At 56.7% G+C, this 908186-nt stretch carries 892 protein-coding genes, 16 tRNA genes, 1 other RNA gene and 9 pseudogenes (2 of these 918 only partly in view); 475 read left to right on the top strand and 443 right to left on the bottom strand.

Features of this window, described 5'->3' with window-relative positions; all coding sequences use genetic code 11:
• The 4 genes from I5192_RS03160 to I5192_RS03175 all read right to left on the bottom strand — a co-directional run.
• On the bottom strand, window positions 1-179 hold the 5' portion of the coding sequence (locus tag I5192_RS03160) for a hypothetical protein (protein WP_223117736.1). Its footprint begins 82 nt before the window's first position; 179 of the gene's 261 nt are visible here — the first part of the coding sequence; it begins with the start codon at window positions 177-179; its stop codon lies off the left edge, out of view.
• 346 nt (window positions 180-525) lie between these two features.
• Window positions 526-2754, bottom strand: a complete 2229-nt coding sequence (locus I5192_RS03165) for a hypothetical protein (RefSeq protein WP_223117737.1) — start codon at window positions 2752-2754, stop codon at window positions 526-528.
• Window positions 2754-4031 (bottom strand): hypothetical protein, encoded by a 1278-nt coding sequence (locus I5192_RS03170; protein WP_223117738.1) that lies wholly within the window; start codon window positions 4029-4031, stop codon window positions 2754-2756. Before I5192_RS03170 ends, I5192_RS03165 begins: the two co-directional genes overlap by 1 nt.
• Window positions 4028-4249 carry a hypothetical protein gene (locus I5192_RS03175; RefSeq protein ID WP_223117739.1) on the bottom strand — a complete coding sequence of 74 codons (222 nt, stop codon included), beginning with the start codon at window positions 4247-4249 and terminating at the stop codon, window positions 4028-4030. Before I5192_RS03175 ends, I5192_RS03170 begins: the two co-directional genes overlap by 4 nt.
• Before the next feature lie 611 nt (window positions 4250-4860).
• Here I5192_RS03175 and I5192_RS03180 point away from each other — a divergent pair.
• The 4 genes from I5192_RS03180 to I5192_RS03195 all read left to right on the top strand — a co-directional run bounded on the left by I5192_RS03180 (window position 4861) and on the right by I5192_RS03195 (window position 6990).
• Window positions 4861-5109 (top strand): hypothetical protein, encoded by a 249-nt coding sequence (locus I5192_RS03180; protein ID WP_170733188.1) that lies wholly within the window; start codon window positions 4861-4863, stop codon window positions 5107-5109.
• A 95-nt stretch (window positions 5110-5204) separates the two neighbouring features.
• Entirely contained in the window at window positions 5205-6146 is a 942-nt protein-coding gene (gene radC / locus I5192_RS03185) for a DNA repair protein RadC (protein ID WP_223117740.1), read from the top strand.
• A 182-nt stretch (window positions 6147-6328) separates the two neighbouring features.
• Entirely contained in the window at window positions 6329-6739 is a 411-nt protein-coding gene (locus tag I5192_RS03190; RefSeq protein ID WP_223117741.1) for a thermonuclease family protein, read from the top strand.
• Between the two features lie 20 nt (window positions 6740-6759).
• On the top strand, window positions 6760-6990 hold the full coding sequence (locus I5192_RS03195; RefSeq protein ID WP_170398051.1) for a hypothetical protein: 231 nt from the start codon (window positions 6760-6762) through the stop codon (window positions 6988-6990).
• A gap of 12 nt (window positions 6991-7002) precedes the next feature.
• On the opposite strand, the gene I5192_RS03200 is transcribed toward I5192_RS03195, so the two are convergent.
• Both I5192_RS03200 and I5192_RS03205 read right to left on the bottom strand, forming a co-directional pair.
• Window positions 7003-7341 carry a hypothetical protein gene (locus tag I5192_RS03200; RefSeq protein ID WP_223117742.1) on the bottom strand — a complete coding sequence of 113 codons (339 nt, stop codon included), beginning with the start codon at window positions 7339-7341 and terminating at the stop codon, window positions 7003-7005.
• Window positions 7341-8033 carry an SOS response-associated peptidase gene (locus tag I5192_RS03205; protein WP_223117743.1) on the bottom strand — a complete coding sequence of 231 codons (693 nt, stop codon included), beginning with the start codon at window positions 8031-8033 and terminating at the stop codon, window positions 7341-7343. Before I5192_RS03205 ends, I5192_RS03200 begins: the two co-directional genes overlap by 1 nt.
• Before the next feature lie 83 nt (window positions 8034-8116).
• Here I5192_RS03205 and I5192_RS22745 point away from each other — a divergent pair, with 83 nt between their 5' ends.
• Both I5192_RS22745 and I5192_RS03215 read left to right on the top strand, forming a co-directional pair.
• Window positions 8117-8653, top strand: coding sequence for a bacteriocin fulvocin C-related protein (locus I5192_RS22745; protein ID WP_223117744.1), 537 nt, complete (start codon window positions 8117-8119; stop codon window positions 8651-8653).
• A gap of 675 nt (window positions 8654-9328) precedes the next feature.
• The gene (locus I5192_RS03215) at window positions 9329-9643 is read left to right on the top strand and encodes a hypothetical protein (RefSeq protein WP_223117745.1); all 315 of its coding nucleotides are present in this window, start codon (window positions 9329-9331) and stop codon (window positions 9641-9643) included.
• A 329-nt stretch (window positions 9644-9972) separates the two neighbouring features.
• Here I5192_RS03215 and I5192_RS03220 read toward each other — a convergent pair whose 3' ends face one another.
• The 8 genes from I5192_RS03220 to I5192_RS03255 all read right to left on the bottom strand — a co-directional run bounded on the left by I5192_RS03220 (window position 9973) and on the right by I5192_RS03255 (window position 16072).
• Entirely contained in the window at window positions 9973-10152 is a 180-nt protein-coding gene (locus I5192_RS03220) for a hypothetical protein (RefSeq protein WP_223117746.1), read from the bottom strand.
• A 92-nt stretch (window positions 10153-10244) separates the two neighbouring features.
• Complete coding sequence (locus I5192_RS03225; RefSeq protein WP_223117747.1) at window positions 10245-10823, bottom strand: hypothetical protein; 579 nt, start codon at window positions 10821-10823, stop codon at window positions 10245-10247.
• The gene (locus tag I5192_RS03230; protein ID WP_223117748.1) at window positions 10820-11206 is read right to left on the bottom strand and encodes a hypothetical protein; all 387 of its coding nucleotides are present in this window, start codon (window positions 11204-11206) and stop codon (window positions 10820-10822) included. Before I5192_RS03230 ends, I5192_RS03225 begins: the two co-directional genes overlap by 4 nt.
• 4 nt (window positions 11207-11210) lie before the next feature.
• Entirely contained in the window at window positions 11211-12725 is a 1515-nt protein-coding gene (locus tag I5192_RS03235; protein WP_223117749.1) for a YfjI family protein, read from the bottom strand.
• A complete protein-coding gene (locus I5192_RS03240; protein ID WP_223117750.1) occupies window positions 12722-13579 on the bottom strand; it encodes a toprim domain-containing protein in 858 nt (285 codons plus the stop codon). The genes I5192_RS03235 and I5192_RS03240 overlap by 4 nt, the downstream gene beginning before the upstream one ends.
• 148 nt (window positions 13580-13727) lie before the next feature.
• The gene (locus tag I5192_RS03245; protein WP_223117751.1) at window positions 13728-14102 is read right to left on the bottom strand and encodes a hypothetical protein; all 375 of its coding nucleotides are present in this window, start codon (window positions 14100-14102) and stop codon (window positions 13728-13730) included.
• A 119-nt stretch (window positions 14103-14221) separates the two neighbouring features.
• On the bottom strand, window positions 14222-14416 hold the full coding sequence (locus I5192_RS03250) for a hypothetical protein (RefSeq protein WP_223117752.1): 195 nt from the start codon (window positions 14414-14416) through the stop codon (window positions 14222-14224).
• 426 nt (window positions 14417-14842) lie between these two features.
• A complete protein-coding gene (locus tag I5192_RS03255) occupies window positions 14843-16072 on the bottom strand; it encodes a site-specific integrase (protein WP_223117753.1) in 1230 nt (409 codons plus the stop codon).
• 554 nt (window positions 16073-16626) lie between these two features.
• Here I5192_RS03255 and I5192_RS22700 point away from each other — a divergent pair.
• Window positions 16627-16869 (top strand): glycine zipper 2TM domain-containing protein, encoded by a 243-nt coding sequence (locus I5192_RS22700; RefSeq protein WP_170397150.1) that lies wholly within the window; start codon window positions 16627-16629, stop codon window positions 16867-16869.
• Between the two features lie 272 nt (window positions 16870-17141).
• On the opposite strand, the gene I5192_RS03265 is transcribed toward I5192_RS22700, so the two are convergent.
• The 6 genes from I5192_RS03265 to pepN all read right to left on the bottom strand — a co-directional run bounded on the left by I5192_RS03265 (window position 17142) and on the right by pepN (window position 25031).
• A complete protein-coding gene (locus I5192_RS03265; RefSeq protein WP_170424178.1) occupies window positions 17142-17588 on the bottom strand; it encodes a DUF4177 domain-containing protein in 447 nt (148 codons plus the stop codon).
• 98 nt (window positions 17589-17686) lie between these two features.
• Window positions 17687-18925 carry a peptidase T gene (gene pepT / locus I5192_RS03270; protein WP_223117754.1) on the bottom strand — a complete coding sequence of 413 codons (1239 nt, stop codon included), beginning with the start codon at window positions 18923-18925 and terminating at the stop codon, window positions 17687-17689.
• Between the two features lie 153 nt (window positions 18926-19078).
• Entirely contained in the window at window positions 19079-20590 is a 1512-nt protein-coding gene (gene gatB, locus I5192_RS03275) for an Asp-tRNA(Asn)/Glu-tRNA(Gln) amidotransferase subunit GatB (protein WP_170612191.1), read from the bottom strand.
• A 77-nt stretch (window positions 20591-20667) separates the two neighbouring features.
• A complete protein-coding gene (locus I5192_RS03280) occupies window positions 20668-21927 on the bottom strand; it encodes a hypothetical protein (RefSeq protein ID WP_170404131.1) in 1260 nt (419 codons plus the stop codon).
• Window positions 21928-22053: 126 nt separating this feature from the next.
• On the bottom strand, window positions 22054-22482 hold the full coding sequence (locus tag I5192_RS03285; RefSeq protein ID WP_170397141.1) for a hypothetical protein: 429 nt from the start codon (window positions 22480-22482) through the stop codon (window positions 22054-22056).
• Window positions 22479-25031, bottom strand: coding sequence for an aminopeptidase N (gene pepN, locus I5192_RS03290; RefSeq protein WP_223118254.1), 2553 nt, complete (start codon window positions 25029-25031; stop codon window positions 22479-22481). Before pepN ends, I5192_RS03285 begins: the two co-directional genes overlap by 4 nt.
• 204 nt (window positions 25032-25235) lie before the next feature.
• Between pepN and I5192_RS03295 the strand changes: the two genes are divergently transcribed.
• From I5192_RS03295 to I5192_RS03310, 4 genes are all read left to right on the top strand, one after another.
• Window positions 25236-27371 carry a malate synthase G gene (locus I5192_RS03295; protein ID WP_223117755.1) on the top strand — a complete coding sequence of 712 codons (2136 nt, stop codon included), beginning with the start codon at window positions 25236-25238 and terminating at the stop codon, window positions 27369-27371.
• Between the two features lie 81 nt (window positions 27372-27452).
• On the top strand, window positions 27453-27878 hold the full coding sequence (locus tag I5192_RS03300; protein WP_170466015.1) for a heme-binding protein: 426 nt from the start codon (window positions 27453-27455) through the stop codon (window positions 27876-27878).
• 134 nt (window positions 27879-28012) lie between these two features.
• A complete protein-coding gene (locus I5192_RS03305; RefSeq protein ID WP_170397133.1) occupies window positions 28013-28792 on the top strand; it encodes a gamma-glutamyl-gamma-aminobutyrate hydrolase family protein in 780 nt (259 codons plus the stop codon).
• 403 nt (window positions 28793-29195) lie between these two features.
• Complete coding sequence (locus I5192_RS03310) at window positions 29196-30533, top strand: autotransporter outer membrane beta-barrel domain-containing protein (RefSeq protein ID WP_223117756.1); 1338 nt, start codon at window positions 29196-29198, stop codon at window positions 30531-30533.
• A gap of 51 nt (window positions 30534-30584) precedes the next feature.
• On the opposite strand, the gene I5192_RS03315 is transcribed toward I5192_RS03310, so the two are convergent.
• Complete coding sequence (locus tag I5192_RS03315) at window positions 30585-32825, bottom strand: xanthine dehydrogenase family protein molybdopterin-binding subunit (RefSeq protein ID WP_223117757.1); 2241 nt, start codon at window positions 32823-32825, stop codon at window positions 30585-30587.
• Between the two features lie 3 nt (window positions 32826-32828).
• Window positions 32829-33293, bottom strand: a complete 465-nt coding sequence (locus I5192_RS03320; protein WP_170397127.1) for a (2Fe-2S)-binding protein — start codon at window positions 33291-33293, stop codon at window positions 32829-32831.
• Between the two features lie 99 nt (window positions 33294-33392).
• Between I5192_RS03320 and I5192_RS03325 the strand changes: the two genes are divergently transcribed.
• On the top strand, window positions 33393-33971 hold the full coding sequence (locus tag I5192_RS03325) for a TetR/AcrR family transcriptional regulator (RefSeq protein ID WP_223117758.1): 579 nt from the start codon (window positions 33393-33395) through the stop codon (window positions 33969-33971).
• Here the strand turns inward: I5192_RS03325 and kynU are convergent.
• Window positions 33964-35157: a kynureninase gene (kynU, locus tag I5192_RS03330; protein ID WP_223117759.1), complete on the bottom strand. Its 1194-nt coding sequence runs from the start codon at window positions 35155-35157 to the stop codon at window positions 33964-33966. The two genes, I5192_RS03325 and kynU, sit on opposite strands and share 8 nt — an antisense overlap.
• Window positions 35158-35353: 196 nt before the next feature.
• Here kynU and I5192_RS03335 point away from each other — a divergent pair, with 196 nt between their 5' ends.
• The 6 genes from I5192_RS03335 (at window position 35354) to I5192_RS03360 (ending at window position 42082) form a co-directional block, all read left to right on the top strand.
• The gene (locus tag I5192_RS03335) at window positions 35354-35803 is read left to right on the top strand and encodes an isoprenylcysteine carboxylmethyltransferase family protein (protein ID WP_223117760.1); all 450 of its coding nucleotides are present in this window, start codon (window positions 35354-35356) and stop codon (window positions 35801-35803) included.
• 132 nt (window positions 35804-35935) lie between these two features.
• Complete coding sequence (locus I5192_RS03340; RefSeq protein ID WP_170397119.1) at window positions 35936-37507, top strand: Re/Si-specific NAD(P)(+) transhydrogenase subunit alpha; 1572 nt, start codon at window positions 35936-35938, stop codon at window positions 37505-37507.
• Window positions 37508-37520: 13 nt separating this feature from the next.
• The gene (locus I5192_RS03345; RefSeq protein ID WP_170397117.1) at window positions 37521-38975 is read left to right on the top strand and encodes an NAD(P)(+) transhydrogenase (Re/Si-specific) subunit beta; all 1455 of its coding nucleotides are present in this window, start codon (window positions 37521-37523) and stop codon (window positions 38973-38975) included.
• Between the two features lie 159 nt (window positions 38976-39134).
• Window positions 39135-39491 (top strand): VOC family protein, encoded by a 357-nt coding sequence (locus tag I5192_RS03350; RefSeq protein ID WP_223117761.1) that lies wholly within the window; start codon window positions 39135-39137, stop codon window positions 39489-39491.
• 107 nt (window positions 39492-39598) lie between these two features.
• The gene (locus I5192_RS03355) at window positions 39599-40876 is read left to right on the top strand and encodes a DUF3422 family protein (protein WP_170404096.1); all 1278 of its coding nucleotides are present in this window, start codon (window positions 39599-39601) and stop codon (window positions 40874-40876) included.
• A 69-nt stretch (window positions 40877-40945) separates the two neighbouring features.
• Window positions 40946-42082: an MFS transporter gene (locus I5192_RS03360; RefSeq protein WP_223117762.1), complete on the top strand. Its 1137-nt coding sequence runs from the start codon at window positions 40946-40948 to the stop codon at window positions 42080-42082.
• Window positions 42083-42088: 6 nt separating this feature from the next.
• Here I5192_RS03360 and I5192_RS03365 read toward each other — a convergent pair whose 3' ends face one another.
• The 3 genes from I5192_RS03365 to I5192_RS03375 form a co-directional block, all read right to left on the bottom strand.
• Entirely contained in the window at window positions 42089-43069 is a 981-nt protein-coding gene (locus I5192_RS03365) for an ABC transporter permease (RefSeq protein ID WP_170397109.1), read from the bottom strand.
• Window positions 43062-44069: an ABC transporter permease gene (locus I5192_RS03370; protein WP_170397107.1), complete on the bottom strand. Its 1008-nt coding sequence runs from the start codon at window positions 44067-44069 to the stop codon at window positions 43062-43064. The genes I5192_RS03365 and I5192_RS03370 overlap by 8 nt, the downstream gene beginning before the upstream one ends.
• 94 nt (window positions 44070-44163) lie before the next feature.
• Entirely contained in the window at window positions 44164-45870 is a 1707-nt protein-coding gene (locus tag I5192_RS03375) for a peptide ABC transporter substrate-binding protein (protein ID WP_170404084.1), read from the bottom strand.
• Window positions 45871-46155: 285 nt separating this feature from the next.
• On the opposite strand from I5192_RS03375, the gene I5192_RS03380 reads away from it, so the two are divergent.
• Genes I5192_RS03380 through I5192_RS03400 form a run of 5 tightly spaced genes read left to right on the top strand, consistent with a single transcriptional unit; the run spans window position 46156 to window position 52696 of the window.
• On the top strand, window positions 46156-47976 hold the full coding sequence (locus I5192_RS03380) for an ABC transporter ATP-binding protein (RefSeq protein ID WP_170397103.1): 1821 nt from the start codon (window positions 46156-46158) through the stop codon (window positions 47974-47976).
• A gap of 5 nt (window positions 47977-47981) precedes the next feature.
• On the top strand, window positions 47982-49148 hold the full coding sequence (argE, locus tag I5192_RS03385; protein ID WP_170397101.1) for an acetylornithine deacetylase: 1167 nt from the start codon (window positions 47982-47984) through the stop codon (window positions 49146-49148).
• A 22-nt stretch (window positions 49149-49170) separates the two neighbouring features.
• Window positions 49171-50337 carry a M20 aminoacylase family protein gene (locus tag I5192_RS03390; protein ID WP_170397099.1) on the top strand — a complete coding sequence of 389 codons (1167 nt, stop codon included), beginning with the start codon at window positions 49171-49173 and terminating at the stop codon, window positions 50335-50337.
• A 14-nt stretch (window positions 50338-50351) separates the two neighbouring features.
• Window positions 50352-51515: a M20 aminoacylase family protein gene (locus I5192_RS03395; protein WP_170397097.1), complete on the top strand. Its 1164-nt coding sequence runs from the start codon at window positions 50352-50354 to the stop codon at window positions 51513-51515.
• Window positions 51516-51532: 17 nt separating this feature from the next.
• Window positions 51533-52696 carry a M20 aminoacylase family protein gene (locus I5192_RS03400; RefSeq protein WP_170511235.1) on the top strand — a complete coding sequence of 388 codons (1164 nt, stop codon included), beginning with the start codon at window positions 51533-51535 and terminating at the stop codon, window positions 52694-52696.
• A gap of 74 nt (window positions 52697-52770) precedes the next feature.
• Here the strand turns inward: I5192_RS03400 and I5192_RS03405 are convergent, their stop codons facing one another.
• A complete protein-coding gene (locus I5192_RS03405; RefSeq protein ID WP_223117763.1) occupies window positions 52771-54069 on the bottom strand; it encodes a 3-deoxy-D-manno-octulosonic acid transferase in 1299 nt (432 codons plus the stop codon).
• A gap of 1 nt (window position 54070) precedes the next feature.
• Window positions 54071-55078 (bottom strand): GTP 3',8-cyclase MoaA, encoded by a 1008-nt coding sequence (moaA, locus tag I5192_RS03410; protein ID WP_170404063.1) that lies wholly within the window; start codon window positions 55076-55078, stop codon window positions 54071-54073.
• A gap of 91 nt (window positions 55079-55169) precedes the next feature.
• Between moaA and I5192_RS03415 the strand changes: the two genes are divergently transcribed.
• A complete protein-coding gene (locus I5192_RS03415) occupies window positions 55170-55583 on the top strand; it encodes a hypothetical protein (protein WP_170404060.1) in 414 nt (137 codons plus the stop codon).
• On the opposite strand, the gene I5192_RS03420 is transcribed toward I5192_RS03415, so the two are convergent.
• From I5192_RS03420 to glmU, 3 genes are read right to left on the bottom strand one after another with little or no spacing between them, the layout of a single operon-like run.
• On the bottom strand, window positions 55571-56254 hold the full coding sequence (locus I5192_RS03420) for a DNA alkylation repair protein (RefSeq protein ID WP_223117764.1): 684 nt from the start codon (window positions 56252-56254) through the stop codon (window positions 55571-55573). The two genes, I5192_RS03415 and I5192_RS03420, sit on opposite strands and share 13 nt — an antisense overlap.
• A 6-nt stretch (window positions 56255-56260) precedes the next feature.
• The gene (gene glmS / locus I5192_RS03425) at window positions 56261-58084 is read right to left on the bottom strand and encodes a glutamine--fructose-6-phosphate transaminase (isomerizing) (protein WP_170736393.1); all 1824 of its coding nucleotides are present in this window, start codon (window positions 58082-58084) and stop codon (window positions 56261-56263) included.
• A 3-nt stretch (window positions 58085-58087) separates the two neighbouring features.
• A complete protein-coding gene (gene glmU, locus I5192_RS03430; protein WP_223117765.1) occupies window positions 58088-59440 on the bottom strand; it encodes a bifunctional UDP-N-acetylglucosamine diphosphorylase/glucosamine-1-phosphate N-acetyltransferase GlmU in 1353 nt (450 codons plus the stop codon).
• A 134-nt stretch (window positions 59441-59574) separates the two neighbouring features.
• Between glmU and I5192_RS03435 the strand changes: the two genes are divergently transcribed.
• The 3 genes from I5192_RS03435 to I5192_RS03445 all read left to right on the top strand — a co-directional run bounded on the left by I5192_RS03435 (window position 59575) and on the right by I5192_RS03445 (window position 62803).
• Window positions 59575-60246 (top strand): HAD-IA family hydrolase, encoded by a 672-nt coding sequence (locus I5192_RS03435; protein ID WP_223117766.1) that lies wholly within the window; start codon window positions 59575-59577, stop codon window positions 60244-60246.
• Between the two features lie 39 nt (window positions 60247-60285).
• Window positions 60286-61476 (top strand): DegT/DnrJ/EryC1/StrS aminotransferase family protein, encoded by a 1191-nt coding sequence (locus tag I5192_RS03440; RefSeq protein ID WP_223117767.1) that lies wholly within the window; start codon window positions 60286-60288, stop codon window positions 61474-61476.
• Between the two features lie 163 nt (window positions 61477-61639).
• Window positions 61640-62803 carry an isovaleryl-CoA dehydrogenase gene (locus tag I5192_RS03445; protein ID WP_223117768.1) on the top strand — a complete coding sequence of 388 codons (1164 nt, stop codon included), beginning with the start codon at window positions 61640-61642 and terminating at the stop codon, window positions 62801-62803.
• 47 nt (window positions 62804-62850) lie between these two features.
• Here the strand turns inward: I5192_RS03445 and I5192_RS03450 are convergent, their stop codons facing one another.
• Window positions 62851-63456, bottom strand: a complete 606-nt coding sequence (locus tag I5192_RS03450) for an OmpW family protein (RefSeq protein ID WP_170404039.1) — start codon at window positions 63454-63456, stop codon at window positions 62851-62853.
• Window positions 63457-63592: 136 nt separating this feature from the next.
• On the opposite strand from I5192_RS03450, the gene I5192_RS03455 reads away from it, so the two are divergent.
• From I5192_RS03455 to I5192_RS03610, 33 genes are all read left to right on the top strand, one after another.
• Complete coding sequence (locus I5192_RS03455) at window positions 63593-65119, top strand: AMP-binding protein (protein ID WP_223117769.1); 1527 nt, start codon at window positions 63593-63595, stop codon at window positions 65117-65119.
• A complete protein-coding gene (locus tag I5192_RS03460; RefSeq protein WP_223117770.1) occupies window positions 65116-65580 on the top strand; it encodes a lysozyme inhibitor LprI family protein in 465 nt (154 codons plus the stop codon). Before I5192_RS03455 ends, I5192_RS03460 begins: the two co-directional genes overlap by 4 nt.
• Complete coding sequence (locus tag I5192_RS03465; RefSeq protein WP_223117771.1) at window positions 65577-67184, top strand: carboxyl transferase domain-containing protein; 1608 nt, start codon at window positions 65577-65579, stop codon at window positions 67182-67184. The genes I5192_RS03460 and I5192_RS03465 overlap by 4 nt, the downstream gene beginning before the upstream one ends.
• A gap of 1 nt (window position 67185) precedes the next feature.
• The gene (locus I5192_RS03470; RefSeq protein ID WP_170626412.1) at window positions 67186-67611 is read left to right on the top strand and encodes an ASCH domain-containing protein; all 426 of its coding nucleotides are present in this window, start codon (window positions 67186-67188) and stop codon (window positions 67609-67611) included.
• A gap of 3 nt (window positions 67612-67614) precedes the next feature.
• Window positions 67615-69543 carry an acetyl/propionyl/methylcrotonyl-CoA carboxylase subunit alpha gene (locus I5192_RS03475; RefSeq protein ID WP_223117772.1) on the top strand — a complete coding sequence of 643 codons (1929 nt, stop codon included), beginning with the start codon at window positions 67615-67617 and terminating at the stop codon, window positions 69541-69543.
• A 79-nt stretch (window positions 69544-69622) separates the two neighbouring features.
• Complete coding sequence (locus I5192_RS03480; protein WP_223117773.1) at window positions 69623-70477, top strand: hydroxymethylglutaryl-CoA lyase; 855 nt, start codon at window positions 69623-69625, stop codon at window positions 70475-70477.
• 3 nt (window positions 70478-70480) lie between these two features.
• Window positions 70481-71263, top strand: a complete 783-nt coding sequence (locus I5192_RS03485) for a crotonase/enoyl-CoA hydratase family protein (protein WP_223117774.1) — start codon at window positions 70481-70483, stop codon at window positions 71261-71263.
• A gap of 182 nt (window positions 71264-71445) precedes the next feature.
• On the top strand, window positions 71446-71811 hold the full coding sequence (locus tag I5192_RS03490) for an NADH-quinone oxidoreductase subunit A (protein WP_010442778.1): 366 nt from the start codon (window positions 71446-71448) through the stop codon (window positions 71809-71811).
• On the top strand, window positions 71802-72335 hold the full coding sequence (locus I5192_RS03495) for an NADH-quinone oxidoreductase subunit B family protein (RefSeq protein ID WP_010442777.1): 534 nt from the start codon (window positions 71802-71804) through the stop codon (window positions 72333-72335). Before I5192_RS03490 ends, I5192_RS03495 begins: the two co-directional genes overlap by 10 nt.
• An 11-nt stretch (window positions 72336-72346) precedes the next feature.
• On the top strand, window positions 72347-72949 hold the full coding sequence (locus I5192_RS03500) for an NADH-quinone oxidoreductase subunit C (RefSeq protein ID WP_170424113.1): 603 nt from the start codon (window positions 72347-72349) through the stop codon (window positions 72947-72949).
• A 3-nt stretch (window positions 72950-72952) separates the two neighbouring features.
• Window positions 72953-73126, top strand: a complete 174-nt coding sequence (locus I5192_RS03505) for a hypothetical protein (protein WP_170397057.1) — start codon at window positions 72953-72955, stop codon at window positions 73124-73126.
• A complete protein-coding gene (locus I5192_RS22435) occupies window positions 73126-73251 on the top strand; it encodes a hypothetical protein (RefSeq protein WP_010442774.1) in 126 nt (41 codons plus the stop codon). The genes I5192_RS03505 and I5192_RS22435 overlap by 1 nt, the downstream gene beginning before the upstream one ends.
• The gene (locus tag I5192_RS03510) at window positions 73251-74474 is read left to right on the top strand and encodes an NADH-quinone oxidoreductase subunit D (protein ID WP_010442773.1); all 1224 of its coding nucleotides are present in this window, start codon (window positions 73251-73253) and stop codon (window positions 74472-74474) included. Before I5192_RS22435 ends, I5192_RS03510 begins: the two co-directional genes overlap by 1 nt.
• Window positions 74474-75574 carry an NADH-quinone oxidoreductase subunit NuoE gene (nuoE, locus tag I5192_RS03515; protein WP_223117775.1) on the top strand — a complete coding sequence of 367 codons (1101 nt, stop codon included), beginning with the start codon at window positions 74474-74476 and terminating at the stop codon, window positions 75572-75574. The genes I5192_RS03510 and nuoE overlap by 1 nt, the downstream gene beginning before the upstream one ends.
• A gap of 30 nt (window positions 75575-75604) precedes the next feature.
• Window positions 75605-75832, top strand: a complete 228-nt coding sequence (locus tag I5192_RS03520; protein WP_170397749.1) for a DUF5337 domain-containing protein — start codon at window positions 75605-75607, stop codon at window positions 75830-75832.
• 7 nt (window positions 75833-75839) lie between these two features.
• Complete coding sequence (gene nuoF / locus I5192_RS03525) at window positions 75840-77138, top strand: NADH-quinone oxidoreductase subunit NuoF (RefSeq protein WP_170397053.1); 1299 nt, start codon at window positions 75840-75842, stop codon at window positions 77136-77138.
• 5 nt (window positions 77139-77143) lie between these two features.
• Entirely contained in the window at window positions 77144-77560 is a 417-nt protein-coding gene (locus I5192_RS03530) for an MAPEG family protein (protein WP_170424105.1), read from the top strand.
• The gene (locus tag I5192_RS03535) at window positions 77557-78060 is read left to right on the top strand and encodes a DUF3291 domain-containing protein (protein WP_170403991.1); all 504 of its coding nucleotides are present in this window, start codon (window positions 77557-77559) and stop codon (window positions 78058-78060) included. The genes I5192_RS03530 and I5192_RS03535 overlap by 4 nt, the downstream gene beginning before the upstream one ends.
• Window positions 78061-78139: 79 nt before the next feature.
• Window positions 78140-78496 carry a hypothetical protein gene (locus I5192_RS03540; protein WP_255612030.1) on the top strand — a complete coding sequence of 119 codons (357 nt, stop codon included), beginning with the start codon at window positions 78140-78142 and terminating at the stop codon, window positions 78494-78496.
• 98 nt (window positions 78497-78594) lie between these two features.
• Window positions 78595-78999 carry a DUF5333 domain-containing protein gene (locus I5192_RS03545; RefSeq protein WP_255612031.1) on the top strand — a complete coding sequence of 135 codons (405 nt, stop codon included), beginning with the start codon at window positions 78595-78597 and terminating at the stop codon, window positions 78997-78999.
• Window positions 79000-79001: 2 nt separating this feature from the next.
• Window positions 79002-81023 (top strand): NADH-quinone oxidoreductase subunit NuoG, encoded by a 2022-nt coding sequence (gene nuoG / locus I5192_RS03550; RefSeq protein ID WP_223117776.1) that lies wholly within the window; start codon window positions 79002-79004, stop codon window positions 81021-81023.
• Window positions 81020-81235 (top strand): hypothetical protein, encoded by a 216-nt coding sequence (locus I5192_RS03555; protein WP_170424099.1) that lies wholly within the window; start codon window positions 81020-81022, stop codon window positions 81233-81235. The genes nuoG and I5192_RS03555 overlap by 4 nt, the downstream gene beginning before the upstream one ends.
• A complete protein-coding gene (gene nuoH / locus I5192_RS03560) occupies window positions 81228-82265 on the top strand; it encodes an NADH-quinone oxidoreductase subunit NuoH (RefSeq protein ID WP_039534288.1) in 1038 nt (345 codons plus the stop codon). Before I5192_RS03555 ends, nuoH begins: the two co-directional genes overlap by 8 nt.
• Before the next feature lies 1 nt (window position 82266).
• A complete protein-coding gene (gene nuoI / locus I5192_RS03565; protein ID WP_170397042.1) occupies window positions 82267-82761 on the top strand; it encodes an NADH-quinone oxidoreductase subunit NuoI in 495 nt (164 codons plus the stop codon).
• Complete coding sequence (locus tag I5192_RS03570) at window positions 82758-83168, top strand: carboxymuconolactone decarboxylase family protein (protein ID WP_010442761.1); 411 nt, start codon at window positions 82758-82760, stop codon at window positions 83166-83168. The genes nuoI and I5192_RS03570 overlap by 4 nt, the downstream gene beginning before the upstream one ends.
• A complete protein-coding gene (locus I5192_RS03575) occupies window positions 83165-83767 on the top strand; it encodes an NADH-quinone oxidoreductase subunit J (protein ID WP_223117777.1) in 603 nt (200 codons plus the stop codon). The genes I5192_RS03570 and I5192_RS03575 overlap by 4 nt, the downstream gene beginning before the upstream one ends.
• Before the next feature lie 4 nt (window positions 83768-83771).
• The gene (nuoK, locus tag I5192_RS03580; protein ID WP_005984024.1) at window positions 83772-84077 is read left to right on the top strand and encodes an NADH-quinone oxidoreductase subunit NuoK; all 306 of its coding nucleotides are present in this window, start codon (window positions 83772-83774) and stop codon (window positions 84075-84077) included.
• Between the two features lie 6 nt (window positions 84078-84083).
• Window positions 84084-86213, top strand: coding sequence for an NADH-quinone oxidoreductase subunit L (gene nuoL, locus I5192_RS03585; RefSeq protein WP_170397036.1), 2130 nt, complete (start codon window positions 84084-84086; stop codon window positions 86211-86213).
• Complete coding sequence (locus tag I5192_RS03590; protein WP_170403976.1) at window positions 86213-87757, top strand: NADH-quinone oxidoreductase subunit M; 1545 nt, start codon at window positions 86213-86215, stop codon at window positions 87755-87757. The genes nuoL and I5192_RS03590 overlap by 1 nt, the downstream gene beginning before the upstream one ends.
• 15 nt (window positions 87758-87772) lie before the next feature.
• Window positions 87773-89215, top strand: coding sequence for an NADH-quinone oxidoreductase subunit NuoN (nuoN, locus tag I5192_RS03595; protein WP_170397032.1), 1443 nt, complete (start codon window positions 87773-87775; stop codon window positions 89213-89215).
• A gap of 54 nt (window positions 89216-89269) precedes the next feature.
• The gene (locus I5192_RS03600; protein WP_170403973.1) at window positions 89270-90019 is read left to right on the top strand and encodes a biotin--[acetyl-CoA-carboxylase] ligase; all 750 of its coding nucleotides are present in this window, start codon (window positions 89270-89272) and stop codon (window positions 90017-90019) included.
• A gap of 12 nt (window positions 90020-90031) precedes the next feature.
• Window positions 90032-90811 carry a type III pantothenate kinase gene (locus I5192_RS03605; protein ID WP_223117778.1) on the top strand — a complete coding sequence of 260 codons (780 nt, stop codon included), beginning with the start codon at window positions 90032-90034 and terminating at the stop codon, window positions 90809-90811.
• Entirely contained in the window at window positions 90808-92475 is a 1668-nt protein-coding gene (locus I5192_RS03610; RefSeq protein WP_223117779.1) for a ribonuclease J, read from the top strand. Before I5192_RS03605 ends, I5192_RS03610 begins: the two co-directional genes overlap by 4 nt.
• Here I5192_RS03610 and I5192_RS03615 read toward each other — a convergent pair.
• A complete protein-coding gene (locus tag I5192_RS03615) occupies window positions 92472-93173 on the bottom strand; it encodes an NUDIX hydrolase (RefSeq protein WP_170397746.1) in 702 nt (233 codons plus the stop codon). The two genes, I5192_RS03610 and I5192_RS03615, sit on opposite strands and share 4 nt — an antisense overlap.
• Window positions 93170-93568, bottom strand: coding sequence for a DUF983 domain-containing protein (locus I5192_RS03620; protein ID WP_170647708.1), 399 nt, complete (start codon window positions 93566-93568; stop codon window positions 93170-93172). The genes I5192_RS03615 and I5192_RS03620 overlap by 4 nt, the downstream gene beginning before the upstream one ends.
• A gap of 221 nt (window positions 93569-93789) precedes the next feature.
• Here I5192_RS03620 and I5192_RS03625 point away from each other — a divergent pair, with 221 nt between their 5' ends.
• The 4 genes from I5192_RS03625 to I5192_RS03640 are packed head-to-tail and all read left to right on the top strand — an operon-like array spanning window position 93790 to window position 95673.
• Complete coding sequence (locus I5192_RS03625) at window positions 93790-94245, top strand: EF-hand domain-containing protein (RefSeq protein ID WP_170403961.1); 456 nt, start codon at window positions 93790-93792, stop codon at window positions 94243-94245.
• Between the two features lie 6 nt (window positions 94246-94251).
• The gene (locus I5192_RS03630) at window positions 94252-94866 is read left to right on the top strand and encodes an RNA polymerase sigma factor (protein WP_170403958.1); all 615 of its coding nucleotides are present in this window, start codon (window positions 94252-94254) and stop codon (window positions 94864-94866) included.
• Window positions 94859-95203 (top strand): hypothetical protein, encoded by a 345-nt coding sequence (locus I5192_RS03635; protein ID WP_170597069.1) that lies wholly within the window; start codon window positions 94859-94861, stop codon window positions 95201-95203. Before I5192_RS03630 ends, I5192_RS03635 begins: the two co-directional genes overlap by 8 nt.
• Window positions 95200-95673 carry a periplasmic heavy metal sensor gene (locus tag I5192_RS03640; protein ID WP_170397015.1) on the top strand — a complete coding sequence of 158 codons (474 nt, stop codon included), beginning with the start codon at window positions 95200-95202 and terminating at the stop codon, window positions 95671-95673. The genes I5192_RS03635 and I5192_RS03640 overlap by 4 nt, the downstream gene beginning before the upstream one ends.
• Before the next feature lie 4 nt (window positions 95674-95677).
• Here I5192_RS03640 and I5192_RS03645 read toward each other — a convergent pair whose 3' ends face one another.
• On the bottom strand, window positions 95678-97084 hold the full coding sequence (locus tag I5192_RS03645; protein ID WP_255612032.1) for a diguanylate cyclase: 1407 nt from the start codon (window positions 97082-97084) through the stop codon (window positions 95678-95680).
• Between the two features lie 83 nt (window positions 97085-97167).
• Between I5192_RS03645 and I5192_RS03650 the strand changes: the two genes are divergently transcribed.
• The 5 genes from I5192_RS03650 (at window position 97168) to I5192_RS03670 (ending at window position 101546) form a co-directional block, all read left to right on the top strand.
• Window positions 97168-97452, top strand: coding sequence for a DUF3572 domain-containing protein (locus tag I5192_RS03650; RefSeq protein WP_170424089.1), 285 nt, complete (start codon window positions 97168-97170; stop codon window positions 97450-97452).
• A 19-nt stretch (window positions 97453-97471) separates the two neighbouring features.
• Window positions 97472-98167, top strand: a complete 696-nt coding sequence (locus I5192_RS03655; RefSeq protein ID WP_170424087.1) for an HAD family hydrolase — start codon at window positions 97472-97474, stop codon at window positions 98165-98167.
• Window positions 98168-98280: 113 nt separating this feature from the next.
• The gene (locus I5192_RS03660; RefSeq protein ID WP_223117780.1) at window positions 98281-99840 is read left to right on the top strand and encodes a trimethylamine methyltransferase family protein; all 1560 of its coding nucleotides are present in this window, start codon (window positions 98281-98283) and stop codon (window positions 99838-99840) included.
• A gap of 123 nt (window positions 99841-99963) precedes the next feature.
• Window positions 99964-100551 (top strand): heme NO-binding domain-containing protein, encoded by a 588-nt coding sequence (locus tag I5192_RS03665; RefSeq protein WP_170397007.1) that lies wholly within the window; start codon window positions 99964-99966, stop codon window positions 100549-100551.
• Window positions 100548-101546, top strand: a complete 999-nt coding sequence (locus I5192_RS03670; RefSeq protein ID WP_170818011.1) for a GGDEF domain-containing protein — start codon at window positions 100548-100550, stop codon at window positions 101544-101546. Before I5192_RS03665 ends, I5192_RS03670 begins: the two co-directional genes overlap by 4 nt.
• Window positions 101547-101570: 24 nt before the next feature.
• On the opposite strand, the gene I5192_RS03675 is transcribed toward I5192_RS03670, so the two are convergent.
• From I5192_RS03675 to I5192_RS03710, 8 genes are all read right to left on the bottom strand, one after another.
• Complete coding sequence (locus I5192_RS03675; RefSeq protein ID WP_223117781.1) at window positions 101571-102257, bottom strand: CbiX/SirB N-terminal domain-containing protein; 687 nt, start codon at window positions 102255-102257, stop codon at window positions 101571-101573.
• 72 nt (window positions 102258-102329) lie between these two features.
• On the bottom strand, window positions 102330-103262 hold the full coding sequence (locus I5192_RS03680; RefSeq protein ID WP_170424079.1) for an AEC family transporter: 933 nt from the start codon (window positions 103260-103262) through the stop codon (window positions 102330-102332).
• Window positions 103263-103306: 44 nt separating this feature from the next.
• Complete coding sequence (locus tag I5192_RS03685) at window positions 103307-104104, bottom strand: MBL fold metallo-hydrolase (protein WP_223117782.1); 798 nt, start codon at window positions 104102-104104, stop codon at window positions 103307-103309.
• Window positions 104101-104907, bottom strand: a complete 807-nt coding sequence (locus tag I5192_RS03690) for a TatD family hydrolase (RefSeq protein ID WP_223117783.1) — start codon at window positions 104905-104907, stop codon at window positions 104101-104103. The genes I5192_RS03685 and I5192_RS03690 overlap by 4 nt, the downstream gene beginning before the upstream one ends.
• Complete coding sequence (locus tag I5192_RS03695; RefSeq protein WP_170403918.1) at window positions 104907-106025, bottom strand: DNA polymerase III subunit delta'; 1119 nt, start codon at window positions 106023-106025, stop codon at window positions 104907-104909. The genes I5192_RS03690 and I5192_RS03695 overlap by 1 nt, the downstream gene beginning before the upstream one ends.
• A gap of 1 nt (window position 106026) precedes the next feature.
• Window positions 106027-106659, bottom strand: coding sequence for a dTMP kinase (gene tmk, locus I5192_RS03700; protein ID WP_170403915.1), 633 nt, complete (start codon window positions 106657-106659; stop codon window positions 106027-106029).
• Entirely contained in the window at window positions 106656-107822 is a 1167-nt protein-coding gene (locus I5192_RS03705) for a D-alanyl-D-alanine carboxypeptidase family protein (RefSeq protein WP_223117784.1), read from the bottom strand. The genes tmk and I5192_RS03705 overlap by 4 nt, the downstream gene beginning before the upstream one ends.
• An 18-nt stretch (window positions 107823-107840) precedes the next feature.
• On the bottom strand, window positions 107841-109154 hold the full coding sequence (locus tag I5192_RS03710; protein ID WP_223117785.1) for an SPOR domain-containing protein: 1314 nt from the start codon (window positions 109152-109154) through the stop codon (window positions 107841-107843).
• Window positions 109155-109358: 204 nt separating this feature from the next.
• Between I5192_RS03710 and I5192_RS03715 the strand changes: the two genes are divergently transcribed.
• Window positions 109359-109448: transfer RNA gene (locus tag I5192_RS03715), tRNA-Ser, on the top strand.
• Window positions 109449-109824: 376 nt separating this feature from the next.
• Here the strand turns inward: I5192_RS03715 and I5192_RS03720 are convergent.
• Window positions 109825-110070 (bottom strand): hypothetical protein, encoded by a 246-nt coding sequence (locus tag I5192_RS03720; protein WP_223117786.1) that lies wholly within the window; start codon window positions 110068-110070, stop codon window positions 109825-109827.
• Between the two features lie 82 nt (window positions 110071-110152).
• Here I5192_RS03720 and I5192_RS03725 point away from each other — a divergent pair.
• Window positions 110153-110860 (top strand): annotated as a pseudogene (locus tag I5192_RS03725) (IS6 family transposase).
• A gap of 88 nt (window positions 110861-110948) precedes the next feature.
• On the opposite strand, the gene I5192_RS03730 reads toward I5192_RS03725, so the two are convergent.
• The 10 genes from I5192_RS03730 to I5192_RS03775 all read right to left on the bottom strand — a co-directional run bounded on the left by I5192_RS03730 (window position 110949) and on the right by I5192_RS03775 (window position 121437).
• Window positions 110949-112103, bottom strand: coding sequence for a Gfo/Idh/MocA family protein (locus tag I5192_RS03730; RefSeq protein ID WP_170598749.1), 1155 nt, complete (start codon window positions 112101-112103; stop codon window positions 110949-110951).
• Window positions 112103-113158 carry a sugar phosphate isomerase/epimerase gene (locus tag I5192_RS03735; protein WP_170819498.1) on the bottom strand — a complete coding sequence of 352 codons (1056 nt, stop codon included), beginning with the start codon at window positions 113156-113158 and terminating at the stop codon, window positions 112103-112105. Before I5192_RS03735 ends, I5192_RS03730 begins: the two co-directional genes overlap by 1 nt.
• Window positions 113159-113185: 27 nt before the next feature.
• A complete protein-coding gene (locus tag I5192_RS03740) occupies window positions 113186-114244 on the bottom strand; it encodes a LacI family DNA-binding transcriptional regulator (protein ID WP_170567733.1) in 1059 nt (352 codons plus the stop codon).
• Between the two features lie 7 nt (window positions 114245-114251).
• On the bottom strand, window positions 114252-115874 hold the full coding sequence (locus tag I5192_RS03745; RefSeq protein WP_170626548.1) for a dihydroxyacetone kinase subunit DhaK: 1623 nt from the start codon (window positions 115872-115874) through the stop codon (window positions 114252-114254).
• 11 nt (window positions 115875-115885) lie between these two features.
• Window positions 115886-116878: an ABC transporter ATP-binding protein gene (locus I5192_RS03750; RefSeq protein WP_170403462.1), complete on the bottom strand. Its 993-nt coding sequence runs from the start codon at window positions 116876-116878 to the stop codon at window positions 115886-115888.
• Window positions 116871-117968 carry an ABC transporter ATP-binding protein gene (locus tag I5192_RS03755; protein WP_170734706.1) on the bottom strand — a complete coding sequence of 366 codons (1098 nt, stop codon included), beginning with the start codon at window positions 117966-117968 and terminating at the stop codon, window positions 116871-116873. The genes I5192_RS03750 and I5192_RS03755 overlap by 8 nt, the downstream gene beginning before the upstream one ends.
• A gap of 2 nt (window positions 117969-117970) precedes the next feature.
• Complete coding sequence (locus tag I5192_RS03760) at window positions 117971-118159, bottom strand: hypothetical protein (protein ID WP_170399676.1); 189 nt, start codon at window positions 118157-118159, stop codon at window positions 117971-117973.
• Entirely contained in the window at window positions 118156-119094 is a 939-nt protein-coding gene (locus tag I5192_RS03765; RefSeq protein WP_010442361.1) for a carbohydrate ABC transporter permease, read from the bottom strand. The genes I5192_RS03760 and I5192_RS03765 overlap by 4 nt, the downstream gene beginning before the upstream one ends.
• Window positions 119091-120038, bottom strand: a complete 948-nt coding sequence (locus tag I5192_RS03770; protein WP_170403466.1) for a carbohydrate ABC transporter permease — start codon at window positions 120036-120038, stop codon at window positions 119091-119093. Before I5192_RS03770 ends, I5192_RS03765 begins: the two co-directional genes overlap by 4 nt.
• 79 nt (window positions 120039-120117) lie before the next feature.
• Window positions 120118-121437, bottom strand: a complete 1320-nt coding sequence (locus tag I5192_RS03775; RefSeq protein ID WP_223117787.1) for an ABC transporter substrate-binding protein — start codon at window positions 121435-121437, stop codon at window positions 120118-120120.
• Window positions 121438-121836: 399 nt separating this feature from the next.
• Here I5192_RS03775 and I5192_RS03780 point away from each other — a divergent pair, with 399 nt between their 5' ends.
• Both I5192_RS03780 and I5192_RS03785 read left to right on the top strand, forming a co-directional pair.
• A complete protein-coding gene (locus I5192_RS03780; RefSeq protein WP_223117788.1) occupies window positions 121837-122616 on the top strand; it encodes an MOSC domain-containing protein in 780 nt (259 codons plus the stop codon).
• Window positions 122617-123058: 442 nt separating this feature from the next.
• A pseudogene (locus I5192_RS03785) lies at window positions 123059-123681 on the top strand (IS6 family transposase); the annotation flags it as partial.
• A gap of 305 nt (window positions 123682-123986) precedes the next feature.
• Here the strand turns inward: I5192_RS03785 and I5192_RS03790 are convergent.
• Both I5192_RS03790 and I5192_RS03795 read right to left on the bottom strand, forming a co-directional pair.
• Entirely contained in the window at window positions 123987-127601 is a 3615-nt protein-coding gene (locus I5192_RS03790) for an autotransporter domain-containing protein (protein WP_223117789.1), read from the bottom strand.
• A gap of 352 nt (window positions 127602-127953) precedes the next feature.
• Complete coding sequence (locus tag I5192_RS03795) at window positions 127954-128856, bottom strand: LysR family transcriptional regulator (protein WP_170399690.1); 903 nt, start codon at window positions 128854-128856, stop codon at window positions 127954-127956.
• A 107-nt stretch (window positions 128857-128963) separates the two neighbouring features.
• Between I5192_RS03795 and I5192_RS03800 the strand changes: the two genes are divergently transcribed.
• The 3 genes from I5192_RS03800 to I5192_RS03810 are packed head-to-tail and all read left to right on the top strand — an operon-like array spanning window position 128964 to window position 132076.
• Complete coding sequence (locus tag I5192_RS03800) at window positions 128964-129587, top strand: glutathione S-transferase family protein (RefSeq protein ID WP_223117790.1); 624 nt, start codon at window positions 128964-128966, stop codon at window positions 129585-129587.
• Between the two features lie 12 nt (window positions 129588-129599).
• Window positions 129600-130076, top strand: a complete 477-nt coding sequence (locus tag I5192_RS03805) for a nuclear transport factor 2 family protein (protein WP_170567713.1) — start codon at window positions 129600-129602, stop codon at window positions 130074-130076.
• A gap of 26 nt (window positions 130077-130102) precedes the next feature.
• On the top strand, window positions 130103-132076 hold the full coding sequence (locus I5192_RS03810; RefSeq protein WP_223117791.1) for a pyridoxamine 5'-phosphate oxidase family protein: 1974 nt from the start codon (window positions 130103-130105) through the stop codon (window positions 132074-132076).
• 313 nt (window positions 132077-132389) lie between these two features.
• Here I5192_RS03810 and I5192_RS03815 read toward each other — a convergent pair whose 3' ends face one another.
• Entirely contained in the window at window positions 132390-133385 is a 996-nt protein-coding gene (locus tag I5192_RS03815) for an AraC family transcriptional regulator (RefSeq protein WP_223117792.1), read from the bottom strand.
• A gap of 137 nt (window positions 133386-133522) precedes the next feature.
• On the opposite strand from I5192_RS03815, the gene I5192_RS03820 reads away from it, so the two are divergent.
• Window positions 133523-134350 carry an SDR family oxidoreductase gene (locus tag I5192_RS03820; RefSeq protein WP_223117793.1) on the top strand — a complete coding sequence of 276 codons (828 nt, stop codon included), beginning with the start codon at window positions 133523-133525 and terminating at the stop codon, window positions 134348-134350.
• A 28-nt stretch (window positions 134351-134378) separates the two neighbouring features.
• On the top strand, window positions 134379-134822 hold the full coding sequence (locus I5192_RS03825) for a DUF4345 domain-containing protein (RefSeq protein ID WP_223117794.1): 444 nt from the start codon (window positions 134379-134381) through the stop codon (window positions 134820-134822).
• An 89-nt stretch (window positions 134823-134911) separates the two neighbouring features.
• Here the strand turns inward: I5192_RS03825 and I5192_RS03830 are convergent, their stop codons facing one another.
• Window positions 134912-135403 carry an ATP-binding protein gene (locus I5192_RS03830; protein WP_170399709.1) on the bottom strand — a complete coding sequence of 164 codons (492 nt, stop codon included), beginning with the start codon at window positions 135401-135403 and terminating at the stop codon, window positions 134912-134914.
• Window positions 135404-135419: 16 nt separating this feature from the next.
• Window positions 135420-136319, bottom strand: a complete 900-nt coding sequence (locus I5192_RS03835; protein ID WP_223117795.1) for a LysR family transcriptional regulator — start codon at window positions 136317-136319, stop codon at window positions 135420-135422.
• Between the two features lie 6 nt (window positions 136320-136325).
• On the opposite strand from I5192_RS03835, the gene I5192_RS03840 reads away from it, so the two are divergent.
• Window positions 136326-137063 (top strand): class I SAM-dependent methyltransferase, encoded by a 738-nt coding sequence (locus I5192_RS03840; protein ID WP_255612034.1) that lies wholly within the window; start codon window positions 136326-136328, stop codon window positions 137061-137063.
• A gap of 297 nt (window positions 137064-137360) precedes the next feature.
• Here I5192_RS03840 and I5192_RS03845 read toward each other — a convergent pair whose 3' ends face one another.
• From I5192_RS03845 to I5192_RS03875, 7 genes are all read right to left on the bottom strand, one after another.
• Entirely contained in the window at window positions 137361-137537 is a 177-nt protein-coding gene (locus I5192_RS03845) for a hypothetical protein (protein WP_223117796.1), read from the bottom strand.
• A 492-nt stretch (window positions 137538-138029) separates the two neighbouring features.
• Window positions 138030-138887 (bottom strand): SDR family oxidoreductase, encoded by an 858-nt coding sequence (locus I5192_RS03850; protein WP_170423946.1) that lies wholly within the window; start codon window positions 138885-138887, stop codon window positions 138030-138032.
• Between the two features lie 63 nt (window positions 138888-138950).
• Complete coding sequence (locus tag I5192_RS03855; protein WP_170423944.1) at window positions 138951-139514, bottom strand: TetR/AcrR family transcriptional regulator; 564 nt, start codon at window positions 139512-139514, stop codon at window positions 138951-138953.
• A gap of 6 nt (window positions 139515-139520) precedes the next feature.
• On the bottom strand, window positions 139521-140582 hold the full coding sequence (locus I5192_RS03860; protein ID WP_223117797.1) for an NAD(P)/FAD-dependent oxidoreductase: 1062 nt from the start codon (window positions 140580-140582) through the stop codon (window positions 139521-139523).
• 3 nt (window positions 140583-140585) lie between these two features.
• The gene (locus tag I5192_RS03865; protein WP_170399731.1) at window positions 140586-141269 is read right to left on the bottom strand and encodes an SDR family NAD(P)-dependent oxidoreductase; all 684 of its coding nucleotides are present in this window, start codon (window positions 141267-141269) and stop codon (window positions 140586-140588) included.
• 3 nt (window positions 141270-141272) lie between these two features.
• Complete coding sequence (locus I5192_RS03870; RefSeq protein WP_170511673.1) at window positions 141273-141941, bottom strand: cupin domain-containing protein; 669 nt, start codon at window positions 141939-141941, stop codon at window positions 141273-141275.
• Between the two features lie 36 nt (window positions 141942-141977).
• On the bottom strand, window positions 141978-142598 hold the full coding sequence (locus I5192_RS03875; protein WP_170399737.1) for a glutathione S-transferase family protein: 621 nt from the start codon (window positions 142596-142598) through the stop codon (window positions 141978-141980).
• A 133-nt stretch (window positions 142599-142731) separates the two neighbouring features.
• On the opposite strand from I5192_RS03875, the pseudogene I5192_RS03880 reads away from it, so the two are divergent.
• Window positions 142732-143437 (top strand): annotated as a pseudogene (locus I5192_RS03880) (IS6 family transposase).
• 430 nt (window positions 143438-143867) lie between these two features.
• On the opposite strand, the gene I5192_RS03885 reads toward I5192_RS03880, so the two are convergent.
• Together I5192_RS03885 and I5192_RS03890 are read right to left on the bottom strand one after the other, a co-directional pair.
• Window positions 143868-144113, bottom strand: a complete 246-nt coding sequence (locus tag I5192_RS03885) for a hypothetical protein (protein WP_223117798.1) — start codon at window positions 144111-144113, stop codon at window positions 143868-143870.
• 515 nt (window positions 144114-144628) lie between these two features.
• Window positions 144629-145705, bottom strand: a complete 1077-nt coding sequence (locus tag I5192_RS03890; protein WP_223117799.1) for a TIGR00180 family glycosyltransferase — start codon at window positions 145703-145705, stop codon at window positions 144629-144631.
• 589 nt (window positions 145706-146294) lie between these two features.
• On the opposite strand from I5192_RS03890, the gene rfbF reads away from it, so the two are divergent.
• From rfbF to I5192_RS03915, 5 genes are read left to right on the top strand one after another with little or no spacing between them, the layout of a single operon-like run.
• Window positions 146295-147059 (top strand): glucose-1-phosphate cytidylyltransferase, encoded by a 765-nt coding sequence (gene rfbF, locus I5192_RS03895; protein WP_170627351.1) that lies wholly within the window; start codon window positions 146295-146297, stop codon window positions 147057-147059.
• Window positions 147044-148105: a CDP-glucose 4,6-dehydratase gene (gene rfbG / locus I5192_RS03900; protein ID WP_255612035.1), complete on the top strand. Its 1062-nt coding sequence runs from the start codon at window positions 147044-147046 to the stop codon at window positions 148103-148105. The genes rfbF and rfbG overlap by 16 nt, the downstream gene beginning before the upstream one ends.
• A complete protein-coding gene (gene rfbC / locus I5192_RS03905; protein WP_170399817.1) occupies window positions 148102-148644 on the top strand; it encodes a dTDP-4-dehydrorhamnose 3,5-epimerase in 543 nt (180 codons plus the stop codon). The genes rfbG and rfbC overlap by 4 nt, the downstream gene beginning before the upstream one ends.
• Window positions 148641-149852 (top strand): class I SAM-dependent methyltransferase, encoded by a 1212-nt coding sequence (locus I5192_RS03910; protein ID WP_170399820.1) that lies wholly within the window; start codon window positions 148641-148643, stop codon window positions 149850-149852. The genes rfbC and I5192_RS03910 overlap by 4 nt, the downstream gene beginning before the upstream one ends.
• The gene (locus tag I5192_RS03915; RefSeq protein WP_170627347.1) at window positions 149849-150952 is read left to right on the top strand and encodes a DegT/DnrJ/EryC1/StrS aminotransferase family protein; all 1104 of its coding nucleotides are present in this window, start codon (window positions 149849-149851) and stop codon (window positions 150950-150952) included. The genes I5192_RS03910 and I5192_RS03915 overlap by 4 nt, the downstream gene beginning before the upstream one ends.
• On the opposite strand, the gene I5192_RS03920 is transcribed toward I5192_RS03915, so the two are convergent.
• From I5192_RS03920 to I5192_RS03930, 3 genes are read right to left on the bottom strand one after another with little or no spacing between them, the layout of a single operon-like run.
• Window positions 150949-151635, bottom strand: a complete 687-nt coding sequence (locus I5192_RS03920; RefSeq protein WP_223117800.1) for a metallophosphoesterase — start codon at window positions 151633-151635, stop codon at window positions 150949-150951. The two genes, I5192_RS03915 and I5192_RS03920, sit on opposite strands and share 4 nt — an antisense overlap.
• Window positions 151616-152605, bottom strand: coding sequence for an ATP-grasp domain-containing protein (locus tag I5192_RS03925; RefSeq protein ID WP_223117801.1), 990 nt, complete (start codon window positions 152603-152605; stop codon window positions 151616-151618). The genes I5192_RS03920 and I5192_RS03925 overlap by 20 nt, the downstream gene beginning before the upstream one ends.
• 24 nt (window positions 152606-152629) lie before the next feature.
• The gene (locus tag I5192_RS03930) at window positions 152630-153349 is read right to left on the bottom strand and encodes a class I SAM-dependent methyltransferase (RefSeq protein WP_223117802.1); all 720 of its coding nucleotides are present in this window, start codon (window positions 153347-153349) and stop codon (window positions 152630-152632) included.
• Between the two features lie 651 nt (window positions 153350-154000).
• Between I5192_RS03930 and I5192_RS03935 the strand changes: the two genes are divergently transcribed.
• Together I5192_RS03935 and I5192_RS03940 are read left to right on the top strand one after the other, a co-directional pair.
• Window positions 154001-154651 (top strand): cephalosporin hydroxylase family protein, encoded by a 651-nt coding sequence (locus I5192_RS03935; RefSeq protein ID WP_223117803.1) that lies wholly within the window; start codon window positions 154001-154003, stop codon window positions 154649-154651.
• The gene (locus I5192_RS03940) at window positions 154648-155370 is read left to right on the top strand and encodes a WbqC family protein (protein ID WP_223117804.1); all 723 of its coding nucleotides are present in this window, start codon (window positions 154648-154650) and stop codon (window positions 155368-155370) included. The genes I5192_RS03935 and I5192_RS03940 overlap by 4 nt, the downstream gene beginning before the upstream one ends.
• Window positions 155371-156396: 1026 nt before the next feature.
• Here I5192_RS03940 and I5192_RS03945 read toward each other — a convergent pair.
• Both I5192_RS03945 and I5192_RS22750 read right to left on the bottom strand, forming a co-directional pair.
• Window positions 156397-156741 carry a hypothetical protein gene (locus I5192_RS03945; RefSeq protein WP_223117805.1) on the bottom strand — a complete coding sequence of 115 codons (345 nt, stop codon included), beginning with the start codon at window positions 156739-156741 and terminating at the stop codon, window positions 156397-156399.
• 131 nt (window positions 156742-156872) lie between these two features.
• Window positions 156873-157070, bottom strand: a pseudogene (locus I5192_RS22750) (hypothetical protein); the annotation flags it as partial.
• A gap of 283 nt (window positions 157071-157353) precedes the next feature.
• Here I5192_RS22750 and I5192_RS03955 point away from each other — a divergent pair.
• Window positions 157354-158057: pseudogene (locus I5192_RS03955) on the top strand (IS6 family transposase); the annotation flags it as partial.
• Window positions 158058-158117: 60 nt separating this feature from the next.
• Here the strand turns inward: I5192_RS03955 and I5192_RS03960 are convergent.
• From I5192_RS03960 to I5192_RS03980, 5 genes are all read right to left on the bottom strand, one after another.
• On the bottom strand, window positions 158118-158633 hold the full coding sequence (locus I5192_RS03960; protein ID WP_223117806.1) for a redoxin domain-containing protein: 516 nt from the start codon (window positions 158631-158633) through the stop codon (window positions 158118-158120).
• A gap of 84 nt (window positions 158634-158717) precedes the next feature.
• Complete coding sequence (locus I5192_RS03965) at window positions 158718-159998, bottom strand: TRAP transporter large permease (protein ID WP_223118258.1); 1281 nt, start codon at window positions 159996-159998, stop codon at window positions 158718-158720.
• Window positions 159999-160007: 9 nt separating this feature from the next.
• A complete protein-coding gene (locus I5192_RS03970; protein ID WP_255612037.1) occupies window positions 160008-160496 on the bottom strand; it encodes a TRAP transporter small permease in 489 nt (162 codons plus the stop codon).
• A 114-nt stretch (window positions 160497-160610) separates the two neighbouring features.
• A complete protein-coding gene (locus I5192_RS03975; RefSeq protein WP_170565640.1) occupies window positions 160611-161594 on the bottom strand; it encodes a TRAP transporter substrate-binding protein in 984 nt (327 codons plus the stop codon).
• A gap of 51 nt (window positions 161595-161645) precedes the next feature.
• A complete protein-coding gene (locus tag I5192_RS03980; protein WP_255612038.1) occupies window positions 161646-162431 on the bottom strand; it encodes an SDR family NAD(P)-dependent oxidoreductase in 786 nt (261 codons plus the stop codon).
• A gap of 260 nt (window positions 162432-162691) precedes the next feature.
• On the opposite strand from I5192_RS03980, the gene I5192_RS03985 reads away from it, so the two are divergent.
• Together I5192_RS03985 and I5192_RS03990 are read left to right on the top strand one after the other, a co-directional pair.
• A complete protein-coding gene (locus I5192_RS03985; protein ID WP_170734665.1) occupies window positions 162692-163372 on the top strand; it encodes a GntR family transcriptional regulator in 681 nt (226 codons plus the stop codon).
• 35 nt (window positions 163373-163407) lie between these two features.
• Window positions 163408-163719 (top strand): cupin domain-containing protein, encoded by a 312-nt coding sequence (locus I5192_RS03990; RefSeq protein WP_223117808.1) that lies wholly within the window; start codon window positions 163408-163410, stop codon window positions 163717-163719.
• Window positions 163720-163859: 140 nt separating this feature from the next.
• Here the strand turns inward: I5192_RS03990 and I5192_RS03995 are convergent, their stop codons facing one another.
• Window positions 163860-165497: a GMC family oxidoreductase gene (locus I5192_RS03995; RefSeq protein ID WP_223117809.1), complete on the bottom strand. Its 1638-nt coding sequence runs from the start codon at window positions 165495-165497 to the stop codon at window positions 163860-163862.
• A gap of 10 nt (window positions 165498-165507) precedes the next feature.
• Window positions 165508-166608 carry a LacI family DNA-binding transcriptional regulator gene (locus I5192_RS04000; protein ID WP_255612039.1) on the bottom strand — a complete coding sequence of 367 codons (1101 nt, stop codon included), beginning with the start codon at window positions 166606-166608 and terminating at the stop codon, window positions 165508-165510.
• A gap of 175 nt (window positions 166609-166783) precedes the next feature.
• Here I5192_RS04000 and I5192_RS04005 point away from each other — a divergent pair, with 175 nt between their 5' ends.
• From I5192_RS04005 to I5192_RS04040, 8 genes are all read left to right on the top strand, one after another.
• A complete protein-coding gene (locus tag I5192_RS04005) occupies window positions 166784-168241 on the top strand; it encodes an aldehyde dehydrogenase family protein (RefSeq protein WP_255612135.1) in 1458 nt (485 codons plus the stop codon).
• Between the two features lie 54 nt (window positions 168242-168295).
• Window positions 168296-169270, top strand: a complete 975-nt coding sequence (locus I5192_RS04010) for an ABC transporter substrate-binding protein (RefSeq protein ID WP_170635328.1) — start codon at window positions 168296-168298, stop codon at window positions 169268-169270.
• Window positions 169271-169337: 67 nt separating this feature from the next.
• A complete protein-coding gene (locus tag I5192_RS04015) occupies window positions 169338-170873 on the top strand; it encodes a sugar ABC transporter ATP-binding protein (RefSeq protein ID WP_255612040.1) in 1536 nt (511 codons plus the stop codon).
• A complete protein-coding gene (locus I5192_RS04020) occupies window positions 170858-171835 on the top strand; it encodes an ABC transporter permease (RefSeq protein WP_170512694.1) in 978 nt (325 codons plus the stop codon). Before I5192_RS04015 ends, I5192_RS04020 begins: the two co-directional genes overlap by 16 nt.
• Window positions 171836-171838: 3 nt before the next feature.
• A complete protein-coding gene (locus I5192_RS04025) occupies window positions 171839-172834 on the top strand; it encodes an ABC transporter permease (protein ID WP_223117811.1) in 996 nt (331 codons plus the stop codon).
• Entirely contained in the window at window positions 172834-173934 is a 1101-nt protein-coding gene (locus I5192_RS04030; RefSeq protein WP_223117812.1) for a mandelate racemase/muconate lactonizing enzyme family protein, read from the top strand. The genes I5192_RS04025 and I5192_RS04030 overlap by 1 nt, the downstream gene beginning before the upstream one ends.
• The gene (locus I5192_RS04035; RefSeq protein WP_170466255.1) at window positions 173931-174971 is read left to right on the top strand and encodes a zinc-binding dehydrogenase; all 1041 of its coding nucleotides are present in this window, start codon (window positions 173931-173933) and stop codon (window positions 174969-174971) included. The genes I5192_RS04030 and I5192_RS04035 overlap by 4 nt, the downstream gene beginning before the upstream one ends.
• Window positions 174968-175738, top strand: a complete 771-nt coding sequence (locus I5192_RS04040) for an SDR family oxidoreductase (protein WP_170612569.1) — start codon at window positions 174968-174970, stop codon at window positions 175736-175738. Before I5192_RS04035 ends, I5192_RS04040 begins: the two co-directional genes overlap by 4 nt.
• A 30-nt stretch (window positions 175739-175768) precedes the next feature.
• Here I5192_RS04040 and I5192_RS04045 read toward each other — a convergent pair whose 3' ends face one another.
• From I5192_RS04045 to I5192_RS04075, 7 genes are all read right to left on the bottom strand, one after another.
• The gene (locus I5192_RS04045) at window positions 175769-176188 is read right to left on the bottom strand and encodes a secondary thiamine-phosphate synthase enzyme YjbQ (protein ID WP_223117813.1); all 420 of its coding nucleotides are present in this window, start codon (window positions 176186-176188) and stop codon (window positions 175769-175771) included.
• 112 nt (window positions 176189-176300) lie between these two features.
• Window positions 176301-177164, bottom strand: coding sequence for a sugar phosphate isomerase/epimerase (locus tag I5192_RS04050; RefSeq protein ID WP_223117814.1), 864 nt, complete (start codon window positions 177162-177164; stop codon window positions 176301-176303).
• Between the two features lie 11 nt (window positions 177165-177175).
• Complete coding sequence (locus I5192_RS04055) at window positions 177176-178066, bottom strand: NAD(P)-dependent oxidoreductase (RefSeq protein ID WP_223117815.1); 891 nt, start codon at window positions 178064-178066, stop codon at window positions 177176-177178.
• Window positions 178067-178290: 224 nt separating this feature from the next.
• Window positions 178291-179472, bottom strand: coding sequence for a mannonate dehydratase (gene uxuA / locus I5192_RS04060; protein ID WP_223117816.1), 1182 nt, complete (start codon window positions 179470-179472; stop codon window positions 178291-178293).
• Window positions 179469-180521, bottom strand: a complete 1053-nt coding sequence (locus tag I5192_RS04065; protein ID WP_223117817.1) for a Gfo/Idh/MocA family protein — start codon at window positions 180519-180521, stop codon at window positions 179469-179471. The genes uxuA and I5192_RS04065 overlap by 4 nt, the downstream gene beginning before the upstream one ends.
• The gene (locus tag I5192_RS04070; RefSeq protein WP_223117818.1) at window positions 180518-181519 is read right to left on the bottom strand and encodes a Gfo/Idh/MocA family protein; all 1002 of its coding nucleotides are present in this window, start codon (window positions 181517-181519) and stop codon (window positions 180518-180520) included. Before I5192_RS04070 ends, I5192_RS04065 begins: the two co-directional genes overlap by 4 nt.
• Window positions 181516-182532 carry a Gfo/Idh/MocA family protein gene (locus tag I5192_RS04075; RefSeq protein WP_223117819.1) on the bottom strand — a complete coding sequence of 339 codons (1017 nt, stop codon included), beginning with the start codon at window positions 182530-182532 and terminating at the stop codon, window positions 181516-181518. Before I5192_RS04075 ends, I5192_RS04070 begins: the two co-directional genes overlap by 4 nt.
• A 123-nt stretch (window positions 182533-182655) precedes the next feature.
• Here I5192_RS04075 and uxaC point away from each other — a divergent pair, with 123 nt between their 5' ends.
• Together uxaC and I5192_RS04085 are read left to right on the top strand one after the other, a co-directional pair.
• Window positions 182656-183999 carry a glucuronate isomerase gene (gene uxaC / locus I5192_RS04080; protein WP_223118261.1) on the top strand — a complete coding sequence of 448 codons (1344 nt, stop codon included), beginning with the start codon at window positions 182656-182658 and terminating at the stop codon, window positions 183997-183999.
• Complete coding sequence (locus I5192_RS04085) at window positions 184000-185196, top strand: mannitol dehydrogenase family protein (protein WP_223117820.1); 1197 nt, start codon at window positions 184000-184002, stop codon at window positions 185194-185196.
• Here I5192_RS04085 and I5192_RS04090 read toward each other — a convergent pair.
• The 10 genes and pseudogenes from I5192_RS04090 to I5192_RS04135 form a co-directional block, all read right to left on the bottom strand.
• On the bottom strand, window positions 185183-186046 hold the full coding sequence (locus I5192_RS04090; RefSeq protein WP_170733460.1) for a sugar kinase: 864 nt from the start codon (window positions 186044-186046) through the stop codon (window positions 185183-185185). The genes I5192_RS04085 and I5192_RS04090 overlap by 14 nt on opposite strands.
• Window positions 186043-186924 (bottom strand): DMT family transporter, encoded by an 882-nt coding sequence (locus I5192_RS04095; RefSeq protein ID WP_170635315.1) that lies wholly within the window; start codon window positions 186922-186924, stop codon window positions 186043-186045. Before I5192_RS04095 ends, I5192_RS04090 begins: the two co-directional genes overlap by 4 nt.
• Window positions 186925-186927: 3 nt before the next feature.
• Window positions 186928-187848: pseudogene (locus tag I5192_RS04100) on the bottom strand (NAD(P)-dependent oxidoreductase); the annotation flags it as partial.
• 106 nt (window positions 187849-187954) lie between these two features.
• Window positions 187955-188959 carry a Gfo/Idh/MocA family protein gene (locus I5192_RS04105; protein WP_170733458.1) on the bottom strand — a complete coding sequence of 335 codons (1005 nt, stop codon included), beginning with the start codon at window positions 188957-188959 and terminating at the stop codon, window positions 187955-187957.
• On the bottom strand, window positions 188956-190458 hold the full coding sequence (locus tag I5192_RS04110) for a UxaA family hydrolase (RefSeq protein ID WP_223117821.1): 1503 nt from the start codon (window positions 190456-190458) through the stop codon (window positions 188956-188958). The genes I5192_RS04105 and I5192_RS04110 overlap by 4 nt, the downstream gene beginning before the upstream one ends.
• A 24-nt stretch (window positions 190459-190482) precedes the next feature.
• Window positions 190483-191433, bottom strand: a complete 951-nt coding sequence (locus I5192_RS04115; protein WP_223117822.1) for a phytanoyl-CoA dioxygenase family protein — start codon at window positions 191431-191433, stop codon at window positions 190483-190485.
• A gap of 10 nt (window positions 191434-191443) precedes the next feature.
• On the bottom strand, window positions 191444-193066 hold the full coding sequence (locus I5192_RS04120) for a TRAP transporter large permease subunit (RefSeq protein ID WP_170403499.1): 1623 nt from the start codon (window positions 193064-193066) through the stop codon (window positions 191444-191446).
• Entirely contained in the window at window positions 193066-193908 is an 843-nt protein-coding gene (locus I5192_RS04125) for a TRAP transporter small permease subunit (protein ID WP_255612041.1), read from the bottom strand. Before I5192_RS04125 ends, I5192_RS04120 begins: the two co-directional genes overlap by 1 nt.
• 16 nt (window positions 193909-193924) lie before the next feature.
• The gene (locus I5192_RS04130) at window positions 193925-195094 is read right to left on the bottom strand and encodes a mandelate racemase/muconate lactonizing enzyme family protein (protein WP_223117823.1); all 1170 of its coding nucleotides are present in this window, start codon (window positions 195092-195094) and stop codon (window positions 193925-193927) included.
• A gap of 79 nt (window positions 195095-195173) precedes the next feature.
• Window positions 195174-196187 carry a TRAP transporter substrate-binding protein gene (locus tag I5192_RS04135; RefSeq protein WP_170396175.1) on the bottom strand — a complete coding sequence of 338 codons (1014 nt, stop codon included), beginning with the start codon at window positions 196185-196187 and terminating at the stop codon, window positions 195174-195176.
• Window positions 196188-196384: 197 nt separating this feature from the next.
• Here I5192_RS04135 and I5192_RS04140 point away from each other — a divergent pair, with 197 nt between their 5' ends.
• Entirely contained in the window at window positions 196385-197035 is a 651-nt protein-coding gene (locus I5192_RS04140; RefSeq protein WP_170396177.1) for a GntR family transcriptional regulator, read from the top strand.
• Here the strand turns inward: I5192_RS04140 and denD are convergent.
• Window positions 197032-198000, bottom strand: coding sequence for a D-erythronate dehydrogenase (gene denD / locus I5192_RS04145; RefSeq protein ID WP_223117824.1), 969 nt, complete (start codon window positions 197998-198000; stop codon window positions 197032-197034). The two genes, I5192_RS04140 and denD, sit on opposite strands and share 4 nt — an antisense overlap.
• A complete protein-coding gene (locus I5192_RS04150) occupies window positions 197997-198881 on the bottom strand; it encodes an NAD(P)-dependent oxidoreductase (protein WP_223117825.1) in 885 nt (294 codons plus the stop codon). The genes denD and I5192_RS04150 overlap by 4 nt, the downstream gene beginning before the upstream one ends.
• Before the next feature lie 190 nt (window positions 198882-199071).
• Between I5192_RS04150 and I5192_RS04155 the strand changes: the two genes are divergently transcribed.
• The 5 genes from I5192_RS04155 to I5192_RS04175 are packed head-to-tail and all read left to right on the top strand — an operon-like array spanning window position 199072 to window position 204006.
• Window positions 199072-199830, top strand: coding sequence for an SDR family oxidoreductase (locus I5192_RS04155; RefSeq protein WP_170396183.1), 759 nt, complete (start codon window positions 199072-199074; stop codon window positions 199828-199830).
• A complete protein-coding gene (locus I5192_RS04160) occupies window positions 199827-201623 on the top strand; it encodes an IlvD/Edd family dehydratase (protein ID WP_170635306.1) in 1797 nt (598 codons plus the stop codon). The genes I5192_RS04155 and I5192_RS04160 overlap by 4 nt, the downstream gene beginning before the upstream one ends.
• An 11-nt stretch (window positions 201624-201634) precedes the next feature.
• Entirely contained in the window at window positions 201635-202483 is an 849-nt protein-coding gene (locus tag I5192_RS04165; protein ID WP_223117826.1) for a fumarylacetoacetate hydrolase family protein, read from the top strand.
• Window positions 202476-203399: a 2-hydroxyacid dehydrogenase gene (locus tag I5192_RS04170; RefSeq protein WP_223117827.1), complete on the top strand. Its 924-nt coding sequence runs from the start codon at window positions 202476-202478 to the stop codon at window positions 203397-203399. The genes I5192_RS04165 and I5192_RS04170 overlap by 8 nt, the downstream gene beginning before the upstream one ends.
• 16 nt (window positions 203400-203415) lie before the next feature.
• Window positions 203416-204006, top strand: a complete 591-nt coding sequence (locus I5192_RS04175) for a LysE family translocator (protein ID WP_223117828.1) — start codon at window positions 203416-203418, stop codon at window positions 204004-204006.
• Window positions 204007-204053: 47 nt separating this feature from the next.
• Here the strand turns inward: I5192_RS04175 and I5192_RS04180 are convergent, their stop codons facing one another.
• The gene (locus I5192_RS04180; RefSeq protein ID WP_223117829.1) at window positions 204054-204821 is read right to left on the bottom strand and encodes an SDR family oxidoreductase; all 768 of its coding nucleotides are present in this window, start codon (window positions 204819-204821) and stop codon (window positions 204054-204056) included.
• A 69-nt stretch (window positions 204822-204890) separates the two neighbouring features.
• On the opposite strand from I5192_RS04180, the gene I5192_RS04185 reads away from it, so the two are divergent.
• From I5192_RS04185 to I5192_RS04210, 6 genes are all read left to right on the top strand, one after another.
• Window positions 204891-205949, top strand: coding sequence for an L-idonate 5-dehydrogenase (locus tag I5192_RS04185; RefSeq protein ID WP_223117830.1), 1059 nt, complete (start codon window positions 204891-204893; stop codon window positions 205947-205949).
• Between the two features lie 4 nt (window positions 205950-205953).
• The gene (locus I5192_RS04190; RefSeq protein ID WP_255612042.1) at window positions 205954-206763 is read left to right on the top strand and encodes a phytanoyl-CoA dioxygenase family protein; all 810 of its coding nucleotides are present in this window, start codon (window positions 205954-205956) and stop codon (window positions 206761-206763) included.
• Window positions 206764-207070: 307 nt separating this feature from the next.
• A complete protein-coding gene (locus I5192_RS04195) occupies window positions 207071-207715 on the top strand; it encodes an IS6 family transposase (protein WP_370644389.1) in 645 nt (214 codons plus the stop codon).
• A 570-nt stretch (window positions 207716-208285) separates the two neighbouring features.
• Complete coding sequence (xylB, locus tag I5192_RS04200; protein ID WP_223117832.1) at window positions 208286-209743, top strand: xylulokinase; 1458 nt, start codon at window positions 208286-208288, stop codon at window positions 209741-209743.
• A complete protein-coding gene (locus tag I5192_RS04205; protein WP_223117833.1) occupies window positions 209740-210693 on the top strand; it encodes an aldose epimerase family protein in 954 nt (317 codons plus the stop codon). Before xylB ends, I5192_RS04205 begins: the two co-directional genes overlap by 4 nt.
• Entirely contained in the window at window positions 210690-211991 is a 1302-nt protein-coding gene (locus I5192_RS04210; RefSeq protein ID WP_223117834.1) for a cytochrome-c peroxidase, read from the top strand. The genes I5192_RS04205 and I5192_RS04210 overlap by 4 nt, the downstream gene beginning before the upstream one ends.
• Here the strand turns inward: I5192_RS04210 and I5192_RS04215 are convergent, their stop codons facing one another.
• Together I5192_RS04215 and I5192_RS04220 are read right to left on the bottom strand one after the other, a co-directional pair.
• Window positions 211992-213503 carry a CRTAC1 family protein gene (locus I5192_RS04215; protein WP_223117835.1) on the bottom strand — a complete coding sequence of 504 codons (1512 nt, stop codon included), beginning with the start codon at window positions 213501-213503 and terminating at the stop codon, window positions 211992-211994.
• Complete coding sequence (locus I5192_RS04220) at window positions 213493-214710, bottom strand: ROK family transcriptional regulator (protein WP_170396206.1); 1218 nt, start codon at window positions 214708-214710, stop codon at window positions 213493-213495. Before I5192_RS04220 ends, I5192_RS04215 begins: the two co-directional genes overlap by 11 nt.
• A gap of 151 nt (window positions 214711-214861) precedes the next feature.
• On the opposite strand from I5192_RS04220, the gene xylF reads away from it, so the two are divergent.
• The 5 genes and pseudogenes from xylF to I5192_RS22450 all read left to right on the top strand — a co-directional run.
• Window positions 214862-215881: a D-xylose ABC transporter substrate-binding protein gene (gene xylF / locus I5192_RS04225; RefSeq protein ID WP_155150139.1), complete on the top strand. Its 1020-nt coding sequence runs from the start codon at window positions 214862-214864 to the stop codon at window positions 215879-215881.
• A 60-nt stretch (window positions 215882-215941) separates the two neighbouring features.
• The gene (locus I5192_RS04230; protein WP_170396208.1) at window positions 215942-217240 is read left to right on the top strand and encodes a sugar ABC transporter permease; all 1299 of its coding nucleotides are present in this window, start codon (window positions 215942-215944) and stop codon (window positions 217238-217240) included.
• Entirely contained in the window at window positions 217240-218043 is an 804-nt protein-coding gene (locus I5192_RS04235) for an ATP-binding cassette domain-containing protein (RefSeq protein WP_170379765.1), read from the top strand. Before I5192_RS04230 ends, I5192_RS04235 begins: the two co-directional genes overlap by 1 nt.
• 9 nt (window positions 218044-218052) lie before the next feature.
• The gene (gene xylA, locus I5192_RS04240) at window positions 218053-219360 is read left to right on the top strand and encodes a xylose isomerase (RefSeq protein ID WP_223117836.1); all 1308 of its coding nucleotides are present in this window, start codon (window positions 218053-218055) and stop codon (window positions 219358-219360) included.
• A 92-nt stretch (window positions 219361-219452) separates the two neighbouring features.
• Window positions 219453-219797, top strand: a pseudogene (locus I5192_RS22450) (DDE-type integrase/transposase/recombinase); the annotation flags it as partial.
• Between the two features lie 129 nt (window positions 219798-219926).
• On the opposite strand, the gene I5192_RS04245 reads toward I5192_RS22450, so the two are convergent.
• The 4 genes from I5192_RS04245 to I5192_RS04260 all read right to left on the bottom strand — a co-directional run bounded on the left by I5192_RS04245 (window position 219927) and on the right by I5192_RS04260 (window position 223137).
• Window positions 219927-220949: an adenylate/guanylate cyclase domain-containing protein gene (locus I5192_RS04245; RefSeq protein WP_223117837.1), complete on the bottom strand. Its 1023-nt coding sequence runs from the start codon at window positions 220947-220949 to the stop codon at window positions 219927-219929.
• Between the two features lie 3 nt (window positions 220950-220952).
• Entirely contained in the window at window positions 220953-221312 is a 360-nt protein-coding gene (locus I5192_RS04250; RefSeq protein ID WP_170396214.1) for a group 1 truncated hemoglobin, read from the bottom strand.
• Between the two features lie 117 nt (window positions 221313-221429).
• Window positions 221430-222260: a class I SAM-dependent methyltransferase gene (locus I5192_RS04255; RefSeq protein WP_223117838.1), complete on the bottom strand. Its 831-nt coding sequence runs from the start codon at window positions 222258-222260 to the stop codon at window positions 221430-221432.
• Between the two features lie 64 nt (window positions 222261-222324).
• Complete coding sequence (locus tag I5192_RS04260) at window positions 222325-223137, bottom strand: alpha/beta fold hydrolase (protein WP_255612043.1); 813 nt, start codon at window positions 223135-223137, stop codon at window positions 222325-222327.
• 287 nt (window positions 223138-223424) lie between these two features.
• On the opposite strand from I5192_RS04260, the gene I5192_RS04265 reads away from it, so the two are divergent.
• From I5192_RS04265 to I5192_RS04285, 5 genes are all read left to right on the top strand, one after another.
• Window positions 223425-225656 (top strand): ATP-binding protein, encoded by a 2232-nt coding sequence (locus tag I5192_RS04265; RefSeq protein ID WP_255612044.1) that lies wholly within the window; start codon window positions 223425-223427, stop codon window positions 225654-225656.
• A complete protein-coding gene (locus tag I5192_RS04270) occupies window positions 225649-226362 on the top strand; it encodes a response regulator (protein ID WP_170396223.1) in 714 nt (237 codons plus the stop codon). The genes I5192_RS04265 and I5192_RS04270 overlap by 8 nt, the downstream gene beginning before the upstream one ends.
• A 38-nt stretch (window positions 226363-226400) precedes the next feature.
• The gene (locus I5192_RS04275; protein ID WP_170646452.1) at window positions 226401-227291 is read left to right on the top strand and encodes an adenylate/guanylate cyclase domain-containing protein; all 891 of its coding nucleotides are present in this window, start codon (window positions 226401-226403) and stop codon (window positions 227289-227291) included.
• A gap of 113 nt (window positions 227292-227404) precedes the next feature.
• Entirely contained in the window at window positions 227405-227869 is a 465-nt protein-coding gene (locus I5192_RS04280) for a hypothetical protein (RefSeq protein WP_170396227.1), read from the top strand.
• Between the two features lie 15 nt (window positions 227870-227884).
• The gene (locus I5192_RS04285; RefSeq protein ID WP_223117840.1) at window positions 227885-232303 is read left to right on the top strand and encodes a WD40 repeat domain-containing serine/threonine protein kinase; all 4419 of its coding nucleotides are present in this window, start codon (window positions 227885-227887) and stop codon (window positions 232301-232303) included.
• Window positions 232304-232374: 71 nt separating this feature from the next.
• On the opposite strand, the gene I5192_RS04290 is transcribed toward I5192_RS04285, so the two are convergent.
• The 6 genes from I5192_RS04290 to I5192_RS04315 are packed head-to-tail and all read right to left on the bottom strand — an operon-like array spanning window position 232375 to window position 237599.
• Window positions 232375-233313, bottom strand: a complete 939-nt coding sequence (locus I5192_RS04290) for an HAD-IIA family hydrolase (protein WP_223117841.1) — start codon at window positions 233311-233313, stop codon at window positions 232375-232377.
• Window positions 233277-234092: a phosphonate ABC transporter, permease protein PhnE gene (gene phnE, locus I5192_RS04295; RefSeq protein ID WP_170396234.1), complete on the bottom strand. Its 816-nt coding sequence runs from the start codon at window positions 234090-234092 to the stop codon at window positions 233277-233279. Before phnE (I5192_RS04295) ends, I5192_RS04290 begins: the two co-directional genes overlap by 37 nt.
• Window positions 234092-234907 (bottom strand): phosphonate ABC transporter, permease protein PhnE, encoded by an 816-nt coding sequence (gene phnE / locus I5192_RS04300; protein ID WP_223117842.1) that lies wholly within the window; start codon window positions 234905-234907, stop codon window positions 234092-234094. Before phnE (I5192_RS04300) ends, phnE (I5192_RS04295) begins: the two co-directional genes overlap by 1 nt.
• Entirely contained in the window at window positions 234904-235698 is a 795-nt protein-coding gene (gene phnC / locus I5192_RS04305) for a phosphonate ABC transporter ATP-binding protein (protein WP_170396238.1), read from the bottom strand. The genes phnE (I5192_RS04300) and phnC overlap by 4 nt, the downstream gene beginning before the upstream one ends.
• Window positions 235699-235756: 58 nt before the next feature.
• On the bottom strand, window positions 235757-236731 hold the full coding sequence (gene phnD, locus I5192_RS04310) for a phosphate/phosphite/phosphonate ABC transporter substrate-binding protein (RefSeq protein WP_170396240.1): 975 nt from the start codon (window positions 236729-236731) through the stop codon (window positions 235757-235759).
• Between the two features lie 13 nt (window positions 236732-236744).
• Window positions 236745-237599 carry a DeoR/GlpR family DNA-binding transcription regulator gene (locus tag I5192_RS04315; RefSeq protein WP_170403399.1) on the bottom strand — a complete coding sequence of 285 codons (855 nt, stop codon included), beginning with the start codon at window positions 237597-237599 and terminating at the stop codon, window positions 236745-236747.
• Window positions 237600-237823: 224 nt separating this feature from the next.
• On the opposite strand from I5192_RS04315, the gene I5192_RS04320 reads away from it, so the two are divergent.
• Genes I5192_RS04320 through I5192_RS04340 form a run of 5 tightly spaced genes read left to right on the top strand, consistent with a single transcriptional unit; the run spans window position 237824 to window position 243227 of the window.
• Window positions 237824-238288, top strand: coding sequence for an NUDIX hydrolase (locus I5192_RS04320; protein ID WP_170396245.1), 465 nt, complete (start codon window positions 237824-237826; stop codon window positions 238286-238288).
• A gap of 59 nt (window positions 238289-238347) precedes the next feature.
• Entirely contained in the window at window positions 238348-239373 is a 1026-nt protein-coding gene (locus I5192_RS04325; protein ID WP_170422361.1) for an ABC transporter substrate-binding protein, read from the top strand.
• Window positions 239374-241587, top strand: a complete 2214-nt coding sequence (locus I5192_RS04330; protein WP_223117843.1) for an iron ABC transporter permease — start codon at window positions 239374-239376, stop codon at window positions 241585-241587.
• An 11-nt stretch (window positions 241588-241598) separates the two neighbouring features.
• Window positions 241599-242660, top strand: coding sequence for an ABC transporter ATP-binding protein (locus tag I5192_RS04335; RefSeq protein WP_223117844.1), 1062 nt, complete (start codon window positions 241599-241601; stop codon window positions 242658-242660).
• Window positions 242661-243227 carry a histidine phosphatase family protein gene (locus I5192_RS04340; RefSeq protein ID WP_223117845.1) on the top strand — a complete coding sequence of 189 codons (567 nt, stop codon included), beginning with the start codon at window positions 242661-242663 and terminating at the stop codon, window positions 243225-243227.
• Window positions 243228-243231: 4 nt separating this feature from the next.
• On the opposite strand, the gene I5192_RS04345 is transcribed toward I5192_RS04340, so the two are convergent.
• On the bottom strand, window positions 243232-244023 hold the full coding sequence (locus tag I5192_RS04345; protein ID WP_223117846.1) for an inositol monophosphatase family protein: 792 nt from the start codon (window positions 244021-244023) through the stop codon (window positions 243232-243234).
• 576 nt (window positions 244024-244599) lie between these two features.
• Between I5192_RS04345 and I5192_RS04350 the strand changes: the two genes are divergently transcribed.
• Complete coding sequence (locus I5192_RS04350) at window positions 244600-245544, top strand: DUF2806 domain-containing protein (protein WP_223117847.1); 945 nt, start codon at window positions 244600-244602, stop codon at window positions 245542-245544.
• A gap of 105 nt (window positions 245545-245649) precedes the next feature.
• Here the strand turns inward: I5192_RS04350 and I5192_RS04355 are convergent.
• The 6 genes from I5192_RS04355 to I5192_RS04380 all read right to left on the bottom strand — a co-directional run bounded on the left by I5192_RS04355 (window position 245650) and on the right by I5192_RS04380 (window position 250531).
• Window positions 245650-245724 (bottom strand) — tRNA-Glu (locus tag I5192_RS04355).
• A gap of 71 nt (window positions 245725-245795) precedes the next feature.
• Window positions 245796-245870 (bottom strand) — tRNA-Glu (locus tag I5192_RS04360).
• Window positions 245871-245979: 109 nt separating this feature from the next.
• Entirely contained in the window at window positions 245980-247722 is a 1743-nt protein-coding gene (recJ, locus tag I5192_RS04365; protein WP_223117848.1) for a single-stranded-DNA-specific exonuclease RecJ, read from the bottom strand.
• 90 nt (window positions 247723-247812) lie between these two features.
• A complete protein-coding gene (glpX, locus tag I5192_RS04370; RefSeq protein ID WP_170422349.1) occupies window positions 247813-248796 on the bottom strand; it encodes a class II fructose-bisphosphatase in 984 nt (327 codons plus the stop codon).
• Window positions 248797-248867: 71 nt separating this feature from the next.
• Window positions 248868-250154: a homoserine dehydrogenase gene (locus I5192_RS04375; protein WP_170403375.1), complete on the bottom strand. Its 1287-nt coding sequence runs from the start codon at window positions 250152-250154 to the stop codon at window positions 248868-248870.
• A 128-nt stretch (window positions 250155-250282) separates the two neighbouring features.
• Window positions 250283-250531: a hypothetical protein gene (locus I5192_RS04380; protein ID WP_170396262.1), complete on the bottom strand. Its 249-nt coding sequence runs from the start codon at window positions 250529-250531 to the stop codon at window positions 250283-250285.
• A gap of 100 nt (window positions 250532-250631) precedes the next feature.
• Between I5192_RS04380 and I5192_RS04385 the strand changes: the two genes are divergently transcribed.
• Entirely contained in the window at window positions 250632-251219 is a 588-nt protein-coding gene (locus I5192_RS04385) for a TetR/AcrR family transcriptional regulator (protein WP_170565777.1), read from the top strand.
• A 7-nt stretch (window positions 251220-251226) separates the two neighbouring features.
• Here the strand turns inward: I5192_RS04385 and I5192_RS04390 are convergent, their stop codons facing one another.
• A complete protein-coding gene (locus I5192_RS04390) occupies window positions 251227-252138 on the bottom strand; it encodes a pirin family protein (protein ID WP_223117849.1) in 912 nt (303 codons plus the stop codon).
• 159 nt (window positions 252139-252297) lie between these two features.
• Here I5192_RS04390 and I5192_RS04395 point away from each other — a divergent pair, with 159 nt between their 5' ends.
• The gene (locus I5192_RS04395; RefSeq protein ID WP_170565779.1) at window positions 252298-252768 is read left to right on the top strand and encodes a hypothetical protein; all 471 of its coding nucleotides are present in this window, start codon (window positions 252298-252300) and stop codon (window positions 252766-252768) included.
• Here I5192_RS04395 and I5192_RS04400 read toward each other — a convergent pair.
• From I5192_RS04400 to I5192_RS04410, 3 genes are read right to left on the bottom strand one after another with little or no spacing between them, the layout of a single operon-like run.
• The gene (locus I5192_RS04400) at window positions 252765-253361 is read right to left on the bottom strand and encodes a TadE/TadG family type IV pilus assembly protein (protein WP_170422339.1); all 597 of its coding nucleotides are present in this window, start codon (window positions 253359-253361) and stop codon (window positions 252765-252767) included. The genes I5192_RS04395 and I5192_RS04400 overlap by 4 nt on opposite strands.
• A complete protein-coding gene (locus tag I5192_RS04405; protein ID WP_170396272.1) occupies window positions 253348-253965 on the bottom strand; it encodes a TadE/TadG family type IV pilus assembly protein in 618 nt (205 codons plus the stop codon). Before I5192_RS04405 ends, I5192_RS04400 begins: the two co-directional genes overlap by 14 nt.
• Window positions 253962-255689 (bottom strand): pilus assembly protein TadG-related protein, encoded by a 1728-nt coding sequence (locus I5192_RS04410; protein WP_255612046.1) that lies wholly within the window; start codon window positions 255687-255689, stop codon window positions 253962-253964. Before I5192_RS04410 ends, I5192_RS04405 begins: the two co-directional genes overlap by 4 nt.
• 129 nt (window positions 255690-255818) lie before the next feature.
• Between I5192_RS04410 and I5192_RS04415 the strand changes: the two genes are divergently transcribed.
• From I5192_RS04415 to rpoD, 9 genes are all read left to right on the top strand, one after another.
• Entirely contained in the window at window positions 255819-256127 is a 309-nt protein-coding gene (locus I5192_RS04415) for a hypothetical protein (RefSeq protein ID WP_170396276.1), read from the top strand.
• Window positions 256114-257544, top strand: coding sequence for a Glu/Leu/Phe/Val dehydrogenase (locus tag I5192_RS04420; RefSeq protein ID WP_170396277.1), 1431 nt, complete (start codon window positions 256114-256116; stop codon window positions 257542-257544). The genes I5192_RS04415 and I5192_RS04420 overlap by 14 nt, the downstream gene beginning before the upstream one ends.
• 196 nt (window positions 257545-257740) lie before the next feature.
• Window positions 257741-258994, top strand: coding sequence for a sarcosine oxidase subunit beta family protein (locus I5192_RS04425; RefSeq protein ID WP_223117850.1), 1254 nt, complete (start codon window positions 257741-257743; stop codon window positions 258992-258994).
• A gap of 55 nt (window positions 258995-259049) precedes the next feature.
• Complete coding sequence (locus I5192_RS04430) at window positions 259050-259313, top strand: sarcosine oxidase subunit delta (RefSeq protein ID WP_170565781.1); 264 nt, start codon at window positions 259050-259052, stop codon at window positions 259311-259313.
• The gene (locus I5192_RS04435; protein ID WP_223117851.1) at window positions 259310-262243 is read left to right on the top strand and encodes a sarcosine oxidase subunit alpha family protein; all 2934 of its coding nucleotides are present in this window, start codon (window positions 259310-259312) and stop codon (window positions 262241-262243) included. Before I5192_RS04430 ends, I5192_RS04435 begins: the two co-directional genes overlap by 4 nt.
• A complete protein-coding gene (locus tag I5192_RS04440) occupies window positions 262236-262781 on the top strand; it encodes a sarcosine oxidase subunit gamma (RefSeq protein WP_223117852.1) in 546 nt (181 codons plus the stop codon). Before I5192_RS04435 ends, I5192_RS04440 begins: the two co-directional genes overlap by 8 nt.
• Before the next feature lie 35 nt (window positions 262782-262816).
• The gene (locus I5192_RS04445; RefSeq protein ID WP_170396287.1) at window positions 262817-263113 is read left to right on the top strand and encodes a hypothetical protein; all 297 of its coding nucleotides are present in this window, start codon (window positions 262817-262819) and stop codon (window positions 263111-263113) included.
• A gap of 80 nt (window positions 263114-263193) precedes the next feature.
• The gene (dnaG, locus tag I5192_RS04450) at window positions 263194-265143 is read left to right on the top strand and encodes a DNA primase (protein ID WP_223117853.1); all 1950 of its coding nucleotides are present in this window, start codon (window positions 263194-263196) and stop codon (window positions 265141-265143) included.
• A 114-nt stretch (window positions 265144-265257) separates the two neighbouring features.
• Window positions 265258-267246 carry an RNA polymerase sigma factor RpoD gene (rpoD, locus tag I5192_RS04455; protein WP_170396291.1) on the top strand — a complete coding sequence of 663 codons (1989 nt, stop codon included), beginning with the start codon at window positions 265258-265260 and terminating at the stop codon, window positions 267244-267246.
• A gap of 182 nt (window positions 267247-267428) precedes the next feature.
• Here the strand turns inward: rpoD and I5192_RS04460 are convergent, their stop codons facing one another.
• A complete protein-coding gene (locus I5192_RS04460) occupies window positions 267429-268442 on the bottom strand; it encodes an AraC family transcriptional regulator (RefSeq protein WP_170396293.1) in 1014 nt (337 codons plus the stop codon).
• Window positions 268443-268590: 148 nt separating this feature from the next.
• Window positions 268591-268713: a hypothetical protein gene (locus tag I5192_RS22455; protein ID WP_255612047.1), complete on the bottom strand. Its 123-nt coding sequence runs from the start codon at window positions 268711-268713 to the stop codon at window positions 268591-268593.
• A gap of 68 nt (window positions 268714-268781) precedes the next feature.
• Between I5192_RS22455 and I5192_RS04465 the strand changes: the two genes are divergently transcribed.
• The 6 genes from I5192_RS04465 (at window position 268782) to ribD (ending at window position 272334) form a co-directional block, all read left to right on the top strand.
• Window positions 268782-269207, top strand: coding sequence for a thiol-disulfide oxidoreductase DCC family protein (locus I5192_RS04465; protein ID WP_223117854.1), 426 nt, complete (start codon window positions 268782-268784; stop codon window positions 269205-269207).
• Window positions 269197-269751: a DUF4166 domain-containing protein gene (locus I5192_RS04470; protein WP_223117855.1), complete on the top strand. Its 555-nt coding sequence runs from the start codon at window positions 269197-269199 to the stop codon at window positions 269749-269751. Before I5192_RS04465 ends, I5192_RS04470 begins: the two co-directional genes overlap by 11 nt.
• A gap of 77 nt (window positions 269752-269828) precedes the next feature.
• Window positions 269829-270230 (top strand): hypothetical protein, encoded by a 402-nt coding sequence (locus I5192_RS04475; protein WP_255612048.1) that lies wholly within the window; start codon window positions 269829-269831, stop codon window positions 270228-270230.
• Window positions 270231-270236: 6 nt separating this feature from the next.
• On the top strand, window positions 270237-270647 hold the full coding sequence (locus I5192_RS04480) for a secondary thiamine-phosphate synthase enzyme YjbQ (protein WP_223117856.1): 411 nt from the start codon (window positions 270237-270239) through the stop codon (window positions 270645-270647).
• Window positions 270648-270766: 119 nt separating this feature from the next.
• Window positions 270767-271237 (top strand): transcriptional regulator NrdR, encoded by a 471-nt coding sequence (gene nrdR / locus I5192_RS04485; RefSeq protein WP_039534475.1) that lies wholly within the window; start codon window positions 270767-270769, stop codon window positions 271235-271237.
• On the top strand, window positions 271234-272334 hold the full coding sequence (gene ribD / locus I5192_RS04490; protein WP_255612049.1) for a bifunctional diaminohydroxyphosphoribosylaminopyrimidine deaminase/5-amino-6-(5-phosphoribosylamino)uracil reductase RibD: 1101 nt from the start codon (window positions 271234-271236) through the stop codon (window positions 272332-272334). Before nrdR ends, ribD begins: the two co-directional genes overlap by 4 nt.
• Window positions 272335-272337: 3 nt before the next feature.
• On the opposite strand, the gene I5192_RS04495 is transcribed toward ribD, so the two are convergent.
• From I5192_RS04495 to I5192_RS04505, 3 genes are all read right to left on the bottom strand, one after another.
• Complete coding sequence (locus tag I5192_RS04495; RefSeq protein ID WP_223117857.1) at window positions 272338-274335, bottom strand: capsular polysaccharide biosynthesis protein; 1998 nt, start codon at window positions 274333-274335, stop codon at window positions 272338-272340.
• 3 nt (window positions 274336-274338) lie between these two features.
• Window positions 274339-275430, bottom strand: a complete 1092-nt coding sequence (locus I5192_RS04500) for a polysaccharide biosynthesis/export family protein (RefSeq protein WP_255612050.1) — start codon at window positions 275428-275430, stop codon at window positions 274339-274341.
• Window positions 275431-275552: 122 nt separating this feature from the next.
• A complete protein-coding gene (locus I5192_RS04505) occupies window positions 275553-276851 on the bottom strand; it encodes a capsule biosynthesis protein (RefSeq protein ID WP_223117858.1) in 1299 nt (432 codons plus the stop codon).
• A gap of 140 nt (window positions 276852-276991) precedes the next feature.
• On the opposite strand from I5192_RS04505, the gene I5192_RS04510 reads away from it, so the two are divergent.
• The gene (locus I5192_RS04510; RefSeq protein ID WP_170396310.1) at window positions 276992-277579 is read left to right on the top strand and encodes a riboflavin synthase; all 588 of its coding nucleotides are present in this window, start codon (window positions 276992-276994) and stop codon (window positions 277577-277579) included.
• A 3-nt stretch (window positions 277580-277582) separates the two neighbouring features.
• On the opposite strand, the gene I5192_RS04515 is transcribed toward I5192_RS04510, so the two are convergent.
• Window positions 277583-278638, bottom strand: coding sequence for a phosphatase PAP2 family protein (locus I5192_RS04515; RefSeq protein ID WP_255612051.1), 1056 nt, complete (start codon window positions 278636-278638; stop codon window positions 277583-277585).
• A 319-nt stretch (window positions 278639-278957) separates the two neighbouring features.
• On the opposite strand from I5192_RS04515, the gene ribB reads away from it, so the two are divergent.
• The 4 genes from ribB to I5192_RS04535 are packed head-to-tail and all read left to right on the top strand — an operon-like array spanning window position 278958 to window position 281477.
• Complete coding sequence (ribB, locus tag I5192_RS04520; RefSeq protein WP_170800266.1) at window positions 278958-280079, top strand: 3,4-dihydroxy-2-butanone-4-phosphate synthase; 1122 nt, start codon at window positions 278958-278960, stop codon at window positions 280077-280079.
• Window positions 280080-280081: 2 nt separating this feature from the next.
• Window positions 280082-280633, top strand: a complete 552-nt coding sequence (locus tag I5192_RS04525; protein ID WP_170396313.1) for a 6,7-dimethyl-8-ribityllumazine synthase — start codon at window positions 280082-280084, stop codon at window positions 280631-280633.
• Window positions 280630-281112, top strand: coding sequence for a transcription antitermination factor NusB (gene nusB, locus I5192_RS04530; RefSeq protein WP_170396315.1), 483 nt, complete (start codon window positions 280630-280632; stop codon window positions 281110-281112). Before I5192_RS04525 ends, nusB begins: the two co-directional genes overlap by 4 nt.
• Before the next feature lie 59 nt (window positions 281113-281171).
• On the top strand, window positions 281172-281477 hold the full coding sequence (locus I5192_RS04535; RefSeq protein WP_223117859.1) for a hypothetical protein: 306 nt from the start codon (window positions 281172-281174) through the stop codon (window positions 281475-281477).
• Window positions 281478-281692: 215 nt separating this feature from the next.
• On the opposite strand, the gene I5192_RS04540 is transcribed toward I5192_RS04535, so the two are convergent.
• Window positions 281693-282118 carry an SRPBCC domain-containing protein gene (locus I5192_RS04540; protein ID WP_170396319.1) on the bottom strand — a complete coding sequence of 142 codons (426 nt, stop codon included), beginning with the start codon at window positions 282116-282118 and terminating at the stop codon, window positions 281693-281695.
• Window positions 282115-282435, bottom strand: coding sequence for a helix-turn-helix transcriptional regulator (locus tag I5192_RS04545; protein ID WP_223117860.1), 321 nt, complete (start codon window positions 282433-282435; stop codon window positions 282115-282117). Before I5192_RS04545 ends, I5192_RS04540 begins: the two co-directional genes overlap by 4 nt.
• A gap of 105 nt (window positions 282436-282540) precedes the next feature.
• On the opposite strand from I5192_RS04545, the gene I5192_RS04550 reads away from it, so the two are divergent.
• A complete protein-coding gene (locus I5192_RS04550) occupies window positions 282541-282972 on the top strand; it encodes an MmcB family DNA repair protein (protein ID WP_170396323.1) in 432 nt (143 codons plus the stop codon).
• Here I5192_RS04550 and I5192_RS04555 read toward each other — a convergent pair.
• Window positions 282969-283157: a DUF6324 family protein gene (locus I5192_RS04555; protein WP_170396325.1), complete on the bottom strand. Its 189-nt coding sequence runs from the start codon at window positions 283155-283157 to the stop codon at window positions 282969-282971. The two genes, I5192_RS04550 and I5192_RS04555, sit on opposite strands and share 4 nt — an antisense overlap.
• Window positions 283158-283235: 78 nt before the next feature.
• Here I5192_RS04555 and I5192_RS04560 point away from each other — a divergent pair, with 78 nt between their 5' ends.
• The 7 genes from I5192_RS04560 (at window position 283236) to I5192_RS04590 (ending at window position 287832) form a co-directional block, all read left to right on the top strand.
• The gene (locus tag I5192_RS04560; protein ID WP_170597945.1) at window positions 283236-283718 is read left to right on the top strand and encodes a GNAT family N-acetyltransferase; all 483 of its coding nucleotides are present in this window, start codon (window positions 283236-283238) and stop codon (window positions 283716-283718) included.
• Between the two features lie 47 nt (window positions 283719-283765).
• Window positions 283766-283842 (top strand) — tRNA-His (locus I5192_RS04565).
• Between the two features lie 92 nt (window positions 283843-283934).
• Complete coding sequence (dusA, locus tag I5192_RS04570; RefSeq protein ID WP_223117861.1) at window positions 283935-284954, top strand: tRNA dihydrouridine(20/20a) synthase DusA; 1020 nt, start codon at window positions 283935-283937, stop codon at window positions 284952-284954.
• A gap of 28 nt (window positions 284955-284982) precedes the next feature.
• Window positions 284983-285807 (top strand): sulfite exporter TauE/SafE family protein, encoded by an 825-nt coding sequence (locus tag I5192_RS04575; RefSeq protein WP_170511906.1) that lies wholly within the window; start codon window positions 284983-284985, stop codon window positions 285805-285807.
• Window positions 285801-286586: a hypothetical protein gene (locus tag I5192_RS04580; protein ID WP_223117862.1), complete on the top strand. Its 786-nt coding sequence runs from the start codon at window positions 285801-285803 to the stop codon at window positions 286584-286586. Before I5192_RS04575 ends, I5192_RS04580 begins: the two co-directional genes overlap by 7 nt.
• A gap of 36 nt (window positions 286587-286622) precedes the next feature.
• Window positions 286623-287351 (top strand): STAS/SEC14 domain-containing protein, encoded by a 729-nt coding sequence (locus tag I5192_RS04585; RefSeq protein WP_170396335.1) that lies wholly within the window; start codon window positions 286623-286625, stop codon window positions 287349-287351.
• Between the two features lie 280 nt (window positions 287352-287631).
• Entirely contained in the window at window positions 287632-287832 is a 201-nt protein-coding gene (locus I5192_RS04590) for a hypothetical protein (RefSeq protein ID WP_223117863.1), read from the top strand.
• A 9-nt stretch (window positions 287833-287841) separates the two neighbouring features.
• Here I5192_RS04590 and I5192_RS04595 read toward each other — a convergent pair whose 3' ends face one another.
• Genes I5192_RS04595 through ccmI form a run of 3 tightly spaced genes read right to left on the bottom strand, consistent with a single transcriptional unit; the run spans window position 287842 to window position 289774 of the window.
• Complete coding sequence (locus I5192_RS04595) at window positions 287842-288075, bottom strand: DUF1289 domain-containing protein (RefSeq protein ID WP_170396339.1); 234 nt, start codon at window positions 288073-288075, stop codon at window positions 287842-287844.
• Window positions 288076-288092: 17 nt separating this feature from the next.
• Window positions 288093-288557, bottom strand: coding sequence for a Holliday junction resolvase RuvX (ruvX, locus tag I5192_RS04600; RefSeq protein ID WP_170403288.1), 465 nt, complete (start codon window positions 288555-288557; stop codon window positions 288093-288095).
• Complete coding sequence (gene ccmI, locus I5192_RS04605) at window positions 288554-289774, bottom strand: c-type cytochrome biogenesis protein CcmI (protein ID WP_223117864.1); 1221 nt, start codon at window positions 289772-289774, stop codon at window positions 288554-288556. Before ccmI ends, ruvX begins: the two co-directional genes overlap by 4 nt.
• Window positions 289775-289952: 178 nt before the next feature.
• Between ccmI and I5192_RS04610 the strand changes: the two genes are divergently transcribed.
• The 4 genes from I5192_RS04610 to I5192_RS04625 all read left to right on the top strand — a co-directional run bounded on the left by I5192_RS04610 (window position 289953) and on the right by I5192_RS04625 (window position 295232).
• Window positions 289953-291197, top strand: a complete 1245-nt coding sequence (locus I5192_RS04610; RefSeq protein ID WP_223117865.1) for a sarcosine oxidase subunit beta family protein — start codon at window positions 289953-289955, stop codon at window positions 291195-291197.
• Between the two features lie 88 nt (window positions 291198-291285).
• Entirely contained in the window at window positions 291286-291615 is a 330-nt protein-coding gene (locus tag I5192_RS04615; protein ID WP_170422295.1) for a sarcosine oxidase subunit delta, read from the top strand.
• Between the two features lie 43 nt (window positions 291616-291658).
• On the top strand, window positions 291659-294673 hold the full coding sequence (locus I5192_RS04620; RefSeq protein WP_223117866.1) for a sarcosine oxidase subunit alpha family protein: 3015 nt from the start codon (window positions 291659-291661) through the stop codon (window positions 294671-294673).
• Entirely contained in the window at window positions 294666-295232 is a 567-nt protein-coding gene (locus tag I5192_RS04625) for a sarcosine oxidase subunit gamma (RefSeq protein ID WP_223117867.1), read from the top strand. The genes I5192_RS04620 and I5192_RS04625 overlap by 8 nt, the downstream gene beginning before the upstream one ends.
• Before the next feature lie 109 nt (window positions 295233-295341).
• Here the strand turns inward: I5192_RS04625 and I5192_RS04630 are convergent, their stop codons facing one another.
• Complete coding sequence (locus I5192_RS04630) at window positions 295342-296109, bottom strand: FkbM family methyltransferase (protein WP_223117868.1); 768 nt, start codon at window positions 296107-296109, stop codon at window positions 295342-295344.
• A 101-nt stretch (window positions 296110-296210) separates the two neighbouring features.
• Between I5192_RS04630 and I5192_RS04635 the strand changes: the two genes are divergently transcribed.
• On the top strand, window positions 296211-296810 hold the full coding sequence (locus tag I5192_RS04635) for a superoxide dismutase (protein WP_113789565.1): 600 nt from the start codon (window positions 296211-296213) through the stop codon (window positions 296808-296810).
• A 284-nt stretch (window positions 296811-297094) separates the two neighbouring features.
• Window positions 297095-297547, top strand: coding sequence for a host attachment protein (locus tag I5192_RS04640; RefSeq protein ID WP_170396355.1), 453 nt, complete (start codon window positions 297095-297097; stop codon window positions 297545-297547).
• Window positions 297548-297595: 48 nt separating this feature from the next.
• Here the strand turns inward: I5192_RS04640 and I5192_RS04645 are convergent, their stop codons facing one another.
• The gene (locus I5192_RS04645) at window positions 297596-298147 is read right to left on the bottom strand and encodes a TIGR00730 family Rossman fold protein (RefSeq protein WP_170422288.1); all 552 of its coding nucleotides are present in this window, start codon (window positions 298145-298147) and stop codon (window positions 297596-297598) included.
• Window positions 298148-298273: 126 nt separating this feature from the next.
• Here I5192_RS04645 and I5192_RS04650 point away from each other — a divergent pair, with 126 nt between their 5' ends.
• From I5192_RS04650 to I5192_RS04660, 3 genes are all read left to right on the top strand, one after another.
• Complete coding sequence (locus I5192_RS04650) at window positions 298274-299614, top strand: LysM peptidoglycan-binding domain-containing protein (RefSeq protein WP_223117869.1); 1341 nt, start codon at window positions 298274-298276, stop codon at window positions 299612-299614.
• A gap of 59 nt (window positions 299615-299673) precedes the next feature.
• On the top strand, window positions 299674-301485 hold the full coding sequence (locus I5192_RS04655; protein ID WP_223117870.1) for an ABC transporter ATP-binding protein/permease: 1812 nt from the start codon (window positions 299674-299676) through the stop codon (window positions 301483-301485).
• 136 nt (window positions 301486-301621) lie between these two features.
• Window positions 301622-301945: a hypothetical protein gene (locus tag I5192_RS04660; protein WP_223117871.1), complete on the top strand. Its 324-nt coding sequence runs from the start codon at window positions 301622-301624 to the stop codon at window positions 301943-301945.
• A 46-nt stretch (window positions 301946-301991) separates the two neighbouring features.
• Here I5192_RS04660 and I5192_RS04665 read toward each other — a convergent pair whose 3' ends face one another.
• Together I5192_RS04665 and I5192_RS04670 are read right to left on the bottom strand one after the other, a co-directional pair.
• A complete protein-coding gene (locus I5192_RS04665; protein WP_223117872.1) occupies window positions 301992-305807 on the bottom strand; it encodes an efflux RND transporter permease subunit in 3816 nt (1271 codons plus the stop codon).
• On the bottom strand, window positions 305804-307027 hold the full coding sequence (locus tag I5192_RS04670) for an efflux RND transporter periplasmic adaptor subunit (protein ID WP_170612415.1): 1224 nt from the start codon (window positions 307025-307027) through the stop codon (window positions 305804-305806). The genes I5192_RS04665 and I5192_RS04670 overlap by 4 nt, the downstream gene beginning before the upstream one ends.
• 226 nt (window positions 307028-307253) lie before the next feature.
• Between I5192_RS04670 and I5192_RS04675 the strand changes: the two genes are divergently transcribed.
• The 5 genes from I5192_RS04675 (at window position 307254) to I5192_RS04695 (ending at window position 312624) form a co-directional block, all read left to right on the top strand.
• Window positions 307254-307925 carry a hypothetical protein gene (locus I5192_RS04675; protein WP_170396370.1) on the top strand — a complete coding sequence of 224 codons (672 nt, stop codon included), beginning with the start codon at window positions 307254-307256 and terminating at the stop codon, window positions 307923-307925.
• A 40-nt stretch (window positions 307926-307965) separates the two neighbouring features.
• Window positions 307966-309288, top strand: coding sequence for a PQQ-like beta-propeller repeat protein (locus I5192_RS04680; RefSeq protein WP_170396372.1), 1323 nt, complete (start codon window positions 307966-307968; stop codon window positions 309286-309288).
• Window positions 309289-309337: 49 nt separating this feature from the next.
• On the top strand, window positions 309338-310801 hold the full coding sequence (der, locus tag I5192_RS04685) for a ribosome biogenesis GTPase Der (RefSeq protein ID WP_223117873.1): 1464 nt from the start codon (window positions 309338-309340) through the stop codon (window positions 310799-310801).
• 163 nt (window positions 310802-310964) lie between these two features.
• Window positions 310965-311951, top strand: coding sequence for a fatty acid desaturase (locus tag I5192_RS04690; protein WP_170396376.1), 987 nt, complete (start codon window positions 310965-310967; stop codon window positions 311949-311951).
• A gap of 88 nt (window positions 311952-312039) precedes the next feature.
• Window positions 312040-312624, top strand: a complete 585-nt coding sequence (locus I5192_RS04695) for a helix-hairpin-helix domain-containing protein (RefSeq protein ID WP_223117874.1) — start codon at window positions 312040-312042, stop codon at window positions 312622-312624.
• 53 nt (window positions 312625-312677) lie between these two features.
• Here I5192_RS04695 and serS read toward each other — a convergent pair whose 3' ends face one another.
• Window positions 312678-313970 (bottom strand): serine--tRNA ligase, encoded by a 1293-nt coding sequence (serS, locus tag I5192_RS04700; RefSeq protein ID WP_223117875.1) that lies wholly within the window; start codon window positions 313968-313970, stop codon window positions 312678-312680.
• Between the two features lie 72 nt (window positions 313971-314042).
• The gene (locus tag I5192_RS04705) at window positions 314043-315707 is read right to left on the bottom strand and encodes a mechanosensitive ion channel family protein (protein ID WP_223117876.1); all 1665 of its coding nucleotides are present in this window, start codon (window positions 315705-315707) and stop codon (window positions 314043-314045) included.
• Between the two features lie 192 nt (window positions 315708-315899).
• Between I5192_RS04705 and yajC the strand changes: the two genes are divergently transcribed.
• From yajC to I5192_RS04755, 10 genes are all read left to right on the top strand, one after another.
• The gene (gene yajC / locus I5192_RS04710) at window positions 315900-316187 is read left to right on the top strand and encodes a preprotein translocase subunit YajC (RefSeq protein ID WP_155151194.1); all 288 of its coding nucleotides are present in this window, start codon (window positions 315900-315902) and stop codon (window positions 316185-316187) included.
• Between the two features lie 33 nt (window positions 316188-316220).
• Window positions 316221-317882 carry a protein translocase subunit SecD gene (secD, locus tag I5192_RS04715; RefSeq protein WP_170597971.1) on the top strand — a complete coding sequence of 554 codons (1662 nt, stop codon included), beginning with the start codon at window positions 316221-316223 and terminating at the stop codon, window positions 317880-317882.
• A gap of 1 nt (window position 317883) precedes the next feature.
• Window positions 317884-318852: a protein translocase subunit SecF gene (gene secF, locus I5192_RS04720; RefSeq protein ID WP_170396385.1), complete on the top strand. Its 969-nt coding sequence runs from the start codon at window positions 317884-317886 to the stop codon at window positions 318850-318852.
• Entirely contained in the window at window positions 318845-319591 is a 747-nt protein-coding gene (locus I5192_RS04725) for a TSUP family transporter (protein ID WP_223117877.1), read from the top strand. Before secF ends, I5192_RS04725 begins: the two co-directional genes overlap by 8 nt.
• Window positions 319592-319601: 10 nt before the next feature.
• Entirely contained in the window at window positions 319602-319955 is a 354-nt protein-coding gene (locus I5192_RS04730; protein ID WP_170565867.1) for an Mth938-like domain-containing protein, read from the top strand.
• 130 nt (window positions 319956-320085) lie between these two features.
• Entirely contained in the window at window positions 320086-320700 is a 615-nt protein-coding gene (gene ccmA / locus I5192_RS04735; RefSeq protein ID WP_170403218.1) for a heme ABC exporter ATP-binding protein CcmA, read from the top strand.
• On the top strand, window positions 320697-321353 hold the full coding sequence (gene ccmB, locus I5192_RS04740; RefSeq protein WP_170396393.1) for a heme exporter protein CcmB: 657 nt from the start codon (window positions 320697-320699) through the stop codon (window positions 321351-321353). The genes ccmA and ccmB overlap by 4 nt, the downstream gene beginning before the upstream one ends.
• A 61-nt stretch (window positions 321354-321414) precedes the next feature.
• The gene (locus tag I5192_RS04745; protein WP_170396395.1) at window positions 321415-322188 is read left to right on the top strand and encodes a heme ABC transporter permease; all 774 of its coding nucleotides are present in this window, start codon (window positions 321415-321417) and stop codon (window positions 322186-322188) included.
• A complete protein-coding gene (gene ccmD / locus I5192_RS04750; protein ID WP_010442050.1) occupies window positions 322185-322343 on the top strand; it encodes a heme exporter protein CcmD in 159 nt (52 codons plus the stop codon). The genes I5192_RS04745 and ccmD overlap by 4 nt, the downstream gene beginning before the upstream one ends.
• Window positions 322336-322878, top strand: coding sequence for a DsbE family thiol:disulfide interchange protein (locus I5192_RS04755; RefSeq protein ID WP_170396396.1), 543 nt, complete (start codon window positions 322336-322338; stop codon window positions 322876-322878). The genes ccmD and I5192_RS04755 overlap by 8 nt, the downstream gene beginning before the upstream one ends.
• Here the strand turns inward: I5192_RS04755 and I5192_RS04760 are convergent.
• The 3 genes from I5192_RS04760 to acnA all read right to left on the bottom strand — a co-directional run bounded on the left by I5192_RS04760 (window position 322873) and on the right by acnA (window position 328000).
• Window positions 322873-323574, bottom strand: a complete 702-nt coding sequence (locus I5192_RS04760) for an SDR family NAD(P)-dependent oxidoreductase (protein WP_170422266.1) — start codon at window positions 323572-323574, stop codon at window positions 322873-322875. The genes I5192_RS04755 and I5192_RS04760 overlap by 6 nt on opposite strands.
• Before the next feature lie 115 nt (window positions 323575-323689).
• Entirely contained in the window at window positions 323690-325192 is a 1503-nt protein-coding gene (locus I5192_RS04765; RefSeq protein WP_170403204.1) for a BCCT family transporter, read from the bottom strand.
• Window positions 325193-325309: 117 nt separating this feature from the next.
• On the bottom strand, window positions 325310-328000 hold the full coding sequence (gene acnA, locus I5192_RS04770) for an aconitate hydratase AcnA (RefSeq protein WP_170396402.1): 2691 nt from the start codon (window positions 327998-328000) through the stop codon (window positions 325310-325312).
• Window positions 328001-328226: 226 nt separating this feature from the next.
• Between acnA and I5192_RS04775 the strand changes: the two genes are divergently transcribed.
• Complete coding sequence (locus tag I5192_RS04775) at window positions 328227-328928, top strand: thioredoxin family protein (protein ID WP_170663707.1); 702 nt, start codon at window positions 328227-328229, stop codon at window positions 328926-328928.
• On the opposite strand, the gene I5192_RS04780 is transcribed toward I5192_RS04775, so the two are convergent.
• From I5192_RS04780 to purB, 4 genes are all read right to left on the bottom strand, one after another.
• The gene (locus I5192_RS04780) at window positions 328929-329852 is read right to left on the bottom strand and encodes a lysophospholipid acyltransferase family protein (RefSeq protein WP_170396406.1); all 924 of its coding nucleotides are present in this window, start codon (window positions 329850-329852) and stop codon (window positions 328929-328931) included.
• Window positions 329853-329937: 85 nt separating this feature from the next.
• On the bottom strand, window positions 329938-331014 hold the full coding sequence (locus I5192_RS04785) for a flagellar motor switch protein FliG (protein ID WP_170612650.1): 1077 nt from the start codon (window positions 331012-331014) through the stop codon (window positions 329938-329940).
• Between the two features lie 84 nt (window positions 331015-331098).
• A complete protein-coding gene (locus I5192_RS04790; protein ID WP_170403198.1) occupies window positions 331099-331641 on the bottom strand; it encodes a hypothetical protein in 543 nt (180 codons plus the stop codon).
• 380 nt (window positions 331642-332021) lie between these two features.
• On the bottom strand, window positions 332022-333326 hold the full coding sequence (gene purB, locus I5192_RS04795; protein WP_170396410.1) for an adenylosuccinate lyase: 1305 nt from the start codon (window positions 333324-333326) through the stop codon (window positions 332022-332024).
• 88 nt (window positions 333327-333414) lie between these two features.
• On the opposite strand from purB, the gene I5192_RS04800 reads away from it, so the two are divergent.
• The 5 genes from I5192_RS04800 (at window position 333415) to I5192_RS04820 (ending at window position 335887) form a co-directional block, all read left to right on the top strand.
• Window positions 333415-333747 (top strand): hypothetical protein, encoded by a 333-nt coding sequence (locus tag I5192_RS04800; protein WP_223117878.1) that lies wholly within the window; start codon window positions 333415-333417, stop codon window positions 333745-333747.
• Window positions 333744-334166 (top strand): DUF6314 family protein, encoded by a 423-nt coding sequence (locus tag I5192_RS04805; RefSeq protein ID WP_170396414.1) that lies wholly within the window; start codon window positions 333744-333746, stop codon window positions 334164-334166. The genes I5192_RS04800 and I5192_RS04805 overlap by 4 nt, the downstream gene beginning before the upstream one ends.
• Before the next feature lie 75 nt (window positions 334167-334241).
• Window positions 334242-334829, top strand: a complete 588-nt coding sequence (locus I5192_RS04810; RefSeq protein WP_010442062.1) for a biotin transporter BioY — start codon at window positions 334242-334244, stop codon at window positions 334827-334829.
• Between the two features lie 139 nt (window positions 334830-334968).
• Window positions 334969-335526, top strand: coding sequence for a hypothetical protein (locus tag I5192_RS04815; RefSeq protein ID WP_223117879.1), 558 nt, complete (start codon window positions 334969-334971; stop codon window positions 335524-335526).
• Window positions 335527-335536: 10 nt separating this feature from the next.
• On the top strand, window positions 335537-335887 hold the full coding sequence (locus I5192_RS04820) for a hypothetical protein (protein WP_223117880.1): 351 nt from the start codon (window positions 335537-335539) through the stop codon (window positions 335885-335887).
• A 55-nt stretch (window positions 335888-335942) separates the two neighbouring features.
• Here the strand turns inward: I5192_RS04820 and I5192_RS04825 are convergent, their stop codons facing one another.
• Window positions 335943-337157: a bifunctional alpha/beta hydrolase/OsmC family protein gene (locus I5192_RS04825; RefSeq protein WP_223117881.1), complete on the bottom strand. Its 1215-nt coding sequence runs from the start codon at window positions 337155-337157 to the stop codon at window positions 335943-335945.
• Between the two features lie 254 nt (window positions 337158-337411).
• On the opposite strand from I5192_RS04825, the gene I5192_RS04830 reads away from it, so the two are divergent.
• Complete coding sequence (locus I5192_RS04830) at window positions 337412-337606, top strand: hypothetical protein (RefSeq protein WP_223117882.1); 195 nt, start codon at window positions 337412-337414, stop codon at window positions 337604-337606.
• A 10-nt stretch (window positions 337607-337616) separates the two neighbouring features.
• On the opposite strand, the gene dddP is transcribed toward I5192_RS04830, so the two are convergent.
• A complete protein-coding gene (dddP, locus tag I5192_RS04835; RefSeq protein ID WP_170626646.1) occupies window positions 337617-338960 on the bottom strand; it encodes a dimethylsulfonioproprionate lyase DddP in 1344 nt (447 codons plus the stop codon).
• Between the two features lie 124 nt (window positions 338961-339084).
• On the opposite strand from dddP, the gene I5192_RS04840 reads away from it, so the two are divergent.
• Complete coding sequence (locus I5192_RS04840; protein WP_223117883.1) at window positions 339085-339828, top strand: DUF3445 domain-containing protein; 744 nt, start codon at window positions 339085-339087, stop codon at window positions 339826-339828.
• A gap of 36 nt (window positions 339829-339864) precedes the next feature.
• Here the strand turns inward: I5192_RS04840 and I5192_RS04845 are convergent, their stop codons facing one another.
• The 5 genes from I5192_RS04845 to I5192_RS04865 all read right to left on the bottom strand — a co-directional run bounded on the left by I5192_RS04845 (window position 339865) and on the right by I5192_RS04865 (window position 344387).
• Window positions 339865-340794, bottom strand: coding sequence for a hypothetical protein (locus I5192_RS04845; RefSeq protein ID WP_255612055.1), 930 nt, complete (start codon window positions 340792-340794; stop codon window positions 339865-339867).
• Window positions 340795-340970: 176 nt separating this feature from the next.
• Complete coding sequence (locus tag I5192_RS04850; protein WP_170396432.1) at window positions 340971-341765, bottom strand: lytic transglycosylase domain-containing protein; 795 nt, start codon at window positions 341763-341765, stop codon at window positions 340971-340973.
• A 67-nt stretch (window positions 341766-341832) separates the two neighbouring features.
• The gene (locus I5192_RS04855; protein ID WP_170396434.1) at window positions 341833-342480 is read right to left on the bottom strand and encodes an MSMEG_1061 family FMN-dependent PPOX-type flavoprotein; all 648 of its coding nucleotides are present in this window, start codon (window positions 342478-342480) and stop codon (window positions 341833-341835) included.
• Between the two features lie 128 nt (window positions 342481-342608).
• On the bottom strand, window positions 342609-344015 hold the full coding sequence (gene glnA, locus I5192_RS04860) for a type I glutamate--ammonia ligase (RefSeq protein WP_170396436.1): 1407 nt from the start codon (window positions 344013-344015) through the stop codon (window positions 342609-342611).
• Between the two features lie 33 nt (window positions 344016-344048).
• Window positions 344049-344387, bottom strand: coding sequence for a P-II family nitrogen regulator (locus I5192_RS04865; protein ID WP_170422248.1), 339 nt, complete (start codon window positions 344385-344387; stop codon window positions 344049-344051).
• 169 nt (window positions 344388-344556) lie between these two features.
• On the opposite strand from I5192_RS04865, the gene I5192_RS04870 reads away from it, so the two are divergent.
• From I5192_RS04870 to tig, 3 genes are all read left to right on the top strand, one after another.
• Entirely contained in the window at window positions 344557-346140 is a 1584-nt protein-coding gene (locus I5192_RS04870; protein ID WP_223117884.1) for an NAD(P)H-hydrate dehydratase, read from the top strand.
• A 301-nt stretch (window positions 346141-346441) separates the two neighbouring features.
• Window positions 346442-347566: a porin gene (locus I5192_RS04875; protein WP_170422244.1), complete on the top strand. Its 1125-nt coding sequence runs from the start codon at window positions 346442-346444 to the stop codon at window positions 347564-347566.
• Between the two features lie 184 nt (window positions 347567-347750).
• Entirely contained in the window at window positions 347751-349082 is a 1332-nt protein-coding gene (tig, locus tag I5192_RS04880; protein ID WP_170396960.1) for a trigger factor, read from the top strand.
• A gap of 94 nt (window positions 349083-349176) precedes the next feature.
• Here the strand turns inward: tig and I5192_RS04885 are convergent, their stop codons facing one another.
• The 6 genes from I5192_RS04885 to rpsF form a co-directional block, all read right to left on the bottom strand.
• Window positions 349177-350031, bottom strand: a complete 855-nt coding sequence (locus I5192_RS04885) for an acyl-homoserine-lactone synthase (protein ID WP_223117885.1) — start codon at window positions 350029-350031, stop codon at window positions 349177-349179.
• Between the two features lie 119 nt (window positions 350032-350150).
• Window positions 350151-350852: an autoinducer binding domain-containing protein gene (locus I5192_RS04890; RefSeq protein WP_170396446.1), complete on the bottom strand. Its 702-nt coding sequence runs from the start codon at window positions 350850-350852 to the stop codon at window positions 350151-350153.
• 278 nt (window positions 350853-351130) lie between these two features.
• Complete coding sequence (locus I5192_RS04895) at window positions 351131-351616, bottom strand: lytic transglycosylase domain-containing protein (protein ID WP_170396448.1); 486 nt, start codon at window positions 351614-351616, stop codon at window positions 351131-351133.
• Window positions 351617-351769: 153 nt separating this feature from the next.
• Complete coding sequence (gene rplI / locus I5192_RS04900; RefSeq protein ID WP_170396450.1) at window positions 351770-352390, bottom strand: 50S ribosomal protein L9; 621 nt, start codon at window positions 352388-352390, stop codon at window positions 351770-351772.
• Between the two features lie 12 nt (window positions 352391-352402).
• A complete protein-coding gene (gene rpsR, locus I5192_RS04905; RefSeq protein ID WP_005608650.1) occupies window positions 352403-352630 on the bottom strand; it encodes a 30S ribosomal protein S18 in 228 nt (75 codons plus the stop codon).
• Window positions 352631-352657: 27 nt separating this feature from the next.
• Window positions 352658-353011, bottom strand: coding sequence for a 30S ribosomal protein S6 (rpsF, locus tag I5192_RS04910; protein WP_068332653.1), 354 nt, complete (start codon window positions 353009-353011; stop codon window positions 352658-352660).
• 278 nt (window positions 353012-353289) lie between these two features.
• Between rpsF and I5192_RS04915 the strand changes: the two genes are divergently transcribed.
• Window positions 353290-353799, top strand: coding sequence for a hypothetical protein (locus I5192_RS04915; RefSeq protein WP_255612061.1), 510 nt, complete (start codon window positions 353290-353292; stop codon window positions 353797-353799).
• Window positions 353800-353925: 126 nt separating this feature from the next.
• Entirely contained in the window at window positions 353926-354498 is a 573-nt protein-coding gene (locus tag I5192_RS04920; protein WP_170422240.1) for a YceI family protein, read from the top strand.
• 53 nt (window positions 354499-354551) lie between these two features.
• On the opposite strand, the gene I5192_RS04925 is transcribed toward I5192_RS04920, so the two are convergent.
• A complete protein-coding gene (locus tag I5192_RS04925; protein ID WP_223117886.1) occupies window positions 354552-355781 on the bottom strand; it encodes a cytochrome b/b6 domain-containing protein in 1230 nt (409 codons plus the stop codon).
• A 172-nt stretch (window positions 355782-355953) separates the two neighbouring features.
• Between I5192_RS04925 and fabD the strand changes: the two genes are divergently transcribed.
• The 7 genes from fabD to mltG all read left to right on the top strand — a co-directional run bounded on the left by fabD (window position 355954) and on the right by mltG (window position 362293).
• On the top strand, window positions 355954-356892 hold the full coding sequence (gene fabD, locus I5192_RS04930) for an ACP S-malonyltransferase (RefSeq protein ID WP_223117887.1): 939 nt from the start codon (window positions 355954-355956) through the stop codon (window positions 356890-356892).
• Between the two features lie 44 nt (window positions 356893-356936).
• Window positions 356937-357674 carry a 3-oxoacyl-[acyl-carrier-protein] reductase gene (gene fabG / locus I5192_RS04935; protein WP_170396459.1) on the top strand — a complete coding sequence of 246 codons (738 nt, stop codon included), beginning with the start codon at window positions 356937-356939 and terminating at the stop codon, window positions 357672-357674.
• Window positions 357675-357884: 210 nt separating this feature from the next.
• Window positions 357885-358118 carry an acyl carrier protein gene (locus I5192_RS04940; protein ID WP_008756330.1) on the top strand — a complete coding sequence of 78 codons (234 nt, stop codon included), beginning with the start codon at window positions 357885-357887 and terminating at the stop codon, window positions 358116-358118.
• A 141-nt stretch (window positions 358119-358259) separates the two neighbouring features.
• The gene (locus I5192_RS04945) at window positions 358260-358799 is read left to right on the top strand and encodes a GNAT family N-acetyltransferase (protein ID WP_170646374.1); all 540 of its coding nucleotides are present in this window, start codon (window positions 358260-358262) and stop codon (window positions 358797-358799) included.
• A gap of 123 nt (window positions 358800-358922) precedes the next feature.
• Window positions 358923-359666: a HisA/HisF-related TIM barrel protein gene (locus I5192_RS04950; RefSeq protein WP_170396463.1), complete on the top strand. Its 744-nt coding sequence runs from the start codon at window positions 358923-358925 to the stop codon at window positions 359664-359666.
• A gap of 203 nt (window positions 359667-359869) precedes the next feature.
• Window positions 359870-361135: a beta-ketoacyl-ACP synthase II gene (fabF, locus tag I5192_RS04955; RefSeq protein ID WP_170403139.1), complete on the top strand. Its 1266-nt coding sequence runs from the start codon at window positions 359870-359872 to the stop codon at window positions 361133-361135.
• The gene (mltG, locus tag I5192_RS04960; protein ID WP_223117888.1) at window positions 361136-362293 is read left to right on the top strand and encodes an endolytic transglycosylase MltG; all 1158 of its coding nucleotides are present in this window, start codon (window positions 361136-361138) and stop codon (window positions 362291-362293) included. It abuts the gene before it with no gap.
• Window positions 362294-362406: 113 nt separating this feature from the next.
• Here the strand turns inward: mltG and I5192_RS04965 are convergent, their stop codons facing one another.
• The gene (locus I5192_RS04965) at window positions 362407-363666 is read right to left on the bottom strand and encodes a DEAD/DEAH box helicase (RefSeq protein WP_170396469.1); all 1260 of its coding nucleotides are present in this window, start codon (window positions 363664-363666) and stop codon (window positions 362407-362409) included.
• Window positions 363667-363991: 325 nt separating this feature from the next.
• Here I5192_RS04965 and I5192_RS04970 point away from each other — a divergent pair, with 325 nt between their 5' ends.
• The 3 genes from I5192_RS04970 (at window position 363992) to I5192_RS04980 (ending at window position 366683) form a co-directional block, all read left to right on the top strand.
• On the top strand, window positions 363992-364879 hold the full coding sequence (locus I5192_RS04970; RefSeq protein ID WP_223117889.1) for a DMT family transporter: 888 nt from the start codon (window positions 363992-363994) through the stop codon (window positions 364877-364879).
• Between the two features lie 180 nt (window positions 364880-365059).
• Window positions 365060-365404 carry a hypothetical protein gene (locus I5192_RS04975; protein ID WP_039536221.1) on the top strand — a complete coding sequence of 115 codons (345 nt, stop codon included), beginning with the start codon at window positions 365060-365062 and terminating at the stop codon, window positions 365402-365404.
• On the top strand, window positions 365313-366683 hold the full coding sequence (locus I5192_RS04980; RefSeq protein WP_255612062.1) for a DNA-packaging protein: 1371 nt from the start codon (window positions 365313-365315) through the stop codon (window positions 366681-366683). The genes I5192_RS04975 and I5192_RS04980 overlap by 92 nt, the downstream gene beginning before the upstream one ends.
• 73 nt (window positions 366684-366756) lie before the next feature.
• Here I5192_RS04980 and I5192_RS04985 read toward each other — a convergent pair whose 3' ends face one another.
• On the bottom strand, window positions 366757-367011 hold the full coding sequence (locus tag I5192_RS04985) for a hypothetical protein (protein ID WP_170396475.1): 255 nt from the start codon (window positions 367009-367011) through the stop codon (window positions 366757-366759).
• A 279-nt stretch (window positions 367012-367290) separates the two neighbouring features.
• Window positions 367291-368019, bottom strand: coding sequence for a hypothetical protein (locus I5192_RS04990; RefSeq protein ID WP_223117890.1), 729 nt, complete (start codon window positions 368017-368019; stop codon window positions 367291-367293).
• 218 nt (window positions 368020-368237) lie between these two features.
• On the opposite strand from I5192_RS04990, the gene I5192_RS04995 reads away from it, so the two are divergent.
• From I5192_RS04995 to I5192_RS05065, 15 genes are all read left to right on the top strand, one after another.
• Complete coding sequence (locus I5192_RS04995) at window positions 368238-369398, top strand: phage portal protein (protein WP_223117891.1); 1161 nt, start codon at window positions 368238-368240, stop codon at window positions 369396-369398.
• A complete protein-coding gene (locus tag I5192_RS05000; protein ID WP_170635229.1) occupies window positions 369391-369609 on the top strand; it encodes a hypothetical protein in 219 nt (72 codons plus the stop codon). The genes I5192_RS04995 and I5192_RS05000 overlap by 8 nt, the downstream gene beginning before the upstream one ends.
• Before the next feature lie 26 nt (window positions 369610-369635).
• The gene (locus I5192_RS05005) at window positions 369636-370181 is read left to right on the top strand and encodes an HK97 family phage prohead protease (RefSeq protein ID WP_255612063.1); all 546 of its coding nucleotides are present in this window, start codon (window positions 369636-369638) and stop codon (window positions 370179-370181) included.
• A gap of 34 nt (window positions 370182-370215) precedes the next feature.
• Window positions 370216-371394: a phage major capsid protein gene (locus I5192_RS05010; RefSeq protein WP_223117892.1), complete on the top strand. Its 1179-nt coding sequence runs from the start codon at window positions 370216-370218 to the stop codon at window positions 371392-371394.
• Window positions 371395-371565: 171 nt separating this feature from the next.
• On the top strand, window positions 371566-372165 hold the full coding sequence (locus tag I5192_RS05015; RefSeq protein WP_223117893.1) for a head-tail connector protein: 600 nt from the start codon (window positions 371566-371568) through the stop codon (window positions 372163-372165).
• Window positions 372162-372500, top strand: coding sequence for a phage head closure protein (locus I5192_RS05020; protein WP_223117894.1), 339 nt, complete (start codon window positions 372162-372164; stop codon window positions 372498-372500). Before I5192_RS05015 ends, I5192_RS05020 begins: the two co-directional genes overlap by 4 nt.
• The gene (locus I5192_RS05025) at window positions 372497-372910 is read left to right on the top strand and encodes a DUF3168 domain-containing protein (protein ID WP_223117895.1); all 414 of its coding nucleotides are present in this window, start codon (window positions 372497-372499) and stop codon (window positions 372908-372910) included. The genes I5192_RS05020 and I5192_RS05025 overlap by 4 nt, the downstream gene beginning before the upstream one ends.
• Before the next feature lie 20 nt (window positions 372911-372930).
• Window positions 372931-373344 (top strand): phage major tail protein, TP901-1 family, encoded by a 414-nt coding sequence (locus I5192_RS05030; RefSeq protein ID WP_170396490.1) that lies wholly within the window; start codon window positions 372931-372933, stop codon window positions 373342-373344.
• Complete coding sequence (locus I5192_RS05035) at window positions 373344-373658, top strand: gene transfer agent family protein (RefSeq protein ID WP_170512020.1); 315 nt, start codon at window positions 373344-373346, stop codon at window positions 373656-373658. The genes I5192_RS05030 and I5192_RS05035 overlap by 1 nt, the downstream gene beginning before the upstream one ends.
• Window positions 373655-373864, top strand: a complete 210-nt coding sequence (locus tag I5192_RS05040) for a rcc01693 family protein (protein ID WP_170403104.1) — start codon at window positions 373655-373657, stop codon at window positions 373862-373864. Before I5192_RS05035 ends, I5192_RS05040 begins: the two co-directional genes overlap by 4 nt.
• Complete coding sequence (locus I5192_RS05045) at window positions 373851-374513, top strand: phage tail tape measure protein (RefSeq protein ID WP_170403101.1); 663 nt, start codon at window positions 373851-373853, stop codon at window positions 374511-374513. Before I5192_RS05040 ends, I5192_RS05045 begins: the two co-directional genes overlap by 14 nt.
• A gap of 12 nt (window positions 374514-374525) precedes the next feature.
• Complete coding sequence (locus I5192_RS05050; protein WP_223117896.1) at window positions 374526-375158, top strand: DUF2460 domain-containing protein; 633 nt, start codon at window positions 374526-374528, stop codon at window positions 375156-375158.
• Window positions 375158-376042: a DUF2163 domain-containing protein gene (locus tag I5192_RS05055; protein ID WP_170612360.1), complete on the top strand. Its 885-nt coding sequence runs from the start codon at window positions 375158-375160 to the stop codon at window positions 376040-376042. Before I5192_RS05050 ends, I5192_RS05055 begins: the two co-directional genes overlap by 1 nt.
• A complete protein-coding gene (locus I5192_RS05060) occupies window positions 376042-376482 on the top strand; it encodes an NlpC/P60 family protein (RefSeq protein WP_170396502.1) in 441 nt (146 codons plus the stop codon). Before I5192_RS05055 ends, I5192_RS05060 begins: the two co-directional genes overlap by 1 nt.
• A complete protein-coding gene (locus I5192_RS05065) occupies window positions 376482-380462 on the top strand; it encodes a glycoside hydrolase/phage tail family protein (RefSeq protein ID WP_223117897.1) in 3981 nt (1326 codons plus the stop codon). Before I5192_RS05060 ends, I5192_RS05065 begins: the two co-directional genes overlap by 1 nt.
• Here the strand turns inward: I5192_RS05065 and I5192_RS05070 are convergent.
• Both I5192_RS05070 and I5192_RS05075 read right to left on the bottom strand, forming a co-directional pair.
• Window positions 380459-380764, bottom strand: coding sequence for a hypothetical protein (locus tag I5192_RS05070; protein ID WP_223118332.1), 306 nt, complete (start codon window positions 380762-380764; stop codon window positions 380459-380461). The genes I5192_RS05065 and I5192_RS05070 overlap by 4 nt on opposite strands.
• Window positions 380742-381080: a TraR/DksA C4-type zinc finger protein gene (locus tag I5192_RS05075; protein WP_223117898.1), complete on the bottom strand. Its 339-nt coding sequence runs from the start codon at window positions 381078-381080 to the stop codon at window positions 380742-380744. The genes I5192_RS05070 and I5192_RS05075 overlap by 23 nt, the downstream gene beginning before the upstream one ends.
• Window positions 381081-381166: 86 nt before the next feature.
• Here I5192_RS05075 and cysE point away from each other — a divergent pair, with 86 nt between their 5' ends.
• Complete coding sequence (cysE, locus tag I5192_RS05080) at window positions 381167-381976, top strand: serine O-acetyltransferase (protein ID WP_223117899.1); 810 nt, start codon at window positions 381167-381169, stop codon at window positions 381974-381976.
• A gap of 71 nt (window positions 381977-382047) precedes the next feature.
• On the opposite strand, the gene I5192_RS05085 is transcribed toward cysE, so the two are convergent.
• The 6 genes from I5192_RS05085 to pgk all read right to left on the bottom strand — a co-directional run bounded on the left by I5192_RS05085 (window position 382048) and on the right by pgk (window position 387782).
• Complete coding sequence (locus tag I5192_RS05085; RefSeq protein WP_170646353.1) at window positions 382048-383349, bottom strand: pyruvate dehydrogenase complex dihydrolipoamide acetyltransferase; 1302 nt, start codon at window positions 383347-383349, stop codon at window positions 382048-382050.
• A gap of 1 nt (window position 383350) precedes the next feature.
• Entirely contained in the window at window positions 383351-383611 is a 261-nt protein-coding gene (locus I5192_RS05090; RefSeq protein WP_170403080.1) for a hypothetical protein, read from the bottom strand.
• On the bottom strand, window positions 383611-384984 hold the full coding sequence (locus tag I5192_RS05095; RefSeq protein ID WP_223117900.1) for a pyruvate dehydrogenase complex E1 component subunit beta: 1374 nt from the start codon (window positions 384982-384984) through the stop codon (window positions 383611-383613). The genes I5192_RS05090 and I5192_RS05095 overlap by 1 nt, the downstream gene beginning before the upstream one ends.
• A gap of 15 nt (window positions 384985-384999) precedes the next feature.
• On the bottom strand, window positions 385000-385989 hold the full coding sequence (gene pdhA / locus I5192_RS05100) for a pyruvate dehydrogenase (acetyl-transferring) E1 component subunit alpha (RefSeq protein WP_223117901.1): 990 nt from the start codon (window positions 385987-385989) through the stop codon (window positions 385000-385002).
• A 172-nt stretch (window positions 385990-386161) separates the two neighbouring features.
• Window positions 386162-386461 carry a septum formation initiator family protein gene (locus I5192_RS05105; protein WP_170626672.1) on the bottom strand — a complete coding sequence of 100 codons (300 nt, stop codon included), beginning with the start codon at window positions 386459-386461 and terminating at the stop codon, window positions 386162-386164.
• A 130-nt stretch (window positions 386462-386591) separates the two neighbouring features.
• Window positions 386592-387782, bottom strand: coding sequence for a phosphoglycerate kinase (pgk, locus tag I5192_RS05110; RefSeq protein ID WP_223117902.1), 1191 nt, complete (start codon window positions 387780-387782; stop codon window positions 386592-386594).
• Between the two features lie 135 nt (window positions 387783-387917).
• Between pgk and I5192_RS05115 the strand changes: the two genes are divergently transcribed.
• Both I5192_RS05115 and I5192_RS05120 read left to right on the top strand, forming a co-directional pair.
• Window positions 387918-388424, top strand: a complete 507-nt coding sequence (locus I5192_RS05115) for a peptidylprolyl isomerase (RefSeq protein WP_170396522.1) — start codon at window positions 387918-387920, stop codon at window positions 388422-388424.
• Window positions 388417-388965, top strand: a complete 549-nt coding sequence (locus I5192_RS05120; RefSeq protein WP_170512043.1) for a peptidylprolyl isomerase — start codon at window positions 388417-388419, stop codon at window positions 388963-388965. Before I5192_RS05115 ends, I5192_RS05120 begins: the two co-directional genes overlap by 8 nt.
• A 51-nt stretch (window positions 388966-389016) precedes the next feature.
• Here I5192_RS05120 and aqpZ read toward each other — a convergent pair whose 3' ends face one another.
• Window positions 389017-389706, bottom strand: coding sequence for an aquaporin Z (gene aqpZ, locus I5192_RS05125; protein WP_170403069.1), 690 nt, complete (start codon window positions 389704-389706; stop codon window positions 389017-389019).
• 239 nt (window positions 389707-389945) lie between these two features.
• Between aqpZ and I5192_RS05130 the strand changes: the two genes are divergently transcribed.
• Window positions 389946-390311, top strand: a complete 366-nt coding sequence (locus I5192_RS05130; RefSeq protein ID WP_008758336.1) for a hypothetical protein — start codon at window positions 389946-389948, stop codon at window positions 390309-390311.
• A gap of 177 nt (window positions 390312-390488) precedes the next feature.
• Here I5192_RS05130 and I5192_RS05135 read toward each other — a convergent pair whose 3' ends face one another.
• The 4 genes from I5192_RS05135 to I5192_RS05150 all read right to left on the bottom strand — a co-directional run bounded on the left by I5192_RS05135 (window position 390489) and on the right by I5192_RS05150 (window position 393848).
• Complete coding sequence (locus I5192_RS05135; protein WP_170396528.1) at window positions 390489-390989, bottom strand: polymer-forming cytoskeletal protein; 501 nt, start codon at window positions 390987-390989, stop codon at window positions 390489-390491.
• Window positions 390979-392304, bottom strand: a complete 1326-nt coding sequence (locus I5192_RS05140) for a M23 family metallopeptidase (protein ID WP_223117903.1) — start codon at window positions 392302-392304, stop codon at window positions 390979-390981. Before I5192_RS05140 ends, I5192_RS05135 begins: the two co-directional genes overlap by 11 nt.
• Before the next feature lie 178 nt (window positions 392305-392482).
• Window positions 392483-393301: a ferritin-like domain-containing protein gene (locus I5192_RS05145; RefSeq protein ID WP_223118267.1), complete on the bottom strand. Its 819-nt coding sequence runs from the start codon at window positions 393299-393301 to the stop codon at window positions 392483-392485.
• Window positions 393302-393386: 85 nt separating this feature from the next.
• Window positions 393387-393848 carry a peroxiredoxin gene (locus I5192_RS05150; RefSeq protein WP_170512955.1) on the bottom strand — a complete coding sequence of 154 codons (462 nt, stop codon included), beginning with the start codon at window positions 393846-393848 and terminating at the stop codon, window positions 393387-393389.
• A 68-nt stretch (window positions 393849-393916) separates the two neighbouring features.
• Between I5192_RS05150 and I5192_RS05155 the strand changes: the two genes are divergently transcribed.
• The 4 genes from I5192_RS05155 (at window position 393917) to I5192_RS05170 (ending at window position 400455) form a co-directional block, all read left to right on the top strand.
• Complete coding sequence (locus tag I5192_RS05155) at window positions 393917-397300, top strand: DUF3971 domain-containing protein (RefSeq protein WP_255612068.1); 3384 nt, start codon at window positions 393917-393919, stop codon at window positions 397298-397300.
• 44 nt (window positions 397301-397344) lie between these two features.
• Window positions 397345-398391, top strand: coding sequence for a tRNA preQ1(34) S-adenosylmethionine ribosyltransferase-isomerase QueA (gene queA, locus I5192_RS05160; RefSeq protein ID WP_223118268.1), 1047 nt, complete (start codon window positions 397345-397347; stop codon window positions 398389-398391).
• A 106-nt stretch (window positions 398392-398497) separates the two neighbouring features.
• Complete coding sequence (locus I5192_RS05165; RefSeq protein WP_223117905.1) at window positions 398498-399769, top strand: MFS transporter; 1272 nt, start codon at window positions 398498-398500, stop codon at window positions 399767-399769.
• Between the two features lie 107 nt (window positions 399770-399876).
• Window positions 399877-400455: a DUF924 family protein gene (locus I5192_RS05170; protein ID WP_170396541.1), complete on the top strand. Its 579-nt coding sequence runs from the start codon at window positions 399877-399879 to the stop codon at window positions 400453-400455.
• Here I5192_RS05170 and I5192_RS05175 read toward each other — a convergent pair.
• Window positions 400452-400886 (bottom strand): hypothetical protein, encoded by a 435-nt coding sequence (locus I5192_RS05175; RefSeq protein ID WP_170565982.1) that lies wholly within the window; start codon window positions 400884-400886, stop codon window positions 400452-400454. The two genes, I5192_RS05170 and I5192_RS05175, sit on opposite strands and share 4 nt — an antisense overlap.
• A gap of 212 nt (window positions 400887-401098) precedes the next feature.
• Here I5192_RS05175 and lpdA point away from each other — a divergent pair, with 212 nt between their 5' ends.
• Window positions 401099-402493, top strand: coding sequence for a dihydrolipoyl dehydrogenase (gene lpdA / locus I5192_RS05180; protein WP_223117906.1), 1395 nt, complete (start codon window positions 401099-401101; stop codon window positions 402491-402493).
• 134 nt (window positions 402494-402627) lie between these two features.
• On the opposite strand, the gene I5192_RS05185 is transcribed toward lpdA, so the two are convergent.
• Window positions 402628-404013, bottom strand: coding sequence for a dipeptidase (locus I5192_RS05185; protein ID WP_170663672.1), 1386 nt, complete (start codon window positions 404011-404013; stop codon window positions 402628-402630).
• Between the two features lie 302 nt (window positions 404014-404315).
• On the opposite strand from I5192_RS05185, the gene hemA reads away from it, so the two are divergent.
• From hemA to ispG, 3 genes are all read left to right on the top strand, one after another.
• Window positions 404316-405539, top strand: a complete 1224-nt coding sequence (gene hemA, locus I5192_RS05190; protein ID WP_170403046.1) for a 5-aminolevulinate synthase — start codon at window positions 404316-404318, stop codon at window positions 405537-405539.
• 130 nt (window positions 405540-405669) lie between these two features.
• A complete protein-coding gene (locus I5192_RS05195; RefSeq protein WP_170608901.1) occupies window positions 405670-406884 on the top strand; it encodes a helix-turn-helix domain-containing protein in 1215 nt (404 codons plus the stop codon).
• A 70-nt stretch (window positions 406885-406954) separates the two neighbouring features.
• Complete coding sequence (gene ispG, locus I5192_RS05200) at window positions 406955-408076, top strand: flavodoxin-dependent (E)-4-hydroxy-3-methylbut-2-enyl-diphosphate synthase (protein ID WP_170396552.1); 1122 nt, start codon at window positions 406955-406957, stop codon at window positions 408074-408076.
• A gap of 6 nt (window positions 408077-408082) precedes the next feature.
• Here the strand turns inward: ispG and I5192_RS05205 are convergent, their stop codons facing one another.
• The 3 genes from I5192_RS05205 to I5192_RS05215 all read right to left on the bottom strand — a co-directional run bounded on the left by I5192_RS05205 (window position 408083) and on the right by I5192_RS05215 (window position 411316).
• Window positions 408083-409108 (bottom strand): agmatine deiminase family protein, encoded by a 1026-nt coding sequence (locus I5192_RS05205; protein WP_370644403.1) that lies wholly within the window; start codon window positions 409106-409108, stop codon window positions 408083-408085.
• A gap of 67 nt (window positions 409109-409175) precedes the next feature.
• Complete coding sequence (locus I5192_RS05210) at window positions 409176-409934, bottom strand: DsbA family protein (RefSeq protein ID WP_170396556.1); 759 nt, start codon at window positions 409932-409934, stop codon at window positions 409176-409178.
• Window positions 409931-411316: a M48 family metalloprotease gene (locus tag I5192_RS05215; protein WP_223117908.1), complete on the bottom strand. Its 1386-nt coding sequence runs from the start codon at window positions 411314-411316 to the stop codon at window positions 409931-409933. The genes I5192_RS05210 and I5192_RS05215 overlap by 4 nt, the downstream gene beginning before the upstream one ends.
• On the opposite strand from I5192_RS05215, the gene I5192_RS05220 reads away from it, so the two are divergent.
• The 7 genes from I5192_RS05220 to I5192_RS05250 all read left to right on the top strand — a co-directional run bounded on the left by I5192_RS05220 (window position 411315) and on the right by I5192_RS05250 (window position 420614).
• Window positions 411315-412478, top strand: a complete 1164-nt coding sequence (locus tag I5192_RS05220) for a pyridoxal phosphate-dependent aminotransferase (RefSeq protein WP_223117909.1) — start codon at window positions 411315-411317, stop codon at window positions 412476-412478. The genes I5192_RS05215 and I5192_RS05220 overlap by 2 nt on opposite strands.
• A 66-nt stretch (window positions 412479-412544) precedes the next feature.
• Window positions 412545-413765, top strand: a complete 1221-nt coding sequence (locus I5192_RS05225) for an N-acetylmuramoyl-L-alanine amidase (RefSeq protein WP_170512067.1) — start codon at window positions 412545-412547, stop codon at window positions 413763-413765.
• Between the two features lie 95 nt (window positions 413766-413860).
• The gene (locus I5192_RS05230; RefSeq protein WP_170612330.1) at window positions 413861-416347 is read left to right on the top strand and encodes a penicillin-binding protein 1A; all 2487 of its coding nucleotides are present in this window, start codon (window positions 413861-413863) and stop codon (window positions 416345-416347) included.
• Between the two features lie 89 nt (window positions 416348-416436).
• Window positions 416437-417564 (top strand): peptide chain release factor 2, encoded by a 1128-nt coding sequence (prfB, locus tag I5192_RS05235; RefSeq protein ID WP_223117910.1) that lies wholly within the window; start codon window positions 416437-416439, stop codon window positions 417562-417564.
• Window positions 417565-418272, top strand: coding sequence for a M50 family metallopeptidase (locus I5192_RS05240; RefSeq protein ID WP_223117911.1), 708 nt, complete (start codon window positions 417565-417567; stop codon window positions 418270-418272).
• Between the two features lie 118 nt (window positions 418273-418390).
• Window positions 418391-419788, top strand: coding sequence for an amidase (locus I5192_RS05245; RefSeq protein WP_223117912.1), 1398 nt, complete (start codon window positions 418391-418393; stop codon window positions 419786-419788).
• A gap of 28 nt (window positions 419789-419816) precedes the next feature.
• Window positions 419817-420614, top strand: a complete 798-nt coding sequence (locus I5192_RS05250) for a DUF2189 domain-containing protein (protein ID WP_170396570.1) — start codon at window positions 419817-419819, stop codon at window positions 420612-420614.
• Here the strand turns inward: I5192_RS05250 and I5192_RS05255 are convergent.
• The 4 genes from I5192_RS05255 to I5192_RS05270 form a co-directional block, all read right to left on the bottom strand.
• Entirely contained in the window at window positions 420611-421345 is a 735-nt protein-coding gene (locus tag I5192_RS05255; protein ID WP_255612070.1) for a helix-turn-helix transcriptional regulator, read from the bottom strand. The two genes, I5192_RS05250 and I5192_RS05255, sit on opposite strands and share 4 nt — an antisense overlap.
• A gap of 301 nt (window positions 421346-421646) precedes the next feature.
• Entirely contained in the window at window positions 421647-422207 is a 561-nt protein-coding gene (gene ilvN, locus I5192_RS05260) for an acetolactate synthase small subunit (RefSeq protein WP_170396580.1), read from the bottom strand.
• Window positions 422204-423475: a glycosyltransferase family 87 protein gene (locus I5192_RS05265; RefSeq protein ID WP_170626685.1), complete on the bottom strand. Its 1272-nt coding sequence runs from the start codon at window positions 423473-423475 to the stop codon at window positions 422204-422206. Before I5192_RS05265 ends, ilvN begins: the two co-directional genes overlap by 4 nt.
• Before the next feature lie 73 nt (window positions 423476-423548).
• Entirely contained in the window at window positions 423549-425300 is a 1752-nt protein-coding gene (locus I5192_RS05270) for an acetolactate synthase 3 large subunit (RefSeq protein ID WP_223117913.1), read from the bottom strand.
• 425 nt (window positions 425301-425725) lie between these two features.
• Between I5192_RS05270 and I5192_RS05275 the strand changes: the two genes are divergently transcribed.
• Window positions 425726-426571 (top strand): hypothetical protein, encoded by an 846-nt coding sequence (locus tag I5192_RS05275; RefSeq protein ID WP_170396586.1) that lies wholly within the window; start codon window positions 425726-425728, stop codon window positions 426569-426571.
• A 43-nt stretch (window positions 426572-426614) separates the two neighbouring features.
• A complete protein-coding gene (locus tag I5192_RS05280; protein ID WP_255612071.1) occupies window positions 426615-427001 on the top strand; it encodes a VOC family protein in 387 nt (128 codons plus the stop codon).
• Window positions 427002-427075: 74 nt separating this feature from the next.
• On the opposite strand, the gene I5192_RS05285 is transcribed toward I5192_RS05280, so the two are convergent.
• Together I5192_RS05285 and I5192_RS05290 are read right to left on the bottom strand one after the other, a co-directional pair.
• The gene (locus I5192_RS05285) at window positions 427076-427723 is read right to left on the bottom strand and encodes a response regulator transcription factor (protein ID WP_170396590.1); all 648 of its coding nucleotides are present in this window, start codon (window positions 427721-427723) and stop codon (window positions 427076-427078) included.
• Entirely contained in the window at window positions 427723-429156 is a 1434-nt protein-coding gene (locus I5192_RS05290) for a cache domain-containing protein (protein ID WP_170646315.1), read from the bottom strand. Before I5192_RS05290 ends, I5192_RS05285 begins: the two co-directional genes overlap by 1 nt.
• A gap of 246 nt (window positions 429157-429402) precedes the next feature.
• On the opposite strand from I5192_RS05290, the gene I5192_RS05295 reads away from it, so the two are divergent.
• The 3 genes from I5192_RS05295 (at window position 429403) to I5192_RS05305 (ending at window position 433901) form a co-directional block, all read left to right on the top strand.
• Window positions 429403-430485 (top strand): TRAP transporter substrate-binding protein, encoded by a 1083-nt coding sequence (locus I5192_RS05295; RefSeq protein WP_170396967.1) that lies wholly within the window; start codon window positions 429403-429405, stop codon window positions 430483-430485.
• Between the two features lie 117 nt (window positions 430486-430602).
• On the top strand, window positions 430603-431529 hold the full coding sequence (locus tag I5192_RS05300) for a TRAP transporter small permease subunit (protein ID WP_170396594.1): 927 nt from the start codon (window positions 430603-430605) through the stop codon (window positions 431527-431529).
• A 17-nt stretch (window positions 431530-431546) separates the two neighbouring features.
• A complete protein-coding gene (locus I5192_RS05305) occupies window positions 431547-433901 on the top strand; it encodes a TRAP transporter large permease subunit (protein ID WP_170422169.1) in 2355 nt (784 codons plus the stop codon).
• A gap of 53 nt (window positions 433902-433954) precedes the next feature.
• Here I5192_RS05305 and I5192_RS05310 read toward each other — a convergent pair whose 3' ends face one another.
• From I5192_RS05310 to I5192_RS05330, 5 genes are all read right to left on the bottom strand, one after another.
• Complete coding sequence (locus tag I5192_RS05310) at window positions 433955-435313, bottom strand: dicarboxylate/amino acid:cation symporter (RefSeq protein ID WP_170422166.1); 1359 nt, start codon at window positions 435311-435313, stop codon at window positions 433955-433957.
• 244 nt (window positions 435314-435557) lie between these two features.
• Entirely contained in the window at window positions 435558-435965 is a 408-nt protein-coding gene (locus I5192_RS05315; RefSeq protein ID WP_170396600.1) for a VOC family protein, read from the bottom strand.
• A gap of 6 nt (window positions 435966-435971) precedes the next feature.
• Window positions 435972-436796: an arginyltransferase gene (locus I5192_RS05320; protein ID WP_170396602.1), complete on the bottom strand. Its 825-nt coding sequence runs from the start codon at window positions 436794-436796 to the stop codon at window positions 435972-435974.
• 74 nt (window positions 436797-436870) lie between these two features.
• Entirely contained in the window at window positions 436871-437302 is a 432-nt protein-coding gene (locus I5192_RS05325) for an RDD family protein (RefSeq protein ID WP_170396604.1), read from the bottom strand.
• A 65-nt stretch (window positions 437303-437367) separates the two neighbouring features.
• On the bottom strand, window positions 437368-437793 hold the full coding sequence (locus I5192_RS05330) for a DUF2852 domain-containing protein (protein ID WP_170598123.1): 426 nt from the start codon (window positions 437791-437793) through the stop codon (window positions 437368-437370).
• A gap of 263 nt (window positions 437794-438056) precedes the next feature.
• Between I5192_RS05330 and I5192_RS05335 the strand changes: the two genes are divergently transcribed.
• The gene (locus tag I5192_RS05335) at window positions 438057-438734 is read left to right on the top strand and encodes an aspartate/glutamate racemase family protein (protein WP_170396608.1); all 678 of its coding nucleotides are present in this window, start codon (window positions 438057-438059) and stop codon (window positions 438732-438734) included.
• A gap of 784 nt (window positions 438735-439518) precedes the next feature.
• Here I5192_RS05335 and I5192_RS05340 read toward each other — a convergent pair.
• Window positions 439519-440154 (bottom strand): response regulator transcription factor, encoded by a 636-nt coding sequence (locus I5192_RS05340; protein ID WP_255612072.1) that lies wholly within the window; start codon window positions 440152-440154, stop codon window positions 439519-439521.
• Between the two features lie 215 nt (window positions 440155-440369).
• On the opposite strand from I5192_RS05340, the gene I5192_RS05345 reads away from it, so the two are divergent.
• The 7 genes from I5192_RS05345 (at window position 440370) to I5192_RS22760 (ending at window position 447301) form a co-directional block, all read left to right on the top strand.
• Complete coding sequence (locus tag I5192_RS05345; protein ID WP_170396610.1) at window positions 440370-441611, top strand: alanine--glyoxylate aminotransferase family protein; 1242 nt, start codon at window positions 440370-440372, stop codon at window positions 441609-441611.
• 15 nt (window positions 441612-441626) lie between these two features.
• On the top strand, window positions 441627-442823 hold the full coding sequence (locus I5192_RS05350) for a malate--CoA ligase subunit beta (RefSeq protein ID WP_170396612.1): 1197 nt from the start codon (window positions 441627-441629) through the stop codon (window positions 442821-442823).
• Entirely contained in the window at window positions 442823-443713 is an 891-nt protein-coding gene (gene sucD, locus I5192_RS05355) for a succinate--CoA ligase subunit alpha (protein ID WP_170396614.1), read from the top strand. Before I5192_RS05350 ends, sucD begins: the two co-directional genes overlap by 1 nt.
• On the top strand, window positions 443713-444684 hold the full coding sequence (locus tag I5192_RS05360) for a D-glycerate dehydrogenase (RefSeq protein WP_223118270.1): 972 nt from the start codon (window positions 443713-443715) through the stop codon (window positions 444682-444684). The genes sucD and I5192_RS05360 overlap by 1 nt, the downstream gene beginning before the upstream one ends.
• 28 nt (window positions 444685-444712) lie before the next feature.
• Window positions 444713-445690 (top strand): CoA ester lyase, encoded by a 978-nt coding sequence (locus tag I5192_RS05365; RefSeq protein ID WP_223117914.1) that lies wholly within the window; start codon window positions 444713-444715, stop codon window positions 445688-445690.
• Window positions 445691-446498: 808 nt separating this feature from the next.
• On the top strand, window positions 446499-446891 hold the full coding sequence (locus I5192_RS22755) for a hypothetical protein (RefSeq protein ID WP_370644405.1): 393 nt from the start codon (window positions 446499-446501) through the stop codon (window positions 446889-446891).
• Complete coding sequence (locus tag I5192_RS22760; RefSeq protein WP_370644406.1) at window positions 446867-447301, top strand: Gfo/Idh/MocA family oxidoreductase; 435 nt, start codon at window positions 446867-446869, stop codon at window positions 447299-447301. The genes I5192_RS22755 and I5192_RS22760 overlap by 25 nt, the downstream gene beginning before the upstream one ends.
• Window positions 447302-447643: 342 nt before the next feature.
• Here the strand turns inward: I5192_RS22760 and I5192_RS05375 are convergent, their stop codons facing one another.
• From I5192_RS05375 to I5192_RS05385, 3 genes are all read right to left on the bottom strand, one after another.
• The gene (locus tag I5192_RS05375) at window positions 447644-449323 is read right to left on the bottom strand and encodes a BCCT family transporter (protein WP_170566031.1); all 1680 of its coding nucleotides are present in this window, start codon (window positions 449321-449323) and stop codon (window positions 447644-447646) included.
• A gap of 27 nt (window positions 449324-449350) precedes the next feature.
• On the bottom strand, window positions 449351-450409 hold the full coding sequence (locus I5192_RS05380; protein WP_223117915.1) for a hybrid-cluster NAD(P)-dependent oxidoreductase: 1059 nt from the start codon (window positions 450407-450409) through the stop codon (window positions 449351-449353).
• A gap of 78 nt (window positions 450410-450487) precedes the next feature.
• Window positions 450488-451363, bottom strand: coding sequence for a LysR family transcriptional regulator (locus I5192_RS05385; RefSeq protein ID WP_170396625.1), 876 nt, complete (start codon window positions 451361-451363; stop codon window positions 450488-450490).
• Window positions 451364-451488: 125 nt separating this feature from the next.
• On the opposite strand from I5192_RS05385, the gene I5192_RS05390 reads away from it, so the two are divergent.
• From I5192_RS05390 to I5192_RS05425, 8 genes are all read left to right on the top strand, one after another.
• Window positions 451489-452571 carry an amidohydrolase family protein gene (locus tag I5192_RS05390; RefSeq protein ID WP_223117916.1) on the top strand — a complete coding sequence of 361 codons (1083 nt, stop codon included), beginning with the start codon at window positions 451489-451491 and terminating at the stop codon, window positions 452569-452571.
• 17 nt (window positions 452572-452588) lie between these two features.
• Window positions 452589-452942, top strand: a complete 354-nt coding sequence (locus tag I5192_RS05395) for a Rieske (2Fe-2S) protein (RefSeq protein WP_170396629.1) — start codon at window positions 452589-452591, stop codon at window positions 452940-452942.
• Between the two features lie 623 nt (window positions 452943-453565).
• Window positions 453566-454558 (top strand): hypothetical protein, encoded by a 993-nt coding sequence (locus I5192_RS05400; protein ID WP_223117917.1) that lies wholly within the window; start codon window positions 453566-453568, stop codon window positions 454556-454558.
• Window positions 454559-454670: 112 nt separating this feature from the next.
• On the top strand, window positions 454671-455060 hold the full coding sequence (locus I5192_RS05405) for a nuclear transport factor 2 family protein (RefSeq protein WP_170396632.1): 390 nt from the start codon (window positions 454671-454673) through the stop codon (window positions 455058-455060).
• Entirely contained in the window at window positions 455057-457849 is a 2793-nt protein-coding gene (locus tag I5192_RS05410; protein WP_223117918.1) for a glutamine-synthetase adenylyltransferase, read from the top strand. The genes I5192_RS05405 and I5192_RS05410 overlap by 4 nt, the downstream gene beginning before the upstream one ends.
• Window positions 457836-458108, top strand: coding sequence for a hypothetical protein (locus I5192_RS05415; RefSeq protein WP_170396636.1), 273 nt, complete (start codon window positions 457836-457838; stop codon window positions 458106-458108). The genes I5192_RS05410 and I5192_RS05415 overlap by 14 nt, the downstream gene beginning before the upstream one ends.
• A 41-nt stretch (window positions 458109-458149) precedes the next feature.
• Window positions 458150-459352 (top strand): RSP_2647 family RNA methyltransferase, encoded by a 1203-nt coding sequence (locus tag I5192_RS05420; RefSeq protein WP_223117919.1) that lies wholly within the window; start codon window positions 458150-458152, stop codon window positions 459350-459352.
• Complete coding sequence (locus I5192_RS05425; RefSeq protein ID WP_223117920.1) at window positions 459349-459891, top strand: RSP_2648 family PIN domain-containing protein; 543 nt, start codon at window positions 459349-459351, stop codon at window positions 459889-459891. The genes I5192_RS05420 and I5192_RS05425 overlap by 4 nt, the downstream gene beginning before the upstream one ends.
• Before the next feature lie 68 nt (window positions 459892-459959).
• On the opposite strand, the gene I5192_RS05430 is transcribed toward I5192_RS05425, so the two are convergent.
• From I5192_RS05430 to I5192_RS05460, 7 genes are all read right to left on the bottom strand, one after another.
• The gene (locus I5192_RS05430; RefSeq protein ID WP_223117921.1) at window positions 459960-460649 is read right to left on the bottom strand and encodes a M48 family metallopeptidase; all 690 of its coding nucleotides are present in this window, start codon (window positions 460647-460649) and stop codon (window positions 459960-459962) included.
• A gap of 84 nt (window positions 460650-460733) precedes the next feature.
• Window positions 460734-462536, bottom strand: a complete 1803-nt coding sequence (locus tag I5192_RS05435; RefSeq protein ID WP_223117922.1) for a hypothetical protein — start codon at window positions 462534-462536, stop codon at window positions 460734-460736.
• Between the two features lie 161 nt (window positions 462537-462697).
• Window positions 462698-463882 (bottom strand): VWA domain-containing protein, encoded by a 1185-nt coding sequence (locus tag I5192_RS05440; RefSeq protein WP_223117923.1) that lies wholly within the window; start codon window positions 463880-463882, stop codon window positions 462698-462700.
• A 4-nt stretch (window positions 463883-463886) separates the two neighbouring features.
• The gene (locus I5192_RS05445) at window positions 463887-464054 is read right to left on the bottom strand and encodes a hypothetical protein (RefSeq protein ID WP_170396648.1); all 168 of its coding nucleotides are present in this window, start codon (window positions 464052-464054) and stop codon (window positions 463887-463889) included.
• Between the two features lie 6 nt (window positions 464055-464060).
• On the bottom strand, window positions 464061-465425 hold the full coding sequence (locus tag I5192_RS05450; protein ID WP_223117924.1) for a DUF2927 domain-containing protein: 1365 nt from the start codon (window positions 465423-465425) through the stop codon (window positions 464061-464063).
• Window positions 465422-465871 (bottom strand): GNAT family N-acetyltransferase, encoded by a 450-nt coding sequence (locus I5192_RS05455; RefSeq protein ID WP_170422139.1) that lies wholly within the window; start codon window positions 465869-465871, stop codon window positions 465422-465424. The genes I5192_RS05450 and I5192_RS05455 overlap by 4 nt, the downstream gene beginning before the upstream one ends.
• 90 nt (window positions 465872-465961) lie before the next feature.
• Window positions 465962-466807, bottom strand: a complete 846-nt coding sequence (locus I5192_RS05460; protein WP_170406386.1) for a MoxR family ATPase — start codon at window positions 466805-466807, stop codon at window positions 465962-465964.
• Between the two features lie 385 nt (window positions 466808-467192).
• Between I5192_RS05460 and dksA the strand changes: the two genes are divergently transcribed.
• On the top strand, window positions 467193-467615 hold the full coding sequence (gene dksA, locus I5192_RS05465; RefSeq protein ID WP_074736317.1) for an RNA polymerase-binding protein DksA: 423 nt from the start codon (window positions 467193-467195) through the stop codon (window positions 467613-467615).
• Window positions 467616-467687: 72 nt separating this feature from the next.
• Window positions 467688-468839, top strand: coding sequence for an FAD-dependent monooxygenase (locus I5192_RS05470; protein ID WP_223117925.1), 1152 nt, complete (start codon window positions 467688-467690; stop codon window positions 468837-468839).
• A 4-nt stretch (window positions 468840-468843) separates the two neighbouring features.
• On the opposite strand, the gene xth is transcribed toward I5192_RS05470, so the two are convergent.
• Complete coding sequence (gene xth / locus I5192_RS05475; protein ID WP_170567016.1) at window positions 468844-469623, bottom strand: exodeoxyribonuclease III; 780 nt, start codon at window positions 469621-469623, stop codon at window positions 468844-468846.
• A gap of 280 nt (window positions 469624-469903) precedes the next feature.
• Window positions 469904-470227 carry an iron-sulfur cluster assembly accessory protein gene (locus tag I5192_RS05480; RefSeq protein WP_170396659.1) on the bottom strand — a complete coding sequence of 108 codons (324 nt, stop codon included), beginning with the start codon at window positions 470225-470227 and terminating at the stop codon, window positions 469904-469906.
• A gap of 76 nt (window positions 470228-470303) precedes the next feature.
• Between I5192_RS05480 and I5192_RS05485 the strand changes: the two genes are divergently transcribed.
• Entirely contained in the window at window positions 470304-471461 is a 1158-nt protein-coding gene (locus I5192_RS05485) for a deoxyguanosinetriphosphate triphosphohydrolase (RefSeq protein WP_223117926.1), read from the top strand.
• Here the strand turns inward: I5192_RS05485 and I5192_RS05490 are convergent.
• A complete protein-coding gene (locus tag I5192_RS05490; RefSeq protein ID WP_223117927.1) occupies window positions 471443-471994 on the bottom strand; it encodes a hypothetical protein in 552 nt (183 codons plus the stop codon). The genes I5192_RS05485 and I5192_RS05490 overlap by 19 nt on opposite strands.
• A gap of 130 nt (window positions 471995-472124) precedes the next feature.
• Here I5192_RS05490 and argS point away from each other — a divergent pair, with 130 nt between their 5' ends.
• From argS to I5192_RS05520, 6 genes are all read left to right on the top strand, one after another.
• Window positions 472125-473870: an arginine--tRNA ligase gene (gene argS, locus I5192_RS05495; protein WP_223117928.1), complete on the top strand. Its 1746-nt coding sequence runs from the start codon at window positions 472125-472127 to the stop codon at window positions 473868-473870.
• A gap of 39 nt (window positions 473871-473909) precedes the next feature.
• Window positions 473910-475001 (top strand): SPOR domain-containing protein, encoded by a 1092-nt coding sequence (locus I5192_RS05500; RefSeq protein ID WP_255612079.1) that lies wholly within the window; start codon window positions 473910-473912, stop codon window positions 474999-475001.
• On the top strand, window positions 474998-476005 hold the full coding sequence (nagZ, locus tag I5192_RS05505; RefSeq protein ID WP_223117929.1) for a beta-N-acetylhexosaminidase: 1008 nt from the start codon (window positions 474998-475000) through the stop codon (window positions 476003-476005). The genes I5192_RS05500 and nagZ overlap by 4 nt, the downstream gene beginning before the upstream one ends.
• A complete protein-coding gene (locus I5192_RS05510) occupies window positions 475995-476789 on the top strand; it encodes a ScpA family protein (protein ID WP_170509855.1) in 795 nt (264 codons plus the stop codon). Before nagZ ends, I5192_RS05510 begins: the two co-directional genes overlap by 11 nt.
• Entirely contained in the window at window positions 476782-477432 is a 651-nt protein-coding gene (gene scpB, locus I5192_RS05515) for an SMC-Scp complex subunit ScpB (protein WP_170396671.1), read from the top strand. Before I5192_RS05510 ends, scpB begins: the two co-directional genes overlap by 8 nt.
• 65 nt (window positions 477433-477497) lie before the next feature.
• Complete coding sequence (locus I5192_RS05520; RefSeq protein WP_170396673.1) at window positions 477498-477737, top strand: hypothetical protein; 240 nt, start codon at window positions 477498-477500, stop codon at window positions 477735-477737.
• 3 nt (window positions 477738-477740) lie between these two features.
• On the opposite strand, the gene I5192_RS05525 is transcribed toward I5192_RS05520, so the two are convergent.
• From I5192_RS05525 to I5192_RS05560, 8 genes are all read right to left on the bottom strand, one after another.
• Window positions 477741-478820, bottom strand: a complete 1080-nt coding sequence (locus I5192_RS05525; protein ID WP_170662775.1) for a 2'-deoxycytidine 5'-triphosphate deaminase — start codon at window positions 478818-478820, stop codon at window positions 477741-477743.
• 61 nt (window positions 478821-478881) lie between these two features.
• A tRNA-Pro gene (locus I5192_RS05530) sits at window positions 478882-478958 on the bottom strand.
• A gap of 61 nt (window positions 478959-479019) precedes the next feature.
• The gene (locus I5192_RS05535) at window positions 479020-479610 is read right to left on the bottom strand and encodes a MerR family transcriptional regulator (RefSeq protein WP_170626810.1); all 591 of its coding nucleotides are present in this window, start codon (window positions 479608-479610) and stop codon (window positions 479020-479022) included.
• Between the two features lie 18 nt (window positions 479611-479628).
• Window positions 479629-479931, bottom strand: coding sequence for an integration host factor subunit alpha (ihfA, locus tag I5192_RS05540; RefSeq protein ID WP_008755922.1), 303 nt, complete (start codon window positions 479929-479931; stop codon window positions 479629-479631).
• 96 nt (window positions 479932-480027) lie between these two features.
• Window positions 480028-480999, bottom strand: coding sequence for a beta-ketoacyl-ACP synthase III (locus tag I5192_RS05545; protein ID WP_170406350.1), 972 nt, complete (start codon window positions 480997-480999; stop codon window positions 480028-480030).
• Between the two features lie 24 nt (window positions 481000-481023).
• On the bottom strand, window positions 481024-482109 hold the full coding sequence (gene plsX, locus I5192_RS05550) for a phosphate acyltransferase PlsX (RefSeq protein ID WP_170626811.1): 1086 nt from the start codon (window positions 482107-482109) through the stop codon (window positions 481024-481026).
• Window positions 482110-482133: 24 nt separating this feature from the next.
• Window positions 482134-482340: a 50S ribosomal protein L32 gene (gene rpmF, locus I5192_RS05555; RefSeq protein ID WP_008756996.1), complete on the bottom strand. Its 207-nt coding sequence runs from the start codon at window positions 482338-482340 to the stop codon at window positions 482134-482136.
• Window positions 482341-482545: 205 nt separating this feature from the next.
• Entirely contained in the window at window positions 482546-483082 is a 537-nt protein-coding gene (locus I5192_RS05560) for a DUF177 domain-containing protein (protein ID WP_170567032.1), read from the bottom strand.
• 84 nt (window positions 483083-483166) lie between these two features.
• Here I5192_RS05560 and I5192_RS05565 point away from each other — a divergent pair, with 84 nt between their 5' ends.
• From I5192_RS05565 to I5192_RS05575, 3 genes are all read left to right on the top strand, one after another.
• Complete coding sequence (locus tag I5192_RS05565; RefSeq protein ID WP_170396685.1) at window positions 483167-483643, top strand: outer membrane protein assembly factor BamE; 477 nt, start codon at window positions 483167-483169, stop codon at window positions 483641-483643.
• Between the two features lie 98 nt (window positions 483644-483741).
• Window positions 483742-484476, top strand: a complete 735-nt coding sequence (locus I5192_RS05570; protein WP_223118271.1) for a GNAT family N-acetyltransferase — start codon at window positions 483742-483744, stop codon at window positions 484474-484476.
• 92 nt (window positions 484477-484568) lie between these two features.
• Entirely contained in the window at window positions 484569-486353 is a 1785-nt protein-coding gene (locus I5192_RS05575; protein WP_223117930.1) for an ABC-F family ATP-binding cassette domain-containing protein, read from the top strand.
• 71 nt (window positions 486354-486424) lie between these two features.
• On the opposite strand, the gene I5192_RS05580 is transcribed toward I5192_RS05575, so the two are convergent.
• From I5192_RS05580 to I5192_RS05590, 3 genes are all read right to left on the bottom strand, one after another.
• Window positions 486425-486967: a sugar O-acetyltransferase gene (locus I5192_RS05580; protein WP_170817865.1), complete on the bottom strand. Its 543-nt coding sequence runs from the start codon at window positions 486965-486967 to the stop codon at window positions 486425-486427.
• 10 nt (window positions 486968-486977) lie between these two features.
• Window positions 486978-487733, bottom strand: a complete 756-nt coding sequence (locus I5192_RS05585; RefSeq protein ID WP_223117931.1) for a 3-hydroxyacyl-CoA dehydrogenase — start codon at window positions 487731-487733, stop codon at window positions 486978-486980.
• A 74-nt stretch (window positions 487734-487807) separates the two neighbouring features.
• Window positions 487808-488758, bottom strand: coding sequence for a GlxA family transcriptional regulator (locus I5192_RS05590; RefSeq protein WP_170396693.1), 951 nt, complete (start codon window positions 488756-488758; stop codon window positions 487808-487810).
• Window positions 488759-488891: 133 nt separating this feature from the next.
• Between I5192_RS05590 and I5192_RS05595 the strand changes: the two genes are divergently transcribed.
• The 4 genes from I5192_RS05595 to I5192_RS05610 are packed head-to-tail and all read left to right on the top strand — an operon-like array spanning window position 488892 to window position 493364.
• The gene (locus I5192_RS05595; protein ID WP_223117932.1) at window positions 488892-489602 is read left to right on the top strand and encodes a GntR family transcriptional regulator; all 711 of its coding nucleotides are present in this window, start codon (window positions 488892-488894) and stop codon (window positions 489600-489602) included.
• A 7-nt stretch (window positions 489603-489609) separates the two neighbouring features.
• Window positions 489610-490527 (top strand): dihydrodipicolinate synthase family protein, encoded by a 918-nt coding sequence (locus I5192_RS05600; RefSeq protein WP_223117933.1) that lies wholly within the window; start codon window positions 489610-489612, stop codon window positions 490525-490527.
• 3 nt (window positions 490528-490530) lie between these two features.
• On the top strand, window positions 490531-492027 hold the full coding sequence (locus I5192_RS05605) for an aldehyde dehydrogenase (protein ID WP_223117934.1): 1497 nt from the start codon (window positions 490531-490533) through the stop codon (window positions 492025-492027).
• Window positions 492024-493364, top strand: coding sequence for an FAD-binding oxidoreductase (locus I5192_RS05610; RefSeq protein WP_223117935.1), 1341 nt, complete (start codon window positions 492024-492026; stop codon window positions 493362-493364). The genes I5192_RS05605 and I5192_RS05610 overlap by 4 nt, the downstream gene beginning before the upstream one ends.
• A gap of 12 nt (window positions 493365-493376) precedes the next feature.
• Here the strand turns inward: I5192_RS05610 and I5192_RS05615 are convergent, their stop codons facing one another.
• Genes I5192_RS05615 through I5192_RS05625 form a run of 3 tightly spaced genes read right to left on the bottom strand, consistent with a single transcriptional unit; the run spans window position 493377 to window position 496409 of the window.
• Window positions 493377-494111: an SDR family NAD(P)-dependent oxidoreductase gene (locus I5192_RS05615; protein ID WP_223117936.1), complete on the bottom strand. Its 735-nt coding sequence runs from the start codon at window positions 494109-494111 to the stop codon at window positions 493377-493379.
• The gene (locus tag I5192_RS05620; protein ID WP_223117937.1) at window positions 494108-494839 is read right to left on the bottom strand and encodes an SDR family NAD(P)-dependent oxidoreductase; all 732 of its coding nucleotides are present in this window, start codon (window positions 494837-494839) and stop codon (window positions 494108-494110) included. The genes I5192_RS05615 and I5192_RS05620 overlap by 4 nt, the downstream gene beginning before the upstream one ends.
• A gap of 19 nt (window positions 494840-494858) precedes the next feature.
• A complete protein-coding gene (locus I5192_RS05625) occupies window positions 494859-496409 on the bottom strand; it encodes a trimethylamine methyltransferase family protein (protein ID WP_223117938.1) in 1551 nt (516 codons plus the stop codon).
• Between the two features lie 341 nt (window positions 496410-496750).
• Here I5192_RS05625 and I5192_RS05630 point away from each other — a divergent pair, with 341 nt between their 5' ends.
• Window positions 496751-498238, top strand: coding sequence for an adenylate/guanylate cyclase domain-containing protein (locus I5192_RS05630; RefSeq protein WP_170422077.1), 1488 nt, complete (start codon window positions 496751-496753; stop codon window positions 498236-498238).
• A gap of 77 nt (window positions 498239-498315) precedes the next feature.
• Here I5192_RS05630 and tyrS read toward each other — a convergent pair whose 3' ends face one another.
• Together tyrS and I5192_RS05640 are read right to left on the bottom strand one after the other, a co-directional pair.
• Window positions 498316-499566 carry a tyrosine--tRNA ligase gene (gene tyrS / locus I5192_RS05635; RefSeq protein WP_223117939.1) on the bottom strand — a complete coding sequence of 417 codons (1251 nt, stop codon included), beginning with the start codon at window positions 499564-499566 and terminating at the stop codon, window positions 498316-498318.
• A 298-nt stretch (window positions 499567-499864) separates the two neighbouring features.
• A complete protein-coding gene (locus I5192_RS05640) occupies window positions 499865-500944 on the bottom strand; it encodes a Hint domain-containing protein (protein ID WP_223117940.1) in 1080 nt (359 codons plus the stop codon).
• Window positions 500945-501594: 650 nt separating this feature from the next.
• Here I5192_RS05640 and I5192_RS05645 point away from each other — a divergent pair.
• Window positions 501595-502674, top strand: a complete 1080-nt coding sequence (locus tag I5192_RS05645; protein ID WP_370644450.1) for an anhydro-N-acetylmuramic acid kinase — start codon at window positions 501595-501597, stop codon at window positions 502672-502674.
• 64 nt (window positions 502675-502738) lie between these two features.
• On the opposite strand, the gene I5192_RS05650 is transcribed toward I5192_RS05645, so the two are convergent.
• Together I5192_RS05650 and I5192_RS05655 are read right to left on the bottom strand one after the other, a co-directional pair.
• Window positions 502739-503629 carry a fatty acid desaturase gene (locus I5192_RS05650; RefSeq protein ID WP_223117941.1) on the bottom strand — a complete coding sequence of 297 codons (891 nt, stop codon included), beginning with the start codon at window positions 503627-503629 and terminating at the stop codon, window positions 502739-502741.
• Between the two features lie 4 nt (window positions 503630-503633).
• A complete protein-coding gene (locus tag I5192_RS05655) occupies window positions 503634-504053 on the bottom strand; it encodes a cupin domain-containing protein (RefSeq protein WP_223117942.1) in 420 nt (139 codons plus the stop codon).
• Window positions 504054-504139: 86 nt separating this feature from the next.
• Here I5192_RS05655 and I5192_RS05660 point away from each other — a divergent pair, with 86 nt between their 5' ends.
• Window positions 504140-505558 carry a YdiU family protein gene (locus tag I5192_RS05660; protein ID WP_223117943.1) on the top strand — a complete coding sequence of 473 codons (1419 nt, stop codon included), beginning with the start codon at window positions 504140-504142 and terminating at the stop codon, window positions 505556-505558.
• 62 nt (window positions 505559-505620) lie between these two features.
• Here the strand turns inward: I5192_RS05660 and I5192_RS05665 are convergent, their stop codons facing one another.
• Entirely contained in the window at window positions 505621-506052 is a 432-nt protein-coding gene (locus I5192_RS05665) for a hypothetical protein (protein WP_255612082.1), read from the bottom strand.
• Window positions 506053-506168: 116 nt separating this feature from the next.
• Between I5192_RS05665 and I5192_RS05670 the strand changes: the two genes are divergently transcribed.
• From I5192_RS05670 to I5192_RS05695, 6 genes are all read left to right on the top strand, one after another.
• Window positions 506169-506873 carry an endonuclease/exonuclease/phosphatase family protein gene (locus tag I5192_RS05670; protein WP_170396721.1) on the top strand — a complete coding sequence of 235 codons (705 nt, stop codon included), beginning with the start codon at window positions 506169-506171 and terminating at the stop codon, window positions 506871-506873.
• A gap of 72 nt (window positions 506874-506945) precedes the next feature.
• Window positions 506946-507359 carry a Fur family transcriptional regulator gene (locus tag I5192_RS05675; protein ID WP_170396723.1) on the top strand — a complete coding sequence of 138 codons (414 nt, stop codon included), beginning with the start codon at window positions 506946-506948 and terminating at the stop codon, window positions 507357-507359.
• A gap of 136 nt (window positions 507360-507495) precedes the next feature.
• On the top strand, window positions 507496-508374 hold the full coding sequence (locus I5192_RS05680) for a DMT family transporter (RefSeq protein ID WP_170422062.1): 879 nt from the start codon (window positions 507496-507498) through the stop codon (window positions 508372-508374).
• 144 nt (window positions 508375-508518) lie between these two features.
• Window positions 508519-509796 carry a phosphopyruvate hydratase gene (gene eno / locus I5192_RS05685; protein ID WP_170406273.1) on the top strand — a complete coding sequence of 426 codons (1278 nt, stop codon included), beginning with the start codon at window positions 508519-508521 and terminating at the stop codon, window positions 509794-509796.
• Window positions 509797-509918: 122 nt separating this feature from the next.
• Entirely contained in the window at window positions 509919-510236 is a 318-nt protein-coding gene (locus I5192_RS05690) for a hypothetical protein (protein ID WP_170422059.1), read from the top strand.
• A gap of 102 nt (window positions 510237-510338) precedes the next feature.
• The gene (locus tag I5192_RS05695; RefSeq protein WP_170396730.1) at window positions 510339-510506 is read left to right on the top strand and encodes a hypothetical protein; all 168 of its coding nucleotides are present in this window, start codon (window positions 510339-510341) and stop codon (window positions 510504-510506) included.
• Here the strand turns inward: I5192_RS05695 and I5192_RS05700 are convergent.
• From I5192_RS05700 to mazG, 3 genes are all read right to left on the bottom strand, one after another.
• A complete protein-coding gene (locus tag I5192_RS05700; protein WP_170422057.1) occupies window positions 510503-510952 on the bottom strand; it encodes an N-acetyltransferase in 450 nt (149 codons plus the stop codon). The genes I5192_RS05695 and I5192_RS05700 overlap by 4 nt on opposite strands.
• On the bottom strand, window positions 510949-511887 hold the full coding sequence (locus I5192_RS05705; RefSeq protein WP_170662756.1) for a nucleoside hydrolase: 939 nt from the start codon (window positions 511885-511887) through the stop codon (window positions 510949-510951). Before I5192_RS05705 ends, I5192_RS05700 begins: the two co-directional genes overlap by 4 nt.
• Window positions 511888-511949: 62 nt before the next feature.
• Window positions 511950-512807: a nucleoside triphosphate pyrophosphohydrolase gene (mazG, locus tag I5192_RS05710; RefSeq protein WP_223117944.1), complete on the bottom strand. Its 858-nt coding sequence runs from the start codon at window positions 512805-512807 to the stop codon at window positions 511950-511952.
• Between the two features lie 66 nt (window positions 512808-512873).
• On the opposite strand from mazG, the gene I5192_RS05715 reads away from it, so the two are divergent.
• From I5192_RS05715 to I5192_RS05730, 4 genes are read left to right on the top strand one after another with little or no spacing between them, the layout of a single operon-like run.
• Window positions 512874-514037, top strand: coding sequence for a M20 aminoacylase family protein (locus I5192_RS05715; RefSeq protein ID WP_170636205.1), 1164 nt, complete (start codon window positions 512874-512876; stop codon window positions 514035-514037).
• Between the two features lie 12 nt (window positions 514038-514049).
• Complete coding sequence (gene speB / locus I5192_RS05720) at window positions 514050-515018, top strand: agmatinase (RefSeq protein ID WP_223117945.1); 969 nt, start codon at window positions 514050-514052, stop codon at window positions 515016-515018.
• Window positions 515019-515077: 59 nt separating this feature from the next.
• Window positions 515078-516025: an agmatinase gene (gene speB / locus I5192_RS05725; protein WP_170396741.1), complete on the top strand. Its 948-nt coding sequence runs from the start codon at window positions 515078-515080 to the stop codon at window positions 516023-516025.
• A 45-nt stretch (window positions 516026-516070) separates the two neighbouring features.
• Window positions 516071-516484 carry a DUF1499 domain-containing protein gene (locus I5192_RS05730; protein WP_170509517.1) on the top strand — a complete coding sequence of 138 codons (414 nt, stop codon included), beginning with the start codon at window positions 516071-516073 and terminating at the stop codon, window positions 516482-516484.
• On the opposite strand, the gene I5192_RS05735 is transcribed toward I5192_RS05730, so the two are convergent.
• On the bottom strand, window positions 516410-516712 hold the full coding sequence (locus tag I5192_RS05735) for a hypothetical protein (protein WP_170509520.1): 303 nt from the start codon (window positions 516710-516712) through the stop codon (window positions 516410-516412). The two genes, I5192_RS05730 and I5192_RS05735, sit on opposite strands and share 75 nt — an antisense overlap.
• A 62-nt stretch (window positions 516713-516774) precedes the next feature.
• Between I5192_RS05735 and prfA the strand changes: the two genes are divergently transcribed.
• The 3 genes from prfA (at window position 516775) to I5192_RS05750 (ending at window position 519493) form a co-directional block, all read left to right on the top strand.
• Window positions 516775-517830 (top strand): peptide chain release factor 1, encoded by a 1056-nt coding sequence (prfA, locus tag I5192_RS05740; protein ID WP_170396981.1) that lies wholly within the window; start codon window positions 516775-516777, stop codon window positions 517828-517830.
• Window positions 517827-518684 carry a peptide chain release factor N(5)-glutamine methyltransferase gene (gene prmC, locus I5192_RS05745; RefSeq protein WP_223117946.1) on the top strand — a complete coding sequence of 286 codons (858 nt, stop codon included), beginning with the start codon at window positions 517827-517829 and terminating at the stop codon, window positions 518682-518684. The genes prfA and prmC overlap by 4 nt, the downstream gene beginning before the upstream one ends.
• A gap of 227 nt (window positions 518685-518911) precedes the next feature.
• Window positions 518912-519493 (top strand): DUF4167 domain-containing protein, encoded by a 582-nt coding sequence (locus I5192_RS05750; RefSeq protein ID WP_223117947.1) that lies wholly within the window; start codon window positions 518912-518914, stop codon window positions 519491-519493.
• A gap of 58 nt (window positions 519494-519551) precedes the next feature.
• Here I5192_RS05750 and rsmA read toward each other — a convergent pair whose 3' ends face one another.
• From rsmA to lptG, 5 genes are all read right to left on the bottom strand, one after another.
• Complete coding sequence (gene rsmA, locus I5192_RS05755) at window positions 519552-520394, bottom strand: 16S rRNA (adenine(1518)-N(6)/adenine(1519)-N(6))-dimethyltransferase RsmA (RefSeq protein WP_170734905.1); 843 nt, start codon at window positions 520392-520394, stop codon at window positions 519552-519554.
• Window positions 520395-520476: 82 nt separating this feature from the next.
• Window positions 520477-521442 (bottom strand): 4-hydroxythreonine-4-phosphate dehydrogenase PdxA, encoded by a 966-nt coding sequence (gene pdxA / locus I5192_RS05760; RefSeq protein WP_223117948.1) that lies wholly within the window; start codon window positions 521440-521442, stop codon window positions 520477-520479.
• Entirely contained in the window at window positions 521439-522692 is a 1254-nt protein-coding gene (locus I5192_RS05765) for a peptidylprolyl isomerase (RefSeq protein WP_170406236.1), read from the bottom strand. The genes pdxA and I5192_RS05765 overlap by 4 nt, the downstream gene beginning before the upstream one ends.
• Window positions 522683-524848, bottom strand: a complete 2166-nt coding sequence (locus I5192_RS05770; RefSeq protein ID WP_223117949.1) for an LPS-assembly protein LptD — start codon at window positions 524846-524848, stop codon at window positions 522683-522685. The genes I5192_RS05765 and I5192_RS05770 overlap by 10 nt, the downstream gene beginning before the upstream one ends.
• Window positions 524848-525948 (bottom strand): LPS export ABC transporter permease LptG, encoded by a 1101-nt coding sequence (gene lptG / locus I5192_RS05775; RefSeq protein ID WP_223118273.1) that lies wholly within the window; start codon window positions 525946-525948, stop codon window positions 524848-524850. Before lptG ends, I5192_RS05770 begins: the two co-directional genes overlap by 1 nt.
• Window positions 525949-526167: 219 nt before the next feature.
• Here lptG and I5192_RS05780 point away from each other — a divergent pair, with 219 nt between their 5' ends.
• From I5192_RS05780 to I5192_RS05790, 3 genes are read left to right on the top strand one after another with little or no spacing between them, the layout of a single operon-like run.
• On the top strand, window positions 526168-527634 hold the full coding sequence (locus tag I5192_RS05780) for a leucyl aminopeptidase (RefSeq protein ID WP_223117950.1): 1467 nt from the start codon (window positions 526168-526170) through the stop codon (window positions 527632-527634).
• A gap of 4 nt (window positions 527635-527638) precedes the next feature.
• A complete protein-coding gene (locus tag I5192_RS05785) occupies window positions 527639-528097 on the top strand; it encodes a DNA polymerase III subunit chi (protein ID WP_170567077.1) in 459 nt (152 codons plus the stop codon).
• Between the two features lie 31 nt (window positions 528098-528128).
• Window positions 528129-529175: an aldo/keto reductase gene (locus I5192_RS05790; RefSeq protein WP_223117951.1), complete on the top strand. Its 1047-nt coding sequence runs from the start codon at window positions 528129-528131 to the stop codon at window positions 529173-529175.
• A 75-nt stretch (window positions 529176-529250) separates the two neighbouring features.
• Here I5192_RS05790 and I5192_RS05795 read toward each other — a convergent pair whose 3' ends face one another.
• Window positions 529251-530237, bottom strand: coding sequence for a GlxA family transcriptional regulator (locus tag I5192_RS05795; RefSeq protein WP_223117952.1), 987 nt, complete (start codon window positions 530235-530237; stop codon window positions 529251-529253).
• A gap of 132 nt (window positions 530238-530369) precedes the next feature.
• Between I5192_RS05795 and I5192_RS05800 the strand changes: the two genes are divergently transcribed.
• From I5192_RS05800 to I5192_RS05810, 3 genes are all read left to right on the top strand, one after another.
• A complete protein-coding gene (locus tag I5192_RS05800) occupies window positions 530370-531287 on the top strand; it encodes a 3-keto-5-aminohexanoate cleavage protein (protein WP_223117953.1) in 918 nt (305 codons plus the stop codon).
• A 63-nt stretch (window positions 531288-531350) separates the two neighbouring features.
• Window positions 531351-532832, top strand: a complete 1482-nt coding sequence (locus tag I5192_RS05805) for a carnitine 3-dehydrogenase (protein WP_255612083.1) — start codon at window positions 531351-531353, stop codon at window positions 532830-532832.
• Window positions 532829-533590 (top strand): SDR family oxidoreductase, encoded by a 762-nt coding sequence (locus tag I5192_RS05810; RefSeq protein ID WP_170396769.1) that lies wholly within the window; start codon window positions 532829-532831, stop codon window positions 533588-533590. The genes I5192_RS05805 and I5192_RS05810 overlap by 4 nt, the downstream gene beginning before the upstream one ends.
• Before the next feature lies 1 nt (window position 533591).
• Here I5192_RS05810 and I5192_RS05815 read toward each other — a convergent pair whose 3' ends face one another.
• Window positions 533592-533774 (bottom strand): hypothetical protein, encoded by a 183-nt coding sequence (locus I5192_RS05815; protein ID WP_170396771.1) that lies wholly within the window; start codon window positions 533772-533774, stop codon window positions 533592-533594.
• A gap of 76 nt (window positions 533775-533850) precedes the next feature.
• Window positions 533851-534717, bottom strand: coding sequence for a helix-turn-helix domain-containing protein (locus tag I5192_RS05820; protein ID WP_223117954.1), 867 nt, complete (start codon window positions 534715-534717; stop codon window positions 533851-533853).
• Window positions 534718-534825: 108 nt separating this feature from the next.
• Between I5192_RS05820 and I5192_RS05825 the strand changes: the two genes are divergently transcribed.
• The 3 genes from I5192_RS05825 to I5192_RS05835 are packed head-to-tail and all read left to right on the top strand — an operon-like array spanning window position 534826 to window position 536848.
• Window positions 534826-535029, top strand: coding sequence for a DUF2061 domain-containing protein (locus I5192_RS05825; RefSeq protein WP_170396775.1), 204 nt, complete (start codon window positions 534826-534828; stop codon window positions 535027-535029).
• The gene (locus I5192_RS05830; protein ID WP_223117955.1) at window positions 535022-535924 is read left to right on the top strand and encodes a fatty acid desaturase; all 903 of its coding nucleotides are present in this window, start codon (window positions 535022-535024) and stop codon (window positions 535922-535924) included. Before I5192_RS05825 ends, I5192_RS05830 begins: the two co-directional genes overlap by 8 nt.
• A 21-nt stretch (window positions 535925-535945) precedes the next feature.
• Window positions 535946-536848, top strand: a complete 903-nt coding sequence (locus I5192_RS05835; protein ID WP_223117956.1) for a DMT family transporter — start codon at window positions 535946-535948, stop codon at window positions 536846-536848.
• Here I5192_RS05835 and I5192_RS05840 read toward each other — a convergent pair.
• The 3 genes from I5192_RS05840 to I5192_RS05850 form a co-directional block, all read right to left on the bottom strand.
• Complete coding sequence (locus I5192_RS05840) at window positions 536845-538197, bottom strand: DEAD/DEAH box helicase (RefSeq protein WP_170396782.1); 1353 nt, start codon at window positions 538195-538197, stop codon at window positions 536845-536847. The two genes, I5192_RS05835 and I5192_RS05840, sit on opposite strands and share 4 nt — an antisense overlap.
• A gap of 183 nt (window positions 538198-538380) precedes the next feature.
• On the bottom strand, window positions 538381-539286 hold the full coding sequence (locus tag I5192_RS05845) for a glycosyltransferase family 2 protein (RefSeq protein WP_170662732.1): 906 nt from the start codon (window positions 539284-539286) through the stop codon (window positions 538381-538383).
• Between the two features lie 41 nt (window positions 539287-539327).
• On the bottom strand, window positions 539328-540932 hold the full coding sequence (locus I5192_RS05850) for a peptide chain release factor 3 (protein WP_170509564.1): 1605 nt from the start codon (window positions 540930-540932) through the stop codon (window positions 539328-539330).
• A gap of 109 nt (window positions 540933-541041) precedes the next feature.
• Here I5192_RS05850 and I5192_RS05855 point away from each other — a divergent pair, with 109 nt between their 5' ends.
• The 8 genes from I5192_RS05855 (at window position 541042) to I5192_RS05890 (ending at window position 548450) form a co-directional block, all read left to right on the top strand.
• Window positions 541042-541404, top strand: a complete 363-nt coding sequence (locus I5192_RS05855) for a SnoaL-like domain-containing protein (RefSeq protein ID WP_170396787.1) — start codon at window positions 541042-541044, stop codon at window positions 541402-541404.
• A gap of 72 nt (window positions 541405-541476) precedes the next feature.
• Entirely contained in the window at window positions 541477-542256 is a 780-nt protein-coding gene (locus tag I5192_RS05860) for an SDR family oxidoreductase (RefSeq protein ID WP_170421993.1), read from the top strand.
• A 2-nt stretch (window positions 542257-542258) separates the two neighbouring features.
• On the top strand, window positions 542259-543371 hold the full coding sequence (locus I5192_RS05865) for a hypothetical protein (RefSeq protein WP_223117957.1): 1113 nt from the start codon (window positions 542259-542261) through the stop codon (window positions 543369-543371).
• Between the two features lie 96 nt (window positions 543372-543467).
• A complete protein-coding gene (locus I5192_RS05870; RefSeq protein WP_223117958.1) occupies window positions 543468-544514 on the top strand; it encodes a methyltransferase domain-containing protein in 1047 nt (348 codons plus the stop codon).
• An 80-nt stretch (window positions 544515-544594) separates the two neighbouring features.
• Window positions 544595-545680, top strand: a complete 1086-nt coding sequence (locus I5192_RS05875) for an ABC transporter ATP-binding protein (protein ID WP_170396795.1) — start codon at window positions 544595-544597, stop codon at window positions 545678-545680.
• 118 nt (window positions 545681-545798) lie between these two features.
• The gene (surE, locus tag I5192_RS05880) at window positions 545799-546581 is read left to right on the top strand and encodes a 5'/3'-nucleotidase SurE (RefSeq protein ID WP_170406170.1); all 783 of its coding nucleotides are present in this window, start codon (window positions 545799-545801) and stop codon (window positions 546579-546581) included.
• Entirely contained in the window at window positions 546578-547228 is a 651-nt protein-coding gene (locus I5192_RS05885; RefSeq protein WP_170509978.1) for a protein-L-isoaspartate(D-aspartate) O-methyltransferase, read from the top strand. The genes surE and I5192_RS05885 overlap by 4 nt, the downstream gene beginning before the upstream one ends.
• 58 nt (window positions 547229-547286) lie before the next feature.
• The gene (locus tag I5192_RS05890) at window positions 547287-548450 is read left to right on the top strand and encodes a peptidoglycan DD-metalloendopeptidase family protein (RefSeq protein WP_170406164.1); all 1164 of its coding nucleotides are present in this window, start codon (window positions 547287-547289) and stop codon (window positions 548448-548450) included.
• Window positions 548451-548513: 63 nt separating this feature from the next.
• Here I5192_RS05890 and I5192_RS05895 read toward each other — a convergent pair whose 3' ends face one another.
• Window positions 548514-549185 carry a YafY family protein gene (locus I5192_RS05895; protein WP_223117959.1) on the bottom strand — a complete coding sequence of 224 codons (672 nt, stop codon included), beginning with the start codon at window positions 549183-549185 and terminating at the stop codon, window positions 548514-548516.
• A gap of 21 nt (window positions 549186-549206) precedes the next feature.
• Entirely contained in the window at window positions 549207-549512 is a 306-nt protein-coding gene (locus tag I5192_RS05900) for a hypothetical protein (protein WP_170406158.1), read from the bottom strand.
• A 218-nt stretch (window positions 549513-549730) separates the two neighbouring features.
• Here I5192_RS05900 and I5192_RS05905 point away from each other — a divergent pair, with 218 nt between their 5' ends.
• From I5192_RS05905 to I5192_RS05920, 4 genes are all read left to right on the top strand, one after another.
• On the top strand, window positions 549731-549946 hold the full coding sequence (locus I5192_RS05905; RefSeq protein WP_010440381.1) for a twin-arginine translocase TatA/TatE family subunit: 216 nt from the start codon (window positions 549731-549733) through the stop codon (window positions 549944-549946).
• Between the two features lie 6 nt (window positions 549947-549952).
• Window positions 549953-550411 carry a Sec-independent protein translocase protein TatB gene (gene tatB / locus I5192_RS05910; RefSeq protein WP_170396807.1) on the top strand — a complete coding sequence of 153 codons (459 nt, stop codon included), beginning with the start codon at window positions 549953-549955 and terminating at the stop codon, window positions 550409-550411.
• Complete coding sequence (gene tatC, locus I5192_RS05915; protein ID WP_170396809.1) at window positions 550408-551286, top strand: twin-arginine translocase subunit TatC; 879 nt, start codon at window positions 550408-550410, stop codon at window positions 551284-551286. The genes tatB and tatC overlap by 4 nt, the downstream gene beginning before the upstream one ends.
• A 115-nt stretch (window positions 551287-551401) precedes the next feature.
• Window positions 551402-552244 carry an ATP-binding protein gene (locus I5192_RS05920; protein WP_170396985.1) on the top strand — a complete coding sequence of 281 codons (843 nt, stop codon included), beginning with the start codon at window positions 551402-551404 and terminating at the stop codon, window positions 552242-552244.
• 61 nt (window positions 552245-552305) lie between these two features.
• On the opposite strand, the gene I5192_RS05925 is transcribed toward I5192_RS05920, so the two are convergent.
• From I5192_RS05925 to I5192_RS06005, 17 genes are all read right to left on the bottom strand, one after another.
• Window positions 552306-552950 (bottom strand): SDR family oxidoreductase, encoded by a 645-nt coding sequence (locus I5192_RS05925; RefSeq protein WP_223117960.1) that lies wholly within the window; start codon window positions 552948-552950, stop codon window positions 552306-552308.
• A 42-nt stretch (window positions 552951-552992) separates the two neighbouring features.
• Complete coding sequence (locus I5192_RS05930) at window positions 552993-553241, bottom strand: hypothetical protein (protein ID WP_170396813.1); 249 nt, start codon at window positions 553239-553241, stop codon at window positions 552993-552995.
• A 238-nt stretch (window positions 553242-553479) separates the two neighbouring features.
• Window positions 553480-555000, bottom strand: coding sequence for an amidophosphoribosyltransferase (gene purF / locus I5192_RS05935; RefSeq protein WP_223117961.1), 1521 nt, complete (start codon window positions 554998-555000; stop codon window positions 553480-553482).
• 16 nt (window positions 555001-555016) lie between these two features.
• Window positions 555017-555172, bottom strand: a complete 156-nt coding sequence (locus tag I5192_RS05940; RefSeq protein WP_170396817.1) for a hypothetical protein — start codon at window positions 555170-555172, stop codon at window positions 555017-555019.
• A 466-nt stretch (window positions 555173-555638) separates the two neighbouring features.
• Window positions 555639-556211 (bottom strand): CvpA family protein, encoded by a 573-nt coding sequence (locus tag I5192_RS05945; RefSeq protein WP_170421967.1) that lies wholly within the window; start codon window positions 556209-556211, stop codon window positions 555639-555641.
• A 40-nt stretch (window positions 556212-556251) separates the two neighbouring features.
• Entirely contained in the window at window positions 556252-557616 is a 1365-nt protein-coding gene (gene radA / locus I5192_RS05950) for a DNA repair protein RadA (protein WP_170800632.1), read from the bottom strand.
• Between the two features lie 121 nt (window positions 557617-557737).
• Window positions 557738-558514 (bottom strand): DNA repair protein, encoded by a 777-nt coding sequence (locus tag I5192_RS05955; RefSeq protein ID WP_223117962.1) that lies wholly within the window; start codon window positions 558512-558514, stop codon window positions 557738-557740.
• 148 nt (window positions 558515-558662) lie between these two features.
• Complete coding sequence (locus tag I5192_RS05960) at window positions 558663-559115, bottom strand: paraquat-inducible protein A (protein ID WP_170396825.1); 453 nt, start codon at window positions 559113-559115, stop codon at window positions 558663-558665.
• Between the two features lie 535 nt (window positions 559116-559650).
• Window positions 559651-560397: an ABC transporter ATP-binding protein gene (locus I5192_RS05965; RefSeq protein ID WP_223117963.1), complete on the bottom strand. Its 747-nt coding sequence runs from the start codon at window positions 560395-560397 to the stop codon at window positions 559651-559653.
• Window positions 560394-561176 (bottom strand): ABC transporter permease, encoded by a 783-nt coding sequence (locus I5192_RS05970; RefSeq protein WP_223117964.1) that lies wholly within the window; start codon window positions 561174-561176, stop codon window positions 560394-560396. Before I5192_RS05970 ends, I5192_RS05965 begins: the two co-directional genes overlap by 4 nt.
• On the bottom strand, window positions 561173-562207 hold the full coding sequence (gene alr, locus I5192_RS05975; RefSeq protein ID WP_223117965.1) for an alanine racemase: 1035 nt from the start codon (window positions 562205-562207) through the stop codon (window positions 561173-561175). Before alr ends, I5192_RS05970 begins: the two co-directional genes overlap by 4 nt.
• 48 nt (window positions 562208-562255) lie before the next feature.
• Complete coding sequence (locus I5192_RS05980) at window positions 562256-563194, bottom strand: isopenicillin N synthase family oxygenase (protein WP_223117966.1); 939 nt, start codon at window positions 563192-563194, stop codon at window positions 562256-562258.
• Between the two features lie 173 nt (window positions 563195-563367).
• A complete protein-coding gene (locus I5192_RS05985; RefSeq protein WP_170421945.1) occupies window positions 563368-564858 on the bottom strand; it encodes a replicative DNA helicase in 1491 nt (496 codons plus the stop codon).
• 201 nt (window positions 564859-565059) lie between these two features.
• Window positions 565060-565737 carry an orotate phosphoribosyltransferase gene (locus I5192_RS05990; protein WP_223117967.1) on the bottom strand — a complete coding sequence of 226 codons (678 nt, stop codon included), beginning with the start codon at window positions 565735-565737 and terminating at the stop codon, window positions 565060-565062.
• A gap of 330 nt (window positions 565738-566067) precedes the next feature.
• Window positions 566068-566550, bottom strand: a complete 483-nt coding sequence (locus tag I5192_RS05995; RefSeq protein WP_223117968.1) for a CinA family protein — start codon at window positions 566548-566550, stop codon at window positions 566068-566070.
• On the bottom strand, window positions 566547-567044 hold the full coding sequence (locus I5192_RS06000) for a phosphatidylglycerophosphatase A (protein ID WP_223117969.1): 498 nt from the start codon (window positions 567042-567044) through the stop codon (window positions 566547-566549). The genes I5192_RS05995 and I5192_RS06000 overlap by 4 nt, the downstream gene beginning before the upstream one ends.
• Window positions 567041-568171, bottom strand: coding sequence for a bifunctional 2-C-methyl-D-erythritol 4-phosphate cytidylyltransferase/2-C-methyl-D-erythritol 2,4-cyclodiphosphate synthase (locus tag I5192_RS06005; protein ID WP_223117970.1), 1131 nt, complete (start codon window positions 568169-568171; stop codon window positions 567041-567043). Before I5192_RS06005 ends, I5192_RS06000 begins: the two co-directional genes overlap by 4 nt.
• A 179-nt stretch (window positions 568172-568350) precedes the next feature.
• Here I5192_RS06005 and dusB point away from each other — a divergent pair, with 179 nt between their 5' ends.
• From dusB to I5192_RS06040, 7 genes are all read left to right on the top strand, one after another.
• Window positions 568351-569334, top strand: coding sequence for a tRNA dihydrouridine synthase DusB (dusB, locus tag I5192_RS06010; RefSeq protein ID WP_255612091.1), 984 nt, complete (start codon window positions 568351-568353; stop codon window positions 569332-569334).
• Window positions 569331-570410, top strand: coding sequence for a nitrogen regulation protein NR(II) (locus tag I5192_RS06015; protein WP_170396849.1), 1080 nt, complete (start codon window positions 569331-569333; stop codon window positions 570408-570410). Before dusB ends, I5192_RS06015 begins: the two co-directional genes overlap by 4 nt.
• Window positions 570410-571777 carry a response regulator gene (locus tag I5192_RS06020; protein WP_223117972.1) on the top strand — a complete coding sequence of 456 codons (1368 nt, stop codon included), beginning with the start codon at window positions 570410-570412 and terminating at the stop codon, window positions 571775-571777. The genes I5192_RS06015 and I5192_RS06020 overlap by 1 nt, the downstream gene beginning before the upstream one ends.
• Before the next feature lie 162 nt (window positions 571778-571939).
• Window positions 571940-574165, top strand: a complete 2226-nt coding sequence (locus tag I5192_RS06025) for a PAS domain-containing sensor histidine kinase (RefSeq protein ID WP_255612139.1) — start codon at window positions 571940-571942, stop codon at window positions 574163-574165.
• On the top strand, window positions 574162-575571 hold the full coding sequence (locus I5192_RS06030) for a sigma-54 dependent transcriptional regulator (RefSeq protein WP_170396856.1): 1410 nt from the start codon (window positions 574162-574164) through the stop codon (window positions 575569-575571). The genes I5192_RS06025 and I5192_RS06030 overlap by 4 nt, the downstream gene beginning before the upstream one ends.
• Window positions 575568-576158, top strand: coding sequence for a helix-turn-helix transcriptional regulator (locus I5192_RS06035; RefSeq protein WP_255612092.1), 591 nt, complete (start codon window positions 575568-575570; stop codon window positions 576156-576158). The genes I5192_RS06030 and I5192_RS06035 overlap by 4 nt, the downstream gene beginning before the upstream one ends.
• A gap of 43 nt (window positions 576159-576201) precedes the next feature.
• Window positions 576202-577395 (top strand): MFS transporter, encoded by a 1194-nt coding sequence (locus tag I5192_RS06040; protein ID WP_223117974.1) that lies wholly within the window; start codon window positions 576202-576204, stop codon window positions 577393-577395.
• Here the strand turns inward: I5192_RS06040 and I5192_RS06045 are convergent.
• A complete protein-coding gene (locus I5192_RS06045; RefSeq protein ID WP_170732345.1) occupies window positions 577360-577839 on the bottom strand; it encodes a hypothetical protein in 480 nt (159 codons plus the stop codon). The genes I5192_RS06040 and I5192_RS06045 overlap by 36 nt on opposite strands.
• A gap of 96 nt (window positions 577840-577935) precedes the next feature.
• Here I5192_RS06045 and trkA point away from each other — a divergent pair, with 96 nt between their 5' ends.
• The 4 genes from trkA to hflX all read left to right on the top strand — a co-directional run bounded on the left by trkA (window position 577936) and on the right by hflX (window position 582495).
• The gene (gene trkA / locus I5192_RS06050) at window positions 577936-579312 is read left to right on the top strand and encodes a Trk system potassium transporter TrkA (RefSeq protein ID WP_170396865.1); all 1377 of its coding nucleotides are present in this window, start codon (window positions 577936-577938) and stop codon (window positions 579310-579312) included.
• Entirely contained in the window at window positions 579312-580853 is a 1542-nt protein-coding gene (locus tag I5192_RS06055; RefSeq protein ID WP_170396867.1) for a TrkH family potassium uptake protein, read from the top strand. Before trkA ends, I5192_RS06055 begins: the two co-directional genes overlap by 1 nt.
• Before the next feature lie 131 nt (window positions 580854-580984).
• Window positions 580985-581224: an RNA chaperone Hfq gene (hfq, locus tag I5192_RS06060; RefSeq protein WP_005982826.1), complete on the top strand. Its 240-nt coding sequence runs from the start codon at window positions 580985-580987 to the stop codon at window positions 581222-581224.
• Complete coding sequence (gene hflX, locus I5192_RS06065; RefSeq protein ID WP_223117975.1) at window positions 581224-582495, top strand: GTPase HflX; 1272 nt, start codon at window positions 581224-581226, stop codon at window positions 582493-582495. Before hfq ends, hflX begins: the two co-directional genes overlap by 1 nt.
• On the opposite strand, the gene I5192_RS06070 is transcribed toward hflX, so the two are convergent.
• From I5192_RS06070 to hemB, 4 genes are all read right to left on the bottom strand, one after another.
• On the bottom strand, window positions 582492-582887 hold the full coding sequence (locus tag I5192_RS06070; RefSeq protein ID WP_170509614.1) for a nuclear transport factor 2 family protein: 396 nt from the start codon (window positions 582885-582887) through the stop codon (window positions 582492-582494). The genes hflX and I5192_RS06070 overlap by 4 nt on opposite strands.
• Before the next feature lie 103 nt (window positions 582888-582990).
• Window positions 582991-585453: a penicillin acylase family protein gene (locus tag I5192_RS06075; RefSeq protein ID WP_170567136.1), complete on the bottom strand. Its 2463-nt coding sequence runs from the start codon at window positions 585451-585453 to the stop codon at window positions 582991-582993.
• Window positions 585454-585618: 165 nt separating this feature from the next.
• The gene (locus I5192_RS06080; RefSeq protein ID WP_170396874.1) at window positions 585619-586191 is read right to left on the bottom strand and encodes a YSC84-related protein; all 573 of its coding nucleotides are present in this window, start codon (window positions 586189-586191) and stop codon (window positions 585619-585621) included.
• Window positions 586192-586334: 143 nt separating this feature from the next.
• Window positions 586335-587333 (bottom strand): porphobilinogen synthase, encoded by a 999-nt coding sequence (hemB, locus tag I5192_RS06085; RefSeq protein WP_223117976.1) that lies wholly within the window; start codon window positions 587331-587333, stop codon window positions 586335-586337.
• A 120-nt stretch (window positions 587334-587453) separates the two neighbouring features.
• On the opposite strand from hemB, the gene I5192_RS06090 reads away from it, so the two are divergent.
• Entirely contained in the window at window positions 587454-587978 is a 525-nt protein-coding gene (locus tag I5192_RS06090; RefSeq protein WP_170396878.1) for a component of SufBCD complex, read from the top strand.
• A gap of 21 nt (window positions 587979-587999) precedes the next feature.
• Window positions 588000-591455 (top strand): transcription-repair coupling factor, encoded by a 3456-nt coding sequence (gene mfd / locus I5192_RS06095; protein WP_223117977.1) that lies wholly within the window; start codon window positions 588000-588002, stop codon window positions 591453-591455.
• On the opposite strand, the gene I5192_RS06100 is transcribed toward mfd, so the two are convergent.
• From I5192_RS06100 to I5192_RS06120, 5 genes are all read right to left on the bottom strand, one after another.
• Window positions 591452-592129, bottom strand: a complete 678-nt coding sequence (locus tag I5192_RS06100) for an SH3 domain-containing protein (RefSeq protein WP_170636176.1) — start codon at window positions 592127-592129, stop codon at window positions 591452-591454. The genes mfd and I5192_RS06100 overlap by 4 nt on opposite strands.
• Complete coding sequence (locus I5192_RS06105) at window positions 592126-593790, bottom strand: tetratricopeptide repeat protein (protein ID WP_223117978.1); 1665 nt, start codon at window positions 593788-593790, stop codon at window positions 592126-592128. The genes I5192_RS06100 and I5192_RS06105 overlap by 4 nt, the downstream gene beginning before the upstream one ends.
• A gap of 58 nt (window positions 593791-593848) precedes the next feature.
• Window positions 593849-595057 carry a multidrug effflux MFS transporter gene (locus tag I5192_RS06110; protein WP_170406074.1) on the bottom strand — a complete coding sequence of 403 codons (1209 nt, stop codon included), beginning with the start codon at window positions 595055-595057 and terminating at the stop codon, window positions 593849-593851.
• A gap of 73 nt (window positions 595058-595130) precedes the next feature.
• Window positions 595131-595790, bottom strand: a complete 660-nt coding sequence (locus I5192_RS06115; protein ID WP_223117979.1) for a DsbA family oxidoreductase — start codon at window positions 595788-595790, stop codon at window positions 595131-595133.
• Complete coding sequence (locus I5192_RS06120; RefSeq protein WP_223117980.1) at window positions 595787-597304, bottom strand: class I adenylate-forming enzyme family protein; 1518 nt, start codon at window positions 597302-597304, stop codon at window positions 595787-595789. Before I5192_RS06120 ends, I5192_RS06115 begins: the two co-directional genes overlap by 4 nt.
• A 65-nt stretch (window positions 597305-597369) precedes the next feature.
• Here I5192_RS06120 and I5192_RS06125 point away from each other — a divergent pair, with 65 nt between their 5' ends.
• Window positions 597370-597993: a helix-turn-helix domain-containing protein gene (locus tag I5192_RS06125; protein ID WP_170646197.1), complete on the top strand. Its 624-nt coding sequence runs from the start codon at window positions 597370-597372 to the stop codon at window positions 597991-597993.
• Here I5192_RS06125 and I5192_RS06130 read toward each other — a convergent pair.
• The 5 genes from I5192_RS06130 to I5192_RS06150 form a co-directional block, all read right to left on the bottom strand.
• Entirely contained in the window at window positions 597982-598218 is a 237-nt protein-coding gene (locus tag I5192_RS06130) for a hypothetical protein (RefSeq protein ID WP_170396893.1), read from the bottom strand. The genes I5192_RS06125 and I5192_RS06130 overlap by 12 nt on opposite strands.
• Before the next feature lie 187 nt (window positions 598219-598405).
• Window positions 598406-599065 carry an MIP/aquaporin family protein gene (locus tag I5192_RS06135; protein WP_170465314.1) on the bottom strand — a complete coding sequence of 220 codons (660 nt, stop codon included), beginning with the start codon at window positions 599063-599065 and terminating at the stop codon, window positions 598406-598408.
• Window positions 599062-599538, bottom strand: coding sequence for an arsenate reductase ArsC (locus I5192_RS06140; RefSeq protein ID WP_223117981.1), 477 nt, complete (start codon window positions 599536-599538; stop codon window positions 599062-599064). Before I5192_RS06140 ends, I5192_RS06135 begins: the two co-directional genes overlap by 4 nt.
• A 26-nt stretch (window positions 599539-599564) precedes the next feature.
• Window positions 599565-600389: a helix-turn-helix domain-containing protein gene (locus I5192_RS06145; RefSeq protein WP_170421885.1), complete on the bottom strand. Its 825-nt coding sequence runs from the start codon at window positions 600387-600389 to the stop codon at window positions 599565-599567.
• A 32-nt stretch (window positions 600390-600421) separates the two neighbouring features.
• On the bottom strand, window positions 600422-602248 hold the full coding sequence (locus I5192_RS06150) for an extracellular solute-binding protein (RefSeq protein WP_223117982.1): 1827 nt from the start codon (window positions 602246-602248) through the stop codon (window positions 600422-600424).
• A gap of 293 nt (window positions 602249-602541) precedes the next feature.
• Here I5192_RS06150 and I5192_RS06155 point away from each other — a divergent pair, with 293 nt between their 5' ends.
• Window positions 602542-603315 (top strand): 3-hydroxybutyrate dehydrogenase, encoded by a 774-nt coding sequence (locus I5192_RS06155; protein WP_223117983.1) that lies wholly within the window; start codon window positions 602542-602544, stop codon window positions 603313-603315.
• Window positions 603316-603379: 64 nt separating this feature from the next.
• Complete coding sequence (locus I5192_RS06160; RefSeq protein WP_223117984.1) at window positions 603380-604405, top strand: patatin-like phospholipase family protein; 1026 nt, start codon at window positions 603380-603382, stop codon at window positions 604403-604405.
• Here I5192_RS06160 and I5192_RS06165 read toward each other — a convergent pair whose 3' ends face one another.
• From I5192_RS06165 to I5192_RS06180, 4 genes are all read right to left on the bottom strand, one after another.
• Entirely contained in the window at window positions 604406-605083 is a 678-nt protein-coding gene (locus I5192_RS06165; RefSeq protein WP_170396909.1) for a DUF502 domain-containing protein, read from the bottom strand.
• Between the two features lie 63 nt (window positions 605084-605146).
• Window positions 605147-606061: a pseudouridine-5'-phosphate glycosidase gene (locus tag I5192_RS06170; RefSeq protein WP_170406047.1), complete on the bottom strand. Its 915-nt coding sequence runs from the start codon at window positions 606059-606061 to the stop codon at window positions 605147-605149.
• A complete protein-coding gene (locus tag I5192_RS06175) occupies window positions 606058-606951 on the bottom strand; it encodes a PfkB family carbohydrate kinase (protein WP_170509655.1) in 894 nt (297 codons plus the stop codon). The genes I5192_RS06170 and I5192_RS06175 overlap by 4 nt, the downstream gene beginning before the upstream one ends.
• 55 nt (window positions 606952-607006) lie before the next feature.
• Window positions 607007-607627 (bottom strand): thiamine phosphate synthase, encoded by a 621-nt coding sequence (locus I5192_RS06180; protein WP_170396915.1) that lies wholly within the window; start codon window positions 607625-607627, stop codon window positions 607007-607009.
• Window positions 607628-607791: 164 nt separating this feature from the next.
• On the opposite strand from I5192_RS06180, the gene I5192_RS06185 reads away from it, so the two are divergent.
• The 3 genes from I5192_RS06185 to I5192_RS06195 are packed head-to-tail and all read left to right on the top strand — an operon-like array spanning window position 607792 to window position 611214.
• On the top strand, window positions 607792-608535 hold the full coding sequence (locus I5192_RS06185) for an RNA methyltransferase (RefSeq protein ID WP_170396917.1): 744 nt from the start codon (window positions 607792-607794) through the stop codon (window positions 608533-608535).
• 59 nt (window positions 608536-608594) lie between these two features.
• Window positions 608595-609740 (top strand): heme A synthase, encoded by a 1146-nt coding sequence (gene ctaA, locus I5192_RS06190; protein WP_223117985.1) that lies wholly within the window; start codon window positions 608595-608597, stop codon window positions 609738-609740.
• Window positions 609741-609744: 4 nt separating this feature from the next.
• Window positions 609745-611214 (top strand): carboxypeptidase M32, encoded by a 1470-nt coding sequence (locus tag I5192_RS06195; RefSeq protein WP_223117986.1) that lies wholly within the window; start codon window positions 609745-609747, stop codon window positions 611212-611214.
• Between the two features lie 23 nt (window positions 611215-611237).
• Here the strand turns inward: I5192_RS06195 and I5192_RS06200 are convergent, their stop codons facing one another.
• Together I5192_RS06200 and gyrA are read right to left on the bottom strand one after the other, a co-directional pair.
• Window positions 611238-611906, bottom strand: a complete 669-nt coding sequence (locus tag I5192_RS06200) for a hemolysin III family protein (protein WP_170567166.1) — start codon at window positions 611904-611906, stop codon at window positions 611238-611240.
• A 126-nt stretch (window positions 611907-612032) separates the two neighbouring features.
• On the bottom strand, window positions 612033-614756 hold the full coding sequence (gene gyrA, locus I5192_RS06205) for a DNA gyrase subunit A (protein WP_170396932.1): 2724 nt from the start codon (window positions 614754-614756) through the stop codon (window positions 612033-612035).
• Between the two features lie 194 nt (window positions 614757-614950).
• Between gyrA and I5192_RS06210 the strand changes: the two genes are divergently transcribed.
• The gene (locus I5192_RS06210; RefSeq protein WP_039535770.1) at window positions 614951-615220 is read left to right on the top strand and encodes an usg protein; all 270 of its coding nucleotides are present in this window, start codon (window positions 614951-614953) and stop codon (window positions 615218-615220) included.
• Between the two features lie 3 nt (window positions 615221-615223).
• Here the strand turns inward: I5192_RS06210 and I5192_RS06215 are convergent, their stop codons facing one another.
• Window positions 615224-616177, bottom strand: coding sequence for a radical SAM protein (locus tag I5192_RS06215; protein ID WP_170406026.1), 954 nt, complete (start codon window positions 616175-616177; stop codon window positions 615224-615226).
• A gap of 163 nt (window positions 616178-616340) precedes the next feature.
• On the opposite strand from I5192_RS06215, the gene zwf reads away from it, so the two are divergent.
• The 4 genes from zwf to I5192_RS06235 all read left to right on the top strand — a co-directional run bounded on the left by zwf (window position 616341) and on the right by I5192_RS06235 (window position 621805).
• Window positions 616341-617795, top strand: a complete 1455-nt coding sequence (zwf, locus tag I5192_RS06220) for a glucose-6-phosphate dehydrogenase (RefSeq protein WP_223117987.1) — start codon at window positions 616341-616343, stop codon at window positions 617793-617795.
• Complete coding sequence (pgl, locus tag I5192_RS06225) at window positions 617792-618463, top strand: 6-phosphogluconolactonase (RefSeq protein WP_223117988.1); 672 nt, start codon at window positions 617792-617794, stop codon at window positions 618461-618463. Before zwf ends, pgl begins: the two co-directional genes overlap by 4 nt.
• Before the next feature lie 5 nt (window positions 618464-618468).
• Window positions 618469-620079, top strand: coding sequence for a glucose-6-phosphate isomerase (pgi, locus tag I5192_RS06230; RefSeq protein ID WP_223117989.1), 1611 nt, complete (start codon window positions 618469-618471; stop codon window positions 620077-620079).
• 106 nt (window positions 620080-620185) lie between these two features.
• Entirely contained in the window at window positions 620186-621805 is a 1620-nt protein-coding gene (locus tag I5192_RS06235) for a long-chain-fatty-acid--CoA ligase (protein ID WP_223117990.1), read from the top strand.
• An 18-nt stretch (window positions 621806-621823) separates the two neighbouring features.
• Here I5192_RS06235 and I5192_RS06240 read toward each other — a convergent pair.
• Window positions 621824-621898, bottom strand: a tRNA-Asn gene (locus tag I5192_RS06240).
• Window positions 621899-622245: 347 nt separating this feature from the next.
• A complete protein-coding gene (locus I5192_RS06245; RefSeq protein WP_170393677.1) occupies window positions 622246-623445 on the bottom strand; it encodes an ROK family transcriptional regulator in 1200 nt (399 codons plus the stop codon).
• A gap of 186 nt (window positions 623446-623631) precedes the next feature.
• Between I5192_RS06245 and I5192_RS06250 the strand changes: the two genes are divergently transcribed.
• From I5192_RS06250 to fsa, 5 genes are all read left to right on the top strand, one after another.
• Window positions 623632-624651: a sugar ABC transporter substrate-binding protein gene (locus tag I5192_RS06250; protein WP_170392952.1), complete on the top strand. Its 1020-nt coding sequence runs from the start codon at window positions 623632-623634 to the stop codon at window positions 624649-624651.
• A 117-nt stretch (window positions 624652-624768) separates the two neighbouring features.
• Entirely contained in the window at window positions 624769-625839 is a 1071-nt protein-coding gene (locus tag I5192_RS06255) for an ABC transporter permease (protein WP_170380653.1), read from the top strand.
• The gene (locus I5192_RS06260) at window positions 625839-626621 is read left to right on the top strand and encodes an ATP-binding cassette domain-containing protein (RefSeq protein WP_170392954.1); all 783 of its coding nucleotides are present in this window, start codon (window positions 625839-625841) and stop codon (window positions 626619-626621) included. The genes I5192_RS06255 and I5192_RS06260 overlap by 1 nt, the downstream gene beginning before the upstream one ends.
• Entirely contained in the window at window positions 626618-627289 is a 672-nt protein-coding gene (locus tag I5192_RS06265; RefSeq protein WP_223117991.1) for a hypothetical protein, read from the top strand. Before I5192_RS06260 ends, I5192_RS06265 begins: the two co-directional genes overlap by 4 nt.
• A 93-nt stretch (window positions 627290-627382) precedes the next feature.
• The gene (fsa, locus tag I5192_RS06270; protein WP_223117992.1) at window positions 627383-628036 is read left to right on the top strand and encodes a fructose-6-phosphate aldolase; all 654 of its coding nucleotides are present in this window, start codon (window positions 627383-627385) and stop codon (window positions 628034-628036) included.
• Between the two features lie 750 nt (window positions 628037-628786).
• Here fsa and I5192_RS06275 read toward each other — a convergent pair.
• Window positions 628787-628861: transfer RNA gene (locus tag I5192_RS06275), tRNA-Asn, on the bottom strand.
• Between the two features lie 73 nt (window positions 628862-628934).
• Window positions 628935-629849: an MBL fold metallo-hydrolase gene (locus I5192_RS06280; RefSeq protein WP_223117993.1), complete on the bottom strand. Its 915-nt coding sequence runs from the start codon at window positions 629847-629849 to the stop codon at window positions 628935-628937.
• Window positions 629850-629893: 44 nt separating this feature from the next.
• On the opposite strand from I5192_RS06280, the gene I5192_RS06285 reads away from it, so the two are divergent.
• On the top strand, window positions 629894-631213 hold the full coding sequence (locus tag I5192_RS06285; RefSeq protein ID WP_223117994.1) for an ATP-binding protein: 1320 nt from the start codon (window positions 629894-629896) through the stop codon (window positions 631211-631213).
• Window positions 631214-631975: 762 nt separating this feature from the next.
• Window positions 631976-632163: pseudogene (locus tag I5192_RS22460) on the top strand (IS5/IS1182 family transposase); the annotation flags it as partial.
• 24 nt (window positions 632164-632187) lie between these two features.
• On the opposite strand, the gene I5192_RS06290 reads toward I5192_RS22460, so the two are convergent.
• Both I5192_RS06290 and I5192_RS06295 read right to left on the bottom strand, forming a co-directional pair.
• Window positions 632188-633288: a hypothetical protein gene (locus tag I5192_RS06290; protein ID WP_170595500.1), complete on the bottom strand. Its 1101-nt coding sequence runs from the start codon at window positions 633286-633288 to the stop codon at window positions 632188-632190.
• A 182-nt stretch (window positions 633289-633470) separates the two neighbouring features.
• Window positions 633471-633547, bottom strand: a tRNA-Ile gene (locus I5192_RS06295).
• Between the two features lie 107 nt (window positions 633548-633654).
• Here I5192_RS06295 and purM point away from each other — a divergent pair.
• The 3 genes from purM (at window position 633655) to rnd (ending at window position 636561) form a co-directional block, all read left to right on the top strand.
• On the top strand, window positions 633655-634701 hold the full coding sequence (gene purM / locus I5192_RS06300; RefSeq protein ID WP_223118274.1) for a phosphoribosylformylglycinamidine cyclo-ligase: 1047 nt from the start codon (window positions 633655-633657) through the stop codon (window positions 634699-634701).
• Window positions 634698-635294: a phosphoribosylglycinamide formyltransferase gene (gene purN / locus I5192_RS06305; protein WP_223117995.1), complete on the top strand. Its 597-nt coding sequence runs from the start codon at window positions 634698-634700 to the stop codon at window positions 635292-635294. The genes purM and purN overlap by 4 nt, the downstream gene beginning before the upstream one ends.
• A gap of 109 nt (window positions 635295-635403) precedes the next feature.
• Complete coding sequence (rnd, locus tag I5192_RS06310) at window positions 635404-636561, top strand: ribonuclease D (RefSeq protein ID WP_223117996.1); 1158 nt, start codon at window positions 635404-635406, stop codon at window positions 636559-636561.
• Here the strand turns inward: rnd and I5192_RS06315 are convergent.
• Complete coding sequence (locus I5192_RS06315; RefSeq protein ID WP_170405998.1) at window positions 636558-637082, bottom strand: hypothetical protein; 525 nt, start codon at window positions 637080-637082, stop codon at window positions 636558-636560. The genes rnd and I5192_RS06315 overlap by 4 nt on opposite strands.
• A 141-nt stretch (window positions 637083-637223) precedes the next feature.
• Between I5192_RS06315 and I5192_RS06320 the strand changes: the two genes are divergently transcribed.
• Entirely contained in the window at window positions 637224-637634 is a 411-nt protein-coding gene (locus I5192_RS06320) for a SufE family protein (RefSeq protein ID WP_170392962.1), read from the top strand.
• Between the two features lie 3 nt (window positions 637635-637637).
• Here the strand turns inward: I5192_RS06320 and I5192_RS06325 are convergent, their stop codons facing one another.
• Both I5192_RS06325 and I5192_RS06330 read right to left on the bottom strand, forming a co-directional pair.
• The gene (locus tag I5192_RS06325) at window positions 637638-638303 is read right to left on the bottom strand and encodes a DUF1638 domain-containing protein (RefSeq protein WP_223117997.1); all 666 of its coding nucleotides are present in this window, start codon (window positions 638301-638303) and stop codon (window positions 637638-637640) included.
• A gap of 101 nt (window positions 638304-638404) precedes the next feature.
• The gene (locus I5192_RS06330) at window positions 638405-639103 is read right to left on the bottom strand and encodes a B12-binding domain-containing protein (protein WP_170392964.1); all 699 of its coding nucleotides are present in this window, start codon (window positions 639101-639103) and stop codon (window positions 638405-638407) included.
• A gap of 315 nt (window positions 639104-639418) precedes the next feature.
• On the opposite strand from I5192_RS06330, the gene I5192_RS06335 reads away from it, so the two are divergent.
• Window positions 639419-640486, top strand: a complete 1068-nt coding sequence (locus I5192_RS06335; RefSeq protein WP_223117998.1) for a PA0069 family radical SAM protein — start codon at window positions 639419-639421, stop codon at window positions 640484-640486.
• Between the two features lie 9 nt (window positions 640487-640495).
• On the opposite strand, the gene I5192_RS06340 is transcribed toward I5192_RS06335, so the two are convergent.
• The 3 genes from I5192_RS06340 to gltX form a co-directional block, all read right to left on the bottom strand.
• On the bottom strand, window positions 640496-641437 hold the full coding sequence (locus I5192_RS06340; protein ID WP_170392966.1) for an autotransporter domain-containing protein: 942 nt from the start codon (window positions 641435-641437) through the stop codon (window positions 640496-640498).
• Window positions 641438-641608: 171 nt separating this feature from the next.
• Window positions 641609-642904: a citrate synthase gene (gene gltA, locus I5192_RS06345; RefSeq protein WP_170392967.1), complete on the bottom strand. Its 1296-nt coding sequence runs from the start codon at window positions 642902-642904 to the stop codon at window positions 641609-641611.
• A 114-nt stretch (window positions 642905-643018) separates the two neighbouring features.
• On the bottom strand, window positions 643019-644425 hold the full coding sequence (gltX, locus tag I5192_RS06350) for a glutamate--tRNA ligase (protein WP_170392968.1): 1407 nt from the start codon (window positions 644423-644425) through the stop codon (window positions 643019-643021).
• Window positions 644426-644503: 78 nt separating this feature from the next.
• On the opposite strand from gltX, the gene I5192_RS06355 reads away from it, so the two are divergent.
• Window positions 644504-646531 (top strand): ComEC/Rec2 family competence protein, encoded by a 2028-nt coding sequence (locus I5192_RS06355; protein ID WP_223117999.1) that lies wholly within the window; start codon window positions 644504-644506, stop codon window positions 646529-646531.
• Here I5192_RS06355 and lexA read toward each other — a convergent pair.
• From lexA to I5192_RS06385, 6 genes are all read right to left on the bottom strand, one after another.
• The gene (gene lexA / locus I5192_RS06360) at window positions 646525-647223 is read right to left on the bottom strand and encodes a transcriptional repressor LexA (protein WP_170392970.1); all 699 of its coding nucleotides are present in this window, start codon (window positions 647221-647223) and stop codon (window positions 646525-646527) included. The two genes, I5192_RS06355 and lexA, sit on opposite strands and share 7 nt — an antisense overlap.
• Before the next feature lie 70 nt (window positions 647224-647293).
• A complete protein-coding gene (glp, locus tag I5192_RS06365; RefSeq protein ID WP_223118000.1) occupies window positions 647294-648466 on the bottom strand; it encodes a gephyrin-like molybdotransferase Glp in 1173 nt (390 codons plus the stop codon).
• Window positions 648463-648936, bottom strand: coding sequence for a cyclic pyranopterin monophosphate synthase MoaC (gene moaC / locus I5192_RS06370; protein WP_170405973.1), 474 nt, complete (start codon window positions 648934-648936; stop codon window positions 648463-648465). Before moaC ends, glp begins: the two co-directional genes overlap by 4 nt.
• Window positions 648936-649748 (bottom strand): indole-3-glycerol phosphate synthase TrpC, encoded by an 813-nt coding sequence (trpC, locus tag I5192_RS06375; protein WP_223118001.1) that lies wholly within the window; start codon window positions 649746-649748, stop codon window positions 648936-648938. The genes moaC and trpC overlap by 1 nt, the downstream gene beginning before the upstream one ends.
• Window positions 649745-650764 (bottom strand): anthranilate phosphoribosyltransferase, encoded by a 1020-nt coding sequence (trpD, locus tag I5192_RS06380; RefSeq protein ID WP_223118002.1) that lies wholly within the window; start codon window positions 650762-650764, stop codon window positions 649745-649747. Before trpD ends, trpC begins: the two co-directional genes overlap by 4 nt.
• Window positions 650761-651342 (bottom strand): aminodeoxychorismate/anthranilate synthase component II, encoded by a 582-nt coding sequence (locus I5192_RS06385; protein ID WP_170392975.1) that lies wholly within the window; start codon window positions 651340-651342, stop codon window positions 650761-650763. Before I5192_RS06385 ends, trpD begins: the two co-directional genes overlap by 4 nt.
• A gap of 131 nt (window positions 651343-651473) precedes the next feature.
• Between I5192_RS06385 and I5192_RS06390 the strand changes: the two genes are divergently transcribed.
• Window positions 651474-653021 (top strand): divergent polysaccharide deacetylase family protein, encoded by a 1548-nt coding sequence (locus I5192_RS06390; RefSeq protein WP_223118003.1) that lies wholly within the window; start codon window positions 651474-651476, stop codon window positions 653019-653021.
• 24 nt (window positions 653022-653045) lie between these two features.
• Here I5192_RS06390 and trpE read toward each other — a convergent pair whose 3' ends face one another.
• The 5 genes from trpE to fabI all read right to left on the bottom strand — a co-directional run bounded on the left by trpE (window position 653046) and on the right by fabI (window position 659030).
• Window positions 653046-654557: an anthranilate synthase component I gene (trpE, locus tag I5192_RS06395; RefSeq protein WP_223118004.1), complete on the bottom strand. Its 1512-nt coding sequence runs from the start codon at window positions 654555-654557 to the stop codon at window positions 653046-653048.
• 12 nt (window positions 654558-654569) lie between these two features.
• Window positions 654570-656411 (bottom strand): SurA N-terminal domain-containing protein, encoded by a 1842-nt coding sequence (locus I5192_RS06400; protein WP_223118005.1) that lies wholly within the window; start codon window positions 656409-656411, stop codon window positions 654570-654572.
• An 81-nt stretch (window positions 656412-656492) separates the two neighbouring features.
• Window positions 656493-657668 (bottom strand): aminotransferase, encoded by a 1176-nt coding sequence (locus I5192_RS06405; protein ID WP_223118006.1) that lies wholly within the window; start codon window positions 657666-657668, stop codon window positions 656493-656495.
• 39 nt (window positions 657669-657707) lie between these two features.
• A complete protein-coding gene (gene gpt / locus I5192_RS06410; RefSeq protein ID WP_170392980.1) occupies window positions 657708-658217 on the bottom strand; it encodes a xanthine phosphoribosyltransferase in 510 nt (169 codons plus the stop codon).
• 6 nt (window positions 658218-658223) lie between these two features.
• A complete protein-coding gene (gene fabI / locus I5192_RS06415; protein ID WP_170405951.1) occupies window positions 658224-659030 on the bottom strand; it encodes an enoyl-ACP reductase FabI in 807 nt (268 codons plus the stop codon).
• A 134-nt stretch (window positions 659031-659164) separates the two neighbouring features.
• On the opposite strand from fabI, the gene pdxH reads away from it, so the two are divergent.
• The 4 genes from pdxH to I5192_RS06435 all read left to right on the top strand — a co-directional run bounded on the left by pdxH (window position 659165) and on the right by I5192_RS06435 (window position 661010).
• Complete coding sequence (gene pdxH, locus I5192_RS06420; protein WP_170405948.1) at window positions 659165-659770, top strand: pyridoxamine 5'-phosphate oxidase; 606 nt, start codon at window positions 659165-659167, stop codon at window positions 659768-659770.
• Between the two features lie 117 nt (window positions 659771-659887).
• Entirely contained in the window at window positions 659888-660415 is a 528-nt protein-coding gene (locus I5192_RS06425) for a cold-shock protein (RefSeq protein WP_170392983.1), read from the top strand.
• Window positions 660416-660422: 7 nt separating this feature from the next.
• Window positions 660423-660890, top strand: a complete 468-nt coding sequence (locus tag I5192_RS06430; protein WP_223118007.1) for a DUF192 domain-containing protein — start codon at window positions 660423-660425, stop codon at window positions 660888-660890.
• A gap of 43 nt (window positions 660891-660933) precedes the next feature.
• A tRNA-Pro gene (locus tag I5192_RS06435) sits at window positions 660934-661010 on the top strand.
• 8 nt (window positions 661011-661018) lie between these two features.
• Here I5192_RS06435 and I5192_RS06440 read toward each other — a convergent pair.
• Window positions 661019-661453, bottom strand: coding sequence for a hypothetical protein (locus I5192_RS06440; protein ID WP_170392985.1), 435 nt, complete (start codon window positions 661451-661453; stop codon window positions 661019-661021).
• 544 nt (window positions 661454-661997) lie between these two features.
• On the opposite strand from I5192_RS06440, the gene I5192_RS06445 reads away from it, so the two are divergent.
• The gene (locus I5192_RS06445) at window positions 661998-665615 is read left to right on the top strand and encodes a vitamin B12-dependent ribonucleotide reductase (RefSeq protein WP_223118008.1); all 3618 of its coding nucleotides are present in this window, start codon (window positions 661998-662000) and stop codon (window positions 665613-665615) included.
• A gap of 543 nt (window positions 665616-666158) precedes the next feature.
• The gene (locus I5192_RS06450; protein ID WP_170405941.1) at window positions 666159-666404 is read left to right on the top strand and encodes a hypothetical protein; all 246 of its coding nucleotides are present in this window, start codon (window positions 666159-666161) and stop codon (window positions 666402-666404) included.
• 54 nt (window positions 666405-666458) lie between these two features.
• Here I5192_RS06450 and I5192_RS06455 read toward each other — a convergent pair whose 3' ends face one another.
• Window positions 666459-668003 carry a trimethylamine methyltransferase family protein gene (locus I5192_RS06455; RefSeq protein WP_170421793.1) on the bottom strand — a complete coding sequence of 515 codons (1545 nt, stop codon included), beginning with the start codon at window positions 668001-668003 and terminating at the stop codon, window positions 666459-666461.
• Window positions 668004-668416: 413 nt separating this feature from the next.
• On the opposite strand from I5192_RS06455, the gene I5192_RS06460 reads away from it, so the two are divergent.
• Window positions 668417-668935: an outer membrane protein gene (locus I5192_RS06460; RefSeq protein ID WP_170405935.1), complete on the top strand. Its 519-nt coding sequence runs from the start codon at window positions 668417-668419 to the stop codon at window positions 668933-668935.
• A gap of 17 nt (window positions 668936-668952) precedes the next feature.
• Here I5192_RS06460 and I5192_RS06465 read toward each other — a convergent pair whose 3' ends face one another.
• Together I5192_RS06465 and I5192_RS06470 are read right to left on the bottom strand one after the other, a co-directional pair.
• Complete coding sequence (locus I5192_RS06465; RefSeq protein ID WP_223118009.1) at window positions 668953-670128, bottom strand: pyridoxal phosphate-dependent aminotransferase; 1176 nt, start codon at window positions 670126-670128, stop codon at window positions 668953-668955.
• A 58-nt stretch (window positions 670129-670186) separates the two neighbouring features.
• Complete coding sequence (locus tag I5192_RS06470; protein WP_170562594.1) at window positions 670187-670531, bottom strand: MmcQ/YjbR family DNA-binding protein; 345 nt, start codon at window positions 670529-670531, stop codon at window positions 670187-670189.
• Window positions 670532-670749: 218 nt separating this feature from the next.
• On the opposite strand from I5192_RS06470, the gene cysS reads away from it, so the two are divergent.
• From cysS to I5192_RS06485, 3 genes are read left to right on the top strand one after another with little or no spacing between them, the layout of a single operon-like run.
• On the top strand, window positions 670750-672150 hold the full coding sequence (gene cysS / locus I5192_RS06475) for a cysteine--tRNA ligase (RefSeq protein ID WP_223118010.1): 1401 nt from the start codon (window positions 670750-670752) through the stop codon (window positions 672148-672150).
• Window positions 672147-673781, top strand: a complete 1635-nt coding sequence (gene cimA / locus I5192_RS06480) for a citramalate synthase (protein WP_223118011.1) — start codon at window positions 672147-672149, stop codon at window positions 673779-673781. Before cysS ends, cimA begins: the two co-directional genes overlap by 4 nt.
• Window position 673782: 1 nt before the next feature.
• Complete coding sequence (locus tag I5192_RS06485) at window positions 673783-674559, top strand: squalene/phytoene synthase family protein (RefSeq protein ID WP_170734966.1); 777 nt, start codon at window positions 673783-673785, stop codon at window positions 674557-674559.
• A 2-nt stretch (window positions 674560-674561) separates the two neighbouring features.
• Here I5192_RS06485 and I5192_RS06490 read toward each other — a convergent pair whose 3' ends face one another.
• A complete protein-coding gene (locus I5192_RS06490; protein ID WP_223118012.1) occupies window positions 674562-675788 on the bottom strand; it encodes an MFS transporter in 1227 nt (408 codons plus the stop codon).
• 98 nt (window positions 675789-675886) lie between these two features.
• On the opposite strand from I5192_RS06490, the gene I5192_RS06495 reads away from it, so the two are divergent.
• The 3 genes from I5192_RS06495 to I5192_RS06505 are packed head-to-tail and all read left to right on the top strand — an operon-like array spanning window position 675887 to window position 677511.
• Window positions 675887-676519 (top strand): DNA-3-methyladenine glycosylase, encoded by a 633-nt coding sequence (locus I5192_RS06495; protein ID WP_170392996.1) that lies wholly within the window; start codon window positions 675887-675889, stop codon window positions 676517-676519.
• Window positions 676516-677181, top strand: coding sequence for an alpha/beta hydrolase (locus tag I5192_RS06500; protein ID WP_223118013.1), 666 nt, complete (start codon window positions 676516-676518; stop codon window positions 677179-677181). Before I5192_RS06495 ends, I5192_RS06500 begins: the two co-directional genes overlap by 4 nt.
• A 27-nt stretch (window positions 677182-677208) precedes the next feature.
• Window positions 677209-677511: a putative quinol monooxygenase gene (locus I5192_RS06505; RefSeq protein WP_170509753.1), complete on the top strand. Its 303-nt coding sequence runs from the start codon at window positions 677209-677211 to the stop codon at window positions 677509-677511.
• 4 nt (window positions 677512-677515) lie between these two features.
• On the opposite strand, the gene I5192_RS06510 is transcribed toward I5192_RS06505, so the two are convergent.
• A complete protein-coding gene (locus tag I5192_RS06510; protein WP_170405910.1) occupies window positions 677516-677941 on the bottom strand; it encodes a VOC family protein in 426 nt (141 codons plus the stop codon).
• 31 nt (window positions 677942-677972) lie between these two features.
• Window positions 677973-678578 (bottom strand): rRNA large subunit pseudouridine synthase E, encoded by a 606-nt coding sequence (locus I5192_RS06515; RefSeq protein WP_223118014.1) that lies wholly within the window; start codon window positions 678576-678578, stop codon window positions 677973-677975.
• 211 nt (window positions 678579-678789) lie between these two features.
• Here I5192_RS06515 and I5192_RS06520 point away from each other — a divergent pair, with 211 nt between their 5' ends.
• A complete protein-coding gene (locus I5192_RS06520; protein ID WP_223118015.1) occupies window positions 678790-679377 on the top strand; it encodes an HNH endonuclease in 588 nt (195 codons plus the stop codon).
• A 3-nt stretch (window positions 679378-679380) separates the two neighbouring features.
• On the opposite strand, the gene I5192_RS06525 is transcribed toward I5192_RS06520, so the two are convergent.
• Together I5192_RS06525 and I5192_RS06530 are read right to left on the bottom strand one after the other, a co-directional pair.
• Complete coding sequence (locus tag I5192_RS06525) at window positions 679381-679845, bottom strand: disulfide bond formation protein B (RefSeq protein ID WP_223118016.1); 465 nt, start codon at window positions 679843-679845, stop codon at window positions 679381-679383.
• Entirely contained in the window at window positions 679842-680420 is a 579-nt protein-coding gene (locus I5192_RS06530; RefSeq protein WP_170393003.1) for a YqaA family protein, read from the bottom strand. The genes I5192_RS06525 and I5192_RS06530 overlap by 4 nt, the downstream gene beginning before the upstream one ends.
• Before the next feature lie 145 nt (window positions 680421-680565).
• On the opposite strand from I5192_RS06530, the gene I5192_RS06535 reads away from it, so the two are divergent.
• Window positions 680566-680651 (top strand) — tRNA-Leu (locus I5192_RS06535).
• A 33-nt stretch (window positions 680652-680684) separates the two neighbouring features.
• Here I5192_RS06535 and I5192_RS06540 read toward each other — a convergent pair.
• The 3 genes from I5192_RS06540 to I5192_RS06550 are packed head-to-tail and all read right to left on the bottom strand — an operon-like array spanning window position 680685 to window position 684767.
• Window positions 680685-681719, bottom strand: a complete 1035-nt coding sequence (locus I5192_RS06540; RefSeq protein ID WP_223118017.1) for a lipocalin-like domain-containing protein — start codon at window positions 681717-681719, stop codon at window positions 680685-680687.
• Window positions 681709-684123, bottom strand: coding sequence for an FtsX-like permease family protein (locus I5192_RS06545; RefSeq protein ID WP_223118018.1), 2415 nt, complete (start codon window positions 684121-684123; stop codon window positions 681709-681711). The genes I5192_RS06540 and I5192_RS06545 overlap by 11 nt, the downstream gene beginning before the upstream one ends.
• Window positions 684120-684767 carry an ABC transporter ATP-binding protein gene (locus I5192_RS06550; RefSeq protein ID WP_170776191.1) on the bottom strand — a complete coding sequence of 216 codons (648 nt, stop codon included), beginning with the start codon at window positions 684765-684767 and terminating at the stop codon, window positions 684120-684122. Before I5192_RS06550 ends, I5192_RS06545 begins: the two co-directional genes overlap by 4 nt.
• On the opposite strand from I5192_RS06550, the gene I5192_RS06555 reads away from it, so the two are divergent.
• Window positions 684766-685368, top strand: a complete 603-nt coding sequence (locus I5192_RS06555; protein WP_370644421.1) for a potassium channel family protein — start codon at window positions 684766-684768, stop codon at window positions 685366-685368. The two genes, I5192_RS06550 and I5192_RS06555, sit on opposite strands and share 2 nt — an antisense overlap.
• On the opposite strand, the gene cls is transcribed toward I5192_RS06555, so the two are convergent.
• The 3 genes from cls to I5192_RS06570 are packed head-to-tail and all read right to left on the bottom strand — an operon-like array spanning window position 685365 to window position 689446.
• The gene (cls, locus tag I5192_RS06560; RefSeq protein ID WP_223118019.1) at window positions 685365-686777 is read right to left on the bottom strand and encodes a cardiolipin synthase; all 1413 of its coding nucleotides are present in this window, start codon (window positions 686775-686777) and stop codon (window positions 685365-685367) included. The genes I5192_RS06555 and cls overlap by 4 nt on opposite strands.
• Window positions 686778-686800: 23 nt before the next feature.
• Complete coding sequence (locus I5192_RS06565; RefSeq protein ID WP_223118020.1) at window positions 686801-687775, bottom strand: HAD family phosphatase; 975 nt, start codon at window positions 687773-687775, stop codon at window positions 686801-686803.
• 60 nt (window positions 687776-687835) lie between these two features.
• Complete coding sequence (locus I5192_RS06570; RefSeq protein ID WP_255612093.1) at window positions 687836-689446, bottom strand: arylsulfatase; 1611 nt, start codon at window positions 689444-689446, stop codon at window positions 687836-687838.
• 191 nt (window positions 689447-689637) lie between these two features.
• On the opposite strand from I5192_RS06570, the gene I5192_RS06575 reads away from it, so the two are divergent.
• A complete protein-coding gene (locus I5192_RS06575) occupies window positions 689638-690318 on the top strand; it encodes a Crp/Fnr family transcriptional regulator (RefSeq protein WP_223118021.1) in 681 nt (226 codons plus the stop codon).
• Between the two features lie 7 nt (window positions 690319-690325).
• Here I5192_RS06575 and I5192_RS06580 read toward each other — a convergent pair whose 3' ends face one another.
• Window positions 690326-691417: an AI-2E family transporter gene (locus I5192_RS06580; protein ID WP_170421749.1), complete on the bottom strand. Its 1092-nt coding sequence runs from the start codon at window positions 691415-691417 to the stop codon at window positions 690326-690328.
• 158 nt (window positions 691418-691575) lie between these two features.
• Here I5192_RS06580 and I5192_RS06585 point away from each other — a divergent pair, with 158 nt between their 5' ends.
• The 3 genes from I5192_RS06585 (at window position 691576) to I5192_RS06595 (ending at window position 694623) form a co-directional block, all read left to right on the top strand.
• On the top strand, window positions 691576-692433 hold the full coding sequence (locus tag I5192_RS06585) for a YihY/virulence factor BrkB family protein (RefSeq protein WP_223118022.1): 858 nt from the start codon (window positions 691576-691578) through the stop codon (window positions 692431-692433).
• The gene (locus I5192_RS06590; protein ID WP_223118275.1) at window positions 692433-694337 is read left to right on the top strand and encodes a cytochrome c3 family protein; all 1905 of its coding nucleotides are present in this window, start codon (window positions 692433-692435) and stop codon (window positions 694335-694337) included. The genes I5192_RS06585 and I5192_RS06590 overlap by 1 nt, the downstream gene beginning before the upstream one ends.
• A gap of 91 nt (window positions 694338-694428) precedes the next feature.
• The gene (locus I5192_RS06595) at window positions 694429-694623 is read left to right on the top strand and encodes a hypothetical protein (RefSeq protein WP_170393013.1); all 195 of its coding nucleotides are present in this window, start codon (window positions 694429-694431) and stop codon (window positions 694621-694623) included.
• Window positions 694624-694629: 6 nt separating this feature from the next.
• Here the strand turns inward: I5192_RS06595 and I5192_RS06600 are convergent, their stop codons facing one another.
• Complete coding sequence (locus tag I5192_RS06600; protein ID WP_170393014.1) at window positions 694630-695346, bottom strand: RlmE family RNA methyltransferase; 717 nt, start codon at window positions 695344-695346, stop codon at window positions 694630-694632.
• Entirely contained in the window at window positions 695346-696458 is a 1113-nt protein-coding gene (locus I5192_RS06605; protein ID WP_170393015.1) for a Ppx/GppA phosphatase family protein, read from the bottom strand. Before I5192_RS06605 ends, I5192_RS06600 begins: the two co-directional genes overlap by 1 nt.
• Window positions 696459-696699: 241 nt before the next feature.
• Here I5192_RS06605 and I5192_RS06610 point away from each other — a divergent pair, with 241 nt between their 5' ends.
• The 4 genes from I5192_RS06610 (at window position 696700) to I5192_RS06625 (ending at window position 699208) form a co-directional block, all read left to right on the top strand.
• Window positions 696700-696996 carry a virulence factor gene (locus tag I5192_RS06610; protein WP_170393016.1) on the top strand — a complete coding sequence of 99 codons (297 nt, stop codon included), beginning with the start codon at window positions 696700-696702 and terminating at the stop codon, window positions 696994-696996.
• Between the two features lie 26 nt (window positions 696997-697022).
• Window positions 697023-697949: a methylenetetrahydrofolate reductase gene (locus I5192_RS06615; protein ID WP_170509779.1), complete on the top strand. Its 927-nt coding sequence runs from the start codon at window positions 697023-697025 to the stop codon at window positions 697947-697949.
• Window positions 697950-697958: 9 nt separating this feature from the next.
• Window positions 697959-699023, top strand: coding sequence for a methyltetrahydrofolate cobalamin methyltransferase (locus I5192_RS06620; RefSeq protein ID WP_170393018.1), 1065 nt, complete (start codon window positions 697959-697961; stop codon window positions 699021-699023).
• A gap of 111 nt (window positions 699024-699134) precedes the next feature.
• A tRNA-Gly gene (locus tag I5192_RS06625) sits at window positions 699135-699208 on the top strand.
• 1 nt (window position 699209) lies between these two features.
• Here I5192_RS06625 and I5192_RS06630 read toward each other — a convergent pair.
• Together I5192_RS06630 and I5192_RS06635 are read right to left on the bottom strand one after the other, a co-directional pair.
• Window positions 699210-700067, bottom strand: coding sequence for a class I SAM-dependent methyltransferase (locus I5192_RS06630; protein ID WP_223118023.1), 858 nt, complete (start codon window positions 700065-700067; stop codon window positions 699210-699212).
• Between the two features lie 24 nt (window positions 700068-700091).
• Window positions 700092-702137 (bottom strand): ASKHA domain-containing protein, encoded by a 2046-nt coding sequence (locus I5192_RS06635; RefSeq protein WP_223118024.1) that lies wholly within the window; start codon window positions 702135-702137, stop codon window positions 700092-700094.
• Window positions 702138-702352: 215 nt separating this feature from the next.
• Here I5192_RS06635 and guaB point away from each other — a divergent pair, with 215 nt between their 5' ends.
• The 3 genes from guaB to I5192_RS06650 all read left to right on the top strand — a co-directional run bounded on the left by guaB (window position 702353) and on the right by I5192_RS06650 (window position 707420).
• The gene (gene guaB, locus I5192_RS06640) at window positions 702353-703801 is read left to right on the top strand and encodes an IMP dehydrogenase (RefSeq protein ID WP_223118025.1); all 1449 of its coding nucleotides are present in this window, start codon (window positions 702353-702355) and stop codon (window positions 703799-703801) included.
• Between the two features lie 60 nt (window positions 703802-703861).
• Window positions 703862-705025 carry an RsmB/NOP family class I SAM-dependent RNA methyltransferase gene (locus I5192_RS06645; protein ID WP_223118026.1) on the top strand — a complete coding sequence of 388 codons (1164 nt, stop codon included), beginning with the start codon at window positions 703862-703864 and terminating at the stop codon, window positions 705023-705025.
• 103 nt (window positions 705026-705128) lie between these two features.
• On the top strand, window positions 705129-707420 hold the full coding sequence (locus I5192_RS06650; protein ID WP_223118027.1) for an ATP-binding protein: 2292 nt from the start codon (window positions 705129-705131) through the stop codon (window positions 707418-707420).
• A gap of 5 nt (window positions 707421-707425) precedes the next feature.
• On the opposite strand, the gene I5192_RS06655 is transcribed toward I5192_RS06650, so the two are convergent.
• Complete coding sequence (locus tag I5192_RS06655) at window positions 707426-708019, bottom strand: sulfotransferase family 2 domain-containing protein (RefSeq protein WP_170562662.1); 594 nt, start codon at window positions 708017-708019, stop codon at window positions 707426-707428.
• A 190-nt stretch (window positions 708020-708209) separates the two neighbouring features.
• On the opposite strand from I5192_RS06655, the gene recA reads away from it, so the two are divergent.
• From recA to I5192_RS06675, 4 genes are all read left to right on the top strand, one after another.
• Window positions 708210-709274, top strand: coding sequence for a recombinase RecA (recA, locus tag I5192_RS06660; RefSeq protein ID WP_170595572.1), 1065 nt, complete (start codon window positions 708210-708212; stop codon window positions 709272-709274).
• Between the two features lie 180 nt (window positions 709275-709454).
• Complete coding sequence (gene alaS, locus I5192_RS06665; RefSeq protein WP_170626102.1) at window positions 709455-712127, top strand: alanine--tRNA ligase; 2673 nt, start codon at window positions 709455-709457, stop codon at window positions 712125-712127.
• 1 nt (window position 712128) lies between these two features.
• Entirely contained in the window at window positions 712129-712416 is a 288-nt protein-coding gene (locus I5192_RS06670) for a DUF1330 domain-containing protein (RefSeq protein ID WP_170393026.1), read from the top strand.
• Window positions 712417-712776: 360 nt separating this feature from the next.
• Window positions 712777-713397 carry a transglutaminase-like cysteine peptidase gene (locus tag I5192_RS06675; protein ID WP_170562671.1) on the top strand — a complete coding sequence of 207 codons (621 nt, stop codon included), beginning with the start codon at window positions 712777-712779 and terminating at the stop codon, window positions 713395-713397.
• A 101-nt stretch (window positions 713398-713498) separates the two neighbouring features.
• Here the strand turns inward: I5192_RS06675 and I5192_RS06680 are convergent, their stop codons facing one another.
• The 3 genes from I5192_RS06680 to I5192_RS06690 all read right to left on the bottom strand — a co-directional run bounded on the left by I5192_RS06680 (window position 713499) and on the right by I5192_RS06690 (window position 716850).
• Window positions 713499-714347: a hypothetical protein gene (locus tag I5192_RS06680; RefSeq protein WP_223118028.1), complete on the bottom strand. Its 849-nt coding sequence runs from the start codon at window positions 714345-714347 to the stop codon at window positions 713499-713501.
• 273 nt (window positions 714348-714620) lie between these two features.
• Complete coding sequence (typA, locus tag I5192_RS06685; RefSeq protein WP_170595576.1) at window positions 714621-716438, bottom strand: translational GTPase TypA; 1818 nt, start codon at window positions 716436-716438, stop codon at window positions 714621-714623.
• 76 nt (window positions 716439-716514) lie between these two features.
• Window positions 716515-716850: a multidrug efflux SMR transporter gene (locus tag I5192_RS06690; RefSeq protein ID WP_255612096.1), complete on the bottom strand. Its 336-nt coding sequence runs from the start codon at window positions 716848-716850 to the stop codon at window positions 716515-716517.
• 186 nt (window positions 716851-717036) lie between these two features.
• On the opposite strand from I5192_RS06690, the gene I5192_RS22465 reads away from it, so the two are divergent.
• Window positions 717037-717168 (top strand): hypothetical protein, encoded by a 132-nt coding sequence (locus I5192_RS22465; protein ID WP_255612097.1) that lies wholly within the window; start codon window positions 717037-717039, stop codon window positions 717166-717168.
• A gap of 72 nt (window positions 717169-717240) precedes the next feature.
• Here I5192_RS22465 and I5192_RS06695 read toward each other — a convergent pair whose 3' ends face one another.
• Both I5192_RS06695 and I5192_RS06700 read right to left on the bottom strand, forming a co-directional pair.
• Window positions 717241-717486, bottom strand: a complete 246-nt coding sequence (locus I5192_RS06695; RefSeq protein WP_170393030.1) for a hypothetical protein — start codon at window positions 717484-717486, stop codon at window positions 717241-717243.
• Complete coding sequence (locus tag I5192_RS06700) at window positions 717486-718139, bottom strand: alpha/beta hydrolase (protein WP_008758207.1); 654 nt, start codon at window positions 718137-718139, stop codon at window positions 717486-717488. The genes I5192_RS06695 and I5192_RS06700 overlap by 1 nt, the downstream gene beginning before the upstream one ends.
• 178 nt (window positions 718140-718317) lie before the next feature.
• Here I5192_RS06700 and I5192_RS06705 point away from each other — a divergent pair, with 178 nt between their 5' ends.
• The 10 genes from I5192_RS06705 to I5192_RS06750 all read left to right on the top strand — a co-directional run bounded on the left by I5192_RS06705 (window position 718318) and on the right by I5192_RS06750 (window position 726119).
• Window positions 718318-718776: an Rrf2 family transcriptional regulator gene (locus I5192_RS06705; RefSeq protein WP_170393031.1), complete on the top strand. Its 459-nt coding sequence runs from the start codon at window positions 718318-718320 to the stop codon at window positions 718774-718776.
• A 54-nt stretch (window positions 718777-718830) separates the two neighbouring features.
• A complete protein-coding gene (locus I5192_RS06710) occupies window positions 718831-719874 on the top strand; it encodes a cysteine desulfurase family protein (protein ID WP_170562677.1) in 1044 nt (347 codons plus the stop codon).
• Between the two features lie 18 nt (window positions 719875-719892).
• Window positions 719893-721413: a Fe-S cluster assembly protein SufB gene (sufB, locus tag I5192_RS06715; RefSeq protein WP_170393033.1), complete on the top strand. Its 1521-nt coding sequence runs from the start codon at window positions 719893-719895 to the stop codon at window positions 721411-721413.
• Window positions 721413-721616 carry a hypothetical protein gene (locus I5192_RS06720; RefSeq protein WP_170405842.1) on the top strand — a complete coding sequence of 68 codons (204 nt, stop codon included), beginning with the start codon at window positions 721413-721415 and terminating at the stop codon, window positions 721614-721616. The genes sufB and I5192_RS06720 overlap by 1 nt, the downstream gene beginning before the upstream one ends.
• 51 nt (window positions 721617-721667) lie before the next feature.
• Complete coding sequence (sufC, locus tag I5192_RS06725; protein WP_170393035.1) at window positions 721668-722423, top strand: Fe-S cluster assembly ATPase SufC; 756 nt, start codon at window positions 721668-721670, stop codon at window positions 722421-722423.
• A complete protein-coding gene (gene sufD, locus I5192_RS06730; protein WP_223118029.1) occupies window positions 722423-723703 on the top strand; it encodes a Fe-S cluster assembly protein SufD in 1281 nt (426 codons plus the stop codon). The genes sufC and sufD overlap by 1 nt, the downstream gene beginning before the upstream one ends.
• Window positions 723703-724188 carry a YIP1 family protein gene (locus I5192_RS06735; protein ID WP_170562683.1) on the top strand — a complete coding sequence of 162 codons (486 nt, stop codon included), beginning with the start codon at window positions 723703-723705 and terminating at the stop codon, window positions 724186-724188. Before sufD ends, I5192_RS06735 begins: the two co-directional genes overlap by 1 nt.
• Window positions 724185-724751: a Yip1 family protein gene (locus I5192_RS06740; RefSeq protein WP_170393038.1), complete on the top strand. Its 567-nt coding sequence runs from the start codon at window positions 724185-724187 to the stop codon at window positions 724749-724751. The genes I5192_RS06735 and I5192_RS06740 overlap by 4 nt, the downstream gene beginning before the upstream one ends.
• 13 nt (window positions 724752-724764) lie before the next feature.
• Complete coding sequence (locus I5192_RS06745) at window positions 724765-725985, top strand: cysteine desulfurase (protein WP_223118030.1); 1221 nt, start codon at window positions 724765-724767, stop codon at window positions 725983-725985.
• Between the two features lie 57 nt (window positions 725986-726042).
• Window positions 726043-726119: transfer RNA gene (locus I5192_RS06750), tRNA-Arg, on the top strand.
• A 129-nt stretch (window positions 726120-726248) separates the two neighbouring features.
• Here the strand turns inward: I5192_RS06750 and I5192_RS06755 are convergent.
• On the bottom strand, window positions 726249-726818 hold the full coding sequence (locus tag I5192_RS06755; protein WP_170509840.1) for a DUF882 domain-containing protein: 570 nt from the start codon (window positions 726816-726818) through the stop codon (window positions 726249-726251).
• Between the two features lie 345 nt (window positions 726819-727163).
• Between I5192_RS06755 and I5192_RS06760 the strand changes: the two genes are divergently transcribed.
• Genes I5192_RS06760 through I5192_RS06775 form a run of 4 tightly spaced genes read left to right on the top strand, consistent with a single transcriptional unit; the run spans window position 727164 to window position 731398 of the window.
• Window positions 727164-728765, top strand: coding sequence for a murein L,D-transpeptidase (locus tag I5192_RS06760; protein WP_223118031.1), 1602 nt, complete (start codon window positions 727164-727166; stop codon window positions 728763-728765).
• Window positions 728766-728799: 34 nt separating this feature from the next.
• Entirely contained in the window at window positions 728800-729891 is a 1092-nt protein-coding gene (lpxD, locus tag I5192_RS06765; protein WP_223118032.1) for a UDP-3-O-(3-hydroxymyristoyl)glucosamine N-acyltransferase, read from the top strand.
• Between the two features lie 32 nt (window positions 729892-729923).
• Entirely contained in the window at window positions 729924-730181 is a 258-nt protein-coding gene (locus I5192_RS06770) for an acyl carrier protein (RefSeq protein ID WP_170393043.1), read from the top strand.
• 8 nt (window positions 730182-730189) lie between these two features.
• A complete protein-coding gene (locus tag I5192_RS06775; RefSeq protein WP_170393044.1) occupies window positions 730190-731398 on the top strand; it encodes a beta-ketoacyl synthase in 1209 nt (402 codons plus the stop codon).
• A 52-nt stretch (window positions 731399-731450) separates the two neighbouring features.
• Here I5192_RS06775 and I5192_RS06780 read toward each other — a convergent pair whose 3' ends face one another.
• Window positions 731451-732050 carry an invasion associated locus B family protein gene (locus tag I5192_RS06780; RefSeq protein WP_170393045.1) on the bottom strand — a complete coding sequence of 200 codons (600 nt, stop codon included), beginning with the start codon at window positions 732048-732050 and terminating at the stop codon, window positions 731451-731453.
• A 440-nt stretch (window positions 732051-732490) separates the two neighbouring features.
• Between I5192_RS06780 and I5192_RS06785 the strand changes: the two genes are divergently transcribed.
• On the top strand, window positions 732491-734038 hold the full coding sequence (locus I5192_RS06785) for a helicase HerA-like domain-containing protein (RefSeq protein WP_223118033.1): 1548 nt from the start codon (window positions 732491-732493) through the stop codon (window positions 734036-734038).
• Window positions 734039-734083: 45 nt separating this feature from the next.
• On the opposite strand, the gene I5192_RS06790 is transcribed toward I5192_RS06785, so the two are convergent.
• The 6 genes from I5192_RS06790 to I5192_RS06815 all read right to left on the bottom strand — a co-directional run bounded on the left by I5192_RS06790 (window position 734084) and on the right by I5192_RS06815 (window position 740155).
• Window positions 734084-734296, bottom strand: a complete 213-nt coding sequence (locus I5192_RS06790; protein WP_255612098.1) for a hypothetical protein — start codon at window positions 734294-734296, stop codon at window positions 734084-734086.
• A gap of 227 nt (window positions 734297-734523) precedes the next feature.
• The gene (locus tag I5192_RS06795) at window positions 734524-735837 is read right to left on the bottom strand and encodes a branched-chain amino acid ABC transporter permease (protein ID WP_223118035.1); all 1314 of its coding nucleotides are present in this window, start codon (window positions 735835-735837) and stop codon (window positions 734524-734526) included.
• Window positions 735834-736844 carry a branched-chain amino acid ABC transporter permease gene (locus tag I5192_RS06800; protein WP_223118036.1) on the bottom strand — a complete coding sequence of 337 codons (1011 nt, stop codon included), beginning with the start codon at window positions 736842-736844 and terminating at the stop codon, window positions 735834-735836. The genes I5192_RS06795 and I5192_RS06800 overlap by 4 nt, the downstream gene beginning before the upstream one ends.
• Window positions 736845-737232: 388 nt before the next feature.
• Window positions 737233-738063 carry an ABC transporter ATP-binding protein gene (locus I5192_RS06805; RefSeq protein WP_170393050.1) on the bottom strand — a complete coding sequence of 277 codons (831 nt, stop codon included), beginning with the start codon at window positions 738061-738063 and terminating at the stop codon, window positions 737233-737235.
• Window positions 738060-738848 carry an ABC transporter ATP-binding protein gene (locus tag I5192_RS06810; protein WP_170393051.1) on the bottom strand — a complete coding sequence of 263 codons (789 nt, stop codon included), beginning with the start codon at window positions 738846-738848 and terminating at the stop codon, window positions 738060-738062. The genes I5192_RS06805 and I5192_RS06810 overlap by 4 nt, the downstream gene beginning before the upstream one ends.
• Before the next feature lie 125 nt (window positions 738849-738973).
• Entirely contained in the window at window positions 738974-740155 is a 1182-nt protein-coding gene (locus tag I5192_RS06815; RefSeq protein WP_170393052.1) for an ABC transporter substrate-binding protein, read from the bottom strand.
• A gap of 170 nt (window positions 740156-740325) precedes the next feature.
• On the opposite strand from I5192_RS06815, the gene I5192_RS06820 reads away from it, so the two are divergent.
• Together I5192_RS06820 and I5192_RS06825 are read left to right on the top strand one after the other, a co-directional pair.
• Window positions 740326-741420 carry a PQQ-dependent sugar dehydrogenase gene (locus I5192_RS06820; RefSeq protein ID WP_223118037.1) on the top strand — a complete coding sequence of 365 codons (1095 nt, stop codon included), beginning with the start codon at window positions 740326-740328 and terminating at the stop codon, window positions 741418-741420.
• A gap of 88 nt (window positions 741421-741508) precedes the next feature.
• Entirely contained in the window at window positions 741509-742036 is a 528-nt protein-coding gene (locus tag I5192_RS06825; RefSeq protein ID WP_223118038.1) for a GNAT family N-acetyltransferase, read from the top strand.
• Window positions 742037-742056: 20 nt separating this feature from the next.
• Here I5192_RS06825 and I5192_RS06830 read toward each other — a convergent pair whose 3' ends face one another.
• Window positions 742057-743061, bottom strand: coding sequence for a GlxA family transcriptional regulator (locus I5192_RS06830; protein ID WP_170393055.1), 1005 nt, complete (start codon window positions 743059-743061; stop codon window positions 742057-742059).
• A 169-nt stretch (window positions 743062-743230) separates the two neighbouring features.
• Here I5192_RS06830 and I5192_RS06835 point away from each other — a divergent pair, with 169 nt between their 5' ends.
• A complete protein-coding gene (locus I5192_RS06835; RefSeq protein ID WP_223118039.1) occupies window positions 743231-744601 on the top strand; it encodes a class II 3-deoxy-7-phosphoheptulonate synthase in 1371 nt (456 codons plus the stop codon).
• A 55-nt stretch (window positions 744602-744656) separates the two neighbouring features.
• Here the strand turns inward: I5192_RS06835 and I5192_RS06840 are convergent, their stop codons facing one another.
• Window positions 744657-745328: a PAS domain-containing protein gene (locus tag I5192_RS06840; RefSeq protein ID WP_223118040.1), complete on the bottom strand. Its 672-nt coding sequence runs from the start codon at window positions 745326-745328 to the stop codon at window positions 744657-744659.
• A gap of 232 nt (window positions 745329-745560) precedes the next feature.
• Here I5192_RS06840 and I5192_RS06845 point away from each other — a divergent pair, with 232 nt between their 5' ends.
• From I5192_RS06845 to phoB, 10 genes are all read left to right on the top strand, one after another.
• On the top strand, window positions 745561-746451 hold the full coding sequence (locus I5192_RS06845) for a YicC/YloC family endoribonuclease (RefSeq protein WP_170393692.1): 891 nt from the start codon (window positions 745561-745563) through the stop codon (window positions 746449-746451).
• A gap of 15 nt (window positions 746452-746466) precedes the next feature.
• Window positions 746467-747108: a guanylate kinase gene (gmk, locus tag I5192_RS06850; protein ID WP_170393058.1), complete on the top strand. Its 642-nt coding sequence runs from the start codon at window positions 746467-746469 to the stop codon at window positions 747106-747108.
• Complete coding sequence (locus tag I5192_RS06855) at window positions 747105-747626, top strand: gamma carbonic anhydrase family protein (RefSeq protein WP_223118041.1); 522 nt, start codon at window positions 747105-747107, stop codon at window positions 747624-747626. The genes gmk and I5192_RS06855 overlap by 4 nt, the downstream gene beginning before the upstream one ends.
• Before the next feature lie 6 nt (window positions 747627-747632).
• On the top strand, window positions 747633-748664 hold the full coding sequence (locus I5192_RS06860) for an ATP-binding protein (RefSeq protein WP_223118042.1): 1032 nt from the start codon (window positions 747633-747635) through the stop codon (window positions 748662-748664).
• 181 nt (window positions 748665-748845) lie between these two features.
• Complete coding sequence (locus I5192_RS06865; RefSeq protein ID WP_170393061.1) at window positions 748846-749886, top strand: substrate-binding domain-containing protein; 1041 nt, start codon at window positions 748846-748848, stop codon at window positions 749884-749886.
• 88 nt (window positions 749887-749974) lie between these two features.
• Window positions 749975-751447 carry a phosphate ABC transporter permease subunit PstC gene (gene pstC / locus I5192_RS06870; protein WP_170421643.1) on the top strand — a complete coding sequence of 491 codons (1473 nt, stop codon included), beginning with the start codon at window positions 749975-749977 and terminating at the stop codon, window positions 751445-751447.
• Window positions 751444-752760 (top strand): phosphate ABC transporter permease PstA, encoded by a 1317-nt coding sequence (gene pstA, locus I5192_RS06875; RefSeq protein WP_170562724.1) that lies wholly within the window; start codon window positions 751444-751446, stop codon window positions 752758-752760. The genes pstC and pstA overlap by 4 nt, the downstream gene beginning before the upstream one ends.
• A gap of 12 nt (window positions 752761-752772) precedes the next feature.
• Complete coding sequence (gene pstB, locus I5192_RS06880) at window positions 752773-753570, top strand: phosphate ABC transporter ATP-binding protein PstB (protein ID WP_170393064.1); 798 nt, start codon at window positions 752773-752775, stop codon at window positions 753568-753570.
• Between the two features lie 16 nt (window positions 753571-753586).
• The gene (gene phoU / locus I5192_RS06885) at window positions 753587-754288 is read left to right on the top strand and encodes a phosphate signaling complex protein PhoU (RefSeq protein WP_170393065.1); all 702 of its coding nucleotides are present in this window, start codon (window positions 753587-753589) and stop codon (window positions 754286-754288) included.
• 12 nt (window positions 754289-754300) lie between these two features.
• The gene (gene phoB / locus I5192_RS06890) at window positions 754301-754990 is read left to right on the top strand and encodes a phosphate regulon transcriptional regulator PhoB (RefSeq protein ID WP_170393066.1); all 690 of its coding nucleotides are present in this window, start codon (window positions 754301-754303) and stop codon (window positions 754988-754990) included.
• On the opposite strand, the gene I5192_RS06895 is transcribed toward phoB, so the two are convergent.
• Window positions 754987-755898: a LysR family transcriptional regulator gene (locus tag I5192_RS06895; RefSeq protein WP_170562732.1), complete on the bottom strand. Its 912-nt coding sequence runs from the start codon at window positions 755896-755898 to the stop codon at window positions 754987-754989. The genes phoB and I5192_RS06895 overlap by 4 nt on opposite strands.
• Window positions 755899-755996: 98 nt before the next feature.
• Between I5192_RS06895 and I5192_RS06900 the strand changes: the two genes are divergently transcribed.
• Window positions 755997-757226: an acyl-CoA dehydrogenase gene (locus I5192_RS06900; protein WP_223118043.1), complete on the top strand. Its 1230-nt coding sequence runs from the start codon at window positions 755997-755999 to the stop codon at window positions 757224-757226.
• 592 nt (window positions 757227-757818) lie between these two features.
• Window positions 757819-757995 carry a hypothetical protein gene (locus tag I5192_RS06905; RefSeq protein ID WP_223118044.1) on the top strand — a complete coding sequence of 59 codons (177 nt, stop codon included), beginning with the start codon at window positions 757819-757821 and terminating at the stop codon, window positions 757993-757995.
• A 329-nt stretch (window positions 757996-758324) separates the two neighbouring features.
• Here the strand turns inward: I5192_RS06905 and I5192_RS06910 are convergent, their stop codons facing one another.
• The 5 genes from I5192_RS06910 to I5192_RS06930 form a co-directional block, all read right to left on the bottom strand.
• The gene (locus I5192_RS06910; protein ID WP_223118045.1) at window positions 758325-759422 is read right to left on the bottom strand and encodes a hypothetical protein; all 1098 of its coding nucleotides are present in this window, start codon (window positions 759420-759422) and stop codon (window positions 758325-758327) included.
• A 506-nt stretch (window positions 759423-759928) separates the two neighbouring features.
• Entirely contained in the window at window positions 759929-760546 is a 618-nt protein-coding gene (locus I5192_RS06915; protein ID WP_223118046.1) for a hypothetical protein, read from the bottom strand.
• Window positions 760547-760619: 73 nt separating this feature from the next.
• Window positions 760620-761147, bottom strand: a complete 528-nt coding sequence (locus I5192_RS06920) for a hypothetical protein (RefSeq protein WP_223118047.1) — start codon at window positions 761145-761147, stop codon at window positions 760620-760622.
• 68 nt (window positions 761148-761215) lie between these two features.
• Entirely contained in the window at window positions 761216-762772 is a 1557-nt protein-coding gene (locus tag I5192_RS06925) for a hypothetical protein (RefSeq protein WP_255612099.1), read from the bottom strand.
• Window positions 762773-762814: 42 nt separating this feature from the next.
• Window positions 762815-763639: a hypothetical protein gene (locus I5192_RS06930; protein ID WP_223118048.1), complete on the bottom strand. Its 825-nt coding sequence runs from the start codon at window positions 763637-763639 to the stop codon at window positions 762815-762817.
• 271 nt (window positions 763640-763910) lie between these two features.
• Here I5192_RS06930 and I5192_RS06935 point away from each other — a divergent pair, with 271 nt between their 5' ends.
• Window positions 763911-764678 carry an SDR family oxidoreductase gene (locus I5192_RS06935; protein WP_223118049.1) on the top strand — a complete coding sequence of 256 codons (768 nt, stop codon included), beginning with the start codon at window positions 763911-763913 and terminating at the stop codon, window positions 764676-764678.
• On the opposite strand, the gene I5192_RS06940 is transcribed toward I5192_RS06935, so the two are convergent.
• From I5192_RS06940 to I5192_RS06955, 4 genes are all read right to left on the bottom strand, one after another.
• Window positions 764675-765541 (bottom strand): acyl-CoA thioesterase II, encoded by an 867-nt coding sequence (locus I5192_RS06940; RefSeq protein ID WP_170393070.1) that lies wholly within the window; start codon window positions 765539-765541, stop codon window positions 764675-764677. The two genes, I5192_RS06935 and I5192_RS06940, sit on opposite strands and share 4 nt — an antisense overlap.
• 49 nt (window positions 765542-765590) lie before the next feature.
• Window positions 765591-766808, bottom strand: coding sequence for a serine hydrolase (locus tag I5192_RS06945; protein ID WP_223118050.1), 1218 nt, complete (start codon window positions 766806-766808; stop codon window positions 765591-765593).
• A gap of 107 nt (window positions 766809-766915) precedes the next feature.
• Window positions 766916-767947: a phosphotransferase family protein gene (locus tag I5192_RS06950; protein ID WP_223118051.1), complete on the bottom strand. Its 1032-nt coding sequence runs from the start codon at window positions 767945-767947 to the stop codon at window positions 766916-766918.
• A 27-nt stretch (window positions 767948-767974) separates the two neighbouring features.
• Window positions 767975-768793 (bottom strand): SDR family NAD(P)-dependent oxidoreductase, encoded by an 819-nt coding sequence (locus I5192_RS06955; RefSeq protein WP_170393073.1) that lies wholly within the window; start codon window positions 768791-768793, stop codon window positions 767975-767977.
• 108 nt (window positions 768794-768901) lie between these two features.
• On the opposite strand from I5192_RS06955, the gene I5192_RS06960 reads away from it, so the two are divergent.
• The 3 genes from I5192_RS06960 to I5192_RS06970 all read left to right on the top strand — a co-directional run bounded on the left by I5192_RS06960 (window position 768902) and on the right by I5192_RS06970 (window position 771231).
• Window positions 768902-769903, top strand: a complete 1002-nt coding sequence (locus I5192_RS06960; protein ID WP_223118052.1) for an NADPH:quinone oxidoreductase family protein — start codon at window positions 768902-768904, stop codon at window positions 769901-769903.
• A gap of 129 nt (window positions 769904-770032) precedes the next feature.
• Window positions 770033-770482, top strand: coding sequence for a type II 3-dehydroquinate dehydratase (gene aroQ, locus I5192_RS06965; protein WP_170405767.1), 450 nt, complete (start codon window positions 770033-770035; stop codon window positions 770480-770482).
• Window positions 770479-771231, top strand: coding sequence for an autoinducer binding domain-containing protein (locus I5192_RS06970; RefSeq protein WP_170393076.1), 753 nt, complete (start codon window positions 770479-770481; stop codon window positions 771229-771231). Before aroQ ends, I5192_RS06970 begins: the two co-directional genes overlap by 4 nt.
• 363 nt (window positions 771232-771594) lie before the next feature.
• Here the strand turns inward: I5192_RS06970 and tsf are convergent, their stop codons facing one another.
• The 5 genes from tsf to I5192_RS06995 all read right to left on the bottom strand — a co-directional run bounded on the left by tsf (window position 771595) and on the right by I5192_RS06995 (window position 775400).
• Window positions 771595-772470, bottom strand: coding sequence for a translation elongation factor Ts (gene tsf / locus I5192_RS06975; RefSeq protein ID WP_170393077.1), 876 nt, complete (start codon window positions 772468-772470; stop codon window positions 771595-771597).
• 76 nt (window positions 772471-772546) lie between these two features.
• A complete protein-coding gene (gene rpsB / locus I5192_RS06980) occupies window positions 772547-773347 on the bottom strand; it encodes a 30S ribosomal protein S2 (protein ID WP_170405761.1) in 801 nt (266 codons plus the stop codon).
• A gap of 168 nt (window positions 773348-773515) precedes the next feature.
• Window positions 773516-774391, bottom strand: coding sequence for a lysophospholipid acyltransferase family protein (locus tag I5192_RS06985; protein ID WP_370644427.1), 876 nt, complete (start codon window positions 774389-774391; stop codon window positions 773516-773518).
• Window positions 774357-775112, bottom strand: a complete 756-nt coding sequence (locus I5192_RS06990) for a GNAT family N-acetyltransferase (protein WP_223118053.1) — start codon at window positions 775110-775112, stop codon at window positions 774357-774359. Before I5192_RS06990 ends, I5192_RS06985 begins: the two co-directional genes overlap by 35 nt.
• A 105-nt stretch (window positions 775113-775217) precedes the next feature.
• Entirely contained in the window at window positions 775218-775400 is a 183-nt protein-coding gene (locus tag I5192_RS06995) for a DUF3553 domain-containing protein (protein WP_010440107.1), read from the bottom strand.
• A gap of 42 nt (window positions 775401-775442) precedes the next feature.
• Here I5192_RS06995 and I5192_RS07000 point away from each other — a divergent pair, with 42 nt between their 5' ends.
• A complete protein-coding gene (locus I5192_RS07000) occupies window positions 775443-776039 on the top strand; it encodes a histidine phosphotransferase family protein (protein ID WP_170735040.1) in 597 nt (198 codons plus the stop codon).
• On the opposite strand, the gene I5192_RS07005 is transcribed toward I5192_RS07000, so the two are convergent.
• The 9 genes from I5192_RS07005 to I5192_RS07045 all read right to left on the bottom strand — a co-directional run bounded on the left by I5192_RS07005 (window position 776036) and on the right by I5192_RS07045 (window position 783521).
• The gene (locus I5192_RS07005; RefSeq protein ID WP_170662556.1) at window positions 776036-777298 is read right to left on the bottom strand and encodes a glutamate-5-semialdehyde dehydrogenase; all 1263 of its coding nucleotides are present in this window, start codon (window positions 777296-777298) and stop codon (window positions 776036-776038) included. The genes I5192_RS07000 and I5192_RS07005 overlap by 4 nt on opposite strands.
• Window positions 777299-777337: 39 nt before the next feature.
• A complete protein-coding gene (proB, locus tag I5192_RS07010; RefSeq protein WP_170509926.1) occupies window positions 777338-778444 on the bottom strand; it encodes a glutamate 5-kinase in 1107 nt (368 codons plus the stop codon).
• Window positions 778432-779466 (bottom strand): GTPase ObgE, encoded by a 1035-nt coding sequence (obgE, locus tag I5192_RS07015; RefSeq protein ID WP_223118054.1) that lies wholly within the window; start codon window positions 779464-779466, stop codon window positions 778432-778434. Before obgE ends, proB begins: the two co-directional genes overlap by 13 nt.
• Before the next feature lie 37 nt (window positions 779467-779503).
• On the bottom strand, window positions 779504-780040 hold the full coding sequence (locus I5192_RS07020) for a GNAT family N-acetyltransferase (RefSeq protein WP_170393085.1): 537 nt from the start codon (window positions 780038-780040) through the stop codon (window positions 779504-779506).
• Window positions 780037-780645, bottom strand: a complete 609-nt coding sequence (locus I5192_RS07025) for a LysE family translocator (RefSeq protein WP_170509934.1) — start codon at window positions 780643-780645, stop codon at window positions 780037-780039. Before I5192_RS07025 ends, I5192_RS07020 begins: the two co-directional genes overlap by 4 nt.
• A 95-nt stretch (window positions 780646-780740) precedes the next feature.
• A complete protein-coding gene (gene rpmA / locus I5192_RS07030; protein WP_010440093.1) occupies window positions 780741-781010 on the bottom strand; it encodes a 50S ribosomal protein L27 in 270 nt (89 codons plus the stop codon).
• An 11-nt stretch (window positions 781011-781021) separates the two neighbouring features.
• A complete protein-coding gene (locus I5192_RS07035) occupies window positions 781022-781639 on the bottom strand; it encodes a 50S ribosomal protein L21 (RefSeq protein WP_170421606.1) in 618 nt (205 codons plus the stop codon).
• Between the two features lie 233 nt (window positions 781640-781872).
• Window positions 781873-782652 carry a DUF2059 domain-containing protein gene (locus I5192_RS07040; RefSeq protein WP_255612101.1) on the bottom strand — a complete coding sequence of 260 codons (780 nt, stop codon included), beginning with the start codon at window positions 782650-782652 and terminating at the stop codon, window positions 781873-781875.
• A 26-nt stretch (window positions 782653-782678) separates the two neighbouring features.
• Complete coding sequence (locus tag I5192_RS07045; protein ID WP_223118056.1) at window positions 782679-783521, bottom strand: DUF2059 domain-containing protein; 843 nt, start codon at window positions 783519-783521, stop codon at window positions 782679-782681.
• Window positions 783522-783644: 123 nt separating this feature from the next.
• On the opposite strand from I5192_RS07045, the gene I5192_RS07050 reads away from it, so the two are divergent.
• From I5192_RS07050 to I5192_RS07090, 9 genes are all read left to right on the top strand, one after another.
• Window positions 783645-783734: transfer RNA gene (locus I5192_RS07050), tRNA-Ser, on the top strand.
• Between the two features lie 202 nt (window positions 783735-783936).
• Window positions 783937-784491: a hypothetical protein gene (locus I5192_RS07055; protein WP_170393102.1), complete on the top strand. Its 555-nt coding sequence runs from the start codon at window positions 783937-783939 to the stop codon at window positions 784489-784491.
• Between the two features lie 210 nt (window positions 784492-784701).
• Entirely contained in the window at window positions 784702-785730 is a 1029-nt protein-coding gene (locus tag I5192_RS07060) for a zinc-binding dehydrogenase (protein WP_223118057.1), read from the top strand.
• A 42-nt stretch (window positions 785731-785772) separates the two neighbouring features.
• Window positions 785773-786648 carry a branched-chain amino acid ABC transporter permease gene (locus tag I5192_RS07065; protein WP_170393104.1) on the top strand — a complete coding sequence of 292 codons (876 nt, stop codon included), beginning with the start codon at window positions 785773-785775 and terminating at the stop codon, window positions 786646-786648.
• A gap of 4 nt (window positions 786649-786652) precedes the next feature.
• Window positions 786653-787750, top strand: a complete 1098-nt coding sequence (locus I5192_RS07070; protein ID WP_170817764.1) for a branched-chain amino acid ABC transporter permease — start codon at window positions 786653-786655, stop codon at window positions 787748-787750.
• Entirely contained in the window at window positions 787747-788511 is a 765-nt protein-coding gene (locus I5192_RS07075; RefSeq protein WP_223118058.1) for an ABC transporter ATP-binding protein, read from the top strand. The genes I5192_RS07070 and I5192_RS07075 overlap by 4 nt, the downstream gene beginning before the upstream one ends.
• Window positions 788508-789281 carry an ABC transporter ATP-binding protein gene (locus I5192_RS07080; protein WP_223118059.1) on the top strand — a complete coding sequence of 258 codons (774 nt, stop codon included), beginning with the start codon at window positions 788508-788510 and terminating at the stop codon, window positions 789279-789281. The genes I5192_RS07075 and I5192_RS07080 overlap by 4 nt, the downstream gene beginning before the upstream one ends.
• 5 nt (window positions 789282-789286) lie before the next feature.
• Window positions 789287-791173 (top strand): long-chain fatty acid--CoA ligase, encoded by a 1887-nt coding sequence (locus I5192_RS07085; protein ID WP_223118060.1) that lies wholly within the window; start codon window positions 789287-789289, stop codon window positions 791171-791173.
• A 30-nt stretch (window positions 791174-791203) separates the two neighbouring features.
• The gene (locus I5192_RS07090) at window positions 791204-792364 is read left to right on the top strand and encodes an ABC transporter substrate-binding protein (protein WP_170608863.1); all 1161 of its coding nucleotides are present in this window, start codon (window positions 791204-791206) and stop codon (window positions 792362-792364) included.
• Between the two features lie 51 nt (window positions 792365-792415).
• Here the strand turns inward: I5192_RS07090 and I5192_RS07095 are convergent, their stop codons facing one another.
• From I5192_RS07095 to rplM, 3 genes are all read right to left on the bottom strand, one after another.
• Window positions 792416-792709 (bottom strand): hypothetical protein, encoded by a 294-nt coding sequence (locus tag I5192_RS07095; protein ID WP_223118061.1) that lies wholly within the window; start codon window positions 792707-792709, stop codon window positions 792416-792418.
• 224 nt (window positions 792710-792933) lie between these two features.
• Entirely contained in the window at window positions 792934-793419 is a 486-nt protein-coding gene (gene rpsI, locus I5192_RS07100) for a 30S ribosomal protein S9 (protein WP_010440030.1), read from the bottom strand.
• Between the two features lie 6 nt (window positions 793420-793425).
• Window positions 793426-793884 (bottom strand): 50S ribosomal protein L13, encoded by a 459-nt coding sequence (rplM, locus tag I5192_RS07105; RefSeq protein WP_039536983.1) that lies wholly within the window; start codon window positions 793882-793884, stop codon window positions 793426-793428.
• A gap of 239 nt (window positions 793885-794123) precedes the next feature.
• Between rplM and I5192_RS07110 the strand changes: the two genes are divergently transcribed.
• Window positions 794124-794489, top strand: coding sequence for a nuclear transport factor 2 family protein (locus tag I5192_RS07110; RefSeq protein WP_223118062.1), 366 nt, complete (start codon window positions 794124-794126; stop codon window positions 794487-794489).
• Window positions 794490-794492: 3 nt separating this feature from the next.
• On the opposite strand, the gene I5192_RS07115 is transcribed toward I5192_RS07110, so the two are convergent.
• Window positions 794493-795896, bottom strand: a complete 1404-nt coding sequence (locus I5192_RS07115) for a PLP-dependent aminotransferase family protein (protein WP_223118063.1) — start codon at window positions 795894-795896, stop codon at window positions 794493-794495.
• Between the two features lie 99 nt (window positions 795897-795995).
• Between I5192_RS07115 and I5192_RS07120 the strand changes: the two genes are divergently transcribed.
• The gene (locus I5192_RS07120) at window positions 795996-796223 is read left to right on the top strand and encodes a DUF1127 domain-containing protein (protein WP_170562784.1); all 228 of its coding nucleotides are present in this window, start codon (window positions 795996-795998) and stop codon (window positions 796221-796223) included.
• Window positions 796224-796282: 59 nt separating this feature from the next.
• On the opposite strand, the gene I5192_RS07125 is transcribed toward I5192_RS07120, so the two are convergent.
• Window positions 796283-796726, bottom strand: a complete 444-nt coding sequence (locus I5192_RS07125; protein ID WP_223118064.1) for a PaaI family thioesterase — start codon at window positions 796724-796726, stop codon at window positions 796283-796285.
• Window positions 796727-796775: 49 nt separating this feature from the next.
• On the opposite strand from I5192_RS07125, the pseudogene I5192_RS07130 reads away from it, so the two are divergent.
• From I5192_RS07130 to gluQRS, 4 genes and pseudogenes are all read left to right on the top strand, one after another.
• A pseudogene (locus I5192_RS07130) lies at window positions 796776-797570 on the top strand (enoyl-CoA hydratase); the annotation flags it as partial.
• A 251-nt stretch (window positions 797571-797821) separates the two neighbouring features.
• The gene (gene trmFO / locus I5192_RS07135) at window positions 797822-799162 is read left to right on the top strand and encodes a methylenetetrahydrofolate--tRNA-(uracil(54)-C(5))-methyltransferase (FADH(2)-oxidizing) TrmFO (protein ID WP_223118066.1); all 1341 of its coding nucleotides are present in this window, start codon (window positions 797822-797824) and stop codon (window positions 799160-799162) included.
• A gap of 38 nt (window positions 799163-799200) precedes the next feature.
• Window positions 799201-799815 (top strand): class I SAM-dependent methyltransferase, encoded by a 615-nt coding sequence (locus I5192_RS07140; protein WP_223118067.1) that lies wholly within the window; start codon window positions 799201-799203, stop codon window positions 799813-799815.
• Window positions 799812-800657, top strand: a complete 846-nt coding sequence (gene gluQRS / locus I5192_RS07145; RefSeq protein WP_223118068.1) for a tRNA glutamyl-Q(34) synthetase GluQRS — start codon at window positions 799812-799814, stop codon at window positions 800655-800657. The genes I5192_RS07140 and gluQRS overlap by 4 nt, the downstream gene beginning before the upstream one ends.
• 23 nt (window positions 800658-800680) lie before the next feature.
• Here gluQRS and hisI read toward each other — a convergent pair whose 3' ends face one another.
• A complete protein-coding gene (hisI, locus tag I5192_RS07150) occupies window positions 800681-801070 on the bottom strand; it encodes a phosphoribosyl-AMP cyclohydrolase (protein ID WP_170405665.1) in 390 nt (129 codons plus the stop codon).
• 48 nt (window positions 801071-801118) lie between these two features.
• Between hisI and I5192_RS07155 the strand changes: the two genes are divergently transcribed.
• A complete protein-coding gene (locus tag I5192_RS07155) occupies window positions 801119-801571 on the top strand; it encodes an iron-sulfur cluster assembly scaffold protein (protein WP_170405662.1) in 453 nt (150 codons plus the stop codon).
• A 54-nt stretch (window positions 801572-801625) separates the two neighbouring features.
• Window positions 801626-802264 carry a MarC family protein gene (locus tag I5192_RS07160; RefSeq protein WP_170393121.1) on the top strand — a complete coding sequence of 213 codons (639 nt, stop codon included), beginning with the start codon at window positions 801626-801628 and terminating at the stop codon, window positions 802262-802264.
• A 185-nt stretch (window positions 802265-802449) separates the two neighbouring features.
• Here I5192_RS07160 and I5192_RS22470 read toward each other — a convergent pair whose 3' ends face one another.
• The 5 genes from I5192_RS22470 to I5192_RS07180 form a co-directional block, all read right to left on the bottom strand.
• A complete protein-coding gene (locus I5192_RS22470; RefSeq protein ID WP_255612104.1) occupies window positions 802450-802572 on the bottom strand; it encodes a hypothetical protein in 123 nt (40 codons plus the stop codon).
• Window positions 802573-802682: 110 nt separating this feature from the next.
• Entirely contained in the window at window positions 802683-804773 is a 2091-nt protein-coding gene (gene recG / locus I5192_RS07165) for an ATP-dependent DNA helicase RecG (RefSeq protein ID WP_223118069.1), read from the bottom strand.
• On the bottom strand, window positions 804770-807022 hold the full coding sequence (gene ligA / locus I5192_RS07170) for an NAD-dependent DNA ligase LigA (protein WP_223118070.1): 2253 nt from the start codon (window positions 807020-807022) through the stop codon (window positions 804770-804772). The genes recG and ligA overlap by 4 nt, the downstream gene beginning before the upstream one ends.
• 125 nt (window positions 807023-807147) lie before the next feature.
• Window positions 807148-807864, bottom strand: a complete 717-nt coding sequence (gene ctrA / locus I5192_RS07175; protein WP_170393124.1) for a response regulator transcription factor CtrA — start codon at window positions 807862-807864, stop codon at window positions 807148-807150.
• An 84-nt stretch (window positions 807865-807948) separates the two neighbouring features.
• Window positions 807949-808242 (bottom strand): DUF1153 domain-containing protein, encoded by a 294-nt coding sequence (locus I5192_RS07180; RefSeq protein WP_170393125.1) that lies wholly within the window; start codon window positions 808240-808242, stop codon window positions 807949-807951.
• 130 nt (window positions 808243-808372) lie between these two features.
• Between I5192_RS07180 and mnmA the strand changes: the two genes are divergently transcribed.
• Complete coding sequence (gene mnmA / locus I5192_RS07185) at window positions 808373-809518, top strand: tRNA 2-thiouridine(34) synthase MnmA (protein ID WP_170405650.1); 1146 nt, start codon at window positions 808373-808375, stop codon at window positions 809516-809518.
• On the opposite strand, the gene I5192_RS07190 is transcribed toward mnmA, so the two are convergent.
• From I5192_RS07190 to I5192_RS07270, 18 genes are all read right to left on the bottom strand, one after another.
• On the bottom strand, window positions 809515-810096 hold the full coding sequence (locus I5192_RS07190) for a hypothetical protein (protein WP_170393127.1): 582 nt from the start codon (window positions 810094-810096) through the stop codon (window positions 809515-809517). The two genes, mnmA and I5192_RS07190, sit on opposite strands and share 4 nt — an antisense overlap.
• Window positions 810096-811253, bottom strand: coding sequence for a lipid-A-disaccharide synthase (gene lpxB / locus I5192_RS07195; protein WP_223118071.1), 1158 nt, complete (start codon window positions 811251-811253; stop codon window positions 810096-810098). Before lpxB ends, I5192_RS07190 begins: the two co-directional genes overlap by 1 nt.
• Window positions 811253-812047: an LpxI family protein gene (locus tag I5192_RS07200; protein WP_223118072.1), complete on the bottom strand. Its 795-nt coding sequence runs from the start codon at window positions 812045-812047 to the stop codon at window positions 811253-811255. Before I5192_RS07200 ends, lpxB begins: the two co-directional genes overlap by 1 nt.
• A 4-nt stretch (window positions 812048-812051) precedes the next feature.
• On the bottom strand, window positions 812052-812837 hold the full coding sequence (gene lpxA / locus I5192_RS07205) for an acyl-ACP--UDP-N-acetylglucosamine O-acyltransferase (RefSeq protein WP_170405636.1): 786 nt from the start codon (window positions 812835-812837) through the stop codon (window positions 812052-812054).
• Entirely contained in the window at window positions 812834-813307 is a 474-nt protein-coding gene (gene fabZ, locus I5192_RS07210) for a 3-hydroxyacyl-ACP dehydratase FabZ (protein WP_170393131.1), read from the bottom strand. Before fabZ ends, lpxA begins: the two co-directional genes overlap by 4 nt.
• 72 nt (window positions 813308-813379) lie before the next feature.
• Window positions 813380-813964: an OmpH family outer membrane protein gene (locus I5192_RS07215; RefSeq protein ID WP_223118073.1), complete on the bottom strand. Its 585-nt coding sequence runs from the start codon at window positions 813962-813964 to the stop codon at window positions 813380-813382.
• Between the two features lie 6 nt (window positions 813965-813970).
• Entirely contained in the window at window positions 813971-816331 is a 2361-nt protein-coding gene (gene bamA, locus I5192_RS07220; protein WP_170800886.1) for an outer membrane protein assembly factor BamA, read from the bottom strand.
• A gap of 128 nt (window positions 816332-816459) precedes the next feature.
• Entirely contained in the window at window positions 816460-816588 is a 129-nt protein-coding gene (locus I5192_RS22475) for a hypothetical protein (RefSeq protein WP_255612105.1), read from the bottom strand.
• A gap of 91 nt (window positions 816589-816679) precedes the next feature.
• Window positions 816680-818032: an RIP metalloprotease RseP gene (gene rseP, locus I5192_RS07225; protein WP_170595683.1), complete on the bottom strand. Its 1353-nt coding sequence runs from the start codon at window positions 818030-818032 to the stop codon at window positions 816680-816682.
• 5 nt (window positions 818033-818037) lie between these two features.
• On the bottom strand, window positions 818038-819210 hold the full coding sequence (gene dxr, locus I5192_RS07230; RefSeq protein WP_223118074.1) for a 1-deoxy-D-xylulose-5-phosphate reductoisomerase: 1173 nt from the start codon (window positions 819208-819210) through the stop codon (window positions 818038-818040).
• Window positions 819210-819992 carry a phosphatidate cytidylyltransferase gene (locus I5192_RS07235; RefSeq protein WP_170635686.1) on the bottom strand — a complete coding sequence of 261 codons (783 nt, stop codon included), beginning with the start codon at window positions 819990-819992 and terminating at the stop codon, window positions 819210-819212. Before I5192_RS07235 ends, dxr begins: the two co-directional genes overlap by 1 nt.
• Window positions 819989-820720: an isoprenyl transferase gene (locus I5192_RS07240; protein ID WP_170421502.1), complete on the bottom strand. Its 732-nt coding sequence runs from the start codon at window positions 820718-820720 to the stop codon at window positions 819989-819991. The genes I5192_RS07235 and I5192_RS07240 overlap by 4 nt, the downstream gene beginning before the upstream one ends.
• A 9-nt stretch (window positions 820721-820729) precedes the next feature.
• Window positions 820730-821293, bottom strand: a complete 564-nt coding sequence (frr, locus tag I5192_RS07245; protein ID WP_170393138.1) for a ribosome recycling factor — start codon at window positions 821291-821293, stop codon at window positions 820730-820732.
• Between the two features lie 184 nt (window positions 821294-821477).
• On the bottom strand, window positions 821478-822473 hold the full coding sequence (gene acuI / locus I5192_RS07250) for an acryloyl-CoA reductase (RefSeq protein WP_223118075.1): 996 nt from the start codon (window positions 822471-822473) through the stop codon (window positions 821478-821480).
• Between the two features lie 50 nt (window positions 822474-822523).
• The gene (locus I5192_RS07255) at window positions 822524-823618 is read right to left on the bottom strand and encodes a dimethylsulfoniopropionate demethylase (protein WP_223118076.1); all 1095 of its coding nucleotides are present in this window, start codon (window positions 823616-823618) and stop codon (window positions 822524-822526) included.
• 1 nt (window position 823619) lies between these two features.
• Window positions 823620-824126, bottom strand: a complete 507-nt coding sequence (locus tag I5192_RS07260) for a DinB family protein (protein ID WP_170393141.1) — start codon at window positions 824124-824126, stop codon at window positions 823620-823622.
• Window positions 824126-824830, bottom strand: coding sequence for a DUF1326 domain-containing protein (locus I5192_RS07265; protein WP_170393142.1), 705 nt, complete (start codon window positions 824828-824830; stop codon window positions 824126-824128). The genes I5192_RS07260 and I5192_RS07265 overlap by 1 nt, the downstream gene beginning before the upstream one ends.
• Before the next feature lie 4 nt (window positions 824831-824834).
• Entirely contained in the window at window positions 824835-825626 is a 792-nt protein-coding gene (locus I5192_RS07270) for a DUF2182 domain-containing protein (RefSeq protein WP_170595689.1), read from the bottom strand.
• A gap of 89 nt (window positions 825627-825715) precedes the next feature.
• Between I5192_RS07270 and I5192_RS07275 the strand changes: the two genes are divergently transcribed.
• The 9 genes from I5192_RS07275 to I5192_RS07315 all read left to right on the top strand — a co-directional run bounded on the left by I5192_RS07275 (window position 825716) and on the right by I5192_RS07315 (window position 832704).
• On the top strand, window positions 825716-826447 hold the full coding sequence (locus I5192_RS07275; protein WP_170405607.1) for a FadR/GntR family transcriptional regulator: 732 nt from the start codon (window positions 825716-825718) through the stop codon (window positions 826445-826447).
• Window positions 826448-826563: 116 nt separating this feature from the next.
• On the top strand, window positions 826564-827964 hold the full coding sequence (locus tag I5192_RS07280; RefSeq protein ID WP_223118077.1) for a selenium-binding family protein: 1401 nt from the start codon (window positions 826564-826566) through the stop codon (window positions 827962-827964).
• Window positions 827965-827977: 13 nt separating this feature from the next.
• Window positions 827978-828628: a hypothetical protein gene (locus I5192_RS07285; protein ID WP_170421484.1), complete on the top strand. Its 651-nt coding sequence runs from the start codon at window positions 827978-827980 to the stop codon at window positions 828626-828628.
• A 62-nt stretch (window positions 828629-828690) separates the two neighbouring features.
• A complete protein-coding gene (locus tag I5192_RS07290; protein WP_170393147.1) occupies window positions 828691-829053 on the top strand; it encodes a DUF4345 family protein in 363 nt (120 codons plus the stop codon).
• 36 nt (window positions 829054-829089) lie between these two features.
• Window positions 829090-829437, top strand: a transfer-messenger RNA (tmRNA) gene (gene ssrA / locus I5192_RS07295).
• Window positions 829438-829536: 99 nt separating this feature from the next.
• Entirely contained in the window at window positions 829537-829968 is a 432-nt protein-coding gene (locus tag I5192_RS07300) for an ester cyclase (RefSeq protein ID WP_170393148.1), read from the top strand.
• Window positions 829969-830097: 129 nt separating this feature from the next.
• Complete coding sequence (locus tag I5192_RS07305; RefSeq protein WP_223118078.1) at window positions 830098-830913, top strand: sulfurtransferase/chromate resistance protein; 816 nt, start codon at window positions 830098-830100, stop codon at window positions 830911-830913.
• Window positions 830910-832160 (top strand): chromate efflux transporter, encoded by a 1251-nt coding sequence (gene chrA, locus I5192_RS07310; RefSeq protein WP_223118079.1) that lies wholly within the window; start codon window positions 830910-830912, stop codon window positions 832158-832160. The genes I5192_RS07305 and chrA overlap by 4 nt, the downstream gene beginning before the upstream one ends.
• Before the next feature lie 76 nt (window positions 832161-832236).
• Complete coding sequence (locus I5192_RS07315) at window positions 832237-832704, top strand: SspB family protein (RefSeq protein WP_170393151.1); 468 nt, start codon at window positions 832237-832239, stop codon at window positions 832702-832704.
• A 26-nt stretch (window positions 832705-832730) separates the two neighbouring features.
• Here the strand turns inward: I5192_RS07315 and I5192_RS07320 are convergent, their stop codons facing one another.
• Window positions 832731-833294: a hypothetical protein gene (locus tag I5192_RS07320; protein ID WP_223118080.1), complete on the bottom strand. Its 564-nt coding sequence runs from the start codon at window positions 833292-833294 to the stop codon at window positions 832731-832733.
• A 207-nt stretch (window positions 833295-833501) separates the two neighbouring features.
• Here I5192_RS07320 and fumC point away from each other — a divergent pair, with 207 nt between their 5' ends.
• From fumC to I5192_RS07340, 4 genes are read left to right on the top strand one after another with little or no spacing between them, the layout of a single operon-like run.
• On the top strand, window positions 833502-834896 hold the full coding sequence (gene fumC / locus I5192_RS07325; protein ID WP_170421467.1) for a class II fumarate hydratase: 1395 nt from the start codon (window positions 833502-833504) through the stop codon (window positions 834894-834896).
• Window positions 834896-835072: a DUF4169 family protein gene (locus I5192_RS07330; RefSeq protein ID WP_223118081.1), complete on the top strand. Its 177-nt coding sequence runs from the start codon at window positions 834896-834898 to the stop codon at window positions 835070-835072. Before fumC ends, I5192_RS07330 begins: the two co-directional genes overlap by 1 nt.
• Entirely contained in the window at window positions 835069-835290 is a 222-nt protein-coding gene (locus I5192_RS07335) for a ribbon-helix-helix domain-containing protein (protein ID WP_223118082.1), read from the top strand. The genes I5192_RS07330 and I5192_RS07335 overlap by 4 nt, the downstream gene beginning before the upstream one ends.
• A gap of 59 nt (window positions 835291-835349) precedes the next feature.
• A complete protein-coding gene (locus tag I5192_RS07340) occupies window positions 835350-835952 on the top strand; it encodes a DNA-3-methyladenine glycosylase I (protein ID WP_223118083.1) in 603 nt (200 codons plus the stop codon).
• 12 nt (window positions 835953-835964) lie between these two features.
• Here I5192_RS07340 and I5192_RS07345 read toward each other — a convergent pair whose 3' ends face one another.
• From I5192_RS07345 to I5192_RS07360, 4 genes are all read right to left on the bottom strand, one after another.
• Window positions 835965-836846: a fructose bisphosphate aldolase gene (locus I5192_RS07345; protein ID WP_223118084.1), complete on the bottom strand. Its 882-nt coding sequence runs from the start codon at window positions 836844-836846 to the stop codon at window positions 835965-835967.
• A gap of 72 nt (window positions 836847-836918) precedes the next feature.
• A complete protein-coding gene (locus I5192_RS07350) occupies window positions 836919-838268 on the bottom strand; it encodes a cytochrome P450 (protein ID WP_223118085.1) in 1350 nt (449 codons plus the stop codon).
• On the bottom strand, window positions 838265-839479 hold the full coding sequence (locus tag I5192_RS07355; protein WP_170465388.1) for a hypothetical protein: 1215 nt from the start codon (window positions 839477-839479) through the stop codon (window positions 838265-838267). Before I5192_RS07355 ends, I5192_RS07350 begins: the two co-directional genes overlap by 4 nt.
• An 87-nt stretch (window positions 839480-839566) precedes the next feature.
• Window positions 839567-840319 (bottom strand): cytochrome c biogenesis CcdA family protein, encoded by a 753-nt coding sequence (locus tag I5192_RS07360; RefSeq protein ID WP_170393160.1) that lies wholly within the window; start codon window positions 840317-840319, stop codon window positions 839567-839569.
• 105 nt (window positions 840320-840424) lie between these two features.
• Between I5192_RS07360 and I5192_RS07365 the strand changes: the two genes are divergently transcribed.
• Window positions 840425-840658, top strand: coding sequence for a sulfurtransferase TusA family protein (locus I5192_RS07365; protein ID WP_170393161.1), 234 nt, complete (start codon window positions 840425-840427; stop codon window positions 840656-840658).
• A gap of 56 nt (window positions 840659-840714) precedes the next feature.
• Here the strand turns inward: I5192_RS07365 and I5192_RS07370 are convergent, their stop codons facing one another.
• The 6 genes from I5192_RS07370 to purC all read right to left on the bottom strand — a co-directional run bounded on the left by I5192_RS07370 (window position 840715) and on the right by purC (window position 848994).
• Window positions 840715-843546 (bottom strand): ribonuclease E/G, encoded by a 2832-nt coding sequence (locus I5192_RS07370; protein ID WP_223118086.1) that lies wholly within the window; start codon window positions 843544-843546, stop codon window positions 840715-840717.
• Between the two features lie 506 nt (window positions 843547-844052).
• Window positions 844053-845387, bottom strand: a complete 1335-nt coding sequence (locus I5192_RS07375) for a sigma-54 dependent transcriptional regulator (protein ID WP_170393162.1) — start codon at window positions 845385-845387, stop codon at window positions 844053-844055.
• An 11-nt stretch (window positions 845388-845398) separates the two neighbouring features.
• On the bottom strand, window positions 845399-847177 hold the full coding sequence (locus I5192_RS07380; protein WP_370644429.1) for an ATP-binding protein: 1779 nt from the start codon (window positions 847175-847177) through the stop codon (window positions 845399-845401).
• Window positions 847178-847213: 36 nt separating this feature from the next.
• Window positions 847214-847882, bottom strand: coding sequence for a phosphoribosylformylglycinamidine synthase subunit PurQ (purQ, locus tag I5192_RS07385; protein ID WP_223118087.1), 669 nt, complete (start codon window positions 847880-847882; stop codon window positions 847214-847216).
• Between the two features lie 25 nt (window positions 847883-847907).
• The gene (gene purS, locus I5192_RS07390) at window positions 847908-848138 is read right to left on the bottom strand and encodes a phosphoribosylformylglycinamidine synthase subunit PurS (RefSeq protein ID WP_010439914.1); all 231 of its coding nucleotides are present in this window, start codon (window positions 848136-848138) and stop codon (window positions 847908-847910) included.
• 100 nt (window positions 848139-848238) lie between these two features.
• Window positions 848239-848994, bottom strand: coding sequence for a phosphoribosylaminoimidazolesuccinocarboxamide synthase (gene purC / locus I5192_RS07395; protein WP_170393164.1), 756 nt, complete (start codon window positions 848992-848994; stop codon window positions 848239-848241).
• 187 nt (window positions 848995-849181) lie between these two features.
• Between purC and I5192_RS07400 the strand changes: the two genes are divergently transcribed.
• Both I5192_RS07400 and bmt read left to right on the top strand, forming a co-directional pair.
• The gene (locus tag I5192_RS07400) at window positions 849182-849502 is read left to right on the top strand and encodes a DUF1476 domain-containing protein (RefSeq protein WP_170393165.1); all 321 of its coding nucleotides are present in this window, start codon (window positions 849182-849184) and stop codon (window positions 849500-849502) included.
• 121 nt (window positions 849503-849623) lie between these two features.
• Window positions 849624-850637, top strand: a complete 1014-nt coding sequence (gene bmt, locus I5192_RS07405; RefSeq protein WP_223118088.1) for a betaine--homocysteine S-methyltransferase — start codon at window positions 849624-849626, stop codon at window positions 850635-850637.
• Window positions 850638-850645: 8 nt separating this feature from the next.
• Here bmt and I5192_RS07410 read toward each other — a convergent pair whose 3' ends face one another.
• From I5192_RS07410 to I5192_RS07455, 10 genes are all read right to left on the bottom strand, one after another.
• Window positions 850646-851422: an enoyl-CoA hydratase-related protein gene (locus I5192_RS07410; protein WP_223118089.1), complete on the bottom strand. Its 777-nt coding sequence runs from the start codon at window positions 851420-851422 to the stop codon at window positions 850646-850648.
• 73 nt (window positions 851423-851495) lie between these two features.
• A complete protein-coding gene (locus I5192_RS07415; protein ID WP_170405571.1) occupies window positions 851496-851951 on the bottom strand; it encodes a cytochrome c-type biogenesis protein in 456 nt (151 codons plus the stop codon).
• Window positions 851948-853912, bottom strand: coding sequence for a heme lyase CcmF/NrfE family subunit (locus I5192_RS07420; protein ID WP_223118277.1), 1965 nt, complete (start codon window positions 853910-853912; stop codon window positions 851948-851950). The genes I5192_RS07415 and I5192_RS07420 overlap by 4 nt, the downstream gene beginning before the upstream one ends.
• A 74-nt stretch (window positions 853913-853986) precedes the next feature.
• On the bottom strand, window positions 853987-854565 hold the full coding sequence (locus tag I5192_RS07425) for a holin family protein (RefSeq protein ID WP_223118090.1): 579 nt from the start codon (window positions 854563-854565) through the stop codon (window positions 853987-853989).
• On the bottom strand, window positions 854556-855167 hold the full coding sequence (locus I5192_RS07430; protein WP_223118091.1) for a holin-associated N-acetylmuramidase: 612 nt from the start codon (window positions 855165-855167) through the stop codon (window positions 854556-854558). Before I5192_RS07430 ends, I5192_RS07425 begins: the two co-directional genes overlap by 10 nt.
• A gap of 149 nt (window positions 855168-855316) precedes the next feature.
• Complete coding sequence (ccmE, locus tag I5192_RS07435; protein WP_170405562.1) at window positions 855317-855763, bottom strand: cytochrome c maturation protein CcmE; 447 nt, start codon at window positions 855761-855763, stop codon at window positions 855317-855319.
• Between the two features lie 7 nt (window positions 855764-855770).
• Window positions 855771-856799, bottom strand: coding sequence for an N-acetyl-gamma-glutamyl-phosphate reductase (gene argC, locus I5192_RS07440; protein ID WP_223118092.1), 1029 nt, complete (start codon window positions 856797-856799; stop codon window positions 855771-855773).
• Window positions 856800-856893: 94 nt separating this feature from the next.
• Window positions 856894-857703, bottom strand: coding sequence for a glutamate racemase (gene murI, locus I5192_RS07445; protein ID WP_223118093.1), 810 nt, complete (start codon window positions 857701-857703; stop codon window positions 856894-856896).
• 8 nt (window positions 857704-857711) lie between these two features.
• A complete protein-coding gene (locus I5192_RS07450; protein ID WP_170393174.1) occupies window positions 857712-858590 on the bottom strand; it encodes a lysophospholipid acyltransferase family protein in 879 nt (292 codons plus the stop codon).
• Window positions 858591-858668: 78 nt separating this feature from the next.
• Complete coding sequence (locus I5192_RS07455; protein ID WP_223118094.1) at window positions 858669-862088, bottom strand: indolepyruvate ferredoxin oxidoreductase family protein; 3420 nt, start codon at window positions 862086-862088, stop codon at window positions 858669-858671.
• A gap of 169 nt (window positions 862089-862257) precedes the next feature.
• On the opposite strand from I5192_RS07455, the gene I5192_RS07460 reads away from it, so the two are divergent.
• The 6 genes from I5192_RS07460 to grxD all read left to right on the top strand — a co-directional run bounded on the left by I5192_RS07460 (window position 862258) and on the right by grxD (window position 869089).
• Window positions 862258-863166, top strand: a complete 909-nt coding sequence (locus tag I5192_RS07460) for a LysR family transcriptional regulator (RefSeq protein ID WP_170393176.1) — start codon at window positions 862258-862260, stop codon at window positions 863164-863166.
• A 269-nt stretch (window positions 863167-863435) separates the two neighbouring features.
• Window positions 863436-865682 carry a mechanosensitive ion channel family protein gene (locus I5192_RS07465; RefSeq protein WP_170393177.1) on the top strand — a complete coding sequence of 749 codons (2247 nt, stop codon included), beginning with the start codon at window positions 863436-863438 and terminating at the stop codon, window positions 865680-865682.
• 189 nt (window positions 865683-865871) lie between these two features.
• Window positions 865872-868031: a phosphoribosylformylglycinamidine synthase subunit PurL gene (gene purL, locus I5192_RS07470; RefSeq protein ID WP_223118278.1), complete on the top strand. Its 2160-nt coding sequence runs from the start codon at window positions 865872-865874 to the stop codon at window positions 868029-868031.
• A 138-nt stretch (window positions 868032-868169) separates the two neighbouring features.
• On the top strand, window positions 868170-868406 hold the full coding sequence (locus I5192_RS07475) for a BolA/IbaG family iron-sulfur metabolism protein (protein WP_170393179.1): 237 nt from the start codon (window positions 868170-868172) through the stop codon (window positions 868404-868406).
• A gap of 43 nt (window positions 868407-868449) precedes the next feature.
• Window positions 868450-868740 (top strand): hypothetical protein, encoded by a 291-nt coding sequence (locus I5192_RS07480; RefSeq protein ID WP_170393180.1) that lies wholly within the window; start codon window positions 868450-868452, stop codon window positions 868738-868740.
• Entirely contained in the window at window positions 868727-869089 is a 363-nt protein-coding gene (grxD, locus tag I5192_RS07485) for a Grx4 family monothiol glutaredoxin (protein ID WP_170393181.1), read from the top strand. The genes I5192_RS07480 and grxD overlap by 14 nt, the downstream gene beginning before the upstream one ends.
• Window position 869090: 1 nt before the next feature.
• On the opposite strand, the gene I5192_RS07490 is transcribed toward grxD, so the two are convergent.
• Genes I5192_RS07490 through I5192_RS07500 form a run of 3 tightly spaced genes read right to left on the bottom strand, consistent with a single transcriptional unit; the run spans window position 869091 to window position 870666 of the window.
• Window positions 869091-869441: an MliC family protein gene (locus I5192_RS07490; RefSeq protein WP_170817733.1), complete on the bottom strand. Its 351-nt coding sequence runs from the start codon at window positions 869439-869441 to the stop codon at window positions 869091-869093.
• Window positions 869441-869833 carry a cell division protein ZapA gene (locus I5192_RS07495; RefSeq protein WP_170393183.1) on the bottom strand — a complete coding sequence of 131 codons (393 nt, stop codon included), beginning with the start codon at window positions 869831-869833 and terminating at the stop codon, window positions 869441-869443. Before I5192_RS07495 ends, I5192_RS07490 begins: the two co-directional genes overlap by 1 nt.
• Window positions 869833-870666 carry a hypothetical protein gene (locus tag I5192_RS07500; RefSeq protein ID WP_223118095.1) on the bottom strand — a complete coding sequence of 278 codons (834 nt, stop codon included), beginning with the start codon at window positions 870664-870666 and terminating at the stop codon, window positions 869833-869835. The genes I5192_RS07495 and I5192_RS07500 overlap by 1 nt, the downstream gene beginning before the upstream one ends.
• Window positions 870667-870900: 234 nt before the next feature.
• Here I5192_RS07500 and tkt point away from each other — a divergent pair, with 234 nt between their 5' ends.
• Window positions 870901-872922, top strand: a complete 2022-nt coding sequence (gene tkt, locus I5192_RS07505) for a transketolase (RefSeq protein WP_223118096.1) — start codon at window positions 870901-870903, stop codon at window positions 872920-872922.
• 50 nt (window positions 872923-872972) lie between these two features.
• On the opposite strand, the gene I5192_RS07510 is transcribed toward tkt, so the two are convergent.
• Window positions 872973-873773 (bottom strand): thioesterase family protein, encoded by an 801-nt coding sequence (locus I5192_RS07510; RefSeq protein WP_223118097.1) that lies wholly within the window; start codon window positions 873771-873773, stop codon window positions 872973-872975.
• Window positions 873774-873860: 87 nt separating this feature from the next.
• On the bottom strand, window positions 873861-874832 hold the full coding sequence (locus I5192_RS07515) for a DUF808 domain-containing protein (protein WP_223118098.1): 972 nt from the start codon (window positions 874830-874832) through the stop codon (window positions 873861-873863).
• 182 nt (window positions 874833-875014) lie between these two features.
• On the opposite strand from I5192_RS07515, the gene gap (I5192_RS07520) reads away from it, so the two are divergent.
• The 3 genes from gap (I5192_RS07520) to gap (I5192_RS07530) all read left to right on the top strand — a co-directional run bounded on the left by gap (I5192_RS07520) (window position 875015) and on the right by gap (I5192_RS07530) (window position 877319).
• The gene (gene gap, locus I5192_RS07520; protein WP_170393188.1) at window positions 875015-876016 is read left to right on the top strand and encodes a type I glyceraldehyde-3-phosphate dehydrogenase; all 1002 of its coding nucleotides are present in this window, start codon (window positions 875015-875017) and stop codon (window positions 876014-876016) included.
• A gap of 73 nt (window positions 876017-876089) precedes the next feature.
• Window positions 876090-876233: a hypothetical protein gene (locus I5192_RS07525; protein ID WP_010439846.1), complete on the top strand. Its 144-nt coding sequence runs from the start codon at window positions 876090-876092 to the stop codon at window positions 876231-876233.
• Between the two features lie 81 nt (window positions 876234-876314).
• Window positions 876315-877319: a type I glyceraldehyde-3-phosphate dehydrogenase gene (gene gap, locus I5192_RS07530; protein ID WP_223118099.1), complete on the top strand. Its 1005-nt coding sequence runs from the start codon at window positions 876315-876317 to the stop codon at window positions 877317-877319.
• Here gap (I5192_RS07530) and coaD read toward each other — a convergent pair.
• The 3 genes from coaD to I5192_RS07545 form a co-directional block, all read right to left on the bottom strand.
• Window positions 877311-877802 carry a pantetheine-phosphate adenylyltransferase gene (coaD, locus tag I5192_RS07535; RefSeq protein WP_170393190.1) on the bottom strand — a complete coding sequence of 164 codons (492 nt, stop codon included), beginning with the start codon at window positions 877800-877802 and terminating at the stop codon, window positions 877311-877313. The genes gap (I5192_RS07530) and coaD overlap by 9 nt on opposite strands.
• An 82-nt stretch (window positions 877803-877884) precedes the next feature.
• Window positions 877885-878322, bottom strand: a complete 438-nt coding sequence (locus I5192_RS07540) for a CBS domain-containing protein (protein ID WP_170405529.1) — start codon at window positions 878320-878322, stop codon at window positions 877885-877887.
• A 61-nt stretch (window positions 878323-878383) separates the two neighbouring features.
• Entirely contained in the window at window positions 878384-879286 is a 903-nt protein-coding gene (locus tag I5192_RS07545; protein ID WP_170393192.1) for a LysR family transcriptional regulator, read from the bottom strand.
• A gap of 104 nt (window positions 879287-879390) precedes the next feature.
• On the opposite strand from I5192_RS07545, the gene I5192_RS07550 reads away from it, so the two are divergent.
• Together I5192_RS07550 and I5192_RS07555 are read left to right on the top strand one after the other, a co-directional pair.
• Window positions 879391-880890, top strand: a complete 1500-nt coding sequence (locus I5192_RS07550) for a CoA-acylating methylmalonate-semialdehyde dehydrogenase (RefSeq protein ID WP_223118100.1) — start codon at window positions 879391-879393, stop codon at window positions 880888-880890.
• Window positions 880891-881078: 188 nt separating this feature from the next.
• Window positions 881079-881678, top strand: coding sequence for a L,D-transpeptidase (locus tag I5192_RS07555; protein WP_170393194.1), 600 nt, complete (start codon window positions 881079-881081; stop codon window positions 881676-881678).
• Between the two features lie 79 nt (window positions 881679-881757).
• On the opposite strand, the gene I5192_RS07560 is transcribed toward I5192_RS07555, so the two are convergent.
• Both I5192_RS07560 and I5192_RS07565 read right to left on the bottom strand, forming a co-directional pair.
• A complete protein-coding gene (locus I5192_RS07560) occupies window positions 881758-882234 on the bottom strand; it encodes a fasciclin domain-containing protein (protein WP_170393195.1) in 477 nt (158 codons plus the stop codon).
• Window positions 882235-882305: 71 nt separating this feature from the next.
• Window positions 882306-883157: a class I SAM-dependent methyltransferase gene (locus tag I5192_RS07565; protein WP_223118101.1), complete on the bottom strand. Its 852-nt coding sequence runs from the start codon at window positions 883155-883157 to the stop codon at window positions 882306-882308.
• Between the two features lie 135 nt (window positions 883158-883292).
• Here I5192_RS07565 and I5192_RS07570 point away from each other — a divergent pair, with 135 nt between their 5' ends.
• A complete protein-coding gene (locus I5192_RS07570) occupies window positions 883293-884408 on the top strand; it encodes a carboxylate-amine ligase (protein WP_170393197.1) in 1116 nt (371 codons plus the stop codon).
• Between the two features lie 2 nt (window positions 884409-884410).
• Here I5192_RS07570 and I5192_RS07575 read toward each other — a convergent pair whose 3' ends face one another.
• Complete coding sequence (locus tag I5192_RS07575; RefSeq protein ID WP_170393198.1) at window positions 884411-885271, bottom strand: hypothetical protein; 861 nt, start codon at window positions 885269-885271, stop codon at window positions 884411-884413.
• A gap of 159 nt (window positions 885272-885430) precedes the next feature.
• Between I5192_RS07575 and I5192_RS07580 the strand changes: the two genes are divergently transcribed.
• Genes I5192_RS07580 through mmsB form a run of 3 tightly spaced genes read left to right on the top strand, consistent with a single transcriptional unit; the run spans window position 885431 to window position 888498 of the window.
• Window positions 885431-886573: an acyl-CoA dehydrogenase family protein gene (locus tag I5192_RS07580; RefSeq protein ID WP_170405515.1), complete on the top strand. Its 1143-nt coding sequence runs from the start codon at window positions 885431-885433 to the stop codon at window positions 886571-886573.
• 8 nt (window positions 886574-886581) lie between these two features.
• Window positions 886582-887622, top strand: coding sequence for an enoyl-CoA hydratase/isomerase family protein (locus I5192_RS07585; protein WP_170405512.1), 1041 nt, complete (start codon window positions 886582-886584; stop codon window positions 887620-887622).
• 3 nt (window positions 887623-887625) lie between these two features.
• Window positions 887626-888498, top strand: coding sequence for a 3-hydroxyisobutyrate dehydrogenase (gene mmsB, locus I5192_RS07590; RefSeq protein ID WP_223118102.1), 873 nt, complete (start codon window positions 887626-887628; stop codon window positions 888496-888498).
• Between the two features lie 74 nt (window positions 888499-888572).
• Here mmsB and uvrA read toward each other — a convergent pair whose 3' ends face one another.
• The 4 genes from uvrA to I5192_RS07610 form a co-directional block, all read right to left on the bottom strand.
• A complete protein-coding gene (gene uvrA, locus I5192_RS07595) occupies window positions 888573-891431 on the bottom strand; it encodes an excinuclease ABC subunit UvrA (RefSeq protein WP_223118103.1) in 2859 nt (952 codons plus the stop codon).
• Window positions 891432-891536: 105 nt separating this feature from the next.
• Entirely contained in the window at window positions 891537-892079 is a 543-nt protein-coding gene (locus I5192_RS07600) for a methyltransferase domain-containing protein (protein WP_223118104.1), read from the bottom strand.
• 127 nt (window positions 892080-892206) lie between these two features.
• A tRNA-Asp gene (locus I5192_RS07605) sits at window positions 892207-892283 on the bottom strand.
• A 52-nt stretch (window positions 892284-892335) separates the two neighbouring features.
• Window positions 892336-892412 (bottom strand) — tRNA-Asp (locus tag I5192_RS07610).
• A gap of 213 nt (window positions 892413-892625) precedes the next feature.
• On the opposite strand from I5192_RS07610, the gene I5192_RS07615 reads away from it, so the two are divergent.
• Window positions 892626-892700 (top strand) — tRNA-Val (locus tag I5192_RS07615).
• A 75-nt stretch (window positions 892701-892775) separates the two neighbouring features.
• Here the strand turns inward: I5192_RS07615 and I5192_RS07620 are convergent.
• The gene (locus tag I5192_RS07620; protein ID WP_170405503.1) at window positions 892776-893003 is read right to left on the bottom strand and encodes a hypothetical protein; all 228 of its coding nucleotides are present in this window, start codon (window positions 893001-893003) and stop codon (window positions 892776-892778) included.
• Window positions 893004-893251: 248 nt separating this feature from the next.
• Between I5192_RS07620 and I5192_RS07625 the strand changes: the two genes are divergently transcribed.
• The gene (locus I5192_RS07625; protein WP_223118105.1) at window positions 893252-894838 is read left to right on the top strand and encodes an APC family permease; all 1587 of its coding nucleotides are present in this window, start codon (window positions 893252-893254) and stop codon (window positions 894836-894838) included.
• 51 nt (window positions 894839-894889) lie between these two features.
• On the opposite strand, the gene lon is transcribed toward I5192_RS07625, so the two are convergent.
• The 4 genes from lon to I5192_RS07645 all read right to left on the bottom strand — a co-directional run bounded on the left by lon (window position 894890) and on the right by I5192_RS07645 (window position 900140).
• Window positions 894890-897298: an endopeptidase La gene (lon, locus tag I5192_RS07630; RefSeq protein WP_170393206.1), complete on the bottom strand. Its 2409-nt coding sequence runs from the start codon at window positions 897296-897298 to the stop codon at window positions 894890-894892.
• A gap of 233 nt (window positions 897299-897531) precedes the next feature.
• Window positions 897532-897942, bottom strand: a complete 411-nt coding sequence (locus I5192_RS07635) for a DUF6636 domain-containing protein (RefSeq protein ID WP_170405494.1) — start codon at window positions 897940-897942, stop codon at window positions 897532-897534.
• Window positions 897943-898034: 92 nt separating this feature from the next.
• Entirely contained in the window at window positions 898035-899165 is a 1131-nt protein-coding gene (gene tgt / locus I5192_RS07640; RefSeq protein WP_223118279.1) for a tRNA guanosine(34) transglycosylase Tgt, read from the bottom strand.
• A gap of 63 nt (window positions 899166-899228) precedes the next feature.
• Window positions 899229-900140: a nucleoside hydrolase gene (locus I5192_RS07645; RefSeq protein WP_223118106.1), complete on the bottom strand. Its 912-nt coding sequence runs from the start codon at window positions 900138-900140 to the stop codon at window positions 899229-899231.
• A 175-nt stretch (window positions 900141-900315) separates the two neighbouring features.
• Between I5192_RS07645 and I5192_RS07650 the strand changes: the two genes are divergently transcribed.
• The 3 genes from I5192_RS07650 (at window position 900316) to I5192_RS07660 (ending at window position 901942) form a co-directional block, all read left to right on the top strand.
• The gene (locus I5192_RS07650; RefSeq protein ID WP_170393209.1) at window positions 900316-901206 is read left to right on the top strand and encodes an SPFH domain-containing protein; all 891 of its coding nucleotides are present in this window, start codon (window positions 900316-900318) and stop codon (window positions 901204-901206) included.
• Window positions 901206-901484, top strand: a complete 279-nt coding sequence (locus I5192_RS07655) for an NfeD family protein (RefSeq protein WP_170405488.1) — start codon at window positions 901206-901208, stop codon at window positions 901482-901484. The genes I5192_RS07650 and I5192_RS07655 overlap by 1 nt, the downstream gene beginning before the upstream one ends.
• A 95-nt stretch (window positions 901485-901579) precedes the next feature.
• Window positions 901580-901942 carry an SUF system Fe-S cluster assembly protein gene (locus I5192_RS07660; RefSeq protein ID WP_170393211.1) on the top strand — a complete coding sequence of 121 codons (363 nt, stop codon included), beginning with the start codon at window positions 901580-901582 and terminating at the stop codon, window positions 901940-901942.
• A 304-nt stretch (window positions 901943-902246) separates the two neighbouring features.
• On the opposite strand, the gene I5192_RS07665 is transcribed toward I5192_RS07660, so the two are convergent.
• Entirely contained in the window at window positions 902247-902570 is a 324-nt protein-coding gene (locus tag I5192_RS07665; protein WP_223118107.1) for a hypothetical protein, read from the bottom strand.
• Between the two features lie 164 nt (window positions 902571-902734).
• Between I5192_RS07665 and I5192_RS07670 the strand changes: the two genes are divergently transcribed.
• On the top strand, window positions 902735-903100 hold the full coding sequence (locus tag I5192_RS07670; protein ID WP_170465407.1) for an iron-sulfur cluster assembly accessory protein: 366 nt from the start codon (window positions 902735-902737) through the stop codon (window positions 903098-903100).
• Here I5192_RS07670 and I5192_RS07675 read toward each other — a convergent pair.
• Complete coding sequence (locus tag I5192_RS07675; protein ID WP_223118108.1) at window positions 903097-904011, bottom strand: isopenicillin N synthase family oxygenase; 915 nt, start codon at window positions 904009-904011, stop codon at window positions 903097-903099. The two genes, I5192_RS07670 and I5192_RS07675, sit on opposite strands and share 4 nt — an antisense overlap.
• A 120-nt stretch (window positions 904012-904131) precedes the next feature.
• On the opposite strand from I5192_RS07675, the gene tpiA reads away from it, so the two are divergent.
• On the top strand, window positions 904132-904881 hold the full coding sequence (gene tpiA / locus I5192_RS07680; protein ID WP_170393215.1) for a triose-phosphate isomerase: 750 nt from the start codon (window positions 904132-904134) through the stop codon (window positions 904879-904881).
• Window positions 904882-904890: 9 nt separating this feature from the next.
• On the opposite strand, the gene I5192_RS07685 is transcribed toward tpiA, so the two are convergent.
• From I5192_RS07685 to I5192_RS07705, 5 genes are all read right to left on the bottom strand, one after another.
• Window positions 904891-905337 carry a nucleoside deaminase gene (locus I5192_RS07685; protein WP_223118109.1) on the bottom strand — a complete coding sequence of 149 codons (447 nt, stop codon included), beginning with the start codon at window positions 905335-905337 and terminating at the stop codon, window positions 904891-904893.
• Window positions 905338-905402: 65 nt separating this feature from the next.
• The gene (locus I5192_RS07690) at window positions 905403-905714 is read right to left on the bottom strand and encodes a multidrug efflux SMR transporter (protein ID WP_170562909.1); all 312 of its coding nucleotides are present in this window, start codon (window positions 905712-905714) and stop codon (window positions 905403-905405) included.
• Between the two features lie 157 nt (window positions 905715-905871).
• Entirely contained in the window at window positions 905872-907248 is a 1377-nt protein-coding gene (locus I5192_RS07695) for a TRAP transporter large permease (protein ID WP_170662412.1), read from the bottom strand.
• Window positions 907248-907925 carry a TRAP transporter small permease gene (locus I5192_RS07700; protein ID WP_170393219.1) on the bottom strand — a complete coding sequence of 226 codons (678 nt, stop codon included), beginning with the start codon at window positions 907923-907925 and terminating at the stop codon, window positions 907248-907250. Before I5192_RS07700 ends, I5192_RS07695 begins: the two co-directional genes overlap by 1 nt.
• A gap of 116 nt (window positions 907926-908041) precedes the next feature.
• Window positions 908042-908186 carry the 3' end of a DctP family TRAP transporter solute-binding subunit gene (locus I5192_RS07705; RefSeq protein WP_304621967.1) on the bottom strand. 857 nt of this gene lie beyond the right edge of the window, so the window shows 145 of its 1002 coding nt (coding positions 858-1002); its start codon lies off the right edge, out of view — the gene reads right to left on this strand; the stop codon is at window positions 908042-908044.

Consider the following 908186-nt stretch of genomic DNA (forward strand, 5'->3'; position numbering starts at 1 on the left):
TCCGGCATGAGGTTGCCACAGTATGCGCAGTGCCAGCCCTTGGAATAGTTCTGCGCCAGCTTTTGGGCGCGCTGTGTGATCCGGTGCGCATTCTGCCACGGGTAGTGCGTGAAGCTGAGCCGCACATGGGGTGGGTTCAACTCTTCGATCCAGATTGTTGAATTATCGCGGTCGGTCATGCGTGTGTACCTTATCCGGGAACTGCCTTTGATATTGCTGGGTAATCGTATTTAACTCCATGGCGCGCGGGCGGGCGGGTATTGGTCCCGAAACTCCTGTCTTTAGGGCCTCGCAAAACTCAAACCTGCCACTGCCGTGCCTCCTGTATGGACGTTGTGTGCCGGGGTGATTAGATTGTTGCCATGAACCCAGCCGATCCCCCGTTAGCTCTGGAAGTGGCAGCAGGCATATTGATTGCCTACTGCGTGGTGTTCTGTGCCAAGAGTGCCGTTGCACATTGGCAGCGAGAGGAGGGAAACATGGCCGTTCTCATCGGCGCTGCTACTGTGCTGATTGGAGGGACGCTCATTCTTGGTGGCCTGGGAATAGTAATCCCATAGTAATGTCTTCTACGAACATACCAGCCGAAGCCCCCGGTATCGCACCAGTTGCAACAGGTCCGATTGGTTTCTGCCCTCTGACTTTCTGACCAATCTTGCCTGCCTGAAGCCAACCTGCGCCTTTCTCAGTACCCTTGGCTGCGGCACGGCCAGCAACAGCACCAGCAGGACCACCGGCCTTGTAACCAATAAGAATTAGCGCGCCTTCCCACATCTTCTTTGCCACTCGGGCGTTCTCGTACCCCGTGCCTGAGTGATTCACAGCACCCTTAGGCGGGACCATGCGGTTCAAGGCAGTTGATAACCGGATCATCTGGCCGCGTTCTTTCGGAGTGAACAACACGTTAGCCAGGGGCTTTGTCTGAGGGCTATTGAAGAAGGCGCGGATGTTCTCCGACACCTTTTGCGGACCCCATGGGATCGGCCCGGTTGCACCAGGAGTTTCTGTACCGGATTTCTGGGTTAACTGACGGAATGCCGCCTGTCGGACAAGATTCCACTCATCCGAGCTCTTTCCCAGTGTGTGCTTAAGCTTTGCCGCCAGCGGGGCGTTCATCTTGCCGCTTCCCAGTTTAGACGCACCGAACATCCAGCGCATGACCTGATCCGGGCTGGCATCTGCGTCAATCATGTCCTGCAGGAACCGCGAGCCAGCATCCTTGCCGCGATACTTTGCTGAATACTGTGCAAACAGCCTGCGGGCTTCCTTCAGATCCCCGAACCCAGCCTCGTCGCCGTCAAAGAGTTTGGCCGTAACTACATCATCAACCCAGGAGTCGTATTCGTTCTTGATGATGGACAGAGCGCGTTTGTCCTCGGGCTTGGCTCTGGACAGGGATTGGTTCAAATCCTTACGGAATGTCTCAATCAGTCGCAGCGATACACCGCCATCTCCCTCACCGCGTTTCTGCAGCCGTGACATGTAGGCACGGGCGTTTGAGTAGATATCACTGGTGAGGTCGATTTCTTCCGCCGCTACACGGCTCTGTACGCGCTGTACGACGCCCTTAGCCACGTTTCCAGGCACAGACACCCCGGCATCATCTGCGGCCTTGTACATCGCCTGTGCAGCGGCCTTCTCGGCTTCGCTCATGGTTTGAAGGCGCGAAGTGACGGCTTGTGCAGCGTCCAACTGGTCGGCGGGTATTCCGTCGCTCAATTCTTTAGCCACACCGTCAACGGCTCTGCGGGCTGATAGCTCTTGTCCGTCACCCAATCGTTGAGCTTTGGAGACGACAGCATCAGGGCCAACACCACGGCGGGCGCGTTCGAAGTCAGCAAAGTCGTTCACATCGCCAGTGACGTTGTGCTTGAAGGCTGGTATGCCGAATTCTTCCATTTCAGCCGCACGGGCAGCTAGGGTTGGATCAACGCCATCGTCAATGCCCTTGGAAAACTCACGGGCGAATGCATCGCTGATTTCGTCAGCGTCATAGCCAAGCTGTTTCAAAGCATCACGGCCAGCCGGGGAAATGCCACCTTCCTCGGTGTAGTAGCGGCGGTCCCGAAGTAATCGGGCGACAGGTGCGCCAATCTTTTTCGCTGCCCAGCCAGCAACTTTTGCAACCGGCACGGATGCAGCGCCACCGGCAGCACCTCCGATAAGGCCGAAGCCAGCACTACGCAGTCTCCCTTCGCCTTCACCTTCCCCAAGTCCGTATATTGCGCCGGTTCCGGCCCCTGCCTTCGCACCCTGCTTAACGGCCTGCCCAAAGCTGGTCGCTTTGCCCGAATTGCTGAGAATGGTTGCAGGCACAGCAAGCCCGCCCGCAACCTCTGAAGCGATAGACGTGACAGGATATTCGCTGCGATTGGCGTCAATCTTAGCCCGCTCGTTTTCCAGTGCGAAGTTTGCGGCGTCCTTACCGCGCACCATAGACCCAAGAGCAACGGCTTCATCTGACAGGCCCAGAGTTGTCCCATGCGGGGCCATACGCAGTGCTGCGCCGCCCTGAGAACCTGTCTGACGGTGATGTTCCGTCAGCAGGTCACGGGATGTCATTTGCCCCGTATCTGGGTTGTAAATCATACCCTCTGGCGGCGTGCCGTAGGTGCCGTCTGCATTGCGCTGAACGCCTTCCGATTCAGGCTTCGGACTGATGCCGAAAATCTCGCTGGCGTAATCCTTCAAGGGCGGCTTAACAGCGGTTTTCGTGGTTCCGAAAATCTCGGATGCGTAATCATATCCAGCCATTAGAAACCCACCTCTTTGCGAAGCTGCATGGATACCTGACGCTGCAAGACCTTTGGGTCAGAAATGCCGTTGGCCTTGAGTTGTTTCTCAATCTGCGCACCTCGGGCGTTTATCATCTTGTCCACGTCATCCAGTGAGCCCATCTCCCAAGGCTTGCCCTGACGGCCAGTTGCCAGCCAGAGATTGTACCGCGCTACGGCCCGCTGTTGCTGTAGAATGGATTGCTCAAGCTTGGCTTGGAATTCGGTAGGGCTATCGCCGTCGAAAACACCTGTTCCGACGCTGGGAAGCTGCTCAAGCAAACGCTCAGCTTCTTGCGGAGTCACCGCAGCACCCGAAAGCTCTTTCAAGCTGGTATTGAGGTTGTTGAAAGCCTCGGTTTTGAACTGGGCGAAGTTGGCGACAAGCTCCTGTTGTTCTGGCGTGGCGCTACCCATCTTGTCCATCAACTGGCCCCACTTCGCACCTATGCGCGTGGCCAGTTCTAGATATTCAGGTTTGAACAAGGCCTTGGTGTCATTCAGGCGTCCAAGCATTGCACCCGAATCCAGAATGCGGCCCTCAATCTCGTTGGTGGCCTTCGTGCCAAATCCTGGCCCCTGTTGACTGCCGCCGTAAGAGACAGTCGTGCCGTCTGGTGTGGTGACGTTGAAGCCTTGCCCGTGACCCTCTCCGACAACAGAAGGACCGCCCTCAGTGGACAGGTCGTATAGCTTGCCGCCCACAACGCGGAAGTTGTCAAAGTTCTGCTCTGGTGGTTTCAGGAATTCAGCAATAATCGCCTCAGCATCACCAAACTTAGCAACAACCTCTGGGAACTCTTGCAGGGATTGAAGGGGCGGATGTTCTGCGCGTTGCAGGATCTGGTTTACACCATTCAAGTCGCCCTGCTCGAAAAGGAAGGTGGCTTGAGCAACGCCCTGACGAAGGCCTGCAAGCTCACGCTCAACTTCAGCGGCCTCCATTTTCGCCATGCGCTCATGAAGGACCATTTCCATTTCACGCCTGTCATAGTCCATCTTTTGGGCGCGCTGCGTCTGAACTTGATGTTTGCCCTGAATATCCACGGCCAAACCCGGATCGTATTGGGCAACGGCTCCAAGCGCCTCAGGATCACCCGCAAGGATGTTCTGCCCCTGCGTCTGAAATACGCGGCTCAGTGCGTTACGTCTGTCGTATTCATCTGCTCTGGCTCGGGCTTGCTGTCCCTGCGCAAATGCATTGACGATATTAGGCTGTCGGCTCGCTAAAATAATCGAGTGGTCTAACCTGCTCATTGCATCACCTTTGGCATATGTTGGGTTGCTATTTCGTCCATGGCTTTGGCCGCAAGTTCATCACCGAATTGCTCAGCCGCCATTTTCACCAGACGAGCTTTCAGTTCGGGCGTCAGTGGTTTTGAGCGGTCGCTGTGCAGCCAACGATAGACCTCTCGTTCCTCGTTTGCCCTCTGTATGCTTGCGGCAAGTATCCCGCTGAGTTCTGGGCTTAGCATCGCCTTTTCCCGTCCGTTAATGTCAAGAAAAAAGTACTACAATTCATGGATCAAAACAAGAACTATACGGGAACATATAGGGGGTATGAGGTAATATAGCACCACCGTATCCCTGCGATATTATCGCTCATTCTCGGTGCTGGCGTTCCGTCATTGCGGAATATAAAAGACGCGGTGCATTTGGCGGGAAGCCAATCGGATTTATTGGTGAGCCGGTCCAATTCTGAGGAGAAAACCAATGGCCGACTATACCAGATGCCACCTATGCGATTGCCCGATACAAGATGACGCCCCTTGGTACGGACGGAATCAATGGGGCATTGCGATATGTCACTGTTGTACGAAATCCGGTACGACCGAGGGGCTTTCAAAAGGCCAAGAAGTCCGCTTCAACGAGTTCATGGAGCAACACGGTTTCGTTGTTCTGCTGAAACGCAATGAGCGTGGTTTTGCTATGCTTCCTGTCGAAGTCGTAGCAATCGTACCCGCGTCAAAACCTTAGGGTATTCTTAGGGTGAATTCCCCAACAGCGACAAAATTAACGCATGGTTTTGGTGACTAACTGCTTGGCATTGCTTTTTTCTTTGGGAATTGCGTAGCATTCACACGCGATGCTGCGCAAAAACCAATGCAGGATCGAAGTACTGGAGGCAGTTTTGACGGAGCGCGTTCAGACACGGTCAACGCTCAAAACAATCGAGGTTCCACGTGACCTCGTTGGTAAGCCTGCTGGCGTTTTTTTTCTGTTGAACGAGATTGAGCGCCGGAAATCGCAATCAAAAAGGGCGACAGATAGCGGGCGGTTCGAACTGAAGCCGTTCATGCTAGTAGATGAGTTTATCTTTAATCAGCGTGCTTGAAACATAGGTTCCATTTCAGGCCACATCTGACGTTTTTACCACTCGTTAACCAACCTTTGAGCATGGTCTAGGGATTGGTGCATGGAGTGGTAGCCATGAAGAAAACGGCGATACTGGACAATCTCAAAGAGGTCATAAGCCGCGATAGGAAGAGGTTCGGCAAGCTAGTTAAGCATGATGGGCGAGGTGGCTTTTCTGAGGAAGAATTGAAGGGATTGGATGAGCTGTACGCACGCAGCCCACCACCCGACGCCATAACTGAACCTGCACACCCGCCGTCATACGTTTACCGAGACCGACTTTCACGAAAGAATGCTGCTGGTGGTGGCCTGATTAAGGACGACGACGGCGCTAACCGGCCTCACTATTGGGGGCACCGAGAGCGACTGCGGCAACGCTTTCTCAAAGGCGGTCACGATCCAATGCCCGAATATGAGCTACTGGAACTGCTGTTGTTCAACGCAATCCCGAGGATCGACGTCAAACCTTTGTCAAAACGCCTGCTTGCAGAGTTCGGCGACCTAAACGGGGTTATTGCGGCATCAAAGCATCGTATTCTGAAGGTGGATGGGGCTAACGAATGGGTTTTCTATCACCTGCGCGTTGTCGAAGCCTTCGGGCACAGAATGGCGCAGGCACAGATAATGAAGCGGGATGTTGTGTCGTCGTGGGAAGACTTGGTGACCTACTGCCGAACCGCAATGGCGCATCGCGAGGTTGAACAATTCCGGGTTCTCTACATGGATCGCAAGAATGTTCTGATTGCTGATGAAGAACAGGCCAAGGGTACAGTTGACCACGTTCCGGTCTATCCGCGTGAGGTTGTGAAACGTGCCTTGGAACTGAACGCCAGTTCGCTCATCCTCGTCCACAACCATCCATCTGGCGACCCGACGCCCAGTAACTCCGATATTGTCATGACCGAACGAATTAAGGATGCCTGTGACACAATGGGCATTGTCATTCATGACCATGTTATCATTGGGAAGAAGGAAGAATATTCCTTTAGTGCTAATGGCTTGCTCATGCGCGATTAGCGGCGTAGCTGTATATCGCCGATTGCCATTGAAAGAATGCCAATGATTGAACTCATCTTAGTTTTGGCGCTTTGTGTTTTCATCGGAAGCTCGATTGGGAAAGTGCTTACCTGGTGGGTAAACAAGAAGTTGGATCAGCGAGCAGAACGTCGGTCTAATACTGCAAAGCAAGGAAAACCGTCTTGATACGCTTTATCTGCCTGATTGCCTTGCTAACCGGCTGCGCTTCAGACGGCATTGTGTCTTCCGATATTTATGTCCGAGATGCGGATACGATTGTTCTATTTGGAAAGAAAGGGACGCCTGTTCGCTTTGAAGGTGTCGATGCTCCCGAACTGGAAACCCAAGAGGGACAGGTCAGCAAGCAGTGGATGATAGACTACCTCCGGGGTCAAACCGTGCGATGCGACCTGACCGGCGAGATGAACGGAGACCGCCATATCGGCACATGCTTTGTCGACGGTGAAAACCTGAGTGCAACAGTTATCGCCGCGGGTCATGCATTGGATTGCCCAAAATACAGTGGTGGCCGCTACAAACACCTTGAAACCATAGAGGCCAAGTCACGGATCAAGAGGGCCAGTTATTGTTGAAAATCATGAGGAGTAGTTGAATGGGTGGCCTCTTAGTCGCCGTTGTGGCTGGATGCTTCGCCAAGAGTTGGCGGCAGGCCTTGGTCTATGGTGGATTGGCCGGGGCTTTGATAATCGGCGCAGTTCTGTTTTCAGGCGCTGGTGATACTTTCACCGCCGGTTCAGTGGTGGCGAGGATCGGGATATCAATGATCCTTTCTTTGCTAACTTATGCGATGGGAAAATACGCTAAGACGCCGACAAAACAGTAGAGAGCAGCGAAGCTACGAACACCATTCTGAATTTGTTTTAGCCATGAGTTTGAATGAGCCGCTGCCGCACAGGTCCGCCTCACCTTGCGCGAGCTCCAAGTCGAATGCCTCTATGAACGGTGCAATCAGTTGCTCGTCCAGCAGATAAAAAGCCGTCGCGTCCCGAGATCCGCGTGACAGCACACTATCCGCATTCCAGCCCCAACGTCCCCGACCGGCATGGGCATCTAGCCAATTGTGGATCTCATGAAGCCGATATCCGAACCCTTCTTCAGGAACCTGCACGCGCACCCTGATAGGGAAGTATTTTTCATCTGCTGCTTTCTTCGGGGATCTGCTGCGCGTGACCATTACGCCTCGATAACGTCGATTAACTCCGGCCCGTCATCATCGCGGCCAATCGGTGCGACCTTGTGATAACGCATACGTCCATCCCATTCCGTGCCCAAGTTCTGCGCTTCGTCGTGGTCAATCTTGCCTGACATCCACGGCACAACGTTCTCGTTCGTTAGAATTACCGGTGACCGTGCATGTATGTGTTCGATTTGATGCAACGCAGGGCGAGTGAGAATTGTGCAGGTGTTCAGACCAGACGAGAGGCCCGAGTAGAGGCCTGCGAAATACATGCAGGGGTCATTGGTATCTGTCTTGATAACCCAAGGCTGTTTGGCCCCCTTTGGGCCTGTCCATTCATAGTAGAAACTGGCCGGGATAATGCATCTGCTGCTCTTCCAGGCGACCCGGAATGAACCTAGCTTATGCGCTGTTTCAATCTTCGCGTTGAAAGTGGTTGGCTTCCACTGTTTCACGTCTTCCTTGAACCAGTGCGGTACAAGCCACCAGCGGGCCGTGGAGCTAATCAGTCGCTCTTCATGGATGAACGCCAAATCCAACATCTGAGTTGGCTTGACGTTCCAGCTCATTGACAGGTCTTTGGCGTTTGGATCGCGCTCAGTTGGGATAGGAACGCCGTTCACGATCCAGTTCTGCAGGGCATAGAGTTCCGCCCATGTCATTTCAGGTCTGCCGAGTCGTCCGCACATCGTTCGAGCATAGCGAAACTAGGGGAACGTTTGGGGAACTTTTTCAAGTGTGATATGTATCAGTATCAGACTGGAGGAACACTATGCCTAGCCCTTCTTCGCCCATCACCTCTTTTCGTGCAGGACTATCGGCACTTAGCTTATCCGAGCAAAAGGCGATATTCGATTGCCTGCCCGCAGCCATCCAATTCAGCCTGTGGCAAGACCGACTACTCGAAGGGGCTTCCGAATTATCGGATAGTTCGCAATGCAAATTGCTGCGAGAACTGAGTGATATCCTTTCACCCGAAAGCTATTACGACCAAGAAAGGAACCAGGCGGTAATCGCACAAATTGACAGTATGTCAGAGCTTGCAGAGAGAGTATTCCCGGATCACTCCGTTTTCCAGAAATACACACAAAGACTGGGCGATAATGCTTGCGACACCACAACCATTGAACAAGAAGAAGATGCATTGCCCACTTGTACTTGCTCGTCATCAAGATCCTGCACGTGGCGACACAACGATTGTGGTGCAATTCAAGAATGCCTCGCGGGCGGATGTAATCCTACTGTAAGAGGTTGCGGCATTCTCTGGCTGCAAGCTTGCGATGGATTGTGTACTGGCAACTGGTGCTAAGACTTCGAGGTCCACAGCACAGTAACAATGTGGTTCTCTGATGCATCAGCAATGCAAAACCTAACGCGCCAGGTAGCGACCGCTGAGCATGCCGACCCCCCCATTTATAGCGGGCTGAATATGGCGGGGATTTTGTGCTATACTGCGCAAACCTCCCGGTTCGGGAGTAGGGGAAGAACCCACCGTCTCACAAATGATTGAGAGTGAAGGTGGTGAGGGGCTGGATGAGGGGGTCTTAGCCAGCCCCTCTCGCTTGAGGGGGTATCCGGAGTGGTAGTGTTGTTCCGTTAAACCCAATCTACTCCGTTAGCGCCTTGTCCGAAATTGGGGGATTCCCGTAGACCCCTTATTTTCTTATCTCAGACACAATTCAAACACGCTGCACCGATAACAAGCAGGTGCGGCGCGTCGTGATGGGATTAGCGATTTCAATGAGGGGGTACGAGTTTGGCGCGTCGCACCTTAGAGTAATCTTAGGGCTCCGCATTATGGTTGGTCATTGGGCCTTAGATTATGGCCTAGTTTGCAGAAATCCCCCAAGATATTCCATCAGCTTCGCGCTCGCGGGCTTTTTGCGTTTTAGCCATTGGTTTGCTATCAAAATAGGATAGGTGGAGAAATTACGCTCACCAAGCCGCGAAATGGTACAAACAATTGTTCGGTAGAGGATTTCCAATGACAAAGCTAACGCTTTTGGCAACAGTGTTTTTTCTATCAACTGCCCTGACTGCGCAAGGGCAAATGTCGGTCAAAAACAACGGTGGCCCAGGGGGTAGCGCTCTACTTCTTCAATCGGCAATCCACTGCATGGATGAGCCGGATCTTGACTTCTTATTCAAACTTTTGGCTGAGAATTTTCGAGAAGGTGAAGATGCTGTCGAGTTTTTTAGCACTTATGCCGAAGTCGGTCGCGATTTCGCCACCATGGCAAACGAAGAAAAGTCGGTTTTCTGCGAGTTTTTCACCAAAGCCATGACGTTTGAGGAATAGAGTCGGTAAGAATCTTTTTTGGGAGGTTGTTCACGATGTGGATGCTGCTAATCGTTTTTTCTGTACACAATGACGGTGCGAGCCACGCACATTCAGTTCAGTTAGGCCCATACATTGACGAGGAATCTTGCGAGATAGCCGCAAGAGGAATTTCAGAACCGGTACGGAAAGTTGGTGAAAATAACGTTGACAGGTCGGCATTCTGCATTTCCGTACAAAATTGAGGAACGGCTGTGCTGGGAGGATCTGTCAGATTTCAAAACCTACCCATCCACTCCCCGCGATTGGACTCGAGCTGAGGGTAGGCCAGCCGCGAAGTAGGCTCACTATTAACGCTCATGTCCTACAAGCGTTTCCAACGCACGGGCAAGACGCACATGCTCGTTGATGTCTTTCCTCATCTCCTGAGCCTCTCTGGTGCGCATTCCATGCTTGTAGGCCGGATTGGCCTTGCCAGGACCGTGACCACCGCCTGCGCCATGCATCCGGCACACTGTCCAGCCCTTCACTGCCGGGTTTTTACAAGGCAGGCCTGTCCGTTTGGACTTAGCTGTGCAACGAGGCGCTGCGTGAGCCTTGTGCATGGGGTTGAAGGCATGTTTCATTTTTTGCCTCCCCCGGTCTGGACATTGCCGACAATAGCCTGACCGCCATCTTCAACATTCACATGTTGGACAGTCACCGTTTGCTTTCCGCCATTGCGATATTTGCGAAGCGCTTCCAACTGCGCCGCAAATGTTCGGGTCAACTTGTTGAAGCCCGTGTTATGAGTCTGGCATTGCTGAAGGTTGTCGCTTGTCGCGAGCCACCGCGCCGACCGGATTGTAGCGACATGGGTTGCTGCCATCTGAACCGCTAGCATTCGTTCAAAGGCGTCACGGGGCTCCACATCTCGCACAATGGACAGCATGAACCCACGCTCGTCATTGGCGTCACCGTTGTCTCCGGCTTCGTTCCTGTTAAGCACCTTTAGACAGTGTGAAAGAAGCGCTTCGGCCTGGATATTGTCATCTGTGCAGAAAATCTTTCGCAAGCTATCTTCGCGCGACATTACAACTTCGTGCCCCTCCGATGCCGACCCTTTCAATTTGACTTCTGTTTCTCGCGCATCTTCGCCTTTTGAAATCTCATTTCCCATGCCCGATTTCTTTCCGTATTCGAGGTTGTCATCACTGGTCATTTCGCCTGTTCCCACTGCTGAGTTTTCCCATTCCACAACCTGCCGTTCGGTCCGTGGCGTTCCCAGCCCGTCAGGTTCCGCCAATCGTCCAGGCTGACAACTTTACCCGTCCATGTGACAGGCCTGCCGCCGACGCCAACCTTGTCGGGCACTGGGCCGCGTTCTGGGGGCTGTCGCTGGACAGGGTGGGGTAATTCAGGTGGCTCAACCTGCGCCACCCGATTTTCTGCAATTTCACCGGTTGGGGCTGCTAAATCCGCTAAAGTCGCTAAATGGGGCCGGGTTTCAGCGTCCTGTTTAGCGGGATTAGCAGCTTTAGCAGGGGTATCCCTCTGATTTTGAATTTTAGCGGCTACAGCTCGAGCATCGAAAAAGAACGTCATAGGCTCAACCTCTCACTATTCCAAACGCTAGATTTCGGTTTGCACCATCAACCACAGTTCCGGCTTCGAGTTGATGCAGCCAACCGTGTTCCACCAGTACATTCAGCAGTTCTTTGGCCTTGCGTGTTTCGCGGAAAGAATTAGGGCCATACTGAACAACATCACCGGGTAGGATTGTTTGAGATGAACGACCCAAGGCATCTGCCCGCTCAGGCCAGCAATCCAATATCCACCGACGCAACTGTTCGGCTTGTTCTATCCGCTCAGTTATCGTTGCTGCCTCCGCCAGCCGCTTGGCTTCTCCCAGATAGAACTGCGCTAACCGAATGGCATCCGTCATGGCATCAAGCGACACCTCGGCGGCTTCATGATTGTGCCACAGCGTCAGGACACCGGCGATCCGCGCGGCTTGCTCTGCCGACTTGGACGCGAACGATTTGACGTGTTCGAAGTCACCGCCACGGCCCTGTGCAAGCTCAGTCGCGCTGTAATATTCAAACAGCAGGTCTTTTGCCCCACCTGACAGGTGTAACGCCCTTGGCTTGAGTTCTTGTGACTTATCCTCATCCAGCGGCTTTGGGTGCGTTAAAAGTTGGTTCAGGCGTCCTGCCATTGCTAATTTCGCTGATCCCGCTAAATCCGCGTCGGGCCGGTTCAACCGCGCACCGATGTTGCTGGGCGGTTCGGTTATCAGGAACCGGGCTAAGAACCCCTGACCAGATGCAATTGGATCTGATAGCAGCGGCCTTGCCGCGACCGGCTGAACCATCAGGTGCATTGCCAGCCTGCGCCCATAGAGGCTAACAGCGCCATCACCGGCACGAACCCTGTCAGGAGGTTCACCATCCCAAAGCTTTGATAACCCGGCGACGGTTTTCATGCGGTTGTCTGAGTTCATGGCATGGCCACCCAGAAACCCGCCGCCCTCGTCAGAAAACAGGCCCAGGCTGGGCTGCCCGACAAGGTAGAGCTTCACCAATCCCTCTATTGTTGGTTCTGACGCCGTAAGCTTCGGTGATAGTGGTTGAGCAGGTTCCGGCCCCATGGCCTTCAAATCCGCTTCGGCTGCTGCTGCCTTGTCTGGCTTTGATCCGCTGGCCTCTTTTAACAGCCTGTCGCGCTTGGCAGTCCAGAGCCTTTGGGCAAGTTGCCATTCGGCCATATCCTCTTTGTGTTGGGCCGTTTGGTCACGCTCGAATTCGCGCAAGCCATTCATGACCAGCTTATCGCATCCGCTCTTTCTCTCACCCGATTGTGCAACCGTCAGGCAATATAGAGAAGTTGGGGAATAACCAGCCAGAGTTTCAACATCTGCATGGGCCTGCACCGCCAGAGACGCCACTGACAGGGCCGATTGCGCGGCGATTGCCACTGGGGCCTGAGTTGCCTGTTGAACGGCCTTTACGGCCCCTGCGAGTGGCCCAAGGGCGCTAACTGGATAATCAGCACCACGGGGGATTTCCCGCAGCAATGGTAGGGGGCCTTCTGCCTTATACGGTATGGTTTGTGCTACGTTCATGTCACTGCTCCGTCTCTTAGGACGTCGTTCCAATCCTGCCCGTCTGGTGCGGGCATCATCGATACATTCCAGCCAAGGGCGTGTGCCCTAGATGCGAGGCTGTCGCCCGCTTCCCGTCCGGCTGGGTCTCCGTCTGTTGCGATAATCAACGCCTCCGGTTCATCCGGCAGGCGCAGTGCCTTCATTCCACTGGTGGATAGAGTGGCCCAAACCGTCGCAGGCTCGCTCAGAAGCCCTGACAGCAGCGACAGGCCTGTTTCTATGCCCTCACACACCACAAGCGGCCCCTGCGCCTCTGACAGCACCACAGCGCCGCCACAGCATGGCCCTAGCATCATCTTGGACGACTTGGTTAGCCGGTTGCCCTTCTTATCGAAGAACGTCCGGTGAATGCCGCCAGTTGTGACATCCGCCACCATTGCCATGGCCCACGACGTTGAAGGGCTGTGGAAGATATCAGGCGCAAATCGCAGTGAAGCAGGAAAGGGGCAAGTGATACCACGCCCCCTTAGATAAGCCTCAGCTTTGGTGCGCTCGATGGGCCGGGATGCATCCCAGATCCCGCGCGCCTGCTGTAGCTTGTTTTCCTCGTATTCCTTGCGTTTCTGATCCGCTTCACGCTGTGCCGCTGGGTCGATCCGCGCAGAACTGGCTGGGACGTTGGCAGCGTCTGCGATATCCTTGAAGCCGCAGCCGGACTTGAAACAGTAGAGCAATAACTTGCCCCCGGATTCAGACACGGAAAGCGCGTTTTGATCCTTGCGGCGTTCCTGCTGGCAGACAGGACAGGGTGCAGAGCCCCGTCCATTACGCCAGACACCGCCAAGCTTGTATGTCAGGTCCTGAGAGTTCATGACCGCACCCCAAGATCCACGCCAAACCAATGCACCGCCAGTATTGGGCAGTTCTGCAATACCCTGCGTGGTGGCACATTCTGATTGTCAGGATCACGCCGATTGCGTGCGACAAACCCAGGGTGAAGGGTGGGGAGATTGAGGGCGCTCATTGGCGCACCTCGTTTCCGGTGATCCGCGTCACCTTATCTTTGAGTACATACACACCGAAGCGTTCACGCCCGGTTTTCGGGTCGTTGCTGTACCATTCGGTCTCGATGTTGAGACCCTGTTCCTCACGCAACAACATGACGTAGTGCGACAACCGGCAGGGGCTGGCGCAGTACATGGGGTTGTCAATCAGCGCTTCGAAAATGCGCCGCTTGTTCTTGCTGACGTGAACGGTGCGCGGATCTGCGCCCTCACTCTCGACAAGAAATGCAGCGATTGTGGTTTCGGATTTCAGGCTGTGCCAGCCCGTTACCCAGAGTGTGCCCGGTGCTGGGCGTTCAGTCTTGAATTCTGTACCTGTAGTTACAGTCATTTGCTCTGACCTCGCTTGCGCGCGGGGAACGAACATTGTAGACTAAGGGCGTCGTAAGCCGTTACTGATATAACGAAATTGCCCGTGTCCAATGTTGAGCCCATTGGCGCGGGTTTTCATTATACGCTCTGGCATTCGCCCGTGATGAACGCATCAATCTGATACGTATCCAAGAACGTGGCGCGGCCAACTTTGTGCTTGGTGATTACACCGGCATTGGCGGCACGGTCGAATGTGGACCGACTCAGCGAATAACGCTGTATTGCATCCTTTAGGCGGATCAGGTTTCTAGGCTTTTCGGCAACTTCTGCCATTTGGATTGCTCCATATTGAGCAGAAGCCTCGGATAGAACTTGACACATTTCTGGCAGAGCACCCGAAGATGATACACGACCCAGCCGTTCGCTAGATGCGAAATATAACTGTTGCGTTTATCACGACAGGTTGCCATATAATGAGGCACACGAGAGGGAGAAACGAACTCAGCATCTTTGCTGAAAATGGCCTTGGCCCTATCTCCAATCGTATGCATTGTTATTCCGAAGCTCCTGCTTTGGGGTTGAAGCAGATGGGTCGCCAATATTGTGAGAAGTGGCGGCGACCCTCTGCGGTGAAGCCCTACGACGCATCGTGGCGTGTCAGGACCTGTCTACAACATACTGTGTGATTCTCCTTAGGGGAAGGGTGCGGCGCGCGGTTGTCCACAAAGAATTTCGTTGCTTGGGGATAATCGGACATTTCTATTGATTTGTTGATCCGTGGAATTGGATTATTTCTGCCTGTTTGCCAGTGACGTGCGCCGCCCAGCGTTCGGCCAGTAATAGACGCTCATCAAAGTAATCGGATCGCTGATAGGCGCGGGAAACGGCGGACCCGACCTTATGGCCAATCGCGGTTTCCTTGACTTCATAGTCTGTACTAGTTGCCTCGTCGGCCCATGTTCGGAAGCTTGACCGAAATCCGTGGGGGCGTGCGGCTAGCTCCAGCCGTTCCATATGCCGGGACATGCTAGCGTCACTGATTACACCTTTGCGGACGCCGGGGAACAGAAAACCATCGCGGGCGGTCTTTTCAGCCAGCTCAACAATTCGTATCGCTTCCGCCGATAAAGGCACCCGGAAATCGTCAGTCTTTCCGCGTGGCCCCTTCACCAGTTCTGCGGGCACTGTCCACACGAATCCGTCAATCTGGTCAGCCCGAGCAAAGCGGATCGGCTTCGACCGCAATCCGGTCAGGATCAGTAATTGCAGAGCGAGTTGAACCGTGCCGCCGCCCTCCAGGCTCTGATAGAACGCTGGAACGTCCCGCCAATCCATTGACGGGATATTCTCTGCCTTGTGGACCTGCTTACCCAGTAGTTCGCGCGCATCGTCTATCGCATGGCGGTCAATCTCGTATTTCTTAGCGCTGGCGTAGCTAAGGCAGGCTTTGAGGCGGGTTAGCGCCTTCCTGGCGACGTCAGTCTTGGTGTGCCATATCGGGCGCAGCGCGTCGGCTATGGCGGTGCCGGTGATATCTTCAACAGGCTTATCGCCTAGCGCTGGCAGGATGTGCGTTTTGATAGGGCTGTACCAACGGCCAGCCACACCATTGTCTTTCAACTGCGCCTGACGGGCCTTGAACGCCTCAGGGGCGATGTTCTTCAACAACCGCTTTTCTCTGGCCTTCGGATCGTTGGCAATCTGGTCGGCAGCGGCTTGCGCCTTTTCGCTGTTGCGCACCTCGATAGGGTTGCCGCCGTTCTTGGCTATGGCGCGGTACACGTCAGCCTGTTCGCGGGCCTGTGCCAAGGTCACGCCGGGATAACCGCCTAAACCCATTTCCTTGCGCTTGCCCGAGATAGTGAACCGAAACACCCATTGGTCACCAGACGCCAGCCGATACAGATACAGGCCACCACCATCACTATGCTTGCCCGGTCCGGCAGTACGGACCTTTGCGGCGCTCAGCTTGTAGAGGGCTCCTGCCATGCGTTCCTCGGGGGATAGAGTTTCGTATCCCCCATTTTATCCCCTGTTTTTCATGCGGTATCAAGACGCATTATGAGGCATACAGACGAATAGAGAGATTAATGCCTTTGTTTATATTGGGATAAATTCTTCATCTTGACGCATTGAGGGGCATTGAGATTACGTTGTTCAGTGCCGTGTGGGGGCACCATCTCTTCAGATATCTATGTATATTTGCTCGATCTGGCTCGCGACCTATGTGGTCATGGGGGCAAATATAGGGGAACAGAAGATTCAGTAGTCGCGCTTTATTGTGCGTCAAATCTTACTGTGATGCTCCGCGCTCATCGCCCGTTTTCTACAATTAAAACACGGCCGTCCAATGTCGGGGTTTACCAGGAACCCGGCACCCGCAACCATCGGAAACCAGCAAATATCGCTTTAAGCGCTCGACCCTTAGTCTTCTTTATTAAGTTTTGATTAATCTCGAATCAAACAGACGCTGATCTCTTGTACGCTAGACGCGCCAGAGCCACTTACTCAGATAACTATTTGGTATTTGAGAGGCAATCGAGATGAACAAAGCACTGACAACCTGTGCGCTTGCGACCTCACTGCTCTTGGCTGCTTGCGGGGCTCCGACGACGCCAACTCAGGCGCAGGTACAGCAAGACGCTCGCTGCGCTGCGGGAATCCTTGGTGGCGCTGCCCTTGGGGGAGTGGTTGGAAATCGGTTCGGAGGCGGTACAGGCAAGACACTCGCGACTGCAGCAGGTGCAGGCGCTGGGATGTATGCAGGGCAATCAGCTTGCAATTGACAACCTTGCAATAAACCCTCTTACTCCACGCTCGTTTTTGGCTCCGCAAATATTGGTTTCGCAGGTCATGCAGTTGCCCTGTCTGGCGGTTGCGCGCCTAGCTTTCTGGATGTGCCAAATTCAAGGTCAACTGGCTCAGCAGCAATCCCCTTACTGCGTCGTTTCTCGCCGATGGGGTTCGCGGGTCGGAACTGACAAAGCATAACCGTTATGGGGCAGGGTATAAGGGCCTTGCCCCTTCACGCGGTATCCTTCGATTGATTGTTATCCAATCACGGCTCGGCTGGGCGTGCTTGCTCGGGGCGCACTTCGTCATCCGCCACTTCGTCCGAAGGTTTCAAAGACAAGGGCGGGTCTTCGGGCTCTTCCGAGATTGGGGCAGGGGCGGCAGGAGTTTTGGCCAAAACCTCTTCGGGTCCCGGGACTGCGCGCGCGGTTGGGGCGGTGTCCTCTTCGACGGGTTCGGACTGCTCAGGTTTTTCCAACGCCAGAGCCCGGCGGAAAACCAACACGTTGCGCCAGTTGGTGGTTGACCCGGTCAGCCCCGAACGTTCTTCGCTGGGCAGCAATTCGGCGCGCTGATACTCCCAGCCATCCTGTCCCATCTGGTTCAGCAGTTGCTCGATCGAGGTGGCAAACCGGCCCTCGGGCGTTTTCACGCCCTTCGCCTTGGTGCCCTTTTGCGGAGCGGGGACAACTTTGTATTCGTAGCGCTGCATCAACTGGTCCTGATTGCCGTGTCGGGGCAAATTAACATTTTGACGGGCGGGCGAAAGCCAAGATCGCGCATTGGCGAATTTCGGCCCGCACTGTGGCCTTAGCTCCGCGCTGCTTTGCCTACGAGTGACAAGCAGGTTTCTGTCGCGACCGCCATGTCCTGCACCGAAATCCATTCCAACGGGCCGTGTATGCATTGCATTCCCGTGAAGATATTGGGCGTAGGTGTGCCAAACTCGGTCAGGCGCGAGCCGTCGGTGCCACCCCGGATCGGCACCGAAACGGGCTCGATCCCTTGTTCACGGCAGGCTTCACGCGCCAGATCGACGGGCGTCATGTCTTTTTCCAGCCAATAGCGCATATTGCGATACTGATGGGAGATGTCGCAGGTGATGGTCGCACGCGGCTCGGTGGCCTGTACGGCGGCGCAGACTTGTCGGACGATCTCGCGCTGGGCTTCCAGCGCATCCATCTCGAAATCGCGCAGGATCAGTTTTATCTCCATCTCGGACGAGCCGCCGTTCATATCGGTGACATGGATGAACCCCTGGCGCCCATCCGTCACCTCGGGCGTCATCGTTGCCTGAGGTAGGGTCTGCACAATCTTTGCAGCCAGATGCGCCGCGTTTACCATTTTGTCTTTGGCCAGTCCCGGGTGGATCGACACGCCGGTGATCTTAATCACCGCTCGGTCGGCCGAGAAGCTTTCGTATTCGATCTCACCCAGTTCCTGCCCGTCCAGCGTATAGGCGAAATCCGCGCCCAGATCTTTGGGCAGCTGTTCGGTAACACCGCGCCCGATCTCTTCATCCGGGGTAAAGGCGATGCGAATCGGACCATGGTGCATGTCCTTGTTCTCAAGCAGGTGTCGCGCCATCGTCATCAGGATCGAAACGCCCGCCTTGTCATCAGCCCCCAGAAGCGTGGTGCCTGAGGCGGTGATCAGGTCATGCCCGATCTTCTCGGCCAGATAGGGGTGTTCTTCGGGCGAAAGCACCAGATCGGGGTCATCGGGGAATGTAATCTCGCCCCCATTATACCCCTTGATCACCCGAGGCTTGACCCCGGTTGCGTTGAACTGAGGCGCGGTGTCGACATGCGCCAGAAACCCGATGGTCGGTCCTTCGGCCGTACCGGGGATGGTTGCCACCACGACGCTGTCACCAGTCATCTCAACATCCTGCGCACCGATTTCGGTAAGCTCTTGCTTCAGCAGGTTCAGCATGTCGAACTGGATTTCGGTGCTGGGGGTCGATGGCGAGGTCTCATCGCTCTGGCTGTCGATGGCGGCATAGCGCACCAGCCGGGTTTCCAGTTCCTGATCGAAACGATTTTTCATTGATGCTCACCTCTCTGACTTGGCGAGATGAGAATGCGCATTCGGGCAGGGAGTCAAGCCGATGGCTTGCCCGATTTGAGCGCTCTGAAATTAAGTTTTCGTTATGTACAAGTCGAACAAACCCCTGTCCGGGGTTTGTACAACTCGGAAGGTTTACGAACCCAGCTTTTTGCTGACCAGTTCGTTAACGGCCTTCGGGTTGGCCTTGCCGCCGGTGGCCTTCATCACCTGTCCGACGAACCATCCGGCCAGTTTTGGGTTCACCTTGGCCTTCTCAACTTGCGCCGGATTGGCCGAGATGATCTCGTCCAAAGCGGCCTCGATCGCGCCGGTATCTGTCACCTGTTTCATGCCGCGGTCTTCAACGATCTGCGCCGGGTCACCGCCTTCGGTATAGACGATTTCGAACAGATCCTTGGCGATCTTGCCCGAGATGGCATCCGACGAAATCAGATCAATGATACCCGCCAACTGAGCCGGAGACACCGGAGACTCGGTGATGTCGTGGTCTTCTTTTTTTAGGCGACCAAACAGTTCGTTGATGACCCAGTTCGCGGCCAGCTTGCCGCTGCGCCCCTTGGCGACCTCTTCGAAATAAGCCGCTGATTCCACCTCGGCGGTCAGCACCGATGCGTCATAGTCGGTCAGGCCGAACGCACTGATAAAACGAGCTTTTTTATCGTCTGGCAGCTCGGGCAGATTGGCGGCGATGTCATCCACCCATGCCTGTTCGATCTCCAGCGGCAGCAGATCGGGGTCGGGGAAGTAGCGATAATCATGCGCCTCTTCCTTGGACCGCATCGAGCGTGTCTCGCCCTTGTCCGGGTCGTACAGACGTGTTTCCTGATCGATGGTACCGCCGCCTTCGACGATGGCAATCTGACGGCGGGCTTCGACCTCGATCGCTTGCTGGATAAAGCGCATTGAGTTCATGTTCTTGATCTCGCAGCGCGTGCCCAGATGCGAAAAGTCCTGTGTTTCCTGATACTTCTCGTAAGCACCCGGCAAACAGATCGAAACGTTTACGTCCGCCCGCAGGTTGCCGTTTTGCATGTTGCCGTCGCAGGTGCCTAAGTAACGCATGATCTGACGCAGCTTGGCGATATATGCCGCGGCCTCTTCCGGCCCGCGAATATCGGGGCGCGAAACGATCTCCATCAGGCACACACCGGTCCGGTTCAGGTCGACAAAGGACATATGCGGGTCCATGTCGTGGATCGATTTGCCCGCGTCTTGCTCCATGTGGATGCGTTCGATGCGGACCATGCGCGCGGTACCGTCGCCCATCTCGACCAGAACTTCTCCTTCACCTACAATAGGCTGATAAAGCTGGGAAATCTGGTATCCTTGCGGCAGGTCGGGATAGAAGTAGTTCTTGCGGTCAAAGGCCGATTTCAAGTTGATATCCGCTTTCAGACCCAGCCCGGTGCGCACGGCCTGTTCAACGCAATACTCGTTGATCACCGGCAGCATCCCCGGCATTGCGGCGTCCACAAACGCCACGTTCGAATTCGGCTCGGCCCCGAATTGGGTCGACGCGCCCGAGAATAGTTTGGCGTTGGACGAGACCTGAGCGTGCACCTCCATCCCGATCACCAGTTCCCAATCGTGCTTGGCCCCGGCAATGGTTTTGGGTTTGGGCATTTCGTATGTCAGGTCGAGCATGGCGCGCCTCATTTCCGCAGAAGTCTAAGCCTGCGTATTAGGCCCGGCGCGCCAAAGGGGCAAGGGGCAATGGCGCTTTAGTTCCCCGAGAACTGCAGCCCCGACGGTGTAAAGGTCACACTCTGCCCACTGCGCAACTCATCCCGCAACAGATTGGCGATTGCCTTCAGCGCATCGCGGCGACCACGGGCGGCAAAACGCTCGGCCGAGTTGACGCGAAGGCTGTTATTGAACCCGTTCGCCGCGTGGGCCCAGATCAGCGGATGCAGTTCAGTCATGTGATCGCGGATCAGCCAGTTTGCGGCCTCGCAAATCTGTTTGCGGGCAATATCGGCGCGCGGGTTCTGGCCCATTCTGTTCTGCAATGTGACCGAGCAATAGGCCGCCAGCAGGTTGATTGTCTGCTGATCCGGACGACGTGCAACGATATCGCGCAAACCTTCAAGGAAGTATTCGACATCTACCCGCGCGCAGGCCTCGTCATCCAGCGCGATGGCGTCGAATTGCACCCAGGTATACCCACCCGCACCCCAATTTTTCTGGGTCCGTGCGGCGTTTCGCAAGGCTTGCACCTCAAGCTGTTCATAGCTGCCGAACCAGCGTGGCAGCAGGTGGCTGCCCATCGCGCGCATGTGGCGATGGTTCTGGGGATCCAGCGTGATCAGGGCCTCGTATTTATCAGCAACGCGGGTGCGCGGATCAATGTGTCCTGCCAGCAAGGCGCAATCCGCTGCAGCAATCGCCGGACTGTCGGGCAGCGCAGCGCGGCATTTCGGAAGCAGCGCAGCAGCCCGGTCGAAATGCGCGGCACAACGGGATTGGTGCAGCGCCGGCAGCGTGTCCGGGTGCGCCGTCCCGCGCCAGGCCCACGCCAAATCGATATGGGCCAAGGCAACCACAAGCGTGATCATCGGATCATCGGGATGGTTCTGAATCTCGCCTTCCAATTCCGAGATCCCGCCCAGCAGATCATAGTCTGACAGTGCTTTGCCGTCCGACAGCGCGTGCTCGGCCGCCAAAACCACATCGGACCGGGCCCCAAAGGCCAACAGCTCGGAGATCGGCTGCCCGCAAGGGGTAGCCTTGCGCCCCTCATCTGCAGCGCGCATCTCCAGCGACAGTTCTGCCCACATATCCTGCCGCGCCAGATGGCGGCCACGTTCGATCACCTGATGCCCGATCGCATCATTTTCATCTGATTCTGCGATTGGGATGTTCAACTGCCCCGAGGCGACAAGCCATGCAGTAGCATCGGCGACGGACGCAGGCAGAGGTGTAGGGGTGGGATCAGAAGAACCGACAATACGGGCGGCAAAAGCCTTCAAAGACCAAAACATGGCAAAACTCGAACTGGAACAAACTTGTAACCCGTCCAGTTTGCCAAAAAATCTGCTCAAATCAAGACTGCGTCGCGGAGAACCCGCGATTCAGGTGCCAATGTGGCCCAGACTCCATGAATCGTTTCAGAAAACTCTAAAATGATGTCGTTCGACCGCGAATCCCGCCTGATTCAGGACCATTTCGAATTGCTTGTGTGGCGGCAGTGATTCATCGGGTAAACGCACGCGTTTGTCGGATTTCAGAACCGCTGAGACGCGCACCGAGAAATCCCACCGCGTGTCAAACCGGAATCGATCCACCTCGGACAGCTTGAGTTGTCCCTGACGTTGGCCGGTGTGCCAACGCAGGGTTTCATCGGTCAGCTCCATACCTGCGCTGGTGTCCTTGATGACATCCCACAGCGCGGGCAGGGTAGTCAGGGCCAGAAGCGCCATCAGCCACCAGACCGCGTTCAGCAGGATCATCAAAGCGATCAACATCGCGTAAACGCCGATCAGGATCAGAACCGTTCGCTGATTTCGGTTCTGTCGAGTGAACGTAAACGCGGTCATGCGCCCAAGATGCGCGTGACCATTTCGGTCGTGTCCCGAGACAGGTTCGGCGTGTCGGCAATGCGATTCAGTTGTGCAAGTATTAAGGCCTGACGGTCGGCGTCATAGCGTTTCCAAGTTTGGAACACGCTGCACATCCTGGCGGTGGTCTGCGGGTTTACTGGATCAAGTCGGATCAACCAGTCTGCCAGCAGCGCGTAACCTGCTCCGTTCGCTTGGTGGAAGCCTGCGTGGTTGCCTGCTAGGGATCCCATCAAGGCGCGGAAACGATTTGGGTTTTTCCAATTGAAATCAGCATGCTCGGTCAACTTGTGCGCGGTCTCAACCGATTTTTCCGGTCCGGTCATCAAGACCTGCATGGCGAACCACTTATCCATGACCAGCCGGTCATGCTGCCATTGATCATAGAAGGCGGCCAGCTCACGTTCGCCTTTGCCCGCGCGTAGCAGACAAGACAACGCGGCCAACTGCAGGGTCATGTTGTCAGCACGTGCATATTGCTCTGCGGCCTTGGCACCTCCATCCAGTCTCGAGGTCAGCGCAAGCGCCGCGCTGCCCAAGGCGCGTTTGCCTGATTGATCAGCGTCCGGCTGATAAGGCGCGTCCACCAGCGTTTCACTGTTCAGACGGGGGAGCAGGTCTTGAACGTGTTGCGCCGTGGCTTGACGCAAAGTCTCCACCGCTCGCCAGATCGCCATCGGGTCGGGGGTGATGCCCTTGTCAAATAGTGTTGCGGCCAGTTCCGATTGCGTCGGCAGACCCAGCATCAGTGCCCGGTAGGCCGGGTCCAGCGCCTCATTCCGTAGCACTGCCAGCAAGCCGTCAAGATAGTCGGTATCAGGCGTTGCCTCATCGGTGATCATGCGCAGCAGGGTTTCCTCGGCTAGCGACCGCCCTGCCTGCCAGCGGTTGAACGGGTCGGTGTCATGAGCCAGAAGGAAGGCGCGTTCGGCATTGCTGATCTCATGTTCAAGGATCACAGGGGCCGAGAAATCACGCAGGATCGAGGGCACAGGTTTGGCCGTGAGACCGGTAAAGGTAAAACTCTGCTCGGCTTCGGTCAGTTCCAGCACTTCGGTCGCACGTATCTCGTCCCCGTTTGGACCAAGCAGACCCACAGCGATAGGGATGACCTGAGGTTGCTTGTCCTCTTGTCCCGGCGTCGGCTCGGTCCGTTGGTGCAGCGTCAGGGTATAGGTGCCATCGGTCCAGTCTTCGGCAACTGAGACACGGGGGGTACCGGATTGGCTGTACCAACGTTTGAACTGGGTCAGGTCGAGGCCCGTAGTGTCTTCGAATACTTTCAGCCAATCTTCGATCGTGCAGGCCTGCCCGTCGTGGCGATCGAAGTACAGGTCCAGTGCTTTGCTGTAGGCCTCATCCCCGACCAGCCGTTTCAGCATCCCGATCACCTCGGCGCCTTTTTCATAGACGGTTGAGGTGTAGAAGTTGTTGATTTCCTGAAAGCTTTCGGGGCGGACCGGATGCGAGAGTGGCCCGTTATCTTCGGGGAATTGCCGCGCGCGCAGGTCGATGGCATCGTGGATACGTTTTACAGGAGCCGAGCGCATATCCGAAGTGAACTGCGCGTCGCGGAACACAGTCAGGCCCTCTTTCAGGCACAGCTGGAACCAGTCGCGGCAAGTGATGCGGTTGCCGGTCCAGTTGTGGAAGTACTCATGTGCGATGATCGCCTCGATCCGTTCGAAATTCATGTCGGTCGAGGTTTCAGGGCTGGCAAGAACGGCGGAGGAGTTGAAGATGTTCAGCCCCTTGTTCTCCATTGCGCCCATGTTGAAATCGTCCACGGCCACGATGTTGAACACGTCCAGATCGTATTCGCGGCCATAGACATCCTCATCCCATTTCATTGACTTCTTAAGGGCTTCCATGCCAAAGGCGCATTTGCCTTCATCGCCGGGGCGGACCCAGAGATTTAGTTCGACGTCGCGACCGGATTTGGTGGTGAACTGGCCGGGATGGGCGATCAGCTCTCCGGCGACCAGCGCGAACAGATAGGCGGGTTTTGGCCATGGATCGACCCATTCAGCCCAGCCCTCGCCTTTGCCCGAAGGGTTGCCGTTCGATAGCAGCACGGGAAGGTCGCCATTGATGCGCACCGTAAAGGTAGACATCACATCCGGGCGGTCGGGGTAATAGGTGATCTTGCGAAACCCTTCGGCCTCGCATTGGGTGCAATACATGCCGTTCGACATATACAGCCCCTCAAGCGCGGTGTTGTTGCCGGGATCAATCTCGACCACGGCCTCCCACACGAAAGGCGCGTCGGGCACCGTTGCGGTGAGGCCTTCGGCGGTCACTTCAGGCGTGATCACTTCACCATCAATTGCGGCACGGATCAGCTTTAGCTCTTCGCCATGCAGAAAAAACGTGCGGTCGGTCGCCTCGGGGTTCGGGCGGAAGGCGATGCGGGAAGTGACGCGAGTGGCGTGTGCGGCCAGATCGAAGGTCAGATGCACGCTGTCCACTAGAAACCCGAACGGAGTGTAGTCTTTCAGATAAATCGTTGTGGGGGCGGCGTCGCGCATCGGGGGCCTCATCGACTGGGAATCTGGCGCGACGTTATGGGCTTCGCGCGGACGCTGCAACCGATGTGCCATTGCCGCTGTTCATTTGAGACGGTTCGCGCTGGGTCAAATGCCCCTCATGTCGGGACAGAAGTTGCCTATCGGAAACGAACGCCCTAATTGAGGAGCGCATACAATGGCACACAATCGTAGGGGATTCGGAATATGAGCAGCAGAGAGACCCGCAACGGGCTGCAGATTGACCCGGTTCTGGTGGATTTCATCGAACAGAAGGCGCTGCCGGGCACGGAAGTTTCGGCAATTGATTTCTGGGCGGGTCTGGCGCGCTTGGCCAATGAACTTGGGCCGAAAAACCGGGCGCTGCTGGACAAGCGGGCTGACATTCAGGGCCGGATCGATGGCTGGCACGCGGCGCGGCGGGGGTTGCCCATTGACGCGGCTGAATATCAGTCTTTTCTGCGTGAGATTGGGTATCTGGTAGAGGAAGGCGACGATTTCGAGATCGAGACAGCCAGTGTCGACCCTGAAATCGCGCTAATCCCCGGACCGCAATTGGTAGTGCCGATCACCAACGCGCGCTTTGCGTTGAATGCCGCAAATGCGCGCTGGGGCAGTTTATATGATGCGCTTTATGGAACAGATGCGTTAGGCGATCTGCCGACAGGCAAGGCTTATGACGCCGGGCGCGGTGCGCGGGTCATCGCCTGGGCCAAGGCGTTCCTGGATGAGGCTGTGCCGCTATCCGAAGGGTCCTGGGCGGAGGTCTCCGGGTTAAGCGTTAGGGACGGTGCGCTGATACCGAAGCTCGCCGACCCGTCTCAGTTCGCAGGCTACGCTGGCGCAGCTGAAGCACCGGAGTTTGTATTGCTGAGCAACAACGGGTTGCACATTCAAGTCAGGATTGATGCGCATAGCACAATTGGTGCCACCGATCCTGCAGGTATTTCTGATGTCCGTTTGGAATCCGCGCTTTCGACCATCATGGATTGCGAGGATTCTGTTGCTTGTGTCGACGCGACCGACAAAGTGTTGGCCTATGGAAACTGGCTTGGCCTGATGGACGGAAACCTGACCGAAGAGGTTACGAAAGGCGGCACAACCTTCACGCGCAAACTTGCTGGGGATTTGGCCTACAGGGCTCCGAATGGCACGCCAGCCAGCCTGAAAGGTCGGTCGCTGATGCTGGTGCGAAATGTGGGCCATCTAATGACGAACCCCGCAGTGCTGGATGCCGAAGGGCGCGAGATTGGTGAAGGTTTGATGGACGCGCTCTGCACAACGCTGATCGCCATGCATGACCTGAAGCGCGAGGGCGGGAACTCGGTCAGGGGGTCTGTCTATGTGGTCAAACCCAAGATGCACGGGCCCGAGGAAGTGGCGTTTTCGGTCGAGATTTTCGACATGGTCGAGGATATCCTGGGCCTGCCGCGCAATACGGTGAAGCTGGGCATTATGGATGAAGAGCGGCGCACATCGGCCAACCTCAAGGAATGCATTCGGGCCGCAAAATCGCGCGTGGCCTTTATCAATACCGGATTCCTGGATCGGACGGGGGATGAGATTCATACTTCTATGGAAGCAGGCCCGATGCTGCCGAAGGGCGATATCAAGGATACGCCATGGATTGCGTCTTACGAGGATCGCAATGTGGATATCGGACTGGTCTGCGGCCTGAAAGGCAGAGCGCAAATTGGCAAGGGTATGTGGGCCATGCCCGATCGGATGGCGGACATGCTGGCGACCAAGATCGGCCACCCGCAAACCGGTGCAACCTGCGCCTGGGTGCCGTCACCTACTGCGGCAACGCTTCATGCAACCCACTATCACAAGATCGATGTGTTGGCGCGCCAGGATGAATTGGCCGCTGGCGGGGCTCGGGGTACGTTGAATGATCTGCTGACCATACCTCTGCTGGGCGGGCGTAATCTCAGCGCTGGTGAGATCACCCGTGAGATCGAAAACAACGCACAAGGAATCTTGGGTTATGTTGTGCGCTGGATTGATCAGGGTGTTGGCTGCTCGAAAGTTCCGGATATCAACGACATAGGACTGATGGAGGACCGCGCAACCTGTCGGATTTCTTCGCAGGCGCTGGCCAACTGGTTGCATCACGATGTGGTCAGTCAGGAACAGGTGATGGCGGCGATGCAGAAAATGGCCGCGGTAGTGGACCGTCAGAACGAAGGAGACCCGGCCTACAGGCCCATGGCACCGGGTTTTGACGGGGTGGCGTTTCAGGCGGCTTGTGATCTGGTGTTCCGGGGGCGGGTGCAGCCCTCGGGTTATACCGAGCCTGTGCTGCACGCCCGTCGCCTGGAACTGAAGGCAAGTTTGAGCTAGGGGCAAGGGCAGGAACGAGGGGGCTGTCTGCCCCCTCGTGCTCCCCCGAAGGTATTTTTGGCCAGATGAAAAGGATCGGGCATGAACATTTCATTGCGCAAAGCGCGGACCATCATTCGTAAAGCTCTGGAAAAAGGGCGCGAGATGGAGCTGAAACCGCTCTCGGTTGTTGTCCTGGACGCCGGAGGCCACGTGATCTCGTTCGAACGCGAAGATGGCGCCGCGCCGGGGCGTTTTGCAATCGCACATGGCAAGGCTTACGGATCGGTAATGCTAGGTATGGCGGGGACCGCGCAGATGCAGCGGGCCGAAGGGCAGGCCTATTTCATGGCGGCCGTGAACGGGGTTTATGGCGGTCAGGTTGTTCCGGTTCCTGGCGGTGTGCTGCTGCGTGACCGCAAGGGTGCGGTGGTTGGTGCCGTAGGTGTAACCGGCGACACTTCGGATAATGACGCAGCGGCCGCGTTGGCAGGTATCGAAGCCGCTGGGTTGACGGGCGAGATCTGACCCCTTTATCGAACTTCATCAGGGATGTGCGTCGCTGAACACGCGCTTGCGCTACCATGCAGGGTCTGTGCCGTTGCGCGCGGCCAAACCTGCCGATAGGTTTTGCAGGAAATGAGCGATACAAGGGACTTGGAATGGCGCGCCCCGTCGTTGGAATAATCGGCAACTCTTATCTGATGAATGATCAGTATCCGACCCATGCGGGCGGAACGATGAATTCCGAGGCGGTCTCGAACGTGTCTGACTGTCTGCCGCTACTGATCCCCGCCGACCCGCGTTATGTAGCGGTTGATGAGTTGCTCGAGGTTTGCGACGGCTTCCTGCTGACCGGCGGCCGTCCGAACGTTCACCCCGAAGAATATGGCGAGCCCGCAACCGAGGCGCATGGTGAGTTTGACCGCGCGCGGGATGCAATCACGCTGCCTCTGATCCGGGCCTGTGCCGAGCGGGGTCAGCCGTTCTTTGGGATTTGTCGCGGGTTTCAAGAAGTAAACGTCGCCTTGGGTGGTACGCTCTACCCTGAGATTCGTGACCTCCCGGGGCGTCAGAACCACCGGATGCCACCCGACGGCACTTTGGAGGAGAAGTTTGCTCTGCGCCATGTCGTGTCGCTAACCGAAGGTGGTGTGTTCCACCGCCTGCTGGGCGCGGCCGAAGTGATGACCAATACGTTACACGGACAAGGGATCAAGACGCTGGGCGAGAATGTGGTGATCGATGGCCACGCGCCTGATGGCACGCCCGAGGCGATCTATGTCGAGGATGCCCCCGGCTTTACCCTTTCGGTCCAATGGCACCCTGAATGGGACGCGGCGAATGACCCTGTTTCGCGGCCATTGTTCAAGGAATTTGGTCGCGCCGTATACGATTGGAAAAACGCGAAAACGGTCGGGGCGATCCGGCAGTCTGCTTAGTCACGCTAATCTGTCGATGGATCGTTCTAAGGTTTGCCGGCAACATTCGAATAAAAAGATAATTGGATATCTTCCCTGAACCGCGAATTTGCGCCGAGATACCCTTGGCCATATTCAAATCTGACTGGGTTCGGAGCAGTTCATGCACAGCTTTTCAGGAAAGTACCCTCGCGGTTTAAGAGAATTCGTTCCTGCGGCACTTTTTTTGGCGGTCCTGGGAACTGCTGGGCATGCGCAACAATGCAGCTCGGCCGGAGACCTGCTTTACATCGGGCGAACACCTGACTCTTCATCCTCATTGTGGTTATCGCAGACGGAAAGCGGTGCTTTTCGTCTGGAAGCTGCACAGGGCAACACGACCGTTGATACCTGGAGCCGATCTCGGCCCGGAGTTCATCTAAGCTTGTCTCCCTTCGTATCTAATGGATCAGGGGGCGTTCATCGTCTGTTCAAACGCGGAGGGGCACCAAATGGGCGCGACTGTCTGATCGATACGCAAAACCAAAAAAGAGATTGGACGCTGCCGGGTTGGGGTGGTGGCAATGGTGGCGGCGGGGGAGGAAACGGAGGCGGCTCGGGTGGATCCGGCGGTGGCTCTGGCGGTGGCTCTGGGGGCGGCGGCTCGGGTGGATCAGGTGGCGGATTCGGAGGCGGGGGCGGCTTTGGAGGCGGCGGTTCCGGGGGTGGCTTCGGCGGCGGCGGCGGCTCGGGCGGATCCGGTGGTGGCTCTGGTGGCGGATCCGGTGGTGGCTCTGGTGGCGGTTCCGGAGGGTCGGGCGGTGGAATTGGCAACATAGGCGAGACAGGTCGACCCGTTAATCCGCTCTACGTAAGGGGGCGACCTTCGGGCGATGACCAAGCCTGCGTGGCGGATGCGACGGGTAAGCTTGACCCTGCCTTGTGCGATCCGGTTGTCGGCCCTCCGCTGACGGAGGGGCGCGAGTTTGGGCCAGAATCTGTTTGGAATGTATGGACCAATTTCACCTACACAGACATTGAAGACACCCGTGGAAACAGCGAACTGGATGTGAACGACAGCTTTTTCGAAATTGGGATCGACCGTCTTGTCCAAGAAAACCTCGTGCTTGGTTTGCAGCTTGAATACGAAAACACTCAGCTGGACGGCTTTCAGGGGCAGTTTTCTCAGGATACTTCGGGATTCGCGATCGGACCCTATTTCGCCTGGCGGATGTCTGAGAGGTGGGTTCTAAACGGTCTCGCCACGATCGGTCGCTTCTCCACGGATGTGGATGTGCTGGAGCTGAGCGGTGATTTTGATCGCACCCGTTGGCGCGCGAATCTCGAGGCAATCGGACAATATGAGGCTGGAGCTTACTTAATTCGTCCGTCGATCTCGTTTGATTACTATCATTACAGTGCCGAGGATTACGATCTCACCGGGACGTATCTGGGAAATCCAGCCGAGTTTATTGGTGAAATCCAAGAAGCAAAATACAGTGCCCTAACGCCCGAGGTCGAAGTAAGTCGTCCGTTCTTCAATGGCAGCTCTGTCATTTCACCTTATGCATCGCTCAGCGCGACCTATTGGTTTGAACGCGAGAACTTAGGGGGTGGAACAGTTGCAAACACTGACAATGATGTTGTTTGGTCAACCCGTTTGGGTGTGAGAGGACGTACAAGCAAGACGGTGTTTCTGGAGGCTTCAATCGGATATCTCGACGTGTTCGAAAGTGATTTTGAAGCGACGGAAGCTGCAATCTTTCTTTCTGTCAACTTCTAAGGCCATCAGGAAGAGCGAGCGCCGACCCAGAACCGGGTCGGCGCAAATTGATCATACGAGCAAGTCGAACTGCTTGTTCAGCGGCAAGCTGCGCGCGCGTTGGCCGGTCAGGTCGAACAGCGCGTTGCCCAAAGCGGGCATCGACGGCGGTGTTCCCGGTTCACCGACACCGCCCAGATGTTTGTTGGTCTCGAGTATCCGGACTTCCGTGATCGGTGTGCTTTGCATCCGTAACGCATCATAATCCGGGAAATTATACTGTTCGACCTCGCCATCGGCAAAGGTGATCTCTTCTTGAGCGGCGGCAGACAATCCGTAGATCATGCCGCCGATCATCTGCGCTTCGACTGTCGCCGGATCCAAAGCCAAGCCGACATCGCAGGCGATCCAGGCCTTGTTGATGCGGATGGTGCCGTCATCGTCAACCACTTCGATCACCTGTGCGACCGGAGTGCCAAAGCTGTAGGCCATTGCCACGCCACGTCCGACACCATCGGGGGTTTTGCCGGTCCAGCCTGACATCTCTTTCACGGCCTCCAGGCACCTCGCAGCCGGGGCGAACTCGGACCTTGCCAACTCCAGCCGGAACTCCAGCGGGTCGCGCCCGGCGGCATGGGCCATTTCATCCAGGAAGGTCTCGTGGAAGAAGGCATTATGGCTGTTGCCGACCGAGCGCCAGAAGCCCACCGGCACGGACAGATCGGCGACATGACCGCTCATGCGGTAGTTGGGCACCGCGTAGGGCTGGTTAAAAAATCCCTCAACCAGAACCTTGTCGGGGCCACCGCCTGAGAAACCCGTAACACGTTCAACCGCCTGATGGGTCGGCGATTGCGAGGCGACCTTGCCGTCGATCAGAACGGCCTTGCCATCCTTCACTGCCCCTCGCATGCGCGCCATCGCGCCGGGGCGGTAGAAATCGTGACGCATATCCTCTTCGCGGCTCCACGTCGTTTGCACAGGGGTGCCTGGAATGGCCATGGCGACCTTTGTGGCGATCTCGCCGAAATCCAACTCGCCCCGGCGGCCGAAACCGCCGCCCAGATAGGTGGTGTGAATCTCGACGGCTTCGGTGTCCAGACCGGCGGTGTTGGCTGCGCGGATCTGGATCAGGGTCGGGGCCTGATTGCCGCACCACAGGTCCAGCTTGTTACTGGTATAGAGCGCCGTGGCGTTCATCGGTTCCATTGTGGCGTGGGCCAGATAGGGCACGGTATATTCTGCCGTAATCTCGGTGGCACCTTCAGGAAGCGTTTCGACATCGCCTTCATCGCGCATGGTCGAGTTCGGGGCGTCATCAAACGCGTTGGCAATTTGCGCGAATACCGCATCAGTATCGGGCGGATAGGGGGCATCGCCCCAATCCACGTCAATCGCCTCGACCGCCTGCATGGCAAGCCAAGTGTTGTTGGCAATCACCGCGACGCCAGTGCCCAGATCGACGATCTTTTCAACGCCGGGCATGGCTTCTGCAGCACTGGCGTCAAAGCCGTTCATTGCCCCGCCCAGCTTGGGGTTCATGCGGACCGAGGCGAATTTCAGGCCCTCTGGCCTTACATCGATGCCAAAGGTGGCGGTGCCGGTGGATTTGCCCGGAATGTCGACGCGGGGCAGGGATTTGCCGATCAAACGCCATTCGGACGGATCACGCAGGGAAACCTCGGGCGGTTCGATCTGGCCTGCGGCCTCGGCCAGTTCGCTATAGGGAATGCGCGTGCCATCCGGGGCAACCACAGCACCATTTTCGGTCATGAGTTGATCGCGATCGACCCCCAGTTGGTCCGCGGCAGCCTGCTTCAAGGTTTCTCGCGCAGTAGCGCCGGCCATCCGCATCCGTTCGAACCCGTCTTTCATCGAGGTTGAGCCGCCGGTAACCTGCAGGCTTAACGTTTTGCCCAGAACACCCAGTGCCTCACCCAGATTGTGCTGGAAATCCGAGATGTCATAGCCCTTGCCTGGCAGGCTTTCCCCCATAAGAGCATGGTTGTAATAGGCGGCAGCAGCAGGTCCGTGCAGCACACGGATTTCGTCCAGCTCAACATCCAGCTCCTCGGCGATCAGTGCTGCCCAGGTGGTCATAACGCCCTGACCCATTTCAGCGCGGGGGGCGAACAGGGTCACGCCCTGCTGGTCGATCAGAACAAAGGGGCTAAGCGCGGTTTCCCCGTCACGCGGTTTCAGCGGGTTCGCAGCTGGACGCGTGACGTAGTAGGCACCGAAGGCCACTCCACCTACGATGGCGGCAGATCCGATCAGGAATGTGCGGCGAACGATTTTACCGATACGTCCCATGGCTCAAGCCTCCTTCAACTTGGCAGCGGCATCATGGATGGCCGCGCGGATGCGAGGATAGGTGCCACAGCGGCAAAGGTTGCCTTGCATCGCATCGTCGATGTCTTCGTCCGTTGGGGCCGGGTTTTCAGCCAGTAGCGATGCGGCCTGCATGATCTGGCCCGACTGGCAGTAACCACATTGGGCCACTTGGTGGTCAACCCAGGCCTTCTGGATCGTTGCCATGGCGTCAGGCGTGCCAAGCCCCTCGATCGTGGTGACATCACCCCAAACATCCGAGAGCGCTACCTGGCAGGACCGCACGGCCTCACCATCAATATGAACGGTGCAGGCACCGCAGGCAGCCACACCACAGCCGAACTTGGTACCGGTTAGTCCAACCTCATCACGCAGAACCCATAACAAGGGCACATCATCAGGCAGATCAACCTGATGGGTCTTTCCGTTGATCTTAAGGGCCGTCGCCATGGCGCACCTCTCTTAGCTTTGGCTGGTTTCTGACATAATTAATGAAATGTGTCAGCTTGTCAATTGACAAAATGAACAAGAAGTGTCAGAGGTTCTCGCATGACGAGTGTAAGTGAAGATTCCAAGACAGCGGCCATTCTGAAATCGGCATTTCAGGCCTTTGCGACCTATGGGTTTAAGAAAACTTCGATGGATGACATTGCCAAAGGGGCAGGGATGTCCCGGCCTGCGGTCTATCTGCATTTCAAGAATAAAGAGGCCATCGTTCGCGAACTGACGCAGTTTTATTATGGCGAGAAAGTCACCCTAGTCGCTGAAGCCTTGGCCAGCGAAGGTCCTTTGCCTCAGATCCTCGCGCAGGCGATCGAGGCGCAATCAAGCGGGATGGCTGATATTTTGGCCTCACCTCATGGGCTTGAAATGCTGGACGCGACCAAATCCATGTCGACGGATATCGTTCAGGAGGGTGAGGCCAAATTGACGCGACTTTACGCCGAATGGTTACGGCGCGAGGATGCGGCAGGTCGCGCGCATTTGCCTGTCGGCCCGGATGAGGCCGCAAAGACAATCACCACATCGCTGAAGGGCGTCAAGATGACAGCCTCCAGCGCTGAAGAGTTCGAACAAGGCATTTTGCAACTGGCCATGCTTTTGGGCGCGGCGCTTGAGGTCAGGTGACGCGCAGACGAACTTTGTATTCCGGTTTGTCCCACAGATTGTTGGTTATGATATCGGCCAGAATTTGGGCGGCCTGTTCTACATCCCCTTCATCGACATATAGCGGTGTAAAGCCAAACCGCATGATATCGGGCGCTCGGAAATCGCCGATCACGCCACGCGCGATCAAAGCCTGCATGGCAGCGTAACCTTCATCAAAATGAAACGAGACTTGACTTCCGCGCTGGGCTGGATCGCGGGGGCTTGCGAGTGTCAATCCCGGGCAGGTAGCCTCAACCCGGGTTATGAACAATTCGGTCAATTCGATAGACTTGGCGCGCACATCGGCCATTTTAGCCATGTCCCAGATATCCATCGCTGCCGACAGCGCTGCCATCTGAATGACCGGAGGGGTTCCGACCCGCATCCTCTCTATTCCCGCGCCGGGGCGATAGTCGAGATCGAAGGCAAAGGGGGCTTCATGCCCCAACCAGCCCGAAAGCGCCGGGCGCACGCGATCCGACAGACGCGGAGCGACATAGACGAACGCTGGCGCACCGGGACCGCCATTGAGGTACTTATACGTGCAGCCAACAGCGAAATCCGCGTTGCAACCGGACAGATCGACCGGGATTGCCCCCGCAGAATGGGCAAGGTCCCAGACGGTCACGACACCGTTCGCGTGGGCCAGTTCGGTCAAAGCCTTCATGTCATGCATACGGCCGGAACGATAATCGACCTCGGTCAGCATCAGAACGGCGACCTCTTCGGTGATATGTGCAGCGACGTTTTCGGGATCGACCACGCGCAGTTCATAATCCGTCCCCAGTGATCGCAACAGCCCATCTGCCATGTAAAGATCCGACGGGAAGTTGCCGTTGTCCGACAGGACGACCTTGCGGGTCGGGTTCAGTTCCAGCGCTGAGGCGACCGCCTGATAAACCTTGATCGACAGAGTATCGCCCACCACGACGCTGCCGGGCTCTGCCCCGATCAGCCGTCCGATCCGATCCCCCAGGCCGGTCGGCATACCCATCCACCCGGCTTTGTTCCAGCCGGTGATCAGCAACTGACCCCATTCGTCCTTCATCATGCTTCCTACACGGTCACCGGCTGATTTCGGCAACGGGCCCAGAGAGTTACCGTCGAGATAAAGAATGCCCTCGGGCAGGTGAAACATGGATTTGGTTTTGGCGAAATCGGTCATGGCGAGGCTTTGTCTTTCTGAAACAGTCAGGTTGTAACTGGCTATCTGATCCCGTTGTGTCTGTCTATTGGTGCGGGTTGTCCAGCGCCCTGGGTCGATGCGACACCCTGCGCTTTTGCCAATGCGGTCAGAAAACGATAGGAGAGCGATCAGAAGCGACATCTGCCACCATGTGTCGCCGCGTGAAGGGACAGCCATGCGCCTGATCGACATACCACCTGTTTGGCTTGTGGGCTTTGCCTTGCTCGCCTGGGTCCAGGCGCGCGTGTTGCCGCTGGGGTTGTCTCTGGATGGAGCGGTGACAGATCTGCTCAGCGGCATACTGATCGGTGGCGGTATCATTCTGGCCGTGATGGCGGTGATTGAGTTCCGCCGGCACAAAACCACGGTCTTTCCGCACGAAACACCCTCGACCATGGTGCAGACCGGGATTTACAAGCGCAGCCGCAATCCTATCTATGTGGGCGATGCGCTGATCCTGACTGGGCTGATCCTGCGTTTTGACGCGGTGTTGTCGCTGGTGCTGATCCCAGTTTTTGTCTGGGTGCTGGAACGCCGCTTTATCATACCCGAGGAAGACCGTCTGCGCCGCACATTCCGCGCCGATTTCGCCCGGTATGAACGCAAGACCAGACGATGGATATAAGGGTGTGGTCATCATGACACAGCGTCATAATTGCTGCGCTTGCGAAATAATCTTGCGCAGGATACATGTCTGCTTGTCATTCTATGCCGAACACCCACCTGGCCTGAATCAAAAATTAGGGGGAACCGACTGGTGAAAATTGGGACGCCAAAGGAAACGTACAAGGGCGAGAACCGGGTCGCGATGACTCCGGACTCGGCTGTGCAGTTGCAGAAACTGGGCTATGAGTGCCTGATCGAAAAGGGCGCAGGCGCTGCTGCGGGGTTTTCGGACGCCGCTTATGAAGCCGCAGGCGTTGAGGTCATGAAGACCGCCGCCTCGCTTTGGAAGGCGGCGGATATTATTGCCAAGGTGCGTCAGCCCGATGCCACCGAACTGAAGCGTCTGACCAAGGATAAGACCCTGATTTCCTTCTTTAACCCGGCTGGGAATGAAGATGGGATGGAGGCCGCCAAATCCAAGGGCGCGACCGTGATCGCGATGGAGATGGTCCCGCGTATCTCGCGCGCGCAGAAGATGGACGCGCTGTCTTCGATGGCCAATATCGCCGGGTACCGTGCTGTGATCGAGGCAGGCAACAACTTTGGCCGTTTCTTCACCGGTCAGGTGACGGCGGCCGGTAAGGTGCCGCCTGCCAAGGTGCTGATCGTTGGTGCTGGTGTGGCTGGTCTGGCCGCGATTGGGACCTCAACCTCGCTGGGTGCGATCACCTATGCGTTCGACGTGCGCCCCGAAGTGGCCGAGCAGGTCGAATCCATGGGGGCTGAGTTCGTCTATCTGGATTTTGAGGAAGAACAGCAGGACGGTGCATCGACTGGTGGCTACGCATCGGTCCAGTCGGAAGAATTCCGCAACGCCCAGCTTGCCAAGTTCCGGGAACTGGCACCCGAGATGGACATCGTCATCACCACGGCACTGATACCCAACCGTGAGGCACCTGAGCTTTGGACCAAAGATATGGTCGAGAGCATGAAGCCGGGTTCGGTCATCGTTGACCTTGCAGCGGAAAAGGGCGGCAACTGTAAATTGACGGTGCCGGATGAGAAGATCGTGACCGACAATGGCGTGACCATCATCGGCTATACCGACTTCCCCAGCCGGATGGCGGCGCAGTCATCGTCTCTTTACGCGACCAATATCCGTCACATGATGGCTGACCTGACACCCGAGAAGGACGGCAAGGTCAATCACGACATGGAAGATGACGTGATCCGTGGCGCGACCGTGACCCATGAGGGCGAGATCACCTTCCCGCCACCGCCGCCCAAGGTGCAGGCGATTGCGGCACAGCCTAAGGCCGAGGTCAAGGAACTGACGCCGGAAGAGAAAAGGGCGCAGGAAATCGCGGCCTTCAAAGCGCAGACCAAGCAACAGTTCACGTTGCTGGGCGTCGGCGGTGCGTTGATGTTGCTGGTGGGGTTGATCGCTCCGGCCAGCTTCATGCAGCATTTCATCGTTTTTGTGCTGGCGATCTTTGTGGGCTTCCAGGTGATCTGGAATGTGAGCCATAGCCTGCACACACCACTGATGGCGATCACCAACGCGATCTCTTCGATCATTATCGTTGGAGCCTTGATGCAGATCGGATCGGGGTCGTTCCTGGTCATTCTGCTGGCGGCGCTGTCAGTCTTCATGGCCGGAATCAACATCTTCGGCGGCTTCCTCGTAACCCGGCGCATGCTCGCCATGTTCCAGAAATCTTAAGGAGGCCGGGCACATGGAATTTGGCTTCACTACTGCCGCCTATGTCGTTGCGGCTGTCCTTTTCATCCTGTCTCTGGGTGGATTGTCGAACCAGGAAAGCGCCAAGCGGGCGGTCTGGTATGGCATTGTTGGTATGGCGCTGGCGGTTTTTGCCACGCTGGTTGGTCCGGGTTCAGGCCTGTGGCTGCTGTCGTTGCTGCTGATCGCGGGCGGTGGTCTGATCGGTCAGTACGTGGCGCAACGCGTGCAGATGACCGAGATGCCGCAGCTTGTGGCCGCGATGCATTCGCTGGTGGGTCTCGCGGCTGTGTTCGTGGGATTCAATGCCCATTTCGAGATCGGCAATGTGGCGCAAGTCATGGCGATTGCTGACAGCGCGTCTCAGGCGGACCTGTCCGATCTGGGGGCGTTCGCCAAGCTGATCGCGAAGAAGACCGCGGCCGAACTGGCGATCCTGCATGTTGAGCTGTTCCTCGGTATCTTCATCGGTGCGATCACCTTTACTGGATCGGTCGTGGCTTATGGCAAGTTGGCGGGCAAGGTGACCTCGGCGGCGACCAAGCTTCCGGGCGGTCATGCTCTGAACGCGGGTGCGGCTGCTTTGTCGTTCATCTGCCTGATCTGGTACACCAATTCGGGCGGTTTCTTCCCGCTGTTCCTGATGACGCTGGCAGCGCTGTTCATCGGCTATCACCTGATCATGGGCATCGGCGGGGCCGACATGCCGGTGGTTGTATCGATGCTGAACAGCTATTCGGGTTGGGCGGCTGCGGCCATCGGCTTCTCGCTAGGCAACGACCTGCTGATCGTGGTTGGTGCATTGGTGGGCTCGTCTGGTGCAATCCTGTCCTACATCATGTGTAAGGCGATGAACCGTCACTTTGTCAGCGTAATTCTGGGCGGCTTTGGTGGCCCGCAGGGCGAACAGATGGCTGTTGAGGGTGAACAGATCGCCATCGAGGCAGATGGTGTCGCGGCGGCGCTGAATGATGCAGATAGTATCGTCATCATTCCCGGCTATGGCATGGCCGTGGCGCAGGCGCAGCAATCGGTGTCCGAGCTGGTTCGCAAGCTGCGCGCCAAGGGCAAGAACGTGCGCTTTGCGATCCACCCCGTTGCCGGTCGTCTGCCGGGCCACATGAACGTGCTGCTGGCCGAGGCGAAGGTACCGTATGACATTGTTCTTGAGATGGACGAGATCAACGACGACTTCCCGGATACGGATGTGGCGATCGTGATTGGCTCGAACGATATCGTGAACCCTGCGGCGCAGGAAGACCCGAACAGCCCCATCGCCGGGATGCCGGTGTTGGAATGCTGGAAAGCCAAGCAGGTGTTTGTGTCCAAGCGTGGTCAGGGCACCGGATATTCGGGTATCGAGAACCCGCTGTTCTTCAAGGAGAACACCCGCATGTTCTATGGCGACGCCAAGGCTTCGCTCGACAAGCTGCTGCCCATGATCGATTGATCAGAAGGGACAACCTGATTGCAAAGGGCGCCTGAGGGCGCCCTTTTCTTTTGTGATGAGATGGGGGCTTGCCTCCAACCCCCTCAAGGTTTTTTAGCCATATGAAGCAAGCGGGCTGTGTTAAACTTGGCGAGTGTTCGGGATAGTCGGAGGCAGACCATGCAGAAGGTAAATGGAATTGGCGGGATATTCTTCCGGGCCCGTGATCCGCAGGCGTTGAGTGCTTGGTATGAGAAGCATTTGGGCGTCAATCACTACGATCCTGTGCCCTGGAAGCAGCGGGAAGGATATACGGTGTTCGCACCCTTTGCGCAGGACACCGAGTATTTCGGCCGCTCCGAGCAGCAATGGATGATCAATTTTCGTGTCGATGACCTGAGCGCGTTGATCGACCAACTACAGAACGCCGGAATCACCGTCGAGACGAACCCGGAGTGGGACAGCGAGGTCGGGAAATTCGCCCGCATCCACGATCCTGAAGGCAATCCCATCGAGCTATGGGAGCCGAATCAATAAGATAGCGGGATTGTATACCGTTGTATCCTTGTAAGTAATTGAAATAAATAAATAATTGATGTTGTGTCGGTCTGCCTTATAGTGCCGGTGATACACCGGAGCCTTACATGACGCCCATAGACAATCATCCGCTTCGCTATACGCTGGCCAATGAACTGCATGCACGCCCATTTCCGGTTGCACCCTTACCCAGCACGGTTGTGTTTCTGGCGATCAAGAAGCCCAAAGAAGCGGTTACGCGCGATCGTGGCGAGGATATGGCCCACCTGATCAATCTGCTGGATCGCCACGGCGCGCAGCACCCTCAGCCAGAAGCCACTCACTACGCGGGTCAGATCGGGCGTCATTGGCTGAAATGGGAACAACATACCGAGTTTGTGACCTATACCGCGATCACTCCGAACGTCAGTGAACGTGCGTTCAATCCGGCAGACTTTGAGGTGTTTCCGCCAGATTGGTTGATGGCGAGCCCGGGGCAGCGCGTGACATCGGCCTTAATTCGCGTGGTAGAGTACGAGGGAGATGAGGCGGCAAAGGCTTCGCTGGCTCAGTGGTTCGAGCCGGAAAGCCTAGCAGTGGCGCGGGTGCTGGACGATGCTGCGATCTGCGCTTGTGATTTCCGAATTGATCCGGCGGGGCATATGCGGCTTGCGATGTTTGTCAAGAAAGGCACCGGGCGGCGTCGGACCGGGCGGATCGTTCAGCGGCTGTGCGAGATTGAGACCTACAAGGCAATGTCGATGCTGGGATTTGCACGGGTCAAGCAACTGATGCCGCGCATCGGCGAACTGGATGGTCAATTGACCCGCCTGATGGGGCAGATGTCCGATGAAACAGCGCACCCAGACGAATTGTTGCCGGATCTTCTGTCTACCTCGATCGAGCTTGAGACACTTTCGGCACGGTGTTCTTTTCGGTTCGGCGCCACGGGTGCCTATGAGGCGATTGTTAATCAGCGCATCGAAGTGTTGCGTGAACAAAGATTCAATGGACGTCAGAGTTTTGCCGATTTCATGATGCGTCGTTATGACCCCGCGATGCGGACGGTTAAATCAACCGAGCGACGTTTGCAGGCCTTGTCCGACAGGGCTATTCGCGCCGGCGACCTGTTGCGTACCCGTGTCGATGTCGAACGCAGCGCTCAAAATCAGGCTCTGCTGGAAAGCATGGACCGGCGTGCTGATCTGGCCCTTAGATTGCAGCACACAGTCGAGGGATTATCTGTGGTGGCGATCAGCTACTATGCGGTGTCTCTGGTCAGCTACTTGCTCTACCCACTGACGCAGGCCGGGATTAGCAAAGGGATGCTGACGGCAATTGTGACCGTGCCTGTCATCCTTGCCGTTTGGTTCGGGGTGCGCCAGATCCGGAAGCGAATTGAATAAGCGGTCTATGCCGGGCGACGAATGATCTGTAGAACGGGTGGCGTTTGGCAGATTTTATGAGGATTCCCTGTGATCGGTATTGTTGCGGCGTGGCGGGCTGTGGCCGCCATGTTTATCCTGAACGGTGCGCTGTTCGGCATCTGGGCATCGCGCATACCTGCGGTTCGGGACAGGCTGGATCTGACGCACGAGGCGCTAGGGCTTGGTTTGCTGTTCATGGCAGCAGGGGCCGTTTGTTCGTTTCCGATCACGGGCCGTTTGACGGACAAGTTTGGGGCGGTGGCGATCACGCGGGTGATCGCGGTTCTCTACACCTTTTCCCTGATCCTTTTGGCTCTCGCCGGCGGGTTCTGGTCGCTTGCGGCGTTTCTGTTTGTATTCGGAGCCTTCCATGGCTCGATGGATGTTGCGATGAACGCCTGGGCGGCAGAGGTCGAACAGGCCTATGACAAGCCGATCATGTCGTCCTTTCACGCGATGTGGAGCCTTGGAGCCGGACTGGGAGCGCTCAGCGGATACGGTGCCGTACAGATGGGGCTGTCGGTGTTGCAACACTTTCTGCTAGCAGGTGGCGTTGTCGTCGCGCTTGCGCTTGTTTTGTCTTGGGTACGCTGGACTTCGAAACGTTCGGCTTCGAAACCTGGATCGGTGTTCGCTTTGCCGTCGGGTGCCCTGATCCTTGTGGGTTTCACAGCGCTGTGCGGCGCTTTGGGCGAAGGGGCTGTTGCGGATTGGAGTGCGATCTTCCTGCGCGATGTCACCGGTGCGGCTGAGAGTATCGCGGCGTTGGGCTATGCGGTCTTCTCGGTCACGATGGTTGCGTTCCGGCTTGCGGGCGGGATGGTGATCGCGCGTTTCGGGCCTGTTGCAACAGCACGATTTGGCGGCGTTTGCGCCGCGCTGGGCGTGTTTGGCGTGGTATCGGCGGGAGGGGCAGGATTGGCTTTGGCGGGTTTTGCTCTGATGGGAGTGGGCTATGCGGTAATCATGCCTCTGGCCTTTAGCCGCGCGGCCAACGACCCGCATGTCCCGCCCGGACAGGCGATCGCAAGCGTCGCGACTTTGGGATACGGAGGTTTATTGATTGGGCCGCCTCTGATCGGATTTCTGGCCGAGTTGATGACGCTGAGATTTGCCTTTGCAGTTCTTTTACCGCTGGCCGTTCTTATCATCGTATTGGCCGGCGCGCTGAAGCGCGCCGACTAAGTTCGCTTATCGTCCGCGAATACGTGGATCCAGCGCATCGCGCAGGCCGTCACCCAGATAATTTACACTGAGGACGGTTAGTGAGATCGCCAGTCCGGGCCAGAACACGCGCTCGGGGTATTGCTGCAGATAGTCGACGCCATCGAAGAGCAGCCGACCCCATGTCGGGAAGTCCGGCGGAAATCCGAGGCCGAGGAAGGAAAGCGCGCTTTCGGTGATGATCGCAGTTGCAATCCCCAGCGTGGCCGACACCATGATCGGAGACAGAACATTCGGCAGGATGTGCCGGGTGATGATCTGGCCATTGCTGGTGCCGATGGACCGGGCGGCCAGAACGAACTCACGCTCTTTGATCGCCAGCACATCGCCGCGCACGATCCGCGCTGTGGGCATCCATGAGGTGATGCCGATGGCGCAGACGATCAGGATGAAGATTCCACGTTCTAACCCGAAGGCAGCAGATAGCGGCTCGCGGAAGAGCAGCATCATGACCAGCAGCAGCGGTAGCAACGGCAAGGCCAAAAACAGATCCGTCAGGCGCATCAGTGGGCCATCCAGCCGTTTGAAAAACCCGGCCAGAACACCGATGAACGAGCCCAGAAACAGCGCCAACAGCATCGCGGTGATGCCGACTGACACCGATGTCTGACCGCCTGACATCATGCGAGCTAGGATATCGCGGCCCAACTGGTCGGTGCCAAAGGGATGCGCCCAACTGGGGCCCTGATTGCGCGAACGGATGTCGATCTGAGTGGGGTCGATGCTCCATAAGTATGGTCCCAGATAGACGCCTGCGACGATGAAGATGAACAGAATCGCTCCGATCATCGCGCCTTTGTGGGTCTTGAACTGATCCCAGACATCGCGCCATTGGCTCCGCGGTGGGGTGGCCAGTTCTTCCATCACATCGGTGGTTGGCAGCGCTGTCGAGGCGGGCGCAAGCCCTTCGTCCGGGACCAGTGTATCGGTACGATCATGATCAGTCATAACGAATCCTCGGGTCCAGAATGCCATAGAGAACGTCGGCGATCAGATTGAACAGGACGATCAGCACGGCAAATATGAAGGTCAGGGTTTGGACCATCGGCAAGTCATTGGCCTGAATAGCCCCGATCAGCAACTGGCCGATGCCGTTCACTTTGAACACCTGCTCGGTAATGATCGCTCCGCCGAAGATGGCCGGAATACCCAGCGCGATAACGGTGACCACGGGGATCATCGAGTTGCGCAGGACGTGGACCATGACGACCGTGTATTCGCTGAGGCCCTTGGCGCGGGCGGTGCGGACATAATCCTGATTAAGGTTGTCCAGCATCGAGGCGCGCATGAATCGGCTGAGCTGCGCGGTGATCTGCAGAGCCAGAACCATGACCGGCATGATCATCTGTTTCAGCTGTACAACAAAGCTGTCCCAGCTATTGACCACATGGGTGGTGTCATAGATCGACGGGAACCATCCAAGCTGGACTGAGAAGATCACGATCACCAATACGCCCGAGAAGAACGGCGGTACCGAGAAGCCGACCATCGACACGAATGTGCCCATTTGGTCGAACCAGGAATACTGCCGGTAAGCCGAATAGATACCGATGGGCAGGGCGATCAGGATGGCGACCACATAAGCGGTGCCAACAACCCACAGGGTCTGCGGGATGCGCTGAACGACGATGTCCATGACGGGTGAGCGGGTCTGCCACGAAATCACGCGCAGGTCACCTTCGGAGAAGGTTGTACCAAAGATCGAGTCGACCAGAACCTGCGGTTCGATCCAGAAGAACTGCACGATCCATTTCCAGAACCGGATATGCATCGGCTGACCGAGGCCCAGTGCCTCGCGCATCTTCTCTTTGACTTCGGGGGGGACGGTAAGTGGAACCTGCGCCATCGGATCGCCGGGTGCGAGTTCGAGGAGCAGGAAGATGACGAGGCTGATGAACAGTAGCGTGGGAACGGCCAGCACCAGTCGTCTGATGGTAAAGTTGAGCATTAAGAGGCGCCTTTATATGCGTCTTCTTGTTGGAGTGGTCTGCAAATGACCGCGCCCCGATATGGGTCGGGGCGCGGTTTTGCAAGATTAACGCTTAGGAACCGGTCTTGCGGTACCAGTCCGCAATGTTCCACAGCTCGCTGTCCCAAACGTTCAGGACAACGCCACCCAGCGTATTGGCGTGTGCCGACAGACGACCACGGTGCACCAGCGGGATCATTCCGCCATTTTCAACCATGATGTCGTTCAGCTGACGCGCGATCTGCGCGCGCTCATCCGCACCTGCGGTTTCGGCCAGTTTGCCATGCAGCTTGTCGAACTCTTCGTTGCAGAAACGGCTGATGTTCTCGCCCTGCCACTGGCTTTCAGGCTTGGGTGCCTTGTCGCACAGGCCGTTGCCCAGATAGGACTGCGGGTCAGTGCCGTTGAAGGTGTTGGCATACATTTCAACGTCGGCATAGAACTTCTGGAAGGTGTCAGGCGAACCCGGATCACCACCAAAGAAGACCGAAGCATTGATGTTGCGCAGCTCAGTTTCGATACCGATTTGGCTCCACCATTCTTTGATCAGCGCCTGGAAGTCCTGGCGAACTGCGTTGGTAGAGGTCTGATAGACAATCTTCAGCGGTACACCGTCTTTTTCACGGATGCCATCGCCATCGGAATCAACGATACCCGCGTCATCCAGAAGCTTCTTGGCGCCTTCGATATCCTGAGTATCGCAGCTGAATGTGTCGGAATTCACCGCGGCAGGCGCAGGTACCCAGTTGCAGGTAACCTTACCGGCCTGACCGTAGCCGATTTCAACCAGCAGCGGTCGGTCGATGGCCAGCGACATGGCCTTGTAAACAGCAGGGTCCTGCAGGAACGGGTGCGGATGCTTTGCAGTCGAACGCTCGCCCTCCGGCAGATCTGGCGACGGGTTTGTCTGGTTCAGCATGATGCGTTCCACCAGCGGGCCGAAGCCTGCGACCGGAGTACCTTTGCCGCCTTCCTGCATCTGCGCGATCACTTCAGGCGCAAGCTGCAAGTTCCAGGCATAGTCAAATTCGCCGGTTTCCATGACCGCACGACCAGCAGCAGTTGCATCGCCACCGCCTTTGAATGTCACCGTTGCGAACGCAGGCTTTGCCGGGTCACGGTAGTTATCATTGGCCTTGAAAGTGATCACGTCATTTGGCTTGAACTCGGTGACAACAAATGGGCCTGTGCCGATCGGGTTAAAGTTCTGCTCGGTGCATTCGGGCGCTTTGGCTCCCATGCAATCCGCGAACTGTGCCGCCTGGATGATCGGGCTCTCACCACCCACGAACGGGCCGTAAGGGAACGGGGTCGGCGCATCGAATGTGACTTTGACGGTCAGATCATCGACAGCTTCGACATTGGTGACACCTTCAAATTTGGTCACCTGCGCACAACCGCCTTCTGGGTCCATGCAATAGTTTGCAGTGAACACAACATCAGCGGAGGTGAAAGGCGTGCCGTCTGACCAGGTGATTCCCGGCGCGATTTTCCAAGTGATCGAGGTCAGGTCTTCGCTGACGCCACCATTTGCAACTGTCGGAATTTCGGATGCCAGGAACGGAACCATTTCGCCATCTTGATTGTACCGGGCGAGCGGCTCAATCACTAGCGATGCGGATTCCACATCCTTGGTGCCACCCGAAAGGAACGGGTTCAGGATCGATGGGGCTTGCCAGTAAATGATGCTGACATTGCCGTCCGATCCACGCTCGGCCATGGCCATCGGGGCCATTGCCGTGCTTGCAATCGCACCAAGCAAAAGGGTTTTGATTTTCATCATACACTCCATGTTGGACACATACGTGTCTCGATTATCTCCGCGATGCCCGCGGGTTAGGCGTGGCCGTCAAAAGGGATAAGGATTTGGAATCAAACGGAAACGATTGTATCGCCTTCGTGTATTCAGACCTCTCCCCAGAACGGTTACGCGGCGTATCGAAACAGAGTTTTGGAAAATTGCAAGCCTTGCCTTGCGAAATTTGACCTATCGGTTTGACTTTTCACATCTGCCCGCCTTAGCGTTTGGAACCCAATCCGAAAAGCCGCCAAGGGGAGAGCGCGCGTGCTGGATCAGCCAATTGCCCAGATCAAAAAACTGCGGGTCGAATTTCAAACTAAAGATGGCCCGGTGGTGGGCGTCGAGGACGTCTCGTTCGAGGTTAACCCAGGCGAAACCGTCTGTATCGTGGGCGAATCGGGGTCGGGCAAATCAGTCTCATCTCTATCGCTGATGCGCTTGGTCGAGTTCGGCGGCGGTGAAATTGCTGGCGGACAACTGCTTTTCGATCGCCGCGGCGGCGAGGAAATGGATCTGTCCCACGCCGATCAAGATCTGATGAAGCAGATTCGCGGAAATGAGATCGGAATGATCTTTCAGGAGCCGATGACGGCCTTGAACCCGGTTTTCACCGTCGGACGGCAGCTCACCGAAGGATTGCGAATCCACAAGGACATGAACAAAGCGCAGGCCGAAGAGCGCGCGCTGGAACTATTGCGTCAGGTGCGCATCCCCGAGCCCGAGCGACGTTTAAAGCAATATCCGCATGAACTGTCCGGTGGCATGCGCCAGCGTGTGGTGATCGCCATGGCCATGGCGTGTGAGCCTCGCCTGCTGATTGCGGACGAGCCCACCACCGCGCTGGATGTGACCATCCAGGCCGAGATTCTGGCGCTGATGGACCGCCTCAAGCGCGAGACCGGAACGGCAGTAATGTTTATCACCCATGACATGGCTGTGGTCGCGCAGATGGCGGACCGCGTGGTGGTTATGTTCCGCGGCAACAAGGTCGAGGAAGGCACCGTCAAAGAAATCTTCGAAAACCCGCAGCACGATTACACCAAGGCGTTGCTGGCGGCGGTTCCGAAATTGGGCGAGATGCAGGGTAAAGCCGCGCCCGAGCCAATGAAACTGCTGGGTGAGGAAGGCCAGAAGATCGCTCCGATCCCGGGTACGAACGAAGTGTTGCTGACGGTCAAGAACCTGACCACGCGATTTGCGGTGAAAGGCGGATTGCTGCGTCGGACCATCTCGAACGTGCATGCAGTCGAAGATGTCTCGTTCACGCTGAACCGGGGGCAAACACTCAGCCTCGTTGGCGAATCTGGGTGTGGCAAGTCGTCGGCAGGGCGCTCGATCCTGCGATTGGTGGAGCCGATGGCGGGTGAGGTTGATCTGGACGGTGTCGACATCATGAAGCTGGACCAGGCCGGCCTGCGCAAAGCGCGGCTGGACATGCAGATGATCTTTCAGGATCCGTTCGCCTCGCTAAACCCTCAGATGCAGTTGGTTGATCAGGTCGCTGAACCGATGCGGAACTATGGGGTTGCCTCGGGGTCAGAACTGCAGGACCGCGTGGCGCAACTGTTCGACAAGGTGCAACTGCCGCGCAGCTTCATGCGCCGCTTCCCACATGAGATGTCGGGTGGTCAGCGGCAACGGATTGCGATTGCGCGAGCACTGGCGCTGAATCCCAAGCTAATCATCGCGGATGAGGCCGTTTCGGCGCTGGACGTCTCGGTTCAGGCGCAGGTGCTGAACCTGATGATGGAGCTGCAGTCCGAGCTTGGCCTCAGCTATCTGTTCATCAGCCATGACATGGCGGTGGTCGAGAGGGTCAGTCACCATGTCGGTGTGATGTATCTGGGCCGCATTGTCGAACTGGGCCCGCGTGCTCGGGTTTTTGAGAACCCACAGCACCCTTATACGCAGGCACTGATGAAGGCGGTACCAATTGCCGACCCGAACAAGCGCAAGTCGGAAAAAGACTTGAACTTCAAACCGATCCCGTCGCCAATTCATCCGATTGGATACGCGCCCGAACCCTCGCAATACAACGAGGTTGAACCGGGCCATTTTGTTTTGACCACTGACAGCGGATATTGACCCTCATGGCTGAGCGCCTGTCTCCGCTAGAGATCATGACTAAGCTGATCTCATTCCCGACTGTCAGTCGCGATACGAATTTACCGCTGGTGGATTGGGTCGAGGCGTATCTGCAAAGCCACGGGATCGAACCGCATCGTTGGCCTGATCCGGATCAGCCGCATAAGGCGGCTCTGTTCGCGCATGTCGGCCCGTGGGAAGAGGGCGCGATTGTCCTATCAGGTCACACTGATGTTGTTCCCATCGATGGCCAGCCTTGGGACACCGATCCATTTGTCGTGACCGAGAAAGATGGCAAGTATTTCGGGCGTGGCACCTGCGACATGAAGGGCTTTGACGCGCTGGCGATCTGGGCCTTGGTCGAGGCGCATCACGCTGACACCAAACGCCCCCTGCAACTGGCGTTGAGCTTTGATGAAGAGGTTGGCTGCACCGGCGCGCCGCCGATGATCGCCCACATGCAGGAGGTTCTGCCCAAAGGATCAGCCGTGATTGTGGGCGAGCCGTCGATGATGCAGGCCGTCACCGGCCATAAGGGCGGGTTTGGCTTTGACACGCATGTGGTGGGGTTCGAAGTTCACAGCTCAATCATGCACACAGGCGTCAATGCGATCATGGAGGCCGCGCCGCTGATCAATTGGGCCAATGATCGGAACGCCGAGAATATGGCGGCGCAACCTTCAGACATTGCGTCAGTGTTCGATCCGCCTTGGACTACCTGCCATGTTGGTATGATCGAAGGCGGAACCGCGCATAATATCACTGCCAAAGACTGTCGCTTCATGATGGATTTCCGCACCGTTCCGGACGATGAAAAATCGGTCTGGCAGAAGGCCTATTTCGATAAGGTTCGTGAAGTCGAGGCGCGGATGCAAGCGGTTCATCCCGACGCCCGGATCGAGCTGTCCGAGCATTTTTCGATCCCAGGTCTTGTGCCTGAAGAAGATGGCGAGGCTGAGACGCTGGTGCGCGCGCTCACCGGTGACAATGCGACACATGTGGTAAGCTATGGCACCGAGGCGGGGCAGTTTCAGGAAGCTGGTTATTCCGCTGTTATCTGCGGCCCAGGTGATATCGCGCAGGCCCATCAGCCGAATGAGTTCATTACGATTTCTCAATTCAACGCAGGTCAAAAATTTATGGAGCGTCTGGTAAAGAGGCTCTGCGAATAACATCTCAAAGGAGAGGTTAAAGATGCCCGTCAAGAACCGGCTCGCCGAAATGCATGGCGAGATCACCAAATGGCGCCGTCACCTGCATATGCATCCCGAGCTGATGTATGATGTGGAAGAAACGGCAGGGTTTGTGGTCGACCGACTGAAGGAGTTCGGTGTGGATGAGATCACGCCCGGCATCGGCAAGACTGGCGTGGTTGCCGTCATCAAGGGACGTCAGGATACGCTAGGCCGTGTTATCGGGCTGCGTGCCGACATGGATGCGCTGCCCATAGAAGAGGCGACGGGGCTGGACTATGCTTCGACGGTTTCTGGTAAGATGCATGCCTGTGGTCATGACGGTCATACCTCGATGCTGTTGGGCGCGGCGCAGTATCTGGCTGAGACGAGGAATTTTGACGGTACCGTTGTGTTGATTTTCCAGCCTGCCGAAGAAGGCGGGGCAGGTGGTCTGGCCATGTGTCAGGACGGGCTGATGGAGCGCTGGGGTATTCAAGAAGTCTATGGCATGCACAACATGCCTGGGATGCCGGTTGGTGAGTTTGCCATTCGACCAGGCGCATTGCTGGCTTCTTCGGATGAATTCGAAATTGTTGTAACGGGTAAAGGCGGTCATGCTGCCGCCCCGCATGAGGCGCTAGATACAACGCTGATTGCGTCGCACATTGTTGTAGCTTTACAATCAGTGGTGTCGCGTACCGTGGACCCTATCAAAAGGGTGGTGCTGACCGTCGGGACTTTTGAAACCGATAGTGTGGCCTCGAATGTGATTGCCCATACGGTGCGGTTGCGGGGAACTGTTCGTACACTTGACCCAGAATATCGAAAGGTCGCTGAAGAACGCGTGCGCAGGATCGCCGAGGACACTGCCTCGGCATTTGGAGCTTCGGCTAAGATGACGTGGACACCGGGCTATCCGGTGACGGTGAATTCGGACGATGAAACCATCTATGCTGCTGAGGCCGCGCAGGCCGTGGCAGGCAAGGTCAATGACAGCACCGATCCAATCATGCCGTCAGAAGATTTTGCTTACATGCTTGAAGAACGGCCCGGAGCCTACATCTTTATCGGAAACGGGGACACGGCCATGTGCCATCACCCGGAATACAACTTCGACGACGACGCCATTCCCGCCGGTTGCAGCTGGTTTGCAGAGCTGGTGGAACGACGATTACCCGTCGCCTGATTTGGGAGGATCAGATGCCAATCAAGAACCGACTTGCCGAAATGCACGAAGAAATCACCGGTTGGCGGCGGGATATTCATCAACATCCTGAGATCCTCTATGACACCCACCGCACCAGCGCCTTGGTGGCTGAAAAGCTGAAAGAGTTCGGTTGCGATGAGGTTGTGACGGGCATTGGCCGCACCGGTGTTGTTGGCGTCATCAAGGGCAAGACCGACACGCAGGGTCGTGTGATCGGCCTGCGTGCCGATATGGACGCGCTGCCGATGCAGGAGCAGACGGGCCTTGATTATGCCTCGAAAACCGATGGCGCCATGCATGCCTGTGGCCATGATGGCCATACGGCGATGGTGTTGGGCGCGGCGAAATATTTGTCTGAGACGCGGAACTTCGACGGTACGGCCATTGTGATTTTCCAACCAGCGGAAGAAGGCGGCAATGGGGCCGAGGCGATGTGCAAAGACGGTCTGATGGATCGGTTCGGCATTCAGGAAGTCTATGCCATGCACAATGTGCCAGGTGTGCCGACGGGGCAGTTCGCGATCCGGTCTGGTCCGCTGCTGGCGGCTGCGGATGAGTTCGACATTCATCTGGAAGGTCGAGGCGGCCACGCGGCGAAACCGCATGAAACAATTGATACTACAGTAATGTTGTCGCAACTGATCGTGGCACTTCAAACCATCGTGTCGCGTAACGCGGACCCTATTTTGCAGGCGGTTCTGTCTGTGACTTCGGTCGAGACCTCATCCAAAGCGTTCAATGTGATCCCTCAATCGGCGCAGGTGCGCGGTACTGTACGAACGCATTCGAACGAAATGCGCGACCTGATCGAGACGCGGCTAAGCGAGGTGGCTGAGGGTATTGCTGAAACCTTCGGTGGCACTGTCAAAGTCTCATACACGCGTGGAGTTCCGGTGACGATCAACGCCGAAGAACAGACGGAATTTGCCGCTGAGGCTGCCATTTCCGTAGGTGGCAGCTGTGATGAGGCGCCGATGGTGATGGGGGGCGAGGATTTCTCGTTCATGCTGGAAGAACGCCCCGGGGCCTTCATCGTGCTGGGCAATGGCGACAGCGCCGGGCTGCACCACCCTGAATACAATTTCAACGATGAGATCATCCCGATGGGTTGCTCATGGTTTGCCGAAATGGTCGAGCGCCGGATGCCGGCGGCTTGAATTAGGAGAGAGAAGACATGCCAGTTAAGAACCGCTTTGCCGAATTGCAGGCCGAAATCACCGAATGGCGACGGGATATTCATGAAAACCCCGAGATTCTGTTTGAAACCCACCGCACCAGTGCTTTGGTCGCGGACAAACTGAAAGAGTTCGGCTGCGACGAGGTCGTTACCGGGATCGGTCGCACCGGGGTTGTCGGTGTGATCAAGGGCAAATCAGACTCGAGTGGCAAAGTCATCGGTCTGCGTGCTGATATGGATGCGCTGCCGATTCACGAGGCGACGGGGTTGGATTACGCCTCGAAAACCGATGGGGCGATGCATGCTTGTGGCCATGATGGACATACGGCGATGCTGCTCGGGGCGGCGAAATACCTTTCGGAAACGCGTAATTTTGACGGTACTGTAGTGGTGATCTTCCAGCCCGCTGAAGAAGGTGGCGGCGGTGGTCGCGAAATGTGCGAAGACGGCATGATGGCGCGCTGGAACATTCAGGAAGTCTACGGCATGCACAACTGGCCGGGCCGTCCGGTCGGCAGCTTCTCGATCCGTCCGGGTTCGTTCTTTGCCGCGACCGATCAGTTCGACATCACCTTTGAAGGACGCGGTGGCCACGCCGCGAAACCGCAGGAGACCGTGGATACGACCGTGATGACCGCGCAGGCGGTTCTGGCGTTGCAGACGATTGCCTCGCGCAATGCCGACCCGATCGATCAGGTCGTGGTGTCTGTGACATCGTTCGAGACTTCCTCGAAGGCGTTCAATGTCATTCCTCAAACAGTGCAGATTAAAGGCACCGTACGCACCATGAGCAAAGAGATGCGCGATCTTGCCGAGAAACGGATAAACGAGATTTGCGCAGGAGTTGCAGCGACCTTTGGTGGCACGGCGGATGTGACCTATATTCGTGGCTATCCGGTGATGGTGAACAGTGACGAGCAGACCGATTTCGCGGCCGAGGTGGCGAAATCGGTCTCGGGCAGCTGTGACGAGGCGCCCCTTGTCATGGGGGGTGAGGATTTTGCCTTTATGCTCGAAGAGCGTCCGGGGGCTTATATTCTGGTGGGCAATGGAGATACGGCCATGGTTCATCATCCCGAGTATAATTTCAACGACGAGGCCATTCCTGCCGGGTGTAGTTGGTGGGCCGAGATTGTTGAGCAGCGGATGCCTGCTGCTTGATGGGAAGGGTGGGGGCTCTGCCCCCACACCCCCGAGGTATTTTTAGCCTGATGAAGAGAGATCGGTGTATTTTGTCAGCCGAGAGACAGGCGGGAGCAGAGCGTTTCGATCACCGCATCCAAAGCCGAACTCTGTGTTTTCACGCAGGCATCGGCTGCCATTCGAGCGGTGTGCAGTTCGGCTTTGTCCGACAGCCAGAGGGTGACAGCATCTGACAATGCATTGGCCGAGTTGACCCGGACGGCGCCGCCTGTTTTGATGAGCGGCTCAAATGTCTCGGCAAAATTGAAATAGCCGGGACCGGTGATCACCGCAGCCCCCGCCTGAACTGGTTCGAACGGGTTGTGGCCGCCGATCTCTTTCAGCGACCCCCCCAGGAAAACAATGGGGCAGAGGACGTACCAGGTTCCGGTTTCACCCAATGTATCCGCGACATAGACCTGTATGTCTGATGTTATCTGTTGATCAGCGCTGCGTCGTGCATGCGAAAGACCAGCATCACTCACCAATTTAGCAACGTCGTCTCCACGCTCCGGATGGCGAGGGATCAGCAGCAATAGCAGGTCGGGCCAGCGCTGCAGCAACGCTTTGTGGGCTGCCAGAACCGTTTCTTCTTCCCCTGTATGGGTCGAACTGGCAATCCACAGCGGGCGACCATCTATCTGCGCTTGGGTTTTGGTCAGGACATCCTGATTTACGGGCAGCGGGTCAGACATGGCCTTGAGGTTGGTGCCGGGCTGTACGCGATCCGCGTCGGCACCAATTGCGATCAGATTAGCGGCGGTTTTGTCGTTCTGGGTCAGAAATACCTTGAAATGATCCAGAATGAAGCGCGCAGTGTTCGGGCGCTTGTTCCAACTGTCCACTGACTTGTCAGATAGCCGGGCATTCAAGAGCGCCAGTGGCGTGCCGCGATTTGCGGCCTCTACGATCAGCCGGGGCCAGATTTCACTTTCTACAAAGATGCCTGCATCGGGTTTCCAGTGGTCCAGAAACTCGCGCACCGGAGCGGCGCTGTCCAATGGCGGATACTGGTGGCGCGTCCGCGCAGGTAAGCGCTTGGCAATCAACGTCGCCGAGGTCGGGGTGCCTGAGGTGATGAGAAACTCAGCATTCGGCAGGCGCTGCCCCAGACGGTTGATCAGGCTTAGAACCGATAGGCTTTCACCCACACTGGCCGCGTGAAACCAGATCAGCTGCCCATCTGGGCGCGGCAAACTGGCATGGCCAAGCCGTTCTTGCTGGCGGCTTTCGGGAACGCCCGCAGCGTGCAGTTTGCTGCGGACTTTTCGCCAAACCAAGGGTTCGGCCATTGAAATGAGGCCGCAGTACAGTTTGTACAGCAGCGTTGGCTGCGCGGGTGTGCCGGGCATCTCAGCCGCCCGTATGACTCATGTGGCGGCTCATCTGACCGTCGACGGCTTGCCGGGAATAGTCGAAATCATGGCCCTTGGGCTTGAGATTGATGGCTGCGCGGATCGCGTCTTCCAACGGTTTCTCGGTATCGGGATGATCGCGCAGGGGTGCGCGCAGATCAGCCATGTCTTCCTGGCCAAGGCACATGTAGATCTCACCAGTGCAGGTCAGGCGCACGCGGTTGCAGCTTTCGCAGAAGTTATGGCTGAGTGGCGTTATGAAACCGATCTTTTGACCGGTCTCCTCAAGCCTGACATACCGCGCCGGACCACCTGTCCGTTCGGCCAGATCAGTGACCGTATAGTGGTTCTGATATTCCTTGCGGACGTCTTTGAGCGACCAATACTGATCCAGCCGGTCTTCGTTGCCGATGTCGCCCATGGGCATCACCTCGATCCAGGTCAGATCCATATCACGTTCGGCACACCATTCGGTGATCTTGGGTAGCTCGGGCTCGTTGAACCCTTTCAGAGCGACAGCGTTGATCTTGATCCGCAGGCCAGCCTTCTGCGCTGCGTCAATGCCGTTCAGCACCTGTTTCAGGCGGCCCCATCGGGTGACCTTGGCAAATTTGTCTTCATCCAGCGTATCGAGCGATACATTCACGCGCCGCACGCCCGCTGCGTAAAGATCATCCGCAAATCGGTGCAATTGTGATCCGTTGGTTGTCAGCGTCAGCTCCTTCAGGGCGCCGCTGTCCAGATGTCGGGTCATGCTGTTGAAGAATGACATGATGTTTCGCCTAACCAGTGGTTCGCCCCCGGTGATGCGCAATTTCTCGACGCCCAAATTGACGAAAGTCGTGCACATACGATCCAACTCTTCCAGAGTCAGAAGGTCTTTTTTGGGAAGAAACTTCATATCTTCGGACATGCAGTAGACGCAGCGGAAATCGCAGCGATCCGTAACGGAGACGCGAAGATAGGTGATGGCGCGGGCAAACGGGTCTATAAGCGGAGCTGTCATGGCTCATAGGTAAAGCGGAGGCATGTTCGCGGCAAGTGCCATCTGCGTTTTGGACTGGTACAGTTAGGCGCAGCGCTCTAGGTTTTGTGTTATGAAATATGCTTTGGTTTTAGCTTTTAGCCTCGTTGCCGGTTGCGATGCCGTTCGGTCCACGACGGATCGGGTGTTCGGAAGTTCATCCAACGAGACGGCGGCTGAACCCGTTACAGCAGAGGCGACGGAGGTAACTCCTGAGCCTGTGGCTGCCGCAGGGTGGTCTGGCGCCAAAACGACCGTTGCCGGGCTGGGCGATCCCAACACACCGGGGCGCTGGTTGCAGACGCCTCTGGTACAAACTGAAATCAACGGCCGCGTGGTTGTGCCGCGCACGGGTGCGCAGGCCTATGTGACGCTTGTTCCCGCACCAGGCCCCGAAGGCGGTGGCGGACGGCTGTCGCTTGAAGCCATGCGCGCGTTGTTGGTGCCATATGACGAGTTGGTGGAACTGGAAGTCTATTCCGACTGAGCGCGCAGGTATTTCCCAGCCTCTTTGCGGGCAAAGGGTTTCATGTTTGCGCCGTGCGTTTCAAGAAACGCGACTACGCGCTCTGGATCATGCTTTGACAATTCGCGCAGCCACCATGCGATGGCCTTCTGGATAAACCATTCCCGATCGGAGACATACGTGGCAGCCCAGCCGAGTATACGGTCACGGCATGCCAGGTCTTTCGGTTTGGGATGGTTCTGTTTGGTCCAGGGCAATGTGGCGACCAGCGCGGCGCGTTTGGTCCACATGTGGCCCGACGTGGTCCAGCGTTCGACCTGATCCAGCCGGGTTGGATCAGCCGAAAGACGCTTTTGCATCGCCATACAGGCATGATCGGCCACTGCCCAGGCGTCAAAATCCGGTAGCCAGCTTTGCAGCAGGTCCCACACCGCGTCATCCGGTCGGATACGGGCTTGGGTCAGCAGCTTTGCTGCCGCGACCCGCGCTTCATGAATGTTGGTCTGCCATAAGCCATCGGCGACAGCGATGCGGTCGATGACTTCAAGTTCGCGCCGCCAAGCCTTGGTCAGATCATTCAAAACCGGGTTCGGAACGCCCAGATAGGTGCGGTCTACCTTGTGATAGGCCGCCACCTGTTCTGCGCGTTCAGGATCGGCATGGGCTTTGATCTGATCCAGATAGGCTTGCATGCCTGATCACTCAACCGTGACGGATTTTGCCAGATTACGGGGCTGATCAACATCTGTGCCTTTGGCCACCGCCGTGTGGTAGGCTAGCAATTGCGCGGGCACCGAATAGAGAATCGGGGCAAGGCTGGTGTGCACATGTGGCATACGGATCGTGCTCCAAACTCCATCTTCTGCCTCAGCGATACCGTCATCATCCGAGACAAGGATAACCTTGCCCTTGCGCGCCATCACCTCCTGCATGTTCGAAACCGTCTTGTCGAAAACTGCGTCGCGTGGTGCCATGACAACAACCGGCATATGCTTGTCGATCAAGGCGATGGGGCCGTGCTTCAACTCACCCGAGGCATAGCCTTCGGCGTGAATATAGCTGATTTCCTTGAGTTTCAGCGCGCCTTCCATCGCCAGCGGGTACATGAGGCCACGGCCCAGGAACAGCACGTCGCGCGCTTCGGACAGGCGTTGGGCGGATTGGCGAATAGCGTCGTTCTGATCCAGCGCAGCATTCAGAACAGTCGGCAAACCGCGAAGGGCGGCTGCGTGATCGGCGATCTCTTCATCGCTAAGCGTGCCTCGATCTGCAGCGGCCTTGAGGGCAAGCATCAGCAACACGCTAAGCTGACAGGTGAACGCCTTGGTCGAAGCAACACCGATCTCAACACCCGCATGGATCGGCAACGCCACATCGCTTTCGCGCGCAATCGAGCTTTCCGCGACATTCACGACCGAGACAATCTTGTCCGCCTTGCCCTCGCAATAGCGCAGGGCAGCAAGCGTGTCGGCGGTTTCGCCCGACTGGCTTACAAACAGCGCCAACGTCCGGTCCGAGATCGGAGGTTCGCGATAGCGGAACTCGCTGGCGATATCGACTTCAACCGGCATCTTGGCCAGCTGTTCGAACCAGTATTTTGCCGTCAGGCAAGCGTAGAATGCCGTGCCGCAAGCCACCATGGTCAGACGGTCCAGCTTGGTGAAATCCAGACCGTCACCGGGCAATACAACCTGATCGCCTCCGGTCGGAAGATACGAGCGGATGGCTTCGGCCACCACAACAGGCTGCTCGGCAATTTCCTTGGCCATATAATGCTTGTGGCCGCCTTTGTCGGCACGGGTCTGATCGATTTGAATTTGCCGAATTTCGCGGTTGGCAAGCTCTCCCGATTCGGTTCGAATCTCAAGCGAAGTGCGGGTCAGAACCGCCCGATCGCCTTCCTCAAGATAGGTGATGCGATCCGTCAGGGGGGCCAGCGCGATCGCATCAGACCCAACAAACATCTCACCATCGCCGTGACCAATTGCAAGGGGCGAGCCCTTGCGCGCCGCAACAATCAGGTCTTCTTGACCGTCGAACAGAAAGGCGAGCGCAAAGGCGCCCTTAAGCCGATCAATGGTTTTAAACGCGGCGTCGACCGGAGAGAGACCTTCGGACATGTACCTTTCCGTCATCAGGGCAACGGTTTCAGTGTCGGTATCCGTCACGAAACCGACCCCATTATCGGCCAGTTCAGCCCGCAATTCACGATAGTTTTCAACGATGCCGTTGTGCACTACGGCGACAGGCCCGGCCTTGTGCGGATGTGCATTGTTAACCGATGGGGCACCATGGGTGGCCCAGCGGGTATGACCGATACCGGATTTACCCGGAAGGGGGTTGTGAACCAGAAGGTCGCTTAGGTTCACCAACTTGCCGACGGCCCGTCGGCGGCCCAAAGCGCCATCGTTCACGGTCGCAATACCGGCGCTGTCATAACCGCGATATTCAAGCCGCTTCAGTGCTTCGACCAGGATAGGGGCAGCTTCGTGACTGCCCAGAACACCAACAATTCCACACATAACTCAGGCTCCTTTGTCGCGGCGAGCCTTCTTCGCCTTCAACATTTCAAACAATTTACGCGCATAGCCGGGTTTGTTTTCCTGCTTGGAACGCGCTACGGCCAATGCGTCTGGCTCAATATCCTTGGTCACTACGGTCCCCGTGGCGGTCATTGCGCCATCACCCAGAGTGACCGGAGCCACCAGCATCGTGTTCGATCCGATGAACACGTTTTCCCCGATGGTCGTTTTATGCTTCATCACGCCGTCATAGTTGCAGGTGATGGTTCCCGCACCAATATTTGTCGCCGCCCCGACTGAGGCATCGCCGATATAGCTGAGGTGATTCACCTTAGCGCCTTCGGCGATTTCGGCGTTCTTGATCTCGACAAAGTTGCCAATTTTGGTGTTTTCAGCCAGCTCTGTACCCGGACGCAGCCGGGCATATGGTCCGACCACCGAACCTCGGCTGACATGGCAGCCTTCGAGATGTGAAAACGCCCGGATCGTTGCGCCGCTTTCCACGGTCACTCCGGGGCCGAAAACCACATTGGGTTCAATGACAGTGTCGCGTCCAATTACGGTATCTGCGGCCAGATACACGGTTTCAGGGGCCATCAGAGTGACCCCCAGATCCAGCAATGCAGAACGTGCTTGCACCTGAAACACCGCATCAGCCGCCGCCAGGTCAGTGCGCGAATTGATGCCCAGCGTCTGAGCTTCGTCGCAGGCAACCGCAGTTACGGACAGCCCTTGGCTGCGGGCGATCTCGACTACGTCGGTCAGATAGTATTCACCCGAGGCGTTATCATTGCCAACTGCATCGATCAGTGAGAACAAGGTCTCGGAATCGCATGCCAAAAGTCCTGAGTTACAGAAGGTTATAGTGCGCTCTTCATCTGTGGCATCCTTGAACTCGACGATCCGCTCCAAGGCATCTCCGTTCATCACAAGGCGGCCATAACGGGCGGGGTCTGCAGCTTCGAATCCTAGAATGACCAGATCGTTTTTTGCGCGCGCTTCGATCATCCGCTGCAGGGTGTCGGGCTGTAGAAACGGGGTATCACCATAGAGGACGACCACATCCCCCTGAAAGCCCTCCAGCGCTGCACGCGCCTGCGCAACCGCGTGGGCGGTGCCAAGTTGTTCTTCCTGCACCGCAATGCTGGCGTTTTCATCTTCGGCTTCAGCCACACGCGCGACTGCTTCCGCACCGTGGCCGGTAACAATCACCGTGCGCTCGGGCGACAGGACAGCACCGGCCCGCATGGCGTGAACCAGCATTGGAGCCTGAGCGATCGGATGCAGGACTTTGGGAATATCAGAGTTCATCCTTGTGCCTTTTCCGGCGGCAAGAATGACAAGGGCAGTGCTCATGAAATCGTTTTCTCTTTTGTTTTGTCGCCGCCCGTTTTATCCGCTGTGGGCAAAGGCGCAAGCGGTTCAGCCATCAAAGAAGATTGCCGTTTGCAACACGACATGGCGGAATCCCGCCGGTTCAGGAGGTGAGCATGCGAACGGTAATCTTTGATCTGGATGGAACTTTGGCGGATACATCTGGTGATTTGCTGGCCGCTGCAAACCATTGTTTTCGCGAGATGGGTCATGGGGATGTTCTGTCGCCCGAGCTTGATGCGGCGGTATCGGTACGCGGTGCACGCTTGATGTTGTCCCATGGATTGAAGCGGGTCGGCGCCTATGATGCGGATGTTGTCGAAGCCTATTATCCGGTCTTTTTGGACGTCTATGGGCAGGCGATCGATACGCATACCTATTTCTATCCCGGTGCGCTTGAAGCCGTCGAAACACTGAAAGATGCAGGTTATGGCGTGGGGATTTGCACCAACAAGCCCGAAGGCCTGGCTGATTTGCTGCTGACCCGGATGGGTGTCCGTGATCACTTTGCTTCACTGATCGGTGCAGACACATTACCGGTGCGGAAACCCGACCCTGAACCGTTACGCGAAGCAGCGCGTCGCGCGGGAGGGCACCCTGACCACTGTGTATTGGTCGGCGACTCAGATACCGACCGAAATACGGCGCGGGCTGCGGGAGTGCCGTCGGTACTGGTGACATTCGGCCCGTCGGGCGATGAGATGGCTGCGCTGGAGCCCGAGGCGTTGTTGCATCATTTTAATGATTTACCGAAACTGGTCTCCGATTTGATCGGAGCGGCGGCCTGATCCCTTGACCCGCTTAACACTCAGCATAAAAACGGATTCATGACTGAGACATTCACAGGTAATTTCACCCAGCAAGAACCCATTCCCGAAGAGGCGATCGAGGCCGCCATGGCCGTTTTGCGCCATGGTCGTTTGCACCGCTACAATGTTGCCCCTGGCGAGTTGAGCGAGACGGCTTTGTTGGAGCAGGAATTCGCCGCCCAGATGGGGGCGAAATACTGTCTGGCGGTCTCGTCGGGTGGCTACGCTTTGGCCACTGCGTTGCGTGCGGTGGGGGTCAAGCCGGGCGATCCGGTTTTGACCAACGCGTTCACTCTGGCGCCGGTGCCGGGGGCGATCGCGTCGGTTGGGGCAAAGCCGGTCTTTGTTGGTGTGACCGAAGCCCTGACCATCGATCAGGATGATCTTGAGGCCAAGCTGGATCAGGCGAAAGTACTAATGCTTAGCCACATGCGAGGGCATCTGTGCGATATGGATCGGCTGATGCAGATGTGCGACGCCGCCGGCGTGATCGTGATCGAGGATTGCGCGCATACCATGGGTGCGGCGTGGCGCGGACAACTGTCTGGGCGGCAGGGGGCCATTGGATGTTACTCGTGCCAGACCTATAAACATGTCAATTCGGGCGAGGGCGGGTTGCTGATCACGGATGATCCGGAACTGGCCGCCAAGGCTACGATGTTGTCCGGGTCTTATATGCTTTATGAACGCCATCTGGCCGCGCCTGGGCCGGAGGTGTTCGAGCAGATCAAATACACCACCCCCAATGTCTCGGGCCGGATGGATAATCTGCGTGCGGCGATCCTGCGCCCGCAGTTGCGCGATCTGGACCGGCAGGTGCAGCGCTGGAACGAACGCTATGTTGAGATTGAGCGTGGCCTGCGTGAAACGCCGGGTTTGACGATGGTGGAGCGGCCTGATGCTGAGACCTATGTCGGTTCATCGATACAATTCCTGTTGCTGGACTGGACACCCGAGCGCATTGCCGAGGTAATCCAGCGTTGCGCCGCGCGCGGGGTCGAACTGAAGTGGTTCGGGGGGACTGAACCGTCGGGCTTTACCTCACGCTATGACAGTTGGCGTTATGCCGACAGCGCCCCGATGCCGGTCAGTGATCGGATATTGGCAGGGATCATGGATATGCGCGTTCCACTGACCTTTTCGCTGGAAGATTGTGCCCAAATTGCACGCATTATCCGGGCTGAAGTCAGCGCTGTCTATCAGTCATAGTCCAGCGGAGTGCGCTTTCAGCGCACGCTCGATTTATCTGAAAACGCCGCCCCTTGCCGGGCGGCGTTTTGCGTTGGCCTGCGTGTCGTCATTGACCCGAGGAGGAAACGCTGCTATCTGATTATTGAACGCTTGTTCATTAATGCAATCGGAGGAGCCCTGCATGTTTATGGCCACAATGCAATTCGATCTGGGCGAGGACGTGAACGCCTTGCGTGAGATGGTGCACCGCTGGGCTCAGGAACGGGTCAAGCCGATGGCGGCCGAGATCGACGCGTCCAATGCCTTTCCGAATGAGCTGTGGAAAGAGATGGGTGAGCTTGGTTTGTTGGGCGTCACAGTCCCTGAAGAATATGGCGGGGCCGGTATGTCCTATCTGGCGCATACGGTGGCAGTTGAGGAAGTGGCGCGCGCCTCGGCCTCGGTATCTTTGTCCTATGGCGCGCATTCGAACTTGTGCGTGAACCAGATCAAGTTGAACGGAACAGAAGAGCAGAAGAAAAAATATCTGCCCCGTCTGATTTCGGGTGAACACGTCGGGGCGTTGGCTATGTCCGAGTCCTCGGCTGGGTCGGATGTGGTTTCCATGAAGCTACGTGCAGAAAAGCGAAACGATCACTATCGGCTGAATGGCAACAAATACTGGATCACTAACGGGCCGGATGCAGACACTCTGGTCGTCTATGCCAAGACCGATCCGGACGCCGGGTCAAAGGGGATCACGGCTTTTCTGATCGAGAAAGAGATGACCGGGTTTTCGACTTCGCCTCATTTCGACAAGCTTGGCATGCGCGGCTCGAACACCGCTGAGTTGATCTTTGAAGATGTTGAAGTGCCGTTCGAGAATGTTCTGGGCGAAGAAGGGCGGGGTGTAGCCGTTCTGATGTCCGGTCTGGACTATGAGCGTGTGGTTCTTGCGGGTATTGGAACCGGGATCATGGCCGCCTGCTTGGATGAAGTGATGCCCTATCTGGCCGAGCGTAAGCAGTTCGGAAAACCGATCGGGAGCTTCCAGCTCATGCAAGGCAAGATCGCGGATATGTACACAGCAATGAATTCGGCGCGGGCCTATGTCTACGAAGTTGCCAAGGCTTGCGACCGCGGGGATGTAACCCGTCAGGATGCTGCGGCGTGCTGCCTATATGCCTCGGAACAGGCGATGGTGCAGGCGCATCAAGCCGTTCAGGCGTTGGGTGGTGCCGGATTCCTGTCGGATTCGCCGGTCAGCCGGATTTTCCGAGATGCAAAGCTGATGGAGATCGGCGCGGGCACCAGCGAAATCCGCCGCATGCTGATTGGGCGCGAAATGATGAACGAGATGTTGTGATGGAAAACCCCGCAGTTCATTGAACCACGGGGCTTTTTGCGATTGGATCAGAAACGATGAACGTAGGACAGGCCAATCAGGAACGGGTCGATTTCGGCGGTGCCGATGTCGTTGCCGTCAAGTTTGACGTCCGAGTCGATGTCGAACCAGCGCACGTTCAGACGCACCGCGCCTTTTTCCGTGACCATGTAATCCAGACCGGCCTGCAGAGAAACGCCGAAGGAGTTGTCCAGATCGAGATCGCCCAAAGGCGAGTCTTCCTCGAAGAAGATGGTGTAGTTCAGACCGGCGCCGACATAGGGCTTCCACGCGCTATTGGTCGGGAAGTGATAGTTCAGCGACAGAGTAGGCGGAAGATGCTTGACGCTGCCCGCGTCAACGCTGCCACCGAGAGTGACGTCATGCTTGTAGGGGGTCGAGGCCAAGAGCTCGATCCCGAGATTGTCCTGAACGAAGTATTCGACGGTGAAAATCGGACGGGTGTCCGAGTCGATTTCGGCGTCGAACCCGGCCAGAGTCCCATTGTCGGATTTGGGGTCCAGATAGCCGACACCAACACCGACTGTCCAATCGCCTTGGGATTGGGCGAAGGCTGGGGCAGCCAGAGCGACAAGTGCGGTAGAAAGGGTCAAAGCGGCGAGTTTCTTTGTCATATTCGTGCCTTTGCTTGCGTTGATGCCGATGTTTTGGATGCCGCGGCGCAGAAATGCTCTGATCTGCATCAAACTCCGGAAATTGCTGAAGCGGGGAGGCTAGCTGCAACCGCTAATGAAATAAGGGAAAATCAGCATGCATCCCGCTGAGCGCATACCGGGTTTGCGCGGCGACCAAAGCTGGGCGATGCCTTATCGGCTGAACATGGCGCAGCAATGCCTGTCGCAACAATCCGATCGGGTTGCTTTGCTGGATCTGACCCGGGGCGATCCGAGCGTGGTAACATTTGGCGAACTGGAGCTTATGGTTGATGGCATCGCTCGCGCGTTGATAGCTCGGGTCCAGCCAGGAGACCGGGTTGGCGTCTTGCTCAGCCAGTCGCCGTGGTGTGCCGCCGCGCATCTGGCGATCTGGAAGATCGGCGCGATTTCGGTGCCGCTGTTCAAGCTGTTCAAGCACGATGCGCTGGCGTCGCGTGTCAGAGATGCAGGTGCGCGGATCGTTTTGACCGATGCGGAAGGGTCTGCGTTACTGGGTGAATTGGCCCAACCGCTTTTGGTTGATGAGATTAGGCAGGAAGGGGAACCGGTGCCCTTTGCTGATACCGGCCCCGAGGATCCGGCAGTCCTAATCTACACGTCCGGCACTACTGGCAGCCCCAAGGGTGCGCTGCACGGCCATCGCGTGCTGACGGGCCACCTGCCGGGCGTCTCGATCAGCCACAATCACTTGCGCGATGGGGATTGCCTGTGGACGCCAGCAGACTGGGCGTGGATCGGCGGTTTGTTCGACGTTCTGATGCCCGGGCTTGCGCTGGGCGTTCCGGTGGTCGCCACGCGGTTGGACAAATTCACCCCACAGGCCTGCGCCGATGTGATCGCGCGGGCGGGGGTGCGGAACGTCTTCTTTCCACCGACGGCTTTACGGATGCTCAAAGCTGCGGATCAGTCGATACCGGGATTGCGGTCGGTGGCGTCTGGGGGTGAGCCTTTGGGCGCGGAGATGTTGGCTTGGGGCCAGCAGGCGTTTGGTCTGACGATCAACGAGTTTTATGGCCAGACCGAGTGTAACATGGTCGTATCCTCCTGCGCCGAGGACTTCCCCGTTCGCCCCGGCTGTATCGGTAAACCGGTGCCGGGTCATGAGGTGGCGGTAATTGACGATCATGGCCAACCGACGACGGAGGAAGGTGACGTCGCCATCCGGCGCGGTTCGGCCTCAATGCTGCTGGAATACTGGAATAATCCGCAAGCAACGGCTGAGAAATTCCGAGGTGATTGGCTGATCACCGGTGACCGTGGCGTGTGGGAGGGCGATTATCTGCGCTTTGTCGGTCGTGATGATGACGTGATTACCTCGGCAGGATACCGGATTGGCCCGGCTGAGATCGAGGATTGCCTGCTGACCCATCCGTCAGTGGCAACGGTGGGCGTGGTCGGCAAGCCCGATGAGCTGCGGACCGAGATCGTGAAGGCCTATGTGGTATTGAAGCCGGGGGCTGAGGCGTCGGGCGCTGAGTTGCAGAATTGGGTTAAGGACCGTTTGGCGCAGTATTCCTATCCGCGTGAGGTGTCCTTTCTGGAAGAGTTGCCGATGACGGTGACGGGAAAGGTGATCCGGAAGGAATTGAAGGCGCGGGCTGCAGGGGAGGCAATTACATGATGCGAATTGCATTTGCTGCGATGCTAGTACCATCGCTTGTTTCCGCTCAGGGCGCTTGGGTAGACCAGTCGTATATTCAACAATGTTTTTCTCAGACGCAGCATGGCGATAGCTTGTCATCATGTCTCGGTACAGCTGCCAATGCCTGCCAAACTATACTGGGAAATGAAACAACCCTTGGCATCACCGAGTGTATTCAAGCCGAAACCCAAATTTGGGATTCATTTCTAAACGAACAGTATAAACAGCGTCGAGCAGAACTGGCTGAACAAAGTCCCGAACTTTCGGACCAGTTGCGAGATGCTCAACGCGCATGGATCGGGTTTCGGGATGCTGAATGTGCTCTGGCCTACGGCATATGGTCTGATGGAACGATACGCTCGATTGTTGCCGCAAATTGCCTGCTGACCGAAACCGCTGAACGCGCTGTGGAATTGCGCGACTTGGGGAAGATGGAATGAAAATAAAATCCAAAGCCATACCAACCTCTGAGGGGTTTAAGGCGAACCGAGCCGCACATCTGGATGCGCTGGCACATATTACGGATGCCGCCGAAGCGGCCCGCATGGGTGGCGGTGAAAAATCGCGGGCGCGGCATGAATCGCGGGGCAAGATGCTGCCGCGTCGTCGGGTGGCGAACCTGCTCGATCCGGGTTCTCCGTTCTTGGAAATCGGCGCGACGGCGGCACATGGGATGTATGGAGATGCCGCGCCCTGTGCCGGGGTGATCGCGGGGATTGGCCGAGTGCAGGGGCGCGAGGTCATGGTGGTGTGCAACGATGCCACTGTGAAAGGCGGCACATACTATCCGATGACCGTCAAGAAACACCTCCGCGCGCAGGAGATTGCCGAGGAAAACCATCTGCCCTGCATCTATTTGGTCGATAGCGGCGGCGCGAACCTGCCCAATCAGGATGAGGTGTTTCCCGATCGCGATCACTTTGGCCGCATCTTCTACAATCAGGCGCGGATGAGCGCGAAGGGGATCGCTCAGATAGCCGTCGTGATGGGCTCGTGTACGGCGGGCGGGGCCTATGTGCCTGCGATGTCCGATGTCACGATCATCGTAAAAGAACAGGGCACGATCTTTCTGGCCGGACCACCTCTGGTCAAGGCCGCGACTGGGGAGGTTGTGACAGCCGAAGATCTGGGTGGTGGCGATGTGCATACGCGTCTGTCCGGCGTGGCGGATTATCTGGCCGAGGACGATGCGCATGCGTTGGCCTTGGCTCGGCGGGCCGTCGGGTCGTTGGGGGGTGCCGGGCTGAAGCCTGGCCTACAGTTCGAAACACCGGAAGAGCCTGCCTATGATCCCGAGGAAATTTTGGGCGTAGTTCCGGCCGATCTGCGCACGCCCTATGACATTCGCGAGGTGATTGCACGACTGGTCGATGGCTCTCGGTTCGACGAGTTCAAACCGCGATTTGGTGAGACGCTGGTGACCGGTTTTGCCCATGTCAAAGGCTGCCCGGTCGGGATCATTGCCAACAACGGTGTGTTGTTTTCTGAGGCCGCGCAGAAGGGTGCGCATTTTGTCGAACTGTGCTCGCAGCGCAAAACCCCGCTGGTCTTCCTGCAGAACATCACCGGCTTCATGGTCGGCCGCAAATACGAAAACGAAGGCATCGCGCGGCACGGGGCCAAGATGGTGACGGCGGTGGCGACGACGAGCGTTCCAAAGATCACAATGCTTGTCGGAGGGTCCTTCGGAGCTGGAAACTACGGCATGGCAGGACGCGCCTATCAGCCTCGGTTCCTGTGGACTTGGCCGAATTCGCGTATCTCAGTGATGGGGGGCGAGCAAGCTGCAGGTGTCCTAGCGACTGTCAAACGCGACGGGCTCGAACGACAGGGCGGCACATGGTCGGCTGAGGAAGAAGCTGAATTCAAGCGCCCGACGCTGGACATGTTCGAAGAACAATCCCACCCGCTCTACGCGTCGGCGCGGTTGTGGGATGACGGCATCATCGACCCCCGCAAAAGCTGTGACGTGCTGGCCCTATCGCTGAGCGCCGCACTTAACGCCCCGATCGAGGAGACACGTTTCGGCGTGTTCAGGATGTAAGATGAGCGTTTCATTGAATGAAGTAATGGCCCGCTACCCGGGCGCGCAGACCTTCAAGTTTGGAGACAGCGCATCGCTAAGCGCCGAGCTGCTGGCGTTGGTAAGATTAGGCCGAAAAACGGCGACATGTGGTGCTTTGCGAGACTACCCAGAAGGTAGTGCTGATATTCCGGTCGTTGGGCGGCAGGATATTGCACTGGAATGGGATGATCGCCCGGCTTTGGTGATCGAAACTATCGAGGTCTCGACCTGCCGATATTGCGATGTGACCGAAGACTTTGCGTTGGCCGAGGGTGAGAATGAAACGCTTGAGGGATGGCGCGAGGATCATCGCCGGTATTTCGAACGCAATGGCGGGTTCGATCCCGAGATGGAATTGCTGTGCGAACGCTTCCGCCTTGTCGAAGATCTGGCGGTTAAGGGGTAAGCTATGTTTAACAAAATCCTGATTGCCAATCGCGGCGAGATCGCCTGCCGGGTCATGGAAACTGCTCAGAAGATGGGCGTATATTGTGTGGCTGTGTATTCGGATGCTGATGCATCGGCCAAGCATGCGCAAATGGCGGATGAAGCGGTGCATATTGGTGGCGCGGCCCCAGCCGAAAGCTATCTGAAGGGTGATGTGATCATTCAGGCGGCGCTGGATACAGGAGCGCAGGCGATCCATCCTGGTTATGGGTTCTTGTCCGAAAACCCGGATTTTGTGGATGCAGTCGAGGCTGCAGGTCTGACCTTCATCGGGCCATCGGCGGACGCGATCCGCAAGATGGGCCTTAAGGATGCAGCCAAGGTATTGATGGAGGACGCAGGAGTTCCCGTCGTCCCCGGCTATCATGGCGACAATCAGGACCCTGAACATCTGGCTGGCGCGGCAGATACCATCGGGTATCCCGTTTTGATCAAGGCCGTTGCAGGTGGTGGTGGCAAGGGGATGCGGCTGGTCGAGGCGCCCGAGGAGTTCTCGGCTGCATTGGACAGCGCGCGCGGTGAGGCAAAGACGGCGTTCGGTAATGATGCTGTACTTGTCGAGAAATTCGTCGCCAAGCCCCGCCATATCGAGGTGCAGGTGTTCGGCGATGGCACCCATGCGGTGCATCTGTTTGAACGCGACTGCTCGTTGCAGCGGCGACATCAGAAAGTGATCGAAGAGGCCCCAGCCCCTGGAATGACTGCCGAGATGCGTGAGGCGATGGGGCAGGCGGGCGCGCGCGCGGCTGAGGCGATTGGCTACAAAGGTGCAGGGACGGTTGAGTTCATCGTCGATGCCTCGGACGGGCTGCGCCCGGATCGGTTCTGGTTCATGGAGATGAACACGCGCCTGCAAGTCGAGCACCCGGTGACCGAGGCCATTACCGGCGTTGATCTGGTCGAATGGCAGTTGCGCGTAGCAGCGGGTGAAAGCCTGCCGAAGCGGCAGGGCGATTTGTCGATCCGCGGACATTCCTTTGAGGCGAGGCTTTATGCCGAAGATGTACCCAAGGGCTTCCTGCCCGCGACCGGTACGCTGACTCATCTGCGCTTCCCGGAAGGCTGCCGTGCCGACAGTGGCGTGCGCGGCGGGGATGCGATCAGCCCATGGTACGACCCTATGATCGCCAAGGTCGTGGTGCATGGCCCGACACGCGCGGTCGCTTTGGAAAATCTCCACCGGACCTTGCGCCAGACCGAGGTCGCCGGGACTGTCACAAATCTCGCCTTCCTTGGTGCTCTGACGCGGCACAGCGGGTTTGCGTCGGGCGACGTGGATACCGGGCTGATCGGGCGCGATCTTGAGGCTCTGGTAGAGGTCGCTGATTCAGGTCATGCGTCAACGGTGGCTGCGGCGATGACGGCGCTGGGCCTGATAGAGACTGCCTCTGAGACAGGCTTCACCCTTTGGGGGGCATTGCACCGGGCTGTGCAGCTAATGCGCGACGGAGAGGTCATTGATTTGGACGTGCAGGTTGAAAACCCGCATCGGCAGGTTTGGACTGTTAACGGCGCGCAGGTGATTGCGCAGCGAAATGGCGGTTGGATTATTGACGGAAAGCCAATGCCCAACGTCGCCATCGCAGGATCTCAGGTCACCGTGTTCGACGACTACGGGCAGGTGTTTGACGTTATCGATCCTCTGGATCGCGATGCAAGTGCGGCGGGCGACACCAACGTGATCGAGGCGCCGATGCCCGGTTTGGTCAAGGCCGTCTTTGCCTCAGCAGGGCAAGCGGTGAAAGAGGGCGACCGGCTGGCCATTCTGGAAGCCATGAAGATGGAGCATTCTTTGTTGGCCGCCCGAGATGGGGTGGTCGCGGAAGTGCTGGCCGAGGCGGGGGCACAGGTCGAGGCCGGTGCAGCGTTGGTTCGGTTGGCCGAGGATTGATCTGTTCGGCCCGCGGATTGCGTGGCAAAGTCGGGCCATCCGCAATTGAAACGATAAGAAACCGGGAAGGGATGCGCTGATGAAAGAACGGGTCGAAATATTCGAGGTCGGGCCACGCGACGGCCTGCAGAACGAACAGCGCGAGATCCCGGTGGCCGAGAAGGTCGCCTTGGTCGATTGCCTCAGCCGGGCCGGTTTCAACCGGATCGAAGTTGCCAGTTTTGTCTCACCGAAATGGGTCCCGCAAATGGCGGGCAGCGGTGAAGTTATGGCTGGAATCACACGGACCGAAGGCGTGCGGTACGCTGCGCTGGCGCCGAATATGCGCGGGTATGAGGACGCGTTCGCAGCCAAGGCAGATGAGATCGCGGTGTTTGCTTCGGCGTCCGAGGGGTTCTCGAAAGCGAACATAAACGCGACGATTGCCGAATCCATCGAACGGTTTGTGCCCATTCTCGAAGCGGCACGACATATTGATCTGCCCGTCCGGGGCTATGTCTCGTGCGTGACCGACTGTCCCTATGACGGCCCGACCCCACCCGAGAAGGTGGCCGAGGTGGCGGACGCGCTGTTTGCCCATGGCTGCTATGAGATATCGCTAGGGGACACGATTGGGCAGGGAACGCCGGACAAGATTGCTCATATGCTGCTGGCCGTGCGCGAACGAGTGCCGGTTACCCGGCTTGCAGGACATTTTCATGACACCAACGGGCGGGCAATCGACAACATAGACGCTTCGCTTGCCTTGGGTGTGCGGGTATTTGATACCTCCGTGGGCGGGCTGGGTGGTTGCCCTTATGCGCCGGGTGCGGCCGGTAATGTCGCAACCGAAGCTGTGGCCGCACATCTGGAACGGTTGGGATATGAGACCGGTCTGGATGTGCCGGTTCTGGAACAGGCGGCGCGCATGGCGCGGGCAATGCGGGCGGAATAAGACATGTTCGAGACCATTACGCTGAACACAGACGCGCGTGGCGTGGCCACTCTGACGCTGGATCGACCCGAGAAGCACAACGCACTGTCGGCGCAGATGATTGCAGAGCTAACCCAGGCCGCTGGGCAATTGGCAAATGATGATGCGGTGCGGGTGGTGGTTCTGGCCGCCTCGGGCAAGAGCTTTTGCGCCGGGGGCGATCTGGGTTGGATGCAGGCGCAGATGGCTGCCGATCCCGAGACGCGTTTTGCCGAAGCGCACAAGCTGGCTGAGATGCTGAATGCCTTAAATACGCTGCCCAAACCCTTGATCGGCGCGTTGCAGGGAAACGCGTTTGGTGGTGGTGTTGGGATGGCCTCGGTCTGCGATGTGGCGATCGGCGTGGAAAGCCTGAAGATGGGTCTAACCGAAACGCGGCTTGGCCTGATCCCGGCGACGATTGGACCCTATGTCATTGCCCGAATGGGCGAAGCACGTTCGCGGCGCGTCTTTATGTCTGCCCGCCTGTTCGAAGCGGCGGAAGCGGTCGAACTGGGCCTGTTGACCCGCGCGGTGCCCGCTGTGGCGTTGGCCGACGCGGTCGAAGCTGAAGTGCTTCCCTATCTGTCCTGTGCACCCGGTGCGGTGTCTTCGGCCAAGCAGCTGATCCAGTCACTTGGGCCGCGAATTGATGACGCGGTGATTGACCACACCATTCGACAGCTTGTCGCGCGTTGGGAAACTGATGAGGCGCAAGAGGGAATCGGCGCCTTTTTCGACAAACGAAAACCTGCATGGATTAGTTAGGTTTAGCCGATCACTTTGTTCCAGAAGTATTCTCCGCAATAGCCCGCTGGATGATTGTAACAATGCCGACCTGCGCGTTTCTGTTCGGTTGACCCTCTGACCCCACAGGGATAGAGAATGTCCAGTCAAATCGCCAATTGACGGCGCACCCTTTCGGGACTTGCGCAGGAAAGGAGCTATACGTGGAAGACCTGCTGCGGGAGTACCTCCCGATTCTGGTGTTTCTGGCCGTTGCCGTAGGCCTTGGAATCGTACTGATTCTGGCTGCTGTGGTCCTGGCTGTCCGCAATCCCGACCCCGAAAAGGTCAGCGCCTATGAATGTGGTTTCAACGCCTTCGACGATGCGCGAATGAAGTTTGATGTCCGATTCTATCTGGTCGCGATTCTCTTCATCATCTTCGATCTGGAAATCGCCTTCCTGTTCCCCTGGGCCGTTGGCTTCAAAGACATCAGCGATGTTGGGTTCTGGTCGATGATGGTGTTCCTGGCGGTGCTGACCATCGGCTTTGCCTATGAATGGAAGAAAGGGGCCCTGGAATGGGAGTGATGACGGGCGCAAACACCGCCGGCGTCGACAAGGAAGTCGCCACCCAGGCCCTGAACGCGGAACTGCAGGACAAGGGGTTTCTGCTGACCTCGACCGAGGACATCATCAACTGGGCGCGGACCGGATCCTTGCACTGGATGACCTTTGGTCTGGCCTGCTGCGCGGTAGAGATGATGCACACGTCGATGCCACGGTATGACGCGGAACGGTTCGGCATCGCGCCTCGTGCGTCTCCGCGCCAGTCTGATGTGATGATCGTCGCTGGAACGCTGACCAACAAGATGGCCCCGGCGCTGCGCAAGGTTTATGACCAGATGCCCGAGCCGCGCTATGTGATCTCGATGGGGTCCTGCGCGAATGGCGGTGGGTATTACCACTATTCCTATTCCGTTGTGCGTGGCTGTGACCGGGTTGTTCCGGTGGACATCTACGTGCCCGGCTGCCCTCCAACCGCTGAGGCGTTGTTGTATGGACTGATGCAGCTGCAACGCAAAATCCGCCGAACCGGCACCATCGTACGCTGAGGGAGAGGTAGATGAGCGAAGCACTCAAAGAACTCGGCACTCAGTTGGAGCTGAAACGTGCAGATTGCGTTCTGGCCTGGGATGTGACCCATGGCGAGCTGAACGTCGATGTGGCTCCTTCGAATCTGGTGGAATTCATTGAGTTTCTCAAAAGTGAGCGGACCTGCCAGTTCTCGACCCTGGTTGACATCACCGGCGTCGACTACCCCGAACGGGCCAAGCGGTTCGATGTGGTCTACCACTTCCTGTCAATGTATCAGAACCAGCGCATTCGCTTGCGAGTCTCGATCCGAGAAGATGACATGGTGCCTTCAATCGTGGACGTGCACCCCTCTGCCAATTGGTTCGAGCGCGAGGTGTTCGACATGTTCGGCATCCTGTTCTCGGGTCATCCAGACTTGCGACGCATCCTTACGGATTATGGTTTCCGCGGCTATCCGCTGCGCAAGGATTTCCCGACCACTGGCTATACTGAAGTCCGCTATGACGAAGCGCAAAAGCGCGTGGTCTACGAACCGGTCTCATTGGTTCAGGAATACCGTCAATTTGATTTCATGTCCCCGTGGGAAGGTGCGAACTACATTCTTCCGGGGGATGAAAAACAGGAGTCGTAAGTCATGGAGTTCCTGATCTGGATTGCCGTCACGGTTGCCACGATTATCCCGATGCTGAAGCTGCTACCGCATTTCGGGATCGAGAAATACTGGGTCGTAGCCTGCGTCATCCCGATTGGAACGCTGATCCTGATTTGGATCATGGCCATGAAACTGCAAGAGATGGAGCGCCGTTGATGGGTCTGGGGGAACTGATTGCGTTGGGGGCGCTTGGGGTTCTGTTGGCTGGGGCCGCTGCCAAGGCAGCTGAGGCGGAAAAGGTCCGGGTACGGGCCGAAGCGAAGAAGAAACGAGGGCGTTGATGGACGGCTCAAGATACGATGACGGCAGCACGGACGCGCTGAGCGGAGAACAGAAGATCCGCAACTTCAACATTAACTTCGGCCCGCAACACCCTGCGGCGCACGGAGTTCTGCGACTTGTGCTTGAGCTGGACGGCGAGATCGTCGAACGTTGCGACCCGCATATCGGCCTATTGCACCGTGGTACCGAAAAGCTGATGGAAAGCCGGACGTATCTGCAGAATCTGCCGTATTTCGACCGTCTTGATTACGTGGCACCGATGAACCAGGAACATGCCTGGTGTCTGGCCATCGAAAAACTGACCGGTGTTGAAGTGCCGCGTCGCGGCTCGCTAATCCGCGTTTTGTATTCCGAGATCGGTCGTATTCTTAACCACCTGCTGAACGTGACTACTCAGGCCATGGACGTTGGCGCGCTGACCCCGCCTCTGTGGGGTTTTGAAGAGCGTGAAAAGCTGATGGTGTTCTACGAGCGTGCCTGTGGTGCCCGCCTGCACGCTGCCTATTTCCGCCCCGGTGGCGTCCATCAGGACCTGCCGCCGGAATTGCTGGATGATATCGAGGCGTGGAGCCACGAGTTTCCCGCCGTTCTGGACGACATCGACGGTCTGCTGACCGAAAACCGCATCTTCAAACAGCGCAACGCCGATATTGGTGTCGTGACCGAGGATGACATTCAGAAATACGGCTTCTCGGGCGTAATGGTGCGCGGATCGGGGCTGGCATGGGACCTGCGCCGCGCACAGCCCTATGAATGCTATGACGAGTTCGAGTTCCAGATTCCCGTCGGAAAGAACGGCGATTGCTATGACCGCTATCTGGTGCGCATGGAAGAGATGCGCCAGTCGCTGCTGATCATCCGTCAGGCCATCGCCAAAATCCGCGACTGTCCCGGAGACGTTCTGGCGCGCGGAAAGATCACCCCGCCGAAACGGTCGGACATGAAGACCTCGATGGAGAGCCTGATCCATCACTTCAAGCTTTATACCGAAGGCTTCCACGTCCCCGCGGGCGAAGTCTACGCCGCCGTCGAAGCTCCCAAGGGCGAGTTTGGCGTTTATCTAGTCGCCGACGGCACTAACAAACCCTACCGCGCCAAACTCCGCGCGCCGGGGTTCCTGCACTTGCAAGCCATGGACCACGTCGCCGGAGGCCACCAACTGGCCGACGTCGCCGCGATTATCGGCACCATGGACGTCGTATTTGGAGAGATTGACCGCTAATGCTCCGCCGTCTTCACGCCGAACAACCCGAAAGCTTCGCCTTCACCGCTGCTAACCAGAAATGGGCCGAAGCGCAAATAACCAAATATCCCGAGGGGCGTCAGGCCAGTGCGGTCATCCCGCTGCTGTGGCGCGCGCAGGAGCAGGAGGGATGGCTGAGCCGTCCGGCGATCGAATCCGTCGCCGACATGCTTGGTATGGCCTATATCCGCGTTCTTGAGGTTGCCTCGTTCTACTTCATGTTCCAACTGCAGCCGGTTGGTTCGGTTGCGCATATTCAGGTCTGCGGCACTACGTCCTGCATGATTTGCGGGGCCGAGGACCTGATTGTGGTTTGCAAGGAAAAGATCGCTGCAAAGCCGCATGAACTGTCTGCTGATGGCAAGCTGAGCTGGGAAGAGGTGGAATGCCTCGGATCTTGCACCAATGCCCCGATGGCGCAGATCGGTAAGGATTACTACGAAGATCTGACGACCGAGAGCTTTGGCAAGATTCTCGATGATCTGGTGGCGGGCAAAGTGCCGACTCCGGGTCCTCAGAACGGGCGCTATGCGGCGGAACCTCTGAAGGGGCTGACCAGCCTGACGGAGTATGACAGCGGCAGAACGCAGTATAACGCAAGCGTTCAGCTTGCGAGCGATCTGGGCGATACGGTCAAGCGCATCGACGGAACCGAAGTTCCGATCCTGACGCCGTGGCTGGGCAAGGATGGCAAGGCTGCTGCTACAAAAGCTGCGCCGAAGCCGCCCAAAGCGCCAGCCTCGGCGAAGCCAGCGGTGAAACAAGCCGCTGAGGCGAAAGCAGCGAAAGAGGATCAGCCGGAAACGCTGAGCAGTGCGCGCGATGGCAAGCCCGATGATCTGAAGATGCTGAAGGGCGTAGGTCCGAAGCTGGAAGAGACTCTGAACGAGTTGGGCTTTTACCACTATGACCAGATCGCTGCATGGACACCCGAGCAAGTGGCGTGGGTGGATGCACGGCTGAAATTCAAAGGCCGGATCGAGCGGGACGGGTGGATCGAACAAGCCGCGAAATTGGCGACGGGTATAGAGACCGATTTCGCCAAACGTGCCAAGGAAGACGGCACTTACGAGGACTAGATGTGTGCCCGTTTGGGGCATCAGGACGAGATGGATAAAGACAAGGAACTGGCCATAGCCCGCAAGGGCCGACATATCGGCATCGTCATCGCCGTGACGATGGTGATTTGGCTGGCCATGAATTTGTTCATCGGCCCGGCGCTGGGCTTGACCGCGCGCTATGCGCTGCTGTTTGATTTTGCCGCTCTGGCAGGTTTCATCTATGCGGGCGTCAACATTTTTCAACTCTGGCGCATGCGTCAGGACAGCCAAAGGTAACTGAGCGATGCTGAAGGATCAGGACAGGATCTTTACCAACATCTACGGGATGCACGAGCGCACTTTGAAAGGCGCGCAGGCCCGGGGGCATTGGGACGGCACCGCTGGCCTGATTGAAAAGGGCCGTGACTGGATCATCCAGACGATGAAGGATTCAGGTCTGCGCGGCCGTGGTGGTGCGGGTTTCCCGACCGGTCTGAAATGGTCTTTCATGCCCAAGGAAAGCGATGGTCGCCCGGCTTATCTGGTGGTGAACGCGGATGAATCCGAACCCGGGACGTGCAAAGACCGCGAGATTATGCGTCATGATCCGCACACGCTGATCGAGGGGTGCCTGATCGCGTCTTTCGCAATGAACGCGAATACTTGCTACATCTACCTGCGCGGCGAATACATCCGCGAGCGTGAGGCTCTGCAGGCGGCGATTGACGAAGCCTATGACGCGGGTCTGCTCGGGAAGAATGCTGCTGGTTCCGGCTGGGATTTCGACCTGTTCCTGCATCACGGCGCTGGGGCTTATATCTGCGGCGAGGAAACTGCTCTGATCGAAAGCCTTGAGGGCAAGAAGGGTATGCCGCGCATGAAGCCTCCGTTTCCGGCGGGTGCGGGTCTTTATGGCTGCCCGACCACGGTGAACAATGTGGAATCGATTGCCGTTGTGCCCACGATTCTGCGGCGTGGTGCCGACTGGTTCGCAGGCTTTGGCCGTCAGAACAACGCGGGCACCAAGCTGTTTGCGATCTCGGGCCATGTGAACAACCCCTGTGTCGTCGAAGAGGCGATGTCGATTTCCTTCGAAGAGCTGATTGAAACCCATTGCGGCGGCATTCGTGGCGGCTGGGACAATCTGCTGGCGGTAATACCCGGCGGGTCTTCGGTGCCATGCGTGCGCGGTGAGAACATGCGCGACGCGATCATGGATTTTGACTATCTGCGCGGAGAACTGGGTTCGGGTCTGGGCACGGCAGCGGTCATCGTGATGGACAGGTCCACCGACATCATCAAGGCAATCTGGCGGTTGTCGAAGTTCTACAAGCACGAAAGTTGCGGCCAGTGTACGCCATGTCGTGAAGGCACTGGTTGGATGATGCGCGTGATGGATCGTCTTGTACGCGGTGAAGCCGAACTGGAAGAGATCGACATGCTGTTTGACGTCACCAAACAGGTTGAAGGCCACACGATCTGCGCCCTTGGCGATGCGGCGGCCTGGCCGATCCAAGGTCTGATCCGCAATTTCCGAGAAGAAATAGAGGACCGCATCAAGGCCCAGAAATCGGGCCGCATGGGTGCGATGGCAGCGGAGTAAAATCGATGGAAGTCTATGCCGAATATTCCCACGCGATCGCCGCTTTGGTGATCTTTACCCTGATCGTTCTGTTCATGTCGCCGTTCTCGGCGCTTGCAAAAGCGGGCAAGGGGCTGGCACCGGGGGCCACTCCGGATCAGGATTATTCGGACAGGGCCTATCGTTTGAACCGCGCTTATCTGAACGGCACTGAAACTCTGCCTGCCTTTTTGACTGTTACAGTCGCGGCGATCCTGTTGGGGGCCAGCCCGTTCTGGGTGAACCTGCTGGCCTCAGTAGCGCTGCTGGCGCGGGTTGTTATGTTGGTGATTCACCTGCGCGGGATCGGCAAGCCGCATAGCGGGGTCCGGTCTGTTGCTTATGTGGTTGGATGGGCCTGCATGTTCATTCTTGGCCTTATTGCGCTGGTGGCCGCGTTTTGATCCAGCCCGAAGGATATCATCTGGCCGAGTTGAATGTCGGCCGTTTGTTGGCGCCAACAGACGATCCGCGCGTGGCTGAATTCATGGCCAACCTGGATCGCGTCAACGGGCTTGGCAAGCGGATGTCCGGCTTTGTCTGGATGATGGAAGGGTCCGGAGAACCGGGAACAGGCAACACCGAAAACAGCATCGGGGATGATCCGCAATTCGTCGCGAACCTGACGGTTTGGGAAGACGTCGCCAGCCTTGAGAAATTTGTTTGGGGGACTATCCACAAACAGTTCTACGAGCGTCGGCAAGAGTGGTTCGAAATCCTTGGCGAACAACATTTTGTCATGTGGTGGGTGCGGGAAGGGCATTGCCCCAGTTTGGCTGAAGCGCTGGATCGTCTGGAAAAGCTGCGCTCGGAAGGACCCAGCGAGCATGCCTTTGGGTGGGCAGAATTGAAACAGGCCAGCAAGTGGCGCGACAATCGTTGCGTACAGGTCGCGGCGGAGTGAACGGGATGTTGATTCATACGCTTTCTCCTGCGCATCAGCGGATGCCACAAGCGCCAGCCACGAAACAGGAGTGGTCATGATGGCGAAACGCGTATTCGTAATGACAATGGTATTGGTGGGAAGCTTACTTGTATCTGCCTGCGGTACAGCGAAATCGAGGGCGACCCGCGTGGCGTTTGACGGCATTTTCTTCAACGCCAACGCTAAACACGTGGATAAGAAGACGACACCTACCGATTTCACTGTGACTGTGAATGGCGTTTCGCAGTCATTGGAAGGCGCACGCGAAGCAGGCCGTTATGAGGGCACAAAATTCTGCATCCAGAATTTTGGATCGTCCAGAATTGTATGGAAGGTTGGGCCGGAGACCGAGCCGCAAAATCTACGGATCGAAAACGATAAGCTGACATATGCCGGAAGCTGTCAGCGACCATGAGCCACCGTATCGCATATCACGGCAAAACCCATGGGCTGTTATTGCATAGCAGCCCGGCTGACCGCCGTCTTGGGAATCCCAAGACGAAAGGAAATGTCATGACTGTTGTACGACTTCTGGCCGCGATTTGCGCGATTTCGATGCCTGTAATGGCCGAAGCCAAACCACCCTTGAGGGATGTCAAAGAGATCGACAACGAACTCTACTACATCGCGATCGCAAATGAGATTTCGGAGTACTGTCCGTCGATCAGCGGGCGTCGACTTAAGGCGATTGGGGTGATGTGGGATCTGCGGTCCAAGGCGAACAAACTGGGATATTCGGACAAGGAAATCCGCGCCTATGTGGACTCGGATGCCGAAAAAGACAGGATGCGCGCCAAAGGTGAGGCGTATCTGATCCAAAACGGCGTGTCTTATGAAAATCCCAATTCTTTCTGCACGTTAGGGCGGAAAGAGATTGAAAGAAACAGCGCCATAGGCGTGTATTTGAGGGCGAACTAGCGATGTCTGACCTCCGCAAAGTCAATATCGACGGGCAGGAAATCGAAGTCGATGGCGCGATGACACTGATCCAGGCCTGCGAGCAGGCCGGGGTCGAGGTGCCGCGCTTTTGCTATCACGAGCGTCTGTCGATTGCCGGGAACTGCCGGATGTGTCTGGTCGAGGTCGTGGGCGGCCCGCCGAAACCGGCGGCCTCCTGCGCGATGCAGGTGCGCGATCTGCGTCCGGGTCCGGAAGGGCAGGCACCGGTGGTCAAGACGAACTCGCCCATGGTCAAGAAGGCCCGCGAAGGGGTGATGGAGTTTCTGCTGATCAACCACCCGCTGGATTGCCCGATCTGCGATCAGGGCGGTGAGTGTGACCTGCAGGATCAGGCCATGGCCTATGGTCTGTCAGGGACGCGCTTCAAAGAAGCCAAGCGTGCCGTGGATGATCTGGACCTTGGTCCGCTGGTTGGCACCGCGATGACTCGCTGCATCAGTTGTACTCGTTGCGTGCGCTTCACCACAGAGGTCGCCGGGATCACCCAGATGGGTCAGACCGGACGCGGCGAAGATGCCGAGATCACCTCGTACCTGAACCAGACGCTGGATTCGAACCTGCAGGGCAACATCATCGATCTGTGCCCGGTAGGGGCGTTGACCTCGAAGCCATATGCATTCACCGCTCGCCCTTGGGAACTGACCAAAACCGAGAGTATCGACGTGATGGACGCTTTGGGCTCAAGCATCCGTGTAGATACCAAAGGGCGTGAAGTGATGCGCTTTCTGCCGCGCAACCATGACGGTGTGAACGAGGAATGGATCAGCGACAAGACCCGCTTTGTCTGGGACGGCTTACGGCGTCAGCGACTGGACAGGCCTTATGTGCGCGAAAACGGCAAGCTGCGTCCTGCCACATGGCCAGAAGCACTGAACAAAGCTGCTGAGGTTCTTAAGGGGGCCGAGAAACCGGCTGGGATCGTAGGTGATCTGGCTTCGGTTGAGGCCATCTATGCGCTGAAACAGATGATCGAAGGGCAAGGCGGTATCGTTGAGTGCCGCACCGACGGCGCCAAACTGCCTGCGGGTAACCGAGCAGCCTATGCCGGGACCGCGGCAATCGAAGATATTGATGCAGCTGAACGTATCCTGTTGATCGGGACCAACCCGCGTGACGAGGCTCCGGTTTTGAATGCTCGTATCCGCAAGGCCTGGGCACACGGCGCCGAGGTGGCCTTGGTCGGGCCTGCCGTCGATCTGACCTATGAGTATCACCATGTAGGCAGCGACCGTGCCGCGCTGCAGACCATCGTTGATATGGGTGGTGATGATGAGATCAAGAGCAAGCGCTCTCTTGTCATCGTCGGGCAGGGCGCGCTACAGGAGGCCGATGGCTCTGCCGTTCTGGCCGCCGCGCAAGCCATTGCAAGCAATACCGAAAGTGGGCTGATCGTTCTGCACACCGCGGCATCGCGCGTAGGTGCGATGGATGTGGATGCGACCAACGAAAGTGGCATGGAGGCGGTCAACGCGGCCGATGTGATCTATAACCTCGGTGCTGACGAAGTCGAGATCGGCGAGGGTGCTTTTGTGATCTATCAGGGCAGTCACGGCGATCGTGGCGCGCACCGCGCAGATGTGATCCTGCCGGGGGCGGCTTACACAGAAGAAAACGGTCTGTTCGTGAACACCGAAGGGCGTCCTCAACTCGCCATGCGCGCAGGCTTTGCACCGGGAGAGGCCAAGGAAAACTGGGCAATCCTAAGGGCGTTGTCTGCCGAGCTGGGGGCTACTCTGCCCTACGATACATTGGCTCAGTTGCGCACCTCCTTGCTCGAATCTGTTCCGCATCTGGCGCGCATTGATGAGGTGATTGAGAATGAAGCAGCGGCGCTACAAGCCGGAAAATTGGGAGAAGCCAGCTTCCGCAATGCAATCAAGGATTTCTACCTGACCAACCCGATTGCCCGCGCCTCGCAATTGATGGCCGAACTATCGGCACAGGCGCAGACCCGCAAGACTGAGAAGATTGCGGCTGAATGAACCAGAAACGTTTCATATCGCAGACGTACGCGGTGCCCGGGTGGCAGATAGCCGCGCCGGATTTGCGTGTGAAATTGAAGATTAAGGGTGGCGTACAGACGGCAGATGCTGTTTACACCAACGCGCCGACCCAGCCGCAGATTGCGCAGGCATCTGGCCTTTGCATCGCACGCGGAAATCAAAATACCCACGGTGTGAGGACCAATGGCTGACTTCTTTAACACCCCAGGCGGAATAGCCATCATCATTCTGGCGCAAGTGCTTGCTGTTGTTGCGTTCGTGATGATCTCGCTGTTGTTCCTCGTTTACGGCGACCGCAAGATCTGGGCCGCCGTCCAGATGCGTCGCGGCCCCAACGTTGTCGGCGTATACGGCCTGCTGCAATCGGTGGCGGACGCACTGAAATATGTGGTGAAAGAGGTCGTCATTCCCGCAGGTGCCGACCGTACAGTGTTTATCCTCGCACCATTGACCAGTTTTGTCCTCGCGATGATCGCCTGGGCGGTGATCCCGTTCAACGATGGCTGGGTCCTGTCGGACATCAACGTCGCCATCCTCTATGTCTTCGCAGTCTCATCGCTTGAGGTTTATGGCGTGATTATGGGTGGTTGGGCGTCGAACTCAAAGTATCCATTCCTTGGGTCGCTGCGCTCTGCCGCGCAGATGATTTCATACGAGGTATCCATCGGTCTGATCATCATCGGCATCATCATCTCGACCGGTTCGATGAACTTTGGTGATATCGTCCGCGCACAGGATGGCTCGTTCGGGTTCTTCAGCTGGTACTGGCTGCCGCATTTCCCGATGGTGTTCCTGTTTTTCATCTCGGCATTGGCTGAAACCAACCGGCCACCTTTCGATCTGCCCGAGGCGGAATCGGAACTGGTTGCAGGCTATCAGGTCGAATACTCGGCCACGCCTTTCCTGCTTTTCATGGCTGGTGAATACATCGCCATCTTCCTGATGTGTGCTCTGACCACACTGCTGTTCTTTGGCGGCTGGCTGTCCCCGATCCCAGGCCTGCCTGACGGCGTATTGTGGATGGTTGCCAAGATGGCGTTCTTCTTCTTCATCTTCGCGATGGTCAAGGCGATCACACCCCGCTACCGCTATGACCAGTTGATGCGCCTGGGTTGGAAAGTGTTCTTGCCGTTCAGCCTCGTCTGGGTCGTCTTCGTGGCCTTCGCGGCGAAATTCGACTGGTTCTGGGGCGCGTTTGCCCGTTGGAGCGTAGGAGGCTGATATGACTCAAATCGACTACACCCGCGCCGCCAAGTATTTCCTGCTGCAGGACTTCTGGGTCGGAATGAAATTGGGCTTGAAATACTTCTTCGCCCCAAAAGCCACCGTGAACTACCCGCATGAAAAGGGGCCCTTGTCCCCGCGGTTCCGGGGTGAACATGCCCTGCGCCGTTATCCGAACGGTGAGGAACGCTGCATCGCCTGCAAACTGTGCGAAGCGATCTGTCCTGCACAAGCCATCACCATCGATGCCGAGCCGCGCGAAGACGGAAGCCGCCGCACCACGCGCTATGACATCGACATGACCAAATGCATCTATTGCGGTTTCTGCCAGGAGGCATGTCCGGTTGATGCCATCGTCGAGGGCCCGAATTTCGAATTCGCCACCGAAACCCGGGAAGAGTTGTTCTACGACAAGCAGAAACTGCTGGATAATGGCGAACGCTGGGAAGCCGAAATCGCTCGCAATCTGGAAATGGACGCGCCGTACAGATGAGTGACAGTCCGACAAATCCGTTCGAGCTGATGATGAAGCAAGCTCAGGACATGGCCAAGGCGATGAACCCGGCGATGGAGAATTTCTCGCCCAAAGGGTTTGAGGCGTTGTGGCCAACCATGCCCAAAGAGGTCATGGAGATGATGTTCGGCAATACCGTCAACAAGGACGGGCTGGACGCCAAAACTCGCCTTCTGCTGACGCTGGCCGGGCTGACCTGTCAGGGCGCTCAGGCGGACTCGGCGGTGCGTCAGACCGTGCGCCATGCGCTGGAAGCTGGCGCCAAGAAACAAGAGATCGTGGAAACGATCGGTCAGATGTCGGTCTTTGCCGGCATCCCGGCCATGACCCGTGCGCTGGATCTGGCGCAAGAGGTCATGGGTGATAACGAGGATGAGGATCAATGACCGTCTTTGCCTTCTATCTGTTTGCCATCAGCGCCATCACCGGCGGGCTGTTCACGGTGATCAGCCGCCAGCCGGTGCATTCGGTGCTGTGGCTGATCCTGTCCTTTCTGTCCTCTGCGGGCCTGTTCGTGCTGCTGGGGGCCGAGTTCGTGGCGATGCTGCTGATTATCGTTTATGTCGGCGCGGTTGCGGTTCTGTTCCTCTTCGTGGTGATGATGCTGGATGTGGACTTTGCCGAGCTGAAGGCCGAGATGGCGCGCTACATGCCGCTGGCGCTGTTGATCGGATTGGTGATCCTGATGCAGTTCGTCATGGCCATCGGAGCATGGGACAGCGCGCAGGGTGCCGCCGCCAATCTGGCGCAGCCGGTACCGAGCAACCGCCACAACACTGAGGCGCTCGGCGTCATTCTATACGATCAATACTTCCTTCTGTTCCAACTGGCGGGCCTGATCCTGCTGGTGGCCATGATCGGTGCCATTGTGCTGACACTGCGCCACCGTCAGGACATCAAGCGTCAGGACATCATCGGCCAGATGATGCGCGACCCGGCCAAAGCGATGGAGTTGAAGGACGTGAAACCGGGGCAGGGACTTTGAGACGATGATCGGACTTGAACACTATCTTACGGTCGCGGCGACGCTATTCGTCATCGGCATCTTCGGTCTCTTCCTGAACCGCAAGAACGTCATCATCCTGCTGATGAGCATCGAATTGATGCTGCTGGCGGTGAATATCAACCTCGTGGCGTTCTCTAGTTTCCTCGGCGATCTGGTCGGGCAGGTCTTTACGCTGTTCGTGTTGACAGTTGCGGCGGCTGAGGCGGCGATTGGCCTTGCCATTCTGGTCTGCTTCTTCCGCAACCGTGGCACCATCGCGGTTGAAGACGTCAATATGATGAAGGGGTAAGAGAATATGGAAACCACCATCCTCTTTGCCCCGCTCGTGGGTGCGTTGATCTGCGGTTTTGGCTGGCGCTTCATTGGTGAGAAAGCCGCCATGTGGACCGCAACGGGCCTGCTGTTTCTGGCCTGCCTGCTCAGCTGGATCGTCTTCCTTTCATTTGATGGCCACACCCAGCAGATCGAGATCATGCGCTGGATCGAAAGTGGTTCGCTGTCGACAAGCTGGGCCATTCGTCTGGACCGTCTGACGGCGATCATGCTGATCGTGGTGACGACCGTTTCGGCGCTGGTTCACTTGTATTCGTTCGGCTACATGGATCACGACCCGCAATGGCGTGAAGGCGAAAGCTATAAGCCGCGTTTCTTTGCCTATCTGTCGTTCTTCACCTTCGCCATGCTGATGCTGGTGACGGCGGACAATCTGGTTCAGATGTTCTTTGGCTGGGAAGGCGTGGGTGTCGCCTCGTACCTGCTGATCGGGTTCTATTATCGCAAGCCCAGCGCCAATGCAGCGGCGATGAAAGCGTTCATCGTGAACCGAGTGGGCGATTTCGGCTTTGCGCTTGGGATCTTCGCGCTGTTCTTCCTGACCGACAGCATCAATTTCTCAGACATATTCGCATCGGCCCCGGCATTGGCGGAGGAAAAACTGAGCTTCCTCTGGGGTGAGTGGACTGCGATCGAGGTGATCTGTGTTCTGCTGTTCATCGGCGCGATGGGTAAATCGGCGCAGTTGATACTACACACCTGGCTGCCGGATGCGATGGAAGGTCCGACCCCTGTGTCCGCGCTGATCCACGCTGCGACCATGGTTACCGCAGGTGTGTTCCTGGTCTGCCGTATGTCGCCGCTGATGGAGTTCGCACCGGGGGCCACCGGGTTCATAGCCTTCCTTGGCGCTTCGACGGCGTTTTTCGCAGCAACCGTGGGCTTGGTGCAGACCGATATCAAGCGGGTCATTGCGTATTCGACCTGTTCGCAATTGGGTTACATGTTTGTCGCCGCCGGCGTTGGCATGTACTCAGCCGCGATGTTCCATCTGCTGACGCACGCGTTCTTCAAGGCGCTGCTGTTCCTTGGTGCTGGTTCAGTGATCCATGCGATGCATCATGAGCAAGAGATGACCGAGTACGGCGGTCTGCGGAAGAAAATCCCCTATACGTTCTGGGCGATGATGATCGGCACGCTGGCCATTACCGGTGTGGGCATCCCGCTGACCACGTTTGGCTTCGCCGGGTTCCTGTCGAAGGATGCCATCATCGAAAGCGCCTTTGTAGGTGGCACAGGTTATGCCTTCTGGATGTTGGTAATCGCAGCGGTGTTCACCTCATTCTACAGCTGGCGTTTGATATTCCTAACCTTCTATGGCGAGCCGCGTGGCGACAAGCATACGCATGAGCACGCGCATGAAAGTCCGATGGTCATGCTGGTCCCGCTGGGGGTACTGTCTCTGGGCGCGGTATTCTCGGGGATGCTGTGGTACAACCAGTTCTTCGGCTACACCGATAAAGTGGCCAAGTTCTACGGTATTCCGCTGGCGGAAGAGACCGGCGGTCATGGCGAAGTTGCCGCAGACGCATCTCATGGTGAGGCCAAGGCAGATGACGACCAATTCGACGCGAAGGCTGATAAAGGCGAGGGTGACTACAAGGCGGACAAAAAGCATGCCAGCTTTGGCGGTGAGCCGGGCGAAGGCGCGCTGTATATGGCACCTGACAACAATGTCCTGAACGATGCGCATGAGGCTCCGAAATGGGTCAAAGTATCGCCTTTTGTTGCCATGCTGCTGGGTTTTGTCGTCGCCTATTGGTTCTACATCGTGAACACGTCGTTGCCCGCACGTCTGGCGGCGAACCAGCGGCCGCTGTACCTGTTTCTCAAGAACAAGTGGTACTTTGACGAGATCTACGACGCGATCTTTGTCAAACCTACCGTTGCGCTGGGTCGGTTCCTGTGGAAACGCGGTGACGGCAACACGATTGATGGCTTCCTGAACGGGGTTTCGATGGGCGTGGTGCCCTTCTTCACCCGCCTCGCAGGCAAAGCTCAGACGGGTTACATCTTTACTTACGCCTTCTGGATGGTTTTGGGCATCGCCGCTCTTGTCACCTGGATGTCGATCGGCGGAGGCGCAAACTAATGGACAATATCCTATCTATTGTCACCTTCATCCCCGCCATCGCAGCAGGCATTCTGGCCCTGTTTCTGCATGGCGAGGACGTAGCCGCGCAGCGCAACGCCAAATGGGTGGCGCTGGTTGCCACAACCGTGACCTTTCTGGTCTCAATCGGCATCTATACCGGCTTTGACCCGTCCAACACCGGCTTCCAGATGGTGGAAGAAGGCGAATGGCTGCTGGGTCTGAAATACAAAATGGGTGTGGATGGCATCAGCGTTCTTTTCGTGCTGCTGACCACCTTCATCATGCCGCTGACCATTCTGGCCAGCTGGCAGGTCACGGACCGGGTCAAGGAATACATGATCGCATTCCTGCTGCTGGAAACGCTGATGCTAGGCGTGTTCATGGCGCTGGATCTTGTGCTGTTCTACCTGTTCTTCGAGGCGGGCCTGATCCCGATGTTCCTGATCATCGGTATTTGGGGCGGCAAAGACCGCATTTATGCCAGCTTCAAGTTCTTCCTATACACCTTCCTCGGCTCGGTGCTGATGCTGGTGGCGATGGTTGCGATGTATGCGGATGCGGGCACCACGGATATCGAGGCGCTGATGAGCCATCAGTTCTCGTCCGAAGGATTCAGCGTACTGGGCATCTATATCGTCGGCGGCATGCAGACGCTGATGTTCCTGGCCTTTTTCGCATCCTTTGCGGTGAAAATGCCGATGTGGCCGGTGCACACCTGGTTGCCGGATGCCCACGTTCAAGCCCCAACTGCGGGGTCGGTCGTTCTGGCGGCGATCCTGTTGAAGATGGGAGGTTATGGCTTCCTGCGCTTCAGCCTGCCGATGTTCCCGGTGGGGTCTGCGGTGATGACCGATGTGGTGCTGTGGATGTCGGCGATTGCTGTTGTCTACACCTCTCTGGTTGCGCTGGTGCAGGAGGATATGAAGAAGCTGATCGCCTATTCCTCGGTCGCGCATATGGGCTTTGTGACCATGGGTATCTTTGCAGCGAACCAGCAGGGCATTGATGGCGCGATCTTCCAGATGCTCAGTCATGGGTTCATTTCCGCAGCGCTCTTCCTGTGTGTTGGCGTGATCTATGACCGGATGCACACCCGCGATATCGAGGCTTATGGCGGTTTGGTCATCCGGATGCCGGCTTACGCTCTGGTCTTCATGCTGTTCACCATGGCCAATGTCGGCTTGCCTGGTACATCGGGCTTCATCGGGGAATTCCTGACCCTGATGGGCGCATTCCAGGTCAACACCTGGGTGACGGCTGTGGCTGCAACCGGTGTGATTTTCTCGGCGGGCTATGCGCTATGGCTCTATCGCCGGGTAGTCTTTGGAGATCTGATCAAGGAAAGCCTCAAGGCCATCACAGACATGAGCTCGCGCGAGCGGCTGATCTTCGCGCCGCTGATCGTGATGACCATTCTGCTTGGGGTTTATCCCTCGCTGGTGACCGATGTGATCGGGCAATCCACCGCAGCGCTAATCTCGAACTATGACACGGCTCTGGCCGCGGCTGAAGCCGCAACCCAGACAGCCGCTTCGCATTAAGGGGGCTTTGGAGACATGATCCAGGCTGATCTGACAATCATCCTGCCGGAAATTGTTCTGGCAATTTATGCGATGGCGGCGCTGATCGGGGCTGTCTACACCACCAAGGATGCTCTGGCTCCCATGCTGGTCTGGGCCACTTCAGGTCTGATGGCGGTGTTGGCAATCTGGATTGCGATGAATGGCGAAGGTACTAACGTGGCCTTCAACGGCATGTTTGTGGATGACGGCTTTGCTCGATTTGCAAAGGTTGCGATTCTGCTGTCTGCCGCTGCGGTATTGCTGATGAGCCAGGAATATATGGCGCGCCGCGATCTGCTGCGCTTTGAATATCCTCTGCTGGTCGCACTTGCGGCTGTAGGCATGATGATGATGGTTAGCGCAGGCGATCTGATGTCGCTTTATATGGGGCTTGAGCTGCAGTCGCTGTCACTTTACGTCGTCGCCGCCTTGCGGCGCGACAGTGCCAAATCCACCGAAGCCGGTCTGAAATACTTCGTGCTGGGCGCGTTGAGCTCTGGTTTGCTGCTCTATGGTGCGTCGCTGGTTTACGGCTTCACCGGCACCACGCTGTTCTCGGGCATCATCCAAACGGTGCATCATGGAGATGTCTCGATTGGCCTCCTGTTTGGCCTGGTGTTCATGATCTCGGGTCTGGCCTTCAAGGTCTCGGCCGTGCCGTTCCACATGTGGACGCCGGATGTGTATGAAGGGTCACCGACCCCGATTACCGCGTTCTTCGCCACCGCTCCGAAAGTGGCTGCGATGGCCTTGTTCGCGCGCCTGATGCATGACGCATTCGGAGGCGTGATCAAGGATTGGCAGCAAGTGATCGTGCTGCTTTCGGTCCTGTCGATGTTGCTGGGCGCGGTTGCGGCCATCGGGCAGCGTGACATCAAGCGGCTGATGGCGTTTTCGTCGATTGCCCATATGGGATACGCTCTGATCGGACTGGCCGCCGGGACCGAGATGGGCATCAAGGCAATGCTGATGTATCTGGCCATCTATGTGACGATGAATATCGGAACCTTCGCATTCATCCTGATGATGGAGCGTGATGGCAAACCGGTCACTGATATTGATGCGCTACGTCAGTTCTCGAAGCGCGATCCGGGCAAAGCTCTGGCGGTCCTGATCCTGATGTTCAGTCTGGCGGGCGTGCCACCGATGCTGGGCTTCTTCGCCAAGTTCGGCGTCTGGCAAGCGGGTATCGATGCCGACCTGTTCGGGCTGGTGATCGTCTCGGCCATCGCCTCGGTCATTGGTGCGTTCTACTATCTGCGGATCGTGTTCTACATGTATTTCGGGGCGGAGAATGAAGACCCGATCGAGATCCGCTCGACCCCGGTTTTGTGGGCAGCGCTGATGGGCTCTGCGGCTCTGATGTTGATTGGCGTATTTTATCAGTTCGGTGTGGAAGGGGCAGCTGCAGCTGCTGCGGCGACGCTTGTCAACTGATACTGCCGCGTTTCGATCAACCGAGGCTCGGTCGCGCGACCGGGCCTTTTTGACATGAGCGAATGGCCGCAGGGATATGGCCTGCATATACTGAAAGAAGTCGACAGTACTCTGAATGAGGCGGTGCGGCTTGCGCCAACAGCGACCGGTCCGGTCTGGATCATGGCCCATCATCAGACCGCCGCGCGTGGTCGGCGCGGGCGAGCCTGGGCCAACCCCAAAGGTAATCTGGCAGCGACTTTGCTGATGCGCCCGCCGGGTGATCCGGAACAGGCGGCCCTTCGAAGTTTTGTCGCAGCGCTCGCCCTGTATGATGCCTGTGTGGCGGTAACAGGGCGCGCAGTAGGTTTGGCACTGAAATGGCCCAATGACGTGCTGCTCAACGGCGGAAAACTAGCGGGTATCCTGCTAGAAAGCACGGGGCAGGGCCGGGGGGTGTCACATCTGGCGATAGGGGTTGGGGTGAACCTGTCCGAGGCACCGGGCACTGATCGCGTCGAAGCCGGAGCGGTGCGACCTGTTTCTCTGCTCTCGGAAACCGGCGCGCTCACCACCCCCGAGGATTTTCTGACCGAACTGGCGGTAGCTTATGCGCATTATGAGACCCAGTTCATGACCTACGGGTTCGAACCGATCCGCACAGCCTGGCTATCCCGAGCAGCGCGGTTGGGCGAAGTCATAACCGCTCGTACAGCCACGTCCGAAACGGTTGGAACCTTCGAAACGGTAGACGTGGGTGGCAGCCTTGTCCTAAACACCGCCAAGGGCCGGGTCAGCATTCCGGCTGCGGATGTTTACTTCTGAAAGGGGCGCGGGATGCTTCTGGCGATTGATTGCGGCAATACCAACACCGTTTTCTCGATCTGGGATGGCGAAAAGTTTCTGTGCACTCTGCGCACCTCAACCCACCATGCCCGCACAGCGGACGCCTATTTCACCTGGTATTCAACCTTGGTGAAACACTACGGTATCGAAGCTGATATCTCGGATGTGATCATCGCCTCAACCGTGCCACGCGTGGTGTTCAACCTGCGGGTCTTTGCTGATCGCTTTTTTGGATGCCGGCCGATTGTTGTTGGCAAGCCAGATTGCCTGCTGCCGGTCAATCCGCGCGTGGACGAAGGCACCGTGCCCGGTCCGGACCGGTTGGCCAACGCGGCGGCGGCGTTCGACCGCCATGGCGGCAATGTGGTTGTGGTTGACTTTGGGACCGCCACGAATTTCGACGTGGTCGCAGCCGACGGCGCCTACGTCGGTGGTATCATCGCCCCTGGCGTGAACCTGAGCCTTGAGGCACTGCATCAGGGTGCCGCGGCGTTGCCGCATATCGACATCACGAGGCCCGAAAAAGTGATTGGAACAAACACGGTTGGCTGTATCCAGTCCGGCGTGTATTGGGGATATTCCGGCCTGATCGAAGGGCTGATCTCGCGCGTGAAAGCTGAATACGGAATGGCGATGAAAGTCGTCGGTACCGGGGGCCTGGCGCCTCTTTTTGATCAGGCTGACGTGGGTTTTAACGCTATCGAGGATGATCTGACGATGCACGGGTTGACCGTGATACATCGCTATAACAAGGAAAATGGCTCAACATGAGCAGTGAACGACTGATCTATCTGCCGCTGGGCGGTGCAGGCGAAATCGGCATGAATGCCTATGTCTATGGTTACGGTAAGCCGGGGCAAGAGCGGTTGATCCTTGTGGATCTTGGCGTTGCCTTCCCGGACATGGACACCTCGCCCGGCGTGGATCTGATCTTTGCAGACATCACCTGGTTGAAAGAGCGCGCCGATCAGCTGGAAGCAGTTTTTGTCACTCACGCGCACGAAGATCATGTCGGGGCGGTGGCCCACTGTTATGAGGCTTTGGGCGCGCCGGTCTACGCGCGCGCTTTTACCGCCAATATCGCGCGTCGCAAGATGGAAGAACGCGGCCACCCGACCGAGGCGGTGCAAACTGCGTCTCCATGGCCCGAACAGATCAAGGCTGGCCCGTTTACCGTTGGCTTCCTGCCGGTTTCGCATTCCATCCCTGAAAGTGCAGGGCTCGTTATCGACTCGCCTGCCGGACGCGTGGTGCATACGGGGGATTTCAAGCTCGATTCCAACCCGGTCGTGGGCGAACCATTCGATCCCGATCTGTGGGCCGAGGTGGCAAAGCCCGGCGTCAAAGCGTTGGTCTGTGACAGTACCAATGTGTTCTCAAGCCATCCCGGGCGTTCGGAATCCGAAGTCGGCCCCGAGATCACCCGTCTGGTTCAAGAGGCCAGCGGCATGGTCATCGCAACCACGTTTGCCTCGAACGTGGCACGCGTGAAAACGCTGGCAGAGGCGGGACAGAAAGCCGGCCGTTCGGTCGTACTGCTGGGTCGTGCGATGCGGCGTATGATCGAGGCGGCGACCGAGACCGGCATCCTGACCGATTTTCCAAAGGTTATCAGCGCTGAAGAGGCCGTCGACGTGCCGCGCGCGAACCTGATGTTGATTGTGACTGGCAGCCAAGGCGAGCGCCGCGCGGCCAGCGCTCAACTGGCGCGTGGTAAATATCGCGGGCTAGAAGCGAAAGAGGGCGATCTGTTTCTGTTCTCGTCCAAGACTATTCCCGGCAATGAACGTGGCGTAATCCGCATCATGAACCAGCTCAGTGAGAAGGGCGTGGATGTGGTCGATGACAGCTCTGGTCTGTATCACGTCTCGGGTCACGCCAACCGGCCTGATCTTGAGAAGGTTCACGCCCTGATCGATCCGCAGATGGTCATCCCGATGCATGGCGAACACCGCCACTTGCGTGAGCATGCCAAACTGGCCGAAACGGGTGGTCGCACTGGGATTCTCGCTGTTAACGGCACTATGCTGGATCTGACTGGGAATGCGCCCAAAGTGGCGGATTATATCGAGACTGGCCGGACCTATCTGGATGGTACAGTCAAAATCGGCGCCTTGGACGGCGTGGTGCGCGACCGGATTCGGATGGCGCTGAACGGCCATATCATCATCACCGTGATATTGGACGAAGAAGACGAACCGCTGGGTGAGCCGTGGTGCGATACGATGGGCCTGCCCGAAACGGGATCATCCCGCGCGGGGCTGATTGAGGTGCTGGAAGAGGACCTGAACCAGTTCCTGATGCGTGCGGGCGCAAAGACGCTGCGTGATGACGACAAACTGGAAGAAGGGTTGCGCCGGATCGCACGTCAGACCGCGCAGGCCGAGATCGGCAAGAAACCCGAGGTAACAGTGGTTGTTAGCCGAATGCGTTAATCTGCATAGGGCATCGGATAGCCCCGAAGCTGCAGGAAAAGGCTGGCCTCTTCGTTGTTGAGAAAGAAGGGAACGGTTTCAGGCGGGTTCGGGTCCTCTGCACGGGCAGCGACTTCGGCCAGAACAACTTCGGTGATGAAGGGCAGGTCGAACTCTCGCGCTTGGCTGATCTTGACCCATTGCAAATGCGATAGCTCGTCCGAGGCATGCGTGAAGTCGTCAAGATCCCCCTGAATCGCGTCCGCATCGACCAGAAAGAACCTGGCGTCGAACCGGCGGGGTCGCCCCGGTGGTGTGACTGCGCGAAAGACAAATTGCAGTGCTTCCGCAGACGGCAGGTAGCCCATCGCCGCAAAGCTTTGCCAATCGGCCGGGATCGCGCCTTGCCAATTCCCTTGTTGTCCCAGAACAAGCCCGGTTTCTTCCCACAACTCTCGGATCGCCGCGACAGCCAGAGAGGTCTGCAAGTTTGGCGCTGATTGTTGTGACAGGCGATCGGTGCATAGATCGGGCAATGGCGTACTGAGCGGGATGCCTGCATCGGAAGCATCAACCGCGCCGCCCGGGAATACGAATTTGTTCGGCATGAACGCAGCCTTGGCACCGCGTTGGCCCATCAGGATCGACGGGTCTGTGAACCGATCACGCAATACGATTACGGTAGCAGCATCCCGGATTGCGGTTTTATCCGCCGTCATCCGGCCTTGCCAAACCCGTGCATCCGCCGCGCCCATTGATAGGCGACAACGGCCCCTTTGAGACGGGGCAGAAGGAACAGGGATAGCGCGACGCAGCCGATCGAGAATGCAATCGCCATGGTCCATGGATCGGGACGCCACTGCACGTAAGAGACATGAAGGGCGGGTGCCAGAAGGTGCCCCACCAGCAGGATCGTCAGGTAGGCCGGGCCGTCATCAGCGCGATGATGGAACAATTCCTCCCCGCATTCCGAACAGGTGTCATTCACCTTGAGATAGCTGTGCAACAGCGCACCCTCACCGCAATTCGGGCATTTGCACCGGAACCCTCGGATCAATGCGGGTTTTGTTGGGCGGTCTTCTTCGAGCGAACTGTCAATAGTTTGGTCAATCATATGTATCTCGCGCATCTTTCCTGGAGGCATATAGGCAGGATCAGACCCAACGGAAAAGGGGGGTGCGTCGCTTTGTGGCGCTGCTGCTTAGCGTATCATTTTCTATTGGCGTTTCAAATAAAGCAAAAAAAGTTGTGCCGGAAGCGACGGAAACCCGCCCAAGCCGCGTTTGAATAGGTATCAACAGCGGCAAATGGCCGCCAAATTCAGGGAACTATGTAATGAAAACCAAAAGCTTCATTTCGGCAATCGTCGTAGCTGCAGTTACTGTGACCGGCACTTCCGCTTTGGCCAAGGGCCCGCGTGCGACATTTCAGGAACTGGATGCCGACGGGGACGGGCAGGTGACTCAGGCCGAGATCGAGACACATCGCAACCAGAAATTCACCGCTGCCGATACGGATGGCGACGGCCAACTGAGCGTCGAAGAAATGCAGGCTGCGGCGCAGACCAAGGCCAACGAGCGTGTCACCAAGATGTTCGAAAAGCACGACGCAAATGCGGATGGTTTCCTTAGCGAAGATGAATTGCCGAAGCCGCGCCGCGCCTCCAAGATGTTCGAGCGCATCGATGCCGACGGCAACGGTTCGATCTCAGAACAGGAATACGCGGATGCAAAAGACAAAATGGGCCGGAAACACAAGCGGCATCAGAAGTCGGACACCGACAACAACTGATGCGGGATGGAGGATCTGACCTCTTATCCCGACATCGAGCATGGCGGAACACCTGCCATGCCCGAGCCCAGCGACGAAGAGTTGCTGGGCCGGTTTTCTGATGGCGATGCTACGGCGGCCCGCCTGCTGACCGGGCGGTTGGGGCCGCGAAGTTATTCCGTGGCTTTGCGAATGCTGGGAAACCCAGCAGAAGCAGAGGACGTGACGCAAGAAGCGATGATGCGCCTTTGGAAGATGGCACCTGACTGGGTGCCGGGGCAGGCGCAGTTATCGACCTGGCTCTATCGCGTAACACTGAATCTATGTGTGGACTTGCGCCGGAAAAAGCGGCCTCAAGCGTTGGACAATGTGGCCGAACCCGAAGATGAGACTGCCAGTGTGGTCGACCAGATGCAGGAGAGTGCCCGCAAGGACGCGTTGCAGGCTGCATTGGAGCATTTGCCGGACCGGCAGCGGCAGGCTGTGGTTCTGCGGCACATCGAAGAATTGTCCAATCCCGAAATCGCGGGGATCATGGATATTTCGGTCGAGGCGGTTGAAAGCCTGACCGCGCGTGGCAAACGATCTCTTACCGCGATACTGGCGGGGCGTCGGGATGAACTGGGGTACGAACATGGCTGATCAAGATAACGAACTCGACCATCTGTTTGCACAGGCGCGTGCGGCGCGGGATGTGCTTCCCGACGATCTGGCTGTTCGCATCGAAACGGATGCCGAAGCCATACGTCTGGCCCGGACTGCAAGACCGCAGCGGCGGACATGGCGGCAAAAGATAGGCGTTATCGGGGGGTGGCAAGGGTTGAGCGGTCTTGTGGCCGCAAGCGCAGCTGGCGTCTGGATCGGGTTCTCCGCGCCGACCTTCTTGCCGGACCCTGTTGATTATTTCATCTCACAAGAGACGGCCTATCTGATGGCCGATCTGAATTTAGACGAAAACTATCTGGAGGATGCAGAATGAGCGATCATCCCGCACCCAAACGCAAATGGATGCCGATATTGCTGGTTGTCTCTCTTGCTTTGAATCTGCTGATTGTCGGAGTCATTTTGGGTGCGGCATTGCGCTTTAAAGGAAGCGCTCATGCCGATGCGCCTCCGGGATTTGGCCCGGCGCTGTATTATGCGCTGCCAAAGTCGGATCGAAAGGCTCTGAGGGGTGAGTTGTCGGACCTGCGCGGAAAAGGATCACATCGGCGCAAGCAGGATTTTACTGCTCTTAGTCAAGTGCTTAGGGCCGTGCCTTTCGATCCCGCAGCGGTTGCGAGTCTTTTGGCACAGCAGTCGAAGGCAACTGCTGATCTGCAGACTGCGCTTCATCAGCAATGGCTGGCCCAGATCTCGGCCATGAATGATGACCAACGTGCCGCTTACGCGGACCGGCTGGAGGACGTGGTTAAACGCGGCCCGCGCAAACACAAAAAACGGGACTGACTAGTCACGCTGCGCTTTGCCGAATCTGTACCTGGTTGCGGCCCGCTTTTTTGGCGGCATAAAGTGCTTTGTCCGCCGAGCTGATCAATCGACCAACCGGGTCTGCTTCGCCTGGATGAGAGAGTTCGGGCGGGGTACATAATTTCACCCCCACGCTGATCGTTACGGGTACTGGGGCCGGACGATCCGGCAGCTGAAAAGGTTTTTCGCAAATTGTTTCACAAATCTGTTTCGCTTGCTTCAGCGCTTGGTCGGTTGAGGTATTCGGTAGCCCGATCATGAACTCTTCGCCGCCGATACGCGCGACAAAACCGGTTTTTCCTATCACGACTCGCAGCCTTTTCGCGGTTTCGGTCAGAACCAAATCCCCCGCGGCGTGACCGTAACGGTCATTGATTGCCTTGAAGTGGTCCAGATCGGCCAGCATCACGGCGAATCCGTGTTCCGTTTCTGGGGCCTGATGCGCGATCTGGTCCAGCGCGCGCATCGCATAGCGGCGATTGAACAGTCCCGTCAGCGGATCGATCAGGGATTCGGCCAAATCCCTGCGCAATGTCGCTCGCAATCTGTCGTCTCGGGTCTTGCGGGCGATCAAAGTTTCAAGCCGCAAGCATATCTCATCTGTCTGAAACCCGCCCATGCAGACCGCATCAGCGCCTCGGTCCAGCGCCTCGGCCGCAAGTGCGGGATTATCATCCGGCAACACACCGATCAGCACCGTATTTCGTGTCGCACCGCGCGACCGAAGATCTGCCAGTAGGTTCCGCCCCGAGCTATTCGGTGCAAGCTCAACAACAATCGCGTCCGGGATCGTCCCGGACAGGATGCCTTTGAGATCAGGCAGAGTATGGCCGGTCACACGATGCCGGGTTTGATGGGTCAGAGCATTACTCCACAACGCGCTGGTTCGAACTGTTTGCGTCAGGATCGCGATCTCTGCCGTCGATGGCGGGGCGATCAGCACCTGTGGCGCCTCGCCAAAGCCAATGGTTTGGGCCGAACCTTCGATGTTTAATTCCTGCCGTTCGGCGCGCGCACGTAACAAGCTGCGCACGCGGGCCAATAGAAGTGTATCCTTGAACGGATAGCCAAGCACATCATCCAGCCCGTCCGACAGTGCCTTCAAACGCGCTGCTTTGTCGTTTTGCGGTGCAATCGCAACAATCGGCACATCGATCAGAGCAGGATCTGCCGCCATCACTTTCTTAACATCCGCAGCGCTTCCGTCGGGCAGAGTTTGCGCTGTAAGAACCAGATCAGGCCGTGTCCGCCGCAGCAATGCACCAAGCCCGGCCAGTTTCTCACCCTGCACGACATGGTACCAGGCGGCCGTCAACTGAACCTTGAGCATTATGCGATTGGTCGAAACACCGTCGAGGACGAGTATGGTGCCTTGTACAGACATAGCCATTCACCGTTTGATTGCATGCGTTGCTAAAGTGTTTATGAGTCTGGTTAACAAACCCTTTCCAACACATTGTCCGAGGCCAGTTTATGCCGATCTCCGCCAATTCCGCTGAAACTCTGGCCCTGAATGTGCTGGGCTGGCTGGTGGGAAATGATGAGTTGCTGCCCGTTTTCCTGGGGGCGACAGGTGCCTCGGAACAAGATTTGCGCGACCGTGCGGGTGAGACAGAATTTCTTGGGTCTGTGTTGGACTTTCTGTTGCTTGACGATTCATGGGTGATCGCTTTTTGTGACGCCAATTCCGTGCCCTACGAAGAGCCGGGTCAAGCCCGTGCCGCGTTGTCCGGAGTTTCGGATATGCACTGGACCTAACCCAAAGGAAATTTGTTTCATGGCAATCGACGCCCTCGTGTTCGACAAGGACGGTACTCTTTTTGATTTTGCAGCCACTTGGGGTGCGTTCGGGCGTATCGCGATGCTGCAGCTCTCTGATGGAGATGTGCAGCGCGCGACCGAGTTGGGGAAGGCCATCGGATTTGATTTTGAACAAGAGAGCTACGACCCGAATAGCGTAGTCATCGCCGGAACGGTCGATGAAGTTGCTGCAGCCCTGACACCGCATTTGCCTGAGGTATCTCTGGGGCACCTGATCGAAACACTCAACCGGGCGTCAGCGAACGCAGAGCAGATCCAAGCCGTTCCCTTGGCACCATTCCTTGCCGAGCTGCGGCGCGCCGGGCTGAAACTGGGCGTTGCGACGAACGATGCTGAAATGCCGGCCCTGCAGCACCTGCAGTCCGTTGGTGTGCGGGACCATTTTGATTTTGTAGCCGGATATGACAGCGGACATGGTTACAAGCCAGGTCCGGGGCAGCTATTGGCCTTTGCTCAGCATGTCGAGGTCGCGCCATCTCGTGTTGCGATGGTTGGTGACAGTCTTCACGATCTAGAGGCGGGACGCGCCGCAGGGATGGTCACCATCGGGGTTCTGACCGGCATGGCGACGGCCAAAACACTCGAACCGCTGGCGGATGTCGTCTTGCCCAACATCGGGCACATTCCCGGCTGGTTGTCGAAAACCGAATAATCTCGGTTCCAAATCGCCGGGTTGGATAATAAAACCGACAACTCTTGTCGCAGACAGAACGGCGATACTGAATCTTCGGGGCTTTCATAGGAGTGAAAGCGCGGAGGATGGTGATGGCTGAGAGCAAGACACGCAAACGTCGCGGTGGTGGACGCGCGGGTGCAGCCGCAAGGCGCGGCGCGGCGGTGATCGAGCAGATGCCCTGGAACCCGCCCACAAACATCGACAAGCCAATCGAGCCGTTGGGACCCGAGGGGATCGAAGCGGTTCACGAAGGTGCCATGCGGATTCTCGAAGAGATCGGCATCGAGTTCTACAATCAGGAAGCCATCGGGATCCTGCGCAAGGCGGGCTGTACAATTTCCGGCGACAACGTCCGCATGGACCGGGATTTCGTGATGGAAATGGTGGGCAAGGCGCCCAGCAAATTTACCATCACGCCGCGCAACCCGGAGCATCAGATCGAGATTGGTGGCAAGACCATTCTGTTCGGCAATGTTTCATCCCCACCAAATTATTGGGACATGGAAATCGGAAAAAAAGTGCCCGGCACCCGGCGGATGTGTCAGGACCTGCTGAAGTTGACGCAATACTTCAACTGTATCCACTTTGCAGGTGGATATCCGGTTGAGCCGGTCGATATCCACGCCAGCATACGGCACCTTGATGTGCTTTATGACAAGCTGACCCTGACTGATAAGGCAATGCATGCCTATTCGCTGGGGAAAGAGCGCGTCGAAGACGTGATGGAGATGGTGCGTATCGCGGGTGGCCTGAGCCACGAGGAATTCGAGGCCACGCCCCGGATGTACACTAACATCAACTCGACCTCACCGTTGAAACACGACCATCCAATGATCGATGGCTGCCTGCGGTTGGCGCGGCGTGGGCAGGCAATTGTCGTGACGCCTTTCACTCTGGCCGGGGCGATGGCCCCTGTGACGATGGCTGGCGCAGTGGCACAATCGCTTGCCGAAGCGCTGTGCGCGATTGCGTTGTTTCAGTACGTTCGCCCGGGTATTCCATGCGTGATCGGGACCTTTACTTCGAATGTCGATATGAAATCCGGTGCGCCTGCATTCGGGACACCGGAATACATGCGCTCGACCCAGATGACTGGGCAGATGGCACGGTATTATGGCTTGCCTATGCGGTCCTCGGGTGTTTGCGCGGCAAATGTGCCCGATGGGCAGTCGGTTTGGGAAACCTCGAATTCCCTTTGGGCGGCGGTGCAGTCAGGCACCAACATGGTATATCATGCGGCAGGCTGGCTTGAAGGAGGCCTTATCGCAAGCCCCGAGAAATTCATCATGGATTGCGAAATCCTGCAGCAGATTCAGCGGTATATGCAGCCGGAACTGACAGCGACGGGCCCGGATGACATCGCCCTTGAAGCGATCCGGTCTGTTGGAAACGACGGGCATTTCTTTGGCATCCAACATACGCAAGATCGCTATACCACCGCATTTTATCAGCCGTTCCTGAGTGACTGGAAAAACTTCGAAGCCTGGGAAGCAGCTGGTGGTATCTGGACTGCGGAACGTGCCCATCGGATGTTTAAGGAGATCGTGAACAATTTCGATGCCCCGAAGATGGATGAGGCGATCCGCGAGGAGCTGGCCGAGTTTGTTGAGCGCCGCAAGGCCGAAGACGGTGCGCCGACCGATTTCTGATCGCTGCCCAATCCGCCCTTCAGTTTGGGATTAGATCGGATTCTCATAATCCCGTATCGGATTTTGGGTGTTTGTTAAGCTTTCTGCGATCACTTGAGAGTGTCTTTCAATCTGAGGCGACACATGCACGGGCTGATCAACAGGGCGATCCAATCCTTTGTCTGCGCCACCTACGGGCGTCAATGCTGGTTGCGCGCGACTCATACGGCCGGGCTGGGATTTGACGAGTTCGAGGCGATGTTGATCTATGACACGGAGATATCGACCCGAGTGCTCGACGCTTTGTGCGCTGACTTGAACCGCCCAAAATCCGAATTTCTTGAGGATTTGGGCACTTATCTGGTCTCACACTCGAACATGGAAGATCTACGCAGGTTATTGCGTTTTGGCGGGGTAACCTATTTGGAATTTTTGCATTCGCTTGATGACCTGTCGGATCGTGTCCGCCTTGCCGTGTCGGATCTGAGGTTGCCTGATTTGGAATTGCAGGAACATTCACCCGGAGAATATCACTTGCACTGCTCTGCTGATTTGCCGGGATATTCCAGCGTCATGACCGGTGTGCTGCGCGCCATGGCGGATGACTACGGCGCGCTGGTGATCCTATCCAATGAAGGTCACCAAAGCGGGGCCGAGGTGATTTCGATCACATTGATCGAAAGCGCGTTTGCCGAAGGGCGTCACTTTGATCTCGGGGCACGTAAATCATGATCAAGACCGCGGAGCTTGGACAGTTGCTGGACACCTTGTGCCCGATGTTCGTTCTTGTTGATGGCAAGGGTCGGGTCGAGCAGGTTGGACCAACCCTGCAGAAACTGCGCCCGGATCAACCGATGGCGGGCCAAAATTTTCTGGATATCTTTGAACTGGTGCGCCCCCGATCCATCAAGACAATTGCTGCGCTGATGACGGTGCCGGACCGAAAATTGCATCTCAGGTTTCAAGACCAGCCGCAGACGGCGTTCAAAGGTCTGATCGCGCCGTTTCCTGGCGGAAGCGGGGCGGTCATCAACCTGTCGTTTGGAATTTCGATACTGGATGCGGTACGCGACTATTCTCTGACCAGCACCGATTTCCCGGGCACTGATCTGGCCATAGAATTGTTGTATCTGGTCGAGGCAAATTCTGCCGCGATGGAAGCGTCACGCTCGCTGAACTTGCGTCTGCAAGGTGCGATGCTGGCGGCAGAAGAACAAGCCTACACGGATACGTTGACCGGGCTGAAAAATCGACGTGCGATGGATCATATTCTAGGGCATTTGATTTCGGCGAAATCGAGTTTTGCAATGATGCATCTGGATCTGGATTTCTTCAAATCAGTCAATGATCGATTGGGGCATGCTGCAGGGGACTATGTTCTGCAGCAAGCTGCAAAGATCATGCTGGACGTTACACGCAGCGACGACACGGTTGCCCGAGTCGGGGGTGATGAGTTTGTCTTGATTTTTAAGGGCATGAACGATCGTACAAAGCTTGATGGTATTGCAGGGCGCCTGATTTCACGCCTGTGCAAGCCGATGCAGTTCGATGGGGCAACCTGCCGAATATCGGCAAGTATTGGTACAGCACTCTCGACACAATTCGAAGTGCCCAAGGCCGAAGATATTCTTCATGCCGCCGATCTGGCTTTATACGCAGCGAAACGAAGCGGGCGATCCTGCCACCGTTTCTATTGCGAGCTATCGGATGCGCAGCATTCCGGTTGACGCAGGTGGCCCCCCTTTGCTTCGCTACAGTGTATCCAACATCGCCGCGATGTGTCGCTTGACCTGAGGAAGCTCTGAAATCACGGGCATTACGTGTCCGTGAAAGCTGGCGCGGGCAAGTTCCTCGGGTACATCTTCCAAAACATGGCCTCCGGTGCAGGCAAAAAACGGCAGGCACAGCGCCTTGCCACCGCACCCGGTGGCGGCGTCCGCAATTGATGGGGTTTGCTCAACGAACCCGGTGCGAATGCTATTGAACGCGGAAAGCCGACCCAGATTCTCGGCGAAACCCTTTGCGACAATGGCCGGATTGGCGCTGCGGCCCGAGCCATGTGCAGCGATCACAAGATCTGTGTCCGCCGCGCTCCAAACCCTGTTCGTCAGTTCCTGATGTATGGCCGCTGTAATCAGGGCAGGCAGTTCGGGATCGATACCCATGGGGTCCAGAATCGTGACAGAACGCTGGCCAATCCGCTTTGGCAGAGCGCTGGTGACAAACCAGCCGCGCGCCATGAATAAGGGGTAGATAACCGTGTCGCTGGTCAATCCATCAAGGCAATTTTCCAACGCCTGCGGGGCTGCCAATGTGGCCGACGATACCGAAACCCGTTGACATAACTCATCTACCTCTCGCGCAAAGGCTACTAGCGCAGCTTCTGCAGGTGCAGGGTCCGAGGGTTGGCCATGGGCGACGATAACGGCGTGTGTCATGCAGGGCTCCGGATAGGTTCTGCGATAGATGTATTGCTGGTGGGCAGAGTCAATGCGGTGTTGGCAATTTCGTCATCCCAGTAGAGTCAGCCACAACCAGACCGTCAATATTGACGCGGTCGTTCCGATCAGAACCGACGACGCGGCCACACGTTTGGCATGTCCGTACATGTTTGCGAAGATGTAGCTATTGATCCCCGGCGCCATCGCTGCGGTAAGAACGCCCGAGCGGAACAGGTCTTGCGGCAACGCCAGAGATGACCCGAAGAACCAAACCAGGCTCGGGTGCAGCATCAATGAGATACAGCAGACGAAAATAATGGTACGCAGATCGCCCTCGGGTCGGTACTTAACCAGCACACCCCCCAGCGCGAACAGGGCACCGGGCAAGGCCGCGCGGGTGATCAGGTTCAAGGCTTCGTCCACAACTCCGGGTATGGCCAGTCCAGTGAGGTTTACGACAAACCCCAACGAGATCCCAAGAATGAGTGCATTCTTGAACATGGCCGACAGCACGGATTTCAACATCAGCACTCCGCCGTTGCCGCGGTTTCGAAGCACCTCCATCACCGTGATGCCGAGGCAATAGCAAAAGGGTGAGTGGAACGCGATGATTGTGAAGTTGCCAACTAAATTTTCGACCCCATAGGCGCGCTCGGTAATAGGCAACCCCAAGAGGACCGAGTTTGAAAACAGACAGCAAAATCCAATAGCAACCGAATCCTCCCACGCTCGTCCGAAGATCAGGCGCGCACCGATCATACCAGCGACAAAACACAGACCAGCTGCTGAATAGAAACTGACCAAAAGCCGAGGATCGAAGCTGGTGCCGAGATCGAGATTGGCAATGGCGAGAAACAGTAGGCAGGGAATGGCAAAGTTCTGCGTGAAACTCATTAACCCATCGATATGGGTTTCGCGAAAATAGCCGAACCTCGTCGCCGTGTATCCGGCACCGATGACCAGAAACACCGGCAGGATGACATCAATCAGGCTTTGTAACATGGCGGCGCCATACGGGGTATCGTAAGCGCGTGCAGCAGCATGCCTTACAGGGCGTGCCGGATCACCATGCCATCATAGGCAGGCGTGATATGATCCGGTGTTTCCGCATCGACCGTCGCATAATCCAGATCGATATGCATGTTGGTCAAAACGGCGCGTTTTGGTTTCAATTGGTCGATCCACTCCAGCGTCTTTTCCAGATGGGCATGGGTTGGATGCGGGGAACGACGCAGAGCGTCAATAATCAGGCAGTCCAGATTCGCCAGTTCAGTCATGCTCTCATCATAAAGCTCTGCTACATCAGGCAGATAGACGATGTTTCCCATTCTAAAGCCAAGCGCATCAATCGATCCGTGGTTCACGCGAAATGGCCGAATCGGGATCGTGCCGCCTGGGCCGGGAATTTCGAACGGCCCATTGATTGTCTTGAGGTCGAGTATGGGCGGATAGGGCGATCCCTCGGGCTGAACGAAGGCATAGCCAAACCGGCTGAGCAGATCGTTCTGCGTGTCACCATCGGCCCAGACGGGGACGCGGGTTTTCATATTGAAAACGATCATCCGCAGATCGTCGATCCCATTCATGTGGTCCGCGTGGGAATGCGTATAGACGACACCATCCAATCGCCCAGTCCCGGTGTCCAGCAATTGGCTACGCATATCCGGTGAGGTGTCGATCAGAACCGACGTAGTCCCATCCGGCCCGTCCCGTTCGACCAGTAACGAGCATCGCCGCCGCTGGTTTTTCGGGTTTTCCGGATCACAATCGCCCCAATGCCCCCCGAGACGGGGGACGCCACCGGATGACCCGCAGCCCAGAATTGTCAGGCGCAGCTCGCTCATGCAGCCGCCTTGTATGTGGCGGCTTTAGTGAAGAGCCGATCAAAATTGGCCTGCGTTTTTGCGGCGAAATCTGCGTAATCCAATCCGAAGACCTCAGCCCCTTTACGGGCGGTGTGTGCGGTATAGGCGGGCTCATTCCGTTTACCGCGATATGGTGGGGGGGCAAGATAGGGCGCATCGGTTTCGACCAGAATTCGGTCAACAGGTGCCGAAGCGAAGATATCGCGCAGTTCCTGGCTTCTTGGGAAGGCCGCGATGCCGGACATGGACAGGTAAAAGCCCAGATCAAGCGCGGCCCGGGCCAGTTCAGCCGATGAAGAGAAACAATGCATGACGCAGGAATAGGGCGCATTGCGATGCTCTTCGGCCAGAATGCGGGCCATGTCGTCATCAGCAGCGCGCGCGTGGATGATCAATGGCAGGCCAGTGCGCTGGGCGGCCTCGATATGGATGCGCAGTGATTGTTTCTGCACATCCGCCGACTCGGCCGTGTAGTGATAATCAAGCCCGCTTTCCCCAATGCCCACGAACTTGGGATGCTTAGCCAATGCGACCAGCTCATCGACCGCGGCCATCGGCTCATCAGCGGCGCTCATCGGGTGGGTGCCTGCAGCGTAGAAGACTGGGGCGTGAGCCTCGGCGATGGCGCGCACAGCGGGTTCGTTGCGCAGCCGGGTGCAGATGGTCACCATGCGGGTCACGCCAGCCTCGGCAGCGCGGGCGACGATATCATCCAACTGACCGTCGAAATCAGGGAAATCCAGATGGCAGTGGCTGTCGGTAATTTCGGGGGTGAGGCTCATCAGCTGTGACCGGCGGTTTCCTGTATCTTGAACACCGTATCTAGGACAAGCGAGGCAGGGTCAAGGTTCACCGCCTGCCCGTGTCGTGCGCGCGCCGTGATGAGCGCGGCGACCTCCGCCCATTGGCGGGCCTTGTGCTGCGAGTTAGAGAGGCGCGACAGAGTTTCAGCCTCATTCGGGGCGGCCTCGGGTATGGAGGCGGCACCTTTTGCACCTGTCAGCGCCAAACGCGAGAGCGCAACGTCGATCAGTGAAAGCAGCAGATCAAACCGTTCGGCAGCCCCCCGCTGAGCTGCCGCTTCTGCCAGTTTCAGGGCGCGCTGGCGGTCGAGCCGGGGAAGGGAGCCCAGAATTGCAATCAGCTCGGCATAAAGCTCTAGCCCGCCGAGATTGATCAAGCGGACGGCATCACCCACTGAACCGGCGGCGAGGGCTGCCAAATGCTCGGCCCGACTAGGGATTTCTGTGCCGGTCTGCGCTAGCGCGGCCTGCATGTCATCTGCGCCAAGGGGTGAAAGCCGCAGCGTGCGGCAACGCGAACGGATGGTCGGCAGCAGGCGCGAAGGTTGGTGTGAAACCAGCAGCAGCGTCGTGCGCGCTGGGGGTTCTTCGAGCATTTTCAGCAGCGCATTGGCGGCGCTGACATTCATTTCATCCGCTGAATCGACGATAACAACCCGGCGACCACCATCGGCAGAGGACAGGCCGAAGAACTTGCCCAGTTTGCGGATGTCATCGACAACAATTTCGTTGCGCAACCGTCCCTGATCGTTGACGGACCGGGTGATTGCGGCAAGGCCGGGCTCGGCCCCCGCCTGGATACGGTGTGCGACAGGGTGGCCCGGGTCGATGTCCAACGTCTCAGGCGCAGGAGGGGCACCAAACAACCCGCCTTCATCTGCCGGAGGTGTGGCCAACAAAAACTGTGCAATGCGCCAGGCAAGGGTAGCCTTGCCCACGCCGCGCGGCCCCGTTAGCAACCAGCCGTGGTGCAGCCGGTCCGAGTTATACGCGGTTAAAAACGCCTCTTGGGCCGCATCCTGTCCGAACAGCTTGAGAGTTTCGCGCGGATGCGGGGCACCAGGGGCCTGATCCGGTGTTTGGATATCGTCGCTCATGTCAGCTCAATTGCAGGGACGCCATGACAATATCTGTCACATCCCGCGCAACGCTGTCCATGTCCCGATTGCCGTCGACCACGTGGAAACGGTCAGAGAATTCTTGGGCCAGACCCAGAAAACCTGCCCGCATCTGTTGTTGAAGATCCAAACCGAAATCTTCGAATCGTTCTTCGGTGCCCTGACGACCTTTGGCGCGCAACAGACCGGTTTCCGGGTCCATATCGATCAGCAAGGTCATATCTGGCTCTCGCCGGATCATCAAGCTGTGCAACTGATCCACCAAACCCCGCAGATCGCCGCGCGACAGACCTTGATACATCCGGGTACTGTCGGCAAAGCGATCGCAGATCACAACCTTGCCCTCTGCCAACGCGGGTTCAATCGTGCGCTCAAGATGATCGCGCCGGGCAGCGGTGAACAGCAGGATCTCGGTCTCGGCCGACCAGCGGTCCGGATCACCCTGCAGCACAAGGCTGCGAATTTCTTCTGCCCCGTCCGATCCGCCGGGCTCGCGCGTCAGAACGACGTCGCGGCCTTGATGCCGCAAGTGCTCGGCCAGCAGGCGCGCCTGCGTGGACTTGCCTGATCCGTCAATGCCTTCGAAGGTCAGAAACGTTCCGCGCGCTGTCACATTTGCTCCAGCGGGGTGTTGATCACTTCTTTCAGAACGATGCCACCCACGGTCAACATACGCACGACAAACCCGCCCAAGGGAACATCCTTTTCCGCCACCAGCGGGCGGCGGATTTCGGGCAATCCTTCGGGTTGGATCACCAGCTCGGCCAATTGCTGGCCTTTGCTGACCGGTGCGTTGATAGGGCCGTCATAGACAACATCGGCCTTGATGTCCTTGTCGCCCAAAACGGGGAACAGCAGGGTCAGATCACCCTCGGGCACCAATCCCACAGTCTTTTCCGCCCCCATCCAAAGCTTGGCCTGGGCTACCGGTTCTTCTGATTTGGCAACTGTCCTCTCGACAAAATTTCGAAACGACCAGTTAACCACGGCCTCAGCCTCCTCTGCGCGCTTGGCGGTGCTGTCGAGCCCTGAAAGAACAAAGACAACCCGTCGGTCGCCTTGTTTGGCAGAACCGACCAAACCATATCCTGCCTCTTGAGTATGGCCCGTCTTGAGGCCATCGGCCCCGATATCCAGCTTCAGCAGCGGATTGCGGTTCCGCGCGTTCGAGGGCGCTCGGCCATCGAATTCGAACTCTTCTTCGGCAAACAGGGGATAGTACTCGGGGAAATCGGTGATCAGCCGGTCGGCCAGAACTGCCAGATCGTGCACTGACATCATGTGCCCAGCAGCAGGCCAGCCGTTGGAATTGGCAAAGTTCGAGTTGTTCATGCCCATCTGCTGCGCCCGCTGAGTCATGAAACGGGCGAATCCGGCTTCGCTTCCGTCGGGGCTGAGCGCTTCGGCGATCACGACACAGGCGTCATTGCCCGAAAGCACGATGATCCCGCGCAAAAGATCCTCGACCCGGACACGATCCTGCGTGTTCAGGAACATGGTCGAGCCGCCATAGCTCATTGCATGCTCCGAGACGGGCAAAGTTTCGTCCAGCGTCAAACGGCCATCGCGCAAGGCTTCAAACGCCACATAAAGCGTCATGAGTTTCGACATGGACGCTGGAGGCAGAGGCTGATCGGCGTCTTTAGACAACAGCACAGTGCCGGTTTTCTGGTCCATCACATAAGCCGCACGCGCGGTGGTGTCGAAGGCATGGGCGGGCAGTGCCAACAGCGCCAACCCGAGGGCCAGTGTGGTGGATCGCAAAGCGGAAAGCATCATGGGCCTCCTGTTTGATCAGTTCTTCGCCGTGAAAGCATCGGTAAACCCAAGGTCTTTCACATCGTTCAACATCGCCCGGCGTTCCGCGCGGGTTGCAACGGGTCCAACCAAAACGCGCCAGACCGACTTGTCCTCGCTTTTCAGTTCCATGACTTCGGCAGCCATGCCATTGCGCCGGATCTTGTCCACCGCGCTCTTGGCGTTGGATTCTACGCTGAATGTGCCCGCCTGAACAAAAGGTTTTGCCAACCCACTTGTCGCCGCAGCACTCGCCGTCGCTGGTGCGGCCGCCGTTGGTTCAGAGGCCTCGATGGCCGCTGCCGCTCCGGCAATCGGGTCCAGAGGCGTTTCGGTGATTGCGTTAGGGTCTTTCTTTTGCCACCACTTGCGCTTGGCCGGTTTTTCAGCCGGTGCCGTCAGTTCGGGATCCGACAATGCTGCCGTCTGTGTTTCTGACGAAGGGGATTCGGTCCCGGCAGCAGCTGCGGTTGCTGCGCCAGCTGCTGCGACTGCAGTCTCGTCGCTTGGCTTTTTCTGCCACCATTTGCGTTTGGCCGGTTTCTCTGGGGCTGGTGCCTCATTCGCGGCCAATTCACTGGTCGGTGCTTCTGCATTGGTCGGGGCTTCTGCACTGGGCGCATCTTCATCCGACGATGCAACAACGGCGGCCCCGGCAACGACCGCAGCTCCGGTCGCTGCTTCGGTGCTTGGCTTTTTCTGCCACCATTTCCGCTTTTGAGGCTTTTCAGCAGCGCCCGTTTCCGACGCTTCTGCGGTGTCGGTTGTTTCCGAACTCTCTGCACTATCTGTCTCTTCGGCAGGTTCCGCGGCGACAGGTGCAGGGGGTTCTTCAATAGCCTCACGTCGCAACGCGACAACCTGCACCCTGGTTGGAGCACCAGCCAGCATTCCCAATTGCTCGGCAGCGGATGACGAGACCTGCAGCGCGGGTCCCGGCAAATTCCGCTCACGGCGGAACAGGGCACCCGTTACCGATTTGTTGTTGGCTGTATTCTTGATCAGCACCCGCTCGGGTTGAGTCACATCAGGGTGCGCCACCCAGATACCACCCAGCGATGGCCGCCCGTCCCACAACCCTGCTTCGGTGACCTGAAAAACCTCGGGGGCTTCAACATCGCGCTGATTGGTCGCGGCAGCCTCGGGGAACAGTTCGAACCGGTTTGTGTTGTCCGCATCTTCGGCGGCCGTATCCTCAGGCGGGTCCTCTGTTGTAAGTAGCCCTTCTTCGCATCCAGCCAATGCTGCCATGGTCACGACCAAAATTGCCAGCCGTTGTGGCCCAAAGCGTGTGCCCGTAGCTCGCTCCATTTTCTCAATCCCTTGCCTGACAAGGCCATTCCGGCCGCGCCCCACCGCGTCATTGCTGGTTCTTGTTGCCAGTCTTGTGCGGTCTTTCCCGCAGATCATAGCGCGGGCATCGGGCCATGGAAAGACTGCTACATTCGCTTCGGCAAGATTTCCCGCTTTATGGCTTGCCTCCGCGCTCAACTCGTCATAGACCCAGCCTCACGCGGGGAGGTGGCAGAGTGGTCGAATGCGGCGGTCTTGAAAACCGTTGAACGTGAGAGCGTTCCCAGGGTTCGAATCCCTGTCTCCCCGCCACTCATACCTGTCTCACTTCAGTTGTGTTTTTTGACCCGGAATTGTGCCGCAATTCCCGCGAGTTGACGCATGCACTTTCAATCAGAGACGGAGCAGATCGTACACTCGGATCACGATTCAGGCCCCAGTCTCAGTGCCGCATTTTGGTGGGATCGCTTTGGGCGGGATTTCCCTGATACCCGGAAGTTTACAGGGAAATTTCGCAAAACGGGACTGAGTTCAGTAATTTCACCTGTCAGAACTGAATGTTTTACAGGGGGTTAATGTTGCAAATTCCCTAAAAGGTGGAGCAGGGAATTTTCTCGTGCGAACAGGGAATTGTTCCGCCGGATCAGGGAGGGCGAAGTCTGTATCAGTGACGCAGGATCTGGAGATGTCAGAAGCCGAACAGGCGTTCCTGTTCGGACCAATCAAGTGGGTGGGTCACGCTGACCAGACGCTTGAGTGTAAGTTCAGGCGGCTGGGTGCCGTCGAGTATCGCGGCCTGAATCTTCGGTGAGAGAAACGCGAGCTGGGCACGGGCAAGGATGAAAGCGCCGGGGACGCTTTCACGCCGCGCAACTTCCATCAGTTGAACTCCGGACTTCAGATCGTGGGTCCAGCCATGGGCGCGGATCAACATGGACCGGAGGCGGGGATCGGGTTGGGGTCTTGTCAGAAGAACGTGTCTTGAGCGGGGCAGGGGTGTTGCATAGCTTTTGCCCATGACCAGACCTGCCTCTTTCAAATACTTCAAAACCAGTCCCGATATCATCCGTCTTGCGGTAACGCTGTACATCCGCTTCCCGCTCTCGCTTCGGAATGTCGAAGACTTGTTGCACGAGCGAGGCATCGACGTGAGCCACGAAACCGACTGCTACTGTTGGAACAGGTTCGGTCCGATGTTTGCCTCTGAGATCCGAAGAAAGCGTGTTCAGCAATTGAGAGCATACTCCAGATGGAAGTGGCACGCGGACGAGGTTTTCGTGAAGGTGAATGGTAAGCGGCATTATCTTTGGCGGGCTGTTGATCACGAAGACGAGGTGCTGGAAGCCGTTGTCACGAAGCGCCGAAACAAAGCTGCAGCACTGAAATTCCTCAGGAAAATGATGAAGCGGCACGGTTGCGCCGAATAGATCGTCACAGATCGCTTCGCTTCCTACAAGGCTGCGCTCAGAGAAATGGGCGCGCTTGAAAAGCAACAGACGGGCGGGTGGCTCAACAACCGTATCGAGAATTCGCACCTGCCGTTTCGACGACGCGAACGCGCGATGCAGCGTTTCAGGCGGATGCGAAGTTTGCAGAAATTCGCCTCCGTCCATTCCTCTGTTTACAACCACTTCAACCAGGAAAGATCGCTAGCCAGTCGAGACACCTTCAAGCTGACCCGCGCGGCCGCTCTTAGCGAGTGGCGTCAACTTTGTTCCGGATAGTTTCGCGGTTTCCGCCGCAAACTGAGACTGGTTCGAATTCGTTTGACAGCACCCTCTAAGATGTCCGCTCTTTTCCCACAGCCAGACTTTACTCTAACTTGACCCAAGCCGCATTCCTTGAAGAGCTTTGCACGCATGCGGCTACAAACTTTACACCATTGAGTCCATCATGGACCGTTGGATAGACAACCGAAGTATCAGGTGAAATCCCGCCTCGGAAAGCTTGGATTGCCTCAGCAGCCTCTCCATAGATATTGGCGAAACCTTCAAGATATCCCTCTGGATGGCCCGGAGGGACCCTACTCAACCGATTGGCAGCATCGCCCGCTCCAGCTCCATTTCGGGTGATCAGCCGCTTGGGTTCATTGTATGGCGTGAACCAAAGGTAGTTGGGATCTTCCTGAGACCACTCCAACCCACCTTTCTCACCATAGACGCGCAAACGAAGTGCGTTTTCATTGCCGGGAGCCACCTGAGAAGACCACAGCATACCCCGCGCTCCGCCTTCGAAGCGAAGCAACACGTGCGCGTTGTCATCGACTTTTCGCCCCGGCACAAAGGCCTGCAAGTCCGCCGCCAAGCTTTCCGCCGTCAGCCCGGTTACAAAACAAGCAAGGTTGTAAGCGTGAGTTCCGATGTCACCGGTTGATCCACCCGCGCCCGAGCGTTCGGGATCGGTTCGCCACTCAGCCTGTTTGAAATCCTGCTGCTCGGTCAGCCAGTCCTGAGGGTATTCGACCTGAACCACGCGGATCTTGCCAATATCTCCGTTAGCGACCATTTCACGCGCCTGCCGAACCAACGGATAGCCCGTGTAATTGTGGGTCAAAATGAATAGGGCATTCGCGCTTTCTGCTGCTTTGACCAGTTTTTTTGCATCGGCAAGAGTCGAGGTGAGTGGCTTGTCACAAATGACATGAATACCGCGCTTCAGGAACTCACGCGCGGCTGCATAGTGAACGTGATTTGGCGTGACGATTGAGACCGCCTCGATTCCAGATTTCAACCGAGCTTCCCTGATTGCCATTTGTTTGAAGTCTTCATAGACCCGTTCGAGCCCCAATGCCTGCCCACTTTCCATGGATTTCTCTGGCGTCGAAGACAAAGCACCGGCGACCAGCTCGAACTTGTCGTCCAGTCGTGCAGCTATGCGATGAACACCCCCTATGAAGGCGTCGTTTCCGCCGCCAACCATGCCAAGCCGAATGCGTCCTGATGTTTCTTCACTGCGTCCTGTGACCATCACTCAATCCCCAGCATTTTCCGATTGGCGGCTTCGTCGGCGCCACTATCAGCGAAATCATCAAAGGCTTTCTCGGTCACACGGATGATGTGATCTGACACAAACTGAGCGCCTTCACGCGCGCCATCCTCGGGGTGTTTGAGACAGCATTCCCATTCGACCACAGCCCAACCATCAAAGTCATTCGCCGCCATTTTTGAGAAGACCGCACCGAAATCCACTTGGCCATCACCAAGCGACCGGAACCGCCCAGCCCGATCAACCCAGCTTTGATACCCGGAATAAACACCTTGCCGCCCGGTTGGGTTGAACTCGGCATCTTTGACATGGAACATCCGGATCCGATCTTTGTAGATGTCGATATTGTCCAGATAGTCGAGGCATTGCAGCACGTAGTGCGACGGGTCGTATAGCATGCAGGCCCGTGGGTGATTTCCCGTCCGTTCCAGAAACATCTCGTACGTCACACCATCGTGGAGGTCCTCTCCGGGGTGGATTTCGTAGCATACATCAACGCCGCAGTCTTCGGCGTGATCAAGGATTGGCACCCAACGACGCGCAAGCTCATCAAACGCCGTTTCAATCAAGCCGGCGGGGCGCTGCGGCCAAGGATAGACATAAGGCCATGCCAACGCGCCCGAGAATGTCGCATGTGCAGAAATACCCAAGTTTTTCGAAGCTGATAGCGCTTTCTTGACCTGGTCTACTGCCCATTCTTGCCGGGCTTTCGGGTTCCCTCTGACGCTTTCGGCCGCAAAGCCGTCAAATGCACTGTCATAGGCCGGGTGAACGGCCACAAGCTGGCCCTGAAGGTGCGTTGAAAGTTCAGTAACTTCGACACCATTGTCCCTGGCTTTTCCTTTGAAGTCATCGCAGTAACCGGTGCTGGACGCGGCCTGTTCCAGGTCGAACAGCCGGCCGTCCCAACTGGGCACCTGAACGCCTTTGTATCCACAGTCAGCTGCCCATTTAGTGATCGCGTCCCACGAATTGAACGGCGCTTCGTCCCCCGCAAATTGCGCAAGAAACAAAGCTGGACCTTTGATCGTCTTCATAAAATCTCCTCCCCAAAACCTGAGCCTCTATGGCGGTAAATTTTCCTTCAGATAGATGTCGATGCGGATACGTTCCTGCGCTTTGTTGAACGGAACCTTATCCGAAGTCGCGCGCAGCAGGCGGACGGCTGAACGTACAATGTGCCCAGTGTCTTGCGAGATCAGAGCGTCAAATGTACCGAGCGTGAGCGCCTCACGACTGAGCGGTGTAAGCTCATGAGCTATGATCACCAGATCTTCGCTGAGCTTGTTTTCTGAAAGGAATTGAATCAGGCCTGCGTTACCCGCTGCTGACGAGTATATTCCGACCAGATCTGGATAGGTTTCAAATATTTCGGGCATCATCCTGTAAATCAGATCCGGGTCATCTCGGCCCTCGACTGATGCTACGACTTCGAGGTGCGGAAATTCCTCAGCCACAACAAGGTCAAAGCCTTGACGTCGTTCGAGGTGGTCACGTGCCAAACGGGATCCTGTAAGTACCAAGACCTTGCCGTCACGATGCACAAATCGCCCCATTAGCTGAGCGGCGGTTCGTCCTGCCGAAACGTTATCAATACCGACAAAGTGGTCTCGTTCAGAACTCGGCAAGTCAGACACCAGGGCAACAACCGGAACGCCTTTGTCCCTGAGCCTTTTAACAGCATCCCGGACAGAAGGCGTTTCGGGCCCGAAAACGGCGACTCCGTCTACATCCAAACTGTCTACAGCATCCAGAATGTTGACGATATCTTGGGGCTCAAACGGAGCAACCTTCTTTATTGCAATGCGAGTCCGTTCGATAAATTGGTCGCGTGATTGTTCTGCGATCTGACTGCTGATTGCCTCCACAAACTCGTTGTCCGTGTCCGGCAGAACAAAGAGGAAGTTGTAAACTCGGTTACGCGCAAGGTTGGCCGCGGCCGTGTCGCGCACATACCCCAGCTCATCAATCGCCTTTTGTACTTTCTGTACGGTCACCGCCCGCACGCCGGGGCGTCTGTTCAAGACCCGGTCAACAGTCGCTAGGCTAACACCCGCAACGCGCGCGATGTCATTAACGGTTGGCTTTTTCACCAATTCTAGTTTTTGTTTTTGGTCTTCCACGTGTTCTTCAGCCCTCAATCTCCCGCGCTAAGCCTTCAAACAACAAAGCAACAGCCTCAGCGCCGGGATCGTTATGTCCAACAAGGTTTTCTTCGGGAACATAGGCTGCGCGGCCTGCCTTAGCACGTCGAATATTTGCGGTGTTGTTCGCGCCTTTGCGGGCAGCCTCGGCCGCGTGCGTCAGACCAGATGGCAGCGCGGCAAGTGCCGGTGCCAGGGCGTCAATCATTGTCCTGTCACCGACCTTGGCACCCCCAACCTGGCTGACGCGATTCAGTCCTTCGACGAGAGATTTCGGTACCGATGCTCCGCTCGCACAGGCATCTCCAGCTGCGTTGAAGAAGATTGCGAGTATCACGCCGGAAGAACCACCCATTGTCTGACTTAACTCATTGCCCAACGCCGGAAACAGTTGTGTCAGATCAGCAAGCGGCATGCGGTCAAGGCTACCTTGCAATGCTCTTGCGGCAGTCGCCAATGTGCTTCCTGTATCGCCATCTCCAGATTTCGCGTCCAGTTCGTTGAGGTTCTTCTCCGCGTTGATGAGCAGTTCAGACAACCGGGTGATCGTTTCCCTTGTGGTGGGATTGTTCGAAGGAATTGGATCGATAGGGGTCAGGCCATCAGGCAATGGGGCCACTTTGATCGGGCCGATGGAATCGACCCCGGGCCATGCGGCCAGATCAACGGGTGTTTCAAGGGCTGACAAATCGTCCTGATCCACAGGCAGAATGGAAACCGAAAACCCGTGCATATCCAGCGACGTCATCATGGGTGCCGGGCCAATGATATGGTGGGCAAAACCAGTTTCGGACAACGCATGCGTAAGGACAGCCATTTCTAGCGGAGTTGTAGAACCCAGGTTGTTGACCAACGCCACGCAATCCCCGGACCCCACCCTTTGCTTCAGCTTCTCCACCACTGTGGACATAGCCGATACAGCATTTGAGAACTCGACTTGCTGTACACCGGGCTCGCCATGAATACCCAAGCCAAGCTCTGCTTTCCCGGGGGCGATCCGGTCTTCTTTTGGAGATCCCGGAACGGTACAGGTGTCCAAGCTCATACCGATGCTGACAACCTTCGCAATGGTGCTTCTTGCAGCATTTGTAACGGTGTCTAGGTCAGCACCGTCTTCAGCAAGCGCTCCGGCGATTTTGTGAACGAACAACGTACCCGCCACGCCACGTGGTTGCGGAAGATCGGGCAGGGCGATGTCATCGTCGACAACGACCATCTCTACCTTGCGGCCCAATGCACGGGCGCGTTCAGCTGCCAGTCCAAAGTTCAACCGATCACCGGTGTAATTTTTGACGATAAGCAGGCACCCAGCCTCACCCGTGACCGCAAGAATGCCCGCCAGAACCGCCTCGACTGACGGGGATGCAAACACTTCCCCGCACACTGCGGCTGTCAGCATACCGGCGCCAACAAAACCTGCATGGGCGGGTTCGTGACCAGACCCCCCGCCAGAAACCAGGGCGACCTTCGACTTGTCCCAATCCGACCTGTAAACAACCTTGATGTGCGGGTAACCGTCCAACCGGGTCAGTTGCCCTCCGGAAGACGCCAGAAGACCGTCTATGGCCTCTGTAACCAAAGTTTCTTTTGTGTTGAGGAACTGGGCCATGCTTTTGCTCCTTAATTCACGCGCGCGCCGGACGCGTCAAAATACAACGGGTTGTGTGGGCGGATTTTTATAAGTTTTCCAGATGGATAATCCTGATGTACATCAATCAAGGTCACAACCGGGTGACCGTTCAGGTCCAGGTGTAGCCGCGTTTGATCCCCCAGATGCTCTGCGCGTATTACCCGCGCTTCGCTGCCTTCTCCTTCGATGATGTTTTCCGGGCGAAGACCTATTTGCGGACCTTTGTGATTGCCTCCGAACAGCTCGGAAGGCAGAATGTTGATCCGCGGCAGTCCCAACCGGCTGGCGACATAAACGCTACCGGGGTTTTCATAGATGTCCCGGGGTGTTCCGTACTGAACCAGCCTGCCGTTCTCCAAAACGCCGATATGCGTCGCCATTGTCATGGCTTCGACTTGATCATGGGTCACGTATAGCAAGGTCGATCCCAGATCCGCCTGAATTCTTTTTAATTCGACCCGCAAATCCGCCCGAAGCTTGGCGTCCAAAGAGCTGAGGGGTTCATCCATCAGAAATATCTGGGGGTCTCGCACCAGCGCTCGTCCAATTGAAACGCGCTGCATTTCACCGCCAGACAGTTCAGTCGCTTTGTTGTTCAACTTGTGCGGAATCTGGAGGATGTCCGCAACTTCGTTAACCTTCCTCTTGATCTCATCCTCTGGCGTCTTCAGGATCGGCGACCTCAGAGGAAAAGACAGGTTCTCCCGCACTGTCATATGCGGGTACAGTGAGTATTGCTGGAAAACCATAGCCACATCGCGCTGGGCTGGCGTTTCTATTCCAACATCCCGTCCAGCAATGCGAACGGTTCCAGAATCCAGTTTCTCAAGTCCGGATATCAATCTCAGCGTCGTTGTCTTTCCCGCGCCCGTTGGACCCAATAGCACCACAAAGGCGCCGTTGGGGATCGTCATTGAGATATCATCCACCGCCTTTAGATTGCCGAATGACTTCGAGATATTCTCTAAAACGACTTCAGCCATTACTTAGTACCTCGTCGTTCAGAGCGGACCTCAACGCGCGTCCGGTGGCCTTTTCAAACAGTGTTACTGAGGGTGAGCGGAACTCTAACCCCACCGTCTCGCCGGGATTTACGACTTCGCGCGCATCAATCCGGGCTTTCAGCTCTCCGTTCGGGCTTTGCAGCGTCACGATCTGGGTGGTTCCCAAATATTCTGTCGCCAGAACCTTGGCTCTGTAGGCGCTCGCATCCGATAGAAAAACATGCTCAGGGCGAACCCCAAAAACTAAGTCACCTTCCGCCCCCTCCATCAGTTTGGGCACGGCTTCGTCATGGCCATTTAGTCGAACCATTTCCGAGTCAGGCGCGACCTTTCCTTGAAACGGCAGGAAGTTCATGGAAGGGGACCCGATAAAATCTGCAACGAACATTGTGGCTGGTTTGTCGTAGATTTCCTGAGGTGTGCCGAATTGCTCAATCACAGCGTTGTTCATCACTACGATCTTGTCGCCCATTTGCATGGCTTCCAACTGGTCGTGTGTCACGTAAACAGTGGTTGCGCCCATACGGTCATGAAGCGCGCGTAACTCTTCGGCCATGTGTTCTCGAAACTCGGCATCTAAGGCACCCAACGGTTCGTCCATCATGAATGCCTTGGGTTCGCGAACGATCGCGCGGCCCAGTGCCACGCGCTGCCGGTCGCCACCTGACAGTCCACCTACCGGGCTATCGAGGATGTCGTTGATCCCCAGAATTCCCGCGACTTCTTCTACTTTGGCTTTTACAGCAGCACGCGGCATGCCCTGCGATATCAGGGGGTAGCTGATATTTTTGCGCACGTTCATGTGGGGATACAGCGCAAACATCTGGAACACGAATGCAATGTCTCGCTCTGATGGGGGTCGCTGGCTGATTTCTTCGCCGTCGAGATAGATCTCACCCGATGTTGGAAGTTCCAAGCCTGCGATCATCCGCAGTGTCGTCGTTTTGCCGCAGCCCGATGGACCAAGCAGCATGAAGAATTCACCATCTTCAATCGTGAACGAGCTTTCCCGCACAGCGGTGAAATCGCCGAACATCTTCTTTACGTTTTTGACAACGATCTGGGCCATTTCTACTCCGGAAAATGGCTGACGATGATGAACATGACAGTTCCGATCAGCGTAACGATGAAGGAATAAGTGAACGCCCAAAGGACGAACGGTTGCATCAGCATAAATACGCCGACCGCGATGAGGATGGTCGCGACCATCTCCCATGGGCCTCGGCGAAAACGCATTAATCCTGATAGAAACTCGCTCATTTGCGCACCGCTCCGAATGTGATCCCGCGCAGCAGGTGTTTGCGCATCAGGATGGTGAAAATCATGACCGGAATCAGGAAGATCGTGGCACCAGCCGCAACTGCAGGCCAATCCAGCCCACCGATCCCGATGATGGTGGGAATAAAGGGCGGCGCGGTCTGCGCATTCGCGGATGTCAGCAACACGGCAAACGCATACTCGTTCCATGCAAAGATAAGGCAGAAGATCGCTGTCGAAGCGATACCCGTCGCAGCCTGCGGCAGTACAACTTTGTAAAACGCCTGAAACCGGGTGTAGCCGTCTATTAGTGCCGCTTCCTCATACTCTCGCGGGATTTCGTCGATGAACCCTTTCAGCAGCCAAACAGCCAACGAGATGTTCACACCCGTATAGAGAAGGATCATCCCCAAATGCGTGTCGCTTAGACCGAGGTTTCTGAACATCAGGAAGATTGGGATCGCAACGGCAACCGGGGGCATCATTCTCGTACTGAGGATGAAGAACAGAAGGTCGTCCTTGAGCGGCACCTTGAAACGGCTGAATGCATAAGCAGCCAAGGTGCCAAGGAAGATGCTTAGAAACGTCGATCCAAACCCGATGATCACCGAATTCATAAAACGCTCGCCAAACTTGGATGGCCCGACAATAACCATGTCATATTGCCGGACGATCTCATCGGCCCAGTTCTGTGGCGGGTTGGCTTCCAGGAACTCCTGCGTCTGCCGTGTGCGAGTGGTGAAGAGATTGACATAGCCTTCAAGCGTTGGATCAAAGACAACCTTGGGTGGGTAGCTGATCGCATCGGCTGGAGACTTGAAGCCAGTTAGCAAAATCCAAACCAGCGGGATCATCGTGATCAGCGCATAGGTGATAACCAGAAACCCGGCGATCCACTTTGAACGGTTCGAAGGTTCGGTGACGGAAAAACTGCTCATCTCTGTTTCACCTTGTTCAGGGCTTTGACGTAGATCGACGCGAGGCCGAACACGGTGACGAAAAGGATGATCGCATAGGCCGAGGCATAACCCGTGCGCCATTTCTCAAAGGCTTCGCGCTTCAAATTGATGGAGGTCAGCTCCGTAACAGACCCTGGCCCGCCGCCCGTCAGTTGCACCACCAGATCGAACATCTTGAAGTTCTCGATCCCTCTAAACAGCACCGCCAACATGAGGAATGGCAGGACCATCGGGATGGTAATCGTAAAGAACTGGCGCAGCTTGCTGGCCCTGTCGATCTCAGCTGCCTCGTAGATGTAATCGGGAATACTGCGCAGCCCGGCCAGACAGATGAGCATCACGAAGGGGGTCCACATCCAGGTGTCGACAATCACGATGGACCAGGGCGCCAGCGTTACGGACCCGAGCATCTCAAAGCTCGACGGGTCTTTGCCGGTAAACCACGATACGATGTAGTTAAACAGACCGATCTGGGGCTGATAGAGAAACTTCCAGAAGTTCCCGACGACGGCAGGCGACAACATCATCGGCAGCACGATGATCGTGGTCCAAAGATCATTGCCCTTGAATTTCTTGTTGATCAACCACGCCAGAGTAAATCCGATCAGGACTTGAAAAAAAATCGTCCAGAACAGGAAATGCGCCGTCGCCTGCATGTTCAGCCATGTGTCCGAGTCTGTCAGGATGCGCTCGTAATTCCTGAACCCGACATCTTTGACCTCGCGCCCGATCCGGTTGGCCTTGTAGTTGGTAAAGCTCAGTTGGATGGTCCAGATCAAAGGGAAGATATTGATCGCCAGCAGTAGAAATATCGTTGGGGAGATGAATATCCAGGCGATCGCGCGGTCGGATAACCCCCGAATTTTTCGCGCAACTCGCTCGGGCGTTGCCTGCGCAACGCGATCTACGGTCCTGTCAGACATCTCTTTGCCAGTTCTTGTTGGTTTAGGACTCACGGGTGAAGGTAGAGCGGGTTTGCACCCGCTCCTGCCTGTGTCCGGACTAAAGCTTGCCTTCGTCTTCGAAGACTTCCGTCCAATCTTCGATCAGAAGATCAAGCGCTTCTTGAGCTGTGCCTTGGTCGGCAACCACGTAGTCGTGGATGCGCTTCTGCATTGCCAGCAGCAGTTCCGCGTAGGCAGGCTCTTGCCAGAAATCCTGCACCCCGGCCATTGCTTCCAGGAAGTCACCGGCGAACGGTTGGCTGTCTACGAAACCAGGATCTTCCAGCACCGAATTATGTGCCGAGTAGCCGCCTAGTTCCCACCATTTGGCCTGAACTTCTGGCTGCGCGAACCACTTAATGTACTCAAGCGCGGCGTCCTGTTTGTCAGAGTAGCTGACAACAGAGATACCTTGTCCGCCCAGTGTCGAGCCTGCCTGATTTTGTGGTGGGTTGACGAAGAAGTCGATCTTGTCACCACCGGTATTGGGATCGGCATAGAGACCCGGGAAGAACGCAAACCAGTTCATAGCCATGGCGACCTGACCGGACTTAAAGGCGTCCAAGCTCTCGCCCATGTAGGAGTTTGTGTATCCTGGGGGTGTCGCTGTTTTGTAGAATTCTTTGTAAAACTCTAGCGCTTCGACTGCTTCGGGCGAGTTTACGGCACCCTCCATATCGTAGGATCCTGGTGTGTTTTCATATTTGAAGCCCCACGGATAGAGCGCTCCGGTCACACCCATGGTGATCCCTTCGGACCCACGCTCAGTAAAGATCGCCGCACCGTAGACCGTCTTTCCATCGATCTCACGACCCTGGAAAAACTGCGCGATTTGCAGCAATTCTTTCTGAGACTGAGGTTCACGCAAATCTTGCCCTGTTGCTTCCTTGTACGCAGCTTGGATGTCCGGATTCTCGAACCAGTCCTTGCGATAGAACCAGCCGTTTGCATCCCCCATTGCGGGCAATGCGTAGAAGTTCGGAGTACCTTTAGGCCATGTCGAATAGGCGTAAACCGTTGCCGGCGCGAAATCGTCCATGCTGATACTCTCGGCATCGAAGAAATCATTCAGTTTTACATAATGACCGTTTTCAGCGCCCCCGCCGATCCACTGACTATCTCCGATCAACAGGTCGCAGAGCTTCCCGCCGGAGTTCAGCTCGTTCAGCATCCGGTCGGCAAAGTTTGGCCAGGGAACAAATTCGAAGTTCATCGTGTGGCCGGATTCTGCTTCGAATTCTTTTGATAGCTCAACAAGCGCGTTGGCCGGGTCCCATGCAGCCCAACAGAGCGTCAGGTCTTCAGCATTTGCCTTGGTAGAAAGAGTAGTAGCGGCAAGGACTATTGCGCTGGCCGAAGCCAGTTTTGTGTAAGTCATCCATTCCTCCCTTTTTTGCACCGTCATTCGAGGATGTGCGAATCGCGGCATGTCTATAAGGCTATTTGAGGTACGCACCTCAAGTCCAGAAATATTTGAGGTTCGTACCTCAAAAAGGCGGAGAGGAACGTTCAATTTGCTTCTTAGTCGTTGATTATATGAGAATTTGTTTATTTTTCTTGATACGCATCTATTCTCGTCAGCGAGGTATTAAATGGCTCTATCGACTAAAATTGGCACAGCCTACAATCGCGGCCATCATGCGGCCAACGCGTTTAGCGAACCCTCTGCTGAAGCACTCACAGATTATTTGGTCGATACCTTTGAGAATTGGAGGTAGCGTCGAATAGCGCGGACCACTCGGGGACGTGTATAACTTGTTTGGTCAGGTGCAGACGTATGAACACACTCACTATCGTCAGATTGAACCGCTATCCAATTAAAGGATTGAGTGCCGAGCCTATGCAAACCGTGACGCTGCGAGCAGGGGAGGGGATTCCAGGTGATCGCCTTTTCGGGTTCGCGCGCTACAACTCCGGATTTAACGCACAGAACCCTCAGCCTCTGCCGAAAGATCGCTTTGTTGTTCTATTAAATGAGGCTGCTCTGGCAGGTGTTAAGACGAATTTTGATATTGAGACCCAAAATCTTGTGATCAAAGCGAGCGGCAAAACACACAGCTTTAACATGCAAGCTGCAGAAGATCGGAAAAATGCGTCAAATTTCCTTTCTTCAGAGATTGGCTTAAAAGATCCCGAACCGCCAATATTCGTTTCGTCGGCTCCTCATCGGTTTACAGATGTGTCTGTCGTATCACCCAAAATGATGAACGCGATATCCGTTTTAAATTTGGCGTCTGTGGAAAAGTTGGGTGAAAAACTGAACGCAGAAATCCACCCAGCGCGCTTCCGGGCGAATATCGAGATGGACGGTTTACCTCCGTTTTCTGAGTTGGATGAAGCTGGATCAGTTTTCAGATTTGGCGATGTTGAGTTAAAGATACTTTCACGTACGAAAAGGTGTGCAGCCACTGAAGTGAACCCGGAAACGGCCGAGCGGGACATGAAGATACCCTATCAAATTCGGGTGTTGATGGGTCATTCGGACATGGGTGTCTATGTTGAGGTTGCTAAAGGCGGAACGTTGAGAGTCGGCCAAACTGGGGAAATCTTAAATTGAATGTTACTCACACCGCCAAAGTAGCAACCCCGTGCGGTTTGTCCCGCGTTCTCTCAAATGATTTGTGTCTACTCTCAGCAAAGCGGCGATTTCTGCCATTTGAGGCGTTACATCATTTCGCTTCGCAATGAGAAATTCTGCTACGACTTTTTGAACTTAGGAGGGCCTGTCTTGTACCGCGCTGAGTAGGACCTCCTCTGTCCCAAAACTGCATTGCAAAAATCCGGCGTTCACCGGGCTGCAATCTTTGCACACTATATTGATATTGGGCTGCGACCTCGGGTCCTGCTTCCTTCAGAACGTAACCTATGGCAGCTTCCACGTTGAAAGCATGAAGATCGGGATTGCTGACGTCCATGGGAGAACATGGGTTCCGGTGTTGAAGTCGTTGAACAACCTCAATCTACCTATCAGTCCCGCGGCGCCTCTTTGTCCACCCGGCGTTGCGCTTCGGAATGTCGAAGATTTGTTGCACGCGCGAGGCATCGACGTGAGCCACGAAACTGTCCGGTATTGGTGGAACAGGTTTGGCCCAATGTTTGCTGCTGAGATCCGAAGAAAGCGTGTTCAGCTATTCAGAGCATACTCCAAATGGAAGGGCACGTGGACTAGGTTTTCGTGAAGGCGAATGGCAAGAGACACTACCTCTAGCGGGCCGTCGATCATGAGGGCGAAGTGCTCGAAGCAATCGTTACCAAACGTCGAAACAAAGCAGCAGCACTGAAATTCCCCAAGAAATTGATGTAGCGATACGGTAAAGCGGAAACCGTCGTCACGGATCGCTTCGCATCGTACCGGGCCGCTCTTAGAAAGCTTGGCGCTACCGAAAAACAACAGACGGGCAGGTGGCTTAACAACCGAGTCGAGAATTCACACCTTCCTTTCCGACGGCGTGAACGCGCCATGCAACGTTTCGGGCGCATGCGCAGTCTGCAGAAATTCGCCGCCGTCCATTCCTCCGTATACAACCACTTCAACCAGGAAAGATCGCTAACCAGCCGAGACACCGTCAAGCTGACCCGCGCCGCTGCTCTTAGCGAGTGGCGTCAACTTTGTTCCGGGTAGGTTCGCGGTTTCCGTGGCAAACTGAGACTGGTTCGAATTCGTCTGACAGCACTTCGGTCCCGAAGGGCGGGAAGCTGACATTCTCTGCGGTTGCAAACCTATCCGGTAGCGGAGGCGAAATCCGACCTTCGCGGTCGACGCCTACGGCTAGAATCGAAGATACAAAAAAGCCCCCTTGATTTCGTAGGCGTAGATAGCTTGGACGTGCGTTACGAAACTAAACAGACGCTCCCATGTTAAGGCAGTCAGTTTGAAGAGGCTGTTAAGAAACAACATTTTACCTAACAATACGGCCATTCGTTGGTTTAGAACCTTATGGAAGCCGTGAGTTCTCCGACAACACTGGATCCACCACCAAAAGTTGATTGAAACTCGCCGCTGAAGCCTATCGATCGGTTTCCATCTGCAGAGGTATGTTCAAGCGTAATTCCAAGAAACCCTGCAGCTGCATCTTCTGTTGAAGCTACGAAAGAAAAGGGTGTCGCTGCTACGATTGCGTCCACATCGTCGGATCCTGCATCAAAAGTTGCATCTACTCCAACGGCCCAGTTCAGGTAGGTACTCGATCCATTTGCGGCCTCGTAGAGGCGGGGCAAGTTCAATTGAGCCCGCGTGTTGAACAGCGAAACGTTCCGATCTTCGACAGTCAGCGGATACGCGGTTCCTGTTTCGGTATATTCATCAAGTTTCAGAAAGACATAGCTTGCGCGTGCACTGAAGAAGGCAGGAATTGGCAAGGCGTTGATGGGTGCCGAGATCGAGAGCGATGGCGAAACGAACGTGCCGTCAAAATCGCCTTTCGCTTCGCCGCCATCAACGTTTCGGGTCGCTTCATTGTCGGTTACGCCAGCAAGAAGCGCTGCGTTGAGGCTGTATCGTCCGTAGTCCCTTTCGAGGTAGACGCCCCCAAAATATGACGTGATATCGGTATCTCCTGCGTCTTGATCCAGCGAGACATGGCTGTCGTCATATCCGACAAGAACACCAAAATCGCTGTTATCGATGAATTCATTCGTCTCGGCACCAACTACGAAACCGTACATACGATGGCTGAATCCAAGATTTGAACCGTCTTCTTCAACATCGCGATCTCCTCCGAAGGCTGAACCCCAGACATATGGGCCGTTATCCTGTTCAACATACCCGAAAGGACCCAGGTTTCTGCTAACCTGGCCACCGGACGAGCCGGACGCATAGGGGCTGGCGGTGTCAATCGTATTGAACACCGCGTCGGTGAGATCGCTGATAAAGGTACCTTGGGCCGCGAATCCCGTCGTATCCACCGAAACCGCAGTGAGGCCATTGTTGGCCACAACGCCGGCCCCTTCAAAATTGACGACTTCGGGGGCGGATGCGAGGTCATTATCGTCACCCGATGCATCAGCAAAATTTACAACCGAATTCATCCCGCGCGCAAAGTTCAACGTGTCAATGTCATTCGGGTTCGTGCCCCCCATGCCATCGTTGCCATTGCCGAAATCGACCGATCCGTTCAGAATCGAGCCGGGCTCGAGATTCAACGTGTCGTTCCCATCGCCGCCATATACGATGGAAAAGCCTTCTCGACCGGTGATGCGGGCGGAGTTTGTGATTATTGCAGCGGCGTTGTTGTCGCGATCTTCGATCTCGATACCGTATTCGAACGCATCAATATTTCCAGTGTTCACAATGGTGATTGAACCGGCTCCGTCCACGTCCACTTCGATCCCGTTATTGTCCAGCGAACGCAACGCCCCGCTGTTGGTCACACGGGCATCGCCGTCACCGTTTAGTTCGATATCGATCGCGTCGGAATCGGCGGTGAGCTGGGCAGAGTTCACAATGCTGACATCGCCGCTTCCCTCGATATCCACTTCGATCGCATCGTCTTCGCGAGAGGTTATCCGCCCCGAGTTTCTAATGAAGACATCGCCATCTCCGAAGATTTCGGCGTCAATTCCCTCGTCGTTTCTGGCGGTTATGGATGCAGCGTTTGTAATGCTTATGTTGCCGTTCTCGGTCACATGGGCGAAGATTCCGTCAACTTCGGCATCGATGGTACCGGATGCCGAAATAGTAACATCGCCGTTTCCGTCTATTTCAGCGTTAATGCCATCAATATTTTCCGCCGCAATTTCACCCGACGCTTCAACCGAGATGTTTCCGTCGCCAGCAACAAAGCTGCGGATCCCGTGTTCGCTTGCTTCGATATCTCCGTTCATCGTGATCGAGATGTCGCCGTCACCATCAACTTCGGCTTCGATGCCGTCATCCGAACCGGCGCGGATATCACCTGTGACCTGAATGTTGATATCACCGGAGTCCTCGGCATCAGCGTCAATGCCGATCGCATCGCCAGTGATATTGCCCACCACAGTGACGTCAATCACACCTCCGGGGCTGCCGGTTTCCACATCAATTGCATCGCTATCGAGGGATTGGACGTCGCCCGTCACATTGACGGTCACATTCCCGTCCTCCGCGTCAGCAAAGATCGCATGTTCTTCTTCAGCAGAAATGTTGCCGTTAGAATTGACCGTTACGTTGCCTGTTCCATTTGCTACGCCGTAAATCCCGTATTCTCTGCCAGTAATATCCCCGATGCTGTCGACGACAACATCACCAGCGCCATTCACCGTGGCGTTGATACCGTCGCCCGCTGCTGCGCCGCTGACATCGCCCCGGTTCGAAATTGTAATGTCGCCATCATTGGTCAGAAGCGCGCGGATGCCGTCCCTTGCGGACGAAATATTGCCCGACGAAGTGACGCTGATATCTCCGTCTCCGCCCCTTTGGCGGGCAAAGATGCCGTCAGCGTTGTTTCCTTCTGTCGTGATATTTCCGGTCGAGCGGATCGTGATATCGCCGTCACCGTCGTCTTGCCGTGCAAAGATCCCGCGGGCGTTATTTCCAGAAGTCGAGAGGTTGCCCTCGGATTCAATGGAGATATCCCCATCGCCGCCATTTTGACGCGCCAAGACGGCGTTCGCGTTGTTTCCTTCTGTTGTGATGTTTCCGGTTGATAGGATCGCGACATCGCCATCGTCATCGCTTTGCTGTCCAAGTATACCGCCAGAGTTGTTTCCAGCCGTTGAGATATTGCCATTCGACACCACCGAGACATCCCCTTCGCCGCCACTCTGAAGAGCGGTGATGCCTGTTGATCGATTTCGAATTGTGCTGATATCGCCCGCTGAGTTGACCGATACCGTGCCGTCTCCACCGTCCTGATTGGCGTAGATTCCGTCTGAACGGCTGCCCGATGTGCTTATACGACCCGCTGAAACCACTGACACATCGCCATCACCACCTTGTTGCGTAGCGCCGATACCGGCGCTTCTGCTGCGTCCAGATGTCGTGATATTGCCGGTCGAGTTAACCGAAATGGCACCGTCACCCTCAAGATCGGATCGAATGCCAAAGGATCGACGTCCGTCGGTTGCAATTTCTCCCGTCGATGTGATCGAAACATCCCCGTCGCCGTCCGCATCCACAACAATCCCATCCGCGCCGTTCCCCGTCGTGACAATGCCGTCAGTTCCATTCGTCTGGATGTTAAGGGTTACGTTACCTGTTGGTGTGCTGAAAGCCACTCCGTCTGTTCCACCGCCCGGTGCAATTCCCGGAGCAGTCACGTTATTGATATTGAGCGTTTCGATTGCTGGCCCGTTTGCCTGAACACCCGTTGAAACATCTCCCGTACAGGTGGCGAGGTCACCCGCAACACTGCACGGACCGTTTGATGGGGGAACAACCGTTTGCGCGATCGAAGGAGTTGCCACTCCAATCGATGCACCCAAACCTATCGCACCGGCAGCAACTGGAGCAGCGAAAGCGCGATATGCAGCGGATTTTCCTTGATGGTATTTGCTCGTCTGCGCTTTGGAAAGTGCCGCTGTACGACGGCGCGCTTTGCGGTTCAAACCGCTTACTCGTAACATCTTGTTCACCCCTTAAGAGTGGTCTGGAAACCACCGCAACTTTTTTGCGCGAAAACCTCCGCGTATTTGTTAGCAGCAAAAAAAAGATGGCTTTTTGATGTTCCGATTAACGATATATTAACGAATTTCTGACTGGTCTTTTGTATGATGCAATTTGATCACATGCATGCTCTGAAAAAACCGGCCAGCGGCAGCTCCCTACTTGGATCCGGTGGAATGATAGAATTATTCAAATAACCTCCAACTGTCTGCATGAATGCCAAACGGGTTTAGAACTCGTGCCCACTCAAATTTCTGCTGAGCGCTCTTAGCGCAGAACTTCGGATACACGTCGAATGTCTGCAACGGGCCGTCAGCGCTTTCCATCAGGACATAAAGTCGTGTCGCCTGCTAGGTGATCCAGAAGCGCGCGCACCCGAGTTGTAATGCGCCTGTTCTGTGGAAATAATGCAGCGACGACATATGGCGACACCCGGTTCTCCGGAAACAGCTCGACCAGATCGCCGGACCGTAAGGCATCTGCGACTGTATATGCCGGGCACCGTGCGATGGCGGCGCCTTGTTCAGCAAGGCGAGCTGACGCAGCGGGAGCATTCATTCGGAAGCGTCCGGTCACTTGGATAGCCTCTTCTTGGCCGCCGAAGTCGAACCTCCACACTGTAGGCTCTGTCATATTGCCATCGAGGATACACTCATGTTTGGCCAGTGCCCGGGGATGGTCCGGGCGCCCTGCGCGTTCCAAATAGGTGGGTGAGGCACAGACAACCAAGGGCATGCGGCCCAATTGCCGAACCTTGAGCGAGCTGTCCCGCATTGGGCCAATCCTGACAGCAAGGTCGAGGCCTTCTTCAACAATCGACGCTCTGCGATCAGAAAACTTCAGATCGAGCTCTACATGGGGGTGTTTCTCAGCGAATTTGGCGAGCGAAGGTACCAACCGCAATGCGCCAAACCCCGTTGGCGCCGAGATATGGATCACACCGCGAAGGGACGCCTGCTCATTTCTGACCCTGTCTTCGAGTTCGTCGAATCCGTCGAGAAGCGGCTCGCACAACATCAGGTATGTTGCACCCGCATCTGTCAACGACACGCTGCGGGTCGTGCGATTGAGCAGCTGTACACCAAGCGCGTTTTCCAGATCAGCGACGTACTTACTGACCAAACGCGCAGACCGCCCCATGCGCTGCGCAGCGACGGTGAACGACATGTTCTTTGCAACCAGCGCAAAGGCCCGCATGCGGTCTATCTTGTCCATCCCATTGCGCCTTCTGAGGGCTTAAAGTTCGTCAAATATAGGGGATTATCATCAAGAAGCGCAATATGTATTGCTTGTTCAACACCCGCAACCAACCGGAGAAACCCATGTCCAACGCTGTTCGTATTCACCATTTCGCCAAATCTGGCCATGCACACCGCGCTTTGGTCTTTGCGAAACTTGCCGGGATTGCACATGAGGTTGTTCCTGTCGATCTGGCAGCTGGCGCGCATAAGTCGCCTGAATTTCTTGCGATGAACCCAAATGGGCAAGTGCCCGTCCTTGAGGATGGCGAGGTTGTTATGTCCGACTCGAACGCGATTCTTGTCTATCTTGCGCGGATATATGCGCCTGATTGGATACCAAGTGATGCGGTCGGAGAAGCAAACGTGCAGCGTTGGCTCACTTTAGCGGCTGGAGAGATTGCGTTTGGTTCTTGCGCTGCGCGGTTGATCACCGTCTTTAGCGCGCCGCTGGACCCGGACTTTGCAGCCGCGACTGCCGAAAAAGCGATGCAGAAACTGGAGCATGGGCTCACGGGCCGCGACTGGCTCGTCGGCGAGCAACCCACGATCGCTGATGTGGCTAACTACTCCTATACGGCACACGCGCCGGAGGGGAATGTCTCTCTCGAGCCATACCCGAATGTCCGCGCCTGGCTCGCTCGGTTTGAGGCCTTGCCCGGTTTTGAAGCGATGCCGGCGACGGCTGTTGGTCTTGTTGCAGAGTGAAAGGGCAAACCCATGACGACCGAAGCCCAACGGCATCCTTTGCCACCGTTCTCAAAAGAAACCGCCATTCAAAAGGTGCGCCTGGCTGAGGACGGCTGGAACGGCCGGGATCCGGCCAAGGTCGCGCTGGCCTACACGCCGGACAGCAAGTGGCGCAACCGGATCGAGTTTCCCCAAGGGCGCGATCAGATTGAGGAGTTCTTGACCCGGAAATGGGCCAAAGAACTGGACTACCGTCTGATCAAAGAGCTTTGGGCACATGACGGCAATCGCATCGCGGTCCGCTACGCCTATGAGTACCACGATGACGGCGGAAACTGGTTCCGGGCCTATGGCAATGAAAATTGGGAGTTCGACAAGGATGGCTACATGGAACGCCGGTTTGCCAGCATCAATGAACACCCCATCCAAGAGGCGGACAGAAAGTTCCGCTGGCCGCCGGGGCGCCGTCCGGATGACCACCCCGGTCTGAGCGATCTCGGGCTCTAGCGTGGCTCTGGTGAAAGGATCAAGCGATGGCACAGATACATAAATCGCACAGAGGTGAGTTGATGCTGCAAGAGCGGCGTCACACTCCCAAAGAGGTGAGCGATGCGATTCCGCACTACATCGAAAGCGACATGCCGAAACAGCATGCGGATTTCTTTGCGGGTCTGTCCTATTTGCCTCTCGCAACGCTTGATCGTAATGGGCGTCCGTGGGTCAGCCTTCTGGTTACACAATCAGACAGCGACCCTTCTGTTGGCATTCAGGTTGCGGGCCAGAACACCACGCATGTGGTCGCGGAAACCAATCCGCATGATCCCTTTGTGCGTGCTGTGAGCCAGGATCCCGCATCGGGCCTCGAAGCTCGGCTCTTTGCCGGGGTTGGGATCGATTTCGGTAACCGCCGACGAAACAAAATTGCGGGCTCCATACGTACCTCAGATGTCGAGGGCGAGGAGAAGATCAGGTTACAACTGTTGTCCGATCAGCACTTGGGGAACTGCCCAAAGTACATTACAGTCCGTTCCTTAGGGCACACGCGACGCAACCCTGAAATTATCCATGACGGCTTCGATGTGCACTCATCTGTGCTGTCGAATGAGGCCAAATCCGTCGTGGCGCGCGCCAGCACCTTGTTCTTGGCGACAAAACATACAAGCGATGCCACCACTGCAGGCGCTCAGACCGATATGGGCGTCAATCATCGCGGCGGCGCGCCCGGCTTTACCCGGCTCTACGAGGAGAACGACGGGGCGCGGGTTACGACCTATTTGGTTCTGCCCGATCATTCTGGCAATCGCTTCTACCAGTCGCTGGGCAATATCGAAACGGACCCGAAGGTTGGGCTGGTCTTTCCAGACTTTGAAACCGGTGAGATCCTCTACATTACGGGGGATGCTGAAAATCTGCTTGGGGATGACGCAGATGCGCTGATGCCGCGCGTGAGCCTGCTGACACGTATCAAGGTAACGGGCGCGGTTTTTGTGCGTGGAGGCCTAAACCTCAAGCAGGCATCAAAAGAGCAACTCTCCCCCTACAATCCGCCGGTCAAATATTTGCGCGCAGAGTTGGAGAAGATGGGGCATGCAATCAAGGCGCACGACGCCGCTATCCCGTTGACCGCCAAGCTTATCGCTACAAAACCCCTGTCCAGCACAATCAGTACCTTCGAATTCGAGTTGTCTGAGGCAATCAATGCCCCATTGCCCGGTGGCTTTGGCGTCTTTGACTTCTCCGACCTGGTGGACGCCGGATACAGCCACATGAACGAGACAAACCCTCAGCTTGTGAACGAGGACTACGTCCGCACATGGACGCTTTCCGGAGCGCCAAAGTTTGACGAAGAGAACAACGCGTTTCGCACGACCAATCGGATCAGTGTTACGGTCAAACGCAAACCAGGCGGTCTGATGTCCAACCTCTTGCACAACAACGCGGAGAAGCTGATCACGTACAATCTTCCAGTTAAATTCAAAGGCACCGGAGCGGGCTTTTCCTGTTTTTCCGAAGTGGCTGAGGGCAGCCCCCCAAAGTTCCCAGCAAAGATGCTTTGGATCGCGGGTGGCGTTGGCATCACCCCGTTCATGGTGATGTGGGACGGAGTCAAACAAGTGGTAGAGACTTACCCGCAGGACCAGCCCATCGATATCGTGTTTCTGTTTTCCGGTCGGGACGATGACATTGCAGTTCTGCAGCACTTTGCGAAAAAAAACAGCTCTGTTTCGGACCAGGTGACACTACGTATTGTCGCGTTTCAAAGCGCAGGCGAAAACGCATTGGCTGCGAAATCCGCACGCGATGATCTGAACGCGACTTTCACCGACCAGCTGCTGAAGATTGAGGAGCGACGCATGCAAAGCGAAGACGTTCAATCGGTCGCGCATCTCGGAATGCGAGATGTGTACATGTGCGGTCCTGAAGCTATGATGACCAGTACGGAGGCGGCGCTCAACGGGCTGGGCGTTGAGGAAGCAAGACGCCACCGCGAGACATTTGTGTTTTGATAGGGAGACAAAAAGCCTGCCCATGACGTCTCCGGGCAGCATAATCAACTCTATGATTGGGTGTTGGAAAGGTTTTCACCAAGTCGAAACGATACCGGTTTCCTCAGTGCTATCCCGGATCGATGACCGCTATGTGGGCTGCACTCGCGGAAACTGATCGCTCCGCGCAAGGCCCGGTTTAGGCCGTTGGATGTATCGTGGAGAACGGGGAAGGCGCTTGCGCTGCGTCTGCACCGAAGTCTGCAACGAGCCTGAAGCCGACCTGTTTAGACTCAAAGCAAATACGCTTTTCGCAAGACGTGTCTATTTTCGACTAAACAGCGCCTTGTGACTGATGTTGCAGCTTGCGGACTTTCCCTGGAGGCATGTTAAAAACCCGTTTGAATGCTTTGTTAAAAGAAGGTTCAGATAGGTACCCGATCTCAGCCACGATTTGCGAGATTGGTTGATCGGTAGCAATTAATCGTTCCCGCGCCAGATGCATTCGCCAAGTTGCGAGGTATTGTATTGCCGGCACGCCGACGAGTTCGGTAAACCGTGCGGAAAATGCCGATCTGGACATACCTGCAACCTGTGCAAGAGACTCGACTGTCCAGTTTGCTGCAGGTGCGCGATGAATGGAAACAATGGTGCGGCCAATCTGTTGGTCTCTGGCGGCTTTCAGCCAACCTCGATTGGCGTCGGGCGCACTGTTCAACCATCGGCGAATAGCCTCGATGACAACCACATCGGCCAAGCGTGTAATCACTGTTTCACCGCCCGGTCGTAATTCACGCGCCTCTCTTGCAATGAATTGCAAAGTTGCTTGTAGCCAGCTCCCTGCATCCTCTTCCCACGGATCGATTTTGAGCACGTCGGGAAGCAAGGCCATCAACATGCCGCTGGCCGCGTGATCTATCCTGACGAGCCCGTACATGATTCCGGTCTCGGCTCCACCGCCGCCGTGCTCTAGCGTTTCGTAGAGCTCGGTCACCTTGCGTATGGGCAGTTCTTCCAGTTTCAAAAGTGGGGTGTCTTTTGAGCTGGAGAACCCAACTGGCGCGCCATTTGTCATCAGAACCAAGTCGCCTTTCTCGACTTCAAACGGCACATCTTCTCCGACCCTCATAAAGCAACGCCCGTGCGTAATGACCGCAAAGCTCAGTATTTCGGGGAAACCCGGTATAGAAACGCCCCAAGGCGCAGACATGCGCGACTGGCAATAGAATGTACCCGTCAGTTTCAGAAGATGAAGAATTTCCCCGAGCGGATCACCGATTGGCTGCGCCATTGCATGGGGGTCGGGAATATGGGGGTTGATCTGGCTCACTGCACCAGACTGTTCGATATCTCCCCAATTGTCCACAGTATTTGGATGAATGGATAAAAAGTCAGGACAATGCAGACTTCTTCATCCTTCGTGCTTACCTATTTTGGGGTCATTGACTGATTTTACGGAGATGACCGATGACACAGCAAACCATTCTCGTACTTGGCGCAACAGGTAAAACCGGATCACGTATCGTGACGCGCCTTGAAGACAGGGGCCATGCAGTTCGGCGTGGATCGCGGAATAGCAAAACCCCATTTGATTGGGAAAAACCGCAGACATGGCCTGCAATCCTGGACGGTGTTTCTGCCGCCTATATTTCCTATTTTCCTGACATCGCCTTTCCGGGCGCGGTCGAGCAAGTTGCGGCCTTTTCGGCATTGGCTCGAGAAAAAGGACTGCAGCGACTTGTGCTGTTAACAGGTCGCGGAGAATTTCATGCCGAACGTGCCGAATGGGTTGTTCGGAACTCCGGCGTGCCCTTTACGATCGTCCGTGCGGCGTGGTTTGCGCAAAACTACTCTGAAGGTGCATTGCTGGAGCCGGTAATGGCCGGTGTGTTGCCCATGCCCGCAGGTGACGTGCGTGAACCGATTATCGACGTGGACGACATTGCCGACGTTGCCGTCGCCGCCTTGACCGAGGAAGGACACACTGGCGAGCTTTATGAAGTTACAGGGCCGCGTCTCATGACATTTGCCGAAATGGCTGCCGAGCTTTCGCGCGCAATGGGTAGAACCGTGCAATATGTGCCGATTTCGTTTGAAGACTTCCATGCGGAAATCATCAACGCGAGCGGAGAGATGATTGCTGACGTGATTACTGACATAGCGAGGGAAACGCTTGATGGTCGCAATGCGAACACTGCGGACGGTGTTCAACGTGCCTTGGGGAGAGCTCCGCGCGATTTCTCTGATTTTGCTGATGAAGCCGCAAAGTCTGGCGCTTGGACACAAGCTGCATGAGTCGGTCTGACGACAAAGGAACACAATCATGACGTTTGACGTAAAACGCAGGCTTGTCCTGGGGTTGGCGGGTCTTGTTGCAGCCACCCTGGGGCTGATCATCACGCTGGCCCCACTGGCCTTTTATTCCAGCTACGGCATTGATATTTCGCCGCAGCCGAACTTGATGAGCGAATTGCGCGCACCTGCTGCCAATCTGGCTGCACTTGGCCTGATCATCCTGTCGGGAGCGCTACACCAAAAGATGGCCCAGACATCAGCTTGGCTTGGAGCCACTGTGTTCTTCGCCTTTGCCGCGGGGCGCGTGGTCAGCATTATGCTTGATGGACGACCATCGGACAGCATCCTTTCTGCTCTTGGGATAGAGATGGTACTTGGACTGATGTGTTTGTGGGCCGCGAGCAAAGGGCGGCTAACGAAAGTTGGCATGCACCTCATGAGTCGCGCAAACTCCGGACTTGAGACTCAGTGAAAGCTGCCTGTGTGCATTTGGCCATTCACCGATACAGAGTGGGTGGCCAAAATATCTGAGTGACTCCGCGAAATACTGATTGGCTGGCGCTACCGATTGTGAGTTATGACATTAAAACCTTCTTCGGGTGATGGTGCCTCGAAATACCTCGCCAAACGCCAATATTGATCTTCCGTTGCTGCAAAGGCATGCGCACCTTCACTGTTGCGCTTGTGCAGCCGGCGCAGACAAACCTCATCCGGCAAGTCCAAAAAGTGAAGCTGGTGCGTCGCAGCAGTTTCTTCCAGCAGCTTGCGCATCCAGGCTCTGTTTTCAATTGTGTTCGCCGGAAAGTCGAGAATGACAGAAACCCCGGCCTTCAGCAACGATGCGATGTGCCGCCCCATGACCGGCCGCAATTTCAAAGCGCAATTTACATAATCCTGCAGGGAGTTCATCTGGTCGCCGAATAGGACGCTAAGCCATTCATCTTCTGAAATGAGCACCGCCCCGCCGCTATTCGCAAGTTTCGCCGCCAGACTTGATTTTCCTGAGGCGACTTTACCACAAAGCAAGTGAAGCGTTGGTTGGACCTGTGACATAGGGTGAACTCCCGGACTACCTAATGGCCCCTGTGCTCAGTTGATCTGCAAGTTGATCAAACACCAACCTGATCCTTCGCGCAGTATGTAATTCCGAGTGCGTCGCCAGCCAAATCGGGAACTTAAACGGCTCTCGGTCGGGTAGCACGCGCTCCACACCCGGTGTCAAGGCAGCCACGTCATCCGACATTACACTGATGCCAAACCCTTGGCGCACCAGCTCCCAGGATACAATTCCGCTTTGCGAGCCAATCCGGAAACTCTTTCGAGTGACCTTAATGCCCGCCGGATCTAGAAAGCCGATCATCGTGTCAATGTCGCCAAACCCCACGAAATCCAACTTCGCGAGCTCGTTTTCATTTTTCGGCCTTCCCAACTGATCAAGGTACGCAGGTGCTGCGTAAAAATGTGCCGTCGCCTCGGCGACAAGCTTTGCGGTCAGATCTGGTTGCGTCGGGCGTACATGTCGGATGGCGATATCAGCCTCACGTCTCTGTATGTCTCGTAAGTCATTGGCAGCAACGACGTCGATCTCAAGACGCGGTGCTGCAAGTCGGATCTTTTTCAGTATAGGCGGCAGCTGATAGGCAGACATCACATCTGACGCGGTGATCCTGACTTGCCCTTCGACAGTTTGCGACTGGCTTGTAGCAGTAAGGGAGATCCTGTGCGCGACATCCGCCATTTCTCTGACATGCAACAAAAGCTCGGCGCCAGCGGTCGTTAGACTAAGCGATTTACCAACTCTTTCAAACAGGGTGATCCCAAGCGCCAATTCCAGCGCCGCAACCTGACGACCGACAGTAGGTTGAGTTTGCTCGAGAACGCGCGCCGCTGCGGAAAACGAGCCTTCTTCAGCCGTCGCAAGAAAGGTCCGTACCTGATTCCAGTCGAAATTGATGGCATTCCAGTTCATGCATTTATGCATAACACTTCTGCGAATTATGGCAATTTAGTAAATGTGTGTATGGATGTATGGGATGCGACAACAAACTTGAAAGAGAGTAATAAAATGGCTGCTTTGTCCAAAGATGCCGCGTTCTGGAGCAGAATCTCGCGAAAGTATGCGGCGGACCCAATCCGGAACATGGAAGGGTATCTGAACACACTCGAACGTACGAAGTCGCACCTAAAAGCAGAAGACAGTGTACTGGAAATCGGTTGCGGGACGGGTTCAACCGCGCTGTTGCTTGCACCGCATGTCAACCATATCACCGCCTCGGATCTCGCTCCGGGCATGATCGAGATTGCCAACGAGAAGCGTGCTAAAGAAGGATTGGAGAATGTCACTTTCAAGGTGGCCGAAGTTCTCGAGCACGATCCTGTTGAAGGTGGTTACGATGCGGTTCTGGCGCATAACCTGCTTCATCTCCTGCCTGATTTGGATCAAGCGCTAGAGCATATTGCCAAATTGACAAAATCCGGTGGGGTTTTCATATCCAAAACGGTGTGTGCGCCTGAGAATGGTGGGTTCAAGTATGCGATGATCAGTCGTCTCGCGATTCCTATCATGCAGTTTTTTGGGAAAGCCCCGTTTGTGAATTTCGTTTCTATGTCGATGCTTGATAGGAAAATTGAGCGTGCAGGCTTTGAAATCCTGTATACTTCCGATCAAGCCTCGATGCTCCAGAGTCGTTATGTTGTCGCGCAAAAACCTTGAAGCTCTAGTTCATTCAGCTTTGCAAGTGGAAACGCTATCTGTGTCACATCACCAGTAACAGTACATTCGTGAATGAATAGACTGCATTCAGGTTTGTTTCCACCTTTAGAAAGCTATTGCGATTGGCGGCGTTGCCCGAAAACCATGAGTTTATAAGAACCAGATGTTGCGGCCGCGGCGAAAGTAAGGTCTGTCGGGCCGCAATTCAGCGTTGAGAACTGTTTGCCAATAGAAGGTCTGAGCCGTCCACACGAACGGCCCAAGTGTTTAGATTTCGATAGCTTCTGCAATGGCAAATCACTTAGTGATGGTCCAAAGCGCCATTTGATCGGTTTTTCCGCGGGCATTGTAGGCGGGAAGTTGGGATAGCATTTTGTTAACTTCATCGGACAGTTGTTCCCTGACAGCATCCGAGATCACCACTTCTACTCCGAAGTCTCTGGCAGCACTTTCTATCCGGGCGACGGTGTTCATTGTGTCGCCCAGCAAAGCTAAACGAGTGAGTGCTTTTTCATGATTCTGTGCGAAATTGTTGGGTTCGACGGTGAGTCTGTCGGGCGACCGGATCGAAGGCCCTGCGTTGGATCAGGCAAAGCTCCCACCGCGGGGTGTTATCATTGGATTGTCGGACGCCGCGATTGCCTGCAGGCACCTTTTCTCTAAGCGGTCTGGCTTATACCCCAGACCAATTCGAGAAACGGCGACATTTGGATGATGCTGAATGGTCTATCACAGAGTGAAATGACGTTACGCGTACAATGGTTTTCATGGCGCTGGTCGCGAAAAGCTTTACGACATTGCCGACAGAAACCGATCCGAAAAGGATCAGGGATTGTACGCATGATCGACGCGTGCTGGTGTTCCTCGACATCGCAAAAAGCGGACGTCGCCGTTGATGCAGCATGGAAACCTGTGGCAATTGCAGCAAGGCTGCCGCATTCCTAGCAGACTTACACCAGTAAGGTTTTAGCTTAGGAACTGCTCAATCACGGCTGCTTGTTGCTTTTTTCCATCCGGGTCTGCTTCGGTTTTCAGGCGAGTAAACGCCTCACCCCAGTTTGAAGTGCGAACGCGGATCGGCGGGTCAGAGGCTTCAACCACGCCCATGACAACTGATGCCACTTGTTCCGAAGTTTGATAGATATCGCTGCCATCCATTCGCGCCTGAGCGCCGCCGATATACTTCTGGAGAATAGGTAGATACTCATCCTCAAGCATCCCGCCCGTGGCCTCGACATGTTTAAGCACATTGGTCGCAAACTCGGATTGAATACCGCCCGGTTCAACTGTCGAGAAATGGATACCGAAATTGGGCGTGACATAGCTGGCCAGAGCCTCAGTGTATCCCTCAACGGCGAACTTTGCGGCGCAGTAGATCTCGTTGAACGGCTGACCCACAAGGCCGCCTACGGATGAGATTGTGATGACATGGCCCGAGCGCGCTGCGCGCATGTGTGGCATCACCGCTTTTGTGCAGCGCACGACACCCATGAAATTCACGTCCATGACCCAGGCGACGTCTTCTTCGCTGGCTTGTTCGGTTGTGCGAACAAATCCAGCACCCGCATTGTTGATCAGCTTATCGATCCGCCCCTCGTTCGCGATGATCTGATCGACTGCGGCGTTTACGCTGGCGCTGTTCTGCACGTCCAGCTCAAGCACGTTGAAATTGACGCCAGCGTCAGAGGCGGCCGCATCCAAGATGCCACGCTTGGCGAGGTTTCGCATAGTAGCGTAGACAGTATGGCCCGCTTGGGCTGCTTGTACGGCGATTTGAACACCAAGGCCGGATGACGTGCCGGTGATCAGAATGACTTTGGGCATAATGGAAGCTCCGAATATCAAATGAATTGCTTGCGGCAACGATCCGATGTGTCGGGGCGAAGGTCAACAGCGGGACTTTAAAACGCCCAAAGCCTCATCGAAGGTATTCACATTCTCTTCTGCGCGCGCGGTCAGATGCGCGCCTTCCAAAAGGGCCAGTACCGCGCGGGACTCCGAGGTAGGATCGGTGATGCCGGTGATTGATTTGTCTTCTTGGCCAAGCTTCAGGATCTCTTCGATTTGGGTAACCATCATGGCGCGGAATTTTCTGATCTTTTGGATCACGTCATCCGAAAGGCTTTCACGGCTGCTGATGAGCGACACGCAGAGACACAAGGTTTTCCCGTCATTGAGTGCATGCCGGTAGAGGTCGATCAGGGCCAGCAATTGCTCGGCCCCGGTTTTGTGTTCTAACCGGATGCGGTTGCACTCTGCTTGCAGGGTCTCATGATAGCGACCCATGAGTGCCGCCGACAGCGCTGCTTTGGTCGGGAAATGATAGTGGATTGACGCCTTGCGAATACCCACCGCCTCTGCCAGATCGGCATAGCTGAACCCGTCAAACCCCCTCGCGCGCGCAGCGTGTTCGGCAACATCCAAAAGGGCAGTCTTGGTATCACTCGTCATACGTGCTCAAACCTTTTCCGTCATGATCAGGGCCAGCGCGTTTTCCGCAGACTCCAGGGCGCCTTCGATATAGCCCCCGAACTGTGGTGCAACTTCGGTCCCGCCAAAGATTAGTCGGCCATCCCACAGACGGGTCATCGCATGGGGCAGCCCGTATTGCGGATGAGCGTATAACGGCTGTTGATCCGCTTCGATAGAGGTGAACGGGTCAAAGGCCCAGTCTTTAACATAGAGTGTCTTTGGCTCCGCAGCTGCGGCGCCGAACAGCCTGGACAGTTGCTCTTTGAGCAACTGCCGCAGCCGTTCTTCGTTGCTGCGGGTGCGCGGGGGTAAGCCGATAAAGCCGAACAACGCGTAAGGTCCGCCCTCGGCAGGGGAGGCGTCGTGTATTTCCACCATCGGCCCCCTGCGGCTCATCGCGTCACCGGACAGCCCGACCGTGCGCCAGAACGGGGTATCATAGACAGCGATGGCTTTGGCCTGTCCGGCCATCCAAGTCGCGATCCCGGTCATTGCCGCTAAAGCTTCATCTGGTAAAGCAGGTGAGAACGCGATCTTGCTCGCCACGCGAGGAGGGAGGGCCAGTACGACTTCCTGAGCATGGATGACTTGCCCAGTTTGAGCGGTCGTGGTGATCCCAGACGCAGACTTCTCTAACCCGACGATTGGCGCGGATAAGATGAGCCGCTTCGACGGTATCTCAGCGGCAAGCGCATCAGTGAGGGCGCCCAGACCACCTTTCAAGCGATAAGATCCTTGCATCGAGGCAAACCCGCGATCGCGCTCGACCTGGCCGATCTCGTTTTCAAAGCTGAGAGCGCCTGTTGAATATTGCTCGAACCACTCCAGTCCGAGCCGCTTTATTAACGCTGCAATACGCGGCTGCCCGGGCCAGAACCAGGCGGGACCCATGTCGAAGTACCCACCCTCCAGCCTTTCCGTCAAGATACGTCCGCCCGGACGACCCCGCGCTTCGACCAGCAGGTAGTCATGGTTTCGTGCCTGTAGCTGTCGCGCAAGGCAGAGGCCAGAAAGGCCTGCGCCAATGATCAGAGTTTGCGTCTGCATCGCTCAGAACCCCTCAGATGCCGGGCGCAGGTCCAGCTCATGGGTCCAGGTGGATTGCGGTTGATGGGCTAACTGCCAGTAGGCCTCGGCAATCTCGTCCGGTTTCATCATCTTCGACGGATCCAGCGAGTGCAAATCCCGCGAGCGGGGTGTATCGATGATCCCGTCCAAAACGACGTGCGAGATATGTACGCCAGCCGGTTGATATTCACGTGCCAGCGATTGTGTCAGCCCGCGCAGGGCGAACTTAGCCGACGCAAAAGCGGAAAACCGTGGGCCGCCGCGCAGCGACGCTGTGGCCCCCGAAACGATCAGCGCGCCACCACCGCCGCGCACCATCGGTTGCAGAACACATTGCCCCAGCAGGACCAAAGATTGCACCATTGATGTCCACGTTCTCTGATAGTCTTCCAATGCGGTTTCGGGGAATGGCGCGATCACCAGCTCAGCCGTATTGTGTACCACGAACTTCGGCGGGCCATGCGTAGCGATCAATTCAGAAATCACTGGCGCAACCGCACTCGGATCGGACAGATCGACCTGATGAAACGGCGCGATCGTTTCCTGCGGCTGCGTCCGTCCAAGACCAATGGCCGTCATGCCACCTGCCTGAAACCGCGCGAGAAGGGACTGGCCAAGGCCAGCCCCCGCACCGGCGACAATCGCCAGAGGTTTCTTGCTACTCATGAATTAAACCACCGGTGGCTGTGCAAAGGGCAGGTGGCCAGTCTTCATCCAGACCTTCGCCCCGTCTGGGCCAGCCATAGCCGACAGCGCTTCACCCTCAGGCAGGCGTAGCCAGTCGTTCTTTTTCAGCACGTCACCGCCTGAGGTCAGCGATCCGCCAATCATTAACAGCTCGATACCACCCGGCGCATTCGAAGTAATCTCGGTGCCTGCATCAACATGGCTGTAAGTGACAACCTCGCGGTCATCCTTGTGCAGCGTCGCAGTGGCGACCCCGTTCACGGGTGCGGCCAGTTCGTCGGCCATGGTTTTGCGGAACTGATTGCGATCATCCATGTCGAATTGCCAGAGTTTGACGAAGATCGTGCAGCCGGGTTCTGAGCCGGGCGTGTGCTCGGTCGTTGGGGGATTGCGCACATAGGTGCCTTCCGGGAAATCGCCATGCTCATCCTGAAAGACGCCGTCCAGAACGATGAACTCTTCACCGCCTGTATGGGTGTGGGCCGAAAACTTGCTGCCTGGTGCATAGCGCACAATGGTGGTGGCGCGGGCGACTTCGCCACCAATTCGGTCCAGCATGCGCCGGTCCACACCCTTCATGGGCGAGGCCTGCCACTCAAGCTGATCAGAGTGAACAACGACACGCGAAGAGAAGTCCGAGTTGAGTTCCATGGGAGGGGTCCTTTCAACTTAAATGGCAGTTCTCGCTTAGCCGGCGATAGATGGACGGGCCGCCATCTTAGCACGCCAAGCTTGCAGGTTGGTCAGGGTTTCAGGAATTTCAACTTTGGCAAAATCGGCGAACGCCAATCCTGCAAAGGCGGTGATATCAGCCACCGAGAATGTGTCTCCAGCCAAGTATTCGTTTTCGGCCAATACCGCATCCAGATAGGCCATGGTGTTTCCGGCAACCTCTTTCTGTTTGTTGCCCCATTCGGCGCATTGATAGGTTTCCAGGTCCGGGCCGAGGCCAGGTGTGGCATGGTGGAAGTAGGTGCCGACCGCATTCAACAGACCGTTTTCCGCGCGCAGGTTCATCATCGAGATTCGGGCGCGCTCTTGCGCAGTCACGCCGGTCAATGATGGGCCATCGAAGGTTGCGTCGATATATTCAGTGATCGCGTTGCATTGAGCGATGTGCGATCCATCTTCCAGTTCCAAACAAGGCACCGCGGCATCGGGGTTTTTGGCTTTGAACTCAGGCGTACGATGTTCGCCGCCCATCACATCCACAGGGATGAATTCAACTTTGTCTGACGCGCCTTTTTCAGCCAGCGCAATACGAACACGGGCAGGGTTCGGGAACCCTTCGACATCATATATCTTCATCTGAGTACCTCCGTCGGGGTTTGAGATTCATGATGTCTACCTATCAATAGGTAGGCATGATTGCAACCCTTTTTTAGGTCTTGTCAGAAGAACTTTGCTTGAGCGGGGCGGGGTGGTTGCGTAGCTTTTGCCCATGACCGGACCTGCATCCTTCAAGTACTTCAAAACTAGTTCTGAGATCATCCGCTTGACTGTGATGCTGAACATCCGTTTCCCGCTCTCGCTTCGGTATGTTGAAAATCTGCTGCACGAACGAGGCATCGACGTGAGCCACGAAACTGTCCACTATTGGTGGAACAGGTTTGGCCCGATGTTTGCCTCTGAGATCCGAAGAAAGCGGGTGCAACAACTGCGCGCATTCTCGAAATGGAAGTGGCATGTGGATGAGGTTTTGTGAAGGTTAATGGCAAGAAGCATTACCTCTGGCGGGCCGCAGATCATGAGAGCAAGGTGCTGGGAGCCGTTGTCACCAAACGCCGAAACAAAGCTGCAGCGCTGAAATTCCTCAAGACATTGATGAAGCGACACGGTAAAGCGGAAAACGTTGTCACAGATCGCTTCGCCTCATACAGAACCGCTTTCAGAGAGCTTGGTGCTGACAAAAAACAGAAAACGGGCAGGTGGCTCAACAACTGCGTCGAGAATTCGCACCTGCCTTTCCGACGACGCGAACGCGCCATGCAACGTTTCAGGCGGATGCGAAGTTTGCAGAAGCTCGCCGCCGTCAACTCCTCTGTCTACAACCACTTCAACGAGAAAGAGCGCTTGCCAGCCGAAACAGCTTCAAGCTGATACTCACCGCCGCTCTCGCCGAGTGGCGGGGTCTTTGTGACGAATGAAGGACAGCTATACTGGCCTAGCTGAGACTGGTTCGAATCCCTGTCTCCCCGCCACTCATACCTGTCTCACTTCAGTTGTGTTTTTTGACCCGGAATTGTGCCGCAATTCCCGCGAGTTGACGCATGCACTTTCAATCAGAGACGGAGCAGATCGTACACTCGGATCACGATTCAGGCCCCAGTCTCAGTGCCGCATTTTGGTGGGATCGCTTTGGGCGGGATTTCCCTGATACCCGGAAGTTTACAGGGAAATTTCGCAAAACGGGACTGAGTTCAGTAATTTCACCTGTCAGAACTGAATGTTTTACAGGGGGTTAATGTTGCAAATTCCCTAAAAGGTGGAGCAGGGAATTTTCTCGTGCGAACAGGGAATTGTTCCGCCGGATCAGGGAGGGTGAAGTCTGTATCAGTGACGCAGGATCTGGAGATGTCAGAAGCCGAACAGGCGTTCCTGTTCGGACCAATCAAGTGGGTGGGTCACGCTGACCAGACGCTTGAGTGTAAGTTCGGGCGGCTGGGTGCCGTTGAGAAGCGCGGCCTGAATCTTCAGTGAGAGAAACGCGAGCTGAGCACGGGCAAGGATGAAAGCGCCGGGGACGCTTTCACGCCGCGCAACTTCCATCAGTTGAACTCCGGACTTCAGATCGTGGGTCCAGCCATGGGCGCGGATCAACATGGACCGGAGGCGGGGATCGGGTTGCGCCTTTGGTATCTTCGCCTGTCATATTAATAGGTTTTTTTGCGCTGTTTTCCTCCGAGGACACAGGCGCGTATCCCATTGTCTTTCAATGCTTCACGGAACCAATTGGTATCGTACGCGCGATCAGCGAAGGCAACACTTGCAGGTATCGAAGACACACACATGATCCGCGGAGGATAAATTACGCCTGGACTCGGTTAGTTTCAACGCATCGCGGATTTGGCTGCTTGACCTGTTGATCCGACGAAATTTCCACGCTCAGCGATAAATTTCGCGACAGAAATACGCCCTTTGAAAGCAGGCCCACTTCACTTTCTTTCAAGCGTTTCTGGGGAAAAGGCTATATTAAACCGTGGGCTAATGATCTGCTTTGGTTTTTTTGGTTCGGGCCTCGGCTTCGCACTGTTCTCCGAGCGGCGCGCAGAAAACATCTTAGCAAGTTTGCGCTTAATCTTTCGTCTCATCCATTTACTCCTTAACGAGGCGTTCTGTCATGGCCGCGAAATACCGCCATTGGTCGAAGCCAAAAAATATTCTATTGAATCGTACTTTTCCGGCTCACCGTGATTATCTGAATTAGCCTCACTAATTTCCAACATTGCGTCGACAACCTTCCTTAGATTGCCTCCAAGTTTCTTTTGCTCTGCTGTACCTTGACGAAATAGATCTTGAAACGCGTCATATTGTTTGCGCACAGTTTCATCACGGAACAGCGATGAACACCCAAACCCATCCAAAAACTGCGGGCTGCCACCTGTCCAATGGGCAATTTTCATTGCAATCAGTTTATCTGCGATTGACCGAGCTTCTTGATTGTCAATTGCCGTAGTTGAGGCAATTTTTTCAGTATAGTAATCTCTCAGGTTTAAGGTTTCTTGTGCATGCTCCAGATAATGCAGACGGCTGGGCGGTCCAAACCTACTATGAGTGGCTAGTTTTGTGGTGAAGTAGCCAATTTCTGGCAAGGCCTTGATTTTTCCAGCCAGACAGTCGTGGAGGCCGACATTATAGTCGCCAAATATTTTCATGGCATTAAGCTGTAAGTTGTTACATCTTTCAAGGTAGTGATCACGGCGTGTCGCAGCATAACTGGTCGCGAAGGCCCATTGGCTGTATTTAGACAGACGAGAAACTATGTCTTCGTCTTGAAGGCTGAATGCATGAAGAAATTTCGCGTTGAACTGATCTTCGTCTAACATTGACAGGCAAATGATCCCGCCGATAGCGACGACGTGGTCGTGGTTTGCGCGCAGGAATTCAACACCTTGATAGAGTGTATCAAGCACGGGAAAATCATCATCTGCTCCGACGAAGATAATGTCATCATCCAACCCGCTCACACAATCAACCATGCGGTCCCGAAAATGCAGACCGGAATCGTACTCCTTATATTCGATCTGCAAAAGACTGTCGTTGTCACGTACCGCTTCCTCATAAGCAGCAAGGTATGAATGATGACTGCCATTGGCGATCACCACACGTTGTCCCGGATTGAACTCGCCCAGATACTTAAGGAGAAAGGACAAAGACATTGGACGGTTACGTGTGGGAATAACTAGAGGGACCATGGTGCATCCTTATGCGGCTAATACCGGAGATCTAGTGGGCTACACGGCGTCGAATTATGGTCTATTAGAAATTTGACGGTGTAGATATGCGGTCCAGCGCGGCTCATAACTTGATATTTTCGCATGTGTCCAACCCCAAAACACGATCGAAGTCAATCTGTGAAAATATAGGTGCTGGCAACTGAACTGGAATTATTCCATGCTAACCAGCTTCTGGCTCTTGAATTTTTGGCTTGTTCGGGCGGGAGCAGCCTCACTTCGTTGCGCTCGATCAGATACGCTCAACCTCTGGGCTGACTACTCCGGTAGAATGGCGGCATGAGACAACATCTGCGAATAGATCGCAGTCCGCCGCAGACAACTTGGCAATACCCGAGTTCAATCAGGAACGCCAACTCAACTCACGACCGAACTTTGAGCTGACCCAAAGTGGCAGCTTTGATTCACATGGGTTTTCAAATTATGTAGCAAACTGAGACCAGCTCGACGCGTCTCACACCACTCTCCTTGCTAATCAAAGTTATCATGCTTAAAGGGAATTCAATTATCTGCGGCCTGTTGGTCGATTAGAACAGAGCGGAGCGATGATTTGAAAGCGGTAATTCTAGCGGGCGGGCTCGGAACTCGGATTAGTGAAGAATCTCACCTCCGCCCAAAACCCATGATTGAAATTGGTGGTTTGCCCATTTTATGGCACATCATGAAAATCTATGGCGCCCATGGGATCACTGAATTTGTCATCTGCTGCGGCTACAAAGGCTATCTGATCAAAGAGTATTTCGCGAACTACTTTCTACATACATCCGATGTCACATTTGATCTAAAAGACAATAAGATGAAGGTGCACAATCGATACTCGGAGCCTTGGCAGGTTACATTGGTCGACACCGGTCAGCTAACCCAAACCGGTGGCCGCCTAAAGCGTGTGAAGGAGCATCTGACCGACACGTTTTGTCTTACATACGGCGACGGTGTGACGGACCTTGATATTACCAAGCTTTTGGCCTTTCACAAAAGAACTGGCAGCCGTGCGACCGTTACCGCCTTGCAACCAGCAGCGCGGTTCGGAGCCTTGGAGATCGAGGGTGATTTTGTGACCCGGTTTAACGAGAAACCCGATGGAGATGGCTTCTGGGTTAACGGCGGTTTTTTTGTCTGTGAGCCTGAGGTGATTGACTACATCGACGGAGACGAAACGATTTGGGAACGCGCTCCATTGGAAACTCTGGCAACTGAGCGACAGCTTTCAGTGTTCAAGCATTCGGGTTTCTGGGCTCCGATGGATACGATGCGGGATCGTGATTACCTTGAAGAGCTTTGGAAATCCGGCGATGCACCATGGAAAACTTGGTGATGAATGCGTTCTGGAAAGACAAACGCGTTCTGATTACCGGACATACCGGGTTCAAAGGTGCATGGCTTGCGCTGTGGTTGACGCAACTCGGTGCCAAAGTCACTGGCATAGCACTGGCACCTGAAAGTCCCTTTTTTTCCTCTCTGAAACTAGAAGATACCATCAGGCACATTATCGGTGACATTCGAGATTCGTCTGTCGTGACAAACGCCGTAACAGCGTCAGACCCCGAAATTGTTTTTCACATGGCAGCACAATCTTTGGTTTTACGTGGATACGAAACCCCGATTGAGACCTGGTCCACCAATGTGATGGGGACGCTCAATCTGATGGAGGCGCTGCGTGATCTGACCGGTCCACGCGCCGTGGTTATGGTAACTACAGACAAAGTGTATGCCAACGACGAACAAGCGCGGCCATTTCGCGAAACTGATCCCGTAGGTGGTCATGACCCATATAGTTCCAGCAAAGCCGCGATGGAAATTGGCGTCGATAGCTGGAGAAAATCTTTTTTTGCACAGACAGAGATCCGTATGGCTTCGGCGCGCGCAGGCAACGTTATTGGCGGTGGCGACTGGGCCGAGAACCGCATCGTGCCCGATATTGCACGTGCCCTGGCGGCCGACATTCCAGTCAAAGTGCGCAACCCGAATTCCGTTCGACCATGGCAACACGTCCTGGAGCCTCTGCGAGGGTATTTGATACTCGCGGAAAAGCTGTTTACGTCGGCAGATCCCGATCTCCAAAGTGCGTTCAATTTTGGTCCACCATCTGAGGGGGTTAGAACCGTAAAGGACGTTGTTACAACGGCACTCTCCATGTGGCCGGGCGCATGGGAAGATACTTCTCGGAAATCCTATTCTGCCCACGAAGCTCAGATTCTCCGGCTTGCCACTGACAAGGCAGAGGCACTGCTGGGTCATTTCGCCTGTTGGTCTTTCGAAGACGGCATCCGCGCTACAATACAGTGGTACCAGTCTGTTGCGGAGGGCCAGTGCCCTCGTGCGGTCTCACTTAAACAGTTGCAATATTATGGTGAATCTTGAAGCTTATCCCTCAAGATATTGATGGGCTTTACGAAGTCCAGTTGGCGCGCCAGTCCGATGCCCGCGGTGCTTTTGCTCGTACATTCTGTGCTGACGTTTTTGCGCAAGCCGGTCTGCTGACCAATTGGGTGCAAATGAATATGTCGCAAACCAAGGGGCAAGGTACTTTGCGCGGTCTGCATTTTCAGCGTGCGCCGATGGCTGAGGCAAAGCTTATACGTGCAACCGAAGGAAAGGTATTCGATCTGGCGCTTGACCTGCGCGAAGGCTCTCCAACCTTTGGTCAAAGCAGAGCAATCACATTATGCGCTGAGGCTGGGAACGCAATCTACATTCCTGAGGGCTGCGCTCATGGTTTCCAGACATTGACCGAGACTGCGACGCTACACTATTGCCACACTGCTCCGTACACACCGGAACTTGAGGGTGGTGTGCGTGCGACAGACCCCGATCTGGGCATTGATTGGCCCTTACCTATCACGCTTATGTCGGAAAGAGATCAAAACTTGCCTGCCCTGCTGGATGTTCGCCCCTTATGACCAATACCTGCCGACATTGTCTGTCTTCACGCACTATGGCGTTTCTTGATTTGGGATATGCACCCCCGTCAAACGATTATCTAAGTGCGGAAGCGCTTTCTCGTCCCGAACTGACCTATCCGCTGCGGCTTTTCGTGTGCAAGGAGTGCCGCCTTGTACAAACGGAAGACTTCTCGTCGGGCGAGGCGCTATTCACCGAAGAATACGCTTATTTTTCTTCCACCTCGACCTCTTGGCTTGCCCATGCCAAAGCCTATTGCGACACGGTTATCGAACGATTTGCTCTAGATGCGGATTCTCATGTGATCGAGGTTGCATCCAACGACGGTTATCTGCTGCGCAATTTTCGGAAGGCAGGGATCCCCTGCCTAGGTATTGAACCCACACATTCCACCGCCTCCGCAGCGACGGCAATCGGGATCAATGTTGTAGAGGAGTTCTTCGGGGAAGGGTTGGCTAAGGGGCTGGCCAAATCTGATCTTGTCATAGGTAACAATGTCTTTGCCCATGTACCCGACATTAACTGTTTCTCGCGAGGGCTGGCGGTTTGCCTAAAACCTCAGGGCGTGGTCACACTCGAGTTTCCGCATTTGTTGAACCTGGTGACGCAAAACCAGTTCGATACCGTGTATCACGAACATTTCTCCTACATTTCTCTTCTTTCAGCCGAGCGTATTCTGGCGGCGGCAGGTTTGCGGGTGTTCGATGTTGAACAACTAACAACTCATGGCGGCAGCTTGCGTCTCTTTGCCTGTCTTGAAGGAGCCAGACATGCGCAAACCGACGCCGTGAAGGCCATGCGTGATCTCGAAGCATCTCACGGAATGAATGACGATGACTTCTACACAGGTTTCCAACTCAAAGCGGAAAAGGTCAAAGACGATTTCTTGCGGTTCGTGCTGGATGCTAAGGCGGAGGGAAAGTCGGTAGCAGGATACGGCGCAGCCGCGAAAGGCAACACGCTTATGAACTTCGCAGGCGTTGGTCCAGACGCCATTGAATTCGTATGTGATGCTGCAGAATTTAAGATCGGCAAATACCTACCGGGCAGTCATATCCCCATTCTGGCGCCAGACGAGCTACAGAACCGACGTCCAGACTACCTGGTGATATTCCCATGGAACCTGAAAACCGAGATTATGCAATCACTTGATTGGCTTGTAGATACCCGTTTTGTAACTGCTGTGCCAGAACTGCAAATCCTATGACCGACCGCATCGTCTATACCCGACCCTCTATCACCGATCTCGAGGTTAGTTATGCCACTGATGCCGCCCGCACTGGTTGGGGGCCGAAATGTTATGACTACATTCATCGCTTCGAGGCGACCTTCGCAGAGTATGTCGGAACAAAACATGCTATTTCGACTTCCAGTTGCACGGGCGCGATGGAGATGGGTCTGGCTGCGCTAGGTATCGGTCCGGGCGATGAGGTCATCCTTGCCGACACAAATTGGATCGCTACGGTTGCTCCCGTCGTGCATTTGGGCGCAACACCGATTTTCGTTGATATCTTGCCAGACAGTTGGTGTATTGATCCTGATCAGGTCCGCGCGGCGATTACATCGAAAACCAAGGCCATCATAGCCACACATCTCTACGGTAATCTCTGTGAGATGGACACACTGTTGAGCATCGCAGATGAATGTGGAGTGGTGCTTATCGAAGACGCGGCCGAAGCGTTGGGTGCGCGATATCGCGCCATTCATACAGGCGCGATGGGAAAGTTCGGGACCTTCTCTTTTCATGGTACGAAAACGTTGACCACCGGCGAAGGCGGGATGCTGGTGACCGATGACGATGCTTTGGCGGATCGCATTCTGACGCTGTCCAATCACGGACGTGACAAGGCGCAGAAAAAACAATTCTGGGCTGATACGGTCGGCTACAAATTCAAGATGTCAAACATTCAAGCTGCAATAGGAATGGGGCAGATTGAGCGCATTGAGGAACTGACGAACCGCAAAGCGGAGATACTTGCAGCTTACAAAGAGCGGCTGTCGCATCTAGGGCTATCGATGAACCCTGAGCCTCCTCACGTCCGGAATGGCGCGTGGATGCCCACTGTTGTTTTTGACAAGGCACTTGGCGTCTCCCGTGAGAGGGCCTTGGCAGCATTCGAGGCAGCAAACATTGATGCGCGTGTATTTTTCTACCCGCTTTCCAGCCAGCCTATGTTCGTAGAAGCGCCTACCCCGCATGCCCATGATATTTGCGAGCGGGCACTGAACCTGCCCAGTTTTCACGACATGACAGACGGGGACATTGATCGAGTCTGTCGGGTAATCGAGACCTTGGCCTCTCCTTAGGCTTTCACAATCTCGTCAATACGCCCGTTGATCTGGGCGCCTTTGGCAAGTCCGCGATACATGAACTCTTCGTACCCGCGCTCTTTCATCGCGCGTATCGTGCGGTCGATGTCATAAACGACTCTGTGCAGGGCAATCTGGCCATCTGATAAGATTGCGTAAGCTGCACGTGGGTCTCCATCGCGCGGCTGTCCTACCGAGCCCGGATTGCAAAAGACGTGCGTACCGAAGTCTAGAATGCATTGCACATGGGTATGACCCGCAAAGAGCTGTGTTACGCCTTTGGGAAACGTATCGATCCCCACTTTATAGAGGTATTCATCGACATGATCCTGCGGTCCTCCGTGTACAAACAATGTTGTGCCATCCTGGATGCTGTCCATTGATCGGCTCAACCATGCCACGCTGTCCGAACTTAGCTCTGCCTGATGTTTGTCTATGATACCCGCGACGACCTTAGAGCGTTCGCAATTCTGTCCCGACGTAACGTAGCTGTCGTGATTGCCCAGTATATTGCGCACCCCTTCTGCCTTGAGCAGTTGTACGCATTCTTCCGGCTGACCATTATACCCAATAACGTCGCCAAGGCACACAAACTCTGTCACCCCTTTGGACTTCGCGTCAGCCAAAACCGCCTCAAGCGCGGCCAGATTGGCATGAATATCAGAGATCAGGCCCAGCATAACGTATCCGATCTGCGTTGTGACGCTGCGCAATCCCTTCACGCAAGACAGGTTGCGCAGGCCGTCGTCGGTTCAGGTAAAAGTCAACACACATCTCAGCTTCGTTGAACCCGAAAGCGGTTCGCAAGGAACAACTACTTGAAAACCGAGGGTTGATTTCAAGAAGATAGGCATCCTCATCTTCCAAACGGAATTGTAAGTTGGTTGGACCCAGCGGCTTGTAGTAGCGCATGATTGTATCAGTTGCTTTGGATACGGCTTCATGAGTGACGGTCTTTGCCTCGCCAGTGTTCCCGGCACGTGTCAATCGGCGCTGAAAGATCAGTGGGCCAATGTAATCGCCGTCGCCAAAGCCAAATGTACCGACAGTATATTCATCGTCGTCCGTACCAACAATCCGCTGCACAAGAAATTCGCCCGAGGTTTTTCCGCTCCAATAATCAAAATCCACTTCGTCATGAAGCCGCACAATGCCAACGGAGCCTTCCCCAGTGCTGGGTTTCAAAAGAAATGGCGGTTTCCCCAGCGCCGCGCAGGCCGCTTCCCAAGTGCCACCTCCTGCAATCGACGGGATGACTGGCAACCCCAATTGCGCATAGTCGGCTGCAAAATCCGACTTGTTTTCAGTCAACGCGATAAGATGTGTCGTGTTGATGGCCAACGCTACCCCGAGGTCTTCGAAAAAACTTCGGTGGGCGTCTAGAAACGCCATGTCGATGCTGATACCTGGAATAATCAGTTCAATTCCGTGATCCTGCACCAAATCTTTCCAGAACGTCAGATACGCATCTGAGCTTTCGTCTAGCTTGGGTTTCAGCAGAGTTTCATCGCACAGCTCTGCGCCGAATAGCGACATGCGCCGGTCAAGTCCAATTAACCACGATCGCCCGTCATCCCGCAGACTGCTGGCGATGCCCTGGCCTATGAGCGCTCCTACGCCGGTGACCAGAATACGTCGGCGCTCGTTCACAACTCAGGCCCCGCACAATCAGCTCTAGTCATGAGACACTTCTACAAGAAGACCAACACAAAGATCTGGAAAGTCAACGCCAACAGCCATCATCGCGCGCATGTTCTCTTCAAAGTTATCTAGCGTTCTGAGAACACCCAATGGAAGAGGCTTCAGGTAAAGCCCTTCCTCATGCGTTACTCTGTACCCGGCCGCCTCGATGGCGCTTCGCAATGTATCGCGGCAAAAATTGCGTTGATGTCCGAGCATTAAATCCGTTTCGTTCAGATCATAAATGTCCTCAATCATCCCCATCTCAAGCCCGAGGCGCCGGTTTAACGATTTTGCATTCGGTACAGCAATCCAAATGCGACCGTTGGGAGCTAGAAACTTTTTGTACCGGCTTAGAATGGCGACTGGATCATCCACATGCTCGAGCACGAATCCCATGACAATCAGATCGAAGGTGTCGGTAGGTGTGTAAGTTTCGAAGTACCCCGCCTCCAATGATCCAGTATACCAAGGGTTCTTGGACTGAAAATTCTCGATGACCTTTTGAGAGCCTTCAACGACGACGTGCTGGTCACTCATCTCGAAAAAGAAGGGAACTGTGTAACCATGCCCCAACCCAAGCTCTAGCAAACGCCCGACATGTCCTGTGCGCTCAAACACCCTTTCGGGATACCACCGCATCATGAGATCATTCTCAATCTCGACACTTGGTGGCTGCAAATACTTTGAGGCGACGTCGTCTAGGTTTTCCATCAGATAGTCAGCCCTTCTGAATACATGTCATGACAGGGAGAGGGAATTCCGGTCTGCGTCGGATAGGGTCGCAGCCATGTCAAAACCCCTCATACCACAGGACTTCGTTTTTCATAACGTCCCGAGACCGTCAATACCAGACCGACGACCCCTATAGACGGCGAGTTAACGAGTCCTTTTAGAGTAGGACGTTTAAAGCTGGGGAAATTCGAGTTGGTTGAACTGATCAAGGGCCAATTCATAAGAGACACCGAGGCGGCTATGATGTAACGATAGCTAAATGGCCCCAGTTTTATCTAGAACGTTTTAAGAATTTGGAACTCTTACGCAAAGTGGGACACTCTATTGTTCTAACAGAGACCTTAGAGTTATTGATTCTGGCAACTAGCGAAAAGAGTGTTCGGATTGTTCAAAAGCGTGTCAGACCTTCGCGAATGTTCGCGACAAAAGTTCTTACTCACACAATGGATGGTGACACGACCTGTAACAAAGCTTAGATGAGAGCTCCAGAGCGTGGCAAATCACCAATAAAAATGCTGAAGGCAAATCATGACGTCAAAAGACGACCGCAAAGAGTTTGAAGCTCACAAGGAAAAGCAATGCTTGGCGCTTGGGCAAGACGAGCATGTTTTTCAAAGTTCAATTGCACATATGTTACAACTTGACCCTTATGACTACTCCTATCTGTGGAGCTGGATGGGAGCACCCATTATTCAGATGCCTGCAGATGTGATGGCGACACAGGAAGTGATCTGGAACACGAAACCCGATGTCATTATCGAAACCGGCGTGGCACGCGGTGGCTCGGTGCTGTTTATGGCCTCACTATTGCAGTTGATTGGCAATGGCACCGTGATCGGAGTCGACATAGATATCCGCGCTCACAACCGCGACACGATCAACAAACACCCTATGTCGAAACGAGTCACTCTAATTGAGGGGCCGTCGACCAGCGAGGATACGCTGGCCGCCGTGCGTGCCGAGATCCCAGAAGGCGCCAAAGTCATGGTAGTTCTAGACAGCGACCACAGCCGCGATCATGTTCTGGCCGAGTGCCGTGCATACGGTCCGTTGGTTACACCTGGCTGCTACATGGTCGTTGCGGATACGATGATCGGGTATGTCGGCCAGAAGGACAGCCCACAAAACCGTTCCAAATCGTGGTTTGCCGGGAACGAGCCGCTATCAGCGCTTAATGACTATATGTCAGAAGCAGACCTATTCGAAGTTGATCCGGTGTTGAACGGCAAGCTTGTGCTGTCCTCTTCGCCCGGTGGGTATATTCGACGGAAATTTGCATGACTACTGTCGTCATTTCGCAACCTATGTATTTTCCGTGGCCAGGTTTTTTGGCCCAACTCGCTTTAGCTGATGTAGTCGTTTGGCTGGTAGATGCGCAGTTTTCTAGACGCTCGTTTACTAACCGCGTACAGATTAGATCGCCTTCTGGCAGCGCCTGGCTTAGCATACCAATAAAGCATACTAAAAACAGGACAGATATCGTTGACATCGTTGCTGCTGAACCAAATTGGCTAGATTTACACATCGATAAACTCAAGAAATCGCTTAGCGGGACGCCTTACCTAGACTCCGCACTAGCACCAGTTCTACACCTGAATCAGCATGACGGCCTTTGCGACGCGATTGTCGCCAGCAGTAAAGGACTAGCATCACAGTTTGGCATAAATCCGAGCGAGTATCACCTTAGCACCGATCTAAATGTCACAGAAACAGGCTCGAACAGGATACTGCAAATCGTCCAAGAATTGGGCGGAACGCGCTATGTCACCGGGCATGGCGCACGCAACTATCTGGAACACAAGGAGTTTGAATTGGCAGGGATCAACGTCGAATACATGGAATATGATGTCAGGCCGTGGGGGCGTGTTGAAGATGATTTTTCGCCGTTCGTGACCGGGCTTGACCTGTTAGCACATGTAGGCCCTGCTCAAGCTGCATCTTATCTAAACCCGCGCACACGCAACTGGAAAGAATTTCTTCAGAACCACCAACAGACATAGGCTTCCTAATATGGGATCGTTTCCGGTTTGGAACAGGATCGCATCATAGCGTTGACGGCTCGGAGTGTTCTATCTGTACCCCCAACTGTCCGGGGCAGAGGAGGTGATAGCCAAAGGATTGACGCCGCCCGAAGTGAGCTCCCACGCCCAATCTTACTGTGCCGTTAACTATTGGGCGCTAACTTGAATAATTTAAGAAAATCAATGCCTTATTGTGGACCTTAGTTCTGGTCTATATCATTAGCTTCCGGTGTCTGACGTCAGTACCATTGGGACAGTATTGGTCGATTTGATAAGAGTAGATTTCTGGCTCATCGTAGCTGCCAAGGAGTAGAGATGAGAAAGAACCCCTAAAACAAGCAGAGTCACGGCGAGAAGCCAGCAAAGGACATTTGGCGTTCGACCCGTAAACAGTATTCCGCACAAGAAAAGATCCAGATTTTACTGGACGGCCAAATAGGCGAGGAAAGTATTGCAGAGCTGTGCTGTCATGAGGACACCGCGCAAAGCCCGTCCTGGGCGGACGCCTGTAGGCGCCCACCCTTTCGAACTATATTGCACTTGCTACCCCCCAACCCTCGCCGGGAGCAGGTTTTAGAGACGAGCACCCTGAAGGGCTTCGCCCAAAACCAGTTGTTAAAGGGAAATATGTACGACGTAACCACTTGGCAGAAGGCATGGCTGTGCGGCGTAATGGAAAATTTCTATCGCAAAAGGCAAAACTATTTGTCGCACATAGGGAGTAAGTGGCGGACCAAGGGGGAACAACCCTATTTGAGTAACCATTTTTCATGCAAAAAAATAACTGCCACAATATGTACCAAGAGGTGGACAAGAATCGGTGGCGTGATCGGTCTACCACTCAGGACTTCGGGCTTTGTGCGGCCTGCCTTGTGCCCAGTTCAAAATGCAGCTTGATGCATGGATCAATCCGAATTGGTAGATTCACTTTCAAGACTTTGGTTTCAGTAGGGCAACCTGGGCTCTACAACGCTATAGATTCTAACGCGCGAGCACAGATATTCGCTATAACCAAGCGAATGAATCTTCGCTCAGATCCATAAATGCCAGATCCTCAACTAAGACTTTGGCACCACTTAAATTAAGCAGCACCCCGTCATCCAGATCCCGGTACTTAATGTCAGAGATATTGTCTGCAAATAGACCTGAGCCAATCCCAATCTGATCAATCCCAACTTCAAAATCAGTCATGATGTTGAAGCCATCAAAAAAGTGAAACTCAAGAAGGTCAGCTTCCCCTCCACTAATATGAACACCGCGGCCTGGTCCGCCTCTCAGGATATCGGCGCTTTCCCCACCATCCAATTTGTCTCTTCCGAAGCCATCCTCCAGGATGTCAGCTTCATCCAAGCCATTGATATGGTCTCGTCTCCGACTTCCCGAAAGCGATACGCTGTCATCCAGTATGTTTACAGAAATGAGGGCCGTGGCTTCGGGAGTTCTACCGAACGTGTCTTCAAGTTCATACGTGAATGTCTGGACTATCTCGTCACCGGGGGCGACCAAATCAAGACATCTGAATCTGCTTCATATGTAAACGATCCATCATTATTCAGGTTTGGTAGCCTCTCTTCCGGACCTGAAAGCAGGGATACGGTTAGTCCTCTGCCTGTGTACCAGTTGTCGTTGGCTAGGATGTTTCCAGCGATGACATCGTCTTCGTCAATGTGAAAAACATCGTCTTGTGCATTTTGGTGGAAATGAAGCTGCTATGGCCGTCGCCCCATCGAGATCTTTCACCGTAGATTCCGAATCGGAATAATCGCCCCCTAGAACGATGGTTGTATCGGCAAATCCATCATTGTCTGTGTCTATGCCCAAAATTGCGGACCCCAAATAAACACTCAAATCACTTCGATCAAAACGGACACCATTCAATATAAAGACGTCATCAATCCCAAAGGTCTTGTCGGTAGACCTTGCCTTGAGGCGGGCAGGGGGCTTTCTCAGCATTTACCCAAGACAAGACCTGCTTCTTTCAAATACTATAAACACCTGTCCTGAGATCATCCGCCTTGCGGTGATGCAGTACATCCGCTTCCCGCTTTCGTTTCGGAATGTCGAAGTTCTGCTGCACGAACGAGGCATCGACGTGAGCCACGAAACTGTCCGCTATTGGTGGATCAGGTTTGGCCCGATGTTTGCCTCTGAGATCCGAAGAAAGCGGGTGCAACAACTGCGCGCATTCTCGAAATGGAAGTGGCATGTGGATGAGGTTTTGTGAAGGTTAATGGCAAGAAGCATTACCTCTGGCGGGCCGCAGATCATGAGAGCAAGGTGCTGGGAGCCGTTGTCACCAAACGCCGAAACAAAGCTGCAGCGCTGAAATTCCTCAAGACATTGATGAAGCGACACGGTAAAGCGGAAAACGTTGTCACAGATCGCTTCGCCTCATACAGAACCGCTTTCAGAGAGCTTGGTGCTGACAAAAAACAGAAAACGGGCAGGTGGCTCAACAACTGCGTCGAGAATTCGCACCTGCCTTTCCGACGACGCGAACGCGCCATGCAACGTTTCAGGCGGATGCGAAGTTTGCAGAAGCTCGCCGCCGTCAACTCCTCTGTCTACAACCACTTCAACGAGAAAGAGCGCTTGCCAGCCGAAACAGCTTCAAGCTGATACTCACCGCCGCTCTCGCCGAGTGGCGGGGTCTTTGTGACGAATGAAGGACAGCTATACTGGCCTAGCTGAGACTGGTTCGAATTCGCCTGACTGCACCGTTGCAGTTAAAAAACTGTTCCCCGGGTCGGTCGGTTGTTTTCGATATTGAACTTCATTCCGTCTAGCAATTCTTCAAGATCCGGGCGCGCAGCAGGGCCATTCGAAATGTCGACCAACATCAAACTGCCATCTGGTCGAATTCCGAATGCGCCGGGCTCTGCAAACAATGTGGTTGTCTCAGCCTCCGAAAGAGGGTCCGACACGTAGAGTCCAAGTGATCGCATCTGCGTTTCGGTCAATCCAAAGCCCAAGTTAAATGTCCAACCGAACTCTTCCTTGTCGGCCAAAGCCTTTTCTTTAGAGTCAGCAGAAACGACCACTACATCCATGACGCTGCTCCAATCAGCCAGCATGGCGTTCAATTTGTTGAGAAATCGCTTGCATCTGGGACAGTGACGCCCGCGATAGACGAAAAGCATCGTCCATCGATCTTTGGGCCGACCAATCTCTATTTCGCCACCGCAGACATCAAAAACACTGATGTGCTCGACGGGAGCATTCACTTTGGGTTTTTGCGACATGTCAGTTTCCTTTTTTCATTAAGAGAGAAACTCGAACGCAAGCTTAGCTTCAAGTGTCTGCCTTTAAACTTGAATTTACTTTATTCACCCAACCAAGCTTGGCAGTGTTAGTGAAATCGCGGGTACAAAAGTGATAAGCATTAATGCGAAGAGAATTGCCAAGTAGAAGGGCCATATTGTTCGTACGGCTTTCTCCATTGGCAATTTACCCACGGCGCAACCGACAAACAGGCACGATCCGACCGGTGGTGTGCACAATCCTAATCCCAAATTCACGAGCAAGATCATCCCGAATTGCAGCGGATCAATCCCAAGGCTGTTGGCAACGGGTAGAAAAATGGGTGTGCAGATCAGAATAAGCGCTGCCATATCCATAATCATTCCAAGCAACAACAAAACCGCATTTACCATCAGCAAGATGAGTATAGGATTTTCTGTCAACCCAGTAAGCAGATCTGCGGTTCTGTCCGGAACTCTGTAAAAGGTCAGCATGTAGGCAAACGCACCAGCGCATGCGATTAATATCATTACCATCGCCGTCGTGCGCACAGCAGAAGCGACAGCAATACAAAAGTTTTCCCACGTTATGCTTCTGTAGACGATCAGTGTGACCACGAATGCATATATGGCCCCAAACGCTCCGGACTCCGTAACGGTGAAAATACCCGACAACACACCGCCGACGATAATCACAGCCGTCAAAAGCCCTGGAATAGCACTGAAGAAGCTCACCACGAGCGCTTGCCAACCCGGGAAGGTTTCAGCTTGATAACCTCTGCGCACCGCTACAAGGTACGCCGCCACAGCAAGGCAAAGGCACATCAAAACTCCTGGAATAACGCCTGCAAGAAATAGCTTCGAGATCGATATTCCACCCCCGGCTGCGATCGCGAAAATGATCATATTGTGACTGGGTGGAATAATTATTCCGGCAATCGAGGACGTGACGGTCACGTTTACGGCGTAATCTGCATCGTAACCTTTCTCTTTCATCACAGGAACCAAGATAGATCCTAGTGCGGAAATGTCTGCGATGGCCGACCCTGAAATCCCCCCAAAAAGCATCGAAGAAAACACGTTCACAATTCCCAAGCCGCCGCGCACGGCCCCGACAGCGGCTGAAGCAAACCTGACGAGACGCATGGCTATCCCGCCGTGGAACATCAGTTCACCTGCAAAAATGAAGAACGGGATCGCCATCAACGAGAATACATTGATCCCGGAGACGATCCGCTGAAATCCGATCATCAAGGGTAAGCCTTCGAACCAAAATGCCGAAATGGCCGCTATTCCAAGCGCGAATGCTACAGGCGTTCCGATCAGAACGCAGAGGGCGAACACGCCAAGCAACAGAAGTATTCCCATCATTCGCCTCTATTCGATGCTGTCGTTGCGCTCGTCAAAACCGACATAGAGGCGGATTAGATGACCAACGGAAAAGAGTAATATGAGGCCTCCGCCAATTGTGAGAGGCAATGAACGCAAGCCTTCGGGGACTTGAATCAATGGGATTAGCGATCCCCACTTAAAGATCGTAAGTCGAGCTCCGAACCACAGCATCAAGGCGCCAAACCCAGCCATAAGCACGTCTGTGCAGATAACCAAAATGGTTCTCACACGTGGAGGAACCGCAGAACGCACGAGAGACACGGACAAGTGTGTGTTATCGTGTACACCTACTGCCGCACCGAGAAACGCAATTGTCATGACGAGAAGCAAGGCGACTTGCTCGACCCAGGTCGGCGTCGCATTCAGAACATAGCGACCAAATACTAGCCATCCGAATATGACCGTGATGACAACCAGTGCGACACCGGTCAAAACCCGGCACACGTCGGCGATCCAATCCAGGATCTGGATCATCTTGCGTACAGGTGTCGGGGGCAGGGAAGAATAACTCATTGGCTCACAACTCTTGATCAGTCGTCCGGACCCGCTTGTGCGGGACCGGACAATATCAGACCCAATGTAGCTAATTCAGTCCGTCGCCTGGATAGTCTCGACAAGCGGGCGTAAATCGGGGTTCGTAGCAAAGTAGGCTTCGTAAACCGGGCCCATAGCCGCTTGGAACGGGGCTTTGTCTGCCACTTCATTCACGACCACACCAGCTTCTTCGACGGCTGTACGGCTGGCTGCTTCGCGCTCGGCCCACAATTGCCGCTGAAGTTTTGCAGATTCCTGAGCTGCCTCTCGAACCGCGGCCTGCATCTCAGGTGACAGTGCGTTGAACGTGTCGGTATTAATGCAGATACATTCGGGTATTATCAGGTGCTGAGACAGCGAATAGAAACCTGCAACTTCGAAGTGGCCAGTTGACTCGTATGATGGCCAGTTGTTTTCGGCACCATCGACGACACCGGTTTTCAGCGCCTGATAAACTTCGGCAAACGCCATTGGCGATGGGTTGCCACCAAGCTCAGAAATCATGCCTGTAAAGAGGTCATTATTCATGACCCGAACTTTCATTCCCTCAACATCGGCAGGTGCGTTGATTGCCTTTGTTCCGTTGTAGAAGGAGCGAGCGCCAGCGTCATACCACGCAAGAGGTGTCAAGCCTTTGGCTGCCATACCTGCCGCAATTGCCTCGCCACCATCACTGTCCAAGACGCGGAACATGTGCGGGACGTCTTTGAATATAAAGGGCAACGATACAACATTGGCCTCGGCGACAATCGGGCCAATTGGGCCCAGGTTAAAGTTGCCGACTTCCAATGCGCCTGCGCGGACCTGTTCAACCGCGTCGGGCTGACTGCCCAGCGTGCCCCCATGGAACATTTGAAGGCTGATTTCACCGCCAGTTTTTTCCGTAATTAGTTCTGCGAATTTGTCCATCGCGATGGTGTTTGGGTAACCATCCACGTGGATATTCCACCCGCGCCAATCCTCTGCGAAGGATGCGCTCCCGGTAATTGCGACCACGGTCGCGGCGCTCATCAGCGTTTTAGTCAGTTTGATATTCATATTTTCCTCCCTAGAAAACAGACAGTTGACTCGATGCCCGGCGAAGGCCGGTTATGAAAAGAGCAGGCCTCCGTTGATGTCGATGTTCGCGCCCGTAATGAAAGCAGCGGCGTCTGAGGCCAGATAGGCGACCAGATTGGCGACATCCTCAGATGTGCCTTCGCGTTTAAGCGGCGTGGCGCCGGCCACGTTGGTCCGCACTTCGCTTTTTGTGAAGACATTGTGAAAATCGGTGTCGATCATGCCCGGGCAAACCGAATTTACCCGGATGTCCGGCCCCAGTTCTTTGGCCAATCCACGCGTCATCGTCATGACCGCACCCTTCGAGGCCGCATAGGCGACCGCGCCTGGGCCACCCCCGTCACGCCCCGCCTGACTCGCAAACCCGACGATCGCGCCGCCTTTTTTCATATGCGGCAACACGGCCTGAACAGCGCGGGCAAAAGAAGTGGTGTTCAGGTCCATGACATGGCACCAATGCTCCATATCCATCTCAGACAGGGTCTTCCGGGCCAGCAATCCGCCGGTCACGTGGGCAAGAATGTCGATCCGAGGTCCGAATGTCGCAATAGTCTCCGAGATCAGCCTTTCCACATCCGCACCGGAGGTCATGTCGCCCTGTATGGCAATCGCCTTACCTCCGGCAGCCGTTATTTCCTGAACCGCCGATTCCGCACCCAAAGATGAGCTGTGATAGTTGATCGCGATCGACGCTCCAGCCTTGGCCAGTTTCATGACGCAGGCGCGGCCAATGTCCCGTCCGCCGCCGGTTACGATCGCAACCTTCCCTGCCAGTTCCATGTTCGGGCCAATCTGTTCAGCGTTCAATTCGGTCATTTTCTTGCCCCCTTGGCTCCCCGGTCATCCAGTCAGTGCGCCCGTTTTGGTCTTTGAGCCTTAACGAGCATTCAGCCGTGTTGCCTATTGTAGTCGACTAGGATACTAGTATTGTCAACAAATTTGTTTGGGAGCCACAAAAGGCTTCGCACGGCCCGTGCTAAATGGATTGGCTGGAGATACATTGAGGAGTATCGGAGGGAGAGGCCTAGTGGCCCAGAATGCCGCCGGTGTTGGTCACGCGCAGAAAAAGGCAGGAAATGCAAAGTATTACGGATAAAATCGAGCGGCGCACAACCACTGACATCGTATATGAGAGTTTGTACGAGGCGATCGTTTCACTGGAAATTCTGCCGGGAACAAAACTGTCCGAAGCAGATATTGCAAAAAAGTTCGAAGTGTCGAGGCAGCCGGTCCGCGATGCTTTCAACAGGCTTGAGGCGCAGGATTTGCTGCTGATCCGACCACAGAAAGCCACGCGGGTACGTAGTTTTTCTATGGAACGGATCGGTCATGCGCGCTTTGTTCGCCTCTCGGTCGAGTTGGAAGTGGTGCGCGCTGCATGCCGGAACTGGAAGCCCGAATATTCGAAGCTGCTGGAGGACAATCTCAAGCAGCAGAAAGACGTCGTTTCAAGGAACGAAGCCGAGAAGTTCCATCAGCTCGACTATGACTTTCACCGGCTGATTTGTGAGTTGAGCGGCAACCCGCTGGCCTTCAACACGATTCAGGAATGCAAAAGAAAGATCGACCGCCTTTGCGTTCTAAGCCTTGGGCGCGAGAGCGAGGCCGACATTCTAGTTCGGGATCATGTTGAGCTGGCAAAAGCGCTAGCAGACCGCGACGAGGCGACTGCGACCGAGACGATACGCCGTCATTTGGGCCGCATCGACAAGACCATCGAGGAGGTTCACTCGAAACATGCCGAGTATTTCGAGTGAATTGAACGCCGCCAACTGACTAAGGACCTCGCATTATGACCAAGAGCTATCCGATTGTATCACCTGCCACAGGTGTCACGCGCCAGGTTTTGGCGGATAATGAAGACCTCATGATGGTTTCATTCCGGTTTGAAGAAGGTGCCAAAGGCGTGTTGCACGACCATCCGCATGTGCAGTCGACATTTGTGCGGTCCGGGCGGTTCAACTTTGTCATCGGAGATCAGGAGCGAGCGTTGGTGCCCGGTGACAGCCTGATCATTCCGTCCGGTGTAAGCCATGGTTGTGTTTGCCTGGCTGCCGGAGAGTTGATCGACTGCTTCACGCCCAGGCGGGACGATTTTCTGTAAGGCGTTTTCCGTCCGCGCCATGACCTTTGGCCACGTTCTGCGCATTGAGGCAGGGTAGTCTATTTTCGGTGGGTCGGGCAGGGCGACGCCATATTCTGCGTTAGAAATAGGATCAATGACGGGCGACGCCGCAGCTCAGGTTAGGAATTGCGTATCTCGCGGGCTGATCCGATGCCGAGGATCAGGTCGGCGCATCGTTCGCCCAGCATCATGGCAGGTGCGTTTGTATTGCCGGCGTTGATGTCGGGCACGGCTGACATGTCGCACACCCGCAAGCTCTCGATTCCGCGCACGCGCATCCTGGCGTCCAGCACGGCCATTCCGTCGCCGTCCCGGCCCATTTTGGCAGTGCCCGCCGGGTGATAGTTGGTTTTTACGAATCGCTTGCAATGTGCTCGTAGCGTCTGGTCGTCGTCCGCTGTGGGAATGACGATTTCGCGAACCCTTTGAGCAAGCGGGCCCGACGTGAATGCCCGGCGAAAGAACCGCTGCCCCCGGATCATCTCTTGCATGTCGTCTTCATGCTTCAGAAGGTTTGGCGAGACCACTGGCATGGCGTGAGGATCGGCCGAGCGAAGCCGGACCTCTCCGCGTGATTTCGGTTTGACCACGACGGTCGTAACGGTCAGGCCAAAGTCATCCTGCACCTCGTCCAGAGCGTCGCGATCCAGATAAACAATTGGCACGCAAAAAGCTTGAATGGTTGGTTCTCCATCAGGAATCAACGGATTGACAAACGCGCCGGCTTCGACTCCGGCGGAAGTCACCGGTCCGCTGCCGAACAGTTTGAACTGGATGCCGTTGCGAAGCATCCGCCAGCCCTCACCTTGTTTGAAGTATCCGTAGGGACCGTTGGCAAAGGCGGTAATTGGAACTTCGGGATGGTCGATCAGGTTCTGGCCAACCCCAGGCAATGGGCAGATCACGGGAATACCGTGATCGGCAAGATGTGCATCAGGTCCGATGCCTGATAGCATTAGGATTTTTGGCGTCACCAGAGCGCCCGCCGCAACGACAACTTCACCATCGCACCGGACCGTGTGGGCTCCGCGTTTGTCTCGATACTGCACGCCGACGGCCTTATCGTTTTCGATGATGACTTTGCTGACCGTTGCGCCAAGCTGGATGGTCAAGTTCGGGTTCGTCTCGAGAGGGGCGAGAAAAGCATAGGCAGACGAACTGCGCTTACCGGCGCGATTGGTGAACTGATAGAACCCGACACCGCGCTGCGTTGCGCCGTTAAAGTCCGTGTTGAATGGTTCGCCAAGGGCCTGCACCGACTGAACAAACCAACGTGACATGTCGTCGATATGCCCCGGATCCGAGACCTGCACCGGACCGTTGCTGCCATGCAGGTCATTGTGAAGCCTGTTATTGTCTTCCATTCTACGGAAGTAGGGCAGCACATCATCCCATCCCCAGCCGACCCCGTCGTTGGTCTGTCGTAGCAGGTCGTCCCACGCGTCATAATCAGAAGGGCGGCCGCGCATATAGACCTGGGCATTCACAGACGACCCGCCACCAAGCACGTTGGCCTGCGGAATGTCATGCACGCGACCGTCCAGGTGGTCCTGCGGTTCGGTCTGGTGGTAGGTCATGAACTTGGACCCGTTGATCATCTTGAAGATACCCGGCGGCATGTCCAGCAACGGATGGCGGTGCGAATGCCCGGCCTCCAGCACCAGAACCCTGCACTTGCCCTGGTTGACCAGTCGCGCTGCAGCGGCTGCGCCGGCAGAGCCGCCGCCGATGACGATATGATCGAAGGTTTCCGTCATGAGTTCGCCTTCAGGCCCGGCGTTTGGGTTCGCTGATCGAGTCGCGCTCCACCAGTTCGCATTCAAGCTTCACGAGAGGGTGTCGCTGACCATCCGTCGGACCGTGGAACAACTGTTCGATGACCCAGCGTCCCATCGCCCTAGTTGGAAGGATCATCGAGGTCAGGGGGGGCGACAGGTGTCGCGCGGTTTCGTCATCGTCAAATCCGATGACCGAGATGTCTTCGGGGATGGATAGGCCAAGTTCCTTGAGCGCCTCATAGCAGCCGATCGCCATTCGGTCATTCTGACAGAAAATGGCGGTTGGCGGAGAGGGCAGGTCCATCAATTCGCGCGTGGCAGCATAGCCTGCGCTGGGCAGCCAGTTGCCCTCGATGACCAAATCCTCGTCAAATGGGATGTCGGCGGAAGCAAGGGCGTTTCTGTACCCGGTCGTTCGCCCTGCGGCGCATTCCATGAACGGCTCACCGGTGATGGTGGCGATTCGTTTGTGCCCCGCCTTGATCAGGGCGTTGGTCGCCGTATGTCCAGCAGCGACTTCGCCGGGGATCACCGCAGGAAAAGAGAGGTCGTCGCAAAAGCAGTTCAGCAGCAGAACCGGGGTTGCGGTCTGCCTGAGTATTTCCGGAACGACCACCCGCCGGGTGAAAACGGTTGCGTAAATGATGCCCGCAACCTGTTGGTCGAGGAAATACCTAAGCGTTCTGGGTTCGACCTCGGGGTCGTTTTGGGTTTCTGCCAGCAATACAAGATTTCCCGTGTCCCGAACGGCCTGTTTCACGCCATTAAACGCGTTTACCATTTCGGGGCTCGACGCCAGATCGTCCACGACAAAAGCGATGGTGCCGTCTAACGCCGAGGGTCGAGGCGCGCTGTCCTGGGGTTTCCTGAGTTGAGAGGGCATGGCGTATCCAAGCGTGTTGGCGGCATCCAGGACTCTTTGCTTTGTGTCCTCGGAGATTTTGACGGAATCGTTCTTGTTTAGAACCAGCGATACTGTCGTCTGTGAGCATCCGGCGACGCGTGCAATATCATGCATCGTTATGCGCTGCCGGCCCGCGACTCGTCCCACGCCCCTGTGCTGCCCGGTCTTGTTCGCTTGATCGTTCATTGCTCAACCTTTTTGTTCGCTTCCTTTTTATCGACTATGCGGAGGACACGCAACTAATATTAGTGAATAGTAATTAATATTAGTGTTGACGAAATAATATTATTAGTGTTTTGATCGGCAGTGCGGTCGCCAATGTGGTCTGACCGAGCAAACGCGGGAGGCGAAATTGCGGTCTGTGGTGGGGGAGTTGGGTCAGGTGGTTCGGCATTCGATGTTCATCGATGGCCGCTTTACCGACTCTGACGCGGACACGGTTGGTGTCGAGAACCCTGCAAATGAAGAGATCGTTGCGCAAGTTCCAGATGGCGGTGCCGCTCATGCGGATGCGGCCGTCGAGGCGGCCCATCGTGCTTTTGGCTCGTGGTCCTCGCGCCCGGCGATCGAGCGGGCGCGACTGGTTCAGCGGTTGGCCGAAGCCATCCGGATTGACGCCGGGCGTCTGGCCGCTCTGATCACGGTCGAGCAGGGCAAGCCGATCACGCAGGCCCGAAGTGAAGTTGATGCCGCTGTTACCTTTCTTTGCCATGCGGCTGAGGAGGCCCGGAGGATTTCAGGTGACATAGTGGCATCGGACAACAAGTCCGAGGAAATCCAGATCCGGCGTCATCCTTATGGCGTTGTTGTTGCGTTGACGGCCTGGAACTATCCGTTGGCATTGGCCGCCAGGAAAGTCGGGCCTGCGCTGGTCGCGGGCAATACTGTTGTTCTGTTGGGGCACGAAATCACGCCGCTGTCCGGTCTCGCGATCGCCGAGCTTGCCGAAAAGGTCGGGTTTCCGCCCGGTGTTCTGAATGTTCTGACAGGCAAGGGGCCGGTGGTAGGGCAGCGGTTGGTCGAACACCCCGATACCTCACTGATCACAATGACCGGCAGCACACGAGCCGGTAAAGAGATTTTTCGCGCCGCGGCCGACCGGATCAAGGTTGTTCGGCTCGAGCTTGGCGGTAAGGCTCCGTTCATCGTGATGGAGGATGCGGATATTGACGCTGCTGTTTCGGCCGCCATTTCCGCCCGGTTTGCCAATTGCGGCCAGATTTGCACCTGCAACGAGCGTATGTATCTGCATCGCGGTATTGCGGATCAGTTCTTGGAAAAATTCGTGACAGCAGCCCGCGCATTGTCGATCGGAGATCCGATGGAGGACTGCGATCTGGGTCCCAAAGTCAGCAAGGCCGAGGTGTCCAAGGTCGACGAAATCATTAAGCGCAGCATCACGGAAGGTGCCACGGTCCATCTGGAAGGCGGGCCCCTGTTGGACAGCGCGCACCGCAAAGGACACTGGATGTCCCCGACGGTTCTCGAGGTCTCCAACAACGGCAATGCCGCGATGCAAGAGGAGGTATTTGGCCCTGTGGCGACAGCCATGCGAGTCGATGATTTTGATCAGGCGATAGACGTAGCGAATGACACATCATTCGGGCTGTCTGCCTATCTCTTTACGGCATCGCACCGGCGATTGATGGAGGCCCCGAGCCGTTTGAAGTTCGGCGAATTGTACCTGAACCGCTCCAATGGTGAGGCCGTACAGGGATTTCACACCGGTTGGGGTTTATCCGGGGTTGGGGGCGAAGACGGCGCATATGGCTTCGATGGCTATCTGAGGAAACAGACGACTTACATGAATTGGGCATGACCTAAAACTCGCGGTCAAAACGGAGGCGACCGCACCAATGGAGGAGGAATAACCATGAAACGCAGAACTCTTTTGATCTCGACGGTTGTCGCGGGTGCGCTGTTGGGCACGACTGCGATAGCGCAGGATCTGCCACCGCTTGAGCAGAAAGATCGCTACAAGGTCGGCTTTGCGCAGATGGAGTCGAACAATCCGTGGCGCATTGCCGAGACAAAATCATTCCATGATACGGCCGAGGCCTGCGGCTGGGACCTTATCGCGACGGATGCAGCCGGATCTGCGGCAAAGCAGGTTGCGGATGTGGACAGCATGATCGCCCAAGGCATCGACGTTCTGTTCCTGCCCCCGCGGGAAGAAAAGCCGTTGATCCCAGCCGTTATGAAGGCCCGTGCAGCGGGAATCCCGACCTTTTTGGTGGACCGCTCGGTTGATCCGGCCGTTGCCAAGCCGGGCGAGCATTTTGTGGCGTTCCTTGGGTCGGATTTCATTGATCAAGGCAACCGGGCCGCACAGTGGCTGATGGAGAATTTCGACGGCGACAATGGCGTCATCGTCCAGTTGGAGGGCACGACTGGTTCTTCACCTGCAAATGACCGCAAAAAAGGTTTCGACGACGCGATTGCAGCGGATGACCGCTTTGAGATCGTGGCTTCTCAGACCGGTGACTTTGCGCGCGACCTGGGTCGTCAGGTGATGGAAACCCTGCTGCAGGCGCACCCCGATGTGAACGTGGTCTACGCCCACAATGACGAGATGGCGATCGGTGCGATCCAGGCTCTGGAACTGGCCGGCCGCAAGCCCGGCGAGGACGTGACCATCGTTTCGATCGACGGGACACGCGATGCACTTCAGGCTATTATCGATGGCAAGATGGGGGTGACGGTGGAAAGCTCGCCCTTCTTCGGCCCTCTGGCTTGTGAAGTCATGAATAAATACGCAGCTGGCGAGACGATCCCGGAATGGGTGAAAGTCGAAGATCGCATCTTTACCAAGGACAATGCGGCCGATCACATCGACGAAGCCTATTGATTCTCCCTGGTGGGTGGTGCTGGCCTGTGGTCGGCGCCGCCTGCAAGCAATCGGAGGAAGACATCTCATGAATGCGCTCGTCTCGATGTCGGGAATTGAAAAGTCCTTTGCCGGCGTGCCGGCACTTAGCCAGGCCAACCTGGAAATCGCGCCCGGCGAGGTTCATGCGCTGATCGGCCAGAACGGTGCTGGCAAATCGACGATGATCAAGGTTCTGACCGGAGTTTACGATCGGGATGCCGGCGACGTTCATCTGGCGGGTGTGCCGAGCCGCATCTCCACTCCGCGCGAAGCGCAGGAATCCGGAATTGCCACAATCTATCAAGAGCTCAACCTGGTACCGCTGCGGTCAGTGACCGAGAACATCATCATGGGGTACGAGCCCAAACGTCTCGGCTTTCTGGTCGACTGGCGCGAGGGCAACAGGCGCGCACGCGAGGTGCTTACGCGCTTTGGCATAGATATCGACGTGACCGAGCCGTTAGGAAATTTCTCGACAGCGATCCAACAGTTGGTTGCAATTGCGCGGGCTGTATCGCTGGATGCGAAACTTGTCATCATGGATGAACCTACGTCGTCGCTGGATGCCAGCGAAGTCGAGGTGCTGTTCGGTGTTGTGCGCGAGTTGAAGAAACAGGGCGTGTCTGTTCTTTATGTTTCGCATTTCCTCGATGAGCTGTTCCAAATATGCGATCGAGTCACAACGATGCGAGATGGGCGCACCGTCAGCAGGCGTAACGTCCAGGACACGACCAAACTGGAAATGATCGCGGACATGCTGGGCCGCAACAAGGATGAGATCGCGGCAGACGGTTTGACGGACTTCGCAGGTGCCAAGGCCAAGAAAGGCGATATCGTTTTACGGGCGGACTCTGTTTCAACAGGCCCGCGGCTGACGCATTTCGACCTCACGCTCCACCGTGGGGAAATCGTCGGGTTGGGCGGATTGCTGGGCTCTGGCCGGACCGAGGCGGCGCGCGCTTTGTTCGGAGTGGACGGGAAACGCAGCGGCGCAATCGAGTTGCATGGCACGGTCGGTCAACCGTCCGGACCGGGTGACGCGATCGCGAACGGCGTCGGCTTTCTGACCGAAGATCGCAAGGCCGAAGGGATCATTCCAGACATGTCCGTGCGCGAGAACATGACGCTGGCCCTGCTGCCGAAACTGGCCAGCCGTGGTCAGATCGACTTTGCCCGCGAGCGCGAAATCGTTCAGGCGTTCATCGACGATCTGGGCATCAAGGCAGCGCATATGGACCAGCCCATTCGCGAGTTGTCCGGCGGCAACCAGCAAAAGGTGTTGCTTGCCCGCTGGTTGGCGACGCAGCCCGACATCCTGATACTCGACGAGCCGACCCGAGGCGTGGATGTTGGCGCCAAGCGAGAGATCCAATCGTTCATTCGGTCTTATGTCGAGAAGGGGTTTGGCGTCGTCCTCATCAGTTCGGAATTCGAAGAGCTGGTGGAAGGCGCCGATCGCATCGTGGTCATGCACGAGGGACGCTCGGTCAAGGAACTGACCAACCCCGGGGTCACCGAGAACATACTGGTGCGCGCGCTTGCGCATCATGAAGAAGGAACTGGTTCATGGACCGCGCAATGAAGTTGCCGCAACGTGTCGCATCAATGCCCTTTCGCTTTCACGGCGGCATCGCCGCGTTGGTCGCACTATTAGTGTTCAACGCGTTTTTCACACCTAATTTCCTGCAACTGCAAACCCTGTTCGTAAATATCAGCCAGGTCGCTACGATCGCCATCGTGGCCATGGGGATGACGCTGGTAATCGCCACGGGTGGGATCGATCTGTCGGTTGGGGCGGTCATGGCGCTGGCGGGGGCGCTTGCTCCGCTGATCTTTCTGTCGGATCTGGGCGCTGCCAATCCGATGCTAGGCGTCACTTTGGCCATTGTCCTGCCGCTGTTCATTGCGGGGCTATGCGGGGTATTCAACGGCGTGATGGTTGCCGTTTTGAACGTGCAGCCCATCGTTGCGACGCTCATTCTCTTCATCTCTGGTCGCGGTATTGCCCAAGTCTTGACGAACGGGAACCTGCAGACGTTTTCAAACCCTTCATTCAGTTATCTTGGAACTGGTAAAGTGCTTGGATTGCCGTTCCAGGGCTGGCTGGCGCTGGCCATTGCCTGTGTGCTGTTTTGGGTGATCACCAGAACCACATGGGGCCGTTACTTGCTGGCCATAGGGGGCAATGAACGCGCGGCCTATCTGTCGGGTGGTCCCGTCCGACGGGTCAAGATCGGGGCCTATGTCATCTGCGCGGTGCTTGCGGGCCTAGCCGGTTTGATCGTGGTTGCAATCAACTCGGCCTCGGACGCCGCGCGCAACGGCAATCTGATGGAGCTTGATGCCATCGCGGCCGCGGTTGTTGGCGGGGCTCTTTTGCAAGGCGGGCGAGCGCCGATCTTTGGTGCCATACTGGGTGCCGTCATCATCCAGTTGGTCAAATATACATTGTTGGCCAACGGGGTAGAGGACGAAGTTGCACTGATCGCCAAGGCCGTCATCATTATCCTGGCCGTTTGGGTCCAGCAGTTTCGGAGGGCTTAAACGATGTTGGATGAAACGGCTTTTGACCTGCGAAAATACCTTCGACGTAATTCGGCCTCGGTGACGGCGTGGATCGCACTGCTGGCTTTGATTCTGTTCGGGCTGATGCGCTATGACAACTTTGGCAGCGCCTACAATTTCTCGTCTTTCCTGAATTACAACGCGATGTTCATCGCGATTGCGCTGGGCATGTGTTTTGTGATCATGACCGGCGGGATTGATCTGTCGGTCGGATCCGTGGCAGCCTTTACCTCGGTTGTTGCGGCCTATCTCAGCCCGTATGGGATTCAGGTTGCGTTGCCGGGGGCCGTTCTTGCCGGGGTTGGTTTCGGGGCGATCAACGCCTTTTGCATAATCATCCTTCGGATCCCGCCCTTCATCGCCACGCTGGCCACCATGCTGGCTGCAAAAGGCGGCGCGTTGGTGATTTCGGGCGCCCAGACAATTTCGGTCGATTGGGGGTCGAACTTCACCAAGCTTGGCATGGGGCAGGCGTTTGGCCTGTTCCCATGGGCGATCGTCATCGTGGCCGGACTGACTCTGGCACTTTGGCTGGTGCTGGAAAGAACAACCATCGGGCGGACCGTCTTGGCGATCGGCGGCAGCGAGGATGCCTCGAACCTCATGGGTCTGAAGGTCAATCGCGCCAAGGCTTTTGTCTACCTGCTGTCGGGTGGCTGTGCGGGGCTGGCCGGAGTCTTTCTTGCCTCGGGTTTTGGAGCTGGGCAACCCCTTGAAGGCATCGGATGGGAATTGTCAGCCATCGCTTCTGTGGTTGTAGGCGGCACTTTGTTGACGGGTGGGATGGGATCGATCCCTGCGACCGTCGCCGGCGCGCTGTTGCTGGGGCTGGTCTTCAACGTTCTAAACTTTGAAAACGGTCAGGGCACCATCAGTTTCAGTGCCTATTGGCAAATGGTCATACGTGGAGGCTTTCTATTTGCGGTCATCCTTTTACAGTCTCGGGTTATTGCCAGGCAGCAGAAGGTCTTAGGTTAATGAATCGCATAGAAAGTGTATCAGCGCGGCTGTTCAACGTTCCGCTCGCCGAAGTCCTAGTCGATGCCAAACATGGGGATCACACGTTTTTTCAATTGATCACGGTCACCATTCAAACCTCGGATGGGGTCGAGGGGGTCGGGTATACCTATACCGGGGGAAAGGGTGGTCACGCCATTCTGGCGATGATCAAGCATGACCTGGCACCGTTCCTTGTTGGACAAGACGCCGAACAGATCGAAAGCCTGTACGATGCCATGCAGTGGCACGTGCACTACGTGGCACGGGGCGGGATCGCCTCGTTTGCCATCTCGGCCGTGGATATTGCACTGTGGGATATTCGCGGCAGAACGCAGAATGCGCCATTGTGGCAGATGGCCGGTGGAGCGTCGAAAAGGTGCAAGGCCTATGCCGGCGGGATCGACCTGAATTTCTCGTTGGAGAAACTGCTGCGTCAGACCGAAGGGTACCTTGCGCGTGGGTTCAACGCAGTCAAGATCAAGGTCGGTCAACCAGACCTGGCCGACGATCTTGCACGTGCCCGGGCGGTGCGCGAGATGCTGGGGCCGGACCGGTTCTTCATGGTCGATGCGAATTACTCTATGAGTGTCGAACAGGCCATCGTCGCTGCCAGAGGGTTCGCCGACTGCGATATCCTGTGGTTCGAGGAACCGACTATTCCAGACGATTACAAAGGTTATGGTCGGATTGTCGAAGCGACGGGCGTTCCCCTTGCCATGGGTGAAAACCTGCACACCATACACGAATTTGAATACGCCTTTGATGACGCGAAACTGAGTTTTGTCCAGCCCGATGCCTCAAACTGCGGTGGAATCACCGGCTGGCTGCGCGTGGCCGCGCTAAGCGCACAGCACGGCATTCCGGTTTGCAGTCATGGGATGCAGGAGCTGCACGTCAGCCTTGTTTCTGCGCAACCCAACGCAGGCTGGCTAGAAGTACACTCATTCCCGATAGACCAGTACACGACCCGTCCACTAGTTGTCGAAGACTGTCTGGCCGTGGCCCCGGATACCCCGGGAACCGGAGTGGAATTCGACTGGGACAAATTGAATGCGGAACACAAGGAGATGCATAGATGACGACCCAGACGATCACTGCCGCATACTACAGGGGTAAAAAGAGCTTTGCAGTAGAGCAAGCTCAAGCGACAGATCCGGGTCCCGGCGAGGCTGCCATTCGTGTTGCCTATTGTGGGATTTGCGGGACGGATATGCACGTCTACCACGGCAACATGGATGCCCGCGTCGGCCTGAACCGGGTGATTGGGCATGAGATGTCAGGTGTGGTCGAAGCGGTGGGCGAGGGCGTCGATACGGTCGAACCCGGCCAGAAGGTCGTTGTCCGACCGCTTGATCACTGCGGAGAATGCCCAGCTTGCAAGCGGGGGCATCAGCATATCTGTCAGAATCTCAAGTTTCTCGGCCTCGACACCGATGGCGCTATGCAAGAGATCTGGACTGTTCCGGCCCACACGTTGCACGTTCTGCCGGATGACTTGCGCATGGATCATGCGGCGCTGATCGAGCCGGTTGCCGTTGCCTGCCACGATGTGCGGCTGTCTGACCTGCAACCTGGAGAGGACGTTGTCGTTATCGGCGGCGGCCCGATTGGCATCCTGGTTGCCATGGTTGCGCGGGACGCGGGTGGAAATGTCGTAATTTCCGAAGTGAATCCGAACCGTCTTGCGATTGCTGAAAAACTTGGCTTTGACACGATCAACCCAATCGAAACCGATCTGGTGTCCACAATCAACGCGCGCACGGGCGACAAAGGGGCAGATGTGGTTTTCGAGGTGTCAGGAACGCAGCCCGGTGTCGATGCAATGACCGCCGTTGCCGCGACTCGGGCCCGGATCGTAATGGTCGCGATCCATGCTCAAAAGCCCCAGATCGACCTGTTCCAGTTCTTCTGGCGAGAGCTGCAACTGATCGGTGCTCGGGTCTATGAGCCAGAGGATTACGAGAAAGCCATTGCAGTTGTCGCCTCGGGCGGAGTGGACGCGGATGTTGTGATCACGGACGTCAGCCCTCTGGCAGACATCCAGGCCGCGTTCGAAGCACTGGATCGCAGCCCAACCGCAATGAAAAGCCTGATCGAAGTAGGACCGCGTTCATGAGTGTTTTGCAAAGTTTCGACCTGACGGGAAAGACGGCCCTTGTGACCGGGTGCAAACGCGGTATCGGGCGCGGTATGGCCGAAGCATTGGCATCGGCCGGAGCCAATATCATCGGAGTGTCCGCCTCGCTCGAGTTGTCTGGCTCGGATGTCGAAAAAGCCGTGACGGCGATGGGACGCAATTTCCGGGCCTACCAATGCGACTTTTCGGATCGCGCCGCGCTGCATGGGTTCATTGATCAGTTGAGGGCCGACGGACAAACCCCTGATATACTTGTCAACAATGCCGGCACGATCAAACGCAAACCCGCCGCCGAACACCCGGACGACTGGTGGGACGAAGTGATGGAGGTGAACCTGTCCTCGCAGTTCGTTCTGTCACGCGAGATCGGCAAGGACATGCTGGCGCGCGGCTCGGGGAAGATTATCTTCACTGCATCGCTGCTGACATTTCAGGGTGGCATCACCGTTCCGGGCTATGCGGCCTCGAAAGGCGGGATTGGACAGCTGACCAAAGCCTTGGCCAACGAATGGGCCGGGCAGGGCGTAAACGTGAATGCGATCGCGCCTGGCTACATCGCGACCGACAACACCCAAGCCCTGCGGGATGATCCGGTACGGTCGAAGTCGATCCTGGAACGAACACCCCAAGGCCGTTGGGGTACGCCTGTTGATTTTGCGGGACCGGTGGTCTTTCTGGCCTCGGCTGCGTCGGACTACGTCAACGGTGAAATCCTCGTAGTCGACGGGGGCTGGATGGGGCGTTAGCACTGCCAACGCTCCATGTGATCCAAGGCATCACGTCCCGATGTAGTGCACCTTCAATCGGCGTGCCTTGGGTGCTTCCCGATGTTCGAACAGGTACAGGCTTTGTACGCGACCCAGCGGAAGCCGCCCCTGTTCGACCGGGATCGATAACTGAGTTTGCGTCAACAGCGCCCGCAGATGCGATGGAGCGTTGTCGTCCTCGGTCGGGCGGTGGTGATACTTGCCTGGTGACTTGGGCACGAGTTTCTCGAAGAACGTCTCGATATCCTTGAGCACTTCGGGATCGGCATTGGCCTGCACCAACAGCGCGGCACCGGTGTGGACGCACCAAAGGGTCAACAGGCCGGAGACAAATTCGTGTTCGGACACCGCACGCTGAACGATCCTGCTGATGTCGATGAGGGATTTGCCCGGCGTTTCAATCGACAGCTCGAAAAACTCTTGCTTCATCCAGCAGGCCCTTTCCTTGATTTCACGCGAACGCGCCCAGCTTTCTACACCCCATTTGGCATTCAGCAATGGGGGTCAAACTTTTGATTTTGAACGCATATTGACTGTAAGTTCATGCAAACAGGCTTTTAAACTGGTCCACACACAGACGAAAACCATCTTCGAAGTTCCCGTTGCCGGGGTGATAAACGCTTTCGAAAGAAATGACGCCATCATAGCCGTCGGATCTAAGCGCGTCCGCGATGGGTTGGAACAAAGGCGCAAGCTGACCTTCCCCCATGCGGCGCACTTCCAGCGTTGCCCGTGGCGTGTCGACCTTCACGTCCTTGATGTGAATGTGACCCAGATAGCCGCCGCGCAGTTCTTCATAACCGTCCGGATATGCCAGTTCATGGCACCAGCAGTTGTTTCCGGGGTCCCACAGCACTTTCAAAGAGTCTTTTGCGTCCAACTCGTCAATCAGCTTGCGGGCTGTATAGTTGGAATTGACCAGCGTGCCGTTTCCGGTTTCCACGACAAGCGTCACGCCCTCAGCTCTTGCCAGTTCAACCGCCGGCGCGATCAGCGGCGGCATCGAGTCCCATACCCCATGCGCTACGTTCCACTTCTCGGCGCCGTTTTTTCCCCACAGTATCTGCTCTTTTCGTTGGGTCATGATCCGAACCAGCGGAGACCCAACAACATGCGCCATGTCGATTACGCGTTTCAAGGCGTCCATATGCCGAGTGTGGAGGTCGTCGCCGGGCCTATTGGCAGCTGTCATCCCCGCAAAGATATGGCGCGACAGACATGACACAGGCTTGCCCCGGTCGCGCAAAAGCGCGTCGATCTCGGCAATTTGCTGCGGGGAATGATCCCCGACCTCCGCATCGCCAACGAATTGAAGCTCTGCATAGTCCAGACCGAATTCGTCCATCACGTCAACGGCATGCAGCAAATCGCGGGAAATGCCGTCGCAAATCACACCTAGTTTCATGTCCGGTCCCCTCAGCGATGCAATTCTGCGTCAACGATTTCTTCGATGACGCGAGTACACACCCAGTTGTCACCATTCGGGTATTTGGTTTTTCCTGCGTGAAAGATCTGCATAGCGGATGATGCTGTGTGCATTGGAACGCCCAACGCACCGGCCAGTGCCAGCGAGATCGTCAGGTCCTTGTGCATGGTTGCGATATGGCTGCCGGTGGCCTCGAACTTGCGATCAATGATGTTTTCAAGGGCGGAATTCACGACGCCGCACCCCGCGCTGGATGAGGAGAACACATCAAGTAATGCCTGACCGCTGACACCGGCTTTGGCCGCCAGGGCTGCAGCCTCGAATGTGGCGGAAAAGATCGATCCGATCAGGGATTGCAGGCAGGCTTTCACGGTTTGCCCGTCGCCGACGTTTTCGCCGACCCGATGAATTGTTGCCGACACTGCCTGCATGACTTCTGCATTTCGGTCCAGCACATCCGCAGCACCGGCAGCCATCATCGTCAATGTGCCGTTCTGCGCGCCGGGAAACCCACCTGAGACCGGCGTGTCGATTAAGTTAATCCCCGAGCCTTCCATATCCTGCCCGATGGCGCGGGCTTCGGCCGGGGTAATGGTCGCCGACAGGATGACCGTTCCGCCTTTGGCCATGTTCGCAACCAGCCCGTTTTCACCCAGAATGACATCGCGGGCCTGATCTCCGTTCATCACCATGACAAACACACTGGAGGCGTGTCGACCGACCTGTCCCACGCTGTCCTTGGGCCGGCCGCCCATGTCAGCAAATGCCGTCATGCGCGTCTCGCTCAGGTCGAAACCTGATGTTTCAAAGCCATTCTTGATCAGGTTCTTGGCAAGGCCGCTGCCCATGTCGCCAAGACCTATTACGCCTGCAGTTTTCATTTGGACTCCTCCCGATATTTCGCCATTGCCGTATGGCAGACGTTTCGAAAAATGATGCCCAATCGCATCGGTTTTCGCGGGAGTTTCACGCGTCTTTTACAGACGTCGGGCGAGTCCGGAAGACACCCCGCTGCCCGTTTACGTATAGCAATTAAACGAAGAATGCGGCGCTCAGGCAAGCATAGAAGTGTTGCGGGCGAAAAGAAACCGCCTGATCCGACGCGTTAGGAGAACGCCGCCATGATGCCGCGCAGTTCCGCAAGCCCGCGCATACGCCCGATCAACGGATAGCCGGGAGTACTGTGTCCACCCAGATCGCTCAGCAGTTCTTGTCCGTGGTCGGGCCGCATCGGAATTTGCCAGTCGCAACGCCCTTGGGATTTGCGGCGGCGCTGTTCGTTCATCAGTTCGCGAATTGTGCTGACCATGTCGGTGTCGCCCTCCAGATGCGAGGCCTCATAGAAGTCCGGTTTCTGGCTGTCTGATCCGGCGATGCGTTTGGTATTCCGCAGATGGACAAAGTGAACTCGGTCGCCATGCCTGCGCACGAAGTCCGGCCCATCAAATTCGGGGGAAACTCCCAGCGATCCGGTACACAATGTTGCGCCGTTCGCCAACAAATCAACCGCATCCAGAACGGCGCCGTAGTCATCGGTACTGGACATGATCCGCGGCAGACCAAGCAACGAGAACGGCGGATCATCTGGATGACAGCACAAGCGTAGTTCCAGTTCTTGGGCGACTGGGGCGACTTCTGACAGGAAGTCGATCAGGTTTGCGCGAAGCCGGTCACGGTCGATATGTGCATAGGTCTGCAACAAAGCGCGCACGTCCTGCACGCTCCACTGATCGTTGGCGCCGGGCAACCCCGCAGTGACATTGTGTTGCAACTGGGCCTTGGATTCATCCGACATGCGCAAGAAGCGATCCTTGGCCGTTTGCTGGACGACGCTGGAATAGTCTTCGGACGCGCCCGGACGTTCAAGAATATGTATGTCGAAAGCAGCAAAATCGGTCAGGTCGAACAGCATGGCCGTTCCGCCGTGAGGCTGCGGTGCGCGAAGGGCGGTGCGCGTCCAATCCAGGATTGGCATGAAGTTGTAGCAAACGATTTTGATGCCACGGGCGGACAGGGACCTGAGGCTGGACTTATACGCCTGCAGATGTTCAGCCATGTCTGCGGACTGTGTTTTGATCGCCTCGGAGACGGGCAGGCTTTCGACAACGTCCCAACTGTACCCGGCAGTAGCCAGAACTGCTTGCCGATCGGCGATGCTTGGTTCGTCCCAGGGCTGTCCCGGCGGGATGTGATGCAGCGCGGTGACGATGCCCTGAACCCCGACTTGATGGAGAGCGGCAAGGGCGATCGGATCATCGGGTCCGAACCAACGCCAGCATTGTTTCATGGCAGCCATCCTTCATACAGCGGGTGATCGGACCTGATGGGAAGAGCAACGCGCTGCCCGGTGCGCGCCGCGTGATAAATCGCTGTCACAAGGCCGATGGATGCAGCGCCATCCTTCAGCGTAACGGCCGAATTTGCCTCGGACCGCAGCGCCCTGCCGACTTCGGTAAAGAACCCTTCGAAACCTGTTGGCTCGTCAGTGGCGGCTGCAAGGGCCTCGTCGATAGCGGCTTGATACACAGGGTCTCGCGCGACGAATGTCCAGGGCGTTTGACCCGGGTCATAGGGTTCGGTGCCAGAGGTGGCGGTCACCTTTTCAAAGACTAGCCGCAGGCGGGTTTCGTCCGTGGCGGCGCCCAGGGTGATATTGCTTGTGCACAAAGCTCCGGAAGTCATACCAAAGCAGATCGCGGCGCAGTCTTCGGTCTCGATCGGGTTTACCCGCGTTGTGGCCATCGCAGACACCCAGGCGACATCACCCGCGATATGAGTCAGCAGATCATGGTTGTGGATGGCATGGCCCAGCACTGCGCCGCCGCGTTCACCAGCCCATGTTCCCCGCCACGGCACCGCGTAATAGTCTGCCCCTCGGGACCAATGGGTCTCAAGCGCGGCAGTTTGGACCGCTCCGGTCAGGCCTGCGCGTTGCAGGTGGCGCAGTTGGGCCAGTGACGGCCCCCACCGGTATTGAAACACCGGAAACACCTGCTTGCCCGCGCTGCGTATGGCTGCCGTGATCCGATCCACATCTTGCATCGAGGTCGCAAGAGGCTTTTCGCAGACAACGTGTTTTCCTGCGGCCAGTGCTGCAAGGGTGGTCGGTACATGCAGATGGGGCGGCAGGCAGATGTCGATGACATCAATCGCCGGATCATCAAGAGCGTCCTGAATGTTGGTTAGTGCTCGAAAATCCGAGTTCTGCCGTATCTGTTCGATCCGGTCCGTATTCTGGTCGACCACGGCGGCTACGCGAAAGGTGCGGTCAAGCCGTTCCAGAGCGTCCAGATGTTGCGCACCGATACCTGCGCCAAGGATCGCAACGTTGATCATCTGCGTTCCGCCATTTCCTGCGCGTGCAGTGCCAGTTCCATGACCGTAAAGCAGTGGGTCTGTGTCATCGCGGTTTCGGTCCGGTTGCGGATGTCATCGGCCAGGCGCGCGAAGTAGGGAAGGCCGGCGTCGGCTGCGTCGATCTTTTGGCAGGTTTCACCATTGACGAGGATCAGATGGTCTGTCCCTGAGGCCCCACCCACATCGACGTATTTCCGCAACTCGATATATCCTTCGGTTCCGAGGATCGTCAGACGACCATCCCCCCAGTTTGGCAAGGCATCCGGCGTGAACCAGTCAACCCGGATGTACCCGGTGCCATTCTCGCTTCTTAGATTGAGTTCTCCGAAATCCTGCAATCCGGGATCTTTGGGGTTTGCGTAGTTCGCCACATAAGCGCTCGTGAGTTCTGCGGTTTTCGAACCTGTGTAATGCAAGAACTGATCGATTTGATGCGAGGCGATGTCGGTCAGAATGCCGCCATAGCGGTCACGCTGAAAAAACCAATCCGGCCGGGTTGCCCGGTTTAATCGGTGCGGGCCAAGCCCAACCGTCTGGATCACGCGCCCGATGGCACCGGACTCGACCAACTCGGTCGCCCGGGTGCTGACGGGCGTTTCAAATCGTTCGGAAAAATTCACCGACCAGATTCTACCGGTGTCGGCGACAGCTCGCTTGATCTGGTCGAGTTGCTCGAACGTCGTGCAGCCCGGCTTGTCGCTCATGACATCCATGCCGTTTTGCATGGCGCGGATCGTCAACGCGGCCCTATCTGCCGGTATTGCCGAAATCAGCGCCAGATCCGCCCCACTGGTTAGGGCGTCTTCCAGTCGGGCCAGCCGCGGAATATCGGGAAACCTTTTGACGTAGCCCGGTAGCGTTTCCGGATCGCCTTGTGTCCAGTAGCCAACGCAGTCCACGCCGATTTTACGCATGTTTTCCGTCATGCCATAGATATGGCGGTGGTCCAGGCCAAGGGCGACGCAGGTCAGGCTCATGAGATGACTCGTGTTTTCTGGCCGGTTCGATTGGCGATCTGCATCGCGTCTATGACGGCGTGGGTCAAAAGGGCACTGCGTCCGGTGGCCATGGGCAGCGTGCCATCGGCAACAGCCTTGGCGAAATCCTCGATGACCGCCTGATGCCAAGCATGGGTGAACGCCATGGGATCGGCCCCTCCGCCTGTGGCGGACGTTTCGCCAACCGTGGATTTATGACCATCGAAAGTCGTTAAGGTCAGGACACCTGACTCCAAATGCGCTTTGGCGCGTGTGCCTTGGATGGTAATGGACTCAGCGGCCCCGGGATATTCGGCAGTAGTCGCCATCATAGTGCCCACTGCGCCGTTATCCATTTCAAAGATTGTACCTGCCCAATCCTCAGCTTCGAGAACGTGTAACGGAGTTTTTCTCATCATGGCTTGAATGCCCGAGATCGGCCCCAGCAGCCACATCGCAAGATCAAGCGTGTGGATTGCCTGCGAGATCATGACACCGCCTCCGTCGCGCGCATAAGTGCCGCGACCCGGCTCGTCATAGTAGCTCTGATCGCGCCACCAGGGGACACGGATCTCCACCGTGGCGATCGCGCCCAGCTCACCCTGTTCAATGGCTGATTTCAGCGCCTGCGAGGCGGCGCGGGCGCGGTGCTGAAAGACGATGCCCAGCGGCACACCGGTTACCTCGCACTGCTCGACGATGGCTGTCGCGGCGCCCAGCGTTCTCTCGATGGGCTTTTCCATCAGGATCGGTTTCGAAGCGCTCGAAAGAACCCGAACCAACTCTGAGCGCTGATCGGGCGGTGTTGCGATGATCGCAAAGTCGACGTTTGGGTCGTCTGCGATTTCCTCGATCGAGCCGAATGCGCGGGTGCCTTTTCGCTGCGCGAACTCAGCTGCTTTTTCACAGTTGCGCCCGAGGACGCCGGCAAGACTGAGGCCTTGATCCGATGCTTGAATGGCAGCGACATGCGTGCCCGAAACCATCCCCAAACCAATCAGCGCAATATTCATTCATTCCCCCGGATCACACGGTCAGTCTGCGGGTTCGAACGGGAAAGATGCAACCATTAAAAACTGTGTTAACAATTGCGGGCAGCAGTATCGGAGGCAGAATTGACTGGCAATTTGAATGGCATGGCAGAAAACCTGTACTTGGGCATCAAGGACCTGCCAATCGTGTCTCCGCATGGTCACTGCGATCCGGGGTGGTTTGCAACCGATGAGCCGTTTCTCAACCCGGCAGAGCTGCTTGTGGTTCCCGACCATTACGTGTTCCGTATGCTCTATTCGCAGGGCGTTCCCTTGTCCGAACTTGGCGTTGGGGAAGAGGGGCGAAAGAAGGATCCCCGCGTCGTTTTTCGCACCTTTGCCGAACACTGGCATCTGTTTCTGGGAACGCCATCCCGGATCTGGATAAGCTACGTGCTGCACGAAACGCTGGGCGTGTCTGAGGCGTTGTCTTCTCGCACGGCTGACCTGATTTATGATGAGATCTCAGAAAAGCTGACGCGACCCGAATTTCGTCCGAGGGCTTTGTTCGACAGGTTTGGGATCGAGGTTCTGGCGACCACGGATTCCGCTCTTGACGCACTCGTGGAGCATCGGGAGATCCGTACAAGCGGTTGGGGCGGGCGGGTTGTTCCGACGTTCCGCCCAGACGGGGTTTTGGATGGGGCGGACCCGGAGTTCGTACAGAACCTGAACAAGTTGGCCGAGCTGACAGGCTGCGATCTGGACAGCTATGATGGCTACCTCAACGCGCTGCGAATGCGGCGGGCTTATTTCATCCAGCTGGGATGTACTGCCACCGACCACGGTATCGAACGCGTAAAGACCGAGTGGCTGGACGACCCGGAAGCGCTGTACCAGCGGCTGAGACGGCGGGAAGGTACCGAACAGGATGCTCGCCGGTTCTATGGGCATATGCTGATCGAAATGGCGCAGATGTCTGTCGATGATGGCCTGACAATGCAGATACATGCTGGCAGCAAGCGCAACACGAACCACGCGGTACTGCGGGACTTCGGACGGGACAAGGGGGCCGACATTCCAATCGCGATGGATTGGGCCACGGGCCTTGAGGCGCTATTGAACCGGGTCGGTAACTCGGCAGAACTGCGCATCATACTTTTCACATTGGACGAAAGCACCTATGCCCGTGAATTGGCCCCGATGGCGGGACATTGGCCGTGCCTTAGGATCGGGCCGCCTTGGTGGTTCCACGACAGCCCAGCCGGGATTGCGCGGTATTTCGATCAGGTCGTTGAAACGGCCGGATATTACAATCTGGCCGGATTCAATGACGACACGCGGGCTTTTCTGTCCATTCCTGCACGTCACGACCTGTGGCGACGGGGTGTGGCGTTTCATCTGGCCGAGCAGGTTGCGCGCGGCTATTTCGGTCGGGACAGTGCCGAGCATCTGGCGAGATTGCTGGCGGTCGATCTGGCGAAACAGGTTTACGGGTTGCAAAGCTAGATGGGTACAATTCTTCACTTCGGTCTTGGAAACTTCGCCCGGGCGCATTTGCTGGACTACACCGATCAAGCGGGCGGATGGGACGTTGTCGGCGTCAGCCTGCGTTCATCCTCGGTTCGGGATGGATTGGCCCGACAGGGTTTCGAGTACGATTTGTGCGTACAGGGGCAGGGAGTCCGGCGCATCAAAGCTCTGCGTGACGTTCTGGTCGCGCCCAAGGATCGCGCAGAGATATTCGATGTGATGGCGGATGCCGAGATCATTTCGGCAACCGTTACCGAAAAAGGTTATCACTTGGACGCCGCGGGCAAGCTGAACCTTCAGGACCCGGCGATTGCCGCCGATCTGGCAGGGCAAGGGCCTGCGACGCTGATCGGGTTTTTAGCTTATGGCCTTGCTGAACGGCGCAGGCCAGTAACGGTACTAAGTTGTGACAATCGCATGGAAAACGGCAAGACGCTCGAAACGGCAGTTGCCGATTTTGCGGAAGCAGCCGGTCTGGACGTGAATTGGGACTCTGTTCGCTTTCCCAACGCGATGGTCGACCGGATCACCCCGGCTACCACGGACGCCGTTCGCGCAATCAGCGGCGATCCTATGGCTGTTCCGACCGAGGCGTTCTCGGAGTGGGTGATCGAAGACAGCTTCTCCGGTCCGCACCCGGATTGGCCGGGAGTGCAACTGGTCGATGACGTAGCCCCGCACGAGATGCGAAAGCTGCGCATGTTGAACGGTGCCCATTCCCTGTTGGCTTATGCCGGGTTGGAGCGGGGCATGACCTACGTCCACGAAGCGGTTCGAGACCCGGTTTTGCGCCCGCTGGTTTCTGAGTTGATGAAGGATGCGGGCGCAACGCTGCCCGCTGCACTGCAAGCACAGGTTCCGGATTATGCCGAGGCTTTGTTGCGCCGCTTTGAAAACCCCGAGCTGGCGCATCGTCTGGACCAAATCGCGATGGATGGCAGCCAGAAGCTGCCGTATCGGTTTGTTCCCACACTCCGTGAGACCGGCTCTCAGGCGGTGATTGCAGGGATGCGGGCCTGGATCTCTTTTTGCATGTCCGAGATCGCAAAGGGCAGGGCGCTGAACGATCCTTGCGCGTCGGAAATTGCCACGGCCGTCAAGCAGCCGGACCCGGTAGCGCTGCTTTTGGGTCTCGTTGGCGCTGAGGATCTCGCGCCACTTATCCGGGAATGATCGCGCCGCGGAACTGAACAACGGTGGAAGCCAGATTGTGTCCAGCCATCAGGGCGTCGGCCTGTGACTTCCCCATCAGCAAGGCCGCGAGGTACCCACCGTTGAAACTGTCGCCCGCCGCTGTCGTATCCAGCACGTTTTTGGCAGGTTCATAGGTTTGGTCAGTGTTCTGACCGATGGACAAAGGGCCATTCTCTCCGCGTTTCAACGCACCGACACCGTGATGATCGGCAAAGCGTGCAGCCACCTGGTCCGCGCTTTCCCCGAACAATGCCATCTCGTCGTCAATGGACGGCAGGGCAATGTCTGCACGTTGCCAAAGCCGTTGGTTAATCTGCCGAGCGTGTTGGACGCTGTCCCAAAGACGCGGACGAAAGTTGCTGTCATATACCAACCGAACGGAAGAGCCTTCGAGCCAGTCCAGAAGCGCAAGCCTGACTGCATGCGGAAGAATGGCCACGGAAATCCCTGACAAGTACAGCACGTCGTAACCGTTCAGCGGGCTGAAGTCGTGATCGGCAAAAAGCTGGCGGGCGGCCGCCTCGCTGCGCCAATAGGTAAAGCTGCGTTCACCGTCCGCAGATGTCGTGATCGCGTATAGTCCCGGAGAGGCGTTCGGAATGATGCGGATGCCGGATGTTCCGATGTCATGACTGGCGATGAAGTCCACGATACGCCTTGAGAACGGGTCGTCGCCTAGACATGTCACATACTCCACCTGCAGGTCAGGCGCGGCACGGTGCATGTAGATGGCCGTGTTCAGCGTATCCCCCGCGACGCCCACCTTTGCGCCGGTTTCCAGCATGGACAATTCGATCATTGCTTCGCCGATGCAGGCAATTCGCGTCATTTCTTTTCTCTTTTCCAGATGATGAGACCGGCAGCCATGATCAGCGCAGCCCCCGCCAACGTGAATGCGTCCGGTACCGTGTCAAAGAACAGATAACCCCAGATTGCCACGTAGATTAGGAACGAATAGGTGAATGGCATCAACTGGTTCGCCGTTCCAAACCGATGCGCGTTCGTCAGCAGCTGATGCCCGCACCAACCAAACACACCAAGGCCGATCAGTACAATCAGGCTCCACGTGTTTTCTGGCTGGACCCAAAACCAGATGGCGAACGGCAACAGGACCACCGTACCGGTAAGCCCGAGGTAGAATTGCATAGTGTCCACGGCAACAACCCCGGACAGCCTGCGCGTCATAATCGAGTACAAAGCCAAAGCGGTGGCATTATATACGATCAGCAGCATGGTCGGATGAAAGGCCGAACCAAACGGCCGTACGACAACCAACACCCCCAGAAAGCCCAGGATGATAGCCGCCCAACGCCATGGGCCCACGCTTTCTTTCAATACAAAGACGGACAGAAAGCACACGATGACCGGGCTTGAGAACATGATTGCCGACACAACGGTCAGTGGCAAAAACCGTAGGGCATAAAAATTGAAAACGGTCGCCGAGATCAGCAGCAAGGCCCGGCTTATCACCTGCCATGGATGGTCAGTCTTGAACCGACCGGCCTCTATCCCGCCCTTGGCGATCACGCCCACTGAGATCACGAAGTGCCCCGCATAGCGCATGAACGCCAACTGAAATGCCGGCACGCCGGCCAACGCCAACCACTTGGCCCCAAGATCCACCAGCGAAAAGAATAGCCACGCCGTCAGCATCAGCACGATGCCAAGGCGCGGCAGGTCCGCAGTGGGGTTGGCGGAGACGGCCATCGATCAGGTGTTGAAACGCTTGACGTAGTAGTCAACCATCTGGCTGACCATGTCGTCCGCCTGACCGTGGTCGCGCGCGTCATTCAGCGCCGAAAGTGCCCCCTGCGACATCAAGCTGATAACGCCTGCCTCGCGTGCCATACGGTCATAATACCCAAGGTCTTTTGCTGCGTTCTTGATCGCAAAGGCCAGCTGGTTTGGGTCGTTCTCGACGCCGTAGGCTTTGACAAAATCCATCATTCCGGAATGCAACGGCCCTGCGGCCATAACGTCATACACTTGCTTGCGGTCAACACCGGTGATGTCAGCCATGGCAAAGGCTTCGGCCATCGCGTTCGCAACGGTCATTCCGAAGAAGTTGTTGATCAGCTTGATCGTGTGCCCGGACCCAACGGGGCCAAGGTAAAAAACGTTTTCGCCCAAATCTTTCAGTGTCGGCTCGGCCTTGTCAAAGGCAGCCTTGTCTCCAGACGTCATAATGTTGAGCTTGCCTTCTAGCGCGTGTGAAGGTGTCCGGCCAAGCGGTGCATCAAGATAGCTTCCGTCGGCTGCGGCAACCTCCTCGGCCAAGGCGCGTGTGCTGCCAGGAAGCGAGGTGCCAAAGTCGATGACAATCGCGCCGGACTTCAATCCCGCAATCACTCCATCTGCACCGTGCATTCGGCTCTCGACCTGTTCGGAGGTGCCCATGCACAGCATCACGATGTCGCTGGCCTGAGCCAGTTCTTGGGCGTTTCGCATCTCGCGGGCGCCTCGGTCAATCGCGGCGTCCAGGTACGTGCGGTCGCGGTTTCCCAATACAGCGACCGAATATCCTTGGTCCAACAGTCGGCTAACCATGGCTCCGCCCATTAGTCCCAAGCCGATAAACCCGATTGATGGTTTGCTCATTGGTTTCCCTTTCCGTGAATGTGTCTGGTTTTTATTCTTGTGTTTGTTGCGGGCGGCTTTGCTTTTTTAATGCTCATATTGCCCGGTGGATAATCATTGGTTTTTGGGTGGTCCGGCATTTGGCCGGGCCGCATGTCCATCAGGCCGGCGCCCGCGCTCGGGTCGTTCGCGCCTTTAGCCCCTGTTCAATCCGTGATGTGACCTCGAGCGTTCGGGCTGCATCCTCGACGTCAATCAGTGGAGGAGCGCCATCGATCACGTCAAGGAAGTGATCCAGCTGCACCTCTAGCGGTGCGCGTTGTTGTTCCGGTCGTGTAAGTTGGTCTTTTTGGGCCGCAGTGCCCCAATCCTGTCCGCGCCACAGGGTCATGGAAGGAAAACTCACAGCGCCACTGGTTCCCGTGATCCAGATCATGTCCTGATGGGTCGTGCCGATGTTCGGGTTCTCGCCGGTTCCGGCCTCAAACCCCCAGGGGCTGGGTGCGGTATCGGCAAAGCTGATAGTGCCCGTCGCGCCGTTTTCGAATGCGATCGCGACAGCCCCGCTTTCTATCCTATCCGATCCGCGGATGGGCGCTCCGGGCAGGGCGACGACATCCGAGATTTCTCCGATCACAAAGCGCAGGACATCGATATCATGCACCAGATTGATCATGACTGGGCTGCCATCGGAAGTCCGCCAGTTCTGTTCAAAATAGCTGTCGGGTTTGCGCATGGCCCACAGCAACGAGACATTGATGACTTGTCCGATCGTACCTTGCGCGATCACCTCCTTCAGGTGTTGCAAGATTGTATGATACCGCCGATGGTGGCCTACAAGGCTGCGGACATTGGCCTGGCGAACGGCCGTCTTCAGGCGCAGTGCATCATCGACCGACGCGGCAACCGGCTTTTCGATCAGCATGTGCCAACCGCGGGATGCGGCCAGAATGCCATGTTCGGCATGCAGGCGGGTCGGAGTGGCGATGATGACGCCATCTACCGGGTCCTGCACCTCGTCCATACTGGCAAAACGCGGCGCGTCGATCTGGATCGAGCCATCTGGATCGGCCAACCCGACCAACATGCAGCCGGGATGCTCAATCACGGCGCGGACGTGGCGGATACCGATTAATCCGCCGCCGGCTACAAGGATCCGTTTCACATCACCGCTCCGATTTGCCAGGGAACAAATTCGTAGTCACCCAAGCCCTGCGCCTCGGACTTGGTCCGCGCGCCGGAGGCGACTTGGAGCAGCCGTCGGTATATTTCCTGTCCTTTTTCCTCGACGCTGGCGCCTTTGGTCAGAATGTCGCCCGCATCCACGTCCATGTCTTCGGGCATGCGTGCTGCCAATTCAGAGTTGGTAGCGATTTTCAGCGTGGGTGCCGGTTTGGACCCAAATGCAGAGCCGCGTCCCGTGGTGAAGCACACAAGGTTGCACCCAGCCGCGATCTGCCCGGTCACAGAGGCCGGGTCATATCCGGGGCTGTCCATGAAGGTGAAGCCTTTGGCGGTGATCGGTTCGGCGTATTTGAATACACCGGTCAAAGGGGTGGTGCCGCCCTTCGCCGCTGCCCCCAGCGACTTCTCTAGGATGGTCGTCAGACCCCCTTGCTTGTTGCCGGGGCTTGGGTTGTTGTCCATCGAACCGTGATTGCGAACGGTATAGTCCTGCCACCAATCGATCAGTCCGATCAGTTTTTCCCCAGTTGTGCGACTAAGGGCGCGGCGGGTCAAAAGGTGTTCGGCTCCGTAAATTTCGGGTGTTTCCGCAAGGACACCTGTGCCGCCTTGCGCAACCAACAGATCGCAGGCATGTCCGAGCGCCGGGTTCGCGGTCACGCCGGACCAAGCGTCCGAGCCACCGCATTGCAGCGCAACCATCAGTTCGGACGCCGGGGCTTCGCTGCGCCTCGCCTCATTGGCAATGGGAAGCATCTGGTTGATCTTGTTGATGCCCATTTCCACGGTCCGACGCAATCCGGCGACGTTCTGGATGTTCATCGTTTGGAAGGTGGGACTTTGCTTCAGCCCATACGCGTCCAGCAGCCAGTCGATCTGGTTCATCTCGCAGCCCAGACCGACCATCAGAACGGCAGCGTGGTTGGGGTGTTTTGCAAACCCCCACATGACCCGTTGAAGGGCTTCGAAACCGTCGCCGGAATCGGCCATTCCGCAGCCCGTTCCGTGGACAAAGGCCACTACGCCGTCGACGTTCGGAAACTCGGCCAGCTTGTCCGGCGTGAAGTGGTTGGCAATCATGCGGGCCGCAGTCGCCGAACAGTTCACGGTGGTCAGAACCGCGATGTAGTTGCGCGTGCCGACCCGACCGCTGTCCCGGTGGTAGCCCATGAACGTATCGACCGAGTTGGCAGGTTTCGTGGGTCTTTGATCCGTCGCAAACTCGTAGTCCACGCTGGTGTTGCGGAACTCGATATTGTGGGTGTGCACATGGTCGCCAGGTTCGATCGGTTGGGTGGCGTATCCGATGATCTGAGCGTATTTTCTAACCGGATCGCCGAGCGCAAGATTCCGCGTGGCGACCTTGTGCCCCGAGGGGATGCGCGCATTGGTCGTGACATCCTCGACCATACTGCCGGCCTCCAGGTGCCGAGTTGCAACCACCACGCTATCCGTTCGATCTAAACGTACAAAAGTCATAATCAGCTTTCCTGGCGGCAGCAGCTAGGCGCAGAACGGTGAGTCCGATGTCCACCGGTGAATATCTATATGCGGCTTGCCGGACAGTCTTGCTCGCGCCGCCTCCCAATTGGACTTGCAGACGCGCCAATCTCGCAGCTCGGTTTCGGGGCGCGATCTGGACCTCGCGATGAAGCTGGGGAAATGATCTCGACCGGTCGGTTGGCCTGCTGCACTAAAGCGGATGTCGAACGACCAGCGGAACCGATCCGTTTTATTGATCAGCGAAGCGTGTGGCGTCAAAGGGTGAAACAGGATGATCCCGCCGGCCTTGACAGGAAGGGGCACGGCGCGGCCTTCATCAATGAACCCGTCGGCAATGCCTGTCTGCGTCCGGGCACAATGTGGCAGGATAGATTGGTCTTGTGCCATTGGCAGCACTTGCAGGCAGCCGTTTTCAACCGTTGCATCGTTGACGGCAATCCAAACCGTGACCATGTCGGTCTGATCAGCATCCTCCAGCGCAACCGCTCGGTCCTGATGCCAGTCCGTTGCGGTGATGTGCGCGCGCACCTCGTCCTTGGACAGCTTCAGGGCAGGTGGCTTCAGCCGAACGTGCTGGATTGGATTGCTCACCAACTCTGGCCCGATCAGCTGCTCGACGATGTCAAGCATGGGACGGGCCGTCAGCAAGTCGAACACTGCGGGCCCAATATGGAACGGTGTGTCCGCCATGATCCGATCGCCGGGCAGCGAGATGTCCAGCGGCTGGAAATAGTCGCATCCGGCCTGATAGGCGGACAGAAGTTTGTCCCAGAAGGTCATTCCGGACGGCTCGTCCTTGACCAGCCCTTTTCCGTACCAACAGTCATAGAGCCGGTTCAGGACATCCGAGTATTCCGCTTGCACCCGACCCAGGACATCGCCGGGAATTACATCCTCAACCACGAGGTATCCATCGGTCTGGAACTTGCCAATCTGATCTTGTGTCAGCATGGGTGCAACCTCACAACAGCAGCGCGATGATGCCCGGCCAAATCAGAAGAACGGAAAGCGCCAGCAACTGGATCCCGATGAATGGCAGGAAGCCGCGGAAGATATCCGTTAGGCTGATATGCGGCGGGGCCACTGACTTCAGGTAGAACGCGGCCGGGCCGAAAGGGGGCGAGAGGAAGCTGACCTGCATGTTCATACAGAACACGACGCCGAACCAGATGGCGACATGACTCGGCTCCAACTGGCCAAAGACTCCGATTTCCTCGATAGGAAGGCGCAGGACGATCGGCAGAAAGACCGGAATGATCAACAGTACGATGCCGACCCAATCCATGAATGCGCCCATGAACAGCAAGATCAGCATCATTACCAGAATGACCAACATGGTCGGCAGCTCCTGGCCGACGATCAGGTCGGCCACGTATTGGGGCCCGCCAGCAATGGTGTAGGCACCCGCCAGCGCGGCGGCCCCGATCGTAACCCAGATGATGGTGCCTGTGGATTTTAACGTCCGCATCAAGCTGTCCCAAACCAGCTCGAACGATCCTTCGCCCCGCAGGATGGCGATGATCAGAACGGCGAAGGCGCCCATGCCTGCAGCCTCAGTGATCCCTGTGATCCCGCCATAAATCGAACCGAGCACGACGCCGATTACAACCAGCGGCGCGACGAGACCCTTGCCCATTTCCCAACCGATTTTTGCGCGCTGTCTGCCAAAGACGAAGAAAATCAGCAGAAGGGCGACGATCGTGATGCCGGCAAACCAGGGTAGGTAGTCAGCCGTTCCCAGCCTCGCGGGCTCACCCTGGCTGGCAGCGTTCGAGCCTGAGAGCTCGAAAAACGCGGCCCGGATAAACAGAACGGTGGAAAATCCGGCGACAACGATGCTCATGAAGGCCCCAAACAGTTTGCGTTTCTCGGCTGGTTCGGGGTCGTTCGGGTCCGGTTCCGGCAGCGGAGCGTGATGAGGATTCAACCGCGTGCGGATGATGATGTACAGGATGATCATCGAGGCCAGCATGAAGCCGGGAATGAAAGACGCGGTGAACAGCGACTTGATCGAGGTTTCGGTGATCAGCCCATAGATGATCAGAACGATCGAAGGAGGGATCATGGTGCCCAGAGACCCTGAGGCGCAGATGACGCCGATCGCGAGATTCTGATCGTAGCCCAGGCGCAGCATCTGGGGCAGGGCGATAAGGCCCAGCAGGACAACCTCACCGCCGATGATGCCGGACATGGCAGCCATGATCACCGCCATGATCGAGGTCACGATCGCGATGCCGCCGCGTGTTCTGGACAGCCAGACATTCAGCGACGAATACATGTCGCGCGCGATCCCGGACCGCTCTAGCAGCGACGCCATGAAGATAAACAATGGCACGGATATGAGCACGTAGTCCGTTAAGAGCCCGTATATCTTCTGCGCCAGGATATAGAGCGGCCCAGTCCCTGGCCGACCGGTGAGAATCCCGTCGCCGAATGAAAACGGGTTTAAAAGCAGTGTCGGTTCGAACTTGAGCACAAGAACCAGAACCGCAAGCGAAGCCGAGGCCAGACCCAAGGGCATCCCGATCGCCAGAAGCACAATCAGGGCGACCATCAGGATGAGTGAGATTGTTCCGATGTCCATTAGTCTTGTCCCACCGCCCGTTTGATCATTTCAATTTCGTCTTCGTCCGGTTCATCTGTGTGGATTTCCGGTTCTTTGTTCCAATCCGCGACCAAGTTCAAAATTGCTTGCATTGCGACGAGCGTAATCACGATCAGCACCATCGGCTGCAACGTCGCCGGGATCGGAGGATTGAAGGCAGAGCCATAAAGCTCCCATTTGTAGAGCTTGTTGACGAACACCTGTTTGTAGCTGCCGTAGACAAGAAAGAAGGCAAATAGCACGATCAGTATAGTCGAAACCGTATCAAAAACGCGCTGAAGCCAACGTGGAACTGCGTCGTACATCAGGAATATTCGAATGTGACTGCGTTGCTGCATGGCGTAGTAGCCAGACATCAAAAACACAAAGCTGGCGAACCAGAGTGTCATTTCGTTCGCCCACTCGGTCGGCTTCTCCAGGATATAACGCATGAAGACTTCGTAGAGCATGACGACAGTCATGATTGCTATCATCATCATCGTCACTCGACCTATGAACAAGGCGAAACGGTCCATAACCGTCGAGCCTTCGAACTCCATCGTCGCCGGGCGCACGGTCTTGGTACCAATCACTGCAAGAAACGGTAGAAGGACGAGCGCGGCCATGTCGATGATGTCGACATACCCCCCGAATACGCCAGACAATTCGGGCGTAACGTCGCTGCGAAGATATATTTCAGTTACCTGACTTTTGAGGGATTCAGAGGTGTAAGGCAGCCAGTCCAATAGGAATGCGGGAAGATGCCAAACAAGCCAGCTGGCTGTTGCGACGAAGGCCAACGGTATGAGCCATTCAATTAGTCCGCCTGAGTTCTTGTGCATCGCGTAACCCTCGTCCTTATCCTTCGATCCTGTAGTGATCGATAAAGTCTCGGTCCGGCTGGACACCCAATCCGGGGCCAGTCGGTATCATGACTCGGCCGTTGTTGGCCTTGACCTGATTTTGAATTTCCAGCGGTTCGGTCAGCAGATCGTCCCGAAACTTGTTGTCCGTTGTGTCGAACTCCAGCATCGGCTCCCATGGATGCAAGCCGCCTGGAATTGCGGGCATGGCCGCTAGTAAATGCAGATTAGTTGCGACGGCGATGGCGCTACCCCAGACGTGATTTACGACCGGAGTGAAATGTGCGTGGCATAGAGACAGTACCCTGAGATACTCTGAAACACCGCCCAAAGCACAAACCTCTGGCTGCGCGATATCGATGCCACGGTTTTCAAGAAGATTGCGCCATGCCCAGCGATTGAATACCGCCTCTCCGCCTGAGATGTTTACTTTAAGCGAAGTGCGCAGTTCGCGGTATCCGTCAATGTCTTCTGGCGCGACCGGTTCTTCGAACCAATATGCGTCCAGTTCTTCCAGCGCCCGACCGACAAAGAACGCGTCTGAAGTCGTATAGGCATGGTTTGCATCAACCATAAAAGGAAAGTCCTCACCAACTCCGCGTCTAACTGCTTCGCACAGTTTCACATCAGGCTTCGGGCCAAAGCCCGTTTTCATTTTGGTGGCGGTAAATCCCATTGCCTTGATCTTTGCGGCTTCATCCTCAAAACGGCTTGCAAGATTAGAAATCGGTTCATCCCGGAGCATCATGCCGTAGCCGTAGCAAGGAACGCTTGCGCGATGTGCCCCGCCGACAAGCTTATGGAGGGGGAGGCCAGAGATTTTGCCGGAGATGTCCCAAAGTGCGATGTCCACCCCGGACAAAGCCTGTATTGGCATTCCGCTTTGGCCATGGTCTCGCAAAAGATTGTACACCTTGTGCCAGATCACGTCTTTGTCCAAAGGGTCCATGCCAAGGACCATTGGTTGGATTACCTTTTCCACGATGGTTTTGTTCGCAATGGCTACGTTTCCGGGACCAAAGCACTCCCCCCAACCGGTTACCCCTTCATCTGTCTGAATCTCGACCAGATGGGTTGTACGCTTGTCATAATACTGTTGCGAGTAGCCCAGAACTTCCGGCATGTCGTACTGCAGTACATGACTTATTATTCTGGTGATTTTCATGAAGTTCTGGATCCCGGCGCCGATCCGGAGAGGCCGCAAGTGCGGCCTTTCCGTGTGTCGTAGTTCGATCGAAGCCTGATTACTGCATTGCGCCCAGGTCACGCAGGAAGTTGATGTGGCTTTCCAAAAGCGCCTGTGCTTCAGGTGTCGTTGCGAACTCCGTCCAACCGACCTGAACGGCCGCGCGATACGCTGCCAGGTCTTCAGGCGACCATTCGTACAACTGAACACCTTTTGCCTTCAGGTCTTTTGCAGTCTGAGCGTTCTGCACCTCATTGATTGTGGCATTGTGCAATGCCAGGCTATCCATTGCGACTTCCATGATCTTCTTGTGATGCGCGGGCATCGCTTCCCAGACGTCTTTGCGACAAGCTAGGTGATCTGCAGGCATCGAGTGGAAACCGGGATAGTTTGTGTGACCTGCGATCTCGTACAGACCGAGGCCCACGTTGTTCGTCAGGTTCGCAGCATCCGCACCATCAATGATACCGGTTTCCAAAGCCGTGAAGATTTCGTTGAAGTCCATCACGATCGGAGAAGCACCAAGTTCCGCGAACACCTTGGTTGCAAGGCCTGGAGGCGAGCGGAACTTCCAATCCTTGAAGTCTTCCACTTTTGCAATCGGCTTGGTCGAAGACAACGACTCTGGCCCGGGAATCCACCATCCGATGAATTCCATGTCGTAGCCGTTGTATAGATCATTTACAGCTTCTCTTCCGCCGCCATGAAGAAGCCAAGCCATTTGCTGATATGGGTTCTGATATCCGCCGAGCAGGTCGCCTGCAAACTGGAAGGCCGGGTTTTTACCGGTCTGATAGCCGCCGCCCGTCATGTCGCAATCCAGAATTCCTGTTGCTGCGGCATCGAAGGTTTCAACTGATTTGACCACCGAAGAGGAATAGAACATTTCAACTTCGATTTCGCCGTTCGACATTTCCTGAATGTCTTCAACGAATTTTGCAGCCATCTGGCCTGACAGAGTTTCGGGCGAAAAATGGGTTTGAATTCTAAGCTTCGTTGTTTCAGCCATCGCGAAACCGGCTGCCATTGTCGTGGCTACGGCCGCCAGGGCCGCTGTCTTGACTATTTTCATATTGTCCTCCCAGACGTTGAGCGTGCGCGGTGTGGAAGATCTTGCCGCCTCCTTTGCTGTCGCGCAGGTAAACGTTAAGCCGACGAATCGAATGCAACAAGAAAAAATTGAAATTTCTAAAAATTTCGAGATTCTTGCGATAATTCGAAAATAAGGTTAGGACGCTACTTGGACAAAACTTGAAGGTGCATACTGGAATGAACGACGAAATAGATATTTATCAAGATCTTAAGATGCGCCTGATCTCTAATGGATTCGAGCATGGAGCGAAGGTGCGGGCTGAAGAACTTCGTAAAGTGTATGGCTGTTCTGCGAGCGCCGTTCGTGAAGTCCTTTTTCGTTTGGCCGCTGTTGGTTTGGTGGACTTTCAGGAACAAAAAGGTTTCCGCGTGCCAATGCGTTCGCCGCAGAAGCTTATCGAATTGACGCACGTCCGTGTTCTGTTGGAGGCCGAAGGCACCGCAATGTCGATCCGTAATGGCGGGGTGGATTGGGAAGCAAGATTGACGGCCGCACATCACAAACTCAGCCATATCGAAAAACGCATTCACGCCACAGACGACCCGAGCGGCCTTATCGAGATATGGTTTGCCTCGGAAAAGGAGTTTCACCAAACACTTATTTCTGCCTGTGGCTCGGAAACTTTAAAACAAATGCATAGCCGAGTTTACGCGCAGTTCAGGCAGCAGTTGATGGTTGCAGACCGGAACTTTGAATTCATTTCTCAGAACATAAGACACCATGCCGATATACTTGAAGCAGCATTGTCAGGGGATGAGCAGTTAACACGAGAGAAAATTCACGATCATCTGGAACGCCACCTAACTGGAAAGACGATGGGCGACTAAAGCCGAAAATCGTCTTCTAAATACACGCGAATGATTTCGTCGAAGCTTGATTCCGCTTCGAACCCCAACTCCAGAGCGCGATCTGTTTGAAAGTCTCGCGGCCAATTCTTGACTATTCGTTCGATTGTCTCGTCGGGTTCTTGCCTGATTAGGCCAACCGCTTCTTGGCCGGCCACTTTGCGCAGAGCTTCGATTTGTTCGGCGACGGTGCAACTTACGCCAGGCATGTTCAATGCGCGTCTGTCATTCAAAAGCTGCGTGTCCATTGTTGCTGCGTGGGTCAAAAAAGTCGCAGCGGCGCGGGGGCTGGCGTGCCAATGGCGAACGGTTTCGGCAACTGGCAAGACAGCCTCATCCCCATTCAATGGCTCTCGGATTATACCCGAAAAGAAGGACGAAGCGGCAGCGTTGGCTTTGCCCGGGCGCACACACAAAGTGGGCAAGCGCAAGGAAATACCGTCGATATATCCTTTCCTGCTGAAATCCGTGATCATCAATTCAGCCGCCGCTTTCTGCGCTCCGTAACTTGTCAAAGGTGCCGAAAGGAACTCATCGCTTATCTTTTCGGGGAATGGTGACCCGAAAACGGCTATGGACGAGGCAAAAACCAGACGAGGTGTGGACTCGTTTCCTGATGCCTCGTGTTCATCCTTAAGTGCGTTCAGCAGTGCCCACGTTGCCATAAGGTTTACATCCCAACCCAACGCAAAGTCTGTTTCAGCTTGGCCTGAAACGATAGCTGCAAGATGAAAAATGACGTCTGGCCGCTGCATAGCAAAAGACTTAGCTATGCCTGACGCAGTCAAGTTCCCCACAATTTGATTACCTGCCGCACTGTCGGGCGGGAACGAGAGATCGAACAGTGAGACTTGGGCATCGGCTCCAAAGGTTTCTTGGGTCGACACGCGATGGGCCAGTTTCTGGCCCAGCATTCCTCCGCCGCCTATAATCAGGATCCGCGTCACAGCATTCCGTTCCGTTTTTTGAGCTCTAGATACAAAGCTGAATGATCCAGTTCGGCCCCATCCATTTCGTCTATCAGATATTCGAAACGGTCGCGCACAGATCGGGTGCTAGGTAGCTCAACGCCAAGGCTTCGTGCTTCCTCCAGCGTGTTGTCCAAATCCTTTAGTTGAAACTTAGACAAACCCCCGGGTGTAAAATTTCCATCAGACATGCGTTCGCCATGTTGTTGCAAGATAATACTATCCGCAAAGCCCCCCTTTAGTGCGGCCCTTAACGCGGTGGGGTCCGCACCGCCTTGCTGAGCCAGTAGAGTCGCCTCGGCGACTGCCGATATTGTTACAGCGACAATTGTTTGATTGGCCAATTTGCACAATTGACCAGAACCACTTGGGCCAACATGCACAGGCCGGCCCATTGCTGTCAGAACTGGTCGCACGCGCTCCATAACGTCCTGATCGCCACCGACCATGATCGCAAGGGTGCCAGCTTCGGCACCTTTGGTGCCACCGGAAACCGGGGCGTCCAGATGCAGCACCCCCATCGAGGAAAGCTGCGCGGATTGCTCTCTTGCGTGTTCGGGTTTGGCGCTCGACATATCAATCCAGATCATCCCCGGTTTGAGTTGCTCGCGGAAAGCCTCGTCAGCAAGTAGCGCGCCGGTCGCGTATCCATCCGAGAGCATGGTTATTATTACGTCTGCACCCGAAACCGCCAGCGGGGCAGTTTCCACCAATGTCGCGCCTTCTGCTGTCAACGGTTTGGCCTTTTTCAAGCTGCGGTTCCATACAGTGAGCGGAAACTCGGCGCACAAAATATTCCGCGCCATAGGAGCTCCCATCAGGCCGGTTCCCAACAGAGCCACTTTGAACTGCTTGCTCATCATCTACTGTCCTTCCGAAGGTGCGCCACGCATGGTTATGGCCAAACCAAAATCTCTGTCATACGCTAACGGCTCTGTGCCCACATGCCAGAAGTCGTTGCAAATCCGCCAAGGTTTCTTTGCTTCTCGGTTGATCTGTGGGACGACGTAACACTTGTCCAGTCGCCACTTTTGAGGTCGGAATATTTATATGTCAGAAAGACTTAAGGGAAAAAGCGTCCTGGTCACAGCCGCCGCACAGGGGATCGGACTTGCAAGCGCAATTGCAATGGCAAGAGAGGGTGCAAAAGTCTATGCGACGGATATTAGCCCCAAAAAACTAAATTTGATTCGCGGTCAGAATCTCGAAAATCTCGAAATTTTCGAGATGGATGTGACGAATAATGACAGCATTCATCATGGGGTCGCGCGAGCGAAGCCGGACGTTTTGTTCAACTGCGCAGGGTTCGTGCATCACGGAACTATTCTGGATGCAACCGATGAAGAGTGGGATTTCGCCATGGACCTTAATGTGCGCTCAATGGTGCGCACGACAAAGGCTGTATTGCCGGGAATGCTAGAGCGCGGAGGAGGCTCGATAATCAATATGTCTTCCGCACTGGGTTCCATAATCGGTGCGCCAAATCGTTTTGTATATGGAACGACAAAAGCCGCTGTTGTCGGGCTGACGAAATCGGTAGCCGTGGACTTCATAACAAAAGGAATCCGGTGCAATTGCATTTGTCCGGGAACAGTCGACAGTCCCAGTTGGCGTGACCGCGTAGATGCGTTGGGCGAGCAACTGGGCAGCAGAGAAGAGGCCCTTGCACAATTTGTGGCGCGACAGCCTATGGGGCGTGTAGCGAAAGCAGAAGAGATTGCTGCATTGGTCGTCTATCTGGCGAGCGATGAAAGTGCATTCACCACAGGACACACGCACATAATTGACGGGGGTTGGTCAGGCCAATGACAAAAGTATCAAAAAACGATTTGCGATCTCGCAAGTGGTTCATGAATTCTGAGAACCTTGAGATGACTGCATTGTATCTGGAAAGATACCTGAATTACGGATTGACCCGTGAGGAACTGCAATCAGGCAAACCGATCATTGGCATTGCTCAGACCGGCAGTGATTTGAGCCCCTGTAATCGGCATCATATCGAATTGTCCAAACGTGTTCGCGATGGAATCATCGCCGCCGGGGGAACGTGCATCGAAATACCGGTCCACCCGATACAAGAGACAGGTAAACGGCCAACGGCGTCACTCGACCGCAACCTGGCTTATCTGTCCTTGGTTGAGAGTCTATTCGGGTATCCGATTGACGGCGTTGTTCTGAACATTGGTTGCGACAAGACCACGCCCGCGCTTCTTATGGCCGCTGCGACCGTCAACATCCCAGCGATTGCCCTGTCGGTCGGCCCCATGCTCAACGGTTGGTGGAAAGGTGAACGCGCCGGATCGGGAACGGTTATTTGGAAAGCGCGCGAAGACCTTGCGGCTGACGAAATTGACACCGATGAGTTCATGGAAATCGCAGCCGCCGCAGCACCTTCGGTGGGCTATTGCAATACGATGGGAACAGCAACGACCATGAATTCGCTTGCTGAGGCCTTGGGTATGCAATTGCCCGGATCAGCAGCCATTCCAGCCCCGTATAGAGAACGCGGTCAAATCAGTTATGAAACGGGTAAACGCATTGTGGACATGGTCTGGGAGGATCTACGCCCCAGCGATGTGATGACACGTCAGGCATTTGAGAATTCGATTGTTATTAACTCTGCGATTGGTGGATCGACGAACGCTCCGATCCACCTGAATGCAATCGCCCGGCATCTTGGTGTTCCATTGAACAACGATGACTGGCAGAAACTTGGCCACGACGTTCCACTGTTGGTTAACATGCAGCCTGCGGGTGAGTATCTGGGCGAAGATTACCAACAGGCCGGAGGTGTACCCGCCGTTGTCGGAGAGCTTCTTGATGCTGGATTGCTGCCTCATCCCGATGCGATAACGGTGAACGGTAAGACGATGGGCGATAACTGCTCGACGCGCCGGTCTCAGAATAGCGACGTAATCAAGCCTGTCAGTAGCCCGGTTAAGCAACAGGCGGGGTTCATCAATCTCTCGGGCAACCTGTTCGAGAGTGCGATTATGAAAACATCTGTGATCTCAAAGGCATTTCGAGAGACCTACCTGTCGAACCCGGATGATCCTGATGCATTTGAGGGCAGGGCGGTTGTGTTTGATGGGCCTGAGGACTTTCACCATCGGATCGATGATCCTGCAGAAAACATCGACGCAAACTGTATACTGATTATGCGCGGAGCGGGACCAAAAGGATACCCTGGTGCTGCAGAGGTCGTGAACATGCGGCCGCCCGCATATTTGTTGAAACAGGGCATTGAAGCCCTTCCTTGCATCGGTGATGGACGGCAATCCGGTACATCAGGAAGTCCGTCTATCCTGAATGCCTCACCCGAAGCTGCAGAGGGTGGTGGGTTGGCCTTGGTGCGAAATGGCGACCGACTGCGCATCGATCTTGGAAAAGGCACAGCGGATATGCTGGTTTCGCTTGAAGAGCTGCATGAACGCGCCCGCGATCTGGAGGCAAAGGGTGGTTATTCAACCCCGCCCAACCAATCCCCCTGGCAGGAATTATTCCGTGAAAAAGTAGATCGGTTGGATCGCGGGATGACGCTCAAGGGTGCAGAAAACTACCGCGATATCGCGCGAGGCTTCATGCCACGCGATAACCACTAAAAGGAACAGAAATGAAACTTGTTCGTTACGGCGCCAAGGGCTCGGAAAAGCCAGCCTTGGTCGACTCTGAGGGTCAATTGCGGGATCTGTCCGCTCATATCAATGATATCACGGGGGATATGTTGGATGACGGAACGCTTGATAACCTGCGGTCATTGGATCCGAACAACCTGCCAATTGTAGAGGGTGACCCTCGTATCGCGCCGTGTGTCGGTGACATCGGTAAATTTCTTTGCATCGGTTTGAACTACTCGGACCATGCTGCAGAAACCGGCGCAGATATTCCCGAGCATCCGATACTTTTTTTCAAGGCGAACTCGGCTGTCATAGGTGCCTATGATGATGTTGTTATGCCGCGGGGGTCTACACATACCGACTGGGAATGCGAACTGGGGGTCGTCATTGGTAAGACGGCCAAATACGTTTCCAAGGCCGACGCACTCCAATATGTTGCGGGCTATTGCATCGTAAACGACGTGTCGGAAAGGCATTTTCAAACGCAACTGACCGGTCAATGGACCAAAGGAAAATCCTGCGACACATATGGCCCTACCGGCCCGTGGTTAGTGACCCGGGATGAGGTGCCGGATCCCCAGAATCTTGGTATGTCACTGGATGTAAACGGTCAGCGCATGCAAACCGGGAATACCGCCACGATGATCTTTTCCGTTGCCGAGATCATTGAGCATCTAAGCCAACTTTTTACGCTGCACCCCGGTGACGTCATTTCAACCGGAACACCGCCCGGTGTTGGAATGGGGATCAAACCGGAACCAGTTTATCTGAAAAAAGGCGACGTCATGGAGCTTCGTATCGATGGGCTTGGTGTTCAGCGGCAAAAGGTCGGCCAAGATGACTGACTTGTTGCAAATCGGAGGGATCACTGAACGGATGCGAGAACGCCTGTCTTCAGTGTTCAATATTCATCAATTGGACGATTTCAACGCGGAAAGTATTACGCATATCGTAACGAACGGGCATGATGGCGTTCCGCATGACCTAATGATTTCACTCAGTAATCTTAAGATGATCAGCGTCTATGGAGTCGGTTACGACGCCGTCGACGCAAGTGCTGCGGCTGAGCGTGGGATTGTTGTGACGCACACGCCCAATGTGTTGAACAAAGAAGTCGCAACCACCGCCGTTCTGCTGTTGCTGTCATGTTATCGAGAGCTCATACGTGACGATAATTACGTACGGTCCGGACGGTGGGAAGTTGAAGGTAATGCCCCTTTGACGCGATCAGCGGACAATCAAAAAATAGGCATTCTTGGTCTTGGTCGCATTGGTCAGGCGATTGTTGATAAGTTGGAGCCGTGGGCACCCGAAATCTCATATCACACCCGCAATCAAAAGGATGTCCCGTACCGATATTTCGACAATTTGGTTGAAATGGCAGAGCATGTGGACGTCCTCATATGCATCACGCCCGGCGGCCCGTCGACCAATAAGCTGGTCAACGCTGAGGTGTTGCGCGCGTTGGGGGCAGACGGCACTCTGATAAACGTTAGTCGAGGTTCGGTTGTTGACGAAACTGCCTTAATTAGTGCATTGCAAAACGGTGAGCTCGGGTGGGCAGGGCTTGATGTCTTCGAGGACGAACCGCGCGTTCCAAAAGCATTGCGCGAGTTGTCCAATGTCGTTCTGCTCCCTCACGCTGGTAGCGCGACTTTTGAGACGCGTGCAGCAATGGGTGACCTGACTGTCGACAATCTGCTGCAACACCATAAGGACGGATCGGTGATCACAGCTGTGCCGGAATGCAGAGATCTGTAATAGGCCAATCTGAAAAGTGTTTGAGTTTGCTGTCGCGGTTTTCTTTCTGCTAGTTACGCCGGGCCCGGGTGTTCTAACAACCGCGGGTATTGGATCAGCATTTGGTTTTCGAGCTGGACTCGCCTTTGTGGCTGGTCTGATGCTGGGCGGGTTCATCAACATGATGTTAGTTGTCTCTGGAGTCGCTGCGGTCGCTTTGGCTGTACCGGTGCTTAGAACTTTGTTGCTATTCGCCTCTGTCGGGTATTTGGTATTTCTCGCCTGGCGTATTGCCAGCGCCGGCTCAAAGGTCGGATTTTCTCCTGCGGTTTCGCCGCTTGGTTTTGCGAACGGTCTGACACTTCAGTTCATTAATCCCAAGGCTTACGTGGTCGGCACAGCATTGTTTTCAGGGTTTGCCTTTTTGCCCGATGCGCCCGTTTGGGAGGTCGTCACAAAAATCGTAGTATTCAATATGATTTGGGTGCCAGTGCACATGATCTGGCTGGGTGCTGGCGCAAAGCTGGGTAGCCTTGATTTAAGCGAGAGATCGCATCAAAGGATCAATATTGCGATGGCCGCTTCATTAATGGTGGTTGTGGTGATTGCCTTGGCGTCGGCGCTATGAACGATATCTAAGTCGGTCTTACTTAGCAGACGATTGAAAGCTGCAGATCAAAGTGACGCCGTTATTCCACCATCGACATAGAGAGTATGACCATTGACGAAACTGGATGCAGGGGAAGCAAGGAAAATGGCGGCGCCGACAAGTTCTTCTACACTGCCCCAGCGACCGGCCGGGGTACGTTTCTCAAGCCATGAGCTAAACTCTGGGTCGGCAACCAAGGCGGCGTTCAAAGGCGTATCGAAATATCCAGGCGCAATGGCATTGCAGTTTAGACCATACTTAGCCCAATCAGTTGCCATTCCTTTTGTAAGATTGGTCACGGCGCCTTTTGTCGCTGTGTAAGGCGCAATACCCGGTCTTGCTAATGCGGATTGAACCGACGCGATGTTAATTATCTTACCAGACTTTCTTTCAATCATGTGCCGTGCCACAGCCTGACCGACGTGAAAGACGGACGCTACATTTGTCTGTAGCAGGCGCTCGAAGGCATCAGCGGGGAAATCCTGTAACTCCGTCCTGTGTTGCATTCCGGCGTTGTTTATCAGGATGTCTATCGGGCCGACCTTTGCTTCAAAGTCGTCGACGGCAGATCGGACACCTTCATGATCGGTTGCATCGAACGAAAGTTCGCGTACCGAGGCACCTGTTTCGCTCAGCTCGGATGCTGCTGACGCTAGTTTAGTGGCATCGCGCCCGTTCAAAACGACCTGCGCACCGGCGGCAGCCAAACCACAAGCCAACGCAAATCCGATGCCTTGGCTAGAGCCTGTTACGAGCGCGCGTGTTCCCTCTAGGCTAAACATTTCAAGCGTCATGCAAAAATCCCTTGGTTGTCAGCACCGACTATCCGTATCTTTTGGCAATCTGTATAGGGAGTCCGTGCAATGTCTTCGGCCAGTGTTGCTGTTGTTATCCATGCCGCAAAAGATCTGAGGTTGGAAAACCGGGATGTGCACGACGTGGGGCCAGACGAAGTCTTGATTGCCATGCGCGCGGGAGGGATTTGCGGCTCTGACCTGCATTATTATAACCACGGTGGTTTCGGCGCGATCAAGTTGCGTCAACCGATGGTGCTTGGACACGAAATCGCCGGGGAAATAGTGAGAGTTGGGTCAAGTGTGCAGGGGTTGCATTTAGGTCAACTGGTTGCAGTTTCTCCATCCCGACCTTGCCAATCCTGCATTTATTGTCTGAACGGGCAGCAAAACCACTGTCTTGATATGAAGTTCTATGGCAGCGCGATGCCGTTCCCGCATATCCAAGGCGCTTTTCAAAGCAAACTCGTAGCGAAAGCCAGTCAATGCGTTCCAGCAGATGGGTTAAGTCCTGCGCAGGCCGCTATGGCCGAACCTTTGGCGGTCTGTTTGCACGCGATTAAGCAAGCCGGGAGCCTCTTAGGTAAAACGGTACTTATCACGGGATGCGGTCCAATCGGCTGCCTCACGATCTTGGCGGCGCGTCGTTCTGGGGCGGCCAGAATAGTGGCGACGGATATCTCGGACCAGACCCTCGCTCTGGCGCGTGAATGCGGGGCAGACGATGTCATCAACACCTACACCGATCCGCAAAAACTGGAGCAGTTTGAAAACGACAAGGGTCAGGTTGATGTACAACTGGAGTGTTCCGGTGCTCAATCGGCTCTGGCTTCTGGCGTCGCATGCTTGCGACCGGGTGGAACATTGGTTCAGCTTGGTCTGGGCGGAGATATGACTGTGCCGATGCAGGCGTTGACTGCAAAAGAGATAGTGCTTCGCGGGTCTTTCCGTTTCCATTCCGAGTTCTCAGTCGCGGTCGAGATGATGCGAAGCGGACTAATAAACGTCAACCAGTTGGTGACGCATTCCTTCGAGGTTGGCGAGGCCATCACTGCTTTCGAGGTCGCGTCTGATCGAACCCAATCAATGAAGGTGCAGTTAACGTTTCCAGAAAATGACGATGGATAGACGAATGAGTGATATTGCAAAGACTTATGAAAGTGACGGTTTCGTAGCTCCGCTGGATATCCTGACAGTTTCTGAGGTCCAAGCGCTGCGCAATGATTTTGAGAAAGCTGAGCGCATTCTCAGAGACGACCCAGATAAACTTAAGCTTCTATATTCTTATCCGGACAGGCTGATACCATCATTCGATGCACTACTTCGCCATCCGAAGCTGATTGAGGCTGCTTCAACGGTGTTAGGGCCGGACCTCATGGTTTGGAGCGGTGCACTTTTCGTAAAAGAAGCGCGATCATCGAAGATAGTCTCTTGGCACCAAGACTTGACCTATTGGGGATTGGATGATGCTGAAGAGGTTACCTGTTGGGTTGCGATTTCAGAAGCGTCCGAGCAAAGCGGGTGTATGAAGTTTGTTCCTGGCAGCCACAAAAGCCGTATCGTGCCTCACGTGGACACTTTCAGCGAAAACAATCTGTTATCACGTGGGCAGGAAATCGCAGTCGATGTGAACGAAAATGATGCAGTTGCTGCCGAATTGCGTGCGGGGCAGGCATCCATGCATCACGGGCATCTCTTTCACGCATCCGGGCCCAATAACACAGACGATAGACGCATCGGTGCGGCGTTGCGTTTCATAAAGCCTTCAATGAAACAGCAGAATGGCGTGAAAACTTTGGTTGCGCTAGTCGCAGGGCGAGATGATTTTGGGCATTTCTTACTTGCGTCCTCCCCTCAGGGCTTTTTGCATGAGAACGATTTCGTTTTGTGTCAAAGGGATGCAGACCGCAAGAAACAAATACTCTTCGCCGGAGTGAAGTGACGCCCTTGGCATGCCAAGAACCATTGCTACATCGACCCGGAAGCAGACCTGAATCGCGAAAACTGGTGGACTTACAAGGGTTACCATCGTCGCTCAGCTTTTCTTCCATCGGGCAAAAAGCTGAAGAGGTCGTCTACGGCAAGCTCGAAATTAGACTATTCATCGCTAGCTCATAAGGCATTCTGTTTGGTCTTGTCAGAAGAAGTTTGATTAAGCGGGGTAGGGGTGTTGCGTAGCTTTTGCGCATGACCAGACCTGCCTCTTCAAGTACTTCAAAACCAGCCCAGAGATCATCCGCCTTGCGGTGATGCTATACATCCGTTTCCCGTTCTCGCTTCGGAATGTCGAAGATCTGCTGCACGAGCGAGGCATCGACGTGAGCCACGAAACTGTCCGATATGGGTGGAACAGGTTCGGTCCGATCTTCGCCTCTGAGATCAGACAAAAGCGGGTGCAACAACTGCGTGCATTCTCGAAATGGAAGTGGCAGGTGGACGAGTTTTTCGTGAAGTTGAATGGCAAGAAACATTACCTCTGGCGGGCCGTAGATCATGAGGGCGAAGTGCTGGAAGCAGTTGTCATCAAACGTCGAAACAAAGCTGCAGCATTGAAATTCCTCAAGAAATTGATGAAGCGATGCGGTAAAGCGGAAACCGTCGTCACGGTTCGCTTCGCCGGACACAGAGTCGCGGTCAGAGAGCTGGGCACGCTCGAAAAACAACCGACGGGCAGGTGGCTCAACAACCGCATCGAGAACTCGCACCTGCCGTATCAACAACGCGAGCGCGCGATCCAGGGTTTAAGGCGCATTCGAAGTTTACAGAATTTCGCTTCCGACCATTCCTACGTATACAACCACTTTAACCAGGAAATATCCCTCACCAGCCGAGACTCCTTCAAGCTGACGCGAACCGCCGCTCTTGACGAGTGGCGTCAACTTTGTTCCGGATAGGTTCACGATTTTGAGTCAAATTGAGACTGGTTCGAATTTGTCTGACAGCACCAATGGAGTTTGAAGCCTAGGACCCACCCAGCGTTTCGTTGTAAGATGATACTCGGATATTCGCGCTATTATTTGTCGTGCGGTTATCCACGCTTGGATTGCCAGAATCCACTCATCTGACGAATGACGGGCTTCATGATCCGCGCCGCTAGTTGTGGAAATGGGGCAATTTTCTGAGATTGGTTGTTCAATACAAGCCAGAATTGGACGCGCAAAAGCGGATGAACCTAACTATACCACGCAGCTAACTGCGAGGTGTTTGGCGAAGTAATTTGGGAACCACTTCCTCAACGAACAGGGCGACGATTGGCTTCATGTTTGCGATGCGCAGGAACAAGACAGCTGCGCTTGTTGTGATTTGCGCTACTGATCAGAGATACGGATTTCGCCGTTTGGTCGATAAATCTGCAGTGGTGCGGGGTTATCTCACAGAGAAACCAACTTGCCTGAAACTTTTGTTGACAATATCTATTCGGCTATTAATTTTAGCAACTAAAATAAAGATAGGTGGGTTCAAAGATGTATCTTGGATTGGACTTGGGAACATCTGGCCTTAGAGGGATTCTTGTCGACGACGCAGGTTCCGTCGCAGGTAGCGCTGAGTCCATTATCCTTACGTCTTCCTCAAAACCCGGATGGTCCGAACAGTCCCCTTTGGATTGGGTGGAAGCTTGCAAAGAAGTCGTCAGTCAGCTTCGGGCTGCACACGGAAACGCGTTTTCTGCGCTGCGCGGCATTGGTTTGAGCGGGCACATGCACGGTGCGACTCTTTTGGATGCCAATGGTAACGTGTTGCGACCGTGCATTCTGTGGAACGACACGCGGGCATCTAAAGAGGCAGAAATTCTTGATCAACTGCCGGGTATGCGTTCGAGTTCAGGCAATATCGTTTTTCCGGGGTTCACGGCCCCCAAGTTGGAATGGGTCCGCGCAAATGAGCCTGACCTGTTTGCTAAAACTGCCAAGGTCCTGCTACCGAAAGACTACCTGCGGCTCTGGCTGACCGGAGACTACGTCAGCGATATGTCTGACAGTGCCGGAACTTCATGGCTGGACGTTGGTGCGCGGCGATGGTCGGAAACCGCACTGGAACAGAGTCACATGAACATCGAACAAATGCCTCGACTGGTCGAAGGCAGTGATCCGGGCGGGGAGCTGCGGTCCGAGTTGGAGCAAGAGTGGGGAGTGTCTGGACCGGTCGTGATTGCAGGGGGAGCAGGGGACAATGCCGCTGCCGCCTGTGGGATAGGCAGTACAAGCGATGGAGCTGGCTTCTTGTCCCTCGGAACCTCAGGTGTGTTGCTGGTGTCCAGAGACATCTATGCTCCAGCGCCAGAAACGGCGATACATTCTTTTTGTCATTCTGTCCCTGACAGGTGGATTCAGATGGGTGTTATCCTTTCTGCGACAAACAGTTTGAACTGGCTTTCCCGCAATCTGGGCCAGTCCGTTGGGGACATGATCGCCTCGCTGCCTGCCGATCTGGATGGCCCATCAGAGATCACGTTTCTGCCTTATCTTTCAGGTGAGCGGACGCCTCACAATGACAGTGCAATCCGTGGTGCGTTCCTGGGTGTGGATATTTCCTCGGAGACCACTGATTTGACGCGGGCTGTCATGGAAGGCGTCGCCTTTGCAATGCGGGACTGTTTGGAGGCCCTCAAGAGTACCGGAACAAAGCCAACCAGCCTTTTGGCCGTTGGCGGCGGTGCGCGATCTCGGTATTGGTTGAAAAACCTGGCCACCGTGCTCAATACGCCCCTTGCCTTGCCCCGGGGCAGTGAATTTGGTGCCGCCATCGGCGCCGCCCGCCTGGCAATGTGCGCCGTCAATGGCGCAAACCCGGACTCTGTGATGATGTCGCCCAAAATCGACACGGTGATCGAGCCTCGTGGGGATCTGATCGATGCATTCGAAAATGAATACCAACGTTACCGGCAATATTATTCGGCCTTAGCACCTTTTGCGAAACGATGAACAAAAGGCGGGACATACCTCCTCAAATCGAACGAGCCGTCCTGAATGATGGCGACATGCGCGTGTCGCTACTCAGCTACGGGGCGACAACTCAAGGTTGGTGGTACAAGGGGATGCCAATGATCCTTGGATACGAGAACCCGCGGGACTACGCCACCGATAATAATTATCTGGGCGCAATCGTTGGGCGTGTCGCCAACCGGATTGGAGCAGCGCGTTTTGACATGGAAAATGTTCGGTATGAACTGGACGCAAACGAGGGTCGAAATTCCTTGCACGGTGGGCGGGCAGGCCTATCGCATCAGAATTGGGCTCTTGAGCAGATGACAGCAAACGAGGCCGTATTGCGCCTCACTTCCCCGGAGGGTGCCAGCGGTTATCCGGGAACCGTCAGATTTGAAGTGCGAGTAAGGCTGGACTATCCGCGTCTGGTTTATTCGATTTCAGCGCAGCCGGATCGGCCGACACCCGTAAGTATAGCGCAACATAATTACTATAGCCTGGGTTGCGTAACGGGCATTTCAGAACATTGTCTGCGGCTGACTTCAAACCGTTATCTTGAAGTTGACAATCAGGGTATTCCCTCGGGCAAGATTGTGGACGCAAGAGATAGTGGTATGGATTTTTCCGCGCCGAAAGCGATCAGTGCCGTTTTGACGGATTTGGACAACTACTTCGTTTTCAACAGCGCACGAGAGAAGGGGCTTCCGGTCGCCGACCTTACTACACCCACGGGTTTGAAGCTATCTGTATGGTCAGACCAGGCAGGGGTGCAAATTTACTCCGGGGCTCACCTCACGGAACCCTTTTACAAGAGCGCTGGCGTGTGCATCGAGCCATCGGGTTATCCCAACGCGCCCAACATCCCCGAGTTCCCGTCGATCATATGCGCTCCTGAAGCCCCTTACGAGCAGACATTGATTCTGCAGATTTCAGAGGGTGTGACATGAAGCTTGTTACACCGATTGTTGCTTTTAGCGTGGTAATTGCGTCCATTACGGTGGCAGCGGCTCAGAACCTTGGGCCAATCCCAGAATTTGTTGAACCTGGCGTGAAAGAGGTCCAACTTGGGCGACTGCTTTTCTACGACCCGATCTTGTCCGGGAACAGGAATATCAGCTGTGCGACTTGTCATCACCCCAAACTCGGCACGTCCGATGGGCTCTCGCTTGGGATCGGTGAAGGTGGTGCGGGTCTGGGGGCAAAGCGGAAATTCGATGCGAAAAACCCGCCGGAGCAACGGATCCCGCGCAATTCGCCGGGTCTTTGGAATCTTGGCGCAACCGAGTTCACAGTCTTCTTTCATGATGGGCGCCTTGAAACTGATCCGACACGCGCGAACGGTATCAGGACGCCGCTGGGCACTCATATGAGGTCAGGTTTCAAATCCGCTCTGGCAGCTCAGGCAATGTTTCCGGTGCTGTCTCCTGATGAGATGGCAGGCCACTATTCCGAGAATGACGTCAGCCAGGCTGTACGCCTCGGGTTGCTTACTCAGGAAGGCGGGGCGTGGGATTTGATAGCGGCTCGCGTCGCGGCCATCCCGGAATACGAACAGCGTTTTTCTCAGGTTGCACCAGGAGATACGATCACCTTTTCCGCTATTGCGAATGTAATAGCTGATTTCATTGCCTTCGAATGGCGCGCTGTCAATAGCCCGTTTGACCTTGCGATGCGGGGGGAATCTGAGTTGCCGGAAGATGCTCAGCGCGGCATGCAGTTGTTCTACGGGAAAGCAGGGTGCAGCATCTGTCATTCGGGCTGGTTCCAAACAGACCACAAATTTCACTCCATAGCGATGCCGCAGATAGGACCCGGAAAAGCGGCGCGGTTCGAAAGCCATGTCCGGGATGATGGGCGCCTACGCGTAACTGGTGACGCAGAGGATGCGTTTGCGTTTCGCACGCCCTCGTTACGCAATGTAACGCTGACGGCCCCGTACGGGCATAACGGTGCCTATGCGCAGCTTGAAGATATCGTGCGCCATCATCTCGACCCAGAGGATTCCCTGCGTTCGTACTCCTTGGAAATGGCTGTGCTCCCTGACTTTCCGGGTGCAAAGGATCAGCTTCCATTGTCGAACCCAGAGAATTTGGATGCGATTGCCCGAAGCAGCGACCTGTCAAGGCTAACTCTGACGGATCAGGAGATCAGCGCGCTACTGAGCTTTCTGGCCAGTCTGGAAGATCCCGCGGAACGTCTTGGTGTTCCAGATCAGGTTCCAAGTGGACTGCCGGTTGACCAATGATCATCGCTCAATTTGAATGATCTGATTTGATTGGATTTCCTGCCATCCTCCTTCTTCGCCATCAGGCCAAATAACCCGAACTTCGATTGCCTTCGCATCCCCCAGTCCAAAATGATGAAGCCCTGCGATACCGCTGGTGTGCCCTCCACCGATTGTGATTTCCCGGGTTACCACACCTGACTCGGTCCTGGCCTCGATAAAGCCGCCGACCGCGAAGCGGTTTGGTTTATCTTGGGAAATGTCCAGCATCACCCAATTCCCGGTGTGGGGCTGGTTTTGATAGACCTCAAGTTCCGAGCCCCGGTTAATCACCACCAGATCAAGCCAGCCGTCATTGTTGAAGTCAGCCAAAGCCGCGCCGCGCGACTTGGCCATAGAGGCAACGCCAGCCTCGACTGAAGCTTCTTGAAATTGACCATTCTCCAGTTGTAACAGTAGGTTGTTGGGGTCATTCAATGCTGCATCTGGCATCTGCTCGACATTTCCCTTGGCGACAAAGATATCGTCTAGACCGTCGTTGTTAACGTCGCCAAATTGCGCATGCCATCCAGTTGATGGGCGACCGTCGTCTCCAATATGTGGCCTGTGAGCGGTTGTGCCTTTGCTGTAAGTGGCGTCTCGCCAGGTTGGGCCGCCAGCTTCGGGGTCAAAAACTTGAAATTTTTGGTCACCCATAGAAGTCAGGTAAACTTCGGGGAAGCCATCGCCTGTTAGATCTCGTGAAGCGATGCCCATGCCCCAGATCGAATATGCCAACCATCCGTCTTCTTTCGAATAGGGGCGTGGAGTTTTTTCCATTGCCCACAATTGCTCGTGGCCGCCACGTACATAGTAATGGCGATCGTTACTGACCCGCAGATCCGCTTGCCCGGTGCGGGACCAGTCAGAAAAGAGAATGGACAGCGCGCAATAGCCTGGTTCGAGATGTTCCGGTGGCTGGTAACTGCCGCCACTGGGCCGGTATAGGACCGTGGGTCCGCAAGTCTCAAACGGGCCGTCGGGATTGTGACGATCAACATAAGTTCCGAAGGCCAATGTTGGCAGAGTCTGATTAGCTTCCCAGGTGGCAGAGAACCCGGTTGTCCAATGATCCTCTGATCGGAAGCCAAGGGAGCTGAAGGGGCGGAACTTGCAATCAGGCTCACCTTTTATAAGCAGATCGGGGCCGACGCGCAAAACAGCCAGATCCATAACGCCATCACTGTCGACATCCAGCGGGTAAGCCCCAGTTACGTCGACCATGGAAAGCAGCTCGGGGGTATCAGCACGAAATGAAACGCTTTCGTGCGATGTGTTTCTAAACAGTTTGGATGTGTTGGTGCCACCCGCTGCAAAGAGTTCAGGCAACCCATCACCGTCACAATCGAAAACGGCGACCCCGCCGCCAACAAAGTGCTCCCAGCCGCCGTCATAAATATGAGCGCCGATGTCAATCTTTTGGAACTGCGGAGCTTGAGTTTCTGCGCTGGCCGCAGATGCAAAAGCGAATAGGATACAAAGCTCAGGGCGCATTTGTCGACAGCTCCTTTACCTTGAGGATCGAGACCTGCTCAATCCCGTACGCCGCAGCTCCCTTGGCCCACATAAGGTCGCCCCAGTGATGGGCTGTGATTTCCGGCAAGGGGGTATCGACATTCACGACGCCACTGCGAATTCGGGTCATCACCTCGTCCGAATTCAGGTGTTCTAAGTCCATCTGAGCTCCGGACAAAATAATGCGTTCGGGATCAAACAGATTGATCAGATTGGATATTCCCAGACCAAACATCTGGCCCGCGCGGGCCAGAACGGATTTCGCCCTTTCGTCTCCGGATCGAGCATTTTCGTGGATCTCTTTAATGGTTTCCGTTCCAATGCGTTGATCGGCGACGGTTGCTTCCCGGATCAGTGCATAGTCCCCGACATAGGCCTCAAGGCAACCCCGCTGGCCGCACTGGCAAAGCGCGCCGTCCAGTTGGACTTTTGTGTGGCCAAATTCCGCTCCGCAGCCTCTTTCCCCGCGATATAGCTTACCGTCCAGGACAATTCCAAGCCCAACGCCGTGTTCGATCGTGACGACAAGAAAGTTCTTAAAACCCTTGCCTAACCCAAAGAGTTGTTCCGCCTTTGCTACCAGGTTGGCGTCGTTTTCTATAAAGGCGGGGCAGGGCAGCTCTGTTTCCAGAAATTGGCTAAAATCGACGTTTCTATCGGTAAGTGAAGAGGACCAGTGTACAAAGTTCCTTTCTGCGTCCACGAGACCGGCAACCCCAATTGACACTCCTGATAAGGTGTCGAGGGTCTCGTTGATCTGAGCGCAGGCCTCATCCAAGGCCTTGCGAATAGTTGCCACTAATGCGCCTGGCGTCATCCGGACGTCGTCCAACGGATGTTTGTATGACGTGACCTCGTTGCCTTTGAAATCTACAAGGATGACCGAGATCATGTGGCGCGCCACTTTGAGGCCCGCAACAAGGTAAGAGCGGCCATCCAGCTGAAGTAAAACTCTGGGCCGACCCCTTTTGGCGGATTTGGATTGCGGTTCGGATTCGATCTCTTTGATCAGCCCCGCAGATATGAGGTCGGCTGTGGCTGCAGTAACCGTCGCAGGGCTGGTCTGCAAAGCGCTGGCGATATCTATCCTGGAGATCGAGCCTCTTGTCCGAATATGTTCCAACACCCGCAGGCGCGTAATGTTCCGCTGGTCCGCGGCATTTTGAGAAGCTTTGCTTTTCAGCATCTTGGCCTCACGAATCTGGTTCTTACCTCAATCTATTTGGATTTCGCCTGTCCTAACAGACTAAATATTTTACCGGCTGAAATAAATATGGTATTCAAAATTGTGAGAGCCGCGAATCGAAATGCGATGGCTCGGCAAATGGGAGGAAATCATGAAGAGAATTCTCAGCTTTTCGGCTGTGGCCACCTTGTTGGCTTCGACCGCATTCGCAGAGCCAGTGGTCGGCGTGAGCTGGTCGAACTTTCAGGAGGAGCGTTGGAAAACAGACGAAGCGGCCATCAAGTCGGCACTTGAAGCAGGCGGTGCCGAGTACATTTCGGCAGACGCGCAATCGTCCTCCGCAAAGCAGCTATCGGACATCGAAAGCCTGATCGCCCAGGGTGTGGACGCGCTTATCATCCTTGCGCAGGACGCGCAGGCCATTGGTCCCGCGGTTCAGGCCGCGGCGGACGAAGGTATTCCTGTGATTGCCTATGACCGTCTGATCGAGGACGACCGAGCATTTTATTTGACCTTCGACAACGTGGAAGTCGGCAGAATGCAGGCTCGGGCTGTCTTTGAGGCCATGCCCAAGGGCAACTACGTGATGATCAAAGGCTCTCCTACTGATCCGAACGCAGATTTCCTGCGGGGTGGTCAGCAAGAGATCATCGGAGCAGCCGTCGACAGCGGTGACATTGTAATTGTTGGTGAAGCCTACACGGATGGTTGGTTGCCCGCGAACGCGCAGCGGAACATGGAACAAATCCTGACCGCGAACGAGAACAACGTGGATGCAGTCGTTGCGTCGAATGACGGTACTGCAGGCGGTGTTGTTGCGGCCCTAACAGCACAGGGTATGGAAGGCATTCCGGTGTCAGGTCAGGATGGCGACCACGCAGCGTTGAACCGCGTTGCGCTGGGCACTCAAACCGTTTCGGTATGGAAGGACGCTCGTGAACTCGGAAAGGCCGCTGGCGAAATCGCAGTCGCACTGAGCGGAGGGACAAGCCCTGCTGACGTCGAAGGCGCAGTGAGCTGGACATCCCCTGGTGGCACCGAGATGAACTCGGTCTTCCTCGCGCCCGTTCCGATCACCAAGGACAACCTATCCGTTGTTGTGGACGCTGGATGGATCCCATTGGAAGATCTGTGTCAGGGCGTTGAAAACGGACCTGCTCCCTGCAACTAAACTTCAAAGTCCCTGGCCCCGTCTGGGCCGGGGACTATTGCTGAATTTGAAAGATCGGAAATGACCGAAACTTCGTCTCAGCCGGTACCTGAAAAAGCGAAACCCAGCCTGTTCCAGCAACTGGAACTGGATATGCGGCTTTTGGGAATGATCGGCGCGTTTGTCATCCTGTGCATCGGGTTCAACATCTTCACAGATGGGCGCTTCCTGACCCCTCGTAACCTGTTCAACCTGTCCATCCAAACGGTTTCGGTCGCCATTATGGCATGCGGGATGGTATTTATTATCGTCACACGGCACATCGACTTGTCGGTTGGTGCACTGCTGGCAACAACCTCTGCCGTGATGGCGATGACGCAAACCGAGCTTTTGCCACAAGTCCTTGGGATGGGTTTGAACAATCCAGCAACCTGGGCGATCACCATTGTTGTCGGGCTGTTTGTCGGCACGCTGATTGGTGCGTTTCATGGCTGGATGGTCGGATACCTGACGATACCAGCCTTCATCGTCACGCTTGGTGGATTTCTGGTTTGGAGAAATGTGGCGTGGTATTTGACCAGCGGTCAGACGATTGGTCCTTTGGATAGTACATTCCTGATGTTTGGCGGGACCAACGGGACATTGGGAACGACGACAAGCTGGCTGTTCGGCTTGTTTGCTACCGCAATCGCGATCTGGGCTTTGTGGAGCAGTCGTCGCGCAAAGGCGGCACATGGATTCCCCGTCAAACCTGTCTGGGCCGAAGCCACTCTGGCCGGGATAATCGCAATCGCCATCCTTGGGTACGTATACATCGTAAACAGCTACGCCATACCGACGCGCCGACTGCAACGTATGTTCGAAGCACGCGGAGAGACAATGCCAGAGGGGCTAGTTGTAGGATACGGCATACCGATTTCTGTACTCATCCTAATCATCGTGGCTGTCACGCTGACAATTGTGGCGCGAAAAACCCGGTTTGGTCGGTACATCTTTGCCACTGGCGGCAACCCGGATGCGGCAGAGCTTTCGGGTATCAACACTCGGCTGCTGACCGTGAAAATCTTTGCTTTGATGGGTTTCTTGTGCGCGGTGTCCGCGGTGGTCGCCTCGGCCCGCTTGGCAAACCATTCGAACGACATTGGTACGCTCGACGAACTTCGGGTCATAGCAGCTGCAGTGATCGGAGGAACCGCATTGTCGGGCGGCATCGGCACCATCTATGGCGCGATCCTGGGTGCATTGATAATGCAGGCGCTGCAATCGGGCATGGCAATGGTTGGCGTTGACGCGCCGTTTCAGAACATCGTCGTCGGCAGCGTCCTCGTGTTGGCCGTCTATATCGACATCGTTTACCGCAAGCGACTGGGGGCAAAGTGATGCAAGCTCAGGATACGCAGAAAAAACCTTCTGGCACTGGGCGCGGTTCAGGCGCGCCGCCATTGGTCGAGATGCGCGACATCTCGATTTCCTTCGGTGGGATCAAGGCCGTCGACCATGTGTCGGTCGATCTCTATCCGGGTGAAGTCGTTGGCCTGCTTGGCCACAACGGGGCCGGAAAGTCCACGTTGATCAAGGTATTGTCCGGCGCGTATCAGATGGACCACGGCGAGATTCTGATCGATGGCAAGCCGGTCGAGATTGGCAATCCTCGTGACGCCCGGGCGAACAATATCGAAACGATATATCAGACGCTCGCCTTGGCCGACAATCTGGACGCGACATCAAACTTGTTCCTGGGGCGCGAGATGACGACGCCTTTTGGTTTGGTCAACGACGCAGCCATGGAGGCCGAGTGCCGAAAGATCATGGCGCAGCTCAATCCGAACTTTCAAAAGTTCAATGATCCCGTTTCCGCGTTATCCGGCGGTCAAAGGCAATCGGTGGCCATCGCTCGCGCGGTCTATTTCAACGCCCGTATCCTGATCATGGATGAACCCACAGCAGCGCTTGGGCCACATGAAACTCAGATGGTGGCGGATCTGATCCACCAGCTAAAGGCGCAAGGCATCGGGATATTTCTGATCGATCACGACGTGCATGCCGTCATGGAACTGTGCGACCGCGCATCGGTCATGAAGAACGGAAAACTGGTTGGGACGGTCGATATCGCAGATGTAACTGATGACGATCTATTGTCGATGATCATTCTCGGCAAGCAGCCAGCACAAAAAGCAGAGTAGGGGGCAGAAATGCCAAGTGGATTTTTTGAAGGGATCGAGAAGGTCCAGTTTGAAGGCGTGGATAGCAAGAACTCGTTGGCCTTTCGTCACTACGACCCGAATGAAATCATCATGGGCAAGCGTATGGAGGACCATCTGCGGTTTGCTGTGGCCTGGTGGCATTCATTCGCGTGGGAGGGCGGAGACCCCTTTGGTGGACCTACGTTCGAACGCCCATGGTATCCTCAGGACGATATGGGCCGGGCCCGTCAGAAGGCAGATATTGCATTCGAATTGTTTGAGCTTTTGGGGCAGCCATTCTTTTGCTGGCACGACGCTGACATCCGGCCCGAACAGGGAAATTTTGCCGATAACCTGCGCACATTGGAAGATATCACCGATTATATCGGTGAAAAGATGCAGGTGTCTGGTACCAAGCTGCTTTGGGGCACGGCCAATATGTTCAGCCATCGTCGCTGGATGTCTGGTGCCAGTACCAATCCTGATCCCGACGTTTTTGCGTTTGCAGCTGCGACAGTGAAATCCTGCATGGATGCGACCCACAAGCTCGGCGGAGAAAACTACGTTCTATGGGGTGGCCGAGAAGGCTATGAAACCCTGTTGAACACGGATTTGAAAACCGAGTTGGACCACATGGGCCGTTTCTTGAACATGGTCGTTGAATACAAACACAAGATTGGGTTCAAAGGAACTATTCTCGTTGAGCCCAAGCCTCAGGAGCCGTCCAAACACCAATACGACTACGACGCCGCGACTTGTATTGGGTTTCTCAGGAAGTACGGGTTGGAGGACGAGGTCAAGTTGAACCTCGAGCAGGGGCATGCGATCCTGGCCGGACACAGTTTCGAGCATGAAATTGCGGTCGCCGCTGCCGAAGGGATGCTTGGCTCGATCGACATGAACCGAAACGATTACCAATCCGGATGGGATACGGACCAGTTCCCGAATAACACGCCAGAGGTTGCTTTGGCATATTACTACATCCTGAAAGCTGGTGGCTTTACAACTGGGGGCACAAATTTTGACGCCAAAATTCGTCGGCAGTCGCTTGATGCAAAAGATCTTGTTGCAGCCCATGTCGGTGGAATGGACATTTGTGCACGAGGCTTGAAAGCTGCGGCTGCTATGATTGAAGACGGTGGCTTGGAGGACGCGCTGACGGAACGGTATTCCGGTTGGAACACGCCGGAAGCAGTTTCTATGTTGGGTAGCAGTCTGGAAGAGATTTCTGCCCGGGTTCTGCAGGAAAATACCAACCCGAAACCACAATCTGGGCGTCAGGAGATTCTGGAGAATTATGTGAACAGGTTTGTGTGACCAAGGAAAACTGCAATCGGGGAACTGTCAAAAGAATCTTGTCAGAAGAGCTTTGCTTGGGCGGGGTAGGGGTGTTGCGTAGCTTTTTGCCCATGACCAGACCTGCATCTTTCAAATACTATAACAACCGGTTCTGAGATCATCCGCTTGACCGAGATGCTGTACATCCGATTCCCGCTCTCGCTTCGGAATGCCGTAGATCTGTTGCACGAGCGAGGCATCGACCTGAGTCAAGAAACCGACTGCTACTGTTGGGACAGGTTCGGTCCGATGTTTGCCTCTGATATCCGAAGAATGCGGATGCAACAACTGCGCGCACTCTCGATATGGAAGTGGCACGCCGACGAGATTTTGTGGAGGTGAATGGCAAGAGACATTGCCTCTGGCGGGTTGTTGATCACGAAGGCGAGGTGCTGGAATCCGTTGTCACCAAACGCCCAAACGAGTAGCCGCTTATTTCGGGATCAAGATCAGTGGTTTTGGGACTGGGTAAACAGCCTACTGTATTCGCTGCAGTGATCAGTCACCATTTAGTGCGAACAAAGGATTACAGCGGGCATTGACGCTTAGCTATCGTCGGACAAGCGCCAGATGTCTTGCTCTCCAAACCCACGGATTGTTCGCGCGCCGACATTCTCAAGGTCAAACTGATCTTTGAGGACCTGCGCGACTTCGTCCTGGACTGAAATCTGCATCGGGTCAGAGAATTCCTGAAGTCTGGAGGCCAGATTCACAGCCGGACCAAAGATATCGTACACATACTTCTGGATGCCAACGACCGACCCGACTACCGATCCCGTGGCCAGTCCAATTCTGCACCGCCACTGATGCGGATGGCTCAGGTTTCGGCGGGTCAAATAGCGTACGAAACGAATGGCTGTGTTTGCGATTGCCTTGGCGTGATCCGGAGTCGGATCGGGCAGACCAGCAACGGTGATATATGCGTCTCCGATCGTCTTGATCCGTTCGCAACCGAATTGCTCACCAATGCGATCAAACGCGCTGTAAATATCGTTCAGTTCAGTGACGGTGACGCTTGGGTCCTGCGAGGCGACCATATCCGTGAACCCAACGAAATCGAGCATCAGGACGGAGACGGGATCATAGAGTTGTGGCGTAACCACGCCGAAAGTCTTGTACTCTTCGTAGACCGACCGGGGCATCAGATTTAGCAGCAGTTTTTCAACCTGCTCCTTTTCCCGCTTCAACTCGCGCGTGTTCCGTTCCACCATTATCGAATAGGAGTCGATCATGGACTCCAGCTCTTTGATACGGGTGATGTTCTGACATACCAGAACCAGCACATCGTCGTGCGCGACCGTGAAATCGAGTGCGATCACTAGTGTGCGGCGTTTCTTTTTGAAGGTGATTTCTGATGTATGTCGCCCGGTGCCGGACAGGCTTGTTTGCACTGTGTCGATATCCAGATCAGGAAAGAGCTGCTGCAATTGGTCTGAAGGGCCATCGGCACTGAACCACTCGTCAAACGTATCATTGCGGAACCCAAACTTCAGCGATTGACGGTCCAGTAGGGCAACGCCCACACCAATCGCGCGAAGGAGCTGTTCATTGATGGCTTCGATGGTCATGATTTATCCAACAATCAAGGGACGACGTTTACTGAATTCCGCGACAACGATATCGATGTCCTCGGCATCCACGCCGTGTCTTTGCAAAGCGTCACGGAGCACGACCTCCAATTCGTCGAAATGGTCATCGGTAATTTCGAGATGAGAGTGTAACTGGCGCAGTTGATTGTCGGTGTAGGAGGCCGGACCACCAAGGAGCGATGCTATGAACTTGGTCTGATGGTCGACCATGCGGCTCATATCCACGTTGTCGAAGAAGGGGCCAACCTCGTCGTTGTCCAGCAGGATGTCATAGAACGAGAACACGATCTTGCTGATCTGTGAAAACCCACCGTATTTTTCATAAAGTGTGCGCTCGGCCATAACAAAATCCCCCTTAAACAAACTAATACCAAGAAAATGGTGGATCGACTACACCGGGTGATCTTCATCGTTCTTTGACGGTTGGGTCAAAGAACGATGAGCCAGTGATTCACGATCTCAGCCGCGCTGCATGACAATTTCAGCGTACTCGGATGAGATGCAAAGTGTGTCATTGCCTGAGATATCGAACTTCTCGATCAGCGCCATGATATCGCGCTGCAGCGCCTCTTGTCCCGATGCGTCCAGTGCATCGAAGGCCTTTTGCATCGGGCCATAGAACGTCCGAAAATACTCTAGGAAGTGTTCGGCTGAACGGTAGCGGAACATGAAGTTCTTGCGTCGGAATGAAACGATGGTGCTGTACGATCCGAAGGCTTCTTCGATCCAGTCCCGGCTGCCCCACAAAGCCGGAGAGCTTACGCCAGCAGGCGGAGGAACATGTTTACCGATCGTTTTGAACAGAAGGCCGATGAAGCTGTCCGGCGTCCAGTTGGCCAGACCAATCTTGCCGCCGCTTTTGACGACCCGTTGCAGCTCTGCTGCTGATTGTTGTTGGTTCGGTGTGAACATCACGCCGAACGTCGAAACCACAGCGTCGCAGGATTGATCATCGAAAGGCAGGTTTTCGGCGTCGGCAACCTTGTAGGTCACGAACAGACCTTCCGCTTTGGCGCGCTGGCTGCTGGCGTCCAGCAGGGCTTCTACATAGTCGGTCGATGTAACATCACAAAAGCGCCGGGCGAAGGCCAGGGTGGCATTACCATTCCCGGCGGCAACATCCAGTACCTTGGAACCAGGCATCATATCCATGGTTTCAGCCAGTTCTTCACCCGTAATTTGAAGGGTGACACCCACTTTGCTGTAGTCGCCGGAGCCCCAGGCGACGTTTTGCTTTGCTTTGATGGCCGCAAAGTCTGTGGCTGCATTGATCGATGTTTGAATACCCATGATATTGCTCCTTTTTGATGTGGCAGTGGTTTGATGAAGGCCGCATTGCTAAATGCGGCCCCGGTCAGGCAGCTTGACGTTCTGGCCAGCTGACAGTTTCAACGGGCCGCTCCACATTGGCCACGTGTTCGAAAATCCTTGAGTTGATCCATTCGGGCAGGAAGACCGGCGCCATATGGCCCAGCTCGGGCAGCAACGCGATCCGCGCATTGGGCAAAGCCTTCGCGATCTCAACCGAGACGTGCTGCGCAATCTCAGGTGACTCCAAACCAGTCATTACCAACGTCGGTATTTCAAGCTTGGACAGGTCCTTCAGTTGCCAGGTTTCAGCAAAACCATTTGCAAAATCAGACATGACTGATGGGATCATCCCAATGAACCGATCCCGGGCCTGCGCGGGCAGCGAGTTCCAAAACCCCTTCTCGTTCCAGAAATCCAAAAAGTGATGCATACCAGCAGCGGCATCGCCATCCGCTGCTGCGGCGCTCACCACACCCGCGAGAAGCTGGATTTGCCCGAACAGTTTCTTGCTGACCTCATTGCCAGCCTTCAGAAAATGAAAGGCTGCAGGCTCATATACCGTCAGGCTTTTGACAAGATCAGGACGCATCAACGCGATCTTGATGGCAATACCTCCGCCGTTGGAATGTCCAACAAGATGAACGGGGCGTCCCAGCGCTTCGATTTCGCGGATTACCGGTATGGCAGAAAACGCCGCACCGTTTTGAGAGTTATCTCCAGTCAACGGGCTACGACCGTACCCGGGAAGATCAACAGCGTGAACACTAAAGCGACCTTCCAGATCCGCCGCCAGTTGGTTCCATTGCCCACTATTGGACGCCGAAGAATGCAACGCAAAAATAGGTGCGTTAATCATTTCAGTAGTTCTAAAGGAAATAGTCATCGTTCTTACCCAATCGCACTTAAGATGGGCAATAACTGACCTTTCTATGTTTCATTGTGATGTCTGGAAGCGGTGCCAAGTGTTTCAGTTGTTGCTCTGTGAAGCAGGTCACACAACTTGCTATCTGGCTCAAAAACAAACAGGTTTATCGGCCTGTACTTGGCTGAGTTGGCACCTATTGAAACAATTGAAACACGCGATGCTGATTTTGAAATGGCATTGAAACAATGGTATCCTAAAAATTCAGGATGACGATGGGCATGGCGAACGAATTTGAAGAAATCGAGAAGGCGCGGGACCTTCTTCGTGATGCGATCGAATCTCTCAAAGAAGGGTTCGCCCTCTATGATGATGATCGCCGCCTTGTCCTGTTCAATCAACGATATGCCGAGATGAACAAGGGGGTTGCCGACCTGCTGCAACCCGGACTGGATTGGGAAATCCTGATGCGTGAGACGGCGCGCCGGGGAATTTACGCCGAGGCCATCGGCAATGAACAGCAGTGGGTTTCGGACCGGTTGGCTAATGGGGTCGAGTTCATCCAAGACTTTGAGCTGATGGAAACGGATGGGCGTACCTATCTGGTTTCTGTTCATCCCACCAAGTTCGGCGGATTTGTCGTCACGCGTGAGGATATCACCGAACGCAAACAAGCCGAGGTCGAAGAGCGCGACGGCGATCTATTGATCCGAAAGGTGCTGGATGCCAGTTCGGCAATCGTAACTATGGCGCGGATTGGTGATGGTCAGATACTGTATCGCACGCCTGCTGCGCTGCAGATGTTCGGACCTTCCAAATCTGCAAAACAGCATTATCAAAAGCCGGAAGAGCGCGCGGATTTTGTAACCCAGCTTCTGGCCGATGGTCGTGTCGATGACTACAAGCTCGACTTGATTAATGCGGCTGGCAAAACCTTCCCTGCGTCAATTTCGTCTCAATTGATCGATTACAAAGGCGAAGAAGTCATCGTGACCAGCGTGATCGATCTAACCGTCCAGAAAGAGGCTGATGCCTTGATCCGTCAGGTCATGGAGGCTTATCCAGCAGCCATCAACATGACGCATGCCGACACCGGCGAGGTGCTGTTTGCTACGCCCGAAATAAAGGCGCTGTTTGGTGATGCAGAAAGTTCGAAATCCTACTATGCGGATCCGAATGAGCGCCAACGGTACCTGAAAGACCTCCGGCAAGCGGGGGCGCTTAAGGATCGGCGTATGGAGTTCGTCGATGCAAGCGGACGAAAGTTCTGGGGGGCGGATTCTTCACGGCTGATCGAGTTCAATGGTGAAGAAGTAATCGTTTCCAATACCCGCGATCTGACCGATGAATTGGCCATTGAGGCTGAGCTTGAAAAGCAACGAGAGCTGCTGTTCCAGAACGAAAAGATGTCTGCGCTTGGCGAACTACTCGCGGGTGTGGCGCATGAGCTTAACAATCCATTGTCGGTTGTTGTGGGTCATTCGTTGATGCTGAAGGAAGAAATTTCCGACCCCGACCTCGGTGTCAGGATTGAAAAAATCGGCAATGCTGCAGAACGCTGCGCGAAGATTGTAAAGACCTTTCTGGCGATGGCGCGTCAGCAGCCCAGCAAGATCGAGCAGGTTGATGTTCCCAGCATGATCGAAACAGCTGCGGATGTCGCCGGGTACGGTAGCTCATCAGGCGAAATTCGCATTGAGCAAAGTGTGCCAGAAGACCTGCCCGCAGTTGCCGGGGATGCGGACCAGCTTACGCAAGTCGTCTTGAATCTTATCATCAATGCCGAGCAGGCCATGACCGCATCCGGCATCGGCGACCAGATCATGCTGTCTGCCGAGGTCAAGCCTGACACCGGAATGGTTGAGATCACGGTTCAGGACAATGGCCCCGGTATCCCTAAAGCCATACGCGCACGTATCTTCGAGCCGTTCTTCACCACAAAGGAGGTGGGTGACGGCACCGGGATCGGGCTTGCTTTCTGTCACCGGATCATTCTGTCCCATGGCGGTCAGATCAGGCTTGATCAGGCCGCAGTGTCCGGCACCTGCTTCCGGATAACTCTGCCCGTCGCAAAGATGCAAAATGATGTGGCTGAAGAAAAACCCGAACCCGCCGCGAATTTTGCCAAGCACCGTGCATTGGTCGTGGATGATGAGGTCGAAGTGGGTGAGATCAATGCCGAGATACTGCGGAAGGATGGCTTTCACGTTGATTTCGTTACCTCAGGGGAAGAGGCGCTCAGGCAACTGCAGTCCGCCAACTACGATGTATTCCTAAGTGATATGAACATGCCCGGTGTTGACGGACGCAAGATTTATGAGGCGCTGGTGGCGCGTTTTCCGAAAATGCTGACCCGGACAGCATACATCACCGGGGACACCATGGGTGAAAGCTCATTGGGACTGCTGAAGGAATCCGGTCTGCCCTATCTGGAAAAACCCGTCTCGCCTTCGGAACTGAGAATACTTGTCGGAAAGCTGCTCGCCGATCAGAAGGATCAAACGGATGAATGACCAGAAAACCCATATCCTGGTTTGCGATGACGAGATCGACGTGCGCGAGATGCTTCAGGAATATCTGAGCAAACGCGGGTACGAGGTTTCTGCAGCCGCTGGCGGAGAAGAGCTCCGGTCTGTCATCTCCTCTCGTGCTGTTGATGTCATGATCATGGATATCAATATGCCAAAGGAAGACGGTCTTTCGATCCTCAGATCGCTTCGTCCTGAAAACACGACGCCCGTGATCATGTTGACTGCAGCAGGCGATGTAGTGGACCGGATCATCGGGCTTGAGATGGGGGCAGATGACTATCTTGGAAAGCCGGTTGATCTTCGGGAACTGGAAGCGCGGATCAAGGCCCTATTGCGCCGAGGGGCCATCAACGAAAGTCTGCCTGCAGATGCCTCCGAAGGCAATTTGGCCCTTTTTGGGGACTACACGCTGGATAAAGAGGCAGCCAAACTTCTTGCGCCGGATGGATCCGAGGTCCCGCTAACGGCGATGGAGTATAGTCTGCTCAAGGTGTTTGCTGAAAACAAAGGGCGTGTTTTGAACCGTGATCAGTTGCTAGAACAAGCGCATGACCGGTCCTGGGATCCGTTCGACCGCAGCATTGATATCAGAATATCCAGACTGCGCCGGAAGCTTGAAACCAACCCGGAAAAGCCGGAAATCATCAGAACCGTGCGGGGTATAGGTTATGTTTATGATCCCAAATAGGGTTTGCCGTTCCGGACAAGCACATTGCGAGTAGCACCGTGGAAACCAAGCTCGTCACGACCATAATTGCTGACATTTCTGACAGCACTCCGTTCTACGAAGAAATGGGGGACGATCAGGCGCAGCAGTTGATTCAGTTTGAAATCGATCGATTGCGTGAGGTTCTACTTGGGTTTGGCGGAGTTCCTGTGGGGCAGAAAGGCGATGACGTCTTGTCCTATTTCAAGGAACCCGAGGCCGCCGTAAACGCGGTTGTAGAGATGATTCAGAAACCGCCCGGAACATTACTGTCGGTCCACGCGGGTGTTCATCAAGGTCCCGTTGTTATTGGCGATAATGGGATATTTGGCGAAACAGTAAATCTGACCGCACGTTTGGCGGCCGCGGCCAATCCGGGTGAAGCTTGTGTCAGCGAAAGCGTCGCCAAGGATCTAAGCCCCGAGAGTCTCCAGATGCTCACCCCAATCGGATCGCTTCGCCTGAAAGGTGTGAGTGACCCGGTCAAAGCCTATTCAATCGTGGCCTCAACGGACGGGTTAAGCACCGTGATGCATCTGCCGACGCAGACGGCCAGCGGATCTGAGGGCATGCACCAGAATGAAAGCTTTGCGCTCATTCTTTATCACGACGATCATACCTGGCGGTGTCGGGAAGGCGGGGAGCTAACGATCGGCAGATCCAGTCAATGCGATGTCATCCTGCCTGAGCCGTGGGTTTCGCGACTGCATGCGGTACTCAGCATGAAAGGCGGGAAGCTGATGCTGGCGGATCGCAGTTCGTCGGGAACTTACGTACAATTCGAGAATGCGCGTGAAATCCAGCTTAAGCGCGAGAACATAATGCTGGCCGATAGCGGGCTGATATCGCCTGCACTATCAATTTTGCACTCTGATGCGCGCCCATTAGAGTTTGAGGTCGTCCGCCGATAAACGACGTGGCACGCCTGAATTCTGGCTTCTGTGGTGAAAGTCTCAGAAAGAAACTCGCGATTGTGCTAGAATCGGCACCAATTGCGTATTTCAACCAAGATTGGGAGGGAATGATGTCATTGAATACTTCAGGAAACCAGCTTCGTCAGGGCGCTCTGATCCTGGGTGCAGCTACACTCTTGTTTGGTGCTGATGCAACTGCCCAGTCAGCGATGCCCAATGCCTGCCCTGTGGATGGGTGTGAGGTGCAGATCGTATCGGTCGCCAAAGAGGGCGACGAACTGCTTGTAAACTATGACGCGAATTTCACTCCGGACGTATCGAAGAACCATTTCCATACATGGTGGGGCGAAAGCTATTCCGTTGAGCAAGTCGGCAGAAATGCCCAAAGCGAATTCAATGCCGTTCAGGGCAGGTGGCATCGGCACGATGATTACCCAAGCTATGTGACGAAGGAGGCGGCCTCGACATCGGCGCGAGAGGGAGGGACGACACTGTGCGTTACTGCTGCCGATAGGGACCACAACATATTGGATGCGACCAAGTATCATTGCGTGGATGTGCAAGAGCATCTCTGAAGCGCCAAGAATATCATGACTTTTCCCGCGTTCATCGGCCGCTACGCTGTTGACCGTGAAATCGCGAGCGGTGGGTTCGCGGCGGTTGTCCTTGCGCGGGATGACGAGTTGGAGGTTCCGGTAACCCTCAAGATTCTGCACGCCAACCTTGCGACCAATGACAAAGTCATCACCCATTTTCTCGAAGAAGCCCGTCTGTTGCGGCGCATTCGATCTCCGCGCGTTGTCTCCGTGCATGACGTGGGGCGTTTGGAGGACGGGCGGCCCTATTTTGTCATGGACTACGCGGATCGCGGCACATTGGCCGACCGACTAAAGCGTCTAAGCCCCGCTGCTTTGGCCAAACGCGAAGGCGTGGAAATACTGATTGATGCAATGGCAGATGGCTTGTCTGCGGTTCACGACGCGAATGTCGTGCATCGGGACGTCAAACCCGCAAATGTCCTTCTGCAACGAGTGAAGCGGTCCAAAGACGATAACAGCACGACGGTTTCTGATGCTTTGGTCGGCCTAGACGAGAGGGTTTTTCTGGCGGATCTCGGTATTGCGAAGGATTTAGCGATCGGTGTGACCGGCGCGACCATGATGGCTGGGACACCGCTCTATCAAGCGCCAGAACAAGCTGAGCACGGGCAACCCGTGACGCCGATGACCGACATCTATTCGGCCAGCGCGCTGATGTGGCATGTCCTGACGGGAAAGGCGCCGCCGCCATTCCATCGCGTTACCGAGTATCTTTCCAGCCTGCCAGAAATGTGGCGTGATTGTATTGAGCACGGGATGGCAATGGACCCGCAGGCGCGTTTTTTGGATATGGTGTCCTGGCGCAGTGCAATGAATGCTGCGTTGGATCGTGACCGGCGAGAGGCCGCATCCGAAGCGGTGACGCAGATATCGGAAAGTAGGGTGGAATGCCCCTACAAAGGGCTCGCCGCGTTCCAGCCAGAGGATTCCGACTATTTTTTTGGACGCGAGGATCTTGTTGAGGAACTTGTGACCCGGCTTCAACAGAGCCGGATATTGGTTCTGGGTGGCTCATCCGGCAGTGGTAAATCATCCGTTCTGCGAGCAGGGCTGCTGCCAGCGATCGCTGCCAACGCGATATCCGGTAGCGAAAACTGGCGCGTTTGTGTTTTTACCCCCGGGCGCGATCCAATGACCGATTTGTACTTTCAACTCATCGGCGACAATTCTCACCTTACGGCTCAGGTCTCGCTCAACGACTTCATCGCCTATCCGAGTGCGGCGCGCCGTTTGGCCACCGCGAATGAAGGAGAGTTGTTGATCTGCATTGATCAGTTCGAAGAATTGTTCACGCTGGTCAAACAGGAACGCAGAAGCAAGTTCATCGAAGCTTTGTCAGCTATGACAGACCCCGCAGATAGCCGTGTTCGTATCGTGCTGACAATCCGTGCGGACTTTTATGCATCCTGTGCAGAGATACCGTGGCTTGCGGATCGAATCTCGGAAAACCAGTTTTTGGTCGGGCCGATGACACGGCCCGAGCTGCGCCGCGCAATCAGCGAACCGGCACATGCAGCTGGTTTGCACATGGACAGGTCCCTTATTGATGCGATCGTTGATGAGGCCGGGCGCGAAGCGGGTTCGCTCCCGCTGGTGGCGCATTCTCTGTATGAAACATGGAGCCGACGTAAAGGTGCGGTCATGTCTCTGGACGGCTACCGTCAGTCCGGTGGTGTCACAGGGGCAATCAGCCAGACAGCAGAGACACTTTTTACAGACGTTTTTGACAAAGTTCAGCAAGAAGCAACCCGGCGGCTATTCTTGCGTCTGGTTACGCCCGGCGAGGGGACACCGGACACACGGCGGTTGTTGCCGATCGATGAGATCGAGCGCGACTCGGACCCGGACACAACGCGGCGGGTCGTTGAAGCTTTGACAGATGCGCGGTTGCTGACGCTGGATGACAAAAATGTTCAGATTGCGCATGAGGCGCTGCTGCGTACATGGCCGCGACTTAATTCATGGATCGAAGAAAGCCGCGATGATCTGCGCATGCGTCAGCGTATTCAGCATGACGCTGCAGAGTGGGATGTTGAAAATCGCGAGCCCGATTTACTTTATCGCGGCACAAGGTTGTTGTCGGCTGAAGAATGGTCGGTGAAGAACCAGAATATCCTCGGTGCGTTAGAGCGGGAATTTCTGGGCGCTGCACGAGATGCGCGTGACCAAGCGCAGGCTGCATCCAAAATGCGCCGGCGTCGGCGTCGACGTATCAATCAAGTTGCCGTTGCTGCCCTTGCCTTGCTGGCCATTGGCGCAACGGTTTCGTCTTTCTTGGCTATCCGCGCGTCCAACCTTGCCGAAAGCAACAGACAGATGGCCGTTGCCGCAACAGCTGAAGCCAATGAAAGGTTCGCAAGGGCGCTAGGCGCTGCGGCGAACGGGTTATCGGATACAGATCCCTTGCTAGCCCTGTCACTCAGCGCCGAAGCGATTGTCCGAGCCGAAACTGCTGGTTCGACATCAGAAGCGAGGGCGGCGATGCTGATGGCTCGGCAAAATCTGGGTGAGGGTGGGCTTGTCCCACTGGGCAGCCCGTTTACGGTTGGTGACGCGCAGACGATGGCTATTGATGCATCCGGTACGCGTGTTGCGGTTGGATTGCGTGATGGGCGCATCGTGGTTCATAGGGCTGAATCCGGCGGAGCGGTTATTGCTGAACTGGTGGGGCATTCCGGCGGGATAAGGGATGTTGCATTCTCTCCCGATGGAGAGTTGCTGGTTTCAGCGGCAACGGATGGGGATGTCCGCCTTTGGAATGTTGGTTCGGCCAGATACGGCCCGATCACGACACTGTTCTCTGGCAATGACGTCGCATTTGGCGTGGCCTTTGATTCCACCGGCATGCGTATCGCGTCGGCGACCGGTGACGGGACCGTTCGCCTCTGGAACGTTTCCAATGGAATGCAAATTGGGGAGCCATTGGCGAAAATGCCGCTGGGCTTCAAAAAGGTCGCGTTTTCGCCCGTTTCAGAAGGACTTGTAGCCGGAAATGTCGATGGTGGCATATTCGGCTGGGTCGACGCAAAGGCTACGCCTGCATTTCCGCCGATACCGGGCGGTCCGCTGGGGCCTGACCCCGATCACCTGTCCTTCAGCCGCGACGGGAGAACATTCGCGGTATCCCATACGAACGGGAAGGTCACGACGATTGGTTTTCCGGATGGTTCTCCAATTGTTGATCGTTTTTCAGATAGTACCGATATCGTAGCAGCAGCATTTACCGCGCCGGACAATCTGCTGGTAGGGGCAGGGGCAGACGGAACGCTGCGATTGGAAAATTCAAACATGGAAAGTGTTGGCGACGTGGTGCAAGCGCACAGTCAGAGGGTTGTGGACCTTGAAGTCGCCCAAAATGCCCCGTTGCTGGCGACTTTGGGCCGGGATCAGCAGGTACGTCTCTGGCGGATTGGGATCGACCCCGGCGGCAAAGACACGCTTGTTTTGCAGAACGGGGCAAAGGCGCTGGGCATCGCTTATACGCCGGATGCAAAGTCTATAGCCATCGGTGACAGTGAGGGGAATATCTGGGTCTGGAAGATGGGGGCTTCCATGAAACCCATGCAGCTGAAGGGGCATGAAAGCCAGGTGTGGGCGATCTCTTTCTCGCTGGATGGCAAAACCATGGTGACTGGTGATCGCGAAGGCGGCTTGAAAATCTGGGACATGGCTGCCATGCGGCTGAAAAATCAACTCGATCTGGGGCAGGCTCCCGTCTGGTCGATCATGCCGGGGTCAGGTCCCGAGGTCTTTGTGGCGACAGGAGATGGAGTGCTGCAAATCGATATCTCAGAGGCTGATTTGGTCAAGAGCTTTGCGCCAGCTGACATTCAGGCAAATCGTGTCGCCGTCTCTGAAGATGGCGGCATGCTGGCAGCGGCCTCGGTGGATGGTAAGGTCTATATTTGGTCGATTGGCGACGGTCAGTTGATCAGAGTGATTGAAGCTGATGACAACACGCTTTGGAGTGTTGCTTTCAGTCGTGATGGCACACAGGCTGCAACTGCTTCCAGCGATGAGGTGGTCAAGGTGTGGGATGTTGAAACCGGCGAAGAGCTTGCCGCTTATGGTGGCCATAAGGGTGGGGCGACAGATGTTGCCTTTTTGGCGGATGAGGCAACCTTGGTGGCAATCGACCGATCTGGGGAACTGCATTGGTGGGATACCGCGACGCACCGTCGGCTCATGCCTGTCGAAAAGATTCATGCAGGCCCGACCTGGCGTATCGCGCTTGCACCTGACGGACATTCTTTTGCGACAACCAGCGAAGCCGGTGATGTTCGGGTTTGGGACAGGTTGAGCTTAGAGATCGCATGTGCGTTGGGCAGTCCAACCTTTGATGAAGGGCGCAGGGTTCAGTATTTGGGAAGCGATGAGCCAACAACGACCTGTGATGCCTTCGCGAATTGATCACATGGCGAGTATTGAAAAGCACTGACGGGCGCTTGGATTTGAAGCGGAACTAAGCAGGCGTGATCAGATTATGGTCGGTTCACAACGAAATCCGGCATGATTTGCGCCTGTGTGATTGCGTCATCGACGTCATGCCCTGCGAAAAAACCGTACCCCGAAATCAGGGCCGAGGCGATTCCGGCAGCATGGGCCCCCAATATGTCGGTATGCAAGCTGTCACCAACCATAAGCACGCGAGTTTTATCGACCCGGCCAAGTCGCTTGAAAGCCAAGTCAAAAATATTCTCAAATGGTTTGCCGAAGAATTCGGGTACAACGCCGGTTCGATCGGCAAGACGATGCGCGAACAGACCGGGTTCGTTTGAAAATCCGTGCTCGCGTGGTGCGACTATGTCTGGATTTCCAACCAATACAGGACGCGGGCGTTTTAGCAGGGCTGCTTCCAGATGGGCCTGACGTGCCTCGGACCAGACGGCTGAGCCGATCATCAGAAACCCCTCAACCGAGTCATAGGGCTCGGGATCGTCATCGAGATAAGTCAGGTTCAAATCTTCCAGATCGCGAAGACCGGTGCTGGGTGTTGCCATCAAACCCCAATGCAGCGCGCGTTGACCGCCTAGCTCAGCCAGCAGTGTTGCGCGGCTTGTGATGATATCCTCTGGCGCAAAATCATATCCCAGCCGGGCGTATTTCTCGACGAGCGCCGCATGAGGGTGACCAGCTGCATTCGAGACGACCAGAACACGTTTACCCATGGCTTTGAGCTGATCAATCCGTGCGGCTGTACCGGGAATCGCAGTCTCGCCGATATTGAGGACACCGAACGCATCCAGAAGGAATACATCGAAGCCTTCAGCAATATCCATCAAAGTGTTCGCATGCTGATAGGATTGAACAGCTGGTTCAGCAGCCGGAAGTCGATGCCGAACGGCCTCGTAGGCGTCGAAAGCCTCTTGGGTCGTGAAGCGGCTCAAATAATTGCCCCTCGTACTTTGGCAGACACCCATTCGCTGATCATGACGGCAATCAGAATGACGATCAGGATAAGGCTGACCTGCGGCCATGCGAGAACGTTCAGCGACGCCGACAATTGCAGCCCGATGCCGCCTGCGCCCACAAGGCCAAGAACCGTAGACTCGCGAATATTGATGTCCCAGCGGAATACGGCGATCCCGGCAAAGGCGGGCAATATTTGCGGGACGATTCCATAGGCCATGACCTGCCAGCGGGATGCGCCGGTGGCGGTGATGGCTTCGACTTGGGTGTGATCAATTTCCTCGATGGCTTCATAGAGAAGCTTGGCGCAGAAGCCGATCGAACGAATGGCAATGGCGATAACACCTGCGAACACTCCGGGACCAATGATTGCGATTAACAAAAGCGCCCAGATCAACGAGTTGATCGAGCGGGTTGAGACGATGATCAGTAACGCGATGGGGCGGATGAACACGGCCGACGGCGTGGTGTTGCGGGCGGCCAGAAAGGCGACCGGTACGGCAAGGAACAGCGCAATGATCGTACCAAGTGTGGCGATGTTCAGCGTGTCCCAGATCGGGCGGCCTAACTGCGTGATGTAATCCCACTTTGGTGGTGTCGCGCGGGTCCAGATATCGTTCGCGATCCGGGGTGCGTCCCACACAAAGAACCATGTCGTCGAGGCCGAGATGATCTGCCAGCAGTAGACAAAGACCGCCACACCTAACAGCCAGCAAAACCAACGCACAAGGCTTTGACCGGTCGTGCGTCTGCGCCAGATTTGCGTACCTTCATGTTCAAGCACTGGCATTACTGGACCCTCGCGCGGATGATACCCGAGAGGTATTCGAGCGCCATGACGATCCCGATGATCAGGATCAGAATGGCTGCCGCAGTGTCATACTCATAACGGTCAAACGCCGTATTCAGCGTGGCCCCAATGCCGCCGGCCCCCACAAGCCCAAGAATTGCACTTTCGCGAAAGTTGATATCGATCCTGTACATCGACAGCCCGACCAGTCGCGGCATGACCTGTGGCTGCACGCCGTAGTTGATCCATTGCATCCATCGCGCGCCCGAGGCTTTGATCGCCTCGGCCTGTACTTTGTCCATGGTCTCGATGTCTTCGGCCAAGAGCTTGGACAGGAAACCGATAGTGGCGAAGGACAGTGTCAGGAAGCCGGCCAAAGGTCCGAACCCAAAGATGGCAACCAGAAGAATGGCGACGATGATCTCTTGCAGGGCGCGGCTGATCGCAACAATGCCTCGGCAGATCACATAGACCGGGAGAGGCGCAATATTGCGTGCAGCGCCCAGTCCGATCGGGATCGATATCAGGATGCCCACCACCGACGCTGCAACCGTCATCACGATGCTCTCGAGAAGACCGCTCCAGATATCGCTCCAGCGCGATATGAAATCCGGGCTTGTGAAAGCAAGGACAAAAGCCCAACCGCGATCCAAGCCTTCATAAACCCGGCCCCAATCCACCTCGATGGTCATAAATGCCGCAATCAGATAGGCGACGAATCCAACGATCAAGGTCCAGCGCAGTAAGGCGTTTTTGACGAAGGCCGGTTTCCGCCAGCCTTTGCCCAGCAGGTCATCAAGTTCGGGATGGCTCATTCCGCGGCCTCGATCTCTTCGTCGTCTTCAACTTTCTCTATGGTCGCTTCCCAGTCTTCTTCGCCATAGATTTCGGTCAACTTGTCAGGCGTAAGCCCAGAGGGGAGGCCGTCAAATACGATTTCACCAAAGCGTAGGCCAACGACGCGCGGTACGAACATTTGCGCAAGGGCCACGTCATGAATGTTGATTATCGCGGCTAATCCGCGTTCCTGACACAGCTCGGTAATCAAGCGCATGATCTGACGGCTGGTTTTTGGGTCCAGTGAGGCGGTCGGTTCATCGACCAGCAGAAGCTTGGGATTTTGGATTAGCGCCCGGCATATTCCAACCCGCTGACGCTGACCACCTGACAGTTCGTCCGCGCGTTTGTCGGCCATATGCAACAGACCCACGCGATCCAGCAGGCGGAATGCATCATCCACGTCAGACTGGGGGTAACGTCGCAGGAAGCTCCGCCAAAACCCAACATATCCCAGCCGTCCCGACAGTACATTTTCCATGACGGTCAGGCGTTCAACCAGTGCGTATTCCTGAAAGATCATCCCCATTTCACGACGTGCTTTCCGCAGCGCGCCCGAGCCGAGTTTGACCAGGTCCACGTCGTCCAGCAGAACCTCGCCACTTGTGGGTTCAACCAAACGGTTAATGCAGCGGATCATGGTGGATTTGCCAGCACCAGAAGGCCCGATCAGCGCCAGAACCTGGCCCTTTGGCACATCTAGATCGATCGCCTTCAGGGCCTGATCGCCGGTTTTATAAGTTTTTGTAAGCTTTTGAAGCCGCAGCATTTATGCCCCCGGTTCGGGTGGTAACGGGCCCCGCAGGGCCCGTTGGATGTAGTATCGATTACTGGCAGGCGTAGGAAACGCCGTTGGCCGCGTCGATCTTGCGGATGACGTCCCAGAACTCCTGATAGGTCATCTCAAGGAACTGACCTTCATTCGATTTCGAGAACTCAGCCTCAAGCGTCGTTCCCTCCCAGTCGAAGCTGAAGAAGGCATTGCGGATTTTCTCCTGCAGTTCCGGCGTCAGGTTGTACACGGTTCCAAAGCCTGTCGTCGGGAAGGTCTGCGACTTGTAGATCGTGATGACGTCGTCTTCGTTGATCACATCGCGCGAGATCATCCGCGATTTGACCGAATTAGCGATCGAGGCAGCCAAATAGTCCTTGTTTGCGACACCCAGGATCGAGTTGTCGTGTTTGCCCGAATAAACCGGCTCAAAATCGCGTTCGGGCAGCAGATCAAAATCGCTTTTCAGGATCGCCGAGGGCGCTTTGAAGCCCGAGTTCGAAGTAGGAGAAGTAAAGGCCAATTGCTTGCCCTTGATATCCTCAACCTTTTCGATGCCTGAACCGGGATAGGTGATGATCTCCATCTCGTATCCGAAGTTTCCGTCTTTCGACGCCATGATCGTGAAGGGCCTGAATCCGGCGCAGTTCACGGCCAACGGGTTTGAACCGGTATTGAAGCCCGCGATATGCAGACGCCCCGAACGCATGGCCTCAATCTGGGCCGCGTTGTTCTGAACTGGAAAGAAAACAACGTCTTTGCCAGTTTCCGCTTTCAGATGATCAAGAAAGTCTGACCAAGCAGTTTTGTATACGGCAGGGTCTTCAACCGGGGTGTAGGCAAAGATCAGGGTATCAGGATCAATCTGATCGGCAGGATCAGCGGGGATATCCGCGATCAGATCGCCATCGGCATCGCAGAACCGCGCATCCAGATCACCGCGCGGGCAGTCTTGCGCCGAAGCCGTGCCCGACAGAGACAAGAGCGCGATTGCGGAAGCTCCGATCAGTAGTTTGATATCAAATTTCATTTCTTCCTCCCAGTCATGCGTGGCTTTTCTGTCCACGGTTTGTCGTTCTTTGTAAGGACTGCTCAGCGACAAGAATCTTCACCCCGGCGTCGTTGATCGCACCAAGCAAATCCCCTGTTGGTTTGGTATCAGTTACGATTGAATTCAGCCCGTCAAGGTCGCCCACACGGGTCAAACCTTTGCGGTCGAATTTCTCGGACCCAATCAGAAGATGTCGCGTCGCGGCGCGTGCCAGCATCATCCGTTTGACGGTTGCGAAACCGCGCACGGTCTCTGACGGCCCTTCTTCTGACAGGCCGGACGCGCCAATCATGCAGCGATCGACGTTGAAACGAGACAGAAAATCCAGTGTATCTGTCCCGATCGTGGCGGACTCGGCGGTCAGATATTCGCCTGGGCATAGAATGACTTCAACGGGTGCGTGACCAAGGGTCATGGCCACCGGTATCGAATTCGTAATTGCCGTGCAGTGAATGCCCCGATACGCCAACATACGGGCCATCTCGATGGTGGTTGAGCCGGAATCGATCATCACCGTCTCGCCTTCCTGAATCAGGTCAGCTGCGCATTTGCCGATCTTTTCACGCTCATCAAGGCGGGCGTGGGTGCGCTCATCCAGACTTGGATAACGTCCTTGTATCGGGGCAGAGGCACCGCCATGCGCCCGCGAGATCAGCCCATCATCAGCTAGGGCATCAAAATCCCTGCGCACCGTTTCCGCCGAAACATTGAAACGCTGCGCCAATTCGCTGATCCGGACGTGTGGGCGAAGCTTCAACTCCAACAATATCTCACGGCGGCGGTCGGATTTCTTGAACCGACTCTGGCCCTTGTTGGTTTTCTTATCGCGCGTTTCCGCTTTGGGCATCTGGCAATCCGACTCGGTTTCAATCTCACTTTTGTGGCGTTTCAGTCGTTTTGCAACAATTTCTGTTGCAAAGCCCACGATTCATTGTGAGACTTCAAAGAACTGTTTCTATTTCGAGGCGTAGCAATCGAAGTGCACCGGCGTTCTGGATGTAGCCACCTTGTTCAACAGCACGTATGTGTTGCCATTGCCCTTTGCGTAGTGCCAGAGCCAAGAGCGCGCGCATGAGCAAGACCGAATTCACAGATCAGATCGGTGCGCTTCCAGTGCGATGGGACAAGTCCGACAAGCTGCGGGTTCTCATGGTCACTTCGCGTGACCGGGGGCGGTGGGTCATCCCCAAAGGTTGGATGATGGATGGTAAGAAGCCTTGGCATGCCGCTGAAATCGAAGCTTTGGAAGAGGCCGGAGCTGTTGGCTTTATCTCCAAGAAATCGATCGGGTGCTTTCACTATGACAAGCGATACGAGGGTAAAAGCAGCGTGCCTTGCCGCGTAACGCTTTATCCGTTGATTGTGGAACGGCTCAAACGCCGTTGGAAGGAACGCGACGAACGCAAGCGCCACTGGTTCTCACCTGCCAAGGCCGCAAAGCTTGTCGAAGAGAAAGAACTGGCGCGTTTGTTAAAGAGCCTGTCAGATAATCAAGAGACGTTGGCTGTTATCGAAAAATTGCGAAAGGCCGCATGAGGAAGGGCATATAAGAGCCGGGAAATCCGGACGCAGTGAACTTAAAGGGAGAGAAATCAATGAAGAAATTTACATCCACAACGTTGGGATCGCTTATTGCCCTTGCCGCATCGATGTCAGCGGCACAGGCTGACAAGTTGACACTTTATTGTTCTGCGCAAGAGGATTGGTGCCAGCTTATGGCGCGCAGTTTCGAAGATGCGACTGGCATTGACGTCAATATGACACGTAAATCCTCGGGTGAGACATTTGCTCAGATCCGTGCAGAAAGCTCCAACCCCAAGGGTGATGTCTGGTGGGGCGGTACCGGTGATCCACATCTACAGGCCGCAGAAGAGGGCCTGACGATGGAATACATGTCGCCGATGCGTGACCAGCTTCATGATTGGGCGATTTCTCAGGCGGAAAGCGCGGGTAACAAGACCATCGGCATCTATTCAGGTGCGCTTGGTTACGGCTACAATGCCGATCTTGTCGCCGCGAACAACCTTCCCGAACCTGCTTGCTGGAAGGACCTTCTGAAGCCCGAGTACAAGGGGCACGTTCAGATGGCGAACCCGAACTCATCAGGTACGGCCTACACGACCCTGGCCTCGATGGTGCAAATCTTCGGCGAGGACGAAGGGTTTGAGTTCATGAAGGGGCTGCATTCGAACATCAACCAATACACCAAGTCGGGCTCGGCACCGATCAAGGCTGCTGGTCGAGGCGAGAATACAATTGGTATCGTTTTCATGCATGACGCAGTAAAGCAGGCGGTATCGGGTTTCCCGATCAAAGTCGTCGCGCCATGTGAAGGTACTGGTTACGAGATCGGTTCGATGTCGATCATCGAAGGCGCGCGCAACGAAGATGAGGCCAAAAAGTTCTATGACTGGGCATTGTCGCCCGAGGCGCAGAACCTCGCCCTTCAGGTAAATGCCTTCCAAGTCCCGTCAAACAAAGGTGCTGAAACTTCGGAAAGCGCGCCTGACATGAGCCAGATCAAGCTGATCGACTATGACTTCAAGAAATACGGCTCGTCGGATGAGCGCAAGCGCTTGCTGCAGAAATGGGACGAAGAGGTTTCGGTACTGCCGCAGTAAATGACTGACGACACGACAAAAACGACCCATCCGGTTCTGATCTTCTGGGTCATCGCCGGGTGGGTCGGATTCTGCCTGCTGCCGTGGTACATGGTTGACGGTGGCCTGTGGTCGTTCGAGTGGCTGCTGGACGGCTACCCTTTCGACGAAGATTATGCGCCTGCTGCCTTTCTAATTGGGCAGGGTGAAAAGCTGTGGCTTGCGCCGCTTCTTATCGCTCTTCTGCTGCCGTTTTTGGTATTGAGGCGAGCCAAATCAGATCCGCTTTATGCGCGCATTCTGATCCTGTCAGGGGCACTGGGCTTCGGCTGGCTGATCGCACAAGGGTTCAGCATCGGAATCCGAGGCTACAATTTCGATTGGCTGGAAGCCTTGTTCGGAGAGCTCGGTGATCGGCAATTCGGCATGGGCTATGGCGCGATGATCTGCGCGTCGAGTTTTCTGTTCCTTCTGACCCAAGGTGTCGCCGCACGTGGGGCGATTAACGGAGACGTCTTCGTGGTCAGCGCCATCGGCGGTGTGATCACCATCGTCACCGCGTTTGTGTTCTTTCCCATCGCCAAGATGCTGTTCGCTGCCTTTGTGACGGAAGAGGGCGCGTACTCCATCGCAGTGTTCTTCTCGAAGTTCTTTGACGACCGGCTTTGGGGGCTGGGATGTTTCTGGGGCGCACGATGCGGGGCGGCATGGAACTCACTGTTTCTGGCCATCCTCGTCGGCTTCATCACCACTGCGCTCGGCTTGTGCTTTGCGCTTGTCGTGACCCGCTCGGGCTTTCGGTACAAGCGCGCGTTGCGCGCACTGACGGTTCTGCCGATTATCACGCCACCGTTTGTGATCGGCCTAGCGCTGATACTGCTGTTTGGATTGTCGGGTTCAGTAACGCAGTTCTTTGCCGAATTATTCGGCACCCAACCCACTCGCTGGCTGTATGGCATGCCGGGTGTTCTGATTGCGCAGACGTTGGCATTTACACCCATCGCCTTCCTTGTGCTGATTGGCGTCGTTGAAGGGGTGTCTCCCTCGATGGAAGAAGCAGCCCAGACATTGCGCGCGAATAGATGGCAGACGTTCAAAACCGTGTCCCTGCCGCTGATGCGCCCGGGCCTCGCCAATGCTTTCCTTTTGGGCTTCATCGAAAGCATGGCCGATTTCGGCAACCCACTTGTGCTGGGTGGCAATTTCGACGTGCTGTCAACCGAGATATTCTTTGCCATCGTGGGCGCCCAGTACGATCAAGGCCGCGCTGCGGTTCTGGCCATGGTGCTTCTGTTCTTCACGCTTTCAGCCTTCTACGCGCAACGTGCCTGGCTAGGTAAGAAAAGCTACACCACAGTCACGGGCAAAGGTGACGCTGGCGTACATCCATTGATGCCAACCGGCCTTTCCATCCCGGTGCTAACCGTCGCCCTTGGCTGGGCCGTGTTTACCATCGTCGTCTACGCCATGATCGTCTACGGCAGTGTGGTCGAGCTGTGGGGGGTCAATAATTCCCTGACGTTCAAGCACTACGTCACTGCCTTCGCGGTTCGGTTCGAGGCGGAAGGAATTCGCTGGACAGGGGCCGCATGGGACAGTTTCTGGACCACCATAACAATCGCCGCAATCGCCGCGCCGCTTACGGCTGCAGTTGGGCTCGTGACGGCCTATCTACTAACCCGGCAGAGTTTCGCAGGCAAAGACGCTTTTGAGTTCGGCACCATGCTGTCCTTTGCCATCCCCGGTACCGTGATCGGTGTCAGCTACATTCTCGCCTTCAACGTGCCACCGATCGAGATCACGGGCACGGGTGTCATCCTTGTTGTCAGTTTCATCTTCCGCAATATGCCGGTCGGTGTCCGAGCCGGCATCGCCAGCATGTCGCAACTGGATCGCAGCCTTGACGAGTCCTCGCTAACACTTGGTGCAAATTCGTGGCAGACTTTCCGGCGGATCATCCTGCCACTACTGCGCCCGGCAATTCTTGCGGCGCTTGTGTACAGCTTCGTGCGGGCCATGACGGCGATTTCGGCCGTGATCTTTCTGGTCAGCGCGGAATATGACATGGCGACCAGCTATATCATCGGGCGGGTCGAGAATAACGACTATGGTCTCGCCATCGCCTATTCCACCACACTGATCTTTGTGATGCTGTCAGTGGTTGCCCTGATGCAGCTGATCGTGGGTCGGACCAAGATCGGGCGACGAATGACGCAGTCGCGGACCAATGTTTAGGAGAGTTTGACATGAGCCTGCAGTCCAAAGCCGCGCCGGTTCGGTTCGAGTCCGTGACAAAGATGTTTGGCAAGGATGTCGTTGCCGTTGACAACATTAACCTGCATGTCGAAGCCGGAAAGCTGGTCACGCTGTTGGGCCCGTCGGGCTGCGGCAAGACGACGACGTTGAGGATGATCGCGGGGCTCGAAATGGCCACCTCGGGAAAGATTACCATCGGGGATCGCGATGTGACCAAACTGCCCGCGACGGACCGCGACGTATCCATGGTGTTCCAGTCCTACGCGCTGTTTCCTCATATGAGCGTGCTTGAGAACGTGATGTATGGCCTCACGTTCTCGGGCTTTGCTAAAGACGAGGCCCGCCGCCGCGCGCTGGACGGTTTAGAGCTGGTTGGCCTGAAAGGTTTTGACGGCCGTCTCCCGTCAGAATTGTCTGGTGGCCAACAGCAGCGCGTCGCTGTAGCGCGGGCTTTGGTGTTGGAACCACAGGTGCTGTTGTTTGATGAACCGCTTTCGAACCTCGACGCGAAACTACGCCGCCAAGTGCGCGAGGACATCCGGGCCATTCAGCAAGACCTTGGCCTGACCGTCGTCTACGTGACACACGATCAGGAAGAGGCTCTGGCGGTGTCCGACGAAATCGTCGTGATGCGGAATGCCGCGATTGCCCAGATTGGCACGCCTCGCCAGCTTTATGACGCCCCAAATGATCGCTTCGTTGCGGATTTTATTGGTGAGGCCAATCTGCTTGCCTGCCAGATCATCTCGGTCGACGGCGACATGGCCACCATCGAGATCGAAGGCTACCGCCATACCTTGGCATCCCGTGGCTTGACCGAAGGGCCTGCGACCGTCGCCATCCGGCCTTCTCGACTTGTGATCGGAGCCGCGCAAGGGGTTGTAGCGACCGTCTCCAAAGCCACCTATGTGGGTGTCCGAATGGAGTACACTCTGACCGGTGCGTTCGGCCAGGTCTTTGCAGTCCATGACGATGTCGATGCGCCGCTAGAGCCGGGTACAGAAGTACAGATGGCCTTCGCCGAGAAAGGTCCGGTGCTTTTGCCCGAATAGATGCCCTGTCTTCTAATCATCACGCACCCCGAGGTCATCATTGACCCGAACACCCCCATTCAGGACTGGGGGCTTAGCGCGGTAGGTCGCCGCCGCGCTGCGGCCTTCGCAACCAGCGGAATTTTTGCAGAGGTTACCCACCTATGGGCCAGCACCGAGCAAAAGGCCCGCGAGACGGCCGACATCCTGGCTGCGCCCCGAAGCCTGCGGATAAAACAAGATGCCGCACTTGGCGAGAATGATCGAAGCGCCACCGGTTTTCTGCCGCGTGACCGGTTCGAAGCTGCCGCTGACGCATTCTTTGCCCACCCCAACACCAGTTTTCGCGGCTGGGAAACTGCCGTTGCCGCCCAGCGGCGCATACACAAGGCAGTGACTTCGATTATCGAAACGCATGATGGCATTGACCTCGCCATCGTTACCCATGGGGCCGTCGGGACCCTTCTGTGGTGCTCCTTGTCGGGCCGTCCTATCGATCGGGGGTATGACCAGCGCGGGCAAGGCCATTATTGGCAAGCCGATCTAACGGACCTTAAACCGCTGAGTGGATGGCGCTCAATCGACTAGACTGTCAGGCCTGCCATGCGTTCTCAGAGATTTCACGCAAAGTATTAAACACATCCGGAGTACCAGCGATCACCCGACCGCCGTTGCGGATCATTACACCTGCGTCCTGATCTTCAACCACGCCGCCTGCTTCCGCGATCATCAATTGACCAGCCAGACAATCCCAGGCGTTCATATGTTCTTCGACATAGCCAAGCAGCCGGCCCGCTGCGACATAGGCCAGTGACAGCGCGCCACTGGCGTTTCTGTGAAACATGGCCCCACGCTCGATCAGGTTCGCGACGATTGGAACAATGTTACGGTTATCCACCCGGTTCGAATAACCCACTGCCACCGTTCCTTGATGCAGCGCAACACCCGAAGGGACCCTCATTGGCGCATCATTCAGTGTTGCCCCGCCTCCGCGCGAGGCTACGAAGGTCTCATTGATATTTGGGTCATGGATTACACCGATCTCGGTATTTTCCTCAGCGACGCCCGCCAGAACGATGGTCCAGGCCGGAATGCCATTGACGAAATTCGTGGTGCCATCGATTGGATCGATCACCCAGTCAAATCCGCTTGAACCTTGTGTTTCACCATGCTCTTCGCCAAATATGCCATCGTTGGGCCAAGCCTCGGCGATCCTCTGGCGGATGAAGGTTTCGACATTCCGGTCTGCCTCGCTGACCCAATCCTGTGCGCCTTTTTGATCGACGATCAAACCGCCCCGGTCGGAGAAATATCTGGAGGCGATTGTGCCAGCTTCCTTGCAGATCGCGATCGCGAAGTCTTTGCGTTCTTTGAGGTAATCCATTGGGAATCCAAATCATATCTGTTGTTGGCCAAAACTGTGCAGGCTTGGTGATGGAATGGCAAATACCAAATGCTGGTGAACTCGGTCCGGGGCAGCCAATGACAGGCGTGCCTTCAACCGCATTTCGCGTCTTCAAAACGGGGCGCGCAGGTTTCGTGCTAAACACGATGCTGTAAGAATACGTCGCCGGGAACGATTTTGGCATTGAAGAAAATGGTAGCCCGTAGGGAAAACATGGACTGCCAAGTAAAACAATTGCTTACACGGGCTAACCCCTCTCTAACTATTCTTAAGCGCACCTGATAAAATTGAGTCGTATGGCTAACCATTGCTGCATGACTTCAGCAAGGAAAGCTCTATGAACGGGAAAATCTACCTCAGTTTGTTGTAATCCTATTCTTCTAAATCAACGCAAATTTTTGCAACGAAAGTTGCACAGGTGGCGCTATCTGAGTCGGATCAGCGGAGAACGACTTTAGACTATCGGCGACTTCTACAGCCCAGTTTTTCTGCTTGGATAATTCGAGTTGTTTGCTAAGTTTTCGCGCTGTGAACTATGGCCAACAGGATTAACAGATGTCCGAATCCGAAGAAGAAAATATCGCCGCCTCCTTACTTGAGGTGGCGGGAGAAATTGGTGTTCCTGACCCGGTTCAGAAGGGTTTTCTCAAAGCTGCAAATCGTTTGATTGGTGCTGCAATCGACATACCTGCCGCTTGGCTTGAGGGCTTTGCGTCGGATCACCGAGCGTCCGCGGATGCCCGGCGGGAGTTGCAGATGGCAGCGGCAAAAAAAATCTCTGCTGATTTTGGCGGTAGTTCGGACTTGGCCAACAGAGCCTTTGCCCAACAAGCATCACGAATTCTCCGTACCCAAGTGAATTTAGAGGATGTCGTTGCTCGCACTGCCGAGGAACTCGCGTCCGACCGCCAGCCCGATAATCCGTTAGGGTCTCCATCTGATGACTGGCTTGAAACTTTTCGTGCCGAGGCAGAGTTAAGATCAGAAGAGGATATTCAATCCGCTTTTTCTAGAATACTTGCTGGAGAAATACGTCGTCCGGGCACCTTCTCGATCCGCACCGTTCGTGCAATTGGGCAAATGGACCAACAAACAGCTAGAGTCTTCCAAAATTACGCGAATGTTTGTGTAAGTGTAGCCGGAGGATTCGATGTGCGAGTTCCTAGTTTGGGTGGCAATGCCAACCAGAACCGTTTAGGGGTTTTTGGTCTCAGCTTTGGCGACCTCAATACTTTGCAAGAAAACGGTTTGGTCCAAACCGACTATCATTCATGGATGGAATACTCGCAATTCGCGAGAAACCGTGTCCCGCTAGAGTATGCTGGTAACAGATTGATTTTGTCTCTCAGTAATCCGAATACTTCAAGTGTCAGAGTGAATGGACCTGCACTGACTACGGTAGGGCGCGAATTACTAAAGATCACCGATCCTTCCGAGAACGAAAAGTATACAATTGAACTAAAATCTTTCCTCGAGAGCGCGGGCCTGAAGTTAGAGTAACTATGGCCTTAGGTGCTACTGTTGTGGAGTTGTTATGGGAACCACCAACCAAACGATGATTTGGTTGAAGATAGTTCCTTAAGTCATTGATAAATAAAAGAAAAATGGTAGCCCGTAGGGGAATCGAACCCCTCTTTCCAGGTTGAAAACCTGGCGTCCTAACCGATAGACGAACGGGCCACTCTGGCTAACCTACGAAATCCCTAGGTTAGCCAACGCTAACCTATTGGGAAATAGGCAAAATTTCAAGCTGGTAGCCCGTAGGGGAATCGAACCCCTCTTTCCAGGTTGAAAACCTGGCGTCCTAACCGATAGACGAACGGGCCACGCTGGCTTGTGGAGGGCCTTTTACGGTTTACCTTCCCCCCCCGCAAGACGAAAAACGCAAGGCTGTGAAACTTTTTTGGCCGTTCCTGAGCGGCGTTGAAACGGTTGTCAGACAGCTTCTGCCGCGTCTTCCAGCCGCAGCTGCACGCTCTGTCGTCCGCCCCAGGTATTCACCTCAAGCCGACCCGCGAAATGGAACCGCGCGCCGCCGTGATTAGACAGGCGATCCCCCAACGGGCCGTCGAACGCGCCAAAGGCGATGGCATCCAGTCCGCCAGACATTCCATCCGAAAGTGACAGCTTCAAATGTGTTTCGCCCACGCGTTTAGCAAAGCGCACTTGCAGATCAGGCAGCGCATAGCGCGGGGCAGGGGCACCGGCCCCGAAAGGACCCGCTTTCTCTACCTGTTCGATCAGATCGACTGTCGCGGCCCCGGGCATCAGCGCCCCGTCCAGTTTCAAGTCGGCGGGACCGCCTTGGCCTGCACCCTGCTTGGCCAGAAGCTCGGACAGGCGCGACATTGCAGGCTCCAACTGATCACGCATCACCGTGAGACCGGCCGCCATCTTGTGGCCACCACCCTTGACTAGCAGCCCTTCGGCAGCCAGTCGCTGGATCGACGCGCCCAGATCAACGCCCGAGATCGACCTGCCTGAACCTTTGCCCTCATCCCCGTCGAACCCGATCACGATAGCGGGCCGGTTTGCCGACTCTTTCAGCCGCGAAGCAACGATACCTACCACCCCGGGATGCCAACCGTCGCCTGCGGCCCAGACCAGCGGCGCATCCAACCCACGGTCCTCGGCTTGCGCCAAAGCCGCCGCGCGGACCGCGTTTTCGATCTCGCGCCGTTCCGAATTCAGGGCATCCAGCCGCTCGGATAAGGCTTCGGCCTCAGTGATCGAGTCCGTGCTCAGCAGCCGCGCGCCAAGATCAGCCTGACCAATGCGACCGCCAGCATTGACGCGCGGCCCCAGCAGAAACCCCAGATGATAGCTGTTGGGCGCGGTATCCATGCGCGCCACGTCTGACAACGCGACCAAACCAGGCCTTTGCCTTTGGGTCATCACTTTCAGGCCCTGTCGAACCAGCGCCCGGTTGGCGTCGATCAACGGCGCAACGTCCGCCACCGTGGCCAGCGCCACCAGATCGAGCATTGCCATCAGATCCGGCCCCTTGGCCCCGGCCTCACGCAACTGACGACCCGCCTCGACCAGCATCAGGAACACCACCGCAGCAGCGCAGAGATAGCCCAGATCGCCGCTTTCGTCCTGTCGGTTCGGGTTCACCACGGCGACGCAATCCGGCAGGGTTTCTGCACCCAAATGGTGATCCAAAACGATCACATCCGCACCCTTCGCCGCCGCGATAGGTTCGTGGCTCAGCGTTCCGCAATCCACGCAGATGATCAGGTCATGGCTAGCCGCAAGTTCCTGCATTGCAGGCACATTTGGCCCATAGCCTTCATCAATCCGGTCGGGCACATAAAGCGTCGCGGCAAGCCCCATCTGGCGCAGCCACACCAACAACAACGCAGCCGAACTGCCCCCGTCCACATCATAGTCAGCAAACACTGCGATCTTTTGGCGCTTGCGCACAGCCTGTAGAAACCGGGCCGCAGCGACGTCCATATCTTTCATCGATCGCGGGTCGGGCAGCAGTTCCTTCAACTTGGGTTCCAGGAAACCGGCGGCCTCCATCACCGGTACACCGCGCCGTGCCAAAACCTGACAGACGGCGCGAGGCAGATCTGTCTGCTGCGCCATCATTTCTGCTGACCGCTCGACCTCAATCCCCGGTCCGATCCAGCGTCGCCCCGTCAGAGATTGCTCTACGCCCAGAAATGCCACATCTCACCTCATGCACTAAGGCCGGACCCCTGCGGATCCGGCCTCTTGGTCTTTTATGAATACTCTTGCTGAAGGCGCTGGCGCAAGCCGCTATGCTTCGTTGTGTGGCCACATCGGCGTGCGGTAGGACATCCGCCGCACCGAGCCCGTTTTTGATCGCATGAGCAGCGTCGTTGTTTCAACCCAACCCGGTTCCCGCTTGATGCGCGGCAGCAGTGAGCCTCCGGTGACCCCAGTAGCGGCAAAGATTACATCCGCCGTTACCATCTCGTCGCGCGCATAAACACGGTCCAGATCGGTGATGCCCGCTTTGGCCGCCCGGCCACGTTCGTCGTCATTACGGAACAACAGGCGGCCAAAGATCTGACCGCCCATGCATTTCAGCGCGGCTGCGGCAAGCACACCCTCGGGCGCGCCACCTTGACCCATATACATGTCGATGCCGGTCACTTCGCTTTCGGCGCAATGCATCACACCTGCGACGTCGCCATCTGTGATCAGGCGGATCGACGCACCGGTATCGCGGACTTCAGCAATCATCGCTTCGTGGCGAGGACGCTCCAATATGCATACGGTAATATCCGCAGGCTCGCAGCCTTTGGCCTTGGCCAGCGCTTCAACTCGCTCGCGCGGGCTCATGTCCAAGCTTACGACACCTTCGGGAAAGCCCGGACCAATGGCCAGTTTGTCCATGTATACGTCCGGAGCGTGTAGCATTGAGCCGCGCGGGCCCATGGCAATGACAGTCAGCGCGTTAGGCATATCCTTGGCGGTCAGGGTTGTGCCTTCAAGCGGGTCCAGCGCAATGTCTACGCCCGGGCCGTTACCAGTGCCAACCTCTTCGCCGATATAGAGCATCGGCGCTTCATCACGCTCGCCCTCACCAATGACAACGACACCCTCAATGTCCAGAAGGTTCAGTTGTTCACGCATAGCGTTGACGGCAGCCTGATCGGCAGCTTTCTCATCACCCCGGCCAACCAGAGAGGCGGACGCCAGCGCGGCCTGTTCTGCCACCCGTGCAAGGCCCAGAGACAGCAGGCGGTCGTTGAAATCGATCTTGGCAGCGTTCATCTTCGCATATCCTTTGGTCAGCTAAGGCGTTTTATCCGGCATAGCCTGCGCGCAGCATAGGCCGCAAGGGGTCAGACTTGTTCGATACGCAGGGCGACGGGTTCTCCGGCCACCACATCGGTGGCGCGCAGGCCATCCAGTGCATGGTCCAGCGTCGCCCGCGTGGTTTTGTGGGTCACGATCAGCACGGGCGCTGTGCTTTCTGTGTGCCCATACTGCCGCATCCGGTCGATCGAGACGCCAGCATCGCCCAGAATCGCCGCGACCTTTGCCAGAGCGCCGGGCTTGTCCAGAAGACCGAGCCGCAGATAGTAGGGTGCAGGTAAGCCAGTAACGGCGGAGGCTGCGTCTTGTAGGGTCGTCGCAGGGCGGCCAAATGTCGGTATATGCAAGCCTCGCGCCAGATCGCAAACGTCGCCCATCACCGCGCTGGCAGTGGGACCTTCACCGGCACCGGGGCCGCGCAGAACGATTTGTTCAACTGCGTCCCCATCCAGCACAACCATGTTTGTTCCGCCTTCCAACTGACCTAGCGGAGAATTGCTCGGCACTAGACAGGGTTGCATCCGCTGTTCCAGTCCGCGCGCCGTTCGCTGTGCTACACCCAACAGCTTGATGCGATACCCCATGTCGTGGGCCTGATGGATGTCATCGAGGCTAATATGCTGAATGCCCTCGATCTCGATCCCATCGAAATTCGGCTTGGTGCCAAAGGCAATCGAAGACAGCAGCGCCAGTTTGTGCGCCGCGTCGATGCCGCCAACATCCAGATTCGGATCGGCTTCAAGATAGCCAAGCTGCGCGCATTCCTCGAACAGGGCGTTATAGCCCAACTCCTGCGATTGCATCCGGGTCAGAATATAGTTGCAGGTACCGTTCATGACGCCCATGACACGCGTGATCTCGTTACCCGCCAGTCCTTCGGTCAGAGATTTGATTACCGGGATACCACCCGCGACAGCCGCTTCGAAGCGAATGACACGACCTGCGGCTTCGGCCAATTCCGCCAGTTCCTGCCCATGAATCGCCAGCAGTGCCTTGTTTGCGGTGACGACATCCTTGCCACTGTTCAGCGCCGCCTCGACCGAAGCTTTCGCGGGGCCGTTCTCGCCGCCCATCAGTTCGACAAAAACATCGATGTCTTCGCGTTTGGCCAATGCAACGGGATCGGTTTCCCATGCATAATCCGAGAGGTTTACGCCACGGTCCTTGCTGGCATCACGGGCCGAAACTGCGGTGATCTCGATGCGACGCCCGGTGCGGGCGTGCAACAAATCGGCATGACGACGCACAATTTTAACCACACCCACGCCAACGGTTCCCAATCCGGCAATTCCAAGCCTCAGCGCCTGTGTCATTCCCTTGGGTCCTTTCTGCTCGCAATACCGCCCGCGATGGCGAAGTGTCCTTTGCGGGCTGCCTTAGCGGGTTCGAGGCAGGGGTGCAATCCGTCTAATCTTTTGGAGCTAGTGACGTGACCGAAATCCTAGTTAATCTCGGCATTCTGCAGCGCTTCGGCCTTTTCCGCCAACGCTTCGCTGCGTGCTGTCAGGTCTTCTTCTACCTCTTCCGCTTCGCTGATTGGATCGGTCGGAGGACCGAGGGCGGGATCTAAAGCAATAAGCTTGGGGTAGGGTGCCTTGCGCAATGCGGCGGTTTCGCTGCCTTCCAACTCTGGGATATTTGCGCAGCCGGCGGTGGCCAGCACAAAGAGAATGGGCAGCAAAAGCTTCATCGCAGTCCTTCGGGTCGCAGCGTGTATCCCGTGATGCACGTTTTGTCGGAATGGTTCAAGCGGGGTTCTATCTGAACGTCTGTTCAGATACGATCGAAGCATGGCGCGTACACAAGGTTCTCATTCCGATATAACCGGCCCCCGCATTCGTGAGGCCGCACTGGGGCTGTTTGCCCGTCATGGCTATGCCGCGGTTTCAATGCGGCAGATCGCAGGCGAGGTGGGGGTGCAGGCTGGGGCACTCTATAATTACACGCCCGACAAGCAGAGCCTGCTGTTTCGGCTGATGCGCGATCACATGCAGGATCTGATGGCCGCCTATGACGATCTCGACCGGTTTGATGATCCACAAGATGCGTTGCGTCAGTTTGTCGGGTTCCACATCCGTTTTCACCTGCAGCGTCCCGACGAGGTGTTCATCGCTTATATGGAGCTGCGCAATCTGAACCCCGAAAATTTTGCCGAAATCGAGGCCTTGCGCCGCCGTTACGAGGACTCGTTAGAGCATATTCTGCGTAACGGGCAGCAATCGGGTCAATTTTCGGTCTCCGATACCAAGATCGCTACCTTGGCGGTGATCGCCATGCTGAATGGTGTGATCACTTGGTATCGCAGCGGCGGCCGCCTGTCGCTGGATGAGGTCGAGCAGGTGTATTGGGACATGGTCCGCAAAGCGGTTACCGCCTGACCAGCCCTTAGTGGGCCGGGCGGATGAACGTTCCGTTCCGCAACTCCCGAAACGCTTGCTGTAATTCTGCCTGCGTATTCATCACGATCGGGCCATGCCACGCCACGGGTTCATCGATCGGAGCGCCCGAGATCAAAAGAAACCGTACACCCTCGGGCCCGGCCTGAACCGTGATTTCGTCTCCGGTCCCGAACCGAACCAACGTCCTGTCTCCTGACATGTCGCGGATGTTGACCTCTTGCCCGGCGATCTCTTTCTCTAGAAGAATTCCAGTTGGCTGAGACGCATCCGCAAAGGCAGCGCTGCCTTCAAAGATATAGGCGAAGGCCCGGCGGTATGTGTCGATCGGAATGGTTTTTTTCACCCCTGCCGGTATGCTGATATCCAGGTATTGCGGATCGGCAGCGATACCGTCCACTGGGCCGGTACGTCCCCAGAATGTACCGACAATCACACGGACCTTTGTCCCATCATCATCGATGATTTCTGGAATATCAGTGCTTTGAACGTCCTGATAGCGCGGGGTGGCCATTTTCTGATCTGATGGCAGATTGCCCCACAGCTGGAACCCATGCATCTGACCGCTGGCCGACCCCTTGGGCATTTCCTGATGCAGGATACCTGACCCGGCGGTCATCCACTGGACATCTCCGGCACCCAGCGTGCCGCTATTGCCCAGCGAGTCGCTGTGTTCGACTGTACCGGACAGGACATAAGTGATCGTTTCGATGCCCCGATGCGGATGCCACGGAAAACCGGCCATATAGTCCAATGGGTTGTCATTCCGGAAATCATCGAACAGCAGAAACGGGTCCAGTTCCGACGGGTCCTGAAACCCAAACGCCCGGTGCAATTTGACGCCCGCGCCTTCCATTGTCGGGACCGCCTTGCGGAATTCCAAAGTTGGTCTGAGTGACATAAACGCCTCCTGATCCTTTGACCGGAACTTATGCGTCGGCCTGAGGCAGTCAATTTGCGCAGGAACACTGAAGCTGTGCGAAGATGCTCAGACAGGTGACGCGGTGCTGTCCTTTGCGTATCAAAGCGGTTAAAGCGGGCGGACAATCAGGAGAACAATATGCAAGAAGAAGTGCTGGCTACAGTCGCGGCCTCGGCACCGCGGCGCTGGACTGGGGTAGGGATGCTGGTCACGGTCGGGGCGTTGGTCATTTACGTCGCGTTGGCATCGCCGCCTGAGTTAGGCTGGCAGGTCTTCTTACTGGTTTCCGGGGCAGCTGCGTTCTGGTTAGCCCGTCGCATGTGGTACGCGACCGAAGACAGGATCGAGCTGACCCAATCCCAATTGCGCACAGGCTCGGGGCAGGTGATCTGCAATATCGAGGATGTCGAAGGCGTAGACCGGGGCGTGTTCGCATTTAAGCCATCAAATGGCTTCTTGGTAATCACTCATGCACGAAGCTCAAACCAGTGGGCGCCCGGTCTTTGGTGGCGTGTCGGACGAAGGATTGGCATAGGCGGCATGACAGCCGCCGCCGAGACCAAATACATGTCGGAAATGCTGTCGGCGATGCTTGCTGAAAAGAGTTAGACACCCAAGCAAGCAGGGTCGGTATTGACGATCTGGTCGAAAACACGCGGGTGTGTGAAGACCAGATTATCCATTTCAAAGTCAGCAAATTTGAATGCCATCTGGAATGGCGCTTTGTATGTATTGTTGGTTTCGACCAGTATCATTGAGCCGTTATCAGGCATTACCGGAAGCCGTTGTTTGATTTTCACGATCTCTGCGTCGGTCCATTTCTGATATCCAGTGCCCCGCACGCAGGACCATAGAACATCGTGGAGATCGTTATCACCATCATAGGTCAGATAGGTCACACGCATCGAGACCGGTGCTCTGGTATCAACCATGTTTTCCAGAAGGTCGTACATAGTGTTGATATACGCGGCGTTAACATCTTCAGCTTCGCGTGAGAGCACATCCGCAACTGCGTAGGCTCCTTTGATGTTGATCGCGCTTTGGCGATAGCTGTCATAATAGGTGTAAGACGCAAACATTGACCAGAACAGCAGCGGCAATATCAGCATTGCCTCGACCGATAAGGCGCCGTCTTCTCGTTTGAGAAAGCGGTTCAGCAGTGCCTTGGGAAGGTTGCGATTTTCTTTGTTAGTTCGAGGCATCGGCCACATCCACTGTTGTGTCAGATGAATCGTCAGGATCAGCTGATGAACCACCAAATGGTTCATGAACAAATACGGTCGTCGCCTGCAATTCCCATTGGCCGTCGTTGTCCTGCTTCGCAATGCCGCTCAGCATCGAAAGCCCAAAAACAGGTGAAACCTCAAGACAGGCGCGGATAATCATAAGCTCATTTGAAGTCCCTTGTTCAAAAACAACTTCGTCCGGCTTACGAATTGTCTCCGGAGTGTCGACGCAATAGGGGGTTGGATCCAACTGATTGCCGACCCGCGGATCAATGGACTTCATCTCGAGCGCGAGGTTTTCCGAGCAATTGGTTATCAGCGCTTCGTCGCAGATCATTTTCTTCAGCAGCGCGTGATCCCATTCATCTTCCCCTTCAGGAAGGCGATTAAGCCGAACCTCCCGAATTGTCATATCCAGAGATCGTTCAAGATCGGCATGGTGGAAGGATTGCAATCCCAGATCCATGCCTGAATAAGCGACATACAGGAAGAATGGAAACCAGAAGATAAACTCGATAGACGAGTTTCCATCCTCATTCTTTCGAAATCTCCGAAGCCGATTCCGCAGTGTCTTTGTCATTGGGTCAGCCTCAGGTTTTGAATGGAGGTGCTGATTGAATCGAAGACGCGTTCAATCTGATTGCCGGTCGCTTCATAGTAACGGGCAGGTTTGATCGCGCAGTCTTTCAGCATCTGCTTAACACCGTAGGGTGCCTCAAAAGCGATCGAGAAGATGATGACATTATCTTCTTCAGCTTCTTCGCAGAGATCTACAACATTTGGATTTTTGGTCGAAGGACCAATTTCGGTCGTGGAGTCAGCTGCAAATTCTTCGCCGCGATCCCAGCCATAAGCGTGACGCAACATATTCCGAATTGCGTATTTTTCAGTATGCGCCCAGACATCAGGCCATTCCAGTTCTACCGGATCGGAATCTGTTGAAAGCCCTTCGGAGTCTTCGCGTGTTTGCGATCGATCCATCGAATAGCAGGTGCCGTTGTAGTAATCCGTACAGCGGTAGCGCATATAAGTCCCATTGCCATGGGCATGATCTTGGTATTTGTCGCGGGTCCAGCGCCTGTACGAACTGTCCCGCACAGTTGTGGCGACATTAGGCCAAGCCCAGCGGTCATACTCTTCATCGTAGATAGAATACGTTTCGGCATCTTCATTCCAATAGATGTCCGAGGGGCCGTCATTATAAGGCGGATTCACTTTGTGCTGATAAGTGTTTTCGCCATCCGTCATCAGCACCAGAACCTTGAGGGTGTCCGTGGTCTTGTTAGGGGCTGGCCGAATCGCGAACGAGTCCGGAATTTCTGAACTGTCTGCAATCTGAGCGATCAGCGGTTGGATACTATCGTCAAGCAAAGTTAGACCCCACTTGAGGCCCACATCGATCGAAGTCCAGCCGCTTGCCACAAGATTCTGGATCTGACCTTTCAGAATGTCAGGATCATTCTGGATTACCGTCATCTCTCGCCGATCTGTGGTGGTTTCAAGACGGCACGTATTGCTGGTTACCAACGTGTCGCTGAACCTTTTGTCGCTGGAGCCATTATCCTTGAAATGAAGAGTTTGCGGGACATAATCCCCTTTTGTGATGATGTTTCCTTCGTCGTCCACGATGTCGTAATAGTTGAAATCGGTCGTTGTGTAGTCCGAAGCCTGGAAATCGATGCAATTGGCCCTTTCGTTAGCCCCGATCGTGTTCAAAGCATTCATAAGGTAGTCAGGCACCGACACCTGTTCCGAGTAGGGCACGATTGAGATCGACAATCTACCATCTTCAGATTTCAGGATCATCTCATCGATAAAGTCCTCAGCGGCACTTTTGAGGTTGGTCAGCTTTGTCCCGCGCATCGAACCCGAGACGTCCAGAACCAATGAAATTTCGACGTTACCAATCGATTCTTCGGCGATGCTGGTGGCGGTTGTATCAATGTAATCGACGCCACTCCATTTCATGAAGTGTGTCTCAATGCTCATGTCGGCGCTGGCTTCGACTTTCCGCTTTCCTTCAAGTTCTGCAACCTGAGTCACGGTTCCGTCGTCGTTTGTCGTGCATGTCTCGGGCTCGACCTTGATATTTTTGATGATATTCGTATCGAAACCTTCTTTGCGAATGTAATCATTCACCACGACCCGTGGGCAAAGCTCTTGGTCCAGGTCAGCTGCGGCAAGGACCGCGCGGTCCAGTGCGTATTGTAGCCTTACCCTTTCGCGATCATACCGCATGACGTCGACCGCGAACCCGGCCACGGTGAAGACTATCACGATCAGGAAAAGGGCAAGGATCGTCATCGTGCCTTCTGTCGAAGAAACAAAGTGCCGCAAGTGCCGCGAACAACTGTTTTCGCGGCAGAGACGGTTGAATTGGGCCTTCAAATCAAACTTGCGCATAATTGGTTCCTCGGTCGATCAGACACACTGATGCCAGCACTTCGCAACTTTAATAATTTACCCACGGATCGTGGCGAGATTTGGGCGCAGTGGACACTATGCTGCTCGTTTTTAACGAGATTCAGCTTTATTCCCGGTGTTATTGGTGGTTTTGTTTCGCGCCTTTGGACAATCGCGCGGCTTTCGTTAACGCCCGACTCACCAATGGAGCTGAAAAGTAAAGTTCACAAACTGATGAAAATACGTGCAGTTACTGATTGCGGTATTTGGCAAGCAGTGCGACAAAAAGTCATGACGTATCTCGTCTACCGGCACGGAGGATTTTATGACCGGCATTAAAGAACCCAGCTTTCGTGAGAGTGTTGATTTGATGTTCAACAGAGCGGCGTCTCTGATGGATTTGCCGCCCGGGCTAGAAGAGAAGATACGGGTTTGTAATGCCACCTACACCGTTCGGTTCGGGGTGCGTCTGCGGGGGCAGATCCACACCTTTACCGGATATCGTTCGGTTCATTCGGAACATATGGAGCCGGTAAAGGGTGGCATTCGCTATGCCTTGGCGGTGAACCAGGATGAGGTCGAAGCGCTCGCTGCGCTCATGACTTACAAGTGTGCACTGGTCGAAGCGCCCTTTGGTGGCTCGAAAGGGGGCCTTTGCATTGATCCTCGCCAGTATGAAGAACATGAGATGGAACAGATCACGCGTCGTTTTGCCTATGAGCTGGCAAAGCGCGATCTGATCAACCCCTCACAGAACGTGCCTGCGCCCGATATGGGAACAGGCGAGCGCGAAATGGCGTGGATGGCTGACCAATATGCGCGGATGAATACGACCGATATCAACGCGCGAGCCTGTGTGACAGGTAAACCGCTGAACGCGGGAGGCATCGCGGGCAGGGTCGAAGCAACCGGGCGCGGCATCCAATACGCGTTGCGCGAATTCTTCCGAAACCCGGAAGACGTCAAGAAGGCGAACTTGTCAGGCACGCTGGACGGAAAGCGCGTCGTCGTGCAGGGATTGGGTAACGTGGGCTATCACGCAGCCAAGTTCCTCAGCGAGGAAGACGGGTCGCGTGTGGTCGGCATCATCGAATGGGATGGCGCACTGTACAATCCCGATGGCATCGACGTAGAAGCCGTGCGGCAGTGGATCGTCAAGCATGGCGGCGTGAAGGACTATCCCGACGCCACGCATTCCGCCGAGGGCGGCGCGGTACTTGAAGCCGAGTGTGACATCCTGATTCCGGCGGCGCTGGAGGGGGTAATAAACCTATCCAACGCCGAACGTATTAAGGCACCACTGATCATCGAGGCCGCCAACGGGCCTGTCACGGCGGGTGCTGATGAGATCATGCGCAAGAAAGGCACGGTGATCATTCCTGACATGTATGCAAACGCCGGTGGTGTGACCGTGTCCTATTTTGAATGGGTCAAAAACCTCAGCCACATCCGTTTTGGCCGGATGCAGCGGCGTCAGGAAGAAGCTCGGCATGAGTTGATCGTCAGCGAACTGGAACGGTTGGATCGGTATCTGGGTGACGCTTGGTCGATGTCTCCGGATTTCAAGGCCAAGTACCTAAAGGGCGCTGGCGAGTTGGAGCTGGTGCGTTCTGGTCTCGATGACACGATGCGCATTGCCTATCAGTCGATGAGCGAAGTCTGGCATGATCGCGCAGATGTCGACGATCTGCGCACGGCGGCCTATATCGTTGCGATCGACCGCGTCTCAAAAAGCTATCGCGCCAAGGGCCTCTGAGCGCCCAGACAACAGAAGATTCTTGAGTGGCCAACCATCGGGTTGGCCATTTTTCATTTAGGTCGAAGTCGTCAGAGTGAATGGATTAGTCGCCCAGCGACAAGTTTTCGTCGAAAACAGGAGTGGAACCGGATTCCGGCGTTGTTACTGCTGGGTGAAGTTGGTTTGATGCCGACACACCTGTAGGGAGTTCTGAATGCGTTTCTCCGGCTTACGTGTCCTGAAAGAGGGCCTGACCGGCAACAAAGGCTGGACGCCGCACTGGCGCGAGCCTGAACCGAAATCCGAATATGACGTCGTCATTATCGGCGGCGGAGGTCATGGGTTGAGCACGGCCTATTATCTGGCCAAGGAACATGGTCTGACCAATATCGCTGTTCTGGAAAAGGGCTATATCGGTGGGGGCAATATCGGGCGCAACACCACCATTGTGCGCGCGAACTATTTTTTGCAGGGCAATTCCGAGTTCTACTCGCACTCATTGAAGCTGTGGGAAGGTCTTGAGCAGGATCTGAACTACAATGTCATGCATTCGCAACGCGGGATCATCAACCTGTTCCATTCGGACGGGCAGCGTGATGCCGCTGCGCGCCGGGGCAACATGATGATCAGTCAGGGTGACGATGCTATCCTGCTCAATCGCGATGAATTGAGGCGGATGGTGCCCTATCTGAATTTCGATGACCTTAGGTTCCCTCTGTATGGCGGTCTCTACCACCCGCGCGGAGGTACAGCGCGACACGATGCCGTGGCCTGGGGCTATGCGCGCGGAGCGGACCAGCGCGGCGTGGATCTGATCCAGAACTGCGAAGTGACCGGTATTGATATCGAGAATGGCGTGGTGCGCGGTGTTCAGACCTCGCGTGGGCCGATCCGGGCCAAGAAGGTGGCGATGGTTGCTGCCGGGCGTTCAGGTCAGGTGGCGGCGATGGCTGGAATGAGGCTGCCGATTGAAAGCCATGTCTTGCAGGCCTTCGTGACCGAAGGTCTGAAGCCCTGCATCGATCATGTGGTGACGTTTGGCATGGGGCATTTCTATATCAGCCAGTCAGATAAGGGCGGTCTGGTCTTTGGCGGTGATCTGGATTTTTACGCCTCCTATGCGGCGCGAGGTAACTTGCCCACCGTCGAAAGCGTGATGGAGGCCGGGATGGCGCTGATGCCGATGATCGGCAAGGCGCGGGTGCTGCGATCCTGGGGCGGGATCATGGATATGTCGCCCGATGGCTCTCCGATCATCGACCGGACGGATATCGACGGGCTCTATCTGAATGCCGGCTGGAACTATGGCGGGTTCAAGGCGGTTCCGGGTTCGGGGAACGTGTTTGCGCATCTGATTGCGACGGATCGGTATCACGAGAATGCCACCGGCTTCCGACTGGATCGTTTCCGCACCGGGCGCGGGATTATCGATGAAGAGGGCAAGGGCTCTCAGCACAATCTGCATTGAGGGGCGCGATGTTGGATTTGGGTATTATTGAAAAGATCAAGAAGGGCGCGCGGCTATGAGGATCACCTGTCCATATTGCGGCGAGCGGGATCGGCGCGAATTCTACTATCGCGGGGCGGCAGTGGATCTGGACCGACCGGCCCCGGATGCCGGTGAGGCGGCTTGGGATGATTTTGTCTACCAACGGGAAAACCCGGCAGGGCCGACACGAGAGCTTTGGTATCACGAAGGCGGGTGCGGTACTTGGATCGTGGTCACACGAAACACGGTCACGCATGAGATGATCGACGCGCAGCCGGCATCGGAGGAGCGGGCATGAGGATCGATGGAAAGGGTCTTATCGATCGTACGCAGTCGATTCCGTTTGTTTTCGATGGTGCCAGCTATAGCGGCTATGCGGGCGACACCCTGACCTCAGCGCTTTTGGCGAATGGCGTACGACTGATGGGGCGTTCGTTCAAGTACCACCGGCCTAGGGGTGTGCTGAGCGCAGGCAGCGAAGAGCCGAATGCGCTGATGACCGTGGGGGCAGGCGCAGGACAAGAACCAAATATTCGCGCCACGATGCAAGAGATCTATCCGGGACTTGAAGCGCGCAGCCAGAATCGCTGGCCCAGCCTGAGTGTCGATTTGATGGGGATCAACGATCTGGCTTCCCCGTTTTTGGGCGCGGGTTTTTACTACAAAACCTTCATGTGGCCGAAAAGCTTCTGGGAAAAGCTATACGAGCCGATCATTCGACGTGCCGCCGGATTGGGAGCACTGTCGGGCGAAGACAATGCCGACAAGTACGAAAGCGCTTATGCCTTTTGCGATCTGCTGATTATCGGGGCAGGGCCTGCGGGGCTGATGGCCGCACTGGTCGCTGGTCGTGCCGGCGCGGACGTCATTCTGGCCGACGAAAACAGTCGCGTGGGTGGGCGTCTGCTGGCCGAGACCTATGAGGTCGACGGAAAACCGGGTCCCGATTGGGTTGACGAAGTGCTGGCCGAGTTGGCCGCGATGGACAATGTCCGCATCATGACCCGGACCACTATCGCAGGTGCCTATGACCAAGGTACCTTTGCGGCGTTGGAACGCGTTTTTCACCATACGGATCACCGCCCCAACGGGGCGCCGTTGGAAACCTATTGGCGGATCGTGGCCAAGCGGTCAGTTCTGGCGGCAGGCGCGCTGGAGCGCCCGGTCGCATTCCGCAACAATGATCGCCCGGGGATCATGACTGCTGGCGCGGTGCGGGCGTATCTAAACCGATGGGGTGTCAGCCCGGGCCGCAATGTGACGATCTTCGGAAATACTGACGATATCCATCGCACTGCTCGTGATTTGTTGGATGCTGGTGTCCATGTGGCGGCTGTGATCGATAGCCGCCATGACGCGCCCTTGTCTGACGACTACGAGGTTCTACGCGGGGCGCAAGTTTGTAACAGTTCGGGCCGTAAAGGGCTGGAGGCGATTACAGTGCGCCGTGCCAGTGGAGAAGAACGGATACACACGGATTGCCTTGCCATGACAGGGGGCTGGAATCCTTCGGTTCATCTAACGTGTCACATGAATAGCCGCCCGATCTGGAAGCGTGAGATCGAAGCCTTTGTGCCAACGCCAGGGGCCGTGCCGGGCATGGTGACAGCGGGTGCGTGCAACGGATCTTTCTCAACTACAGCCTGCCTTCGTGAAGGGATTGAGGCAGCCAAAGGCGTACTTGGCGATCTTGGCTACAAGGCCACGAAGACTGTGCCACCGCAGGCCGAGGATACGCCATACGAGATCACGCAGCTTTGGGCCGTTCCCGGCAAAGGGCGCGCGTGGCTGGATTTCCAGAACGATGTTACAGTGAAAGACGTCAAACAGGCCGCGACTGAGAACTTCCGGTCAGTCGAGCACATGAAGCGCTATACGACGCAAGGTATGGCGACGGATCAGGGCAAGAATTCGAACGTGGCGGCGTTGGCCATTCTAGCGGACGTCACCGGGCGCGCGATACCCGAAACCGGAACCACGACGTTCCGCCCTCCGTATTCTCCTATCGCCATTGCCGCGCTGGGTGCTGGGGCTGAAGGCAAGGGTTTCAAGCCGCAACGCTTTATCACTTCGCACAAAGCGACCGTAGCGCGGAAAGCTCCGTTGGTTGAGGCCGGGTTGTGGTATCGCCCCAGCTATTTCCCAAAGGGTGGAGAAACCACGTGGCGGCAATCCTGTGACCGTGAGGTCAACATGGTGCGTCAGGCCGTCGGGGTGTGCGATGTCTCGACGCTTGGCAAGATTGACATACAGGGGCCGGATGCGGGGGCGTTTCTGGACTTCGTTTATACGAACATGTTCTCGACCCTCAAAGTTGGCCGAACGCGATATGGCCTGATGTTGCGTGAGGATGGATTCGTCATGGATGATGGCACCACCGCGCGGCTGGGAGAGACGCATTACCTGATGACCACCACCACAGCAGGTGCTGGCGATGTAATGAAGCATCTGGAGTTCGTTCATCAGGGACTGCGCCCTGATCTGGATGTCTCGTGCATCTCGGTCACTGAACAGTGGGCACAGTTTGCCGTGGCCGGACCAAAATCGCGTGAATTGTTGAACGATCTGCTGGACACACCTCTTGATGAAGAAAGCTGGCCCTTCATGGCTTGCGGATCGATCTCGGTGCTGGGTGTGCAGGGGCGTTTGTTCCGGATCTCGTTCTCGGGCGAGCATGCATATGAAATCGCTGTGCCTGCGCGCTATGGCGCGACCCTGTTCGATATTTTGACCGAGCGGGCTGAGACACTGGGCGGTGGTCTTTATGGGATGGAAGCGCTGAACGTTCTTCGCATCGAAAAGGGCTTTATTACGCATTCCGAGATCCACGGACGGACAACTGCCTATGATATCGGCATGGGTCGGATGGTGTCGCAGAAGAAGGATTGCATCGGCAAAACCATGTCGCAACGTCCAGGGCTTGAAGAGCCGGGGCGCGAGCGGTTGGTCGGGCTCAAACCCATTGGCGAAAGCAAGGAATTGCTGGCGGGTGCGCATCTTTACCGGGAAGAGGCCGAGCCGGTGCGCATCAATGATCAGGGCTATCTGACCTCCGTGTGTTATTCCCCGACGCTGGAAACGATGTTGGGCTTGGGCTTCCTGGCGGACGGGCCTGAGAGGTATGGAGAAATCGTGAAAATGGTCGATCATCTGCGCGGCGTGACAACCCTGTGTGAAGTGGTGAACCCGGTTTTCTTTGACCCCGAAGGAGGGCGCGTCCGTGGATAATCTGACCGCCAAAACACCCTGCGACGGGTTGCTGCCTTTGACCTTCGGCTCTGTAACGCTCAGCGAAGAGGATGCGGGCGCGATCCATTCGATCTCACCTTTCAAGGGTAAGCAAAAGGCGCTATCGGAGGCTTTGAAAGCAGCGCATGGGATGGCTTATCCGTCGGCCAACCGCGCAACGGGTAAGGCTGGCGCGCGGGCGATCTGGTTCGGCCCGGCGCATGCGATGCTGATCGGGCCGTCTCCTGATGCGACCCTGACCGAGAATGCGGCCATTGTGGACCAATCAGATGCCTGGGCTGTGGTCCGGTTAGAGGGTGCTGATGTCGAAGACGTACTGGCGCGCGTAGTGCCTGTTGATCTGCGTAAGGCGAACTTCAAGCGCGGCCACTCCGCCCGGACCCTGCTGTTCCACATGACCGCTTCGATCACGCGCGTTGGGGAGAACACGTTTCAGATCATGGTCTTCCGATCCATGGCTGAGACACTGGTTCACGATTTGAAAAGGGCGATGGAAGGCATCGCCGCGCGCGGGTAAGCTGCGCTGATAGAAACGAATCTTCGGAGATCCCCATGTTGCGTATCGCCATCGTTGCGGCCGTGCTGGCCACGCCAGTGGTTGCACAGGAAACCAAGGAACAGAGCTGCAAGTATCAGGCCGACGTTGTTGCCGCGATACAGAAAGCACGACTTGACCGGGTCAAGGAACGCGATGTGGCGCAGGCGGTGGCCGACAGTGGTCCTACCTGGCCCGAGAACTACAATGCCGCTGTTCCGCTGATCACGCCTTGGGTATATGAGCAAAAGATGCGCGACGTGCGTAAGAAGGATCTCGGAGCTGCGTGGCTGGAGTTGTGTTTACAACAATAATCCACAGTCAGATCATTTCTCTGTGGACAACCGCGCGCCATCCCCTTGGCGCGCGTTTTCATTTCTGGCAGGTTTGACCCATGTCTTTGCCCCCCGGATTTCTGGATGAACTGCGCACGCGCCTCAGCCTGTCTCAGGTTGTTGGGCGTAAGGTCATGTGGGACCAGCGCAAATCCAATCAGGGCAAGGGGGATATGTGGGCGCCTTGCCCATTTCATCACGAAAAGACCGCCTCGTTCCACGTCGATGACCAAAAGGGATTCTATTATTGCTTTGGCTGCCACGCCAAAGGGGACGCGATCAGTTTTGTGAAAGAGACCGAGAATGTCTCTTTCATAGAAGCCGTGGAAATTCTGGCGCGCGAGGCCGGGATGCCGATGCCCGCGCGTGATCCCAAGGCGCAGGAAAAGCAGGACCGCCGTTCACAGCTGGCCGAGGTGATGGAACAGGCTGTGCAGTTCTTTCGTTTGCAACTCAAGACTGGGGCAGGGGCGGCGGCACGTGATTATTTGACACGTCGCGGTCTTGACGCGAAGGCGCTGGACCGTTGGGAAATCGGTTTCGCACCCGAGGGCTGGCAGACTCTGTGGGATCATCTAACCGGTAAGAATGTCTCCGAGGACCTGATCCTTGGGGCCGGGCTGGCGAAACCTTCGAACAAGGGCAAAAAGCCCTATGACACATTCCGCAACCGCATCATGTACCCGATCCGCGACCCGCGCGGGCGGTGCATTGCGTTTGGTGGCCGGGCGATGGATCCCAATGACAACGCCAAATACCTGAACTCGCCCGAGACCGAACTGTTCGACAAAGGCCGCAGCCTCTACAACCATGGCCCCGCACGACAGGCGGCAGGCAAGGGGCAGCCTTTGGTTGTGGCCGAGGGCTATATGGACGTGATCGCTTTGGCTGAGGCCGGGTTTGGCGCGTCGGTTGCGCCATTGGGGACTGCGATTACCGAGCATCAGTTGCAACTACTTTGGCGCATCTCTGACGAGCCGATCATCGCTCTGGACGGCGATACGGCAGGGCTGCGCGCGGCGATGCGAGCGGTCGATTTGGCACTGCCGTTGCTGGAAGCGGGCAAATCCTTGCGTTTTGCCCTGATGCCCGAAGGCAAGGATCCCGACGATCTGTTGCGCGCCGAAGGTTCGGGGGCGGTGCAGGATGTGCTGGATGCTGCAATCCCGATGGTCAAACTGCTCTGGCAACGCGAGACGGAAGGCAAGGTCTTTGACAGCCCCGAACGCAAAGCGGCGCTGGATAAATCCCTGCGAGAGAAGATCAAGCTGATCCGCGACCCCTCGATCCGATCGCACTACGGGCAGGAAATTAAGGACCTGCGCTGGCAATTGTTTCGCCCACAGCGACAATCGCAAAATCGTCCGTGGCAACCGCGCGGAAAATGGCAGCCGCAGGCACAGCCTGCCACGCCAGGCGCACGGGCGTCATTTCTGGCCTCGGCTGAGAATGCGGATATTCAACTGCGCGAAGCGGCAATTCTCGCGATTGCCATCCTGAATCCACAAGTTGTCGTGCAATTCGAAACTCAGCTGGAAGAAATGGATTGCCACGACCCTGATCATGCGGCCTTGCGGGGAGCAATCCTGCGCCATGCCATCGACGATCCGGACAATCTGCAGGATCACATCATGCAAACTTTGGGACCGGAACCCCTTGAAAACCTGCTGGCCCTTCGCCATGTCGCAGTGATCCCCTGTGTGTACAAACCGGGCGACGTTGAAAAGGCCGAGATGACGCTGGCCGAGGAACTCGCAAAGATCAAAGCGCTCCGGGGGTTGGATGCTGAGATTGCCGAAGCGGCAGAGGAATTGTCTGATCTGGCCGATGAGGCGCTGACATATCGGCTGGCGCAAGCCGCCGAAGAGCGCAACCGTACAAGCCGCAGCCAGAACGAAGACAGGGCCGTTTTCGACATCGCCGACAATGGTGCGCGAATCAACCGCGATGAGAAAGACGCGTTTGAGGCCATCACGTCTGGCATCAAATTCGAACGGAAACATCGATGAAGTGGTGTTTTCGTAAGGCACTGGAAAAGAAAAACGGGTAAACGGGTGGCCGAATCACTTCTACGCGCTAATGATTCGGTTCAAACGAATCACCCATCCCTGCAGGAGCATTGAATGGCCGCCAAGGATACGAACGAAGACCGCAAATCCGACGAGCAGGAACAGGAAATCTCGCTGGACATGAGCCAGGCCCAGGTCAAGAAGATGATCGCCGAGGCTCGCGAGAAAGGTTACATCACCTACGACCAGCTCAATCAGGTTCTGCCGCCTGATCAGGTCAGCTCGGAACAGATCGAAGATGTTATGTCGATGCTGTCCGAGATGGGCATCAACATCATCGAAGATGAAGAAGCCGAAGAAGAAGAAAACAAAGGTTCGACCGAACTGGTCACCACCGAAGGCCCGCGCGAGGTTGCGCTGGCTGGTGCCGCAACCGAAAAGCTGGATCGCACCGATGACCCCGTACGCATGTATCTGCGCGAGATGGGTTCAGTCGAACTGCTGAGCCGCGAGGGCGAGATTGCTATCGCCAAGCGGATTGAAGCCGGTCGGAACACCATGATCGCTGGTCTGTGCGAAAGCCCGCTGACCTTCCAGGCGATCACCATCTGGCATGACGAACTTTTGTCCGAAGACATTCTGCTGCGGGACGTCATCGATCTGGAAACCACTTTCGGCAACCAGATGGATGAAGACGGCGAGGTTGAAGAGCCGGTTGTCGATACCTCATCGGTGCAGGCGGCCAAGCCTGCCAAGGATGAGGGGCCGGAGCTTGACGCTGACGGCAACCCGATTGCCAATGATGATGACGATGATGACGACGATCAGGCCAACATGTCCCTGGCCGCGATGGAAGCAGCGCTGAAGGATCAGGTGCTGACCACGCTGGAACGCATCTCGACCGACTTCGCAATGCTGTCCGAAATGCAGGACAGCCGGATTTCTGCCACGCTGAATGAGGATGGCACTTTCAGCGCGAAGGACGAAGAAACCTATCAGAAGCTGCGCGCTGAGATTGTTGAACTGGTGAATGGTCTTCACCTGCACAACAACCGGATCGAAGCTCTGATTGACCAGCTCTATGGCATCAACCGGCGCATTATGTCACTGGACAGCTCGATGGTGAAACTGGCTGACCAGGCTCGCATCAACCGTCGCGAGTTCATCGATGCGTATCGTGGGCGCGAGCTGGATCCGAACTGGTTGGCTGAAATGGCCGAGAAGCCGGGCCGGGGCTGGCAGATGTTCATCGAACGCTCGACCGAAAAGGTTGAGGAACTGCGCAACGACATGGCGCAGGTCGGCCAATATGTTGGTCTCGATATCCCTGAATTCCGCCGCATCGTGCAGCAGGTTCAGAAGGGTGAGAAAGAGGCGCGGCAAGCCAAGAAGGAAATGGTCGAGGCCAACCTGCGTCTGGTGATCTCGATTGCCAAAAAGTACACGAACCGCGGCCTGCAATTCCTTGATCTTATTCAGGAAGGTAACATCGGCCTGATGAAGGCGGTGGACAAGTTCGAATACCGCCGGGGCTATAAGTTCTCGACCTATGCGACCTGGTGGATCCGTCAGGCGATCACGCGTTCGATCGCGGATCAGGCGCGCACGATCCGTATCCCGGTGCATATGATCGAAACGATCAACAAGCTGGTCCGGACAGGTCGTCAGATGCTGCACGAAATCGGCCGCGAGCCAACGCCGGAAGAACTGGCCGAAAAGCTGCAAATGCCGCTTGAGAAGGTGCGCAAGGTGATGAAAATCGCCAAAGAGCCGATCAGCCTTGAGACACCAATCGGTGACGAGGAAGACAGCCAGCTGGGCGATTTCATCGAAGACAAGAATGCCGTGCTGCCACTGGACAGCGCCATTCAGGAAAACCTCAAGGAAACCACCACACGGGTTCTGGCCTCCCTCACCCCGCGTGAAGAGCGGGTTCTGCGGATGCGCTTTGGCATCGGCATGAACACCGACCACACGCTGGAAGAGGTCGGTCAGCAGTTCAGCGTGACGCGCGAACGTATCCGCCAGATCGAGGCGAAGGCGCTGCGTAAGCTGAAACACCCGAGTAGGTCGCGTAAATTGCGGTCCTTCCTAGATCAGTAAATCGAAAGGCGCCTCATCCCGAGGCGCTTTTTTCTTTCGCCCGCTCACAATGACTGAACTTCAAATCAAATTGGCGGGAATTCGCAAGGAGTCCGGGATGCCATCTTTATATCGCCGCTGTCCACTCATGGACAGGCCGGGGCGAGGTGATTGGGCTGATGACCCCCGGCCACTTTTTAGCTTCATGAAAGCGGATGAGAGACACGTTTGCGAAAAGCAGTCGGGGCCTGACCCGTCCAACGTTTGAAGGCGGTGGAAAACGCAGCCTGATCGGAATAACCGAGCGAATACGAGATTTCGGACAGATGCATACCGTTCTTGATGAAGGTCTGCGCCAGGTCACATCGTAAATCTTCAACAATCTCGCGATATGAAGTGCCTTCGTCAGCCAGGCGGCGAGCCAATGTTCGAGGGCTTAGGCCGAGCTGGGAGGCGGCGTCGTCCACCTGTACGATTCCCCCCGGCATCGCATCTGTGATCAACCCTTCGATCTGTGCTCGGGTTTTCTGTCTTGGCGACTGTCTTTCGGCCAGCAGGCGTTCGCCAAATTCAACCAAATGCGCGCGCAGGCTAGGGTCGTAAGTTGGGATCGGTGTTTCCAGCGAGGGCAGCGACAGGATGATTTCCAAGCGTTCGGCCCCGAAGGTAACTGGGAAACCTCCGATTTTCTGGTAGGTGGCTTGGTGTTGCCCAACTGTGTGCTGAAACCGTATCTCAATCGGATTCAGATTCAACTGAGTCAACGCCCGCATCCGGGCGATCGCGCCAAACAGCAGGAACTCGGTCCGCCGATGATAGCGGGAAAAGCTCGGGTCTTTCCAATCGGCCTCAAGCGAGGCAGCGTTACCTGAAAGGCGCAGATTGAAGGCCAGGGCCGGGTCGATAATGCCATGAAACCGCGCCGTATTCTCGATCACCTGCTTCAGATCACGAGAGTACTTGCTGATATAGGCCGTAATGCTGGAAGAAGAACTGAATTCCAGACCCGCCCGTGCGCCAAAGGTGATATCGCCAAGTGCATCGCAGGCGTGTCGGACAAACAGCGCTTCTTTGTGGGCGCTGTACCTTTTGGCAGGCGGTTCAATATCGCTGCGGGTCAATGCGCAGTCACTCAGGACCTGTTCCACCACGGTCGCGCTTGCGTGATCCTCAAGGGTCCGTGTCAGCAATTGAATGCGTGAAATGTCGACGTCCATCACCCAGCCCAAAAAACGCGTTACTGTAATACCGTTACCCTAGCGGCAAACCGTGGCAATGCGCCAGCCTCGGTGCTGATACCCAGGAATTGACCGCAACTCACAAAGATATGGCAGAAATGGCCATGTCCGTAGCCTTGGCCAATAGCTACATGACCGGTGTTGTCGGGTCAGCGCCTTTTGGGGAAAAGGTCAGAGCCTGAGCGAGCGGTCCACCAAGCCGTTTCAACGGGTTCCCCGGCACGCCCCTCTCATTCTTCTGGTCAGTCATGTCGCATTGCTGCGGCGCATTCGACGTGACAGCATCACGGGGAACCTTTTGTTATTTCTTGATCTCTCGTGGCTGATTATCTTTCCATCGATACAGATTTGATCGTCTTCGACGGTGAATGCGTGCTGTGTTCAGGGTTTTTTCACTTCATGTTGCGCCATGATCGAGATCAGAAATTTCTATTTGCAACTGCGCAGTCACCGCTTGGGCAGCAGCTTTATACTCTCCTGAACCTGCCGACAGACGAATTTGAAACCAATTTGGTGATCGTCAAAGGAAAGGTGCACCAAAATCTCGACGCATTTGCCGCTGCGATGCGTGCATTATATGGTCCGTGGCGGGTATTGTCCTTGTGTCGATACCTGCCGAGGTTTCTGAAGAACCCGCTGTACCGGATGATTGCCCGTAACAGATATGCGCTATTTGGGCGGCGGGATGAGTGCCTAGTTCCTGATCCTTCTCTCAGATCGCGGTTTGCCCAAGATGGATTCTGATCGTGATCCATTCCTGCAGGCGCTGGGTATAGATGAAGCTGTGCCTGGATTGGTCAGGGATTTGCACAGCGGGGAAGGTCGCTACTCTGGTCGATGCATCATTCAGCGTGGCGGAGGCGTTTTGGTCGCTCTGGCACTTCGCATCAGGCGATTTCCACCTGCGGGCGAAGATCTGCCGGTTACCCTCACGATCCGAAAGCCTGGCGCATATTGGCAATGGGATCGAGATTTCGCAGGCCACAAAACGCGCTCGCAGATCAGTTTTGATCCGCTTCGTGGCTGGGTTCGGGAACAGATCGGCGGGCTGACGATATGGCTGCAGCCAGTGCGAACCGATAAGGGGCTGACCATTGAGATCCGCCGCCTCGCTTTGTTTGGCATTCCGTGCCCGGGGTTTCTTTTACCACGTTCCGGATCGACCGAGGCCGAGGATACACAATCGCGATTTCGCTTTGACATTTCGGCGACAGCACCGGGATTGGGACACCTGATCCGCTATCAGGGATGGTTAGAGCCTGTTCACGAACCACGTGGGTCAAGCTGACATGATCGTTAGTTCGCTTTGCTGACGATGGCGACGCACTAGTCTATATTTCACATGGAAACAGGAAGATGGTCACGATGAAACAGACAATACTTTGCGCATTTGCAGCACTGCTTATGACCAGCTCTGCGGGCGTTGTCGATGCAGCGCCGAACGGTTATCGAACGGAACCGATGAGCGGCACAGACTTTGAGGTCATTCCAAGGACACGTCAGGATACTGATGGATATTGGTGCGCCGCTGCTGATTTTGCCCGCCGGAAATTGGGTGCTGGGTGGCAGCAACAAATCTACGTTCTGCGCGGCTACGGCCCCAGCGTGACAACGGGACGCCGGACGGCGGTACAGTTCACACTGAAACAACCCGCCAATGTCCCGCAGAAAGGCAGCTTTTCGGTCACAGCCGGGTTCCAGCCGGGTGACAGCATGTCGGTACAGGGCGCAAATGCACGGTGCGGCGTCCGTCCGTTTATCAATTGACCTGCGATGCAGACAGAATTCTCGATTCAGACACAGGGCGTGGGGCTCTATGAGATTACCGCCCCTTTGCGCAGTTGGCTGAGGCCGGTTTCGGACGGTTTGCTGACGCTCTTTGTGCGCCACACTTCTTGTTCGCTGCTTATTCAGGAAAACGCCGACCCCGAGGTGCAGACTGATCTGCGCGCATTCTTTGAACGGCTGGTGCCGCAATCGGATGATCCGTCGATGGCTTATCTGCGCCACACCTATGAGGGGCCGGACGACATGCCCGCCCATATCAAGGCCGCGATGATGCCTGTTTCGCTGTCGATACCAGTATCAGGTGGGGTGCCTGCGCTGGGCACATGGCAAGGGATATATCTGTTTGAACACCGCAACGCGCCGCATGAAAGAAAGGTCGCTGCGCATTTTGGGTGACGCTTTATATTGGGGTGGAAAATTCCGACTACCCAAACCCTAGAGGCTGTCCTATAGTTGTGGATAAGTAAGCCGCAGCGCTTACAAAAAGTGGCCAGCTAGGGACGAGGAGACGGCGGATGCGCTGCCCGTTTTGCGGAAATATCGATACTCAGGTCAAAGATTCACGCCCGGCAGAGGATCACGTCGCGATCCGTAGACGGCGGTTCTGCCCGGCCTGCGGCGGACGGTTCACCACCTATGAACGCGTGCAACTGCGTGATCTGGTCGTCATCAAAACCAACGGTAAGCGCGAAGACTTCGACCGCGACAAGCTGGAACGCTCGATCCGTATTTCGATGCAGAAGCGGCCCATTGATCCCGATCGGATTGATCAGATGATCTCCGGTATCGTGCGCCGTCTTGAAAGCATGGGGGAAACCGATATCCCTTCGAATAAAATCGGTGAAATTGTAATGGAAGCGCTGGCCCGGATTGATACGGTCGCATATGTTCGCTTTGCGAGTGTGTACAAGAATTTCCAGGCGGCCGATGATTTCGAGGAGTTTGTCCACGAGTTGCGCCCGCCGCAACCTTCGACGGATGAGTGAGCGATACAGATAAGCGATATATGGCGCTGGCCCTGTCATTGGGGCGGCGCGGCCAAGGCACCTGCTGGCCGAATCCGTCCGTCGGGTGTGTCGTCGTGCGCGATGAACGCATCGTTGGTCGCGGCTGGACGCAGCCCGGGGGTCGTCCGCATGCAGAACCTATGGCTCTGACGCAGGCGGGTAAGGCCGCGCGAGGTGCCACCGCTTATGTCTCGCTTGAACCCTGTTCACACTACGGAAAGACGCCGCCCTGTGCCGAAGCGCTGATTGCGGCCGGTGTTACCCGTGTGGTCTCGGCGATCGAAGACAGCGATCCTCGGGTCGCAGGGCAAGGGTTTGCCATGTTGCGCGAGGCCGGGATTGAGGTCACCACCGGTGTTCTGGCGGAACAGGCAGCACGCGACCACGCAGGGTTTTTCCTGAAAACCGAGCAGGGCCGCCCGTTTGTGACTTTGAAACTGGCCAGCAGCTTTGATGGACGGATTGCTACGGAAACCGGGCACAGTCAGTGGATCACAGGTCCAAATGCTCGCCGCGCGGTGCATGCGATGCGTGCGCGCCACGATGCGGTGATGGTTGGGGCAGGGACAGCGCGCGCCGATGACCCGTCGCTGACGGTTCGTGATCTGGGCGTGCAGCATCAGCCGGTGCGCGTGGTGGTCTCGCGACATCTGGATTTGCCCTTGATGGGGCAACTTGCGCGAACCGCGTCCGATATCCCTGTCTGGCTCTGTCACGGCCCCCATCCAGACCCCGAGCGTGCGCGTGCGTGGGAGGGGTTGGGTGCCCGTCTGATTCCTTGTGCGCTGGATGGTCATCACGTGGATGCGGCTGATCTGTTGCAGCAGCTTGGGCAGGCCGGATTGACGCGTGTCTTTTGCGAAGGCGGATCAGCATTGGCCGCATCTTTGCTAAAGGGCGATCTGGTCGATGAGTTGGTCGGTTTTACAGCGGGGCTGACCATCGGGGCCGAAGGTCTGTCCGCGATCGGCGCACTGAGGCTTGATACTCTGGATACTGCCCCCCGATTTGATCTGATCGAAACACAGGTCGTTGGCGGCGATATCCTACATCGCTGGGCGCGCGTGACGCACTAGCCTTCAGCGCCACCAATGCGCATGCGTCGCCAGTGCGCCCTGAAATTTGGACAAGATGCGATTTACGGGTCCGGTAGGGGATGGCGTACCTTGCGCAAGCCGTTCAACCGCGATTTCTACAGGGCAGGCCTGCCCCGTCTGTGGGTCGAAATAGCGCGGGTAGTCGATCAGGGTTGCGTGCACCAATCCCATCAACGAAGGCCGCGCGCCACGTCGCGCAGGCACTGCCCCCAGATCCGTTGTCAGCCCCCAACCGGCGTAGAACGGTGCGCCGAGTGTGGTGACCCGGACGCCGCGCAGCAAAGCCTCGAACCCCAGCAGAGAGGTCATAGTCCAGACTTCATCCACCTGTCCAAGCAGGGTGGCAGGATCGGTGCCTTCTACAATGACATCGGCCAGATCAGTTTCGATTTTGCCGTCGCGCAGACCAGCTTCGACATCCGGATGAGGTTTATAGATCAACACAGCGTCGGGATTGGCCTCGCGCGCCGCGCGCAGCAGATCGAGATTGGTGCGGATATTGCTTGTTCCCAGCCGGATCGAGGCGTCATCTTCAACCTGACCTGGCACTAGAACGCGACGCCCCTTCGGTAGGTCCGGGGCGGGGTGGCCGATGTTGTACTTGCTTAGGCCCTCGGTCAGCAGCCGGGCTGTCAGCCGCTCGGCGCGGAGCCTCTGATCAGGGCGCAAGGTTTCGCGCGTGGTGATCCATTCCTCCAGGCGGCTGGGATGCGTTGGATCGTAGTAGATGCCGATATCATCGGTCACCAGCGACAGCGGTGGAACCAGCTCCGCGCCCAACCCGCGGGATCGTAAAAAGCCATCCTCAATCCGGGTTGCATTCAGCGTCTCACCGGCTCGGCTGGCCCAGACCATATGGGGTTGTTTGGTGTTCTCTGGCTGCTCGGCCACGAAACGCACCTTATGGTGCTGGCCGAAAATGCGTTGCAGGTGGCGGCGTTTCCATACCCGCATCCCGGAGGCGGTCCAGCCTTTGTGGTCCTGCCGCCAAGCTCGGGTTTGCGCCTCAAGCGTATCGAGCACGCATTCCAATTCGCACAGGCGATCATGGTAGGGATCATACCAACGCGGATACAAGATCATCGCAGCTGCAAAAAGCTGCGCCCGCGTAAGATTCCGTTGGCGACGGAGCAGGGGTGCATCATCTTGCGTCAGCCCCCACCCAGCGTAGAATGGTTGCCCGAACACGCGAGGTTTGTGCCCGGCCAATATCGCCTCAAATCCCATCTGCGAGGACAGCGTGTAAACCCCGATGGCCCCTTCAAGTAGCGACCATGGACTTATGGGGCTGTCGAGGATCGATATTCTGTCACTCAGATCCTGATCGGAAAAGTATCCCTTGCGGTGGCCTGCCGTGGTTTCGGGGTGGCTTTTGATGATGATACGCGCACCAGGGTTTTCCTCTTGCGCGATTACCAGCATCTCGCGGAACCGTGCATAGTCGCCGTTGCTTGCGGTGACGGCAGCATCTCCCTGCGTCTGGTCGATCACTAGAACGTAGCCAGGATCGGGAGGCGTCAGATCAAGGTCAAAGGCCGAGTATTTGCTCAGATGCAGCTCTCGAATGCGCGCGATTGCGCCTCGCGCGCGATCCAGCAGGGCGGTGTCATCCAGCGGATGCGTGGCTAACAGAGTTTCCAGATCCGAAGGCACACTCGGATCAAAATGCAGACCCGATCGATCCAACAACAGACCCATGGGTGCCTCACCGCTTCGTCCAGGGTGCAGAGACCGCAGGAACGCGTCTTCGACCCTCAGGACGGGCACATCGCGTTTCTGCGCGATACCCATGCCCCGATGGGCTGTCGGGCTGTTGCCCCAGACCCCGACCAGATCGTCTGGCTGTGGCAGACCAAGCCGGATGTCATACCCGGCCAGAGACAATATACGACGCAGCCGCGACTGTGTCAGGAACCCACCGTTGTAAACAAAAAGCCGGGAGCGTTCGCCCCCGGCCGTGTTCTCCGGTTCAGAGAGCATTCATCAGTTACCCGTAAGCGTCGCCACATTCGCAAATGGCGTCAGACCTCCGGCAATCAGCGAGACAGATTTGCTCCACTGTGCATATGGGGCCTCGGTGACATATATCGTGTCATCGTCTCGGATCACGAAATCGCGGGCGATGAACAGGCCATTGGGTGCGGTCAGGTTCAGCAAATAGATCATGCGCTGATCACCCTGTAGCTCGGGACGTCCCATGACATTGCGCGCCACATCCTGCCGTTCCTCACGCAGAACAAAAATACCGGTCGGGTCTGAAGATAGCGGCTGTAGGCCTCCGACCTGTGCCAGCGCCTCAAGGGCGGATAGGTCCTGACTTTCAAAGGCCACGCGGGATTGCCCGCCGGTCGAACCCAGCGCGATGTATGAGCGGCTGTCCTGTTCGACCAGAATGCGATCGCCGCCGCGCAGGGCGATATCGGTTTCCGGGTTGCGGAACAGATCGTCGTACCAGATGGTTCCTCTTTGCTTGCCCCTGATCACAGTGACCAATGCGATATCGGATGCAACTGCCACCCCGCCTGCTTGCGCGAGCATGGTCGACAACGAGCCAGTCGGTCGCTCAATCGGATAGATTCCCGGCGCGCCGATAGTTCCGGTCAGAGAAACGGTCGACCCATCGCCCGGAGTACGCGACACCTGGACTTGCGGATCCGGAGTCTGTTCTTCCAGCTTCGAGGAAATCAACGTGCGGAGCTGCTCGGGCGTATTGCCCGCCGCACGCAGCCGCCCGGCATAAGGGACAAATATGTAACCTTCGCTGTCGACCTGCACCTGATCCAGAACGGTGGCGCCACCGGCTGCGGAACTTAGCAACCCATCCTCGACATTTTCCCAGATGCTGAGGCTCAGAATATCGCCGGGGCGTACGGTATCGGATGCGACGCTTTGCGCGCTGCGGAAGGATTTCGAAAACCCGTATTGCGGAATCACCGATGTGGCCCGCGCAACACGGTCGTCGACCTCAACCACAAAGGCGTTACCCCCGTTTTCGACCGACCCGGCTAGAATTTCGTTTTTGTTCGGCCCGGATTTGGGAAGCTGGCATGCTGCCAGCAGGCCAAGGGTCGCCACAAGGGAAACCCCCCGGATCCATCGGGTAGGAAAGCGCTGCACTGCCGATTTACCTCAATCGTCTTTGTTTTGTGAAGGTTACCCGCATCGCTTCGAAACATCCAGCAGCAGGTTGCCCGCGATCATTCAACAACGCGCAACTGTGGCGTTGTGGCCTCTTTATCGGAGAGCAACCCTTGATAGGGGTCCTGAGCCGATAGCATCATGTCAGCCGCCCGCCGCAGCAATTGACGACGCCCTTGGCGAGAATAGAACCCCCCGGGGACTTGGCAGGTTTCCAGAAGAAATTGGCGATAGGCCCGATAGGCCTTGCCGCCCGGGGCATCTGGCTGGGCAAAGAATGCCTCAATCGATTGCCGAGATACGAATTCGGGCTTGTCATAAACCGACTGCCCAAAAATTCGCAAAGGTATGCCACGCCATAGAACCTGCTGGCCTGCCGTGGAATTCACCGTCACGGCGGATTTTGCATCGTCTAGCAACCTGGCCAGCTTACCACCGGGCACATAGTGAATTCGGTTTGTGATGCCGTGCTGTGCCGCAAGCTGGCGCGCCCGCAGCCGCAGCGGTTCACGGTGGTTCTCAAGCGGGTGTTCCTTGATGACAAGGTGTTGATGCGCAGGGGCGCCTTTGGCGAATCCGGCGATCACCAATTCGAGAAACTCGGACATACAGGAAAAATCCGAGTGGTACTGCACCGAACTGTCATGGCCCAATTGAAGCAACACAAGATGGTATGGAAAACCGCTCCATCTGACCTGTGCTGTGGCCCAACCCCGCTGTAGCCTGTGAATGGGCATCAGACTCAGACGTTTGAAGTACAAACGAAACTCTTTCGAAACCGGCAGCTCTCGATGTGGTCGGAATTTCTGATATCTGCGGTTCAGAAACAGCACAAACCAGTGATAGAGCGCACCGTAAAAGATGTGCTGGCGCATATCCCCCCAGTGAGACGGAGGTGGAGGCGCGTGACCTTCGGATTGTGCAAGCGCCGTTTGCATCTGTGCCACGTCCAGTTTCATTAGACGCGAATTTCCGTTCGAGCCACTTCGTTCGTAAGTCACCCACCAGGGGCGAAGGTAACCTTCTTCAAACACATGAACCGTGATCCTGCGCGCATTGGCAATTTCGATGGCTCGTGCGTGCACGGGCCGGGTGTCTCCATATAACACGATATCGGTCACACCGTGGTGGGCGAGCAAATCGCTGAAGGTTTCTGGCCAGTCGTCGGGCGCACCGCGATACGGAATATAGCTGGATTTGTCGCCCCAGAAGGCCTGATCACCCGCGTTGAAGCCAACCCGCCAGACCTGGGCACCCGCAGCACGCAGCATCCGACCAAGCGCGTTAAAGAACGGGCCATGCGGTCCTTGTAGAAACAGGAACACACGCCGGTTAGGGCTGTTGGCCAAAGGGATCATGCGGTCTGCTCGTGTGGTGACTTTTGGTGCGTTTGTATAAAATTATGCCTCTTTGTCATTTTCGCGGCAAGGCAGGGCTTGCCGGTAGAGCGGCGTGCCTTTACCTCGGCTATTGAATCTAGGTTCAGAGGGTTAATGATATGTTCACAGGGATCGTCACCGATATTGGCACCGTTACCGAACTGGACCAGCAGGGAGACCTGCGGGCACGGATCAAGACAAGCTATGAAACGGCGGGCATTGATATTGGCGCTTCAATCGCAAGTGACGGCGTCTGCCTAACCGTCATCGCGTTGGGCGATGATTGGTATGATGTGCAGATTAGCGCTGAGACGGTTTCGAAAACCAATCTGGACAGTTGGCAGGTGGGCAAACGCGTCAACCTGGAACGTGCCTTGAAAGTCGGGGATGAATTGGGAGGGCACATCGTCTCGGGCCACGTGGATGGCGTGGCAGAGGTGGTCTCTGTGATAGACGAGGGTGACAGCACGCGGGTGACATTGCGGGCGCCGGCCAATCTGGCCCGGTTTATCGCTCCGAAAGGGTCCGTTGCACTGAACGGCACATCGCTGACGGTTAATGATGTGGACGGGTGTGACTTTGGTATCAACTTCATCCCTCACACCAAAGAGGTCACCACATGGGGTGACGTCTCGGTTGGTGATCGCGTGAACCTTGAGATCGATACCCTGGCCCGATACGTCGCGCGACTGGCCGAGATGTCCTGACCTTCAGGTGGAAGGTCCAAATTTGGCCGTCAGCCTCCTGGACAGCCACCAGAAGCATGAAGCCAGCAGGATTGAGACATACCCGTCGATGGCGTAGTGCCAGGCGAGGTGAACCGAGCCTAGTAAGATGATGAAGGCAAACACCGACAGCGCCCAGCCGAGCCAACGCGAATAGGTGAAGCCGTAGAACGCCAGCAGCACGGTAGAGGCAACATGCATGCTGGGCATCGCCGAGATTCCGCCTGCTAGCCCATTATTCCGATAACCATCCAACAGCATTTCTTGCACATTCAGCGCCCAGACCGGGCTGATTTCGTGTGATTTGCGTAACAGCTCCATCTGCGGAACGAAGTCAGAGCCAAGATTGAAGGGTTCGTAGTAAACGGGACCAACCGAGGCAAAGATGGTTGCAATCACATTGCCGCCTACAAACCAGCACAGTGCAAACGCTACCAGAAAAACGGTGCTGCGGTTCGGGTCACTGCGGTCCAGACAGGCGACGCAAACCGCGATGTAAATCATGGGAAACCAGATGTGATAGGCGCCATTCACCGCTGTGGTTACGATCGGGGATCCCAAAATGGGCCATAGCAAGGTCCACGGATCGACGCCGCCGTGCAGAAACCGGTCCCATTGCACAAATTGCTCATCCCAGAGCGTCGGGTTCACAGCATGTATTTCGTTCTTCAGGAAGGTATAGGTCAGGATAAGTGCGACGATGCTGAGAAAGCAGATAACCGCATCGGTCGCATTTTCAACATCTGCCATCTTGGATCGCAGATCTTGCAACATCCATTGAATTGGCTTTTTGGGTCGCACGACGAACATGGCAACGCCAAGTCGCCAAAGAACGAAATTTGCGAACATGAAACCAAGCAGACGAACTGAGATGACAATCAGGGAAGAGGTCGAAAAATCCCAATATGACCGTCCTACATAGATGCTAACGGCAATGGCATAGACCATCTGCAGTGCAATGAGTGATAGCAGCAGCCTGTTTCGCCGAAGGGCGCTTAAACGCACGAAATTTGCAGCGGGCAGATCAGCGGTCTTAGACACTGGGCTCAAATTCTCGTCTAGCTAGGACATTATACAATGACTGGTGCCTAGGATATCAGGCGATCCAAGGGCCCAATTGGGGCAATTTGTGGACAAAGCTCACGCAACCGGCCTAAAGGTTCAGCTATTGGCAACAATGCTCAGAAAAGGCCTAAGTCAAAACTGGCGCATAGGATTGGTAAACTGAGTTGGCACCAGATTTCATCGCTGGCCCTATAGCGCTGGGCATTTCAATCTGTCTCGCAGTGCTTACAGGCTGGTCTTTGCGTCCACTCTGGTCTATCCCGCCATTCAAACCCGTTGTGCGAAAGGCTGCCCTATGAGTTTTGAAACCCCCGGACCGGTAGAGGCCCAATTGCGCGAGGCGATCAGTCCGATTGAAGAGATCATCGAAGAGGCCCGTAAGGGCCGGATGTACATTCTTGTGGATCATGAGGACCGCGAGAATGAGGGTGATCTGGTGATCGCGGCTGAGTTCGCTGACGCAGAGGCGATCAATTTCATGGCGACCCATGGGCGCGGGTTGATCTGCCTGCCGATGACAGCGGAACGGATCGACAGTCTGGGCCTGCCGATGATGGCGGTGAACAACTCGTCGCGTCATGAGACAGCCTTCACCGTGTCGATAGAAGCCCGCGAGGGAGTTTCGACGGGAATATCGGCCGCTGATCGCGCGCTGACTGTGGCGACGGCAATCAATGAGCAGAACACAATGGCGCATATCGCGACACCTGGCCATATCTTCCCGCTGCGCGCAAAAAGGGGCGGGGTACTGGTGCGGGCGGGGCACACCGAGGCCGCCGTTGATATCTCGCGTCTGGCCGGGCTGAACCCCTCGGGCGTGATCTGCGAGATCATGAAGCCCGATGGCACAATGGCGCGCCTGCCTGATCTGGTCGCCTTCGCCAAAGAGCATGACATGAAGATCGGCACGATCAGTGATCTGATCGCCTATCGCTCGCGTAACGACAATCTGGTAGTTGAAACTTCGCGCGAGACAGTGAATTCCGAATACGGTGGCGAATGGGAGATGCGGATTTTCACCGACCAGACCCACGGTATCGAACACGTTGTCATGATCAAGGGCGACATCACAACGCCCGAGCCGGTCCTGACCCGGACCCACGCCCTGCATGAAGCGCCCGATATTCTGGGTCTTGGCCCGAAATCTTCACGAGAGCTGCCCCGCGCGATGGAAAAGATCGCCGAAGAGGGGCGCGGCGTCGTTTGCCTTTTCCGTCAGCCGCGAAATTCGCTGTATGCCGCAGACGACGAAGGCCCGCGCACGATCAAGCAAACCGGTCTGGGTGCGCAGATCCTGTCCAAGATGGGTATTCAGGAACTGGTGTTGCTGACAGACTCGCCTGAAACCGTGTATCTGGGGCTCGACGCGTTTGGACTGTCAATCGTCGGCACCCGCTCGATCCTCAAGGAAGACTGATAATGGCTGAAAAAGACAAACATGGCATTCTGCCGACTCCCAGCTTCGACAAGCCGGTGAAACTGCTGCTGGTGGTGGCTCCGTTCTACCGTGCCATCGCCGACAACATGGTCGCTGGTGCCAAGGCTGAGATCGAGGCCGCAGGCGGAACCTGCGACGTGGTCGAAGTGCCCGGTGCGCTGGAAATCCCGACCACAATCGCCATGGCCGACCGTCAGTGCAACTACGACGGCTATGTCGCGTTGGGCTGTGTCATTCGGGGCGAGACGACGCATTATGAAACCGTCTGCAACGACTCTAGCCGTGCAATCCAGTTGATGGGCCTGCAGGGCCTGCTGATCGGCAATGGCATCCTGACTGTCGAAAACGACGAACAGGCCGAGGTACGTGCAAACCCCGAAAAGATGAATAAAGGCGGTGGAGCGGCGGCTGCGGCCTTGCATCTGATCGCGCTCAGCCGTAAGTGGGGCTCTTCCAAAAAGGGCGTGGGCTTCAAGCCACCGTCCGAGTCCATCCTTGTGGCGGGCGACAGCAACGGACCCACGACAGCATGACCCAGACAGACGCGCCGAAACCGGCCAACCAGAAACGCCTGATGAAATCCGCCGCCCGGCTTTATGCCGTGCAGGCGCTGTTCCAGATGGAGCAGTCGGGCCAGACGACTGAACAGGTTGTGAATGAGTTTCTGGATCATCGGTTTGGCGCGGTCTACGAGGGGGATGAGATGCTGGATGGCGATATCAGTGTCTTCCGTAAATTGGTGGATGACGCCGTGAACTATCAGGCCACCATCGACCAGATGACCGATCGTGCATTGGTCGCCAAATGGCCCATTGCGCGCATCGATCCGACCCTGCGCGCTGTGTTTCGCGCGGCCGGGGCTGAGTTGACCCAGAGCGACACGCCGCCAAAGGTCGTGATCACCGAATTCGTCGATGTCGCACGTGCGTTCTTCCCGGAAGGCAAAGAGCCCAAATTCGTGAACGCTGTGCTGGATCACATGGCGCGCGAAGCCCAGCCCGAGGCGTTCTGACGCCTTTACCGCGACCCAGCATGCGCTAGACTCACCATCACAGCGCAAGGAGGTTCGCCATGCCCAAACTGGTCCGTCTCTACATTACGCAAGTCATCTGTGGCTTTGTGATCTCGGCCGTCTTTGTCGGGGTGCTGCTGGCGCTCAACGTGGCCAATCTACGGCATCTGATCACCAGTTCGGAAATTGGTCTGATCGCGTTGGCTATGATCTGGTTCATGAACGGGATCGTCTTTGCGGGTGTGCAGTTCGCCTATGCGATCATGAGCATGGCTGAGAAGCCGAACAAACCACGTGGTGGAACACCGATTGCTCATGGTTTGAAGCCTGCGCCGATCAAACAGGAAGTGCGCGTAGGGCGCTGATTTATTAGGTAAATATGTGGCGGGACCACCAGTCAACCGTGCGGTTTGATTCCCGAGGACCTGTATGTACAGGTGGGCGCCAGGTAATCAGGCCAGGACCTGAACAGAGCCAGCCCCCTCGGAATTGCTTAAGGCCACCAGAATGCTACCTGTCACAAGAAGGGCAGAACCCGCCACGGGCCTAAGTAGGGCCTGAAGCAGGTTCGCACAAGGGGTTAAGCATCAACAGTTTCGTGCAATGCGGTGCGCATCTTGCCGAAATGTTCATCCCATCCGTCATCCAGCGAAAGGATCAGGCCAAAGGCGTCAGCCCCTTGAGGTAAGCCCTCGTGCAGCAGTCCAAGGCGTGTACCGCCGGCGACGGGTTCCAGCGTCCACTTGACCACACTTTCGGCGCCGCCCATCGGTTTAATGGTGAATGTATATTCAAGATACTCTGGACGTCTCGCTTCACGCACTTCACCCCAAATCAGAAGGTCGCCACTGGTCGTCCCGAACATCTCAAGCTTTTGTCCAGCAGCAAGGGGACGTTCGGGTTTGTGAAACCACTCGGCCAGCCGGTCGGGATCAGTCAAATAGTCCCAAACGATTTCTGGTGTAGCGCGGAGAAAGATTGTTTTCTGCAAAACTGCGTCTGTCATTTCTTATTCCCTTCGATAGCTTTCTTCAGAATTGCGAGGCGATCATCCCAGAACCGGTCGAAGTAGCTGAGCCAGTCCAGAACCGGAGCCATTCCTTTGGGTTCAAGGCGATTGATGCGTTCGCGTCCACGAGCTTCGACGGTGATCAATCCTCCGTCGGACAAAACGGTCAGATGCTTTTTGACGGCCGCGCGAGTCATGTCGAAACGTTCGGTTAGTTGAGCGATCGTCATATCCTGCGCTGCCAGCATCTGAACGATGTCGCGGCGGGTCGGGTCCGCCAGAGCGCGAAATGCGTTTTGGGTCTGTGTCTTCATCGGGCACCTCTTATTGGATACCATTTGGTTTCATATTATTGCGATACCAAATGGTACCATGTCAAGCTGCTTGATTTTTGTTCATGAATTGTTCACATTCTCGGAATGACACTAATTATGCAGCCCGGACAAAAGCTGGCCCGTGGTGTTTCGCGTCACTTGTTGACCCACGGCTATGTTTCGATTGAAGAATTTGTCCCCACCCGAGGGTTGCGTGTCGATGTGATGGGGCTGGGCCCTAAGGGTGAGATATGGGTGGTCGAGTGTAAATCCAGCCGCGCCGATTATCAGTCGGATTCCAAATGGCAGGGCTATCTTGACTGGTGTGACCGATTCTTTTGGGCGGTTGATACGGATTTCCCGACCGAGCTTCTACCTGCGGAAACAGGCTTGATCATCGCTGATGCCTATGATGCCGAAATCATCCGTATGGGGCCAGAAAGCAAGCTGGCCCCGGCGCGGCGCAAAAAGATGGTTCAGAAATTCGCGATGGATTCTGCACGTCGGTTGCAGGCTTTGCGCGACCCCAGGGTTTAGCTTTTGATGGCGCGCGCGGCTTGGGCTGCGGCGCGGATTTCCTCGGCGATTTCTTCGGCCTCTTCGGGGTCGAAATCCATTGGAATCTCAATACCGGCACCTTCAATGAACAGCCGCACCATACCATGATCGGTAGGGCCGATCTGCAGGTTCGCTTCGATATCGCGTTCGGTATTGATGCTCATGTTCGCCTCCGGGAAATGCGCTTTGGTGCTAACGCGCGATGGGTTGAGAATCAAGCCGACTATGGGTTCAGATAGGGCATGGAGACGGCAACGCTCAGACCTTTCCGCGCCGAGGATGCGCCGTGGCTGGTAGAACAGCATGACGTGCTCTATTCCCGTGACGAAGGGTTTGATGACAGTTTCGGCCCACTGGTTGCCCGCATTCTGACGGAATTCATCGCGGATCATGATCCAACTTGCGAACAAGGCTGGATCGCCGAGTGCGACGGGGATCGTTTGGGTAGTATTTTCTGTGTCAGGCTGGATGATCAAACCGCCAAGCTGCGGTTGTTTCTGCTGCTGCCCGAGGCTCGTGGACAGGGGCTGGGCAAGCGGCTACTGACCGCCTGCATGGGTTTCGCCCGCGACGCAGGATATCGCCAGATGGTGCTGTGGACCCATGAGAGTCACGCCGCCGCTTGCGGGCTGTATCGTGCGTTTGGGTGGGAGCTTGTCGACAGCAAGCCGGTGCATTCCTTCGGTGTCGATCTGGTCGAACAAAGCTGGCGAATTCAGCTTTAATCCCCTTGCAATCCCCGTACGCCTTCGCTAAATCGCCCCTCACAAGTGCCGCCTTAGCTCAGTTGGTTAGAGCGCTGGATTGTGGATCCAGAGGTCCCCTGTTCAAGCCAGGGAGGCGGTACCATCTCCCAAAACCCAAGAACGGTTTGCCGGTTGCAGGTCTTTCTGTATACCCGGTACTTGGCGAAAGCTGCGTTCCGATGACATGAGCAAGATATGCCGGATAAGAAACCTGTAGACATCCGTAGAAATGCGAGACTGTCTGTTGCACCCATGATGGATTGGACCGACAAGAATTGCCGGTTTCTGCATCGTTTGCTGAGTTCTGAGACCTTGCTTTATACTGAAATGGTCACAGCGCCTGCTTTGGTGCGCGGCGGCGCGCTGCATCTGCTGGACTTTAATCCTCAGGAACACCCGGTTGCGTTGCAGCTAGGGGGTTCGGACCCGCAGGAATTGGCGCAGGCGGCCAAGCTGGGGGCTGAAGCCGGATATGACGAGATCAACTTGAACTGTGGGTGTCCGTCTGACCGTGTGCAATCAGGGACATTCGGTGCGGTATTGATGCGCGCACCCGAAAAAGTCGCGGAGTGCGTTGCGGCGATGCGCGAGGCGGTGAAGGTCGAAGTCACGGTGAAATGCCGTATCGGTGTTGACGAACAGGAACCTTCAGAAGTGCTACCTGCATTCCTCGACCAGATTCGCAAGGCCGGTTGTCGGCGGGTGACGATCCATGCGCGCAAAGCTTGGTTGCAGGGGTTAAGTCCCAAGGAAAACAGAGATATTCCGCCACTGGATTATGATCTGGTGCATCGGATGAAGGCTGATTTTTCGGACATGCATATCTCGATCAATGGTGGCATTACGTCGCTTGCTAAGGCGCAACAGCATCTGGAGGCTGGGCTTGATGGTGTCATGATCGGTCGTGCCGCCTATCACCAACCGACAGATATTCTGGCGGCTGCGGACCCGTTGATCTTTGGAACGGGCAGCGTCGCGGATCCCATTGAAGTGGTGCAGAATATGCTGCCCTATGTCGAGGCGCATCTTGTCGACGGTGGTCGATTGCACCAGATCACGCGGCATATGCTGGGCCTGTTCGCGGGGCGTCCCGGTGCGCGGGGATGGCGGCGGATGCTCTCCGAAGGTGCTGTGCGCGAGAATGCCGGCCCAGAAGTGATCCTGCAGGCTCTGGACTCTATCGCAGCGCTATCGCAGGTGGAACAGGTAGGCTAAGACGGCTTCGAGCCGCTATGGGGGAATGATGCCCGAGACGATGTTGCTGGCCCAGATGCTGGGCCTTTTGCTTGTGATCGGCGCTTTGGCCGGGGTGTTGGCTGGGCTTTTGGGCGTTGGCGGTGGAATCGTTCTGGTGCCCGCGTTTTTCTATGCGTTTCAGACACTTGGATATGGCGGGCCTCAGCTGATGCAGCTATGCCTCGCAACTTCGCTGGCCACGATCATTGTAACGTCGATCCGATCGGTTCTTAGCCATAACAAGAAAGGCGCGGTGGATTGGGGCATCCTGCGCGGCTGGGGGCCAGGCATAGCGGTGGGTGCGGTGATCGGTGTTCTGGTGGCTTCAGCTCTGAGGACAGAGTTTTTGCAGGCGCTGTTCGGCATGCTTGGCATGGTTATCGGCATCTATCTTGGATTGGGTAAATCCGAGTGGCGGTTGGGGGATGCGATGCCCAAAGGATTGCGCCGCGCCGCGCTTTCCCCTTCGGTAGGGTTTCTGTCGGTACTGATGGGAATTGGCGGGGGCAGTTTCGGCGTTCCATTGATGAGCCTTTATAACACCCCGATCCACCGGGCGGTTGCGACCGCAGCGGGCTTTGGCGTGATCATCGCTGTCCCGTCGGTGCTGGGTTTTTTATTTCTCAACATCGCTCCGGAGCATCGCCCGCCGCTGACCATTGGCGCGGTCAATCTGGTGGCTTTCGGTATCGTCGTTGCGATGACTATGATCACCGCCCCGTGGGGCGTTAAGCTGGCGCATGCGATGGATCCGAAGCCGCTCAGGCGGGTCTTCGCGGTATTCCTTACCCTGGTTGCTCTGAATATGCTGAGAAAGGCGTTGGGGTGGTAGCGTCGTTTTACGAGCTAGGTTGGGTAAAGTTTCCTTATGATGGAGCGTTGGCGGATTGGGTGGCGCACGCTCTTCGCACTGCGCGTGCGTCCGTCAGCGATCCGGCTCATGCAGCTTGGCACGATTGCGATGGCACGTGGTTCATTGGCGTTGATGCACTGGATAATGATGCGCAGGGCAGGGTCGCGGGTTCGCCTGCACTGGCGGGCGCGGCCATCGAACTGGCACACCAGCAGTTTGGATCGATTGATCTGCACAAAGGGCAGGTGTCGGTAATATATCCGGGCTACCCTCAACCCCGGCGTGGCGAAAGCGAGGCTGCGGCGCGGTATCGTGCGCGGCGAGATGCGGCGCATGTGGACGGGCTCAAGCCAGCTGGCCCTGATCGACGACGGCGGGTGGATGAACCTCATGCCTGGATATTGGGTATCCCACTTACCGAGGCCAGTGTGGACGCAGCACCAATGGTGCTGTGGGAGGGAAGCCACAAAATCCTCGGCGATGCTTTTCGGTCCGCGATGAAGAAGGTGCCGCGGCATGAATTGGGCGAGGCCGATATCACAGATGTCTATCAGGCTGCGCGCCGCGAAGTATTCGAGACCTGTCCGCGCCTCGAGCTACCGGCGCGCCCGGGCGAAGCCTATCTGTTGCACCGCCACTGTCTGCATGGTGTTGCACCATGGGGTCCGAATGCCAGCGCTGGACCGGATGGACGGATGATCGCCTATTTCCGCCCTCAGTTGCCTGGTGGTGTGGCGCAATGGCTCGAATCCCCGTAACCTCCTGCCATTGTTTGGCTTTGGAGAGTTGGTTCGATGATTACGGTTCACACGAATGCAGATGGTGCCCTTATTGAGGTCGAGCTGTCGGGCGAGGTCACTAGCGCAGATTACGCGAGCACGCTTGTTCCCGCTATTGAGGCCGCATTGGAAGAGCACGACGCCATACGTCTGCTGGCGATCGTTGGGTCCGAGTTCAAGGGATATGATCTGGGCGCCGCATGGTCTGATACCAAGTTGGGGCTCAGCCATTGGCGCGGATTCGACCGGATTGGCGTTGTGGCGGACCAGGGATGGGTGCAAACAAGCGTCCGCCTGGCTGCCCCGATCCTGCCTTGCCCGGTGCACGTTTTTGGAATGGATGAGGTGGAGGAAGCGCGTCGCTGGATGCGCGAATCTCTCGGGGCGATCCACGTGACGGATCTGGGCGGACCTTGCGTGCAGATCAGCCTGATGGGCAAACTGGATTCACAGGAATACGGTCAGGCTCAAACCGATCTTGATGCGCTGTTGCGCGAACGTGACGGGTTTCGCCTGTTGATCGATCTGCGCGAGTTCGATGGTTGGCAGGGTCTGACTGCAATGGCAGCCCATTTCAGACTGGCGGCTGGTCATATTGGGATGCTGGATCGTGCAGCGATTGTCGGTGACAAGACATGGCAAAAAATGGCGCAACGCATGGCCAGCCATGTTCTGGGAACGCGGACCCAGTATTTCCCGGCTGAGGAATACGAGAATGCAAAAACCTGGCTTGCGACTGGCTAAATGCTCTAAAAATGGTTCAGAAACAATGCCTTGTAAACATAGGCATTGTTCTTTTTTGCGTTGACGTTACGGAATGCAACTTTAAGTTAGCGCTATTATTGACTGGTTGGTCAAATAACTTAAAAAGTCCTTACCTGTCCCGGATTTAGAGGGAGAGGCAACAAGCTGTTTCGCGTCGCTGTGGGCCACCACTCACTCAAACACAGCTTCCGGACTCTTCCCCCTCGGTGTTCGGAACGGTCCCGCAGTGGCGCGTCGTTTATTACATATTGGAAGAGCAATGATTTTTCGCTCAGTACTAAAGCGCATTCTTTCGAAGGACACTCCCGAACAGGCTGAAAGCCACGAGTTGGAAGTTGAGTTGCGCCCGCGACCTGCAAAGACGACAACCCAGAACGAGCTGGTTGAACTGTTCGGTTCTGAGTTGCGGGATCACGAATCTCTGAGTGATCTTAAGCCTACGCGGTCGCCAAAATACTAGGCTTGCGGATCAGGACCCTTGCAGCCGGGCGGCACGGCCACCACGGCGCTTTGCCAGACGGGGTTTGCGTTCCGGCAGATCCTGCATGATTTCGGCCCGTTCGGTGCTGTCCATCTTTGACCAGCGCGTGATCTCGTCAATGGTGCGGTAGCAGCCGGTGCAGATACGTTCGGTCGGGTGAACGACGCAGATTTGGATGCAAGGGCTTTCGACCTCGTCCCGTTTCCAAACCATATTCGTCATGGGCGTTTTCCGATCCGTCAAAGAAAGCGCAGTCTGTCCAGCGCGCCTTGCAGAATATAACCTGCTGCGACGTGATCAATAACCTGTCCGCGACGTTTTCGTGTCGTATCCGCCTCAAGCAGTGCTTTTTCTGCCGCAACGGTGCTTAGTCGTTCGTCCCAGAAACCGATGGGCAGATCGGTCAAACGGGTCATGTTTCGTGCGAAGGCGCGGGTTGACTGGCAGCGCGGCCCTTCGCTGCCATCCATGTTGCGCGGCAGTCCGAGAATAATGCCGCCGATCTCACGCTCGGTCACAATCTCGATCAAACGCGCGGAATCCAGTGTGAATTTCTTGCGTCGTACCGTCTCAAGCGGGGTGGCCACGCCGCGCATCCGGTCCGAGACGGAAACGCCGATGGTCTTTTCTCCCAGATCCAGCCCCATCAGGGCTGACATTGGGGGCAGGGATGCTGCGAAGTCTTCGAACGCGTCGTGGATCATTGAGCGATTCCGGCCTGCAGCGCGGCAGCGTCGATCATCTCCAACGCTTCAGCGTTACCCGCAAATACTTCCTTGGCTTCGTTCCTGATTTTGATGGCGCGTTGGCCTTCGCCCAGCACGCCCAAGGCGGCAATCAGGCGTGCCCACTCCTCGGGTGTCCCGCCCTCGGTCGCAAGGCGGTCCGAAAGGCCATCGACCATGCCGCGGATCATTTCTTGTCGTTCTTCTGGCGACATCTCGGCAGCGGCATTTACATCGTCCTGGCTAGGGCCGGATGCAGCAGAAAAGTCGGGTGTGTTAAACACGCCTGCGCGGAATGCCAATTCATCGATCTGTGACCGGATGGCATTCGCCCATGGGGCGCCAGCCGGGGCGTCGTTAAGGGTTTCGACCCAAACGCGATAGGCCATATCAGGCCGCCCGGTCTGTGCCAGCATCTGCCCCCAATAATACCGGGCAGGACCCAAGCGCTGATTGCGCTCAAGCGCCTGTCGCAAGGCGGCTTCCGCTTCTGGTGAGACGTAGCCGCCAGCGGCCAGAATCATCATCTCGGCCTGATCCGAATAGGCCTGAGCCGAAGCGTCGTCACCCGACAGTTCGATCACACGGGTTTGTGCCTCATACCCTGCTTTGAAGTTCCCCGCGTTGGTTTCATGCTGTGCCAGCAGGGTATGGCCTTGCAGATCATCGGGGCGTTCGGCCACAGTTTCGCGCAGCCGGTTCAGCAAAGTTGCATAGCTTTCGTCCAGCGGAGGCGTCTGGAGCGGTGTGGCAATGCCCTCGGCCTCAGCCTGGCTGGGTCGATTTTCGCGCAGGTCTTCTGCCATTTCCAGACGAACTGAAAGGGGCATGTCAGGGAAACCGGCAGCACCCAACTGGCGATACATCGCCAACCCGCCACCAACCAGAACGGCGGCCATGGCGAGGAACGCTATTATGGTAACCAAGCGTGATGGCCCGGTGCCTTTGTCTTCATTGCGCATCTGCGCGTCTGCAGCCAGGATACGGCGCGAGATTTCCGTGCGTACACGCTCGGCATCAGCTTTCGCGATCACGCCGCGCGCCAAGTCTTTGTCAACGCCTGCTAGCTGTTCACGATAGACTCGCAGATCATAAGCAGCTGTCGGGCCGGTGCCGCGACGACCGCGCAGCATCGTGTAACCCAGGAAAATCGCGATCAGCAGCGCGATCAAGAAGATGAGAACCCAGAACGGCATGGTCCCTCCAAAATGGTTGCCCTGACTTAGACCTGTCGGCGCATGGAAAAAAGGGACAAATAGCCGCGAAGGGCGCTCATGTCGCAATAGTGCATTATTGCGGCGTTGCGCGGCAGGGTTAAAATGTATGGGCACGGCATACCTGCGCCCAATCATCGAAGACCGGACGGATTCGCACATGAAACACTACTCAGCCTTTGCTGTAGCGCGCGAAGCGCTGCGCTATCACACCGGATGGGAGCGCGCATGGCGTTCGCCAGAGCCTAAGAAGCGCTATGACGTCATTATCGTCGGGGCCGGCGGTCACGGTTTGGCAACAGCCTACTATCTTGGCAAGAACTACGGCATCCAGAACGTCGCCGTAATAGAAAAAGGCTGGTTGGGCGGTGGCAACACCGGTCGGAACACGACCATCATCCGATCGAACTATCTGCAGGACCCGTCAGCGGCGATTTACGAAAAGGCTCGCGGTCTCTACGAAGATCTAAGCCAGGAACTGAACTATAACATCATGTTCAGTCCGCGTGGCGTAATCATGCTGGCGCAGACCCAGCACGAGATTCGCGGCTATCAGCGTACTGCGCATGCGAATGCGCTGCAGGGTGTTCAGACCGAATGGATTGGGCCCGAGCGTGTGAAAGAACTGGTGCCGATCATTAATCTGGAAGGTCCGCGCTATCCGGTTCTGGGCGGGCTTTGGCAGGAACGTGGTGGGACCGCGCGCCATGATGCGGTGGCATGGGGCTATGCCCGTGCATGCTCGGCCATGGGTATGGACATCATCCAGAAATGCGAAGTCACCGGCGTCCGGTCCGAAAACGGTCGTGTTGTCGGGGTCGATACCACAAAAGGGGCCATCGATTGTGACAAGCTGGGGATCGTGGTTGCGGGGCATTCCGGCCAGTTGGCTGAGATGGCGGGTTTCCGACTGCCACTGGAAGCCGTCGCGCTGCAGGCGCTGGTATCCGAGCCGATCAAACCCTGCATGGATGTCGTTGTGATGGCGAACACCGTACACGGCTACATGTCTCAGTCCGACAAGGGCGAGATGGTGATTGGTGGTGGCACGGACGGGTTCAACAACTATACCCAGCGCGGCAGCTTCCATCATATCGAGGAAACGGTACGCGCATTGGTCGAAACTTTCCCGATGATCTCGCGCCTGAAAATGCTGCGCCAGTGGGGCGGTATTGTGGATATGACCGGCGACCGTTCACCCATCCTGTCGAAAACACCGCTTAGTGGCTGCTTTATCAATGCAGGCTGGGGCACCGGCGGCTTCAAGGCCATTCCGGGATCGGGCTGGGGCATGGCACAGCTGATGGCCACGGGGCATTCACCACTGACCGAAGCCTTCTCGCTGGATCGTTTCAAAGAAGGCCGCTTCATCGACGAAAGCGTCGCGGCCGGGGTGGCGCACTGATGAAGATTTTTCGTCGAAAAATCTCGCACGCCCGTCACGCAGAATCTGCAGGCAGATACGTCTCGCCTGCTGCCAAGAGGATGATCACATGCTGATCTTGAAATGCCCCTATTGCGGCGTCGAAGCCGAAGAAACTGAACTGGCTGCAGGTGGCGAGGCGCATTTGAAGCGTTATGGCCCGGGCTCGTCAGATGATGAGTTCCACGACTACCTGTTCATGCGCGAAAACCCCAAGGGCGTTCATTTCGAACGCTGGCGCCATGCCAATGGGTGCGGCAAGTGGTTCCACGCCGCGCGCTGTACGAACACGCTTGAGGTCTTTGGCACCTATTCGGCGCAGACAACCGAGCCGCCCCAAGAGATCAAGGACGCCATCACCGCCAAGCGTCCCGGCTGGACGTGGAGAGAGTACAAATGATCTGTACAGCCATCCAAAATACCGCCTGCGAAAGGTCCGCATCATGAGCACCCGTCTCGCAAAACATGGCCGTTTGATTGATCGGTCGAAAAAGGTCAACTTCACCTTCAACGGCACCTCGATGCAGGGCTACGAGGGCGATACGCTCGCGTCTGCCTTGCTGGCAAATGATCAGATGATCATGGGCCGGTCGTTCAAGTATCACCGCCCGCGCGGCGTGGTCGCCAGTGGCGCGGAAGAGCCAAACGCTCTGGTCGGTCTGGGTGAGGGCAACCGGTTTGAGCCGAACCAGCGCGCCACCACGACAGAGCTGTTCAATGGTCTGACATCCGCATCACAGAACCACTGGCCGAACCTCGAGTTCGACATCGGCGCGATCAATACGCATCTGTCGCGGTTTCTGCCAGCCGGTTTCTATTACAAGATGTTCATCCATCCGAAACCGTTCTGGAAACATGTTTACGAGCCGTTTATTCGCCAGTCGGCGGGTTTGGGCAAAGCGCCCGACAAGGACAACCGTGACGCGGACACATACGAGCACTTTTACGCCTTCACTGATGTCTTGGTGATTGGTGGTGGTATCGCGGGTTTGCAGGCCGCCAAGGTGGCAGCCCAAACCGGTGCCAAGGTGATGCTGATCGAGCAGACTGCGCACTGGGGTGGTCGTGCTCCGGTTGATGGCGGAACCATCAATGGTGAGCCTGTGGATAAGTTCGTGGAACAATTGGTTTCCGAACTCGAAACAATGGACAACGTCACCATGCGCAATCGCTGCATGGGCGCTGGTGTCTATGACCACGGTTATGTGCTGGGTTATGAGCGCCTGACAGACCACAAGCCGGGTGTTCAGGGCCCGCGTCACCGCCTGTGGCGCATTCGTGCGAAACAGGTCGTGACCGCGACCGGTGCGATTGAGCGTCCGTTGTCGTTCGCAGGCAATGATGTGCCTGGTGTCATGCTGGCCTCGGCCATGCGCGACTATGTGGTCAACTGGGGTGTGACGCCGGGTGAGCGTGTGATTGTCGCCACCAACAATGATGACGCCTACCGGACTGCAATTACCTTGAAGCAGGCCGGTGTCGATGTCCTGCGCGTGGTTGATGCGCGCGACACCGCCGGACCTCTGGCCGAAGAGGCGCGTCAGCTGGGTATCCGCGTCGATCCGGGCAAGGCGATCGCAAAGGTCAAAGGCGGCAAGCGGGTCAAGAAAGTTGCGATCTGCAATCAAGAGGGTATCGGAGGCGCCCGGGAAGAGGTCGAATGCGATGCGATTGCCATGTCAGGTGGCTGGTCTCCGGTCGTGCATATGTGGTCGCATTGCGGCGGCAAGCTGATCTGGGACGAGGCGAACGCGCATTTCCGCCCCGATCCTTCGCGTCCTCCGCTGGGGGCCGACGGTGCAGGTTTTGTTCTGGCGGCAGGGGCTTCGAACGGCCCGCTGGCCCTGGGAGATGTCCTGAAGGATGCAGATACTGCCGGCAAAGCGGCAGCGAAGGCGGTCGGGTTCGCCGCGAAGCGCACCAAAGCGCCAGTTGGTGAGACTACGGCCGAGGCCCCAATGGCCGCTGTCTGGCTCATGCCTTCTAATGCCGAGATTGATCTGCGCATGAAATCGTGGCTGGACTTCCAGAACGACGTCAAGGTCTCGGACGTGCAACTGGCTGCGCGCGAGGGCTATGAAAGTGTCGAGCACACCAAGCGTTACACCACGCTGGGCATGGCAACGGATCAGGGTAAGTTGAGTAATATCAACGGTCTGGCAATCCTTGCTGATGCGCTGGATTCAGAGATCCCGAAGGTCGGTACCACCACCTTCCGCCCGCCATATACTCCAATCTCGATGGCTTCGATTGGTGGTGAAGCGCGTGGTGAGGTGTTCCAGCCGATCCGTCAAACGCCGATGCATAACTGGCACGATAAGAACGGGGCCGATTGGGAGCCGGTCGGCCATTGGCGTCGAACCTATGCCTATGTCCGACCCGGTGAATCCGTGCATGATGCGGTGAATCGCGAGGTTAAAAACACCCGCGAAAACCTCGGGCTGTTGGACGCTTCGACCCTCGGCAAGCTGATCGTCAAAGGCCCCGACGCAGGCAAGTTCCTGGACATGATGTACACCAACATGATGTCCACGCTGAAGGTCGGCAAATGCCGCTATGGCCTGATGTGTTCCGAGAATGGCTTTCTGATCGACGACGGCGTTGTTGCCCGCATCGATGAGGACACGTGGCTGTGCCATACCACCACCGGCGGGGCCGAGCGTATCCATGGCCACATGGAAGAATGGCTGCAGACCGAGTGGTGGGACTGGAAAGTCTACGTCGCGAACGTCACCGAGCAATATGCGCAGGTCGCCGTGGTAGGTCCGAACGCCCGCAAGGTACTTGAGAAGCTGGGCGGCATGGATCTGTCGAAAGAGGCGCTGCCCTTCATGGAATGGCGCGATGGCAAGATCGGCGCGTTCGACGCGCGGGCCTACCGTATCTCGTTCTCGGGTGAGCTGTCCTATGAGATCGCGGTCCCTGCAAGCCAAGGTCAGGCGTTCTGGGACGCTCTGATCGAGGCAGGGCAGGAGTTCGGAGTGATGCCATACGGCACCGAATGTCTGCATATTCTGCGTGCCGAGAAAGGCTTTATCATGATCGGCGATGAGACCGACGGCACCGTGATCCCGCAGGATCTGGGGCTGCACTGGGCGCTGTCCAAAAAGAAAGAGGATTACCTCGGAAAACGCGCCCATTCGCGGACCCATATGGCCGATCCTGAGCGCTGGAAACTGGTTGGTCTTGAGACTGTGGATGGATCGGTTCTGCCGGACGGTGCCTATGCGGTGGGCGAGGGCGTGAATGCGAACGGTCAGCGCAACATGATCGGTCGCGTAACTTCGACCTACTACTCGGCCAATCTGGGCAAAGGCATCGCCATGGGCCTGATCAAACACGGCCCCGACCGGATGGGCGAAGTGGTCGAGTTCCCGGGCACTGACGGCAAAACCTACAAGGCCAAGATCGTGGACCCGATCTTCTATGACAAGGACGGGGAGAAGCAGAATGTCTGAACCCATCAGCGCACTGAACCACGCCTCATATGATGGCATCGCCAAGATCGAGGAATGCGGCCTGCAGGGCATGATCACACTGCGCGGTGATCTGTCGGATAAGGTACTGGCTAAGGCTGTCAAAGACGCCACCGGGCAGAAAGTGCCCGGTCAGCGTGAAGCGTTTGTGAATGGCGACACCGGTGTTTGCTGGATGTCCACCGACGAATTGCTGGTGCTTGTGCCTTATGCCGAGGTCGAGGCCAAACTGGCCGCGATGACCAACGCGCTAAGTGGTACGCACGCACTGGCGGTCAACGTCTCCGACGCGCGGGCCGTATTCCGCGTTTCGGGCGCGAACGCGCGCGAGGTATTGGGCAAGCTGGCTCCGGTTGAGCTGTCGGCCGAGGCATTCCAACCCGGCCAGATCCGCCGTTCGCGTTTGGCGCAGGTGTCAGGTGCCTTCTGGATGGACGACGCTGAGACTTTCCGCATCGTCTGCTTCCGCTCTGCGGCGGACTATGCGTTCAAATTGCTGAAGGTTGCGGCGCAGCCCGGCAGCGAGGTCGGGGTTTATTAAGCCCTGATCGCCTGATGATATGTGGGTGAGGGGGCTTTGCCCCCTCGGCCTGCGGCCTCACTCCCAAGGTATTTCTGTCGAGATGAAGGCCGGATCTCTGGTTCGGGTGTCAGGAGTTCGCGCTGAACAGGAATGTCGGGAATTGAGTGAGTGCACGCTTGCCCGTGAGGGCTGACTTGCCGGTTTCGCCTGTGTGTGGGTCGTGGCAATGGCTATAGAAAGCCAGGTCTTCTGATAGTTTTTTCATGGCCGCGCTGCGGTTGTCTGCGCTCAGATAAGGTGCGTGCGTTGAGAGAAACAGCGCAGGGTTATCTTTTTCTAACCAAGGCAGCATAGAAGGCAGGACCGAAAATTCGGCGCCTTCGATATCCATTTTGGCCAAAGAGACATTAGTCAGGTCGACGGATTCAGAAAACTGATCCCAACCGATGGTAAGTGCGTCAGTGCCATGGCTTCCTTCGTGGAGCAATGATGACGTTGAATCGCCTGCCTCTCCGTGCGCTGAAGCCATTCGTGTCACTCCAAACCCATCTGACAAGGCGATGCTGAAGGCTGATACGTTTCGGATGTCGTTCAGCTCTAGGTTCCAGACCAAATGGCGGTAAGCCACTGGGTCAGGCTCAAAACACCACACATGGCGAGCGCGGCGCGCGGCATAGAGGACCGTGGGGCCGATCCATGCACCGATATCAAGATAGTCCTTTTCGGGCGACAGATAGTGGTCCAGCACCGAAAATGTCTCAGGTTCCCACTCCCCGGCTGATACCTTGCGCCAGAATTTCGAGTGGTAGGGGTCCAGGCGAAAGGGTTCACCGTTCAAGTTGCCCGCATAGTATCCGCGGGCGCGATAGAACATTTTGCGCGCCTGTGTCAGCATCGCGGACCTCCGGGTTTTTGTGTTGCGGCCCTTGACCTGCGGCGGCTGTCAAAGCATTTAACCTTTGGAACCGCAACATTCATTTTCAACAGGGGGCCGAGATGGCTTTTGAACTTCCTGATCTTCCTTATGCACATGACGCGCTGGCAGCCAAGGGTATGTCCGCGGAAACGCTGGAATATCACCATGACCTGCACCACAAGGCCTATGTCGACAACGGCAACAAGCTGATCGCCGGCACCGAGTGGGACGGCAAGTCACTGGAAGAGATCATCGTTGGCACATACGACGCAAATGCCGTCGCGCAGAACGGTATCTTCAACAACATCAGCCAGCTGTGGAACCACAACCAGTTCTGGGAGATGATGGGCCCCGGTGGCAACGCGATGCCCGGTGAGCTGGAGAAGGCTCTGACCGAGAGCTTTGGTTCGGTTGACGAATTCAAGTCGCAGTTCAGCGCTGCCGGTGCCGGTCAGTTTGGTTCCGGCTGGGCGTGGCTGGTCAAGAATGCCGACGGTTCGTTGGCAGTGACGAAAACTGAAAACGGTGTGAACCCGCTGTGCTTCGGTCAAACCGCACTGCTTGGTTGTGATGTGTGGGAGCATTCCTATTACATCGATTTCCGCAACAAGCGTCCGGCCTACCTGTCGAACTTCCTCGACAACCTGGTGAACTGGGAAAACGTAGCCTCGCGGATGTGATTTCCACTTGGTAGAACTTAATGAATGGCCCGCTGGCAGTGATGCTGGCGGGCTTTTTGTTATGAATTGATGGGTGGCCGGTAAAAACCTGCCGGTACGTCAACTTTCATTATCCCACCTATTGTGCACGGCCTTTCAGCACCTACGTAAAGTAGGCGGAGGGAGAGAACCGCCAATCAACCAAAAACCTATCAAAATGCGAGCGAAACACCAACGCCGCATCGTTAAACAGGTGTGTCTAAGGGACAGGCGAAGGCCAACCTAAGCGATACGGGAGATCACGAATGGCTGCACTTGAACAGGGAACATGGGTTATCATCGCCGATGGGGAAAAAGCGCTGGTGATGGAGAATATCACGGACGCACAGGACCCCAACTTGGTCGTCGTGTCGGTCGAAGAACAGGACGCAGCACCGACCAAGCCAAGTGACAGGGCAGGGCGGCGACCCGATACGGGACCGAACCAGAAATCTGCGGTTGAAGAGGAGACATGGAAGTCCCACGCAAAATCTCTGTTCGTTCAGGATGTGGCGAACCTTCTGAATCGCAAGGGGCTGAAAGGGGCCTATAAACGATTGGTATTGGTTGCCAGTCCACATGTTCTGGGCCTGTTGCGCCGTCGGCTGCACAGTGAAGTGCTGGCAAAGGTGGTGGCCGAGGTTGACAAAACACTCACAAACCACCCGTTGCACAAGGTCGAACGGATATTGAAGACCCGATTGGCAAAACCTGCCTAAACGAATGCCGACAATCGGGCGGTTTGCGTCGCCCGATTGCCAGTTTATTTAGTTCAGTAATTTGCGAAGCGCGGACATGGTCGCATCCGGTGTGTCGACCCAGGTGATGAATTCTGCCAGAGAACCATCTGCAAACCCCTGACCGATCAGTTGATCCAGCAGCGTGTGCAGCGTATCCCAGTACCCGTCGACATTCATCACCAGAATGGGTTTGTCATGAAGCCCCAGTTGCCGCCATGTCAGTGCTTCGAAAAGTTCGTCCAATGATCCGGGGCCGCCGGGCAGGACAACTACGGCATCCGCGTTCATGATCATCACTTTTTTACGCTCGTGCATCGTCTCGGTCACGATGAACCGGGTAAGGTCGGTCTTGCCGACCTCGCGCTGAAGCAAGTGCACCGGGATCACCCCAAATGTATCGCCGCCGGACGATTGTGCCGCCCGCGCGACCTCGCCCATAAGACCCACATCTCCGGCCCCGTAGACCAGCCGCCAGCCTTCGTTGGCCAACAAGGTTCCAAAGCTGTGGGCAGCGGCGGAGTAGGCAGGATTCACACCATTGCGTGACCCGCAATACACACAGACGGATTTCTGGGACATAGGTAGGGCTCTCTGCTCTTGTGTTAGGGGTTTTGACCCCTGATAGCGGGATTGATAGGTTGGCTCAACCGCTCCATGAAATGCGCGCCAAACTGGGCATTTCCCGGGCGGAGTGAAAGGAAAAGAATGAACGCCAAATCGGGAAGCGGAGGTTCTGGTACCTTCATATGGGGGCTGGTTGCCGGGATCGTTGTGGTGCTCGTTGCGGGCGGGTTGTACCTGTCCGGTCTGTTCGGCGAGCCGGAACAGCAGGCTGAGCAGGAAGCAACCGAAACATCCGAGCCGATTGCGGAGGTCGCTGAGCCGGAAACCCAGCCAGCGGAGGCGCAGCCCGAAAGCCAGGCGGCGGAAGCCGGCGAATCTGTTGCTGAAGACACACCGCCCGAGATTTCCGATCAAACTCCGGATAGCGAAGAAGCGGATGTTCCGGTTGTGGCCGCGCCGGTTCTGGATCAGATATTCGTTGAGTCCGATGGAAACGCGGTACTATCCGGCAATGCCGAGCCGGGGTCCGAGGTCAGTGTTTTGCTGGACGGTGAGACTGTTCACAGCTTCACCGTCGATGACAGCGGCCAGTTCGCCGAGTTTGTATCGATCCCGTTTGCAGACGACGCTCGCGGGCTTGTTCTTGAGACCCGGAAAGGCGAAGACACCAGCCGTTCAGATGATTATCTGATCGCGGCGCTGCCTGAACCGGTCCTGCCGACCGTGTCAGAGCCCGCTGCCGATGAGCCGGTCGAAGAGGTTGCCGAGGCACAGACGACGGATACGGAAACAACCGATCAGCAAGCAGCCAACCAAGCTGAAACCGAAGAGAATGAACCAGAAGTTGCAGGTGCCGCAACGCCACCTGTGAATGAGACCGCGCCCGCGACTGAAACTCAGCCGGAATCAGGCGACGCGCCTGACCAGCAGGTTGCGATCCTGCGCTCGGGCGAAGAAGGGGTTGAACTTTTGCAAGCACCCACTGTTCAGGATACGCCGCCAGAGCAGATTGCCCTGGACACGATTGGCTATTCGGACGCGGGTGATGTGGAATTGACCGGGCGGGCACAGGATGGATCGGCCGTACGCTTGTATCTGGACAACCAGCTTGTGGCCGACATTGCACCAGCGACTGACGGGCAATGGCGCGGCGAGGTCGAGGGCATTGACCCCGGAGTTTACACTCTGAGGGTGGATGAGGTTGCCCCAGATGGCACTGTGGTCAGCAGGCTTGAGACGCCGTTCAAACGCGAACCCGTCGAGGTCCTGCGCGCGACCGAAACCACCAATCCGGGTGAGGCCTCAACCGACGCTCCGGCGATCCGCTCGGTCACGGTTCAAAAGGGTGATACGCTTTGGGCGATCTCGCGCGACCGGTTTGGTGACGGTGTGCTGTATGTCAAACTTTTCGAGGCTAACAAAGATTCGATCCGTGATCCTGACCTGATCTATCCAGGGCAGATTTTCACCATTCCTGAATAAACATGACCACTGGCCCAACCCGGGCCAGGGCTTTTCTCTGACCGCAGTTAAGGTACGTGATGAGACAACCATCCGCGATCAAAACCGACACGGACGAGCATCGTTCGGGCTGGCGAACCATCCGCAAGGTTTCGCCCTATCTTTGGCCCGAGGACGAGCCATGGGTGAAACGGCGTGTCATTTTGGCGATGGCGATGCTGGTGCTGGCCAAGCTGATCGCTGTGTATACTCCCATCCTGTACAAAGGTGCCGTGGATGGTTTGGCGGGCGAAGGTGTACCGCCGCTTGCGTTGGGTGCGATTGGATTGACCGTTGCCTATGGTGTGGCCCGCATGATGACTGTTGGCTTCCAGCAATTGCGGGATGCGTTCTTTGCACCGGTTGGGCAACGCGCGCTGCGAGCGCTGGCGCTTGAGACGTTCCAGCACATTCACCAGCTCTCGATGCGCTATCACGTGACCCGGCGCACGGGTGGTCTCAGCCGGATAATCGAGCGGGGCGTGAAAGGCGTAGAGTTTCTGTTGCGGTTTCTGCTGTTTTCAATCGGGCCGCTGATCCTGGAATTGCTTCTGGTGTCGATCATCCTGCTATGGTTATTCGACGTCTGGTATCTGGTCGTCGTTGCGGTGACGATTGCGCTTTACATATGGTTCACCTTTGCGGTGACCGAGTGGCGCGTGAAGCTGCGGCGCGAGATGAACGATCAGGATACCGAGGCCAACCAGCGCGCCATCGACAGCCTGCTGAACTTCGAAACAGTCAAGTATTTCAATGCCGAAACCCGCGAAGCCGAACGGTATGATGTTTCGATGAAAGGTTACGCGAAGGCTGCGCTGAAGACGGCCTATTCGCTGGCATTCCTGAATTTTGGTCAGTCGTTCCTGATCACATGTGGCCTGATTGGCGTGATGGTTCTGGCTGCAATGGGCGTGCAGAAGGGGGCGCTGACCGTCGGCGATTTCGTGATGGTTAATGCTTACATGATCCAGATAACCGTTCCGCTGAATTTTCTTGGCACGGTGTACCGCGAAATTCGTCAATCACTGGTGGATATGGGGCAGATGTTTGATCTGTTGGAACAGCCAGCAGAAGTGATGGACAAACCCTGCGCCCCGAACCTGAAGGTAAATGGTGGGGAGGTCACGCTTGAAGATGTCCGCTTTGGATACGAGCCTGATCGCGAAATCCTCAAGGGCGTTTCCTTGGCCGTACCAGCCGGTCAGACCGTTGCGATTGTCGGCGCCACCGGGTCTGGGAAATCCACAATCGGGCGGCTGCTGTTTCGGTTCTACGATGTCACCGGCGGGTCGCTGAAGATCGACGGGCAGGATGTGCGCGATGTTAGCCAGTCAAGCCTGCATGCCTCAATCGGCGTCGTTCCGCAGGATACGGTCCTGTTCAATGACACGATCCGATACAATATCGCTTATGGGCGTGAAGGCGCGACCCAGCAGGATGTAGAGGCCGCCGCCAAATCCGCGCAGATTCATGATTTCATCGTCAGCCTGCCAGAAGGGTACGATACCAAGGTCGGCGAACGCGGCCTGAAACTATCAGGCGGTGAAAAGCAACGCGTCGGCATCGCCCGAACCTTGCTAAAAAACCCGCCGATCCTGTTGTTGGACGAGGCGACGTCAGCCTTGGATACGGATACCGAGCAGGACATCAAAGATGCTTTGGCCCGGGCGGGTGAGGGGCGGACGGTGATCACCATCGCACACCGCCTTAGCACCATTGCCGAAGCCGATCGGATCGTCGTTCTGGAACGTGGTGAGATCATCGAGCAGGGCACGCATGATGAGCTGCTCAGCCGCGAAGGGCGATATGCCCAGCTATGGAGCCGTCAACAGGCCGACAGCGAAGCGGCCTAGGCCCAACAGCCTTGACTGCCAATGATTGTGCGGATCGGTTCGAAAAGAAAATCGGCTGCTGTGGTACGGTTTCCGTTTGACGCGGACCCGCCGCCGCGACACTTTGCAGACCGAAACACAGACAAGGAAAAACTTCATGAAAATGCGAGCAGCAGCAGCCTTGACTGCAACACTGTTGATGGCCACTTCGGCGGCAGCCGAGGATCTGGAATTCTTGATTATCAACGAAACCAGCTATGACCTGGTTGAGTTCAACGTGTCTCCGGCCTCGTCCGGCAGCTGGGAAGGCAACCTGCTTGAGGGTGGTTATTTGGGCGCGGATTTCGAAGTAGACGTCCTTATTGCGGACGGGCTGACCACCTGTGTCTATGACATCCGTGGTATTTTCAGCGACGGGGAATCAATTGAAGACTATGGTCTGAACCTGTGTGATCTGGGCGAATACGCGTTCGTCGAGTAACGCGTCTGCCAGAATTGAAAAGGCGAGCCCGAAGGCTCGCCTTTTTTTATTCCGCCGCTTTCAACGGTGTTGTTGGAGGATGATCAGGGCGGTCGTCCTGAGCGCTCTGATCAGGGGCAGCTTTGTCCTGTTCATCGGTCCAGATCATTTCGGCTGCTTGCACATCTCTCGCGCTTTGGCCGATTGCCATGTCCTGCGCGATTTGGCTGGATCGACCCGCCGTGGCGCGTGCCAGCGCCTTACCCAGCCATACCGCGTAGGTTGTGACCCACACTCGCAGCGCCAGGAATGAAGGGGTGACGATCAGCGTCAACACCGTGGCCGTACCCAGTCCAAAGACCACCGCCGTGGCCAGCTGTTTCCACCACAATGCCGTGGGGCTGTCGATCGAATACCCTCCGCCGATGAAATCCAGCGACAGGCCGAACATCATCGGGGTCAGACCCGCCATTGTTGTCAGCGTAGTCAGCAGAACCGGGCGGATACGCGCCTCAGCCGTGCGGACGATGGCATCAATGCGAGACATGTAGCCGCTATATTCCTGATAGGTGTCGATCAGAACAATGTTGTTGTTCACCACGATACCGGCCAACGCCACGATCCCGGTCCCGGTCATGATGATCGAGAACGGTTGTTGCATTACCATCATGCCCAGCAACACGCCGGTCGTAGACAGAACCACGGCCAGCAGCACCAGCACCGAGTTGTAGAACGAGTTGAACTGCGCCAGCAGGATCACGAACATCAGACCCAGTGCTGCCAGGAATGCGCTGGACAGGAACGCCTGGCTTTCAGCCTGATCCTCCTGATCGCCGGTCCATTCCCAAGTGATGGTGCGACCAAAAGGATCGGTTTCCAGCCACTCGGTCAGCACGGCAATCCGTTCGTTCGGATTGATCAGGGCAAACCGAGCGTCACCGCTTTCGATGGCGGACCGCACTTCACCCACGTTCTCGGCACCCGTTAGTTGAACGAGTTCGAACTCTGCCCCGTCCGCGCTGGTAATCGTGCTGCCAGTTGGTGTGGCACCTTCACCAATCGCGCGCACGGTTGCCAAACGCAGCTCTGCACCGTCAGGACCGGTGGTCACGATCTTGCTCAGCCCAGGCTCGACATCCGCTTTAACGTCATAGTAGCGCTGTTGATCCGCGCGATTGATCTCGGCGAGCTTGGCCACGGGTTTGCGGGTGACGAAGTTCGACAGGGGGACCAACCCGTCCGGTGTGCGAACTTTCAGCGTATCCAGCGTTGACAGGACGCGATCCTGATCAGGTAGGCGGACGCGGATTTCTACCTCTTCATCGGTTGAATCCGGTCGCATTTCACCCAGCAAGATGCCACGCGTCACAAGCTGTACCATCGCGCCAACGGTTGCGACGTCCGCGCCGAATCGACCCGCCTTGGCCACGTCCACGTCGATCTGCCAGTCGATGCCGGGCAGAGGCAGGGTGTCCTCGATCTTGATCAAGCCGGGTGTGGTGTCAAAGGCTTCTCGTGCTGTGACGGTCGCGGCCGTCAGATCCTCCCAGCTATCGCCTTTGATGCGCAGATGAACGGGCTTGGCGGAAGCGGGACCTTGTTCCAGCGCCTGAATATCAACGATAAAGCCAGGAAGGGTTGCCAGCTCTGCGGTTAGTTCGTCCAGAACAAAATTGCCGTCATATTCCGCCGCGACCTCTTCCTTTGCAAAGCCAAGTAGACCTGCAATCGGTCCCCAGAACCAACCGGTAATCTGTTCAGAGCTGATTGGGCGATCTTCCCAAGGAATGAGCTCGAACTGTACGCGACCAATTGTGTCGGCGGGGGCTTCTGCACCGCCATTGTTCTGATTGAGCCCGCCTTCGCCCGCAAAGGCAAATACGTTGATCACCGCCGGGTGTTCGCTGATTACGCGCTCGGCCTCAAGAACCATTTCGTCCTTTTCAGCCAGAGACAGGTTGCCGCGCGCCCGGACATAGGCCGTGGCCTGTTCCGGTTCGCTTTCCACGAAGAATTCAACGCCGCGAGAGTTTTGCGGGAATATGATGAATGCGACCCAAAACACCGCCGCAAAGACGACTGCGATGGACACCACCGGCATGACCGGATTGCCGGCCAGGAACTTGATCACATAACCGAAGGGCGTGTGCTCTTTAGCGGTATGAACATGTTCATCCGGGGCGCGTTCGATCTTGGCAGCACTCAGCGTGACCGACCCAGCGAAGGCGCCGAACAGAAACAGTAGCACGCCAGAAAGTGAACCGCCGGGCAGCAGATAGTTGGGGTTCAAGACCTGCATTGCGCCGAGGAAGATCATATACAGTGAAGGCGGTACCAGAAGCACTCGCAGCCACCAAGGCGTGCGGGCCCGCAGCCAGTTCGAGCTGCGCTCGAAACTGCGGCTCATACGGCCCGAGACACCGCCCACGACCGGCAGGTAGATCAGTGCCACAATCAGCGAGGCCGACAGAACGAAGATCAGCGTGATGGGCAGCATCTTCATGAACTCGCCGGGAATACCGGGCCAGAACAACATCGGAAGAAATGCACACAGTGTAGTGGCCGTCGACGAAACAATCGGCCAGAACATCCGTTGCGCCGCCTCGACATAGGCGTGCATCGGACCAACGCCTTCTTTAATGCGCTTGTCGGCATATTCCACAACAACGATGGCGCCATCGACCAGCATGCCCACGGCAAGGATCAGGCCAAACATCACCATATTCGAGATGGTGACCCCGATCATCGCGAGGAAGGCGAAGCACAACAGAAACGAGGTAGGAATGGCAAAACCCACCAACAACGCGGCGCGTGTTCCCAACGAAGCCAATACCACGATCATCACCAGCGCGACGGCGGTCAGAACCGATCCTTCAAGCTGGCGCACCATTGAATCGACGATGCGGCTTTGGTCGTTTGAGGTGCCCACATCAACAGCGGCCTGCAGTTCGGCTGGCCACTTGATTTGTTCTTCGGCGACGGTGGCTTTGATCAGCGCAACGGTGTCGATCAGATTGAAGCCCTTGCGCTTGACGACCTGCAGCGCGACGGTGGGTTCGCCGTTGAACCGGGCTGTGCCCGCGCGGTCTTCAAACGTATAGTTGATTTCGGCCAGTTCGCCTAAGGTGACCACGCGGTCTCCGTTGACCTTTACGGGCAGGCCATAGACGTCCTGAGCAGTCTTAAATGACGACGGGATCTTGACCGAGAACGTGCCCTGTTCGGTCTCGACCTCACCTGCAGCGATCAGTTGGTTGTTGTTTTGCACAACGTTGATCAGTTCGGCGGCCGTGACGTTGTAGGCCTCAAGCCGCAGCGGGTCGATCACGACCTCAAGCATTTCATCGCGGTTTCCGGCAATGCCAGCTTCCAGCACTGCGTCCAACGCCTCAAGTTCGTCCTGCAGATCTTTGGCAACGCGCGCCATTGTACGCTCTGGTACCGGGCCGGTCAGGTTAACAATGACGATGGGAAACTCGGAGAAGTTGACCTCGGTAATCGTGTATTGCTCAGCCCCATCAGGGAAATCAGCTTGCGCGGTGTTCATGGCATCGCGAACATCCGCGATGGTGGCGGATTTGTCCCAACCGAACTCGAACTCCAGCAGAATGCCTGCGTAGCCCTCGGCGGCGGTGGCGGTCATTGTGTCCAACCCGTCGAGATCGGCCATCTCGGTTTCCATCGGCCTGATCAGCAGGCTTTCGCTGTCCTCGGCTGAAATCCCGGGAAACTGCACCGACACAAAGAGCATCGGGATATCGATGTCGGGTTCACCCTCTTTTGGGAGCCCGACATAAGCATACCCACCGATAACCAGCGAAATCGCGATGAAAGCCAGCACCATTCTGGCACGGCTTGCGGCCCAACTGACGATACCCGTCATTGCGATGCTTCCCTGTATGTCGGCGCGACCGTCACACCACGTGTGACGAATTCCTGCCCGATCACGATGATATCAGCAGTTTCCGGCAGGCCACCAACCCATACACCATCAGCGGTGTCACGCAGAAGGCGGATCGGAACAAAATCAACGACATTGTCGGCTACCACGGTGCGAACACCAAGCTCACCTTCATTGTTCAAGGTCAGTGCGGATTGGGGCAGCAGATGAGCCTTGACCCCTTCGGCCGCGATCTGAATGTTGGCGGTTTGGCCGTCACGGATCAGCAGTTCCGGGTTTGGCACTGTGATCTCGACCTCGAATGTCCGCGTGGTCTCATCAGCCGAACGGCTGAGGAAGGTCACGCGCCCCTCGACCTGCAGCCCCGTAACCAACTGCGCAGTTGCCATCGATCCGACAATGATCCGATTCACTTCTGATTCAGGCACAAAACCCACCAGCTTGATCGGATCGAGCTGGATGACGGTTGCGCAGAGCGAGCCGGGCTGCATCAGGCTGCCCAATTCCGCAGTATCACTTTCAAGCAGACCCTTGAACGGTGCGCTGATGGTCAGGCGATCAATCTCGCGCTGAGCGGCTGCTACTGCTGCGGTGGCGGCTTCAATCCCGGCTTGCGTAGCTTCCAAACCGGCCTCGGCGGATTTGATTCCGGCCTCGGCTGTGCTCATTTCAGCTTCGCTTGAGATACGGCGCGTTTCTGATCCAAACCCGGTTTCAGACAGCTTGCGGGCTGCTTTCAGATTGATTTCGGCTTCAGCCAAACGGGCGTGAGCTTCTTCCAGGCGCGCTTCGGCCTCGGGAACGCGGCTTTCGGCCTCAAGCTTGGCTGCCATGGCTTCGGCCAGGCTCGCGGGCCGGGTTCCGGGGTCAAGCTCGCACAGCAGATCTCCTGCTTCGACAAAAGCTCCTTTGCGCTTGGGCTCGGACAGGACTGTCGAAATGGTTTCGGCAAGGACCTCGACCTGGCGGTTTGCCTTGGTCTGACCCCGTAATTGAACGGCGCTGCCGATCTCGCGCGCAGTTGAGCGCAGCACAACAACGCCGATCGAGTCCGGTGATTGCACCGATTCCGAGGCCTCGGTCGCGGTCTCGGATGGCTCGTCTCCGCGACCTGCAAACGCAAACAGCGCGTCGCGCTCGAAAACAAGAAAATACAACGCAACAATAACCAAAATGGCGTTAACGAATGAAATCAATCGCATGCGGTAGAATCTCCAGATCTGTTCGCGCGGTCGGCTTTAGCCGCTATCCCTTAAAATGGGGCTGTGGCCATGTCTTTTCCATACTGAACTGAATAGTTCGGTTTAGTTTTTTACGCAAGGGTCACCCACATGGTGGCAAATGTATGAATTCGGGCACTTGGCTTGGCCTGATCGCCGGGGTATGACATGGCGCTAGAAAACCGGACACTTAAGCCTGGGGGCAGGGATGAGCGACGCCGACAGTTTTATTGAAGAGGTCACCGAAGAGGTGCGCCGCGATCGCATGTACCTTCTTTTGCGCCGCTGGGGCTGGGTCGGTGTGCTGGCTGTCGTGGCCATTGTCGGGGGCGCTGCGTTCAACGAATACCGAAAAGCACGTGATACCAACCAGGCCGAGGCTCTAGGTGATGCGATTCTGTCGGCGCTGGCTGAAAACGGATCGGCCGAACGGGCACAAAGCCTACAGGCGATCGATGCTGCATCTGTCGGCGGTGACGCGGTTTTGAACATGTTGCTGTCCGCCTCTCAGGCCGAGGCCGGATCGGCGCAAGATGCGGTGAACAGTCTGAACGCGATCGCCACGCAGGGGGATTTGCCCGAAATCTATCGCGCGATTGCAAGTTTCAAGGCATTGCTACTGCAAACTGACACGATGCCAGTGGCGGATCGTCGTCAACAGTTCGAAGCGCTGGCCATACCTGGTGCTCCGTTGCGTCTGCTCGCCGAAGAACAATTGGCCCTGATCGATGTGGCCGAGGGCAATACGCAAGCCGCTTTGGACCGTTTGCAGGCGTTGCGCCAGGACGCCGAGGCCAGCGTCGATCTGCAACAGCGCGCGGCTCAACTGATCGTCGCGCTTGGGGGCGAACCCGAGCCCGTGGCGAACCAGCAGGGTTAACCGGCAGCGAAACGGAACATCACAGGCGAGTTTGTAGATTATGCTATCACGTTATTTCTCAGGCTTCGGATTGCCCGTTGCGGCAGCCGCGCTCACCGTTCTCAGCGCCTGTCAGGAACCCGAAGTCATTCTGCCGGGTGAGCGTGAGGACATTCGTGCCTCCATCGACAACGAAACCGTTGAAACCCGTGGCGCCAAACCGATCAGTATTCCGGCTCAAAGCCGCAACGCCAACTGGTCGCAAAGCGCGGGTACACCCGCCTTCCGCACTACCAACGCAGCGCTGAGTGCCACACCGCAACGTATTTGGTCTGCTAACATTGGGTCCGGCGATAGCCGAAAACAGCGGATCACCGCAGACCCTGTTGTTGCTGGTGGCCTGATATATACGCTCGATTCCGGGGCAAATGTCTCGGCTGTTACGCCCCAAGGGCAGGTCGCCTGGAGTACAAACCTTATCCCGCCGAATGAAAAGGACGGGGATGCCACAGGCGGAGGGCTCGCCTATGCCGACGGTGTGCTTTATGTCTCGTCGGGTTTCGGTAGGTTGACCGCGCTCGATGCGAAATCCGGGGCGCAAAGGTGGCAGAAACGTCTGAATGCAACTGGCAGCGGTGCTCCTTTGGTTAGCGGCGGCATACTCTATCTGGTGGCCGGGGACGAAACCGGTTGGGCGGTGAATACCAAGGATGGGCGGATCATCTGGCAAATCGAAGGCACGCCGAGCGTCGGCAACGTTCTGGGTGCACCTGCTCCCGTGATTGCCTCGGACCTGTCAGTCTTTGCCTTTGGATCGGGTGATGTCGCGGCAACATTCCGCCGGGGCGGTATTTTACGCTGGAACGCGTCCGTTGCAGGCGGGCGTCGGGGCCGAGCGGCAGCTCAGATCGTGGATGTGACCGCCGGGCCCATGGTGTCGGGTAGTTCGGTCATAATCGGCAACCACTCGGGGCGCACGGTTTCCTTCGACGGGAATTCGGGTGAGCGGAACTGGACTGCACCGGAGGGGGCCGTTGATACAGTCTGGCCGGCGGGGAACAGTGTTTTTCTGATCAGTGATCGCAGTCAATTGGTACGGTTGGATGCCGCCGATGGCTCGACTGTCTGGGCCATCGATCTGCCGGGCTTCGTCAAGAACAAGCCGGGCCGCCGGGGTCCGATCTTTGCCCATTACGGCCCGATCATGGCCGGTGGACGCCTTGTCGTGGCTTCGAACGACGGCTATCTGCGCTTCTTCAATCCCGTCGACGGAGCGCTGGTGCATCAGGTCGAAGTGCCGGGTGGCGCGACCACGGCACCGGTTGTGGCGGGTCAGACGCTGTATGTTGTGTCGACCAAGGGCGAACTGCACGCTTTCCGTTGACGACAAGATGCGTTAAAGGGCGCATCTTGAGTCTTGAAAGTTGAGTATCATGTCGCTGACCCTCGCCATCGTGGGGCGCCCGAATGTGGGCAAATCCACTCTGTTCAATCGCCTTGTGGGCAAACGCCTGGCTTTGGTCGACGACCAGCCCGGCGTGACGCGTGACCTGCGCGAAGGTGAAGGGCGGTTGGGCGATCTGCGTTTTACCGTGATCGACACGGCGGGTCTTGAGGACGCAACCGATGACAGCTTGCAAGGTCGGATGCGCCGCCTTACCGAGCGTGCAGTGGACATGGCCGATGTCTGCCTGTTCATGATTGACGCGCGGGTGGGCTTGACGCCCACGGACGAAATGTTCGCCGAGATTCTGCGTAAGCGCTCCAAACACGTGATCCTGGCAGCGAACAAGGCCGAAGGGAACGCGGCTGATGCGGGCGTGCTTGAAGCATACAACCTTGGCCTTGGCGAGCCGGTGCGTCTGTCGGGCGAACATGGCGAGGGGATGACGGACCTCTATGCGCAGTTGATGCCACTGGCTGACGCGGCTGAAGAGGCGCGCGTAGAAGAGACACCGCAAACCGATATCGAGCTTGACGAAGACGGGGAAGGCGAAGCCCCGCTGATCACCGCTGACAAACCCCTGCAAGTCGCTGTAGTTGGCCGTCCGAATGCCGGTAAATCCACCCTGATCAACAAGATCATCGGCGAGGATCGATTGCTGACCGGCCCCGAGGCCGGGATCACGCGCGACGCGATCAGCTTGCGGATCGACTGGGCCGACCCTGACGGGGACGGCACCCCGATGCGGATTTTTGATACCGCCGGGATGCGGAAGAAGGCCAAGGTGCAGGAGAAGCTTGAGAAACTCTCGGTTTCCGACGGGCTGCGCGCAGTCAAGTTTGCCGAGGTCGTCGTCGTGTTGCTGGATGCGGCTATCCCATTCGAGCAACAGGACCTGCGCATTGCCGATCTGGCCGAACGTGAGGGTCGTGCTGTGGTCGTCGCCGTCAACAAATGGGACATCGAAGAAGACAAACAGGAAAAGCTGCGCGATCTGAAAGAATCCTTCGAACGCTTGCTGCCGCAGTTGCGTGGAGCGCCGCTGATCACAGTCTCAGCTAAAACAGGCCGCGGTTTGGAACGTTTGCGCGCCGCGATATTGCGTGCCCATGACGTGTGGAACCGCCGCGTGCCCACCGCTGCGCTGAACCGTTGGCTGACCGCCATGCTGGAACAGCACCCGCCGCCAGCCCCGCAGGGGCGCCGGATCAAGCTGCGGTATATGACGCAGGCCAAGACCCGCCCGCCCGGGTTTGTGGTCATGTGTTCGCATCCGGACAAGATGCCTGACAGCTATTCGCGTTATCTGGTCAACGGCCTGCGCGAGGATTTTGATATGCCGGGCACCCCTATCCGCCTGACGTTGCGCGGACAGGGGGATAAGAACCCCTACAAAGGGCGGCGCAAGAAAAACGCAGGCGCACTGGCCAAGCATCTCAAGGGACGGGCGTAACTGCGCTAATTTCAAGCATTTTCAGAGAGGGGGCGTGACAGCCCCGTTTCTGCGCGTTAGCATTCAAGCACGTGCATTTGTTTTGCACGTGCTGCTTGTTTGCGGGATCTCCGCACTTAATTTCGAATTTGTGATTGGTCGACCTCCGTGGGGAGCGGGCGTGATGGATCTGAGAGAATATACAAGACAATACGCGGTGCAGGACAACAAGCTTGCCGCGCTCAGTTATTTCGGAACATTCGCGGTGTATTTCGCATCGCTTACATTGGCGATCACCTATGTCGACCGCTGGTACATCATGATCCCGGCGGGGATCGTTTTTGCCTTCTCTGCCGTGCGTCTCTATGTCCTGCAGCATGATTGCGGGCACCATTCGTTGTTCGAGACGCGCGAGCAGAACGAATGGGCTGGCCATGGGTTGTCGCCCTTCACATTTGCCCCGTTCGAGGTCATGAAGCAGAACCACAATCTGCATCACGCCGGAATCGGCAACCTCGAGCATCGCGAGACTGGTGAAATCCACACCATGACGCTGCGCGAATGGAACGAGGCGGATTGGAAAAAGCGTTTGTTTTACCGACTTTATCGGAATCCCTTCATTCTGGTGCCGGTTGGCGCGCTATTCACATACTTCATCCGCTATCGCTGGCCAAAAAACACCGTGCGGTTCGGTGTGATGGGCGTGGTGCTGCACAACCTCTCGATTGTTGTGTTTTTGGGACTGCTGTATTTGATCGCCGGTGCCACCGGCATTCTGGTCTGGCTGGTGTTTTCGCTGCTGGGCGGGATGCTTGGGGTGTTCCTGGTGTATTTGCAGCACAATTTCGAAGATACCTACTGGGATCGCCGCCCCGAGCTGGATCCAAAGCTGGCTGCGTTGGAGGGGTCCTCGGCGCTGGATTTCGGCTGGTGGTTCGATAATGCGGTGGCCTGCATCACATTGCATGACATCCACCATTTCAATGCCCGCATCCCATCTTACCGGCTGCGCGCGTGCCACTATAACCTGCCGCCAGAATATACACCGCGACGGATCAAGTTTCCCGAGGCAGTGGCAGCGCTGAATCTGAAACTATGGGATGAAGACGCCAAAAGACTTGTCCCATTTCCCAGCCGAACTGCAGGCCATCGCCTGGCCGAAAGCGGGTAACCTCCTATCTAATTCTTGAATTGGCGCTCTCGCAGGAACGTATGTGCTGTGCGTTTACAATCTGGGGGAGTTAACGAAAGGAAACGAAATGACCGCAGTTACTGAGGTGCGTGGCGTAGGGCCAGCGCTGGCAAAGGCCTTTAATGCAAAGGGCTACAAAACAGCAGAAGCCATTGCCAAGGCCAAACCGGAAGATCTGTCCGGCACCCCGCGGGTCGGTTCCACTCGCGCAGCTAAGCTGATCGCGGCTGCGAAAGAAGTCGTTGGTGCCAAGCCCAAGCCCGCGCCCCGCGCTGCCACCCGTAAGCCTGCCGAGCGGAAATCGGCTGTGCAGCGCGCGACAGCCAAAAGCAATGCGGCTGCGAACAAGGCCGAGGCCGAGCGTAAGGCGGCAAAGGAGCGCGCGGCGGCAGAGCAGGCCGCTGCCGAGGCCAAGGCAAAGAAAAAGGCGAAAGCCAAGGCCAAGGCTGAAAAGGCGGCCAAGAAGAAGTCTGAAATGGAGGCGGTGTTTTCCAAAGCTAAGGAAAAGGTCAAGGAAAAGTCCAAGAAGGGTAAGAAAAACAAGAAGCCCAAAAAAGACGTTAAGAAAAAGAAGGACGATAAGAAGTCTGACAAGAAGAAGTCCGACAAGAAGCCCGGAAAGAAGAAAGATAAGAAAAAGGCGAAGAAGTGATACTTCTCCGCCTTGTCTGATCGGGAACCGGCGCTTGAATGCGCCGGTTTTTTTTATGTCAGCGTGCCGTTGGTCTGAAGGGTTAGCTTGCCGCCCAGATAGGGTGCCAGAACCTCGGGCAGGGTGACCGTCCCATCCGTGTTCTGACCATTTTCCAACACAGCTATCAGGCAGCGCCCCACGGCCAGGCCCGAACCATTCAGGGTATGGACATATTCTGGCTTTCCCCCGGCCTCGGGCCGGAAGCGCGCATTCATGCGGCGCGCCTGAAAATCCCCGCATGTCGAGACCGAGCTGATCTCGCGATAAGTGTTCTGGCCCGGCAGCCACGCCTCGATGTCGTAAGTGCGTCGTGCACCAAAGCCCATGTCGCCGGTGCACAAGATCACGGTGCGATAGGGGATGCCCAGCTTTTCGAGAATGCCTTCGGCGCAGCGCAGCATACGTTTCTGTTCATCATCCGACTTGTCCGGATGGGTGACCGAGACCATCTCGACCTTTTCGAACTGGTGCTGCCGCAGCATCCCGCGTGTGTCCTTGCCCGCCGATCCAGCCTCGGACCGGAAGCACAGAGAATGGGCGGTATAGCGGCGGGGAAGATAGCTTTCCTCGATCATCGTGTCGTTGACGATGTTGGTCAGTGAAACCTCGGAAGTCGGGATCAGCCACCAGCCTTCGCGGGTTTGATAGCTGTCCTCGCCAAACTTCGGCAACTGGCCGGTGCCCTGCATCATTTCCGAGAGAACCAGAACCGGGCCGTTGACCTCGGTCAGCCCGTTCTCATTGATATGCGTGTCCAGCATGAACTGCGCCAAAGCTCGATGGATGCGAGCGACGCCGCCCGACAGCAGCACAAAGCGCGAGCCGGAGAGTTTGGCAGCCGTCTCAAAATCCATGCCATTCTGAACGGCATCGATTTCAAAATGCTCTTTCGGCGCGAAATCCAATTCGCGTGGTGTGCCCCAGCGGTTGATCTCGACATTGTCGTTCTCATCCGCGCCTTCGGGCACATCCTCGGCGGGCAGGTTCGCGATGCGGATCAGCTGGTCGGCCAGCAGAGCGTCCAGATCCTTGGCTTCGGTCTGCATCCGGGCCACTTCGGCCTTTTTCTCGGCGACCAGAGCACGCAGGCGTTCGAATTCAGCTTCATCCCCGCGCCCTTTGGCAGCGCCAACCTCTTTGGAGGCCTTTTTCTGTTCGGCCTGAGCTGTCTCAGCAGCCAGAATCTTGGCGCGGCGGCTTTCGTCCAGCCTCAGCAGGTCTGACGACACCGGCGCGTCCCCACGGCGCGCAAGGGCGGCGTCGAAGGCGGCTGGGTTTTCGCGTATGGCGCGGATGTCGTGCATGGTTCAGATCCTTAACTGCGTGAATCACTGAATCCGCTTATGCACCATCTGAATGGCAGGGTGTAGCACCGGTTACGACTTATCCGATTCCTCGTGGGATTCATGCGCCAGATGGCCATCCCACTCTTCGGTTGGGATTTTCGGCTCGGGCGGGTCGGCCATGTACGAAGGTGTCATGATCTGCACGTTATTCTCATTGAACACGGCCACGATGTTGCGGTGCAAATCCGAGCGGATTTTGGGAATGATGCTGCCTCGCGTGGTATAGCCGTTGATCTGATAGTTGATCGCGTAATCGGCCAGGGCGGTCCACAAAACAAAAGGTTCGGGCTTGGCCTTGATCCCCTTGGTGCGATGGGCGGCCTCGATCAGCATCGCTTCGATCTTTTCGGGCGGCTCTTCATACCCAATCCCAACGGTGGTGTGCAGAAGCAAACCGCTTCCATCTGTTCTTTTTGAGAAATTCACCACGTCCGAATTCATCAACTGGGCGTTCGGGATCGAGATCAGTTCGTTCTTGATGGACTTCAGATGCGTCTCCATCAGTTTGATCTGCACCACATCGCCAATATGGTCCCCGATCTGGATCCGATCCCCGATCGAAGTTGAGCGGCGATAGATCACGAAGAGCCCCGCCAGCATGTTCGACACGACCGAGTTTGCGCCCAGCGACAGCATGGCACCAACCAGAATCGTCAGCCCCTGAAACGCCGCCGAGTCTGACCCGGGGATGTAAGGGACAGCAAAGACCAGCGCGATCAGGATAACGACGACGCGGGCGATGTTGAAGGTCGGGTTCACCCAGTGGCTTTCAAAATCGCCCATGTCAAAGGTTCCCGCCTCGACGGCGTCAAAGAACACACGCATGCCCCGGATAATATACAGCGTTATCCATGCGATCAGTATCAACATGATCAGGTTTGGGATGTAGCTGAGGATGCCTTTGAAGATTAGCAGGACCGGTTCGGTCAAGTAGGTCAGCAGGAGTTGCGCGAAATAGCGCGTCTCGGCAAAGGCAAGCAGAACGAAGGAAAGGTAGTAGTAGAAGCCGAGGAAAAAGATCACCAGCAGGACAAAATTCAGAGCATACCGGATCAACGCGGCGATGGCCTCGGCCTGAACGCTTTTTGCGGTCGCGGTTTCGACATCCTTGAGGTAACGCTTGACCAGTTTCAGCGTACGGCGGCGAATGCGCCGGTGCAGCCACAGGATAACGACGACAAAAAGCGCGAATCCAGCTGTCCATGCTAAGGCTTCGATGGCACCCGAAACACGCGCCTGTTCGGTGCGGTTTGCGCGATAGCTTTCAATGGATTGTTTAATAGCGTCGCCGTGCAACAAACTGAGAACGTTCAAGTCCATCTGCTCAAGCTCGGAATCGGCATCGGTCACGATCGAAACTTGAACACCATCGGCAAAGATTCGAATGCCGAACTCTGAGTCCTCGAAGGTTATGGAGACCTGCTCGGCGTCTGAGGCCTCGGCGATTTCGATGATCTTGTTCTGTACACTCGCGGCCCGTTCCGGAGCGGGCAGCGCGCTGGAGCCGCGCAGGTGAAACAAGGTGTCGCCGTCAACGATAACCGGAGCCTGAAAAATCTCTGATTCAGTGTCTTCTATAGCAGGCTCTTCGCTAGTGGCGTTCTGTGCCCATACGGGCGTCGCCAAAAGACCTATACAGGTTGTCACGAGCATCAGGCGAACAAATGCGCCAAGGGTCTGGATTGATTGAATCATTAGGCCTCCTGCCACAGGACTATATCTGACTGGAAGGGTCTGCCTAGAACATATCTGCAACGTCCGGCAGCAAACCTTTGAACCCGATGGTCGAAATGGGGCCAGGTTTGCTTGCAAACCCATGTTTCAAAGCATAGGTTCCCGCAAACTTTGCAGAGAGCTCTCTGCATCATCAGAACAAAGGAATATCCCATGGAAGGTGGCGCAATCGCCCAGTTTCTCCCGTTGATCCTGATCTTCGCGATTATGTATTTTCTGCTGATCCGTCCGCAGCAGAAAAAGATGAAGGAACATCAGGCCATGGTCGAAGCCGTGCGCCGGGGCGATCAGGTTGTCACCCAAGGCGGGCTGATCGGCAAGGTGTCGAAGGTCAAGGAAGGCGACAACGAGATCGAAGTCGAGATCGCCGAGGGCGTTAAGGTTCGCGTGGTGAAATCGACCATCGCTCAGGTTCTGAACAAGACCGAACCTGCGAAGTAACTTCGCGCGACAATTCCTTGAAAAGGCAGGGTAATGCTGCAAATTGATTCCTGGAAGCGGGTTCTGATCTGGTCGGTCTGTGTGATCGGTCTGTTCCTTGCCCTGCCGAATGCGTTTTATACGCGCGTAGAACAATCTAACGATGCCAAGGCTGCGATTGAGCTGGGCATTGATACACCTGAAATGCAGGCCGAGGCCGCGCAATGGCCGAACTGGCTGCCGTCGTCTCTGGTCAATCTCGGGCTCGACTTGCGCGGCGGCGCGCATTTGCTTGCCGAGGTCAAGGTTGATGATGTCTACGAATCCCGGATGGAGGCGATGTGGCCCGAAATCCGCGACGCGCTGCGTGATGAACGCGCGACGGTCGGCACGATCCGTCGTCAGGATTCGGCGCCTGACGAGATTCGCGTGCGCATCAGCCAACCCGAGGGCATGTCCCGCGCATTAGAGGTTGTGCGCGGTCTGGCCCGACAGGTGCAGACGCTGACCGGGGCAGGGGCAACAGATATAGAGGCCCGCGCTGAGGGGGACACTATCGTTGTCCAACTGTCCGAGGCCGAAAAGCTTGCTTCGGATGACCGCACCGTGCGCCAGTCCCTTGAGATCATCCGCCGTCGGATCGACGAGGTTGGCACACGCGAACCAACTATCCAGCGCCAGGGCGCTGATCGTATCCTGATTCAGGTGCCAGGCATCGGTAGCGCCGGGGAGCTCAAAGAGATTATCGGCACGACGGCACAGTTGACGTTCAATCCTGTCGTTGGGCGCGGGACTGACCCGGATGCCATTCCGGGCGTTGGTGAGAAGCTTGTGCCATCGATCGATGAAGATGGTGTGTACTACACTCTGGACGCCGCACCCGTCGTGACCGGTGAAGAATTGGTCGACGCGCAGCCATCCTTCGACCAGAATGGCCGCCCTGCGGTCAGCTTCCGGTTCAACACCTCTGGCGCGCGCAAATTCGGCGATTACACGCTAGAAAACATTGGCGCACCCTTTGCTATCGTCCTGGATGACGAGGTGATCTCGGCCCCTGTAATCCAAAGCCATATCCCAGGTGGTTCGGGCATCATCACTGGCAACTTCACAGTTGAAGAAAGCACCAATTTGGCCGTTCTGCTGCGCGCAGGTGCCTTGCCTGCAGGTCTGGATTTCCTGGAAGAGCGCACCATCGGCCCTGAGCTGGGTCAGGACAGTATCGACGCAGGTAAGGTCGCGACAATCGTGGCTTTTGTCGCCGTGTTGGTATTTATGGCTCTCAGCTACGGCCTGTTCGGCATCTTCGCCAATGTTGCGCTGATCCTGAACGTGGGGCTTTTGTTTGGCCTGCTCTCACTGATCGGCGCCACGCTGACCTTGCCCGGGATCGCGGGTATCGTGCTGACCGTCGGCATGGCAGTTGACGCCAACGTGCTGATCTTCGAGCGTATCCGCGAAGAGCTGAAATCTGCCAAAGGTCCGGCGCGTGCCATCGAGCTGGGATACGAAAAAGCGCTTTCGGCCATTCTGGACGCAAACGTGACCACATTCATTACCGCAACCATCCTGTTTGCCATGGGCAGTGGTCCCGTGCGCGGCTTCTCCATTACGCTTGGTCTGGGTATTCTGACCTCGGTCTTCACCGCGATCTTTGTGACGCGTCTGATGATCGTGATGTGGTTCGAACGCCGCCGTCCGAAAACGATCGAGGTTTGACATGAGACTGAAACTCGTACCCCAAAACACCTCGTTCGATTTCTTTAGCCGTTGGAAGGTCTGGCTGGGCATCTCGGGTTTGATGATGGTGATCGCATTCACGTCATTCCTGCTGCAAGGGCTGAACTTCGGCATCGACTTTCGCGGCGGCACCACGATCCGGACCCAAAGCGCGCAAGAGATCGACGTCGGCGCCTATCGCGACGCCATCGCGCCGCTTGAGCTTGGCGATGTGACTATCACCGAGATTTTTGATCCCACCTTTGGTGAGGATGAAAACGTCGCGATGATCCGCATTCAGGCACAGGACGGGGCCGAAGCTGTGGCGGCCGCAACCGTCACAGCCGTCGAAGAAGCGCTGACCGTCGCCGCGCCGGATATCCAGTTCGTCTCGGTAGAATCGGTTGGCCCCAAGGTTTCGGGTGAGTTGATCCAGACCGCGGTCATTGCGGTCGCCTTGGCGATTGGCGCAGTGCTTGTCTATATCTGGCTTAGGTTCGAATGGCAGTTCGCACTCGGGGCGGTCGCCGCGTTGGTGCATGACGTGATCCTGACCATCGGCATCTTCTCGGAACTACAAATCCGTTTTGACCTGGCGATCATCGCCGCTCTACTGACTATCGTCGGCTATTCGCTGAACGACACCGTGGTCGTCTTCGACCGGGTTCGCGAAAACCTGCGGAAGTACAAGAAGAAAGACCTCAAAGAGGTGCTGAACATCTCGATCAACGAAACGCTCAGCCGGACGGTGATGACCTCTGTGACCACGCTGCTGGCGCTGATCTCGCTCTATGTACTGGGCGGAGACGTGATCCGAGGCTTTGTCTTCGCGATGATCTGGGGCGTGATCGTCGGGACCTATTCGTCGGTCTTCGTGGCCTCGACCATCCTGCTGTGGCTGGGGGTCAAGCGCGACTGGTCGAAGCCGTCGAATACGGCGGGCAACCAGTTTGCCAACATTGATGCCTGAGTATTTCGGCCAGACCCCAACCGGTCTGGCCGTTATTATTTTCGCCGCCTTTGTTGGGGGCATCGTGCGTGGGTTCTCCGGCTTTGGGACGGCCCTGATCTTCCTGCCCATCGCCAGCCCGTATCTTGGCCCCTTCGGTGCCATCATCGCGCTGACGGTCATGGACTTATTTGGCCCGATCCCGAACCTGCGCCGCGCATGGACGGTTGTTGACAAGGCAGATCTGATGCGCCTTTTGGTCGGGTGCGCGCTACTTCTACCGGTTGGCTTATGGCTGCTGACCCGGACCGATCCTGAAGTGTTTCGCTATATCGTCAGCCTGATTTCCTTGTCGATGCTGGCCGTTCTGGTTTTTGGTCTGCGCTACCGGGGAGCGGTATCGCGTGGCATGGTTGCTGCGATCGGCGGGGCTGCAGGGCTACTTGGCGGGGTAGCCGGGATACCGGGGCCTGCTGTCATCCTGTTTTATATGTCACGGCCCTTACCGGTTGAGATCATCCGCGCGACGATCCTACTGTTCCTGTTTGCTTTCGATTTGCTGATCCTTGGATATCTCGGTGGGATGGGGCGTCTTTCGATCGCGAGCATCGGATTGGGCCTTGCGCTTGCGGTTCCCAACATCGCGGGCAACTGGCTGGGGGGCTGGATGTTCCGACCCGAGTACGAGAACCTCTACCGCGCCGCAGCCTATCTGGTGATTGCAACAGCGGCCTTGTCCGGCCTGCTGCTTTGGGGCTAGAACCCTGCACATGCGCCTGAACGAGATCACATATACAAACGCTCAGCCGGTTGATGGCTATGGCCCCGGGTTCTTTCGGATAGGCGGGGAAGTTCATGATGGGGCAGTCCTGACCGGCCCCACTGGTACATCGGCTTGGGCGGGTTACTCCGACGCCCAGACCCTGCTGGCCTTGTCCGAACATGTCGATGTTCTGTTCATCGGTACGGGCAAAGAACTGACCCACATCCCAGCCGACTTGCGCACCACATTGGAAGAGGCAGGTATGGGTGTCGAAATCATGAACTCTCCGGCGGCCTGCCGCACCTACAACGTGCTGCTTTCCGAAGGCCGCCGCGTTGCGCTTGCGCTGATCCCGGTCTGAGGATCTGTTCTTCCACTGGCTAAAAATATCCTGGGGAGTGTGAGGGGCTGGCCCCTCACTGCGACCCAACCGGCCGCTCTGCGGCAATTCCGACCTTTTGCCCACACGCACAATCCGCTAAGCGGGCTTCATGACTTTAAAGGTAACCGATCTGGCCATCGCACGCGGCGGAGTTCCCGTGCTCGAAGGGCTGAGCTTCTCGCTCGAGGCAGGAAGGGCGCTGATCCTGCGGGGACCGAATGGGATCGGAAAGACAACATTACTGCGTACGCTTGCGGGCCTGCAACCGCCGCTGGCAGGGCAAATCGTCGGGGCAGAAGACCAGATCGCATACGCGTCTCATTCCGACGGGTTAAAACCGACCCTGACCGTTGTCGAAAACCTCAACTTCTGGGCGTCGGTCTTTGGCACCCGTGATATCCAGCACGCCCTTGATGCGTTTGAGCTGAACGAGTTGGCTGACCGCCATGCGGGCAACCTTTCGGCGGGGCAGAAACGGCGTCTGGGATTGGCGCGCATGTTGGTTACTGGCCGCCCGATCTGGATGCTGGACGAGCCGACGGTCTCGCTGGATCGTCACGCCGTGCAGATGTTTGCGGATGCGGTGCGCGCGCATCTGGGGCAGGGTGGTTCGGCCCTGATTGCGACCCATATTGATCTTGGACTGGACGGAGAGGTTCTGGACGTTGGCCCCAACAAGGCCAAGCCCAAACCTATCGACGATTTCGACGGAGGTTTCTTGTGATCGCCTTATTGCTGCGTGATCTGAAATTGGCCTTCCGTGCGGGGGGTGGCTTTGGCCTCGGTCTTGCTTTCTTCCTGATCGTCACCGTTTTGGTGCCATTCTCGGTTGGCCCGCAATCTTCGCTGCTTTCGACCATCGCACCGGGCGTTCTTTGGCTGGGCGCGCTTTTGGCGTGTCTGCTGTCACTTGATCGCCTTCTGGCGCTGGATTGGGAAGACGGCTCGCTTGATCTGCTCGCGACCGCGCCGCTTCCGTTGGAATCGGTTGTTACCGTCAAAGCGCTAGCCCATTGGCTAACCACCGGATTGCCGCTGGTTCTGGCCGCGCCGTTCCTAGGCGTGTTGCTAAACCTGCCTGTACCCGGGTTTTCGTGGCTAGTGATCTCACTGCTCCTCGGTACTCCGGCGATGAGCGTTATCGGCACCTTTGGCGCGGCCCTTACTGTTGGTCTAAAACGGGGCGGTCTGCTACTGTCGCTTCTGGTTTTGCCGCTCTACGTGCCGACTTTGATTTTCGGAGCCGAGGTCGCCCGACGCGGTGCGACAGGCATGGAGACGCAAACGCCCCTGCTAATGCTGGCAGGGATTACCGCCGCAACGGTCGCACTTTTACCCTTTGCCAGCGCAGCGGTACTGCGCATCAATCTTAGGTGATGGCCACAAAGCTTGACTGAGGTCAATTGAGAACCACGCCGACTCGGACTAGATAGAGCCCATGACAATCGCAGCCAAAGCCAACGCCCTTTGGGAATACGCCAACCCGCGTAAGTTCCTCGCGACCAGCGAACGGGTCCTTCCGTTCTTCTGGATCAGCTCAGGTCTTTGTCTGGTCGTCGGATTGATCTGGGGCTTTTTCTTCACCCCGGATGACTACAAACAAGGCTCGACCGTAAAGATCATCTATTTGCATGTGCCCGCCGCGTTGATGGCGATCAATTGCTGGCTGATGATGCTGGCAACTTCGCTGGTCTGGTTGGTGCGTCGCCACCATGTCAGTGCGCTGGCTGCCCGTGCCGCTGCGCCCATTGGCATCGTGATGACGCTGATCGCATTGGCCACCGGAGCGATCTGGGGGCAGCCCATGTGGGGGACATGGTGGGCCTGGGACCCGCGCCTGACATCGTTCCTGATCCTGTTCCTGTTCTATCTAGGTTATGTCGCGCTTTGGGAAGCGATAGAAGATCCGGATACAGCGGCGGACCTGACCTCGGTCCTTTGCCTCGTGGGCTCGGTCTTTGCGTTCCTCAGCCGGTATGCCGTGAATTTCTGGAATCAGGGGCTGCATCAGGGGGCTTCGGTGATGCGCGCCGGGGCGATCACAGGCACGGATACTGAAGAGAAGGTAAGCAATATCTACTTCTATCCACTGCTGCTTTGCATCATCGGCTTTGTACTGCTGTTCATTGCGCTGGTCTTCTATCGTACGGGCACAGAAATTCGCGCCCGCCGGACCAAGGCGCTTATGGCGCGTGAAAGGGTGAGCGGATGATCCCTGATCTTGGAAAATATGCCGATACCGTCTTGTGGTCCTATGTCGTGTCAATCGGACTTCTGATCGCATTGGTGGGTTTCAGCGTGATCCGGGGCCGTAAAGTACGGGCCGAGATGGAGAAGGTTGAACAAAGGATGTCACGCAATGGCTAAGATTTCGCCCCTGATGATCGCGCCTCCGCTGATTTTCGGCGCCTTCGCTGTACTCGCGGGCATCGGCATGTTCCGCGACGATCCTAACGCCTTGCCCTCGGCGCGCGAGGGTCAGCCTGCGCCGCCGGTTGTACTGACCGAGTTCGCGGGCAAACCGGGCTTCGATGATGCCACACTGCGTGATGGCGAGGTCAAGCTGGTCAACTACTGGGCCAGTTGGTGTGCACCATGCCGCGTCGAACACCCCAATCTGCAGGCTCTGTCTGACGAGGGTATCCCCGTCTATGGTATCAACTACAAGGACCAACTGGACAACGCCGAAGGATTTCTTGCCGAACTGGGCGATCCCTATGCCGGTATCGGTCGGGATGAACAGGGCCGAATGGGGCTGGACTGGGGCGTCTACGGTGTGCCCGAAACCTATGTGATCGACGGTGAGGGCACGATCATCCTGCGCTGGGCTGGTCCGGTCACTCAGCGGGTGATCGAAAGCACGATCCGCCCAGCGCTTGAGAAAGCCGCAGGTGGCTCATAAGCGATAGCCACCGGTGACGCCCAGAACCTCACCAGTGATGAAGGATGCGGCATCGGACGCCAGAAACCTGACGACTTTGGCGATATCCTCGGGCTTTCCCGCGCGACCTAAAGCGGTTTCTTTGACAAACAGCGCGGTCAACTCCTCGGACCGGGGCGCTTCGGGGATGTTGATCGCACCCGGTGCGACTGCATTAACGCGTATCCCCTTTGGCCCAAGCTCCTTTGCCATGGCGTGGGTCCATAGATTCAGGGCGGCCTTGCTTGCCCCATAGGTCACCGCATCCCGAGGCGGCAAGACCGCGTTCATAGATGAGATACTGACGATTGAGGCGTCGCGTTTCAGATGTGGTAGCGCAGCAGCCAACAATGCGGCGGGGGCCAGCAGGTTCAAATCCAGAATGGCGCGGTGGTCCTCGGCTCGAAATTCCTCTTTGGGGGTAGATTTCACAAGGCCGGCATTGTTGACGATCACATCCAGCCGTCCAAACCTCTCGATCACCTGCGAAATCACGCTAGCCGGCTGGTCGGGCGCAGATAGATCAGAGCGTATGGCCAGAACATCCCCACCCAGTAGCTCGGGCGTGGGTTTACTCGACAACCAAGTAAACGCGACGCGGTGATCACGGCTGAGGTCTTCGACGATTGCACGCCCAATTCCGCGTGCACCGCCGGTTATCAATGCGACTTTGTCCATAATCGTAGGAAATCGGTAAAATGGCCGGGATTCAAGCCGTTACTTACGGACCAAAATCCAGATCATCGCGCCGATGAATGCAAAGGTGGTCAGATTCATAAGCGTATCCGTCAGATCACCGATCAGCATGGCTCAGCCCCTCTTCTCGTAGCCCTCGGAACAGGCAGACCATCAGCAGAACCGAGATGAACACAAAGGGCAGCGCCCCGAGTGAGATCAGGACTTTGACCGATTCCACCGAGCCCGACAGGATCATCGCGACACTCAACAAGCCCAGCAATGCACCCCAGATCAGCCGCACGCGCGGGGGCGGGTTTTCATCCCCCTGGGATGAGAATGTACCCAGCACAAAGGCCGCGCTTACAACGCTGGTTACGATGAACAGAAACGCCGCTGCTACGGTTGCAAGTATTGTGATCTGCGATAAGGGCAAACGGTCGAGCAGGGCGAAGGTCACACGCTCGATGTTTGTTTGCGTATAGGCCAGCAGTTCACCGGCACCGTTGAGCGCCTCGAACAGACCGATGCCGCCAAAGGCACCGAACCAAAGGATCGAGAACAGTGTGGGCGCAAAGAGTACTCCGATCACGAATTCCCGGATCGTGCGACCGCGAGAGATACGCGCGACAAACACACCAACAAAAGGTCCCCAGGCGATCCACCAGACCATATAGGTGAGGGTCCAGTCGCTGAACCATTTGGTGACGTCATCGCCGAAGAAGGTGAAGGTCTGAAAGCCCCGAGGGATGACATTGGTGACGTAATCGCCGAACCCTTGAACCACAGTGTTCAACAGATACTCTGTAGGCCCGAGGACCACTGTGTAGGCCACAAGGCAGATCGCGATCAGCATTGCCGCATTCGACAAGCGCGCCATGCCTTGGCCAAGGTCGATCAACAGAGCAGGGATGTAGGCTGCGACCATCGCCAGGAAAACAACGCCGATCAGAAGGGCACCAACCGTTTCCCGGCCACCCAGAACCGCAATCCCGTCCGCAACCTGGAACACGCCCATGGCCATTGAACCGCCAACACCGATAGAGATTGCAACAATGGCCATGAAATCCGACAGCCACCCGACCCGCTCGGCCCAGCGTTCGCCGGGAAACAGGCTTTTGATCGGGGCGCTGACCATCATGCCTGTCCCGCGCCGAAAGCTGAAATAAGCGATGGTCAGCGCGGTCGAACCGTAAATCGCCCAGGCGTGCAGGCCCCAATGGAAGTTTGTTGCCAGCATGGCCTGCTGCGCGGCGACATAGTCGGGTGCCATGCCCGAGATGAAGTTGAAATGGGTCAGGGGCTCGGCGACCGCCCAGAACAGCAGTCCAACGCCCATTCCTGCGGAGAACAGCATTGAGATCCAGGTGGCGGTCGAGAACTCGGGCTCTTCATCATCCCGGCCCAGACGGATTTTGCCATAGGGTGAAAAGGCCAGAACCAAACACCCGATCAACATGCCTGAGGCCGCGAGCATCACGAACCAACCGCGACTGTGGAAGGTTTGTTGCACGATGCTGTTGGCCCAAGTCACCAAGCTTTCGATATCGACGACGCCCCAGATCCCGATCACGGCGATGACGCTAAGCGAGCAAACCAGTAGGGCGTTGGGCTTTTTCATGGTGATGGAATTCCGAAGACTGTCTTGCCCAACAGTTTCAGATTTTTGAATAAATGGCCAGAAAACAAAACCCCCGGCGCAGGGCCGGGGGCTGAGGTTGGATATCAACCTGCTGATTTATGACGCTTTTGCGAGATTGCGCAGCACGTATTGCAGCACACCGCCGTTTTCGATGTATTCGATCTCGGGCGCGGTATCGATGCGGCACTTCAGGGTGATCGTCTTTTCGGTACCATCTCCGTAAATGATGGTGCAGGGCACTTCCTGCAGGGGCTCAACCGAATCCAACCCGTGGATCGAAACGGTCTCATCACCCTTCAGACCCAGTGTCTTGCGGGTATCACCATCGGTGAATTCGAATGGTATGACGCCCATACCTACCAGGTTTGAACGGTGGATGCGCTCAAAGCTTTCGGCGATCACTGCCTTGACGCCAAGCAGAGCTGTGCCCTTGGCCGCCCAGTCGCGTGACGAACCTGCACCGTACTGTTCGCCGCCAAAGACGACCAGCGGGGTGCCTTGCTCCTGATAGGCCATCGATGCTTCGTAGACCGAGGTTTGTTCACCATCCGGGCCTTTTGTATAACCGCCTTCGACGCCATCCAGCATCTCGTTCTTGACGCGGATATTGGCGAAGGTGCCGCGCATCATGATCTCGTGGTTGCCACGGCGTGAGCCATACGAGTTGAATTCGCGCGGCTGAACCTGACGATCGGTCAGATACTTCCCGGCAGGTGTCGTTGTCGCAAACGAACCGGCGGGCGAGATATGGTCGGTGGTGATCATGTCGCCCAGGATCAGCAGAACCTTTGCACCATCGATATTCGAGATCGTGCCCGGCTCAGGCCCCATGCCTTGGAAATAGGGAGGGTTTTGAATGTACGTTGACGTCGGTGGCCAATCATAGGTTTCCTGTTGCGGAACCTCGACCTCCTGCCATTTCTCGTCGCCTTTGAAGACATCGGCATATTTCGACTGGAACGCCTCGCGGGTCACAGTTGCCTCAACCAATTCGGCGATTTCGCTTTGGGTCGGCCAGATGTCTTTCATGTAGACATCGTTGCCGGCCTGATCCTGTCCAATTGGTTCCGAAGTCAGGTCGATGTCCAGCGTACCGGCCAGCGCGTAGACCACGACCAGTGGAGGCGAGGCCAGATAGTTGGCGCGCACGTCGGGCGAGATGCGGCCTTCGAAGTTGCGGTTGCCTGAAAGAACCGAAGTGGCAACAAGATCGCCTTCGGCAATCGCTTCGCTGATTTCCCTTTGGATCGGACCCGAGTTGCCAATACAGGTGGTGCAGCCATAGCCAACAAGGTTGAAGCCGATCTTGTCCAGATCTTCCTGCAGACCCGCAGCCTCCAAGTAGGCGGACACAACCTGCGAGCCGGGCGCCAATGAGGTCTTTACCCACGGTTTGCGATCCAATCCCAGCGCGGCGGCTTTACGTGCAACGAGGCCCGCGCCGATCATCACATACGGGTTCGACGTGTTGGTGCAGGAGGTGATCGAGGCGATCACGACTTTGCCCGATTCCATGCCGTAGTTTTCGCCTTTGACCTCTATTTGCTTGCCCATCGGGCGTTTGAAGGTCTCGGCCATTTCCTTGGTGAATGCGGCCTTGGCGTCGGTTAGTGCGACATAATCCTGCGGCCGTTTCGGGCCCGAGATCGCAGGAACAATTGTGCCCATATCCAGCGACAGAGTGTCGGTGTAGATCGGAGCGTAATCGGCATCGCGCCAGAAGCCGTTTTCCTTGGCGTAGGCCTCGACCAATGCGATGCGGTCTTCGTCGCGTCCAGTATTGCGCATATAGCGCAAGGTCTCGCCGTCAATCGGGAAGAAACCACAGGTCGCGCCGTATTCGGGGGCCATGTTGGCGATGGTTGCGCGATCGGCCAAGGGCAAGCGGTCCAGACCTTCGCCGAAGAACTCAACGAATTTACCAACCACGCCTTTCTCGCGCAGCATCTCGACGACTTTCAGGACAAGGTCGGTTCCCGTTGTGCCTTCGACCATCGAACCGGTCAGCTCAAAACCCACAACCTCGGGGATCAGCATCGAGATCGGTTGACCCAGCATCGCTGCCTCGGCCTCGATCCCGCCAACGCCCCAGCCCAGAACGGCCATGCCGTTGACCATGGTGGTGTGGCTGTCAGTACCAACAAGTGTATCGGGATAAGCGACTTCTTCGCCGCTTTGGTCCGTGTCCGTCCAGACGGTCTGCGCCAGATATTCCAGGTTTACTTGGTGGCAGATACCGGTGCCGGGAGGCACGACGCGGAAATTGTTGAACGCGTTCTGACCCCATTTCAGGAACTGATAGCGTTCCATGTTGCGCTCATATTCGCGGTCCACGTTCATCTGAAACGCGCGTGGGTTGCCGAACTCATCAATCATGACCGAGTGGTCGATGACCAGATCGACCGGGTTCAGCGGGTTGATCTTTTGCGCGTCCCCACCAAGGCCCTTGATGCCGTCGCGCATCGCTGCCAGATCCACCACGGCCGGAACTCCGGTAAAGTCTTGCATCAGAACCCGGGCAGGGCGATAGGCAATCTCACGTGGGTTCTTGCCACCGTTGGCACCCCATTCGGCAAAGGCTTTGATGTCATCGACGGAAACCGAGAACCCGTCATCTTCGAACCGCAGCATGTTTTCCAGAACCACTTTCAACGCGGCAGGCAGATTCGAAAAATCGCCTAAGCCTGCTTCTTGCGCGGCTGGAATCGAATAATAGGAAATGGATTTGCCATTCACGTTCAGGCTGCGGCGTGTCTTGGCGGTGTCCTGTCCGACCTTGATGGGCATCTGTGGCCTCCCTCTCAAATGACTTGGAATACGGGCTTCGCTAAGGGTTATCTGCATTACCACACCAGTTGTTTCAAGGTGCAACGGGCAGTTTGGGTGGTTTTTTGTATACCATTGCACACATTTTGTCGAAAGCTTGCGTCTGAGGTCTCAAGAAACCTTGATTGGCAGTTTATTCGGTTCCGACTTAAACCTTTCAGGCAATCATCCTCTATCGAGAGAAAACATGCTCAGATCAGTCGCTGCGACCGCGTTTGTTTCACTCTTTCTTGCTGCCCCGGCTCAGGCGCAGGATGACCCGGTGGTGGTCGAACTGTTCACCTCGCAGGGGTGCTCGTCCTGCCCGCCAGCAGACCGGATCATGCATGAATTGGCCAAGCGGGATGATGTAATCGGTCTGGCGTTGCATGTGGATTATTGGGACTACATTGGCTGGAAAGATGAATACGCCAATCCCGACCATACCGATCGTCAGCGCGCCTATGCACGTGAAGGCGGGCGGACGATGATCTACACGCCGCAGATGGTTGTGAATGGGCAGCAGGATGTGGTTGGGGCCAAGTCAATTGAACTGAACCGGCTAGTCGATGCACACCTGACTGCGCCGCCGGAGGCCGAGGTCAGTGCCACGCGTACCGCGAACGAAGTATCCATGAATGTCGTTCCGATCGAGTTACCAGACGACGAAACCTATGATGTTCGGATTGTGCAGTATTCGCCGATGCGTCGCACCTCGATCCGGCGTGGCGAATTGGCCGGACATGATCTGGATTATGCAAACGTGGTCGAGAATTGGCAGATTGCCGGTCGCTGGGATGGCCAAACACCGCAGAGTTTCACCGCAACATTGTCATCGGAATTGCCTGCCGTTGTTCTGATCCAGCGCAGTGGCCATGGTCCGATCGTGGCCGCAGCGCGGGTTAAGTGATCAGGGCATATCCTTTGGCTGGACCCCCAGTCCCCTCCAGGACTTCCAGCGCCGATGAATCCAGAACCATTGTCCCATGTGCTGACGCACCATCGCTTCCAGGTCGTCATTGGTGAACTGGGTCATGGTTTTGGCATCAGTATGCGGGACCGGGTCGTGTAGGACGATCTCAAAATCGATCCCGTTGGGTTGGCGCACTGCATAGCAGGGGATCAGCACAGCCTTGTATTTGATCGCAAGTTCCGCGTTCAGCACCGAGGTGACGGCGGGTTTGCCGAAAAAGGTCAGCTCCTCACCACCATGCGCATGCAGGTCGGATACAATGGCAATGATGCCTCCGCTTTTCAGTGAACGGACCATTTCGACCATACCTCGGCGGCCCTGTTCGAACATGGGCGACCCGGTCTGATAGAATGCCTCGACATACATGTCGTTGAAATATGGATTTGCCATGCGGCGATAGAGGCTGCCGATGGGTTTACCGCTACGCGCCTGCAGCGCGACCCGCGCGGCCAGATAGTGCCCGAAATGCGCAGTGATCATCATCACTGGACGCCCTTCCGCCACGGCGGCATCAAATGCTTCGACACCCGAGCCCGATACTTTGGCCTTGCTTTGTCGCTCGATGAAACCGTCGGCTGAAAAATGCTCCATGATCGCGCGCCCGGCATTGTCAGGCACGGCGCGGCAGATGCGTTTGACCTCGGCCTCGGGCAGGTCTGGGCAGGTGAGTTTCAGGTTGCGGCGCACGCGGGTTCGAAAGCCGACAATGGGGGCAAGCCAGCGCACAATCGCGCCCATCGCTCCGATGCGGCGCTCATATGGCAGCAGGCGCATGCCGCGGATTACGCCGGTCAGAAACAGGTTGGCGACGTAGTATTTTCCAAGCTCAAATCGGCTTAGTTCCGACTTTTCGACGGGCATGGGGAGAGACACCTGAGCGTTGTGAACTGCGCGACGAGACATACAGGCCCCATCGTGCGATCACAAGTGGTCGCGCCTTGCCGGACTATTCTGCATTCTCCTCCGCCTCGACCAGTGCGATCGCGCCCTCGTCCAAAAGCGCGCGGATGGCTGCAACGATCTGCGACATCGCTTCTTCACTGTCGGATTGTTTGACCTTGCCACGTTCGGCCATTTCTTCCCGTAAGTTGTCCGCCATGCGAGAGGACATGTTGGCTAGGAAGAACTCGACCGTGGCAAGGTCTTCGTCGCTATTGGCTCCGGCCAACGCCGTGATGAGAACGGGTTGATCCACGACGCGCAGAATCGCTGGAACATCGCGGGGTTGGATGCGCGAGGGCACGTGCGAAAAGATAAAGATCGATTGCCGGACGGTATCCGCAAAATCGGCGTCTTCTTCGTCCAGCGCGGTCAGCAAACCATCACGCGTTGCCGCGGCCGACTGGTTGAGGATCGCGCCCACACGCTCACCCGGCCCATCCCGAAAGGCGGGCTCGGGGCGTTGATCCAGCTGAGCGGCCAAGGACCATCCGATCCGCTCAACCGCCTCGGGCGTCACGTTGGCCGTTTTCGAGACTGCATAAGTTATCCGTCGCGCTGTGGGGCCGGGCAGGTGGCCCAACAACTGGGCAGCCTTGGCGGTTTCGAGTTTCGACAGCATAACGGCGGCGACTTCTGTGCTTTCAGCTTTGGCCATTTCGGCCAGATCTTCTGAGGGTACTTCGCGCAAACGCTGCCATGGGTCACCGATCTGCCTCACGCCAGCTACCTTGCGCAGCCGGGCGGCGGTGGCTGGGGCGATCTTGCCGTTCACCGCGTCCAGAGCACCGGCTAGCCCATGGGGAAATGCAAGCCCTACGCCATCCAGCGCATCGGCAAATTCCTGTGCGACGGCGGCCAACGTTACCCGGTCAACCAACCCCATCTGTCCAAGTTGGTGGGTAAGTTGTTCCTGCAGTGAATCGGGAAGCTCTTCCAACGGGATATCCGCCCCCTCGTTCAGCAGCAGCCGAACCACAACCGCGGCTTTCTCTCGGTTGCTGAGGGCGCGCGGCACAACACGTGGCGCATCATTGTCTTGTTCAACGACCGGGGTTTGCGTGCCCGGCGTCATCTGCACCATTAGTTTCGTGTCCTGCATCTGCCTGCAATGCCTCATTCGCGTTGCAGGCAGAATATAGAGAGTCGGGTAAAGAAACCCTGAAACTCAGTAGCTATATGTCAGCCCTGTTCTGATCGCTTCGCGCAGCGATGTCTCAGCCCATGTGCCTTCGCCACCACGCGCCTTGATCTCGCGCCATTGTGCGATGGCCAACTCGGTCTTGCCCTGGGTAACAAATCCCTGACCCATGTAGCTGCGGGCGAGGATGTTGTCGGGGTTGGATTCAATTGCTTTCTGGTAAAATGCGTCAGCCAGTTTCAGCTCACCCATCTTGCGATAGGTGAATCCCCAATAGGTCTGCACCCGATCATCATCTTGATCCATGATACGCAGAATGCCCTGAGCATTTTCGTACTGCCCGTCGTAAGCCAACTCGCGCACGGCATCATACAGTTGGTCTTCGGTGAAATTTGTCTTGTTGGGTTTGACGCAGCGCCCGGCTGCCTCGTCATAAACGCGGCCAAACAGGCATTTCTTGGTGGTGTTTGTGGGCTTGGGCGGGCTGCTGTCCCCACCACCCGCAGCGATGGCCATGGGCGCGAAGGTAAAGGCCTGAAGAGCGATGGCCGAGGCTAGTACAAGACGCATTTTCCTACTCCGTTGTCAAAGAGACTTGTTACAATCATAGCTTGATCTTCAGAAAAGCTAACGATTGACTGATCGCTTTTATTCACAAGCAGGAAATAAAAATGTCAGCTATTGACGATTTTCATGCAGCTTTGGCTTTCGCTGTCCCAAATTGTGCCTTCAGCACAGGACTGGGTTTGCTTGGTGTTACCGTTACAGGCAAATCCGGCGGTGCCCGCACAGATAAGAGCAATTGCGCATAGAGCAGTTCGTAGCATCGAGTTTTCCTTTCGCGGAAACTGTGCCAACAGATTAACCGATTTTTGCCAATCTGGCAAAGACACAAGGCCCGGCTGCATTGAGCAAACCGGGCCAAGTTTTTAGCACTGTTTGAGTTTGAATTATTCGCCGAATACGCGGGCGAAAATCGTATCTACATGTTTGGTATGGTAGCCGAGATCGAATTTCTCTTCGATTTCTTTCGGGCTCAGCGCGGCGGTGACATCGGCGTCGGCCAACAGTTCCTCTTTGAAGTCGGTGCGATGCTCCCAGACTTTCAGCGCGTTGCGCTGAACCATGGCATAGGCATCCTCGCGGCTTACACCTGCTTGGGTCAACGCCAACAGCACTCGTTGGCTCATGACAAGACCGGGGAACTTGTTCATGTTCTCGATCATGTTCTCGGGGAAGATCAGCATCTTGTCGATTACACCGGTCAATCGCGCGAGTGCAAAGTCCAGCGTGATAGTGGCATCCGGCCCGATCATGCGTTCGACCGAGGAATGCGAGATATCGCGCTCGTGCCACAGCGCCACGTTCTCCATCGCCGGGATCACGGCCGCACGCACCATGCGCGCAAGACCGGTCAGGTTCTCGGTCAGCACCGGGTTCTTCTTGTGCGGCATCGCGGATGAGCCTTTCTGACCCATCGAGAAGAACTCGGCCCCCTCCAGTACTTCGGTACGCTGCATGTGGCGGATTTCGATAGCGATGTTTTCGATGCTGCTGGCGATAACACCCAGTGTGGCGAAGAATGCGGCGTGACGGTCGCGGGGAATGACCTGCGTGCTGATCGGTTCAGGCACCAGACCCAGCTTGTCGCAGACATGCTCTTCAACCTGCGGGTCGATATTCGCAAACGTCCCGACCGCGCCGCTGATCGCTCCGGTGGCGATTTCCGCGCGGGCATCGCGCATCCGGGACAAGTTGCGGTCCATCTCGGCATAGAAGCGGGCAAAGGTCAGGCCCATCGTGGTGGGTTCGGCATGGATACCGTGGCTGCGACCGATGCGAACGGTGTCTTTATGCTCGATCGCGCGGCGTTTCAGGGCAGCCAACAGACCTTCGAGGTCTGCAATCAGCAGGTCGGCGGCGCGGGTCAGTTGCACATTGAAGCAAGTGTCCAGCACGTCCGAGGAGGTCATGCCCTGATGCACGAAACGAGCTTCCTCGCTACCAACATGTTCGGCCAGATGGGTCAGGAAGGCGATGACGTCGTGTTTGGTGACGGCTTCGATCTCGTCGATACGGGCGACATCAAACTCCACATCCTTGGCTTTCCACACGGCCTCGGCGTTTTCACGCGGGATCACGCCTAGATCGGCCATGGCGTCGCAGGCGTGCGCCTCGATCTCGTACCAAATGCGGAACTTGCTCTCGGGTGACCAGATGGCGACCATGTCGGGGCGTGAATAGCGGGGAATCATTGGCGGCAGCACCTTTTTATGATTGGGATGAGGCGTTGGCGCGGGGTTTAGCCGCGCATTGACCAAGGAACAAGGCGCGAGTGCTGGGATGAGACGGTTTGCCCTGATTTTATTGCTTTGGCCCGGATTTGTGGCCGCCGACGAGTTTCAGCAACTGACGGGTGATGAGATTCTGATGGCGCTTGCTGGCAAAAAGCTCGACTATGGCGAGGGGATCACCCAGACCTTCGATAGCAATATGCAAACGCAGTACTTTTCAGGCCGCCCAAGTTCGGGACGATGGGCCGTTCGTGATGATCGCTATTGCTCGGTCTGGCCGCCTTCGGATTTCTGGGCTTGTTATGATGTTGAGCAAAGCGGTGAAACCATCCGGTTTGTGGATGATTTAGGCAATACAACTGACGGAATCTATTTGAAGTGAGCCTGCCCAGAAATATTTATGATTTCCAGGGGGTTTGGGACCTGAGCCGCCTCATCCGGGACGAGCGTGCAGGCCAGATCATTCAGGCCGAGGGTAAGGCAGAGCTACGGCAAGATACCCAAGGGTTGGTCTATGATGAGACGGTCACGCTGCGTGTTCCGGGGCAGCCTGCAATGACGGGAACGCGTCGATACCTTTGGCGCGACGCCGGTGATCGGATCGCTATCCATTTTGATGATGATCGGTTTTTTCACGCACTCAAACTTGGCCAAACCCGCGTCAAGGATCATCACGATTGCCCGCCGGACAGCTATGATGCAGACTATGATTTCTCAGGATGGCCGCGCTGGACAGTCCGCTGGAATGTATCAGGACCGCGAAAATCCTATGAAATGGAGACCAAATACGCGCTGCGATAGCGTAATCATCTTGCAGCAACGGCCCGGAACGGGCATTGCTGCATGTGCAAATAAGTCCGAATGTGGAGAAATGAGATGAACGCAAACGTACTGGCCAATGCTTTTGGCCCGCGTGAGGGGACGGCGCTGCGCGTCAAGCAGGTGGCTCTGGTTGCCCTGGGTATCGTTGCTCTGGCCGTTGCAGCCAAAATCAAAGTGCCGATGTGGCCGGTTCCGATCACCATGGGCACATTCGCCGTTCTGACCATCGGCACCGCCTATGGCGCGCGCCTTGGCCTGATCACGATGCTGGGTTACCTGCTGGTTGGTGCTCTGGGCTTTGACGTGTTTGCGGGTTCCTCGGCCGAAAAATTCGGCCTGACCTACATGATGGGTGGCACCGGTGGCTATCTGGTCGGTTACCTGATGGCGACCATTCTGCTGGGCGCACTGGCCGCGCGCGGCTGGGATCGTTCGGTCGGCAAGCTGGCGCTGGCGCTGGTGCTGGCCAATGTCCTGATCTATGTGCCGGGCCTGCTGTGGCTGGGTCAGCTGTATGGCTGGGACAAGCCGATCCTGGAATGGGGTCTGACACCGTTCCTGCTGGGTGACGCAATCAAGCTGGCGCTGGCCGCTCTGCTGATCCCTGGCCTGTGGAAGCTGCTGGGCGACGCACGCACCTGATAGCGCGCTCTTGCGCAAGACACACCCGCGTTCGGAGCTTTCCGGACGCGGGTTTTTTATTGTCTGCAGAACAGGATACTGGACAAAGTCAAACTGCATGGGCAACCTGACATCAGAAAACTGATCAGGTTATTGAGATATGCGTATTTTGTTAAGCTTGGCGCTTGCTGCAAGTGCCGTGACTTGGTTGGCTGTAACGCCTGTGCAAGCTGACACACCGGTGACCTACACCGATGAAGGGCGCGCCCTGTTCCGCTTTGAGGTTCCCGACTTCTGGACATTGCGTACCGGTGGCCCGCGTGAAATCGAGGATACCAATCTGGGCGATGCCCGTGCGGTTTCGCGCGTCATGGGGATCAGACCGGTGACCGACGATAATGTCTGGATGGGCTTCGTCTCACCATCACGGGTTTCCAGCATTCAGGGCGGGCTGAGCTATCTTGAGGATATCGACAAATTCCTCGTCAAAGACCCGACCGTGACCAGCACCAGCAATACAAGGATTGGTGGGCGGCCAGCCCACGTTATTCGAGGCACCGGCAATCGGGATGGGCGAGGCGTAAACTTTACCGCCACCGTGATTGACCTGCCGCGTGACCGTGTTGCGATAGGGGTTGCGATCCTGCGTGACGGGGCCGACCCGTCTTATGTTGATGCCTTGAACGCCGTTTTCGCGTCGTTCCGGTCTTTGCAGTAAGGAGGCTCGGATGACTCGCAAACTGTTAAAACGGTCTGTTCTGGCGCTGGGGTTGAGTACTGCAACGTTTACATTGTCCGCCTGCGATGGCGTGTCCGTCGGGGTAGGGTATGGCGTTGGGTATGACCCGTTCTACGACTCGATGCTGTGGAATGATTACTACCACGACCGTAACGTGAATGTAGATGTTGACATAAACCGCCCAGACCGGCCCGACCGCCCCGATCGACCGGTTCGTCCGACCCCTCCACCGCGGCCAAAGCCACCGATCGCCAAACCGCCGTCGCGTCCGCATCCCCCGGTGGCGCGTCCTCCGACGGCACGGCCACCAATTCACCGACCCTCACCGAGGCGCCGTTAGAAAAAGGGGGCAAAAGCCCCCTTCAATCATTATCATAAGCTGACAAAGGTGGTTTTCAGTCCAGCAGCTCAGTCGTGATATGGGCCGAGCCTTCAAGGGTTCGGTGCACGGGACATTTATCTGCGATCTCCAATAGCTTAGCACGTTGCGCGGCATCCAGCGGCCCTTGTAGCCGTATCTTGCGGCGGAACTGATCGACCTTGCCATCGCTGGCCAGTCCGGCGTCCTGCGCGTGTACCTTGTCGTGGCAGACATCGACGGTGATACCTGTCAGCGGCCATTTCTTGCGCCGCGCATACATGCGAATGGTCATCGAGGTACAGGCGCCCAATCCCGAGGACACAAATCCATAAGGGGACATGCCTCGGTCCGTTCCTCCGTACGAAGCGGGCTCGTCAGCGACCGCATGGTGGCGCGGGCCGGACTGGATGTCTTGCAGGAACCCTGCCGGGTCTGCCTCGGTCACACGTACCACCCCCTCCGGGGCGCCGGGTGGCGGTGCGGGAGGGCAAAGTTTGACGTATCGAGAAACCCAAGCCGCAATGACATCCGCCGCATAGTCTGCATCTGCCGCACGCGTGATCAGATGGTCGGCATCGTCGAGCGTGACAAAACTTTTGGGATGTTTCGCGGCCAGAAAGATGGTGCTGGCGTTGTCGATGCTTACGGTTTCGTCGCGCGGCGCGTGCAGGATGAGCAGGGCCGCCTTGAGTTCGGCGATGGCAGGGCTAAGCGCGGCCTCGGAGATGTCATCGACAAAAGCCTTGCCTACGCGGAACGGGCGACCGCCAAGCGAAACCTCTGCGCTGCCTTGCGCCTGAATCTCGGGCAGGGCGGCCTCGAAATGGTGTGATACGTGGCCCGGGTCAGCAGGCGCACCCAATGTGACGACCGCCTTGACCGACGGTATGCCAGCGCGTGCGCGCAGTACCGCAGCGCCACCAAGTGAATGGCCAATCAGCAGGGCGGGGGCCATGTTGCGGCCGGACAGGTAGTGCGCTGCAGCGATCAGATCTTCGACATTTGAGGTGAATGTCGTATTCGCAAACTCTCCATCCGAGTGGCCAAGGCCTGTAAAATCAAACCTGAGCACGGCGATGCCCATCGCCGCCAAACGCGCCGAAATGCGCCGTGCGGCAGGTATGTCCTTAGAGCAGGTAAAGCAATGCGCAAACAAAGCCGTTGCCAGTACCGGCCCGTCCGGCAGATCAAGGCGCGCGGCCAATTGGCTGCCGTCGTGACCGGCGAAAGTAATGCGTTCGGTGGGCATGATGAATCCTTGGTGGTCCGGGTTTCGACAATACTGTGTGCTGTGTGCGGTTCTCTCAACCCTTGTGTCAGTGGCGTAACGGGAAGGTGAGGGGGAGAGACCACATAGCCCTTGGCGCGTCGCATCAATGCATTGTTGGGGTTGGTTTTTGAATATCAAAAAATGTGATGATAATTCGGATAAACATTCATTTTACTTATTTTTACTTGGACCCCAACTTGCAATCATCCTTCTTATCCAAAGCAGAGGTCAAAATGGCACATACAACATCTGCACCGCTAAGCCCGACACTCCACGCCGGAGTTCTGTTGGCAATTCTCGTGACTGGTGCAATTGGTTTTGCACTGGGACAAAGCTGGCCGCTGACCAATACGTCTGAGGACACGCCAACTCTCATCGCGCCTGAGGATTGGCACGGTAATGTCAGACGGTCCCACTGGTCGAACTAGGCCATAGCGCTTAGCCAGACCCCATCAACTGTGCGTCGAACGGATACTTCGTTAGGTTTTCATAGCCGTCTTCAGTGATCAGAACCTGATCTTCCAGCTTGATCGAGAAATCGCCGCCAACCTCGCCAACTGCCGCTTCGACGCACAACACCATTCCGGGTTCAAGTGGATAATCATAGGATCCCTCGACCGCCTTGTCGGGATAGGCTACCAAGGGCCATTCATCGCACAATCCAACTCCATGCATCAGGCAGCCGTATTTCTGTGCCTGAAACTTGTCATCCAGCCGATGGGCATTCGCAGTTAGTTCCGGGATCATGACGCCGGGCTTCAGCATTTCCATATTGGTCATGATATGCTCATGCGCGTGCTGCATGGCATAGATCATGTCGGGGCGCGGTTTTTGATCGCCGATCCACCAGGTTCGTGAGATGTCGACGCAAATGCCGTAAGACCCGATCAGGTCGGTATCGAACGCGATGATTTCATTTTGCCTCGTGATGCGCGGGCCGCATTCCTGAAACCAGGGATTGGTGCGCTGGCCCGAGGCAAGCAAGCGGGTCTCGATCCATTCACCACCGCGCCGGATGTTTTCAGCATGTAGCACTGCCCAAATGTCATCCTCGGATGTCTTCCCGTCTCCGACATTGACACGTGCGAAGCGCTCCATTTCGGCCACTGCGGTCTCGCAGGCGTGGCTGGCGCAGCGCATGGCGAGGATTTCGTCTGGGCCTTTGATGGCACGGGTTTTCTCGGTAAGCTCTTCGCCCTCCATCACCTCGAACCCCTGAGCCTCAAGCGCGCGCAGGCCGTGCAGCATGATCTTGTCGACACCCAGCCGCATGTTGCCGCCGCCGTGTTCTTCGATCAGGGCGCGCACCTCGTTTGAGAACACATCTGCGGCAACGTCAATCTTGTCGCCCCGGTCGAAATAGAACAGATCGGCGCCCGAGCGCTGCTCGCGCACCAGCGGGTTGAATTTCGACAAGAACGGAGAGTTCTTGTAGTCCCAGATCACCATATACCCGTCAGCGCAAACCAGAACGGCCCGGAACGGGTTATGGGTATTCCAGAGCTGCATGTTGGTGCTGTCAGTCGCATAGCGGATATTCAGGGGGTCAAACAGCAGGATCCCGCCCCAATCGCGCTGCACGATGGCCTGAGTGAGGCGTTTCCAGCGGTATTTACGCATCTGTTCTAGTTTGGGCAGGCTAAGCCCGGCAGCGGCCCATTCGTCGAAGGCAAGCTGTGTCGGTCCGATCTCGATCCTGTCATTGTCGTTCGGTGTCCCGTCCCCGAGGGTGGCGCCCCGGGTCGGGTCAATCTTACGGGTGTCACGATATGGTGTGTTCACGGTTGGACCTTTCTGCTTGCCTGCCCAACCTGCAAATCCAGATGCGCTGCGTCTTCTAGGTTTGCGACCGTCTTCTGGTCGCTTTTTGACCGACAGCGTCAGAGCAGGGTGCTATGCCTCGACTATGACCGTGATATTACAGCAAGCCATTCCCTATGATCCACTCGCCCAAAACCCGCTGCCTGGCATTAAGCCTGCGGACCCCAGGGCCTGGTTGCATCGCGACGATGCGTTTTCTGCCCAGATGCAACGACGCGCCGCGCTGTTGGCGCAGCAAAAACTGGACGTCTTGGCGCAAAGCCCCGAGGCGTTGGCACCCGCGCAGGAGTTGCTGGAACTGGTCATTCAGCAAGTTTATCCGAATGTCTCCGATCACGTTGTGCGGCCCGACGGTGTGCGGGTTGAGGTTGACCGGGAACGCCCGTTGGAAACGCTATGCCATTTGGTGCAAGAGGATTTCTGCATTCTGCAGAAACACGATGACGAGCATGTTTTGACTGGCGCGATCCTGTGCTTTCCCGCAAGCTGGATGCTGTCGGAAAAGTTCATGCGCCCGTTGATTGGGATCCATGAGCCGGTTGACGCCTACGACGCCAATATTGCCCGCAGAGTTCAACGTTTGTTTGACGGCATTCAACCCAACCGGCCACTCTGGCGGTTCAATGCGCTTTGGTACAATGACGCCGAATTGTTCCAACCGCGCAGTCTCATGCAGCGACGCACACCGCGGGACGAAAATTCGGCCCGATATCTGCGTAGTGAACGTCAGACTCTCTTGCGTTTACCTGAGACAAACGCAGTGGTGTTCGCGATCCACACTTATGTAATGGCCGCTGATCAGGTCCTTAAAATGGAAAACCCCACCTGACGGCGGGGCCTCCAAGGAGGGTCTTGGGTAATTTGATTACATGCCAATCGCGCTGGCGACCTCGGCAAAAGCATTCGTAGCGTTCAGGCCAAAAATCGCTGTGGTAAAAGCCAGAACCTGAGTGTTGAGGCGGAAATCCTCACCCCGGATCAGATTGACTGCTGCCAGGGATATGGCAATCGGTGTCGATATGCTTGCCACAGCACCAGTCATGCCCCAGCTGGTCAGTCGCAGAATATCGCTTGGGCGTTCCGTTTCGTCCTCGGACTGGTGAATGTTGCCGGCGGGCAGGGGAGCATCAGCCTCGGTCCGGAAGGCGATACTGAGCAGTTGGTCGTCACTTAGCTTGATCGGACGCGGCTTGGCGTGTTTGGTCTGTGTATCTTCCGCATCAGGATCGGGCAGATCAAGCCCCGCAAATGGGCCGCTGACTGCTTCGAATATCTGCTTTCGGTTCCGGGCGTTGCGCGGCGCAATTGAATCAAAGGCACTCATGAATTGTTCGATGGTCAGAACCGTTTTGGGCGACAACCATTCGACACGACGGGTCGTGCAGATGTCGACCATTCGGTACAGGATCACCACAAGCATCAACTCGGATATTTCACTGTCATCGAGCAGTTTTGACACCGGACAAATCGAGATCGTCAGCCGGTTTCCCGGCAGCGTAACCGCAGCACGCGGCATAGTTTTGAGACCAGCGGTTCGATCCATCCGCTCATGGTGATTGTGATCTACTTGGGTTGGTTCCGAGTCCAATGTCAGACGCACGAGATATTGGCTGCTGACGATACTGGCCTCCGATGCGCTAAGAAGCGTCTTGCGCTCGACCAGATGGCCATAGTCACCCAGCGTCGTTGAGACGACCTCGCACAGACGCTCAAGCGCGCCATCTGCCGACCCGTCAAACTGGAGGCCACCGTGGTAACTATGCTTTGCAGTCACAGCATGTTCCTTTGCTGTCATAATCTTCACAACAAATTAACAGGCGAAATGGCGCAAATTTTGACCAAAATGGAAAAAAGTCGAAATATTCCAAGATTGATTACGCTTTGGAAACCAAGAAAATCGGGGTTTCCTTAAATCTATGTGGCAACAATGTGGCCGAATTCAGGTGTTCTGACGTCAAGCCTATGACTGCCCTAGTTGTCGATTCGCGCCGCCATGATTGCAATGGATTGCTGGTAGACCGAGGCCGCATTCCATTGCTGTATGACCGCAAAATTCGGCTCTCCGGGTTGATAGCCGCGACCGGGCTTCCACCCTTTCTTACGTAGAAAATTCGCGGTCGAGGCGAGCGCGTCGGTCATGTTATAAAAATCGACCCGACCATCGCCCGTGGCGTCCACACCATAGGTCAGGGCATTGCCGGGCAGAAACTGTGTATGCCCCAGCTCGCCATGTTTTGCCCCTTTTGTCGCCATCGTAAGGGTACCTTGGTCAACCAGTTTTAAGGCGCCGATAGCGTGCGGGATGAAGAATTCGGACCGGCGACAATCATAGGCTAATGTCGTGATTGCGGAAACAACCTGACTATCGCCCATGAAACCTCCAAAGCCGGTTTCCATGCCGTGAATGGCAATTAGCACACCCGCCGGTACGCCATATTGACGCTCGAGCGCGGCGTAAAACTGCGGATTGCGAGCTTTGCGCTTGCGCCCTTGCGCAACGATGGTGTTTGCCCCGCGCACCTGCATGAATTTGTCCAATGAGTATTTAAAGCTCTTCTGATTGCGATCCGCGGCAATCGTACGTGTTGCATATTGCGTTTGTGCGAGCGCCTGCAGACCCTTCTTTTTCACACCCGCTCGTTTGGCGGTTTTGGCAAAGTCGGCTTTCCAGGCCTCGAACCCGCTGCTGGTATTCCCACAAGGGGCGGACAGTGCCACCGAGGGCAGAAGGAACGCGAGTGCAGCGTAAAGGCGAAGACGAGGCATAGAGGAAATCCGAGTGCTGAAAAAACTACGCTCAGCCTAAGCCGAGTTCGACCTACCGCAAAGTGGTTTAATAGAGATCAAGCTCGTCTGTGCCTTTCAGGGATTCGAACCATTCATCCGGGGTTTTGTCGATCTTGGCATGTTTGACCATCATCGCGTTCATATTTGGCAGACTGGATGAGTCCGGCCATTCATCGGGGTGCCACAGGTTTGATCGAATGATGCATTTGGGACAGTGCGCAAAGACGGTTTCGACATGGATTAACAGGGCCAGCTTGGGCACGCGTCCACCGACGGCCATGTTTGAAAGAAGTTCGGGATCTGCGCTAATTCTCGCGGATCCCCGCAGGCGCAGAGTTTCCAATTTTCCGGGGACAAAGAATATCACGCTGACGCGCTGATCTTTCAGCACATTATGAAACGTATCCACGCGCTTGTTCCCAGGCCGGTCCGGGATCGCAATCATCGAGTTCGAGAGCACCTGCACAAACCCCGCAGGATCGCCACGAGGCGAAATATCGAGATGCCCATCGGGATTGGCCGAAGCGATCAGGCAGAACGAGGACATGCCGATGAAGTCTCGACACATCTCATCAAGTGCAGGCAATTCCTTTGCAATGATCTGCGGCAAGGGTTGCCCGCAAATGCGTTCCAGATCTTTTTCCGAGGTTACAAGTCCTGAATACTCAGAAAAGAGTTTGTCGCTTGCGGGCATGTGCTCTCTCCGCCTGATGTTGAGCTCAAATTTTGAAAGATCATCATCGATCCGTCAAATCTCGCGGAGATACAGAAAAAGGGGCGCCCGATGGGCGCCCCCTGAGAATTTTTGTCGAAAATTCTTAATCAGCAGCTGTAGTACATGCCGTACTCAACCGGGTGAGGTGTGTGCTCGTAGGTTTCTACTTCTTCCATCTTCAGCGCGATGTAGCCGTCGATCTGGTCTTTGGTGAACACGTCGCCTTGCAGCAGGAAGTCGTGATCAGATGCCAGCGCTTCCAGAGCTTCGCGCAGGCTGCCGCAGACGGTCGGGATGTCGGCCAGTTCTTCGGCAGGAAGATCGTACAGGTTCTTGTCCATGGCTTCGCCCGGATCGATCTTGTTCTTGATGCCGTCCAGACCGGCCATCAGCAGCGCTGCGAACGCCAGATAGGGGTTTGCGGCCGGATCGGGGAAGCGGGCCTCGACGCGCTTGGCTTTCGGGCTTTCGGTCCACGGAATACGCACGCAGCCTGAACGGTTGCGGGCCGAATAGGCGCGCAAGACGGGGGCTTCGAAACCTGGGATCAGACGCTTGTAGCTGTTGGTCGCCGGGTTGGTGAAGGCGTTCAGCGTTTTGGCGTGCTTCAGGATGCCGCCGATGAAGTACAGCGCCTCATCAGACAGGTCGGCGTATTTGTCGCCGGCGAACAGCGGCTTGCCGTCTTTCCAGATCGACATGTTCACGTGCATGCCGGTGCCGTTGTCACCTGCGATTGGCTTCGGCATAAAGGTCGCCGATTTGCCATAGGCATGTGCAACGTTGTGGATCACGTACTTGTATTTCTGAAGCTCGTCGGCCTGCTTGGTCAGGCTGTCGAAGATCAGGCCCAGTTCGTGCTGACACGATGCAACCTCGTGGTGGTGCTTGTCGACCTTCATGCCCAGACGCTTCATGGTCGACAGCATTTCCGAGCGCAGGTCCTGCGCTTCGTCAACGGGGTTTACGGGGAAGTAACCACCTTTGACGCCCGGACGATGGCCCATGTTGCCCATCTCGTATTCGGTGTCGGTGTTCCACGATGCATCAGTCGCATCAACTTCGTAGGATACCTTGTTGATACTGTTAGAGAAACGAACGTCATCAAAGAGGAAAAATTCGGCCTCCGGACCCATGTAGGCCACATCACCAATACCGGAAGCCTTCAGGTACGCTTCGGCTTTCTGAGCGGTGCCTCGCGGGTCACGTTCATAGGCTTCACCAGTGTCAGGCTCCACAACCGAGCAGTGCAGGCAGATGGTCTTTTCCGCATAGAACGGATCGACATAGGCGCTATCGGTGTCGGGCATCAGTTTCATGTCGGAAGCTTCAATCGACTTCCAGCCCGCGATGGACGAACCGTCGAACATAAAGCCCTCTTCCAGGAAGTCCTCATCGACCTGATCGGACATGATGGTGACGTGCTGAAGTTTGCCGCGCGGGTCGGTAAAGCGGATGTCGACGTATTCGGCGTCTTCATCACGGATCAGCTGAAGAACTGCGTCCTTGCTCATACTATTTGTTCCTCTGATTTGAAGATTGCTGTGTTACAGGGCTTCCGAACCGGTTTCGCCGGTGCGGATACGAATGGCTTGTTCGATAGGTGAGACAAAGATTTTTCCGTCCCCGATCTTGTCGGTCTTTGCGGCGCCAACGATGGCTTCGATCGCAGCGTCAACCTGATCATCATCCAGGACGACCTCGACCTTTACCTTGGGTAGAAAGTCGACAACATATTCTGCGCCGCGATAAAGTTCGGTGTGACCTTTCTGGCGACCAAAGCCTTTCACCTCGACCACGCTGAGGCCCTGGACTCCCACGTCCTGCAGCGCCTCTTTCACTTCGTCCAGTTTGAACGGCTTGATGATCGCTTCGATCTTTTTCATTCCGGCTCACCTTGTATGGTTGTCTCGATGGCAATGATCACGTCTAAGGTCAGGCGGCAATGGAACTGCGAATATGGTCGCCTTGTGGTGCTGCGAAATCGTGCAACGGGTTAAATTTTGATCGATGTGCACAAAATGTAATCAGAATTGAATCGCGTGAGGGCGCAATATGGCAGAGTTGCTGACAGCGGCACAGATGCGGACGATCGAAAAGTCCGCGATTGAGTCCGGTGACGTGAGCGGACTGGAGCTGATGGAGCGGGCGGGGCGCGGTGTTCTTCAAGCCGTATTTGAAGAATGGCCAGAGCTGCAGCGGGGGCCAGCCCCCGCACCCCCGAGGTATTTGGGGCCAGATGAAGAGGATCCGCCGCGTGCGGTAATTCTTTGCGGGCCAGGAAATAACGGGGGGGATGGATTTGTTGTTGCACGCTTGCTGCGGGAGCGCGGCTGGGAGGTGGCGGCATTTCTTCTTGGTGATCCGACGAAGCTGCCACCAGATGCGCGTGTGAATCATGACAGATGGGGCGAATTGGGGGAGGTTCACCCATTTTCCGAAGTGTTTGCCGCGCATCAAGGGGCTGACCTTTATGTCGATGCGTTATTCGGGACGGGCTTACAGCGACCGCTTGAGGGTGATGTTCTAAAATGGGCAGAAATGACTGCCTCGGATCCAGCCATCGCCGAAAAGACAGTATCCGTTGATATGCCGTCTGGCCTGTGTTCCGATAGTGGGCGTGAGCTGGCCCCGGGGACCGCGACGGTTCAGGCCAGGCTCACGGTATCGTTTCATACTGCAAAGCTGGGGCATTATCTGGGGCTGGGGCCGGTCAGAAGTGGCCGATTGGTCGTCAAGGACATTGGTTTGGAGGAGGGAGTTCAGGGTGCGGTCAAACTGGTGACCACCCCGGATGCTGATTTTTCGAAGGCAACTGCCTTACACAAATATGCGCATGGGCATGCCTTGATTATTAGTGGAGGTGCGGGGGCAACCGGCGCAGCAAGGCTGGCGGCACGTGGTGCATTACGCATCGGGGCCGGATTGGTGACGCTGGGTGTTCCACCCTCGGCTCAGATGGAGGTTGCCAGCCATATCACTGCGCTGATGCTGCAGCGGGTCCAGAGCGGTGATGATCTGTTGGAAGTCCTGATGGATGCGCGGTTGAACGCACTATGCCTCGGTCCTGGATTGGGGCTGGCGCGTGCGCAGGAGCTGGTTCCTGCGGCGCTGGCCTCGGGGCGTCCCGCGTTGCTGGACGCGGATGCTTTGACGGCGTTTGCTGATGCGCCAGAGGTGCTGTTGGACATGCTCCATGACAGATGTGTTCTGACACCGCACGGGGGCGAGTTTGCGCGATTGTTCCCGGAGATCACCGAAAAGCTCTCGGTCAAGCCGGGCAGAGGGCCGGCTTATTCCAAAGTGGATGCCGTGCGTGAGGCGGCCAAGCAGGCTGGCTGTGTGGTACTATACAAGGGCCCTGACACGGTGATTGCTGCACCGGATGGGCAATGTGCGATCAATGCGGCGCTGTTTGACCGGGCGGCACCCTGGCTGGCGACAGCAGGGTCGGGCGATGTGCTTGCCGGGTTCATAACGGGACTACTGGCGCGGAGCTTCAACCCGATGGCTGCAGCCAAGACCGCAGCTTGGTTACATGTGGAATGCGCCAGGCAATTTGGGCCGGGGTTGATTGCTGAAGATCTGCCGGAACAATTGCCAGCGGTATTCGCACGGCTTGAAATCAATGGGTCATAGGCAAATATTGGCCGATCGCGGGTCAAAGCGGCAATGTTTCGCCTTATGATTTACCTGTGCGCATAACGGGTGTTTGCAAGCTGCAACACGCAGCGCAAGAATTGTCTTGCAGGTTAGCTGGGTGCTGCTTTCGAACTAGGTCAAAATATTGATTATAAAACGCTTTCCCTGAAGGTCCCCGCTTCCGCCTGTGGCAGAAATGCAATGCCGGGCTAATAAGCTTTAGCAATCATTGGAACCGTTAATCCAGGTGCGCATATCGGCAATATCTAAAAAAACTGACCCATCTATGGTGAATGACATGACAGTGAATTTTAAGCTGACTTCGATAGCCGCGGCGCTTGTCGCAACAACGGCAATCCCCGCCGCCGCCGAACTGAAATACGAAAACAACACGGGCGGTTATGTCCTGCTTTATGGTCAGTTGCACCCGGCCTTAATCTCGGTTGACGACGGTGAAGAGACCGAAACGCGCGTTCTGGACAATGACCTGTCAAACAGCCGCGTCGGTTTGGAACTGTTGCAGCCCTTCGGCAACAACGATTTCACCTTCCGTTTTGAAACCGGGCTTGGTCTGCCGAGCTCGAGCGAGTGGAACCAGCTGGGCACAGATTTCAGCGGCTGGACCCGTGAAGATATCCGTCACGTGGATTTCGCACTTGCCGGTGACTGGGGTAAATTCTCGGCCGGTCAGGGCAGCATGGTGGCCGATGGCGCTGCCGAAGTGGATCTGTCTTACGTTGGAACTGCGCTGTATTCCTTTACCAACGATGAAAATGGCGGGTTCTTCTATCGCGGTACTGACGGTTTGCTGAGCGACATCACCGTTGGCGATTCCAGCAGCAACTTTGACGGTGCGCGCCGTGGCCGCGTTCGGTATGACACGCCGGAGTTCAGCGGTTTTAAGGCCGGCATCGCCTATGGTCAGAACATTCTGTCCAGCAGCGATGACGATGACTATTACGATATTGGCCTTCGCTATAACAACACCTTCGGCGGCGGGGTTGAATTTGCAGCGGCGGTTGCATACTCGGTGCGCTCGGCTGACGATGGATCGGGGGACCGCAAGGATACGATCGGGTCGGCCTCGGTTATGCTGCAAAACGGCCTGAGCTTCACCGTAGCCGCCGGGACGCGGGACAATGACGCGGATGGTGCGTCTGACCCGAACTACTTCTACGGCAAGATTGCCTACGAGGATCAGTGGGTATCCTGGGGTAAAACCGGTATCGGGATCGACTATTACTCGGGCTCGGACTTCGTAAATGACGGCTCCAGCACTGATGCTTGGGGCATCGCTGTTGTTCAGCGTATCGACAGCATCAATACAGATGCATATCTCAAATACCGCAATCACGATTTCGAAGATGGCGCTTCGTTCGACAACAACGAGGCGTGGGTGCTGGGGGCCCGCTGGAGGTTCTGATTTCTCAGCTTTCGATGATCGAACGCTCCGGCCTGTGCCGGGGCGTTTTTTCGTCTGTAATAGGGGTAAAACCAGCCTGAAAGGGCCTTTGCCTCTTGCACGCAGGCGGCTGTGCAAATAGAAGGCGTCAAATTTGCCCGGCGCGCCCGTTTTGCGCGCCCCGAATCCTATGGGGACTACCAAAATGCAGGTTACCGAGACGCTGAACGAAGGTCTGAAGCGCGGCTACAACATCGTTGTGACCGCAGCCGAGCTGGACGACAAGGTCAACGAGAAACTGACCGAAGCGCAGCCCGAGGTTGAAATGAAGGGTTTCCGCAAAGGCAAGGTGCCGATGGCTCTGCTGAAAAAGCAGTTCGGCCAGCGCCTGCTTGGCGAAGCGATGCAAGAAACCATCGACGGTGCGATGAACAAGCACTTTGAGGACAGCGGCGAACGTCCTGCTTTGCAGCCCGAGGTCAAGATGACCAACGAGGACTGGAAAGAAGGCGACGACGTAGAAGTTGCGATGTCCTACGAAGCGCTGCCCGAGATTCCAGAAGTTGACCTGAAATCGGTTGAACTGGAGAAGCTGGTTGTCAAAGCGGACGACGCAGCCGTGGAAGAAGCGCTGAACAACCTGGCCGAGACCGCGCAGAACTTCAAAGCGCGTCGTAAGGGTTCGAAAGCCAAGGACGGTGACCAGATCGTGTTCGACTTTGTTGGTAAAGTTGACGGCGAAGAGTTCGAAGGCGGTTCGGCTGAAGATTACCCGCTGGTTCTGGGCTCGAACAGCTTCATCCCCGGCTTCGAAGAGCAGTTGGTCGGTGTGAAGGCCGAGGAAGAAAAAGACGTCAACGTCACCTTCCCCGAAGAATACGGTGCTGAGCATCTGGCCGGCAAAGACGCCGTTTTCACCTGTACCATCAAAGAGGTGAAAGAGCCGGTCGCGGCTGAGGTCGACGACGAGTTGGCCAAGAAATTTGGTGCCGAAGATCTGGCTGGGTTGAAGGCACAGATCGCCGAGCGTCTGGAAGCCGAATATGCTGGTGCGTCCCGTGCAGTAATGAAGCGCGCTTTGTTGGACGTGCTGGACGAGAAAGTCTCGTTCGACCTGCCGCCGTCACTGGTAGAAGCAGAAGCCAAGCAGATCGCGCATCAGCTGTGGCACGAGGAAAATCCTGACGTTGAAGGTCACGATCACGATCCGATCGAACCAACCGACGAGCATAACAAGCTTGCCGAACGCCGCGTGCGTCTGGGCCTGCTGCTTGCCGAACTGGGCCAGAAGGCCGAGGTTGAAGTGACCGACTCGGAAATGACACAAGCGATCATGAACCAGGCGCGTCAGTACCCGGGCCAGGAGCGCCAGTTCTTTGAATTTGTGCAGCAGAACGCCCAAATGCAGCAGCAGCTGCGTGCGCCTATCTTTGAAGACAAGGTTGTCGACTACGTCTTCGAACTGGCTCAGGTTGCCGACAAAGAAGTCAGCAAGGACGATCTGCAAAAAGCCGTTGAGGCACTGGAAGAGGAATAATCCTCTTCCTTCCCCCTTTAGAGGTCAAAAAAAGCGGAGCCGTCTCGAATTAGACGGCTCCGCATGGGTGGCTTTGTACTATGAGGTGAGGGGGTCAGGCCTCATGAGCAAAAGCACGGGGGGTCTGTAACAGAGCGGTCTTCTGCTCTGGAGTGAATGTGTCGGACAGCGCTTCGATCAGTTTCAGCACTGCCTGCCTTTCTTCTTCCGTCTTGGCCGCACTCATCTGTTCGACAAAGTACTTCTCAAGATCGGTGAGCGGCTTGTGGTCACGATTTGCCGGGCTGAGTTTGGAGGCCTTTTGGGCCTCGAAGAACTCCAACGCCTTTTCTTCTTCGATAAAGACATCGTGGTGAATGTCTGCGAATTCGCGAAGACCCGAAATCCTCTCTTCTGTGCAATCCAGCAACGCCGCCATGGCCGGTACCTTGCCCATCGGAACGGTTTCGCCCACATAGTCGTAAGGCGCACAGTTCGAGCGTTTGAGAACGCGGTTCATAACCGGGTCAATCACGGTGATGATGTCCTGGATACCCGCGCTGCGGCAGTATTCCAGAGATCCGATCATCAGCTCACAGGTCGCGTAAGAAACCGAGTTCTTCTCTTTCCCTCGGGTCAGTCGCTGCGTGTCGACGCAGAAGCGGGTGGATTCCCACATGGTCGCGCTGCGCATTGGCGCTTCGCCGCATAAGATATCCGAGAACACATCTGAAAGCATGTGCGGGCCGGTTGTCTGGAGTGCACGTACTGCGGCTACGACGTTCCCCTCATCGTCGAGACCAATTACGTATGCAGGATCCAGATGATCGAACTGATCGATTTCTTTGCCGTCTTCGATGTGGACGTCCCATCCAAGTCGCCCGCCAAAAACCCGAGCGCGCAGTTCGAACATATCGTCAAGAACTTCGGTGAACAGATGTCTGTTCAGCCCATCAACTACCAAAATCATGTTAACCCCCTTCGAGTGATCTGTCTGTGGATAAGACGTTACCCGGTTTCCACAGCGAATCTATTGGGGGTTTCCCGTAATATTGGCTTTTTTTAGCCCAATTTCGGCAAAATTTGGCTTTATCCTGGGTAGATTAAGCCGATTCCGATGGCCCGACCGACAGCCTGCGGAGTCGTCAGTGCATTAAGCTTTTCGCGAGAAGAGCGCAAGTGCACCTCAACCGTGCGGTGCGAAATCGACAGTATATCGCCGATATCTTGTTGCGATTTACCCGCTGCGGCCCATTGCAAAATCTCCAATTCTCGGCTGGAGAGGGTCGGGTGGTACAGCATCCGGCTGATCGTATCCGATGTCATGACATTGTCATGGATGTGTACGGCCAATGATTGCAGGTCACTTATCACGTTGGGCACCAGTTTCTTCCACTCATCCCGGCTGCACTCGCGCACTGCGCTAAGCAAGCCGATATCTCCGTACGGCCCGCGAACCGGAATCGTAATGCCTTGATCTGGAATGCCAAAATCATGTGCATCGCGAAAAACGCGCTGGAAATCTTTACCGCGTTCCAGACGGCTCCAGTCGACCGGAGCGATACTGCGCTGGCTCATGTGCAGCGTCGGATCGATCAGGTGCAGGCCTTGCTCTTGATAGTGGGTTTTCCAGTCGTCCCCATAAGTCACATGGCCGTGAATCGTACCTGCAGCAGGATTCATACCCGCATAGGCTGCGTGGTCCATTTCATATTTGTCACAGACCTGACGCAGGAACTCGTCATACCGAGTATCCTGTTCGGGAAGAGTGCTGAGATCAACAATATCCATACGGTAACGACCAGTTAGACCCGAGTGAGCGGGCGGATCCCCTTGGCCAGGAAAATGATACTGTCTTCCCTGACGTCAAGCAGGACACCACATTTCGCTTGTCAAGACAAGAAGATGTGGGAAATGTCTGCCTTTTATAGGTAAATGTGCCTTTCGGGCACACAATTACGCACCTTTAAAAGATTTAACGTCAGAGTTGTGCAGTAGGTCATGGGATTCGCCGTGGCATTTCGAAGGTTATGTATGTGCATTACAATCGAAATGCGAATTAAACATGCCTATTCTGTGGCAGAAACCAGACCCGTCTCGACGAGCATGCCCCTGGCCTTTGCTTCGGGCCAATATCCTTTGGCATAAAGAAAGATGGCACGCTGCTGATCTCCATCAGACAAAAGCCAGGCGCCTCGCAGGTATTTTCCGGCAAACTCCAGATTGGTATCGGCGTCCAGCAGGCCTTTGGCATTTCCAGTATAACCCATTGATCGCGCAGTGGCCGGGAGGATTTGCAGAAGCCCATAATAGGGGCGGTTCACCGCCCACGGCCGATGTGTGCTTTCACGGATCGCCAGCTTGTGCACCAACTCCCGCGGGAGCTCGTAGTGGTCAGCCCATTTATTGATCGAGGCGCGAAGCTCGGGTGTTTCATTGGGGTAGAGGGGGGGATCGAAGGTATCGCCGGAACCCGAGCTGCCAGGACTGCCACAAGCTGCAAGCGGTGCCATAAGCAACAAGGTTAAGACGCGGCGACGAAGGAGGGGGGTCATCAAAATACTCCTGATTGCGAATGGCGATGATATGAAACCCTCGCCGGTCTGCAAGGCCAGGCGAACAATCGGGCTGAATTTTGCTTGCGATGTAACAAAAAGAAAAAGGGCCGCGTAAAAGCGCGGCCCTTTGATATTGGATATGCAGTCAGATCAGGCTTTTGCTTCGTCTTCTTCGACCGGAGCTTCTTCGGCAACCAGATCTTCGTCTTCCGAAGCGGCAGAGCCTATGTCGTCGAACAGCTCGGCGATCTCGAATTCGGCAGCGGCTTCTTCTTCAGCAGCCAGTTCCTGGATCGATTTGCCCGATGCCTGCAGTTCGGCTTCTTCTTCCGAACGTGCGACGTTCATCTTGATCTCGACTTCTACCTCGGGGTGCAGGTTGACTGCGACCGAGTGCAGACCCAGTTCCTTAATCGGAGCGATCAGGGCAATCTGTTTCTTGTCGACGGTGAAGCCAGCTTCGGTTGCGGCGTCTGCGGCATCACGCGGGGTGACCGAACCGTACAGTGCGCCGGCATCCGATGCCGAACGAATCACGATGAACTGCTGACCGTCCAGCTTTTCAGCCAGCGCTTCAGCTTCTTTCTTGGTTTCCAGGTTGCGTGCCTCAAGCTGGGCTTTCTGGGCTTCGAACGACGCGATGTTGGCGTTCGATGCGCTCAGCGCTTTGCCTTGGGGCAGCAGGAAGTTGCGGGCGTAGCCGGGCTTGACGTCAACGACGTCGCCCATCTGACCCAGTTTCGCAACGCGTTCCAGAAGGATAACTTGCATGTCAGTCTCTCCTTACTTCACGGCGTAGGGCAGCAGGGCGAGGAAGCGGGCGCGCTTGATAGCACGGGCCAGTTCACGCTGCTTTTTCGCCGAAACGGCGGTGATGCGCGAAGGTACGATCTTGCCACGCTCAGAGATGTAGCGCTGCAGCAGACGGGTGTCTTTATAGTCGATTTTCGGCGCGTTCTCACCCGAGAACGGGCAGACCTTGCGGCGGCGGAAAAATGGTTTTGCGGCCATGGTTTATGTCCTTTCGTCAGGCGTTGATCAGCGGCGCTCGCGGCGGCCTTCGCGCTCATCGCGCTTCTGCATCTGGACCGAAGGGCCCTCGGCATGCTCGTCGACCTTGATGGTCAGAACTCGCATCACGTCATCATGCAGGCGCATCAGGCGTTCCATTTCCTGAACCGCACCCGAAGGGGCATCGGTTTTCAGGAAGGCATAGTGGCCTTTGCGGTTCTTGTTGATCTTGTAAGCCATCGTCTTGACGCCCCAGTACTCGCTTTCGACGACGTTGCCGCCGTTGTCAGCCAGAACGGTGCCGAAATGTTCGACAAGGCTTTCTGCCTGCGCGTTGGACAAATCCTGACGCGCGATCATTACATGCTCATACAGTGGCATGTGCACTCCTGTTTATATCAAGGCGCATTTCAAAGGCGGGGCCATATGGTCCTTCGCGACCCTGCCACGAGAGGCTGCGCGATTCATAACTCCTGCGAAGGATGGCCCCGTATACACGTTTGAGCGGGCGGGGCAAGCCCTGCCACATATGCCTTTGTGAAGTCGCCCTATTTCCACTGGTGCGCCCAATTCCTGACGCTTTTCGCCCCGAGGTTGTTCATGAAGCCGGGAGAACCCGGTAGATTGGAAAACATAGACAGGGCAAGACAATGGCCGTCATGAACACAAACACTTTTGAACAATCGGCACCTGCCGCGGTATTTGATAAATCCGTCCCCGTGCTGATTACGTTTGCGCCGAATTGGCGGGCTCGGATGTTTCTTCTGCGTGCCGTTGGTGTCTTTCTGATTGTGTCGGCCTTTTCGATGTGGTTGATGCCGGGTTCGGTTATGGGGGCCGAGGTTTGGCCTATCAAGTTAGTCGCTTCGCTGATGTTCTTGATTGTTGGCGTCAGCCTGCTGACCATCGAGGTGATGGATGCGCGCCCAGACGCCTATTTTGACCCAATCCGCCGCGAGGTTCGCATTCTTCAGAAAAACGAAAACGGTCGGCCGCAAACGGTATTGCGCCGCAGCTACGACTCGCTGGGTGGCGCGCGTTTCGCTGACGACCAGGTCGAACTGTACGATGTAGACGGAAGCCTGCTGATGAAGCTGCCACTGGAATCGGCGGATGTTGGCTCAGCGCTCAAAGGTCAACTCAGCCAAAACGTAACAATTTTCGCCTGATTTTTATTCTGTTCAAAAAGGAACAGAAGTTGTGAATCAAAAAAACTTGTGTGCCGCCCTTGGGCGGCACATTTTCGTAGGTGAGCAACCCACCCGGTTTGCAACAACACCATTGCGGAGATTGTTATGAAATCCACCCTTATTGCTGCTGCTTTGGCCGTATCGGCGACCACAGCATTCGCCAGTGCTGAAAAATACGTTTTGGACTCCAGCCATAGCCAGGTCATCTTCAGTTGGAACCACCTTGGCTTTTCGACCACCACGGGCATGTTTTCGGGCTTTGAGGGCGAAATCATGTTTGATCAGGAAGACCCGGCAGCATCGAGCGTGACTGTTTCGATGCCGGTCGTTGAGATGATCACCGGTTGGAAACCGCGCGAAGATCACTTCATGACCGAAGATTTCTTTGGCGCAGCCGAAGGTGATCTGGTGACCTTCACTTCAACTGGTATCGAGGTCACTGGCGAGAACACAGCCAACATCACCGGTGATCTGACCATGAATGGTGTCACCAAATCCGTGGTTCTGGATGCCAAGCTGAACCAAGTGGGTGAACACCCGATGGCGGGCAAGCCATGGGCCGGATTTGACGCCACCACAACGCTGGTGCGCAGCGATTTTGATTTGGGCCAATTCGCTCCATTCGTGGGTGACGAGGTCGAGGTCAAGATTTCGATCGAGGCACAGAAGGCCGACTAATCCCTTCATGATCCCAAAAAGAAACCGTCGGGGTTATGCGCCCCGGCGGTTTTCTATTTGTTGTCGCGTTCTGCCGTCAATTCGACTGCCACGATAACCGTGAACCCCAACGAATCTTCGGTGGGTTGCGATGTTCCAACGTCGAAATCCATTCGGTTGAGTTCCAGATTCCCCGACATCGTCGCTGCATCGTCGGCCAGTTCCAGCGTAAATGGCAGGACGACATCGATAGATTTGTCCCGGATTGTCAGAGGTCCTCGCGCCTCATAACCCGCATCCGTTTTGAACAGGTCGGCCTTAAATTGAGCCGTAGGAAACTGCGCACTGTCAAAGAAATCCGCACCCATCGCTTGGTCGGTGACTGTGCCGAGGCTGAGTGAACCAATGGCAATCGTTACATCGACGGAACCGGCCAATCCCGGCTCGGCGGGATCCTCAAACGCTATCGCTGCAGTCCAGTCAGCAAACTCGCCGCTTACGGGACTGCCCAATTGCGAGATAGTAATCGACAGGGATCCGTCTTCGACCTCCCATTCCGATTGAACTTGCGCAAGTTCGGCCGTGTCTTCGGTTGCTTTGGACTGGTCGTCAAAGACACCGGTGGACCAACCTCCGACCAGCACCGCGCCCCAGATTGCCAAGGCGGCGAAGGCGGGAACAATGGAATGGTGCTGTGCCGGGGGTTCCGGCGCGTCCGATTGGCCGGGCAGCATACGGCGCAGGGTACTGTCTTTGTCCACGACATGGTGTTTCAGCGCGCCCGCTATGTGCAGCACGAGCGCCACACCCAGGGCCCAGACGAAAAGCCAATGCAGGCTGGCGCTGATGTCTGCAAGGAAAGCTGACTTCGGAATAAGCGGCAGGTTCTGACCAAGGGGCCATAGGATCGGCGCGAAGCCGTCGGTGGCGGCGTGGTGGATCCAGCCGCTGAGCGGAGCCAGTACAAGCGAGCCGTACAGCAGCCAGTGCACAGTTTCGGCGGCGAAGGCCTCGGGTTTGTTTTCAGCGTTCAGCAAGCCCGGCTTCGTCTGGGTAACAGCCCAAAGGATTCGGGCCAGTGCGACGAAGAACACGGTAACACCAATGGTTTTGTGCAGTGAAAACAGCTGGGCGGCGCGGGCGATGTCATCCTCGGTCGTGGAAATGCTCGGATCGTAAATCGCATGGGCCAATTGGTTCGCGAACCAGCCCAGCGGCAGAGCCGTCAGGATCAGTAGCGCCGTCAGCCAGTGAAATGCTTTGGTTACACCACCATAGCTGGACCGGGTGTTGGTAAGGGGCATCGATTGGCTCTCCGAGTTTCTGAATTGAGGGTAAGTTAAATGGATGCCGTGTGGACACAAGACAGAGAAATGCACAGTAAAGGTGTCCTGATGCAGAACGCAGGCAATGCTTGTGCCGCGCCGATTGTCAGTTTAAACCCCGCCGAAATCTGACGTCACGCAAGAGGCACCAATGACACGCGCGTTTGTTTTCCCCGGGCAGGGCGCCCAGACCATCGGAATGGGCAAGGCCTTGGCTGAGGCATATCCAGCCGCCCGCGCCGTTTTCGATGAGGTCGATGAGGCTTTGGGCGAAAAACTGAGCGATCTGATCTGGGAAGGCGATATCGCAGAGCTGACCCTGACTCAGAATGCACAGCCCGCGCTGATGGCAACCTCGATGGCCGCAATGCGCGCACTTGAGGCCGAAGGCGTTTCGATTTCAATGGCATCTTATGTGGCGGGTCACTCGCTGGGTGAATACTCGGCGCTGGCTGCGGCCGGAGCTTTGACGGTTGCCGATACTGCCCGCCTGCTGCGGACGCGCGGGCAGGCGATGCAAAGTGCAGTGCCGGTGGGCGAGGGCGCAATGGCCGCCATTCTGGGGCTCGATCTTGAAGCGGTGCGCGCCGTTGCGGAAGAGGCCGCGCAAGATGAGGTCTGTCAGGCTGCCAATGACAATGACCCAACCCAGGTAGTCGTTTCTGGTTCAAAAGCCGCTGTTGAGCGCGCAGCCGAGATCGCCAAGGAAAAAGGTGCCAAGCGTGCAATTATGTTGCCGGTAAGTGCTCCATTTCACTGTGCGCTGATGCAGCCTGCGGCAGATGTAATGGCAGAGGCTTTGGCCTCGGTTGAAATCAAAGCGCCTGCCGTGCCTTTGGTTGCGAATGTTCGCGCCGAAGCTGTGGCTGATCCAGATATGATCCGTCAGTTGCTGGTGGAACAGGTCACCGGCTCGGTTCGGTGGCGTGAGAGCGTACAGTACATGGTCGCGCAGGGTGTGACCGAAGCGTGGGAGATCGGCGCGGGCAAAGCTCTGTCGGGAATGATCCGCAAGATCGATCGAGCATTGGCGTGCACAGCGGTCGGGACGCCTGAAGATGTACAAAAAGCCGTTAACCCCGGCGCATGAACAAGGGACAGCCGCCGGTTTCGGCGGCCAGAGAGGAAACATAGATGTTTGATTTGACAGGTAAGAATGCGTTAATCACCGGTGCTTCGGGTGGTATTGGCGGCGATATCGCCCGCGCGCTTTACGACGCTGGTGCAACTGTTGGCCTTTCCGGAACGCGCGTGGAGCCTCTGCAAGCTCTGGCCGACAGCCTTGGCGATCGTGCGCATGTCTTGCCGTGTAACCTTAGCGATCCCGAAGCCGTCGAGGCCCTGCCGAAACAAGCGGCTGAGGCGATGGGCTCGGTTGATATTCTGGTGAACAACGCAGGCATCACACGCGACAACTTGTTCATGCGCATGTCGGATGAAGAATGGCAGAGCGTGATCGACGTGAACATGACCGCAACGATGAAGCTGTGCAAAGGCGTGATCAGGGGCATGATGAAGGCGCGCTGGGGTCGGATCGTCAATGTCTCGTCCGTTGTGGCTGCGATCGGAAACCCAGGGCAGGCGAACTATGCTGCCTCCAAGGCCGGCATGATCGGCTTTTCCAAGGCGCTGGCGCATGAGGTTGCGACCCGTGGCATTACCGTTAATGCGGTTGCGCCGGGCTTTATCACCACCGCGATGACCGAGAAGCTGACGGATGAGCAAAAGAAGGGTCTGCTGCTCAAGGTTCCGGCCGGTCGTATGGGTGATCCGCAGGAAATCGCAGCCGCTGTGCTGTATCTGGCAAGCCCTGAAGCAGGTTATGTTACCGGAAGCACCTTGCATGTGAATGGCGGTATGGCCATGTTGTAATCGCAATTCAGGGTGGGCGCGAAAGCGTTTGCCTTGTGCGTTGTCTGTGCTATAGGCGGCGCATATGCGCAGGAACCGGTCCAAGGGCCGGTTCTCTGATTTCCCGGGGACCCGGGACCCAAACCGCCCGGAAAGGGCAAAACAAGTCCACCCCGAACGGGCAAGGGCAGAACCGGGCGGACAGCCCTGAAATTGAAATGAGGAATAGACATGAGCGACGTCGCAGATCGCGTAAAGAAGATCGTTGTTGAGCACCTGGGTGTTGAAGAGGACAAGGTTGCCGAAAACGCCTCGTTCATCGACGATCTGGGCGCAGACAGCCTGGACACCGTTGAGCTGGTAATGGCGTTCGAAGAAGAGTTCGGCATCGAGATTCCGGACGACGCAGCCGAGACCATCCAGACCTTTGGCGACGCGGTCAAATTCATCAGCGAAGCTTCCTAAGCTGACCTGACTGAGACAAAAACGGCGCTTCCGGGCAACGGAAGCGCCGTTTTTTTATGCTCTGCCACATTTCGCGCTTGCTTTGAGGCGTTGAGGCTCCGCACTCTGACACCTGAGGCAAGTTTCTGAGCGGGCAAGGGCATGATAAGATCCACCCCGATGATCAATACGGCGCGTCTGACCTTGTGTGCAATGCGCCCCGAGGATTTCAACCGGTTCGCCGAAATCTGGCGCGACCCCGAAGTTGTACGCCATATCGGAGGCACCCCGAAAACGCGCGGCGAGGCGTGGGATTCTTTCCTGCGCAACGCTGGACATTGGCAGATGACCGGGTTCGGTCAATGGGGTGTGATGCTGCAGTCGAATCGTACTCTGATCGGGCAAGCCGGGTTCTTCTATGGCAACCGGTCTCTGGGCGATGATTTTGATGGTTTTCCCGAAGCCGGCTGGGTTCTGGCCCCGGACATGCAGGGGCAAGGATACGGGTGTGAGGCCGCGCAGGCGGCGCACGACTGGTTCGACCGGATTATACCGGGCCCGTTGGTTGCGCTGATCGACGCGGACCATGCAGCCTCACAGCGATTGGCTGAAAAGCTGGGCTACAAGCTGTTGCGCGAAGCTGAATACCGCGACACGCCCGTTCATCTGTTTCGCCGTGATGGACCTCCTGCACGGGTGTGAAACGCATTGGGCAGTGCGATGCCGCAAAATGGACGAGCTTTGCCGATCTTGTGAAACAAAGCGGCAAATTGAGACTCTATGCTATCGTGGAATTACGGAATGATTCAGCGGAGGATATGAATCATGATGATTTACCCCACGATGGAGTTGCAGAACGGTCGGTGCGTTACGCTGGACAAGGGGCGTCTGGATGAAGCGATGATCTGGCATGTCGATCCGGTCGAGACCGCGCGCGGCTGGTCTGCGGCTGGAGCGGAATGGATGCAGCTTACGGATTTTGACGCGATCGAAGGCCGGGATACCAATTCCGAACTGATCGAAGAAATCATTCGCTCCTCTGAAATGTCAGTGCAGCTGGCAGGGGGGATGCGGACCCGCGAGCATGTTGAACATTGGATCAACAAAGGGGCCGGTCGAATCGTGATTGGCACACTTGCGGCCTGGGACCCGCAGTTAGTTAAGGAACTGGCCAAGCTTTATCCCGACCAGATCGTGTTGGCGGTTGATGTTTGGCAAGGGCAAGTGATGACCGAAGGTTGGCGCAGCCAAAGTGCGTTTACCCCGGAAGCCTTCATCGAAGCTTTCGCGGATACGCCTCTTGCTGCCATTCTGGTGACCGATATCGATAGCGATATGGAAGACGTCGAAGCGCAGCTGGGTCTGATTTCAGGACTGGCCGAAAAATCGCGTACACCGATCATAGCCAGCGGTGTCGTGCGTACCAGCGACGATATCTCTCGTCTCGCCTATATCTCGAATATTTCGGGTGCGATCGTTGGCCGGGCACTGTTCCGCAAGTCCGTCGATCTGTCCGAAGCATTGGAGGTCGCCCAATCGGCACACGAGCCAGTCGCCGAGTTCCAGTAAACTTCAGTACCAGACGACCCGCCTTTCCCGTTGAAGGAAGGGCGGGTTTTTGCCTTTCAGGCATCGTTCAACTCAATTGACAGAGGATTTGAACAGGTTACGGCACAAGGATGCCGGTTCAGAATATGCCGTTGCTCTTGCCCCCGCACCCCGGGCCGGGGTATGAGCGGTTCTCATAACAGGAAGCAGGCAAGAGGCACTTCATGCGCAGAGTCGTTGTAACCGGTCTTGGATTGGTCACTCCTTTGGCCAGTGGGGTCGAGGAAACATGGTCACGGCTGCTGGATGGAGAATCCGGCGCAGGACCAATCACGCAGTTTGATGCCGAGGCAAGCGGGGTCACCACGACCTATGCCTGCGAAGTGCCGCGCGGAGATGGCACCAACGGGACGTTTAATCCTGACGATTGGATGCCGCCGAAAGAACAGCGCAAGATTGAAGATTTCATCCTATATTCCATCGCTGCAGCCGAGATGGCTTGCAAGGATGCCAATTGGCTGCCCGAAGACGAAGAAGACCGCCTGCGCACGGGCGTTCTGATTGGGTCCGGTATCGGTGGGCTGGGATCAATTGCCAACACGGCCAACCTGATCCGCGACAAAGGTCCGCGCAGGGTTTCTCCGTTCTTTATCCCGGGCGCGCTAATCAATCTGGCCTCGGGGCAGGTTTCGATCCGTCATGGGTTCAAGGGGCCGAACCACTCGGTCGTGACTGCTTGCTCGACCGGTGCCCATGCGATCGGTGATGCCAGCCGCATCATCCGCGCCGGGGATGCAGACGTGATGATCGCAGGTGGCGGCGAGGGCTGTATTTGCGAAATCGGTATCGCCGGCTTCAACGCCTGCAAGGCGCTGTCGACCAAATACGCCGATGACCCGAAGAAAGCGAGCCGCCCCTATGACATCGACCGCGACGGTTTCGTCATGGGCGAAGGTGCAGGCATTGTAGTTCTTGAGGATTACGAACACGCCAAAGCGCGCGGTGCCAAGATTTATGCCGAGGTTCTGGGCTATGGGATGTCGGGTGACGCTTATCACATAACCGCGCCGTCCGAGGATGGCGATGGGGCCGAACGCTCGATGAAAGCAGCGCTGCGTAGTGCGGGGCTTGAGCCGAAGGATCTGGATTATATTAACGCGCATGGGACCTCGACCATGGCGGATACGATTGAGCTGGGCGCGGTAGAACGCCTGCTGGGGGATCACGCCAGCAACGCGACGATGACTTCGACCAAATCGGCCACTGGTCACCTGCTGGGCGCCGCTGGCGCGATTGAGGCGATTTTCTCAATCCTTGCGATCCGCGATCAGGTTGCACCACCGACGATCAATCTGGACAATCCAGCAGTTGAAACTCCGATCGATTTGGCCCCGAATGCCAAGCGCGAGCGTGAGATCAACGTGGCCTTGTCAAATTCGTTCGGCTTCGGCGGCACCAATGCAAGTGTGATCTTCGGAAAGGTCAACTAAATGTGGCGAGCGCTCGCTTCGAACGCGTTGACAATACTGATCGTTGGGCTGTTCCTGATGGGCGGTGTCGTCCTGTGGGGGCAGTCGCAATACAAGTCCGAAGGACCGCTGGAAACCGCGATCTGCCTGCAGGTAAAGCCAGGCTCCAACATGACACGGGTCAGCCGTGACCTCGAGGATCAAGGTGCGATCAGCAGCGGGTTGATTTTCCGCTTAGCTGCTGATTACACAGACAAATCTCAGCAGCTGAAAGCGGGTAGCTTTCTGGTTCGCGAAGGCGCGTCGATGGAGCAAATCGTCGACGACATAACTCATAGCGGTGCCAGCACTTGCGGGACCGAGATCGAATACCGCATTGGCGTGACCCGTATGCAGACCCGCGTGCGGGAACTGAACCCGGCGACTCTGGATTTTGATGAGGTGGCTTCCTTTGTGATCGGCGAAGAGGACGCCCCGGAAGTTTATGCAGAAAAACGCGGTGAGGCGGATACGCGTTATCGCATCTCGTTAGCTGAAGGCGTCACCAGTTGGCAGATTGTCGAGTCGCTAAAGGCGATGGATTTGCTAACCGGCGAAGTAGCAGAATTGCCCGCTGAAGGGATGTTGGCCCCTGACAGTTATGAGGTCAGACCCGGTGAAGATCGGAATGCAGTTCTTGCTGAAATGCAGGAAAAACAACAGCTTAGAATCAACGCAGCGTGGGAGGGGCGTCAGGATGGTTTACCTCTGAACAGCCCCGAAGAGATGCTGATTTTGGCTTCGATCATCGAAAAAGAAACAGGTCAGCCGGAAGAGCGTGGCCAGGTAGCCAGCGTTTTCGTTAACCGTCTGAACCAAGGTATGAGGCTGCAGACAGACCCGACGGTGATCTATGGTGTAACCAAAGGGCAGGGTACTTTGGGTCGCGGTTTGCGGCAAAGCGAACTGCGCCGTGCGACGCCTTGGAACACCTATGTTATCGAAGGGCTGCCACCCACCCCGATTGCCAATCCGGGTCTCGCGAGCCTTGAGGCTGCAGTGGCACCTGACAACACGGATTTCATCTTCTTTGTTGCGGACGGAACCGGTGGTCATGCCTTTGCCGAGACCCTGCAAGAGCACAATCGCAACGTCGCAAAGTGGCGTGAGATCGAGGCTGAGCGGAATTCCGGGAACTGATTCAATCGTCCGTGTTGTACAGGTTTGAAACGGCCCTTTGTCCGACTTGTACAACACGAATCTCTGACCCCGACAAAGCAACGGCCCGGTCAATCGACCGGGCCGTTTCTTATTCAGGCCGCTTTCGCGCGACGCGGTCGGCGGCGTCTCTGACCGCCCGGTTTGGGCGCACCAGAGTGCTGAGGTTTCGGGCCGCGACGGCGGTTGCTTGGACGGCGCGGGGTTTTCTTTGGTGAGATTGCTTCAGGCATCTCACCGCTGGCGACCGGGATTTCGATCTTCATCAGCTTCTGAATCTGACGCAGCAGGTCGACCTCTTCCGCCGAGCAGAAGGCAATGGCCTCGCCCTCGCGGCCTGCACGAGCGGTGCGGCCGATGCGGTGGACATAGTTGTCCGGTACCTCGGGCAGGTCGTAGTTGATCACATAGGCCACGCCCGGAATATCGATGCCGCGCGCGGCGACGTCGGTAGCGACCAGAACATTGACCTCACCGGCGCGGAACGCCTTGATTGCGCGGTCGCGCTGGCCCTGACTTTTGTTGCCGTGGATCGAGGCTGCATTGTAGCCATCGGCGACAAGCCCCTTCATCAGCTTTTCCGCTCCGTGTTTGGTACGAGAAAAGACCAGCGTCAGCGCGTCCATGTCAGCCGAGAGGATCTCGCGCAGTTTGGCGGGTTTTGCAGGCTTTTCAACAAAGTGGATCGACTGCGTGATCTTGTCGGCTGCTTTGCCGGGGGGCGAGACCTGCACCCGTTGCGGGTTGGTCAAATAGGCACGGCTGAGCTCTTCCATTTGCTTCGGCATGGTGGCTGAGAACAGCATGGTTTGGCGCGGCGTGCCCAGTTCCGGCGCGATCCGACGCAGGGCATGGATGAAGCCCATATCGAGCATCTGGTCAGCCTCGTCCAGTACGAGGTGCTTGACTGAACCCAGATTAACCGCACCGCGATCCATCAGGTCGATCAGGCGACCGGGGGTGGCGACAAGAATGTCGGTGCCGCGCGCCAGAAACATGATCTGCTTGTTGATCGACTGACCGCCAACCACGGTCGCGACGCGGATCTTGGTTTTCTTGGTCAAGTTGCGAAGGCTGTCGGCGATCTGGTTGACCAACTCGCGGGTGGGCGCGAGGATCAGCGCCTTGGCGGTTTTGGGATCGGGCTTGCCGGGCTGGGCCAGCAGATGGTCGATCAGCGGCAGGCCAAAGGCCAATGTCTTACCTGTACCGGTCTGGGCGAGGCCAAGGATATCGTGACCATTCAGGGCCAGCGGGATCGCCTGGTTCTGGATCGGGGTCGGTTGAGTGAAGTTGGCGCGTTTGAGCGCATCATTTAGAGCGGGCGCAAGGCCCAGCATATCGAAGTCGAACAAATAACTATCCTTTATAGCCCGAGGCAAAGGTCCACGGGCAAGTCGTGATGGGCCGCTTCCGCGACCGGCAGGGGTTGTGCGAAACCTCAGGACGTGCAGGCGTTCCCTGCAGCATCTGATTGTCGCGTCAAGAACCCTGCGTGATGGGGAACTATGGGTGAATCGGGCGCTGTTGGGGGCGGTGTCGCCCACGTGCTCACGCGGTAGCGCTGTTTGAGGGGCACATGCGCCTTGCGGTCGCGATTGTCAAGCGCCGTGTCGGCTATAAGCTTGCGCGGGTTGCGCGTTTGCCAGATACGGTTCGGAAGGTTTTATGAGTCGGGTCATGACATTCAGAGCTTTAGACGGAGCGGATTTGAGGACCGCCAGCGTCGCCCTTGTCATCGGCGGGATGATGTGGGGGCTGTACTGGATTCCGGTTCGCCACTTTGTCGACCAAGGACTGGATGGCCCATGGCCCGGTATTGTGATGTACACCTCGGCGTTGATCGTACTGACGCCCTTCCTGATGCGCGAACGGCAAGCGCTTTTGAAAGACTGGCGCGGGCTGATCTTCAGCGGGATGTTCACCGGTGCTGCGTTCAGCTTGTTTACCATCAGTCTGGTTTACACAGATGTCGTCCGGTCAATCCTGCTGTTCTATCTGACACCGGTCTGGGGAACGATCCTTGGAATGGTGTTTCTGGGTGAACGTCTTGGCCCGGCGCGCGTGCTGGGCTTACTCTGCGGTCTGGGTGGCATGTTCATCGTGCTTGGCGGAGAACAGGGGTTTCCCTGGCCGCGCAATACTGGAGACTGGCTGGCCCTGATCTCGGGGATCACTTGGGCGATGGGATCTCTGGGGCTTTATCGGACGTCCGGTATCTCTGTTCCGGGGCAGGTTTTTGCCTTTGTTTCAGGCGCTTTGGTGTTGTCTCTGCTGAGCGTTCCATTCGGCGGCGGTTTGGCGTCATCAGAGGCAGTCGGCGAGATGGTTATACGTATCGGCCCGGTCGCGTTGCTGTCGGTCCTGTACACCTTGCCGATGTTTTTTCTGACGATTTGGCCCGCAACCAAGCTTACCCCGGCACGCGTTGGTCTACTGCTGATGAGCGAAGTTGTGGTGGGCCTGATCTCGGCGGCGGTCTTCTCGGGCGAGCCGTTTGGGATGAGAGAAGCATTGGGTGCGGCTTTGATCGTAAGCGCTGCGTTTCTTGAGGTCATGCGGGGCTGATCGTTAACGGATCGGACGCCGGGTGTTGCATCTGCGTTGCGTAACGCATTGACTTTGCGCGCTTTTCTTGGTACGAATTATGTCATGCTAGAAGAGGTGGGCAACGGCCCCGGGGCGACCCGGCGGTCGTTTTTCGTTTCTCTCGTGCGGAAAAACTCACGCATGAGGTCACAGGCAAACATGACTTTGATTACCCCGGAAGAGCGGATTTCTCAGACGGCTGATTTATTGCAGTCGCTTGAGCGATCCATTCGCGATCTGCGCCAAGCGGCGGAAGAACTGCGAAAACAGATCGGTGCCGGGGAGGATGCAGACCTTGCCGGAACAGGCAAGCAACTGGGTCAGCTAGAGGGGCTGATCCGCAGTTGCCAGAAAGTGGAGACAAGCTTTGTCGAACAACATCACAGACAAGCCGGAATTGCCCAAGGGGGCTATGCGCTCGACCTTGATCGGGCACGATCTGAGATCGGGTGCAGGCTGGCTCGCCTCCGCGCCTGCTGCGGTGCAGGACAGATTTCTGAGTGAGATCGGGGAGGGGGGGCTGTGTGCCCTCCCTTTCCTGTTCGAGTTCTGGGCACTACCGCATCAGTTGCCGCCCGAGGGTGACTGGCGCTCGTGGATGATCATGGGCGGGCGCGGGGCCGGTAAAACGCGGGCGGGGGCCGAATGGGTGCGGTCGGTGGTCGAGGGGTCTTTGCCTCTGGATCGGGGGCAGGCGTGTCGTGTGGCTCTGGTCGGTGAGACATTTGATCAGGTGCGCGATGTGATGATCTTTGGGGATAGCGGGATATTGCAGTGTTCACCGCCGGATCGGCGGCCTGTTTGGAAGGCGTCTGAACGCAAGCTGGTTTGGCCTAACGGGTCCGAGGCGCAGGCGTTTTCGGCGCATGATCCCGAGGGGCTGCGGGGGCCGCAATTCGATGCGGCCTGGGTGGATGAGCTGGCCAAGTGGAAGAAGGCTGGAGAGACCTGGGATATGTTGCAATTTGCGCTGCGGCTGGGGGAACGGCCGCGGGTCTGTGTGACCACGACGCCGCGCAATGTGAAGGTTTTGAAGGAGTTGCTGGCGTCTCCGTCCACGGTACAGACCCACGCGCCGACCGAGGCGAACCGGGCCAATCTGGCGGGTTCCTTTTTGGAAGAGGTACGCGCGCGCTATGCCGGCACGCGGCTGGGGCGGCAGGAATTAGACGGGGTGTTGCTGTCGGATGCTGAGGGCGCGTTGTGGACGGGTTCGATGCTGGAGGCGGCGCGCTGTGCGCAGGTGCCCGCATTGGACCGGGTTGTCGTGGCGCTGGACCCGGCGGTGACGGCGGGGTCGGATGCGGATGCCTGCGGGATCGTGGTCGTTGGTGCTCAGCTACAGGGGCCACCCGAGGACTGGCGGGCCTATGTACTGGCTGACCGGACGGTGCAGGGCGTTGGCCCGGCTGGCTGGGCGCAGGCGGCGATTGACGCGATGGATGAGTTCGGGGCTGAACGGCTGGTGGCCGAGGTCAATCAGGGCGGGCAACTGGTGGAAGAGGTCGTGCGGCAGGTGGACCCTCTGGTGCCTTATCGCGCGGTGCGGGCGTCACGCGGAAAGGTCGCGCGGGCCGAGCCTGTAGCGGCGCTATACGATCAGGGGCGTGTGGCCCATTTGGCCGGGTTGGACTCGCTGGAGGAGCAGATGTGCCAGATGACCGCGCGCGGGTTCGAAGGGCAGGGCTCACCCGACCGGGTCGACGCGCTGGTCTGGGCGCTGCATGAGTTAGTTGTGGGGCCTGCGGGGGCGTTTAGAAGGCCGAGGGTGCGGAGTTTGTGAGCACTCTGAGGGGTGCTCTACAAACAATCATATTTCTCCTAAAGGGCTGATCTTTCGCTGGGCGCATTCAGGTTCAGGGCGTTGGGTATTCTTGATTCCAACTGTCCTCGTATTCGCCGAGCAACCGGGACAACGTCAGCAGCGAAGAAAACAGCCTTGCGTGGACATCCGGCGACATCATGGTTTTGTAGTCATCAAGCAGCTGCACAAGAACGACTACGTTGGAGGCAAACACCTCGTAGACGTGTTTGTCGGCAGCAGTAGGTTCCTTGGTCCAGTTATTGTTCGTATCGGAGTGTCCGGACGGTGCAGGTTCGTTTTCAGTCATCGGGTGGCCTCTTCAATTTGAAGCACACGTGGGGGCATGTGAAACGCAGGCAACAGCCGTGGCAAGAAATCACAAGAACTTGGCGGCGATGGCAAAGGATTTGGGTTAAATGTCCAACGAGCCGCTAAATCTTACAATTGGCCATGCTGGATGGGGCTCACCAGACCGGGTCGACGCGCTGGTGTGGGCGCTGCATGAGTTGGTTGTGGGGCCTTTGGGGGTGTATCGGCGGCCGAGGGTGCGGAGTTTGTGAGACGGCTGACAGGCAAAGAGCCGAAATTAGTTCTGACGGCTCGCGAGCCAAAGCTCGAAGTCAATAAACACATCATCACCGGATTTTTCGTATTTGGACTTGGCGTCAAATCCTCTCAATCCAGCGAAAGCATCGTCGGGGATTTGCCACCTTAGTGAATAACCTTCGTCCAAAGCACCCTGTATTTCTAATTTGTATTCACGAATGCGCTTGGGGTTTTTCGGAGCAAAGTTTCGCGTCTTGAAATCCCGCGCGTTCATACGAACCAGTATGGCGTCGTTTCTTTCGACATCGTCTTTATAGAACCCAAACGGTCTATCTTCGTCGGCATTTTCTCTTAGATACTTTTCAATACCCGTCGGTGAGCCGGAGCCAAGAAACAATAGCCATCCGGTGCCGAGATCGCATGCGGGATGCTCTATGAAAGCTAAAACCCAAGCCTCATCGTACATTGCGTCATAGGAAATCCGCTCAGCCAGATAGTGAATGTCATGTGTATCCAAGGTATTCAGAAAAGCCCGCCCCTCATGACTGTCTGGAGGAGTTTCGTGCATGTTGATTACTTGTGCGGCGGCTTCCCAGTCTGGACGGAGATGCCGTGTAGCTACTCTGCGTTCGGCGTTTTGCTCTGCTTCAAGAAATTCTTCTGGAGTGCTGTGTTGAAGTTGTAGCTGTTTGAACGTGTTCGCCCTGTTTAGTTTGCGAAGCAGCCGTTTCCGTTTGAAATTGAAAATTAGTTTAGAGATTGTGGACACAAGAAAATCCCAGATTCAGTGCTTTGATTGCTCTTGGTGACGATAAGCACTCTTATTTTGTCGAGATTATGTTGAAGCACGCGCTGCGACTCACTTGGTTCGTGTCAGCTTTTAGTCCGTTGCCCACCCCCCGTACGCTCCATTCTCAAGCCCTAAACTTCTTTCCGTCATAACTCCTTTCAACAAGCCGGGTAGAGCGGCGGCAGAAAGGAGCACAGATGGTATTCGATTTCTTGCGTCGTGGATCGGCTGAGGCAGCGCCTGAGGCGAAGGCGAGCGCGGCGGGGCCGGTGGTGGCGTGGCAGACGGGTGGGCGCGTGGCGTGGAGCCCTCGGGATGCGGTGTCGCTGACGCGGACGGGGTTTTCGGGGAATCCGGTGGGGTTTCGATCGGTCAAGCTGATCGCCGAGGCGGCGGCGGCCTTGCCTCTGGTGCTGCAGGATCAGGCGCAGCGCTATGATGTGCATCCGATCCTTTCGCTGATGCGTCGTCCCAATGCGGCGCAGGGGCGGGCGGAGTTGATGGAAGCTCTGTTTGGGCAGTTGTTGCTGTCGGGCAATGCCTATATCGAGGCGGTTCAGGCCGATGGGGGGCTGCCGGTTGAGCTGCATGTCTTGCGATCCGACCGGATGAGCGTGGTGCCGGGGGCGGATGGCTGGCCCAAGGCGTATGACTATGCCGTGGGCGGCAAGAAGCACCGGTTTGCGGCGGAAAATATCTGTCATATCAAATCGTTCCATCCTCAGGATGATCATTACGGATTTTCACCGATGCAGGCGGCGGCGATGGCGATTGATGTGCATAACAGCGCGTCTCGGTGGTCGAAATCACTGCTGGACAATGCGGCGCGGCCTTCGGGGGCGCTGGTGTGGAAGGGTGACGGCCATGGGGTGATGGCCGAGGATCAGTTCCGGCGTTTGTCGGATGAGATCGAGCAGAACTATCGCGGGGCGCGCAATGCTGGGCGTCCGATGGTTCTGGAAGGGGGCTTGGATTGGAAGCCGATGGGGTTCTCTCCGTCCGACATGGAGTTTCAAAAGACCAAGGAAGCCGCCGCCCGCGAGATCGCGCTGGCCTTTGGGGTCCCGCCGATGCTGCTGGGGATCCAGGGCGATGCGACCTATTCGAACTATCAGGAGGCCAACCGGGCGTTTTATCGCCTGACCGTGCTGCCCCTGGTGACGCGGGTGGCGGCGGCGGTGTCAGAATGGCTGGCGGGCTTTATCGGTGAGGATCTGATGCTGAAGCCTGATCTGGATCAGGTGCCGGCGCTGTCGGCGGAACGGGATGCGCAATGGGCGCGGGTCAACGGGGCGGATTTCCTGACGGATGCGGAAAAGCGCGCGTTGCTGGGGCTGCCGGAGCGTGGCGATGGGTGACGGTTATCCTCCGTTCGACTGCGCGCCGGGCCTGCGTCTGGCCGCACATGAGCGGGTGGCCGAGATCCAGCACGCCCACCTGTGTCGGCGGCTGGATCAGATCGAAGAGATGATGGAGCGGCTGGAGAAGCGGTTGTGGCTGACGGTTTACGGCGTGGCGGCGGTGATTTTGGCGCAGGCGTTTCAGTCGTTACTGGTGGTAGCGCCGTAATGTCAGTGGGTTACATGGAGAAGTTCATGGATTTAGAACAAAAATTCGCTCGGTTTGGCGACGGGTTGTCGGTGTCCGGGGATGCGGTGATCGAAGGGTATGCCAGCCTGTTTGAGCAGGTCGATCAGGGCAGCGATGTGGTGCAGCGCGGGGCGTATACGGGCTCGCTGGAGGGGCTGGCAAAGGCGGGTCAGCGGGTCAAGATGCTGTGGCAGCACGATCCGGCGCAGCCCATCGGCGTCTGGGACGAGGTGCGCGAGGACGACCGGGGCCTTTGGGTCAAGGGGCGTCTGTTGGAGAGCACGCAGAAAGGCCGTGAGGCGGCCGAGTTGATCCGGGCGGGCGCAATGGATGGTCTGTCGATTGGCTATCGCACCAAGCGGGCCGTGAAGAATGACAAGGGCCAGCGGGTCCTGACGGAACTGGAGCTATGGGAGGTGTCGCTGGTGACCTTTCCGATGTTGCCCAGTGCGCGGGTGGCGGCGAAGGGCGTTGAGCCTGACGTTGAAAACACCTGGCGCAGTATTGCCGAGGTGTTCAACGACGCCCGGCAGGAGCTGGCGCGGACCTAGCGCGCCTCAATACCCACCCAAAAAGGAAGTGCTGATGAGCAAGACCGAGACCCCGGCCTTGACCGGAGAGGGTGCGCCCCTGGTTCAGGAGGTGAAGCAGGCGATGGCTGGCTTCGTGAATGAATTCAAGGACCTGAAGGCTGAAGTTAAAACACAACTGCAACAGACAGAAGAGCGACTGACCATGCTGGATCGTAAATCAACCATCGCGGCACGCCCGCATCTTGCGGCCTCGATCGAGGACGGCGCACCGCACCAGAAGGCATTCGACGCCTATGTGCGTTCGGGCGAGGATGACGGGCTGCGCGGGCTGGAGATTGAAGCCAAATCGCTGTCGAGCGCGGTGAACAGTGATGGCGGTTATCTGGTTGATCCGCAGACGGCTGAGATGATCAAGTCGGTGCTGAACTCGACCGCCTCGATCCGCTCGATTGCGGCGGTGGTGAATGTCGAGGCGAACTCGTTCGACGTGCTGATCGACCACACCGATGTGGGTGCGGGCTGGGCGGATGAGACCTCGGCGACCGCCGAGACATCGACCCCGTCGATTGACCGCATCTCGATCCCGCTGCACGAGCTGAGCGCGCTGCCCAAAGCGTCGCAACGTCTGCTGGACGACAGCGCCTTTGATGTCGAGGGCTGGCTGGCCGGTCGTATCGCCGACAAGTTCGCCCGCGCCGAGGCGGCGGCGTTCATCAATGGCGATGGCGTAGACAAGCCCAAGGGTATTCTGAACCACCGGACGGTGGAGAATGGCAGCTGGGGTTGGGACAGCCTGGGCTATATCGCGACGGGCATTGATGGCGGTGTCGATGCGGATGCCATTGTGGATGTGGTTTATGCGCTGGGCGCGCAGTACCGGGTGAATGGCACCTTCGTTATGAACTCGAAAACCGCGGGTCTGATTCGCAAGCTGAAGGACAGCGATGGTCGCTTCCTGTGGTCGGACGGTCTGGCCGCCGGTGAGCCCGCGCGTCTGATGGGTTACCCGGTGCTGATTGCCGAGGACATGCCGGATGCGGCGACCGACAGCTACTCGATTGCTTTTGGTGATTTTCAGTCGGGCTACACCATTGCCGAGCGTCCCGACCTGCGCGTGCTGCGCGATCCGTTCAGCGCCAAGCCGCATGTCCTGTTCTACGCGACCAAGCGCGTCGGCGGCGACGTGAGCGATTTTGCTGCGATCAAGCTGGTGAAATTCGGCACTGCCTAAGCGGTGACGGATCCGGGGGGCCACTGGCCCCTCGGGCGGCGGGCGCGGGCCGGGGTGATATCCCCCGCGTTGTCTAGCTGCTCCCCTCCGTCCGAGCAACGTGGGGCGGCGCGTGCCCGTCATTTTCCAAGGATACGGCCCCGGAGGGGTCCGAGATTGCGGAGTGAATAGATGATGTTGATCGAAGAAACCGCCATCGCGGATGCGGCGCTGCCGGTGGATCAGTTCAAGGCGCATCTGCGGCTGGGCACGGGGTTTGCCGAGGGCAATGTGCAGGACGAGGTGTTGAATGGCTTTCTGCGTGCGGCCATTGCAGCGATTGAGGCGCGAACCGGCAAGGTGCTGATCGAACGGAATTTCTCGTGGAGCCTGAACGGTTGGCGCGATCCAGCAGGTGAGGTGCTGCCGGTGGCCCCGGCGGTCTCGGTTGCTGCGGTCACGCTGACGGATGCTGCGGGGACCGAGACGGTTGTGGACGCCGAAGCTTATCGGTTGGAGCGCGACATGCAGCGCCCTCGGTTGCGTCCGGTTGGGGCCTGTTTGCCAAGGGCGCAGACCGGCGCCTCGGTGAAGATCGTTTTCACGGCCGGAATGGCTGCGGATTGGGGCGGGCTGCCCGCTGATCTGGGGCAAGCGGTGCTGCTGCTGGCGGCGCATTACTATGAATACCGCGATGAGACGGCGCTGGGTGCGGGGTGCATGCCGTTTGGTGTGACAAGTCTGATCCAGCGTTACCGCACAGTGCGCTTCGGTGCAGGGGTGACGCAATGAGCACGCCGCTATTGAGCCGCAAACTGGTGCTGGAGGCCCCGGTGCGCAATCCGGATGGCGCGGGGGGATACACCGAGACATGGGCCGCGCTGGGCTCACTTTGGGCGGAAGTCACGGCGCGCAGTGGGGCGGAACGCGCGGTCGGTGGCGCTTCGGTGTCGCGGGTAGGGTACCGGATCGTCGTGCGGGGCGCGCCCGAGGGGTCCCAAATGAGGCCCACACCGGATCAGCGCTTTGTCGAAGGGACGCGCCGGTTTGTCATTCGTGCGGTGGCCGAGCGTGATGGGCGCGGCCAGTACCTGACCTGTTTCGCAGATGAAGAGGTGGCGGCATGAGTTACGGCGTTGCAGCGGCTTTGCAGGCGGCGGTGTTTCAACGGCTTTCTGGCGATGCGCAGGTGGGTTCGCTGTCAGGCGGTGCGATCTATGACGCGGTGCCATCGGGGGTGCTGCCTCAGACCTATGTGACGCTCGGGCCGGAGGAGGTGCGGGACGCCTCGGACCGGTCGGGGGCGGGCGCATTGCACCGGTTCACGGTTTCGGTGGTGTCCGAGGCGGCGGGCTTCAGTGCGGCCAAGACATTGGCGGGCGCGGTGTGTGACGCGCTGGAAGGTGCGGCGCTGAGCTTGGACCGGGGCCATCTGGTGGGGCTGTGGTTCGAACGCGCTAGCGCCCGACGCACGGGAACCGGCGGCGCGATCCGCCAGATCGATCTGAGATTCCGCGCCCGCGTGGAAGACGACTAAGCAATCAACGGAGAGAGCATATGGCTGCCCAGAATGGAAAAGACCTGTTGGTCAAAGTGGATATGAACGGCACCGGCCTGTTCGAGACCATCGCGGGGCTGCGCGCCACGCGTATCAGTTTCAACGCGGAAAGTGTGGATGTGACCAGCCTGGAAAGTCAGGGCGGGTGGCGCGAGCTGCTGTCGGGGGCCGGGGTCAAATCGGCCGCTATTTCGGGCTCGGGCGTGTTCAAGGATGCGGGCACAGATGAGCGTGCGCGCCAGCTGTTCTTTGACGGTGAGACGCCCGGCTTTCAGGTGATCATCCCCGATTTCGGTATTGTCGAAGGCCCGTTTCAGGTCAGCAGCATCGAATATGCGGGCTCGCATAACGGTGAGGCGACCTACGAGATGAGCATGGCAAGCGCCGGCGCGCTGAGCTTTACGGCGCTCTGATGGCCAATCCGTGGACGGGCGAGGTGGCGCTGACAATCGATGGGGAGCAGCGGGTGCTCAAGCTGACATTGGGTGCTTTGGCGGAATTGGAACAAGAGCTGCAGGCCGGGTCTCTGGTCGAGCTGGTGCAGCGGTTCGAGGGTGGCGCGTATTCCAGCGGCGATGTGCTGGCGTTGCTTGTTGCCGGGCTGCGCGGCGGCGGGTCTCAGGTGACCCGCGATGATCTGCTGCATGCCGAGATTGCGGGCGGGCCGATGGCGGGGGCCAAGGCGGCAGCCGAGTTGCTGGCGCGGGCCTTCATGGTGCCCGAGTGAGCGGGTTCGACTGGGCCGTACTGATGCGGGCCGGGTTCCTCGGCCTTCGCCTGACGCCGGATCAGTTCTGGCGTCTGACCCCGGCTGAGCTGCGGCTGATGCTGGGGCAGGGCGCCGGGATGCCCGCGATGAACCGGGCAGGGCTGGATGCGCTGCTGGCGGCCTATCCGGACAAGACACAAGGAGAGCGTAATGACGGATCGTGATGGTTTTGACGACCTGCAGGAGCGGGGAGAGGCGCTGGGTGATGCGCTGGGCGATGCGGCGACCATGGCCTCGGCATTTGATGGCCAGATGCGACGGATCAAGGCCGCGTTTGAAGAGACCGGAAAGGATGTGGCTACGCTGGAGCGTGGCATGTCGGGCGGGTTGCGCAAGGCTTTTGATGGCGTGGTGCTGGATGGGATGAACCTGTCGGGGGCGCTGGATGTGCTGAAGAACTCGATGATCCGCACGGCGTATTCAGCGGCGATCAAACCGGTGACGGATCATTTCGGCGGGATGCTTGCCAATGGGGTGGGTGGCTTGGTGCAGGGGATACTGCCCTTTGCCGATGGCGGCAGTTTTTCTCAGGGCCGTGTGATGCCGTTTGCCAATGGTGGGGTCGTTAGCAGCCCGACCATGTTCCCGATGCGAGGCGGCACCGGGTTGATGGGTGAGGCGGGTCCCGAGGCGATCATGCCACTGGCGCGCGGGGCCGATGGCAAGCTGGGTGTGCGGTCACAGGGCGGCGCGCGAGCGGTCAACGTGGTGATGAATATCTCAACACCGGATGTGCAGGGGTTCCGCCGCTCTCAAGGCCAGATCGCGGCGCAGATGAGCCGCGCATTGGGCCGCGGCAATCGCAACAGATAAGGGGAGCAGGCGATGAATTTCCACGAGGTGAGATTTCCCGCCAGCCTGAGCTTTGGCTCGGTCGGTGGGCCGGAACGGCGCACGGATATCGTGACGCTGGCCAACGGGTTCGAAGAACGCAACACGCCCTGGGCGCATTCGCGCAGGCGCTATGATGCGGGTCTGGGGATGCGGTCGCTGGACGATGTCGAAACGCTGATCTCGTTTTTTGAGGCGCGGCAGGGCCAGATGTTTGGATTCCGCTGGAAGGATTGGTCGGATTTCAAGTCGGGCGCAGCAACGGCTGAAGTCGACAAGGGCGATCAGGTGATTGCGCGCGGGGATGGCGAGACGACCGATTTTCAGCTGGTCAAGACCTACAGCTCGGGCGGGTTCAGCTATGTGCGGCCAATCCTGAAGCCGGTACTGGGGACCGTGACGCTGGGGCTGGATCAGGACGCGCAACGCGAAGGCGTGGACTTTGAGGTCGATCTGGCGACCGGACGCGTGATGTTCTCGGCCCCGCCGCCTGAGCAGGTCGAGATTACGGCCGGGTTTGAGTTCGACGTTCCGGTACGGTTCGACACCGACAAGATCCAGACCAGCGTGGCCAGCTTTCAGGCCGGTGACGTCCCGAACGTACCGGTGGTCGAGGTGCGGGTCTGATGAGCGGGGACAAACAGGCGCTGCAGGCGCATTTGCAAAGCGGGCTGACCACCACCTGTCGTTGCTGGGCGATCACGCGCAGCGACGCACAGGTCTATGGTTTCACGGATCACGATATGGAGTTGCGCTTTGACGGGCTGGTGTTCAAAGCCAGTACCGGTCTGACCGCTGCGGCGATCGAGCAGGCAACCGGCCTGTCGATCGATAATACCGAGGCGATGGGCGCGCTGTCTGATGCCTCGGTCCGTGAAGAGGATATCGAGGCGGGGCGCTTTGATGGGGCCGAGGTGCGGGCTTGGCTGGTCAATTGGGCCGATCCTGAGCAGCGGATGCTGCAGTTTCGTGGTTCGATTGGCGAGTTGCGTCGCGCTGGCGGGGCGTTTCATGCGGAATTGCGCGGGTTGACCGATCTGCTGAACCGGCCTTTAGGGCGGATTTATCAGAAGCCCTGTACGGCTGTGTTGGGGGATAAGGCGTGCCGCTTTGCCCTGGAGACGCCGGGTTATCGCGCTGAGGCTGAAATTGTCGCGCTGGACGGCGCGGCTTTGCGTTTGCAGGGCGCGGAGAGTTCTGATGCGGGTTGGTTTGAACGCGGCAGGCTGGATGTGCTGGACGGGGCTGCGCAGGGCCTGTGGGCCTCGATCAAGCTGGATGAACAGGTCAGAGATGGCCGCGATGTCACGCTGTGGTCGGCGATTGGCGGCGGGCTGGCGGTTGGGGACCGGGTCCAGCTGATCGCCGGGTGTGACAAGCGCATGACCACTTGCCGACTGAAGTTCAACAACATGCTGAATTTTCAGGGCTTCCCTGACCTGCCACACGAGGATTGGGTCATGGCCGTACCCAAGCGCAGTAGTCAACACAAAGGGGGAAGCAGGCGGTGATGCGGACAAAACAAGATATCGTGGACGAAGCGCGCGGATGGCTGGGCACACCTTATGTTCATCAGGCCTCTGTTCGGGGTGCAGGCGCCGATTGTCTGGGCTTGCTGCGGGGCGTTTGGCGCGCGGTGATGGGGCATGAGCCCGAGGCGGTGCCGGTCTACAGCATGGATTGGTCCGAGCCACAGGGTGAGGAACGCATGTGGGCCGCAGCCCGTCGCCATCTAGTCGAGAAATCGCCCGATGATTTGGCCCCGGGGGATGTATTGCTGTTTCGGATGCGGGATGCGGCCGTGGCAAAGCATCTGGGCATCGTCAGCGCCCAAGACCCGATGCGATTCATCCACGCCTATACCGGGCATGGTGTTGTTGAAAACACGCTGAGCGAGCCTTGGCGTCGCCGCGTGGTCGCTTGTTTCGAATTCCCGCTGGAGGATTTCTGATGGCCACAATAGTTCTGTCTGCTGCAGGTGCGGCAATAGGTGGTTCGATCGGGGGCTCGGTTGCGGGCCTATCAACGGCGGTGATTGGCCGCGCGGTCGGGGCGACGCTGGGGCGGGTGATCGACAACCGGTTGATGGCCAGCCAATCCGTAATGGGTGGCGGCAGCGAGGTGGTCGAGACCGGGCGTCTGGATCGTTTCCGTCTCACCGAAACCGGTGAGGGTGCGACCGTCGCGACGGTCTACGGCCGGATGCGAGTTGGAGGACAGGTCATCTGGGCCTCGGACTTTCTGGAAACCCGATCGACCTCGACGACGACGCAAACATCAGGCGGTGGCGGTGGAGGCAAGGGGAAACCCAAGCCCGTTGAAGTGACGACAACAACAACCACGCATAGCTACAGCTATTCGGTGTCTCTGGCGATTGCGGTGGGCGCGGGACAGGTTGCGGATATCACGCGTGTCTGGGCCGATGGTGAAGAGGTCGAGCGCCGAACGCTGAACATGCGGATATATCGCGGCGATCACGAGCAATTGCCCGACCCGCTCATTGAAGCGGTCGAAGGGGCAGGCACGGTGCCCGCCTATCGCGGCACGGCTTATGTGGTGATCGAAGATCTGGCGCTGGGCCCCTTTGGCAACCGCGTGCCGCAATTCTCGTTCGAGGTGGTGCGGCAGGAACAAGAAGAGATGCCGGATGCGGCGGACGCGCTGTCACGGATCATCAAGGGGGTGGCCTTGATGCCGGGTACGGGTGAATACGCGCTGGCTTCATCTCAGGTTAATTACACCAAGGGCCGGGGGCGCAGTTGGGCGGCGAATGTCAATTCACCATCGGGCAAGTCCGATCTGGTGACCTCGACGCGGGCGCTCGGCCAGGAATTGCCGGGCTGCGAGGCGGCTTCGTTGATCGTGTCGTGGTTCGGCGATGATTTGCGCTGCGGAGAATGCCAGATCCGCCCCAAGGTTGAACGCAAGAATATCGAGGGCGCAAACATGCCCTGGAGTGTTTCAGGTCTGTCCCGAACTGCGGCGGGGCAGGTGAAATGGCAGGATGGGCGTCCGGTTTATGGCGGTACACCGGCTGATGCGGCCGTAGTGCAGGCGATCCGACACCTGAAGAACTCGGGCAAACGGGTTATGTTTTATCCGTTTATTTTGATGGAGCAATCAGAGGGCAACGGCCTGCCTGATCCGTGGTCCGATGCGCCGGATCAACCTCATTTACCCTGGCGTGGGCGGATCACTTTGGATGTTGCTCCGGGGCGGCCAGGCTCGCCGGATCAAACTGCCGATGCGGATGCGCAGGTGGCGGCGTTCTTTGGTACGGCGCGCGCGTCACATTTCTCGACCAGCGGCAGCAAAGTGACCTATCGCGGCCCAAGTGAATGGGGGTTACGGCGGTTTATTCTGCACTATGCGGCCCTGTGCAAGGCGGCGGGCGGCGTGGAGTCCTTCTGCATCGGGTCCGAGATGCGCGGGCTAACGCAAATCCGCGGCGCGTCTGGCTTCGCTGCAGTTGCGGGGCTGCGGTCTCTGGCCGCGGAAGTGCGCGCGATATTGGGTCGGGAAACTAAGATCGGCTATGCCGCAGACTGGACCGAGTATTTCGGGTATCAGCCGCAAGACGGCACCGGAGACCGGTATTTCCACCTCGACCCGCTTTGGGCCGATGAGAACATAGATTTTGTCGGCATCGACAACTATATGCCGCTGTCCGACTGGCGGGATGGGGGCTCGCATCTGGACGCTGAGGTGTCGAATGGGTCGATCTACGATCTGGACTATCTGCGCGGCAATATCGAAGGCGGCGAGGGGTATGATTGGTACTATGCGTCACCCGAGGAAGCCGAAGCGCAGATCCGAAGCCCGATCACTGATGACGATCATGGCGAGCCGTGGGTCTGGCGGTACAAGGACCTGCGCAACTGGTGGGCGAACCGACATCATGAGCGGATCGGGGGCGTGCGGCAGCAAACACCCACGGGTTGGGTTCCGGTGTCCAAGCCAATCTGGTTCACCGAACTGGGCTGCGCGGCCATCGACAAGGGTACGAACCAGCCGAACAAATTCTTGGACCCAAAGTCGTCTGAATCGAATTTGCCGCGCTATTCCAACGGAGTACGGGATGATTTTATCATGGTTCAGTACCTTCGGGCCGTCCTTGGCTATTGGGGTGATACTGAGATCAACCCGGTTTCAGATATCTATGACGGCCCGATGGTGGACCTGTCGAACGCATTTGTCTGGGCTTGGGATGCGCGTCCGTTCCCGACTTTCCCGAACCTGCGGACGCAGTGGTCGGACGGCGATAACTATGCACGTGGGCATTGGCTGAACGGGCGGTCCGGGTCGCGGACTCTGGCCTCGGTCGTGACAGAAATCTGCCATGAGGCAGGGGTGACGGCGATTGATGTGTCCGAGCTCTACGGCGTGGTACGCGGTTACGCGGTTGAGGACGTAATGAACGCTCGGCAGGCCTTGCAGCCGCTGATGCTGCGCTATGGGTTTGATGCGATCGAGCGGGACGGGGTGCTGAAGTTTAGAACCCGCGACGGGCGTCGGGCCGTTGACATTGACCCCGAGCAGATCGCCATCAGCGCGGATATCGACGGGCCAGTGGAACATCGCCGCGAGGCTGAGGCCGAGATGACCGGTCGCGTGCGTCTGCGGTTCGTCCAGTCGGATGCAGATCACGATGTGGTCGCGGAAGAGGCTGTTTTGCCGGATGACAAAACCCATGCGGTTGCGGTCAACGAAATGCCCCTGTCGATGACCCGCGCCGAGGGGCGGCAAACGGTCGAGCGCTGGCTGAGCGAATCCCGCATTTCGCGAGAGACGGCGCGTTTTGCGCTGCCGCCGTCGCTGTTGAACGTTGGGGCCGGGGATGTGGTGCGTCTGCCGGATGCCGGGGACGGAGCTCTTTATCGGATCGACCGGTTGGAACAGGCCGAGATGCAGCTGGCGGATGCGGTACGCATCGAACCCGGCGTTTATACCCCTTCTGATGTGCTGGATGATGTGGCGGTGGCCAAGCCGTTCATCGCTCCGGTGCCAGTTCTGCCGGTGTTCATGGATCTGCCGCTGATCACTGGATCCGAAGCGCCCCATGCGCCGTATCTGGCGATATCGGCCGAGCCCTGGCCCGGTAACGTGGCTGTCTATTCGGCTGCACAGGATGAGGACTATACCTTGCATCAAGTAATCGCGGGGCAGGCGGTGATTGGCTTCACCGAAACACCCCTGCGACGCGCAGGCGTTGGGATCTGGGACGAAGGGGCCGCGTTGCGTGTCAACCTGATCGATGGCGTGTTGGAGTCTCGTCCCCGCTCGGCGTTGCTGAGTGGTGCCAATCTGGCTGCCATCGGTGACGGAACACCGGGCAATTGGGAAGTGTTCCAGTTCTCGGATGCGGTCTTGCAGGAGACTGGCGTTTACAATTTGTCAGGCCGCTTGCGTGGTCAGCTGGGTACGGATGCCCTGATGCCGGATGTATGGCCTGAAGCGTCTACCTTTGTCCTACTGGATGAACGTGTTTATCAGACCGGATTGCTGCGCACCGAACGCCGCGTGGCCAAGCATTACCGTATCGGCCCTGCAACGCGCGGGTACGAGGACCCGGCATATGTGCATCTGGTTGAAGCTTTCGATGGCAATGGGCTGAGACCTTATGCGCCAGTGCATTTGCAGGCTTCTGCGTCGGCTACCGGGGACAAGATCTCGTGGGTGCGCCGCACCCGGATTGATGGCGATGACTGGAGCGCATTGGATGTGCCTCTGGGCGAAGAAAGCGAATCCTATCTGATCCGCGTCTTCACTGAGGGTGCTTTGTTGCGCGAAACTGTCACCAGTGATCCGGTTTGGCAGTATTCTGCCGCGATGAAAGCCGATGACGGGCTGGCCGGACCCTACGATATCGCAGTCGCGCAGGTTTCGGCTACCTACGGACCCGGGGCGTTTGCGCGCCTTTCGGTCGGCTAGCCGTGCGGCCAGTCCTGCACGGAGATCTCAGCGCGGCGGCGCGGGCTTTGCTGGCCGCGCCGCGAACCGACCGCGATAGGATAATTACCCTCATGATTGCTGAGGCCGAACTGGCGGATCGACATGTCGCCAGAACTGGGCGGTTGCATCCTGTTTATGGAAATGGCTCGTTGATGGCAGCCGCGTGCTGCCGGACCTTGGCAGACGAACCAAATTTCGACGATCTGCAATATTGCCAATGTTTCGAGATGGTTCTGCGCAAACTGATCCGGTTTCAAATCAGCCAGATGCGCAACTGACACATTTTGAGGCGGCTAGGTCCAGCTCTAGCCTTCCGTGCGCTATTTCCTCGCCGCAATCTTCGCAATAGCCGAAATCGTCTTCGTCCATCCGGTTTAGAGCGGCCCGAAGCCGATGCGTTTCGGTGTCGCGCCGGGCCTGTTGCGCCTTGGCCATTGCTTGATTTTGCAACGCATCCATCCGGCTGAGCCGACCCACTGCCTGTTGATCCAGCTCCACAACTGATTGCGCATCCTGACCGGCGGCGGATTGCGCGGCGAGATCGCGAAGGCGCTGGTGAACAAGCTTCCGAAAATGGTCCAGATCGGCTGAGTTCATTTTTTGTTGTAGTGCATATCAAGGGTTTGCGTTTGGTAATTTTACGACTAGATGGCTATTCTAAGCGCAGCAAAGGATGAAAAGCCATGTTCGAAACGCGCAGCCAAGTGACACCTGTGGACCCGGTTTGGGACCGCATCACCTCGGAAGCCCATGCAGCCGTCGAGAAAGAGCCGCTGATGGGTGGGTTGGTGCACGCCTGTATCTTGCATCACCGCAGTCTTGAGAGGGCATTGTCCTATCGCATCTCGGCCAAGCTATGCTCGAATGAGATGTCGATGATGGTACTGCGTGAGATCGTGGATGAGGCCTATGCTGACGACAAAGCGTTGATAGAAGCCGCGCGCGCGGACCTGATGGCCGTTTATGAACGCGATCCGGCCTGCCACCGCCTGCTGCAACCGATCCTTTATTTCAAGGGGTATCAGGCGATGCAGGCTTATCGCGTAGCCCACTGGCTTTGGAACAAGGGGCGCCATGATCTGGCGTATTTCTTCCAGATGCGATCTTCCGAGATATTCGGCATTGATATCCATCCAGCTGCCCGCATCGGTAAAGGCATCATGATCGACCATGCCCATTCTATCGTGATCGGTGAAACCGCTGTGGTTGGGGACAATGTTTCGATGTTGCATTCGGTGACGTTGGGCGGAACCGGCAAGGAAGAAGAACAGCGCCATCCAACCATTGGTGACGGCGTTCTGATCGGCGCGGGTGCTAAGGTTCTGGGCAATATCGAGGTTGGCCATTGCAGCCGTATCGCCGCCGGATCAGTGGTGCTGCAGGAAGTGCCACCGTGCACGACGGTTGCTGGCATTCCCGCCAAGATCGTGGGTGAGGCCGGGTGCGAACAGCCGTCAATCTCGATGGATCATATGCTGGGGAAAGACCAGTAATTCGGAGTGAATAGATGAAAAAGGCCGCCTCGGGGTTCGAGGCGGCCTTTTTTGTGCATGATCTTCTGGGCTTAGGCCAACATGACCATCGGATTTTCCAGGTTGTCGACGATGGCTTGCAGCAGCTGAGCGCCAAGCGCGCCGTCGATGACCCGGTGATCGACCGACATGGTGACGGACATGACGGTTGCGACCGTCAGTTCTCCGTCATCGCCCACTATGGGTTTCTTGAGGCCGGTACCAACTGCGAGGATACCTGCATGCGGCGGGTTCACGATGGCATCGAAATTGTCGATGCCGAACATGCCGAGGTTCGAGACTGCGAAAGTACCGCCTTGGTACTCGTGCGGGGCCAGCTTGCGCTCGCGGGCGCGTCCGGCGAGGTCTTTCATCTCAGTCGACAGCGCCGACAGCGATTTGGTGTCGGCATCTTGCAGGACCGGAGTGAACAGACCGCCCTCGATGGCGACGGCAACAGCCACATCCGAAGGTTTCAGTTGCAGAACCCGGTCGCCCGCCCAGACGGCGTTGCATTCGGGAACCTGCTGTAGTGCGTTGGCGACGGCTTTGATGATAAAGTCGTTGACGCTGAGCTTCACACCCCGGCCTTCGAGTTGCTTGTTCAACTGGCTGCGGAACTTGAGTAGCGCATCCAGCTTAATGTCGCGACGCAGGTAGAAATGCGGGATGGTCTGTTTGGCCTCAGACAGACGCGCGGCGATGGTCTTGCGCATGCCATCGAGTTTGATCTCTTCGTATTCGCGGCCTTCGTACATCTTGGCCACGGCGTCCGCCGATGGACCTGCGGGAGCGGCGGCGGTTTGGGCGGCTGCAGCAGCAGGCGCAGGTGCCGCTGCAGGTGCGGCTGTGGCGCTTTCCACATCGGCTTTGACGATACGGCCATGCGGGCCAGAACCTGAGATTTGAGCCAGATCCAGACCCTTTTGCGCGGCAATCCGACGAGCAAGGGGGGAGGCAAAAATACGACCGCCATCCGCTTTGGCCGGTGCCGCTGGGGCAGGGGCGGGCGCCTCGGGTGCCGCTGGTGCGGCAGCCTCGTTGCCCGCGGCGGCAGCTGGCGCAGCCGCGGGAGCAGCGGTTGGCGTTGCACCGATATCATCAGCGCTTTCCCCATCTTCCAGCAGGACTGCGATGGCGGTGTTGACTTTAACGCCTTCGGTTCCCTCAGGAATAAGGATCTTGCCGACGGTGCCTTCGTCAACGGCCTCGAACTCCATTGTTGCCTTGTCGGTTTCAATTTCGGCCAGCAGATCGCCCGAGGAGACGGTGTCGCCTTCCTTGACGAGCCATTTTGCAAGTGTGCCTTCCTCCATCGTCGGGGACAGGGCAGGCATCAGGATTTCGGTGGGCATTTCAGCGCTCCTCAATCAGAGTAATTTGGTCAAAGGGCGCCTTGGGGCGCCCGGTGCCGCGTGCGAGTGTCGCAATCGCAGCCTCGATTTTGTCTTTGTTCTCCGCCATCCAGACATAGGCGGTCTGGTGTGAGGGGCGCGCGCCGATCAACCGCATATCCGCCGCCAATCGCTCGGGTACAAGCGCCCGCACGATGCGGTTGTCGATGTCAATCTCGACACGGTAGCATTCGGTTGCTGGATCGCGGCCCCTGATCTCCATTACCGGTAGGTCACCTGTTTCACCGCAGCGATCACCTCATCAGTGGTGATCAGCGCCAGCTTTTCGAGGTTCGCCGCATATGGCATCGGAACATCTTTGCCGGTGAGGGTGATGACCGGGGCGTCGAGATAATCGAACGCTTCCTGCATGACGACCGAGCTGATGTAGCTACCAACGGAACCTTGCGGCCAGCCTTCTTCGACGGTCACAAGACGGTTGGTTTTCATCACCGAGTTGATGATCGCGCCGGTGTCCATCGGGCGGATAGTGCGCAGGTCGATCACCTCGGCGCTGATGCCGTCTTCGGCCAGCTTGTCGGCGGCTTCCAGCGCATATTGCATGCCGATGCCGAAGCTGACGATGGTCACGTCAGAGCCTTCGCGCCAGATGCGGGCCTTGCCCAGCGGGATGGTCAGGTCATCCACTTGCGGCACGTCGAAGGACCGGCCGTAGAGGATTTCGTTTTCCAGGAAGACCACGGGGTTCGGGTCGCGGATGGCCGATTTCAGCAAACCTTTGGCATCGGCTGCGGAATAGGGCATCACCACTTTTAGACCTGGCACCTGCATGTACCATGCGGCGTAGTCCTGCGAGTGTTGCGCGGCCACGCGGGCAGCGGCACCGTTAGGGCCACGGAATACGATCGGACAGCCCATCTGACCGCCAGACATATAAAGCGTTTTGGCGGCAGAGTTGATGATCTGGTCAATCGCCTGCATGGCGAAGTTGAAGGTCATGAACTCGACAATCGGTTTCAGCCCGCCAAAGGCCGAGCCGACGGCGATGCCGGTGAAGCCGTGTTCAGTGATCGGGGTGTCGATGACACGTTTGGCACCGAATTCATCGAGCAGGCCTTGAGAGATTTTATAGGCGCCCTGATATTCAGCGACTTCTTCGCCCATCAGATAGACATCTTCGTCGCCGCGCATTTCTTCGGCCATCGCGTCGCGCAAGGCTTCGCGGACGGTTTGCTGCGCCACCTCGGCGTCGGCAGGCCAATCGGGCGACAGATCCACAACCGGAGCAGCGGGGGCTGCTGCGGCAGGAGCGGGGGCCTCAACCGCCGCAGGGGCGGCTTCGGCCTCCGCTGCGGCTGCGGGCGCAGCCACGGGCAGGGCGGAGGCGTCTTCACCATCTTCGACCAGGATCGCGATAGGGGTGTTTACTTTGACCCCTTCGGTGCCCTCGCTGATCAGAATCTTACCGACGATGCCTTCATCGACGGCTTCGAACTCCATCGTCGCCTTGTCAGTTTCGATCTCGGCCATGATGTCGCCCGAGGATACGGTGTCGCCTTCCTTGACCAGCCACTTGGCCAATGTGCCCTCTTCCATCGTGGGCGAAAGGGCGGGCATGAGAATTTCGGTTGCCATGTCTTATTCGTCCTCTCAGGCGTAGATATCAGTCCAGAGCTCGTCCAGCGACGGCTCGGGGCTTTCTTTCGAGAATTCGGCGGCCTGATTGACGACCTCTTTGATCTCTTTGTCGATCGCCTTCAGGTCATCCTCGGTCGCGTGTTTGCCGGTCAGCAGCAGCTCGCGTACATGTTCGATCGGGTCGCTTTGTTCGCGGACCTTCTGAACCTCTTCGCGTGTACGGTACTTGGCCGGGTCAGACATCGAGTGGCCGCGATAGCGGTAGGTTTTCACCTCGAGGATGTAGGGACCTTTGCCCGCACGGCAGTGGGCGACCGCTTTTTCACCTGCGGCTTTGACGGCCAGCACATCCATGCCGTTCACCATTTCACCCGGTATTCCGAAGGCTTGACCGCGGTGGTAGATGTCGGCCGAAGAGGTCGAGCGTGCTTGCGCGGTACCCATGGCATACTGGTTGTTCTCGATCACGAATACCACCGGCAGTTCCCAAAGAGCAGCCATATTGAAGGTCTCATAGACCTGACCCTGGTTGGCCGCGCCGTCACCGAAATAGGTGAAGGTGACGCCGCCGTTCTCTTTATACTTGTCAGCAAAGGCCAAACCCGCACCCAGCGGAACCTGTGCGCCGACGATGCCATGGCCGCCATAGAAATTCTTCTCTTTCGAGAACATGTGCATCGAGCCGCCTTTGCCTTTGGACAGCCCGCCTTCGCGACCGGTCAATTCGGCCATTACGCCGCCCGGGTCCATTCCACAGGCCAGCATGTGGCCGTGATCGCGATAGGACGTGATGCGCTTGTCGCCTTCTTTGGCCGCGGCCTCAAGGCCGACAACAACCGCTTCCTGACCGATGTAGAGGTGGCAGAAACCCCCGATCAGACCCATGCCGTAGAGTTGACCTGCCTTTTCCTCGAATCGGCGGATCAGCAGCATCTCGCGGTAATATGTGGTCAGTTCGTCCGCAGAAACATTTGGTTTCTTTGTGGTTTTTCGCGCAGCCATAGTGGCGATCTCCCCCTTTCGGCAAGATAGTTTAGCGTTAAACTATCTCATAGAGCATTTCACACGTTCTGGCGAGTACTAATGTTACGTGAGGGCAGGATACGCGAGTTGCGGCCTGCCACAGCTTATCTTCCGGGCGTTAAGGTACAGAGATTCTTAGTCAAAAATTTCGTCAGCGGATGACGATCTCATCCGCGCGGATCATGCCGAGCACTGAGCGGGCCTGTTGATCCAGCAGATCGAGATCCAGATAGGTGTCTGACAGTCGGCGGGTCAGGTTCTCCATCTGCTCGATTTCGGCGTTCAGCTGCGCCAGATCGCGAGACAAAACATCGCGCTCGGCGGCAATCTCGACCCGGCGAAACAGACCGTAATCCCCTTGAACGGCGGCAAAGGTGAAATACACCCCCAGCATGAAGGCGATCGTGAAGAAAATGAAGGCCCCTAAACCGGGCCGATTGGAACGGGACACTGTGTTAACCGCCGTGTGAAATACTGCCTCAGAAACGCACCCTTTTTGGATGTCTCGACGCACTATGTCACAGGTGATTCGGCTTGTGAATCCCCTGAGTAGAAAAAGCTGAGACCTGAGGTTTGAGCGCTTACGGGTCCAGCGCGGCCACACCCGGCAAGGTCTTGCCTTCCATCCATTCAAGGAAGGCACCACCAGCAGTAGAGATATATGAGAAATCCGTTGCCGCGCCCGAGGCGTTCAGCGCGGCCACCGTGTCGCCCCCGCCCGCGACCGAGGTCAGCTTGCCATCGCGGGTTAGTGCTGCGGCCTTCAGCGCCGCCACATTGGTTGCGGCATCGAACGGGGTCAGCTCAAACGCCCCCAGTGGGCCGTTCCAAATCAGGGTCTGGCTTTTTTCCAGCACTTCGGACACGGCTGCGACGCTTTCGGGACCGGCGTCTAGGATCATCGAGTCAGAAGGGCACTGATCAGCGGGCAGCACCTGATGCGGCGCGTTGGCCTCGAACACTTCGGCCACGACGATGTCGCGCGGCAGGACGATCGTACAGCCAGCGGCTTCGGCCTTGCCGAGGATTTCGGCGGCGGTATCGGTCATAGCGTGCTCGGCCAGCGATTTGCCGACATCGATCCCCTGGGCCAGTAGGAATGTATTCGCCATCCCGCCACCGATGACCAGATAGTCAACCTTCTCGATCAGGTTGCCCAGCAGGTCCAGCTTGGTCGACACTTTGGCGCCCCCGACAACCGCTGTGACAGGCCGCTTGGGTGCGCCCAAGGCGGCTTCAAGCGCGCTCAGTTCCTGCTGCATCAAGCGCCCGGCACAGGCGGGCAGCAGACGGGCCAGCGCCTCGGTCGAGCTGTGGGCGCGGTGCGCGGCCGAGAAGGCATCGTTGCAATAGATGTCGCCCAGCTTTGCCATGCCTTGGGCAAGTGGGACGCTGTTCTTGGTCTCCTCGGCATGGAAGCGGGTGTTTTCCAGCAGCAGAACCTCACCTTCCGTCAGGGCGGAGGCGGCGGTTTCAGCCTCATAGCCCACGCAATCATCGGCAAAGCGCACGGGAGCCCCAAAAGCGGATTCAAGTGCTGGCACAAGCTGCTTCAATGACAGCTCGGGTACATGCCGACCACCGGGGCGTCCGAAATGGGCCAGCAGGATAGGTTTACCGCCTGCGGCGAGGATATCGCGCACGGTTGGCACGATCCGTTGAATGCGGGTGTCGTCGGTCACCACGCCATCCGCGACCGGTACGTTGATATCCACGCGCACCAGAACCCGCTTACCGCCAAGATCCATATCGTCCAGAGATTTCCAGCCCATCGCGCTCATCCTTGCCCATTGCATCCAGTTTCAGCGGTTCTTTTCCTGCATTTTGCGTTCAGGTCAATGCGTCACTTGGCATTCGCGCGCCCGCGTCATAGGTATTTGCGCAAGTTTCAAAGACAGGAGGGCCAGATGGCCGAGATCAAAGACCCCGAAAACACGATCATCATTGAGCTGAAAGACGGCAATGTCGTCATCGAATTGCTGCCCGACGTGGCCCCTCAGCACTCGGCCCGCATGAAAGAGCTGGCGCGTGGTGGTGAATATGACAACGTCGCCTTCCACCGTGTGATCGACGGGTTCATGGCGCAAACCGGCGATGTGCAGCATGGCGACATGGAAGACGGGTTCAACATTCGTATGGCGGGCACCGGTGGATCGTCGCTGCCGAACGTTCCGGCAGAGTTTTCGAAACTGCCCCATGATCGCGGCACGTTGGGTGCGGCACGCTCGGCCAACCCGGATTCGGCAAACTCGCAGTTCTTCATCAACTTCAAGGACAACCATTTCCTGAACGGCCAGTACACCGTGTATGGCCGCGTCATCGACGGGATGGAGCATGTAGACGCGATTGTGCGTGGTGAGCCGCCAGCGAGCCCCGACCGCATGATCAGCGTTAAGGTGGCTGCTGATGCATAAGCTGGCTGCAGTTTTTGCCTTGCTGGCCAGCCCTGCGCTGGCAACCGGGCTTGAGATTGAGATCGAGGGCGAGGGCGCCAATGGCACCGTCACCGTTGATCTATTCGAGGATATTGCACCCAAGCATGTAGAGCAGATCACCGCTCTGGCCGCTGCGGGTCAGTACGATGGGGTTGTGTTCCACCGTGTGATCGATGGGTTCATGGCGCAGACCGGCGATGTTGAGTTTGGCCGTGTCGGTGGCGACATGCGTCGTGCGGGTACGGGTGGATCGGATCGCCCTGATCTGCCTGCTGAATTCTCGGATTTCAATTATGACCGGGGCGTCGTGGGTATGGCGCGGGCGCAGGACCCAGACAGCGCGAACTCGCAATTCTTCATTATGTTCGAGCCCGGCCCGTTCCTGAATGGTCAGTACACGGTTGTTGGTCAGGTGACAGAAGGGATGGACGTGGTCGATGCGATCAAGCGGGGCGATGGCCCTAATGGCGCAGTGATCGGACAACCGGATGCGATGAAAAAGGTCACGGTGACCGAATAAAAGAAAACCCCGGCGCGCTTCTGCGGGCCGGGGGTTCTTGATGCGGCCGGGTCAATCGTCGTCCGACATCGCCCGCCAGATCAGTGCGCCAATCGCACCGCCGATCAAAGGTGCCACCCAGAACAGCCAGAGCTGCGCCAGTGCCGGTCCGTCAGCAAACAACGCCACGCCGGTTGACCGGGCGGGATTTACGGAGGTGTTGGTCACCGGAATCGAGATCAGGTGGATCAGCGTTAACCCCAAACCAATCGCAATCGGGGCGAACCCGGCAGGCGCGCCGCTGGAGGTCGCGCCGAGAATGATCACGATGAAGAACGCGGTCATGACGATTTCGATGATCAATGCGGACATCATCGAATAGCCTTCGGGTGACGCCTCGCCATACCCGTTCGAAGCAAATCCTCCGACACCTTCGAATCCGGGCGCGCCACTGACGATCAGGTACAGCACCGCTGCTGCGGCGATCGCTCCGATCACCTGCGCGATCCAGTAGGGGATCAGATCCTTGGCATCGAACCGCCCGCCGATCATCAGCCCAAGGCTGACCGCCGGGTTGAAATGCCCGCCCGAGATATGACCGACCGCGTAGGCCATGGTCAGCACCGTTAGGCCGAAAGCGAACGAAACGCCCAGCCAGCCGATACCCACATCGGCCACACCTGCAGCCAGTACCGCGCTGCCGCAGCCGCCGAGTACCAGCCAGAATGTACCGAAGAATTCGGCCATGAGTTTTGATGACATGAAAAGCCCTCCAGAAATCAATGACTTTAAGGTTAATTCAAAAAACGCTTTTTGTGAAACTGTGAGAATGCGGGGAATTTTCCTTCAAGACACGTCAGATAGGGGGGCTGTTAGGGAATATGCTTATTCCGGTGTGTTGGCGATTAAGAACGACACACTCGGCCCAACTTGCGTTTTTCTCCTTTGCGCCCCAATGTCCGGTATCGGTTTTGGGCTTGTGATGTGGCGGGGGTATCAAAGTGAAGTTCAAAAAACTGTATTCGGATGCTCAAGGCGAAAGCCATTGGAAAGACATCGAAGTCGAACTTGAAGAGCAAAGCTTTGCACCACCTGCGAAAGCAATCGAGATTTCAAAGCCAGAAGCTGTCAAGCAAACCATGTTCTTGAGACTCAAGAAGGGTTGGGATGAGCCAATTCATCCCACACCTGTCGCTCAAAAGCTCATTTGTCTTTCTGGCTCAGTGCGCGTGACCGCGAGCGACGGGGAATTCAGAGATATTGGTCCGGGTGACGTCTGGCATATGGAAGACAAACATGGCAAAGGCCACCACACAGTTGTAACAAGCGATGATGATTTTCTTTCGATGATCGTGCAGTACGAGTAGCGGGGGCAACGCAGACCAAGCCCTCCTGATCAACCAAGCGCATTGCGGCACTTGCGCGGTGTAAGGCCGCTTCGTCCCGCATTGAGGTCATTGTCAGATTTATACGAACACTCCAAAATAAAAAAAAACGCCGCAGGGTATCCTGCGGCGTTGCTGATTGGTCTTGCCGATAAGTGTTTACTGCTTCACTTCCGCCGCCGGGTTGGCACCCGATTTGCCGCTGCGGCCCGGGTTCAGCGGGTCGTCCTGACGCTGCACCGAACCTTCGAAATGCGCGCCGCTTTCAATGGCGATGGTCTTGTGAATGATGTCGCCTTCGACGCGGGCGGTCGAGGTCAGGCGGACCTTCAGGCCACGGACGCGGCCCACGATACGGCCGTTGACCACTACGTCATCTGCAGTGACTTCGCCCTTGATGGTGGCAGTCTCGCCGATGGTCAGCAGATGGGCGCGGATGTCTCCTTCGACGGTGCCCTCGACCTGGATATCGCCCGAGGTCTTGATGTTACCGGTGATGTGCAAATCCGAGGACAGCACCGATGCGGGTGGCTTGGGCTTGGGAGGGGTGCTGGCCTTTGTTTCAGCCGGTGCAGGTGTTGCCGGAGTGGCCGGAGCGGCTGGTTTTGCTGCCTCAGTCTCTTTCGATCCGGGTTCGTTGATTTTGCTCTTAGAAAACATTTCTCGCAGCCTTGATGTAAGTCATTGGGTTAACAGGTTTTCCGTTCACACGGACCTCGTAGTGCAGGTGTGTGCCGGTCGACCGTCCGGTGCTACCCATATCAGCAATATGATCCCCGCGCGAGACCCTTTGACCAACCTTTACGCGTACCTTGGTGTTATGAGCGTAAAGTGTCTCAATCCCAAAGGCGTGCTTGATCTTTACCAGCCGTCCGAAACCCGATTGCCAGCCTGCATGAGTGACAACACCATCAGCAGTCGCGAAGATATCGGTGCCCGAGGGGCCGGCGAAATCAGCGCCATTATGCATGCGGCGACCGCCGGTCTTTGGGTCGCGCCGCGTACCGTAGCCGCTGGTGAAACGAACCGCTGCACGCACCGGGCTGGCGAAGGGGGCCTTTTCCGCAGCGATACGATAGAGGTTCAGCTGGTCCATCTGTTCCAGCAGGATATTGGCGCGGATCTGGTCGGGGCTCAGTTCCTCACCGCGGGTGCTGAAGGATAAAGGGGTCAGCGGACCGCCCATACCGCTATATCCGCGCCGAACTTCGTCGAGGATACGATCTGTTGGCATGCCCGCGCTGCGGAACATCTTGTCGAGAGGTTCGACCGAGATCAGCATCGCCTCTTCCAACTGGCGGAAAATCTCGTCGCTGCGCTCCTGCATCAGGCGGATTTCAAGCTCGAGCTCGTCACGCTGGTCCAACGCGCCTTGCGCATCGGCAGCGATCTGGTCGCGCTGCGCCGCGGTCCGGGCCAGGGCATCGGTCATGAACGCCATCTGTTCCGGGTTTGCCGATGCCATCGCATAAGCCGCGTCCGCATCAGTGCTGGGTTGCAGTTCGGCCAGTTTGGTCCGCGCGTCTTCGCGTTGCTTCATAGTGGCACGCAGCGTGGTTTGGATCACCTCGATGCCGGTTTCCAACTCGCGCCGGCGGTTCTCGGATTCCAGCAATTCGGACTGCATGACCGAAATCTGTTCCAAAGCCGCGTTGAACCTGTCATGTGCAGCCAGAGCTTCGGCCGCACGCGCATCGCGCTCTTCCGACAGGATGTTCAGACGTTCTTGATAGGTCGCCTGATCGCGCTTGGCCTGTTCCCGGAAATTGCCCGATCCGATGCTGTCCATCAACAGAACTGACGTGGCAATCGCGGTCCAGGCGACCATCACCGACACACCGGCGACTGCAGCGATCTGAGTTTCAGAACTCAGTCGGATGAACCGCGTGTCGTTGTCAGATTTCAGAAAAACACGGCGCTCTGGAAAGTGCCGCTCGAGCAGTGAGTGTAGTTTAATTGCCAGACGTGTCCGCACGCGTCCTACCTCAATTGTCCCCATATCTCGGAGCCGGTCGTGAGTGAGTAGCCGCTCCTTGACGCGATTGCATAAAGCGGTCGAGGCATTCGGGCAAGTTTGTTAACCAATCAAGAGCTATGAACGGAGAATTACCGCACGTGATCGGCGAGAACTTGCCGATAGCGAGCATTTGCGGTCAGTCCGACACAACTCCGGGTGGTGGCAGGTCTTCGGTCAGGGGCCAATAGAAATCTGGCGGCAGTCCGGCCTCGGCCCGTTTCTCTTCGTTAAATGGTGGTTTCAGCGCGCCGTGGAAATAGCGGCGGACGAGGGCGTGGAATACATCCTTGGGGTCGGCATTCTCGCGCCCGCACAAGAAGTGGAACCATTTCGAGCCATAGGCGACGTGACCAACTTCCTCGGCATAAATCACTTCCAGTGCAGCGACTGCGTCGTCAGACTTGGCCTTGCGGAAAATGTCGATCATTCCGGGGGTCACGTCCAGCCCACGTGCCTCAAGCACCATTGGGACGACGGCAAGACGACCCATAAGATCCTGTGCGGTGTCCTCGGCGGCGCGCCACATGCCTGCATGGGCGGGCAGGGCGCCATAGTGGCTGCCTATCTGTTCGAGGCAGTCGCAGACCATCTCAAAATGGCGCGATTCTTCTTCGGCGCATTTCACCCAATCGTCATAGAAGCCGATGGGCATGGGCACATGGCCAAACCGGGCGATGATATCCCAATGCAGATCCACGGCGTTCAACTCTATATGAGCGACAGCGTGCAACAGTGCGATGCGGCCGGCCTCGGACCCCGCCCTTCGGCGCGGTACATCACGAGGCGACAACAGTTCGGGCTTTTCAGGTCGCGCAGGGTATAGCGGTGGCTTTGCGGTGCCCACTTCGATCTTGGGCGCGTCGCCTTGCCGGGCTGCGAACCAGGCAGCGGCGTATCGTTTGGACAGGGCGGTTTTCTCGCGACCGACTGATGTGGTCAAAACCTCGGTCGCCATTTCGGTCAGTGTTTTTGACACGCTTGCCCCCTTACGCTTCACTCCGCGCGGGTCATACCCTTGATGCCCGCGCGGGTCGAGAGGGCTAGAGCGCGCGTGCGGCCTCCAACACTTCGTCCACATGACCCGGCACTTTCACCTTGCGCCAGACGCGGGCGATTTTTCCATCCGCATCAATCAGAAAGGTCGAGCGTTCGATCCCCATGGATTTGCGTCCGTACATGTTCTTTTCGATCCAGACGCCATAATCTTCGCACACGCTCTGACCCTCATCGGACAAAAGCGGCGTCGTAAGGCCGTGCTTGGCGACAAATTTGTCATGCTTTGCCACGGTATCGCGCGAAATGCCGAAAACGTTAGCACCCGCATCCGCAAAGGCTTGTAGTTGTTCCGAGAAACCGATGGATTCCTTGGTGCAGCCCGGCGTATCATCGCGGGGATAGAAAAACAGAACGACCGCGCGGCCACGCTGTTCCGACAGGGTCACCTCGCCGCCGCCGTCGCGAGGCAGTGTAAAGTCGGGTGCGATGTCTGAGACTTCGGGCATATTCAAACTCCGGCTGAGAAATTAACGGTTGCCGCATATCATAGGGCTCCGTTGACAGGTTGAAAGGCGTGAGACGCAAATTGGTCCAGCAAGAACAGCAGGATGACACGAAGGCGGATAAGAAACCCCGCCGTCGGTCGCGGCGTCGGACCGCAGGGCTGTGGACATTGCGCGGTGTCTTCATCCTTGGATTTCTGGCACTGGTCACCGGCTTTATGGTTGTCGGCCAGCGCATGCACGCGCCGGATTGGTTGCGCGACCGGGTCGAGGCGCGCCTTGATCAGACATTGGGTGGCGTCAAAGTTCGGTTCGGCGATGTCAGTTTCATCATTCATGAAGGCTGGCGTCCGCGATTGCGACTGACCGATGTTCGTATCAGCGATGCGGACGGACGGCAGATTGCCGAAGTGTCCGACCTGCGGGCCAGCCTGTCGATGCGCCCGCTGTTGCGCGGGCATGTGCGCCCGAAGCGGATCATATTGCAAGGCGCGCAGATTGCACTGACACGGGGTGTCGATGGAGCGCTGTCGCTGACGGTCGGTGCCGGAAGTGCGCCGGTCGGTCAGGCCCGGAACCTGGCGCAGCTGATTGAATCATCGGACGAGGTGTTCCAGGCGCCTATTTTGTCAGCCCTGACCTCGGTCGAACTGGATGCAATTACGCTGGACTATCAGGACCTGCGGCTGGGCCGGTCCTGGGTGCTGGACGGCGGGCGTATTCAGGCCAACCGCAGCGCGGGTGAGGTTCGTCTGGCCACCAATTTCTCGGTGCTGGCCGGTCGCGATTATGTCAGCACGATCGAGGCCAACTATACCAGTTTGCTGGGCAGTCCGGCTGCGCAGTTCGGCATCTCGATCACCGATCTTCCCGCCGAGGATATCGCAGGCCACAGCCCGGCGCTGGCATGGATGCAGGTACTTCGCACACCGATCTCAGGTGCTTTGAGGGGTGGCATTGATACTGAGGGCGCGCTGGGGCCGGTCTTTGCCACGTTGAATCTGGGTGCAGGCGCCGTGCAGCCCACGCCTGAAACAACACCGATCAAATTCGACGCGGCGCGGACGTATTTTACCTACGACCCGAAACAACAGGCGCTGGATTTCAATGAAGTCTCGATCCAGTCTGCCTGGGGTACGGTGCAGGCAGATGGCAAGGCCTTTCTACATGGGGTCAAAGCTGGCGGGTTGGACAGTATGTCGGGGCAGTTCCGCCTCAGCGGGATTGAGATCAACCCGGCCAATCTGTTCCCCGAAGCACTGAATCTGACGCGGGCCGATGTTGATTTCCAGATGAAACTTGCGCCGTTCCGTATACAGCTGGGGCAAATGACGGTTGAAGACGGTGCACATCGCGCACGGCTCAGCGGGTCTCTGGCTGGTTTGACCGACGGCTGGGTCGCAGCCATTGATGCACAGATTGATCGGATGAGCTCTGATCAGCTGTTGAACTACTGGCCCGAACGACTTGCCCCGAAACCGCGCCTTTGGGTCACCGATAACCTCTATCACGGAGAAATGTCCGATCTGGATTTCGCCCTGCGTTTGCGGCCCGGAGAAAAGCCGGACATCTATGCGGATTTCGAATTCGACAAGACCGAGATACGGTTCGCCAAGACGTTGCCAACCATCCAAGACGCGCAGGGACAGGCCAGCCTGCTCAACCGGCGCTTTACCGTCTCGGCGCAAAAGGGGATTGTGATCGCGGATGAAGGAGGTGCTGTTGATGCCTCGGGCACCTCGTTCATCATTCCCGATACCGGCATCAAAAAAACCACCCCGGCCATTGCGCGGATTAAGGCCAGCGGCAGTGTAACCGCAGCCATGTCATTGCTGGACCGCCCGCCGCTGCAACTGTTGACCAAGGCCAATCTGCCGGTGGATCTGGCCGACGGTCAGGTCAGTCTGAATGGAACGCTTTCCTTGCCGTTGATTAAGGGCCTGAAGCTGGAAGATACCAGGTTCCATTTTGTTGGCGAGTTGTCGAATTTGGACAGCAGCAAGCTGGTACCCGGATTTGAAGTCAGCGCAGACCGATTGGACCTGAACGGCGACCAGACGCAAGTGGCCATCCAGGGCGAGGGGCTGTTTGGTGTCGTACCGGTTGAAGCGCTTTGGCGGCAGCCGATCGGAGGCGAAACCCCGCAGCAAAGCGAACTGACAGGTCAAATCGAACTCTCCCCGCGTCTGATGGAACAAATCAATGCCGGACTGCCGCGCGGCATGTTGACCGGAGAGGGGATCGCCGATTTCAGCCTGAGTCTTGGTGCGGGTGAGCCCCCGCGCTTATCGGCACAGTCCGATTTGGTTGGCGTCGCGTTGGCGATCCCTGAGCTTGGATGGCGCAAATCAGCCAGCACTGGCGGCTCTCTGACTGCCGAGGCCATGCTGGGCGCTCAGCTAAGTGTCGATTCCCTTCGGATCAACGCTGCTGGTCTACGGACAACTGCAGCGATCTCGTTCCGGGATGGCGGGTTCGAAAGGGTACGGTTCAGCACGTTCGAACTGGGCGACTGGCTTGCAGTTCCGGCGGAATTGATTGGGCGTGGTGCCGCGCTGCCAGATATCCGTGTGTTGGGCGGCGTGCTTGATCTGGGAAAATCCACTATCGGCGAGGGAGGCAGCAGCAGTGGTGCTGCCGGGCCCGGGCCAAAGCTGGATGTGAAGCTGGACCGACTACAAGTCACTGAATCCGTTGCGTTGACCGGGTTGACTGGCTCGTTTCAAACCACTGGCGGACTGACCGGCAGCTTTGCGTCGCAGGTCAATGGCGGTGCAGCGATCCGCGGACAGGTCACCCCGCGCGCGTCCCGATCTGCGGTTGGTCTAACCTCGGACGATGCGGGGGCAGTTCTGCGATCAGCGGGGGTTCTGACGCAGGCACGCGGTGGAACAATGCAATTGCAGCTGGATCCGATCGCGGAGCCTGGAAACTATGACGTCGACCTGAAAATCAAAAATACGCGGATCACGGACGCCCCGGCCATGGCAGCGATATTGAACGCGATCAGTCTGGTGGGGTTGCTGGATGAAATGGCGGGGCAAGGCATTTTCTTCGCAGCCATCGACAGCAAAATGCGTATCACTCCGACCGAGGTGAAAGTGCTGAGCGGTAGTGCCGTAGGTCCATCAATGGGGCTGTCCTTTGACGGTACGGTCGACACTGTAGCCGGGATGCTGAACCTGCGCGGCGCGATTTCACCGATCTATCTGGTCAATGCTATTGGCAGCGTTCTGACCAAAAAGGGGGAAGGTATCTTTGCCTTCAACTACACTTTGTCCGGACCGCTGTCCGACCCGCAAGTTTCGGTCAATCCTCTGTCTGGCCTCGCACCTCTGTTTCTGCGCAACCTGTTGCGCGAGCCCGCGCCAACGGTCTCGGATGGCCCGAATGCCACACCGGATCGATCTGGCGAACCCAATCCCGCCTTCCAGACACGTGGTGAGGATCGCTGATCTGAGCTGTGGCCGAATCTGTCGGGCCGATGTATGGCGCGGCCATGAAACTCAGCGACTTTGACTTCCACCTGCCCGAACACCTGATTGCCACGCGTCCCGTCAGCCCGCGCTCGTCAGCGCGACTGCTGCTTGCGCAGGGTGATGCTGTTCAGGACCGGCACGTGTTCGATCTGCCGGACATATTGCAGGCCGGGGACCGTCTGGTGCTGAACGACACCCGCGTCATTCCCGCTCGCCTCAGCGGTCGCCGCCACCGTGACAGCGCGCAAGGGCCGGTATCTGCCGCGATTGAGGCAACGTTGCTGGACCCGCAATCTGATGGTTGTTGGGCCGCGCTGATCAAGCCGCTTAAGAAGATCAAACCGGGCGAAGAGATCGTATTCTCAGACGATCTGAGCGCAACCCTGGACCGAGTTGCCGATGGCCAAGCCTATCTGCGCTTCAACCTGACCGGAGAGGATTTCGATCAAGCGTTGGAGCAGGCCGGCGCGATGCCGTTGCCTCCCTACATCGCAGCGAAACGTGCAGCGGATGAACAGGACAAGAACGACTACCAAACTGTGTGGGCGCGAAACTCCGGAGCCGTAGCGGCCCCAACCGCGTCCTTGCATTTTGATGATGCGCTTTTGCAGGCGCTATCGGAGCGCGGTGTCGAATTCACGCATGTCACACTGCATGTGGGGGCAGGCACATTTCTGCCGGTCAAAGTGGAAGACGTGACCACCCACAAGATGCACGCCGAATGGGGACGTGTCAGCGCGCAGGCCGCTGCCGAGATTGCGGCGACCAAAGAAGCGGGCGGGCGCGTTATCCCGGTGGGCACAACTGCCCTTCGACTGATCGAAAGCGCAGCACGACGCGGCCGGATCGCGCCGTGGGAAGGCGAGACCGATATCTTCATATACCCAGGTTTTGAATTTCACGTCACTGATGCGCTGATGACCAATTTCCACCTGCCGAAATCCACATTGCTGATGCTGGTTTCGGCGTTGATTGGGCAGGATCGGGTCAAGTCGGTCTATGACCACGCTATCGCAGAAGAATATCGCTTTTTCTCATACGGCGACGCGTCTCTGCTGATACCATAGTCGTATCTTGGCCATCTGCGCCCTTACAATGTCGTAGACAAGCGCGACGTGCTTCGTCATTGACGGCAAAGCGGACAAAACACACCAGCAATTTTGGATAGGCAGAATGCTTCAGGTTCTTTCCAGCGCTTGGGCGCTTCTTCTGGGAATGGGGTTGCTGATGGTCGGCAATGGCCTGCAAGGCACGTTGCTGGGGGTGCGTGGAGAAATCGAGGGATTCTCGACCTTCGAGATGTCCTTTGTGATGTCGGCCTATTTCCTTGGGTTCCTTGGCGGCTCGCGTCTGGCACCTGAAATGATCCGCCGCGTGGGGCACGTGCGCGTGTTTGCGGCGCTGGCCTCGTTCATCTCGGCTGTCATGATCATGTATCCGATGCTGACCGATCCAATTGCATGGTCGATTGGCCGCGTGATTATCGGGTTCTGTTTTTCGGGCGTGTATGTGACCGCGGAAAGCTGGCTGAACAATGCCGCAAACAACGAGAACCGAGGGCAGGCGCTGTCGCTTTATATGATGGTGCAGATGACAGGTGTGGTGAGTGCCCAGGCCTTGTTGCTGGTCGGCGACCCGGCAGGATATGAGACCTTTGTCATCGCTTCTATATTGGTTTCGATCTCATTTGCGCCTATCCTGCTGTCCATTTCTCCGACCCCGGCGTTCGATACCACCAAACCGATGACATTGCGCCAGCTGATGGAAACATCGCCGCTGGGCTGCGTCGGCATGTTCTTGCTTGGCGGGATATTTTCAGCGCAATTCGGGATGAGCGCCGTTTATGGCGCTCAGGTTGGATTGAGTCTGGTCGAGATTTCGACCTTCGTAGCGGTGTTTTATATCGGCGCCGTAGTCCTGCAATATCCGTTGGGCTGGATGTCCGACAGAATGGACCGCCGTCTGCTGATCATGCTGGTGGCCGCTGTTGGTGGGGTAGGCGCCGTGATAGGCATGATACTGGGCGTCACTTTCACCATGCTTCTCGTAGCTGCCTTTATCATCGGCGGCATGACAAGCCCGCTTTATTCTCTGTTGATCGCGTATACCAATGACTACTTGGAGTATGACGATATGTCGGCGGCTTCGGGCGGCCTGGTTTTTATTAACGGCTTGGGCGCTATCGCAGGTCCAATTATCACCGGTTGGCTAATGGGGGCTGGCGTGCTCGGCCCACAAGGCTTTTTCCTGTTCATCGCGGCGCTGATGTTCATCATGGCCGCCTATGCGGCCTATCGTATGACCCAGCGCGTCTACAAACCCGTGGATGAAACCGGATCGATTGCCCCGATTTACCCGACATCTTCGCCCGTTGCTCTGGAAGTTGCGCAAGAGGTCGCCATTGAGGCAGCCCAGGACGAGCAGGATACGCAAGAACCCGCCTGAGCGCCGGAAATGTGACTTTTGTGTTGCAATATGTTACTGTCACAAATCTGTAAAAGTGATTTTAATGACGTTACGTCCTGGGGAGGGCAATTACGGAGTCTAGGGCAATGGTAGGTCCTGAAGAAGTATTGAGTTTTTGGTTAGATGAGGTTGGCCCCGAGGGGTGGTACCTGCAGGATGAAGCGCTGGATGCGCGGATCCGGGATAAATTTCTTTCAACATGGGAAGCCGCGTGTGAGGGTAAATTCTCGCTTTGGCTGACCTATCCTAGCGGTTCGCTGGCCTATATTATTCTTATGGATCAGTTGCCTCGCAACATGTTCCGGGGAAGCAAACAGGCCTTTGCATCGGATCGGGCAGCACTGGCTGCAGCGAAATGCGCGGTCGACAAAGGCTGGGATCTTAAGATCGACGAACCGGCGCGGCAGTTCTTTTATTTGCCGATGATGCATTCGGAAAATCTGTGCGATCAGGAGCGCTGTGTGCGCCTTATGATCGAACGGATGCCGGAAGGCGGCGAGAGCAATCTGCTTCATGCGCGCGCTCATCGTGAAGTGATCCGCAAGTTCGGTCGTTTCCCGTATCGAAACGATGCGCTGGAACGCGCGACCACTGAACACGAAGCCGCATATGTCAGTAATGGCGGATATGGTTCGACTGTGCGCGAGTTGCAGGCCGCGACCTAGGTCGCGGGCTCACAGCCTTTTAGGATCAGAAGGCGGTCGGTGACAGTGTCGGCGGATGTCGTGATGGCATAGTCGATCAAGTCTTCTGGTTTTTCGACCAGGCCCGCCAATCGGGCCTGAGTGTCTTCCAGCTTCCCCTCCAGATCACCCAAACGTCGCAATGCCGCATTCAACTGTTGGCGCGTGACCGCATCGAGCTGCGTGCCCTGACTGCCAAGGGTCGCAAGATCGCTGCGCAACGCGGCCAGTTCCCCACGAATTCCCTGCGCCTGATCTCGTAGCGGCGCCACGACCTGCAGGTTCTCAGCAAACCCGACCCGGATCTGATCGACAGACTGCGCAAGTTTCCACCCCAAAAACAGGCATAAAGCCAACAATATCAATGTCGCGTTCAAAAGAGCGAGCAGTAAATCTTTGAGCGTTTTAGCCATGATACGCCTTTCGAAAATCGGGAAGGTCAAAAACTGGTAGTGCATATTCGTCAGTTCTAGCCTTTGCGGTAACGTGGGTATAGGCTGAATTCAGCTCCAAATACCTGATTTGACCCCGCGTCACATATGTCGCGGGCTCTGATGTTGATGCGTTGTAAAAAATAGTTTAACGGTAAACTAGTTTTTGAACTGACCTGTGCCGAGAGGGAAACATGGCTGCACAATCTTATGATCTGATCGTAATCGGGGCTGGCCCCGGTGGCTATGTAGCCGCTATTCGCGCGGCGCAACTGGGCCTGAAGACCGCTGTTGTCGAGCGCGAACATCTGGGTGGTATCTGCCTGAACTGGGGCTGTATCCCGACAAAGGCACTACTGCGATCATCGGAAGTGTTTCACCTGATGGAGCGTGCCAAGGATTTTGGCTTGAAAGCAGACAAGGTCGGCTACGATCTGGATGCGGTTGTGAATCGCTCGCGCGGTGTTGCCGCGCAGTTGTCCGGCGGCATAGGTCATCTGCTGAAAAAGAACAAAGTCGCTGTTGTCATGGGTGAGGCATCGATCCCCGCCAAGGGCAAGGTCAGCGTCAAAACAGACAAAGGCACGGAAGACCTAACCGCGAAGAATATCGTTCTGGCCACCGGTGCCCGGGCGCGCGAACTGCCGGGCCTTGAAGCGGATGGCGATCTGGTCTGGACGTATAAACACGCGCTGCAACCGCCGCGGATGCCCAAGAAACTGCTGGTCATCGGCTCGGGTGCGATCGGGATCGAATTCGCCAGCTTCTATAACACTTTGGGCGCGGACACGACCGTGGTCGAGGTGATGGATCGAGTGCTGCCTGTAGAAGATGCCGAGATCAGTGCATTTGCCAAGAAAGCTTTCACCAAGCAGGGCATGACCATCATGGAAAAGGCGATGGTTAAACAATTGGACCGCGCCAAGGGCAAGGTGACTGCGCATATCGAGGTGAAAGGCAAGGTTGAGAAACACGATTTTGACACGGTGATCTCGGCCGTGGGCATCGTCGGTAATGTGGAAAACCTCGGGCTTGAAGCCTTGGGTGTGAAGATCGACCGCACGCACGTGGTCACCGATGAATACTGCCGCACTGGGGTAGACGGGCTTTACGCTATAGGTGATATCGCCGGGGCGCCCTGGCTGGCACACAAAGCCAGCCACGAAGGCGTGATGGTAGCTGAGCTGATCGCGGGCAAACACGCACATCCGGTGAAGCCTGAAAGCATCGCGGGCTGCACCTATTGCCAGCCTCAGGTCGCTTCGGTTGGATATAGCGAAGCCAAGGCCAAAGAGCTGGGTTATGACATCAAGGTCGGACGCTTCCCGTTCATCGGCAACGGCAAGGCCATCGCGCTTGGTGAGCCCGAGGGACTGATCAAGACCGTCTTCGATGCCAAGACCGGGGAATTGCTCGGAGCACACATGATCGGTGCCGAAGTCACAGAGCTTATTCAGGGCTATGTGGTCGGTCGCCAGTTGGAAACCACTGAAGAAGACCTGATGAACACCGTCTTCCCGCATCCGACGCTGTCTGAAATGATGCATGAAAGCGTGCTGGATGCCTATGGACGCGTGATCCACATGTAAGGCCAGGGGGCTCTGCCCCCGCCGCGGCAAGCCGCGACTCCCCCGAGATACTTATAGCCAGATGAAGCAGGGGATCCGTACTTCATCTGGCCGAAAATACCTCGGAGCGCGAGGCAGAGCCTCGCAAAGGATCCTCATTTATTTATTGCTTCCAATATACGGGCCCACGAGCGGATGCCTTTGTGGAAGCTTTTGACGTCGTATTTCTCGTTCGGCGAGTGGATGGCATCATCGTCATTGGCATACCCAACCAGCATCGAATCCAGCCCCAACACTGTATTGAAATATCCAACCACCGGGATTGATCCGCCCATCCCGGTGAAAACGGCCTCGCGATTCCACTCGTCCGAAAGTGCTCTGCGGGCCGCTTCGAATTCTGGGCGGCTAAGGTTCATCACCGAAGCAGGAGAGCCTTCGAGATCACTGTCCCAGACCACTTTTGCATCCGTAGACAGGCGCTCTTCGACATGTTTGCGGATCCTTTTGCGGAGCGCATCCGGGTCCATGTCGCCGACCAGGCGGCAGGTGATCTTGCAATGTGCCTCGGACGGGATAACGGTCTTGGAGCCCGCGCCGTTGTAACCTCCCCAAAGGCCATTCACTTCGAGTGTGGGTCGCGCCCATTGTTGTTCCAGCGTGGAATAGCCTGTTTCACCGTGCGGCTCGGTATAGCCAACCGAATTCAGGTATTCCGCTTCATCAAACCCGCAATTCTCCCATTGGCGCAACTGCTCGGCCGGGACTTCGTGTACGCCTTCGTAAAAACCTTCGACCGCGACGCGGCCGGTTTCTTCATCATAGAAGGATGCGACGATGCACGACAGTTCCCGCAGCGGGTTCAGACCCGGCCCGCCATAGTGGCCCGAATGCAGGTCGATGCGGGGACCGATGATTGTGAATTCATCCTTGAGCATGCCGCGCAATTGCGACGCTATCGAAGGCACCCCCCGCGACACCATCGAAGTATCACAGACCAGCGCGAGATCCGCCTGAAGCTCGGATTTGTTTGCTTTGAGAAATGGCACGAGTGAGGGCGACCCGGATTCTTCCTCACCTTCGAAGAAAAACGTGATGCGGCAGGGCAGGGTGCCATGCACTGCTTTCCAGGCGCGGCAGGCCTCGACGAAGGTCATCAGTTGGCCTTTGTCGTCAGAAGCGCCGCGCCCGCGTATCACCTGTCCGTGTGGAGTGTCTTCCAAAGCCGGATCGAAAGGATCGCGTGTCCACAGCTCCAGCGGATCGACAGGTTGCACATCATAGTGTCCATAGAACAGAACATGCGGCCCACCGCTGTCCTCACCGACATGGCCAACGACCATGGGATGTCCCGGAGTTTCGCGCTTTTCGGCTGCAATACCGATACTTTTCAGATCCGCCACCAGCCAATCGGCAGCCTGGTCGACTTGGTCCTTGAAGGCCGGGTCAGTCGAGATGGAGGGAATGCGCAGAAACTCCATCAGGCGGTCGATGGAGGTGGTCAGATCGGTATCGATCCGGCTCAGTACAGCGTCAAGCGACATAGGGGTCTCCTGGGAAGGTCTTGAAATTGGACAGAGCCTATCAGCATGGGCGGTACCGTCCAGCAGGTTTCTGTGCTGGATCTGGGGGAAAGGCCTGCGGCGTTTCCTCGCGTCTTGTGGTCGTAACTTTGCTTGTCGGTTTAGGCGTTTGGCGTTATTTGATGCAAATCAAAGTTGGGTTCGGCTGTTCGGCTGTAGGCCAGTTGGACAGATGAACGCGACGCCATACTTCCAGCCCGGCTTGTGAAGTGGCGAAAAAAGTCGCCCGGGGCTATAATAACCGGGCATCCAAGGAGGGTCCGTTGGACTATACTGCTCAGCTCGATACAGCGATTGCCAGGCTGCATGACGAAGGACGTTATCGGACCTTTATCGATATTGAACGTCGGAACGGTCATTTTCCGCATGCGGTACGGACTTGTCCCGATGGTTCGCAGCAGAACATCACCGTGTGGTGTGGCAATGATTATTTGGGCATGGGTCAGAATCCTGTTGTTTTGGAGGCCATGCACGAGGCGGTGGAGGCCGCAGGCGCAGGCTCGGGCGGGACGCGCAACATTTCAGGCACGACAGTCTATCACAAACGGCTGGAAGCTGAATTGGCGGACTTGCACGGCAAAGAAGCCGCACTGCTATTCACCAGTGCCTATATCGCCAATGACGCGACACTCAGCACTCTGCCAAAATTGTTCCCCGGCCTGATTATATATTCCGATGCACTGAACCATGCGTCGATGATCGAAGGCGTGCGCCGCAACGGGGGTGCCAAACGCATCTTCCGCCACAATGACGTGGCACATCTGCGTGAGTTGCTTGAGGCTGATGACCCTGCAGCCCCCAAGCTGATCGCGTTTGAGTCGGTCTATTCGATGGATGGCGATTTCGGACCCATTGAAGAGATTTGCGATCTGGCCGATGAATTCGGTGCTTTGACCTATATTGATGAGGTTCACGCGGTTGGCATGTACGGCCCCCGCGGCGGGGGCGTAACCGAGCGTGATCGGTTGGCGCATCGCATTGACATCATCAACGGAACGCTGGCCAAAGCCTACGGTGTCATGGGTGGTTATATCGCCGCCAGCGCTAAGATGTGCGATGCCATCCGGTCCTATGCGCCGGGCTTCATCTTCACTACCTCGCTGCCTCCTGCGGTTGCGGCAGGGGCGGCAGCCTCGGTGGCCTATCTCAAGCGCGCGCCTGAACTGCGCGAGCAGCACCAGACCCAGGCCAGCATTCTTAAGCTGAGGCTGAAAGGGCTTGGCATGCCTCTGATTGATCACGGCAGCCACATTGTGCCGGTGATCGTTGGCAACCCAGTCCACACCAAGAAGTTGAGCGATATGCTGCTGGATGACTATGGTATCTATGTGCAGCCAATCAATTTCCCGACCGTTCCGCGCGGCACCGAACGTCTGCGGTTTACGCCATCTCCGGTGCATGGACCCGACGAAATGAACCGTCTGGTGCAGGCAATGGACGAACTTTGGTCACATTGTGCGCTAAATCGCGCCGAACTTGCTGGATAACCTCACGCTAAAGTGTGCAACGAGTTTGCTGCGTGTTAAGCTTACGCTAACAAAAGAAGCGGACGAATCGTTATAGGGGCGATTCGACGTTTGCGCGTAACACGCGACAGGCAAAGATGGGGCAGCAGGAATGATTGGGCGCAGATCACAGCGCGATTCCGAAGAAGACATGGACGTCAGACCCAAGGGTTTTGATGACTATGAGGTACGGCTTGGCGATGTCATGCGCGGCGAACGTGCAACGATGGGCAAGTCGCTTCTGGATGTGCAGCGTGAACTGCGAATCAAAGCCAACTACATCGCCGCCATCGAAAATGCAGATCCCGATGCCTTTGACACACCCGGCTTCATCGCCGGGTATGTGCGTTCATATGCCCGCTATCTGGGCATGAACCCCGATGAGACTTTTGCGACCTTCTGTCAGGAAAGCGGTTTCGAGGTTGCGCATGGCATGTCAGCCGAGGCGTCGGTGGTCAAAAAAGCGCAAGGTGGTTTGCCCTCACGCGGGCCGATGGGACGTGATCCGTTTGTCTCGCCCAGTACGCCTTATATACCGGGCCGCGAATCCGTAGTCAGCCAGATTGAACCGCGTGCTATTGGATCGACGCTGGTGCTGTTGGCCGTCATTGGCGGCATCGGTTATGGGGGCTGGTCGGTTCTGAACCGCATTCAGCAGGTGCAGGTCAGCCCGGTTGAGCAGGCCCCCGTCGTGCTTACAGACCTTGACCCGCTGGATGCCGCACAGGCCCGGCCCGAGGCAACGGAACTGGCCAGCGCCGAGGTGCCAAGCTCTGAAGCGCTGGATCGTCTGTATCGTCCGCAGGCACTTGATGTGCCGGTGCTGGTGGCGCGGGATGCGCCGATTTCCACCCTTGATCCGCGCAATGTCGGAACGTTCCGCGCGCCCGAACCTCCGCAGATCAAGGTGACCGAAGTTCATACGGTTGAACGCCCGGCCTTGCCTCAAGTGGTTGAAAAGCTGGATACGACGCTGAAGATCGTGGCCGTGAACCCTGCTTGGATGCGTGTCACGGCAGCCGATGGCAGCGTGATTTTCGAAGGAACTCTGGGTACCGTTGAGCAGGGCAGCACGTTTGAAGTGCCGCTCACCGAGGAACCCCCGCAACTGCGAGCAGGAGCCGCGGGGTCGGTCTATTTCTCGATGAATGGCGAACATTTTGGTCCTGTGGGCGCGCCGGGCACGGTGGCCAAAGGTGTTGTTCTGTCAAAGGATGCCGTTGCAGAAACCTTCGCAGTTGCCGATCTTGAGGCCGATCAGAACAGCGCACTCAAGCAACTGGTGGCCGAGTTGCAGACCGAGGCGGCAGAAGCGCCCGCCGAGTGATCTTGGCATTGCTCCCCAAGGGATGGCGAACTATCTAAGGGTCAATTCAGGCTGATCCGGATCGATCCTCATGTCGCTCAATCACGTGCGCCCTTGGCGCAATATCTATCGCCGCAAATCCCGCCAGATCATGGTTGGCAATGTGCCCGTCGGAGGTGACGCACCGATTGCCGTGCAGACCATGACCAACACGCTGACCACCGATGTGGCTGCGACCGTGGCACAGGTGCAGGCGGCAGCAGAGGCGGGGGCGGATATCGTGCGGGTCTCGGTCCCGGATGAGGCCTCGTCAAAAGCGCTGAAAGAGATCGTGCGCGAAAGCCCTGTTCCTATCGTGGCTGATATTCATTTCCACTACCGTCGCGGAATCGAATCCGCCGAGGCCGGTGCGGCCTGTCTACGGATCAATCCGGGCAATATCGGCGATGAAAAACGGGTGAAAGAGGTCATCAAAGCCGCGCGAGACCACAATTGCTCGATCCGGATCGGGGTGAACGCAGGGAGCCTGGAAAAGCACCTGCTTGAGAAATACGGCGAGCCGTGCCCCGAAGCGATGGTCGAGAGCGGGTTGGAGCATATCCGTATTCTCGAAGACAACGACTTTCACAATTTCAAGATCAGTGTGAAGGCCAGCGACGTATTCCTGTCAGCGGCGGCTTATCAGGGCATTGCCGAGGCGACGGATGCGCCCATCCATCTGGGCATCACCGAGGCCGGAGGGCTGGTCAGCGGCACCATCAAATCGGCCATCGGTCTGGGCAATCTGCTGTGGATGGGCATTGGCGACACGATCCGCGTCAGCCTGTCTGCTGATCCGGTGGAAGAGGTCAAGGTCGGCTATGAGATCCTGAAATCTCTGGGCCTGCGCCATCGCGGCGTGAACATCATCTCATGCCCCTCCTGCGCGCGACAGGGTTTTGACGTAATCAAAACGGTTGAGGCGTTGGAGCATCGCTTGGAACACATCAAGACACCCATGAGCCTGTCGATCATCGGCTGTGTCGTGAACGGTCCGGGTGAGGCGCTGATGACCGATGTCGGTTTCACCGGTGGCGGGGCAGGCTCGGGCATGGTCTATCTGGCAGGCAAAGCCAGCCACAAGATGTCAAACGACCAGATGATTGATCACATCGTTGAAGAGGTCGAAAAGAAGGCAGCAGAGCTGGATGCGGCAGCTGAAGCTGCTGAGTAACAAGGCCTATGCAACAGGCATTTGCTGTGTTGCGCAGTGAATGCCGCCGCCCAGCTCGCCCAATACGTCGACATTCAATGCAATGATCTCGCGCCCGGGGTAGTGACGAGCTAGGGCCATCTGTGCAATCTCATCGGTTTCGCGGTCTCCAAACTGGGCCATCACGATGCCGCCATTACAAATATAGTAATTCGCATAAGACGCCACGAATTCGGGATCGTTAACTCGGCGCCTATTGGGTTCAGGGATCACCTCAACCTGCAATCCTTCGGCGACGAGACGGTCATGAGTATCAAGGGCCGCGACATGAAACGGATCATCCACATCCGGCTCGTCTGGCAGGTTGATCAAAACGCGCCCAGGGCCGGTGAAGCGCGCCAGACTGTCGATGTGGTAATCGGTGATATCCTCGCCCCAGACCCCATCAGACCAGACCATGCGGTCGGCCCCATATGCAGCCAGTAATCGAGATTCAATTTCATTGCGTGACAGGTCTGGATTGCGGTTCTCATTCACCCACGAGCTTTCATGGGCCATGATCAACCCATGACCGTCTTGTTCTACACCGCCGGCCTCGCCTTTCAAGCCGGTCGGAAGCAGGGGCAGACCGAGATGGTCGGCAACCTTGGCAGCGATCCGCGCATCGTGTTTGTGCACCTGTTTCCGACCCCAGCCATTGAACTGGATACGAGTGACCGCAATCCCGCCTCGATTGTCGATCACGAAGATTGGACCTGCGTCGCGGCACCACAAATCTTCGGTTGGAACATCCCAGAGCTCGACTGATGAGGAAAGTTTTTGACGTGCATCCGCATGGTGCTTTCCCGCCGCAAGCATCGTCACGGGTTCAAAGGCGGAAATGGCGTTCGCGATTTCCGCGATGGTTTGTTGCACCATATCCAGAAAGATCTGGTCACGGTAAACTTTGCGGCTGACCGGCCATTGCATAAATGTGCGTTCGTGGGGCGCTTCTTCCGCCGGTACAAAGAAGTTTGAGGTGCGCTGAGCGAGGGCTTGCTTAGACAGGCCCATAAAACTCAGCGCACCTCCAGTGAGTAAGAGGTTCCGTCGATCCATGCTGGAAACCCACAGTGATGACTTAACCCTGTTCTGCCCGAACACCATTTGCGATCTGGAGCATTTGGTCTGCGGGCAGGTACCCGCGCATCATTTCGGTGCCCAGAACAAAGGACGGTGTGCCTGAAATCCGCAGCTTTTGCGCCAGATCGCGGGTTTTTGCGATTTCTTCGGTGACCTCATCGCTGTTCATTGCCGCGATGATCGCGTCGCTGTCCAGACCCAGCCCATCTGAAATCCGGCGCAGGGTCACCTCGGAGGGCTCGCCGCTGAATTCCAGCAGAGCGTCATGCACCTGCTTATAGGCATCGTCTCCCGCCACCTGTTTTGTTGCGATGGCAAAGCGGGATGACGCTACAGAGGCATCGCCCAGGATCGGCAATTCCTTAATCACAAGACGGATATTGCCGTCCTCGGCCAGCAGGGTGGCCACTTCGGGCACGGCGCGCCGGCAGTAACCGCAACGGTAGTCCATGAACTCGACCAGAGTAATATCGCCGTCCGGATTGCCACCGACCCAGCTGTAACCGTCATTAAAAAGCTCGTCAGCGTTGGCCGCAACGAGCTCCTTGTCAGCCTGAGCCTCGGCAACGGCATTGCGTTCCTCAAGGATATTGATCGCCTCGAGGATCACTTCGGGGTTTTCCAGAAGGTATTCGCGCACTTGTGCGCCAAACTCGGCCTTCTCGGCGTCGCTCATCGCGTTCAATTCCAGCGCCTGCGCAGGACCAGTGATCAGGGAAAGACCCAATAGGGCCGGTGCAGCATGTCTCAGGATCATTTCCGTTTCCTCTTTTTCTTCTTCTTTGCGCGCTCCGAGGCAATCAACACATCCTGTGCCCTTTGCCAACCCGGAGAGCCTTCGGGGAGCTGTGCAACAGCCCGTTTAGCATGTATGCCCGCATCATCAAGTCGGCCCTGCAGCGCATAGCGTTCTGCAGTCACCGCAGACGCCATTCCGTTGTTGCCCACCTGCGAATAGGCAGAACCCAGATCCTGCATCAGCCGGGCATTGCGATAGTCGCGTGCGCGCGCCTTTTCAAGCACTTGCAGGGCTTTCTTCGTCTTGCCATCCGCCAGCAAAGCACGTCCGTAACCGGCGAGGATCAGGGCATTGTTGGGCGCCATATCAACGGCTGCACCGTAGGCATCCACAGCTTCGGGCACGCGCCGGTTCTCCAATAGAATCTGGCCCTTCAATTCATAAAAAAACGGATCGTCAGGGCGAATCTCAAGCGCACCATTGATTGCGGCGCGGGCACGGGCGAGATCGCGATTTTGATGATGGGCCGATGCCTCGCGCATCAGGCGTATGTCACGATCTTTTTCTTCGCCCGCGCGACGCATGGTCCAGGTCGGGGATCGAAGAAAGGCTGACAACTTACCTTTGATCCGCGCGAACCAGTAATCGGCATTTGCGTTTTGCTCTGCCTTGTCGCCGAATTCGTTCAGAAAGGCCTCGGCGGCGCGCAAACGTTCGCGGCTGGTAGGGTGTGAGCGCATGTAGGGGTCTTGATTGACGGGGTTCAACAGCTCTTGCCCCGCGAACTTACGGTGCAGGTTGACCATCCCGCGCGGAGATACTCCCGCCCAACGCAAATAGCTGGCAGCACTTCGATCCGCCGAGGCTTCTTCAGCCCGCGTATGGCCCAGAAAGCTGCGCAGCGCCGAGGCTTGTGTGCCCGCTGCAATTCCTGCAGCAGCTTCTCCGCCACCTGCGGCTGCGGCTGCAAGCGCTAAAAGTGTCCCAAGCTGCGCGTTACGTTGTGCCGCGCGCAGGTTCTCTGAGCGTCTGGCCAAGTGGCCGTTGGCGATGTGCGCGGCCTCGTGTGCGATCACCGCTTGCAGCATCTCGGGCGTATCGACGCTCAGGATCAAGCCATAGTTGATATAGATCGTGTTGTAATCGATCACGAAGGCATTGAACGTACCATCATTGACGATCAGTACGCGCACCCGGTTGGTGTTCAGGCCAGCGGCCCGCAGGATCGGAAAGGCAAGCTCTTGCAGCCCGTGTTCAATGTCGGGATCGCGGATAAGGCTTTGCGCGCTGGCCTGCATGGCGCTGATCGACCATGTCACTGCCAGCAGCAACACGGCCGGGATTGACGCCAGCCGGGATAAGCGTTCAAAAGCCATGGCTGCAACATGGGAGATGGCCATGAGAAACTCAACCCGTTCCGGGGTCAATCCCTTCATCGTGATGGACGTGATGGAGGCCGCGCGCAAGGCGGAAGAAGCCGGGCGGCATGTCGTTCACATGGAAGTAGGTCAACCGGGGACCGGCGCACCCAAAGGGGCAACCGAAGCATTGGCGAAGGCCATGGAACAAGGGCCGCTTGGGTATACGGTGGCTTTGGGTTTGCCCGCTCTTCGTCAGCGGATCGCGCAGATGTATGGCGAATGGTATGGCGTTGATCTCAATCCAGAACGGGTGGTCATCACACCGGGATCATCGGGCGGGTTTTTGCTCGCCTTTACCGCTCTGTTCGACAGCGGTGATCGGGTGGGGATTGGTGCCCCGGGATATCCCTCTTATCGGCAAATCCTGAAAGCCTTGGGTTTGGTGCCGGTAGACTTGCCGACAGCACCGGAAAACCGGCTACAGCCGGTGCCCGCCGATTTCACGGGGCTTGATTTGCAGGGATTGATGGTTGCCTCGCCTGCCAACCCGACTGGAACAATGCTGGATCACAAGGCGATGCAGGCGCTGATCGATGCGGCGCACGGGCAGGGTGCATCGTTCATCAGTGACGAGATTTATCACGGGCTGGAATACGAGGCCAAAGCCGTCACTGCGCTGGAGCTGACGGATGAGTGCTATGTGATCAACTCATTCTCTAAATATTTTTCGATGACCGGCTGGCGCGTTGGCTGGATGGTTGTGCCCGAAGATCAGGTGCGCGTGGTTGAGCGGATTGCCCAGAACATGTTCATCTGCGCGCCTCACGCCAGTCAGGTGGCCGCATTGGCAGCTATAGATTGTGACGACGAATTGCAGGCAAATCTGGATGTATACCGCCGCAATCGTCTGTTGATGTTGGATGGGTTGCCCAAGGCCGGTTTTACCAGTATCGCACCGCCGGATGGGGCGTTTTATGTTTACGCGGATGTCTCAGACTTGACCGATGACAGCCGGGCATTTGCAGCCGAGATTCTCGACAAAGCCGGGGTTGCCGTGACGCCGGGGCTGGATTTCGATCCGGTGCGCGGGCATACGACGCTGCGATTTTCCTATGCGCGATCGACCGAAGACATTCAGGAAGGGCTGGATCGGCTACAACTTTTTATGGCCAAGCGGGGTGCGATCCCGCAATCGGCCTAAAGCGTTCACAAAGGCGGCGTCATGCGATAGGCTCTGCCTCAAACGATCTCGGGATAACTTGAGGGCATGAGCAGGATTTTCTACGCAATCGCCCTGATCTGGGCGCTGACTGGTGCTGCTGTCGCGCAAGACTTTAGCGCGCTTGCACGCGTCCTTCCGGACCAGAGCGGCATCGTCGATGATGGCAATACCGGCGTAAGGGTCGAACTTGGGCTGACTCAAGGCGTGCCATACCGCGTGTTCACACTGCGCGATCCATACCGCGTGGTGCTGGATTTTCAAGAGGTCGACTGGTCTGGCCTGAACCGCGAGACCTTCCTGCAAACCAGCCGGATCAGCGGTGTTCAATTCGGGGCGTACGTGCCCGGTTGGTCGCGTCTGGTGTTGGAGCTGGGCGCTCCGCTGGCGGTGGAAACAGCTGATCTGCGGGTTGATCAGGCGACGGGCACTGCTCAACTATCGCTGCACCTAAAAGGCACTGATTTTGACAGTTTTGCAGCCAGCGCAGGTGCCCCGCGTCAGCCCGGCTGGGATTTGCCGGAACCCGCAGTGACACCGGCACTGCCACGGCGCGACGGTGTGCGGGCGGTACGGGTCATGCTGGATCCCGGGCATGGCGGCATTGATCCCGGGGCAGAATTCGCTGATACAAATGAGAAAACACTGATGCTGACCTTCGCGCGAGAGCTGCGAGAGGCGCTGCTGCGTACCGGCGGTTTCGAAGTGGTGATGACGCGTGTTGACGATCAATTCGTCTCGCTCGAACGCCGTATCTCGCTGGCACATCAGGCCGGGGCCGACGTGTTTATCTCACTGCATGCGGATTCGCTTTCCGAAGGGCTGGCGCATGGGTCGGTCGTGTACACTCTTTCAGAGGAAGCTTCAGACGTTGCCAGTCAAAAGCTGGCCGAACGGCATGACCGGAGTGATTTGATCGCAGGTATTGATCTCAGCGGTGCAGACGATCAGGTCGCTGATGTGTTGCTGGATCTGGCTCGGCAAGAGACTGTGCCACGCAGTAGCGCACTGGCGCGCTCGCTGGTGGATGGAATGACGCAGCAGGGAGGCCCGATGAATCGTCGTCCGCTACGTTCTTCGTCGTTTTCGGTGTTGAAGGCAGCCGATATCCCATCGGTTCTGGTTGAGTTGGGTTTTTTGTCCAGCCCGCGCGATTTCAAGAACATCTCTGATCCAAACTGGCGCGCATCCATGGCGCATGGGCTTGTGCAGGGGCTTGAGAACTGGCGTCGGGACGATCTGGTGAAGCGATCTCTGATCGGACAATGACGCAGCGGCGCAAAACAGCCATTGTAGCCTTTCGTGTTTTGACCCTGCGCGGGGGCGACACTATATAGGCGTCATCGCGAGTAAAAGGCAGTAACGTGATCCGGTTTATTCTTTCGTTCTTCGGGGCAATTTTCAGTCTCGTGACCTTAGGTATTTTTATGGCCGCGCTGGTCGTTGGCGCGGTGTTCTGGATGTATGGCCGAGACCTGCCCAGTCATGAATCATTGGCACAATACAAACCACCGACGATCAGCCGGATTTACTCGGGTGAGGGCCAGCTGATCGACGAATTTGCGCAGGAGCGTCGCCTGTTTACGCCGTCCGAGGAAATTCCCGATCTGGTAAAACAGGCCTTTATCTCGGCGGAAGATAAAAACTTCTATACTCATCAGGGTTATGACCCGCGTGGGATCATTGCTGCCGGGGTCGAGGCAGTGCGCACTAAAGGCGAAACCGTTCGTGGTGCTTCAACCATCACGCAGCAGGTGATGAAGAACTTCCTTTTGTCCGGTGATCGCCGGGCCGAGCGCAAGATCAAGGAAATTATCCTCGCCACCCGGCTTGAGGATACCTTGGACAAGGAACAGATCCTCGAGCTGTATATGAACGAGATCTTTCTGGGTCAGAACTCTTATGGTGTGACCGCTGCTGCGCAGACCTATTTCAACAAAACTCTGCAGGAACTGACCCCGCATGAAGCCGCGATGCTGGCGGCGATGCCCAAGGCACCATCGGACTACCATCCTGTGCGGCAGAAAGAACGTTTGCTGAACCGCCGCAACTATGTGCTGCGCGAGATGCAGCAGAACGGCTATATCGATCAGGCCACCTATGAGACCGAAGTCGAGATGCCTTTGCGTTCGGTTCAGAACGGGGATTTTGAAAGCTTCCGCACTGCACTGCCGCCGCGTGACTATTTCACCGACGAAATCCGTCGCCAGTTGAGCGAGGATTTTGGCGAGGGTGAGTTCTTCACTGGCGGTTTCACCGTACGCGCCTCGGTGGATGAGGAAATGCAGGTCGAAGCGGCGAAAGCCCTGCGAACGGCGCTGCAGAAATACGACCGCTCTCGCGGGCGGTGGCGCGGCACAGGCGAGGTCATCGCCGAGGAGAAGCTGGCGGATGAAGCACAGTGGCGCGAGGCGCTGGCGATCATGGAAATCCCCCGCGACGTGGTGCTGCCGACGCAGTGGTATCCTGCCGTTGTTCTGAACGTGGCCGACCAATCCCTGACCGTCGGGATCGAAGATGGCCCAGCAGATGGCACAATCCCGCGCGAAGACATCAAGTGGATGCAGGGCAATTTCCAGGACAATTTCAAACGCGGCGATGTCATTCTGGTAATGGCTGGCGAAGAGGGGCAGTGGTCTGCCCGTCAGGTGCCAGAAGTGCAGGGCGGCTTTGTCGCGATGGACGTGAATTCGGGCCGTGTTCTGGCGATGCAGGGTGGGTTCTCGTATCAGGACACCGTGTTCAACCGCGCCACTCAGGCGCAGCGCCAGCCCGGGTCCAGCTTCAAGCCATTCGTTTATGCCGCTGCTCTGGATAGCGGATACAGCCCCGCGACGATCGTTGTGGATGCGCCGATCGAGGTGAATACACCGCAGGGCCTGTGGCGTCCCAAAAACTCGACGAACAAGTTTTATGGTCCGACCCCGTTGCGTACCGGGATCGAACAGTCGCGGAACTTGATGACCATCCGTCTGGCGCAAGAAGTCACCATGCCCGTTGTTGCGGGCTATGCCGAGCGGTTTGGCGTCTATGATCGGATGGGGGCGTTCCTTGCGAACTCGCTGGGGTCAGAAGAGACGACGCTGTATAAGATGGTTGCTGCTTATGCGATGTTCGCCAATGGTGGTGAACGGGTCGAACCAACGTTGGTCGACCGTATTCAGGACCGGTTTGGCAAGACCATCTATCGCCATGACGATCGCCAGTGCGTCGATTGTAACTCTAGCTGGCTTGAGCCTGATGAATCGCCCACGATCCTCACCGATCGCAGCCAGGTCATGGATGCCATCACCGCCTACCAGTTGACGTCGATGATGAAGGGCGTGGTTGATCGCGGCACTGCATCACGTGTTGTGAACCTGCCCGTGCCCACAGCGGGCAAGACCGGCACCACGAACGAATCCAAGGATGCGTGGTTCATCGGTTTCACCTCAAATATCGTGGCCGGTTGCTACATCGGTTATGACCGCCCGCGCCCGATGGGCCGGGGGGCCTACGGCGGCACCTTGTGCGGTCCTGTGTTCCAAAGCTTTATGGAAAAAGCAGTCGAGAAATACGGCGGTGGCCCGTTCGAGGTGCCTCCGGGTGGCCATTTCATCAAGATTGACCGGTTCAGCGGCGCGCGCCTGCCAGAAGACGCGAGTGGAGAATATGTGGTCGCCGAGTATTTCCGTGATGGCGTGGATGGTTTTATCGATCGCGTCTATGACGGTGGCTTCGCGATGGGATCTGACCTGCCGTTGTTTGAAGAGGCAAGTTCGGGCCGTCAGGTGACCACCTCAACCGGGGATACGATCACGGTTGGCCCCAATGCCAGCCAGGGCGATCTGCAGGGCGGCGGGCTTTACTGATCCGCCCAAGTTTCCCGGCTCAGTCGTCTTGTGGTGCCTCGCACCTCTTGCTATCACGCACACCTGATTGAGCAAGTTGGGACCTGACCATGCGCGCCGAAACCCAGAATATTGTGGCGGAAATCGAAAAGTCGCTGGAGCTGCTGGCGCAGCGCATGGACTATGAAACAGCGCCGCACCGGTTGGAGGAATTCAACGCGCGTGTTGAAGATCCGAACCTGTGGGACAATCCCGAGAACGCGCAGAAATTGATGCGCGAACGGCAGTTGCTGGTCGATGCCATCGAGACCTACGAATCCATCAAGACCGATCTCAGCGACAATATTGAGCTGATCGAACTGGGCGAGATGGAAGAGGACGAAGAGGTCGTGACCGACGCCGAAGAAGCGATCAAAAAGCTGAAGACCAAGGCCGCAAAGAAAGAGCTTGAGGCGCTGCTTGATGGCGAGGCGGACGGCAATGATACCTTCCTTGAGATCAACTCGGGCGCGGGCGGTACGGAAAGCTGCGACTGGGCCTCGATGCTGGCGCGGATGTATGTCCGCTGGGCCGAGAAAAAGGGCTATACGGTCGAACTGCAATCCGAGACAGCGGGGGAAGAGGCGGGGATCAAGTCCGCCGCCTACAAGATAACTGGCCACAACGCCTATGGCTGGTTGAAATCGGAAAGTGGCGTGCACCGTCTGGTGCGTATCTCTCCGTTCGACTCGGCGGCCAAGCGTCATACCTCGTTCAGTTCGGTCTGGGTTTATCCTGTGGTGGATGACAATATAGAGATTGAGGTGAACCCGGCCGATATCCGCGTCGACACCTATCGCTCGTCCGGCGCGGGCGGTCAGCACGTGAACACGACGGACTCGGCCGTTCGGATCACGCATATTCCAACCGGAATCGTGGTGACCAGTTCCGAGAAATCGCAACACCAGAACCGAGATATTGCCATGAAGGCGCTCAAGTCCCGGCTGTACCAGCAAGAGCTGGATCGCAGAAACGCCGAGATCAACGCCGCCCACGAAGCAAAGGGTGATGCAGGCTGGGGCAACCAGATCCGGTCTTACGTGCTGCAGCCCTATCAGATGGTCAAAGACTTGCGGACCAATCACGAGACATCGGACACCAAGGGTGTGCTGGATGGTGATCTGGATGGTTTCATGGCGGCGACACTGGCCCTGAATGTCTCGGGCAAAAGCCGGTCCGAGGCACAGGGCGACGGCTAATTGCGGCAGTCCCTGACCTCGGCTGTGAACCTGATCAAAGGCCACTGGCAATTGATCGCAATTGTCGCGTTGGTGTTTGTGTTCTGGAACACGATGCTGGTGCTTCCGTTGAAAATCCTGGTTGTGTTCCTGCATGAGCTTTCGCATGCCGGTGCCATTATCCTGACCGGTGGTTCGGTTGAAAGTTTCTCGGTCTCTCCACAACAAGGTGGCCTGGTTATTGGCCGAGGAGGCAATCGGTTTGTCAGTCTGTCAGCGGGATATCTTGGGTCCTTGATGCTTGGGATGGGCCTGCTGATGATCGCCCTGCGCACCAATGCCGATCGGGCTGCGCTTGGTCTCTTTGGGGGAGTCATGCTGATTGTTGCGCTCCTGTATATCCGGGAACCGTTTGCCATGGCGTTCAGCGCGGGCTGTGGAGCGGTGATGCTGGCCACCGCGTGGTTCCTGAACCGCAACCTGTGTGATCTGATTCTACGGGTCATCGGGCTGACCAGCATGATCTACGTTCCGTTTGACATTTTCGATGACACGATCCGACGCGCGGGATTGCGATCAGATGCATATATGCTGGCTGAAGAATTCGGCGGAACCACCATGATGTGGGGCGGGTTGTGGCTGGTGCTTAGTCTGGTGATGATCGTCTTTGGTCTGAAGAATGTGCTGGGCCGCAATAGCAATGTGCGGATCGACCTCAGGATCAGATGATGCGCTCTCTTGCGCCGCTCTTCTTCGCGAAATTCTAAAAAGATACATTTAAACAGTGGCTTTAAATGGTCCGAGCACGTCGCTAGGCTGATGACGAGCAGCCAAAGGACCAACCCGCATGGATTTGACCAGAGCATCCGCGACGGACATTCTTGACGCCTTGTCCCGCCGACAGCTTTCAGCTGCAGAACTGATGCGCGCGACGCTGGATCGGATCGCCCAGGTGAACGGTGAGGTAAACGCGATTGTCGCGCTGCGGGATGAAGACGCTTTGATGGCCGAGGCGCGGGCGGCGGATGCCGCGTCACCTCGCGGCGCGCTGCACGGGTTGCCGATAGCGGTGAAAGATCTGGTAAATGTGGCAGGGATCACTTCGACGCAGGGTTCGCCATTGTTCAAGGATCATGTGCCGCAAACTGACGATCTGCTGGCCGCCCGGCTAAGGGCTGCTGGGGCAATTCTGATCGGTAAGACCAACACGCCGGAATTCGGACTGGGTTCGCACACGTTCAATCCTGTCTATGGTGCAACACGCAACCCTTATGATCCCACGAAAACCTGTGGAGGTTCGTCGGGCGGTGCAGCAGTGGCGTTGGCGACGGGAATGCTGGCGCTGGCGGACGGCTCGGACATGATGGGCAGCCTGCGCAACCCGGCCGCATGGAACAACGTATACGGGTTCAGGCCAAGTTGGGGGCGCGTTCCGTCTGAGCCAGTGGGGGACGGTTATCTGCATCAGCTTTCAACTCTGGGGCCTATGGCGCGCAGCCCTGAAGACATCGGGCTATTGCTTGACGTCATATCCGGCCCCGATCCAAGGATGCCATTAAGCACAGAGGTCGAGCGCGTGTCGCCCGTTCAAGCGGCTGATCTGACAGGGATGCGCATAGGCTGGTTGGGCGACTGGGGCGGGGCGTTTCCGTGCGAAGAGGGTATCCTCGCGCTATGCCGCGATGCGTTGCACGTTTTCGAAGAACGCGGTGCGCGCGTTGAGGCGCTTGCACCACCGTTTGACGCGGACCTGATCTGGGACAGTTGGATTACTCTGCGCTCCTGGTCAGTGGCCGCAGGGTTGGAGCCTTTGGCCAAGAAGAAATCATCACTCAAAGATACCGCGCAATGGGAGTTGGAGCGCGGCCTGGCGCTCAGCGCGATGGATGTGCACCGGGCCAGTGTGAACCGGTCTGACTGGCACAAGCGGGCGGTGGAGCTTTTCGAAGACTATGACGCCTTGGTGTTGCCCGCAGCGCCGGTCTGGCCGTTCGAACTTGAAACGCCGTACCCAACCGAAATCAAGGGGCAGGGGATGGATACCTACCATCGCTGGATGCAGGTCGTGACACCCGTCAGCCTTTTGGGGTTGCCCTGTCTGGGTGCGCCTGTCGGTTTTGGAGCACAAGGGCTGCCGATGGGAATGCAGCTGTTCGGTCCGCGTGGTGCAGATGCGCGGATCTTGTCGATTGGGGCGGCATATCATTCTGCAACGCTTTGGCCTCAGAAACGACCCGCCATGTAGAACAACCGCCCGGGAGGAGAAAACAAGAATGGACAAACCCTTTGGTGTGCCGACGCTGAAACCCGTTGATACCGCGATGCTGAAAGAAGCGTTACGCCGAGCTTGGCAGGATTATCGCCGCGCGCCGCTTTTCGGACTTCTGTTCGCAGGCTTCTACGTGCTGGCCGGGTGGCTGATGGCGTGGGTCACGCTGCAGACGGGAACGTCGTTCTGGCTGGTTTTGGCTGCGATCGGCTTTCCCCTGATCGGGCCGTTTGCTGCCGTGGGATTATATGAGGTCTCGCACCGGCTGGAACAGGGTGAGCCGTTGAATCCCGGTGCGATCTTCGGCGTGGTCATACAGCAAAGCCGAAGGCAACTGCCGTCGATCTGCGCCATTATCGTGGTGATCTTTCTGTTCTGGTTCTTTCTGGGCCACATGATCTTTGCCCTGTTCATGGGGCTGTCGACGATGACCAATATTTCAACATCATTTGAGGTGTTCCTGACCCCGAATGGGCTGAGCATGTTGGTACTGGGCACACTGGTCGGGGCCGTATTTGCAATCATTCTGTACATGATCACCGTGCTGTCGATTCCTATGCTGCTGGATCGTGAGCTGGATTTTGTGACCGCGATGATCACCAGCTTTGCCTATGTCAAAGCGAACATGGGTGTGATGCTGGCGTGGGGGGCCTTCATCGCGATCATCACTTTTTTGGCGATGATCCCTTGGTTCCTGGGCCTGTTTATCGTCCTGCCTTTGCTGGGGCATGCCAGCTGGCATCTTTATCGCTTGATCTTGGACAACGATCCGTCCGGGGCTGCTCAGCCGACACCCTCTTAAATCTGTCCGTTTAAGTCAGGCCCTGATGAATTGTGCGCCTTTCGGGCCGATTGCAGTGCTGCGGACAAATCATGCCCAAGGTGATGCAGCGTAAGCCGTCTTACATCGGATCCACTGCCACCGGCCAACCGATACACATAACCCGACCATTCCTGAGGTGCCCATTCAGGCGGAAGGTTCAGAACCATCATTCTGCAATCCTGTGCGCCGGGCCGGGACATCAATGCGCAGACTTGTCCGCCGATATGAGAAACGATGCCCTGAACCTCACGCATGGGCGCGGAGCATTTCGGCATATGGGACAAGGGCTCATAGCTGCGCAGCAAGGTGCAATGCCTAATGCGGCGGATAAACAGCAGCCGGTGCAGTGTTGGTTCGCGTCGGTTTGGCGGGGCCTCAGCGGCGTGATAAAATCCGGTCGCCATGGTTTTTTCTGACCCGGTGACGAGAAATCGATCGATGATTTCTGATGCGGGATGAGCGGCGACCGGTTCTATTTCATCCAAAGGTTTCAGCAGGATACGCGCGTCGATATCGAAGAATCGACACATCCGGTCCAGCACATCCGGCCTGGGAAAACTTTCACCTGACAGATAGCGATTAAACTGCGTTCGATTGATGCCCAATTGGCGGCAAAGCTCTGAAACCGACCGATAACTGTTTGCGAGCTGCCTGAGGTTGGCTCCGAACATGCTGCGCAATTCTGCGGGGCTGCGATTGATGTCGGTCACTTCTGTCCCAGATTTCCGTTTGTATCTTCAGCAAAAACAGGTTTACGGCGGCACAGCGACCGCGCAGTATTCAGAAATCGTAAAGTTGACCCCAACGGGTGCTGCAAAGCGCCTCGCTACGCGTCACAGGCTAGTCTGATGATAAGCAAAATCAATAGGCTTTCAGCCTATTTGCATGATCTTTTTCATGCCGTTGCTCATATATGATGAACGCATTAAGCCTTTTTGAGATTAGCAGGGCACAATGGCCAAGCAGGCCGCCGCCCCAAGAATGAATTCAGTCCCAGGGCGGAAATGGGGCTTAGTCACCGCGCAACAGGGCTGCAACTCCGGTACGGGCGATTTCAATCAAGCCAAGAGGGCGCATCAGATCGGCAAAGGCATCGATCTTGTCCGGTGCACCGGTGATCTCGAAGATGAACGAATTCAGCGTACTATCGACGACATTGGCCCGGAAAATGTCGGCCAGTCGCAGGGCTTCGACCCGTTTATCGCCTTCACCCACAACCTTTATGATCGCCAACTCGCGCTCGACCGAAGCACCTTCGACTGTCAGATCATGCACGTCACGGACCGACACGATGCGTCCAAGCTGCGCCTTGATCTGCTCGATCACTTGTGGGGTGCCGGTGGTGACGATGGTAATTCGGCTGAGATGCCCGGTATGGTCAACCTCAGCAACCGTTAGACTTTCAATATTATAGCCACGACCCGAGAACAGACCAATTACGCGGGCCAGAACCCCCGGTTCGTTTTCAACCAGCACCGCGATCGTGTGTTGTTCCTGCACGTCCGAGAATGTCGGGCGTAGGTTATATGCAGAATGGCGGGTGGAGCCTTTGACGATGTTTAGCGGAGTCATTGATAGACCTCATCTTGGACATAAGTTTCTTCGGGCTTTCGTAGCGCAGAGATCAGCGCTTGGAGGCAAACTACGCAAGCCAGTATTAGAATCGGGGCAAACACGAGGCGCAAAGACAATATCTCGGTCATCTTGAAAAGCACCATATGTGTTGCTGGTCCGATACCGATCCACATTGCGGCGGCCAGTACCAGACGCCATGGAGAAGTTGTCAGGACGCCAGCTCGAAGCAGGAACAATGCAACGATTGCAAGCAGCCCAGATTCATAGAACCAGAAGTACGGTGTAGACATGGAAATACCCAGAAAGAGCACCGCTACCCGCAAGTCAAAACCTACCCTTGGGCTGCGCCATGCAACGAAGACTGCAATTCCAGACAACACTGTCAAAGTCCATTGCATCGCAAGCGCGAGCGTTTCTGGCACACCTATGCTGGCCAGCAAGGAATAAGGGCTAAGCATGACCGTATTCAGGTGGATTGAGCTTCGTATCTCTTCAAAGTGAACGCCCATCATGTTGCGCATTTCGGTCCAATATTCGACGCCAACGACCAGAGTGGCCAGAACGGACAAGACCACCGTCGTGACCGTTGCTGATATGATCGTCTTCCACGCACCGCTTGCCAAAAGCGCAAGCGGTATGAGCAGGCCGAGTTGGGGTTTAAGCGTCAGCAATCCAATAAAGAACCCTGCTAGTACGAAGCGGTCGTTCTTTAGCGCCGCTAGTGCGGCCAGAAGGCCTGCTGCCCAAAGGGTTGTGGTCTGCCCCATATACAAGTTTGGCAACATGGCGGGGGAGAGTGCAAAAGCAAACCAAACCGGTACGATTCCGCAGGAAAATGGCCGCACAGCAAGAAACATCGCGACAATTGAAATCGCTGTGAAAATCGCCCAAGCCGGAGAAAACGACAATGCCCCGAGTGGTTGGAGTGCGACAAGGAATGAGGGAGGATAAGACCAAGGCATCCAATCGTCTTCCTTGGACGCTTCGTGTATTTCCGACAATCTGTCGATATCAAATGCCGCAAGCGGTTCGCCTAAATGCGCGAGGTGACCTGCAGCCCAGAACACCTTGAAATCAACGGATAACGCCATTTTTCCTTGATCAACAACGGCATACCAGCCTGTGCCGACCCAGAACAATATCAACGCTAGAACGAAGAGTGGAACCATGAGCCCCACTTGCCAACCGCGACGGCCGGTGAATATCGACAAATTCTCTTCCGGGCTCGAAGCTCTGGCTGAGAACTGACTGCTGAGATCACGCATGATCTAACCCTTTTTCATGTCACGTGCGGCGACCTTAGCTCCGGCATTTGACCTAGATGTGGCAAAGCGGTGCTCAAACAAGCACAGCTCCACCAGCTTGGATAACACCTTGCGTTTCGGCTTCGCCCAGCAGCATCTCATTGTGGGCCTTGCCCGATGGGATCATCGGGAAGCAATTCTCGTGCTTTTCGACCACGCAGTCGAAGATGACCGGACCGTCGTAATTGATCATCTCGATGATCGCGTCGTCCAGATCGGCCGGGTCGGAACACAGGATACCCTTGGCACCAAAGGCTTCAGCGAGCTTGACGAAATCGGGCAGGGCCTCGGACCACGAATGCGAATAGCGTTCGCCGTGCAGCAGCTCTTGCCATTGGCGCACCATTCCCAGCCGCTCGTTATTCAGAATGAACTGCTTCACGGGCAGGCGGTACTGCGCGGCCGTGCCCATTTCCTGCATGTTCATCAGCCACGAGGCCTCACCGGCCACGTTGATGACCAGCGCATCGGGATGTGCCATTTGCACACCGATCGAGGCGGGGAAACCATAGCCCATGGTGCCCAGACCGCCCGAGGTCATCCAGCGGTTGGGGTCTTCAAAACCCAGGTATTGCGCCGCCCACATCTGGTGCTGTCCAACCTCGGTTGTGACATAGCGGTCGTATTTCTTCGTCAGCTCTTCAAGCCGTTGCAGCGCGTATTGCGGCTTGATGGTCTTCTCGCTGTTTGTGAACGCAAGGCAGTTGACCTTGCGCCATTCGTTAATCTGGTCTTGCCACTGCTTGATATTGGCAGCGTCTGTTTTGCGACCGCGTGCTTTCCAGACTTTCAGAATATCCTCAAGCACGTGGGCAACATCGCCAACTATTGGGATGTCGACACGGATAACTTTGTTGATCGACGAAGGGTCGATATCTACATGGGCTTTGATTGAGTTCGGCGAGAACGCATCGATCCGGCCGGTGATACGGTCATCAAATCGCGCGCCGATGTTAATCATCAGATCGCAATCATGCATCGCCATGTTGGCCTCGTAGAGCCCATGCATCCCAAGCATACCGATCCAGTTTTCGCCAGAGGCCGGATAGGCCCCAAGCCCCATCAGAGTCGAAGTGATCGGAAAGCCGGTTGCATCCACCAGTTCGCGCAGCAGCTGGCTGGCAGCTGGACCAGAATTGATAACGCCACCACCGGTATAGAAGACTGGCTTCTTTGCGGTCTCGATTGCTGCAACAAGCTCCGTGATTTCTTCCAGATCGCCCTTCAATACTGGCTGATAGTGAGAGGTCGACGGTTTTGGCGTCGTGTATTCACCCGAGGCGAACTGAACGTCTTTCGGAATGTCAACGAGCACGGGGCCGGGGCGACCGGAAGTGGCCACATGGAAGGCTTCGTGCATAGTTGCCGCCAGCGAGTCCGTATCCTTCACCAACCAGTTGTGCTTGGTGCAGGGGCGCGTGATGCCCACAGTGTCGGCTTCCTGAAAGGCGTCAGAGCCAATCATGAAGGTCGGAACCTGACCGGTCAGAACAACGATCGGAATTGAATCCAACAACGCATCGGTCAAGCCGGTCACGGCATTGGTCGCGCCAGGACCGGATGTGACCAAAGCAACGCCCGGCTTGCCGGTCGAGCGGGCATAGCCTTCGGCAGCATGTACCGCACCTTGCTCATGCCGTACCAGAATGTGACGGATGTCATTTTGCAGAAAGATCTCGTCATAGATCGGTAGGACGGCGCCACCGGGGTATCCGAATACCGTGTCCACGCCCTGATCCTTGAGGGCCTGAACCACCATCTTTGCGCCGGTCATCTCACGTGTCATCTGCTTTGCTCCGTTCGCGACATGTGTCTTGCGTGTTGCCAAAAAAAAGCCCCCGAGATTTTCGGAGGCGCATGGGTTCGATTATGGTTTACCGTTACAGGCCCATGCGCGTGTTTCCTACGATTACGACTAGCGCTTTCATCGCCAGAGGCTCCTTCTTTGCGTGCAGGGACATTATGGTTGAGGGGAAGGGGCGTCAACAGGCAAATACAAAAATATTGTAAGTCTGGGCTTGTGGGATTTGATATTTTGTTGCGCAAAATGACGCAGGTCGAGAAATATCCGCGAAAATTCGCCGTACATTGGTGGGCGATCGGGTGATCAACAGTGGTCTGATTGCGTCAGGCCCATGTCTGAAACAGACCAGAGCAGCGCCCGATGCTGAGGCAGGCTGGTGAAAACAGCGCTAAATCGGGAGGTCAGACATGCTGCACGATCTTGTGGATCTGGGGCGCTATCCGATCGATCGGCCTGATTCATACGGGTACAGGCAGCTGATCGCGGACCTGAGGCGGGATCTGGAAGTTGATGGATGTGCGGTCCTCCCCGGCTTTGTGCATGAAGATGGCCTAGGGAAACTGATCGCTGAAGCCGATCACGTCGCTCCCAAAGCGCATCGCTCGTTCAATCGCACGAATGCCTATTTTACGCAGGATGATCCCAGTTACGGGATCGGTCATCCAATCCGACGTTTTTATGACCGATCAAACGCCTTTGTTCCGGCTGACAACTTCCCTGTCACAAGCCCGCTGCGGCGTATTTATCAGTATGAAGGTTTCATGCCTTTCATCCGCATGGCTTTGAACGAGCCGGAGGATCGGTTCTTCCGATATGATGACCCGTTGGCGGATGTGATCATCAATGTGGTCGAGAAGGGAGGCGGCTTTCCGTGGCATTTTGACACCAATAATTACACCGTGACGCTGGCAATCCAGAATGGCGAGGAGGGCGGTGCATTCGAATACGCACCCAATCTGCGGACCAGTGAAGACGAGAATTTCAAAGGCGTCGCTGCGATTTTGGATGGCAGCAGGAGGGGCGTACACCAACTGGAACTGCAACCGGGCGACCTGCAGATATTCAAGGGGCGCTATGCCTTGCACCGGGTAGCGCCGGTTGAAGGACAACGGAAACGCTATGTTGGTATCTTTTCGTTTGTCGAAACCGAAGGCATGTGTGGTGGGGTGGAGCGGACCCGTCAACTCTATGGCCGTGTGCTGCCGCATCATTATGAGCGTGAAGGGTTGCGGGGTGATCAACTGCTTGACTGATTTGTGCTAGTCTCGGGCCCGAGGTTGGAAGAGGGCTGTTTTGATGCAGATATTACAACTTACACCATTTGTCCTTTGTTCTTCTTTGGACGCGCAGATTGAGTTCTACACTCAGCGGCTTGGGTTTTCCTGCACATTCAGGCAGGACAATTATGCCTTTTTGCGCCGTGATCCTGTGGCGATCCGATTATTGGAATGTCCACCGCGTCAGGATGGGCGCGCATTGGGGGATGAGCAGTCGTTCTATGTTGACGTCAAAGGAATCGACAGCCTGTTCGAAAGCCTGCGCCCCGGGTTGGAGGAACTGCCTGAAGGGCGGGTGCGCCCGCCATTCGATCAGCCCTATCAGCAGCGCGAATTTCATGTCCTCGATGAAGACGGGACTTTGGTGTTCTTTGGTGAAGATATCAGTGAACGCGGCAGCGGGTAGTGCTCCCGCCCGACTTCAATGTGCCGTTGGCACATCTCCTTCGGTTGGACCGGGCAGCGCGTTTCGCGCTGCGGTCATAGCCCGGGGCTGGTGCCCTGCAGGACGCCATGCTCCAGGGCATAGCGGGTCAAGCCGGCGGTGGAGGAGATGCCAAGTTTGCGCTTGATGTTCTTGCGATGCGTCTCAACCGTGCGCACCGAAATGTCCAGCGCCAGTGCCACCTCTTTGTTGGATTTACCCTGCGCCAATTCCAGCAGGATTGTCTGTTCCCGGCCGGTCAGCGCCTCGCGCGTGTTGCCGTCCTTGGGCTCCAGCGAGCCGCTGGCCCCGGTACAAAGATACCGCTCGCCCCGCATCACGGCATCGATGGCTTGCTTGATCTCTTCGGTGGGAACGTCCTTGAGGATATAGCCTTTGGCGCCGTGGCTGAGCGCGGTTGAGATGTATTCGGGACTGTCATGCATCGACAGGATCAGAACGCGGGTTTTGGGCAGGCGCTCTAAAATGATCTCGGTGGCGTTCAACCCGCTCAGGCCGGGCATATTGAGATCCATCAGGATCACGTCCGGCTGCAGGTGGGTTGCTCGATCGACAGCTTCTTGTCCGTTGGAAAGTGTGCCGACAACTTCGATCTCATCATAGCTTTCCAGCAGAGACTGAATGCCTTCGGCGACCATGGGGTGATCGTCGACAATAAGGACCCGGATGATTGAGTCGGACATCAGATACCGGCCTTTCGTTTTGGCGTTGGGTCTTCCTGTGGTGGCAGCATATGACTGAGCGGCAAGCTGACCTCAATCACGGTGCCGCTGCGCCCGCCGCGCGATGAGAGGATGCGTAGAGTGCCGTCAAGCTGTTCGATCCGTTCCTGCATGTTGCGTAGCCCGATTCCGGTGCTGACATGGCCTGGTTCGTTCCGTAACCCGCGACCATTGTCCGTAATCCGCATCGTGGCGCCTTTCTTATGACCCCGCAGGTCAATGGTAACACGGGTTGCTCCCGAGTGGCGCTCGATATTGGTCAGGGCTTCCTGCGCAATACGGTAGAGGGCAATCTTGCTGTCTTGATCCAATCGGTTTCGGAACACCACGGTTGAGAAATCGGTTTCAATACCCGTGCGTTCACTGAAATCGTCGGTCAAAGCCTTGAGCGCTGGCCCAAGCCCCAGATCATCCAGAACACCCGGACGCAGGTCGCGGCTGATGCGGCGAACCTCGGTGATGGCGGTTGCCAGATTGTCGATACCTGTTTGCAATGGTTCCTGCGCCGACACGTCGTCCCCGCGGATCAGACGTCGTCGGGCGTTGTCCAGTGCATAGCGTACGCCAACCAGAATCTGGCTGATGCCGTCATGCAATTCGCGGGCGACGCGCCCGCGCTCTTCTTCCTGAGCGTCCAATACCCGCTGTGTCAGTTCCTTAAGCTTGGCATCAGCCAGCCGCCGTTCGCGGAAGTTCAGCAACATGCCCGAGGCAAAGACGATCAGAACAGCGGCCAGAACAATGCCTCCGATATAAAGGAATGTGCGCTGCACGCGCGCCTCAACCTCAGCACGGGCATTGGCGACGGTGGCGACGATGTCATCGATGAACACACCCGTGCCCACCACCCAGCGCCAGTCCTGCAGGCCAACAACATAGGCGATCATCTGAGCCTCTTCACCGGTCGATGGTTTTTGCCACATAAAGCTGTGCCAGCCTGCGCCCTGTCGGGCGAGCGTGATGAACTCATCCACAATCGGGGTGCCATCGCTGTCGGTCAGATCGGCCCAGTTGCGATTGATGAATTCAGTCTGGCGCGGGCTGACGAGGTTGTTGCCGTCATAGTCATAGACAAAGAAGAACCCGTCCTTGCCGTAAATCATCGCCGACAGAATCTGGGTCACGAGGTTTTTTGCGATTTCGTCATCCGGGGAGGCGCGACCGTAAATATAGGCAAACCCGTTCCGCGCCTGGGTCACGTAATTACGCAGCTCTTCTTTTTTGGCTTCGATCAGGCGGCGCTCGAGCGCCTGTATCTCACTCTCGGCGGTCGCGCGCGATTCATAAGCGACCACCATTGCAATGGCCGCAACCGCTGCGATCAGCGGGATTGCGGCAACCAGCGACAGTTTTTGCGCATAGGTTAGCGAGATTAGGTTCCGGATTCCTCCCATGTTCGAATCGATACGCAAGCTGCCGGGAAATTGCAAAAAATTTGGAAGAACACAGTGCTCGGCCACAGTGATTTGGGCGTGAGCGGGTAAAATCAACCGGATTTGTGCTTTTGAATGTGGAAAAACCCGACTGGCTACGTAGTAGTAGGTATTCACATTCATGTGTGTGGAACTAGGCTAACGCGCACTAGAAACGATCGACCCGGCATCACCCGGGGAATGAATATGAAGGGGAGGATCACTCATATGGATCGTCGTAAGTTTCTGAAAACATCAGCACTGGGCGGCTCGGCCGCTGCAGCCACCACGCTGGCAGCGCCCGCCTATGCGCAAGGCAAGCGCACGCTGACTATGGTCACCTCGTGGGGCCGTGGCCTCGCAGGTGTGTTCGACAGCGCGCAGCGTTGCGCCGACAGCATTACCACAATGTCGGATGGCGACCTGAACGTTGAAATCAAAGCCGCCGGTGAACTGGTTGGTGCCTTTGAGGTGTTTGACGCGGTATCGTCCGGTCAGGCCGATATGTACCACGCGGCAGACTACTACTTTGTGGGTCAGCACCCGGGCTATGCATTCTTCACCGCTGTTCCGTTCGGCATGACCGCACAGGAACTGGTGAACTGGTACTACCATGCCGGCGGCATGGAGCTGCATGATGAACTGGGCGAAATCTTCGGCCTGAAATCCTTCCTGGCCGGTAACACTGGCGCGCAGGCAGGTGGCTGGTACTCGAAAGAGATCAACAGCCCCGAAGACTTTAACGGCCTGAAATTCCGCATGCCGGGTCTGGGTGGCAAGGCGCTGGGCAAACTGGGCGCATCCGTTCAGAACATTCCGGGTTCGGAAGTGTATCAGGCGTTGTCGTCCGGTGCGATTGACGGAACCGAGTGGATCGGTCCCTGGGCTGACGAAAAAGCGGGTTTCCAGGAAATCACCAAAACCTACTACACTGCGGGCTTCCATGAGCCGGGTGCGGGTCTGTCGCTGGCCACCAACCGCGAGGTTTATGACAGCCTGTCCGCCGCGCAGCAGAAGATCATCGAGATCGCAGCTGCCGAGTGCCACCAGTGGAACCTGGCACAATTCCTGGCCAACAACGGTGCAGCGCTGCAGCGTCTGCAGGCCGGTGGTGTCAAGGTCATGGAATTCCCGGACAGCGTTTGGGACGCGTTTGGCGCAGCCAGCCAAGAAGTTCTGGACGAAAACATGGGTGATGAGCTGTTCAAGCGCATTCACGACAGCGCTATGGAGTCGATGGCAGCATCGTCGGCATGGAACAACCTGTCGTCGGGTGTCTACACCTCGCAGCGTGACCGCGTACGCGGCTAAGCAATCCGCTCAATGCAATCGGTTCCCCCGTCATCGGGGGAGCCTTTCCTGTTGCACATAAGCGGCCCGGACATGCCGTCATAACCAAACGTGCAACCGATGCGACCTGGGGACAACATGCAGGACGAAAACGGTATCTCGTTCTTCGGCGCCCTGTGGAATGGACTGGTCTGGTTCATTCAGAACATTGCCGAAGCCTTCTATAATTTCGGATACGCCATCACGCATCCGCAGCTCTGGCTGGACTGGTCGAACAAAGAAGCAATCATGCGCTTTGTTTATTATGGCGGGTCTGTCGAGTTCTTCTTCGTGATCTTCGCGCTGTTTCTGGTGCTGACGGCCATTGGTCTTTACTATCGGAACTTCATGTGGGGAATGGTGCGCGGGCTCGAGGGCTTCGCCAATACCACTGGCCGCTTCTTTGCGTGGGCGGGATTGCTGATGGTAATTCAGCAGATCGTTATCGTATTCATGCAGCGGGTGTTCACACGGCCGGATATGTCCTTTGGGCTGGGTATCCCTTTTCAAATGGATATCAGTTGGTTCGCCGAAGAACTTAAACTCTACAACGCCATGGTTGTGTGCCTTTGCTGCACCTACACATTCGTGCAGGGCGGCCATGTGCGCGTTGACCTGATTTATGCGGGCATCAGTCACAAGGCCAAACGCGTCGTTGATATGTGCGGGGCGGTTCTGTTCATGATGCCCATGGCCGTTCTGACCTGGATGTATGGATGGTACTTCATGTGGCGGCACTTGATCGTGCCGAAACCCTCGGCCAGTGACACGCTGGATAGGCTTGTGGCCAAGTCCCGAGCGCTGCGTTGGAACGTGGAAACCATCGGGTTTAGTCCCAACGGGTTCAACGCCTACTTCCTGTTCAAAATCCTGCTGGTGGCCTTTGCCGCCATGGTGTTCCTGCACGCGATTGCGTTCCTGTATCGCTCGTATCTGGAATACGTGGAAGGGCCGGAAAGTGAAGGAAAATACCTCGACAAGGACAGCCTTGGCGAGGGTGAAGAAGCCTACGAAGGCGCGCATTAGGGACGGAGAACCAGACAATGCTATTCGGACTTGATGGCGTCGAGATAGGCCTCATTATCGTATTTTTCTGCCTCTTCGGAGGCATTCTTTCGGGTTTCCCCGTGGCCTTTGCCATCGGTGGGGCCGGGGTGATTTCGTTCGGGATTATCGCTGCATTGGATAGTGCCGGCCTGTTGATCCACCAGGCGATCGACACCGGCTCGCAAGCCTACCGCGACGTGGTGAATTCTGGCGTCAAACCTGACGTGATATCCGTGTTCCGATACCCGGATTTGCCAAGGATCGCCGAGCCGGTCTTTGTACAAGGCTGGGAAACCGCGCTGGACCGGAATGTTTCCTTCATCGTGAACCGCATGAACGAACGTGTTCTGGCCGGGCAGTCGATCGAGACGCTGCTGGCGGTGCTGATGTTCGTTCTGATGGGCATCACGCTGGAGCGTTCAAAAATTGCAAACGACCTGCTGACTACGATGGCGCGCGTCTTTGGCCCGCTGCCCGGTGGCCTTGCGGTCTCGATTGTGGTCGTGGGCGCGTTCCTTGCTGCCTCGACCGGTATCGTCGGCGCGACCGTTGTTACCATGGGACTGTTGGCCCTGCCGACCATGCTGCGGAACAACTATTCGCCGGAATTGGCGACAGGTGTGATCGCGGCCTCGGGTACGTTGGGGCAGATCATTCCACCCTCCATCGTGATCGTTCTGCTGGGTACACTGGCTGGTGACCTCTATTCGACCGCGCAGGAAACGCGCGCGGTTGAAGCCGGGTGCACCGATGCGCTGACCTATCTGGGTGAACCAGCGGTTGTTTCGGTAGGCACATTGTTCCAGGCGGCGCTGTTGCCTGGGATCATGTTGGCGCTGCTCTACGCGCTTTATGCCTTTGGATATGCGCTGTTGAACCCGGAAAAGGCCCCGGCTGTTGAATTGTCGGGAGGCTCGGGTGAAACCATCACGCGCTCGGAAGGGCTGACCTGGCTGCTGGGTGCTCCGGTTGCTCTGATTGTTGGCGCGGTGCTTTTGGGAAGCGCGGGAGTGATTGGCAGCCAGAATATCTCAGTCTCGGCATTTACGGATATCGGGCAGGGCGCCTCGCTGCGCACGAACGTGTCCGAAGAGTGTAAGGCTTCGATGATCGAACTGCATGGGCAATCAGCCTGGGACCAGGCCGTGGCCGAGCAGGAAGCGATTGACGAAGCAGGTGGTTCGTCCGAAGCCCAGCGTCTGAGCGAAGAGGAACTGGCTGCTGCGCAAGAGGCCAAGATCGCCGCTGCAGCGCCAATTGGCAACGGTGTCGCCGTGATTGTGGTACTGCTGGGTCTGACACTGGTACTGGGTCGCGGAATCGCACCGTCGCAAGCGCCGCAGCCTCTGATCGTCGGAGCGATTGGCCTGGTGCTGATGCTGTTGGTCGACGTGTTGCTGATCGCGCCAACGACTTCGTCCGGGGCTACGTTCCTGATACTCGCCATACCTTTTGCGCTCGCAATGCATGGGTGCAAAGAAGCTGCCGCCCGTTGCGCGACCAATGATCTGATCCGTGTGGTCTTCCCACCGCTGGTGCTGATCATCGCGGTGTTGGGTTCGATCCTTGGCGGTGTCACCAACCCTACGCCGGCTGCGGCACTGGGGGCGGGTGGAGCGATCATGCTAGCGGCCTATCGGAAACTTCAGGATCAGAACCGGTCGGGCAAAGTGATCATCTGGTCAACCTTCGCAGTGATCATCGCACTGGTGATGGGGGTGAACTTCGATCTGCGCATCAATCAGGGCAATGTTTCGGTTGAAAGCTGGATCGCGTTCATCATCGCCTATTCGGCCTACCTCTATGCGCTGTTCGGCTTGATCTACGGCTGCTGGGTGCTGTTCTCAAGCGGGGTTCTGACACCGGTGGTGCGTGAGACAGCGAAGGTGACGTCGATGGTCTTCACCATCCTGATCGGATCGCAACTGCTGAACCTGGTGGTGATTTCCTTTGGTGGAGAGCACTATATCCAGCAGTTCCTGCGCAGCTTTGATAATGAATTCACGGTCTTCCTGATCGTGATGCTGGTGCTGTTCATTCTTGGCTTTGTGCTGGATTTCCTTGAGATCATCTACATTGTGATCCCGATCGTGGGCCCCGTGATCTATGGCGGATCGTTTGATCCGAAATGGGTGACCATCATGGTGGCGGTGAACCTGCAGACCTCGTTCCTGACGCCTCCGTTCGGATTTGCGCTGTTCTATCTCAGGGGTGTTGCGCCGAAAGAGGTCACCACTGGCCACATCTATCGCGGCATCATACCGTTCGTGATCATTCAGGTTGTGGGCATCGCAATCCTGTGGTTCTTCCCGTCGATTGTAACCATCGTTCCTGACCTGATCCCGAACTGATCTGTCGCATAGACTGACGAATACGGAGGCCCATTAGGGCCTCCGTTTGTTTTTCAGGAATTCGGCTGTGGGTGTGTCAGCCTTTCAAACTCCGCTTCAGTGGCATGATCGATTGCAAGGTCTGTGGTCTCGACAAGTCCGGCATTGGGATTGTCGAACGTGGCCTTGTCCAGCTTGCCGACCTTTTGCCCGACGATAGTGGTGACAACAGCATCGCCGGTGACATTCACAACCGTCCGCATCATGTCGAGGATCCGGTCCACGGCAAGAATGATGCCGATGCCTTCCAGCGGCATACCCAACTGGTTCAGAACCATCGCAAGCATCACTATCCCCACGCCCGGCACACCTGCGGTGCCGATCGAAGCCAGAACCGAGATCGAGATCACGGTCAGGTATCCGCTCAGCCCCAGATCAATGCCATAGGCGTTGGCCAGGAATACCGTTGCCACACCATGCATAATTGCGGTGCCATCCATGTTGATCGTCGCCCCTAGGGGAATACCGAACGACGCCACGGAACGGTCAACGCCGACTCTCTGAGTCACGCATTGTAAGCTGGCCGGAATTGTCGCGTTCGAGCTTGAGGTCGAGAACGCAAACACCTGCGCCGAGCGCATCTTGCGCAGGAATGCCCGAGGGCTCAGCCCGGTCGTAAAATACAGCAGCGCCATCAACGTGACACACAGATGGAATACCAGCGTCAGGCTGATCGTGGTCAGATAGCCGATCACCGGTCCGAATAGGCCAAAGCCCTCCATCGCAAAGGTTTTGGCAATCAGGCTGAAGACGCCGATGGGGGCGAAGGCCATGACGATATTGACGATCTTCATCGCCAGTTCATTCATGAACTCGCATCCTTCCACAAAGGCCTTGGCGCGGCTGCCCATCATTAGCACTGCAATACCAACGACCATCACGTAGAAGATGATCTGCAGCATCTCACCATTGGCCAGAGCGTTGATCGGGTTCTTTGGGATGATGTTCGCCAGTATTTCCCAAGTGGTCTGCGGGTTGGCGACGCTTACGCTATCACCGGCCAGATGCAGGCTCGTGAATCCGGTACCCGGCCCAATGAGGCCCGCAAAAATCAAGGCAGTTGTCACGGCCAAGGCGGTGGTGGCCAGATAGGTAACGAAGGTCAGCCCTCCGACACGGCCCAGCAATTTGACATCGCCAATGCCGACAACGCCGCACAGCAGTGAGAATACAACCAGCGGCACAACAAGCATCTGAAGTGCATTAAGGAACATTTGCCCAAACATGGACAGCACACCCTGCACAAGTGTTGCGTTGAGCGCAGCGATATCGAGATAGTTCAAGACCAGACCAAAGATCGAGCCCAAGGCGAGCGCGACCAGAATTTGGGTCGTCAGCGTGGCCGAAACCAGTCGGCGTGCGGCATATGTCATTTTCCCCCTCCTTCAGAACTTCTGCGACAGGGTGGGAGGCCTGCCGTAGCGACAATAAAGCCAGCCCGGTCAGCGTCTGATTGAGCTGCGGGTTTCAGGTTTGGGCTGGACGTTTAGAAGTGCGGCTAATTTGGTGACCTTGCGTCAACTTTCAATCGCACGGGCGGGGGAAGGTCGATTAAGATTGCTTAACAATTGGGCGCAGCATGGCGGAAGGTAGTTTAAAGCGATGAAAAAAAAGTATTTATTTTGTCGATACAGGTGCTGAAAATTCGATCAAATCCCAACGATTTCCGAAAGGATCCCGCCAGACGGCGACAATTCCATAGGGTTCATGGCGCGGGCGCTCTTCAAATCCTACGCCTGCTTCCAGCATCGCCGCGTGATCGCGGTAGAAATCATCTGTTTCGAGGAAAAAGCCAACGCGCCCACCGGTTTGATTGCCGACCGATGCGATCTGTTCCGCGCCCACCGCCTTGGCCAGCAACAACGAAGCACCATCCGAGCCCGGAGGCGTGATCCGCACCCAGCGTTTACCATCGCCCAGATCAATATCCTGCGTCAGAGTAAAGCACAGCACTTTGGTGTAGAACGCGATCGCTGCGTCATAATCCGGGACGACCAGCGTCACCGCATGAAGGCTCTGACGCATGATAGATTAACCTTTGGTGGGGTGGCGGTCAGGCAGTTGGATGTTGGCCACCTGCTCGGCAATCGGGGCCGACGATAGGGGGTGGTGGGCCGTATGGTCACACTGCTCGGGATTCTTAATTCGCTGCCATTCACCCTGCATATAGACCTGCAAGCCCGCGAATTTGGCCTTGTACCCCATCTTGGGGCTGCCGGGCACCCAATAGCCCAGATAAATATAGGGCAACCCAGCCTCGCGCGCGATCTCGATATGGTCGAGAATCATGTAAGTGCCCAGCGAGCTTTGCTGGAACTCTGGATCGTAGAATGAGTAAACCATGCTCAGCCCGTCATCCAGTACATCGGTCAAACTGACGGCGATCAGCTCGCCGGTTTCGGGATCGGCATATTCTACGACTCGGCTGCGGATCGGGGTTTCCTCGATCATCGCGGCGAATTCGAAGACATCCATATCGGCCATGCCGCCATCCGCATGGCGCGCGTCCAGATACCGACGGAACAGGTCGAACTGCTCATCCGTTGCCCAGGGCGATGTTGCACGTCGGATCAAGTAGGAATTGCGCTTGTGGGCCCGTTTTTGGCTTTTGCTTGGCTGAAAGGCTGACACATCGATACGGGCAGACAGACAGGCGGCGCAGTCGGTGCAGGACGGGCGATACAGAACGTTCTGCGAGCGGCGAAATCCTTGTTGCGAAAGGCAATTGTTCAATTGATCCGCACCTTCCCCCTGTAGGGCGGTGAACAGTTTGCGCTCCATCCTGCCCTCAAGGTAAGGGCAGGGCTGGGGTGCCGTCACATAGAATTGTGGCGCAATTGGCAGCGTGTGTCGCATGAAGGTCCCGCATTTCCTCGGAACCGATGATAGCAACGGTTTTTGGCGCAGCCAAGTGTTTCACTCAGGTGTTTTTAGGCGCGCTGGTTGATCATCACGGTGCCGAGGAAGGCATCGGTCAGGCCCTGACAGCGGGCGCTGGTCATCATCATGATGACCGAAATGATCTGTAGTACCGGGATCGCCATGCTGACAAAGTAACCTGCCGTATGTGCAATGGCTTTGCCCGTATCCATCCGGGCGCCAAACGCGTCACGCAGCTCGATCCCCATGAACCGCATCCCCAGTGTGGCCGAGCCGTTGGCGATGGTGACGACGCGATAGACAAAGCTGATGACGGCGTAGATCAGCGCCAGAATGAAGAAGCCCATGCCAAAGGTCAGCAGGATCGCAACCGTGCAGAGCAATGAGATAAAGGCGATATCGAACAGCCACGCAAAAAAGCGCTTGGTCGCTACGGACTGATAGAATTCGGGTTGGCTGTCAGGGTCAGGCAGATGAGACATATACTGTGGTCCGGGTCTTGTACGGTAACACCCTGTCCCGATGGCCGGGACAGGGCAAGTTGCGATCAGGCAGTTTGTTCGCCATTTTCGCTGTCGTCACGGTTGTCGCGGGCGCGTTCATCCATGAACTCGTCGAATTCGGCCTTGTCCTTGGCTTCGCGCAGGCGGTGCAAGAAGGCCTCAAAGTCTTTCTGTTCGCGCTCCAACCGGGCCAGAGTGTCGGCCTTGTAGGCGTCAAACGCGCTGTTGCCCGAAGGTTTCATGGCGCTCATGTGGCTGTTCCACGACGAACGGCGGCTGCAGGATTTGCTAAACATGCGTTTGCTCCAGATCATATAGGCAAGAAAGGCCAGGCCGATGGGCCAGAAGAAGATAAAGCCAAGGACCATTGCGGCGATCCAGGCGCCTTTTCCCTTGCTATCAAGCCAGGCTTCGCTTCGGTGCAGCCATCCCGGATTTTGGGGAACGGCGTGGTCGGACAATGCGGTCATGTGCTCTCTCCAGTTAGGATGTAAATGCTTTTCACATTACCAAGATGGGAGGGGGGATAGGTGGTTGCAAGGGGGTATGTGAAAAAGATTTACATTTTTCGGAATCCAGCGTCTGACCGGGCGGATCAATCAGCGGGGTGAAGCGCGCCATGGTTTTATTCAAATTTCGACATGGATAATTGCAGCAAGTCGTTTTCTGGTTTCTTCGCTCACTGGTCCCCGGATCAAAGCCGCCTATCTGGGCGGAGAAGTGTGAGGACGCTGTGAAACTGCTTGTTGTAAATCCCAACACCACCGCCTCCATGACGCGAAAGATCAAAGAAGCTGCACGGGCCGCTGCGCATTCCGAAACCACGATCATTGCCGCCAATTCGCAAGAAGGCCCCGCCAGCATTCAGGGCTATCTGGAGGTCTCTACCTGTGTTCCCGGTCTTCTGGAGGTCGTGAAGGCACATGCTGATGCGGACGCAATTGTTGTTGCTTGTTTCGATGATACCGGAGTCGACGCCGTGCGCTGCGTCACTTCGGCGCCAGTCATCGGCGTTGGGGAGGCGGCCTACCACGCGGCTTCCATGATCAGTCCAAAATTTAGCGTCATCACCACTTTGTCCCGATCTCTAGCAGGGCTAGAGGCAAACTTGTTGCGATACGGCTTAGATCGCAGATGTGTCAGGGTTCGGGCTTCGGATGTGCCGGTTTTGAAGCTGGAGGAAAACGACCCCAAGACCATCGATATAATACGGGCAGAGATACGCGCCGCAATCGAAGAAGACCGAGCGGAAGCGATTGTTCTGGGCTGCGCTGGCATGACAGATCTGATGTCACAACTGTCCGAAGAGTTCGGCCTGCCGGTGGTAGATGACGTTGCATGTGCCGTCACTTTTGCCGAAGCCCTTGTCAAATCCAGATTGACGACGTCAAAGCTTTGTTCTTATTCCTAGCCGGTTTTTTTACTAGTTGCGTCAGAGGTCGAGTGGTAGCAATGGTATGTTGCTTATCAAAATTGTTAATTGATGCGTTCAATCGTTGAAATTAGTTGATGCACAAGATCATTTGCCGCGGCGGATGGCAGGCAATGCGCAGGGCGCATGATTGAAATATTTAGCGCAACATCGGGAAAGAATGCTCGAAAGACAACCGAAGGCGATTATTACTGCCCGTTGATGTATCCGCTCACGGTGGTCGGGTCGCAAAGACTATGGCAAAGCTCTTTTTCGACCAGTCAAGTCAGGGTGAAAGGCTCTGAGTTCGAAGCCGTGTTCGAACCGAGTTTACTACAGAACGAAGGCAACGAGGGTTGCGATCAGGTTCGGGTCCCCCAACTGAATCGCTGCCCTTGGGCGGCCCAATAGCGATTTGGTGTCCCGTGTATATCCTAGAATTACGGGCACAAAATCTGGGCTAGAGCATCAGCGTATATCTGCGTCCAGAAATTCAGTGCACAGCAACAACGCCTCAAAGTAGGCATAGCCCGCTGGTTTGCCCCTGATCTACGCCAGCCGGTCCGACGCGATGTCCATGGCCCAAATGTCATTCATACGCTCAACTTCTGATCGGCTGGATCAGCGCGCTCAAATCAGCGGGGGTAACGCTCGACGAAAGGTAAGTGACGCACATGATCCGCAAAGGTCAAATCACACCCGGAATCTGTCCGTTTCATCAATTCGCTGAACCAGCCGCTTAGCAATCTAAACCTTAGCAACGGACGTCACGAGGTTTCGCAGTTCACGAGTTTCCGTTGTCCAGTTTTGAAGCGTAATAGAAGGCAATCGCCTGCGCGCGGTTCTTGATCGACAGCTTGTCGTATATGTTCGACAGATGGAACTTTACCGTGTTGGTCGAAATCTGCAGCTCTTTCGACAATTCCTTGTTGGACATGCCCTGCGCCAGTGCCTCAAGGATAGCGAGTTCCTTGCGCGACAGAGTCTGCAACGGGTTTTGATGCATTTTGCGCACGTCGATATAGGGAAATACCATTTTGCCCTTAGCGACATCGACACAGGTTTCCAGCAAGCCTTCGACCTCGCCCGAACGCGGCGCGAACCCTGCGGCCCCGGCCTGCATAGCCTGACGCGGTACGTCCCCAGCCTCGTCCCCATAGACCACAAAGCGTGGCGCGTTGGTCTGCTCGCGCAGAACCTCAATCAGTTTTGCCGCGCCCAAAGCAGGAAGTTCCCAGGACACGATCCCCACCTGAACCGGCACCCGCATGACTGTGCCCAGAAATCCCTCGGCGGTCGCTGAAGTGGCCACCAGAGAGAATCGCGGGTCGCGCTCGAAGATCTCGGACATGGCCGACAGCACCAAAGGGTTGTTGTTGGCCAGCATGACATCAATGGGGCGTTGAGATGTGTCGGACATTGTTTTCCCGTCTGATTTTATCTAAACCTACCCATTTTGGTGGGGATGCTTTCAGTATACATTGGCATATTTACCAAAATGGGTAGGTTAATACCCACCTAACAAGATATGCTAAAGCTGTAGTAAGTTACGTTGTGCCCCGGCGCAAGTTTCAGTTTTCCTCTGGGTCAAGGCGATCGGCGGTATCGAACACACCCGACGCACAGGAGGAGCACATGACGTTTCAGATTTATCCAACGCTCGACATCCCCGAGACGCTGGCCGCTGGCCCAGGACCGGGAAACACCGACGCACGTGTTTTGCAGGCGTTTGCCAGCGCCGGCGTTGCCGACCACATGCAGAGCGACGTGCTGCGTGGCATGATCGAATGCAAGCACATGCTGCGTCTGATCTGGGGCACCGCCAACACCCATACCTTCGCGGTTGCTGGCACCGGATGGAGTGGGCTGGACACCATGTTCTCGGCGGTGATGCCGGGTGACAAGGTTGTGGCCTTCACCAATGGCACCTTCTCGGGCATCGATGCGATGACTCTGCGGATCAAGGCTGCAACACCGGAAGAGCACGCGACCAACCCTCTGGACCCACAAGCTGCGAGTGTCGCCGTTATTGAGGTTCCTCATGGCCAGCCCGTCACAGGCGAGATGGTCGAAGAGGTGTTGGCCACGCACAAACCGAAGTGGGCCTTCATGGCGCATTGGGAAACCGGGTCGGGTCGGGTCAACGACCTGCGTGGCTTCTCGGATGCCTGTGAACGCCACGATGTGATGGGTTTGATCGATGCCGTATCGTCGTTGGGTATCGCGGATTTCCGCATCGATGACTATCCGGGTGTCGCGGGATGGGCCTCGTGCCCGCAAAAAGGGCTGTGCTGCCTACCGCTGACCTATGCGCCGGTCAGCTTCACCGACGCCTATATCGACGCGCTGAAGACCTCCGGCGCCTATACATACGTCCACAACCCGATTTTCGAAGCACGCCACTGGGGCATCGTTGATGGGCAAGACGTGGAAAAGGGCACCTATCACCGTACCCATTCGGGCTATGCGGTCGCCGCCTTCCATGAATCGCTACGCCTGACTCTGCAGGAGGGATTGGTCAAACGTGCGCATTCCTATCGCACGCATGAGGCCGTCCTGCGCGACGCCGTCACCGCGATGGGTTGCCAGGTCACCTCGGACATGCCCAGCCTTGTGGTGCTGAACCTGCCCGCGGAGCTGGCGGGTCGTGAGATGGAGTTGGTACAGAACTGCCGCGCCCGTGGCTTTGGCATCTGGCCCACGCTCAGCGCCCCGGTTCAAGTCCGTATCGGCATCCTGAACCAGCTAACCCACCAATCGGTCAGTCGCATCGTCAGGCTGTTCGCCCAGGCCATCCGCGAGATGGGCGGCTCGGTTGATTTCGAAGCCATCGAAGCACTTTTGGAAAGTCGCTACGGCACATCTATCGCTGCATAACGGGAGGGAATGCAGATGGATATCCATGAATATCAGGCGAAAGAACTTCTTTCGAATTTCGGCGTCGAGGTCCCTTCGGGGGCTTTGGCCTACAGCCCCGAGCAAGCGGCATATCGCGCGCGTGAGTTGGGTGGTGACAAGTGGGTTATTAAGGCGCAAGTCCATGCTGGCGGGCGTGGAAAGGCCGGTGGTGTAAAGCTGTGCAACTCGGAAAGCGAAATATACGAGGCTTGTGACGAGATGTTTGGCCGCAAGCTGGTGACGCACCAGACCGGCCCCGAGGGCAAAGGCATCTACCGCGTCTATGTGGAGGCCGCCGTACCGATTGATCGCGAGATTTATCTGGGCTTTGTGCTGGATCGGTCCAGTCAGCGGGTGATGATCGTGGCCTCTTCGGAAGGTGGGATGGAGATCGAAGAAATCTCATCTGAGCGCCCCGACAGTATCGTACGCTCAATCGTTGAACCTGCCGTTGGACTGCAGGAGTTTCAGGCCCGCGAAATAGCGTTTAATCTGGGGCTGGAACCTCGCCTAATTCAACACATGGTCCGTACCCTGCAGGGTTGCTATGCTGCGTTCAGCGAGCTGGACGCGACTATGGTCGAGATCAACCCGCTGGTCATCACTGGTGACGACCGTGTGCTGGCGTTGGACGCGAAGATGAGCTTTGACGACAATGCTCTGTTTCGCCATCCGCAGGTTGCTGAATTGCGAGACAAAAGTCAGGAAGACCCGCGCGAAAGCCGCGCGGCGGATCGCGGACTGTCTTATGTCGGACTGGACGGCAATATCGGCTGTATCGTGAACGGTGCCGGTTTGGCCATGGCCACGATGGACACCATTAAGCTGGCTGGGGGTGAACCTGCGAACTTTCTGGACATCGGTGGCGGTGCCTCGCCCGAGCGGGTGGCCAAAGCGTTCCGACTGGTACTGTCCGATGACAACGTTCAGGCGGTGCTGGTCAATATCTTCGCAGGCATCAACCGCTGTGACTGGGTGGCCGAGGGCGTAGTACAGGCGCTGCGCGAGTTAGAAATCGACCTGCCGGTCATCGTGCGTCTGGCGGGCACCAATGTCGAGGAAGGTCAGAAAATCCTGGCCAAATCGGGCCTGCCAATCATCCGCGCGACAACCCTTATGGAAGCCGCTGAACGCGCTGTGGGTGCATGGCGCAACGATCTGTCCCAAAACACCAAGATGAGGGCTGTGTAATGAGCATTCTTCTGGACCGCGACACCCGCGTTATCGTTCAGGGCATCACCGGACGCATGGCGCGCCTGCATACCAAGGATATGGTGCAATATGGCACCAACGTCGTTGGCGGCGTTGTTCCCGGCAAAAGCGGAGAGGCCGTCGAAGGCGTACCCGTATTCGACACCGTCAAACAGGCGGTTGAGGCCACTGGCGCCGAGGCTAGCCTTGTCTTCGTGCCCCCTCCGTTCGCGGCGGATTCGATCATGGAGGCCGCAGATGCCGGTGTTCGCTATTGCGTCTGCATCACCGACGGCATCCCCGCGCAGGACATGATCCGCGTAAAACGCTACATGTACCGCTATCCTAAGGACAAGCGCATGGTGCTGACCGGTCCGAACTGTGCCGGTACCATCAGCCCCGGTAAGGCGTTGCTGGGCATCATGCCGGGACATATCTACCTGCCAGGCAATGTGGGCATCATCGGACGTTCGGGCACGCTGGGTTACGAGGCCGCAGCGCAGTTGAAAGAGCGCGGCATCGGTGTCTCGACCAGCGTCGGCATCGGCGGTGATCCGATCAACGGCTCGTCCTTCCGCGATATCCTTGAGCGGTTCGAACAGGACGAAGACACCGAGGTCATAGCCATGATCGGCGAGATCGGCGGCCCTCAGGAAGCCGAGGCTGCAGAATATATCCGTGACCACGTCACCAAGCCTGTTGTGGCCTATGTCGCGGGTCTGACCGCGCCCAAGGGCCGGACCATGGGCCATGCTGGGGCGATCATCTCGGCCTTTGGCGAAAGCGCCAGCGAGAAGGTGGAAATCCTGTCAGCGGCTGGTGTAACGGTTGCTGAAAACCCCGCGGTGATCGGCGAGACTATCGCCCGTGTCATGGGAAAGGCCGCGTGATGGTCAAACCTTCGGTCCTTGTCACCCGTCGCTGGCCTGCCGCCGTCGAGGCGCAACTGGCCGAAAACTACAACGCCGTGCTGAATACCGGGGACATTCCGATGTCTCCGGCGGAACTCCGCGACGCGTTGAAGACATACGACGCGGTTCTGCCCACCGTCACCGACACGCTTAGCGCCGAGGCGCTGGACGTGGCCGCAGCTCAGACCAAGATTTTGGCCAATTACGGCGTCGGGTACAGTCATATCTGTGAACCGGCGGCCCGTGATCTGGGTATGACGGTCACCAACACGCCCGATGTTCTGTCTGAATGCACCGCCGATCTGGCCATGACCCTGCTTCTGATGGTCGCCCGTCGCGCCGGTGAGGGCGAGCGCGAGCTGCGCGCTGGCGGCTGGACCGGCTGGCGTCCGACCCATTTGGTCGGCACCAAGGTCAGCGGCAAGACGCTGGGCATCATCGGCTTTGGCCGCATCGGTCAGGAAATGGCCCGCCGCGCTCATCACGGTTTCGGCATGAAAATTCTCGTACAGAACCGCAGCACCGTGTCGCCAGACGTACTGAAGCAATTCAACGCCACGCAGGTCGAGACAGTGGACGATCTGTTGCCGCATTGCGATTTCGTCTCGCTGCATTGCCCCGGCGGGGCCGCGAACCGGCACCTGATCAACGGGCGCAGGCTGGACCTGATGAAACCCGACGCCTTCCTGATCAACACCGCGCGCGGCGAGGTAGTGGACGAGCGCGCTTTGGTACAGTCGCTGATATTCGACACGATCGGCGGCGCTGCGCTGGATGTTTTCGACGGCGAGCCGCGCATCAACCCTGACCTGTTGCAATGCGACAACTTGGTGATGCTGCCGCATCTAGGCAGCGCAACAAAAGAATCGCGCGAAGCCATGGGCTTTCGCGTGCTGGACAATCTGGGCGACTTCTTCGCTGGTCGCCCACCCCGTGACCGCGTGATCTGACGCACCCTTCTTCAAAGGAGCAAAACCCATGAGCTTTTATGCCATCGAACAGGCCCCCGCGCGCCTGAACCGCAGCGAACTCGCCGTGCCGGGCAGCCAGCCCGGCATGTTCGAAAAAGCCGCGAACTCGGATGTGGACGTGATCTTCCTAGATCTCGAAGACGCGGTAGCCCCGGATGAAAAAGAGCAGGCTCGCAAGAACATCATTCAAGCCCTGAACGATATCGACTGGGGCAGCAAGACAATGTCGGTGCGCATCAACGGGCTGGATACGCATTACATGTATCGCGACGTTGTGGATGTAGTCGAACAAGCCGGTGCGCGGCTGGACCTGATCATGATCCCCAAGGTCGGCACAGCGGCAGATGTCTATGCCGTCGATATGATGGTCACGCAGATCGAAGACGCGATGGGTTACAAGAAACGCATCGGGTTCGAGCATATCATCGAGACCGCTCTGGGCATGCAGAATGTCAGCGAAATCGCGGCGGCCTCGAACCGCAATGAGAGCCTGCACTTCGGTGTGGCGGACTATGCAGCCTCGACCCGCGCGCGGACCACGATCATCGGTGGTGTGAACCCCGACTATTCGGTTCTGACCGACCCGGATGGCGATGCTGCGCGCGCGACCCATTGGGGCGATATGTGGCACTACGCGCTCGCCCGTATGGTTGTCGCCGCCCGTGCCAACGGTCTGCGTCCGATTGATGGTCCGTTCGGTGATTTCCAGGATCCTGAAGGCTATAAGGCAGCTGCCAAAAGGGCGGCGGTGTTGGGCTGCGAAGGCAAATGGGCCATCCATCCCAGCCAGATCGCTCTGGTGAACGAGGTCATGTCACCCAGCGATGCCGAAGTCACCAAGGCGCAGCGTATCCTTGTTGCTATGGCCGAGGCCGAGACCGCAGGCAAAGGTGCGGTGTCGCTGGATGGTCGTCTGATCGACTATGCCTCGATCCGCCAGGCGGAGGTCATGGTCGAAAAGGCTCGCCAGATTGCGGCAGCGTGATTTTAGCCCGCATTGGGCACTGAAGTAGGGGTGCGCGCGCTTGCCTCGGCAGGTCCGGGGCAGGCAACATCTGCAGACTTCGGTGGTCATTCATTCGATATGGCTGAAGTCTGCAACACACTACACTGAACACTCACAGCCTTGCCTGAAAACGATGTTTTTCGGACCAAACCAGATAGGTTCTGTCGCAATCTACGATCCCAATTGTCGCTTGCAAGGTAGTTCTTTTGGCGGCGTTCGCAAAACAGACAGGAGCGGTACGTACTGATCTTACTCAAGGGAGCACATTTTCCTGATGAAGTGATCTTCCACGCGGTTTTCCGCTACCTGCGCTAGCGTGTTTCTTGCCGGGACCCAGAAGAAACCATGTCGGAGCGGAGCGTAGTCTTGGACCACGCTGCACTGAACCGCCTTTTGAAGGAGACCAATAGCAGACCGTCAACTGGATAATACCTTTCGCCAAACAGGCGCCAGATCCACCAAGGTCAATGGTCAAAAGATTGCAACGGGTCCCGTCACGACAGAACCGGCTTCTATAAAGTGGCAACGGCGCAAACGCGGTTTTGAACCATGTCAATTTTGACGACGACAGCAGGGGGCCAAGACGTTCAATCAGTGTCGCATGATAGGTATTAAGCCAGATGACCTAAGCCTCGGTCAAAAACTGAATCTGCAGCATAGTGGTTTGAACAGGGCACCATGTCAGGTTCGAAAGCTGCATGAACCCGTCATCGACTCGTAAGATCTCGAACAGGTTTACGATCCGGATACCGAACTATTCGGGCACATAAGAGCCTGGTTCGCAAAGATGGGCGATCTTGAAACCGAACGTGGTGCCGAGTACGCCATTCTGCGCTTCCGACAAGCGTCATCAGCTCATTTTATACTGACTCACAACTACACGGGTTATCCAATGGTTCGTCAGGCACGTGGCATGGTGCGTGCGGGCGAGTTGAGCAAGCTGCGGTTGGTGCAAGTGGAATATGCGCAAGACTGGCTGACCGTACCCACCGCATCGGACAACAAGCAGTCCGACCGGCGCACCGACCCAATTCGGTCCGGTGCTGGTGTAATTGGTGATATCGGTACTCACGCGTTCAATCTGGCACATTTTGTAACTGCGAAGTGCCATCGCACCTTGCCGCTGACCTTTCAAGCTTGGTTCCGGGCCGCCAGGTGGACGACAACGCCCACGTCTTGATGCGCTATGCTAGTGGCGCGCGTGGAATGCTATGGGCCAGTCACGTGGCCGTGGGAAACGAAAACGGCCTGCGTTTGCGGGTTTATGGCGAACGTGGTGGTCTGGATTGGTCACAGGAACACCCTAACCACCTACAATTCACCCGCGTTGGCCAGCCTATGCAGCTCCTGACACGTGGATCAGGATCGGTGCTGCCGCAAGCCGCCCAACGAGCAACTCGTATCCCTCCGGGCCACCCTGAAGGATATTTGGAAGGCTTTGCAACCCTCTACGCCGAGGCCGCCGAACTGATCCGATGTGAGGATAAGGCGGACCACTTACTGCCCGGTCTTTTTGACGGTTTGTTGGGTATGGCGTTTATCTCAAGCGTACTGGCATCGGCCAAGACGAAGGCCGATGGTGCCGCATGAGTGCATAAGGGTTCTGCAGCGAAGCCTCCTGAAGTTTTAAGAAATGCATCTGACCTGCGGTATAAAGTGGTCAGTTCTTTGAGCTTTTGAAAGGAACAGACTCCAAGCGTCAGCTGACTTTTACGGATCATGTGCGCGACCTCGATTGTCGGCAAAAAAGTGCGGGGCGATACTTGTAGTAAAGCGTCCACATTGGCCGACATTGTCGCAAACAACTTCAAACTGGAATACAGATTTGAATCAGTTTCAGTTTGCTCACACCTTTGATGGGTTGGCATTGAGGGCCAGACAGAAAATGGCCTCCGAAATACCGGAGGCCAATCAAAGATATTAGCTCAACCTCTATTCGGCCGGCATAGTCGTTGCGTCAGCTGAGATTGTTGTCGCGATGCCCGCTGCTTCGCGCCGCCCATCATTCCAGATTGCTTTGATCAGTGCGATGCACATCAACGCCATTACAATAGAGAAGGGCAATGCACCTATCACCATTGCGGTCTGAATTGCTCCGGTACCACCTGAGACAAGCAAGCCCCCGACAACAAGTGCCAGAGCTGCGCCCCAGAACATGATGTGAGGCCTTGCCTTGGGACCTTCGTCGCCAGCTGCGTTGATCGTATTCACGATCAGCACGGCCGAGTCTGCAGACGTGACAAGGAACGTCATCAGCAGGACAACGATCACAGCGGCCATTGCCCACGCCAATGCTTCTGCAATCGGAGCAAGCATGTGTTCTGTCATCGCGAAGATCTTGTCACCGTTCGCCGCATCCAGGATGACGCCGTTTGCGTCTCCGTTCAGTTCCAGGTCGATTGCCGTGCCTCCGGCCCAGGCGAACCAGACAAAGCACATTAGTGCGGGAACAATCATCGCGCCCAACACGAACTCACGGATTGTCCGGCCCCTGGAAATCCGCGCCAGGAACAAACCGACGAAAGGTGCGAACGCGATCCACCACGCCCAATAGAAGACCGGCCACCAGCCTTGCCACTGCGCAAGAAGGAACGCTTCCGACCCTTCAACACCATCAGATGTGTATACGTTGAAGCTCAGCCATGGCAGCGCGACCACATAGTCCCATATGCCTACAAAAAACGCTTTGGCGCCAAAGAAGGTCGCTCCGAACAGGATGAAGAACCCCAGAAGGAAGATCGACAGGCCCATATTGATGTTCGATAGCCATTTGATGCCCTTGCCAACACCGGACAGGGCCGACAAGGTCGACGCGCCCATGATGACAAGTAGAGCGACGACGATACCCAAGTTTGTCGCAGAACCATCGGGCTGTGCGAGCCCACCGATGCCGATGCGTGTGAGACCTGCAACGAACTGTTCAACACCGAAGCCGAGCGTCTGGGCTACCCCAAGAATAGTGGCGACAACGGCGACGATGTCGATCAGATGACCGAGGTTGCCCGACAGTGATTTACCAAACAGTGGGGTCAATGAGGAGCGGATCGTCAGCGGCAGTCCGCGACGATAGCTGAAGAAAGCAAGCGCCAAGCCAGCTATCGCATAGCATGCCCACGCCCCGAAACCCCAATGCAGGTATGACCACACATACGCCGTTCGGACATTGTCTGCATCCAGTGCAGTCGTCACCCCCTGAATAACGGATGGATTGTTCTTGAAATGCGCGACAGGTTCGGCGACCGCCCAAGTTAACATTCCGACACCGATGCCCGCGCCAAACATCATCGAGAACCAGGAAAAGTTAGAGAACTCGGGTTTCTCGCCCTCTACGCCAAGTTTCATACGTCCAGCAGTTGGCCAGATGGCCAGCCCAATACAGACGATGACAAACCCGGTAACAACCCAGATATACCAGGCAGCAAACTGCGAAAGAATGGCGGCATTCCAATCGCCAAGAATTCTACCAGCCTGTGTTGGCCAGACTATGCACCAAACAACCAGCAGGCTGATGACGATCTTGCTGATCACCGTCACGTTGACGCTGAACCCCCGGTAAAAACCGTTGTCAGCGGTTTTTATCGGAAGTTCCGATAGCGGTGGTTTCATTGACATTTGTATTCCTCCCTTTGAATCTCCACTTCACGCGTCGAGCGCGACCGGGCCTTTCGGCCAACTGCAACAGGCCAGCACATACCCTTGCTCGGTATCACCGGGTTGCAGGCCGCCCATGTCCTGCATCTCAACATCGCCCTGAGTGAGGCGCACTTTGCAGTTGCCGCAAACGCCCTGCTGGCAGGCCGAGTCGATCCAGACGCCTGCGTTCAGCGCAGCCTCTAGCAAGGTCTCGCCCTCGGCGGCATGTCCGTGCAGACCGCTGAGTGAGAAATAGACCTCACCCCCCGTGCCGCTGCTTTCTTCGATAGTGATCTTTTCGCCAAAGCTTTCTTCGTGGACAGCGGCAAACGGAATGACAGAAGCCACATCACGGGCTGCTTTCATGAACCCTTCGGGACCGCACATGAAAATGCTGCGCTCGGCGTGATCAGGCACAAGTCGCTGCAGCAAATCTGCCGATATCTGACCGATTTCACCCTCAAACCCATCATTCGCTTCATCCACAATGGTATGGATGGTCACGTTGGCGAAGCGTCGGTTCAAAAACTCAAGCTGGTCGTGGAAAATGATGTCCCTAGGCGAGCGAGCGAAATGCACGAAAACGATGTCTTTCGGCAAGGTCACGTCGGTGACGTATTGCAGCATCGACATGACCGGGGTGACACCCGAGCCACCGGACAGGAACAATGGCTTATCGCTGGGGATATCCACCCAGTTGAAGCCACCGGTGATATCTGCAATCTCGATCTCTGTTCCGGGGACCATCTGATCGTTCAGATAGTTGGACACAACCCCACCGGGCACGCGCTTGACGGTGACCTGAATGTTGTGGGGCCGGGTCGGCGTGGACGAGATCGAATAGGCGCGTACATGCTGCTTGCCCTCGATCTCGAAACAGAAGGTCACGTATTGGCCTGGTTTGAAGTCGAAGCTGCGGCTTTGCGTGTCTTCAAAGACGAAGGTCTTGCTGTCATGCGTTTCATCGATCACCGCTTTGCAGGTCAAAGTGGCAGGCCCACCTGCGTAGCAGGGTTGGTTGTTGGCTGAATTCAGGGAAAACGGACTGTCCGTCGCAACGAGCATCTTGCGGAAACCTCCAGAATAGGGTTCGCGCGAGGATAATGGTGCGAGGGGACTGAAAAACGGTGCAGAATTGCGGTATCAATCGGTTAAAGCGATTGATCTGTGTTGGATTAGTTCTTTGAACAGGGTGACAGCTTGCGCCACCAGCGGATCATGGCGTTTTCGAACGTGCACGATGGAATAGATGGGCTGTGGGATCACCGGTGCGTCAGTAACCTGTTGCAATGTTGGATACTCGGCACACAGACCCGGTGCGGCAAATCCGGGGAAATATGCCGTTCCGCCGCTGGCTTTTAGGAAATCCAAAGCCAGATCATTGCTGCCCACCAGGGTCGAGCTTTGCGGCTGATCCAAAAACGCCTCGTCATGCTGGCGGTCAAAATATGATGTGTAGGCTACCTGAATGTAGCGCGTCCATGGAACGTCCTCGATACGGTCACAATCGGTGGACAGCATTACATAGCTTTCGCTGCCCAATTCGCTGACAAACATGTCAGGCGCCCGCTGCGGGACAAAAACAATACCGATATCGGTCTCGCCGGTCAGAACATCCCGCTGTATCTGTTGTGAGAAATTCGCCTCGAGATACAGGTCAAGATACGGGTTTCTTTCCCTGACTGCCTTAGTCCAGTCTATCAGCACGGATCGGGCCAAACTGAACTGAACTGATATACGCAAGCGTTGCCTGTTGCCGCTGCCACCCGCCTCAACATCGCGTCGTGCCAGACTCCAAGCAGCCAGAAGTGACCGGCAATGGGTCTCAAAGCGGCGCCCGGCGGCCGTGGGTTCAGCCCCGCCGCGCCCCCGTTCGAACAGACGCGTGTCCAGCTCCTGCTCCAACTGACGGATGCGAGCGCTGACCGTGGATTGGGTCACATTCAGACGTTCGGCGGTGCGGTTGAAGTTCCGCGTTTCCAGAACATCCATGTAGGTCACTAAAAGCTGGCGATTCATTTAATCGGTAATCCCGATCGATAGGTGCGTTTCAATTGTATTTATTTGCCAAAGTTTCGCAGATATCAAGCATCGTTGAACAAGATGTAAGCCCGCCCTTTTGGCGCTAGCAACAGGAGAAGTTCATGTTCATCGTCGATTGCGACTGCCACAACTATTGGTGCAGCGCCACGGTTCTGGAACCCTACATGGAAGGTCTTTTCAAGGACATGTTCGTCCGGGGTGAACGCACCGGCCCACGTGGTGCATTCCCACATGGCCATCGTCCCTGGTTCCATCCCGAAGGCTTTGCACGTCATGATGTGAACCCGGTTGAGGAAGACGACAACTACTTGATAATGAAGGAAAAGCACCTCGATAAATACAGTATCGACGTTGCGATCCTGACCGGCGACGAACCGATCGAAGCCTCAACGCTGGCCAACCCTTATTACGCCAATGCGCTGTGCAAAGCCTATAACGACTACATGATCGACTACTGGCTGCCCAAGGACGAGCGGTTCTGGGGCTCGATCGTGGTGGCACCGCAGGACCCGCATCTGGCCGCCGCTGAAATCCGCCGGGTTGGCGGCCACCCCCGTGTCGTTCAAGTTTTGGTGAGCCACGGTGCCGCACGCCCTTATGGCGACCCGTTCTATCACCCGATCTATGAGGCTTGCGCCGAAATGGGCTTGCCATTCGCTATGCATCTCGGCGGACAGGGCGGCATCAACTCGACCCCCATCGGGGCCGGGCCTTCGACCTTCTTCTGGGAAACCCACGCGATACTGCCGCAGACGGCCATGACCCACATGGCCAGCCTGATCGCCCACGGCGTGTTTGAGAAATGGCCGGGCTTGAAAGTGGTAATAATCGAATGTGGCGTCGCCTGGGTGCCCTCGGTTCTTTGGCGTCTAGATGCGAACTACAAGGCGCTGCGAAAGGAAACGCCGTGGCTCAAGCGTCTGCCGTCCGAGTACTTCAAGTCGAACATCCGCATGTCGACCCAGCCGTTGGAGCAGCCCGCGAATATCCAGCACCTGTGGGCCACGCTTGAGGCGATGGATGGAGAGAACACCCTGATGTTCGCGTCGGACTATCCGCATTGGGACTACGACGACGTCAACAAGCTGCATGTCCCGCCCGCATGGCGCGAGAAGATCTTCGGACTCAATGCGTTGGACGTATATACCCGTCTGCCACGCCCGATGGCGCATGCCGCCGAATAAAGAAGGAGACATCGACCATGGCAAACAAGTATTTCGCCTGCAAAACTGATGAAGTCCCCAGCGACGCGGCAAAGATCGTCACAGTTTCGAACATGCCCATCGGCGTTTTCAAACTCGACGACGGTTATCACGCTTTGCTCAACATCTGTCCTCACAAAGGTGCGGCCCTCTGCGAAGGCCCGGTCTGCGGTACGACCCGCCAAACGGACTCAACCGAATTTGTCTATGATCGCGCCGGTGAAATCGTCCGTTGCGCCTGGCACGGTTGGGAATTCGACATTCGCAGCGGTGAGTTTCTTGTGGATTCGTCCATTAAAACGAGACGCTTCGATGTATCAGTAGAGGGCAGTGATCTCTTCGTGCATCTGTAAGAAGCGGGTTTCACGACGAAGGTCAGAAATATTAGGCAGTTCAATCTTTCCTCCCAGCTGCCTGCGCTGGCATTGTCTAGGCATAGGCAATGCCAGTTTTATTTTTGAAACCGGAGATCTATCGCTGTGCTTTTCGTATTGGCTTGGAGGATGGCTATATGCACGTTCTGATTGGCCTACAGGAGGGCGCTCACCCTGGCCAGATATTCAATGAAAACAATTCATGGCTTGGCTAAGCCATTCTTACCAGCGCCCAAAACTATTTGTTTGATTGGCTTCATGAGGCATTGGGCATTTGCCACTTTTATGTCCCAGAAAATAGCAGACCGCGTAAATAGCTGTTCAAGGCCTTCTTGAAAACCATTGGGCTCATGAGATTTTCAAACTAAGGAAATGCATTTGAGCCCATATTTTACACGCCAATTCAGGTCCATTCGCAATTATCCCGCTTCCTCTGATCTACTGCAGTATAGAGTATTCAACTACAGCGGATTTACGTCTCAGTAATTCAGGCCGAGCGACGCAGCCCATCGGTTAAACGTTTTATTAAGAACGCTTAATAATCAAACCCTTCCATAGGGTTTGCGCAATGGCTGAATACATAGTTTTCCGAGGAGCAATCAATGGAGGTCGCTGAAATGAATGTTGTGAACACAACTCATTGGCCGTTCGGGTCAGAGGAGAGTTTCATCTTGTCGACCGAACCAGGCCTAGCTTCGCAAGGCGGCGTATCTAGTTCGATTGATCAAGTCGATTTGCCTTTTTTGAACCTCGATCCCCATGATCTCGAAGGGAAAGAAGATCTGCCGGATATCGAATTGCGCGGGTTTTGGGACGGGGTGATAGACAGCACGGTCAGCGCGTATCAAGGTGCTGGGTCTCACGAGGTTGAGTTCAATCTTTCGATGGTGAACCACGAGATCGCGACACGCGGAAGCGCCACGCTCATTTCCGAGCTGTACCATACACAGCAAGTCGCGCTTGAAACCATAAGCATGCATGGAACGGACATACCTGTTTCTTATGAGGCCCGGTCCGCCTTTGGATTTGAGGGCGTTCACATTGGTCAGGCAGCACAGTTTCAGCATCTGTCTATAGCCAGCGAACAGGGGGAGATGTTCGATGTGCATGGGTTCGATACAAATGGCGATCTGGTTTTGGCGTCATACGGCTATTACGAGGTCGTCGAGATCGCAGGCAAGCTTCACCAAAACAGAATTTCTGATTTTGCACTTAGTTTCGAGGTGTCGTTCGAGCTCGAAATGAATGAGACCGGTCTTTATGAAGTATTTGCTGCGGTCTCGTTCGATGGCCAAATTGACTTTAACGACGGAATGTCGCGCTACTTTGAGTTTGAAGAGGATATGTATTTCCCAGCTCGCGATCTGGGGAGTGTGGAATTTGGCCCTTTGCCAGATGGCTTGTTCCAACAACTGGCGATGTTTCAGGCTCATATGGGTGACGCCTGGGACGAGTTGGTGAGTTTGAACGATCAGCTTGAGGCGGTGTTTCTGCAGCTTCGTGAAGACGAGCACTATGATGAGTGGGATTTGGCCGGGCAGGGGATTGAAAATCCGTTCACTTTCGATTTGCCGCCAGTGGATCAGTGGCTATAACGATTTGGACATTCGGCCCTTTCTGCTGTTCAATCGGACAGGGCTAAGCCAACTCTGTCCGATCATGTGCGCTGGCCGCATCTGATTTTCGGCCGTCACAAGTCATAGGCAAATGGAAGATATTGAAAACACCAGCCCACCGTCACTCGATCAGATCCTCTCGCTGGAAAAACAGGTATGGACTGCGCTGGTTGAAGGCAATGCACAGGCGGACCGGGCACTGTTGAGCCCCGATTTTCTGGGCGTGTATCCAACGGGTTTTGCCAATCGCGACGATCATGTTGGCCAGTTCGCCGATGCGCCTACGATGGCGCAATATGAACTCAGCGATACCAGGTTGCGCGTCTTATCGGCGGATGTGGTTTTGCTCTCATACAGGGCAGATTATCTGCGTCCCGAAGCACAGGAATGGGAGGCGATGCTGATCTCATCCCTGTGGGAGCGGCGTCACGACGTCTGGATCAACAGTTTCAGCCAGGACACACCACTGGAACGGTCATGAGCCAGTCTCTTGTTATCAACCGCTTGCCGCGCGCTTTTCATACCGATCTGGGTGACGAAACACGCGCGGCGCTGCCCGATTTGACTGCCGAGCAGGGGGAGTTGATCGCGGGAACTGCGGGCTCTAGCCCCTACCTGAAAGGTTTGATTGACCAAGAAAGGGACTGGTTGCCGCACGCGTTGCAGCAACCGGACCAGGCATTGGCGGATGTGATGGGCGCAGCGCGCGCGCTGCCGCCGGATCAGTTGAAACCCGGTTTGCGGCAAGCGAAGAGGCGCATGGCCTTGCTGACGGCGCTGGCCGATCTGGCAGGTGCGTGGCCGTTGGAAAAGGTAACTGCCGCGCTGACCGACTTTGGCGCTTTGGCCGCAGATGTGGCAGCGAAGGCCGAAATTGCTGCGCTGATCCGGCGCGGCAAGCTGCCGGGTATGACCGAAGATGATGTCGAAACCGCAGCTGGTATGGTCATTCTGGCGATGGGCAAAATGGGCGCGTATGAGCTGAATTATAGCTCAGATATCGATCTGATCGTGCTGTTCGACGAAACCCGCTTTGATCCCGATGATTTCTACGAAGCGCGACAGGGCATGGTGCGCGCCACGCGGAATTTCTGTGCCACGCTCAGCGACAAGACGGCGGATGGCTATGTGTTCCGCACCGATCTGCGATTGCGCCCCGACCCGGCGGTGACGCCTGTGTGTCTGGCGATGGAAGCGGCTGAGCGCTACTATGAAAGCCTTGGGCGCACGTGGGAACGCGCGGCCTATATCAAGGCACGCCCCTGCGCCGGGGACATCGCGGCAGGTCTGAGATTCCTCGATGCATTGCGCCCGTTCGTCTGGCGGCGGCATCTGGATTTTGCCGCCATTCAAGACGCCCATGACATGCGCTTGCGCATTCGCGAGAACAAGGGAACGGGCGGAAGTCTCTCGATTCCCGGCCACGATATGAAGCTGGGGCAGGGCGGTATTCGAGAGATCGAGTTTTTTACTCAGACCCGTCAATTGATCGCGGGCGGACGTGATCCCGACCTTCGCGTCCGGGGTACCGTTCCCGGTCTGGCGGCGTTGGCGTCGAAGGGCTGGGTGCCCGAAGACGTCGCAGAGAAACTGACTGACCACTACCGCGCCCACCGCGAGGTCGAGCATCGCATCCAGATGGTGCACGACGCACAGACCCATAAGGTGCCAAATTCAGAGGACGGTTTCGAACGGGTCGCGTGCCTGATGGGGATCAGCAGCGCCGAATTGACCGCCGAACTGACCCGCCGCCTGACCGAAGTGCACGAACTGACCGAAGGGTTCTTCGCCCCTGGACCAGGCGCGGCACCCGTGCCGCTTCAGGAGGTTGAGTTTGACAAGGGTGTGCTGGCCCGCTGGCCGACTTATCCGGCGCTTCGATCGCAGCGTGGTGCACGGATATTCGAGCGGCTCAGGCCGGAACTTCTGGCGCGATTGGCAAAAACTGCGAAACCCGACGAAGCGCTATTGGCACTGGATGGTTTTCTGGCGGGATTACCCGCCGGAGTGCAGCTGTTTTCCCTGTTCGAGGCGAACCCGCATCTGATCGATCTGCTGGTCGATATCGTTGGAACGTCACATGCGCTCGCCACCCATCTGTCGCGCAACGCCTCGGTTTTTGATGCGGTGATTGGTGGCAGTTTCTTCAGCGATTGGCCCGGGCAGGCGACCTTGCAGTCGGACTTGACGAAGGCCTTGGCAGAGGAAAGCGACTATGAAACACAGCTCGATTTCGCTCGTCGCTGGTGCAAGGAGTGGCACTTTCGCATCGGTGTGCATCATCTGCGCGGACTGATCGATGGGGCGCAGGCCGGGCAGCAATATGCCGAACTGGCGCAGGCCGTGATTGCGGCGGTTCTGCCCTGCGTTGTCGACCAGTTCTCCAAAAAGCATGGACCGGCGCCCGGGCGCGGCGCCGCGGTTTTGGGCATGGGGTCACTTGGGGCAGGGCGCATCAACTCGCAATCCGATCTGGACATGATTGTCATCTACGATCCTCAGGATCAGGACATGTCCGATGGCCCTCGCCCGCTGGCAACGCGGACATACTACGCTCGTTTCACCCAGGCTCTGATCACGGCGCTCAGCGCGCCAATGTCGCAGGGACGGCTTTATGAGGTCGACATGCGTCTGCGCCCGTCGGGCAATCAGGGGCCGGTGGCTACAAGCTGGGCCAGCTTCACCAACTATCAGCAGAATGAGGCCTGGGTGTGGGAACACCTTGCTTTGACTCGCGCCCATGTGGTCGCAGGTGAAGCCGGTTTAGCCGAGGATATCGAAAACTTCCGCGCTGAATTCCTGTCGCAAACGCGCGACCACCAGAAGGTGCTGAAAGAAGTGGCCGCGATGCGCGAAAGACTGGCCGCAGCCAAAGCACCAGCGGGCGTTTGGGACGCAAAGAATGGGCCGGGCCGCATGATGGATATCGAGCTGATGGCAGAGACGGGCGCATTGCTGGCCGGATTGCCCCAGCGCGATGTACACTGGGGTCTGGACGGGGCGGTCGCTGTCGGGCTGCTGGATGTCGCGCAGGCGCAAACCCTGAAGGGTTGTTACGATTTATGCTGGTCGGTGCAATGTGCGGCGCGTCTGCTGTCGGGAAAGGTGATCGAGGCCGACAAGATCGGTGAAGGCGGTACGGCCTTTCTGTGTCGGGCGACCGGGTTCGATCAGGTCGAACAGCTGCAATCCGCGTTGCAAGACAATTACAGCACTGCGGCCTCGTTGATTGGCGCAGTGGTCGGAGGGGTTGAAGATGGCACGCAGTGATGATCCGAATGACCACAAAGGCCTGATCCGCGAGGCGTATCGCATTGAAGGCATCACCTTGCCCGAGTGTCGCAGCATCTTTCTGGATTGGGCGCTGAGCCTGCCCGGAGAGCTTGATCAAAATCAGGCCTTGACCAACCTGCACGCAGTCTATTCGGAACAGGCTGCTGATCATCCGATGACGCAGGTCCTGACCGAGGGTTTGCAGGCGGCCCAAGCCCCCAAGCGTCGTGGCGGCTGGCGCAAGCGCAATCGTTAACGGGGCTTTCACCCCCGTGCATTCACGATTATGAGGGCGCCATGACACCCGTAGCTGACCGCCCCCGTATCCGTTTGAAACCCAAGGCCAATGCGCGTGGCCTGCGCCATGGGTTTCCCTGGGTCTATGCCAATGACATCGTCACCGACCGCCGGACTCGCAAGATCGGGCCGGGGTCCTTGGCTGTGCTGGAAGACGAGAAGCGCGCGCCAATCGCTCTGGTCGCGGTGAATCCGGTCTCGAAGATCATGTGCCGGGTACTTGATCGCGATATCGGCGCGCAGTTGGATGCGGACTGGTTTGAAACCCGTCTGCGCCGCGCGCTTGAGATGCGCGAGCGACTGTTCGATGCGCCGTACTACCGCCTGATCCATGCCGAGGCGGATGGGTTTCCTGGGGTGATCATCGACCGGTTCGGCGACGCCTGCGTGATCCAACCCAACGCAGTCTGGGCTGAGGCACATCTTGAATCTCTGACCGACGCGCTAGTCAAGGTGACCGGGGTCGACACAGTGCTGAAGAACGCCTCAGGGCGCACGCGTGTGCTCGAGGGGTTGGACGACACCAATCTGACCTTGCGCGGCACCGCGCCCGATAAGCCTCTGCCGGTGCCAATGAATGGCGCAACCTACATGGCTGACCTGACTGGTGGGCAGAAAACCGGCCTGTTCTATGACCAACGCCCCAATCACGCGTTTGCCGCCAAGTTGGTTCACCCCGAGGCGCATGTGCTGGATGTATTCAGCCACGTCGGAGGCTTTGGTCTGGCCATGCTGGCGGGCGGCGCAGCACAGGCATTGTCCGTTGACGGCTCGGCAGCGGCGCTCGAACTGGCGGCGAAGGGCGCAGAAGCCTCAGGATTTTCTGCCCGTTTCCAGACCCGACAAGGCGACGCCTTTGATATACTGACCAAACTCGGCGAAGAGGGCGCGTTGTTCGACGTCGTCATCTGTGATCCCCCGGCTTTTGCACCTTCGAAACAGGCGTTGGATGCAGGTTTGCGCGCCTATGAGCGTACCGCACGTCTGGCGGCTCCGCTGGTCAAACCGGGCGGGTATCTTGGCCTCTGCTCCTGTTCTCATGCCGCTGATCTGGGCCGCTTCCGCGATGCCTCATCCCGTGGGATCGGACGGGCAGGACGACAGGCCCAACTGATCCGAACTGGCTTTGCCGGGCCGGACCATCCACAACTGCCGCAGCTGGCAGAAAGCGGCTACCTCAAAGCCGTGTTTTACCGTCTGTGAAGGCGGTTCTTGATACCTGCGTCATCTATCCCACGGTGATGCGAGAGATGCTGTTGGGCGCTGCGAGGCTTAACTATTTCACACCCGTCTGGTCTGCACGTATCCTCGAAGAATGGGCCCGTGCCGCCCGCAAACTCGGCCCCGAGGGAGAGGCGCAGGCGCGCGCCGAAATCGCGCTGGTTCAGGCCCATTGGCCAAATGCCGAGCAACCCGCCAACCTCGGTGTTGAACAGCGCCTATGGTTGCCGGATGCCGCCGACATCCACGTTCTCGCAACGGCGGTCACAAGCTCGGCAGATGTCATTGTCACCGTCAATGCCAAGGACTTTCCCAAGAATATTTTGGCCGACGAAGGGCTTGAGCGGCGCGATCCGGACGGGCTGCTGCATGAACTCTGGCTGTCCGACCCCGAAGGCATGACGCAGGTTTCCAAAGCGGTCCTTGCTGAAGCCAACCGGCTATCCGGTGCTCAATGGACCTTGCGCAGCTTAATGAAAAAAGCCCGCCTGCCGCGCCTTGGCAAAGCCCTGAGTACTTAATTCGGGATCCCATTCATCTGGCCAAAAATATCTCGGGGAGCGCGAGGGGCTGGCCCCTCGCTCCTATCCTAAACTCCCACGCCCCACTTTTGTTCAAGTACTTCCAGAGCTGCGATCCGCTCATCCGTCTTTGGATGACTCATCAACCAAGCGGGCACAACGCCCGCGCGCTGCTGTGTCAGATCCTCAAGCTTGTGGAACAAAGACTTCTGTGGACCAATCCCGATCCCGGCTTTTGTCAAAAGCGCTGCCGCATATTCATCCGCCTCATATTCATCACTCCGCGACAGGCGGGAGGCCAGCAAATGAGTCAGCATATTTGCAATCCAGGCTCCAATGAAGGGGATGAAGCGGTTCAATAGCATCATCAGCGCAGCACGCAGGGCGTTTTGACCCGAGAAATCAATCATCCGCCGCCGGGCGTGGCCAAGGGCGACATGGCCCAATTCATGCGCGATTACGCTTGCCATTTCTTCCGCTGATACTTCGCCGTTGCCAAATTTGCGATAAAAACCGCGAGTGATGAAAATACGCCCATCCGGCGCGGCCAGCCCGTTCACCGGATCGATCTCGTAGATGTAGACTGGGACCCGATCAATCCCCAAGGCTGCAGCCAGCCGGTCCGTCATGCGTTTTAGCGCAGGATCGGCCAGTTCGGTGGACTTCGCATCCAACTCACGATGCGTGCGCCAGACGGATATCCGGTACATCACAACGGCATAGGCTATGGCCAGCAGGATGGGTGTTAAGCGAAGCATGAGTTAGATATGGGCGGCCCACCCCGAGGAGGCAAGCGGTAACTCGCCCTTCACGCCCGATCAGTTATGCGGCTCAATCCAGCCTTACCTGCCTGGCGAGGGCAGGTGCAGGTTCGAATGAAACTCGGCAAGGGACTGCTTGGTTAAGACCTCGCCCTTCGAAGCCTCAAAAAATGCGCGTTCAGCTTCCTTTTCTGCGACCAGAGCATCAACTCTCAGGTCCCTCACATCCGCGCGCAGAGCGTCGCGCGCCTCCTCGTAGGTTTCAGCATCGCGCAGCTCATCCTCAAGCGCACTCAGCTTGTCATCATAGTCCGGGTCCGCAGGATCAAGTGCGGCGATATCATCGGCGATGTCTTCGCTGCTGCGGCCATCGTAGTCTTCGTTCAGATCACGCAGTTCACGGCGCGCCTCATAGAGGTCACCGCGTAAGTCGTAATAGGTTTCCGCCGCCGCCTGGTAGGTCGCGATTTTGCCGACATTGCTGTTGGGTGAAGCATTGCGGAACGCCGGGGCCGCTGCCTTAGACGCATTCAGGTTACGCAGCTTGTCCGAGCCATAGGGATCGGTGATCGCTGCAACAAGCGGGTCGCGGTAATAGCGGTAGCGGTCCTTCTTGCGATCGGAATATGGCTTGTCGTATCGCAGTCGATAGTCGGCATCATCATAGAACTTCTTATCACCCGAATAGCGGTAGCCGTCAGGATCGTAAGGCACCGGCTGGATCGTTGCCCAGTCCTTGTGCCGGTGGTTTGGCTGTGGCAGATCGAGATTGCCGTGGAACTCGCCCAGCGTCGCCTTGGTCAATGTACGCCCTTTCGAAGCGTCATAAAAGGCAGCCTCCGCATCTTGCAACGCGTCGCGGGTTTCGTATTTCAGATCCCTCAGATCCGCGCGCAGATCGTCGCGCGCCTCCTCATAGGTTTCAGCATCGCGCAGCTCATCCTCAAGCGCACTCAGCTTGTCATCATAGTCCGGGTCCGCAGGATCAAGTGCGGCGATATCATCGGCGATGTCTTCGCTGCTGCGGCCATCGTAGTCTTCGTTCAGATCACGCAGTTCACGGCGCGCCTCATAGAGGTCACCGCGTAAGTCGTAATAGGTTTCCGCCGCCGCCTGATAGGTCGCGATCTTGCCGACATTGCTGTTGGGTGAAGCATTGCGGAACGCCGGGGCTGCTGCCTTAGACGCATTCAGGTTACGCAGCTTGTCCGAGCCATCGGGATCGGTGATCGCTGCAACAAGCGGGTCGCGATAGCGACGCTTGCCGGGCTTCTTATTGTCATAGTGCTTGGATTTATAATCTGTGCGAGCAACAGGTCGCGGGGAATACTCAACAGGAGCAACCGACGCCTTGCGATACGTTTTCGTTACGCGGTTCGCGCTTGACTTGGTTTTTGCCGGCGAACGCTTGCCAAATAGTTGCTCGACATCGCGTTTAAACTCTCTTCCAAAGCCCGCCAGTGTGGTCTTTTGTACCTTGCCGTTCCGTCCCTTAGCTTTAGCAGAGGTTTTGGCTGACCGGTGGTGTTTTGCCTTTTGCTTCTTGTTAAACCCGAAAGCCTTTTCCACGCGGTGCGTTTTGGAGTTGGCCTTGCCGGCATCTTTACCCGCGCTTTTGGAACCCTTAGCTTTGCCGGATTTTCCCTTTTCGCCGCCTTTGTTGCCGTCGTTGCCTTTTCCGGACTTTCCCTTGCCTTTGTTGCCGTCGTTGCTTTTTCCAGAATTACCTTTGCCGCCGCCGCGGCCCTTTCCCTTTCCATTATCATTCTTGGCATAAGCGGCGTCAGGGGAAAGTACCAATGTCGCGGTCGCACCCGATGCAATTGCGAACGCTGTAATGGTCAAAACAGATGTCAGGATATTTCGTAGTTTTGAAATGGTCATCTCAGCCCCCCAGCTTCAATCCCTTTGTCGTATATCACGAATTCGAGAGAGGCAGGGAATTTTGCCGAGATTGTTTCTTTGGTGGTGCTTTTGACGCGAATATTTCTGAAAACTAGGCCTATTGTTTCCGGTTTCTGAGTCAACCAGGACTCCGACGGTGACTAGCGCGTCAGTTCCCGCATACCTTGTTCCAAACCCGCCAGCGTCATGGGTACCATGCGATCTTCGAATATCTCACGGATCATGCCGATCGAATGGGTGTATTCCCAATACTTCTCTGGCACTGGATTGATCCACAGGTTCGATGTCCACTGTTCGCGTGCACGGCCCAGCCAGACTTGGCCAGATTCCTGGTTCCAATGCTCATTTGCACCACCGGGATAAGCGATCTCGTAAGGACTCATCGAGGCATCGCCGACAAAGATGCATTTGTAGTCCGGCCCGTATGTGCGCAAGACCTCGTGCGTCGGAGTTTGCTGATCCCAGCGGCGGCGATTGTCGCGCCAGACGCCTTCATAGAGGCAATTGTGGAAGTAGTAGTATTCCAGATGTTTGAATTCGGTTCGGGCCGCTGAGAACAGTTCTTCGACGACCTTGATATGCGGGTCCATCGATCCGCCCACGTCCAGAAACAAAAGCACTTTGACGGCGTTGTGTCGTTCGGGTCGGGTTTTGACATCCAGATAGCCGTGTTCAGCCGTAGCTCTGATCGTTCCATCCAGATCAAGCTCTTCCGCGGCACCTTCACGCGCCCAGCGGCGCAGGCGTTTCAAGGCAACCTTGATGTTCCGGGTGCCCAGTTCAACAGTGTCATCTAAGTTCTTGAATTCGCGCTTGTCCCAGACCTTTACGGCACGCTGATGGCGGCTTTCTTTCTGGCCGATGCGCACGCCTTCGGGGTTGTAGCCATAGGCACCGAAAGGTGAGGTGCCCGCGGTGCCGATCCACTTGTTACCGCCCTGATGGCGACCCTGTTGGTCCTTGAGGCGCTCGCGTAGCGTCTCCATCAGTTTATCAAAGCCACCAAGCGCCTCGATCTCGGCTTTTTCTTCATCCGACAGGTGCTTTTCGGCCATCTTTGCAAGCCACTCGGCAGGAATATCGACCGCCTCGAGTACTTGATCGAAACTGATTTCACCCAACCCTTCGAAACTGGCGGCAAAGGCACGGTCGAACTTGTCGATGTTGCGCTCGTCTTTCACCATCGAAACGCGGGCGAGATAGTAAAACGCCTCGACATCGTATGTCGCCAAGCCCTTTTTCATCCCTTCCAGAAACGTCAGGTACTCGCGCAGAGATACGGGAATGCCAGCGTTTCGGAGGTTTTCGAAGAAGGGCAGGAACATCGTTCTATACCAGGCGGACAATGACCAGTGAAATCACCAGCCCGACCAACGCAAAGGCAATGCCGTAGCCCGCAGCGTATTGCGCCATATCCGCACCGCTTCCGTTACGTTTGCGTGCTGTCAACGCGCCCAGAATCGCGCCCAGAATAGCCATGCCCAGAACCACTATCATGTGACGTTATCCACCCGTGCTTGTGGCGGCTGACTGCGCGATGTCTTGTGTGACCGAGCGCACCACCAAATCCGAGCCGAAGCCGTAACGTGCCCATCCGATACTGTCCAGCCGAACGCGACGTGCCTGATCTAGTTGACCGGACTGCCGCAGTGCCTCGGATTTGAGCAGCAGCAGGGTGGCCAGAAGGGCGGCGTCCTCGGCCTTGGTCATGACATTGATTGCTTTGTTCAATTCGGGCAGGGCCTCGGTGCCCTGACCCTGTGCCAAAGCAAAGGCTGCGGTTTGTGCCGTGATATGAGCGCGCTGAATTTCTGTTCCCGGGGTGGCGTTCAGGTATTTCAGGGCAATTTCATATTGCTGCTGCGCCGCCTCGGGGTCGTCGAATTGCCCCATGCGCCCCAGCAGATAATGCGGATAGGCGCGGCGGTGGTCGGTCCAGCCTTGCTGTTGACCAATTCGCGCTGCCTCGTTCGCAGCGTTAACGCGCTTGGCCGTACCAGCGCCAGCCCCCAAAGCGCGTTGAACTGCATTAATCCACGCCCGAGGTGTCTCAGTAACCTGTTGTGGCGCAACCCGATCCCCTCTGGGGTTCAGCCGGCTGAGTACGCCGGGCAGAACCGCTGCCACCTGTTCGCGTGTCATGCCATTTTGCAACTCAGGCGCATAGGCTGCGCGCAGGATCAACATGTCGAATCCGGTCAGAACCGTGTGGAAATTGTCGTCGTTGAATACTGAATCGGTTAGGCGATAGAGGTCGTTCAGAGGTCCAAGTGCCTGAGCCAATTCTTCATGCAGGCAGTCCCGAATTTCCTGTGGGCTGGCATCGTAGGGGATGAATATCCCGATCCGTTCACGTTTTCGCAGTTCGGTCCAGTTGCTTTTGCTTTTGCGCCTGTCACGGCGGTATTCTTCCAGACTTGAAGAGTTGGGCACGACGAAACAGGCGGCCTGCGGCAGGATGCGGCGGATCTGTTTCTGGCTTACAGCCTCGATCGTGATGTTCGCCTGACCCTCTGGAATCTGCCGGATGTCGATCTTCGCCTCACGTTGCAACCGGGTCAGTAGCCGGCTCAGGTCGGTCTGCATCGTTGGTGGCGGTGTCCCAGTCAGACGCACCGTGATGGGTCCATCAAACCGGGTGAAAACGGGCAACTCTGCGCCGCTCTCAAGTGCGAAATGCAGCGATAGGAAATCTGCGGCGATGTTCTTGTTTGAGCGGGCAGGCGGGCTTGGACGAGCAGCGCCGAAGGATTTAGACGGCGGTAGCGATGCTTCAATTACCTGGGTACGGGTCGGCGTCTCGATCCGGTCGACCGTGGTGCAGGCAGACAGCGCCGCCAGAAGTAGGGTTGCGCCTAAAAGCCTCATGGTCGCTGATACTTCAGGAACGGCGACAACTTGCCGATGCGGTCATAGAGTTTGCGTGCGGTATGGTTGTTTTCCTGCGTCAGCCAATAGACTGAGGGGGCTTTCTGCCTGTCCGCTTCTTCATAGACGGCCTCAATCAGGGCGCGTCCAACTCCGGTGCCTCTCGCTTCTGGGCGGGCATAGAGATCCTGCAGATAGCAGACACTTTCTTCCTTCCAGGCGTGGCGATGAAACAGGTAGTGGGTCAGTCCAAGCAGTTGCCCATCCAAATCCGCGACAAAACAGGAAAAGTCATTCGGATCATCACCTAAGAGCCGCGCAAAGGTGCTTTGGAAAGTCGAATCCGGCACTTCGGTTTCATAAAATGCCAGGTAGTCACGCCACATTTCGGCCCATTGATCCCGGTCTTCTGGTCGCAAGGGGCGAATTGTGAGGGCGTTAGACATTTTATTATTTCCTGCTCTGGAGGCCCGATTGGCGCGGGGTCTTTCGTTGATGTAATGCTGACACTCGACCGTACCGATGACAAGCTGTGATCACCGCTTGCTACGCGCCATGAAGGCCAGCCTTTCAAACAGGTGTACGTCCTGCTCATTTTTTAGAAGCGCACCATGTAGCTTGGGCAGTGCATTCACACCGTCGCGTTTAAGGTCCTCAGCGCTCAAGTCCTCAGCCAAGAGCAGTTTCAGCCAGTCCAGCACTTCCGAGGTCGAGGGCTTTTTCTTCAAACCTTGCGTTTCGCGGATTTCGTAGAACTGGGTCAGCGCGGTGGTCAGCAGCGCATCTTTGATGCCGGGGTGATGGACTTCGACGATACGGCGCATCGTGGCTTCGTCTGGAAAGCGGATGTAGTGAAAGAAGCAGCGGCGCAGGAATGCGTCAGGTAGTTCCTTTTCGTTGTTCGACGTGATTATGACGATAGGACGGTTCTTGGCACGGATCGTCTCGCCAGTCTCGTAGACGTGGAACTCCATCTTATCGAGTTCTTGCAGCAGGTCGTTCGGAAACTCGATATCAGCCTTGTCGATCTCGTCGATCAGTAGCACAACCTTTTCATCCGCATCGAATGCCTGCCATAGCTTCCCCTTGCGAATATAGTTCGAGACATCATGCACGCGCTCATCACCTAGCTGACTGTCACGTAGACGGCTGACCGCATCGTATTCATACAGTCCCTGCTGCGCGCGCGTTGTGGATTTCACGTTCCACTCAATCATTGTCAGCCCCAGCGCGCCTGCGACCTGTTTCGCCAGCTCGGTTTTGCCGGTTCCGGGTTCGCCCTTGACAAGCAGCGGGCGTTCCAGCGTGACGGCGGCGTTCACGGCAATGTTCAGATCGTCGGTGGCAACATATTCTGCGGTGCCTTGAAAACGTGCGGTCATGGGACCCCTCATGTGGTTTCCGCGGAATGCGGGCTGGGTTTGCTCTGCTCGGGTTACAGAGAGGCAAGGTTATTTACAAGCCGGGCCGCAGCGTCGCGAGAGGATGGGATGGGCTGTAAGTCCAATCTGTTTTGGGCGATTCGTTCGGGGCGGGGTATCGCAGGGGTTGAAGCTGCCTGAAAAACGCCTTGCGAGAACCACAGAAAAACAAGGTTTTGTTGTTACAAGTCTCAATATTAGAGCAGTGGGAGTGACGCGGCGGCGAGGCATACGTTTGTGTAGTGACAATCTCTGCCCCGTCGGATAAACGCTCCGCAGAAGGGGGTGCCGAATGTCAGGTAATACAATCGCAACCGACGTTTCAGGCCATACCGAGGGAGCAAATATGAAGCAGGAAGTTTTTCTGCCGGAAGATTACCGTCCGGCTGAAGATGAACCTTTCATGAATGATCGCCAGCTTGAGTATTTTCGCCGCAAGCTGATGGATTGGAAGACAGAACTACTCGCAGGCAGCCGTGATACGATCGAAGGTCTGCAGGACAACACCCGAAACATTCCCGATGTCGCTGACCGCGCAAGCGAAGAGACCGACCGTGCGCTGGAACTGCGCACTCGGGATCGTCAGCGTAAGCTGGTGGCAAAAATCGACTCGGCCCTGCGCCGGATCGAAGAAGGCGAGTATGGATATTGCGAGAAGACCGGTGATCCGATCTCGCTCAAGCGCCTGGATGCGCGTCCTATCGCGACTATGACGCTTGAGGCGCAAGAGCGTCACGAGCGCCGCGAAAAGGTCCACCGCGACGATTGATCGCTGGGAAATTGCAATAAAACAACAGCGCCGGGGCCTGTCGCCCCGGCGTTTTTGCGTTATGGCAGGCCCATGAATATCAATGGTCTGAATTTCTGCGTCATTGGCGGCGGCATTGGGGGCATGGCCGCGGCACTCGCACTGCGAAGTCAGGGTGCTCAGGTGACGGTTCTGGAGCAGGCCCCAGAACTGACCGAAGTTGGTGCTGGATTGCAAATCAGTGCGAACGGGATGGCGGTACTGCGTGCGCTAGGCGTAGCTGGTAAGGTGCCGGAGGCCGGACAAATCTCGGGTGGGACCGTTTTGCGCGATTACCGTAATGGGCGCGTGATCAGTCGGGTCCCGGTCCCTGCCGCTGGGTCGACTTACTATTATCACCGGGCAGATCTGCTGGACCTGTTACACAAAGCCGCCTTGCGCTCTGGGGTGGATATTCGGCTGGATGCACCTGTCGCCACGGTTCATAAACACCCAAGCGAAGCCGAGATCGTTCTGGAAAGCGGCGAAAGGCTGCGTGCGGAATGCGCGATCGCCGCAGACGGTGGGCGTAGCGCTATCCGCCCGATCTTGAATGGCCCCGAGATCCCGGTGTTCAGCCGTCAGGTTGCCTGGCGAGCAACGATCCCCTGGACCCAGCGAGAAGAATTGCCATGCGCGTCCTTGACGATGGGGCCAGGCCGACACGTGGTAACTTACCCGCTGCGCGATCAACGCCTCGTGAACTTCGTGGCCATAGAAGAGCGTTCCGACTGGCAAGAGGAAGGCTGGCGACGTCAGGGTGATCCCGACGACCTGCGAACCCGGTTCGCCGATTTTGGCGGACCGGTTGGTGACATATTGTCAAAGATTGACGAGGTTCACCTTTGGGCGCTGTTTCTGCGCCCCGTGGCGCAAATCTGGCAGAATGGGCGATTGGCCTTGCTTGGGGATGCGGCGCACCCGACGTTGCCTTTTATGGCCCAAGGAGCTTGCCTAGCACTAGAAGATGCCTGGGTCCTGACACGCGCGTTCCAGGACAACTCAGGCGTCGCCCGTGCATTGGCTACCTATGAAGCCACTCGACGACCGCGTGCCAGGCAAGTGGTTGGCGCCGCAGGCGCAAATGCGCGTAATTTCCACCTTCGTGGGCCAATGAGGCTGGCCGCACAGGCCGCCTTAATGGCGGTTGGTCCACGCTTGGCACGGCGCTACGAGTGGATCTATAGCTACGACGCGACCGCGTAAGCGTTCACAGGTCGAGATCAACCCAGACCGGCACATGGTCCGAAGGTTTTTCGTGCCCCCTCACTTCGGCATCGATCCTGCAATCACGCATCAAATCCGCAGCTTGCGGCGTCAGAAGAAAGTGATCGATGCGAATCCCGTCGTTTCTGTTCCACGCGCCAGCTTGATAATCCCAGAATGAGTAATGACCGGGGCCTTGCGTTCGAGCGCGAAATGCTTCGGTGAAGCCCAGATTAAATATCTTGCGAAATGCTGCACGGCTTTCGGGCCGAAACAACGCATCCTCGCGCCAGGCGTCGGGGCGCTTGGCATCTTCGGCCTGCGGAATAATATTGTAATCCCCGGCCATCAATGCGGGTTCCTCTGATGCCATCAAATCGCGGGCACGATCATAGAGGCGCTCCATCCACTCAAGCTTGTAGTCATATTTCGGCCCCGGCACCGGATTACCATTTGGCAGATACAATCCGCAGATGCGCAGTGCTCTCTTTCCTATGACAGTGGCTTCGATCCAGCGCGCCTGTTCATCACTTTCATCACCGGGCAACCCACGGGAGACATCCTCAAGCGGCAATTTCGAAAGGATTGCAACGCCGTTGAAGCTCTTTTGCCCGTGGGTTTCAACGTTATATCCGCGCTCCTCGAAAATCTCGCGGGGGAAATTCTCATCGATTGATTTGATTTCCTGCAGCAACACGACATCGGGCTGCGCCTCATCCAACCAGCGAGGTAACGCCTCGGCGCGTGCCTTGATACCGTTGATGTTGAATGTGGCGATTTTCATGCGTGATCCTCCGGTGCCATTGGCAACCTATCGCGCAGAATACACGCAACGGCAAGTTGCCGTACAAGTTAGCGAGGCTCTGCCTCGCGCTCCGAGGTATTTTGGGCCAGATGAAGAAACGGATTCTTAACCATATTCGTCAAAACTGAGTATGCGGTACAGGCGGAGGCGCCGATGACCGCGCCAGGTGAAGCTCTCTGACTTTGACTGTCAGAGAGCGGATCCCTCTTCATCTGGCTAAAAATACCTTGGGGGTGTGGGGGCAAAGCCCCCACCGGAGCTACATCGAGAACGATGTGCCACAGCCGCAGGACGAGGTGGCGTTGGGGTTCTCAATCACGAAGCGCGCGCCGATGAGTTCCTGTGTGAAATCAATTACCGCGTTCTCCAGAAACGGCAGAGAGATCGAGTCGACGATGACCTTTTGGCCTTTGCCCTCTAGCACCAAATCGTCCTCTTTCGGCACATCCAGGGCGATCTCATATTGAAATCCGGAACATCCGCCACCCTCCACAGCGACACGCAGGGCCTGGCCCTGATCTGCGGCACCGATTTCGGCCAGGCGTTCAAAGGCGCGTTCTGTGACTGTTGGGGGCAGATTCATGCCGGTCTCCAAAGGTTTATTTCCTTAGCATCGTACAATATATGGAACCTGACGACAGGCGACAAGGACAAGACCTTTGGACAGAGCGGGTTTTGCCTCGGACCCAGGCCGCGCAAGGGGGCGGCTTGTACCTGAGGAGGAAAGCAGTTTTCGGTCATGCTTTCAGCGCGACCGTGACAGGATAATTCATGCCAGCGCGTTTAGGCGCCTCAAACACAAAACCCAAGTGTTTGTTGAGCATGAGGGTGACAGTTATCGAACCCGCCTGACGCATTCCATAGAAGTGGCTCAGGTGGCCCGAACGATTGCCGGGGCCTTAGGCCTGAACGGCGAATTGACCGAAGCGGTCGCGTTGGCGCATGACCTCGGGCATACACCGTTTGGTCACACGGGCGAGGACGCTCTGCATGCGTTGATGGAGCCATATGGTGGCTTCGATCACAACGCGCAGGCCATTCGGATCGTAACCAAACTTGAGCGTCACTACGCCGAGTTCGATGGGTGCAACCTGACCTGGGAATGTCTGGAAGGGATAGCCAAGCACAACGGGCCGGTCACTGGTGCATTGCCTTGGGCATTGGCCGAGTGTAATCGGGGCTTTGACCTCGAACTTCACACCCATGCGAGCGCCGAGGCGCAGGTCGCGGCGTTGTCAGACGACATTGCCTACAACAACCACGATCTGTTTGACGGATTGCGGGCGGGATTGTTCAGAGATGAAGACATTCAGCAGCTTCCCATAAATGATGCCTGTTTCGCCGAAGTGGATGCCAAATTTCCGGGTCTTGACCCTTATCGCCGTCGGCACGAGGCGCTCAGACGGGTATTTGGCGTCATGGTTTCGGATGTTATCGACACCTCACGCGCGTTGATAGCGGCCTCGGGGGCGCAGTCGGTCGAGGATATCCGCCATCTGGGTTATCCGGTCATTCAATTCTCGGATGATCTTTGGGCGAAGCTCAAACAGATCCGTGCCTTCCTGTTTTCGCGCATGTATCGCGCACCGAGCGTGATGGAAGTGCGCGCCAGTGTCAGCAAGGTGGTTGAGGAACTGTTTCCGATTTACCTGTCCGACCCGAAACAGATGCCCAGGCACTGGCATGTCGATATCGAGACGGCAAAGGATGAAACCGCGCTGGCCCGCATCGTCTCGGATTATATCGCGGGCATGACCGACAGGTTTGCGCTGCAAGACCATGCCCGGCTGACCGGAGATCACTCGATCGCAATATAGGCGATGGCCCAGACCTGTTGGCTGGCTTGTGTTTGAGCCAGTTCAGCATCATCCGTGGGCGGGAAAACGATCATCGTGGGGCCGTAACTACCAATGCCCATCGGCACGCCATCCGCGTGGGTGGCCACGATGGGTTGATGTGTCTCGATGCTTTCCCATGGGATTTCAGCCTGATAGCCATCCATAGCCATGGGCAGAGCAGATTTGCCCCTCGCACCTGCCATCGTCATCACGTCGGACAACAGTGGGCCGGAAAAGGTATAGTCGCGCTGGTTCTCTGGCGGGCCGTAGGGGATGGTGATCTCGACCTGATCCAACCCGTCCAGCATGGCAGCGTCAAAGCCTGCTGCACCGTCATGTGTGACTTCGAGAAAACCCAACAGCCCACCGTCGTTCTCAGCGCGCGCGGGCAGATTGGTTTCGGTGATGGCGCCACCGAGCGTCAGCAGTACGTGGCCTTGAGGTGAGGGCATCTCGGCCCATGTGGGCAGGGCGGTGGTCAGCAACAGGGCGAAGGGCAGGGTAAGGCGCATTCAGGGGCTCCGGTCACGGTTTTCCCCGACCTTAGCCCTGATAGCGGTTAATCCAAGCGCAAAATTTAGGCGTCCATTGACCTTGGCGCTTTGCGTGGTAAACCCCGCGGCAAGCAAAAGGACATCCGAAATGAACCTGTTTTCCGAGATCCGCGGCCTGGTACTGGACGCGCTGGCGCAGATGCAGTCCGAAGGCGCGCTGCCTGAGGGGCTGAGCTTTGACAACGTGGCAGTTGAGCCTCCGCGCGATGCGGCGCATGGCGATATGGCGACCAATGCGGCGATGGTACTGGCGAAACCGGCGAAGATGAAGCCGCGGGACATTGCGGATGTGCTTGCGGGCAAGCTGTCTGCAGACAACCGGATCACCAGCGCCGAGGTGGCGGGCCCGGGCTTTCTAAACCTGCGGCTAGCGTCTTCGGTTTGGCAGGGCGTGCTGGCTGCGGTGCTGGAAAAGGGCACCGATTATGGCCGTTCGACCATGGGGCATGGTCAGAAGGTGAACGTGGAGTATGTCTCGGCCAACCCGACCGGCCCGCTGCATGTGGGCCACACGCGGGGGGCTGTGTTCGGTGATGCGCTGGCAAGCTTGCTGGCCTATTCGGGCCATGAGGTGACCCGCGAATACTACATCAACGATGGCGGCGCGCAGGTGGATGTGCTGGCGCGGTCGGCATATGAACGGTATCGCGAGGCTAACGGGCTGAGCCCCGAGATCGCAGAAGGTCTCTATCCCGGCGATTACCTGATCCCGATCGGTCAGGCGCTGAAAGAGAAATACGGCGACAGCCTGATCGACAAGCCTGAAAGCGTATGGCTGGAAGAGCTGCGCGAATTCTCAACCGACGCTATGATGGACCTGATCCGCGCCGACCTGAAGGCGCTGGGTGTTGAGATGGATGTGTTCTTCTCAGAGAAGTCGCTCTACGGCACAGGGCGGATCGAGGCTGCGCTTCAGTCGCTAACCGACAAGGGCCTGATCTACGAAGGCGTTCTTGAGCCGCCCAAGGGTAAGAAACCCGAGGATTGGGAACCGCGCGAGCAGACCTTGTTCAAGTCGACCGAGCACGGGGATGACGTCGACCGCCCGGTCAAGAAATCAGACGGCAGCTGGACCTATTTCGCCCCGGATATCGCTTATCATTATGACAAGGTGAGCCGTGGGTTTGACGCGCTAATCGACGTGTTCGGTGCGGACCATGGCGGCTATGTCAAACGGATGAAGGCGGCGGTTTCGGCCCTTTCCGATGGTAAGGTGCCGCTGGATATCAAGCTTACCCAATTGGTGAAGCTGTGGAAGAATGGCGAGCCATTCAAGATGTCCAAGCGGGCAGGGAACTTTGTCACGTTGCGCGATGTAGTCGATCAGGTCGGGCCTGATGTAACCCGTTTCGTGATGCTGACCCGCAAGAACGACGCACCGCTGGATTTCGATTTCGACAAGGTGTTGGAACAAAGCCGCGAAAACCCGGTGTTCTACGTCCAATACGCCCATGCCCGCGTCATGAGTGTGCTGCGCCGCGCCGCTGAGGCCGGGATTTCTGCCGATGATGCTACGCTATCTGGGGCAGATCTGGACAAGATCGACCACGCCTCTGAGCTGACCGTTGCCAAGAAGCTGGCAGAATGGCCACGTCTGGTTGAAATCGCCGCTCGCACAAATGAACCGCACCGGGTTGCCTTCTATCTCTATGAATTGGCAGGAGATTTCCACGCGCTGTGGAACAAGGGCAATGACGAAACCCAGTTGCGTTTCATTCAGGATGGCGATGTTGCCACAAGCCAATCGAAAATCGCACTGGCCCGGGCTGTTTCTGTTGTGATTTCAGCGGGCTTGGGTATTCTTGGCGTTACCCCGGCGCAGGAGATGCGATAACAAATATCGCCCGAACCGCCGGTCTGAGGCAGACAAGAAATGACCCGCGCGCCACTTTTTACGGCGCAATCGGGCGGTGAGGCGGAAATGGCACGTTACGATTACTCGGGGCAGCATAGCCCCGAGCAGATGCATTACTCGAATCAATCGCATCCTGAAGATGCGTATGATTATCCTGATGAAAGCTATAGCTATGATGACGCCCCGCGCGCAGGCGCTGGGCTGGGCCGCATTGTCAACGTGCTTGGGGCGGTTGCGTCTTTGGCGCTGGTCGCCGGAGTCGGCGTTTGGGGCTACCAACTGATCATGCGCGACGTCAGCGGGGTACCGGTCGTGCGCGCCGCCGAAGGACCCATGCGCGTGCAGCCCGAAAATCCCGGCGGGACGCCTGCCGATCATCAGGGCCTAGCGGTGAATGCAGTTGCCGCTGTCGGGACTGCTGCACCGCCGGCAGATCGTCTTATCCTTGCGCCGCGGCCCGTGTCTCTGACTGATGAAGACACGCCCATGACCGCGCTTGAGGCCACAAATGCAGTGCAAGTGATTGAGGAACCCGCCACTGATCAGGCGATCGTGAACGCTCTGGCCGAAGGGCTCGCCGCCGAACCTCAGCTCGAACAGACGCCTGAGCAGGGCGTGCAATTGGCTTCCCTGGTCACGCCCGAAGAAGAGCCCGCGATTGATCCGGCTGATTACGCAGCGCAACAGCCCGACCCTAAGATTGCTGCACTGCCTGGTGTGCGCCGGTCGCTGCGTCCGCATGTGCGTCCAGCCCGCGCTACGCCAAGTTCTATTTCGTCCAACAGCGCTACGGAAGCTGCGATCAATGCTGCAGTAAAGGCTGCTGTTGGTCTGGATGTTGATCCCGATACATTGACCAAAGGCACGCGACTTGCTCAGCTTGGGGCATACGAAAGCGCCGATGTGGCGCAGGCCGAATGGGCTCGTTTGAATGGCCGATTTGGAGAATATATGGATGGAAAACAGCGTGTTATACAGAAGACCTCAAGCGGAGGACGAACCTTCTATCGCCTGCGTGTCATGGGGTTTGATGATCTGAGCGACTCGCGCCAGTTTTGCGCGGCCCTAGTCGCGCAGGGTGCAGACTGTATCCCGGTCGCCGTCCGGTGAGATTTGGCGCGGTTATCACCGATGCCGAAGGGCTGCGCCTGACGCCGGATGAAAAAGCTTTGTTCAAAGAGATGAACCCGTTCGGGTTCATTCTGTTTGCCCGCAACATCGAATCCGCTGACCAGACCCGAGCCTTGTGCGAGGACTTCCGCGAGGCGGTTGGCCGAAATTGCCTAATCACAGTCGATCAGGAGGGGGGCCGCGTACAACGTCTGCGCGCACCTTTAGCCCGTGAATGGTTGCCCCCTTTGGATCATGTCGCGCATGCCGGAGATCAGGCCGAGCGCGCGATGTATCTGCGCTATCGTCTGATCGCGCATGAACTGCTGGGATTGGGCATCGACAGCAATTGTGCGCCGATGGTCGATCTGGCCCGCGAGGGTACTCATGCGTTCCTGAAGAACCGCTGCTATGGGTCTGATCCCGAAAAGGTTTCCGCGATTGGTCGAGCCGTTGCCAACGGACACTTTGATTGCGGAGTGTTGCCGGTAGTAAAGCACATGCCCGGCCACGGTCTGTCGACGCTCGACAGTCATCACGAGTTGCCGCATGTGGATCTTTCTCTAAGTGCACTGGAAGCGGCAGATTTTGCACCATTCCGCGCGCTGAACGACTTGCCGATGGGGATGACGGCGCATTTGGTTTATGACCAGATCGATCCACGGCCCGCAACGATTTCTGCTGGAATGATGACGATGATTAGGGAGCGCATCGGTTTCGACGGTCTGATTATGACCGACGATATCACGATGAAAGCCCTGAACGGCGCGCCCGCCGACTTGGCCCGACAGGCACTGGACGCTGGATGCGATGTTGCTTTGCACTGCAACGGGGCCTTTGAAGAACGCGCGCAGGTGCTCGAAGCCGCTGGTGAGATGTCGGATGCGGCACAAGCCCGCGCAGATCGGGCGCTGGCCCGGAGACAACCGCCACAGGAACTTGACATCCAAGCCGCCGAGGCGGAACTATCTGCCCTAATGGGCGGGCAGGTATATGCAGGATAACCTTTTCAGCGAAGACCCGGTCTCGGTTGCCGATCGGCTGGCCGCCGAGGCTTTGATTGTGGACGTCGATGGGTTTGAGGGTCCGCTCGATGTGCTTTTGACACTTTCGCGTACGCAAAAAGTGGACTTGCGCAAAATCTCGGTTCTGGCGTTGGCGCAACAGTATCTGACCTTTGTCGAAAAAGCGCGGCAGTTGCGGATCGAACTGGCCGCCGACTATCTGGTGATGGCCGCTTGGCTAGCTTTCCTCAAATCCCGCTTGCTGCTGCCCCCGGACCCGGATGATGAAGGCCCCTCGGGTGAGGAACTTGCCGCGCACCTCGCATTCCAATTGGAGCGTCTGCAGGCCATGCGCGATGCCGCTGCGCGCCTGATGGCGCGTGATCAATTGGGCCGTGATTTTTTCAAACGTGGGCAGGGTGAGGATGTTACGCGTATCCGCACCGTGACCTATTCCGCGACGCTACTGGACCTGATGCAGGGCTACGCGCGTATCCGCACGCGTGACGAGTTCCGACCCTTCGTCATGGACCGCGACGCCGTTTTCACCATGGAACAAGCGCTTGAGCGGATGCGGCCCCTGATAGGCTTTGCCGGTGCGTGGACGGATATGGAGACCTACCTGCCCGAAGGCTGGGATGCTGATCCGGTGCGGCGACGCTCGGCCACGGCTGCAACCTTCGCAGCCTCGCTTGAGCTGGTGAAAGAAGGACATATGGAGATCAAGCAAAGCGAGACCTTTGCGCCGATCCATCTGCGTAAGAGGACTGAGACACGTGACTGACGCCAACGAAGAGACAGGCACACTGTTCGAAGCGCCGCCCTTGGCGGAACAGGAACGTATGGTCGAGGCCGTGCTGTTTGCCAGCGCCGAGCCAGTGACGATTGGTGATCTTGAAGCGCGGATGCCCCATGGAAGCAATGCCGCGCAAGCTGTTGAATCGCTTCAGAAACGATACGAAGGGCGCGGGGTGCGTGTGGTGCGCGTTGGTGAGGCTTGGGCGATCCGCACAGCCCCCGATCTTGGCTTCCTGATGCAGAAGGAAACGGTTGAGACCCGCAAGCTTAGCCGGGCGGCCATCGAAACGCTGGCGATCGTGGCTTATCACCAGCCCTGCACGCGTGCGGAGATCGAGGAAATCCGGGGCGTGTCCGTTTCGCGCGGCACCATTGACCAACTGCTTGAGATGGAGTGGATCCGACTGGGCCGCCGTCGCATGACACCAGGCCGTCCGGTGACATTCGTCGTAACGCCTGAGTTTCTGGATCATTTCGGGCTGGAAAACGCCCGTGACCTGCCGGGCCTGAAGGAGTTGCGCGCAGCCGGATTGTTGGAGAATCGCCCACCCCCTGGTGCTGTGCCGCTGGGCGAAGGGCAGGGTGATGACGAGGACGAAGATCAAACCGAACTGTTCGAAGAAGAGTGATCGGACAGCCCTTTTATTGCCGCAGATCCCGCCTATCATAGGGTGCAGGAAACGGAGTTGAGCCAATGAATGCCAATCGGATCATCGATATGATCGTGCGCCGGGTGATGCGTCGCCTGGTGAACCACGGTGTGGACAAGGGTATTGATATGGCCAGCAAGGTGGGCCGCAAACCGGGTCAGTCTGATGTTGAGAATGGCCCCGAGGCGGATCGCCAGATGCGCGATGCGACCAAGCGCCAAAATCAAAGCGCAAAGCAGATGCGTCAGGTGTCGCGTCAGATGCGTCGGTTCATGAAGTTCTGAAACTCAGCCCACAGCTTTGAAATGCTTGGACAGTTTCAGGCCTTGACCCTGATAGTTCGAGGCAATCCCAGCACCATATAGCTGTGTCGGCATTTCTGCCATCTTCTCATAAACCAGGCGCCCGACGACTTGTCCGTGTTCCAACACAAATGGCGCTTCGTGGCAGCGCACTTCCAGCACCCCGCGTGATCCAGCGCCGCCTGCTTCGGCATGTCCAAAGCCCGGGTCAAAGAATCCGGCGTAATGTACCCGGAACTCGCCGACCATAGCCAGATAAGGGGCCATTTCAGCAGCATACATTGGCGGGATATGCACCGCTTCGCGGCTGACGAGAATGTAGAACGCGCCGGGGTCGAGGATGATGCGACCATCCTTGGTATGCACCTCTTCCCAGTATTCCTGCGGGTCGTATTCGCCGATCCGATCCAGATCGATCACCCCGGTATGGGGCTTGGCACGATAGCCGACCAGATCGGTATCGGGCAGTTGCAGATCGACCGAAAACCCCAACCCGTCCTGAATGACGGCTGGCCCATCAACCAACGGCGTTTGACCATGCAACGCGTTCAGCTCGGCGTCGCTCAGTACTGCCTGACCTTTGCGGAAACGGATCTGATTCAGACGCATTCCGGGGCGCACCAGAACCGAGAACGATCGCGGGCAGATCTCGGCATAAAGCGGACCTGTGTAGCCTGCGGGAACCCGATCAAACTCGGTTCCGCCATCGGTGATCGTGCGCGTGAGCAAGTCGAGCCGCCCGGTCGAGCTTTTGGCATTGGCCACCGCACTGACGTCATCGGGCAGGGCGAGCGATTCCATCAGCGGCACCAGATAGACACAGCCCTTTTCCAGAACAGCGCCTTCAGTGATGTCGATGCGGTGCATCTCAAACTCGGCCAGCCGGTCTGCGACAGAACGCCCTTCGCCCGCCAGAAAGGACGCGCGCACCCGGTAAGCCACTGTTCCCAAACGTAGATCAAGGCTTGCCGGCTGCACCTGTGCAGGGATGATATCGGGGCTTGCGGCGATCTCACCGCGTGCAATCATCGCCTCAAGCTGTTGGTTTGGGCAAACACCTGTCATCTCGATCCCCTCTGCTGCCAGAGCGGGATCTGGCCTATGTGCCATAAACGTCGGTGTGATTTGGTCGGGCTAGCAGGACTCGAACCTGCGACCTTCCGTCCCCCAGACGGACGCGCTACCAGGCTGCGCCATAGCCCGACGTTGAGGTGTTCATAAAGACTTTCCCGGCGGGGGCAAGAGGAAATCATCGCCTTTTTTGCTATCCCGCCGTGTGGTGTTCGACGCGATCCAGCCACCTGCGCAGGTCCTTGGCGATGGGTGCAATCTGGTGCAACAGCTCATCGTCATACTCGTCACGATTCCATGCCAGCGAGGCAATACCACCCATCAGCGGCGCTGCATCCAGCTCAGCCGGTATCGGTTTGGGTTCGGGGGTTGCGACGGGTTTCGGAGCCTCTGGGGCAGGGGAATGGGCGGGTTCGCCCAAATCCATGTCGATCTGGTTTGCGGATGGTTCCGGCGCTGAAGCGAACGGAACCACAGTATCGTCGATGCTGGGTGCGGGCGCGTTTTCATCCAAATTGGGCGAAAGCGATGCAACATGCGCAACGCCCTGTTCCCGAAGGATACGCTGAACACCTTTGATGGTAATCCCGTCCTCGTGTAGCAGTTTCTTGATACCGCCCAGCAGACGCATATCATTGGGGCGATAATATCGCCGCCCACCGGCGCGTTTGACGGGTTTGACTTGGGTAAACCGGCTTTCCCAGAAACGCAGCACATGAGCCTGAACTCCGAGCCAGTCCGCAACTTCACTTATGGTGCGAAAGGCATCGGGGGACTTACTCATAACCTGGATGTCCTGAACTTACTTGCGGTTCCCTGCGGCGACGCGATCCTTCATCAGGTGCGACGGACGGAATGTCAGTACACGACGGGGCTGGATCGGAACCTCTTCACCGGTTTTAGGGTTGCGACCGATACGGGCGGTTTTGTCCCGAACGCTGAAGGTGCCGAATGACGAAATCTTAACCTGTTCGCCACGCACCAGCGCGTCAGACATGTGGTTCAGAACGCTTTCGACCAGCTGTGCGCTTTCATTGCGTGACAAGCCAACCTCACGAAAGACGGCCTCGCTCAGATCCATTCGGGTCAGTGTTTTGTCGCCCATGCTTTTTCCCCTGTTGATGTCTGAGCATATGGCTATGCAAAATTCGCTGTCAATATCAATGAATTGCAGGAGGCTCTGTAAGCCGGATTGTGCCGGTTACCAACGCAGTGCGACCGCCCCCCAGGCCAGACCGCCACCAATCGCCTCTGTAACGATCAGATCGCCGGTTTTGATCTGGCCGTTTTGCTTGCCCACCGACAGGGCCAGAGGGATGGAGGCTGCCGATGTGTTGCCATGGTCCTGAACGGTGACGACGACGTTATCCATCGGCAGGCCCATCTTCTTGGCGGTGCCCTGAATAATGCGGATATTGGCCTGATGCGGCACGATCCAGTCGACATCATCGCTGGACAAACCGGCTCGTTCCAGCGCGACTTCGGCAGTTCGGGCCAGTTTCTCGACCGCATGACGGAAGACCTGATTGCCCTGCATCCGCAAGTGGCCGGTGGATTGGGTCGAAACCCCGCCATCAACATAGAGAAGGTCTTTGTAGCGTCCGTCCGAATTCAAGTCGGTCGCAAGAATACCGCGATCATCCGAAGTGCCCTGACCCTCTTGCTCTTCCAGAACCAGTGCGCCCGCGCCATCGCCAAACAGCACGCAGGTCGACCGGTCGGTCCAGTCCATGATTCGTGAAAAGGTCTCGGCGCCGATCACCAGTACGCGCTTGGCCTGACCGGACAGGATCAGGGCGTTGGCGTTGCTGAGCGCAAAGACAAACCCTGCGCAGACCGCCTGTACATCGAAGGCAAAACCTTTGGTCATGCCCAACCGGGCCTGTACCATGGTTGCCGCCGAAGGAAAGGTCAAATCAGCTGTGGAGGTTGCCAGCACAATCGCGTCGATATCATCCGCCGTCAGTCCGGCATCAGCCAGTGCGGCTTCGGCCGCTTTGGTGGCCAGATCGGATGTGGTTTCGTCCTCGGCCGCGAAGTGTCGCCGCTCGATCCCGGACCGGGTGCGAATCCATTCGTCCGTCGTATCCAGCGTTTTCTCGAACTCAGAGTTCGGTACAACGCGCTCTGGCAAATAATGCCCGACACCTACAACAACTGAGCGGCCTGCCATGCTGGGGTACTGCCTTTTTTGTTATTATTCCGATTGAGACACGGAATGGGCCGCATCTTGTGCAAGTGCGGCTGTTGATGCAACCCGTGCCGCCAATTTTTCGGAGAAACCGGATTCAGCCAATGTGAAAGCCAGTTTGACCGCTGCGGAAACGCCGGTTGCGTCCGCTCCGCCATGGGATTTCACCACGGTTCCATTAAGCCCGAGGAACACGCCTCCATTGACGCGGCGCGGGTCTATCCGCTTTTTCAGACGATTCAACGAGGTGATTGCCAGGATCGAGGCCAGCCGGGATAGGGGCGAGTATTTGAACGCTTCACGAAGCAAATCACCGATAAGGTTCGCGGTGCCTTCGCCGGTTTTAATGGCGACATTTCCAGTGAAGCCGTCGGTCACGATCACGTCAGCTTTGTCGCCGGGGATATCGCTGCCTTCGACAAAGCCCACGAATTCGAAATTCGCCTGATCGGCAAAGTCCGAAATCATCGCATGGGCTTCTTTCAGTTCGGCGCGGCCCTTGTGTTCTTCGGTACCGACATTCAGCAATCCGATCCGAGGGCGGCTGAGCGCCATACCGTTGCGCGCGTATGAAGCCCCCATCAGCGCGTATTGCAAAAGGTCCTTGGCATCAGCGCGCACATCTGCGCCGACGTCCAGCATCACGTTGAACCCATGCGGATTGCGCGAGGGCCACAGGATCGCGATGGCAGGGCGGTTCACGCCGGGCAGCTTGCGCAGCCGCAACATGGACATGGCCATCAGCGCGCCCGTATTGCCGCAGGACACCGCGCCGTGCGCTTCACCTGCACGCACCGCTTCCAGAGCGGACCACATCGACGTGCTCTTGCCGCTGCGGACAACCTGGCTTGGTTTGTCTTCCATCGTGACCACGTCCGGGCAATCACGAAAAACGACGCGCCCATCAAGGACACGCCGTTTGGCAACCAGCTTGCGTAGTTCCTGTTCCTGACCGTGCAGGATGAACCCGATCTTCGGGTTCTTGTCCGCAGATTTTGCAATGCCCGCCACAACGACGGCAGGGCCCGAATCTCCGCCCATAGCGTCAACCGAGATGATGATCCGTCCGGTCTGCGTGGGCTGATCCGTCATGCCTTGGCCTGCGTCCAATCAGGCTTAGGCCGCGTCTTCGTCCAGGTCGATTTCGTCGGCCTGAGCGACGACTTCACGATCGTCATAGTGGCCGCAAGATGCGCAAACGTGGTGTGGGCGCTTCAGCTCGCCGCAGTTCGGGCATTCGTTCGGGTTTGCAGCAACCAGAGCGTCGTGTGCGCGGCGGTTGTTGCGACGCGACTTGGAAACTTTGTTCTGTTGGACGGCCATGGTCTCAACCTTTGTCTGATATGGGCTGACAGATTCGCTGTCAGCCGGGTTACGTACTTTGTTTTCTCGTGGTTTGACGCGCGTTTAAGGGGCTTGCCCCGCAATGTCCAACCCAAATTCCAATGAGCGCGCGAAAATACTGCGATTCTCGTCATGTTCAAGCGGTTTTTCTGACGGCCTGCTATGACAGGAAATCCCTCGCCTGTCACTCGTCTTTTTTCATCGCATCCCGCAGCCCCGCCAAACCAGCGAAGGGTTTTACATCCTCATCTGTGAGGGCCTGTTTGCCCGGTTCGGTATAGTCTATCTGGCCCAGCTCAACTCCATCCTTCCGTGGATATTGGGGCAGGGCCAGCGACAGCGCTTCAACCATGATCAGCGCAGGATCGATCTCGGGGCCAAGCGGTTCGGTCTCGTCATCCTCGGGGATTTCGAACTCGGGCTCTTCCGGATCGCTCCAATCGGCCACAAAAACGCGACTCACCGGGGTGTCGATGCGTGTGGTCACAGGTTCCAGCGTCACGACACAAGGTTGGATCACCGTTGCGCCCAGCTTGCCAGAAAGCATCCAATCCCGTTTGCCCTGCGCGCGCAATTCGCCGACAAAGCTGAGCTTGCGCAGGCCAAGCAGTCCGAGCTCTTGTTTTATGGCCTCCAGCGCGTCGCCGGTCGGGCGCAACTCAAACGGGGTCGGAGCGTTTTGCGGCAGGTCTGCGACGCGTAAAGATGTCTGGTTGCTCATTCGTGAGGTTTTCCTGTGTTGAACCGGAGCCTTGGTTTCTGTAATCGGATAGGGTCCGCAAGGGGCCATGGCAAGAGGATGTGCATGTTGAAGGGTTTGAACAGGTTGAAACCAGCGTCGAAAACGCTTGTCTTTGCGGCCTGTCTGGCGGTCGCGGGCGCATGTTCACCAATCTTCAAGAATCACGGCTACGTGCCTCCGCCAGAGGATCTGGCCAAAATCAAGGTCGGCGTCGATACCCGCGATAGTGTTGAAGAAACCATCGGCGCGCCCAGCTCGGCGGGCGTGGTGCGGGATTCGGGCTATTACTATGTCGCCTCGCGCGTCCGTCATTATGGGCCCAAACGACCCGAGGTCGTTTCACGTGAACTGGTCGCGATCAGCTTTGATCAGCGCGGCGTCGTTCGCAATATCGAGCGGTTCGGCCTGGAAGACGGCTATGTCATCGTGCTGGATCGTCGCGTGACCGATTCCAACGTGGAAGACAAAGGCTTCCTGCGTCAGCTTCTGGGTAACATCGGTAACTTCAACCCGGCAAATATTCCTGGCGCAAACAACTAAAGCGACCAATTCTCTTGCAGTGGTCACAGGACAGTCACACATTCTGTAGTAAGGACCAGACAGATGTGACCGGTCAGCAACCGCAGGAGGATGCGACCATGGCGGTTTTGTTGGACAAGGGCCGATATCGCGCCCGCTTGGCGCAAACCGAGCAAGACGTGGCGGCGGCGCAGACGCTGAGGATGCTGACCTTTGCTACTGATGGTCAGGATTGTGATGCTTTTGACGAACGCTGCGCCCATGTTCTGGTCGAAGATCTGCAGGCCGGTGGGGCGTTGGTGTGCTGTTTCCGTATGCTGACAATGCAGGGCGGCTTTGAAATCGGACTCAGCTACTCGGCACAGTTCTATGACCTGTCGGCGCTACGCGATTTTACCGGACCGATGGTCGAGATGGGTCGGTTCTGTATCCACCCGGACTACAATGATCCGGATATCTTGCGTGTCGCGTGGGGCGCAATGACGGCGTATGTCGATCAGAAGGGGATCGAAATGCTGTTTGGTTGTTCGTCATTCGCTGGAACAGAAACTGCCGAATATCTTGACGCTTTTGCGATGCTCAAACACCGACATCTGGCACCAAGGCGATGGTTGCCGCGAGTCAAGGCGCCGGATGTGTTTCGCTTTGCGGCGCGCTTGCGCAGACGCCCTGATGTAAAACAGGCGATGCTTAGGATGCCGCCCTTGTTGCGCACCTATCTGATGATGGGGGGGTGGGTCAGCGATCATGCGGTGGTGGACAGGCACATGAACACCCTGCATGTGTTCACCGGCCTTGAAATCGGAGCAATTCCCCCAGCTCGTAAACGGTTGCTGCGCGCGGTGGCTGGGTGATTTGAGTATCTGGGAAAAGGTGAAGTTGGGGCGTTGACGCCTTGCTTTGGCCGGTTTAGCTGGCGGGTATGGCGAGAATTCCTTTATTGCAGATGTCCGGTATCTCTCTGACGTTCGGGGGTGATCCGGTGTTTTCCGATCTGGACCTTGTGGTTCAACCCGGTGATCGCGTGGCGCTGGTCGGGCGGAACGGGTCAGGCAAATCCACCTTGATGAAAGTGATGGCCGGGCTGGTCGAGGCCGATCAGGGTGAAATTGTCATCCCTCCTGGTAAATCAGTGGGTTACATGGAGCAGGATCCCGGAATGCAGGGATTCGCGACGCTTGGAGACTATGCCTCAAGCGGGTTGGAACCGGGTGAGCTGTATAAGGTCGAACGCGCGGGCGAAGGGCTGAAATTCGACCCTGAGCGTGCGGTCGAAACCGCTTCGGGTGGGGAAAGGCGACGCGCCGCCTTGGCCAAGCTGATGGCCGAAGCGCCGGACCTGATGTTGCTGGACGAACCGACGAACCACCTGGATATCGAGGCGATAGCGTGGTTGGAGCGTGAGTTGGGCTCGACCCGTGCAGCCTATGTTCTGATCTCGCATGATCGCGCATTCCTGCGTGCGTTGACCCGTGCGACGCTGTGGATCGATCGCGGAGTTGTGCGGCGGCAGGAACAGGGCTTTGCGGCCTTTGAAAGCTGGAGGGATAAGGTCTGGGAAGAGGAGGATCAGCAGCGCCACAAGCTGAACCGCTTGATCAAGTCCGAGGCGCGATGGGCCGTCGAGGGTATCAGCGCCCGCCGCAAGCGCAATCAGGGTCGTGTTCGGGCGCTACAAGCCTTGCGCGCCGAGCGTGCAGCGCAGATCAAACGTCAGGGATCGGCTGCCATGACGTTGGAATCCGGTCCGAAATCAGGCCGCAAGGTCATCGAGGCCACTGGCGTTTCAAAGTCATTTGACTCTCAGCAGATCGTGCGCAATTTCGATCTTCTGGTTCAGCGCGGCGACCGCGTGGCCTTTGTTGGGCCGAACGGTGTGGGCAAAACGACGTTGCTGAAAATGCTGCTGGGTCAGGTCGAACCGGACGAGGGTTCGGTGGTGCTGGGTACTAACCTTGAGATCGCCGTGTTCGATCAGGCGAGGGCACAGCTGGACCCGGAAATGAGCCTGTGGGACAGCTTGACCGGCGATCCCGAGATGCGGGTCTCGGGCAAGGCCGATCAGGTGATGGTCGGCGGGCAGCCCAAGCATGTGGTGGGCTATCTCAAAGAGTTTCTGTTTGATGATGCGCAGGCAAGAGCGGCTGTTAAGTCATTGTCCGGAGGGGAAAAAGCCCGGTTGCTGTTGGCGAAACTGATGGCAAAAACCTCTAACCTGCTGGTGCTGGACGAACCGACCAACGATCTGGATGTTGAAACGCTGGATCTGCTGCAGGAATTGCTGGACGACTATGATGGCACGGTGCTGCTCGTTAGCCACGATCGGGATTTTTTGGATCGGGTTGCAACCACAACCATCGCCATGGAGGGCAACGGGCGCGCGACCGTCTATGCTGGTGGTTGGTCCGATTACATCGCTCAGCGAGGTGATGTAGTTGCGAAAAAGGAAGAAAAAGCAAGGCCTTTAAAACCGAAAGTGAAGCAAGAAGCGAAGGCAAAAGCAGGGCTGTCGTTCTCGGAGAAACACCGACTTGAGAAGCTACCAGCAGAGATCGCGCGCCTTGAAGCCGAGATCGCCAAGCTCGAAGAACTGATGTCTGATCCTGAGCTGTTCACACGCGAACCGATCAAGTTCCAGAAGGCAACCGATGCCCTGGTCGAACGGCAGGAAAAACTGTCAGCGGCTGAGGAAGAGTGGCTGATGCTTGAAGAGAAGGCCGAAGCCGGTTGAGCCCGAGTTGTACAACCTCAATCGACTAGATTGTCTGAGTTGTACAAACCTATGCACCGGTTTGCGCGTGCTCAAATGGGGCGGGCGGGGTTACCGACAACAGTTGCTCCGGCGGGGACGTCCTTCGTGACGACACTGCCCGCGCCGACGATGGCGCGGTCTCCGATAGTAACGCCGGGCATGATGATCGCGCCACCGCCGATCCAGACGTTTTCGCCGATTGTCACCGGGTGGTCGATTTCCAGACCCTGTGCGCGCAGGGCTGGGTCTTTGGCGTGTTGGGCGCAATAGATCTGTGCCGTGGGGCCGAGCATCGAGTCACTGCCGATGCGAACAGGCGCGGTGTCGAGAATGACACAGCCCGCATTCAGATACACCCGGTCGCCCAGCGACAGGTTCATTCCATAAGCGCAGTGGAACGGAGCCTCAAAATAGCAATCTTGCCCGATCCCCGCAAAGAGCGCCGCCAATTCGGGAGCTATAGCCCCTCGGTCATCGGGCGGGCAGGTGTTGTGGGCATGGACCGCGCGGCGTGCTTTCATACGAAGCACTTCCAGTTCGGGGTCGAGGCAGCAATACCACTCGCCTGCCGCCATTTTCTGCCGCTCGGTCATGAAACCCGTCTTAGCGCATCCGCAGGGCACCGTCGATGCGGATGACCTCTCCGTTCAGGTAGCCCATCTCGACGATGAACCCGGCCAGACGACCGTATTCGCGCGGGTCGCCGAGGCGAGCAGGGTTGGGGACGTCCGCCGCAAGCTGTTGCTGCACCTCTTCAGGCAGGCCGGCCAGCATCGGGGTCATGAAGATGCCCGGTGCGATGGCCATCACACGGATACCAGTCGAGGCCAGATCGCGCGCCATGGGTAGCGTCATGCCGACCACGCCGCCTTTCGAGGCTGCATAGGCCGCCTGACCTTTTTGCCCGTCAAAGGCGGCGATGGAGGCGGTGTTAATAATCACGCCGCGCGCGCCATCCGGTTCTGGATCATTCTTTGCCATCTCTGCGGCAGCAAGACGCGAGACGTTAAAGGAACCGACCAGATTGATGTCGATGGTACGCTGGAACGCCTCCAGAGGGTGGGGGCCGTCTTTGCCCACAGTCTTAGCTCCAATCGCGATTCCGGCGCAGTTCACTGCGGCGGTGATGCGACCCATCTTGTCCATCGCATGTGCAATCGCTGAAGCGACCGAGGCCTCATCCGTCACATCGGTTTGTGTGAAATGTCCGCCGATTTCAGCCGCGACCTGCGGGCCACGCTCGGCGTCGCGGTCAAGGATGGTGACCTGCGCGCCGTTCTCGGCAAAGTGACGGGCTGTGGCCTCACCCAGGCCGGAGGCACCGCCGGTGATCACCGCAGCTGTGGTTGAGAGTTGCATGGCGGGTTCCTTCCTGATCTGAACACTTGTTCAGATAATCCCAACCATGGCCCTCTGTCCAGTCACAGCTTTGATCAATCAAGCCTGCTGCGCTGCTGCATCGGCGTGACGCCAAACGCAGCCCGGTACACACGCGAGAAATGGCCGGCGCTTTCGAAACCGCAGGCAAAGGCGACCTCGGTCACCGAAGATTCGGTCTGCAACAGCAGATTGCGGGCGCGGTCCAGCCGCAATTCCATGAAGTATTTCTTAGGCGAGGTGTTCAGGAATTTCCCAAACAGACGCTCCAGTTGTCGGGTTGAGATACCGATATCGCTGGCAATGACCGAGGGCGACAGTGGACTTTGAATATTGTCGGTCATGATGTGGATCGCCTTGGCCAGATGCGCGTTCCGCATCCCGTTGCGCGATTGCAACGAGACGCGCTGATCGGCAGTGGCGTTGCGCACGGCGTTATAGACCATCTGATCGGCCACTGCGACCGACAGGTCGTGGCCGTGGTCGCGTTCGATCAGGTGCAGCATCAGATCGGCGGTCGCGGTGCCGCCCGAGGCGGTCATGTGTTTTTCGTCGGCGACAAAGACGCTGCGGACGAGGTTGATCTCGGGGAAGGCCTCCATGAAAGCATCATGGTATTCCCAATGGATCGCCGCCTGCATCCCATCCAAAAATCCGGCCTCGGCCAGCAGCCATGCACCGGAACACAAGGCGCTGATATTGGTGCCCCGTGCCCTCTCTCGGCGCAGGGTTGCGAGCAGCGGACGCGAGACGTGATTGCGCATGTTTATTCCTGACAGAACAAACAGTTGGTCACATTTTGGGATAGATCCCAATCCGCCATGCACCAAAGTGACCGATCCGTTTGAACAGACCGCATGCTCAGCGTGTTCGGACAGGAAGGACCATCGATAAAGATCTTCCTCGGCCAGCAAATTTGCGATCCGCAATGGCTCGACCGCGCAGGAGAAGGCGAGATGCGAGAATTCCTCGACCAGTATGAATGCGTAGTGCTGTGTTTGGCTCATCGATAGGTCCGGAATCAGGGCGTTCTGACAGTTTTCTGCATGCTGCACGAAAACTAACTGTATACAACATGTATTTTTATACGATACCAGAGGGCAAGCTATCGATTCGCGGGATCGTGATGAAGGGGATCGGATGAGGGACGAAGGGAAATCACCAAAAGAGGCGTTGGCTGAGCATCTGAAGATGTCGGTTCTGACCCTGCGTTTGCGTCCCGGAGAAGATTTGGACGAGGCGCAGCTGTCGCAGGCCTTTGGCCTGTCGCGCACGCCTTTGCGCGAAGTGTTCCGGCAGTTGGCCGGTGAGGGGTATCTGGACCTGCGCACCCATCGCGGGGCGCGGGTGTCAGAGATGTCTCATACCACGCTACGCGATTTCTTTCTGGTTGCGCCGATGGTCTATGGCGCGGTGCTGCGTCTGGCCGCGGCGAATGCGACGCACGATCAGATCGATCAGTTGAAAGAGGCGCAAGAGACGTTTCGGCAAGCCTTGCGTACAGGCTCGGCTGAGGAGCGGACGCTGGCCAATACCCGGTTTCACGAGGTGACCGGAGAGATGGCGGGGAATGTCTATTTATCCCCATCGTTCAACCGGTTGCTGATCGATCACGCGCGGATCGGGATGACATTTTATCGCCCGCAGACCGCACGAATGGCTGAGAACCTTTCAGAGGCGAGCGACCAGCATGACGCCATCATCGCCGCCATCGAGGCGGGCGATGAGGCGACTGCTGCGCAGCTGGCCGACGACCACTGGACCCTGTCACGCGATCAGATCGAGCTGTTCGTGATGCCCGAGGGGTTGGATTTTCCGCTGGGGCAGGTCCCCGGTAAGACTTCTGCATGAGGGACACATGACTCCGATCTTCAGATTTGAGGGTATTTATACGCCGGTGGTGACACCCTACGCGGCGGATGGTGGCGTGAACTGGGAAGCGTTGGCCGAGGTGATCGAGTACCTGATCGAGAATGGTGTGCACGGGCTGATCTCGGGCGGGTCCACCGGCGAAAACTATGCGCAGACCGTCGATGAGCGGCTGGAACTGGCGCGCTTTACGCATGAACAACTGAAGGGGCGTGTGCCTCTGGTTGTGGGAACGGGGGCGATGCTGACCGGGGATTCCGTCGCTTTGGCCTCAGGTGCGCGAGACCTAGGCGCAGATGCGATCTTGTTGGCCAGCCCGCCGTATTCGGTGCCCACCGACCGCGAGAATGCGCTGAACGCTCTGGCAATCGACAAGGCGGCTGACCTGCCGGTGATGCTGTACAACTATCCGCACCGGACCGGCACGATGATGGGGGAAGAGTTTCTGGACCGCGTAGGTCGCAGCCGGAATTTCTGTGGCATCAAGGAAAGTTCGGGCGATATCAACCGGGTGCATCTGCTGGCGCGGGACTACCCGCATATCCAACTTGGTTGTGGCATGGATGATCAGGCGCTGGAGTTCTTCGCCTGGGGAGCGCCGTTCTGGGTCTGTGGCGGGTCGAACTTTCTGCCTGCCGAACACGTGGCGCTGTATCAGGCTTGTGTGATCGAGGGCAACTTTGCCAAGGGCCGTCGCGTCATGAGCGCGCTGATGCCGCTGATGCGGGTGCTGGAGCAGGGCGGCAAATTCATCCAGACGATCAAGCATGGCGTCACCATGAACGGGATCGATGCAGGCGTGGTGAGGCCGCCTCTGAAAGGTTTGAACAAAGATGACAAACGCGCGCTGGAACAGGTGACGCGCGTTCTGAAACGCAAAATCGCAGATATTTTGGCGGAGGGTTAAGGCATGGGCTTGTTGACGAAAGACGAATACGAATCCATCGCTGCGCATCTGGATCTGCCGACGGGCGCTTTCATCGATGGCGGCTACCGCCCGGCGACCTCAGGGCAGGTGTTCGAGACTATCAATCCAGCCACCGGGGCTGTGCTGACCAGCATTGCTGCCTGCGGATCGGAGGATGTGGATTTTGCGGTCGAAAAGGCGCGAGAAGCCTTTGACGACGGGCGTTGGTCAAAGATGCACCCCTCGGATCGCAAGGACATTCTGATCCGCTTGTGCAAGCTGCTTACCCGCAACGCGCGGGAACTGGCGGTGATGGAGAGCATCGACAGCGGCAAGACGATCTTTGATTGCGAAACTGTTGATGTTCCCGAGACGATCCACTGCCTGAAATGGCATGCCGAGGCGATCGACAAAATCTATGATCAGGTCAGCCCGGCCAGTGATGACCACATCGCCATGGTCGTGCGTGAGCCCATCGGCGTGGTTGGGCTGGTCCTGCCGTGGAACTTCCCCTTGCTGATGCTGGCGTGGAAGATCGGGCCCGCACTGGCGGCGGGCTGTTCGGTGGTGGTGAAACCGGCGGCCGAGACTTCTCTGACCGCATTAAAGGTGGCGGAGCTGGCGTCTGAGGCCGGATTGCCGCACGGTGTGCTGAATGTGGTGCCCGGCGGTGGCGCCGAGGTGGGCGAACCCATCGGGCGGCACATGGATATCGACATGGTGTCCTTCACCGGCTCGACCGTGACGGGCAAGAAGTTCCTGAACTATTCCGCTGAAAGCAATGCCAAGGAGGTGGTGCTTGAGATGGGCGGCAAGAACCCGGCCATCGTGATGGACGATGCGGAAAATCTGGATCGGGTGGCGGCGCATGTCGTCAATGGCGCATTCTGGAACATGGGCGAGAATTGCTCGGCCTCATCGCGGTTGATTGTGCATAAAGACGTGAAGGCAGAGCTGCTGGAGCGTATTGCCCACCATGCTAAACATTGGAACGTAGGCGACCCGTTGGACCCAGAGACCCGCATGGGCGCGCTTGTCAGCGAGGGGCATTATTCCAAGGTGTGCGGCTATCTGGAACAGGCCGAAAACGTGCTGATAGGCGGCAAGGCCGACAAGGGTTTTGTTGAAGCCACGGTGGTCGAGGTGCCCGGAAACGATGCCACGCTGGCGCGCGAGGAGATCTTTGGCCCGGTTTTGTCGGTGATCGAAGTTTCGGGCTTTGACGAGGCGATCAGCATTGCCAATGACACCGAGTATGGGCTGTGCGCCTCGATCTTCACGGCCAACGCCAAACGCGCGATCCGTGGCGCGCGGGCGATCCGGGCGGGTACCGTCACGATCAACAGCTTTGGTGAAGGGGATATCACCACACCCTTTGGTGGCTACAAGCAGTCTGGGTTTGGTGGCCGGGACAACTCGGTCCACGCCCATGATCAGTATACCCAGCTGAAAACCATCTGGATTGATCTGGCCGATGACGAAGATGAGGCGGTAGATTGACGATCTACACCGCCAAACGTTTGCCCCGGCAAACCGGCGTGGCAGGATGGAATGCCATCCTGCCTCTGCAGCAAGACCTGCCTCGGCTTGAGCAAGACCAGACCGCAGATGTGACCATCATCGGCGGTGGTTTTGCCGGGCTGTCCGCAGCGCTGAGGCTGCATCAGCTTGATCCGGCGCTGAAGGTTGTGGTGCTTGAGGCTGGGCGCTTTGCGGAAGGCTCTGCCGGGCGCAACTCGGGGTTCATGATCGATCTGCCTCATGACTTGGCCTCGGACAATTACGCCAGCGATGGGCTGGACGCAGATCGGACCACAATCGCGCTGAATCGCCAGGCGATTTCCTTTGCGACCCGGGTAGCCGCTGAGTGCGACCTGTCGCCGGAGATGTTCGACCCGTGCGGCAAGATCAACGCTGCTGCGACCGCAGCGGGTGATCGGCACAACGCAGACTACGCAGTGCATCTGGCGCGATTGGGAGAGCCCCACGAGCTTTATGATGCACAGCAGATGCAGGCGCTGACAGGCAGCCCGCATTACACATCTGGTCTGTTTGCGCCCGGGACGGTGATGATCCAGCCTGCAGCCTATGTGCGGGCTCTCTCAACGCATCTGGCTGGGCGGATCGGTGTTTATGAAAACTCTGCCGTGACCGGGTTTCGCAAACAAGGCGGTGGCTGGGCGGTCGAGACCGAACAGGCGCGGGTTTCGACGGGGCGGATCGTGATGGCAACGAATGGTCACCTGGAGAGCTTTGGGTTTTACCAGCGGCGTCTGATGCACATCTGCCTCTACGCGTCGATAACGGAATCGCTGACGCCAGATCAGATCGCCACGCTGGGCGGACAGCCACGCTGGTCAGTAACGCCAGCGGATCCGATGGGCACTTCGGTCCGGCGGGTTTCGGGCAGTTATGGGGATCGCATTCTGATCCGGACCTGTTCAAGCTTTCATCCTGAAATCCACAGCAGCGATAGCCATTTGAATCGGGCAGGCGCGGTGCACGATCGTAAGTTTCAGGAGCGATTTCCCAACTTGCCAAATGTACAGATGCAGCACCGTTGGGCTGGGATGCTGTGCCTCAGCCGCAATGGCTCGGCCGCGTTCGGTGAGATCGAGCAGGGTGTATATGCCGCCTGTTGTCAAAACGGATTGGGTATAGCGCGAGGAACACTGCAAGGAATGGGCGTGGCAGAGCTTGTGCAGGGGAAAGACTCCCAGATTGCAGATCATTTTCTGGCGCAACCGATGCCACCGCGTTTACCACCCGAGCCCTTCGCATCGGTTGGGGCCAATGCGTATCTGCGCTGGAAAGAGTGGCGATCAGGGGCGGAATAGCTTGCAGGCTGGTCAGGGCAGGCTGAGCTTTGCCATCCGTCCGCCATCGATCGTGTAAATTTGACCGGTGACAAAACCCGCTTCCTCGGCTGCCAAGAACGCGACCAGTGCGGCGACTTCTTTCGGGTCGCCGGTGCGGCCTACGGGATGAATGCGGGCGATATCCCGGCGGAATGCGCCGGGGTCGTTCATGCTCTCGATGAAATCGATGTTGAGGTCTGTGTCGATCCAGCCCGGTGCCACTGCATTGCAGCGAATGCCTTCTGCTCCGTGGTCCACGGCAACCGCGCGGGTCAGCCCATGCAGCCCGGCCTTAGAGGCGCAGTAGGCGGCGTGGCCGGGGTTGCTGCCCAACCCCTCGACCGAGCCGATATTGACAATGCTGCCCTTGGTTTTGCGCAGATGTGGCAGTGCAGCCTGGATCAGCAGGAACGGGGCGGTCAGGTTGACCATGAGGTTGCGTTGCCAATCTTCAAGCGGCATGTCGTTGACGGAGGCCTCCTGCATCATGCCTGCATTGTTGATCAGTACGTCCAGCTGGCCCGCGCTGCCCACGACCTGCTTGACGATCTGCGCCGGGCTTTCCGGGTTGGCAAAATCCGCCGGGATAGAGGGGAACTCATCATCCTTACCGCGCTGCGCAGTGTAGACATTAGCCCCTTCTTCGCGCAGCCGGCGGGCGATGGCTTGTCCGATGCCACTGCGGCCACCGGTCACGAGCGCTGTTTTTCCTGCGAATCTTTTCATTGCACCGGCTTGCCCCCATTCACTTCGACCAGAGCACCACACATGTAGCGCGCCGAATCCGAGGCGAGAAAAAGGATCACTTCGGCTATATCTTCGGGTTCGGCGATACGCCCTAAAGGCACCGACTTCCCAAGCTCGGCAATCGCCGTATCAGGATCGAACCCACGTTTGGCAAAGCCCGAACGCAGCATCTGTGTGTTCACCTCGTTCGGGCAGACGGCGTTGATGCGGATGCCCTGATGGGCGTGATCGTGCCCCATGCATTGGGTGAGGCTGGCAATGGCCGCTTTGGTCATGCAGTACACCGCATGATCCGGGCCAGGTCGAAGGCCCCAGCACGAGGCAGTGTTCACAATAGCACCGCCACCCGCCGCCGCCATGATTGGAATCGCAGCGCGGCAGATACGGAAAGGAGCCTCGACATTCACACCGACGGACAGGGCCCAATCCTCATCGGATGTTTCAGTCACCGGGCCGCGGGTGATCACGCCTGCATTGTTGATCACGATATCAAGACCATCCAGCGCCTGATGCGCGGCCAAGGCCAGCCCGTCGCAATAGTCGGGATCGCGCAGATCGCCGGGCAGATGCGCCTCGGCTGCAAGGCTGCCCACATCGCGGTCAGCAACAGCCACACGCGCGCCTTCGGCCCGCAGCTGGCTGACGATGGCGGCCCCGATCCCGCCCGACGCCCCTGTGACGAGTGCGGTTTTTTCAGCGAACCTCATTCGTGTACCTCCCCGGGATTTAGTAGGACTGGTTCAGCTCATCCGCAGCCGGTATTTCACGCTCGCGCCGGGCGATGTAATCCAGCAGCTCTTCGTTCTTGGCGATATCGAGCGTTGGTTCCTGATACTCGGCCAGCAGCTTGCGGGCGTGTTTCAGGGCGCGTTCGGTGATTTCAATACAACCCTCAGCCTGCCATTGTTCGATCGAGTTGTTGTCGAACATATCCGGCATGAAGAATGCGCTCTGGAAATTGTCCTGCGTATGCGGATGCCCAAGGTAATGCCCGCCCGGACCGATATCACCGACTGCCGAAACGGCCTGATCGAAATCGCCCCATTTCGGGCCCTCGGCCATGCGATAGGCCATGGCGCATTGTTCTGCGTCAACGATGAACTTTGCGGTCGAGCAGTGCATCCCGGCCTCGTTCCAGCCCGCCGAATGCCAGATGTAGTTGGCGCCGGAATGGATCACGGCCTGCAGAGTGGTTGCGGATTCATAGCCTGCCTGCGCGTCGAACGTCTTGGCTCCGCCCAGAGTGTTTGAGGTACGCCAAGGCACTTCGTAATACCGGGCCATCTGTCCAATCATGAAGTTCATCAGACTGATCTCGGGCGTGCCTGCCATCGGTGCGCCGGATTTCATCGAGACGGTCGACAGGTAGTGCCCGTAGATCGCGGGCGCGCCCTTGCGGATCACCTGCGTATAGGCCAGCGCGCTGAGCGCCTCGGCATTCAGTTGCGCCACCGTGGCGGGGACGCTGGCGGGCGTATTGGCCCCGCCCAGAACGAAGGGCGAGCACAACACCGGCTGCTTCCGGCGACAGAAGGCGCGCATCGCGCCCAACATGGTTTCATCCCAGACCAGCGGCGAATTGCCGTTGCAATTGCCAGTGGTGACCGGGTGATCTTCAAGGAAATCCTCGCCGAACAGGATGGCGCACATCTCCATGACATCTTCGGCATTCTTGGGGCTGGTGGTCATGCCCATGAAGGTTTTGTCAGAGTGCTTCATTGACGAATAGGTAATCCGCAGATGCCGCTGACTGATCGGGTGATCATAGGGCTCCACGATGTGATGGGCCGAGGAATGCAGCGCGGGCAACATATGGCTGAGCTTGTGGAACATCGCCAGATCGTCCAGCGTCGGGTTGCGGCGCACATCTTCCAGATCGCGCAGGAAGGGCGCACCGGTCATCGGCACGAAGATCGAGTGTTTACCGCCCAGCCGCACGTTCTTTTTCGGATCGCGCGCGTGGTAGGTGAAATCTGACGGAATGGTCGCGATCAACTCGCGCACCAGACCGCGATCCAGATAGACGAGCTCGCCTTCTACCTTGGCACCAGCCTTCTTCCAGTCTTCCAGCGCGATGGGGTCACGGAACTGAACGCCTACGTTTTCCAGAATATCCATCGAGGCCGCATCAATGCGTTCAACCTGTGCGCCGTCCATCACTTCGCATAACGGAATGCCGCGGGTCAGCCCTGGCAGCATCTCGAAGTTTGGAGCGGTGCGCATGGCGCGCCGGGCAGAGCGCCCTCCGGTACGTGTGGCTGTGGCAGTTCTGGTCATATGGTGCCTCCTTCCGGTTCAGAGTGGAACGGAAAGGGTGAGGTCCACATGCAGGAATGCGAAAGACTGTTGCGAAATGCGACGTTGGGGTTTCGTCAAATAAACGGCAACTCGAAGGAGGTTCACTAAAGCATCTCAAACGCATCTTTGTGGGAGTTTGTGTTTAACATCACGCAATGGCAGCGAAGCAGACGATGGGGCCAAAGAATTGCGGCCAAAAGTGACTAGTCCGCCCGCAGACTGTATTCTGATTAATGTATCGGCACCATTCGAGACGGGCTTAATCCATGTGGGAGCGGGGCATTAGGAACTCTCAGCAAACAAATCTGATCGTAAGGAGCGTGGCAAAAGCTGCCCTGTCTGTGCGGGTAAAACTGCTGATGGCGTTTTTGGGTATCACCTTGTTGCTTTTGGGATTGGCTCTTTTTGCGGTGTCGGCCTTGCAGCAATCGAACAGGCGTGTCGATGCGATGATCCATGATCAGGAGAGGATTGCATATTTCAACGAAATCCATTTGGCGCTGAGCGAGTTGAACCTGATGAACTTGTCCTTGGTCATCGATCAGACGCCCGGGGACGACTCGGACGAAATTTTTGCATTTTCAACCGGCAATTTCATCGGTCAGATCGAGAACCTGCAACATCACATTGCGCAAGGGATACGTCGATTCCTGCAGGCGGGCAGCAAAGAGTTCCAAACCATTGATGAAATCCGCGCAGATTTGGGCGACATCAAAACCAAGGCCGCCGCCATGGTGCGGTTTCGAAGAGACGGAGACATGCAGAATCTCGCCGAATTGGGATTGGATCAGATTTTTCGCCAAGTTCGTTCACTGCAAAGCGATGCGTACAATCTTGTGCAGGGCGCCGAAGCAGAGATGCGTGACCGGGCAAATAGGAATGCCGAAGTTTACCAATCGACGCGCAAAATGGTCGTGGCGGCGGCAACAATTGCAATGGGGGCAGCCCTTTTTCTTGGCTACGCAATCTCTTCGTCACTGATCTGGCCAATGCGCCGAATTGGCCAAACACTTAGCGTTGTCGCCGAAGGAGATTTCGCGGCGCGAGTTGATGTCCCCAATCGCGACGAGCTTGGCAAATTGGCAAACGACGTGAATGCAACAAGTGCGCGTCTGGGTGATCTTTATGAACAGGTAGAGACCCAGCGAGCCGAATTGGAAGCCGAATACGACCGGTCGGAAAAGTTGCTTTACAATCTGCTGCCAGAAGACATTGCGGTAAGATTGAAGCTTGAGCCAGACCAGACTATCGCTGACAGTTTGCCCAAGGTTGCAATACTATTCGCTGATATCGTGGATTTCACGCCACGGGCATCGAAACTGCCACCGGAAGATGTAGTCGGGTTTCTGAACAAGATCTTTCGTCTATTTGATGAATTGGCCGACAAACACGGATTGGAAAAGATCAAGACAATTGGTGATGCCTATATGGTCGCGGCAGGTATGCCGTCTCCGGTCGGCGACCCGGTGCATCGCGTCGCCGAGATGGCTCTGGACGTGCAGCGGTCGGTTGCGGAAATGTCACCTGATTTTCCGGATGGGCTTCAAGTAAGAATCGGACTTCACGCAGGGCCTGCTGTCGCCGGTGTCATTGGAAACCAGAAGTTGTTCTATGATGTTTGGGGGGAAACGGTGAACACCGCCAGCCGGATGGAGAGCCACGGTGAACCGGGGAGGATCCAGGTAACGGGTGCCGCAAAAGAGGAGCTTGAAGCGGACTACGACTTCGAACCCCGAGGCGTGGTGGAGATAAAGGGATTGGGTTCTGTGAAAACGTGGTTCTTGATCGGTTCTAAAACCAAAAGCTGACCACTACGTCTCGACCTAATTAATCTGCCACTTCTACTTCAATGGACGGCCACCCGGCGGCGACCGCCCAATTTGGATCAGCCCAATTGAACCAGTGCGTGGCGTTTCTTGCCCGCGCTGAGTTTGATGGGCGAGGACAGTGCGCCTGCGTCGATCATCAGGCCCGCGTCGGTCAGCGGAGCATCGTCTAGCTTGGCACCGTTTTCGGCGATCAGGCGTTTGGCCTCTTTGCCGGATTTGGCGAGGCCGGATTTGACGATCAGCTGCACGATGGACATGCCTTCACCCAGTTCCGAGGCGCTCAGCGTCAAAGTCGGGAGGTCGCCACCTACGCCGCCTTTCTCGAATACCTCGCGCGCGGTCGCCTCGGCGGTTGCAGCGGCTTCGGACCCGTGCAGTAGGGTGGTGACCTCATTGGCGAGGCGGATTTTGGCCTCGTTGATTTCGGACCCTTGCAGCGCGGCCATGCGGTCGCATTCGTCTACCGGAAGCTCGGTGAAGATTTTCAGGAACCGGCCCACATCGGCGTCGGTGGTGTTGCGCCAGAACTGCCAGAACTCATAGGCGCTCAGCATGTCGCCGTTCAACCAAACCGCACCGCCTTGTGATTTGCCCATCTTGCGACCATCGCTGGTGGTCAGCAGGGGGGTCGTGAGGCCATAGATCTCGTGATCCAGCACCCGGCGGGTTAGGTCGATGCCGTTGACGATGTTGCCCCATTGGTCCGAGCCGCCCATCTGCAGAACGCAGTTATATCGGCGGTTCAGTTCGAGGAAGTCATAAGCCTGCAGGATCATGTAGTTGAATTCGAGAAAGCTCAGCGACTGTTCACGATCCAACCGCGATTTCACCGATTCAAAGCTCAGCATCCGGTTGACCGAGAAATGCCGCCCGATATCGCGCAGGAAATCGAGGTAGTTCAGGCTATCCAGCCATTCGGCATTGTTCAGCATCAGAGCGCCGGTCTCGCTGTCATCGTAAGACAGGTATTTCGAGAACACCTGCTTCATGCCTGCGATATTGGCGTCGATCTGTTCAGGGCCCAGCAGGGGGCGTTCGTCTGAACGGAACGAGGGGTCGCCTACCTTGGTGGTGCCGCCGCCCATCAGGGTAATTGGCTTGTGGCCGGTTTTCTGCAACCAGCGCAGCACCATAATGTTCATCAGGTGACCTACATGCAGCGACTGTGCGGTGGCGTCATAGCCGATATAAGCCGTCTGCACCCCAGAAATCAGAGCGTCGTCAAGGCCTTGATAATCGGTGCAGTCGGCGAGAAAGCCGCGCTCGATCATCGTGGCGATGAAATCCGATTTGGGGTGGTAGGTCATGACGCTCAACAGGCCTTGTGTTCTGGCCCTCTCTGCAAGGGCTGGTGTAAGTCATAGGTCAGTAATTTCAAAACCAGACCCGCTTGGTCGCACGACGGAAGGTACATTCATGCGACTGGCCTTCTAATTCCCTAAGTCTCGCGGAATGTCCAGTCATTGGCGAGCAAGTGCAGTCCGTACTGAAAGAATCTTGCGGATAAGCTTTCTGAGGGAAACGCGAAGAAATAACGCATAGCGAAACACAGAATATCGCGTCAGTCTTTGAAGCGTACCAAGTCCTGCCGGATAACCTCTGGTTCTAGCGTGCAGTGTGTCTGGACAGAAGCGGCTTTTCATTCTTGATGTGGCGTTCAATCAGTTGCTTTTGCAGCTTCCCGGATGGGATCGGGCAGGCGGGCTTGGGGGCAAATTCCAGTTCTGCTATCTCGGGGAATATGCTCAGGATTTCTATTCGTGCTTCTGCACTGATGGCCTTGAGCACTTCCGGTCCGGTGAACAGGCTTTCCGATGGTGCGCCTTCGGCATAGACTACCTCGTGCTGTCCAAAAAGAAGGTGAAAATACTCGACGCTCTGAGCATCCTGGTCGATGAAAATACCGGGCAGCGAAGTCAGATTGACGGCGGGTATCAGAACTTCGGAAGTCCTGAACATACGCTCGACAATCTTTGAAGACACCAGCATCCGGTGCTGCCGGGACACCACAAGATCACGCTGAGGCAAGCCCAGACCTAACGCTCCGGCGCTGATACGAACCGGGCGCAGTTTGGGGTTTGCGGCCAGTTCCGGGGCAGATATCGTACGGCGAAACACCCGCAGCAGGGTGGCAAATCCGGGCCCATCACCTGTGGGATCAAACACTTCGATCTCATCGCTGGCTTTCAGATCCTCGACCGCCTTATGACCACCCCTTACCCGAATATTCGTGCCACTGGTGAAACAGGGAACAAAGTCGTCAACGGGCAGATTTACGACTGGACTGGCGAAGGCACCGTCACCCAGCGCCGTGATCGTCAGTGTTGTGTTGAGCGGGGGGACATCCCCCAAAAAGCCGATGAAAAACCCTTGCTCGGCTCCGCCGCCAAACGCGCCGTTGCCGCTGGAATCATAGTCGAAAACGCCAATCGTGTAGGTATTGGTGCCATCCGTGACTATGTAATTGTAGTCCCAGGCAATTGCATTCCCCAGATAGGTTTGCGTGGGATCGTCTGGGAATTCGTTGTTTACACCGTCTCCTTCGATGGTGTTGGGGTCAACACCATCAGTAATTTCGATCGTATTGTACGCGGAGATCTGAAATGTCGTTCCAACGCCGCCGAATTGGGCCTGGTTCGTAGTCAGAGTCGTGTCCGTCCGAAATGCACCGTATATGTTTGGCATAAACCCTGTTCAGGCCAATTCACTGCCGCTTTTTACTAAGCGGTATGAACCTACTCACCCGTCCTCAATTTGTTGTCTGTGCTTTGCTGCATATTAGTATCTCATCTATAAGCATTGGTGCAACATTTGCGATTATCCGGGGTTTTGAGCCTGCGCTTTTATTGCACTGAACATCCCAAAGTACCGGCCATTATTCAGTCGCTTTGTTTCAATGAAAATCTGACGAAGCTGAGCTATATGGAATGATCGTAGGTGCTTCAGACCAAGTGGAACACTGAAACCGGCGACGGGCATTCTTGGGAGAGCTTGGCACCTGCTGTAGCGATCTGCGAACATGTGGTAATGGACTTTGTACAGCTCTTTCATGAGCACTCGGAACTGCGCTGCGTTTGGGAACGCCTTGTCGCCTTCATTCGCGGTCTCGTACCTTTCGGAATTCTGTAGCGGCGCACGGTACAGGCGGGGGCAGAGGCAAGGAAAAGGCACCTTTTCCAAGAAAAATGAAGCTCGCGCATGATGTGTCTTGCCTTGGCTTTGCATTACCGTGCAGGTTGTGCTCAGAACCCGGCGAAACGGGTGGAGAGACGCAATACGAGGTCGGCGTGGGCAGGGTCATCAGCAAATCGGGGGCGATCAGAGCGTTGGGGGCCATGTCGGGCACATCGCTGGACGGTGTGGACGCTGCGGTCGTTGAAACCGATGGGCAGCAGATATTCGGCTTTGGTCCCAGCGGGTATCGCGCTTATTCCGAGGAAGAGCGTGCCACACTGCGCGCGGCGCTGGGGCTTTGGCATGGACCAAAGGTTGATATCTCGGCTGAATTGGTGACCCGGGCACATGCCGAGGTTCTTTCAGAGTTCGAAGAGGTCGACCTGATCGGCTTCCACGGTCAGACATTGGCACATGAGCCGCGTGGGCGTGGCACGTTGCAGGTGGGTGACGGGCTGGGTCTGTCGCAGGCTTTGGGGCTGCCGGTGGTCTGGGATTTTCGCAGCGATGATGTGGCGCTGGGCGGAGAGGGTGCGCCTCTGGCCCCGTTCTTTCATTTCGCCTGCGCCAAATGGATCGGGGCGGAAGAGCCGCTGTGTTTCCTCAATCTGGGCGGTGTTGGGAACCTGACCTATGTTGACCCGTCTTTTGACGGGCCTGAAGCGCCAGGGGCGTTGCTGGCTTTCGACACCGGACCTGCCAACGCGCCGGTTGACGATCTGATGCAGGCGCGGTTGGGGTTGCCGATGGATCGGGACGGCGCGCTGGCCCGAGAGGGTACGGTCGAGACCGGCGCACTGGAGCTGTTTCTGGCCGAGCCCTATTTCAACCGAATGCCGCCCAAATCGCTGGACCGGAATGATTTCTCGGAAATGATCGGTCTGGTGACCGAACTGAGCGATGCGGATGCGGTGGCCACGTTGACCGGGATGAGCGCTGCGGGTGTGCTGCAGGGGATGGAGCATTGTCCCAAGCCGCCTGTGCGCATGCTGGTTACCGGTGGCGGACGTCACAACCCAGTGCTGATGGAAATGCTGCGCGTGTCGCTGGATTGCCCGGTCGAACCGGTTGAGGCGGTTGGGCTGGACGGAGACATGCTGGAAGCGCAGGCCTTTGCCTACCTTGCCGTGCGTGTGGCGCGGGGATTGCCGACCTCTTGCCCGGGTACCACCGGGGTAAGTGCGCTGGTCGGGGGCGGTGTCGTGTCGTCTCCGGCGAGGGGTGTCGTGGTGAGCGGGTAGGGGGCTCTGCCCCCGTCGCTGCGCGACTCCCCCGAGGTATTTTTGGCCAGATGAAGGGACGGATCTAGCGATTTAGGGCGCGGGCGTAATCCAGGGTGAATTCGGTGTAGCCGCCCGAGGTGGATTGCAGGTGTGCCTGGGTCCAGCGGTGGAAGGCTGGAAGGTGGTGGAAAGGCACGTTTGGAAAGGCGTGGTGTTCCGCGTGGTAGGGCATGTTCCAGGCCAGAAATCGGATCATTCGATTGGTAAAGGTGGTACGGGAGTTTTCGAGCATATTTGCCACCGGCGGGCAGAGGCCGTGTTCAGCCAGCAGGTATAGGCGCAGGAAAGGCTGGCCGATAAGGGCGGGCAGAAGCCAGAGCCAGAACAACAAGGGGCTGAAGAACAGGCTGAGTGCGGCCAGGGCATATAGTGTGGACAATATTCGGGCTTCGGTTCGTATGGCGCGGTGCTGGCGGGTTGGCAGGTAAGCGGCGTCAATCCTGCCGCGCGCGTTGTCGGTCAACACACGGGCCATACCCGTCCAATATGGCCAGCCGCTGAGATAGATCGCAAGGCTGCGCCAGTTTTCGGGGCGGGGTTTGCCGCCAAGTTCCGGGTCTTTGGTCGGGTGGTTTGTCCATTTGTGATGGGCAAGGTGAAAGTAGCGAAACCATGTGAACGGCAGGCAGATGGGAATTGAGACAAGGTGCCCAACCGCTTCGTTGATCCAAGGGGTTTTGAACGGCGTCTTGTGGGTGCATTCGTGGCTGAGCGTAAAGAGGAAAACCAGCAATAGGCCTTGCGGCAGGAGCAATAGTGGCCAGAGGGGAACCTGTAGGATGATACCGGTGCTGGTTGCTGTCAAAGCGCCGAAATAGATCGCTAGATGTCTGAGACCTGCCATGTCTGACCGCTGTTGCAGCCTGTCCTTGGTGTCGGGCGGGATCGCGGCGATCAGGGCGCGGTGGTCCATGGAATTACACTCTTGGAATATCAAAGCCGGGTGGCGCGAGTTCAAACCCGTCAAATTCAAATCCCGGTGAAACAGTGCAACTGACCAGCGTGTATTCTCCACTGCTGCGCGCCGCCTGCCAATGGCCCTTGGGTACAATAAGCTGCGGTGCGCCTTGGGTCAGATCAGGTGTCAGGATGTGGTCTTTGGCAGGGCCTGTATCGGAGGCGCTGAGCGAGAGGATCAGCGGAGCGCCGGAATGGTAGAGCCAGATCTCGGTCGCATCTACCTTGTGCCAGTGGCTGCGCTCACCCTTTGCCAGTAGGAAGTAGATGCAAGTGCCGGTGGCACGGCCGGGATTGTCGGCGCGCCAGGTCTCTTTGAACCAGCCGCCTTCGGGGTGCTGCTGCAGGTTCAGGTGTTGGATGATGTCTTGCGCGGTCATGGGAGCCTCGGGTCTGTTTGTGGGATTATGCACGCACGCGCACGATCTGCTATGGCAATTGTGTATGCAGAGCATATGTTTGCCGCATGACTTTGATGATCCCGTTTGACAACAGCTATGTTCGCCTGCCGGACACCTTCTTTGCGCGGCAGGGGCCCGTGCCTGTGCGTGCACCAAAGCTTGTTGCCTTCAACAGTGATCTGGCGCGACTGTTGCGGATTGCGCCGGGCGACGTTGAAGAGATGGCGCAGGCTTTTGCGGGCAATACTGTGCCCGAGGGGGCCGAGCCGCTGGCGCAGTTATATTCCGGGCATCAGTTTGGCACCTATAACCCTCAGCTAGGAGATGGGCGCGCGGTTTTGTTAGGTGAGACGGTCGGAGTCGACGGGATTCGGCGGGATATTCAATTGAAGGGCTCAGGGCAGACACCATTCTCGCGCCAGGGAGATGGACGTGCCTGGCTGGGGCCGGTTTTGCGCGAATATGTGGTTTCCGAGGCGATGCATGCGCTGGGCGTTCCCACCACGCGCGCCTTGGCAGCGGTTGAAACCGGAGAGATCGTGCTGCGCGAGGGTCCGATGCCCGGGGCGGTATTGACACGTGTAGCGCAAAGCCATTTGCGGGTAGGCACGTTTCAGGTGTTTGCAGCGCGAGGGCAGTTAGAGAGCCTGCAACGGCTAACTGAATATGCCATTCAGCGCCACTATCCTGAGGCGGACGGGGCTATGGGTTTGTTGCGCGCGGTTCGGGATGCGCAGGCCGGGTTGATCGCCCGATGGATGAGCGTGGGTTTCATTCACGGGGTCATGAATACTGACAACAGCTCGATCGCCGGTGAGACGATCGACTATGGCCCATGTGCGTTCATGGACAGCTATCACCCGAATACAGTCTATAGCTCGATCGACCGGATGGGGCGGTATGCCTACTCGAACCAGCCTGAGATTGCGGTTTGGAATCTGGCGCAGCTGGCAACGGCCCTAATTCAGCAGTTTGAGGACAAGGACGCAGCTGTCGAAGAGGCCACCGAAATTGTCCATGCCATGCCTGCGTTGATGCAGGCACATTGGCTGGAACGTTTCAGGGCCAAGATCGGATTGGTTCGGGCAGAGGAGGGGGATCTTGAAATGATCTCGGATCTGTTGACGCGGATGGCGCAGAATCAGGCGGACTTCACAAACACGTTCCGCGCGCTGGGCAGCGACCGCGCGCGAGACCAGTTTGCCGACCCGGCGGCTTTTGACGAATGGGCAAAGGGATGGCAGGAACGCTTGGCGCGTGAGGATGCGCCTTTGGACGTGATGGATGCGGCCAATCCGGCCTTCATTCCACGCAATCATCGGGTGGAGCAGATGATTCAGGCTGCGGTGCAGGGCGATTACGCACCGTTCAATCGGCTGAATGAAGTGCTGTCACGGCCGTATGAGGATCAACCAGATTCAGCTGACCTGATGCGCCCTCCGGCGAAGAACGAGGTCGTACACGCGACATTCTGCGGTACGTAACAAAGAGACGGTTTCTTATGAAGAAACCGAGCCTGAAACTTTTGAAGTTTCAGCTTTTGAGGCTATCGGGGCGTGTCTGCAAAGGGCTCGGCGATCACCTGACACGCATCTTCATAGACAATGTAGCCGATCCGGTCTGATCGCAGAGTATCGATCTGGTATCCGTTTTCTTTGAGCAGTGCGACCATCTCATACGACTTGCCCAAAACCTCATTGGCTTCGGGTTTGAACCAGCTGAGGCCTTTGGTGTTGCGCTGAAAGGCGCCTTTAGATTTTGTCCTGTTGAACCGATAGGGGATTTCAAGGTTTTCCCGGAACCAAACCAGCAGCGCCTCAATTCGATCGAATGTGTATTTATCCAGCGCGGCAGTGTCGCGCAGGTCGTAGGCCGCGCAGAAGAACCCCTGACGCGCGTCCATATCTTCTATCTTGATCGGATGGACAAACCTTATGAACATGATCGTGAAGGTGGCCGAGGGGCTGCGCGGGCTCAAGGCCGTTTTGCACAAATGTTAGCGGAGCAAGCGGCGCGTTGCCATTCAGCGCTGGGTTCGGCTTGCACTTGTCCGACCAGTTGGCGATCTTGGGTTAAATCAGTTTAAGTGTGCCGATGACCTACCGCTCGACCCTGCGCCTTGCCAGTTACAACATTCAGAAATGCGTGGGACTCGATTTCCGGCGGCAGCCGCAGCGGATATTGCAGGTCATCGAAAGCATGCAGGCCGATATCGTTGTTCTGCAGGAGGCGGACAAACGATTGCCGCCCCGTCCTGCCGCTTTGCCACATTTCATGCTGGATGAGGCCGGGTGGCAGATCGTGGACTTGGGCGGTGCCGGTAGTCTTGGTTGGCATGGCAACGCGGTGATCTGGCGTGGGGACGCCATTCAGGTGCGTCAGGCAGGTCATCATGATTTGCCGGGTCTGGAGCCCCGCGGCGCCGTGCGGGTCGAGTTTGATACGCAGATCGGGCCTTTGCGGGTGATGGGGATGCATCTTGGGCTTTTGCCGGCGTCGCGACGTCAACAGATCAGTCATATCCGTCGATGTGATTCTGATCTGGAACACATGCCCACCGTCTGGGCCGGGGATTTCAACGAATGGTCACGCCAGCCTGTTCTAGATCATTTGGCCCCGGACATGCGGTTTCTTCCTCCGGTTCCAAGCTTCCCGGCCGCGCAGCCATTGGGGGCGCTGGACAGAATCGCGGTGGGGCAGGGGCTTGAGGCTGCACTGCACGGGGTGCATGATGCGCGGCCCGCGCATATCGCCTCGGATCATTTGCCGGTCTGGGCCGATCTGCGACGCATCGCCTGACCGCAAAATCGTCTGTGGCGCAGGGCGCGTAGACATATTAAGACAGAACACCGAACAGTCCCGGGGGTCACCATGTCCGACACGATTATCGCCCGTTGCGAAGCCAAGGGCCTGCGCATGACCGGCCAGCGGCGGACCATTGCACAGGTCTTGCAACAAAGCGAAGATCACCCGGATGTAGAAGAGCTTTATGCCCGTGCTTCAGCCGAAGATGCGGGAATTTCGATCGCGACAGTCTATCGTACCGTGAAGTTGTTCGAAGAGGCCGGGATACTTGAGCGGCTGGAGTTCGGCGACGGGCGCGCGCGATACGAAGATGCAGAGCGTGATCACCACGACCACCTGATCGACATGCAGTCAGGCGAGGTGATCGAGTTTGTCGACCCTGAGATAGAAGCTCTGCAAGAAAAGATTGCGGCCAAGCTTGGCTACAGGCTGAAAGGCCATCGCCTTGAATTGTACGGCGTACCGTTGGAAAAAGACTGACACATCACGAAAATCGATCGGTCGGTGAACGCGATTTCATCGAACATGTCGTAATACTGCTTGCGACGTCGCAAAGCTTGCGGTTTTGCTGCCGGAAAGGTCCGCCTGTCAGCGGCCTGTTCCAATGGAAACGCGCATGAACAACGTAAACGGCATTTTGCTGATCATCGGCTCGATGGCAGCCTTCGCGCTTGAGGACATGTTCATCAAGCATCTCTCGGTCAGTGTGTCGACCGGGCAGATCATGATCGCATTGGGTCTGATCTGCGGGGCTGTGTTTACGCTTATGTCTATGGCGACACGCAAACGCATCTTCGACCCGGTCGCGTGGCAACCTTTGCCGCTGATCCGTGCCGGGACCGAAGCCTTTGGTGCGCTCAGCTTCGTGACCGCGCTGTCACTTGTTGATCTGTCGACTGTGGCGGCGGTTTTTCAGGCGATGCCTCTATTTGTCACGATGGGGGCAGCACTGTTTCTGGGTGAGCAGGTCGGTTGGCGCCGTTGGAGCGCCATCGGGATCGGCTTTGTCGGCGTCTTGATGATCATCCGCCCCGGGTTCGAGGGATTCCAGCCGGAATCATTGTTTGTTTTGGTATCGGTCGTTGCGATCGCGGCACGTGATCTGATCACACGCAGGTTGGATGTTCGTGTGGCCTCGTCGGTCGTCGCATTGCAGGCCTATATCGGAGTGGCGCTGGCTGGTGCGGCCCTTATGGTGTTCACAGCACAGCCCGTTGTGCCGCTGCAAGCTGCGCAGATCGGGCCTTATCTGGGTGCCATTGGGTTCGGCGTATTGGGCTATTACGGTATCGTAACCGCGATGCGGATTGGCGAAGCCTCAGCGCTGACGCCGTTTCGGTATACACGGTTGGTGTTCTCGATCACGGCCGGGATGCTGATGTTTGGCGAACGCCCCGACAGCATGACGTTGGCCGGTGCCGGTCTGATTATCGGATCAGGTCTGTATACTTTCATTCGAGAACGCCAGCTGGCGCGGGCATTGGCAGTGGCCTAAGCGCCCGCGACCTGTTGGCGCAAACAGCAAACTGTTAGCCCTAAAGGCTGAAAAATATAAGTGTTAGCGATAACGGAAACGGTTTACTTTTCGCCGCGTGCTGGTATGAGGCATGCAACCGTTGGCATCATTGGGACCCGTATCATGAGCACGATCATCGACATCCACGCACGCGAAATACTGGACAGCCGGGGCAACCCGACGGTCGAAGTGGACGTGATTCTGGAAGACGGCACCATGGGCCGCGCCGCTGTGCCTTCAGGGGCGTCGACCGGCGCCTACGAGGCGGTGGAAAAGCGCGATGGTGACAAATCTCGTTACATGGGAAAGGGCGTGCTGGAAGCGGTTGCTGCCGTTAACGGCGAGATCGCCGAAGAACTAGTGGGCTTTGACGCGACCGAGCAGGTGGCCATCGATCAGGCGATGATTGAACTCGACGGGACCGAGAACAAGGGCCGTCTGGGCGCGAACGCTATCCTGGGTGTCTCGCTGGCGACGGCCAAGGCGGCGGCGGATTTCACCACGCAGCCTCTGTATCGCTATGTTGGCGGTACTTCGGCGCGCGTTCTTCCGGTTCCGATGATGAACATCATCAACGGGGGTGAGCACGCCGATAATCCGATCGACATTCAGGAATTCATGATCATGCCGACCTCGGCCGCGAATATCCGCGAAGCCGTGCGCATGGGGTCGGAGGTGTTCCATACGCTCAAGCGCGAACTGTCGGCTGCCGGACTGGCCACCGGAGTGGGGGACGAAGGTGGTTTTGCCCCTAACATCGCTTCGACCCGTGAGGCACTGGATTTCATCCTGCAGGCGGTCGAAAAAGCGGGCTACAAACCCGGCGAAGAGATCCATCTGGCGCTGGACTGCGCCGCCACCGAATACTACCGCGACGGAAAATATGTTCTGTCGGGTGAAAACATCTCGCTGACCTCAGAGGAAAACGCAGAGTATCTGGCGACATTGGTCAAAGATTACCCAATTATCTCGATCGAAGACGGTATGTCCGAGGACGATTGGGATGGCTGGAAAGCGCTGACTGATGCCATCGGCAACGAAGTACAACTGGTCGGCGACGACCTGTTCGTAACCAACCCAGAGCGCCTGGCCGAGGGGATCGATCGTGGCTGTGCCAACTCGATGCTGGTCAAGGTGAACCAGATTGGATCACTGACCGAAACTCTGCGCGCCGTCGATATGGCCCACCGTGCACGGTATACCAACGTGATGTCGCATCGCTCGGGCGAGACCGAAGATGCCACCATTGCCGATTTGGCTGTGGCGACCAACTGCGGGCAGATCAAAACCGGCTCGTTGGCGCGGTCGGACCGGTTGGCCAAATACAACCAGCTGATCCGCATCGAGGAATCGCTGGGTGAGGTCGCAGAATACGCCGGCGCGTCGATCCTAAAGCGCTGAGTTTGGCGTACTTGGTAAAACCAGATCAGGCCCCGGTAGAACGCCGGGGCCATTTTTTTCTTTGAGTCATTACCGATCCGTCTAAGCTGGGCATCGAAGGCCAACATGGGAGAGGGCGATTTATGACAACATTCAAACGCATCGTTGGCGCTGGGGCGCTATTGATCCTGCCTCAGCTTGCAGGGGCTGATCGTCCGCCTCAGGCAGTGTGCCAGAAAATGGTGGAAGGCGATCCCAGCGGGCAGGTCACTATGGAGGAATGCCTGTGCACCTATAACGTCGCCAACACGGTTTTGGACGATGACATCAAAGAATTATTGTTCGAGTCCTGGTACACCGGTGAGAACATAACTGAACAGTTGAATGCGCTGCCCAAACCCAAACGCGTGCCCCGGCAGTTCAAGACCATGGAGCAGACGTTCAATAAGAACTGCCGCTGATCGTTAAGCTAAACAAACATAAATGTCGTTATGTGTGAACTTGTTCCTATTGCGGCGCTGTGACTCCCGATAGTCTGCAAACATTGCAGAAAGGGGGACGATATGTCTGCTTCAAAGGTCTTTCTCGTAATTTCAATGCTTTGCGCGGGGATGCTGGCCGCATGTTCAGAGCCTGGGACCTATCCGATCACAGGGATGCAGGTTTCGCAGGATGATCCGGTGCAGGAAATGGCAAATCCGGCGGTAATCTTCCGGGGGGAATCGCGCTAAAGCGATTTGCTCATCAGCATGTAGCGATCGCGCGGTTTAAAACCTGACCGCAGATATAGTTTCTGCGCGGTTTCGTTGGTTCGGTCGACCTCAAGATGCAGGGCGGTCAGACCGGCCTCGGCCAGCGCCTTGGGGAGATCATGCAGCACTTCGGTGGCGATACCGCGTCCGCGAACGGCGGGGCGGATGTAAATCTCATCTACAAAGGCATCCATGCCACCAAACTCGACCGACCAGCCGAAGGTGAGGATGACATAGCCCAGCGGCGCGCGGCCCGGACCGATCAGATATATGCACCCATGGGGTATTCCATCCAGCAGTGGGGCCAGCGCGTTGCGACGTTTCTCGTCATCCTGCGCGATGCCGGATTCCGAGTGAAACGCTGCGACCAGCGCCATCAGTCGGTCCAGATCGTCGGGGCGGGCAAGGCGGAGTGCGGCGGTCATAGGCGGGCAAGTCTTTCTGTGAGCAGGTCGAAGAAACCTTGGGCATCCACGTCACCCATGAACATGGCGTTTGGTGCGCGATCAGTGACCCGCCACCAGTCGGCCACTGTCATGCCCAACGTCAATTCTGATTGGGTTTCGATCTCAACATTGATGTGGCGGCCCGAGAACAACTCGGGTCGGATCAGATAGGCGGTGACGCAGGGGTCGTGCAGCGGTGCGCCCTCCGATCCGTATTTTTCCTTGTCGAAACGTTCGAAGAAATCGGTCATTTCTGCGACCGCATGACCAACCTTGCTGTCCAATGCCCGGAATGCATCGTTGCGATGGGGCGTGACCAGCGCGTCGTGGGTGACATCCAGCGGCATGACTACGATGTGAATGCCGGATTTAAACACGATTTCAGCAGCTTCCGGGTCGACATAAATGTTGAATTCGGCTGCTGGTGTGATGTTTCCAACCTCAAAATACGCACCACCCATCAGCACGATTTCCTGCACCCGGTTGATGATGTCGGGCGCTTTCTGGAACGCTGTGGCGATGTTCGTCAGCGGCCCCAGAGGGCAGAGCGTCACCGTGCCGGGCTCATGTGCGCGTAGGGTATCGATGATAAAATCGACCGCGTGACCCTCGGCCAGAGGCATTTCGGGATCTGGCAAAACAGGGCCGTCGAGCCCTGTTTTACCATGCACATGCTCGGCGGTGACGAGCGGGCGTTTCAAGGGGCGATCGCATCCGGCGTAGACGGGGATTTCGGTGTGCCCCGCCAACTCGCACACGATGCGAGCGTTTTTGGCGGTCAGCTCCAAAGGCACGTTTCCAGCGACGGCGGTGATACCCAGAACCTCGATCTCTTCGGGGCTGGCAAGCGCCAGAAGAATGGCGACGGCGTCGTCCTGTCCGGGATCGGTGTCGATTATGATCTTGCGGGGCATTGTGGTCTCCGGGGCCGTGAAGGGCGGACACTCGCAAGTGTCGCGGGGCTTGTCCAGCGGTTTCAGGCCTCGCGTGCGGCATCCACCGGCGGGAGTTTGCCGTTGGCGCGGTGTTCCTCGATTTTCACCTCATCCCACAGCGCGTCCATTTCGGCCAGATCACTTTGGGTGGGCGTTTTTCCGCGTTCGGCCAGCCGGGCTTCGACCTTCTCAAAACGACGAGTAAACTTGGCGTTTGTGCGGCGCAGGGCAGCCTCGGGTTCGATGCCCAGATGGCGGCCAAGGTTGACCATCACAAACAGCAGATCGCCGAATTCATCCTCAAGCGCGTCGGCATCCATGCTGTCGCGCGCCTCTTCCAGTTCGGCGGCCTCTTCGGTGATTTTGGCCAGCACATGGCTGGCGTCGGGCCAGTCGAACCCTACGCGCGCGGCACGTTTCTGCAGCTTATGTGCGCGTAGCAGGGCGGGCAGGTTGGCGGCGACACCGTCTAGTGCACCTTTTTGTTCTTTGCCCGCACGTTCGGCGGCTTTGATGGTTTCCCAGTCCTTTGTCTGTTGATCCGCCGACTTGTCTCGGGACTCATCACCGAAGACGTGTGGGTGACGGGTAACCATCTTGTTCGACATGGTGCGCACCACGTCCTGAAAGGTAAAATGCCCAGCCTCTTCAGCCATTTGCGCGTGGAAGACGGATTGGAACAGCAGGTCGCCCAGCTCTCCCTTCAATTCGTCATAAGCCTCGCGTTCGATGGCATCGGCGACTTCATAGGCTTCTTCGATCGTATAGGGCGCGATGGTCGAAAAATCCTGTTCGATATCCCACGGGCAGCCGGATTGAGGGTCGCGTAAGCGGCGCATGATTTCCAGCAAACGCTCGATACCTGCGTCCGTGTCGTGGATCAGAGGATTTTCGGCCATTGCGAACCCTTTCGTTCCGGTGTCAGATGCATCCATCCCGCAGTCAGGATCAGGAGTCCACCCCAGATGCCCGTCGTCAACCGAATTGCCGATTACGCCGCTGATATGGCCAAGTGGCGCCAGCACCTTCACACCATCCCCGAATTGGAATTCGAATGCTATGAGACGGCCGCCTATGTGGCCGAGCGTCTGCGCGAGTTTGGGGTAGATGAACTGCATGAGGGAATCGCCAAAACCGGCATGGTCGCGATCATCAACGGGCAGGGCGAGGGACCGACTATTGGTCTGCGCGCTGACATGGATGCTCTGCCGATTACCGAGGAGACGGGCGTGGACTACGCCTCGAAAAACCCCGGTAAGATGCATGCCTGCGGTCATGACGGGCATACAACCATGCTACTGGGTGCTGCGCGCTATCTGGCCGAAACGCGGAATTTTGCGGGCCGGGTTGCGCTGATCTTTCAGCCTGCCGAGGAAGAGGGCGGCGGCGCGGGCGTGATGGTTGAAGAAGGCATCATGGATCGGTTCGATATCTCTCAGGTTTACGGTATCCATAACACTCCGGGTCGGCCCGAGGGGCTGTTCGAAACCACGCCGGGGCCGCTGATGGCCGCAGTAGATACGTTTGAGATCCATATTCAGGGCGTGGGCGGCCACGGGGCAATGCCGCATGAGACGCGCGACCCGGTGATGGCAGCTTGCGGGATGGCGCAGGCGATCCAAACCATCGTCAGCCGCAACCACTATGCGCTGGACGATCTGGTGGTGTCGGTGACGCAGATACACACCGGAACAGTGAATAACGTGATCCCTGATACCGCTTATCTGAACGGCACCGTTCGCACCTTTGATCCGGCCGTGCAAAGGATGGTCAAAGAGAGAATGGCGCAGATCGTGGCGGGGCAGGCGGCCTCGTACGGTGTCGAGGCCAAACTGGACTATCAGGAGGGTTATCCCGCCACTATCAACGACGCCGACAAGGCGGCATTCGCGGCTGAAGTGGCGCGGGATGTATCCGGCGCGGAACGCGTGAAAGATGATGCTGGGCGTGAGATGGGGGCAGAGGATTTTTCCTACATGCTGCAGGCCCGACCCGGTGCTTACCTGTTCATGGGGCAAGGAGATGGCGCGGGGCTGCACCATCCGAAATACAACTTCAATGACGACGTCGCGCCGATCGGAGCGTCCTTCTTCGCGCGGATCGTCGAAAAGGCACAGCCGTTGGGCTGACAGGGAAAAGACATGGCACTGGAAGATGCAAAGAACCAGGTGGATGAGGCATTCACCAACCCCGATCTTAAGGGGCTGTCCTATGAAAACACCTTTGGCGGCGCGACTTCATTCCTGCGGCGGCTTTATACCAAAGACCTGACGGGTGCGGATATTGCTGTAACCGGCGTGCCTTTCGATCAGGCGGTGACAAACCGCCCCGGAACCCGTCTGGGGCCGCGCGCGATCCGTGAGGCGAGCGCGCTGCAATCGCCGGATGCGCCTTATGGCTGGCCTTTTGATGCTCTGAGTGAGCTGGCCATCGTGGATTATGGCGACATGGCCTATGACTACGCCAATATCCCGGCCTTTCCCGACACGCTGACTGACCACATTCGGACCATTCTGAAGGCCGATGTCGCTTCGGTCACGCTGGGCGGGGATCATTATATCAGCTTCCCGATCCTCAAAGCTTATGCCGAGCAATATGGGCCGATGTCGCTGCTGCAATTTGATGCGCATACGGACACCTGGGCCGATGACGACATGTCCCGCGTGGATCACGGGACGATGTTCTACAAGGCAGTGAAATCGGGGTTGGTTGATCCGAAACGCTCGGTTCAGGTGGGCATTCGCACTACAAACGAAGACACGTTGGGCGTCAACATCATCGACGCGCGCGAGGTTTACGAATCCGGCCCAGCCGCCGTGGCGCAGAAGATCAGGGGTATTCTGGGCGACAGCCCCGTGTACCTGAGCTTCGACATCGACGGTCTGGACCCTGCTTTTGCGCCCGGTACTGGCACGCCAGTCTGGGGCGGGCTGAGTTCGATTCAGGCGCAAATCATCCTGCGCGACATTGCCGGGATCAACCTCAAAGGTGGCGACGTGGTCGAGGTTTCTCCGCCCTATGACACCTCTGGTGCGACGGCGATTGCGGGGGCGCATGTGGCAACACAGATCATTTGCCTTTTGGGGTGGAACAAGCTGGTGAAGCCTTAACCTTTGGTTAGGCATAATCCCGGTATCTGCTTGGTGAGGCGCCGGATCGGAGACATCACATGACCCAATACAACCAACCGATTGGCGGCAATGATCTGGCACGGTTTTCGGGGCCGAACACGTTTATGCGGTTGCCACAGGCGTCGTCGCTGGACGGGCTGGATGTGGCGATCCTGGGGGTTCCGATGGATATCGGCACTTCGTGGCGGTCGGGCACACGGTTCGGACCCAAGCAGATTCGCAGTGAAAGTGCGATGATCCGGCCCTATAACATGTCCAATGGCGCGGCGCCCTTCGACCATCTGCAGATCGCAGATATCGGCGATCTGGCGATCAACACTTTCTCGCTCGCCGATAGTCTTAAGATCATCAAGGAAAGCTATGACGGCATTTTGGCGCAAGGTGTTGTCCCAGTGGCGATGGGTGGGGATCACTCGATCACTTTGCCGATCCTGCGGGCGATGGCAGCCAAGCACGGGCCTGTGGCACTGGTGCACGTGGACGCCCATGCCGACGTGAATGATGAGATGTTCGGTGAAAAGGAAACCCACGGCACTGTCTTCCGCCGCGCCTATGAGGAAGGGCTGATTGTCCCTGACAAGACCTTTCAGATCGGCATTCGAGGCTCGGGTTACGCCGCCAGCGACTTTACCGAGGCACAGGGTTGGGGGTTCCGTCAGTACCCGGCGTGGGAGCTGTGGCAACAGAACCTGACCGAAATCGGCTCTTTGATCCGTAAAACTGTTGACGATCACCCGGTCTATATCACCTACGATATCGACAGCCTCGATCCGGCCTATGCACCCGGAACAGGCACGCCCGAGATCGCAGGTCTGACCACTCCGCAGGCGCTGCAGTTGATCCATGCGCTGGCAGGCATGAATGTGGTGGGCTGCGATCTGGTCGAAGTATCTCCACCCTATGATCCGTCGGGCAATACGGCACTGACCGCAGCCAATCTACTGTTCGAGATGCTGTGCATTCTGCCCGGAGTGACGTCACGATAGGGGTGCGACGCCATCCTCTGACCGAGTAAGCAGGGCATAGCGGGAATGAATGGGCAGATAAAAATGTTGCTGTGGCTGTTGATTGCGGTGGGCCTTGCAATGGGTGCCTATATCAGACTTGCGCCTTCAGATCCTGTGCGCTGGCATGTGGCCCCTGAAGACACGGAACGAGACCTGAAGGGTGGTGTCGTTCGGGTCGTCGAAACCGGTCCTGATGGGCTGGCGCGTCTCGATAAAATTGCGCGCGCAACACCACGCACCAGTGTGCTGGCCGGATCGCTGGAAGAGGGCATGATCACCTATATCACCCGTACCAAGGTGTTCGGTTTTCCCGATTACACCACCGTGCAGCTAGACGGTGATACGCTGCGTATCTATGCAAGATTAAGATTTGGCCGGAAAGATTTCGGCGTCAATCGGGACCGGGTCACCCAATGGCTTGCTTTGCTGCAACCCTGACGACAAACAGCCCTCTTGCACCTCGCGCCACATGGGCACGTTCAGCGACATCTGGCATTGAGCCATGAACATGCGGCCGTCGACCTGCAGGCATATCATCTCTCCCAGCTCGATGCGGGTGCCGGATTTGTCGGTGCAATAGCAGTCTTGCACTTTGCCTCCGGGGCCAACAACATCGGCCATTCCGGGCGTCGCAATGAGTGTCAGGGCTAGGATCAGTCGCTTCATGGCCCAAGCCTAGCACAAGGCAGGGCCTTGACCAAAGCCTCTGGATGATAGACACCGCGCGGATGATCCCCGAAGAACGCCTTGAACAGATAACTCAGCGATTCCAATACCTCGAAGCGGCCATGGCGGATGGTGCCTCGGGCGGGGATATTGCAGCTTTGGCAAAGGAATATTCCGACCTCAAGCCGGTGGTCGATCAGATCATGGCGTGGCGTCAGCTGGTTTCAGATCTGGCCGAGGCCGAGGCAATGCTGTCCGACCCGGACATGAAAGAGCTGGCCGAAGAGGAAATTCCAGAACTGCAGGCGCGTATCCCCGAGGCGGAGCATGCCTTGCAGCTGGCGCTGTTGCCCAAAGACGCGGCTGATGCGCGCCCGGCAATGCTGGAAATACGCCCCGGCACCGGCGGGGATGAGGCCGCGCTGTTTGCCGGAGACTTGCTGCGCATGTATCAACGCTATGCCGAAGCGCGGGGCTGGCAGTTCGAGATCATCGAGGAACAAGCGTCTGATCTTGGTGGGATCAAAGAGGTGGTGGCACATATCAAGGGCGACAATGTCTTTGCGCGGATGAAGTACGAATCCGGCGTGCATCGCGTGCAGCGCGTGCCCGAAACCGAAAGCGGTGGGCGCATTCATACCTCGGCGGCGACGGTGGCGGTTTTGCCAGAGGCCGAGGATGTGGACATTCAGATCGATGCCAATGACATCCGAATTGACACGATGCGCAGCTCGGGCGCGGGGGGGCAGCACGTGAACACGACGGATTCGGCTGTGCGGATTACTCACTTGCCCAGCGGAATCGTGGTGACCAGTTCCGAGAAATCCCAGCACCGAAACCGTGAGATAGCGATGCAGGTGCTGAAAACGCGCCTTTATGATCTTGAACGGCAGCGGATCGACAGCGAACGCTCGGCGGATCGCGCCAGTCAGGTCGGTTCAGGTGACCGGTCGGAACGGATTAGGACGTATAACTTCCCGCAAGGCCGCATGACGGATCACCGCATTAACCTGACGCTTTATAAGCTGGATCAGGTGATGCAGGGCGATCTGGATGAGGTGATCGACGCGCTGACCGCAGATGATCAGGCTCGGCTTCTGGCCGAAATGGCGCAATGATTGCGGCGCTGACAGCCGCGCAGGCCATGGTCGCTGCAACCGCACGTTTGCGCGCAGCCGGTGTGCCTGATCCAGCGCGGGATGCGCGGGTGCTGCTGGCGCATGCGGCGCGGATCGAGGCCAGTCGGGTGACGCTGATCGCGCCCGAGGAACTGCCGGTGGATATCGCGGAACGCTACGATCAATTGATCTCGCTAAGGGCCATCCGAGTGCCGGTATCGCATCTGCTGGGCGAGCGTGAATTCTATGGTCGGCGGTTTCGGGTCAGTCGCGATGTGCTGGACCCGCGCCCGGAGACCGAGGCATTGATCGAGGCGGCGCTGAGCGAGCCGTTTGATCATGTACTCGATTTGGGTGTGGGCTCGGGCTGTATCCTGATCACCTTGCTGGCCGAGCGGGCGAGTGCCTCGGGCGTCGGCGCCGACCTCAGCGAAGCTGCCTGCCTGCAGGCCAGCGCCAATGCAGTACAGCATCAGGTGCAGGCGCGCGCTGAGATTCGGCAATCTGACTGGTTCGAAAACATTGAAGGTCAGTTCGATCTGATTGTTTCGAATCCGCCCTATATTTCAGCGGACGAGATGCACGCGCTTTCCCCTGAAGTGCGCGAGCATGAGCCGCGCATGGCGCTGACGGATGAGGGCGACGGTCTGGATGCCTATCGCCGTATTGCGGCGTCGGCTCCGGATTATCTGATGCCCGGCGGGCGTATCTTGGTTGAAATTGGCCCGACACAGGGCGCTTATGTTTCTGCCCTTTTTGATGCCGCTGGTTTGACCGGCGTAAAGGTGATCCCCGATCTGGACAGGCGTGATCGTGTTGTGGGGGCCAGAATGCCGCCTTCTAAGCGAAACTGAGGCCGAAAAATGCCGATTGATGTAAAAAAGCTGCGACATTTTCGAGAATCCCCTTGTCTGAACGCTCAGGACATGTTTACTCAGGATTAGTCGGCGAGGTTGACGCTGTTTCAGCGCACCCCTGACGCCAAGCCCAAAAAGTCGATAGCGCGTAACGGCACAAGCCACTGAGCAGCGTTAGATACGGGTTGATCGACAGTGAATTGATAAGGCTGACGTAAAGTAAGATGAGATCTTCCAAATCCCGCTCGCGGGCCAAGAACAACCGCAATCGTCCTTCTGGCGGAAACGTCGTAAACCGGGTTTTTGACAGCTCGGGCCCCGAAGGCAAGGTGCGTGGCACACCGCAGCAGATCATTGACAAATACAACCAATTGGCGCGCGACGCTCAGCTGTCGAATGACCGCGTGGCAGCTGAGAACTTTCAGCAACACGCCGAGCACTATCTGCGCATGCTAAGCGAAGCGCAGCGCGAGATCGAAGCGCGCCGCGAAGAGCAAGAGCGTCAGAACCGCGAACGGCAGGCCGAGCGTGATCGTGAACGCGCCGAGCGTCAGGAACGCGAAGCAGCCCGTCAGGCCGATCCGGCCAAGGCTCCGCAGCCGGACGTTGTGGATTTCGGGAATGAGGCGGCTGCGCCCGATACAGGGCTGGTCGAGACGCCGGAAAGCAAGGATGCCGAGCAACCCGAAGCGACCGAGCGTAAGGAAAAGCCGCGCCGCCCGCGCACCCGGAAGCCAAAGGCTGCCACCCCTGCGGCTGAGGATGCACCCGCTGACAAGGGCGACGCACCCGAGGCAGCTGAATAAGCGCTTTTTGATCATGAATTGAATGAAAACCCCGGGCAAAGGCCTGGGGTTTTTTCGTTCAGGGTTTGCGAATTTCGCGCGCGAGCGCGCAGAAGGCTTCGAGCGGGATCTGCTCGGCCCGGTCGGTGGGTTTGATACCGGCTGCGATCAGGCGGTCCTCGATATCTGGCGCTGCCCCTTTCAGTGAGGCCCGCAGCATTTTGCGGCGCTGATTGAAGGCTGTGGCAACCACGCGCGACAGGGTTGCGGCGTCAGCGGGATAGCGGGGTTCGGGCAGGGCAGTCAGGTGAACCACGGCGCTTGAGACCTTGGGCGGTGGAGTGAAGGCTCCGGGTGGCAGGGACATTGCAATGCGCGCTTCGGCCCGCCATTGGGCAAGGATGGCGAGGCGGCCATAGGCCTTGCTGCCGGGTTGGGCGACGATCCGCTCGGCCACTTCACGTTGAAACATAAGGGTCAGGCTCTGCCAGAAGGGCGGCCATTCGGGCGGGGTGAGCCAGCGGACCAGAAGCTCGGTCCCGACATTGTAGGGCAGGTTGGCGGCCACCCGGATCGGAGGCGTCAGATGGGCCAGCGGGTCGATTTCCAGCGCGTCGCCGTTGATCACTTCCAGCTGGCCCGGATAGGCGGTGGCGATGTCGTTCAGGGCGGCGATGCAGCGGGTGTCCTTTTCCACGGCCACGACCTTGCGCGCGCCTTCGGACAGAAGCCCGCGAGTCAGACCTCCGGGGCCTGGGCCGATTTCAAGGACATCGCATTGAGTCAGATCACCCGCCTGCCGCGCGATCTTGGCGGTCAAGTTGAGGTCGAGCAGGAAGTTCTGGCCCAGCGACTTGCGGGCCGAAAGTTGGTGAGTTGCGATAACCTCGCGCAGCGGGGGGAGGGAGTCGATGGCGCTCATGACTTTACCGTCGCGCGGGTTGCGGGGAGAGCGCCAGAGATTTTTTTGCCTCCGGCGGAGGTATTTGGGGCCAGATGAAGCATTAGCGGGACTGCGCCATTCGCTGGGCGAGCTTCAGGGCCTCGATCAGGCTGTTGGGGTTCGCGCTGCTTTGGCCCGCGATATCCAGAGCGGTGCCGTGATCCGGCGAGGTCCGGACGAAGGGCAGGCCCAAGGTTACGTTCACACCGCGGTCGAAATCCAGTGTCTTGATCGGGATCAGGGCCTGGTCGTGATACATTGCAATCGCGGCATCATAGCGGGAGCGCGCAGCGGCGTGGAACATGGTATCGGCGGGGTGCGGGCCCGTCACTGCGTAGTCGATTGGATCGAGGTCTGCGATCAGTGGCGCGATCCAGTCAAGCTCTTCCGTACCCATTTTCCCGCCTTCGCCAGCGTGGGGGTTCAGCCCCGCGATGGCGATGCGAGGATGGTGGATACCGAATTGGGTGCGCAGGCCTTGGGCGGTGATCTCGATGGTTTCTTGCAGCACTTCTGGGGTGAGTGCGCTTGGGACCTGGGAGAGCGGGATGTGGATGGTGGCAGGAACCACGCGGAGCTGTTCGCTGGCCAGCATCATTACCACGCGCGACCGGCCTGCCAACGCCGCAAGAAATTCGGTATGGCCGGGGAAGGCAAAACCCGCACCGTCGATCAGCGCCTTTTTGTGGATCGGGGCGGTACAAAGTGCAGAGGCTGCGCCGGAACTCACCAGCTCAACACCCTTTTCAATAGAATCGATGACCGAAAGTGCGTTTGCTGGATCGGGGTGGCCGGGAGTGTTCGGGGCAGGAAAGTCGAAATGCAGCACCGGCAGAGCCGAGGCGCTGGCCGGTGTCGCTTCAGACGGGTTGGCGATCCGGGTAATGGGTGTTCCATCGGGTAAATGTGATGCGTCGCCGATGTAGAAGAACGGACAGGTATCGCGCAGGGCTGCCCAAGCTTTGGCTGCGATTTCGGGTCCGATCCCGGCGGGCTCACCGCAGCTTAGTGCGATTGGGGCGATCATTGTTCGATGATGACGGCGTCGGCCCTCAGCTGTTCCAGCAGGCTGTTTGCAAGGGCCTGCAACCGCTGCTGGGTCAGTGCGTTTGCTACGTCCACACGGGTGGTGTCTTCGCCCAGGTTGCGGGTGCGATTGCACAGCATCAGGAACATCAGCGTCTGCCCGTTGTTGCGCGTCAGCGTGGCCGATGCCTCATTTGGATCAAGCTTGGCCAGCTCAAGCGCTACGTCGCGTGGAATCGCCGAGGGGCTTTGGGTAAGGCGTTCCAGCACGTCGGGCGATTGATCTTTGGCGATGCCGTAGAGGTCATCGCAGGTGTCGATCTCTTCCTTGAGCTTTTCGGCTTTCGCAAGCGTTTCGGCGCTGCGGCCACCGGGAAGGTAGTAGATCGCGTAGTCGATCTCGGAATAGGTTGGGGCACCAGCGGCAACTTCGCGGATACCGCGCATCTGGAACAGAGCAACGGCGTTCGGGAGCGACAGTGGGTCGGTGATCTCACCGTTTTTCAAGCCCAGAATGACGGGTTGCAGGGCCGGAGGCAGGTTGTTGAGCGACAGCCAATCCAGTCGCCCGCCATTCTCGCGTGTGGCAGCGGCAGAGTATTGCGTAGCAGCCGAAGAAAAGCTGTCTTGATCGGGAAGTTGTGAGATTTCATCGGCCAGGGCTTCAGCCTGCGCCAGGGTCTGCGGTGTTACCGGAATGATAATCTCGGACAACAAAACCTGCAGGCCGCCGCCGCCACCCTGACCCAGTGCACGGTTGATCTCATCTTCCGAGGGACGAGCCTGCGATAGAAAGCGGGTACTGACAAAGTCGCGCCAGGACAGTTGATCGGCGACAAAATCCCGGACGGTTTCCTTTGATACGCCCGCATCGTTGAGCAGCTGCAGAAACTCTTCGCTGCTGAGGTTTCCGCGCGAGGCGAATTCATCAATCCCGGTCTGGATATCTTCGGGCGCGGCTTCGATGCCGGCATCGCGCATCGCCTGTTTGCGCAGACGATCCTCGATCAGGGCTTCGCGGACTTCGCGCTCGGAACTGCCCGGAACGCCGAGCAGTTCGAGAAACTGCTGACGTTGTTGAAGTTCATACCAGGTGACGATGTCCTGATTGACCCGGATTGCAGGCGAGAACAGGCTTTGAGCCTGGACCTGTGGTGTGGCCATTGCAACAAGCGCGGCAGCTAGCACCGGCAGCACCGATCTGCGGCAGCCAGAGCGGAGAGATTTTGTGAAACCTGAGATCAACTGCATCTTCTCTTAAACTTCTGTCCATCGCCTTCGACGGAATACCCTGTCAGGGCAACGGTAAAGCCGAATTCTGTCGAAGGCTCAATACTTGATGTGGAGGTAAAGCGTCTGTTGACGTTCACATTTACCTGCACACACTCATTTTCGTAGGTCACGCCGAACCCAAGGCGGAGTGGTTCGGATTCGCTGAAATCATAGCGTGCGCTGGCAAGGGTTAGCCAATTTTGGTCTACGCGGTAGCGGCCACCGACCCGTAGTTCCGAGATTTCATCATTATTTGCTTCAGCAGGATCAGGTTCGAGCCAGATGTACCCGCCGGAGATTGCCGTATCTCCATTAGACCAGCCTGCACGAATTTCAGCTTTGGTAAAACTGAAATCGCTGTTTAAAAGCCCACGCGCGGCCAATGTCAGCCCCTTGCCGTTATTCAATTGCCCGGCAAGCAGAATGTCGGACTTGGTACCCTGCAGCCCCGATGTGAGCGTGAAATCCGAATCCGCATCGGACCGGAAGACCTGTCCGATTGTCGCCAGCGCCCGCCAGCCGTCAGCATTGTACCGAGACCAGTTCAGGCCCACAACGGCGGTTGCACCGTCTTCGCGGCGGTCGGGGGCCGGAAAGCGCGAAAGGGACAAAAGATTGCCCTGATCGAGTTCCTGAAAGGTACTTTCATCGTTGGGAACGTCATTGTTCGAAACATGCGTCCAACCAATTTGCGCGATTGGCTCAAGGATTTGTGTTGCACCGGACTGCTCGCGGCGCAGCATGGGGTAGCGCAGGGTAAAAGCTGCACGCGGGGTCGAGCGGGTTACATTGTTCGGAAACTCGCTGTCATTGCGGATATTGAACGTATCCACTGACGCGCCCACCAATGCCTCTGCACGTAATCCTGTCGCAAAGGTCCAGTTGCGCAGCCATTCCGCATCGAATGTTGCCCTGGCGACGTCGCGACCAATAATATCTTCGTCACTGGTTCGCGTGTGGGTGTGACCATCGAGGCTTAGTTCAACTTCACCCCCTAAGGTGCTGGGGAAGAATCGCTTTCGATAGTTGATGTCGAAGACACGCGATGGGATTTCATCCTGATTTTCGCTATCCCGAAGGGACTTGTAGTGGATGAAGCTGGTTCTGAACGCCGTATCACGCTTGATCCGCTCAAGTGCAATTTCGCTACGCAGGCGGTCAAAATCGGGCAAGCCGTAATCTGCCAGATACGAGTCATCCGAAGTTGTTTTGATATCGAATGTCAGCCGGTAGTCATTTCCAAGACCGAACCGGCCATCGGCGAAGAAATACCCCCGATCCTGACCGGGCTGCAGGTCGTCGCGTGTATAAGAGCCTCGCAGCCGAATGCGCCCGCGTTTGAATGCCTGCCGGTAACGAAACCCAAGTGTGCGGGTCTTGGACGACAGATAGGGCGTCAGAGTCAGGTCCTTGTGATCTCCGATCTTGAAGAAATACGGCACCTGAACTCCAGTGCCCAGTTGCGAAGTGGTGCGGATCGACGGCACGAGAAAGCCGGTCGCCCGCTCAAGTGTCGGGTCGGGTAGGCGTAGCGTGGGAAAGTAGAAGACCGGGACATCGAGTATTCGGAACTGTGCGCCTTCGAAATAGAGCTGCCGTTCAAGCTGGTCATGGGTCACTTTCCGGGCGCGAATTTGCCAGATCGGGGGTCTGCCATTCGCGCAGACATGACATGAGGTTGCAGCGACCTTGCTGAATTGCGTATAGCGACCTGCCGCACGGGTGGCCTGGACTGAGGCGATCTGCACTTGCTGGTCAAAGACCATGCGCGCGCCCATCAGAAGTCCATTCTGTATCCCGCTGTCCAACTGCGCGGAATCGGCCAGCAATGTGCTGTTCCCGCCTTGATCGATCCGGATTGGGCCGGTCAGGGTCAGCTCGCCGGTTTCGCGATCATAGGTGACGCTTTGCGCTGTCAGTTTGACGTCGCCTTGGAAGGCCTCGACATTCCCCTCTGCGACCAGTTTGCGATCCGGGGTAATGAATATCTCATCGGCCACCAGTAGGGCGGGTTGATTCTGTTCAGTCGCGTCAGCCTCGCTGGCGGCACCTTCTGGTTCGGACTGAGCGGCAGCTGCTGCTGGCAGCGAGAGGATCAGTGCGCTCGACAGCAACAAAGACAGGACGGAGCGCATCAGCCATCCTCCGCATGTAGCAACAGGCCCAGAGACAGTAGAATGCCCGCAAAGGGTGGGGCCCAGGCCGAGACCAGAATAGGTAATTGCCCGTTTTCGCCAAGAATTTGGGCGAAATTCCGGATGAAGTAGATACCGAACCCCAGCAATACAGCGGTCAGCACGGCAACTCCGGTGCCGCCGAACCGGACATGGCGCATTGTGAAGGCGGCCCCGATCAGAACCATCGAAACCAGAAACAGGGGTCGCGCAAGTTGTACCTGCAGCCAGACCTCATATTGCTTGGTTGAAAATCCCGCCTCGCCCAGATCACGAATCAACTGGGGCAGATCATAGACCGAAACTGAATCCTTTTGCCCGAGAGTGTCCAGAATCCGGTCTCTGGTCAGCGTTGTGGGTAGGTTCAGGATCTCATGGCTGGTGGCATTTGCTTCGGGATTGAGATCGTCCTGAATGGGCCAGATTTTGGCCTGATGCAAGGTCCAGAATCCATCCTCCAGATCAGCTTGCTGGGCCGAGATTTGCTGGTTCGGCTTGCCGTCGGATGAGAACGTTGTGATGGTCACGTTCCGCAGGGCGAACCGGTCGCCGTTGACAGTGCCGGTTGCGTGAATCACCGACTGACCGTTGGCTGAGCTCTGGCGCAGCCACAACCCCTCGCGGCTGATGGACAGGGCTGAGCCACCCTGGTTGCGATAGCCATCGGACAAGCGTTGGAACTCTTCCGACGTCGCGGCCGCGATGGGATTCAGCAAAGTCACAGCAAGTGCGCCGATGGTCAGCGCAAGCAACACGGGCGCCAGCAGGGCTCGGATACCGGATCGCCCGATAGCGCGGGTCACCACCAGTTCGGAGCTGCGGGCGAGGCCGACAAACAGCGCGATGGTGGCCAGGATCATTAGCAGGGGTAACATCTCGCTGATCGCGGCCGGTGTGTTCAGCAACGTCAGTTGCAGCAACTGGCCAAAGGATAGGTCAACGCCATCGAACCGCCGCACCTGTTCGATCAGATCGATCAGGATCATCAAGGTCAGAAAAATGCCGCCGATTACAAGAAAGCTTTGAATAAAGCGGCGGGCAAAATAGCGGTCGAGGATCACTTGGGCATCCCCGTCAAACCCCGGCATCCAAGAATCACAATCGGGCATGGAATCATGCGCGACGGCCTGTAACTGCCGATTGGTGTCACGTTCTCTCCCCCGAGCCTGCCGTTATTTTCGCGCGACCATAATGCAATTGCCCGGCGGGGAAAACTGCTATCTGGTCAACGGTGGCTGCGCGGGCTAGGTCTTGGGCAACGCATTTTTCAGGAGAATGATATGAGCAGTCTTGTGCCCGTCCGATTCACCCCCTTTGACCTTGATGCGATAGCGCAAACCGAAGGGCGCGTGGCCATTCTCATTCCCGCCGATGGCAAGATGAGCCCCGCCGCGCGTCGAGCCAATCGCCTGACCAAAGGCGCGGTTGCGCGGCTGGTCGAAAGCGAGCGGTTCAGCAAGGTCAAGTCGGGCAATGTTATTTCGCTGGCCTGGCCTGCCGGAATGGTGGCCGAGGCGCTGGACATTCTGGTGTTGCCGCGTCGCCCCGACGCGGACGAGGCGCGCAAGGCCGGGGCCAATCTGGCGAAAGCTGCAGCGGGCAAACCCGTGCTGGTCATGGCCGCCAATCACGCGCGTATCGAAGAGGTAGCCTTGGGCATGGTACTGCGGGCCTACGATTTCGATGTCCACAAATCCAAGGACTCAGACCCGGCGGGTGAGATCACCATCGGTCACTCCAAGCCGGAGGAGGCCGAAGCCGCTTTTGCACCGCTCTATGCCGTCGCAGACGGTGTGCGCATGACACGAGATCTGACAAATGAACCTGCAAACGTGCTGACGACAACTGAGTTCGCGGACCGGTTGGTCGAGATGGAATCGCTGGGCCTGAAGGTCGAGGTTCTGGAAGAGGACAAGCTGGCCGAACTGGGCATGCGCACGTTGCTGAGCGTCGGGCAGGGCTCGGTCAGCCCCTCGAAAGTTGTGGTGATGCAATGGGACGGCGGCGACAAGGATGACGCGCCACTGGCCTTGGTCGGTAAGGGCGTCGTGTTCGATACCGGCGGTATCTCGCTTAAGCCGGCCGGAGGCATGGAAGACATGACCATGGACATGGGCGGCGCGGGTGTTGTTGCCGGAACCATGCGAGCGTTGGCCAAGCGCAACGCCAAAGCCAATGTCGTGGGGCTGGTCGGGTTGGTCGAAAACATGCCCTCGGGCAATGCCTCTCGCCCGGGCGATGTGGTCACTTCGATGAAAGGCGACACTGTCGAGATCATCAACACCGATGCCGAGGGTCGTTTGGTTCTGTGTGACGTCATGTGGTACGCGCAGGATCGGTTCCAGCCGGTGGGCATGATCGATCTGGCCACTCTGACGGGCGCGGTCATCATTGGTCTTGGGCATGAGAATGCCGGTGTGTTTTCAAACAATGACACCTTCTGCGACGCCTTCCTGAAGTCGGCCAAGGCCGAGGACGAGGGCGCATGGCGGCTGCCCTTGGGTGAAGGCTACGACAAACAACTTAAATCGCGCATTGCGGATATGAAGAACGTGGGCGGGCGGCCCGCAGGTTCGATCACCGCAGCGCAGTTCCTGCAGCGTTTCGTCAAGGAAGAGACGCCGTGGATTCACTTGGATATCGCAGGTGTGGCCTCTGTCTCTTCCGAGACCGCTTATGCACCGAAAGGGGCCACGGGCTGGGGCGTCCGCGCGCTAAGCCGGTTCGTGCAGGACAATTTCGAGTAAGCGCATGGGTGCCGTCTATTTCTACCACCTGACCCGTCAGCCGTTGGAGCACACATTGCCTGTGCTGCTCGACAAGGCACGGCAGGCCGGATGGCGGATTGCCGTGCGGGGTGTCGACCCTGCGCGGATGGACTGGCTGGATGAGAAATTGTGGCTGGGACCTGAGGACGGGTTCTTGCCGCATGGCCGCGAAGGTGGCCCGCACGACGCGGCACAGCCCGTTCTGCTGACGACCGGCCAAGGGGCAGCAAATGGCGCGACCTGTGTAATGGCTGTCGATGGGGCAACGGTTGAGGCGGAGGAAGTTTCGACCATGGAGCGTGTCTGCATTCTGTTCGACGGGAATGATCCGGAGGCGGTTCAACATGCGCGCGGGCAGTGGAAGGCTCTGACCGGGGCGGGGTGTTCGGCACAGTATTGGTCCGAGGAATCCGGACGATGGGAGAAAAAGGCCGAGGCTTGATCGGCCACAAATATATTTTAGGAGATTTCAAATGGATATGAAGCCTTTGGGCCGCACCGGGATCATGGTGTCGGATTTATGTCTTGGGACAATGACCTTTGGTACTCAGACCTCGGAAACTGAGGCGCACCGCCAGATGGACATGGCGCTTGCGGGTGGGATCAACTTTGTCGACGCGGCTGAGATGTATCCGGTGAACCCGATCTCGGCAGAGACGGTCGGGCGGACCGAAGAGATTCTTGGCAATTGGAATGCCGCCAATCCTTCGCGGCGCGGGGACTATGTGCTGGCCACGAAACACTCTGGTGAAGGGTTCGTGCATGCGCGCAATGGCGCCCCAATCTCGAAAGAGACCATACCTGAGGCGATAGAGGGTTCACTGCGTCGTCTACAGACTGACTGTATAGATATCTATCAGTTCCACTGGCCAAATCGTGGCAGCTACATGTTCCGACAGAACTGGGACTATGCACCCTCGGGTCACAACCGGGACGAGATTATGGACGAGATGCGCGAAAGCCTGATCGCTCTGCAGGCGCAGGTGGACAAGGGCAATATCCGCGCCTTTGGTCTGTCGAATGAAAGCGCTTGGGGTACCGCTCAGTGGTTGCGGGCATCGGATGAGGTTAGTGGACCTCGGGTCGCGTCGATCCAGAACGAATATTCTTTGCTCTGCCGGTTATTCGATACCGACCTGGCTGAATTGTGTCTTCTGGAAGATGTCGGGTTACTATCATTCTCACCGTTGGCGGCAGGTTTCCTGACTGGGAAATATCAAGGTGGTGCTGTTCCAGAAGGATCACGCATGGCGCTGGTGCCGAATATGGGCGGGCGCAAAACAGATCGCGTTTTTGATGCAGTGGCGGCTTATCTGGATGTCGCCGCGCGGCATGGGCTGGACCCGATCCACATGTCACTGGCGTGGTGTTGCAGCCGTCCGTTCATGGCCTCAACCATCTTTGGCGCGACAAATGTAGCGCAGCTAGAACATATTCTGGCGGGTAAGGATTTGAAGCTGTCGTCCGAAGTGATGGCCGAGATCAGTGCGGCGCATCGGGCGTTTCCGATGCCATATTGAAGGGATGGGGGCTCTGCCCCCGTCGCCTTTGGCGACTCCCCCGAGGTATTTTATGCCAGATGAAGTTGGATCGTGTCAGTGATGGGTTGGTTGCGTACGGTCTTGCCTGAGGTCGCGAGCCGTGAGGCCGTGGGCGGTTCGGAACGCGCGGGCGAAGCTGGATTGCGAGGCGAAGCCGGTGGCCAGCGCCACGTCCATCAGCGGCAGGTCGGTATCGGTAACCAGACGGCGGGCCTCGGCCAGTCTGAGTTGCAGGTAATGATCCTGTGGAGTTGTATTCAGGCGCAGGCGGAACTGCTGCTGCAGGGTGCGCGTACTAGTGCCGAGTCTATCGGCGATGTGCGCAAGGGACAGGGGGTCGTCCAGTGAGGATTCCATCAATGAGTTGGCTTTGGCAGTGAGCGCGGTGTGACGGTGCGGCGCACCGGTGCGGCTTTGTGGTTTTGAGGGCTGAGACGTACCTTCATAGAGGAATAGCCCGGACACGCGGGCGGCAAAGCCCGCGCCATGACGTGCAGCAATAATATGGAGCATCATATCGATCGCCGGGACGGCGCCGCCGGAGGTTAGGCGTGTATCGGAGACGGTAAATCGGTCAGGGCGCACATCGACATTGGGAAAGCGCGCAGCGAAGTTCTCCAAATCCTCCCAATGGGTCGTCGCCGCGTGACCGTCGAGCAATCCAGCCTCAGCCAGTAACCAGGGGCCGCCATCTATCCCGGCGATTGTTGCACCGGTGGCCGCGATCCTGCGGAGCCCGGCGAGCAGGCTGGGCGTCGCATGACGGGCCAATTGGAATCCGGCAACTACGATCAACAGATCGCAGCCCTGCAACCGGGCCAGGGGAATGCCCTGCACACTCAGGGCGCTGGTCAGCATCGCGGGTTCTGCGGTTGCCGTGACGTAGTCCCAATCAAAAGCGGGCCGATCCGCCAGTCGGTTGGCAGCACGCATCGGATCGACGGCGGCCGCGAAGCTGAGTGTGTTGCATTCGTCCAGCACCAGCACCGCCGTTTTCAGGGCGCGATGTTCGGGCTGCAGTATGTTTTTTGCGGATTTCATCAAGTCTGATTCGCATTTTGCTAAGTGGTTCCCTCAAGGCTGCGTCAGAGTTGGCGTTGACGCAAATCGGAATCCGGGGAGAAGCCTGTGGAAAACCCACGGTAAAACCGGGTATAAGCTGGGGATAACGCCATGCCTTTGGAAATGAACCGCGAAGTCTTTGTCACCTGTGCCGTCACCGGCTCGGGCGGGACACAGGATCGCAGCCCACATGTGCCGCGTTCGCCGAAGCAGATTGCCGATAGTGCAATTGCTGCAGCGAAAGCCGGTGCGGCCGTGGTGCACTGCCATGTGCGCGACCCCGAGACCGGTGCGCCTTCACGCGATCTGGCGCTGTACCGTGAAGTCACGGACCGCATTCGCGATGCCGAAGTAGACGCGGTTCTGAACCTGACGGCGGGCATGGGCGGAGACATGGTGTTCGGCGGGATCGAAAATCCGCTGCCTTTGGCAGAGGCCGGAACCGATCTGGTTGGTGCGACTGAACGTGTTGCACATGTAGCGGAGTGCTTGCCTGAAATCTGTACTCTGGATTGTGGCACGATGAACTTTGCCGAGGCCGATTATGTGATGACCAATACGCCCGGCGCCTTACGGGCGATGGGGCAGATGATGACCGATCTGGGCGTGAAGCCCGAGATCGAGGCCTTCGACACCGGCCATCTGTGGTTCGCCAAGCAGCTGGTGAAAGAGGGTGTTCTGGAACCGAACGCTCTGGTCCAGCTATGTATGGGGGTGCCGTGGGGGGCTCCGGATGATCTCAACACCTTTATGGCGATGGTGAACAATGTGCCGGAGGACTGGACGTTCAGCGCGTTTTCGCTGGGGCGCAATGAGATGGCGTATGTCGCGGCCTCGGTTCTGGCGGGCGGTAATGTGCGCGTCGGGCTGGAGGACAACCTGTGGCTGGAAAAGGGTGTTCTGGCCGAAAACTGGCAGTTGGTCGAGCGTGCAGGCAGCATCATCGAAAACATGGGCGCGCGGGTGATCGGGCCGCAGGAAGTACGTGAGAAGCTGGGGCTTACCAAGCGGGCTCCGGTTGCGAAGTAGTCGCGGATTGGGGGCCAGCCCCCAAACCCCCGAGATATTTTTGGCCAGATGAAGAGGCGGATCGTGGGCAAAGAACAGCAAGCAAAAACAGCAGCAATCATCGGAGGCGGAGTGATTGGTGGCGGGTGGGCTGCCCGGTTCCTGCTGAACGGATGGGATGTTCGGGTATACGATCCCGACCCTGAAGCCGAGAGGAAGATCGGTGAGGTGTTAGATAACGCGCGTCGTTCTTTGCCGGGGTTGAGCGATGTACCTCTGCCTCTAGAAGGGACGCTGAGCTTTCATGACGATCTCGGTGAGGCAGTTCAGGGTGCGATCTGGATTCAGGAGAGCGTACCGGAAAGGCTCGATCTGAAGCTGAAGGTTTACAAGAGCTTGCAGGGGGCTTGTGATCCAGATGCAATCATCGGGTCCTCGACCAGCGGGTTCAAGCCCTCGGAGTTGCAGGAAGGCGCTTTGCGACCCGAGCAGATCGTGGTGACACACCCGTTCAACCCGGTCTACCTGTTGCCACTGATCGAACTGGTTCCGACCGACAAGAATTCACCTGACTTGATCGCGCGGGCCAAAGATCTTTTGACCTCGGTGGGGTTCTTCCCGCTGCACATCAAGAAGGAAATCGACGCGCATATTGCTGACCGGTTCCTCGAGGCGGTGTGGCGCGAGGCGCTTTGGCTGGTGAAAGACGGCATCGCAACGACCGAAGAGATCGATGAATCCATCCGCATGGGTTTTGGCATCCGTTGGGCCCAGATGGGACTGTTCGAAACCTATCGCGTGGCCGGTGGAGAGGCCGGGATGCGGCATTTCATGGCTCAGTTCGGCCCGGCGCTGAAATGGCCCTGGACCAAGCTCATGGACGTGCCTGAGTTCACCGATGAGTTGGTCGACATGATTGCGGATCAGTCGGATGCGCAGTCTGGCAAGTACTCGATCCGCGAGTTGGAGCGTATCCGGGACAATAACCTCGTTGGTATGATGCGGGCGCTGAAGGCCCAGAACTATGGTGCAGGGGCGGTATTGAACCAGCATGATGCGGCCTTGAAGCCAGGAGCGCTGCCGACGCTGGACGAGGCGGATCTGAGCCAGCCGATCCTCACGCTGTCGCGCGCCGTTCCGCTGGATTGGACCGACTACAATGGCCACATGAATGAAGCTAAATATCTGGAGGCCTTTGCAGCAGCCACGGATCGTTTCATGGAAATCATTGGCTGCGATATGGAGTATATCGCGACAGGCGGCAGCTATTTCACTGCCGAAAATCACATCCGTTACATGCAGGAGACCCATGCGGGGTCGCGGATCGAATGCCGTACGCAGATGCTGTTAGGGCAGGGCAAGAAGCTGCATGTCTTCCACAGCATGTACGAGGGTGAAACGCTGTTGGCCACAGGCGAAAGCTTTCTTCTGCATGTCAGCCTTGAGACCCGACGCCCCAGCCGACCTTCACCCGAGATCGAGGCCGCGATGGCACGGGTTGCCGAGGCGCAGGCCGGGTTGCCTTATCCCGAAGGCGCGGGCGCGGCGATCCGCAAGCCCGCATGAGCAGCCGGGTCTTGATTACCGCAGGCGCCTCTGGCGTCGGCAGGGCCATGGCTGAAGCGTTTGATGCTGCCGGGGCTCAGGTCTGGGTTGCGGATGTTGATGCGGATGCGTTGGCGGATTGCCCGGCGCATTGGAAGCAAAGCCAGCTTGATGTGTCGGATGAGGATGCTGTCGCGGCTGCGTTTACTGACCTTGAGACCGAATGGGACGGGCTTGATGTGCTCTGTGCGAATGCGGGGATAGCGGGTCCCACCGCAGCAGTTGAGGACGTTTCCCTGACGGATTGGAGGTCATGCCTTTCCATCAATCTAGAGGGGTCATTTTTGTGCTCTAAATACGCTGCACCTCTGATGAAACAGCAGCGCAGCGGGGCGATCTTGATCACTTCATCGACTGCAGGCCAGTACGGATACCCCAACCGCGCGCCGTACGCGGCGGCCAAGTGGGGCATGGTGGGATTGGGCAAGACGCTGGCGATGGAGCTTGGGCCGCACGGTATCCGCTGCAATGTGATCTGCCCGGGTTCGGTTGAAGGACCACGCATGGAGGGCGTGTTACAGCGCGAGGCCGATGCCAAGGGCATGACCCGGGATCAGGTTTACGACGGCTATGCCTCGGGCACGTCCATGGGCCGCTTTGTAGAGGCGCAGGACATAGCGAACATGGCTGTATTCCTGGCTTCAGATGCAGCGAGGCTGGTGTCGGGTCAGGTAATCGCGGTGGATGGCCATACGGTCAATCCTGACCCGAAACTGTGAATCAGCCCTGATTTGGCCCCCGAATCTGGCGGATGGCGCTGCGGACGGCTTGCCAGTCCTGCGCCTCCTGCTGATTTCCGGCGGCTTCACATTCGCGCATTTTCTGCGCAGCTTCGGCTTCGGCCCGATCGCCATGGGCCGTATAAAGGGCACGTGCGTATTCAGCGGTTTTGAGTGCGTCCATTCCCGTCATCCTCCATCTCAGATCGGAATGTCTGTAGTTTCGCGCCAAGTGACTATACTACAGCTTTCAGCCCAGGTCATGTCTGAGAGATTTCTGAGCGCAATTGCTGCAGATGGTCCGGGAAATCACGCGCGGTCATATCCGCCTCTCGAACCAGCCGGTCGAAATGGAGCGTAAAGACCTCAATCCGGTCGCGGTCTCGGAAAGCCATGTAGTGGCTTCCGGCATAGAACACGCAAAGAAGTGGGCCGAATATCGTGACGGGGGCAGAGTAAAGACGTTTTGCATCAAATAGATAGATGCGCAGACGTGGATAAAGCTGCTCGCACACCGACAGCAGGTGATCGATCTGATCCAACCGGACCTGAAGCGGTAGTCCCTCGTAGTAACCGGTGGCATAGGCAAAGCTGTGAAGCTCGTACAACGGCATGGCAATCTCATAATCGGACTGGGCGCTGCGCATCCATGCCAGCCGGTCTGCCGAGGCGCCAATGGCTTGATCTGCAGTACGGCCGAGATGCGGAGCGTATTCCCATTCAAGCACGGCGCGGGTCTTGAGCATGTCGGGCAGGGTAGCCGGAACGTAGCGTATCTTGTAGCCGGCGGCCTCTTGATGCCATTCAAAAATGCGCTCATCAACCAATGCCCGGGCGGCCTCGGTTAGGGTGAGGGAACTGGCCAATAGTTCTGCCGCGCTTTCGGGTCGGTTGGAAAGCCCAAGAAGCCAGTCGGCGGAAACCCCGAGCGCCGAGGCGCAGCTACCGACCACATGCGAATTGGGCAGGCGCGCGCCCGCACCGGTCAGCAACTGCGAAACGGTCGATCGGTCAACACCGATGTCGCGTGCCAGGGCGCTTTGGCTGACATCTCGATCCTGCATTGCTCGGGTCAGGCGCTGGCGAAAATGCAGGGCACGATCCCGTTTGTCGATTTTATCAATCATGTGGTGATTAATATCACCTTTGGTGAGAATTGTTAATCATATTCAGAATTCACGACCCTTGGCTCTGTCTGTAACGCTGGTGTTACAAAAATAAGAATGGGGTCTGGAATGGAAACGCGACGCAGGTCGGTCGTGAAGGCGCTGGTGTGGAATGCGATGGGGCTGGCGATGATGACGCTGGTTGGTTTGATCGCCACGGGTTCAGCAGCACTTGGAGGGATGGTTGCTTTGGTCAATACAGCCATTGGCTTGACCATGTATGTAATTTACGAGCGTATCTGGGCCGGAATCACGTGGGGCCGCAATGGCTGAGCCGGTCACACCCAAATCACCTGAATGGGCGACATTTGCCCTGATCATCGCGTGCTATTTAGCCTGGATTGGTGCGATTTTCTGGTTGGCAGGCATATCGCTTTGGCTTGCGATCCCGTTCATGGGGCTGGTGGCTGCGCTGCATTCCTCGCTGACCCATGAGGCTTTGCACGGGCATCCCTTTCACCAGAAGTGGCTGAATGAGACGCTGATGGCGCTGCCGCTGACTTTGTTCATTCCCTACAATCGGTTTCGGGACCTGCATCTGGCGCATCACTGTGACGCGAACCTAACCGATCCCTATGATGACCCTGAGACCAACTATCTCGACCCGCAGGTCTGGGCGTCTCTGGCTCGATGGCAAAGACGGATGTATCAAGTGAACAATACTCTGCTGGGGCGGATGGTTCTGGGGCCTGCGATCGGGCAGGTTGCGTTCTTGCGGGATGAACTGCGTGGTGCACTTCGCGGAGATCGGGCGATTTTGTTGGCATGGGCGCTGCATATGCCCGGCGTTGTCGCGGTTCTTTGGATCGTCGCGCTTTCGCAAATGCCGATCTGGGCCTTCGCCCTTTCAGCATATATCGGGTTGGGTTTGGTCAAGATCCGCACATTCCTGGAACACCGCGCGCATGAGAGATCGCGCGCGCGCACAGTGATCGTAGAAGACCGTGGAATCCTTGCATTTCTGTTTTTGAACAATAACTTGCACGTCGTTCATCATATGAACCCATCAGCACCTTGGTATCGATTGCCGGCACTCTACCGCACGGGCAAGGAAAGATACTTGGCCTGTAACGAGGCTTATGTCTACCGTTCGTACGGGCAGATATTCCGAGAGTATTTCTGGCGCGCCAAGGATCCGGTGGCGCATCCGCTCTGGCCAAAGCCTTGATTTAACGACAGAAGGGAAGCCATGAGTTTATGGATTCCCGTCACCATCGCGGCCGCATCGTTCCAGACGGTGCGGTTCATGCTGCAGAAATCCCTGAGCAGCGTGAAGCTTTCGGCTGCCGGGGCGACATTTGCACGTTTCGCCTATTCCATGCCATTGGCCTTGCTGGGGCTTTTCATTGCTTTGGGCGCGACGGGGTACGAACTGCCAGCGCTGTCGGCGAAGTTCTGGATATTTGCTGTCATCGGCGGGACCACACAGATATTGGCCACGATCTGCGTTGTGGCATTGTTCAAGCAGCGCAACTTTGCGGTAGGGATTACGTTCAAGAAAACTGAGGTGATTCAAACCGCTATTGTGGGGTTCCTTGTCCTCGGCGATCAGGTCTCTACCGGGGCGCTGGGGGCAATTCTGCTTGGGTTGCTGGCCGTCCTGTTATTGTCAAAAACGCCCGGAGGCAGCGGCGCTTGGTGGCAACATCTGACAAACAAAGCCTCGCGTCTTGGACTGGGGTCAGGCGTGTTATTCGCATTCTCCTCGGTCAGCTATCGCGGCGCCTCTTTGCAATTGGGCGACATCGATGCGTGGTTCCGGGCACTTGTGACACTGGCCGTCGTGGTAACGCTTCAGTTTCTCAGCATGTGGCTGTGGCTGCTTTGGCGAGACAGGGCCGAGCTGCGCGCGGTGTGGGAGACTCGCCGGACCGGTGTTTTTGTCGGCCTGACCAGCCTCTGTGGTTCGTTTTGCTGGTTCTTCGCCTTCACGTTGCAGAACGCAGCCTATGTAAAGGCCTTGGGTCAGATCGAACTGATCCTCAGCCTGTTCGCATCGCTGCTGTTTTTCCGTGAAACCATCACCCGGCGCGAGATCGCCGGAATGACGTTGCTTGGCTTGTCGATACTGGCGCTTGTGCTGACAATCTAGCCTGCGCGACGCTCATCAAAGCTGAGAGCGATAAAGCTGGGCAGGTGATCCCCCATGCCTACAACTGCTGGCCCGCCATCGTCGCGACGCCCACGACCACGGGTTTTGGGCTCGCGCTCTTTGCGGCTCTCGCTCTTTTTGTTGTCCGACGCTTTGGCCTTCTTCTCTGGCTTTGGCGCCTCGGGCTTGGGCTCATCGGCCTTGACCGGATTGTCGATGCGCGGAATGTCCTTTTGGATCAGGCTCTCGATCGCGGCCAGCGCCTTTTCATCGCGGCCCGAGCAGATCGTGATTGCCTTGCCTTCGCGCCCGGCGCGACCGGTACGACCGATGCGGTGGACATAATCCTCGGCATGGCCGGGAACATCGAAGTTGAACACGTGGCTGACCGAGGGGATATCCAGACCCCGCGCAGCAACGTCCGAAGCCACCAGCAGCCGCAGTGATCCATCGCGGAATCCGTCCAGTGTTTTCATCCGCTGCGACTGATCCAGATCGCCATGGATCGCGGCGGCGTTATAGCCGTATTTCTTCAGCGACTTGGCGCAGATATCTACATCGGTCTTGCGATTGCAGAAGATGATGGCGTTGGTGCATTTGTCACCCTCGGCATCGATCAATGCGCGCAGGGTTTTGCGTTTCTGGCTGGCCTCACGATCCCGGCGACCACCTTTGAACATCACCACGCCTTGTTCGATGGTTTCCGAAGCGGTGGCCTGACGCGCAACTTCGACCCGGGTGGGGGCCGACAGGAAAGTATCGGTGATCCGTTCGATCTCGGGCGCCATGGTGGCCGAGAAGAACAGCGTCTGGCGGGTGAATGGCGTCAGCGAGAAGATGCGCTCGATATCAGGAATGAAGCCCATGTCGAGCATCCGGTCAGCTTCGTCCACCACCATGATCTGAACGCCTGTCAGAAGCAGCTTCCCGCGTTCGAAATGATCCAGCAGACGGCCCGGAGTGGCAATCAGCACGTCAACACCGCGGTCAATCAGAGCATCCTGTTCCTTGAAGGAAACGCCACCGATCAACAGTGCTTTGGTCAGCTTGAGGTGCTTGGCGTAGGTATCGAAATTCTCGGCCACCTGCGCTGCCAGTTCCCGCGTCGGGCACAAGACCAGCGAGCGTGGCATGCGTGCGCGGGCGCGCCCACGGGCCAGCAATGTGATCATCGGCAGGGTGAAGCTGGCGGTTTTGCCGGTGCCGGTTTGGGCGATCCCCAGAACATCGCGCCCTTCCAGCGCGGCTGGAATTGCGCCTTCCTGGATCGGGGTCGGAGTTTCGTATCCGGCTTCCTCAATTGCTTTGAGGACCTTCGGGTTCAGGTTCAGTTCGTTAAACTTTGTCATGTATGTCCGGTTCAAGCGGACACTAGACCTGGCCCGCGCGTCTGAAAATGCCGGGCCCGGATGGCCATGCGCCCCATGCGCGTTTCGGCTGTGGCGCGGGCATAACAAAAACGTGGGGCAGGGTCAAATGAAGTCGGTTTAATCCGTGGCAAATCTGCCGGTAACAAGGATTTCCGCAACAATTCAGATGGTTCCGGGAAAGTGTTTCGCGACTTTTTGGTCCAGATCAAGCGGCCGGTGACGGATCAATTCGTTATCCTCAAGCCGTTCCAGCACTTCCGGGTCAGCAGCGCTGATTTCATCGTAAAATTCCCGCAGGCCATCGAGCCCGTATTCGGTTTCCAGAAGGGTGATCAATTCGTACCTGTCTAGCGCACCGATCTTTCGCGGCCGATCCGGGCTGGCCTGGTACGAGCCGCGTTCGAGGCGGAAACGATAATGCGCCAGCCAATGCTCCCAATCCGGGGCGTGGCGATGACACAGATCGATCTGAGGAAGCTCGGTTCTGACTGGCAGAAACTCACCGTGCTGATAGAGGTTGTGGATACGGTCGCTCAGTTTTTTCAAACCGCCGCGTACGAACAGTTTGCCCTGAATGTGGCTCATGAAACCGGCCAGAACGTAAGTGCCGAAATTGGGATAGAGCGCTTCGACCAGCGCTTGTCGATTCTGACCTTCGGGAATGAACGCTTTGTAGAGGTCCTGGCCACCCGCCAGCGCCTCAATCGGGCGGACGCGGACGGCGGGGATGTCATCGGGAATGTCGCGCAGCAGGTCTGGGATCGGGGACATCGGCCACAGGAACTCATCGACATCGATATGTGCGACCCAGTCCAGATCAGTCCTGTTGTAGATCAAATTCGCGTTCGAGGATTGTCGAACCTGATGTTTGTCCGGCCTCTCACGCCTGCGACGCTTCCAGAACGCCGCATCGCAGGTACGCACCCGGATCCGGGGATGCTCGCGCAGGGCTGAGATGTCCCCCTGGACCGGCTCGTCTAGAAAGATGTGAATCCGGTCCGCGCCGATATCGAGGTGGTGGGCGGCAAAGCGCAAAATATCCTCACGCGGGGCGCGGATCGTGGACACAATCCCCCATGTGGTCACTTCTGGATTGCCCGCAGAGTCCGTCAGGTCATCATTTCCTTCGTCGCGGTCAGGCTCAGCTCGGGATAATCGCGGACGACCCGGTCGATGTCCCACTGCAGCCGCGTTAGATAGACGATATCTCCATCGTGATCATGGGCAATATGCTGCTTGTTGGCGTTGACGAATTTGTCGATCTCAACCTTGTTGCCACTGACCCAACGGGCCGAGGTGAACTGAGACGCCTCAAACCGCACAGGCAGGCCGTATTCCATCTCAATCCGGCTGGCGAGCACCTCGAATTGCAGCGCACCGACGACGCCGACGATGAAGCCCGACCCAATCGAAGGTTTGAATACCTTCGCGGCACCTTCCTCGGCGAACTGCATCAGGGCCTTTTCCAGATGCTTGGCCTTCAATGGGTCACCCGCGCGCACCGTTTGCAGCAATTCCGGTGCGAAGGAGGGGATGCCGGTTACCCGGATCGCCTCACCTTCGGTCAGCGTGTCGCCGATGCGCAACTGACCGTGGTTGGGAATGCCGATGATATCACCGGCCCAGGCCTCCTCGGCCAGTTCACGATCAGAGGCGAGGAACAGCACGGGGTTCGATATTGCCATCGGTTTCTTCGATCGCACATGCGTTAGCTTCATGCCGCGTTTGAAATGGCCCGAGGCCATGCGGACAAACGCCACCCGGTCGCGGTGTTTGGGATCCATATTGGCCTGCACCTTGAACACGAAACCGGCGACCTTCTTTTCATCGGGCGCGATCTGACGGGGCTCAGCCGACTGAACCTGCGGCTGCGGACCATAGGCGCCGATACCCTCCATCAGTTCCTTGACGCCAAACGAGTTGATGGCCGAACCAAACCAGATCGGCGTCATGTGCCCCTCGAGCACCGCCTGAGGGTCGAGCTTGGGCAGCAATTCGCGCGCCATCTCAACCTCTTCCAGCAGCTTGTCGAGCAATTCAACGGGCACATGCTCGGCCAGCTTAGGGTCATCCAGACCATTGATTTGGATGCTTTCGGCCACCTTGTTGCGGTCGGCGCGGTCCATCAGCTCAAGCCGGTCGCGCAGCATGTCGTAGCAGCCGATGAAATCGCGACCCACACCGATAGGCCACGCGGCTGGCGTGACGTCGATCGCCAGCATTTCCTGAATTTCGTCGATGATCTCGAACGTATCCCGGCTTTCGCGGTCCATCTTGTTACAGAAGGTCAGGATCGGCAGATCGCGCAGGCGGCAGACCTCGAACAGTTTCTGCGTCTGGCTTTCCACACCTTTCGCACCGTCAATGACCATGACGGCGGCGTCTACGGCTGTCAGGGTGCGATAGGTGTCTTCGGAGAAATCCGAGTGGCCGGGTGTGTCCACAAGATTGAACCGGAAGTTCCCATAGTCGAACGACATGGCCGAGGCTGAGACCGAGATACCGCGATCTTTCTCCATCTGCATAAAGTCCGACCGCGTCCGCCGTGCCTCACCCTTGGCGCGTACCTGTCCAGCCATCTGGATCGCGCCGCCGTACAGCAGAAACTTTTCCGTCAGCGTCGTCTTGCCCGCATCCGGGTGCGAGATGATAGCGAATGTCCGGCGACGAGCGATCTCGGGCGGCAGGGTGGGTTGGTTCGAAGTATCAAGCATAAGCGCGCGTATAGGCGGGGAATCCAACTGAGGCAAGACAAAGGGGGTGGTTCGAATCATGTGGCTGTGGCAATAAGAACATATAGTGAACAAAATATGGAGTGGACCAATGAATTTGAAAGAAATCGCAGACGAACTGGTTGCTGGATGCCGCGAGAACCGGGCCAAGGAGAACCTCGAGAAGCTTTATGCCTCGGATGCTGTTTCTGTTGAGGGACAGGATTTTGCGGGCATGGGGCGCGAGACGCACGGATTGGAAGCTATTCGTGGCAAGCACGAATGGTGGGAAGGCGCTCATGAAGTATCGGGCGCGTCCGTCAGTGGCCCGTACCCGCATGGTGACGACCGCTTTGCCGTGATCTTTGAAGTGCAGGGCAAGGTGAAAGAAACCGGTGAAAGCTTTGATATGCGTGAGGTCGGTGTTTATCACGTCGCCGATGGCAAGATCGTGCGTGAAGAGTTCTTTTATTAATCCGCAAGATCCCATTCTGGCCTTCTTTGCCGGGCCGATGTTAGATGTGTGCCGAAGATAGGGAGGGTCAGAATGGACTTGGGAATTCGCGGAAAACGCGCGCTGGTTTGTGCCAGCAGCAAAGGCTTGGGATTGGGCTGTGCCGAGGCGTTGGCCGAAGCCGGCGTCGATCTTGTGATGAACGCGCGCGGAGCCGAAACGTTGGAGGCCGAAGCCACGCGTTTGCGATCATCATATGGCATTGCCGTGCAGACATTGGCTTGTGATGTTACCACACCAGAGGGTCAGGCCGAGGTGATAAGTGCCGCGCAGGGTGCTGATATCCTTGTCACAAACGCGGGTGGCCCTCCGCCCGGCATGTGGTCAGACTGGGAGCGTGATGATTTCATCAAAGCGCTGGATGCCAATATGCTGACACCCATAGCTTTCATGAAGGCTCTGCTGCCGGGCATGATGGATAAGGGCTGGGGTCGCGTGGTGAATATCACCTCGCAGTCGGTACGCGCGCCGATTGCGGTGCTGGGCCTGTCAAATGCGGCGCGAACTGGATTAACCGGCTATGTTGCGGGCACATCGCGCCAGGTGGCGCCACATGGCGTGACGATTAATAATCTGCTGCCAGGTATCCACGCCACCGACCGCGCGAACGCGCTGGATGGCGGGGTGTCAGAGCAGAAAGGTATTTCGATGGCCGAGGCACGGGCTGAACGCGCTGCAACCATCCCAGCGAGACGCTATGGCACGAGGGAAGAGTTTGGGGCGACCTGCGCGTTTCTATGCTCGCAACACGCCGGGTTCATAGTCGGGCAGAACATTTTGCTGGACGGTGGTGGCACCAATCTGACGATGTAGGTATGGCACAGAACTTTTCTCTGAAAGATCAGTTGTTCAACGCGGAAAAGGTAAGCTTTCTTGCGGGCTTGTTCGCCAAGGCTGATTCCGATTTCAAGGAAGAAGCATTCGCGGCGAAAGTGATGTCGCGTTTGCCCGAGCTTGAACTGAAAGAGCGTATGGCGTGGATTGCAGAGTGTCTGCAAGAATCGGTGCCCGGCGATTTGCCGGCAGTGGCACCGGTCATTCTGCGGGCGCTGCCGCCTCCGCTGGACCCCGCCAAAAGTGATGATGACTTCGGAGACTTTATCTTTGCGCCCTTGGGTGATTGGGTTTGTGCAATCGGCCTGGATCATCCCGCTTTGGCGCTGGATGTATTCGAAGAGCTGACCCAGCGATTTTCGATGGAATGGGCGATCCGCCCGTTCCTCAATCACCACTCCGAACTGGTCATGGCGCGGATGCAGGGCTGGTGCACCCATCCCAGCTATCACGTGCGTCGTCTGGTCAGCGAGGGCACGCGGCCTCGTTTACCGTGGGGGCAGGCCGTTGGCTTGGCAATGTCAGACCCATTGCCGTTATTGGACCGGTTGCACGGGGATCGGACGCGCTATGTGACGCGCTCGGTCGCCAATCATCTGAATGATATCACCAGGAAAGACCCCGATCTGGTGCTGGAACGTCTGCGGGATTGGGGCAAGGCAGGGCGGCAGGACAAGGATGAACTGAACTGGATGACATCTCATGCATTACGAGGCCTTGTGAAATCTGGGCATCCCAAGGCGATGAAGGTGCTTGGATACGATCCCGATGCAGATATTGCGGTTGAGATTCAGGTAAACGGTCCGGCCCGGATTGGTGAAGCGCTGGAGTTTGAAACCCGCCTGAGCGGCGCAGAAGATCAGCCAGTCTTGGTCGACTATATCGTTCATTTCCAACGACCTGGCGGAAAGATCTCACCCAAGGTTCACAAGTTGAAACAGGCCGCGCTTACTGGTGGTCAGTTGACACTTAGAAAGCGGCACAAGCTGAAGGGCAATGCAACAACGTTCAAGTTGGTTCCTGGGCCGCATCGGTTGGAGATTCAAGTGAACGGCCGCGTGCACGCAGGCGTGGATTTCGACCTGCTCGCCTGAGCCCTGTCACGGTTTCGTCAGATCGGGCGCTGGTGGATTGCGTGGTGTGGATTGCTGCACTAGCTGCAAAAGACCAGTGACAAAAGGATTGCCCCGATGAAGCACGAGGCTGTGCAGAACTACTACGGTGAGGTGTTGCAAGGCAGCGCGGATTTGCAAACAAATGCCTGCTGTACTCCGGATGATATGCCGGATCATTTCAAGAAAATTCTGTCGCAAATTCATGATGAAGTGCTGACACGTTACTATGGATGCGGGCTGATTGCTCCGTTGGATCTGGAGGGAATGCGTATCCTGGATCTGGGCTGTGGTGCGGGGCGCGATGTGTATGCTCTATCCGCGATGGTCGGCGAAAAGGGCCGTGTTGTCGGCGTTGACATGACGCCTGAGCAGCTCGACGTGGCACGAGCGCATCAGGACCATCACGCGCAGGCATTCGGACATTCGGCCAGCAATGTCGAGTTTCACCACGGCTATATCGAAAAGCTGGATGAGCTGGACCTCGAACCGGGATCGTTCGATATCATCGTCTCAAACTGCGTGATCAATCTGGCGACCGACAAGGCTGCTGTGCTGCGCGGTGCTCATCGGCTGCTGAAAGAGGGTGGCGAGATGTATTTCTCGGACGTCTATGCCGACCGCCGGGTGCCCAAGGCGATGGCCGAGGATGAGATCCTGTATGGCGAATGCCTGTCGGGTGCGCTCTATTGGAACGATTTTCTGTCGATGTCGCGTGTTGCCGGATTTGGCGATCCCCGCCGGGTGACGCATCGTCCTTTGACGATCGAAAACCCAATTCTTGAAGAACGGGTCGCACCGCTGAGCTTTATCTCGGCCACCTACCGTCTTTTCAAGCTGCCGGAGTTGGAGCCTGCGTGCGAGGATTACGGCCAGGCTGTGATCTACAAGGGCACAGTGCCGCATGCGCCGCATGAATTTGTACTGGATGATCACCACGCCATGGAGGCCGGCAAAGTGTTCCCGGTCTGTGGCAACACGTGGATGATGCTGCAAGATACCCGTTTTGCACGGCATTTTGAGTTCATCGGCGATTTCTCGACCCATTACGGGATTTTCGAAGGCTGCGGCGGGGATAGCCCGTTTGTTATACAGGGCGAAGCTGCCTCGACCGGGTGCTGCTGATCCCTTGCGCCTGATGGGCGGGGTTGTTATCCCCGCCTAAGCCCGATGGATTTGTTCGGGAAAGGCAATGGGGTCCATCGGTGACAGTGACGACAACTCCTCCTCGATTGGAAATCCGCAATCTGATTGCGCGCTTTGGCGGGCGGACGGTCGTGGATGATGTATCGTTGACCGTACACGCGGGGCAGGTGACATGCCTGCTGGGGCCTTCGGGCTGCGGAAAGTCGACCACATTGCGGATGATCGCGGGGGTCGAAATGCAGACCTCGGGCGAGATTTATGTAGATGGCAAGCTGATCTGTGACACGGTATTCCGCGTACCGCCCGAACGGCGCGAGATTGGGCTGATGTTTCAGGATTTTGCGCTGTTTCCACATCTCAGCGTAGCGGATAACGTCGCGTTCGGCCTGAAAGGCAGCAAAGAGCAGAAACGCGCGCGGGTCGAGGAACTGCTGACCAAGGTCGATCTGATGCGGTTCATCGATGGATTTCCGCATCAGTTATCTGGGGGTGAGCAGCAGCGGGTTGCTCTGGCGCGTGCGTTGGCCCCACGCCCGCGGATCATGCTGATGGATGAGCCGTTCTCGGGCCTCGATAACCGTCTGCGCGACGGCATTCGGGACGAAACGCTCGCAGTCCTCAAAGAAGAGGACGCTGCTGTTCTATTGGTCACGCATGAGCCGGACGAGGCGATGCGAATGGCTGATGAAATCGCGCTGATGCGGCGCGGCAAGATTGTGCAGCAGGGGGCGCCATACAATGTCTATACCCGGCCTGCAGACAAGGCAGCAGTTTCGTTTTTTAGTGATATCAATGTGTTGAAGGCTCAAGTTAATGGTGCGTTGGCGCATACTCCGTTTGGCCGTTTTCTTGCGCCCGGTGTGCCGGACGCGACCGATGTTGAAATCGTGTTTCGACCCCAGCACGTCAAGCTGGACTTCGACCGCAATGGCAAAGGGCCTGCGCCGACGCCGACAGACGGCATTGCCGCCCGAGGCGTGGTTGAGCGTGCTCGGTTTTTGGGAAATGAAAGCCTTGTCGAGTTTCGCATGGACTATGATGGCTCGATCCTGAAGGCGACGGTCCCGAACGTCTTTGTGCCCAAAGAGGGCCGTGTCATGTGGCTGACCATTCGCCGCGACCGGTGTTTTGTATTCCCGGCCTGACGCTCAAATCCTGCATTTTCATCCAAGTGGTGCGTGAAAGCCTCAGATTGCGCATGTGCATTGCTTGTCGCAGCGCTGAGGCGGGTCTATCAAGGGCAAAACGAGGGGTGGACCGGGCATGCGAATTCTTCTGACCAATGATGACGGCATCAATGCGCCGGGACTGATTGTGCTTGAAGCGATCGCGGCTGAACTGGCCGGTCCCGATGGCGAGGTCTGGGTCGTCGCGCCTGCATTTGAACAGTCGGGCGTGGGCCATTGCATCAGCTATACCCACCCGATGATGGTCGCCAAACTGGGCGAGCGTCGCTATGCCGCCGAAGGGTCTCCGGCGGATTGCGTGTTGGCCGGTTTGCACGACGTTATGAAGGACGCGCCGCCCGATCTGGTGTTGTCAGGGGTGAACCGGGGCAACAACTCGGCTGAAAACACGCTGTATTCGGGTACAATCGGCGGCGCGATGGAGGCGGCGTTGCAAGGTGTGCCCGCGATTGCCTTGTCTCAGTATTTCGGGCCGCGCAATCTGGGGCTGGACGATCCGTTTGAGGCGGCTGCCAAATTTGGGGCCGATCTGGTGCGCCGCATTCTTGATGCGACACCCGAGCAGCAGGGCGACTATCGTCTGTTCTATAATGTGAATTTCCCTCCGGTTCCCGCAGATGAGGTGCTGGGTACGCGCGTGGCCCCGCAGGGGTACCGGCGCGATACACATTTCTCTGTCGAGCCGCACAGCTCGCCCTCGGGTCGCCGGTTCCTTTGGATTAAGGGCGGGTATCAACATAACCCGACTGCTCCGGGCACGGATGCGGCGGTCAATCTGGAAGGGTATATCTCGGTCACTCCGATGCGCGCTGATCTGACAGCATATGACACGCTCGAGGCGCTAAAGGTCATCGAATGACTGGGCCAAGCGCAGAAACCATAATGCAGTTCCTGTTTGCCCTGCGCTCGCGCGGGGTAACGGATGCACGTGTGCTGGCGGCGATGGAGCAGGTTGACCGGGGGCAGTTTGTCAAAGGCCTGTTCGCGGACCGGGCCTATGAGGACACTCCACTGCCTATTGCCTGTGGACAGACCATCAGCCAGCCTTCGGTTGTGGGGCTGATGACGCAGGCGCTGCAGGTGCGTCCGCGTGATACGGTTCTAGAGGTCGGCACCGGCTCGGGCTATCAGGCGGCGATCCTGTCCAAGCTGGCGCGCCGGGTCTACACGGTTGAGCGGCACAAGAGGCTGGTGCGCGAAACGGGAGAACTGTTCCGTGAGCTGGGGTTGACGAATGTGACCGCGATGCTGTCGGATGGATCATTTGGACTGTCCGAGCAGGCCCCGTTCGACCGTATCATTGTGACCGCGGCCGCCGAAGATCCTCCGGGGCCGCTCTTGGCGCAGTTGAAAATCGGCGGTATCATGGTGTTACCCGTGGGCCAGTCGGACGCGGTGCAGACCCTAATCCGGGTCACGCGCACTGAAACCGGTCTGGACTATGACGAATTGTTGCCGGTCCGTTTTGTGCCCTTGCTTGAGGGGCTGGGAAAAGACGGAGCGTAAAGGTATATTAGAGGCGCCAGAACCCCGGAGAACAGGGGCAGGTGTTGAGGACAGTAAAATGAGAGCAGTTTCCAAATCAGCAATGCGCCGCTATGCGACAGGTGTTGCCGCGCTGGCAATTCTGGCCGGGTGTGAAGGGCCATATGACTATGACCTGCGCGGCAATGTCGGCGGGTTCTCCACTGCAGATGCCGCCCTCGCAGCGACCGCCAACCGCCCGACGCCGGATGCGCGTGGCGTGATCACTTATCCGAACTATCAGGTCGCGGTAGCCCGCCGTGGGGACACAGTTGGCGATGTCGCCACCCGGATCGGCATGCCGGTGGCCGAATTGGCCCGGTTTAACGGATTGCAGCCAAATGACAGCCTGCGAGACGGTGAAGTTTTGGCCTTGCCGCGCTCGGTCGGTGGGACGAGCAATGTTGATATTGCGACCATTGCCGGAACCGCGATTGACGAGGCACCGGACACAGGATCTGTACAGACATCGACATTGGAGCCCGCGCAACCTGCTGCGGCTCCGGCACCGGTTGCTACGGGGCCTGAGCCGATCCGGCACAAGGTCAAGCGGGGTGAGACAGCCTATACAATTTCGCGGCTCTATCAGGTGCCTGTGGAGTCTCTGGCAGAATGGAACGGTTTGGGACCAGACTTTATGGTGCGCGAAGACCAGTACCTGTTGATCCCGGTCAAGAATCAACCGGCACCTCGGGCAGCAGCGCCGGCCGCCACGGCAACTGCGGTAACCCAACCGGGGGAAGGCTCACCAACTCCTACGCCGCCGAGCGCGACGCAGCCATTGCCGGATGAGAAAGTTGCCGCGGCAACGCCTGCGCCGGATATCACAGCCGAGGCCCCGACCAATTCGGGAAGCTCGGCGTTGGCAAGCCCGGTGAGCGGCACCATCATTCGGACCTACAAGAAGGGTAAGAATGAGGGGATAGATATCGCCGCAGCGCCAGGCGCGTCGGTCAGTGCGGCCGAGGCAGGCACGGTCGCCGCGATCACCGCGGATGCGGATCAGGTTCCGATCATCGTTGTGAAACACAACAATGACTTGCTGACTGTTTATGCCAATGTCGACAATATCACCATCAAGAAAGGTGATCGGGTGCGACGGGGACAAAAGATCGCCTCGCTGCGCGGAGGCGACAATGCATATGTGCACTTCGAAGTGCGCAAAGGGTTCGAGTCGGTTGATCCCGAGCCTTACCTGAAGTGACCGAAATGGCCCGTTCCGGGCCATGCCTCCGGCGGAGGTATTTGGGGCCAGTTGAAGGACGGATCACGCATTGGGATCGTAGTCGCTGAGCCTTTTACCCGGTTCGTCGGTAAAGAGTTCCGGTAGAGGCGTGACGTTTTCTATCAGGTCGATGCGGAAGACGCGGAAGTCGTCGCGCAGCTCGCACCAGGCGGTCAGTGTCCAGACACGGCCCCAGTATTCCATATGCAGCGGTCGGATGGTGCGTTCGGTCAGCGCGCCGTCAATGCGACGGTAGCTGAGCTGCAATTTCTGGCGCGATTTGATCGCGGCGCGGATCGGGGCCATATGTGCCATTCCGCGTACGACATCAGCGAAGGGATAGACCGCGAATTTCCAGCTGTCGGCCTCGGCAATGACCTGCGTGGGCAAGACGGCGTCGATTTTCTCGGCCAGAGAGTCCGCGGCGGATTTAAGATCGGGATCGGCGGCCTCGGCAACGATCGCCATGCCGAGGTTCAGAGCCTCAAGCTCGGCGGGTGTCAGGTTTAGCGGGGGCAGCGTGATCTGTTCACGCACCATGTAACCTACGCCGCGTTCGCCTTCTACAGGAACGCCCGAGGCCACCAACGTGTCCATATCGCGATAGATCGTACGGACCGACACCTCAAGTCGGTCCGCGATGTCCTGCGCGCGGTGCAAGTTACCATCGCGCAGGATCTGTATGATGTCGAACAGGCGGTCAGTGCGGCGCATGACACGCCGTCTGAGCCGCCCTTAGGCGGTCATGTTCCATAGCACGGTCTCGTGACGCATCTGGGCGCTGTCGGGGTTGATTGCCGCCATCAGAGCGGGTGCAAAATCCTGTTGCATGAATGCAGCAGCGGCATCCTTTGCGGATTTCATATCGGTCCAGACGACATAGTCGGTCCAGCGGCCATCTTCGCCATGGCTTAGCTGGCGGTGGGTAAAGCCGGGAGCCGCACGGACGAAGGCTTCGGAGGCTTGGCTTAGCCTGACGAACTGTTCGGGCTTTGTGCCGTCGGCAAGGGTAAAGGTGACGATTTCTGCGACATGGGTCATGTGGTTCTCCGTAGACCAGGTTTCGATATCGTCCTTCTAGGTGATATCAACTGACATAAACCTGTCAGTTGAGAAATGCGAGTCCGCAAAAAACGCATGATCCGTTCAATTTTGCGCGCGGATTTGATCTGTCGCACTTTTGCTGATGCCCGTACGGGCGTAGACACGGGGCCAGACATATTCACGGCGCGCTGCGCCGACGTAGAAGGAGACAAGTCATGCTCAACAATATTGGCCTTCCGGGTATCCTGCTGATTGCTGTTGTGGTTCTCGTCCTGTTTGGACGCGGCAAGATCAGTTCGCTGATGGGTGAAGTGGGTAAAGGCATTACCTCGTTCAAAAAAGGCATCAAGGAAGGTTCGGAAGAGCTGGAACAAGACGCGTCTGAGCTGGCCAAAGACGTCACGCCTGAGACTGACAAAGACAAGGTCTGAGCCTAGATGTTTGATCTGGGCTGGACCGAGCTTCTGGTCATCGGCATCGTCGCGTTGATCGTGGTGGGGCCAAAGGACCTGCCTGTGCTGTTCCGCAATGTCGGACGGTTCGTCGGAAAGGCGCGCGGCATGGCGCGCGAATTCAGCACTGCTATGAACGAGGCTGCGGACGAAGCAGGCGTCAATGAGATCAAGAAGGGCCTGAACGCGGCGACCAACCCGGTTAGTACAGCGATGGACGGGATCAACGAAGCCGCGCGCGACGTGGCCAAATCCATCGACCCAACCAAGTTCGACCCTGACAGCGAGACCGGCAAGCTGGCCACCGAGCGAGCAGAGCAAGCCAAGAAGATCCAAGCCACAACGGCGCGCGCTGCCGCTGAACGCAAGGCCAAGGAAGCCGCGGATGCGCTGGCCAAGGCGGAAGAGGCCGAAGCAGCGCTGAAAACCGAAAGCAAAACATGACCAAGACCGACGAGATCGAGGACAGCTCGGCACCCCTGATCGAGCACCTGGCCGAGCTACGTACGCGGCTGATCCACTGCGTTGTGGCGTTTCTGATCGGTATGATCATCTGTTTCACCGTGGCCACGCCACTGTTCAACTTCCTCACGCAACCGCTATGTGAGGTGCTGACCGAGCGTGGACAGGATTGCGGGCTGATCTTCATCTCGCCGCAGGAAGGGTTCTTTGTCGCCATCAAGGTTTCGCTGCTGGGCGGGTTCATTCTGGCCTTTCCCTATATCGGGATGCAGATGTGGAGGTTCGTGGCGCCGGGCCTGTATAAATCGGAAAAGAACGCGTTTCTGCCGTTCATGCTGGCCTCTCCCTTCATGTTCCTGCTGGGCGCAAGCTTCGCTTTTTATGTGGTCACGCCATTGGCCTATGACTTCTTCCTCGGTTTCCAGCAATTTGGAGCGGAAGGGGAAGCTGTAGCAGAAGGCGCAACCGCACCTTTGAGCGTGGTGTTTCAGGGTTCGGCGCAGGAATATCTCAACCTGACCATCAAGTTCATCGTGGCCTTTGGCCTGTGCTTTCAATTGCCCGTATTGCTGACACTGATGGGTAAGGCCGGACTTGTCAGTGCCGAAGGTCTGGGGGCAGTGCGTAAATATGCGGTGGTAGGCATTCTGGTGTTGGCTGCGATTGTCACACCGCCGGACGTGATCACCCAGATCATCCTCTTTGTCGTAGTTTACGGGCTCTATGAAATTTCAATATTCCTGGTCGCCCGTGTCGAGAAGAAGCGCGAAGAACAGTTGCGCGCCGATGGATACTACGACGATGAAGAGGCCGAAGCCGACGCAGACGTGATGCAGGATTACGAAGAGAACAAGTAACCTGTTCCAATAGCTTTAAAGGCGCGCCCAAGGTAGGCGCGCCTTTTTCAATTGCTACTCTTGTTGTGTTGATCGGAACATGGTTGAACTCCGCCAGAACATCCCGGAGGAGCCGATGGACGACCAAGCCCTGAATCGCATTGCGGACGCGTTGGAACGCATGGCGCCCGCACCGCTGGCGACACCTGATTTCAATGCGGCCCCGGCTTTCGTCTGGCATGTCGAGCCTGACCGGCTGGAACCCGTCACACAGGTCAATCGGGTCGACCTTGATCTATTGGTGGGGATCAACCGCTCCCGCGATACGTTGCTGGACAACACGCGCCGCTTTGCTGCGGGTTACAAGGCTAATAACGCGCTCTTGTGGGGCGCGCGCGGAATGGGGAAATCCAGCCTCGTCAAAGCGGTGCACGGTACGTTGCAGGATGAGCATCCTGACCTGAAACTGGTCGAATTGCAGCGCGAGGATATGGGCTCGGTCGCGCGCTTGCTGAACCACCTGCGTGCCGCGCCGCACAGGTTCATCCTGTTTTGCGATGATTTGTCGTTCAGCCACGATGATCAGCATTACAAATCGCTCAAGGCCGTGCTGGACGGCGGTATCGAAGGTCGCCCGGAAAACGTTGTGTTCTACGCCACATCAAACCGCCGCCACCTGATGCCGCGCGACATGATCGAAAACGAACGCTCCAGCGCCATTAATCCGTCCGAGGCGGTCGAGGAGAAGGTCTCACTCTCTGACCGTTTCGGCCTGTGGCTGGGGTTCCACCCCTGCGATCAGGACGAATATCTAGCGATGATCGATCGCTACTGCGCCGCTCATGGCGTCAAGGTTGATCCCGAAACTCTGCGCGCCGAAGCCATCGAGTGGCAAGCCACACGGGGGGCACGCTCGGGCCGCGTCGCCTGGCAATTCTTCGTCGACCTCGCCGGGCGAAACGGCGTCCATATCGGTTAGTCCGCCCGCTTCATCTGGCCAGAAATACCTCCGCCGGAGGCATGGCCCATCAGGGCCATTCTCACAACATTGCTATAATCCGCGCCGCCTCATCCGCAGTGCTGGTTAATACATCCCGATCCTCACCGGGATGGAAACGCGCACGTACGGCGGTCGGCATCGGTGCAGGCTCAACAATCGTTACGCGCGGTCCCGTCCGTGCGGTCTCGGTCGCCCAACTGCGAGCCAGCGCCATCTGTGCCGCTTTAGTGGCGCCGTAGATGCCATAGAACTTCTCGCCTGCCTTCGGGTCATCGAAGAACACGGCATGGCCAGTTTCGCCCAACAAAGGCGAGACATACGGGATCAGAACCGAGGTGGCGTTTGCATTGATGCTGACTGCCTTGTTCCATTCCTTCGAATCAACGAAATGCACTGGCGTCAGGGCTGAGGTATGGATTGCAGTATGCAACCACAAATCGATCTTGCCCCAGCGATCGTGAATGCCCCGGCACAGGGTCGCCATCGCATTGGGATCGGTGATGTCCATGGGGGCCAGAGTGGCCGAGCCACCCTTCGCCTGGATGCGGTCATCCAGCTCTTCCAGCCCGCCCTGAGTGCGAGCGACAGCGACGATGTGATAGTCGGGGGCCAGCGCTTCGGCCAGCGCCGCGCCCAACCCGCGAGAAGCCCCGGTGATAAGGGCGATTTTGGTCTGATCGGTCATGAGGGGGGTTTGAACCTGCACGCGCAGGGCGTCAAGTCAGGATCAGCTGCCGGGGATGTCGATCCGGCGGTTCTGGCCGCTTTGTCGCAGCACAACGCCATTTTCATCAATGGCGACCACCTTACCCGGGCCGACACGACTGCCGGGTTTCACTTTCTTAATGCGCCCCGACGACATGCGGACCAGGGCTTGCAGGTCCGCCTTGGGTCCAAAAATACCCAATACCGAGACCGCGTTCTTCTTGAGCGCCCCCGCCTGTGTGGCGGCGCTTTTCACCGTTGCGTTTGCCATGATCTGTGGCCGAGCTGCGCGCCCGGACCCCGTTTTGTGAGTGGTTTTCGGCATTCGGGTAACACGGGATTTGCCGGACCAAAAGGCCGGCAGCACTCGGTTCGGACCGGTTCGAATGCCGCATACCGAACCCTTTGCAAATGCAGCCTGTTCAGCAATAGGTTGTCGGCGGATTCTGACCTATGGCGGCTAGCGCAAGTCTCTTGGCCGACGCCTCAGGACAAAGCGATTCGCCCGATCACCCCGAGGCAAGTTTCGCCGCGTTCCACGAACTGCCGACCACCTGCATATCTTCACGCTTCTTGCTGACCCGACTGCTGTTTTCTAGGCTGCCCAGATATTCCTCATCGACGCCGGTGACGTAGTTGCCGTCAAAGCAGGAACAGTCAAAGGCTTCGATCTCGGGGTTGCCTTCCTTGGCAGCCCAGATCAGATCGTCGAGATGTTGGTAGAACAGCGCATCCGCACCCAGTTCTTCGCGAATCTCCTCGATCTCTTTGCCATTCGCGACAAGCTCGTGTCGGGTGGGCATATCGATGCCATAGACATTGGGGTATTTCACCGGGGGCGAGGCGCTGGCGATGTAGACCATTTTGGCGCCGGCCTCACGGCACATCTGGACGATCTTTTTGATTGTATTGCCGCGCACGATCGAATCATCGATCAGCAGTACGTTATGACCGTCAAACTCCAAAGGCACCGCGTTCAGTTTGCGACGCACGGATTTCTGCCGTTCTTCCTGGCCCGGCATGATGAAGGTGCGGCCAACATAACGGTTCTTCACAAGCCCCTCGCGATAGGGAATGCCTGTGATCTTTGCGGCCTCAAGCGCGACAGGGCGGGCGCTATCTGGCACAGGGATGATCCGGTCGATCTCAAGTCCCGAGTCCTGAATTTGCTTGGCCAGCGTCTGCCCCATGCGCATCTGGGTTTTGTAAACCGACACCCCATCCAGCAGCGAATCTGGTCGGGCCAGATAGACATACTCGAAGATGCAGGGCGTCAGTTTACCTTCAACGGCCTGGAACTCGTGCATATTGCCGTCGAGGTCGATAAGGATCGCCTCGCCGGGACCTAGGTCGCGCAGCTTGTCAAAACCGTTGATGCCGAATGCCACATCTTCGGACGCAAAGGCATAATCATCGCCGTCACCAGTTGCGGCACGCTTGGCAACAGACAAAGGTCGGATGCCGTAAGGATCGCGGAAGGCCAGCATCCCGACGCCCGCGACGAGGCAGATCACCGAATACGCCCCCTGAACCCGCTCCATCGTCATTTTGACACCGGCAAACAGGTTGCGGATCGGATCAGCATTACCATTGACCTTGATCGCATCCGCGACCTTGTCGGCCAGTACGTTCAGAAGGACCTCTGAATCCGAAGTTGTGCGCAGGTGACGGCTGTATTTGGCAGTTACCTTTTCACGCTGTTCTTCAGTATTGGTGATGTTGCCGTTGTGAACCAGATAGATGCCATAAGGCGCGTTCACGAAAAATGGTTGCGCCTCGGCCGCGCTGAGCGAGCCAGCGGTTGGATAGCGGACATGGCCCATGCCGACCTTTCCCAACAGGGTTTCGGCGTCACTGGCATTGAACACGTCTTTGACGAGACCATTTGCTTTCTTCTCACGGAAGAACTCGCCGTTGTAGGTGACGATCCCCGAGGCGTCCTGACCTCGGTGCTGAAGCATCAGCAAGCCGTCATAGATTTCCGCAAAGACATCATGTGTCCGGCTTGCGATCCCCAAAATCCCACACATACACGGGCTCCAATTTCTATGACTTGCTTAGGATGGCGTTCAGGTCGGATCGGGTGCGGACGGGTATCTGAATGGTGTGTTTTGGTCCGTTTGCACGGGACTCAGGCACAAGCACGAAAGCGGCTAGCGCATAAGAAAACAGATACAGCAAGGTCGGCAGCTCCGATTCCATGTCGGTATGGCCTCCACATAATGCCAAACGATGCGTGTGTCATCAAAGGATCACATTCGCGATTTGACGCAGGTGCGAATTGTACACGCCGCGGGTTTAGGATGACAAATGTACAGACCTATGCTGTCATATCATTACGAAGGTTTTTTGCATGCATTCCGGCAATACCTGGTGGAGCAGACGCCATGTGGCAACACAAGCAAAACACACCGAAGGACAAACCTGTCAAGCGGCGTTGCCACCGATGTCGTGGGGCAGGGCGCGCACCCTGCGAGATCTGCAAGGGAACCGGTGAAGTGATCAAGAGCCGAGACCAGTATGGCAAGCCGATCTCAAGCCGATGTGACGGATGCTTTGGCCTGAAGACCATCCGGTGCAATATTTGTGGTGGCGAAGGGTTTATCTGATTTTTCCGAACCAAACGCAAAAAAGCCCGGCTGAAACCGGGCTTTTCTTTGGAATTTGATTAACCCTCAGAGGCGTTGTCGGCGGTGCAGCTTGCGACCAGCTCTTCGTACTGGGCGGTAACCCAACCCAGCGCCGCCTCGGGGTTTTGTTCCTCGATCTTGCTGCTGAACTGTTCGAACACCTTGGCCGAGCGGCTTTCATCGACCATCGTGTAGGATTGACCGGTCATCACGGTGTCGTAGACGAAGAACGCAATCGCAACCAGCAATATGCCGCGTGCGATTCCAAAGAAGAAGCCAAGCGCCTGATCCAGGCCGCCAAGCGCAGAACGCTGCACCAGCGAAGAGAATAGCGGCGTGAAGATGCTGACCACGATCAGTGCAATGGCGAAGACGGCGGCAAAGCCGGTAATCACCGAAAGCTCACAACTGTCGCGCAGGAATTCACCGACCACTGGCACTTCTTTGACCAGCGGCACAGCCTGCGGCGCAAAGATGAATGCTAGAACTGCCGCGGCGACCCAACCTGCGATGGCCAAAACCTCGCGCATGAAACCGCGCGAATAGGCCAGCAAGCCCGACAGCACGATGATCAGGGCCACAACCCCGTCAATTATTGTAAAACCTTCCATGGCCCTCGCCTGTTCGTTTTCTGCCCCTCAAGGCGCGACTTTACCCTGCTCCGAAGGTTTCGCCAACAAACCCCACCAAATCAGAGGGTCGGGTGAGTGTCAGACCTGCCACAGTGCCAGTTTTGCCACCTGCCGGAGCAATTGCCGCTGTGAAACCAAGTTTTTGCGCTTCTTTCAACCTGTTTTCGGTCTGCGGGGCTGGTCTAAGTGCCCCGGATAGCGAGATTTCTCCGAAAACGACCGTATCGGCAGGCAGGGCGGTGTCTTCACGAGCGCTGAGCAGTGCAGCAGCAACGGCGAGGTCAGCGGCGGGTTCGCTGACTTTCAGCCCTCCGGCGACGTTCAGATAGACATCGAGCCCGGCAAAGGGGATGCCGCAGCGTGCTTCGAGCACTGCAAGGATCATGGCGAGCCGCCCGCTATCCCATCCGACAACTGTGCGGCGGGGCTGGGAATGGGGGGACGGCGCCACCAGTGCCTGCAATTCGACCAGCACGGGGCGGGTGCCTTCGATTCCTGCGAATACGGCGGAACCTGGGCTGGGCTTACCGCGTTCCGATAGGAACAGGGCCGAGGGGTTGGTGACTTGCGCCAGCCCTTTGCCGGTCATTTCGAAGACGCCAATCTCATCCGCTGGGCCAAAGCGGTTCTTAACGGCGCGCAGGATGCGGAACTGGTGTCCGCGTTCGCCTTCGAAGTAAAGCACGGTGTCGACCATATGTTCGACTACACGGGGGCCAGCGATCTGGCCTTCTTTGGTGACGTGGCCAACCATGATGATCGATACGCCGTGGCGTTTTGCAAATGTCGTCAGCTCATGCGCTGCGGCGCGCACCTGCGACACCGAGCCCGGCGCGCTGTCGACATTGTCGGCCCACATCGTCTGGATCGAGTCGATGATGGCGAGGCCGGGTTTTTCTGCCTCTAGCGTCGTGAGGATGTCCCGAAGGTTGGTTTCAGCGGCCAATTGCACCGGCGACTCTTCCAGACCTAACCGGCGCGCGCGCATCCTAACCTGCGCGCTGGCCTCTTCGCCCGAGACGTAGATGGTTTTGACACCTTTGCGGGCAAAACGTGCTGCAGCTTGCAGTAAGAGGGTCGATTTGCCGATGCCGGGGTCACCGCCCACCAGCAGCGCCGATGCAGGGACAAGGCCGCCGCCGAGGACACGGTCCAATTCTTCAACACCGCAGAGGGTGCGGGGCGGGGGTGTTTCCTCGGTCGAGAGGTCGGTGAGCGCGATGGATTGACCGCGCTTGCCCCCGAGCGACTTCTTGGCTGGTCCTGCCGAAAGCGGCGCTTCCTGAACGATAGTGTTCCATTCGCCGCACGCCTCGCAGCGGCCCGACCATCTGGTGTGAGAGGCCCCGCAGGCGGAGCAGGTGAAGGATTGTGTCTTTGCCATGTCGCCTTTGGTGCCCGAGGAAGGGCGGTTCTTCAAGCCCTTGCGGGCTTTCCTCACCGCCGGTGGCGCGCCACGTCCTCAGGCCCTTCGGGCCATCGTCCGCTGCGGGCGCTAGACGCGCCTATTCCGCGGCACGCGGCGGGGTCATCGCAACCACGCTGCCTGGTTTTTGATCGTCCGTGGGGGATTGCAATTGCGCCGACAGTTCCGGAAGCAGATCGAACAGCTCATCCCTGAGGCGCGCGAGTTGCGATTTGGCGATGGATTCCTCGATCTCGATGTCTCGGGTCCATTGGCGCAGCTCGTGCTGGATGATTTGGGCTTCCTCGATGCGCTGCTGGAATTGCTCGACCTCTTCCTGACGTTGCCGCAGGAAGGCACGGGCGCGTTCGACCTTTGTGTCCCCATAGGTCTCGGCCAGTTCTTGGCTGATCTGGCTCATCTGAGCAGCCAGTTCCAGCACCTGCGGTTCGAGCCCCTGCAAATCGGGGTGATCGCGCAGGAAGGCCATGCGCTCTTTCACCGCGTCGAATTCGGAGGCCAGCGCAAAGGCTCCGCTGCGGTCGGCGGCATGGGCGACCTGATAGGCCCCGGCCACGTCCTGCATATTCATTGTGAACTTACGATGGGTGTTTTCAAGCGCCATCATGCGGGCGTTCGATGGCAGATAGAAGACCAGCATCAGGATCAGGGCGGTTAATCCGATCTGGATATAGATGCCTGCGTCAATTGTTGCACCGTTGCTGAGACCGGCCTGCAACGAGAGCCAGGGCAGGATGCCAATCGCGGATAAAATGGTGGTCGTCACCGCGAACAATGCTGCGGCGCAGATCAGGAAAAAAGTGAGCCTTAATAAGGTATTCTGAAATTGCAATGTTATTGTGTGGAGGGCGGCCATGATCGTCGTTCTCCTTCTTCAACCGGTACAAAAACCGGGCCGAAGCGGAAGGTTAGACAGACGCGAAGTGATCCGCTACGGACCCGAAAACTACAAAATTTACTGCTCGAAATATAAAGATGATACTCAGAAATCTGTTTTCAATCAATTAGGTCTGAGGTTTTCGTGATCCAAATGTCATCTCTGTAATATGGCCCAGTGCAAGTGAGGCCAGAATGCAGCCGGTGAACAGGTAGAGACCCCATGCGGTTTCGATGGTGGCGTATGAGATGCCTTTGGCCAGCGTGATGTAGAGCGCGATGAGGAAGATATCGGCCATCGCCAGCTTGCCGAGGATGTTGAGCGCGGGCTGGACGCGCGGGTCCAGCAGGTTCCATTGGATCAGCGCGGTGCCGATGGTTTTGACGTAGGGCGCGAAGAGGGCGAAGACGGTAACGATCAACGCGAGGAAGATGTCGGACTTCCACAAGGACTGGAGCCCGGTGATGACGCTGATTTCACTGAGGCCGAAGATCGGGAGGAGACCGGCGCGCATCAGCGGGGCGAACCACGCGATGGGGTAGAGGATCAGGAGGGATAGGGTGGCGAGGCGGAGGGTCATGAACAAGAATTTTGATAACGCAGTTGAATACTTAATGAGTGGAGGTATCTGCGGCAAGTTCTGAGTTGCGGTCGCTTGAGTTGAGTGTAAGTTTAAGTAAGTCCTAAATTAATCAGCTTTAGGTTGCAGTGCATGACCCAATAATAAAGATCGTAAACGGCCCATCCGCATTTAGTAAAGGAACCGTTGCTGCGGGAACTGACGGCTTAAATGCTGTCTTTTCAGCTGCGAGTGCGGCAGCAGACAGGTTGCCGTTTGACCGAGAGCAGCTCTTTGGTGTTTTGCATTTCCGACTTTACGAAACGGATCGCGCACGAAGAAGAGCGGTATGGTTTGGTGGCCGTCTATTCAACAGGTTTTCTGGTGAAGATCCCAGCTACATCCCGGTTTCCGGAACACATCTTCGCCAAGTGTTTGATGCAATACGCATTCAAACCCCCGACTTTGTGATAAGCGCAGGGCAATATCTATTGCGCTATGACTACGCTAAGCGCGCGTATGATCAGTTAAAGCAGGATCGTGAGGCGGAGAGAGCTTAACGCACCGCCTCAATCGGCCCCTCGGCACTCCCGCTGATGAACTGCTCCACATAGGGATCACCTGAGGCGTCCATCTGGCTGACCGGGCCAGTCCACTGGATCACGCCTCCGTGCAGCATGGCTACGTTGTCGGCGATGGCACGGACGGAGCTCATGTCGTGGGTGATGGTCATCGCGGTGGCGCCCATCTCGGTCACGATTTCTCGGATCAGGTCGTTGATGACGCCGGACATGATGGGGTCGAGGCCAGTGGTAGGCTCATCGAAAAAGATAATCTCGGGCTCGGCGGCGATGGCGCGGGCGAGGCCGACGCGTTTTTGCATCCCGCCCGACAGCTCGGCCGGGAGCCGGTCGGCCACGTTGGATTTCAGGCCGACGCGGCGCAGTTTTTCGATGGCGATTTCGCGGGCTTCATCCGCCGGGCGTTTCAGCGAGCCGCGCAGTAGGCGGAAGGCGACGTTTTGCCAGACGGGCAGCGAATCGAACAGCGCCGCCCCCTGAAACAGCATCCCGAAACGGGCCAGAAACGCGTCGCGGTCGCCTTTGGTGGCGTCCTTGCCGTCGACATAGATCATGCCGCTGTCAGGCTTGATCAGGCCGAGGATACATTTCAGCGCCACGGATTTGCCGGTACCCGAACCACCGATGATAACCATCGAGGTGCCCTTGGGGATCTCAAGGTTCATGCCTTGCAGGACGTGGTTGTCGTCAAAGGCCTTATGTACGTTCTCCATCCGGATCATAGCGAGAAGAACACCCCTGTAAGAACGAAATTGGCGGCGAGGATCAGCACGGCAGCAGCCTCGACCGAGCCCTTGGTGGCGCGGCCCACGCCCTGCGCGCCGCGGCCCGATGACATGCCGTAATAGCAGCCCATGATGGCGGCGATCACTCCGAAGGCGGCACCTTTGACGAGTGACGAAACGATATCCCGCGCTTCAAGGAAATCGACGGTGTTTTTCAGATAGGCTGCCGGGTTGAAGCCCAGATTTTGCGTCGCGACGGTGTAGCCGCCTGCAATGCCGATGATATCTCCGACCCCGACCAGCGCTGGAACCGTGATCAGGGCGGCCAGCACGCGTGGGGCGGTGAGGTATTTCATCGGATGGGTGGACAATGTGACCAGAGCGTCGATCTGCTCGGTCACTTTCATCGTCGCAATCTCGGCGGCGATCGAAGACGTCACGCGGGCGGCGATCATCAGGCCGACCAGCACCGGGCCAAGCTCTCGCACCATGCCTATGGCGACGATCTGGGGCACAACGGCTTCGGCGTTGAAACGCGCGCCGCCTGCGTAGATCTGCAGCGCCAACGCGCCGCCGGTGAAGATGGCGGTCAGGCCGACCACGGGCAGGGACAACCAGCCGATATTCAGCAGGGCGATGCCGAACTCGCGCGGATAAAACGGTGGTCGAAAAATGTGCGAAACCGCGTCGAGCGCGAACAGCGCGACGCGGCCAAACGCGGCGAGCATGGTCAGGATGGAACGCCCCAGCTCACCCAGCAATGAAAAGGGATTCATTCCACGTAGCCCCGCGAAAAGCGACTGCCGAGCGAGGTCAGAATTTCATAGCCGATGGTGCCAGCGGCTTCGGCCAGATCATCGACGGTTTGGTGCCCGTTCAGGATACGCAGGCGATCAGGTTTATACGGCAAGTCAGTCACATCCACGGTGATCAGGTCCATCGAGATACGTCCTACCACCGGGCAGGGCTGATCACCAGCGAATGTATCGATGCCGCCCCCAATGGCGCGATGCAGCCCATCGGCATAACCGGCCGCAACGGTCGCAATCTTCGACGGGCGGCGCGCGCTCCAGCTGTTGCCGTAGCCGACTGTTTCGCCGACGGCGACGTCGCGCACTTGAATCACCGGCATATCGACGGTGACGACCGGCTTGGCCCCGGCAAAGGGCATCCCGCCGTACAGGCCAATCCCTGGGCGGCAAAAGTCAAAGTGGAATTCCGGCCCCATCAGAGTACCACCCGTCGCCGCAAGCGAGCGCGGCGCGTCGACGCCATCGGTCATCTGTTTGAACGTGTTCAACTGTTGGCGGTTCATAGGGTGTTCAGGCTCATCCCCGCAGGCCAAATGCGACATCACGACCAGCGGGTCCAGGGCAAGAGCTTCGTGCCGCAGTGCGGCCCAGTCCGCAGGCTCAAGCCCAAGGCGATTCATACCGCTGTCGAGCTGGATACCAAAGCCATGATCGGGCAGGGCCTGACGATGACGCTTGAATTGTTCGGGCGAGTTGATCAACGGCGTCAGATCATGCTGGCGCAGCAGATCCGTGTCACCCTCCATATGTCCGGAAAACACCGCAACCAGCGGGCCGGGGCCCACAGCCTCACGCACGGCCACGCCTTCCTCGGCAACGGCGACGAAGAATTTTGCAACGCCTTCCTCAGCCAGCGCAGAGGCGACTGGACCGGCACCTAACCCGTAAGCGTCAGCTTTGACCACTGCGCCGGTTTCAACCTGGGTCTTTGCGTCAAGCGCCTGCCAGTTCTGGGCGAGCGCGTGCAGATTTATCGTCAGATGTGCGGTACTCATAAACGCCGTTCATCACATAGGATTGGCCCAGGTCAAGGGGGGAGCACCTTAATTCTTGGCGGGTTTATGCGCCTCATAGGCCGCTTCCAGCTCGGAACGCAGGAAATCCGCAAATAATAAGGGGCTAAACTGAGGTTGGCCGGTCCCGGGTAGGGGTTCGATGATTGTGCTGACATGAGGATCAAAGAAGAACGGAACGCTGTATCGTTCACGGCCGGAATGGTTGATGACCCGATGCGGCGTCGAAAGCAGGCGGCCGTTCGACATCCGGTGCAGCATATCCCCGACATTGACGACAAAGGCGTCGGGACGGGACGGAACGTCAACCCAATGCCCTGACGGTGTTTTGACCTGCAAGCCGCCCACCTGATCTTGAGCAAGCAGCGTAAGGCATCCGAAATCAGTGTGCGGGGCTGAGCCGAACAGATCATCGGGGCTGGTCTTTGCTTGCGGTGGATAGTGCAGCAGACGCAGCCAGAAAGTGGGTTCATCAAACGCGGAAAGGACCGAGAAATCCTGCGCGTCGCAAGCGATCAGCGCGATATGCATCAATCTGCGTCCAAGGGCCGACATAGCCTTAACGTAGGTTTCCAGGGTGTCGCGAAAATCCAGTAGATCAGGCCATCGGTTTGGACCCGAGAGGTAGATATCGGGATCAACGCCAGCATCCTCGCGCATCATCATGAAGCTGGCGGATTGGTTGGGTTTTTTTACATCGGCCAGTGTTGAGTTCACATCTGTCGATGTGTTGATGGCGATGTATCCGCGATGCGTGTGGTCGACTGCGATTGCCAGCTTTTGATCCAGCGGCAGCGCGTGAAACTGTTTTGAGGCTTCGAACACATCGCGCATCAGCTGCGGGTCTATTCCGTGATCTTCGATATAGCCGAAACCAGTCGTGCCGTAGGCCGAACGAAACTCGGCCGCGATTTCCTCATCAGGGCGTGCACCCAGACGAATAACGGGGATCTCTGTGAATTCAGTCATGTCTCTCTCGCTTATATTGGGAAGATTGCAGGGGCAAAAATGCCCCCGGTCTATCCCGCAAAGCGTTTGCGGCGATGCCCGAAATGACGCGCCAGAATCACGCGCCGGGGTAGGGGATTGAGACAAGCTTGCATGGCCCGATCCGTACACATCGGACCGGGCAGGTCAAGGAATCAATAACCCTCGATTTGGCTATCCTGTTGCCAGGGTTTGACCAGATTGCCAAATCGGGTGAACTGAGCTTCGAACGACAGCTCTACCGTGCCGATGGGGCCGTGGCGCTGCTTGCCGACGATGACCTCGGCCTTGCCATGCAGGCGCTCCATGGCCTGTTTCCACTCTTCCATCTTTTCCAACTCGTGATCGCCGGGTTTTTCGCGTTCCTTGTAGTATTCCTCGCGGAACACGAACATCACAACGTCGGCATCCTGTTCGATCGAGCCCGATTCCCGCAGGTCAGACAGCTGCGGGCGTTTGTCGTCACGGCTTTCTACCTGTCGGCTGAGCTGTGACAGTGCGATGACCGGGATGTTGAGTTCCTTGGCGATGGCTTTCATGCCCATCGAAATCTCGGCGATTTCGTTGACGCGGTTGTCGGCCATTCCGCGGCAGAGCTGAAGGTAGTCGATCACCAGCAAATCCAGCCCGTGCGTCCGCTTCAGCCGCCGTGCACGGGCAGCGAGTTGCGAGATTGGCAGGGCGGGGGTGTCATCAATGAACAGCGGGCAGGCTTCCAGTTCTTTCGCGGCGTCCACGAAGCGGCGGAACTCGGACTCGGTCATGTCGCCCTGGCGGATTTTGTGACTGGAGATCTCAGAAGCCTCGGCCAGAACCCGGCCCGCAAGTTGCTCGGCGCTCATTTCGAGTGAAAAGAACCCAACCACACCGCCGTCGATCGCACCTTCAGAGCCGTCTGGCTTGGTGCCGCGCTTGTAGGCCTTGGCCACGTTAAATGCGACGTTTGTTGCCAGCGATGTCTTACCCATCGACGGACGCCCGGCCAAAATGATCAGGTCGGACGGGTGCAGGCCACCCAATTGCTTGTCGAGATCGGCCAGACCGGTGGAAATCCCCGCCATGCCGCCACCGCGTTGGTACGCCTCGTTGGTGACGTTGACGGCTTCTGTGACCGCCTTGAGGAAGGATTGAAAACCCTGTTCGGTCTGGCCCTGCTCGGATAACTGATAAAGCTGTTGCTCGGCCTCGACGATCTGTTCTTTGGGCTCGCTGCTGACATCGACCCTCGCAGCCTTGTCTGAAATGTCCCGGCCCAGCCGGATCAGCTCGCGCCGAATGGCGAGGTCGTAGATCATCTGGGCGTAGTCATGCACCGCAAAGGCACTGATCGATGCACCGGCAAGTTTGACCAGATAGGCCGGACCACCCAGTTCCTTCAGGCCCTCATCCTCGGCCATGAAAGACTTCAGTGTGACGGGTGAAGCCAGCGCATTTTTAGCGATACGGGTCGACGCGACTTCGTAGATGCGCGCATGAACCGGATCATAGAAATGCTCGGCCCCAATAATCGATGCGACCCGATCATACAGATCGTTATTCGTCAGAATCGCACCCAGAAGCTGCTGCTCGGCCTCGATGGAGTGCGGCATTGTTTCTGGGTTCTGAATCTGTGCGGCGGCCTGCTCGATACTGCTGATCTCGTTCATTGCTGTTCTCTTTGTCCCCTGGACAGAGGCCATAGCGCGGCCCTGTGAGTCGGCGCAAATTGTATGTTTTCTGGGGATATGCTGTGCATATCTCTCTGCCCCATCATATTGAAGGATGAGGCAGGGTTGCGTCAACATCTTGTGGATGAAGCGATCGACGCAGCGGTCAGTGTTTCCATTCTGAAAACAGTTTGCGCAACGTCAGCTTTTATGTGCGTCCTGCCAACCACGCGGGTCGTTCAGGAAGGCCTCGACGCCATCAAGCGTCTCTTCGTCAAAGGCCTTTTGCGCTTTGGCTTCCGCCAAAACATCCCACCAAGTACAAAGCGAGTGCAATTTTACGCCGTGATCGCCCAGCGTTTTCTCGGTTTCGGGGAAAATACCATAATAGAAGATCACCGCCGTATGCCCACAGGTCGCACCGGTTTCGCGGATCGCGTCGACAAAGGACAGTTTTGAGCCTCCATCGGTGGTCAGGTCTTCAACCAGCAGTACCCGCTCACCCTCGCTCATCGCGCCTTCGATGCGGGCGTTCCGGCCGTAGCCTTTGGGTTTCTTCCGCACGTAGGTCATTGGCAGTGACATGCGCTCGGCCACCATTGCAGCGAAGGGAATACCTGCTGTCTCGCCACCGGCGATATTGTCAAACGCTTCGAACCCCGCGTCGCGCATCACGGTAACCGTCAGGAAGTCCATCAGGGTCGAGCGGATGCGCGGGTACGAGATCAGCTTGCGGCAATCGATATAGGTCGGGCTTGGTAGACCGCTGGCCAGCGTGAAAGGTTCGCGGGAATTAAAGTGTACGGCTTTGATCTCCAGCAGCATCCGTGCGGTCAGGCGGGCGATTTCGGAGCTGTCGGGGAAGGAACTGGGGATCATGGCGCAAACCTCTGGGCTGAAAGGGTGTCGCAGGCTGATAGCCTGACCCCCGGCCCAGAGTCGAGAGGGCACGCTAAAAGAAAAGCGGACCCCCAAGAGGTCCGCTTGATGCCCTTGCGGGCAGAGCAGCGAAGGTGGGCTTGACTGCTCATTTCTCAGGCTCGCTTTCCGCAATCGGCAAGACCGTGCCTTCAATCTCGGTATCGACGTGTATGCGAGGCGAGGTAAGAAGCGCAACCACCATTGCCGTCACAAATGCGTAGGCTGCCGCGCAGTAACTGTATACAGCGCCCAGTATTCGAAATGATGCGCTGTAGACTGCAGGTATTCTTAGGTCTGAGCCAGATCAGCAAGAGCGTCTCTCAAAAGGGTCAAAGCGTGGTCCCGCGCAGCGCGACGTACGTTATCCCGTCCCTGCGCTCCGAATTCCACGGTCTCGGTTCGGGTCGGTTGACCCTGTGCAGCGAGGCCAAAGCATACGCGGCCTTCGGGTTTGTGTTCGGACCCGCCGGGGCCCGCGATGCCGGTGATCGAGACCGCCAACTGCGCCCGCGAATTCCGCAGGGCGCCATTGGCCATTTCTTGGGCGACTTCTTCTGAAACTGCGCCACATGTCTCAAGCGTATCGGCGCGCACGCCCAGCATCTCTTGCTTTGCGGTGTTGGTGTAGGTGACAAAGCCGCGCTCAACCACGGCAGAGCTGCCAGGGATGTCAGTCAGTGCAGCGGCGACCATACCGCCGGTACAGCTTTCAGCAGTGGTGATCATCATGCCCTGCGCCTTGGCGCGATCCAGCAGGTCGACAACGGTCATAGACCCGTGACTCCATGTGAGATACCGGCGAGGACGACCACACCGATGGCTGCAAAGACCCCTGCGATCACATCATCCAGCATGACACCCATCGGATCTCCACGCCGGTCGGCCCAGCCAATGGGACCGGGTTTGGTAATGTCGAAGAGGCGGAACAAGAGAAAACCCGCGATCCAGCCGGGCCAGAGCGCTGTGATGTCTATCCCATGCGCCCAAGACGGGTAGGAAATCGCCCATATCGCGATGAACTGACCCGCGACTTCATCAATGACAATTTCGGACGGGTCGTGGTCATCTTGTCCAGCTGTCATAACTCGCGTGGCCCACAGGCCCCCGAAGAAAACCGCGAGTGTTGAGATGACCAGCAAGGGGAAGCCACCCAGCGTATGCAGAACCCATGCCAGCGGCAAAGCAGCCAGCGATCCCCAGGTGCCGGGGGCAGGGCGGAGGTAACCGACGCCGCAGACGGTTCCGATTAGACGAGCCGCTGTCATGACTTCACCAGACAGGCAGTTGCGAGCGAGGCAATGCCTTCGCTGCGACCGGTAAAGCCCAGCCGTTCGGATGTGGTGGCCTTGACCGAGACCTGATCGGTGCGCAAGCCCATGATCCGTGCCATTTCGGCACGCATGGTATCGGCATGAGGGCCGATCTTGGGAAATTCGCAGACCAGTGTGCAGTCGACATTCGAGATCTCATAGCCCAACTGCCCAGCCAATTCGACTGCGTGGCGCAGGAAAATTTCACTCGCTGCACCTTTCCACTGCGGATCGGAGGGCGGAAAATGCTGTCCGATATCACCCCGCGCCAGGGCGCCATAGATCGCGTCGGTGACCGCGTGCATCCCCACATCTGCATCGGAGTGACCTTGGAGCCCACGATTGTGCGGCACCTTCACACCGCAGAGGATCACGTGATCTCCGTCACCAAAGCGGTGCACGTCGTAGCCGTTGCCCAGCCTTACATCCATATTCATACCCATTGTACGTTCGGCCCGGGCGAAATCCTCGGGCTGTGTGATTTTCAGGTTATCCGCATCGCCCGGAATAATCGCGACTTCGACTCCTGCAGCGCGCGCGACTTCTACATCATCCGCCGCACCTCCGGGATGGGCTGAATGGGCGGCGGTGATTGTGCCGTAATGAAATCCCTGCGGTGTCTGCGCAGCGTAAAGGCCGGATCGATCCTGCGTTCCTATCACCGTCGAACCGTCGCCTGTCCAGAGCGCATCCGTGACGGCCAAGCCTGGAGCAGCTGCCGCATGCGTGTCGAGTGCTTTAAGAACATCGCCGATTATCCGAGCGCTGACGCAGGGGCGGGCAACATCGTGAATCAAAACCTTTTCAACGCTGTACGCTTCCAAAGCCTGCAACCCGTTGCGCACTGATCCGGCGCGGTCTGCACCGCCGGGTGCAAGGATCAGGTTTGTCGCGCTGAATTCTTCCCAAACGGCTGTGTCCTCTTCGGCCAGCACCAAAACGACGTGATCAACCAACCCTTCGAAGCGATCAATCGTCCAATCGGCCACGCGCCGCCCAGCCAAGGCACGCCACTGTTTGGGCACTCCGCCTCCGGCGCGCTGGCCGCGCCCGGCGGCGACGATGATGGCGGCTGTGGTCATCTGAAAGGTCTCCTGATTGGGGCATTGTTTAGGGGGCGGTGAATGCAGAGGCAATCACCCGCGTCAATTTGCTTAAAAAATAAGCATATGATGATTTTGCGGGCTTGAATGCTCCCGTTTTATTGTTCATATGCCGCAATTTCGATATCAAATGCGCAACTGCTCAAGGATTAAGCACATTGGCCCTGCGTCTTGCTGAAAAGGATCTGACTCCTCCGGTGCTGCTGGCACCAATGGCCGGAATCACCGACCGGCCTTTTAGGGACCTTGTGATGCGCTTCGGCGCGGGCATGGTTGTCAGCGAAATGGTCGCCAGCCAAGAGATGGTACAGGCCAAACCAGGCGTACGTGAACGGGCCGAGCTGTCGGCGGATGTGGAAAACACCGCGGTGCAACTGGCCGGACGCGAGGCGCATTGGATGGCCGAGGCCGCCCGGCAAGTCGCTGACCGGGGCGCGCGCGTGATCGATATCAATATGGGTTGCCCAGCCAAGAAGGTAACCAACGGCTATTCCGGTTCGGCTTTGTTGAAAACTCCGGACCATGCACTGACGCTGATCGAGGCCGTTGTGGGTGCAGTTGATGTGCCTGTTACGCTGAAAACGCGGCTAGGCTGGGATGACAATCTGCTGAACGCGCCGGATGTGGCGCGGCGTGCGCAGGACGCAGGCATCCGGATGGTGACCATCCATGGGCGTACGCGCTGTCAATTCTATAAAGGCCGGGCAGATTGGCGGGCGATCCGGGCGGTGAAACAAGCCGTCTCGATCCCTGTCATCGCAAACGGTGACATCGTCGATACCGAGGCCGCGCAAATCGCGCTGAATCAATCCGGGGCCGATGGCGTCATGATAGGTCGGGGGGCGCAGGGCAAGCCCTGGCTGCTGGCGCAGATTTGCCATGATCTCTATGGCGCTGCTTCTCCAACCATTCCCACGGGCACTGAACTGATCGAGATGGTGCGTGGCCACTATCTGGCGATGCTGGAGTTCTACGGTACCGATCTGGGCCTGCGCGTCGCACGCAAACATCTCGGTTGGTACATGGATGAGGCCGGAACACCCGCCACCTTGCGGCGGGCTGTCCTGACATCCCGCGACACCAATGAGGTGTTACGGCTTTTGGCAGATGCGCTTAGTGGCACGGCGGAGGCAGCAGCATGACCTCTGACCAGAGCATCTGGACCTCGCTTCCGGTTCCGGCGTTCATTATCGATGCCGAAGATCGGATATCGGACGTCAACTCCTCGGGTGAGGGGTTTCTGAACGCCTCCCGCAAGGCAGTGATTGGACACCCGGTCTGGGATCAACTCGCGGTTGACGCGCCGTTGGAAGAGGCGTTTCTGCGCGCGCGTCAACAAGGTACACCGCTGTTCGTGAACGATGTGGACGTTGGGTCGGGCAATCGCGCGCCGCTACAATGTGCGCTGCAAATCGCGCCGCTGATGGGGCATCCCGGTTCAATGATCATGATCATCTCGCCGCGCGAACTGGCCGGTCGGATGACCCGTGGCAACACTGTGAAATCGGCAGCGCAGTCTGCGATTGGCATGGCCGAGATGCTGGCGCATGAGATCAAGAACCCTTTGGCAGGGATCACCGGTGCGGCGCAATTGCTCAGCATGAATATTTCGCAGCAAGATCTTGAGCTCACTGACCTTATCGTTGAGGAAAGCCGCCGCATAGTGAAGTTGTTGGAGCAAGTAGAACAGTTCGGCAACCTGTCTCAACCCGATTTCAAACCGGTCAATATCCACGATGTACTGGATCGCGCGCGCAGGTCAGCGCTGTTGGGTTTTGGCGCGCATATGACGATTATCGAGGATTACGACCCCTCGCTGCCCTTGGCCTATGGGGACCCGGATCAGTTCCTGCAGGTGGTTCTGAACTTGCTCAAAAACGCTTCGGAAGCTGCTGATGGCAACGGTACAATCCGGCTGCGTACCTATTTTGAGCATTCATTCCGACTGCGGCGCAGTGACGGTTCGGGTCATTCGCTGCCTCTGCAGATCGAGATTATTGATGATGGGCCGGGCCTGCCGGAAAATATTCGCAGTGATATTTTCGACCCCTTCGTGTCGGGCAAGGAGAACGGCACCGGGCTTGGGCTGGCGCTGGTCAGCAAGATCGTTTCCGACCACGACGGCTGGATTTCGGCTGAATCTGTGCCCGGTCGCACTAGTTTTCGACTGTCCCTGCGGCGTGCACCGAACGACGCGTATGAAAAGGAGAGCATCTGATGGATGGCACAGTTCTGGTTGCCGATGACGACCGCACGATCCGCACGGTTCTGACACAGGCCCTGACGCGGGCGGGGTGCAAGGTTCACGCGACATCTTCGCTGACCACGCTGATGCGCTGGGTGGCCGAAGGCAAGGGCGACGTTGTGATCTCGGACGTGGTAATGCCGGATGGAAACGGGTTGGAGATGCTGCCAAAGATCGCGCAGGACCGTCCCGGTTTGCCGGTCATCGTGATCTCGGCCCAGAACACCATCATGACAGCCATTCAGGCGGCTGAGGCGGAAGCTTATGATTATCTGCCAAAGCCTTTCGATTTGCCCGATCTGATGAAGCGCACCGCGAGGGCGCTGGATCAAAAGCAGCGGGTACAGGCTGAGCCGGTGATGGCCAGCGAAGACCGACCTGATGAACTGCCGCTTGTCGGGCGCACCTCGGTGATGCAGGCGCTTTATCGTCTGGTCGCTCGGGTGATGAACACGGATCTGTCTGTGATGATTTCTGGTGAAAGTGGGACGGGTAAATCTCTGATAGCACGCGCTATTCACGATTTCTCTGACCGAAGGACACTGCCCTTTGTCACCGTGACAGCTGCCGATCTGAGCGATTTGGAAGGCCCGGCACGGGTTATGGCGCGCGTACGTGGTGGTACGCTGCTGATCGATGAAATTGCCGATATTGATGATGAGATCCAGGCCCGTATCGTGCGCATGATGGACACGCCGGGCGATCACGTGCCGCGTTTCATGGCCACAAGTCAATCAGATCTGACCGACGCGATGGAAAACGGTCGCGTGCGGCAAGATCTCTATTACCGTCTCTGCGGTGCGACGATCCACGTGCCTGCGTTGCGCGAACGGGTTGATGATATCACCTTGCTGACCGATCACTTTCTGGCGCGGGAGGAGCGGGAAAGCGGCGCGCAGCGTCGCCTCAGCCCCGAAGCGGTCGAGTTGGTGCGCCGGTATTCCTGGCCCGGCAATGTCCGACAGCTTGAAAATGCGATCCGGCGTCTTGGTCTAACCAGCCGTTCTGATGAAATCTCGCGCACCGAAGTTGAGATGGTGCTGGGTAGCCAGCCCGAGGCCGAACCAGTTCTGGGTGATGGCGAGCGTGAGAAGCTGTCATCTTCGGTTGGTCGTCACCTGCGCCGGTATTTTGATCTGCACGGAAACATCCTGCCGCCTCCCGGCCTCTATCAACGTATTCTACGCGAGGTCGAGGCACCGTTGATCGAAATCGCGCTGGATGCGACTGGTGGAAATCAGGCAAAATGTGCTGATCTCCTGGGGATTAACCGGAATACGCTGCGGAAAAAGATTACTGACCTCGATATTCAGGTGACACGCCGTCGCAAACTGATGTAATATCGCCACACAAACAGTGGCATTCGGGTTCGACCCCGGGAACGACCACGATATATGGCGGTAAGCCGCGCAAGCGGCACATCAGAATGAGGGCAGACGGTGGCAACCCGGGCACAGAACGGGCCGATCCTATCGATCAACCGGTGGCGCAAGTCCCGGAGGATGCGCAATTTCAGTACCTTGGGACTGGTTATGCTGGGCCCGGTTCTGGCGCTTGCAACCTATCTCGTCATTGGCCCTTTTGATCTTGGCGCTGCGGCACCGACACTGCGGCTGATTTTGTTGGCTGATCTGGTCTACGTGCTGGTCGTAGCTGCGCTGGTGTTGGGCCAATTGTTCAGTCTGATCGCCGCACGTCGCGCGAAATCTGCGGGCTCCCGTCTTCACCTGCGCCTGATCGGCGCTTTCACGCTGTTGGCTCTGGTACCGACGGTCACCGTGGCGATTTTCGCCGGGCTGACGGTGAATATCGGCCTTGAAGGTTGGTTCTCGGACCGTGTGCGGCAGGTGGTTGGGTCGTCACTGACTGCGGCCGAGGCTTACGAGCAGGAACACCGCGAGGGCCTGACGCAGGATGCGGTTGTTCTGGCGCGTTTCCTCGATAACGCGCGATCGTTGGATTATTTTGTCTCAGACGCCGAATTGCGAGAGGTTCTGGCCCAGGGGCAGGCCCAGATACAACGCGGTTTGCGCGAGGCCTATGTGATCGATGGCAGCGCCGAAATCCGGTCGCGCGGTGATCGGTCCTACCTGTTCGACTACGAGGCACCAACTCCCGAAGAGATGATCGAGGCCAATGATCAGGGCGTGGCCATCATTGCCGATTGGGAGAACAGCGAATTCCGCGCGCTTGTTCCTTTGCATGCCTATCTTGACCGGTATCTTTATGTCAGTCGCGAGGTTGATGGGCAGCTTCTGACCTTGCTTGATGAAACCAAAGAGACAGCACAGTTCTACAGCCAACTGGAAAGCGAGCGGGGCAGGGTCCTGTTCGAATTCGGCCTTCTGTATCTCGGCTTTGCTGTGATCCTGATTCTGGCCGCGATGTCGCTGGGCATGTGGTTCGCTGAACGTCTTTCTCGCCCTGTTGGACGGCTGACAACGGCGGCGCAGCGCGTTGGTGCTGGTGATCTGAGTGTTCAGGTCATCGAAGAGGCCAGCGATGACGAAATCGCGATGCTGGGCCGCTACTTCAACCAGATGACTCGTCAGTTGAAGGGGCAGCGCGACACGCTGTTGGAAAACACTCGCCATATCGAACGTCGAAGGCGGCTATTTGATTCAGTGCTAAGCTCGGTGACATCCGGTGTCGTTGGCGTTGATTCAGAGGGCTGTGTGACCTTCGTGAACCGATCCGCCGAACGTCTTCTGGGCTGGTCTGGTGGAGAGCAGAACCTGGCAATCGGCATCGCTGTTCCCGAATTTTTGCCTTTGTTCGAAGCCCTTAAGGACAGCGGGCAAGAGGCGGTCCAGGGGGAGATCAAGGTAACCCGCAAAGGCCGGTTGGAGAACTTACTGGTACGCATGGCGACGCGGCGTGGCGAGGATGGAAGGCTGGAAGGCTACGTTGTGGCCTTTGATGACGTGACCGATCTGGTAAGCGCGCAGCGCATGGCGGCGTGGGGTGATGTGGCCCGTCGCATTGCGCATGAGATCAAGAATCCGCTGACACCGATCCAACTGAGCGCCGAGCGAATCAAACGCAAATTCTCGCGCAAGCTGGACGAGGACGATTGCGATAGCCTGGAATCGATGACCGACGTGATCGTGCGGCAGACCAATGATCTGCGGCGGATTGTTGACGAGTTCTCGAAATTCGCACGCATGCCCGAACCGGAACGGCGCGAAGAGAATATCGTGACGCTAGTGCGTGAGGCGGTTCTGTTGCAGCAGGCGGGTCAGCCTGATGTTCAGATCGATGCGGACTTACCTGAACAGCCCATTTTGGCGGATGTGGATTCGACCATGTTGAGCCAGGCGTTGACGAACCTGATCAAGAACGCGGGCGAGGCTATTGAAACGCTGAAAGAAAAAGGTGCACCGGAAAATCTGAAACCTCAGATCAAAGTCGTTGTCTCCACTGACGATGCAGGAACGCAGATCACCATTGCGGACAATGGCATCGGTCTGCCCGAGGACAGGGCACGGCTGTTCGAACCTTATGTGACCACGCGTGACGAAGGCACCGGCCTTGGCCTGCCCATCGTAAAGAAGATCATCGAAGAACATGGCGGAGCGCTGACATTGGAAGACGCGCCCACATTCGACGGACAGGACCATTTCGGCGCAATGGCTGTCATTCGTCTCCCCGGGGCCTCAGGCGGCCCGACAAATGCGCCGGAAAAACAGGCGATTAAAACAAACAAACTGAAAGCAGGCCAAAGATGAGCGACATTCTGATCGTAGATGACGAACGCGATATTCGCGAATTGGTGTCCGACATTCTGGAGGACGAAGGCTATTCCACCCGGCTGGCAGCAAACTCGGACGAGTGCATGTCGTCGATCAATGCTGAACCTCCGGGATTGTTAATCCTGGATATCTGGCTGAAAGACAGCCGTATGGACGGGATCGATATCCTGAAAGCGGTGAAACGGGACAACCCGGATGTGCCGGTGGTGATCATTTCGGGCCACGGTAATATCGAAATTGCGGTGGCCGCGATCAAACAGGGGGCATACGACTTTATCGAAAAGCCCTTTAATATTGACCAGTTGATGGTTGTGATCCGTCGCGCGATGGAAACCTCGCGCCTGCGTCGCGAGAATGCCTCGCTGAAGCGGCAGGAGGTCAGCTGTTCAGACATGATTGGCAATTCTGCGTCGTTCCGAGCGATGCAGGGGCAGTTGGACAAGGTAACAAAGTCGAATGGCCGGGTTATGCTCAGCGGGCCGGCTGGGTCGGGCAAGGAAATTGCCGCGCGCTATATCCATGCCCATTCCAACCGGGCGAATGCCCCATTTGTGACGGTCAATTGTGCGGGGATTGAACCTGAGAGGGTTGAAGAGGTTCTGTTCGGACGAGAATCGTCTGAGCGCGGAATCGAGTCAGGCCTGCTGGAAGAGGCGCATGGCGGCGTTGTCTACTTCGACGAAGTCGCTGACATGCCGCTGGGGACGCAGTCCAAGATTCTTCGCGTGTTGGTTGATCAGCAATTCCAGCGTGTCGGTGGCTCTGACAAGGTGCGGGTTGATCTGCGGGTCATTTCCTCGACCAACCGCGATCTGGAAGAAGAGATCGCCGCCGAACGATTCCGCGAAGAACTGTATCACCGGCTGAATGTGGTGCCGATTGCGGTTCCCTCGCTGGAGGAACGGCGAGAGGACATCCCGGTTCTGGCGCAACATTTCATCGAGATGTGCAACGATACACAGGGTCTGCCGATGCGCGAGCTGTCGGATGAGGCTATTGCTTTGCTACAAACGATGACATGGCCGGGCAATGTGCGTCAGCTGAAGAACCTGATCGAGCGGGTGCTGATCCTAGGCGACAGCACTGGCCCGATCGAGGCCCGCGAGTTGCCCAACGAAGAAGAGAAATCCGACGAGTCCGGGCGCGTGGTACTGTCTGGCGCACTGGCGACGCTGCCGCTGCGTGAGGCGCGCGAAGCGTTCGAGCGTGAATATTTGCTGACCCAGATCAATCGGTTTGGTGGCAACATAAGCCGCACGGCCAGTTTTGTCGGCATGGAACGCAGCGCCTTGCATCGCAAGCTCAAGTCGCTGGGCGTAGTGACCTCGAATAAATCCGGTGCGCGGGTGGCTCAAATTGACGAGCCCGAACCAGCCGAGTGATTGCCGCGCCGAATAAGAAGACCGCAGCCGTTTCCATCGGTTTTCCCGCCTTTGGTAAACGGTTGAAGCGGTTGCGGCGGTCGGTTGGACTTAAGCAATCCGCCCTCGCAGATCTGATTGAAGTCGACCAAACCACGATTTCCCGGTGGGAAAACGGGGGTCAAACGCCATCGCCGCATATTCAACAGTCCGTTTTTGCAGCGTTGGGGCCGGTTCGGGTGCAGGATTCTGCGCTGAAACGTCTGGTCGTTCATTCGGCAGAGTGCTTGCACCTTGTCGAAGAGGCCAGCCATATCTGCCTTGCTTATTCGGGCAGCCGGGCGCGGGATTGGAAGACCTCACAGCGCGCCTTGCTGGGCGTGTCGCTTTGGCAATTTGCAACGGATGAGATCCGACAAGCCGAAGCAGAACTGCAGAAAGATGGCTGGTGGGATTTGCATTCGCCTTCACCCAAAGCGTTTCTGACTTCCGAGGCTGTGCATGATCAAATCAGGATCAGCGCCGGGCAAATCGTGTGGGAGCGGTTGTATCTGGGTGATGGCACTCCGGTCCGTCTGGTCAGCGGGCGGCGCGAAGTCACCGCATAATTTATGCGTTCCGCTGTCAGGTTAGGCGCGATAGACCGGCTGCATGAGTGACTCTTTTCGCACATTCTTGCAGGTCATGCTGATCTGGTTTGCTGGCCTCGGTGCGGCAACCCAATTTGCAAAGATTGCCGTACCATTTTCTGATGTGGGGCTGTTGTACCCGGACAACGCTGCCGTGATCGGCTGGTTGCTGTCCATTATCAGTCTAATGGGGGCTGCTTTGGGCGCGATATCCGGAGCGATCACAGCGCGTATTGGGCCAAATCGTCTATTGCTATTAGGGCTTGTGCTCGGTGGCGCGTTATCTTTGCTGCAAGCAAGCTTGCCGGTTTTTCAACTGATGCTGCTCAGCCGGGTGATCGAGGGGCTGTCCCATCTTGCGATTGTGGTGGCGGCACCGACGCTGATTGCTCAGATCACATCCGGTCGGGCGCGGTATAATTCCATGGTGCTGTGGAGTACATTCTTTGGCGTTGCATTCGCATTAAACGCTTGGGTTGGGCTGCCCATCGTCGATCGTTTCGGACTGCCCACATACTTTGCCATGCACGGGGGTCTGATGCTGCTGATCGCCGCGCTGATCGCGCTTAGCAATCTGAAAACCGACATGGGCCAGACGGAGGGTACCGGGTGGGGGCTCTCCGCCTTCCTTGATGTGCATATCAGGACCTACCGCTCACCCTTTATTTCGGCCCCGGCAATTGGCTGGTTCTTTTACACGCTGACATTTGTTTCTCTGTTAGCGATCCTGCCGGGTCGTTTACCCGAAGGGCAGGGTGCATCGATTGCAGCACTTATGCCCCTGGCAGGGATTGTACTGTCATGGCTGCTGGTGCCCTTGCTGTTGACCGTCCTGTCCTGCGTCAGCGTCGTCAATCTGGGCTTTGTGCTGGGGATCGCGACGATCATCGCATTGTTTCTGGGGGCGCCCCTTACGTTCGGATGTATCGCCTTGTTTGCCGTGCTCGGGCTTGTACAGGGCGGCAGCTTCGCCGCAGTGCCAGAGTTAAACGGTACCACCGAAGCCCAAGCTCTGAGTTATGGTGCGATGGCGCAGATGGGCAATGCCGGAAACCTGCTTGGAACCCCGGTATTGCTGGCGATATTGCTGGGCGTCGATGAGGCTGGCATGTTTGTAGCCGTCGCCGCGTTCTATAGCATCGCGATCATAGCGCATCTGCTGCTGGCGCGGCGTCGCAAATCAGCCGGCTTGTCCCGGAGTGACGATCTGAAATGACCCGTCGTCAAATTTCACGAAACAGGACGCGCTGTTCAGCGGCGGGAGCGTCGTGGTGCGCGTGGGCGTGACCCGCGATTTGACACCTTGTTTGCAAGGCGGAAGGCTGACCGGGCGATAGCCCTTTTGGGCCATGCACTGCGCCTCGACCTTGTTTCTCAGCCCCTGATTCACGTCGACGGTATAGACCCGCCCAGGCTCCCACCATCCGGGGTTGCGATAGCAGCGTCCTCGGCCATCGCAATAGGTGCGCCCGGGCCAATAGACTGGCGGGCTCTGCCGGACCTGATTGGCGACAGGGGCGTCCTTGAGCGCCTGCACCTGGCAGTTCGTGGTCTCGGTCTGCATCCGCGAGACGCTCTCACCTTCGCGATAATACAAAGAAAGCGGACCACAAGCGGACAGCGTCAGCAGGCAAATCAGGGCAGGCAGAATGGTTTTCATATGCTTACTTTGGCGTAGCTTAGGAGGCATGACAATTCAATTGACCGCTTTGGGGGCATCTGTCATTCAAAGATTTCAGGCAGAAAGGCCAAGAGCATGAAGGTCATCATATGCGGTGCCGGTCAAGTCGGCTGGCAGATTGCGCGTCACCTTTCGGGCGAACTGAACGATGTGACGGTGGTCGACAACAATCCCGATCTGGTACGTCGCGCGACCGAGACGCTGGACGTGCAGGGGATCGCCGGTTTCGCCAGTTATCCGGATGTGCTGGATCGGGCAGGGGCGCGGGATGCCGATATGATCATCGCCGCGACCCATTCGGATGAGGTGAATATGGTCACCTGCCAGATGGCGCATTCGGTTTTTTCGATCCAGCGCAAGATCGCGCGTTTGCGGTCGAAATCCTATCTTGAAGCAATCCATTCCGATCTCTACCGCCGCGATCATCTGCCCATTGATGTAGTGATCAGCCCGGAACGCGAAGTTGCCGCCGCAGCGATGCGCCGTCTTTCGGCACCTTCTGCTTTCGATACCGAGATATTCATGGATGGAAAGGCGCAACTGCTGGGCATTCGGGTCGAGGAAGACTGCCCAATCGTCAACACACCGCTGCGACAATTGACCGACCTGTTTTCCACGCTCAGCTCGATTGTGGTTGGTGTGCGCCGTGAAGGGACGCTGTTTGCGCCGGAATCCGAGGATCAGCTGTTTGTAGGCGACGAATGCTACGTCTTCACTAGCGTAAAAGACGTTGAACGTACGATGGAGGTGTTCGGCAAGGCTCAGCGTAAGCAAGATCGTGTGGTGATCGTCGGCGGCGGTAATGTCGGGTTGGAAGTGGCCCGCACACTGGAAGAGCGCGAAAGCCGGGTGCGTGCCAAGATCATCGAGCGTGACCGCAAATGCGCCGAAATCGCTGCCGAGGCATTGGAGCGGACGATTGTTCTGAACGGCGACGGCCTAGATTCATCTTTGCTGAGCGAAGCAGGGATTGAGCGCGCCGACGCGATGTTGGCGGTCACGGATGACGATCGCACCAACATGCTGGCCGCGGTACGCGCCAAGGGAGAGGGTTGTCCACTGGCCATCGCCCTGATCAACGACCCCAGCATGGTCGCTTTGATGGGACCGCTGGGGATTGACGCATATATCAACCCGCGCGCCACCACTGTCAGTTCGATCCTGCGTCACATTCGGCACGGGCGCGTGCGTCAGGTGTATTCCATTGGAGATGCCGAGGCCGAGGTAATCGAGGCCGAAGTGCTATCAACCTCGCCCATGGCTGGACAAAAACTGCGCGACATCGATTTCCCAGAAGGCGTCCTGGTCGGCGCAGTACGCAAAGGTGACGAGGTTCTGCGCCCGACCGGCAGCCTGCGCATCGACGAGAAAGACGTGGTGGCGATCTTTGCAATGGCCAAAGACGTGCCCGAGGTTGAGCGTCTGATGCAGGTTTCAATCGATTTCTTCTGATGTTGCAAGCACGCGGACAGCAACGGATCGGAGTATTGCGGCGATTGCCGCTGCTGCTGATGATCTGGGGTATCGTGTCGCTGGCAATGTGGATACCCGCAGTTTATGCGCTGGCGCTGGATGATCACGCCACCTCACGGTCATTCTTCTATTCCGGATTGCTGGGTGTTTTTGCGGTGTCGATCATAGCTCTGGCCATGTCGAACCGACGACCACGGCGGGGAACGCTTGGCCAATTGGCGGTTCTGCTGGCCGCCTTTACCGTACTGCCGATATTTCTTGCTATTCCGTTTCACGATGCGCTGGGGACAACCAGCTTCCTGAACGCTTATTTCGATATGGTCAGCGCGCTGACCACAACCGGCGCTGATCTGTTCCCCGATCCCGCACGCCTTTCGGCGCCGTTGCACCTATGGCGCGCGTTGGTCGGTTGGATGGGCGGATTGCTGATGTGGATCTCGGCGGCCGCGATTCTGGCGCCCTTGTCGTTGGGCGGTTTCGAAGTCACAGCCCGGGGGCAACCGGGGCGTCCCGTCTCGGGCGTGGCACAGAGCGAGAAGTCCGATCCACGCGGCCATCTGATCCGCGTGTCGCGCACATTGGCACCCGTCTATGCGGGTTTGACAGCTGTGATCTGGATCCTGCTGTTGATCGCAGGTGAGCAAGGGCTTACTGCCGTGAGCCACGCGATGTCAGTGATTGCGACTTCCGGCATATCACCCGTCGGTGGATTGGAAGGATCGACCGCAGGAATCACTGGCGAGGCGATCCTGTTCCTGTTCCTGTTCTTTGCCCTGTCGCGGCTGACCTTTTCGACCGATACAGCGACCTCAGGGTATTCGCGGCTGGACAAAGACCCAGAATTTAGGATTGGCATCTTCATCGTGCTGGCGGTCGCTGTGCTGCTGTTCATCCGGTTTTTGGCTGGAACGGCCGAACTGAACATTGCCGTCGAAGTGCGGCAAGCACTTGGCGTTTTTTGGGGGTTCATGTTTACGGCGATGTCGTTTCTGACCACGGCCGGATTTGAAAGCGCCAACTGGAACGACGCGCAGCAATTGTCGGGCTTGAGCACACCGGGCCTGATTCTGATGGGGCTAGCCCTGGTCGGAGGAGGCGTGGCGACGACTGCGGGTGGGGTAAAGCTGTTGCGGGTTTTTGCGCTCTATCTGAATGGCAAGCGCGAGATTGACCGATTGATCTATCCTTCTTCGGTCAGTGGAGAGGGTGGCGGCAACCGCCGCATTCAAAGCGACGGTGCCTTCATCGCCTGGATATTCCTGATGATGTTCGCCCTGACGTTGGCCTTGTTCGATTTGTTGCTGGCCGTCATGGGCGTAGGTTTTGAACAGGCCATGCTGCTCAGCGTTGCCGCACTCAGCACCACGGGGCCGTTGATAGAATTGGCAACGGATGTGCCCATACGTCTGATTGATCTTTCCAGCGGGGCCAAGTTGACGGTCTGCGCGGCGATGGTGATCGGGCGGTTGGAAACTCTTGCTATCGTGGCGCTGATTACGCCAACGCTGTGGCGCGATTGACCCTGCGTCAGGCACCTGGTGTTACTGCCTGATTTTTCATCTGGAATATCTGTGCGCGGCACTCCATACTCTGCCGGAGGGAGCGCGTTGGTCCGCAGCGCGTAGCAAGAACAATGGCGAGATAACAAAATATGGCTTCGGACAGACAGAATCTGCAGGACGCGTTCCTGAACAATGTACGGAAAGCAAAGGTCCCGGTCACAATATTCCTGATCAACGGTGTGAAATTGCAGGGTGTAATCACCTGGTTCGACAACTTCTGCGTGCTGCTGCGCCGCGACGGACAGTCGCAGTTGGTGTACAAGCATGCGATTTCGACCATCATGCCGTCACAGCCGATCAACCTGTATGAGGGCGAAGACGCCTCTTGATGGAACATGAGAGGGCGCACACCCGGGCTTGGGTGCTGCATCCCGAAATCAAATCAGATGAACAGCGCCGTGTCCCCGAACCAGCGCTGGAAGAGGCGGTGGCACTCGCTGCCGCTTTGCCCGATCTGGATGTGGTCGGTTCCGAAATAGTGCGCCTACCGCGCGCGCAGGCTGGTTTTCTGTTCGGCAGCGGCAAGATCGAGGAACTGGCCGAACGCCTCCACGACAATGAGATCGAGCTGGTTCTGATCGACGGGCCAGTGACTCCGGTTCAGCAGCGCAATCTGGAAAAAGCGTGGAAGGTCAAAATCCTCGACCGGACCGGTTTGATTCTGGAAATATTCAGCGACCGTGCGCGTACCCGCGAAGGTGTGCTGCAAGTTGAGATGGCCGCGCTTAGCTATCAGCGTACGCGACTGGTTCGGGCCTGGACCCACCTGGAACGTCAGCGCGGTGGCCTTGGGTTTGTGGGTGGTCCCGGTGAAACTCAGATCGAGGCCGACCGGCGTGCCATTGATGAACAACTGGTCCGCCTGCGCCGCCAATTGCAAAAAGTGGTGAAGACCCGCACCTTACACCGCGCAGCGCGCGCGAAGGTTCCATACCCGATTGTTGCACTTGTTGGCTATACAAACGCCGGGAAATCCACGCTGTTCAACAGCCTAACCGGGGCCGAGGTGATGGCAAAAGACATGCTGTTCGCCACGTTGGACCCAACCATGCGACGGGTTGAGCTGCCGGATGGCCCCGAGGTGATCCTGTCCGATACCGTGGGTTTCATCTCGAACCTGCCCACGGAACTGGTTGCGGCCTTCCGCGCCACGCTGGAAGAGGTTCTGGGGGCTGATCTGGTCGTGCATGTCCGCGATATCAGCCACGAAGAAACCGAAGCACAGGCACGGGATGTTGAGGCGATCCTGAACTCTTTGGGTGTCGAGGACAGTCGCCCCCGGTTGGAGGTTTGGAACAAGATCGACTTGCTGAGCCCGGAAGACCGCGAAGCCGCGCTTGCCCGGGCCGAGCGTGATCCGGCGATCTTTGCCATATCGGCCGTAACGGGCCAAGGTGTTGATCCACTGCTGTCTGAAATCGCCACGATCCTGCAGGGCGCGCGGCATGAGACTATCCTGAAACTGGGCTTTGCCGATGGTGACAAACGCGCGTGGCTCTATCGTCAGGATGTGGTCAGGTCTGAAGATCAGACCGAAGCGGGGTTCGAGATCACGGTGCTCTGGACTGACAAGCAGGCGTCCCGCTTCGCGGCGTTCTAGGTACCGTCTATCTGGCGCTGGTAATCCTCTGCATCGAACCACCCAAGCGATGATAGCACCTTGTTGTCCTTTGAAAGCTCCCACTCTTCCCAGCCGCGTGTAACGACACGGTTGCCGGTCTCGGCGTGATGGCCTTCGAGGGTCCAGACAAAAATGGCATGCCCTCCGGCCCAACGCATCATATCGCAACGCACCTCAAGATCGGGGAATTCTGCATAGAACCCGCGGGCCATTTCAGCGATTTCGGCATGGCCGCGCAGGGGCTCACCGCGATTAATGCTGATCTGACCTTCGGGGGCGAAAAAACCGGCGACCAAGTCGGGATCGCCCGAGCTCCAGGCGATGGCATAATCGCGTGCGAGATTGTTTAAGGTGTCTCGAAAGCTGCCCATGCATTTTCCCCCTTCGTGCAATGCGACGGCCAGACGAGTTTAGGCGATAACGAAGGGGTGCGCCACGCGAGGTTCAAAAAGGGGCGGGGATTTGCCGATCAGATCAGCGCGGGTTCAGGACGGTCACACCAACTGCCGCTGCTCGGGCAAGCCCGATATCCAGCGACATGGGGATGTATTCCCCGCGCCGCCATAGTTGGGCCTGATCGTCATAATAGCGAGATAGGAAATGGCCTGACTGGCCAGTTGCGGTGATGAAAACCGAACTATCGGGGTCCGCAAAATCGTAGACGCCACGATAACCTGCGCCATGCACATTCTGGAACGGGTCCGGTCCTTCGCCTGACGTGCGCCCGCGCAGCAGTGTGTTATCGCCACCGCTGGTGGATTGGCGGATGTTGACGAAAAACCGCAGCACCGGAACCTGGCCCAGCGCAGGGTGGTCCTGGGTGGCCTGATGCGCATCGCCCCAGCGTAAAGATTCGAGTGCGGGGCCATAGCGCTCGGAAATCCAAATGATCGCGTCATCCAGGGCCAGTCGTGCCATGTCGGTGCAATTTTCAACGGGAGCGCTCTGAACCACGTCGCACCAGACCGAGGCACCGTCGATATCGCGATACACCCGTTCGATAAACAGCGGCTCGACATGCTTGTACTCGGCAGCCAGCGGACCAAGTTCGTCCGAGATCAGGCGGATTTGCAGCGCGCGCAACCATGCGGCGTAGATCAGGGGTTCCGGCAGATGCTCGTTCATCTCACCGTTCCAGTTGGCCAGCAGATCCAGCGCGATTTGACGCTGCCGTTCGGGCGTGCCTTCGGGTGCCGACTCACCGGTAAACCAGAGGTCGGCGCCGATCAGAGGAAGCAGTGATCGCGCTGTAAAGCTAACCGTGTCCAACTGCGCTTCGATAAAACTGTCACGCGTATGTACCTCGCGCGATTGCATCAGGCGTTCCCAGCGATTGACCCGCTGGGTGTCGCCCCACTCGTACGACACATGGCGGGGGAAGGGCCGGTCGATAATCTTGTTGTTGGTGTTACCCAGAACTCCGCCGACCGGGGCCACGAATTCAGGATTGTCTGAGTAGGGCAGGCGGCCCTGCCAACGGTTCCGTTCCAGCCAGCCGGGGGTGGGAATGCGGCCTCGGCTTTGATTGTTCAGATCGCGCCGGGGCATTGCGCCGACCAGTTTCATGCCGATCGTGTCTTTATCGACAAGCGACAAGTTTTGCGAAGGGGCAATATAGTCCTCGGCCGCGTCAATGGCGTCTCGAACTGAATCGGCATTCATCAGCGCCAAAGAGGCGCTCATGGATGTATCGCGGGGGCTAAGCGCGCTCCACGACAGAGACGCGACATGGCCCGGTGGTGTGATGGTTTCCAGATCATAATGCGTGCCCGGCAGAACCGGGCCATTCTCGGTCCAGCGCAGGGTCAGGGTAATTGGGGCGGCGTCTTTGATCTCGATAATCGAAGGGCGGGTCTGAAAGCGTTTGTAGCCGTCTGGAGTAAGGTATTCTTCGGGATTGTCGGGGTTCAGTTGTTCGATGTGAACGTCCTGATCGTCCAGATAGGAGGAGGTAAGGCCCCAACCCAAGCGCTCACTCCGTCCGGCTGAGATTGCCGGTACGCCTGGAATGGTTGCACCGATAACGCCGCCTTTGGCCAGTTCCAGCCGCGCCAGATACCAGATACCCGGGGCGGTGAGGCCCAGATGCGGATCGTTTGCCAGCAACGTGCCACCGCTGGCCGAGCGGGACGGCGCGGCGGTCCACGCGTTTGACGCACCTGCCAGCCCGCGCTGCGGGAAAGGCGACAGCGGCGTGTCGGGCATCGGGGTGCCTTGGGCATAGCGCGGAAGGTCTGGAAACAGATCAGCATACTCGGGCAGCGCGGCAATACCGGGACCGGGGACGTCGGGCAGAATGTCGGCCAGCCGTGCGGGATTATCCAGCATCAGCGATGTGCGTGCGCGCAACACTTCATCAGCAAGATGGCCGGAAAGCTGAAGGCTCATCAGCTTGATAATCGCTACGCTGTCGCCCGGCTGCCATGGGGGAACGGGGGCGTTGAACAGGAACATCTCGGGGGCGCCACGTCCAAGCGCCTGTTCGTTGATCTCGGTAAGCCGAGCATTGATCCCTGCGGAATAAGCGCGAAGCGCGGCCTTGGTATAGTCGTCCTGAAACTCGACTGAGCGATGGGCGAGTCCGTAAAGATCGAAACGACGCAGTAATTTGTCGATGGCTACCGTGCGCTGGCCGAACACTTCGGACAAGCGGCCCTGTGCGGTCCGACGCAGAATGGTCATCTGCCACAGCCTGTCTTGTGCATGGGCATAGCCCAGACCAAAGAACACGTCCGGGTCGGACTGGCCCAGTATATGCGGCACATTTGCAGTGTCGCGAACGATCTCGACAGGGGCAGTTATTCCTTCAACTTCAAGCGTTTGATTGTATTCAGGCAGGGATTGGCTGGCCAGAAAGTAGACCAACCCCACAGCAGCGATTGCCAGCAGGATCAGGCCTGTCGTAAGTCTCACCAGCCAGCGAAAAACCAGACCCATCTGTCCCCCGAGAATTCTATGCGGTCATTTGCGCCAAGGTTACTGGAACCTCCGCCCGACCGAAAGAGGAATGCCACTGGAATTTGTGGAAATCCGCGAAAACTCGGAGCCCCGCCACAAGATGTAGCGGGGCTCGTCAGAGGGGGGAGGGTGGTATCTTGGGTCTTAGGGGATGATGCGCGTATATTTGGTGCCTTCGACCGTCGCGCCGAACTTCAGACCCGCTTGTCCAAAGACTGCGGCCAGCACGGGTTTGCGCAACTGAGTGGTGTCGGTCGACAAGGATTCTCCGGTCGCGTCGACGACGTATCCGATATCTGCACCGGCCGTCCAACCGCTGGAGCGGCGGAAATCGTTCAAGGCCTCTTCGGTCATAAAGAACAGAACATGCGCATATTGCTGTGCGCCGATCTGCAGGCCCGCAGTACCGGAGATGGCGGAATAATAGTCGACCGTCGCGCCCTGAATACGCAGTGCACCCTGACCATAGGCGCCACCAAAGATAAATCCGGCATCTGTAATCAGTGGCATGACCAACATTCCGTTGGCCTTGTTGGCAATCTCAACGGTGTTGGGATACTTGCTGTACATCTCGTTCAGCGTCGCGTCGACGCGCGCGTCGAGTGTGACTGCGTTGGAGTTGCCAACGCCGTTGCCGCAGGCGGCGGTCAGCGTCAGTCCGGCCATGCCAAAAGCAAAACCGCGACGGCTAAGTCGGGGGGAGTTTGAACTGCTCATGTTTCTCTGTCTCTGTGTATGTGCCTGAAATGTCGGGTGTTCCCGATCTTGTCTGCAAGAATACGCCGATTGCACCGGCCTGTCACGGGAAAGCTGTGCTGCGCACGCAGCAAATCGGCGAAAAATTGCGACAATCTGAGGTGTTAGCCCTGCAGGATGCGCGCGGCTTCGGGTGCAAAATAGGTCAGGATGCCGTCACACCCTGCGCGCTTGAAGGCCAGTAGGCTTTCCAGCATCACCCTTTCGCCGTCGATCCAACCGTTTTGTGCAGCGGCTTGGATCATCGCATATTCGCCAGACACCTGATAGGCATAGGTCGGCGCACCGAAGCTGTCTTTGACCCGTCGGCAGATGTCCAAGTATGGCATCCCCGGTTTGATCATGACCATATCTGCACCCTCGGTCAGATCGCGCTCGATCAGACGCAGGGCCTCGTCCGAGTTGGCAGGATCCATCTGATAGGTCTTCTTGTCACCGGTCAGCGCGCCTGATGCCCCAACGGCGTCGCGGAAAGGGCCGTAGAAAGCGCTGGCATATTTGGCGGCATAACTCAGGATCATGACATTGTGGTGACCCGCCGACTCAAGTGCGCTGCGCATGGCGCCGATACGGCCATCCATCATGTCGGACGGGCCGATGATGTCAGCTCCGGCTTCGGCCTGCGCCAGCGTCATTTTCACCAGCGCCTCAACAGTCTGGTCATTCACAATCTCGCCATCGACCACATAGCCGTCATGGCCGTTGATGTTGTAGGGGTCCAGGGCCACATCCGTCATCACCGCGATTTCGGGCGCAGCAGTCTTAATTGCACGAATGGCACGGTTGGACAGGTTGTCGGGGTTCCAGGCCTCGGCACAATCTTCGGTTTTCAGGCTCGGATCGGTGTACGGGAAAATACATATTGCAGGAATACCAAGGGCTTGCGCTTCAACCGCGGCTTTGGCGATCAGGTCGACCGAGCGTCGCACGACCCCGGGCATCGACGGGACGGGTTCTTCGATATTTTCACCGTCGCGCACAAAAACAGGCCAGATAAAGTCATTCACGGTCAAGGTGTTCTCGCGCACCAGACCCCGGATCGCCTCGGATTGGCGGGCCCGGCGGAAACGGGTCCGGGGATATGGGGCGATAGTCGGTTTCATGGCGCACTCTCCTTGAACAATTGCGCATTGGGTGGCATGAATTCCCGGTGGTCTCAAGGGTAACAATGGACGCATCGCTGCGATGACGGTCCCTGCGGACGTTGAACAAAGGGCAGACGCTTGGACATATACTCTTCGATTTTCGAACTCATCGACATGCGGAGTTTTTCGAATCTGTGGTACTGGATCGGTCTGGCCGTTCTTTGGTCATCTGCCAGCCACTGGACGATGGGGGTGCCCTATGATCTGGTGATGCGCGCCCGTCGTGTAGGTGGTCAATCAGAACAAGACCTTCTCGATGTCGCGCGGATCAACTCGAACAGAGTGTTGTACATCGTCGAAACCTCGGGTCTGGTATTGATGGCAATTTGCTGTTTTGTTTTGACAGGCCTTGCAACGTTGGGATTCTTCTACGACGTGGAATTTGCACAGGCCGTATTCCTGCTTCTGCTCCCGATGTGTTTTGTCATGATGATCAGTATTGCGGCAGCGCGTCGATTGCAGACTCAAGAAGCGACCGTAGAAAATGTTTCCAAAACGCTGACGCGCAGTCGGACCTTTACTCAGATCATCGGTATGTTCTCGATCTTGATCACTGCGTTCTGGGGAATGTATCAGAACATTTCGATTGGTGTCCTGGGTTAGTAGTCCCTGAAAGGCAAGGTAATGACGGCTCCGAACCACGTAACAGTCGGCGGCGGCCCCGAGGGGTTTGATGCACAGCTTGTGCTGAATGAGATCGCGCGCTCGGGCGGTCCAGTCTGTCATATCGCTCGCGATGACAAACGGATGGAGGCGATGCGGGCAGCGTTGGCATTCTTTGCGCCGGACATGCCCGTATTTGTATTCCCCGGATGGGACTGCTTGCCCTATGATCGGGTGTCGCCCAACGCCGACATTTCTGCTGCCCGCGTGGCAACACTGGCTGCTTTGGTGCATCAGATGCCGCAGCGGTTCGTGCTGCTGACCACGCTCAATGCCGCGACCCAACGGGTACCCGCGCGTGCAGTGTTGCGAGAGGCCGCATTCACCGCTCGCGTAGATCAGCGCATCGACGAAGATGCCCTACGCAACTTTCTGGTGCGCATGGGCTTTACCCAAAGCCCCACGGTGATGGAGCCCGGAGACTACGCTATCCGAGGCGGTATCATCGACATCTTCCCACCCGGTGAGAGCGGTCCCGTGCGGCTGGACTTGTTCGGGGATGTTCTGGATGGTGCACGCCGGTTTGATCCTGTCTCGCAGCGAACGACTGAAAAACTTGATGTGGTCGAGCTTGCCCCGGTGTCCGAGGTCATACTGGACGAAGCCGCCATCACCCGATTCCGTCAGAACTATCGCATCGAATTCGGCGCGGCGGGTACGGATGATCCCTTATACGAAGCTGTCAGCGCAGGTCGCAAGCACCAGGGGATCGAGCATTGGTTGCCGTTTTTCCATGAAAAACTGGAAACCCTGTTCGACTATCTTCCGGGGGCCTCAATCTCGCTTGACGATCAAGTCACGCCTTCTCGGCTGGCGCGCTGGGATACGATTGCGGATCAGTATGAGACGCGAAAGCTGGCTTTGGAAAACCGCTCGCGCATGGATACGGTTTATAAACCGACGCCTCCCGGTCTGCTCTATATGGACGATGCTGCATGGGAAGATGCAGTGGGCGATCGTCGCGTTTTGCAGTTCAGCCCGCTGCCGCAGGCGAGTGGTCCGGGCGTGATCGATGCAGGCGGACGGATCGGGCGCAACTTTGCACCCGAACGTCAGCAGGAAAGCATCAGCCTGTTTGGCGCTCTGGCGGCGCATATCACCGAAAAGATGAACAAGGGGCCGGTCCTCATTGCCTCTTACTCCGAAGGCGCTCGTGAACGACTGACCGGCTTGATCGAAGATGAAGGCCTGGCCGAGGCGATCCCGGTGACCGACGGAACCCGGGTTGGAAAGCGCGGCCTGCATCTTGCGGTTTGGGCATTGGAACACGGGTTTGAAGCGCCCAATCTGACCGTGATCTCGGAACAGGACGTTCTGGGCGACCGTCTGATCCGCCAACCCAAGAAACGCCGCAAGGCCGAGAACTTCCTGACTGAAACGCAGTCGCTATCGCCCGGTGATCTGGTGGTGCATGTTGACCACGGGATCGGGCGGTATCAGGGGATGGAGGTCGTTACGGCTGCGGGGGCCGCGCATGAATGCCTGCTGCTGGAATATGCTGAACAGTCCAAACTCTACCTGCCGGTCGAAAACATCGAACTGCTTTCGAAATATGGCCATGACGAAGGGCTGCTTGATCGCTTGGGTGGTGGCGCTTGGCAGGCAAAGAAGGCCAAGCTGAAAGAGCGCATCCGCGAAATGGCGGACAAGCTGATCCGCATCGCCGCCGAACGAGCCCTGCGGAAAGCTCCTGTCATGGACCCACCGCCGCATGCATGGGAAGAGTTCAGCGCGCGTTTCCCATATCAGGAGACCGACGATCAGTTGCGCGCGATTTCCGAGGTGATGGAAGACATGCATTCCGGCGCGCCGATGGATCGTCTGATCTGCGGGGATGTAGGCTTTGGCAAGACCGAGGTCGCCATGCGCGCAGCCTTTGTCGCCGCGATGTCGGGCGTACAGGTTGCCATTGTGGCACCGACCACGTTGCTCGCACGGCAACACGCGGCGTCCTTCAAGGAACGCTTCCGGGGGTTCCCGCTGGAGGTCCGGCAATTATCGCGCTTTGTCTCGGCCAAAGAGGCGCAGCAAACCCGAGACGGGCTGGCGCGGGGCACGGTGGATATCGTGATCGGCACCCATGCGTTGCTGGCGAAAGGGATACGGTTCAATAATCTAGGCCTGCTGATCATCGACGAGGAGCAGCATTTCGGCGTGGGCCACAAGGAACGGCTGAAACAGCTGCGCTCGGACGTGCACGTCCTGACCCTGACAGCGACACCGATCCCACGAACTCTGCAATTGTCCCTGACAGGCGTGCGTGATCTGTCGATCATTGGCACGCCCCCCATCGATCGGCTTGCGATCCGCACCTATGTTAGCGAATTCGATGCGGTAACGATCCGTGAGGCGCTGCTGCGCGAGCATTATCGTGGCGGGCAGAGCTTCTACGTGGTACCGCGCATCTCTGACCTGCCTGAGATCGAGGAATTCCTGAAAGAGCAGCTGCCTGAATTATCCTACGTGGTCGCACACGGGCAGATGGCTGCGGGTGAGCTTGATGACCGGATGAACGCGTTCTACGACGGTAAATACGACGTTCTGCTGGCCACGACGATCGTAGAAAGCGGGTTGGATATCCCGACTGCCAACACGATGGTCGTGCATCGGGCGGATATGTTTGGCCTAGCGCAGCTCTATCAGATCCGGGGGCGGGTGGGGCGCTCAAAAACCCGCGCCTATGCCTATCTGACCACCAAACCGCGCCAGCGCCTGACGGCGACGGCTGAGAAACGGCTGCGGGTTCTGGGCTCGCTGGATACGCTCGGGGCCGGGTTCACGTTGGCTTCGCAAGACCTCGACATTCGTGGTGCGGGCAACCTGCTGGGTGAGGAACAGTCCGGCCAGATGCGTGATGTGGGCTACGAACTCTACCAATCGATGCTGGAAGAGGCGATTGCCAAGATCAAAGCCGGCGAGATGGAGGGGCTATCGGATGCCGATGACCAATGGGCGCCGCAGATCAATCTGGGTGTCCCGGTTCTGATCCCCGAGGATTATGTGCCCGATCTGGACGTGCGTCTGGGCCTCTACCGCCGCCTGTCGTCACTGTCGACGAAAGTGGAACTGGAAGGATTCGCTGCCGAGTTGATCGACCGCTTCGGCAGCCTGCCGAAAGAGGTGAATACCCTGATGCTGGTCGTGCGCATCAAGGCGATGTGCAAACGCGCCGGGATCGCCAAGCTGGACGGCGGGCCAAAGGGCGCAACGATACAGTTCCACAATGATAAGTTCGCCTCTCCCGAGGGGTTGGTCGAGTTCATTCAGAACCAACGCGGGCTGGCCAAGGTCAAGGACAACAAGATCGTTGTGCGGCGCGACTGGAAGAAGGACAGCGACAAGATCAAAGGTGCGTTTGCCATCGCCCGTGATCTGGCCGAAAAGGTCGTGGCTGTGAAGAAAAAGGCGAAAGCCTAGTCCCCTGTCACAAAAGTGCAGAGCTGCCAGTCACCCGCTTCGGATCTTACAAGCGCAGCGCGGTAACCGACCATTGATGCCAGAAAATCGCTGAGTAAGTAGCCCGATGTCCCATCGGTCAGTCTGATTTTCTGGTATTCCTCATCAGGTTGATAGTCAGGGACGATCACGATTTCATGACTGATCAGCGCGAGGATGGGCGCGCCACGAGACGGTGCCTGACGTAGTGTGATGCTTTCACCCGAAACATAGAAGGCGGTGAAAGGGTCTACTGTAGCGGGAAGAATGATCCGCCAATAGTGCGGCATCCAGAATTCACCCTGATCGTCAAAATATCCCGGTTGGGAAACCGTTTGCTGCAATTGCGACCAGTAAAAATCACGTAGCTCCGCAGCCTCGTCCTTAAATTCTTCACCAAGCGTTTCCGGAGGCACAGTCAAGTTGGTGCGAAACTCTTCCGGTCCACCTGCTGTGCCGTGACTGAGATAGATGTCGGGACAAGCGGCGGCGACAACTGCATCGGTATCGCGTGCCTCGATTTTCGCCAGCAAGTCAGCTCGGAATGCGACCAGTGATGGATTTTGACCTGCCTCGTCGATAGGTGGAAAGGTCTGGCGCTGTGCCAGCGCTGGACTGGCAAGCAGCAGGCCTGCCACCAAAAGGAATAGCTTCATTCCGCAGCCCTCATGGCGGCTTGGGCACAGAAGCACGACGCGCCGACGGTGCGGTCCGCGCGCGCCAAGGCAAGATCAAGGCGTTGCTTGATTTGGCGGATTTCTACTGTCTCGCCGCGTGCTTTCAGGCAATCATGCAAACCCTTCAAACTCCAGACATTGTCAGGGTGGATCGAGGCGCGGCTGAGCGTGCCACCCAAGCCTAGATCTTCACGATAGACTGCCTCAGCCTCGTTCACATGCCCTTGTTCGAACAACAACGCACCAAGCGCATGGCGTGTTGGTTGCATCCAACCCCATGGCTCGTCATAGGGCAGCGTGTCATCCAATTCGACCGAGCGGCGTAGATGTGCATAGGCAATCTCGTAGTTGCCTTTGCGATACTCGATTTCTCCGCGCAGCATTTCCGCTGCGATCTCCAGAAGGTCGATGACCCGATTGTTGTGCAGGCGGCGGGTCTCGGGCACGCAGGTTTTTGCGGCAAGGAACAACAGCTCTTCGGCCTCGGCCTGCGCCACCTCATCAGTGGCTGCATGGGCGATGGCGCGAGCATAATGTGTTGTTGCTGTCAAAGTGCGATAGAGGTCAGGGTCGTCTGGCAAATTCAGTGCCTTGGCCTCTTCCCAGCGGCCAAAGCGGATCAGGATATGCGGGCCCATGGACATGTAGCTTTCAAAATAATCCGCCATCGGCGGGCTTTCGATCCGAAGCATATCTTCGGGGGTGGTATCCCACAGGCCCTGATTGGCACGCAGGGCTGGTTCCATCTGACCGAGAAACAGAGCGCCATAGATGGTGAAGTGATAGTTGTGCTGACGATAGCCGGTATAAATGTTGAACGCGCCTTCACGCTCATAATATTTCAGATCGGCCTCGGTGGCCTTTTCGTTCCAGTAGGCAACGTTGTGATAGTGGCCGCACAGCACGTCGATATGGGTCGGCATATGCACCAGGTGACCGGCATCGGGTACGAGTGTACGCAGGATGTCTCCGGCCTGCAGCGCCTTTTCTGGCGTCGGCGACATCTCCATCAGGTGCACATATAGGTGAAGTAGACCGGGATGAGACATCGACGCCGGGTCATTGACCATAGCGCTCTCCAAAGCGTCTTGCGCTTCAAGGGTCGCGGCACCCTCGGCCGGTTGGCCCGTTTTCAGGTCCCACATCTGCCACGGGGTGAGGTTCATCAGCGCCTCAACATGGATCGTGCGCAGGTCCAGATCATCAGGCTGTTCGGCAAATGCGGCGCGCATGGCGTCCGCATAGTCATAGTCCCACTGGTGCATGTTTTCGGTGGGCGCGCGCTGAGGGTATCGGGCGGGTAGGGCGCGGATCAACGCTTGCTCAACCGCTGTGCACCCGTCGAGCAGCGACAGCGCCTTCTGTGTTGCATCATAGGCGATGGCCAGTGATTTGGCCCGGCCCTGATCGTCCCGCAATTCCCACGGCAGGTTATAGTTTGGGCCTGCTGCATAGGCGACGCCCCAATGGGCCATGGCGCAATCCGGGTCAATCTCGGCAGCTTTCTGAAAGCACGTGACCGCTTCGTCGTGGTTGTAGCCATACGTCCAGACCAATCCGCGATTGAACCAAAGCTGTGCTTCGGGCGATGCTGTGGTGACGGCACAGGAATACGTGCCCAGATCATAATAGTCGCTCATGGCGCCCCCTCCCCACGATTTGCGGGAAGGTTAGCGTGTTTCAGCGGCTCTGCACAGATCAGGCGGGCAGTCTGTTTTCAATCCGGCCCATATGTAGCATCAGGCCGAAGCCAAGGATGCACATCGTTAGCACGCCGGTCGTCAGCGGTGTGATCGACCCGTCAAATAACAGCCCAATAGGGGCCGCGATGGCAGCCGCCAGAATTGTGGCGATCGAGCCAATGACCGAGGCAGCCATTCCCGCGATATGACCCATAGGTTCCATGGCAATGGCGTTCAGGTTGCCCATGGTTACACCGGCCATAAAGAAGATCGAGGTCTGCCACGCCACAAAAACAGCAAATGACGCGCCCGGTGAAAGTGGTGTCATGTTCAGGATGATGACGGCGCTTGTTATCAGAATCTGCGCGCCCAAGGCCCAGGTCACCATACGGCGCATCCCGACGCGTACGACCACGGCAGCGTTCAAAAGGCTGGCCGAACCCGAGATCAGCGCCACGAAGGCGAACCAGAAGGGAAAGCTGTCTGCCCGATCATGGATGACGTCAAAAACCGGCTGAACCATCGTTAGCATGGTGAACAGCAACCCCATGCACAGCGTCTGCACCAGGATCGAGAGGCGCACGGTGGGGTGTGCGAACATCTCATGCACTGCCGCAATCATCAGGGGCAGGCGGAAGGGGCGCCGGTTTTCGGGCGCCAAAGATTCAGGCAGGCGCGTGGCCATCCAGATCACGATGATCGTGGCGAATATGATGAAGGACACAAAGATGCCGCGCCAGCCGACCAGTGCAATAACGCCTGCGCCTAGCAGCGGTGCCACGGCGGGGACCAGAGTAAAGATCATCATCGCAATCGAGATGATGCGCGCCATCTCGCGCCCTGAAAACAAGTCGCGAATGATCGCCATAGCCACAACGCGCGGCCCGGCCGCCCCGAGGCCCTGCGCGATGCGTGCAGCCAGCACCAGTTCAAGCGATGAGCTGGACCACGCAACAGCGCAGGCCAGTATATAGAGAGCGGCACCACCATAAATCACCGGCTTGCGCCCGACCGCATCGGAAATTGGCCCGGTAAAGAATGTGCCGATCCCCATGCCCAGCACAAAAGAGGTCAGGATCAACTGTGCTTTGTTCAGATCGTAGGGGCTGAGCTCTGCGCCGATCTCGGGCAGGGCTGGCAGCATTGAATCGATCGAAAAGGCTATCGTGGCGAACATCATCGCGATCAACGCAATGAATTCGCCCCGGGACATGCGGTCGGCCATGGGGAACTCCTTCCCGAATGCGCTATCACGGCGTTTCGGGTTGGACTAGATCAGAAATGCACAGAGGTATGTGCTATTCTGCAGGGGAAGCCTCAATCTGAGACATGATCTCAGAGATCACTTTTGCCCACAATTCAGGAGGTTGCGCGCCCGGAACGGCGTGCTGGTTTGCAACGATGTATGTGGGAACCGAATTTACGCCCATTTCGCGTGAATGGCTGTCGCGGTTACGGATATCTTCGCGGTCGGCGTCTGACTGCAGCAGTTTCAGTACGACCGCTGCGTCCATGCCGACGCTGTCCGCGACATCAGCCAACACCTCATGATCACCAATATCACGCGCCTCGACGAAGTAAGCATTAAAGAGTGCATCGACCACGGCATCCTGTTTGCTCTCAATCCCCGCCCAGTGGATCAGGCGGTGGGCATCCAGCGTGTTGGGCGTGCGTTTCATGCCTTCGAAATCGATATTCAAACCTGCGTTTTCGGCATGTTCAACAACGGGCGCGTATGCGCGAACTGCTCCGTCCTTGCCGCCGAACTTCCGTTCAAGGTATTCGCGCCGATCCATGCCCTCGTCGGGTATATCGGGGTTCAGCTGAAAGGGGTGCCACTCGATCACAAAGGGGTGGTCTGGCACTTCGGCGAGCGCTTTGTCCAGATGGGTCTTGCCGATATAGCACCAGGGGCAAATCGGATCGGACATGATGTCGAGCTTTACAGTGTGTGTCATTCGGACGTCGCCTTGAAATAGGCCGGCAGGGCGCGGCGCAGAAGTTTGCCGTTGCCTCCGGTGGGTAAGGCGGGCAGATGGACAAAGGCACGCGGCTGTTTGTAGCGCGCCAACTTGTCAGACACATAGGCGTGCAGGTCCGCCGCGTCCAGTTCTTCGGGGCCAGTGTAGAAGGCAACGATGATCGAACTGTCCTGTTTTACCTCAACCGTAGCCGCCCCGACCTGGGTGATCTCGGGATGGGTGGATAAGGCCGCCTCGACTTCGACCGGGGAAACGCGATATCCGCCCGCATTCATCATGTCGTCATCTCGACCCAGATAAGTGATTTGCCCATCAACGGCCATCGCGCCTTGATCACCGGTCAGGAACCAATCCCCCTGCATCCGAGCTGCGGCCTCGTCGGGGGCATTCAGATAGGTTAGCATCAGGCCCGGATCTTCGCGATGTACGGCTATTGTACCTTCCTGACCTTGTGGCACAGGGCCATCCGGCCCGAGGATGGCAATCCGACGCCCGGGCTGCGGCTGCCCCAACGCTGTACCGCGTGCCGGGTGGCTTGGGCTGGATGAGATGAAGGTCGAGCATTCGGACATGCCGTAAGCCTCATAAAGCTCGGTGCCGGTGAACTGCACCCATTTTTCATGCAGGTGTCGCGACAGCTTTTCCCCGGCGCAAAGGCCGTGGCGCAGATCGGGAAGGCCGGGCTGCGTGTCACTTTGCATCATCTTCCGAAAGACCCCCGGTGCGGCTGCAAAGATGGTGGCACGATGTTGTTTCAACAGGGCAGGCAGATCGCGTATGTCTGTCCCGGGTTCAGGGATCAGAGCCGTTGCACCAATGGCCCAGGGGTCCATCAAGCCGGTGCCCAGCGTGTAGGTCCAATTGAATGCCCCCGCATGGCACAGCCGGTCCGAGGATTTCAGGCCATACCAGCCGTCGACCATCATCTGCCGAGCCCAGATGGCGCGGTGTGCATGCGCAACCGCACGGGGTTTGCCCGAAGTGCCCGAAGTGTAGACCACGTAGGCAAGCCGCTCGGGATCACCCATGGCAAAACTTGCAGGTGGCAGTGATCGCATCCGGGCCAGTTCAGGCAGCATGATCTGATCCGGGTGCGGCGCGCAGGCGACCTGGGGATCTCGCAAAATGGCGGCGGGATTCAGATCGTCGATGATCTTTGCGGTCTCTTGCTCGGTCAGTTGTGATGAGGTGGGCACGGGGACCAGCCCCACGGCGATTGCGCCCAGATAGGCGATCGGAAAATCGACGGTATTGCCCAATCGCATGAGAACAATGTCTTGGGCGCGAAGGCCGCTCTGCAGCAATCCTGAACCGGTGCCCATTATCGCCGAATGCAGATCGCCATAGGTCCAGTCTGTTGCACCATCCGATCTCAGCACCGAAAGCGCGGTCTTCTCAGCTGAACTTTGCGCATGGCGCAGCACATGCGCGGCAAGATTGAATGGGCGCGGGCAGGGCGTAGGCGGCCCCTGATCAAAGATCGACAACATGAGAACTGGCTATCCCCGTGCGAGGCGCGTTGCAAGCAGGGCATGCTCGCCCTATAGAAAGACCCATGGCCACCAATGATCATAAATCTATCGTCAGAATTGCCCGCGACAATGGTATCAACACCGAGTTGGAGCCGGTCGATCTGGGCGCGCGCGTGCGCGAACTGCGTAAAGCCCGCAACTGGACGCTGGAACAGGCGGCGAGTCAGGCGGGTCTGGCCCGGTCGACACTCAGCAAGATCGAAAATGGTCAGATGTCTCCGACCTATGATGCTTTGAAAAAGCTGGCGACCGGATTGGAGATTTCGGTGCCTCAGCTTTTTACGCCGCCACAACGCGATCAGGTGATCGGTCGAATGGCAGTGACCAAGATGGGCGGGGGGGCGGCCCATGCGACCACCACCTACGAACATGAGTTGCTGGCAGAAACACTGACCAAAAAGCAGATGCTGCCCTATCGCGCCCGTGTACGTGCACGCTCGATGGAAGAATTTGACGGCTGGGTGCGTCACGATGGTGAGGAATTTTTGTATGTCCTGACCGGAGTGGTGCGGTTGTTTACGGAGTTCTATGAGCCGGTCGAAATGCGCCGCGGCGACAGCGCTTATTACGACGGCAGCATGGGGCATAACGTCATTTCGGTCAGTGATGAGGATGCGACGATCCTGTGGGTGACGTCACTTGCTTAGTGCTTGGGCCGCTTCGCGGTTCAATGCTTCGGTGAACAGGAAATCCTCAAGCTCTTCGCGCGCCTCGTTTACGGTCAGGTGGTGACGCTCGGCCAGGTAAGCTTCGAACTGTTTGCGATCTTCGCCAACGCGCGCCATATCCCTATCGCGCAGGTTCGGAAACCTACGTTTTGCACGCGCATATGACGCGTCCCAGTCTTGCGTCAGATCAGCCCAGTTTAGCATCTGCGAGCCTTCCTTAGTTGGTGTTTCAGGATTGCTCTCCCCCAAGACAGCCTACGGAGCGCCGTGCGTTGCTGCAGACATGACAAAATGTCGCAGCCGGAGTCGGGAGATAAGATGCAAAAAACCCGCTGCGGAGATACCGCAACGGGCCCACGGACCTGCTGTAAAGTGAGTGGCGGCCGGTCCGTTATTCTGCTGGTTCGAATAACCAGTTCAGTATTTTGTGTCCGATAAATACAGCAATTAACTGCATAATTATGAACATCGGAATGTGCGCAGGGTATATCCCCGCAAAGGTATCCGTAAAGCCCCTTGCGATTGTAACGGCCGGATTAGCAAAACTTGTGGAAGACGTATACCAGTAGGCGCCGGTAATATAGAGGCCCACAAGGGCTGGTACAGTGTCCGGCTTGTGCCGAATTCCGCCGAAAATCACAAAGAGCAAACCCAAAGTGGCGACAATCTCCGAAAACCACTGATGTGCCCCGGTACGATGCATCGTTTCCGAAGTTTGCAGAATCGGCAGGTCAAACATGTAATGGCTGGCCCAGACCCCCGCGATACCTCCGGCAATCTGAACAAGCATGTAAGGGGTGACCGCACGCCAGGGATGTTCACCGCGCAGCGCAAAGGCCAATGTCACTGCAGGGTTGAAGTGAGCGCCCGAGACAGGGCCGAGCGTAGTGATGATAGCGTAAAGGATGCAGCCGGTCGCAATTGCATTGGCCAGCAACGCCAGCGCGATGTTCCCGTCGGACAAGGTTTGCGCCATGATGCCTGATCCGACAACGCCGATCAGCAGGAAGGCGGTTCCGAGGAATTCGGCAAAGTATTGGCGGGCGCTCACAGCAGGGCTCCTATACGTTTGAGATGGGCCGAGAGTTCAACGCTGTCCATGGTTTCAATGGGCAGCTCCAGAAGTGCTTCGGCGCGGCGCCCAAGAATGTCATATGCGGTCCTAAAGGCGGTTTCCCAGTCTGACTGAGACGCGGCGGCTGGGTCCTCGACACCCCAATGCGCGCGTACGGGCGCGCCGGGCCAGACGGGGCATGTCTCTTCGGCGGCTGAGCCGCAAACCGTGATCACTATGTCCATTTCCGGAGCATCTTCTGCTGCAAACTCATCCCAGCTTTTAGAGCGGGCATCGCGGACGTCATGGCTTTCGGCACCAAGCAGCGTCAAGGATTGCGGATGCACCTTCCCGGTCGGGTTGGAGCCTGCTGAATAGGCGCGTACACGCCCTTCGCCGGTGTGATTGAAGAGCGACTCCAGCAGAATCGACCGAGCCGAGTTGCCGGTGCATAGAACCAGTATGTTCATGGGGGTATCCTTGGATTGATCGAGGACTATTCGGCCATTCGACCGATATCATCCACCTTGTGCTGTAGTGAGATGCGGTCGAGCGTTTCGAACGGGAGGCTTGCAAAGGCGGTGATACGGTTGCGCAGCAATCCGTAGGCCTGCTGGAATGCCAGCTGCTTTTGCGCGTCGGTTCCTTCAACTTTGACCGGATCGGGCAGACCCCAATGCGCGCTTATCGGTTGTCCTGGCCAAGCGGGGCAGGCCTCGTTCGCCGCGTGGTCGCAGACGGTAAAGACAAAATCCATCTTTGGGGCATCAGCAGCGGCAAATTCTTCCAGTGATTTTGAGCGGAGCGAGGTCGTGTCGTAGTCTTTTTGCTTCAAGAGTTCCAAAACGATTGAATTTGGTCCGTCCGATGGTGCCGTTCCTGCCGAATAAGCGCGAAACAAGCCGTTACCTTCATTGTTTAGGATGGCTTCCGCCATGATCGAACGGGCCGAGTTTCCGGTGCAGAGGAAAAGCGCATTCATGACGCGGTCAGGGGACGCCATAACGGGGTCATCCGAGGGTTGCATGCACAAATCAGGACGATTTTGACAGCAACCGCCCAGCAACTCATCAAACAGCCCGCGCACCGCTGGTAAGTTGGCGGCATATTGCAATGATGTCCCGCTGCGCGACTGCTGGATCAGCCCGGCGGATTTCAATGCATTCAGGTAGGTTGACGCAGTATTGGGTTTCAGCGCTAAAGCCTCAGCTATCTGACCCGCAGCAACGGAATCTGGATAGCGACGCATCAACAGCCGGAACAGATCCAGCCGCTTGGGATGTGCGAGTGCGTTCAGCCTGTCATGAATCTCTATTTCCATAATTCATGAAATATGGAAATAGAAAGGACTCGTCAATCCTGAAACCACCAGACCTGTGGCATATATTCTGGCCCATCGCCATAAATTGGCAGAGTGTCGGGTTGTTTCAGCTCTTTGACATGGGCGATACGGCCGACATCAAAGCTCCAGATAGGAATGACATAGCGACCCGCTGTCAGAACACGATCCAGCGCGCGCGTTGCCGCAACAAAATCCTCGTGGCTTTCCGAGGCCAGCATCGCGTCGATTAGCCCGTCCACGGCGGGCGAGGTCAGGCCCATAACATTCCGCGTCCCGGGAGCATTTGCGTTTTCGCTGCCCCAATACAGACGTTGTTCGTTGCCTGGCGAGAGCGACAGCGCTCGACGGAACGGGGTCATGTCAAAATCTTGCGCATCGATGCGTGAAGTATATTGCGCGTCATCTACTTTCTCGACTGTCAACTGGATACCCAGGCGTTCGAGGGCGCGGGCGTAGATTTCCGCGATCACGCCGACATCCTGCACCACATTCAGGCTGCCCTGGCTGATGACCAGATCAATCACAAACGGCTCACCGCTGGCGTTGCGAAGCTGGCCGTCCTGAATTGTCCATCCGGCCTCTTCTAGCAGTTTAAGCGCTTTGCGGATATTTCGACGGTTGCGTTCGGTTCCATCGCTTTGAGGCAATTCATATCCATCCAGCGTGCCCGGTGCCAACTCGGCGGCGTAAGGTTGAAGCAATTCCTCGACACGACCAGTGGCCGGTCCGGGTTGCATCCCCAATTCCGAACCCGAGAAATAGGAGGTGATCCTGGGCTGCGCGCCGCCTGTAATGGTGTCGTTGATGAACTCGAAGTTGAAGGCCAGCGTCAGCGCCTCGCGTACGCGCCAGTCATCGAATGGCACCTTGCGTGTGTTCATGACAAAGCCGGTCATGCCTGATGGTTTTTGGTGGGGAATTTCCGTCTTCACAACATCACCGCGCTGAACCGCTGGGAAGTTGTACTGCGTGTTCCATTTATCCGCGTTGAATTCACGAACGGCCGAAAGCTCACCAGCTTTGAACGCTTCAAACGCGACTGTACCGTCGCCGTAGAACTCAATCCGCATGTCATCCAGATTCATCGTGCCCTTGCGGTAGGGGATATCGGCACCCCAATAGTCAGGATTGCGACGCAGGTTCACATAGCGGCCAGCCTCATAGTCATCGATTACGTATGGTCCGGAACCGATGGGTATATCGTGTAGTTGAGCGTCAGCGAACGACTTTCCCTCCCACTGCGCTTTTTGCAGGATCGGGCGCATTCCGGCGATCAGGGCCAGTTCGCGATCCGGTTCGTTAAAGGTGATCCGAACGCTGCGCGGTCCAGTCTGTTCAATGCTATCAATCTTGCCCCACAGCCCGCGATATCGCAGGTGGCCTTCGGTGCCCAGTGTCTCATACGACCAGATCACGTCATCGACAGTGACCGGCGATCCATCCGAGAATTCAGCATTTTCGCGCAGCGTGAATTCGACCCAGGTTCGGTCCGAATCCGTCTCAACTGATTCGGCTAACAACCCGTAAAGAGTGAAAGGTTCGTCCCAGGAGCGGCCCATCAGGCTTTCATGCGTCCAAAATCGCAACTGCCACGGCGCGGTGCCTTTTTGCACAAACGGGTTCAGACTGTTATAGCCGCCGGTATTGCCAAATACGACCTTGCCGCCCTTGGGCGCGTCAGGATTTGCGTAGGGTAGCGACACAAAATCCGGTGGTAGGGCCGGGTCACCATACATAGCTATGCCATGGGCCGATTCTGCTGACGCCATTGAGGCGGCGAAAATACAGGTGATTCCCACAATCGCGGGACGAAGGGGGCGGAGATAATCGGGGCTCATTTTGGAAACAATCCTGCTCTGGCCTTATTTTGTTTGGGATTCACCGTAGCCATGATTTTTCTTATTATCAAACTTTTAGCTTGGACGAGGGCGTGGAATTGCTTATAAAGGTTCTACTGCTCGATAGGTTTCTTGCCTGTATGAAACCTGCCTCAATAACTTAACGCCCGCTTCGTGCGGGCGTTTTTTTTGGCAAAACTCGTGCGGGCGCGCGGATCAGATCATTCCCCGTTTTCTTTGCAGGTGCAGCATGGCACTGTGTTTGAGAAACAAAAACTCATAAGGAGAGTGCCATGAGTCTGTCGGGCAAAACAGCCGTCGTCACGGGGTCGAATTCGGGGATTGGGCTGGGCATCGCGCGTGAGCTGGCGAAGGCCCGGGCGGATGTGGTGCTGAATTCGTTCACCGACCGTGATGAAGATCATGCGCTGGCCACCGAGATTGGCAAAGAGACGGGAACCAACGCGCGCTACATCAAGGCAGATATGTCCAAGGGCGATGAATGCCGTGCACTGATCGAACAGGCAGGTGCTTGTGACATTCTGGTGAACAACGCCGGCATTCAGCATGTGGCCCCGATCGATCAGTTTCCGTCGGACAAATGGGATGCGATCATCGCGATCAACATGAATTCGGTCTTTCATACGATGGCGGCAGCGCTTCCGATGATGCGCGCGGCGGGTTGGGGGCGGATCGTGAATATTGCCTCGGCTCACGGTCTGACGGCCTCGCCCTACAAGGCGGCTTACATCGCGGCAAAGCATGGTGTCGTCGGGATGAGCAAGACCGTGGCGCTGGAGACTGCGCAGGAGCCGATTACCTGCAATGCTATTTGTCCGGGATACGTACTGACTCCATTGGTTGAGGCGCAAATTCCCAACACGATGAAAGAGTACAATATGAGCCGCGAGGATGTGGTGAAGAACATCCTGCTGGAGCGGCAGCCGTCGAAGGAGTTTGCCACGGTCGAGCAGCTGGGCGGAACTACGATCTTCTTGTGCTCGGATGCAGCGGCACAGATCACAGGAACGACGATATCCGTGGATGGGGGATGGACGGCATTGTGAGGGACCATGGGGGCTCTGCCCCCATACCCCCGAGGTATTTCTGGCCAGATGAAGAGGCGGAACCATGAAACGGATCAATCTGGCATTGCAGGGCGGTGGGGCGCATGGCGCGTTTACTTGGGGTGTACTGGATCGATTGCTGGATGATGAGGATATCGAGGTTGCCGCGATCACTGGGACTTCGGCCGGCGCACTGAACGGGGCAGCGTTCAAATCAGGGATGGTGCATGCAGGGCGCGACGGGGCGCGGGCGTGTCTGGATGGACTTTGGAAACGCATGGGTGCCGTCGGCGATATGCGAATTGCCCATTGGATGCGGGGCATTGAGCCTGCTCATGTTGCACAAGCGTTGGAGTACTCCGTTCCGTTCTCGATGGCCGAAGCATGGTCGCGGCTAGTATCGCCTTACGCCTATGGGCCGTTTTATCGCAATCCGCTCACCCCGGTTGTGGATCGGTTCAACTTTGATGAGATTTGTGCAGACGAAGGGCCCGCGCTGTTTGTCTGCGCCACCTGTGTGCGCAGCGGCAAGATTCGCGTTTTCACAGGCGAGGAGATTTCGACCGATGCGATTCTGGCCTCGGCCTGCTTGCCGAACCTGTTTCAGGCGGTTGAAATCTATGACCCGAAATCCGAGCGGACCGAAGCGTATTGGGATGGCGGCTATACCGGAAACCCGGCGCTTTATCCGTTGTTCGGTGGGGATTTGCCAGATGATGTGGTGATTGTGAACATCAACCCGCTGGAACGCGATGAGGTGCCTAAAACGCCGCAGCAGATTCAGAACCGGATCAATGAGATCAGCTTTAACTCATCGTTGTTTCGCGAGCTGCGTGCGATCAATTTCGTTCAACGGCTTCTGGCCGAAGGCAAGCTGAAGGCTGGTGAGATGAGCCGGGTGCTGGTGCATATGATCGCTGATGACGCCTTGATGAACGACCTTTCGGCGGCCACCAAGATCGTGCCAAACCCGGTTGTGCTGAACCGGCTGAAACAGTCCGGGCGCGATGCGGCGGATCAGTTTCTGAGCGCGCATAAGGACGATCTGGGTCAGCGAAGCACGGTCGATTTGCCCGTAATGTTTGGTTGATTATTCAGGCGGCTGGGTTGGGTCTTTGTCATTCGGGTAAACCAGACCTGCTGAGATCACCAGCTTGGCTGCATCCTCGATCGACATATCCAGCAGGATCACATCCTCTGCGGGGAAAAACAACAGGAACCCGGATGTGGGGTTTGGAGTTGTCGGGACAAACACGCTTAGCAACTCGCCCCCGGTTTCGGCGCGATCGCTCACTTCACCGCGCGCTGTTGTCGAGACGAAGCCGATTGCCCAGATGCCCCGGCGCGGATACTGGATCAGGCAGGCTTTTTCGAAAGACCGCTCGGTCTGGGCGAACACAGTTTCCGAGATTTGCTTGATCCCGGAATAAACCGAACGGACCACGGGCATGCGGTCGACGACACTCTCGGCGAAATGGATCAGAGAACGGCCCAGAATGCCCTTTGCGATCCAGCCGACGATAATCGTGAACAGCAGGAATATGACCACGCCAACGCCGCGCAGGTTGATGCCGACATATTCCGAGGGTTGGAACCGTTGCGGGATCAGTGGCAGGACGGCGCTGTCGATCCAGCCAACCACAGACCAGATCAACCAGATGGTCAGCCACACCGGAGCAATGACGACGATACCAGTCAAAAAGGACGCGCGTAACCGGGAGAACAGGCCGGGGCGTCGGTGGGGTTCTTCGTCAAACGGAGTGTTCATTGCGGTCCTGAGTGGTTTGCGGAATTAGGTAAGCAGTCCGGGCGCTTGGTGCAATAGCTGGGGTCAGTGGGCTGATTCCGTTAGCGCACGCGCGATGACCGCTGCCAGTCGGGCGTTGTTGCGTACCAAAGCGATGTTGGCGGTAAGCGAACGGCCTTCGGTCTGTTCATAGATACGCTGTAGCAGATAAGGTGTGACGCCTTTACCTGTGATCCGGTGAGTTTCTGCATCGGCCTGTGCGGACGCGATGATCGGGGCCAGCTCCTCGGACGGGATCTGGTCGGCTTGCGGGATCGGGTTAGCGACCAACTGACCACCCGGCAGCCCCAACGCACGCCGTGCTGCGTGGGCTTTTGCTATGTCAGCGGCATCATCCATGCGCAGCGGGGCTGCCAAGGGTGATTTTGCGGACCAGAAGGCCGGGAACTCGTCCTGTCCGTGGGCGATGACGGGGACGCCGAGCGTTTCCAGAACTTCAAGTGTTTTGGCGAGGTCGAGGATGGCTTTGGCCCCGGCCGCGACCACAGTCACCGGGGTCTGCGCGAGCTCGTGCAGGTCAGCGGAGATGTCGAAGGAGGTTTCGGCCCCCTGATGCACCCCACCGATGCCTCCGGTGGCGAAGACCTCGATGCCTGCATAATGTGCGGCGATCATTGTTGCGGCGACGGTGGTGGCCCCGGTGCCGCCTGTGGCGAGGCAGGCGGCCATGTCAGCGCGTGACAGTTTGGCGACGCCTTGCGCCTGACCCAGTGCGCTCAGCTGGTCGGCTTCGAGGCCGACGTGCAAAACTCCGTCAATAACGGCAATCGTTGCTGGAACGGCGCCCGCATCGCGGATGTCTTGTTCAACCTGTGCCGCGACCTCGATGTTCTGGGGGTAGGGCATGCCATGGGTGATGATGGTGCTTTCCAATGCCACGATCGGTTGGCCCGCATCCTTGGCGGCGCGGACCTCTGCAGAATAATGAATGGTGATCACAGTGGGGTTTCTCCGGAAACATAGGTTGCAGCGGCGCGCAGCGCGCGGCTGAGTGCCGCGTCGCTGTCGGCACCATTCGCCTCGGCGGCGATATGGGCGGCCATGAAAGTGTCGCCCGCGCCGGTCACGCGGGTGACCAGAACCGACGGGGGTGTTTGGGTCAAGACAGCATCAGCATCCCCGACGGTGGCCGAGTTGCCGCCATCGGTCACAAGAACCCGCAACGCGCCACGGTCCAGCAGGCCTTTGGCGGCGCTCTCGGAATCGGTGAACTCGCGTTGGCAAAGCAGTCCGGCCTCTTCGAGATTCACATAGAGCGTTGCACGGGCATGTTTGAGGAAGGGCAGCAGCCGTTCTGCCTTGCCGGGCGAGGCCGGGGCGACGCGCAGGTCGGCTTTGGCAAAGGCGGGGCTTTGGGCGATCTCTTCAAGCAAGGTCAGCGTGAGGTTACCGTCCAGCGCGATGGGCCCTTCGAATGGTGTATTTTCATAACCCAGCGGACCATGCATCAAGGGACGCAGGATTTTGGCTCCGGCAGCTTCAAGCGAATGCGCATCGGCAATGGCGGCGATCAGCCCGTTGGCTCCTTCAACCGCCATATATCTGTCGGTTGGCAGGTCTTGCGAGCGATAGATGTGATCGGTGACCATCCCCAAACGCGCGCAGGACCGGACCAATTCGTCGCCTTCAGCGTCGCGGCCAATTGCGGTCAGCAAAGTCGGGGTCATTCCGAACCGCACCAGCGTCATGGCGATGTTCATGGCGACGCCACCCGGCAGGCGAGTAATGCGGCCGGGTACATCCGAGCCCTGTCGCATGGCGCTGGCCGAGCGTCCGATCACGTCCCAAAGGACCGAGCCGATGCACAAAATTTCGCTGTTCTTGTTCATGCCTTGTGTCATGCCGCAGCCCCGACGCGGGTGCAAGGGTTAACGCTCGCATCCCTCAGCGCATTGCGGCAATCAGAGAGTTCAGCGCCTCCAACGGGTTATCTTGCGACCAGATTTCCTCTCCGATGCCGAAGAAATCGGTGCAGGGGGTGAGGTCTCGGATCAGATCGGACGTCAGGCCGCCCTCGGCCACGACGGGAACCTCGATCATTTCGGACCACCATTGGAACAGGTCCTTTTCGGCCTGAGTACCATCGCCCAGCGTGGCGGAACCAACCGGGCCAAAGGCCACGTAATCCGCGCCACTTTCACCAGCAGTCATCCCGTCATGGCTGGAAGACCCGCAAAAACTGCCGACAATCGCATCCGCGCCCAGCTCCTTACGGGCTGCCCTGACAGACCGCGCGCCGTCATCCAGATGCACCCCGTCCAGACCCAACCGCTGCGCCAGCAATACATGGTTGGAAATCACGATGGCTACATCGCGCGCATGCGCAACTTCGCGGCAAGCATCGGCGGCGCGCGCGATGGTATCTTCGTCGCTTCCAGCCAAGGCGAGGCGGATACATGCAATTTCAGCCCCGTCCAATACGTGACCCAATTGATCAGGGAATGTACTCAGCGCGATGGTCGGAGGCGTGATCAGGTAAATCTGCGGCTGCTCGGGGGTGTCCATGGCGCGTCCTTCGGGTTTGTCATCTTTCGCGCGGTTTAGCGGATTGCGCGGGGGAAGCAAACTTTTATGCCGGCTACGTACCCTTTTGCGAACAGAAGACGCCGGGCCGACTTGCCCTCGACCCATGCGGCCATTAGAGCAAGCGGAGTTTTTCGGAGTTAGCCATGCCCAGCGATACATCACAGCCGTCTTTTGTTCTGGTGCGCCCTCAGATGGGTGAGAACATCGGTGCTGCCGCGCGGGCGATGTGGAACTTTGGGCTGGATCGGATGCGGATCGTGGCACCGCGCGACGGCTGGCCCAACCCCAAGGCGGTGGCGATGTCCAGCGGGGCCGGGCGGCTTTTGGATGAGGCGCAGTTATTTGACGATCTGGCGGGCGCGCTGGAGGACACCACCTTTGTCTTCGCCACCACAGCGCGGCAACGTGGGTTGACCAAGCCTGTCTATAGCCCGGAGCGCGCAATGCAGCTTGCATCGCAGAAAGTGGCGGCGGGCGAAAAGGTCGCTGTTCTATTTGGCCCGGAACGGGCAGGGCTTGAGAATGAGGATATCGCCAAGGCCAATGCGATTATCTCAGTGCCAGTGAATCCGGAATATGCGTCGTTGAACCTCGGGCAGTGCGTTCTGCTGACCGCCTATGAATGGATGCGCCAGACCGGGGATGTCGTGCATGAGGCAACTGATCTGGGCAAGGGCGATTGGGCGACCGGGATCGAGGTTGAAAAGTTGGTCGAGCATTATGAGGACCGTCTGGAACAGGCCGGGTTCTTTTATCCGCCGGAAAAAGCCGAAGGAATGAAGGTGAACCTGCGCAATCTGTGGTCGCGGATGCGGATGACACGGGCCGATGTACAGATGCTTCACGGGATCATGCGGCAGATGGTCCGCTGGAAAGACAAAAGCTGAGGCTGGACCTATCTTCCGCCAAACCATAGCTTGCGACGAAATCAGGACATGAGGACAGCATGAGCGGTAAGCGCAGCATCTTCGAAGAGGTCTCGGACAGCGAAAAACAACAGGCCGTCCAACCCGGTATGATCGACCGGGGGCGTGGCGGTGCGCGGGCCGCGATCCGGGTTTGGCTGATGATCCTGTTCGCGCTGGTCGTGATCATGATTGCCGTGGGCGGGCTCACGCGGCTGACCGACAGTGGACTATCGATCACCGAATGGCGACCTATTACGGGTGCGATCCCACCGATGAACGCCGCCGACTGGCAAGCCGAATTCGACAAATACAAGCAGATTGACCAGTGGCGCATTCAGAACCAATGGATGGAGCTGGATGATTTCAAAACCATCTATTGGTGGGAATGGGGCCATCGCCAGTTGGGCCGCGTGATTGGATTGGTTTGGGCCGTTGGATTTATCGGTTTCCTTGTGGCTCGCAAAATTCCGACAGGATGGGCTGGTAAGCTGCTGATCCCCGGCTTGCTTGGCGGTGTTCAGGGTGCTGTAGGCTGGTGGATGGTCGCCTCGGGCGTCACACAGGGTGAAGGCATGACCGCCGTTGCCAGCTATCGTCTGGCAACGCATCTTGGCTTGGCCTTCGTGATCCTCGGCTTTCTTGCCTGGTACATCTTTGAACTTGGCCGTGACGAACGTGACCTGATGCAGGCCCGCCGTGCGAAAGAGGCTAAGCTTTTCTCGATATCGACCGGACTGCTGCACTTCACCTTCCTGCAAATCCTCATCGGTGCGCTGGTGGCCGGGATCGACGCGGGGAGGTCCTACACTGACTGGCCTCTGATTGGCGGTCAGTTGCTGCCGCCCGATGCGGCCATGCTGGAACCGATGTGGCGTAACTTCTTTGAAAGTCCCGGTCTGGTGCAGTTTATCCACCGTTGCGTCGGCTATCTGCTCTTTATTTTCGCCATCATAGTCTGGCGGCGCGGTGGCAGCAGCGCGCACCCACAGACCCGCTTTGCCTTCAACGCCATGTTCGCGGCTTTGTCACTGCAAGTGGTCGTGGGCATCATCACAGTCGTCTATGCGGCACCTTGGCAGATCGCCATTTTCCACCAGTTCATGGCCGTGGTCGTCTGGACACTGATCCTGCGCGCCCGCTTCCTGACAGCTTACCCTATCGCAACATCTGTGCGCGGAGCATGATCCCATGACAGCATACAATGACCTGATGGCCTTTCAGCGCGAAACCTCGGCCCTGGGCCAGATTGCCGGTAGGCTCGGCTGGGACCAGGAAACGGTGATGCCGCGCGGTGCCGCGCCGCAACGGGCCGAGGAAATGGCAGCGATCGAGGCTGTATTGCATGCTCGCCGCTCTGACTCTCGCGTTGCCGAATGGTTGGAGCAGGCCGCACCGCAAGATGAGGTCGGCAAGGCACAACTGCGTGAGATACGCCGCGCCTATGACCGCGCGGTGAAGGTGCCCGCCGATCTGGCGACGGCGATTGCACGCGTGACATCCGCCGCGCAGGGCACATGGGCCCAGGCGCGAGCGGACGAAGATGTCTCAGCCTTCCTGCCGGTGCTGGAAGAAGTTGTCTCGCTGAAACGGCAAGAAGGTGAAGCGCTGGCACAGGGTGGCGACGTTTATGATGCGATGGTTGAGGATTACGAGCCCTACACAACCGGCGCTCAGATCGCCGCGATCTTTGACGAAATGCGCCCACGTCTGGTGGCTCTTCGCGCCGCAGTTCTGGATCGCCCGGAACCTGCCGCGCTGACCGGCAACTTTGACGAACTGACCCAGATGCGCCTGACGCAGAAACTGGCAACGACATTCGGCTATGACCTGAACAATGGCCGCGTCGACAAAGCGGTGCATCCGTTCAGCTCGGGCAGTGGGCTGGACGTTCGGATCACCACCCGCACCAGCGAGACCGATCCGTTCAACTGCTTTTACTCGACCATTCACGAGGTTGGACACGCCGCCTATGAGCAGGGCATCGACCGCGATTACCTGCTGACCCCGCTGGGACGTGGTGTGTCGATGGGTGTGCATGAAAGCCAAAGCCGGATTTACGAAAACCAGCTGGGCCGCTCGCGCGCCTTTACCGGATGGCTGTTTGACCAGATGAAAGAGGCGTTCGGTGATTTTGGCATCACCGATGCAGATGCGTTCTATGCCACCGTCAACCGCGTCCACAACGGCTATATCCGGACCGAGGCGGATGAGGTGCAGTACAATCTGCACATCATGCTGCGGTTTGATTTGGAACGCGCACTGATGGCCGGTGACTTGCAGGTCGGCGACCTTGAAGCCGCCTGGAACAACCGCTTCAAAGCAGATTTTGGTTATGCGGTCGACAAGCCCTCGAATGGATGCTTGCAGGACGTACACTGGTCGGTTGGCCTGTTTGGCTATTTCCCGACCTATTCGCTGGGCAATGTCTACGCGGGATGCCTGTATCAAGCACTGCGCGCAGCAATTCCCGGGCTTGAGGGGCAATTGGCAGCTGGCGATACTTCCGGGGCGACCGGTTGGCTTCGAGAGCATGTGCAGCAACATGGAGGACTGTACGCGCCCCGCGAAATCATTCAGCGCGCCAGTGGGGTGGAACCAGGGCCGGAGCCGCTGTTGGCTTATCTGGAGCAGAAGTTCGGGGCGTTGTACGGGCTTTGAGGCGTGTTCGTGGCGCTCCGGCGTTACATTGGCCCTGACGGTACCATTTCGATACGCAAGGCAACAGCGGCGAAGAAAAGGCCGCTTCCTGCCAATACAAATACGTGCCAGATGGTGTTGTGGTAGGGCAGCCAGTCCAGAAGGTAGAATACCACGCCTGCGGTATAGATGAGGCCTCCGGCGATCATCAAAGTAAGGGTAAGGGGTGAGAGTTCGGCCAACATGGATTGTCCGGCCCAAACCGCGGCCCATCCCATCAGAAGATACAGCGCCAGCCCGAACCAGCGGAAGCGGTTCGGGTCGATCATCTTCAGAACAGAGCCCAGCGTCGCAGAAGACCACAACCCCAGCAAAAGCCCCGGAGGTTGCGAAGCCGAGAGCAGCAGGAACGGCGTATAAGTTCCTGCGATCTTCACGTAGATACCCGAGTGATCAAGGCGGCGCAGAAACTCTGCCCACTCATCATGCTCGATCATGTTGTAGAGCGCCGAGAACGTCAGCATCAAAACCAGAGTTATTCCATAGATCGAGGCGCCCAAAACCGCCGCCGGGTCTGACCGATAGAAGACTGTCATGATGATCAGCATAGGCGCTGCGATCACCGCCGAAGAAACACCCAGCACATGAACAACACCGTCACTTATTCGCTCAGCACGGCTGTAGGCAGGTCGGATATGGGCGAATGACCACATATCGAAATGCTAGGCGTGCCGGGTCTGCTGGGGCAAGCCCACCCTCGTGCCGTTGGCAGGAACGTGACCCTGAGTAACAAAAACGCCCGCAATACGGGCGTTTTGTTACACTTCTGTAGTGCTTTGTTATTCCTCGGCTTCTTCGTCACCCTGGTCGGCGATCCAGGCCACACTGACGACTTCTTCGCCTTTACCGGTGTTGAATACACGCACACCACCCGCGCTGCGGGAGCGGAACGAGATGCCCTCGACCGGCACCCGGATCGATTGGCCCTTCGAGGTAGCCAGCATGATCTGATCGTCGATTTCTACGGGGAAGGAGGCAACCAGTTCGCCGCCGCGCATGGCTTTGTCCATGGCTGCAACGCCCATGCCACCGCGACCGCGGACAGGGTAGTCGTGACTGGAGCTCAGCTTGCCCGCGCCGCCCGACGTGATGGTCAAGATCAGGTTCTCGGCTGCCGACATCTCGGCATAGCGTTCCTGCGTGATACTGCCAGGCGCGGCTTCGTCCTCGTCCGTTTCGCCGTCATCCGCAATGCCCGCGACTGCGCGGCGCATCTTGAGGTAGGCGGCGCGTTCGTCCGGGTCGGCCTCGAAATGGCGAATTACGGACATCGAGACGACACGGTCGCCATTGCTCAGCCTGATGCCGCGCACACCGGTAGATTCGCGCGAATTGAAAACGCGCACATCAGTGGTCCGGAAGCGGATCGCACGGCCCGAATTGGTGACCAGCATCACGTCTTCATCTTCTGAACAGATGCGGGCGTTTACCAGTTCCACATCCTCGGGCAGTTTCATCGCGATCTTGCCATTGCGGCGAACGTTCGTGAAATCTGACAGACGATTGCGGCGGACATCACCTGCACTGGTGGCGAAGACGATTTGCAGGTTCTCCCACTCTTCATCCGGCACATCCACGGGCATGATCGCCGCGATCGAGACACCGGTCGGGATCGGAAGAATGTTGACGATCGCCTTACCCTTACCGGTCCGGCTGGATTGCGGCAGACGCCAGGTCTTGAGCTTGTAGACCATGCCTTCGGTGGTGAAGAACAGCAGTTGCGTATGCGTGTTCGCCACGAAGAGATTGGTGACAACATCCTCTTCCTTGGTCTGCATACCCGACAGGCCTTTGCCGCCACGCTTTTGCGCCCGGAAATCGGCCAGCGGGGTGCGTTTGATGTAGCCGCCTGAGGTGACAGTCACGACCATATCTTCGCGTTCGATCAGGTCTTCGTCTTCCATATCACCGGACCAGTCAACGATCTCGGTGCGGCGGTCGACGGCGAACTGCTCGCGCACGCTGCGTAGCTCATCGGCGATGATGCCCATGATGCGCTCACGCGAAGACAGAATATCCAAGTATTCCTTGATCTTGTCGGCCAGTTCTTCCAGTTCGTCCGTGACTTCCTTGACACCTAGTTGGGTCAGACGCTGCAGCCGCAGTTCGAGAATGGCGCGGGCCTGTACCTCGGTCAGGTTATAGGTGCCGTCGTCATTCATCTTGGACAGCGGATCGTCGATCAGGCGTAGATAGCCTTCGATCTCGGATGCAGGCCAGCGGCGGGTCATCAGTTTCTCGCGCGCTTCAGCAGCGTCTGCCGACGAGCGGATCGTGGCAACCACTTCGTCAACATTCGAAACGGCCACGGCCAGACCACACAGAATGTGACTGCGCTCACGCGCCTTGCGCAAGTCATAGGCTGTGCGGCGGGCAACAACATCTTCGCGGAAGTCGATGAACGAGGTCAGGAAGCGGCGCAGGGTCAGCTGTTCAGGCCGACCACCGTTCAACGCCAGCATGTTGCAACCAAATGAGGTCTGCATCGGCGAGAAGCGGTAGAGCTGGTTCAGCACCACTTCGGGCGTTGCATCGCGTTTCAGTTCGACCACGACACGCACACCATTGCGGTCGGATTCGTCCTGTACGTGGCTGACGCCTTCGATGCGTTTTTCACGCACGGCTTCGGCGATCTTTTCGATCATCGAGGCTTTGTTCACCTGATAGGGGATCTCGTCGACAACGATGGCGTAACGATCCTTGCGCAGCTCTTCTACGCGGGTCTTGGCGCGGATGATAACGCTGCCACGGCCTTCAAGGTACGCTTTGCGCGCACCTGAGCGGCCCAGCATCACACCGCCGGTCGGGAAATCGGGGCCGGGCACATATTCGATCAGTTGTTCTGATGTCAGATCCGGGTCGTCGATCAGCGCCAGCGTGGCATCGACCACTTCGCCTAAGTTATGCGGTGGGATGTTGGTTGCCATACCCACGGCAATACCACCGGCACCATTGACCAGCATGTTCGGGAAACGGGCGGGTAGGACGGTCGGCTCTTTGTCTTTGCCGTCATAGTTGTCCTGAAAATCGACGGTCTCTTTTTCGATATCGGCCAATAGGGACGCGGCGGGCTTGTCCATCCGTACTTCGGTGTAACGCATCGCCGCCGGGTTATCGCCGTCCATTGAGCCAAAGTTGCCCTGACCATCAAGCAGCGGCAGCGACATCGAGAAATCCTGCGCCATCCGCACCAGCGCGTCATAGATCGCACTATCACCATGCGGGTGATACTTACCCATCACGTCGCCAACCGGACGGGCCGACTTACGATAGGACTTGTCATGAGTGTTCCCGGTCTCATGCATCGCGTAGAGAATACGCCGATGCACCGGTTTCAGCCCATCGCGCAGATCGGGGATCGCACGGCTGACAATGACCGACATCGCATAGTCCAGATAGGACGTGCGCATTTCGGATTCGATGGATACCGTCGGGCCGTCATAAACGGGGCGCTCGGGCGGGGTTTCGTCCATGTTTTCAGGGATTTCTGGCGTATCGCTCACGTAGGCTGCCCGTGTCTTGTTCTTGATCTATATCTTGTGGATACACTTTATCAGACCCGGCATATAAGGTGCAAGCAAGCAACCGTTCCCCGGCCAAATTAGGTCGGTAACACCTGAGTAACATGTTGTTATCTAAGTATTAGGACAGTTCCGTGTTACTCTGACTAGACCTTGTAACAAATTTGGAGGTCTGCATGGCGCAAAGTGAAACTGAACTCATGCTTAAGGGGTACGGGCTGACCACGGCGGAATTTTTCTACCACATGCCCGACTATATTCACGTACTGAACACGTTTATTTGGCAGGATTACGACCTTGCTCCGGACCATCCGAAGCTGTTCGAATTCGTAGAATTCTGGCAGAAAGAGATTGAAGGTCCGCTGCACTCGGTCAGGTTCACGCACCGTAAAATGATCGCGCCGGGGGAATGGCGCAACATGGTGGGTGAGTTTCGGGTAAATTAGCCCTCAGGCCGAACAGCTCGCGCCGCCCAATACACAGAATTTGGCGCAATGCGGGTGGTTCAGATGCACGTCGGCCTCGGCCTCTTTAAGGGTTTCGCCCAATTCAAACTCCGGCGAATAAGGCAGCAGCGTACAGGCCAGCACCACCGGACGCTCGGCGCCTTTGCGTTTGACGACCATACGCGAGCTGGCGCACATCACCGCATCAGGGGCTTTGTCCAGGATGCCCCAGCAAGCGGTTGTGATTTCAGGAACTTCAACTGTTTCGTCCATCTCGGGAAACAAAACTGTTTGGCCCGGATTTTGCGCATCGATGTCAAAGCCGTGCTTGGCAAAGAATGCTGCATACCCCGCGCGGCTTTCAGCGTCGCTATCCCCCCAGACTGAGCGCCCGGCAATTGCCATCCTAAAGCCGTTGTCCCGCAACCACTCCATCCCCGTCAGAGTTTTGGCAAAACTGCCTTTGCCGCGTTCTTCGTCATGCAGATCGGGGCGGTAGTGGTCGACGGAGACACGCAGCGTCAGTTTTTCTGCGTAGTCGCGCTGTAATTCCAGCAAACCCTCGCGCATTTTGCGGCGCATCATCGGCCGCATTGCATTGGTCAGGATCAAAACTTCGTACCCGCGCTCTAGCGCAACGCGCGTCATCTCGATCATCTCGGGGTTCATGAAGGGCTCACCACCTGTAAAGCCTATCTCGCGGATCGGCCATTGGCGCTGTTCGATCTGATCCAGATAGTCGCGGACTTCGTCGGCGGTGATGTAAACCAGAGCATCGTTGGTTGGGCTGCTGGCGATATAACAGTTTACGCACTCGATGTTGCACAGCGTTCCGGTGTTGAACCAAAGGGTTTCGGGATGAGTCAGCGCGACGGACGCGCGCGTTTGCCCGTCTGCTGTCACTAAACTGTTCTGAAACTTCCCGATATTCGCAGCCTGTTGGGCGTTGTCTTTCATTCCGGCATCCGGTTCTGTGCTTGTGCCAAACCGACTTAACCGTTTGTGCCGGTTTAGTTAAGAGTATCTACCCCTCGCTGACAGAGTTTTGATGTGGGAAGAAAGTTGCTGATTGGTTGCGCTAACATTGGACATGCCCCAAGCGGCAAGGTAAGGAAAAGCCATGGTTTCTCGTGTCATACCTGTTGACCCATTTGATCTGGTCATATTCGGCGGAACCGGCGATCTGGCACAGCGCAAGATCGTTCCGGCCCTGTTTCGGCGTTACTGCGCCGGGCAGTGGCCCGAGGCCACCCGGATCATCGGCGCAGCGCGGGGCGCTCTGAGCGTTGATGGCTTTCGCGAGATGGTGGCCGAATCGTTGCGGCAGCACGCACCGAAGCGGGCAAATGATCAGGAGGCTGTGAACGGTTTTCTGCAGCGTGTGGAGTATGTCCCGCTTGACGCATTGTCCGAAGATGGTTGGGCCCAGTTGGCCGAAATGCTGAATGCGGATCGTATCAGGGCCTTCTATTTCTCGGTAGGCCCCCGATTGTTTGGCCCGCTGGCCGAACAGATCAGGGCGCACAATCTGGCCACCCCGCAAACCCGTATCGTCGTCGAAAAGCCTTTTGGGCACGATCTGGAAAGTGCTCGCGCGTTGAATGCGACACTGGCGGCGCATTTTGACGAAGGGCAAATCTATCGGATCGATCATTATCTGGGTAAGGAAACCGTTCAGAATCTTATGGCCGTTCGGTTCGGCAACATGCTGTTCGAACCGCTTTGGAACAGCCAGTATGTCGATCACATTCAGATCACTGTGGCCGAGACCGTCGGCATTGACGGTCGTGAAGAGTATTACGAGCGCGCTGGCGCCATGCGCGACATGATGCAGAACCATCTGATGCAGCTTTTGTGTCTGATCGCGATGGAACCACCCGCAAAATTTGATCCGGACGCGGTGCGCGATGAGAAACTCAAGGTCATACGCGCGTTGGATTCGGTTGAGCCGCACCATATCGTGCGAGGTCAGTTTGCAGGCGGTGCCGATGGCCGAGGGTATCGTCAAGTTGTCGGCAATCAAAGGTCGACGACGGAAAGCTACATCGCATTGCGCGCACATATCAGCAATTGGCGTTGGGCGGGCACACCGTTCTATCTGCGCACGGGCAAAGAGCTGGTGGCGCGGTCCTCGGTCATCAATGTGATGTTCAAGGATGCTCCGCATTCGATTTTTGGCGAAGAGGCCGGGCGTCATGCGAATGCCCTGTCGATCCGGTTGCAGCCCAATGAAGGCATCACTTTGAAAGTGACAATTAAAGAGCCGGGGCAGGGAGGCATGCGTCTGGTTGACGTTCCGCTGGACATGAGCTTTGCCGAAGCGCTTGGGCCTGAAAACCAGGACCCACCCGACGCTTATGAGCGGCTGGTGATGGATGTCATTCGCGGCAACCAAACCCTGTTCATGCGCGGCGATGAGGTAGAAGCCGCATGGGCCTGGACCGATCCGATTATCGCGGGCTGGGAGGCGCGTGGTGATGTTCCCAAACCCTATGAAAACGGCAGCACCGGCCCGGGCGACGCTGAGTTGCTGATGAAACGAGACCACCGCCGCTGGCAAGGAATAAATCCATGAATATCAAAGAATATGCCGATCGCGACATGCTGGCGATTGATGTCGCGAATGCATTGGCCGGAGACCTTGAGGCCGCATTGCTACATCATGATACTGTCTCGTTGGCCGTTCCGGGCGGAACCACACCGGGGCCGATCTTTGATGGATTGTGCGCTGCGGATCTGGAATGGGATCGTGTGCACATACTGCCGACCGATGAAAGATGCGTGCCGGGTGATCACGAGCGTTCGAACGAGAGGTTGATCCGGGAACGGTTGCTGACCAGTCGCGCATCCATTGCACAATACATGCCGCTCTATGTTGCGGAACATGAGCCTGAGGCGGTTTTGCCCGAGATCGAAAGCCTGATTAACCCGCATCTGCCGCTATCGGTTCTGGTGCTAGGTATGGGTGAGGACATGCATACCGCCTCGCTCTTTCCGGGGATGCAGGGCTTGTCTGCTGCTCTGAACAACAACGCCCCGACACTGGCGGTAGCGCGGACCGACGTGCAGCCCGAAGCGCGTATCACGCTGACGGGTCCGGTTCTGGACGGCGCTTTGTCCAAGCATCTCGTCATATTCGGAGAAACTAAACGGAATGTCCTGGATCGTGCCATGTCACTGCCACCCGAGGAAGCTCCGATCGCGGCCGTGCTCAGCGGCATGACCGTACATTGGGCGGAGTAATCACGATGCAGCTGGATCAATTGAACTCACTCGCAGCCACACAGACGGGCCGTCGGATACTCGATCTGTTTGACGCCGATCCAAACCGGGCGCAGGGTTTCTCGGCTTTGACCGGAGATCTGCTGTTTGACTATTCGAAGACACAAATCGACGAAGATATCCGCACGGCACTGATCCAGCTTTGCGATCAAGTCGAATTGGCAGAGCGTCGGGCCGCGATGTTCTCCGGTGAAAAGATCAACGAAACCGAAGGCCGGGCTGTATTGCATACCGCGCTACGCAATCTCGACGGAGGCCCGGTCGAGGTCGATGGTCAGGATGTAATGCCGGACGTACTGGGCACTTTACAGCGAATGCGCGTCTTTGCCGAAGAAGTGCGTGGCGGGGCGATCAAAGGGGCAGGGGGCAGCTTTACGGATGTGGTCAACATTGGCATCGGTGGCTCGGACCTTGGGCCGGTGATGGCGACGCATGCCTTGGCACCTTATCACGACGGGCCAAGGCTGCATTATGTCTCCAACGTGGATGGTGCGCATATTGCGGATACGCTGCGCCCGCTTGATCCGACACGGACTCTGGTGATTGTCGCTTCGAAGACCTTTACGACCATCGAGACGATGACCAATGCACGCACGGCGCGGGCTTGGATGGTCGATGGTGGTGGTGATCCGGCGCGGCAATTCGCAGCGGTCTCCAGCGCTGTTGACAAGACTCAGGCCTTCGGGATTCCCGAGTCGCGGGTGTTTGGCTTCGCGGATTGGGTCGGCGGGCGGTACTCGGTCTGGGGGCCGGTCGGACTGCCGGTAATGATCGCCGTTGGCTCGAACGCGTTTGACGCGTTTCTACGCGGCGGTCAGGCGATGGATCTGCACTTTCAATCCGCCGAATGGGCAGAAAACCTGCCAGTTATGCTGGCGCTTGTGGGGGTCTGGCATCGTCAGGTGCTTGGGCATGCCAGCCGCGCAGTTCTGCCATATGATCAGCGTCTGCTGCGCCTGCCTGCCTATTTCCAACAGCTTGAGATGGAATCGAACGGCAAATCCGTCGCGATGGATGGCAGCGCGCTGACCATGCCTTCAGGTCCGGTTGTCTGGGGCGAACCCGGCACAAATGGGCAGCATGCATTTTATCAGTTGATCCATCAGGGCACCGATGTGATCCCCTGCGAATTCATGGTGGCGGCAAACGGGCATGAGCCGGAACTGGCCCATCATCATCGCCTTCTATTGGCCAATTGCTTGGCCCAGTCCGAAGCGCTAATGCGGGGTCGGTCGCTGGATGTTGCACGCGCACGCATGGCCGAAAAGGGCCTGACAGGCGACGAGTTGGAGCGTCAGGCACGCCATCGTGTGTTTTCGGGCGACCGCCCGTCAACCACGCTGATCTATCCGCAGCTTACCCCGTTTGTGCTGGGTCAAATCATTGCGCTTTATGAACACCGTGTGTTTGTCGAAGGCGTGCTGCTTGGAATCAACTCGTTCGATCAGTGGGGTGTTGAGCTGGGCAAGGAACTGGCAACGTCTCTGGGACCGATCGTGGACGGTGAGGTCAACGCCGATGGCAAAGATGGCTCGACCTCGGCGCTGGTTGGATACGCATTGCGACATCGCGGTTGACGCGGCACCCTGCCGCACTCTCTTATTGTCAGACAATTGAATTCTTGGCAGGGTTGTTGCCAAGACATAACGGCGCGGCCAAGCGCTGACGATGGGAGGAATGTCCATGCTGGGACAGATGATGACGCAGCCTTTGCTGATTTCGTCGCTGATTGAACATGCTGAACGTTATCACGGGCAGACCGAGATCATCTCGGTCGAAACCGACGGAACCGTGACCGAGACCAACTGGTCCGGGATCGCGCAGAACGCCCGACGGATGGCTTCGGCGTTAGAGAAACTGGGGCTGCAACCGCAGGATCGCGTGGGCACGCTGGCCTGGAATAACCGCCGCCACCTTGAGATCTACTATGCGGTGTCCGGCGCGGGCTTTGTCTGCCACACGATCAACCCGCGTCTGTTTCCCGAACAACTAACCTATATCATCAACCACGCGCAGGACCGTGTCCTGTTCTTCGATGCGACTTTCCTGCCATTGGTCGCCGCGCTGCAAGAGCATCTGACCGAGGTGCAGTACTATGTGCTGATGGGTGCGCGGGACGAGGCTGCGCTGTCTCAGGTGCCGGGGTTGGTTTTTTATGACGAGCTCATTGAAACCGGTGATACAGACTACGCGTGGCCCAGCTTTGATGAAAACACTGCCTCCAGCCTCTGTTATACTTCGGGTACCACTGGGAACCCCAAAGGCGTTCTCTATTCCCACCGCTCTACAGTTCTGCATAGCTTCGCGTCGAACACGCGCGACGTAATCGGCTATTCCGCCATGGATGTGGTGATGCCGGTGGTGCCAATGTTCCACGTCAACGCTTGGGGCTCGCCCTATGCCAGCGCTATGTCTGGTTCGCGAATGGTGATGCCGGGGCCGGGATTGCATGGCGAGGCATTGGTCAATCTGATCGACACATATGGCGTCACGCTGGCGATGGGCGTACCGACCATTTGGCAAGGTCTGCTGGCCCATGCCGCGACATGCGGGACCAAGTTGAAAAGCCTCAATCGTACTGTAATCGGTGGTGCGGCATGCCCGCCCTCAATGATTGAAACGTTCCGCGAAACCTATGGCGTCGATACCGTCCACGCCTGGGGCATGAGCGAAATGAGCCCGCTGGGCACGACGAATTATCCGATGGCCAAACATCTGGACATGCCCATGGAAGCACAGCACAAGCTGCGCGAAAACCAAGGCCGCCCGCCCTTTGGGGTTGAACTAAAAATAGTCGATGATGATGGCAGAGATCTTCCCCATGACGGTGAAACGCAGGGCGATCTGATGGTGCGCGGCCATTGGGTTCTGGACAGTTATTTCCACATGCAGGACGAGGACTTGTTGCAAGATGGCTGGTTCGCGACTGGCGACGTTGCAACACTGGACCCAGATGGGTTCATGACCATCCGCGACCGGTCGAAAGATATCATCAAATCGGGGGGTGAATGGATCAGCTCTGTCGAGTTGGAGAATATCGCCGTCGCACACCCTCAACTCGCGACGGCTGCCGTTGTGGGTGTGCCGCATCCGAAATGGGACGAACGCCCGCTCTTGGTAGCAGTGAAGGCCGAGGGCGAAGAACCGACCGAGCAGGATTTGTTGGCATTCTTCGACGGCAAAATCGCAAAATGGCAGGTACCCGACAAGGTCGTGTTCGTTGATGCCTTGCCCCTTAACGCGACCGGAAAGGTCCTGAAACGCACGTTGCGCTCGGATTTCAGTGATGCGCTGATGGGATAAGTGCCAGTCTGGGAAGAATGGCTCCGGCGGTAGGGATCGAACCTACGACCAATTGATTAACAGTCAACTGCTCTACCGCTGAGCTACGCCGGAACTGAGGGGCGTGTATCAACAGGTAAAGTGGAGGTCCAGATGCAAAAACGTTTTTTTGTGGGTGAAGTGCACGGCCTCTCATCTAATTCGGAGGCGACTCAGTGTGGACCTTCCCTAATAGCGTAGCCAACGGCCTATTTGAGCCCGCTTCGACCAATGCTGCGCGATGCTCCAATGACATCAATGCGCAGGAAGCCGACGTCGGCCGCTTTCGAGGCGGCCTAAAGCAGTGCACTGTTACCCAATTGGATGGCTACCTGCAGTTGAGTCAGAGCGGCCGTTCTAAGGCCCCCAAATTGAGTAGGAGCGGTTCTTACTTGATTAAGACTGCCCCCTATGAGTTTCGACTACATCCCAGAAAGCCCAGCATTAGTGTTCAATAGAAACTGGCGGAAAATCGGGCTGCTTGCCGCCCCAATCCCGCGGGCGTTTTCTCCGACAGCCGCAGCTTCTACAACCGGAGGAATCAAACCGCGTTTATCTTGGTTGACTAGGTAACGACGAACCCGTGAGACCAGCTCCTCACGTATTTCAGATGGGAATGCGCCGTCGATAAAAATTGCCTCAAAGTCGATGACCGCGCAAATAGACAGCGCAGCTTTGGCCAGTTCCTGCGCGGTGGTACCGATCCATGGTTCGACATAGCGCGAAATGCCGCTCCAGTCCTGCGGCTTTTTCCACAAAATTCCCGGATCAACACCCGCTTCTATCAACCTGTCCTCGAGCAGGAACAGCGATGCAGTGTCAATCAGTTGCTGGCTTTCACCCAAAGGACCCGTCGTCCGCATGGCACCCAAGGCACCGGCATTGCCTTGGTTGCCCTCAAATACGGTGCCATTCAATGCAACGCCTCCGCCAATCATTGAGCCTATGAAGAAATAAAAATAGTCTCGATACTCAGCCCCGCGGCCATAGAGGTGCTCCGCGTGACACGCGGCAGTAGCATCATTGACCACAAAGACCGGCAGTTCGCTGAACTTGGCCACCTCGGAAAAGAAGTTCACGTTTCTCCAGGACCTGAATTTCTGAGCCGCAAGCCCAGAAAGGTCGTGCCACTTCCACAGCTCGAACGGTGTTCCGATTCCAATCCCGCATACACGGTCCCGAAGTTTCTGGGGTTCATTGGCCAGAAGCTCTTCCAATCCTACCTCCAGAAACCCGAACACTGCTTCGGGTAGCGGGTAGTCATAAGTCGTCGAGAGCTGTTGGCGTGGCTTACCGGTGAAGTCGATCAAAAGAAGATCGGCGCTGCGGCGACCGATCTTCATTCCCACCGACAGAATGCCTTCGGGATTGAGCTCCATGGGGATCGAAGGTTTCCCAACTTTGCCCTTCAACGGCGTCCCACGTTTGAGAATCTCGTCCTTTTCGAGCTTACGCAGAATGATCGACACGGTCTGGGGTGACAGGCCCGTCAGCCGCGCGACGTCCGCCCCGGCAGCAGGTCCATGCCGTTGTAAAACCGTCAGAATGAGGCGTTCGTTATGATCACGAACACCGCTTTGGCTTACCCCGCCGGTTAGTATTTTCAACGCCTCTCTTTCCATAACCTTAAACATAAACACCTTGTTTTCTTATGAAAAGATACGTGGGCAAATTAATAAATAAACTTTATTTATTTATTGACACAGAGGCTAGAATCACGGTTTCTTGAACGGGACCTTCATTGGAGGATGGAGGCCCGCCTTGTCGCTATTCCGCGCGGGGCCACAACAATTTTCTGGGAGGACAACATGAGAAATCTACTCAAGCTCGCCGCATCCGCGACTGCGCTGACTTTGGCCGCTGCATCCGCGCAAGCGGCTGGTGAAACCGTCTGCCTGATTACCAAGACCGACACCAACCCCTTTTTCGTTAAGATGAAGGAAGGCGCAACCGCCAAGGCAGAAGAGCTGGGCATGACGCTCAAGGCGTTTGCCGGCAAGGTTGATGGCGACCATGAAACTCAGGTTCAGGCCATTGAAACCTGCATTCTCGATGGCGCAAAAGGCATTCTGCTGACAGCATCCGACACCAGCTCAATCGTTCCTGCGGTCAAACAGGCGCGGGATGCGGGGGTTTTGGTCATTGCGCTGGATACTCCGCTTAGCCCGATTGACTCAGCGGACGCGACATTCGCGACGGACAACTACAAGGCCGGCCTTCTGATCGGTCAATGGGCCAAGGCCAAAATGGGCGACGCCGCAGCCGATGCCAAGATCGCGACGCTGGATCTGAACGTCAGTCAGCCGACAGTAGACGTTCTGCGCAATCAGGGTTTCCTCGACGGGTTCGGCGTGGACCTGGCGGACCCGAATGTCATCGGTGACGAAACCGATGCGCGTCTGGTTGGCAGTGACGTGACCGACGGCAATGAAGAAGGCGGGCGCCGCGCGATGGAAAACCTTTTGGCCAAGGATTCATCCATCAACGTTGTTCACACGATCAACGAACCGGCTGCTGCGGGCGCATATGAGGCGCTGAAATCCATCGGGCGTGAAAACGACGTACTGATCGTTTCGGTCGACGGGGGGTGCCCCGGTGTCCAAAACGTCGAAGCCGGTGTGATCGGGGCGACAAGCCAACAGTACCCGCTGTTGATGGCCTCGCTTGGGGTTGAGGCCGTGAAAAAATGGGCCGAAGAGGGCGTGAAGCCCGAAAACACACCCGGCAAAGACTTCTATGACACGGGTGTGGCACTCATCACCGACCAGCCGGTTGATGGGGTCGAGTCGCTGTCTGTCGCAGAAGGCCTGGATCTCTGCTGGGGCTAAAGGCAGCTCTATTAGGTGAGGCGCGCCGCAGCGCCTCATCAATCCTTTCACCAGCAAACCTAAACTTCCTGTAAACTGATTTCGTGGACGCGATGCCAGCCACGAAAAGGGGGAGAGATGTCTGAAGCAAACCAAAACGCCCAGGAATTCGAAACCGCCGCCAACGCGTCAGAAACCGTAGCGGAATTTGAAGATCACCGTCGTGGTGTTCTGGGGAAGTTGCAGCATCTTCTCCATGTCAACCCTTCCTTTGTGCCGTTGATCGTTCTGGTTGGCGCCATCGTAATTTTCGGTCTGCTGCTGGGGTCCAAGTTCTTCTCACCCTTTGCGATGACGCTGATCTTGCAGCAAGTTCAGATCGTGGGCATCGTGGCCGCAGCGCAAAGCCTTGTCATTCTGACCGCCGGCATCGACTTGAGCGTCGGTGCGATCATGGTGTTTTCATCCGTCATCATGGGTCAGTTCACCTTCCGCTACGGTATCCCGGTGCCCATTGCTGTGATGTGCGGGCTGGCAATGGGAACGCTGATCGGGGCTCTCAATGGCTGGCTGGTCAGTCGCGTAAAGCTGCCGCCCTTTATTGTCACGCTCGGCATGTGGCAGATCGTTCTGGCGACAAACTTCCTGTATTCCGCAAACGAAACAATTCGCAGTCAGGATATCGAGGCCAACGCCCCGTTCCTGCAATTTTTTGGCACCAAATTCAGCGTCGGTGGCGCGACCTTCACGGTTGGCGTGATATTCATGCTCGTACTGATTTTCGTGTTGGCTTACGCGCTCAAACATACGGCCTGGGGCCGGCATGTCTATGCGGTGGGGGATGACCCTGAGGCGGCTGAACTATCCGGTGTGAACGTGCACAGAACGCTGATGTCCGTTTATATGTTATCCGGTTTGATCTGTGCATTTGCAGGCTGGGCCCTGATCGGGCGTATCGGGTCGGTTTCACCTACATCCGGTCAGTTGGCCAATATCGAAAGCATCACCGCGGTAGTGATCGGGGGCATCTCTTTGTTCGGCGGGCGGGGATCCATCCTGGGATCGCTGTTTGGCGCGCTGATTGTTGGCGTGTTCACTTTGGGGCTAAGGCTTCTGGGCGCAGACGCACAATGGACCTTCTTACTTATCGGACTTCTCATTATCGCTGCGGTTGCCGTCGACCAGTGGATTAGAAAGGTATCGGGCTAATGTCAGACTCAACTCCAGTCGTCCAAGGCCGCGGGATCGTAAAGCGTTATGGCCACGTTACCGCCATCGACCATTCCGACTTTGAACTGCGCCAGGGGGAAATCCTGGCAGTGATCGGAGATAATGGCGCGGGCAAATCATCCATCGTGAAGGCGATCTGCGGCGCCACAATCCCGGATGAAGGCGAGATTCTGATCGAGGGCAAAAAGGTTAACTTCAGCTCTCCGATCGATGCGCGGAATATGGGGATCGAGATTGTCTATCAGCAGCTCGCCATGTCTCCTGCCCTTTCGATTGCGGACAACATGTTCATGGGGCGCGAAATCCGCAAGCAGGGGTTCATGGGCAAATACATGCGTAAGCTTGACCGTCCAGCGATGGAGAAGTTTGCCCGAGAAAAACTGACCGAGCTTGGGCTGATGACTGTACAGTCGATCAATCAGGCGGTTGAGACTCTTTCTGGTGGCCAACGCCAAGGTGTTGCCGTTGCTCGTGCCGCTGCCTTTGCAACCAAGTTTATCATCATGGACGAACCGACGGCTGCTTTGGGAGTCAAGGAAAGCCGAAAGGTGCTCGAACTGATCCAGGACGTGCGTGCCCGCGGCATTCCGATCATCCTGATCAGCCACAACATGCCTCATGTTTTTGAGGTTGCCGACCGCATTCATGTGCATCGGTTGGGCAAAAGGCTCTGCACAATTGATCCCAAGGATTACACGATGTCCGATGCAGTCGCCTTCATGACCGGTGCCAAGGAACCCCCAAAAGAGGACGCAGCGTGATCGAGCAGGACGTACAGCGCGTTTGCGACCTGATCTCCTCCCGGCGGCAAGTTGGAGTCCGGACGATTATCGCAATCGCCGGTCCCCCTGCATCCGGAAAGTCGACCTTAGCGGATGCCGTTGTGCAATCGCTGAACACGCAACAGAGCTCGGCGGTTCCCTCAGCCACACTTGTACCAATGGATGGTTACCATTTGGACAACTGCGTGCTGGAAACGCGTGGATTGCTGGCGAGAAAAGGCGCGCCAGAGACTTTCGACGGGGTCGGGTTTTGCGCTGCAATCAGAGAGCTTCAATTTACGCGCCACGAGTCCTTTCATCCCAAATTCGACCGCACAATGGACCTCGCTATTGCCAACGCCATTGCGGTTCACCCGGCAACTCCGGTCGTCGTCGTTGAGGGTAACTATCTTCTGATGGACAGCGACCCGTGGAGAAACCTGACGGATGTCTATGCCGCAACGGTTTTTATCAGCCCAACTTTGGAAGAGCTTGAAAACAGGCTGCAAAACCGCTGGATCAGCCATGGCTTTGACCCGCAAACCGCGCTGCAACGCGCAATAGCGAACGATCTGCCAAACGCTGAACGTGTCATCCGTGATAGCCGGAAAGCCGATCTTATACTGAGCCAGAACTACACTGAATTCGGGATGCGCAACGCATTCTGAATCTGCGCACTGGCTTCAGCCAACCCTTGATACAGTGCCTCTAGGCAGCCTCAGGTGCAACCCAAGTCACCCCTTACGCAATGAGGAAACCTCATGAAATTCTTCGTGGACACCGCAGAAGTAAACGACATCAAAGACCTGATGGGTTTCGGATTATTGGATGGCGTGACCACCAATCCAAGCTTGATCGCCAAGTCCGGTCGCGATTTCAAAGAGGTCATTGCAGAAATTTGCACTCTGACGGATACGCCAGTATCGGCAGAGGTTGCAGCGTCGGATGCTGCGGGAATGATCGCAGAGGGAGTGCACCTCGCGGCGATCGCAGACAACGTCGTTGTCAAACTGCCGCTGACATTGGATGGCCTCAGGGCCTGTGCTCATTTCAAAAGTGAAGGTATCAGAACAAACGTCACACTGTGCTTTTCACCCAATCAGGCTCTCTTGGCGGCAAAGGCTGGCGCTACCTATATATCTCCGTTCATTGGCAGATTGGATGACATCAATCTGGACGGAGTCAATCTGATCCGTGACATCCGTAGCATTTACGACAACTATAGTATTGAAACTGAAATCATTGCGGCATCCGTCAGAAGCCCCAATCATATTACAGAGGTGGCACTGGCCGGTTCCGACATCGCCACGATCCCGCCGTCCGTTATTCGCAAACTGATCATGCATCCATTGACCGATATCGGCATCGAGAAGTTTCTCAATGATTGGAATTCGACTGGGCAATCGATCCTTTGATGGATTGCCAACTCGATTGGGGAGGAGCGACCTGTCCCAAATGATTTACCTCTAAGCGGCACTGCTGCATTTTAAGAAATAAGGTCTCAAGGAGAGTCTTTCTGCTTTGTCAAGTACGTCGAGCTTTGTGGAAAACCGTCGTCACTCCTCACTATTGGCGGGATGAACACTAAGGCAACGGCAGACCAATATAAGGTCAACGGTAGGAAAATGGCTAGAGCAATCGGCGAGGTCGCGGCGAAATTCCGGTTTGACCTTGGCAGCCAGGCGCCTTCATTTCATAGTGTCATCTTCCCGTAAACGTCCGCTTTCACTCCCGTGCCAATTACCTTTGGCGTCTCCAGGGAATAACAGCTTTCCGTCCGCCGTATTTGTTGCCTCGGTCGCAAAGTGCACAAAGCGGACGTTCCGCCGGAAAACTTTGACAGCAGCTTTGTCGGCAAAGTAGCCCTCCGCTCGGGCGAAAGTAAACGACCGGCTTCCTCGTTTCCAGATGTTCGCGAAAGGTGCCGCAAACATCAGCTTTGAGGTAGCCTATGATCGATTGATCTCGAATCAATTGACCTACCGATTTGCTCTGCCTGAAAATCAAGCAATAACAGCCGGTTGCTGGCTGAATGGTGGTTTTGCTGGGAGCTGTTGTCACTTCATTGCCACCTGATTCTTGGCAACAAACTGGCAACACGGCCCTACATTCCTTCCCCTAAATGCGAGGCTTTCCATTAAGTCTATGATCTAAATGTGGAAAATTGGCTCCGGCGGTAGGGATCGAACCTACGACCAATTGATTAACAGTCAACTGCTCTACCGCTGAGCTACGCCGGAACTGAGGGGCGTATAACAACCCGTATTTTCGGCGTCCAGAGGGGAAGCGCACGGGCCGCCAATTTTTTCCGATTCACGCGATGCGCTTGAAACGAGACGCAACTGACAGATCCCCCAAGGGCGCTACACGGGATCTGCCGGTCAGATCAACCAGATGGGCGAAGACATTACGCTCGGCCGCGGGAAGCAGCGCGGCGGGGGTTTCGATATAGATTCGCTGGGCAAGCTGTTGGGCCGTTTCTGGGCCATTTTCCAGGGCGTCGAGTATCTGTGATTCCCGCTGCAATCGGTGGTCTATCAGCCAATCCAGGCGCTTGGCAGGATTCGTGATAGGGGCACCATGGCCCGGATGAAAAACCGACCACTCGCGCGCACGCAGGCGGCGACAGGCCGCCATGAAATCCGTCAGGTCTCCGTCCGGGGGCGAGACCAGAGAACTGGCCCAACCCATGACGTGATCAGCCGTAAAGCAGACATCCCCCCAGGCCAGCGCGATATGGTTGCCCAGATGGCCGGGTGTGTGGATCACTTCGAGTTGCCAGCCTTCTGCCGCGACGCGTTCACCGTCTTCAAGCTCGATATCAGGGCGGAAATCGGCATCGATTCCCTCACCACCTCCGGCAAGCCCGTTCTGGGCCAGCTCGGTCATGACTTCGCTGCGTCCAGCTTGCGGACCACCAAAAGCCAGAACCGGAGCGCCGGTGCGGGATGCGAGCGGGGCGGCCAAAGGCGAGTGATCCAGATGGGTGTGCGTAACAAATATGTGGCTGATCCGCTGCCCGGGTTCCAGCGCATCAACTATGGCTTGCAAATGGGCATCACTCAATGGCCCAGGGTCGATGACAGCAATGTCCTTGTCGCCTAGAAGGTAGGTATTCGTACCACGATAAGTCATTGGCGAGGGATTGGGCGCAAGAATGCGCCTTAGCCCCGGGGCAAGCACGGCAACCTGTCCAGGGAGAGGGTTGAAATCGTCGGGGGCTTGCATTCTGACCTCTTCCTCTTGCCCGGGCAGCCCGCTAGGTTTAGCGCATGTCGACCCAATGGCTCAAACCCTATATGCCGCGCAGCCTATATGCGCGTGCCGCACTCATTCTGGTACTGCCGGTCATTGTCGTGCTTTTGGTGGTGGCGATTGCCTTTTTGCAAAAACATCTTGAGGAAGTGACCGCCCAAATGACCCGCACGGCGGCGCGCGAGGTGACGCTGGTGCTGGACGTGATGGAGAGTGCGGAAACCCAGCAGCAGGCATTGGCAGCTGCGCGGCAGGACTTGTCGGTCTTGAACATGACCGCCCGCTTTCTGCCGCCGAATGAACAGCCGAAAAACAGTCCGCGTCGATGGTACGATTTCATTGCCCCGCAGGTGGATGCGGAATTGCGCAGCTTGTTGCCTGAAACCCAGTATGTGGCTCTGCCAAATGGACAGGAAGTGAGTCTTTTTCTGGCAACCAATCTGGGCATGCTTGAGCTAGAGTTTGATCGCCGACGCCTGTCGCCGACTGCACCGCATCAGCTGATTGTGACGATGGTGTTCTTTGCGGCTCTGATGACAACGATCTCGTTTCTCTACATGCGCAATCAGTTGCGCCCGATCACGCGCCTTGCGGACGCGGCGCAGGCCTTTGGTCGCGGGCGGGTCGTGCCTTATTCACCCGGTGGCGCAATCGAGGTACGCGCTGCGGGCAATGCCTTCGTTGACATGCGCGCCCGAATCGAGCGGCAGATTGAGCAGCGCACGCTCATGTTATCGGGGGTCAGCCACGATCTGCGCACACCTCTGACGCGTCTGAAACTTGGATTAGCTATGTTGCCCGAGGACGAGGCCGCACCGTTGTTGCAAGACGTGGACGAGATGCAATCGCTGCTGGATGCATTCTTGGACTTCTCGCGTGGCGCTGCAGAGAGCGCACCCGAAGAGATTGAACCCGAAAATTGGCTGAGCCAAATCGTTGACGATGCACAGCGCGCGGGCCAGCACGTTGAACTAATCTCGGTCGAGGGGCGTGGAACGGCAATGCTGCGCCCATCGGCCATGCGCAGGGCAGTAGAGAATCTGATTGGAAACGCGAATCGCTATGGTTCACGCGCCGAGGTCAGCCTTTCGATGACGCCAAAGTCACTACGCATTCGGGTTGAAGATGACGGCCCCGGTATCCCGGTCGAACAACGCACCGAGGCCGTCAAACCCTTCACGCGACTTGATCCGGCGCGAAACCAGAATCAGGGCACCGGCGTGGGATTGGGCCTTGCGATTGTTGCCGATATCGCCCGCGTACATGGTGGTATTCTGCGACTGGGCAGCAGCGAAAGGCTGGGCGGATTATGCGCGGATATCGTGATTGGACGGTGAATTGGTAGGCCCGGAGGGTCTGTCAGGAATTAGGTTTTGCCCTTTATTATCAACGTGGGTGTCCCAGGCTGGAATACCGCTTTGCTCAGCTTTCCAATCCATCCTGGCCTGTTTTGATGCCCCCATTCCAACCAGTCTCATCCGTTCAACCCTTTCAGTATTTGCCTGGGCGCGCTCGTGAATGGACATGATCTCGCATAGAGTAACTCCACGAAGGACGAGAAGGTGATGGATCGCCTTATGAATCATCGAGGGCTACTGGTGAGGGTCTCGTCAAAGTGAAAGAGCTGTGTAGTCGAGCAGTTCGTCTGAAGCGGCCGGCGAGGGCCGGTCGATAGCTGAAGTAGCCGGATCATCTATGGGAATATCGACAGCTAGCGGTGCTGTTCCTTCCGATCTGTCGACAATGCGTTTTGATGCCGAGGTTGCAGGATCCTGCGCTCTCAAGTTTCCAAAGCCAGAACATGGCGTATACCGGTCAACCATCCCGAATTATGGAGAGATGTCGCATGACAATGATTTACAAAGACGTCTCATTTAACATGCTCGTGCCGGATACGGACGAGGTGACAAGCGATCCACAGGATTTAAACGACGTTGCCAACAATGATGTCGTAGCTTTTGTGGGGCGTGATTACAAAAGTGTTGTCTGGCAACGATCAAGGTTCCTTATCGTGTACTGACCGAAACAAAACCGTGTCGTTTGACGAATCATGGGGAGGCTCACACTCACAAAATAATGGACAACCGCGAAGTTCTGCCGTCATCCCCATTCGGAAATCACGCAAGAAGTGTGTTGCTGTCGACAGATCGCTATATTACGTTCGTAAATTGGGAGAACGTTGCTTCAGCAAGCCAAAGAATACCCACCGTGTCGACAATACCGTGGAATGCAACCTAGTCTTATCGACATCAAATCGATCCGTCTCTGGTTGCGCCACTTGTCAACACGACCAAACCAAACAGCGCTATTTCTAGAGAAAGCCAGCTCTCTCAAGCTTCTGACTTATTCGCTGTCCGGTTGATGTCGGCAAAAAATACCCCGTTCGCTCTGCAAGATAATTCTGCAAATCACTATGAAACGTATCCTCGGTACAAAGTCGCCAGAGAATGTCCAAAGCCTCCTCACTGTGGTCGTACGTTCCAGGATACGCAGAACCAAGTTGTTCGTCACGAACCGCATTTCGCCGGGTGACAATGGGGGTTTTGGTTGCCATTGCATCCAGCAGTTTCCCAGACCCCAAATAATCGCTGTCTGCGCACATTTGCCCAAGTGTCCCGCGGCAGGCTGCAAGCGCTCCGGGTACTTCTCCATAGGGAATGTGACCTAAGGACAATGCTGGCATGGGTAATGTTGTGCGGATGCTTCCAGCAAATGCGGCCAACGGATTAGTTGAAGAGCCAAGCCGTTCTCGGACAATGCTGAGGTTGTCGATCAACTCAATTGGAATTGTCTCTTTGGTAACACGCCCAAAGAATCCAAAAGACTTAGAACCAGTCATCTTTGCGTGCCAAATGAATTTCGACTTGGAAGAGATTGGTTGAAGAAAAAGGGGATCGATAGCTTGCTGGATGTTTAGGATCATATCGGGCAGCACGATCTTGTCGGGATACCATTTGGATAGTTTTTTTCGTACTGCAGCACTGGTGGAATGCTCATACAACAAATTCTGCCACGCCTCTGTCGTGACCACCAGAGCATCGGCTACACGAAAGGCTTCCGGGTCGTAAGGATATGCTAGCGTTATCTTAGGGTGGGGAAGGCTTTTGAACAACTCTGGGTTCGCCCGAACATAATACAGATCATAGTCGCGCGTCGGTGTTCTCAAGCCTCCCGGATCACCTATGATTCCGCGTTCCCAGTCAATGAGGACGTCGTTGTAGTAAACATCTGCAAAGCTGGAGAGACTTCGGTAGAATCGCATTTCGTTTATACGATCCCCAGACAAAGGCTCCATGACAGGGCGATCAAGAAATTGGCAGTAAATTTTGGGACGCTTGGAATTCACGCTGTCAGCCTGTTTTGTTTTGATTGGAATGAGGATGACGCTAACTGCCTCGCTCGGTTCAATCATACCCAACTATGCGGGTCAAGTCCGCGCATGATAGTTTGTGTTGACAAGTGTGACGGCGTATTGGCTGGCGAAATTTTTTTTGTTGAAGCTCTGTCTTTTTTTGTCCCATTGGAATCACGTGAGGGTACTATCAATAGTTCTTGGGGCAATTTGGCGTTGATTTATATGGAAAATGGCGGTTTTGGTAGGCCCGGAGGGACTCGAACCCCCAACCAAAGCGTTATGAGCGCTCTGCTCTAACCAATTGAGCTACAGGCCCGCCTGAGGGCTTTGCCTATCACGATGGCAGCCCGCGTCAAGCCTGACCGTTGCAACATGGCCCACAATCGAATAACCCGCGCGCAAAGCACTCATGAGGGATTGGCCATGACAGCGGGCAAGAACGGAATCACCTATGCAGACGCAGGTGTGGATATCGATGCAGGCAACGCTCTGGTCGATCGGATCAAGCCTGCGGCCAAGCGCACCAACCGTTCGGGCGTGATGAGTGGGCTAGGCGGATTTGGCGCTCTGTTCGACCTGAAAGCGGCTGGCTATCAAGACCCGGTTCTGGTGGGCGCAACCGATGGTGTGGGCACCAAGCTGCGGATCGCAATTGATACCGGCGTTGTCGATGGCGTGGGAATCGATCTGGTGGCGATGTGCGTCAACGATCTGATCTGCCAAGGTGCTGAGCCGCTGTTTTTCCTGGATTATTTTGCCACCGGTAAGCTGGACACCGATACTGCCGCGCGGATTATCGAAGGAATTGCCGAGGGGTGTGTCCAATCTGGCTGCGCCCTGATTGGTGGTGAAACCGCCGAGATGCCGGGTATGTACCCTGACGGCGATTTCGATCTGGCCGGTTTCTCGGTTGGCGCCATGGAACGCGGGACCGCATTGCCCGAGGGCGTTGAACAGGGTGATGTCCTGCTGGGGCTGGCTTCGAACGGGGTGCATTCCAACGGCTATTCGCTAGTGCGCAAGCTGGTCGAGATCTCGGGGTTGGGCTGGGAGGAAGAGTCGCCTTTCGGTGGCGGAACCTTGGGTGAGGCTCTACTGACCCCCACGCGGCTGTATGTGAAACCAGCGCTGCAGGCGATCCGGGCTGGCGGCGTTCGCGCGCTTGCCCATATCACCGGCGGCGGCCTCACCGAAAATCTGCCGCGCGTATTGCCCGAAGGGCTCGGGGCCGAGATTGATTTGAATGCTTGGGACTTGCCGCCTGTGTTCAAATGGATGGCCGAGACCGGTGGGATCGCCGAATCCGAGATGTTGAAGACCTTCAACTGCGGCATCGGCATGATTGTTGTTTGCGCTGCAGATCAGGCGGATGAGCTTACAACACTGCTTGCAGAGGCAGGCGAATCCGTTGCGCGCATCGGAACGGTCACCGCAGCGCCGGGTATGGCCTATTCAGGCAAACTGCTGTGAGCCACAAGCGCGTCGCGATCCTGATCTCCGGGGGCGGATCGAACATGCTGTCGCTGGTCGACAGCATGAATGGCGATCATCCCGGTCGGCCATGTCTGGTATTGTCGAACGATGCAAATGCCGGAGGGCTGAAGAAAGCTGCACAGCGCGGAATTCCGACCGCAGCCGTCGACCACAAGCCCTTTGGCAAAGATCGCGCTGCGTTTGAGGCAGAACTGCTTAAACCGCTTATGGCAGCCCAGCCGGATGTTGTCTGTCTGGCCGGTTTCATGCGTGTATTGACGGGTGAATTTGTATCGCGTTTCCAGGGCCGGATGCTGAACATCCACCCATCGCTTTTGCCTAAGTACAAGGGTTTGAACACCCATGCCCGCGCCATTGAAGCAGGCGACGCCGAACATGGCTGCACCGTTCACGAAGTTACTGCAGCGTTGGATGACGGGCCGATTCTGGGTCAGGCGCGCGTGGGTGTACGGGTAGGGGACACGCCTGAGGAGCTCGCCGCCCACGTGTTGACCTGGGAGCACAAACTCTACCCTGCCGTGCTTCGCCGTTATTGTATGGGCAACAAAGACCCAGTTCTTCTGCCCTAACGCGGCGGGTGATTTACACGCAAAGGTTATTCGTCTTATGGTCGCATATCGCTCGGGACGAGGACGGCACGGGCAGTCACAATAACCAAAAGCAAGAACAGCACCGCGCATGAAAACCCTGACGACGACGCAAGAGCTGGCCGCATTCTGCTCGGCTGCTGCACAATATCCTTATGTCACTGTAGATACCGAATTTCTGCGCGAACGGACCTATTATTCGAAACTCTGTCTGGTGCAGCTTGCAGTGCCATCGGAAGATGAAGACAGCGCCGTTCTGGTTGATCCATTGGCTGACGGCATGTCGCTGGAGCCTTTGTACCAGCTGTTCTGCGACGAAAGCGTGGTTAAGGTTTTCCACGCCGCGCGGCAGGATCTTGAAATTTTTTGGGTCGACGCGGGAGTCTTTCCGACTCCGTTGTTTGATACTCAGGTCGCTGCGATGGTCTGTGGTTTTGGTGAACAGGTTGGCTATGAGACTCTGGTCCGGAAGATTTGCAAGGAAGGGGTCGATAAAACTTCTCGCTTCACCGACTGGTCACGGCGCCCTCTGACGGAAGCGCAGAAAACATACGCATTGGCAGATGTAACCCATCTTCGGAAAATCTATGAGCATCTGGCTGCAGAACTTAAGAAGTCGCGCCGGGATCACTGGGTCGCAGAAGAGCTTCGCATACTGACCCGACCCGAGACATATGACATTCGCCCGGAAGAGGCGTGGCGGCGGGTCAAAACGCGGACCAACTCTGCCAAGTTTCTGGCCGTGGTTCGAGAGCTGGCGCAGTTCCGCGAGGCCTATGCGCAAGAGAACAATGTGCCACGAAGCCGTGTGTTCAAAGACGATGCGTTGATCGAGATGGCCTCGACCAAGCCCAAGACGCCCTCTGATCTGGGCGGATCGCGCTTGTTGCTGCGCGAAGCGCGCAAAGGGGCGATCGCAGAAGGCATTCTGGAGGCGGTAAAACGGGGCGTAGGTTGCCCGCAAGACCGATTGCCGAAAATTGACAACAGCCGCGACAAGCTGAAGGTCAACCCTGCACTTGCAGATTTGCTGCGCGTTCTTTTGAAATCAAAGACCGAAAGCGCAGGCGTTGCCGCAAAATTGATCGCCTCCAGCGCGGAATTGGATCAGATCGCTGCAGGAGAACGAGAAGTTCCCGCCATGTCTGGTTGGCGGTTCGAGGTTTTTGGCGAGGACGCGCTGAAGCTTTGCGAAGGCAAGATTGCTTTGGCCGCCAAGGGACAGGCCGTGCAGGTTGTCTCGCTTTAACGGCGACGGGATTCCAACGCGTTCTGCTGGCCTTTGACCCGAACTAAACGAATACCTTCCAGTTCTTTCCGGCTTACATTGACGGCCTCTGAAACCATCCGCGACCGTTCGGTGCCCTGCGCAGTGGCGTAGTCCGGGTAATCCACGCGGAAGGTGAATTCCATAACGCCATTTTTGCTGAGTTCTTCAGATCTTACGCGCGCGAGCTGCGCGTTGAACGCACCCTGTCGAATGGCTGTGCCAGCCGCATAGATGATTGCACCCGTCGAGGTTGGGTCGATCCGCAATTCGTTGATCACGGCGATTGGAACGCTATTATCCTCGGCGTCCGGACGCTCGAACAGGCCTTTTTTGTCGGCATTTTCGGGAACCAAGGCATTAGCGTCATCGGCTGATACTTCGGATGGGCTGGGTGTGCTGCTGCCAAACCAGTTCGATGGATTCGCGCTTGAGTTGCTCCAGTTGCTACAAGCGGACAGAGCCATTGTGGAGATCATCAGAACAGGCAGAGTTTTGTGCATGGACCCAGTACTTTGTGCAACTTTACCTGCATCGGGTTAACGCAAATTCGATCGTTTGAAAAGCCACGCTGGGGACTGGACAGTTGGTAGCGCTGAGCATAGTTCACAATTGTGAATGCGTAACGCAAGGACGGACCCGATATGGCAACGCCAGCCTTCGAAGAGATAGTCGAGGATTTCGAGTTCCTGGAGGACTGGGAAGACCGCTATCGCCATGTGATCGAGCAGGGCAAAGCGATGGAGCCTCTGGATGATGCATTCAAAGTCCCTGCGACCAAGGTGAATGGTTGCGCCAGTCAGGTCTGGCTGCATCCAACCATTGAGGGCGGTCAATTCCGCTTTGACGGTGACAGCGATGCCCTGATTGTTCGGGGCCTGATTGCGGTTCTGCGTAGCCTGTATAACGGCTTGCCGGTGGCCGAGGTGCCCAGTGTTGATGCCGGTGGAGAACTCGCGCGACTGGGGTTGCAGGATCATTTGTCTGCCCAACGTTCGAACGGGTTACGCGCTATGATAGAACGTATTCGCGAAGTGGCATTGGCCAGCGCCTGACTTTTAGGTGGATTTGCGCGCTGCCCAGTCAGCAAGCGTGGTTTCCAAATCGCCATAGCCGGTTTGCCGACGTTCGAATTCCAGCCCCATCCGATCAGCGCACTCCTGCGCGCGACGGGTCAAGTCGGGATCATCGGTTTGCGCCTGATAAACGAGCTTGGTGTAATTGCCGAAATACATCTCTCGCAATTCAGGATGATGGTCCAGACCCAGCGGTTTCCAGACAAACGCATCAAACTGCCGCGCAAGGAAATCTGTCAGATAAAAAGCGGTGGTTTCATCGTCGCCATGCGCTGCAAAGGCCAGATTGCCCTCGAAGAAGGAATAGCAATGGGGCCCTTGGATCATCTCGACCCCCAGTCGCTTGCACGCTGCCTGTAGCAACCCACCGGTTCCGCAATCGGCATAGACAACGTAGATGCGGTCGTATGAGTCTCGATGCTTGGCAACCGCATCCTCGACCGCCTGTGTGATCTTTTCCGGGTGCACATGCAAAATGGCGGGCAGGCAAGTCAGGGCCATGTGATCCCAGCCGTTCCGTTCTTTCAGGTCCAGAATCTCGCGGGCCAGTGCACCACATGCGATCAGAAGAATCGACTCGGCGCTGTGCGCTGCGACATAGCCCTGACGGGTCAGGCTGTCATCGTCTGGGATCTGTGAGTCGGTCATCTGATCTCTCTGGCTGGTCTTTAGCTATATATGTGCCCGAGGTTCGGACAAAAAAGGCCGCCCCAAAAAGGACGGCCTGTCTCACGATATGATCTCGCGCCTTAGCCGGCCAGTTGGTTGTGCTTGCGCGACATGAAGTCCTTGGCCATTTCCACCGCCACGGCTGCGTCGCGGCAATAGCCGTCAGCGCCGATCGCCTTGCCGAACTCTTCGTTCAGCGGAGCGCCGCCAACCAGAACGGTGTACTCATCACGCAGGCCTTGTTCGACCAACGTGTCGATTACGACCTTCATATAAGGCATCGTCGTCGTCAGCAGAGCGGACATGCCCAGAATGTCGGGCTGTTCGTTTTCCAGCGCTTCGAGGTAGTTCTCGACCGGGTTGTTGATGCCGATATCGACAACTTCGAACCCGGCGCCTTCCATCATCATCGCAACAAGGTTCTTGCCGATGTCATGGATGTCGCCCTTGACGGTGCCGATCACCATCTTACCAACGCGCGGAGCACCAGTTTCAGCCAGCAGAGGCTTCAGGATCGCCATACCGCCTTTCATGGCGTTGGCCGCCAGCAGAACCTCAGGCACGAACAGGATGCCGTCGCGGAAGTCATGGCCGACAATTGTCATGCCGCCAACCAGCGCTTTGGTCAGGATGTCATAGGGTTGCCATCCGCGCTCGAGCAGGATGTTCACACCTTCTTCGATCTCTTCCTTCAGGCCGTCATAAAGGTCATCGAACATCTGTTCGACGAGTTCGTCGTCATTCAGTTCGGACAGGACGATGTCTTCTTCATCAGACATGGGTATTTCCCTGAGCTGTGCGGGCCTGCGGCCCGTGGTGGCATTTTCACCGTTTTGGCCATTTCGTCGCAGGTCTACTGTGACGATTGCGACCTAGGTCGTTCTGAGACCGACCTATAGGCCGAATATTCGCACTCAGCGACATCGAATTTTGCAAGATCATCCTGCATTGGTTTCATTAGCCACGGTAAATTCACCTGCAGTCTAATGCGTCGCCTGTTTCGAGCATCTGATGATTTTTGGAAATCGAAACATGAATCTTGCCAGTGAAACTGGTTTTAATTACATCTAGTGATAGGAACAAAAAGCGAACAAATGACTGCTGCCATCAAAAGCCCTGGGCGCGGAGCAACCTCAAACGAAGCAGGTCGATTCGAGAGGTTTACAACCGAGTTGACCGAAGATGGCTGGGATTTGCCAGAGGAACTGCCCCCGTTGCGGACCGAAGTTCGGGAAGAAATGGCGCGCAATCTGATCACCTATAACAAGTCGCCGGACCTACCTTTTGACCGATCCATAAACCCATATCGGGGCTGCGAGCATGGATGCGTGTATTGCTTTGCTCGGCCAACGCATGCGTATCTGGGGCTGTCTCCGGGTTTGGATTTCGAAACCCGCCTTGTTGCGCGACCCAATGCGGCTGAGCTATTGCGTCGCGAACTCTCAGCACGTTCTTACAAGGTGGCCACGATTGCACTGGGAACCAACACCGATCCCTATCAACCGATCGAAAAAAACCGCAAGATAACAAGAAGCTGTCTAAAGGTTCTGAGAGATTTTCAACATCCGGTCGGTATTGTGACCAAGGGGACTCTGATCGAGCGTGATCTTGATATTCTGGCACCGATGGCCCGCAATGGCCTTGTCCGGGTTGGCATCTCGCTGACCACATTGGACCGCGATCTTTCCCGACGGATGGAACCCCGGGCGCCTTCACCGCAGCGCAGGCTCGGAATGATCCGCAACCTGACCGAGGCTGGCGTGCCTGTGCGCGTTATGACGTCTCCGGTGATTCCCGGTTTAACCGATCATGAATTGGAAATCCTGTTGGAGGCCGGAAAGCAGGCTGGCGCCGATGCTGCAAGCTGGATCATGCTGCGGCTTCCCCGTGAAGTATCCGCGCTCTGGCGCGAGTGGCTGATCGAACATCAGCCGGGCAGGGCTGAGAAGGTGATGGCACGGCTGCGCGAAATGCATGGGGGTAGGGAATATGACCCCCGGTGGGGCCACCGCATGCGGGGCGAGGGGACCTATGCCGAGATGATTGCGCAACGGTTCAAGGCCGCAGTCAAACGTCTCGGGCTGTCGACAGACATGCCGCCACTGAACTGTGCGGCGTTTGCACCTCCACCCCAGCCCGGTGATCAACTGGCTTTGTTTTGAAGCCTTGGTTCAGAAACTAATGCCAATACCGGCCGAGAATCCGTTGACGGTATCGCTGCCGTAGTAGCGGACCATAAACCGTGTCGTTGATACCCAAGGCACCCATGTGTCAGACAGATCGACCTCGATCCCACCACCTACGCGGGCCAGCCAGTCGGTGCCCAATACAAGTGACTGATCCCCGATCAGATAGGACAGGGACAGATCGCCCACCCAGCGGACCGGGCGACCGAACATGCGTTTTCCAGTTGGAAAGCGGTAGCGTGACCACAGAACTGCATTTGCGGCAGTTGATTCAACCAACAGGTCCTCGTTGTCTCCGATAGGCCAGTATTCGATATGGGTATAGCGCAGGCTTGCCTCGAATTCCCGGTCGTTGGACAGAGCTTTCTCGTACGAGACCGTCATCGATCCGCCTGCGCCACCAGCCCAGATGCCGCCGCTTTCGAGAAAGTCTCGATCAAGCCCCAGGCGGTTGGCTATGGCTTGCGCACCGACAGATGCGTCGGATTGCGTACGTCCGACCGAGATATGGGCCATCGGGGTCATTTTCCAATACTCGCCGATGTCGAACTGATAGCCGACACCGCCGGTCAGGGCGAGGCTGGTCCATTTCAGCGGTATACGCGTGGTATCTCCGGTGCCGCTGAAGGTCAGAACGGGGTCATAGCGCGCGTAGCCTATATACCCCTCAAGATAGATCGGCACGCCCTCAGCAAGGCGAAACCCGCCGCCCAGCTGGGCGGATTTGAAATCGTAATCGCGATTGTCAGTATTTGATTGCAGTGAGATTGCGCTGGCAGAATCGTCCGGGATGCCTGCCAACCCCAAGATTGCCAACGACCCGGCGGCGTTTTCCTGCTGCTGCTTCTCAAAAGCACGCTCCAGCACGCTTTGAGCGGATGCCGATTGCGCAAGTAGCAACATAATGAACAAGAAGATGAAACGCATGAGAACCAAACAATATTCGCCGGACGCGGCAACATTAGGCGGACTGAGGCAGTGCGGAAAGATGCATCGAAACAGTCATTTACGATTGGTTTCGAACGGTCTCATTTTGGTAACGCTACGGAAAAAAAGACCCCGGATAACCGGGGTCTTAACATCGATATTGTGTGTGGATCAGCGGTTTTCGATGTCCACGTAATCGCGGTTGGTCGCGCCCAGATAAAGCTGACGTGGGCGTCCGATCTTATTCTGTGGATCGGCAATCATTTCTTTCCACTGGCTAACCCAGCCAACGGTACGTGACAACGCGAAGATTGGCGTGAACATCGAGGTCGGGAAGCCCATCGCTTCCATCACGATGCCCGAATAGAAGTCGACATTCGGGAACAGTTTCTTCTCGATGAAATACGGATCTTCCAGAGCCTGTTTTTCCAGCGCCTTCGCGACCTGTAGTTTGGGATTGTTTTCCACGCCCAGCAGGTCAAGTACTTCGTCTGCCGATTGCTTCATCACTTTCGCGCGTGGATCGAAGTTCTTGTAGACGCGGTGGCCAAAGCCCATCAGACGGAACGGGTCATCTTTGTCTTTGGCGCGCTCGATAAACTCGGGGATGCGGTCCACGCTGCCGATCTCTTCCAGCATTTCAAGGCAAGCCTGGTTCGCACCACCATGGGCCGGACCCCAGAGACAGGCGATACCGGCCGCGATACAGGCGAATGGGTTTGCACCCGAAGAAGATGCCAGACGCACCGTCGAAGTCGAGGCGTTCTGTTCGTGATCCGCCTGCAGCATGAAGATACGATCCATGGCGCGTGCCAGAATCGGGTTCACCTCGTAATCTTCGGCAGGAACGGCAAAACACATGCGCAGGAAGTTTGACGCATAGTCCAGGTCGTTGCGCGGGTACACGAAGGGCTGACCGATATGGTATTTGTAGGCCCAGGCCGCGATGGTCGGCATTTTTGCGATCAAACGGTGCGAAGCTACTTCACGCTGACGCGGGTCCGCGATGTCGGTCGAATCGTGATAGAACGCGGACATGGCACCAACCACACCCACCATGATGGCCATCGGATGCGCATCCCGGCGGAATCCGCGATAGAAATACTGCATCTGCTCGTGCAGCATCGTGTGGCGGGTGATTGTGGTCTCGAAGTTCTCCAGATCCTTCGCCGAAGGCAGCTCGCCATACAGCAGCAGATAGCTGAGTTCGAGGAAATGCGACTTCGAGGCGATCTGTTCGATCGGATAACCGCGATGCAGCAACTCGCCCTTGTCACCGTCGATGAATGTAATGGTGCTGTCACAGCTTGCGGTGGACGTGAAACCCGGATCATAAGTAAAGACGCCAGCCTGACCATAGAGCTTGCGGATATCGATCACATCGGGCCCAGCGGTCGGAGAAAACACCGGCAGATCATAGCTTTCGCCGTGGACAGTCAGTTTGGCTGATTTTTTGCTCTCGGTCATGTTTGTCCCTTCTTCATTCGTGCGCATGCCGGATCGCTGTCCGACAAAGCAGGCAACGACTGCGTTCCGTCGCGCAGTCCGTTCTTAACGGAGCAGCGTTACCCTTATGTGAAATCAGGCCGGGTTCGCTGCATCAGAAAGCCGCGCCAGGGTTTCATCGCGCCCAAGCACAAGCATCATGTCAAATACCGAAGGTGTAACTGCCCGGCCCGCTAGTGCCGCCCGCAGCGGACCAGCCAATTTGCCGAACTTAACCCCATTCGCCTCTGCGAACGAATTCAGGGTCTCCTCCAGTTCGTTCCGGGACCAGCTAGCATTTTGCAGCTGCGGCGTCAATTCTTTCAGTATACCGTCGGATACAGATGCCAGCGCCTTTGCGGCCTTTTCATCTGGCTGGATAGGTCGCGACGTAAGCACAAAATGAGCTTTTTCAATGAGTTCTGGGAACGTGCGTGCGCGGTCCTTGAGGCAATACATCGCACGGACCAAATCACTGGATTGTGTTTCGGAAAGCGGCGGCAAACCAGCTGACTTCAGATATCCCTGAATTTCATGCTGCAGCGCGGCATCTTCCCCGACGGCAATATGTTGTCCACAAAGGTTTTCAAGCTTCTTCACATCAAACCGCGCCGGGCTTTTGCCAATGCCATCCAGATCGAACCACTCTTTAGCTTGGGCATCGGTAAAGAACTCATCATCCCCATGGCTCCAGCCCAGCCGAGCCAGATAGTTGCGCATTCCGGATGCCGGATATCCCATGGCCTGATATTCTTGCGCCCCCAACGCACCGTGACGTTTGCTGAGCTTTTTTCCATCGGGTCCATGGATCAAAGGGATATGCGCCCAGACTGGTACATCCCAACCCATCGCCTCGTAGATCATCATCTGACGGGCGGCGTTGTTGAGGTGATCGTCGCCCCGGATCACATGAGTCACGCCCATATCATGATCGTCAACCACAACGGCCAGCATATAGACCGGAGTCCCATCCGAACGCAGCAGGATCATGTCATCCAACTGATCGTTGCGAATGGTGACATCGCCCTGCACCTGATCGCGGATCACAGTGGCACCGTCTTGCGGAGCCTTGATGCGGATCACGTAAGGTGCGTCGGGATGTATGGCAGGGTCAGCCTCGCGCCACGGGCTGCGAAACAGGGTCGACTGCCCCTCGGCCCGCGCCTGTTCACGGAATGCAGCGATTTCTTCCTGCGTCGAAAAGCACTTGTATGCCTTGCCGTCGGACAGCAATTGATGCGCGACCTCTGCATGTCGAGGGGCACCCTCGAATTGGCTGACCACCTCACCGTCATGATCAAGCCCTAGCCAGTCCATGCCTTGCAGTATGGCCGCTGTTGCTTCCGGCGTGGAACGTTCCCGATCGGTATCCTCGATCCGCAACAGGAACTGGCCGCCGCGACCCCGCGCATAAAGCCAGTTGAACAGAGCAGTGCGGGCGCCACCGATATGCAGAAATCCGGTGGGAGAGGGGGCAAAACGGGTGACGACCTGATCGGACATGGTGTGGATTAACCTTTTGGTAACCTTAGCGGGCATAGTTTGGCGACTATCTACCCAGCCCGAAGGACGGGGGCAACCATGCGTGTTCTGACACGGGTCGAGACCGCATTGCTGACCCAGCGGGGACACTTGTTTCCGTGGTCCCCGATCTGCCTGGCGGTCGGGATTGGTTGGTATTTCAGCCTCAGGTTCGAACCCGAGGTTGAGCTCTATGTCGGCGTCCTGGCGCTTGCCTTGCTGGCGCTTGCCTCCACCCGTTTCATGGGGGCCGCGTGGTCACCGCTAGCCACTGGCTTAGCCCTGATCGCGATGGGGTTCGCTCTGGCCGGGGCGCGGGCACATATGGTTGCGGAGCCGGTCCTGCAATGGCGTTACTATGGCCCGGTCGAGGGGAGGGTCGTAGCGCTAGACCGCTCTGCGTCGGATGCGCTGAGGGTGACATTGGATCAGGTGCGGATCGGGGACGTTCCTGCTGATCAAAGACCCCGGCGCATCCGGCTGTCTATTCACGGGGAGTCAGTTGCGCTGTCCCCGGGTCAGCGGATTATGACCACAGCACATCTTTCGCCGCCGCAAGGGCCAGTTGAACCCGGAGGTTTTGATTTTCGCCGCCACGCCTGGTTCCAGCAACTCGGCGCTGTTGGATACACTCGGGTTCCGGTCCTGACGTCGGCTGCGGCGCAAGATGGTTTGGACGGAGTGCGTATCACGGCCTGGCGCATGGAGATCTCGGATCGGGTGCGCACGATCCTGCCGGGCGAAGTCGGGGGCTTTGCCGCCGCCGTAACTACCGGTGATCGCAGCGGGATGGGGCAGGCCTCGTTAGAGGCGTTGCGCGCGTCCAACCTGGCTCATCTTCTGGCGATTTCGGGCCTTCACATGGGTTTGTTGACCGGTTTCGTTTTTGTGGCGTGCCGCATGGGGTTCTCAATGGTACCTGTCATCGCGCTTCGCATGCCCGTACGCAAGGTGGCCGCGCTCTGTGCGTTATTCGCGTCGACAATCTACCTGCTTCTGTCTGGTGGGAACGTCGCGACTGAGCGCGCCTTTGTGATGGTCTGCGTTATGCTGGGGGCCGTATTGTTGGACCGGCGCGCGATTTCATTGCGGGCGGTGGCCATGGCTGCGCTGATTGTTCTTACCTTGCGCCCGGAAACTCTATTGAGCCCCGGATTTCAGATGTCTTTTGCTGCTACAACCGCCTTGGTCGCAGGGTTTGGCGCGTTGCGGGACTATGGCCCAATGCCAGGCCCAAAATGGCTGCGGCCTGTGCTGGCCTTGTTGACATCCTCGGCGATCGCGGGGATCGCGACAGCTCCGATCGGGGCGGCGCATTTCAACGCTATTTCGCACTACGGGTTGCTGGCAAATCTCGTCTCCGTGCCCGTCATGGGAACGCTGGTCGTTCCAAGTGCGGTTGTCGCCGCCCTTCTTGCACCTTTTGGGCTTGAAGCGATTGCATTGCACGTAATGGGTCTTGGGCTGAGATGGATCCTTACCGTTGCCAATTGGGTCGCGGGACTGGAGGGCGCGCGCGGGTACGTAGTAAGCCCAGACTATTTCGTATTGCCTGTTCTGGCTCTGTCTCTTCTGTGGCTAATGCTGTGGCAAGGGCACGCACGGTGGCTCGGCATCGCCCCGGCGGCATTGGCGATAGCGCTGTGGGGTCAGGGAAGCCGCCCAGACGTGCTGATCGCCGATACCGGCGGGCTGGTCGGAGTGATGACTGAACACGGGCGCGCGCTGAGCAAACCGAAAGGCAGCGGATTTGTCGCGTCGGTTTGGCTGGAAAATGACGGGGACGGGGCAGATCAACCAAAGGCCGCTTTGCGATGGCCAGAGGCATCAGCGGGAATTCAACGTTTTCTTCTGGGAGACAAAGAGCTTGTCCACTTGACTGGCAAGCGGGCTGCGAGCGCCTTTCAGGAATGCAGGAAAGATCAGATCATTGTCGCCCCGGTGTCGTTGACTTTGACCGGTGAATGCAGCGTTTACGATACGGAATTTCTGCGGAAGACAGGCAGTCTTGCGTTATCCAAGGGGCGTTTGTTCGCGAGTTCTGATATCTCAGGCCGCCGCCTATGGTCCCCCAAGCTGCCTCAGTAGCTTCGGATCAAGCCTACCAGGCGGCCCTGAACTTTCACCTTGTCCTCTGGCAGCACGCGGGTCTCATAGGCCGGATTCGCCGCTTCCAGCGCAATGGCCTGACCTCGGCGGAAAAACCGTTTCAGCGTGGCTTCCTGATCTTCCACCAATGCCACCACGATGTCACCGTTGTCAGCGGCCGTTGTTTCGCGGATCACCACGACATCGCCATCGTTGATACCGGCGTCGATCATCGAGTCGCCACGAACCTCAAGCGCATAATGTTCACCACGGCCCGAAACCATCGAGCCCGGTACAGCGACACGGTGCGACACATGGCTGATCGCTTCGATCGGTACACCGGCAGCAATCCGGCCCATAACAGGCAATTCCATCGCATCAACTGTGACGGGTTCAAAGTTCGCGGGGCGTGGACCTTCAGGGCGATCGCCTTCAATCACACGCGGTTTGAAACCTGCCGTGGGCTCTCCCCCAAGGCTTTCTGGCAGCTTGACAATTTCGATGGCACGGGCTCGATGGGCAAGGCGGCGGATAAAGCCACGTTCTTCCAGCGCGGTGATCAGTCGATGAATCCCGGATTTTGACCGTAGATCCAACGCGGCCTTCATCTCATCAAAACTGGGCGGAACACCGTCCGCTTGCACGCGTTTGTGGATGAATTCCAGCAAATCCAATTGCTTCTTGGTCAGCATTGCTCATACCTCGTCGCTCATGCGTTTTCTTTTGTTCTACGCATGTTCACGTTTTGTGTCAACGGATTTGCTAGATCGGCAGGTAAAGGACCTCATCCCCGGCCTCGCGCGCGGGATCGTGGGGTTGGCGTACCAATAGTGCATTGGCTTGCGCCAAAACACTTAGCAGCGAGCTGTCCTGATCATCACAGGCGCGGATGCCGCCGTTGTCCAACACCGCCCGCATATAATGCTCACGCGGGCCATTTTTTCCGAGCGGGGCAGAAAGGCGGGCGCGTTGGAATGGCTGTAGGGCCTGTTCAATCCCCAACATGCGGCGCACCATTGGGATGAGGAACAGGTAACCGCACACCATGGCACTGACCGGGTTTCCGGGTAGACCGACCATTGCAGCACCCCCAAGCCGCCCGGCCATCAGAGGTTTACCCGGTCGCATGCGAATCTTGTAGAACGATTGCTTCAACCCAAGACCTTCCGAGACATCCGCAACCAGGTCGTACTCGCCAACCGACGCCCCTCCGATTGTCACCACAAGGTCAGCGCCCTGTGCCAAGCCAAAAGCTGTTTCTAATGACGCTAAGGTATCTTGTGCGATAGGAAGTACACGAACTTGTGCGCCAGCGTTTTCCAGTAACGCCTTAAGACCAAAGGTATTTGAGGCGATGATCTGATCGGGGCCGGGTGTTTCTCCGGGCATCACCAGTTCGTCACCGGTTGAGATTAGTGCAACCACGGGTTTGCGGTTCACAGGGACCGAAGCGATGTTCATCGCTGCCATTAATGCGACATCTTCGGGTCTGAGCTGGCGTGGGGCCGTGATCTGCGTACCGATGCTGAAATCGATCCCCGCAGGGCGGATATTGGCCTTTTCACCGGGGGCGTCGGTTATGCTGATCAGATCACCGCGTCGGTCGACATCTTCCTGTATGACGACGAAATCTGCACCATCCGGCACAGGCGCACCAGTGAATATCCGCACAGCTTGGCCGGGTCCGACGCTTCCAGCAAAGCGACGTCCGGCCGCAGCTTCGCCAACCACTTTGAACATTGCATGCAGTTCGACTTCGGCCGCCTTGACGGCGTACCCATCCATCGATGACGCAGCAAAGGGCGGCTGATCACGCGTTGCTGCAACGTTTTCTGCCAGGATACGACCGGCAGCCTCGGCAAGGGCAACCGTTTCTGCGGGCAGCGGTGAGACCAGATCGAACAGCAGAGCCCGCGCTTCTTCAACCGAGATCATGATGCCTCGTAACGCCCTGATTTTCCGCCGTCTTTCAGTAGAACACGAATACCGCCGATCTCCATCGATTTGTCCACGGCCTTCGCCATATCGTAAACCGTCAGTGCGGCTGTCGAGACTGCTGTCAGCGCTTCCATCTCTACGCCGGTCTGGCCGGAAGTCTTTACAGTCGCTTCAATCTGAACGCCGGGAAGGTCCGGGTCTAAGCTCAGTTCAATGGCGACTTTGGTCACGGGTAGCGGATGACACAGAGGTATCAGGTCAGGCGTTTTCTTGGCGCCCATTATGCCCGCAAGTCTGGCAACACCAAGAACATCGCCTTTCTTAGCGCGTCCTTCTGAAATGATATCAAAGGTTTCCTTCGCCATCTTGATGTATCCAGATGCAACCGCAACCCGGTCGGTGACAGCCTTGTCGGACACGTCCACCATATGGGCCTCACCTTTGGCATCAAAATGGGTCAGCGGCATCACATCACTCCGGGAATGAGCGGGTTGGCGAGCAGTGCTCGAGTTGCCGAAGCTACATCATCCTGACGCATCAGGCTCTCACCAATAAGGAAACAGCGCGCACCGTAGCGGGCGATATCGGCGAGGTCCGCCGGAGTGCTCAGGCCGCTCTCGCAGACGATCGTGCGATCCGCTGGAACCAGCTTTGACAGATGACGAGTTGTATCAAGAGTCGTCTCGAACGACTTGAGATTGCGGTTGTTTATCCCGATCAGCGGGCTTTTCAGCTGCGATGCGCGCGCAAGTTCATCGGCGTCATGGACTTCGATCAGAACATCCATGCCCCAGTCAAACGCGGTTTGCTCAAGCTCGGCGGCCTGTGCATCGCTGACCGAGGCCATGATGATCAGGATGCAATCCGCACCCAATGCACGCGCTTCGACCACCTGATAGGGGTCGTACATGAAGTCCTTCCGCAATGCTGGCAACGAACAGGCCGCGCGAGCTTCGGTCAGAAAGGACTTGTCACCCTGAAAGCTAGGCGTGTCCGTCAGAACCGACAGGCAAGCCGCGCCGCCCTCTTCATAAGCTTTGGCAAGCGCGGGCGGATCGAAATCAGCGCGAATCAGACCTTTGGACGGGCTGGCCTTTTTGACCTCGGCGATCAATCCGTACCCCTTGCGCATAGCCGAATGCAGGGCTTCGGCAAAACCGCGTACCTCGGGTGCGTTCCGTGCCTCAGATTCTAGTGTTTCCAGAGGCTTATGCGCCTTATCCGCAGCGATCTCTTCCAGCTTGTACGCTTTGATTTTGTCCAGAACGGTCTCGGTCATGCGGCTTCCTGTGTAATGCGCGCCAGCGCGGTGATCTTTTCACGGGCCTTGCCGCTATCAATGCTTTCTGTGGCCATCGCAACGCCCTCGCGCAGATCGTTTGCCGCATCTGCAACGACCAGCGCCGCGGCAGAGTTCAGCAACACCGCGTCGCGGTAAGCTGAGGGTGCGCCATCCAGCAGGGCGCGGAAGGCAACCGCGTTCTCTTCGGGCGTGCCGCCGATGATATCTTCGAACGGATGCACAGGCAGGCCGGCGTCTTCGGGGTGAAGCTCGACCTCTTTGACAACGCCATCCTCAACCGATGCGATCCAGCTGACCCCGGTGATCGTAAGCTCATCCGTACCGTCTGAGCCGTGAACCAACCAGGCATGTTCAGTTCCAAGCAGGCCCAAAGTTTCGGCCATCGGGCGGATCAGGTCACGGCTGAACGCACCGGTCAGTTGGCGCTTCACTCCGGCGGGGTTGGTCAGGGGGCCCAGAATGTTGAAAATCGTGCGCGTACCCAGTTCTTGCCGCGAGGGCATGACATGGGCGATCGCCGGGTGGTGCATCGGGGCCATCATGAAACCGATACCAACTTCTTTCAGCGCTTTTTCAACGATTTCCGGGCCGACCATTACGTTGATACCTAGCTGCCCAAGAGCATCTGCTGCGCCGGATTTCGAGCTCAGGTTCCGATTACCGTGTTTTGCAACGGTGACACCGGCGCCTGCCGTCACAAAAGCCGTGGCTGTCGAGATATTGAGTGTTCCTTTGCCGTCGCCCCCCGTACCAACGATGTCCATCGCGCCAGCGGGAGCTTTCACTGCATTGCATTTCGCGCGCATTACGGCAGCGGCGGCGGCGTATTCCTCGACCGTCTCGCCGCGCGTGCGCATTGCCATCAACAACCCTCCGATCTGGCTGGGCGTGGCGGCCCCATCAAAGAGGATGCCAAAGGCCTGTTCAGCCTCGGCACGGGTCAAAGGTCGATCGGCCGCAGCACCGATCAGCGGTTTCAGAGCGTCGCTCATGCGGGGACTTTCATTTCGTTCAGGAAGTTCTTGAGCAGGGCGTGACCATGCTCGGACGCGATGGATTCCGGGTGAAACTGGACGCCGTGGATCGGCAGTTCTTTGTGCTGCAGACCCATAATCGTGCCATCCTCAAGCTCGGCCGTGATCTCAAGGCAATCGGGCAGGCTTTCGCGTTCTACGACAAGCGAATGATACCGGGTGGCCTCGAAGGGCGAGGGCAGGCCAGCGAATACACCTTTGCCGGTGTGTTTCATCGTGCCCATTTTCCCGTGCACGATCTCATGACAGCGCACAACCTTGCCGCCAAATGCCTGTCCGATGGTTTGATGCCCCAGACAGACCCCCATCAGCGGTGTTTGCGTCTCGGCCGCGGCTTCGGTCAGGGCCAGACAGATGCCCGCCTGATCGGGATCACAAGGGCCGGGACTGAGCAGAATACCAGCCGGGTTCATCGCCATTGCTTCCTGTACATCCAGTGCGTCATTCCGGCGCACGACCATCTCGGCCCCGAGCTCACCCAGATAATGAACGAGGTTGTAGGTAAACGAGTCATAGTTGTCGATCAGCAGCAGCATTTGGGCACTTATCTTCCTATGGGCATTTCGGGCTGGCGATGCAGTCCCTGAGCGCGGTATAATGTCGGGACATACATGCTCAGGCTTGTGCGGCAGCGTCAAGAGGACATACCCAACTTGACACCGTACAGGTGAGCGTCGCGGAAGATGGCGTCTGGGCAGATGAGGCACGAAACAACGCGAGAGGCGAGATTTCGATGAGCGGATTTTACGGTGGAGTGATCGCCGGGGCGGTCTCGGTATTGGCACTGGGCGCGGTTCTTTCGCTGACAACTCCTTTGTCACGTAAACCAGATGTGACGGCAACAGCGCCCGAAGTGGCTGATACTCCGCAGCCCCTGGAGGCTGCGAAAGTTGAAGAAAGCAATGCCGATGCCGATCTGGTTGAGTTGCCACCATCCGGCCCTGAAACCCCCGATCTATCATCAGATTCGCTGGATGGACTGGCAGGTATTGAGCTTGAGCCCGGTGCCCGTCCTGAGGCGGGTGGAGCACCGACCGTAGCCGAGGCACCTGCAGCGATCTCATCTTCTGACGTGACCGTTCAAACCGAAGCGCCCGCGGCACCGCCAAATCCACTTGCCGAACCGACCTCGCCACAACAGGAAGCCGAACCGGCAGCGCTCGCGGATGCTCCAGCAGCGCCTGCGCCCGAGGAAGCCCCGGAACCTCAGGTGGCGGAAGAAACGCCCGGGGAGGCCCCTCAGGTCGCAGCCCTGCAGCCTGAGACCGTGGAATTGCCGGATGCCGCGCCAGAGGCTGAGGAAGCGGAACCCGTGCCTGATGAAAATCCAATCGCGGTTGAGGGTGAAGAAGATACCCGACCTGTACGTCAGCCGCGCGTATTGACCCTGCCGCAAATTGGCGGAGAGGGGGCCACAGGTTCCGGTTCGTTGATCGGCAAGCGTGTCGTGCCCCTAACCGAGAGGGATGACCCGCCCGTCGAACAAGCCGTGATTACTCCAGAAGTGGTGGCCAAGCCCATCGAAGCACATGCTGCCACCTTCGAAAATCCAGAATCCAAGCCATTGATGTCGATCATTCTGATCGATGATGAAGGGGCTTTTGGGGCCGAGGCGTTGCAGGATTTCCCATACCCGCTAAGTTTTGCCGTCAGCCCGTCTGACCCGAATGCAGCGGAAAAAATGGCCCGTCATCGCGAGGCTGGATTTGAAGTATTGGCCTTGGTTGACATGCACGAAGCCGCCAGTGCTCAGGACGCTGAGGTGTCGTTGTCGGTGTGGTTGGATCAATTGCCTCAAACCGTTGGCATTCTGGAAGGTGTCGGAAGCGGCATTCAGGGCAACCGAAAGCTGGCTGATCAGGTTGCGGCGATTGCTGGAGATACCGGGCGCGGGCTGGTGACGCAGGACAATGGTCTAAACACTGCGCAAAAGCTTGCAGCGCGCAACGGCATTCCATCCAGCGTAGTGTTCCGCGATTTCGATGGTGCCAAACAGGACCCCAAGATCATGCGGCGTTTTCTGGATCAGGCAGCCTTCCGCGCCGGACAGGAAGGTGCCGTGGTGATGCTGGGTCGTCTGCGTCCCGAGACGATCTCGGCTCTGTTGCTGTGGGGGCTTGAGGATCGCGGCAGCCGCGTGGCGATGGCCCCAATTTCTGCCGTGATGATGAAAGAAATCCAGCAGGGCGTTGCCGGATCGCTGACGGACGGGTGATGGCAGCGACCATCCGCCACCCCGCTAGCTGTTTCCGCTGCCTGTAAACCGCGCCGCATCCGCAGCCGCGCGGCGAATGGCGTTCGATTTATGGACGGTCTCCATGTATTCCGCTTCGGGGTCGCTGTCATAGACAACGCCGCCTCCAGCTTGGATATACAGTTTGTGGTCTTTCACAATGGCCGTCCGCAGCGCGATGCACATATCCATGTCGCCGCCTGCGCTGAAATACCCTACACCGCCACCGTAGATGCCGCGCTTTTCAGGCTCCAACTCGTCGATGATCTCCATCGCGCGCACTTTGGGCGCGCCTGATACCGTGCCTGCAGGCATCCCGGCAAAGAACGCGTCCAATGCGTCCTTGTCTTCGGCCAGTTCACCGACCACGTTTGATACGATGTGCATCACGTGGCTGTAGCGCTCGATGATGAACTCTTCGGTAGGACGCACGGTTCCAATCTTAGAAACACGCCCGGTGTCATTGCGGCCCAGGTCCAGCAACATGAGGTGCTCGGCCAGTTCTTTCTTGTCGGCCAGCAGGTCGATTTCGTTGGCTTTGTCTTCTTCGGGCGTCGCGCCACGCGGGCGGGTACCCGCGATAGGGCGGATCGTGACCTCATTGCCGAAGACACGCACCAGAATTTCTGGGCTTGCACCTACGACCTGAAAGCCGCCGAAGTTGAAATAGAACATGAACGGCGACGGGTTGGTGCGCCGCAGCGAGCGATAGAGAGCAAATGGCGGCTGCGGAAAATCCTGTGTCCAGCGTTGGGCTGGGACGACCTGAAAGATATCACCTGCACGGATATATTCCTTGGCCTTTTCAACGGCTTCCATATAGCCCGATTTGGTGAAGTTAGAGACAGGAGCCCCAACTTCTATTGCGTCACCCAGATCGCGCGTCTCGGCCGGCATGGCACGCTCAAGATCACGCACGGCATCCATCACACGCTCGGCAGCCTGCGCATAGGCGGCTTTGGCGGTTTGCCCCTCGCTGACCCAGGCGGGCGACACCACGGTAACCTCGCCTTTGACGCCGTCCAACACAGCAATGACCGAGGGGCGCAGCATGATCGCATCGGGCAGGCCCAACGGGTCAGGGTTCACATCCGGCAGGTATTCCACCAACCGGACCATGTCGTAGCCCAGATAGCCAAATAGGCCAGCGGCGGCCTGCGGCAGGTCATCGGGAAGCGCGATGCGGCTTTCAGCCAACAAGGCGCGCAAGTTGTCCATCGGGTTGCCATCCTGTGGCTCGAACGCCTCGGCATCGAAGCGGGCTGATCGGTTCAAGGCCGATGTCTCGCCCTGACAGCGCCAAATCAGATCGGGCTTCATTCCGATGATCGAATAGCGCCCACGCACTTCACCCCCGGTTACCGACTCGAGCATGAAGGCGTCTTTCTGAGCGCCTGTCAGTTTCAGCATCAGTGAAACCGGCGTATCCAGATCAGCGGCGAGGCGGGTATAGACGACCTGATTTTCGCCCGCATCATAAGCGCGCGCGAAACTTTCGAAATCCGGGGTCAGGGCCATGTTCTGTCTCTTTTAGTAACTGGCCCGTACCGCGTTCAGCGCTTGCTGATCCAGCACAGGGCGTGCGCGTGTCTGGGCATTGCGCACATAGATGTCAAAGATGTTCTGCGCCAGCGCCTGGCTCAATTGCGCAGCCAGTGCATCCTGCATCTGGCGTTGCTCATCGGTTTCCGCCGGAGGCAGCTCTTCATCCAGACGCACGATCAGGGCGTTACCGTTTCCGGGAATGACACGCAGCTCGCCAGGGTCCATTTCAAACACCTGAGTCATGAAGTCCACGGGAACATCCTCGAGGAATGCGGTACGTGTCAGCGCATTTTCGACGCGGAAGGGCAGGCCTGTGGCGGTAAAGTCGCCATTTGTTGCCAGTTGGGTCAGAACCGTGTTGCCCTGATTTTGCAGCGCTTTCGCAGTTTCTACCTGCAGCCATGCCTCGGCGACACGGTCACGGGCGCTTTCCAGAGGTTCCGGGCGCGGTTCCAGCACTTCATTCAAGCGCAACGCAAAGATCGAACCATCTTCAAGGAACGCGACCTCTGGGAAATCACCTTCTTGCACAGCCTCAGCGACTGAGCGGAAGCCGTCATACGCGGCAACGCCATCGTCGCTTTGCTGGGTCCAGTCGATCTGACCCAGTTCCATCTCGGTCTCACCGGCCAGTTCTTCCAGTGTTGCGCCGCCTGCAAGCAGGTCGTTGATGTCTTCGGCCTGTGCTTCGATCTGACGGCGCGCTCGGTCGGCGGCGAGTTCTGCACGAAGTTCGGGTTCGGCGTCTTCGAAACTGACATTGTTCTCGGCCAGCGATCCATTGATCCGGAACAGGGCAGGGCCGAACACCGTGGGAAGCGGGCCGACCACATCGTCGATCTCGGCGGCAAACACGGCGTCGGCTGCATCGCCCAGATCTTCACGGGTGACATCGCCCAGATCAACATCGCTCAGCTCAAGCTGACGTTCGCGGACCAACTGTTCGAAATCGGCCCCGCCAACTTCAAGTTGTGCCAGCGCCTCGGTTGCGGATTCTTCGCTGGGATAGGGCAGACGCTCGACCAAGCGGCGCTCGGGTTGGAAAAATTCGTCAGCGCGTTGGTCGTATAGACGGCGCAGAGAATCTTCGTCCACTTCGATCGTGTCGAGCAGCATGTCGGGCGACAGAATGGCGTAGGTCAGTTGCTTGGTGCGGGGCAGGGTGAACTGATCGGTATTCTCATCGTAATATGTCTGAATCTGCGCGTCTGTGGGTTGGGCCACGGGCGTTTCGAGAAGGTCGGCTGACAGGGTCGCCACGGTAAAGCTGCGGCGGGCCAGCACATAGTTCGACAAAGCCTCGGTCAGCGTACGGGGCATTTCAACACCGCTCATGACCGCACCCTGAACGATGGTGCGTGAAGATTCTTTGCGCAGATCCGATTCGAATTCGGAATCGGTCATTCCGACCTGTTCCAGCTGAAAGCGATAGGCTTCGCGGTCGAATGTACCGTTTACACCTTGGAACGCCGGTATCTGTACAATCTCGTCCTGCAGGTTCTCGTCACCGATCGAAATGCCAAGCTGTCCGACCTCGTTATCGATTGCGGCCAGCGCGATCAGGCGCGAAAGGGCAAGTTGATCGAGGCCAAGATCATGTGCCTGCGAAATCTGCATTGCCTGTCCGGTTTGTGCTTCGACGGCCCGGATCTCGCGCTGAAGCTCACGAAAATACGCGTCGACCGAAATGCTTTCATCACCGACCTGCGCAACCGTACGCACGGTTCCGGTCAGGCTGGTGGCGCCAAAGCCCGCAAGGCCCAGCATCAAAAGACCCATGAGAATCCAGACAAAGGTTTTGGATAGGTTTTTCATGCCTGCGGCCATGGTGCCCTCTTGGTTTTGTCGGCAAATGTCTGCCCAGTCGGTTGCGGCCCTGAATACGATGCGTGCAGCCGGGGGGCAAGCTTAGAAGGACAAGCCCTGCAATCGGTCGAACAATTGCGCGATACCGGCGCGGTCGAGGTTGGCAAATGCTACACGAACCTGCCGCTTTCCCGCGGAATCGCCCTCTGGCATGAACATGGTACCCGGCAAAAGCAGTATACCTGCCTCGGGTACCAGCCGTCGGGCCAATTCGTCGGAAGCGATGCCAAAGGGATGTTCGAGGTAGGCAAAGTAAGCGCCAAGTCCCAAAAGACGCCAGCCTTTGTCTTCAAGGCGTGGCATTCCTTCTGCAATGGCGGCTCTTCGGTCGAGAATTTCATCTCGTTCACCCGCAACCCATTGGGTCAAGTTCCGCATTCCCCAAAGCGCGGCAAACTGGCCGATCTGGCCGGGGCAGATCGCGACCGTGTCCAGAAATTTTTCGATCTCCGCCAACAGGGCGGGGCTGGTTGAAATCGCGCCGACACGGTGACCGGTCAGGCGATAGGCTTTTGAGAACGAGTAGAGATGGACAAACGTATCGTCCCAACCCGATTGCTGGAACAGGTCATGAGGCGCGCCTGATCGACTGTCGAAATCGCGATAGGTTTCGTCAACCAAAAGACGAAGCCCCGTTTCCCGCGCAAGATCAAAGAAGCGGCGCACCAAGTCCGCAGGATATTCGACACCACCGGGATTATTCGGCGTCACCAACGAAATCGCCCGTGTCTTTTCGGTGATAAGGGCGCGGGCGCGTTCCGGATCGGGAAGCAAATCATCGTCTGTGGGCAAATCAACGGTTTTTACCCCAGCCATATCCAGCCACATCTTGTGATTGAAATACCAAGGGGTCGGAAGGATCACCTCATCCCCCTGATCGGTAATTGCCGAAATCACGGCTGAAAAGGCCTGATTGCAACCCGAGGTGATTGCGATCTGATTCGCCGATACCTCAGCCGCATAATGTGCGCTGATCTGAGCCGCGAGTTCGGACCGCAGGTCATCGTTGCCCAGAACCGGGCCGTAAAGATGTGCGCTGTCCTGCTCGACCGCGAATTCGGCCATTGCTTGCCGCAGCGCTAACGGGGGCGGATCGACCGGAGCCGCCTGACTGACATTGATCAACGGACGGTCAACTGCGAACTCGACCCCGTCCAGCCAACGGCGTGCCTCCATCACCGGAGGGGCAAAGGTGGCGGCAGTGCGGGTCATTGTCATGGTGAGTCCGTGATTTCAGCGCTTAGTTGAAACGCTTGATTAATCGGTGCCCCGATATGGTTCGACATATTGCAGCGCCATGTCCCATGGGAAGAAAATCCATGTGTCCTGACTGACCTCGGTAATGAAGGTGTCTACCATCGGACGGCCCTTGGGCTTGGCGTATACGGTCGCGAAATGCGCTTTGGGGAACATCTCGCGCACCAGTTCCAGCGTTTTGCCGCTATCGACCAGATCGTCGATGATCAGAATACCGGTGCCATCACCCATCAGATCAGCATTGGGCGCTTTGAGAATTTCTGCTTCGCCCTGCGCTTGATGATGATAGGATTTCACGCTGACAGTATCGACCGTACGGATATCCAGTTCGCGGCTGACGATCATCGCGGGGGCCATGCCGCCACGTGTAATTGCCACGACTGCACGCCAAGCGCCGTCATCTGGTCCTTGCCCATCCAGACGCCACGCAAGAGCGCGCGAGTCGCGATGAATCTGATCCCAGCTGATGTGGAAGCCTTTTTCGTGTGGCAGGCGGTCCTTGGCGCTCATGGTCTGTTATCCTTTTTCAACGTCCGGCGCGTCGACGGCCTTCATTCCGACGATGTGATAGCCTGAATCCACGTGCAGATTTTCACCTGTCACTCCGCTGCTGAGATCAGACAGCAGATACAGGGCCGATTTACCAACATCATCGATGGTCACATTCCGGCGCAGGGGCGAGTTATACTCGTTCCACTTCATGATGTAACGGAAATCGCCGATGCCGCTGGCCGCGAGCGTTTTGATCGGGCCTGCCGAGATCGAATTCACGCGAATGCCGTCTTTGCCCAAATCCTCGGCCAGATACTTTACGGATGCCTCAAGGGCGGCTTTTGCAACACCCATTACATTGTAGTGTGGCATGACCTGTTCAGCGCCGTAATAGGTGAGGGTGATCGCACTGCCGCCTTCGTTCATCATTTTCTCCGCGCGCTGCATAACGGCGGTGAAAGAGTAGACCGAAACATCCATCGTCAGGTTAAAGTTCGCGCGCGACGTGTCGACGTAACGCCCGCGCAATTCGTTCTTGTCAGAAAAGCCAATGGCGTGGACGACGAAATCCAGTTTACCCCATTTCTTTTCGAGCGCGCTGAAGAGTTCATTAATTGATTCTTCGTCGCTGACGTCACAGGGCAAAACGATCTCGCTGCCCAACTGCGCCGCCAATGGATCGACGCGTTTTTTCAGGGCGTCCCCCTGATAGGAAAAGGCCAGCTCGGCCCCGGCGTCGGACAAGGCGCGGGCGATACCCCATGCGATTGATTTGTCATTGGCCAGTCCCATGATGAGGCCGCGTTTTCCGGCCATCAACTGATTTGACATCTTCGGTTCTCCGCCTGTCGTCGCATTGTGTTCGGTTGGTTTATGCCATTGATTGTCCTGCTTCAAGGCCATGCGCTCTTGCCCGCAGCGGGTTCTCGCCTTAGGGTCATGTTAATTGTTTCCTGGGGATGGAAATGAACGAGCATAATGGCATCTTCGCCGGGGCTGATCCGTTTGAAATCGCGGATCGGTGGCTGGCCGAGGCAGAAAAGACCGAACCGAATGATCCTAATGCGATTGCTTTGGCAACCGTGGACCCGGAAGGTTTGCCGAACGCCCGTATGGTTCTGCTGAAGGAAATCGAGAAGGACGCGTTTGTTTTCTATACGAACTATCACAGCGCCAAGGCTCAGGAGTTGGACAGCGCCCACAAAGCGGCTTTTGTGATGCATTGGAAATCTTTGCGGCGACAAATCCGTGTTCGTGGTACAATCACCAAGGAAGATGGGCCGCAGGCGGACGCATACTACGCCTCGCGCTCGCTCAAAAGCCGCTTGGGTGCTTGGGCGTCACACCAGTCGCAACCGCTGGAAAGTCGTGCATCCCTGATGGCCGAAGTGGCTAAAGTGACCGCAAAGTTGGGTACCAACCCGCCTCGCCCTGAATTTTGGGGGGGATACCGTGTAACACCTGTCGAAGTCGAGTTCTGGGCCGATGGTGCCTTCAGGTTGCATGACAGGTTTCAGTGGAAGCGACAAAATGTCGATTCCGACTGGCAAGTGCTGAGGTTAAATCCATGACGTTCGCGTTGCGTGAAATGCAACTGTTTGCAGACAATAGCTTTTTTCAGCTTGAATTTGCGAGCCAAAACATAAACAAGAAACCCTTAACGACTTGCCTATCGTAATGGGAAAACAGTGCCAGAAGATCTGAACAGCATGTACCGCGTCCGTGGACACGTAAAATGGTTCGATCCCGCCAAGGGATACGGATTTGTTGTGTCTGACGAAGGCGGCCCGGACATTCTGTTGCACGTCAACGTGCTGCGAAACTTCGGGCAAAGCTCGGTCGCGGATGGCGCCGGCATCGAGATCATGACCCACAAAACTGATCGCGGTGTTCAAGCGGTCGAAGTGATCAGTGTTGACCCGCCTGTTCGCGCGGAAACCATGATGTTGGCCGATTTTGCCGAGCTTGATCCAACCGTGATCGGCAGCGCTCCGCTTGAGGCTGCGCGCGTCAAATGGTTCGACAAGGGCAAAGGGTTTGGCTTTGCCAATGTTTTCGGCAGCAGTGAAGACGTATTCCTGCATATCGAGGTGCTACGTCGTTCTGGGTTGGCAGATCTGCAACCGGGCGAAGCGCTGGCCATGCGGGTCATTGATGGCAAGCGCGGAAGAATGGCCGCGCAGGTTCTGGCCTGGGAAGCGGCCCTGAACGACTAGGTTCTGAATGATGAGAACGGCTTTCGTACTGGCGCTCCTGAGTTTTTTGATTGGCGGGATCGCGCGGGCTGAATGCCGTCCGGATCGTGTCGAGCTTCGAAATGATCTGGCAGAGGTTCGCTTCGACGTTGAGCTGGCCATCACACCGAAAGAGCGATCGCGCGGATTGATGTTTCGCGAAAGCATGCCCAACAGATCTGGAATGTTGTTTGTTTTTGATCCGCCGCAACCTGTTGCGTTCTGGATGAAGAATACCCTGATTCCGCTTGATATGATCTTTGTTGATCGCGCGGGCAGGGTGACGCGTGTGCACGAAGGTGCAATTCCGGGGGATCTGAGCCCAATCGAAGGCGGCGATTCGGTTTATGCGGTCCTGGAAATCAACGCTGGCCTAGCCGAGCGTTACGCCATTCGGCCTGGATCGCAGATGCGCCACGAAGTTTTTTCGCAAGGTCCTGCAATTTGGCCCTGTTAGGGCTTTTCAAATCAGATCGGCACGTTTAGGAAGGCGCACGGTCCGGGGCGTGGCGCAGTCTGGTAGCGCACCTGTTTTGGGTACAGGGGGTCGTAGGTTCGAATCCTGCCGCCCCGACCATTTTTCCTCTACACTGGCGTTCCGCCATAATCGGTGTAGAGCTTGGAAAAATCCCTGTCCAAATCTTTGCTTTCAATAGGTATTCTAAGAGTTGAACCATCTTTCTGCGGAACCAGAAAGTACAACTCTGCGTCCACGCGATACCCGGCCTGATTCTTGGTCGAGCTCAGCCGCGTTACGATCTGCGGCAAGTTCTGCGGATAACCGTTGAAGCTGAGAATCAAATACGCCGTTGCCTCGGGCGGCAAGGTCTCGCGGCATTCAAAGATGCTTGCGGTGGTCTTGATATACTTGTCGCCCGGCCCCGCGCAGTCGGTCCTGAAGGAATTGAAAAGGTTCTGCGGATAACCGTCGAATTGCGCGCTGCGAGATGCAGGTGGTGCTTCCTGTGATGTGCAGGACACGATTAGCGCCACAATAGTTAACAATGAAATCAAACGCATGTAGAGTAGATTTCCCATCCAGAAATGTCGTGTGATTTCAAGTATGGCACGCGCTGCGATGTCGTGACGATGATTCTCTGAACATGTCCTTAACGCGGGATCGGTTGATCAATGACCTCTAACTGTGGCGGAAAACACGAGAAATCACTCTGACACATCAAGGCGGAATGGGCTGGTCGTGCGGGACATGTCTGTGGAGGAATCGCGATGCGGCGAAATTCCGCCGGTTCAGCAAAACAGGTCAAGCTAAAAGATTCCAAAAATGACCGAAAAAGCCCGTTGACCAACTATGGGAATATACGTCAGATTGTATGGGCCGAAAGACGAGCCACTAAATCTGGTAGGCAATGACCGGAAAAGGCATCGGGCGAGGGACGGAAAGCAAACCACTATGACGTAGACCGTATTCGCGGTTCTGCGCTGTTCTAGGCAGCGTCCGGTCCCTTGCGTCTCAAATTCGTCGGTAGTGCGGGCGGCACCCCGCAGCATCAAGATTTAGTGCCGGGACTTGAAATTTGGACAGATCGAAGCTGGGGCAGCGGACATGAAGATTGAAAGAAAATTCACCAAACCGGGACAGGATGCATATGCCGATCTGGATTTTGTGTCCGCAACATCCGAGATTCGCAATCCGGATGGCACAATCGTGTTCCGTCTGGACGAGATCGAAGTGCCTGCAAAATGGAGCCAGGTGGCTAGCGATGTCATCGCACAGAAGTACTTCCGCAAGGCCGGTGTTCCTTCCAAGCTGAAGAAGGTTAAGGAAAAGGACGTTCCCGAATTTCTGTGGCGATCGGTTCCTGCGGAAGACGCTGAATTTGATGGCGAAACCTCATCGAAACAGGTTTTTGATCGTCTGGCCGGCGCGTGGGCTTATTGGGGCTGGAAGGGCGGCTATTTCTCGACTGAAGAGGACGCGAGCGCCTATTTTGACGAGATGCGCTATATGCTGGCGACCCAGCGCGCAGCTCCGAACTCGCCACAGTGGTTCAACACCGGTCTGCACTGGGCATATGGGATCGATGGCCCGGCGCAGGGGCACCACTATGTTGACTACAAAACCGGCAAGCTAACCAAATCGAAATCCGCTTATGAGCATCCGCAACCGCATGCGTGCTTCATCCAGTCGGTCGACGATGATCTGGTCAACGAAGGCGGCATCATGGACTTGTGGGTGCGTGAGGCGCGCCTGTTTAAGTATGGCTCGGGCACCGGAACCAACTTCAGCCATCTGCGTGCAGAGGGTGAAGCGCTTTCGGGTGGCGGCAAGTCTTCGGGCCTCATGGGATTTCTCAAGATCGGCGACCGCGCCGCTGGCGCGATCAAATCAGGCGGTACAACCCGTCGAGCAGCAAAGATGGTAATCGTCGATGCAGATCACCCGGACATCGAGCAATTCATCGAATGGAAAGTGATCGAAGAGCAGAAGGTGGCCTCGATCGTTGCCGGATCGAAGATGCACGAGAAGATGCTGAACGGTATTTTCGAGGCCATCCGGTCTTGGGACGGCTCTGCCGATGATGCCCATGATCCAAACGCAAACGACGCCCTGAAAAATGCGGTTCGCGAAGCGAAAAAGGTCGCGATCCCAGAAACTTACATCAAGCGCGTTCTGGACTACGCCAAGCAGGGCCACGACAGCATTGAATTCCCGACCTACGATACGGACTGGGATTCAGAGGCTTATAGCTCGGTCTCGGGCCAAAACTCGAACAACTCGATCCGGGTGACCAATGCGTTCCTGACCGCAGTTGAAAAAGACGCGGATTGGGAACTGATCAACCGCACCGACGGCAAGGTTGCTCGTACAGTCAAAGCTCGTGATTTGTGGGAAAAGGTCGGCCACGCCGCATGGGCCTGTGCCGATCCTGGCATCCAGTTCCATGATACTGTCAACGAATGGCACACTTGCCCCGAAGACGGTGAAATCCGCGGTTCGAACCCGTGTTCGGAATACATGTTCCTCGATGACACTGCCTGTAACCTGGCGTCGATGAACTTGCTGACCTTTTTCAAGGACGGTGAGTTCCAGGCGGCGGACTATATGCACGCCTCGCGGCTTTGGACGCTGACGCTGGAAATCTCGGTGACCATGGCGCAGTTCCCGTCTAAGGAAATTGCGAAACTCTCTTACGATTTCCGTACGCTGGGTCTGGGTTATGCCAACATTGGCGGTCTGCTGATGAACATGGGCTATAGCTACGACTCGGATGAGGGGCGTTCGATCTGTGGCGCGCTGACCGCGATCATGACCGGTGTGGCTTATGCGACCTCGGCAGAGATTGCAGGCGAGCTTGGCCCGTTCAAAGGATATGAGCGCAACGCAGACCACATGCTGCGCGTCATCCGCAACCACCGTCGTGCGTCGCAAGGAGTGTCCGATGGTTATGAAAAACTGGCTGTTAAGCCGGTGCCTCTGGATCACGACAATTGCCCGGATAAGCGTTTGATCGATCTGGCGATGTCAGCTTGGGATGAAGCGCTGAGCCTCGGCGAAAAGAACGGTTATCGCAACGCGCAGGCCACAGTTATCGCACCAACCGGCACCATCGGTCTGGTGATGGATTGCGACACGACCGGGATCGAACCGGACTTTGCTCTGGTCAAGTTCAAGAAGCTGGCCGGCGGTGGTTACTTCAAGATCATCAACCGCTCGGTGCCTTCGGCGCTGGAAAAGCTGGGCTATTCCTCGGCTCAGATCGAAGAGATCGTGGGTTATGCGGTTGGTCATGGCACCATCGGCAACGCGCCGGGGATCAACCACACCTCGTTGACCGGTCATGGTTTTGGCCCGAACGAGTTGGCAAAAGTAGATGCCGCACTGGAAAGCGCGTTCGACATCCGGTTCGTCTTCAACCAGTGGACGCTGGGTGAAGACTTCTGCACCGGTGTTCTGGGCATCCCGGCGACCAAGCTGAATGACCCGACTTTCGATTTGCTGCGTCATCTGGGCTTTACCAAGGCGGATATCGACGCGGCCAACGACCATGTTTGCGGAACCATGACGCTGGAAGGTGCGCCGCATCTGAAGGAAGAGCATTACGCGATCTTCGACTGCGCCAACCCGTGCGGTAAAAAAGGCAAGCGTTTCCTTGGGGTTGATAGCCACATCACCATGATGGCGGCGGCGCAGAGCTTCATCTCGGGCGCGATCAGCAAGACGATCAACATGCCGAATGACGCGACCATCGAGGATTGTCAGAAGGCATACGAACTCAGCTGGTCGCTGGGTGTGAAGGCAAACGCGCTCTATCGTGACGGATCGAAACTGTCGCAGCCTCTGGCCGCGGCGCTGGTCGAAGATGATGACGAAGCGGCGGAAATTCTGGAAAGCGGTTCGACGCAAGAAAAAGCTGTCGTTCTGGCCGAGAAGGTGATCGAGAAGGTTGTGGTCAAGGAAATGATCCGCAGCCATCGCGAGAAACTGCCGCATCGCCGCAAGGGCTATACCCAGAAGGCAATCGTCGGCGGCCACAAGGTCTATCTGCGCACCGGTGAGTTCGAAGACGGCAAGCTGGGCGAGATTTTCATCGACATGCACAAGGAAGGCGCTGGCTTCCGGGCGATGATGAACAACTTTGCCATCGCTGTGTCGGTTGGCCTGCAATACGGCGTGCCGCTGGAGGAGTTCGTCGACGCTTTCACCTTCACCAAGTTCGAACCGGCCGGGATGGTGCAGGGCAACGACTCGATCAAAAACGCGACGTCGATCCTTGATTACATCTTCCGCGAACTGGCTGTGTCCTATCTGGACCGCACCGATCTGGCGCATGTCAAACCCGAAGGCGCAACCTTCGACGATCTGGGTCGCGGCGAAGAGGATGGTCTGTCCAACGTATCGGAAATCAGTGAAAGCGCGGCAACCAAATCTCTGGAAGTGCTGAAACAAATCAGCTCGACTGGGTATCTGCGCAAGCGGCTACCGCAGGATCTGATGGTCTTCAATGGTGGTCAAGCCGACGTGTCCGGTATGGCCGAAACCGCAGCGACATTCGAAGCACCCGCTGAGACGGCGGTTGCGACCGGAATGGACGCCCGTACCAAAGCCAAGATGCAAGGGTACGAGGGCGATCCATGCGGCGAATGCGGAAACTACACGCTGGTGCGCAACGGCACCTGCATGAAATGCAACACCTGCGGCGCAACTAGCGGGTGTAGCTGAGTTTAGCGCCCCGGCAACCCGGGGTGCAGGGGTCGGATGCTGCCACAGTAACCGGCCCCGACGAATACGAAGCAAGGCGCTGAGACTTACCATCGATGCCTTGTTTCACTCGGCCGACATGCCCGTGTCGGCCGGGAACAGGGTGGGGCGGAATATTTGCTCCCTCCCACTCTCTCACGGGACGGGTGCGCTCGTCCCATGCGCAGTCCAGGCCGCAGGCAAAAAAACACCGGGCGGTCAACGAAATGAGCCTGGAAGGCGAAACTGACAGGGGGCTTCGGCCCCCTTTCTTTTTTCAACCCCGAGTCGCGGATCTGAGCAGGGCATTGCCGGATCATCCTGTTTGGATCGGGCAAGAGTTGCCGAAACCTGTCCTGGCCATTTCGCCCGGCAAGCCTCCGCAAATGCGACTCAGTCAAACACGCAGAGATTGGCTTGAAAGCGGCCATATCAATCTGAGCGGGTGACACGCCTTCAGGATGGCCTTTTTTTGGCGCTTGTCCGGACGCAAACACTCAAGAAAACGCAATCAGGAGGCATAACATGAAACCGCAAATTCTGGCCCTTATCTCAACCTTCGCACTTGGCCTGCCGACATTGGCCGTCGGCCAAAGCGCCGCCGATACCAACGGCGACGGAGTACTGACGATCGATGAAGTTCAGGCCGTCGTGCCTGACGTTGATGCCGAAGGCTTTGCGCAGATGGACGCAAACGGCGACGGTGCGCTAGATCAGGATGAGATCACCATCGCCGAACAAGCGGGCCTGCTGCCGCCGTCCAACGGCTGATATAGCAGGAGTACTGGCGGCCCGGAAGCTCCGGGCCGCTTATTTTTCAGTGTCTTACGCGGGTAAGTAAATGTTGAACTTGCCACGAATTTCCGCGTCCAGAAGCGGGTCGAATCTGGCCGGGGAAGGCACGGCGAGGATCTCTTCCTTCCGCTTCACTGCCTTTTCGATCAGATCTGGTTTGCCAAGCTCAACCCATTCCTTCGGAGATGATCGGTCACCAAAGGTAGGATAGACGTAATCTGCCTGCATACGGCCTAGCGTCGCATCGGTGCCAAGATAATGCCCAGGACCACCCATGCAGACTTCGGCCATCTGATCCAGTGCCAGCGTCTCGTCCGTTACCTCGATTCCGCGCACACAGCGCTGTGCCTGTCCGATCAGGTCATCGCTCAGGATCAGGCTCTCGTGGCAGAACCCCAGCAACGAGGCATGCATGCCTGCGGCTTCATACACCATGTTCAGGCCTGACAGCCCAGCCATGACGTTCGAACACATTTGTTCCCAACCGGCCTGCATGTCGGGCAATTTCGCGTCCGATGCACCAGCTGCGGCACCACCGGGCAGATCGTAGAACTGGTGCATTTGCGCGCAGCCAGCGGTTAGCAGAGCTTGTTCACCCGAGCCGATGGACATTGCACCCGTGCGCAGGTCCAGACCAAAAGGCCAAGTGCCAAAAATCGCGGGAGCACCGGGCTTTACGGCGTTTACATAAACCAAACCCGCCAGACATTCGGCGGTGGCTTGTGTGATCGCTCCGGCAACGGTCGAGGGTGCGGTAGCTCCTGCCATGCCCGCAGAAAGCAACAAAACCGGCATTCCGGCCTTGATGCATTCTTCCATCACCTCGCAGCTTTCGGTGGCGAATTTCATCGGGGGCACAACGAAGCAGTTGGAGTTGGACATGAAGGGCCGCTCGCGCCACTTGTCCTCTCCGCCCGCGATCATGTGCAGCATCTCGATGGCGGGGGCCACATGGCTGGGCTCTGTGAACGACGTACCGATGTGTTTGAACGTGCCTGAGGTGGTGGCGTAGACCGTGTTCAGATCCATCTCAAGGTTGTCGGCGATATCTCGGCACACCATGGGGCGTTGAACAAAGTGAATGTTTTCAAGCTGTTCACAGATGCGAGTCGCGTCATGCAGGTCCTGCAGGGTCGAGTCGCGATATTCCTGCCCATGCACGTCGACCATGCTGACCGCTGCGCCTGCGGTGCCATAATGGACACGCGTTCCCGACAGCTCCAGATCCGATTTGCCGTCCCGGCTGTGCAGAGTGATCGAGCGATTGGCCTTGGCGATTGTGTCCTCGACCAATGCGCGCGGAAAGCGGATGCGGCCATCGTCGCCCAAGGTGCATCCCGCAGCCACGAGATAGTCGATCCCACTTTGTGGCGCATCAGCAAGGCCGATGGTTTCCAGTGCGGTCAGAGCGGCCTCGTGGATGCGTTCGATCTGTGCTTGGGTCAGAACCTTCAGGGTTCCGCCCTCCATACCAGGCCGAATCGGGCGAAGATGTTCCGGAAGAGCTGACGCACGGGCGGCACGACGCGCGGCGCGGCCACCGCTGCGGGATGAGTTTCGGGTTTGTTCGTTCATGTGTGTGTCCGGTCAAAAAAGTACGATGTGGGTGAGTGTACCTAGACCAGTGCTGGCCGTCCTCGTGCCGCACGACCGCGATCCGCACCAATGGTGCGGCTGACCAGCCGAATTTTCCAAACTTCGTTATGCATCAACTTCCTCAGTCTGATGCGCCCATTGTTTCAATGCACTTTTGGACAATCTGTTCTGTTTGCGACTTTGGACTAATTTTATTGGGCCATCAGTCAAAATGAACTGGGCGCAAATCCTCGTGACTAAATGTTTTTTTCCAATTGCGGTAAGAATCTGTTAATCTGCACGTAGTTATTTGGATTTGTACCTTAGGTTTAAGTAAATACTGGGGTTGGCTGATCAGCAGATCACTGCCTCGGGGATGCGCCCAAACCGGCAACGGATGTTTGGAGGTCTGCATGAAGTCATTACTGGCCGCACTCGCCGCAGCACTGATAACAGGTGCAGGGCAGGTTGTGGCAGAAGACTGGACAGGCGCGTACGCTGGTTTCAGCTTTGGTTATGCAGATGTTGATGGGTCCGGAGGGGCAGGCGGAAGCGGGGGCAGTTTTGGCCCGCTGATCGGATACGACTATGATTTTGGAAATTTCGTGCTTGGCGGTGAGTTGGAATATAACCGCCTGAATCTTGATCTGGGACAATCCGAAGGAAGCCTTGATAGTATGTCGCGATTGAAGTTGCGCGGCGGCTACGATTTTGGATCAGCCCTTGGCTATGTTGTCTTGGGAACCGCGCGGGCCAGTACGTCGGGTGACAGTGATACGGCAGCCGTTTACGGGATCGGTGTTGCCTATCCGCTTGGCGATCGGTTTGTAATCAGTGGCGAAGCGCTGCGGCAGAACTTCGATGATATACCGGAGTCTGGTCGAAGCCTCGACGCAAATGTTTTCAACTTGCGCACCACATTCCGCTTCTGAAACTCGATGGTCGATTGTCATCCCTCTGCCAATTGAGCGGCAAATTCGCATAGGGTCTGTAGCGATGTGACGAATTTCTCGTCATCGATTGTCATGGCCACGCGGATGTGACCTGCGGCGGCAGCACCAAAGCTTTCACCGGGCATCACAGCGATGGCATGCGTGTCCAGCAGCGCATTTGCGAACACATCACCGCTAAGACCCGTAGCCCGGATATCCAGCATCAGATACATCGCGCCTTGCGCCGGTATTAAGGTGACGACCTGCTGCGCAGCCAGCACTTCAATCGCCAGAGCGCGGCGGCGGCGAAACGGCGCGGCGATTTTGTCTTCGAGAGGTTGTCCCACGCTCAGCGCATAGTTGGCCGCATCCTGTATAAAGCCGGGCACACCATAGGTTGTGTGTGTTGCCAAGTTGATCAGGTGGTCGATCACGCCTTCCGGAGCAACGATCCACCCACACCGCGAGCCAGTCATGGCATGAGATTTCGACATTGAACCCACGACCAGAGTGCGCTCAGCCATGCCGGGTAGAGCGCGAGGTGACAGGTGTTCACCCTCCCAAACCTGCGTATCGTAGACTTCATCGGAAATCAGCCATAGATCGCGGCGCTGACAAACCTCGGCGATGGCAGAAAGTGTTTCGGCGGAATAGACCACACCAGTTGGATTGTTTGGGGAGTTTATCAGCAGCGACACGGCCCCGCCTGCCGCGCCATCGATATCGGAAGCGCGAGGTTGGAACAAATCTCCGGCGCGTGTTTCTATGCGTTTGGCTACCGCTCCAACGCCACGGATCGTGCCGGGGTAGGTGGCATAATACGGATCCAGGTAGAGCGCGATATCGCCCGGATCGCAAAGCGCGGTGTGCGCCGCAAACAATGCGGCCTGACCGCCAGGGGTGATGATAACGTTGTTGCGAGTGGTCGCTACACCTGTTCGCATTTGGACACGGGCGGCCACAGTATCACGCAGCAGATCAGTGCCCGGAACCATCGCGTATCCTGTGTGCCCGCTGCGGGCCGAACTTTCCATGGCCGACAATATTGACTGATCGGTCCGAATGTCATGCTCGCCGATCGTCAACTCGGTAACGGCATGGCCTTCGGCAATCATCCGACGCGCGCGGATGAACACCTCCCAGCCGTCTGATCCACCCTCGGTCAGATGCGTAATGCGATGCGATAGTTTCAAGGGATTCTCCCGACCGGCTATGACGCCGAAATGGGGCAAAGCACAGCAATTTTGTCAATCAGCTTCGCGGTGGCAAACTCGCCTGTATCTTCTTGGTCAGCGATGCACGGACGATATCGTATGAGGAGATCAGGCGATGTTGCATCTCGTCGGCGGCGGTTTCCCACGGCAGGCGAACCCAGCTGCGGTGAAAATACGGGGCCTTGGTGCCAATCCCTGCGTCGATCAACATCTGCGCGGTCTCAATGTCGGGTGTCTTGACCGATACACCATCCCCGACCGAACCGACGCAGGCGAACATCTTGCCGCCAACTTTCCATGCGTCGTGGCCGCCACCCCAAGGGTCCGAAAGTTCGGCACCGGGCAGGTCTGCGCATAGGGAATTGACGTAATCACGGGTCATGGTGGGCAGACTGCCTCTGTGGAGGTTGAAACTCAAGGCTTGGCTCAGCATCAATCCCGTGCTAGGCCAAGCACATGAACCGGAAAACTTGCATCATTATCTGCTGCATTACCTGCTGATTTCTCAAGCGGGCCGGTTTCTTTCGTTTTCATCTCTGAGACAAGTTGCTAAGCCCGCGCCAACGCGTGACGTATATGCTGTTTCAGGAGCACGACCCGATGACGACGATCAAACTGCACAATACAAGGACTCGGACGAAAGAGGATTTCGTGCCGATCGATCCCGATAATGTGCGGATGTATGTCTGTGGTCCGACGGTCTATGATCGGGCGCATCTGGGGAACGCACGGCCTGTGGTTGTGTTCGACGTGCTCTATCGTTTGTTGCGGCATGTATACGGTGCTGATCACGTGACCTATGTGCGCAATTTCACCGACGTGGATGACAAGATCAACGCCACCGCATTGTCGCGCAAGAAGGCTGGGGCTGACGGGTCTTTGGAACAGTTGGTGCAGGAACGTTCGGACGAAACCATCGGCTGGTATCTGCACGACATGGGCGCGCTGGGGGCGTTGGAACCCAACGCGATGCCGCGCGCCACAGAGTATATCGCGCAGATGATTGCGATGATCGAAGACCTGATGGCCAAGGGGCACGCTTATGCTGCCGAGGGTCACGTGTTGTTCGCGGTGGACAGCTGGAAGGAACACTATGGTGCGCTGTCGGGGCGGTCGGTTGATGACATGATCGCCGGGGCGCGGGTCGAGGTCGCGCCTTACAAGAAGAACCCGATGGATTTTGTGCTGTGGAAGCCGTCGACCGATGAGTTGCCCGGCTGGGACAGCCCATGGGGCCGGGGGCGTCCGGGCTGGCATATCGAATGCTCGGCCATGAGCTATGAATTGCTGGGCGAGAGCTTTGATATTCACGGTGGCGGCAACGATCTGATGTTCCCGCACCACGAGAACGAGATTGCTCAGAGCAAATGTGCCCACCCGCATGGCGAATTCGCGCGTGTCTGGATGCATAATGAGATGCTGCAGGTCGAGGGCAAGAAAATGTCCAAATCGCTGGGCAATTTCTTCACCGTTCATGATCTGCTTGAGCAGGGTGTGCCGGGTGAAGTGATCCGGTTTGTGTTCCTGCAGACCCATTATCGCAAGCCGATGGACTGGACCGAGAAGAAGGCGCGCGAAGCCGAGGCAACATTGCGCAAGTGGCGGGCGTTGACAGCGGGCATCGAGCCCGCCGCCACCGCGGCACCTGCGGTCATCGATGCGCTTGCGGATGATCTGAACACGGCAGGTGCCATCGCGGAACTGCATCGTTTGGCTGCAGATGGTGATGCTTCGGCTTTGCTGGCAAGTGCGCAGCTGGTTGGACTGTTGGGGGACGATATGGGCGCTTGGGCCGAGACCGCTTCGGCTAATCTGTCGTCTCATGCAGAAAAGCTGGCCGCTGCGCGCGCGTTTGCGATGCAGAGCAAGGATTTCTCTGAGGTTGATCGTCTAAAGGCGGCATATATCGCCGCCGGGCTTGAGGTTCGGATGAGCAAGGATGGTGTGGAATTGGTGCCCGGCGCCGGATTCGACGCCGCCAAGCTGGAGGGGGTCGAATGACCAAGGAACGCCTTTACCTCTACGACACCACGTTGCGCGACGGGCAGCAAACTCAGGGTGTGCAGTTCTCGACAGCCGAGAAGGTGCAGATCGCGCAGGCGTTGGATTCGCTGGGGATTGATTACATCGAAGGGGGTTGGCCCGGAGCGAACCCGACCGACAGTGCGTTTTTTGAAAGCGCGCCTGAGACGTCGGCCTGTATGACGGCGTTTGGAATGACCAAACGCTCGGGCAGGTCGGCTGAGAATGATGACGTTCTGGCGGCTGTAATGAACGCGGGAACACCAGCCGTTTGTCTGGTTGGGAAATCGCACGATTACCACGTGACCCACGCACTTGGTATCACGCTGGAGGAAAACACCGAGAACGTTCGCGCCTCGGTCGCGCATATCGTGGCGCAGGGGCGGGAGGCTCTGTTTGATGCCGAGCATTTTTTTGATGGCTACAAGGACAACCCGGAATATGCGGTTGAAGTCTGCCGCGCTGCGCTCGATGCAGGGGCACGGTGGGTGGTTCTGTGTGACACCAATGGCGGAGCATTGCCGGCAGAGGTCGGGCGGATCGTATCCGAGGTGATTGCGGCCGGTCTGCCGGGGGATCGGCTGGGCATTCATACGCATAACGACACCGAGAACGCAGTGGCGTGCTCGCTGGCTGCAGTCGATGCGGGGGCGCGGCAGATTCAAGGTACGTTGAATGGGTTGGGAGAGCGCTGTGGCAATGCCAACCTGACCGCTTTGATCCCAACGCTGATGCTGAAAGAACCCTATGCCTCGCGCTATGAGATCGGAGTGATGCCCGTGGCGCTGGCCGGGCTGACGCGCATCAGTCGGATGCTGGATGATATCCTGAACCGAGTGCCCAGCAAGCAGAGCGCCTATGTGGGCGCGTCGGCTTTTGCGCATAAGGCCGGGCTGCATGCCAGCGCGATCCTCAAGGACCCGACAACCTATGAGCATATCAATCCGGCAAGTGTTGGAAATGCGCGCATCATTCCGATGTCGAACCAGGCTGGGCAATCGAACCTGCGCAAACGTCTGACCGATGCGGGATTGGCCGTAGAAGCGGGCGATCCGGCGTTGGGACGTATCCTTGAGCGGATAAAACTGCGCGAGGCCGAGGGGTATTCCTACGACACCGCGCAGGCTAGTTTTGAGCTGCTGGCGCGGGATGAATTGGGGCAGTTACCCGAGTTCTTTGAGGTCAAGCGCTATAAGGTGACCGTTGAACGCCGGAAAAACAAATACAACAAGATGGTCAGCCTGTCCGAAGCGGTTGTTGTTGTGAAAGTGGATGGCGAGAAGAAGCTGTCGGTAAGTGAGTCGCTGGATGAAAGCGGTAGCGATCGCGGTCCGGTGAACGCGCTCGCCAAAGCTCTGGCCAAGGATTTGGGGCAGTATTCGCAGATACTGTCGGATATGCGGCTGGTCGACTTCAAGGTGCGCATCACTCAGGGCGGGACCGAGGCGGTCACGCGCGTGATCATCGACAGCGAAGACGGGCAAGGGCGGCGCTGGTCTACGGTTGGGGTGAGCGCGAACATAATTGATGCCTCGTTCGAAGCGCTGCTGGATGCGATTCAGTGGAAACTGGTGAGCGATTGCGCCCCGCAGCCAGCGGCCGCCGAATAAGGTGGAGTTCGACGACGACATCAAGGCTTGTGCTGCGCTGGTTCATCGGGCCGATCCCGATCGCTTTATGGCTGCCATGGCCGCGCCAGTTGAGGCACGGGCAGTTTTGTTCCCGATTTATGCGCTGAACGTCGAGGTGGCCCGTGCCCCGTGGGTGACGCAAGAGAGCATGATCGCCGAGATGCGGCTGCAATGGTGGCGCGATGCCTTGCAAGAGATTGCCGAAGGGCCATCTGTTCGTCGGCACGAGGTTGTCACACCTGTGTCGCGCGTGATTTCTCCGCATCTGGCAGCGCATCTGGATGAATATGTGGCCGTAAGGCGTTGGGATATCTATCGTGATCCGTTCGAGGATGAGGCGCATTTTGACGCCTATATTGCCCATAGCGCTGGGACATTAATGGTGGTGTCGGCGCAGGCTCTGGGTTCGGCGGATGAAACTGTTCTGCGTGATTTCGGATATGCAGCGGGAGTCGCGAATTGGCTGCGCGCAATTCCCGAGCTTGAGGCACGTGGGCGCATTCCTTTGCTGGACGGAACCCATGACGGGGTTCGGGCGCTGGCGCAGAAGGCTTTGGACCGATTGGCGCAAGCGCGGTCCACCCGCAACGAGATCTCGGCACAAGCACGGCCTGCGCTCTATGCGGGGTGGCAGACGGAATGGGTGTTGCGGACTGCATTGGCCAGACCGGACCGGGTGGCCGCAGGTGCGTTGGCTCAGGGTGAAATCCGACGTCGGTTTACGCTGATGAAAACCGCAGCGACCGGGCGCTGGTAACGTCAGACGGTTTGTGGGTCCGAAGGCCTCAGAACCAGCCACAGCAGCGCGCCACCTGCAAGGGTCAGCAGCGGGATCATGGCGAGGTTTACGGCCGTCCAACCCTCGACCGCTGAACCGCCCGAGCAGTTCATCAATCCGCCAGAGGCAAGCGAGGCAAAGGTCACGCCGCCAAACACCAGCAAGTCATTCAGGCCCTGCATTCGACCGCGTTCGTGCACTTCATGCGAGTCTGCCAACATGCTGGTGGCGCCAATGAAGCCAAAGTTCCATCCGATGCCCAGCAGGATCAGGGCGACGAAAAAGTTACCTAGATCAACACCTTGCAGGGCGACAATGCCTGCGCCGCCAAGGATTGCCAAACCGAGAGCTACGATCTTTTCGACCCCAAACCGCGCGATCAGGTGGCCGGTGAAGAAGCTGGGAATGTACATCGCCAGTACGTGGCTGGTGACGATATCCGCGGCATCACCTTCGGTATATCCGCACCCGACGACGGCCAAAGGTGTAGACGTCATTACAAGGTTCATCAGCGCGTAGGAAACCATTGCGCAGATGATCGCTACTGCGATGCGTGGAGTTTTCAGCAACTCCAGCCGCGTGCGACCTTTGGGTTCATCTTCGGTCGGTTTCGGCGGAGTAGGGATGTCGAGAAAGAAGAACAGGGCTGAGCCGATTACGTTGATCGCGATCACCGCCAGATAAGTGCCCAAAAACGGGACCACATACGCCTGCGAGGTCAGCTTGACGATCTGAGGGCCGATGATCGCCGCCGCAAGCCCTCCGGCCATGACGTATGAGATCGCCTTGGGCCGAAATGCATCAGAGGCGGTGTCTGCTGCTGCAAAGCGATAAAAGCCATGTGCGCTCATGTATATGCCGGTCAGGAAGCTGCCGATCAGGAAGATCGGGAACGAGCCGAGATAAAGGCCGTAAGCCCCGATAACGCCCCCTGCGGCACCTGCGGTTGATCCCACAAGAAACCCGGCACGGCGTCCCCAGCGTTGCATGATGGCCGAAATCGGCGTGGCCGCCAGCATTGAACCCAGAACGATCAGTGAAATCGGCAGCGTCGCAAGGCAAGCGTTGCTGGCCAGCGATTGGCCTGCCAGCCCGCCGACGATGAACATCATGGGCATCTGTGCACCCAGGATTGCCTGTGCTGCCACCAAAACGGCAACGTTGCGTTTGGCCTGACTATCGTCAGGGGTGGCAGCGATCATTGTCATGGGCGAATGGTTATCTACGATTGAGACTTGGCACAAGCGGGTTGCATATGCGGCACATCCGCCTAACGTGCGGACAAGGATCACTTATCGGAGAGCGCATGTCCGTCGGACGCATCATCGAAACACCGGACTGCGTTACCGAAGGGGCCGAGTGGTTGGCTGAGGCCTGCCCCCGGATGGCTTATGCGATGGAGCAAACCGGACCCCTGCCACTCAGGCGCAAGCCTGACGGGTTCGCCCAATTGCTCAGCGCGATTGTCAGTCAGCAGGTCAGCGTGGCCTCGGCAAACGCAATCTGGAAGAGGCTGCAGGACGCAAAACTGACCGGTCCGCGCAAGATTATGTGGGCCACTGATGATGATCTGCGCGCTGTGGGTCTCAGCCGTCAGAAAATTCGCTATGCCCGCGCCTTGGCTGAGGCGCGGATCGATTACAAAGCGTTGCGTGATGCGCCAGATGACGAAGTGGTCGCAATTCTGACCGAGGTACCGGGAATCGGTGTCTGGACCGCCGAGATTTATGCGATGTTTTCACTGGGTCGCGCCGATGTGATTGCACCAGGCGATCTGGCCTTACAGGAAGCTGCACGCATCCTCTATGAATTGCCAGAACGACCAAAAGACAAAGAGTTACGCCAGATGGCTGAAGCATGGTCGCCGTGGCGATCGGTTGCGGCGCGGGTGCTGTGGGCCTATTACCGGGTCGCAAAAGACAGAGAAGGGATCAGATGACACGGGTTTTGAACGCGCTCAAGAAAGAGCCGGTTTCAGGCGACACACGCTCGGTCGTGGTGTTTGTGCATGGTTATGGTGCAAACGGGGCCGATCTTTTGGGGCTGGCTGATCCGTTGGGCGAGCATCTGCCGGATACGTTGTTTGTAGCTCCGGACGCGCCTGAACAGATCATCGGTATGCCCAACGGTTTCCAGTGGTTCCCGATCCCGTGGATTGATGGCTCATCCGAGGAGGAAGCCCGACGGGGTATGGAAATGGCAGTTGAGGATTTCAACGCGTTCCTTGATGCGCTGATGGTGGATGAGGATGTCCTGCCAGAGCAGGTAGTGCTGTTCGGTTTCAGCCAGGGCACGATGATGAGCTTACATGTAGCCCCGCGCCGCGAGGACCCAGTGGCGGGGATCGTAGCGTTCTCGGGCCGTTTGCTGGAACCTGATTTGCTGCCGGACGAAACCGTAAGTCGCATGCCAATCCTGCTGGTGCATGGCGATGCTGATGACGTTGTACCGCCGCAATCGTTGCCAGAAGCAGCTGAGGCACTTCAGGCGGCCGGGTTCAAAGAGGTTTATGCCCATATAATGAAGGGCACCGGCCACGGGATTGCTCCGGATGGCTTGAGTGTTGCGCTGGCCTTCATGCGGGATAAGCTGAGCCTCTGACTTGCGGGGTGATCTAAGGAGAGCATGATGCTGATCGTGACAGGAGTGGTCGAAGTTTCAGATGCAGCGGTCGAGATAGCCATTGCTGCCGCGCAGGAAATGGTTGCGGAAACTCTGAAAGAACCCGGATGCCTGATCTATGAATTCAGTCAAATCCTGGGTCAGGCGACCCGCTTTCGGGTCTATGAGGAATGGCAGGATCAGGCCGCGCTTGAGGCCCATTTCGCGACCCCTCATATGACTGCTTTTCAGGCGGCACTTGGTGAGGTCGGCGTTGTCTCTAGCGAAATCTACCGTGTGATCGGGGGCGAGAAGCAGCCGCTTCGCTGATCGATCACTCCCACAGCCTTCCTTCCGAGAATTCGACCGAGTTGCCTGCAGGGTCTCGTACATAGAGCGACCGGGCTCCGTTGGGCCAGTCGAACTCGGCATCGACAGGGATGTTCCAGTCCAACAGATGCTTGCGCATCACGGTGATTTCATCTCGGGTTAGGACAAGGCAAACATGGCTGGGACCGCGCGCCCCATGCGGTGGGACCGGCAGATCGGGGTTGCCTGGCGGTTTCTCGGTTTCGCTGGCATTGAACAGCAACAGGACAGACCCGCCGATTCGATAGAACACATGGCGGTCGGTGACGCGCTGGATTTTCTCTAGCCCCAATATCTGACCATAGAAATCCTCGGCCGCATCTAGATCGTCGACATACAGCGCGGCTTCCAGGATGGCAGACGGGGCAGGGATATCCGGTGTGACCTTCATGCCCTAAGCCTATCACATCACGCAGTTTTTGTCACCGGCGCGGGCGGCGGTCCCGCTTGCGCGACGGTGCTGCGTCAACAGCTGGCATCGGCAGGCTTTCCCACTGACCGGGGTCAAGGCCGTCCAAAGTCCAATCTCCAACACGGGCTCGGATCAGGCGCAGAGTTGGGTGCCCGACTGCGGCTGTCATCCGGCGAACCTGACGGTTGCGGCCCTCTTTAATCGTCAGTTCAATCCAACTGTCGGGCACCGTTTGGCGAACCCGGATCGGCGGGGTGCGTGGCCACAGCCATTCGGGTTCGTCAATCAGCCGCGCCTTGGCGAGGCGCGTCAAACCATCCTTAAGTTCAACACCTTCCCGCAACGCCTTTAGTGCCGCTGTATCGGGAATGCCTTCGACCTGAACCCAGTATGTCTTAGGCATCTTGTGCTTGGGGTCTGATATCTGCGCCTGCAATCGCCCATTATCAGTCAGCAGCATCAAACCCTCGCTATCCCGGTCCAAGCGTCCCGCAGGATAGACACCGGGCAGGTCGATGAATTCCGAGAGCGTGCTGCGGGGCGAGTCAGAATTGGCGCGGTCGGTGAACTGCGGCAATACATCGTAAGGTTTGTTGAAACGGATGAACCAGGACATGCCCCGCCATAGCTTGCAGACCACATCTGCGCAACCTGTGGATAAGTGTCACTTATCTGTTACGTATTCGGCCTAACCAATACCCGAGATGTTGTGTGAACTCGGCACTTGTCAGAGATTTAACACGATATATAGTTAACTTAAGGCCGGGGCGGGTGTTCCCCGCTCTGATGTCACAAACGGGCAGTACAGAGCGAGGAGCGATTCTGTTATGGACGGAGACTTCAGGACCGAATTTGTCAGGGAAACCGGTGCGCTCAAGCATCATCCGGCATTGGTTTTGAACGCCGATTACAGACCTCTTTCCTACTACCCGTTGTCTTTATGGCCGTGGCAGGAGGCGATCAAAGCTGCCTGGCTGGACAGGGTGGATATTGTTGCGGAATATGACGAGGTTGTCCGCAGTCCCAGTACCGAGATCCGAATACCCTCGGTCGTTGTCCTGAAAGACTATGTAAAACCCAGAAAGCGCGTGGCCTTCACGCGCTTTAATTTGTTTTTGCGGGACGAATTCAAATGCCAGTACTGCGGCAGCCGTGAAAACCTGACCTTTGATCATGTTGTACCGCGCGCTTCGGGCGGGGTCACAAGTTGGCAGAATGTCGTTGCAGCGTGCAGCCCGTGCAATCTGCGCAAGGGCTCAAAATCCCTGCGACAGGCCAGAATGTCTCTGAATAAACCGCCGCGTCAGCCGGATGCTGAGGCTTTGCGCAATATCGGTCGGAAGTTCCCCCCGAACCATCTGCACGAAAGTTGGATCGACTTCCTCTACTGGGATGCCGAACTGGATCAGCTATGAACCCTAGCGCGCGCGCCAGGCTGCGATCCAGATCAGGGCCAGACCCGTCGAAATCAATCCATTCCAGCCCGCCATGGAAATCCCGAACATTTCCCACGGGATGTCATCGCAACGCACGAGCGGGGCGGACATGATCTGATCCATTAACTCTTCTGCACTCAGGCCGCGGATATCACCAGATGTGCAGGTCGATGGGCCCTCCCACCAGCCTTGCTCGACCCCAGCATGGTAAAACCCTATTCCCGCCGTTGTGGCCGCCGCCAGAGCGCCTAGTAGGGGCAGGGGGCGAACGCCCGGGAAGGCAAAGGCTAGAGCACCAAGAATCACTGCGACACCATGAGGATACCGCTGCCAGATGCACATTTTGCACGGCGCGAGCCCACCAATGTACTGAAAGCCCCAAGCCCCAAGTAGCAACGCGGCCGAGCCGGATGCGGCAACCAGAACCAGAAGTCTTTTGCGCGTCATAAGTATTTCACCACAAGAAAGCCGCCAAACAGCAGGATAATGAATAGGGTAAACATCAAACCCAACCGTTTTTCGATGAAGTCACGGATTGGTTCCCCAAATTTCCACAGCAGCCCGGCCACAAGAAAGAAGCGCAAGGCGCGCGCCAGGATCGAGGTGGCTATGAACGTCCCAATCGGCATCCCGGTCCAGCCCGACATGATGGTGATGACCTTATATGGGAAAGGCGTCACACCAGCCGCCAGCACGGCCCAGAAGCCGAAATCATTGAAGCGGGTATTGAATTCTTCCATTGCGTGGGCTTTGCCCATGGCTTCCAGAACAGGCTGCCCAAGGCTTTCGTAAAAGAATGCCCCAATTGCATAACCCAATATCCCACCCAGCACCGAGGCAACCAAGGCGACCGTCGCGATCAGCCAGGCCCGCGACGGACGCGCAAGGATCATGGGAATCATCAAAACATCGGGTGGGATCGGAAAAAACGAACTTTCGACAAAAGCCACAACAGCCAGCGCCCAGAGCGCATGAGGATGTTCGGCCAGACGAATGGTCCAGTCATAAAGGGATCGCAACATGAAGAATAAGTATCCTGGTAACCGCTGCGGCAAGCCAAACCATGCACCCGACTGACCGTCAACCTCCTTCGATGAAACATTCAGGGCAGTGGTTGTTTTTTGCCTCTGGACCTTCTCTCGGTAGGGCGCTAATCCAGTGTTCGTGGCCCAAGTGGCGGAATGGTAGACGCAGGGGATTCAAAATCCCCCGCCTTCACGGGCGTGAGAGTTCGAGTCTCTCCTTGGGCACCACAGCAACTCTGAATATATTGCTGAAGTTCGGCTTCAATACCCCGTCATCTCAAGATATCCGCGCCCTGTGTGGCTGCCTGTGATGGTGATTGGGCCTTCCCAGTATTCGAACCGGGTTCCCATCCAGGCTTTCGGGCTTATGGCATCGACTTCAACATCGATCCCGCGATCCGGCAACGACACCTGCCATTTGATCGGAACGTCACGTTGTGCCACGCGGGCGGTTTCAAGGGGTTCTAGCAGGACTGAGCCGTCAGGTAGGGGGGTCGTTTGCCCATCGGCCTCAATCCACGTAGCCGCCGTGAAATCCCCTCGATCCCCGCGTAGGCGGAAGGCCATCAGCTTGTCACCGTCGTCAAAGCTGAGCGAGAACCAGTCCCAGCCGCTTTGATCTTCGGCCAAGGGTTGCGAAGACCATTCGCGATCCAGCCAACCCTGGCCGGCGACTTCGACATCTTCGTTGGGCAGGTGGAGCGTGCCCTCGACCGAGTAGAAGGGTTGTGAATAGTAATAGCTGGCCTGACCATCGGCGGATTTCACCGAATACCCCTCGGCCCCGTGAAACACCAATGGGCCTTGGGCCTTCAGAGTCAAATCATATCCAAAGTTTGATCCGTTTGCTGTCAGGCTCAGGGTTTCCAAATCATCGCCGCGCATGTGCCATTCATCGATCCATGCCTCAAACGGTTGGGCCGTAACGCCAGCCTGTCCAACACCGCCGCGAGAGAGTCGTTCGGCGAAATAGTGTGTTTCTGGCGTTGTGAGCGCGGCATGGCCCATCCAGATCTGTGGGTTTTGCCAGCCGTCAGCCTCGGACGGTTTCAGGGCCGATCGGAACAGGGTCCATTGTATGCCATAGTCGCGACCCTCTGCGTCTTTGAGGTTTGCCGTCAGATACCACCATTCAATCCGATAATCCGGATGGGCGCCGTGATCTTGTGGAAACTGAAAGCTGTAGCCCGGTTCAGGACGCGTAAAGCCATCCGCATTGCCGCCCAAACCGGCATAACCCTGCGCCCAACCGGTAATTGGAAGGAGGATGAACAGAATGAAGGCTTTAAGTTTCATTGGCAAAAACCCTCAATAGCGCAGCAGGTGGCAGGCGGAGCAGTCGTAATGCGGGTAGGGCCGCTGCGAGCACGGCGGCAACCAAAGTCAGCAGGAATAAGCTCAGCCAATCAGTTGGGAACAAATACATGGGCAAGCGCCATCCGAAGGCCTGCACGTTGATCACGGCCAGCAGCACCCATGCCAAGACAAGGCCTAATGGAAGGGCAAGACAAGCGGTCATCACCGCAAGCAGGACACTGCGCAGAAGCTCTAGCTTGGCCAGTTGCGCGCGCGTTAGACCCAGCGCCCAGACCGGTGCGACCTGAGGCAGGCGCTGGGTCCACAATGTCAGTAAACTGGTGAGTATCGCGAACCCCGCAACGCCCAGTGTCAGCACATTCAGCGCTGAGGTGACGACGAAAGTTTTTTCAAAAACAGCCATCGATTGCGCTTTCATAGCGGCCTGCTGCACAACTGCCGATGGAGGCAGGTCAAATTGGTCACGCAACGCCTGTGCCAGCTCCGAGGCCTGATCCGGTATGATGCGGATGCCGAAGCGGCGTGTATCCGTATCCGGGGCAATCTGATCTAGCATCGGCATAGCGACGATGGCCTGACCTGTCGGGTTCCCGTAATCGGAATAGACACCTGCAATCGGCAAGCTGTGCTCGGGTGTGATCGCGACGGTATCTCCGGGCCACAGATCCGCGCGTCGTGCGAGTTGCTCGTTGATCAGAACGGCGCCGCGATACAGGACGTTGTCCCAGACGTCGGGATCCTTGGCGATCAGTGGCCAGTTGTCGCGATAGCTATCGTGATCAACAATCCCGTACAGAAACAACGGCCCGGTCTCGTGCGGCAATTCGGTGCTGCGAATGGGTAGGACAGCTGACGCCCTTGGGTCGAGCCAATTGATAAGGGCTGCGCCTTGTGCATTGTCGGCTGCGGTCACGTAAAGTTCGGAGGTCAACCGTTGATCGAGCCAGCCCGTAAAGGTGAGGCGGAAGCTTGAAACCATTGTGCCCACGCCGATATTCGCGGCGAGCGCCAGCAGCAAGGCCATCAGCGCAAGTGACAGACCGGGCAATTGCGCCCGCATGTCCGCGAGCACCCATTGACCAACAGGCGTGCGGGCCCGGCGCAGGCACAAGGTCAATATCCCTGACAGTGCGAGCGGCAGCAACAAGGCCGCTCCGGTCAGCATCCCGGCAAGCAAGGCAAACCCTGCGATAAGTCCGCCGATTGTGAAATATGCGATAAAGCCCACTGCTAGCAGGGCTAGGCCACACGCGCCTGTAATCTGGGCCGAGGCTTTACTGCCACGCCAAGCTTGTAAGCCCGGCCCTGCGAGGATGGGCATGCGCGAAAGTCGCCAAAGAGCGTGGCCACTGGCCGCCAACGTGCCGCCTATTGCCATCGCAAGACCCGCGGCGACCCATTGGGGGCGTAATGACATCTGCCCGTCGATTGTTGCCCCGTAGAGGCCGCGCAACGTGGCGGCGACATCAGGCAACAAGGCTCCAGCCAGAAAATACCCCAGAATTAACCCGAACAGGCCACCGATCAGGGCCAAGAGAAGCAATTCACCCAGAACGATCCAGATCAGGCCCCGCATGGGAAGGCCCAACGCCCTTAATGTACGGATAGTGCCACGCCTCTGCGCGAAGGCGAGGCCGACCGTTCCGTGAACGATGAACAGGCCGACGGCGAAAGACAGCAAGCCGAAGGCTGAGAGGTTCAGGTGAAAGCTGTCGGTAAGCTGCGCGGTATCCAACTGGGCCGAGGGGCTAATGCGTTGAAGTTCAGGCGCAAGTTCTGACAGAGATGGGACCCCACGGGGCTGATTGGGCAAGATCACCAGACGGGAAATCTGACCGGGACGGTTCAGAAGACGCTCGGCCACTCCAATATCGGTGAGCACCAGATCAGCTGGCAGCGCGGTGCTGGAAAGTACCGGTGGGAAGTCGTCACTATATTGAAACAGCGGGGCCAGGGCGGGTGACATCAGCAGCCGCCCCGGAGCTGTCAGCATATCAGCTGGGTCGGGGGCATCCGCGCCTTGCTCGATCTGGGTGATCGCGGGCAGGACAGGGTAGGCCACCAAATCCACCCCCATCAGACGTACGGAACGGCCCTTGATGCGCAGCGTGCCTTCTAAGACGGCCGCCACTTGCCAGCCTGCGCGCCTGAGCTCGGCGTAGCGGGAAAGAGGGATCGTGGAACCGGAGGCGCGCAGTTCGTCGAATTGTCCGATGGCAAGCTGGGCGTTGGCGCGTTCATAGCTGGCGCGCGCTTCGGCATTGATGGCTTGCACGGCCGACCACAGACAAGTTGCCAGCGCGATACCCGTCAGAAGCGTCATCAATTGCAATGGGTGCATCCGCCAATGGGACACCAACGCCAGGACCGCAGCGCGTGTCATGCGATATGCCCGCCCGTCAGGTGGGCACGCCGGTCGAGACGGCTGGCGATGTCATTCGAGTGGGTGACCAGCAGGAGCGCAGCGCCGGTATCGGCTACCAATGAAAGCATCAGGTCTAGCACCACCGCACTTGCTGTTTCGTCCAGATTGCCCGTCGGCTCATCCGCTAGCAGCAATCGTGGTCGGATCGCCATGGCGCGTCCGATGGCAACCCGCTGCTGCTGTCCGCCCGAAAGGTTCTCGGGGTAGCGGTCTTGCAGTTCTCTCAGGCCAAGGCGCTCGGTCAGGTGGACAACCCAATCCGGGTCGTTCCGACCCGCAAGTCGCGCATGGATCGAGAGGTTCTGGGCAACGGTCAGCGACGGGATCAGGTTGAACTGCTGAAAGACCAGAGACAAGGTGCCGCGACGCAATTCGGCGCGTTCCGCATCATTCAGGGCCGACATGGCGCGCCCTTCCAAAGTAATCTCTCCGCCATCAAACCCATCCAGCGCCGCCACCAGATGCAATAATGTGCTTTTGCCACTGCCACTTTCTCCGGTCAGCGCCAAGGTCTGCCCCTGTTCCAACGTCAATGAAACATCGGTCAGGACAGGTCGCCCACCGGGATAGGCTTTTCGAACGTGATCAATTGATAGCAACATGCAAACTCTCATCTGGTCCCGCCACAATGTGCAACGCGGCGCGCCAGTGTCCAGAGCCGAGATCGGTTCTATTCGCCGCAGCCTTACGCATCGCATGGGGTTGTCGGCAACGCGCGAAACCCCCATGCTTGCACAGTTTTCAGCGATCAGAACAAAGGCCGTTTACATGACATTGTCGCAACAAATCATTTGGGGCAGCTTCTATCTGGGTATTTGTTTTCTGATCGAAATCATGCTGCTGACATGGTGCGTTCTGGTCATCCGCAAACTGGTCGCGAAATGGGAGACGCGCAGCACAATCCTTGCAACCGCCGGCCCGATCAGTGTGGCACTTGTGTTTATCGTGCTGACCCATACGGTTCAGGTCTGGATCTGGGCGATTGTTTGGGTGTGGGGCGATGTGCTGCCGGATTGGAACTCGGCCCTCTATTTCTCATTGGTGACGTTCACAACGCTGGGTTACGGCGACATCGTCTTGGGCGAAGGGCTGCGCATCTTCGGAGCGTTTGCATCGGTCACGGGCCTACTGGCCTTTGGGCTGTCGACCGCGTTCCTGGTGGCCCTCATGACGCGGGTGTTTGAAGAACGGTTCCTGAACTAGAGGATCGGTGCAAACAACCGTGCAAGCGGCGCACCAAAACGTATGTGAAACGGTTGCTGGGGCAAATTGCGGGTCAGTTCGTAACTTGCCTCAAAATCGGTTTCCAGCATTGCGGCGACGGCCTCTGCTGCGCGACGGTCAAAGAACAGGGCCATCGCCTCAAAGTTCAGGCGGAAGGATCGGTTATCCAGATTGGTGGTGCCAACGGCGGCCAAGGTATCGTCTACAACAAACGCTTTTTGATGCATGAAGCCGTCGGTATAGCGAAACACCCGAGCGCCACAGTCTCGAATTTCGTCGAAATAGGCAAAAGCGGCCAGCCAGGGCAGACGATGGTCGATGACATCCGGCACGAGTATTCGTACATCCACACCACGCAACGCCGCGTGCTGTAGCGCGGTCATGATGTCGATGTCGGGCACAAAATAGGGCGAGGCGATCCAAAGCCGATCTTTCGCCTCAGAAATGGCCGCAAAGAACATCATTGCGCCGGTTTCTGTTTCGTCGCCTGGGCCCGTTGCCACCAGCAGCGCATTCATGTCCTGATCAGATTCATTTCCAGCCCAATCGAGTTGGTCGATCAGATCTTCGTTGCGCGCCCAGTGCCAATCCTCGGTAAAAATCAATTGCAGTTGCCGTACAACGTGGCCGGTCATCTTGATATGCGTGTCCCGCCAGCGACCGAACCGAGGGCTTTGCCCCAAGTATTCAACGCCGATGTTGTGACCACCGATAAAGCCGACATCGCCATCCACGATCACAGTTTTTCGGTGGTTGCGATAGTTCAGTTGAAACCGGAAATTGGGCCCGCGTTGTTCGCGGGGATCTGCAACATCCACACCGGCCTGGCGCAGCGTCTCAAAATAGCTGGACGGCAGGCCATAGCTACCCACCGCGTCGGTCATGAACCGAACATGTACGCCACGCTTGGCCGCGGCGATCAGCCGGTCCCGCACCCTTCGCCCAAGATCATCATCCCGGACGATGTAGAACTGGATCAGAACGTAATTCTCGGCCTTATCTATGGCGTCGAGAATGGCATCAAACGTAGCTTCGCCGTCGATCAGCAGCTCGGCTCCATTACCACGTGAGACGGGCAAATGGGCCAACGCTTCAAACGCGCGAGGATTGACTCGCATCGTCTGAGGGTCGGGTTTCGAGAAATCGGCAAAGGTCTTGATCCCTTCGACGACGCGCTCACTTTCTTGCCGAGCGATCCGGTATCCTCTGAACCGATGGTGACCGAGGAATAGATACAGCGGCACGCCAAACATCGGGGCCGACAGCAGGAACACAACCCAGCCAACCGCTCCTTGTGGTGTGCGTGCAGTCTGCGCAGCGCGAACTGCAAAGACGACCGCTACGCAATAGAGTGAAAACAGAAAAAACGAGACGAGTAATGTCCACATCGGGGCGCAGCGATCCGGGTTGCTTAGTTTGCCCCAGTGTAGATGCGGGACCAGTCGTTGGCCATATCAACAATGACCCATCCCATATCCGGGCCTTTGTCCAACCCATCGACTAACCGTCCAACCGGGCTTTCGCGGTCGTAGGCCCATTCGCGATCCGCATCAGTGTGATGGATCAAAACGCCCAGCCGTGGCCCGTCGCCTGCGGTGGTCCATTCAAGCATGGCAAAATCCCCGTCCGAGTTTCCTCCGGCAAATATGGGACGCTTGCCGATGGTGCGCTCGATATTGATAGGTTTGCCTTCTTTATCATCGATGAAGGCGATGCCGGGGGCCTTGTTGATTACGGGCGTGCCGTTTTCGCTGTCATAAGTTGTTTCCCCATAGGTGCCCAGAATCTGTTCGGGCGGGATGCCATAGGCCTGTTCGGCGAAGACACGCATGAAATGCAGGCCTCCGCCTGAAACGATATAAGTTTTGAAATCCTCATCCCGCAGGTAGCGCAACAGCTCGACCATCGGCTGATAGGTCATCTGGTCGTAGGGCAGATCGGTCTCGGGATGTCGTGAAGTACTAAGCCAATCGGCCACCGACGCCTGAAATACTTCAACGCTGCTGCCGGAATGCGATGCGTTGACCACTTCGATCAGAGCGTCGTGCCCGCCTTCCAGAATGGTTTTCAGATCACCCTCAGCAGCCGCTTTCAACGCTGGGGTCGATAAGATTGATGGGTCTTGTTTAGCAAGCTCTGCCAGTTGGTCCATGGCAAATATGAACTGAAAATAGACCGGTTGTTCAGCCCAGAGCGTGCCGTCATTGTCAAACACCGCAATCCGGTCGGCGGGAGTGACATAGAGTTCATTCGCCGGGTCGCTGACCGCGTCAACAAAGTCGATGATCTGCTGTTTTGATGCCGAGTCGGTCCAGCTGGGCAGGGGGTCTGCGAACGCCACAAGGGGGACGGTGGCTATAAACGCCGTGAGTTTGAGAAATCTCATGTAATAGCCTCTGATACTGGAAAAAGGGGCCGCGCTTTACGGCGGCCCCTGTCTTGTTTTCTAGTTCGAAGTTGGTGTGGCCAATTTCTGCATCACCTGATCAAGGCTGAAGCTGGCCGCCTTCTGACGTGGTGGGAATTCTTGGAAAGTACTCAGGAAACTCGCCACATATTGCTGCGCCGGTACTAGGAAATACACCCGGTCGATCATCCAGTCGTAGTATGTGTTGGATGTACGGTATCCACGCTCATAAGGGTCGCGGCGCAAATTCACGATGATCGGCACGCGCAGTTCCGTGAATGGTTCCATCCATGCGCGCAGGGTGGCCCATGCTTTTTGCTCCAAAAAGATCAGCTTCCAGTCGTCAAAACGCAAAGCGGACAGGTCGCCGTCATCCGTGAAATAAAAGATTTCTCGGCGGGGGCTTTCAGTGGTCTCACCGGTCAGCAGTGGCAAGATGTTGTAGCCATCCAGATGCACTTTGTAGTCGCGACCCATGGCAGGTGAGGAATAGCCGGCTTTCAGCTTTTCCTTGATTTCGGGGTCGCCAGCGACCGCCAGATAGGTGGGCAGCCAATCCATGTGATGCACGATTTCGTTCGAGATCGAACCCGCTTCGATCTTACCGGGCCAACGCACCATGGATGGTACGCGCCAGCCGCCTTCCCAGTTGGTATTCTTTTCGCCCCAGAACGGTGTCGAAGCGGCATCCGGCCAAGTGTTGTAATGCGGGCCGTTATCGGTGGAATAATGAACGATAGTGTTGTCGGCGATGCCGAGTTCGTCCAGCAGATCAAGCAGTTGGCCGACCTGAATGTCATGTTCGATCATGCCCGCCGTGTATTCATCGGCCGGACTACCTAGGATTTCGTTGGCTGTTTCGCGCATTTCTTCCCCGACATGGGTGCGGAAATGCATGCGTGTGCCATTCCACCAGACATAGAATGGTGTGCCGTTCTGGTTGGCCTCACGAATGAACTCAACGGCAGCTTCCAGGGTTTCCTGATCCACCGTTTCCATGCGTTTGCGTGTCAGTGGACCGGTGTCTTCGATGGGGCCGCCTGCGCTGGACTTGATCACACCGCGCGGACCATAGGCCTCGCGGAACGTGCGCCCGTCGGGCAGAACCGCGTCCCCGGGATAATCTTCATGCTCGGGTTCTTCTTCGGCATTGAGGTGATAGAGATTCCCAAAAAACTCATCAAATCCGTGATTTGTCGGCAGATGCTCATCCCGGTCGCCCAGGTGGTTCTTGCCAAACTGGCCGGTCACGTACCCATGATCCTTAAGCAACCCCGCAATCGTGGGGTCTTCGATCTGCATCCCTTCTTTAGCGCCAGGCAAGCCAACCTTGGACAGTCCAGTCCGGAACACCGATTGGCCCATGATGTAAGATGAGCGGCCAGCTGTGCAGGATTGCTCGCCATAATAATCGGTGAAGATCATGCCTTCATCGGCGACCCTGTCGATATTGGGGGTCTGGTATCCCATAAGGCCCATTGTGTAGGCCGAAATGTTGGATTGGCCGATGTCATCGCCCCAAATGACCAAAATGTTGGGTTTTTGATCCTGCGCCCATGCGGGCAGTGCGACCAGAACCGCAATCGACGCTGCTGCGGTACGGCGCAGTCCGATACGCCAGCTTTCCAAGAACCGGGTTGTAGTTAACATGTTTTACTCCTGAACTTGTGGACAATTTGTCCCTGTGAACTATCTGAGACTTGAGTCCAGAATAGGATTAGTTGCAGTCCTTAAGCATTGGATATCCCGCGAAAATAGCCAGATTGCGGGATTCGTGTGTAAGTAATGTAGGCCAGTGAGCCTGATTGAAATTTATCATATGATGAAGTTTAAATATATAGATGGCATTAATTGAAACTGATCTAGACGCGCTGCAGGAAAGTTCCTGGTTCAAAACCAGATCTCCCGCCTTTCAGGATGCACTGTTACGCAGTGCCGTGCGCCGAACTTACGGTGCTGACGAAGCTTTGTTTGTCCAGGGTGATCCCGCCAACGGGATCCACGCTGTATTGGATGGTAGTGTTAAGATCACCGTCCCCGCAGATGACGGTCAGGAATTTGTCATACACCAAGAGGGACGTGGCTTTTGGATCGGCGATCTCGCGTTGTTTGCGACTGCACATCGGCTGATCAGCGTGGTAGCGACTCGGCCAACCGAGACGCTTTTCTTTCCGGCCTCGCGGCTAGAACGCTTAGTGCAGGATTCTCCTGACTTTGTTCGGGATTTCTACGCTTTGAGTCATGAAAACATGCAAAAAGCCCTGCGTATCGTAGCCAATCTTGCGGTGACCGGCACCGAGAAACGGCTGGTTTTGAGGCTGCTGCATCTGGATGAGGTGACATCCGATGCAGAGGGTTGGATACCGGTTTCGCAGGAAGAGCTGGCGGCTATGATTGCAGTCTCTGCGCCAACGCTTCACCGAGCATTACACAGGCTTATCGAATTGGACTTGATCGAAGGCGGGTATGGTCGGCTGAGGTTGAAAGATCGACGCGCCCTCGTCGCTAGCTGTCAAAGTTGACGGACGTTCAAGCCGAATGTTCTGTTGACGAGTGATCATCCTCACCGAGCCTTCCATCCAAAGACATCAAGATCGCGACAGGGCGCAGCGCGGGGATGTGGCTGAAGATGATCAGGATGCAGACGGTCAAAGGCACACTCAGGAACGCTCCGATCAGACCCCAGACCGTAGTCCAGAAAGTTAATGCCAAAATCACTAGGAAGGTCGACATGTTCAGCGATCGGCCCAGCATAGCCGGATCCAGAAAGTTGCCGATTAGAAACTGTAGTGTGCCGCACCCCAGAACGATCACGAGAAATGGCCCGATCGTCTCAAACTGAACCAGAGCGATCATTGCGGGAAAGATGACGGCGATGATCGAACCGATTGACGGGATGAAATTCAGGGCGAAAGTCAGCACGGCCCAGGTTTCAGCATATTCCAGACCCAGCGCTTTGAATACGGCGTAGCTGATGGTGGCGGTGATCAGACTGATAAATGTTTTCACGCCGACGTATCGCTGCAGGCTGTACGAAATCGCATCCAGAACCAAGGCCAGGTCAGCCCCCAGCCGTGGGTTGCCGGCGGCAAGCTGGATTTTCTTGCGAAAGGCCAACCGCTCGGCCATCAGAAAGGCGACATAGAGGCTGATTAGGAAGAACTGGTTAAGCAGTGATGTGGCGCTGCCCAGCAATATCCGAGCGACATAGGACATATCGATGCTGACCAGATTGTCTCGGATAAAACTTGTGACATCGTTGCCGACCAACCCGGTAATTCTATGAACAGCCCCGTCAAACTGGCTTTCGTAGGTGTTGATCGAGCGTGCAAATTGCGTGGCCTGACTGCCCAGAATGTACATGATCATGAACAAACCGGCCAATACAACTGTTACTCCCGCGACATTCGCCAACCAGATTGGCACCCGCGTCACTGCAATGACCCGGTCGCTAAGGGCCAGGATCAGCACGTTGACCAGTAACGCCATGGTCAACGGCACCAGAAAGTTTGCCCCTGCATAGAGGCCAAGCACCATTAGCGTGGCCACGATCGCTACATCCCGCAATACGCTCAGTTGCGGACGCGCACGGGAAGGGCTGTTTTCTGGGTCAGAGGTCATAAGATGGCCTTGGTCTGAGTGCTGCATGGATGCGTTTTGATTGATCCTGCACAGGCTGGCGGGTTTATGCAATCCATACAGAAGGTTATACGCATGAAATCGGTGGCCTGATCCGATTGGCGGTTCTGCCAAAGGAAAAGGCAGGCTAGGCTAGCGCAATGCCAACTGTTTTGATTCCCTCGTTCGGCCAATTCCTGCGTGCGCTCTGGCTTGCTGTGCGCCGATTTAATGACAAAAACGGCTTCGTCATGAGCAGCCACGTCGCCATGTCGTTGATGATGGCCCTGTTTCCATTCGTTCTATTCACGGTCGCGTTGGCAGGGGCCTTGTCACAGGGCTATGTGACCGATGAACTGATCGAACTGATATTTGGCGCCTGGCCCAAAGATGTGGCCGATCCCATCGTTTCAGAACTGCGTGCTGTTCTGGCCGGTGCGGGCTCGGGCGTGATCACTTTGGGTGGCTTGTTGGCGATCTACTTTGCCTCAAACGGAGTCGCCGCTGTGCGAAAGGCGATGGCGCAGGCCTATCACGACACGGACAATTGGCCGTTCTGGAAGATCCGACTGCTGTGCTTTGTGCTGGTCATAATCGGCGGTGCTGCCATTCTGGCCATCGCGGCGGTCGAAGTCGTTCTGCCGGTCTATACCCGTTTGGTTTCGGAAAAGACGGCAGTGGATGTGGACAACTGGCTGTCGGTGGATCGTCTGCGATGGACCTTTACCGTGGCTGTCCCCGCTGGCACCGTTCTTTTGGCTCATCTGATCTTGCCCACCCGACGGCACAGCCTACTACAAATCTTGCCGGGCGTAATCCTGACATTGGCTTTGTGGGCTGCAGGTGGATGGGGCTTTTCAATCTACATCGCCAAGTTTGCGACCTATAGCGCGACGTATGCCGGGCTTGCAGGGGCAATGGCAGCGCTGATTTTCCTGTACTTATGCTCGGCCATGCTGATCCTCGGGGCTGAATACAACGGCGCGCTGATCGATTTGCAAAACGAAGAGGGGCAATGATGTATCTCCGCGCTATCGTGATGACCGCGATCCTTTGGGCGACCGCGCAGCAGTCGCAGGCGCAGGACTATGTTGGATCAGACGCGTGCTCGGATTGTCATAAGGAAGAAACCGAAGCCTGGGAAAGCTCATACCATGCGCTTGCCTGGACCGAGGTGGAGGACGGCCATGTTCAGGCTGATTTCGATGGAACACGATTCTCGCATGATGGAATGAGCGTGGCCTTTGCGGATCAAGATGGAGCTCTTACGGCGCAGGTCACCGAAAAAGACGGCGTTACAACGACCTATCCGGTACATTCAGTGGTTGGTATCGCGCCGCTACAGCAATATCTTTTCGAAACCGAACCCGGCCGGTTGCAGAGTTTCGACGTTGTTTGGGACGTCGAAAAGGGCCGTTGGTTTCACCTTTATCCAGATCAGGATCTGCCTCCGAATGATGGGCTGCACTGGACCGGTCCGTACAAAAGCTGGAACGCCCGCTGTGCCGAGTGTCACGCGACCGGTTATGTGAAGAACTACGACTCTGAGGAAAGGCGCTATGCCTCGACACAGGTCGAAATTGGTGTCGGGTGCGAGGCTTGCCACGGGCCGGGTTCTGCGCATTTGGAGTGGACGACCGGAAAAGTGTTGCAAGACGGTTTGAGCGAGTTCGGATTCTCTACGACATGGGGCAGGGGGCAGACAGAAGCGGAAATTCAGCAATGCGCCGGCTGTCATTCCCGGCGCGAGGCGTTGGAAGATGGTAATCCGCTTCCCGGCAAGCCGTATCACGACGCCTATAACCTGGCGTTGCTGCGACCGGGTTTGTATCACCCAGATGGCCAGATTTTGGACGAGGTCTATGTTTATGGCTCATTCCTGCAGTCGCGCATGTATGCAGAAGGGGTGGGTTGTATGAATTGCCATGATCCGCACCGGGCTGAGGTAAAAGCCGAGGGTAATGGGTTGTGTACCCAATGCCACTCCCCCGCTGGCAACCCGGATTTCCCGACCCTTCGGAAAGCCGACTATGACACGCCCGCGCATCACCAACATGCTGAAAATTCTGCGGGTGCCCAATGCAAGAACTGCCACATGATCGAGCGTGTCTATATGGGGGTAGATGGCAGGCGCGATCACAGCTTCCGCATTCCCCGCCCTGATCTGGGGCTCGGAACTGATGCCTGCACCGATTGCCATGCGGATGAAGATCAGTCTTGGGCGGCGCAGCAGATTGAACTCTGGTTCCCGGAATCATCCTATAGAGTGGCGCATTATGGCACGACATTTGCAGCAGCAGGCAGTGGTCAATTGGACGACCCTGAAACGCTGGTCGCGATCGCTCTGGATGAAGGGCAGGCAGGTATCGTTCGCGCAACCGCTCTGTATTTGTTGCAACCTTTTGCAACGCCTGATCTTGCCGAGCGTCTGGCACCGTTGCTGGCTGATCCGGACCCACTGATACGGGCCAATGGACCGGTACTGCAGCGTCAGGTTCCTGCCCAGTTGCGCGCTTCGCGGTTAGAGCCGTTGTTATCCGACCCCATGCGCAATGTACGCATCTCGGCTGCGAAAGAGTTCTTATCGATCCCAGCGCAGGCCATGACGCAAGACCAACGCGCAAGCGCGCAGCAGGGCATGGCGGATTGGCAACGTAGCATTTCCAATCGTTTGGACTTTCCTGAGACCCATTTGGTGTTGGGTGGTTGGGCGCTTACGCTCAGAAACGCGCCGGCTGCAGAACGTGCATTCCGCGAGGTTGTAACGCTCGACCCGCAGCGCGTTGAGGCTTGGCCGATGCTGGTTCAACTTGCCCACATCAATCGCGGTGTTCAGGCTGCGTTGGCGACATTGGACGAGGCCTTGTTAGTTCTTCCCGATGATCCAAACTTAATGCAACTGGCGCAGGAACTCGGGAGATAACTGGCATGGAACTGGCAGATTTGCGCCATCTTCACGGCGCATTCTGCGGTTAGCCAACCGGTATAAGCACTCGGATTGCTACAGGTGATGTATGCCGGATCGCACCGCAACCCTCGCAAAGCCGCTGACGGCGGCTCGTAAAACAACGCTTGACCAGCGTATTGAAGAGCTGCGCGCGCGCAAGCCTGTCGATATCAATCATGGCGAAGCACTATTGCTGCAAGGCATAGCTGCAGCGTCTCTGCGGAAACAGAGTATAGCGCCGGGAAAGATCGATCTGGATTAACGCCGCTTAACCCCGGAAGCCGGTGGCGACAACAAACTTCTCGGAACTATCAGAACGTGAGGCCGGAGGCTTCACATTGGCAACCTTGTTGAATTTCTGCTTGAGCAGTTTCTGAAGGTCCCCCTCAGCCCCGCCAGCAAGCACCTTGGCAACGAAGGTGCCGCCCTCTTCCAGCACGTCGAACGCGAAATAAGCCGCCGTTTCGCACAAGGCCATGATCCGCAGGTGATCAGTCTGTTTGTGGCCCGAGGATGCAGCCGCCATATCAGACATGACCACGTCCGCTTTGCCACCCAGCCAGTCCTTGACCTTCTGATCGGCGTCATCTTCCATGAAATCAAGGACATGCGCGGTGGCACCGGCGACGGGCTCAACCTCTTGAAGGTCAACCCCCAGGACGGTGCCGATGCGCTTGCCGCTTTTCTCGCCGAGTGCATTGACGCGTTTCACAGCGACTTGCAGCCAGCCACCGGGCGCACATCCCAGATCGACCACGCGCGCGCCGGGTACGAGAAACCGGAACTTGTCGTCCAACTCAAGTATCTTGAATGCCGCGCGTCCGCGATAGCCTTCGACCTGCGCGCGTTTGACATAGGGGTCGTTCAACTGCCGTTCTAACCAGCGGGTCGAGCTGAGCTTGCGCCCGCGCGCTGTCTTGACCTTCACCTTCAGGTCGCGTTGTCCGCGACCCGAGTTGCTTTTGCCAGTTGGTGTCTTCGCCATCAGAACGGTCCGTCTTCCAATACACCGTCCGCACTCATTTGCGCATAAAGCAAACCCTCGCGCAGCCCACGGTCCGCCACAGAAAGGCGATCGGTGGGCCAGCAGCGCAACAGGGCCTGCAAGATGGCCGAGCCGGACATGATCAGGGCCTGCCGATCTTCCCCGATCCGGGGATCACGGCGGCGCCCACGAGGGCCGAGTTCTAGATAGCCTCGTATCACCTTGTCAATCTGATCGCTGGTCATCCGCAATCCGTCCACCTTCGTCCGGTCATAGCGCTTGAGGCCAAGGTGTGAGGCGGCGACAGTGGTCACCGTTCCGCTGGTGCCCACAATCTGAAACCCTTCGCGGGCCTGTTCATCCTTGTAAGGTGCGAAATCGGCCAGATTTTCTTCGAAAAACCAGCTCATTAACGCAAAACGCGCGGCATCGTCTTCGACGTCGTTGAACTGATCACGCAATGTTGCCACGCCCAGCGGGACGCTGATCCAATCAACCACCTTGGCCGCAGGGAAAGGGCTTTCAGGTGTGTGGAACCCGTTATGCAATCTCATAATCGCGGCAGGCCGATCCCGACGAGGAACAGAGGAGATGTCGATCCAGACCAATTCGGTTGAGCCGCCGCCGATATCGACGACCAACAATTGCTCGGTCTTGGTCGACACCAGCGGTGCACAGGAAATCACAGCCAGACGTGCTTCTTCCTCGGGCTGGATGATGTCGAGCGTCAGGCCGGTTTCGCGTTTAACTTGCCGGATGAAATCGCGTGAATTCTTTGCGCGACGGCAAGCCTCGGTTGCGATCAAGCGCATGCGCTTGACCTTGTTACGCTTGAGTTTTTGCTGACAAATCCGCAGCGCCTGTACGGTACGTGCCATGGACGCCCGCGACAATCGCCCGGTGCGTTCCAGACCGGCACCCAACTGCACCGATTTGGAGAAGCTGTCCACCACATGAAATCCACTGCCCTTGGGCTGGGCGATCAACATGCGGCAGCTATTTGTCCCCAAATCCAGTGCCGCATATAACGCATCTGGATCGGGTCTTGCCGGCGCGGGGCTTTCGACCGCTTTCGGGAACGCGCCCGCACCTCTGGGACGCTTGGGCGCCATCTTAAACGCCCTCCGATTTTCGAGTTACCCCGACCATAGGTCGCGCAATTGGATCACGCAAGACGCTCATTAAAGTCATTAGGATTTTGATGTTCGGTTTTGGCCACCAAGGCATTAAAAGCTGCGGTATGCAGCCGTGGGCAAAAAGGTCGCTGCAAATACGCCGTATGTCGAAAATCGACCGACTTGGACCCACATTGAAGTTTAGAACCGGTCCATCTGGTTAGGAGGAATCACGGTAATGCCTGACGTCACCATCGTATATTGGCGCGATATTCCCGCCCAAGTCATCGTCGGCAAGGGCCGTCGTGGCGCTAAGCGGCAGTTGGAAGAGCGGTTTGAACAAGCCATCGACCGGGCCGCAATGAAGGTTAACGCCAAAGATAGTGATGCCTATCTGGCCGAGTGGCGCAAAGCCGAGCCTTTCGCAGTTGAGGGCGACCCGTCCGAAATTGCCGAAGCCGAGGCCGCGCGTTTGGAAACAGAGTACGATCAGGACCGTATCAAGACCCTGATCGCCAATGACGGTTGGGCATGAGCCCCAGATCTTTATGGGAGGCCGCTATGGCTTTGCTGAACTTCAAGAAACGTGATGCGGTCGAAAACGGCCCTGTGAACCCGACCGTCGAAGCCTTTTTGCAGGGCTACTCGATCGAGGTGATGCCGCGCACTGCGGAAAAGGTCGAAGATTTCCGCGCGCTGCTGCCAGAAGGCACCCGTGTCTACATCGCCCATATCGAGGGCACGCCAATCGAAGACATGGTCAAAACTGCCAAGCGCATCGCGGCCGAAGGTTACCCTGTCATGCCGCATTTCCCGGCACGGATCATCAAGGATGCCGCAACGCTGGAAAACTGGATTTCCATGTATCAGGGTGAAGCGGGTGTCGAGCAGGCGCTTCTGCTGGCCGGTGGGGTCGCCAAACCGCATGGTGATTTCGACAGCTCGATGCAGCTGCTGGAAACCGGACTGTTCGACAAGGCGGGGTTCAAGCGACTGCACGTAGCCGGTCACCCCGAAGGCAACAAGGATATCGATCCCGACGGCTCGACCAAGAATGTCGATGACGCGCTGCGCTGGAAGCAGAAGTTTTCGGAAACCACCGACGCCGAAATGGCGCTGGCCACTCAGTTTGCGTTCGACGCCAAGCCGATCATCGCTTGGGCGAACGGTCTGAAAGAAGCGGGTATTGATCTGCCGATCCATATCGGTATCGCGGGCCCGGCGAAGCTGCAGACGCTGATCAAATTCGCTATCGCCTGCGGCGTTGGTCCATCGCTGAAAGTCCTGCAGAAGCGCGCCATGGACGTGTCCAAGCTGCTGTTGCCTTACGAGCCAACCGATGTGGTCACCGAACTGGCCAATCACAAGGCAGCCAACCCGGATTTCAATATCACCAAGGTACACTTCTTCCCGCTGGGCGGGATCAAGACCAACGCCAACTGGGCGATCAACAACGGCGGCGCTTCGGCAAAGCCGGTTAACTCCTAAGGAACGGACATGACCCGTACAGTCGTAGAATCAAAAACAAAAACTGCCGTTCTGGGCTTTGACGAGCCGTTCTGCGTTATCGGTGAGCGGATCAACCCAACGGGCCGTAAGAAACTGGCTGCCGAATTGGAAGCAGGCGATTTCTCGACAGTCGAAAAGGATGCTCTGGCGCAGGTCGCTGCAGGCGCGACCGTTCTGGATATCAACGCAGGTGTCGTCTACAACTCGAACCCCAACCCGAACGAGACCGAGCCGCCGCTGATGACCAAGATCGTCGAGCTGGTGCAGGGGCTTGTTGATGTACCGCTATGCATCGATTCTTCGGTTCCGGGCGCTTTGGAAGCCGGTCTTGAGGCGGCGGAAGGTCGTCCGCTGTTGAACTCGGTCACCGGTGAAGAAGAGCGTCTGGAACTGGTTCTGCCACTGGTCAAGAAATACAACGTACCCGTTGTGGCGATCTCGAACGATGACACCGGAATCTCGGAAGACCCCGATGTGCGTTTTGCCGTCGCCAAAACCATCGTTGAGCGTGCAGCCGATCACGGCATCCCGGCTCATGACATCGTAGTCGATCCGCTGGTCATGCCGATTGGTGCGATGGCAACTGCTGGCCAGCAGGTGTTTGCTCTGGTCCGTCGTCTGCGGGAAGAGCTGGGCGTGAACACCACATGCGGCGCGTCCAACATCTCGTTCGGCCTGCCGAACCGTCACGGTATTAACAACGCCTTCCTGCCGATGGCAATGGGTGCCGGAATGACTTCTGCGATCATGAACCCGGTGGCTCTGCCGGTGACGCAGAAGAAGATTGCCGAAAAGAAAGAGGCCGTTGCTGCCGCCGGTATCATTCTGCCCGAGGATATGGACGACGAAACCTTTGTACAGATGTTCGGTCTGGGTTCGACCCTTCCGCGTGCGGGCAAAGAGATGGAGGCCATCCGCGCCGCCAACCTGCTGACCAACAACGACGCACATGGCGGTGAGTGGATCAGGTTCAACAAACCACCCGCCGAGGCCGGAGCCGAAGGCGAGGGTGCACGCGGACGTCGTGGCGGTGGTCGTCGTCGCCGCGCTTAAGGTAAATAAAACAATGGATTGGGCCGGATTTTTTGATCCGGCCTTTTCGATTCGTCAGCGTTTGTTGACCCTTGAACCCCAGTAAAGAGCAGTGCTAATCAATGCCCAGCGGCGGGTATGATGTAATGGTAGCCTGTCAGCTTCCCAAGCTGAACGCGCGGGTTCGATTCCCGCTACCCGCTCCAATCATTCTGCGCGTCGGGCTTGATAGAGGTTGATCATCGCCGGGATGAGGATCTCCGAACTAGACTTATACTGTCGGAACTCTTTTGCGACCGCTTCTTGAATAGCGTCAGTATCAGCCTCACTCCCTTCGAAATGAGCAACAACACGGCCCGCAGGACCAACACGTGTCACCAGCCTCGCCGTGCCTTCAACTCCGCCAAAACCCGTCAGGTTCACTGTGATCGCGTCGCCGGTTATTTCAGACAACCCCGCTTGGGTCATCAGACCTTTGACATGGTCGATGTCGTGGAACGCCAGCGGCCCGGGCGCATAGCGGTCTACGCGGGGCGGTTGACCCATTCGCCGAACGGCGACGACATGGGGTATCTTGAACCACGGGTTGACGTCCAATGGCCCCCAGGAAGCGAACGTCATTTGCCCACCGGGTTTCAGTGCCGAGGCGATGTTTCGGAATGCTGCGATCGAGTCGCTAAAGAACATGACACCAAACCGGGAGATTGCGGCATCCATTTGTCCGGGTTCAAACGCGTAGGTTTGCGCATCCGCGTGCTGAAAAGTGATAGTCTGTATCCCGTCGCTTTCAGCACGTTTGGCTGCGCGGTCCAGAAAGGGCTGTGAAATGTCAGCGGCCAGAACGTGCCCGTTCGGCCCTACCGCGCGGGCGGCAGCGATTGCACTGACGCCCGTGCCACATCCGATATCCAGCACCTTCATGCCTGCCGACAAGGCGGCCCGGTTCAGAACGAGATCAAGAACAGGCGCAAAGGCGTGGTCAAGCTGATCCTCATAGGTCAGCCATTTGGTGCCTTGTTCCGAGTTTCCCCAGAATTCCGCCTGTTCCTCGTTCACTGATGTCATGTTCGCCTCCTGTGGATGGGGCGACTATGACCTCCGGCGGCGTCGGCGGCCAGATTTTTCCTCATCCCCGCCGCCGGTATTGAAGGACGGAGCGGGCAGGGTGACGACCTGGGCCAATTCAGGGAACGGATCGGTTTTGTGCGGGATCGCATTGGCGGCGACGAAATGGTCCTGAAACTTGGGCTCGATTGCCGTTTCGACCTTGGTGATCTCGCGCACCACGCGTTCGATCTCGGCCCGCGATCCGATGTTACACAGCGCGATCCGGGCACCGGTTCCAGCGGCATTACCCGCGCTGGAGACCTTCTCCAGCGGTGCATCAGGGATCATACCCAGCACCATCGCGTGTTTGGTCGAAATATGCGCGCCGAAGGCACCGGCCAGTACCACGCGATCCACACGGTCAACCTCCATCTCATCCATTAGGAGACGCGCTCCGGCGTAGAGCGCGGATTTAGCCAACTGGATGGCACGGATATCACCCTGAGTTACCGTGATACGCGGACCGCCCTCGGCGCTGGCGTCGTGGATCAGATAAGAGTTGGTGCGGCCTTCGGGAATGCAACGCGATGTGCCCGTCTGCGCGGCCGAGCCGATCAGCCCGCTTTCGTCCAGAAGACCTGCAATGCGCATCTCGGCCACGGCCTCGATAATGCCTGAGCCGCAGATACCGGTGATGCCCGTGGTGGCAATGTCCTGATCAAAGCCTTCGTCATTCGACCATTTCTCGGACCCGATCACGCGGAAACGCGGTTCTTTGGTGACAGGATCGATTTCGATTCGTTCAATCGCACCGGGCGCGGCTCTCTGGCCCGAGCTGATCTGGGCACCCTCAAATGCGGGGCCGGTGGGTGATGAACAGGCCAGAACGCGGTGGGTGTTGCCCAGCAAGATTTCCGCATTGGTACCCACATCCACGATCAGTACCAGATCGTCGGACTTGCCGGGTTCCTCGGATAGGGCAACGGCAGCGCAGTCCGCACCCACATGGCCCGCAATACACGGCAGGATGTAGACCTGCGCGCGTGGATTCATCGTGGTCAGGTCCATCTCATGCGCAGGCAGGGACATGCTTTCCGAACTTGCCAACGCAAATGGGGCCTGACCCAGTTCAACCGGGTCCAGACCCAGCAGAAGGTGGTGCATGACCGGATTGCAGACGAACACTGTTTCGACGATCAAAGCGGCATCGATCCCGGCCTCATCAGCGATTGAAGTGGTCAGATCGTTGATCGCTTCGCGCACGGCCCGGGTCATTTCCTTGTCGCCACCGGGATTCATCATGGCGTAAGACACGCGGCTCATCAGGTCTTCGCCGAAACGAATTTGCGGGTTCATCAGGCCGGAAGAAGCCTTGACTTCACCGGTTTCCAGATCGGTCAGGTGCGCAGCGATGGTGGTCGAGCCGAGGTCGATAGCCAGACCGTAAAGCCCATGTTCGTGCAGGCCGGGCCAAATTTCGACGATACGGGCCACGTTGTCCTTGTGGCCTTTGTGGACGGCGACCGTGACCTCCCATTTCCCTTTGCGCAGCACTGGCTGCAGCTTGGACATCAGCGACAGGTCGGCGGTGATTGCATCGATCTTCCACTGCTCGCGCAGGGCGCGTTCTAACCGTTCCAGATCGCCTGTGGGCGAGTGCATGTCGGGTTCTTCAACCACCACGAAATACAGGCGTGTTGCAGGGTCCATGGTGATGGCGCGGGCGGCGGCGGCCTTGCGGACCACCTGGCGGTGAACCTGGCTTTCAGGAGGCACGTCGATCACCACGTCACCCTGAACCGAGGCCTGACAGCCCAAACGGCGCCCGGGTTTCAAGCCTCGTTTGTCGTCATAACGCTGTTCAACCGCGTTCCATTCGCTCAGCGCGTCCTCCGAGACGGTCACGCCATGCTTGGGAAACTCGCCATAGCTGGGGGTGATCTGACATTTCGAACAAATACCGCGTCCACCGCAGACTGAATCAAGATCGACACCCAACTGGCGCGCTGCCGTCAGGATTGGCGTGCCAACGGGAAAGTGTCCGCGTTTGCCGGACGGGGTGAAAACGACAAGAGGATCGGTGGTCATGAATGGCCTGCCTTTGTATTCGCGCGTATGCCGGCGAACATATGGGTTTGAACGCAAAGGGAAAGGGCATTCAGCGGCACGTTTTGCATTGCTTGCGTCGTTTTCGGGCGTGGCAGAAGCCCGCAGGGGAAAACAACTTGGGTTCGGGGCTTTCCCTCTGGTGAAATCCATGCAATAGGGTCACCGTCAAACGGGCTTTTGCATGGGGTTATCAAATGCAGATTCGTGAGGCACTCACCTTCGACGACGTTCTTCTGGTTCCGGGCGCATCTTCTGTGCTGCCGGCAACGGCAGATACGAGCACACGCGTGACGCGTGAGATTACGATGAACATCCCGCTGCTAAGCTCGGCGATGGACACGGTGACCGAGGCGCGTATGGCTATCGCCATGGCGCAGGCTGGGGGCATCGGCGTGGTGCACAAAAACCTCACGGTCGAGGAACAGGCCCGCGAAGTGCGTCGGGTTAAGCGGTTCGAATCCGGTATCGTCTATAACCCGGTCACGCTGCGCGCGGATCAAACATTGGCAGATGCTCAGGCTTTGGTAGAGCGCTACAACTTCACCGGCTTCCCGGTCGTTGAAGAAAGCGGTCGTGTCGTCGGCATTGTCACCAACCGAGATATGCGCTTTGCGACCTCGGATGACACGCCGATCAAAGCGATGATGACCTCTGACAATCTGGCGATGCTGCAAGAGCCCGCCGATCTGGAAGAGGCCAAAAGCCTTATGCGTGCGCGTCGGATCGAAAAGTTGCTGGTCGTCGATGGCGAGGGCAAGCTGACAGGCTTACTGACGCTGAAAGATACCGAACAGGCCGTGCTGAACCCTACGGCCTGTAAAGACCGGTTGGGCCGTCTGCGTGTGGCTGCTGCAACCTCGGTCGGAGACGCGGGGTTCGAGCGGTCAGAGCAGTTGGTCGATTCCGGGGTCGATATCATTGTTGTGGATACCGCACATGGTCATTCGCAAGGTGTTCTGGATGCGGTGAAACGTGCCAAGACGCTGTCGAACGAGGTTCAGATCATCGCCGGTAACGTCGCCACTGCCGAGGCCACCAAAGCGCTGATCGATGCAGGTGCAGACGCGATCAAAGTGGGCATCGGGCCCGGCTCGATCTGTACCACACGGATGGTCGCGGGCGTTGGCGTCCCTCAGTTGACGGCCATCATGGATTGTGCCGCTGCGGCGGGGGAAGTTCCGGTCATCGCGGATGGTGGCATCAAATTCTCGGGCGATTTCGCCAAGGCGATTGCGGCAGGGGCATCCTGCGCCATGGTCGGTTCGATGATTGCGGGCACGGATGAAAGCCCGGGCGAGGTGATCCTCTATCAAGGCCGCTCGTTCAAATCGTATCGCGGCATGGGAAGTCTGGGTGCGATGGCGCGCGGCTCGGCGGATCGATATTTCCAGAAGGACGCCGCGAATGACAAGCTGGTGCCCGAAGGCATCGAAGGCCAGGTGCCGTACAAAGGGTCCGCAAGCGCTGTTGTGCACCAACTGGTTGGAGGTTTGCGCGCGGCGATGGGCTATACCGGTTGTGCCACCGTCGATGAGATGCGCCAGAACTGCAACTTTGTCAAAATCACTGGCGCAGGTTTGAAGGAAAGCCATGTGCATGACGTTCAGATCACACGGGAAAGCCCCAATTATCGCGTGATGTAAGTTTGTGAGATCCTTCAGGGGGTCTCTCGAAATTGATCGTGTAGACGAACGGAAATCGCGATGACACCTGCTGCTCGGGTTCAGGCCTCGATCGAGATCCTCGATGACATTCTTGCCGGTGCACCGGTCGAGAAGGCGTTGACCGGCTGGGCTCGACGCAGTCGGTTCGCGGGATCTAAGGATCGCGCTGCGATCCGGGATCATGTGTTTGATGCATTGCGGTGCAAACGATCCTTCTCGGCGCTCGGTGGGTCCAAGACGGGGCGCGGCCTGATGATCGGTGCCGCCCGATCCTTGGACTCAGACCTAACGTCATTATTTTCGGGTGCGCGGTATGCACCTGCAGAGGTAACCGAAGCTGACCAACCCAGGTCATTTCGGAGCGACGCAGAACGTCTGGATATCCCCGAGTGGTTGTGGCCCCAATTTCAGGCCGCGTTGAAGGACGAAGCTGAACTTGCCGCAGCCGCGCTACAATCGCGCGCTCCGATTCATCTGAGGGTCAACCTGCTGAAAACTGACATGTCTACAGCCATTCAACGACTGGCTGCCGAGGAGATCACGGCGCATCCACATCCGGCCTGCGATACTGCATTGGAAGTTACCGAGGGCGCACGCAAGATATCTCAGAGCGGTCCGTATACAGATGGGCTGGTTGAGTTGCAGGATGCCGCAAGCCAGGCGGTTGTTGCCGCGCTTGATTTGCAGCCAGGCATGCGAGTTCTGGACTACTGTGCAGGCGGCGGTGGTAAGGCTTTGGCTTTGGCGGCAAGGGCCCCCGGCGTTCACGTCTTTGCCCATGATGCCAGTCCCAAACGCATGCGGGATTTGTCAGCACGCGCGGCAAGGGCGGGCGCAGATGTCACGATCTTGACCACAGGCCAAGTCTCCAGTCAGGCGCCGTTCGATGTCGTTTTGACAGATGTGCCCTGTTCCGGCAGCGGATCGTGGCGCCGCGCACCGGCAGGGAAATGGGCGCTTACGCCGGAGCGCTTGGACGAGCTGACGCAGATTCAGGCCGCTATACTACGAGACGTTTCACCTCTCGTTGCGCCCAAAGGCGTGCTTGCCTATGCGACCTGCTCGATGCTGACGATTGAAAACGACGGCATTATTGATGGATTCTTGGCCAGCAATCCCGAATGGCAGAGCGGATACCGCAAAACGTGGCTGGTTTCACACGGGACCGATGGATTTTTTACAGCACACTTGACGCGAATATAAACTTTAAAACACAACCTTAAGAAGTTTATGTCACTGATCATTAAGCAGCAATTAACCATTGCAGGCAGATATTGATCAGAAATTGTAATAATCCGGGCTGTTTATGTCTATTCAATCTGAATTTAACCCCTCTCGATCAAGTGGATGGGGCATTGATCGTGGGCGCTATGCCTCGCTGGCATTGATCGCCATTTTATTGAGCGTACTTTCCTTCTTTAACGTTTTGCCGCCACGGTTAAGTGCCGGGGTCGCAGCCGTTGGCTTGTCCTTCCTGGTAGTAGTGGTCTTTGCCTTGGCGCGCGCTTGGATATTGAATCAGATCGAAGCGCAAACATACGCTGCGATGACGGGTTTTCTAGAGCAAGAAACCGATGCCTGTGTCATTTCGGATGCGACGGGCGAGGTGCTAGTTGCAAACGCTCAGGCCAATGCGCGTCTTATTCGGAACGCGGGTACGCGACTAGATGAGTCTCTGCGTACCGTATTTGCAAACCCGTCGGCGGTGCTGTTGCGTTTGCAGTCTCGTGCCCTGAAACGGGGCTTTTGGGAAGAAGATGTTGTCACGCGCGGACAAACAATACCGGTGTCTGTTTCAAAGCTGGGTGAAAATCGGTTTTGCTGGCGTTTTAGAATAGATGCACCCCAGATCTGGCGCAGCGTGAAGCGGCCGGTTCTGACGGTCGGACGAAATGACGTGGTGCTGGATGCCAATGATGCGGCAATTGAACTTTTTGGTCAGATTCCCACATGCCTCAAGCCGATGGTTCAGGCTGGCGGTGCAGTTGATGGTAGCATCATACAGATTAAAACCGGGGAAACCGAAGCACCATTCACTGTCACAACGCTAAGGCACAGCGGTATTGTGCGTGAGTTGCTTTTGACGCCGCTGCAGCACGCCGAAGGACCGCAGCACACGACATCATTTGCAGATTTGCCAGTTGCGATCATGTGCATGTCTCCCGATGGAGATGTTAGCGAAGCAAACCACCTCGCAGTTGAATTGGTCGGTGAGATCCAACCGGGGCGGACGAATATCGAAAGCATGATGCAGGGGCTCGGCTATCCGATCAGGGACTGGCTGGCGAGTGCTGCCGAACAAGGCGCAGCACCGCGGTCTGAATTCCTGCGTTTGGTGCGCAAGGACAAAGAGGTGTTTGTGCAAGTTACGCTGTCACGGATTCTCAGGGATGGTCAGGTTTGTCTTATTGCGGTTCTGAACGATGCCACCGAACTGAAAACGATGGAGGCGCAGTTTGTCCAAGGCCAGAAGATGCAAGCCGTTGGGCAATTGGCTGGCGGGGTCGCACATGATTTCAATAACTTGCTGACGGCGATTTCGGGGCATTGTGATCTGTTGCTGTTGCGCCATGACCAAGATGACCCGAATTACGGCGATCTTGTACAGATCAATCAGAACGCCAACCGTGCTGCAGCGTTGGTCAGCCAGCTTCTGGCCTTTTCGCGCAAACAAACGCTCCGGCCCGAGGTGCTGGATCTGCGAGATACAATTTCAGACCTTATCCATTTGCTAAACCGTCTTGTGGGCGAGAAGGTCCGCCTGACGCTCAGTCATGATCCGGTGCTCAAATCCGTCTGCGCGGACAAGCGCCAGTTAGAGCAGGTCTTGATGAACCTGGTCGTCAATGCGCGTGATGCGATGCCCGAGGGTGGGGAGATTCGGATCGAGACCGAAGTAGTGACATTGGATCAATCGATCACGCGCGATCGGGCTACGGTACAGCCGGGGGAATATGTTACGGTCAAAGTCATCGACAGCGGCATCGGGATTCCTGCAGACAAACTGCAAAAAGTGTTTGAGCCATTTTATACGACCAAACGCACAGGCGAGGGGACGGGGCTGGGGCTATCGACTGTTTACGGGATCGTAAAACAGACTGGTGGTTTCATATTTGTCGACAGTGTACAGGACCGGGGAACGGAATTCACCGTGCTCTTGCCTGTGAGTTCCCGGGTCCAAGAATCGGAGCCTGAGGCCCCCGATACGTCAGAGGTGCAAAGTTCCCGATTGGGTGAAGGCGTGGTTCTGTTGGTCGAAGACGAAGCCCCGGTGCGCGCCTTCGCGACGCGGGCGCTTCGCTTGAAAGGCTACACTGTGCTTGAAGCTGAATCAGCCGAAGATGCACTGCAATTGTTGGACGACCCCAATTTGCTGGTGGATGTTTTTGTTACAGATGTGGTCATGCCCGGAATGGACGGCCCGACTTGGGTGCGCGAGGCCATGAAAACCCGCCCTAACGTTCGGGTGGTCTTCATGTCAGGCTATACTGAGGGGGCATTCGGCGAATCTGGTCCTCAGATTGAAAATTCCACCTTCCTGCCCAAGCCGTTTTCGTTGACCCAGCTGACCGAAGCGGTGTTTCAGCAAATGAATTGAAAACGCTATTCGGCAGCACGATACAATGCGTATTCTGCGGCGTTCAATGATTGGAACCGGAGTTCAGTTTGTTTTGAGAAGTCCATCGGGCAAGCGGGCGAGACGTTCTCTCGTGGTAGATCGATTTTACATTCCAGCCGATTCTGAAGGAAATCCAGTATCTTTTGCTGGCTGTCATATTTGAAGATATGCGCAACACCTTTACCGTTACTGCGGGGTTGCAAAAAATCGGTTTGGCATCCCACATCTGCGTAGGCCGGGCGGGGGTTTTGCATATAGGCGTCAAGGAATGCCTCGAAGCTTAAACCTTTTGTGGAATGCGGATGACCTGCCAATTCGGCGCGCGTTCGATATCGATACCAACTTCCCAACCAATCGACAGGTTCGCGCACAATGGCCATGACGTCCATTTCTGCATCAAACATCTTGCGAAACATGGTCTGGAAGAAGCGATCATAGCGACGCATGTTCGCATGTTTCAGGTCTGTTGGTCCGGACACGACGATATCGGCCCGATCGCGCAAAGCTGATTGATACGCGGTGGAGCCGGTCTTTGGAACAGACAGAAGCGCAAGCCGCTTTTCATAGAAAACAAGCATTTATCTTTTCTCTTCAATGCCTTTCATGTCCCAGATTGTCGTAAACGACTCTTTAACACAATTGCTGAAGAGTAGTTTTCATAAGTTTTAGTTGAAATGTTCTCTTTTTGGTCCCATAAGGAACAAGAGGCGAACAAAGCAGCGATTGCCGCCCGATCAAGGGTGTGACAAAAGAGAAGGCGACAGGACAATGGCGGATCTTCTGACGATGAGCGACAAGAAAAACGCAGACAAGCAAAAGGCGCTCGACAGCGCATTGGCCCAGATCGAACGGCAGTTCGGCAAAGGCTCGATCATGAAGTTGGGCGAAGATTCCAAGCAGGATATCGATGCGAGTTCGACCGGATCGCTGGGCTTGGATATCGCTCTGGGGATCGGCGGCTTGCCGATGGGCCGGATCGTCGAGATTTATGGCCCGGAAAGCTCGGGTAAGACCACGCTGACGCTGCACTGCATCGCTGAACAGCAAAAACGCGGCGGAGTCTGCGCGTTCGTCGACGCAGAACATGCACTGGACCCTCAATATGCGCGCAAGCTGGGTGTGGATCTGGATGAATTGCTGATCTCTCAGCCCGACACCGGCGAGCAGGCACTTGAGATCACCGACACCTTGGTGCGGTCGGGGGCCGTGAACATGGTCGTGGTCGACTCGGTTGCGGCGCTGACGCCGAAATCCGAGTTGGAAGGCGACATGGGTGACAGCAGCGTGGGTGTTCAGGCCCGGCTGATGAGCCAGGCGATGCGCAAGCTGACCGGCTCGATCAACCGCTCGAACTGCATGGTGATCTTCATAAACCAGATCAGGATGAAGATCGGTGTGATGTTTGGCAGCCCGGAAACCACTACCGGTGGTAATGCGTTGAAATTCTACAGCTCGGTCCGTCTGGATATTCGCCGTATCGGTGCGATCAAGGATCGGGACGAAGTTGTGGGCAACCAGACCCGCGTCAAGGTCGTCAAGAACAAGGTGGCACCGCCGTTCAAGCAGGTGGAATTCGACATCATGTATGGCGAAGGCATCAGCAAAATGGGTGAGCTTCTGGATCTGGGCGTCAAGGCCGGTGTGGTCGAAAAGTCGGGTTCGTGGTTTAGCTACGGTGATGAGCGGATCGGGCAGGGGCGTGAGAATGCCAAGCAATATCTGCGTGACAATTCCCGTGCGGCGCTCGAGATCGAAGACAAAATACGTGCCGCGCATGGGTTAGACTTTGAAATGCCACCCGAAACGGAAGAGGATGACATCCTCGAAGCTTAAAGCGTGCCTGAGGGGGAACCGAAGAAATCCCCCGGCACCCCGGTAGTGCTAAAATATCTGGAACAGGGTGGCCCCTCGGGGCCGCCTTGTTTCGTTTCGGATGGGCCAATGCTGTGGACACTCTCGGGGGGTGGGGCTAAACCTTTGCTGACCATAACGACTGCGCGCCGAGAGAGCCTTATGCCAACGCTGAACGACATTCGATCTACCTTCCTGAACTACTTTGCCAAGCAGGGGCACGAAGTGGTTGCGTCCAGCCCGCTGGTTCCGCGCAATGATCCGACACTGATGTTCGTCAACTCGGGTATGGTTCAGTTCAAGAATCTGTTTACTGGCGTCGAAACCCGCGACTACAGCCGTGCTACCACTGCACAGAAATGCGTGCGTGCAGGCGGCAAACACAACGATCTGGACAATGTGGGCTATACCGCTCGCCACCATACGTTCTTTGAAATGCTGGGGAATTTCTCATTCGGGGATTACTTTAAGCATGAGGCGATACCGTTCGCTTGGGAACTGATCACCAAAGAGTTTGGTATCGATAAGAACCGTCTGTTGGCCACTGTCTATCACACCGATGATGAGGCATTTGAAATCTGGAAAAAGGTTGGTGTCCCTGAAGACCGGATCATCCGCATCGCTACCAATGACAATTTCTGGCAAATGGGCCCTACCGGCCCCTGCGGCCCGTGCACCGAGATTTTCTATGACCACGGTGATCACATCTGGGGTGGGCCTCCGGGTTCGGCTGAGGAAGATGGTGATCGGTTCATCGAAATCTGGAACATCGTTTTCATGCAGAACGAACAGTTCGAAGACGGCTCGATGGTCGAACTCGACATGCAGTCGATCGACACCGGCATGGGATTGGAACGCATTGGAGCGTTGCTGCAAGGCAGCCACGACAATTATGACACCGATCTGTTCAAAACGCTGATCGAAGCCTCCGCGGATGCGACCGGTGTTGATCCTTATGGGGATCAAAACGTGCATCATCGCGTGATTGCGGACCACTTGCGTTCAACTTCGTTCCTGATCGCGGATGGTGTGATGCCGTCAAATGATGGGCGAGGGTATGTTCTGCGCCGTATCATGCGCCGCGCGATGCGCCATGCGCATCTGTTGGGGGCCAAAGATCCGGTGATGCACCGCCTGGTACCCACGCTGGTGCAATTGATGGGTGCGCAATATTCAGAGCTTGGTCAGGCGCAGCCACTGATCGAAGAGACACTGCTGCTTGAGGAAACTCGGTTCAAGCAAACTTTGGATCGCGGTTTGAAGCTGTTGGATGAGGAAGTCTCGGGCCTACCTGAAGGCGATCCACTACCCGGAGACGCGGCGTTCAAACTGTATGATACCTATGGTTTCCCGCTTGATCTGACGCAGGATGCGCTGCGCGAGAAAGGTCGAACCGTCGACACCGATGGATTTGACGTGGCCATGGCCGAACAAAAAGCCAAGGCTCGCGCGGCGTGGGCCGGGTCTGGCGAATCTGCCGATCAGGTGGTTTGGTTCGATGTGCTGGATGCGGCCGGTGCGACCGATTTCCTTGGCTACGATACTGAAAAGGCCGAAGGGCAGGTCGCTGCGTTGGTGGTCGATGGTGTATTGGTCGACAAGATCGAGAAGGGTGGTACCGGCTGGGTCGTAGTCAATCAGACACCGTTCTATGGCGAGGCCGGCGGCCAGGTCGGCGACACCGGTGAAATTCGCAGGCTGGATGAGCGCGACGATATCGCCCGCGTTGAAGACACCAGAAAGTTTGCTGATGGCAAAGTCTATGCTCACAAGGTCACGATTGATCATGGGGCGATCTCAAAAGGTGACGCAGTTGAGCTGGAAGTCGATCACGCGCGCCGCACGGCCATTCGTGCCAACCACTCCGCGACGCACCTTCTGCATGAAGCTCTGCGCGAGACATTGGGTGACCACGTGGCGCAGCGCGGGTCGCTCAACGCATCAGATCGTTTGCGGTTCGATTTCAGCCATTCCAAGGCTCTGACACTGGAAGAAGTGCAGAAAGTTGAGCGAGAGGTGAACGCATTCATCCGGCAAAACTCAACCGTGGAAACCAGGATTATGACACCTGATGACGCCCGTGAACTGGGCGCTCAAGCTCTGTTCGGTGAGAAATACGGGGATGAGGTGCGCGTGGTTTCGATGGGCAAAGCACCCACCGGCAAAGGCCAGGATGGCGAAACATGGTCGATTGAACTGTGTGGCGGTACCCATGTGCGCCAGACCGGTGATATCGGAACCTTCGTCGTGCTGGGCGACAGTGCCAGCAGCGCGGGCGTGCGGCGGATCGAGGCTTTGACCGGTGATGACGCATTTAAGTATCTGTCGAAACAGGATCATCGCCTTTCCTCAATTGCGCTTGAGTTGAAAGCGCAGCCTGATGACGTTGTGGCGCGTGTAAAGACTCTGCTGGATGAGCGTAAGTCGCTGCAAAACGAAGTTGCGCAGTTGCGCCGTGATCTGGCGATGGCCGGAGGTGCGGGGCAGGGCAGTGGCGCTGAAGCGCGCGATGTAAACGGTGTGGCGTTCTTTGCGCAGTCGCTCTCGGGTGTTTCCGGAAAGGACCTGCCTGCATTGATTGATGAGCACAAAAGCCGTTTGGGTACGGGCGCAGTATTATTGATTGCTGATACTGGGGGCAAAGCGGCTGTCGCAGCGGGTGTCACTTCGGACCTGACAGACACGGTATCTGCGGTGGATCTGGTCCGCGCGGCGGTGACTGAACTTGGCGGCAAGGGCGGTGGTGGACGGCCTGACATGGCACAGGGTGGGGGCAAGGATGCCTCGAATGCAGAGGCTGCAATCAAGGCCGCTGAACAGGTTTTGGGAGGATAAGATGCCAGCACTTTGGATCGCACACGTCACTGTGACAGACGCCGATGCTTATGGAAAATACGCCGAGCTTGCAGGGCCGGCAATTGCGGCGCATGGGGGTGAATTCATCGCCCGCGCGGCTCGTTACGTGCAGTTAGAGGGCAAAGAGCGACCACGCAATGTGGTCGCCCGCTTCCCAACCGTCGAGGCTGCGGTAGAGTGCTACAATTCTCCTGCATATCAGCAGGCACTGGATCATGCCCGTGGCGCCAGCGAGCGAGAGCTGGTGGTCGTTGAAATTACCGACTGAGAATCAGGCTCAATCTACCTTCGCATGAAATTTGCAAATTCTGCCCGGCCCAGAGCCGTGCGACCTGCCATGCATTTTAGTGTGGGCGGCTCTTCACGATCGCTCTGAATTTATACACATTATTACAATGGGTTGTGCGTGCTTCCTGTTGATTTTGAACATATTTCTCTGTCCGATTGTGGCACTTCGCGCCACTTTCTTGCGCGGAAATGGTCACGAAATGTGACGAATTTCCGCCGTTTTTTCCGCTCAATCTCGGATTTGATTGCGTGACAACCACGGTTTGCGGATATGGTCCGGTATACAGATGGGTTCTGATCCACGCAGTTTGCAGGGACTAATAGGACTCGAGGGACAGGCATGAAATTCTTTGGTACGACCTTAGACGCCCACTTAAAGAGCGCTGCCAAGCTTGGCGGGCTGTTTGGTTTGGCTATCCTGATTAACGGTTCGCTGTTGTTTGGGACTGAAGCATCGGCGAAAGATGCCGCGTTTATCCCGAGTATCGCTGCCTCGCCACCACCCTCGGGTGCGCGTCAGCTTTGCGGTAAATATTCCTGGGCATGTGCGCAAAAAGGTATCGGTTCCTTATCTACCAGCCAAGAATTGAAGCTTGTCAAAGAGATCAACCGCCGCGTTAATCGATCCACGCGAGAGGTCACGGATCAGTCGCAATACAAAACCAGTGAACTTTGGGCGCTTCCAACGTCGCGCGGTGGTGACTGCGAAGATTTTGCGCTTCTAAAGAAAAGAGATTTGATCCAGGCTGGTTTCGACCCTCGTAAACTACTGCTCGCGACAGTGTTGGATACGCGCAGAAACTCTCATGCTGTTTTGGTCTATCGGTCAAGCGACGGCGATCTGGTTCTGGATAATTTGACCAATCAGATCAAGCCTTGGAAGGCGACGCGCTATCTGTTCCTGAGGATGCAAGATCCTAAGCAGCCCGCCAGATGGCTGGGAGTTTATGGAAAAAGCTGAGTTCTTCGACCTCAACTAGAGTGGGCGGGTGCATCTGCACGCCGCCCATCCGCTATTCTCGTCAGTGGCGCTATGGTCGCGCACAACCCTGATCGAAGGAATTAATGACCGCGATCATCCTCTTTTTCGCGCTCAGCTCTGCGTTCTTGGGATTTGGCCCTGTCTTTGACCCGTTTGGCTTCGGCTATTGACAGTTTTCCCAAACGCTCTTGCGACTGCCGGGCACTTTCCCGGTACATCTTGGCGTTAGCGGCATGTTGTTGTGCGTAGGCACGTTGCTCATTAGCCCAAGCTTGGCTTTCTTTGGCCCACCCAGCAAACAGTCGCGCTTGTTCCCTTGCCTGCTTCGCACCCTTTTTATCGCCAGCGTCACGTAGTTGCTTGGCTTTTTCAGAATAGTCTTTAGCCGTTTGCCGGTGCTGCTTGATTGTCTTTCTTTTATCTTTGACTCTTTCCCTGTATTCCCTTGCCTTTTCACGCTCTTCTTTCGCCTTTTTCCTGTTTTCCTTTGCCTTTTTTCTTTCTTCCTTAGCTTTTTCGTCGTCGCCGTTTGGCTTCTCAGGCGTATCGGGCGTGTCAGGCGTATCAGGCGTATCGGGTGTGACCGGGGTATCAGGCCTATCGCGCTCGGTTCTTTCGTCTGAGGCACCGTCACCCGTGCGCTGCGGGTTAATGCCGATGCTCGCCGTAGGCAAGTCAGTCAAAACAGCTGCAAATCTCGGGCAATCAAGAATTGTACGCTCCAGGATCGACTCGAAGTCGGCGCGCCGTTGGATGTAACGGAGCATGCCTGAAGTAACCACGTCGCAGGCACAAAGAGTGTTCGACGAAACAGACTGTTTGGCCGTGCTCACTGTGCAAGTACCAGCCGCCTGAGCGGAATTTCCGAAGATGAAGGGTAAGATTGCGGAAGCAAAAGCAATCGATAACAGTTTGGATTTGATGCGCATCGCACGCTCCTTAAGCACTCGTTAACTAAATTGCCGTATACTCAAACGGCGTCACACTTTGAACACAAAGTCCTCTTTCTATCGCCTATTTTCAAGCAAACTTTCTGTTGGATTTCTGTGATCCAGCTCACTCAAACACGATTAATCCATAAAAAACAAAAAGAAGACCTGCTGTTGCACCAGGTCTTCTTTTTCTGTGTTGTTTCTAGCCTGACGCAAAAATGTCACGAATGTGGCAATGTTTCCAAAACGTGAACAAGTTCACAGCATTGATCAGGCTGATTTTGACATTCGTTTACGCTCGTGCGGATCCAGATAACGTTTGCGAAGCCGGATCGCATTGGGTGTAACCTCGACCAGTTCATCGTCGTCGATATAGGCGATTGCCTCTTCAAGCGAGAACTGAATATGAGGGGTCAGCCTTACTGCGTCGTCCGAGCCGCTGGCACGCACGTTTGTCAGCTTCTTACCTTTCAGCGGATTCACTTCCAGATCGTTGTCTCGCGAATGCTCTCCGATCACCATGCCCTGATAGACATCAGTTTGCGGGCCAACGAACATGCGGCCACGCTCTTCCAAATTCCAAAGCGCATAGGCAACCGCCTGGCCGTTTTCCATCGAGATCAGAACACCTGCGCGTCGGCCGGGGATCTGTCCTTTATGGGCCGCCCAGCCGTGGAAGACACGGTTCAAGACACCAGTTCCACGTGTGTCGGTCAGGAACTCTCCGTGATAGCCGATCAGGCCACGAGACGGCACGTGGGCGATGATCCGGGTCTTGCCTGCCCCTGCAGGGCGCATTTCAGCCAGTTCACCTTTGCGCGCACCCGTGATTTTCTCGATCACCGCGCCAGAATATTCATCATCCACATCGATCGTGACTTCTTCGATAGGTTCAAGGCGCTGGCCGTCCTCCTCGCGGAACAAAACCTGTGGGCGAGAGATGCTAAGCTCGAATCCTTCGCGACGCATGTTTTCGATCAGAACACCCATCTGCAATTCGCCGCGACCAGCAACCTCGAAGGCTTCGCCGCCGGGCGTGTCGCTGATGCGGATGGCTACGTTCGATTCGGCTTCTTTCATCAGGCGATCACGAATGACCCGAGACTGAACCTTTTTGCCGTCACGACCGGCCAGCGGGGAATCGTTTATGCCGAAGGTCACTGTGATGGTTGGCGGATCGATAGGCTGGGCAGGTAGGGCCTCTTCGACTTGCGGTGATACAAGGGAATCTGCCACGGTGGCTTTGCTCATACCCGCAATCGTGACAATGTCGCCTGCTTCAGCGACGTCAATGGGTTGTTGAGCTAATCCACGGAATGCAAGGATTTTCGACGCGCGGAAGCTTTCAATCTGGGTGCCATCTCGGCTGAGTGCCTTGAGGCTGTCACCTGCTTTCAGAGTTCCACTTTCCACACGACCGGTCAGAATGCGACCGATGAATGGATCGCTGCCCAAAGTGGTGGCGAGCATCCTGAACGGTTCGTCCTTTTTCTCGATCTGCTTGGGGGCGGGGACGTGATCAACGATCAGATCGAACAGGGCGGTCAAGTCCTTGCGCGGACCGTCAAGCTCCATATCGGCCCAGCCGGACCGGCCCGAAGCATACATGGCCGGGAAGTCCAGCTGATCGTCATCGGCGCCCAAGTTGGCGAAAAGGTCGAAACATTCGTCCAGCGCGCGATCAGGCTCGGCATCGGGTTTGTCGACCTTGTTCAGCACGACAATCGGGCGCAGGCCCAAAGCCAACGCCTTTGAGGTCACGAATTTGGTTTGCGGCATCGGGCCTTCGGCGGCGTCGACCAGCAGTACAACGCCGTCGACCATGCTGAGAATACGTTCGACTTCCCCACCGAAATCAGCGTGGCCGGGGGTGTCGACGATGTTAATGCGGGTATCCTTCCACTCAACGCTGGTGGCTTTGGCCAGGATGGTAATGCCGCGTTCGCGTTCCAGGTCGTTGCTGTCCATGGCGCGTTCTGCCACGGCCTGGTTTTCCCGGAACGCGCCGGATTGTTTAAGCAGCTCATCCACCAGGGTCGTCTTGCCGTGGTCCACGTGAGCGATGATTGCGATGTTGCGCAGGTCCATGAGAGGTCAGCCTTTGAACGGGAAGTTGCCGCGCGCATAACGCGGCGCGACAAAATATACCAGCCCTAACCGGCGGTCAGTAGCCCGCTGTGGCTGAAAACAGGTGGATGATCAGAATGCCACTCAAAATCATGCCCAAACCCAAGACTGCGGGCCAATCGAGTTTTTGGCCAAAAACCAGAAATCCAATCAGTGCGATCAGGGCAATACCAAGGCCCGACCAAATTGCATAGACAATGCCCACAGGCATGACCTTTAACGTGAGGGCCATAAGATAAAAGGCCGACCCATAGCCAACCACGACAAGAGCCGATGGCCAAAATCGCGTAAACTGATGGCTAGCCTGCAACGCAGTCGTGCCGATGGTTTCCGCGATAACAGCCAACATTAGGATTAGGTAGGTCTTTGGCACGAGCGATGCCTCTCTGAATTATCGCGAAAGGTTGAGCATACTTGCGATCATTTGGGCAAGGGGATTCACATGCAGATGATCAAAACCCTAACTTTACCAAAGGTCAGGTAAACCCGACTATTCGGGCTTTTGCATTCGTGCTAAACACTCGATTGTTTTTAGTGTGTTTTTAATGAGTTTGATAAGATGACGACTTTTGCAAAATCGGTCATTATCGCTTCGGTTTTGATTGTGGCGTTGGGGTGGCTTGCAGACGGGGGGTCCGTCGACATTGATGCAGCCCAGAATGTTGAGCGGTTCACAGGTTTTCCGGTTTAGGCGCCCACCGAGCGATATCCTCGAAAAGGAGCTTTCGGGCTCCTTTTCTTTTCTTCAGACGCTAAGAAATCTTTACTGCTTTTCGATCGCTTTCAGCTTGGATCGGTGTTCAGACAGTCTTTTCACCACGAATTGCCGCGCCTTGCGTTCCGCCAGCCTAACCCGGATTTCGGTCAAGAACGCTTCTTCCAGAGATTGCGAGGCTGCACCGAGAACGTCTCCAACCTCCACAAAGAATCGATCCTCGCCCGTCTCGTCCATAACCTTCATCGTGTCCTCGGCCAATCTGGCGGCGAGGGTAGTGATGGTATCGGACATCAGCGCGTATTCTCTGTCAGGCGGCGTTTCACGTAATCCGTCACATCTGTCATCAGCGTGTCCATGTGGCGGTCTTGGAAGAAGTGATCGGCACCTTCCACCTCATTATGGGTGATGGTGATACCCTTTTGTTCATGTAGCTTTCCGACCAGAGACGCAGTGTCTGCAGGTGGTGCCACACGGTCCGCCAATCCGTTGATGATCAAGCCAGAAGACGGGCAGGGTGCCAGGAACGAAAAGTCGTACATGTTTGCGGGCGGCGATACACTGATGAAGCCAGTGATCTCGGGGCGGCGCATCAGAAGCTGCATTCCGATCCATGCACCGAACGAGAACCCAGCGACCCAGCAATGCTTGGAGTTGTTGTTCATCGACTGAAGGTAATCCAGCGCTGATGCTGCATCGCTCAGCTCACCTACACCCTGGTCATACTCGCCCTGGCTGCGACCAACGCCGCGAAAGTTAAAACGCAGAACCGTGAAGCCCATGTTGTAAAAGGCGTAATGCAGGTTATAGACCACCTTGTTGTTCATGGTCCCGCCAAATTGTGGATGCGGGTGAAGCACGATAGCGATCGGTGCGTCTTTTTCCTTTTGCGGGTGGTAGCGGCCTTCCAGGCGGCCTTCGGGTCCGGGAAAAATCACCTCGGGCATGTGTGCTTTGGTCCTGTTTTTTGACGCGTCGGCCCCGAGATTATCTTGACGGTAATCCTCAGGTACCTTAGAACGGTTCTAATTACATTGTGTCGCGTGAAAACGCTGTCAGTGGGAGATACGCACTGGCTCGGGCGACGTCAATGTTTTCGCGCAGTTCTTGCCTGAAGGAAACAAAATGAAGCTGTCGACCAAAGGCCGCTATGCGATGGTTGCGCTGGCGGATATCGCCCTTCAGTCCTCGGACAAACTTGTCACGTTGGGCGAGATTTCCGAACGTCAGGATATTTCACTACCGTATTTGGAGCAGCTTTTTGTGAAACTTCGCCGAGCTGATCTGGTCAGTTCAGTACGCGGACCGGGTGGGGGCTATCGCCTGGCGCGACCTGCCTCGGAAATCCGTGTGGTCGAGATACTGGCCGCGGTTGATGAGACGGTGGATGCGATGCACAAGGGGGCAGGTGCCTCGGGCGCGTCTTCGGGCAGCCGGGCGCAGTCACTGACCAATCGGTTGTGGGAAAGCCTGAGCGCGAATGTTTACGTATTCCTGCATCAAACGCGGCTGTCGGATGTAATCCGGAATGATCTTGCACCGTGTCCTGCTGTTCCCAGCTTGTTCGCAGTCGTGGACGATTGATCTGATGACGTGTTTCTGTGTTCCGTCAAAACCCATCTTGGAAAAGATACATCTATGAAACGGGTTTATCTCGACCATAACGCAACCGCCGCTCTGAGGCCCGAGGCCCGCGATGCAATGATCGCGGCGATGGATTTGGTGGGCAATCCGTCCTCGGTCCATGCCGAAGGGCGCGCCGCAAAAGCGGTGGTCGAGAAAGCGCGCACTCAAATCGCAACAGCGTTTGGGGCCGATGGTGCCGACATCGTGTTTACATCCGGCGCGACTGAGGCAGCGGCTTTGGCCATGGCGGGGCGCGATTTTCAAGGCGCAGCGATTGAACATGACGCGGTAAGGGCCTGGATTGATGAGGTTTTGCCTGTGGCCCAGAGTGGGCATGTTGACGTGCTGAACGCGCCCCAATCCACGCTGCAACTGGCCAATTCAGAAACCGGGATTGTTCAGTCTTTGCCTGCCGGTCTTGCGGTCACTGACGCAACTCAGGCTTTTGGTAAGTTGCCGATAGCCTTCAACTGGCTGGGGGCTGAGATGGCGCTGATTTCAGCCCACAAACTTGGCGGGCCAAAAGGGATCGGGGCGTTGGTGATGAAACGCGGCACCGATCTTGCTGCGCAAATCAAGGGCGGCGGGCAGGAGATGGGGCGTCGCTCGGGCACAGAAAATGTCACTGGAATTGCGGGGTTCGGAGCAGCAGCTGAAGCCGCGTCCCGTGATTTAGCAAATGGCGTTTGGGAAAACGTTGCAGAACTTAGAAATATTCTAGAAAACGCTCTTGAGGCTGGTACGAAAGCTACTATTTTTGTCGGGAAAGACCAAGGGCGACTCCCCAACACTCTGTGCTTCGCCACACCGGGATGGAAGGGCGAGACACAGGTCATGCAGATGGATTTGTCAGGCTTCGCGATCAGTGCGGGCTCGGCCTGTTCCAGCGGCAAGGTTCGTGCAAGCGCCGTACTGACGGCCATGGGATTTGATGAGATGACGGCCTCCAGCGCAATCCGCGTATCGCTGGGGCCAGAGACGGCAGAAGAAGATGTGCTGCGTTTCGCGGAAACGTGGCTTGAAAAAGAGAAAAAGCATCGCGCGCGGGCCGCGTGATCTGACGGAGGGTGAATTATGGCCGCTTTGGACCAGACCCAGGTGAAAGAGGGTGTCGATCAGGAAACCGTAGACGCGGTTCGCGAGGTCAGCACTTATAAATACGGCTGGGAAACTGATATCGAGATGGAGTATGCGCCAAAAGGCGTGAATCCCGATATCGTTCGTCTGATCTCGGACAAAAATGATGAACCTGAGTGGATGACCGAATGGCGTCTGGCCGCGTTCGAGCGCTGGACCCAGATGGAAGAGCCTAAATGGGCGATGGTGCACTACCCGCCGATCGACTTTCAGGACCAGTATTATTATGCCCGTCCGAAATCGATGGAAGATAAACCCAAATCTCTGGATGAGGTCGATCCCAAGCTTCTGGCGACTTACGAAAAGCTGGGTATCCCTCTGAAAGAACAGATGATCCTGGCAGGTGTCGAGGGCGCTGAGAATGCACCGGCAGAAGGCCGTAAGGTTGCTGTTGATGCAGTATTTGACTCGGTGTCGGTCGGGACGACTTTTCAGGAAGAGTTGAAGAAAGCCGGCGTTATCTTCTGCTCGATTTCCGAGGCGATCAAAGAGCATCCGGAACTGGTCAAGAAATACCTGGGGACGGTCGTACCGGTCTCGGACAATTTCTATGCCACGCTCAACTCGGCTGTATTCTCGGATGGTTCATTCGTCTACGTCCCGCCCGGCGTGCGCTGCCCGATGGAACTGAGCACATATTTCCGCATCAATGCAGAAAATACCGGCCAGTTTGAGCGCACGCTGATCATCGCCGACAAGGGCTCTTACGTCTCGTATCTGGAAGGCTGCACCGCGCCCCAGCGCGACACCGCTCAGTTGCACGCGGCGGTTGTCGAGATCATCGTCGAAGAAGATGCCGAGGTGAAATACTCGACCGTTCAGAACTGGTTCCCCGGAGATGAGAATGGCAAGGGCGGGATCTACAACTTCGTGACCAAGCGCGCCGATTGTCGGGGTGATCGCTCCAAGGTGATGTGGACGCAGGTCGAAACCGGCTCAGCCGTAACCTGGAAATACCCGTCCTGCATCCTGCGTGGCGACGATAGCCAGGGTGAGTTCTACTCGATCGCGATCACGAACAACATGCAGCAAGCCGACACCGGCACCAAGATGGTGCATCTGGGCAAGAACACCAAGTCGCGGATCGTATCGAAAGGGATCAGCGCCGGTAAGGCGCAGAATACCTATCGTGGTCTGGTGTCGATGCATCCAAAGGCCAAGGACAGCCGCAACTATACGCAGTGCGACAGCTTGCTGATTGGCGACAAATGCGGGGCGCATACGGTTCCGTATATCGAGGTGAAGAACAACTCATCTCGGGTCGAGCACGAGGCGACGACATCAAAAGTGGATGACGATCAGCTGTTCTATTGCCGTCAGCGTGGCATGGACGAGGAAGAAGCCGTGGCCTTGGTCGTCAACGGGTTCTGCAAGGACGTTCTGCAGGCGCTGCCGATGGAATTTGCGATGGAAGCGCAACAGCTTGTGGCAATCAGCCTTGAGGGATCAGTCGGCTGATGACACCAAAACCCCAACAGCGAATCCGAAAGGACGATGTCCTGACCGTGCTTGGCTATGCGTTGCCGGTGCTCGGCGGCCTGTTGGGGGTTGCTTACGTCAATACCAAGTACATGGACTTCATAAACCCGGTTTGGGCAGTGGGCGCAGGCGCGTTGCTTGGATGGATCATCGCCCGCGTGATCCGCAAGGTGCTGGGATAAGAACTTATCGGGGCCGCAATGCGCCCCTTGCGAGATGCTAAAGGACAGAAAATGCTGGAAATCAATAACCTGCACGTCAAACTTGAGGAAGAAGACAAGCAAATTCTGAAAGGGGTCGACCTGACGGTTGAGCCTGGCAAAGTGCACGCGATCATGGGGCCGAATGGCTCGGGCAAATCGACGCTCAGCTACGTGTTGTCAGGCCGTGATGGCTATGAGGTGACCGAGGGCGGCGCGACGCTTGATGGCGAGGATCTGCTTGAGATGGAACCGGAAGAACGTGCAGCCGCAGGTGTGTTTCTGGCGTTCCAGTACCCGGTCGAGATTCCCGGTGTGGGCAACATGACCTTCCTGCGCACCGCCGTGAATGCGCAGCGAAAAGCACGTGGCGAGGAAGAGCTGTCGGCGACGGATTTTTTGAAAGAGGTTCGTGCCAAGGCCAAGGCGCTGAAAATCGACGCTGAAATGTTGAAACGTCCGGTCAATGTTGGCTTTTCGGGTGGTGAGAAAAAGCGCAACGAAATCCTGCAAATGGCGATGCTAGAGCCGAAGATGTGTATCCTGGACGAAACGGACTCGGGCCTTGACGTAGACGCGATGAAGCTGGTGGCCGAGGGCGTGAACGCGTTGCGTGATGAGGGGCGCGGGTTCCTTGTTATCACGCACTATCAGCGGCTTCTCGATCACATCAAACCTGACGTGGTTCACATCATGGCGGATGGTCGCATCGTGAAATCCGGCGGCCCCGAACTCGCGCTGGAAGTGGAAAACAACGGCTATGCCGACATTCTGGCCGAGGTGAACTGATGGCTTTGCCCCAAGCAAAACAAACGGCGACCGAGGAACGGCTGGCAGCGCTGACCATGCCGGATGCGGGATGCACACGGAAAGCGCGCGAAGCCGCAATTGCACGTGTACGCGCGATGGGTTTGCCCAGTCGTCGAGATGAATACTGGAAATATACCCGTCCAGACACTCTGGTTTCTGCGGAAGCTCCCAGTGCTGCTTTGTTCAAAACGGATGAACCGGCTCTGTTCCACGCGCTCGACCGGCTGAAGATCGTTTTCATTGATGGCGTATTCAGCCCGGAAGACTCTGATGATCTGTCTCTGGAGGGTGTAACGATCGATCGGCTGGAAGATATCTGTTGCAAAGATATCCATTGGGCCAAAGAGTTATACGGCGTTCTTGAAGCAAAAGGCCAAAATCCAGTGGCGCGTCCCTTGGCGGCGCTGAACACGGCCTATGCATCTGACGGCGTTGCCATTCATGTATCTGGCAAGCCGAGCAAACCGATTAACCTGATTTATCGCCATGAATCCGAAACGTCGGATGCAATCCTGCATCATGTCGTTCGGGTTGAAAGCGGTGCCGAAGTCACGATCCTTGAAAACGGACCCGCAGCTTCGCGCTTCAACAAATGCATGGAGATCGATATCGCCGACAATGGCACACTGCATCATATCCGTGCGCAGGGTCGGGATCATCAACGCCGTGCGGCAACTCATATGTTCTCGCGGCTTGGTAAAGAATCCGTCTATAAATCCTTCACGCTGACCGTGAACGGAGTTTTAACGCGAAACGAGCAAGTCGTCGAACTGACGGGTGACGATGCGGTCGCGCACGTGGCGGGTGCGTGTGTTGGAGATGGTGATTTTCTCCATGATGACACGGTCTTTGTCACCCATGATGCGGTGAATTGCGAAAGCCGCCAAGTGTTCAAGAAGGTGCTTCGCAACGGGGCGACGGGTGTTTTTCAGGGCAAGATCTTGGTAAAGGAAGGCGCTCAGAAAACCGACGGTTACCAGATCAGCCAGTCGTTGCTTCTGGACGATGATAGTCAGTTCCTCGCCAAACCCGAGCTCGAGATTTACGCCGATGACGTTGCGTGTTCGCACGGTTCGACCTCGGGCGCCATTGATGAAACGGCTTTGTTCTACCTGCGCTCCCGTGGCGTCCCAACGGCAGAAGCAACCGACATGTTGACACTGGCCTTCCTGGCTGAAGCCGTTGATGAAATCGAGGACGAGGATCTGGCAGCTGATATCGTGTCCCGATTGCAAGATTGGCTGGCACGCCGACGCTGATGCCTGTCACAACTGATATCGTGGCCACGTATCGCGGACCGGGGCGTGTGGTGCGTCGGCTGCTTGATATGGGGCCGCGCGAAGATCGCGCATTGGCGTTTGTGATGGCGTTCTGTGTAATAGGCTTTATCGCACAATTGCCCGGACTTGCACGGAGGGCTCATCTGGAAGGGGTAGAGCTGAACATGCTGATGGGCGGGGCCCTGTTGGGCTCGGTCTTTATTCTGCCATTGTGCTTTTATCTTCTTGCTTGGCTCACCCATTTCATCGCGCGGATGATGGGGGGCGTTGGCACCAGCTATGGCGCGCGGCTAGCCTTGTTCTGGGCGCTTCTCGCGTCAGCGCCTTTGGTGTTGCTGAATGGGCTGGTATCCGGTTTCATCGGCCCAGGGTCAGCGCAAACACTTGTGGGGCTGTTATGGGTTGCGGTTTTTCTCTGGTTCTGGTTGTCGGGCCTCAAGCAATCGCAAAAGGCTGCTAAATGAATTCCACCGCACTGCTCAACCTGGTCGTTCTGACCCTGTCCAATCCAGCCGAAGCCGCAAGACGATTGCTCGCGTTGCGGCTGGGTACGGATGTACTGTGGCTCGCCTTCTCTCTCGCGGTGATCCTGAACGCTCTGGTCCAGTCTGCGTCCAGCTTCGTCCTGCCGCTTATCAGTCCGGATGTTCAGCAACTGGCTGAGCCACTATCGAGGACGCTTTTTGTTTCCGTTGCGGCAATCATGATCAGCGTCGTGACGTTCCTGTTAGTGGGCCGCGTCCTGGGTGGAACGGGAACGTTCAATGACTTCATGACGCTGATTGTCTGGTTGCAAATCCTGCAAATTGCGGGGCAAGCAATCATTCTAGCGCTGGTTGCAGCGCTGCCGTTTCTATTCTTACCGGCCAGTCTGGCGATGCTGGGTCTTAGCCTTTATATCACCCTGCATTTTCTCAACGAGGCGCATCGATTTAAGTCGTTGGGAAAGTCGTTTGTTGTGATCCTGATCTCTGGTCTTGTGGCCGTCCCGTTTGTTCTTTGGCTGATCCCCGCCGGGTCTGTATAGGGAAGTCCTGTCTATGTATGACGTACAAAAAATCCGCGCAGATTTTCCGATCCTGTCACGTCAGGTCAACGGAAAGCCGCTGACTTATCTAGACAACGGGGCCTCCGCACAGAAACCCCAGGTGGTGATCGACGCGATCACGCAGGCCTATGCGCACGAATATTCGAACGTGCATCGAGGGCTTCACTATCTGTCAAATCTCGCGACCGAGAAATATGAGGCCGTCCGTGGCACGGTTGCGCGGTTTCTGGGCGTATCAAACGAGAATGAGATTGTCCTGAATTCGGGTACGACCGAAGGAATCAATTTGGTCGCCTACGGTTGGGCAATGCCACGCCTGCAGGCGGGGGACGAGATTGTCCTCAGCGTGATGGAACATCACGCCAACATCGTGCCGTGGCACTTCCTGCGCGAACGGCAGGGCGTGGTGCTGAAATGGATCGACGTCGATGCGACCGGCCATCTTGACCCTCAGGCGGTAATCGACGCCATTGGCCCCAAGACAAAGCTGGTTGCGGTGACCCAATGCTCGAACGTGCTGGGCACTGTGGTTGATGTCAAAGCAATCACGCAAGGCGCCCACGCCAAAGGCGTTCCGGTTCTGGTGGATGGCAGCCAGGGCGCGGTTCATATGCCCGTCAATGTCGATGACATCGGATGTGACTTCTATGCCATCACGGGTCATAAACTGTACGGCCCGTCCGGTTCTGGTGCAATTTTTGTCAAATCGGACCGCATGGCTGAAATGCGCCCCTTTATAGGTGGCGGTGACATGATCAAAGAGGTTTCAAAGGATCAGGTGATCTACAACGATCCTCCAATGAAGTTCGAGGCCGGAACCCCCGGCATCGTGCAGACCATCGGGTTGGGTGTGGCGCTTGACTATATGATGGACCTTGGCATGGAGAGCATCGCATCGCATGAGGCCGGATTGCGCGACTATGCGATGCAACGGTTGAATGGATTGAACTGGCTGCAGGTTCAAGGCACCACAGCGAACAAAGCCGCGATATTCAGCTTTACTTTGGATGGGGCAGGGCATGCCCATGATGTTTCAACCATTCTGGACAAAAAGGGTGTCGCCGTGCGCGCAGGCCACCACTGCGCCGGGCCGCTGATGGATCATTTGGGGGTCACTGCTACCTGTCGTGCCAGCTTTGGGCTCTATAACACGACGGATGAGGTCGACACTCTGATCGATGCGTTGGAGCTTGCCCACGATCTGTTTGCCTGATCGTACTGCGGATTTGCAGTTGCACCCGGATTGGAACGAGGGTAGCTAACGGCCAAGGCACCTGTAGCTCAGCTGGATAGAGCGCTGCCCTCCGAAGGCAGAGGCCAGAGGTTCGAATCCTCTCAGGTGCGCCATTTCACCCTTGCTAGTCGTCATATTACGCAGAACTGACGGTGCACGAACCTGTTCTTTCCAGGCAAAACAAAACCCCCGCCAGAACTATCTGATGGGGGTTGTGCAAAAGCGAAAGATGAAATGCTCGATTAGCCGCGCCACGAGCGGATGACCCCGCAATCCATGTGAACGAAATTCGAACGATAATACTGTCCAACGCCACCGGCACGGCAGGCCATCGCTGCTTTGCCCATTTGCGAGACCGAGCGTGATGACAGTCGCAGATCAGCAGCCTGACCCTTCATATGAAGCGAATTCTTGGCAACACCCCGCGAGCGGCGGCGCAGCATTGCGTTGGTTTGCGGTGAGCGGTAACCCGACAGCAGCATGTATGGCTCGCTGACATCCAGAAGGTTATGAGTGGCCGCCATGATGTCGACGGTCCTCAGGTCCACGGACTTGACTTGATCGCTGCGCCAGTCGCGCATGAAGTGGTTGACCTCTTTCACCGCGTCTTTGATGTATTTGCCATCAACCCAATAGACCATATCGATACGTTCACCGGTACGGCCGGAATACATGCGGATACGGCGAATATCACCTCCGCCGCGAAGGAAACCTGCTGCGTTGGAATATGTGGGGGCTGCAACAACTGCGGTTGCGGCGAATGCGCCCAATAGGGCACGCCGGGTCAGGCCCGAGGTACTGCTCTTGGTCATTTTTTGTTTCGTCCCGTACTGTTCCTGCCTGCACACGATGTTACGCGCGCCGTATTAATTTTTTCCCATCCCAGATGCGGGATTTATGGCACAGTAGGAATCAACAGCCAAGAAATCTTTGGTCGCAGCCAAATCTAGGGGGAAATTTCGGCAGTTTTTTGCGCAACTGATGCAAGTATGCTTGCTTTTGGCGCAGTTCGCGCGTCGGCGATGCAAACGCGCACCAGGGGTCAAAGAAGCGGCCTGGTGATGAATTTGTGAATAGACATCAGGCGCTCAGCAAAACATTATTTTCAGACGCCGCTTATAGGGCGTGACAAGTCATTGAAGAAACAGGGCCATCCTATGTCATTTGTTACCCGTGCTCGTTCAAGTGTTTTTATCGCCGCTTTCCTTGTGGCTTCGGCCTCAGTCGCGCAGGCGGGGACGGATGGCACAGCGTTTCAAATGGCCGTTGCGGAAAGTGTGTCCAACAGCCCGGCAATTGCTGAGTTTTATCGCACAAACGGGTTTGATCCGGTTTGGGTTGGCGATACGCCCGAACATGCTGCACGACGCAAAGCCCTGATCGAAGCGCTTTCGACGACCGATCTGCATGGATTGCCTGGGGCACGTTACGACGTCCAGACTTTGAAGACAAAGATGCAGGACGCGCGCAACACCCGTGATCTGGGCATGCTCGAGGCCGAGCTGACTCGGGTTTTTGTCAAATATGCCAGAGACTTGCATTCCGGTTCTGTAACGCCTTCGCAGATTGATCCCGGCCTAGTGCGGGCGGTGGAACGACGCAGCGCCGCAGAGCATCTTGAACTGCTCGTTTCCAGCCAGGGTGATACCTATTTCAGGGATATGATGCCTCAATCGCGCCAGTATCTTGCGCTGTTGAAACAGAAGAAGGCGCTGGAAGCGCTGATGACACAAGGTGGCTGGGGCGAGACCGTTCCTGTCTCCAAGCTTGAGCTTGGGGACACAGGGAACAGTGTCATCAGGCTGCGCAATCGACTTGTCGCGATGGGTTATCTGAAGCCTACTGCCAGCCCAAACTATGATGATGCGCTGTTTGCGGCGGTGCAATCCTTTCAGGCTGCTCATGGTCTTGAGGCGGATGGCGTAGCTGGCAAAGGCACTATTTCCGAGATCAATCGCCCAGTTTCAGACCGCTTGAAAGCTGTTTACGTTGCGCTTGAACGGGAGCGCTGGTTACCCAAAGACCGTGGTGAGCGGCATATTCTGGTGAATCTGGCCGATTTTTCTGCCAAGATCGTCGATGACGGGCAGGTCACGTTTGAGACTCGTGCCGTGATCGGCAAAAACACACATGATCGCCGAAGCCCAGAGTTCTCGGATGAGATGGAGCATATGGTGATCAACCCAAGTTGGTATGTGCCACGCTCGATCATCACGAAGGAATATCTGCCGCAATTACGGGCCAATCCAAATGCTGTCGGCCATATCCAGATCACCGACCGCCGTGGCCGTCAGGTTAATCGTGGAGCGGTTGACTTTACCCAGTTCACTGCGCGTAATTTCCCGTTTTCCATGCGTCAGCCCCCCAGCAAAAGCAACGCACTGGGGCTGGTGAAGTTCATGTTCCCTAATAAGTACAACATCTATCTGCATGATACGCCTCAGAAATCTCTGTTCGCACGCGAGGTTCGGGCATTCTCGCATGGATGCATCCGTTTGGCGCAACCGTTCGAGTTTGCCTATAAGCTGCTGGCCAAGCAGGAAGAGGATCCAAAGGCGTTTTTCCACCGCGTGCTGAACACGGGCAAAGAAACGAAGGTTGAACTGGATAAAAAAATTCCGGTGCATCTGATTTATCGCACGGCCTATATTGGCCCCAAAGGCGAGGTGCAGTATCGCCGCGACGTGTATGACCGGGATCGCAAGATCTGGGAAGCGCTGCAAAAGGCAGGGGTGGTCCTGCCGGACGTTCAAGGGTAATCACGAGGCAAATCCCGCCACGAGGACGCCCGACATGCAGTTTACCGTTCAACAAATCGCCGATTCCCTGGGGGTCGTCGCAGAAGGCCAGACTGGCCTGACCATCTTGCGGGCAGCCGAGCCGGGAGATGCCGGGCCAACCGATCTGGCCATGGCGATGTCGCCAAAATATGCTGAAGCTTTGGAGACCGGTTCAGCACGGGCCGCGGTTTTGTGGGATGGCGCGGACTGGAAAGCACTGGGGCTTGAGGCCGCCATTTTTGTGCAACGCCCCCGCATGGCGATGGCAGGGATCACCGCGATGCTGGATCGCGGGCAGGGGATTGCGCCGGGAATTCATCCATCGGCTGTCATTGATGAAACCGCCGAGATCGGGGTAGACGTATCGGTCGGCCCGCTTGCTGTTATCGGTGCGCGCGCGCGCGTCGGCGCGGGTTCGGTTATCGGCGCGCATTGCGTGATCGGTATGGATGCGTCGCTTGGTGAAAACGCTCTGCTGCGCGAAATGGTCAGCATCGGTGCGCGGGCTCAAATCGGTGATCGCTTTATCGCGCAGCCGGGTGCCCGTATCGGCGGGGACGGTTTCAGCTATGTCACACCAGAAGTCTCGGGTGCCGAAAATGCGCGGAAAACTCTGGGTGATCAGGGGGATGCAAAGGCGCAAAGCTGGTTGCGCATCCATTCGCTGGGTGCGGTCGAGATTGGCGACGACGTCGAAGTCGGCTCGAACTGCACTGTCGACAACGGGACCATACGCAATACTGTAATCGGAAGTGGATCGAAACTGGATAATCTTGTCCACGTGGGACACAACACCCGAGTCGGGCAGGATTGTTTGTTATGTGGTCAAACCGGCGTTTCTGGTTCGGTCGAGATTGGCAATAACGTGGTACTGGGTGGTCAGACTGGTGTTGTCGATAATATTTTCATCGGTGATGGCGTGATTGCCGGTGGCGGCACCAAGATTCTGTCAAATGTTCCAGCTGGTCGCGTGATCATGGGCTACCCGGGCATTAAAATGGAAAGCCATACCGAGATATATAAAGCCCAACGTCGTCTGCCCCGATTGTCGCGCGACGTCGAGGCGTTGAAAAAGGCTGTTTTCAAACAGCCTTCAAGTGATTAAATCATCCCCAAGGCGAAAATCAGGGGATCGAGATGAGCATCAGCGACCGCGTCATAGCAATCATTGCCGAACAGGCCGTGCTTGAGCCTTCGGATGTGACGCCCGACAGTACGCTCGAAGAATTGGGCATCGATAGCCTGGGTCTTGTTGAGAGTATCTTTGCCATCGAGGAAGAGTTCGATATCACCGTGCCCTTCAACGCAAACGAGCCCACATCCGGCGATTTCGACATTTCGAATGTGACAGCGATCATTGCGGGTATCGAAAAACTCGTGTCTGAAAAGGTCTGACCGCTGGTATGAAACGCGTCGTCATTACGGGTGCTGGCACCATTAACGCGTTGGGCCATTCCGTCCCCGACACTCTGGAAGCCATGCGCGAGGGTCGTTGTGGTATCTCCGAGCTTGAGTTTCGTGATGTGGATCGCCTGTCGATCAAGATCGGCGGTCAAGTCCGGGGTTTTGAGGCCGAGGGCCGTTTCAACCGCCAACAGATGACGCTGTATGATCGGTTCACGCAGTTCACGTTAACCGCCGCCAAAGAAGCGATCGATCAATCCGGTATCGTATTCTCGGGTGACACAGCCGCGCGGTCGGGGGTGGTGCTGGGAACGGCTGGTGGTGGCGTCTCCACCTGGGATGACAACTACCGCTCGGTTTACGAGGATGGCAAAAATCGCGTGCATCCTTTTGTCGTGCCCAAGCTGATGAACAACGCGGCGGCCAGCCACGTTTCGATGGAGCACAACCTAAAAGGCCCTAGCTTTACAGTATCAACAGCGTGTGCGTCCTCGAACCATGCAATGGCGCAGGCATTTCAGATGGTGCGCAGCGGGGCAGCGCCCGCAATGGTGACCGGTGGGTCCGAGTCGATGCTGTGCTTTGGTGGCGTCAAGGCATGGGAAGGGCTTCGCGTCATGTCAAAAGATGCCTGTCGGCCCTTTAGCGCAAACCGAAACGGGATGGTGCAAGGCGAAGGTGCGGGTGTTTTTGTGTTCGAAGAATACGAACACGCGCGCGCGCGCGGAGCAGATATCCTGTGCGAGGTCGTGGGCTTTGCCATGTCCTCGGACGCGGCCGACATAGTTATGCCGAGCAAACAGGGTGCAGCACGGGCCATGGCCGGGGCGCTATCGGATGCACGGCTGAATGCAAGCGATGTGGGTTACATAAATGCCCATGGGACCGGCACGGCTGCAAATGACAAAACCGAATGTGCAGCCGTTGCTGGTGTGTTTGGTCCGCACGCCGACGATCTGATGATTTCGTCAACAAAGTCCATGCACGGACACCTGATCGGCGGTACCGGCGCAGTTGAGCTATTAGCCTGTATCATGGCCCTGCGCGACGGGGTGATCGCCCCGACCATTGGCTATGAAGAGCCCGACCCCGAATGCGCGCTAGATGTGGTGCCAAACGAGGCGCGTGAGGCGAAAGTTAATGTCGCCCTTAGCAATGCTTTCGCCTTTGGTGGGCTGAACGCCGTTCTTGCGTTGAAGCGTATATGAAGAAGCCGCCGTGTTATCACGGCGGCTTTCTTATTCGATGCTTTTGCGGGGCTTAGTTTATGGAAACGTTCAGTCCGTCAAATCCTGCTGTGAAGCCAGACAAAGACATGTCCATATTCAGAACCTGATCTGGCAGGCGCGCAGGAACCAGCGACAGCACTGCCTTTTGGCCTGATTTCATCGCGTCGATATCACCCTGTGTCAAACCCAGTTGCGCCACGCAGCCAACTGGAATGCAGTGGTGATAATTGTAAAGCTTGCGCGGTGCCCCATCGATCGACATAGCCAATTGCGCCTGCAGCAGGGTTTCGAGCGGTACAACAACATTCGCCCAAGCAACAGCGGCACCGCCTTCGGGCAGTTTTCCGATCGAAACTTCGGCAATCGGATCACCCTGTTGGTTATTGAGGATCTGAACCATCGCGCAGGGATCGTCTTCGCCTTCGGTTTTGATGCAGGAAATATTCCATTCACCCGTTTGTTCTTTGACGTATTGCTCGCCAACACGGGGACCGGATTCACCCAGATCCAGATCGCTGCCAACTTCGGCTTCAGCACCGGCTTCAGGTTGCTGTGTGGTTTCCTGCGCAAATGCTGTTCCGCACAAAAGTGCTGCGGCCGCCACATTAAAAGGGACAAGTTTCCTGATCATGAATGCCTCATCTAACTGATCCTGTTTTTTGTTTCCTCTATCACCGCAATTCAGTGGTGTCAGGGTAAATCCGAATTCCAGACCGGGAATTGATCGTTTTTTGCCGAAATGCGTGGGAAACACCGCGATCTGCAACGAAAAAGGGAGCCGGTGGAGCGGCTCCCTTCCTGAATATTTTCTCCCCGTCGGACTGGCCGACTTAGTTATGCGCAGACGTTACGAAAGGGGAACCCGTTGGTCAACTCCTAACCCTAAAAAACTATTCTTGCGTCTTTCGGTTTTTGTAGAATTTAAAAAAAGCCGTGCCAAAAGGCACGGCCAGTCGACAGGGAGGAAGTTTGCCCCCGCAGCCAGGCCACGAGAAGCAACATTTACTCTCGCAGCGAAAGGTTAACTTTGTATGCTTGCAGCAGATCGGTAGAATTCGGGACAGATTTTCAATGGACAACAAGATCTTCGTAGGCGGTGGTGGCGACGGCTATTCAGTGGCACAGGGGCTGTCGCTGAAATATGCGAACCGCCATGGCCTGATTGCTGGTGCGACCGGTACGGGCAAAACGGTTACGCTGCAAATTCTGGCTGAAGGCTTCTCACAGGCGGGGGTTCCAGTGTTTCTGGCCGATGTGAAAGGTGACTTGTCGGGGCTGGCGCTGCCTGGAAGCGAAACCCACAAATTACACCAGGCTTTTTTGGATCGGGCCGCGAAGATCGGGTTCGGCACATTCTCTTACGCCGCGTGTCCAGTCACGTTCTGGGATCTGTTTGGCGAGCAGGGGCATCCGGTCCGGACCACAGTAACCGAGATGGGCCCACTGCTGCTATCGCGATTGATGGAACTGAGCGAGGCGCAGGAAGGCATTCTGAACATCGCCTTTCGGGTCGCAGACGAAGAAGGCATGCCGCTGCTTGACCTGAAAGACCTGCAGGCATTGCTGGTCTGGATAGGCGAGAAACGTGCCCAACTATCGCTGCGCTATGGCAATGTCTCGACATCTTCGATCGGTGCTATTCAACGCCGCTTGCTGGTTCTGGAAAATCAGGGCGGTACCAATCTGTTTGGCGAGCCTGCGTTGGACCTGGCCGACCTGATGCGGACAGATGCGAACGGGCAAGGGATGGTGAACATTCTGGCCTCTGACAAGCTGATGGGCTCTCCGCGTCTGTACGCGACTTTCCTGTTGTGGCTGCTTAGCGAATTGTTTGAAGAACTGCCCGAAGTGGGGGACTCTGAAAAACCGAAACTGGTGTTCTTCTTTGATGAAGCGCACTTGCTGTTCGAGGACGCCCCCAAAGTGCTGGTGGACAAGGTCGAGCAGGTGGCGCGCCTGATCCGATCAAAGGGCGTTGGCGTTTATTTCATCTCGCAGAATCCGGCGGACATCCCGGAAGATATTCTGGGTCAGCTGGGCAACCGGGTCCAACATGCGCTGCGGGCCTTCACAGCGCGCGACCGCAAGAATCTGCGACTTGCTGCTGAGACCTATCGTGAAAACCCAGCTTTCGATACTGAGACCGCAATCCGAGAGGTGGGCGTGGGCGAGGCCGTGACGTCGATGCTGCAAAAGAAGGGTGTACCGGGCGTGGTCGAGCGCACTTTGATCCGGCCACCGGGCTCCCAACTTGGTCCGATTACCAAAGCTGAGCGTCAGTCGGTGATCAAAGCTTCGCCGATGGATGCAAAATACGGCAAGCGTATCGACCGCAAATCGGCGTTTGAGATTCTGCAGGCGCGCGCGGATGCCGCTGCGAATGCGGCGGAACAGGCGGAATCCGACGAAGTTCTGGAACAGCAGAGCCCGGCAGAACGCGAATACGCCTCGGCCCGAAGGTATTCGGGCAACCGCGTTGGGCGATCGTCTTCTCGTCTTTCGCGCAAAAAGGATACCTTCGCCACAGCCATGAGCGAGGCCGTGATCAAAGAACTGAAAGGAACAACTGGCCGCCGCATCGTCAGGGGCATACTGGGCGGCTTGTTCCGCAATCGCTAGAATCCGGAGTGCGGCGCGCGCCGAACCAGTCGCGCGCCCATATTGTTATCGATTAAGCCGGCGCAGGCCTTCCTGTCTGCAATAATTATCCGCCTCGGGCACCGACATTTTGGTGGCCGGAAAATCGATTGCGCGGTCCCAGGTGACGCGGTCCTGGCGGTAAAGCTGACAGGTCACAACACCTTTGGGCGTCTGGACCTTGACCGGGCTGGTCTCTAATTGTTCAGGTGAGGGAATACACGCTGATAGCGTTGCCATCAGCGGGATCCCGATTGCGAAAACTCTGAGTGGTTTAATCATTGCGACTACGGTGCTCTCATCTTGGTTAACTGTCAGATCGTTACAACTCCGCACCAAACAAACATGGTATGGGGCACAGCGCGATGTGGTGGATCACGATACACCGATTTAGAGCGTTCTGACTCGCCGCACAATAAAACGCACCGATTAACGGTGCGTTAGGGGAATTTCGCAGGAAATTTTGCTTATTTCTCGGGGATCAGCCCTCTTGGACTGAATCTGAGAACAATCAAAAGAATCAGCCCCATGGTGAACAGGCGCATATGTGCGGCGCTATCGATCAGATGCGTCTTAAGTGCGCTGCCGTCAGGCATGCCTGAGGTTATCAGGTTCATCAGCCACAGGCCCATGGGTTCAACCTGAACCCACAGGAACCAGATCAGGAACGCTCCCAGTACGGCTCCGAAATTGTTGCCCGACCCGCCGACGATCACCATGACCCAGACAAGGAAGGTAAAGCGAAGCGGGTTGTAAGTGCCCGGCGTCAGCTGCCCGTCCAAAGTGGTCATCATCGCACCGGCGATGCCGCAGATGGCTGAGCCCAGAACAAAGATCTGTAGATGGCGACGGGTGACGTCCTTGCCCATCGCCTCGGCGGCGACCTCGTTGTCGCGGATGGCGCGCATCATGCGGCCCCAAGGGCTTTTCAACGCCATCTGAGCCATCCACAGCAGCACCAGGAGCACGAACAGGAACAGCAAAGAGTAGCCCAGCTTGACGGAAAGCGTCGAGGCAGTAACCGGATCCAGCCCGAACCACTCGGCCCGTGCAAGGAAAGTTGGGTCTTGCTGCAATTCAACTTCGTAGCCAACCACCGGTGAGGGGCGTGGAATGCCGTAGACGTTCTTGACCCCACGTGCCAGCCAGTCCTCGTTTTTCATGACGGCGATGATGATCTCGGCGATACCAAGTGTGGCGATTGCCAAATAGTCCGAGCGCAGGCCCAGCGCTGTTTTTCCGATCAGCCATGCTGCGCCCGCCGCCAAAAGTCCCCCGGCAGGCCAAGCGAATAGGACAGGAAGGTTCAAACCGCCGATATTACCAGCGACAGCAGGATCAATCGCTTCGATCGCAGCTACGTTGGGATCAAAAATTGCGCGGTAAACAAAAAAACCTACGACCAGAATACCGATGATCGCAAAGGTTTGTGTGCGTCCCTTGGGCATTTTTTGGGCCACCATCACAGCTGCAACCACGGTTGCCGCACCCATCAAAAGCGACAGGATGACGCCATACCCGCCACCAGACCAGGCGCCGGGGGTTGGGGGTGTCGAAACCAGCACAACCGCTAGCCCGCCCAGCGCGACAAAGCCCATGACACCAACGTTGAAGAGGCCAGCAAAGCCCCATTGCAGGTTGACGCCAATCGACATGATGGCCGAGATCAAGCCCATGTTCAGGATCAGGATTGCGGCGTTCCAGCTTTGGGTGAATCCGGTCAACAGGATGAGTGCGCCGACGACCACAAAAAGCAGCGTGTTTTTGACGGGCTCGCTCATAACACTTTTCCTTTGAACAAGCCGGTTGGCTTAAACAGAAGTACGATCAGCAAAATGGCAAAGCTGACAGCGAATTTGTAATCGGTGGACAGGAACTGCACCAAACCTGACGGCTCCAGATTTTCAGGTGCCAGATAAGTCAGCACTTTCTTCCACGCGTAGGTGATCGTCACCTCAGAAAACGCGATGATGAAACCGCCTGCGATGGCTCCCAGAGGGTTTCCGAGGCCACCCACGATAGCCGAGGCAAAGATCGGCAGCAAAAGCTGGAAATAGACAAATGGCTTGAAGCTTTTGTCGAGGCCGTAAAGCACGCCCGCAGTGGTCGCCAGCGCGGCAACGATGATCCATGTGATCATCACCACGCGCTCGGGGTTGATACCGGACAGCAACGCAAGATCCTCATTGTCAGAATAGGCCCGCATTGATTTGCCGGTGCGCGTTTTGTTCAGGAACCAGAACAACAGCGCCACGGCGACAACCGCCACGATCACCGTGATGCCCTGGGAGGTCTTGATTGCCAGCCCCTCACGCAGCCCAGTCATCGCCTTGAAATCTCGCGCCGAGACGATGAAACGCGCTCCGTCCGAGAACCTTTGGTCATCCGGACCGATGATGAAACGAACCAGCCCGTTCATGATGAACATCACACCCATCGAGACGATCACCAGAATGACCGGTTTGGCCTTCTGTTCCCGATAGAAGCGATAGACCAACCGGTCGGTGATCAGCACCAGAACGATACAGCCCAGAATGGCAAAGGGCAGGGCCAGCAGAGCGGTCGGTAACGGCCCGAAGCTGACCCCGGCGGCCTGCAGACCCCATGTGACCAGCACGGCGATCATCGCGCCAAAGGCCATCGTATCGCCATGGGCAAAGTTCGAAAACCGCAGGATGCCGTAAATCAGCGTCACCCCCAAAGCGCCCAGCGCCAACTGGCTGCCATAGGCGATTGCGGGAACAAGAACGAAGTTGGAGAGCGCCACAAGGGCGTTGAGAAAGTCCATTAGTTGTCACCTCCAAACGCAGAGCATTGCCCATGCCATTGGGAGACTACAAACTCACCAGCGATTGACGTATGTCGAGAATGAACTGCCGCGCCGTTCTGCAAAATCGAAGTCGATTGAACTACACCAGTTCCGAGAGGTTCCACGAATGAGTGGGCAGTATCACCTACTAACGGCATGACTTGGACAAGATCTACGTTTCCTTGCATGAAAGCTTGTCCTTGTTCATCGATGAAAAATGTCAGGTCCATATTCTTCTTCTCGCATCCATCTTCGATGGTGCATTCGACAACGAAATTACAAACGAACGAGGTCGCCTGTGCTTCTGATGCCTGAGGTAGGATCATGAGGGCGGAAGCCAGCGAGGCGCATATTAATTGCCTCATCCTCACCCCCCCAAGAAACTCTTACGCACTTCGGGATCGGCAAGAAGTTCCTTGCCCGTACCGGTATAGGCATTTCGCCCCTGAACCAGCACGTACCCTTTGTCCGCGATCTCCAGCGCTTGTCGGGCGTTCTGTTCGACCATCAGGATCGGCAACCCGGTGCGGGAAACCTCGATGATCCGGTCAAACAGCTCATCCATTACGATGGGTGAGACGCCAGCGGTGGGTTCGTCAAGCATCAGCACCTTGGGCTGAGTCATCAGCGCACGGCCAACGGCGACCTGTTGACGTTGACCACCTGACAGCTCTCCGGCGGCCTGATTGCGTTTGTCGCGGAGAATGGGGAAGAGGTCATAGACCTGTTCCATCGTCTGGCTGATGTCGTCGCGCCGGATGAAAGCACCCATCTCTAGGTTCTCTTCCACTGTCATCGACGTAAAAATGTTCGAGGTCTGCGGGACAAAGCCCATGCCGCGTACCACGCGGTCTTGCGGGCTGAGATTGGTGATATCTTCGCCATCCAGCCGCACAGACCCTTGGCGTACGTCCAGCATGCCAAACACAGCCTTCATTGCGGTGGATTTGCCCGCGCCGTTGGGGCCGACGATCACCGCGATCTCGCCCTTATCAACGGCGATGGTGCAGTCATGCAGGATGTCTGGCCCTTTGCCATAGCCACCAGTCATAGTGTCGCCAATCAGGAAAGGACCGCCCTCGACCCGATGCGTTTCACCGCTTTTGCGATGCGCTGGAGTCATGGTGCCGACACCATGCGTATTGGTGATCGAGGCGTCCTTGTTGCCCTTATCGTCCTGGTAGGGGTTGTCGCTCATGCGCCCGCCTCCAGCTTGTCTTTGTTCTTAAGGCCGGTGCCTAGGTAAGCTTCGATCACGTGCTCATTGGCCTTGATCTCGTCCAGAGTGCCTTCGGCAAGCACCTTGCCCTCGGCCATGCATATGACTGGGTCGCAAATCTTGCCGATGAAATCCATGTCGTGCTCGATAACGACGAAGGTATAGCCGCGCTCCTTGTTCAGGCGCAGGATCGTGTCGGCGATGGTCATCAGGAGCGTGCGGTTCACACCAGCGCCGACCTCGTCCAAAAACACGATCTTGGCGTCGACCATCATGGTACGGCCAAGCTCCAGAAGTTTCTTCTGACCGCCCGAGACCTGACCGGCCTTGTGATCGGCCAGATGTTCGATTGTCAGGAACTCCAGCACCTCATCGGCTTTCGCCCTAAGTGCGCGTTCCTCATCCGCGATACGCTTACGCCCGAACCATGTGTTCCACAGCGATTCCCCGGATTGTGCGCCGGGCACCATCATCAGGTTTTCACGGCAGCTCATCGACGAAAACTCATGCGCGATCTGGAAGGTGCGCAGCAGGCCCTTATGAAACAGCTCGTGCGGGGGTAGGCCAGTGATATCCTCACCGTCCATGTGTACCTTACCGCTAGTCGGTGGAAGTACGCCCGCGATCACGTTGAATAGCGTGGTTTTTCCGGCCCCGTTCGGTCCGATCAGACCGGTGATCGAGCCCTTTTGGATTTCCAGCGATGCCCCGTCCACCGCATGAAACCCGCCGAAATGCTTGTGCACGTCATCGACGACGATCATCTTTTCCCCTAGCCGCCGTTTTCGGCGTTTTTACCATCCCCGTTAACCGGAGTGCGGCCTTTTTTCATTGAAACAGCCCGGACACAAGGGCCGGGCTGCTTGTTTTTATGACTTTTAATCTTGGATCAACGGAAGTTGACGGTCTTGTTTTCGCCGTCGGTCACCTCGATCTCGCGATAGGAACCTGCGCTTTCACCAGGGCCGATCAGCTCAACGCCCGATGCGCCGACATAATCGATGTCCTGACCGGCAGCCAACAGCTCCAGACCTTTAGCCAGTTCTCCGGGGAAGATTTGCTCACCCGGAGCATTGGCGACATCCATGATTTTCGCGCCGTATTCAGCGGGGTTGGTCGAACCTGCGGCCTGCATCGCCAGCATGAACAGCGCGGCGGCGTCATAGCTTTCCGGCGAGTAGGGCGACGAACCGTCAAAGCCCGCAGCTTCAGCCATGGCAAAGTACTTCTCGGCACCTTCACCGCCCGAGCCAGCGATCTGACCGAACGAGCCGTTCAGGTCGGGGCCAACGTTTGCCGGCAGCGAGTCACCGATCATGCCGCCCGGCAGACCGAACGTGTCAAACGCTCCGCTGTCCAGAGCCGACTGGATGATGCCCAAACCACCTTGGTCCAGATATCCTGCGACCACGAGAATATCGCCACCGGCCGAGGCCAGCGCGCCAACTTCGGCCGAATAGTCGGCCTTGCCGTCTTCGTGCGCGGCAACGATGGTGACTTCGCCGCCCGAAGCCTCGAACGAGGACTGGATCGCGTCCGCCAGTCCCTTGCCATAGTCGTTGTTGGTGTACGTCAGAGCAATCGAGCTGATGCCACGGTCATTCAGGATGTCTGCCATTACCTGACCTTCACGCGCATCCGACGGCGCGGTGCGGAAGAACAGGCCGTTGTCTTCCATGGTCGACAGACCCGGAGATGTGGCCGACGGCGAGATCATGACCATGCCGTTCGGGATCGCGACGTTCTGCAGGATTGCGCCAGTGACGCCCGAGCAGTCGCCGCCGATGATACCGGCAACGCCATCGGCAATCATACGTTCGCCGTTCGAGGTGGCCAGACCATTGTCGATACAGCCGGTATCGGCGCGGGTTCCGGTCACGCTTGCGCCGTCCAGCAGTTTGCCGGATTCGGTGACCTCAGCCATCGCCATTTCAGCGCCCGAACCCATGGCCGGGGCCAGCGATTCAATCGGGCCTGTAAAGCCGAACAGCACGCCCAGCTTCACGTCCTCGGCCATAGCGGTACCCGCCAGCAGAGCGGTTGCTGCAGTAGCGGTAAGCAGCTTTTTCATTAGGTTACTCCCTATTTATCGTTTGAACGTCGTCGTTCTGGGCATGACCCTAGGCAAGCTGTCCGAAAAAGAAAAGTCCTAACAAAAAAGTGCTTTTGAAAGCAGCAATCCTATCTGTTTTGTTAGGCTAGGTCAGTTTGTTGCGGTGCACCACTAGGGATTGGGTCGATATGATCAGAACTTTTGCGATTCTCATTCTGTCGTGCTGGTCGATTGCAGGCTGGTCCGATGTCATCAACACAACCGGCGGGCCGGTTCAGGTTACTCAGGTGGTCAGAGGCCTTGATACACCTTGGGCGATTGGCATTCTTCCGGATGGCAGCTTTGTTGTCACTGAGCGAGATGGCGAGCTTTTGTACGTTGCCGGAGGTGAGGCGAAGCGCATCAAGGGTCTGCCAAAAGTGGTCGCGAACGGGCAGGGCGGTTTGCTAGATGTCACCATCGCGCGTGACTTTAATCAGACCCGCGAGCTTTTTCTGACTTTCTCCAAATCGCAACGAGGCGGTGCAGGCACCGCTGTCGCTGTCGCTCGTTTATCGGAAAACGGAGAACGTCTAACCAATCTGCGCGTGATATTCGAGGCCTCTCCCGGTGGCTCAGGCGGGCGCCACTTTGGTTCTCGCGTCGTTGAAGCGAATGATGGCACGTTGTTCGTCACTATCGGTGACCGAGGTGATCGCCCGGCTGCGCAGGATCGAACGAACCACATGGGTACGGTCATTCGGATCAACCGTGATGGTTCAGTTCCCAGTGATAACCCGTTTGTGGGCAATCCCGGTGTCCGCCCCGAGATCTGGTCGTTTGGTCACAGAAACGCTCAGGGTGCCAATTTGGATCAGCAGGGCCGGCTTTGGGTTTCGGAACACGGGGCAAAAGGCGGGGATGAGGTTAATCTGATCAGACCCGGTGCCAATTATGGCTGGCCAGTGATTTCGTATGGCGTTCATTATTCGGGTCAGAAGATCGGTGAAGGCACGTCGAAGCAAGGAATGGAACAGCCCGAGCATTATTGGGATCCTTCCATCGCACCCTCTGGCTTGATGGTCTATTCCGGGAAACTTTGGCCGGAATGGAAGGGGAATCTGTTCGTTGGCTCTTTGAAATTCGACTACATTGCACGTTTGGCGGGCGATCCACTGCGTGAGGCTGAGCAGATCGAAGGCCCCGAGACCGAACGTGTTCGCGACATCGCCGAATCACCAGATGGGTCGATCTGGTTCATTTCCGTCGGGCAAGGCGCGGTTTACCGAATGACGCCCCTCTGACGGTATAAAACGGGGTTAGGGCGTTTGCATCTATGCCATTCGGTCACGGTGTATCTGTTCCGGGCTTCAGTGTGATCAGGAGATTTGAATGTGTGATTTTGTAATCGAGCTTTGTGAAACAATGCCGCCAAAGCGCGAACTGAATACGATCCTGGCACAATATTATGCGCTTATCGTGCAACGAATGCAGGATATGGGCTTTGAGATTGATCCAGCGGCCCCCGAAAGCGCATTGGCGGAGTTTTGGGCGCATTCAGATGATTACCTACCCCCGAATGGATGTCTTGTGGTGGCGCGAAACGATGCCGGAGACATCATTGGATGTGGGATGCTGAAACGATTTGATCACCAAACCGGTGAACTTAAGCGGGTTTTTGTGACCGAGGAGGCACGGGGGACCGGTGCCGGGCGTGCCTTGATCGAAGCCCGGGAACAGGCCGCGCGTGATATGGGTTTGAAACGCCTCATCGCCGATACGCTTACACCGAATGTCGAAATGCGCGACCTATACCCCAAACTTGGTTTTGTTGAACTGGACTCACCAATCGAAACCACGACCTATCTGGATCAACCGATGTTACGGCCGCACCTGCACTACTTTGCGAAAGATTTGTAAGGTTTCCCTGCGGCTTTGGATTAAACAGACAACCGACCGCTCTGTGCACCGCGTTCGCGATAAGGCGTGGTGTTGTAATGCGCCCGGTAGCATTTGGAGAAATGCGACGGGCTGGCAAAGCCGCAAGCCAGCGCCACATTGATGACGCTCATATCGGTCTGCATCAGCAAGTTCCGCGCTTTATGCAGGCGCAGTTCCATGTAGTAGCGCTTGGGCGAGCGGCTGAGATAGCGGCGGAACAGACGTTCTAGCTGGCGCGTCGACATGCCTACGTCCTTGGCTAGAATAGAAGGCGAGATTGGCTCTTCTATGTTCTTTTCCATCATCAGGATAACCTGACTGAGCTTGGGGTGGCGCACGCCGATCCGTGTAGGTGTCGACAAACGTTGTGTGTCCTGATCCGTACGTATCGAAGAATAGATCATCTGATCAGCGACCGCGTTGGCCAGATCTTCTCCGTAATCTTCGGCAATCAGCTTGAGCATCAGGTCAATCGAGGATGTGCCGCCTGCAGTTGTCATTCGGTTGCCATCAACCAAAAACACCGACTTGGTCAGCTCTACTGTGTCGAATTCTTCGGCAAAACTGTCTGAGTTTTCCCAATGGATCGTTGCGCGCTTGCCTTCCAGCAAACCGGCTTTGGCCAGCGTATAGGCCGCGGTGCAAAGACCGCCGATTTTCAACCCTTTACGCGCTTCGCGGCGTACCCAATTCAGAATGCGCTTGGTGGTTGCCGCTTGTACATCGACCCCCCCGCAGATCAGGACGACGTCGTCACGCTGTAATTCGGTCAGATCAGAATCAAGATTGAAAGAAGTACCGGCTGAACAAGTCACTGTTTCACCGCCTTCGCCCGTCAAGGTCCATGTATAAAGCTCTCGGTTGGCCATTCGATTGGCGATCCGCAGACTGTCCAAAGCCGAAGCGAATGACAGAAGGGAAAACTTGTCCAAAAGCACAAATACAAAGTTATGCGGCTTGCCTGTGCTATGATCCACAGTGACAACTTGGCGTTGCTCTTGCATGGCGAACTGTCCTTGATTCGGCGCGCACCGGGATTTCCACGGTGGCGGATATGCCAGTCACCATGCTCAAAGCTTGATTATGGCGTCAAGAGGCGCAAAAGGGATATGGCCTCTCATTCATGCATTTTGTATAGAGGCCACCTGAAATACTTCAGCGGAGATAAAAGCTATGACTGAATGGCAAAAAACGAACTGGCGCAACAAGCCCCGGGTTCAGATGCCAGACTATACCGACGCGGCCGCGCTGGCCAAAGTCGAGGCGCAGCTTTCGCAGTATCCCCCGCTGGTTTTTGCGGGTGAAGCGCGACGGCTGAAGCAGCATCTGGGAGCCGCGGGCCGTGGCGAAGCGTTCCTGTTGCAAGGCGGAGATTGCGCTGAAAGCTTTGAGCAGTTTAGCGCGGATGCGATCCGTGACACGTTCAAGGTGATGCTGCAGATGGCAATGGTGCTAACTTACGGCGCCAAGGTTCCCGTGGTTAAAGTTGGCCGCATGGCGGGCCAGTTTGCAAAACCGCGCAGTGCGCCGACCGAGGTTGTGGACGGTGTGGAACTGCCCAGCTACCGCGGCGACATCATCAATGAGCTGGCCTTTACACCCGAGGCACGTATTCCGAATCCCGACAAGATGCTTCAGGCCTATACACAGGCGGCGGCAACACTGAATCTGCTGCGGGCGTTCTCGACCGGTGGTTTTGCGGATATGAGCCACGTGCATTCGTGGACGCTGGGTTTTGCCGACGGGCAAGACGTTCAGAAATACTCTGAGATCGCCGACCGCATTCAGGATTCGATTGACTTCATGGGGGCTGCGGGCATCACCGCAGATACCACACACGAATTCTCGTCGGTGGAATTCTACACCAGCCACGAAGGCCTGCTGCTTGAGTACGAAGAGGCGCTGACGCGTCTGGATTCGACATCTGGCAATTGGTTGGCTGGCTCGGGTCACATGATCTGGATCGGCGATCGGACCCGTCAGCCCGACGGTGCGCATGTCGAGTTCTGCCGGGGTGTTCTGAACCCGATTGGTCTGAAATGTGGCCCGACAACCAGTGCCGAAGACCTCAAGGTTCTGATGTCCAAGTTGAATCCAGAAAACGAAGAGGGGCGTCTGACTCTGATCGCGCGCTTTGGTGCAGGTAAAGCGGGTGAGCATCTGCCGCGTCTGGTCAAAGCCGTGAAGGAAGAGGGCGCACAGGTGACTTGGGTCTGCGATCCGATGCATGGCAACACGATCAAATCCGCGACCGGCTACAAGACCCGGCCGTTTGATTCCGTGCTGCGCGAAGTACGCGATTTCTTTGGCGTACATCAGGCTGAAGGCACGATCCCCGGTGGTGTTCATTTCGAGATGACAGGGCTGGATGTCACCGAATGCACCGGAGGTGTGCGCGCGGTGACAGAAGAGGATCTTTCGGATCGCTATCACACAGCTTGCGACCCGCGCCTGAACGCCTCGCAGTCGCTGGAACTTGCATTCCTTGTCGCGGAAGAACTGACCAACCTACGTCGTGACCGCAGCAAGCGCGCTGCAAGCTGACTTCGAATACATCCTGAATTAGTAAGACGGCGGGCCTCATGCCCGCCGTTTTCATTTAGTCGTCACGTGATGATACCAACCTTAGGTGCGGTGCCCCTTTGAACGTGGTCTGGTCTTCAGCGAACCCCTCTGCTTGCTGTTGGACAGGCCTCGGAGGCTGTTGCAGTTCAGAGATCGGGTTGACGCGGCGATCCGAGACGATGAAGCGACGCGGTGTCGCCCCGATGGTTCCGTCGCTGACCATAACCCCAAGAATGCGGCTGACGTCGCCCAGATCGCTTTTAAGCGGCAGCAGGATCATGCGGGCCTGAAGGCTGGTTCGTCCGAGCTTGCCTTTCGAAAGCAAGCCCAGTTCAGCAACTGCGGGGCCGGTGAGGACTTGGCCCAGAATGGATTTGACATCATCGCGGGCGCTCGGTTCGAAAAAAGCCGTTAGAGGCATACCGCGAACTTCCATGCCCGCCAGATTGTTCAGGTGACTTCCCGCCAGCCGAAACCGGGCCAAACCCGGCGCGATGCGTTCCAGTATGAAAGTGTATTCGAGAACATTCTCCAGGCCGCGCGGATCGATCTGCGAGCGCATCGGAACGCCTTCACCTGTCAGCAAGGCGGTCCAATAGGCTTCGGCCTGACGGATGGGAGAAAGGCTTCGCCCGCTGTCAAATCGGTCCATTGCGATGATCTTTCCAAGTTCTGAGCCGGAACCAGTCCCGAAAAAGGTTTTCATTTCATCACCCTACCGTCAATCACTCGCGATTTTCCTAAAATGCCATCTAATGGGCAAAGCTGCGATCCGCCAGCTTTTCTGACTGTCAGATTGACACGGGTTAATACAATTTTGGAGCAATTCTTTAACGAATGGTTAACCTCTTGGCATTGATTGGGGAATGAGCAAGGTCTTGCCCCTTGCTGGTCAATGGCATTAGGTGCGACCAGTGAATTTGACGGAAAGGGCAGGCATGATCAAATCCATGACCGGTTTCGCCTCGGGCAAGGGGGCGTTTGGTCCCCATAGCTGGACTTGGGAATTGCGCAGCGTCAATGGCAAGGGGCTGGATCTACGTCTGCGGCTTCCCGATTGGTTGACAGGGTTAGAGGCCGCGCTGAGAGGCGATCTGTCGAAGCAGGTCAACCGAGGGAACATCACGCTGTCCCTTCGGATGGGACGGGAAGAATCCGCCGCGGATGTCCGGTTGAACACCCCAGCGATGGAAGCTGCGCTGGATGCACTGGCCCAGACCGAAGCGCTTGCAGGCGCGCGGGGCGTATTGTTGGCTCCGTCCAAAGCCAGCGATCTTCTTGCCTTGAAAGGCATGTTGGAAGCCGGAGCTGACGCGGATGATCCAGCCCAGCTTGTCGAGCACCTGAAGTCTGAGTTCGGTGGCTTGCTTGCTTCATTCATTGAGATGCGCGGTTCCGAAGGTGAAGCTCTGTCAGGCATTCTTGCGGGACAACTCGACCAAGTCGCAAAGCTGACGGATCAGGCCGCTGATCTGGCCGAGCGTCGCCGCGAGGAAATGGCGCAAAACATGCGCGAAAACCTGACACGCGTTCTCGACAATACGCAAGGTGCGGACCCTGATCGCGTTGCACAAGAACTGGCCCTGATCGCGGTCAAGGCCGATATTACCGAAGAAATTGACCGGTTGAAGGCCCATGTCACTGCGGCGCGTTCCCTTTTGACGCAAGACGGCCCGGTTGGGCGTAAGCTGGATTTCCTGATGCAAGAATTCAATCGTGAGGCCAATACGCTCTGCTCGAAATCGCAGAATGCCGAACTGACGGCGGTTGGGTTGGAGCTGAAAGCGGTCATCGATCAGATGCGCGAGCAAGTGCAGAACGTGGAATAAGGACGGGAACATCACATGGCGGATCGCCGCGGTCTATTAATCATACTGTCCTCGCCTTCGGGCGCAGGTAAATCCACTCTGGCCCGCCGTTTGATGCAATGGGATGTCGGTTTGGAATTCTCGATCTCGGCCACCACCCGTGCTCCGCGCCCGGGTGAGGAGCATGGCCGGGAGTATTACTTCCTATCCGAGGACGAGTTCAAACAGCAGGTGGCGGATGGGCAGATGCTGGAACACGCGCATGTGTTCGGCAACTTCTACGGCTCTCCTGCTGGACCGGTCCGCGAGTCCATCACACAGGGGCGCGATGTGCTTTTTGATGTCGATTGGCAGGGAGAAGTGCAGATCCGCAATTCGGATCTGGGCAAGCATGCGTTGTCGATTTTCATCCTCCCGCCCTCGATCCGCGAGCTTCGGCGCAGGCTGGAAGGGCGTGGGCAGGACAGTGAGGATGTGATCGCCAAGCGCATGTTGAAAAGCTGGGATGAGATCAGCCATTGGGGCTACTACGACTATGTTCTGATCAACGATGATTTGGATACCACCGAGGAAAAGCTGAAGACCATCGTCAGCGCAGAACGCATGCGTCGCATCCAACAGCCCAGCCTGCAGAACCACATCCGCTCGTTGCAGACCGAGTTCGAGGGCTTGTCATGACCATCTATGCCTTGGGCGATCACTCGCCGCAAATTCACGAAGACACCTGGGTAGCCCCCGACGCCAACTTGATCGGCAAAGTAGTCCTGGAACAAGGCGCTTCGGTCTGGTTCGGGTGCACCATCCGGGCCGATCACGAAGAAATCCGTGTGGGCGCAGGCAGCAATGTGCAGGAAAACTGCGTGATGCACATCGATGCGGGTTATCCGCTGACCATTGGGAAGAACTGCACAATTGGTCACAAGGTCATGCTGCATGGTTGCACGATCGGAGACAATACGCTGATCGGTATGGGGGCTATCGTTCTTAACGGAGCGAAGATCGGAAAGAACTGTCTGATCGGGGCGGGGGCGCTGATCACCGAAGGCAAAGAGGTTCCCGATAATTCGTTGGTTATGGGCTCGCCGGGCAAAGTTGTGCGGCGGCTTGATGAGGCGGCGGCCCAGAAACTAACGCTGAGTGCGCTGCACTATCAGGACAACATGCGCAAGTTTCGCCAAACATTGCGTCCGGTCTAAACGCGCATGACGGATACCCTGCTTGCCGAATTGGTTTCAGCCATTCCGATGCCCGCCGTGCTGGTTGGTTGGACCGAGCGTATTGTCGCCGCAAATAGCGAGGCGCGGACGCTTTTGGGGCACGCAATCGAAGGCAGGCATTTTGCCACAATCCTGCGCCAGCCTCAGGTCATCGATGCCGTCGAACAATGCCTGCGCTCGAAGCAGCCCGGCAAAGCGCGGCATCTGTCCAATGATGGTGCTCAGGATACGACCTTTGAGGTGCAGTGCAGATTCGTCGGCGGGACCGAGGCGGTATTGGCGGTATTTCAGGATATCACGCATCTGGAACAGGCCGGTCAGATGCGGCGCGATTTTGTGGCCAATGTCAGCCATGAATTGCGCACGCCGCTAACGGCCTTGATGGGGTTTATCGAAACATTGCGAGGCCCCGCCCGCGACGACACCGCCGCCCGCGACCGCTTTCTTCAGATCATGGCGGATGAGGCCAATCGGATGAACCGGCTTGTGGGGGATTTGCTGTCGCTCAATCGGGTGGAAAGTGAAGAACGGGTCAGACCTAAAGAGCCATTGGAACTGACAGGCCTGATTCAATCGACCTTAAACACTCTGCGACCGCTGGCGGATGATGCCAGTGTTGTTGTTTCGTTGGATGCCCCAAACGAGTCGATCGAGATGGTCGGAGACAGCGATCAGCTTCGCCAGGTGATAACCAATCTCGTTGAAAACGCGATCAAATACGGTGGCAGCGGTGGCAAGGTCGATGTGGTCGTAACCCTGTCTGAGCGGGATACGGCGATGCGCGGTCCTGCGGTACGGATCAAGATCATTGATCAAGGGCCCGGTATTGATGCCAAACACCTGCCCAGGTTGACCGAACGGTTCTACCGCGCAGACAGTCACCGCTCGCGCGAGTTGGGCGGAACCGGACTGGGGCTTGCAATCGTGAAGCATATCGTCAATCGCCATCGGGGCAGGTTGCGTGTGGAAAGTGAACCGGGGCAGGGAGCGACGTTTACGGTCATTCTACCACGCTAAGGTCGTGCCAAACGCCGGCTTTACTGGGGTGACGCTTCGTCAAGTTAAGAATTTCTGAGAAATTCATGAGTTGTCATGAAACCGTTACATACCTGTCACAAAAGGCTTACGCAGGCGTCATAGTGCTGCGCTCAGATCATCATGGGGATGATCAGTACCCATCCTTTTCAAGGAGACTGAAATGTCCTTTGTAAAACTGTCGGCTTCTGCGCTGGCTATCGCTGCCGTCTCGGCAACCACTGCTGCTGCGCGTGACAACGTTCAAGTTGCTGGCTCTTCCACCGTTCTGCCTTATGCGTCAATCGTTGCAGAACTGTTCGGTGAAAATACCGACTTCCCCACACCGGTTGTTGAATCAGGCGGCTCGTCCGCCGGTCTGAAACGCTTCTGCGAAGGCGTCGGTGAAAACACGATCGACGTTGCAAACGCATCGCGTGCCATCCGTGAAAAAGAGATTAAAGCATGCGCCGAAAACGGTGTGACCGACATCATGGAAGTCCGCATCGGTTATGACGGCATCGTATTTGCAAGCCAGCAGTCGGGTCCTGCCTTCACGGCGTTTGAGCCTGCGGATATTTACAATGCCATCGGATCGAAAGTGATGAAAGATGGCGCGCTGGTCGACAACAGCTTCAACAGCTGGGCCGAGTTCAACGCTGACCTGCCGGATGTGGAAATCGCAATGTTCATCCCGGGCACCAAGCACGGCACCCGCGAAGTGTTCGAAGACAAAGTTCTGCTGGCGGGTTGTGAAGCGACGGGCGCGATGGAAGCCATGGTCGCGGGCGGCCTAAGCGAAGATGACGCCGAAGATGCATGCCTGGACGTGCGCACCGACGGCAAATCGGTCGATATCGACGGTGACTACACCGAAACTCTGGCCCGCATCGACACCAACACCAATGGTATCGGCGTGTTTGGTCTGGCGTTCTACGAGAACAACACCGACAAGCTGAAAGTGGCTACGATGGGTGGTATCGCACCGTCGACCGAGAGCATCGCGTCGGGTGAATACCCCGTCTCGCGCCCGCTGTTTTTCTACGTCAAGAAAGCGCATATCGGCGTGATCCCCGGTCTGAAAGAATACGCCCAGTTCTTCACTCATGAAGAAATTGCTGGTCCCTCGGGCCCGCTGGCCAACTACGGTCTGGTTGCCGATCCTGAACTGGCAAAAACGCAGGACGCGATTGCCAACGAAGTAACCTTGGGTTCGGGCAGCTAATCCCTCACCCCGATTGAATTGACTGGGGGCGGCGTTTTCTGTCGCCCCCAATTTTTCCCTAATCCCGATCAAGACCTATGGGGGCGTCATGCCAATTCTTTGGCTCATTCTGATCGTGCTTGCGATCGCGGCAGTCGGATATGTTTTGGGGCGAATGCGCGCCTTGCAAAGTGCCGGAGGGGACAGCCGCAATCTGCATTCTCTTCCCTCGTTTTATGGCGCGAACGTCGCACTGAAAGTCATAGTTCCCGCCTTAGGTTTGTTGATCGTTTGGCTGCTGGTTCAGCCGCTCTACGTTAACTCTCAGGTCTCGGAGATGGTTCCCGAAACGGCGATCAAGGAAGGATCGTCGCGCAGTCTTGTTATGGCCGAGGTGCGTCGGACCGCAAATGGTCTGGACAGTGCCGTTGCCCAGGGACATCTCACCGAAACGCTCGCACAGGATGCGCGGGCGGATATTTCCGAGATGACCCAAAAGTTGAAGGACGCGGGTCAAGTCGTAACCTCGGACATCACGCAGACGGTTTTGCATGCAGCTCAAGCCTATCGGGCGATAAATTCAACCGGTTACGCGATCATGTCCGTCGCTGTGATACTGGTCGCCTTGGCCGGTGCTGCGTTCAGTTGGTTCCAGACGCATTCTGAATATCGTGCCCGCAATGTGGTTGAGCAGGGAATTCGTGTGATGCTGCTGGCGGCTGCGTCGATTGCGATCCTGACAACGGTCGGCATCGTCCTTTCGCTGGTTTTCAATACGTGGGAGTTCTTCAAGCTTTACCCGGCATCAGAGTTCTTTTTCGGTACTACCTGGGCGCCCAGTTTCTCGGGCCGTGGCGGGGCATCAGATCTGGGTATCATCCCCTTGCTGTGGGGCACGTTCTATATCTCGTTGGTGGCGTTGTTGGTGGCCGTGCCAATCGGTCTTTTCGCTGCGATTTATCTCAGTGAGTACGCTTCTTCGCGCGTGCGCTCGATCGCCAAACCGATGCTTGAGGTGCTGGCCGGTATCCCGACCATCGTTTACGGCCTTTTTGCCCTGCTGACCGTTGGTCCGCTGTTGCTGAGCGTGTTCGGGGATGACGGATTGGGCTGGATGAAAGCCGGTACGGCCGTGATGACCGCCGGTCTGGTCATGGGCATTATGCTGATCCCATTCGTTTCATCGCTTTCCGATGACATCATCAACGCAGTGCCGCAAGCGATGCGGGATGGCTCTTACGGTTTGGGGGCCACGCAGTCAGAGACCATCCGGCAGGTCGTTTTGCCCGCAGCCTTGCCCGGGATCGTGGGAGCGATCCTGCTGGCGGCATCGCGCGCCATCGGTGAGACCATGATCGTGGTTCTGGGGGCAGGGGCCGCTGCGCGTCTGGACCTGAACCCGTTCGAGGCCATGACCACCGTAACCGCCAAGATCGTCAGCCAGCTGACAGGCGACGCCGATTTCGCCTCGCCCGAGGCCCTCGTCGCCTTCGCGCTTGGCATGACGCTGTTCATCCTCACGCTGGGGCTGAACGTTTTCGCCCTTTATATCGTGCGCAAGTATCGGGAGCAGTACGAATGACCGACGCCAGCATGCAAAATACCTCGACCTCGCTGACTGCATCCGATGCCCGGACCAAAAAACGCGCGGCTGCCGAAAAGCGTTTTCGCGCCTATGGGATCGTCGCCATCGCGACCGGACTGTTCTTTCTGATTGTGCTGTTTGCCTCAATCCTGTCGCAGGGCATCCCGGCCTTCCAGCGCACAGTTATCAGTTTAGAATTCACGCTGAGCGAAGCGCAGCGCGATGAAGCCGAAGGCACGATGTTCAAGACAAAGGCCTACTCCAATCTGTTCATTGCGGAACTGAATGGACAACTGGCCGAAAGTGGCATCACCGTGGATTTCGATCAGGATGCCATCGAGCGTCTGTTGGGCAAAATCGGCGGTACGATCCGAACCTTCTATGCCGATAATCCTAGCAAGCTGGGTGAGCCGATCATGTTCGATCTGGCGGCTTCAAGCCGTGTGGATGGCTACTTCAAGGGTCGGGTGTCTCGCGACACACTGCAGGACAGCCGCTTCCTGCAACTCAGCGATCTGGATCTGGTGGACGCGCTGAAAGAAGCGGGGATCATTAAACAGGCTTTCAACTGGCCGTTCATCACTGGTGCGGACTCGGGCGTGGATAACCCCGGTGGCGCGGGTATTGGTGCCTCGGTCGTCGGTTCGTTCTTCATGATGCTGGTGGTGCTGTGTCTATCGCTGCCCATTGGGGTCGCCGCCTCGATCTATCTGGAAGAATTCGCGCCTCAGAATAAATTCACCGACCTGATTGAGGTGAATATCTCGAACCTGGCCGCCGTTCCGTCTATCGTGTTCGGTATCCTGGGTCTGGCCGTGTTCATCCAATTTATGCACCTGCCGCAATCGGCGCCGCTGGTGGGTGGTCTGGTGCTGACGCTGATGACCCTGCCGACAATCATCATCTCGACCCGAGCCTCGCTAAAGGCGGTTCCCCCGTCTATCCGCGACGCGGCGTTGGGGGTAGGGGCCTCGAAGATGCAAGCCGTCTTCCACCACGTGCTGCCGTTGGCCGCGCCCGGTATCCTGACTGGTACCATTATTGGTCTGGCGCAGGCGCTGGGTGAAACTGCTCCGTTGCTGTTGATCGGCATGGTGGGCTTTGTCGCCCGAGGCTATCCCGATGGCTTTTTGGCGGGCTTCACCGAGCCGAACTCGGCCATGCCGGCACAGATCTACACCTGGGCCGCACGCGCCGATGTGGGTTTTTACGAGAAAGCCTGGGGTGGCATCATCATCCTTTTGATGTTCCTGCTGACCATGAATATCATCGCTATCATCCTGCGCCGCCGCTTTGAACGCCGCTGGTAGGAGGGGTTTAAAATGAACGATATGACACGAGTGGAGAGAACCGTGGACTCCAAAGACATCAAGATCAACGCCAAGCAGGTTCAGGTCTACTACGGTGAGACCCACGCCATCAAGGATGTGAGCGTCGATATCGAAGACAAGACTGTGACGGCTTTCATCGGACCCTCTGGCTGCGGCAAATCCACTTTCTTGCGCTGTCTGAACCGGATGAACGACACAATCGATATTTGCCGGGTGCAGGGTGATATCCTGCTAGACGGTGAAGACATTTACGACAAGCGCGTAGATCCGGTACAGTTGCGTGCCAAGGTCGGCATGGTTTTTCAAAAACCGAACCCGTTCCCCAAATCGATCTATGACAACGTGGCTTACGGTCCGCGTATCCACGGCCTTGCCAAGAATAAGGCAGAACTGGATGAAATCGTAGAGAAATCTCTGCGTCGTGGTGCGATCTGGGATGAGGTCAAGGACCGTCTGGATGCCCCCGGTACCGGCCTTTCTGGTGGTCAGCAACAGCGTCTTTGCATCGCGCGCGCCGTAGCCACCGAGCCTGAGGTGCTATTGATGGACGAACCCTGTTCGGCGCTCGACCCAATCGCAACCGCGCAGGTCGAGGAACTGATTGACGAACTGCGTTCACGCTATTCAGTGGTGATCGTAACCCATTCGATGCAACAGGCCGCGCGGGTCAGTCAGAAGACAGCGTTTTTCCATCTGGGGAACTTGGTTGAGTTCGGCGAAACCGGGCAGATCTTCACCAACCCCGAAGATCCCCGAACCGAAAGTTACATCACCGGCCGGATTGGCTGAGCACAGGATAACTGCAATGAGCGAACAACATATTGCATCCGCGTTCGACCGCGACCTTGAGGCCATCCAAGCACACATCATGAAGATGGGTGGACTGGTCGAAGCCGCCATTATGGGCGCGGCCCGGTCGCTGGAGACCCGCGACGAAGAGCTGGCAAATGAAGTTCGTCAAGGCGACAAGGCCATCGACGCACTGGAAGAACTGATTGATGAAGAGACCGCGCGCCTGATTGCCTTGCGTGCGCCGACGGCCAGCGATTTGCGGCTGGTGCTGTCCGTTCTGAAGGTTGCGACCAACCTTGAACGGATTGGAGATTACTCCAAGAACATCGCCAAGCGAACGACCGTTCTGGTGAATGCCGGCGAAATCAACGGCAGTGCCGCCGCACTGCGCCGAATGGCGCGCGAGGTCGAGCGGATGCTGCGCGACGCGCTGGATGCCTATATCCAGCGTGATGCTGAGCTGGCGCAGGACGTGATCGAGCGGGATCTGGAAGTGGACCAGATGTATAACGGCCTGTTTCGCGAGTTCCTGACCTTCATGGCGGAGGATCCGCGCAACATCTCATCGTGTATGCACCTGCATTTCATCGCAAAAAATATCGAACGCATGGGCGATCACGTCACCGCCATTGCCGAGCAGGTCGTCTATCTCGTCACCGGCGAGAGACCCAGCGAAGCGCGCCCCAAAGCCGACAACACGTCGCAAACGATCTAGGAGATCTCATTCATGTCCGCTGATCAACCGACGGTACTGGTTGTTGAGGATGAGTTGGCCCAGAGAGAGGTGCTGGCCTATAATCTGGACGCCGAAGGGTTCCGGGTAATCCGTGCCGCTAATGGCGACGAAGCTTTGTTGCTGGTCGAAGAAGACCGCCCGGATATCATCGTTTTGGATTGGATGATGCCCAATCTGAGCGGTATCGAGGTTTGCCGCCGCTTGAAAACGCGGCCGGACACCCGATCAATTCCGATCATCATGCTGTCGGCGCGTTCAGAAGAGGTTGATAAAGTGCGCGGCCTTGAAACCGGTGCCGATGATTATGTGGTCAAGCCTTACTCGGTTGTCGAATTGATGGCACGTGTACGGACACAATTGCGCAGAGTCCGTCCAGCGACCGTGGGCATTCGGTTGGAGTTTGACGATATCATACTGGACTCTGAGACCCACAAGGTCAGCCGCGACAACAAGCTGTTAAAACTGGGCCCGACCGAGTTCCGGTTGCTGAGCACATTCATGGAAAAGCCCGGCCGGGTCTGGAGCCGCGAGCAGTTGCTTGACCGCGTATGGGGCCGCGATATCTACGTCGACACGCGTACTGTTGATGTTCATATCGGTCGTCTGCGCAAAGCGTTGACTCAACATGGCGGCGAAGATCCGGTGCGAACTGTGCGCGGGGCAGGGTACGCGCTCGGCTAACGTGGCAGCGCTTCTTCGGTTTGGGCCTGAGAAGCAAGCCAGTGTCGAAACTCTCGCAATGATCCATCACCCGATTTTTCGCGCGGCCAAACCAGATAATATGCCCCCATCGTCTCTATCGCGTCAGGGAAGGCTGCAACCAGCCTACCTGTCGCAAGGTCTTGTTCCACCAGATAGTTTGGCAACAAGGCAACACCCAGGCCGTGCAGCGCGGCCTGGTTGATGGTGTTGAACTGGTCGTGGACGGTGCCGGGCAGGGGATACGGGTGCGTGACACCCATCTGTTGAAACCAGTCCTGCCAGGCGCGCGGTCTTGTCTGGATATGCAGCAGCGGCAGTTTTAGCAGATCGCGGGGTGAGGTCGGAGTGCCTTTGGGTAAAAGCTCGGGTGCGCAGACGGGCAAAACCCGCTCGACACTTAATAGCAAGCGATCAGTTCCAGGCCAATCAGGTTCCCCAAAATGTAAAGCCGCATCAAAGGGTTCCGAAGCAAAACTAAACGGTCGCAACCGCGTGGTCATGTTGATTGTGATATCCGGATGGCGGCGGGCGAAATCCGGCAGACGCGGTACCAGCCAGCGCATTCCGAATGTCGGCAGAATCGCCAGATTCAATGTCCCACCGACAGGGGAAATGTGCAGTTTCAGCGCCGCCTGCGCGATCTGAGACAAGGCTGGCCGAATTTCTTGTACATAGTCTTGTCCAGCCTTTGTCAGTGACAATCGCTTGCGATCACGGCTGACCAATTCTGCGTCCAAATGCGCTTCAAGCGTCTGCAGTTGCCGACTGACCGCGCTCTGCGTCAGTGCCATTTCATGCGCAACTGCCGAGGCTGATCCAAGGCGATCCAAAGCCTCAAGCGCGCGCAGCGCGGATATAGGCGGCAGGATAGGGCGCTTGGTGTCCATCTATGCGTTTTGATCATGAAACAATGCAAATGTCTCGCTGTTTTTTGAATATTACTCAGATTATAGTTGCGCAAACCTAGTCAAGTCGGAGAAGCAAAATGAACGCTCCAGATACAAAGCCTGTCCTGCGCGCAAAAGATGCGCCTGACCTTGGACGTTTCAACTGGGACGACCCGTTTCGCTTGTCGGACCAGTTGGAAGAGGATGAACGCCTGATTGCCGACAGCGCGCGCGCTTACGCCCAGGAGAAATTGCAGCCGCGTGTCACCAAGGCTTTTGCAAACGAAGAAACCGATCCCGAGATCTTTCGTGAAATGGGTGAAATGGGGCTGTTGGGCACGACAATCCCGGAAGAATATGGTGGGATCGGTGCGAGCTACGTATCTTATGGACTGGTGGCGCGGGAAGTTGAACGGGTGGATTCCGGCTATCGCTCGATGATGTCGGTGCAAAGCTCGTTGGTGATGTACCCGATTTTCGCCTATGGCAGCGAAGAACAGCGTCGCAAATATCTGCCGAAACTGGCAAGTGGCGAATGGATTGGGTGTTTTGGCCTGACAGAGCCGGATGCGGGTTCGGACCCGGCGGCGATGAAGACCCGTGCCGAGAAGATTGATGGCGGGTATCGTCTGACCGGCAGCAAGATGTGGATTTCAAACGCACCGATCGCAGATGTCTATGTGGTCTGGGCCAAGTCAGATGCGCATGACGGCAAGATTCGTGGATTCGTGCTGGATAAAGGCACCAAGGGCCTGAGCGCACCGAAGATCGAGAACAAGCTGAGCCTGCGTACTTCGATCACAGGTGAAATTGTCATGGATGGCGTTGAGGTGGACGAGGGCGCTTTGCTTCCACATGTTCAGGGTCTCAAGGGACCGTTCGGCTGCCTGAACCGCGCACGCTATGGTATCAGCTGGGGTGCGATGGGGGCCGCGGAATGCTGCTGGCACGCAGCGCGTCAATACGGCTTGGATCGTAAACAGTTCAATCGACCACTTGCGCAGACCCAGTTGTTTCAATGCAAACTGGCAGAGATGCAGACCGAAATCTCTTTGGGACTGCAAGCAAGCTTGCGCGTCGGCCGACTGATGGATCAGGCTGAAGCTGCGCCCGAGATGATCTCGATCATCAAACGTAACAATTGCGGCAAGGCATTGGACATTGCGCGGATGTCGCGTGACATGCACGGCGGCAACGGTATCTCACTTGAGTTCCAGGTGGTGCGTCACATGATCAATCTTGAGACAGTCAACACCTATGAGGGCACGCACGACGTTCATGCATTGATCCTGGGGCGGGCGCAAACCGGACTACAGGCATTTTACTGAGGCTGCACCTATTACTCGTATAATCGGTAGTATGGTAATCGCATTGCGACAACTACATCTTGTCCCACGCCCTATTCGTTTCACAGAAATCTGGATAGGGCAAGCGGTTTTTCGCTGTTAGGGTCTATTTTCTTTTTATGCATTGACGGTGTGTCTTTTCTACCACCGGTTGCGCTAGTTTCGCATTGAGACAAGTGCGGTTATGCGCGCGCTTCGCGCGCGCATAACCGCACTTGAAAATGAGCAGATTGTGCAGCAAAGCTGCCCATCATAGCTGCTTCGCGGTCCTCCGTGCTCAGGGGTGTACCACCCCCTCCGCGCGGAGACACGAAGCTTACCTCACCGTTTATTGTACGCTTAAACGCCGGTCTGGATGCGTCGTCACTGTAGCGCTTAGTTACCGCACATGCGCGCAGACGCGCGCGTTATTTCGCTTAAATCAAGGCCGCTGAAATGTGTTTGTGATCATAGATCACAAGCCACATGTCAGGACCTTGACCCCAAGCGACCACTACGCGTGGGGCGCGTTCGCCACGTGGCAGAACGGATAAGCGCAAGCCGCTTATCCATTCAGCAACGAAAGGTGACTATTATGAACCGTAATTCCATGATCAAACGCATCGAGTCTGCCAAATATGATCTTGACGCTGTGATCCAGGATCTTAGGGAGGCCCAAGCCGAAGATTTCGCTCAAGGGTTCTATTTCAACGAAGCCTATGCGGAGGCCGCTATCCGTAAGATCCGCGTTGTTCTGGATGCTATTCGATGATGTCGCCCGAGGAACTGTCCGCCGTCACCCGCCGTTTATCTAAGCGGGTGTACGCGGATCGTGAACTTGCTAAACGCAATGGCGATAAGGAATGGCTAGACCGTCTCAACGAGGAACTTTATGTCCTGCGTCTAGCCCTTCGTTTGGATAGTAAGACGCTAAAGCGCCTTACTATGGGGAAGGATTTCTAGGTCTTTTTGCACCATGGGATGAATTCCCGACTTCCGCCCTTGCCCCGTCTTGCTTCGCGCGAGTCGGGGCGTTCTTTGCAAACCTTCCTTTCTCGTGCGCGTTCCGGTTCCCTGATCGAATTTGCAAGATGCCCTTGCTCATGCACCGAAGGTTTCTTTGTGGGCGTCGTCGTTTTTGTAGGCGCAGTGATAGTTGCAGATGTCGAGACTGCGCCACCAGTCCTCGTAACTGCGCCGCTCTCCCTTGGCTCGCTTTTCCTGATATGAGTATCTGGCGATGTAATCCGCAGCCTTGAGGCCGTCCTTCGCTTCAGCGTTAAGTCCTCTGTAGCATTTGCGGCACGGGTAGATGCCGCCGCAGCGTTTGCGGATCTTCGCCTTCCAGTGGCCGAGTTTTTCTTGCCACGCTCTTTCGTCGTATTCTTGTTCGTATTCCTCGATTTCGCCATAGATCAATCCTTCCCAATCTTTTTCCACTACTGACACGGACGCCAACAAAGCGTTCCATTGCGGGCAATCCTGCCCGTATTTCTGATTCCGTAGCTTGTTGATGTGATGCAGCCGATTCAGGAGATATTCGCGCTGCTTTCCCTTGGGATACCAATAGCCGGAATAGTCGGGCACGTTCAGATTGAGCGTTACCGGCACAATCAGCTTGCGTTCCCATTCTTCACATTTGCGCTCTAACCACCGGAACCCGATGGGTGGCACCTTTGACATGCGGAAGTACGAGGCTCCGTCATTCTCTGACTTGGCCTCTCGCATGGTGCCTTTCGAGTTCACTACGTTGAACTGATCTTTCAGGGCGTACTTGAGCACATATGCCAAGGTTCCCTGATCGGGGTTATCTGTCGTTACGTGTCCATGCGGCCAGTACTGCCAGTGATCCCGGTAGTATTCCTTGCTATTCGGTTTTCGCCCTGGGCGATTGCCCGGGATTACCTTATCGTTGTTTTCGTCCTTCCACACACCAAGGTGCTTGAATGGACGCTCTCCGAATATGATCATGTGCCAATGGACCCGGCCCCTCTTTGATCCGCGTTCGCCTGCAACGACATATGAAATCTCGCCGCGCGTGGTGTATGTTCTGTAATACTCTTCACGAAGGCTTTTAAGGAACGCTTGTACATCACTATAATGAAAGGCCTTTGCCCTTGGGGGCAGGGTGCCATCTGCATTGTTTCTGTAGGTGAGATTGATAACCAATGTCTCAGCTACAACTGTTTTTTCTGCCATCCCGCGCGCGACCCAATCGTTTTTCCGCGCTTTGATGCAGTCGTTACACCGACGGCAGGCAAACTGTATGTATTCGCCTTTGTCGTTGTACGTGTATTGAGGATTAGAGCACATTATGTTTTCGTCCTAAGTGTCAGTAAGTGCATACAGGATCAAGGGGGTATGGGGGCGCGATCCCGTCCGGTTTATCCAAACACGGACGTGATCGCTGTACAGGCGCTGGCGCATTTCATTTGCCACCACCTGATTTAACAAATCGCATTGGGTCGGGCAGGGCTTGCGCCCGCCCGGTGTGGCCCAGCTACCTAGTCCACCCTCATATTCATGTCCCCGTTGCTGATAGACGCGGTACGTCTCGCGATCGCGATTTGTGATGTATTGCTTCCATGGCCGCTTAGGCGGCTCCGATCGCCGCTCATAGCTTGGCTTTGGCCCCGTACCTTTCGGCCAGTACAGATCGCTTGTCGCGGGCCGTACTGGCCATGGCGCGTATGGTGTTGGCCAGTTCATTTATGCTTGTACCCGCGCGCACAGCGTCGGGCCAATTCGGGCAAGACTTCCTCAAACCTTACCCAAAGCTCTAGCTGGTTGGGCGGGCGGGGCTTGCCCTCTAAGCCGATTGTAGCGCGGTGTCGGTCACGCTGTTTCTTCCAGTCTGCAAGCTGGATATGTGCAGCGTCATAGAAACGCTCTTCCGGATCGTCATAAACGGGAATGCCGTTGTCATTCCAATCGTGTCCATGGATCAGATTGACACCGTATTTCGCCTCTATGACGCGCATACAGGCATTGAGCGTTAGCCAGTATTTCCGGCTGACGTTCCAGCCCAATGACGGATGGATAATGTCCACCGCCTCATAATATTGGTGCGGGCTTTCCCATGGGCCCGCTTTTGTGCGGCCCTCTATGCGTAATTGCTTTTGTCGCTCAGGTGTTCGGTAACACTCGCTGATCTTAGCCGGATAACCGGCATCCTCCATGGCCTTAACGATCTGTTGGCCGAGGTAGAACATGGGTCCGTCTTTGTAGCAGTACCGCGTCTGTCGTTTCGGCACCTGCATTTTCTCGTATGGCCACACGTGACGTAGTGCGGCACGAAACAAACCTTGGGGTTTGAGTTTCATTTTGTAGTTCCTTTGCTCGATGGGCGAGGGCCGTTAGGCCCTCTATCAACCACGGTTGCAGCTGCACCCGTTCTTACTCTGTTTGCGTTTCATTGACGTTTTGTTCCCGTGTTTCACGGGTTTCGCGCGCCGTCTCGGGGCTTTCCTGCGCCTCTTGCCGCTGGGTCGTTTCATTGGTTTCCTCCTCGATTACCTGCGGTTCTCTGGCCTGCGACCGCAGTACCTTTTCCATATTCGCCATTCGGCGTTCATTGGCCTTGTTTTGTGCCGTGGCGGCCTTCACGACCTTCATTAGTTCGAGATGCTCAGGGCTTGCCTTTGTCGGCTTGTATTCGGGGTTGGCTGCGGTGTTGAACGCCGCTGCACCATAGCCCTGCGTTTGTACGCGCCGCCCGCTCGCTAGAAGGGCTGTCACGTTTTCTACAAGTTCGAATGTATCGCCCTTGTTCGCATAACGGACGTATCCTATGCCCTCATGTACGCCGGGTGTTAGGCCCAGTACGAACTGGGTTTCACCCTTTTCATCTACGCAGGCGATATTTCCACCCGGATGCGCCACTGCCAGTTTTGCGGCTGCGAACTCTCGTTGTGTGAGTTTCATGTTGTTCTCCTATAACTTTGTTTCCGTGATAGCGGAAAACGCCAGCTGACGTTCTCCGTTATTGTGGATTATTCGGTTTCCTCAAAAACGTCCTCGTCTCCGATTACTGCCAGTTCTTCGACCGGGGTAGGTCCGAAGATCAGCGGCGTATCCGCCCTGAATATGCTTGTGATGCTGTACTGACAGACTTCGACACCCGGGGAGTGATCCTTGAACGGGTAATGATCCAAATCCTCTGGATAGAGGATGTTGTCTGGATCAACCGATGCTGGCACCTCCAGTTGCCAGATTGCGGTTTTGTTCTCGACTGTCGTCGGATCGAGTTGCCTTGAGAACCCATAGTTCACATAGGTCTTTTTCAGGTGGTTGTTGCCGTTGTAGCAGACAATGGTTTCCTCATCCGCCTGCGCCACATCGGAGCGGATTTGACGCGCCATTACGGGCTGTGGGTCTACGTTCAGTTCGTCTGCTACGTAGTTGATCTTGCCCCATGGCTGAGCAAGGATCGGGTGCGGCTGTGAACCCAGCGTCTCATCGGGCTTGATTACTGCAAAGGTGATTACCACACCGCCAAATTCTGACGCTGGGATCGGCACCGTAAACGCCAAGGTGTCCTCGGGTTCCGTTTGCTCCTGTCCGAGACTCGGGCCGTCCGTGGCGCTGATCATTCCACCGCCTAGGGTGATTTCGTTTTCATAGATCACAAACGGCTGCTTTTCGACTTCCAGCTTCAAGCCGTGTGCGTAACGAACAACCTGTTCTTCACCGTATTGCGGATTATCATCGACCATTTTCCGCATCTTGCGTGTGAGCCGATCACGTTGCTCGGCAAGATAGAAATCCGTGACAGTCAAGCCTGTTGCGGGTAGATCTCCGTAGACATCGGGGTGGCCGGGATTGTTTGGGTCTTCTTTGATCCACCGTCCTTCTCCGCTGTCTGTTCGTGCCCAGTCACCATCTTGGGTTTCCCCCTCTGTGACATTCACTGTTCCGGCTGTCGTGGTCAGTGTTCCGTCTGTAAAGCCGATACCCTTCATATTAATACGGCCTTCGATGTGCACCGCGCCATTCACGCGATCATCGGGGTCCAGCACTGCGTTCAGCCGATCCAAGACGGTCGGGCCGATTAGGGCAGGGGTGACGGTCATGCAGGTGTTGTCCAGGAGCGTTGCCTTGACGTATTTGCGTTGCCGCAAATGGTTGATTGCCGCGATGTAGGACAGACGGACAATCTCACAGACCTTTTTTACGCCATTAATCGAGATAGGCTCGACACTGAGGCGCTTGGTGATTTCGTTTTCATCCTCGTATCCAAACACAGGAGTGTCGGAGAGGTATTTTTCTCGGAAGATTTCCACGTTGCCGGGGTGATCAGCCTCGGGGTTTTTGATGATGTCCGCTGCGATCGCCGGGACATAGACCGAGATCAGTTCTGCAGTGATTTCCGTACGCAGCCGTCCCGCGATGGGGTCCAGTTCATATTCGCAGATTTGTGTGAGGCTTCCGACCTCACTGGGGCCGACTGCGACGGCCATAACAGGGGCTAGTTTGCCACCTGCAAAGCGTCCGTGTGGGCTTTGCACCTCACGCCGCTTGTTCTTTGGGATCATATAATCTGAGCGCATTTCGAGTCTCCGTTTTGCTCTGGTTTTGAAAAAGGGAAGGGGTTACGGATACAGCTTTCGCATGTGTTCCGTGTATTCTGGCGTTCCCCATTTTGGGGCGCGAATTAGTGATTTTCGCTTAGGTCGCGCCTTTGGGCGCCTAGGTCCCTTTATGGTCCCTAGTTCCGGCAGTTTTGAGCGGCGTTGCCCCTCTTTTTCTACCCACTTTTTGAAGTTCTTTACCGCATCGGCCCCCGCTATCGGGATGCCGATTATTGAGCCAAGTAAATCGCCATAGCGTTGCTCAAACTTTTCGGCGTCATCGAACTTATCTCGATCAAGCTCGAAGTCTCCGCCGCCAACCCGGAGATTACCCCCAGCAGGAACAGTACCCCCACTGTTATCATGATCGCCTTGAGCATTTGAACCTCGTTGATAAATACCGCCATCCGGCACATTCAACTTATGCTCTTCATTGGCTTTTTCCAAGCGCTGTCTTTCAAGTTCCAGTCCAGCGCGTTCTGCCTGAAGGGCTTCGACCCCCAAAAGGGTATCTGAGGCTGCGGCCAAATGGTTGATGCGTTTTGACGACATGACGCCGCCTGTTACGGCCGATGATCCGCCGCCCGAATAGGCGTCAGGGGCACCGCCCAAGGGGTTGAACCCGGCCTTTTCCATGCCTTTACGCATGAGGCCCCATTTTTCGAGTTCCCATTGCTTTTGGCCTTGCCGTGCACGATTGAAAGCCTTCTTTGCGAAAGCGTCGTTTAGCTTGGCCATCCAACGGGTGTCGCTCTTGTCGAGACGATCACCTTTGCCGCCAAATAGTCCCTTAATGCCTTGGGCGGCACTAAGGGCTATTCCGGCCCCCTCTAGGAAGCCGACCATTTAGAAGCCTCCTGAACAGAAGGCTTGAAAGACGTGCGGTTGCAGGGTAGCTACCAAGCCACCGGCAATACCAGCAATGACAGGGATCATTGCTTTTGCGCTGATTTCCTTTGCCTTTGACATACCTGTTTTCTCCACTTGTGGTTTATAAAGTGGGATAATCGGTATTATGTATAATACGTAGCGAGCGAGCCACGACTATAGAACACACATTGGTCGTGGCTTGCCAATATGTTACGCTGTGTTTGAGAAGTAAGACACGAGCTATGCAATGGTTCTGATTGGGAAGACCGTCGTCATCACTGGCGCTGCAAATGGCATAGGTAAAGGTCTTGCCAAGCGGTTCTCAGAAGAAGGTGCGCATGTAGTCTGCGCCGATATCGACCTTGCCGGCGCGCAGGCCGTGGCGGCGCAAATTGGCGGTGATGCACTCAGCTGTGATGTGTCCAAGGAAAGTGATATTCGAAATCTGATTGAGACTGTCGAGGATACGATCGCTCCGATTGATTTATTCTGTGCCAATGCGGGAATACTCACCTTAGGTGGATTTGAAGTGCCGGATGCTGAATGGGACCGCATCTGGCAGATCAACGTGATGTCTCATGTCTGGACCGCGCGGCACCTGGTCCCAAGGATGGTTGCGCGTGGTGGTGGTTATTTGATGATCACAGCATCAGCGGCTGGATTGCTCAATCAACCCGGCGCAGCCCCTTATGGCGTAACCAAACATGCGGCTGTGGGTTTTGCTGAATGGGTTGCGATGACCTATGGCGATAAAGGTCTCAGGGTTTCGGTTCTGTGTCCACAGGCCGTTCGGTCGGAGATGATACGTGGACATGAGGATTCGGTCGCCGCGATTGACGGAATAATTGAACCTGATGAGGTCGCCCAAGCCTGTGTCGAGGCGCTGGCGGATGAACGTTTTTTGATTCTTCCGCATCCACAAGTGCTTGACTATATGCGTTTAAAAACAGAAGACTACGACCGATGGTTAGGTGGAATGATGAAGCTTAATCAAAGGTTTGCTGACAGTTCTTAGCGCGGTTTCCGTCTTCTGAGCAGGCCTTCTTGCGCGACGGATGCAACCAGTTTGCCATCCTGCGAGAAGATCGAACCCCGATTGAAGCTGCGCCCCTGCCCTGTCCACGGCGACTCCATCGAATACAGATGCCAGTTTTGAAACTGCACGGGTGCATGAAACCAGATGGCATGGTCCAGACTGGCCCCATCAATTTCACCAGTGAACCAGCTCAGCCCATGGGGCCGCATTCCGGAACTGAGCAAGCTCATATCCGAGGCATAGGCCAATAGAAGATGTTGTGTGACGGTGTCCGCGTGGTTCGCTGCGCCCATGCGAAACCAGACGTGGTTCTTGTCATCTGCCTTGGCGGGTGCAAACAGGTCCAGCGGATCTATTTCGCGCACTTCGATCGGGCGCTCGCGCAGCAATTCAGCTTTCAGCTTTTCGGGAACGCGATCCAGGTATTTTTCGCGCAATTCGTCACGCGATGGATGGTGCTCGGGCGCTTGAACGTCCGGAATCGGATGCTGATGTTCCCATCCGTCATCCTGCTTGTGAAACGAGGCCGACATGTTCAAAATTTGCTTGCCATGCTGGATCGCAACCACGCGGCGGGTTGTAAAAGAACCACCATCGCGCGCGCGATCCACTTGATATATAACCGGAATTGACGGATCTCCGGGCCTTATGAAATAGGCATGCAAGGAATGGCATAGACGATCCTCGACCGTCCTGTACGCTGCCGCAAGCGCTTGCGCGATCACCTGCCCGCCGAAGATACGCGTTGGTGTCTCGCCACCAGATCCGGTTCCGCGAAACAAATCGACCTCAAGCGGTTCGATATTCAGCAGATCAAGCAATATGCGTTCGGCTTCGGTCATTCGGGGCTCTCCGGCGTCTTGGCCTTTTCCGGTATCACTCAAACACCGATCATTCAACGAGCGCCGCGTGAACAAGCGCCTTTAACTCGGCTCGGGATGGATAAGAGCTGGATGGCGAGAGCTGTGTAAAAAACACTGTTGAAAGCGCGTTGACCGGATCGATCCAGAAATAGGTGGAGGCCATCCCGCCCCAGCCATAGTCGCCAACCGAGCTTGGGGCTCGGGTGCGCGCCGGGTTCAGTACCACCGCGCCTCCGATGCCAAAGCCTGTGCCTTCCATGGGTTGCTCTGCAAAGCTTTGTGGACCCATGGATGCAATATCGTCCGGTAAATGGTTGCGAAACATGAATTCTACAGTCTTCGGCCCGAGCAATCGCGCGCCATTTGCGGTTCCTTTGTTTCGCAACATCTCGGCGAACTTGCTGTAATCGTCGATGGTACTGATCAATCCGCCACCGCCAGAAAAGGTCGTTGCCGCCTCAAACGGGGACTCTCCGGCCCGATCCACCAACCGCAATGTTTCGCCACCCGATTTTGCGGCATTCAGCGCCATGGCATCGCCTTCGAGCGGGGTGTAGAGCGAGGCAAATCGGTCCCCTGCCCCTTCAGGCACTGAAAACGCGGTTTCACTCATCCCAAGTGGTCGAAAGATGTGTTCTGTCAGAAACACGTCCAGCGGTTTGCCTGATACAACTTCTATCACGCGGCCAATCACGTCGATACCGACCGAGTACTCCCAGCGACTGCCTGGCTGAAAAGCCAGCGGCAACCCTGCCAGCACTTTAACCCGATCCGCCAGCGGGCCTTGTTTCGGGGAAAAGATCAGATCGAGCTCATCCATGGCCATTGGCAAAAGACCGGGATTGAACGGGTAGCTCAGCCCGCTGGTGTGCGTCAGCAATTGATGCAAGCTGGGCGTCGGCGCGTCCTCGGTCTGGTTCAACTGCGTTGCACCCGGGACCAAAGCTTGCATCGTTGCAAACTCTGGCAGGAAATCGGAAACCGGGGCATCTAGATGAAACAACCCTTGTTCCACCAACATCATCAAAGCAACGGACGTCACAGGCTTAGTCATCGAATAGATCCGAACCAGGCTGTCGCGCTGGAACGCGAGGTCGGTTTCAATGCAGCGGCGGCCACATGCGTGAAAGAATGCCTCTTGCCCGTTCTGGTGGATCAGAAGGGCGCTGCCTGCGTATTTCCTCTGCTCCACATATCGGTGCATCCAATTGTGGATGTCGGTCTGCGCGGTCGGATCAAATCCCATGAGGCAACTCCATCTTAATCAGGCCGATCTTGCCTTCGTGAGATCCGAGGCAACAGCGAATTCTGCTGATTTTTGCTGGATTTGTTGAAGGGCGCCGAGAATACTGCCTACGTTTTTTGCAGCGCAGATAATCCGTTTTGGGCGAAGACCGGCACATAGGCACCGAAAGCCTTAGCGCGTGCCGGGTCTGACGCGTTTCCATCCAAGGCCCGCTTGTAGACACCTTGCAGAATACCGGCCATCCGAAAGAAGTTAAAAGCAAGGTAGAAGCCAAAATTCTCAATCCCCGTTAGGCCGCGGCGCGCGCAATACTCGGTGATGAAGTCCTGATCGGACGGCAGCCCGAGGCTTAACCGATCTACGCCAGCCAACCCCCGACCCTCCTTGCCCGGGGGCAGCTGCCACTGCATGATGACGGCCGCCAGGTCGGCATATGGATGGCCGATGGTCGATAGCTCCCAATCCAGCACTCCGATGCAGGCGGTGCCATGCGCCTCGAACATAAGATTGTCGATGCGGTAATCCCCATGAACCAGTGTTCTTTGATTATCATCCTCGGGGATCTGGCGCTCAAGCCCGGCGATCAGCTGATCCATCTCGGCGATTTTTTCGGTCTCAGAGGCGCGATATTGTTTGGTCCAGCGAGCAATTTGCCGCTCGAAATAGTTGCCTGGAGGTCCGAAATCCGAAAGACCCACCGCATCGATATCGACCATGTGCAGTTCGGCCAGTACGCGGTTCATCTCTTTCAGCACACCCGTGCGCGTCGCATTGTTTTCGCCTTTCATGACAGGGTCGACAAATGTGCGCCCTTTCAGATGCTCCATCACGTAAAAGGCAGAGCCTATGACGCTGTCATCTTCACAAAGCAGATGTACTTGCGGGACGGGCACTTTGCTACCAGCCAGCGCTGCTTGTACGCGAAATTCCCGATCCACTGCATGTGCGGATTTCAGCAATATGCCCGGCGGCTTGCGTCTCAGAACATAGGATTTGGCCGGCGTACGCAGCAGATAGGTTGGGTTCGACTGACCCACGGTGAATTTTGTAGCTTCAAGAGGGCCATGATACCCAACAAGATGCGTGTTTAGATAAGCGTCGACGGACTTGATATCCAAAGTGTTTTCAGTGTGTGTCATATATTCAGCCTGCGTATGAACCCACGGCTAAAGGGCATCGGCAAAGATATTGCCACCGGTCTGCACATTTATCCCGCCGGAGACAGGGATGACCGCGCCAGTGACATAGCTGCCTCCGCGACCGCATAGAAACAACATGCAACCAGCGATATCCTCGGCCTGGCCAACCCGGCCCAGTGGAACACCTTTGCCGACGCGCGCGCGCTTGGTTTCGTCTTCGGTGGCAAAGGCCGTCATGCGCGATACGAATGGTCCCGGGGCCAGCGCATTCACCGTGACTCTGTATGGTGCCAATTCTTTAGCCATGATTTTGGACAGGTGAATAACCGCCGCTTTGGACGCGGAATAGCTGTAGGCCCCGTCACCCATCGGAACTTCACCCATGACCGAACCTACATTGATGACCCGCGCAGGATCCTCGTCGGTTGCGGATTTCATCAGAAGTGGCAGCAATTTTTGGGTCAGATCAAATACGCCTGCGACATTAACCGACATGACTTTGTCCCAAGCGAAATGAGGGAACTGCCCCATCGGCGCGCCCCAAGACACACCTGCATTATTCATCAGTATATCAATCGCTTGAGTGCGGTTTTTGACTTCATCCACCAGCGCATCTACACCCGCCTCACTGCTGATGTCGCCAGCAAACCCTTCGGCCGAACCTGGCGCGTCCAGAGCGTTCAACTCTGTTGCAACCTCCTCGCATGCCTCGCCTTTGCGAGAAGCGATCAGCACATGCGCCCCGGCACGTACCAACGCCTCGGCCGCCATTCGGCCGATACCGGTGGCACCCCCAGTTACCAGTGCCGTCTTTCCACTGAGCGAAAACAAAGTCTCGGGCGTCATGTGCACTCCATTCAGGCGATCTGGGATTCTGGCGTGAGGTCTTCTTGACAATACCTGCTGACAATCCAACGATTTCAAAACAGGTGAAGCAAGAGGCAATTGAAAAACATGCAGGCATTACTCAGCGTCACACCAGGCGGCCCCGAGAGTTTGGAACTGACCACCCTGCCCGATCCAACCCCTGAGTCAGATGAAATTGTAATGCGTATCCGCGCCGCCGGGGTGAACTTCCCTGATACGCTGATGATCCGGGACCTCTATCAGATAAAACCACCCCGCCCCTTTGCGCCAGGTGGTGAAATCGCCGGAGAAGTTGTCTCGGTCGGAGAAGGCGTTGCAGACTTCGCGCCTGGTGATCGGGTTCTGGCGCTGACAGGGCACGGAGGGTTCGCCACGCATCTGAAGCTCAAACCAGCGACTGCCGTCAAGATACCCGACGTGATGCCGTTTGAAGATGCGGCTAGCTTTGTCTTCACCTACGGCACTTCATACCACGCCCTCAAGGACCGTGCGCTACTTAAGCCCGGCGAAAAAGTACTTGTTCTGGGGGCCGCCGGTGGCGTTGGGTCTGCGGCGATCGAGCTAGCCAAAGCGATGGGGGCACATGTGATCGCGGCGGTCTCGTCTGAAGACAAAGCATTGTTTTGCAGAGATATTGGCGCAGACCAGACGCTGATCTATCCACGCGATCTGGACCGCGAAGCGCAAAAGGCCCTGTCCGCCGAGATAAAGGCACTGGCCCTGGGCGAAGGTGTGGATGTGGTCTACGACGCGGTCGGCGGAGACTACGCTGAGCCCGCCTTGCGAAGTATGGCATGGGGCGGGCGCTATCTGGTTGTTGGCTTTCCTGCCGGCATCCCCAGCATTCCGCTGAACCTGACTTTGCTCAAGGGCTGTCAGATCGTCGGGGTGTTCTGGGGTGCGTCCGTATTTCGCGACCCGAAAGGGCACACACAGAACCTGGCCGAGTTGTTCCGCCTATATGGTTCGGGAGAGATTTCACCCCGTATCAGTGCACGATTTCCGCTAACCCAGGCGGCAAAGGCAATTGGCATGCTCGAACGGCGCGAGGCTCTCGGTAAAGTTGTGGTCACGATGGAAGATAATTGAATAGAGGATGGGATTGAGCCGATCCAGCAACCTGCATGCGTCAATGAAGCTCTACCCATAAGAGCGAAGGTCGCTGGACGACCTTTAAATTCATGTTTATGAAAAAAGGAAGATGGGGACAGTTTGAATATGCACAATATCCTGGTTCTGAATGGTCCGAACCTGAATTTGCTTGGTACACGGCAACCCGAGGTCTACGGCGCAACGACGTTGCAGATGATCGAGGACCTGTGCGTTGCGCATGGTGAAACGCTGGGTCAAAACATAACCCATCTCCAATCCAATCACGAAGGCGCGCTAATTGATGCGATCCACGCGGCACGCGGCGCTCAGGATGGTATCGTGCTGAATGCAGGCGCATTCACGCATACATCGATTGCGCTGATGGATGCGATATCTTCGGCCGAAGTACCCGTGGTCGAAGTTCATTTATCTAACATCCACGCGCGCGAGGCGTTTCGTCACAAATCACATATCGCACCAGTCGCGATTGGACAGATCTGTGGTTTTGGCGCGCAAAGCTATGTTCTTGCACTGAACGCGATTGCCGCGCATCTGGCTGAGAGGGACACAGGATGACCCTCAAAGAGTATCTGAATTTTCTGAGCTACACGAAAACTCTGGAAGAGCTTTGGGATGCACATTGCCGCCAGATGGAAAAGTATGGCTTCGACCGGTTGTTGTATGGGTATACGCAATACCGAACGGCGACTTCGCTTGGCGATCCAGAAGACTTTGTAATCCTGACCAATCACTGCTCGGATTACTTGGAAGGGTTCCTTCAATCTGGCCTGTATTTTCACGCCCCCATGCTGAAATGGGCGCTGAACAACGAAGGCGCTGCAAGTTGGAGCATGATACAGGACATGATGTCCAGCGGGGTCATGTCGAACGAAGAGCTTCGGGTTTTTGAGTTCAATAAGTCGCGCGATATTACAGTAGGTTATACGGTCAGCTTCAACTCGGTGTCGATGCGTTCCAAAGGGGCGATTTCGCTTGCGGCACGTAATCACAGCCAGGAGGAGATGGACGAGGTCTGGAACGAGCACGGCGACGACATCCTTCTGATGAACAATGTTGCCCATCTCAAAATCCTGACCTTGCCATATCATGCCCCGAACCGCGCGCTGACCAAACGCCAGCGCGAAGCTTTGCAATGGGTCGGCGACGGAAAGACCACGCAAGACATCGCGCTATTGATGGGTTTGACTTCGGCAACGGTGGAAAAACATCTGAGACTCGCGCGTGAGGCGCTTTCGGTTGAAACAACGGCACAGGCCGTGTTGAAGGCCGCGTTGCAGAATCAGATGTTTGTGATGGAAGCATGACCCTATTTTGATGCTAATTAGCATCAAATTGACCTAGGGTAAGGAATACATGACTTTCCGAATCTCCCGATAAAATTGCAAATTGATATTGTTCCGTGAGTGGTGGCTTTAGCCAGGGAACGTTTTGATCGGATCTTTGTAATACCAAAGCTCTCTGATCGCTCTGACACCGAGGCGTCTATTCGTCCACGTCTCTTTGTCGGGATTATTGAGGGGCCCTTCCATCCCCATCATGCAGGGCCCCTCAATTCACTAATCTTCGCAAGCATTGGTTCACAGGCTTTTGACATGAAAAAAACCCGGCTGCGCTATGCAACCGGGCTCGGTATTTGTTGCAGCCTCCAACCGAAGCTGCAAAAGATTTTAGCCTTGGGCTGCCTTTGCAACTTCGGCAGCGAAGTCTTCTTTTTCGACCACGATGCCCTCGCCTACTTCCATGCGGACAAAACCGGTGATGGTAGCACCTGCTTCTTTGGCAGCCGCTTCGACGGTCAGATCAGGATTCACAACGAAGTCCTGGTTCAGCAGGGTCGCTTCGGCGACGAATTTCTTCATGCGACCGACGATCATCTTTTCGATCACCTGCTCCGGCTTGCCGGATTCGCGAGCGATGTCCATCTGGACCTGCTTCTCTTTCTCGACAACTTCCGGATCCATGTCCGCCTCGGACAGAGCCGCCGGGTTCACCGCTGCAATGTGCATTGCAACCTGCTTGCCGAAGGCTTCATCGCCGCCGGACAGAGCAACCAGAACGCCGATTTTGCCCATGCCGGTTGTCGCCGCGTTGTGAACGTAGGACACGACGGTATCGCCCGACAGTTTCGACATACGGCGGACCGACATGTTTTCACCAATGGTGGCGATCTTGTCGGTCAGGGTATCTGCAACAGACTTGCCGCCCAGATCGGCAGCCAGCAGCGCGTCGACGTCATCAACACCTTCGGCTGCGTAGGTGATCTTGCCGACCATCTCTTGGAATTCGCTGTTTTTCGCAACGAAGTCGGTTTCCGAGTTCACTTCGACTGCAACACCGTTGCCGCCGTTGACGTGAACAGCAACCAGACCTTCCGCTGCAGTACGGCCCGATTTCTTGGCCGCCTTGGCCAGGCCTTTGGTGCGCAGCCAGTCAACGGCTTCGTCCATGTTGCCGCCGGTTTCGGTCAGCGCTTTTTTTGCGTCCATCATGCCTGCGCCGGTCGAGTCGCGCAGTTCTTTTACCATTGCTGCTGTGATTGCCATCTTTTGGCTCTCCTCAATTCAAACGGAATTGGGGCAGGTCTACCCTGCCCCATATGTCATTTACGTGACGGGCAGCTTACGCTTCGGCTTTGACTTCCGGCGCGGCTTCTTCAGCGGGTGCTTCTTCGGCTACGACTTCTTCAACCGGAGCTTCTTCGAATGCACCCAGGTCAACGCCAGCAGCACCCATCTGAGCGGTCATGCCGTCCAGAGCTGCACGTGCGGCCAGATCGCAATACAGAGCGATTGCGCGCGCTGCGTCGTCGTTGCCGGGGATGATGTAGTCAACGCCATCGGGCGAGCAGTTGGTGTCGACAACAGCCACAACCGGGATACCCAGCTTGTTGGCTTCGGCGATAGCCAGTGCTTCTTTCTTGACGTCGATGACGAACAGCAGATCAGGAACGCCACCCATCTCGCGGATACCGCCCAGTGAAGCCTGCAGCTTGGCCTGGTCACGTTCCATGCCCAGACGCTCTTTCTTGGTCAGGCCTTCGGCACCCGACTCCATGGCTTCGTCGATCTGGTTCAGACGGTTGATCGACTGGGAAACGGTTTTCCAGTTGGTCAGCGTGCCGCCCAGCCAGCGGTGGTTCATGTAGTACTGAGCCGACTTTTCAGCGGCATCTGCGATCGGCTGAGCTGCCTGACGCTTGGTGCCTACGAACAGAACGCGGCCACCTTTTGCGACGGTGTCACGAACAGCCTGCAGAGCCTGATCCAGCATCGGAACGGTCTGAGTCAGGTCCATGATGTGGATGCCATTGCGCGAGCCGTAGATGAACGGGCCCATGCGGGGATTCCAACGCTGAGTCTGGTGACCAAAGTGAACGCCAGCTTCTAGCAGCTGACGCATGGTGAACTCGGGAAGAGCCATGCTTTACTTTCCTTTTCCGGTTTACGCCTCGGCGGGGGTGAAAGAAGCGGATGCTCCAACCGGCGGGCCAGATAAGGATGTCTCCCTCAAAAAGCCCAAACCCCGCCTGCGGGTTTGAATGGCGCGCGTATACGGCAGGTTTAGCATCAGCGCAAGGGCCAAATGCCCCTATTTTTCAAGCCGCGCCAGTGAATGCGCATGACGTACCGCGTCTTCGCAATGGGCTGCCAGAGCTTTGCGGTTTTCAAAGTCGCTAACCTTAGCTGGCGCGTGGTAGATCAATTCCACGGTGCCTTGTCGACGTGCCCCCAAAGTCTTAAGCAAATGCGGTCCGAAATCCATGTCGCCCCACCAGCCATAAAACCTATCGGGCTGACCTTGGGGAGCGTGAAAGATGACCGAAACCGGTTGAACATACATGAATTCCCGCAGCTCTTCAGTGAAGAACGCGGCAAAGAGTGTTGTTTTGAAGGGTAAAACTCGCTGTCCGTCGGTCGAAGTGCCTTCAGGAAAGAACAACAGCTTGTGCCCGGCTTTCAGACGTTCCTCGAAAATCCGGGTCTGCTCGCGGGCTTTCTTGCGATCACGTTCGATAAAGACCGTACCCGTCGCGCGTGCCAGCCAGCCGATGCCGGGCCATTTTGCAACTTCGGCTTTCGATACGAAATACACGCGCTTACGGGCATTCAGCGCAAAGATATCCAACCACGACGTATGGTTTGCAACCACAGCGCCGCGTTCCTGCATGAGCGCGCCAGAGGTGCGAAATCTGATCCCGAGAATTCGAAATGCATTGCGACAAACGAACTGAGAAATGAACGGTGTCACCGGCCGTTGAACGCCATAAAGCGGTCGTTCGATGAGACGTATGGCCAATAAGACGAACAGCCCCCCAAAAACCAGAAGGGCCAGCGGCAGACCGCGAAGTATCACCAGGACCCAACCTAAGAAACCAAGCTCAATTGGATCAGGAGCGTCTTCACTTTGCCACGATGGGTCGCTCACAGGGTTATGCTCCACCATAAATACGCCGCTGACGCTCATTCATGCGGGCTGTGTCAAGGATCAGACACACATCGGTTGTGTTGAAGGCATGATCGATAAATGCCCCCTCGCCCACGAATCCACCGAGGCGAAGGTAGGCCTTGATGAGAGACGGCACTTGAACCATCGCCGCGCGCCGATCCAGCGCGTCGGGTGCCAAAAGGTCCATTGATTGAAACACATCTGGCTGGGCCCGAACCCGCAAATCCAGCGGGGCAAGGTGGTTGTGATGCAGCATCGACAGCGGCTGCGCCAATTTGCTCACGTCGGTTCCGTGGAAACTCGCGACCCCGAACAAGACCTCAATATCACGCTCGGTGACGTATGCAGCTAGACCATTCCACAGATGATACATCGCCGTGCCACCACGATAATCCGGATGCACGCACGAGCGTCCAAGCTCCAACAGCTTGCGCCCGCTTTGTTTCAGGACGGTGAGATCGTATTCATCCTCGGAGTAGAATTGCCCCAGTTCGGCAGCTCGCTCACCAGGAAGCAGTCGATAGACGCCGATCACCTCTCCAGATGAATCGTCGATGGCGAGCATATGATCGAAGTATGGATCGAACCGATCCTTCTCGAGCCCCGCCTCATGGTCCACCATCTCGCCGCCACCGCCCAATTCCTGAACAAACACGTCATAGCGCAGACGTTGGGCCGCCCGCAGTTCAACCTCGGTATTGGCCAATTTGACAGTGAATGAGGGGCCTTCGTCGGGCATCAAGAAAATTCCATCGATCGCTGTTGCGCGCTGATAACGCGATTGCTCGGCCAAAGGCAACAAGCCCGCGTTTTGCCCGAGTTGTTAACCTTTCCTAAACCAGTTTCACGGATCAAAGACCGGCATCAGGGCTATGCGTGTCCCGTCGATCACCACTTTCCCCTGCTCGCGAAAGTTAACGGTGATCTTGCCTCCGATATTGGACTGCACTTGTCCAACGCCCCAATCGGGGAAATCGGGGTGGCGGACATACATGCCCGGTGCAAGAATGGCATTCAGATCTGTCATATCGGGCCTCCGGGTCCAAGGCAGATGCAGCAGGAGGTACGCATGGGCGCGTCAGACGTCAACCTGGCTGAATTGATCGGCTCTCGGATCTGTCATGATCTGATCAGCCCCATTGGGGCAATTACCAACGGGCTTGAGCTGTTGGAGATGGTTGGCGCAGTCCAGGGCCCTGAAATGGAGCTGATTTCGGGCAGCGTTGGCAGTGCAGGCGCCCGCATCCGGTTTTTCCGCGTTGCCTTTGGATCAGCAAGCGATCAGCCATTGGGTCGCACCGAAGTGGTCGAGCTTCTTAAAGATGTGGAAAAGGCCGGGCGTCTGCGGATCAGTTGGAACCTGACCGAACCTGTCCCGCGCAATCAGGTTAAACTCGCGTTTCTGGCTGTGATGTGCTGTGAAAATGCGATGCCCTTCGGCGGCGAAGTGGAAATCGAAACTCAGGGCGACGCATGGACGGTGACTGGCGTTGCTGACAAGCTGAACCTCAATACGGGACTATGGAAAGGGATTGGCTCGGGGCGATTTACCGAAAAACTAAGCCCGGCGCAGGTTCAATTTGCCCTGCTGCCGGACACAGCCTCGACGATGGGTCGCAGGATCACGGCAGAAACGACCGCAACCCAGGTGACACTGCGGTTTTAGTGCCGCGTGGTCCCGTTTCCGCGCACCAGATACTTAAAACTGGTCAACTGAGCGGCACCGACGGGACCGCGCGCGTGCATCTTGCCGGTGGCGATACCAATCTCAGCACCCATGCCAAACTCACCGCCATCCGCGAATTGCGTCGAGGCATTATGCATCAGGATAGCGCTGTCGAGCCGTTCGAAGAAGTGCTCGGCGGCCGCGGAATCCTCGGTCATGATACTATCGGTGTGGCTTGAGCCAAACTGCCGGATATGCGCAATCGCGGCGTCGATATCTGCTACGGGCCGTGCAGCGATGATACTATCTAGGTACTCTTTGCCCCAGTCATCATCCGACGCAGGAATGGTGTTTTCATTGGCCAAAATGCCTTCGGCATGCACTTCAACACCCGCAGCTTGAAGAGCAGCGATTAGATCACGGCCCAGTGTTTCTGCAACGTCTTGATGGATCAGCAAGCATTCTGCCGCGCCACAGATACCGGTGCGCCGGGTTTTGGCGTTCAACACAACATCCAGCGTCTTCTGTGGATCGGCGGCTTTATCAACATAAATATGAACGATGCCTTCGAGATGCGCAAAGACGGGCACGCGCGCCTCGCGTTGCACAAGACCCACCAATCCTTTGCCACCTCGGGGAACGATGACGTCGACATAATCAGTCATGGTCAAAAGCTCTTGCACCGCAGCCCGGTCGCGAGTCGGCACCAGTTGAATGGCGTCTTCGGGCAAGCTAGCAGCTGCTAGCCCCTCAACCAGACAGGCATGGATCGCGGTTGACGAATGAAAGCTCTCAGACCCGCCGCGCAAGATCACGGCGTTCCCGGATTTCAGGCACAATGCACCCGCATCCGCCGTCACGTTGGGGCGGCTTTCATAAATCACGCCGATTACACCCAAAGGCGTGCGCACACGCTGAATGTTGAGGCCCGAGGCCATGTCCCATTCGGCCAACACCTCACCCACAGGATCAGTCTGATCGGCAACGGTGCGCAGCCCGTCAACCATGCCCTGAACGCGTGCTTCATCCAGCATCAGGCGGTCCATCATCGCGGGGCTCAAACCCTTTTCTCGCCCGAACTCCAAATCCTTCTTGTTCGCTTCGATAATGCCGGCACGTTTGTGCCAAACGGCGTCTGCGGCTGCGATCAGCGCGGCGTGCTTGCGTTCGGCGGTGGCAAAGGCAAGCTCTTGCGAGGCTGCTTTGGCGCGCGCACCAAGGTCGGCCATCATTGCGGGAATGTTGTCGAAATCCTTCATCTCATGCGCCTTTCGGTCTCAGTTTATCAAATCACGCCCTTACAGCGCCAGATCGTCCCGGTGGATCAGGGCCGCGCGGCCTGGATAGCCTAGCGTCGCCTCGATTTCAGACGATTTACGTCCTTTGATCGCATCCGCCTCTTGCGCGGTATAGCGACTTAGCCCCTGTGCCAGCCTCCGCGCCTGCGCATCCAGAACAGCGACGGGATCGCCGCGACCGAAATCACCCGTGACCTCGACAATGCCAGCGGGCAACAGGCTTTTGCCATTGGAAAGCGCCCTTGCCGCACCGTCATCGATCACGATCTCTCCGCGCGGTTTCATCGCCGAAATCCAGCGTTTCCGGGCTGCATGCGGATCGAGCGTGGCCGTGAACCAAGTGCAGCTCGCTCCATTTTCAAGCGTTTTCAGCGGGTTCAGGGGTGATCCTTCAGTTATCGCCATATCGCAGCCAGCTGCGGTTGCCATCTTGGCAGCCAACAGCTTGGTCTTCATGCCGCCCTTTGACAGCCCCGATCCCGCGTCACCTGCCATGGCCTCGATCTCGGGCGTGATCTGTTTGATCACGTCATATCGGGTGGCTGTCGTGTCCTCGTTGGGATTGCCCGAATAGAACCCGTCGACATCTGAAAGCAGGATCAACTGATCCGCGCCGATGGTCACGGCGATTTGCGCTGCCAGCCGGTCATTGTCGCCATACCGGATCTCATCCGTGGCGACTGTATCGTTTTCGTTGACAATCGGAACAACACCCAGGCTCAGCAGCGTTTCCAGCGTTGCACGGGAATTCAGATAACGCCGCCGATCCGCGCTGTCTTCCAACGTGACCAACACCTGAGCGGTTTTGATCTCATGCGGCGTCAACGCTTCTTCATACGCACGGGCAAGCCGGATTTGTCCAACCGCCGCAGCGGCCTGTGACTGTTCCAGCGGCAGATTCTGCATCGGCAGGCCAAGTACACCTCGACCCAACGCGATTGACCCGGACGAGACCAGAACAACAGCTGTCCCCTGCCCTTTCAGCCAAGCCACGTCCTGCGCCAGCGATTTCAGCCAATCCGACCTGAGCAATCCCGTATCCCGGTCGACCAACAAGGCCGATCCGATCTTGACCACCAGGCGGCGGGCATGGGTCAGGGTTGCCAAGGCGTGGCCTCCTCGGCGGGTTTCTGGCGCAGGCGGCTTTCATCGATCTGAGCTCGCAAGGACCGCAGCACCTCGGTCACGCCCAAATGCGCAACGCCTGACATGGTCATGACCGGGCCGCGAACGGCTTCTTCCAGTTCGGCCTTAATCAGTTCGCGTTCCTCATCGTCCAGAGCGTCGATCTTGTTCAATACGGTGATACGCGGCTTATCCGCCAGCTCTCCGCCATAGGCCTCAAGCTCGGTGATGATTGTGCGATAGTCTTCGACCACAGTTTCCGAGGTGCCGTCGACCAGATGCAACAGTACCGCGCAGCGTTCTACGTGGCCAAGAAACCGGTCACCGATTCCACGCCCCTCATGCGCGCCTTCGATCAGGCCTGGAATGTCGGCAACGACGAACTCCACGTTATCGACACCGACAACGCCCAGATTGGGGTGCAGCGTAGTAAAGGGATAGTCGGCGATTTTGGGCCGTGCATTGGATGTGGCAGCCAAGAAAGTTGATTTCCCGGCGTTGGGCATGCCCAAAAGACCCACATCCGCAATCAGCTTCAGCCGCAGCCAGATGGTACGGTCGATCCCCGCCTGCCCCGGATTGGCGCGGCGCGGGGCCTGATTGGTCGCGGATTTGAAATGCAGGTTGCCAAAGCCGCCGTTGCCGCCTTTTGCCAGCAAAAACCGCTGTCCAACCTCGGTCAGGTCACAAATCACGGTCTCTTCGTCTTCGTCCAGAATCTCGGTTCCGACGGGAACGGGCAGGATGATGTCGTCACCATCCTTACCGGTGCGTTGCTGACCGCGACCGGGTTGGCCGTTCTTGGCGAAGAAATGCTGTTGATAGCGAAAGTCGATCAGGGTGTTCAGCCCGTCCACAACCTCGGCCCAAACAGACCCACCCTTACCGCCGTCCCCACCATCGGGTCCGCCGTATTCGATGTACTTTTCACGTCTAAAGCTGACGCAGCCGCCACCTCCGGCCCCGGACCGGATGTAGACCTTTGCAAGATCGAGAAATTTCATAGCTGTCCCCTACTGCAAAGGCCCCATCGGCCACAAGTCAGAGTTTCTTTGTATAGGTCCAGGTGGGCACATTCGCATCGCGCGCCACCGAATAGGTTTCCGCATCGCCAAGATACTGGAACCCGCAATGGGTCAGAACCCGGGCCGAGGCCGGGTTGTCCTGGAACACGCTGGCGAACATGGTCGCGTTTTCCAGCGGATTGGCGTTGACCAGCGTTTCAACGGCCAGCGATGCAATGCCGGTGTTCCAATACACCGGGGCGACCCAATAGCCGACCTCGGACTGGTTGCGATCCAGCCGGGTCAATGAAATCAGTCCGATCAGCTCCGGGCCACCATCCTTTGTGGCATCCATTGCCCAGACATCCTCGTCCCGGTCTTCGGCCATCGCGCGCATCACAAACGCCTCAATCGAGCCGGGCGGCAATGGATGCGGGATCGATGTCGTCATGCGCGCCACACGCTCATCGCCTGCATAGTGCTCAATGAGACCCAAATCCGACCGACGCAGAGGGCGAAGGTCGAACCGCTCGGTTTCAATGACCGGCTGATTTATTATTGCCTCAATTTTCATGAGTGCGTTCCTCCTCCGAACAACACAAAAAGTACGGACGCAACTGTCAAACTGGCTAACGTCCACATCAGATATTTTTCCGCAGGCCGACCTTCAACCGCATGGGCGATCCGATCTCCGGCAAATGTCCAGATCGGGTGCAATACGATCTGGCAGATTAACAAACAGAGAGCGATCGTGAGGGTCGCCTCAAAACTGGGTGTTCCTGTTGCCACAAACCCGGTGAAGCCTGCGATAATCATTGCCCAAGCTTTAGGGTTAAGAGGATGCACTATTAACCCCGCCAGAAAACCGGGCACTTGCTTATCCGATTGACCTCGGGAAAGCCGCAGATTGGCAATTTTCCACGCGAGCCAGCAAATATATGCAGCAGAAGCATATTTGAGTGTCTCGAACACCAACGGCGCCTGATCGGCCACTTGCATCAGGCCAAAACCAACCGGCCAGATGATCAGCTGTTTGCCCAGAATGACCCCGCCCACAAAGGGCAGTGCCGACCGAAAGCCAAAACGCGCACCTGTTCCCAGCAGGACCATATTGGCCGGTCCCGGCGTGCCGACCTGCGAAGCGGCAAAAATCAGGAAACTGGTGGTTGCGACTGTCATCGGTTCTGGTGATCACGACTGCGTTAAAACGAAAAAGGGACCGGCACTTTGTGCCGGTCCCCCATGAATTTTTCTTAAACCTTCTGGGTTTCGGCTTACTCTGCGGCCTCCGCCACTGGCAGGACCGAAATAAAGGTGCGGTTTTTAAGTCCCTTATGGAACTTCACGGCGCCATCGACAGTTGCAAAGATGGTATGGTCTTTGCCCATGCCTACGCCTTCGCCCGGCCAGAACTTGGTGCCGCGCTGACGCACGATGATGTTGCCTGCGATGGCGGCCTGGCCACCATACAGTTTCACGCCAAGGCGGCGACCCGCTGAGTCGCGACCGTTACGGGAGGAACCGCCAGCTTTCTTATGTGCCATTCTCTCTCTCCTTAGCCCTGAGCCAGCTCTTTGGCTTGCTCAACCCATTCGGGTTTCACTTTGATGGTGTCGATAGCAGCAATCTGCTCGTCCGACAAGGCGGCCAGAGCGGCAAAGCTTTCGATACCGGCTTCAACCAGCTTTTTGGCAGCGGCAGGGCCGACACCATTAAGAGCTGTCAGATCGTCAGCGGCAGCAGCTGCGGCGGGTGCCTCTGCTTTGGCTTCAGCTTTCTTGGCAGGCTTTTTCGCTACCGGTGCAGCTTCGCCAGCCGGTGCCGAACCGGTTGCAGCTTTGATGCCCGACTTGTCAGCGCCCGACGACAGGATGTCGGTGATTTTGACCAGAGTCAGTTTCTGACGGTGACCAACAGTACGCTTCGAGCTGTGCTTACGACGGCGCTTGACGAACTTGATGACCTTGTCACCTTTGATCTGTTCGATCACTTCGGCCTGTACGCCTGCGCCTTCAACGAAAGGTGCACCAACAACCGGTGCGTCGCCGCCCAGCATCAGAACATCGTTGAATTGAACTTTTTCACCTGCGTCGGCAGCCAGCTTTTCAACACGGAGCACATCGCCCGCCTGAACCTTGTACTGCTTGCCGCCAGTCTTGAGGACCGCAAACATGCGTCTTTCCTTTTTCTAACCGCGTTCTGTGGTCCCCGATTGGGAGTTTCCGGCTTTCGCCACCTCGAACAGCGCGCCCTTTTCGGGCTGTGTGAATGACCTTTGGCACATGCCATCAGGTCAAAGAATAACGATACCCGGCGCGGAAAGCCGGCCGGGATGCGCGCTTATCGAAGCATTCATGAAGAAAGTCAACCAAAAATCCGCAGCTTTGAGATCCGAAAATCTGCGGCTCAGAGATCCGACGCTTTCATGGCTTGCGCAACGGATTGCCCAAGCTGGTAAGAGATGCCGTTTAGCATCTCATCAAAACCCATGAACAAGGCGGAATTCAAGGCCCGACCCGCATCGGTGCGGGAAAAGGCGATGTTCTCTCGCATCTGAGACTCGTTCAACGGCTGATAGGCCAATAAAAGGAACGAGTACATCCATTCAGTTGTCTCCTCCCTGGTGTTCTCATGCTGAGATAGCAGTTCCTGCAACACGGATGCATCGTCGAACAGGGCACTTTGCCCGGAGGCAAGTCCTTGGTAAAAACTATAATCGGCGCTGATGGTGCCTTGCACATTTTTCTCGATCAGGTCGTTGACCTGCACATATTCATCTACAAGACGAAAAAACATGCCCTCGCGATCAGCCTGTTCGTAAGCGCTGCGTGCCATCTGTTCGATCGCGTCATCTGCAATGGCCCGGCGCGCCGAGTTTTCCAGAGAAACGATGCTTTGCCCCAGTTCGCTTTCAAAAAAGATCGAAGCTTGTTCTAGCTGCACATCGGACATCATCTCGCCAACCGACAGCGAAAGTTGTTGGTGCATCGTGGTCGGATCGTACAAATCCTCAACTTGCGCCAAAAAATAGGCTCCTCCTGAGCTGCCCAGCATCGACTCGTTGATTGCATGCCCTTGCGCCACGCCTTCTTCACTAAGAATTTTCATAAAATCCAAAATATGCATCGCCTGCATCAGTCTTTCAGCACGCTCGCTTGCGGCCAGAGGCAGCGCCCAGATCGTCAAACAGAGTGCCGTAGCTAAAACTCGCATCAGATATCCTGCGCCGGGCGCAATTCGGCCATGCGAGCGGCTAATACTTCAAACCGCATCGCCATGATTTCATATTGGATCGCATTCAACAGCTCATAGACCTCCTGCATCAGAGGCTGTTCCAGAGCGTCAACATAGGCGTCGACATCCTCATCCGAGAAATCCTGGTAGGTGTAAGCCGCCCCTGCCAAAGCTGACAGTTGCAGAGATCGACGCAACTCACCTTCATTGCGTTGGATCATCGTGCGCAGTTCATCTCCGCTCAGTTGCATGTCGATAATGCCAGACGCACTTGCGGCCAGTAAAAACCGCACCTGAATTTCTTGCAGCGCGCGCAGCGAGGTTCCGCTGGCGTCCACCGCACGGTTCATGCGCTTCAGGCTTTCAACACGAGATGAGCCTTCTTTTATCAACTTCGAGACGATTTCTTGCCCGGCCAGTTGTTTAGCCTCATCATCGTCATCCATATGAGCGGCGTTTTCAGCAACGACCAGTCTTTGCCCCAACTCCGAGGCATAAAACGAGACCGCGTGGACCAGCGCCTCTTCGCTAAGCGTCTGTTCAAGGATCGAGACGGCCGTTTCGTGCATCAAAGCGGTATCAAATACTTCTTCGGTCAGACGTGCCCAATCCGATCCGAAGCCGTCAGGGTCGATACCCAGCATCTGCGGGGCCGAAGCAGAGGCCTGCGCTATGCTTTCCAAGGCAACGTCAAAACCTGTCGTGGTCAGAAACGCTTCAATCTGATCCTGACTGGCGGCCTGAGATGGCGAGGCCATGACACCAAGTGAGAAAATTGGAAGGATGAGGCTGATTGCGAACTGGCGTATAAAGTAAGTCATACGTATCAGCCTAGGTGTTTTCTTACCTCTGGCAATGGAAAATCCCACTATCGTCAAAATCCGGTATTTTCTGCTTGCACCCCTGCCCGTTCACCACTAAATCCCCCCCTCATAGACCCCCGCGGAGAGGTGCCGGAGTGGTCGAACGGGGCGGTCTCGAAAACCGTTGTGGGTGCAAGCCCACCCAGGGTTCGAATCCCTGTCTCTCCGCCATAAATCAATTCATCCTTCAAGGCTGTTTCTTTGCTTGTGTTGCGATTCCTGCAATGGATGGCATGATGTTGCCACTGCCTGCAGTGTCAATCAGCGCAGTGTGGCTCAAACCCGCAATATGCTGCAAACTCACGTGTTTTCCCCTTTGCTTTAACGTACCTTAACCCCATCTGAGCGACACATCATTTGAAGGAGACATCCAATGTCGCGTCTTTTACTTATCGTAGCCATCGCCGTTATCGGCGGAGGCGCTTACTATTTTGCCACAAAACCTGAACCAACCCCTGCCGAGCAGTTGCAATCGGCGGCTGAAGATGCCTCAGAGGCGGTTGGTGAAGCAGCCTCGGCAATACAAGAGGGCGCTGCTGATGCCGTTGAGGCGGCGACTGAACAAGCATCCGAGGCTGCGTCCTCGATTGCGGATCAGGCCTCGGAAGCTGCATCTTCGGTATCGGAACAGGCCAGCGACGCTGCTACATCTTTGACCGAGCAGGCCAATGATGCAGCCTCAGCAGCTGGCGATCAGGTCGCAGCGCTTGCCGGTCAGGGGCAGGAACTGTTCAACTCGTGGGTTCAGGACGGCATGCTGACCGCGCAGAATTTCGACTATGACGCAATCGTCACGTCGGTTCAGGAAAGCGCCTTGTCTCAGGACATCAAAACACAGGTTATGAAGATCCTCGACGAGATCAAAGCGTCGCCTGAGCTGGTTGTCGCGAAGATACAGGATCTGCGCAATCTGATGACGCAGCAGTGATCAATTCCAGAACCAGCCCCAAGAGGGCTGGTTCACCCGGTCGGGATGCGACTTAATTTGCGTCACATTACGGCATTACCCAATTGACATAGCTCACCGTGTTTGATTGCTTTCTTGAGATTGTTTTTAAAAAATAAAACCTTTTGTCAGTGTGTTACATTGTGACGACGAAGGCCTCGTGCTGAACTCGCATCAAAGAAGGATCGAACGATGACCACCCTGCCCGACACCATGTTTGCCGTTGTTCAGACGCAGGACGGATATTCCGGCACAGCCACGGGACCGACGCTGGAGAATGCCTCGGACTGGTTAGCGGAGGCCGAGCTGCCTTTGCCTGTGCCCAAGGCGGGACAGGTTTTGATCAAACTGCGCACAGCCTCGGTGAACCCGTCAGATATTCATTTCATCAAAGGGGAATATGGTCAGCCGCGGGTCAAAGGCGCCGCAGCAGGGTTCGAGGGGTGCGGAGATGTTGTTGCCACCGGTACCGGGGCTGACGCACTGCTGGATCAGCGCGTGGCCTTTGTGGCAGCAGGCTCTGGTGCTTGGGCCGAATATGTTGTGACGCAGGCCCAGATGTGTATCCCCTTGCGCCCCGAAATCTCGGATGAAGACGGGGCGGCGCAGATCGTAAACCCGCTAACCGCAATGGCGATGGTGGATATCGCACGGGCTGAGGGCGAGGCTTTTGTAGTCTCTGCCGCCACCAGCCAGCTTGGTAAGTTGATGTGCAGCCTTGGACGGGATCTTGGGTTGAAACCGATCGCTCTGGTGCGGCGCGCCGAAACGGTCGAGATGTTAAAAGGCCTGGGTGCGGCAGAGGTGGTCGTGACCAGCGATACGGATGCGCCGACGCGGTTTGCCACGATCAGTGCAGATCTGAAACCTCGTGTTTTTCTCGACGCGGTTGCCGACCAACTGTCAGAGCAGGTGTTCTGCGCGATGCCCAATGGCGCGCGGTGGGTTTGCTATGGGAAACTCAGTACGGAAATGCCGAAGTTGACTCAGATGGGCCAGTTGATCTTCATGAGCAAACGGATCGAGGGTTTCTGGCTGACCCGCTGGATGATGGACACCCCCCCGGCTGATCAAATGCGAGTTGTCAGCGAAGTGCAGGCGCGATTTGCAGATGGGCGCTGGCGCACAGATGTTTCCGCACGGCTTTCGCTACGAGAAGTGCTGCCAAATCTGGCGGATGCTCTGAAAAAGAGTGACGGGAAGGTGATAATCACTCCATAGTAGAACAAAGCGCCGGACTTAACCGGCTTAGGGAGGGTGAGATTGGATAACGCGCAGCTGCTGATCAGCGGGCTGGCGAACGGCTGTGTCTACGGCCTGATCGCCCTTGGCTTTGTACTGATTTACAAAGCCACCGAGGCAGTGAATTTTGCGCAGGGCGATTTCATGATGCTGGGTGCGTTTGTCACTATTGGCCTTACGAATACGGAATATATGGGGCTGCCTTTCTGGCTGGCGCTACCGATTTCACTGGGGATTATGGGCGCACTTGGGTATCTGATCGATCGGCTGATCATCCGCCGCGTCTTTGGCGAAAGTCAGACTGCCGTGGTGATCCTAACCATCGCCTTGGGCTTTGTGATCAGGTTTGCAGCTGGTCTGATCTGGGGGCACGAGCCGCAAACGCTGCAGAACCCATTGGCTGGTAAGGAGATCCGGTTCGGTGGTCTTGTGCTGGGGATGGAGGACGTGGCCGTGATTGTTGTCACCGTCCTACTGACCTGGGGTCTTTATGTGTTCTTCAGCAAGACCAAGCTGGGGCTTGCCATGCAAGGTGCGTCTCAAAACCAGTTGGCGGCATATTACATGGGGATACCGGTTAAGCGGGTTCAGGGCTTAATCTGGGCATTGGCCGGAGTTGTCGCCGGGATTGCCGGAATTTTGTTCGCGGCCAAAGGCTCGGTCGATCCCACAACTGGGCTTCTGGGGATCAAGGCATTTGCAGCAGCTGTGATCGGCGGGTTTGGCAGCCTGCCCGGCGCATTGGCCGGCGGGCTAATCGTCGGCGTGATTGAGCCCTTTGCCAGCCGCTATATTGCAGCCGGGTACAGTCAGATCGCGCCTTATGCGCTGTTGCTGGCAGTTCTGATCTTTCGACCGCATGGGCTGTTCAGCCAGGTACGGGTCAAGAAGGTCTGATCGCATGCGGATTGTTTTCAAAACAAACTATATGCAGGACATTCGCCCGTGGAAGGATGGCTATCAGCTTAGCCTCTATCTGATCCTGTTGGCGGTCGTAGCCGCTGCGCCGTGGTGGCTGGATGATTTCTATCTTGGGGAACTGACCAATGTTCTGATCTGGGCCATCGCGGGTTTGGGCTTGATGATCCTAACCGGCCATACCGGGCAGGCCAGCCTTGGCCATGCCGCCTTTCTGGCCGTTGGGTGCTATGCCAATGTCATCCTGATTGAGGCTGGGGTGCCCTTTCTGCTGGCGTTCCCGTTGGCGGGCCTGTTGACCGGCATCGTCGGAGCAACCGTCGCTATTCCTGCGCTGCGCCTGCATGGCATCTATCTTGCGATCTTCACCCTGGCTCTGTCTGTGCTCATGGACGACATCATCGTTCTGGCCGAACCCGTCACCGGAGGTGTCGCGGGTAAATATCTGGGTGGTGTCGAAATCTTCGGACATCTAGTTGATCGTTGGGCCACCCCGGCCCCGTTTTTCTGGCTGGTGCTGGCCGTCGCCGTTATCGTGACACTGGGCTATATCAACCTATTGCGCGCGCCCTTGGGCCGCAGCTTCATCGCCGTACGAGACTCTGAGGTCTCAGCGCAGGCGATGGGTGTGGATATCGCGCGCACCAAGACGATCTCTTTCGCCCTCTCCTGCGCCGTCACCGGACTAGCAGGCGCATTGATGGGTATGTTCTCTGGGGCGTTCAATAACGAGACATTCAGCGTCGTAATTTCCATCCAATTGCTGATGATGATCGTTATCGGAGGTCTGGGTTCGATCCATGGCGCGTTTTTGGGCGCTATTGTGATCGGTTTCCTGCCGCAGTTTCTGTCGATTTCAAAGGAATACGCAGCAGCCTTGTTTGGTGGCAATACGGTCGCCATTCCGGGGCTCGAATTCGGCATCTTCGGCATGATCCTGATCGCCTTCATCCTGTTCGAACCGATGGGTCTGTATGGTCGATGGCTAAAAATCCGGACGTGGTTCGAACTGTTCCCCTTCTACCGCAAGGACATGTTCAAACGACAAAAGTCCTATCTCAAGACGGAGCGTCTGAGATGAGCTTGCTGGAGTTTGAAAACGTTACCCTGAAATTCGGCGGTCTGACTGCTGTGGATGATCTGTCCTTCAACGTGCAAGAAGGTGAGGTGTTCGCCATCGTCGGTCCCAACGGCGCCGGCAAATCAACGGTCTTCAACCTGATTTCGCGCTTCTATGATCCTTATGCAGGGGCGATCCACTTTGACGGGCATGATCTGCTGCGTATCAAGCCCTCGGGTGTCGCGGCCTATGGCGTCGCGCGGACATTCCAGAACATTGAACTGTTCGAACATGCGACCGTTTTGCAGAACCTTCTGGTCGGGCGCCACCGGCACCGCAAAACCAATCTGATCTCGGAAATTCTGTTCTCGCCCTCAGCTCGCAGTCAGGAGATCGAGAACCGAGAAAAGGTTGAAGAGATCATCGACTTCCTCGACCTCCAGGCCTTTCGTGACAAGATGATCTCGGGCCTCCCCTATGGCGTGCGTAAGGTGGTCGAAGTCGCCCGAGCGTTGGCCACCGATCCAAAACTCCTGCTGTTGGATGAACCCGCCTCGGGCCTATCGGTGGAAGAGACCACAGATATGCGTTGGTGGATCGATGACATCCGGCGTCAGATGGGCATTACCGTGCTTATGGTAGAGCACGATATGGGTCTGGTCTCGGGCGTGTCCGACCGGGTTCTTGCCATGGCCGACGGAGCGAAGCTTGCCCTTGGAACCCCAGCCGAAGTTCAATCTCATCCTGCTGTGGTAGAGGCCTATTTGGGCAAAGCTTCATGAACCAACCGATCCTTAGCATTCGCAATGTTGAAAGCTTTTATGGCCCGATCATGGCCATTCGTGGCGTGTCATTGGACGTGCATCGAGGGCAGGTCGTTTCAATCCTGGGCGCAAATGGCGCGGGCAAGACAACGCTGATGAAAACAATCTCAGGCGTGATGGATCCCGAAAAAGGTTCAATCACATTTGACGGTCAGCAAATACAGGGATCGGAACCTCACAAGGTCGTGCAAAAAGGCATCGTCCATGTGCCCGAGGGACGCGAGGTCTTTCCACTTTTGACCGTCGACGAGAACCTGAACCTTGGGGCTTATACCCTGTCGGATAAAGGACAGATCGATCATGACCGCGATCTGGTGTTTTCCTACTTTCCTGTGCTGAAAGACCGCCGCAATCAGGAGGCTGGCACTCTGTCCGGCGGGCAACAGCAGATGCTGGCGATTGGGCGCGGCCTGATGGCTAACCCGCGTATCATGCTGTTGGATGAGCCTTCGCTGGGCCTATCGCCGCTGCTGGTGCAAGAGATTTTTGGCATTCTCAAACGCCTTAATGACGAACAGAGCATGACAATGATGCTGGTCGAGCAGAACGCCAATGCGGCACTGGAACTCGCCCATCATGGCTATGTAATGGAGATCGGACGGATCGTTATGGATGGTGAGGCTGAAACCTTGCTGCAATCCGAGGACATTCAGAATTTCTATCTGGGCGTTCAGGAAGAAGGCGCGCGAGAAAACCGCCGCTGGAAACGCAAGAAGACATGGAGGTGAGCTGGATGGACGCAAGCCCCCTGCCCCCTCAGACCAGAATCAACGGTGTGCAGTTCAACGCTACGCCAGGTCAGAGACCCCTGCGAGTCGATGGCTGTGTCACGATATGCGAGCTATTCCAGAAACGCTGTGCCGAACTGGAACAGCGTACGGCGCATCGCGAGAAGGACTTCGGCATCTGGAAATCCTACTCATGGGCCGACTACTGGCAACACGCCAAATGGATCGGGCTGGCCCTGCGCAAGCTGGGTCTGCAACGTGGCGAGGTTGTCTCGATCCTGTCCGAAGACCGCAAGGAATGGGCGTGGTTCGACATGGGCATCCAGTGTGTCGGAGGGATTGCTTCGGGCGTCTACACCACAGATTCGGCCAGCCAGTTAAAATATCTGATCAATGACAGTGGCAGCCGGTTTCTGATCGTTGAAGATGAAGAGCAGTTGGACAAGTTCCTCGAAGTCGAGGCGGATCTGCCCGATCTGCTCAAGGTCATTATCCTTGAGGATGAAGGCCTGCACGACCTGGATCATCCGCGTTGCATGATGATCGAGGACTTGTACGCTCTGGGGCAGCAGGCTCAGGTCGATGAACCCGGCGCATTCGAAGCAGAAATCGCTGAAACCACGTCACAAGACACCGCCCTGCTCATATATACTTCAGGTACCACCGGTAATCCCAAAGGCGCCATGCTGAGCCATGAGAACATCATGGCCGCGATCGAGGCAGGGGCACATTCCCTGCCCTCCCAATCAGCCGACGAACAGCTATGTTTTCTGCCGCTCTGTCATATCCTCGAACGCGACGTGTCGATCTACTACCCGCTTGCGATGAAGACTACTGTGAATTTCGCTGAAAGCCCCGAGACAGTGTTCTCCAACCTGCAAGAGGTCTCTCCCGCCACCTTCACTGCCGTCCCGCGCGTGTGGGAGAAGATCTACTCGCAGGTCATGTTCATGGCGAAAGAAGCAACGCCCACAGGGCGCTTCGCCTTTGCACAGGCGCTCAAGTCTGGAATGGCGCGGGCCGAATTTATCCTTGCAGGCAAACCTGTTCCAGCACCGATCGCTATGCAGTTCTGGCTTTGGGATCGGCTTGTTCTGCGTAACCTGCGCCGGATGCTGGGCTTAGATCGTCTCCGCCGAGGCGGCTCTGGTGCAGCGCCGATCTCTCCCGATTTGCTCAGGTGGTATTGGGCAATTGGTGTGCCCATTGTCGAGGGCTTCGGTATGACTGAAACCGCCGGCATAGCAGCGCTGAACACGCTTGAGGCCAACAAGATCGGCACCATTGGAAAACCTGTTCCTGGCAACGACCTGCGCATCGCGGAAGACGGAGAAATTCAGGTCAAAGGCCTGAACGTCTTTCAGGGCTACTGGCGCAACAATGCCAAAACAGCTGAAAGCTTCACCTGCGACGGCTGGCTGCGCACCGGGGATATGGGGCATATCGACGAGGAAGGTTTTGTCACCATCACAGGGCGCCTCAAGGACATCATCATCACTGCGGGCGGTAAGAACGTCACGCCCGCAGAGATCGAGAGCGGGTTGAAGTTCAGCCAGTATATCTCGGACGCGGTGATCATCGGGGATCGGCGCAAGTACCTGACGGCGCTAATCATGATCGATCAGGAAAACGTTGAGAAATTCGCACAAGAGCGCAAGATCCCCTTCTCGAACTTTTCTTCCCTTTGTGCTGCGTCCGAAGTGACGGAGCTGATCGGCGAGGAAATCGCAGCGGTCAATAAGGACTTTGCGCGGGTCGAACAGATCAAGGATTTCCGGCTGATCGACGTGTTGCTCACTGCCGAAGATGAGGAGCTGACGGCGACGATGAAACTCAAACGTGGTCTGGTGGAAAAGAAACACGCACATCTCATTGAAGATATGTACAATTAGTTAAGGGGCGACCCAACAGGGAGGAGAAGTATGAAACACTTATTTAAGGGCCTTGCGGCAGCGACGGCATTGACTGCATCCGCCACGATCAGCTGGGCGCAAACACAAGGCGTGACAGATGACGAGATCGTCATTGGCTCAGTCAACGACCTCAGCGGCATCTTCGCTGCCGTGGGCGTTCCGGCCACCAAAGGCGCAAATGTGGTCTTTGATCGCGTCAACGCCGAGGGTGGCGTGCATGGCCGCAAGATCCGCTTTGTCGTCGAGGATAACGGCTATCAGATGCCACGCGCGATGCAGGGCTATAACAAGCTGCTGAACCGTGACAAGGTTTTCGCGATGTTGCAGTCGCTGGGTACGCCGATGAATGTTGCTGGGTTCAAGCTGCTGGACCCGAAAGGTATTCCCAACGTCGCCCCTCTGACCGCCGCGCGGCAAATGCTGCAAGAGCCGATGAAGAACAAGTTCACCTCGTTCTCGACCTATTACGATCAAGCTCGGATTGGGGTGAAGTATCTGAACGGTGAATTTGGATCGCAAACCGTTTGCACCATGTACCTGCCTACTGATTTCGGTGAGGAAATTCTGGAAGGCAGCAAAGCGGGAGCCGAAGAGGCTGGCATCACTTTCGGCGCTGAGACCACCCACAAACCGGACGAGACGGATTTCGTGGGGTCCTTGAGCAAGCTTAAAGAAGAAGGTTGTGACATCGTCACGATGGCGCTCGGCGTGCGTCAGGCAATCACTGTTGTTGGAACGGCTAAGAAAATGGGCCTGACCGACATGAAGTTTCTCGGCACCTCGGCCAGCTTCCTAACCGTGGTCGCACAGGTGCCCGGTGGTGTGACCGACGGTTTCTATGCGGCGGCCTCGTGGCTGGATCTCTGGGCGCGCGCCGAAGAACCCGCCCCGGCAGCATTTATTGCTGAATACAAAGAGGCTACGGGCGAAGACCCGGTCGGATTTTCAATGCTGGGCTATTCAGCGGCCGAGATGATGGTCAAAGCGCTTGAAGCTGCAGGTCCTGATCTGACGCATGATAGCTTTATCGCCGCGATGGAATCTCTGGATTACATGGATGAGTTGGTCGGCAACCAGATTACCTATGGGCCCAATGACCATCAGGGTGCTGACTCTGTATTTGTCAGCGTCGTCGAAAATGGTGCGTGGAAACTGGTTTACGAAGAATAAACCGACCAAGGAAAAAGGGCTCGCAGTTGCGAGCCCTCTCCAATTTAGAATTCAGCCCGTCGGCGAATTAAAAATCAAGAACACTAAAACTGCCATCGCAGCGGCCATTGTGCCCCTTGTATATGTAGCGTTGCGCTCGGTTTTGTCGACAAGCCAGGTTAGAAGTTCAACAACTTGCTGTTGATCAGTCAATTCGCGCCGATAAAAATCGTCGCGTAATTGTTGTATGTACTCTAAATTCTCTCGCTGCGCCTTTACGCTAACGCGTGCGTAAAACAAGAGCGTAACAATAGCAGCTAAGACCGCAAAATACTCGTTCAATGTGCTCCAAATGCTCTCCAGCATCAAAATTTGCTCCCTCATCCTCACCAACAACCTCAGATTCTCCGGGCTCTTTCAGATAAGAAACGCATTTTGAGAAAGGATCAGTTGACGAATTGCCGCATTAAATTGGATAAAAAAATAAGAAATTTCTAGCGTTTAGTAGATTCAGGTTAATCTCACGATAAAAAAACAAGCACAAACTTTCGTAAGTGCTTGTTTTAGAGTTTCTATAGTTTTTTCGGCGATTAACGCTTCGAGAACTGGAACGAACGACGCGCTTTGCGCTTACCGTATTTCTTACGTTCCACAACGCGGCTGTCGCGGGTCAAGAAGCCAGCGGCTTTCAGAGCGCCACGCAGGTTGGGATCGTACAGTTGCAGCGCTTTCGAGATGCCGTGCTTGACCGCACCGGCCTGACCGGTCAGGCCACCGCCTTTGACGGTTGCAACAACGTCGAACTCACCTTCCACACCAGCAACCTGGAACGGCTGGCGCAGGATCAGCTGCAGAACGGGACGAGCGAAGTACTTGTCCTGATCCTTGCCGTTTACGGTGACTTTGCCGGAACCCGGTTTGATCCAAACGCGGGCGACAGCGTCTTTACGCTTGCCGGTGGCGTAGGAACGACCCAGCTCGTCACGTACGGGTTCACGTACGATAACTTCTTCGGCCACGGTTTCAACGCCTGCGACGGCGCTCAGCTCTTCGAGAGTATTGATCTGATCAGCCATCGGTCATTAGCTCCGGGTGTTTTTCTTGTTCATGGACTTAACGTCCAGAACTTCGGGCGCTTGCGCCTCATGAGGATGCTCGGCACCTGCGTAAACGCGCAGGTTGGTCATCTGCTGACGCGCCAGACGGTTGCCCGGCAGCATGCGCTTGACCGCTTGGGTCACGACGCGCTCGGGGTGTGCACCCTCAAGGATCTGCTGCTTGGTGCGCGACTTGATGCCGCCCGGGTGGCCAGTGTGCCAGTAGAAGTTCTCTTCGCGCTTCTTGCCGGTCATCTGGATTTTGTCAGCGTTGATCACGATGACATTGTCGCCCATGTCCATGTTGGGTGTGAACGACGCTTTGTGCTTGCCACGCAGGCGCATGGCGACGATCGAGGCAAGACGGCCCAGAACAACGCCCTCGGCGTCGATCAGGATCCATTTCTTGTCGATGTCTGCAGGTGTTGCAGAAAAGGTTTTCATGGCAGGATAGTCCTGTTTGATGTGAAAGACCGCCCCTTGGCGGAGCGGCCCGAATTCGATGGAGGGGGTTTAGACCTACTAGTTATGCAGGTCAATACAGGCAAAGTATAATATATCTATCAATAACAATAACTTATAAAATAGGTATTATTTTACCCCAAAATTTCTTCGGCATATCCAGCTTTACGTAGTTTAGCTAAGCTAGACTCAACCAAGATCATCCAATGTCGGAGGTGGCTATGCAAGAATTGGAACAGGTTATCGCTGCCTATGGTGCGGCATGGCAGTCGACCGATCCCGAAAGGCGACGGAGCCTTCTTGAGCAGTGTTTTGCACAAACTGGTCGTTACGTCGATCCAACTGCAGAAGTTTCCGGCAGAGATCAACTCAATGCCCATATCGGAGCGGTTCTGAGTGATACAAAGGGCCGAGTTGAGCTGACCAGTGAGCCGAATTCACACCATGATGTGGTCCACTTCACCTGGCATATGGTTGCTCCCGATGGTTCAATTATGGTGGCCGGACATGATTTCATTCGTCTCGATGCCGATGGTAAAATTGCACATTTGTCGGGCTTTTTCGGCGACCCTGACCCGGTGCAATAACGGCTAGACGCTTATTTGTTCGGGTGGGTTATCCAGCAGCGCGCGCAGGCGCAGCATGGCATCTTCGAACTTCTCAAGCGTGACATGCCCGTTCACCGCTATACGAACGGCATTTGGCGCGCGACCATCCCGAAGCGCGAATTCATCGGCCGATCGCAGCTGAATACCTTCCCGCTCGGCCGCCCGGCTGAACGCAGCAGACCGCCAACCGGAAGGCAGATGAAGCCAGACGAAGGGAATCTCCGAATCCCAGTTTAGATCGAAGCCACCCAGGGCGTTTACCGCCACACGTACATATTCGCCCATCTTGGTACGGACGTTTTTTGCAAGTTGCCTCGCCTCTGGATGTCCCAACAGCAACCGCGTCAACTCAGCCAAAGGCTGGGCGAGCCCGAAATACCCGTATTCTGCAGAACGCCGCAGATCGACGCTCTGCTCTTTCGGTGCGATGGCGAAACCTACCCGTAATGCTGGTGTTAGAGTTTTCGAAATTGACGAAACATGCCAGCCCCGTTCGGGTGCCAAAGCACGATAGCTGGGCGCGCGGGCCTCGCCCATGCGATAGCAATCGTCTTCAATGATCTGTAATTCATGCTTTCGCGCAATCTCGACAACTTCTTTGCGCCGTTCCAACGGTGAATGCCCGCCCGTTGGGTTCTGCACTTCGGGTGAGACGCAGATCGCCTGCGCCTTCGTCTGCCTGAGGATGTGGTCCAGCGCATCGGGGCTTATGCCCCATTTGTCCATTTTTACCCCGACAACCTCGGCGCGCATCAACTCACCTGCCCGTCTGAACCCGGCATAAGACAAGTCCTCAACCAACACGATGGGTTTCGGATCTTTCAGAACGGTCTGGAACACGACGCAAATGCCACTTTGCCCACCGTGTGTCAGTACAATGTCATCTGCATTCAATGAGCCCAGAGGAAGATCTGACAACCAGTCGGCCACAACCTGGCGCACGGGTAGGTAGGCATCTCGGGTCGGATAGTTCATAAACATCCGCGGATCGCCTTTTGCAACCTTTTCAAGGCATTCGCGGATTAATGTCACCTGCCCCACATCCGGCAAGCGTGGGCTGAACAGGCTGACATTGGATTCATATTTGTCGTCCCTCAGATGTAGCTGCCGCGACCAGACATCATCCAGAATGGGCGATCTCGGCGGGGCTACAAATGTACCACGCCCGACCTCGGCTTGTAGCAAACCTTCATCGGTCAGGATCGTATAGGCGCGCGCGACAGTGCCTGGTGTAATCTTTAATCGATACGCTAACTCACGCACCGGAGGTAGTTTCTTTCCAACCTCCAGTGTTTTGTTTTCTATCGCTTTTCGGATCGTGTCAGCGACCAGAGTATATTTTGGACCTTTGGATTTCGGTAACGCCTCTGGCCAAATTGTATCCATTACAATTCTTCCTTTGATTTCGACACAATGCTGAATGTATCAAGGCAGTGTACCGAACATATTTACTTTGTGTCAATACAATTTGAAAGGATACCCAAGATGACACGCGCAATGCACAACCCCGCCCTCTTGCTGCTGAACGACAGCCCTCGGCTGCCGCTTATCGCCGCGCTGGCCGTGCGGTTTGCGGCGTCGGTCACACAATGGGAACAACGTCGCCGCAGCCGGGTAAACTTAGGTAAGCTGGATGACAGGCTGCTCCGCGATGTCGGGCTGACCCGCCATCGGGCAGATTCAGAAGTCAGCCGCTATTTCTGGATGAAATAGACTATCCCCAGTCCCATCTAAGGGACCTCTTCCTGGCCGGGGTTTATCCCCGGCCTTTTTTACCCAAAGGCAGCAGCGGCTGAGCCTTCTGGAGGAAGCGAATAGGTCATGCTGGCCCGCGCGACGGGCTTGTCAGAGCCCACCGAGTAAATCAGCACATCCCCAACAGCCAGTGTACGACCTAATTTCAACAACTTACACTCAGCAATCAGGTCCGCCCCGCCTTCGGGCTTGCGCAAGAAATCCAGAGAACTGTTGGTGGTGACAGCCAGAGATTGCCGACCTTTCCGTGCCAAAACCATTGCATATACACTGACATCGGCCAGCCCGAACATGGACGGACCAGATACTGTGCCTCCGGGGCGCAGGTGACGGTCTTCGACCCTCAGGCGCATGGTGATGTTGGCTTCTGTCAGATCCTCGACGACAAAGTCGCTATGAACCTGTGGAAACACCTGTGCCAGGTATTCCGTCAATTCTTGTTTGTTCAGTGCTAATGACATGCTTCCCCTCGTCGCTCTGCCCGCCTAGAGTTGGCCTGAACGCCAGCGGGAGGGCAAGATGGCAATTCTGGAACGTAACGACACAGGTGCGATTGCACGGCTTCGAATGAACGCGCCTGAGCGGTTGAACGCCCTCAGCGATGAAATGCTGACGGCCCTGAAGGCAGAGTTCGATGCGCTGCGCGAAGACAAGTCGATTCGTGTTGTTGTTCTTTCCGGTGCGGGGAAAGCGTTTTGCGCGGGGCACGATCTGAAACAGATGACCCAGGGGCGGCAGGCACCCGATGGTGGGCTTTCCTATTTTCAGGATCTGTTCGACCGATGTGCCAAGATGATGATGTCCATTCAGTCCCTGCCCCAACCCGTGATCGCCCAAGCGCGCGGGATCGCCACTGCCGCAGGGTGTCAGCTTGTAGCAACCTGTGACCTGGCAATCGCGGCCGAGGGCACACGGTTCGGCGTAAATGGTGTCAATATCGGCTTGTTCTGCTCCACTCCGATGGTGGCTCTCAGCCGGAATATACCGCGGAAACAGGCGTTTGAAATGCTCACGACCGGTGATTTTATCACCGCCGAACGCGCGGCTGATCTGGGTCTGATCAATCGAGCGGTTCCCGAGAACTTGTTGGAAGATGAAACCAATGCGTTGGCCGAGAAGTTGGCAGGCAAGCTCAGCAGTGCGGTAAAAATCGGTAAAACCGCTTTTTATCAACAGATTACAATGCGGACTGATCAGGCATACGATTATACCGCCGAGGTAATGGCACAGAATATGATGGACCGGAATACTGAGGAAGGAATTAGTGCCTTTATCGAAAAGCGCCCGCCTGATTGGCACCAGTAACGCAATTATTTAATACATTTTTGCCGACTGTTCGCATTTTTTCACTTTTCAAAAGGGCGACACTGTGGCAAAGCTGGGTCAAGGCCAAGGCCTGACCATACTTTTGGGTCGCCGTGGGCGGAAGGTCCCTCCAAGCTGGTTTCTCTCACCGGCGTTGACATTCCCGCAGCGGCGACCCCAAGAATCCCCCTCAGAACTAAAGCGATTACTGCGCATTGCGCATGGCGCTGCTCTGCCCTATTTGGCAGCACATGACAGAGACATTGCATATCGTGGGCGGCGGCATGGCCGGGTCCGAGGCCGCCTGGCAGGCAGCGGAAATGTGCGTGGATGTTGTGATCCACGAAATGCGTCCTAATGTGGGCACGTTTGCACACCAGACCGGCAATCTGGCCGAGATGGTGTGTTCGAACTCATTCCGATCGGATGATGATGAACAGAACGCAGTCGGCTTGCTGCATTGGGAAATGCGCGCGGCAAACGGGTTGATCATGACGACCGCAGATAGCCATCGCCTGCCTGCGGGTGGCGCGCTTGCGGTTGACCGTGATCCTTTTGCCGAAGCCGTAACTGCCAAGCTGAAGGCCCATCCACGGGTCTCGGTCTCAGCGGAAGAAGTAACCAGTCTACCCCAAGACGGAAAGTGGATCTTTGCAACCGGGCCGTTGACCTCGCCCGCATTGGGGGAAGCCATTCGCGCAGAGACTGGTGCCGAGGCGCTGGCCTTTTTCGACGCGATCGCCCCCATCGTCTATGCAGACAGCATTGATATGAGCAAAGCCTGGATGCAGTCACGCTACGATAAGGGCGAGACTGAGGAAGAGCGCACCGCCTACCTCAACTGTCCGATGGATCGTGACCAGCACGAAGCCTTCATTAATGCGCTGCTGGCTGCAGATAAGACCGAATTCCACGAGGGAGAGACCGCTGGTTATTTCGACGGCTGTCTGCCGATCGAGGTTATGGCCGAGCGCGGTCGTGAAACTTTACGCCATGGCCCGATGAAACCTGTTGGCCTGACAAATCCGCATCAACCGGACGTAAAACCTTATGCCGTCGTCCAATTGCGGCGCGACAATGCCTTGGGCACGTTGTTCAATATCGTCGGTTTTCAAACCAAGATGAAGTACGGATCGCAGACCGAGGTATTTCGTATGATACCGGGTCTGGAAAATGCCAGCTTTGCGCGATTGGGTGGCATTCACCGCAATACTTTCATCAACTCTCCGACTTTGCTGGACGCGCAGATGCGGCTTAAGTCTAGGCCAAATATTCGTTTTGCGGGGCAAATCACGGGGGTGGAAGGGTATGTGGAAAGCGCAGCGATGGGCCTTTTGGCAGGCCGTTTGGCCGCTGCCGAAATACTAGGCCGATCCCTTCCCGACGTACCGCAAGACAGTGCGATGGGCGCATTGATCCACCACATCACGGGCGGCGCCGAAGCCAAGACCTTCCAGCCGATGAACGTGAATTTCGGTTTGTTTCGTCCGGTCGACGGCCTGAAGGGGGGGCGCCGAGGCCGCAAGGACCGCTACAAGGCCTATACCGATCGCGCAAAAGAAGTCTGGAGCGATTGGGTAAAGCAGTGTTGACTGGACGTCGCCCCCAGCCTGCGCCTAACATGTAAGGTATGAGCGATAAGTTTCTGAAAGACACATACAATCTGAATTCTGCCCAGGAAACGCACGATCACTACCAAAAATGGGCGGCCTCATACGATGATGAAGTCGGTGAGCACGGATATGTCACCCCGGACCGTGTTGCGGCAGCATTGAAATCCTTTGTCTCAGATGCTGATGTGCCGGTGCTGGACTACGGATGCGGTACCGGGTTGTCGGGTTTAGCACTTCGCAAGGCGGGTTTTCGTGTCATCGATGGGATGGATCCAACACCAAAGATGCTGGAAGGTGCCGCTGCCAAGGGGGTTTATCGCAACTTGATAAACTTCGAAGTTACTGATCCCAACCCCATTGAGGCCGAGGCTTACTCAACCATAACATGCATTGGCGTCATCGGCGTTGGTGCCGCGCCGCCTGAAACCTTTGATCTACTTATGAACGCGCTGCCACGTGGCGGATATCTGGCGTTTTCCTTCAACGATCACACTTTGGCTGACTGCACTTACACCGGGCGGCTGAACGACTGGCTGGACATGGGTCACGCAAGGCTGTTATTCCGCGAATACGGTCCGCATCTACCGGGTGTGGACATGAAATCTGACGTATATGTTGTTGAAAAAAAGTGATATTCACAACGCGTTTTGCGCCATCGCCAACAGGTCCGCTGCATTTGGGGCACGCCTATTCCGCGCTTCTTGCGTTTGATCAGGCACGGGCTGCGGGTGGATCATTTCTTTTACGGATCGAAGATATTGATCAATCGCGATCCAGGTCCCATTGGGAAACCCAGATATACGACGACCTGCACTGGCTTGGACTGCGCTGGCCGCACCCGGCGATGCGCCAGTCGGACAGGCTGCCGCGATACAGAGAGGCATTGGAAATTCTGAAAAACATGGGCCTTGTCTACCCTTGCAGCTGCAATCGTGCCGATATCGAATCTGCGGCCGATGCTCCGCAGGAAGGTGTACCCCAGTTCGGACCTGACGGGCGCATCTATCCAGGCACGTGCCGCGACCGCCCTTTGTCGGATGCTTCAGATGGGGATGTTCTGCGCCTGAACATGCACAAGGCTATCAAGGCATCCGAACTTCGTGGATTTTGTGAAACTGGTGCGAAGTATTTGGGAACGCATGAGCTTGATGCGCACAACCTCATGAACGCGGTTGGCGATATCATTCTCGTTCGGCGCAATATGGGCAGTTCGTATCACTTGTCCGTTGTGGTTGATGACGCGGACCAGAACATCTCCCATGTGGTCCGGGGCGAGGATTTGTTCGATGCCACGCAGATACATGTCCTTTTACAAGGGCTGCTTGGGTTGCCGACACCTGTTTATCATCATCACCGTCTGATCCGGGACAACAACGGCAAACGCCTCGCGAAACGTGACGACGCACGCGCTATCTCGCTTTATCGCGAACAAGGAGCATCTCCCGCTGAAATCAGAGAGATGGTGGGCATTTGACCTGACCACCATCAGAGGCCCCACTATTCCATCGGCTTCATGAGCTCGACTTCGGTCCCATCGCGGACGGCCGTGTAGAAACAACTTCGCCGATTGGTGTGACAGGCTGGCCCCGTTTGGTTCACCACAATCAGCAGGCAATCCCTGTCGCAATCGACGCGAAAATCCACCAGGGCCTGAAAGTGGCCTGAGCTTTCGCCCTTGATCCAGAACGCCTGTCGCGACCGCGACCAATACGTAACCCGTCCGGTTCCCAACGTGCGCTCGATGGATTGGACATTCATCCAGGCCATCATCAGAACCTCGCCCGTCGCTTCGTCCTGTGCGATCGCGGGGATCAAACCCGCCTCATTGAATTTCAGTGTCGACGGATCGAACAAGACTGCGTCAGCCATCGCAAAAACCTTTTGCATCCCAGAATCCCGCCATTATGTATGGGGAATGGACAACGAGGGAAAGCCATGAGCGGCGAAACCGATCTGATCAAGCTCTATTCCGGACGCATCTTGGCGCTAGCTGCGGATATTCCGCATCTGGATCGCTTGGATAATCCCGATGCGACGGTAAAGAAACGAGCCCCTTTGTGTGGATCGACCGTGACTGTAGACGTCAAGCTCGAAGATGGGCGGATCGTGGACTTTGGGCAAGACGTAAAGGCCTGTGCGTTGGGTCAGGCCTCGGCTTCGGTCGTAGGCAGCGCCGTGATCGGGGCGACGCGGTCGCAGGTCGAAACCGCACGTGATCAGCTTTCCGCAATGCTGAAGAAAGACGGCCCTGCCCCAGAGGCGCCCTTTGACGGGCTCGAAGTTCTGATGCCCGCGCGGGACTACAAGAACCGCCACGCGTCAATCCTGCTGGCGCTTGACGCGACCGCCGAGGCGATGGAGCAGGCCGAACAAGCCAACTGCGCCTGATTGGCTTTTCCATACAAAGCCGTATAGGGTGCCCCCAATGATTGGGGGGCTAACGTGAACAATTTGCTGGAACATTTTGTGACGCTCTGGGTCGTGATCGACCCCATCGGCACCATCCCCGTCTTTATCGCTGTCACTGCTGGGATCGCGACGGGTGCGCGTCGTAAAACTGCTTTACTGGCCGCGTTGGTCAGCGCAGGCATTCTGCTGTTCTTTCTGATCTTCGGGCAACTTGTGATCGAGGCTTTGGATATCGGCCTTAACTCGTTTCAGGTTGCAGGCGGAATTATTCTGTTTCTCTTCGCTCTGACCATGATCTTTGGCGAAAGCAAACAGGTGATCGAGCAGCGCCAGGCCGAAGAAGACCTGGACGACAAAATGCACAAGACCAATCCGGCCATTTTCCCTTTGGCCGTCCCTTCGCTTGCGTCACCGGGCGCGATGCTGGCGATAGTGGTTCTAACGGACAACAACCGATACAGCGTCGCCGATCAGAGCATCACTGCACTGGTTATGTTGGTCGTTATTGCCATAGCGTTTGTGCTGATGCTGCTGGCCGAGCCGATCATCCGGTTGATCGGGCATTCCGGCGCAGCGATCATCAGCCGCGTGATGGGGATGATCCTTGCATCTGTCGCCGTAAATTCAGTTCTATCCGCCACGATCGAAATCATCAAAACCGGACAGCTGTAAAAAGAACCGCCGCACCTTCCGGGCGGAAAGGGCGGCGGCAAGTCATGCGTTTCTCATGTAGGGTCCGGATCACCGCACGGGGCCGAGGCAGGCCCCTTCAAGGGAAATGGGACAGGCAGGTCACCCTTGACTATGACGGGGAGACAAGCGCGGTGTGATCGGCACGAGATCGCAGGCAGAAAGGCTTAGAACCCGGTTGGCAGGTGAAGGGCAACCACCAGCATCACAACCAGTGAAACCGCGCCCGCTGCATCCTGCAAAATCGTGGATTGTGAACGGGTAAAGGCAGTTTTGATCTGGCTCAGCATGGTCTCACCTCCGGTCAGGTTTAATCCTTTGTTGACCTTTTGTTCTCATATTTTAACGAGTCGGTAAAGAACTTTTTGAGAACATTTGTGAACTTAGTGGGATTTTCGGTCTAACCCACTGATATCAAACGGATCGCCTGATCCTGCTTCATAAGCCACAGAAGAACACGCGCAGCCTGCCCCCGATCCGAGGTCAATTTGGGGTCTGCGGACAGCAAAGCGCGCGCATCTGATTGCGCCACCGCCATCAGCCCAGCTTGCCTTTCAAGATCAGCTATCCGGAACTTTGGCAGGCCAGATTGTGCGGTTCCGATCAAGTCACCCGCACCGCGCATCTGCAGATCGGTCTCGGCAATGCGGAAGCCGTCTTCAGTTTCTCGGAGTACCTCCAGCCGTTTGCGACCACCCTCGCTAAGCGGTGGCTGATACATCAACAAACAGGTTGAGGCATCTTCACCACGTCCAACTCGGCCCCTAAGCTGATGCAACTGCGCCAGACCAAAAATCTCTGCCCGCTCAATCACCATGATCGTGGCGTTCGGCACGTTCACCCCAACCTCGATCACCGTAGTAGCGACAAGGACTTTGGTCTTACCACTCTGAAACGCCGCCATTGCCGCGTCTTTATCGGCGGGCGGCATTTGGCCGTGTACCAGACCCACCACATCGTCCCCCAAGATCGCGCGCAACCGTTTGAAACGCTCCTCAGCCGCAGTCAGGTCCGAGATCTCGGATTCATCGACTAATGGGCACACCCAATAGCATTGTTTGCCTGCATCAATCGCACCGCGCAGATGGGCCACAACTTCGTCCATGCGTTGCGTACTGACGACTGCGGTCTTGATCGGTTTACGACCCGGCGGCTTTTCATCCAGCACCGAGACGTCCATATCGCCGTACTGCGCAAGCGCCAAACTGCGCGGGATGGGCGTAGCGGTCATCACCAGCACATCGGCGCGTTGGCCCTTTTCGGACAGCTCCATGCGTTGGCGGACGCCAAAACGGTGCTGCTCATCAACGATGGCCAGCCTTAGGGCTTTGAATTCAACATCGTCCTGAAACACCGCGTGGGTACCGACCAATATCTGAATATCTCCCTGCTTCAGCGCAGCCAGCTTCGCTCGACGCTCAGCCCCCTTGTCGCGCCCGGTCAGGATTTCCAGTACAACTCCGGCTTCTTCTGCCAATGGACGCAGCCCTTCAAGATGCTGCCGGGCAAGGATTTCGGTAGGGGCCATCATCACCCCCTGCCCGCCAGCTTCGACGGCTATAAGCAGCGAAACAAATGCTACCAGAGTCTTTCCTGCCCCCACATCGCCCTGAAGCAACCGGTTCATCCGCGTCTCAGCGGCCATATCTGCCGAGATTTCCTCGATCGCGCGTGTCTGCGCTCCGGTTGGTCGATATGGAAGGCTTGCCAGCACCTTGGATTGCAAAGCACCGGTGCCGAGACTGATGATCCCCCGCGCTTTACGCTCACGCTGTCGTGCCAGGGCCAGCGTCAGTTGATGTGAGAGCAGCTCATCGTAAGCCAGACGTTCCCGCGCAGGCGCAAAAGGTGCTACGTCGTCCGCCCCTTGTGGGTGATGCGCCGCGTGAATAGCAGTTGTCCAATCTGGCCAATTCTGTTGTGCCACCTGAGCGGGGTCGGCCCATTCGGCCAATGCAGGTACTCGCGCCAACGCACTTTGAGCAGCTTTATAGGCAGTTTTTTGCGTCACACCCTGCGTCAGATGATAAACCGGTTCAAACTCGGGCAATTCGCCTGCGTTTTCAGGCGCGACCATATGATCGGGGTGTACCATCTGAGCCATGCCATCGAACAGCTCAAGCTTTCCCGATACCACCCGGCGCGCGCCCTCCGGCAACAGCTTCTTCAGATAGTCCCCTCGGGCATGAAAAAACACCAGCTGGAAATCCGCCTGACTGTCTTCAACATGAATGCGATATGCGCCCCCTTTGTTCCGCGGTGCTCGATGCGCGCCGATTGTCACCTCAACAGTCAGAGTCGTCGGAAGGTCGGCGCCCTGAATCGTATCGCGTCGCCGCCGGTCAATCACCGCATAGGGTAGCGAAAACAATACATCGCGCGGTGAATCGATCCCTAATTGGCCCAGAAGCTGCGCGGTCTTCGGCCCCACACCATCTAGTGTTTCAAGACCCGCAAACAGCGGAAAGAGCTGTTCAGGCCTGCCGCTCATAGATCGCCAATCAGTTGAAGCCAGCTATCTTCATCCAAGGTTTCGATGCCCAGATCAGCCGCTTTTTTCGCCTTGGACCCTGCGCCCGGGCCCGCCACGAGCAAATCAGTTTTCTGACTGACCGAGCCAGATACCTTGGCCCCCAGCGCTTCGGCGCGGGCCTTGGCCTCGGCGCGTGTCATCTTTTCAAGCGTTCCCGTAAACACGACGGTTTTTCCTGCGACCGGACTGTCTGACGCAGGAGCCTCTGGTGGAACAACCGTCAGATGTTTACGCAGATCATCAAATGCTTGGCGTTCCTCCGAATTGGCAAACGCATCAGATAGTGACAACCCGAGCGTGGCGCCGATTCCGTCGATACCAATCAGATCAGCCCAGGCGCTGGCGGCATCTGTCGAAACATCCATTCGCACGAAAGCCGCATCCCGAACTTCTTTAACTTTCGCGCGTCTCGCTTCTGCAGTAGCCGCGATTCTCTCGGCGTCTTCCGCTTCATCGGCTGCACGCTGCGCAAGCGCGGCAGGCCGGGCCGTATCAATGGAGGCCGCCATTACATCCCATTCCCGATAAAACAACGCCAAATCTCGTGCACCAACTTCGCCCACATGACGAATCCCCAGAGCGAACAACAGACGGGCAAACGGTATGGTTCGCTTGTCATCGATCGCTGCAAACAGGTTGCTTGCCGATGTCTCGCCCCAGCCGTCGCGGTTTTTCAACCGGGCCAGGTTTTCGGTGTCGCGATCTTTCAACGTAAATATATCAGCGGGTGTGTTTATTGGCAGAAGAGGATCGCCATAAAACATCTCGATTTGTTTTGCGCCAAGCCCTTCGATATCGAACGCCTTGCGCGATACGAAATGTTTGAGTTTTTCAACCGCCTGAGCGGGACATATCAGCCCCCCTGTGCAGCGGCGGACCGCATCCCCCTCTTCCCGGATCGCGTCGCTGTCACATTCCGGGCATGTCGTCGGGAAAGCGAAGGGCCGCGCATCATCGGGTCGTTTCGACAGATCAACATCCGAGATTTTCGGGATCACATCCCCGGCCCGACAGACCTGAACCCAATCTCCAACGCGAATATCCTTGCCCTCACGAATGACTCCGCCTTTGGCGTCCCGCCCTGCAATATAATCTTCATTGTGTAGGGTCGCGTTCGAAACAACTACCCCGCCAACGGTTACCGGATGCAGCCGCGCTACCGGGCTAAGCGCGCCCGTACGACCCACCTGAATGTCGATGGCTTCAAGCCGCGTCCAAGCCAGTTCGGCGGGAAACTTGTGCGCAATCGCCCAGCGGGGCGTGGTAGATCGGAAACCCAGCCGGGCCTGCAGACTCAGATCATCGACCTTGTATACGACCCCATCAATGTCATAGCCCAAGGTCGCGCGCTGAGCTTCAATCTGACGGTAATGTTCCAACATCTCATTAGTCGTTGAGCAACGCCTTGTCAGCGCATTTACCTGGAACCCCAAGGTTTTGAGGCGATCAATTGCGCCCATCTGAGTCTCAGCTAGCGGTGCAGACAGTTCACCCCAGGCGTAGGCAAAGAATTTCAGCGGGCGAGATCGTGTTATTTCGGAATCCAGTTGACGGAGCGAACCAGCCGCAGCGTTGCGCGGATTTGCAAAGGTCTTTCCACCTGTTTCGATCTGACGTGCGTTCAAAGCCTCGAAATCATGGTGAGACATGTAGACCTCGCCGCGAACCTCAAGAACGTCTGGTGCACCCTCAATTCGGTGTGGAATATCGGAAAGCGTACGCGCATTTGCGGTAACGTTTTCACCGGTCTCACCATCACCACGTGTTGCAGCCTGCATCAGTTCACCCTGCTCATACCGTAGGGATAATGACAGGCCGTCGATTTTGGGCTCAGCTGTATAGGCGAGCGGTGCCTCATCTCCCAGTCCCAGATATTTGCGGATCGAGCGGTCAAAATCGGCAACATCCGTGTCATCAAACGCATTGCCCAGTGACATCATACGCACGGCGTGGGTCACTTTTGCAAATCCATCTGAAACGCGTGCGCCCACTTGTTCAGTAGGGCTGTCGGAGCGTTTCAGTTCGGGGAATCGCGCCTCGATCTCGGCATTGCGACGCTTGAGAGCATCATAGTCGGCATCCGAAATTTCTGGAGCATCTTCAGTGTGATAAAGCTGGTTTGCCCGCAGCAATTCCTTGGCGAGCCGGGCCAATTCTTCCCGTGCTTCATCTTCTGTCAGATCTGCGATTGCTGTGGTATCGCTCATGGCCCCGCCCTGTCACGTCGTCTTGAAAACCAGTGATAGGACGAGGCCATGGTCAGGTCCAGTGTTGTGCTGACACGCGAGTGGATTTACCGCCCCGGACCATCGACGGTAGCAATCAGATCAGATTAGGCACCCACGGCCATGCGGGTTTCACCCATGTTGTTGGCTTGCGGATCACGCAGGACATATCCACGGCCCCAGACCGTCTCGATATAATTCTCACCACCGGTCGCATTGCTGAGTTTCTTGCGTAACTTGCAGATGAAGACGTCGATAATCTTGAGCTCGGGCTCATCCATGCCGCCGTAGAGATGGTTCAGGAACATTTCTTTGGTCAGTGTTGTTCCTTTCCGCAGGCTCAGAAGTTCCAGCATCTGATATTCCTTGCCTGTCAGGTGTACGGTTTTTCCGTTCACCTCTACGGTTTTGGCATCCAGATTTACGGCGACCTGCCCGGTGTGTATCACGGATTGAGAATGCCCCTTAGAGCGGCGGATAATCGCATGAATGCGCGCCACCAGCTCTTCGCGATGGAAAGGTTTGGTCAGATAATCGTCTGCTCCAAATCCAAATCCCTTGATCTTGCTTTCGGTGTCATCAGCGCCCGACAGGATCAGGATCGGTGTCTCTACCCGTGCTATGCGCAGTTGGCGCAACACTTCATGGCCGTTCATATCCGGCAAGTTCAAGTCCAACAGGATGAGGTCGTAATCATATAGCTTGGCCAGATCGATGCCTTCTTCGCCAAGGTCCGTCGCATACACGTTGAGATTGGCGTGTGTCAGCATCAGTTCGATGCTTTTGGACGTGGTTGGATCATCCTCGACAAGAAGTATGCGCATGTTCACTGCTCCAATTTAGGTCAAATTCTTCAACTGATTTGAGCCTGAATAAAAATGGTTAATCTGACGTTACCGTTGAATCATTTATTCACTTTCACCTTTAAGTTGTCGATATTTTTTTAAGGCCGTCACCTTCAACGCATCGATCCCGTGCTCAGCAACTGCTGAGACCCACGAGTTGAACTCTTCATCGCTGATGCCATAGCGCTTTTTGGCTTCGGACAACGAAATCAACCCATAAAGTACACCACGCACGACGATCACCTTGCGCGACGCCACCCAGCGCCGCGTATCCGCAGGAGGCAAATCGGCGCGTGTCAGCACGCTCCCGTCCGGTAGGGTGACCGACCTTGGACCTTCCACTTTGTGCAAATACATCTCTCATACCTTCTGCTGCTGCGACAAAGCTGCACCCAGCCTACTTAAAAGGGCGTGAAACCGCCCCTTGAGAGTGTCTAGAATTTTCTTATATTCTGCCGGTCTTTCTTAACCCGGACAGGAACCACCTATGGCCCTCGATACCGAGACCCCGCTGAACTCGCTTGGCTTTGCCAAACCACCCTCGGAAACGCGGGTTGTCGTGGCCATGTCCGGCGGTGTGGACAGCTCTGTTGTGGCGGCCCATCTCGCTGATCAAGGCTATGATGTCGTAGGTGTTACTCTGCAGCTTTACGATCACGGTGCGGCGTTGGCCAAGAAAGGCGCGTGCTGTGCGGGGATCGACATTCACGATGCGCGTCGCGTGGCGGAAGAACGCGGGTTCCCTCACTACGTCTTGGACTATGAAAATATCTTCAAGGACGCTGTAATCGACGAATTCGCCGACAGCTATCTTGCCGGCGCGACTCCGGTGCCCTGCATCCGTTGCAATGAACGGGTGAAGTTCAAGGACTTGCTTGAGACCGCCAAGGACCTTGAGGCCGACTGCATGGCCACAGGCCATTACATCCAGCGAAAGATGGGCCCCAATGGCGCCGAGCTTCATAGCGCTGAGGATGCAAATCGCGATCAGTCCTATTTCCTATTTTCGACCACACCGGAACAGTTGGATTTCCTGCGTTTCCCGCTTGGCCACCTGCCCTCCAAAGACGCCACGCGCGAGATGGCGGCACAATATGGGCTGGCCGTTGCGGACAAGCCGGATAGTCAGGACATCTGTTTTGTGCCCAACGGAAACTATGCCAGCGTGATCGAAAAACTGCGCCCCGGAGCCGCAGAACCCGGTGAGATCGTACACGCCGATGGCCGCGTTCTAGCGCAGCATAACGGGGTGATTCACTATACGATCGGTCAGCGTCGTGGGCTCGGTATCGGTGGTCTCAGCGAACCTTTGTATGTGGTCAAGCTGGATGTGGACAAGAAACAGGTTGTTGTCGGCCCCAAAGAGATGTTGGCCACAAGAACCGTTCCCGTGCGCGAGATCAATTGGCTGGGAGACGAACCGTTCACGTCAAAGAACGAATGGCATGTTTCGGTCAAAGTCCGCTCGACCCGCCCCCCGCGTGAGGCGATTATTCGCCCCCTTTCGGACACAACAGCCGAGGTTGAATTGCTGACGCCCGAGGAAGGTATCTCTCCGGGTCAGGCTTGTGTGTTCTACGAAACCGATAGCAGCCGTATCTTTGGCGGCGGCTGGATCTGGCGCGGTTACTAAATCGCGTCAGTCCACGAGTTGCTGAGGATATAGATCCCGGCACAAATCATCACGTAAGGCACCAGTTTCTCAAGCCGACGTGCGAAACCGCCGGTCATGATTGGGGATTGTGCACCCCAAAGCCCCAGCATGGTCAGCGTCAGCGCTGCGGCCACCGCGCCGGTGACACCCGCAATCCGATAGCTGGGGGCTGAGTCGGCCAATAGCGGCGCAAGCACAGCGAACGTGTCCATCGACAGACTTATGAACAGCAGCATGGTGACGAATGTCGAAGCACCCGTGGATATTTGAGGGGCCTCCTCGGTCTCCGATCCGCGGAACTGACGGATAACTCCGATCAGCCCGAGGCCAAGTGGTATCACGCCCAGATATCCAGCCCAATGTGGCACCACATCATCGACACCCAAGGCCAACAATAAGGCGGCAGCGATGATTAACATCTGCGCCAGCAGGAACCCCGCAACGGTCCGGCGCGGACCAGACACCATCATCAACGCTACAAGAGCTGCAAGGTTGTCGAGATTGGTCAAAACCTGCGCCATGAAGGCAGAAGCAGCAAAGATCACATGATCCAGCATCACGATTTCATTCTGTCCAAAACGGACCTTGCCGCACGCAAACCCGGTGCTTCGCCACCGCGACCAAGACGCTCCATCGTCGTCGCCATGGCTTGATGTTGGGCGTCGGGGGTGGCGGCCACCTGTTCCAACGCCGAAGCGATCTTGTCCGGTTGGCATTCATCCAGCAGACATTCGGGTACTGCGTGTGTCTCCGAGACCAGATTGACCAGTGTGACGGTGTCCAGCTTAACCATTCGTTTTGCGATCAGCGTGGTCAGCCAGTTGAGGTTATAGGCGATCACCATCGGTGTTGCCTGCGCGGCCAGTTCCAATGAGACCGTGCCGGATGCAGCCAATGCAAGATCAGCTGCGGCAAACGCTGCCCGTTTCTGCGCTTGCGCGTCGTCCGAGGGCAATTCCCGCGGATCGACAACTATCGGATTCCCCGGCCAGTTCCGAACCTGTTCGACGACCGCATCAACCATGTGCGTTACTGCAGGTACAACCACGCGCATATCGGGACGGTCTTTCAGAAATTCCTGCAAAGCAGCGCCAAAGATCGGAGCCAGCCGTTCGACCTCACCCCGTCGGGAGCCGGGCAAAGCCAGCACGATCGGCGCGTCGCCCAGATCGTGAGCCGCGCGGAATCGCTGGATATCCTGATCGGACGCAATGGGTTCGTTCACAACCGGATGGCCGACAAAGTCACACTCCATCCCTGCCCGCTCCATATAAGGCGGTTCAAAGGGTAACAGCGCAAGGACGTGATCGATTACTTTCGCCATCTTGTCTGCGCGCCCCGGTCTCCAGGCCCAGACGCTGGGGGCAACGTAGTGGACAGTGCGAATCTCGCTGGAGGCCTTTACCAGCTTAGCCACACGCAACGAGAAATCCGGGCTGTCGATAGTGATCAGTACATCAGGCTTCGTGTCTAGAACTGCCTGAGCAGTCTCAGCGATACGGCGTTTTAGGTGAAAGAACTTGGGCAGAACCTCGACCAACCCCATAATGCTGAGTTCGGACATGGGAAATCGGCTGGTCAGCCCCTGCGCCTGCATTAGCGGCCCGCCAACCCCATCAAACTGCACCTCTGGTAAAAGGGTACGCAGACCTTCCATCAACGCGGCCCCTAAACGGTCGCCCGAAGGTTCACCGGCGACCAGAAATACGCGCATCAGACCGTGCGCTCGCGGACATAAAGAAACAGACCAAGGCGATTGCATTCTTCAATCACGCGGTCGCGCTGCAAAACAATGACGCCACCCTTTTCGATGACAATGCCCGACAGGCCCGCCGCGACAGCCGCCGAAACGGTGTCGGGTCCGATGGCAGGCATATCTGCGCGGCGATCCTGATCTGGTTTTGGACCCTTGTACAGAATGCCACCGCCCGCGTCGGGGCGCTGAGTCAAGGATTGCAGCATCCATGCGGTGCCATAGATGCACTCGATCGCCAACGCTTGAGATTTCAGTACTACGCAAGCCTGACCGATATCCGCCGTCCCCATGTTGCGCAGGATTCCTGCCGCTCGATCTGCGTCGGCGTGATCAGTTTCAGAAGGCTGGGCTTCGGTCGATGAGCCAAGAGGCGGCAGCAAATCCGGCGCGATCTCATGCGCCGCACGGACCGTCAAACCGGCATCCTCAAATATTCCAATGACCGCGCGCAATGCGCCGTCGTCACCGGCCATGATGGCCTTTTGCAGGATCGGCACCAGCGGCATCGTCGCCGCATCAATGCGAGCTGGATTGACAGTCGGACGACGCACGGCCCCTGCCATGCAAATCTCGGTCACGCCGCGGGCTTTGAGATCGGCGATGAAGCTACCCAGTTGCTCTAATGGAAAAACCAAGTCGGTGGTCAGTGTATCGGGCTCAAACCCTTCCAGAGCGCAGATTAGCGGGCGGTTTGGCAGACAAGTGACCACCTCGTCTGGTAAAGCGCCAGTTCCTGCGATCAATGCCAGCATTGGCCTACTTCCTCGGGGTCAGGAACGAACGGTCTGTTTGCCCCGTCACAAATTCGACGATCTGGCGCACATATTCGTTGTCTGCATCCTCGCCCAGCCGGGTGGCGCGATCCATGAAGGTGCCGTCTCCTTCTGACAGTTCCTTGAAGGCCGCGCGCAATGCCGAGATATCCTCACGCGTTACACCACGCCGTTTCAAACCGACCAGATTCAAGCCATCCAGCTCGCCCCGAGGCGCCTGAACAAGCCCATATGGGATCACATCATTCGGGACCATCGTAAGCGCGCCAATGATGGCACCGCGACCTACGCGCACGAACTGATGTAGGCCCGAAATTCCGCCAACGATGACGTCATCCTCGATAATACAGTGACCAGCCGCGCCAGCGTGATTCACCAGAATGACCCGGTTGCCGATTTGTACATCATGCGCCACGTGGACACCGGCCATCAGTAAGCAGTCATCGCCAATCCGGGTGATACCACCGCCGCCATCCGTGCCGGTGTTGATAGTGACGTGTTCGCGGATACGGTTGCGCTCACCGATTTCAAGGCGCGTGTTCTCGCCACCGAATTTCTTGTCTTGCGGAATTTCCCCGACAACAGCAAAGCTGAAAATCACTGTGTCATCACCAATTGACGTATCGCCGGTGACTACGACATGGGATTTCAGTTCGACCCGATCGCCCAGACGGACCTGCGGACCGATATGGCAGAATGGACCAATCGTACAACCCTGCCCGATCTGCGCACCGTCTTCGATAATGGCGCTGGGATGAATACCGCTCATGTTGTTTTTTCCATGTCCCAGTCGACATAGGCCGAAAATTCAGCTTCGGCAGCAACCTCGCCCTCGACTGTCGCGCGGCCGCTGAACTTGAAGATCTTGCCACCTTTCTTACCGCGTACAGTTTCGACATGCATTTCGAGAACATCGCCAGGTACGACCTTGCGGCGGAATTTGCATTTGTCGATATTCATGAAATAGATCAGCAACTCGCTGTCGATTACATCCATGCCGACACCCAGCATAACCCCTGCAGTCTGCGCCATCGCCTCGACAATGGTCACGCCAGGCATGATCGGAGTTCCGGGGAAATGGCCCTGAAAGTGCGGCTCGTTCATGGTGACATTCTTGATGCCCACCGCTGATTGATAGCCATCGATATCCACAACCTTGTCGACCAACAAAAACGGATAGCGATGCGGCAATATACGCTGAATCAGCTGAATGTCGGCGCTCTTGGTTTCCGTGGTCATGGTGCGGATGTCCTGTTCTGGATGTCTCTTTCAAGCGTGGTTAGCAATACCCGTACCCAAGGGCAAGCCAGCCTATTCGTTGTTATTGTTTTCAAGTGTAGCGCCGTCGCCGATAGCGGCATCGATCCTGGCGATCGCAGCGTTGGTAATATCTGAGGCGTCCGTGCTTAGAACCACATTGGACCGCTCGATCACAATCGAGGCGCCAAATTCGCGCAGCAATTCGATCAGCACCGGTTGCGCCATTTCAAAAAACTGACCACGCGCCTCTTCGCCGCGCCGCGCTAATGCGTCCAGTTTGGCGCGCTGGCCGTCACGGTGTGATTGAACTTTCTCGTCAAAAGCTTCGGCAAGCGGGCGAAACTCGTCCGCCGAAAGATCTGACCTCTTTTCGGTCAGATATTTTTCTTCCTTGCTCAACTGCGCCACAATCCGTTCGTTTTCTTCAGCCAAAAGGGTGCTTTCGGCTTCAATCTCGCGAAAGACGCGCTGCCCAAAGGCGGAATCTGCAAACAAACGCTCACTGGAGATTGTCAGAACGTCTGTTTGTGGCACGCCCAATTGCTGCGCACCCAGCGGCATTGCTACAGCTACAAGTACCAAAACGCACAGGGCCCTTAGCGGGCCCTGCAGGATGTTCTTAACTTCGGTGATCATTCGCGATCAGAACCTGGCTTGAACGGTCAGGTCAAAGCTTTGCTCTTTATCGAAGTCCTCTTTCTTGAGGGCCTGCGAGAAGTTGAAGCGAAGCGGACCAAACGGTGTTTCCCACAGTACGGATACCCCTACAACATGCCGGATCGAACCGCTTTCACCAACAATATCAGCGCCAGCGGTGTTGACGTTGTTGAGATTGTAGAGGTTGCCAACATCGTAGAAGACGCCGCCACGCAGCCCCAGTTCTTCGGGCAGCCCCAGCGGGAAGTCCGATTCGAAACGAGCAACCCAGTAGTAGTTGCCGCCGATGGCATCGTCCTGCCCGTTCGAAAGGTCACGCGGCCCGATACCAGCAGGCTCAAACCCGCGGAATGTGCTAGGACCTAGAACAAACCGGTCGAGCGTGCGGCTGAAATCGTCCCCGGTCCAGTTCAGTGCACCCAATTCAAGCGTCGCGCGCAATACGACTTCTTCGTTGAGGACGCGTTTCTGGGCTATCGCCCGTGCCGTGGTTTTGAAGAATTCATTGTCCCCGCCAAGACCAGCAGCATCCACGCCGACTTCGAACAGGACGCCCGCTGTGGGGTTCAGGCCACCAATACGGCTATCGTATACGTAGGACACCCCCAGAGAACTGCTGGTTCGTTTCCCCTGATCGATCTCTGATGAGATGACAGCGCCGTTCCGCTCATTGCTCTGCTGGGTCATTTCGCTGCGATCCCAACCATAGCGAAGACGCAGTGCCGACAATTCACCGATCGCGTAGCTCAGCTGTGGGCGGAAGAACACTGTTTTTGTGTCGTAGCTGGCAAAGCTCGAGTTGGTGCTGGCCAGACCAAGCCCAAGATCAAAGCGTAGCTTACGGCCCAGCAGATAAGGCTCGGTAAAGTTGATAACGTACTGCTCAGAATCCTGAGCTGTCGACAACGTGATACCCAGGTTTTGCCCGCGGCCGAGGAAGTTCGATTCATTCAATCCGATTGCGATCCCGAAACCGTCCGAGACCGAGTAGCTACCACCCAGGCTCAACGAACCGGTTGGTTGTTCTTCGACATCCACGTCCACGATGACCTGGCTTGGCGACGATCCCTCGCGGGTTTCCACATCAGCGACCGAGAAGAAACCCAAGGCGCGAATACGTTCGGCGCTCTGGCGGATTTCGCGGGGATTGAAGGGGTCGCCTTCAACGGTATCGAATTGGCGGCGGATCACACGGTCTAGCGTGGTTGTGTTCCCCTCGATATCGATGCGTTCCACAAAGATACGCGGGCCACGGGTCAGCACGAACTGGACATCCAACGTCAGATCGCGGGGATTACGCGTTACCCGGGGCTCGACCCGCAGGAAATCAACGCCGTTTTTCAGCCCCAGACGCTCCATCCGCGCGATCGAGTTCTCAAGCACCGTCGGAGAGTAAATTACACCTGGTTTGACTTTCAGAGCCGCCTGATAAGGCGCCGGGTCCACACCCGGGATCTCACTGACGGTCGTAATCTGACCGAACGAGAACCGCTGTCCTTCTGTGACGTTCATAACCAGAAAGAATGCATCCCGTTCACGGGTGAATTCGACATTGGCACTATTGACGCGAAAATCGATATAACCGCGTGACAGGTAGAAATCACGGATCACCTGTTTGTCAAATTCGATTCTGTCGGCAATGAAGGTGTCGCCGCGAAGGAAGGTCCGCAGAATGTTCGCCTGCTTTGTTTCAAGCACGCGGCGCAGGCGACGGTCCGAAAACGCGCGGTTTCCTACAAAACTGACGCGCTCGACCTCGATTGTCGTTCCTTCGGCGACTTCGAACACCAGATCGACACGGTTATCGCTGCGACGTATGATACGCGGGATAACCGTCGCGGATACGCGGCCCTGCGCCGAATATACTTCGGCAATCAGGTCAGCGTCCGCTTCGGCCTGTTGAGGCGTGAATACGCGGCGGGTTTGGGACGATATCGCTTCGAGCAGGAGATCATCTTTTACGCGGCGATTGCCCTCGATGCTGATCTGGTTGATGGTCGGGTATTCCTCGACCGCAATGACCAACGTACTGCCACGCGGTGTAAGTTCGACTGTTTCAAAAACACCACTGTCAAGCAAACGCTGGAAGGCATCATTCAATTGTCCTGCCGTAACAGTCTGCCCCGGTTCGATTCCGGTGCGGGCGATAATCGTCGAAGTCTCGATCCGTCGATTGCCCTCAACTTCGAAGCTGTTGATGGTGTAAGATTGCGCCTGTGCGGGCTGCGTCAGAACCAGTAAACCCGGTGTAGCAAAAAGGAAAAAGAACGTTAGTGCCTGCCACAAAATGTTGTTTTTCCGCCCCCGCGAGCCGCAGTATGTGCCCGTGCGCCTGCTGTCAGTCATTTTTATCACTACCCAGAATTTTCAGCCTTTAGCTGCTGAGTAGCCCGATTGTGAGGCCATGTCAAAAGACGAAAAAGCAAAAACGGCCCATCAGGCCGTTGCACGTAAGTCAGACATGTTCAGGAGAATCACAAACCGAGCAGATAACCACCCACAGCTAGGGCCAGTGCAGTCACGGCAAAGCTAAGCAGCATATCCCAGTTCAACTGGAACAGGACGCTGACACTCTGATAGGATTTTTGAAACGCCTTGGTCATTGAACTCAAGCCTACACTTATCGATGCACTCCAATAAGATAGGCTTGAATTGCGGCAATTTTGCGTCGGAACGGTGCCAAGATCGCCTTAATCAGCAGAACAGATCATTACTGACCGAGAAAAGCATCAATGACAGGATTAGCGTGACACCGACCCCCATCAGTACCCTCAGCGCTTTATCACTGGGTGGTCTGCCAGACACAGCTTCATAAGCGTAGAATAGCAAATGTCCCCCATCCAAGGCTGGGATCGGGAACAGGTTCAGCAACCCGACCGCCGTTGACAATACGGCGATGAAGAAGATGAAGTTCTGTGCTCCCTGGCTGGCCATAGCACCCGAGGTTTCGGCAATACCGATCGGCCCGGAAATGTTGCAGGTGCTGATCGCTCCGGTGATCATGTGCCACATTCCCGACAGTGAGCCTTCGATGATGCGCCCGGTTTGGACCACGCCACCTTCGATCGAATCCCAAATGCCCGCTGGAACGGTTTCGGGATCGATCATCATGCCGCCGACGATACCGATGCGCCAATGGGTGATGAAACCACCATCGGACGTCGGCTCGTCGGTGCGTCGGGGCGCAAGTGCAAATTCTAAATCCGCCCCGTCGCGCCATACATCCAGCAGCAATACGCGCCCGTTCGATCCTTCGACATGTTCTTTAAGCTGCTCGAACGCAAAGATCGGATCACCGTCTACCGCCGTGATTACGTCGCCTTGCTGCAACTGTATGTCCATCGCTGCACTGCGCGGCGTAACCTGTTGGATTAGCGGTGGAAAGAGCCAAGGTGCCACGACATCAGTGGTCTCTCCATCTCGGATAACCGTATAGTCCAGCTCTGGTTCTACAGGCAGCGAATTGATGAAATCGGACCAGTTGCTTGCGTCATCGAAATCCGGTGTTGGAATGCCTGCGATGGCGATAATCTCATCGCCCTCCTGCAGACCCTGAATTGTACCAGGCAACGGCTGCAGTGCACCAACTGTCAAAGGTTCACGGGAAACACCCTGCGACCAGAAAATCAGGCCAAACACCAATATCGACATCACGAAATTAAAGACTGGCCCTGCCGCAACAGTAGCCGCACGCGCCCAAAGCGGGGCGCCGTGCATGGTGCGGCGCAGCTCTTCCGGGCTTTGTGCAGAGATCTCACTCATCGCGTCTACGTCTTTGCCGGACGCGGCATTGGCATCCCCCAGGAATTTGACATAACCGCCAAATGGCAGCAGCGCGACCTGCCAGCGAGTGCCGCGCTTGTCTACGCGGCTCCATAGAACCGGGCCGAAACCGATCGAGAACACTTCGGCATGAATGCCAGACCACCGACCAACGATGTAGTGGCCGTATTCGTGCACCGCGACAATCACTGAAAGCGCAATAACGAAGGCTATTATCGTGTAGAGCAGATTGCCAAATTGCGGGATCAAAGAGAGTATGTCCAAAAGTTCTATCCTGCTCGTTCCAATACGGTTTCATCGACCCACTGACGTGCGAGATGGTCCGTTTGCTGTACATTATCAAGGGTCAATGGTGCATCAATCAGGCTGTCTGAAGCCTCAAAACGCTCCAACACGGCCGACACCGTGTCTGCCATATCCAAAAAACGTATCCGGTTTTCTATAAAGTGGTCCAATGCGCGCTCTTTGGCGGCGTTGAAGATCGCACCGGACAAGCCGCCGCGCTGCATCACTTCGCGGGCAAGACGCAAAGCCGGGTAACGCGCTTCATCCGGTGCATGAAATCGCAACTGAACCAGTTGCGCGAGATCCAGACGCGCAACTGGTAAATCGCGCCGTTCGGGCCAATGCAGCGCGTACCCGATGGCATGGCGCATATCCGGAGCCCCCAGATGCGCCATCAAGGCGCCGTCCCGAAATCCGACCAGTGCGTGAACGATGGATTCGGGGTGCACGAGGACTTCGATATTCGATGGGTTAACGCCAAAATATTCTTTGGTTTCTATAACTTCCAATGCCTTGTTGAACATAGATGCGCTGTCGATCGTAATCCGCTGTCCCATGTTCCAGTTCGGATGACTCGATGCCTGTTCAACAGTTGCTTTGGCCAGATCGCCAAGCGGCCAATCCCGGAACGCTCCACCGCTTGCGGTGATAATGATCCGTTCGACGCTTGTCATATCCTCGCCCACAAGCGCCTGAAAAACTGCCGAATGTTCGCTATCCACGGGTAATAGCGTGGCGCCATGCGCCCGAGCTGTTTCCAGAACCAGCGGCCCGGCACAAACCAGCGTTTCCTTGTTGGCAAGCGCGAGTGTCGCCCCTTGTTTCAACGCTTCGATCCCCGGAGCCAGTCCTGCGGAACCGACAATTGCAGACATCACCCAATCCGCCGGTCGCGCCCCGGCCTCGATCAGAGCGGCCTGCCCCGCAGCCGCTCGCACTCCGCTGCCGGCCAATGCGTCACGCAGATCATCGAGTTTGTCATCAAACGCAGTCACCGCCACGTCTGCATCCAGGCGCACTGCATCGCGTGCAAGCTGCGCGACGTTGCGTCCACCGGTCAACGCGACGACGTCATAGGCATTCGGATTTCTTGCGATCAGATCAATCGTATTCTGGCCAATGGAACCAGTCGCACCAAATATGGATACCCTTCGCATCACATACCTCCGGGCGCGTAAAACAGCCCTGCGAGCAACACAAAGACTGACGCGCCCATCATCCCATCAAACCGATCCAGAAACCCGCCATGACCGGGTATAAGGTTTGAGCTGTCCTTAACGCCGAAGCCACGTTTTGTCGCGCTTTCAACAATATCACCGATCTGGCTGGCCATAGAGGCAAGAACGGAGACAACGATAAAAGCAATGCCGAAACCGGCATAGTGCGCAAAAACTGTTCCGACCAGCGCGGCAGCAACCCAGCCTCCAACCGTACCGGACCATGTCTTCTTGGGGCTAACTCTGGGCCAGAACTTAGGTCCGCCAAGCGTTTTGCCCACAAAATACCCGGCGACATCCGTGGCCACGACCACAAGGATCAGCCAAACCATCCATCCAAATCCCAGGTTCTCTCGGATCGATATGAATCCCAGCCCCGACATCGCTATCCAAAGGGCAAACAGGACGTATATCCCGCGCGCACGGTTGATCTGTCCTGCTCCTACCAAAGCCGGGGCCACCAAACATGGAAGCTTGTATAGCGGTGGTAGATGATAGCTTAGGACCACGGCGAACCCGGTCAGTATCGCCAGCTGAATCGCGACACCCCGACGTTCTGGGTCGATCATCCGGATCAGTTCCCATATCATCAGACCGCAGACGGTGCCGATAAATATCTCAAACCACAGGCCGCCTAGCCAAACTTCGACTGCCGCAATAGTCACAAGAACCGAAGCCGACAAAACCCGGGCAGTCAGATCAGACCATCGGCCATCACTCATGCCGGGACCGCTCCAAACCGCCGTTCACGCGATCCATAGTTGCGGCACAGCCGTTCCAGTTCTGCAGCGGTGAAATCAGGCCACAGAGTATCGATGAATTCGTACTCGGAATAGGCAGACTGCCACAGCAGGAAATTAGAAATCCGCGCTTCACCACTGGTACGGATCACCAAATCGGGGTCTGGCAGAACGCGCGTGTCCAGATATTTGGGCAGAGTTTCCTCGTCCACGTCCTCGGGGCGCAGAATGCCATCGGCAACGTCACGTGCCAAACGTCTGGTCGCGCGCGCCACCTCGTCACGACCGCCATAGTTCAAGGCAACGGTTAGATGAACCAGGTCATTGTTCTGTGTTTCGCGTTCAAGCGTATCCATCAGCTCGGTCAACTTGGCATCCAGCCGAACTCTATCCCCAATGAAACGGACCCGAATGCCGTTATCTTTCAAGGTCTTGGTCTCTTTGACGATGTAACGGCGAAACAAGCTCATCAGGCCTGCAACTTCGACCTGAGTGCGTTTCCAGTTTTCAGTCGAAAACGCAAATACTGTCAGATACTTGATCCCTAAACCTGGGCAGGCCTCGACCACCTCACGGACGCGGCGCGCACCTGCATGATGGCCAAACAATCGAGGCCGCCCGCGCGACTGTGCCCAGCGACCGTTGCCGTCCATGATGATAGCAACGTGGCGCGGCCCTGCAATCGGAGAGGTATCGGGATCCTTTGGCATATCCGAGGCTCAGACCTGCATGATCTCGGCTTGTTTGGTCTCGAGCGCATCATCGACGGATTTGATCATGGTATCCGTCAGCTCCTGAACCTCGGTTTCCCAGAATTTCTGATCGTCCTCGGACATGCCGTCTGCCTTGGCCTTTTTGATCTGGTCCATGCCATCACGGCGCACATTCCTGATCGAAACCCGTGCGCTTTCTGCATATTGACCCGCGACCTTGCCGAGCTCGCGACGGCGTTCTTCGTTCAGTTCGGGAATCGGCAGCATGATGATGGTACCATTCAGTTGCGGGTTAATACCCAAACCGCTTTCCCGAATGGCCTTTTCAACTTTGCCGACGAGGCCCTTGTCCCAAACATTCACGGTTACCATGCGCGGTTCAGGGACGTTCACGGTACCAACCTGATTGATCGGAGTCATCGCGCCGTAAGCATCGACCATGACGGGCTCAAGCATTGAAGCCGATGCACGACCGGTCCGCAGCGAAGCGAATTCGGTTCTGAGGTTGGCCATGGCACCGTCCATGCGGCGTTTCAGATCATCGGTATCGAGTTCGAAATCATCAGACATGCTGCTCACTCCCCGTCTTCAGGTGATGTTCGGATGGGTCTTAAGCCATCACAAATGGGATGTATAGCAATCATGGTCACGAAATGTGGCAATGGCCAGAACTGTTTCCGGCATTTCGGCCTCATTCCCGACAATTGGGTCGGTCGGATGCATGCTCCGGCCGATCCGTTGTCTGTTTTGTCTATCAAGCGTTCACGTTTACCACGACGCGCCCTTTTACCTGACCTTGCAGGATGTCCGCTCCCAACTGGGGCAGATCAGAAAGGGTTGCTGCATGGACCATCGCCTCAAGCTTATCCATGGGCAGATCGGTTGCGATACGCTTCCAGGCACGGACCCGGTTGTCGTATGGCTGCATCACGCTGTCGATGCCCAACAGATTAACACCGCGCAGCAGGAATGGGATCACGGTCGCGGGCAGCGCCGCACCACCGGCAAGGCCAACCGCAGCGATCGAGGCCCCATACTTCATCTGCCCCAGCACGCGGGCAAGCATCGCTCCGCCCACCGCATCAACACATCCGGACCAAGTTTCACTTTCCAGCGGACGCTTGGTGGTCTCGTTCAACTCGTCACGCGGGACAATTGTGGTTGCACCCAGTGATTTCAGGTATTCTTCGGTTTCAGGACGCCCGGTCACAGCTGCAACCTCATAGCCCAGATGGGCCAAAATGGCCGTCGCGACCGAGCCGACACCTCCTGCGGCACCTGTGACCAACACCGGGCCATGACCCGGCTGCAAACCTTGATCCTCCAGCGCCATGACGGCCAGCATAGCGGTGAACCCGGCAGTGCCAACTGCCATCGCCTGCCGTGTATCCAACCCATCCGGCAACGTCACCAGCCAATCTGCCCGCGCGTTTGCTTTTTGTGAATAGCCGCCCCAATGCGCTTCACCTACGCGCCAGCCCGTCAGCACGACCTTGTCGCCAGGTTTGTAGCGTGCATCCGAGGACTGCTCGACCGTGCCCGCATAATCGATGCCCGGAATATGAGGATAGCTACGCACCAGACCACCGCCTTTGGGCGACATGCACAGACCGTCCTTGTAGTTCACCGTTGAATATTCAACGGCGATCGTCACTTCTCCATCCGGCAGCGCATCCAGAGAAATCTGCTTCACCGAAGCGCTTGCGAGGCCACTTTCTTCATCTTTTTCAACGACAAGTGCATTAAACATGAACTTACTCCTTCTATTGCCTCAATCGGCTGTGTTCCTGAAACAAGGGCTTAGCGCCAGAATTTTTCCTGCACCTCGGCCCATCGCATTCCATGTTCGGTCATCAATTCAATCCGCGTACCTGGCGCCCAATGGGACCGGTCGACCATTCCAATGGCTACATTCACTCCAAACTCGGGTGAATACGCAGCCGAAGCCACCTGCCCGACCTGCCGGCCCCCGGCCATCAGCGGCCAAGATTCGGTGCACGGTCCGATCTCACCTTCAATGACAAGCGAACGGATCTGTCGGGGTGGACCGTTTTTTGCCTGATCCGCCAAAGCGGCTTTGCCGATGTAATCCAGCGGAGAATTGCAGAACCGTGCTAGCCCGCATTCATAGGGCGTATTCTCGCGCCGCATGTCCGACCCGAAACTCAACAGACCGCTTTCAACACGCTCAATCCCGTTTGGGCAACCTGCCCGCACGTTCAGGTCTCGGCCATTAGAAAACAGCGTGTCCCATAGTGGCATGCCATAATCCGTCCCTTCGACGTATATCTCGAACCCGCCTTGTTTTGACCAGCCAGACCGGGCGACGACGAAAGATGTATCTTCAAACGCTAACCGTTTATATCGAAAGAACTTTATATCCCTAACTTCATCACCAAAGACGCGCGTCATCAGCTCGTCCGCCTTGGGGCCCTGTACCGCCAAGGGCGACACATCCGGCTCAGAAATATCGACATCCAGCCCCAGCGCAATCACGATTCCCAGAGCAAATTGCCAAAGGTCACCATCGGCAACCGACAACCAATAGTGATCATCCGCCAGCTTGATCGCAACAGGATCATTCAGCATGCCGCCATTGTGATCTACTATCGGCACATAATAGCACTGGTTCGCCTGCATTTTGTCCATATCGCGCGGGCTGAGCATCTTCATCAGCCGCAACGCATCCGGGCCTTTGATCTGTACCTGCCGCTCACACGAGACATCCCAGACCTGAACATGCTGTTTCAGATGCGCCGCATCAGCTTCGACGCTTTCAAAAACCGTCGCAAGCAGCATGTGATTATAAACTGTATACCCTTTGACGCCTTCGGCCTCGACGCCCGGAGTGAATGGGGTTTTGCGCACGCGCCGGTTCGGTGAGATGACTGCCATGTCAGAAATCCTCTGGCAGAAAGACAAGATCGCTGACAGGTGCCTGCGAACCAGCCTCGGTTAGCATTTGGTGCAATTGTCCGCGATGATGTGTCTGATGATTGAACATATGAATGACGCATTGCCCGTAAGGCTTTGTTACGTCGTTCTCTTTTGCAGCCGAGTACCACGTGAACGAACCGCTCAGGACATCATCCCCCAACGTATTGGCCCATCTGGCAATACGGGCGTCAATCGTATCGCGCAGCGGCAGCCAGTCGGCCATGCCAGTGCAGATCGAGACACTCTCAGGAATGCCACCACCTGGCCCCGGTCCCTTGTCAAACCGGGAAATCCAGATCCAATCCCCCCAAAGCAGATGATTGGCAGTTCCCATGATCGACCCGAAAAAAGCGCCGCGATCCCGTGCCAATTCTTCGTCTGAAAGAGCTTTGAGAAAGCTCTTTAACTGGTTGTTTTGCCAGTGGTTATATCGCGCCATTTCACGGGCATAGGCACCGGTTATCATTACTTAGGCCCGTGCCAGTCAATCGGGCAGATCTCGGCTGACTTGCCGCCGAAGTCCCATACGCGACCATAGTCGCGCACCTTGGATTTCGTGCCTTTTGCTACAATGATGTCCGGCCCCATCCAGTATTTCGAATTTGAAACCATCACCGGGTGCTCTGGGTCTTTGCCCGCAAGCATTTCGATCTCACCCTGAATCTTGCGCCCTATCATGATCCGGCGTTTGGTGCCGTCCCTTTCGATCTGAACCGGTGCACGTTCAGCCCCTATGATCTCGCTGACCAACATAGTGAACAGCCCGGTTGTGCCACCTGCCTGACCGCTGAATATCTGCAACAGTCCATTGTAAGCCTTGCCGCTAGCACGTTCATCCACATAAGCCGCGACCTTCCACTGGCCTTCGCCCATGCGTCCGGGGATATCGACCAACAGGCCTACATTCAGTCCGGACAAATCTTCGCCTTCGTAATGGCCTTCGTCGATCGCGATACCCATCCACGCATGGCAATGCCCTTCGGTCGGAGGGTGTGCACCCAGCGAAACCACGCATGGGCAGAATACGTCACACGAACAGTTCAGGATCAGTTCACCCTTAACCGCCCAATCGGTCGGGCTCATCTCACGCCGCTTGGGATTTGGCATCCGGCTGTCAATTCTTTGACTGACCGGCAGCTTGTCTGCATCCGGTTTTCTGTTTTTAGCCATCGGCTTATCCTCCGTAAACAATGTGATGAGCGAGCAGTGCAAAACCACCCGCAATCAAGACGAATCCCATAGGACGGGTCACGGCGTGCCCGATCTGGGGAAGTTTTTCCAATACCATGAACAGGGTCGCCAGCCCCATCCAGAGCAGGCTCATGACGCCGCCGACAAAGCCCAACGCCATGAAGCCCCAGCAGCAACCGACACAGAACGCACCCAGTCCGACGCCCATGCGTACACCGCCGCCGAATCCGGTTTTCCAGTGGCCCAGAAAATACGTCATCGGTGCATGGCAAACACCGTGGCAGACTTCTTTCGCCCGAGAAAACTGAAAGGCACCCACGGTGATCAACAGGCCGGCGGCCAGATATGGCGATTTAGCGATTCCCAACATATCAACCGCTCCGCCAAACAGCAGCGCCAATTGCAGGCCAGTGATCAGCGCAGCAAAGCCCACCCAAACTATGAAATATCCGGATAGAACGCCCAGCCACCCTGCCCGCGTACCGTTCGCGCTGCGGATCAGATCATCATAACTGCGCAACGTGGGGACTAATGTCGGCAGCATCATGGCCGCCATCATGATCGCCCACATCCAGAAAAGTGGGCCGAACTCGGCCATGGGCATATACATGTCCATACGCGGATCCATGGCCGCCATCGCCTGACCCATCGGTCCAGGTCGACCGATCCAGTCCACGTCCATATCGCGGCTCATCGAGACCATCATCCACCACGACCAAAGGATCGTGATGTAGAAGCCCAACCAAAGCGCGCTGCGGAAAATTGAGCGACTCACTTGCTCCTCCCGACTCAACTCTCTTGCTTTTCAAATGTCAGACTTTTAAATGTCAGACAAATAAAAATTACGCATCGCCGAAAACAACCATGAAAATCGACCCTCAGAGTACCGCAGATCTATCCGCTCAAATTGCTCAGGCAATCCGCGACGCCATTATTTCGGGTCGATTAATCGTAGATGAGCGTCTGCCCTCAGAATCTGAGTTGGCCGATCAGTTCAAAGTATCACGGCCTACGGTTCGCGAAGCACTGAAACGTCTGGCAGCGCAGTCCCTTATCCGCACGCAACGCGGGGCATCGGGTGGTGCGTTTGTGAACCGACTGAGTTTTGAGGACGCCTATTCCCAACAAGTCACAACCTCGACACTGCTGCTGTCGATGAACGCTGTCAGTTTCGACACCGCATGCGAAGCGCGTTATGCGCTCGAACGTGCATGCGCTGCTTTGTCGTCACAACGCCGCACCGCAGATCAACTCGCCACCATGCGGGCCGAGATATTTCGTCAGGCGCAACCAGGTCTCACAGATGAGGCTTTCTGCGCGTCCGACGTCGCCTTTCATCGCGCGCTTGTGGATGGCGCGGGCAACCCCGTTCTGTCCTACCAATTGGCCGGTGCGGTCGAGGCTATGCAACCTCTGATGAACATGATTACGTTCACGGCCCGATCCCGCGAAGAGATCATCGCCCTCCACAGTGACATCACAGACGCACTAGAAGCGCGTGATGCCGGCTCGGTCGATGCAGCATTGATCAAACTTGAGGCCTACACACGGCAACTGGCGCAGGACGTGGCCGAAAGACGACGCAAACCCGCCTGACCACAGGCAAAAAGGAACGAAGGACGGCGAGGTGCCCGAGCAGGCAGCATGACATCCGGCGTTAAGACCGGAACTTCCAACATGAATTGAAGATCAATGACTTACGGGAGGACGTTATGAACCAAAGACCGGACCCAACCTTTTACCCATCAGCCAAACTGGCGATGGAGGGCCCCACTGAAACGCTTGCATTCACGTTGATGCTAAGCCCTGATTTTTCCCAACCAGACGGTTTGGCCGTCGTGAACGTGGATCCGACTTCGGATGATTACGGAAAAATTGTTCATCAGGTGATCATGCCAGAGAAAGGCGATGAGTTTCACCATTTCGGGTGGAACGCTTGTTCCTCTGCGCTGTCACCGCTTAGTGGTCATGCGTTTCTGGAACGCCGCTACCTCATTGTTCCTGGTATACGATCCAGCCGGATCTACATTATCGACGTAAAGAACCCGCTTGAGGCCAAGATACACAAGATCATCGAACCCGAAGAAGTCTTTGCAAAAACTGGATATTCCCGCCCGCACACAATCCATTGCGGACCGGAGGGGATCTACGTGAGCACGCTTGGAGGCGGTGGCGAAGACGGCACGGACGGCCCTCCGGGCATTTTCATCATGGATTGCGAGAGCTTCGAGATCATCGGGCGCTACGAGATCGAGCGAGGTATCCAAGACAAACACTACGATTTCTGGTGGAACCTGCCACGCGACTATATGGTCAGTTCGGAATGGGGACTGCCTCCGCAATTCGAAAACGGCATCGTGGCCGAGGATCTGCTGTCCAACAAATACGGGCACAGCATCCATTTCTGGAACCTGCGCAGCCGGACCAATATTCAGACCATCGATCTGGGTGAAAATCACCAGATGGCCCTGGAAATCCGGCCCGCTCACGATCCGGTCAAACAATATGGGTTCTGTGGTGTGGTGGTTGACACGACCAACCTGCAGGGCGCGATCTTTACTTGGTGGCGTAATGATGATGGCACCTTCGAGGCCAAGAAGACCATCACGATCGATCCGCAGCCCGCTGATCCTGATGAGTTACCTGATTTGCTGAAAGGCTTCTCTGCCGTTCCGCCACTGGTCACGGATATCGACCTCAGCTTGGACGATAAATACCTTTATGTGGCCTGTTGGGGTACGGGTGAGATGCATCAATACGATGTCTCTGATCCGATGAACCCGACCCTTGCGGGCAAAGTCGAGATCGGGGGGATCGTCAAGAAAACAAAACATCCCAACGGGCAAGACTTTGGTTACGGACCGCAGATGGTTGAAATCAGCCGCGACGGAAAGCGGGTATATTGGACCAATTCGCTTTATTCCACTTGGGATGATCAGTTCTATCCCGGTGAACGCGGGGCTGCGATGGTCAAGGCGGATGTTGGCGAAAACGGAGGCCTGACATTGGATCCGAAGTTCTGGGTCGACTTCCCCGACGGATATCGGGCCCACCAAATCCGGCTTGAGGGTGGAGACTGTTCTACCGATAGTTTCTGCTACCCATCGGTCTGAGTTGGAGACTCTGATGACATCAACGGCTGGTCTCTGGCTGGCCGTTGTGCTTAGCGGCGCTTATCATGGCCTGAATCCCGGAATGGGCTGGCCGCTTGCGGTATCTTCGGCGCTGATGGAGCAACGGCCATCAGCTTTGTGGCGTGCATTGACCGCCCTGGCTGGTGGTCATTTCGTCGCCATGCTGGGGGTCCTACTGCCATTTGCTATGATGGCAGTTCTGGTTGAATATCAACGCGAAATTCGTATCGGCGCTGCGCTGATTGTGATCACAATGGGTGTTTACATCGCCATAACACGCCGGCATCCCCGGATGTTGTCGCGCGTACCGCCAAGCAAATTGGCACTTTGGTCGTTCCTCGTTGCGCTGGCACACGGCGCGGCGTTGATGTTGGTTCCGATTTATCTTGGATTGTGTGGATCAGACGAGCTGGAAACGGGCCAGATCGCAGTCTCTCAGATCATGGCGAGCAATGGCCTGCTCGTACTGACGGTCGCTGCACTTCACACAGCCGCCATGATCCTTGGCGGGGGCATTCTGGCCTTCGCCGTCTATCGCTGGCTGGGCCTTCAATTTCTGTCACGCAGTTGGTTCAATCTGGAACTTGTCTGGGCTCTCAGCCTGATCGCGGTCGGAGTTATAGGTTTGTGGTCAGCGATTTAGATGCTTTTCTTTACATAGTGCTGCGCTAGACTCTGCGGGCAGAGCAGAAAGGGAAAAAGTCCATGATCACAGCCCTTAACGTGATTGCCGCCTTGCTGACCATCGGCTTTGGTTTGTTCGGATTTCTGGCCCCGGCCTACACAGCCAACGCGCTGGACCTAGCCCCCACCAAAAGCACCATGGGACTTAGTGAGATGCGAGCCTCGGTTGGCGGGTTGTTCGTGGTGACAGGTGCCGTGGTTCTCTGGCTCAACACACCGATGGCATATGCCATGCTGGGCGTTGTTTATGCAGGGGCGGCGTTGGGTCGGTTTGTGTCTTTGGCGCTGGATAATCCCCCGTTCGTCAAGGCGCTGACTTTTGGTGGAATCGAGCTTGTTCTGGCCCTTTGGCTTATTCTCGCCAACATGAACAGAGCTGCTTAACTTATTGAATTTGATATAAGTAAACCTTAGAATTCCGGGTTTGCATCCGACCACGTCCTAACCTATATATGAGGGGTCCTTCGGGACTATGGACATAAACGCGCTCGTAATAAGCGGATCGGACCCGGGGGCGGTACCCGGCGGCTCCACCAATCATCCTTCGTTTGGGGATTTTGGGGCCGAAACAGGATCGACGAACGTCTAAAGGGGTTAGCTTTGTCTCGGCTGTCTGCCACCGTTATCGGCGAAACTAGTACAATTGCAAACGACAATCGTGCTCCGGTTGCAGTTGCTGCGTAAGCAGTAGCAAGACCGAAACTTAAGCCCTTGCGCCTAGCCGCGTAAGGCGGGGTTCGCAGGTACCTGGCAACAGAAACCTGCATTTTACCGATTATGTCTGCTCCATGCCCATAACTCACCTGGGATTCAGGGTTTATTCATTTCTCTGATCCATCTTCCTGAACAAGCGACAGGAGGGCTGAGATGACGAATTCTGACAGGCTTAGGGCATGGTATTCAGAGGTCTGGGAACAAGGCAATACCGATGCAATCGATCAGTTTTTTGCCCCGGATACGATGGCCGAAGGGTTGATACCCGAAATGCAGGTTGGCGCGGACGACTTTCGCGATCTGGTCATGGCGTTTCGTCATGTTCTGGGCGAGATCACAGTCGAACTGCCGAAGATCATCGAAAATGGTGATTGGGTCTCTGGTATTCTGCATGTCCGCACCTTCCGGGCCGATAACGGTGCCCCGCTTGAAGTTACCGGACAAGTCATGGCGCGCTTCAAAGGGGACAAGATGGTCGAGGCCTATAATCAGTTTGATTTCATTACACTTTTTGAACAACTGGGGCAGTTCCCACAGGATACCCTTCCGGTTTGCATGACCGGGCAAAGGTTGGACTGGGCCTGATAAACTTGACCGCAAGCTTGACCCATCCCGCATTTGCGCGCTAGCAGAGGATCAAGGGGTAAGCTTGCGAACACCCCGTGAGGCGGCAGCCCAAGTTCGCATGTATCCAAAGCAATAAGGAAACATGCAATGGCTGCCCCCAATGCAATTACACCCCGACAACTCTTGCGCCTGATCGGTACGCCTCAGGCTCCTATCCTGTTTGATGTGCGCACAGATGGGGATTTCGACGATGATCCCTCCCTCATACCCGGCGCATTCCGAATGCCATATCAAAATGTTGATGGCATAAGAAATCATACCGGCGATCATTCTTGCGTAGTAATTTGCCAGAAAGGCAAAAAGCTGAGTCAGGGCGTTGTTTCATGGCTGCAGGCTGAAGGGGTGGTGGCAGAATTTCTGGAAGGTGGAATGTTCGCCTGGCGCGCTATGCCGGGCGCAATGGTCGTGCCTGTGCCTGCCCTTCCTGCAGTTGCAAAAGGCAACACGGTCTGGGTGACGCGGCACCGCCCCAAGATTGATCGCATCGCGTGCCCCTGGCTGATCCGCAGGTTTGTCGACAGGCGCGCTCGGTTCCTGTTTGTAGCACCGGATGAAATTCAGGGGGTTGCCGAGCACTTCGGCGCCACACCCTTTGATGTTGAAGGAACTGATTGGAGCCATCGCGGCGACAATTGTACCTTTGACACGATGCTGGATGACTTCAAGCTTCGATCTGAGCCTCTGGACCGCATGGCGACGATCATACGTGCCGCCGATACAAACAGGCACGATCTGGCGCCTGAGGCCGCCGGGTTACTGGCCCTTTCGGTCGGCTTGTCGCGCCAGTATCGGGATGACCAGCAGCAATTGCAGGCTGGATTGCATATCTATGATGCACTCTATCGCTGGGCGCGCGATGGCTCTAGCGAGACGCATGATTGGCCCGCGGGTCACGGCAGATGACCCCTTCATATCAAGAGTTGATCAGGGTGTTTGGGCGCATCGGGCTGCTGTCCTTCGGCGGCCCCGCCGCTCAGATCTCACTCATGCATCAGGAGCTGGTTGAAAGGCGCCCCTGGCTGGACGAACAGACCTATCTGCGCGCGCTTTCCTTATGCATGCTGTTGCCGGGTCCCGAGGCCATGCAGCTTGCCACTTATGCAGGATGGCGGCTGCGCGGAGTGGCCGGTGGGTTAATCGCAGGCAGTTTGTTTGTACTGCCGGGTGCTCTGGTGATCGCGCTGTTGGTTTTGCTCTATGCGGCCTATGGCACATTGCCTTTGGTTCAAGCCGGATTCTTGGGCATCAAGGCCACGGTGATCATCATCGTCCTGCAAGCATTACTGAACCTATCGAGGAAAGCGCTTACAGACGTCGAGCACCGGGTTATCGCGGGCCTAGCCTTTTTGGGGATCTTTGTCTTCAACCTGCCCTTCCCTCTAATCATACTGTGCGCTGCCGTTTGGGGATTCGTGACTTCGAAAGACGACATGCGCGTTGCCGTTCAAGCCAGCCCAACACTTGCCAATCCTGTTCGCACAGCGGTTTTCTGGCTTATTCTTTGGCTGGGGCCGTTGTTTGTGCTGTCTTTGAGCGGTCAGGAACTGCTCAGCGATCTGGGCTGGTTCTTTGCCCGCCTTGCGGTTGTAACTTTTGGCGGTGCCTATGCGGTGCTGGCCTATATGACCCAGACCGTGGTCGAAACCTACCAATGGATCAGCACGGACCAGATGATCGACGCGCTAGGTCTGGCCGAAACCACGCCTGGGCCACTGATTCTGGTGACTCAGTTTGTGGCCATGCTTAGCGGTCAGATTGCCGGAGGCGCCTCGCTGGCTTTGGCGGCTGGCATTGTCGCTCTATGGGCGACGTTTGTACCGTGTTTTCTGTGGATTTTTCTTGCAGCCCCGCATCTGGACAGAATCGCCGCGCGTCCGCGTCTTGGGGCCGCGATGCACGGAATCACAGCTGCGGTCGTCGGAGTGATTCTCAACCTCTCCGTGTGGTTCGGGCTAAACGTCTTGTTCACCTCAATTCCGGGGTGGCATAGGGGACCAGTTTCTATCCCCCTACCCGACCCTTCGTCGCTTGAATTCAGCGCACTTGTGCTGACCGTTCTGGCTGGCCTGTTGATTTTCCGTATGAAATCCGGTTTAGCAACCACACTTGGTATCATGGTTCTGGCCGGACTAGGCATGCAGATTTTGTAATCAATACAGCCCAGCACAGCCTTTCGTTTCCGTCCGAATGAACTATGCTGGGATTAACCACTTTCGAGGATCAACCATGTCGCAAGACATCGACTACGGGAATCTGATGCACACGGCCATGCGAGGCCTGATCAAGACCGTCCTGACCGACGTGTCCGAAACCGGCCTGCCCGGTTCGCATCATTTCTTTATCACTTTTGATACACGGCATGAGGGCGTTGAGTTGGCCGATTGGCTGCGTGAGCGCTATCCAGGCGAGATGACGATTGTCATGCAGCACTGGTTCGAAAACCTCGAAGTCGGTGACGATGGCTTTTCGATTACGCTGAATTTCGGGGATGCGCCGGAACCCCTTTACATCCCCTATCTGGCGATCAAGACCTTCGTAGATCCTTCGGTTGAGTTTGGCTTGCGCTTTGAAAGCCCGGAAGACGAGGACGAAGAGATCCATGTGACGGAAGAAGCCCCGATTGAGCTTGAGGCCGAAGAGGCAGAACCTCAGCATGATGCGGATGTGGTCTCGCTGGACAGCTTCCGGAAATGACCAGAAAACCCCGCTTGATGCGGGGTTTATTCTCTTTGAAGGAATGTCTCGACCGAGCGCGACTTAACCCCATCGCGAAACCGGGAAAATGACAGGTCGAGCCCGCCATCAGCTAGTGTCCGGTCAAATTGCTGAAGCTCATAGCCACCGTTTTCGGCTATGAACAACGAAAACACCGTCAGAGTATCTCCTTCGATCCGCCCCCAAACAAAGGGTTCCCCTTTCATCGGGTCAAGCGGCACCTCATGGCCAAACACATTTCGCTTCATGGCCGCAGAATAAACATCGGGCCGATCCGAGCTTTGAAAATCAACCGAGTATTTCTCATCCTTGATGCGACCGTCGGCTTTGTAAGTCGTGGTGGTCCAACTCACGTTGAAGCCCCCTCTGATTTCCTGAATCGAAACGCTCATATCCCGAGGGGTCGCCGTACCATCCGCATCAACAACGTCGGCCGAACCGGTATAGTCGCCCACGAACGGCTCGATTCCCGTCGCCTGAGCGTTTTGCACAAATACTGCCAGCCAAAAACTCGCGGCAAACAATAACGCAAGCGTATACAAAGGGCTTTTGAGAAGTGACACGCGCATGGTTGCCTCCGTCAGGGTTATTGTCCCATCTTAACTTTAGCCCGCCGACGTACAATGGCACTGTTTTCGCTAACAGAAATTATTTGTAGCTGTGCCGCGTCTATACCTTTGCGCGGCCCAAGTTTAAGGTGCGCTCAACTGGCCGATTGCGCCACAGCCTTGCTGCGGGTAAACGGCATACGACTGCATACCAGACCGGAGCGACCGATGTCTCAAACCCGCACTGAATCCGACAGCTTTGGCCCGCTTGAGGTGCCTGCCGATAAGTACTGGGGCGCGCAAACGCAGCGTTCGATCATGAACTTCCCCATCGGCTGGGAAAAGCAGCCCGTCGCCATCGTGCGCGCGTTGGGTGTGATCAAAAAGGCCTGTGCAATTGAAAACAAAGCCATCGGCAAGCTGGACGCCAAGATCGCCGACGCGATCATACAAGCGGCCGGTGAAGTGTTCGAAGGCAAGTTTGACGACAACTTTCCTCTGGTCGTATGGCAAACCGGCTCGGGCACGCAATCCAATATGAACTCGAACGAGGTCATTGCGAACCGCGCGATTGAGATTATGGGTGGCGAGATTGGCTCGAAAGATCCCGTTCACCCGAATGATCACTGCAATATGGGTCAATCCTCGAACGATACTTTCCCCACCGCGATGCACATCGCCACAGCGATGAGTGTGCGCGATGTGTTGATGCCCGGGCTTGAGAAGTTCGCCTCGGCGCTGGAAGCCAAGGCAAAAGAGTTTGCCGGTATCATCAAGATCGGCCGCACCCATACGCAGGATGCCACGCCGTTGACGTTGGAACAGGAATTCGGCGGGTATGCGCACCAAATCCGTCAGGGCATTGCGCGTGTAGAAGCTGCGATGCCCGGTATCTATGAACTGGCTCAAGGCGGTACTGCTGTGGGTACCGGTTTGAACACGCATGGCGGCTGGGATGAGGCTGTCGCCAAGAATATGGCCGATATCACCGGCCTGCCCTTTGTGACCGCGCCGAACAAATTCGAAGCTCTGGCCGCACATGATGCCATGGTCTTTTTGTCAGGCGCTTTGGCCACGATTGCCGGTTCCTGCTACAAGATTGCCAACGATATCCGTCTGTTGGGTTCGGGGCCCCGCTCAGGATTGGGTGAGCTTATCCTGCCCGAAAACGAGCCCGGTTCCTCCATCATGCCCGGAAAGGTGAACCCGACACAGGCCGAAGCGCTGACTCAGGTGGCCGCGCATGTGATGGGCAACGACGCAGCAATGAAGTTTGCAGGCTCGCAGGGCCATTTCCAGTTGAACGTCTACAACCCGATGATGTCCTATAACCTGCTGCAGTCGATCCAGCTGCTCGGCGATGCAACCGACAGCTTTACGGAGCGGATGTTGTTGGGCATCAAAGCCAACGAGCCACGCATCGACAAGCTGATGAAGGAATCCCTGATGCTGGTGACTGCTCTGGCACCGACAATCGGGTATGACAACGCCACGACCGTCGCCAAAACAGCGCACAAGAACGGCACAACACTTAAGGAAGAAGCCATTGCGTTGGGCTTTGTGGACGAGGCTACGTTTGATGCGGTTGTACGGCCCGAGCATATGATTGGACCCAAGGACTGATGGGTAAACCGGTTAACCTGAACCGGTTTCGAAAAGAAAAAGCGCGGGCTGAAAAAAAGGCCTGCGCGGATGCAAACGCTGCGAAACACGGACAATCCAAAGCCGACAGGACCGTTGTAAAGCTGCAGCAAGACCGGCAGCGCCGGGACCTTGACGGTCACAAGGTCGACGAATGAGTGGACGTCCTGTCAAACGCTCCCTGACCTTGCAAGGTCATCGAACATCCGTTTCGCTTGAGGATGAGTTCTGGCAAGCCTTCCGTGATATCGCGCGGGAAAAAGATATCCCAATCAATGTCCTGGCGGCAAATATTGATGCAGAGCGCGACCCGGAAACCGGACTGGCTTCGGCCATTCGTGTCTTCATTCTGAAATGGTATCGTCAAACCGATTGAGTACTTGATTTCAAACAATCGCGTCGCTTATTCTCGCGGAGAACAAAAAGGGTACATTCATGAACGATTTGGCAACGGGCCCAGATGGAAAACCTCGGTGTTCGTGGTGCAACGCCGCCCCCGAATTCTTTGACTATCATGATAACGAATGGGGATATCCGGTTTCCGATGACAGACGACTGTTTGAGAAACTGTGCCTCGAGAGCTTTCAGTCAGGCTTGAGTTGGCGCACCATTCTGTCAAAACGCGAGAATTTCAGGGCAGCGTTTAGATACTTTGATTTTAACAAGATAGCAGAATTTTCTGATGCAGATATCAATCGACTTCTGCACGACAAAGGCATCGTGCGACACCGCGGCAAGATTGAAGCCGTGATCAACAACGCCCGCCGCGTGCAGGACCTAATCGCTGACGAGGGATCATTGGCCGCTTATGTCTGGAGGTACGAGCCTTCGGCGCCACCCGCCCCGCAAAGCGCTTCCACATCGAAAGAATCCATCGCGATGTCGAAAGATCTGAAAAAACGTGGTTGGAAATTCGTAGGCCCCACCACGATCTTTGCCTTTATGCAGGCCATGGGGTTGATCAATGATCACGCCAAAGGATGTGTCATGCGCGAAAAAGCGGCGCAATTACGCCGCGATTTCATCAAGCCCGAATAGATTACCCCGCGATCAGATCGAGGCGCGGTAGATATTGTCGATATTACCGCCGAGCGCTGCATTGAATTCTGCGTCAGATTGCTGTTTGGACAGCCCTTCGGTCAGTGCGCGCGAAAACGACGCGATCATCTTGCTGTTTTGGCCAAGCAGGTCGCAGGCCTGCTCGGTCGAGTATCCGCCGGACAGCGCCACAACACGCAGGACGCGCGGGTGATCAGCCACCTCATCATACAGGTTGGCCTGGCTGGGGATCGTCAGCTTCAGCATCACTTCCTGACCCTCGACCAATTGATCCAGGTTCTTCAGAATTTCTGATTTCAGAATGTCCTCAGCCTCGGCCTTGGTTTCCGAGTGGATGTTTACCTCAGGCTCGACAATTGGGACCATTCCCGCATCAGTGACCACGCGTGCGACCTGGAACTGCTGCGCGACAACGTCGGCAATGCCCTGCGCGTTGGCTTCGTGGATAACGGAACGTTCCTTGGTGCCAAAAACACCATCTGCTTTGGACAACGTCTCAGCCAGACCCGGGATCGGCTTCATCATCTGAACACCGTTTGCCTCATCCTCAAGTCCTTTGTCGATTTTCAGAAATGGCACGATACCTTTTTCGGACCACAGGTAATCCGCGACCTTCTTGCCGTCGATTTCTTCGCCCAAGGTCCGTTCGAACAGGATCGCACCAATCACTTTATCCTTGGTGAAATCGTCAGCCAGAATGATCCGAGCGCGCATCTTCTGAATCTCGCCGAACATCTCTTCGTCTGATCCGTAATCCGATGCTTCAACACCATACAAAGCCAGCGCTTTGGGGGTTGAACCGCCGCTTTGGTCCAGTGCTGCGATAAATCCTGCGCCTTCGGACATCTGCGCGCGCTGTTCTGCTTTCGACATAACTCAATCCCGTTCAATATGATTCCGCATTTTCAATCCGCATACAGCATGCCGAAGAGCGATGGTAGTTTGTTAGCGCTCAACCAAGCGCAACCAAATTCCGTCTTTCGATCTGACGGTCAAATGCGCGACCGGTACCGGCGTTTCGTCTGGTATTGTTTCGAATCGGTAACGACGCAAGAGCATCGATAAGATCAAAGGACCTTCTACCATCGCGAACCCTGCGCCCGTGCAGACCCGGGGGCCAGCCGAAAAGGGAATATAGGCCTCGCGCTGGCATTTCTTTCCGTTTTCCGTCGTCCATCGCGTGGGGTCGAAATCGTCCGGCCGGTCCCAAAGCCTTTCGTGCCGATGTAAGTGCCAGGGGCTTACAACGATCTGAGAACCCTGCGAAATATCCCGATCACGGAAGCGTTCAGGACATGTCGCCTCGCGCACAATCATTGGAACTGGTGGATACAGGCGCAAAGCTTCACGAAACACATCGCGGCTGAGTTTCAGTTGGGACAAGGTAGAAAACTTGGGCATGTCCAGAGCTTTCGCTTCCTCAGCCAGCTTTTCCTGCCAGTCCGGATGCATCGCCATCAGATAGAGCGTCCAAGCCAGTGCAGACGCGCTGGTTTCATGCCCCGCCAAAAAGAAGATGGCGACCTGATCGACCATTTCCTGCGCATCAAACCGGTCTCCGGTTTCCGGGTCTGTTGTCGTCATTATCTTGGTGGCCAGATCATCGGGGGCCGACCCGTTTTCGATTGCTATAGCGCGTTCATCCGTCAATCGGCTGATCAGATCCCGAATCTCGCTGGCGGTTTGGCGAGTTTTGCGAGAATGAAATCGGGGCATCCAGCTTGGAACCGGAACGAATGCGGCCAGGTTCAGCAAGGGCTGTTCGCGCTGATAGATTCGGAATTTATCGAAGACCTGCGCGGCAACCTCATGTTCGATGGGAACCGAGAACAGGGTGCGGAAAATCACATCCGCCGCGACATGGCTTGTGATTTCTTCACATTCCACCCTCTGCCCAACTCTGCCTGAAAGCCGATCCGCACAAGCCTGCGCCGCATTTAACATTGCGGGAAACGTGTCTTTCAAACGTCCGCCTTCAAAGGCGGGATCAATGATCCTGCGCTGCCGTTTCCAGACTTCGCCATTGGTCAGGAACACGGACCGGCCCAATAAGGGGCGTAAGCCTTCGCTGATGCGATTTGATTTTGGAAACGCATCCGGGCGCTCTTTCAGAACAGCGCGGATCAGATCGGGTTGGTTGACCATATATGAGCGAAAGAACGGCGTTCGGAATTCAGCCATCCATGCTCGATATAGACGCTGGGGCTGAGCAGACAGCAAGTCTTGCCGAAACAGACGTAGATACCGCCACAGCGAGACTTTATCCGGTCGTGCTTCGGGCTTTGGGGGCGTCATGCTTCCACCGCAATGTATTTCGAAACCGACCGTTCAATGCGCGACCGAGATGGCGCGCGCCCTTCAAACCGCTGCTTCAATGTTTCAGGACCTGCGGTGATGCGGAAATAGTCATAAAGTCCAGGTTGATCGAACGCACAAAGATATTGAAAGTGCAGGCGAAAAAAGCGCCAACGCAATTGCTGCCATCGCGCGGGGGACAGTGTTTGGGTGAAGGCGGCAGAAAGAACCAGCGGCCCGCATTTTTTGGGGCCAGCGACGCCGCTGACCGCGACCGGATCGCACAACGCAAACGCGCAGCCATCTCCCGGTGCAGAGACATCGATCCAAGTCATATCCGCGCGTTCGGATAGATATTTAAGATCAGCGCGAAGCGTGTGTGCCTGCGGTAGAAACGAAACCATTGGCACCACCTGTCCCAAGGTCAGAAAGGATAAGACTGGCTTATCCTGTACACCGCCCCGTCGTCGTAAAACATCTGCCAACACCGACACACCAAGATGGGCGCCAGAGCTGTGACCCACGACCAGCACCTCATCGGTGTCTGTGTCCAGCGTCTCGGTGATCAGGTCAGAAAACTCCCGCAGCCTCGATTGCAGATCTTGCGAATACGCGCCGTATAGCTTCGCCGAGTGGGCATAGTCATGCATAAGGTAATAAGCGAACAGTCGATTATCGATCTTTCGGAACCATTGCATCAGAGCATAGATTACCCCGGCAGCAGGTACCAAAGACCACCACCCAACGAGTGGTTTCAATACAGAGACTAAACCCCAAGCAATCAACAACGATGCAAAAAGCTGCAGCAGCAGCATTGCCACCGGGTATAGCGCCGCAATTACGGGCCCCTTGCGCAGCTGCATCAGCCGCCAAAGCGTACCGGTCGAGATATATATCCAGGCGGTTCTCGCCAGTTGCAGATAGGTTGCCGGTATCGATTGAGCCATGCTGTCACGCACGATATCCGACCAGACCAGAACCTGAACATCTGCATCAACAGGACTGCCGTCCTGCTGAGAAGTCACCTGCCAGCCGTAGGGACCTTCGCCCGTCCTAGCGCTAATATCGATCTGGTATCCCGATATCTCAGCCTGGGCGCCCCCCTCTTTGCGGTAGAGCTCTCGATATCGGCGCGGATGAATCGGGTCGTAGCCGGGAATGTAAAACACCCGGCGTTTGCGCACCTGCGGATTGGATTGCTGACTGCTCATTACCCGGCCCTCTGCGCCAAAGATTAGCGCAGCGTTGACGCCAAGGTAAGACCTGGCGTCTATCCATCCGTGTTTAAAGCCAGAGGGTTAACCGAGGTTTGCCAAAGCCGGAAATGTTTCCAGCAGCCACCAGCTGAATTCGGTGAACAAACCGGTGACAAGCATGATGCCGACAAAAAGCAGCAGCCCGCCCATCACCTTCTCGATTGTGCCCATATGCGGTTTGATGCGGTTCATAACCGCCATCGAGCGGTTCAGGAACATCGCAGCCAGCAAGAATGGAATGCCCAGGCCTGCCGCATATACGCCAAGCAATACGGTGCCACGCGTGACTGATGCCTCGGAGGCGGCCAGCGACAAGATTGCACCTAATTGTGGGCCGATACACGGCGTCCAACCGAAGGCGAAGGCCAGTCCCAGAATATATGCCCCGAACACAGATCCGCTGGAGTCACCCGTATCAACGCGTGCCTCACGATCCAACAAAGGAATACGGAACACGTTCAGAAAGTGCAGGCCAAAGACAATGACGACAGCGCCCGAGAGTTTGGCGAAAAGCACCTGATTCTGAAGAACAAACGCCCCAAAGACCGAGGCTGTAAAGCCTAGCAGCAGGAACACTGTCGATAGACCCAAAACAAAAAACAGTGCCGCCAGGGTCGCCTTGCGCCGCGCGCGCGCCTCATCCTGCATCTCGTTGATAGTTACACCGCTCATATACGCGAGGTACGGTGGCACAATCGGCAGCACGCAGGGAGACAGAAAACTTATCAACCCGCCCAGCATGGCGATAAACATGGCAGGCAGAAGGCCCGCGTCTATGATCTCAATTCCGAACATGACTCAGCACATATGGTATCGCGCGGGTTTCGTCACGAGGCCATTCGGTCACATCCTCGTGGTTGCGCGCTGGACAGTATCGCTCGTTAGAAATATCTCAGCCCCATGACCAATGAGATTGAAACACTGGATGCGTTGGGATTGTTGTGCCCCCTGCCTGTTTTGAAGGCTCGGAAGCGCCTGAAATCCTTGCCTGCGGGGGGTATGCTGCGCGTGCTGGCCGATGATCCAGCCGCGATTATCGACGTACCGCATTTCTGCACCGAATCTGGCCACACACTTGTCTCGCAAGATACAGTGGATGGTCATCAGATATATGTGATCCAAAAATCGGCCTGAGGATTCTTTGGAACGCACCCTAATGAAAAAGGCGGGCCAGTTGGCCCGCCTTTTTCTTACTGTCCCAATGACCACCACCCTCGGCGCTTTGGCTTGGCCGGCGCGGGTTCGGGTTCGTCCGCCACTGCCTCCAAGACCGGCTCTGGGGTGGCTGCTTCAATGACTTCGGGTTCTGCTGCCACGGTCGATTCTTCGGCTTCTTCGGCAACCGGTTCAGGCGCTTCAGCAGGTTCCTCTGGCACTTCTTCATCGACTTCAGAAGCCGACGTTGCTTCGGCGATCTCAAGTTCTGATGGTGCATCAGCACTATCGGGCTCAGCGGCTGGTTCGATGCTTTCAGACTCATCGGCTGGCTCTTGCTGTTCAGCCTCGGCGGCCTCAGCATTGACCGGCTCTTTCTGCGGATCGGAGTTCGCATTATCCGCTTCGGTCTGCGTCTCGCTTGCTTCGACTGTGGCCTCAGTATCCTTTTTGCGTCGACGCGGTGCCCGGCGCTTTTTCGGTTTGGCCGCTTTCTCAGCATCTTCCTCAGCAACAGGCTCAGCCTCGGTCTGCTTGGTATCGACGCTCTCAGCTTCGTTGCTCGAGTCGGTTACACTGTCTGCGTCAGACTCGTCTGCATTGCCATCCGGCGCGTCACCATTGCCCGAACTCTTCTTGCGCCGGCGCCGACGCCGTTTACGCTTGGGCTTGGTCTCTTCCTCGCTCTGAACCGCAGTTTCTTCTTCGTTTTCGTCCTCATCCGTGGCGTCGACCATATCCATCAGCGACGCATCAACCGATACCACCGGCGCAGTTGCTTCAGGAACAACGCGGCTAGCGGTCTTGAACTTCTCCATCGAGAAGTCGGGACTGACCAAATGAACGTCCCCTTCGATCCGAACCGACAAACCATACCGCGCTTCGATCTGCGCGATGTGTTCGCGTTTCTGGTTCATCAGGAAGTTGGCGATGCTAACCGGGCAACGCACCAATACCTCACGCGAACGGCGGCGAGTGCCTTCCTCTTCAATCTGGCGAAGGATTGACAGTGCCATATTGTCGTCCGACCGGATCAGGCCGGTGCCATGGCAAGACGGGCATGGCTGGGTCGTCGCCTCAAGCATTCCAGGACGCAGACGCTGACGGCTCATTTCGAGCAGTCCAAAGCCCGAAATCCGGCCCACCTGAATACGGGCACGATCCGTTTTCAGCTTGTCCTTCAGTCGCTTCTCAACGGCCGAGTTATTTTTGCGCTCGTCCATATCGATGAAATCGATCACGATCAGACCGGCCAGATCGCGCAGACGCAATTGGCGCGCCACTTCTTCGGCGGCCTCCAGATTGGTCTTCAACGCGGTTTCCTCGATCGAACCTTCTTTGGTCGCCCGACCCGAGTTCACATCGATCGCCACCAGCGCTTCGGTCACCCCGATCACGATATAGCCACCGGATTTCAGCTGAACCGTCGGGTTGAACATCCCGGCCAGATAGCTTTCCACCTGATATCGCGCGAATAGCGGCAGCGCGTCTTCGTATCGCTTCACGTTCTTGGCGTGCGACGGCATGATCATCTTCATGAAGTCTTTGGCGATGCGATACCCGCCCTCGCCTTCAACCAGAACCTCATCGATGTCGCGATTATACAAGTCGCGGATCGAGCGTTTGATTAGGTCGCCTTCTTCATAAATTTTCGCAGGCGCAATGGATTGCAACGTCAGCTCGCGGATCTGCTCCCACAGTCGTTGCAGGTATTCATAGTCGCGCTTGATCTCTGATTTGGTCCGCTTGGCACCCGCCGTGCGAACGATCAGACCCGCGCCCGTGGGCACGTCAATTTCAGCGGCAATGTCCTTCAGTTTCTTCCGGTCAGCGGCATTGGTGATCTTGCGGCTAATTCCGCCGCCCCGTGCGGTATTGGGCATCAGTACGCAGTACCGACCCGCCAAAGACAGATACGTGGTAAGTGCCGCACCCTTGTTGCCGCGCTCTTCCTTGACCACCTGCACCAGCAGGACCTGACGCACCTTGATAACTTCTTGAATCTTGTAGCGGCGCGGGCGTGGCTTGCGCGGAGGACGGATATCCTCGCTATCGTCTTCGTCTGCGACCGACTCGATGGTATCGTCTTTCGAAGCCGCGTCAGCGCTTTTGCTTTCTGTCTCGCCATCCGCCTCGGGCTCATCGCCAGAAGCTTCCGCCTCTTCTTCGTCAGACTTGGCTTCGACCTCATCCGAAGGTTCTTCTTGGTCGGTATCAGTTGCTTCGACAGGCGCGTCTTCCGCTACCTCAGCAGTCTCTTCTGGCGCTTCCGCCTGCTGATCTACATCTTCGGACTTGGCTTCTTCGATCGGAGCTTCTTCAGCGACAGGCTCGGCGGCATCCTCAGGCTCTTCCACCGGCGTCTCGGCAACGATTTCCATCGGAGACGTCCCTTCGGGCACCTCCGTCTCTTCACCGTCATCCAGATCGATGGTTTCCATTCCGGTCGGCTCTGAGGAAACCTCCAGCGTCTCAACCGGATCGTCCGTCTTGACGTCAGCGGCCTTCGAGCGCGAACGCGACCGGCGCTTCTTGGGCTTTGTTTCCTCGGCCTCATCCCGCGCCTTCATCGCCTCGGCATAGGCGCGCTCTTCCTCCATCAGCGCCTCGCGGTCAGCGACGGGGATCTGGTAGTAGTCGGGATGGATTTCGGAAAAGGCCAGAAACCCGTGCCGGTTCCCGCCGTAATCCACAAATGCCGCCTGTAGCGACGGCTCAACCCGTGTTACTTTTGCAAGATAGATGTTGCCAGCAAGCTGGCGTTTGTTTTCGGATTCAAAGTCAAATTCCTCAACCTTGTTTCCGTCGACCACCACAACGCGGGTTTCCTCCGCGTGGGTGGCATCGATAAGCATTTTCTTAGCCATGTGTCCTTGGTGCACCGCGCCAAACGCGTTGTCCTGACCCGTCCAGGCGGACAGGCGCTTTTGGGGAGGTGTCTTGTACGGGCGATATCGGACGGCGCGCGGCAGGGTCTGGCGCTTTGGCCCCCTGCCCGTATACTCAATCGTTGCGCGCGCGTCATCGCGGTTCTTCTCCGACAGGCGCGTCTAAATGCGGCCCGCCCATTTATTCCTTTCACCCGCATAGACGGGTTCAGGCGTTCATCTGCCCCATTGGGGCATAATCGGTCTGCCGCGCCGCGCGGGATCTATCCTCACCATCAGCTCAGCAGCGAAACTCAAAACACGGGGCTTGCAGGCACAAAATACCCGGCCCGTTCGATCACAATAAAAGCAGTCCTGTGGAAAAGACAATGGGCAAACTGCATCGCGACCCAAGAACGCGCCGAAGAGTCCCTTCATCTGTTCAGAATATCCAGGGGTTGAATTGAACCGCAGGCTCAAGAGGGGGCTGGCCCCCTCCTCCGCCTTCACAGGTAATCCGAACGCTGCAACCCGTACTTCGCCATCTTTTCGTTCAGTGTCCGGCGTGGCAGGCAGAGTTCTTCCATCACCGAGGCAATCGATCCCTTGTGACGGCGCATCGTATTGTCGATCAGCATCCGCTCGAAGGCTTCAACATATTCCTTCAACGGCTTGCCTTCAGTTGTCATCACTGGCTGCATCTCTTCGTGATCCGACATCAGCAGCGAAGCAATTGTCCCCGACCCGCGCCGCGACTGCAGCACCGCACGCTCAGCAATGTTGATCAACTGCCTCACATTCCCGGGCCACGGGGCCTGAAGCAGTTGAGCCGCTTCCTGCGCACTGACCTGAGGCGCGTCGCAGCCATATTCCTCTGCGAACTGTTCGCTCAGACGGGTGAACAGCGTCAGGATGTCCTCACCCCGCTGTCGCAGCGGAGGCATGGTGATGCGCAGCGCCGCCAACCGATAGAACAGATCGGGACGCAATACATCTTCTGAGGTTTTGCCCGCTTCCTGCAGGTTCGAAATCGCAACGATCCGCGTTTCCGCAGGGGTGCCCTGCTCATTCATAACGCTCAAGAGGCGGGCCTGCAGCGTATCACTCAGGGCTTCGACATCCTCAAGAACCAGCGTACCGCCGCGGGCCTCTTCGATGGCGGGCAACTGCGTGTCCTCGGGCAACATCGGGCCAAACAGGCGTTTCGACAGCGCTTCTTCCTCAAGTGCTGCGCAAGAAACCAGGACGAATTTCTTACCCGCCCGGCTACCAACCGCGTGCAATGCATGCGCCACCAAAGTCTTTCCGGTTCCGGTTTCCCCATCGATCAGGACATGACCATCCGCCTGCCCCAGATCCAGAATATCTTCACGCAACCGCTCCATGACGGGGCTGGCACCGATCAGCTTGTTCATGATCTGCGTACCGCCAGACAGCTCACGCCGCAGGGCTCGGTTGTCAAGCGTCAGACGACGCGCATTGCTGGCGCGTTTGGCCAGTTCGGACATGCGATCGGGGTTAAACGGCTTTTCAAGGAAATCGAACGCCCCGACACGCATCGCCTCTACGGCCATTGGCACGTCACCATGTCCCGTGATCATGATCACCGGTAGCGTGCTATCGGCCCCCATCAGCTTTTTCAGCAGTTGAATGCCATCCATTCCCGGCATCTTGATGTCAGAGATCACGATCCCGGGATATTCTGGCCCCAAGACCTTGAGCGCATCCTCGGCACTTGAAAAGGTTTCGGTGTCGTACCCCGACAAAGCCAGCCACTGGCTGATCGACTGGCGCATGTCCTGTTCATCATCCACGATGGCGATTTTCATGGCCTGTGCCATAGTCACTTCCTCTATTCCGCGGCCTCAAGGCCGTCGCTTCCCAATATGGGCAATTGCATCTCAAACACCGCGCCACCCTGTTGGCCGTTGCGCGCGGTCAGCCGTCCGCCATGGTCGTTCACGATCCCGGACGAGATGGCAAGCCCCAGACCAACGCCGTCCCCCGGGCGTTTGGTCGTATAAAACGGCTCGAACAGGTTTTCGATATCCTCGATCCCGTGGCCATTGTCCCGCACGGTCAGTACCGCAGTTTCACCTGCAGCGAGAATGATCTCGACATCCGGCTCATCCACAGACTTGGTCGCATCCAGCGCATTGCGCAAGAGATTGACCATAACCTGTTCGATCCGCATCCGATCACCCATCACTATAACAGGTTCTTCGGGCAAAATCTGGGTTATCTTCACATGCCGCTGACGCAGCTGCGGTTCCATCATCGACAGGGACGAGGCCAGCGCTTCGCCAAGATTTACTGGCGAAAACGCATCTGCACCTTTGCGCGCATAGGATTTGAGCTGGCGCGTGATCGCTCCCATCCGCTCGATCAATCCGTCGATCCGCCCAAAGCTGGCCAACGCCTCTTCGGGTCGGTTTCGACGCAAAAGCAGACGCGCGCCGGCCAGATAAGTTTTCATCGCAGCCAGAGGTTGATTTAACTCGTGACTGACTGCCGCAGACATCTCTCCAAGTGCTGCCAGTTTTGAGCTCTGGGCAAGGGTTTGTTCGGCAACTTCCAGCGTCTTTTCAACACGTTCACGCTCAGCGATTTCCCGCTGCAGCCTTACGTTCAATGCGCGAAGCTCCGCCGACTCGCGCTGGAACAAGGTCATGCGCAACGTCGCTCTGCGGCTGAGCGCATAGAAGGTCAGTGCCAGAAGAATCGCAAAGGCCATGATCTCAAGCGCCAGAACGCTGTTCACCCGCTCGCGGATCGACGAATAGGTGGTGAACGAGGTCATTTGCCAGCCTCGGAACGGAATACGGGTCTCCATCCGCATCACAGCCTCGCCCTGAAGATAGGCATCGGGGGGCAAAGCGCTCCAATCGGTTGTGGCCCGGATCGCGCGCTGGATCGCGTTCTGAGGGGGTTGGCGCAACATGGCACCGCTTTCATCTAGACCCCGCCACTGAGGCTCGGTCGAGAGGATGATCGTTCCAGTGCTGTCTGTGACCATCACCGCGTCAGAAATACCAGCCCAGGCGCGTTCAAATTTCTGCAAATCAACTTCGACTACGATCACGCCAAGGATCTCTGCATTCGCCTCGATTCGCCGCGAGTACACAAAGCTATAACCGCCGGACTCACGTGGAATGACCGAGAATATAGTGGCATTCGATCGAATTGCATCGATGAAGTAAGGCGAGTTCCGGTGGCTTTCCTGCAACCGGTTCCGGTCGGTTGCAGCACGTGTCAGGCCATCCCCATCCAGCAAAACCAGCGAGGCCGCCCCGATTTCTTCAACGAAAGAGATCAGGCGCTGGCTCGACAGCGTGTAATCGCTGGATTGCAGGGCCGAAATCAGGGTGGGGTCACGGGCGAGCAACTGCGGCACGATGGCGTTGCGTCGCAACTCACTCAGCAGGTTGCCGGAATACAAGGCTAACCGCAGTTCGGCGCGGTTTCTGGTCGATTCGGTGAAGCGACTGGTTAGCAGACTGTTGGTGATCCACACTGTGGCGACGGTAGCAAGCAGCAACAAAAAAACGGCAAGCCGCAGCCGCCAGCCCATAGGCGCGCCGCGAAACCGGTTCAGAAACCCTTTGCTGTCTGCTTGATCTTCCGCGCTCATGTACTGACGCTACGCGTCCCGACTGATGACCTCAAGTCACGCGGGCGTCAGCACCCCGGCCAATGCGCGGAAGAGCGCCGTCCCGTCAGTGCCTCCGTGGCCTGAATCCGCCGCCCGTTCTGGGTGGGGCATCATGCCTAACACGCGCCGGTTGTGCGATAAAATCCCTGCAATATCGTCGCGCGAACCATTGGGATTTTCGGCATATGTGAAGGCAACGCGATCCTGATCTTTCAACTCGGCCAAGGTCTCATCGTCTGCGAAATAATTGCCATCGTGATGCGCAATCGGGATATCGATCACATCCCCGGCATTGTACCCTTCAGTAAAGGCGCTATCGCTGGTTTCGACTTTCAGTCCGATCGTTTTGCAGATGTATTTCAGACCGGCATTGCGCAACAGCGCGCCAGGCAGAATTCCGGTTTCGGTCAGAACCTGAAAACCGTTGCAGATGCCGACGGCATAGCCACCACGCTCGGTATGCGCGGCCAGCGCTTTACAAATGGGCGATTGGGCCGCAATCGCGCCGCAGCGCAGATAGTCACCATAGGAAAACCCACCCGGAACACCGACAATATCTATGCCCTCGGGCAGCGCGGCATCTTTATGCCAGACCATATCGACGGAAAAACCGGCCTGCTCGAAGGCGACGGCAAGGTCCCGATCACAGTTGGAACCAGGAAAAACGATGACGGCTGCGCGCATGGCGGACCCTCCTAGGTCGGAAAACTCAGAGCAGTTCGATCTCGAAGCGTTCGATGACCGTGTTGGCCAACAGCTTTTCGCACATCTTGGTTACGTCCGCCTCGGTCGCGCCGTCTGCCAGTTCCAGATCGATCACCTTGCCCTGACGGACACCTTCGACCTGATCAAAGCCCATCGCACCCAATGCGTGACGCACAGCCTCGCCCTGCGGGTCCAGAACCCCGTTCTTGAGCATCACATGCACACGTGCTTTCATTTTCGAGAACTCCACTGATGGACCGCGCATCGATCCGTTTCGTTGGGCGCGGGATACCCCGCTTGGGCTTGTCGGACAACCCTGTCGATATGAGACAGGATCAGTTGATCAGCGTTGGTTTTGTGACATTGCTTTTGGGCAGAACGCCAAGACGGCGGGCGACCTCAGAATATGCATCAGTCAGACTACCCAGATCACGGCGGAACACATCCTTGTCCAGCTTCTGACCGGTTTCGATATCCCATAGACGGCAGCTATCGGGGCTGATTTCGTCCGCAATGATCAGTCGTTGGAAATCGCCTTCGAACACGCGCCCGATCTCGATTTTGAAATCGACCAGACGAATACCAACCGCCAGCATCACGCCGCTCATGAAATCATTAACGCGCAGTGCAAGGCTCAGGATATCGTCCATATCCTGCTGGCTCGCCCAGCCGAATGCCGCAATGTGCTCTTCGGTCACCAGCGGATCACCCAGCGCATCGTCCTTGTAGCAGTATTCAACAATCGGGCGCGGCAGTTGAGTACCCTCGGCGATACCGAGGCGTTTGGACATCGATCCGGCGGCATAGTTGCGGACGATCACTTCCAGTGGAATGATCTCACAATTCCGCACAAGTTGTTCTCGCATGTTCAGACGGCGAATGAAATGCGTCGGAACTCCGATCTGGGCCAGACCGGTCATGAAGAATTCGCTTAACCGGTTGTTCAGAACGCCCTTTCCATCGATCACGTCTTTCTTCTCGGCGTTGAAAGCTGTGGCGTCATCCTTGAAGTACTGCACGATGGTGCCCGGCTCGGGACCTTCATACAGGATCTTGGCTTTACCTTCGTAAATCTTCTTGCGACGCGCCATGAGCGACCTTTCCAGTCTGGGGAAAGGGAATGAGTCCCTTCACGTTGGCGCCCTCATAGTGCAAGCCCCGCTTTCCCGCAAGTTCGCAACCCCGAGAGGCTTTGACGCAGCGCAAATACCTTGCGCACAGGGCGTCGTATAGTCATATCATCAGAAAAGAACATCTAACCCAAGAGGTCCCCAACCAATGACCACATTCGACGAACGTGAAGCCGCGTTTGAAAACAAATTCGCTCATGACGAAAAGATGCAGTTCATCGCCCGGATGCGCCGCAATCGATTTATGGCTGTATGGGCCTCGGCGCTGAAAGGCGAGACTGTGGAACAGGCACGTAAATACGGGCAGGAACTGGTCCACACCGACCTGCAGAATGTCAGCGAAGACGATGTTGTCGAGGCGGTCAAAGGGTACCTCGGTGATCTCGCGGATGAGGCTAAAATCCGCGAGAAGATGGTCGAACTTCTGGTCGAAGCCAAAGAGCAGGTGATGGCGGAAGCCGAGTCCTGATGCCTGAGCTGCAAAACTCATGATCTTCATGAGTTTTATGAATTTGATTTGACGCCCCGGTCATGAGACACGGGGCGTCTCATATTTTGACGGGCTGTGGCCCCAATTTTGGAATACTCCAATGACAAACGCGCTCAGCAACCTTCTGGAAACCGTTGACGTCATTCTGGCGGATGGCGCAACCGGGACGAACCTGTTCAACATGGGCCTGCAATCAGGCGATGCGCCGGAATTGTGGAACGTCGATGCGCCTGACAAGATTCGTGCTCTGTATCAGGGCTCGGTCGATGCCGGCAGTGATCTGTTTTTGACAAACACATTTGGTGGAACAGCCGCGCGTTTGAAGTTACACGACGCCCAGAACCGCGTGGCCGAGCTGAATCGTATTGGCGCTGAACTGGGTCGCGAAGTCGCTGATAAGGCAGGTCGCCCGATCATCGTGGCCGGCTCTGTTGGCCCGACCGGCGAGATCATGGAACCTGTCGGCAGTCTTTCACACGCCGAAGCCGTCGAGATGTTTCATGAACAGGCTGCGGCGCTAAAGACTGGAGGCGCAGATGTTCTGTGGCTTGAGACCATAAGCGCGCCGGAAGAATTCCGGGCTGCGGCAGAAGCGTTCGCTCTGGCAGATATGCCGTGGTGCGGCACCATGAGTTTTGACACGGCTGGCCGCACAATGATGGGTGTTACATCTTCTGATCTGGCAATGATCGTGGAAACTCTGCCCAATCCTCCGGTTGCGTTCGGGGCGAATTGCGGCACTGGTGCCTCGGATATACTGCGGACGGTGCTTGGGTTCGCTGCCCAAGGAAACGAACGTCCACTGATTTCCAAGGGCAACGCAGGGATTCCGAAATATGTGGACGGTCATATCCATTATGACGGAACGCCTGAACTGATGGGCCAGTACGCTGCCATGGCGCGCGATGCAGGTGCAACGATCATTGGCGGTTGCTGTGGCACTATGCCTGCGCATTTGCGCAAAATGCGCGAGGCGTTAGATAACGGTCCGCGCGGCGAGCGCCCGACCCTGGATCAGATCGTATCGGCGCTTGGTCCGTTTACCTCAGCCTCAGATGGCACTGGGGACGAGGCCGTTCCCGAACGGCGCACTCGTCGCCGCCGCCGGGCCTGATTGAATGATCAGCGCCCTTCGAATTTCGCAGGGCGCTTTTCCAGAAAGGCTACGACGCCTTCGGCAAAGTCTCGGGTACGTCCGCATTCGCCCTGCAGGTGGGCTTCGGCTGCAAGTTGCTGAGGTAATGTTCTATCGTAAGTTCCCCGGATCGCTTGTTTGATCGCGCGAAACCCGGAGGTTGGGCCATTCGCCAAATACGCGGCTCTCTTGCGCCAATGAGCGTCGAACTCATCATCTGCAACCGCTTCCCAGATCAATCCCCATTCATCCGCCTGGCGCGCGCTGATCTTGTCTGCAAACAACGCTGCACCCATCGCTTTGGCAAACCCCATCTGACGCGGCATGAACCAGGTGCCGCCTGCATCGGGCAGCAGACCGATCCGAGCGAAAGCTTGCAGGAAATAGGCACTCTGGGTTGCTATCACTACATCGGCACAAAGTGCCAGGTTAGCCCCCGCCCCCGCTGCTGGCCCGTTAACTGCCGCTATAGTTGGCACGGGGCAATCATAGACAGCCTCAAGCATCGGTTCATATTCGTCCCGAAGCGCGCGTTCGAGGTCGATCTTTCCTGTGCTCGACGCGTCGCCAAGATCTTGCCCCGAACAAAAGGCAGGTCCAGCACCGGTCAGGACGATCGCGCGAGCGTGTTGCGCGGCATCTTTCATTGCGTAGGTGATCTCGGCCCGCATCTGCGTCGTCAACGCATTCATCTTATCCGGCCGGTTCAATGTCAAAACCGCCAAATTATCAGTAATGTCCAGAAGGACCGCTTCGTATTCCATGCAAAACCTCAGCTGCGCAGCGTTCTGCAAAACACTGACGCAAATGCGGAAAAAGGAAAAGAAGAACCGCGCGTCAGTCTTCCAGAATTCGGCGCAGACGCTCTTGTTCTTCCTCACTAAGGCCTTCTGAATGCGCTACTTCCTGATGCTGCGCACGCTTGCGCAAAAAGTTCCACCCCATGCCGGCCGCTATCAGCAGCATGACAGGAGCCGACAGCCATAACAACAGATTGGCGCCGGTCGCGGTGGGTTTCAGCAGCACATATTCGCCATAGCGATCAACGATGAAGTCCACAACCTCTTGATCAGTATCCCCCGCAACCAGACGTTCTCGCACCAAGATACGCAGATCACGCGCAAGTTCAGCATTGCTTTCGTCAATGCTTTCGTTCCGGCACACCAAGCAGCGCAGACCGGTACTAATATCCCGCGCTCGTGTCTCGAGCGCCGGGTCGTCAAGCACTTCATCCGGCTGAATAGCCATGATCGGGGATGCAATCAGCAGCAGGATAACAAGCAGGCGCTTCATTCGGCAGGAACCCCGCTTGCAGGCGTTTTCCGTGCACCGGCTGCAACACGGAAACGGCGATCCGACAGGCTGAGCACACCGCCCAGAGCCATGAGGATACATCCGCCCCAAATCCAGTTGGCCAGAGGTTTGATATAGGTACGCATCACCCAGCCGCCATCAGCTTGTTGATCCCCGATCACAACATATAGATCGCGCAGAAAGCGGTAGTCGATTGCAGCCTCAGTTGTCGGCATCCGTGCCACAGGGTAGTCGCGCTTTTCCGGGTTAAGAGTCGCGATATAGCGCCCGCCCTTTTCAGCGATTACATCCGCCATGGTCGAAAAATAGTTCGGCCCCTGTACCTGACGCACGTCTTGCAGTGTCAAAGTGAACTGCCCGACCTCAAATGGCTGACCCGGTTGCGCGATACGAATATCCTCAACCTCCCAAGCAGTCAGACCCGCGATGGCAAACATGGTGACGCCCAAACCCGTATGGGCCACCGCCTTGCCCCAATCCGCACCCGGCAGTCGGAACAGGCGTGCCAGATTGCCTTTGCGGCCCGTGCGGCTCCAAAGATCAACGATGGCACCGAAGGTGATCCACGCCCCCAAGAATAGACCCACAGGTCCCAAAGCGCTGCGTCCGGTTTGCATCACCCAGACCAGGATCGCGATCGCGACCGCCAGAACAAAGGCATAGCGCAAGGACCATGCGGCCCGGCCCAACTTGCCCCGTTTCCACGGCAGCATTGCGCCAACGGGAAGAACGATTCCGAGGGCGACCATGAAGGGGGTAAATGCCGCATTGAAGAACGGCGCGCCCACCGAGAGTTTTCTGTCAAACGCCATCTCGGCCACCATTGGCCACATCGTACCAAAGAACACGACGAAGCAGCTAACGGCCAGCAAGATGTTGTTCAGAACCAAAGCACTTTCGCGGCTGACCATTCCGAAGACACCCTTCGCCTCCATCGCCTGCGCGCGTGCAGCAAACAGGGTCAACGCACCGCCGGTAAAGATGATCAGGATGAACAGGATAAACACGCCACGCTCAGGATCATTGGCAAAAGCATGGACCGAAGTCAGCAGCCCCGATCTCACGATAAAGGTCCCGATCAGAGAAAACCCAAACGCGATAATCGCAAGCAAGATCGTCCAGCTTTTCAACGCCTCGCGTTTTTCCACCACGATGGAGGAATGCAATAGAGCGGCCGCCAGTAGCCAAGGCATAAAGCTGGCGTTCTCAACAGGATCCCAGAACCAGAACCCGCCCCAGCCCAATTCGTAGTAGGCCCACCAGGATCCAAGCGCGATACCGATCGTCAGGAAGACCCAAGCCGCCAATGTCCAAGGCCGAACCCAACGCCCCCAAGCCGCGTCCACCCGGCCCTCGATCAATGCAGCAACGGCAAAACTGAACGCCATGCTGAGGCCGACATAGCCCAGATACAGGAATGGCGGATGGAAGGCCAAACCGGGGTCCTGCAGCAGCGGGTTCAGGTCCCGTCCATCGAACGGAGGAACAGGCAGTCGGTCAAACGGGTTCGATGTGAAGAGGATAAAGGCATAGAAAGCCACTCCGATCGCGGCCTGAACGGCCAGCACCCGCGCCTTTAAGGTCGGAGGCAAGCCAGCGCCGAATATGGCGGCCATCGCGCCGAATATCGCTACAATCAGGACCCATAACAGCATCGAACCTTCATGGTTTCCCCAAGTCCCGGTAATCTTGTAGAGCATCGGTTTTGCCGAATGGCTATTCTCGACCACGATCCGCAACGAGAAGTCAGACGTGGTAAACGCCCAGACCAGCGCACCAAAGGAAAAGGCGGCCAAGATGAACTGCGTGATGGCGGCCGGTTCTGCGAAAACCATCCACCCGTTCCAACGGTTGGCAGCCCCAATCAACGGCACCACAGTTTGGACGATGGCAACGAGGAAGGCTAAGATAAGTGCAAAATGGCCGAGTTCTGTAATCATGGCCTGCTTATACTGCGGCACCGGTGCAAGTGCCATTCACATTCGCCTCGGATCACCGCACATAATGTCGCGCCTCAGGTCTTTCGTAGCCGCTTCCAGTCCTCCAATGCAGGGTTCGATTCCGGCTGGTTGACTGCTTCGGCCAACGATGCGTCCGAGCCAGTATCGGCGGCATCCGGACTGTCATCGCGCAACCCGCGGATCGTTTCAAGATTGGCGATCACCTCAGGCGCCCTCAGCATTGTCGCGCTGATTTCCCTTTGAAAATCCTGCGCTTTGATCTGATGCCGCGCGCCAAAGTAGAACGACACGATCACCCCTAACAGCCACCACAGTGGCTCTGGCACCAGCGCAATTCCCTGCATTCGTGCTGCGAACCACAACGGATCGATCATGGCGGCCAGAAACAAACCCAATGTTCCCAAAGCCAGCGCCGGTCGCGGAAGGCGATTTAGCCCATCCATGAATCGATCAAACCTGGTTTTGCTTGGAGCTTGGAATTCAGTGCCGAATTGCGCCATGGCCGCACCGCGCAGTTCGACAGAACGCTCGGCACCGCTTTCTACATTTTCGCGAAACACTTCCGCAGTTTCGCGAACCACATTGCGACCTCCGCCAAACAAGAGCGCCAACAAACCCGAGATCAAACCCATCCTGAAACCCTTTTCTGAAACGCGTCCTCGCTCAGATGATACTTGGGCGATAAAAACTCTTCGGCACGCTTGATCCATCCGCCTTTGCCGCCCGCGCGAGTTCTGGCATATTTGCGAAGAGCGATCCGCCGGTCTGCTAAACGGAAGTAATAGTTTCGTCTTGCGACCCCATAGGCATCACGAAACACCAGAGGCTTTGGACTAGCCGCCTCGCGGCTCGCCTGCGCAGTCTGAGGGCCGATGACCCCGTCAACCGTAATGTCATACTCCATCTGCCGCAGCAGGTTCTGCAGGATTTTCACCGCTTGAGCTCCTGCATTGACGTACATGTCGAACACGGATGCCTGTACGGCTTTCGGCAGCACCTGAAGGCGTGGTTTCTCAAAATAGTGTTCCAGAAAAATATCGACGGCCTGCGCTTTGCTAAGCATGCGCACGTCTTGTTGCGTCACCGAACCATCTCGGTCCAGATCGAGACCCAATCGGCGCATGGTATGGATCGTCACCCCGTATTTCGTGGCACCACCGGGATCATCGGGATCATCCACAAAACCACCTTCCCGCGCCACGATCCCTTTTGCAATCTGCCGCACTGTCCGCATTGCCGCCCTCTCTGCCAAACTTTGGTAAACGGTCGGACAATTTCGTTAACACCACTGCAAAACAAAGGGCGCTGCCTACCTCTCGCACGCAACGCCCCGCTTCTTCTGTTTAGAAATATTAGCGCCGATGGCATTCAGCGATGCTGCATTCAGCTATCGCCTGATTCCTGATAAACGCCTTGCTCTTTTAATGCGTCCACAACCTCTTTGGGCATGTAGGTTTCATCATGTTTCGCAAGGATTTCAGTGGCTTCAAAGACTCCGTTCACATAACTTCCGGTGCCCACCATACCCTGATTTTCCGAGAACAAATCAGGCAGAACACCGGTAAAAGCGACCTTTACGCTTTCACCGCCGTCGGTCACGACGAAATGCACAGTCTCACCCTGCCCGCGAATGATCGAACCTTCTTCGACCAATCCACCTATACGGAACACCTCGGTCGGTTTCGGCGGTTCTGCAATCACCTGACTGGGTGAGCGGAAAAAGTTGATGCCATCACGCATCGCATATCCGATCAGACCCGTCGCCAGTATCAGGGCCGCAACAGCCACTAGAATGACTTGTACACGACGACGTTTCTTAAGCGTTTTCATACCGTCCTCACGGGAACAAGGGGGCCATCATCAGACCCAGGGTTTCATCCTCACCTAACATCAGGTTGGCGTTCTGCAAGGCTTGCCCACTGCTACCTTTTGTCAGGTTATCCAATGCTGCCACCACGATTGCACGGCGTTCGATCCGATCTCCAACGACACCGATATGGCAGAAGTTCGACCCCCGCACATGGTGGGTCGAGGGCGTCTCGCCAAATGGCAGCATCTCAATGAAGGGCTCGGCTTCATAGGCCGATTGAAGTGTCTCATACACGCTCTGCGGGTCACCCTTTACATAGGTTGTGGCCAGAATACCCCGGTTGGCTGGGATCAGGTGCGGTGTGAACTGCACATGCACCGTCCGTCCAGCCAGTTCCGTGAATTCCTGATCAAACTCGCCCAGATGCCGGTGCGTCCCGCCAACGGCATATGCGTTCGCCCCTTCACTGAGTTCTGCGTGCAATAGATTCTCTTTCAGCGCCCGACCTGCGCCCGAGACCGCGCATTTCAGGTCCAGAATGATGTCATCCAGATCAATCACACCCGCCGAAATCAGCGGACGCAGCACATACTGACCCGTCGCGGCATTGCATCCGGTCCCGGCAACCAGCCGAGCGCCGCGGATTTCGTCACGGTAGAACTCGGTCAGACCATAAACCGCCTCTTCCTGATGCCCAAGCGCGGCATGTGAATTCCCATACCACTTCTTGTATTCGTCGCCATCGCGAAGTCGAAAATCTGCTGACAGGTCAACAATTTTCAAGGTGTTGGGCAGTTCGCGAATGACTTCCTGACTGGTCTTGTGCGGCAGAGCGCAGAAACACAGGTCGATTTGGCTAAAGTCGATCTCGGAAATCTTGCAAAGCACCGGCAAATCCATATGGCGCAGATGCGGAAATACCTGCGCCATTGTCTGTCCAGCCTTCCGCTCGGCGGCCAGAGCTTTGATTTCCATATTCGGATGCCCGGCGATCAGCCGCACGAGTTCCGCGCCGGTGTAACCAGAAGCGCCAAGAATTGCGATTTTGTGGGTCATGTCAGACCTCTTTCATTCATGTGTCACATGGGGTGACCGCCGCTGTGACGGTCAACGAATTACGGAATCGGAAAAGCGCCGTCCTTGACCTAGGTCAGGCGGCTTCAAAGGTGATTTGTCGTCGGAGGAACTGAGTCGCGCGATCCGTCACAACGCCCGGCGCACCCGTTGTCAGGAAGCCATCAGTGCCCTCACCCAGCATATTCGGATGCCGTTGCAAGTAGTCTGCAAGGCTTTCCGCAACCAGATCACCCTGGCTATAGACTTTCACATCCGGTCCGAGCGCCTGCTGAAACGTCTCTGCCATCAGCGGGTAATGCGTACAGCCCAGAATGGCTGCTTGCGGTTCCGGCATCTTGCGCTTCAGAGCATCCACATGGCTGCGTACCAAGGCCTCGGCCAAGATCATGTCGCCCTCTTCGATGGCGTCCACCACCCCGCCGCAGGCTTGCGCCTCGACATCAACCCCGATCGCCCGAAACGCCAGCTCCCGCTGAAACGCACGGCTCGACACAGTCGCGGGCGTCGCAAACAGCGCAACATGCTGCACCTGAACCTCACGCGGCGGAGAGTTGTCGCCCCATTGCCGTTCAGTCAGCGCCTCAATCAAAGGCACAAATACGCCCAGTACACGCTTTCCTTCTGGCACGCCCGCTTCTTGCATCCGACGCAGGGCGGCGGCGCTTGCGGTATTGCAGGCGAGAATCACCAGATTGCAGCCTCGATCCCAAAGGTCCTGCACAGCGTTTCGTGTCAGGTTAAAGATATCCTCGGCATCGCGCACACCATAAGGCGCATGCGCGCTGTCCGCGAAATAAAGGAAATCAACGTCGGGCAGACGTTTCTGCGCGGCGTTCAGGACGGTCAAACCACCCAATCCGGAATCAAAGATACCTACTGCCATTTGCCCCTTCAGGCGCGATGCCGTTCCTCGAATTCATAGCCATAGTCATAAGACTTCAATGGCTCTGGAGACAGCTCATACGTGGCTTTGCGCAGGAAATCCATCATCTTGCGCGTATCCTTGCCCAGCGGGTCCAGAATGTCGCGCCCAATGGGGTCTCCTACAACCACGCGGACAGGGGTATCGACACGTTTCTTGAACTCTTTGATCAGCAACCCCATCCGCAGAGTGTTGTGTAGATGGCTGGCAATCTGGAACAAACGCGAGGTGTGTCCATCGAAGAAAACCGGCACAACGGTCGCATTGGATTTGGCAACCATCCGCGCTGTAAATCCGCGCCACCCTGGATCCATCGGATGAGAAAATGGCTTGGCCGCAGTGCTGACGGTGCCACCCGGGAAGATCCCGATTGCACCACCATCGCTTAGGTAGTTCAGAGCGGTTTTGCGGGTCGCAAGATTCAGCTTCATCGCATCTTTTGTGGCATCAAACGAAATTGGCAGCACGATGCTGTTCAGGTCTTCAGCTTTGCGAAAAACATGATTGGCGAGAATGCGAAAGTCTGTCCGAGTCTGAGACAGGATGTGTCCCATCATTAGCCCGTCTAGAATGCCGTAAGGATGGTTCGCAATCAGGATCAATGGCCCATCTTTTGGGATGTTCGACAACGCACCGCCAACCACGTCTAATGTCAGCCCATATCGATCCACCATTACGGACCAAAAATCACGCCCCTGTGCGACCTCCTGCTCATACCCGTCAGCGCGGCGGATAAGACGCAGACGACCGGTCGTGTTTTCCATCAGCTTGATCACTATACGCCCGCTCCGCGTTTCTGCGGAATGGGCGTAAGAGATGTCACGAGCGACGTGATGGCGCGAGGGCATAGGCTACTCCGGTTTGCTGCCGCTTAGATAAGGCCGGGTAGACATTTTGCATAGGTTTGATGACAAGCTTGTAAAGCCTCACTCTGCCGCAGCTTTCATCTGAGGCCCGCCATCGCGAATAACAGCCAACAATTCCTCGCGCCGTTTCGCAGCCTTAGCCTCATTGGCGACCAAAACCGGACCGAAACCGCGAATGTCCAATGGCAGAGCCGCAAGGGCCGCGATCGCATCACTGGTTTCGGGCGTCAGACTGGGCAAAACCTCTTTCATGTCCTTTTCATACTGGCGGATCAGAGCACGCTCCATTTTGCGCTCTGTCGTGTAGCCAAAGATATCCAGCGGAGTGCCGCGCAAACCTTTCAGCTTGGCTAGAACCTTCAACGGACCAAGAAACCACTCTCCGAACGCTTTCTTGGCCGGGCGTCCATTGTCGCCCTTCGTCCCCAGGGTTGGCGGCGCAAGATGGAAGGTCATCTTAAAGTCACCATCAAACTCGGCCTCCGCCTTCTGGCGACTGTCGAGCAGCAATCGGGCGACTTCATATTCATCCTTATATGACAAAAGCTTATGGTAGCCTTTGGCAATAGCCTCACGAACGTGTTGATCTGCAACGCTGTCGACCAGCTTGCGATAACGTTTCGCCAACCGCTTGTTCTGATAGTCGATCAGGTGCGCAGCGCGGAAATCGATCACTTGATCGAGGGTCTTTGGTAACTCTGCTACGTTGGGGCGCAAAATATTGGCCACGTCGTCGGGGTGGGTCACCGCCCAGCGACCAACTTCAAAGGCGCGTTTGTTGCGCTCGACCGCCGCACCATTCAACTCAATAGCACCCATTATCGCTTGGTGACTGATCGGTAGCAGACCACGCTGCCAGGCTGCGCCAAAGACCATCATATTGGAATAGATCGAGTCGCCCATCACGGCTCGCGCCAGATCGGTGGCATCGAAAAGGGCCACCCCATCTTTCAACCGCGCCTGCAGCGCAAGCTGCAATTGATCGCTGGGGATTGTGAATTCTGTATCGCGCGTGAAGTCACCGGTGATAATCTCATGACTGTTCACAACGGCGCCGGTCTGGCCGGTTTGCGTGAGGCCAAGCGTCTTGGCCCCGGCCGATACCACCAGATCACCGCCGATCAGCGCATGCGCCTCGCCAGTGGCAACACGGATCGCGCTGATATCTTCGGGCCGGTTGGCCAGACGGCAATGGATATGTACGGCGCCACCCTTCTGTGCGAGGCCGGCCATTTCCATCATACCGGCACCCTTGCCGTCGATTTGTGCGGCTTGCGCCAGAACCGCCCCGATGGTGACAACGCCTGTGCCACCAACGCCGGTGATCACGACATTATGGGTGCCGTTGATCTGTGGCAAAACGGGGTCCGGTAGGTCGGGCAAGTCGAGGTCGGTCGTCGCCTCTTTGCGGATTTTCGCCCCTTCAACGGTTACAAAAGACGGGCAGAACCCGTTCAAGCAGGAAAAATCCTTGTTGCAGCTTGACTGATCAATCGCACGCTTGCGGCCAAGTTCGGTCTCTTTCGGTACGATGGAAACGCAGTTCGACTGAACGCCGCAATCTCCGCAACCCTCACAGATATCGGTATTTATGAACACTCGCTTATCGGGGTCGGGGAACGTGCCGCGCTTGCGTCTCCTGCGCTTTTCAGCTGCGCAAGTCTGAACATAAACAATGACCGATACACCCTCTATTTCGCGGAATCTTTCCTGAACCTGCATCAGTTTTGAACGCTCGAACGTCTCAACGCCCGAAGGCAACGCACCAAAATTCACATCTTCTTTTTCGTCGTAAACGACGGCAACGTTGCTGACTCCCATCGCGCGGACCTCGGCGACGATGCGTTCGGCACTTAGCCCACCTTCGTTCTCCTGACCTCCGGTCATCGCAACGGCGTCGTTATAGAGGATCTTAAAGGTGATATTTGTGCCCGCAGCCAGTGCCGCCCGGATCGCCTGCACGCCGGAATGGTTATAGGTGCCATCGCCGAGGTTTTGGAAAACATGTTGTGTGGTCGAAAACGGAGCCTCGCCAATCCAGTTCGCCCCTTCGCCGCCCATCTGGGTGAAACCGGTGGTTTCGCGATCCATCCACTGCACCATGTAGTGACAGCCAATCCCGGCATAGGCTCGGCTGCCATCAGGCAGCTTGGTTGAACTGTTATGCGGACATCCTGAACAAAAGTATGGTAAACGCGCCGCGATTTCCTGCGCATTGTCAGCCCGGCGCGCTTCGGACAGCGCCTCCAGTCCGGCACGAACGCCATCTGTATCGCGCCCCTCTTCGATTAGGATCTCACCCAGCTTCTCGGCAATCATGATCGGGTCAAGCGCCCCTCGGGTCGGGAACAGTTCTTCGCGGTGCAGCGTCCCCGCGCCGCCTTTGTACCAGCCATAAACACGGCGCCCACGACGGTCGTCAAAGATCGCTTCTTTAACCTGAACTTCGATCAGCTTGCGCTTTTCCTCGACGATCACGATCAGATCCAGCCCCTCAGCCCAATCGTGGAAGCCCTTCATATCCAAAGGGAAAGTCTGACCGATCTTATAGGTGGTAATGCCTAGCCGTTCGGCCTCATCCGCGTTGATGTTCAGCAGCGACATGGCATGAGTCAGATCAAGCCAGTTCTTACCCGCCGCCACAAACCCAATCTTGGCGCCCGGTTTTCCCCAGACCCGCTTGTCCAACTTGTTGGCGTGCGAAAAGACCTCTGCCGCAAAGCGCTTGTGGTCGATTACGCGCGCTTCCTGCAGATGCGGCGTATCACCCAGCCGAATATTCAGCCCACCCTCTGGCATATCGAATTGAGGGGTGACCAGCTGCATTCGGTCAGGGCGGCCATCTACGACGGAAGTCACTTCGATCGTGTCTTTCATCGTTTTCAGCCCGACCCAGACCCCGGCGAACCGGCTGAGCGCGAATCCGTAAATGCCATAGTCCAGAATTTCTTGCACACCTGCCGGGCTGACCACGGGCATATACATGTCCACCAGTGACCATTCCGACTGATGTAAAACGGTCGAGCTTTCACCCGTGTGATCATCGCCCATGGCCATCAATACACCGCCATGTTGCGCCGTGCCCGCCATATTGGCATGGCGCATCACATCACCGGATCGATCTACGCCCGGCCCCTTGCCATACCAGAGCCCAAAAACACCATCGAATTTTCCGTCGCCACGCAGCCCCGCCTGTTGGCTGCCCCATAATGCGGTTGCGGCCAGATCTTCGTTCAATCCGAATTGAAAGGTGACATCCTTTTCGGCGAGTTGCTTTTCTGCACGAGACATCTGAAGGTCTACAGCCCCAAGCGGAGACCCCCGATAGCCTGTGACCAGACCCGCTGTGTTCAATTCCGCCGCAGTGTCTCGTACTTTTTGCATCAGCATCAAACGCACCAGTGCCTGCGTTCCGTTCAAAAGAACCGGGCTTTTGGACAGGTCGAACCGGTCGTTGAGTGAAATTTTCGGCTGACTCATCTGACGTCTCCCCTCGTCGGATTAGTGTGCTTTATTCTCGTGCATATTAGGTCATAAATACTGACCTGTATAGTGATTTTACTCTATTCCGTAACGATTTCCGGGTTTCATTGTGGAATTTGTTACCTGTTTCATATAGGGCTGCGCGAGGATAACGAAAGTTGCGGCGATGGATTGGGATAAGCTCAGAATATTTCACGCGGTTGCAGACGCTGGCAGCCTCACACACGCGGGAGACAAGCTCAATTTATCTCAATCCGCAGTGAGCCGTCAGATCCGCGCGCTTGAAGAATCACTCGATGCAACCTTGTTCCACCGCCATGCACGCGGTCTTATTCTGACAGAACAAGGCGAATTGCTGTTCGATGCCACGACGGCCATGCTGAAACGTCTGGATGCCGCTGCAGCGCGTATCCGGGATAGTGAAGATGAGGTCTTTGGCGTACTGAGGGTGACCACCACCTTCGGGTTCGGCACGCTGTGGCTCGCACCGCGCCTACCGAAGCTCTATGAACAGTATCCTGACCTCAATATCGACCTCATGCTTGAAGAGCGGGTATTGGATCTGCCAATGCGTGAAGCCGATGTGGCCATCCGCATGAAAGAGCCCAGCCAGGCCGATCTCGTGCGCAAACGTCTGATGACAGTGCAGATGCTGCTCTATGCAACGCGCAGCTATTTGGATGCTCATGGTGGGGCGCCTGAAACGCTGGAAGACATTTCCAAGCACCGATTGATCTGCCAAACGCCCGCAGCCCCTCAGGTTGGGGCAAGCGCGTCGATGGTTCGTCACCTTATGACATACAATCCCGGCTCGTTGCTGACCGTGAACAACTATTTCGGCGTTCTTCAGGGCGTGCTGCATGATCTGGGTATCGGAGTACTTCCTGATTATGTGACTGAGGACTTCCCGGATCTGGTCCCCGTCATGTCAGACATCGAAAGTGCTGATGTACCGGTTTACCTCGCCTACCCCGAAGAATTGCGTCATTCCAAACGGATAGCGGCATTTCGGGACTTTGTGCAGGATGAGATAATCGCCCATCGCAAACAGCTAAGGCAATTGGGCAAGCTATAGCCATGCACTCAGAGCATAGCGGGCATGACGCCGGGGTCTGCTAATAGACCTTGATCGTTAATAAACTGATCCCTAAATGAGCACATGAAGGCGGTGATGCTGAAACGCTCATCATCTTCATACCTCCCTGTTGGACTACGGCCGAGCTTAGTGCTCGGCCTTTTTTTTGCGCGAGGCTGATGCAATTCAGTGGAAAGCACTGGGAAAATCCAACGCGTAGGCCTATGATCCCGAAAAAACACCTAAATTTCGTGTTCGAGGGCTAATTCATGTTCCACTCATTCCGCCTATTGTTGGCGATGATTTCAGTCTTGTTCCTGGCCGTGCCACTTCATGCACAAGACACAAGCACAACCGCTACAGTTGAAATTCCCGAAGATCTGACGCCAGAGCAGGTTGATGATCTGGTTGCGCGCATGTCTGACGACCAGGTACGGGCAATCCTTCTGGAACGCCTTGACGCTGTTGCCGAAAAGCAAGCGGCGGAAAAGGAAGGTCAGGAAGACCCGCTGACCGAGCTCAATGAGATCTGGGCAGAAATGGTCGCATCCTGGACACATGTTCTGACCACAGTTCCCAATATCATCAGTGCGCAAATCACTGCATTTAGCAATTTCTCTGACAAATTGGGGGGCGCTGGTGTTCTGACGCTAATGGGGCTGGTGCTTTCGGTCCTGATAGTCGGCTTCATTGCTGAGAAGCTATTTATTTTTCTGACCCGCCGCTGGCATGAGGCAACCGAGCCCTCGGGTGACGCTGATCTCAGAGGCGCTGTGAACTATCTGTTCCGCCGATTTTGCCGCGAAATTGCAGGGCTTATCGTATTCTACGTCGTCATTCGGGCGATTGGCCGAGGATTGCTGAGCCCCGAGCAGATCATCTATGCAGCCCCATTTGTATTCTACCTAATCTGGGTGCCGCGTCTGGGGGCAGCAGTCTCGCGCTTTGTTCTTGCGCCGCAAAAGCCACAATTCCGATTGGTAAACATTGACGACCACTGGGCAAAATACCTGCATCGCAACCTGATCGGTCTGCTGATCCTTATCGGCTTTACCTTGTTCGTACTAAGATTCAACGCGCTCAACGGGGTAACCGGCGATCAGACGCGCATCGGTTTTTGGCTGAACGCAGCAATCCACGTCTATATCGGCATAATCGCCTGGACTGCGCGCGAAGGTTTGTCACAGATGATGCTGGGTACCGACCCGGACCACACCAAGTTCGACGAAGAAGTCGCGCGGTATTACCCGTATTTTGCAATCGGCGTTTCGGTCGTGATTTGGCTGCTGGTCGAATTCCTGGTGGCACAACGCAACCCGGCGCTGATCCGCGTGCTGTCCGGTGGAGCGCATTTCACAACCATGTTCTGGCTGTTGATTGCACCTGCACTTGATACATTGATACGTGGTTTGGTGCGCCACCTGCAGCCGCCAATGTCGGGCGAAGGGCCATTAGCAGAACGCGCCTATCGATCGGCCAAGCGCAGTTATATTCGCATCGGTCGGGTGATTGCTGGCCTCTTCGTCGTCTTCATGATTTCCCGTGTTTGGCAGCTTGATCTGCGCCATGTTGCGTCCGCAGGTATCGGTGCCGAAGTTGGCGGCGCAATCATCGAGTTCCTGCTGATCATCGCTGTCGGCTACATCCTGAACGAGATCGTCTCGCTGTGGATTAACCGTCGTCTGGCCAAGGAACAGACAGCGGCCGAGGAGCTGGATGAAGAAGCCGGCGGAGAAGGTGGCGGCGCGGGTGGTTCGCGTCTGGCGACCGTCCTGCCCTTGTTGCGGATTACCGCACAAGTCACCATCTCGGTGATCTTCGGCCTACTGGCCCTGAGCGCTTTGGGCATCAACATCACGCCGCTGCTGGCTGGTGCTGGTGTTTTGGGTCTGGCCATCGGCTTTGGTGCGCAGAAACTGGTGGCCGATATCGTTGGCGGCATCTTCTTCCTGATCGATGACGCCTTCCGCGTTGGCGAATATGTAGATGTCGGCGGGACCATGGGAACGGTCGAGAAAATTTCGATCCGCTCAATGCAGCTTCGCCACCATCGTGGTCCGGTGCACACTATACCTTACGGGGAGATTCAAAAGCTCACCAACTTCAGCCGTGACTGGGTGATCATGAAGTTGAAATTTACTGTGCCGTTCGACACCGACCCCAACAAGGTCAAGAAGATCTTCAAGAAGATCGGTGCCGAGATGATGCAGGACGAGGTTCACAAAGATGGCTTCCTGCAGCCCTTCAAATCTCAGGGTGTGTTCGACTTCGACGATGTCGGTATGATCATCCGAGGCAAGTTCATGGCCAAGCCCGGCAAGCAATTCACACTGCGTAAGGAAATCTTTAACCGTGTGAAGGCCGAATTCAACGCAAATGGTATCGATTTCGCCCGCCGCGAGGTGCGCGTCGCCATCCCGGGGTTGGATGAGGCTGAGAACATAACTGAGGAACAAAAAGCTGCCGCCGGCGCAGCCGCCGCAGATGCGGTCAACAAAGGGCAAAACCCCGCCTGACACTTAGGCTTCGACACGTTTCAGCCGCTGGCTGAACCAAATCAGCACGCCTCTGAAATCGGAACCGGTCTTATGGCCGGTTCCGTTTTTTATTGCCCGATGTCCCCTGTGCGGGTTTGGCCCTTTCCTCAAGCGGCCCATTGCCCTAAAAGGCCCGCAATCTCGGCCCACATGGACACAGGACAGAAGATGCAAGAGCCCGCCATCACACCCGATCTGATTGCCGCACATGGGCTCAAGCCCGAGGAATACGACATGATCCTTGAGATCATCGGGCGTGAGCCGACCTTTACCGAGCTTGGCATCTTTTCAGCGATGTGGAACGAGCATTGTTCTTATAAGTCGTCCAAGAAATGGTTGCGCACCCTTCCGACCTCTGGCCCTCAGGTCATCTGCGGCCCAGGCGAGAATGCGGGTGTCGTCGATATCGGCGACGGTCAGGCCGTGGTGTTCAAGATGGAAAGCCACAACCACCCTTCGTATATCGAACCTTATCAGGGCGCGGCGACCGGCGTGGGCGGCATCCTGCGGGATGTTTTCACCATGGGCGCACGGCCCATCGCCTCGATGAACGCACTGTCCTTTGGCGAGCCGGGCCACCATAAGACGCGCCAATTGGTGAACGGAGTGGTCGAGGGGATTGGCGGCTACGGCAACTGCTTCGGTGTGCCTTGCGTGGGTGGCGAAGTTCGGTTCCACCCGGCCTATAACGGCAACTGCCTTGTGAACGCGTTTGCCGCTGGTTTGGCTGACAGTGACAAGATTTTCTACTCGGCCGCTTCGGGCGTTGGGATGCCCGTCGTCTATCTGGGCGCAAAAACCGGTCGTGACGGTGTGGGCGGAGCAACCATGGCATCGGCCGAATTCGATGACACCATCGAAGAAAAGCGCCCCACCGTTCAGGTCGGCGACCCCTTCACCGAAAAGCGCCTGATGGAAGCAACGCTGGAACTGATGCAGACCGGTGCCGTGATCTCGATCCAGGACATGGGCGCAGCGGGCTTGACCTGCTCGGCTGTAGAGATGGGCGACAAAGGTGGTCTGGGCGTGCGTTTGGACCTCGAGAATGTCCCGCAGCGCGAAGAGAACATGACAGCCTATGAAATGATGCTGTCGGAATCTCAGGAACGGATGCTGATGGTCCTCAAACCTGAGCTTGAGGCCGAGGCCCGCGCCGTGTTCGAAAAATGGGACCTCGATTTTGCCATCGTAGGCGAAACCATTGCCGAAGACCGTTTCCTGATCATGCACAATGGTGAGATCAAAGCCGATCTGGTCCTGTCTAAACTGTCCTCGACCGCGCCTGAATACGACCGCCCGTGGGAACCGACCCCTGAGTCCGCGCCACTGGAAGACGTACCACAGATCGATCCGATCGACGGTCTGCGCGCCCTGCTCTCTTCACCCAATTACGCAGGCAAACAATGGGTCTATGAGCAATACGACACCATGGTCATGGCGGATTCAACTCGCACGCCGGGTCTGGGCGCTGGCATGGTCCGCGTACATGGCACCGACAAGGTGCTAGCCTTTACCAGCGACGTAACCCCACGCTATGTCCGTGCAAACCCGGTGGAAGGCGGCAAACAAGCGGTGGCCGAGGCCTATCGCAACCTGACCGCCGTGGGGGCCAAACCACTTGCCACCACAGACAACCTGAACTTCGGGAACCCCGAAAAGCCCGAGATCATGGGTCAGTTCGTCGGCGCGATCCAAGGTATCGGTGCCGCCGTTGGTGCGCTGGATATGCCCATCGTGTCGGGCAACGTCTCGCTTTATAACGAGACTGACGGCCAGGCGATCCTGCCAACCCCCACCATCGGCGCGGTTGGTCTTCTTGCTCATAGCGACGAGATCATCGGAAACGAGGTTCGGGATGGCCATGTTGCGCTGGTCATCGGCGAAACCAACGGCCATATGGGTCAGTCCGCCCTGCTGGCCGAGGTATTCAACCGCGAGGACGGAGACGCGCCGCATGTTGATCTGTCTGCAGAGGCGCGCAACGGGGAATTCATCCGTGCCAATCGCGAGATGATCAAAGCATGTACTGATCTTAGCGATGGCGGCCTTGCACTGGCAGCGTTTGAACTTGCTGAAGCTGCAGGCGTAGGCGTTTGCCTGGATGATGCATCGTCCGAGTTCCTATTCGGCGAAGACCAGGCCCGTTATCTTGTGGCGTGCAACTTCGATCAAGCCGAGGCGCTAATGATCGCTGCCGGTCAGGCTGGTGTCCCGCTGGTCTCGGTTGGCCGGTTTACCGGTGACAGCGTGAAGATCGGCAATTCCGAAGCTCCTTTGGCAGAACTGACCGAGACCTTCCGCCAGAGCTTTGCCGCCGCGGTCGCCTGATAAATCGTCTCTTCCGAATTCCAGAATTCCCGCGTCTTCCATAGGCGCGGGATTCGCGTATCTGAAAGATGCTCGACATCTTGCACGCCCGCTCCCATCACTCTACATCTTGGGAAAGACCTACAGGAGTGAACCTACATGCCGATGAGCGCCCACGAGATTGAAACCCTGCTGCGCGAAAGCTTTCCCAATGCGGAAATTCAGGTTGGTGGCAGCGATGGCGTGCACATGTCCGCCATGGTCGTGGACGAAAGCTTTCGCGGCAAAAACCGCGTTCAGCAACAGCGTGCGGTTTACGCTGCGCTGAAAGGCAAGATGGATGGATCTGATGGGGAATTGCACGCGCTGGCGTTGACGACGAAGGTACCTGAATGACACAGCACTACTTTCAAAAAAGCGCCTAAGTGGCTTTGAAAAGATGAGTGGCTGGCCCTTCTGGATATCTCTTCTTGGTGCATTGATAGTTGTCGCCGCCCTCATCGAAGCCTATGTCAAACGCAACAGAAAACGAAAACTGTCGGATATGCGCCCTGACCCCGATACGCTTAGCAAGGTTGGGGGAATTGAACGATACGGGCTTGATCCGGTGACGCTTGCACAAGCAGAACACCGGCGGCTTGAAGAAGAAGGATGGGCACCTGAACTGCCCGATAACCGAACGACCGCCGCGCAAGCGGATGAAAAGGAAAAGCAAGATGAGCGACGTTAAGACCCAGATCGACGAAACCGTCAAAGCCAACGATGTGGTGCTTTACATGAAAGGCACCAAAGAGATGCCGCAGTGCGGGTTCTCATCCCGGGTGGCCGGTGTTCTGAATTACATGGGTGTCGAATACACCGACGTGAACGTTCTGGCTGACGAAGCTGTGCGCCAGGGCATCAAGGACTACTCCGACTGGCCAACCGTGCCTCAGCTTTATGTCAAAGGCGAGTTTGTCGGCGGTTGCGACATTATCACTGAAATGACGCTGTCGGGCGAGCTAGACACACTGTTCGATGAAAACAGTGTGGGCTACAACAAAGACGCTGCGGACAAAATCCGCGAAGCAAACGCGTAAGCTATCGGCTGCTACAGTCCTTGAACAATACGAGTTCCGGGGCTGTGTCGCCTTCGGCCTGATGGCTGATCGTGGCATCCCACCCCTTGGAGCGCAGGGTGTATGTCCCTGCCCCTCCGACGGATTCATACCGGATGCCCGAGCCGCTTGGAACCTGTTTCATGGGGATCAACTGATCATCGATCATTATCGCAGCCGCCCCATCTCCATTTGAGGCGTTAAAGTAGGACACCGGCACTTGCGTGTTGTTTTCACAGGTAAACGTCACGGACAGAATGTCGATATCGGCCTTTGCCATCGTGCCAGTCAGCGAGACGACGGCCGCGCAAAAAGCCATTCGGGCGATCGGCATTAGGCCGTCCTTTCTTCAATGACTGCCGCCAGGGCTTCGGCGCGCGCCGCCATTTCAGCCAGCGTATCCGTGACAGATGGCGGCACTACCGCAACCTCGATCCGTTCAGGTTCCGGCTGCGGTTGGCTGCGGAGCCGCTTCAATTCGGTCTCCAATTCGACCAGCTTGGCCTCGGCCAGTTTCATGCGATCTTCATGCGCGGCTGCCTTGTCTGCCAACATGAGTCCCGCCATCAGCAGCATCCGCGATTCCGGCATACGTCCTATCTGGTCCGACAAAACCTGAGCCTCATCATCCAGCAGTCTGGCTGCCGCTTGCAGAAACGGTTCTTCTCCGTCCTGGCACGAGACATCAAAGCCGCGGCCGCCGATATGAATGGTTACTTCGGGCATTATTCCACCTCTCCCTCGGCCAGATTGGCATGACTTAGCAATGGCTCAAGTCGAGCCAGGACCGCATGCGCTTCGGCTGCGTCCGACGCGCGCGCGGCACGTATGGCTTCTAATTCGGCTGTCGTCGCCCGGTTCAGCATGTCAGCATCCGTGACACCGTCCTCTGCGGCGGCGCGTAATTCATCGACAGCGCTCCGGAGCTGATCGTTTGCATTGCGAAGCCGTTGCAAATCATCATCCAACCGGGACATCGCGGCACCATGGCTAGCCCGTTCCGCGCGCAGCATCTCAAGCTCGGCATTGAGTTCGGTTAACCGCTCGCTATCGACCAGTTCAGCCCGCAGACGCGCCAGTTCGGCCTCCATCTCTTCCGCGCGATCCGCGATTGGGGTCAATTCCTCGACCTGCGCGCGCAACGTATTCGCCTCTTCTGCAGCGCCCTGATGTGATCGCAGAGTCTCAATCTCTGCCTTCAAGCCCTCGACTTCGTCCGTGTTTTCAAGCGCAGCCTTGGCATCCGCCAACTCGGCCCGCGCAGCCTCAACCGTGGCGAGCTGAGAAGTCGCCTCGGCCAATTGCGCACGCAGCGCATCCACTTCCGAACTCGGTGCCGGTTGCGCACGTAGCGCGTCAATCTCTTGCGCGTGCCTCTCTTTGATCGTTTTCAGCCGTTCCTCAAGCTGGGCATTGGCCACCCGCTCTTCTTCAAGCGCCGTTCGCAGCGACGTATCATCACCGGCTGCGGATCCAGCATCGTGCAAGGCCTCGACACCATTACCGATCCGCTCCATCGCGGTGATAATACGGCGTTGTAGTTCTTCGATCTGACTCATGCCTGTGTCACCTCTTTATCAAGGTTCGTTCTGATATTCGCCTACCCGAATCAAAAGCGGCGGCGCTCAGCCCTAGTCTAACGGAATGCGACAGAAAATACCCACTGTTTGGTTTCAACCACTTGCACACCGCTCTTGAAGCGCCAATTCGGCGTGCCACGCGGTTCTGCTTGCACTTTGACAATCGGATGGTATTCAGCGCCCATCTGCCCGTAAACCAAAGGAACTACGCCCGTGGACCTGACTGCGCTGCGCAATGCCAACCCCGAACACTGGGACAAGGCTGCGGCCATCCGCACCCTGACCCTCGACGCTGTCGCCGCCGCCAATTCCGGCCATTCCGGTATGCCGATGGGCATGGCCGATGTTGCGACCGTATTGTTCGAAAAGCACCTCAAATTCGACGCCACTGCCCCGAACTGGCCGGACCGCGATCGGTTCATCCTATCGGCGGGTCACGGTTCGATGCTGGTCTATTCGCTGCTGTATCTCACCGGTCATGGCGATGTTACGCTGGAAGAGATCAAGAACTTCCGTCAATTGGGCGCCAAAACTGCCGGGCACCCCGAGAACTTCCTGATCGATGGTGTCGAAACCACTACCGGACCTTTGGGTCAGGGCATTTCGAATGCCGTTGGCTTTGCGATGGCCGAGGAAATTCAGCGTGCGCATTATGGCAAGAAGATCGTTGATCACTATACCTACGTGATTGCGGGCGACGGCTGCCTGATGGAAGGCGTCAGCCAAGAGGCGATCACTTTGGCCGGTCGCCACGAGCTAAGCAAACTGATCGTCTTCTGGGATAACAACAACATCACCATCGACGGCACAGTCGACATCGCCGACCGCACCGATCAGGTGCGCCGTTTTGCGGCCTCGGGCTGGCATGTGCTTGAGATTGACGGCCACGACCCCAAGGCCATCGATGCGGCCATCGTGCAGGCGAAGAAGTCGAACAAACCGACGATGATTGCTTGTGAAAGCCACATAGCACTGGGGCACGCGGCGCAGGACACTTCAAAAGGCCATGGCGCTCTGACCGATCAGGATCAGTTGAACGCCGCCAAAGAAGCATATGACTGGCCGCATGATGCGTTCGTCATCCCTGCTGAGGTCAAAGCCGCTTGGGAGGCCATTGGTGCACGTGGCAAAGCCGAGCGCGCAGCGTGGGAGGAGCGTTTTGCGCAAGTCTCCGAACGTAAACAAGCCGAATTCAACCGCGCCTATGCGTTTGAGGCACCAAAGAAGCTGGCCGGCGCCATCCGGTCGTTCAAGAAACTGATGTCGGAAGACCAGCCAAAGCTGGCCACACGCGCCTCTTCAGAGAAGGTGTTGAATGTCGTTAACCCGATCATGCCCGAAACCATTGGCGGCTCGGCTGACCTGACTGGATCGAACAACACCAAATCGGCTGATATGGGCGTGTTCCTTCCGGAAAACCGCAAGGGTCGGTATATCCATTACGGCATTCGTGAACACGGTATGGCCGCTGCTATGAACGGTATGGCGCTGCATGGTGGCATTCGCCCGTATGGCGGTACGTTCATGGCCTTCACCGACTATGCGCGGCCCTCGATGCGTTTGGCTGCACTTATGAAGATCCCGACGGTGTTCGTGATGACCCACGACTCGATTGGTCTGGGCGAAGACGGTCCGACGCACCAACCGGTGGAACATCTGGCGATCTCGCGCGCGACGCCGAACACTTATGTGTTCCGCCCCGCGGATACGATTGAGACCGCCGAAGCCTGGGAATTGGCGCTGACCTTCAAGGATAGCCCCTCAGTCCTGTCGCTGACCCGTCAAGGCGTGCCAACTGTTCGGACCCAGCACAAAGCCAAAAACCTGACCGCACAAGGCGCTTATGTATTGGCTGACGCAGAAAACAAGCGTCAGGCGATTCTGATTGCCACAGGTTCCGAGGTTTCGCTGGCGATGGAAGCTAAAGCAATACTTGAGGCCGAAGGCATCGGCACTCGGGTCGTTTCCATGCCCTGTATGGAGCTGTTTGCCGAACAAGACGAAGCCTACCGCAAGCGCGTATTGCCTGCGGGAGCCGTCCGCGTCGGTATCGAGGCTGCGGTTCGCGCCGGAGGCTGGGACCGTTGGCTTCTGGGCGAGCGTGGTCGCGAGGCCAAAGCCGGGTTCATCGGCATGTCCAGCTTTGGTGCGTCGGCACCCGCCGGAGAGCTCTACAAGCATTTTGGCATCACGACCGAGGCAACAGTCGCCAAGGTCAAAGAACTGCTGGGTTGAACCTACCCAAATTAGTCAGAAGGCCTCGGTTAAAACCGGGGCCTTTTTTGTTAGACGAAAATTATTACTGACTGCATACCATCGACAATTAGATCACCATCGGTGTTCCACATCCGCATGACCTGAGAGCTGTAGCCGTCATGTCCAGCTGTCAATTGATGTTCCATCAACCACCATCCATCGCGAGTATGAATATCTTCGGATAGCACGTTGAAAATCCAGTTCATTGATGAGTTGTTTCCCGGCTTCTTCAATGTCGGGAATATGGCCGGTGGCAACAGGTCCGCAATTGCGATCAACCCTTCGATCCTATCGCGCATATCGGCATCATTATGGCGCGCCCAAACCTTCACATAGCCACGCTCTGCACCAGCAAATGGCCGCGCCCCGTCGATCAACCGAACGTCGAAGTTCTCAAGAAATGCGATGGGAAGTTTTGGCAAATCTGGCGGGAAATAGTGTTCTGTGATCTCTGGCTGTATCTCTGCCTTAGCCGGATGTTCGAACGCCACATGGCTGTCCTGTGCCTTGCCAAACGTAAATGTCCCAAGTGCGGCTGTATTCCCCTCAATACTTGCTCGTGTATTGATCGTTGTGACATTCCGCCCATTGCGAAGCACCTCGGTTTCGATCAGCGGAGGTGAACCGATGGGCGCGGTAAAATTGATCAGGGCCGAGCGTAATGGCGGCAGAACATCGACCGCATTTCTCGCAGCAGCCAGCAGCAAGGCAGACGAGAAGCCGCCATATGTTGTGCGGCCTTGCATCCAGTTTGGCGGCACCGGAAACTGCAGCATCCCGTTCAACCGATCTGAACTGGCAAGGACTTGGGAAAGGCTGAGTTTAGTCATCGATCTCACACCGGATATGCTTCGATTGGAACTTACCCCGCTCTTACCCTTGTGCCAGATGAAACCTCACGTCACATGATCCTGATTTCAGTGTTTATTCGCAGATCCCGAAATCGCGCTGATCGCGGGGGACAGCAGCTTGGTTGCCACCGGTATCAGCGCCAGCCCATAGGCCAGACCGAATACACCATCCATCGTCGCCTTCGCGATCCACTTTACCGCGCCTGCCCATTGTTCAGACACAGCATGACTCGCAGCATTTGCCCAGTCGTAAATGTGATGGCCCAGCCAGCCAAAGCCCAGGACCTCCATACCGTGGATCATGATCGACCCGCCGACCCACAGCATCGCAGCAGTACCAACGATAGACAGAACTTTCATAACAACGGGCATCGCTTTGACGAGGCCCCTTCCCGTTCCGCGCCCTATCGGCGTCGGCGCGTTTTGCGCCAAATACAGGCCGACATCATCCATTTTCACGATCAGAGCGACCGAGCCATAAACGGCGACGGTGACCCCAACGCCCACCACGGCCAGCGTCGCGGCTTGCATCCACACATTCGGCGCTTCAATGGCCGCCAAAGCGATGGTCATGATTTCAGCAGACAGAATAAAGTCAGTCTTGATCGCACCCTTCACCTTCTTTTCTTCCAGATGGCCAGGAACAGGATTTTTCATATCTTCGTCTATCGCATGGCTCCCATGTGGAACCAGGACGTGAAAAATCTTCTCGGCCCCCTCGAAACACAGATATGAACCACCGAGCATAAGCAGCGGTGTGATCAACCAAGGCGCAAAATTGGCTAGTAGCAATGCCACTGGCAACAACAGAATGATCTTGTTGAAAATCGATCCGCGCGCGATGCGCCAGATGATCGGCAGTTCCCGCGCTGGGGCAAAACCCTGAACGTATTTGGGCGTCACGGCCGCATCGTCAATGATCACACCCGCAGTCTTGGCCCCAGCCTTGCCGGCAGCGGCCACCACATCGTCCACCGAAGCCGCCGCGACCTTTGCAATGCCCGCCACGTCGTCCAACAGGGCCAACAGACCACTCATCGCGCTTCCTTTCCATTCATCTGTTCGATCGGACCCTACCTGATCCAACGGCTAGCGCAAGCGTTAGCGCAATCGGCGCAGGTTTGCGCTAACACCTTAAAAATATGCCATTTTTGCCCTTTTGAGATTCAATATTCGCGGCTATATGGCCTGCAACGCAAGCGCATTTTTGGAGACGTCGGATGACCATCAAGGTCGGTATCAATGGTTTTGGCCGCATCGGCCGCTGTACTCTGTCGCACATCGCCGCATCGGCGCGCAACGACATCGAAGTGATCAAGGTCAACGCCACCGGCCCGCTGGAAACCTCGGCGCATCTGTTGAAATACGACAGCATTCATGGACGTTTCCCACGCGACGTCTCGGTCGAAGGCAACACCATGGATCTGGGTCGCGGCCCGATGGAGATGTTCTCGACCTACGATATGAACGAGCTGGACTGGGAAGGCTGCGATGTCGTTCTGGAATGCACCGGTAAATTCAACGACGGCCTGAAGGCTAAAACCCATCTTGAGCGCGGCGCAGGCAAGGTTCTGCTATCGGCCCCTGGCAAGAATGTCGACAAGACCATCGTATTTGGTGTGAACCACAACAGCCTGACTGCAAACGACAACATGGTGTCGAACGGTTCTTGCACCACCAACTGCCTTGCTCCGCTTGCCAAAGTTCTGGACGAAGGTATCGGCATCGAGCATGGCATCATGACCACGATTCACGCCTATACCGGCGACCAACCGACGCTGGACCGTCGCCACAGCGATCTTTATCGCGCCCGCGCTGCCGCCATGTCGATGATCCCGACGTCCACTGGCGCCGCTGCAGCACTGGGAGAGGTTCTGCCGAACCTCAAAGGGCGCCTGGACGGCTCGGCCATCCGCGTGCCCACTCCAAACGTCTCGGCCGTTGATCTATCATTCCGCGCCTCGCGCGACGTCACTGTCGAAGAGGTCAACGCCATCGTCGAAGAGGCAGCGAAAGGCCCGATGCAGCGCGTTCTAGGGTATGAGCCTGCGCCGCTGGTTTCGACCGATTTCAACCACACCGAAGAAAGCTCGATCTTTGCGCCGGATCAGACCCGAGTTGTCGACAACCGAATGGTGCGCGTATTGGCATGGTATGACAACGAATGGGGATTCTCGGTGCGTATGGCGGATGTCGCCGTCGCGATGGGCCGCCTTAACTGACCCTTCGCACATCGCTTGTACCTTTATGCCCGCTCAGGTTATCTGAGCGGGCATTTACGTTCAGGGTGCAGAAATGACAAATCAAATCGCCATCTGGCTTGGAATCCTAATTCTGGGCGGTCTGATGCTGGACGTGGCACTATTCGGCACCGAACACCTGCTGTTCCTGGGCAAGAAGCTCTACGATTTCCTGGATTGGCTCGCCTTCTGGCGCTGACAGAGGTTTTTCTTGACTTTCGCGCCAATCTGGCTTTGTTAGCGCTAACCATCTATGGACCATGTTCTGACGGAGCGCATTATGACACTCAAGCTGGCAATCAATGGATTTGGACGGATAGGGCGCGGCGTTCTTCGGGCCGTCATGGAATCCGGACGTACTGATGTTGAAATCATCGCAATCAACGATCTGGCAAAGCCCGAAATGAACGCACATCTGTTCGAGTTCGACAGTGTGCATGGACGCTATTCCAAACCCGTAACTCTGACTGATGCAGGTCTGGATGTGGGTGCTGGGCCCATCCGGCTGACCAGCGAGCGTGATCCCGAAGCACTGGACTGGTCTGATGTGGATGTGGTTCTGGAATGCACCGGTGTTTTCCGGACCCGTGAAGCAGCTGAGCGGCACCTGAAAAACGGATCAAAGAAAGTATTGATCTCGGCCCCTGCCCGTGGCGACGGCGGCGTGAAGACAGTCGTGTTCGGCGTGAACGATCATGAGCTAACCGCCGACGATATCGTTGTTTCCAATGCCTCGTGCACCACCAACTGCCTATCGCCCGTGGCCGCAGCATTGGACGCAGGGCTTGGCATCAAACACGGCAACATGACAACCGTTCATGCCTATACGGCGAGCCAACCGGTTCACGACACTGCGGGCAAAGACCCCTACTTGTCGCGCGCAGCAGCACTGTCGATGATTCCCACGACAACCGGCGCGGCGTCTGCAGTGGGTCTGGTATTGCCGCAGCTTGCTGGTAAGTTGACCGGGCAAGCCATTCGTGTCCCCACGCCCAATGTCTCAGTCGTTGATCTGGTTGCTGAGGTTTCGCGACCGACGACCGAAGAAGAGGTCAATGCCCTCTTTGTAGAAGCCGCCGCCAAAATCCCCAGTGTGCTGGCGGCCGAGAATCGCCCCTTGATCTCGATCGATTTCAACCACGACTCGCATAGCTCGACGGTTTCACTGGCTGAAACCAAAGTAACTGACGGCACATTGGTTCGTGTGCTTGCATGGTACGACAACGAATGGGGCTTCTCGAACCGGATGCTGGACACAGCCGCCGCGATGGGCGCGCTATCCTAACCGCTCTTTCAAGGCGGAATTGACGCGGGGCGTGACGAATTTTGACACGTCCCCGTTCAATCTGGCGATTTCTTTGACCAGTTTCGACGCAATGGCTTGATGCCGTGCCTCTGCCATCAAGAACACGGTCTCAATCGAGTCGTCCAACGCGCGATTCATCCCAACCATCTGGAATTCATACTCGAAATCCGCAACCGCACGCAGTCCGCGCACGATGATCTGAGCGCCTACATCGCGGGCGCAATCGATCAGCAGGTTTTCAAACGGATGCGCGACAATCTCAGTGCCGGTCTGCTCGGTCAGATGGGCGCATTCGGCCTCGATCATCGCAACACGCTCTTCCAAAGAAAACAGTGGGCCCTTGTCCCGGTTGATAGCAACACCAATGACGAGCTTATCCACCAGCGCAGCCGCGCGGCGAATAATGTCTATATGACCCATGGTGATAGGGTCGAAAGTACCGGGATATAATCCAACCCGCATTGGGCTCTCCAGCGCAACAATATTTCTGCGCAAGCAAACATAACTTTGCCGCAGGTGCAAGAGGCTGAAACAGCCCCCGCGTTCAATGCCCCATGATCATGCCCTCAAGCGCGTCTTTTTCCATAGCAAGTTCAGCAAGTTGCGCCTTGACCGCATCACCCAGCGTAACGATGCCGACCAGTTTGCCATCTTCCAATACAGGCATGTGGCGAAATCGTCCTTCGGTCATCTGGGACAGGATAGACTCAACAGTATCCTGCTGGCTGGCGGTCACAAGTTGCTTGGTCATATAGTTGCTAACGGGTTTATCCAAGCATCCGCTGCCGCTGGCAGCCAACTCACGAACAATGTCTCGTTCGGATAAAATGCCCGCTGCCGTCTGCCCCCCATCCTCGGAAATGACCACAGTACCAATCCGCTTTTCCGCAAGAATCTCGGCAGCCTGAGAAACGGATGCCGTTGGCTCGACCGTCTCCACACCGCCGCTGGCCTTGGATTTGAGAATGGCCTGTACAAGCATAAGCGAAAACCTCCGGAATTACGTACTGTTTTCCAAAGCGTTGCCGGAATGTGTGAATGTGTCAAGGTGAAGCTTCGCGCTCAAGCCGCGCTACTTCGTCCCGTATTCCGCGCGTCAACGCCTCGGCAAAGTGGTTCAACCGCTCATTGCGCTGATCGCCCTGATGGCGGACCAGATAGAACCCCCGGGTCAGACTGACCTGATCCGTCAGGATTTTCTGCAATCCCCGATGGAACGGCAATGTGAAATCATGTGCCACGCAGACCCCTGTTCCCAGCGAAACTTGTCGCAGCTGAACGGAAACAGAGTTTGATGCAAGCGCGACACGTTCAACACCAATGTCGTTGAGATAGTCCAGCTCGCGGTCGAAAATCATGTCCGGAATATAGCCTATCATCCGATGCCCTTTTAGATCCTCGATGGATCGAATTTCGGCGTGACGACTCAGGTATTCCTTCGTTGCGACCATATGCAGCCGATAGTCGGATATCTTCTGCACCAGCAGTTTCCCTGCGGTGGGCGCACTGACTGTTACCGCCATGTCGGCCTCTCGCCGGGATAGGTTGATGATGCGCGGCAACGCCAGGATCTGAATGTCGAGATCAGGATTGGCATCGCTGATCTTGGCGCAGACCTGTGGCAACAGGTAATTGGCACTACCATCCGGGGCACCAATTCGGATCTGACCGCTTAGCGATTTGGCAGAGCCTGACATGACACCAGTCGCTGCGCGCATAGCTTCTTCCGCCTGCAGCCCATGCTCCATCAGGCGTTGTCCTGCAGTCGTCAACACATAGCCCTGCTGTGATTTCGTGAACAACACCGCGTCCAATGCCGCTTCGAGCCGCGCGATTCTGCGCCCGACTGTCGCCGGGTCGATCTTGAGAACCCGCCCCGCACCCGAAAGGCTTTCATCGCGCGCGACCGCCAGGAAAACCCGCAAATCATCCCAATTCGGCGTCATGTTCTACCCTTTGCATTTTTGCAAAACTGATTTGAAATATTGCCTCTGTTCAGGTGATTTTCGCAAGTCTATTCTTCGCGCAACTTAATCCGGAGGAGTTTGCAATGCAGAACCTGACCCATTTCATCAACGGCGAAAATGTCGCTGGCACATCTGGCCGCTTTGACAATGTATTCAACCCAGCAACGGGTGAAGTGCAGTACCAATGCCCGATGGCCAGTGTCGCCGAGACCACCGCTGCGATCGAAGACGCTGCAGCAGCTCAGGTCGCTTGGGGCGCAACCAACCCGCAGAAGCGCGCGCGCGTTATGATGGCGATGGTTGGTTTGATGAACCGCAACATGGACAAGCTGGCCGAGGCTCTCAGCCGCGAGCACGGTAAAACCATCCCGGACGCCAAGGGTGATCTGCAGCGTGGTCTGGAAGTGATAGAATACTGCATCGGCGCGCCCCAGATGCTGAAAGGTGAGTTCACCGACAGCGCGGGCCCGGGCATCGATATGTATTCAATGCGTCAGCCGCTGGGCGTGGTCGCTTCGATCATGCCATTCAACTTCCCCGCAATGATGCCACTGTGGCACGTTGGCCCGGCACTGGCCTGCGGCAACGCAGTTGTTCTAAAGCCGTCCGAGCGCGACCCCTCTGTTCCATTGATGCTGGCAGAGCTGTTTGTCGAAGCTGGTCTGCCCAAGGGCGTGTTCCAAGTCGTAAACGGTGACAAAGAGGCCGTGGACACCCTGCTGGACAGCGAAATCATTCAGGGCGTGTCATTCGTGGGTTCAACCCCGATCGCGCAGTACATCTATGCTCGTGCAACCGCCAACGGCAAACGCGCGCAGTGTTTCGGTGGCGCTAAGAACCACATGATCGTTATGCCTGACGCCGATCTGGATCAGGCTGCTGATGCGCTGGTCGGTGCAGGTTTCGGCGCGGCTGGCGAACGCTGCATGGCAATCTCGGTGGCCGTGCCTGTGGGCGAAGAAACCGCAGACGCACTGATCGAAAAACTGATCCCTCGCGTGGAGAAGCTGAAAGTTGGCCCCTACACAGCGGGCGACGACGTGGACATGGGTCCGGTTGTTACTGCTGCCGCGAAAGAGCGTATCCTTGGCCTGATCAACTCGGGCGTTGAGCAGGGTGCGAAGCTGGTTATCGACAACCGCGATTTCAGCTTGCAGGGTTATGAGGACGGCTTCTTTGTCGGCCCGCACTTGTTCGACAACGTCACCCCCGACATGGATATCTACAAGCAAGAGATCTTTGGACCGGTCCTGTCGACCGTCCGCGCGGGTTCTTATGAAGAGGCGCTGAAACTGGCGATGGATCATGAATACGGCAACGGCACTGCGATCTTCACCCGCGACGGTGATACGGCGCGTGACTTTGCCAGCCGTGTGAACATCGGCATGGTCGGCATCAACGTTCCGATCCCGGTTCCGCTGGCCTACCACACTTTTGGCGGCTGGAAGAAATCGATGTTCGGCGACCTGAACCAGCACGGTCCAGACAGCTTCAAGTTCTACACCCGCACCAAAACAGTGACATCGCGCTGGCCGTCGGGCATCAAGGAAGGTGGCGAGTTCAACTTCAAAGCGATGGACTGATCATTCAGCTTACAAATCAGGAAACCCGGCCCTACATGGGTCGGGTTTTTTCGTGCATGCGCCAGTTGCTGCCTGATCGCGTACCTCACAAGAAATTCAGAGGTCGCCCTCTGGAAAAAGCAGACATTCACTAATATTTTATCGGTAATTCAACTATCCGAGCAGCTCATAACTCCCTGGAGGCAACCTTGTCCCAAAATCGTTTTACCCGTCGTCACGCCCTTTTGGGCGCTGCATCGCTGATTGCGGCCCCTGCCATCGTGCGTGCTCAAAGCACTGATGCTTTCCCACAGACCGAGGAAGCAATCAGCACGCAGCTTCCAGTACGTCGTAACGTTTCATCGTTCTCGCAGCAGAATTGGCAGGATCACTTTGACGAGTTGGGCGTCGGCGCATTGTTGGCCGATATCACCAGCCGGGCTGTTCATTACTGGGGGCCGGATGGAACCTACAAGCTGTACCCCAGTTCTGTCCCGATGAGCGAAGAGCTGACCAAGCGCGGCTATACTAAAGTCACACGCAAGGCGGAGAACCCAAGCTGGACACCAACCCCATCAATGCGCGAGCGCGATCCCTCGTTGCCAATTCGCATGGAGGGTGGTGAACCTGGAAACCCATTGGGAACTCGCGCTATGTATCTTGGCTGGCCTGCCTACCTGGTTCACGGCACCTATGATACCCGCAAGATTGGACGTCAGAGCTCGTCCGGCTGTATCGGTCTTTATAACCAGCACGTTGAAGAGCTGTACCCGCTGGTAAAGGTCGGTACTCAGGTACGTTTGGTCTAAACGGCGAGTTTCTACACGAAACACAAAAAAAGCCCCGTCCATCAGGAACGGGGCTTTTGTTTTCGTGAAGGTGGTAGATTTATTCGGGAATGATCACTTCGTCGACAACGTGAATGACGCCGTTGCTGGCTTCGATGTCGGCCTGCACAACTTTGGCACCATTAACTTTCACGCCATTTTTTGCGTTCACGCTTAGTCGGTCGCCTTGCACGGTCAGAACCTTCGCGCGCTTTCCTGCAATGTCGCCGGACATCACTTTGGCTGGCACGACATGGTAGGTCAGGATCGACACCAACTGGTCCTTGTTTTCTGGCAGAAGTAGGGTTTCAACAGTGCCTTCAGGCAGAGCTGCAAAAGCCTCATCCGTGGGTGCAAAGACGGTGAAGGGCCCATCGCCTTTCAGCGTATCAACCAGGCCCGCGGCCTGAACGGCAGCAACCAAGGTGTTGAACGACCCGGCAGCAACTGCGGTATCTACGATATCAGCGGCCTGTGCCTTGACGGGCAGTGCAAGTGCAAATGCGGCGGCAGCGCCCATGAATGTGCGGCGGAACATGGCTGTTAACTCCTCTCCAGCTTGTTATGGAAAGAGTTACGGGCCTAGGTTCGAACCGGATCACACAGAATTCAATTTTCTTTGAGCTGAACCCAGATGCTCTGCGCACGGCCCTCTTCTAGAAACGGCAGCGCTGCGACGGCGTCGGGGCGATCCTGCTGCAGGTAATATCCGGGCCAAAGCATTGAATAGAAACCGGATTGCAGCAAGGCGTGCAACATGTACTGCTCACCCCATCCTGGGCAGTCATAGAAGAACCGTTTGGGATATTCATAAGGCAGAAAAACATCGTGGACATGAATGACAACGCCGGGTTTCAGCGCCGGAATGATCCGACAGAATAGATGTGCGACATCGTTGCTCATCCGAACCACATGGCTTGAATCGATGAACAGAACATCCCCAGCCTCAAGCTGATCGAACAGCGCGGGATCTACTTCTTCCAGTCGCTTCTGCTCAAACTGATCGACGACATGGGCGATATCTGCGCGCGGGTACGGATCAATTGCCGTGATCGTCGTATCCAAACCACCATCTATGATCGCCTGCCGCGTCACGCGGGTAGAGTTCCCGCAGCCGACCTCGATCACGCGCTTGGGCTGAAAGCGGCGGATAATCAAGTAAAGCGCATCCGCATCCGGGCTATCGTAATATCCGTTGCCGGTGTGATAACCGGTTTGGTTTCGCGCCGGGTCCTTCAACGCAGCAAGCTCATCGGCATGGCGCGTATACTCTTTGATCAGTTGCGCGATATCGAATCCGTCCATCCCCGGCGACAGGGCATAAGCGGGCCTGGTCAATCCCCCTGCCCGTTCGAACGCTTCCAGCCGCGCCCGTTCATCCTGTTCCGTAACCTTGTCGATCAGCTTGACGCCCAACTCATCCAGGGCGGCATTGATCTGCGGAAATTTTCTGGGTTTCACGAGGACGGCTCCACATTGCGTTGCGCCCGCTCTTTACCTGTGCACGCAGGACCTCTGCAAGAACCGACAGGTCAAACCCTTGGCAAAAAGATAATTTCCGTATTCACTAACGTGAATTGACCAACGAGGACCGCCATGCAGCAGGAATTTACGATCGGCATTGAAGAGGAATACCTGCTGGTCGATCAAGACAGTCTGCAGCTCGCCGAGGCGCCCGCAGCATTGATGGAAGCTTGTCAGGCAGATTTCGAAGGCCAGGTCAGCCCGGAATTTCTGCAGTGCCAGATCGAAGTCGGGACCCGCCCACATGCTACGATCAGATCGGCGCGCGAAGATCTAAAGCGCCTGCGTTCTTGTGTATCAAAACGTGCGTCCGAGTATAATCTGGCTCCGATCGCGGTCTCTTGCCATCCGTTTGCGAACTGGAAAGATCAACACCATACACGGAAAGAACGCTATGACGCCCTGCAGCATGCTTTGGGCGGCGTGGCGCGGCGGATGCTGATCTGCGGAATGCACGTGCATGTGGGCGTCGAAGATCAAGCCTTGCGCGCCGACCTGGTACCCCAGCTTTCTTACTTTCTGCCCCATCTGCTGGCGTTGTCGACCTCGTCTCCTTATTGGAACGGCGAAGATACCGGGCTTTCCTCCTATAGGCTCACCGTGTTCGACAATCTGCCCCGGACCGGTCTGCCCCCGGTGTTCAGCAGTTGGGGCGAATACGAACGCACCACCGGCGTGCTGGTCGAACTCGGCGTGATCGAGGACACCTCTAAAATCTGGTGGGACCTACGTCCATCTCACCGGTTCCCCACCCTAGAAACACGCATCATGGACGTACAGCCAAGGCTTGAACATACGCTTTCGCTTGCAGCGCTAGTGCAGGCGCTGACCCGGATGCTGTGCCGCCTGAAAGACCGCAATCTTCGTTGGCGGCAATATGATAAGTTTCTGATCGGCGAAAACCGTTGGCGCGCGCAGCGCTACGGTGTGGGCGAAGGTCTGATCGATTTCGGTGATCGCTCAATCAAGCCGATGGCTGAACTGATCGGAGAGCTGATGGGCATGTTGGCCGAAGACACCGAGGCATTGGGCACCATGACCGAACTCGCCCGACTTCGGCAGATCGCAGAAAATGGCACCTCCGCCACCCGCCAACGCCGTGTTTACGCTGAAGCTTTGGCGCGCGGGGATGATCCGGGCATGGCGGTGGTCAAGCACCTGATCGAGGAATTTCACGCCGACCTATAAAGTCAAACCGCCGCCAAAATCTCTTTAATCCGGTCCGCTACGGGTTCATACAAATCGCGATCCGTCCAGTATCCGTTATGCGAAAGCGGGTTCCACGACGTAAAGATTTTGCCCGCATTGATCGGCTTATCCTTCAAGGCCCCACTTTGAGCGAGCTGTTCATAGCTTGGCGCGCTTTTGCCCAAAGGAAAACCCAAAACATCATGCTTGTCATAGTAGTTTCGCCACCAGGTCGAAAACTGCAACGCAGGCGGCAGCGCGCGGTTCGGGGCCATGATCGGAAAAATCTCATTCTCGGGATATGCGAACAGAAAAATCGGAATATTGCACCCAAACGTCACGAGGCCAGCAACGGTTTTCATGTTTTCAACATCTGTCGGGTGAACCGGTGAACCACCCTGGCGCAGATGTCTTTGCATGTCATAAATATAGTTCGACATTATGTGCCCACCCAGCGAATGCGCCAGGATCAGTACAGGCCCCTGTGGTCCGACCTGGTATTTGACGACCCCCATCACATTCTCGATTTTCTTGTGGATCGCCTCATAGATCTTATCGCCATCATCCGGAGTTGGTCGGTAGGAAGCCGCATCCGACAGATTGCACACTACAAACTCGCGCAGCTTGTCGTATCCAAGGCTGCGGTTGACCTTGCGCAGATATGCCTTTTGCCGCCCTTGCAGGATCTGTGCCCAGACCACCTCGTGCCAGATCACATCATCCATATCCGCGCCGACCCGGTTCGAAACGCGTCGTTTCAGCCCTTTGGAAAACGTTGGGGTCGTGGATGGGGGCTGGTTCTGAGGATTGTACTGGCTGCCCATGCCGTGAATCGCGATAACAGCAAGCTTGTGTGACGACATAAGAATACTCCGTAATGATCAAGAAAGCAGAATTCCCGCAGTATACCTCACCGTCCAGAAATCCCCTAAATCGCCGGGTTTGCCGTCATTGAAAAATTTCTGTAAGGATTGAAGAATAAAACGCTCGTTCAATTCTATAGCCATCAGGAAGCACACGTCATGGATTTCGCGCTGACCGAAGAACAAACGGCCATTTTCGACATGGCCTACGCCTTTGGCCAAGACCACATCGCCCCCTTCGCGCGTCAGTGGGAAGCAGACGGAACCATCCCCAAAGAGCTTTGGCCCAAAATCGGCGAACTAGGATTTGGTGGACTTTATGTCTCGGAAGAGGCTGGTGGTTCTGGCCTGACGCGATTGGATGCGACACTGGTGTTCGAAGCGCTATCGATGGCCTGTCCCTCGGTCGCGGCGTTCCTGTCGATTCACAACATGTGCGCCAAAATGCTGGACAGCTTTGGCAGTGACGATCTGAAGTCCCGCATTATGCCAAGTATCCTCAGCCTCGAAACCGTCCTCAGCTACTGCCTGACTGAACCCGGATCGGGATCGGACGCTGCGGCGCTGAAAACGCGCGCTGAACGGACCAATGAAGGCTTCACGCTCAACGGCACAAAAGCGTTCATTTCCGGCGGCGGCTATTCGGATGCCTATGTCTGCATGGTGCGCACGGGTGAAGACGGCCCTAGGGGGATCTCTACCGTCTATGTCGAAGACGGCACGCCGGGCCTGAGTTTCGGTGGTCTGGAACAGAAAATGGGTTGGAAAAGCCAGCCAACCGCGCAAGTTCAGTTTGACGATTGCAAAATTCCATCCGGCAATCTGGTCGGAGCTGAAGGCGACGGTTTCAAATACGCGATGATGGGGCTGGACGGTGGCCGTCTGAACATCGCCTCCTGCTCGCTGGGGGCAGCTCAGAACGGTCTGGACATGACGTTGCAGTATATGTCCGAGCGCAAGGCCTTTGGACAATCGATCGATCAGTTTCAGGCGCTGCAGTTCCGACTGGCAGATATGGAGATTGAGCTACAGGCGGCGCGCACCTTCCTGCGTCAGGCAGCGTGGAAACTTGATCAAGGCGCACCGGACGCCACAAAATTCTGCGCGATGGCCAAGAAGTTCGTAACCGAAACCGGATCGAAAGTCGTGGATCAGTGTCTGCAATTGCACGGTGGATACGGCTATCTGGCTGATTATGGCATCGAGAAACTGGTGCGGGATCTGCGCGTGCACCAAATACTGGAAGGCACGAACGAGATCATGCGCGTGATCGTTGCGCGCCAGATGCTCTCCAATCGCTGAGGTCTTTGATGTCCGATATTGACATTCGCACCGCAGGCCGTGCCGGGCGCATAACGCTGACACGTCCACACGCCCTAAACGCCCTTAGCTATGAGATGTGCATGGCCATCGATACCGCTCTGCGCAACTGGCGTGAGGATGATCAAGTCGATCTGATCATTCTCGATGCCGAAGGCGACAAAGCCTTTTGCGCTGGCGGAGATATTGCCGAGCTTTATGCGACCGGCACCAAGGCGGACTATGCTTATGGCCAAACGTTTTGGCGCGACGAATACCGCCTGAATGCCTTAATTTTTGAGTACTCAAAACCAGTGATCAGCTTCCTGCAAGGTTTCACCATGGGTGGCGGGGTTGGCATCGGGTGCCATGGCAGCCATCGAGTGGTTGGAGAAAGCTCAAAGATCGCGATGCCGGAATGCTCAATCGGGCTGGTTCCTGATGTGGGCGGATCGCTGATGTTGGCGCTGGCGCCGGGGCGATTGGGCGAGTATCTGGGCACCACCGGCCACCGCATGGGGCCCGGAGATGCGATCTATGCCGGGTTTGCCGACCATTTCATTCCACAAGAGCATTGGGCGGGGCTGATAGACCAGTTGGAAGCCTCCGGACGGGCGGAACTGGTGGATGAGCATGCAGTGCGCGCACCGGATAGCCCCTTGGCTGAAATGCAGGGCGAGATCGACAGGCTATTCAGCGGAGAAAGCCTTGGCGATATCCTGAACAGCTTGCGCAACGATGACACAGAATTTTCGACGAAAATTCTCGGCACCCTGCAGCGAAACTCTCCTATCTCCATGGCTTGTGCTGTCGAGATGTTGCATCGGCTGCGCGGAACCGGCCTGACATTGCAAAAAGCGCTGGATCTGGAGTACCGGTTTACTTATCGCGCGATGGAGCATGGCGATTTTCTGGAAGGCATTCGCGCCCAGATCATCGACAAGGATCGCAACCCGAAATGGCAGTTTGCTGATTTGGATGTGCCTGCAGTCGCGGTGTCCAAGATGCTGCAACCGCTCGGTGCGGATGCACTAAGCTTTTCAGAGGAGTAAGGGATGAAAATCGCATTCATAGGGCTTGGCAATATGGGCGGCCCGATGGCTGCCAATCTGGCGCGCGCGGGTCATGACGTGATCGGATTTGATCAAGTTGATGTCGCCGTTGAAGGCGTAGCCATGGCGTCTTCCGGCGCTGCCGCAGCTGCGGAAGCCGACGTGGTTATCACCATGCTTCCCAACGGGCAAATTCTGCGCGCTGTGGCCGATGAAGTTGTCCCTGAAATGCAAGACGGCGCGGTTCTGATTGACTGCTCTACGGTCGATGTCGACAGCGCCCGCGCGGTGGCGCAGCAAGCTGCTCAGGCTGGTCTGCTATCAGTCGATGCACCTGTATCCGGCGGGATTGGTGGGGCCGCTGCAGGCACTTTGACCTTTATGGCCGGTGGATCTGACGCAGCTTTTGCCAAGGCGGCTCCGTTATTTGAAATCATGGGGCAAAAAGCGGTTCACTGCGGTGAAGCTGGCGCGGGTCAGGCCGCCAAAATCTGCAACAACATGATCCTCGGCGTGACGATGATCGCAACCTGCGAGGCATTTGCGCTTGCTGATAAATTGGGATTGGATCGACAAAAGATGTTCGATGTCGTCAGCACGTCCTCAGGGTACAGCTGGACAATGAACGCCTATTGCCCTGCCCCCGGCGTTGGACCCGAAAGCCCATCCGACAATAACTATACCCCTGGTTTCGCCGCCGAGCTGATGTTGAAAGACCTACGTCTCAGCCAACAGGCTGCCGAGAGTGCGGACGCTGATACGCCCATGGGACAGGTTGCGACAAAGCTCTATGAATTGTTTGTCGAACACGAAGATGGCTTGGGGCGCGATTTCAGCGCCATGCTGCCACGTTTTGAGAAGCGGTCCAGAGACTGAACAACCTCAGAACGCAGCGCTCTACGAAGCACCAGAGAAGAAAATTCGCAGCATTTTCTTCTCTCGCTCTGTTCCTATTCGGCAGCTACGGCTTGCCCATCCAGCATTGGCTTCAGATAACGCCCAGTGTGGCTACGCTCACATTCAGCGACGTCTTCGGGCGTACCCTCAGCCACAATCTGACCTCCGCCATCGCCACCTTCCGGGCCAATGTCGATTATCCAGTCGGCGGTTTTTACAACATCGAGATTATGTTCGATGACAACAACAGTATTTCCTTGGTCGACCAGTTCGTGCAGGACTTCCAACAGTTTACGCACGTCCTCGAAATGCAGACCCGTTGTGGGTTCGTCCAGAATATACAGCGTTCGACCCGTTGATCGCTTGCTCAGTTCTTTAGAGAGCTTTACACGCTGCGCCTCACCACCGGAGAGCGTGGTCGCCTGTTGACCAACTTTGATGTAGCCGAGCCCAACGCGAGCCAAGGCATCCATCTTGTCGCGGATCGATGGCACCGCTTTAAAGAATTCCTGCGCATCTTCCACTGTCATATCAAGTACATCCGCGATGGACTTACCCTTGAACTTGATCTCAAGCGTCTCACGGTTGTATCGCGCGCCTTTGCAGGTTTCGCAGGTGACATAAACATCAGGCAGAAAGTGCATCTCGATCTTGATGACGCCATCACCCTGACACGCTTCGCACCGGCCGCCTTTGACGTTAAAGCTGAACCGCCCGGGCTTGTATCCACGCGCTTTGGCTTCTGGCAACCCGGCAAACCAGTCTCGGATCGGGGTGAAAGCCCCGGTGTAAGTCGCTGGATTTGAACGTGGAGTCCGGCCAATGGGTCGCTGGTCTATGTCGATCACCTTGTCCAGATGCTCAAGCCCTTTGATCGTTTCACAGGGCGCCGGTGTCTGGCGAGCGCCGTTCAACCGCATCGAGGCGGTTTTGAACAAAGTCTCAATCGTCAGCGTTGATTTTCCACCGCCAGACACACCGGTCACACAAACAAATTTTCCGAGCGGAAATTCGGCCGTCACGTTCTTGAGGTTGTTTCCCGTCGCCTTAACAACGGTCACTTTCTGCTTCTTACCCTTTCGCCGCTCAACCGGCACCGGGATCTCGCGTGTCCCCGAAAGATATTGGCCGGTGATCGAGGCCGCATCGCCGGCGATATGCTCGGGCGTACCGTGGCTGACCACCTGTCCGCCATGCACTCCTGCACCGGGACCGATATCAAACACATAATCCGCCTCGCGAATGGCCTCTTCGTCATGTTCAACGACGATGACCGTGTTGCCCTGATCACGCAAATTCTTAAGCGTTCCCAGCAGACGATCATTGTCGCGTTGGTGCAGACCAATCGATGGCTCGTCGAGCACATACAATACCCCGGTCAGGCCCGAGCCGATCTGGCTCGCCAGACGGATACGCTGACTTTCACCTCCGGACAGGGTACCACTTGAACGAGACATCGTAAGATACTCTAATCCAACATTATTCAAAAAACCCAACCGCTCGCGAATTTCCTTGAGAATTGCGCGCGCGATCTCGTTCTTTTGTGCGCTCAGATGATTTGGGGCATCCTCGACCCAGGCCAACGCCTCGCGGATCGACATTTCGACGACCTGTCCAACGTGCAAACCCGCAATTTTGACGGCCAGCGCCTCAGCACGCAGACGGTAGCCTTTGCATGTGCCGCAGGGTCGGTTGTTTTGATAGCGCTCGAATTCTTCGCGAATCCAGGCGCTGTCAGTCTCGCGATAGCGGCGCTCCATGTTGGGGATGACGCCTTCAAAGCTTCGGGTAACCTGATAGACGCGGCCACCTTCATCATAACGGAACTGGATCTCTTCATCACCAGACCCGCGCAGAAACACCTGCTGGACTTTCTTGGGCAAGTCCTTCCAGGGAGTGTTCTTGTCAAACTCGTAATGTCGCGCGATAGCTTCGATCGTTTGCAGAAAATACGGTGATTTACCCTTCCGCCAGGGCGCAAGCGCCCCGTCATAGAGTTTCAATGTCTGGTCCGGCACGACCAGACGTTCATCAAAGAACAGTTCGACCCCAAGCCCGTCGCAATCGGGGCAAGCCCCAAAGGGCGCGTTGAATGAGAACAGGCGCGGCTCGATCTCGGGGATGGTGAACCCACTGACCGGGCAGGCAAAATTCTCACTGAATGTGATGCGTTCCGGGTCGCCCTCCTTCGGTGCGGTTTCGAGGATTGCGATCCCGTCCGCCAGATCCAGTGCGGTCCTTAGGCTGTCGGCCAGGCGTGTTTCCATGCCCTCTCGTACCACCAGACGATCGACAACGACGTCGATATCGTGGCGGAACTTCTTGTCCAGCGTCGGCGGCTCATCCAATTCATAGAACTCACCATCTACCTTGACGCGTTGAAAACCCTGCTTGCGCAGCTCAAGGAACTCTTTCCGATATTCACCCTTCCGATCACGAACGATGGGGGCCAGCAGATAGCCGCGCGTGCCCTCCTCCATCGTCATGATCCGGTCGACCATGTCCTGCACCTGCTGTGCCTCAATCGGCAATCCTGTGGCCGGGCTGTAAGGCGTACCAGCACGGGCAAAGAGCAAGCGAAGATAGTCGTAGATCTCGGTTACGGTGCCCACGGTCGAACGCGGGTTTTTTGAGGTCGTCTTCTGCTCGATCGAAATCGCGGGGCTTAGTCCGCTAATGTGATCCACATCGGGCTTCTCCATCATATCGAGGAACTGGCGCGCATAGGCCGACAGGCTTTCGACATAGCGGCGCTGCCCTTCGGCATAGATCGTATCAAATGCCAAAGAAGACTTACCCGAGCCCGACAGGCCAGTGATCACCACCAGCTGATCCCGTGGGATGTCGACATCAATGCTCTTGAGGTTATGCTCGCGCGCACCGCGCACCTCGATATTCTTCAGCTCAGCCATTCAGGCCCCCAACAACCAACGTCACTCAGAGATAGGCGAGAGCGGCTGAGTCTCCAACCAAAAAATTAGAACAAAGTAAGAACAGGCGATTTTTCGACACTCGGCTTAAGCACTGGATCTCTTAGCCAGAGCCCATGCGCAGATTGGAAAATCGGGATCGTTCTCCAAATTGTCTGTCTCAGGGTCATAAACAGGAGGCCATTCAAGTTCGAGATTGCGCAAAGCGGCATGCCGATTGCCCCACTGTTCGGCCCGGATGAGATCCGGGTCGAACCCACACTCAGTGAGCAGGTTTTTCAATCCGCGCGCAGACCAGCGCGAACAGTCATGCGGAGCAGCGTGAAACGGAATGAAGAACGGGACGGCAAGCCAGAAATACCCTCCGGGCCTTAACATCTCTAGCACGTTCAGCGTGGCTTCAACCGGGCGATCCAAGTGCTCCCACACCTGATTGGCCAAAACCAGATCGACCTTTCGCACCTGCTGCTGCTTGTCCAGAACGGGTCCGGTGCAGATATCATGTTGCTTGTGCCAAATCTGTTCATAGCTGCAAAATCCAAATTGCTTACCCCACGAACCAGAAATCTCAATGACATCAAGTGTTTCCGGCTTTAGGCCGCGGACCCACTGCCGGCTGCGCCGTGCCATAATAACTCGATTTAGACTGGTCACTGCTTGCCCCTGATGTTTTGCAGGCAATAAACCATAAGATCAGTAAGATGTCGGCACAAAAAAACGCCCACAAGGGCGTATGACTTTCTAAATCGAAGGAAAATGGCGCGGTTGACGGGGCTCGAACCCGCGACCCCCGGCGTGACAGGCCGGTACTCTAACCAACTGAGCTACAACCGCGCATTTAGGGTCTATGTGCGATCCGTTTGCCCGGATCAAAGGCTGGCAGCGATGGCGCGGTTGACGGGGCTCGAACCCGCGACCCCCGGCGTGACAGGCCGGTACTCTAACCAACTGAGCTACAACCGCCCACTGCCCGTTCATCTCTGAACGTTGGGGTGTATTATGGCTACACCCCGGCATCGTCAAGCGGCGTTTTCAAGTTTTTTGCTCGAACCTGATTTTTTCCGATCTATCCGACTTGGCGGGCAATGTGTGAAAACCGGATTTCGTCTGACGCGCTGCAATTTGAACGCTTTGAACTTGCGGCGAAACACAAGCCGCTGTATCAACCGCCGCTATGGGTGATTAGCTCAGTGGTAGAGCGCTTCGTTCACATCGAAGATGTCAGGAGTTCAAATCTCTTATCACCCACCATATTATTCAAATGCTTATGCGACATAGTTGAAGCGTTTTGGAACCATTTAGTTCAACGCTGCGCGCACAATGCTGTCATCCTCCGACATACACGCCGGATTTAGGACGATAAAAAACCTTTTGGTCATGCAGTCGCCCCAGAAGGTCGTGTGCCTTGCGCACAAAGTCTTCACGGGTTTCCCTTTCTTCTACCCTCTCGTCAACAGGGACATTCGATCTGGACGCTATGGCATGACGCATGGCCTCTTCGATTATATCCATATCTTCGACCGAAAGCTCGAACATATCATTGTACAGAGGCATCCTGGGTTCTCCTACCTTGGCACAGACGACCAGCGTGCCTCATGTTCCGAGTCGATTCCACTTCAAATACCTATTGCCGGCGATCGCGTTTCGAAGAACACGCCCAGCAGGATTTAGAAGATGAATCGGGCAGACCTCGTTTTCGCGAATTTTCTGCATGATATGTGGCACTTGCCATGTTTCCCGTGGCCTGCTTATCCTGATGTCATAGCCACCAATAAGGCACCCCTCTTTGGGCGAGAAATAACATGGCGAAACTGAAGCGGGAAATTGGCCTGGTCGGCCTGACCTTCATTTCGGTTGGAGGAATCATTGGGTCAGGCTGGCTTTTCGGCCCCCTGCTCGCCGTGCAACACGCAGGCCCCGCCGCGGTTCTTTCTTGGATTATTGGCGCCGTTGCGATGTTCATACTGGCAATAACATTCGCCGAGATTTCAGCGATGTTACCTATCCCAGGCGGAATCGCACGCGTCCCTCAGTTCTCACACGGCAACATCGTGTCGATGGCGATGGGATGGACGGCCTGGATTGGCTACAACACCACCGCTCCGATCGAAGTTGAAGCCATGCTTAAATACCTCGCGCCCTACGCGTCATGGCTCCACGCCGCGGATACCGGCGAACTGACCGGCGCTGGTGTTTCGGTCGCCTTGCTGTTCATGTTGCTGTTCGTCGCTGTGAACGCACTAGGCGTGAAATTTTTTGCACAGGTAAATGCAACGCTGACCTGGGCCAAGATTGCCATTCCGATAGTTTTGTCCGTGTTGTTGATCGCGACCCGCTTTGACGTGCAGAATTTCTCCGCACCTGACGGTTTCGCCCCCTACGGCCTGAAAGGCATCATGGCCGCAGTATCAACCGGTGGGGTGATCTTTTCCTTTATAGGTTTCCGGCATGTTGTTGATATGGCAGGAGAAGTTCGAAACCCAAAATTCGACATCCCGGCTGCTCTGGTTCTGTCCATTGTACTATGTGCCTTGATCTACCTTGGATTACAGGTGGCCTTTATCGGCGCGCTTGATCCCATGATGATCCGCGATGGTTGGGCGAGTCTCAGCTTCGGTGGGCAAGGTCCTTTGGATGGCGTCATAATGTCTGTCGGAATATTGTGGTTCCTCAGCTTGCTGAACGTCGGGTCGGTCATCGGCCCGTTTGGCAATGGGTTGGTTGCAACAGGATCGAACGCCCGTATCGCTCTGGCCCTGTCGCAAAACGGGTTCCTGCCGAAACGTTTGCAGATCTTGTCATCGTTCGGAGTACCGCTTTGGGCCTTGGCTCTCAACTTTCTGATTGGCACTCTGTTTTTACTGACGGTCCCGTTCGCAACCGTAATCGCCCTGAACGGGGCCGCGATTGTGCTTTCATTCGCGGTCGGCCCAATCGCCGTGGTGTGTTTACGCGATCTGATGCCTGACCACCCGCGCTCAATCCGTATTCCCGCCGTCAAACTTGTCGGGCTCACGGCCTTCGCGATCTCAACCCTGATCGTCTACTGGAGCGGGTGGGACACGGTCTGGAGGCTGGGAATTGCCCTGCTCATCGGCATGGCGCTGCTGCTGATCCGCTTTCACAATCGGCTCGATGAAATGGACGCGACCGAGGCGCTTTGGCTGATGCCCTATTTCTGTGGTTTGGGGCTGATCTCCTACATGGGTCAGTTTGGAGAAGGCGCGCAAAAGCAGATCCCGTTTGGTTGGGACATTGTGCTGTGTGCGGCATTTTCGGCAGTGATTTTTGCGCTCGCCGTACGCTCGGCGCTGTCAGACAAAAAATTCCAGGCTTACATCGAAAACGAAGAGGTGCTGGACCCGGCCAAACCTGTCATTGGACTTTGAACAAAAAAAGGCGGGGAATGACCCCGCCTTTCTAATTAATCTGTTTCGGGCTTAGTGGGCTGTTGCCGACGGTCCTGCCCCTTCGGCCGCCTTGGCGGCAGCGGCAGCGGCCTCTTCAGCGGCCTCATCCCACTCAATTGACTCGGGCTTACGTATCAACGCTTGCTCCAGTACTTCCGAGACGTGTTTGACCGCGATGATCTCCAGCCCTTCTTTCACGTTGTCGGGAATATCTGCCAGATCCTTTTCATTCTCTTCGGGAATGAGGACGGTCTTGATCCCGCCACGCAGGGCAGCCAGCAGTTTTTCTTTCAGCCCGCCAATCGGCATCGCGTTGCCGCGCAGCGAAACCTCGCCTGTCATGGCGATGTCCTTGCGCACAGGAATACCGGTCAGGACCGAAACAATCGAAGTCACCATAGCCAAGCCCGCAGACGGACCATCCTTTGGCGTCGCACCATCGGGCACGTGCACGTGGATATCGATTTTGTCGAACTGCGGCGGTTTAACCCCGATCTGAGGCGAAATTGATCGGACGTAAGACGACGCCGCGTCGATCGATTCCTTCATCACATCGCCCAGCTTACCAGTGGTCTTCATCCGCCCTTTGCCGGGCAGTTTCAGAGCCTCGATATGCAGCAGATCACCACCGACCGAAGTCCAAGCCAAGCCAGTGACTACACCAACCTGATCGTCCTGTTCAGCCAAGCCATAACGGAACTTGGGCACTCCAAGAAAATCATCCAGATTGTCGGGCGTCACCTTTACGGTCTCCGCCTCTTTCTTGATGATCTTGGTCAACGATTTCCGCGCCACTTTGGCGATTTCGCGTTCGAGGTTCCGCACACCCGCCTCGCGGGTATAGGTGCGGATGATCGATTGCAGCGCCTCATCGGTCAGCTCAAACTCCTTGGCTTTCAGACCATGGTTTTTGACCTGTTTGTCGATCAGGTGTTGCTTGGCGATCTCGCTCTTTTCCTCTTCGGTGTAACCGGCCAGCGGGATGATCTCCATCCGGTCTAGCAGAGGCCCAGGCATGTTGTAGCTGTTAGACGTGGTCAGGAACATCACGTTGGACAGGTCATATTCGACCTCAAGATAATGATCCATGAACGTGTTGTTCTGTTCCGGGTCCAACACCTCCAGCATCGCCGAGGCTGGATCGCCACGGAAGTCCTGCCCCATCTTGTCGATTTCATCGAGCAGGATGAGAGGGTTTGTGGTTTTCGCCTTCTTCAGCGCCTGAATGATCTTGCCGGGCATCGACCCGATATAAGTCCGACGGTGGCCACGAATCTCAGATTCGTCGCGCACACCACCCAGCGAGATGCGAATGAATTCGCGCCCAGTGGCTTTTGCGACCGATTTACCCAGCGAGGTTTTACCCACACCCGGAGGGCCAACAAGGCACAGGATCGGGCCTTTCAGCTTTTTCGAGCGCTGTTGAACCGCCAGATATTCGACGATCCGCTCTTTGACTTTCTCAAGTCCATAGTGGTCGGCATCCAGAATGTCCTGCGCGCGACCCAGATCCTTTTTGACGCGGGATTTGGTGCCCCACGGCAGTGACAGGATCCAGTCCAGATAGTTGCGCACAACGGTCGCTTCAGCCGACATGGGCGACATGTTCTTGAGCTTTTTCAGCTCACCCTCGGCCTTTTCGCGCGCCTCTTTCGACAGCTTGGTCTCGTTGATCTTGGCTTCCAGTTCGGCAACTTCGTTGCTGCCGTCCTCCCCATCGCCAAGCTCCTTCTGAATCGCTTTCATCTGCTCATTCAGATAGTACTCGCGCTGCGTCTTCTCCATCTGGGATTTGACGCGGGTCTTGATCTTTTTCTCGACCTGCAGGACCGACATCTCGCCCTGCATCAGGCCATAGACCTTCTCAAGCCGCTCGCTCACCGAGAGCGTCTCAAGCAGTTCCTGTTTCTGTTCAACCTCGATGCCCAGATGACCTGACACAAGGTCGGCCAACTTTGCAGGCTCGGTGGTTTCACCGACGGCGGCCAGCGCCTCTTCGGGGATATTCTTGCGCACTTTTGCATAGCGCTCAAACTCGTCCGCGACGGTGCGCAACAGCGCTTCGGTCGTGGTGACATCGCCCGGAATCTCGGTCAGATACTCGGCGCGCGCTTCGAAAAACTGATCGTTTTCAAGGAATTCTGTGATCTGCACCCGCGCCTGCCCCTCGACAAGCACCTTCACGGTGCCATCGGGCAGTTTCAGCAGTTGCAGCACGTTGGCCAGAACGCCCGAGCGGTAGATACCGTCGATTTCCGGATCATCCTCACCAGGATCAATCTGGCTGGACAACAGAATTTGCTTGTCATCCTGCATCACCTCTTCCAGGGCGCGGACCGATTTGTCACGGCCCACGAACAGCGGCACGATCATATGTGGGAAGACCACGATATCGCGCAGCGGCAGGACGGGGTATGAGGAATTCAGAGGCTCTTGCATGCTCTATCCTTATCATTGGCAAGACGGCGCTGGTCCCTGATTCAGGCAACCTTTGGCCATCTCCTGTCTTGGACGATAAAGGTGGGGCACCTGTTCCCCCATTTCAACCTCATCGTCATTTGTCGTGATGCAGCATGACCCGATGATTTGGGGACTTCAAGGCATCCGACAGACATATCCACCGATTTTAGCGAACCCAGCATTAAAACGGGCAACAAATCATCCAGCGTGGATCAGAACACCCTCTGCTTAGCTCGCGACAAAAAGAAGCCATGACCGACTTCGTTTCTACATTCCAAGCCCTTTTTCGAGGAATGGCAGACGAACCCGCCAAACTCTCCGGTTACGCCGTAGTCTGCACGGTCAAATCCGTCCCGGTTATGGCTGACTGGTTGGCACAGCATGCGGACGGCGCCCGTATTGGTCATGAAAAAATCATGTCCCCAGTCCGACTGGCAATCCGCCGGGCGCGGGAACGCAGGCGCTCCGCTGCGCTCAATTATGGTGCAAGACAGGTCCGAAACACTCGCCCCCTGCCCGACGACACACTGAATATTCTCGGACGGGGTTTCGAAGGTCCAGACATCCGCAAGAGATGTCGATGCGCAAAGAACGATTGCGATAGAAACAATAAAGCGAGGCATTGAATCCTCCTGAACAAAACAAATGAAAATGGTAAATAATGCGCGAACAGTATAGCAAAAAATACCGCGTTTGTCACCGCAATGGCCACAATCTACAGCGGTTCAATATCGCCTTGCTCCCGAAGCGCGTGGAATTGCGATTGCCACTCTGCGAATGTGCCCTGTGAAATCGCGTCCCGCATTCCCTGCATGATTTCCTGAAAGTAATGCAGATTGTGCCAAGTCAGCAGCATGCCCGAGATCATCTCATTCGAGCGGAACACGTGATGCAAGTAGGCCCGAGAATAACTTGAACACGCGGGGCATGTGCAGTTCTCATCCAGCGGGCGTGGGTCGTCAGCATGGCGGGCGTTCTTGATATTGACCACACCGTAACGCGTGAACACCTGCCCGGTGCGACCCGACCGCGAAGGTAGAACGCAATCCATCATATCTATCCCGCGTGCAACGGCACCTACGATATCATCAGGCTTGCCTACGCCCATCAGATAACGCGGTTTATCCTGGGGCAAGAAGTCGGGCGCATAGTCAAGGCAGCTGAACATGGCCTCCTGCCCCTCACCCACGGCAAGGCCGCCGACGGCGTAACCTTCAAAACCGACCTGCTTAAGTGCCTCGGCACTTTCTTTCCGAAGATCTTGTTCCAGCCCGCCCTGCATGATCCCAAACAGGGCATGTCCGGGGCGGTCTCCAAACGCTTCGCGCGACCGCGCAGCCCACCGCATCGAAAGGCGCATGGAATCGGCGATACGGTCGCGATCGGCGGGCAGCGCAGGGCATTCATCAAAGCACATGACGATGTCCGAGCCCAAAAGCCGCTGGATTTCCATCGACCGTTCCGGCGTCAATTCGTGCTTCGAGCCATCGACGTGAGATTTAAAGGTCACGCCCTTCTCGGTCAGTTTGCGCAGACCGGCCAGCGACATCACCTGAAATCCGCCAGAATCCGTCAGGATGGGCCGGTCCCAGTTCATGAACTTGTGCAGGCCTCCCAAACGATCGATCCGCTCGGCCGTTGGGCGCAGCATCAGATGATAGGTGTTGCCCAACAGAATATCGGCACCCGTGGCGCGCACACTTTCCGGCATCATCGCCTTGACGGTCGCGGCTGTGCCCACAGGCATGAACGCCGGCGTCCGCACCTCACCGCGCGGCGTGTTGATCACGCCTGTGCGGGCCTTGCCATCGGTGGATTTCAGGTCGAAAGAAAATCGCTGGGTCATGGTAACGCCTTGGATCGCTGAACCGGGCAGGCTTTGCCCGATCTGCAAGGGCATTGCAACCCGTCAGGGCAGCGAGGCTACACGGTCCGTAAACAGGCGCACCACCCCTGCCCCATCGACATCCCGGCACACTCGCACTGGTGGCCGTGCAGGGTCAGGACGAGTCGCACCGATCTCAGCCCCGTCCAACGCCACATGCAAACCCGTTTCGACCATTTCGAACATCGGTTCATGGGTGCAGGCGATAACGGCAGTCGAGTCATGCAATCCGCACCCTTCAAGCCCACCGATCTCTTTGTAGAACTTTAAATAGAAGCGCGAGATATCACGCAGAAAACCACCCATGTCAGGGGAACGTTCAGCGAGCGCATCAAAATCAGCGGTCTCGTAGAGCGTTTTCAGAGTCACATCCAATCCCACCAGAATCGTAGGCGGCGGCGCGGCAAAGACTTCGTCTGCAGCTTTGGCATCGTGATAGATATTCGCCTCGGCATGTTCGGTGATGTTGCCCGGGCAGTACACGGCCCCGCCCATGATGACGAGCTTGCCAAGATTCTCTGTAAACTCAGGGTCCAATCGCATGGCATCAGCGATATTGGTCAATGGCCCAACCGCGCATACGACCAGCTCTCCGCGATGGCTGCGCGCCATGTCGACAAGAAACTCTGCGGCGGACAGGGCGTGGTTTTCGCCTATCTCATCAATCTGGGTCAGGTCACCAAAGCCTTCGGGGCCGTGCACATGTTCCGAAGGTGAATGCGTGGTCTCCCCCAAAGCGAATGGCGCGCCTTGGGCCACGGGTATGCCCAGCCTCAGTTTGTCCACCAGAAACCGCGCATTGCGGCTGGATTGATGCACATGGGTGTTGCCGAACACGGTGGTCAGGCCGATCAGGTCAATTTCGGACGCAGCGGCGGCATAGGCAATGGCCATTGCGTCGTCGATGCCGGGGTCTGTATCGATAATCAGTTTCATCCTCGTCCGATAACGCAAACACCAGTGGGATGCAAAGCTGCCACAAAAGGGAATTTCTGGCCGGTATGAACGCTTTCACAGATTTGCATTCCAGCCTGTACAATCCATACCAGAGTTGAAATTGAGCGATTCAATCCCCATATGTATACCATAGTACACAATAAATGAGGACAGTATGATAGAAGACCAGATTATCGGACTGATTACTTCGAACATTATCTACCTGCTGGCAGCGGCGCTTATTGCCATTGTCATCTTCAAGGGCATCAAGATCGTGCCTCAATCCGAGAAATACGTTGTTGAACGGTTTGGCCGCCTGCATTCGGTGCTTGGGCCCGGGATCAATTTTATCGTTCCTTTTCTAGATGTTGCCCGCCACAAGATATCCATCCTTGAGCGTCAGTTGCCAAACGCAACGCAAGACGCAATTACCAAGGACAATGTTCTGGTGCAGATCGATACTTCGGTGTTCTACCGCATTCTCGAGCCGGAAAAGACGGTCTATCGCATCCGCGATGTCGACGGTGCGATTGCAACGACTGTAGCCGGTATCGTCCGCGCCGAGATCGGTAAGATGGACCTGGATGAAGTGCAATCGAACCGGGCGCAACTGATTGAACGTATTCAGGAAAGCGTAGAAACCGCTGTTGACGATTGGGGGATCGAAGTAACCCGCGCCGAGATTCTGGACGTAAATCTTGATCAGGCCACTCGTGACGCGATGTTGCAACAATTGAACGCCGAACGTGCCCGCCGCGCACAGGTCACCGAGGCCGAGGGCCAAAAGCGTGCCGTTGAGCTGCAGGCAGATGCCGAACTTTATGCGGCAGAGCAGACCGCCAAGGCCCGCCGAATCTCGGCTGAGGCCGAAGCTTATGCGACTCAGGTCGTAGCAAAGGCCATTCAGGACAACGGGCTGGAAGCGGCACAGTATCAGGTTGCGTTGAAACAGGTGGAATCGCTGAACGCCCTGGGCAACGGCACCGGCTCGCAGACCATCGTTGTGCCTGCAAACGCACTTGAAGCCTTCGGCAATGCCTTTAACATGCTTAAAGGAGGAAAATGATGGCCGATCCTTTCTGGCTGACGTGGTGGATTTGGTTGGCCGGAGCGCTCGCTCTGGGCATCCTTGAGGTCGCGCTGCCCGGCTTCATTTTCCTGGGTTTTGCCATCGGTGCAGCCATTACCGGGGTGGTTTTGCTGATCCCTGGCCTCACGCCATCCCTGCCCGTTCTGCTGTTGATATTTGCTGTTCTGTCACTGGTCGCATGGCTGGTTCTGCGCCGTATGTTTGCCTTGCCGCACGGCCAAGTCAAAACCTTCAAGCACGACATCAACGACTGATCTGTCGTGGCGCCCTGATCAGGCGCCACGGCACCTCTGGACGCTGCCCAGCACTTTCCCTATATAATTTCTCAGGTAACAGACCCGAGGCATCAATGACCCACCCCAGTGAACAGTTCGAAGGCAGCCCTCTGATCGCTCCCTCGACCATCGATCACCCGCTCTACGAACCCGTGGTCGAAGCTTGCCGGACGGTGTTTGACCCAGAAATACCGGTCAATATCTACGATCTCGGTCTGATCTATACGATCGACATCACCGGAGAAAACGCGGTCAAGGTGATCATGACCCTCACTGCGCCAGGTTGTCCTGTCGCAGGCGAAATGCCCGGTTGGATCGTGGAAGCAATCGAACCCGTTGCTGGCGTCAAAGAGGTCGACGTCGAACTGACTTGGGAGCCACCTTGGGGCATGGAAATGATGTCAGATGAAGCCCGGCTTGAGCTGGGTTTCATGTAACTCTCGACTTACTCACAAAAAACATGGCGATGTTACAAAACGGTGTACTGCGTGTTACTTAACCGTTTTCATGTTGTCACAATGCTGGGTCACAAGGTCCTCAGGTACTGACCCAGTGATTAAGCATGCGTTTTTCGATCTGCTGGACGTGCTGGCGCAGGATGTTGAGTCGCGGGCGTCTTATCCGATTGCCCCGCTAAATTGACATACTTCGTGAATTGCATGGGCCTCTGACCATAGCCATCCCCCATTCAATGGGCCCATTCCGGGCCGCTCTTGCCCGAGAGCGGCCCTTTTTGTTTGATTATTCGATGCTACAGGTCGATTTGATTTCAGCAGCGCGCGCGTCCAGCTCTTTAATATAGTCGCCTGACAGCATCTTCAGGTGCTTGCTCTCGGTTCCTGTGACGAGACCCAGCAAGGCGCCGGCAGGGAGGATCGAGAACACGCTTTCAGCCTGCTGGTCCTCGGCATGTTTCTTTTCAGCTGCGATTGCGCGCAGATCACCGGGTGCGGTAGCACAGTTGACCGGGTGCCGTTTTGTGTCATCTATCGCAAATGCCGCAGACGCGGACGCCAGCAACATAGATGTGAAAATGGCTGCTCCTGCCCAGTTCTGCGCTCTCATCGATCCAACCCTCTCTGGAATGCCTGTCCTTTACTTCAGGTACGCTAAAGCTTTGCGCACCATCGTGACAACCCTGCTCGGAGCGTGTATTTGAACAGGCTCTCTCTTGAGCCCGGCGCGTGTCGGCCTTAGATTAGAGATAACGCGCGATAACGGAGCCCACCATGTTTGGCATTCCCGGCAAACAAGCCGTGACCATGACACCTAAAGCTGCTGAACAGATTGTTCGGCTTATGAAATCCGGCGGTCACACCGGATTGCGCATTGGCGTCAAGAAAGGCGGCTGTGCGGGGATGGAATACACCATGGACTACGTCGATGATGCCGACCCAAACGACGAAGTGGTCGAGCAGGATGGCGCGCGTGTAATGATCGCCCCGATGGCACAGATGTTCCTGTTCGGAACCGAGATCGACTACGAGGTTTCACTGCTTGAGGCCGGTTTCAAGTTCCGAAACCCGAATGTAGTCGATGCATGCGGATGCGGAGAATCGATCAAGTTCGACGAAACCTTGGCTGAACAACGCTAACTCGCAGCTTTTAGGTGGACGTAGGTCTCATTAAATCGCCGCGTCAGGTGCTCTCCGGCGCGGATCGTGGCGCATGAACCCGGCGGCGCAACATTTGTGTCGTAAGAAGGATTAAAGAACAACGGAACCGAGATCCTCTCGTTCACGCTGCCTTTGACCCTATGCTCGGTCGCTTTGACTTCTCCTGCCGTCCAAAACTCCAGCATCTCCCCGAAATTGATTATGAATTGTCCCGGCGTGGCGTTTACAGCTTGCCAATCGCCATCAGGCATACGAACTTCCAGACCCGGAGTGCCGTCCGTGGCCAGCAAAGTCAGGCAGCCATAATCCGTATGCGCGCCGATACCAAAGTCCTTTTCTCCCGCCCAATCAGGGCGTTGCGGATAGAAGTTACCGCGCAGCAGCGCCATTGGTGTATCAAAGGCGGCATCAAAACTGTTTGGATCCCTACCGATGGCAATCGCAATCGCGCGCAAAACGCGAATGGCAACTGAGCAGGCGTCTGAATAGTAACTCTGGATCGTTCTCCGAAAGGCGTCAGCCCCGTCTGGCCAGAGATTTGGGGCATACACACTTAATCCCCGCCCCGCATAGGGATCATCGGCTGGCAGTTCAAAACCGCTATCAAAGACTTCTTTGAAATCCGGGTTCGCCCTGAGATCCACCTGTTCGGAACGCGGCGCACCCCAACCGCGGTTGGCACCCGTAGCTGCCATATCGACGCTCTGCTTGATCTCATCGGGTTGACGAAAAAAATCGCGATACGCGTCAATCACCAGCTGCACACGGGCGGCATCGAGGCCGGAATTGGAGATTGTTAGAAATCCGATCTGGCGAACAGCATGTCTCAGCTTTTCCATTTCAGCTGGATCACGCAGATCCAATTTGGCGAGATCGAGATCATCTATCATGCCATCCTCCGCAACAACGCGCGCAATGTGTCCCGACACGTAGCGCTATGCAACCGGAATTGTCAGCCCCGCCTGCGGGTGATATCCGAGGGTTCAAAGCAGAAAAACGGAGGGATCGCGATGCGGCGTAAGTTGGCGGCAGGCAACTGGAAAATGAACGGAACTGGCGTTGCGCTGAGCGAGTTGGAAGCGTTGAAAGCCTCGCACCCATCTTCTGCGGTAGAAATCCTGATATGCCCACCAGCCACTTTGCTTCATCGCGCGGCAAATACGGTTGAAGGTTCGGGCATTACCGTTGGTGGCCAAGACTGCCACGCGGCGCTCTCGGGTGCGCATACCGGGGATCTGAGTGCCGAGATGCTGTTGGATGCAGGGTCGAGCGCAGTGATCCTTGGCCATTCCGAGCGCCGTGAAGATCATGCTGAGCAGAACGAAGACATCCGTGCCAAAGCCCGCACCGCCATGGATGCAGGCCTGAAGACGATCATCTGCGTCGGTGAAAGCCTTGAGCAGCGCGAAGCAGCAAATACTCTGGATATCATCGGTGGACAGATGTCGGGTTCGATCCCGGATCAAGCGACAGGCGAGAACCTGATTGTCGCATATGAGCCGATCTGGGCCATCGGCACCGGCAAGGTTCCAACTTTGGAAGAGATCGGAGAAGTGCACGATTTCATACGCGCACGTCTGGAACGCCGATTTGGCGAAGGTGTCGGCCGGTCAGTCCGCCTGCTGTATGGCGGATCGGTCAAACCCGGTAATGCTGCCGAGATTTTTGGCGTTTCAAATGTTGACGGAGCGTTGGTGGGTGGTGCCAGTCTGAAAGCAAATGATTTCTCGGGCATCATTCAGGCGCTTGAAAGCGCCTGATCGCCAACCTCATTCGGCAATATCTTCGGCCCAAAGCGCGGGCTTCTCTTCGATAAAACGCCTCATCAATGTAATGCAGTCCGGGTCATCTGCGATGATGACCTCTACACCGCGATCGCGCAGGAAGTCCTCATTGCCGCCAAAATTCACGGTGTCTCCGATCACAACACGCGGGATACCGAACTGTACGATCGTGCCAGAACACATCATGCAAGGCGACAGCGAGGTATAGAGCACAGTATCGCGATAGGTCTTCTGCCGCCCTGCCTTGCGCAGCGCATCCATTTCCCCATGGGCAATCGGGTCGCCCAGTTGGACACGCTGATTACGCCCTTGTGCGACGACCTCACCAACCCGCGCAAGCACTGAACCGATTGGGCAGCCTCCTTCGTCAAATCCAGCTTTCGCCTCATCATAGGCAACGCGCAGCAAGCGTGCATCGGTGTCGGTCAGCATAAGCAGGTGTCCTTTGTTCGGAGTTGTTTCGCAAAGCTGCCCGACACCACAACGGCGGTCAACGCTTAGGCCAGTTTCATGATGACCAAACCCGTCACGATTAGAACCGCAGCGCCGATCCGCATGGGCGTCAGCGCTTCACCCAGGAACAGGATGCCAATAGTGAACGCCCCTACTGCGCCGATCCCGGTCCAGATCGTATAGGCGGTACCAAGCGGCAGATCCCGCATGGCCATTGCAAGCAGGCCAAATGACCCGATCATCGCAACACCCATGATCGCCGTCGGCCACAGCCGCGTGAAACCAGCGGTCTGCTTCATCGCGACGGCCCAGACGATTTCGAGCAGGCCAGCAAACAACAGTAATATCCAGGGCATAAGAACACCTCACTTTCCGAGATCGGGTCGTCCCGAATAATCGTCCATGATGGTGAGGTCGTCCTCTGACCCTCAGATATGCGTTTGGGCATCAGTTTCAAGACAAAAAAAACCGGGCGGATTACACCGCCCGGTTCATATGCTCGGTTTAACCGATCTAGTTGGTTATGATCTCAGGCCCCATGAATGTGTTGGGCAGGAATGTCGAAATCCACGGGATATACGTAACCATGATGAGGAAGACGAACAGCACGGCCAAGAACGGCAACGCTGCCTTCACAACACTCATCATCGGCATACCCGCTACGCCCGAGGTTACGAACAAGTTCAACCCGACCGGAGGCGTGATCATCCCGATCTCCATGTTCACCACCATGATGATGCCCAGATGGATCGGATCGATGCCCAGCTCGATGGCAATCGGGAACACCAGGGGGGCCACAATGACCAGCAGACCTGAGGGCTCCATGAACTGGCCACCGATCAGCAGGATCACGTTGACCACAATCAGGAAAGTCACTGGCCCCAGACCCGCCGATAGCATGGCGCTTGCGATATGCTGAGGCACCTGCTCATCCGTCAGCACATGTTTCAGGATCAGCGCGTTGGCGATCACGAACAGCAGCGTGACGGTCAGCTTGCCCGCCTCGAAAAGTGTATGCTTGGTGTCGGGGTGCACAAAGGCCGTGATCAACGCATAGGGTTTCTTGAGCAGCGAGATGTTCTGCGCATTCCCTTCGGTGCTGAGCGGACCCATATCCTTGTAGACAAAACTTGCGATCAGGAACGCATAGACGGCAGCAACAGCCGCGGCCTCGGTCGGGGTAAAGATACCTCCGTAGATACCGCCGAGGATGATGACGATCAGGAACAGACCCCAACCGGCCTCGCGCGCCGAGGTGAAGACTTCGCCCCAACCTTTCCAATCGCCTTTGGGAAGGTTCTTGACCTTGGCCATGACGTAAATGGTGATCATCAGCATCAGACCAGCCATCAAACCCGGAATAACGCCCGCAAGGAACATCCGCCCGACCGAAACCTCCACGGCTGCCGCATAGACCACCATCACGATTGATGGCGGAATCAGAATGCCCAGTGTCCCTGCGTTACAGATCACACCGGCGGCGAATTCCTTGGAATAGCCCACCTGACGCATGCCAGCGATGACGATCGACCCGATTGCGACAACTGTCGCCGGAGACGAACCCGACAAGGCCGCAAACAGCATACACGCGAAGACGCCAGCAATTGCCAGACCTCCGGGCAAGTGCCCTACACAAGCGATCGAGAACCGGATGATCCGCCGCGCCACTCCACCTGTGGTCATGAAAGATGACGCGAGAATGAAAAACGGGATAGCCAAGAGGGTGAAATGCCCCTCAAATGCCTCGAACAGCGTGCCAGCGACCGAAGCCAATGAGCTGTCGGAATAGATCAGCAGGAAGAGGGTCGAGCTGAGACCAAGTGCCACCGCGATCGGAACTCCGATCAACAATAGGCCAATGACCATCGAGAAAAGTAGTACGACGTCCATCAGTCATGCTCCCCCTGCTGGGCGCGGACTTCTTCGATCTCGTCCTCAACCTCGTGGCTAGCTACAAGGCGATCAGTTTCACCGCGCCAAATCTGTACTGCGACCTGTGCAAAACGGATCACCAGCAGCAACATCGAAAGAGGCAGAACGAAATACGGAACGACCTTGGGCAGTTTCTCGTAATACTCGCCATAGTTGATCATATCTTCCAGAAACCGCAGCGGCGCGACCATCGGGATATCATCAACTTCATAGAAGCTCTGGCTGCGCGCGCTCATGTCAAAGCCGGTCGGAAACCAGCGACCCGAGGTGGGCGGCAGATCGGCAAACACTGCCCAGTAGTCATACGAACCCTTGAGCAGGAGCAGAGAAAACACCAGACAACAAGCAACGGCTATCAGCGCTAAAACCCGGCGTGGCGCGGGGGCCAGCATGTTCAGGATCGCATCAACACCCAGATGTGCATGCTTTTTCACTGCATAAGACGCACCCAGCAGCACCAACCAACCGAAGGTGAATACTGTCAGTTCCAGCGCCCAAAGAATGTTAGAATTGAATACAAACCGCGCGATCACATTGGCGAAGGTGACAATTGTCATCAGACCCAACAGGCACGCAATCATGGTTTCTTCGATATGGTCGACCAGCCCGCCTTGGCCGGGTTTCGCACCAGACATCTCTCTGTCCCCGCATTTTTTTGATGAGAGTGGTGGGAGTGTGGCGGGCCACTAAGGCCCGCCCAGCCTATGCGTCCATAACTCCCCAGTCCCCGGACGCGTGGCTTGAACCGGGATCAGAACCCGGCGTTGATCGCCTGTGCGGCGTCGATCTTGTCCTGACCAACGTCACTGGCAAATTTATCCCAGACTGGCTTCATCGCATCGACCCAGGCCTGGCGCTGCTCGGGGTTCAGTTCCCGGATGATGCCCCCTGCGTCA

The sequence above is a fragment of the Ruegeria sp. SCSIO 43209 genome (genome assembly GCF_019904295.1).
Classification (GTDB): domain Bacteria; phylum Pseudomonadota; class Alphaproteobacteria; order Rhodobacterales; family Rhodobacteraceae; genus Ruegeria.

What these genes read in the sequence shown, in the direction of transcription:
- I5192_RS07550 (WP_223118100.1), top strand. Translation starts at nt 879,391, where the DNA reads ATGCAGAACCTGACCCATTTCATCAACGGCGAAAATGTCGCTGGCACA.
- I5192_RS03885 (WP_223117798.1), bottom strand. Translation starts at nt 144,113, where the DNA reads ATGTTGATCCGCGCCCATGGCTGGACCCACGATCTGAAGTCCGGAGTT.
- I5192_RS05770 (WP_223117949.1), bottom strand. Translation starts at nt 524,848, where the DNA reads ATGCGCTCCGTCCTGTCTTTGTTGCTGTCGAGCGCACTGATCCTCTCG.
- I5192_RS05840 (WP_170396782.1), bottom strand. Translation starts at nt 538,197, where the DNA reads ATGACAAAGTTTAACGAACTGAACCTGAACCCGAAGGTCCTCAAAGCA.
- I5192_RS05660 (WP_223117943.1), top strand. Translation starts at nt 504,140, where the DNA reads ATGACTTTGATGATCCCGTTTGACAACAGCTATGTTCGCCTGCCGGAC.
- I5192_RS06970 (WP_170393076.1), top strand. Translation starts at nt 770,479, where the DNA reads ATGACCCTCAAAGAGTATCTGAATTTTCTGAGCTACACGAAAACTCTG.
- I5192_RS04260 (WP_255612043.1), bottom strand. Translation starts at nt 223,137, where the DNA reads ATGATTAACGCACCTATTTTTGCGTTGCATTCTTCGGCGTCCAATAGT.
- I5192_RS05995 (WP_223117968.1), bottom strand. Translation starts at nt 566,550, where the DNA reads ATGACCGTTGTCGACCTGCTGGATCGCGCCAAGGCGCAGGGCATGATG.
- I5192_RS03730 (WP_170598749.1), bottom strand. Translation starts at nt 112,103, where the DNA reads ATGGTCACAGGACGCAGTGAAGAAACATCAGGACGCATTCGGCTTGGC.
- I5192_RS05655 (WP_223117942.1), bottom strand. Translation starts at nt 504,053, where the DNA reads ATGACCGCGCAAGACATCATCCAACACCTGAACCTGCAGCAGCACCCC.
- I5192_RS03245 (WP_223117751.1), bottom strand. Translation starts at nt 14,102, where the DNA reads ATGACTGTAACTACAGGTACAGAATTCAAGACTGAACGCCCAGCACCG.
- I5192_RS07360 (WP_170393160.1), bottom strand. Translation starts at nt 840,319, where the DNA reads ATGTTCGGAATTGAGATCATAGACGCGGGCCTTCTGCCTGCCATGTTT.
- gltX (WP_170392968.1), bottom strand. Translation starts at nt 644,425, where the DNA reads ATGTCCGATCAGGTCGTCACCCGTTTTGCCCCCTCTCCCACCGGATTT.
- trpC (WP_223118001.1), bottom strand. Translation starts at nt 649,748, where the DNA reads ATGACCGAGACCGTTCTGGACAAAATCAAAGCGTACAAGCTGGAAGAG.
- I5192_RS06655 (WP_170562662.1), bottom strand. Translation starts at nt 708,019, where the DNA reads ATGCTTGTTTTCTATGAAAAGCGGCTTGCGCTTCTGTCTGTTCCAAAG.
- I5192_RS05275 (WP_170396586.1), top strand. Translation starts at nt 425,726, where the DNA reads ATGCTGCACGATCTTGTGGATCTGGGGCGCTATCCGATCGATCGGCCT.
- I5192_RS05210 (WP_170396556.1), bottom strand. Translation starts at nt 409,934, where the DNA reads ATGATCCTGAGACATGCTGCACCGGCCCTATTGGGTCTTTCCCTGATC.
- I5192_RS05170 (WP_170396541.1), top strand. Translation starts at nt 399,877, where the DNA reads ATGGTAGGTCCTGAAGAAGTATTGAGTTTTTGGTTAGATGAGGTTGGC.
- I5192_RS22455 (WP_255612047.1), bottom strand. Translation starts at nt 268,713, where the DNA reads ATGACTGACCAGAAGAATGAGAGGGGCGTGCCGGGGAACCCGTTGAAA.
- I5192_RS05415 (WP_170396636.1), top strand. Translation starts at nt 457,836, where the DNA reads ATGGCACGCAGTGATGATCCGAATGACCACAAAGGCCTGATCCGCGAG.
- I5192_RS03840 (WP_255612034.1), top strand. Translation starts at nt 136,326, where the DNA reads ATGCATAACACTTCTGCGAATTATGGCAATTTAGTAAATGTGTGTATG.
- I5192_RS04745 (WP_170396395.1), top strand. Translation starts at nt 321,415, where the DNA reads ATGACAATCGCAGCCAAAGCCAACGCCCTTTGGGAATACGCCAACCCG.
- I5192_RS04550 (WP_170396323.1), top strand. Translation starts at nt 282,541, where the DNA reads ATGACACTAATTATGCAGCCCGGACAAAAGCTGGCCCGTGGTGTTTCG.
- I5192_RS05895 (WP_223117959.1), bottom strand. Translation starts at nt 549,185, where the DNA reads ATGCGCCGCACTGACCGCCTGTTCGACATCATACAGATCCTGCGCGAT.
- I5192_RS06590 (WP_223118275.1), top strand. Translation starts at nt 692,433, where the DNA reads ATGTATCTCCGCGCTATCGTGATGACCGCGATCCTTTGGGCGACCGCG.
- I5192_RS07085 (WP_223118060.1), top strand. Translation starts at nt 789,287, where the DNA reads ATGGACGCAAGCCCCCTGCCCCCTCAGACCAGAATCAACGGTGTGCAG.
- I5192_RS05150 (WP_170512955.1), bottom strand. Translation starts at nt 393,848, where the DNA reads ATGCCCGAAGTCTCAGACATCGCACCCGACTTTACACTGCCTCGCGAC.
- I5192_RS06330 (WP_170392964.1), bottom strand. Translation starts at nt 639,103, where the DNA reads ATGTCTGATGAAGAAGACATCGTCCTGTCCGAACTGAATGACGACGAA.
- I5192_RS03175 (WP_223117739.1), bottom strand. Translation starts at nt 4,249, where the DNA reads ATGCTAAGCCCAGAACTCAGCGGGATACTTGCCGCAAGCATACAGAGG.
- I5192_RS05595 (WP_223117932.1), top strand. Translation starts at nt 488,892, where the DNA reads ATGAGGGACGAAGGGAAATCACCAAAAGAGGCGTTGGCTGAGCATCTG.
- I5192_RS05445 (WP_170396648.1), bottom strand. Translation starts at nt 464,054, where the DNA reads ATGATAGTGGTTCTGGGCATGGCTATTCTGGGCGCGATTCTGGGCGCG.
- tatB (WP_170396807.1), top strand. Translation starts at nt 549,953, where the DNA reads ATGTTTGATCTGGGCTGGACCGAGCTTCTGGTCATCGGCATCGTCGCG.
- I5192_RS04690 (WP_170396376.1), top strand. Translation starts at nt 310,965, where the DNA reads ATGGATCTGAGAGAATATACAAGACAATACGCGGTGCAGGACAACAAG.
- I5192_RS03675 (WP_223117781.1), bottom strand. Translation starts at nt 102,257, where the DNA reads ATGACACACGCCGTTATCGTCGCCCATGGCCAACCCTCGGACCCTGCA.
- I5192_RS07350 (WP_223118085.1), bottom strand. Translation starts at nt 838,268, where the DNA reads ATGACGCCCCCAAAGCCCGAAGCACGACCGGATAAAGTCTCGCTGTGG.
- I5192_RS06820 (WP_223118037.1), top strand. Translation starts at nt 740,326, where the DNA reads ATGATCAGAACTTTTGCGATTCTCATTCTGTCGTGCTGGTCGATTGCA.
- I5192_RS06740 (WP_170393038.1), top strand. Translation starts at nt 724,185, where the DNA reads ATGAATTCCACCGCACTGCTCAACCTGGTCGTTCTGACCCTGTCCAAT.
- I5192_RS05680 (WP_170422062.1), top strand. Translation starts at nt 507,496, where the DNA reads ATGAACAACGTAAACGGCATTTTGCTGATCATCGGCTCGATGGCAGCC.
- phnE (WP_223117842.1), bottom strand. Translation starts at nt 234,907, where the DNA reads ATGAGCCATCCCGAACTTGATGACCTGCTGGGCAAAGGCTGGCGGAAA.
- I5192_RS04695 (WP_223117874.1), top strand. Translation starts at nt 312,040, where the DNA reads ATGACCGCAGTTACTGAGGTGCGTGGCGTAGGGCCAGCGCTGGCAAAG.
- I5192_RS05035 (WP_170512020.1), top strand. Translation starts at nt 373,344, where the DNA reads ATGGCCAATCCGTGGACGGGCGAGGTGGCGCTGACAATCGATGGGGAG.
- pstC (WP_170421643.1), top strand. Translation starts at nt 749,975, where the DNA reads ATGCCAATTCTTTGGCTCATTCTGATCGTGCTTGCGATCGCGGCAGTC.
- I5192_RS04185 (WP_223117830.1), top strand. Translation starts at nt 204,891, where the DNA reads ATGTCTTCGGCCAGTGTTGCTGTTGTTATCCATGCCGCAAAAGATCTG.
- I5192_RS03650 (WP_170424089.1), top strand. Translation starts at nt 97,168, where the DNA reads ATGCCGATCTCCGCCAATTCCGCTGAAACTCTGGCCCTGAATGTGCTG.
- I5192_RS04925 (WP_223117886.1), bottom strand. Translation starts at nt 355,781, where the DNA reads ATGCCCCTTACCAACACCCGGTCCAGCTATGGTGGTGTAACCAAAGCA.
- I5192_RS03495 (WP_010442777.1), top strand. Translation starts at nt 71,802, where the DNA reads ATGGGAGTGATGACGGGCGCAAACACCGCCGGCGTCGACAAGGAAGTC.
- I5192_RS05090 (WP_170403080.1), bottom strand. Translation starts at nt 383,611, where the DNA reads ATGGAGATCAGGGGCCGCGATCCAGCAACCGAATGCTACCGTGTCGAG.
- I5192_RS07035 (WP_170421606.1), bottom strand. Translation starts at nt 781,639, where the DNA reads ATGTTTGCGGTCCTCAAGACTGGCGGCAAGCAGTACAAGGTTCAGGCG.
- I5192_RS05510 (WP_170509855.1), top strand. Translation starts at nt 475,995, where the DNA reads ATGCAGGATAACCTTTTCAGCGAAGACCCGGTCTCGGTTGCCGATCGG.
- rpsF (WP_068332653.1), bottom strand. Translation starts at nt 353,011, where the DNA reads ATGCCACTGTATGAGCATGTAATGATCGCGCGTCAGGATTTGTCCAAC.
- I5192_RS05925 (WP_223117960.1), bottom strand. Translation starts at nt 552,950, where the DNA reads ATGACCGATCAGACCAAAATCGCCCTTATCACCGGGGCTTCTCGCGGG.
- I5192_RS03915 (WP_170627347.1), top strand. Translation starts at nt 149,849, where the DNA reads ATGACCGACCGCATCGTCTATACCCGACCCTCTATCACCGATCTCGAG.
- I5192_RS04660 (WP_223117871.1), top strand. Translation starts at nt 301,622, where the DNA reads ATGAAAATGCGAGCAGCAGCAGCCTTGACTGCAACACTGTTGATGGCC.
- I5192_RS03705 (WP_223117784.1), bottom strand. Translation starts at nt 107,822, where the DNA reads ATGCTTTCCGCTTTGCGATCCACCACACTGGCCCTCGGGTTGGCGCTG.
- I5192_RS07200 (WP_223118072.1), bottom strand. Translation starts at nt 812,047, where the DNA reads ATGCTGGCATTGATCGCAGGAACTGGCGCTTTACCAGACGAGGTGGTC.
- I5192_RS03465 (WP_223117771.1), top strand. Translation starts at nt 65,577, where the DNA reads ATGAAAATAAAATCCAAAGCCATACCAACCTCTGAGGGGTTTAAGGCG.
- I5192_RS03865 (WP_170399731.1), bottom strand. Translation starts at nt 141,269, where the DNA reads ATGAGTAGCAAGAAACCTCTGGCGATTGTCGCCGGTGCGGGGGCTGGC.
- I5192_RS05395 (WP_170396629.1), top strand. Translation starts at nt 452,589, where the DNA reads ATGGCAAACAAGTATTTCGCCTGCAAAACTGATGAAGTCCCCAGCGAC.
- I5192_RS06025 (WP_255612139.1), top strand. Translation starts at nt 571,940, where the DNA reads ATGCGCAATTTCAGTACCTTGGGACTGGTTATGCTGGGCCCGGTTCTG.
- I5192_RS03235 (WP_223117749.1), bottom strand. Translation starts at nt 12,725, where the DNA reads ATGAACGTAGCACAAACCATACCGTATAAGGCAGAAGGCCCCCTACCA.
- I5192_RS06525 (WP_223118016.1), bottom strand. Translation starts at nt 679,845, where the DNA reads ATGACGCGCAAAAGACTTCTGGTTCTGGTTGCCGCATCCGGCTCGGCC.
- I5192_RS04205 (WP_223117833.1), top strand. Translation starts at nt 209,740, where the DNA reads ATGAACAAAAGGCGGGACATACCTCCTCAAATCGAACGAGCCGTCCTG.
- I5192_RS06735 (WP_170562683.1), top strand. Translation starts at nt 723,703, where the DNA reads ATGCCTGTCACAACTGATATCGTGGCCACGTATCGCGGACCGGGGCGT.
- I5192_RS03965 (WP_223118258.1), bottom strand. Translation starts at nt 159,998, where the DNA reads ATGGGAATACTTCTGTTGCTTGGCGTGTTCGCCCTCTGCGTTCTGATC.
- I5192_RS06795 (WP_223118035.1), bottom strand. Translation starts at nt 735,837, where the DNA reads ATGAGCGAGCCCGTCAAAAACACGCTGCTTTTTGTGGTCGTCGGCGCA.
- I5192_RS04265 (WP_255612044.1), top strand. Translation starts at nt 223,425, where the DNA reads ATGGCGAACGAATTTGAAGAAATCGAGAAGGCGCGGGACCTTCTTCGT.
- I5192_RS05120 (WP_170512043.1), top strand. Translation starts at nt 388,417, where the DNA reads ATGCATAAGCTGGCTGCAGTTTTTGCCTTGCTGGCCAGCCCTGCGCTG.
- I5192_RS05590 (WP_170396693.1), bottom strand. Translation starts at nt 488,758, where the DNA reads ATGAGCCAAACACAGCACTACGCATTCATACTGGTCGAGGAATTCTCG.
- I5192_RS05400 (WP_223117917.1), top strand. Translation starts at nt 453,566, where the DNA reads ATGGAGGTCGCTGAAATGAATGTTGTGAACACAACTCATTGGCCGTTC.
- phoB (WP_170393066.1), top strand. Translation starts at nt 754,301, where the DNA reads ATGTCCGCTGATCAACCGACGGTACTGGTTGTTGAGGATGAGTTGGCC.
- I5192_RS06830 (WP_170393055.1), bottom strand. Translation starts at nt 743,061, where the DNA reads ATGCAAGAGCAACGCCAAGTTGTCACTGTGGATCATAGCACAGGCAAG.
- I5192_RS07080 (WP_223118059.1), top strand. Translation starts at nt 788,508, where the DNA reads ATGAACCAACCGATCCTTAGCATTCGCAATGTTGAAAGCTTTTATGGC.
- I5192_RS04825 (WP_223117881.1), bottom strand. Translation starts at nt 337,157, where the DNA reads ATGCCCACCGAACGCATTACTTTCGCCGGTCACGACGGCAGCCAATTG.
- speB (WP_170396741.1), top strand. Translation starts at nt 515,078, where the DNA reads ATGACCCAATACAACCAACCGATTGGCGGCAATGATCTGGCACGGTTT.
- speB (WP_223117945.1), top strand. Translation starts at nt 514,050, where the DNA reads ATGGCACTGGAAGATGCAAAGAACCAGGTGGATGAGGCATTCACCAAC.
- pstA (WP_170562724.1), top strand. Translation starts at nt 751,444, where the DNA reads ATGACCGACGCCAGCATGCAAAATACCTCGACCTCGCTGACTGCATCC.
- I5192_RS05575 (WP_223117930.1), top strand. Translation starts at nt 484,569, where the DNA reads ATGTCCGGTATCTCTCTGACGTTCGGGGGTGATCCGGTGTTTTCCGAT.
- I5192_RS06700 (WP_008758207.1), bottom strand. Translation starts at nt 718,139, where the DNA reads ATGCCCGAGGTGATTTTTCCCGGACCCGAAGGCCGCCTGGAAGGCCGC.
- cimA (WP_223118011.1), top strand. Translation starts at nt 672,147, where the DNA reads ATGACCAAGGAACGCCTTTACCTCTACGACACCACGTTGCGCGACGGG.
- I5192_RS05450 (WP_223117924.1), bottom strand. Translation starts at nt 465,425, where the DNA reads ATGAGGCTTTTAGGCGCAACCCTACTTCTGGCGGCGCTGTCTGCCTGC.
- I5192_RS04705 (WP_223117876.1), bottom strand. Translation starts at nt 315,707, where the DNA reads ATGATTCAATCAATCCAGACCCTTGGCGCATTTGTTCGCCTGATGCTC.
- nuoI (WP_170397042.1), top strand. Translation starts at nt 82,267, where the DNA reads ATGACTCAAATCGACTACACCCGCGCCGCCAAGTATTTCCTGCTGCAG.
- I5192_RS05835 (WP_223117956.1), top strand. Translation starts at nt 535,946, where the DNA reads ATGAGTTTATGGATTCCCGTCACCATCGCGGCCGCATCGTTCCAGACG.
- I5192_RS07625 (WP_223118105.1), top strand. Translation starts at nt 893,252, where the DNA reads ATGGCGAAACTGAAGCGGGAAATTGGCCTGGTCGGCCTGACCTTCATT.
- I5192_RS07495 (WP_170393183.1), bottom strand. Translation starts at nt 869,833, where the DNA reads ATGCCCGAAGTAACCATTCATATCGGCGGCCGCGGCTTTGATGTCTCG.
- xylB (WP_223117832.1), top strand. Translation starts at nt 208,286, where the DNA reads ATGTATCTTGGATTGGACTTGGGAACATCTGGCCTTAGAGGGATTCTT.
- I5192_RS04235 (WP_170379765.1), top strand. Translation starts at nt 217,240, where the DNA reads ATGCAAGCTCAGGATACGCAGAAAAAACCTTCTGGCACTGGGCGCGGT.
- I5192_RS06645 (WP_223118026.1), top strand. Translation starts at nt 703,862, where the DNA reads ATGACACCTGCTGCTCGGGTTCAGGCCTCGATCGAGATCCTCGATGAC.
- I5192_RS07515 (WP_223118098.1), bottom strand. Translation starts at nt 874,832, where the DNA reads ATGAGTGGTCTGTTGGCCCTGTTGGACGACGTGGCGGGCATTGCAAAG.
- I5192_RS05690 (WP_170422059.1), top strand. Translation starts at nt 509,919, where the DNA reads ATGACAACATTCAAACGCATCGTTGGCGCTGGGGCGCTATTGATCCTG.
- I5192_RS07155 (WP_170405662.1), top strand. Translation starts at nt 801,119, where the DNA reads ATGAGCGGCGAAACCGATCTGATCAAGCTCTATTCCGGACGCATCTTG.
- I5192_RS04755 (WP_170396396.1), top strand. Translation starts at nt 322,336, where the DNA reads ATGGCTAAGATTTCGCCCCTGATGATCGCGCCTCCGCTGATTTTCGGC.
- I5192_RS04395 (WP_170565779.1), top strand. Translation starts at nt 252,298, where the DNA reads ATGCAAGAAGAAGTGCTGGCTACAGTCGCGGCCTCGGCACCGCGGCGC.
- I5192_RS06325 (WP_223117997.1), bottom strand. Translation starts at nt 638,303, where the DNA reads ATGACCGACTCACAGATCCCAGACGATGACAGCCTGACCCGTCAGGGC.
- I5192_RS04290 (WP_223117841.1), bottom strand. Translation starts at nt 233,313, where the DNA reads ATGGGTGTCTGCCAAAGTACGAGGGGCAATTATTTGAGCCGCTTCACG.
- I5192_RS06250 (WP_170392952.1), top strand. Translation starts at nt 623,632, where the DNA reads ATGAGAAATCTACTCAAGCTCGCCGCATCCGCGACTGCGCTGACTTTG.
- I5192_RS04665 (WP_223117872.1), bottom strand. Translation starts at nt 305,807, where the DNA reads ATGACGGGTATCGTCAGTTGGGCCGCAAGCCGTGCCAGAATGGTGCTG.
- I5192_RS05440 (WP_223117923.1), bottom strand. Translation starts at nt 463,882, where the DNA reads ATGTTCCTGCCCTTCTTCGAAAACCTCCGAAACGCTGGCATTCCCGTA.
- I5192_RS04335 (WP_223117844.1), top strand. Translation starts at nt 241,599, where the DNA reads ATGAGCCTGCAGTCCAAAGCCGCGCCGGTTCGGTTCGAGTCCGTGACA.
- I5192_RS03620 (WP_170647708.1), bottom strand. Translation starts at nt 93,568, where the DNA reads ATGATTGACCAAACTATTGACAGTTCGCTCGAAGAAGACCGCCCAACA.
- I5192_RS06075 (WP_170567136.1), bottom strand. Translation starts at nt 585,453, where the DNA reads ATGGGTCTGGTTTTTCGCTGGCTGGTGAGACTTACGACAGGCCTGATC.
- I5192_RS03420 (WP_223117764.1), bottom strand. Translation starts at nt 56,254, where the DNA reads ATGCAAGCCTATCTGGATCAGATCAAAGCCCATGCCGATCCTGAACGC.
- I5192_RS05640 (WP_223117940.1), bottom strand. Translation starts at nt 500,944, where the DNA reads ATGCCAAACATATACGGTGCATTTCGGACGGACACGACTCTGACTACG.
- I5192_RS03810 (WP_223117791.1), top strand. Translation starts at nt 130,103, where the DNA reads ATGGCACAGATACATAAATCGCACAGAGGTGAGTTGATGCTGCAAGAG.
- I5192_RS03305 (WP_170397133.1), top strand. Translation starts at nt 28,013, where the DNA reads ATGGCGCGCCCCGTCGTTGGAATAATCGGCAACTCTTATCTGATGAAT.
- I5192_RS07700 (WP_170393219.1), bottom strand. Translation starts at nt 907,925, where the DNA reads ATGTCTGGTGCGAAACCCGGCCAAGGCGGGCTGGTCGACCATATCGAA.
- ccmA (WP_170403218.1), top strand. Translation starts at nt 320,086, where the DNA reads ATGACTTTAAAGGTAACCGATCTGGCCATCGCACGCGGCGGAGTTCCC.
- I5192_RS04775 (WP_170663707.1), top strand. Translation starts at nt 328,227, where the DNA reads ATGCTCAGATCAGTCGCTGCGACCGCGTTTGTTTCACTCTTTCTTGCT.
- I5192_RS03165 (WP_223117737.1), bottom strand. Translation starts at nt 2,754, where the DNA reads ATGGCTGGATATGATTACGCATCCGAGATTTTCGGAACCACGAAAACC.
- nuoN (WP_170397032.1), top strand. Translation starts at nt 87,773, where the DNA reads ATGATCCAGGCTGATCTGACAATCATCCTGCCGGAAATTGTTCTGGCA.
- I5192_RS07650 (WP_170393209.1), top strand. Translation starts at nt 900,316, where the DNA reads ATGATAGAAGACCAGATTATCGGACTGATTACTTCGAACATTATCTAC.
- I5192_RS05055 (WP_170612360.1), top strand. Translation starts at nt 375,158, where the DNA reads ATGAGCGGGGACAAACAGGCGCTGCAGGCGCATTTGCAAAGCGGGCTG.
- I5192_RS04150 (WP_223117825.1), bottom strand. Translation starts at nt 198,881, where the DNA reads ATGAGCAAGCAGTTCAAAGTGGCTCTGTTGGGAACCGGCCTGATGGGA.
- frr (WP_170393138.1), bottom strand. Translation starts at nt 821,293, where the DNA reads ATGTCTGATGATTTCGAACTCGATACCGATGATCTGAAACGCCGCATG.
- I5192_RS06245 (WP_170393677.1), bottom strand. Translation starts at nt 623,445, where the DNA reads ATGGAAAGAGAGGCGTTGAAAATACTAACCGGCGGGGTAAGCCAAAGC.
- I5192_RS06565 (WP_223118020.1), bottom strand. Translation starts at nt 687,775, where the DNA reads ATGAGATTTCTCAAACTCACGGCGTTTATAGCCACCGTCCCCCTTGTG.
- I5192_RS04075 (WP_223117819.1), bottom strand. Translation starts at nt 182,532, where the DNA reads ATGAATATTGCGCTGATTGGTTTGGGGATGGTTTCGGGCACGCATGTC.
- I5192_RS06630 (WP_223118023.1), bottom strand. Translation starts at nt 700,067, where the DNA reads ATGACATCAGTGAACGAGGAACAGGCGGAATTCTGGGGAAACTCGGAA.
- I5192_RS03540 (WP_255612030.1), top strand. Translation starts at nt 78,140, where the DNA reads ATGGCGAAACGCGTATTCGTAATGACAATGGTATTGGTGGGAAGCTTA.
- xylF (WP_155150139.1), top strand. Translation starts at nt 214,862, where the DNA reads ATGAAGAGAATTCTCAGCTTTTCGGCTGTGGCCACCTTGTTGGCTTCG.
- tpiA (WP_170393215.1), top strand. Translation starts at nt 904,132, where the DNA reads ATGCGGCGTAAGTTGGCGGCAGGCAACTGGAAAATGAACGGAACTGGC.
- I5192_RS06825 (WP_223118038.1), top strand. Translation starts at nt 741,509, where the DNA reads ATGTGTGATTTTGTAATCGAGCTTTGTGAAACAATGCCGCCAAAGCGC.
- I5192_RS03710 (WP_223117785.1), bottom strand. Translation starts at nt 109,154, where the DNA reads ATGGAGCGAGCTACGGGCACACGCTTTGGGCCACAACGGCTGGCAATT.
- I5192_RS04110 (WP_223117821.1), bottom strand. Translation starts at nt 190,458, where the DNA reads ATGACTTTTGTACGTTTAGATCGAACGGATAGCGTGGTGGTTGCAACT.
- I5192_RS03470 (WP_170626412.1), top strand. Translation starts at nt 67,186, where the DNA reads ATGAGCGTTTCATTGAATGAAGTAATGGCCCGCTACCCGGGCGCGCAG.
- I5192_RS05385 (WP_170396625.1), bottom strand. Translation starts at nt 451,363, where the DNA reads ATGAATCGCCAGCTTTTAGTGACCTACATGGATGTTCTGGAAACGCGG.
- I5192_RS04390 (WP_223117849.1), bottom strand. Translation starts at nt 252,138, where the DNA reads ATGTCACTCAGACCAACTTTGGAATTCCGCAAGGCGGTCCCGACAATG.
- I5192_RS05605 (WP_223117934.1), top strand. Translation starts at nt 490,531, where the DNA reads ATGGGCTTGTTGACGAAAGACGAATACGAATCCATCGCTGCGCATCTG.
- I5192_RS04220 (WP_170396206.1), bottom strand. Translation starts at nt 214,710, where the DNA reads ATGCTGAAAAGCAAAGCTTCTCAAAATGCCGCGGACCAGCGGAACATT.
- I5192_RS04610 (WP_223117865.1), top strand. Translation starts at nt 289,953, where the DNA reads ATGAAACACTACTCAGCCTTTGCTGTAGCGCGCGAAGCGCTGCGCTAT.
- I5192_RS06355 (WP_223117999.1), top strand. Translation starts at nt 644,504, where the DNA reads ATGCGTGTTCTGACACGGGTCGAGACCGCATTGCTGACCCAGCGGGGA.
- I5192_RS05455 (WP_170422139.1), bottom strand. Translation starts at nt 465,871, where the DNA reads ATGTCTAACGCCCTCACAATTCGCCCCTTGCGACCAGAAGACCGGGAT.
- I5192_RS06185 (WP_170396917.1), top strand. Translation starts at nt 607,792, where the DNA reads ATGCCCAGCGATACATCACAGCCGTCTTTTGTTCTGGTGCGCCCTCAG.
- I5192_RS07275 (WP_170405607.1), top strand. Translation starts at nt 825,716, where the DNA reads ATGAAAATCGACCCTCAGAGTACCGCAGATCTATCCGCTCAAATTGCT.
- I5192_RS06080 (WP_170396874.1), bottom strand. Translation starts at nt 586,191, where the DNA reads ATGAGCAGTTCAAACTCCCCCCGACTTAGCCGTCGCGGTTTTGCTTTT.
- I5192_RS07635 (WP_170405494.1), bottom strand. Translation starts at nt 897,942, where the DNA reads ATGCCTCGCTTTATTGTTTCTATCGCAATCGTTCTTTGCGCATCGACA.
- I5192_RS03660 (WP_223117780.1), top strand. Translation starts at nt 98,281, where the DNA reads ATGGCTGAGAGCAAGACACGCAAACGTCGCGGTGGTGGACGCGCGGGT.
- I5192_RS06210 (WP_039535770.1), top strand. Translation starts at nt 614,951, where the DNA reads ATGGCGCAAAGTGAAACTGAACTCATGCTTAAGGGGTACGGGCTGACC.
- guaB (WP_223118025.1), top strand. Translation starts at nt 702,353, where the DNA reads ATGCAGATTCGTGAGGCACTCACCTTCGACGACGTTCTTCTGGTTCCG.
- I5192_RS03590 (WP_170403976.1), top strand. Translation starts at nt 86,213, where the DNA reads ATGGACAATATCCTATCTATTGTCACCTTCATCCCCGCCATCGCAGCA.
- I5192_RS03845 (WP_223117796.1), bottom strand. Translation starts at nt 137,537, where the DNA reads ATGAACACCGTCGCCCGGATAGAAAGTGCTGCCAGAGACTTCGGAGTA.
- I5192_RS03300 (WP_170466015.1), top strand. Translation starts at nt 27,453, where the DNA reads ATGAACATTTCATTGCGCAAAGCGCGGACCATCATTCGTAAAGCTCTG.
- I5192_RS05750 (WP_223117947.1), top strand. Translation starts at nt 518,912, where the DNA reads ATGAGATCTTCCAAATCCCGCTCGCGGGCCAAGAACAACCGCAATCGT.
- rpsR (WP_005608650.1), bottom strand. Translation starts at nt 352,630, where the DNA reads ATGGCCGCAAAACCATTTTTCCGCCGCCGCAAGGTCTGCCCGTTCTCG.
- I5192_RS04480 (WP_223117856.1), top strand. Translation starts at nt 270,237, where the DNA reads ATGCAGACAGAATTCTCGATTCAGACACAGGGCGTGGGGCTCTATGAG.
- I5192_RS06635 (WP_223118024.1), bottom strand. Translation starts at nt 702,137, where the DNA reads ATGACCACCGATCCTCTTGTCGTTTTCACCCCGTCCGGCAAACGCGGA.
- trpE (WP_223118004.1), bottom strand. Translation starts at nt 654,557, where the DNA reads ATGGCCCTGACCCCGGATTTCGAAAGTTTCGCGCGCGCTTATGATGCG.
- I5192_RS04050 (WP_223117814.1), bottom strand. Translation starts at nt 177,164, where the DNA reads ATGAAACTAGGTGTGATTTGCGACGGCATTTCCCGCGATTTGCTGCAT.
- I5192_RS06915 (WP_223118046.1), bottom strand. Translation starts at nt 760,546, where the DNA reads ATGAAACTCAAACCCCAAGGTTTGTTTCGTGCCGCACTACGTCACGTG.
- I5192_RS06020 (WP_223117972.1), top strand. Translation starts at nt 570,410, where the DNA reads ATGGATGGCACAGTTCTGGTTGCCGATGACGACCGCACGATCCGCACG.
- I5192_RS05460 (WP_170406386.1), bottom strand. Translation starts at nt 466,807, where the DNA reads ATGACCGCACGTTTTCAAGGCACCGCAGAATATGTTGCCACCGACGAT.
- cysE (WP_223117899.1), top strand. Translation starts at nt 381,167, where the DNA reads ATGTTCGAAACGCGCAGCCAAGTGACACCTGTGGACCCGGTTTGGGAC.
- I5192_RS07180 (WP_170393125.1), bottom strand. Translation starts at nt 808,242, where the DNA reads ATGTATTTGCACAAAGTGGAAGGTCCAAGGTCGGTCACCCTACCGGAC.
- I5192_RS03830 (WP_170399709.1), bottom strand. Translation starts at nt 135,403, where the DNA reads ATGTCACAGGTCCAACCAACGCTTCACTTGCTTTGTGGTAAAGTCGCC.
- I5192_RS07285 (WP_170421484.1), top strand. Translation starts at nt 827,978, where the DNA reads ATGACATCAACGGCTGGTCTCTGGCTGGCCGTTGTGCTTAGCGGCGCT.
- I5192_RS03390 (WP_170397099.1), top strand. Translation starts at nt 49,171, where the DNA reads ATGCCCGTCAAGAACCGGCTCGCCGAAATGCATGGCGAGATCACCAAA.
- I5192_RS04055 (WP_223117815.1), bottom strand. Translation starts at nt 178,066, where the DNA reads ATGAAAACTGCAGGCGTAATAGGTCTTGGCGACATGGGCAGCGGCCTT.
- I5192_RS04135 (WP_170396175.1), bottom strand. Translation starts at nt 196,187, where the DNA reads ATGAAAATAGTCAAGACAGCGGCCCTGGCGGCCGTAGCCACGACAATG.
- I5192_RS06580 (WP_170421749.1), bottom strand. Translation starts at nt 691,417, where the DNA reads ATGACCTCTGACCCAGAAAACAGCCCTTCCCGTGCGCGTCCGCAACTG.
- I5192_RS06255 (WP_170380653.1), top strand. Translation starts at nt 624,769, where the DNA reads ATGTCTGAAGCAAACCAAAACGCCCAGGAATTCGAAACCGCCGCCAAC.
- I5192_RS04915 (WP_255612061.1), top strand. Translation starts at nt 353,290, where the DNA reads ATGAACACAAACACTTTTGAACAATCGGCACCTGCCGCGGTATTTGAT.
- I5192_RS03995 (WP_223117809.1), bottom strand. Translation starts at nt 165,497, where the DNA reads ATGACGGAAACCTTCGATCATATCGTCATCGGCGGCGGCTCTGCCGGC.
- I5192_RS04620 (WP_223117866.1), top strand. Translation starts at nt 291,659, where the DNA reads ATGAGCACCCGTCTCGCAAAACATGGCCGTTTGATTGATCGGTCGAAA.
- I5192_RS06450 (WP_170405941.1), top strand. Translation starts at nt 666,159, where the DNA reads ATGAAACCGCAAATTCTGGCCCTTATCTCAACCTTCGCACTTGGCCTG.
- I5192_RS04430 (WP_170565781.1), top strand. Translation starts at nt 259,050, where the DNA reads ATGAGGATCACCTGTCCATATTGCGGCGAGCGGGATCGGCGCGAATTC.
- I5192_RS22435 (WP_010442774.1), top strand. Translation starts at nt 73,126, where the DNA reads ATGGGTCTGGGGGAACTGATTGCGTTGGGGGCGCTTGGGGTTCTGTTG.
- glp (WP_223118000.1), bottom strand. Translation starts at nt 648,466, where the DNA reads ATGATCTCGGTTGAAGAAGCGCGGGCTCTGCTGTTCGATCTGGTCTCA.
- I5192_RS05225 (WP_170512067.1), top strand. Translation starts at nt 412,545, where the DNA reads ATGAGCAGGATTTTCTACGCAATCGCCCTGATCTGGGCGCTGACTGGT.
- I5192_RS06960 (WP_223118052.1), top strand. Translation starts at nt 768,902, where the DNA reads ATGCAGGCATTACTCAGCGTCACACCAGGCGGCCCCGAGAGTTTGGAA.
- I5192_RS03450 (WP_170404039.1), bottom strand. Translation starts at nt 63,456, where the DNA reads ATGACAAAGAAACTCGCCGCTTTGACCCTTTCTACCGCACTTGTCGCT.
- I5192_RS04470 (WP_223117855.1), top strand. Translation starts at nt 269,197, where the DNA reads ATGGATTCTGATCGTGATCCATTCCTGCAGGCGCTGGGTATAGATGAA.
- rpmF (WP_008756996.1), bottom strand. Translation starts at nt 482,340, where the DNA reads ATGGCCGTCCAACAGAACAAAGTTTCCAAGTCGCGTCGCAACAACCGC.
- ccmE (WP_170405562.1), bottom strand. Translation starts at nt 855,763, where the DNA reads ATGAAAACGCTTAAGAAACGTCGTCGTGTACAAGTCATTCTAGTGGCT.
- I5192_RS06540 (WP_223118017.1), bottom strand. Translation starts at nt 681,719, where the DNA reads ATGAAACTTAAAGCCTTCATTCTGTTCATCCTCCTTCCAATTACCGGT.
- I5192_RS07665 (WP_223118107.1), bottom strand. Translation starts at nt 902,570, where the DNA reads ATGAGAGCGCAGAACTGGGCAGGAGCAGCCATTTTCACATCTATGTTG.
- I5192_RS07055 (WP_170393102.1), top strand. Translation starts at nt 783,937, where the DNA reads ATGTCGCGTCTTTTACTTATCGTAGCCATCGCCGTTATCGGCGGAGGC.
- I5192_RS03285 (WP_170397141.1), bottom strand. Translation starts at nt 22,482, where the DNA reads ATGACCGCGTTTACGTTCACTCGACAGAACCGAAATCAGCGAACGGTT.
- I5192_RS06140 (WP_223117981.1), bottom strand. Translation starts at nt 599,538, where the DNA reads ATGAACATACTGGTTCTATGCACCGGCAACTCGGCTCGGTCGATTCTG.
- I5192_RS05000 (WP_170635229.1), top strand. Translation starts at nt 369,391, where the DNA reads ATGGGTGACGGTTATCCTCCGTTCGACTGCGCGCCGGGCCTGCGTCTG.
- rpoD (WP_170396291.1), top strand. Translation starts at nt 265,258, where the DNA reads ATGGCCGCCAAGGATACGAACGAAGACCGCAAATCCGACGAGCAGGAA.
- dnaG (WP_223117853.1), top strand. Translation starts at nt 263,194, where the DNA reads ATGTCTTTGCCCCCCGGATTTCTGGATGAACTGCGCACGCGCCTCAGC.
- I5192_RS03255 (WP_223117753.1), bottom strand. Translation starts at nt 16,072, where the DNA reads ATGGCAGGAGCCCTCTACAAGCTGAGCGCCGCAAAGGTCCGTACTGCC.
- I5192_RS05715 (WP_170636205.1), top strand. Translation starts at nt 512,874, where the DNA reads ATGCCCGTCGTCAACCGAATTGCCGATTACGCCGCTGATATGGCCAAG.
- I5192_RS07020 (WP_170393085.1), bottom strand. Translation starts at nt 780,040, where the DNA reads ATGAAAATTGAGGCAATAATAAATCAGCCGGTCATTGAAACCGAGCGG.
- I5192_RS04940 (WP_008756330.1), top strand. Translation starts at nt 357,885, where the DNA reads ATGAGCGACGTCGCAGATCGCGTAAAGAAGATCGTTGTTGAGCACCTG.
- I5192_RS04025 (WP_223117811.1), top strand. Translation starts at nt 171,839, where the DNA reads ATGTTGGATGAAACGGCTTTTGACCTGCGAAAATACCTTCGACGTAAT.
- I5192_RS06400 (WP_223118005.1), bottom strand. Translation starts at nt 656,411, where the DNA reads ATGGCCGCAGGCATGAAAAACCTATCCAAAACCTTTGTCTGGATTCTC.
- I5192_RS03195 (WP_170398051.1), top strand. Translation starts at nt 6,760, where the DNA reads ATGGGTGGCCTCTTAGTCGCCGTTGTGGCTGGATGCTTCGCCAAGAGT.
- I5192_RS03835 (WP_223117795.1), bottom strand. Translation starts at nt 136,319, where the DNA reads ATGAACTGGAATGCCATCAATTTCGACTGGAATCAGGTACGGACCTTT.
- I5192_RS07240 (WP_170421502.1), bottom strand. Translation starts at nt 820,720, where the DNA reads ATGCCAAAGGATCCCGATACCTCTCCGATTGCAGGGCCGCGCCACGTT.
- I5192_RS03180 (WP_170733188.1), top strand. Translation starts at nt 4,861, where the DNA reads ATGCTGCGCAAAAACCAATGCAGGATCGAAGTACTGGAGGCAGTTTTG.
- I5192_RS05290 (WP_170646315.1), bottom strand. Translation starts at nt 429,156, where the DNA reads ATGGGAGGAATCCGGAACCTAATCTCGCTAACCTATGCGCAAAAACTG.
- I5192_RS05900 (WP_170406158.1), bottom strand. Translation starts at nt 549,512, where the DNA reads ATGACCCATGTCGCAGAAATCGTCACCTTTACCCTTGCCGACGGCACA.
- rsmA (WP_170734905.1), bottom strand. Translation starts at nt 520,394, where the DNA reads ATGAGCGCCATCGACTCCCTCCCCCCGCTGCGCGAGGTTATCGCAACT.
- uxaC (WP_223118261.1), top strand. Translation starts at nt 182,656, where the DNA reads ATGGCAGAAAACCTGTACTTGGGCATCAAGGACCTGCCAATCGTGTCT.
- I5192_RS03720 (WP_223117786.1), bottom strand. Translation starts at nt 110,070, where the DNA reads ATGTTGATCCGCGCCCATGGCTGGACCCACGATCTGAAGTCCGGAGTT.
- pdxA (WP_223117948.1), bottom strand. Translation starts at nt 521,442, where the DNA reads ATGATCGCCCCAATCGCACTAAGCTGCGGTGAGCCCGCCGGGATCGGA.
- purQ (WP_223118087.1), bottom strand. Translation starts at nt 847,882, where the DNA reads ATGCGCGCAGCCGTCATCGTTTTTCCTGGTTCCAACTGTGATCGGGAC.
- kynU (WP_223117759.1), bottom strand. Translation starts at nt 35,157, where the DNA reads ATGACCGATTTCGCCAAAACCAAATCCATGTTTCACCTGCCCGAGGGC.
- I5192_RS06835 (WP_223118039.1), top strand. Translation starts at nt 743,231, where the DNA reads ATGACTGAATGGCAAAAAACGAACTGGCGCAACAAGCCCCGGGTTCAG.
- aqpZ (WP_170403069.1), bottom strand. Translation starts at nt 389,706, where the DNA reads ATGTCATCAAAACTCATGGCCGAATTCTTCGGTACATTCTGGCTGGTA.
- I5192_RS07600 (WP_223118104.1), bottom strand. Translation starts at nt 892,079, where the DNA reads ATGGCACGGCGCAGCCGGCAGTGGGTCCGCGGCCTAAAGCCGGAAACA.
- I5192_RS04505 (WP_223117858.1), bottom strand. Translation starts at nt 276,851, where the DNA reads ATGATCCCTTTGGCCAACAGCCCTAACCGGCGTGTGTTCCTGTTTCTA.
- I5192_RS05280 (WP_255612071.1), top strand. Translation starts at nt 426,615, where the DNA reads ATGCAGATATTACAACTTACACCATTTGTCCTTTGTTCTTCTTTGGAC.
- I5192_RS07260 (WP_170393141.1), bottom strand. Translation starts at nt 824,126, where the DNA reads ATGATAACCGGTGCCTATGCCCGTGAAATGGCGCGATATAACCACTGG.
- pepT (WP_223117754.1), bottom strand. Translation starts at nt 18,925, where the DNA reads ATGAAAAATCGTTTCGATCAGGAACTGGAAACCCGGCTGGTGCGCTAT.
- I5192_RS05165 (WP_223117905.1), top strand. Translation starts at nt 398,498, where the DNA reads ATGCTTCAGGTTCTTTCCAGCGCTTGGGCGCTTCTTCTGGGAATGGGG.
- I5192_RS06405 (WP_223118006.1), bottom strand. Translation starts at nt 657,668, where the DNA reads ATGACAATGACCCGCACTGCCGCCACCTTTGCCCCTCCGGTGATGGAG.
- I5192_RS05340 (WP_255612072.1), bottom strand. Translation starts at nt 440,154, where the DNA reads ATGTCCGACACATCTCAACGCCCCATTGATGTCATGCTGGCCAACAAC.
- I5192_RS05980 (WP_223117966.1), bottom strand. Translation starts at nt 563,194, where the DNA reads ATGACTGAATTCACAGAGATCCCCGTTATTCGTCTGGGTGCACGCCCT.
- I5192_RS07045 (WP_223118056.1), bottom strand. Translation starts at nt 783,521, where the DNA reads ATGACTTACTTTATACGCCAGTTCGCAATCAGCCTCATCCTTCCAATT.
- I5192_RS05990 (WP_223117967.1), bottom strand. Translation starts at nt 565,737, where the DNA reads ATGATCCCCAGTTCCTTCCCCGACAGCTCCGAAATCGCCCGCCTGACC.
- I5192_RS04190 (WP_255612042.1), top strand. Translation starts at nt 205,954, where the DNA reads ATGAGTGATATTGCAAAGACTTATGAAAGTGACGGTTTCGTAGCTCCG.
- I5192_RS06595 (WP_170393013.1), top strand. Translation starts at nt 694,429, where the DNA reads ATGCCGGATCGCACCGCAACCCTCGCAAAGCCGCTGACGGCGGCTCGT.
- I5192_RS03615 (WP_170397746.1), bottom strand. Translation starts at nt 93,173, where the DNA reads ATGACGGCGGATAAAACCGCAATCCGGGATGCTGCTACCGTAATCGTA.
- I5192_RS06760 (WP_223118031.1), top strand. Translation starts at nt 727,164, where the DNA reads ATGTCATTTGTTACCCGTGCTCGTTCAAGTGTTTTTATCGCCGCTTTC.
- I5192_RS06030 (WP_170396856.1), top strand. Translation starts at nt 574,162, where the DNA reads ATGAGCGACATTCTGATCGTAGATGACGAACGCGATATTCGCGAATTG.
- I5192_RS03775 (WP_223117787.1), bottom strand. Translation starts at nt 121,437, where the DNA reads ATGACTTACACAAAACTGGCTTCGGCCAGCGCAATAGTCCTTGCCGCT.
- I5192_RS06920 (WP_223118047.1), bottom strand. Translation starts at nt 761,147, where the DNA reads ATGAAACTCACACAACGAGAGTTCGCAGCCGCAAAACTGGCAGTGGCG.
- I5192_RS03910 (WP_170399820.1), top strand. Translation starts at nt 148,641, where the DNA reads ATGACCAATACCTGCCGACATTGTCTGTCTTCACGCACTATGGCGTTT.
- I5192_RS04725 (WP_223117877.1), top strand. Translation starts at nt 318,845, where the DNA reads ATGCCTGAGTATTTCGGCCAGACCCCAACCGGTCTGGCCGTTATTATT.
- I5192_RS04400 (WP_170422339.1), bottom strand. Translation starts at nt 253,361, where the DNA reads ATGCCTCGAACTAACAAAGAAAATCGCAACCTTCCCAAGGCACTGCTG.
- I5192_RS04895 (WP_170396448.1), bottom strand. Translation starts at nt 351,616, where the DNA reads ATGACCCCCCTCCTTCGTCGCCGCGTCTTAACCTTGTTGCTTATGGCA.
- I5192_RS07095 (WP_223118061.1), bottom strand. Translation starts at nt 792,709, where the DNA reads ATGCTGGAGAGCATTTGGAGCACATTGAACGAGTATTTTGCGGTCTTA.
- I5192_RS05960 (WP_170396825.1), bottom strand. Translation starts at nt 559,115, where the DNA reads ATGACCCTCCGCCTCGCCACCCTATCCCTCCTGATCCTCTACCCCATC.
- pgl (WP_223117988.1), top strand. Translation starts at nt 617,792, where the DNA reads ATGAATATCAAAGAATATGCCGATCGCGACATGCTGGCGATTGATGTC.
- I5192_RS05985 (WP_170421945.1), bottom strand. Translation starts at nt 564,858, where the DNA reads ATGAACGAGATCAGCAGTATCGAGCAGGCCGCCGCACAGATTCAGAAC.
- I5192_RS07320 (WP_223118080.1), bottom strand. Translation starts at nt 833,294, where the DNA reads ATGCGCGTGTCACTTCTCAAAAGCCCTTTGTATACGCTTGCGTTATTG.
- I5192_RS05325 (WP_170396604.1), bottom strand. Translation starts at nt 437,302, where the DNA reads ATGTCTCATCTGCCTGACCCTGACAGCCAACCCGAATTCTATCAGTCC.
- I5192_RS04245 (WP_223117837.1), bottom strand. Translation starts at nt 220,949, where the DNA reads ATGACCATCGAAGCCATCAATGAACAGCTCCTTCGCGCGATTGGTGTG.
- I5192_RS06145 (WP_170421885.1), bottom strand. Translation starts at nt 600,389, where the DNA reads ATGGAAATAGAGATTCATGACAGGCTGAACGCACTCGCACATCCCAAG.
- I5192_RS06195 (WP_223117986.1), top strand. Translation starts at nt 609,745, where the DNA reads ATGACAGCATACAATGACCTGATGGCCTTTCAGCGCGAAACCTCGGCC.
- I5192_RS05075 (WP_223117898.1), bottom strand. Translation starts at nt 381,080, where the DNA reads ATGAACTCAGCCGATCTGGACCATTTTCGGAAGCTTGTTCACCAGCGC.
- I5192_RS05145 (WP_223118267.1), bottom strand. Translation starts at nt 393,301, where the DNA reads ATGGCGACCGAGGTTTTGACCACATCAGTCGGTCGCGAGAAAACCGCC.
- I5192_RS06805 (WP_170393050.1), bottom strand. Translation starts at nt 738,063, where the DNA reads ATGAGCGACAACCCCTACCAGGACGATAAGGGCAACAAGGACGCCTCG.
- I5192_RS03440 (WP_223117767.1), top strand. Translation starts at nt 60,286, where the DNA reads ATGACTGAGACATTCACAGGTAATTTCACCCAGCAAGAACCCATTCCC.
- I5192_RS04065 (WP_223117817.1), bottom strand. Translation starts at nt 180,521, where the DNA reads ATGATCAACGTTGCGATCCTTGGCGCAGGTATCGGTGCGCAACATCTG.
- I5192_RS03980 (WP_255612038.1), bottom strand. Translation starts at nt 162,431, where the DNA reads ATGACCGAATTGAACGCTGAACAGATTGGCCCGAACATGGAACTGGCA.
- nuoF (WP_170397053.1), top strand. Translation starts at nt 75,840, where the DNA reads ATGCTGAAGGATCAGGACAGGATCTTTACCAACATCTACGGGATGCAC.
- I5192_RS07000 (WP_170735040.1), top strand. Translation starts at nt 775,443, where the DNA reads ATGGGCGCGTCAGACGTCAACCTGGCTGAATTGATCGGCTCTCGGATC.
- I5192_RS07380 (WP_370644429.1), bottom strand. Translation starts at nt 847,177, where the DNA reads ATGAGCGCGGAAGATCAAGCAGACAGCAAAGGGTTTCTGAACCGGTTT.
- I5192_RS06500 (WP_223118013.1), top strand. Translation starts at nt 676,516, where the DNA reads ATGACACGGGTTTTGAACGCGCTCAAGAAAGAGCCGGTTTCAGGCGAC.
- I5192_RS04255 (WP_223117838.1), bottom strand. Translation starts at nt 222,260, where the DNA reads ATGGGTATTCAAACATCGATCAATGCAGCCACAGACTTTGCGGCCATC.
- I5192_RS06335 (WP_223117998.1), top strand. Translation starts at nt 639,419, where the DNA reads ATGACTGCTGCCATCAAAAGCCCTGGGCGCGGAGCAACCTCAAACGAA.
- I5192_RS04475 (WP_255612048.1), top strand. Translation starts at nt 269,829, where the DNA reads ATGAAACAGACAATACTTTGCGCATTTGCAGCACTGCTTATGACCAGC.
- I5192_RS03870 (WP_170511673.1), bottom strand. Translation starts at nt 141,941, where the DNA reads ATGGAACTCAACTCGGACTTCTCTTCGCGTGTCGTTGTTCACTCTGAT.
- I5192_RS04645 (WP_170422288.1), bottom strand. Translation starts at nt 298,147, where the DNA reads ATGTCCCAGAAATCCGTCTGTGTGTATTGCGGGTCACGCAATGGTGTG.
- I5192_RS04435 (WP_223117851.1), top strand. Translation starts at nt 259,310, where the DNA reads ATGAGGATCGATGGAAAGGGTCTTATCGATCGTACGCAGTCGATTCCG.
- I5192_RS06710 (WP_170562677.1), top strand. Translation starts at nt 718,831, where the DNA reads ATGAAACGGGTTTATCTCGACCATAACGCAACCGCCGCTCTGAGGCCC.
- I5192_RS03795 (WP_170399690.1), bottom strand. Translation starts at nt 128,856, where the DNA reads ATGGACAAGATAGACCGCATGCGGGCCTTTGCGCTGGTTGCAAAGAAC.
- I5192_RS06650 (WP_223118027.1), top strand. Translation starts at nt 705,129, where the DNA reads ATGTCTATTCAATCTGAATTTAACCCCTCTCGATCAAGTGGATGGGGC.
- I5192_RS04160 (WP_170635306.1), top strand. Translation starts at nt 199,827, where the DNA reads ATGACAAAAGTATCAAAAAACGATTTGCGATCTCGCAAGTGGTTCATG.
- zwf (WP_223117987.1), top strand. Translation starts at nt 616,341, where the DNA reads ATGGTTTCTCGTGTCATACCTGTTGACCCATTTGATCTGGTCATATTC.
- tatC (WP_170396809.1), top strand. Translation starts at nt 550,408, where the DNA reads ATGACCAAGACCGACGAGATCGAGGACAGCTCGGCACCCCTGATCGAG.
- I5192_RS04015 (WP_255612040.1), top strand. Translation starts at nt 169,338, where the DNA reads ATGAATGCGCTCGTCTCGATGTCGGGAATTGAAAAGTCCTTTGCCGGC.
- I5192_RS05295 (WP_170396967.1), top strand. Translation starts at nt 429,403, where the DNA reads ATGGATCGTCGTAAGTTTCTGAAAACATCAGCACTGGGCGGCTCGGCC.
- ccmD (WP_010442050.1), top strand. Translation starts at nt 322,185, where the DNA reads ATGATCCCTGATCTTGGAAAATATGCCGATACCGTCTTGTGGTCCTAT.
- I5192_RS06315 (WP_170405998.1), bottom strand. Translation starts at nt 637,082, where the DNA reads ATGCACAAAACTCTGCCTGTTCTGATGATCTCCACAATGGCTCTGTCC.
- rplM (WP_039536983.1), bottom strand. Translation starts at nt 793,884, where the DNA reads ATGAAAACCTTTTCTGCAACACCTGCAGACATCGACAAGAAATGGATC.
- tig (WP_170396960.1), top strand. Translation starts at nt 347,751, where the DNA reads ATGCAGGTTACCGAGACGCTGAACGAAGGTCTGAAGCGCGGCTACAAC.
- I5192_RS04875 (WP_170422244.1), top strand. Translation starts at nt 346,442, where the DNA reads ATGACAGTGAATTTTAAGCTGACTTCGATAGCCGCGGCGCTTGTCGCA.
- I5192_RS03230 (WP_223117748.1), bottom strand. Translation starts at nt 11,206, where the DNA reads ATGACGTTCTTTTTCGATGCTCGAGCTGTAGCCGCTAAAATTCAAAAT.
- I5192_RS03695 (WP_170403918.1), bottom strand. Translation starts at nt 106,025, where the DNA reads ATGAGCGACGATATCCAAACACCGGATCAGGCCCCTGGTGCCCCGCAT.
- gatB (WP_170612191.1), bottom strand. Translation starts at nt 20,590, where the DNA reads ATGCTCGACCTGACATACGAAATGCCCAAACCCAAAACCATTGCCGGG.
- I5192_RS03635 (WP_170597069.1), top strand. Translation starts at nt 94,859, where the DNA reads ATGGCTGATCAAGATAACGAACTCGACCATCTGTTTGCACAGGCGCGT.
- I5192_RS04030 (WP_223117812.1), top strand. Translation starts at nt 172,834, where the DNA reads ATGAATCGCATAGAAAGTGTATCAGCGCGGCTGTTCAACGTTCCGCTC.
- plsX (WP_170626811.1), bottom strand. Translation starts at nt 482,109, where the DNA reads ATGACGGATCAGCCCACGCAGACCGGACGGATCATCATCTCGGTTGAC.
- phoU (WP_170393065.1), top strand. Translation starts at nt 753,587, where the DNA reads ATGAGCGAACAACATATTGCATCCGCGTTCGACCGCGACCTTGAGGCC.
- I5192_RS03460 (WP_223117770.1), top strand. Translation starts at nt 65,116, where the DNA reads ATGATGCGAATTGCATTTGCTGCGATGCTAGTACCATCGCTTGTTTCC.
- rfbG (WP_255612035.1), top strand. Translation starts at nt 147,044, where the DNA reads ATGGAAAACTTGGTGATGAATGCGTTCTGGAAAGACAAACGCGTTCTG.
- I5192_RS03765 (WP_010442361.1), bottom strand. Translation starts at nt 119,094, where the DNA reads ATGAGCAGTTTTTCCGTCACCGAACCTTCGAACCGTTCAAAGTGGATC.
- I5192_RS04635 (WP_113789565.1), top strand. Translation starts at nt 296,211, where the DNA reads ATGGCTTTTGAACTTCCTGATCTTCCTTATGCACATGACGCGCTGGCA.
- I5192_RS06790 (WP_255612098.1), bottom strand. Translation starts at nt 734,296, where the DNA reads ATGGCAACGCTATCAGCGTGTATTCCCTCACCTGAACAATTAGAGACC.
- I5192_RS04170 (WP_223117827.1), top strand. Translation starts at nt 202,476, where the DNA reads ATGACTGACTTGTTGCAAATCGGAGGGATCACTGAACGGATGCGAGAA.
- I5192_RS06670 (WP_170393026.1), top strand. Translation starts at nt 712,129, where the DNA reads ATGCCAGCACTTTGGATCGCACACGTCACTGTGACAGACGCCGATGCT.
- I5192_RS05315 (WP_170396600.1), bottom strand. Translation starts at nt 435,965, where the DNA reads ATGCGTCAGAGCCTTCATGCGGTGACGCTGGTCGTCCCGGATTATGAC.
- I5192_RS06515 (WP_223118014.1), bottom strand. Translation starts at nt 678,578, where the DNA reads ATGTCCTGGTTCATCCGTTTCAACAAACCTTACGATGTATTGCCGCAG.
- I5192_RS05615 (WP_223117936.1), bottom strand. Translation starts at nt 494,111, where the DNA reads ATGAAAAGATTCGCAGGAAAAACAGCGCTCGTGACCGGTGGCCGCAGT.
- alaS (WP_170626102.1), top strand. Translation starts at nt 709,455, where the DNA reads ATGCCAACGCTGAACGACATTCGATCTACCTTCCTGAACTACTTTGCC.
- I5192_RS03315 (WP_223117757.1), bottom strand. Translation starts at nt 32,825, where the DNA reads ATGGGACGTATCGGTAAAATCGTTCGCCGCACATTCCTGATCGGATCT.
- I5192_RS04425 (WP_223117850.1), top strand. Translation starts at nt 257,741, where the DNA reads ATGCGTTTCTCCGGCTTACGTGTCCTGAAAGAGGGCCTGACCGGCAAC.
- I5192_RS05405 (WP_170396632.1), top strand. Translation starts at nt 454,671, where the DNA reads ATGGAAGATATTGAAAACACCAGCCCACCGTCACTCGATCAGATCCTC.
- I5192_RS06015 (WP_170396849.1), top strand. Translation starts at nt 569,331, where the DNA reads ATGACCTCTGACCAGAGCATCTGGACCTCGCTTCCGGTTCCGGCGTTC.
- der (WP_223117873.1), top strand. Translation starts at nt 309,338, where the DNA reads ATGTCGCTGACCCTCGCCATCGTGGGGCGCCCGAATGTGGGCAAATCC.
- I5192_RS03345 (WP_170397117.1), top strand. Translation starts at nt 37,521, where the DNA reads ATGGAATTTGGCTTCACTACTGCCGCCTATGTCGTTGCGGCTGTCCTT.
- I5192_RS03205 (WP_223117743.1), bottom strand. Translation starts at nt 8,033, where the DNA reads ATGTGCGGACGACTCGGCAGACCTGAAATGACATGGGCGGAACTCTAT.
- I5192_RS22470 (WP_255612104.1), bottom strand. Translation starts at nt 802,572, where the DNA reads ATGCTGAGCCAGATCAAAACTGCCTTTACCCGTTCACAATCCACGATT.
- mfd (WP_223117977.1), top strand. Translation starts at nt 588,000, where the DNA reads ATGACGGCTCCGAACCACGTAACAGTCGGCGGCGGCCCCGAGGGGTTT.
- I5192_RS04650 (WP_223117869.1), top strand. Translation starts at nt 298,274, where the DNA reads ATGAACGCCAAATCGGGAAGCGGAGGTTCTGGTACCTTCATATGGGGG.
- I5192_RS04070 (WP_223117818.1), bottom strand. Translation starts at nt 181,519, where the DNA reads ATGAGCCTGACCTGCGTCGCCCTTGGCCTGGACCACCGCCATATCTAT.
- I5192_RS03280 (WP_170404131.1), bottom strand. Translation starts at nt 21,927, where the DNA reads ATGTTTTGGTCTTTGAAGGCTTTTGCCGCCCGTATTGTCGGTTCTTCT.
- I5192_RS06125 (WP_170646197.1), top strand. Translation starts at nt 597,370, where the DNA reads ATGGCCACCAATGATCATAAATCTATCGTCAGAATTGCCCGCGACAAT.
- I5192_RS03575 (WP_223117777.1), top strand. Translation starts at nt 83,165, where the DNA reads ATGACCGTCTTTGCCTTCTATCTGTTTGCCATCAGCGCCATCACCGGC.
- I5192_RS04315 (WP_170403399.1), bottom strand. Translation starts at nt 237,599, where the DNA reads ATGCCCAAAGCGGAAACGCGCGATAAGAAAACCAACAAGGGCCAGAGT.
- I5192_RS04845 (WP_255612055.1), bottom strand. Translation starts at nt 340,794, where the DNA reads ATGACAGCAAAGGAACATGCTGTGACTGCAAAGCATAGTTACCACGGT.
- I5192_RS04785 (WP_170612650.1), bottom strand. Translation starts at nt 331,014, where the DNA reads ATGGTGCAGATGACGCCGGGCACGCAAACCCCGGTCGTTGAACAAGAC.
- I5192_RS06815 (WP_170393052.1), bottom strand. Translation starts at nt 740,155, where the DNA reads ATGAAAAAGCTGCTTACCGCTACTGCAGCAACCGCTCTGCTGGCGGGT.
- I5192_RS06430 (WP_223118007.1), top strand. Translation starts at nt 660,423, where the DNA reads ATGATGAGAACGGCTTTCGTACTGGCGCTCCTGAGTTTTTTGATTGGC.
- I5192_RS04525 (WP_170396313.1), top strand. Translation starts at nt 280,082, where the DNA reads ATGGCTGAAAAAGACAAACATGGCATTCTGCCGACTCCCAGCTTCGAC.
- ruvX (WP_170403288.1), bottom strand. Translation starts at nt 288,557, where the DNA reads ATGATCCACGACGCGTTCGAAGACTTCGCAGCATCCCTGCCCCCAATG.
- I5192_RS04125 (WP_255612041.1), bottom strand. Translation starts at nt 193,908, where the DNA reads ATGCACAAGAACTCAGGCGGACTAATTGAATGGCTCATACCGTTGGCC.
- I5192_RS07690 (WP_170562909.1), bottom strand. Translation starts at nt 905,714, where the DNA reads ATGCCCTGGATATTACTGTTGTTTGCTGGCCTGCTCGAAATCGTCTGG.
- I5192_RS07430 (WP_223118091.1), bottom strand. Translation starts at nt 855,167, where the DNA reads ATGCGGACAGTGCGGCAGATTGCAAAAGGGATCGTGGCGCGGGAAGGT.
- I5192_RS05300 (WP_170396594.1), top strand. Translation starts at nt 430,603, where the DNA reads ATGCAGGACGAAAACGGTATCTCGTTCTTCGGCGCCCTGTGGAATGGA.
- I5192_RS07255 (WP_223118076.1), bottom strand. Translation starts at nt 823,618, where the DNA reads ATGGCAGTCATCTCACCGAACCGGCGCGTGCGCAAAACCCCATTCACT.
- nuoG (WP_223117776.1), top strand. Translation starts at nt 79,002, where the DNA reads ATGTCTGACCTCCGCAAAGTCAATATCGACGGGCAGGAAATCGAAGTC.
- I5192_RS05820 (WP_223117954.1), bottom strand. Translation starts at nt 534,717, where the DNA reads ATGATTGATAAAATCGACAAACGGGATCGTGCCCTGCATTTTCGCCAG.
- nuoE (WP_223117775.1), top strand. Translation starts at nt 74,474, where the DNA reads ATGCTCCGCCGTCTTCACGCCGAACAACCCGAAAGCTTCGCCTTCACC.
- I5192_RS07400 (WP_170393165.1), top strand. Translation starts at nt 849,182, where the DNA reads ATGACCACATTCGACGAACGTGAAGCCGCGTTTGAAAACAAATTCGCT.
- I5192_RS04970 (WP_223117889.1), top strand. Translation starts at nt 363,992, where the DNA reads ATGACATTCAGAGCTTTAGACGGAGCGGATTTGAGGACCGCCAGCGTC.
- I5192_RS04330 (WP_223117843.1), top strand. Translation starts at nt 239,374, where the DNA reads ATGACTGACGACACGACAAAAACGACCCATCCGGTTCTGATCTTCTGG.
- I5192_RS06285 (WP_223117994.1), top strand. Translation starts at nt 629,894, where the DNA reads ATGTCGACCCAATGGCTCAAACCCTATATGCCGCGCAGCCTATATGCG.
- glnA (WP_170396436.1), bottom strand. Translation starts at nt 344,015, where the DNA reads ATGAGCAAGGACGCAGTTCTTCAGCTGATCCGTGATGAAGACGCCGAA.
- I5192_RS05830 (WP_223117955.1), top strand. Translation starts at nt 535,022, where the DNA reads ATGGCTGAGCCGGTCACACCCAAATCACCTGAATGGGCGACATTTGCC.
- I5192_RS07005 (WP_170662556.1), bottom strand. Translation starts at nt 777,298, where the DNA reads ATGAAGGATTTCGACAACATTCCCGCAATGATGGCCGACCTTGGTGCG.
- I5192_RS06910 (WP_223118045.1), bottom strand. Translation starts at nt 759,422, where the DNA reads ATGGCAGAAAAAACAGTTGTAGCTGAGACATTGGTTATCAATCTCACC.
- hfq (WP_005982826.1), top strand. Translation starts at nt 580,985, where the DNA reads ATGGCTTCGGACAGACAGAATCTGCAGGACGCGTTCCTGAACAATGTA.
- I5192_RS07575 (WP_170393198.1), bottom strand. Translation starts at nt 885,271, where the DNA reads ATGTCGTCACACAAGCTTGCTGTTATCGCGATTCACGGCATGGGCAGC.
- I5192_RS05940 (WP_170396817.1), bottom strand. Translation starts at nt 555,172, where the DNA reads ATGGAATCGGAGCTGCCGACCTTGCTGTATCTGTTTTCTTATGCGCTA.
- I5192_RS07060 (WP_223118057.1), top strand. Translation starts at nt 784,702, where the DNA reads ATGACCACCCTGCCCGACACCATGTTTGCCGTTGTTCAGACGCAGGAC.
- I5192_RS03790 (WP_223117789.1), bottom strand. Translation starts at nt 127,601, where the DNA reads ATGTTACGAGTAAGCGGTTTGAACCGCAAAGCGCGCCGTCGTACAGCG.
- I5192_RS06985 (WP_370644427.1), bottom strand. Translation starts at nt 774,391, where the DNA reads ATGAGCGTCAGCGGCGTATTTATGGTGGAGCATAACCCTGTGAGCGAC.
- I5192_RS04560 (WP_170597945.1), top strand. Translation starts at nt 283,236, where the DNA reads ATGGAGACGGCAACGCTCAGACCTTTCCGCGCCGAGGATGCGCCGTGG.
- I5192_RS05050 (WP_223117896.1), top strand. Translation starts at nt 374,526, where the DNA reads ATGAATTTCCACGAGGTGAGATTTCCCGCCAGCCTGAGCTTTGGCTCG.
- I5192_RS04535 (WP_223117859.1), top strand. Translation starts at nt 281,172, where the DNA reads ATGCCCAAACTGGTCCGTCTCTACATTACGCAAGTCATCTGTGGCTTT.
- I5192_RS03610 (WP_223117779.1), top strand. Translation starts at nt 90,808, where the DNA reads ATGAGCAGTGAACGACTGATCTATCTGCCGCTGGGCGGTGCAGGCGAA.
- I5192_RS05245 (WP_223117912.1), top strand. Translation starts at nt 418,391, where the DNA reads ATGGATTTGACCAGAGCATCCGCGACGGACATTCTTGACGCCTTGTCC.
- mltG (WP_223117888.1), top strand. Translation starts at nt 361,136, where the DNA reads ATGTGGCGAGCGCTCGCTTCGAACGCGTTGACAATACTGATCGTTGGG.
- I5192_RS04590 (WP_223117863.1), top strand. Translation starts at nt 287,632, where the DNA reads ATGATTTTTCGCTCAGTACTAAAGCGCATTCTTTCGAAGGACACTCCC.
- I5192_RS06840 (WP_223118040.1), bottom strand. Translation starts at nt 745,328, where the DNA reads ATGAAAACCTTTTTCGGGACTGGTTCCGGCTCAGAACTTGGAAAGATC.
- I5192_RS05965 (WP_223117963.1), bottom strand. Translation starts at nt 560,397, where the DNA reads ATGATCCGGATGGAGAACGTACATAAGGCCTTTGACGACAACCACGTC.
- I5192_RS05700 (WP_170422057.1), bottom strand. Translation starts at nt 510,952, where the DNA reads ATGACCGCCGCACTCCGCCTTGCCCGCCCCGACGATCTGGACCGACTG.
- I5192_RS04140 (WP_170396177.1), top strand. Translation starts at nt 196,385, where the DNA reads ATGAACGACGAAATAGATATTTATCAAGATCTTAAGATGCGCCTGATC.
- chrA (WP_223118079.1), top strand. Translation starts at nt 830,910, where the DNA reads ATGACCCCTTCATATCAAGAGTTGATCAGGGTGTTTGGGCGCATCGGG.
- I5192_RS07455 (WP_223118094.1), bottom strand. Translation starts at nt 862,088, where the DNA reads ATGAGTCAGCCGAAAATTTCACTCAACGACCGGTTCGACCTGTCCAAA.
- I5192_RS03890 (WP_223117799.1), bottom strand. Translation starts at nt 145,705, where the DNA reads ATGGTCCCTCTAGTTATTCCCACACGTAACCGTCCAATGTCTTTGTCC.
- I5192_RS04270 (WP_170396223.1), top strand. Translation starts at nt 225,649, where the DNA reads ATGAATGACCAGAAAACCCATATCCTGGTTTGCGATGACGAGATCGAC.
- I5192_RS03250 (WP_223117752.1), bottom strand. Translation starts at nt 14,416, where the DNA reads ATGGCAGAAGTTGCCGAAAAGCCTAGAAACCTGATCCGCCTAAAGGAT.
- eno (WP_170406273.1), top strand. Translation starts at nt 508,519, where the DNA reads ATGAGCACGATCATCGACATCCACGCACGCGAAATACTGGACAGCCGG.
- I5192_RS03265 (WP_170424178.1), bottom strand. Translation starts at nt 17,588, where the DNA reads ATGCAGCGCTACGAATACAAAGTTGTCCCCGCTCCGCAAAAGGGCACC.
- ribB (WP_170800266.1), top strand. Translation starts at nt 278,958, where the DNA reads ATGAGTTTTGAAACCCCCGGACCGGTAGAGGCCCAATTGCGCGAGGCG.
- trkA (WP_170396865.1), top strand. Translation starts at nt 577,936, where the DNA reads ATGAAGGTCATCATATGCGGTGCCGGTCAAGTCGGCTGGCAGATTGCG.
- I5192_RS06770 (WP_170393043.1), top strand. Translation starts at nt 729,924, where the DNA reads ATGAGCATCAGCGACCGCGTCATAGCAATCATTGCCGAACAGGCCGTG.
- I5192_RS04640 (WP_170396355.1), top strand. Translation starts at nt 297,095, where the DNA reads ATGGCTGCACTTGAACAGGGAACATGGGTTATCATCGCCGATGGGGAA.
- I5192_RS05970 (WP_223117964.1), bottom strand. Translation starts at nt 561,176, where the DNA reads ATGAATCCCTTTTCATTGCTGGGTGAGCTGGGGCGTTCCATCCTGACC.
- I5192_RS04595 (WP_170396339.1), bottom strand. Translation starts at nt 288,075, where the DNA reads ATGACGAATATGGTTTGGAAACGGGACGAGGTCGAAAGCCCTTGCATC.
- I5192_RS03770 (WP_170403466.1), bottom strand. Translation starts at nt 120,038, where the DNA reads ATGTCTGACAGGACCGTAGATCGCGTTGCGCAGGCAACGCCCGAGCGA.
- I5192_RS03295 (WP_223117755.1), top strand. Translation starts at nt 25,236, where the DNA reads ATGAGCAGCAGAGAGACCCGCAACGGGCTGCAGATTGACCCGGTTCTG.
- I5192_RS06925 (WP_255612099.1), bottom strand. Translation starts at nt 762,772, where the DNA reads ATGCGCTCAGATTATATGATCCCAAAGAACAAGCGGCGTGAGGTGCAA.
- pdhA (WP_223117901.1), bottom strand. Translation starts at nt 385,989, where the DNA reads ATGGCTGCGCGAAAAACCACAAAGAAACCAAATGTTTCTGCGGACGAA.
- I5192_RS03680 (WP_170424079.1), bottom strand. Translation starts at nt 103,262, where the DNA reads ATGTTACAAAGCCTGATTGATGTCATCCTGCCGGTGTTTCTGGTCATC.
- I5192_RS05390 (WP_223117916.1), top strand. Translation starts at nt 451,489, where the DNA reads ATGTTCATCGTCGATTGCGACTGCCACAACTATTGGTGCAGCGCCACG.
- I5192_RS03365 (WP_170397109.1), bottom strand. Translation starts at nt 43,069, where the DNA reads ATGACTGATCATGATCGTACCGATACACTGGTCCCGGACGAAGGGCTT.
- I5192_RS04495 (WP_223117857.1), bottom strand. Translation starts at nt 274,335, where the DNA reads ATGCTCTCTGAACCGGAGAACACGGCCGGGGGCGAACGCTCCCGGCTT.
- I5192_RS05645 (WP_370644450.1), top strand. Translation starts at nt 501,595, where the DNA reads ATGTCGGGCACATCGCTGGACGGTGTGGACGCTGCGGTCGTTGAAACC.
- sufD (WP_223118029.1), top strand. Translation starts at nt 722,423, where the DNA reads ATGGCTTTGCCCCAAGCAAAACAAACGGCGACCGAGGAACGGCTGGCA.
- mnmA (WP_170405650.1), top strand. Translation starts at nt 808,373, where the DNA reads ATGGCCCTCGATACCGAGACCCCGCTGAACTCGCTTGGCTTTGCCAAA.
- I5192_RS06040 (WP_223117974.1), top strand. Translation starts at nt 576,202, where the DNA reads ATGAGTGACTCTTTTCGCACATTCTTGCAGGTCATGCTGATCTGGTTT.
- sufB (WP_170393033.1), top strand. Translation starts at nt 719,893, where the DNA reads ATGGCCGCTTTGGACCAGACCCAGGTGAAAGAGGGTGTCGATCAGGAA.
- tsf (WP_170393077.1), bottom strand. Translation starts at nt 772,470, where the DNA reads ATGGCAATCACAGCAGCAATGGTAAAAGAACTGCGCGACTCGACCGGC.
- I5192_RS06290 (WP_170595500.1), bottom strand. Translation starts at nt 633,288, where the DNA reads ATGATTGAACCGAGCGAGGCAGTTAGCGTCATCCTCATTCCAATCAAA.
- I5192_RS05025 (WP_223117895.1), top strand. Translation starts at nt 372,497, where the DNA reads ATGAGTTACGGCGTTGCAGCGGCTTTGCAGGCGGCGGTGTTTCAACGG.
- I5192_RS04830 (WP_223117882.1), top strand. Translation starts at nt 337,412, where the DNA reads ATGGCACATACAACATCTGCACCGCTAAGCCCGACACTCCACGCCGGA.
- I5192_RS05430 (WP_223117921.1), bottom strand. Translation starts at nt 460,649, where the DNA reads ATGCTTCGCTTAACACCCATCCTGCTGGCCATAGCCTATGCCGTTGTG.
- purC (WP_170393164.1), bottom strand. Translation starts at nt 848,994, where the DNA reads ATGGCGCGTCGCAAGAAGATTTACGAAGGTAAAGCCAAGATCCTGTAT.
- I5192_RS07620 (WP_170405503.1), bottom strand. Translation starts at nt 893,003, where the DNA reads ATGCCTCTGTACAATGATATGTTCGAGCTTTCGGTCGAAGATATGGAT.
- I5192_RS04230 (WP_170396208.1), top strand. Translation starts at nt 215,942, where the DNA reads ATGACCGAAACTTCGTCTCAGCCGGTACCTGAAAAAGCGAAACCCAGC.
- I5192_RS04340 (WP_223117845.1), top strand. Translation starts at nt 242,661, where the DNA reads ATGCCCTGTCTTCTAATCATCACGCACCCCGAGGTCATCATTGACCCG.
- I5192_RS03935 (WP_223117803.1), top strand. Translation starts at nt 154,001, where the DNA reads ATGTTACAACTTGACCCTTATGACTACTCCTATCTGTGGAGCTGGATG.
- I5192_RS05305 (WP_170422169.1), top strand. Translation starts at nt 431,547, where the DNA reads ATGCTATTCGGACTTGATGGCGTCGAGATAGGCCTCATTATCGTATTT.
- I5192_RS04945 (WP_170646374.1), top strand. Translation starts at nt 358,260, where the DNA reads ATGATAAGATCCACCCCGATGATCAATACGGCGCGTCTGACCTTGTGT.
- I5192_RS04285 (WP_223117840.1), top strand. Translation starts at nt 227,885, where the DNA reads ATGACTTTTCCCGCGTTCATCGGCCGCTACGCTGTTGACCGTGAAATC.
- I5192_RS06720 (WP_170405842.1), top strand. Translation starts at nt 721,413, where the DNA reads ATGACACCAAAACCCCAACAGCGAATCCGAAAGGACGATGTCCTGACC.
- I5192_RS05250 (WP_170396570.1), top strand. Translation starts at nt 419,817, where the DNA reads ATGGACAAACCCTTTGGTGTGCCGACGCTGAAACCCGTTGATACCGCG.
- ihfA (WP_008755922.1), bottom strand. Translation starts at nt 479,931, where the DNA reads ATGGGCGACAAAACACTGACCCGAATGGATCTGAGCGAGGCCGTCTTT.
- I5192_RS03475 (WP_223117772.1), top strand. Translation starts at nt 67,615, where the DNA reads ATGTTTAACAAAATCCTGATTGCCAATCGCGGCGAGATCGCCTGCCGG.
- I5192_RS04085 (WP_223117820.1), top strand. Translation starts at nt 184,000, where the DNA reads ATGGGTACAATTCTTCACTTCGGTCTTGGAAACTTCGCCCGGGCGCAT.
- I5192_RS07115 (WP_223118063.1), bottom strand. Translation starts at nt 795,896, where the DNA reads ATGGATACAATTTGGCCAGAGGCGTTACCGAAATCCAAAGGTCCAAAA.
- hemB (WP_223117976.1), bottom strand. Translation starts at nt 587,333, where the DNA reads ATGAAACCGACTATCGCCCCATATCCCCGGACCCGTTTCCGCCGGGCC.
- I5192_RS06520 (WP_223118015.1), top strand. Translation starts at nt 678,790, where the DNA reads ATGGACGGAGACTTCAGGACCGAATTTGTCAGGGAAACCGGTGCGCTC.
- I5192_RS06545 (WP_223118018.1), bottom strand. Translation starts at nt 684,123, where the DNA reads ATGACACGCGCTGCGGTCCTGGCGTTGGTGTCCCATTGGCGGATGCAC.
- I5192_RS05625 (WP_223117938.1), bottom strand. Translation starts at nt 496,409, where the DNA reads ATGACCAGAACTGCCACAGCCACACGTACCGGAGGGCGCTCTGCCCGG.
- I5192_RS04840 (WP_223117883.1), top strand. Translation starts at nt 339,085, where the DNA reads ATGACCGTGATATTACAGCAAGCCATTCCCTATGATCCACTCGCCCAA.
- I5192_RS03355 (WP_170404096.1), top strand. Translation starts at nt 39,599, where the DNA reads ATGACGCCCATAGACAATCATCCGCTTCGCTATACGCTGGCCAATGAA.
- I5192_RS03655 (WP_170424087.1), top strand. Translation starts at nt 97,472, where the DNA reads ATGGCAATCGACGCCCTCGTGTTCGACAAGGACGGTACTCTTTTTGAT.
- I5192_RS03690 (WP_223117783.1), bottom strand. Translation starts at nt 104,907, where the DNA reads ATGAGCCTCACCCCCGAAATTACCGACAGCCACTGCCATCTGGATTTC.
- I5192_RS06605 (WP_170393015.1), bottom strand. Translation starts at nt 696,458, where the DNA reads ATGGCGCCCAAGCGTCCCAGAGGTGCGGGCGCGTTCCCGAAAGCGGTC.
- I5192_RS03320 (WP_170397127.1), bottom strand. Translation starts at nt 33,293, where the DNA reads ATGGCGACGGCCCTTAAGATCAACGGAAAGACCCATCAGGTTGATCTG.
- I5192_RS05890 (WP_170406164.1), top strand. Translation starts at nt 547,287, where the DNA reads ATGAGAGCAGTTTCCAAATCAGCAATGCGCCGCTATGCGACAGGTGTT.
- I5192_RS05955 (WP_223117962.1), bottom strand. Translation starts at nt 558,514, where the DNA reads ATGGCCGCCCTCCACACAATAACATTGCAATTTCAGAATACCTTATTA.
- I5192_RS05215 (WP_223117908.1), bottom strand. Translation starts at nt 411,316, where the DNA reads ATGGCCATCTCCCATGTTGCAGCCATGGCTTTTGAACGCTTATCCCGG.
- I5192_RS05570 (WP_223118271.1), top strand. Translation starts at nt 483,742, where the DNA reads ATGGCGGTTTTGTTGGACAAGGGCCGATATCGCGCCCGCTTGGCGCAA.
- I5192_RS07410 (WP_223118089.1), bottom strand. Translation starts at nt 851,422, where the DNA reads ATGGAATACGAAGCGGTCCTTCTGGACATTACTGATAATTTGGCGGTT.
- I5192_RS05320 (WP_170396602.1), bottom strand. Translation starts at nt 436,796, where the DNA reads ATGCGACACACGCTGCCAATTGCGCCACAATTCTATGTGACGGCACCC.
- secF (WP_170396385.1), top strand. Translation starts at nt 317,884, where the DNA reads ATGAGACTGAAACTCGTACCCCAAAACACCTCGTTCGATTTCTTTAGC.
- I5192_RS06155 (WP_223117983.1), top strand. Translation starts at nt 602,542, where the DNA reads ATGAGTCTGTCGGGCAAAACAGCCGTCGTCACGGGGTCGAATTCGGGG.
- I5192_RS05135 (WP_170396528.1), bottom strand. Translation starts at nt 390,989, where the DNA reads ATGTTTTCTAAGAGCAAAATCAACGAACCCGGATCGAAAGAGACTGAG.
- I5192_RS03685 (WP_223117782.1), bottom strand. Translation starts at nt 104,104, where the DNA reads ATGAGCGAGCTGCGCCTGACAATTCTGGGCTGCGGGTCATCCGGTGGC.
- I5192_RS06000 (WP_223117969.1), bottom strand. Translation starts at nt 567,044, where the DNA reads ATGACAGCGGCTCGTCTAATCGGAACCGTCTGCGGCGTCGGTTACCTC.
- I5192_RS05045 (WP_170403101.1), top strand. Translation starts at nt 373,851, where the DNA reads ATGACGGATCGTGATGGTTTTGACGACCTGCAGGAGCGGGGAGAGGCG.
- I5192_RS06045 (WP_170732345.1), bottom strand. Translation starts at nt 577,839, where the DNA reads ATGAAAACCATTCTGCCTGCCCTGATTTGCCTGCTGACGCTGTCCGCT.
- I5192_RS03570 (WP_010442761.1), top strand. Translation starts at nt 82,758, where the DNA reads ATGAGTGACAGTCCGACAAATCCGTTCGAGCTGATGATGAAGCAAGCT.
- I5192_RS05360 (WP_223118270.1), top strand. Translation starts at nt 443,713, where the DNA reads ATGGTCAAACCTTCGGTCCTTGTCACCCGTCGCTGGCCTGCCGCCGTC.
- I5192_RS07415 (WP_170405571.1), bottom strand. Translation starts at nt 851,951, where the DNA reads ATGAAGCGCCTGCTTGTTATCCTGCTGCTGATTGCATCCCCGATCATG.
- I5192_RS06575 (WP_223118021.1), top strand. Translation starts at nt 689,638, where the DNA reads ATGGCATTAATTGAAACTGATCTAGACGCGCTGCAGGAAAGTTCCTGG.
- I5192_RS06100 (WP_170636176.1), bottom strand. Translation starts at nt 592,129, where the DNA reads ATGAAGCTATTCCTTTTGGTGGCAGGCCTGCTGCTTGCCAGTCCAGCG.
- I5192_RS22465 (WP_255612097.1), top strand. Translation starts at nt 717,037, where the DNA reads ATGACGACTTTTGCAAAATCGGTCATTATCGCTTCGGTTTTGATTGTG.
- I5192_RS05565 (WP_170396685.1), top strand. Translation starts at nt 483,167, where the DNA reads ATGTTGAAGGGTTTGAACAGGTTGAAACCAGCGTCGAAAACGCTTGTC.
- I5192_RS06105 (WP_223117978.1), bottom strand. Translation starts at nt 593,790, where the DNA reads ATGAGCGACTATTATGATCTGGGCACGTATTCCTGTGCCGTCACCACA.
- I5192_RS06200 (WP_170567166.1), bottom strand. Translation starts at nt 611,906, where the DNA reads ATGTGGTCATTCGCCCATATCCGACCTGCCTACAGCCGTGCTGAGCGA.
- I5192_RS04010 (WP_170635328.1), top strand. Translation starts at nt 168,296, where the DNA reads ATGAAACGCAGAACTCTTTTGATCTCGACGGTTGTCGCGGGTGCGCTG.
- I5192_RS03930 (WP_223117802.1), bottom strand. Translation starts at nt 153,349, where the DNA reads ATGGAAAACCTAGACGACGTCGCCTCAAAGTATTTGCAGCCACCAAGT.
- fabD (WP_223117887.1), top strand. Translation starts at nt 355,954, where the DNA reads ATGACACGCGCGTTTGTTTTCCCCGGGCAGGGCGCCCAGACCATCGGA.
- I5192_RS05420 (WP_223117919.1), top strand. Translation starts at nt 458,150, where the DNA reads ATGACACCCGTAGCTGACCGCCCCCGTATCCGTTTGAAACCCAAGGCC.
- I5192_RS05785 (WP_170567077.1), top strand. Translation starts at nt 527,639, where the DNA reads ATGGGTGCCGTCTATTTCTACCACCTGACCCGTCAGCCGTTGGAGCAC.
- I5192_RS05285 (WP_170396590.1), bottom strand. Translation starts at nt 427,723, where the DNA reads ATGTCCGACTCAATCATCCGGGTCCTTATTGTCGACGATCACCCCATG.
- I5192_RS03510 (WP_010442773.1), top strand. Translation starts at nt 73,251, where the DNA reads ATGGACGGCTCAAGATACGATGACGGCAGCACGGACGCGCTGAGCGGA.
- I5192_RS04040 (WP_170612569.1), top strand. Translation starts at nt 174,968, where the DNA reads ATGAGTGTTTTGCAAAGTTTCGACCTGACGGGAAAGACGGCCCTTGTG.
- I5192_RS07670 (WP_170465407.1), top strand. Translation starts at nt 902,735, where the DNA reads ATGTTTGGCATTCCCGGCAAACAAGCCGTGACCATGACACCTAAAGCT.
- I5192_RS03200 (WP_223117742.1), bottom strand. Translation starts at nt 7,341, where the DNA reads ATGGTCACGCGCAGCAGATCCCCGAAGAAAGCAGCAGATGAAAAATAC.
- purB (WP_170396410.1), bottom strand. Translation starts at nt 333,326, where the DNA reads ATGATTCCCCGCTATTCACGCCCCGACATGGTCGCCATCTGGTCACCC.
- I5192_RS04815 (WP_223117879.1), top strand. Translation starts at nt 334,969, where the DNA reads ATGCGTATTTTGTTAAGCTTGGCGCTTGCTGCAAGTGCCGTGACTTGG.
- I5192_RS06150 (WP_223117982.1), bottom strand. Translation starts at nt 602,248, where the DNA reads ATGAGCCCCGATTATCTCCGCCCCCTTCGTCCCGCGATTGTGGGAATC.
- I5192_RS03990 (WP_223117808.1), top strand. Translation starts at nt 163,408, where the DNA reads ATGACCAAGAGCTATCCGATTGTATCACCTGCCACAGGTGTCACGCGC.
- I5192_RS05490 (WP_223117927.1), bottom strand. Translation starts at nt 471,994, where the DNA reads ATGCGCCTTACCCTGCCCTTCGCCCTGTTGCTGACCACCGCCCTGCCC.
- I5192_RS03415 (WP_170404060.1), top strand. Translation starts at nt 55,170, where the DNA reads ATGAAATATGCTTTGGTTTTAGCTTTTAGCCTCGTTGCCGGTTGCGAT.
- prmC (WP_223117946.1), top strand. Translation starts at nt 517,827, where the DNA reads ATGATTGCGGCGCTGACAGCCGCGCAGGCCATGGTCGCTGCAACCGCA.
- I5192_RS07465 (WP_170393177.1), top strand. Translation starts at nt 863,436, where the DNA reads ATGTTCCACTCATTCCGCCTATTGTTGGCGATGATTTCAGTCTTGTTC.
- nrdR (WP_039534475.1), top strand. Translation starts at nt 270,767, where the DNA reads ATGCGCTGCCCGTTTTGCGGAAATATCGATACTCAGGTCAAAGATTCA.
- ligA (WP_223118070.1), bottom strand. Translation starts at nt 807,022, where the DNA reads ATGAGCGATACCACAGCAATCGCAGATCTGACAGAAGATGAAGCACGG.
- I5192_RS03670 (WP_170818011.1), top strand. Translation starts at nt 100,548, where the DNA reads ATGATCAAGACCGCGGAGCTTGGACAGTTGCTGGACACCTTGTGCCCG.
- I5192_RS03745 (WP_170626548.1), bottom strand. Translation starts at nt 115,874, where the DNA reads ATGGCCCAGTTCCTCAACACAAAAGAAACTTTGGTTACAGAGGCCATA.
- I5192_RS07420 (WP_223118277.1), bottom strand. Translation starts at nt 853,912, where the DNA reads ATGATTACAGAACTCGGCCATTTTGCACTTATCTTAGCCTTCCTCGTT.
- I5192_RS07280 (WP_223118077.1), top strand. Translation starts at nt 826,564, where the DNA reads ATGAACCAAAGACCGGACCCAACCTTTTACCCATCAGCCAAACTGGCG.
- bamA (WP_170800886.1), bottom strand. Translation starts at nt 816,331, where the DNA reads ATGACTGACAGCAGGCGCACGGGCACATACTGCGGCTCGCGGGGGCGG.
- I5192_RS03375 (WP_170404084.1), bottom strand. Translation starts at nt 45,870, where the DNA reads ATGAAAATCAAAACCCTTTTGCTTGGTGCGATTGCAAGCACGGCAATG.
- I5192_RS06490 (WP_223118012.1), bottom strand. Translation starts at nt 675,788, where the DNA reads ATGACAATGATCGCTGCCACCCCTGACGATAGTCAGGCCAAACGCAAC.
- I5192_RS04995 (WP_223117891.1), top strand. Translation starts at nt 368,238, where the DNA reads ATGGTATTCGATTTCTTGCGTCGTGGATCGGCTGAGGCAGCGCCTGAG.
- I5192_RS04045 (WP_223117813.1), bottom strand. Translation starts at nt 176,188, where the DNA reads ATGAAGCAAGAGTTTTTCGAGCTGTCGATTGAAACGCCGGGCAAATCC.
- I5192_RS04320 (WP_170396245.1), top strand. Translation starts at nt 237,824, where the DNA reads ATGAGCAAGACCGAATTCACAGATCAGATCGGTGCGCTTCCAGTGCGA.
- I5192_RS04670 (WP_170612415.1), bottom strand. Translation starts at nt 307,027, where the DNA reads ATGCGATTGATTTCATTCGTTAACGCCATTTTGGTTATTGTTGCGTTG.
- I5192_RS04655 (WP_223117870.1), top strand. Translation starts at nt 299,674, where the DNA reads ATGAGACAACCATCCGCGATCAAAACCGACACGGACGAGCATCGTTCG.
- I5192_RS22755 (WP_370644405.1), top strand. Translation starts at nt 446,499, where the DNA reads ATGGGCGATCTTGAAACCGAACGTGGTGCCGAGTACGCCATTCTGCGC.
- I5192_RS03520 (WP_170397749.1), top strand. Translation starts at nt 75,605, where the DNA reads ATGGATAAAGACAAGGAACTGGCCATAGCCCGCAAGGGCCGACATATC.
- I5192_RS05015 (WP_223117893.1), top strand. Translation starts at nt 371,566, where the DNA reads ATGATGTTGATCGAAGAAACCGCCATCGCGGATGCGGCGCTGCCGGTG.
- acnA (WP_170396402.1), bottom strand. Translation starts at nt 328,000, where the DNA reads ATGCCCATCAAGGTCGGACAGGACACCGCCAAGACACGCCGCAGCCTG.
- I5192_RS03605 (WP_223117778.1), top strand. Translation starts at nt 90,032, where the DNA reads ATGCTTCTGGCGATTGATTGCGGCAATACCAACACCGTTTTCTCGATC.
- I5192_RS07345 (WP_223118084.1), bottom strand. Translation starts at nt 836,846, where the DNA reads ATGTCGAAAGCAGAACAGCGCGCGCAGATGTCCGAAGGCGCAGGATTT.
- I5192_RS05270 (WP_223117913.1), bottom strand. Translation starts at nt 425,300, where the DNA reads ATGACACGTGAGATGACCGGCGCAAAGATGGTGGTTCAGGCCCTCAAG.
- I5192_RS05735 (WP_170509520.1), bottom strand. Translation starts at nt 516,712, where the DNA reads ATGAAGCGACTGATCCTAGCCCTGACACTCATTGCGACGCCCGGAATG.
- I5192_RS07190 (WP_170393127.1), bottom strand. Translation starts at nt 810,096, where the DNA reads ATGCTGGATCATGTGATCTTTGCTGCTTCTGCCTTCATGGCGCAGGTT.
- I5192_RS07500 (WP_223118095.1), bottom strand. Translation starts at nt 870,666, where the DNA reads ATGAGTCAGATCGAAGAACTACAACGCCGTATTATCACCGCGATGGAG.
- sufC (WP_170393035.1), top strand. Translation starts at nt 721,668, where the DNA reads ATGCTGGAAATCAATAACCTGCACGTCAAACTTGAGGAAGAAGACAAG.
- I5192_RS06855 (WP_223118041.1), top strand. Translation starts at nt 747,105, where the DNA reads ATGACCATCTATGCCTTGGGCGATCACTCGCCGCAAATTCACGAAGAC.
- sucD (WP_170396614.1), top strand. Translation starts at nt 442,823, where the DNA reads ATGAGCATTCTTCTGGACCGCGACACCCGCGTTATCGTTCAGGGCATC.
- gap (WP_170393188.1), top strand. Translation starts at nt 875,015, where the DNA reads ATGACCATCAAGGTCGGTATCAATGGTTTTGGCCGCATCGGCCGCTGT.
- I5192_RS06775 (WP_170393044.1), top strand. Translation starts at nt 730,190, where the DNA reads ATGAAACGCGTCGTCATTACGGGTGCTGGCACCATTAACGCGTTGGGC.
- I5192_RS05905 (WP_010440381.1), top strand. Translation starts at nt 549,731, where the DNA reads ATGCTCAACAATATTGGCCTTCCGGGTATCCTGCTGATTGCTGTTGTG.
- I5192_RS03760 (WP_170399676.1), bottom strand. Translation starts at nt 118,159, where the DNA reads ATGAGCGAGTTTCTATCAGGATTAATGCGTTTTCGCCGAGGCCCATGG.
- xth (WP_170567016.1), bottom strand. Translation starts at nt 469,623, where the DNA reads ATGAAAATCGCCACATTCAACATCAACGGTATCAAGGCACGCGCCGAG.
- I5192_RS03405 (WP_223117763.1), bottom strand. Translation starts at nt 54,069, where the DNA reads ATGCCCGGCACACCCGCGCAGCCAACGCTGCTGTACAAACTGTACTGC.
- I5192_RS04095 (WP_170635315.1), bottom strand. Translation starts at nt 186,924, where the DNA reads ATGGCCGTCTCCGCCAACCCCACTGCGGACCTGCCGCGCCTTGGCATC.
- I5192_RS22745 (WP_223117744.1), top strand. Translation starts at nt 8,117, where the DNA reads ATGCCTAGCCCTTCTTCGCCCATCACCTCTTTTCGTGCAGGACTATCG.
- dusA (WP_223117861.1), top strand. Translation starts at nt 283,935, where the DNA reads ATGCCGGATAAGAAACCTGTAGACATCCGTAGAAATGCGAGACTGTCT.
- I5192_RS04115 (WP_223117822.1), bottom strand. Translation starts at nt 191,433, where the DNA reads ATGCTGACACAAGATCAGATTGGCAAGTTCCAGACCGATGGATACCTC.
- prfA (WP_170396981.1), top strand. Translation starts at nt 516,775, where the DNA reads ATGATCCCCGAAGAACGCCTTGAACAGATAACTCAGCGATTCCAATAC.
- I5192_RS03395 (WP_170397097.1), top strand. Translation starts at nt 50,352, where the DNA reads ATGCCAATCAAGAACCGACTTGCCGAAATGCACGAAGAAATCACCGGT.
- I5192_RS04210 (WP_223117834.1), top strand. Translation starts at nt 210,690, where the DNA reads ATGAAGCTTGTTACACCGATTGTTGCTTTTAGCGTGGTAATTGCGTCC.
- I5192_RS05695 (WP_170396730.1), top strand. Translation starts at nt 510,339, where the DNA reads ATGTCTGCTTCAAAGGTCTTTCTCGTAATTTCAATGCTTTGCGCGGGG.
- I5192_RS06555 (WP_370644421.1), top strand. Translation starts at nt 684,766, where the DNA reads ATGCAAACTCTCATCTGGTCCCGCCACAATGTGCAACGCGGCGCGCCA.
- I5192_RS05855 (WP_170396787.1), top strand. Translation starts at nt 541,042, where the DNA reads ATGAATTTGAAAGAAATCGCAGACGAACTGGTTGCTGGATGCCGCGAG.
- phnE (WP_170396234.1), bottom strand. Translation starts at nt 234,092, where the DNA reads ATGCCAGTGCTTGAACATGAAGGTACGCAAATCTGGCGCAGACGCACG.
- I5192_RS07235 (WP_170635686.1), bottom strand. Translation starts at nt 819,992, where the DNA reads ATGAGTGATGGCCGATGGTCTGATCTGACTGCCCGGGTTTTGTCGGCT.
- I5192_RS03435 (WP_223117766.1), top strand. Translation starts at nt 59,575, where the DNA reads ATGCGAACGGTAATCTTTGATCTGGATGGAACTTTGGCGGATACATCT.
- I5192_RS05535 (WP_170626810.1), bottom strand. Translation starts at nt 479,610, where the DNA reads ATGAGTAAGTCCCCCGATGCCTTTCGCACCATAAGTGAAGTTGCGGAC.
- I5192_RS04540 (WP_170396319.1), bottom strand. Translation starts at nt 282,118, where the DNA reads ATGACAGACGCAGTTTTGCAGAAAACAATCTTTCTCCGCGCTACACCA.
- I5192_RS04780 (WP_170396406.1), bottom strand. Translation starts at nt 329,852, where the DNA reads ATGCCCGTCGAAAAGTCGGAACTAAGCCGATTTGAGCTTGGAAAATAC.
- I5192_RS05870 (WP_223117958.1), top strand. Translation starts at nt 543,468, where the DNA reads ATGAAGCACGAGGCTGTGCAGAACTACTACGGTGAGGTGTTGCAAGGC.
- I5192_RS22475 (WP_255612105.1), bottom strand. Translation starts at nt 816,588, where the DNA reads ATGACCAAGGCGTTTCAAAAATCCTATCAGAGTGTCAGCGTCCTGTTC.
- I5192_RS03860 (WP_223117797.1), bottom strand. Translation starts at nt 140,582, where the DNA reads ATGCAGACGCAAACTCTGATCATTGGCGCAGGCCTTTCTGGCCTCTGC.
- I5192_RS05520 (WP_170396673.1), top strand. Translation starts at nt 477,498, where the DNA reads ATGAATGCCAATCGGATCATCGATATGATCGTGCGCCGGGTGATGCGT.
- I5192_RS04405 (WP_170396272.1), bottom strand. Translation starts at nt 253,965, where the DNA reads ATGACAAAGACACTGCGGAATCGGCTTCGGAGATTTCGAAAGAATGAG.
- rpmA (WP_010440093.1), bottom strand. Translation starts at nt 781,010, where the DNA reads ATGGCACATAAGAAAGCTGGCGGTTCCTCCCGTAACGGTCGCGACTCA.
- I5192_RS07355 (WP_170465388.1), bottom strand. Translation starts at nt 839,479, where the DNA reads ATGAGCAGTCAGCAATCCAATCCGCAGGTGCGCAAACGCCGGGTGTTT.
- I5192_RS07655 (WP_170405488.1), top strand. Translation starts at nt 901,206, where the DNA reads ATGGCCGATCCTTTCTGGCTGACGTGGTGGATTTGGTTGGCCGGAGCG.
- I5192_RS06620 (WP_170393018.1), top strand. Translation starts at nt 697,959, where the DNA reads ATGACCCGTACAGTCGTAGAATCAAAAACAAAAACTGCCGTTCTGGGC.
- I5192_RS06260 (WP_170392954.1), top strand. Translation starts at nt 625,839, where the DNA reads ATGTCAGACTCAACTCCAGTCGTCCAAGGCCGCGGGATCGTAAAGCGT.
- I5192_RS04155 (WP_170396183.1), top strand. Translation starts at nt 199,072, where the DNA reads ATGTCAGAAAGACTTAAGGGAAAAAGCGTCCTGGTCACAGCCGCCGCA.
- coaD (WP_170393190.1), bottom strand. Translation starts at nt 877,802, where the DNA reads ATGCGGGTTGGATTATATCCCGGTACTTTCGACCCTATCACCATGGGT.
- I5192_RS06695 (WP_170393030.1), bottom strand. Translation starts at nt 717,486, where the DNA reads ATGTCCGATACCATCACTACCCTCGCCGCCAGATTGGCCGAGGACACG.
- I5192_RS04555 (WP_170396325.1), bottom strand. Translation starts at nt 283,157, where the DNA reads ATGAGCATCAATACCGAACGCGATATCGAAGCGAACCTGCAGATCGGC.
- I5192_RS06340 (WP_170392966.1), bottom strand. Translation starts at nt 641,437, where the DNA reads ATGCGTTTCATCTTCTTGTTCATTATGTTGCTACTTGCGCAATCGGCA.
- I5192_RS07560 (WP_170393195.1), bottom strand. Translation starts at nt 882,234, where the DNA reads ATGTTCCGCCGCACATTCATGGGCGCTGCCGCCGCATTTGCACTTGCA.
- I5192_RS04675 (WP_170396370.1), top strand. Translation starts at nt 307,254, where the DNA reads ATGAGCGACGCCGACAGTTTTATTGAAGAGGTCACCGAAGAGGTGCGC.
- I5192_RS03825 (WP_223117794.1), top strand. Translation starts at nt 134,379, where the DNA reads ATGACGTTTGACGTAAAACGCAGGCTTGTCCTGGGGTTGGCGGGTCTT.
- lpxA (WP_170405636.1), bottom strand. Translation starts at nt 812,837, where the DNA reads ATGAGCGGTATTCATCCCAGCGCCATTATCGAAGACGGTGCGCAGATC.
- argC (WP_223118092.1), bottom strand. Translation starts at nt 856,799, where the DNA reads ATGACCCACAAAATCGCAATTCTTGGCGCTTCTGGTTACACCGGCGCG.
- I5192_RS06115 (WP_223117979.1), bottom strand. Translation starts at nt 595,790, where the DNA reads ATGACACACACTGTAAAGCTCGACATCATGTCCGATCCGATTTGCCCC.
- I5192_RS03630 (WP_170403958.1), top strand. Translation starts at nt 94,252, where the DNA reads ATGGAGGATCTGACCTCTTATCCCGACATCGAGCATGGCGGAACACCT.
- I5192_RS06585 (WP_223118022.1), top strand. Translation starts at nt 691,576, where the DNA reads ATGCCAACTGTTTTGATTCCCTCGTTCGGCCAATTCCTGCGTGCGCTC.
- I5192_RS07025 (WP_170509934.1), bottom strand. Translation starts at nt 780,645, where the DNA reads ATGACAGTCGCAACCACCAGTTTCCTGATTTTTGCCGCTTCGCAGGTC.
- I5192_RS05345 (WP_170396610.1), top strand. Translation starts at nt 440,370, where the DNA reads ATGACGTTTCAGATTTATCCAACGCTCGACATCCCCGAGACGCTGGCC.
- I5192_RS06460 (WP_170405935.1), top strand. Translation starts at nt 668,417, where the DNA reads ATGAAGTCATTACTGGCCGCACTCGCCGCAGCACTGATAACAGGTGCA.
- I5192_RS07645 (WP_223118106.1), bottom strand. Translation starts at nt 900,140, where the DNA reads ATGAAACTGATTATCGATACAGACCCCGGCATCGACGACGCAATGGCC.
- I5192_RS05020 (WP_223117894.1), top strand. Translation starts at nt 372,162, where the DNA reads ATGAGCACGCCGCTATTGAGCCGCAAACTGGTGCTGGAGGCCCCGGTG.
- I5192_RS03645 (WP_255612032.1), bottom strand. Translation starts at nt 97,084, where the DNA reads ATGGCTATGTCTGTACAAGGCACCATACTCGTCCTCGACGGTGTTTCG.
- I5192_RS04420 (WP_170396277.1), top strand. Translation starts at nt 256,114, where the DNA reads ATGACCGGCATTAAAGAACCCAGCTTTCGTGAGAGTGTTGATTTGATG.
- I5192_RS03445 (WP_223117768.1), top strand. Translation starts at nt 61,640, where the DNA reads ATGTTTATGGCCACAATGCAATTCGATCTGGGCGAGGACGTGAACGCC.
- yajC (WP_155151194.1), top strand. Translation starts at nt 315,900, where the DNA reads ATGGAAGGTGGCGCAATCGCCCAGTTTCTCCCGTTGATCCTGATCTTC.
- I5192_RS05030 (WP_170396490.1), top strand. Translation starts at nt 372,931, where the DNA reads ATGGCTGCCCAGAATGGAAAAGACCTGTTGGTCAAAGTGGATATGAAC.
- I5192_RS06895 (WP_170562732.1), bottom strand. Translation starts at nt 755,898, where the DNA reads ATGGACACCAAGCGCCCTATCCTGCCGCCTATATCCGCGCTGCGCGCG.
- uvrA (WP_223118103.1), bottom strand. Translation starts at nt 891,431, where the DNA reads ATGGCTGAGCTGAAGAATATCGAGGTGCGCGGTGCGCGCGAGCATAAC.
- I5192_RS03820 (WP_223117793.1), top strand. Translation starts at nt 133,523, where the DNA reads ATGACACAGCAAACCATTCTCGTACTTGGCGCAACAGGTAAAACCGGA.
- I5192_RS06495 (WP_170392996.1), top strand. Translation starts at nt 675,887, where the DNA reads ATGTCCGTCGGACGCATCATCGAAACACCGGACTGCGTTACCGAAGGG.
- I5192_RS03625 (WP_170403961.1), top strand. Translation starts at nt 93,790, where the DNA reads ATGAAAACCAAAAGCTTCATTTCGGCAATCGTCGTAGCTGCAGTTACT.
- moaA (WP_170404063.1), bottom strand. Translation starts at nt 55,078, where the DNA reads ATGACAGCTCCGCTTATAGACCCGTTTGCCCGCGCCATCACCTATCTT.
- I5192_RS06990 (WP_223118053.1), bottom strand. Translation starts at nt 775,112, where the DNA reads ATGCCCGACGAAGGCCCCTCATTCACTGTCAAATTGGCCAATACCGAG.
- I5192_RS03805 (WP_170567713.1), top strand. Translation starts at nt 129,600, where the DNA reads ATGACGACCGAAGCCCAACGGCATCCTTTGCCACCGTTCTCAAAAGAA.
- I5192_RS03545 (WP_255612031.1), top strand. Translation starts at nt 78,595, where the DNA reads ATGACTGTTGTACGACTTCTGGCCGCGATTTGCGCGATTTCGATGCCT.
- I5192_RS22700 (WP_170397150.1), top strand. Translation starts at nt 16,627, where the DNA reads ATGAACAAAGCACTGACAACCTGTGCGCTTGCGACCTCACTGCTCTTG.
- I5192_RS04460 (WP_170396293.1), bottom strand. Translation starts at nt 268,442, where the DNA reads ATGGACGTCGACATTTCACGCATTCAATTGCTGACACGGACCCTTGAG.
- I5192_RS04850 (WP_170396432.1), bottom strand. Translation starts at nt 341,765, where the DNA reads ATGCCTCGTCTTCGCCTTTACGCTGCACTCGCGTTCCTTCTGCCCTCG.
- I5192_RS04280 (WP_170396227.1), top strand. Translation starts at nt 227,405, where the DNA reads ATGTCATTGAATACTTCAGGAAACCAGCTTCGTCAGGGCGCTCTGATC.
- I5192_RS07215 (WP_223118073.1), bottom strand. Translation starts at nt 813,964, where the DNA reads ATGATCACCGAAGTTAAGAACATCCTGCAGGGCCCGCTAAGGGCCCTG.
- mmsB (WP_223118102.1), top strand. Translation starts at nt 887,626, where the DNA reads ATGAAAATCGCATTCATAGGGCTTGGCAATATGGGCGGCCCGATGGCT.
- trmFO (WP_223118066.1), top strand. Translation starts at nt 797,822, where the DNA reads ATGACAGAGACATTGCATATCGTGGGCGGCGGCATGGCCGGGTCCGAG.
- I5192_RS04180 (WP_223117829.1), bottom strand. Translation starts at nt 204,821, where the DNA reads ATGACGCTTGAAATGTTTAGCCTAGAGGGAACACGCGCGCTCGTAACA.
- I5192_RS05185 (WP_170663672.1), bottom strand. Translation starts at nt 404,013, where the DNA reads ATGTCGCTTGACGCTGTACTGAGCCGGATCGATACCGATCTGACCACC.
- I5192_RS04020 (WP_170512694.1), top strand. Translation starts at nt 170,858, where the DNA reads ATGGACCGCGCAATGAAGTTGCCGCAACGTGTCGCATCAATGCCCTTT.
- I5192_RS05780 (WP_223117950.1), top strand. Translation starts at nt 526,168, where the DNA reads ATGAGCAGTCTTGTGCCCGTCCGATTCACCCCCTTTGACCTTGATGCG.
- I5192_RS05410 (WP_223117918.1), top strand. Translation starts at nt 455,057, where the DNA reads ATGAGCCAGTCTCTTGTTATCAACCGCTTGCCGCGCGCTTTTCATACC.
- I5192_RS07475 (WP_170393179.1), top strand. Translation starts at nt 868,170, where the DNA reads ATGCCGATGAGCGCCCACGAGATTGAAACCCTGCTGCGCGAAAGCTTT.
- I5192_RS03480 (WP_223117773.1), top strand. Translation starts at nt 69,623, where the DNA reads ATGAAAGAACGGGTCGAAATATTCGAGGTCGGGCCACGCGACGGCCTG.
- uxuA (WP_223117816.1), bottom strand. Translation starts at nt 179,472, where the DNA reads ATGAAACAATGCTGGCGTTGGTTCGGACCCGATGATCCGATCGCCCTT.
- I5192_RS03960 (WP_223117806.1), bottom strand. Translation starts at nt 158,633, where the DNA reads ATGTCGCAAAAACCCAAAGTGAATGCTCCCGTCGAGCACATCAGTGTT.
- I5192_RS03530 (WP_170424105.1), top strand. Translation starts at nt 77,144, where the DNA reads ATGGAAGTCTATGCCGAATATTCCCACGCGATCGCCGCTTTGGTGATC.
- I5192_RS06175 (WP_170509655.1), bottom strand. Translation starts at nt 606,951, where the DNA reads ATGAACAAGAACAGCGAAATTTTGTGCATCGGCTCGGTCCTTTGGGAC.
- fabF (WP_170403139.1), top strand. Translation starts at nt 359,870, where the DNA reads ATGCGCAGAGTCGTTGTAACCGGTCTTGGATTGGTCACTCCTTTGGCC.
- I5192_RS05670 (WP_170396721.1), top strand. Translation starts at nt 506,169, where the DNA reads ATGACCTACCGCTCGACCCTGCGCCTTGCCAGTTACAACATTCAGAAA.
- I5192_RS07315 (WP_170393151.1), top strand. Translation starts at nt 832,237, where the DNA reads ATGTCGCAAGACATCGACTACGGGAATCTGATGCACACGGCCATGCGA.
- purF (WP_223117961.1), bottom strand. Translation starts at nt 555,000, where the DNA reads ATGTGTGGGATTTTGGGGATCGCAAGCCGGACACATGATGTCTTTGCG.
- I5192_RS03225 (WP_223117747.1), bottom strand. Translation starts at nt 10,823, where the DNA reads ATGACCAGTGATGACAACCTCGAATACGGAAAGAAATCGGGCATGGGA.
- I5192_RS03500 (WP_170424113.1), top strand. Translation starts at nt 72,347, where the DNA reads ATGAGCGAAGCACTCAAAGAACTCGGCACTCAGTTGGAGCTGAAACGT.
- fabG (WP_170396459.1), top strand. Translation starts at nt 356,937, where the DNA reads ATGTTTGATTTGACAGGTAAGAATGCGTTAATCACCGGTGCTTCGGGT.
- I5192_RS06675 (WP_170562671.1), top strand. Translation starts at nt 712,777, where the DNA reads ATGAAATTCTTTGGTACGACCTTAGACGCCCACTTAAAGAGCGCTGCC.
- I5192_RS06070 (WP_170509614.1), bottom strand. Translation starts at nt 582,887, where the DNA reads ATGGGCAGCTTTCGAGACACCTTAAACAATCTCGCACGCGATTATGCC.
- I5192_RS07090 (WP_170608863.1), top strand. Translation starts at nt 791,204, where the DNA reads ATGAAACACTTATTTAAGGGCCTTGCGGCAGCGACGGCATTGACTGCA.
- I5192_RS05600 (WP_223117933.1), top strand. Translation starts at nt 489,610, where the DNA reads ATGACTCCGATCTTCAGATTTGAGGGTATTTATACGCCGGTGGTGACA.
- mazG (WP_223117944.1), bottom strand. Translation starts at nt 512,807, where the DNA reads ATGGCCGAAAATCCTCTGATCCACGACACGGACGCAGGTATCGAGCGT.
- I5192_RS07075 (WP_223118058.1), top strand. Translation starts at nt 787,747, where the DNA reads ATGAGCTTGCTGGAGTTTGAAAACGTTACCCTGAAATTCGGCGGTCTG.
- tgt (WP_223118279.1), bottom strand. Translation starts at nt 899,165, where the DNA reads ATGACCCAGCGATTTTCTTTCGACCTGAAATCCACCGATGGCAAGGCC.
- I5192_RS05765 (WP_170406236.1), bottom strand. Translation starts at nt 522,692, where the DNA reads ATGCAGTTGATCTCAGGTTTCACAAAATCTCTCCGCTCTGGCTGCCGC.
- I5192_RS06600 (WP_170393014.1), bottom strand. Translation starts at nt 695,346, where the DNA reads ATGGCGAAGACACCAACTGGCAAAAGCAACTCGGGTCGCGGACAACGC.
- I5192_RS04980 (WP_255612062.1), top strand. Translation starts at nt 365,313, where the DNA reads ATGCGCTCGACCTTGATCGGGCACGATCTGAGATCGGGTGCAGGCTGG.
- ctrA (WP_170393124.1), bottom strand. Translation starts at nt 807,864, where the DNA reads ATGCGCATACTTCTTGTCGAGGATGATCCAACCACGTCCAAAAGCATC.
- I5192_RS07490 (WP_170817733.1), bottom strand. Translation starts at nt 869,441, where the DNA reads ATGCCGATCGCCCGAATGGCTTTTTGCGCGGCCGTCGTCTCGCTGACT.
- I5192_RS06165 (WP_170396909.1), bottom strand. Translation starts at nt 605,083, where the DNA reads ATGAACACTCCGTTTGACGAAGAACCCCACCGACGCCCCGGCCTGTTC.
- hisI (WP_170405665.1), bottom strand. Translation starts at nt 801,070, where the DNA reads ATGCAAAAGGTTTTTGCGATGGCTGACGCAGTCTTGTTCGATCCGTCG.
- I5192_RS07460 (WP_170393176.1), top strand. Translation starts at nt 862,258, where the DNA reads ATGGATTGGGATAAGCTCAGAATATTTCACGCGGTTGCAGACGCTGGC.
- I5192_RS05730 (WP_170509517.1), top strand. Translation starts at nt 516,071, where the DNA reads ATGAATGGGCAGATAAAAATGTTGCTGTGGCTGTTGATTGCGGTGGGC.
- pgk (WP_223117902.1), bottom strand. Translation starts at nt 387,782, where the DNA reads ATGGGCTGGAAATCTCTGGACGATATGGATCTTGGCGGTAAGCGGGTT.
- I5192_RS06935 (WP_223118049.1), top strand. Translation starts at nt 763,911, where the DNA reads ATGGTTCTGATTGGGAAGACCGTCGTCATCACTGGCGCTGCAAATGGC.
- tyrS (WP_223117939.1), bottom strand. Translation starts at nt 499,566, where the DNA reads ATGACCTACCACCCCAAATCGGATTTCATCGCCACGATGATCGAGCGC.
- I5192_RS06800 (WP_223118036.1), bottom strand. Translation starts at nt 736,844, where the DNA reads ATGGACTTTCTCAACGCCCTTGTGGCGCTCTCCAACTTCGTTCTTGTT.
- I5192_RS05705 (WP_170662756.1), bottom strand. Translation starts at nt 511,887, where the DNA reads ATGCCCCGCAAGATCATAATCGACACCGATCCCGGACAGGACGACGCC.
- I5192_RS03875 (WP_170399737.1), bottom strand. Translation starts at nt 142,598, where the DNA reads ATGAAGATATATGATGTCGAAGGGTTCCCGAACCCTGCCCGTGTTCGT.
- pepN (WP_223118254.1), bottom strand. Translation starts at nt 25,031, where the DNA reads ATGCGCGACGCCGCCCCCACAACGATTTATCTGAAAGACTACACTCCG.
- I5192_RS05825 (WP_170396775.1), top strand. Translation starts at nt 534,826, where the DNA reads ATGGAAACGCGACGCAGGTCGGTCGTGAAGGCGCTGGTGTGGAATGCG.
- I5192_RS04385 (WP_170565777.1), top strand. Translation starts at nt 250,632, where the DNA reads ATGGCGCGTACACAAGGTTCTCATTCCGATATAACCGGCCCCCGCATT.
- phnD (WP_170396240.1), bottom strand. Translation starts at nt 236,731, where the DNA reads ATGAAATTTGATATCAAACTACTGATCGGAGCTTCCGCAATCGCGCTC.
- I5192_RS07125 (WP_223118064.1), bottom strand. Translation starts at nt 796,726, where the DNA reads ATGTCATTAGCACTGAACAAACAAGAATTGACGGAATACCTGGCACAG.
- I5192_RS06785 (WP_223118033.1), top strand. Translation starts at nt 732,491, where the DNA reads ATGGACAACAAGATCTTCGTAGGCGGTGGTGGCGACGGCTATTCAGTG.
- I5192_RS03350 (WP_223117761.1), top strand. Translation starts at nt 39,135, where the DNA reads ATGCAGAAGGTAAATGGAATTGGCGGGATATTCTTCCGGGCCCGTGAT.
- I5192_RS03800 (WP_223117790.1), top strand. Translation starts at nt 128,964, where the DNA reads ATGTCCAACGCTGTTCGTATTCACCATTTCGCCAAATCTGGCCATGCA.
- I5192_RS05115 (WP_170396522.1), top strand. Translation starts at nt 387,918, where the DNA reads ATGGCCGAGATCAAAGACCCCGAAAACACGATCATCATTGAGCTGAAA.
- I5192_RS07290 (WP_170393147.1), top strand. Translation starts at nt 828,691, where the DNA reads ATGATCACAGCCCTTAACGTGATTGCCGCCTTGCTGACCATCGGCTTT.
- I5192_RS07365 (WP_170393161.1), top strand. Translation starts at nt 840,425, where the DNA reads ATGACCAATGAGATTGAAACACTGGATGCGTTGGGATTGTTGTGCCCC.
- I5192_RS07375 (WP_170393162.1), bottom strand. Translation starts at nt 845,387, where the DNA reads ATGGCACAGGCCATGAAAATCGCCATCGTGGATGATGAACAGGACATG.
- I5192_RS06505 (WP_170509753.1), top strand. Translation starts at nt 677,209, where the DNA reads ATGCTGATCGTGACAGGAGTGGTCGAAGTTTCAGATGCAGCGGTCGAG.
- I5192_RS07675 (WP_223118108.1), bottom strand. Translation starts at nt 904,011, where the DNA reads ATGATAGATGATCTCGATCTCGCCAAATTGGATCTGCGTGATCCAGCT.
- I5192_RS03400 (WP_170511235.1), top strand. Translation starts at nt 51,533, where the DNA reads ATGCCAGTTAAGAACCGCTTTGCCGAATTGCAGGCCGAAATCACCGAA.
- rnd (WP_223117996.1), top strand. Translation starts at nt 635,404, where the DNA reads ATGAAAACCCTGACGACGACGCAAGAGCTGGCCGCATTCTGCTCGGCT.
- murI (WP_223118093.1), bottom strand. Translation starts at nt 857,703, where the DNA reads ATGGCAGTAGGTATCTTTGATTCCGGATTGGGTGGTTTGACCGTCCTG.
- I5192_RS07340 (WP_223118083.1), top strand. Translation starts at nt 835,350, where the DNA reads ATGAACGATTTGGCAACGGGCCCAGATGGAAAACCTCGGTGTTCGTGG.
- I5192_RS06130 (WP_170396893.1), bottom strand. Translation starts at nt 598,218, where the DNA reads ATGCTAAACTGGGCTGATCTGACGCAAGACTGGGACGCGTCATATGCG.
- I5192_RS07305 (WP_223118078.1), top strand. Translation starts at nt 830,098, where the DNA reads ATGGCTGCCCCCAATGCAATTACACCCCGACAACTCTTGCGCCTGATC.
- I5192_RS05930 (WP_170396813.1), bottom strand. Translation starts at nt 553,241, where the DNA reads ATGGCAAACGCAACGGTGAAAAGCGCCGCCACACAGGCGGGGGCGCTC.
- I5192_RS04790 (WP_170403198.1), bottom strand. Translation starts at nt 331,641, where the DNA reads ATGCGTCTTGTACTAGCCTCGGCCATCGCTCTTCAGGCCTTTACCTTC.
- I5192_RS06900 (WP_223118043.1), top strand. Translation starts at nt 755,997, where the DNA reads ATGAACGCTCCAGATACAAAGCCTGTCCTGCGCGCAAAAGATGCGCCT.
- I5192_RS03780 (WP_223117788.1), top strand. Translation starts at nt 121,837, where the DNA reads ATGAACACACTCACTATCGTCAGATTGAACCGCTATCCAATTAAAGGA.
- I5192_RS06755 (WP_170509840.1), bottom strand. Translation starts at nt 726,818, where the DNA reads ATGACCAAGAGCAGTACCTCGGGCCTGACCCGGCGTGCCCTATTGGGC.
- rpsI (WP_010440030.1), bottom strand. Translation starts at nt 793,419, where the DNA reads ATGGCTGATCAGATCAATACTCTCGAAGAGCTGAGCGCCGTCGCAGGC.
- I5192_RS04380 (WP_170396262.1), bottom strand. Translation starts at nt 250,531, where the DNA reads ATGAAGCTTTTGCTGCCCATTCTCTTTGTGCTGGCCACCGCCGGCTGC.
- purM (WP_223118274.1), top strand. Translation starts at nt 633,655, where the DNA reads ATGACAGCGGGCAAGAACGGAATCACCTATGCAGACGCAGGTGTGGAT.
- I5192_RS04575 (WP_170511906.1), top strand. Translation starts at nt 284,983, where the DNA reads ATGCCCGAGACGATGTTGCTGGCCCAGATGCTGGGCCTTTTGCTTGTG.
- I5192_RS03505 (WP_170397057.1), top strand. Translation starts at nt 72,953, where the DNA reads ATGGAGTTCCTGATCTGGATTGCCGTCACGGTTGCCACGATTATCCCG.
- I5192_RS04855 (WP_170396434.1), bottom strand. Translation starts at nt 342,480, where the DNA reads ATGCCCGCAAGCGACAAACTCTTTTCTGAGTATTCAGGACTTGTAACC.
- I5192_RS03850 (WP_170423946.1), bottom strand. Translation starts at nt 138,887, where the DNA reads ATGCCCAAAGTCATTCTGATCACCGGCACGTCATCCGGCCTTGGTGTT.
- I5192_RS03455 (WP_223117769.1), top strand. Translation starts at nt 63,593, where the DNA reads ATGCATCCCGCTGAGCGCATACCGGGTTTGCGCGGCGACCAAAGCTGG.
- I5192_RS07525 (WP_010439846.1), top strand. Translation starts at nt 876,090, where the DNA reads ATGACAAATCAAATCGCCATCTGGCTTGGAATCCTAATTCTGGGCGGT.
- I5192_RS03170 (WP_223117738.1), bottom strand. Translation starts at nt 4,031, where the DNA reads ATGAGCAGGTTAGACCACTCGATTATTTTAGCGAGCCGACAGCCTAAT.
- moaC (WP_170405973.1), bottom strand. Translation starts at nt 648,936, where the DNA reads ATGCCGCTGACCCATTTTGATGCCAAAGGTGAGGCCCATATGGTGGAC.
- I5192_RS04870 (WP_223117884.1), top strand. Translation starts at nt 344,557, where the DNA reads ATGGCAGAGTTGCTGACAGCGGCACAGATGCGGACGATCGAAAAGTCC.
- I5192_RS05920 (WP_170396985.1), top strand. Translation starts at nt 551,402, where the DNA reads ATGGACGACCAAGCCCTGAATCGCATTGCGGACGCGTTGGAACGCATG.
- I5192_RS04215 (WP_223117835.1), bottom strand. Translation starts at nt 213,503, where the DNA reads ATGCGCCCTGAGCTTTGTATCCTATTCGCTTTTGCATCTGCGGCCAGC.
- I5192_RS03665 (WP_170397007.1), top strand. Translation starts at nt 99,964, where the DNA reads ATGCACGGGCTGATCAACAGGGCGATCCAATCCTTTGTCTGCGCCACC.
- I5192_RS05860 (WP_170421993.1), top strand. Translation starts at nt 541,477, where the DNA reads ATGGACTTGGGAATTCGCGGAAAACGCGCGCTGGTTTGTGCCAGCAGC.
- rplI (WP_170396450.1), bottom strand. Translation starts at nt 352,390, where the DNA reads ATGCAAGTTATCCTTCTGGAACGCGTTGCGAAACTGGGTCAGATGGGC.
- I5192_RS07120 (WP_170562784.1), top strand. Translation starts at nt 795,996, where the DNA reads ATGACACGCGCAATGCACAACCCCGCCCTCTTGCTGCTGAACGACAGC.
- I5192_RS03755 (WP_170734706.1), bottom strand. Translation starts at nt 117,968, where the DNA reads ATGGCCCAGATCGTTGTCAAAAACGTAAAGAAGATGTTCGGCGATTTC.
- I5192_RS04585 (WP_170396335.1), top strand. Translation starts at nt 286,623, where the DNA reads ATGATTACGGTTCACACGAATGCAGATGGTGCCCTTATTGAGGTCGAG.
- I5192_RS07580 (WP_170405515.1), top strand. Translation starts at nt 885,431, where the DNA reads ATGGATTTCGCGCTGACCGAAGAACAAACGGCCATTTTCGACATGGCC.
- I5192_RS06955 (WP_170393073.1), bottom strand. Translation starts at nt 768,793, where the DNA reads ATGACGCCCGAGACTTTGTTTTCGCTCAGTGGAAAGACGGCACTGGTA.
- I5192_RS04920 (WP_170422240.1), top strand. Translation starts at nt 353,926, where the DNA reads ATGAAATCCACCCTTATTGCTGCTGCTTTGGCCGTATCGGCGACCACA.
- I5192_RS05650 (WP_223117941.1), bottom strand. Translation starts at nt 503,629, where the DNA reads ATGGACCACCGCGCCCTGATCGCCGCGATCCCGCCCGACACCAAGGAC.
- I5192_RS06905 (WP_223118044.1), top strand. Translation starts at nt 757,819, where the DNA reads ATGAACCGTAATTCCATGATCAAACGCATCGAGTCTGCCAAATATGAT.
- I5192_RS06550 (WP_170776191.1), bottom strand. Translation starts at nt 684,767, where the DNA reads ATGTTGCTATCAATTGATCACGTTCGAAAAGCCTATCCCGGTGGGCGA.
- glpX (WP_170422349.1), bottom strand. Translation starts at nt 248,796, where the DNA reads ATGAACGCTGCCAAGATCGATTTCAACGACCGCCTGCTGTCTCTGGGC.
- recG (WP_223118069.1), bottom strand. Translation starts at nt 804,773, where the DNA reads ATGAGCGGCAGGCCTGAACAGCTCTTTCCGCTGTTTGCGGGTCTTGAA.
- I5192_RS03555 (WP_170424099.1), top strand. Translation starts at nt 81,020, where the DNA reads ATGAACCAGAAACGTTTCATATCGCAGACGTACGCGGTGCCCGGGTGG.
- nuoK (WP_005984024.1), top strand. Translation starts at nt 83,772, where the DNA reads ATGATCGGACTTGAACACTATCTTACGGTCGCGGCGACGCTATTCGTC.
- dksA (WP_074736317.1), top strand. Translation starts at nt 467,193, where the DNA reads ATGAAGCAGGAAGTTTTTCTGCCGGAAGATTACCGTCCGGCTGAAGAT.
- I5192_RS04615 (WP_170422295.1), top strand. Translation starts at nt 291,286, where the DNA reads ATGCTGATCTTGAAATGCCCCTATTGCGGCGTCGAAGCCGAAGAAACT.
- I5192_RS06745 (WP_223118030.1), top strand. Translation starts at nt 724,765, where the DNA reads ATGTATGACGTACAAAAAATCCGCGCAGATTTTCCGATCCTGTCACGT.
- I5192_RS03920 (WP_223117800.1), bottom strand. Translation starts at nt 151,635, where the DNA reads ATGCTGGGCCTGATCTCTGATATTCATGCCAATCTGGCCGCGCTTGAG.
- I5192_RS05585 (WP_223117931.1), bottom strand. Translation starts at nt 487,733, where the DNA reads ATGCAACTCTCAACCACAGCTGCGGTGATCACCGGCGGTGCCTCCGGC.
- I5192_RS06615 (WP_170509779.1), top strand. Translation starts at nt 697,023, where the DNA reads ATGGCTTTGCTGAACTTCAAGAAACGTGATGCGGTCGAAAACGGCCCT.
- I5192_RS04165 (WP_223117826.1), top strand. Translation starts at nt 201,635, where the DNA reads ATGAAACTTGTTCGTTACGGCGCCAAGGGCTCGGAAAAGCCAGCCTTG.
- argE (WP_170397101.1), top strand. Translation starts at nt 47,982, where the DNA reads ATGGCTGAGCGCCTGTCTCCGCTAGAGATCATGACTAAGCTGATCTCA.
- glmU (WP_223117765.1), bottom strand. Translation starts at nt 59,440, where the DNA reads ATGAGCACTGCCCTTGTCATTCTTGCCGCCGGAAAAGGCACAAGGATG.
- I5192_RS04445 (WP_170396287.1), top strand. Translation starts at nt 262,817, where the DNA reads ATGTTGCGTATCGCCATCGTTGCGGCCGTGCTGGCCACGCCAGTGGTT.
- I5192_RS04765 (WP_170403204.1), bottom strand. Translation starts at nt 325,192, where the DNA reads ATGAAAAAGCCCAACGCCCTACTGGTTTGCTCGCTTAGCGTCATCGCC.
- I5192_RS06680 (WP_223118028.1), bottom strand. Translation starts at nt 714,347, where the DNA reads ATGCGCATCAAATCCAAACTGTTATCGATTGCTTTTGCTTCCGCAATC.
- I5192_RS05865 (WP_223117957.1), top strand. Translation starts at nt 542,259, where the DNA reads ATGGCACAGAACTTTTCTCTGAAAGATCAGTTGTTCAACGCGGAAAAG.
- fabZ (WP_170393131.1), bottom strand. Translation starts at nt 813,307, where the DNA reads ATGACCACGGAAACCAAGAGCGCCGACATTCAGCTGATTCAGCGTATA.
- I5192_RS05675 (WP_170396723.1), top strand. Translation starts at nt 506,946, where the DNA reads ATGTCCGACACGATTATCGCCCGTTGCGAAGCCAAGGGCCTGCGCATG.
- gmk (WP_170393058.1), top strand. Translation starts at nt 746,467, where the DNA reads ATGGCGGATCGCCGCGGTCTATTAATCATACTGTCCTCGCCTTCGGGC.
- I5192_RS05350 (WP_170396612.1), top strand. Translation starts at nt 441,627, where the DNA reads ATGGATATCCATGAATATCAGGCGAAAGAACTTCTTTCGAATTTCGGC.
- I5192_RS06530 (WP_170393003.1), bottom strand. Translation starts at nt 680,420, where the DNA reads ATGTTGCGATCCCTTTATGACTGGACCATTCGTCTGGCCGAACATCCT.
- I5192_RS05380 (WP_223117915.1), bottom strand. Translation starts at nt 450,409, where the DNA reads ATGCTCGTTGCGACGGACAGTCCGTTTTCCCTGAATTCAGCCAACAAC.
- I5192_RS03335 (WP_223117760.1), top strand. Translation starts at nt 35,354, where the DNA reads ATGCGCCTGATCGACATACCACCTGTTTGGCTTGTGGGCTTTGCCTTG.
- I5192_RS07330 (WP_223118081.1), top strand. Translation starts at nt 834,896, where the DNA reads ATGGGTAAACCGGTTAACCTGAACCGGTTTCGAAAAGAAAAAGCGCGG.
- I5192_RS05205 (WP_370644403.1), bottom strand. Translation starts at nt 409,108, where the DNA reads ATGGGCCTGTCTAAGCAAGCCCTCGCTCAGCGCACCTCAAACTTCTTT.
- I5192_RS05480 (WP_170396659.1), bottom strand. Translation starts at nt 470,227, where the DNA reads ATGAATCTGCCCCCAACAGTCACAGAACGCGCCTTTGAACGCCTGGCC.
- I5192_RS05265 (WP_170626685.1), bottom strand. Translation starts at nt 423,475, where the DNA reads ATGCGTGATCTCAGCAGTCAGTTCTCAGCCAGAGCTTCGAGCCCGGAA.
- I5192_RS05010 (WP_223117892.1), top strand. Translation starts at nt 370,216, where the DNA reads ATGAGCAAGACCGAGACCCCGGCCTTGACCGGAGAGGGTGCGCCCCTG.
- I5192_RS05195 (WP_170608901.1), top strand. Translation starts at nt 405,670, where the DNA reads ATGATTGGGCGCAGATCACAGCGCGATTCCGAAGAAGACATGGACGTC.
- ctaA (WP_223117985.1), top strand. Translation starts at nt 608,595, where the DNA reads ATGAGCGGTAAGCGCAGCATCTTCGAAGAGGTCTCGGACAGCGAAAAA.
- I5192_RS03485 (WP_223117774.1), top strand. Translation starts at nt 70,481, where the DNA reads ATGTTCGAGACCATTACGCTGAACACAGACGCGCGTGGCGTGGCCACT.
- I5192_RS04890 (WP_170396446.1), bottom strand. Translation starts at nt 350,852, where the DNA reads ATGGATATTGTTGATCTCAGCACTCTTCCCGAACAGGATACTCGGTAT.
- I5192_RS04375 (WP_170403375.1), bottom strand. Translation starts at nt 250,154, where the DNA reads ATGACACAGGCGCTGAGGCTTGGAATTGCCGGATTGGGAACCGTTGGC.
- I5192_RS06470 (WP_170562594.1), bottom strand. Translation starts at nt 670,531, where the DNA reads ATGACCCGTGATTACGTCAATTCCCTATGCGCAGACCTGCCCGGTGCC.
- grxD (WP_170393181.1), top strand. Translation starts at nt 868,727, where the DNA reads ATGAGCGACGTTAAGACCCAGATCGACGAAACCGTCAAAGCCAACGAT.
- I5192_RS06995 (WP_010440107.1), bottom strand. Translation starts at nt 775,400, where the DNA reads ATGACAGATCTGAATGCCATTCTTGCACCGGGCATGTATGTCCGCCAC.
- I5192_RS07695 (WP_170662412.1), bottom strand. Translation starts at nt 907,248, where the DNA reads ATGGACGTCGTACTACTTTTCTCGATGGTCATTGGCCTATTGTTGATC.
- I5192_RS07140 (WP_223118067.1), top strand. Translation starts at nt 799,201, where the DNA reads ATGAGCGATAAGTTTCTGAAAGACACATACAATCTGAATTCTGCCCAG.
- I5192_RS05310 (WP_170422166.1), bottom strand. Translation starts at nt 435,313, where the DNA reads ATGACATATGCCGCACGCCGACTGGTTTCGGCCACGCTGACGACCCAA.
- I5192_RS06930 (WP_223118048.1), bottom strand. Translation starts at nt 763,639, where the DNA reads ATGGTCGGCTTCCTAGAGGGGGCCGGAATAGCCCTTAGTGCCGCCCAA.
- I5192_RS04035 (WP_170466255.1), top strand. Translation starts at nt 173,931, where the DNA reads ATGACGACCCAGACGATCACTGCCGCATACTACAGGGGTAAAAAGAGC.
- I5192_RS07660 (WP_170393211.1), top strand. Translation starts at nt 901,580, where the DNA reads ATGACCCACCCCAGTGAACAGTTCGAAGGCAGCCCTCTGATCGCTCCC.
- I5192_RS04985 (WP_170396475.1), bottom strand. Translation starts at nt 367,011, where the DNA reads ATGACTGAAAACGAACCTGCACCGTCCGGACACTCCGATACGAACAAT.
- I5192_RS04350 (WP_223117847.1), top strand. Translation starts at nt 244,600, where the DNA reads ATGTCCGAATCCGAAGAAGAAAATATCGCCGCCTCCTTACTTGAGGTG.
- serS (WP_223117875.1), bottom strand. Translation starts at nt 313,970, where the DNA reads ATGCACGACATCCGCGCCATACGCGAAAACCCAGCCGCCTTCGACGCC.
- I5192_RS06780 (WP_170393045.1), bottom strand. Translation starts at nt 732,050, where the DNA reads ATGATCAGGAAACTTGTCCCTTTTAATGTGGCGGCCGCAGCACTTTTG.
- I5192_RS04000 (WP_255612039.1), bottom strand. Translation starts at nt 166,608, where the DNA reads ATGAACGATCAAGCGAACAAGACCGGGCAGCACAGGGGCGTGGGACGA.
- I5192_RS05560 (WP_170567032.1), bottom strand. Translation starts at nt 483,082, where the DNA reads ATGAGCAACCAGACATCTTTACGCGTCGCAGACCTGCCGCAAAACGCT.
- I5192_RS05945 (WP_170421967.1), bottom strand. Translation starts at nt 556,211, where the DNA reads ATGGAAGGTTTTACAATAATTGACGGGGTTGTGGCCCTGATCATCGTG.
- I5192_RS06950 (WP_223118051.1), bottom strand. Translation starts at nt 767,947, where the DNA reads ATGACACACACTGAAAACACTTTGGATATCAAGTCCGTCGACGCTTAT.
- I5192_RS03985 (WP_170734665.1), top strand. Translation starts at nt 162,692, where the DNA reads ATGCAAAGTATTACGGATAAAATCGAGCGGCGCACAACCACTGACATC.
- I5192_RS06160 (WP_223117984.1), top strand. Translation starts at nt 603,380, where the DNA reads ATGAAACGGATCAATCTGGCATTGCAGGGCGGTGGGGCGCATGGCGCG.
- lexA (WP_170392970.1), bottom strand. Translation starts at nt 647,223, where the DNA reads ATGCTGACCAAGAAGCAATTGGATTTGCTGGAATTCATCCACAAACGC.
- I5192_RS05365 (WP_223117914.1), top strand. Translation starts at nt 444,713, where the DNA reads ATGAGCTTTTATGCCATCGAACAGGCCCCCGCGCGCCTGAACCGCAGC.
- I5192_RS03735 (WP_170819498.1), bottom strand. Translation starts at nt 113,158, where the DNA reads ATGAAGACGATCAAAGGTCCAGCTTTGTTTCTTGCGCAATTTGCGGGG.
- I5192_RS05790 (WP_223117951.1), top strand. Translation starts at nt 528,129, where the DNA reads ATGGATATGAAGCCTTTGGGCCGCACCGGGATCATGGTGTCGGATTTA.
- xylA (WP_223117836.1), top strand. Translation starts at nt 218,053, where the DNA reads ATGCCAAGTGGATTTTTTGAAGGGATCGAGAAGGTCCAGTTTGAAGGC.
- I5192_RS06005 (WP_223117970.1), bottom strand. Translation starts at nt 568,171, where the DNA reads ATGACCACAGCCGCCATCATCGTCGCCGCCGGGCGCGGCCAGCGCGCC.
- rpsB (WP_170405761.1), bottom strand. Translation starts at nt 773,347, where the DNA reads ATGGCTCTTCCCGAGTTCACCATGCGTCAGCTGCTAGAAGCTGGCGTT.
- I5192_RS07510 (WP_223118097.1), bottom strand. Translation starts at nt 873,773, where the DNA reads ATGACTAAACTCAGCCTTTCCCAAGTCCTTGCCAGTTCAGATCGGTTG.
- I5192_RS04410 (WP_255612046.1), bottom strand. Translation starts at nt 255,689, where the DNA reads ATGACGATCCTTGCCCTTTTCCTGATCGTGATAGTCTTCACCGTGGCC.
- I5192_RS06705 (WP_170393031.1), top strand. Translation starts at nt 718,318, where the DNA reads ATGAAGCTGTCGACCAAAGGCCGCTATGCGATGGTTGCGCTGGCGGAT.
- typA (WP_170595576.1), bottom strand. Translation starts at nt 716,438, where the DNA reads ATGGACCTGCGCAACATCGCAATCATCGCTCACGTGGACCACGGCAAG.
- I5192_RS06055 (WP_170396867.1), top strand. Translation starts at nt 579,312, where the DNA reads ATGTTGCAAGCACGCGGACAGCAACGGATCGGAGTATTGCGGCGATTG.
- I5192_RS06455 (WP_170421793.1), bottom strand. Translation starts at nt 668,003, where the DNA reads ATGAACGAACAAACCCGAAACTCATCCCGCAGCGGTGGCCGCGCCGCG.
- I5192_RS06945 (WP_223118050.1), bottom strand. Translation starts at nt 766,808, where the DNA reads ATGGGATTTGATCCGACCGCGCAGACCGACATCCACAATTGGATGCAC.
- I5192_RS06385 (WP_170392975.1), bottom strand. Translation starts at nt 651,342, where the DNA reads ATGCTGCTGCTGATCGACAACTATGACTCGTTTACCTACAACCTCGTT.
- I5192_RS06810 (WP_170393051.1), bottom strand. Translation starts at nt 738,848, where the DNA reads ATGATCGTCGTCGATGACGTGCACAAGCATTTCGGCGGGTTTCATGCG.
- I5192_RS03750 (WP_170403462.1), bottom strand. Translation starts at nt 116,878, where the DNA reads ATGGCTGAAGTCGTTTTAGAGAATATCTCGAAGTCATTCGGCAATCTA.
- I5192_RS05850 (WP_170509564.1), bottom strand. Translation starts at nt 540,932, where the DNA reads ATGCTTGATACTTCGAACCAACCCACCCTGCCGCCCGAGATCGCTCGT.
- I5192_RS04885 (WP_223117885.1), bottom strand. Translation starts at nt 350,031, where the DNA reads ATGATTTTGGTAGTTGATGGGCTGAACAGACATCTGTTCACCGAAGTT.
- I5192_RS07585 (WP_170405512.1), top strand. Translation starts at nt 886,582, where the DNA reads ATGTCCGATATTGACATTCGCACCGCAGGCCGTGCCGGGCGCATAACG.
- I5192_RS04120 (WP_170403499.1), bottom strand. Translation starts at nt 193,066, where the DNA reads ATGGACATCGGAACAATCTCACTCATCCTGATGGTCGCCCTGATTGTG.
- I5192_RS06860 (WP_223118042.1), top strand. Translation starts at nt 747,633, where the DNA reads ATGACGGATACCCTGCTTGCCGAATTGGTTTCAGCCATTCCGATGCCC.
- I5192_RS04950 (WP_170396463.1), top strand. Translation starts at nt 358,923, where the DNA reads ATGATGATTTACCCCACGATGGAGTTGCAGAACGGTCGGTGCGTTACG.
- I5192_RS03215 (WP_223117745.1), top strand. Translation starts at nt 9,329, where the DNA reads ATGACAAAGCTAACGCTTTTGGCAACAGTGTTTTTTCTATCAACTGCC.
- glmS (WP_170736393.1), bottom strand. Translation starts at nt 58,084, where the DNA reads ATGTGTGGAATTGTTGGTGTTCTGGGCAGTCACGAAGCTGCCCCTATC.
- I5192_RS07110 (WP_223118062.1), top strand. Translation starts at nt 794,124, where the DNA reads ATGCAAGAATTGGAACAGGTTATCGCTGCCTATGGTGCGGCATGGCAG.
- surE (WP_170406170.1), top strand. Translation starts at nt 545,799, where the DNA reads ATGCGAATTCTTCTGACCAATGATGACGGCATCAATGCGCCGGGACTG.
- fumC (WP_170421467.1), top strand. Translation starts at nt 833,502, where the DNA reads ATGTCTCAAACCCGCACTGAATCCGACAGCTTTGGCCCGCTTGAGGTG.
- ilvN (WP_170396580.1), bottom strand. Translation starts at nt 422,207, where the DNA reads ATGACTCCGCTAAACATCGTCAAAGGCTCCACCCGCCATTCTGCATAT.
- I5192_RS05330 (WP_170598123.1), bottom strand. Translation starts at nt 437,793, where the DNA reads ATGACCGCATTGTCCGACCACGCCGTTCCCCAAAATCCGGGATGGCTG.
- I5192_RS04415 (WP_170396276.1), top strand. Translation starts at nt 255,819, where the DNA reads ATGCCAGCACTTCGCAACTTTAATAATTTACCCACGGATCGTGGCGAG.
- I5192_RS07540 (WP_170405529.1), bottom strand. Translation starts at nt 878,322, where the DNA reads ATGCTTGTACAGGCCATTCTCAAATCCAAGGCCAGCGGCGGTGTGGAG.
- queA (WP_223118268.1), top strand. Translation starts at nt 397,345, where the DNA reads ATGAAACTCAGCGACTTTGACTTCCACCTGCCCGAACACCTGATTGCC.
- fsa (WP_223117992.1), top strand. Translation starts at nt 627,383, where the DNA reads ATGAAATTCTTCGTGGACACCGCAGAAGTAAACGACATCAAAGACCTG.
- I5192_RS06845 (WP_170393692.1), top strand. Translation starts at nt 745,561, where the DNA reads ATGATCAAATCCATGACCGGTTTCGCCTCGGGCAAGGGGGCGTTTGGT.
- pdxH (WP_170405948.1), top strand. Translation starts at nt 659,165, where the DNA reads ATGAACGAGCATAATGGCATCTTCGCCGGGGCTGATCCGTTTGAAATC.
- I5192_RS05375 (WP_170566031.1), bottom strand. Translation starts at nt 449,323, where the DNA reads ATGTCAATGAAACCACCGCTATCGGAACTTCCGATAAAAACCGCTGAC.
- I5192_RS04975 (WP_039536221.1), top strand. Translation starts at nt 365,060, where the DNA reads ATGACTTTGATTACCCCGGAAGAGCGGATTTCTCAGACGGCTGATTTA.
- I5192_RS07545 (WP_170393192.1), bottom strand. Translation starts at nt 879,286, where the DNA reads ATGACGCCGAATTGGGATGATTTGCGGGTTTTCCTGGCGGTCGCGCGC.
- I5192_RS03240 (WP_223117750.1), bottom strand. Translation starts at nt 13,579, where the DNA reads ATGAACTCTCAGGACCTGACATACAAGCTTGGCGGTGTCTGGCGTAAT.
- alr (WP_223117965.1), bottom strand. Translation starts at nt 562,207, where the DNA reads ATGAGTACCGCACATCTGACGATAAATCTGCACGCGCTCGCCCAGAAC.
- lon (WP_170393206.1), bottom strand. Translation starts at nt 897,298, where the DNA reads ATGCAAGAGCCTCTGAATTCCTCATACCCCGTCCTGCCGCTGCGCGAT.
- I5192_RS04680 (WP_170396372.1), top strand. Translation starts at nt 307,966, where the DNA reads ATGCTATCACGTTATTTCTCAGGCTTCGGATTGCCCGTTGCGGCAGCC.
- I5192_RS03855 (WP_170423944.1), bottom strand. Translation starts at nt 139,514, where the DNA reads ATGACGAGTGATACCAAGACTGCCCTTTTGGATGTTGCCGAACACGCT.
- gap (WP_223118099.1), top strand. Translation starts at nt 876,315, where the DNA reads ATGACACTCAAGCTGGCAATCAATGGATTTGGACGGATAGGGCGCGGC.
- aroQ (WP_170405767.1), top strand. Translation starts at nt 770,033, where the DNA reads ATGCACAATATCCTGGTTCTGAATGGTCCGAACCTGAATTTGCTTGGT.
- phnC (WP_170396238.1), bottom strand. Translation starts at nt 235,698, where the DNA reads ATGCTGCGGCTTCAAAAGCTTACAAAAACTTATAAAACCGGCGATCAG.
- radA (WP_170800632.1), bottom strand. Translation starts at nt 557,616, where the DNA reads ATGGCAAAGACACAATCCTTCACCTGCTCCGCCTGCGGGGCCTCTCAC.
- I5192_RS05500 (WP_255612079.1), top strand. Translation starts at nt 473,910, where the DNA reads ATGACCCGCGCGCCACTTTTTACGGCGCAATCGGGCGGTGAGGCGGAA.
- I5192_RS04865 (WP_170422248.1), bottom strand. Translation starts at nt 344,387, where the DNA reads ATGAAAAAGATCGAAGCGATCATCAAGCCGTTCAAACTGGACGAAGTG.
- I5192_RS04195 (WP_370644389.1), top strand. Translation starts at nt 207,071, where the DNA reads ATGCTATACATCCGTTTCCCGTTCTCGCTTCGGAATGTCGAAGATCTG.
- pstB (WP_170393064.1), top strand. Translation starts at nt 752,773, where the DNA reads ATGAACGATATGACACGAGTGGAGAGAACCGTGGACTCCAAAGACATC.
- I5192_RS03600 (WP_170403973.1), top strand. Translation starts at nt 89,270, where the DNA reads ATGAGCGAATGGCCGCAGGGATATGGCCTGCATATACTGAAAGAAGTC.
- I5192_RS05525 (WP_170662775.1), bottom strand. Translation starts at nt 478,820, where the DNA reads ATGACAGGTGTTTGCCCAAACCAACAGCTTGAGGCGATGATTGCACGC.
- I5192_RS07370 (WP_223118086.1), bottom strand. Translation starts at nt 843,546, where the DNA reads ATGGCTAAGAAAATGCTTATCGATGCCACCCACGCGGAGGAAACCCGC.
- I5192_RS07425 (WP_223118090.1), bottom strand. Translation starts at nt 854,565, where the DNA reads ATGGGTTTGATCTCGGGTTTGTTGGCGCTCTTGTTTGGCGGAGGTCGC.
- recA (WP_170595572.1), top strand. Translation starts at nt 708,210, where the DNA reads ATGGCGGATCTTCTGACGATGAGCGACAAGAAAAACGCAGACAAGCAA.
- I5192_RS04545 (WP_223117860.1), bottom strand. Translation starts at nt 282,435, where the DNA reads ATGAAGACACAGACCCAAAACGCATTTCGCGCTCTGGCGGACCCGACC.
- I5192_RS06110 (WP_170406074.1), bottom strand. Translation starts at nt 595,057, where the DNA reads ATGGCCGACCGCATGTCCCGGGGCGAATTCATTGCGTTGATCGCGATG.
- I5192_RS06445 (WP_223118008.1), top strand. Translation starts at nt 661,998, where the DNA reads ATGAAGATTGAAAGAAAATTCACCAAACCGGGACAGGATGCATATGCC.
- I5192_RS05435 (WP_223117922.1), bottom strand. Translation starts at nt 462,536, where the DNA reads ATGACCATTTCAAAACTACGAAATATCCTGACATCTGTTTTGACCATT.
- cls (WP_223118019.1), bottom strand. Translation starts at nt 686,777, where the DNA reads ATGTGGACATTACTCGTCTCGTTTTTTCTGTTTTCACTCTATTGCGTA.
- I5192_RS05060 (WP_170396502.1), top strand. Translation starts at nt 376,042, where the DNA reads ATGCGGACAAAACAAGATATCGTGGACGAAGCGCGCGGATGGCTGGGC.
- nuoL (WP_170397036.1), top strand. Translation starts at nt 84,084, where the DNA reads ATGGAAACCACCATCCTCTTTGCCCCGCTCGTGGGTGCGTTGATCTGC.
- obgE (WP_223118054.1), bottom strand. Translation starts at nt 779,466, where the DNA reads ATGAAATTTCTCGATCTTGCAAAGGTCTACATCCGGTCCGGGGCCGGA.
- ispG (WP_170396552.1), top strand. Translation starts at nt 406,955, where the DNA reads ATGTCGCTCAATCACGTGCGCCCTTGGCGCAATATCTATCGCCGCAAA.
- I5192_RS04760 (WP_170422266.1), bottom strand. Translation starts at nt 323,574, where the DNA reads ATGGACAAAGTCGCATTGATAACCGGCGGTGCACGCGGAATTGGGCGT.
- I5192_RS04090 (WP_170733460.1), bottom strand. Translation starts at nt 186,046, where the DNA reads ATGACGCGAATTGCCTGCATCGGCGAAGCAATGATCGAATTGTCCATG.
- purL (WP_223118278.1), top strand. Translation starts at nt 865,872, where the DNA reads ATGCAAGAGCCCGCCATCACACCCGATCTGATTGCCGCACATGGGCTC.
- acuI (WP_223118075.1), bottom strand. Translation starts at nt 822,473, where the DNA reads ATGTTTAATGCACTTGTCGTTGAAAAAGATGAAGAAAGTGGCCTCGCA.
- I5192_RS04630 (WP_223117868.1), bottom strand. Translation starts at nt 296,109, where the DNA reads ATGCTGACACAGGCGCGCAAAATGTTCTATCGCGCCCGCGGATACTAT.
- lpxD (WP_223118032.1), top strand. Translation starts at nt 728,800, where the DNA reads ATGCAGTTTACCGTTCAACAAATCGCCGATTCCCTGGGGGTCGTCGCA.
- dxr (WP_223118074.1), bottom strand. Translation starts at nt 819,210, where the DNA reads ATGCGAAGGGTATCCATATTTGGTGCGACTGGTTCCATTGGCCAGAAT.
- I5192_RS03370 (WP_170397107.1), bottom strand. Translation starts at nt 44,069, where the DNA reads ATGCTCAACTTTACCATCAGACGACTGGTGCTGGCCGTTCCCACGCTA.
- bmt (WP_223118088.1), top strand. Translation starts at nt 849,624, where the DNA reads ATGACAAACGCGCTCAGCAACCTTCTGGAAACCGTTGACGTCATTCTG.
- I5192_RS04800 (WP_223117878.1), top strand. Translation starts at nt 333,415, where the DNA reads ATGAGACGGTTTGCCCTGATTTTATTGCTTTGGCCCGGATTTGTGGCC.
- I5192_RS04810 (WP_010442062.1), top strand. Translation starts at nt 334,242, where the DNA reads ATGAACGCAAACGTACTGGCCAATGCTTTTGGCCCGCGTGAGGGGACG.
- I5192_RS05580 (WP_170817865.1), bottom strand. Translation starts at nt 486,967, where the DNA reads ATGACCGAGCGGCAGAAAATGGCGGCAGGCGAGTGGTATTGCTGCCTC.
- I5192_RS07450 (WP_170393174.1), bottom strand. Translation starts at nt 858,590, where the DNA reads ATGCCCTCGCGCCATCACGTCGCTCGTGACATCTCTTACGCCCATTCC.
- I5192_RS06610 (WP_170393016.1), top strand. Translation starts at nt 696,700, where the DNA reads ATGCCTGACGTCACCATCGTATATTGGCGCGATATTCCCGCCCAAGTC.
- radC (WP_223117740.1), top strand. Translation starts at nt 5,205, where the DNA reads ATGAAGAAAACGGCGATACTGGACAATCTCAAAGAGGTCATAAGCCGC.
- I5192_RS03970 (WP_255612037.1), bottom strand. Translation starts at nt 160,496, where the DNA reads ATGATCCAGATCCTGGATTGGATCGCCGACGTGTGCCGGGTTTTGACC.
- I5192_RS06320 (WP_170392962.1), top strand. Translation starts at nt 637,224, where the DNA reads ATGGCAACGCCAGCCTTCGAAGAGATAGTCGAGGATTTCGAGTTCCTG.
- I5192_RS04250 (WP_170396214.1), bottom strand. Translation starts at nt 221,312, where the DNA reads ATGGCCGAGCGCACACTTTATGAAAAATACGGTGGGTTTTCACAGATC.
- I5192_RS05810 (WP_170396769.1), top strand. Translation starts at nt 532,829, where the DNA reads ATGAGCAGCCGGGTCTTGATTACCGCAGGCGCCTCTGGCGTCGGCAGG.
- cysS (WP_223118010.1), top strand. Translation starts at nt 670,750, where the DNA reads ATGACGACGATCAAACTGCACAATACAAGGACTCGGACGAAAGAGGAT.
- nuoH (WP_039534288.1), top strand. Translation starts at nt 81,228, where the DNA reads ATGGCTGACTTCTTTAACACCCCAGGCGGAATAGCCATCATCATTCTG.
- I5192_RS05470 (WP_223117925.1), top strand. Translation starts at nt 467,688, where the DNA reads ATGAATATCAATGGTCTGAATTTCTGCGTCATTGGCGGCGGCATTGGG.
- I5192_RS06180 (WP_170396915.1), bottom strand. Translation starts at nt 607,627, where the DNA reads ATGGACACCCCCGAGCAGCCGCAGATTTACCTGATCACGCCTCCGACC.
- I5192_RS05815 (WP_170396771.1), bottom strand. Translation starts at nt 533,774, where the DNA reads ATGGACGCACTCAAAACCGCTGAATACGCACGTGCCCTTTATACGGCC.
- gltA (WP_170392967.1), bottom strand. Translation starts at nt 642,904, where the DNA reads ATGACCGAGAGCAAAAAATCAGCCAAACTGACTGTCCACGGCGAAAGC.
- I5192_RS06510 (WP_170405910.1), bottom strand. Translation starts at nt 677,941, where the DNA reads ATGAAGGTCACACCGGATATCCCTGCCCCGTCTGCCATCCTGGAAGCC.
- I5192_RS05800 (WP_223117953.1), top strand. Translation starts at nt 530,370, where the DNA reads ATGCCTTTGGAAATGAACCGCGAAGTCTTTGTCACCTGTGCCGTCACC.
- I5192_RS06865 (WP_170393061.1), top strand. Translation starts at nt 748,846, where the DNA reads ATGTCCTTTGTAAAACTGTCGGCTTCTGCGCTGGCTATCGCTGCCGTC.
- I5192_RS04325 (WP_170422361.1), top strand. Translation starts at nt 238,348, where the DNA reads ATGAAGAAATTTACATCCACAACGTTGGGATCGCTTATTGCCCTTGCC.
- I5192_RS07570 (WP_170393197.1), top strand. Translation starts at nt 883,293, where the DNA reads ATGCAGCAGGAATTTACGATCGGCATTGAAGAGGAATACCTGCTGGTC.
- nusB (WP_170396315.1), top strand. Translation starts at nt 280,630, where the DNA reads ATGACCCAGACAGACGCGCCGAAACCGGCCAACCAGAAACGCCTGATG.
- I5192_RS05545 (WP_170406350.1), bottom strand. Translation starts at nt 480,999, where the DNA reads ATGGCAGGCCGCTCAGTTGTTGTAGGTGTCGGGCATTATTTGCCAGAG.
- I5192_RS04130 (WP_223117823.1), bottom strand. Translation starts at nt 195,094, where the DNA reads ATGAAAATCACCAGAATAATAAGTCATGTACTGCAGTACGACATGCCG.
- I5192_RS07070 (WP_170817764.1), top strand. Translation starts at nt 786,653, where the DNA reads ATGCGGATTGTTTTCAAAACAAACTATATGCAGGACATTCGCCCGTGG.
- lpdA (WP_223117906.1), top strand. Translation starts at nt 401,099, where the DNA reads ATGGCTGCACAATCTTATGATCTGATCGTAATCGGGGCTGGCCCCGGT.
- I5192_RS05885 (WP_170509978.1), top strand. Translation starts at nt 546,578, where the DNA reads ATGACTGGGCCAAGCGCAGAAACCATAATGCAGTTCCTGTTTGCCCTG.
- I5192_RS04345 (WP_223117846.1), bottom strand. Translation starts at nt 244,023, where the DNA reads ATGGATTACCTCAAAGAACGCAAAGACTTCGCGATCGCGATCTGCAAG.
- I5192_RS04820 (WP_223117880.1), top strand. Translation starts at nt 335,537, where the DNA reads ATGACTCGCAAACTGTTAAAACGGTCTGTTCTGGCGCTGGGGTTGAGT.
- I5192_RS05095 (WP_223117900.1), bottom strand. Translation starts at nt 384,984, where the DNA reads ATGGCAACCGAAATTCTCATGCCCGCCCTTTCGCCCACGATGGAAGAG.
- trpD (WP_223118002.1), bottom strand. Translation starts at nt 650,764, where the DNA reads ATGAGCGACGCTCTGAAACCGCTGATCGGTGCTGCGGCCGATCGACCT.
- I5192_RS07335 (WP_223118082.1), top strand. Translation starts at nt 835,069, where the DNA reads ATGAGTGGACGTCCTGTCAAACGCTCCCTGACCTTGCAAGGTCATCGA.
- ccmI (WP_223117864.1), bottom strand. Translation starts at nt 289,774, where the DNA reads ATGCCGTTCTGGGTTCTCATCTTCTTGATCGCGCTGCTGATCGCGATT.
- I5192_RS07480 (WP_170393180.1), top strand. Translation starts at nt 868,450, where the DNA reads ATGAGTGGCTGGCCCTTCTGGATATCTCTTCTTGGTGCATTGATAGTT.
- I5192_RS05065 (WP_223117897.1), top strand. Translation starts at nt 376,482, where the DNA reads ATGGCCACAATAGTTCTGTCTGCTGCAGGTGCGGCAATAGGTGGTTCG.
- hflX (WP_223117975.1), top strand. Translation starts at nt 581,224, where the DNA reads ATGGAACATGAGAGGGCGCACACCCGGGCTTGGGTGCTGCATCCCGAA.
- I5192_RS05085 (WP_170646353.1), bottom strand. Translation starts at nt 383,349, where the DNA reads ATGCCCACCGAAATCCTGATGCCTGCCCTGTCCCCGACGATGGAGGAA.
- gpt (WP_170392980.1), bottom strand. Translation starts at nt 658,217, where the DNA reads ATGAGCGCCAAGGACCGCCTGCCACACGAAAAAGGCTTCCACATCAGC.
- I5192_RS06570 (WP_255612093.1), bottom strand. Translation starts at nt 689,446, where the DNA reads ATGTTAACTACAACCCGGTTCTTGGAAAGCTGGCGTATCGGACTGCGC.
- I5192_RS05795 (WP_223117952.1), bottom strand. Translation starts at nt 530,237, where the DNA reads ATGAAATCCGCAAAAAACATACTGCAGCCCGAACATCGCGCCCTGAAA.
- I5192_RS03640 (WP_170397015.1), top strand. Translation starts at nt 95,200, where the DNA reads ATGAGCGATCATCCCGCACCCAAACGCAAATGGATGCCGATATTGCTG.
- pgi (WP_223117989.1), top strand. Translation starts at nt 618,469, where the DNA reads ATGCAGCTGGATCAATTGAACTCACTCGCAGCCACACAGACGGGCCGT.
- prfB (WP_223117910.1), top strand. Translation starts at nt 416,437, where the DNA reads ATGCGCGCCGAAACCCAGAATATTGTGGCGGAAATCGAAAAGTCGCTG.
- I5192_RS03325 (WP_223117758.1), top strand. Translation starts at nt 33,393, where the DNA reads ATGACGAGTGTAAGTGAAGATTCCAAGACAGCGGCCATTCTGAAATCG.
- I5192_RS06280 (WP_223117993.1), bottom strand. Translation starts at nt 629,849, where the DNA reads ATGCAAGCCCCCGACGATTTCAACCCTCTCCCTGGACAGGTTGCCGTG.
- I5192_RS05175 (WP_170565982.1), bottom strand. Translation starts at nt 400,886, where the DNA reads ATGGCTAAAACGCTCAAAGATTTACTGCTCGCTCTTTTGAACGCGACA.
- I5192_RS03940 (WP_223117804.1), top strand. Translation starts at nt 154,648, where the DNA reads ATGACTACTGTCGTCATTTCGCAACCTATGTATTTTCCGTGGCCAGGT.
- I5192_RS07685 (WP_223118109.1), bottom strand. Translation starts at nt 905,337, where the DNA reads ATGCTGACCGACACCGATGCACGCTTGCTGCGCGTTGCCTATGATGAG.
- I5192_RS05220 (WP_223117909.1), top strand. Translation starts at nt 411,315, where the DNA reads ATGAGAAACTCAACCCGTTCCGGGGTCAATCCCTTCATCGTGATGGAC.
- I5192_RS06440 (WP_170392985.1), bottom strand. Translation starts at nt 661,453, where the DNA reads ATGCGTTTGATTTCATTGTTAACTATTGTGGCGCTAATCGTGTCCTGC.
- I5192_RS06215 (WP_170406026.1), bottom strand. Translation starts at nt 616,177, where the DNA reads ATGAAAGACAACGCCCAACAGGCTGCGAATATCGGGAAGTTTCAGAAC.
- I5192_RS06120 (WP_223117980.1), bottom strand. Translation starts at nt 597,304, where the DNA reads ATGTTGTCGATCTTTGATCAGGGGCCGCCTACGCCCTGCCCGCGCCCA.
- I5192_RS05005 (WP_255612063.1), top strand. Translation starts at nt 369,636, where the DNA reads ATGGATTTAGAACAAAAATTCGCTCGGTTTGGCGACGGGTTGTCGGTG.
- I5192_RS04510 (WP_170396310.1), top strand. Translation starts at nt 276,992, where the DNA reads ATGTTCACAGGGATCGTCACCGATATTGGCACCGTTACCGAACTGGAC.
- I5192_RS04730 (WP_170565867.1), top strand. Translation starts at nt 319,602, where the DNA reads ATGCGCCTGAACGAGATCACATATACAAACGCTCAGCCGGTTGATGGC.
- I5192_RS06235 (WP_223117990.1), top strand. Translation starts at nt 620,186, where the DNA reads ATGCTGGGACAGATGATGACGCAGCCTTTGCTGATTTCGTCGCTGATT.
- secD (WP_170597971.1), top strand. Translation starts at nt 316,221, where the DNA reads ATGCTGCAAATTGATTCCTGGAAGCGGGTTCTGATCTGGTCGGTCTGT.
- fabI (WP_170405951.1), bottom strand. Translation starts at nt 659,030, where the DNA reads ATGTCAAATCAGTTGATGGCCGGAAAACGCGGCCTCATCATGGGACTG.
- I5192_RS07300 (WP_170393148.1), top strand. Translation starts at nt 829,537, where the DNA reads ATGACGAATTCTGACAGGCTTAGGGCATGGTATTCAGAGGTCTGGGAA.
- purS (WP_010439914.1), bottom strand. Translation starts at nt 848,138, where the DNA reads ATGAAAGCACGTGTGCATGTGATGCTCAAGAACGGGGTTCTGGACCCG.
- I5192_RS03975 (WP_170565640.1), bottom strand. Translation starts at nt 161,594, where the DNA reads ATGAATATCAAACTGACTAAAACGCTGATGAGCGCCGCGACCGTGGTC.
- I5192_RS06940 (WP_170393070.1), bottom strand. Translation starts at nt 765,541, where the DNA reads ATGACCGAAGCCGAACGCATATTGCTTGATCTGCTGAATATCGAACCG.
- I5192_RS05620 (WP_223117937.1), bottom strand. Translation starts at nt 494,839, where the DNA reads ATGAGGTTCGCTGAAAAAACCGCACTCGTCACAGGGGCGTCGGGCGGG.
- lpxB (WP_223118071.1), bottom strand. Translation starts at nt 811,253, where the DNA reads ATGCGCGTATTTCTGGTCGCCGGTGAACCTTCGGGCGACCGTTTAGGG.
- argS (WP_223117928.1), top strand. Translation starts at nt 472,125, where the DNA reads ATGAACCTGTTTTCCGAGATCCGCGGCCTGGTACTGGACGCGCTGGCG.
- I5192_RS04625 (WP_223117867.1), top strand. Translation starts at nt 294,666, where the DNA reads ATGTCTGAACCCATCAGCGCACTGAACCACGCCTCATATGATGGCATC.
- I5192_RS07265 (WP_170393142.1), bottom strand. Translation starts at nt 824,830, where the DNA reads ATGGCTAAAAACAGAAAACCGGATGCAGACAAGCTGCCGGTCAGTCAA.